Annotated in this window: 771 protein-coding genes, 11 tRNA genes, 3 rRNA genes, 1 other RNA gene, 4 pseudogenes and 1 other annotated feature (2 of these 791 running past the window's edge); of the genes and pseudogenes, 344 read left to right on the top strand and 446 right to left on the bottom strand. The window is 43.9% G+C overall.

The features are described from left to right. The 4 genes from ACXAER_RS01850 to ACXAER_RS01865 all read left to right on the top strand — a co-directional run. A protein-coding gene (locus ACXAER_RS01850; RefSeq protein ID WP_105930089.1) for an OsmC family protein crosses the window boundary here: on the top strand, position 1 shows a 1-nt sliver of it. Its footprint begins 392 nt before the window's first position; only 1 of the gene's 393 nt is visible here; its start codon lies beyond the left edge, outside the window; the stop codon is cut by the window's left edge — 1 of its three bases falls inside, at position 1. Positions 2 to 214: 213 nt separating this feature from the next. Next, the gene (locus ACXAER_RS01855; protein ID WP_474826053.1) at positions 215 to 1,348 is read left to right on the top strand and encodes an efflux RND transporter periplasmic adaptor subunit; all 1,134 of its coding nucleotides are present in this window, start codon (positions 215 to 217) and stop codon (positions 1,346 to 1,348) included. Between the two features lie 25 nt (positions 1,349 to 1,373). Then, the gene (locus ACXAER_RS01860) at positions 1,374 to 4,757 is read left to right on the top strand and encodes an efflux RND transporter permease subunit (RefSeq protein ID WP_474826055.1); all 3,384 of its coding nucleotides are present in this window, start codon (positions 1,374 to 1,376) and stop codon (positions 4,755 to 4,757) included. Further along, a complete protein-coding gene (locus ACXAER_RS01865; RefSeq protein ID WP_474826057.1) occupies positions 4,754 to 7,933 on the top strand; it encodes an efflux RND transporter permease subunit in 3,180 nt (1,059 codons plus the stop codon). The genes ACXAER_RS01860 and ACXAER_RS01865 overlap by 4 nt, the downstream gene beginning before the upstream one ends. Before the next feature lie 126 nt (positions 7,934 to 8,059). Here the strand turns inward: ACXAER_RS01865 and ACXAER_RS01870 are convergent, their stop codons facing one another. Together ACXAER_RS01870 and ACXAER_RS01875 are read right to left on the bottom strand one after the other, a co-directional pair. Continuing rightward, on the bottom strand, positions 8,060 to 8,389 hold the full coding sequence (locus ACXAER_RS01870) for a DUF3718 domain-containing protein (protein ID WP_014979515.1): 330 nt from the start codon (positions 8,387 to 8,389) through the stop codon (positions 8,060 to 8,062). 417 nt (positions 8,390 to 8,806) lie between these two features. Continuing rightward, a complete protein-coding gene (locus tag ACXAER_RS01875) occupies positions 8,807 to 9,601 on the bottom strand; it encodes a DUF2189 domain-containing protein (protein WP_474826059.1) in 795 nt (264 codons plus the stop codon). A gap of 272 nt (positions 9,602 to 9,873) precedes the next feature. On the opposite strand from ACXAER_RS01875, the gene ACXAER_RS01880 reads away from it, so the two are divergent. The 5 genes from ACXAER_RS01880 to ACXAER_RS01900 all read left to right on the top strand — a co-directional run bounded on the left by ACXAER_RS01880 (position 9,874) and on the right by ACXAER_RS01900 (position 15,032). After that, positions 9,874 to 11,094, top strand: coding sequence for a pyridoxal phosphate-dependent aminotransferase (locus ACXAER_RS01880; protein WP_474826061.1), 1,221 nt, complete (start codon positions 9,874 to 9,876; stop codon positions 11,092 to 11,094). A 1-nt stretch (position 11,095) separates the two neighbouring features. Continuing rightward, entirely contained in the window at positions 11,096 to 11,695 is a 600-nt protein-coding gene (yfbR, locus tag ACXAER_RS01885) for a 5'-deoxynucleotidase (protein WP_012519109.1), read from the top strand. A 77-nt stretch (positions 11,696 to 11,772) separates the two neighbouring features. Then, positions 11,773 to 13,116, top strand: coding sequence for an anti-phage deoxyguanosine triphosphatase (locus ACXAER_RS01890; RefSeq protein WP_474826064.1), 1,344 nt, complete (start codon positions 11,773 to 11,775; stop codon positions 13,114 to 13,116). A 153-nt stretch (positions 13,117 to 13,269) separates the two neighbouring features. Then, a complete protein-coding gene (gene msrP, locus ACXAER_RS01895; RefSeq protein ID WP_474826066.1) occupies positions 13,270 to 14,277 on the top strand; it encodes a protein-methionine-sulfoxide reductase catalytic subunit MsrP in 1,008 nt (335 codons plus the stop codon). Between the two features lie 95 nt (positions 14,278 to 14,372). Then, a complete protein-coding gene (locus ACXAER_RS01900) occupies positions 14,373 to 15,032 on the top strand; it encodes a protein-methionine-sulfoxide reductase heme-binding subunit MsrQ (RefSeq protein WP_474826068.1) in 660 nt (219 codons plus the stop codon). Positions 15,033 to 15,053: 21 nt separating this feature from the next. On the opposite strand, the gene ACXAER_RS01905 is transcribed toward ACXAER_RS01900, so the two are convergent. Beyond that, positions 15,054 to 15,485, bottom strand: a complete 432-nt coding sequence (locus tag ACXAER_RS01905) for a YqaA family protein (RefSeq protein ID WP_474826070.1) — start codon at positions 15,483 to 15,485, stop codon at positions 15,054 to 15,056. A 295-nt stretch (positions 15,486 to 15,780) separates the two neighbouring features. Here ACXAER_RS01905 and ACXAER_RS01910 point away from each other — a divergent pair, with 295 nt between their 5' ends. From ACXAER_RS01910 to ACXAER_RS01925, 4 genes are all read left to right on the top strand, one after another. Further along, on the top strand, positions 15,781 to 16,191 hold the full coding sequence (locus tag ACXAER_RS01910) for a hypothetical protein (protein WP_039225472.1): 411 nt from the start codon (positions 15,781 to 15,783) through the stop codon (positions 16,189 to 16,191). Between the two features lie 252 nt (positions 16,192 to 16,443). After that, positions 16,444 to 17,073, top strand: a complete 630-nt coding sequence (locus ACXAER_RS01915; RefSeq protein WP_474826072.1) for a YchJ family protein — start codon at positions 16,444 to 16,446, stop codon at positions 17,071 to 17,073. Between the two features lie 174 nt (positions 17,074 to 17,247). Next, positions 17,248 to 18,663 carry an alpha-amylase family protein gene (locus ACXAER_RS01920; protein ID WP_474826074.1) on the top strand — a complete coding sequence of 472 codons (1,416 nt, stop codon included), beginning with the start codon at positions 17,248 to 17,250 and terminating at the stop codon, positions 18,661 to 18,663. Between the two features lie 182 nt (positions 18,664 to 18,845). Continuing rightward, the gene (locus tag ACXAER_RS01925; RefSeq protein ID WP_474826076.1) at positions 18,846 to 19,610 is read left to right on the top strand and encodes a DUF6174 domain-containing protein; all 765 of its coding nucleotides are present in this window, start codon (positions 18,846 to 18,848) and stop codon (positions 19,608 to 19,610) included. Between the two features lie 137 nt (positions 19,611 to 19,747). Here ACXAER_RS01925 and ACXAER_RS01930 read toward each other — a convergent pair whose 3' ends face one another. From ACXAER_RS01930 to ACXAER_RS01960, 7 genes are all read right to left on the bottom strand, one after another. Then, positions 19,748 to 20,722, bottom strand: coding sequence for an NADPH:quinone oxidoreductase family protein (locus ACXAER_RS01930; RefSeq protein WP_474826078.1), 975 nt, complete (start codon positions 20,720 to 20,722; stop codon positions 19,748 to 19,750). A gap of 74 nt (positions 20,723 to 20,796) precedes the next feature. Next, entirely contained in the window at positions 20,797 to 21,849 is a 1,053-nt protein-coding gene (locus tag ACXAER_RS01935) for a phosphotransferase family protein (protein ID WP_474826080.1), read from the bottom strand. 20 nt (positions 21,850 to 21,869) lie between these two features. Further along, positions 21,870 to 23,099, bottom strand: a complete 1,230-nt coding sequence (locus ACXAER_RS01940; protein WP_474826082.1) for an acyl-CoA dehydrogenase family protein — start codon at positions 23,097 to 23,099, stop codon at positions 21,870 to 21,872. An 11-nt stretch (positions 23,100 to 23,110) separates the two neighbouring features. Then, a complete protein-coding gene (locus ACXAER_RS01945; RefSeq protein WP_474826084.1) occupies positions 23,111 to 23,797 on the bottom strand; it encodes a histidine phosphatase family protein in 687 nt (228 codons plus the stop codon). Between the two features lie 341 nt (positions 23,798 to 24,138). Next, the gene (locus tag ACXAER_RS01950) at positions 24,139 to 25,131 is read right to left on the bottom strand and encodes an XdhC family protein (RefSeq protein WP_474826086.1); all 993 of its coding nucleotides are present in this window, start codon (positions 25,129 to 25,131) and stop codon (positions 24,139 to 24,141) included. 27 nt (positions 25,132 to 25,158) lie between these two features. Then, on the bottom strand, positions 25,159 to 25,797 hold the full coding sequence (locus tag ACXAER_RS01955) for a DsbA family oxidoreductase (RefSeq protein WP_474826088.1): 639 nt from the start codon (positions 25,795 to 25,797) through the stop codon (positions 25,159 to 25,161). 124 nt (positions 25,798 to 25,921) lie between these two features. Next, positions 25,922 to 26,578: an SGNH/GDSL hydrolase family protein gene (locus tag ACXAER_RS01960; protein WP_474826090.1), complete on the bottom strand. Its 657-nt coding sequence runs from the start codon at positions 26,576 to 26,578 to the stop codon at positions 25,922 to 25,924. Positions 26,579 to 26,754: 176 nt separating this feature from the next. On the opposite strand from ACXAER_RS01960, the gene hemN reads away from it, so the two are divergent. After that, on the top strand, positions 26,755 to 28,131 hold the full coding sequence (hemN, locus tag ACXAER_RS01965; RefSeq protein ID WP_474826092.1) for an oxygen-independent coproporphyrinogen III oxidase: 1,377 nt from the start codon (positions 26,755 to 26,757) through the stop codon (positions 28,129 to 28,131). Here hemN and ACXAER_RS01970 read toward each other — a convergent pair. The 7 genes from ACXAER_RS01970 to moaB form a co-directional block, all read right to left on the bottom strand. Continuing rightward, the gene (locus ACXAER_RS01970; RefSeq protein WP_474826094.1) at positions 28,118 to 29,329 is read right to left on the bottom strand and encodes an ATP-binding cassette domain-containing protein; all 1,212 of its coding nucleotides are present in this window, start codon (positions 29,327 to 29,329) and stop codon (positions 28,118 to 28,120) included. The genes hemN and ACXAER_RS01970 overlap by 14 nt on opposite strands. 1 nt (position 29,330) lies before the next feature. Continuing rightward, complete coding sequence (gene modB / locus ACXAER_RS01975) at positions 29,331 to 30,026, bottom strand: molybdate ABC transporter permease subunit (protein ID WP_474826096.1); 696 nt, start codon at positions 30,024 to 30,026, stop codon at positions 29,331 to 29,333. Between the two features lie 2 nt (positions 30,027 to 30,028). Continuing rightward, positions 30,029 to 31,168, bottom strand: a complete 1,140-nt coding sequence (gene modA / locus ACXAER_RS01980) for a molybdate ABC transporter substrate-binding protein (RefSeq protein ID WP_474826098.1) — start codon at positions 31,166 to 31,168, stop codon at positions 30,029 to 30,031. Next, a complete protein-coding gene (locus tag ACXAER_RS01985) occupies positions 31,168 to 31,641 on the bottom strand; it encodes a molybdenum cofactor biosynthesis protein MoaE (protein ID WP_474826100.1) in 474 nt (157 codons plus the stop codon). The genes modA and ACXAER_RS01985 overlap by 1 nt, the downstream gene beginning before the upstream one ends. Before the next feature lie 2 nt (positions 31,642 to 31,643). Beyond that, positions 31,644 to 31,892: a MoaD/ThiS family protein gene (locus ACXAER_RS01990; protein ID WP_120959053.1), complete on the bottom strand. Its 249-nt coding sequence runs from the start codon at positions 31,890 to 31,892 to the stop codon at positions 31,644 to 31,646. Positions 31,893 to 32,051: 159 nt separating this feature from the next. After that, complete coding sequence (gene moaC / locus ACXAER_RS01995) at positions 32,052 to 32,531, bottom strand: cyclic pyranopterin monophosphate synthase MoaC (protein WP_474826102.1); 480 nt, start codon at positions 32,529 to 32,531, stop codon at positions 32,052 to 32,054. After that, complete coding sequence (moaB, locus tag ACXAER_RS02000; protein ID WP_474826104.1) at positions 32,528 to 33,034, bottom strand: molybdenum cofactor biosynthesis protein B; 507 nt, start codon at positions 33,032 to 33,034, stop codon at positions 32,528 to 32,530. Before moaB ends, moaC begins: the two co-directional genes overlap by 4 nt. Positions 33,035 to 33,158: 124 nt before the next feature. Between moaB and ACXAER_RS02005 the strand changes: the two genes are divergently transcribed. The 3 genes from ACXAER_RS02005 (at position 33,159) to ACXAER_RS02015 (ending at position 37,109) form a co-directional block, all read left to right on the top strand. Beyond that, the gene (locus tag ACXAER_RS02005; protein WP_474826106.1) at positions 33,159 to 33,929 is read left to right on the top strand and encodes a HesA/MoeB/ThiF family protein; all 771 of its coding nucleotides are present in this window, start codon (positions 33,159 to 33,161) and stop codon (positions 33,927 to 33,929) included. Positions 33,930 to 34,440: 511 nt separating this feature from the next. Continuing rightward, on the top strand, positions 34,441 to 35,559 hold the full coding sequence (locus ACXAER_RS02010) for a peptidase M14 (protein WP_474826107.1): 1,119 nt from the start codon (positions 34,441 to 34,443) through the stop codon (positions 35,557 to 35,559). A gap of 443 nt (positions 35,560 to 36,002) precedes the next feature. Beyond that, positions 36,003 to 37,109, top strand: coding sequence for a methyl-accepting chemotaxis protein (locus ACXAER_RS02015; RefSeq protein WP_474826109.1), 1,107 nt, complete (start codon positions 36,003 to 36,005; stop codon positions 37,107 to 37,109). 117 nt (positions 37,110 to 37,226) lie between these two features. On the opposite strand, the gene zapE is transcribed toward ACXAER_RS02015, so the two are convergent. Next, positions 37,227 to 37,628 carry an AFG1/ZapE family ATPase gene (zapE, locus tag ACXAER_RS02020; protein WP_474826111.1) on the bottom strand — a complete coding sequence of 134 codons (402 nt, stop codon included), beginning with the start codon at positions 37,626 to 37,628 and terminating at the stop codon, positions 37,227 to 37,229. Positions 37,629 to 37,954: 326 nt separating this feature from the next. On the opposite strand from zapE, the gene ACXAER_RS02025 reads away from it, so the two are divergent. Further along, a complete protein-coding gene (locus tag ACXAER_RS02025; protein WP_474826113.1) occupies positions 37,955 to 39,004 on the top strand; it encodes a hypothetical protein in 1,050 nt (349 codons plus the stop codon). Between the two features lie 211 nt (positions 39,005 to 39,215). On the opposite strand, the gene ACXAER_RS02030 is transcribed toward ACXAER_RS02025, so the two are convergent. Continuing rightward, a complete protein-coding gene (locus tag ACXAER_RS02030) occupies positions 39,216 to 41,663 on the bottom strand; it encodes a zinc-dependent metalloprotease (RefSeq protein WP_474826115.1) in 2,448 nt (815 codons plus the stop codon). 275 nt (positions 41,664 to 41,938) lie between these two features. Between ACXAER_RS02030 and trhP the strand changes: the two genes are divergently transcribed. The 4 genes from trhP to ACXAER_RS02050 all read left to right on the top strand — a co-directional run bounded on the left by trhP (position 41,939) and on the right by ACXAER_RS02050 (position 46,325). Next, positions 41,939 to 43,435 (top strand): prephenate-dependent tRNA uridine(34) hydroxylase TrhP, encoded by a 1,497-nt coding sequence (gene trhP / locus ACXAER_RS02035; RefSeq protein WP_474826117.1) that lies wholly within the window; start codon positions 41,939 to 41,941, stop codon positions 43,433 to 43,435. 3 nt (positions 43,436 to 43,438) lie between these two features. Continuing rightward, positions 43,439 to 43,684, top strand: coding sequence for a YfhL family 4Fe-4S dicluster ferredoxin (locus ACXAER_RS02040; protein WP_120959039.1), 246 nt, complete (start codon positions 43,439 to 43,441; stop codon positions 43,682 to 43,684). A gap of 117 nt (positions 43,685 to 43,801) precedes the next feature. Beyond that, complete coding sequence (locus ACXAER_RS02045) at positions 43,802 to 45,013, top strand: aminotransferase class I/II-fold pyridoxal phosphate-dependent enzyme (protein WP_474826119.1); 1,212 nt, start codon at positions 43,802 to 43,804, stop codon at positions 45,011 to 45,013. Between the two features lie 136 nt (positions 45,014 to 45,149). Beyond that, positions 45,150 to 46,325 carry a saccharopine dehydrogenase family protein gene (locus ACXAER_RS02050; RefSeq protein WP_474826121.1) on the top strand — a complete coding sequence of 392 codons (1,176 nt, stop codon included), beginning with the start codon at positions 45,150 to 45,152 and terminating at the stop codon, positions 46,323 to 46,325. Between the two features lie 158 nt (positions 46,326 to 46,483). Here the strand turns inward: ACXAER_RS02050 and ACXAER_RS02055 are convergent, their stop codons facing one another. Next, positions 46,484 to 47,665, bottom strand: a complete 1,182-nt coding sequence (locus ACXAER_RS02055; RefSeq protein WP_474826123.1) for a pyridoxal phosphate-dependent aminotransferase — start codon at positions 47,663 to 47,665, stop codon at positions 46,484 to 46,486. A 354-nt stretch (positions 47,666 to 48,019) separates the two neighbouring features. Here ACXAER_RS02055 and ACXAER_RS02060 point away from each other — a divergent pair, with 354 nt between their 5' ends. Beyond that, positions 48,020 to 48,283, top strand: coding sequence for a DUF7218 family protein (locus tag ACXAER_RS02060; protein WP_334048819.1), 264 nt, complete (start codon positions 48,020 to 48,022; stop codon positions 48,281 to 48,283). Positions 48,284 to 48,405: 122 nt separating this feature from the next. Here ACXAER_RS02060 and ACXAER_RS02065 read toward each other — a convergent pair whose 3' ends face one another. Then, positions 48,406 to 49,281: a sterol desaturase family protein gene (locus ACXAER_RS02065; protein WP_474826126.1), complete on the bottom strand. Its 876-nt coding sequence runs from the start codon at positions 49,279 to 49,281 to the stop codon at positions 48,406 to 48,408. 694 nt (positions 49,282 to 49,975) lie between these two features. Here ACXAER_RS02065 and ACXAER_RS02070 point away from each other — a divergent pair. The 5 genes and pseudogenes from ACXAER_RS02070 (at position 49,976) to ACXAER_RS02090 (ending at position 56,510) form a co-directional block, all read left to right on the top strand. After that, entirely contained in the window at positions 49,976 to 50,962 is a 987-nt protein-coding gene (locus ACXAER_RS02070) for a DUF1852 domain-containing protein (protein ID WP_474826128.1), read from the top strand. Positions 50,963 to 51,093: 131 nt separating this feature from the next. After that, complete coding sequence (locus ACXAER_RS02075; RefSeq protein ID WP_474826130.1) at positions 51,094 to 52,134, top strand: methionine synthase; 1,041 nt, start codon at positions 51,094 to 51,096, stop codon at positions 52,132 to 52,134. A 67-nt stretch (positions 52,135 to 52,201) separates the two neighbouring features. After that, positions 52,202 to 52,315 (top strand): annotated as a pseudogene (locus tag ACXAER_RS02080) (diguanylate cyclase domain-containing protein); the annotation flags it as partial. A gap of 603 nt (positions 52,316 to 52,918) precedes the next feature. Continuing rightward, complete coding sequence (locus ACXAER_RS02085) at positions 52,919 to 55,759, top strand: TonB-dependent receptor plug domain-containing protein (RefSeq protein WP_474826132.1); 2,841 nt, start codon at positions 52,919 to 52,921, stop codon at positions 55,757 to 55,759. A gap of 232 nt (positions 55,760 to 55,991) precedes the next feature. Then, positions 55,992 to 56,510: a hypothetical protein gene (locus tag ACXAER_RS02090; protein ID WP_474826134.1), complete on the top strand. Its 519-nt coding sequence runs from the start codon at positions 55,992 to 55,994 to the stop codon at positions 56,508 to 56,510. On the opposite strand, the gene ACXAER_RS02095 is transcribed toward ACXAER_RS02090, so the two are convergent. Both ACXAER_RS02095 and ACXAER_RS02100 read right to left on the bottom strand, forming a co-directional pair. Next, positions 56,507 to 58,954: a protein kinase domain-containing protein gene (locus tag ACXAER_RS02095; protein WP_474826136.1), complete on the bottom strand. Its 2,448-nt coding sequence runs from the start codon at positions 58,952 to 58,954 to the stop codon at positions 56,507 to 56,509. The genes ACXAER_RS02090 and ACXAER_RS02095 overlap by 4 nt on opposite strands. 17 nt (positions 58,955 to 58,971) lie before the next feature. Then, the gene (locus tag ACXAER_RS02100) at positions 58,972 to 60,546 is read right to left on the bottom strand and encodes a sigma 54-interacting transcriptional regulator (protein ID WP_474826138.1); all 1,575 of its coding nucleotides are present in this window, start codon (positions 60,544 to 60,546) and stop codon (positions 58,972 to 58,974) included. A 331-nt stretch (positions 60,547 to 60,877) separates the two neighbouring features. On the opposite strand from ACXAER_RS02100, the gene ACXAER_RS02105 reads away from it, so the two are divergent. The 3 genes from ACXAER_RS02105 to ACXAER_RS02115 all read left to right on the top strand — a co-directional run bounded on the left by ACXAER_RS02105 (position 60,878) and on the right by ACXAER_RS02115 (position 63,060). Beyond that, complete coding sequence (locus ACXAER_RS02105; protein ID WP_474826140.1) at positions 60,878 to 61,825, top strand: hypothetical protein; 948 nt, start codon at positions 60,878 to 60,880, stop codon at positions 61,823 to 61,825. A gap of 22 nt (positions 61,826 to 61,847) precedes the next feature. Continuing rightward, positions 61,848 to 62,759 carry a hypothetical protein gene (locus ACXAER_RS02110; protein WP_474826142.1) on the top strand — a complete coding sequence of 304 codons (912 nt, stop codon included), beginning with the start codon at positions 61,848 to 61,850 and terminating at the stop codon, positions 62,757 to 62,759. A gap of 82 nt (positions 62,760 to 62,841) precedes the next feature. Beyond that, positions 62,842 to 63,060, top strand: a complete 219-nt coding sequence (locus tag ACXAER_RS02115; RefSeq protein WP_474826144.1) for a hypothetical protein — start codon at positions 62,842 to 62,844, stop codon at positions 63,058 to 63,060. 10 nt (positions 63,061 to 63,070) lie between these two features. Here ACXAER_RS02115 and ACXAER_RS02120 read toward each other — a convergent pair whose 3' ends face one another. The 3 genes and pseudogenes from ACXAER_RS02120 to ACXAER_RS02130 all read right to left on the bottom strand — a co-directional run bounded on the left by ACXAER_RS02120 (position 63,071) and on the right by ACXAER_RS02130 (position 64,601). Beyond that, positions 63,071 to 63,634 carry an SCO family protein gene (locus tag ACXAER_RS02120; RefSeq protein ID WP_474826146.1) on the bottom strand — a complete coding sequence of 188 codons (564 nt, stop codon included), beginning with the start codon at positions 63,632 to 63,634 and terminating at the stop codon, positions 63,071 to 63,073. A gap of 82 nt (positions 63,635 to 63,716) precedes the next feature. Continuing rightward, positions 63,717 to 63,989: pseudogene (locus tag ACXAER_RS02125) on the bottom strand (YHYH protein); the annotation flags it as partial. 15 nt (positions 63,990 to 64,004) lie between these two features. Further along, on the bottom strand, positions 64,005 to 64,601 hold the full coding sequence (locus ACXAER_RS02130; protein WP_474826148.1) for a hypothetical protein: 597 nt from the start codon (positions 64,599 to 64,601) through the stop codon (positions 64,005 to 64,007). A gap of 304 nt (positions 64,602 to 64,905) precedes the next feature. Between ACXAER_RS02130 and ACXAER_RS02135 the strand changes: the two genes are divergently transcribed. Beyond that, positions 64,906 to 66,096: a DUF3500 domain-containing protein gene (locus ACXAER_RS02135; RefSeq protein WP_474826150.1), complete on the top strand. Its 1,191-nt coding sequence runs from the start codon at positions 64,906 to 64,908 to the stop codon at positions 66,094 to 66,096. Next, on the top strand, positions 66,093 to 66,692 hold the full coding sequence (locus ACXAER_RS02140; protein ID WP_474826152.1) for a hypothetical protein: 600 nt from the start codon (positions 66,093 to 66,095) through the stop codon (positions 66,690 to 66,692). The genes ACXAER_RS02135 and ACXAER_RS02140 overlap by 4 nt, the downstream gene beginning before the upstream one ends. Positions 66,693 to 66,709: 17 nt before the next feature. Here ACXAER_RS02140 and ACXAER_RS02145 read toward each other — a convergent pair whose 3' ends face one another. Continuing rightward, a complete protein-coding gene (locus tag ACXAER_RS02145) occupies positions 66,710 to 67,159 on the bottom strand; it encodes a GyrI-like domain-containing protein (protein WP_474826154.1) in 450 nt (149 codons plus the stop codon). A gap of 277 nt (positions 67,160 to 67,436) precedes the next feature. Between ACXAER_RS02145 and ACXAER_RS02150 the strand changes: the two genes are divergently transcribed. The 3 genes from ACXAER_RS02150 to ACXAER_RS02160 all read left to right on the top strand — a co-directional run bounded on the left by ACXAER_RS02150 (position 67,437) and on the right by ACXAER_RS02160 (position 69,389). Next, entirely contained in the window at positions 67,437 to 68,321 is an 885-nt protein-coding gene (locus ACXAER_RS02150) for an EamA family transporter (RefSeq protein ID WP_474826156.1), read from the top strand. A 143-nt stretch (positions 68,322 to 68,464) separates the two neighbouring features. Beyond that, the gene (locus tag ACXAER_RS02155; RefSeq protein ID WP_474826158.1) at positions 68,465 to 68,719 is read left to right on the top strand and encodes a hypervirulence associated TUDOR domain-containing protein; all 255 of its coding nucleotides are present in this window, start codon (positions 68,465 to 68,467) and stop codon (positions 68,717 to 68,719) included. A 25-nt stretch (positions 68,720 to 68,744) separates the two neighbouring features. Beyond that, positions 68,745 to 69,389 (top strand): DNA-3-methyladenine glycosylase, encoded by a 645-nt coding sequence (locus ACXAER_RS02160; protein WP_474826160.1) that lies wholly within the window; start codon positions 68,745 to 68,747, stop codon positions 69,387 to 69,389. Between the two features lie 136 nt (positions 69,390 to 69,525). Here the strand turns inward: ACXAER_RS02160 and ACXAER_RS02165 are convergent, their stop codons facing one another. Continuing rightward, entirely contained in the window at positions 69,526 to 69,765 is a 240-nt protein-coding gene (locus tag ACXAER_RS02165; RefSeq protein ID WP_474826162.1) for a hypothetical protein, read from the bottom strand. 38 nt (positions 69,766 to 69,803) lie between these two features. Continuing rightward, entirely contained in the window at positions 69,804 to 70,184 is a 381-nt protein-coding gene (locus tag ACXAER_RS02170) for a VOC family protein (protein ID WP_474826164.1), read from the bottom strand. A 294-nt stretch (positions 70,185 to 70,478) separates the two neighbouring features. On the opposite strand from ACXAER_RS02170, the gene ACXAER_RS02175 reads away from it, so the two are divergent. After that, on the top strand, positions 70,479 to 70,874 hold the full coding sequence (locus tag ACXAER_RS02175) for a hypothetical protein (protein ID WP_474826166.1): 396 nt from the start codon (positions 70,479 to 70,481) through the stop codon (positions 70,872 to 70,874). A gap of 54 nt (positions 70,875 to 70,928) precedes the next feature. Here ACXAER_RS02175 and recD read toward each other — a convergent pair whose 3' ends face one another. From recD to recC, 3 genes are read right to left on the bottom strand one after another with little or no spacing between them, the layout of a single operon-like run. Beyond that, the gene (gene recD / locus ACXAER_RS02180; RefSeq protein ID WP_474826168.1) at positions 70,929 to 73,121 is read right to left on the bottom strand and encodes an exodeoxyribonuclease V subunit alpha; all 2,193 of its coding nucleotides are present in this window, start codon (positions 73,119 to 73,121) and stop codon (positions 70,929 to 70,931) included. 31 nt (positions 73,122 to 73,152) lie between these two features. Continuing rightward, positions 73,153 to 77,010 carry an exodeoxyribonuclease V subunit beta gene (gene recB, locus ACXAER_RS02185; protein WP_474826170.1) on the bottom strand — a complete coding sequence of 1,286 codons (3,858 nt, stop codon included), beginning with the start codon at positions 77,008 to 77,010 and terminating at the stop codon, positions 73,153 to 73,155. Next, positions 77,007 to 80,633 carry an exodeoxyribonuclease V subunit gamma gene (gene recC, locus ACXAER_RS02190; protein ID WP_474826172.1) on the bottom strand — a complete coding sequence of 1,209 codons (3,627 nt, stop codon included), beginning with the start codon at positions 80,631 to 80,633 and terminating at the stop codon, positions 77,007 to 77,009. The genes recB and recC overlap by 4 nt, the downstream gene beginning before the upstream one ends. Positions 80,634 to 81,277: 644 nt before the next feature. On the opposite strand from recC, the gene ACXAER_RS02195 reads away from it, so the two are divergent. Then, positions 81,278 to 81,931, top strand: coding sequence for a dUTP diphosphatase (locus ACXAER_RS02195; RefSeq protein WP_179983719.1), 654 nt, complete (start codon positions 81,278 to 81,280; stop codon positions 81,929 to 81,931). 217 nt (positions 81,932 to 82,148) lie between these two features. Here ACXAER_RS02195 and ACXAER_RS02200 read toward each other — a convergent pair whose 3' ends face one another. The 7 genes from ACXAER_RS02200 to ACXAER_RS02230 form a co-directional block, all read right to left on the bottom strand. Beyond that, positions 82,149 to 83,828 carry an AMP-binding protein gene (locus ACXAER_RS02200; protein ID WP_474826174.1) on the bottom strand — a complete coding sequence of 560 codons (1,680 nt, stop codon included), beginning with the start codon at positions 83,826 to 83,828 and terminating at the stop codon, positions 82,149 to 82,151. Positions 83,829 to 84,045: 217 nt separating this feature from the next. Continuing rightward, positions 84,046 to 88,218: an EAL domain-containing protein gene (locus ACXAER_RS02205; RefSeq protein WP_474826176.1), complete on the bottom strand. Its 4,173-nt coding sequence runs from the start codon at positions 88,216 to 88,218 to the stop codon at positions 84,046 to 84,048. A 233-nt stretch (positions 88,219 to 88,451) separates the two neighbouring features. Further along, entirely contained in the window at positions 88,452 to 89,849 is a 1,398-nt protein-coding gene (locus tag ACXAER_RS02210; protein WP_474826178.1) for a ribonuclease J, read from the bottom strand. 65 nt (positions 89,850 to 89,914) lie between these two features. After that, complete coding sequence (locus ACXAER_RS02215) at positions 89,915 to 90,148, bottom strand: DUF2789 domain-containing protein (RefSeq protein ID WP_014949810.1); 234 nt, start codon at positions 90,146 to 90,148, stop codon at positions 89,915 to 89,917. 166 nt (positions 90,149 to 90,314) lie between these two features. After that, positions 90,315 to 90,665, bottom strand: a complete 351-nt coding sequence (locus ACXAER_RS02220) for a DUF2750 domain-containing protein (RefSeq protein ID WP_334060580.1) — start codon at positions 90,663 to 90,665, stop codon at positions 90,315 to 90,317. A 73-nt stretch (positions 90,666 to 90,738) separates the two neighbouring features. Next, positions 90,739 to 91,569: a LysR family transcriptional regulator gene (locus ACXAER_RS02225; RefSeq protein ID WP_474826181.1), complete on the bottom strand. Its 831-nt coding sequence runs from the start codon at positions 91,567 to 91,569 to the stop codon at positions 90,739 to 90,741. A 113-nt stretch (positions 91,570 to 91,682) separates the two neighbouring features. Beyond that, positions 91,683 to 91,850: a hypothetical protein gene (locus tag ACXAER_RS02230; protein WP_334060578.1), complete on the bottom strand. Its 168-nt coding sequence runs from the start codon at positions 91,848 to 91,850 to the stop codon at positions 91,683 to 91,685. 397 nt (positions 91,851 to 92,247) lie between these two features. Between ACXAER_RS02230 and ACXAER_RS02235 the strand changes: the two genes are divergently transcribed. Beyond that, the gene (locus ACXAER_RS02235; RefSeq protein WP_474826183.1) at positions 92,248 to 92,604 is read left to right on the top strand and encodes a MaoP family protein; all 357 of its coding nucleotides are present in this window, start codon (positions 92,248 to 92,250) and stop codon (positions 92,602 to 92,604) included. 191 nt (positions 92,605 to 92,795) lie between these two features. Continuing rightward, a complete protein-coding gene (locus ACXAER_RS02240; RefSeq protein ID WP_474826185.1) occupies positions 92,796 to 93,536 on the top strand; it encodes a PRC-barrel domain-containing protein in 741 nt (246 codons plus the stop codon). Positions 93,537 to 93,623: 87 nt separating this feature from the next. Here the strand turns inward: ACXAER_RS02240 and ACXAER_RS02245 are convergent, their stop codons facing one another. Next, positions 93,624 to 93,935, bottom strand: coding sequence for an ArsR/SmtB family transcription factor (locus ACXAER_RS02245; RefSeq protein ID WP_474826187.1), 312 nt, complete (start codon positions 93,933 to 93,935; stop codon positions 93,624 to 93,626). A gap of 190 nt (positions 93,936 to 94,125) precedes the next feature. Here ACXAER_RS02245 and ACXAER_RS02250 point away from each other — a divergent pair, with 190 nt between their 5' ends. After that, on the top strand, positions 94,126 to 94,476 hold the full coding sequence (locus ACXAER_RS02250; RefSeq protein ID WP_474826189.1) for a rhodanese-like domain-containing protein: 351 nt from the start codon (positions 94,126 to 94,128) through the stop codon (positions 94,474 to 94,476). 54 nt (positions 94,477 to 94,530) lie between these two features. After that, entirely contained in the window at positions 94,531 to 95,454 is a 924-nt protein-coding gene (locus ACXAER_RS02255) for a LysR family transcriptional regulator (protein WP_474826191.1), read from the top strand. A gap of 8 nt (positions 95,455 to 95,462) precedes the next feature. On the opposite strand, the gene ACXAER_RS02260 is transcribed toward ACXAER_RS02255, so the two are convergent. Beyond that, positions 95,463 to 96,068, bottom strand: coding sequence for an exopolysaccharide biosynthesis protein (locus ACXAER_RS02260; protein ID WP_474826193.1), 606 nt, complete (start codon positions 96,066 to 96,068; stop codon positions 95,463 to 95,465). A 474-nt stretch (positions 96,069 to 96,542) separates the two neighbouring features. Between ACXAER_RS02260 and ACXAER_RS02265 the strand changes: the two genes are divergently transcribed. From ACXAER_RS02265 to ACXAER_RS02320, 12 genes are all read left to right on the top strand, one after another. Further along, positions 96,543 to 97,874: a sigma-54-dependent transcriptional regulator gene (locus ACXAER_RS02265; protein WP_474826195.1), complete on the top strand. Its 1,332-nt coding sequence runs from the start codon at positions 96,543 to 96,545 to the stop codon at positions 97,872 to 97,874. Between the two features lie 15 nt (positions 97,875 to 97,889). After that, positions 97,890 to 98,129 carry a hypothetical protein gene (locus ACXAER_RS02270; protein WP_474826197.1) on the top strand — a complete coding sequence of 80 codons (240 nt, stop codon included), beginning with the start codon at positions 97,890 to 97,892 and terminating at the stop codon, positions 98,127 to 98,129. Continuing rightward, positions 98,119 to 99,636 (top strand): sensor histidine kinase, encoded by a 1,518-nt coding sequence (locus ACXAER_RS02275; RefSeq protein WP_474826199.1) that lies wholly within the window; start codon positions 98,119 to 98,121, stop codon positions 99,634 to 99,636. Before ACXAER_RS02270 ends, ACXAER_RS02275 begins: the two co-directional genes overlap by 11 nt. After that, the gene (locus ACXAER_RS02280; protein ID WP_039216546.1) at positions 99,626 to 100,078 is read left to right on the top strand and encodes a response regulator; all 453 of its coding nucleotides are present in this window, start codon (positions 99,626 to 99,628) and stop codon (positions 100,076 to 100,078) included. The genes ACXAER_RS02275 and ACXAER_RS02280 overlap by 11 nt, the downstream gene beginning before the upstream one ends. A 12-nt stretch (positions 100,079 to 100,090) precedes the next feature. Next, positions 100,091 to 102,184 (top strand): response regulator, encoded by a 2,094-nt coding sequence (locus ACXAER_RS02285; RefSeq protein WP_474826202.1) that lies wholly within the window; start codon positions 100,091 to 100,093, stop codon positions 102,182 to 102,184. Between the two features lie 178 nt (positions 102,185 to 102,362). Continuing rightward, complete coding sequence (locus tag ACXAER_RS02290; RefSeq protein WP_474826204.1) at positions 102,363 to 102,692, top strand: DUF883 domain-containing protein; 330 nt, start codon at positions 102,363 to 102,365, stop codon at positions 102,690 to 102,692. A 4-nt stretch (positions 102,693 to 102,696) separates the two neighbouring features. Further along, positions 102,697 to 103,221: a hypothetical protein gene (locus ACXAER_RS02295; RefSeq protein WP_474826206.1), complete on the top strand. Its 525-nt coding sequence runs from the start codon at positions 102,697 to 102,699 to the stop codon at positions 103,219 to 103,221. A 93-nt stretch (positions 103,222 to 103,314) separates the two neighbouring features. Further along, on the top strand, positions 103,315 to 103,572 hold the full coding sequence (locus tag ACXAER_RS02300; RefSeq protein ID WP_474826208.1) for a hypothetical protein: 258 nt from the start codon (positions 103,315 to 103,317) through the stop codon (positions 103,570 to 103,572). Between the two features lie 24 nt (positions 103,573 to 103,596). Beyond that, positions 103,597 to 104,175: a CC0125/CC1285 family lipoprotein gene (locus tag ACXAER_RS02305; RefSeq protein WP_474826210.1), complete on the top strand. Its 579-nt coding sequence runs from the start codon at positions 103,597 to 103,599 to the stop codon at positions 104,173 to 104,175. 550 nt (positions 104,176 to 104,725) lie between these two features. After that, positions 104,726 to 105,370, top strand: a complete 645-nt coding sequence (locus ACXAER_RS02310; protein ID WP_474806234.1) for a phosphoribosyl-AMP cyclohydrolase — start codon at positions 104,726 to 104,728, stop codon at positions 105,368 to 105,370. A 307-nt stretch (positions 105,371 to 105,677) separates the two neighbouring features. Next, positions 105,678 to 105,854, top strand: a complete 177-nt coding sequence (locus ACXAER_RS02315) for a DUF1328 domain-containing protein (RefSeq protein ID WP_025255564.1) — start codon at positions 105,678 to 105,680, stop codon at positions 105,852 to 105,854. 29 nt (positions 105,855 to 105,883) lie between these two features. Next, positions 105,884 to 106,078 carry a hypothetical protein gene (locus ACXAER_RS02320; RefSeq protein WP_474826213.1) on the top strand — a complete coding sequence of 65 codons (195 nt, stop codon included), beginning with the start codon at positions 105,884 to 105,886 and terminating at the stop codon, positions 106,076 to 106,078. A gap of 85 nt (positions 106,079 to 106,163) precedes the next feature. Here ACXAER_RS02320 and ACXAER_RS02325 read toward each other — a convergent pair whose 3' ends face one another. The 7 genes from ACXAER_RS02325 to ACXAER_RS02355 form a co-directional block, all read right to left on the bottom strand. Next, positions 106,164 to 106,382, bottom strand: coding sequence for a hypothetical protein (locus ACXAER_RS02325; RefSeq protein ID WP_179983741.1), 219 nt, complete (start codon positions 106,380 to 106,382; stop codon positions 106,164 to 106,166). Between the two features lie 12 nt (positions 106,383 to 106,394). Continuing rightward, positions 106,395 to 109,337, bottom strand: coding sequence for a DUF349 domain-containing protein (locus ACXAER_RS02330; RefSeq protein WP_474826216.1), 2,943 nt, complete (start codon positions 109,335 to 109,337; stop codon positions 106,395 to 106,397). Continuing rightward, on the bottom strand, positions 109,327 to 109,620 hold the full coding sequence (locus tag ACXAER_RS02335; protein ID WP_474826218.1) for a YeaC family protein: 294 nt from the start codon (positions 109,618 to 109,620) through the stop codon (positions 109,327 to 109,329). Before ACXAER_RS02335 ends, ACXAER_RS02330 begins: the two co-directional genes overlap by 11 nt. Further along, complete coding sequence (locus ACXAER_RS02340; RefSeq protein ID WP_118494035.1) at positions 109,621 to 109,947, bottom strand: zinc ribbon domain-containing protein; 327 nt, start codon at positions 109,945 to 109,947, stop codon at positions 109,621 to 109,623. A 266-nt stretch (positions 109,948 to 110,213) separates the two neighbouring features. Continuing rightward, entirely contained in the window at positions 110,214 to 111,872 is a 1,659-nt protein-coding gene (locus tag ACXAER_RS02345) for an alanine/glycine:cation symporter family protein (RefSeq protein WP_334060558.1), read from the bottom strand. Positions 111,873 to 111,984: 112 nt separating this feature from the next. Continuing rightward, positions 111,985 to 113,121, bottom strand: a complete 1,137-nt coding sequence (locus tag ACXAER_RS02350) for a M14 family metallopeptidase (protein WP_474826221.1) — start codon at positions 113,119 to 113,121, stop codon at positions 111,985 to 111,987. Between the two features lie 168 nt (positions 113,122 to 113,289). Further along, entirely contained in the window at positions 113,290 to 114,735 is a 1,446-nt protein-coding gene (locus ACXAER_RS02355; RefSeq protein ID WP_474826223.1) for a glyceraldehyde-3-phosphate dehydrogenase, read from the bottom strand. A 192-nt stretch (positions 114,736 to 114,927) separates the two neighbouring features. Between ACXAER_RS02355 and ACXAER_RS02360 the strand changes: the two genes are divergently transcribed. Continuing rightward, a complete protein-coding gene (locus ACXAER_RS02360) occupies positions 114,928 to 115,812 on the top strand; it encodes a DUF2989 domain-containing protein (RefSeq protein WP_474826225.1) in 885 nt (294 codons plus the stop codon). A gap of 231 nt (positions 115,813 to 116,043) precedes the next feature. Here the strand turns inward: ACXAER_RS02360 and msrB are convergent, their stop codons facing one another. The 5 genes from msrB to malQ all read right to left on the bottom strand — a co-directional run bounded on the left by msrB (position 116,044) and on the right by malQ (position 125,220). Next, complete coding sequence (gene msrB / locus ACXAER_RS02365; protein WP_474826227.1) at positions 116,044 to 116,472, bottom strand: peptide-methionine (R)-S-oxide reductase MsrB; 429 nt, start codon at positions 116,470 to 116,472, stop codon at positions 116,044 to 116,046. A 98-nt stretch (positions 116,473 to 116,570) separates the two neighbouring features. Continuing rightward, positions 116,571 to 118,124 carry an NADP-dependent phosphogluconate dehydrogenase gene (gene gndA, locus ACXAER_RS02370; RefSeq protein WP_474826229.1) on the bottom strand — a complete coding sequence of 518 codons (1,554 nt, stop codon included), beginning with the start codon at positions 118,122 to 118,124 and terminating at the stop codon, positions 116,571 to 116,573. Positions 118,125 to 118,546: 422 nt separating this feature from the next. After that, entirely contained in the window at positions 118,547 to 120,634 is a 2,088-nt protein-coding gene (glgX, locus tag ACXAER_RS02375) for a glycogen debranching protein GlgX (RefSeq protein WP_474826231.1), read from the bottom strand. 48 nt (positions 120,635 to 120,682) lie between these two features. After that, positions 120,683 to 122,863 carry a 1,4-alpha-glucan branching protein GlgB gene (glgB, locus tag ACXAER_RS02380; protein ID WP_474826233.1) on the bottom strand — a complete coding sequence of 727 codons (2,181 nt, stop codon included), beginning with the start codon at positions 122,861 to 122,863 and terminating at the stop codon, positions 120,683 to 120,685. A 158-nt stretch (positions 122,864 to 123,021) separates the two neighbouring features. Next, entirely contained in the window at positions 123,022 to 125,220 is a 2,199-nt protein-coding gene (gene malQ / locus ACXAER_RS02385; RefSeq protein ID WP_474826235.1) for a 4-alpha-glucanotransferase, read from the bottom strand. A 236-nt stretch (positions 125,221 to 125,456) separates the two neighbouring features. Between malQ and gap the strand changes: the two genes are divergently transcribed. Together gap and ACXAER_RS02395 are read left to right on the top strand one after the other, a co-directional pair. Next, positions 125,457 to 126,452 carry a type I glyceraldehyde-3-phosphate dehydrogenase gene (gene gap / locus ACXAER_RS02390; protein WP_474826237.1) on the top strand — a complete coding sequence of 332 codons (996 nt, stop codon included), beginning with the start codon at positions 125,457 to 125,459 and terminating at the stop codon, positions 126,450 to 126,452. 178 nt (positions 126,453 to 126,630) lie between these two features. Continuing rightward, on the top strand, positions 126,631 to 127,482 hold the full coding sequence (locus ACXAER_RS02395; protein WP_474826239.1) for a D-hexose-6-phosphate mutarotase: 852 nt from the start codon (positions 126,631 to 126,633) through the stop codon (positions 127,480 to 127,482). A gap of 125 nt (positions 127,483 to 127,607) precedes the next feature. On the opposite strand, the gene ACXAER_RS02400 is transcribed toward ACXAER_RS02395, so the two are convergent. Genes ACXAER_RS02400 through zwf form a run of 5 tightly spaced genes read right to left on the bottom strand, consistent with a single transcriptional unit; the run spans position 127,608 to position 133,232 of the window. Continuing rightward, positions 127,608 to 128,252: a bifunctional 4-hydroxy-2-oxoglutarate aldolase/2-dehydro-3-deoxy-phosphogluconate aldolase gene (locus tag ACXAER_RS02400; protein ID WP_179983754.1), complete on the bottom strand. Its 645-nt coding sequence runs from the start codon at positions 128,250 to 128,252 to the stop codon at positions 127,608 to 127,610. Between the two features lie 3 nt (positions 128,253 to 128,255). Continuing rightward, positions 128,256 to 129,209: a glucokinase gene (locus tag ACXAER_RS02405; protein ID WP_474826242.1), complete on the bottom strand. Its 954-nt coding sequence runs from the start codon at positions 129,207 to 129,209 to the stop codon at positions 128,256 to 128,258. Continuing rightward, the gene (edd, locus tag ACXAER_RS02410) at positions 129,209 to 131,035 is read right to left on the bottom strand and encodes a phosphogluconate dehydratase (RefSeq protein WP_474826244.1); all 1,827 of its coding nucleotides are present in this window, start codon (positions 131,033 to 131,035) and stop codon (positions 129,209 to 129,211) included. Before edd ends, ACXAER_RS02405 begins: the two co-directional genes overlap by 1 nt. Before the next feature lie 9 nt (positions 131,036 to 131,044). Further along, positions 131,045 to 131,737 (bottom strand): 6-phosphogluconolactonase, encoded by a 693-nt coding sequence (pgl, locus tag ACXAER_RS02415; protein ID WP_474826246.1) that lies wholly within the window; start codon positions 131,735 to 131,737, stop codon positions 131,045 to 131,047. 1 nt (position 131,738) lies between these two features. Next, positions 131,739 to 133,232, bottom strand: a complete 1,494-nt coding sequence (gene zwf / locus ACXAER_RS02420) for a glucose-6-phosphate dehydrogenase (protein WP_458730979.1) — start codon at positions 133,230 to 133,232, stop codon at positions 131,739 to 131,741. A 284-nt stretch (positions 133,233 to 133,516) separates the two neighbouring features. Here zwf and ACXAER_RS02425 point away from each other — a divergent pair, with 284 nt between their 5' ends. After that, positions 133,517 to 134,368 carry a MurR/RpiR family transcriptional regulator gene (locus tag ACXAER_RS02425; RefSeq protein WP_474806210.1) on the top strand — a complete coding sequence of 284 codons (852 nt, stop codon included), beginning with the start codon at positions 133,517 to 133,519 and terminating at the stop codon, positions 134,366 to 134,368. 238 nt (positions 134,369 to 134,606) lie between these two features. After that, positions 134,607 to 136,043 carry a pyruvate kinase gene (gene pyk, locus ACXAER_RS02430; RefSeq protein ID WP_474826249.1) on the top strand — a complete coding sequence of 479 codons (1,437 nt, stop codon included), beginning with the start codon at positions 134,607 to 134,609 and terminating at the stop codon, positions 136,041 to 136,043. 130 nt (positions 136,044 to 136,173) lie between these two features. Here the strand turns inward: pyk and ACXAER_RS02435 are convergent, their stop codons facing one another. Next, positions 136,174 to 136,551: a hypothetical protein gene (locus tag ACXAER_RS02435; protein WP_474826251.1), complete on the bottom strand. Its 378-nt coding sequence runs from the start codon at positions 136,549 to 136,551 to the stop codon at positions 136,174 to 136,176. Positions 136,552 to 137,161: 610 nt separating this feature from the next. Between ACXAER_RS02435 and ACXAER_RS02440 the strand changes: the two genes are divergently transcribed. Continuing rightward, positions 137,162 to 137,338, top strand: a complete 177-nt coding sequence (locus tag ACXAER_RS02440) for a hypothetical protein (protein ID WP_474826253.1) — start codon at positions 137,162 to 137,164, stop codon at positions 137,336 to 137,338. A gap of 301 nt (positions 137,339 to 137,639) precedes the next feature. Here ACXAER_RS02440 and ACXAER_RS02445 read toward each other — a convergent pair whose 3' ends face one another. Next, the gene (locus ACXAER_RS02445; RefSeq protein ID WP_474826255.1) at positions 137,640 to 138,248 is read right to left on the bottom strand and encodes a BON domain-containing protein; all 609 of its coding nucleotides are present in this window, start codon (positions 138,246 to 138,248) and stop codon (positions 137,640 to 137,642) included. 400 nt (positions 138,249 to 138,648) lie between these two features. Between ACXAER_RS02445 and ACXAER_RS02450 the strand changes: the two genes are divergently transcribed. Then, a complete protein-coding gene (locus ACXAER_RS02450; protein ID WP_474826257.1) occupies positions 138,649 to 139,626 on the top strand; it encodes an endonuclease/exonuclease/phosphatase family protein in 978 nt (325 codons plus the stop codon). Positions 139,627 to 139,658: 32 nt separating this feature from the next. Here ACXAER_RS02450 and ACXAER_RS02455 read toward each other — a convergent pair whose 3' ends face one another. Beyond that, positions 139,659 to 140,201, bottom strand: a complete 543-nt coding sequence (locus tag ACXAER_RS02455; RefSeq protein WP_474826259.1) for a hypothetical protein — start codon at positions 140,199 to 140,201, stop codon at positions 139,659 to 139,661. Between the two features lie 560 nt (positions 140,202 to 140,761). Between ACXAER_RS02455 and ACXAER_RS02460 the strand changes: the two genes are divergently transcribed. Continuing rightward, positions 140,762 to 141,745, top strand: coding sequence for a glycosyltransferase family 2 protein (locus ACXAER_RS02460; RefSeq protein ID WP_474826261.1), 984 nt, complete (start codon positions 140,762 to 140,764; stop codon positions 141,743 to 141,745). Positions 141,746 to 141,874: 129 nt separating this feature from the next. On the opposite strand, the gene ACXAER_RS02465 is transcribed toward ACXAER_RS02460, so the two are convergent. The 3 genes from ACXAER_RS02465 to ACXAER_RS02475 all read right to left on the bottom strand — a co-directional run bounded on the left by ACXAER_RS02465 (position 141,875) and on the right by ACXAER_RS02475 (position 147,283). Continuing rightward, positions 141,875 to 143,623, bottom strand: a complete 1,749-nt coding sequence (locus ACXAER_RS02465) for a hypothetical protein (RefSeq protein WP_474826263.1) — start codon at positions 143,621 to 143,623, stop codon at positions 141,875 to 141,877. 64 nt (positions 143,624 to 143,687) lie between these two features. Next, the gene (locus ACXAER_RS02470; protein WP_474826266.1) at positions 143,688 to 145,544 is read right to left on the bottom strand and encodes an alkaline phosphatase PhoX; all 1,857 of its coding nucleotides are present in this window, start codon (positions 145,542 to 145,544) and stop codon (positions 143,688 to 143,690) included. Positions 145,545 to 146,050: 506 nt separating this feature from the next. After that, on the bottom strand, positions 146,051 to 147,283 hold the full coding sequence (locus ACXAER_RS02475; RefSeq protein ID WP_474826268.1) for a DUF4861 family protein: 1,233 nt from the start codon (positions 147,281 to 147,283) through the stop codon (positions 146,051 to 146,053). Positions 147,284 to 147,457: 174 nt separating this feature from the next. Here ACXAER_RS02475 and ACXAER_RS02480 point away from each other — a divergent pair, with 174 nt between their 5' ends. The 11 genes from ACXAER_RS02480 to ACXAER_RS02530 all read left to right on the top strand — a co-directional run bounded on the left by ACXAER_RS02480 (position 147,458) and on the right by ACXAER_RS02530 (position 159,425). After that, positions 147,458 to 148,216 carry an SDR family oxidoreductase gene (locus ACXAER_RS02480; protein ID WP_474826270.1) on the top strand — a complete coding sequence of 253 codons (759 nt, stop codon included), beginning with the start codon at positions 147,458 to 147,460 and terminating at the stop codon, positions 148,214 to 148,216. 128 nt (positions 148,217 to 148,344) lie between these two features. Further along, entirely contained in the window at positions 148,345 to 149,190 is an 846-nt protein-coding gene (gene kduI / locus ACXAER_RS02485) for a 5-dehydro-4-deoxy-D-glucuronate isomerase (RefSeq protein ID WP_474826272.1), read from the top strand. Positions 149,191 to 149,221: 31 nt separating this feature from the next. Then, complete coding sequence (locus ACXAER_RS02490) at positions 149,222 to 150,205, top strand: TRAP transporter substrate-binding protein (protein ID WP_474826274.1); 984 nt, start codon at positions 149,222 to 149,224, stop codon at positions 150,203 to 150,205. 2 nt (positions 150,206 to 150,207) lie between these two features. Then, a complete protein-coding gene (locus ACXAER_RS02495) occupies positions 150,208 to 150,690 on the top strand; it encodes a TRAP transporter small permease (RefSeq protein ID WP_474826276.1) in 483 nt (160 codons plus the stop codon). Further along, positions 150,690 to 151,985 carry a TRAP transporter large permease gene (locus ACXAER_RS02500; protein ID WP_474826278.1) on the top strand — a complete coding sequence of 432 codons (1,296 nt, stop codon included), beginning with the start codon at positions 150,690 to 150,692 and terminating at the stop codon, positions 151,983 to 151,985. Before ACXAER_RS02495 ends, ACXAER_RS02500 begins: the two co-directional genes overlap by 1 nt. Positions 151,986 to 152,131: 146 nt before the next feature. Continuing rightward, positions 152,132 to 153,148 (top strand): LacI family DNA-binding transcriptional regulator, encoded by a 1,017-nt coding sequence (locus tag ACXAER_RS02505; RefSeq protein ID WP_474826280.1) that lies wholly within the window; start codon positions 152,132 to 152,134, stop codon positions 153,146 to 153,148. 209 nt (positions 153,149 to 153,357) lie between these two features. After that, a complete protein-coding gene (locus ACXAER_RS02510; RefSeq protein WP_474826282.1) occupies positions 153,358 to 154,848 on the top strand; it encodes a UxaA family hydrolase in 1,491 nt (496 codons plus the stop codon). 11 nt (positions 154,849 to 154,859) lie between these two features. Next, positions 154,860 to 156,275, top strand: coding sequence for a glucuronate isomerase (uxaC, locus tag ACXAER_RS02515; RefSeq protein ID WP_370243961.1), 1,416 nt, complete (start codon positions 154,860 to 154,862; stop codon positions 156,273 to 156,275). A gap of 2 nt (positions 156,276 to 156,277) precedes the next feature. Further along, positions 156,278 to 157,819, top strand: a complete 1,542-nt coding sequence (locus ACXAER_RS02520; protein ID WP_474826285.1) for a mannitol dehydrogenase family protein — start codon at positions 156,278 to 156,280, stop codon at positions 157,817 to 157,819. Next, the gene (gene eda / locus ACXAER_RS02525; protein WP_474826287.1) at positions 157,819 to 158,457 is read left to right on the top strand and encodes a bifunctional 4-hydroxy-2-oxoglutarate aldolase/2-dehydro-3-deoxy-phosphogluconate aldolase; all 639 of its coding nucleotides are present in this window, start codon (positions 157,819 to 157,821) and stop codon (positions 158,455 to 158,457) included. Before ACXAER_RS02520 ends, eda begins: the two co-directional genes overlap by 1 nt. After that, positions 158,454 to 159,425, top strand: coding sequence for a sugar kinase (locus ACXAER_RS02530; protein ID WP_474826289.1), 972 nt, complete (start codon positions 158,454 to 158,456; stop codon positions 159,423 to 159,425). Before eda ends, ACXAER_RS02530 begins: the two co-directional genes overlap by 4 nt. Positions 159,426 to 159,597: 172 nt before the next feature. On the opposite strand, the gene ACXAER_RS02535 is transcribed toward ACXAER_RS02530, so the two are convergent. Further along, the gene (locus ACXAER_RS02535) at positions 159,598 to 160,533 is read right to left on the bottom strand and encodes a rhamnogalacturonan acetylesterase (protein WP_474826291.1); all 936 of its coding nucleotides are present in this window, start codon (positions 160,531 to 160,533) and stop codon (positions 159,598 to 159,600) included. Positions 160,534 to 160,735: 202 nt separating this feature from the next. Next, positions 160,736 to 163,435 (bottom strand): TonB-dependent receptor, encoded by a 2,700-nt coding sequence (locus ACXAER_RS02540; protein WP_120958982.1) that lies wholly within the window; start codon positions 163,433 to 163,435, stop codon positions 160,736 to 160,738. Positions 163,436 to 164,113: 678 nt separating this feature from the next. On the opposite strand from ACXAER_RS02540, the gene ACXAER_RS02545 reads away from it, so the two are divergent. The 4 genes from ACXAER_RS02545 (at position 164,114) to ACXAER_RS02560 (ending at position 170,246) form a co-directional block, all read left to right on the top strand. Next, on the top strand, positions 164,114 to 165,319 hold the full coding sequence (locus ACXAER_RS02545) for a glycoside hydrolase family 88/105 protein (protein WP_474826294.1): 1,206 nt from the start codon (positions 164,114 to 164,116) through the stop codon (positions 165,317 to 165,319). A 32-nt stretch (positions 165,320 to 165,351) separates the two neighbouring features. Further along, on the top strand, positions 165,352 to 166,818 hold the full coding sequence (locus ACXAER_RS02550) for a glycoside hydrolase family 28 protein (protein ID WP_474826296.1): 1,467 nt from the start codon (positions 165,352 to 165,354) through the stop codon (positions 166,816 to 166,818). A 13-nt stretch (positions 166,819 to 166,831) separates the two neighbouring features. Continuing rightward, entirely contained in the window at positions 166,832 to 167,974 is a 1,143-nt protein-coding gene (locus ACXAER_RS02555) for a pectinesterase family protein (protein WP_474826298.1), read from the top strand. Between the two features lie 148 nt (positions 167,975 to 168,122). Then, positions 168,123 to 170,246 carry a response regulator gene (locus ACXAER_RS02560; RefSeq protein WP_474826300.1) on the top strand — a complete coding sequence of 708 codons (2,124 nt, stop codon included), beginning with the start codon at positions 168,123 to 168,125 and terminating at the stop codon, positions 170,244 to 170,246. Positions 170,247 to 170,310: 64 nt separating this feature from the next. Here ACXAER_RS02560 and ACXAER_RS02565 read toward each other — a convergent pair whose 3' ends face one another. From ACXAER_RS02565 to ACXAER_RS02585, 5 genes are all read right to left on the bottom strand, one after another. After that, on the bottom strand, positions 170,311 to 171,198 hold the full coding sequence (locus ACXAER_RS02565; protein ID WP_474826302.1) for a WYL domain-containing protein: 888 nt from the start codon (positions 171,196 to 171,198) through the stop codon (positions 170,311 to 170,313). Positions 171,199 to 171,313: 115 nt separating this feature from the next. Beyond that, positions 171,314 to 171,883 (bottom strand): hypothetical protein, encoded by a 570-nt coding sequence (locus tag ACXAER_RS02570; RefSeq protein ID WP_474826303.1) that lies wholly within the window; start codon positions 171,881 to 171,883, stop codon positions 171,314 to 171,316. A gap of 16 nt (positions 171,884 to 171,899) precedes the next feature. Then, complete coding sequence (locus ACXAER_RS02575; protein WP_474826305.1) at positions 171,900 to 175,931, bottom strand: ExeM/NucH family extracellular endonuclease; 4,032 nt, start codon at positions 175,929 to 175,931, stop codon at positions 171,900 to 171,902. 418 nt (positions 175,932 to 176,349) lie between these two features. Next, positions 176,350 to 178,269 (bottom strand): methyl-accepting chemotaxis protein, encoded by a 1,920-nt coding sequence (locus ACXAER_RS02580; RefSeq protein WP_474826307.1) that lies wholly within the window; start codon positions 178,267 to 178,269, stop codon positions 176,350 to 176,352. Between the two features lie 239 nt (positions 178,270 to 178,508). Next, a complete protein-coding gene (locus tag ACXAER_RS02585; RefSeq protein ID WP_474826309.1) occupies positions 178,509 to 178,760 on the bottom strand; it encodes a hypothetical protein in 252 nt (83 codons plus the stop codon). Between the two features lie 175 nt (positions 178,761 to 178,935). Here ACXAER_RS02585 and ACXAER_RS02590 point away from each other — a divergent pair, with 175 nt between their 5' ends. Continuing rightward, entirely contained in the window at positions 178,936 to 179,340 is a 405-nt protein-coding gene (locus tag ACXAER_RS02590) for a type 2 periplasmic-binding domain-containing protein (RefSeq protein WP_474826311.1), read from the top strand. Between the two features lie 71 nt (positions 179,341 to 179,411). Here ACXAER_RS02590 and ACXAER_RS02595 read toward each other — a convergent pair whose 3' ends face one another. Continuing rightward, the gene (locus ACXAER_RS02595; RefSeq protein ID WP_474826313.1) at positions 179,412 to 180,320 is read right to left on the bottom strand and encodes a LysR family transcriptional regulator; all 909 of its coding nucleotides are present in this window, start codon (positions 180,318 to 180,320) and stop codon (positions 179,412 to 179,414) included. Between the two features lie 109 nt (positions 180,321 to 180,429). Here ACXAER_RS02595 and ACXAER_RS02600 point away from each other — a divergent pair. The 4 genes and pseudogenes from ACXAER_RS02600 to ACXAER_RS02615 all read left to right on the top strand — a co-directional run bounded on the left by ACXAER_RS02600 (position 180,430) and on the right by ACXAER_RS02615 (position 185,717). Beyond that, positions 180,430 to 181,296, top strand: a pseudogene (locus tag ACXAER_RS02600) (type 1 glutamine amidotransferase domain-containing protein). Positions 181,297 to 181,310: 14 nt separating this feature from the next. After that, positions 181,311 to 182,465: an iron-containing alcohol dehydrogenase gene (locus ACXAER_RS02605; protein ID WP_474826315.1), complete on the top strand. Its 1,155-nt coding sequence runs from the start codon at positions 181,311 to 181,313 to the stop codon at positions 182,463 to 182,465. A 99-nt stretch (positions 182,466 to 182,564) separates the two neighbouring features. Beyond that, complete coding sequence (locus ACXAER_RS02610; RefSeq protein ID WP_474826317.1) at positions 182,565 to 183,671, top strand: NADH:flavin oxidoreductase/NADH oxidase; 1,107 nt, start codon at positions 182,565 to 182,567, stop codon at positions 183,669 to 183,671. A 159-nt stretch (positions 183,672 to 183,830) separates the two neighbouring features. Then, positions 183,831 to 185,717 (top strand): putative bifunctional diguanylate cyclase/phosphodiesterase, encoded by a 1,887-nt coding sequence (locus ACXAER_RS02615; protein ID WP_474826319.1) that lies wholly within the window; start codon positions 183,831 to 183,833, stop codon positions 185,715 to 185,717. Positions 185,718 to 185,813: 96 nt separating this feature from the next. Here the strand turns inward: ACXAER_RS02615 and ACXAER_RS02620 are convergent, their stop codons facing one another. Next, entirely contained in the window at positions 185,814 to 186,485 is a 672-nt protein-coding gene (locus ACXAER_RS02620; RefSeq protein ID WP_474826321.1) for a nitroreductase, read from the bottom strand. Between the two features lie 234 nt (positions 186,486 to 186,719). Between ACXAER_RS02620 and ACXAER_RS02625 the strand changes: the two genes are divergently transcribed. The 4 genes from ACXAER_RS02625 (at position 186,720) to ACXAER_RS02640 (ending at position 192,347) form a co-directional block, all read left to right on the top strand. Next, positions 186,720 to 188,222, top strand: coding sequence for a catalase (locus ACXAER_RS02625; RefSeq protein ID WP_474826323.1), 1,503 nt, complete (start codon positions 186,720 to 186,722; stop codon positions 188,220 to 188,222). A gap of 242 nt (positions 188,223 to 188,464) precedes the next feature. Beyond that, a complete protein-coding gene (locus tag ACXAER_RS02630; RefSeq protein WP_474826325.1) occupies positions 188,465 to 189,994 on the top strand; it encodes a DUF3369 domain-containing protein in 1,530 nt (509 codons plus the stop codon). Next, a complete protein-coding gene (locus ACXAER_RS02635; protein ID WP_474826327.1) occupies positions 189,991 to 191,343 on the top strand; it encodes a sensor histidine kinase in 1,353 nt (450 codons plus the stop codon). The genes ACXAER_RS02630 and ACXAER_RS02635 overlap by 4 nt, the downstream gene beginning before the upstream one ends. A 140-nt stretch (positions 191,344 to 191,483) precedes the next feature. Next, positions 191,484 to 192,347, top strand: a complete 864-nt coding sequence (locus ACXAER_RS02640) for an alpha/beta fold hydrolase (RefSeq protein ID WP_474826329.1) — start codon at positions 191,484 to 191,486, stop codon at positions 192,345 to 192,347. A 16-nt stretch (positions 192,348 to 192,363) separates the two neighbouring features. Here ACXAER_RS02640 and ACXAER_RS02645 read toward each other — a convergent pair whose 3' ends face one another. After that, positions 192,364 to 193,533, bottom strand: a complete 1,170-nt coding sequence (locus ACXAER_RS02645; RefSeq protein WP_474826331.1) for a hypothetical protein — start codon at positions 193,531 to 193,533, stop codon at positions 192,364 to 192,366. A 316-nt stretch (positions 193,534 to 193,849) separates the two neighbouring features. Between ACXAER_RS02645 and ACXAER_RS02650 the strand changes: the two genes are divergently transcribed. Further along, positions 193,850 to 195,043, top strand: coding sequence for an ISL3 family transposase (locus ACXAER_RS02650; protein ID WP_474825753.1), 1,194 nt, complete (start codon positions 193,850 to 193,852; stop codon positions 195,041 to 195,043). Between the two features lie 145 nt (positions 195,044 to 195,188). Here ACXAER_RS02650 and ACXAER_RS02655 read toward each other — a convergent pair. The 4 genes from ACXAER_RS02655 to apbC all read right to left on the bottom strand — a co-directional run bounded on the left by ACXAER_RS02655 (position 195,189) and on the right by apbC (position 198,914). Further along, positions 195,189 to 195,265 (bottom strand) — tRNA-Pro (locus ACXAER_RS02655). Positions 195,266 to 195,401: 136 nt separating this feature from the next. Beyond that, positions 195,402 to 196,838 carry an SLC13 family permease gene (locus tag ACXAER_RS02660; protein WP_474826333.1) on the bottom strand — a complete coding sequence of 479 codons (1,437 nt, stop codon included), beginning with the start codon at positions 196,836 to 196,838 and terminating at the stop codon, positions 195,402 to 195,404. Positions 196,839 to 196,976: 138 nt separating this feature from the next. Beyond that, positions 196,977 to 197,570 carry a dCTP deaminase gene (gene dcd / locus ACXAER_RS02665; RefSeq protein ID WP_461851985.1) on the bottom strand — a complete coding sequence of 198 codons (594 nt, stop codon included), beginning with the start codon at positions 197,568 to 197,570 and terminating at the stop codon, positions 196,977 to 196,979. Positions 197,571 to 197,807: 237 nt separating this feature from the next. Then, the gene (gene apbC / locus ACXAER_RS02670; protein WP_474826336.1) at positions 197,808 to 198,914 is read right to left on the bottom strand and encodes an iron-sulfur cluster carrier protein ApbC; all 1,107 of its coding nucleotides are present in this window, start codon (positions 198,912 to 198,914) and stop codon (positions 197,808 to 197,810) included. Between the two features lie 108 nt (positions 198,915 to 199,022). Between apbC and metG the strand changes: the two genes are divergently transcribed. Beyond that, positions 199,023 to 201,050 carry a methionine--tRNA ligase gene (gene metG, locus ACXAER_RS02675; protein WP_474826338.1) on the top strand — a complete coding sequence of 676 codons (2,028 nt, stop codon included), beginning with the start codon at positions 199,023 to 199,025 and terminating at the stop codon, positions 201,048 to 201,050. A gap of 367 nt (positions 201,051 to 201,417) precedes the next feature. Beyond that, positions 201,418 to 202,257: a mechanosensitive ion channel family protein gene (locus tag ACXAER_RS02680; RefSeq protein ID WP_474826340.1), complete on the top strand. Its 840-nt coding sequence runs from the start codon at positions 201,418 to 201,420 to the stop codon at positions 202,255 to 202,257. Between the two features lie 184 nt (positions 202,258 to 202,441). Here ACXAER_RS02680 and ACXAER_RS02685 read toward each other — a convergent pair whose 3' ends face one another. Continuing rightward, positions 202,442 to 203,299 carry a class I SAM-dependent methyltransferase gene (locus ACXAER_RS02685; RefSeq protein WP_474826342.1) on the bottom strand — a complete coding sequence of 286 codons (858 nt, stop codon included), beginning with the start codon at positions 203,297 to 203,299 and terminating at the stop codon, positions 202,442 to 202,444. Between the two features lie 84 nt (positions 203,300 to 203,383). Between ACXAER_RS02685 and gloB the strand changes: the two genes are divergently transcribed. The 4 genes from gloB (at position 203,384) to ACXAER_RS02705 (ending at position 207,561) form a co-directional block, all read left to right on the top strand. Beyond that, the gene (gene gloB / locus ACXAER_RS02690) at positions 203,384 to 204,175 is read left to right on the top strand and encodes a hydroxyacylglutathione hydrolase (protein WP_474826344.1); all 792 of its coding nucleotides are present in this window, start codon (positions 203,384 to 203,386) and stop codon (positions 204,173 to 204,175) included. A 64-nt stretch (positions 204,176 to 204,239) separates the two neighbouring features. Continuing rightward, positions 204,240 to 205,904: a lytic transglycosylase gene (locus ACXAER_RS02695; RefSeq protein WP_474826346.1), complete on the top strand. Its 1,665-nt coding sequence runs from the start codon at positions 204,240 to 204,242 to the stop codon at positions 205,902 to 205,904. A gap of 79 nt (positions 205,905 to 205,983) precedes the next feature. Next, entirely contained in the window at positions 205,984 to 207,015 is a 1,032-nt protein-coding gene (locus ACXAER_RS02700; protein WP_474826348.1) for an ion transporter, read from the top strand. 123 nt (positions 207,016 to 207,138) lie between these two features. Next, on the top strand, positions 207,139 to 207,561 hold the full coding sequence (locus ACXAER_RS02705; protein ID WP_474826351.1) for a halomucin: 423 nt from the start codon (positions 207,139 to 207,141) through the stop codon (positions 207,559 to 207,561). Between the two features lie 193 nt (positions 207,562 to 207,754). Here ACXAER_RS02705 and cysS read toward each other — a convergent pair whose 3' ends face one another. Next, on the bottom strand, positions 207,755 to 209,137 hold the full coding sequence (gene cysS / locus ACXAER_RS02710; RefSeq protein WP_474826353.1) for a cysteine--tRNA ligase: 1,383 nt from the start codon (positions 209,135 to 209,137) through the stop codon (positions 207,755 to 207,757). Positions 209,138 to 209,322: 185 nt separating this feature from the next. Between cysS and ACXAER_RS02715 the strand changes: the two genes are divergently transcribed. The 6 genes from ACXAER_RS02715 (at position 209,323) to gtfA (ending at position 215,538) form a co-directional block, all read left to right on the top strand. Next, entirely contained in the window at positions 209,323 to 209,814 is a 492-nt protein-coding gene (locus ACXAER_RS02715; RefSeq protein ID WP_020743833.1) for a peptidylprolyl isomerase, read from the top strand. Positions 209,815 to 209,964: 150 nt separating this feature from the next. Further along, entirely contained in the window at positions 209,965 to 210,693 is a 729-nt protein-coding gene (lpxH, locus tag ACXAER_RS02720) for a UDP-2,3-diacylglucosamine diphosphatase (protein WP_474826356.1), read from the top strand. Between the two features lie 175 nt (positions 210,694 to 210,868). Further along, positions 210,869 to 211,483 (top strand): OB-fold-containig protein, encoded by a 615-nt coding sequence (locus tag ACXAER_RS02725; protein ID WP_474826358.1) that lies wholly within the window; start codon positions 210,869 to 210,871, stop codon positions 211,481 to 211,483. A gap of 18 nt (positions 211,484 to 211,501) precedes the next feature. Then, positions 211,502 to 213,271, top strand: coding sequence for a flotillin family protein (locus ACXAER_RS02730; RefSeq protein ID WP_474826360.1), 1,770 nt, complete (start codon positions 211,502 to 211,504; stop codon positions 213,269 to 213,271). Positions 213,272 to 213,473: 202 nt separating this feature from the next. Further along, positions 213,474 to 213,647, top strand: a complete 174-nt coding sequence (locus tag ACXAER_RS02735) for an oxidoreductase-like domain-containing protein (RefSeq protein ID WP_474826362.1) — start codon at positions 213,474 to 213,476, stop codon at positions 213,645 to 213,647. A gap of 394 nt (positions 213,648 to 214,041) precedes the next feature. Continuing rightward, on the top strand, positions 214,042 to 215,538 hold the full coding sequence (gene gtfA, locus ACXAER_RS02740; RefSeq protein ID WP_474826364.1) for a sucrose phosphorylase: 1,497 nt from the start codon (positions 214,042 to 214,044) through the stop codon (positions 215,536 to 215,538). A 138-nt stretch (positions 215,539 to 215,676) separates the two neighbouring features. Here the strand turns inward: gtfA and ACXAER_RS02745 are convergent, their stop codons facing one another. Then, a complete protein-coding gene (locus ACXAER_RS02745; RefSeq protein ID WP_474826366.1) occupies positions 215,677 to 216,099 on the bottom strand; it encodes a winged helix-turn-helix transcriptional regulator in 423 nt (140 codons plus the stop codon). A gap of 198 nt (positions 216,100 to 216,297) precedes the next feature. Here ACXAER_RS02745 and ACXAER_RS02750 point away from each other — a divergent pair, with 198 nt between their 5' ends. The 4 genes from ACXAER_RS02750 (at position 216,298) to ACXAER_RS02765 (ending at position 220,796) form a co-directional block, all read left to right on the top strand. Further along, positions 216,298 to 217,293 (top strand): YhdH/YhfP family quinone oxidoreductase, encoded by a 996-nt coding sequence (locus tag ACXAER_RS02750; RefSeq protein ID WP_474826368.1) that lies wholly within the window; start codon positions 216,298 to 216,300, stop codon positions 217,291 to 217,293. Between the two features lie 685 nt (positions 217,294 to 217,978). Next, positions 217,979 to 218,392 carry a phosphate ABC transporter substrate-binding protein gene (locus ACXAER_RS02755; RefSeq protein WP_474826369.1) on the top strand — a complete coding sequence of 138 codons (414 nt, stop codon included), beginning with the start codon at positions 217,979 to 217,981 and terminating at the stop codon, positions 218,390 to 218,392. A 10-nt stretch (positions 218,393 to 218,402) separates the two neighbouring features. Beyond that, positions 218,403 to 219,545 (top strand): topoisomerase IV, encoded by a 1,143-nt coding sequence (locus ACXAER_RS02760; RefSeq protein ID WP_474826371.1) that lies wholly within the window; start codon positions 218,403 to 218,405, stop codon positions 219,543 to 219,545. A 156-nt stretch (positions 219,546 to 219,701) separates the two neighbouring features. After that, on the top strand, positions 219,702 to 220,796 hold the full coding sequence (locus tag ACXAER_RS02765; RefSeq protein ID WP_474826373.1) for a hypothetical protein: 1,095 nt from the start codon (positions 219,702 to 219,704) through the stop codon (positions 220,794 to 220,796). 394 nt (positions 220,797 to 221,190) lie between these two features. Here the strand turns inward: ACXAER_RS02765 and ACXAER_RS02770 are convergent, their stop codons facing one another. Together ACXAER_RS02770 and ACXAER_RS02775 are read right to left on the bottom strand one after the other, a co-directional pair. Further along, on the bottom strand, positions 221,191 to 224,448 hold the full coding sequence (locus tag ACXAER_RS02770; RefSeq protein ID WP_474826375.1) for a hypothetical protein: 3,258 nt from the start codon (positions 224,446 to 224,448) through the stop codon (positions 221,191 to 221,193). 236 nt (positions 224,449 to 224,684) lie between these two features. Continuing rightward, positions 224,685 to 225,698, bottom strand: a complete 1,014-nt coding sequence (locus tag ACXAER_RS02775; protein WP_474830481.1) for a zinc-binding alcohol dehydrogenase family protein — start codon at positions 225,696 to 225,698, stop codon at positions 224,685 to 224,687. Between the two features lie 99 nt (positions 225,699 to 225,797). Between ACXAER_RS02775 and ACXAER_RS02780 the strand changes: the two genes are divergently transcribed. Then, positions 225,798 to 226,730, top strand: a complete 933-nt coding sequence (locus ACXAER_RS02780; RefSeq protein WP_474826377.1) for a LysR family transcriptional regulator — start codon at positions 225,798 to 225,800, stop codon at positions 226,728 to 226,730. A gap of 4 nt (positions 226,731 to 226,734) precedes the next feature. On the opposite strand, the gene ACXAER_RS02785 is transcribed toward ACXAER_RS02780, so the two are convergent. Continuing rightward, the gene (locus ACXAER_RS02785) at positions 226,735 to 228,246 is read right to left on the bottom strand and encodes a S10 family peptidase (protein WP_474830483.1); all 1,512 of its coding nucleotides are present in this window, start codon (positions 228,244 to 228,246) and stop codon (positions 226,735 to 226,737) included. Between the two features lie 331 nt (positions 228,247 to 228,577). Next, positions 228,578 to 229,174: an acyl carrier protein phosphodiesterase gene (locus ACXAER_RS02790; RefSeq protein ID WP_474826379.1), complete on the bottom strand. Its 597-nt coding sequence runs from the start codon at positions 229,172 to 229,174 to the stop codon at positions 228,578 to 228,580. A 197-nt stretch (positions 229,175 to 229,371) separates the two neighbouring features. Here ACXAER_RS02790 and miaE point away from each other — a divergent pair, with 197 nt between their 5' ends. Next, entirely contained in the window at positions 229,372 to 230,154 is a 783-nt protein-coding gene (gene miaE / locus ACXAER_RS02795) for a tRNA isopentenyl-2-thiomethyl-A-37 hydroxylase MiaE (RefSeq protein ID WP_474826381.1), read from the top strand. Positions 230,155 to 230,363: 209 nt separating this feature from the next. After that, the gene (locus tag ACXAER_RS02800) at positions 230,364 to 230,963 is read left to right on the top strand and encodes a Yip1 family protein (protein ID WP_474826383.1); all 600 of its coding nucleotides are present in this window, start codon (positions 230,364 to 230,366) and stop codon (positions 230,961 to 230,963) included. A gap of 84 nt (positions 230,964 to 231,047) precedes the next feature. Here ACXAER_RS02800 and purF read toward each other — a convergent pair whose 3' ends face one another. The 11 genes from purF to ACXAER_RS02855 form a co-directional block, all read right to left on the bottom strand. Beyond that, positions 231,048 to 232,571 (bottom strand): amidophosphoribosyltransferase, encoded by a 1,524-nt coding sequence (gene purF, locus ACXAER_RS02805; RefSeq protein WP_334059452.1) that lies wholly within the window; start codon positions 232,569 to 232,571, stop codon positions 231,048 to 231,050. 14 nt (positions 232,572 to 232,585) lie between these two features. Next, entirely contained in the window at positions 232,586 to 233,074 is a 489-nt protein-coding gene (locus ACXAER_RS02810) for a CvpA family protein (RefSeq protein ID WP_179983818.1), read from the bottom strand. 158 nt (positions 233,075 to 233,232) lie between these two features. Next, a complete protein-coding gene (locus tag ACXAER_RS02815; protein ID WP_474826386.1) occupies positions 233,233 to 233,856 on the bottom strand; it encodes an SPOR domain-containing protein in 624 nt (207 codons plus the stop codon). A 45-nt stretch (positions 233,857 to 233,901) separates the two neighbouring features. After that, the gene (gene folC / locus ACXAER_RS02820) at positions 233,902 to 235,233 is read right to left on the bottom strand and encodes a bifunctional tetrahydrofolate synthase/dihydrofolate synthase (protein WP_474826388.1); all 1,332 of its coding nucleotides are present in this window, start codon (positions 235,231 to 235,233) and stop codon (positions 233,902 to 233,904) included. Next, on the bottom strand, positions 235,233 to 236,078 hold the full coding sequence (gene accD / locus ACXAER_RS02825; RefSeq protein ID WP_118493756.1) for an acetyl-CoA carboxylase, carboxyltransferase subunit beta: 846 nt from the start codon (positions 236,076 to 236,078) through the stop codon (positions 235,233 to 235,235). The genes folC and accD overlap by 1 nt, the downstream gene beginning before the upstream one ends. 281 nt (positions 236,079 to 236,359) lie before the next feature. Further along, positions 236,360 to 237,172 carry a hypothetical protein gene (locus ACXAER_RS02830; RefSeq protein ID WP_474826390.1) on the bottom strand — a complete coding sequence of 271 codons (813 nt, stop codon included), beginning with the start codon at positions 237,170 to 237,172 and terminating at the stop codon, positions 236,360 to 236,362. 27 nt (positions 237,173 to 237,199) lie between these two features. Continuing rightward, on the bottom strand, positions 237,200 to 237,994 hold the full coding sequence (gene truA, locus ACXAER_RS02835; RefSeq protein WP_474826392.1) for a tRNA pseudouridine(38-40) synthase TruA: 795 nt from the start codon (positions 237,992 to 237,994) through the stop codon (positions 237,200 to 237,202). Between the two features lie 203 nt (positions 237,995 to 238,197). After that, positions 238,198 to 242,490 (bottom strand): FimV/HubP family polar landmark protein, encoded by a 4,293-nt coding sequence (locus ACXAER_RS02840; protein ID WP_474826394.1) that lies wholly within the window; start codon positions 242,488 to 242,490, stop codon positions 238,198 to 238,200. 542 nt (positions 242,491 to 243,032) lie between these two features. Continuing rightward, the gene (locus ACXAER_RS02845; protein ID WP_014979671.1) at positions 243,033 to 244,049 is read right to left on the bottom strand and encodes an aspartate-semialdehyde dehydrogenase; all 1,017 of its coding nucleotides are present in this window, start codon (positions 244,047 to 244,049) and stop codon (positions 243,033 to 243,035) included. Positions 244,050 to 244,078: 29 nt separating this feature from the next. Continuing rightward, positions 244,079 to 245,287: a 4-phosphoerythronate dehydrogenase gene (locus tag ACXAER_RS02850; protein WP_474826396.1), complete on the bottom strand. Its 1,209-nt coding sequence runs from the start codon at positions 245,285 to 245,287 to the stop codon at positions 244,079 to 244,081. 238 nt (positions 245,288 to 245,525) lie between these two features. Then, complete coding sequence (locus ACXAER_RS02855; protein ID WP_474826398.1) at positions 245,526 to 246,281, bottom strand: class II aldolase/adducin family protein; 756 nt, start codon at positions 246,279 to 246,281, stop codon at positions 245,526 to 245,528. Between the two features lie 176 nt (positions 246,282 to 246,457). Between ACXAER_RS02855 and ACXAER_RS02860 the strand changes: the two genes are divergently transcribed. From ACXAER_RS02860 to ACXAER_RS02870, 3 genes are all read left to right on the top strand, one after another. After that, the gene (locus ACXAER_RS02860; protein ID WP_474826400.1) at positions 246,458 to 247,147 is read left to right on the top strand and encodes a Crp/Fnr family transcriptional regulator; all 690 of its coding nucleotides are present in this window, start codon (positions 246,458 to 246,460) and stop codon (positions 247,145 to 247,147) included. 403 nt (positions 247,148 to 247,550) lie between these two features. Beyond that, a complete protein-coding gene (locus ACXAER_RS02865) occupies positions 247,551 to 249,872 on the top strand; it encodes a molybdopterin cofactor-binding domain-containing protein (RefSeq protein WP_474826402.1) in 2,322 nt (773 codons plus the stop codon). Between the two features lie 3 nt (positions 249,873 to 249,875). Beyond that, positions 249,876 to 250,349 carry a (2Fe-2S)-binding protein gene (locus ACXAER_RS02870; protein WP_039218518.1) on the top strand — a complete coding sequence of 158 codons (474 nt, stop codon included), beginning with the start codon at positions 249,876 to 249,878 and terminating at the stop codon, positions 250,347 to 250,349. 9 nt (positions 250,350 to 250,358) lie between these two features. Here ACXAER_RS02870 and ACXAER_RS02875 read toward each other — a convergent pair. After that, positions 250,359 to 250,898 (bottom strand): annotated as a pseudogene (locus ACXAER_RS02875) (Pr6Pr family membrane protein); the annotation flags it as partial. Positions 250,899 to 251,364: 466 nt separating this feature from the next. Further along, positions 251,365 to 252,579, bottom strand: a complete 1,215-nt coding sequence (gene fabB, locus ACXAER_RS02880) for a beta-ketoacyl-ACP synthase I (protein WP_474826404.1) — start codon at positions 252,577 to 252,579, stop codon at positions 251,365 to 251,367. Between the two features lie 367 nt (positions 252,580 to 252,946). Here fabB and ACXAER_RS02885 point away from each other — a divergent pair, with 367 nt between their 5' ends. Then, a complete protein-coding gene (locus tag ACXAER_RS02885) occupies positions 252,947 to 254,221 on the top strand; it encodes a Kelch repeat-containing protein (protein WP_474826406.1) in 1,275 nt (424 codons plus the stop codon). A 3-nt stretch (positions 254,222 to 254,224) separates the two neighbouring features. Next, positions 254,225 to 256,423, top strand: coding sequence for an FAD-dependent 5-carboxymethylaminomethyl-2-thiouridine(34) oxidoreductase MnmC1 (gene mnmC1 / locus ACXAER_RS02890; protein WP_474826408.1), 2,199 nt, complete (start codon positions 254,225 to 254,227; stop codon positions 256,421 to 256,423). 124 nt (positions 256,424 to 256,547) lie between these two features. Here mnmC1 and ACXAER_RS02895 read toward each other — a convergent pair whose 3' ends face one another. The 6 genes from ACXAER_RS02895 to ACXAER_RS02920 all read right to left on the bottom strand — a co-directional run bounded on the left by ACXAER_RS02895 (position 256,548) and on the right by ACXAER_RS02920 (position 260,425). Continuing rightward, entirely contained in the window at positions 256,548 to 257,273 is a 726-nt protein-coding gene (locus ACXAER_RS02895; RefSeq protein ID WP_474826410.1) for a FlgO family outer membrane protein, read from the bottom strand. A gap of 10 nt (positions 257,274 to 257,283) precedes the next feature. Then, positions 257,284 to 258,048 carry a FlgO family outer membrane protein gene (locus tag ACXAER_RS02900; protein WP_474826412.1) on the bottom strand — a complete coding sequence of 255 codons (765 nt, stop codon included), beginning with the start codon at positions 258,046 to 258,048 and terminating at the stop codon, positions 257,284 to 257,286. Positions 258,049 to 258,052: 4 nt separating this feature from the next. Then, complete coding sequence (locus ACXAER_RS02905) at positions 258,053 to 258,718, bottom strand: FlgO family outer membrane protein (protein WP_474826413.1); 666 nt, start codon at positions 258,716 to 258,718, stop codon at positions 258,053 to 258,055. A 302-nt stretch (positions 258,719 to 259,020) separates the two neighbouring features. Next, positions 259,021 to 259,368 (bottom strand): VOC family protein, encoded by a 348-nt coding sequence (locus ACXAER_RS02910; protein WP_474826415.1) that lies wholly within the window; start codon positions 259,366 to 259,368, stop codon positions 259,021 to 259,023. Between the two features lie 47 nt (positions 259,369 to 259,415). Further along, entirely contained in the window at positions 259,416 to 259,853 is a 438-nt protein-coding gene (locus ACXAER_RS02915; RefSeq protein ID WP_474826417.1) for a GNAT family N-acetyltransferase, read from the bottom strand. A gap of 86 nt (positions 259,854 to 259,939) precedes the next feature. Further along, entirely contained in the window at positions 259,940 to 260,425 is a 486-nt protein-coding gene (locus ACXAER_RS02920) for a DUF2938 domain-containing protein (protein ID WP_474826419.1), read from the bottom strand. A gap of 91 nt (positions 260,426 to 260,516) precedes the next feature. Between ACXAER_RS02920 and ACXAER_RS02925 the strand changes: the two genes are divergently transcribed. Then, positions 260,517 to 260,930 carry a helix-turn-helix domain-containing protein gene (locus ACXAER_RS02925; RefSeq protein ID WP_474826421.1) on the top strand — a complete coding sequence of 138 codons (414 nt, stop codon included), beginning with the start codon at positions 260,517 to 260,519 and terminating at the stop codon, positions 260,928 to 260,930. Positions 260,931 to 260,997: 67 nt separating this feature from the next. On the opposite strand, the gene ACXAER_RS02930 is transcribed toward ACXAER_RS02925, so the two are convergent. The 3 genes from ACXAER_RS02930 to ACXAER_RS02940 all read right to left on the bottom strand — a co-directional run bounded on the left by ACXAER_RS02930 (position 260,998) and on the right by ACXAER_RS02940 (position 263,432). Further along, the gene (locus ACXAER_RS02930; protein ID WP_474826423.1) at positions 260,998 to 262,176 is read right to left on the bottom strand and encodes an alcohol dehydrogenase family protein; all 1,179 of its coding nucleotides are present in this window, start codon (positions 262,174 to 262,176) and stop codon (positions 260,998 to 261,000) included. A 358-nt stretch (positions 262,177 to 262,534) separates the two neighbouring features. Beyond that, on the bottom strand, positions 262,535 to 262,924 hold the full coding sequence (locus ACXAER_RS02935; protein WP_474826425.1) for a hypothetical protein: 390 nt from the start codon (positions 262,922 to 262,924) through the stop codon (positions 262,535 to 262,537). A 19-nt stretch (positions 262,925 to 262,943) separates the two neighbouring features. Next, complete coding sequence (locus tag ACXAER_RS02940; protein WP_474826427.1) at positions 262,944 to 263,432, bottom strand: GNAT family N-acetyltransferase; 489 nt, start codon at positions 263,430 to 263,432, stop codon at positions 262,944 to 262,946. Between the two features lie 157 nt (positions 263,433 to 263,589). Here ACXAER_RS02940 and ACXAER_RS02945 point away from each other — a divergent pair, with 157 nt between their 5' ends. Further along, complete coding sequence (locus tag ACXAER_RS02945; protein ID WP_474826429.1) at positions 263,590 to 265,059, top strand: ATP-binding cassette domain-containing protein; 1,470 nt, start codon at positions 263,590 to 263,592, stop codon at positions 265,057 to 265,059. Between the two features lie 138 nt (positions 265,060 to 265,197). Here the strand turns inward: ACXAER_RS02945 and ACXAER_RS02950 are convergent, their stop codons facing one another. The 4 genes from ACXAER_RS02950 to ACXAER_RS02965 all read right to left on the bottom strand — a co-directional run bounded on the left by ACXAER_RS02950 (position 265,198) and on the right by ACXAER_RS02965 (position 272,775). After that, positions 265,198 to 265,881, bottom strand: a complete 684-nt coding sequence (locus tag ACXAER_RS02950; protein ID WP_474826431.1) for a DUF1826 domain-containing protein — start codon at positions 265,879 to 265,881, stop codon at positions 265,198 to 265,200. Position 265,882: 1 nt separating this feature from the next. Next, positions 265,883 to 267,085, bottom strand: a complete 1,203-nt coding sequence (gene zigA / locus ACXAER_RS02955; protein ID WP_474826433.1) for a zinc metallochaperone GTPase ZigA — start codon at positions 267,083 to 267,085, stop codon at positions 265,883 to 265,885. Positions 267,086 to 267,266: 181 nt separating this feature from the next. Then, positions 267,267 to 268,574, bottom strand: a complete 1,308-nt coding sequence (locus ACXAER_RS02960; protein WP_474826435.1) for a short-chain fatty acid transporter — start codon at positions 268,572 to 268,574, stop codon at positions 267,267 to 267,269. Between the two features lie 67 nt (positions 268,575 to 268,641). Then, positions 268,642 to 272,775, bottom strand: a complete 4,134-nt coding sequence (locus tag ACXAER_RS02965; protein WP_474830485.1) for a two-component regulator propeller domain-containing protein — start codon at positions 272,773 to 272,775, stop codon at positions 268,642 to 268,644. A 378-nt stretch (positions 272,776 to 273,153) separates the two neighbouring features. Between ACXAER_RS02965 and ACXAER_RS02970 the strand changes: the two genes are divergently transcribed. Continuing rightward, a complete protein-coding gene (locus ACXAER_RS02970; RefSeq protein WP_039222723.1) occupies positions 273,154 to 273,495 on the top strand; it encodes a carboxymuconolactone decarboxylase family protein in 342 nt (113 codons plus the stop codon). 62 nt (positions 273,496 to 273,557) lie between these two features. On the opposite strand, the gene ACXAER_RS02975 is transcribed toward ACXAER_RS02970, so the two are convergent. From ACXAER_RS02975 to ACXAER_RS02990, 4 genes are all read right to left on the bottom strand, one after another. Further along, positions 273,558 to 276,311 (bottom strand): M16 family metallopeptidase, encoded by a 2,754-nt coding sequence (locus ACXAER_RS02975; protein WP_474826437.1) that lies wholly within the window; start codon positions 276,309 to 276,311, stop codon positions 273,558 to 273,560. A 189-nt stretch (positions 276,312 to 276,500) separates the two neighbouring features. Continuing rightward, positions 276,501 to 276,794 (bottom strand): YfcL family protein, encoded by a 294-nt coding sequence (locus ACXAER_RS02980; RefSeq protein ID WP_039222728.1) that lies wholly within the window; start codon positions 276,792 to 276,794, stop codon positions 276,501 to 276,503. A 120-nt stretch (positions 276,795 to 276,914) separates the two neighbouring features. Continuing rightward, positions 276,915 to 278,063, bottom strand: coding sequence for an ATP-NAD kinase family protein (locus ACXAER_RS02985; RefSeq protein ID WP_474826439.1), 1,149 nt, complete (start codon positions 278,061 to 278,063; stop codon positions 276,915 to 276,917). After that, positions 278,060 to 278,668, bottom strand: a complete 609-nt coding sequence (locus ACXAER_RS02990; protein WP_474826441.1) for an elongation factor P hydroxylase — start codon at positions 278,666 to 278,668, stop codon at positions 278,060 to 278,062. Before ACXAER_RS02990 ends, ACXAER_RS02985 begins: the two co-directional genes overlap by 4 nt. 155 nt (positions 278,669 to 278,823) lie before the next feature. On the opposite strand from ACXAER_RS02990, the gene ACXAER_RS02995 reads away from it, so the two are divergent. The 3 genes from ACXAER_RS02995 (at position 278,824) to ACXAER_RS03005 (ending at position 281,304) form a co-directional block, all read left to right on the top strand. Then, positions 278,824 to 279,534, top strand: coding sequence for a DUF8198 family protein (locus tag ACXAER_RS02995; RefSeq protein WP_474826443.1), 711 nt, complete (start codon positions 278,824 to 278,826; stop codon positions 279,532 to 279,534). 106 nt (positions 279,535 to 279,640) lie between these two features. Continuing rightward, on the top strand, positions 279,641 to 280,090 hold the full coding sequence (locus ACXAER_RS03000; protein WP_474826445.1) for an acyl-CoA thioesterase: 450 nt from the start codon (positions 279,641 to 279,643) through the stop codon (positions 280,088 to 280,090). After that, on the top strand, positions 280,087 to 281,304 hold the full coding sequence (locus ACXAER_RS03005) for a retropepsin-like aspartic protease family protein (RefSeq protein ID WP_474826447.1): 1,218 nt from the start codon (positions 280,087 to 280,089) through the stop codon (positions 281,302 to 281,304). Before ACXAER_RS03000 ends, ACXAER_RS03005 begins: the two co-directional genes overlap by 4 nt. 64 nt (positions 281,305 to 281,368) lie before the next feature. Here ACXAER_RS03005 and ACXAER_RS03010 read toward each other — a convergent pair whose 3' ends face one another. The 3 genes from ACXAER_RS03010 to ACXAER_RS03020 all read right to left on the bottom strand — a co-directional run bounded on the left by ACXAER_RS03010 (position 281,369) and on the right by ACXAER_RS03020 (position 284,939). Beyond that, on the bottom strand, positions 281,369 to 281,728 hold the full coding sequence (locus tag ACXAER_RS03010) for a HopJ type III effector protein (protein ID WP_474826449.1): 360 nt from the start codon (positions 281,726 to 281,728) through the stop codon (positions 281,369 to 281,371). Positions 281,729 to 281,938: 210 nt separating this feature from the next. After that, positions 281,939 to 283,981: an oxidoreductase gene (locus tag ACXAER_RS03015; RefSeq protein ID WP_474826451.1), complete on the bottom strand. Its 2,043-nt coding sequence runs from the start codon at positions 283,979 to 283,981 to the stop codon at positions 281,939 to 281,941. A 118-nt stretch (positions 283,982 to 284,099) separates the two neighbouring features. Next, complete coding sequence (locus tag ACXAER_RS03020) at positions 284,100 to 284,939, bottom strand: crotonase/enoyl-CoA hydratase family protein (RefSeq protein WP_474826453.1); 840 nt, start codon at positions 284,937 to 284,939, stop codon at positions 284,100 to 284,102. 138 nt (positions 284,940 to 285,077) lie between these two features. Here ACXAER_RS03020 and ACXAER_RS03025 point away from each other — a divergent pair, with 138 nt between their 5' ends. Next, a complete protein-coding gene (locus tag ACXAER_RS03025; RefSeq protein WP_474826455.1) occupies positions 285,078 to 285,689 on the top strand; it encodes a TetR/AcrR family transcriptional regulator in 612 nt (203 codons plus the stop codon). 52 nt (positions 285,690 to 285,741) lie between these two features. Here the strand turns inward: ACXAER_RS03025 and ACXAER_RS03030 are convergent, their stop codons facing one another. Then, complete coding sequence (locus ACXAER_RS03030; protein ID WP_474826457.1) at positions 285,742 to 287,394, bottom strand: GMC family oxidoreductase; 1,653 nt, start codon at positions 287,392 to 287,394, stop codon at positions 285,742 to 285,744. 214 nt (positions 287,395 to 287,608) lie between these two features. Here ACXAER_RS03030 and ACXAER_RS03035 point away from each other — a divergent pair, with 214 nt between their 5' ends. Then, positions 287,609 to 288,334, top strand: coding sequence for a DUF1439 domain-containing protein (locus ACXAER_RS03035; protein WP_474826459.1), 726 nt, complete (start codon positions 287,609 to 287,611; stop codon positions 288,332 to 288,334). A gap of 24 nt (positions 288,335 to 288,358) precedes the next feature. On the opposite strand, the gene ACXAER_RS03040 is transcribed toward ACXAER_RS03035, so the two are convergent. The 3 genes from ACXAER_RS03040 to ACXAER_RS03050 are packed head-to-tail and all read right to left on the bottom strand — an operon-like array spanning position 288,359 to position 291,748. Further along, positions 288,359 to 289,798, bottom strand: coding sequence for a wax ester/triacylglycerol synthase domain-containing protein (locus tag ACXAER_RS03040; protein WP_474826461.1), 1,440 nt, complete (start codon positions 289,796 to 289,798; stop codon positions 288,359 to 288,361). Between the two features lie 20 nt (positions 289,799 to 289,818). Further along, on the bottom strand, positions 289,819 to 290,484 hold the full coding sequence (locus ACXAER_RS03045; protein ID WP_474826463.1) for a TetR/AcrR family transcriptional regulator: 666 nt from the start codon (positions 290,482 to 290,484) through the stop codon (positions 289,819 to 289,821). 55 nt (positions 290,485 to 290,539) lie between these two features. Next, complete coding sequence (locus ACXAER_RS03050; protein WP_474826465.1) at positions 290,540 to 291,748, bottom strand: DUF445 domain-containing protein; 1,209 nt, start codon at positions 291,746 to 291,748, stop codon at positions 290,540 to 290,542. Between the two features lie 413 nt (positions 291,749 to 292,161). Here ACXAER_RS03050 and ACXAER_RS03055 point away from each other — a divergent pair, with 413 nt between their 5' ends. Next, positions 292,162 to 293,622, top strand: a complete 1,461-nt coding sequence (locus ACXAER_RS03055; RefSeq protein ID WP_474826467.1) for a DUF3336 domain-containing protein — start codon at positions 292,162 to 292,164, stop codon at positions 293,620 to 293,622. A 78-nt stretch (positions 293,623 to 293,700) separates the two neighbouring features. Beyond that, complete coding sequence (locus ACXAER_RS03060; protein WP_474826469.1) at positions 293,701 to 295,134, top strand: hypothetical protein; 1,434 nt, start codon at positions 293,701 to 293,703, stop codon at positions 295,132 to 295,134. A gap of 146 nt (positions 295,135 to 295,280) precedes the next feature. Here ACXAER_RS03060 and ACXAER_RS03065 read toward each other — a convergent pair whose 3' ends face one another. From ACXAER_RS03065 to fadR, 4 genes are all read right to left on the bottom strand, one after another. Then, positions 295,281 to 296,045: a hypothetical protein gene (locus ACXAER_RS03065; RefSeq protein WP_474826471.1), complete on the bottom strand. Its 765-nt coding sequence runs from the start codon at positions 296,043 to 296,045 to the stop codon at positions 295,281 to 295,283. 225 nt (positions 296,046 to 296,270) lie between these two features. Then, positions 296,271 to 296,630, bottom strand: a complete 360-nt coding sequence (locus ACXAER_RS03070; RefSeq protein WP_025255732.1) for a phasin-related domain-containing protein — start codon at positions 296,628 to 296,630, stop codon at positions 296,271 to 296,273. A gap of 170 nt (positions 296,631 to 296,800) precedes the next feature. Further along, entirely contained in the window at positions 296,801 to 298,978 is a 2,178-nt protein-coding gene (locus ACXAER_RS03075) for a S9 family peptidase (RefSeq protein ID WP_474826474.1), read from the bottom strand. 313 nt (positions 298,979 to 299,291) lie between these two features. Then, the gene (fadR, locus tag ACXAER_RS03080; RefSeq protein ID WP_474826476.1) at positions 299,292 to 300,002 is read right to left on the bottom strand and encodes a fatty acid metabolism transcriptional regulator FadR; all 711 of its coding nucleotides are present in this window, start codon (positions 300,000 to 300,002) and stop codon (positions 299,292 to 299,294) included. A gap of 429 nt (positions 300,003 to 300,431) precedes the next feature. Here fadR and nhaB point away from each other — a divergent pair, with 429 nt between their 5' ends. From nhaB to ACXAER_RS03095, 3 genes are read left to right on the top strand one after another with little or no spacing between them, the layout of a single operon-like run. Then, positions 300,432 to 302,006, top strand: coding sequence for a sodium/proton antiporter NhaB (gene nhaB, locus ACXAER_RS03085; RefSeq protein ID WP_474826478.1), 1,575 nt, complete (start codon positions 300,432 to 300,434; stop codon positions 302,004 to 302,006). A gap of 3 nt (positions 302,007 to 302,009) precedes the next feature. Next, positions 302,010 to 302,537: a disulfide bond formation protein DsbB gene (gene dsbB, locus ACXAER_RS03090; protein ID WP_474826480.1), complete on the top strand. Its 528-nt coding sequence runs from the start codon at positions 302,010 to 302,012 to the stop codon at positions 302,535 to 302,537. Beyond that, the gene (locus ACXAER_RS03095; protein WP_474826482.1) at positions 302,534 to 303,082 is read left to right on the top strand and encodes a GNAT family N-acetyltransferase; all 549 of its coding nucleotides are present in this window, start codon (positions 302,534 to 302,536) and stop codon (positions 303,080 to 303,082) included. Before dsbB ends, ACXAER_RS03095 begins: the two co-directional genes overlap by 4 nt. A gap of 85 nt (positions 303,083 to 303,167) precedes the next feature. Here the strand turns inward: ACXAER_RS03095 and ACXAER_RS03100 are convergent, their stop codons facing one another. From ACXAER_RS03100 to ACXAER_RS03155, 12 genes are all read right to left on the bottom strand, one after another. Beyond that, positions 303,168 to 304,451, bottom strand: a complete 1,284-nt coding sequence (locus tag ACXAER_RS03100; RefSeq protein WP_474826484.1) for an alginate export family protein — start codon at positions 304,449 to 304,451, stop codon at positions 303,168 to 303,170. A gap of 135 nt (positions 304,452 to 304,586) precedes the next feature. Continuing rightward, complete coding sequence (locus tag ACXAER_RS03105; RefSeq protein WP_474826486.1) at positions 304,587 to 305,081, bottom strand: YcgN family cysteine cluster protein; 495 nt, start codon at positions 305,079 to 305,081, stop codon at positions 304,587 to 304,589. After that, positions 305,078 to 305,746, bottom strand: a complete 669-nt coding sequence (locus tag ACXAER_RS03110; RefSeq protein WP_474826488.1) for a fumarylacetoacetate hydrolase family protein — start codon at positions 305,744 to 305,746, stop codon at positions 305,078 to 305,080. Before ACXAER_RS03110 ends, ACXAER_RS03105 begins: the two co-directional genes overlap by 4 nt. After that, positions 305,746 to 306,828: a lytic murein transglycosylase gene (locus tag ACXAER_RS03115; protein ID WP_474826490.1), complete on the bottom strand. Its 1,083-nt coding sequence runs from the start codon at positions 306,826 to 306,828 to the stop codon at positions 305,746 to 305,748. Before ACXAER_RS03115 ends, ACXAER_RS03110 begins: the two co-directional genes overlap by 1 nt. A 6-nt stretch (positions 306,829 to 306,834) precedes the next feature. Further along, entirely contained in the window at positions 306,835 to 307,131 is a 297-nt protein-coding gene (locus ACXAER_RS03120) for a YcgL domain-containing protein (RefSeq protein ID WP_474826492.1), read from the bottom strand. A gap of 77 nt (positions 307,132 to 307,208) precedes the next feature. Further along, complete coding sequence (gene rnd / locus ACXAER_RS03125; RefSeq protein WP_474826494.1) at positions 307,209 to 308,366, bottom strand: ribonuclease D; 1,158 nt, start codon at positions 308,364 to 308,366, stop codon at positions 307,209 to 307,211. Between the two features lie 62 nt (positions 308,367 to 308,428). Further along, positions 308,429 to 310,081, bottom strand: coding sequence for a long-chain-fatty-acid--CoA ligase FadD (gene fadD / locus ACXAER_RS03130; protein ID WP_474826496.1), 1,653 nt, complete (start codon positions 310,079 to 310,081; stop codon positions 308,429 to 308,431). Positions 310,082 to 310,202: 121 nt separating this feature from the next. Beyond that, complete coding sequence (locus ACXAER_RS03135; RefSeq protein ID WP_474826498.1) at positions 310,203 to 311,042, bottom strand: alpha/beta fold hydrolase; 840 nt, start codon at positions 311,040 to 311,042, stop codon at positions 310,203 to 310,205. 96 nt (positions 311,043 to 311,138) lie between these two features. Then, a complete protein-coding gene (locus ACXAER_RS03140) occupies positions 311,139 to 311,795 on the bottom strand; it encodes a Slp family lipoprotein (RefSeq protein ID WP_474826500.1) in 657 nt (218 codons plus the stop codon). Between the two features lie 349 nt (positions 311,796 to 312,144). After that, positions 312,145 to 312,468, bottom strand: coding sequence for a hypothetical protein (locus tag ACXAER_RS03145; RefSeq protein ID WP_474826502.1), 324 nt, complete (start codon positions 312,466 to 312,468; stop codon positions 312,145 to 312,147). 56 nt (positions 312,469 to 312,524) lie between these two features. After that, positions 312,525 to 313,241 (bottom strand): tRNA (adenosine(37)-N6)-threonylcarbamoyltransferase complex dimerization subunit type 1 TsaB, encoded by a 717-nt coding sequence (gene tsaB, locus ACXAER_RS03150; protein ID WP_474826504.1) that lies wholly within the window; start codon positions 313,239 to 313,241, stop codon positions 312,525 to 312,527. A gap of 78 nt (positions 313,242 to 313,319) precedes the next feature. Next, on the bottom strand, positions 313,320 to 315,239 hold the full coding sequence (locus ACXAER_RS03155) for an ATP-dependent DNA helicase (protein ID WP_474826506.1): 1,920 nt from the start codon (positions 315,237 to 315,239) through the stop codon (positions 313,320 to 313,322). A gap of 309 nt (positions 315,240 to 315,548) precedes the next feature. Between ACXAER_RS03155 and ACXAER_RS03160 the strand changes: the two genes are divergently transcribed. Continuing rightward, entirely contained in the window at positions 315,549 to 315,788 is a 240-nt protein-coding gene (locus ACXAER_RS03160; protein WP_474826508.1) for a hypothetical protein, read from the top strand. A 196-nt stretch (positions 315,789 to 315,984) separates the two neighbouring features. Here the strand turns inward: ACXAER_RS03160 and ACXAER_RS03165 are convergent, their stop codons facing one another. Both ACXAER_RS03165 and ACXAER_RS03170 read right to left on the bottom strand, forming a co-directional pair. Further along, positions 315,985 to 316,317 (bottom strand): hypothetical protein, encoded by a 333-nt coding sequence (locus ACXAER_RS03165; RefSeq protein WP_136782985.1) that lies wholly within the window; start codon positions 316,315 to 316,317, stop codon positions 315,985 to 315,987. A 103-nt stretch (positions 316,318 to 316,420) separates the two neighbouring features. Then, on the bottom strand, positions 316,421 to 317,341 hold the full coding sequence (locus ACXAER_RS03170) for a cation diffusion facilitator family transporter (protein WP_474826510.1): 921 nt from the start codon (positions 317,339 to 317,341) through the stop codon (positions 316,421 to 316,423). A gap of 162 nt (positions 317,342 to 317,503) precedes the next feature. Between ACXAER_RS03170 and ACXAER_RS03175 the strand changes: the two genes are divergently transcribed. The 7 genes from ACXAER_RS03175 to ACXAER_RS03205 all read left to right on the top strand — a co-directional run bounded on the left by ACXAER_RS03175 (position 317,504) and on the right by ACXAER_RS03205 (position 323,188). Continuing rightward, positions 317,504 to 318,559, top strand: a complete 1,056-nt coding sequence (locus tag ACXAER_RS03175; protein WP_474826512.1) for an aromatic ring-hydroxylating oxygenase subunit alpha — start codon at positions 317,504 to 317,506, stop codon at positions 318,557 to 318,559. Positions 318,560 to 318,606: 47 nt separating this feature from the next. Further along, positions 318,607 to 319,005: a GFA family protein gene (locus ACXAER_RS03180; RefSeq protein WP_474826514.1), complete on the top strand. Its 399-nt coding sequence runs from the start codon at positions 318,607 to 318,609 to the stop codon at positions 319,003 to 319,005. Between the two features lie 320 nt (positions 319,006 to 319,325). After that, positions 319,326 to 320,021: an EF-hand domain-containing protein gene (locus tag ACXAER_RS03185; RefSeq protein ID WP_474826516.1), complete on the top strand. Its 696-nt coding sequence runs from the start codon at positions 319,326 to 319,328 to the stop codon at positions 320,019 to 320,021. Positions 320,022 to 320,148: 127 nt separating this feature from the next. Further along, positions 320,149 to 320,772 carry a phosphatase PAP2 family protein gene (locus ACXAER_RS03190; protein ID WP_474826518.1) on the top strand — a complete coding sequence of 208 codons (624 nt, stop codon included), beginning with the start codon at positions 320,149 to 320,151 and terminating at the stop codon, positions 320,770 to 320,772. A gap of 246 nt (positions 320,773 to 321,018) precedes the next feature. Then, positions 321,019 to 321,780, top strand: coding sequence for a hypothetical protein (locus ACXAER_RS03195; RefSeq protein WP_474826520.1), 762 nt, complete (start codon positions 321,019 to 321,021; stop codon positions 321,778 to 321,780). Positions 321,781 to 321,996: 216 nt separating this feature from the next. Beyond that, a complete protein-coding gene (locus ACXAER_RS03200; RefSeq protein ID WP_474826522.1) occupies positions 321,997 to 322,743 on the top strand; it encodes a hypothetical protein in 747 nt (248 codons plus the stop codon). Between the two features lie 49 nt (positions 322,744 to 322,792). Further along, entirely contained in the window at positions 322,793 to 323,188 is a 396-nt protein-coding gene (locus ACXAER_RS03205) for a GIY-YIG nuclease family protein (protein ID WP_474826524.1), read from the top strand. Between the two features lie 204 nt (positions 323,189 to 323,392). Here ACXAER_RS03205 and ACXAER_RS03210 read toward each other — a convergent pair whose 3' ends face one another. The 3 genes from ACXAER_RS03210 to ACXAER_RS03220 all read right to left on the bottom strand — a co-directional run bounded on the left by ACXAER_RS03210 (position 323,393) and on the right by ACXAER_RS03220 (position 325,998). Further along, a complete protein-coding gene (locus ACXAER_RS03210; RefSeq protein WP_474826526.1) occupies positions 323,393 to 323,611 on the bottom strand; it encodes a hypothetical protein in 219 nt (72 codons plus the stop codon). An 85-nt stretch (positions 323,612 to 323,696) separates the two neighbouring features. Then, entirely contained in the window at positions 323,697 to 325,001 is a 1,305-nt protein-coding gene (locus ACXAER_RS03215) for an alpha-amylase family glycosyl hydrolase (RefSeq protein ID WP_474826528.1), read from the bottom strand. A gap of 127 nt (positions 325,002 to 325,128) precedes the next feature. Continuing rightward, positions 325,129 to 325,998 carry a sulfite exporter TauE/SafE family protein gene (locus tag ACXAER_RS03220; protein ID WP_474830487.1) on the bottom strand — a complete coding sequence of 290 codons (870 nt, stop codon included), beginning with the start codon at positions 325,996 to 325,998 and terminating at the stop codon, positions 325,129 to 325,131. 188 nt (positions 325,999 to 326,186) lie between these two features. Here ACXAER_RS03220 and ACXAER_RS03225 point away from each other — a divergent pair, with 188 nt between their 5' ends. The 3 genes from ACXAER_RS03225 to ACXAER_RS03235 all read left to right on the top strand — a co-directional run bounded on the left by ACXAER_RS03225 (position 326,187) and on the right by ACXAER_RS03235 (position 327,882). Then, positions 326,187 to 326,669, top strand: coding sequence for a DUF2244 domain-containing protein (locus ACXAER_RS03225; protein ID WP_474826530.1), 483 nt, complete (start codon positions 326,187 to 326,189; stop codon positions 326,667 to 326,669). Positions 326,670 to 326,843: 174 nt separating this feature from the next. Beyond that, positions 326,844 to 327,089, top strand: coding sequence for a DUF6482 family protein (locus ACXAER_RS03230; protein ID WP_474826532.1), 246 nt, complete (start codon positions 326,844 to 326,846; stop codon positions 327,087 to 327,089). A 220-nt stretch (positions 327,090 to 327,309) separates the two neighbouring features. After that, positions 327,310 to 327,882 carry a lipid-binding SYLF domain-containing protein gene (locus tag ACXAER_RS03235; RefSeq protein ID WP_474826534.1) on the top strand — a complete coding sequence of 191 codons (573 nt, stop codon included), beginning with the start codon at positions 327,310 to 327,312 and terminating at the stop codon, positions 327,880 to 327,882. 220 nt (positions 327,883 to 328,102) lie between these two features. On the opposite strand, the gene ACXAER_RS03240 is transcribed toward ACXAER_RS03235, so the two are convergent. Further along, positions 328,103 to 329,152 (bottom strand): MBL fold metallo-hydrolase, encoded by a 1,050-nt coding sequence (locus ACXAER_RS03240; protein WP_474826536.1) that lies wholly within the window; start codon positions 329,150 to 329,152, stop codon positions 328,103 to 328,105. Beyond that, complete coding sequence (locus ACXAER_RS03245) at positions 329,125 to 331,035, bottom strand: TonB-dependent receptor domain-containing protein (RefSeq protein WP_474826538.1); 1,911 nt, start codon at positions 331,033 to 331,035, stop codon at positions 329,125 to 329,127. Before ACXAER_RS03245 ends, ACXAER_RS03240 begins: the two co-directional genes overlap by 28 nt. A gap of 207 nt (positions 331,036 to 331,242) precedes the next feature. On the opposite strand from ACXAER_RS03245, the gene ACXAER_RS03250 reads away from it, so the two are divergent. Further along, entirely contained in the window at positions 331,243 to 332,016 is a 774-nt protein-coding gene (locus ACXAER_RS03250) for a ParA family protein (RefSeq protein WP_474826540.1), read from the top strand. A 15-nt stretch (positions 332,017 to 332,031) separates the two neighbouring features. Here the strand turns inward: ACXAER_RS03250 and ACXAER_RS03255 are convergent, their stop codons facing one another. Further along, positions 332,032 to 332,271, bottom strand: a complete 240-nt coding sequence (locus ACXAER_RS03255; protein WP_474826542.1) for a hypothetical protein — start codon at positions 332,269 to 332,271, stop codon at positions 332,032 to 332,034. Between the two features lie 229 nt (positions 332,272 to 332,500). Next, positions 332,501 to 332,618, top strand: a sequence feature (His leader region). 50 nt (positions 332,619 to 332,668) lie between these two features. Between ACXAER_RS03255 and hisG the strand changes: the two genes are divergently transcribed. From hisG to hisIE, 8 genes are read left to right on the top strand one after another with little or no spacing between them, the layout of a single operon-like run. Then, positions 332,669 to 333,571 carry an ATP phosphoribosyltransferase gene (gene hisG, locus ACXAER_RS03260; RefSeq protein WP_334059364.1) on the top strand — a complete coding sequence of 301 codons (903 nt, stop codon included), beginning with the start codon at positions 332,669 to 332,671 and terminating at the stop codon, positions 333,569 to 333,571. Between the two features lie 13 nt (positions 333,572 to 333,584). Next, positions 333,585 to 334,889 carry a histidinol dehydrogenase gene (gene hisD, locus ACXAER_RS03265; RefSeq protein WP_474826544.1) on the top strand — a complete coding sequence of 435 codons (1,305 nt, stop codon included), beginning with the start codon at positions 333,585 to 333,587 and terminating at the stop codon, positions 334,887 to 334,889. Next, complete coding sequence (gene hisC, locus ACXAER_RS03270; protein ID WP_474826546.1) at positions 334,889 to 335,968, top strand: histidinol-phosphate transaminase; 1,080 nt, start codon at positions 334,889 to 334,891, stop codon at positions 335,966 to 335,968. Before hisD ends, hisC begins: the two co-directional genes overlap by 1 nt. Beyond that, on the top strand, positions 335,965 to 337,035 hold the full coding sequence (gene hisB / locus ACXAER_RS03275) for a bifunctional histidinol-phosphatase/imidazoleglycerol-phosphate dehydratase HisB (protein WP_014950030.1): 1,071 nt from the start codon (positions 335,965 to 335,967) through the stop codon (positions 337,033 to 337,035). The genes hisC and hisB overlap by 4 nt, the downstream gene beginning before the upstream one ends. After that, positions 337,035 to 337,664, top strand: a complete 630-nt coding sequence (gene hisH / locus ACXAER_RS03280) for an imidazole glycerol phosphate synthase subunit HisH (RefSeq protein ID WP_474826548.1) — start codon at positions 337,035 to 337,037, stop codon at positions 337,662 to 337,664. The genes hisB and hisH overlap by 1 nt, the downstream gene beginning before the upstream one ends. Continuing rightward, the gene (hisA, locus tag ACXAER_RS03285) at positions 337,664 to 338,401 is read left to right on the top strand and encodes a 1-(5-phosphoribosyl)-5-[(5-phosphoribosylamino)methylideneamino]imidazole-4-carboxamide isomerase (RefSeq protein WP_474826550.1); all 738 of its coding nucleotides are present in this window, start codon (positions 337,664 to 337,666) and stop codon (positions 338,399 to 338,401) included. The genes hisH and hisA overlap by 1 nt, the downstream gene beginning before the upstream one ends. Beyond that, on the top strand, positions 338,383 to 339,195 hold the full coding sequence (hisF, locus tag ACXAER_RS03290; RefSeq protein ID WP_014950033.1) for an imidazole glycerol phosphate synthase subunit HisF: 813 nt from the start codon (positions 338,383 to 338,385) through the stop codon (positions 339,193 to 339,195). Before hisA ends, hisF begins: the two co-directional genes overlap by 19 nt. Then, on the top strand, positions 339,192 to 339,809 hold the full coding sequence (gene hisIE, locus ACXAER_RS03295) for a bifunctional phosphoribosyl-AMP cyclohydrolase/phosphoribosyl-ATP diphosphatase HisIE (protein ID WP_474826552.1): 618 nt from the start codon (positions 339,192 to 339,194) through the stop codon (positions 339,807 to 339,809). The genes hisF and hisIE overlap by 4 nt, the downstream gene beginning before the upstream one ends. Positions 339,810 to 339,905: 96 nt before the next feature. Here hisIE and ACXAER_RS03300 read toward each other — a convergent pair whose 3' ends face one another. Next, positions 339,906 to 340,211, bottom strand: a complete 306-nt coding sequence (locus tag ACXAER_RS03300; protein WP_474826554.1) for an excalibur calcium-binding domain-containing protein — start codon at positions 340,209 to 340,211, stop codon at positions 339,906 to 339,908. Positions 340,212 to 340,373: 162 nt separating this feature from the next. Further along, positions 340,374 to 341,219 (bottom strand): formate/nitrite transporter family protein, encoded by an 846-nt coding sequence (locus ACXAER_RS03305; protein ID WP_474826556.1) that lies wholly within the window; start codon positions 341,217 to 341,219, stop codon positions 340,374 to 340,376. A gap of 309 nt (positions 341,220 to 341,528) precedes the next feature. On the opposite strand from ACXAER_RS03305, the gene ACXAER_RS03310 reads away from it, so the two are divergent. Further along, positions 341,529 to 343,664: a methyl-accepting chemotaxis protein gene (locus ACXAER_RS03310; protein WP_474826558.1), complete on the top strand. Its 2,136-nt coding sequence runs from the start codon at positions 341,529 to 341,531 to the stop codon at positions 343,662 to 343,664. 198 nt (positions 343,665 to 343,862) lie between these two features. Here the strand turns inward: ACXAER_RS03310 and ACXAER_RS03315 are convergent, their stop codons facing one another. Beyond that, positions 343,863 to 346,766 carry a M16 family metallopeptidase gene (locus ACXAER_RS03315; protein ID WP_474826560.1) on the bottom strand — a complete coding sequence of 968 codons (2,904 nt, stop codon included), beginning with the start codon at positions 346,764 to 346,766 and terminating at the stop codon, positions 343,863 to 343,865. 331 nt (positions 346,767 to 347,097) lie between these two features. On the opposite strand from ACXAER_RS03315, the gene lepB (ACXAER_RS03320) reads away from it, so the two are divergent. Then, a complete protein-coding gene (gene lepB, locus ACXAER_RS03320; RefSeq protein WP_474826562.1) occupies positions 347,098 to 347,757 on the top strand; it encodes a signal peptidase I in 660 nt (219 codons plus the stop codon). A 448-nt stretch (positions 347,758 to 348,205) separates the two neighbouring features. Then, on the top strand, positions 348,206 to 350,800 hold the full coding sequence (locus ACXAER_RS03325) for a TonB-dependent receptor (RefSeq protein ID WP_474826564.1): 2,595 nt from the start codon (positions 348,206 to 348,208) through the stop codon (positions 350,798 to 350,800). A 915-nt stretch (positions 350,801 to 351,715) separates the two neighbouring features. Here ACXAER_RS03325 and ACXAER_RS03330 read toward each other — a convergent pair. From ACXAER_RS03330 to pssA, 22 genes are all read right to left on the bottom strand, one after another. Further along, positions 351,716 to 352,111, bottom strand: coding sequence for an MAPEG family protein (locus ACXAER_RS03330; protein ID WP_474826566.1), 396 nt, complete (start codon positions 352,109 to 352,111; stop codon positions 351,716 to 351,718). Positions 352,112 to 352,259: 148 nt separating this feature from the next. Continuing rightward, on the bottom strand, positions 352,260 to 352,904 hold the full coding sequence (gene adk, locus ACXAER_RS03335) for an adenylate kinase (RefSeq protein ID WP_012519076.1): 645 nt from the start codon (positions 352,902 to 352,904) through the stop codon (positions 352,260 to 352,262). A 347-nt stretch (positions 352,905 to 353,251) separates the two neighbouring features. Beyond that, on the bottom strand, positions 353,252 to 355,174 hold the full coding sequence (htpG, locus tag ACXAER_RS03340) for a molecular chaperone HtpG (protein WP_474826569.1): 1,923 nt from the start codon (positions 355,172 to 355,174) through the stop codon (positions 353,252 to 353,254). 229 nt (positions 355,175 to 355,403) lie between these two features. Then, positions 355,404 to 356,003, bottom strand: coding sequence for a recombination mediator RecR (gene recR, locus ACXAER_RS03345; protein WP_370243400.1), 600 nt, complete (start codon positions 356,001 to 356,003; stop codon positions 355,404 to 355,406). Between the two features lie 5 nt (positions 356,004 to 356,008). Further along, complete coding sequence (locus ACXAER_RS03350) at positions 356,009 to 356,956, bottom strand: hypothetical protein (RefSeq protein ID WP_474826571.1); 948 nt, start codon at positions 356,954 to 356,956, stop codon at positions 356,009 to 356,011. A gap of 286 nt (positions 356,957 to 357,242) precedes the next feature. Beyond that, on the bottom strand, positions 357,243 to 359,651 hold the full coding sequence (locus ACXAER_RS03355) for an EAL domain-containing protein (RefSeq protein ID WP_474826573.1): 2,409 nt from the start codon (positions 359,649 to 359,651) through the stop codon (positions 357,243 to 357,245). Between the two features lie 4 nt (positions 359,652 to 359,655). Then, positions 359,656 to 362,217 carry an HWE histidine kinase domain-containing protein gene (locus ACXAER_RS03360; RefSeq protein ID WP_474826575.1) on the bottom strand — a complete coding sequence of 854 codons (2,562 nt, stop codon included), beginning with the start codon at positions 362,215 to 362,217 and terminating at the stop codon, positions 359,656 to 359,658. Positions 362,218 to 362,645: 428 nt separating this feature from the next. Further along, complete coding sequence (locus ACXAER_RS03365) at positions 362,646 to 363,596, bottom strand: DUF2167 domain-containing protein (protein WP_474826577.1); 951 nt, start codon at positions 363,594 to 363,596, stop codon at positions 362,646 to 362,648. A 425-nt stretch (positions 363,597 to 364,021) separates the two neighbouring features. After that, entirely contained in the window at positions 364,022 to 364,348 is a 327-nt protein-coding gene (locus ACXAER_RS03370; protein WP_014950049.1) for a YbaB/EbfC family nucleoid-associated protein, read from the bottom strand. Positions 364,349 to 364,386: 38 nt separating this feature from the next. Continuing rightward, positions 364,387 to 367,506, bottom strand: coding sequence for a DNA polymerase III subunit gamma/tau (dnaX, locus tag ACXAER_RS03375; protein WP_474826579.1), 3,120 nt, complete (start codon positions 367,504 to 367,506; stop codon positions 364,387 to 364,389). A 41-nt stretch (positions 367,507 to 367,547) separates the two neighbouring features. Continuing rightward, on the bottom strand, positions 367,548 to 368,084 hold the full coding sequence (apt, locus tag ACXAER_RS03380) for an adenine phosphoribosyltransferase (protein WP_474826581.1): 537 nt from the start codon (positions 368,082 to 368,084) through the stop codon (positions 367,548 to 367,550). A gap of 22 nt (positions 368,085 to 368,106) precedes the next feature. Continuing rightward, the gene (locus ACXAER_RS03385; RefSeq protein ID WP_256253717.1) at positions 368,107 to 368,229 is read right to left on the bottom strand and encodes a hypothetical protein; all 123 of its coding nucleotides are present in this window, start codon (positions 368,227 to 368,229) and stop codon (positions 368,107 to 368,109) included. A 153-nt stretch (positions 368,230 to 368,382) separates the two neighbouring features. Further along, entirely contained in the window at positions 368,383 to 369,147 is a 765-nt protein-coding gene (locus tag ACXAER_RS03390) for an HvfC family RiPP maturation protein (RefSeq protein ID WP_474826583.1), read from the bottom strand. Continuing rightward, complete coding sequence (locus ACXAER_RS03395) at positions 369,144 to 369,995, bottom strand: HvfB family MNIO-type RiPP peptide maturase (RefSeq protein WP_474826585.1); 852 nt, start codon at positions 369,993 to 369,995, stop codon at positions 369,144 to 369,146. Before ACXAER_RS03395 ends, ACXAER_RS03390 begins: the two co-directional genes overlap by 4 nt. A 146-nt stretch (positions 369,996 to 370,141) precedes the next feature. Then, positions 370,142 to 370,573, bottom strand: coding sequence for an HvfA family oxazolone/thioamide-modified RiPP metallophore (locus ACXAER_RS03400; RefSeq protein WP_474826587.1), 432 nt, complete (start codon positions 370,571 to 370,573; stop codon positions 370,142 to 370,144). A gap of 198 nt (positions 370,574 to 370,771) precedes the next feature. Continuing rightward, positions 370,772 to 371,512, bottom strand: coding sequence for a substrate-binding periplasmic protein (locus ACXAER_RS03405; RefSeq protein ID WP_474826589.1), 741 nt, complete (start codon positions 371,510 to 371,512; stop codon positions 370,772 to 370,774). 278 nt (positions 371,513 to 371,790) lie between these two features. Then, positions 371,791 to 371,906 (bottom strand): 5S ribosomal RNA (gene rrf / locus ACXAER_RS03410). A gap of 215 nt (positions 371,907 to 372,121) precedes the next feature. Beyond that, a 23S ribosomal RNA gene (locus ACXAER_RS03415) occupies positions 372,122 to 374,997 on the bottom strand. 348 nt (positions 374,998 to 375,345) lie between these two features. Continuing rightward, positions 375,346 to 375,422: transfer RNA gene (locus ACXAER_RS03420), tRNA-Ile, on the bottom strand. 39 nt (positions 375,423 to 375,461) lie between these two features. Then, positions 375,462 to 375,537, bottom strand: a tRNA-Ala gene (locus ACXAER_RS03425). A gap of 77 nt (positions 375,538 to 375,614) precedes the next feature. Further along, positions 375,615 to 377,147 (bottom strand): 16S ribosomal RNA (locus ACXAER_RS03430). Together the 16S, 23S and 5S rRNA genes with 2 tRNA genes alongside form the textbook arrangement of a ribosomal RNA operon. Before the next feature lie 427 nt (positions 377,148 to 377,574). Then, entirely contained in the window at positions 377,575 to 378,378 is an 804-nt protein-coding gene (gene pssA / locus ACXAER_RS03435) for a CDP-diacylglycerol--serine O-phosphatidyltransferase (protein ID WP_474826591.1), read from the bottom strand. Positions 378,379 to 378,767: 389 nt separating this feature from the next. Between pssA and xdp1 (ACXAER_RS03440) the strand changes: the two genes are divergently transcribed. From xdp1 (ACXAER_RS03440) to prsT (ACXAER_RS03450), 3 genes are all read left to right on the top strand, one after another. Next, positions 378,768 to 379,703, top strand: a complete 936-nt coding sequence (gene xdp1 / locus ACXAER_RS03440) for an exosortase-dependent surface protein XDP1 (RefSeq protein WP_474826593.1) — start codon at positions 378,768 to 378,770, stop codon at positions 379,701 to 379,703. A 181-nt stretch (positions 379,704 to 379,884) separates the two neighbouring features. Beyond that, positions 379,885 to 380,796, top strand: coding sequence for an exosortase-dependent surface protein XDP1 (gene xdp1 / locus ACXAER_RS03445; protein WP_474826595.1), 912 nt, complete (start codon positions 379,885 to 379,887; stop codon positions 380,794 to 380,796). A gap of 105 nt (positions 380,797 to 380,901) precedes the next feature. Beyond that, positions 380,902 to 383,715, top strand: a complete 2,814-nt coding sequence (gene prsT, locus ACXAER_RS03450) for an XrtA/PEP-CTERM system TPR-repeat protein PrsT (protein WP_474826597.1) — start codon at positions 380,902 to 380,904, stop codon at positions 383,713 to 383,715. Between the two features lie 18 nt (positions 383,716 to 383,733). On the opposite strand, the gene dld is transcribed toward prsT (ACXAER_RS03450), so the two are convergent. The 4 genes from dld to rluD all read right to left on the bottom strand — a co-directional run bounded on the left by dld (position 383,734) and on the right by rluD (position 390,153). Beyond that, complete coding sequence (gene dld, locus ACXAER_RS03455; protein WP_474826599.1) at positions 383,734 to 385,437, bottom strand: D-lactate dehydrogenase; 1,704 nt, start codon at positions 385,435 to 385,437, stop codon at positions 383,734 to 383,736. Positions 385,438 to 385,570: 133 nt separating this feature from the next. Next, positions 385,571 to 388,147, bottom strand: a complete 2,577-nt coding sequence (gene clpB, locus ACXAER_RS03460; RefSeq protein WP_474826602.1) for an ATP-dependent chaperone ClpB — start codon at positions 388,145 to 388,147, stop codon at positions 385,571 to 385,573. Between the two features lie 250 nt (positions 388,148 to 388,397). After that, a complete protein-coding gene (gene pgeF / locus ACXAER_RS03465; protein ID WP_474826604.1) occupies positions 388,398 to 389,153 on the bottom strand; it encodes a peptidoglycan editing factor PgeF in 756 nt (251 codons plus the stop codon). A gap of 16 nt (positions 389,154 to 389,169) precedes the next feature. Further along, a complete protein-coding gene (gene rluD, locus ACXAER_RS03470; protein ID WP_474826606.1) occupies positions 389,170 to 390,153 on the bottom strand; it encodes a 23S rRNA pseudouridine(1911/1915/1917) synthase RluD in 984 nt (327 codons plus the stop codon). Positions 390,154 to 390,338: 185 nt separating this feature from the next. Between rluD and ACXAER_RS03475 the strand changes: the two genes are divergently transcribed. Next, the gene (locus ACXAER_RS03475) at positions 390,339 to 391,103 is read left to right on the top strand and encodes an outer membrane protein assembly factor BamD (protein ID WP_461851800.1); all 765 of its coding nucleotides are present in this window, start codon (positions 390,339 to 390,341) and stop codon (positions 391,101 to 391,103) included. 127 nt (positions 391,104 to 391,230) lie between these two features. On the opposite strand, the gene ACXAER_RS03480 is transcribed toward ACXAER_RS03475, so the two are convergent. The 3 genes from ACXAER_RS03480 to ACXAER_RS03490 form a co-directional block, all read right to left on the bottom strand. Next, positions 391,231 to 391,974, bottom strand: coding sequence for a ChrR family anti-sigma-E factor (locus ACXAER_RS03480; protein WP_474826608.1), 744 nt, complete (start codon positions 391,972 to 391,974; stop codon positions 391,231 to 391,233). Then, positions 391,967 to 392,578 (bottom strand): sigma-70 family RNA polymerase sigma factor, encoded by a 612-nt coding sequence (locus ACXAER_RS03485; RefSeq protein WP_179983974.1) that lies wholly within the window; start codon positions 392,576 to 392,578, stop codon positions 391,967 to 391,969. Before ACXAER_RS03485 ends, ACXAER_RS03480 begins: the two co-directional genes overlap by 8 nt. A gap of 118 nt (positions 392,579 to 392,696) precedes the next feature. Beyond that, positions 392,697 to 393,272, bottom strand: a complete 576-nt coding sequence (locus ACXAER_RS03490; RefSeq protein ID WP_474826611.1) for an LON peptidase substrate-binding domain-containing protein — start codon at positions 393,270 to 393,272, stop codon at positions 392,697 to 392,699. A gap of 258 nt (positions 393,273 to 393,530) precedes the next feature. Here ACXAER_RS03490 and ACXAER_RS03495 point away from each other — a divergent pair, with 258 nt between their 5' ends. The 5 genes from ACXAER_RS03495 to ACXAER_RS03515 are packed head-to-tail and all read left to right on the top strand — an operon-like array spanning position 393,531 to position 397,966. After that, positions 393,531 to 393,974, top strand: a complete 444-nt coding sequence (locus tag ACXAER_RS03495) for a nuclear transport factor 2 family protein (RefSeq protein WP_474826613.1) — start codon at positions 393,531 to 393,533, stop codon at positions 393,972 to 393,974. Then, positions 393,971 to 394,690 (top strand): SDR family NAD(P)-dependent oxidoreductase, encoded by a 720-nt coding sequence (locus ACXAER_RS03500; RefSeq protein WP_474826615.1) that lies wholly within the window; start codon positions 393,971 to 393,973, stop codon positions 394,688 to 394,690. Before ACXAER_RS03495 ends, ACXAER_RS03500 begins: the two co-directional genes overlap by 4 nt. 11 nt (positions 394,691 to 394,701) lie before the next feature. Beyond that, on the top strand, positions 394,702 to 395,967 hold the full coding sequence (locus ACXAER_RS03505; RefSeq protein WP_474826617.1) for an NAD(P)/FAD-dependent oxidoreductase: 1,266 nt from the start codon (positions 394,702 to 394,704) through the stop codon (positions 395,965 to 395,967). After that, the gene (locus ACXAER_RS03510; protein WP_474826619.1) at positions 395,964 to 396,707 is read left to right on the top strand and encodes a DUF1365 domain-containing protein; all 744 of its coding nucleotides are present in this window, start codon (positions 395,964 to 395,966) and stop codon (positions 396,705 to 396,707) included. The genes ACXAER_RS03505 and ACXAER_RS03510 overlap by 4 nt, the downstream gene beginning before the upstream one ends. A 2-nt stretch (positions 396,708 to 396,709) precedes the next feature. Continuing rightward, positions 396,710 to 397,966 (top strand): class I SAM-dependent methyltransferase, encoded by a 1,257-nt coding sequence (locus ACXAER_RS03515; protein ID WP_474826621.1) that lies wholly within the window; start codon positions 396,710 to 396,712, stop codon positions 397,964 to 397,966. Between the two features lie 127 nt (positions 397,967 to 398,093). On the opposite strand, the gene ACXAER_RS03520 is transcribed toward ACXAER_RS03515, so the two are convergent. Both ACXAER_RS03520 and pomA read right to left on the bottom strand, forming a co-directional pair. Further along, a complete protein-coding gene (locus tag ACXAER_RS03520) occupies positions 398,094 to 399,023 on the bottom strand; it encodes a flagellar motor protein MotB (protein WP_179983981.1) in 930 nt (309 codons plus the stop codon). After that, positions 399,023 to 399,784: a flagellar motor protein PomA gene (gene pomA / locus ACXAER_RS03525; RefSeq protein WP_474826624.1), complete on the bottom strand. Its 762-nt coding sequence runs from the start codon at positions 399,782 to 399,784 to the stop codon at positions 399,023 to 399,025. The genes ACXAER_RS03520 and pomA overlap by 1 nt, the downstream gene beginning before the upstream one ends. A gap of 398 nt (positions 399,785 to 400,182) precedes the next feature. On the opposite strand from pomA, the gene ACXAER_RS03530 reads away from it, so the two are divergent. The 3 genes from ACXAER_RS03530 to dxs are packed head-to-tail and all read left to right on the top strand — an operon-like array spanning position 400,183 to position 403,258. Next, positions 400,183 to 400,425 (top strand): exodeoxyribonuclease VII small subunit, encoded by a 243-nt coding sequence (locus ACXAER_RS03530; protein ID WP_474830490.1) that lies wholly within the window; start codon positions 400,183 to 400,185, stop codon positions 400,423 to 400,425. Positions 400,426 to 400,454: 29 nt separating this feature from the next. Further along, positions 400,455 to 401,345 (top strand): farnesyl diphosphate synthase, encoded by an 891-nt coding sequence (locus ACXAER_RS03535; RefSeq protein WP_474826626.1) that lies wholly within the window; start codon positions 400,455 to 400,457, stop codon positions 401,343 to 401,345. A 32-nt stretch (positions 401,346 to 401,377) separates the two neighbouring features. Continuing rightward, positions 401,378 to 403,258, top strand: a complete 1,881-nt coding sequence (gene dxs, locus ACXAER_RS03540) for a 1-deoxy-D-xylulose-5-phosphate synthase (RefSeq protein WP_474826628.1) — start codon at positions 401,378 to 401,380, stop codon at positions 403,256 to 403,258. 203 nt (positions 403,259 to 403,461) lie between these two features. Here the strand turns inward: dxs and ACXAER_RS03545 are convergent, their stop codons facing one another. The 10 genes from ACXAER_RS03545 to lpxD all read right to left on the bottom strand — a co-directional run bounded on the left by ACXAER_RS03545 (position 403,462) and on the right by lpxD (position 412,149). Next, on the bottom strand, positions 403,462 to 403,962 hold the full coding sequence (locus tag ACXAER_RS03545; protein WP_474826630.1) for a phosphatidylglycerophosphatase A family protein: 501 nt from the start codon (positions 403,960 to 403,962) through the stop codon (positions 403,462 to 403,464). A 38-nt stretch (positions 403,963 to 404,000) separates the two neighbouring features. Beyond that, positions 404,001 to 404,966, bottom strand: coding sequence for a thiamine-phosphate kinase (gene thiL, locus ACXAER_RS03550; protein WP_474826632.1), 966 nt, complete (start codon positions 404,964 to 404,966; stop codon positions 404,001 to 404,003). 48 nt (positions 404,967 to 405,014) lie between these two features. Then, positions 405,015 to 405,437 (bottom strand): transcription antitermination factor NusB, encoded by a 423-nt coding sequence (nusB, locus tag ACXAER_RS03555; protein WP_014979773.1) that lies wholly within the window; start codon positions 405,435 to 405,437, stop codon positions 405,015 to 405,017. Positions 405,438 to 405,449: 12 nt separating this feature from the next. Further along, complete coding sequence (ribH, locus tag ACXAER_RS03560; protein ID WP_025255832.1) at positions 405,450 to 405,923, bottom strand: 6,7-dimethyl-8-ribityllumazine synthase; 474 nt, start codon at positions 405,921 to 405,923, stop codon at positions 405,450 to 405,452. Positions 405,924 to 406,167: 244 nt separating this feature from the next. Beyond that, the gene (ribBA, locus tag ACXAER_RS03565; protein WP_474826635.1) at positions 406,168 to 407,268 is read right to left on the bottom strand and encodes a bifunctional 3,4-dihydroxy-2-butanone-4-phosphate synthase/GTP cyclohydrolase II; all 1,101 of its coding nucleotides are present in this window, start codon (positions 407,266 to 407,268) and stop codon (positions 406,168 to 406,170) included. A gap of 20 nt (positions 407,269 to 407,288) precedes the next feature. Then, entirely contained in the window at positions 407,289 to 407,951 is a 663-nt protein-coding gene (locus ACXAER_RS03570) for a riboflavin synthase (RefSeq protein ID WP_474826637.1), read from the bottom strand. 20 nt (positions 407,952 to 407,971) lie between these two features. After that, complete coding sequence (ribD, locus tag ACXAER_RS03575) at positions 407,972 to 409,111, bottom strand: bifunctional diaminohydroxyphosphoribosylaminopyrimidine deaminase/5-amino-6-(5-phosphoribosylamino)uracil reductase RibD (RefSeq protein WP_474826639.1); 1,140 nt, start codon at positions 409,109 to 409,111, stop codon at positions 407,972 to 407,974. A gap of 50 nt (positions 409,112 to 409,161) precedes the next feature. Then, positions 409,162 to 409,611 (bottom strand): transcriptional regulator NrdR, encoded by a 450-nt coding sequence (nrdR, locus tag ACXAER_RS03580; RefSeq protein WP_012517538.1) that lies wholly within the window; start codon positions 409,609 to 409,611, stop codon positions 409,162 to 409,164. Positions 409,612 to 409,709: 98 nt separating this feature from the next. After that, positions 409,710 to 410,966, bottom strand: a complete 1,257-nt coding sequence (gene glyA, locus ACXAER_RS03585) for a serine hydroxymethyltransferase (RefSeq protein ID WP_014950092.1) — start codon at positions 410,964 to 410,966, stop codon at positions 409,710 to 409,712. Between the two features lie 154 nt (positions 410,967 to 411,120). Continuing rightward, positions 411,121 to 412,149, bottom strand: coding sequence for a UDP-3-O-(3-hydroxymyristoyl)glucosamine N-acyltransferase (gene lpxD / locus ACXAER_RS03590; RefSeq protein ID WP_474826641.1), 1,029 nt, complete (start codon positions 412,147 to 412,149; stop codon positions 411,121 to 411,123). A 293-nt stretch (positions 412,150 to 412,442) separates the two neighbouring features. Here lpxD and ettA point away from each other — a divergent pair, with 293 nt between their 5' ends. Both ettA and ACXAER_RS03600 read left to right on the top strand, forming a co-directional pair. Next, the gene (gene ettA, locus ACXAER_RS03595) at positions 412,443 to 414,110 is read left to right on the top strand and encodes an energy-dependent translational throttle protein EttA (protein WP_014950094.1); all 1,668 of its coding nucleotides are present in this window, start codon (positions 412,443 to 412,445) and stop codon (positions 414,108 to 414,110) included. Between the two features lie 144 nt (positions 414,111 to 414,254). Then, positions 414,255 to 414,662, top strand: coding sequence for a PilZ domain-containing protein (locus ACXAER_RS03600; RefSeq protein ID WP_474826644.1), 408 nt, complete (start codon positions 414,255 to 414,257; stop codon positions 414,660 to 414,662). A 124-nt stretch (positions 414,663 to 414,786) separates the two neighbouring features. Here the strand turns inward: ACXAER_RS03600 and radA are convergent, their stop codons facing one another. After that, positions 414,787 to 416,154 (bottom strand): DNA repair protein RadA, encoded by a 1,368-nt coding sequence (gene radA, locus ACXAER_RS03605; RefSeq protein ID WP_474826646.1) that lies wholly within the window; start codon positions 416,152 to 416,154, stop codon positions 414,787 to 414,789. 189 nt (positions 416,155 to 416,343) lie between these two features. On the opposite strand from radA, the gene ACXAER_RS03610 reads away from it, so the two are divergent. After that, on the top strand, positions 416,344 to 418,869 hold the full coding sequence (locus ACXAER_RS03610) for a PilZ domain-containing protein (protein ID WP_474826648.1): 2,526 nt from the start codon (positions 416,344 to 416,346) through the stop codon (positions 418,867 to 418,869). A gap of 210 nt (positions 418,870 to 419,079) precedes the next feature. Here the strand turns inward: ACXAER_RS03610 and serB are convergent, their stop codons facing one another. Next, the gene (gene serB, locus ACXAER_RS03615) at positions 419,080 to 420,063 is read right to left on the bottom strand and encodes a phosphoserine phosphatase SerB (RefSeq protein WP_474826650.1); all 984 of its coding nucleotides are present in this window, start codon (positions 420,061 to 420,063) and stop codon (positions 419,080 to 419,082) included. A gap of 147 nt (positions 420,064 to 420,210) precedes the next feature. Between serB and ACXAER_RS03620 the strand changes: the two genes are divergently transcribed. Next, positions 420,211 to 420,897, top strand: a complete 687-nt coding sequence (locus tag ACXAER_RS03620) for a hypothetical protein (RefSeq protein WP_474830492.1) — start codon at positions 420,211 to 420,213, stop codon at positions 420,895 to 420,897. Positions 420,898 to 420,914: 17 nt separating this feature from the next. Here the strand turns inward: ACXAER_RS03620 and ACXAER_RS03625 are convergent, their stop codons facing one another. From ACXAER_RS03625 to rpoE, 10 genes are all read right to left on the bottom strand, one after another. Continuing rightward, the gene (locus ACXAER_RS03625; RefSeq protein ID WP_474826652.1) at positions 420,915 to 421,760 is read right to left on the bottom strand and encodes a TatD family hydrolase; all 846 of its coding nucleotides are present in this window, start codon (positions 421,758 to 421,760) and stop codon (positions 420,915 to 420,917) included. A gap of 101 nt (positions 421,761 to 421,861) precedes the next feature. Next, positions 421,862 to 422,500 carry a pyridoxamine 5'-phosphate oxidase gene (gene pdxH, locus ACXAER_RS03630; RefSeq protein WP_474826654.1) on the bottom strand — a complete coding sequence of 213 codons (639 nt, stop codon included), beginning with the start codon at positions 422,498 to 422,500 and terminating at the stop codon, positions 421,862 to 421,864. Positions 422,501 to 422,669: 169 nt separating this feature from the next. After that, positions 422,670 to 423,581: a GTPase Era gene (gene era / locus ACXAER_RS03635; RefSeq protein ID WP_269917495.1), complete on the bottom strand. Its 912-nt coding sequence runs from the start codon at positions 423,579 to 423,581 to the stop codon at positions 422,670 to 422,672. Between the two features lie 28 nt (positions 423,582 to 423,609). Next, entirely contained in the window at positions 423,610 to 424,296 is a 687-nt protein-coding gene (gene rnc, locus ACXAER_RS03640) for a ribonuclease III (protein ID WP_474805810.1), read from the bottom strand. Beyond that, the gene (lepB, locus tag ACXAER_RS03645; RefSeq protein WP_474826656.1) at positions 424,296 to 425,198 is read right to left on the bottom strand and encodes a signal peptidase I; all 903 of its coding nucleotides are present in this window, start codon (positions 425,196 to 425,198) and stop codon (positions 424,296 to 424,298) included. Before lepB (ACXAER_RS03645) ends, rnc begins: the two co-directional genes overlap by 1 nt. After that, positions 425,198 to 426,994, bottom strand: coding sequence for a translation elongation factor 4 (gene lepA / locus ACXAER_RS03650; RefSeq protein WP_179984001.1), 1,797 nt, complete (start codon positions 426,992 to 426,994; stop codon positions 425,198 to 425,200). The genes lepB (ACXAER_RS03645) and lepA overlap by 1 nt, the downstream gene beginning before the upstream one ends. Before the next feature lie 291 nt (positions 426,995 to 427,285). After that, positions 427,286 to 427,735 (bottom strand): SoxR reducing system RseC family protein, encoded by a 450-nt coding sequence (locus ACXAER_RS03655; RefSeq protein ID WP_474826659.1) that lies wholly within the window; start codon positions 427,733 to 427,735, stop codon positions 427,286 to 427,288. 45 nt (positions 427,736 to 427,780) lie between these two features. After that, positions 427,781 to 428,950: a MucB/RseB C-terminal domain-containing protein gene (locus ACXAER_RS03660; RefSeq protein WP_474826661.1), complete on the bottom strand. Its 1,170-nt coding sequence runs from the start codon at positions 428,948 to 428,950 to the stop codon at positions 427,781 to 427,783. 124 nt (positions 428,951 to 429,074) lie between these two features. Further along, the gene (locus tag ACXAER_RS03665) at positions 429,075 to 429,656 is read right to left on the bottom strand and encodes a sigma-E factor negative regulatory protein (protein WP_474826663.1); all 582 of its coding nucleotides are present in this window, start codon (positions 429,654 to 429,656) and stop codon (positions 429,075 to 429,077) included. Positions 429,657 to 429,755: 99 nt separating this feature from the next. Next, complete coding sequence (gene rpoE, locus ACXAER_RS03670) at positions 429,756 to 430,334, bottom strand: RNA polymerase sigma factor RpoE (RefSeq protein WP_012518957.1); 579 nt, start codon at positions 430,332 to 430,334, stop codon at positions 429,756 to 429,758. A gap of 197 nt (positions 430,335 to 430,531) precedes the next feature. Between rpoE and nadB the strand changes: the two genes are divergently transcribed. After that, positions 430,532 to 432,217: an L-aspartate oxidase gene (gene nadB / locus ACXAER_RS03675; protein WP_474826665.1), complete on the top strand. Its 1,686-nt coding sequence runs from the start codon at positions 430,532 to 430,534 to the stop codon at positions 432,215 to 432,217. A gap of 228 nt (positions 432,218 to 432,445) precedes the next feature. Here nadB and ACXAER_RS03680 read toward each other — a convergent pair whose 3' ends face one another. The 3 genes from ACXAER_RS03680 to ACXAER_RS03690 are packed head-to-tail and all read right to left on the bottom strand — an operon-like array spanning position 432,446 to position 434,106. Then, positions 432,446 to 433,324 carry a MaoC family dehydratase gene (locus ACXAER_RS03680; protein WP_474826667.1) on the bottom strand — a complete coding sequence of 293 codons (879 nt, stop codon included), beginning with the start codon at positions 433,322 to 433,324 and terminating at the stop codon, positions 432,446 to 432,448. A gap of 13 nt (positions 433,325 to 433,337) precedes the next feature. Beyond that, positions 433,338 to 433,805, bottom strand: coding sequence for a hypothetical protein (locus tag ACXAER_RS03685; RefSeq protein WP_474826669.1), 468 nt, complete (start codon positions 433,803 to 433,805; stop codon positions 433,338 to 433,340). A 49-nt stretch (positions 433,806 to 433,854) separates the two neighbouring features. After that, positions 433,855 to 434,106 carry an FAD assembly factor SdhE gene (locus ACXAER_RS03690; RefSeq protein ID WP_014950112.1) on the bottom strand — a complete coding sequence of 84 codons (252 nt, stop codon included), beginning with the start codon at positions 434,104 to 434,106 and terminating at the stop codon, positions 433,855 to 433,857. Between the two features lie 187 nt (positions 434,107 to 434,293). Here ACXAER_RS03690 and ygfZ point away from each other — a divergent pair, with 187 nt between their 5' ends. Together ygfZ and ACXAER_RS03700 are read left to right on the top strand one after the other, a co-directional pair. Further along, positions 434,294 to 435,340 (top strand): CAF17-like 4Fe-4S cluster assembly/insertion protein YgfZ, encoded by a 1,047-nt coding sequence (gene ygfZ / locus ACXAER_RS03695; RefSeq protein WP_474826671.1) that lies wholly within the window; start codon positions 434,294 to 434,296, stop codon positions 435,338 to 435,340. A gap of 64 nt (positions 435,341 to 435,404) precedes the next feature. Beyond that, positions 435,405 to 435,890, top strand: a complete 486-nt coding sequence (locus tag ACXAER_RS03700; RefSeq protein WP_474826673.1) for an FKBP-type peptidyl-prolyl cis-trans isomerase — start codon at positions 435,405 to 435,407, stop codon at positions 435,888 to 435,890. A gap of 93 nt (positions 435,891 to 435,983) precedes the next feature. On the opposite strand, the gene ACXAER_RS03705 is transcribed toward ACXAER_RS03700, so the two are convergent. Continuing rightward, positions 435,984 to 436,322 carry a P-II family nitrogen regulator gene (locus tag ACXAER_RS03705; RefSeq protein ID WP_012517511.1) on the bottom strand — a complete coding sequence of 113 codons (339 nt, stop codon included), beginning with the start codon at positions 436,320 to 436,322 and terminating at the stop codon, positions 435,984 to 435,986. Between the two features lie 2 nt (positions 436,323 to 436,324). Further along, entirely contained in the window at positions 436,325 to 437,161 is an 837-nt protein-coding gene (gene nadE, locus ACXAER_RS03710; protein WP_474826676.1) for an ammonia-dependent NAD(+) synthetase, read from the bottom strand. A gap of 337 nt (positions 437,162 to 437,498) precedes the next feature. Here nadE and ACXAER_RS03715 point away from each other — a divergent pair, with 337 nt between their 5' ends. Next, positions 437,499 to 438,080 (top strand): GspH/FimT family pseudopilin, encoded by a 582-nt coding sequence (locus ACXAER_RS03715; RefSeq protein ID WP_474826678.1) that lies wholly within the window; start codon positions 437,499 to 437,501, stop codon positions 438,078 to 438,080. A 9-nt stretch (positions 438,081 to 438,089) separates the two neighbouring features. Here the strand turns inward: ACXAER_RS03715 and ACXAER_RS03720 are convergent, their stop codons facing one another. Further along, positions 438,090 to 438,485 carry a prepilin-type N-terminal cleavage/methylation domain-containing protein gene (locus ACXAER_RS03720; protein WP_474826680.1) on the bottom strand — a complete coding sequence of 132 codons (396 nt, stop codon included), beginning with the start codon at positions 438,483 to 438,485 and terminating at the stop codon, positions 438,090 to 438,092. 114 nt (positions 438,486 to 438,599) lie between these two features. On the opposite strand from ACXAER_RS03720, the gene ACXAER_RS03725 reads away from it, so the two are divergent. From ACXAER_RS03725 to ACXAER_RS03740, 4 genes are read left to right on the top strand one after another with little or no spacing between them, the layout of a single operon-like run. Continuing rightward, positions 438,600 to 439,112 carry a pilus assembly FimT family protein gene (locus tag ACXAER_RS03725; RefSeq protein WP_474826682.1) on the top strand — a complete coding sequence of 171 codons (513 nt, stop codon included), beginning with the start codon at positions 438,600 to 438,602 and terminating at the stop codon, positions 439,110 to 439,112. Further along, a complete protein-coding gene (locus tag ACXAER_RS03730) occupies positions 439,106 to 439,738 on the top strand; it encodes a prepilin-type N-terminal cleavage/methylation domain-containing protein (protein ID WP_474826684.1) in 633 nt (210 codons plus the stop codon). Before ACXAER_RS03725 ends, ACXAER_RS03730 begins: the two co-directional genes overlap by 7 nt. Further along, positions 439,728 to 440,603 (top strand): hypothetical protein, encoded by an 876-nt coding sequence (locus ACXAER_RS03735; RefSeq protein WP_474826686.1) that lies wholly within the window; start codon positions 439,728 to 439,730, stop codon positions 440,601 to 440,603. The genes ACXAER_RS03730 and ACXAER_RS03735 overlap by 11 nt, the downstream gene beginning before the upstream one ends. A gap of 8 nt (positions 440,604 to 440,611) precedes the next feature. Continuing rightward, entirely contained in the window at positions 440,612 to 440,902 is a 291-nt protein-coding gene (locus ACXAER_RS03740; protein ID WP_474826688.1) for a hypothetical protein, read from the top strand. A gap of 7 nt (positions 440,903 to 440,909) precedes the next feature. Here the strand turns inward: ACXAER_RS03740 and ACXAER_RS03745 are convergent, their stop codons facing one another. From ACXAER_RS03745 to murJ, 11 genes are all read right to left on the bottom strand, one after another. Beyond that, positions 440,910 to 441,374: a type IV pilin protein gene (locus ACXAER_RS03745; protein WP_474826690.1), complete on the bottom strand. Its 465-nt coding sequence runs from the start codon at positions 441,372 to 441,374 to the stop codon at positions 440,910 to 440,912. Between the two features lie 2 nt (positions 441,375 to 441,376). Then, entirely contained in the window at positions 441,377 to 445,483 is a 4,107-nt protein-coding gene (locus tag ACXAER_RS03750; protein ID WP_474826692.1) for a PilC/PilY family type IV pilus protein, read from the bottom strand. A 10-nt stretch (positions 445,484 to 445,493) separates the two neighbouring features. Beyond that, positions 445,494 to 446,057 (bottom strand): pilus assembly PilX family protein, encoded by a 564-nt coding sequence (locus ACXAER_RS03755; protein WP_474826694.1) that lies wholly within the window; start codon positions 446,055 to 446,057, stop codon positions 445,494 to 445,496. Continuing rightward, the gene (locus ACXAER_RS03760) at positions 446,054 to 446,926 is read right to left on the bottom strand and encodes a PilW family protein (RefSeq protein ID WP_474826696.1); all 873 of its coding nucleotides are present in this window, start codon (positions 446,924 to 446,926) and stop codon (positions 446,054 to 446,056) included. Before ACXAER_RS03760 ends, ACXAER_RS03755 begins: the two co-directional genes overlap by 4 nt. Beyond that, complete coding sequence (pilV, locus tag ACXAER_RS03765) at positions 446,923 to 447,546, bottom strand: type IV pilus modification protein PilV (RefSeq protein ID WP_474830494.1); 624 nt, start codon at positions 447,544 to 447,546, stop codon at positions 446,923 to 446,925. The genes ACXAER_RS03760 and pilV overlap by 4 nt, the downstream gene beginning before the upstream one ends. A 340-nt stretch (positions 447,547 to 447,886) precedes the next feature. Further along, positions 447,887 to 448,831 carry a 4-hydroxy-3-methylbut-2-enyl diphosphate reductase gene (gene ispH / locus ACXAER_RS03770; RefSeq protein ID WP_474826698.1) on the bottom strand — a complete coding sequence of 315 codons (945 nt, stop codon included), beginning with the start codon at positions 448,829 to 448,831 and terminating at the stop codon, positions 447,887 to 447,889. A gap of 2 nt (positions 448,832 to 448,833) precedes the next feature. Continuing rightward, a complete protein-coding gene (gene fkpB / locus ACXAER_RS03775) occupies positions 448,834 to 449,301 on the bottom strand; it encodes an FKBP-type peptidyl-prolyl cis-trans isomerase (RefSeq protein WP_474826700.1) in 468 nt (155 codons plus the stop codon). A gap of 14 nt (positions 449,302 to 449,315) precedes the next feature. Beyond that, positions 449,316 to 449,864, bottom strand: a complete 549-nt coding sequence (gene lspA, locus ACXAER_RS03780; RefSeq protein WP_014977012.1) for a signal peptidase II — start codon at positions 449,862 to 449,864, stop codon at positions 449,316 to 449,318. Beyond that, positions 449,857 to 452,676: an isoleucine--tRNA ligase gene (ileS, locus tag ACXAER_RS03785; RefSeq protein ID WP_474826702.1), complete on the bottom strand. Its 2,820-nt coding sequence runs from the start codon at positions 452,674 to 452,676 to the stop codon at positions 449,857 to 449,859. The genes lspA and ileS overlap by 8 nt, the downstream gene beginning before the upstream one ends. Before the next feature lie 269 nt (positions 452,677 to 452,945). After that, the gene (gene ribF / locus ACXAER_RS03790; RefSeq protein ID WP_014950132.1) at positions 452,946 to 453,866 is read right to left on the bottom strand and encodes a bifunctional riboflavin kinase/FAD synthetase; all 921 of its coding nucleotides are present in this window, start codon (positions 453,864 to 453,866) and stop codon (positions 452,946 to 452,948) included. 117 nt (positions 453,867 to 453,983) lie between these two features. Then, positions 453,984 to 455,543 (bottom strand): murein biosynthesis integral membrane protein MurJ, encoded by a 1,560-nt coding sequence (murJ, locus tag ACXAER_RS03795; RefSeq protein WP_474826705.1) that lies wholly within the window; start codon positions 455,541 to 455,543, stop codon positions 453,984 to 453,986. A gap of 449 nt (positions 455,544 to 455,992) precedes the next feature. Here murJ and rpsT point away from each other — a divergent pair, with 449 nt between their 5' ends. Continuing rightward, complete coding sequence (gene rpsT / locus ACXAER_RS03800; RefSeq protein WP_014950134.1) at positions 455,993 to 456,256, top strand: 30S ribosomal protein S20; 264 nt, start codon at positions 455,993 to 455,995, stop codon at positions 456,254 to 456,256. A gap of 173 nt (positions 456,257 to 456,429) precedes the next feature. Here the strand turns inward: rpsT and ACXAER_RS03805 are convergent, their stop codons facing one another. The 4 genes from ACXAER_RS03805 to ACXAER_RS03820 form a co-directional block, all read right to left on the bottom strand. Continuing rightward, positions 456,430 to 457,182 (bottom strand): SDR family oxidoreductase, encoded by a 753-nt coding sequence (locus ACXAER_RS03805; RefSeq protein WP_474826707.1) that lies wholly within the window; start codon positions 457,180 to 457,182, stop codon positions 456,430 to 456,432. Beyond that, positions 457,182 to 458,312: a phosphotransferase family protein gene (locus ACXAER_RS03810; RefSeq protein WP_474826709.1), complete on the bottom strand. Its 1,131-nt coding sequence runs from the start codon at positions 458,310 to 458,312 to the stop codon at positions 457,182 to 457,184. Before ACXAER_RS03810 ends, ACXAER_RS03805 begins: the two co-directional genes overlap by 1 nt. A gap of 168 nt (positions 458,313 to 458,480) precedes the next feature. After that, positions 458,481 to 459,311, bottom strand: coding sequence for an SDR family oxidoreductase (locus ACXAER_RS03815; RefSeq protein ID WP_474826711.1), 831 nt, complete (start codon positions 459,309 to 459,311; stop codon positions 458,481 to 458,483). 20 nt (positions 459,312 to 459,331) lie between these two features. Continuing rightward, a complete protein-coding gene (locus ACXAER_RS03820; protein ID WP_474826712.1) occupies positions 459,332 to 460,225 on the bottom strand; it encodes a bile acid:sodium symporter family protein in 894 nt (297 codons plus the stop codon). Positions 460,226 to 460,329: 104 nt separating this feature from the next. Here ACXAER_RS03820 and ACXAER_RS03825 point away from each other — a divergent pair, with 104 nt between their 5' ends. The 3 genes from ACXAER_RS03825 (at position 460,330) to olsF (ending at position 464,049) form a co-directional block, all read left to right on the top strand. Continuing rightward, positions 460,330 to 461,235 carry a LysR family transcriptional regulator gene (locus ACXAER_RS03825; RefSeq protein WP_474826714.1) on the top strand — a complete coding sequence of 302 codons (906 nt, stop codon included), beginning with the start codon at positions 460,330 to 460,332 and terminating at the stop codon, positions 461,233 to 461,235. A gap of 104 nt (positions 461,236 to 461,339) precedes the next feature. Next, the gene (locus tag ACXAER_RS03830) at positions 461,340 to 462,137 is read left to right on the top strand and encodes a UDP-2,3-diacylglucosamine diphosphatase (protein ID WP_474826717.1); all 798 of its coding nucleotides are present in this window, start codon (positions 461,340 to 461,342) and stop codon (positions 462,135 to 462,137) included. A 193-nt stretch (positions 462,138 to 462,330) separates the two neighbouring features. Then, entirely contained in the window at positions 462,331 to 464,049 is a 1,719-nt protein-coding gene (gene olsF, locus ACXAER_RS03835; RefSeq protein ID WP_474826719.1) for a bifunctional ornithine lipid synthase OlsF, read from the top strand. Between the two features lie 104 nt (positions 464,050 to 464,153). Here olsF and dapE read toward each other — a convergent pair whose 3' ends face one another. The 15 genes from dapE to ACXAER_RS03910 form a co-directional block, all read right to left on the bottom strand. After that, positions 464,154 to 465,329: a succinyl-diaminopimelate desuccinylase gene (dapE, locus tag ACXAER_RS03840; RefSeq protein ID WP_474826721.1), complete on the bottom strand. Its 1,176-nt coding sequence runs from the start codon at positions 465,327 to 465,329 to the stop codon at positions 464,154 to 464,156. A 611-nt stretch (positions 465,330 to 465,940) separates the two neighbouring features. Continuing rightward, positions 465,941 to 467,833 carry a SurA N-terminal domain-containing protein gene (locus tag ACXAER_RS03845; RefSeq protein ID WP_474826723.1) on the bottom strand — a complete coding sequence of 631 codons (1,893 nt, stop codon included), beginning with the start codon at positions 467,831 to 467,833 and terminating at the stop codon, positions 465,941 to 465,943. Between the two features lie 311 nt (positions 467,834 to 468,144). Then, positions 468,145 to 468,417 carry a nucleoid-associated protein HU-beta gene (hupB, locus tag ACXAER_RS03850; protein WP_012518978.1) on the bottom strand — a complete coding sequence of 91 codons (273 nt, stop codon included), beginning with the start codon at positions 468,415 to 468,417 and terminating at the stop codon, positions 468,145 to 468,147. A 320-nt stretch (positions 468,418 to 468,737) separates the two neighbouring features. Further along, positions 468,738 to 471,089 (bottom strand): endopeptidase La, encoded by a 2,352-nt coding sequence (gene lon / locus ACXAER_RS03855; RefSeq protein ID WP_474826725.1) that lies wholly within the window; start codon positions 471,087 to 471,089, stop codon positions 468,738 to 468,740. Positions 471,090 to 471,431: 342 nt separating this feature from the next. Further along, a complete protein-coding gene (clpX, locus tag ACXAER_RS03860; RefSeq protein WP_118493314.1) occupies positions 471,432 to 472,706 on the bottom strand; it encodes an ATP-dependent protease ATP-binding subunit ClpX in 1,275 nt (424 codons plus the stop codon). Between the two features lie 75 nt (positions 472,707 to 472,781). Continuing rightward, a complete protein-coding gene (clpP, locus tag ACXAER_RS03865) occupies positions 472,782 to 473,411 on the bottom strand; it encodes an ATP-dependent Clp endopeptidase proteolytic subunit ClpP (RefSeq protein ID WP_118493312.1) in 630 nt (209 codons plus the stop codon). Positions 473,412 to 473,509: 98 nt separating this feature from the next. Further along, positions 473,510 to 474,814, bottom strand: a complete 1,305-nt coding sequence (tig, locus tag ACXAER_RS03870; RefSeq protein WP_474826728.1) for a trigger factor — start codon at positions 474,812 to 474,814, stop codon at positions 473,510 to 473,512. 357 nt (positions 474,815 to 475,171) lie between these two features. After that, positions 475,172 to 475,248: transfer RNA gene (locus ACXAER_RS03875), tRNA-Pro, on the bottom strand. A 43-nt stretch (positions 475,249 to 475,291) separates the two neighbouring features. After that, positions 475,292 to 475,376 (bottom strand) — tRNA-Leu (locus ACXAER_RS03880). A 7-nt stretch (positions 475,377 to 475,383) separates the two neighbouring features. After that, a tRNA-His gene (locus ACXAER_RS03885) sits at positions 475,384 to 475,459 on the bottom strand. A 165-nt stretch (positions 475,460 to 475,624) separates the two neighbouring features. Beyond that, positions 475,625 to 475,701: transfer RNA gene (locus tag ACXAER_RS03890), tRNA-Pro, on the bottom strand. A gap of 42 nt (positions 475,702 to 475,743) precedes the next feature. Next, positions 475,744 to 475,828 (bottom strand) — tRNA-Leu (locus ACXAER_RS03895). Between the two features lie 6 nt (positions 475,829 to 475,834). After that, positions 475,835 to 475,910: transfer RNA gene (locus tag ACXAER_RS03900), tRNA-His, on the bottom strand. Positions 475,911 to 475,997: 87 nt separating this feature from the next. Beyond that, positions 475,998 to 476,074, bottom strand: a tRNA-Arg gene (locus ACXAER_RS03905). Between the two features lie 24 nt (positions 476,075 to 476,098). Further along, a tRNA-Pro gene (locus ACXAER_RS03910) sits at positions 476,099 to 476,175 on the bottom strand. Between the two features lie 495 nt (positions 476,176 to 476,670). Between ACXAER_RS03910 and folD the strand changes: the two genes are divergently transcribed. From folD to ACXAER_RS03940, 6 genes are all read left to right on the top strand, one after another. Further along, on the top strand, positions 476,671 to 477,525 hold the full coding sequence (gene folD / locus ACXAER_RS03915; RefSeq protein WP_118493308.1) for a bifunctional methylenetetrahydrofolate dehydrogenase/methenyltetrahydrofolate cyclohydrolase FolD: 855 nt from the start codon (positions 476,671 to 476,673) through the stop codon (positions 477,523 to 477,525). Positions 477,526 to 477,629: 104 nt separating this feature from the next. Further along, the gene (locus tag ACXAER_RS03920; RefSeq protein ID WP_474826730.1) at positions 477,630 to 478,208 is read left to right on the top strand and encodes a DUF1415 domain-containing protein; all 579 of its coding nucleotides are present in this window, start codon (positions 477,630 to 477,632) and stop codon (positions 478,206 to 478,208) included. Between the two features lie 250 nt (positions 478,209 to 478,458). Beyond that, complete coding sequence (tsaA, locus tag ACXAER_RS03925; protein ID WP_474826732.1) at positions 478,459 to 479,178, top strand: tRNA (N6-threonylcarbamoyladenosine(37)-N6)-methyltransferase TrmO; 720 nt, start codon at positions 478,459 to 478,461, stop codon at positions 479,176 to 479,178. 193 nt (positions 479,179 to 479,371) lie between these two features. Continuing rightward, positions 479,372 to 481,090, top strand: a complete 1,719-nt coding sequence (locus ACXAER_RS03930; RefSeq protein WP_474826735.1) for a proline--tRNA ligase — start codon at positions 479,372 to 479,374, stop codon at positions 481,088 to 481,090. Positions 481,091 to 481,128: 38 nt separating this feature from the next. Further along, positions 481,129 to 481,971 carry an MBL fold metallo-hydrolase gene (locus ACXAER_RS03935; RefSeq protein ID WP_474826737.1) on the top strand — a complete coding sequence of 281 codons (843 nt, stop codon included), beginning with the start codon at positions 481,129 to 481,131 and terminating at the stop codon, positions 481,969 to 481,971. Between the two features lie 35 nt (positions 481,972 to 482,006). Further along, complete coding sequence (locus ACXAER_RS03940; protein WP_474826739.1) at positions 482,007 to 483,023, top strand: phospholipase A; 1,017 nt, start codon at positions 482,007 to 482,009, stop codon at positions 483,021 to 483,023. 81 nt (positions 483,024 to 483,104) lie between these two features. Here the strand turns inward: ACXAER_RS03940 and ACXAER_RS03945 are convergent, their stop codons facing one another. The 8 genes from ACXAER_RS03945 to guaB form a co-directional block, all read right to left on the bottom strand. Next, positions 483,105 to 484,007 carry a histone deacetylase family protein gene (locus ACXAER_RS03945; protein ID WP_474826741.1) on the bottom strand — a complete coding sequence of 301 codons (903 nt, stop codon included), beginning with the start codon at positions 484,005 to 484,007 and terminating at the stop codon, positions 483,105 to 483,107. A 174-nt stretch (positions 484,008 to 484,181) separates the two neighbouring features. Continuing rightward, positions 484,182 to 485,804, bottom strand: coding sequence for a methyl-accepting chemotaxis protein (locus ACXAER_RS03950; protein ID WP_474826744.1), 1,623 nt, complete (start codon positions 485,802 to 485,804; stop codon positions 484,182 to 484,184). A 610-nt stretch (positions 485,805 to 486,414) separates the two neighbouring features. Beyond that, entirely contained in the window at positions 486,415 to 486,819 is a 405-nt protein-coding gene (locus ACXAER_RS03955; RefSeq protein ID WP_474826746.1) for a GtrA family protein, read from the bottom strand. Then, positions 486,809 to 487,759 carry a glycosyltransferase family 2 protein gene (locus tag ACXAER_RS03960; RefSeq protein WP_474826748.1) on the bottom strand — a complete coding sequence of 317 codons (951 nt, stop codon included), beginning with the start codon at positions 487,757 to 487,759 and terminating at the stop codon, positions 486,809 to 486,811. Before ACXAER_RS03960 ends, ACXAER_RS03955 begins: the two co-directional genes overlap by 11 nt. Beyond that, a complete protein-coding gene (locus ACXAER_RS03965; protein WP_474826750.1) occupies positions 487,746 to 489,278 on the bottom strand; it encodes a hypothetical protein in 1,533 nt (510 codons plus the stop codon). The genes ACXAER_RS03960 and ACXAER_RS03965 overlap by 14 nt, the downstream gene beginning before the upstream one ends. A 450-nt stretch (positions 489,279 to 489,728) precedes the next feature. Beyond that, entirely contained in the window at positions 489,729 to 490,271 is a 543-nt protein-coding gene (locus ACXAER_RS03970; protein WP_474826752.1) for a hypothetical protein, read from the bottom strand. A 146-nt stretch (positions 490,272 to 490,417) separates the two neighbouring features. Further along, positions 490,418 to 491,995 (bottom strand): glutamine-hydrolyzing GMP synthase, encoded by a 1,578-nt coding sequence (gene guaA, locus ACXAER_RS03975; protein ID WP_474826754.1) that lies wholly within the window; start codon positions 491,993 to 491,995, stop codon positions 490,418 to 490,420. A 70-nt stretch (positions 491,996 to 492,065) separates the two neighbouring features. Further along, positions 492,066 to 493,535: an IMP dehydrogenase gene (gene guaB, locus ACXAER_RS03980; protein ID WP_014950158.1), complete on the bottom strand. Its 1,470-nt coding sequence runs from the start codon at positions 493,533 to 493,535 to the stop codon at positions 492,066 to 492,068. 100 nt (positions 493,536 to 493,635) lie between these two features. On the opposite strand from guaB, the gene xseA reads away from it, so the two are divergent. Beyond that, positions 493,636 to 494,988 carry an exodeoxyribonuclease VII large subunit gene (gene xseA / locus ACXAER_RS03985; protein ID WP_474826758.1) on the top strand — a complete coding sequence of 451 codons (1,353 nt, stop codon included), beginning with the start codon at positions 493,636 to 493,638 and terminating at the stop codon, positions 494,986 to 494,988. A gap of 15 nt (positions 494,989 to 495,003) precedes the next feature. After that, positions 495,004 to 496,167: a hypothetical protein gene (locus ACXAER_RS03990; protein ID WP_474826760.1), complete on the top strand. Its 1,164-nt coding sequence runs from the start codon at positions 495,004 to 495,006 to the stop codon at positions 496,165 to 496,167. A gap of 455 nt (positions 496,168 to 496,622) precedes the next feature. Here ACXAER_RS03990 and der read toward each other — a convergent pair whose 3' ends face one another. The 22 genes from der to trmJ form a co-directional block, all read right to left on the bottom strand. Continuing rightward, a complete protein-coding gene (der, locus tag ACXAER_RS03995; protein ID WP_474826762.1) occupies positions 496,623 to 498,068 on the bottom strand; it encodes a ribosome biogenesis GTPase Der in 1,446 nt (481 codons plus the stop codon). 355 nt (positions 498,069 to 498,423) lie between these two features. Next, the gene (gene bamB / locus ACXAER_RS04000) at positions 498,424 to 499,683 is read right to left on the bottom strand and encodes an outer membrane protein assembly factor BamB (RefSeq protein WP_474826764.1); all 1,260 of its coding nucleotides are present in this window, start codon (positions 499,681 to 499,683) and stop codon (positions 498,424 to 498,426) included. Positions 499,684 to 499,727: 44 nt separating this feature from the next. Further along, positions 499,728 to 500,348 (bottom strand): YfgM family protein, encoded by a 621-nt coding sequence (locus ACXAER_RS04005; protein ID WP_461851744.1) that lies wholly within the window; start codon positions 500,346 to 500,348, stop codon positions 499,728 to 499,730. A 12-nt stretch (positions 500,349 to 500,360) separates the two neighbouring features. Then, complete coding sequence (hisS, locus tag ACXAER_RS04010; protein ID WP_474826767.1) at positions 500,361 to 501,644, bottom strand: histidine--tRNA ligase; 1,284 nt, start codon at positions 501,642 to 501,644, stop codon at positions 500,361 to 500,363. Between the two features lie 82 nt (positions 501,645 to 501,726). Next, positions 501,727 to 502,845, bottom strand: a complete 1,119-nt coding sequence (gene ispG, locus ACXAER_RS04015; protein WP_474826769.1) for a flavodoxin-dependent (E)-4-hydroxy-3-methylbut-2-enyl-diphosphate synthase — start codon at positions 502,843 to 502,845, stop codon at positions 501,727 to 501,729. An 8-nt stretch (positions 502,846 to 502,853) separates the two neighbouring features. After that, positions 502,854 to 503,936, bottom strand: coding sequence for a RodZ domain-containing protein (locus ACXAER_RS04020; protein ID WP_474826771.1), 1,083 nt, complete (start codon positions 503,934 to 503,936; stop codon positions 502,854 to 502,856). A gap of 6 nt (positions 503,937 to 503,942) precedes the next feature. Continuing rightward, positions 503,943 to 505,133 (bottom strand): type IV pilus biogenesis/stability protein PilW, encoded by a 1,191-nt coding sequence (gene pilW, locus ACXAER_RS04025; RefSeq protein WP_474826773.1) that lies wholly within the window; start codon positions 505,131 to 505,133, stop codon positions 503,943 to 503,945. Positions 505,134 to 505,157: 24 nt separating this feature from the next. Beyond that, a complete protein-coding gene (gene rlmN, locus ACXAER_RS04030) occupies positions 505,158 to 506,276 on the bottom strand; it encodes a dual-specificity RNA methyltransferase RlmN (RefSeq protein WP_474826775.1) in 1,119 nt (372 codons plus the stop codon). Between the two features lie 307 nt (positions 506,277 to 506,583). After that, positions 506,584 to 507,015 (bottom strand): nucleoside-diphosphate kinase, encoded by a 432-nt coding sequence (gene ndk / locus ACXAER_RS04035; protein ID WP_012519000.1) that lies wholly within the window; start codon positions 507,013 to 507,015, stop codon positions 506,584 to 506,586. Positions 507,016 to 507,298: 283 nt separating this feature from the next. Then, positions 507,299 to 507,709: a SufE family protein gene (locus tag ACXAER_RS04040; protein WP_014999055.1), complete on the bottom strand. Its 411-nt coding sequence runs from the start codon at positions 507,707 to 507,709 to the stop codon at positions 507,299 to 507,301. A 54-nt stretch (positions 507,710 to 507,763) separates the two neighbouring features. Beyond that, the gene (gene sufT / locus ACXAER_RS04045) at positions 507,764 to 508,297 is read right to left on the bottom strand and encodes a putative Fe-S cluster assembly protein SufT (RefSeq protein WP_474826778.1); all 534 of its coding nucleotides are present in this window, start codon (positions 508,295 to 508,297) and stop codon (positions 507,764 to 507,766) included. Between the two features lie 51 nt (positions 508,298 to 508,348). Next, positions 508,349 to 508,705 (bottom strand): HesB/IscA family protein, encoded by a 357-nt coding sequence (locus ACXAER_RS04050; protein ID WP_025255915.1) that lies wholly within the window; start codon positions 508,703 to 508,705, stop codon positions 508,349 to 508,351. Between the two features lie 9 nt (positions 508,706 to 508,714). After that, positions 508,715 to 509,932: an aminotransferase class V-fold PLP-dependent enzyme gene (locus ACXAER_RS04055; protein ID WP_474826780.1), complete on the bottom strand. Its 1,218-nt coding sequence runs from the start codon at positions 509,930 to 509,932 to the stop codon at positions 508,715 to 508,717. Next, positions 509,929 to 511,185 (bottom strand): Fe-S cluster assembly protein SufD, encoded by a 1,257-nt coding sequence (sufD, locus tag ACXAER_RS04060; RefSeq protein ID WP_474826783.1) that lies wholly within the window; start codon positions 511,183 to 511,185, stop codon positions 509,929 to 509,931. Before sufD ends, ACXAER_RS04055 begins: the two co-directional genes overlap by 4 nt. Beyond that, positions 511,182 to 511,943 carry a Fe-S cluster assembly ATPase SufC gene (sufC, locus tag ACXAER_RS04065; RefSeq protein WP_334059640.1) on the bottom strand — a complete coding sequence of 254 codons (762 nt, stop codon included), beginning with the start codon at positions 511,941 to 511,943 and terminating at the stop codon, positions 511,182 to 511,184. Before sufC ends, sufD begins: the two co-directional genes overlap by 4 nt. Before the next feature lie 3 nt (positions 511,944 to 511,946). Then, the gene (gene sufB, locus ACXAER_RS04070; protein ID WP_014950176.1) at positions 511,947 to 513,383 is read right to left on the bottom strand and encodes a Fe-S cluster assembly protein SufB; all 1,437 of its coding nucleotides are present in this window, start codon (positions 513,381 to 513,383) and stop codon (positions 511,947 to 511,949) included. Between the two features lie 417 nt (positions 513,384 to 513,800). Further along, the gene (locus tag ACXAER_RS04075; protein ID WP_474826787.1) at positions 513,801 to 514,967 is read right to left on the bottom strand and encodes an IscS subfamily cysteine desulfurase; all 1,167 of its coding nucleotides are present in this window, start codon (positions 514,965 to 514,967) and stop codon (positions 513,801 to 513,803) included. A gap of 18 nt (positions 514,968 to 514,985) precedes the next feature. Then, positions 514,986 to 515,471 (bottom strand): Fe-S cluster assembly transcriptional regulator IscR, encoded by a 486-nt coding sequence (iscR, locus tag ACXAER_RS04080; RefSeq protein WP_179984062.1) that lies wholly within the window; start codon positions 515,469 to 515,471, stop codon positions 514,986 to 514,988. 247 nt (positions 515,472 to 515,718) lie between these two features. Beyond that, positions 515,719 to 516,630: an alpha/beta fold hydrolase gene (locus ACXAER_RS04085; RefSeq protein WP_474826790.1), complete on the bottom strand. Its 912-nt coding sequence runs from the start codon at positions 516,628 to 516,630 to the stop codon at positions 515,719 to 515,721. Between the two features lie 49 nt (positions 516,631 to 516,679). Further along, positions 516,680 to 518,134 (bottom strand): flavin-containing monooxygenase, encoded by a 1,455-nt coding sequence (locus ACXAER_RS04090; RefSeq protein WP_474830496.1) that lies wholly within the window; start codon positions 518,132 to 518,134, stop codon positions 516,680 to 516,682. A gap of 162 nt (positions 518,135 to 518,296) precedes the next feature. Beyond that, a complete protein-coding gene (gene cysE / locus ACXAER_RS04095) occupies positions 518,297 to 519,121 on the bottom strand; it encodes a serine O-acetyltransferase (RefSeq protein ID WP_474826792.1) in 825 nt (274 codons plus the stop codon). Positions 519,122 to 519,126: 5 nt separating this feature from the next. After that, positions 519,127 to 519,891: a tRNA (cytosine(32)/uridine(32)-2'-O)-methyltransferase TrmJ gene (gene trmJ / locus ACXAER_RS04100; RefSeq protein ID WP_014950182.1), complete on the bottom strand. Its 765-nt coding sequence runs from the start codon at positions 519,889 to 519,891 to the stop codon at positions 519,127 to 519,129. Positions 519,892 to 520,146: 255 nt separating this feature from the next. Here trmJ and suhB point away from each other — a divergent pair, with 255 nt between their 5' ends. Then, on the top strand, positions 520,147 to 520,923 hold the full coding sequence (suhB, locus tag ACXAER_RS04105; RefSeq protein ID WP_474805685.1) for an inositol-1-monophosphatase: 777 nt from the start codon (positions 520,147 to 520,149) through the stop codon (positions 520,921 to 520,923). Between the two features lie 158 nt (positions 520,924 to 521,081). Here the strand turns inward: suhB and secF are convergent, their stop codons facing one another. The 6 genes from secF to ACXAER_RS04135 all read right to left on the bottom strand — a co-directional run bounded on the left by secF (position 521,082) and on the right by ACXAER_RS04135 (position 527,232). Further along, complete coding sequence (gene secF / locus ACXAER_RS04110; RefSeq protein WP_474826794.1) at positions 521,082 to 522,023, bottom strand: protein translocase subunit SecF; 942 nt, start codon at positions 522,021 to 522,023, stop codon at positions 521,082 to 521,084. 10 nt (positions 522,024 to 522,033) lie between these two features. After that, entirely contained in the window at positions 522,034 to 523,878 is a 1,845-nt protein-coding gene (secD, locus tag ACXAER_RS04115) for a protein translocase subunit SecD (RefSeq protein ID WP_474826796.1), read from the bottom strand. A 55-nt stretch (positions 523,879 to 523,933) separates the two neighbouring features. Continuing rightward, entirely contained in the window at positions 523,934 to 524,269 is a 336-nt protein-coding gene (yajC, locus tag ACXAER_RS04120) for a preprotein translocase subunit YajC (protein WP_390607436.1), read from the bottom strand. A 24-nt stretch (positions 524,270 to 524,293) separates the two neighbouring features. After that, positions 524,294 to 525,406: a tRNA guanosine(34) transglycosylase Tgt gene (gene tgt / locus ACXAER_RS04125; RefSeq protein ID WP_118493223.1), complete on the bottom strand. Its 1,113-nt coding sequence runs from the start codon at positions 525,404 to 525,406 to the stop codon at positions 524,294 to 524,296. Between the two features lie 172 nt (positions 525,407 to 525,578). Further along, positions 525,579 to 526,625: a tRNA preQ1(34) S-adenosylmethionine ribosyltransferase-isomerase QueA gene (gene queA / locus ACXAER_RS04130; protein ID WP_474826799.1), complete on the bottom strand. Its 1,047-nt coding sequence runs from the start codon at positions 526,623 to 526,625 to the stop codon at positions 525,579 to 525,581. A 322-nt stretch (positions 526,626 to 526,947) separates the two neighbouring features. Then, positions 526,948 to 527,232 (bottom strand): DUF6471 domain-containing protein, encoded by a 285-nt coding sequence (locus ACXAER_RS04135; protein ID WP_474826801.1) that lies wholly within the window; start codon positions 527,230 to 527,232, stop codon positions 526,948 to 526,950. A 291-nt stretch (positions 527,233 to 527,523) separates the two neighbouring features. Between ACXAER_RS04135 and ACXAER_RS04140 the strand changes: the two genes are divergently transcribed. The 9 genes from ACXAER_RS04140 to ACXAER_RS04180 all read left to right on the top strand — a co-directional run bounded on the left by ACXAER_RS04140 (position 527,524) and on the right by ACXAER_RS04180 (position 534,066). After that, entirely contained in the window at positions 527,524 to 527,913 is a 390-nt protein-coding gene (locus ACXAER_RS04140; protein ID WP_118493217.1) for a DUF2170 family protein, read from the top strand. A 24-nt stretch (positions 527,914 to 527,937) separates the two neighbouring features. After that, complete coding sequence (locus ACXAER_RS04145; protein ID WP_334059629.1) at positions 527,938 to 528,618, top strand: PspA/IM30 family protein; 681 nt, start codon at positions 527,938 to 527,940, stop codon at positions 528,616 to 528,618. A 147-nt stretch (positions 528,619 to 528,765) separates the two neighbouring features. Continuing rightward, positions 528,766 to 529,821, top strand: coding sequence for a potassium channel family protein (locus tag ACXAER_RS04150; RefSeq protein WP_474826805.1), 1,056 nt, complete (start codon positions 528,766 to 528,768; stop codon positions 529,819 to 529,821). A gap of 11 nt (positions 529,822 to 529,832) precedes the next feature. Beyond that, entirely contained in the window at positions 529,833 to 530,477 is a 645-nt protein-coding gene (locus ACXAER_RS04155; protein WP_474826807.1) for a YjfK family protein, read from the top strand. Positions 530,478 to 530,493: 16 nt separating this feature from the next. Beyond that, on the top strand, positions 530,494 to 530,910 hold the full coding sequence (locus tag ACXAER_RS04160) for a DUF350 domain-containing protein (protein ID WP_474805668.1): 417 nt from the start codon (positions 530,494 to 530,496) through the stop codon (positions 530,908 to 530,910). 10 nt (positions 530,911 to 530,920) lie between these two features. Next, positions 530,921 to 531,589, top strand: coding sequence for a DUF1190 family protein (locus ACXAER_RS04165; protein WP_474826809.1), 669 nt, complete (start codon positions 530,921 to 530,923; stop codon positions 531,587 to 531,589). Between the two features lie 2 nt (positions 531,590 to 531,591). Next, a complete protein-coding gene (locus ACXAER_RS04170) occupies positions 531,592 to 532,758 on the top strand; it encodes a glutathionylspermidine synthase family protein (protein ID WP_474826812.1) in 1,167 nt (388 codons plus the stop codon). 20 nt (positions 532,759 to 532,778) lie between these two features. Beyond that, entirely contained in the window at positions 532,779 to 533,318 is a 540-nt protein-coding gene (locus ACXAER_RS04175; protein WP_269917431.1) for a rhomboid family intramembrane serine protease, read from the top strand. A gap of 46 nt (positions 533,319 to 533,364) precedes the next feature. Beyond that, positions 533,365 to 534,066, top strand: coding sequence for a VC0807 family protein (locus ACXAER_RS04180; RefSeq protein WP_159494482.1), 702 nt, complete (start codon positions 533,365 to 533,367; stop codon positions 534,064 to 534,066). A 79-nt stretch (positions 534,067 to 534,145) separates the two neighbouring features. On the opposite strand, the gene glsB is transcribed toward ACXAER_RS04180, so the two are convergent. The 3 genes from glsB to ACXAER_RS04195 form a co-directional block, all read right to left on the bottom strand. Further along, positions 534,146 to 535,054 carry a glutaminase B gene (gene glsB, locus ACXAER_RS04185; protein WP_474826816.1) on the bottom strand — a complete coding sequence of 303 codons (909 nt, stop codon included), beginning with the start codon at positions 535,052 to 535,054 and terminating at the stop codon, positions 534,146 to 534,148. A gap of 177 nt (positions 535,055 to 535,231) precedes the next feature. Further along, positions 535,232 to 536,710, bottom strand: a complete 1,479-nt coding sequence (locus ACXAER_RS04190; protein WP_474826818.1) for an alkaline phosphatase — start codon at positions 536,708 to 536,710, stop codon at positions 535,232 to 535,234. Positions 536,711 to 536,933: 223 nt separating this feature from the next. Next, positions 536,934 to 537,893: a chemotaxis protein CheV gene (locus tag ACXAER_RS04195; protein ID WP_474826820.1), complete on the bottom strand. Its 960-nt coding sequence runs from the start codon at positions 537,891 to 537,893 to the stop codon at positions 536,934 to 536,936. A gap of 660 nt (positions 537,894 to 538,553) precedes the next feature. Here ACXAER_RS04195 and ACXAER_RS04200 point away from each other — a divergent pair. The 4 genes from ACXAER_RS04200 to ACXAER_RS04215 all read left to right on the top strand — a co-directional run bounded on the left by ACXAER_RS04200 (position 538,554) and on the right by ACXAER_RS04215 (position 544,927). Further along, positions 538,554 to 540,149 (top strand): isocitrate lyase, encoded by a 1,596-nt coding sequence (locus ACXAER_RS04200; protein WP_474826822.1) that lies wholly within the window; start codon positions 538,554 to 538,556, stop codon positions 540,147 to 540,149. A 282-nt stretch (positions 540,150 to 540,431) separates the two neighbouring features. Continuing rightward, complete coding sequence (locus ACXAER_RS04205) at positions 540,432 to 541,376, top strand: LysR family transcriptional regulator (RefSeq protein ID WP_474826825.1); 945 nt, start codon at positions 540,432 to 540,434, stop codon at positions 541,374 to 541,376. 98 nt (positions 541,377 to 541,474) lie between these two features. Beyond that, entirely contained in the window at positions 541,475 to 543,670 is a 2,196-nt protein-coding gene (locus ACXAER_RS04210) for a malate synthase G (RefSeq protein ID WP_474826827.1), read from the top strand. 372 nt (positions 543,671 to 544,042) lie between these two features. Continuing rightward, on the top strand, positions 544,043 to 544,927 hold the full coding sequence (locus ACXAER_RS04215; protein ID WP_474826829.1) for a patatin-like phospholipase family protein: 885 nt from the start codon (positions 544,043 to 544,045) through the stop codon (positions 544,925 to 544,927). 50 nt (positions 544,928 to 544,977) lie between these two features. Here ACXAER_RS04215 and ACXAER_RS04220 read toward each other — a convergent pair whose 3' ends face one another. The 3 genes from ACXAER_RS04220 to ACXAER_RS04230 all read right to left on the bottom strand — a co-directional run bounded on the left by ACXAER_RS04220 (position 544,978) and on the right by ACXAER_RS04230 (position 548,152). Beyond that, on the bottom strand, positions 544,978 to 545,994 hold the full coding sequence (locus ACXAER_RS04220) for an NAD-dependent epimerase (RefSeq protein ID WP_474826830.1): 1,017 nt from the start codon (positions 545,992 to 545,994) through the stop codon (positions 544,978 to 544,980). A 9-nt stretch (positions 545,995 to 546,003) separates the two neighbouring features. Beyond that, positions 546,004 to 547,275, bottom strand: coding sequence for a Vi polysaccharide biosynthesis UDP-N-acetylglucosamine C-6 dehydrogenase TviB (gene tviB / locus ACXAER_RS04225; protein ID WP_474826832.1), 1,272 nt, complete (start codon positions 547,273 to 547,275; stop codon positions 546,004 to 546,006). Positions 547,276 to 547,384: 109 nt separating this feature from the next. Continuing rightward, the gene (locus ACXAER_RS04230; protein WP_474826834.1) at positions 547,385 to 548,152 is read right to left on the bottom strand and encodes a S1 family peptidase; all 768 of its coding nucleotides are present in this window, start codon (positions 548,150 to 548,152) and stop codon (positions 547,385 to 547,387) included. Between the two features lie 217 nt (positions 548,153 to 548,369). Between ACXAER_RS04230 and ACXAER_RS04235 the strand changes: the two genes are divergently transcribed. The 8 genes from ACXAER_RS04235 to ACXAER_RS04270 all read left to right on the top strand — a co-directional run bounded on the left by ACXAER_RS04235 (position 548,370) and on the right by ACXAER_RS04270 (position 556,954). Further along, positions 548,370 to 549,188, top strand: a complete 819-nt coding sequence (locus tag ACXAER_RS04235) for a PEP-CTERM/exosortase system-associated acyltransferase (protein WP_474830498.1) — start codon at positions 548,370 to 548,372, stop codon at positions 549,186 to 549,188. 1 nt (position 549,189) lies between these two features. Beyond that, positions 549,190 to 550,047, top strand: a complete 858-nt coding sequence (locus ACXAER_RS04240; protein ID WP_474826839.1) for a ThiF family adenylyltransferase — start codon at positions 549,190 to 549,192, stop codon at positions 550,045 to 550,047. A 152-nt stretch (positions 550,048 to 550,199) separates the two neighbouring features. Next, positions 550,200 to 551,159: a THxN family PEP-CTERM protein gene (locus ACXAER_RS04245; RefSeq protein ID WP_474826841.1), complete on the top strand. Its 960-nt coding sequence runs from the start codon at positions 550,200 to 550,202 to the stop codon at positions 551,157 to 551,159. 190 nt (positions 551,160 to 551,349) lie between these two features. Beyond that, positions 551,350 to 552,027, top strand: coding sequence for a hypothetical protein (locus ACXAER_RS04250; protein WP_474826843.1), 678 nt, complete (start codon positions 551,350 to 551,352; stop codon positions 552,025 to 552,027). 34 nt (positions 552,028 to 552,061) lie between these two features. Then, a complete protein-coding gene (locus ACXAER_RS04255; protein WP_474826845.1) occupies positions 552,062 to 553,201 on the top strand; it encodes a glycosyltransferase family 4 protein in 1,140 nt (379 codons plus the stop codon). An 8-nt stretch (positions 553,202 to 553,209) separates the two neighbouring features. Next, positions 553,210 to 555,042, top strand: a complete 1,833-nt coding sequence (locus ACXAER_RS04260) for an ABC transporter ATP-binding protein (protein ID WP_474826848.1) — start codon at positions 553,210 to 553,212, stop codon at positions 555,040 to 555,042. Next, positions 555,020 to 555,967, top strand: a complete 948-nt coding sequence (locus tag ACXAER_RS04265; protein WP_474826853.1) for a glycosyltransferase family 2 protein — start codon at positions 555,020 to 555,022, stop codon at positions 555,965 to 555,967. The genes ACXAER_RS04260 and ACXAER_RS04265 overlap by 23 nt, the downstream gene beginning before the upstream one ends. A 57-nt stretch (positions 555,968 to 556,024) precedes the next feature. Continuing rightward, positions 556,025 to 556,954: a capsular polysaccharide synthesis protein gene (locus tag ACXAER_RS04270; protein WP_474826857.1), complete on the top strand. Its 930-nt coding sequence runs from the start codon at positions 556,025 to 556,027 to the stop codon at positions 556,952 to 556,954. Between the two features lie 8 nt (positions 556,955 to 556,962). Here the strand turns inward: ACXAER_RS04270 and ACXAER_RS04275 are convergent, their stop codons facing one another. The 11 genes from ACXAER_RS04275 to ACXAER_RS04325 are packed head-to-tail and all read right to left on the bottom strand — an operon-like array spanning position 556,963 to position 570,241. Then, a complete protein-coding gene (locus tag ACXAER_RS04275; RefSeq protein ID WP_474826860.1) occupies positions 556,963 to 557,799 on the bottom strand; it encodes a polysaccharide pyruvyl transferase family protein in 837 nt (278 codons plus the stop codon). Between the two features lie 28 nt (positions 557,800 to 557,827). After that, the gene (locus ACXAER_RS04280; protein ID WP_474826865.1) at positions 557,828 to 559,795 is read right to left on the bottom strand and encodes an acyltransferase family protein; all 1,968 of its coding nucleotides are present in this window, start codon (positions 559,793 to 559,795) and stop codon (positions 557,828 to 557,830) included. 11 nt (positions 559,796 to 559,806) lie between these two features. Beyond that, a complete protein-coding gene (locus ACXAER_RS04285) occupies positions 559,807 to 561,012 on the bottom strand; it encodes a glycosyltransferase family 4 protein (protein ID WP_474826869.1) in 1,206 nt (401 codons plus the stop codon). Between the two features lie 4 nt (positions 561,013 to 561,016). Continuing rightward, positions 561,017 to 561,877: a sulfotransferase family protein gene (locus ACXAER_RS04290; RefSeq protein ID WP_474826871.1), complete on the bottom strand. Its 861-nt coding sequence runs from the start codon at positions 561,875 to 561,877 to the stop codon at positions 561,017 to 561,019. Positions 561,878 to 561,935: 58 nt separating this feature from the next. Further along, positions 561,936 to 563,045 (bottom strand): hypothetical protein, encoded by a 1,110-nt coding sequence (locus tag ACXAER_RS04295; RefSeq protein WP_474826875.1) that lies wholly within the window; start codon positions 563,043 to 563,045, stop codon positions 561,936 to 561,938. Continuing rightward, entirely contained in the window at positions 562,999 to 564,249 is a 1,251-nt protein-coding gene (locus tag ACXAER_RS04300) for a glycosyltransferase family 4 protein (RefSeq protein WP_474826877.1), read from the bottom strand. The genes ACXAER_RS04295 and ACXAER_RS04300 overlap by 47 nt, the downstream gene beginning before the upstream one ends. Continuing rightward, complete coding sequence (locus ACXAER_RS04305) at positions 564,246 to 565,532, bottom strand: phenylacetate--CoA ligase family protein (protein WP_474826879.1); 1,287 nt, start codon at positions 565,530 to 565,532, stop codon at positions 564,246 to 564,248. Before ACXAER_RS04305 ends, ACXAER_RS04300 begins: the two co-directional genes overlap by 4 nt. A 2-nt stretch (positions 565,533 to 565,534) precedes the next feature. Beyond that, a complete protein-coding gene (locus ACXAER_RS04310; RefSeq protein WP_474826882.1) occupies positions 565,535 to 567,295 on the bottom strand; it encodes a hypothetical protein in 1,761 nt (586 codons plus the stop codon). Further along, positions 567,279 to 568,583, bottom strand: coding sequence for an O-antigen ligase family protein (locus ACXAER_RS04315; RefSeq protein ID WP_474826885.1), 1,305 nt, complete (start codon positions 568,581 to 568,583; stop codon positions 567,279 to 567,281). The genes ACXAER_RS04310 and ACXAER_RS04315 overlap by 17 nt, the downstream gene beginning before the upstream one ends. Beyond that, the gene (locus ACXAER_RS04320) at positions 568,576 to 569,121 is read right to left on the bottom strand and encodes an arsenate-mycothiol transferase ArsC (RefSeq protein ID WP_474826886.1); all 546 of its coding nucleotides are present in this window, start codon (positions 569,119 to 569,121) and stop codon (positions 568,576 to 568,578) included. Before ACXAER_RS04320 ends, ACXAER_RS04315 begins: the two co-directional genes overlap by 8 nt. Before the next feature lies 1 nt (position 569,122). Continuing rightward, a complete protein-coding gene (locus tag ACXAER_RS04325; protein WP_474826891.1) occupies positions 569,123 to 570,241 on the bottom strand; it encodes a glycosyltransferase in 1,119 nt (372 codons plus the stop codon). Between the two features lie 93 nt (positions 570,242 to 570,334). On the opposite strand from ACXAER_RS04325, the gene ACXAER_RS04330 reads away from it, so the two are divergent. The 3 genes from ACXAER_RS04330 (at position 570,335) to ACXAER_RS04340 (ending at position 573,584) form a co-directional block, all read left to right on the top strand. Then, the gene (locus tag ACXAER_RS04330) at positions 570,335 to 571,498 is read left to right on the top strand and encodes a carboxylate--amine ligase (protein WP_474826894.1); all 1,164 of its coding nucleotides are present in this window, start codon (positions 570,335 to 570,337) and stop codon (positions 571,496 to 571,498) included. A 169-nt stretch (positions 571,499 to 571,667) separates the two neighbouring features. Further along, entirely contained in the window at positions 571,668 to 572,486 is an 819-nt protein-coding gene (locus ACXAER_RS04335; RefSeq protein ID WP_474826898.1) for a polysaccharide deacetylase family protein, read from the top strand. 15 nt (positions 572,487 to 572,501) lie between these two features. After that, positions 572,502 to 573,584: an acyltransferase family protein gene (locus ACXAER_RS04340; protein ID WP_474826901.1), complete on the top strand. Its 1,083-nt coding sequence runs from the start codon at positions 572,502 to 572,504 to the stop codon at positions 573,582 to 573,584. Positions 573,585 to 573,630: 46 nt separating this feature from the next. Here the strand turns inward: ACXAER_RS04340 and ACXAER_RS04345 are convergent, their stop codons facing one another. Both ACXAER_RS04345 and xrt read right to left on the bottom strand, forming a co-directional pair. Then, positions 573,631 to 574,710, bottom strand: a complete 1,080-nt coding sequence (locus ACXAER_RS04345; RefSeq protein WP_474826903.1) for a glycosyltransferase — start codon at positions 574,708 to 574,710, stop codon at positions 573,631 to 573,633. After that, the gene (gene xrt, locus ACXAER_RS04350) at positions 574,710 to 576,155 is read right to left on the bottom strand and encodes an exosortase (RefSeq protein ID WP_474826907.1); all 1,446 of its coding nucleotides are present in this window, start codon (positions 576,153 to 576,155) and stop codon (positions 574,710 to 574,712) included. Before xrt ends, ACXAER_RS04345 begins: the two co-directional genes overlap by 1 nt. Positions 576,156 to 576,322: 167 nt before the next feature. Here xrt and ACXAER_RS04355 point away from each other — a divergent pair, with 167 nt between their 5' ends. The 4 genes from ACXAER_RS04355 (at position 576,323) to ACXAER_RS04370 (ending at position 580,945) form a co-directional block, all read left to right on the top strand. Beyond that, the gene (locus ACXAER_RS04355) at positions 576,323 to 577,462 is read left to right on the top strand and encodes a glycosyltransferase family 2 protein (RefSeq protein WP_474826911.1); all 1,140 of its coding nucleotides are present in this window, start codon (positions 576,323 to 576,325) and stop codon (positions 577,460 to 577,462) included. After that, positions 577,441 to 578,634: a DegT/DnrJ/EryC1/StrS family aminotransferase gene (locus tag ACXAER_RS04360; RefSeq protein ID WP_474826914.1), complete on the top strand. Its 1,194-nt coding sequence runs from the start codon at positions 577,441 to 577,443 to the stop codon at positions 578,632 to 578,634. The genes ACXAER_RS04355 and ACXAER_RS04360 overlap by 22 nt, the downstream gene beginning before the upstream one ends. A gap of 137 nt (positions 578,635 to 578,771) precedes the next feature. Beyond that, positions 578,772 to 579,917 carry a GNAT family N-acetyltransferase gene (locus ACXAER_RS04365; protein WP_474826918.1) on the top strand — a complete coding sequence of 382 codons (1,146 nt, stop codon included), beginning with the start codon at positions 578,772 to 578,774 and terminating at the stop codon, positions 579,915 to 579,917. Then, positions 579,914 to 580,945, top strand: a complete 1,032-nt coding sequence (locus ACXAER_RS04370) for a GNAT family N-acetyltransferase (protein WP_474826922.1) — start codon at positions 579,914 to 579,916, stop codon at positions 580,943 to 580,945. The genes ACXAER_RS04365 and ACXAER_RS04370 overlap by 4 nt, the downstream gene beginning before the upstream one ends. Here the strand turns inward: ACXAER_RS04370 and ACXAER_RS04375 are convergent. Next, a complete protein-coding gene (locus ACXAER_RS04375) occupies positions 580,939 to 581,808 on the bottom strand; it encodes an XrtA system polysaccharide deacetylase (protein WP_474826925.1) in 870 nt (289 codons plus the stop codon). The two genes, ACXAER_RS04370 and ACXAER_RS04375, sit on opposite strands and share 7 nt — an antisense overlap. 161 nt (positions 581,809 to 581,969) lie before the next feature. On the opposite strand from ACXAER_RS04375, the gene prsT (ACXAER_RS04380) reads away from it, so the two are divergent. Then, positions 581,970 to 584,738, top strand: coding sequence for an XrtA/PEP-CTERM system TPR-repeat protein PrsT (gene prsT / locus ACXAER_RS04380; RefSeq protein ID WP_474826929.1), 2,769 nt, complete (start codon positions 581,970 to 581,972; stop codon positions 584,736 to 584,738). Positions 584,739 to 584,755: 17 nt separating this feature from the next. After that, a complete protein-coding gene (locus tag ACXAER_RS04385) occupies positions 584,756 to 585,709 on the top strand; it encodes a polysaccharide deacetylase family protein (RefSeq protein WP_474826932.1) in 954 nt (317 codons plus the stop codon). Positions 585,710 to 585,713: 4 nt separating this feature from the next. On the opposite strand, the gene ACXAER_RS04390 is transcribed toward ACXAER_RS04385, so the two are convergent. Continuing rightward, complete coding sequence (locus ACXAER_RS04390; protein ID WP_474826935.1) at positions 585,714 to 587,126, bottom strand: TIGR03013 family XrtA/PEP-CTERM system glycosyltransferase; 1,413 nt, start codon at positions 587,124 to 587,126, stop codon at positions 585,714 to 585,716. A 149-nt stretch (positions 587,127 to 587,275) separates the two neighbouring features. On the opposite strand from ACXAER_RS04390, the gene ACXAER_RS04395 reads away from it, so the two are divergent. The 4 genes from ACXAER_RS04395 to ACXAER_RS04410 are packed head-to-tail and all read left to right on the top strand — an operon-like array spanning position 587,276 to position 592,115. Further along, a complete protein-coding gene (locus ACXAER_RS04395) occupies positions 587,276 to 587,908 on the top strand; it encodes an XrtA/PEP-CTERM system exopolysaccharide export protein (protein ID WP_474826939.1) in 633 nt (210 codons plus the stop codon). Between the two features lie 31 nt (positions 587,909 to 587,939). Then, the gene (locus ACXAER_RS04400; protein ID WP_474826943.1) at positions 587,940 to 589,517 is read left to right on the top strand and encodes an XrtA system polysaccharide chain length determinant; all 1,578 of its coding nucleotides are present in this window, start codon (positions 587,940 to 587,942) and stop codon (positions 589,515 to 589,517) included. Further along, positions 589,517 to 590,458 carry an XrtA-associated tyrosine autokinase gene (locus ACXAER_RS04405; protein ID WP_474826946.1) on the top strand — a complete coding sequence of 314 codons (942 nt, stop codon included), beginning with the start codon at positions 589,517 to 589,519 and terminating at the stop codon, positions 590,456 to 590,458. The genes ACXAER_RS04400 and ACXAER_RS04405 overlap by 1 nt, the downstream gene beginning before the upstream one ends. Continuing rightward, positions 590,427 to 592,115 carry a porin family protein gene (locus ACXAER_RS04410; RefSeq protein WP_474826949.1) on the top strand — a complete coding sequence of 563 codons (1,689 nt, stop codon included), beginning with the start codon at positions 590,427 to 590,429 and terminating at the stop codon, positions 592,113 to 592,115. Before ACXAER_RS04405 ends, ACXAER_RS04410 begins: the two co-directional genes overlap by 32 nt. A 64-nt stretch (positions 592,116 to 592,179) precedes the next feature. Here ACXAER_RS04410 and ACXAER_RS04415 read toward each other — a convergent pair whose 3' ends face one another. Both ACXAER_RS04415 and hldE read right to left on the bottom strand, forming a co-directional pair. Beyond that, positions 592,180 to 593,241: an XrtA/PEP-CTERM system-associated ATPase gene (locus ACXAER_RS04415; RefSeq protein ID WP_474826953.1), complete on the bottom strand. Its 1,062-nt coding sequence runs from the start codon at positions 593,239 to 593,241 to the stop codon at positions 592,180 to 592,182. Between the two features lie 156 nt (positions 593,242 to 593,397). Further along, entirely contained in the window at positions 593,398 to 594,828 is a 1,431-nt protein-coding gene (hldE, locus tag ACXAER_RS04420) for a bifunctional D-glycero-beta-D-manno-heptose-7-phosphate kinase/D-glycero-beta-D-manno-heptose 1-phosphate adenylyltransferase HldE (protein ID WP_474826956.1), read from the bottom strand. 103 nt (positions 594,829 to 594,931) lie between these two features. Here hldE and ACXAER_RS04425 point away from each other — a divergent pair, with 103 nt between their 5' ends. Beyond that, positions 594,932 to 595,207, top strand: coding sequence for a GIY-YIG nuclease family protein (locus tag ACXAER_RS04425; RefSeq protein WP_474826958.1), 276 nt, complete (start codon positions 594,932 to 594,934; stop codon positions 595,205 to 595,207). A gap of 100 nt (positions 595,208 to 595,307) precedes the next feature. On the opposite strand, the gene ACXAER_RS04430 is transcribed toward ACXAER_RS04425, so the two are convergent. Beyond that, positions 595,308 to 596,213 carry a DUF350 domain-containing protein gene (locus ACXAER_RS04430; protein WP_474826961.1) on the bottom strand — a complete coding sequence of 302 codons (906 nt, stop codon included), beginning with the start codon at positions 596,211 to 596,213 and terminating at the stop codon, positions 595,308 to 595,310. Between the two features lie 273 nt (positions 596,214 to 596,486). Between ACXAER_RS04430 and glnE the strand changes: the two genes are divergently transcribed. Further along, the gene (glnE, locus tag ACXAER_RS04435; protein WP_474826965.1) at positions 596,487 to 599,399 is read left to right on the top strand and encodes a bifunctional [glutamate--ammonia ligase]-adenylyl-L-tyrosine phosphorylase/[glutamate--ammonia-ligase] adenylyltransferase; all 2,913 of its coding nucleotides are present in this window, start codon (positions 596,487 to 596,489) and stop codon (positions 599,397 to 599,399) included. Positions 599,400 to 599,412: 13 nt separating this feature from the next. Here the strand turns inward: glnE and ACXAER_RS04440 are convergent, their stop codons facing one another. The 7 genes from ACXAER_RS04440 to ACXAER_RS04470 all read right to left on the bottom strand — a co-directional run bounded on the left by ACXAER_RS04440 (position 599,413) and on the right by ACXAER_RS04470 (position 606,625). Continuing rightward, on the bottom strand, positions 599,413 to 600,030 hold the full coding sequence (locus tag ACXAER_RS04440; protein ID WP_474826969.1) for a TcpQ domain-containing protein: 618 nt from the start codon (positions 600,028 to 600,030) through the stop codon (positions 599,413 to 599,415). 295 nt (positions 600,031 to 600,325) lie between these two features. After that, a complete protein-coding gene (gene lpxL / locus ACXAER_RS04445; RefSeq protein ID WP_474826971.1) occupies positions 600,326 to 601,261 on the bottom strand; it encodes an LpxL/LpxP family Kdo(2)-lipid IV(A) lauroyl/palmitoleoyl acyltransferase in 936 nt (311 codons plus the stop codon). A gap of 222 nt (positions 601,262 to 601,483) precedes the next feature. Next, a complete protein-coding gene (locus ACXAER_RS04450; protein WP_474826975.1) occupies positions 601,484 to 601,741 on the bottom strand; it encodes a DUF3081 domain-containing protein in 258 nt (85 codons plus the stop codon). Between the two features lie 69 nt (positions 601,742 to 601,810). Then, positions 601,811 to 602,341, bottom strand: a complete 531-nt coding sequence (locus ACXAER_RS04455; RefSeq protein ID WP_474826979.1) for a hypothetical protein — start codon at positions 602,339 to 602,341, stop codon at positions 601,811 to 601,813. A 12-nt stretch (positions 602,342 to 602,353) separates the two neighbouring features. Next, positions 602,354 to 603,538: a hypothetical protein gene (locus ACXAER_RS04460; protein ID WP_474826983.1), complete on the bottom strand. Its 1,185-nt coding sequence runs from the start codon at positions 603,536 to 603,538 to the stop codon at positions 602,354 to 602,356. Next, on the bottom strand, positions 603,535 to 604,329 hold the full coding sequence (locus ACXAER_RS04465) for an outer membrane lipoprotein-sorting protein (RefSeq protein WP_474826987.1): 795 nt from the start codon (positions 604,327 to 604,329) through the stop codon (positions 603,535 to 603,537). The genes ACXAER_RS04460 and ACXAER_RS04465 overlap by 4 nt, the downstream gene beginning before the upstream one ends. Before the next feature lies 1 nt (position 604,330). Further along, positions 604,331 to 606,625, bottom strand: coding sequence for an efflux RND transporter permease subunit (locus tag ACXAER_RS04470; protein ID WP_474826991.1), 2,295 nt, complete (start codon positions 606,623 to 606,625; stop codon positions 604,331 to 604,333). Between the two features lie 261 nt (positions 606,626 to 606,886). On the opposite strand from ACXAER_RS04470, the gene ACXAER_RS04475 reads away from it, so the two are divergent. Together ACXAER_RS04475 and ACXAER_RS04480 are read left to right on the top strand one after the other, a co-directional pair. Further along, positions 606,887 to 609,136 carry an acyl-CoA dehydrogenase gene (locus ACXAER_RS04475; protein WP_474826996.1) on the top strand — a complete coding sequence of 750 codons (2,250 nt, stop codon included), beginning with the start codon at positions 606,887 to 606,889 and terminating at the stop codon, positions 609,134 to 609,136. A gap of 156 nt (positions 609,137 to 609,292) precedes the next feature. Continuing rightward, on the top strand, positions 609,293 to 610,000 hold the full coding sequence (locus tag ACXAER_RS04480) for a hypothetical protein (protein ID WP_474827000.1): 708 nt from the start codon (positions 609,293 to 609,295) through the stop codon (positions 609,998 to 610,000). Between the two features lie 119 nt (positions 610,001 to 610,119). Here the strand turns inward: ACXAER_RS04480 and ACXAER_RS04485 are convergent, their stop codons facing one another. After that, a complete protein-coding gene (locus tag ACXAER_RS04485) occupies positions 610,120 to 612,630 on the bottom strand; it encodes a TonB-dependent receptor (RefSeq protein WP_474827003.1) in 2,511 nt (836 codons plus the stop codon). A 457-nt stretch (positions 612,631 to 613,087) separates the two neighbouring features. On the opposite strand from ACXAER_RS04485, the gene ACXAER_RS04490 reads away from it, so the two are divergent. Beyond that, positions 613,088 to 615,106, top strand: a complete 2,019-nt coding sequence (locus ACXAER_RS04490) for a putative bifunctional diguanylate cyclase/phosphodiesterase (RefSeq protein ID WP_474827008.1) — start codon at positions 613,088 to 613,090, stop codon at positions 615,104 to 615,106. Between the two features lie 5 nt (positions 615,107 to 615,111). Continuing rightward, the gene (locus ACXAER_RS04495) at positions 615,112 to 615,699 is read left to right on the top strand and encodes a thymidine kinase (RefSeq protein ID WP_105931565.1); all 588 of its coding nucleotides are present in this window, start codon (positions 615,112 to 615,114) and stop codon (positions 615,697 to 615,699) included. A gap of 408 nt (positions 615,700 to 616,107) precedes the next feature. Here ACXAER_RS04495 and ACXAER_RS04500 read toward each other — a convergent pair whose 3' ends face one another. From ACXAER_RS04500 to ACXAER_RS04540, 9 genes are all read right to left on the bottom strand, one after another. After that, positions 616,108 to 617,133, bottom strand: coding sequence for a LacI family DNA-binding transcriptional regulator (locus tag ACXAER_RS04500; protein ID WP_474827014.1), 1,026 nt, complete (start codon positions 617,131 to 617,133; stop codon positions 616,108 to 616,110). 185 nt (positions 617,134 to 617,318) lie between these two features. After that, positions 617,319 to 617,948: a uracil phosphoribosyltransferase gene (gene upp, locus ACXAER_RS04505; RefSeq protein ID WP_269917486.1), complete on the bottom strand. Its 630-nt coding sequence runs from the start codon at positions 617,946 to 617,948 to the stop codon at positions 617,319 to 617,321. 206 nt (positions 617,949 to 618,154) lie between these two features. After that, the gene (locus ACXAER_RS04510; protein WP_014950268.1) at positions 618,155 to 618,376 is read right to left on the bottom strand and encodes a helix-turn-helix domain-containing protein; all 222 of its coding nucleotides are present in this window, start codon (positions 618,374 to 618,376) and stop codon (positions 618,155 to 618,157) included. Between the two features lie 368 nt (positions 618,377 to 618,744). After that, on the bottom strand, positions 618,745 to 619,254 hold the full coding sequence (locus tag ACXAER_RS04515; RefSeq protein WP_474827019.1) for a WbuC family cupin fold metalloprotein: 510 nt from the start codon (positions 619,252 to 619,254) through the stop codon (positions 618,745 to 618,747). Positions 619,255 to 619,333: 79 nt separating this feature from the next. Next, positions 619,334 to 620,335 carry a ribosome biogenesis GTPase YlqF gene (ylqF, locus tag ACXAER_RS04520; protein ID WP_474827021.1) on the bottom strand — a complete coding sequence of 334 codons (1,002 nt, stop codon included), beginning with the start codon at positions 620,333 to 620,335 and terminating at the stop codon, positions 619,334 to 619,336. Positions 620,336 to 620,372: 37 nt separating this feature from the next. After that, positions 620,373 to 621,155 (bottom strand): TrmH family RNA methyltransferase, encoded by a 783-nt coding sequence (locus ACXAER_RS04525; protein ID WP_474827023.1) that lies wholly within the window; start codon positions 621,153 to 621,155, stop codon positions 620,373 to 620,375. A gap of 176 nt (positions 621,156 to 621,331) precedes the next feature. Further along, positions 621,332 to 621,637, bottom strand: a complete 306-nt coding sequence (locus tag ACXAER_RS04530) for a hypothetical protein (RefSeq protein WP_474827025.1) — start codon at positions 621,635 to 621,637, stop codon at positions 621,332 to 621,334. Positions 621,638 to 621,641: 4 nt separating this feature from the next. Continuing rightward, entirely contained in the window at positions 621,642 to 621,923 is a 282-nt protein-coding gene (locus ACXAER_RS04535; RefSeq protein ID WP_474827027.1) for a hypothetical protein, read from the bottom strand. Positions 621,924 to 622,072: 149 nt separating this feature from the next. Further along, on the bottom strand, positions 622,073 to 624,100 hold the full coding sequence (locus ACXAER_RS04540; RefSeq protein WP_474827029.1) for an aminotransferase class I/II-fold pyridoxal phosphate-dependent enzyme: 2,028 nt from the start codon (positions 624,098 to 624,100) through the stop codon (positions 622,073 to 622,075). Positions 624,101 to 624,384: 284 nt separating this feature from the next. Here ACXAER_RS04540 and ACXAER_RS04545 point away from each other — a divergent pair, with 284 nt between their 5' ends. From ACXAER_RS04545 to ACXAER_RS04555, 3 genes are all read left to right on the top strand, one after another. Continuing rightward, entirely contained in the window at positions 624,385 to 624,648 is a 264-nt protein-coding gene (locus ACXAER_RS04545) for a hypothetical protein (protein ID WP_474827031.1), read from the top strand. Between the two features lies 1 nt (position 624,649). Further along, complete coding sequence (locus tag ACXAER_RS04550) at positions 624,650 to 624,856, top strand: hypothetical protein (protein ID WP_474827033.1); 207 nt, start codon at positions 624,650 to 624,652, stop codon at positions 624,854 to 624,856. Between the two features lie 118 nt (positions 624,857 to 624,974). Next, positions 624,975 to 625,631, top strand: coding sequence for a crotonase/enoyl-CoA hydratase family protein (locus tag ACXAER_RS04555; RefSeq protein WP_474827034.1), 657 nt, complete (start codon positions 624,975 to 624,977; stop codon positions 625,629 to 625,631). Positions 625,632 to 625,688: 57 nt separating this feature from the next. Here the strand turns inward: ACXAER_RS04555 and ACXAER_RS04560 are convergent, their stop codons facing one another. Further along, positions 625,689 to 626,204 (bottom strand): Mpo1 family 2-hydroxy fatty acid dioxygenase, encoded by a 516-nt coding sequence (locus tag ACXAER_RS04560; RefSeq protein WP_474827036.1) that lies wholly within the window; start codon positions 626,202 to 626,204, stop codon positions 625,689 to 625,691. 188 nt (positions 626,205 to 626,392) lie between these two features. Between ACXAER_RS04560 and ACXAER_RS04565 the strand changes: the two genes are divergently transcribed. From ACXAER_RS04565 to ACXAER_RS04585, 5 genes are all read left to right on the top strand, one after another. Further along, positions 626,393 to 627,223 (top strand): META domain-containing protein, encoded by an 831-nt coding sequence (locus ACXAER_RS04565; RefSeq protein WP_474827038.1) that lies wholly within the window; start codon positions 626,393 to 626,395, stop codon positions 627,221 to 627,223. A gap of 633 nt (positions 627,224 to 627,856) precedes the next feature. Further along, positions 627,857 to 629,323: a betaine-aldehyde dehydrogenase gene (gene betB / locus ACXAER_RS04570; RefSeq protein WP_474827040.1), complete on the top strand. Its 1,467-nt coding sequence runs from the start codon at positions 627,857 to 627,859 to the stop codon at positions 629,321 to 629,323. An 18-nt stretch (positions 629,324 to 629,341) separates the two neighbouring features. Continuing rightward, positions 629,342 to 630,994, top strand: coding sequence for a choline dehydrogenase (betA, locus tag ACXAER_RS04575; RefSeq protein ID WP_474827042.1), 1,653 nt, complete (start codon positions 629,342 to 629,344; stop codon positions 630,992 to 630,994). Between the two features lie 161 nt (positions 630,995 to 631,155). After that, positions 631,156 to 632,373, top strand: coding sequence for a BCCT family transporter (locus ACXAER_RS04580; protein ID WP_474827044.1), 1,218 nt, complete (start codon positions 631,156 to 631,158; stop codon positions 632,371 to 632,373). 142 nt (positions 632,374 to 632,515) lie between these two features. Continuing rightward, entirely contained in the window at positions 632,516 to 633,235 is a 720-nt protein-coding gene (locus ACXAER_RS04585) for a TorF family putative porin (RefSeq protein WP_474827046.1), read from the top strand. A 118-nt stretch (positions 633,236 to 633,353) separates the two neighbouring features. Here the strand turns inward: ACXAER_RS04585 and rlmF are convergent, their stop codons facing one another. Both rlmF and soxR read right to left on the bottom strand, forming a co-directional pair. Continuing rightward, on the bottom strand, positions 633,354 to 634,328 hold the full coding sequence (gene rlmF / locus ACXAER_RS04590; RefSeq protein WP_474827048.1) for a 23S rRNA (adenine(1618)-N(6))-methyltransferase RlmF: 975 nt from the start codon (positions 634,326 to 634,328) through the stop codon (positions 633,354 to 633,356). A 6-nt stretch (positions 634,329 to 634,334) separates the two neighbouring features. Next, positions 634,335 to 634,811, bottom strand: a complete 477-nt coding sequence (gene soxR / locus ACXAER_RS04595; protein WP_474827050.1) for a redox-sensitive transcriptional activator SoxR — start codon at positions 634,809 to 634,811, stop codon at positions 634,335 to 634,337. Between the two features lie 105 nt (positions 634,812 to 634,916). On the opposite strand from soxR, the gene ACXAER_RS04600 reads away from it, so the two are divergent. Beyond that, positions 634,917 to 635,297, top strand: a complete 381-nt coding sequence (locus ACXAER_RS04600) for a VOC family protein (protein ID WP_474827052.1) — start codon at positions 634,917 to 634,919, stop codon at positions 635,295 to 635,297. A 31-nt stretch (positions 635,298 to 635,328) separates the two neighbouring features. Here the strand turns inward: ACXAER_RS04600 and ACXAER_RS04605 are convergent, their stop codons facing one another. Then, positions 635,329 to 636,042 (bottom strand): substrate-binding periplasmic protein, encoded by a 714-nt coding sequence (locus ACXAER_RS04605; protein ID WP_474827054.1) that lies wholly within the window; start codon positions 636,040 to 636,042, stop codon positions 635,329 to 635,331. A 96-nt stretch (positions 636,043 to 636,138) separates the two neighbouring features. On the opposite strand from ACXAER_RS04605, the gene ACXAER_RS04610 reads away from it, so the two are divergent. After that, a complete protein-coding gene (locus ACXAER_RS04610; protein WP_474827056.1) occupies positions 636,139 to 637,470 on the top strand; it encodes a M24 family metallopeptidase in 1,332 nt (443 codons plus the stop codon). A gap of 205 nt (positions 637,471 to 637,675) precedes the next feature. Here the strand turns inward: ACXAER_RS04610 and ACXAER_RS04615 are convergent, their stop codons facing one another. The 3 genes from ACXAER_RS04615 to ACXAER_RS04625 all read right to left on the bottom strand — a co-directional run bounded on the left by ACXAER_RS04615 (position 637,676) and on the right by ACXAER_RS04625 (position 640,425). Further along, a complete protein-coding gene (locus ACXAER_RS04615) occupies positions 637,676 to 638,143 on the bottom strand; it encodes a DUF3718 domain-containing protein (RefSeq protein ID WP_474827057.1) in 468 nt (155 codons plus the stop codon). 320 nt (positions 638,144 to 638,463) lie between these two features. After that, complete coding sequence (locus ACXAER_RS04620; protein WP_474827059.1) at positions 638,464 to 639,576, bottom strand: hypothetical protein; 1,113 nt, start codon at positions 639,574 to 639,576, stop codon at positions 638,464 to 638,466. 48 nt (positions 639,577 to 639,624) lie between these two features. Beyond that, on the bottom strand, positions 639,625 to 640,425 hold the full coding sequence (locus ACXAER_RS04625) for a PaaX family transcriptional regulator (RefSeq protein WP_474827061.1): 801 nt from the start codon (positions 640,423 to 640,425) through the stop codon (positions 639,625 to 639,627). A 226-nt stretch (positions 640,426 to 640,651) separates the two neighbouring features. Here ACXAER_RS04625 and ACXAER_RS04630 point away from each other — a divergent pair, with 226 nt between their 5' ends. The 4 genes from ACXAER_RS04630 to ACXAER_RS04645 all read left to right on the top strand — a co-directional run bounded on the left by ACXAER_RS04630 (position 640,652) and on the right by ACXAER_RS04645 (position 643,984). Beyond that, positions 640,652 to 642,328, top strand: a complete 1,677-nt coding sequence (locus tag ACXAER_RS04630; protein ID WP_474827063.1) for an acyl-CoA dehydrogenase family protein — start codon at positions 640,652 to 640,654, stop codon at positions 642,326 to 642,328. Positions 642,329 to 642,649: 321 nt separating this feature from the next. Further along, positions 642,650 to 642,835: a ribbon-helix-helix domain-containing protein gene (locus tag ACXAER_RS04635; RefSeq protein ID WP_474830500.1), complete on the top strand. Its 186-nt coding sequence runs from the start codon at positions 642,650 to 642,652 to the stop codon at positions 642,833 to 642,835. Between the two features lie 125 nt (positions 642,836 to 642,960). Further along, positions 642,961 to 643,128 carry a type II toxin-antitoxin system RelE/ParE family toxin gene (locus ACXAER_RS04640; RefSeq protein WP_474830502.1) on the top strand — a complete coding sequence of 56 codons (168 nt, stop codon included), beginning with the start codon at positions 642,961 to 642,963 and terminating at the stop codon, positions 643,126 to 643,128. A 232-nt stretch (positions 643,129 to 643,360) separates the two neighbouring features. Then, positions 643,361 to 643,984, top strand: a complete 624-nt coding sequence (locus ACXAER_RS04645; protein WP_474827065.1) for a hypothetical protein — start codon at positions 643,361 to 643,363, stop codon at positions 643,982 to 643,984. Between the two features lie 897 nt (positions 643,985 to 644,881). Here ACXAER_RS04645 and ACXAER_RS04650 read toward each other — a convergent pair. Together ACXAER_RS04650 and ACXAER_RS04655 are read right to left on the bottom strand one after the other, a co-directional pair. Next, the gene (locus tag ACXAER_RS04650) at positions 644,882 to 645,433 is read right to left on the bottom strand and encodes a DsrE family protein (RefSeq protein ID WP_474827066.1); all 552 of its coding nucleotides are present in this window, start codon (positions 645,431 to 645,433) and stop codon (positions 644,882 to 644,884) included. 28 nt (positions 645,434 to 645,461) lie between these two features. Further along, positions 645,462 to 646,514: an L-dopachrome tautomerase-related protein gene (locus ACXAER_RS04655; protein ID WP_474827068.1), complete on the bottom strand. Its 1,053-nt coding sequence runs from the start codon at positions 646,512 to 646,514 to the stop codon at positions 645,462 to 645,464. Positions 646,515 to 646,845: 331 nt separating this feature from the next. On the opposite strand from ACXAER_RS04655, the gene ACXAER_RS04660 reads away from it, so the two are divergent. Beyond that, a complete protein-coding gene (locus tag ACXAER_RS04660; RefSeq protein ID WP_474827070.1) occupies positions 646,846 to 647,442 on the top strand; it encodes a DUF4136 domain-containing protein in 597 nt (198 codons plus the stop codon). 119 nt (positions 647,443 to 647,561) lie between these two features. Here ACXAER_RS04660 and ACXAER_RS04665 read toward each other — a convergent pair whose 3' ends face one another. Continuing rightward, the gene (locus ACXAER_RS04665; RefSeq protein WP_474827072.1) at positions 647,562 to 648,011 is read right to left on the bottom strand and encodes a Spy/CpxP family protein refolding chaperone; all 450 of its coding nucleotides are present in this window, start codon (positions 648,009 to 648,011) and stop codon (positions 647,562 to 647,564) included. Positions 648,012 to 648,178: 167 nt separating this feature from the next. On the opposite strand from ACXAER_RS04665, the gene ACXAER_RS04670 reads away from it, so the two are divergent. The 7 genes from ACXAER_RS04670 (at position 648,179) to ACXAER_RS04700 (ending at position 658,910) form a co-directional block, all read left to right on the top strand. Next, positions 648,179 to 648,892 (top strand): response regulator, encoded by a 714-nt coding sequence (locus ACXAER_RS04670; protein ID WP_474827074.1) that lies wholly within the window; start codon positions 648,179 to 648,181, stop codon positions 648,890 to 648,892. 12 nt (positions 648,893 to 648,904) lie between these two features. Beyond that, a complete protein-coding gene (locus ACXAER_RS04675) occupies positions 648,905 to 650,266 on the top strand; it encodes a sensor histidine kinase (RefSeq protein WP_474827076.1) in 1,362 nt (453 codons plus the stop codon). Positions 650,267 to 650,452: 186 nt separating this feature from the next. After that, a complete protein-coding gene (locus ACXAER_RS04680) occupies positions 650,453 to 652,438 on the top strand; it encodes a class I adenylate cyclase (RefSeq protein ID WP_474827078.1) in 1,986 nt (661 codons plus the stop codon). 251 nt (positions 652,439 to 652,689) lie between these two features. Next, the gene (locus ACXAER_RS04685; RefSeq protein WP_474827079.1) at positions 652,690 to 653,082 is read left to right on the top strand and encodes a BlaI/MecI/CopY family transcriptional regulator; all 393 of its coding nucleotides are present in this window, start codon (positions 652,690 to 652,692) and stop codon (positions 653,080 to 653,082) included. Next, positions 653,075 to 654,316 carry a M56 family metallopeptidase gene (locus ACXAER_RS04690; RefSeq protein ID WP_474827081.1) on the top strand — a complete coding sequence of 414 codons (1,242 nt, stop codon included), beginning with the start codon at positions 653,075 to 653,077 and terminating at the stop codon, positions 654,314 to 654,316. The genes ACXAER_RS04685 and ACXAER_RS04690 overlap by 8 nt, the downstream gene beginning before the upstream one ends. A 335-nt stretch (positions 654,317 to 654,651) precedes the next feature. Continuing rightward, on the top strand, positions 654,652 to 655,242 hold the full coding sequence (locus tag ACXAER_RS04695; RefSeq protein WP_474827083.1) for a DUF2780 domain-containing protein: 591 nt from the start codon (positions 654,652 to 654,654) through the stop codon (positions 655,240 to 655,242). A gap of 131 nt (positions 655,243 to 655,373) precedes the next feature. After that, positions 655,374 to 658,910, top strand: a complete 3,537-nt coding sequence (locus tag ACXAER_RS04700) for a DUF748 domain-containing protein (RefSeq protein WP_474827085.1) — start codon at positions 655,374 to 655,376, stop codon at positions 658,908 to 658,910. Between the two features lie 112 nt (positions 658,911 to 659,022). Here ACXAER_RS04700 and gloA read toward each other — a convergent pair whose 3' ends face one another. The 6 genes from gloA to ACXAER_RS04730 all read right to left on the bottom strand — a co-directional run bounded on the left by gloA (position 659,023) and on the right by ACXAER_RS04730 (position 665,747). Continuing rightward, entirely contained in the window at positions 659,023 to 659,571 is a 549-nt protein-coding gene (gene gloA / locus ACXAER_RS04705) for a lactoylglutathione lyase (RefSeq protein WP_474827087.1), read from the bottom strand. A gap of 29 nt (positions 659,572 to 659,600) precedes the next feature. Further along, positions 659,601 to 660,545: an alpha/beta hydrolase fold domain-containing protein gene (locus ACXAER_RS04710; protein ID WP_474827089.1), complete on the bottom strand. Its 945-nt coding sequence runs from the start codon at positions 660,543 to 660,545 to the stop codon at positions 659,601 to 659,603. Between the two features lie 93 nt (positions 660,546 to 660,638). Further along, entirely contained in the window at positions 660,639 to 661,370 is a 732-nt protein-coding gene (locus ACXAER_RS04715; protein ID WP_474827091.1) for a YehS family protein, read from the bottom strand. Between the two features lie 206 nt (positions 661,371 to 661,576). Then, positions 661,577 to 662,506, bottom strand: a complete 930-nt coding sequence (locus tag ACXAER_RS04720) for a dienelactone hydrolase family protein (RefSeq protein WP_474827093.1) — start codon at positions 662,504 to 662,506, stop codon at positions 661,577 to 661,579. Positions 662,507 to 662,710: 204 nt separating this feature from the next. Continuing rightward, positions 662,711 to 664,495, bottom strand: coding sequence for a DUF1223 domain-containing protein (locus ACXAER_RS04725; protein ID WP_474827095.1), 1,785 nt, complete (start codon positions 664,493 to 664,495; stop codon positions 662,711 to 662,713). A 10-nt stretch (positions 664,496 to 664,505) separates the two neighbouring features. After that, positions 664,506 to 665,747 (bottom strand): radical SAM protein, encoded by a 1,242-nt coding sequence (locus ACXAER_RS04730; RefSeq protein ID WP_474827097.1) that lies wholly within the window; start codon positions 665,745 to 665,747, stop codon positions 664,506 to 664,508. 214 nt (positions 665,748 to 665,961) lie between these two features. Between ACXAER_RS04730 and ACXAER_RS04735 the strand changes: the two genes are divergently transcribed. Together ACXAER_RS04735 and ACXAER_RS04740 are read left to right on the top strand one after the other, a co-directional pair. After that, positions 665,962 to 667,110 (top strand): hypothetical protein, encoded by a 1,149-nt coding sequence (locus ACXAER_RS04735; protein WP_474827099.1) that lies wholly within the window; start codon positions 665,962 to 665,964, stop codon positions 667,108 to 667,110. A 113-nt stretch (positions 667,111 to 667,223) separates the two neighbouring features. Next, positions 667,224 to 667,781: a PepSY domain-containing protein gene (locus ACXAER_RS04740; protein WP_474827101.1), complete on the top strand. Its 558-nt coding sequence runs from the start codon at positions 667,224 to 667,226 to the stop codon at positions 667,779 to 667,781. Here ACXAER_RS04740 and ACXAER_RS04745 read toward each other — a convergent pair. Both ACXAER_RS04745 and ACXAER_RS04750 read right to left on the bottom strand, forming a co-directional pair. Next, on the bottom strand, positions 667,776 to 669,812 hold the full coding sequence (locus tag ACXAER_RS04745) for a TonB-dependent receptor (RefSeq protein WP_474827102.1): 2,037 nt from the start codon (positions 669,810 to 669,812) through the stop codon (positions 667,776 to 667,778). The genes ACXAER_RS04740 and ACXAER_RS04745 overlap by 6 nt on opposite strands. A 221-nt stretch (positions 669,813 to 670,033) precedes the next feature. Beyond that, positions 670,034 to 673,288: a WD40/YVTN/BNR-like repeat-containing protein gene (locus ACXAER_RS04750; RefSeq protein WP_474827104.1), complete on the bottom strand. Its 3,255-nt coding sequence runs from the start codon at positions 673,286 to 673,288 to the stop codon at positions 670,034 to 670,036. Between the two features lie 373 nt (positions 673,289 to 673,661). Here ACXAER_RS04750 and ACXAER_RS04755 point away from each other — a divergent pair, with 373 nt between their 5' ends. Genes ACXAER_RS04755 through ACXAER_RS04770 form a run of 4 tightly spaced genes read left to right on the top strand, consistent with a single transcriptional unit; the run spans position 673,662 to position 678,530 of the window. Further along, a complete protein-coding gene (locus ACXAER_RS04755) occupies positions 673,662 to 675,269 on the top strand; it encodes an ABC transporter substrate-binding protein (protein ID WP_474827106.1) in 1,608 nt (535 codons plus the stop codon). 2 nt (positions 675,270 to 675,271) lie between these two features. After that, a complete protein-coding gene (locus ACXAER_RS04760) occupies positions 675,272 to 676,255 on the top strand; it encodes an ABC transporter permease (RefSeq protein ID WP_474827108.1) in 984 nt (327 codons plus the stop codon). After that, complete coding sequence (locus ACXAER_RS04765) at positions 676,252 to 677,118, top strand: ABC transporter permease (RefSeq protein ID WP_474827110.1); 867 nt, start codon at positions 676,252 to 676,254, stop codon at positions 677,116 to 677,118. The genes ACXAER_RS04760 and ACXAER_RS04765 overlap by 4 nt, the downstream gene beginning before the upstream one ends. Beyond that, a complete protein-coding gene (locus ACXAER_RS04770; protein WP_474827112.1) occupies positions 677,115 to 678,530 on the top strand; it encodes an ABC transporter ATP-binding protein in 1,416 nt (471 codons plus the stop codon). Before ACXAER_RS04765 ends, ACXAER_RS04770 begins: the two co-directional genes overlap by 4 nt. 67 nt (positions 678,531 to 678,597) lie before the next feature. Here ACXAER_RS04770 and ACXAER_RS04775 read toward each other — a convergent pair whose 3' ends face one another. The 3 genes from ACXAER_RS04775 to ACXAER_RS04785 form a co-directional block, all read right to left on the bottom strand. Further along, positions 678,598 to 679,485 carry an SDR family NAD(P)-dependent oxidoreductase gene (locus tag ACXAER_RS04775; RefSeq protein ID WP_474827114.1) on the bottom strand — a complete coding sequence of 296 codons (888 nt, stop codon included), beginning with the start codon at positions 679,483 to 679,485 and terminating at the stop codon, positions 678,598 to 678,600. 272 nt (positions 679,486 to 679,757) lie between these two features. Next, positions 679,758 to 680,450 carry an SDR family oxidoreductase gene (locus ACXAER_RS04780; RefSeq protein ID WP_474827116.1) on the bottom strand — a complete coding sequence of 231 codons (693 nt, stop codon included), beginning with the start codon at positions 680,448 to 680,450 and terminating at the stop codon, positions 679,758 to 679,760. Between the two features lie 92 nt (positions 680,451 to 680,542). After that, positions 680,543 to 681,094, bottom strand: coding sequence for a type 1 glutamine amidotransferase domain-containing protein (locus ACXAER_RS04785; protein ID WP_474827117.1), 552 nt, complete (start codon positions 681,092 to 681,094; stop codon positions 680,543 to 680,545). A 307-nt stretch (positions 681,095 to 681,401) separates the two neighbouring features. Here ACXAER_RS04785 and ACXAER_RS04790 point away from each other — a divergent pair, with 307 nt between their 5' ends. From ACXAER_RS04790 to ACXAER_RS04805, 4 genes are all read left to right on the top strand, one after another. Next, entirely contained in the window at positions 681,402 to 682,355 is a 954-nt protein-coding gene (locus ACXAER_RS04790; protein WP_474827119.1) for a YihY/virulence factor BrkB family protein, read from the top strand. 176 nt (positions 682,356 to 682,531) lie between these two features. Then, entirely contained in the window at positions 682,532 to 682,765 is a 234-nt protein-coding gene (locus ACXAER_RS04795; protein WP_474827121.1) for a hypothetical protein, read from the top strand. A 638-nt stretch (positions 682,766 to 683,403) separates the two neighbouring features. Then, complete coding sequence (locus tag ACXAER_RS04800) at positions 683,404 to 685,764, top strand: marine proteobacterial sortase target protein (protein ID WP_474827123.1); 2,361 nt, start codon at positions 683,404 to 683,406, stop codon at positions 685,762 to 685,764. Beyond that, positions 685,757 to 686,320, top strand: coding sequence for a class GN sortase (locus ACXAER_RS04805; protein WP_474827125.1), 564 nt, complete (start codon positions 685,757 to 685,759; stop codon positions 686,318 to 686,320). Before ACXAER_RS04800 ends, ACXAER_RS04805 begins: the two co-directional genes overlap by 8 nt. Positions 686,321 to 686,345: 25 nt before the next feature. Here ACXAER_RS04805 and add read toward each other — a convergent pair whose 3' ends face one another. After that, the gene (gene add, locus ACXAER_RS04810) at positions 686,346 to 687,347 is read right to left on the bottom strand and encodes an adenosine deaminase (protein WP_474827127.1); all 1,002 of its coding nucleotides are present in this window, start codon (positions 687,345 to 687,347) and stop codon (positions 686,346 to 686,348) included. A 289-nt stretch (positions 687,348 to 687,636) separates the two neighbouring features. Here add and ACXAER_RS04815 point away from each other — a divergent pair, with 289 nt between their 5' ends. The 4 genes from ACXAER_RS04815 to ACXAER_RS04830 all read left to right on the top strand — a co-directional run bounded on the left by ACXAER_RS04815 (position 687,637) and on the right by ACXAER_RS04830 (position 690,414). Continuing rightward, a complete protein-coding gene (locus ACXAER_RS04815) occupies positions 687,637 to 688,533 on the top strand; it encodes a hypothetical protein (RefSeq protein WP_474827129.1) in 897 nt (298 codons plus the stop codon). Between the two features lie 349 nt (positions 688,534 to 688,882). Further along, positions 688,883 to 689,431, top strand: a complete 549-nt coding sequence (locus tag ACXAER_RS04820) for a YaeQ family protein (protein WP_474827131.1) — start codon at positions 688,883 to 688,885, stop codon at positions 689,429 to 689,431. Continuing rightward, on the top strand, positions 689,431 to 689,739 hold the full coding sequence (locus ACXAER_RS04825; RefSeq protein ID WP_474827133.1) for a hypothetical protein: 309 nt from the start codon (positions 689,431 to 689,433) through the stop codon (positions 689,737 to 689,739). Before ACXAER_RS04820 ends, ACXAER_RS04825 begins: the two co-directional genes overlap by 1 nt. Positions 689,740 to 690,003: 264 nt before the next feature. Further along, positions 690,004 to 690,414: a hypothetical protein gene (locus ACXAER_RS04830; RefSeq protein ID WP_474827134.1), complete on the top strand. Its 411-nt coding sequence runs from the start codon at positions 690,004 to 690,006 to the stop codon at positions 690,412 to 690,414. Positions 690,415 to 690,500: 86 nt separating this feature from the next. Here ACXAER_RS04830 and ACXAER_RS04835 read toward each other — a convergent pair whose 3' ends face one another. Further along, a complete protein-coding gene (locus ACXAER_RS04835) occupies positions 690,501 to 690,959 on the bottom strand; it encodes a retropepsin-like aspartic protease family protein (RefSeq protein WP_474827136.1) in 459 nt (152 codons plus the stop codon). A gap of 329 nt (positions 690,960 to 691,288) precedes the next feature. On the opposite strand from ACXAER_RS04835, the gene ACXAER_RS04840 reads away from it, so the two are divergent. The 3 genes from ACXAER_RS04840 to ACXAER_RS04850 all read left to right on the top strand — a co-directional run bounded on the left by ACXAER_RS04840 (position 691,289) and on the right by ACXAER_RS04850 (position 693,886). Further along, on the top strand, positions 691,289 to 691,657 hold the full coding sequence (locus ACXAER_RS04840) for a hypothetical protein (RefSeq protein ID WP_474827138.1): 369 nt from the start codon (positions 691,289 to 691,291) through the stop codon (positions 691,655 to 691,657). 192 nt (positions 691,658 to 691,849) lie between these two features. Then, entirely contained in the window at positions 691,850 to 692,524 is a 675-nt protein-coding gene (locus ACXAER_RS04845; protein ID WP_474827140.1) for a nitroreductase family protein, read from the top strand. A 189-nt stretch (positions 692,525 to 692,713) separates the two neighbouring features. Next, the gene (locus ACXAER_RS04850; RefSeq protein WP_474827142.1) at positions 692,714 to 693,886 is read left to right on the top strand and encodes a sugar efflux transporter; all 1,173 of its coding nucleotides are present in this window, start codon (positions 692,714 to 692,716) and stop codon (positions 693,884 to 693,886) included. Positions 693,887 to 693,936: 50 nt separating this feature from the next. Here ACXAER_RS04850 and ACXAER_RS04855 read toward each other — a convergent pair whose 3' ends face one another. The 3 genes from ACXAER_RS04855 to ACXAER_RS04865 form a co-directional block, all read right to left on the bottom strand. Beyond that, entirely contained in the window at positions 693,937 to 694,869 is a 933-nt protein-coding gene (locus ACXAER_RS04855; RefSeq protein ID WP_474827144.1) for a bifunctional helix-turn-helix transcriptional regulator/GNAT family N-acetyltransferase, read from the bottom strand. 97 nt (positions 694,870 to 694,966) lie between these two features. Continuing rightward, entirely contained in the window at positions 694,967 to 695,788 is an 822-nt protein-coding gene (gene nei, locus ACXAER_RS04860; protein ID WP_474827146.1) for an endonuclease VIII, read from the bottom strand. Between the two features lie 201 nt (positions 695,789 to 695,989). Beyond that, the gene (locus ACXAER_RS04865; protein WP_474827148.1) at positions 695,990 to 697,111 is read right to left on the bottom strand and encodes a zinc-binding dehydrogenase; all 1,122 of its coding nucleotides are present in this window, start codon (positions 697,109 to 697,111) and stop codon (positions 695,990 to 695,992) included. Between the two features lie 358 nt (positions 697,112 to 697,469). On the opposite strand from ACXAER_RS04865, the gene ACXAER_RS04870 reads away from it, so the two are divergent. The 3 genes from ACXAER_RS04870 (at position 697,470) to ACXAER_RS04880 (ending at position 701,115) form a co-directional block, all read left to right on the top strand. Next, positions 697,470 to 698,063 (top strand): hypothetical protein, encoded by a 594-nt coding sequence (locus tag ACXAER_RS04870; RefSeq protein ID WP_474827150.1) that lies wholly within the window; start codon positions 697,470 to 697,472, stop codon positions 698,061 to 698,063. 161 nt (positions 698,064 to 698,224) lie between these two features. Further along, positions 698,225 to 698,950, top strand: a complete 726-nt coding sequence (locus ACXAER_RS04875) for a transposase (RefSeq protein ID WP_474827152.1) — start codon at positions 698,225 to 698,227, stop codon at positions 698,948 to 698,950. Between the two features lie 140 nt (positions 698,951 to 699,090). After that, a complete protein-coding gene (locus tag ACXAER_RS04880; RefSeq protein ID WP_474827153.1) occupies positions 699,091 to 701,115 on the top strand; it encodes a RecQ family ATP-dependent DNA helicase in 2,025 nt (674 codons plus the stop codon). A gap of 182 nt (positions 701,116 to 701,297) precedes the next feature. On the opposite strand, the gene ACXAER_RS04885 is transcribed toward ACXAER_RS04880, so the two are convergent. Next, the gene (locus ACXAER_RS04885) at positions 701,298 to 701,738 is read right to left on the bottom strand and encodes an SRPBCC family protein (protein ID WP_474827155.1); all 441 of its coding nucleotides are present in this window, start codon (positions 701,736 to 701,738) and stop codon (positions 701,298 to 701,300) included. A 175-nt stretch (positions 701,739 to 701,913) separates the two neighbouring features. Here ACXAER_RS04885 and ACXAER_RS04890 point away from each other — a divergent pair, with 175 nt between their 5' ends. The 4 genes from ACXAER_RS04890 (at position 701,914) to ACXAER_RS04905 (ending at position 706,954) form a co-directional block, all read left to right on the top strand. Further along, positions 701,914 to 702,741 (top strand): SAM-dependent methyltransferase, encoded by an 828-nt coding sequence (locus tag ACXAER_RS04890; RefSeq protein ID WP_474827157.1) that lies wholly within the window; start codon positions 701,914 to 701,916, stop codon positions 702,739 to 702,741. Between the two features lie 14 nt (positions 702,742 to 702,755). Next, positions 702,756 to 702,959, top strand: a complete 204-nt coding sequence (locus ACXAER_RS04895; RefSeq protein WP_179984203.1) for a hypothetical protein — start codon at positions 702,756 to 702,758, stop codon at positions 702,957 to 702,959. 17 nt (positions 702,960 to 702,976) lie between these two features. Further along, positions 702,977 to 706,183: a tetratricopeptide repeat-containing hybrid sensor histidine kinase/response regulator gene (locus tag ACXAER_RS04900; RefSeq protein WP_474827159.1), complete on the top strand. Its 3,207-nt coding sequence runs from the start codon at positions 702,977 to 702,979 to the stop codon at positions 706,181 to 706,183. Between the two features lie 222 nt (positions 706,184 to 706,405). Further along, complete coding sequence (locus ACXAER_RS04905) at positions 706,406 to 706,954, top strand: hypothetical protein (RefSeq protein ID WP_474827161.1); 549 nt, start codon at positions 706,406 to 706,408, stop codon at positions 706,952 to 706,954. Between the two features lie 124 nt (positions 706,955 to 707,078). On the opposite strand, the gene ACXAER_RS04910 is transcribed toward ACXAER_RS04905, so the two are convergent. From ACXAER_RS04910 to ACXAER_RS04920, 3 genes are all read right to left on the bottom strand, one after another. Then, positions 707,079 to 707,528 (bottom strand): DUF3010 family protein, encoded by a 450-nt coding sequence (locus ACXAER_RS04910; RefSeq protein ID WP_474827163.1) that lies wholly within the window; start codon positions 707,526 to 707,528, stop codon positions 707,079 to 707,081. A gap of 122 nt (positions 707,529 to 707,650) precedes the next feature. Beyond that, on the bottom strand, positions 707,651 to 710,305 hold the full coding sequence (locus ACXAER_RS04915) for an ATP-binding protein (protein WP_474827165.1): 2,655 nt from the start codon (positions 710,303 to 710,305) through the stop codon (positions 707,651 to 707,653). A 90-nt stretch (positions 710,306 to 710,395) separates the two neighbouring features. After that, entirely contained in the window at positions 710,396 to 711,580 is a 1,185-nt protein-coding gene (locus ACXAER_RS04920) for a PQQ-dependent sugar dehydrogenase (RefSeq protein ID WP_474827167.1), read from the bottom strand. A gap of 559 nt (positions 711,581 to 712,139) precedes the next feature. On the opposite strand from ACXAER_RS04920, the gene ACXAER_RS04925 reads away from it, so the two are divergent. The 9 genes from ACXAER_RS04925 to ACXAER_RS04965 all read left to right on the top strand — a co-directional run bounded on the left by ACXAER_RS04925 (position 712,140) and on the right by ACXAER_RS04965 (position 729,433). Beyond that, on the top strand, positions 712,140 to 713,018 hold the full coding sequence (locus ACXAER_RS04925; protein WP_474827169.1) for a hypothetical protein: 879 nt from the start codon (positions 712,140 to 712,142) through the stop codon (positions 713,016 to 713,018). A gap of 156 nt (positions 713,019 to 713,174) precedes the next feature. Beyond that, positions 713,175 to 714,683 (top strand): serine hydrolase domain-containing protein, encoded by a 1,509-nt coding sequence (locus ACXAER_RS04930; protein WP_474827171.1) that lies wholly within the window; start codon positions 713,175 to 713,177, stop codon positions 714,681 to 714,683. Positions 714,684 to 715,091: 408 nt separating this feature from the next. Then, on the top strand, positions 715,092 to 715,442 hold the full coding sequence (locus ACXAER_RS04935; protein ID WP_474827173.1) for a Fic family protein: 351 nt from the start codon (positions 715,092 to 715,094) through the stop codon (positions 715,440 to 715,442). 352 nt (positions 715,443 to 715,794) lie between these two features. Then, positions 715,795 to 720,636 carry an AAA domain-containing protein gene (locus ACXAER_RS04940; RefSeq protein WP_474827175.1) on the top strand — a complete coding sequence of 1,614 codons (4,842 nt, stop codon included), beginning with the start codon at positions 715,795 to 715,797 and terminating at the stop codon, positions 720,634 to 720,636. After that, a complete protein-coding gene (locus ACXAER_RS04945; protein WP_474827177.1) occupies positions 720,636 to 722,087 on the top strand; it encodes a hypothetical protein in 1,452 nt (483 codons plus the stop codon). Before ACXAER_RS04940 ends, ACXAER_RS04945 begins: the two co-directional genes overlap by 1 nt. A 237-nt stretch (positions 722,088 to 722,324) precedes the next feature. Then, complete coding sequence (locus ACXAER_RS04950; RefSeq protein WP_474827178.1) at positions 722,325 to 723,755, top strand: ATP-binding protein; 1,431 nt, start codon at positions 722,325 to 722,327, stop codon at positions 723,753 to 723,755. Beyond that, positions 723,752 to 726,448 carry a Z1 domain-containing protein gene (locus tag ACXAER_RS04955; protein ID WP_474827180.1) on the top strand — a complete coding sequence of 899 codons (2,697 nt, stop codon included), beginning with the start codon at positions 723,752 to 723,754 and terminating at the stop codon, positions 726,446 to 726,448. The genes ACXAER_RS04950 and ACXAER_RS04955 overlap by 4 nt, the downstream gene beginning before the upstream one ends. After that, the gene (locus ACXAER_RS04960) at positions 726,441 to 727,394 is read left to right on the top strand and encodes a PD-(D/E)XK motif protein (protein ID WP_474827182.1); all 954 of its coding nucleotides are present in this window, start codon (positions 726,441 to 726,443) and stop codon (positions 727,392 to 727,394) included. The genes ACXAER_RS04955 and ACXAER_RS04960 overlap by 8 nt, the downstream gene beginning before the upstream one ends. After that, on the top strand, positions 727,391 to 729,433 hold the full coding sequence (locus tag ACXAER_RS04965; protein WP_474827183.1) for an AIPR family protein: 2,043 nt from the start codon (positions 727,391 to 727,393) through the stop codon (positions 729,431 to 729,433). The genes ACXAER_RS04960 and ACXAER_RS04965 overlap by 4 nt, the downstream gene beginning before the upstream one ends. Positions 729,434 to 729,704: 271 nt before the next feature. Here the strand turns inward: ACXAER_RS04965 and ACXAER_RS04970 are convergent, their stop codons facing one another. The 7 genes from ACXAER_RS04970 to ACXAER_RS05000 all read right to left on the bottom strand — a co-directional run bounded on the left by ACXAER_RS04970 (position 729,705) and on the right by ACXAER_RS05000 (position 742,459). Then, entirely contained in the window at positions 729,705 to 731,282 is a 1,578-nt protein-coding gene (locus tag ACXAER_RS04970; RefSeq protein WP_474827185.1) for a DNA cytosine methyltransferase, read from the bottom strand. A gap of 280 nt (positions 731,283 to 731,562) precedes the next feature. Then, the gene (gcvP, locus tag ACXAER_RS04975) at positions 731,563 to 734,472 is read right to left on the bottom strand and encodes an aminomethyl-transferring glycine dehydrogenase (protein ID WP_474827186.1); all 2,910 of its coding nucleotides are present in this window, start codon (positions 734,470 to 734,472) and stop codon (positions 731,563 to 731,565) included. 121 nt (positions 734,473 to 734,593) lie between these two features. Further along, on the bottom strand, positions 734,594 to 734,983 hold the full coding sequence (gene gcvH / locus ACXAER_RS04980; protein ID WP_014979989.1) for a glycine cleavage system protein GcvH: 390 nt from the start codon (positions 734,981 to 734,983) through the stop codon (positions 734,594 to 734,596). Between the two features lie 26 nt (positions 734,984 to 735,009). After that, positions 735,010 to 736,089: a glycine cleavage system aminomethyltransferase GcvT gene (gcvT, locus tag ACXAER_RS04985; protein WP_136782051.1), complete on the bottom strand. Its 1,080-nt coding sequence runs from the start codon at positions 736,087 to 736,089 to the stop codon at positions 735,010 to 735,012. Positions 736,090 to 736,291: 202 nt separating this feature from the next. After that, positions 736,292 to 738,514, bottom strand: coding sequence for an alpha-N-acetylglucosaminidase (locus ACXAER_RS04990; RefSeq protein ID WP_474827189.1), 2,223 nt, complete (start codon positions 738,512 to 738,514; stop codon positions 736,292 to 736,294). 59 nt (positions 738,515 to 738,573) lie between these two features. Then, positions 738,574 to 741,219 (bottom strand): TonB-dependent receptor, encoded by a 2,646-nt coding sequence (locus ACXAER_RS04995; protein ID WP_474827191.1) that lies wholly within the window; start codon positions 741,217 to 741,219, stop codon positions 738,574 to 738,576. 205 nt (positions 741,220 to 741,424) lie between these two features. Beyond that, positions 741,425 to 742,459, bottom strand: coding sequence for a LacI family DNA-binding transcriptional regulator (locus ACXAER_RS05000; RefSeq protein WP_474827193.1), 1,035 nt, complete (start codon positions 742,457 to 742,459; stop codon positions 741,425 to 741,427). Between the two features lie 202 nt (positions 742,460 to 742,661). Here ACXAER_RS05000 and ACXAER_RS05005 point away from each other — a divergent pair, with 202 nt between their 5' ends. The 6 genes from ACXAER_RS05005 (at position 742,662) to ACXAER_RS05030 (ending at position 749,149) form a co-directional block, all read left to right on the top strand. Beyond that, on the top strand, positions 742,662 to 743,747 hold the full coding sequence (locus ACXAER_RS05005; RefSeq protein WP_474827195.1) for an acyltransferase family protein: 1,086 nt from the start codon (positions 742,662 to 742,664) through the stop codon (positions 743,745 to 743,747). Between the two features lie 10 nt (positions 743,748 to 743,757). Next, positions 743,758 to 744,636: a glucosamine kinase nucleotide-binding domain-containing protein gene (locus ACXAER_RS05010; protein ID WP_474827197.1), complete on the top strand. Its 879-nt coding sequence runs from the start codon at positions 743,758 to 743,760 to the stop codon at positions 744,634 to 744,636. Position 744,637: 1 nt separating this feature from the next. Continuing rightward, positions 744,638 to 745,639 carry a glucosamine-6-phosphate deaminase NagB-II gene (gene nagB-II / locus ACXAER_RS05015; protein WP_474827199.1) on the top strand — a complete coding sequence of 334 codons (1,002 nt, stop codon included), beginning with the start codon at positions 744,638 to 744,640 and terminating at the stop codon, positions 745,637 to 745,639. Between the two features lie 2 nt (positions 745,640 to 745,641). Continuing rightward, a complete protein-coding gene (gene nagA / locus ACXAER_RS05020) occupies positions 745,642 to 746,769 on the top strand; it encodes an N-acetylglucosamine-6-phosphate deacetylase (RefSeq protein WP_474827201.1) in 1,128 nt (375 codons plus the stop codon). A gap of 121 nt (positions 746,770 to 746,890) precedes the next feature. Then, positions 746,891 to 748,207, top strand: coding sequence for a sugar MFS transporter (locus ACXAER_RS05025; RefSeq protein ID WP_474805406.1), 1,317 nt, complete (start codon positions 746,891 to 746,893; stop codon positions 748,205 to 748,207). A gap of 93 nt (positions 748,208 to 748,300) precedes the next feature. Beyond that, positions 748,301 to 749,149 (top strand): LysR family transcriptional regulator, encoded by an 849-nt coding sequence (locus ACXAER_RS05030; protein WP_474827204.1) that lies wholly within the window; start codon positions 748,301 to 748,303, stop codon positions 749,147 to 749,149. A gap of 51 nt (positions 749,150 to 749,200) precedes the next feature. Here ACXAER_RS05030 and ACXAER_RS05035 read toward each other — a convergent pair whose 3' ends face one another. From ACXAER_RS05035 to ACXAER_RS05070, 8 genes are all read right to left on the bottom strand, one after another. After that, positions 749,201 to 750,133, bottom strand: a complete 933-nt coding sequence (locus ACXAER_RS05035; protein WP_474805405.1) for an exopolyphosphatase — start codon at positions 750,131 to 750,133, stop codon at positions 749,201 to 749,203. Between the two features lie 165 nt (positions 750,134 to 750,298). Beyond that, the gene (locus ACXAER_RS05040; RefSeq protein WP_474827206.1) at positions 750,299 to 751,282 is read right to left on the bottom strand and encodes an MBL fold metallo-hydrolase; all 984 of its coding nucleotides are present in this window, start codon (positions 751,280 to 751,282) and stop codon (positions 750,299 to 750,301) included. Between the two features lie 142 nt (positions 751,283 to 751,424). Then, entirely contained in the window at positions 751,425 to 752,300 is an 876-nt protein-coding gene (locus tag ACXAER_RS05045) for an EamA family transporter (RefSeq protein WP_474827208.1), read from the bottom strand. Between the two features lie 52 nt (positions 752,301 to 752,352). Then, a complete protein-coding gene (locus ACXAER_RS05050) occupies positions 752,353 to 753,903 on the bottom strand; it encodes a M28 family metallopeptidase (RefSeq protein ID WP_474830504.1) in 1,551 nt (516 codons plus the stop codon). 371 nt (positions 753,904 to 754,274) lie between these two features. Continuing rightward, on the bottom strand, positions 754,275 to 755,447 hold the full coding sequence (locus ACXAER_RS05055) for an FAD-dependent monooxygenase (RefSeq protein ID WP_474827210.1): 1,173 nt from the start codon (positions 755,445 to 755,447) through the stop codon (positions 754,275 to 754,277). Continuing rightward, the gene (locus tag ACXAER_RS05060; protein ID WP_474827212.1) at positions 755,434 to 756,822 is read right to left on the bottom strand and encodes an FAD-dependent monooxygenase; all 1,389 of its coding nucleotides are present in this window, start codon (positions 756,820 to 756,822) and stop codon (positions 755,434 to 755,436) included. Before ACXAER_RS05060 ends, ACXAER_RS05055 begins: the two co-directional genes overlap by 14 nt. 45 nt (positions 756,823 to 756,867) lie before the next feature. Continuing rightward, positions 756,868 to 758,181, bottom strand: coding sequence for a Xaa-Pro aminopeptidase (gene pepP / locus ACXAER_RS05065; protein WP_474827213.1), 1,314 nt, complete (start codon positions 758,179 to 758,181; stop codon positions 756,868 to 756,870). Positions 758,182 to 758,256: 75 nt separating this feature from the next. After that, entirely contained in the window at positions 758,257 to 758,823 is a 567-nt protein-coding gene (locus ACXAER_RS05070; protein ID WP_474827215.1) for a UPF0149 family protein, read from the bottom strand. A gap of 532 nt (positions 758,824 to 759,355) precedes the next feature. Here ACXAER_RS05070 and ssrS point away from each other — a divergent pair. The 7 genes from ssrS (at position 759,356) to serA (ending at position 766,225) form a co-directional block, all read left to right on the top strand. Further along, positions 759,356 to 759,538: non-coding RNA, 6S RNA (gene ssrS / locus ACXAER_RS05075), on the top strand. A gap of 21 nt (positions 759,539 to 759,559) precedes the next feature. Next, positions 759,560 to 760,456: a ribokinase gene (locus tag ACXAER_RS05080; protein WP_474827217.1), complete on the top strand. Its 897-nt coding sequence runs from the start codon at positions 759,560 to 759,562 to the stop codon at positions 760,454 to 760,456. A 22-nt stretch (positions 760,457 to 760,478) separates the two neighbouring features. After that, on the top strand, positions 760,479 to 761,420 hold the full coding sequence (locus ACXAER_RS05085) for a nucleoside hydrolase (protein WP_474805399.1): 942 nt from the start codon (positions 760,479 to 760,481) through the stop codon (positions 761,418 to 761,420). Positions 761,421 to 761,479: 59 nt separating this feature from the next. Continuing rightward, entirely contained in the window at positions 761,480 to 763,108 is a 1,629-nt protein-coding gene (locus ACXAER_RS05090) for an ATP-binding protein (protein ID WP_474827219.1), read from the top strand. 33 nt (positions 763,109 to 763,141) lie between these two features. Further along, on the top strand, positions 763,142 to 763,789 hold the full coding sequence (locus tag ACXAER_RS05095; protein WP_474827221.1) for a 5-formyltetrahydrofolate cyclo-ligase: 648 nt from the start codon (positions 763,142 to 763,144) through the stop codon (positions 763,787 to 763,789). Between the two features lie 90 nt (positions 763,790 to 763,879). Continuing rightward, positions 763,880 to 764,536, top strand: a complete 657-nt coding sequence (gene rpiA / locus ACXAER_RS05100; protein WP_474827223.1) for a ribose-5-phosphate isomerase RpiA — start codon at positions 763,880 to 763,882, stop codon at positions 764,534 to 764,536. A 459-nt stretch (positions 764,537 to 764,995) separates the two neighbouring features. Next, complete coding sequence (serA, locus tag ACXAER_RS05105; RefSeq protein WP_474827225.1) at positions 764,996 to 766,225, top strand: phosphoglycerate dehydrogenase; 1,230 nt, start codon at positions 764,996 to 764,998, stop codon at positions 766,223 to 766,225. Positions 766,226 to 766,446: 221 nt separating this feature from the next. Here serA and ACXAER_RS05110 read toward each other — a convergent pair whose 3' ends face one another. From ACXAER_RS05110 to ACXAER_RS05140, 7 genes are all read right to left on the bottom strand, one after another. Continuing rightward, the gene (locus ACXAER_RS05110) at positions 766,447 to 767,193 is read right to left on the bottom strand and encodes a DUF481 domain-containing protein (RefSeq protein WP_474827227.1); all 747 of its coding nucleotides are present in this window, start codon (positions 767,191 to 767,193) and stop codon (positions 766,447 to 766,449) included. Positions 767,194 to 767,406: 213 nt separating this feature from the next. Then, positions 767,407 to 768,210, bottom strand: a complete 804-nt coding sequence (locus tag ACXAER_RS05115; protein WP_474827229.1) for a DUF481 domain-containing protein — start codon at positions 768,208 to 768,210, stop codon at positions 767,407 to 767,409. 132 nt (positions 768,211 to 768,342) lie between these two features. Then, positions 768,343 to 769,167 (bottom strand): HDOD domain-containing protein, encoded by an 825-nt coding sequence (locus ACXAER_RS05120; protein ID WP_474827231.1) that lies wholly within the window; start codon positions 769,165 to 769,167, stop codon positions 768,343 to 768,345. Between the two features lie 20 nt (positions 769,168 to 769,187). Then, entirely contained in the window at positions 769,188 to 769,478 is a 291-nt protein-coding gene (locus ACXAER_RS05125) for a DUF1289 domain-containing protein (RefSeq protein ID WP_474827233.1), read from the bottom strand. A gap of 176 nt (positions 769,479 to 769,654) precedes the next feature. Next, complete coding sequence (locus ACXAER_RS05130; RefSeq protein ID WP_474827234.1) at positions 769,655 to 770,365, bottom strand: SIMPL domain-containing protein; 711 nt, start codon at positions 770,363 to 770,365, stop codon at positions 769,655 to 769,657. A gap of 163 nt (positions 770,366 to 770,528) precedes the next feature. Next, a complete protein-coding gene (locus ACXAER_RS05135; protein WP_474827236.1) occupies positions 770,529 to 773,651 on the bottom strand; it encodes an efflux RND transporter permease subunit in 3,123 nt (1,040 codons plus the stop codon). Beyond that, entirely contained in the window at positions 773,651 to 774,928 is a 1,278-nt protein-coding gene (locus tag ACXAER_RS05140; protein ID WP_474827238.1) for an efflux RND transporter periplasmic adaptor subunit, read from the bottom strand. The genes ACXAER_RS05135 and ACXAER_RS05140 overlap by 1 nt, the downstream gene beginning before the upstream one ends. 151 nt (positions 774,929 to 775,079) lie before the next feature. Here ACXAER_RS05140 and ACXAER_RS05145 point away from each other — a divergent pair, with 151 nt between their 5' ends. Then, the gene (locus tag ACXAER_RS05145) at positions 775,080 to 776,150 is read left to right on the top strand and encodes a LysR family transcriptional regulator (RefSeq protein ID WP_474827240.1); all 1,071 of its coding nucleotides are present in this window, start codon (positions 775,080 to 775,082) and stop codon (positions 776,148 to 776,150) included. A gap of 100 nt (positions 776,151 to 776,250) precedes the next feature. Here ACXAER_RS05145 and ACXAER_RS05150 read toward each other — a convergent pair whose 3' ends face one another. From ACXAER_RS05150 to ampD, 8 genes are all read right to left on the bottom strand, one after another. Beyond that, complete coding sequence (locus ACXAER_RS05150) at positions 776,251 to 777,237, bottom strand: hypothetical protein (protein WP_474827242.1); 987 nt, start codon at positions 777,235 to 777,237, stop codon at positions 776,251 to 776,253. A gap of 156 nt (positions 777,238 to 777,393) precedes the next feature. Next, positions 777,394 to 777,834 carry a hypothetical protein gene (locus ACXAER_RS05155; RefSeq protein ID WP_474827244.1) on the bottom strand — a complete coding sequence of 147 codons (441 nt, stop codon included), beginning with the start codon at positions 777,832 to 777,834 and terminating at the stop codon, positions 777,394 to 777,396. A 123-nt stretch (positions 777,835 to 777,957) separates the two neighbouring features. Continuing rightward, the gene (gene lpdA, locus ACXAER_RS05160) at positions 777,958 to 779,379 is read right to left on the bottom strand and encodes a dihydrolipoyl dehydrogenase (RefSeq protein ID WP_014950394.1); all 1,422 of its coding nucleotides are present in this window, start codon (positions 779,377 to 779,379) and stop codon (positions 777,958 to 777,960) included. A gap of 132 nt (positions 779,380 to 779,511) precedes the next feature. Then, the gene (gene aceF, locus ACXAER_RS05165) at positions 779,512 to 781,533 is read right to left on the bottom strand and encodes a pyruvate dehydrogenase complex dihydrolipoyllysine-residue acetyltransferase (protein ID WP_474827246.1); all 2,022 of its coding nucleotides are present in this window, start codon (positions 781,531 to 781,533) and stop codon (positions 779,512 to 779,514) included. 21 nt (positions 781,534 to 781,554) lie between these two features. Continuing rightward, positions 781,555 to 784,230: a pyruvate dehydrogenase (acetyl-transferring), homodimeric type gene (gene aceE, locus ACXAER_RS05170; protein ID WP_474827248.1), complete on the bottom strand. Its 2,676-nt coding sequence runs from the start codon at positions 784,228 to 784,230 to the stop codon at positions 781,555 to 781,557. 211 nt (positions 784,231 to 784,441) lie between these two features. Then, positions 784,442 to 785,188, bottom strand: a complete 747-nt coding sequence (gene pdhR / locus ACXAER_RS05175; RefSeq protein ID WP_474827250.1) for a pyruvate dehydrogenase complex transcriptional repressor PdhR — start codon at positions 785,186 to 785,188, stop codon at positions 784,442 to 784,444. A gap of 350 nt (positions 785,189 to 785,538) precedes the next feature. Next, on the bottom strand, positions 785,539 to 786,441 hold the full coding sequence (gene ampE / locus ACXAER_RS05180; RefSeq protein WP_474827252.1) for a beta-lactamase regulator AmpE: 903 nt from the start codon (positions 786,439 to 786,441) through the stop codon (positions 785,539 to 785,541). 43 nt (positions 786,442 to 786,484) lie between these two features. Next, a complete protein-coding gene (gene ampD, locus ACXAER_RS05185; RefSeq protein ID WP_474827254.1) occupies positions 786,485 to 787,024 on the bottom strand; it encodes a 1,6-anhydro-N-acetylmuramyl-L-alanine amidase AmpD in 540 nt (179 codons plus the stop codon). Positions 787,025 to 787,207: 183 nt separating this feature from the next. Here ampD and ACXAER_RS05190 point away from each other — a divergent pair, with 183 nt between their 5' ends. The 9 genes from ACXAER_RS05190 to ACXAER_RS05230 all read left to right on the top strand — a co-directional run bounded on the left by ACXAER_RS05190 (position 787,208) and on the right by ACXAER_RS05230 (position 794,621). Next, positions 787,208 to 787,726, top strand: coding sequence for a retropepsin-like aspartic protease family protein (locus ACXAER_RS05190; protein WP_474827256.1), 519 nt, complete (start codon positions 787,208 to 787,210; stop codon positions 787,724 to 787,726). A 31-nt stretch (positions 787,727 to 787,757) separates the two neighbouring features. Continuing rightward, positions 787,758 to 788,615 carry a carboxylating nicotinate-nucleotide diphosphorylase gene (gene nadC, locus ACXAER_RS05195; protein WP_474830506.1) on the top strand — a complete coding sequence of 286 codons (858 nt, stop codon included), beginning with the start codon at positions 787,758 to 787,760 and terminating at the stop codon, positions 788,613 to 788,615. 357 nt (positions 788,616 to 788,972) lie between these two features. Beyond that, on the top strand, positions 788,973 to 789,392 hold the full coding sequence (locus tag ACXAER_RS05200) for a pilin (protein WP_474830508.1): 420 nt from the start codon (positions 788,973 to 788,975) through the stop codon (positions 789,390 to 789,392). A gap of 68 nt (positions 789,393 to 789,460) precedes the next feature. After that, a complete protein-coding gene (locus ACXAER_RS05205) occupies positions 789,461 to 790,669 on the top strand; it encodes a type II secretion system F family protein (RefSeq protein WP_474827258.1) in 1,209 nt (402 codons plus the stop codon). A gap of 148 nt (positions 790,670 to 790,817) precedes the next feature. Continuing rightward, complete coding sequence (locus tag ACXAER_RS05210; RefSeq protein WP_474827260.1) at positions 790,818 to 791,726, top strand: prepilin peptidase; 909 nt, start codon at positions 790,818 to 790,820, stop codon at positions 791,724 to 791,726. An 18-nt stretch (positions 791,727 to 791,744) separates the two neighbouring features. Continuing rightward, the gene (coaE, locus tag ACXAER_RS05215; protein WP_474827262.1) at positions 791,745 to 792,356 is read left to right on the top strand and encodes a dephospho-CoA kinase; all 612 of its coding nucleotides are present in this window, start codon (positions 791,745 to 791,747) and stop codon (positions 792,354 to 792,356) included. A gap of 278 nt (positions 792,357 to 792,634) precedes the next feature. Continuing rightward, the gene (gene zapD, locus ACXAER_RS05220; RefSeq protein ID WP_474827264.1) at positions 792,635 to 793,387 is read left to right on the top strand and encodes a cell division protein ZapD; all 753 of its coding nucleotides are present in this window, start codon (positions 792,635 to 792,637) and stop codon (positions 793,385 to 793,387) included. Between the two features lie 93 nt (positions 793,388 to 793,480). After that, on the top strand, positions 793,481 to 793,708 hold the full coding sequence (gene yacG, locus ACXAER_RS05225) for a DNA gyrase inhibitor YacG (RefSeq protein WP_474827265.1): 228 nt from the start codon (positions 793,481 to 793,483) through the stop codon (positions 793,706 to 793,708). 40 nt (positions 793,709 to 793,748) lie between these two features. Next, a complete protein-coding gene (locus ACXAER_RS05230; RefSeq protein WP_474827267.1) occupies positions 793,749 to 794,621 on the top strand; it encodes an aspartoacylase in 873 nt (290 codons plus the stop codon). Between the two features lie 215 nt (positions 794,622 to 794,836). Here the strand turns inward: ACXAER_RS05230 and ACXAER_RS05235 are convergent, their stop codons facing one another. The 32 genes from ACXAER_RS05235 to ACXAER_RS05390 form a co-directional block, all read right to left on the bottom strand. Continuing rightward, positions 794,837 to 796,126: a methyl-accepting chemotaxis protein gene (locus ACXAER_RS05235; RefSeq protein WP_474827269.1), complete on the bottom strand. Its 1,290-nt coding sequence runs from the start codon at positions 796,124 to 796,126 to the stop codon at positions 794,837 to 794,839. 9 nt (positions 796,127 to 796,135) lie between these two features. Further along, a complete protein-coding gene (locus ACXAER_RS05240; RefSeq protein WP_014950410.1) occupies positions 796,136 to 796,504 on the bottom strand; it encodes a response regulator in 369 nt (122 codons plus the stop codon). Then, the gene (locus ACXAER_RS05245) at positions 796,501 to 797,256 is read right to left on the bottom strand and encodes a ParA family protein (RefSeq protein ID WP_474827271.1); all 756 of its coding nucleotides are present in this window, start codon (positions 797,254 to 797,256) and stop codon (positions 796,501 to 796,503) included. Before ACXAER_RS05245 ends, ACXAER_RS05240 begins: the two co-directional genes overlap by 4 nt. Then, positions 797,253 to 797,510: a hypothetical protein gene (locus ACXAER_RS05250; RefSeq protein ID WP_039218621.1), complete on the bottom strand. Its 258-nt coding sequence runs from the start codon at positions 797,508 to 797,510 to the stop codon at positions 797,253 to 797,255. Before ACXAER_RS05250 ends, ACXAER_RS05245 begins: the two co-directional genes overlap by 4 nt. Further along, entirely contained in the window at positions 797,501 to 800,047 is a 2,547-nt protein-coding gene (locus tag ACXAER_RS05255; protein WP_474827273.1) for a chemotaxis protein CheA, read from the bottom strand. Before ACXAER_RS05255 ends, ACXAER_RS05250 begins: the two co-directional genes overlap by 10 nt. Then, a complete protein-coding gene (locus tag ACXAER_RS05260; protein WP_474827275.1) occupies positions 800,047 to 800,415 on the bottom strand; it encodes a response regulator in 369 nt (122 codons plus the stop codon). The genes ACXAER_RS05255 and ACXAER_RS05260 overlap by 1 nt, the downstream gene beginning before the upstream one ends. Position 800,416: 1 nt before the next feature. Beyond that, positions 800,417 to 801,271, bottom strand: coding sequence for a CheR family methyltransferase (locus ACXAER_RS05265; RefSeq protein ID WP_334049715.1), 855 nt, complete (start codon positions 801,269 to 801,271; stop codon positions 800,417 to 800,419). After that, entirely contained in the window at positions 801,271 to 801,906 is a 636-nt protein-coding gene (locus ACXAER_RS05270) for a HEAT repeat domain-containing protein (protein WP_474827277.1), read from the bottom strand. Before ACXAER_RS05270 ends, ACXAER_RS05265 begins: the two co-directional genes overlap by 1 nt. Positions 801,907 to 801,920: 14 nt before the next feature. Continuing rightward, the gene (gene cheB, locus ACXAER_RS05275) at positions 801,921 to 802,958 is read right to left on the bottom strand and encodes a chemotaxis-specific protein-glutamate methyltransferase CheB (RefSeq protein ID WP_474827279.1); all 1,038 of its coding nucleotides are present in this window, start codon (positions 802,956 to 802,958) and stop codon (positions 801,921 to 801,923) included. 41 nt (positions 802,959 to 802,999) lie between these two features. Next, positions 803,000 to 804,547, bottom strand: coding sequence for a chemotaxis protein CheW (locus tag ACXAER_RS05280; protein ID WP_474827281.1), 1,548 nt, complete (start codon positions 804,545 to 804,547; stop codon positions 803,000 to 803,002). A gap of 29 nt (positions 804,548 to 804,576) precedes the next feature. Next, positions 804,577 to 806,484 carry a methyl-accepting chemotaxis protein gene (locus tag ACXAER_RS05285; RefSeq protein WP_474827282.1) on the bottom strand — a complete coding sequence of 636 codons (1,908 nt, stop codon included), beginning with the start codon at positions 806,482 to 806,484 and terminating at the stop codon, positions 804,577 to 804,579. A gap of 373 nt (positions 806,485 to 806,857) precedes the next feature. After that, complete coding sequence (gene mutT / locus ACXAER_RS05290; protein ID WP_474827284.1) at positions 806,858 to 807,238, bottom strand: 8-oxo-dGTP diphosphatase MutT; 381 nt, start codon at positions 807,236 to 807,238, stop codon at positions 806,858 to 806,860. Then, positions 807,238 to 809,946, bottom strand: coding sequence for a preprotein translocase subunit SecA (gene secA, locus ACXAER_RS05295; protein ID WP_474827286.1), 2,709 nt, complete (start codon positions 809,944 to 809,946; stop codon positions 807,238 to 807,240). The genes mutT and secA overlap by 1 nt, the downstream gene beginning before the upstream one ends. Before the next feature lie 179 nt (positions 809,947 to 810,125). After that, entirely contained in the window at positions 810,126 to 811,004 is an 879-nt protein-coding gene (locus ACXAER_RS05300; protein WP_474827288.1) for a peptidoglycan DD-metalloendopeptidase family protein, read from the bottom strand. Positions 811,005 to 811,212: 208 nt separating this feature from the next. Continuing rightward, positions 811,213 to 812,124, bottom strand: a complete 912-nt coding sequence (gene lpxC / locus ACXAER_RS05305; RefSeq protein WP_014980041.1) for a UDP-3-O-acyl-N-acetylglucosamine deacetylase — start codon at positions 812,122 to 812,124, stop codon at positions 811,213 to 811,215. A gap of 213 nt (positions 812,125 to 812,337) precedes the next feature. After that, positions 812,338 to 813,504 carry a cell division protein FtsZ gene (ftsZ, locus tag ACXAER_RS05310; protein ID WP_474827290.1) on the bottom strand — a complete coding sequence of 389 codons (1,167 nt, stop codon included), beginning with the start codon at positions 813,502 to 813,504 and terminating at the stop codon, positions 812,338 to 812,340. Between the two features lie 109 nt (positions 813,505 to 813,613). Continuing rightward, on the bottom strand, positions 813,614 to 814,843 hold the full coding sequence (gene ftsA / locus ACXAER_RS05315) for a cell division protein FtsA (RefSeq protein ID WP_071815699.1): 1,230 nt from the start codon (positions 814,841 to 814,843) through the stop codon (positions 813,614 to 813,616). Positions 814,844 to 814,850: 7 nt separating this feature from the next. Beyond that, positions 814,851 to 815,621 (bottom strand): cell division protein FtsQ/DivIB, encoded by a 771-nt coding sequence (locus ACXAER_RS05320; RefSeq protein ID WP_474827292.1) that lies wholly within the window; start codon positions 815,619 to 815,621, stop codon positions 814,851 to 814,853. A 2-nt stretch (positions 815,622 to 815,623) separates the two neighbouring features. Further along, positions 815,624 to 816,607: a D-alanine--D-alanine ligase gene (locus ACXAER_RS05325; protein WP_474827294.1), complete on the bottom strand. Its 984-nt coding sequence runs from the start codon at positions 816,605 to 816,607 to the stop codon at positions 815,624 to 815,626. Position 816,608: 1 nt separating this feature from the next. After that, positions 816,609 to 818,054 carry a UDP-N-acetylmuramate--L-alanine ligase gene (murC, locus tag ACXAER_RS05330; RefSeq protein ID WP_474827296.1) on the bottom strand — a complete coding sequence of 482 codons (1,446 nt, stop codon included), beginning with the start codon at positions 818,052 to 818,054 and terminating at the stop codon, positions 816,609 to 816,611. Further along, positions 818,054 to 819,184 carry an undecaprenyldiphospho-muramoylpentapeptide beta-N-acetylglucosaminyltransferase gene (murG, locus tag ACXAER_RS05335; protein ID WP_474827298.1) on the bottom strand — a complete coding sequence of 377 codons (1,131 nt, stop codon included), beginning with the start codon at positions 819,182 to 819,184 and terminating at the stop codon, positions 818,054 to 818,056. The genes murC and murG overlap by 1 nt, the downstream gene beginning before the upstream one ends. Beyond that, a complete protein-coding gene (gene ftsW, locus ACXAER_RS05340) occupies positions 819,177 to 820,601 on the bottom strand; it encodes a cell division protein FtsW (protein WP_474827300.1) in 1,425 nt (474 codons plus the stop codon). Before ftsW ends, murG begins: the two co-directional genes overlap by 8 nt. Further along, positions 820,598 to 822,142 (bottom strand): UDP-N-acetylmuramoyl-L-alanine--D-glutamate ligase, encoded by a 1,545-nt coding sequence (murD, locus tag ACXAER_RS05345; protein WP_474827302.1) that lies wholly within the window; start codon positions 822,140 to 822,142, stop codon positions 820,598 to 820,600. The genes ftsW and murD overlap by 4 nt, the downstream gene beginning before the upstream one ends. 21 nt (positions 822,143 to 822,163) lie before the next feature. Next, the gene (mraY, locus tag ACXAER_RS05350) at positions 822,164 to 823,246 is read right to left on the bottom strand and encodes a phospho-N-acetylmuramoyl-pentapeptide-transferase (RefSeq protein ID WP_014950432.1); all 1,083 of its coding nucleotides are present in this window, start codon (positions 823,244 to 823,246) and stop codon (positions 822,164 to 822,166) included. Next, entirely contained in the window at positions 823,240 to 824,649 is a 1,410-nt protein-coding gene (locus tag ACXAER_RS05355) for a UDP-N-acetylmuramoyl-tripeptide--D-alanyl-D-alanine ligase (RefSeq protein WP_474827304.1), read from the bottom strand. Before ACXAER_RS05355 ends, mraY begins: the two co-directional genes overlap by 7 nt. After that, on the bottom strand, positions 824,646 to 826,211 hold the full coding sequence (locus ACXAER_RS05360) for a UDP-N-acetylmuramoyl-L-alanyl-D-glutamate--2,6-diaminopimelate ligase (RefSeq protein ID WP_474827306.1): 1,566 nt from the start codon (positions 826,209 to 826,211) through the stop codon (positions 824,646 to 824,648). The genes ACXAER_RS05355 and ACXAER_RS05360 overlap by 4 nt, the downstream gene beginning before the upstream one ends. Continuing rightward, positions 826,201 to 827,976: a peptidoglycan D,D-transpeptidase FtsI family protein gene (locus ACXAER_RS05365; protein ID WP_474827308.1), complete on the bottom strand. Its 1,776-nt coding sequence runs from the start codon at positions 827,974 to 827,976 to the stop codon at positions 826,201 to 826,203. The genes ACXAER_RS05360 and ACXAER_RS05365 overlap by 11 nt, the downstream gene beginning before the upstream one ends. Further along, positions 827,973 to 828,308 carry a cell division protein FtsL gene (gene ftsL, locus ACXAER_RS05370; protein ID WP_118492788.1) on the bottom strand — a complete coding sequence of 112 codons (336 nt, stop codon included), beginning with the start codon at positions 828,306 to 828,308 and terminating at the stop codon, positions 827,973 to 827,975. Before ftsL ends, ACXAER_RS05365 begins: the two co-directional genes overlap by 4 nt. Continuing rightward, positions 828,305 to 829,246, bottom strand: coding sequence for a 16S rRNA (cytosine(1402)-N(4))-methyltransferase RsmH (rsmH, locus tag ACXAER_RS05375; protein WP_474827310.1), 942 nt, complete (start codon positions 829,244 to 829,246; stop codon positions 828,305 to 828,307). Before rsmH ends, ftsL begins: the two co-directional genes overlap by 4 nt. Further along, a complete protein-coding gene (gene mraZ, locus ACXAER_RS05380; RefSeq protein WP_012519465.1) occupies positions 829,243 to 829,701 on the bottom strand; it encodes a division/cell wall cluster transcriptional repressor MraZ in 459 nt (152 codons plus the stop codon). The genes rsmH and mraZ overlap by 4 nt, the downstream gene beginning before the upstream one ends. 424 nt (positions 829,702 to 830,125) lie before the next feature. Next, the gene (locus ACXAER_RS05385) at positions 830,126 to 830,950 is read right to left on the bottom strand and encodes a hypothetical protein (protein WP_474827312.1); all 825 of its coding nucleotides are present in this window, start codon (positions 830,948 to 830,950) and stop codon (positions 830,126 to 830,128) included. 172 nt (positions 830,951 to 831,122) lie between these two features. Continuing rightward, complete coding sequence (locus tag ACXAER_RS05390) at positions 831,123 to 831,893, bottom strand: SapC family protein (RefSeq protein ID WP_474827314.1); 771 nt, start codon at positions 831,891 to 831,893, stop codon at positions 831,123 to 831,125. A 393-nt stretch (positions 831,894 to 832,286) separates the two neighbouring features. Here ACXAER_RS05390 and ACXAER_RS05395 point away from each other — a divergent pair, with 393 nt between their 5' ends. Then, positions 832,287 to 833,513 (top strand): dipeptidase, encoded by a 1,227-nt coding sequence (locus ACXAER_RS05395; RefSeq protein WP_474827316.1) that lies wholly within the window; start codon positions 832,287 to 832,289, stop codon positions 833,511 to 833,513. Positions 833,514 to 833,612: 99 nt separating this feature from the next. On the opposite strand, the gene ACXAER_RS05400 is transcribed toward ACXAER_RS05395, so the two are convergent. The 6 genes from ACXAER_RS05400 to ACXAER_RS05425 all read right to left on the bottom strand — a co-directional run bounded on the left by ACXAER_RS05400 (position 833,613) and on the right by ACXAER_RS05425 (position 842,948). Next, a complete protein-coding gene (locus tag ACXAER_RS05400) occupies positions 833,613 to 836,906 on the bottom strand; it encodes an efflux RND transporter permease subunit (RefSeq protein WP_474827318.1) in 3,294 nt (1,097 codons plus the stop codon). Further along, the gene (locus ACXAER_RS05405; RefSeq protein ID WP_474827320.1) at positions 836,899 to 838,692 is read right to left on the bottom strand and encodes an efflux RND transporter periplasmic adaptor subunit; all 1,794 of its coding nucleotides are present in this window, start codon (positions 838,690 to 838,692) and stop codon (positions 836,899 to 836,901) included. Before ACXAER_RS05405 ends, ACXAER_RS05400 begins: the two co-directional genes overlap by 8 nt. Positions 838,693 to 838,697: 5 nt before the next feature. Next, complete coding sequence (locus ACXAER_RS05410) at positions 838,698 to 840,143, bottom strand: TolC family protein (RefSeq protein ID WP_474827322.1); 1,446 nt, start codon at positions 840,141 to 840,143, stop codon at positions 838,698 to 838,700. A gap of 189 nt (positions 840,144 to 840,332) precedes the next feature. Then, positions 840,333 to 840,887 (bottom strand): hypothetical protein, encoded by a 555-nt coding sequence (locus tag ACXAER_RS05415; protein WP_474827324.1) that lies wholly within the window; start codon positions 840,885 to 840,887, stop codon positions 840,333 to 840,335. A gap of 147 nt (positions 840,888 to 841,034) precedes the next feature. After that, positions 841,035 to 842,123, bottom strand: a complete 1,089-nt coding sequence (locus ACXAER_RS05420; protein WP_474827326.1) for an alpha/beta hydrolase — start codon at positions 842,121 to 842,123, stop codon at positions 841,035 to 841,037. 84 nt (positions 842,124 to 842,207) lie between these two features. After that, on the bottom strand, positions 842,208 to 842,948 hold the full coding sequence (locus tag ACXAER_RS05425; protein WP_039218689.1) for a glutathione peroxidase: 741 nt from the start codon (positions 842,946 to 842,948) through the stop codon (positions 842,208 to 842,210). A 236-nt stretch (positions 842,949 to 843,184) separates the two neighbouring features. Between ACXAER_RS05425 and ACXAER_RS05430 the strand changes: the two genes are divergently transcribed. The 4 genes from ACXAER_RS05430 to ACXAER_RS05445 all read left to right on the top strand — a co-directional run bounded on the left by ACXAER_RS05430 (position 843,185) and on the right by ACXAER_RS05445 (position 846,761). After that, positions 843,185 to 843,880, top strand: coding sequence for an AAA family ATPase (locus tag ACXAER_RS05430; RefSeq protein ID WP_474827329.1), 696 nt, complete (start codon positions 843,185 to 843,187; stop codon positions 843,878 to 843,880). Then, positions 843,840 to 844,169, top strand: a complete 330-nt coding sequence (locus tag ACXAER_RS05435) for a replication protein RepA (RefSeq protein ID WP_474827331.1) — start codon at positions 843,840 to 843,842, stop codon at positions 844,167 to 844,169. The genes ACXAER_RS05430 and ACXAER_RS05435 overlap by 41 nt, the downstream gene beginning before the upstream one ends. Before the next feature lie 147 nt (positions 844,170 to 844,316). Beyond that, on the top strand, positions 844,317 to 846,425 hold the full coding sequence (locus tag ACXAER_RS05440) for a tetratricopeptide repeat-containing diguanylate cyclase (RefSeq protein WP_474830510.1): 2,109 nt from the start codon (positions 844,317 to 844,319) through the stop codon (positions 846,423 to 846,425). A gap of 18 nt (positions 846,426 to 846,443) precedes the next feature. After that, the gene (locus ACXAER_RS05445) at positions 846,444 to 846,761 is read left to right on the top strand and encodes a GFA family protein (protein WP_474827333.1); all 318 of its coding nucleotides are present in this window, start codon (positions 846,444 to 846,446) and stop codon (positions 846,759 to 846,761) included. A gap of 116 nt (positions 846,762 to 846,877) precedes the next feature. On the opposite strand, the gene prsR is transcribed toward ACXAER_RS05445, so the two are convergent. The 4 genes from prsR to ACXAER_RS05465 form a co-directional block, all read right to left on the bottom strand. Beyond that, on the bottom strand, positions 846,878 to 848,239 hold the full coding sequence (prsR, locus tag ACXAER_RS05450; protein WP_474827335.1) for a PEP-CTERM-box response regulator transcription factor: 1,362 nt from the start codon (positions 848,237 to 848,239) through the stop codon (positions 846,878 to 846,880). 80 nt (positions 848,240 to 848,319) lie between these two features. Continuing rightward, on the bottom strand, positions 848,320 to 850,365 hold the full coding sequence (gene prsK / locus ACXAER_RS05455) for an XrtA/PEP-CTERM system histidine kinase PrsK (protein ID WP_474827337.1): 2,046 nt from the start codon (positions 850,363 to 850,365) through the stop codon (positions 848,320 to 848,322). Between the two features lie 244 nt (positions 850,366 to 850,609). Beyond that, positions 850,610 to 851,734 carry a beta-ketoacyl-ACP synthase III gene (locus ACXAER_RS05460; RefSeq protein WP_474827339.1) on the bottom strand — a complete coding sequence of 375 codons (1,125 nt, stop codon included), beginning with the start codon at positions 851,732 to 851,734 and terminating at the stop codon, positions 850,610 to 850,612. 407 nt (positions 851,735 to 852,141) lie between these two features. Beyond that, complete coding sequence (locus tag ACXAER_RS05465; RefSeq protein ID WP_474827340.1) at positions 852,142 to 853,953, bottom strand: choice-of-anchor I family protein; 1,812 nt, start codon at positions 853,951 to 853,953, stop codon at positions 852,142 to 852,144. 401 nt (positions 853,954 to 854,354) lie between these two features. Between ACXAER_RS05465 and ACXAER_RS05470 the strand changes: the two genes are divergently transcribed. Next, positions 854,355 to 855,152, top strand: a complete 798-nt coding sequence (locus ACXAER_RS05470) for a M48 family metallopeptidase (protein ID WP_474827342.1) — start codon at positions 854,355 to 854,357, stop codon at positions 855,150 to 855,152. Between the two features lie 109 nt (positions 855,153 to 855,261). On the opposite strand, the gene ACXAER_RS05475 is transcribed toward ACXAER_RS05470, so the two are convergent. Continuing rightward, complete coding sequence (locus tag ACXAER_RS05475) at positions 855,262 to 856,104, bottom strand: mechanosensitive ion channel family protein (RefSeq protein ID WP_474827344.1); 843 nt, start codon at positions 856,102 to 856,104, stop codon at positions 855,262 to 855,264. 788 nt (positions 856,105 to 856,892) lie between these two features. On the opposite strand from ACXAER_RS05475, the gene ACXAER_RS05480 reads away from it, so the two are divergent. The 4 genes from ACXAER_RS05480 to ruvX all read left to right on the top strand — a co-directional run bounded on the left by ACXAER_RS05480 (position 856,893) and on the right by ruvX (position 859,854). Then, on the top strand, positions 856,893 to 857,621 hold the full coding sequence (locus tag ACXAER_RS05480; RefSeq protein WP_474827346.1) for a 16S rRNA (uracil(1498)-N(3))-methyltransferase: 729 nt from the start codon (positions 856,893 to 856,895) through the stop codon (positions 857,619 to 857,621). A gap of 139 nt (positions 857,622 to 857,760) precedes the next feature. After that, positions 857,761 to 858,711 (top strand): glutathione synthase, encoded by a 951-nt coding sequence (gene gshB / locus ACXAER_RS05485; RefSeq protein WP_474827348.1) that lies wholly within the window; start codon positions 857,761 to 857,763, stop codon positions 858,709 to 858,711. Positions 858,712 to 858,863: 152 nt separating this feature from the next. Continuing rightward, complete coding sequence (locus ACXAER_RS05490) at positions 858,864 to 859,430, top strand: YqgE/AlgH family protein (RefSeq protein WP_474827350.1); 567 nt, start codon at positions 858,864 to 858,866, stop codon at positions 859,428 to 859,430. Beyond that, on the top strand, positions 859,423 to 859,854 hold the full coding sequence (ruvX, locus tag ACXAER_RS05495; protein ID WP_474827352.1) for a Holliday junction resolvase RuvX: 432 nt from the start codon (positions 859,423 to 859,425) through the stop codon (positions 859,852 to 859,854). The genes ACXAER_RS05490 and ruvX overlap by 8 nt, the downstream gene beginning before the upstream one ends. 24 nt (positions 859,855 to 859,878) lie before the next feature. On the opposite strand, the gene ACXAER_RS05500 is transcribed toward ruvX, so the two are convergent. From ACXAER_RS05500 to ACXAER_RS05510, 3 genes are all read right to left on the bottom strand, one after another. Then, positions 859,879 to 860,196 carry a putative signal transducing protein gene (locus ACXAER_RS05500; protein ID WP_474827354.1) on the bottom strand — a complete coding sequence of 106 codons (318 nt, stop codon included), beginning with the start codon at positions 860,194 to 860,196 and terminating at the stop codon, positions 859,879 to 859,881. Positions 860,197 to 860,365: 169 nt separating this feature from the next. Then, a complete protein-coding gene (locus ACXAER_RS05505) occupies positions 860,366 to 861,478 on the bottom strand; it encodes a PilT/PilU family type 4a pilus ATPase (protein WP_474827356.1) in 1,113 nt (370 codons plus the stop codon). An 8-nt stretch (positions 861,479 to 861,486) separates the two neighbouring features. Next, entirely contained in the window at positions 861,487 to 862,530 is a 1,044-nt protein-coding gene (locus ACXAER_RS05510; protein ID WP_474827358.1) for a type IV pilus twitching motility protein PilT, read from the bottom strand. A gap of 27 nt (positions 862,531 to 862,557) precedes the next feature. Here ACXAER_RS05510 and ACXAER_RS05515 point away from each other — a divergent pair, with 27 nt between their 5' ends. From ACXAER_RS05515 to ACXAER_RS05535, 5 genes are all read left to right on the top strand, one after another. Continuing rightward, positions 862,558 to 863,244: a YggS family pyridoxal phosphate-dependent enzyme gene (locus ACXAER_RS05515; RefSeq protein ID WP_474827360.1), complete on the top strand. Its 687-nt coding sequence runs from the start codon at positions 862,558 to 862,560 to the stop codon at positions 863,242 to 863,244. Between the two features lie 70 nt (positions 863,245 to 863,314). Continuing rightward, entirely contained in the window at positions 863,315 to 864,136 is an 822-nt protein-coding gene (gene proC, locus ACXAER_RS05520) for a pyrroline-5-carboxylate reductase (protein ID WP_014950466.1), read from the top strand. A 20-nt stretch (positions 864,137 to 864,156) separates the two neighbouring features. Further along, on the top strand, positions 864,157 to 864,693 hold the full coding sequence (locus ACXAER_RS05525; protein ID WP_014950467.1) for a YggT family protein: 537 nt from the start codon (positions 864,157 to 864,159) through the stop codon (positions 864,691 to 864,693). 95 nt (positions 864,694 to 864,788) lie between these two features. Then, the gene (locus ACXAER_RS05530; RefSeq protein ID WP_474830512.1) at positions 864,789 to 865,262 is read left to right on the top strand and encodes a DUF4426 domain-containing protein; all 474 of its coding nucleotides are present in this window, start codon (positions 864,789 to 864,791) and stop codon (positions 865,260 to 865,262) included. Between the two features lie 330 nt (positions 865,263 to 865,592). Continuing rightward, entirely contained in the window at positions 865,593 to 867,683 is a 2,091-nt protein-coding gene (locus ACXAER_RS05535) for an oxidoreductase (protein ID WP_474827362.1), read from the top strand. Here ACXAER_RS05535 and ACXAER_RS05540 read toward each other — a convergent pair. From ACXAER_RS05540 to ACXAER_RS05555, 4 genes are all read right to left on the bottom strand, one after another. Further along, positions 867,680 to 868,015: a VOC family protein gene (locus ACXAER_RS05540; protein WP_474827364.1), complete on the bottom strand. Its 336-nt coding sequence runs from the start codon at positions 868,013 to 868,015 to the stop codon at positions 867,680 to 867,682. The two genes, ACXAER_RS05535 and ACXAER_RS05540, sit on opposite strands and share 4 nt — an antisense overlap. Before the next feature lie 209 nt (positions 868,016 to 868,224). Then, positions 868,225 to 870,069, bottom strand: coding sequence for a DUF885 domain-containing protein (locus ACXAER_RS05545; protein WP_474827366.1), 1,845 nt, complete (start codon positions 870,067 to 870,069; stop codon positions 868,225 to 868,227). A 234-nt stretch (positions 870,070 to 870,303) separates the two neighbouring features. Continuing rightward, positions 870,304 to 870,945 carry a glutathione S-transferase family protein gene (locus ACXAER_RS05550; protein ID WP_474827367.1) on the bottom strand — a complete coding sequence of 214 codons (642 nt, stop codon included), beginning with the start codon at positions 870,943 to 870,945 and terminating at the stop codon, positions 870,304 to 870,306. 246 nt (positions 870,946 to 871,191) lie between these two features. Further along, the gene (locus tag ACXAER_RS05555; RefSeq protein WP_474827368.1) at positions 871,192 to 871,626 is read right to left on the bottom strand and encodes an OsmC family protein; all 435 of its coding nucleotides are present in this window, start codon (positions 871,624 to 871,626) and stop codon (positions 871,192 to 871,194) included. A gap of 422 nt (positions 871,627 to 872,048) precedes the next feature. Between ACXAER_RS05555 and msrA the strand changes: the two genes are divergently transcribed. After that, positions 872,049 to 872,660 (top strand): peptide-methionine (S)-S-oxide reductase MsrA, encoded by a 612-nt coding sequence (gene msrA, locus ACXAER_RS05560; RefSeq protein ID WP_474827370.1) that lies wholly within the window; start codon positions 872,049 to 872,051, stop codon positions 872,658 to 872,660. A gap of 28 nt (positions 872,661 to 872,688) precedes the next feature. Here msrA and ACXAER_RS05565 read toward each other — a convergent pair whose 3' ends face one another. The 3 genes from ACXAER_RS05565 to ACXAER_RS05575 are packed head-to-tail and all read right to left on the bottom strand — an operon-like array spanning position 872,689 to position 874,230. Next, positions 872,689 to 873,030: an AzlD domain-containing protein gene (locus ACXAER_RS05565; protein ID WP_131137618.1), complete on the bottom strand. Its 342-nt coding sequence runs from the start codon at positions 873,028 to 873,030 to the stop codon at positions 872,689 to 872,691. After that, complete coding sequence (locus ACXAER_RS05570) at positions 873,020 to 873,742, bottom strand: AzlC family ABC transporter permease (protein WP_474827372.1); 723 nt, start codon at positions 873,740 to 873,742, stop codon at positions 873,020 to 873,022. The genes ACXAER_RS05565 and ACXAER_RS05570 overlap by 11 nt, the downstream gene beginning before the upstream one ends. Further along, positions 873,739 to 874,230, bottom strand: coding sequence for a helix-turn-helix domain-containing protein (locus ACXAER_RS05575; protein ID WP_474827373.1), 492 nt, complete (start codon positions 874,228 to 874,230; stop codon positions 873,739 to 873,741). The genes ACXAER_RS05570 and ACXAER_RS05575 overlap by 4 nt, the downstream gene beginning before the upstream one ends. A gap of 666 nt (positions 874,231 to 874,896) precedes the next feature. Between ACXAER_RS05575 and ACXAER_RS05580 the strand changes: the two genes are divergently transcribed. After that, the gene (locus ACXAER_RS05580; RefSeq protein WP_474827375.1) at positions 874,897 to 876,156 is read left to right on the top strand and encodes an MFS transporter; all 1,260 of its coding nucleotides are present in this window, start codon (positions 874,897 to 874,899) and stop codon (positions 876,154 to 876,156) included. A gap of 60 nt (positions 876,157 to 876,216) precedes the next feature. Here the strand turns inward: ACXAER_RS05580 and ACXAER_RS05585 are convergent, their stop codons facing one another. Then, entirely contained in the window at positions 876,217 to 876,570 is a 354-nt protein-coding gene (locus ACXAER_RS05585; RefSeq protein ID WP_474827377.1) for an RNA recognition motif domain-containing protein, read from the bottom strand. Positions 876,571 to 876,614: 44 nt separating this feature from the next. After that, positions 876,615 to 877,391 carry a peroxide stress protein YaaA gene (gene yaaA, locus ACXAER_RS05590; RefSeq protein ID WP_474827379.1) on the bottom strand — a complete coding sequence of 259 codons (777 nt, stop codon included), beginning with the start codon at positions 877,389 to 877,391 and terminating at the stop codon, positions 876,615 to 876,617. Positions 877,392 to 877,773: 382 nt separating this feature from the next. On the opposite strand from yaaA, the gene tal reads away from it, so the two are divergent. The 3 genes from tal to ACXAER_RS05605 all read left to right on the top strand — a co-directional run bounded on the left by tal (position 877,774) and on the right by ACXAER_RS05605 (position 880,934). Further along, complete coding sequence (tal, locus tag ACXAER_RS05595) at positions 877,774 to 878,733, top strand: transaldolase (protein ID WP_039226298.1); 960 nt, start codon at positions 877,774 to 877,776, stop codon at positions 878,731 to 878,733. Positions 878,734 to 878,747: 14 nt separating this feature from the next. Further along, on the top strand, positions 878,748 to 880,397 hold the full coding sequence (gene pgi / locus ACXAER_RS05600) for a glucose-6-phosphate isomerase (protein WP_474827381.1): 1,650 nt from the start codon (positions 878,748 to 878,750) through the stop codon (positions 880,395 to 880,397). A gap of 360 nt (positions 880,398 to 880,757) precedes the next feature. Next, entirely contained in the window at positions 880,758 to 880,934 is a 177-nt protein-coding gene (locus ACXAER_RS05605; protein ID WP_012519516.1) for a DUF3545 family protein, read from the top strand. 74 nt (positions 880,935 to 881,008) lie between these two features. On the opposite strand, the gene ung is transcribed toward ACXAER_RS05605, so the two are convergent. The 6 genes from ung to ACXAER_RS05635 form a co-directional block, all read right to left on the bottom strand. Further along, positions 881,009 to 881,680, bottom strand: a complete 672-nt coding sequence (ung, locus tag ACXAER_RS05610; protein WP_474827383.1) for a uracil-DNA glycosylase — start codon at positions 881,678 to 881,680, stop codon at positions 881,009 to 881,011. Next, the gene (gene thrC, locus ACXAER_RS05615) at positions 881,680 to 882,963 is read right to left on the bottom strand and encodes a threonine synthase (RefSeq protein WP_474827385.1); all 1,284 of its coding nucleotides are present in this window, start codon (positions 882,961 to 882,963) and stop codon (positions 881,680 to 881,682) included. Before thrC ends, ung begins: the two co-directional genes overlap by 1 nt. 137 nt (positions 882,964 to 883,100) lie before the next feature. Further along, positions 883,101 to 884,045 (bottom strand): homoserine kinase, encoded by a 945-nt coding sequence (gene thrB, locus ACXAER_RS05620; RefSeq protein WP_474827387.1) that lies wholly within the window; start codon positions 884,043 to 884,045, stop codon positions 883,101 to 883,103. A 121-nt stretch (positions 884,046 to 884,166) separates the two neighbouring features. Next, a complete protein-coding gene (thrA, locus tag ACXAER_RS05625; protein WP_474827389.1) occupies positions 884,167 to 886,632 on the bottom strand; it encodes a bifunctional aspartate kinase/homoserine dehydrogenase I in 2,466 nt (821 codons plus the stop codon). 378 nt (positions 886,633 to 887,010) lie between these two features. Continuing rightward, positions 887,011 to 889,560 (bottom strand): excinuclease ABC subunit UvrA, encoded by a 2,550-nt coding sequence (locus tag ACXAER_RS05630; protein ID WP_474827391.1) that lies wholly within the window; start codon positions 889,558 to 889,560, stop codon positions 887,011 to 887,013. Between the two features lie 81 nt (positions 889,561 to 889,641). Further along, positions 889,642 to 890,520 carry a LysR substrate-binding domain-containing protein gene (locus ACXAER_RS05635; protein ID WP_474827393.1) on the bottom strand — a complete coding sequence of 293 codons (879 nt, stop codon included), beginning with the start codon at positions 890,518 to 890,520 and terminating at the stop codon, positions 889,642 to 889,644. 190 nt (positions 890,521 to 890,710) lie between these two features. Between ACXAER_RS05635 and ACXAER_RS05640 the strand changes: the two genes are divergently transcribed. Beyond that, complete coding sequence (locus tag ACXAER_RS05640; protein WP_474827394.1) at positions 890,711 to 891,868, top strand: S-(hydroxymethyl)glutathione dehydrogenase/class III alcohol dehydrogenase; 1,158 nt, start codon at positions 890,711 to 890,713, stop codon at positions 891,866 to 891,868. 88 nt (positions 891,869 to 891,956) lie between these two features. On the opposite strand, the gene ACXAER_RS05645 is transcribed toward ACXAER_RS05640, so the two are convergent. After that, positions 891,957 to 892,592, bottom strand: a complete 636-nt coding sequence (locus tag ACXAER_RS05645; protein WP_474827396.1) for a carbohydrate binding domain-containing protein — start codon at positions 892,590 to 892,592, stop codon at positions 891,957 to 891,959. Positions 892,593 to 893,005: 413 nt separating this feature from the next. Here ACXAER_RS05645 and ACXAER_RS05650 point away from each other — a divergent pair, with 413 nt between their 5' ends. The 5 genes from ACXAER_RS05650 (at position 893,006) to arsB (ending at position 896,579) form a co-directional block, all read left to right on the top strand. Beyond that, positions 893,006 to 893,686: a protein-tyrosine phosphatase family protein gene (locus ACXAER_RS05650; protein WP_474827398.1), complete on the top strand. Its 681-nt coding sequence runs from the start codon at positions 893,006 to 893,008 to the stop codon at positions 893,684 to 893,686. A gap of 128 nt (positions 893,687 to 893,814) precedes the next feature. Next, complete coding sequence (locus ACXAER_RS05655) at positions 893,815 to 894,168, top strand: metalloregulator ArsR/SmtB family transcription factor (RefSeq protein WP_474830514.1); 354 nt, start codon at positions 893,815 to 893,817, stop codon at positions 894,166 to 894,168. Between the two features lie 130 nt (positions 894,169 to 894,298). Next, entirely contained in the window at positions 894,299 to 894,766 is a 468-nt protein-coding gene (locus tag ACXAER_RS05660; protein WP_474827400.1) for an arsenate reductase ArsC, read from the top strand. A gap of 65 nt (positions 894,767 to 894,831) precedes the next feature. Beyond that, on the top strand, positions 894,832 to 895,515 hold the full coding sequence (gene arsH / locus ACXAER_RS05665) for an arsenical resistance protein ArsH (RefSeq protein WP_474830516.1): 684 nt from the start codon (positions 894,832 to 894,834) through the stop codon (positions 895,513 to 895,515). A gap of 23 nt (positions 895,516 to 895,538) precedes the next feature. Beyond that, positions 895,539 to 896,579, top strand: a complete 1,041-nt coding sequence (gene arsB / locus ACXAER_RS05670; protein ID WP_474827402.1) for an ACR3 family arsenite efflux transporter — start codon at positions 895,539 to 895,541, stop codon at positions 896,577 to 896,579. A 1,028-nt stretch (positions 896,580 to 897,607) separates the two neighbouring features. Here the strand turns inward: arsB and ACXAER_RS05675 are convergent. Both ACXAER_RS05675 and ACXAER_RS05680 read right to left on the bottom strand, forming a co-directional pair. Then, positions 897,608 to 898,255: a GNAT family N-acetyltransferase gene (locus ACXAER_RS05675; RefSeq protein WP_474827403.1), complete on the bottom strand. Its 648-nt coding sequence runs from the start codon at positions 898,253 to 898,255 to the stop codon at positions 897,608 to 897,610. A gap of 226 nt (positions 898,256 to 898,481) precedes the next feature. Next, the gene (locus ACXAER_RS05680) at positions 898,482 to 898,847 is read right to left on the bottom strand and encodes a DUF3192 domain-containing protein (protein ID WP_179982590.1); all 366 of its coding nucleotides are present in this window, start codon (positions 898,845 to 898,847) and stop codon (positions 898,482 to 898,484) included. Positions 898,848 to 899,220: 373 nt separating this feature from the next. Here ACXAER_RS05680 and ACXAER_RS05685 point away from each other — a divergent pair, with 373 nt between their 5' ends. Further along, entirely contained in the window at positions 899,221 to 899,532 is a 312-nt protein-coding gene (locus tag ACXAER_RS05685; protein WP_474827405.1) for a hypothetical protein, read from the top strand. 62 nt (positions 899,533 to 899,594) lie between these two features. Here ACXAER_RS05685 and syd read toward each other — a convergent pair whose 3' ends face one another. Continuing rightward, the gene (syd, locus tag ACXAER_RS05690; RefSeq protein WP_474827407.1) at positions 899,595 to 900,137 is read right to left on the bottom strand and encodes a SecY-interacting protein; all 543 of its coding nucleotides are present in this window, start codon (positions 900,135 to 900,137) and stop codon (positions 899,595 to 899,597) included. Positions 900,138 to 900,299: 162 nt separating this feature from the next. Between syd and queF the strand changes: the two genes are divergently transcribed. The 7 genes from queF to ACXAER_RS05725 all read left to right on the top strand — a co-directional run bounded on the left by queF (position 900,300) and on the right by ACXAER_RS05725 (position 908,407). Continuing rightward, positions 900,300 to 901,160: an NADPH-dependent 7-cyano-7-deazaguanine reductase QueF gene (queF, locus tag ACXAER_RS05695; protein WP_474827409.1), complete on the top strand. Its 861-nt coding sequence runs from the start codon at positions 900,300 to 900,302 to the stop codon at positions 901,158 to 901,160. Between the two features lie 74 nt (positions 901,161 to 901,234). Beyond that, positions 901,235 to 902,791 (top strand): GGDEF domain-containing protein, encoded by a 1,557-nt coding sequence (locus ACXAER_RS05700; RefSeq protein WP_474827411.1) that lies wholly within the window; start codon positions 901,235 to 901,237, stop codon positions 902,789 to 902,791. 10 nt (positions 902,792 to 902,801) lie between these two features. Next, on the top strand, positions 902,802 to 904,163 hold the full coding sequence (gene ppnN / locus ACXAER_RS05705) for a nucleotide 5'-monophosphate nucleosidase PpnN (RefSeq protein ID WP_474827413.1): 1,362 nt from the start codon (positions 902,802 to 902,804) through the stop codon (positions 904,161 to 904,163). Positions 904,164 to 904,360: 197 nt separating this feature from the next. Continuing rightward, positions 904,361 to 904,735 carry a DUF3192 domain-containing protein gene (locus ACXAER_RS05710; protein WP_269918820.1) on the top strand — a complete coding sequence of 125 codons (375 nt, stop codon included), beginning with the start codon at positions 904,361 to 904,363 and terminating at the stop codon, positions 904,733 to 904,735. Positions 904,736 to 904,746: 11 nt separating this feature from the next. Continuing rightward, complete coding sequence (locus ACXAER_RS05715) at positions 904,747 to 906,357, top strand: histidine kinase (RefSeq protein WP_474827415.1); 1,611 nt, start codon at positions 904,747 to 904,749, stop codon at positions 906,355 to 906,357. Positions 906,358 to 906,748: 391 nt separating this feature from the next. Then, complete coding sequence (locus ACXAER_RS05720; protein WP_012517475.1) at positions 906,749 to 907,756, top strand: isocitrate dehydrogenase; 1,008 nt, start codon at positions 906,749 to 906,751, stop codon at positions 907,754 to 907,756. A 339-nt stretch (positions 907,757 to 908,095) separates the two neighbouring features. Further along, on the top strand, positions 908,096 to 908,407 hold the full coding sequence (locus tag ACXAER_RS05725; protein WP_474827417.1) for a ComEA family DNA-binding protein: 312 nt from the start codon (positions 908,096 to 908,098) through the stop codon (positions 908,405 to 908,407). Positions 908,408 to 908,538: 131 nt separating this feature from the next. On the opposite strand, the gene galU is transcribed toward ACXAER_RS05725, so the two are convergent. The 4 genes from galU to wecA form a co-directional block, all read right to left on the bottom strand. Continuing rightward, complete coding sequence (galU, locus tag ACXAER_RS05730; RefSeq protein WP_474827419.1) at positions 908,539 to 909,432, bottom strand: UTP--glucose-1-phosphate uridylyltransferase GalU; 894 nt, start codon at positions 909,430 to 909,432, stop codon at positions 908,539 to 908,541. A 294-nt stretch (positions 909,433 to 909,726) separates the two neighbouring features. Further along, on the bottom strand, positions 909,727 to 910,599 hold the full coding sequence (locus ACXAER_RS05735; protein WP_474827421.1) for a glycosyltransferase family 2 protein: 873 nt from the start codon (positions 910,597 to 910,599) through the stop codon (positions 909,727 to 909,729). Beyond that, positions 910,596 to 911,483, bottom strand: a complete 888-nt coding sequence (locus ACXAER_RS05740; RefSeq protein WP_474827423.1) for a glycosyltransferase — start codon at positions 911,481 to 911,483, stop codon at positions 910,596 to 910,598. Before ACXAER_RS05740 ends, ACXAER_RS05735 begins: the two co-directional genes overlap by 4 nt. A 113-nt stretch (positions 911,484 to 911,596) precedes the next feature. Then, on the bottom strand, positions 911,597 to 912,658 hold the full coding sequence (gene wecA / locus ACXAER_RS05745; RefSeq protein WP_269918825.1) for a UDP-N-acetylglucosamine--undecaprenyl-phosphate N-acetylglucosaminephosphotransferase: 1,062 nt from the start codon (positions 912,656 to 912,658) through the stop codon (positions 911,597 to 911,599). Between the two features lie 519 nt (positions 912,659 to 913,177). Here wecA and ACXAER_RS05750 point away from each other — a divergent pair. The 8 genes from ACXAER_RS05750 to galE all read left to right on the top strand — a co-directional run bounded on the left by ACXAER_RS05750 (position 913,178) and on the right by galE (position 921,167). Continuing rightward, positions 913,178 to 913,576, top strand: coding sequence for a hypothetical protein (locus ACXAER_RS05750; RefSeq protein WP_474827426.1), 399 nt, complete (start codon positions 913,178 to 913,180; stop codon positions 913,574 to 913,576). Positions 913,577 to 913,580: 4 nt separating this feature from the next. Continuing rightward, positions 913,581 to 915,410: a polysaccharide biosynthesis/export family protein gene (locus ACXAER_RS05755; RefSeq protein WP_474827428.1), complete on the top strand. Its 1,830-nt coding sequence runs from the start codon at positions 913,581 to 913,583 to the stop codon at positions 915,408 to 915,410. 2 nt (positions 915,411 to 915,412) lie between these two features. Beyond that, positions 915,413 to 916,192 carry an ABC transporter permease gene (locus ACXAER_RS05760; protein WP_474827430.1) on the top strand — a complete coding sequence of 260 codons (780 nt, stop codon included), beginning with the start codon at positions 915,413 to 915,415 and terminating at the stop codon, positions 916,190 to 916,192. Further along, positions 916,189 to 916,863 carry an ABC transporter ATP-binding protein gene (locus tag ACXAER_RS05765; RefSeq protein WP_025254261.1) on the top strand — a complete coding sequence of 225 codons (675 nt, stop codon included), beginning with the start codon at positions 916,189 to 916,191 and terminating at the stop codon, positions 916,861 to 916,863. The genes ACXAER_RS05760 and ACXAER_RS05765 overlap by 4 nt, the downstream gene beginning before the upstream one ends. 12 nt (positions 916,864 to 916,875) lie before the next feature. Beyond that, a complete protein-coding gene (locus ACXAER_RS05770) occupies positions 916,876 to 917,994 on the top strand; it encodes a KpsE/RkpR family capsule polysaccharide export protein (RefSeq protein WP_474827432.1) in 1,119 nt (372 codons plus the stop codon). Positions 917,995 to 918,211: 217 nt separating this feature from the next. Then, the gene (locus ACXAER_RS05775) at positions 918,212 to 919,732 is read left to right on the top strand and encodes a peptide MFS transporter (protein WP_474827434.1); all 1,521 of its coding nucleotides are present in this window, start codon (positions 918,212 to 918,214) and stop codon (positions 919,730 to 919,732) included. Positions 919,733 to 919,845: 113 nt separating this feature from the next. After that, positions 919,846 to 920,148, top strand: a complete 303-nt coding sequence (locus ACXAER_RS05780) for a DUF6170 family protein (protein WP_474827436.1) — start codon at positions 919,846 to 919,848, stop codon at positions 920,146 to 920,148. Then, complete coding sequence (gene galE, locus ACXAER_RS05785; protein ID WP_474827438.1) at positions 920,145 to 921,167, top strand: UDP-glucose 4-epimerase GalE; 1,023 nt, start codon at positions 920,145 to 920,147, stop codon at positions 921,165 to 921,167. Before ACXAER_RS05780 ends, galE begins: the two co-directional genes overlap by 4 nt. A gap of 184 nt (positions 921,168 to 921,351) precedes the next feature. Here the strand turns inward: galE and ACXAER_RS05790 are convergent, their stop codons facing one another. Both ACXAER_RS05790 and ccmI read right to left on the bottom strand, forming a co-directional pair. Further along, positions 921,352 to 922,284: an MlaA family lipoprotein gene (locus tag ACXAER_RS05790; RefSeq protein WP_474827440.1), complete on the bottom strand. Its 933-nt coding sequence runs from the start codon at positions 922,282 to 922,284 to the stop codon at positions 921,352 to 921,354. A gap of 2 nt (positions 922,285 to 922,286) precedes the next feature. Continuing rightward, positions 922,287 to 922,746, bottom strand: partial view of a c-type cytochrome biogenesis protein CcmI gene (gene ccmI / locus ACXAER_RS05795; protein ID WP_474827442.1) — the 3' end only. Its footprint extends 830 nt past the window's final position; the window shows 460 of its 1,290 coding nt (coding positions 831-1,290); its start codon lies beyond the right edge, outside the window; it ends in the stop codon at positions 922,287 to 922,289.

Genomic DNA, 922,746 nt, shown 5'->3' on the forward strand with positions numbered 1-922,746 from the left:
ATAGACTATAGTGGAAATAACCGGTTATTAGCATTTTTCGCTAAGCATTAGTACAAAAGGCCAACTGCAAATGTTGGCCTTCTTATTGAAACTACTTGCTACACATATAAACTATTGAATTAATTGGGAATTAACATTATTTAACATCTTTGGCATATTAGCTGCTGTATCCGGTCATTACTAGATAACGACACACACGTTAGGGTTATTGACCATGGAAACATCAACGCAAAGCCACATCTCTTTTTCACCATTACATTCCTTACTTTCATTTTCACCAACATCGCTAAAGCTTCTTCTTGGAAGCGGTATTGTTGCTTTTTCGCTTTCGATGACTGCATGTTCTAATGCCGATGCTATCGACGCCAACGCCCAGTCGGAGTCAGCAGAGGAAACGGCATTTGCTATTCCTGTTGAAACTCAAACCATCATTACTGGCGACATTACATCCACCTATGACACTACCGCCATCCTGGAAGCGCGAGAAGAAGCGTTTGTCGTTGCTCGCGCCTCGGGGATCATTGAAGAGATCTTCGTTGAAGAAGGTGACTATGTGCAAAAGGGCCAAGTGCTAGCGCAACTTGATAAGCGTCGCTACGAGCTGAACTTATCTAAAGCACTGGCTGATTTAGCCGGCATAGAAAGCGAACTTGATAAGGTCAATAAAGTTTATTCCAAAAAGCTCATAAGCGACGATACCTACGACAAACTTACCTCGCAATTTGAATCAGCAAAAGCGTCTGTCCGATTGGCTGAGCTTGATTTAAAAGAGGCAACGATTACGGCGCCTATTGACGGGTATATTGCAGAGAGAAACGCCAAAGTCGGTAACTTAACCGAGTCTTTTCAACGTGAAAGAATGTTTCATATTGTTCAACAGCGTAATCTTCAGGGCATTGTTTACTTGCCAGAAAACGAACTTCCTAACGTAGTGGTTGGTCAAGGGGCAGTACTTACTGTTGCCGCGTTAGGCGATAGAACTATCACGGCAAACGTAGAACGTATAAGCCCAGTTATTGATGCAACCACCGGCACGTTCAAAGTAACGTTAAAAGTACCGAACGAAGACAACCACCTTAAAGCCGGCATGTTTACCGATGTATCACTTGAATACGCTACTCATGCTAACGCTACGTTGCTACCTCGAAGAGCGCTGGTCACCATTGATAACAGCCATAGCGTATTCGTTGTCGATAACGGCAAAGTCAAGAAAGTTGATATTTCTACTGGTTTTGAAAATAACGAAGTCGTTGAAGTTATTAATGGTTTAAACGGTAATGAAGAAGTGGTTACTGCAGGCCACCAAAACTTGAAAGACAGCGCCCCTGTTGAAGTAGTTAACAGCTAATTCGGCCTAACAAGGAACTCACACAATGCGTATTGTAGATATTGCTGTAAAGCGCCCTGTTGCCGTTAGTATGTTCACGTTTGCGGTATTGCTATTTGGTATGGTGTCGTTAGGCAGACTGTCGGTTAACCTACTGCCTGACTTATCTTACCCTACTCTCACCATTCGCACCGACTACGACGGTGCAGCGCCTGGCGAAGTCGAACAACTGGTTTCAAAACCCATTGAAGAAGCCATCGGTGTGGTAAAAGGCGTACGTAAAGTTACGTCCACATCGCGCGCAGGCCAGTCTGACGTAGTGCTTTCATTTGCATGGGGTACTGACATGGATTTCGCGAGCTTAGAAGTGCGCGAAAAACTCGATGTTTTACAACTTCCCCTTGATATAGAAAAGCCAAGACTTCTTCGTTTTAACCCAAGTTTAGATCCGGTAATCAAACTGGGGCTTACGGCACAAAGCGACACGTCAAGTTTAAGCGTAGCGCAAATGAAGCGACTACGTTTATATGCCGAACAGCAGGTAAAAAGAGCTCTAGAGTCGGTAGAAGGTGTGGCGGCTGTACGCGTTGGCGGTGGTTTAGAAAACGAAATTCACATTCTTATCGACCAGCAAAAAGCCAGTCAGTTGTCTATTCCTATTACCCGTATTATTGACCGGGTAAGTGCTGAAAATATTAACGCGGCGGGCGGTCGAATTGATAACGCAGCCCAGGCGTTTTTGGTCAGAACCCTGAATCAGTTTGAAACGCTTAGCGATATAGAAAACCTGTTTATTGGCCGTTTTGAAGGCAAAAACATCCAGCTTAAAGATATTGCCACGGTAGAAAGTGCGTATAAAGACCGTGATGTGGTAACGCGCTTTAACGGCAATGAAGGCATTGAAATTGCCATTTATAAAGAAGGCGATGCTAATGCGGTTAACGTTGCGCAAAAAGTGGCTAACCGGTTAAATGAGGTCAACAACAATCTGCCTTCTAACTACACGCTTAGCGAAATTTACGATCAAAGTGTGTTCATCAAGCAAGCCATAGACAACGTGAAGTCAGCGGCAGTGATGGGCGGTATTTTAGCCATGTTAGTGCTGTACCTTTTTCTTAAAGACTTCTGGGCTACCGTTATTATCTCGGTTTCTATTCCGGTATCAGTAATTGCCACCTTTAATCTAATGTATGCCAACGATATAAGCTTAAACATGATGAGCTTAGGTGGTATCGCGCTTGCTGTTGGATTATTGGTAGATAACAGCATTGTTGTGCTTGAAAATATCGATCGTCATAAAAAGTTAAAAATGGCTGGAAGTGATAACGCTACAGCTAATGAAAAAACGACGGCAGAAGCCACAGACACTGAGGCATCTGCCGCTAGCGAAGGAACAAAAGAAGTCTCTGGCGCAATTGTGGCTTCAACACTGACCACTATGGCCGTGTTTGTTCCGCTAATATTTGTAGAAGGTATTGCAGGTCAGCTGTTTAAAGACCAAGCGTTAACCGTGTCGTTCGCTTTAGCAGCATCGCTTGTTGTTGCGCTCACACTTATCCCTGCAATGGCACACAAGAAGAAAAAGCAACAGCTCGATCACGAAGAGGTGTTCACTACACCAGCGCCTACCCCTCCTACGTCAACGTTTGGCAAAGTTATGTATTACCTTACCCTACCAATCCGTTGGGTATTCAGACTTATCTTTGTATTTTTACCTGCAGCTTTGGTCACCTTGGTGATAGGTGCATGGCATATCGTCAGCAAATTACTGAGCGTTGCCTTTAAACCACTTATTTGGGTATTTAATAAAGCGTTTGACCTTCTCGCTTCCGCCTATGAAAAACTGCTACGTATAAGCCTTCGAGCAAAAGCACTGGTACTAGCCATTGCCTTTGTACTTGCTGCGGGCGCGGTGTTGCTGATACCGAGATTGGGCATGGAACTTATCCCAACCCTATCTCAAGGCGAGTTCTCGGTAGAAGTGACCCTCCCTGCGGGATCGCCACTAGCGCGTACCGACGCTATTATCAGCGAACTTGCAGCGGTTGCAGTAAATAACAATGATGGCGGCGAAACCAAAGTGCTTCGCACGTATGCCATGTCTGGTACAGGAAGCCTTATCAGCGCAGCGCCTAACCAAGGTGGTGATCATTGGGGTCGTTTAAACATTGTCATGCAGCCTACGGCGACAGCTGGCGACATGGACGATGTGAAGCGTGCGCTTCGTGATTACCTAGCCTTCAAACCTCAGGTTCAGGCAACGTTTTCAGAGCCAGAGCTATTTAGCTTTGCCTCGCCTATTCAAATTGAAATTGCGGGCTACGACCTTAATCAATTACAGCAGTATGGCGACGCCATTGCGACAAAACTTGCCAGTTACAGTAATTTTGCCGATGTAACTACTAGCATTCGTGACGGAAACCCAGAGCTTAAGATAGCCTTCCATCACGCTAAACTTGCTCGACTTGAGCTTGATGCATCAACCGTTTCTCAGCTTATTGCAGCAAAGGTGGGTGGCCGTGTCGCTACACAGTATAGTGTTGAAGACAGAAAGGTAGATGTGCTGGTAAGAACGCAAGAAAACCAGCGAGATGACATCGCTAGCGTGCGCGCCATTGTTGTTAACCCAGGCTCTACACAACCTATTCCATTAAGTGCCGTTGCAGACGTATACATGAGTGTAGGTCCTAGCGAGATCACCCGCGTTGGACAGCAGCGTGTAGCGCTGGTATCTGCGAATTTAGCTAAGGGTAAGCTTGATGAAGCAGTTGCCGTTGCCAATAAGGTCATTGCTGAAACTCAACTTCCTCTATCTTTGAGTGCAGAAGTAACCGGACAGAGCGAAGACATGCAAAGCAGCTTCCGTTCGCTACAGTTTGCTTTGGCACTTGCGGTGTTCATGGTGTATTTGGTTATGGCGTCTCAGTTTGAGTCGTTACTGCACCCACTGCTTATTTTATTCGCTGTGCCGCTTGCTGGCGCGGGTTCTGTGTATGGATTGTGGCTTACCAATACGCCGCTAAACGTGGTGGTATTTATCGGTTTAATTATGCTGTGCGGTATTGTAGTGAATAACGCTATTGTATTAGTTGATCGTATAAATCAGTTACGCCGTCAAGGAGTAGAGAAAGATACAGCTATTCTAGATGCTGCTAAAACCCGCCTGCGCCCTATTGTGATGACCACCCTTACTACGGTACTGGGTTTATTGCCTATGGCGTTTGGTTTTGGCGAAGGTGCTGAAATTCGCACGCCAATGGCCATTACCGTTATATACGGCCTTCTGTTTGCAAGCTTGCTCACCCTCATTTTACTGCCAGTGCTTTACAGCCTGTTCGACGTTAAGAAGAAAGCGCCTGTGAAAGATAATTCTCGTGAAAACGTAGGCTTTGGTGACAAGGAAGCAATGCCAAAAGGAGGTGTACTATGAGTACACCTCCTCACAACGCTAATAACAGTTCTGAAACCCATACTGAAAAGCGCCAAATAGGTGAACCGAATCAACGCGAGACAGATATAGCTTCACAGCCACACCTTTCGAAAATCGCAGGTATAGGCGCCTCGCTTGCACGCTTTGCGCTAAACAAGCCCGTTACCATCGGAATGCTGTTTTTGTCTATGTTGCTGTTCGGCATTGTATCTGGCCGCTTATTGCCTTTAGAGAAATTCCCAGGGATTGATATTCCAGAAATGGTAGTGCAGATCCCCTACCCTGATGCAACGCCTGTTGAGATTGAAACGATGATAACCCGTCCGGTTGAAGAAGCTGTTGCTACCATGTCGGGGATAAAGCGATTAAGGGCACGTTCTTACGACAATATGGCCGAGGTCATTGTGGAGTTCGACTGGGATGAAAACCTTAAAGCCAAAAGTATTGAAGCACGGGAGAAGATTGACGCTATTCGCCATGAACTCCCTGACGATATAGAGCGGATCATGGTGTACAAGTTTAACACCAACGATATGCCTATATTTCAGCTGCGTGTATCGAGCGACCGCGACTTATCGAATGCTTACGACTTGCTTGAGCGTAACCTTAAGCGACCGCTAGAGCGTGTTCCGGGTGTGTCGAAAGTTGAGCTATACGGCACCATGAAGCGTCAAATTACTATTCGCTTAGATCCTAAGAAAATGGCGGCCTACCAAATAGACGGTACACGCTTAGAACAGCAGCTTCAAAGCGCAAACTTCTCGCTAACCGCGGGCTACATGTACAACAACGGTGAAAAAATTCTGGTTAACCCAACTGGCGAATTCACCGATGTAAATGACTTTAAAGACATGTGGGTTACTCGCAACGTGCGCTTGTCTGACATCGCGAGCGTCACTTACGAGCTTCCTCAGCGCAACGAAGGGCGTCACTTAGATCGCACCTTTGCGGTAGGCTTCAATGTATTTCGCGAGTCTGGCAGCAACCTCGTTGAAGTTTCTGATGCGGTGATGAAAGTTATCGAAAAAGCCAAGGAAGACCCTGAGTTTACAGGAATTAGTTTATTTGTAATGGACGACACCGCGAAAAGCGTAACTTCGTCGCTGAGCGATTTGCTAAACGCTGGCCTTTTAGGTGCGTTACTTTCAGTTATTGTGCTGTACTTATTCTTGCGCCAGCTTACCACCACCTTAATCGTGGTGCTTTCTGTACCATTCTCGATTTGTATTACCTTAGGTGTGATGTACCTTTTGGGTTATACACTCAACATCTTATCGTTAATGGGCCTCATGCTAGCGGTAGGCATGCTGGTAGACAACGCTGTTGTGATCACTGAAAGCGTATTTCAAGAACGCCAACAAGAGAGAGACATTAAGCGAGCCACCCAGATTGGTGTAAACAAAGTCAGTCTTGCGGTCATTGCTGGAACTGCAACCACCGCGATAGTGTTTTTGCCTAATATTATTGGGGTAAAAATAGACGTGACTATTTTCTTAGAGCACGTAGCCGTAGCTATCTGCATATCTCTGTTTGCGTCGCTTTTTATTGCTAAAACACTTATTCCATTACTAACAACAAAAGTAAAAATTCCAGTAGTAAAAACACCTAAAACGCCTTCCTACATAAAAGGCTATGGCCGAGCACTTAATTGGATGTTGAAACACCAAGGAACAACTTGCGTCTTTGCGTTACTCATTCTGGCGTCGACTTTCGTGCCCATGCAGGCAGTGACATCAGACGATGAAGGTAATAACAACCAAGAGCGTATTTGGCTTAATTATCACGTAACCCAAAACTTTACCCTAGAAGAGGTAGAAAAAACCGTAGATAAAATGGAAGCTTATCTTTATGAAAACCAAGAACGTTTTCACATCAAACAGGTTTACACCTATTTTACTGCCGGTCATGCAGTAAGTGGTATCACGCTTAATGACGAATTACCGGTCAGTGTAGGTAAAATTAAGGAGGATATTCGCGAAAACATGCCTTTATTCGTGCGTGCTCGCCCCTCTTTCCAATGGGATAGCGGCAACGGTGGTGGCGTAAGAGTAACGCTGTTGGGCGAGTCTTCAGAAACCTTGCTCACTATTTCAGAGCAGATCATTCCTATTCTTTCCACCATAGATGGGTTGGAAGACGTAAAAGCCGACACGGGATCTACCCGCGATGAGGTTCAAATACGCATAGACAGAGAGAAAGCAAACCGCTTCGGTATTCAAGTGAATGATGTAGCAAAGCTCATCTCTACGGCTTTAAGAGGCAGTAATTTACGTACATTCCGTTATGGTGACGCCGGAGAAGTGGCGGTGCAGCTTAAGTTTGGCAGCGATATTCAAGCCTCGCTAAGCGAACTTAAGAACATTAATATTGGATTTACCCAGGGCCAATCGGTAACGCTGAACATGATTGCAGATTTCTCTGTGGTGCCACAGCTTTCGCAAATTAACCGCAACTATCGTCAAACAGCGCTTGCTATTGGTGCAAACCTAGAGGGTGAAACCACCACCGAACAAGCTCGTGAACGCATAGAGAAAGCACTGACGAATATTGAATTGCCGACCGGTTATAAGTGGACGCTAGACGGCAGCTTCTCTCGACAGGATGAAGCGAATGCCGTAATGCAAATGAACATGCTGTTAGCCCTTTGCATGATATACGTCGTGATGGCAGCACTGTTTGAGTCGCTTATCCTTCCAACCTCTGTAATTACGTCACTCCTGTTTTCCTTCACAGGTGTGTTTTGGGCCTTTATGGTTACTGGTACATCTATGTCTATCATGGGGATGATTGGCATGCTGATACTCATGGGTATAGTGGTTAACAACGGTATTGTATTGGTAGACAGAATTAATCAGCTCATCAACGAAGGCTTATCGCTGTATGACGCAGTAATTGAAGGGTCTATGACACGTATCAGGCCTATTCTGATGACAGTAGCCACTACAGTTCTAGGGCTTATTCCACTTGCGATGGGGAGTACTCGAATTGGCGGCGACGGCCCTCCCTACTCGCCAATGGCCATTGCAATCATTGGTGGGCTGCTGTTCTCAACACTAACCAGCTTGTTCTTAGTACCACTTGCTTACGTGTTGCTACTAAAGCTTAGGTTTAAAACGCAACGTTTGTTTAAAACCAGTAAAGCGCGTGTAGCCACGTATATTAAAATCGCTAATTAAGGCACATTTTAGAGCAAAAAGTAAGACAAAAAGCGGGTCTAGTTTTCACCATTTACGTCAACGTGATTGACGATGAGTGCAAGCTAGCCCGCTTTTTCTGAGTTTATCGTTACAACAACCAAAGCCTTAGCTACGCGACGTTAAGTATTCATGTACTGCATCTGCGTGACGCTCTTCAGAAAACTTAATAAGGCTACTTCCATTACATGTTAAGCCTTCTTCAGACGTTACCATGCGCAATACTTCACGCTGACTAGCACCAATACGACCCACGTTACGTGAAAGGCTTGAACGAAGAACTCTTACATCATCGTTGATTATCGCTTTACAAAACCCTGCAAACTGGGTTTCACCTACGAAGCGTATGTCTTTAGACTCTGCGGCTGCATTTGCGTTGATACTAAAAGCGACAGTAGCAGTAGCTGCAAAAACTTTAAGTAAGTTAGATAATTTCATTTTAAAATCCTCAATGTGTGGTTAAAGGTGCTATGCAAGTTTGTGGCAAACTCTTAAGTTGAGTTGAACAAAGTTGAATGAAACAACAATTCGTTCAACGCCCTTTATTTATGCATCAAGAATAAAAATTTTTCTGTTGAATGATTGTGTAACCAGGGTAAATGCTTGGTAAATCAAGTTGTTACGCTGTTGTTACGGCACTAACCCCTTGAATTACTTAGAATAATATAAATTGTATATTACTAATATATCTAGCCAGTATATTTATAGGAAGAAAGAAATATAAGACTTAAGTATAAAAAGGCCCCTTTTGGGGCCTTAAAACTGTAATTTTAACAAAATATATAATGATATAGCGCATCTAATGTACAGAAAACCTCACTATTTCCGTAATTAAATTACAGAAAGCGTGGGCGATTACTCATATTTGCGTTCGCGCTTAGTTTCAATGGCATCAATATAAGCATGCCATGACGCGTAGCCGATAATAGGCATTAACACGATAAAACCAATAAACCCGGTCACGTAGCCAATTGCTACTGTGGTGAAAATTATAGCCCCCCAAATAAGCATGGGAACCTTGTTAAGCCAAACTGCATTTACACTGGTCAAAACTGCAGTGGCAAGATCAACTTTGCGTTCCATAAGAATGGGCTGAGTAAAAGCGGTTATAAAAAGCATTGCAAGGGTAAAGCCTGCACCCACCATCGTTCCCAACATTAAGAAAGGCAATAGGCTTTCCAAATCGTTCTCTATATAAGGTGGATAAAGCGCGTGGATAAGCGACGCAACGCGTAACCAAAAGATCATCATGACCATTAGCAGTATCGCAAAGCCCCATTCGTTAAATGCGTTTCTGCGCATAGCGCGTAAAGAATGACGAAGTGTTGGTTTGTGACCTTTTTCCATTTCCCAACTAATGTCATAAAGACCTGCTGCTAAAAAAGGACCAACTAACATAAAGCAAACAATGGCAGGTAAAATAACCAAGTGCCAACCGGTCATTTCAACAAGGTACATAATGAACCAGGGAATAACCGCAAACAACACACCGTAAAATAGGGTGAGTCCTGGGGCGCGCATAGCGTCTCTTAACGCCAGTGACATCCATTTTATGGGATCACCGACGTCTAATTCTTTACAGGGAATAACGCGTGCTATACCACTTTGCGTGATTGCATTCTCTGGTGTTTCTTTGAAATGGTGGGACATATTCTTATCACCTCTGCTTGTTAGCCTGTTTGTTACTAACGCGTTTTTTATACACGCCTTACTACTACGATAGGCGCTGAATGAAAAGTTCACAAGCTATTAACATAAATTTTATACTTAAGTGACAAGCGGATCATTCATCTCGTTATATGGTCAATAAATAGCCACTTGGTGAAAAAAGTCGTACTTAAAGCAGAAATACTGCAAAAAGGCCATCGCATATGACTTTGTATTGCGATAATCTCAGGGTATGTAAATCAACCAGATAGACCATGAAAACTGTATCTCGCTCACATAAATTAGATAACGTTTGTTACGACATTAGAGGCCCAATCGCTGCGCAAGCACGAAAAATGGAAGACGAAGGACACCGTATATTAAAGCTGAATATCGGTAACCCCGCCCCATTTGGATTTGAAGCCCCTGACGATATCGTAAAAGACGTTATTCATAACCTGCCTACGTCTCAAGGATATTCAGACTCGACAGGAATTTATGCTGCCCGCGTGGCCGTGATGCAGTACTACCAGCAGCGCAACATTAAAGACATCCGTGTAGACGACGTTTATATTGGTAATGGCGTATCTGAGTTAATTATGATGGCGATGCAAGCGTTGCTTAATCATGGCGATGAAGTGCTTATTCCAAGTCCTGACTATCCGCTTTGGACAGCAGCCGTAAGTCTGTCGTCAGGCTCACCTGTTCACTATCGCTGCGACGAGCAAGCGGGCTGGTTCCCCGATATTGACGATATAAAAAGTAAAATCACCAGCAAAACTCGCGCAATTGTATTGATTAACCCTAATAACCCTACAGGTGCGGTGTACGACAAAGCCCTCCTGCAAGACGTGGTTGAAATCGCCCGCGAGCACGGCTTAGTCGTATTTAGCGACGAGATTTACGACAAAATTTTATACGATGAAGCCCAGCACACCAGTATTGCGTCACTCGCTGATGACGTATTTTTTGTTACTTTTGGTGGTTTAAGCAAAAACTATCGCGTGGCGGGCTTTCGCTCTGGTTGGTTAGTTGTCAGTGGGAATAAACGTCTTGCTACCGATTATATCGATGGACTCAATATATTGTCTTCTATGCGTATGTGCGCAAACGTACCTTGTCAAAGCGCCATACAAACTGCATTAGGCGGCTATCAGAGTATTGACGACTTGGTAAAGGAAAACGGGCGCTTGCGCATTCAGCGTGACGTAACTACAGATATGTTGAACGGCATCGACGGTATCTCTTGCGTTAAGCCTAAAGGCGCCATGTATTGTTTCGCCAAAGTAGATGAGAAGAAATTCAACATTCAAAACGATGAACAAATGGTGCTGGACTTATTAAGCTCTGAAAAAATTCTGCTGGTACACGGTCGCGCGTTTAACCTTAATGAAGGCACGTACTTTCGATTAGTATTTTTACCGCACAGCGATGTATTGGTGCCTGCGCTGCATCGTATTGGCAACTTTTTTAGAACGTATAAGCAAGGGGCGTAATGTGTCTGATAAAAGTCACTTTTTTGCGCACCTGGCGCGCTTAAAGCTTATTAATCGCTGGCCGCTCATGCACAACGTGCGCACAGAAAATGTGCAGGAGCATAGTTTGCAGGTGGCCATGGTCGCCCACGCGCTAGCCTTAATAAAAAATAAGTTTTTTGGCGGCACACTAAACCCTGATCGTATTGCTACCATGGCAATATTTCACGACGTGTCGGAGGTACTGACCGGAGACCTCCCTACCCCAGTGAAATACTTTAACCCTGCGATTAAAGAAGAATATAAAAAGATCGAAAAAATTGCAGAGAACAAGCTAATTGAAATGGCGCCTGAAGCATTTCGAGAAGACTATGCGGCGCTTATTGATCATCACTACCATAGTGAAGAAGAAGCTTTTATTGTGAAAGCAGCAGACGTACTTTGCGCTTATCTAAAAACGCTTGAAGAATTAGCTGCTGGTAACCAAGAGTTTAAGCTGGCTAAGAAACGATTAGATAAAACCCTTAAAGAGTATCATTCTGAAGAGGTGGACTACTTCTTAACGCGTTACGTACCAAGCTTTTCTTTAAGTCTTGATGAAATTACGCAAGACGATATGTGAGCAAGGCGATTAACAGCGCTTAAATTACTACACTGACGAATAGAAGTAGCATACACAGCAAGGCAGCGAGGTTTTTTTTGGCAACAAGCGATTGGGAATTAGCATTACACGAGCGTCGTTTACCCCGTAGCGAAACAAGAGACGGCGATCATCGCAATCCGTATCAACGTGATAAAGCGCGCGTTCTTCACAGCGCCGCGTTTCGCAGATTGCAGGCAAAAACCCAAGTGCTGGGTGTGGGGCTGAGCGACTTCTATCGCACTCGACTTACCCACTCTCTAGAAGCCGCCCAAATTGGCACCGGTATTACCGCCCAGCTGTGGGTGAAATTTCCAGATATCGCCACTACTTTGGCTCTTGATCCTACGTTAATCGAAACCCTCTGCTTGGCTCACGATATTGGTCATCCACCTTTTGGCCATGGTGGTGAAATTGCGCTTAATTACATGATGCACCAATACGGCGGGTTTGAAGGAAACGGACAAACCTTTAGGATCATCACTCAGCTAGAGCCCTATACTGCCGAACACGGCATGAATTTATGCAGAAGAAGCGTGTTAGGCTTGGTTAAATATCCGAACTTTATCGATGCCCTTCATAGTAAAGGACCTACGCCCGAACGCCCGGCTTCACTTCGTCAGGTTAAGGCCCACGACTGGCATCCACCAAAAGGTCTGTTTCGCTGCGACGAGCCCCTATTCGACTGGCTACTTGCGCCATTTAGCAATGAAGATAAAGATGCGTTTATGCAGTTTGCTGCAAAACCGAATACCCACAGCAAAACGCAATTTAAATCGTTCGACTGTTCAATTATGGAGCTGTCTGACGATATCGCCTATGGCATTCACGACTTAGAAGATGCCATTGTGATGGATATGGTCGACAAGCATCATTTTGTCGAGGATGTAACCACCCCGCTTAAAGCGCTGGATGTACCCTGGCTGTCAGATAATATAGAAGTGTTAACCAACAAACTATTTAGCGCTGCACATCACGAAAGGAAAAATGCCATAGGTGCGCTGGTTAATAGCTTTATCACAGCTATTGAAATAAAAGGCGTTGAGGGTTTTGCTCATCCGTTACTGGCGTTCAACGCCATGATGCCGGAAAAATTTGCAGAAGCCTTGGAGCTATTTAAACGTTTCGTGTTTAACAAAGTAATACGCCGCCCCGATGTGCAGCTATTAGAATACAAGGGACAGCTGGTAGTTATGGAACTTTTTGAAGCTTTTGCATCGGATCCCGACCGCCTTCTACCTGAAAACACCCAAGAGCGCTGGCGTAAGGCCTGTGAGAAAGACAATGGTATGCGCGTCCTCGCGGACTATATATCTGGCATGACAGACGAATTCGCCTCTCGCTTATACAGCAATATCTTTTCACCAAAACAAGGCGGCATTCAAGATAGTTTGCATATGTAGATTGTTTAATTTGCCCCAAATTAATTGAAATGAAAAGACCGTACTCTCGGTCTTTTTTATTATGTTGAACTTACTCGTTACATTAACGTAGCTAAATGTACTGGGTGAAGTGACGACCATTTCTCATAGTCTTATCATAATTTAGGTAACGTTATGCCAAAACCATTTAAACCCTCAGTGAAGTTGAACGAAAGCCATGTGACTGATGAAAGCGTGTATATGAATCGCCGTTCATTGCTCAAATCTATGGGCTTTGTGGGCGCGTCCACACTGTTAGCAAAGTCAGCGGGGGCTGCCGGTTGGTTTTGGGAAGATGAGGAAGAAAAAGCTGCGTTTAAAGGGAAAGCGCTTGAGTTTAGCCAACCACCTAAATTTCAAATAGCGGAAACCCGTACGCCTGAAGATAAAGTAACCAGCTACAATAATTTTTACGAGTTTGGTACCTCTAAAGACGCACCTGCCCAAAATGCGACTGAATTTCAAACCAAACCGTGGACGTTAAAAATTGATGGCATGGTGAAAAACCCCATTGAGCTTGATCACGATGCCTTAACAAAACGCTTTCCATTAGAGGAGCGCATTTACCGTTTGCGCTGCGTTGAAGCATGGTCGATGGTGGTACCTTGGATTGGGTTTGAGTTGGGGGCGTTGTTAAAACAAGCCGAGCCATTAATGTCAGCCAAGTATGTGGCGTTTGAAACCCTATACGACCCTGAGCAAATGCCCGGTCAACGAAGCCGCTTTACCGGTGGTGGTATTGATTACCCTTACGTAGAGGGGTTGCGTCTTGATGAAGCCATGCACCCGTTAACGCTCATGTCGGTTGGTCTTTACGGGAAGACTTTGCCACCTCAAAACGGCGCGCCTATCAGGCTTGTTGTACCGTGGAAGTATGGTTTTAAGAGCATTAAGTCTATTGTGAGAATTCGCCTTACCGATAAGAAGCCGCCTACCACATGGAATCGACTGGCCGCCAACGAGTATGGCTTTTACGCCAATGTGAATCCAAACGTGTCGCACCCAAGGTGGAGTCAGGCCAGCGAGCGTAGAATAACCACAGGTGGGCTACTCGCCAGAAATCGCATCGACACCCAAATGTTCAACGGTTACAGCGAAGTCGCGCCGCTATACAAAGATATGGACTTATCCCGTTATTACTAGTTGTAACTTTATGAGGCCACAACCAAATAGCTAGTCATTCATATCAATATCACTTAACTAGAGTTTTTAAACATTATTATTAAGTTGTTCATTTAATGCCGTTAAGAAAAAAAACATTTCGACTCTCTGTATGGCAGCGCCGCAGCCTAAAAGGTCTTATTCACCTTTTCGCATTGGGCTATATCGTCTGGTTGTTTTTTGCAGGGGTAACCGATCAGCTTGGTCCAGACCCTGTAAACACGCTCATCAACGAGACTGGAACCTGGGCAATTCACTTTCTTTTACTAACGCTTACTCTTAGCCCACTTGCTAAATGGCTACCAAGCCCAGAACCGATGCAATTTAGACGTATGATTGGCGTATACACCTTTGTGTACGCCTTTGCACACCTGTTCACTTACATTGTGTTTGAACTCCAGCTTGATATTGCACTAGTGGCTAGCGAGATAGTAAGCAGGCCTTATATCATTGTTGGCATGGCAGCGTTACTTCTTCTTTTTGCTCTCACTGCTACGTCGTTTAAGCGTATCCAGCGCAACATGGGAAAAAAGTGGCAGAAGCTTCACAACAGCATTTACCTGATCCTGCCCCTTGCACTGCTTCATTTCAGCTGGTCGCAGAAGACGTTTTGGCAAGAGCCCGTTTGGTATTGGATGATTGGGCTGATTTTAATGAGCCCAAGAATGAAGCAGTGGTATGTGACGTACCAAAAGAAAAGCCAAAAGAAGTCGAGAGACAACAACACAGTGGCGTGAGAAAACTAAGCCGAAAACCTTTTACACAAGTACGTAAAGCAGCGCAGCATAACGCGCTGTTTTACTAAGCGTTACCGCGATAATAAAAAACCAAAGCGGGCTTCTAAGTACACCTGCTACTAAAGTAATAGGGTCGCCAATAATAGGTACCCAGCATAAAAACAAACTCCACTTCCCCCACTTTGTAAAGGTGTAGCTTGCACGGTTAAACGCCGCTTCGCTCACTTTTAACTTATCGGTCGCAATTTCTTTTCCGAACTTGAAGCCCAATGCATAATTAACCACCGAGCCAAGTACATTTCCTAACGAAGCAACAACAAGCAACAACACCCAGTTCAACCCACTACTGTATAAAGCACTAAGCACAATTTCAGAACTAAAAGGCAATATAGTGGCTGCCAAAAATGCCGATAAGAGCATCCCCAAGTAGCCTAAATGTATTAATGCGCTCAATTCTCCTCCAACTTTATACAGTAGTTTTCTATGTAAAATTCGCGCGCATCTTACCTCAATCGGTGTCTGAATACTTCCTTCAGAATTCGATAGAACAAAAAAATCATTATCTTTTATATAGTTACTGAGAAAACACCGATTTGTGTGAAAAAAGTACAACTAAATACTTGCCAAAGCCCTCCTTTGAGAATACTGTATACAAATACACACTGTATATGTAACCAGCATTAATTGATAACAATATTCCCGAAGTTCAAACTATGAACTTCAGGACAAATGCATAAAGGGTTTTACTATGAACACATCTTCAGTTTCACGATTTAATGCTTTGCGCGCTTCGGTTTCAAATGTTGTTCAACTACCTTTGCCGATAGAAGGGTTTCCAGGCGAAAAACAAGGTAATGGAAAAGGAAGTAACGACAAAGGTTGGAATTATCTGCTTTCAAATACGGTGTCGTTTTCTAAATCTGTAGATCACGCTATCCGTATTCAAAAACCCGAAAAAGAAAAAATGCCCGAATGGATCAGTAAGCTGATTACAGGTGGCCAATGTAAAACACTGTATGTAGAAAACATTGATTTAGACCTTCAACCAACCGATAGTGAAATGATCAGAAAGCTGTGTGAGCTTTACTCTGTCAGCCTAGTGAATGTACGTGTTAACAGCATTAATGACGAACAAAACGTAGCATTAGGTCCTTGGTAATACAAAGCCTGTTTATGCTTACATTTTACGTTTGCCCCATCTTACATTTGCCTGAATAGCGGTGCGTAAACAAAACCTAAATATTTATTTTCATACAACTCTTTGGCGTGGAATCTCTGACATGTACCCTTTGGCATGGACCGCCAAGGAATCTTTGAATATCGGCAACATTTACGTTTAAAAAGTTGGGACTCACGCAACTTATACTTATACTGTAGCGCTTTGTTATACTCTTAAACCGCGAGTTGTCTTATGCGCTGTTACTGTTGCTCATCAAAACCCTTCAACGAATGCTGCGAGCCTTTTATTAAGGGTGATAAACACCCTAGTACTGCAGAGCAACTTATGCGCTCGCGATTTTCAGCCTACGCTACAGCGCATTATCAATACATTCTTGAAACCTACACCAAAGAAAAGCAGCAGGGTCTTTCTGTAGAGGATTTGGCGCAAAGCGCACAAGGTGCGACATGGTTCGCACTTAAAGTTCACCCCACTCTAGCGGCTAGCTCCGTAGATAGCTTGGTAGGTAACTCGGTCAGTAGTACTGAAGATAGTTCGATAGACAGTACTGTACATGCCGACGCTAAAGTCGAAGCAGTAACCAACGCCGAGCCAATCTTTAAGACTAATTTAAAGTCCATCTCCAAACCCATCACCAAACCCAATAATGCCATTGTTGAATTCACTGCTTACTATTTTGAAAATAAAAGTATGTATCAGCTTCACGAAACGTCGAATTTTAGTGTTGAAGACGGTAAGTGGCGTTATCACGACGGCGTATTACACGACGATTGCGGCAAAATTAAGTACGGGAGAAACCTACCTTGTGTATGCGGTAGCAACAAAAAATTCAAACAGTGCTGCGCAACTAAGAGCCGCTAACCCAATTGCAATAACTAACTGTACTCCCTTCCCTGCGCATCTTGATTGTTCACCTTTCCTTTAATTTAAAATTAAAGGTTAATTGAATACGTATGCATTATGTTTATTATTTGTAAACAAAATGTAAGCATTACTTTCATCTTTTATCTCGCTCCCACATAAATAGGACACACTATGAAGATGAAGAAACATGCGGCAGGCGTTCTAATAGGCGCAGCACTGAGTACATTAAGTTATCAAAGCTATGCCGACGTTATACTACACGCATTTAACTGGACCTACGACGACGTAGCCGCAAAAGCCCAGGAAATTGCGGATCTTGGTTACACCAAAGTACTTGTTTCGCCTGCTTATAAATCGACAGGTGATCAGTGGTGGGCGCGATATCAACCCCAGGACTATCGAGTTATTGATAATCCACTTGGTGACACTGCTGACTTTCAAGCGATGGTTAATGCATTAAATGCCAAAGGTGTAGAGACCTACGCGGATATTGTCTTTAATCATATGGCGAACGAAGCATGGAAACGTTCAGACTTAAACTACCCCGGAAGTGAAATACTACAGCAGTACTCTTCAAATCAGGGGTACTACAATGGCATCACTTTATTTGGTGATGTAAGTAGCGGTCTTTTTGGCGGTGGTGACTTCCACGGTACGTATGATCAAGGTGGCCCTAAGTGCATTAGTAACTACAGCGATGTAGGCGATGTTCAGTACAATAGATTATGCGGCGCCGCGCCAGATCCTGGTTTGCCCGACCTAGACCCCAATAATTGGGTAGTAGCCCAGCAAAAAGCGTATCTTCAGGCGTTAAAAGACATGGGTGTAACCGGTTTTCGCGTTGATGCTGCAAAGCACATGACCAACTATCATATCAACGCGGTGTTCGACAGCAATATCAAAAACGGCGTGCATGTTTTCGGAGAAATAATTACCACGGGCGGTGCAGGCTCTAGTGAGTATGATAACTTCCTTGCACCTTATTTATCAGCAACAGGTCACTCGGCCTACGATTTCCCGCTTTTCGCGCAAATACGCAGTGTGTTTAGCTTCGGTGGTTCGATGAATGCCTTAGTTGACCCAGGTGCGTATGGTCAGGCTTTATCAGGCGACAAGGCTATTACATTTAGTATTACCCACGACATTCCGCTCAACGACGGCTTCCGCTACCAGTTACTTGACCCAACCGACGAACATTTGGCAAATGCCTATGTACTAGGGCGTGACGGTGGTGTTCCACTACTGTACTCAGATAACAATGAAAGTGGTGATAATCGCTGGGTAGATTTGTATAAGCGTAATGACATCAAGGGTATGGTTAAATTCCATAACGGAGTTCAGGGCAGTGGCATGCAAGTGGTAAGTCATAATGACTGCGTTATTTTCTTCAAGCGTGACCACCAGGGCGTTGTGGGTATTAATAAATGCGCAGACGGCCAAGATATTTGGGTAGATACATCTACGGACAATTTATGGTGGTATAGAAATTACCGCGATACGTTAAGTAACGATGTGCAATATATTACAACTCAGTGGCACAAGTTCTATGTACCAGGAAGAAGTGCACGAATGTGGCTTATGGAGTAACTCAGCGCCAAAACGTTCCCAAGTAACACTGTTTACTTTAACAACAATTGTATTAGTATAAACTGCAGAGTGGTTTTGTATTACGTGAAGTGCAAAGCCACTTTTTTATTTCTAATTGTCACAAAATTGCTGCGTGCTCTATTATCGTGGCTAATCTTAAAAAATAAAAAACAAGGAATGTTATGACTACTATTTTACGTATCGCTGCGACGATTTCTGCTACTACGCTATTGTTGGGCTGCGGTGGTAGCGATTCAAACGATATACTCGACGACCTTAACGCCAACCGCGCAAAGTGGGAAAGTGCGAACATCGAGAATTACCAGTTTGAATATCAAATTTCATGTTTTTGCACCGAAGAAACCATACTTCCTCGCTTAGTACTGGTAGAAGGTAGTCAGGTCACCTCTCAAACTATTATAGAAGGCAATATTGCCCTACCGCTAGATGATGCGTATACGGAAAGCATTGATAGCTTGTATCAACTTATTTCATTAGAAGAAAGCCGTGCGGAGTCGCTATCGGTTAAATATGACCCAGAACTCGGCTACCCAACCGAAATCAAGGTCGATATCAACGAGCAAACGGCTGACGACGAATATACCCTAACAATTAGCAACCTTATCGCCGCTGGTGATGTGGCCTGTACAGCAACGGTAGAAGATGGCCTCTTGCTTTCAGTAACCGATCAAACAACACAAATGCCAAGCGCATGTGGAGTTACTGCTACTGCAATAGAAGAAGCGTTTTCTGAAACTGTTATAGTTGATGAAACGGATTGTGCAGAAGACGATTTGATTGCAATGCTAGAAGAACGTCCTGGCTTTTACACCCTCACAGTACAAAAACAGGGTTATCAAGACTATCAAGTAGATAACATAGGCATTGGTAAAGACTTATGTCATGTGTTGACCAGAGAATTCAACGTAGAACTAGTACCAGAATAACCATTACTCAATGACTCTCGAAATAAGCCTGAACCATAGAATGACGTGACACCCAGTAGTTGGACTATTCCATTACTGGGGACACTTCAGAAGGCTCAGGCTTTTCGTTAACTTACTTTCTTGCCAGACCTGTAGGATCAGGGCACAAGCACCATCTTACCTTTAACCTCGCGGTTCATAACTTTAGCCATGGCCTTCGTTGCTTGTTCGAGCGGCAGTGCTTCATCTACCACAACCTTAACTTTGCCTTGCACGTACCACGTTAAAAGCTCTTGCATGTTTTCAGCAAAGCCTTTCGGATCGTGCTGAGTAAATGAGCCCCAAAATACGCCCATCACCGAGTAGCCTTTTACCAGCGCTAAATTAACTGGGAATTTCGGGATCTCACCGCCTGCAAAGCCAACCACAAGTAAACGCCCTTCCCAAGCCATACTTCGACTGCATGCGTGGAAGGTATCGCCGCCAACGCATTCGTAAACAACGTCTACGCCTTTGCCTCCCGTCACTTCTTTAAGTGTTTCCTTTAAATCTTTCTCTTTATAATTAATTAGAACATCAGCACCATACTCTTTAGCGAGCGCTAACTTTTCCTCTGTTGAGCATACCGCAATAACTTTGGCGCCCATGATCTTGCCTATTTGCACTGCAGCCAGGCCTGTACCGCCAGCCGCACCAGTAACAACCAGCGTTTCACCTGCTTGCAGCTTCGCCCGTTGTTTTAATGCGTGATGGGCAGTCGCATGCGCAGTTACAAGGGCTGCGCCTTCGTTAACATGAATGGGGTCCGGCAACGGCATTACATGAGTGGCTGGGATTAATGCTTTTTCTGCATAACCACCTAAATTCGACAGCGCGATAACACGTTGACCTTCTTTTAAATGACTCACGCCTTCACCCACCTGAGCAATGGTACCAGCGACTTCGTTGCCAGGAATAAACGGAAAGTCTGGCTGCATTTGATACAGTCCTTGCACCAACAGACCATCTGGAAAATTAACCCCTGCAGCTTCAACGTTAATTACCACATGGCCTTTTTTTACTTCTGGATCCGCCACATCTTTAAATTGAAGATCGTCAAGCGGCCCAAAAGATTCGCATACAATTGCTTTCATACTGTCTCCAGTTATTTTGTTCGACCTGCATGCTTCATATAGCATGGCAGGTCATTAAATACGTTATATGGCGTTTATTCGCTTTGGTGTATAGTTTGGTTTGCAATTTGCGCCAAAGGACGCACCATCGCGCCTAATTGCATGGCCTTCTCGCTTGACGCGTTGCCATCGTGGGCGCGCTTTACAACACCTTGTAAAATAGCGGCTAAACGGAAAAAACTAAATGCGAGGTAGAACGTCCAGTTGTTTATGGCATCAATGCCTCTTCGCTCGCAATATGCCTTGATATATTCTTGTTCGCTCGGAATACCCAGCTGCTTTCTATCAAGCCCGCCTAATCCAGCTGCATGTGCAATATCAGAAGGAAGGCGTAGCTGCATGCATTGATAGGCCAGGTCGGCATATGGGTGTCCCAAGGTCGAGAGCTCCCAGTCTAATACAGCTACCACTTGCGGTTTGTCGGTATCAGACATATCAAACATCATGTTGTCTAATCGAAAATCACCATGAACCAACGACACTTGTCCGTCATCCTCTGGCAGATTTGCTTCTAGGTAGTGGATAAGACTTTCAATTTCTTCAATATGCTCAAGTTCAGATGCCCGATACTGCTTTGTCCAACGACTTAACTGACGTTCAAAGTAACTACCAGGCTTGCCATAATCACTCAACCCGGCGCTTTCAATATCAACACTGTGAAGCGCAGCCAACACGCGATTCATCTCGTCATACATGGCACCGCGGGTATCAGAAGACGCTATTTCAGGTAATGCGCTATTCCAATATATTTCGCCCTCAACAAACGCCATGATGTAAAACATGCTGCCGATAACACTGGTATCTTCACACAAATGATGAGCTTTAGGCACAGGCACCTGAGAGTCTTGTAGTGCGTTGATAACGCGAAACTCTCTGTCTACCGCATGAGCAGACTTTAGTAATTTACCTGGAGGTTGGCGGCGCAAGACATACACGCCGTTATCTGTGGTGAGCTTAAACGTGGGGTTCGACTGTCCACCCGCGAACTTTTCTGCGCTTTCAACGTGCCCAATACTGGGGCACGCTGTAGATAGATAGTTGTTTAGCGCCACTAAATCAATTGCATGTGGGGCATTATCTTTTGACACACTCACTCCTTATGCACTTTTTATGCGTTTTTTTCGGCAATCAAATTACGGCCTAGCTGCATCATGTGAACCTCATCAGGACCATCAGCTAACTTTATTGTGCGTGCATAGGCGTACATAGCAGATAGCACAAAGTCTTGACTGGTGCCAGCTGCGCCATGCATCTGAATGGCTTGGTCGATAACTTTGCATGCCATACTTGGCGCTACAATTTTGATAGCAGCAATAAGATCACGAGAAATCTTATTGCCATAGCGATCCATCTTGTCAGCAGCTTTCAGCGTAAGTAAACGAGCCTGCTCTATATCACAGTGCATCTGGGCAATGTTTTCTCTAATCGACTGCTGTTTCGACAAAGGCTTTCCGAATGCTACGCGCTGTTCAACTCGCTCACATGCCATATCTAGCGCGCGCTGCGCACAACCAATAAGGCGCATGCAATGGTGAATTCGACCCGGTCCTAAACGCCCTTGCGCAATTTCGAAACCACGACCTTCACCTAGTAATAAGTTCTCTGCTGGAACACGTACATCTTCAAACAAGACCTCCGCATGACCCACTGGCTCATCGTAATAACCCATCGCCGCCATGGGGCGAACAATAGTTACGCCTTTAGTATCCATTGGGACCAAGATTTGCGACTGCTGCTGGTGACGAGGTGCATCGAAATCCGTTTTACCCATCACCACCATAATTTTGCAGTTTTCGTTCATGGCACCGCTGGTATACCACTTACGACCATTAATAACGTACTCGTCACCATCGCGCTTAATTGAGGTTTCAATGTTAGTCGCATCACTCGAAGCTACCGCAGGCTCAGTCATAGCGAAGGCCGAGCGAATTTCACCGTTAAGTAACGGCTCTAGCCACTGCTTTTTATGCGCTTCATTGCCATACTTAGCGAGCACTTCCATATTGCCGGTATCAGGCGCACTGCAGTTAAAAATCTCAGCACTAAACAACACACGGCCCATTTCTTCGCACAGCGGCGCATACTCGGCATTTGTCAGGCCTGCACCATAGGGCTTATACTCTTCAGGCAAAAACAAGTTCCAAAGGCCCGCATCTTTGGCTCGTTGCTTAAGCGTTTGCATCATTTCAGGGGTCTTCCAACGACCGTCACCGTTGTTCGCAGAACCACCTTCTACGGCGTGAATATATTCCTTTTCAATTGGATACACTTCTTCTTTCATAAACGCTTTTAGCTTTTCTAAAAGTGCTTGGGTCTTTTCATTATATTCGAAGTTCATAATTGCCCCATTTAGCTGTAGGTAATGGCGTGCAACCTGTCAATCACATCCAGGTGAGGTACGCTGTTGAAGTTATTTAAGTGAACGCCCCGCGAATTAGCGAAGCATTGTGAAAAACTGGCGTTGCGTATTTGCAAGTTCATATTGATAACCGTGGCGGCATCATAACCAAGAATGTGTTTAAGCATCATAGCGATAGCACCTCCAGAACTAACCACCAGCACCCGTTTAGCATCAAGGTTTTGAAGGTGAGTAAGCATTGAATAAACGCGCTCTTCAAACTCGCTCCATGTTTCATCGAGAAGATCATGCGCTAATTCGTCTTGCGACCACGCAAGCATGGCCTTTTTAAGCAGTCGATAGTACTCGGCAGGTGATGCGCCCTCTGGAACTTTCGCGTCTGGGTAGCGTGATAAATACGCTTTCGCTACGGCTTGAAAATTGAATTCGTTCAAAGCGCTGTTAACTGTGACGTCAGGAAGAGAATATCCGTTTGTAGAAATACCTTCGGCAATACCATCTTTGGTTTCATGATGCCGCACCATATCACCGGAGAAAACCGCATCGAACTGAATATTGCGATGTTTAAAATAATCTCCAAGCCAGATGGCTTGCTGTCCACCCAATTCGCTCAGTTTGTCGTAGTTCGCTTTACCAAAAGACGCTTGGCCATGGCGTACTAGATAGATTTCTGTCATACCGCTGCCTGATGTTATTAATATGTTAACTTGTCAAATCACATACTAAGGAAAACAACGTTATAAGTTTAATTGATATTTTGAATGAGTATGCATCATGTGAAACTATGTAGCTTGATTTTAAATCACGGTGCATCGCTTAAACGCCCCCTTGTTAAACGTTGGGAGGAAGGTTGTTTTGTTGAACCTATAACGAGAGATTAGGTTGCGTTCAACATTATCGGAAAGAAATAAGACTGAGCTATAGAGAATCATTCAAGCGAGACTTTGCTGCATCGCTTGAGACTCATTGTTAGAGGAACAGTTGCACCAAGAACTGATGCAACATTAAAAGGATGTTCTTAACGTTTCAGGTGCGTAGGCTTCGTATGAAATACTGCGTGGCATTGCGCTATCACAGACAGAGCAATGTGCTCAGGAAGTTCTCCACCAATATCAAATCCAGCGGGGCTGGCAAAATATTGCGTAAAGTTAGTATCGCTAAGCCCTGCTAAATCCATAATTTCTTGCTTGCGATGAAGCGGCCCAAGCATTGCCGTATAAATTAGCGACTGCATACTGAGTAACTGAAGTGCTTTGGCGTCAATTTCGCGGTGATGAGACATAAGCACTGCCGCTTGAATATTGTGTTCGTTAAGGTGTAAACGCACCCCCTCAGTGGTCGGGTCGTCGATTAAATAATTAACCTCGGGGAAGTGTTCAACTCTCGCTTGGGCAGGCCGCGGGTCCCAAAGACTGACTAAATAGCCTTGCGAACTGGCAAGCTTCGTCATAAAAGTAGCATCGTAACCACCACCAACAACAAGTATGTGAATGGGCGGCATCATCAAAACAGATAAGCTGCGCTTTCCGCCTAATGTATCCAACACGGCTTTTCTGGGAGAACCCGCATTGTCTTCCAATACCTTACACGCACCTTCTGACCCATCTACCGTAACATTCCACTCACATACGTGACCCTTCGATAGAGTCTGGCTTACTTCATCCAGAGAAAGGTAGTTATTGCCTTTGTTGACCGGCACAAGCGCCAAATGCACCACGCCTCCGCAGCCTACGCCCAACTTAAAAGCGATATCTTCCTCATCTTCATCATCGTAAACAGCAGTGCGGCTAACACCGTCTGTCATTACGCGCTGGGCTTTTTTTACAATATCACTTTCTAAGCAACCTCCGCTTAGAATACCTAGTTGATGTCCAGCATCACTGAACAACATCATGGCTCCCGCTTTGCGATAGCAAGAGCCTTCGGTTTTAAAAATGAAACCCAGCACCCACTTGTGCTTGTCTTTTAGCGGAAGCCATTGCGCTAGCAAGTGGTTCACATGATTACTCATAACTACCTCAAACCCCGTTAAACCTGTTTACTGCTGTGTTGCTGCTTGGGTGATAAATGCGGCAAGAGTTGCTGGCTCTTGGGCACCGGCTATTCCTTGGTTGCCTATCACGAACGTGGGTACGCTTTGAATACCCCGCTGCATCCAAGTCGCTTCCTCTTCGCGCACTGCTTGTGCGTATATACCGTTTTGAAGTACCTCTTCAGCTTCTCCCCCATCAAGACCTATTGCGTCAGCAATCTCGACCAACACTTTTTGATCATTCACATTTTTACCATCAGTGAAATACGCTTTAAACAAGCTCAGTTTCATCTCTTCTTCAAGGCCCTTTTTTGCCGCTAAATGAGCAAGTTGATGGGCTTTGAACGTGTTTTGCATACGCGAATCGTCAGTAAAATTGAACGCAAACCCCAACGCCTCGCCCGCTTCAACAAGTCGAGCTCGGTTATCAGCGCTTTGCTGTTCGCTAATGCCATACTTTTCCATTATATGCTCGCGCAGATTTTGTCCTTGTTCTGGCATGTTAGGATTCAGCTCGAATGGGTGAAACTTGATATCCACCTCAATATTATCGAGAGTTTTTATTGCTTCTTGTAATCGCTGATACCCAACAATGCACCATGGACACACTACGTCGGATACCATGTTTACCGTTACTTTTTGCATAACAACTCCCCTTTTAGAACCCGTTTATCCGTGTTCTCTTTGTGTTCATTGACTTAAGCCACCTTAGATGAGGTTACAAAAAGAAACTTCAACCCTATATGTAATTAATATACGTATTGGAAAGCTAAGATGATCGAAATCGCGTTAGCGCTGACCGCGCCCAAATACCATAGCCTTTGGAAGATGGATGAAAACCATCCTCTGCCATCAAGCCGCTTTGTTTTACCTCTTTTGCACTTCCGCCTAGCTTTAGTGCACTAATATGAAGCACTTCAGAGTTCGGGCAGTTGGCAATACGTTCTTCCATCGCTTCATTTAGCAAAAGCGCTCTAAAGCCGAGTAAACCTCTTAAAGGTTGGGGCAAAGCCGGAAACGCATGTATAGGCGGCAATGCAGTAAACAAAATATTTTGGCAGCCAAACTTTCGGCTTAAAAGAGACTCGATTACCGAGATGTTGTACTGCCAGCGTTTTAACGAAACAAATTTGGTAACATCATTAACCCCAATGGAAATGAGCGTTGTTGAAAAGTGTTGCTTTGGTAATTGTTGTAAAAGGTTAAGTACGTCTTCACTCTTATAGCCTGTTTTAGCGTGCAACAAAACACGGGTTGGACCGTGTTGTGAAAGGCTTGAATAAATCAGCCCAGTTAACGCCCCTTCTTGCGTTGCCGCCCCTACACCTGCTGCAGCCGAGTCCCCAATGACTAGTACGTTGATTTTCGGTGCTTCTTTATCATTTATTGAACAAAGCACCCTGTCTCCGCTAGGCTCTGGCAACACGGCCGTTCTCCCTCTCACCCATAACGCTTGTAAGAAAACGATTGGAAGCAAAAGAGCAATTGCGGCGTTTAACAATAAAACTTTGAAATAGATCAATTTCTTCCCTTAGCCAATACGATATGCTCAACATGTTTCGCTTAATAGGCGCTAGGCCACCTCAATAGGGTATATAAAAAATGAACACCAATGCTGTAAAGCAAAGCCACGACACATCTACTGTAAAAAAATATGCCCAACACGCCCCGCGCTATACATCGTACCCTACGGCACTTAAGTTCGAACCGTTAGAAGAAGATATATACCCACAAGCACTAGCTGTTTCCAAAGCGCCCGCCGTAAGTTTGTACGTACATATCCCTTTTTGCAAAACGCTTTGTTATTACTGCGGGTGCAATAAATTAGTCACTCGCCACAATGAAAAAGCCGACGACTACTTAGACTACCTAGAGAAAGAAATTCTGTCTAAGCGTTATTTAGCCGAGGGCAAGCGCGTGGTTTCGCTGCACTTAGGGGGGGGCTCACCCAGTTTTCTGAGCGAAATACAGCACACATTTTTGATTTATCTTTTAAAGAAGCATTTCACGTTTGAACTAGGTGCGGAGCTGTCTATTGAACTAGACCCTAGAAACGTGGACGGTGCCTATTTAAAGTGCCTTAGAAGCTTAGGCTACACCCGCATAAGCTTTGGCCTTCAAGACACCGACTACAATGTGCAGAAAATAATTAACAGAGTACAAAGCACGTCACATATTGCTAATTTGGTGTTTGAAGCCCGCACGCTAGGCTTCGATTCAGTAAACTTAGATCTCATTTATGGACTGCCGAACCAAACCCTAGAAACGTTTAAATCGACTATAGCTGCAACGAAAGCCATGATGCCCGATCGTATCTCACTTTTTAGTTACGCTCATTTACCTGAACGATTCGCGGCGCAGCGAAAGTTTGCAGAAGAAACACTGCCTACCAGCGAAGAAAAAGCGGCGCTTTATGCCCTTGCGGTAAATAGCTTTACTGGCGTGGGATATGAGTTGATTGGCCTTGATCATTTTGCCTTAAGCAAGGACGCGTTAGCCATTGCTAAAAATAAAGGCGAGCTTCACCGAAATTTTCAAGGCTATACACTGCGAGGCGATACTGACTTAATCGGCGTCGGCGTATCGGCTATCAGTACAATTGGTAATGCCTTTGCACAAAATGCGAAAGATTTAAAAGAGTACTATCAGCGATTAGACAACCATTTGCCTTCAGCCAAGGTTGGGCTCTCACTAACGCAAGACGACCTTATTCGCCGAGACGTGATATCAAGCTTGATGTGCAACTTGTTCGTAGACAAACAGCAGATTTCAGATGAGCATCACATCATCTTTGATGAGTATTTTTCACAGTCGTTGGAAAACTTAGCAGGGCTACATGAAGATGGCCTTGTTGAAATTACGCCTAAGTACATTAGAGTTCCCGAATCAGCGCGTATTTATATACGTGCTATTTGCGCTCGATTCGATGCCTATCTCAACGTGGATGAAACACTCGTCAACTACTCTAAGGCAATTTAAATCTGGCTATTATCTGCATCCCCGTTTCAAGGTGAAGGCGCGTTAAAGAAAGGTGGCTGATACTGGCATAAAGCGTTTGGTTGGTGTTTATAACGTTAAGCTTTAGCAGCACCTTAGCACTGTGAGTTTTGCCTTGCTGGGTTTGGACGATTTGAGGTTCGCTTTTGGTAGTGGTTAGCGTTGTAGATACAGGGTTAATGCTGGATATAACGCAAGGCAGCGCATTTAAAATGCTAATTGTGCTGGCATTACCAAAATCAGTAATGTTGGTGTCGATACTGACATCACAGGCCTTAACCGCGAAACGGGCAGATAGCTGTTCACTGCCATGTTGAGGGAAATACGATACAGATTCCTCACTGACATAAATCTCGTGCCCCGCTACTAATATCAGCACTATTCCGTTGACAGCTTGACTATTGTCATCGGTCAAAATTGCAGAGCCGTATTGACCTTCTTGCCTGTCGCTGTTGGTATTGTGATTGCTACCAGCGTTTTTATTCTGGTTATTACTGTCTCTTTTGTGTGGCGTGGCTACCGTCTCTCCTTCAAGCACGCTAGAGGGTGTTGTAAAACTTTCTCGTTCGAACACTCGAGCCAGCACATCCCGCGTTGGGCCACAGAGCTCAGCGAGGCCGCGATCAATGTAAATCAACTCATCGCTGAACAGGGCAAGATCGTCTAAGTCGTGAGAAATCACAAAGCAGGTAAGCTGACCCGACACACACAAATTTTTCAAAAACTGATAAATCTTACGACGGGTAAAGACATCAATAGCGCTTAACGATTCATCGAGTAATAGCACACCTGGCCCATTGACCAGCGCTCGCGCAATCGCGACTCTCTGCGCTTCACCACCAGATAGTGCATGAATCGGCTTATCGATTAAATGTTCACAATAGCAACCGCGCAAACACGCATCGATAGGCATTGCATTAGGGCTAGCGTGACGCTGCGCTAAGGCTAAATTACCCCGAACATCGGTATGAGGAAACAACATAGGCTGCTGAAACACGATGCCGACTTTTTGAGACGGCCATGGTGTTTCGACCTTTGCGCTTTTTTCCACGCCAGCAAGCGCCCGAAACAAGCTGCTTTTGCCCGCACCTGATGGACCGGTAACGCCGATAAAACGGCTTTCTGGTTGCAGTGAGATTTGTGCATCAATGCGATTTGGTAAATGCGCTGATATTCTCATGTTAGCGCCCTTCTTCACCACGAGTCATGCCATTGAAGCGATACAGTGCTGCGAGCATTAGGAATGAAAATACCAAAAGGGCAATAGAGAGGTTATGAGCGCTGTCGTATTCCAACGCCTCTACCTGTTCATAGAGCGCTATAGACAGTACTTGGGTTTCCCCTGGAATGTTACCGCCTATCATTAGCACCACGCCAAACTCACCAATGGTATGGGCAAAGCTTAAACCTAGCGCCACGACAATAGGCGCTTTGCTTAAAGGTAGCACTATTTTCATGAAAGCCTCGATGGGGGAAAACCCCAACGTTTTTGCCACATCTAAATAACGATTATCTAATTGTGAAAAGCCGCTGTACAAAGGCTGTAAAGCAAAAGGAAGCGAGTAGACTACCGACCCCAGCACCAAACCCTCAAAGCTAAATGCTAGGTTTCTGCCAGTAAGGCTTTGCCATCCCTGCCCCAACGCACTTTGTGGCGAAAACGCAACAAGCAGATAAAACCCGAGTACTGTTGGGGGTAGCACCAACGGCAACGCGAGTATCGACATAACAAAAGGCTTGGCTTTGCTCCGCCAATTAGCTAAAAACCACGCTAGCGGCAATGCAATGAACAACAGCAAACCGCTGGTGATAAAAGCCAGTTTTAAAGTAAGTAATATGGCTTCAAGGGTCGACGCTCCAAAGAATTCATTGAGCATATCTATTGACCAACACCAAGTGTATTCACTGGCTCATAACCCCATTCAATCAAGCTGTGCTGAACTCCTTGCGACATCAAATATTGCACAAACAGGCTAGCAGATGATACGCCATTAGCGTCGCTTAAATTGAACTGCTTAGAAGCTTGATGTTTATTTTCCTCGCCAGGCTCTTCTAAAGCCTGTGGTTCACCAATCGCTATCACATCGAACAGATTCGGCGTGAGGACTGCTGCTGTTTTGCTGTTAACGACTAACGACTGAATGATGGGTTGGTACAAGATTTCTGGCACAGGACTAATGACCGTCGTGGGGGCGACATTATTTACATCAACGGTACTCGCAAAATTAGAAGGTAAATCGAGAGCGAGCGAATACGCGACAAAGGCTCCTTTAACACTACCTGTGGTATAAAACTGAAGGGTTTGTAGGACGTTTTTGCCCATTACTCTGTGTGGCAAAAATGATTGCCATAGGGATAAATTCTGCAACGTTTGCTGTGCAGCAGTACCATAGGGCGCAAGTTTTGGATTAGCGATAGCCAACTTGTTTTGTGGATTTCCGATTAATTTAATAAGCTGCTTAGACAAACAGTCAGTACGCTGAACATTTATTTGTTCTTTTGTCTCTCCAGCAACATGCTTGCAGCTTTGTGCATCAGACAAGTCGCCAGAATAAACAAACGCCAGCTTGCCTTTCGCATAATCCACCACATTGCTTTTGTGTACTAGGTTATTCTCCGCCAAGGCTTGTGGCCTAGCGCGATCTGCCGATAAAAACACATCGAACGTCGCACCATGTTGAATTTGCGCATACAAGGTACCGCTAGAAGACACGGTTACCGCTACATCTATGCCTGTGAGCAGGGTGAACTGCTTTGCGATGTTTCTAAGCGGTTTTGCAAAGTTTGCAGCTACAGCCACGTTTATCTTTTCATCCCGCTCAAACGCGTCAGGATAGCTCTGTTCACCGGAATTAATACCGCTGCTTTCACTTACAGGCGCAGGCGTTGCTTCAAGACTGCCCGCTTGCGCTGCAAAGCTCGTAAAAGCCATGGCTCCTGTAAACAAACTAAGGCTAGTCAAAAGGAACATAAAAGACTTGTAAAAGCTTGCATGTCCCGTTGCGAAAGAAAAAGCCATTACTTTTTATGCATCCACTTGAGTGCAGCTTTATCGTCAGATGCTTTTGCCGCAACCCATTCAGATCTATCGCCCTTGAACTCTTTCTTCCATAGGGGCACAGACTGTTTAAGCATATCCATTAAATAGCTTGCAGCATCAAACGCCGCTTGGCGATGGGGGGCCGCAGCACCTACCCATACAATTTGCTCATTATTATATATACGCCCTACTCTGTGCAGCGCGCCAGCACTGTTAAGTGAAAAACGATCAATAGCTTGTTCAACCAGCAGCATTAATGCTTTTTCAGTCATGCCCGGGTAATGCTCTAATTCGATGCCGTCTATGTCGCCAGCGTTATTAAAATCTCTCACCAGTCCAGTAAAAGTAACAATAGCGCCGGTGTTACCGCAGGCCTTCTCGTCTGCCGACTGTTTTAGCCTTTCGTACAGCTCACCTTGGTCGAAGTCTTCAACTTGAACTAGCGCGAACATAGCTATCCCCCAGTCACAGGAGGAAAGAGCGCAAGTTCGTCACCGTCGCTAAGTACAGTTTCAGTATCACAAAGTTCTTGGTTTCGGGCAGTCAGCACACTGCCCTCTAATGCTAACGCCCATTTGTCGCTACGAGTTTTAAGCTGCGATAACACAGTTTTAATGGTGCTGTTGTCACTTAAATTAAGCGTAATATTGTCTTCGCCCGTAATCTCTCGGGTTTGTGCAAATGTTTTCAGCGTTATATGCATGTTCTGCCTTTTTTATAAATTCTTAACGACGCCTTGTTCGCGTGTGCTGACTGGTTTATCTTAATTTTCTGAACGACGATAATTCTAAAACACCTTGTCTAATGAGCGCGCGAACACGTTATGCTCGTTATTTTTAAAGTGCACCTTTCTTCTTGCCCACTAGTTAGCAGACTGCCAATGGCCAGTCTTACCGCCTTTTTTCTCCAGCACCCGTACTCCTTCCATGTGCATGCCAGGGTCGATGGCTTTGCACATATCAAACAAGGTTAACAGCGCCACATTTACGCCCGTTAGCGCTTCCATTTCAACACCAGTTTTACCACTTAGTTTGCAATAGCAGGTGGCTTTAATTCGGTTTTGATCGGCCTGAATGTCAAAGTTTATATCAACCTTCGACAGTGCCAGTGGGTGACAAAGAGGAATAAGATCAGCACAGCGTTTCGCCCCTTGAATACCCGCTACTCGGGCAACAGCGAATACATCCCCTTTTGCAATTTTTGCTTCAGAGATTTGGCGAATAACGTCTTCGCTTACGTACAAGAAGCCTTCTGCTGTGGCTTCTCGCTTGGTAACATCTTTGTCGCTAACATCTACCATATTGGCTTCGCCGCCAGCATTTAGATGGCTAAACGTACTCATGCTCCCACCAAATGCTTTACGAAGTTACACGGTCTGAAGTCGGCATCAAGCTGGCTAGAAATAATTTTTTCCCACGCTGTTCGACACGCGCCTGTTGAGCCTGGCAGGCAGAAAATAACCGTATTATTGGCGAAGCCCGCTATTGCGCGAGACTGAATAGTTGACGTACCAATCTCTTCATAGCTAATTTGACGGAATAGCTCGCCAAAGCCGTCCACTTCTTTGTCGAACAATACGCTAATGGCCTCTGGCGTTGAGTCACGGTGGGTAAAACCTGTACCACCGGTAATTAATACCGCGTGAATGTTTCTATCAGCAATCCACTTCGACACCACGGCACGCTGCTGATAAATATCATCTTTCACCAAATCGCGATCGTAAAGGTTATGGCCAACCGAGGTAAGCGCCTCTTTCAGGTAATCTCCCGACTTGTCGTTTTCGAGGGTGCGCGTATCTGAAATAGTAAGAACGGCAATATTAAGGGGTTGGCTGACAACTGACATATGAAATCCTAATTTGATATGCGACATTTTGGCGGTTTTTGATAAAGTACCAGCCAAAATACTATTTGGTAATCACTTTATAAGGGTGCATGCCATGAATTCAACAACTAAGTTGGCATAAACTATGTCTAAAAGCCTAACTAATCAGCAGGCTATGCGTTATAACCGCCACATTGTGCTTCCCAAAGTGGACCTAGACGGTCAAGAAGCGCTGCTAAACGCCAATATTTGTATCATTGGTATTGGCGGGCTTGGCACCGCGGCCGCCACTAACCTTTGCGCCAGTGGCGTGGGCTCTCTTACACTTATCGACCACGACACAGTCGAGGCCACTAACCTTCCAAGGCAAACCTTGTTTAGCGAACAAGATGTTGGCACAAGTAAAGTAGAGGCAGCAAAAGCGCGGCTTACTGCCATAAACAGTGACTGCGACATTACCGTTATCGCACAACAGTTTTCATCGCCCGGCATTAGCCAGCTGTCACCAGCGTTAAAACAGGCCATAGAGCGTGCTGACGTTGTGCTTGATTGCACTGACAACATCGATTCGCGGGATTTAATCAACGTATTGTGTTTTAAATTAAATACTCCACTGGTGTCGGGCGCAGCCATTCGCTTTGAAGGCCAGCTTTTCGTAGCTATACCCGGTGAGAGCCGTTGCTATGCATGCTTGCGGACGCTTTTTGAATCGCCCGATTTAAGCTGCGTCGAGGCAGGGATTTTCTCTCCTGTGGTAAACATTGTTGGCACTTACCAAGCTATGTTGGCTATGCAAGTATTGATGGATTTCGATAACATCCCTAAAAACACGTTAATGACGTTTGATGCACTGTCGCACGAGTGGCGAAACTGGAAGCTACCTAAAGGCGTGGACTGCGAGCTATGTGCTTGCTGAACGCAATTAAAGAAACCATAAAATTTTAGGTGGCAGGTAACTATTAAACGTAATCGTTGCTATCCATTACGGTATAGAGACCTGCCCTTTAACATTCACAAAATCACTTTTTATCGTTTAAGACTTCTTGGCGTTCACGTTCGTAAGTTTCATAGTCTTTTTGATACCGTGCTTCGCACTCATCTCGTTGCGCTCCCTGCAATTCGCTGCAGTTTTGTAACCGGTTTTGTTGCGCTGCGTTATACAACTGTTTCGACGTACACCCAGAAGCCAAAACCAGCAGTATAGTTAAGGGAATTATTTTTGTTAGTTTCATAACAGTTTCATTCTGAAAATAGATAGTTTTTGAGACGGTGCTATTTGGAAATAGTTTCACTGAACAATCATCAAAATGTTACGATTTATGTATTTTGAGCAATCATCTGAAAACGCTTGGGTCGTTACAAATACTCCTATCAATATGATTGCCGCGTTTTCGTTAGAAAAATAGACAGAAAATAGGTTGATTTAAATGACAACCCAAGTAGTAAAAAAACACATGGTAGTGGCGCAAAACGCGTCTGGACGTAATATGAACGTGCCAATTTATCGAATGAAGGGCGCGCGCCCTGGCCCCACCGTGTATATTCAAAGCTCTATTCACGGTGCTGAAGTGCAAGGTAATGTAGTTATCTATCATCTTATTCAGCGCTTGAAAAACATGGATATTTGCGGCGAAATTATCTTAGTACCCAACTGTAATCCCATTGGTACTAACATTAAAGCCGGTGAGTACACATTAGGCCGGTTCGACCCTGTGAACGGCACAAACTGGAACCGCGGCTATTTCTTCGATAAAGAAGCAGTAGAGCATTTCGCCAAAACCGTTACACGCGAAGAGTCTATTGAAGGCATAAAACAACGTTTTCGTGCGCACCTTTCTAATGCTATCGACAACAAACTGGCCGAACCCTGGGGGTTAGGCTTGGCGCAACAGTTAAACCTGAAACTACAACAAATGGCGGTGAACGCCGACTTTGTATTGGATCTCCACAACGGTCCTGTGTCTACCCGCCACGTTTATATACCTGAATACGCCAAAGACAGCGCCAAGCTGTTTAACATTCCCCACTGTATTTTTATACCTAACGTATTTGCAGGTGCACTAGACGAAGCGACATTTTGCCCGTGGTGGACACTGCAAGAAAGTATAAAAAGCAATTTAGAGCGCGAGATTAGCTTTAATGTTGAGGCTTTCACACTTGAAATGGGTAGCCAAGAAGTTATCGACTTTAACGAAGGTAACATAGATGCCACTAGCATTCTTAGCTACTTAAACGCCAAAGGCGTGTTGCACGAATGCGATATTAAACCGAAAGCAATGCAGCGTTTGGGCGTGTATTTAAAAGACTATAAAACCCTGTTCACCAACTGGGGCGGCATGGTGGAATACATGGCAAAACCCGGCCAAACCGTGAAAAAAGGCGAACCGCTAGCGCAGATTTTAAATATCGACGATCTAGATACCGACAACGGCAGCAGGACCCTAGAAGCCCCTTGCGATTTAATTCCCATCCTGCACTTCCCTTCTGCTTCTGTATTAAGTGGAACGCAGCTTTACAAGGTGTTTACGAATTATCAGGAGTTGTAGGTTTTTATGTGCCAGTAAAAACGTTTACTCAACGCATATAACTAGAAAGTTAACAAAAACCTGATAGTTCGCGTTGAGATCACACACGCGTTTCGAAGAAATAATTTTAGAGGCGACGAACGCCAAAATACAAAAACACCAGCCTTCGATTATAAACCTGACAGACTGTCGCATCAGAACAAAACTGATCATCTTAGTTGGTGGTGTTAGTAAGTAAAAAACAGCGCCGAACTGTTGAAAGCATTCCAAAATGAATTTTTTGCAAACATATTTGCAGGCGCGGTAGGCGAAGCGATATTTAGCTCGCGTTGAATACTTTCATCCAATAAAGGATATTTCTAATTAGCGACTAACACTTTAATCATTTTTGACTGTTTTAAATTAATTAGTCTAAGCTAAACAACATTGCACAGAATCCTAAACGATGCCAAGGACGCAAACTAATGTGGTTTAATAAACAGCCTGTAGCGACGAATTCAAACACTGAGATGGAGAATCTCAAAAAGGAAAACGAAAGGCTGCAAGGGCAGCTCTTGCAAATGGAGTCTCGTTTACACCAGTCTTATGAAGAAGCTGAAGAACTCGCCAGAAAAGTTAATGTCGAACGAACCATTGTAAAAAACTTTTTTCACTCGCTTGATTCATTGGATTTAGTGAGGCATGACGTGGCTCATTCTGCGACTCAACTGCACGCAGAAAAAATTCGTTTAGACAATGTGCTTGAAGATATTAGTGGCACTAGTACAGCCCTTTCAAACTGTGTTGAAGTGCTGAATGCAATGACGGGAAATTCAGACGCTATCAATAGTTCAATTGAGTCGCTTGCACAATCCAGTAAAGATATTGAGTCATTTATTGGGCAAATACAAAGTATCTCAGAACAAACAAACCTTCTAGCGTTAAACGCAGCCATTGAGGCAGCTAGAGCTGGGGAGCAAGGGCGAGGTTTTGCTGTAGTCGCGGATGAAGTTAGAACGCTTGCTAGTCGTTCGTCTGAAGCATCGTCTAAAATTTCAGATTTGACGGTAAAGGCTTCTGAAAGGACAGACAGTACTTATCATCAAATCAAGGAAAGTACACAACAAACCTTGCAAGTAGCCAGTTCTGCATCGCAAATAAGCGCATCCCTTGACAACGTTGCCCATATTGCTGAAGACATGGCTAATGTTATTTCTCTTTCTAGCGTCAGTACTTTTATCCAGACCGTTAAATTAGATCATTTGGTTTGGAAGGTTGAAGTGTATCGAACTATCCGGGGAGAAAGTGAAAAGACAAAAGATGATTTTGCAGACCATCACCAGTGTCGATTGGGTAAGTGGTATTATGAAGGAGATGGTAAGAAACATTACAGTCATTACGCGGAGTATTCACATTTAGAGGGGCCCCATGCATTAGTCCATCAGTCAGGCATTGCGGCTCTAAATGCACATGAAAACGGGGATGGAGCAACGTTAATCACACACCTAAACAAAATGGAAGAAGCCAGCGCTCGAGTTTTTGACTTCTTAAATAAATTAGAAAACAAAGTGAAAAACGAGATGGGGCATTAAAAATACTTTCGAAAAGCTTGTAAACCAATGGACAAAAACAGCACTGCAAGCGCAACTCTTGGCTCTGTAACTGATAAGAGGTACTTTTTAGTTGGTAGGGCACCTTATCGTAAGAGGTTATTGCCGTCCCCATCCCTTTCCACCCATTTCTACCAACCGAGACGCGGCTCGTCGAAAGGAAAAAGCAAGATCATTGGCAGACGAAAATTGTGCCAGTGACACGCCAATTCGCCCCGTCGCCGACCACTCATAATATTTCCCTTCTTTGGTGCGGATCATAGTGGTCGCAAAGGAACTCGAGTTTCCTCCCTTATCATTAACAATCAATTCGCCATCGCCGTCACTGCTTTCAACTTGCGCTTCAAAGTCAACAAACAATTCGTCGAGCGGGACTTGTGCCGCCAGCACCAAGGGGGTACGGGATTCATAACACGCGTCGACAAGAGTCACAAATCGTCGTGCTTCGTTGAGATGATTGGCGTCCAGTTGAGGGACGTGTTCCATGATGATTGAATACATCAAAACCATCCTCAGAAGTTTAAAGCTCTAGGTCCCATACCCAATTTTTTAATCAATTTTAGTTCATAGTGTTTTAAAGAAAGCGGACATTTTAGGTTAGAAGTCATAGTAGGCTTTTCCCACAGAGGCTGGGTCTACGGTAAATATGTAAATGGCGTTATTCTCTAGATTGAATTTTTTGTAAAAGCAGTCTCGGTTAGCTACTAGTGTTGTAATTGAACATTTTCTGTTCTATTTTCGAATATACAAGGATGACGTCTTTTTGCCGATTTTCAGTGCCACTGAATAAAGAGTTCTTTGTGATAACAAATCAAAAGGACTCTAATATGAAAAACTATATTATCTTACTGCTCACAGTCTCCGCCCTCTCCGGCTGTATCGTTAAAACAAATAAAGTGAATGAAGTTTACGCTGGCCCCAGCGGAAACATTGAATTTGATGGAATTGTCGACGTAATTGAGGGGACGAACAAAGATATTCGAATAGTTTTTATACATGGAATGGGGGGATATTCTTCCACCGGGGGTATCAGTGACTACTCGCGCGTTATCAAAGATTTACGTTCAGCACTTAAAATAAAAAGTCCCTACATTGATGACTCTCTCGATAGCTTTAGCTACAAGGGTCAAACTCTAAGATTCAATGTATTGTGGTGGTTGGACATCACGTCTCAAGCCAAAATCAAACTAAGGAATATTGATGACGATCCTGTATTAAATCCAAATAGAACCGAGACGACGAAACTCGCGAAAGATAGGCTGCTTAATGATGGAATTGTTGACGTAGTCATGTATACGGGCAGCTCAAAAAAACAGATAATAAAAAGGGTTAGAAACCAAGTTTTAGATTTGAAAAAGCAGATTGATGAGAATGAAAAGCTCATTGTTGTCACCTTTAGTCTAGGCTCTAAGATCCTTATTGATGTTCTCAGTGAACTGAAGGCGGATGGTGGTCATGTTCTAGATAATAGAGTCGATATGATTTATATGATGGCAAATCAAATCGCTCTATTAAATACCGGAGATTTGGTAAACAAAGCTCCGAAAACGTTGTCTGAGAAAATGGCTAGCGATTATGACGTACTACACTCAATCTTAGATGACGGTACTATTGATGCTAGAAACGCTAACCCAAAAAAGAGAGTAATTGCGTTTAGCGATCCTAATGATCTTTTGTCTTACCCAATAGATGAGAGCAGTGTTGGCGAATTAAAAGGCCAGTACGCCAATGTTGCCATCTCAGTTGCCCAAAAAACCTACAAAGTTCCAGTCCCTGGTGTATACAAATACGGTGTAGTTAATTATCTGCAAGCTCATACAGGTTACGTGCATGATGAAGTAGTGTCAGATTATCTGCTCTTTGGTACGAGTAAGTAACGATTCATTACTTGGTCTAAATAGACGTAATATGAGTATCACTTTTGAAAGATTAATGTCTTGCTCAATTTTGTCCGCCATTATTTGCGTGTTGGCATAGGGGCCAGTAGCAAAGCTAGCCCAATAGATATAACAATACGCCGTGCCGCAGTATTACTCTGCGGCACTAGCTACTCATCAAGATTGCACTACACTGCCCCTTTACTTACTCTTAAATAGGCGAACCTGGCGGTAGTGGTTCTACTTCGAAGCTACCTGGCCACGTTTTACTGGACCAGTAAGTATCGAACTGCTCTTTTAGTATCTCATACTGATTGTCGTCAGCTTCATCATCTAGCCACTCGCTAAATTCAAGTAAAGCAAGTTCAGCTTCCATTCTTACTTCTGGCGCCAGCTTGTCGTTAGTGACCGCTTTCATCACGGCATTTAATGAAACTAACTGTAAGCGCTTTGCTAGTGGACTTTGCGACTTATTTTTATACCAGTGTACGCTAAGTATTTGCTTCACCAGCATTGAAACGCCCACTTTTTTGCGTCTATCTTTACTGCTTTTTACTTGCCACTCTAGGCGATTCAAGCGCTCTGGGTGCAATAACAACTCAAACGCAAAATTTGACGCCGAAGCGGCCGCAGAAACTGGGTCTAACATTAATCCCATTTTACCCTTAAAGTGCTCGCGGGTAATGTCGTCACCGTAGGCTGTAGGTGGAATAAGCGCGAGTACCGATTCAGGTATAGTAAGGTAATCCGCCGTAGTAGCAGTGATTAACTGCTGCATAGCGCGCTGCTGCACTGCGGGGGCGACAAATTGCTGCCCTTGCGTTTGGGTGTAATCGCCTTTGCGTTCATATTCGTAAACTAAGCCGCCTACTTGCTTTGCTACGGCTTCTAGCTGATAGCGATGTAACAAGTAAATGGGCACTAAAGCATTTTCGAGCGACGACAAGCTGCTGTTTGGGCTCAACGTATCTAAACCCAAATTGGCTAACGCCAGTTCGCGCACTTGTGAAATTTCATCGAAGGCATCTAGCGGGTTACTACCGTTTTCCCACATATGACCATTTGCTGACGCATGACGGCTACTGCGGGTATCTGGGTCTGATTTAAAGCTTAACCCTTCATTACGACCTTTAACGATAATTTTTGCCAAAGCTTCGGCTTCTTCTACGTCGCTGGCAAAGTCTTGATAGCCATACGCTACGGCGTGAATATCCCATGCGCCTATGCCTTTGTCATACGCGCCTTCAAGGCTAATTTTGCCGTTTTTAATGCTTATTTTAGGGTGAGGATAATCCATTACCGACGCACGGTTATTTTCACTTGCCGCAAAGTTGTGCGCTATGCCTAGTGTGTGCCCTACTTCGTGAGCAGAAAGCTGCCTAATGCGATCCAGCGCCATTTCTTGCTGCAAAGTGGTGTCGGTGTTGCCGTCTTTAAATGGGCTGGTTAGGCCAAGGGCAATTAAATAATCTTGCCTTACACGCAGCGAACCTAAAGTAACGTGACCTTTGATAATTTCCCCCGTACGCGGGTCGACAACCGACGAACCGTACGACCAGCCCCGCGTTGCGCGATGTACCCAGTTAATAACGTTGTAGCGCACGTCCATAGGGTCGGCACCTTCAGGCAATACTTTTACCTGAAACGCGTCTTTGTAGCCTGCAGCTTCATAGGCTTGGTTCCACCAGCTTGCTCCCTCTTTAAGCGCGGTCATCACCGGCTCTGGGATACCTGGGTCTAGGTAATACACAATTGGCTCCACTGCTTCGCTCATTGCTGCATGGGGCGTTTTCTTGTTTAAGCGATGGCGGGTAATAAAACGCTGCTCAGTAGGTTCACTAATAGGTGTTGAGTAATCGAAATAGCTAAATTTCCAATAGCCTGAATATGGGTGGTACTCCCTAGGCGTATAGTTGTCGTCAGGCAGTGCCACAAAGGAATGATGTAAGTGCACCGACACGCTTTCTGGGTCGGGGGTAACTTGCTGAACGTATTCACCCGGCTTTTTGCCAGCAAAAGTGACTAACGCTTCTAGCTCAGTGTTCTTTTCAAAGGCTTTGGTTTTAGGTAAGTACACCCCGCTTCGCATTTTATCTACGCTAAAGCTACCTTGATTGGTGCGCGCCATGCGGTTAACGATACCGTGAATATCACTTAATAAAAAAGGCGTGTAATCTATAAGGCTGGCGTTATCGCTTTTCGCTACCAGCATAAAACCTGCAATAACCGAATCGGCAAACGCTTCATCAATGCTTTGCTTTTCAGCGTCGCTGCCGTGGGCCGCTCGATATTTGGTGTTATGCTGCTTTAATAAAACCTTGTTACCAAACTTTTCGAAGCTTACCAAACGGGTTTCGCCAAGCTGTCCGCGATCGAGGCCAATGTCGTTCGAGCCTACACCGTAGGGCAAGCTGCTTTGAAACAAATATTCGGCGTTACCTGTTGGCACCGCTAAATACACTTTGTCACTTTCATCGTCATAGTAAACAGGAATTAGACCGTCTTTTTTGGTCATATCGCTAGTGAATTCACCAATGCTTGGCAGCGCGGCCCAAGCTGAAGACGTAGACACAACAAATAATACCGTAATCGCAATAACCGATTTGCCGGAGGCTTTTATTTGTCGCGCCGCTTTATGAAAAATGTTCAATTGCAGCATGCAGTTAGTCCTTATTATTGTGAATTTCTAGCCTACCCTACCTGGCGGCTTTTGCCCATGGTGATTCGTCGTTTTAGTGCGTCAATTAAGGTGATTGATTATTTTGCTATAAGTTCTCACTACATTTGTCTTAGTGCAATTGCCTTGCTGCTCAGTCTAATATGCAGAAATAATTTGATCTCCATCAACCCCTTGCCTGATTTGCCTTGAGGGCCTCACGGTGTACTTATAGAATCCGCCGCCTTGTTAAAGGCGTCTAGTAGCGGTTTTTATATATGACTTCAAACACTTCTTCTCGTAACAGCTCTTCAATTCAATGCGAAGATTCAGCGTTAAAACTTTCCGACCAAACGTTTAACGCACCAGAATTACTTGCTCCGGCAGGTAGCTTGCGCAATATGCGTTACGCTTTTGCCTATGGAGCAGACGCTGTTTATGCTGGTCAACCCCGCTACTCGCTACGCGTGAGAAATAACGAATTTAGCCTCGAAAACTTAGCGATAGGTATAGAAGAAGCGCATGCCCTAGGCAAGAAATTCTACGTGGTGAGCAATATTGCCCCTCACAACAGCAAGCTTGGCACTTACCTTAATGATATTGCGCCGGTAATTACTATGAAACCTGACGCGCTAATTATGTCAGATCCCGGACTAATTATGATGGTGCGCGATGCATTCCCTCACATGCCAATTCATTTAAGTGTTCAGGCCAATGCTGTGAACTACGCCACGGTGAAGTTTTGGCAGAAACAAGGCATTGAGCGCGTTATTTTATCGAGAGAACTTTCACTTGAGGAAATTGAAACAATCCGCGAGCAAGTGCCAGACATGGAATTAGAAGTGTTTGTTCATGGCGCACTTTGCATGGCGTACTCCGGGCGCTGTTTATTGTCTGGCTACATGAATAAACGAGATCCTAATCAAGGCACTTGTACCAATGCTTGTCGTTGGTCTTATGATGTTAAGGCGGGAAGCGAAAACGAAATCGGTGATATCGTTCAAGCCACCGAAATTGATAAAGCCGTTTCGGCACCTCAAACGGTCATTCCCACCCTTGGTGAAGGCGCGCCAACTACTCATGCATTTATGTTAGAGGAAAAAGAAAAGCCCGGCGAATTGATGCCTGCCTTTGAAGACGAACATGGCACTTATATTATGAATTCAAAAGACTTGCGTGCCGTTCAGCATGTCGACCGTCTAACCAAAATGGGCGTGCATAGCTTAAAAATAGAAGGCCGCACAAAATCACACTACTACTGCGCTCGAACAGCGCAAGTTTATCGCAAAGCCATTGACGACGCAGTAGCAGGTAAACCCTTCGACAACTCGTTAATGGGAAGCTTGGAAACCTTGGCTCATCGAGGTTATACGGAAGGTTTCCTGCGTCGTCACTCACACCAAACGTATCAGAACTACGAATACGGGCATTCTGTCAGCGATAAACAGCAATTTGTTGGTGAAGTGCTAGGCCGCTGCGACGAAACTGGTTTTGCGATTATAGATGTTAAGAACAAATTCTGTGTAGGGGACTCGCTAGAACTGATGACACCAAGCAGAAACATTACCTTTGCGCTTAATGAAATGCTGGATAAGAAAAATCTTTATATTAGCGATGCCAAAGGTTCAGGGCACCAAGTTAGAATACCTCTACCTTGCGATGTAGACCTAGATTTTGCTCTACTGCTACGAAATCTGGATGAAGGCGTTGATACTCGTAACCCATTTCGCAAACCGGATAGTGCCGTAAAAAAACAGAGCATGAGCGAGGTATAATTCATGGCACTGCTTATTCTAGATAGCTGCATTAATTGCGATATGTGCGAACCTGAGTGCCCTAATTCAGCAATTAGCATGGGAAATAACGTGTACGAAATAGATGCTAATCGTTGTACCGAATGCGTGGGGCATTACGATGCCCCTACCTGCGTGGCAGTGTGCCCTATAGATGTCGTTAAACCAGACCCGAACAAGAAAGAAACGTTAGATGAGTTAGCTGAGAAATTTATACGTTTAACTACTTAGCAACGATGTAAGCCAACAGGTTAAACATACTATTCAAAGAATTTTCTTGAATCCTACTCAAGAGTGATCCCTAATTGCAGTACTGTTTGAACTGGCACAACTAATAAGGGTTTTGTTTTGAAGTTTGCCTCTCGTGCTACCGCTATCTCTCCGTTTCTTGCCATGGCCTATGGTGAAAAGGCCACGGCTCTAGAAAAGCAAGGTAAAGATGTTATTCGTCTTAATCTTGGTGAGCCTGATTTTGGCGCTCCCGAGCCTGTACTTACGGCAATGAAAGAAAGCTTGAATATTCCAGATTATCCTTATACGTCTGCGCTAGGTATGCCTGAGCTCCGAGAAGCCATAGCCCGCTTTTATGAAACTAAACACGGCGTAAAGGTAAGTCCTTCACGCGTGGTCGTAACCGCCGGCGCGTCTGGTGCTTTACTTTTGGCAAGTGCTGCCTTGGTTGAACCCGGCGATAACGTGATATTGGGCGATCCGTCTTACCCCTGTAACCGACGCTTTTTAAACGCATTTGGCGCAGAGGTAACGCTGGTGCCAACACGTAGCGAGGATAACTTTCAATTAACCGCTGAAAGTGTTGCCGATAATTGGAAGCAAAACACAAAAGGCGTGCTTATAGCCACACCGGCCAATCCGACAGGTACAGCAATTGATATAGACGAGTTGATTAAAATTGGCGAATACTGCAAAGCCAACGGCGGTTTCTTGATTGTTGATGAGATTTACTTGGATCTTTCGCTTTCTATTGATAACGATGCTAACCAGTCAACCAGCAACAAGAACGCCTTACTTCGAACCGTACTTGCTAATGATAAGCTGGAAGACACTGTAGTAGTAATTAATAGCTTCTCTAAATATTTTGGCATGACCGGCTGGCGTCTCGGCTGGTGTGTTGTGCCTGAAGCGATGACCTCCATCGTTGAAAAGCTCGCACAGAACTTGTTCATTTGCCCCTCCACCCTTTCGCAAAAAGCCGCCCTTGCGTGTTTTACTTCTGAGGCATTGGCGCAATGCGAACAAAATCGTATCAACCTGACAAAGCGGGCCTCTTTCGTTTTTAATGCACTTGAAAAAATCGGCCTTAGTTTAGATGCCCAGCCAGACGGTGCTTTTTACGCTTTCATCAATATTAAACACACAGGGCTAAGTGCTATTGAGTTTTGTGACGCCCTGCTCTCACAACATCATGTGGCACTTACGCCTGGCAATGATTTTGGCGAGCACAATGCCGACCACTATGTAAGGCTGTCTTTCGCTACGGGTATGGACCGCTTAAACGAAGGATTAACGCGTCTGGCTAAGTTTGTTAAGTCATTAAACTAACGCTTTATCGCCTACCGTTTAATTTCGTGAATAGACAAATATTACCGAAAAAAATGATAGATAACCTCGCTTGTGCGTATATTGGGTATCGTATATTGATGACACGTGTCAAAACGAAATAAGACAGGACAAAACAATGAGTAACGAACGGGAATTTGATGTAGTTATCTTCGGTGCTACAGGTTTTACGGGCAAGCTAGTAGCTGAGTACTTTCAGGCGCAGTATGGTAATGACAGCAGTGTGAAATGGGCAGTTGCAGGTCGCAATGAAGCCAAACTTACCGATGTAAAACAGGAACTGGGTATTAGTGATAGTGTTGCCAGCATTGTAGCCGACGGTGATGATGCCGACGCGCTAGACGCTATGACTAAACGAACTGCGGTTGTACTCACCACAGTGGGCCCTTATCAAATTTACGGTGAAAAGTTACTCTCTGCGTGTGTTGATAATGGTACGGGATATACAGATTTATGCGGTGAGCCGGCATGGATGCACCAAATGATCAATAAGTATGAAGCGAAGGCCAAAGAAACTGGCGCAAACATTGTATTTTCTTGCGGCTTTGACTCAGTACCATTTGACTTAGGTGTTCACTACTTACAAGCGCATGCTAAAAAGCAAACTGGCGACGTGATTGAATACGTTAAAGGTCGCGTTCGCAAGATGCAGGGAACCTTCTCTGGTGGCACGGCTGCTAGCCTTAAAGCAACCATGGCTGCTGCTCACAAAGACAAATCGGTAATGGCCGCGCTTATCAACCCGCATTCGTTAACCGATGGCGCATCAAACCAGCCTCAGCCCGACGGCAACAAACCTTATTTCGACGAGCAATTAGGTACATGGGTTGCCCCCTTCATTATGGCGGCAATCAATACGAAAAACATTCACCGCACGAACTATTTAGGTGGCTATGCCTATGGTAAAAACTTCCAGTACGATGAAATGATGATGACGGGGCCTGGCGAGAAAGGTGAAGCCATGGCAAACCACGTCGCTAAAGATAAGTCGCTGGCTAGCGATGATGGCCCTAAGCCTGGTGAAGGCCCAAGTAAAGAAGAGCGTGAGAACGGTTTTTACGATGTCATGTTTGTAGGTACAGCCACCAATGGCGATATGCTAGCCGTTTCGGTTAAAGGCGATAAAGACCCTGGCTATGGTTCTACCAGCAAGATGATTTCAGAATCGGCGCTTTGCTTGTGTAAAGACGTTAACCTATCTGGCGGCTTTTTCACACCAGCAGCAGCCTTGGGCGATAAGTTAATTAGTCGCCTAGAAGAAAAAGCAGGCTTAACGTTTGCTATCGAAAAATAAGGGCTAGAATAGAGTCTTAAGGAAGGACTAAAGTAAAGTTTAAACTTAGTTTATCCTATAAAAAATAGCGTGCATTTTCGCACAACTACTATTAAAAAGGCTGAACACAATTAGTGTTCAGCCTTTTCTTTCTGCGCTAGGTGTTATTATTGTTTTTTCTAAGCAAGTACTGCTTTTAATGCTTTAACGCACGCATCTGTTTCTGAAGGCGTGCCGACACTGATCCGTGACCACGAGTCGTAACCTGGCCATGTGCGCCCTACCACCTTTACACCCTGAGCTTTCATTTTTTCCGCGAATTCATCGTGCGGCATACCCGTATCCATATAGATAAAATTACCTTGCGGATTTGGTGCATACGGCTGGTTCAACTCCTTAGCCACTTTCACTAGTTTTTCACGCTCGGTTTTAATGCGTGAACGCATTGTGTTTAAGTTCGCATGGTCGTCCATACTTGCCATTCCCGCCACGAGTGCCAAGTAGTTCACACCACCCATGCGTAGCATGCCTCCCATAGTTTTAGCCTGTTCGGTGGGCATAATGGCGTAGCCTAAACGCTGGCCTGCCATTGCGTGAATCTTAGAAAAGGTGCGGCATATCACCACGCTGTGGCCTTCTGCTACTAGCTTAGATTGCACATTAGCTGGATAAGCATCAGACATTTCAATGTAGGCCTCATCGATAAACACCTGTGCTTTCTTTGACACGCGCTTTGCAAAAGCAGTCAGTTTGGCTGCATCGACCATGCTCCCCGTGGGGTTATTTGGATTGCATACATACACGGCGGTAGTATCTTCGGTTACAGCTGCCTCAATCGCATCAAGGTCTAATGTCATGTCTGCCGCAAGGGGGACATAAGTGACATCTGCCCCCATAAACTCAGCGCCTCGCGGCACCCCTTCATAGGTTGCCATAGAGGTAACTAGTTTGTTGCCATTTTTCGTGATCCAGTCAGCGTAGCCAAAAAGAATAGGTGATGAGCCGTTTGTAATAACAATTTGGTCGGCAGATACGCCCTCTTGCTCTGCAATTTTTTGCGCTAATACTTCAACGGTAGCATCAGTGTAACGTGCTAAATTTAAAAGCTCGCTTTGCATCGCTTTTGCAGCTTTCTTTGATGGGCCAAAAGCATTTTCATTTGACGATAAGCGAATAAGACCGTCGTTCACATTAGGGGTAGCTGATGGAAAGTGTTCGGTGGGCATTCCTGCTGCATAGAGTTCACCCATGATACCGTCGACACTAGTAGTCAATGCCACTGCACCAGCGCCTAAACCTACTGACTTTAACCAGTTGCGACGTGACGAATTCACCGTGGTTTGTTGTACATTTTTATTCATATTTCGCTCTGCCTTCCATCTACAATATCTTCAGACTAAAGACTTAATTTTGAACGTGCAATAGGATAAAAAACGTAAACCATTGACTCAAATGCACTTTTTGCGTGCATGAAACGCACTAAAATTGACAATACAAGAAGTTTTAACGCCTTAAGCCGTTACATTGCGGTGCAGTGGTATTTTGAGCATTTGAGCGTTTGCGATGAATGACATTTTTTATGACGCTTCTATCTAACAATTTTTCAGAAAGCACCGATTGTCATTCATGCGAAGCTAAACCATCTTGGTGAATACAGAGTATGTAACATAGTTAAATCTATAATTTTAAATACATTGCAAAACAGGAGTTTCAAAATGGCTAAGGATCACGGTACTCAAATTAAAAACGACGATACTTACGAAGCGCTTCGCGATGAAGGCTATAGCAAAGAAAAGTCAGCACGTATTGCCAATGCACAGGCAAACAGCGAACAAACGCCTTCTAAAGATGGCGGAAAAGGCAAGAAGTACGAGGACCGCACTAAAGATGAGCTTTACCAAAAAGCAAAAGAGGTAGGTATTGAAGGCCGCTCAAACATGAACAAAGACGAGCTGATCGACGCGTTGCGCAACCACTAATGGCGGGCACACCATCACTCATAGAACTGGTCTTATAGAGAGTTAAACAGTTCATGGCTCTTCATGATTTTAGGTAGGTACAAAGCGTTTCTTGCTATCAATGTTAGTTGTAAAGCAAAACCCTATTTTTTAAACGGCATCGCAAAAAGTGCTCTGTAACTGGGCTGTTCCTCACTAATACCAGTATCTTCAGTATCAGCGTCCTGAAACGTTCCAAATAACCGATCCCAAAGAATACACACGCAGCCAAAGTTAGTGTTACTTTCACTGATAATTTGAGAGTGATGGTGAACATGATAGCGATTGGTGGTAAAGAACCAGCCTACTATCGCCGAGTTTAGGCGCAAATTACTGTGTGCAAGTAATGCCGTTACTGCCGTTAGTGAAACAAATGCAGCACCAACTGCTTCTCCACCCAGAAGAAAACCCACAATAGCCCTCGGGAGGATAAGGAAAAACGCCTCTATTGGATGATTTGCCAAAGAATTCAAGCTGCTTAGTTTTTTAAACGCATGGTGAGCACCGTGTCCTGACAACCTCCAAAGCCATCCCCAACGGTGAGACGCCCTATGATACCAATAGTTGACAAATTCGAATGCTGCGAAAATTATTAGGACTTGCACAATAACGGGCCATTGTGTTGGCCAAACATCCAGTTGCCATGCCTGGTTAAAATTTTCCATCCATCGAAAAAGCGAAGCTTCATAAAGTGTCTCTACCGCGACATAGGCGATTGCTGCTACAAACACAAACCCAAGAAGCGCTGCGTTTTCTCCTATGTTTTTTCGCCAGCTAGACCGCGCTGGAATGACGACTTCAAGTAAAGTAATAATGCAAAATGCAGCAGCAATATATAAAGTATGCGCATCAATTGAGGCGCCTGAATGCGCCAAGTACAAAGAAATTGCAATAAAAGCAGGTTGTAGTGTCCAAAATACCCCTATGCGCAAAATACTGTTAAAAAGCGATTCGCTTTTAGCATGTGTCTGCTTTCTCATAACTCATCCTTGTTTATCAGCTGTGATCTATCTTTAATTCAGAGAGCGCCCAAAGGCTTCTATACTATCCATAGTGTAGCCTTAACTTCACCAGCGATTTATGTCCGTTTGTAACAAATACTGTCAGTCGAATTGACTTGGGGCTTAGTTTGTTAGTATTTTCCGTTCAAGTATTCGACTTTGCTCTTTTAGCTAAAACCCCAATAAAGCCAAAACTTAACCCTATGAACGCGCCCACTGCACCCAACCATACGCCAGCATCGCCATAACTGACGTTACTCAAAAATACACCTGACACAATGCCGCTATAAGCGAAAAGAAGACCTAGCCCAGCCCCGAAATAACCGTATCTCGCTTGATACTTACGAGGGTTGAAAAATGAAGAGGTAAATGCAGAACTTGAGAGCTGTTCAATGCTTCACTGTTAATAGTTTCTTTCATTAAAAATCCCTTTCACTAAAAACAAACCCACTGAAGATTTTGCTGAATTGCTCACGAAATTGCTACGACATTGATACGACAAACTACCGCCAAGTACTAACTCTGCCTAAATTAAAGCTCACGAATGAATAAAATTCATTAAAAAATGAAATTAAGTCATTTTTACTCATAATTAAAACCCCGTATAACGTACCTATAGCTTTTACAGCAGTTACAACACTCGGTTTAATCTTTTGAATAGAAGCGCATTTTCATGAACAGTAACGTGGACACAAATTTCTCTTTTACTATTAACAGCGTCAAGTTTGATGAAGATTATCACCCGTCAGACAATACGCGCATTACTACTAATTTTGCTAATTTGGCGCGAGGTGAGCGCCGAAAAGAGAATTTACGCGATGCGTTAAGTATGATTAACAATCGGTTTAACGCGTTAGCTAGCTGGGACAATAAACGTGGTGACCGCTATGCCGTTGAACTAGAAATAGTATCGGTAGATATTGATATAGAAGGAAACGGCAACACCTTCCCCACTATCGAGATATTGCAAACCAATATCATCGATAAGCAAACCGGTAAACGCACCCAAGGTATCGTGGGTAACAACTTCTCGTCTTATGTGCGCGATTATGATTTTAGCGTTCGTCTATCGAATCATAACCGTGGACAGTCGTCTTTCAGTGTACCCAACGACTTTGGCGACCTCCACGGCAAACTGTTTAAATACTTTGTTAATTCAGAAGCCTATAAAACACACTTTTCAAAGCTGCCAGTAATTTGCTTGAGTGTTTCTGACAACAAAACCTACCGCAGAACAGAGAACCAGCACCCTGTATTAGGTGTGGAATATCAGCCTAATGAAACGTCGCTAACTGAGCAATATTTTAAAAAGATGGGCTTAAACGTGCGCTATTTCATGCCGCACAACAGCGCCGCGCCTTTTGCTTTTTATTTCTTCGGCGATTTGCTAAACGACTACACCAATTTAGAGCTTATTAGCACGATTGCGACCATGGAGACGTTCCAGAAAATCTATCGCCCAGAAATTTACAACGCAAACGCACAAGCAGGTCTAAGCTACAAGCCAAATTTAAAAAATAGCGACCATTCTGTAACACGCATCGTGTATGACCGTGAAGAGCGCAGCCAGCTCGCTGTTGAGCAAGGCAAGTTTGTAGAAGATAATTTTCTGAAGCCTTATCAACACAAGCTACAGCAATTTGCGGCAAGCTATGCCTAATAATACCTTTTTATAGCGCGGCTCATAACGTTCGAACAGGGCTAATTGAATTCGAAATATCGATGAAAAGGGCAGTACGCCCTGCCCTGTATTCACCTATCCGAATTATTGATTAAAAGAAACCAAACTACATGAAAAAACTACTCCCCACCTCTATTGCAGGCAGTCTTCCAAAACCATCATGGCTGGCAGAACCCGAAACGCTATGGTCGCCTTGGAAGTTAGAAAATGAAGCGCTGGAAGAAGGTAAAAAAGATGCGCTGCGCGTTACACTTCAGGAGCAGACCGCTTCTGGCATCGACATTGTTTGCGATGGAGAACAAACCCGTCAGCACTTTGTGACCACATTCATAGAACATCTTGATGGCGTAGATTTTGAAAACCGTAAAACCGTGCGTATTCGCAATCGTTACGATGCTAGCGTACCTGTTGTAACCCAAGCGGTTACGCGACCAAAATCGGTATTTGTTGAAGATGCCAAGTTTTTAAGAAGCCAGACTGATCAGCCTATTAAATGGGCACTTCCTGGACCAATGACTATGGTCGATACCTTGTATGACGACCACTATAAAAGCCGCGAAAAGCTTGCATGGGAATTTGCAAAAATTTTAAACCAAGAGGCGAAAGAACTAGAGGCTGCGGGTGTAGATATAATCCAGTTTGACGAGCCATCTTTTAACGTGTTTTTCGATGAAGTTAATGAATGGGGTATCGCCGCATTAGAGCGTGCTATTGAAGGCTTAAAATGTGAAACCGCTGTTCATATTTGCTACGGTTACGGCATTAAAGCAAATACCGACTGGAAGAAAACGCTAGGCTCAGAATGGCGTCAATATGAAGAAAGCTTCCCTAAGCTAGCGAAGTCGAACATCGATATGGTGTCGTTAGAATGCCACAACTCCCATGTTCCTATTGAGCTGATTTCGCTTCTTAAAGGCAAAAAGGTGATGGTAGGTGCCATTGATGTTGCCACCGACACTATAGAAACCCCAGAAGAAGTCGCCGCTACTTTGCGCGAAGCATTGAAGTACGTAGACGCAGATAAGCTCTACCCTTGTACTAATTGTGGTATGGCTCCCCTTTCACGAGATGTTGCAAGAGGTAAACTTGAAGCACTTAGCGCTGGTGCTGCGATAGTAAGACGAGAATTAACCCTTAAGCGCTCTGCTTAACGCTAGTTTTATCAATTTCCTTCATATCTTTAAAGCAAGTTTGCAATAAGGCAAACTTGCAGCAAGCTTCGGCGTAGCTAGCGCTCCGAAAGTCGCCTACCACTTTGAAGCTTTGTTTGAAAACGCAGACAAAGCACTTTACCAATCGAAAAACTCGGGCAAAAACCGAGTTAATATTTAGTTTGATTGTTTATCCTCGATTAATAACCCGGCAATGAGCAACACATTTCTCACACGTGTAATTAGGGTGGTAGTAAGTGATTAAAAATAAGAAAAAGCCGCCTATGATTAACCTATTCGCAACAATTTAATTAACACTCTCAGCGCGTCGATAAAAGCACAAATTATTACGCTGAAATGCAAAACTAATTTTCATATGACCAATAGTTGACCTGCCAAACCAGATCCCCCAAATTTCGGTTGCAATATCTTTATTTTTATTGGAATGAGCTCAAGGTGAAATTAGGTCAATAAGCGCTCATTCACACCACAATTTGAACAATTGGTTATGAAAGAAACTAGATCTGCTCACGTTTAAAACAACGCCCGCAATACATAGCGAAACCCTACTATTTAATCAGAAATAAATTAAATGTTAACCACCTAAAAGGAGTGCGTTGTTTCATCGAAAAAAATTGATTTCGCTTGTTCCTGCTCATTAGAATGCGCGCCCTCTTAGACATAAGTATAAATCCGAATATAAATCGACATGGTAAGGCTTGCCTACAATTTTGGGCCTTATTTAACAACAAGCATATAAATTCTAATTCATTAGGAACAATCCATGAAAAACATTGCAACTGCTGTTCGGTTAGCATTGGCTGGTAGTGTCGCTCTGACATCTGGCAACGTAATAGCGCAAGATTCAACTACAGAAAGCGCTGATGTTGAAAAAATTCAAGTTACAGGTTCACGAATTTCTCGTCAGGGCGCAATCGCACCTTCGCCTGTTACCGCTATTTCTGGCGAGTCACTACTTAACTCTGGCGCGATGAACATTGGAGAGGTGCTTAACGAACTGCCTTCATTGGCGAATACGTTCTCGCTAGGTAACTCAAGTCAATTCATCGGTACTGCGGGTTTAAACATTCTAGACCTTCGCGGTATGGGCACCGACCGCACGCTTGTTTTGGTTGACGGTAAGCGTCATGTCTCTTCATCAGCGGGTACTGCTGCTGTCGATACCAACACTATTCCAACGTCATGGATTGAGCGCGTAGAAATCGTAACAGGCGGTGCATCTGCCGTATACGGCGCCGACGCTGTAACCGGTGTAGTTAACTTCATTCTTAAAAAGAATATTGAAGGGTTTGATATCAGCGCAACACAAGGCTTTGCGCAGGAAAACGGTTATAAAAATGATAAGTACCAAGCGTCTTATGGTTTTAACTTTGACAACGATCGCGGCAATATTGCTTTTGCCGCTGAATACAGCTCTCAAGAGTCACTAGATGCTTTAGACAACCCTTGGACTGCTACACCCTATCGCAACATGAGCTTTGAAAGCATCATGGGTTACGAGCGCAGTGAAGATCAATTAGATTCAACCGCCTACCCAGATGATATTTACACTGCTAACGCGGGTTACTACGTAATCAACAATGCGGGTGTATTCGGCGATGGAACGAAAACCTTCAACGCCGACGGTTCAATTAAAGACATCTATATTGGTGACCAAGTAGATGGTGTTTTCTGCGCAAACTGTGATTCTTTCAACCTTCGCCAGTTCACACAGCTACAGCCAGAATTCGACCGCACTAATCTAAACGTTAAGGGTAACTACGAGCTTAATGACGACACTACGGTTTATGCGCAAGCTAAATACGCACGCACTCGTGCTATTTCTATGGCGCAACCAGCGTTCTTTTTCTATAGCGATGAAACAACTATAACGCGCAACAACGCATTCTTAGATGACAGTGTTGCTGAGTACATGGACGCAAACGGTCTTGATAGTATTGAGCTTAACCGCATGATGACCGATTTAGGTGTTCGTACGGAAGCTGACGAGCGTGAAACCTATCGCTACGTGTTAGGTGTAGAAGGCTATATCAATGATGAATGGAACTACGAAGCGTTTGTAAACTACGGTAAAACAGAGCTCGAGCGTGAAAATCGCAACAATCTGATTTTGCAAAACTTCTACAACGCAATAGATGCAGTGGAAGATGACAATGGTAACATTGTTTGTGCATCAGGAAGCGAAGATGGCTGTGTTCCTCTTAACATTATGGGTTACGGTCAAGCTTCACAAGAAGCTATCGACTATGTGAATACCACGTCTGTAGGTACGAGCAAAATTGAACAGTACAACGCAGGCGCAACAATCGCCAACTCGGGTATCTACGAGTTGCCAGCGGGCTATGTAGGTTTCGCAGCAGGTGTGGAATACCGCAAAGAGAAAAGTGAAATTGATGAGCCTGAAAACGCTGCAGGTACCTTCTTTAATGCGCTAGGTGAAGACAAGGGTGAATACGACGTTTCTGAAGTATTCACTGAAGTTACTATCCCACTTCTTGAAGGTCTTCCAGGTGTTGATATGCTTACGTTAGACACTGCAGCGCGTATTGCAAACTATTCATCTATCGGCAATGCAAAAAGCTGGAAGCTTGGTTTAGATTGGCAGGTTTTCGAAGACTTACGTGTTAGAGCGACTAAGTCATCTGCCCTTCGTGCACCGAACATTAGCGAACTTTACGGTGAAGCCAGCCAGACGTTCTTCAATGTTGACGATCCATGCCGTACAGATAACCTAGAAAACCTAGCGAATGCCGACCAACGTATTGCTAACTGCGCAGCACTTGGCGTTCCGGCAGACTTCAACTCTGACTATGATGCGGCAACGTTGGAAGGCGTAAACGGTGGTAACATCGACCTTCAAGCAGAACAGTCTATCTCTAAAACCCTAGGTTTAGTTTATACTCCAGCTTGGTTTGAAGGCTTTACTGCGACAGTCGATTACTGGGAAATTGAACTTACAGACGCCATCACCAACATTGATGGTCAAACTATTCTAGACCGTTGTGTAGACTCTGAAACAGGCATCGATAATCCGTACTGTGGTCTTATCGACCGTGATTCAGAATCAGGCGAAATTACACAAATTCGCAGCTACGCACTAAACATTGCGGGTCAAGAAGCCAAAGGTGTAGATTTCGAATTAGGTTACGACTTTGATGCACTTGAAGGTGCGTTCCGTACAAGCCTAATTGCAACTTACCTAAAAGATCGTAAAGAGTTTCCATTCCAAGACAACCCAGAACTATTTTATCAAAACGCTGGTACTGCTGGTGAGTCTGACTGGCAAGGCGTATTCACGGTGAACTACAGCCGTGGCGATTGGGAAGCAAGCTGGAAAACGCGTTACATTGAGCGCGCCAGCATTTATGACAATCAAGACCTAGCGCTAAATCCTAACCCAAGTAATCGTATGGAACTACCTTCATACGCAGTAACTGATGTAACTGCGGGTTACAACTTTAAAAATGGTGTAAGCCTAACCGTGGGTATTGATAACCTGTTTAACCGTGCACTACCTACGGGTACAACCGGTACTGGCTCAACCGATGCTGCCTATGACAACATAGGTCGCTTTGGCTATGTAACCGTAGCGTACAAGATGTAACTTACGTTTAAACAAGTAAACTCAAAAACCGGCGTTTTTCGCCGGTTTTTTTATAGGTAATTTTCTAAGCCTACGTTGAATGTTTTCAAAGAAAAAACAACATCATTGTTCAAATAATAAACATTTACTATACTTTCTGCGCTTTCTAATAAGACAGTATTCATTAGGGCAAACTGGATTGTGCCGTATTTCAATCAACCATTGGTTTTTTGACGTTTTTAAGGAATAAACAATGAAAACGTACGTTTCTACTCATACAAGACATCATTTAAATTTAGATGCCAGTAAGTCGGCAGATAATGCTCGTGTTGAGCTCACTGTAGTCGATAAATCAGACCCCGACACTTGGTATATGACATTCTCCGAAAATAAGGTTGATGACTTTGTCACCTACATAAATCCAATCAAGTCTGACCAACCAGCAAATATTTATTTTCACATTATTAGCGACGAGCCTTTGACATTTGCGAAAGCAGGTACCACAACATCCTGCCAGGTTTTTCAAGGAGTTCTATTTGCTGTGGGTAATGAAGAACTTCAAAAAAATAAAGCTATTACAGTAGAAAGTGAAGGGAATAAATTATGCTTGAGCGTACTACCTAATAAGTTTTGGCGTAGTCCGGGGTCGAAGAATAGGTCGGGACAAGCAGGGAGTAAAATTGGCTTCCGCTTCGTGCTTCAAGATGAAAAGGGTAACGTATTTTACTCCCACGATCCGGTGATCATCGTGCCTGACTGGGAGATTGGTTAATCATTTAATTTAAACCAGACCATATCGAACCATTCGGCTGGCACGCCGTTATCTACTGCCTTTATATGATAAGAGCGTGCCGCCGAATCTTCACCCAACAAGCTGTATACCAAGCTTAAATAATAGAACGTAGATGGGTCCTGAATCGCGTGCCGCTCAATGTCCCATAGAACATCCTCCGCAAGCTTTCGTTGGTTTGTGTGCGCATAAGCTTGGGCTAGCACAAGCGAGTCAATTTTTGCCCGTTTTTCTATCATTGAAACGTTTGAAATCACTTGTTGATAATATTGGTTCGCTCGCGTTTCATCGCCGTATAGTTTTTCTGCGTCTGCGAGATTGATCAATACCTGCGGGTTGTCTGGAGATAGTTCATATGCCCTCCTTAAATGCATCAGTGCCAGTTGACCTTCACTTCTCATCATATATGCGAAGCCTATATTAGACTGTGTTATCGGAGTGTCACCTCTATTTAAACTTATCAAAGTCTCATAAGTTGCAATTACCTTTTCCCAATTACCATTGTAGTACTCTAAAATGCCATTTAGTTCTAAACCCTTAATGTGATTTGGCACGCGTTGAAACAAGGTATCGAGTACATCATGGGAGCTATCCATTTCACCTGTTTTAAATAGCATTAGTGCGTAGTTAAATAGGTGCTTTGCACCGGGTCGCTCTTCTACCAATTCAGACAATAGTGCCTTGCCTTTTACCGTCAATCCTTGTGAAAAAAACCACCTTGCGCGAAGCGACTTTATTAGTTCATCAACACTGTGATTCATTTCTAACTGCTTCAATAGCCTGTCAGCATCATCGAACTGCTGCGCAGATAAGTAGAATTCTGCCAAATAGTAAATAAGTTGATTAGAGGGTTCTGATGTATTCGCAACTAACTCAGAAGCTTTTTCTAACCATATTGACTCCTTCTTTAAGGAGTACTTGGCGCGATAAGCTTGTAATAAAAAAGAACAAATCTCTCCCACACTACACTTGTTATTGGGGATACTCTCTAGTGTATTCACGTACTCAGATAAAGTGATTTGCTTTGTCTGATAGGCTATGCGAGTTGTTATAATTTGCCGCATAACACTTTCGCTTTGAAAACTACTTATAATCTCTGTTTCCAACTTATTACCTAACCAATTTTGCAAAAACCGTTGCACAGAATCGTTTATAAATAAAAGGCGATCAGTAGGAATTTGCATATGCTGCTGGTCGGTGAGGACGATAGGATCGCCCTGCCAGCGACTGAAAATAATAGCGCACTGGCTTTTTTGGCAATCCATTTGTGTATAAAACACCTCATCAGAGGCTGTTACGTTTTTAATCTCTCTGATGTTCTCGGGTGTTTGGGAAAACCCATCCACTTCATCGGCTGCAACCATTTTGACTGTGTCTAAGTCGTTAAATACTTGCAAAGATGCTTGATAGACCGAAGCCTGAATCAGTGGTAAATCAACAATTTCCGAGTTTGAGTAAACATCTGGTCTTAAAACGGCAACGTAATGTGGTTCATCTGGAAGCGTGTACCATTTAAGCCAGCCTACTGTGCAAAGAACAGTAATGGCTATTCCCATAAACAACCAAAAAATACGATGTTTTACTGTTCTGTTTGTACCCTTATAGCTTGTCGATTCAAACGTACTTTTATCGAAAGACAACGTTTGATTGAATTGATCTTTGGCTAAAATTTGTTTTAATTGTGAGATAACAACCATGGCAGATTGAGGTCTGCCATCAGGAGCTTTATTTAGCAATTTGAGAATAAGCTCATCCAATTCACGGCACCCTGAATTGAGCGGTTGAGGCGTTTTGCTAACGATATTTTCCACGATGTTTTTAGTTGCACTGCGGTCGTTACCGAAGGGATGTGCTTGCATCACCATGCAATACATCAAAACGCCTAAAGAAAATAGGTCACTGCTAACACCCACATGACCTTGTTGTATCTGCTCTGGGCTTAATGCTAATACACTACCAGCCGTAAGCGTCGGCGATTGTTCAGTGATCGCTTTAGCAATGCCTAAATCACCAATTTTTAGACGGTTTTCTGAATCGAAGTATATGTTCTCTGCTTTAAGATCTTGATGCACCAGCCCAGCTTTATGTATCGCATGAAGTCCTTTGGCAATTTCAAGTGCATATTCTAATATTTGATGCCGAGTAAGTGGCGCTTTAGTTATTCGCTCAGCTAAAGTTTTACCATCCAAATATTCCATCACCAAAGCGGTTTGACAGTCAAAAGACTCGACGTCTAATAATGTTACTACATGAGGATGGTGAATAGATGCGAGCAGTCTTGCTTCGCGAACAATGTCGTCATGGTCTTGATAGTGAAGTACTTTAATAGCAACCCAGCGACTAACCCTTTGGTCAAATGCCTTATAGACAGTACTGCTGCTGCCTTCTCCAATCTTTGAATGAACGTCGTAATGCCCTATTTTCACATTCAGTAACTACAGCGCTAGCCTGCAAGCCCTATCTCAACCAACCGCCTTTTAAGTGCCTGTTTAGAAACGTGAAGCTTGTTTACCATTTTATCGACATTGCCGTTACAATCTAAGTAACTACTTTGCAGTTCATCGGTAGAGATCTTTCCAGCCCTTCTAATAGAAGGATTTGAATCAATTCGCTGATACAATGCAGCCCTAGATATATTTAACGCTGACGCTGCGAGTTTTATTTGCCACTTATGCGTTTCTAACGCGCAGAGTATTTCTTCATCACTGACGTCTCTTGGCTTTCTTCGCGGTAATTTTTCAACCCGACCGTCGGATTTCAAATTTTTAGCACTATTCGACTGCATGGCTAAGGCATGTTGAGCATGTAAATCCGCGCAGAATTCTAGCCAGTCAAAGGCATCTAAAGTATTACAACTCATCAGCTGAACACTGAGTTGAGTAGCAATGTTTTTCAGTTGCCTTACGTTACCGGGCCACGGCATGTTGCTGCACTGCGCAAAAAACCAAGCCCAGAAATTAAAATGCTGAGGTTCAGGGCTCACAATTTTTTCTACTTGACCAGTTTTTACTAACGCATCCATTAGAAAATGTGCAAGTAAACAACCAATATCCGCTTTTCGCTCGTTAAGTGGAGCAACATCTATGACGAGGCCGCTAAGGCGTTGAAGAAGCGGCATCTTGAATGACTCTTGCCCTATAAGTGACTCAAGATCTGCATCTGTTGCAGCGATAATTCTTGTGTTGAGCTCGAGTTCTTGGTCGCTTCCTACTGGTTGAACGACACCGGTTTCTAGTGCACGAAGCAGCGTTACCTGAACCTCGCTAGATGCCTCTCCTATCTCATCTAAAAACAAACTGCCATCATTTGCTTCTAAGAAACACCCTTTACGATTCATCGCGCCTGTAAATGCTCCCTTTACACTTCCAAAAAGCTCAGATGCGACCAACTCCTTTGGAACAGCGGCAATATTTACACTAACTAGCTTACCTACCTTTCTAGCGCCCGTGTTGTGTATTGCCTGTGCAATCAATTCTTTCCCAGTACCTGAATCACCCCGTATTAGTACCGGCGTTTTCAGCGAAGACACTTTACAAATTAGATTGCGAACTCGCTTTAGGTTGTCACTTACACCAATCAAACCAAGGTTATCTTCAAATTCGACGTTGGTGTGAGTAGTAAAATGACAAAGAAGCACTATTCTACTAGCCAAAATTACGGTGACCCCTTGCTGCAAATCTTTGGCTGTCATAGCTAGTTCATTAACAGATGCATTGTTTGTCGTTGATAATTGTATTGGACTCTGACCGCTCGACCACAGCCAATCTTTTTGCTTTTTGATAAGTTGTAGTGGTGTTCTGCTTAAAAACGGATCGGAAAGAGGCCGAGGGTTTGGATCATCAATGCCGTTTCCAAAAAGTGGAAAAAGACGAGAAATTTCGATGCTACTCGTTTCAGGTTGACACTGTTGACCAATGCGACTTAAGTCGGGATGAAAAATAATAGTTAGTGTTAGACGCTGTTTGGCATGACGAGCAGTTAACTGAAAAGGCACTTGTTTGAGCGTAGGACTAAACATAATCGTTCCATGTTCGCTGTTAGACCTTCACTGAAGACCCTTTTCAGTTCAAACAGCATGTCTGTTCAAATAATAATCAATGATACCTCCTATCGGCTATTTTTTCTACGAAAATTTCTTATTACTTTTCTGACATGTCATAAACATGAAAATGACACCAGAACCCTTACCATAAAAACCCTATACCATTGTAATTAAACAACTTTAAATTTGGCACGCTTCTTCTAAATAGATTGTTACAGCGGGGAAAAGGAGCAGCAAATCCCACGTTGTTTCCGCTTTAATCATTGATGATTAAACACTGTAAGAACAAATTTTAGAGGAACTAAAAATGACGTCTTCACAAGATGAAAATCAAGCCTACGAAGAACAACTGAGTAAGGTGATTCTGGCTCAAGAAGAAAACGAAAGAGAATTACTTGGCTTAGCAAACGTAAATGCCGTGGGTGCAGGCTTTAAAGATACCAAAGATAAACCCACCGACGAACTGTGTATTAAAGTCTTCGTTGAAAAAAAGCTTAAAGCCACTGAGTTAGATAAAGCAGATCTCGTCCCGAAAACTGTTAATGGCGTAAAAACAGACGTTATCGAGATAGGGAAAGTAGAGGCTCTGGCGTATACAGCGCGTCTCCGCCCTGCCCAACCTGGTTTTAGTATCGGTCATTACCGCATTACCGCTGGAACATTTGGTTGCATGGTCAGAGACACAACTTACCCTGGTCGTCATTACATTTTAAGTAACAATCATGTTTTAGCTAACTCAAACGCAGCAAAAGTAGGCGATACGATCTTACAACCGGGCAGAGTTGACGGCGGTCAAAACCCTGCTGATCGTATTGCCACATTATCTCGTTTCATTCCTATACGCTTTGGCAGTTTGCAAAATCACAATTTGGTTGATGCCGCCATCGCGCAACCGACAGACATGAGAAATGTCTTCGCCTCAATTAAAAATCAAGGTATTCCGAAGGGGATAGAAGAAGCAACACTGGGAATGCCTGTCACCAAGACTGGTCGCACGACAGAAACAACTAACGGAACCGTTACAGCAGTAAATGCAACTGTGGCAGTCAATTTTGGTTCAGCCGGGACCGCCTATTTCAAAAACCAGTTTATGACTGCTGACATGTCAGACGGTGGAGACTCGGGCTCTGTCGTTCTGTCTCGAAACAGTAAGAAAATCGTGGGGCTTCTTTTTGCAGGATCAAGTCGCGTTACCATTTTCAATAACATTCACAACGTAATGATGGCGTTAAATGTTACGCCAATAACAGCGTAAACCTATACAAGGAAAAAGTATTATGTCTATGTCAAACGATCTACATGAGATGAATCAAGCACTTATTTCTGAAATTCAAGCACAAGAGCAAAACGAGATTGCGCACAGTCAACACGAAATGCATCGACAGGGTCTACAATCGCAGTTAGAGGGTAATTGCTGTGAAGATAGCTTAAAGCTTGCTGGTGTTGACGCAAAAGCGGTGGCAGAGCTTGAAGAAAAAGTAAATGAAAAAGACAAACAGGACTATGACGCCATTGAAACAATGATGTCTGAAGAATCTTATAGTGAAATTGGAAGTGTCCAAGCATCAACTATCGAGCCTGGCATTGTTCCCGAAGGTGCACAAATTATAACGCCGAGTTGGCATAGTGGGTTTTCTGATACTCTAGAAGACAATAGTATGGCAAACGCGAGCGACGTGTCAGCACAACCTGTACTTGGTGGCGGTGTCGAAAAGAACTATTGGAACTGGGCTAGCGGCGCTGGAATGGGGTGTGTTGGCGGCGTTGGCCAGAATACACAAACTGCTACGTGGGTGTTCTGGTTCCGCCCAACTCAAAGTCGATTCTATACAATCAACCCTCGTTTTGTCTTTAATGGCTATTATATCGCTAAAGCAAACGACAAATGGTACAACTGTAAAAATGCAAAGGTCAGAATTACCGCTGAAACGCAGGCATACCAATATAACTGGAAACATAGCGATGGTGTAAACCTTATAAATATCAGCTCTGGAAACATCAATATTAATAAGCGTTTAGACGATGTCCGCTATACGAATTACTCTGCTTTACTTGGTAAAGATGACTGGGCGGCTGTAGTCTGTCGAGTTCGCCTGTATGTTCGGGCTCAAGGTGGTGGCTCATACGCTAAGAACGACTTTTCAACGGGTGCGAATAAATTAGCTGTTCCTCACGTGATTGTAAGATAACGTATCAAACACACAGCTATTTCAACGAAGCGCTTGCGAAGTTTGTAAGCGCTTCATACTAAAAAATCTAAGGAATTAAGTCATGACTAGTCAAGACGCGCTGTCTAGTAAACGTCAAACTCTTGAAGCCATTGCCATGGAAACGCCAGGCGTGGTAGGTATCGCTGAAGGTATCAGTGATTCAGGCTCACCGTGTATCAGAGTGTTATTAAGTGAGAATATTAACAAAGATAAACTCCCAAGCGTTTTTCGCGATCCCAATGTGGAGCTGGAATACGTTGGTACACCAAACGCTCAGTAATGTGCAAAAACTATTTTTGCCGTAGCGTCTCGATGTCCTTTATCAAGTACTGAACTGATGCGGCGTTTAAGCCATTATAAATTCCTCGAATATGCTTGTTTTTGTCAATAAGTAACAGGCTTTCTGTATGCAGAAAATCTTTGTTCTTTTGAATATTACCTAGGTCTTCACTAGCGAAATACGCTTGTTTGGCAATAGTATAAATCTCTTCTTTATCGCCGGTTAGTAGGTACCATTGCTCGTTATTGATCTTGTTTTTAATGGCATAGGCTTGCAGTACTTCGATAGTATCTGTTGAAGGTCTTATTGAGTGCTGAACTATTTTTACTTCATCAATACCTTCGAACGTTTCTTGTACTCGTATAAGTTTCGAACGCACTGTGGGGCAATTACCTGGGCATGTGCTGAAGAAAAAACCCGCGACGTAAATTTTGTTGTCGAGATCCTTGTCGCTAATTGTGTTACCGCTTTGGTCGGTAAAGCTAAAAGCAGGAATACTGTGAAAAGAGGATAAGTCTACTTCACCCTCTGATAACCAATAAGGCGAAAATGAGGCATCTTGGTAGTATGGCAACTCCTCAACATTGGCGCTGTTGGTCTTTTCGGTTAATACTTCGGGCTTTTAAAGTGATTAAATACTTCATAAAAAGCGCAGCTTAATTCACTCCGTTTGGCGTACCCTGAAAATCACCTGGAAAAATAAGGTAATAATCGCCGTTTAGGTATTGTTCAGTTGAGACATGGTAATGGTACTCGCCTGCCTCATTTGATGGGTCGGTGAATTGAGTGATACCCACATGGCCAGTTGATGCATCGAGATCGGTGGGATAGTCGGCGCTTGAATAACAACGTCTACCGTAAATAAAGAAGCCGTCTGACATAATACCTACCAAGCTATCGTCGTCATAAGTAATCGCTTTAGGTTCAAGGTGATAATGATAGGTTTATCGGCCGGTATGTGCACCGTTTCTATCAAAACCTTGTATTACGCCCAGTGAAACATCGCCGTTACCTTCAGAGTCATTAAAAATAGGCGCACCACTGGTGGCAATACCTATTGCACCTAACGGAGTTGCAGAAGAAGAGTCAGCCAACTCAGGGGTTACCGGTACCGTAAGTTGGAACAAATTAACATAATCCTCGATATCTCCGGGTGAGCGCTGTTGATCAAATAAATCTGCGTCTTCAGACGCTACATAAAGGCCGCTTTCATTTCCTGAATCCCAATAGGAAGGAGTGTGGTTAGGCTTGCCATTCGCTTCAACGGTTACAGTACAGCCGTCTGAGGAAAGTACAGCAGTCACGTTTGGTGAGGCGTTAAATTCTAAGAAAATGGCGGGTAAGGTTGCTGCCGGATTACTGCAGGTACCGGCAGTGCTATCGGTGCCACTATTACCAGTGCTGCCTGAATCTGCGCCGCTGTCTGTAGATGAGTCGGCATCGGCTGTTAAACTATTATCGTCTGTGCCCGCGCAAGCGGCGAGCGTTGCAACCATCGCCATTGTGATTAATGGACGCGCCAAAGAAATAGACTTTTTCATAACTGACTACCTCAGTAACCGTAATTTTTATTAATTTGTAACTGAACGATACTGAAAGTTTGTGCAGAGAATGTGCAGAAAGCGCACAAATAGTAATGAAAATAGCGCCAATAAAACTGCAATGGCACTACTTATCATTATTTGTAACGCAGCGTTGATAACTATAAAGGTAAACACATTGTCAGAGTCACAAAGTGGTCGACGTTGATCCATATTGTTCTCAATGAAATAGTAAAGAGATTGAATTACTTTAATGAAGTATTAAAGTCACTAAGTAGCCCTAATAAAGCAGGAACACTTGCCCATGAACGTATCTAATCGATTCAAAGTCTCTACCAGTATTCTTGCTATCGCCCTCGCGTTATCACCTTTTGCATTTTCTCAAGATCACCCAAAAGGCACGCACCCGGATGGACCACCGCCTCCGCGCCCCGACACGCCTGAGACCTTAGCCATAAAAGCTCGAATGGGCGATACAAGTACGCTTATGGGTTATATTAGTGTTCCTGTTTCAACAGACGAATGCGAGAATGATGATCATATTACGTCGCTGATATGTCTCATCTCACTGCTAAAATCAACCTTATCTGAAGACGCGTTATCACACATACAAACAGAATATTCTGTGGAAGAGGCGAAAAACTGGAGTAATTTACCAGCCGGTGCTTTCCCCGAGCGCCCCGGTATCTTTCTGGGTGAACTTTCCATTGAGCAAAGGGGCATTGTTAAAGCGATTTTGAAAGAGGCCGCTAGTGAAACCATGGATGAAGGTTTTGACGAGATGGTGCAAACACTTAATGCCGATGACTACATTGGCACCATTAGCACCGACTATAAGGCGGCGTATTCGTCCTACAACGGTAAACTAGCTTTTTTAGGTGAGCCCACAGTAGACGGACTTTGGGAACTATATTACGGCGGTCACCATTTCGCCTTTTCAAATACTTATAACAACGGAAAGCTTATCGGCGCTACGCCATCCTTTCGGGGAATTGAGCCCTTCCCTTCTTTCGAAATGAACGGGCGTGAAAATAAACCGCTTTTGCAAGAACGCGATGCGTTTGCAAAATTGCTCACCTCACTCACCAGCAAACAGCAAGAACAAGCCACCTTAAAAGGGACTTACAGAGACATTATTGCAGGCCCGCAGTTCGATGATGCCATACCCAGTATCCAAGAAGGCTTAGCGGTGTCCTCTTTATCTAAGGAACAAGTCTCTTTACTAAAAGAAGCCATTTATACCTATGTCGGTGATATCAATGAAACCGAAGCTAGTGAGTACATGGAGAAATATGCAAATGAGTTTGATAGTACGGTTATTGGATTCTCTGGTACGACAGCGCTGAACTCTGAGGATGATTATGTGCGCGTTCACGGTCCTTCTCTTTGGATAGAATTCTCAATGCAATCTAATAAGTCTACAAATAAACCAGGTAACCACCCTCACTCTGTTTGGCGTGACAGACAAACCGATTATGGTGGGCAAGACCAGTGATAACCTCAAATACATTGCAGGGCTTTCATTTATTTTTGCGCGCTTTATTATGCTGTTTAACTGCGTTCACATGCTCCGTAAATGCCCATTCATTACCGGGCAGTGAATTGGTATTCAAGGATAGAGATCCGAAAGCGGCATTATCTTTAAGCTTTCCTTTAGAAGAGTTTATAATTGCAGCGCCAGAACTAGACTTCATAGAGCGTGCTTCCAATCTCGGCGATTTAACAAGTGTAGAGAAGTCACAGTTAAATCAGTATTTCAGCCAGCATATTCAGCTTAAACCCGTCAATGTTCAGTCAAAACACGCATTCTTATCGCCCTCATTGCACTCCCTTACAGTTACTGAAGCATTTAATGAGCATGTAGGAAACTATAAACGGGTTAAAGTGCAATTTGCATCAGATATAAGCACACTACAGCGTGATTTGTTCCCGCTAGCCCTGCGCTATGACGCGATTATGCATGAGATAAGAAGCCACAGGGTGGCGGTATTTTTTGAGAGTGCGCAAAGCGGTAAAACGAAACTTACAGACTTTGTTTACAGCGAAGTTAATGGTAATCCTACCGTGCATGTCCTCTCCCCGCCTAGTTGAACGAAAGCACTTAGTGGTTACTTTATCGCTATGTATACATCAATGTGATTGCCGTTTACATAGTGCTCGAAATCTACCGTGAACGTCCTTTCATACTTCGCGTTTTCTTGGGTAAAGTATTTCCAAACATCGGTCCATGCATCAATAGCGATTTGCGGCATTTCTCCTTGCTTCGTGAAAACAAGATACTTCCCCGGTGGAATAGTGATGTTTTCGACTTCTATATTTTCTGGCTCTTTCTCACCATCATAGCCTGCTAACACTGAAAAATTGCCAGCATGATCACTTTCATAGTTAAAGTACACCCCATACACGCGCTCACCGCCCACATAATCCACAGGTATGGTGTTGTCAAAGCGTTGCCATAGTGCGGGAATTTTTCCGTCTTGAGAAAACTCAGCTTCGTTATTCGTTACCACCGAAAAACCGCTTATGTATAATGGAGCAGAAAGGTGTCTTATTTCCATATCAATATTCCTTGATAATTTGCTTAGGTAATACAATGATGTTACTTGCATAATAAACGTATATTACGCCACTACTTTGCTTTGTCGAAAATAAACAACTCGTTTATCACGCGGAAAGTGAAATAAGTTGTTTTTCAAGAAGATATAAACGCCTTGGTAAAGCTGTAGTTTAAGCTGTTATAAAACCTAGTTTTTCGAATTTTCCCGCTTATAAACGAGCATTTCGACTTCAGAACAAATATAATCCTGTTTTAACTCTTTGAAACTGCAATACATTGTGAATCGACGTTTTTTACTTGCCATACTCGCAGTGCTTTTGGCCATGATAACTATCCAATCGGGAGCATCATTTGCCAAACAACTCTTTCCTATCGTGGGGCCTGAAGGTACAAGCGCCCTGCGCGCATTCTTCGCGGCCCTAGTGTTAACAGTAATTTTCAAACCTTGGAAAGCAAGCTTAAGTGCAAGAGGATGGCGAAACGTCATTATTTATGGCGCCTGTTTGGGGGCAATGAATATCATCTTCTACCTTGCCATTGCGCGTATTCCTTTAGGTATAGGCGTTGCGCTTGAATTCACAGGACCATTGGCGGTGGCCTTTTTTAGCGCAAGAAAAAAACGTGATTTTGCGTGGGCCATTTTAGCCGTTGCTGGCGTTTGTTTACTGCTTCCGGATATTTTCAGTGCATCAGCAGAAGGGCTAGATCCTATCGGCGTAATGCTAGCGCTAACCGCAGGAGCTTTTTGGGCCGGCTACATTGTGTTTGGTAATAAAACAGGCAATGAAGGTTCAGGCGGCGTTACGGTTACCTTAGGTATGCTAGTAGCCGCCATTTGTGTGGTACCTATTGGTATAGTGAGTCAAGGCAGTGCTTTATTATCTTCAGAGGCGGTCCTTATAGGCTGCGCCGTAGGGATTTTTTCATCCGCTATTCCCTACACCTTAGAAATGAGCGCCATGCGCAATATGCCCAAGCAAACTTTCAGCATAATGATGAGTGTAGAGCCTGCTGTTGCAGCTGTAGCAGCGTTTATCATTATTGATGAAACCCTTACACTGACTCAGTGGCTTGCAGTAGCTTTAGTGGTCATAGCTACCGCTGGAAGTTCTGCTACTCAAAAACAAGTGCCCGAACAAAAGCAGCTTGAAACGCTTTCTTAGTGTTTCAAGCTTTGTTTATTAGCTCTTTTTACCTTAATCACCAAACCTTTGTTCCCTGTACCTTACTTGGCTTTACCTTTACGTTTCTTCTTTTTTGCTGTGTTGCTTTATGAACTAAGCAGCTATTTTCACCGTTTAACACTGTGCACATAGTAAAACTAGCGCTAACGGGAATGATGATGAAGCACTACGCGGTAAATACAGAAGTTGAATGGGAATGGGGTAATGGCAGTGCCACAGGCAATATAAGAGAGAAATTTACCAGCGATGTAGAACGTACTATAAAAGGCTCATCGGTAAAGCGTGAAGCGAGCGACAGTGACCCTGCCTACCTTATTGAACAAGACGACGGCAGTAAGGTTTTAAAATCTCACAGCGAAATTAAAAAATCGTCGTAACTTGCCTTTAAATCCATTTTGAAAAATGCAGCCTTCTTTTTTCACTGACAGTGATGTAGTTAACGTAGCGAGGTCACTTGTTGGCAATTTTCTTTTTAGTCGTGTCGGTGGTTCACTTACCGGAGGAATGATCACAGAAACTGAAGCTTATTGCGGTGAACGGGATCTAGCCATGCAAAAACACCTATTGCGCCGGCCCTCGTCTGTAACAACGCTTAAGAAGAAGGGCGGCATAGCCTACATCTATAAGGTTTACGGTTACCACAGCATGTTCAATATTGTCACTAACGAGGTGGGCTATACTGATTCTGTGCTTATCCGAGCAATCAGTCCTACCGTGGGCTTAGATAAAATGCAAAAACGACGAGGGACAAACATTGCGTTGCGTAACTTATGCTCTGGCCCGGCGAAGCTTTCACAAGCTTTAGCGTTAACACCTGCGCTAAACGGCAACCCCGTGGTAAACAACAATACTATCTGGTTTGAGAGCAACGCCGAATTTAACGCCGCCAAAAGTATTACCAGCGCCCCCCGCATAGGCATAGATTACGCCAGAGAAGATAAAAACGAAGATAGAAAAGAAGAAAGAAAGTACGATAAAAGCGAAGCGCATGCCACACGGGATGATACAAGCCTACCTTGGCGCTTCACACTGAAATCGGGTGTATGAACAAGCTTAATGCCTTACTTCGCACTATCTTTACTCAAGCCTAGTTAGTTAGGGCATATGTAAGCTTACAGTCTATATACTTCAGCAGTTTGTTTACTACCCTTGGTACGGCGATATCCCCATTAGCATTTTTGGCTTATACAAAAATATCACAGTCATCGTACTGAATTTGCTGGCGGATAACATAGTCATTGAGTTCGTCAAACAGGGTTTCCTTTAACGGCACCATACCGACAAAAACATCAGCCTTTTGATCATCAACATGCCCATCGCGTTTAATAAAATAAGCGCCTTCAATTTCTCGTTTTAGCGTATACGCCTGCATGGCATCTAACTTTGTTAAGCGAAAGTGCACGCTAATTTGGGGTTCTGTCACTGTAAATCTCAGCTTTTATCTCGAAGTTTATCTAGAGGTTACCGCTTTATTTCTACTTTCCAAGGCGGGTTTAGTCTGTTCTCTCCTGCCCAATAAAGCTTTATTTTATTGCCAGATGGGTCTTTTAAAATAGCTTCTTTCCAAAGGTAGCGTTGTTCGGTTGGCGGTTGCTCAAAATGAATACCCTTTTCTACAAGCGATGCATATAGCTCGTCTATCGCTTCATGCTCAAAATAAATCACGCTGTGATTTTGTACGCTTTCGCTTTCTAAAGAGAGTGAAAACGTAGAGCTGCCTTTAGGGCAAGTAAACCTTGCGTAATGTGGTGTATCAACAATTTGGGTGAACCCAAGTGTAAGATAAAACTCAACCGCTTCAGTCATATTGGTAACAGGCAGTGTAACTTGATTCAATTCCATGATCACTTGCTCCTTATATAAGATATCTAAACCGCGCTAGCTTGCTCGTTATTACCCGAAGGCTAACCTTAGCCTTTACAAACTAAAGCCAATAAAACCAATAATACCTCAGTAAGCCTCATTGAGTCTGCTATCTATTTGAATAATGACTTATTCACACTTTAATGCGGGCATAGATTTGAACGCTTTAGACTAGCTTTGCTTCTGCTTGATCCACATCAACGCAGGACAAACGTAACTCCACCACAATAAAGTCATCAGAATTACCTCGTGAAACTTTGTATGCTAACGCTAGTGAATGATACAGATGCAAATGATGATATTGTGCCGGAGTCACATGGGCTATATCGGCTGCATATAAAGCCGAATACGCAGATGGCGATAGAAAACAAACCTGTTTTCGGTGCGAACATTACGTTACACAGCAGTTTATTAAAGCACGATCACTTTGTTGCGACACCCAATAATATATTGGGCTGGCTAGATCATTTCGGCTTGTCGCACTTCTCCATAAAAGCCGAAACTAATCGCCTAGAAAATGACGACATTTCTGTGCTTTTGCCTTCACAGTTTTTAAACGCTGAAGGCGGCATTTTGCGCGTAACCGCCCCCACCCGTATTTATCTAATCAGCAAAACCCCTATTGAAATCAACAAACACGGCCTGTGTCTGTTTACGCCTGTAAAATAACAACGCAGAAATGTACTCTGACCCCAAAATTTTGGGGTCAGAGTACATTTTATTCTACTCGAATTCTGGGGTGACGTGTGATGTGCTCTTTAAGTGCAGGCTGATTGCTTCTGACAACCCTGAATAGCGCTTATCTACTCGCTGAACCATGTGGCTAAATGTCGTATTGTCTGAAATGATCAAACAACCATCTTTGGCTCGGGTTAAGCCGGTATACACCAGCCCTCGATGAAATAGGTTGGCGGCCTTGTCGCTATCGGGCCTGGGCAGTATAAGTACAACGTGGTTAAATTCAGAGCCCTGGGACTTGTGAATGGTCATGGCATATACGGTTTCAAACTGCGGCACTCTAGATAACGATATGCTGCGTAACACTTGTTTTTGCATTTGGTTTTGTACGCCAGTAACATTCTCAAGCGTACCTGACGAGGTTTGTTGGTCTGCACCTTTGACGTCTTGGTAAAACCATGCATACAGCTTACCCGTGCTATCAGGCCAGATTACACCTACTTCACCGTTAGATAGCCGCTGTGGATGATGATTCTTTACAATCATAATGGGCTGACCTTGATAGAAGTGCCCTTCTCGCTTTTTAATTTTGTGCTTGATGGCATCGAAAACCAAGCTATTTAGGCCCTCTACTCCCATTGCACCCTTGCGAACCGGTGTGAGCCACCTAACATAGTTTAGGCGGTTAAGCGCTTCTTCAGCACTATCGGCATCAAATATGGGAAAGAAACTTTCTTTAGCCAACTCATGTAAATCACGACTGCCAACTTTATCTTCTGACCATAAATGCACGCCTTCTTTTAAACGTGTTTTTGTATAAGCCGCTAGGTTTGCGGTTTTACTACTTTCATCGCTTTCTTCGGCGATGGCAGCGATCGCTCCACCAGCATCCCCTTTCTGGATTGCCGTTGCAACTTTCGCCACCTGCCCCTTGAAGCGCTGAGGTGCTTGAAGAGTTGCTACATAACTTTTTGCCTGCTCATCAACCGGTAACAAGGGCAAATGCGGGCATAGCGTAGCAATGTGCTGACGCATCAACGATGACACGCCACCTAAAGAAAGCGCGTCATCATGAGTGTTTGAACTAAGTGAGCTATGTTCGCTGTTTGTGCCATTTGGCACATTCGCGTTTTCGTCGAAACCTGCTGCCCCGGTGCTAACTAGCTGCTCTAGCACGTTGCCAAGCTCGACTGCTGGAAGCTGGTCGGCATCACCGATAAAATACAGTCGTGCATGGTCTGGCAATGCGCGAACAATGCGCGTCATTAACGCTAGGTCGACCATACTTGCCTCATCGACGATGAGCACATCGGCGGCTAATTGGTTGTGCTGGTTGTACTTGGTCGATACACCGTATTCCCGCAAACCTAACAATCTATGCAGCGTTACAGCATCAGTAGGCACGTTATCAAGCGCAGCATCTTCCACCTTGCCGCGAAGCCCTTCAATGCTGTTAACGATAGACTCGGTCATACGTTGCTGCGCTTTACCGGTGGGGGCAGCCAATACAATATTTAGGTCTTTGTCACACGCCTGTAGCGCCAGTAATAGACGTAACACGGTATAGGTTTTACCCGTTCCAGGCCCACCGTTTATGACACAAAACCCCTGCATCAAGCTTTTAGCAACAGCAATTTGCTGCCAATCTTGTTTATCTGTAATTTCGGTAGGGAATATAGCGGGCCACAGCTGCTTTACTTTATCATTTGCGTCTTCTGTTAACGGCGTAAGCGCCGCTCGCTTCACTATGTCTCGCGCTACCTCTTGTTCAAACTCATAATAGCGACGGCTATACAGCTTGCCGTTTTCATAAACAAATAGCTGAGCAACTTGTTCGTTCTCCAAAGCGCTTTTTACAATTTTTAGTAAAGACGTAAGTTGAGGTAGTACTAAACCTGTCTTAAGGGCTTGTTCTGGCTCTTGTTGATATATGACCGCTTGGGAATTGTGAATAGATGATGCACTTTCGCGTTCTTGCACTTCGGTCATCGAACCAACGGTTTGCCCGGTGTCGTCTTCCTTAAACAGGGTTGTTCCAGCTACTTCTTTAAGATAGATACAGCTATGCCCATTACGCTGCATATATGACAAATACGCCAGCACTCCAGCCCAGATAAACCTCTCTTCTTGTGCGAGTTCATCAATAAAGCCAAATTCTTTTGCGACAAATTTGTCGATAGCTTCGATGCCAAACAAGTTATCGAAAAACGACGATACAGAATGTTGATTGTTGTTCATTATTTTCCTAACTATATTGTCCTTGATGAGCCTATTCGTCATCGAAACTAAATTGCTGCTGTTCTGCGGGCTGTTGAGTAGTGCCTGCACTTTTCAAATTGTCGCTTTGCTGACTATTGGCACCGCTTTCAAATATCGAATCTATTTGCGTGAGCAAAGACGAAGGAATATCGGTATAAAACACCCCTTCACCCCGATCATTCTCTGGGTGCATTCCACGAAGGTATAGGTAATACACACCGCCGAAATGAACATCAGGGTCGTAATCAGGCAGGGTATTTTTTAAATAGCGATGTAACGCCAAGCAGTAAATTAAGTATTGAAGATCGTAAAGGTGGTGCTGATTATTGTGAAACAGCGCAACGGGTAAGTAGCTATCTAAGGTATCTCCCAGCCAGGTTGATTTGTAATCCGCCACAAAAAACTGACCATCATGTTCAAAAATCAAGTCGATGAAACCGTGCATCATTCCCTGCAATTTCGACGTGATTAGTTGAGGCGCGGCCTCGGCCTTACCACCAATGGAGTCAGCTACCAAATGGCGGTGGCGAGCAAGAACATCACGAAGCTGAGCCCATTGCGTATCGTTCATGGGAAAGTAGAACTCTGCTTCGCGCAGGGTTTGCGCTAACGGTAAGTCACTCATGCTCAGTTGCATTTTAGGATACAAAGGCGTCTGTAACGTTTCTTCCAGCCACTCGTAAAGTAGTAGCGTACGCTTTTCATCTAGGCCAAAACGCTTAACAAGCTCTTTGCCAGTTTCTTCCCATTCGGGTGCACTAAAATCACTGTTCTCAAGAATATCGTGAAGCAAGTTACCTGCGCTTGCACCTTTTTCCAACGTAAAACGCAAGTCACTTTTACTGATTGTAGTTATAGTGCTTAAAGAAGGATCTGCATTACTTGAGCCCAACAGCTCTTCTCCCCCTACAAGTGAATCCGTCGCGTACACCTCTTCGTCACGAATGGTTTGAAGTACGGGCACACTTGGAAGTACTTGACCTGAAGCTTCTACTAGTGTTGTGTTTACGCTCGTACTCACCGTAGTTAAACGGCTCAGCGCTGAAAATGAATACAGCCGCCATTCTTCACTCGCTGTGCCGGTAAATTGCAACGCGCTAAGCTGTGGCAGCTCGTCTTCTTGCTCAAAGCCTGAATACACTTCTTCGAACTCGTCGCCGTCGATGTGGCTTGCATGAGACGCATCTTCTGCGGCGACCCTGCTTAATACACTTGGCCAATCGTTGTTGCCGCTATCCCCACTTACGCCTAAGGCTCGTGCCAGTGCGCTTTTTTCATTGTTGGCAAGAGGTACAACCCCCATATAACAGCGGTGCGCTGCACGGGTTACTGCCACATAGGCCAAGCGCATATCTTCCGCTTCGCTTTCACGTTGAACCCGAGCTATAGCTTGTGGCGTTTGTCCCAGCTGCATCTGCAAGTCTTGCTTCTCTTCGTCATAATAGGTAAAGATTTGTGATGTCGCCTTTCCATTTTTTGACGCGTCTTTATAGCCCGTGGCATAGGGTACAAAAACTATTGGATACTCAAGGCCTTTTGAGCCATGCTGAGTTATAAGACGGATAAGCTGACTATCACTCTCAAGACGTAGCGTTAGCTCTTCGTCGCTTTCTGGCTTGTGGATTTGCTTATTCAACCAATCGAGTAGTTGCTCAGGGCGCTGATGTGTAGTGCTGGCTTTTTCCAGTACTTCCGCTAAATGCTGATAGTTAGTTAACGCCCGTTCCACACTGTCGGCATGGGGCTGATAGCTGTCTTGCATTAAGTGCAGCAGTACGCTCATACAGCCTTTTTGAAGCCACATCTCGCGCAGGGACAGTACTTTATCAATAGCAGCATCCCACTGGGCATCATCTTCGTGATAAAGCAGTTCGATAAGGGTATTTGCGCTATAGCCCCAAAGCGGAGACGCTAAACTAGACGCTACTTTACTGGTGTCATTTGCATGCCAAATGCCATTAAGCAGCCTAAGCACGTCTTTCGCCTCAGCACTGGCAAATAGATTACTGCGATCGCTTAAATAAACACAGGCCAGCCCTTTTTGCTGTAATACATTTTTGATGGCGCCTGCTTCGGTTCTGTCTTTGACCAGAATGGCGATATCTTGAGGTTTTACTGGCGTAGTTTGACCGTCCGCCGCTTTAAAATGCGCTTCATTCAACAAGCGATAAATTTCTTGCGCAATCCACTGCGCCATTTTACGCCGCATAATGTTAGTGTTTTCTTTCTCCTCTAAACACATGCTCACGTAATTCATTGCACTGCGTTTCGGTACACTATGCTCTTCAGCAGGGTCTACCAAGGGCGTCTTAGCCGCAGCTGCTTTAGGGGTAAATTCAACAGGGTTGTAGTTAATGCCAAAGCCAAATACATCAGTGGGCGCGCCTGATGCCACCGGCGCACCGTAGAATAGTCGATTGTAGGCCCTCACCATACCTTCCACTGAACGCCAGTTGGTGTTCATCACCCAGCGGTAATCCGCCTGCCTACCTGCTTTTAAATAGGTAAAAATGTCGCCTCCCCGAAAGCGATAAATAGCCTGTTTCGGGTCGCCTATCATTAGCAGCGCACTTTCATCAGCTTCAGCTAAATTAGGATATACCGAATCTAGAATAGCGTATTGCTTAGCATCGGTGTCCTGAAACTCATCGATTAGCGCGACGGGAAACTTCTTGCGAAGCTCTGGCACAAGGGTATTGTTTGGTTTTATAACCTCATCAGCTAACATGCGAATAAGGTCATCAAAGTCGATAACACCCAGCTGCTTTTTCTGCTTTTCAACTCGCTCTTTAATAAAGGCAATAGCTTCGATAACCAACTTGAAAACAGGTACTTTACCGAGTGCTTTATCTTTCTCGACAAAGGCTTTTTTAAGCGCGCCAGCAAATTCCTTAATTGGCGTTAAAATTTCCTTTACGCCTGAAGAATTCCGAGCATATCGATTCCCCTTAACAAAAGCCTCTGCTTCTGGCGGTGCGGGGTAATACTGCTGCTCACTTGCGCAAGAACTTAACCACGCTTTAAGCGCAGCCAATTCTTGGGGCCTTTCTTTTTTATGCGCCGGCGTTTTAATAAGTTGCTCAACGATTAACCCTTCATTTTCTTCCACGCTTTGCAGTAAAGATTTCACATAGGCCAAAGACGTGTTTGGCGCGTCATTCAGCTGCTTCTTAAAAGCCGCTTCAATGTCATCCTCAGTCAGCATTAATGGGGTCAGAGTACTTTTAATACTTACGTTGAATTCACGCAGCAAGTTTTCAGGTGTGTGCCAGCCAGACTCTGCCAACAGCCTGAAATCGTCCTCGCTTTTACTTATTTTTCGAATGAAATCTTCGGCAGCTTGAAGATATAAGTCACTAGTATCGCTACCTAAGTTGAGCGACATAGCAAAGCCACTGTTGAACGCCAGCTGAGTAATAACGTGCTGACAAAAACCGTGGATAGTGAACACCGACGCCTCATCGAGCTCCAGCTGCGCTGCTTTTAATAGGGCTAAACTCTCGTCTGGATCGCAGCTGTTAAACAAGCTCTGATAAACCGGGTCGCAGCTAGCGTCTATCTCGTTGCCGTTGTCTTTGGCTTGCTGCCAAATAAGCAATGCCTCTCTTAGCGTGGCTGCAATCCGCCCCTTAATCTCTTCGGTAGCGGCTTTGGTGAAGGTCATCACCAATATTTCTTTAACGCTAAGCTTTTTTTCTAACAGCAAGCGTAGGTACAAACGCGTAATGTTAAAGGTTTTACCTGTCCCTGCGCTTGCTTCGATCAGGTGTCGCCCTTTTAGCGGCATAGCCACCACGTCAAGTAATTGCGCCTCGGCATGGGGTCGCTCGTTATTGTGACTTTCAGAGGATACAGAATTCTGACTCATAACTTCTCCTCCTGAGACGCATTATTGACCATGGAAAAAAGTACGAAGGCACACAAGTGCGGGACATCGTTCCAGCTTACACCTTGCGGGAATAGCCAGTTGAGGTAAGGATTGCTTGCCATATCCGCACTGTACTGCCCGTTACTTTGTTGCCAATCGGTTAGCGCACGCTGTAGTTCAATGGTGTCAAAAAGTGCGGCAGATTGACCAAGGATCTGTTTCGCTTTTTCGTTCCTGTCATTTACTATTTCGCTAGTAGTGTCGCTATCTTTCTCAGCAAACGGGCAGACTTCGTCAATTACCTGTTGAATTTGCTCAAGAATGGCTTTGTCTGTTTCACTTGTAATATCGGTACTACACAGCAGTGCATGCAGGATATCGTCAAACATATCCGGTTTTATGCTTTCAACTACGGGCTTAGTCTCTGAGTTTCTTGTGCCGGGCATAAAGGTGCCAAACAAGCTTAAATGCACTGGCGTTGGCGCCGTATAAACAGCCATGTAAAGCTGTTCTATAAACAAGAGTAACCGCACCGCAGTTTCTCGGCCATAAGAAGGGAAACGCTGCTTTTTCAATACCGTTTCGCCCTTTTCCCATGAACACGAATAGATATCCAATGGATAGTTGCTGTATTTTGTTGCTTCATCGCTGCATGAAAATATCAATTGAGAGATAAAAAAGCTCAGCGCGCGGTGGGAATCTATTTTACCGGCACAAAGCTCAACTAACGCGTCACTACCAACGAGGGCAGATGTGGTAAAGGTGATGTATTTACCCTGGAACTGCGCCTTTAAAGGTTCAGCATCGTGAGGCCCCATAGCCTGACTTAATGCTAACGCCCCCCCTTTCCACATTTCAACTTCATCTCTGGCGACGGGGTTATTAGGAATGTCGCCCCTAAGTGACGCAAAAGTGATCACCTGTTCACCGTATGACATTGAGTCGTGCTCTTGTGACAACTTTCGTTCAGGCGATGAGAAGATGGCATCAAGCACCTGATAGCGCAGTAATGCATTGGTTTCAAATGGTTCGCTGTTTTCCAGCAGCGTAAATGACTGTGATAAATTTACACCTAGCCTTTGTATAGAAAAGTGCTCAAGAGGGTCTTTAAAGGCCCTTGCAATTTGGCTATTTGATAGTCGAAGTACCTGTGTTGAAAGCGTATTGGATGACTCTTCAGGCATCGCTAAATGATTAGAGTCTTTGTTATCAACACTTGTCTTATCAGACTGTGACTTTGTATGCAGTAGTGCATCGGCCAGTCTAAGCCAACCGGTTTCGTAGCTTGGCAGTTGTCCAGTAAAACCCTCTTCACTAAAGGGGTGAAGCGGCGCATGTACTCGGTATCTAGACAAGGCCAGTGCATAGCTATTTTCCAGCATGTCCATAAACTCAGCCAGTACCAGACTAGGCTGGCGCTCACTGTTATTGGTAACATCGTTGCCTTGGTAACTTAAGTACAGACTTTCCCGCGTTGAAATAATGGCTTCAAGGAATAAATATCTGTCTTCTAAACGCCTTGAACGATCACCAACCCTACGGTTCGAACCTGCCATTAAGTCTAGGCCTAACGGGCTTGATTTTCTTGGGAACTCACTGTCGTTTAGGCCAAGAATACACACTTTTTTAAACGGTATACTTCGCATTGGCAACATTGAACATACAGTGACCTGACCGGTCATGAAGTGGTTACCTGCGTCTGGTGATGAGAATCGATTCAGTATAAGGTCGCGGACTTGGCGCAAGGATAATTCATGCTGGTAATCTGCTTCTTCGCATCGTGCTGCAAGATCGGCTGCAACGTTAGCAATAAGATCCCAGCTTTGCTGCTGTACTTTTATAGGCATAAAGCACGTATCGCGAAGGTCGATTAACGCTTTAGACCACTGCTCTGGTGTTCTTGGAGCGGTTAACTCTTGTGCGAATTCCCCAAGCATTGCCACTATATCAACAAGTTTACCCAGGGTTAGCGCACTTTGCCCTTCAACGTCGGGGATGGTAAGTAGGTCACTCACAACCACTTCGGCGTCTTGCGCCAACATGCCCATTAGCAGCCTACGAATGCCCCACCACCAGCTGTACGTTTCATCTAGTTTAACGCCCTCTGATACGGCGGTTTTGTGTGCGCTATTAAGCCCCCAATGGATATGGGCTTGTTTTAGCCACACCACCATTTGCTCTATGTCGTCTTGGGACACTGAAAAACGTTTTTGTACCGAGTCCAGCTGCAAGTAATCCATAATATCCGATACGCCAAAGCGGCTATCAGGTAGCTGCAAAAGCGCCATAAATGCCGCGATAAGCGGCTCTGCGTCCATAGGGCTTCTATCTGCAATGGTACAGGGGAGTCTAACTTGCCCAGTGCCAGCTAAGGTTTTAGTACCCACCCTGTGAAATACGGCATCAACAAAGGGCGCATAGTTTTCAATCGCCGGGCACATCACAAGAATATCTGACGGGGTACGCGTTTTATCTTGGGATAACCAATGTAGCAGATGGTCGTGCAACACTTGCACCTCGCGAAGCGCGGAATGGGTGCACATGATGGTAACGCTATCATCATTTTGTTTTAGTTCGCTAGTGAATGGCGCAGGTTGAGCGGCTTGTAAAATATCTCTGTGGATATAGTCCAGCAGACCGCGGGTAGGTTCTATCTCACCGTTTCCAACCTCTTCGTCAAATTCTGGCGAATCAAAAGCGCTTATCTCAAACGTGTCTAGTTCGGTAAGAAGATTAAATAGCTCTCGGCCCTGCTTACCTAAGTTGCCAAGTAATGGGTTGGACTGGTCTTCTTCCATCCATTTTTTAAGCCCTTCCAGGCGTAATAGCTTGGCTTGTTCGCTACTACTTTTCGCTTCCCCCCAATAATTTACGCTAGGGTTTAGGTGGAATATATGAATATCAATATGCTGTGCGAGGGCGTCAAAAAATGCTATTAGTTGCGGTGCCATGGTGTTAATGGCAAAAACAATAACGCGCTTGGGTAAATGACTGACGGGATCATTTGGTATGTCACCTGCCTCTAACGCGTCTAACGCTTCTATAGTCATTTGATGCAAACGGGCAGGATGCAACGGCTCCTCTTTGGCAAGAATACGCCAAATTTCGCTTTGCCATAATTCCATATCATCGAATACAGCCCGTTCATTAGCTTCCCATTTAAACAACCAGTCGGGGCGATATAAGAGGTACTGTTCGTACACGTCAGCTAACGCAGTAGCAAGCTGAAGACGCTGCAGGCCCTGCTCTTGCTCACTACCGGCATTTTTCCAATATCTATTTACTTGCTCAAAAGCCTCACTGTTCATCAGTGAGTCATCTTGAAGGATATTGTCAATGCGCCAAGTTAGTACTTCGCGACGATAAGGGGATTGCTTGGGTACTTTATCCTGGCCTAATACAGCGCGTGCCGTATTCCACATAAAGCGTACAGGCAGCGGGTAGTCAATATTCATCGCCACGCCATGTTCAGTGGCTAATTGCATACTAACCCAATGCTGCATACCTGGGCTTTCAACCAGAATGGTTTCTGGCGTAAATACCCCTAAGGGTTGCTGACGTAAAAGCGTGGTAAGAAGAAAACTCAAGTGTTCTAATTTATTAGAGGGATATAACGCAAGCAATCGAAAAATCCTTTGTAAAACGTGCCATTAGGTTCTGTACAAAGACTATGCACGCATCGTCGAACTTATGAATTAAGTGTATCGCATTAGGCCAAGTAGTTAAGTTATTTCTCATTAAAATAGATAGGAAAATGCCTTATGAAGATGAAGATAAAAATAAAGACTAAGACATTGATATAAACAACCGTATCCAATCAACTCGATGACAAGTAATAGGAGAAAGCTAAGCATGGGATGTACAAGAAGAGTAAGGGTATCGTTTTTTAGACAAAAAAAACCCATACAGACCTCAGGACACGAAAAATCTGTATGGGTAAGGTTTACGGGCTACTCAGTAACAACGTGAATAAGCGTTGCCTGGCACTCATTCACGTTAGCGCTACTGGGCAGCACTGTTAACGCTTTAGGTTTTGCAGGTAGAATGCCAACTTTTTAATGCTTATAATTCAGATGCTTAAAGAAATTTTAAAAATATGACTAATCAGCCATGGTTATACTCTGGTGCAAGTGCACCACAAGCAAGCACTTAGTAAAGAAGATGCTTCACTGTTATTGGCTAAAATTTAGCAGTTTCTCCTTCATCGTCATTCAAGTACAATTTCGCCTTTAAAAAATGCATTATACATTCACGGTCAGGAGCAACAATGTTAACCGCCCAACAACTCGCCACCATGCTTTCTCTTCAAGATAAAATGAACGCCAAGGTAAACCCAGACTGGCTAAATGCAGGGTATGGATACTTACGTGCAGCTATGGTTGAGTCTGTTGAAGCCATTGAACATCACGGCTGGAAATGGTGGAAAGCACAGAAAAAAGACTTGCCTCAGCTTCAAATGGAGCTCGTGGACATTTGGCATTTTGCGCTGAGCGCCTGCATTATTGAATATAAAGGTGATATCAGTGAGTCTGCCAAAAGTATTGCGGCTGAGCTGGCAAGTGGCAACACTCAAGTGACCTTCGATGGTAAAGACTACGACGCATCTAATCAGTCTCTTCTTGATAATTTAGAATTAATGACAGGCCTATGCGCCGCTAAGCGTTTTAGCGTTCCACTATTTATGTTTATCGTTAGCCAATGCGAAATGTCGGCTGACGAGTTGTATCGGCAATATGTTGGCAAAAATGTTCTTAATTTCTTCCGTCAAGATAACGGTTACAAAGAAGGAACATACGTTAAAGTATGGGAAGGCCGCGAAGACAATGAGCACTTAGTTGAAGTCATGGACGCACTTGATTTGACTAAGCCCGAGTTTAGCGATTTGGTGTACGAAGGTTTACGCGCACGCTACCCTTCTTAAACTTCCCTAAGGCCCGATAAAGCTTCATTCTAATAGCGTATTTAGCTTATATTTTGAGGTTGGGTGCGCATAGTAGACAGTGCTGTGTGAAGATTTGAGGGGCGAAACGAATAACCTGTTCAACGCCTAGCTGTTTTCATAAGGCTACTACAAAAAAGCTCTGTCCAAGGACAGAGCTTTTTTAATCTAGTCAGAAAAATATAGCTAAACAGGCGATTTATGCGTCAACCCACACCAGTTTGTCGCTGTAGCTACCTTGGATAATGTCAACGAAGCGGTCTTCCAGCACATGACGCTTAACCTTAAGTGTAGGCGTTAACAAATCGTTCTCGATACTCCATTCGTTTTTCATTACTACCACGCGGTCCATTACCTGGTGGCTTTCTAATTTAGCGTTGATAGCTTCAAAGGTTTTCTTAAGGCTAGCTTCAATGCTGGCTTTATCTTTCTTCTGCGCTTCCTCGCTCAACACCAAAAGCGCCACAGGTTGAGGTAAGTTCGTACCCGTTACACACACCTGTTCAACAACAGGGTTTTCCATAAATTTAGCTTCAATGGGTGCAGGCGTTACGTATTTACCCTTCGCCGTTTTAAAGATGTCCTTCAAACGACCAGTAATTTTTACGTAGCCATCGCTATCTATGACGCCTTTGTCACCTGTACGCAAGTAGCCATCTTCGGTGAAAACTTCAGCGGTTTTATCGGGCTCTAGATAATATTCCAGCATGTTGCATGGCGACTTAACCTGAATTTCGCCTTCCTCTGATGTGCGAATATCAACACCGTCATAAGGCTTACCGATACAACCAATTTTGTCGTGCCTGAAAGGTACACTACCAGTACCGTAGGCACTGTTTTCAGTCATCCCCCACCCTTCAGAAATATAGATACCGATTTTCGCAAACCACTCAATAACAGCTGGCGCCAATGGTGCAGAACCGCTCGCCCATAAGCGCGCATTATTAATGCCCAAGCCATTTCGGATTTTCTTGGCAACGATTTTGTTTAGGAAGGGTATTTTAAGTAGAGTATCTAGTTTTTTCTGTGGCATTTTCGCTAATACGCCCATTTGGAACTTCGTCCATAGACGAGGCACAGAAATAAACAGCGTAGGCTGGCAATGACCTACATCTCGTTGGAAGGTCGCTAAGTCTTCCACAAAATGAATTTTTCCACCGCTATAGTAGCTTGAAAGTTCAACAAGCACGCGCTCTGTAATATGAGCAAGGGGCAAGTAGCTCATAGTGCGATCGTTTTCGTTAATACCTAACTGGTCGAGTGAGCGACGCGCTGCCCAACAAGCCGTATTGTAACTGTGCACCACCCCTTTAGGCTGCCCCGTACTTCCAGACGTGTAGATAATTGTCATCATGTCGTCCATATCAGGCACAGGTAAATCAGAAATTGGCGCTATATCCATGAACTCTTTCCACTGCTGTTTGGTAGCAATGTTTGGATAAGGGAAGGCAACAGTAAGATACTCTGAAGGAATTGAAGCTACCTGTTCGGCAGTATTATCAAGCTTTCCTACAAACAGCAACTGAACATCAGCGTGTTTCAACACATACTGAACCGTATCAGGGCCGGCTGTAGAGAAAATAGGCACCGATACGTGACCTGCCATCATTATGCCTAGGTCGACAATAAACCACTCTGCGCAGTTTTTGGAAAAGATACCAATACGGCTGCCCTGTGGGAAATCTAGTTCACGCAAACGTGCCGCCACCTTTCGGGCTTGCTCCGCAACTTGTTTCCAAGTGTAGTCGTGATATTCACCGTTAATTGGCTGCGTAAGAAATACGTCGTTGCCACGGTTTTTTTCCCAGTGGTACAACATACTTAATGGCGATGTAATTACTTCCGTGGTATTTGCGTTTACTGTCATGTCTAGCGGCATAAGTCACTCATATGTTGTTATAATGTAGCTCATTTTTACAATGATTTCACAGACTTCTAATAAGCCTTATTTTTTATTGAAAAACAAGCTTTTTAAACAAGCGTTTACATTATTTGCGATGAATAACAACAATTTGAGCGCTAAATTTAGTTTTTTTATACATGCGGCTTTTCACTCTTTATGGTTGATTATCGTTAAAAGCCGTAACTAGACACGGTCACTCAGCCCAATTTTTAAACAGAATGGGAACTATTTCATTTGCCGAGCATGGCTTTGCGTAAAAATACCCTTGATGGAAATAGCAGGCCTTTTCGATAAGCTCGTCAACCTGTGCCTGTGTTTCAACGCCTTCTGCAACACAATTCATCTTTAAGTTAGTAGCGAGCGCTATGGTAGTGGTTACTAGGGCTTCGTTTGCATTGCCCGGTGCCATTTCATTAACGAAGCTTTTATCAATTTTTAGTACCGATAACGGGTAGCGTTTTAAATAGCTTAGCGATGAATATCCCGTTCCGAAGTCATCTAACGCTAAAACGAAGCCTTCTTTGACGAACCGCTCAATTTGTCTTAGCGCATTATCACTATCATCCATCAGTACACCTTCAGTGATCTCAAACCTAAAGGCCTCTTTTGGTAAACCAAACTCGCTCAACAGGCTTAATACCCCTCTTAAGTCAAACTCAGTTTTAAAGTGAAGGGCTGATAGGTTTATTGACACATAACCGTCAAAGCCTTTTTCATACCACAAAGACAAATCTTCAGCCGCGCGGCGCATGGCTTGCCTTGTCACTTCAATGATGTATTTAAGCTCTTCTAAAACTGGAATAAACTGATCTGGGAACAGCGGTTCGTCGTCTAACCTCCCCCTAAGCAGCAACTCTACTCCAACCGTTTTATTAGTTCTTGCATCTACGATCGGCTGGTAATGATTGAAGAAACAGTCATCTGAATATGCGCGCTTTACCTTGTTTTCTATCTGCAGCCGCGTTTTTGCGCGCTCATTCATATCACTTGTAAAGTAAGTGAATCCACTCAACGCATCTTTTTTAGCGCTGTACATAGCAACATCAGCTTGCTTAATAAGCTCGGCAGGTTCAGACGCATCTTCAGGGTAAAATGCAACGCCAATACTGCAAGAAACACGAAGCACCTCATCAGCCAATGAAATAGGAGTTTCTACCGATTCAATTATTTGTGCTACAAATGAGCTTAAATCATCGTCGGCCCCTACCTCTTCAATGACAATTACAAATTCATCGCCACCAAGACGTGCAACGGTTCCCGACTCTGCCACTAGGTTTCGCATTCTATTAGCGACGATACGCAGAAGTTTGTCGCCATAATCGTGACCTAGAGAATCATTGATGCCTTTGAATCTGTCTAGATCTACAAACATCACCGCCACGCGATGAGCGTGATGACGAGCGAGCCCTATGGCGTGCTCAAGTCGGTCTAGCAATAGTGTTCTGTTTACTAAGCCAGTCAAACTATCGTATGTGGCGATTTTAAGCAGCTTACGCTCTGCATTTTTTTGCTCGGTAATGTCGGATATTACAATCAGGTAGTGTTCAGGGTCATTAGTTTCCCCACTTACCGCTGTGATATCTATCAAAACGTCGTAACGCTTACCGTCAGCACCATCAATGGCAGTCTCGTCTTTCCAAAAGTCACCGCCTTGCATTTCAGGCAACTTGCCTGAAAGATGCCGGTTGAGGTTGGGATAACGCAGGTAAAGGCGAGCCAACTGTTTAGGCAGTGGCTCTCTGTTGTTAAATCCAAATACTTGCTCAAAGGCAGGATTAGCGGCAACCAACTGCTTATCTTTATCAAAAATTAATACCCAGTCTCGGGTTTGTCTAAACGCATCGCTAAATAAAGTAACCTGTTGCTGTGCCTTCTGAAGCCTAAATAGCTGACGCTGTCTAGACAGTAAATAAGCCACTAAAAGACCGGCAACAAGAGTGGCATATATAGAGTACGCGAGAGGTGAACGAAGCGGAGCATGAGGCATAGATAGCGTGATTTCCGCTGGCAGCACACTAAAGTCGAAGCTACCTGGCGTAGGTGCCACGGTGAAAACATAATCGCCTGGCTCAATATTGGTAAAGGTTATCTTCGCATCGTCGGTAACGCCTTCAGTAACCACGCGATCACCATTAAGAAGCTTATAGTAATATTTTACTCTGCCTGTTCCAGACATAGTGAGCGAAGAAAAGTGGATCGTTAATCCATAGTCTTCATAGTTTAAATTAAAGTGATGGCCGCTTAAGTTTTTGAGGGGTTGGCTAAGCACACGATTGTCTACCGCCACTTCTGTGATCGCCGTCTTTTTGCTGAGCAAACTTCTGTCTGTATCCAAGCTTTCAATCTGTGAGGCCGAAAATACAACGGCACCGCTTGTTGAACCATAAGCTAGCCGTCCATCATTAAGCTTCAGTGAAGCCCCCTGATTAAATTCAGAAACACTTAACTCTCGACCGTATATGAAATTTTTAATTTGTGCCGTGGAGGGATCGTATCTGTGAAGACCTTTATGGGAGCTAAACCAAATGTTCCCAAACTCATCTTTTTGAAGCCCATACACTATGTTTGATAACAAAATATTGGTGTCGTTTAAATTGTATAGCGGTTCGAACGTGTCGACATCGACGCCAATTAGACCGACTCCACTATAGGCAAGCCAAAGTACGCCCATGTCGTCAACAACCCATGATGATATTGAGCGCTCGTTTCCGCGCTGTGCCTCTGGAAAACGATAAACCAGTTCATGTTGCGACGTTGCGGGATCGACTAACCACAATCCCCCCTTGGTAGCCAAGAACAACCTATTATTGTGATATGTAGACTGGCCGATAAAGCCGTAAGAGAAATTGATGTCGAAGACTCGTGGGTCTAACTCTAGTGGAGTAACGGTTTTTTTATCAACGTCATACTTAAAAAAGCCCTCATATCCAATAAAGTATAAAATGCCTTCATTAGATAAGATCATGCCGGGGATATAGGTGTCGAAGACAGTGTTATCTCCCCTATTTGTTACTTCAGGACGAGATATCTCTTCTGTTTTCGGGTCGAATAGTCGTATACCTTCGTAAGTACTGACTAACAACTTTCCGTCCTGCAACGGAATTATTTTATCTACCGTCCCCTTACCATATACTTTGTCGTCGAAATAAAGAAACTTTTCAGATGTGTTTGTTGTGAAGTTGTAGTGGTTGAGTCCATTTTCAGTACCTATCCAAATTTTATTGGGTTCTGTTTCCGCGAAAGTCCACACCACATGACTGGTCAGTGCGCTCTTTACTGCCGCTCGTTCGTTCTGAATAGCAAAAATGTCAGCACTTTTGACTCCAAAGTATAGCGCGCCTGCATAGACCGAGCTCATCCACAAATTATCAGCCTCGTCTTTCGCTATTGCTGTAATTTTTTTATTAGAGATTTCTGTAAAGCCGTTATTGGGCTCTAAAATATGTTCATTCTTCCAGCCGCTCGATGTTTCAACCAGTTGATACAGGCCTTTATTAGTGCCCATCCAGAACGAATTGTCTTTGTGCTGAACCATAGTCCACACATTTCTGTCAGTGACAACTTGCTCAAACACACCTTCTTTAACCCCGTTTACTTGCGCTAAAAAATCTTCTTTTTGTGCGACGAATACCCCAAGTACCGTTGAAATCCATACTCTGTTCTGCTCATCCAACAGCAGAAATTTTGCATTAATATTGTCAATATTTTGTGGTATGTCGCCTAAGTAATTTAAGCTAACCAGCGGCTGCTCTGTGTCCTGTATATTTTTTACATAAACGCCTTTGGATGTCGCTACCAGCAAGGTATCGTCAATAGTAATAGCAGCACGAATAATATGATTATTCTCTAAAAGCTCTGAAGGTAGCTTAGCGATGCTAGTTAGTTTGTTTTTTTCAGTATCAAATAGCTGCACTTCTTCGTTGAGCGCAAGGACCAATTCATTTGGGGTGTACCAATGAAATGTCTCGGCATGTTGAACATGCTCTTCAAATTCGTGATAACTCGTAGGCTCTATTTGAACGACTTTTTGCGTGGAAAAATCAAGATAATAGTTGCCTTGACCATAAATGCTAAACCAAAGCGCTTTAGAACCTTGCAGCGCTAATCTGTATACTGACGAATCAAGCAGGGTATTAGTCGAATCCTTTATTCGTTTAGTTCTTACGCCGTCCCAGCGAACTAAACCACCGTCGGTGGCAATCCAGACGAACCCATCGTCACTTATCACAATGTCGTTTACGACATCCTGAGGAAGACCGTTTTTTGTCGAAAGCGATTGGAAAACTGGGTTGGTAAGTCGTGGAGAAGCCTCTGCATTATTACAAACAGTAAAAGCCAAAAGCATCAGGTAGGATAAAAACTTCATCGAAAGTTGTTCGCATAATTTAAATTTTTATTATGTAATTTAGTGTACCAGAATGTTCGAAACATGGGCAGTTTCAAAAGAAGGTTTTTACACTTCCTTAAGATACAGGTATCGCATTGATATTAATAAACTAATTACACTAGCGACAAGAATTTTAATAACGCAAAAAGTAAGGATTGAAAGGATTAAAGAATGCCAATACTTTTTCTTTCTACCCTACATTTTAGAAAAGTTTAGTCTTGTTGAACTGGCACCCGCCCCACTGGAACAACTTGACGGCGAATGCTGGGTTGCGGAGATAACCGATACAAATCGCCATTTTGTCCTACGTAGTGTTTCTTTACCCCGCACGCCTTAGCAATATCTGCATGTGCCTGTAAATGCTGATGCTCACCATGCACTGGTATAGCAATTTTAGGTTTTACCCAGTTATACATGAGTTTTAACTCTTCTGCGCAAGGATGACCACTGGCATGTATAGGTAAGGCACTGTCCTCACTATGAATCACCGCTACGCCTTTCGCCGATAACGCTTTACTTAGACGCCCAACACTCTCTTCGTTGCCTGGAATAACGATGGATGAAAATATAACAGTATCACCTTTGTCCAAACTTAAGTGTGGATGATTGTCCCGAGCCAGCCGGGCTAACGCTGTATTTTTCTCGCCTTGACTTCCGGTAGCCACCGCTAAAACTTCGTGTGGGGGTAAATAACCCAGGTGCTGAGGATCGGTTATCGATAAATCATCGGGCCAAATTCCTTGTTGCTTTGCAATGCCGTACATGTTTAACAAGGAACGTCCGTATAGCGCCATGTATCGCTTCGTTTTTTTAGCAACTCTAGCCAATGAAACAAGCCTTGCAATATTACTGCCGAAGCACCCCACAATCACCCTACCTTTAAGCGGGGAAATAGTACTGAGTAAACCGTCATAACAGTTTCTTTCCGAAATCGAAAATCCAGGCTTAGGAGCATTAGTAGAATCACCGACTAACGCAAGAATGTTTTCATTACCCAGCTGCTTGTAGAGGTTTACATCAAAAGGCGAACCCGTAATGGGATTGGCGTCAATTTTCCAGTCAGCAGTGTGTAAAACAGTACCTGCGAGAGTTGCAATTTTAAGGGCAAAGGGCTCAGGCAAGGAGTGAGTAATAGCCAACCAGCTCACGCTGAAAGAGCCAATGTGCCGAGTGTCGCCAGCATCGACTTCAACAATGGGGATACGATTCGCAAGCTTGCTCCGAGCTAGCTTGCGTCGTAGGACTTCGGCAGTAAATGATGTAGTATAAATGGGCGCTTGAAATCGCTCCCAAAGGTAAGGAATAGCCCCAACATGATCCTCATGAGCGTGAGTGATCACAATCCCCGCTAACGCATCTTTTTGCTTAGCGATAAAAGACGGATCGGGCGCCACTACCCGGTGCGTGGTGCCCTTTTTCAAAGCACTTCCTCCTTCTACTTCGCCATCACCACCACTTTTGTACCTCGGAACGAGGGGCTCATCGAATGACACTCCACAATCCACCATCAACCATTGACCATTGTGTCCGTATAAATTCAAATTCATACCAATTTCGCCTGTTCCGCCTAGGGGGACAAACCACAAGTCATCAATGTTTGGGGACAACAAGGTGTTTACTGCCTTCTTAAAAAGTTATATTCAATCAACGAAAACTGAAGATAAACGCTGAAAAGTTATTCGTGTAATTCTGCGTTAAGCTGGTCGATAACTTCAGCCCACGCAGCATCTTCAACAATAGCATCTTTTAAAAATGCGGACTGACTCTCATTCCAATAAGGGGCTTCATGTAAATGCTGGCTTTTATTCAGCCCTCGATGTGTTTCAAAAAATTCAGCGATTTCTTCGTCAGAACTTCCTAGGCCGAGTTGACTAAATAAGCTGTTCATTGTTGGCTGTTCAGTAAACATAACGCCTCCTTGAGTTTTAGGGTAATGAGAGGGATACATATAAACCTTCTACGTATCTAGTAGATAAGTACTTGAACTTACTATATCTACTTACTGAATAGTTACCCTGCTATATATGCTTAAGATCACCCAGCACCCTCAAAACAAAAGTCCGCCTGATAGCTGATTAAAGATACTCAGCAAAGTCTTGTGGTGAAATTACCTCACCTTCTTCAGCTGGGACAGGACAAACAATAACCATAAGCTCGTCTTGCGTCATACCGGGAACCCACTTAGCTAAAAACTCTTCAGTTGTAAGTTCCATTGCTTCACAGTGTGCCCAATCTTCTGTAGCCCACAAGAGCGCGAGCTCAGCGTCAGGCCAAACTGGTACTCCATCTTCTTCATCGGTGGTTAGCATTACGCATCCATGTTCGTCTTTGAGGATAAACAATTTCTGATCGGCTTTAATCGTCGCCAGACTTGCTTCTAAGCGTTGAAAGGCATTTTTTTCTAATAAAGGGTGTATTTGAGACATTAGGGCTCTCTTTTCAATTCTGTCAATTAGTTGCCATATATGACGGCACTCATGCAAAGACCATTGTTTGCATTTAACTTACTGTAGACACACTGTCTATTATCTGTGAAAGGCCAACGCGTCGTATTTGCTTCATACTATGTATGTATAATTTCAATGGTACGTTTTCAAGGGTTCTTATTTTAGTTACGTTAACGTTGGCCGGTATTTGCTTTTCGATATTGGTGGGCAACACGGCTACTCCCCCTTCACTGAGTAAGTTATTCAAGGCAAGACTCAGCGAGTTTGTCCTTAACTTTGCATCTCGTAGCTGGGGATAAACAGTGAGAAGCCAGTCTCTTGCCTTGGCACCCCAATCAATTGCCACGAAATCAGCTGCATTAACAACATCAGAAATCTCACCTACACGATATAGTGCGAGTTCATGTTCCATTAATACCTCGCTATTCACCTCTTCAGACTTTAGCGGCTCAGTTGAAAAAGCAAGGTCTGTCACCCTCTCGTGTAGTTGACGTGACAGCGAGTCGAGCGTCAAGACTTCTGCCTTTACAGACCAATCTGGGAATGAGTTGTGAAGGTGACTTAGCATTGTGGGCAGCTGAAGTTCGCTGGCAAGCTGTGTTGCTCCACAAACCACATACTCAGATGACTGAATCTGCAATTCTTGCTTTGCTTCGTTGAGCGTGGCGCATAATTGCTTGGCGTAGGGTAGCAGATTCTCGCCCGACTGGGTGAGCTGGATACTGTTTCGCTGTCTTATAAATAGCGTGGTATGGAAATACTCCTCAAGGAGTTTTATTCTCGCGCTAACGGCAGATTGAGTAAGATAAAGGTTTTCAGCGGCTTTGCCGAAATGGCGGGTTTTCGCCACCTCTATAAAGGTGGTAAGAAAGCGTATATCCATGCTAGATGTATAACCGAATTAATGTGGGTCTAAACTGACACAGATGATACGGCAAGTAAATACAAATGCACAGAGCACACCGTTTAAAACGGTGCGCTTAACTAAAAATCCAATTAATACTCTTCTTGATGCAAACGTCGCTGCTTTTCGCGTCGTTGCAAGTCTCGCTTCTGTTTTACCTTCACGGCACTTTGACGTTTAGAGTTTGGTTTTTTAGCGTGAAGATCTTCCTCTTCTACCGAGTCCCATTCATCACGCTGGTAACGATAGTCTTTACTCATCGACTTCTCAGGGTTATTAACAACCCCTCAATTATTATCCCAAGCGGCGAAATAGAAAACGAATTTTAATCATCGTAGCGACAAGAATTTTTGATGGCATTTTCACTGTAGTTTCACAGACGTATTTGGCAAGCATGTGTGTCATTTTTGTGACAATGCGCCTTCAGAGGAAAGTAGATAAGGATTTCAAAAATACGCATATATTTCAAAAATTTATGAATCATCAAAGATGTGTTTCACCTTGTTCAACTAAGCGCAGATTAAATAAAAATTTCCTCACGTTCCATTTTTTAACTCCGTTGAAAATTTTTTATTGATAAGAAAAAAATCTTTTGTTTTATCTTTGCTTTTATTTAACTTAAAAGTGCGCTGAACAAAACATTACGTTGGGTACAACATGAAAAGTTTAGCTATTCGACTATCTGCAAAACCGTTTATTGACCGTCAAAAGTTTCCCTATGGATTTCGTAAATCAGGCGACTTCAGTATTACTGAAGCCGACATTTTAACTAACTACGGCAAGACTTTATTAGGCCTTGAAAGTGGTGATCTCTCGCCACAAAGCGAAGACGAGCAACACTTCGTGAAGTTCATTAGTGGCAAAGTCGATGCAGAAAACAATCTTGAAAAAGCGTGGGCAAAGTATGTCAAGTTAGCGAGAGGAAAAAAGCATTTCTATACCCTCCACAGCAGTGCTAGCAACCAATCAGATTACGACGATGATTACTCTGATGAAGAATTTGATGTAGCCTAATTTTTATATGAACGTTAAAAGCTCGCTCTGGCGAGCTTTTTTGTTTTTGCAGATAAATGATCTCAATCAACATTAAGCAAGAAGAAAATGAAGAAAGGTTAAGGACTGTCTACACTTAGAGTAATAAAGAGTGACGTTAACCAATGATAACTGTTGCTCTGTACAAAGAGCCCTAGCAAAGGAGGCGCGCGATGAACATCAGTTCAAAACAGCTTACCCACTTTTCCATTCATGCCGTAGATGACAAAGTCGGAGGGGTACGCGATATTCTTTTTGACGATGAGACGTTTACAGTACGTTATTTGGTTGCAGATACAAATACGTGGCTTCCGCTTAGCAGAAAAGTGGTAATCTCTCCCATCGCCGTGACAGAACTTGTTTACGACGATGACACTGTCCATGTAAGTATGACCGTTGAAAAGTTAAAGAACAGCCCATCAATCGACGAGCATAAACCTGTCTCTCGTGAGTACGAGGAGAATCTCTTTAAATATTTCGGCTACGGCTACTACTGGATTGGCCCTGGAGCATGGGGAGAGTTTGCACACCCTAATGAGCTTGTTGAGTTGCAGCACGCGGAAGAGTCTGAAACACTTCACCCCAAAAAAACCAGTAATCATTTAAGGGCTGTTGGAGAAGTGGGAGGCTATGAAGTTGCTACTACCACCGATAACGTTGGGCACATTAGCAACTTTATAATAGACACCCAAAGTTGGAAAATTGTAATGCTGGTTGTCGATACCAATAACTGGCTTCCCGGTGGCAAACATCTAGCGTTGTTGCCAAATGATATTAAAAATATCGATTGGGCTGCGCACAGTGTTGAAGTGAAACTCAGTCGTGACGAGTTAGTTAATAGACCAGAGGTTGATAGCGATAGAATTTCAGAAGACGATTACATTGATATGTTGTGCAAACAGCTTGATAGATAAGCTTAGATGAAACGCTAAAGACGCGCTAAATCATACAATGTCCGTCATTCCGCGGACATTGTAGTTTAAACTGCCAACACGAATAGGCTATTCGCAGAAAAATTCGTACATCAGCGCTATAAGGCGTTTTACGCGTTCATCAACAATGCGATAGTAAATTGTTTGGCCTTCCCTTCTAGTCGCTACCATTTTTGATTCTCGCAGCAATGCAAGATGCTGAGAAATCACAGGCTGAGAAACATCGATTATTTCTAGTAGTTCGGTAACCGACTTTTCCTCTTTCAGTAATGAACAAAGCACCATAAGACGTGTTTTATTCGCAAATTGCTTGAGGAAGATCTCAGCTTCCGCTGCATGTTCCATAATGTCATCTGAACCTATTACCATATCTTCAGACATAAGCACTCCCTATCTATAAAGTTTTCTGACAACAATTTAGCTGTTTATTATACTAAAGTATAAACTATTCTGCCGACTTGCCATTATATGCGATGAATTTCGGCCGTATTTGTTGTTTTATTGTTTTTTGATCAATACATTAGATTTACCTTATTTCTTACACAAAAACGCCGTTACTAATGGAAGTGCCATGCTAATAGATATTAAAACTCGAATTGAAAATATTGATTTCGACATTCGTTGCGTAACTGCTGAACAAGCCCTTGATGAGTTATCTTGCAATAATGGAGCTCTCATTGATGTTAGGGAGAGCACAGAAGCAGCAAGCCAACCGGTACCTTCTGCTATCAATATTCCTAGAGGCGTGTTAGAAATGAAAGCGTTAGAGCAATTTAAAGACGCTTCTGTACCACTTTACATACATTGTGCATCTGGTGTTCGTGCGAAATTGGCAGCAGAGCAACTAATACGTATGGGATACGACGAGGTATCAGTTGTAACCTGTCCGGTACCTACCATCACCCAAGCACTCGAAAAATGACTTGTACTATAGGACTATGCTATAACTCTCCCAACATATAAGTAGAGGGCGTGTATGCTTAAATCCACATTAGAACAATGGCGAATGTTTAAAGCCGTGGTTGATGCAGGTGGCTTCAATCAAGCAGCTGCAGAAGTACATAAAAGTCAATCTAGTGTGCATCACGCGGTTCAAAAACTAGAAAGTGCTATCGGTGTAACACTGTTTGAAAATATTGGCCGTAAAGTTAAGCTTTCTCCACAAGGTGAACTTATGTACCGTCGCGCTTCGTTTTTGCTTAACGAAGCCCATAAACTTGAAGCAGTAGCTAGTAGTTTAAAAGTGGGGACCGAAACAACGCTGCGCATAGCTGTGGATATTATTTTTCCTTCTGAATTGCTCTATAACGTGCTTGCTAAAGTCTCTGCTGAGTTTCCCCTATTGCGTATAGAAATAGAAGAGACCGTACTTAGCGGTGCAAATGCATTGTTAACTAGCGGAAAGGTAGACTTGGGCATCTCTCCCTTTGTCATTCCAAACGGGTTTAGTGAAGATTTATGTGAAATTGAGTTCGCCGCTGTTGCTCATGCAGAACATCCCCTACATCAATTAAATAGAACCCTCACCTTAGAAGACCTTAAAAGTCATCGCCAGATTGTCGTGCGCGACTCTTCCGCAGAGCGCAAAGCAGATGTTGGTTGGCTAGGAGCTGAGCAACGCTGGACGGTAAGTCATGTGAGAACATCGTTAGATATCATTGCTCAGGGCTTAGGCTTTGCATGGCTACCTATTGCAATCATAAAAGACGAATTAGAAAATGGGACTTTGGTTCCACTTCCTCTAGATAACAACGCTGCGTTAAGAAAAGCACTTCTTTATCTTTCTTTTAAAGATGGAGATACATTGGGCCCAGCAGCTCGAGCATTTATGGGGGAGCTTAGGTACCAAACAATGAATCTGCCTAACTCGGAATTCATGTTTGATTCCTGTACTGATTAACTTGCGCGTTAGCTAATCGCTGCCGGCAAATGTTGAAAGCCCAGTACGAAGCCAAACAGCGATATTGACACACCTACCAAAGCCACTGCACCGTCGTCTGTGGCCATTCCAACAGACATTATAAATACTGCTAATGCTGGAATTAAACCCATAAAGGGAATAAGCTCTAACGGGACCATTACCAAGCCGCAGCCAACACAATTCAATGCAATTAAAGAGCGAAACACGGGCTGTCTCATAAAAAAGCAACGTGGAACAAGAAATCGATCGACGCGAGCTGCATAGGGTTTTACTTTTTGAACTATATTGCGCAGTTGATCCGCATCACACTGTATATCCATTACTTTTCGAGGCAACCATGGGTGCCTACTACCGAGTAAAATTTGCAATGCAATGAGTAAAATTGTTACACCCGTTAAAGATGGAATTCCAGGAATAGCGCCGACAGGTGTGCAAGCAATAAAAGAAGGGAATGCTAACATGGGACCAAAACCGCGCTTTTCCATAACTTCCCAAAAGTCTTCGAAGTAAAATATATTTTGACTTGACCGCGGCTGCATCTTTGCCAGCAGTTCTGTCAAGGTCATTGATCTTTCGGCTGTTTTTACCCACATATTCAGTTCCTTTGATACAAAACACGTTGTATTCCACTTATTTAAGGGGGCGAGATGCGGACAAGAGGCGCGTAAGTATTCGCCAAATATCATTCATACCCTTGCCTACAGTAAGTTAGTCGCATTGAGATTTGTGCGAAAAATGTGCCAGAGCCTTTCCACGGTGGTACCTATCAATTATTGGGAATACTTTTTGCAACAGCATGTAAATAGGTAACACTCATTGTTAATTTAACAAATCAAAATTTTAGTGCGAATTGCGATAGTGAAATTGTAACAATGAATTCAAATGAATGTGTCTTTACGGTCAACGCGCTTAAATTGTGTGTGGTGTTACCATGAACAGAAAACGCAATATTTGGAAATGTGTGACTACAAATGGATATCCAGTTACTTTTTTCGCTTATTGTGGTAGAACTATAATATTGATTTTATTCCATATTTTCGATGGAACGTAATAGAGAGGGACAATGCGTGCTAACCGTACTTTTAGTTGATGACGACGCCGAGTTTACAGAAGTAGCTTGTACTATTATTGAGTTTTTAGGTCATGACGTCTTGACCGCTGCTACGTTAGCAGAAGCACGAGACTGGCTTGAGAAAGAAACATTCGACCATGTACTGTTAGATTTTATGCTTCCCGATGGAAGCGGTGCTCACCTGTTTAACGAACTTGATGCGCTGCCTAAGCGGCCCCGTGTAACTCTAATTACGGGCCATCCATCGGTAAAAAGCGTTATTAAAGGCTTGTGTGGCCCCACCGTAGACTACCTCGTAAAGCCAATACAACGTGAAGAAATTGAGGCAGTACTAAGTAAGAAAACAAAAGCAAAAGAGCCAGCAGAAGAAAAAATCGAGAAACACTTCGACTTGCTTATTGGCGAGTCACCCGTGATGAAAGAGTTATACAAACTTATTTCAAGAGTCAGCAAAACCAGTGCTAACGTCATGCTATTAGGTGAAAGTGGTGTTGGTAAGGAAGTGGTTGCAGCTGCAATTCACAGAGCCTCAGAAAGTGAAGGCCCTTATATTGCTACAAACTGTGGTGCATTTTCTAAAGAATTGATTGGTAGTGAACTGTTCGGTCATGAAAAAGGTGCCTTCACCGGTGCGGTAGGTCGTAAAGAAGGCGTTTTTGAACAGGCAGAAGGTGGCACCCTTTTCTTAGATGAAATCACAGAAATGCCCATTGACATGCAACCCAACCTTTTGCGCGTACTCGAAAACAAAGTAGTGCTTCGTGTGGGTGGTACGAAATCTATACCTGTAAACTGTCGTGTTGTATCTGCAACAAACAGAACAATGGAAGAAATCGCTCAGAGCAAAGTGTTGCGTGAAGATATTTATTTCAGGCTTGCTGTTTTCCCAATTACCATTCCTCCTTTGCGTGAAAGAAAAGAAGACATTCCTCTTTTAGCAAAAACTTTCATTGCAGAATTTAACAAAGATAACGGTTCTAATTTTAAATGGGAAGATAATCAGCTAGAGACGCTTCAAGCATACGATTGGCCAGGAAACGTTCGTGAGTTAAGACACTTTGTACACCGTGCGGCTATCATGAGTGACCCAGAGAAAAGTGAGATTGAGTTACCTAAAACTATCGAGTCTCCTTTTGCACAGAAGCAGAGTACGACACCTGCCCTTCAAGCTGGAAGAACCATTGAGGATGTAGAAAAAGAGCTTATCTACGCCACTTTAGAAAAAGTAAGCGGCAACAAAACAACCGCAGCAGAAATGTTAGGTATAAGTACTAAAACCCTATACAACCGTCTTCATGCTTACGGCGACCTAAGCAAAGACGAATAGTAAGAGGTATTCAATATGACTAGCGAAGAGTTTTCACGACTGAGTGTTTTTGTACATGATGCTCGGAAACCGTTAAATAGAATATCTATGCAGGCAGAGCTAGTAAAAATGGCACTAAACGGGGACGTTGCTCCTGAAAAAGCACTGGCGGCGTTGGATAAAATAATAAGCAGTGCAAAAGACTGCAGTGAGACCCTATCTGAAATGACATCAGAATTGGGCGAAAATGACCCGGAACATGTAAATGATCTCTAAAGTTCTGTCTTCAATTTACAGCTGGATAATTTTGGTTGTTGTCATCATTGTCGTTATGACTGCAAACTCTTTTTATGTAGTAAGTACTCTTAACGACCTCTCAGCACTTGAGGCGCGACTATTTACAACTAATCGTGTAATCAATGCAGTGAATAGGCTTCATGTAGCGGTGCTCCGAGTGGAGTCCGGTCAGCGAGGCTTCATGCTCACCGATGATGAGGAATATCTCTCAGACTATACTCAGACGCTTGGCGTTATTGGAGAGTTGATGGACGAGGTAGAAGTGAGTTCTTTTTCGTCTGATATCGATGAGCAATCTGTAAGAATTGAGGAATTGCTTAATCTAACCAGGGCAAAAATTAACGAGGTTATCAAAGTCGTTGAACTCATTAAGGAAGGGAAGCAGAAAGAAGCCGTCAACTTAGTTGAAAGTGATAAAGGCATTGATCTTTACAGACGCTTCGAAGAGCTATTTCGCGAAATTGATGAGTCTGAACGCGGCATGCAAGGTACGCATTTAGCAAATTTGATGAGCTTGAGAAGAGACTCAGTAAATACGTTAATCATCTCATCAGCTACTACCCTGTTACTGGTTATTGCTGTTTTTTTACTATTGAAAATAAACTCGCGCGAGCACGAGAAATATCAGGCCGATCTTGAATCTGTCAATGAGGACTTAGAAAATCGCATAGAAGAGCGGACACAAGAGCTTAGTATTTACTCCGATGAATTAGCACGAAGTAATCGAGAGTTGGAAGATTTTGCATTTGTCGCTTCACACGATTTACAAGAACCCCTTCGCAAAATTCGGGCATTCGGAAACCGACTAGAGTCAGGATACAAGGATGTTATTGATGAGAGAGGCAAAGATTATTTAGCGCGGATGCTAAACGCAGCAGAGCGCATGTCGATGCTTATTTCTGACCTTCTTGCTTTTTCTCGTGTATCAACCCGGGGAAAAGACTTTGATGATGTAGACTTAAATAAAGTTATACAAAGCGTATTAAGCGATTTAGAAATCGCAATAGATGAAAAATCAGCGCAGATAGATGTATGCGAAAAGATGCCTATTCTTCGAGGTGATAAAACACAACTCGAGCAGTTGTTTTTAAACTTAATCTCCAATGCGCTTAAATTTCAAACTGAAGGTGTAACGCCGGTTGTCAAAGTCAATTTACAAGAAGCCAGCAAAGAAGATACTCAGGATATACTTATGTCCGAAGAGTATAACTGGATAAAAATTGCAATTACCGACAATGGTATTGGTTTTGACCAGTCATTCGCAGAGAAAATATTCGCTCCGTTCCAACGCCTTCATGGTAGAAGCGAGTATAAAGGTACAGGCATAGGCCTTGCGGTATGTAGAAGAATAGTAGAAAGACATAATGGTCAAATTACTGCTATGAGTGCACCAGGACACGGAGCTACGTTTTCAATAGTAATGCCGGTGGATAGTGAACCGTTTGGTACTAACAACAATAATGGAGAAACACACAATGACGCGTAAACAAACCCAGCCAATAAATATCTTGATGGCCGATGATGATGAGGATGATCGCCTATTAACCGTTGACGCGCTGCAAGAAAGTCGTGTCCTCAACAATCTGTTTTGCGTTGAAGACGGTGTGGAATTGTTAGAGTTTCTTCGTCACGAGGGGAAATATTCTGATCCAGCATCGGCGCCTCGCCCTAGCCTTATATTGCTTGACTTAAACATGCCAAGAAAAGATGGTCGCGAAGCACTCCAGGAACTTAAGAACGACCCAAAACTGCGAAGTATTCCGGTTGTAATCCTAACAACATCCAAAGAAGAGGAAGACATGCTTCGCGGCTACGATCTCGGTTGCGCTTCTTATATTACCAAACCAGTTAACTTTGAAGGACTGGTTGAACTAATGCGTGCTTTAGGCCGTTATTGGATCGAGTTCGTAGAGTTACCACACGAGTAAAAGAGGTACTAGATGTCAGAGGTTATTAAAATTCTATTGGTTGAAGATGATGAAGATGATTACTTCTTAACTTCTGACTATCTAGAACAGTGTGAGTCACCTAAGTTTGAGTTAACGTGGGTGACAAACAGTCTTGACGCCATAGAAGCGCTTAAGACGGAAGACTTTGATTTATGCTTGCTTGACTACTTGTTGGGCGCAGAGAATGCCATAGATGTTCTGGGTGTTCTGAAGTCGAACCAATTTAGCCTGCCTGTGGTTATTTTAACAGGTCAGTCAGACGTTACAGTCGATGAGATGGTGATGCGCGCGGGCGCCGCCGATTATCTACAGAAGTCCGAGATCGAGACACCGCGCTTCATGCGCACTATACGGTACGCCATGGTTCGTCGGGACATAGAAAACGAGCGCATTGAACGCAATAAGGTTGAGCAAAAAAACAAAGCTAAAGACAAATTCCTCGCTCATCTCGGTCATGAACTGCGCACCCCACTCACCTCTATTCTGGGCTATACAGAACTTCTCATTGATGACGCAAGAAACAGCCCATTCCAACAAGAGCTATCGATAATTCATTCAAACGGCAAACATTTATTGAGCTTGCTTAACGATTTACTCGACATGTCCAGGATAATGGCTGAGAAGTTAGAGTTGAACATTAAGAGTGTTAACTTGTCCGCTTTTCTTACAGATATTCACTCATTAATGCGCTTAAACGCCAAGGATAAGGGGCTGAGTTTAAATGTGGTTTCTAAAACCAAAATTCCTGAATTTATTCAGACAGATCCCACTCGACTTCGTCAGGTTCTGCTTAACCTTATTTCTAACGCGGTTAAGTTCACCGACAAGGGCAGTATTACACTCACTATAGCTCTTAACGAAATTTCGACAGATTGCGAAAAAAACCAGCGACTTAGATTTTCCGTAGACGATACTGGCATCGGCATGCCGCCCAACAAGTTACACAATATTTTTCAACCTTTTGAACAAATTGAAGATGTCATGCGCGCCAACCACGGAGGCGCGGGTCTAGGCTTGGCAATCTGTAAAGAACTGGTCACTAAGCTTGGTGGTGATATTAATGTGACATCTCGACTGGGGGAAGGCAGCACGTTTACATTTGATATTAATCCAGGTGACATTTCTTCCCAACCTAACGTCGATTTAACGCTTGGCCAGATTCAACCTGTCGAATCTAGCAGTATCGATTTAAATGTTACCGGCAGAGTGCTGATTGTCGATGACTTAAGAGAAATTCGGCGCCTTACCGGCCACCTTGTAAGTCAGTCTCAGGCAGATATTAGTTACGCGGAAAACGGTGTTAAGGCACTGGAAGCTGTATTACAGGCCGATGAACACAATCAACCATTTGACCTCGTTCTCATGGATATTCACATGCCTGTGATGAATGGCATTGAAGCGTTACACGCTATTCGTCGCCATGGTAAAGATATTCCCGTTATTGCGGTCACCGCAGCCAGTCGTAAAGGATTAAGAGAGTCGCTAATACGCGAAGGTTTTAATGACGTTATAGGTAAACCAATAGACCGCTTTGCACTAGCTCAACTTCTCTCACAATATCTTCCTCCTGGCGATCACGTCACTTTTACCAATGTAGAAGCACAAGTTGCTGACATGCCCTTACGAAAACCTTACGCGCCAGAAGAAAACATGCCTTCAAGCGACGGAGTTGAACCCTATACGAATACAGAGTTAGCAACAGAAAACACGTCTCAGAAAAAAGAAGACAGTACCTCTACTTGCAAGCGTATTTTAGTGATTGAAGACGATGAAGATGCTGCAGAACTATTGCAGCTATTTTTGGTGCACCTAGGCCATGAAGTTACCACAGAGCATTGCGGCTTAGATGCACTTAGCACCGCACAAGGCGGCAACTTTGATCACATATTAATGGATTTAACGCTACCCGATTACAGTGGTTATGACCTAGCTGGTGAACTCAAAGATAAATTGCCAGATGCAACGCTTACCATCGTTAGCGGGCATGAAGCGGATGAAGACATGATGGAATCGATTGGAATAGATAGTGCTTTACTTAAACCCGTTTCAAAAGATGACCTCGCATCTGTTGTGGATGGAAGCTAGGCTTTTGTTTTAACAACTTTGAAAATATTACAGGGGTTTGCAAGGATAACGCGTTTCTCTTGCAAACCTTTCACCCCCAAAATAGCAAGAAACGCTATCCAACTGTAAATAAAAGGTTTTTTAATTGGTACACACGTTGCAACTGTTATTGTGAACCCAAAATATTAAGGAGAGTATTATGGCTACACAAGCTTCAGCTAAATCACAAACCGTTAAAACTAACAGCACTAACGGTGTGGCTGAACCAAGTCACCCAGTAACGGATCAACTAAAAGACACTCTTCACGCATCAGTTGACAAATTAGCGGATAGTGCTGGCGTTGCGGAAGAAAACATTCGTCGCACAGCCTCATCGTCTGCAGAAAACATGTCAGAAAGAAAGCGTTTAGCAGAGCAGAAATGGCAGGCATCAAAAGTACGTAAGTACGCAATTGAGAATCCTATTCAAACTGCAGGTATCGCTTTTGCAGCAGGCATGCTAGTAACATCGCTTCTACGTAAGAAGTAAAATTATGAAAGTGCCAGATTTTCAAAAAGCACGTTATACATCGTGCCATGAAAATCCATTTCGCCTGACGCCGCCTTCGGCGCAGGCGAAGTTTCATGAAAACGCTACAGGAGAAAGTACACCCAAAGAAACGCCACCTGACGAGCAGTCAACCCAGCAACAATACCCCGATCCGTCTTTCTCCGATGTATTCAACGCATTTAAAGAAGCATTCTCTCAGAGAAAAGAACAAGGCTTTGCATTTCTTGAGCTTACTAATAGTGAACTCATGCTTGTCAAAAAGAGTTTTTTCGTTACTGTTTTTGCATGCCTCGCAGCATTTGCGGTTGGTACAGTTTGTTGGCTTATTTTAAATATTGCTATAGGCGCTATACTTCACAATGTTGGCGTGCACTACGTTGTGGTACCACTTGTGTTATTAGCACTTAATAGTCTTGCGGCGTTCGGTTTCTTTAAGCTTGCCCAGAATGCGTTCAACTATCTAAGTTTAAGCAGATTAATTCAAACATGGCGTAGGGTCTTTGGGTAAGGCATAGATTTAAAGGCGCATTAACCCTTTTGGTTAAGTTCATTTGATCAAATCCATGGACAGTGCCCTGTCAACAATAATGAGGTGAGTACTATGAACATCTTTTTGAAAGCGAATATAAAAGATATTGCGCAAAAGGAACATGCCTATTTTTCTCAAAAACATCACGCAGATGTTGCACTTACACAAGCAAAAAGGCAATGTTCGTTAATGATGGGTAAGCCAGAGACCTTACTTGGCATAGCTTCTGTTGGCGCATATAAAGGTGCAGTAGACGCTAAACCTAAGGCAAAACGCAATCAAGCGTTAACAGCGATAGGCAGAACAGCGTTGTTTTCATTGTTTCAGTGATCACAGTATTAAGGAATTTGTGAGATGAACATCAAAAGTAAAATTAAAAGTGGCCGCGTACTTCTTGCCACCGCAGGTGCGGCACTAAGCTTTGTGATAGCAGGGTGTTCATCGACACCAGTAGCTGCCCCTACCCCATACAAATCAGCGAACTCTAAAGCCTCATATGGTTATTCGAGCGAAAAAGTATCTGCAAATCAGTATCAGGTCCTTTTTAAAGCGACTGATAAAACTCCGGCCGACAAAGTACAGCAGTACGCTCTATATCGCGCCGCAGAAGTCGCACAAGAGCAAGGCTTTACTTATCTAGAGGTGATTAATACAAATATTGATAAAAAGCCTGTCATAGCGCGGGAAGTAACGGCTGGCAAAAATGAGCCAGCAATATTTCAAACAGATAGGCAATGCACTATGTCAGGCTGTGAGGAAGTTGCTCAACCGATGGCCGCCCCGAGCTCAAACGATGTTGTAAATACTCAGATTAACGACATCTACTTTACTATTGATGTAAAAATGGCGAATGATAAAAGTCGTTTAGGTAAAAACGCCTTTACTGTCTTAGAAGTGCTGTCACAGCCTCTAGAGCCAAAGAATACAAATTAGCTGAACGTCATTCTGTACATCTATACACTACATCATCAGTGTTCTGACAAAATGCTTTTCGGTACGCAATCAGTGTTACTGAAAAGCATAACTTAATTGCACGAGCAAGTCTGTGGAACGCCCTAAAGCCCACTACCTTAAATTCATAGCTACCACCCATTCCCTGAAATGCATCCTATAAAGCAGACTAAGGGCCTGCAAAATCGAGTAAATCCAGTCCTTCGTATATAAGTAAACGAATAAGCCTGCGTATAAATTACGTAATATCGATGAAGTAAAGCGACATTAAGACACACTAATCAACATGATAGATGAGACATTCATTCGTTCAGAACCGATACATGTCTAAACATCTTTATTCTTAATGACCCATTAATCTTCTATTAATGTTGTACAAAAGTCTCCGTCACCCAATCTAGCTATCATTAAACCTATGAACTGCAGAGCAGATTTGTAGACCGCTTTTTACAACGTTATACAACTTCTGCTCCCAGCAATTTAATTAGGTAATAACACGTATTTATTTTGCAAATGACTGAGGAGTCACGCGATGAAAAAGCTAAACTCGTTAATGACAAAAACAACGCTTCTTGCAGCTTCGATTATGCTAGTAACAGGCTGCAGTGCAGTGGCCAAACCGCAAATGAATGAGACCGCCACTTCAAACGTTGGTGTATTGAAGGCTAAGGCGCTAGACAATGCATTACTGTATTCGGATGAATGTATTACAGAGCGTGAAGTTGTAGCAGCACAAAAGATGTGGGGTGAAGGCATTGTACGTATTGGCGCAGTGTTTAGTAACGACGGTGACTACTCTGGCGAGGCGGCTGATTTTATCCAGGACATGTACGGATATGATTTAAGTAGTGTACTGTTTAAACCAACCCTTGCAGCAAATGATCAGTTCCGTTCAAGCTTTGATGCAGCGCTTTCTTACTTTGTCGGTGGAAATGACGCTTATCAGGAAGATAAGGGTTTTGCGATTAAGCCTTATACAAACGTGAAATTCGACAATGTAGGAATTATTAATAACAGTTGTCGGATGGCGGTGGCGATGGGTAACTACTTCTTTACTGACACTAAGGGCGGAGAAACAAAAGTAGAGTACACCTTTGCCTATGTGAAAGACAGTGATGGCGACCTGCGTATTGTCGCTCACCAATCTTCGTTACCTTACAACCCAAATGGTAACTAGGTAACGCTCAGCCCCCAATCTTCTCAGATTATGTGGGGCGTCACCTCCTCCCTTTTATAGGCAAAGCGTTTTTCCCTTTCGCTTTGCCTCTTTTTTCATCTTGAATTAAATGATGAGAAAAGGGCTTCTGCTCTATCATGTAAAAAATGCATTCGCTTGTGTAATCGTGACTCCTGCCACTGAAAATTACGTTTCAAAATTTCAATCTGAAACAAACTTAATCTATATAATTCATGCACTTAAAAAACAGGCATAAAGATAGCATTAGTTATTGTGAAAGTAACGGAAGCAATACGAGGATCTAGTTATGTTAGGTTGGGCAATCACATTTTTTATCATCGCCATTATTGCAGCAGTTTTTGGTTTTGGAGGCATCGCAGGTGCAGCAACAGGTATCGCACAGTTTCTTTTCTTTGTGTTTATCGCGTTGTTGGTAATTTCACTTATCGCTAATGCGTTACGTGGAAAAGCACCAAGGGCCTAAGAATATTTAATAGGAAAAGGAGTAAGGATATGTTTTCATTTAAAAATTTAACAAAAGTACTAGTAGCATCAGCATTTGCACTATCACTAGCAGCGTGCGGTGACGGTGAGGCAGAAGACGCAGGCGAAGAGCTAGACGAGATGGTTACCGATGCAGGTAACGCCGTTGAAGACGCTTGCGAAGATGTGAAAGAAGGCGTGGACGCTGAAGATAAAGACTGTTAATCACATTTTTATCAAAAAAAGGGCCAGACAATTGTCTGGCCCTTTTTGTATTTAGCAGTCGACGTGGTTTTACATCACTGGCTAGTTAAGACACTTCTTCACCACCTAACTCTCGGGCAAGGTCATCCAGTGTAGATAGCGTAGAATCAAACTCCCCTATCCCGTAACGGTACTGTACACTCACGTGATGATCGGTACGTCCGAATTTAACTCTCAAACCTTCAGCATCAATATGCTTTACGGTATTTAAAAAACGATATGCAGACATTTCGGTTTCAAATTGAAACTCAACACTGTTTTCCATTTATTTTCCCGATTAAGCCACAATTTCTGGGTGAGCATGAATTACTGCCACAACACGTTGAAGCAGATTATTGTCCGCTTTATCTATAGAGTCGTAGGATAACCAGTCGGCAAGAATGTCGGGGGCGGTCGCCGCCTCTCCTTGTTCCAACTTAGACGTCATCATTTGTAGCTGTACACTAGAGCGTATAGATGCATCTGCATCCGGGCTTGGCATACCAGTTGCAACTTCTAATGCTACCGTTAACCATTGTCTGTCGTGCTGAGTTGTTTCATTTCCAGTAGACTGACATAATACGTTCGCCCAACGCTTCCCTAACGTTTCCGCTAGAGCCTGCTCGTCACCACTTCCCTCACCTACATTTAGCTGTAGTAAAGAAATCAGAGCCTGAGCTCGCGCCAATCGGGCTTGAGATTGTGCATTTTTCGCTTGCGCCGCACGCTTACTTTCAAGTGAATCAATCTTTTTATCTACTTTCGTACGTTGCGCTTTAGGCAAGTCGGTTAACTGAGCGCGAACGTCGCTCATTGATTGACTAAACGTGACATCATCGCTGTTGATGTCAACAGCTTCCACTTGCGTGAGTAGCGAATCTACTAACGCGTTAAATGCATTATTTTGTACTTTCCGCTCGGCTTTTAAACGTTCAAATACGGTGTCATTGGCAGCTTTAAATTCTGCCCACAACTTACTCTCTTCACGTTTACCTGCATGGCCTACTTGCTTCCACTGGCTTTGCAATTGCTGAGCTTTGTCGGCAGCGCCAGCGACATCTTCTTCCGTAGCAAGTTGACAAGCTTGAGTGACTAGCGCACGCTTTTGAGCTTGATTATCGCTTTGCCACTGAGTCACTTTAGCCTGGATGGGCGATGATACCGCCTTCCATTCTTGCTTCAGCTGTTCATAAATTTCACGTTCAACCTGACCTGCAGCATGCCACTGTTTAGACGCTTTATCAAAAACCTTCACTAACTCGGCTTCTGGCGTGTTAATGTCCATTGCCTTAACGGTAGCGATAATCGACATGCGCTGTTCACGGGCAGCAGCCCGCTGCGCATCTAACTTCGCGTAATGCGCTCTACAAGGCTCGAAGGCCTTTTCAAGTGCATCATCGAATTGCTGCTGTAATAACGCGTCTTCGCTGCTTTCTTCGTTACTAGACGATGAAGGCGTTAATGATAACCATTGCTTGCGCAGATACTTAATAGCTTCGCTTCTTTGCTTAATATTTTCTGCATCAGCACTGGCTAATGCTTTTGCTTCTTCTAAAAGAGCGGGTTTGCGCGGCGCCGCAAGATAATCCTGCCACCCTTCTAAGCGTGACACTTCGCCAGCCGTTTTTTCAAAACGCTTCTCTACATATTTCTTAGCTGAATCAGGAAGCGCAGCATAACTTTCTTGAAGCTTTGCAAACTTTGAAATGGCAACGCGAAACTTGCCCTGTTCAATTAAGTTGTCGATAACGCTAATGTGCTTTCTAACGTGTTTTACTTGCTCATTTTCTTTGGATTTTTGAGCACGCTCTTTGGCATTTACACTGTTTGTGGCTGCGTTAAAACGTTTAGACAACGCCTTAGGAATGGCATCGATTTCGCGGCTAAGCGCTTTATACGCTTGACGTGCTTCGTCAAACTCCGCTTTGAGAGCCACTACACTACTGCTTTGTACTGCGTCGCCACCGTTTACTTGACTCAAATCTTCAGGTGATGCGCTAGCTTCTTCAGTGCTTACATCACGAATATCTTTATCTGACCCGTTATCAGCCGCTGAAACGATCTTAGCGGCAATATCTTCGAGCGACTGAAGTTTTATCAGTAGCTTTTGGCTGTATTGCTGCTGGATAGAGAAGCGATCAAGTTGCTCGTTTAGTTCGTCGACAGAGCGCTTAATCTGTGTAATTCGTTTCTCAGTGGCTGATTCATCATCTAAACGGGCTAGCTGCTCAAGGGTGGCTTCGACACCGCGTACACTTTCATTAACTGTTGCAACATCAGCAAGCGTAGCTTCACAAAGCCTGTTATTGTACAACCAAGCTACCTGCTCCTTGGCATAAGTAAGCTGCTGTTCGCACAATGCTTTGGTATTGGCACGTTGCGACGCTTGTTGTTTCTCTTCCCATGCTGGGCGGATACGGCTTAAATATCGCTCTACTTGTTCGGTTATACGAGCGCGCTTTTCTTCATAATCAACACGCTCTTCCTCAACAAGCAAATCTATTTGTGCGAATAATCCCGTTAGCTCGCTTTCTAACTCGCTGCGCTTCTCTTCGATAGTTTCAACGTCTGACTTATCGAGTAAAGCTTGGTATTTAGACAGCACTAAAGTCAGCTGCTTTTTGAGCTCCAATGGGCGCTTTGCAGCCTTTTTAATAGCGTAAATGCGCTTATTAATTTGTTCTGTAAGCGCATCACTTGACACTTTCTTCGCAAGCTTTTGCAAATCTGCCACGTCTGAATGTGCGTTGATCAATTGACTCTGCAGTTGCGGACTTGCACCTTCTAAAAAGACAAACTGGGTGAACGAAGGCTTCGCCACCTTTTCGATTAGCGCGTTAGCTAATGCATCATCTTGCAAAAGCTTAGGCTCTTTCTCCAACATTTGCGGTACTAACTGCACGACTAAATCAGCGTTAGCTGTCTCAGTTAAAAAAGAAAATATCTCTTGGCGGGAAAGTGTGACATCACCCTCGCCCATCAAAGCGGCATTTACCTTTCTCTCAGCTGCTTTTTTAACGCGAGACTGCTTGGCAATTTGCGACATTTTAAGCCACAACACAAAGCTATTCAGCTTTTCAAGTGCCGCGAGGCTGACATTTGCATCCTCGTCATTAAATGCCAGTTCGTGAAGAATTGTTTTTTCCTGTGCCTTTTCGGGAGAAAGATTCTCTATTGCCTGCATCCGTTTTTCAGGCTTTGGGCTTTGGTGTGAAGGCGCAAATATACGACTAAATATCATCCTGTTTAAACCGCGCTATTGTATTATTATCATCCTGCTCATCGCGTAACGAGCGTTTAAAGTCGGCTTTACTTTTATGTACGATTTCGCCGCTTTCACCCACTGTCATATGCTCAGAGGACTTTTCTATTTTTGCTTGATACAGCATAACAGCCTGCATGCTGCTTGCTTTCTGCTCGTCATTTAGAGGTGTGCCATCTGGCCACTTACCGGTTTCAACAGCCTGACGCAGACGCTCGTAAATCTCCGGTGTCATGCTGGCTACAAGTGCTTCTATATTCATTTAGGAAAAACGCTTTATATAAACAATTCGCGCGCGGTTTACTAAGTACCATACAAAGCCAACCACGGCGCCCAAAATAGCTAAATTATGTTGCAAATCACCCGGGCGTGTCCCACCCCAATACATAAAACCAAAACTCGCAACAAATATCAGCATAGCAATAAGCGACTGGTTCTGGATACTGGCTAACTTTTTAAATCTTTGTAAGCTTTGTTTGCGCTCTATATCCTCTGAGGTAGCGTCTCCGATTTTAAAATCGCAGTGAGGGCACGTCTTCGCTTTATCAGACGTTTTTTTATTACATGAAGGACAGTCAACTAATGCCATATGTTGCTCCTGTTTACTTGATGCGAATTAGAAATGCTTAAACGCATCTAAGTACGCCAGCATTTTACGCGGACGGGTATCATACTGAAGTTCATCACAACAATGAAGTCGATTCTGTGGATTAGCCTCCTCGTTACAAAACAAAAATGCGCAGGGTGTTAACTTTTGTACAAAGTTCACCACTGCGCATTTTTACCTGCTGCCTTTTCGGTTCGCTTATTCGCCTAAAGACTTAAGCAGAGGCAGTACCAAAGATAGTTTTAGTGTTATTTTTTGTGTCGAGACCAGTAGTCATTCACTGTTTCTTTCATTTCCTTACATAGCAGCATGATGCCGAATAGGTTTGGCAAGGTCATTACTACAATTGCTACGGCAGAAAGCGCCCAAACAAGTGTAGTATCAGAGAATGCCGCCCAAACAAAGCCTGCCACGTAGATAACGCGATACGGCATCACCGAGCGTGGACCAAGCAAGTAGGTCATAGCGCGATCGCCATAATAAGACCATGCGATAGCGGTCGAGAAAGCGAACAACATAAGGCCGATGGATACAATGTACTGCCCTGCGTCTCCAAAGAAACCACGAGTAAAGGCAATAGTGGTTAGCGCTGCTGAGTGAACTAGCGACTTGCCGCTTACTTCAAGATTATCTTTGACCGGTTTTCCGTCGACAATCTTTAATGTGCCGGTAAATAAATCTTCACTACCTACTGCGTACTTCACGTCTTCTGCTATAGAACGTGCATTAAGTAGGGTAAACCCGTCGCTTACGGCAGTGCCGTTAACAACTGTAATTGAACCGGTGTAAGGTTCAACACTGTTTCCTTCAATTTCGTTCAAATAACCATAAAGCTTGTTTACGTCTGCTTGATTTGTATCGTCGTATTGGCCTGCTACGAAGTACATGTCTGAACGGTCGAATACGTTTTCGTGTTTTTCTTTCCAAACCCCTGACGACAGAATAACTAAACCAGTAACGGTACAAATTAGAATGGTGTCGATGAAAGGTTCAAGTAGTGAAACCATACCCTCTGACGCAGGCTCTTTTGTTTTTGCTGCTGCGTGAGCGATAGGTGCAGAGCCTTGACCCGCTTCGTTCGAAAACAAGCCGCGGTTAACGCCACGGTTAAACGCATAAGCTAAAGAAGCCCCTAAAAAGCCACCTGCAGCTGCTGAACCGGTAAACGCATCGCCAATAACTGCGGCAAATGATGGACCGATATTTTCTAGATTAGCGAAAATAACGGCAAGGGCACCAATAAGATAAATAACAGCCATAACGGGAACAACACGCGCTGTAAACGCGGCAATGCGTTGGATACCACCAAGAATAACCAAAGCAAGAAGAATACCCAGTACGCTTCCCACTACCCAGGGTTCGAAGCCAAAGGTAGCTTCAATACTTTGTGCAATACCGTTGCTTTGTGGAAGATTACCTGTACCAAATGAACTGACTACTGTGGCAATTGCAAAGGCTACCGCAAGCCACTTCATGTTCAAGCGGCGGTCCATATAATACATGGGGCCACCCGCCATGGTGCCGTCTTCTGTCTTTACGCGATATTTATGCGATAGGGTTACTTCTACAAATTTGGTTGTCATACCCAAAAAAGCGGTTACCCACATCCAAAATAGTGCTGCGGGGCCACCAAGGAAAATAGCGAAAGCAACACCTGAAATGTTACCTGTACCTACGGTACCAGACAATGCAGTAGTTAGTGCACGAAAGTGCGTGGTGTCACCTGGATCGCTCTCTTTATCAAACTTACCAGTCACAACCTGCCAAGCGTGTTTAAAGAAACGAATTTGCGGAAACTTAAGATAAACCGTAAAGAAAAGACCTACGCCTAATAGAACATAAGGAAACCAGAACGCGCCCCCTAAGAATCCATCGAGCATAGTTAGAAAACCATATAACCCTTCCAACGTTATTCCCCTTTTTTATTATGTTTAATTGTTGTTTTATTTTGATAATTAAAAGGCCTCTTTTTGTCGAGGCCTTTTTTACAGAAGCTTTCGCTTCCTTATTCTTATTTTATTACTCTGATGCTTTTAGCTTTTTAACAACTGCATTCACACCAATAAGCAAATCTTCACCTAACTGACGGCTACGCTGCACCGACCAACCGTATATGTCGTCTGGTACATCAGCGTTGTCTTTAAATGGCATTTCTACCGTGTACGCCATACATTTGAATTTCTCGCCCACTGCATTTGACGCTACGGTTAAATTAGCCTTGCCTGGTTCGTCTTTATCGTAGCCAAACTCGTCTTGAAACTCTGGTGTCGCATTTAAAAGCGCATCTTTAAAGGTGTTTTCTAGCATCTTTATAGTGTCATTGTAGCTAGGGTTACCTTCGCTTCCTGCTACAAAGTTGTACGGCAATGCCTCATCACCGTGCAAATCAAGATACATGTCTACACCAATTTCGCTCATTGCATCCAGTACGTAAAGTACTTCTGGGCTTTTTTCTTGCGAAGGCGTCGCCCACTCGCGGTTTAGATTGGTTCCTACAGCGTTAGTACGCAAATGACCGCGTGCGCTGCCGTCTGGGTTCATATTTGGCACAATGTAGAAAACAGCACTATCAAGCAACTGTCGCGCCAAACCATCTTGCTCGTCGAGCAGACGGTAGATAATACCTTCGGCACACCACTCGGCCATGGTTTCGCCAGGGTGCTGACGTGCCGTGATCCAGACTTTTTTCTTTTCTGGTGTTTCTTCACCGATAACCAGCATAGACATATCGCGGCCATCTAGGGTAAGGCCTAAAAACTTATGCTCGCACAATAATGACATTTGCGCGTCGTGCACAAGATCAAGGTGGCGTTCGTAGCTATACGGAATGAAATACGCAAAGTAAACGCTGGGCTGTTCTAGCGTTAGTGAGAACGTAAGGTTATCGCCGTCAAATTCGCTAGGAATTCTAAACCAAGTTTGACGGTCGTAAGACGCTAGAACGTTATATCCTTTCCAACCTTCTGGATACGCTGACTTAGCCAGATTACCAATAGTCATTGTGTGAGTTACAAAAGTTTCGCCCACTAAACGAAAATGGAACCACTGAGCAAATTCAGATTGGTTGTCGTTAGGAATGGTTAGACGGATATCGTCTGGTGATTGTGCGCTAACAACTTCAATGTTACCGCTGTCGAATTGACTGGAAATATGCATAGACTGTCGTTTTCCTCATTATTTGAGCGCTAATTTAGCATAGACGTAAACACAAATTCCACGCACACAGCGGGTTTTGTACTGTCGAGAGTATACAAAATGTTTACACCATTAAAAAACCGACCACTTAGGTCGGTTTTTTGTACAGTTTCTTGTAATGCGTGTTACTTACAGCGGCAACGTAGGAAAGCTTAGTCCTGCCATGTCACGAACTACGCGCAGTACCTGACAGCTGTAACCAAATTCATTGTCGTACCATACATATAGCGTCAGGCGGTTATCGGCGGCGATAGTTGCCTGAGAGTCAACCACAGATGCAGCGCGAGAGCCGACTAAGTCTGTAGATACAATCTCTTTACTAGCTGTGTAATCAATTTGGTGTTGAAGCTTTGAAAACAGTGCGGTATCGCGCAAAAATTCGTTAACGGCAATGCGATCCACCGGCGTCTTAAGATTTAGGTTTAAAATCGCTAGCGATACGTTTGGCGTAGGTACACGTATAGCGTTACCGGTAAGCTTACCTGCCAACTTCGGGTAGGCTTTTGCGACGGCTTTTGCTGCGCCTGTTTCGGTAATAACCATGTTAAGTGGCGCGCTACGCCCGCGACGGTCGCCCTTGTGGTAGTTGTCGATAAGGTTTTGATCGTTAGTGTAAGAGTGAACCGTTTCAACGTGACCGTTTTCAATACCATACTCTTCGTCTAGTGCTTTAAGCACTGGCGTTATCGCGTTAGTCGTACAGCTTGCAGCAGATACAATTGTATCTTCCGGTGTGACTTCTTCGTCATTTACACCGTGCACGATATTTTTAATGTCTCCTTTACCCGGCGCTGTAAGGATAGCTTTCGCTGCGCCTTTCGCTTTAAGGTGAAGACCAAGGCCATCGCGGTCACGCCAAATCCCTGTGTTATCTACGATGATAGCGTTGTCTATACCATATTGGGTGTAATCCACTTCTTCTGGACTGTTGGCATAAATGACTTGAATGTATGACCCGTTCGCTTTTAGCGCATTACGTTCATGGTCAACTGTGATGCTGCCGTTAAACGGACCATGGACAGAATCGCGGCGCAGCAAGCTTGCGCGTTTTTCTAGGTCGCCATCGCGTCCGCCTCGAACCACAATGGCACGTAGGCGAAGCTTGTTGTTTTTACCCTGACGCTCAATAAGCAAGCGAGCAAGTAAACGACCTATACGGCCAAAACCATATAGTACAACGTCCTGAGGTTTCTGATCGTCCTCTTTGTCGGCAACGTCGTTTAGTTTTTCGTTAAGGTAGGCCGTAAGGTCGTTGTTGTCGACCGCAGAACCGTAGTGAAAATCAAAAGCCAATTTACCAATATCAATTTGTGCAGGAGCAAGCTTCATGGTGCTCAAAGCTTCTAAAATAGGGTAGCTTTCGCGTAGGCGTAGCTTGATACCTTCGTGCAGACGCACTTTGCGGTGCGCTTTAATAACATCAATAGCACTGGCGTTCAGTAGCGAGCGTCCATAAACTGAAATTTCAACTGCCTTATTGCGGTACAGTTTACCAATAAGGGGCAACATCATTTCTGCGTATTCCTGACGCTCTTGCCAGCTGCTTTGTAATTCCTGCTCAAACTGTTGATTCATGCTTCTGCCTTCATCGATATTAAATTAACGGTGTTGTCATTGTTGTCTGCGCAACCAATTTATTATTGGCCCAAACGCTTCTAACTAATCCTAATTACGCGTCAGCTTTTTCTTATTTTTAGGGTACACTAGGTGAGTTTTCGCCTGACGGTGACGAGCAGTATCTTAAATAAACAAGCAAGGAAGACCAAATTGTTGATAAGTTTCAAAACCTCTATGAAAACTCGTACAACAACGAATTTATTTAGTAAGTTTCCAACAAAAAAGCATCTAGCGACAGTGTGGCTGGCAGCAGCGACAACACTCACCGGTTGCGGCGATCTTTTTGAACCTACTATTAGTGAAATTTGTGAATCTCACAGCGAGATTTGCTTAGATTTGAGTTTGGATGCCCGTTGTCGCGGCGAGCGAGCTGAGATTATTCGCTTACGTTACTACAATCAAGATTCAAAAGACGACGCTTACAAGTACCCGCTCCTTCTGAACTTCGAAGAGTATCTCACCTGCGTTGAAGAAGTGCAGCATATCGAACACGTTAAACGCAAAGGCAAGGAAGCGACACGGCTAAAAGGCGTTATTACTGCCCGGCGTGAAATTAAACGCCTAAGCCGCGAGACGAAAGACTCCCTTGATCCTTATCTTTCTTACTATCACTGGACACGATACAACGACAAAGATGCTTTTCATCGCTTCGAGCGCTTTGCGGCCAGCAATCAGGTCACCGATCCAAAATTATTAGTCGAACTCGCTTCTGTGCAAATAAAAACAGACCAGAAGCGCACCATCAATACTCTCTATCGCGCACTGAGTTTGTATATGGATAGTGATAATATTGATGTCAGTATCTTTTACTCTCTCGCTTCAATGGGAATGGACAGAGAGAACTATCGCCTTGCTTATGTGTGGTATGGAGTCGCTGAAAACTATGACGAACGACTTAACGAGACACAACGCATGCAGCTCGGTAAGAAGTACGCCCTGCCTGTTGAGATATTGGACAATATTGTCGATGAAATCGTCAGTAGTCTGAATAGTGCAACCTTCAACGCAGATTCGTTAAAACTCGATAATCTTTAATTTTTTGAAATTCAATTACACAATTTCATTAGTAAATAATTAAAAAAACCGCCTTTTATGGGCGGTTTTTTTGATATTGATTTCAAGGCGCTTAATGCAAGGTTAAATTTTAACCAGATGTTTACCTTATACCAGTCCGCATTGATAATTACCCACTGAGGAGGCCATTATCAATGCAGACTAATATTGCCTAGCGCTCAATTGAAGTAATGACCCATCTGACTTGGCCATTTAACCTTTAATTTCTGTATCGTCTTCACCTTTAAAGGTCATAGATAGCGAATTTACGCAGTACCGTTGACCCGTTGGCGCAGGACCATCTGGAAATACGTGGCCCAAGTGCGAGCCACACTGCTTACAAAAAATCTCAACTCTACGCATACCGTGACTCAAGTCTTCTCTATAATCTACATTCCCGTCATCAAGCTGCTTGTAGAATGAAGGCCATCCACAACCGGCATCAAATTTAGTATCTGAGGGGAAAAGTGGCGCTTCGCAGCACTTGCAGACGTACAAACCATCCCGCTGTTCGTCTAGCAACACACCGGTAAAAGGCCGTTCAGTGCCGGCTTCCCGACAAACATAATATTCCTCATCGCTAAGCTCAGTTTTCCAGTCTTTTTCAGTCGGTGATGCGTTTGGGTTCTTACCTGTCGACATAAATTACCTCTTAAACAAAAAAGGTGTATTTGAGAACAAATACACCTTTTCATAGTTTACGCTCAAATATGAACGTTTGTACCACTATTTATTTAACACTATCTCTTGATAGCAGTTTGTGGACGCGCGGGATCACTCCACTCAATGTGATACTTCTTGCCCGCTGGCTTATCTACTCGCTGGTAGGTATGCGCGCCAAAGTAATCGCGCTGGCCTTGTAACAAGTTAGCTGGCAGTACTGCAGTGCGATATGAGTCGTAGTAGCTAAGCGCAGACATCATTGCTGGGCACGGAACCCCAGCAAGCGTTGCCTGAGCGATAGACTCCCGCCAGTCAGCTTGATACTGCGTAATTTGCTCTGCAAAGAACGGATCCATAAGCAAGTTTGCTAAGTCTTCGTTGTTCTCGTAAGCCTTAGAAATCGATTGTAAGAATACCGCGCGAATAATACAGCCTGCACGCCAAATCTTTGCGATTTCACCAAATTCAAGTGTCCAGCCGTGTTCTTTGCCTGCCATTGCCATCAACTGGAATCCTTGGGCATAAGCACAGATTTTCGAGCAGTAAAGCGCTTGCTCTAGCTTATTGATGATAGACGTTTTTTCTTCATCGCTGAACGTTGGTGCATCAGGTCCAGAGAGTACTTTACTAGCAGCAACACGCTCGTCTTTCAAACTCGAAATACTACGTGCGAATACCGCTGAAGTGATGGTCTGTGCCGGACTACCTACTTGTAACGCGCTTACTGCAGTCCAAAGGCCAGTGCCTTTTTGACCTGCTCTGTCTAAGATGACATCAACCAACGGCTGCTGCGTTTCAGGGTCCATTTGCTCAAGGACTTCTGCACTGATTTCCATCAAGTAGCTATTGAGCTTGCCTTCGTTCCACTTTCTAAATACTTCCGCAATTTCAGCAGGCGCCATATGCAGCGCTTCACGCATAACATGGTAAGTTTCGCAGATAAGCTGCATGTCTGCGTATTCAATGCCGTTATGCACCATTTTTACATAGTGCCCTGCCCCAACGGGGCCAATATAAGTCGCACATGCTTCGCCTTCTAACACAGGCTGACCTGGCGTATGGCTTTCTAATGGTTTACCTGTTTCTGGGTCAACCTTTGCAGCAATAGCTTTAAGAACAGGCTCAATGCGTGTCCATGCATAAGGGTTGCCTGAAGGCATAAGAGATGGCCCGAAACGAGCGCCTACTTCACCACCTGACACGGCGGTAGAGAAGAAAATAAATTTACCTTTGTACTGCTCTTCACGTGCCACAGAGTCTGTCCACAAGCTGTTTCCAGTATCAACCACTATGTCGTCAGCGTGAATACCCGCATCGATAAGGTGATTACAAACATGGTCAACGGGGTCGCCTGCTGGCACAGAGATAATAATAAGATGCGGGGCTTTTAACTTGCTTAAAAGCTCGGTGTAGGAACTGCAGCCTTCAACACGAGGCTCAGTATTTTCGGCTCTTTCGCTTGCGTCTTTGGCAAGAATAGACTCAACCTTATTTTGGTCTAAATCAAAACACGCTACACGATAGCCATGGTCCACTAGGTTCATGGTAAGGTTACTACCCATCACCCCTAAACCAATAAAACCAATATCACACGACTTGTCTTCGTGCGAATTACCACCTTTCTTTTGCATAGGAACACCCTCACATTTCAGATGGCTGCGCATGATACCACCAGAAAGAATAAAGAACAGCTTAAGCTCACAATTTAGCGCGCGCTGGTGTAAATATCACCAGCGGTAAACATTAACAGGTTTTTTAGGCCAGTTTGAATCAGAAATTTGTATTTATTTAGCGTCAGGTAATATACACATCAACACGCCGAGCAAAATTTATACAACTGTAAAGACACTGTAGTGTTTTCTAGCTGTGTGCGTCGCTCGCTAGATACAAGCGTCTGGGCTTATCTAGCTAAGTTTACTTCGCTAGATAGAAATTAATAAGGTTTGCGTTCGCTATTAACGCCGTGAGCTTTGTTAAAATAAGCGGCACTTGGAAGACAATTAAGATCCAACATGCAGCATTGCGGTTTTAAGTCATTTTGAGCGTTCAACTACTATTCCGAAAATTGGGAAAAACTGAACAACGTGAGAGATTTACTGGCTTGTAAAAATACCTTTTGAATACAAATCGAAGGTTGTTCATCTAGTGAGCTGTAGCGCGTGTCTAAATGCATGGTCCACCCGCCTTTCGGCATCACAGTTGGCAGGTGAAAACGCACGTCGCTATCGCTAGCGTTCACACACAAGAACCAATGCTCGGGCTTTTGGTCGCCAATAGCACAGCCCTTTATTTCAACACCAAACGCTTTGTTGTGGTGCGCATTCCAATCTTCAGACGCTTTGTCCGACCCGTCTGGCTTGTACCAATTAATCTCTTTAACGTTTCTCGATAGTGTAAAAGTATCGTCATGAAGCTTTAATTCACTTAACAGTGACGACGATTGACGCAAGCGCACTACGTACTGGCAAAAGCTTAAAAAGTCCTGTTTACGCTTGTTCAGTTCCCAATTCATCCAGCTAATGGGGTTATCCTGGCAGTAGGCATTATTATTGCCGTTTTGGGTACGACTTAACTCATCACCGCCGAGTATATGGGGCGTACCTTGGGAAAAAATAAGGGTTGCGAACAGATTGCGTTTTTGACGCTCTCGCATAGAAAGAACTCGCTCGTCATTCGTTTCCCCCTCAACACCATAATTGGCAGACAGGTTGTGTCCATGACCATCTCGATTTTCTTCTAAGTTATCAAGATTGTGGCGCTCAGCGTAGGTCACCATATCGTGCAGCGTGAAGCCATCGTGATAAGTCACATTATTTACCGATGTGCTGATATGTCGTCGACCTTTGTGAAAAATATCGCGCGAGCCCATTAAGCGGGTAGCAAAATCTGCAGTAACGCCATCGTCACCACGCCAGAACGCACGCACCGTGTCACGGTATTTGTCGTTTACCTCTAACCATGGTGACGGGAAGTTGCCGACTTGGTACCCATTCGGACCAATGTCCCAAGGCTCAGCGAGCAGCACCTTGTCTTTTAAAACCGGATCGCTACTGATGGCTCTCAGTAACCCTGATTTGTTATTATATTCCTGCGGCTCTCTTCCTAAACAAACTGCCAAATCGAAGCGAAAACCGTCAACGCCAATAACGGATACCCAATGACGCATGGCATCCAAGATAAGTCCCATCATAAATGGCTGGGCAGTATTCACTGTGTTACCACAGCCAGAGTGGTTGGAATAAACTAACTCTCCGTTTTTCGTTTGTTCTATCAAATAAGCTTGGTAAGGACAAAAGCCCTTGTAGGATAGAATTGGACCGCCAACACCTGCCTCTGCTGTATGGTTAAATACCACATCAACGATCACTTCTAGGCCTGCACTGTGATAAGCGTCAACCATAGACTTAAGTTCAGCGAGCGCATCAGAAACACCATAGCGGGGTTCAGGGGCAAAGAAGTTGACCGGGTTGTATCCCCAATAGTTTGTTAAACCCTTATCGGTGATAAAAGGCTCTGGCATAAATGAACACAAAGGCATGAATTGCACCGTTGTTGCTCCTAAAGCCTTAATGTGATTAATCACGCTGGGGTGAGCTGCACCAATAAACTTCCCTCTGTGTTCTTTTGGCACATCAGGGTGAAGTTTTGTTAACCCTTTTACGTGAGCTTCATACACCACGCGCTTGTGTTTAGGTATATTGGGCGAACTAACATGATTGGTTGCATAGTCATTATGATCTATGACTATGCACTTTGGGATCATAAACTGAGAGTCGTGCTTGTATTGCCTTGCGTCCCACTTTATTGCACGGCTGATTTTTTTCGCGTACGGGTCAATTAGCAATTTTTCGGTGGGGACAGCATGTAAACCGTTTTCTCCGCGTTCGACACGGTACCCATAGTATTGACCCGCATTTACACCGCTAAAATGACCGTGCCAAACATCGCCGGTTTTCTCGGGCAAAGGGTGCTCGCTAATGGCCTCCTCTGTGTCGCTGTTGAAAAAACACAACACGACTGCCTTCGCATCGGGTGCGTAAACAGCAAAATTACATCCATCGTGAGTCAGTGTGGCGCCAAGTGGTTGGGCTTCGCCCATTCCACTTCCTACTATTAGCGCGGTGTCTAAAGTTTCGTTCACTACGTTCTCAATTTATTTATTCGCTAAGGCTTACGCGCCCTAGAAGGGTTAATCTACGTTGGCAACATAAAATACCGTGGCAAGCGGCGGTAAGGTAATCTCAGCAGAATAAGGACGCTCATTCCAAGGCTGAGGTTGCGTATTTACATTAGAGACAACATCATAGTTGCTACCCCAGTACGCACCATCATCAGTGTTCAGCAACAGCGATAGCGTGCACGCATCATCCACGCCTATTCTAAATTTCTCACGTGGTACAGGTGTAAAATTAGACACCACATACACTTTCTGCTTTGCATCTTTTGACGTACGCACAAATGAAACTAGGCTTTGACCAGCGTTACTGTGATCTAACCAAGCAAAGCCGCTAGGGTCATGGTCTTGCTCGTATAGCGCTGGCGTCGACGTATATAGGTGATTGAGCGCTTTATAAAGCGCTTGAACACCCTTGTGTTTATCATAATCGAGCAGATGCCAGTCTAGGCTGCTGTCATGGTTCCACTCACGGGCCTGTGCAAGTTCATTACCCATAAAGTTAAGTTTCTTGCCAGGGTGACCGTACATAAAGCCCGCGTAACAACGCAAGTTTGCGGCTTGCTGCCATTCATCGCCTGGCATTTTGTGCAGCATACTGCCTTTGCCATGCACAACTTCATCGTGTGAAATAGGCAATACGAAGTTTTCGTCGAACGCGTAGACCATACTAAATGTGATGTCACCATGATGATAGTTGCGGTACGCAGGGTCTTTAGCGATGTAGTGCAAAGAGTCGTGCATCCACCCCATATTCCACTTAAAACCGAAGCCTAAGCCACCGTCAAAAACAGGTCGAGAAACCTTCGGAAATGAAGTTGACTCTTCAGCAATGGTCATGGCGTCAGGGAAGTGTTTATACACCTCTTCATTCATCCATTTGAGTAAGCTAATGGCTTCATAATTTTCGTTGCCGCCATCAACGTTTGGGATCCACTCACCGTCGTTACGTGAATAATCGAGATAAAGCATGGATGCAACAGCATCAACACGCAATCCATCCACGTGGAATTTATCTAACCAAAACAGTGCATTTGCTACTAAGAACTGACGTACTGTATCTTTGCCAAAATCGTAAATGCAAGAATTCCAATCTGGATGCCAACCCTTTCTTGGGTCTTCATATTCATAGACACATGAGCCATCGAATCTTGCTAAGCCGTGACCGTCTTCAGGGAAATGCGCTGGTACCCAATCAATAATTACGCCGATACCCGCTTGGTGGGCCTTATCAACAAAGTATTTGAATTCATCTGGGTTTCCGAATCTGCTCGTTGGAGCAAACATGCCCACTGGCTGGTAACCCCATGAACCATCAAAAGGGAACTCTGAAATAGGCAACAACTCAACATGAGTGTAACCCATATCGCTGACATAGCTTATCAAATCATCAGCCAGCGCTTTGTAGGTTAAATAGCGCGCCTCTGTTTCAATGCCCGGGCGCTTCCAAGACCCTAGATGTACTTCATAAATGCTCATCGGGCTGCTGTATTTATTGCCCTTTCGCTTTTCCATCCAAGCGCTATCATTCCACTTGTAGAAGTTGTGGTCATAAATTTTCGACGCGTGCGATGGGTATTGCTCTGCGCTGAAACCTAGGGGGTCAGCTTTGTGCGGCAGGTCATGGCCGTGCGCATCTTTAATTTGGTACTTGTAGCGCTCTCCTTCACTGAGTTCTGGCACAAATAATACCCAGTAACCCATAGAAGTCTTTTCCATAGGATGTAAACGACCATCCCACTGGTTGAAATCGCCAATAAGTGAAACCGAACTTGCATTCGGGGCAAACACGCAAAACCTTACCCCTTTTACAGCTTCACCATTTGGTGAAGCCAAGGTAATAAGTTGCGCGCCACCTTGCTCATATAGGTTCGCAGGCGTGCTATCAATGTAATGTACTGCGTGATAAGCCTGTTCGGAAAACTGATAAGGGTCGATATAACCTTTGTCGCCTTTGCCTTTAACGAGAACCCGATAAATTTCGCCCTGATAGTTTTCTGGCAGTGGTGTTTCGAACAAACCATTGCTTGAAGTAACGGCTGTGTCCTTTAGCGCAGGATTGCCCCATTTGATCGTTATTTCACTCGCATTAGGATTCCAAAGGCGAAGTATAGAACTTTGCTCATTTGCAACTACACCTAAATGGGAAAACGGCTGAGAACATAATACCTGTTCGAACTGCTGCGCTAATTGCATTCGCTACTCCTAGTAAAAACCCGCATAGCAGCGGGTTGAATTGAGAGCTTAAATGTACCGTTCAATTTTAAGCTCTGTCTAGTACCGTCGTGGTACTTTATCTTACTCGTTTAAGTTGCCTAGGCAACTGTCTGTTATCAATTCTTTGATAATGACAATTAACCTTGGCTTGCTTGTTTTCTAGCATGAGTAAGTTTAGACGCTAACTCATTTATATCATGTCTATCAAACATCGACTCAATATTCTCAGTTAGCTTTCTGCGCCAATTTGGGTATTCATCGAATGTACCAGGAATGTTCACCGGCTTATCCATTTCTAACCAGTCTTCTAACTGAAGGCTTAACAGCGCACTTGAACCACCAGCCATGTGCACCTGCATACCGTTATTTAGATCGCGATTCATACCCGTGTGATTCACATCGCGACCCACATTGTCGCCAATTGAACCATGTCCATGCAGCGTATCAAGGATCGCTTGTTTGTTTTCATGACGATCTGCATAAAGCGTTTGAAGAATCTCATCTGTTGGATATAGCCCTATTTCTTTACCCAACTCTAAATCTAAACAGTGCCAGTAGCCGATAAGCGTTGGCATATCGTGGGTGGTCAAGGTTGACATGGACTGAACTGGATAATGACTAGGCGAGAAGAAACCACCGTCTTCTGCTTGTTCGAAGAAAAATACGCGATAAGAGTACACGCCGTTGTCAGCAAGCTTACTGCGGATTTCTTCTGGCACGGTGCCTAAGTCTTCACCTATGACAAGGCTTTGGTTACGGTGGCTTTCCAGCGCTAAGATACCAAGCAAATCATCAACTGGATAGTAAACATAACCACCTTCTTTTGCGTGGTCGCCTTTCACAACCCACCACAAACGCAGCAACGCCATGACATGGTCTATACGCAGTGAACCTGACGACGCCATATTAGACGCAAACAGGTCGATAATAGGTTGATAGCCCTGTTCATATAGCTTACGAGGGTCCATTGGCGGCAAGCCCCAGTTTTGTCCTAGTGGGCCCAAAATATCCGGCGGCGCGCCAACACTTGCACCCGTGCAATACAGATCTTTATTACCCCAAATTTCTGCACTGCCTTCGCTAACACCCACCGCTAGGTCGCGATAAAGACCAATGGTCATGCCGGCATCGGTTGCTTTATTACTTGCCACTTCAAGTTGCTGGGCAGCAATCCATTGAAGGAACAGGTAAAACTTAACTTCTTGCTTGTTAGCATTTTTAAACTTAGCCACTGCTGGATTGTGATAGTCTTTATATTCTTGTGGGAATACCGGCCAACCCCAACTTTCTTTACCTTTAGCTTTTAGGTGTGATTGCAGGGCATCGTACACTGCCAACATATCTAAGCTTTCACCACCCGCTTCCACAAAAGCATTAAACGCCTTATTTTGTTTGGTGCTTTTACGAAGGTATTTAGCATCGTAAACATCAAACACCGCTTTAAGCGCTGCTAACTTCACATGGGCTACTGCTTCATAGTCTACATGCTCAACATTACGGGCATGTTCTAGCGTAGCTCTAAACTCATCACTGTTAACTACCGTTTGCACTGATGCATCGTCGTAACCGTCAATAGCAGTTACATCGATATATAAATAGTTTAACCAGCGACGTGAGCTCGGCCCATAAGGAGAGCACGCATTAGGGTTAGCTGGGTAAAGCGCGTGAATTGGGTTAAGCCCGATAAAATCTGCGCCAACGCCCGCGGCTTTTTCGATAAGTAGTGCAAGGTCTGAGAAGTCACCAATGCCCCAGTTCTTTTCGCTGCGAACGCAGTAAAGCTGAACACTTAGGCCCCAGATTTTTTTGCCTTCTTTAATCTCTTTCGGTGTATAGCATGCCTCTGGTGCCACAATTAAGCGAGAGCGTGCGAATTCATCATCATCTGCACTTAATGCTACATCGTGATATCCAAGTGGTAAATCTAAAGGTAGGGTTACTACGTATTCATGAAATTCAACATCATCAATGTGCGCCATTGTCGTCATTTCTTGATCAACAGGCGTAAATTGATGGGTCTGTACGTCACCATTTTCACACGTAACAGTAAGTGTATGGTCGTCGTTGACCAACTCGATGGGTAAGCGAACGGCTAAATTTATTTCTTGGGTGTTTCGTACAACTTGAACAGGATTTAAAGGCGACAACCATACCGATGTAATATCTTGGTTAATTTGTGACTGAATTTTCTCATCACTACTGGTGTCATAGCCTAGCGTGTTTAGCAGTTTCGCTTTGCTTGATTCTGCGATGGTTGCTGGTTTTCCCCATGCGTCGACGTATTGGGTTTCAATTCCCCGCATTTCAACCAGTTGTTGCAGAAGTTGTTGTGTCATCGTGTGTCATTCCTGTTATTCGGTGAAAGACGCATAGGCCAAAGGTGCAAAGTGCGTCTGCAAACAAATTTTTAACATTATTCTAGAAACAAGGGCTTCGCGATATGTGAATACGATTGCAATAGCACTTGTTCGTAATTTTGCAACACTTTAGCTTTTTATTTTGCTAATTATGGCATTTTGATCCATACTTTACGTAATTTATTTTCATTTTATTTGAACAATCGGGGTACGTTATGACAATTCGCATCGGTATCAATGGTTTTGGCCGTATTGGTCGCCTAGTAATGCGTGCAGCTGCAGAACGCAACGACATTGAAGTTGTGGCTATTAACGACTTGCTAGACACAGACTACATTGCTTATCTTTTGAAATACGATTCTACACATGGTCTATTCGACGGTGAAGTTACAGTAGATAACAATAGTCTAGTGGTAAACGGCAAAACCATCCGTATTACTTCAGAAAGAGATCCAGCTGCGCTTAAGTGGGATGAAGTAGATGTAGACGTTGTTGTTGAATCAACAGGTCTATTCCTAACTAAAGAAACCGCAGCGAAACACATTGAAGCTGGCGCGAAAAAAGTGGTTATGTCTGCGCCGTCTAAAGACGACACGCCAATGTTCGTAATGGGCGTTAACCAAGAAAGCTATGCTGGCGAAACTATCGTTTCAAATGCGTCTTGCACCACTAACTGTCTTGCTCCACTTGCAAAAGTGCTTAACGACAAGTTTGGTATTGTAGACGGTCTAATGACAACAGTTCACGCTACAACTGCTACACAGAAAACTGTAGATGGTCCTTCAATGAAAGACTGGCGTGGCGGCCGCGGCGCGGGTCAAAACATCATCCCATCATCAACGGGTGCTGCCAAAGCAGTAGGTAAAGTAATTCCTGAGCTTAACGGTAAACTAACAGGTATGGCTTTCCGTGTACCTACCCCTAACGTTTCAGTTGTTGACCTTACGGTTAACCTAGCGAAGGCTGCTAGCTACGACGAAATCTGTGCTGCAATGAAAGAAGCTTCAGAAGGCGAGCTAAAAGGTATTATGGGTTACACTGAAGATGCAGTTGTATCAAACGATTTCTTAGGCGACGCACGCACTTCAGTATTTGACGCTACTGCAGGTATCGCGCTTACTGACACATTCGTTAAGCTTGTATCTTGGTACGACAACGAATGGGGTTACTCAAACAAGGTTCTTGACTTAGTAGCTCATATTTCTAAGTAATAAACAAAAATATAGAACAAATAGTTAAACTATTTGTTCTAAAGTTGAGTTAATCTAAAGGTGCAAACATTATGTTTGCACCTTTTTTTGTTATCTCAAAAATAAAGACGGTTTTTCAGCGACACACATTTTCACGTCGCCTACTTTGTAAGTTAAGTATTCAGTCCAAGGGGGACGTATGCCATCTGTGAATTCAGTTACCGTTAGCGAGTCTAATGGTCTTACCTTTTTAGACGTGGATAACGCTTTCGCCACAGCGCGCATAAGCTTATTTGGCGGCCATATTTTATCTTTTGTCCCAAAGGGCGATAACAAAGAGCGGCTTTGGGTAAGTCCACATGCCTATCTAAACGGCGAGCGTCCTATTCGCGGGGGGATTCCAGTGTGTTGGCCATGGTTTAGTGATGACCATGGTCGCGAAAAAGGTGCCCTTCCCTCTCACGGCTTTTTAAGAACCCAGGTGTGGAAGCTGGTTAACTCAGAAGAAACAGCAAACTGCACCACTATAACCCTTTCACCAAGCTTTACTCGGGCTGAGGGGTTTGAAAATGACTGCACTGTAACCATGGTTGTCGCTATCGGTGAAACTATGGACGTATCTTTGGTCACTGAAAACACAGGGGTGGTAGCATTCGACTTTAACTGTGCTCTGCACTCTTATTTTCATGTTGATGATATTCAGCAAGCAGTTATAAAAGGAATTAAGGGCGAATATAAAGACAAGCTTGACGATTGGGCGATAAAGCCTACGCCAACGCCTTACACTATTACCGGAGAAACCGACCGAATCCATCTTGCGCCCATTAAAAACGTTGATATTGAAGTAGGTGGCAATTCATTTACGGAAGTTGTCTCACAGGGCAATGATTCACTTGTTGTGTGGAACCCGTGGCAAGGTGCTGCGTCCATTTCAGATATGGACCCATTTGGCTATAAGCACATGCTATGCGTGGAGACGTCGTTAACACAAGGCACAACATTAGCACCTGGTGAAAGTCACACTCTTAGACAGACTATTGCTCCCAAGTAAACGTGTGGCTATATCGATGGTCTTTCGCGATGAGTCGTGCTTGCTAGCAATATCGAGTAGCAAAAGTATCTTATAAAAAAACCTGCCAATTGGCAGGTTTTTTAAAACGTAGAGCTTAGCGACTTTTACTGCTTAGCACCTGCAACGGCTTCTTTAGCCAGCTGCGTGATGCGCGCCCAATCACCTGACTCAATCGCGTCATCTGGTGCTAACCACGAACCACCTACGCACTTAACGTTCTTAAGCGCTAAGTAGTCGTTGTAGTTATTTGGACCAATACCGCCTGTTGGACAGAAGGTTACATCAGGGAAAGGACCGCTGATAGACTTGATAGCTTTAACGCCACCTGACGCTTCTGCGGGGAAGAATTTCATGTGGGTGTAGCCCGCATCTTTACCCTTCATAAGATCTGACGTTGAAGAAATACCTGGGATAAGTGGAATATCAGCATCCATACCCGCTTTAAGCAAGTCAGCCGTCATGCCTGGGCTAATAGCGAACTTAGCGCCTGCTTCAACAACGGCTTTTAGCTGTTGCGCGTTGGTTACCGTGCCCGCCCCGATCAAAGAATCAGGTACTTCTTCTGCAATGCGCTTAATTACGTCAATTGCTGCAGGTGTACGTAAAGTTACTTCTAAAACTTTAATTCCACCTTCCATTAGCGCTTTTGCTAGAGGAACGGCTTTTTCTACATCATTGATAACCAACACAGGTACAACTGGACCGGCCGCAAAAATTTCCTCTGGAGAGGTTTTCCATTTCGATGTCATAATTTAGCTCGCTGTATTTTGATTCAGATATGCAGCCGCACCCAATAAACCGTGATCAGGTTCTGCAATAAGATAGGTGGGAATGTCTTTAACGTAATGCTTCATTTGCCCTTTCGCTTCAAAACGCGCTCTGAAGTCGCTGTTTTGAATAAACTCAGGGAAACGATTTGCAATACCTCCACCAATAAAGATACCGCCAGTAGTCGCCATATTCAGCGCTATATTACCCGCGAAGCTTCCCATGATTCGACAAAACTGAGTCAGTGTTGCTTCAGCTAACTCACAAGTTCCGTTTAACGCCGCTTCAGTAATTTGCGCTGGCTCAGTAAAGGCTACAGGGGCAGACGCATCGTTAGCTAACGCAGTGTAGATATTGTGCAAGCCACGTCCGGACATCACTTCTTCAGCAGAAGCACGCCCCAATGTCGATTGCAAATGACGCCAAACCACAACATCGGTTTCATCAACAGGAGCGAAGTCAACATGACCACCCTCACCGTCTAATGTTTGCCAACCTGTCGAAGTCATAGTGATATGCTCAACGCCAAGGCCAGTACCTGGGCCAAAAACAGCAATATTGCCGTTCTCTTTTGGTGTGCCCTCTCCAATTTGAACAACTTGGTCTTCGCTTAGCACAGGTAATGAATGTGCCACTGCAGTGAAGTCGTTAATGACAAACAGCGCGTCTAGCTTAAGCTGCGAACGCAAAGCGTTTTGAGAAAAAGCCCAGCTGTGGTTAGTCATTACAACTTGGTCACCTAGCACTGGGCAGGCAATTGCAATACAACCTTGGGTAAAGTTGTGCTCTGGCGTGTCTTCAAAATACTGTGAAATAGCTAAATCGATGCTAGCAAAGTCATTACACATGTATTTTTTAATGTCAGTGACGCCCGACTCGGTTACTCTCGCAACGCGAATATTGGTACCGCCAACATCAGCCACAAACTTTTGGCTCATTACGCTTGCTCCTGCGTGTAAAACAGTGAACACGCTCCTTCTTCTGCACCAGTAAGGATGGCACGCATACCCGCAAACATTTCGCGTCCCATACCCACATGATGCTTCGCCAAGCTCGCTGGCGCAGCTTCACGTGCAGCTAATGTTTCATCATCAACGTGTAATGTTAATGCACCTGTTTCGGTATTAAGCTCGATGATGTCGCCTTCTTGCACTTTAGCAAGTAGTCCACCTTTATACGCTTCTGGAGTCACGTGGATAGCAGCAGGTACTTTACCTGATGCACCCGACATACGACCGTCAGTAACAAGGGCTACTTTAAAGCCACGGTCTTGAATTACACCAAGCGGCGGCGTTAGGCGGTGAAGCTCTGGCATACCAATGGCCGATGGCCCTTGGAAGCGAACAACCACGATACAGTCTTTATCTAGCTTGCCAGATTTAAACGCGTCATCCAGTTCAAACTGATCTTCAAACACAACCGCTGGCGCTTTAATAGTGCAATGCGGAGTACGAAGCGCAGATGTTTTGATTACGCCGCGGCCTAAGTTTCCGTCAAGCACGCTCAAACCACCATCAGGTTTAAATGGTGCATCAACCGTTGCTAATACCTCTTTATCCAGAGATTCTGTTGGGCCGTCGCGCCACTCTAGCTCGCCGTCTTTTAGCACAGGCTCTTTGGTGTATAGCTCCAAGCCATCGCCAACGATAGTTTTCACATCGTTGTGCAGTAATCCTGCGTCAAGCAGTTGCTTGATAAGCAACGACATACCGCCAGCGGCAACAAAGTGGTTAATGTCTGCTGAACCGTTAGGGTAAATACGGGTAAGTAGTGGAACCGCATTTGAAATATCTGAGAAATCGTCCCAGTTAACAATGTAGCCAGCAGCGCGCGCAACAGCGATAAGGTGCATGGTGTGGTTAGTCGAACCACCCGTTGCAAGTAGACCTACAAGACCATTTACAATGGCTTTAGCATCTACAATGTGGCCAATTGGCGTGTAGTTGTCACCAAGGTCAGTTAGACGAGTCGCTTGAACCGCAGCTGCTTTTGTTAACGCATCACGCAGTGGCGTACCTGGGTTTACAAACGAAGAGCCCGGTAAGTGTAAACCCATCATCTCAACCACAAGCTGGTTTGAGTTTGCTGTACCGTAGAAAGTACACGTACCAGCAGAATGATAAGACTGAGACTCAGCTTCAAGTAGTGCGTCGCGACCAACCTTGCCTTCAGCAAATTCTTGTCGAACGCGTGCTTTTTCTTTATTTGGCAAGCCTGATGGCATAGGACCGGCTGGAACGAACACCGTTGGCAGGTGACCAAACGTAAGTGCGCCCATTAGCAGTCCAGGTACGATTTTATCGCAAATACCCAGCATCAAGGTGCTATCAAACATGTTATGTGAAAGCGCAATAGCTGCGCCCTGAGCAATGTTGTCGCGGCTCATAAGGCTTAAGTCCATACCAGACTGGCCTTGCGTCACACCATCACACATTGCAGGTACACCACCGGCAAACTGCGCTACACTGCCCACTTCTTTTACCGCTTCGCGAATAAGCGCAGGGTAAGTTTCATATGGCTGGTGGGCAGAAAGCATGTCATTGTACGCAGACACAATAGCCACATTGGCTTTGGTCATCGAACGAAGGTCAGCCTTTTCACTTGTACCACATGCAGCAAAGCCGTGGGCCAGGTTTCCGCACGATAGTACACCGCGGTGTGGACCTTGACGGCGTGCGTCTTCAATCTTCTCTAAATACGCTTTACGCGTTTCTTTACTACGCTCGATAATTCGTTGCGTAACTTCAGCAATTTTTGGATTCATTCTTGTCTCCTATGGCGCCCACATCAGAGTGACCGGTGCTCTATTTACAACGGCAGTGATGGGCTTTTGCGCTTCGGTAGCATTTTCAATAGCGTCTAAAAGCACTTGCTTTTTCTTTTCACCCGTTAGGTGTAAAAAGATGTTTCGGCTATTGAGTAACGCAGGTAGCGTTAATGAAATACGTTGATGAGGTGCTGTTGTAGGTTGAACAGCAATGCAGGTTCTGCCGCTGCTCATATCTAAGCCGTCAAGTACTTGCTCAGAACAAGGGAAAAGCGATGCTGTGTGCCCGTCTTCCCCCATACCAAGGATTAATGCGTCAAAAGGCTGTGACATGCTGGCCAGATTAGACTCAGCTGCACTTACCCCTTCGTTTGCATCGTCAACATCGCTTTTCAGTTCGATAAAACGAGCTGCTGCGGCTTTATTTTGAATTAGATTATTTTTAACTAGGCTAGTATTGCTGGCTTCATGGCCCTCTTCAACCCAGCGTTCGTCAGCAAGGGTAATATCAACCTTATCCCACTCAAGGTCGGTCTCGCTTAACTGCTTGAAAAGCGCTAGCGGTGTACGTCCACCACTCACCACAAGCGACGCACGACCGCGAGTTTTAATACCTGTTTTAAGAATACTTACCAAATCTTGTGCAAATGCATCGGTAAGCGCGTCAGGTGTTTCAAATGATAGAGTTGTTAACGCCATATTACTTTTTCTTCCCTGTCTTGCTTTCGTACCAGCTGCGATTTTCGCGGGCCAGAAGACCAATAGAGTCTACCGGACCCCATGTACCAGCTTGATACGGCTCAGGTGGCTCGCTTGATTGCTTCCACGCTTCAAGAATTGAATCTACCCATGTCCAGGCTTGTTCAATTTCGTCACGACGAACAAATAGCGCCTGGTTACCTAGCATCACTTCAAGCAGAAGCTTTTCGTAAGCATCTGGAATGCGCTCGTCAGCAAAGGCTTCGGAGAAACTGAGGTTAAGCTTAGATTTTTGAAGATCCATCGAGCCTGAGCTAGTTAAACCTGGAACTTTATTCATTACGGTGATTTCTACACCTTCATCAGGCTGTAGACGAATAACCAACTTGTTAGGTGGAAGATTCTTAAAGCTATCACCAAATAGGTTGTGCGGTTGGCGCTTGAAGTAAATAACAACTTCACTCACCTTAGTCGGCATACGCTTACCTGTGCGCAGATAAAATGGCACGCCGGCCCAACGCCAGTTGTCAATTTCAGCTTTTATTGCAATAAAGGTTTCAGTTTTACTCTGTGTATTGGCACCTTCTTCTTCAAGGTAACCAGGTACTTCTTCGCCTTTAACAAATCCAGACGTGTACTGACCGCGTACCGTGCTTTCGTTAATGTTAAACGAATTGATAGGGCGAAGCGCTTTAAGTACTTTAAGCTTTTCATCACGAATGCTGTCTGCATCTAACGTTGTAGGCGGCTCCATTGCAACCAAGCTTAGGATTTGTAACAAGTGATTTTGCACCATGTCACGCATTTGTCCCGCATCGTCGAAATAACCCCAGCGCCCCTCAATACCTACTGACTCAGCAACTGAAATTTGAACATGGTCAATACAGTTGTGATCCCAGTTTGTGGCAAAAATAGAGTTGGCAAAACGAAGCGACACTAAGTTAAGAACGGTTTCTTTACCTAGGTAATGGTCAATACGATATATTTGTTTTTCGTCAAAGTATTCAGCGACTTGTTCGTTGATAACTTTCGACGATTCCAAATCGTGACCGATTGGCTTTTCAAGCACTACACGAACGCTTGAATCGATGATTTTGCAGCTATGAAGGCCGCGACAAATATCGCCATAAATAGCAGGCGGTGTAGCTAAGTAACACACCATGGTGCGAGTTGGGTCAACGTGGTCGTCTAAAACGCAGTAACTTTCCACATCTTTCATGTCTACGCATGCGTAATGCAAACGCGCTTTCATGCGCTCCCAAGTTTCTTCACATAAGTTCTTTTCACCAAACTTAATAAGGTTAGCGTGAACTTCTTCAATATATGCTTCAAGCTCCATTTCCTGACGCGCCACACCAACAATCGTAGTGTCTGGGTGCATCAAGTTAGCTTTTTCTAACTGATATAAAGAAGGCAATAACTTGCGTCGTGAAAGATCTCCCAGCGTACCAAAAAGTACAAAATCACAGGGCTCGTAGGAATTATCCAATACCATATTCGTCGACCTTTTAAATGTATGTGTGCGCGGCGTATTGTACAGTTATTTACAACACTAACGACTATTTTTACCGTATAGTTAACACCAAATGTAGTAAAATTACAACTTGAACCAACTATAGGATCTGAATCTTTACTATTTCCCTCAGTTTACCCTGATTTAACCTGTTTGAAACAACAAATTTTGTCAAAAAATTACATTTTTCTTGTCACAGACGTCACATTGGGTACTATTACAGATGTACCTTACAATAATTTGTGCTAACCAATTGCTATATCTGTATGAACATTTTAGAAAAAATCACACAAAACCAAGCGGCATTCAGTAAATCTGAAAAAAAGGTAGCTGAAGTTATTTTAGCTAACCCACAAACAGCCATTCATTCGAGTATAGCAACCCTCGCTAAAATGTCGGATGTTAGTGAGCCCACTGTTAACCGATTCTGTCGAAGACTGGACACGAAAGGCTTTCCAGATTTTAAACTTCATTTGGCGCAAAGCTTAGCTAACGGCACGCCATATGTTAATCGTCACGTCGATGAAAATGACAGCCCTGACGAATATACGAACAAGATATTTGAGTCTACTATGGCATCGCTTGAAGTTGCCCGTCAGTCGGTTAACGTCAATGTGGTAAATCGCGTAGTTGATCTACTCACCCAGGCTCAGAAAATTTCATTTTTCGGTTTAGGTGCGTCGGCATCTGTGGCTCACGATGCACTTAACAAGTTCTTCCGATTCAATGTGCCTGTTGTGTACTTTGAAGATATCCTAATGCAGCGTATGAGCTGTATGAATTGTTCGGCCGGTGATGTCGTGGTTTTGATAAGCCATACTGGTCGCACTAAAAGCTTAGTTGAAATCGCTCAAATCGCTCGAATGAACGATGCAACAGTTGTTGGTATTACATCGGCAGAAAGCCCTCTCGCTCAAGAGTGTACCTATGTGTTGTCATTGGAAGTGCCAGAAGATACCGACATGTATATGCCGATGGCTTCACGTATAGCGCAATTGACCCTTATTGACGTGTTGGCAACAGGGTTTACATTGCGCCGTGGTAATAAGTTCAGAGAAAACCTCAAGCGTGTTAAAGACACACTTCGGGGTTCACGATACGAAAAACGCGGCGATTAAATCGTCATTATTTTGATCATGGTCGCATTTATTGTCGTAGCAATTAGCGGCTAATGTACCGAGAAGAACGCCTAACTGGTCGAGCCAGTTAGGCGTTTTTGTTTATTTCATTCACATTATTGTCAAATTCAACTATTATTCTGTAATAAAATTACGTAAAGCGATTACAGGTATTATCCCATTGTGGAATACCTATCACTCTTTGTCTTTTCTAACTTAGAAACAGCGACGGAATCACATGACCAGAAGAACGAAAATTCTTGCCACCCTAGGACCTGCAACAGACTCACTCGAAAAAATCCAGGCGCTAATAGCGGCAGGCGCGAATACAGTGCGTATGAACTTTTCTCACGGGCAGGCTGAAGATCATATCGAGCGTGCCAAACGCGTGCGTCAGGCTGCAAAGAACTTAGGTAAATACGTAGCTATCTTAGGCGATCTTCAAGGTCCTAAAATTCGTGTTGCCCGTTTCGCCGAGGGTGCTGTTCATCTAGATATCGGTGCTAAGTTCGTCTTAGACGCTGAGTTAGGTCGTGACGAAGGCGATATCAACCAAGTAGGCATTGATTACAAAGCGCTTCCTGACGACGTATCTGCTGGCGATATCCTTCTTCTTGACGATGGTCGCATTCAGCTTCGTGTAACGGGTGTTGAAGGACGCAAAGTTGTTACTGAAGTCACCGTTGGTGGTAAACTTTCAAACAACAAAGGCATTAATCGTCAAGGCGGTGGCCTTTCAGCAGATGCACTTACTGACAAAGACAAAGAAGACATTAAAACTGCAGCAAAAATCGGTGTCGATTACCTTGCAGTGTCATTCCCACGAAGCGGCGCAGATTTAAACTACGCGCGAGAACTTGCTGAAGCAGCAGGCTGCTACGCGAAAATTTGTGCAAAGGTTGAACGTGCTGAAACCGTCGCTTCTGACGAAGCTATGGACGATATTATCGTAGCCTCTGATGCTGTAATGGTAGCTCGTGGTGATTTGGGTGTAGAAATTGGCGACGCAGAACTTGTTGGCGTTCAGAAGAAGTTAATTGCCCGCTCTCGTCAACTGAACAAAGTTGTTATCACAGCGACTCAAATGATGGAGTCGATGATTGATAGCCCAATGCCGACACGTGCAGAAGTAATGGACGTTGCAAACGCCGTATTAGATGGCACTGACGCGGTTATGCTTTCAGCTGAAACCGCTGCGGGTAACTTCCCTATCGAGACGGTTGCAGCAATGGCCCGTGTTTGTGAAGGCGCAGAAACTCATCCAAGCGTTAAAATTTCTAAGCACCGCATGGATCAGAAGTTTTCATCAACGAGCGAATCAATTGCACTTTCAGCTGTGTATGCAGCGAACCACCTGCCAAGCGTTAAAGCCATTGTAGGTTTAACTGAAAGTGGTACTACGCCAACATTGATGTCTCGTATTACTACGTCACTACCAATAATTGCCATGTCTCGTCACGAATCCACGCTTAACACTATGGCATTGTGTCGTGGTGTGAAGCCAGTTTACTTTGACTCATCTAACAGCGAACCAGGCAAATTAAAGTACGATGTTATTGCTTCGCTAAAAGACAAAGGCTTAGTGAAAAGCGGTGACAGCATCATCCTTACCTATGGCGATGAAATGGAAAAAGTAGGCGCAACTAACACTTTGAAAATTGTAGAAGTTGAATAGCCTGAAACGAATATTGAAAGCGAAGCTTGAGCTTCGCTTTTTTTTGCCTGAAATTTGAATAGATTTGGAAACTAAAAACGCCCCTTATACCTTTATGATGTAAGGGGCGTTTTTGTTAATACTGTTTAGGCTAGATTGCCTGTGCAGTGTAGGTCTCTGTCTCTTGAGCTATATCGTTCGTATATTGCTTAAGGTGGTGACTAAGGATGTTTTCAGCGCGTTCAACAAACTCGTCTCGTTTAAACTTCCATCCTCTTAAGTCAGCTTGTTTTGCCTGCTTTACATAAAAGTCTAAGCGTGTTTTTCTAAGCAAATGCGCCTTTTTGGATAAATCAAACTCAACAAGTGATAATGTCTTTTCAACTTTAACAATATCGGCGTGAACAGAGCGTTCAGCGTCATCGGCCGTTGCTTGGCTAATGGAAAGCTTACCCTGCCCAAACATGCCGATTAGTGCTATGACAACTGAAACAACAATAGCTGAATAAACCCACTTTAAAATGTTCATGCCTCACTCCTTGACCAACTGTGAACTGCTCATAATCTAATTAAAAAACTTAGCGCTAAAAAGTTAAGGTAAGCCAAACAATGCGCTAATTTTAATTACTGTGTAGTTTGTAATTGCAGCTTCTATACCACAACTTTTTTCTTTGTATTTCAGGAAGATATGAAACAAGACCACTACTGCAAAATGTATTGAAAGAATTTTCTACACACTTTAAGAGAAATTTTCCGTGTCTTTCCTTCGGGTTCAATCAAAGCAGCCTATCCAAAAAAAATTTGTAAAAACGACTTCAAAATCGCCAGTGGATGAAGAATAAAGTGTTCAGCGCATATTTGGTATTACCAAAAAGTTCATTTTTCGCGCTAAATATTGCCGTGGAAATAGACATAAGTATTAGAAGACAATGAAATCAGTAATAAAAACAGCAATAATACAAATCCTCCTCCCTCTCGAAGGCAATCTACTCAGAGACTTCATTACTTTTGTCAATTGGTTTGTAAGATAGTTAAATTGGCATTACAAAATGCAATATTTCCCCCTTAACAGGACTTACCAGTAATATTGACTTAAGTATGAGGTGTATCGGTAAGCGTTTGTCTGCCAAAAGGTTTAAATGTCTAAAACAAAGACAATGCCTACTGCCTTGTGGTTATTTGACGTTTCAATTATCCCATGGATGAAGCCCGTTTTAATGTCTCTTACATTAATTCTCGCTTCGGGTCTTGCTAATATTGGAGTAATTTCAGATGAAATTTTTGATTTAAACGAATGGAAAATTGTTGAAATTTAACGTGATTTGAACATTGTAGTTTTGACGTCTGCGGTGCATATGCTTATTTGGGATCAGAACAAGTACGTGAACATAAAGCGCATTGTAGTAAGCAAAATGGAACTGATATTACTATCTATGAATTCTAATTTGTTTTTGATTGTTGCACTGAATGTCGCAAAGAGCTCCAATCTGAAATTGGCCAAGTAGTACTCTTAACGAAGAATAGAAGCATTGACTTCGACTATTATATGCTTGGTTAATATTTGATAAGAAAAAGGGGCGAGCGCCCCTTTTTTTATGAAAATGATGAAAAGAACCTTTAGTTCATTGCGGTTTCAGTTACTACACGCAAGTTGCTCTCTACATCTTTGACATCAGAAGCATTTTTAGCAATTTCTACTGCCAAGTCACGCTCTGCATCAGAATCAACTTCACCAGTCAGCATTACTACACCGTTTTCTACGTCAACATCAATGTCAAAACCTGAAATGTCAGTATCCATAAGAAGACGTGTTTTGATTACTGTGGCGATTTTAGCGTCAGTCAACTCGCTTGTACCTTCGTCAACCGTGTCTTCCATGTCATCTGACATATCGCCATCCATATCTTCGTCAGAGACAACAGTTAGCTTGTTATCTACAGACGTTACACCGTCAATATTCGCCACTAGCTCTTCCGCTAGCTTTTTATCAACAGAGTTCTCAACTTTACCAGTAAGAACAACATTTCCGTTTTTAACGTCAGTGTTAATGTCGAATGAATCAAGGTTACCATTGAACAACAGCGTTGCTTCTGCTTTGCCATCAATCCATGCATCTTTGGCGCCTTTTTCCCATTTATTTTCTGTGCTGTCAGTGCCCATGTCACCTGCATATGCAGCTGTGGTCAAAGTTGTAGCAACAATAATAGAAATAAGTGAACGTTTCATAACATTTCTCCTTTGTCGAAACTCGAAGATAGTCATGCCAATTCCTTGCCAACAAAATAAAACACTGTTTTTAATGATAAATATTAAAATTTAGGACTAATAAAGTAAGTTTTGTTTTGCAAACTTTGCCTTTGTTTGAGAACTTTTTACTTAATTTTGTTCATGCCCAAAACTCGTCAACTTCACGTCAGAAAAGCTCCTATCGATTGTACTAGGAGATAACTTTTCGCCGTAGGCCGCTGCCTAGTTGCAGTGATGCCTAGGTTAAACTATTTTCACAAAGCAGCCGTAGCTATAACGATTCGTATCGCTTCACTGGCTATAATCATCAATTTAATTTTGCAGGCCGAGTTAGTAGGTGAAGCGTTCTTCGTTTATTAAACTAAAGGACCAACCAGACATGGATACTGCACTTACTGCTGTTTCAGTCTTATTTATAGCCGTAAGCTGGGCCCCTTTGCTTCCTTCTTCTCATTGGTTAATAAGAGTGTGGGAATTTCCGCGACTACAAATAGCAGCGATAATTGCTCTGTTAATTGCCGGGCATATTTTTGAGTTAGGCTATTACGCAAAGATTGATAGCCTAGCAATAATTATTGTAGCTGGATTAACAGTAAGCCTTATTTATCAGATTATCTGGATCATTCCTTATACCCCTCTGTATAAAAGAGAAGTTAGGCACGTCGAGGTTGAGAACGCGAGCCAAAAGCTAAGTGTTTTATCAAGCAATGTGTATATGCCCAATGACGATTTTCGCAAGCTCATTGAACATGTACGTAATAAGCAACCTGATTTTCTCGTAACGTTGGAATCTAATGAGAAGTGGCAGAAAGGCATCAGTGAAATTGAGTCTGAATACCCATATCGTAAATTTTGCCCACTCGAAAACCTCTACGGTATGCATCTTTATAGTAAGCTTCCCTTTGAAGAGGTCTCATTGCGATTTCTAATAGAAGAAGATGTGCCGTCTATGAAAGTGAAAATCAATCACCACGGACAAGATGTCACGCTATATTTTCTTCATCCAAAACCACCAAGCCCAACAGAAAACACGTATGCGAAGCCCAGAGACGTAGAACTTACGGTTGTGGGGGAAGAAATAGCTGAAACAGAGGGTCCTATTGTCGTCGCTGGCGATCTTAACGATGTGGCTTGGTCACCTACTACCAGAAAATTCAAGAAAATAAGCGGACTTTTAGACCCACGAGAGGGGCGCGGTTTTTTTAATACATTTCACGCGAAATATCCTTTAGTGAAATGGCCATTAGACCACGTATTTCACTCGAAACACTTTGCATTGGTCAATATAGAGAAGCTTGAAAGCATAGGCTCAGATCACTACCCGCTATTTACCGAGCTAGCGCTAGTCACGGATTAACACTAATCTCAAGGCTGTAAATCTAAAGAGTGCTAACTACGGTGTTTGACACACCACATAAGGCTGTCACACGCTTCTTCACGCTTTTTAAAATGTGCTAGCCCTATTAGCTTGTTGTCTCGAGGCCAAACTGCTTGGTTTAGCACCTCTTGATCTTCTGCCGATAGTTGTTCGCTGTCTAACACAATCTCAACCGCTTTTTTATTGGGCTTTATTAATGTAGGTTTAGCGTCTTTAACTAAAGCAGAACGTACACAAATATACTCTCGCTTTACAGGGTCGCGTACCACACCAATATACTCATCGTCACAAATTATAGCTGGCCAGCCTTCCGTTATTCTGCTCTGACCAAACATTACGAGTGTAAAAGCAACAAGAACGAAAAGCGTTAAACCGATAAATTGAGCGCTCAAATCTGGTGCTACACTTACAATAACGCCAACAACAGCAGCGAAAAATATCCAGCCACCAAATACTCTACGCATAGCATTCGGTGAGATACCAGATATGACATCAACAAGCTTTAATGATTGCTTGTCATAATGTCGAATGAATACAGACGATTGTGATTCCACAGCCTTTGTCCACCAGAAAAAATACGAAGTTCAGAAATTAATACGTTATAAGTAAGGCTGAAGATTTACCTGCACTCTGAGTGCGTAATAACCAATAATATGATATTTCACCCACTCTAAAGAAAACGTGTTAAGCAAAATTTGTAGGAATATTTAAACTATTGAATTGTAATGTTTATCCTACAACTCAAGCATACCAAAATATGGAGGAGCGGCAAAGCTATTACGCGCTAGATGCTCAGTAAAAGAGAGTTATGAAACAAAGAATGATGTTAATCTGAAAATCAGAACATACCTACCACCAAAATAATTAAAATAAAAAACGCTATTTGCCTGAATACATTCGTTTGTAAATTTTTCTCTCCCTTTGCACCTCTTGCTTACCTTGATGCCCAACCATTGCTAGAAATTCTCAAAAACAAACTCCTGAAATAAAAGTTATATTTTATAAACAACAACTTAAAAAAACAGGAATACTCTTTGCTTATACGAAAGTATAACGTTAAACGTATCGTGTTCTCGTTATTACAAGTTCAACAAATTAGAAAGGGAGGAAGAGTATGCGTTCACCAATAAGTGCAGTAACTATTGTTAAAAGCAGGACTGAGAAGCTGACTAATTTGATTACTCAGTTAGAGCAATGCTCTCCAACGCCAGATGAACTAGTCATTGTTTGGATGGCACCTCCTTCTGATTTGTCACTTATACAGAGTGAGAAATTCGACATTGTTCACAAATTTGTAAATCAAGATGCGCTTCCGATAGCGAAAGCGCGCAACAAGGGTATGTCAGCGGCCAAGCACGCGAATTTAGTTTATTTAAACGTAGATGCAGTTATTGCCCCATCGCTTTTTAAGGATGGCTTGCTTGCACTTCGTGACAACACCGTAGTGTTCACATCAGTGGTATTTCTGCCCAACGAGCGCTGTAGTAAGCCCTACCGAAAAATTTCAAAAGATGAGAAAGAAATCGGTTATTTAGCAAGCAATGACGACACGTTACCCGAAAATGACAATAACGAAATACCTTCAAGAGATCAGGAAATTAATCATGGAAAGTTTAGTGACGATAGTATTTGTTCTACAGTGTTTTTTATTCGTAAGGCAGACTTTCAGAAAACCGGCGGCTTCGATGAAGGCTACGCGGGTTTCGGACTAAACGACGAAGATTTCTTCACTAACTGTAGAGTATTAGGGTTCTCGTTAGAGCAATTACCCACGCGAACCTTTGCACCACACCGCCCTAATTATCAATGTCCAGTGAATCACCTTTTAGACTTTGTTCATAATGCTCAGCGTTTTCACTCGAAATGGGGCTTTTACCCATGTATCAATGTATTGAACGCGTATGCAGACCAAGGCTTTATTAATGCTGATTTCAAGCAAAACGGCATTAAGGTCAAGCACCTCCCCCAGCAGGAAGGTGAATACAAATCAGGGGCTCCGGCCGAGAAGCGAATGGTAACGAACGCTCATAACAATATCGCGTTCACATCCTTTCATTCCCCAGAGAAAGAATCTGGCCTTCTAAGCACTTCAGCTTAAGCGATACTTCTTCTGATAACTTTCATTAGCAGCAAAGCACTCGAATTAGATGCTCGCGAACAATACAGAGCTCGCGAGCGCAGCAACTGGTCGATATCAAACTTTACGCCTGTAAGCATTTACTAATGGTTAGTGTTGACGCGCTTCTGCTATGGCGCTTGGCTTTTCTTGTTGCCAGTTAAGTCGCATATCCCACTTAAACCTATGTTCAGGTTTAAGTGGTGGCTGTTCAACATCAATAGTGCTTAACACGTTAGTCGCTTCAGTCAGTGTCGCATCGCGACCAAACAGATAACTTTGTTCTTTCACTATGGTCAAGTAAGCTTTATTTAGCGCATAAGCGCGCTCTGGTGAAGGAGTAATGATGTCATACACTGACTTGGCACGTTGCACTTCTTCCACCTTGACCATGCCTTTTTCATCAAACCATTTGGCCAGCATTTCTCCGTTTTGACGAAACTCATCGCCACCACCTACACGCTCCATGTAGGTGACGAATTCGCCTTTTTCCTCGTTGATATTTGGTACATCTTCGATGGCACGCAAATCAATATACCCCCACCCTGCATCGCCAGGCACTTTACGGGCAAATGAAAATGTTTGGTCAAACGTTGACCCTACCGTTTTATGACAGCCGTTACAAAACGCTAGCTCTTGGTCGTGCTGTGCGCGAAGCTCGCCCTGCTCATCTTCGATGAAGCCGTTAATTGTCCAGCCAAAGCCGTTGTCTATTCCTTTTTCACCCAAATAGCGGGTTTGGGGCAACTTCTCAAAATGCTTATCTTTTGCCTCGGCATAATAGGCAGAAGCTAAGCTTTCGCGGCTTCTGAACATATGCTTTTTCATGTAGCGCACTTCTTTCATCCGCGGCGCATTGTAAATATTTCCGTTTTCATCCACGCCAATGTAACGCACAGTGTGCAAGAATTCGGTACCTTCGGGGTAAAGCATATGGGCAAGCGGAACTGCACTCGCATCGCCAACATAATGCGACGAACGCGCCATTTCAGTCGCTAATTTTGTAAGTTTACCGTCGTTGTTCACATCAAGGTTCAGCGCTAATTCATCGACTGGTGCTACTGTTAATGTGTCTAGCTCTTTGACCGCCATTTCAACTAGGCTTAAGTTCAATGTATAAACGGCCTGATTGTATTCACCATTCAGTGTTTGAAAGCTTTCAGGAAGCCTGATCATGGCATCACCGGTTGACCCGTTGGTCGGCCAGAAAGTACTTGGGAAAGGTTTGTAGTTATATGACACCCATCCGCTGCCATCTTTAGCAAAACCGTCGTCATCAAAGGCTTTGTCAGCGGCGCTCAAGTTTTCAATACGCATGTACTCTGGCATGGCGTCTTTTCTAAGCGAAGCGGTGTAGTTGTCTTGTTCTACGTATTTTTTAATTGTGGCATCGTCAATACCCGCTATAAGCGATGTACGGTCAATAAACAGATTCTTCCAGCTGTTTGTTAGCCCCACATCGGAAAATTCATAGTTACCTTGCAATGTACCATCACCCATTTGGTTAGGGCGCTTTTCTATCGAATCGTAACTTTGGTGACATGCGTAACAAGGGTTATTTACGCCTTCTGTTTTGGTATAGCACTGGGGAGGGATCACCGATTCTGGGTTATATACTTCATTGTGTTCAATGTATGCCAGAGCAGGAATATCGTCCCCTTCTTGATAAGGGTAAGAGTGCACATTGTCGACGTTTGTCAGCTCTGATGAAGGCCCTTTCCCATTCACAGAGTGAGTACTTGTGCTTATGCCGGTATTTGATTGATTGTTTAAATCAGCATTTGTGCTTTCAGTGCACCCTGCACTGATAAATAGTGAAAGCAGAATGCCTACACCTGAAGTTATTTTTAGTATTTTCATAATGGTCACAACGGAAAAAGCCGGGTGTGTAAACACCCGGCGTATTTTAAATTAAAGAGAAAACTTACTTATCTGCTGGTTCATACATCCACAGCGTGTTGTTCTCTTGGAAACCGTCTTCACCGATAAGAATACGGCCGTCGTTCATAACTACAACGTTATCTGGTTGAGAAAGCTGCTCAACGTCACAACGCTCTGCGCCGGTTAAGCTTGAACGATACGTACCGCCCATCACTACAGGTTCGATGCGAGAAATGTTGTAGCCTTCTTCCAGCTTGGCGCGATAAACACCACCACAATCTTTAACGCGGGCAGAAAGCTGCATATCGCCTTCATCATCAATCATTGTGTTGTCGATATCTGCAATGCCAATGTAAAGGTATGCATTTTCGACAACTTCACCTTCAATGGTATCAACGCCTTCTACGGCTTCTTGCGCGCGTTTTTGGTTAATAGAGATACCTTCTAGCTTTCTCCACTCTGCCGTTGCGCCTTTAAGACGGGCAGCCGCACGACTTTCTAGGAATGCAACGCGGTCATCCATTGGCTCACCGGCTGTAACGCTTGAACCGCCCTCTTCAACCGTTGGGTAAGTTGCATCACCATCTGCCCACGCTTGAACGTCTGCCATTGTGATGTAAGAGCTTTGACCATCTACGTAATCGTCAGTACCAATACCGTTGTACTCGTCAATCCATGCGCGAATAGTCATATTATCGCCACTGGCTAGCTCAACCCACTCAACAGCAAACCCTGTTGTTGCTGGGTCATTTTGCCCTGCATCTTGAGTTAGTTTAGCGCCGTAAAGCGTACCTGCAGATAAGTCTTCTGCCGTGTCTGCAACAAACTTAAATAGCACGCCGCCGGTGTCATCTTGAGAAAGATAAACCGTTTTTCCATCAGGCATTACTGTTGAATTTTCATGCTCATAACGGCCCATCGTGAAGTGCTTAACAATCACTGGCTCATCAGCCAACGGCTCTGTTACTTCTGCAATATAACCATAGTTATAAGGGTTTGGCGCATCAGGTGCCGTCATTTGCCACATGCGACCCAAGCGTGAATCTGTAGATACTGCTTCTGGGTTATTCCAGTTAGGTGACGTTGTGGTGTCTACTGCAGAATCAACCACCCACTCTTCAGAGGTAAGCGGCGTACCCCAAGGTGACATTGAGCCGAAACAGTTTGCTGCCGTGCCCCACACTGGTGAGAAGTCGAGCATCATGGCTTCTGTTACTTCCCACATGCCAAATTCGTCTTTTTCTACTTTCATGCGGCTCATACCGCCAGGTAGTTCTTCCCAGTTAGAGAAAAGATACCCTTCGCCTTCGGCAGTTGAAATAAAGCCGTTAAAGTCAGGCATATCGTTTTCAAGAACTAACTCTTCGCCATCGAGTGTGTAGATGTGGCCCAAACCTTCAGGAAGATCAGTACCGAAAGTATCACCGGTTTGACCTAGTACTTGGTATTGACCGATAGCAGACACCACTAGCTCTTTTTCTTCGTCAGAGCTTGGTACTGGAGAATTTGGTAGCGTAACCGGCAGATTATTGAAGTTAGCGCCTGCTAGCACACCCACAGTACCTGTATTGATAGGCATGTCGTTAACACTTGTCGTTGCTGCATTCGTACCAGATGGATGCTGTACGTTGAAAAACAGGTCGCCTTCATCAGTGAGGAAAATACCCGTTACTTCTGCGCCAAGAGGAACAGTCGCAATACGAGTAAGCGTGCCTGCTGTAGTACCTTCTGGGCCCTGCTCACCCACAGGTCCCTGTTCGCCTGTTGGGCCTTGTTCACCCACTGGACCCTGAACGCCGTCTTCACCATCATCACCCTCTAGTGAGCAGGCAGACATGCCAAGTGTTACTGCTAGTGCAATCGCTGAATACTTAATTCCACGAAGAGTTTCGCTTTTCATTACGGTTCCTTGCTTATACTTGTTTTATAATTAGAGATGAGGAGAGCAGATGGCTTACCTCGTTAAATGGTCTTAGCGGACAAAGAGTGTGGATAAGATTTATTACACTTGGGTGACAAGTTATTGACTCCAACATGAAAGATTTTTGACACAACAACCTGAAAGTAAGAGGGAAAGGAGAGTAAACGTACACGAAGGCGGCGCAGTGCTTAGGGTTATTGAATGTTCAATTAAGAAAGAGTGGTCCACTTAGTCAGTTTATGAATTATTTGTTTCATGGGGCTATCTAAGAGGTTTAACTCGACTCAATACTTGAAAAATCAATGTCGAGATAGTTAAAGAACGTTACGGAAGATATTAAAAAGAAATGTACGAAGAAGGCAAAAACACAAAAATACACCATAACGATTAAACGGACCTAGAGCCTGTTGATCTTTGCCCTGCATCAAAGATCATCAGGCCACAGCATAAAACAATATTCTACTCGCCAAATTGAGCAATGCCGCTTAATTTAAAATGGTAAGCGGATGACTATACATTTTTAATTTATTAACCAAATAATCTTCGAATTGCTTGGCAGTTTGTATATCGGTGCTTCGCTTGGGCCAAACCGCAAGAATTTTATAGTCAAAAGCGGTTGAAGGTTTAAACAACACAAGGTGGTCATGTTCACCCTCAAGTACCTTTTCGGCCTGATCTAGCCGGTAAACAAGGGCCAATCCTAAGTCGTCATTATCTGCCAAGATACTTTGAGCTCCCCAAGTAGCTATCACGCCCCAATCGCCGTGCTCGGCTTTAATCACCTGCATTCCATCATGTGCCACTAAACCTGCGACAATATTATCCGAAGGCTCTGATACAGAAACACTGATATGGGTCGTTGGGTCGAACGCATCAATTCGATAGTGCGTGGTAACGTCGATGCTGTCCTCTTTCGCATAAGACGATGTCCACCCTTTGTAGCTAACCTCGAACTCAGCCCGCAACTGAGAATTCGATACCAATTGGTATTGCGTAGTCTCTACATGCTGAAAATGCATGACTGTCTGCGTTGAGGAGTCTTGGGTTTCTTGTTCTAATAATCGACCTAGTGCACCCACTCCCAACGATTTGCCAACTTTAAGCGCGTCTCCGCCCCACGAAGATAAAGTGTGATAGCTATCATAGCCGTCTTGCCCAACTTCGGGTAACACTACACTGTCATCAGTTTTCACGAAGACATCTATTGCGTTGCGCCAATCTAGATAAAGGCGATAGCCCATTTGATCAGACTCCCAGCCTGGTCCTTCGTAACGTAAAAAGTAAGAATGATCGGTCAATTGCGGAGGCGATGTGAATGAGGTAACTTCTTCAAAAGAAAAACCCTGAGCGCTATATACTGCGTCTTGCCACTCTCCTCCTGTTCTTACGGAAAGTTCAGCGTGCGCCCGGTCTTGGAGGTTAACATTCGTAGCTTGCTCAGGTGGCATAAGTTCCAATGACACACTACTTCCTGGCGCAATAGATGCTGCACCTAGTAACACCGCTTGCCCTTCGCTATTCTCAATCCATTCTGACGGATATTGCTTTAACTTCCACCCCGAATATTGCGGGGGCAGAGATACTTCAAAAATTTGATCGCCGCTACCACCGTCTGCCGAATTTTTCACCTTAACAGACAAAGCCGAATTTATATCCCCTTGTGAGCAACTTGCCAATAATGGCACCAAAATTAGACCTATCTTACTAAATTTAATCACTTTTATGCTCTCCATTGGTTGTTAACGCGCTGAACTAATTTACGATATTTGTAAACAATATATTGACAAATGCCACCGGTGGCAATTATTTTAAATTTTGTTAACGAGATATTTCAAATTAGTATGTCGATGAAAGTCAGGCATTTGATAACGCAGATGGTAGAGGTGAATTACATGGTCAATTTCAGCCTAGAAGGTAAGACAGCATTAGTGACAGGCGCGAGCAGAGGTATAGGTCAAGCGCTTGCCTTAGCACTCGCCACTTCTGGCGCATTCGTCATCTGCGCTAGCTCTCGAGCTGGTGGCTGTGACGAAACACTGCATAAAATTCAACGTGAAGGCGGGCAAGCAATGGCACTAGATGGTGACCTAGCCGACGCCAACACTGTGCTTAAACTTGCCGAAGATGCGTTGAGCGTTAAAGGTCATATCGACATCCTGCTCAATAACGGTGGCACTATCTTCAGAGCGCCCGCCACCGACTATCCTTTTGACGAATGGAGAAACGTACTTGCGGTCAACATCGATTCAGCATTCCTACTTAGCCAAGCTATTGGTAAGAAGATGGTAGAGCGCGAGCAAGGCAAGATCATCAACATTGCCTCAATGTTGAGTTACACGGGCGGTATTACTGTTCCTGCCTACACTGCGAGCAAACATGCCATTGCCGGATTAACAAAAGCGCTGGCGAATGAATGGGGACAGCACAATGTCCAGGTAAACGCTATTGCCCCAGGTTATATCAAAACCGATAACACCCAAGCGCTGCAAGATAATGAAAAACGCAGTGCTGAAATTTGTGCACGCATTCCAGCTAACCGCTGGGGAGAAAGCGACGATTTAGCAGGGGCAGCAGTATTTCTTGCGAGCGCAGCAAGTAATTATGTTAACGGCCATATCCTTGCGGTCGACGGCGGCTTTTTAGCACGCTAGTGACTAACAAGGGTCACAGCCCTGAGCGATAAAACAGCCTTGAGCAAACAAATAGCCCCGAGCGATAAAACAGCCCTGAGCAAACAAATAGCCTTGAGCAGCAAAACAATGATGAATGGGAAAAAGTCATGAACGAAAAAATAGACACACGATACGCCATCGGCCGTAAAGAGGCCAACGCTTACAATACGCAAGAACTGCGCGACGCTTTTTTGGTCGACACCCTAATGACAGAGGGCAAAGTCGTATGGATATACACCCATTACGAACGCTTTATGCTTGGAAGCGCCGTGCCTACAACGAGTCCATTGACGCTAGAAACCATTGAAGATCAGTTAAAAATGCCCTTCTTTACCGCTCGTCGCGAAGTAGGTGTAATAAACATCGGCGGTCCGGGCACCATTACCGTTTCAGGCACGACTTACCATTTAGATAACGAAGAAGCCCTATATATCGGCCAAGGCAATGAAGAAGTGATATTTGAGTCAGACAACGCCTCTAATCCCGCCAAATACTATTTGAATTCAGCGCCGGCTCATCACGCCTATCCATGCAAAAAAATAGGTAGTGCAGACGCAAATGTTCTCCATTTAGGTAGCCAAGAAACGTCAAATCAGCGCGATATTAAACAATTGCTTATCAATACTGTTGTTGATACCTGTCAGCTTCAGATGGGACTGACGCGACTGCATACCGGTTCTGTCTGGAACACTATGCCAGCCCATCAACATGACAGACGCAATGAAGTGTACTTTTACTTCGATATGGACAGCGAAAGCAGAGTATGTCACTTCATGGGTGAACCACAGGAGACCCGCCACATTTTCATTGCGAATGAAGAAGCTGTGGTATCGCCACCTTGGTCAATTCACTGTGGTGTGGGTACAGGAAGCTATGCGTTTATCTGGGGAATGGCAGGTGAAAACCTGGATTACGATGATATGGATAAGTTTCCGCCTTCACAGTTGCGTTAAGCAGCCCTGCTCTAAATTAGGTGTAATAATTATGTTGCGGTATATAAAACTCACACTGTCTGCTACTGCGCTATTGCTAACAGGGGCGTGTTCGCAAAATGAATTGCAAGGCGAGGTAACCGTATTGCGTTTGGGGCATACGTTGGACACGCAACACTCTGTGCATAAGGCAATGGAATACCTTGGAGAGCGACTCGATTACTATTCTGACGGTACAATGAGTGTGGTTATTTATCCGAGCAGTCAGCTGGGAACCGAGCGAGAAATGGTAGAACTGTTGCAGATTGGCTCACTCGCTATGACGAAGGTGTCGGCAAGCCCCCTAGAAGGGTTTGCTCCTGAAATGAAGATATTCAGTGTTCCTTACATTTTTCGCGATAATGATCATTTTTGGCGAGTATTAAACAGTGACTTGGGCGACCAATTGCTATCTGGTATTGAAGATTTTCGACTAAAAGGTCTCGGCTATTACGATGCGGGAAGCCGTAGCTTTTATACCAACGACAAACCTATAGAGACACCAAGCGATCTGAACGGGCTAAAAATTCGCGTGCTAAATAGTCCCACTGCGGTAGCTACGGTTCGCGCACTGGGTGGAGCAGCGACGCCCGTTTCCTGGGGAGAGCTGTACACTGCGCTTCAGCAAGGAGTTGTGGATGGTGCTGAGAATAACCCACCTAGCTACTACCTCTCTCGTCATTATGAAATTGCGCGGTATTACAGTCTTGATGAGCATACGAGCGTGCCAGATGTCATGTTGGCATCCCTACCGGTGTGGGAAGGTTTGAATGAACAGCAACAAACGTGGTTAACCAAGGCTATGGAAGACTCGGTTGAATACCAACGCGAGCTTTGGAAAACATCTACCCAAGCATCTTTAGAAAAGGTAAAAGCCGAAGGCGTCACAGTTATTACGCCTGACAAAGGGCCTTTCGTTGAAGCGGTTAAGCCTTTTCACAAAAGCTTTGAAGGCACGCCTATTGGCGATTTAATCACGCAAATAAAGGCGATGTAACAATGACAATTATACGCCTTATAGATAAAGCCTTAGCCGGCACACTTATAGTTGCCATGGTAAGTATTTTACTTACCGTGATTTGGCAAGTGGTCTCACGTTACGTACTTAAAGACCCCGCTTCAATCACCGAAGAATTGTCTAGGTTCATACTTATTTGGATTGGTATTTTAGGTGCGGCTTATGCGTATCGTCAAAACGCACATTTAGGCTTCAACCTGATTGTTGAGCGTCAGTCACGTAAAGTGAAATGCCTTTTGCTCACCTGCGTCGAAATTATCGTCATTATTTTTTGTGTTTTAGTGATGGTATACGGCGGCTCCGAGCTTGTATCTCTCACCTTAGAATTGGAACAAATCTCGGCGGCACTTGGCATTAAAATGGGCCTTATTTATAGCGTGCTTCCCCTGTCTGGTGGTCTGATAATTGCCTACGCACTGGTAAACATTACAACGCTTTGGCGAAACAATAAGGAATCAGCGTAATGGAACTGACAGGTATTATCTTAGTCGTCGCTTTTTTCGTACTCCTTCTTTTAAATGTGCCAATTTCAATCAGTATTGGAGTCGCCACGTTACTTGCTATGCTAATGAGTATGGATATTGCTCCTGCTACTATCACCATTGCGCAGCGTATGGCTGGTGGCCTGAATAGCTTTGCACTATTGGCTATCCCGTTTTTTGTTTTATCTGGACTTATCATGGGACGCGGCGGAATAGCCAAGCGGTTAATTGAGTGCGCAATGGCGCTTATTGGTGCCCTTCCCGGTGGTTTAGCTTTGGTTAACGTGGTTTCCTGCATGCTGTTTGGTGCAATCTCAGGGTCTGCTGTAGCGACCACATCAGCTATTGGCAGCTTCATGTTACCTGAAATGAAAAAAGCGGGCTACGAACCGAATTTTAGTGCCGCAGTCACTGCCGCTGCATCAACTACAGGTATGTTAATTCCGCCAAGCAATATCCTAATTGTATACGCTATCGCCAGTGGAGGCGTATCCATCGCAGCCCTTTTTATGGCTGGCTATATTCCAGGCATCATGGTGGGTCTATCGCTAATGCTGGTGTGCTTTGTCTACGCAAAAATGAAGGGATACCCGCTGTCGCCACGACTTCCTTTAAAAGTGGTTGTCGAAAAAACTGTTGCCGCACTTCCCTCTCTATTTCTTATATTTTTAGTGATTGGCGGTATTGTCGGCGGGATTTTTACCGCGACTGAAGCGGGAGCCATTGCGGTGGTTTACTCTTTGCTATTAGCCGTGGTGTTTTATAAAGAAGTAGAAGTGAAAACCTTACCCGACATATTCTTGAAAGCGGCAGAAACAACAGCAATTGTAATGCTGCTTATCGCGGCTTCAACCGCGATGTCATGGCTTTTATCGTTTGAAAATATCCCGCAAACTTTAAGTAATGCACTGTTATCGATAAGCGATAACCCATTACTCATCCTTCTTCTTATCAACTTGTTACTCATTGTGGTTGGTGCATTCTTGGATATGACACCTGCCGTACTTATTTTTACGCCCATATTTTTACCAGTGGCGCTAGAGCTTGGTATGAGCGAGTTGCAGTTTGGCATCATGCTAGTACTCAACCTATCTATTGGATTATGCTCCCCCCCCGTAGGTGCGGTACTTTTTATTACCTGTGCTATTGCTAAAACCAAACTTGAGAACATCATTCGACCGCTCATTCCTTTGTATGTGGCTATGTTCGTGGTTCTCATGTTAGTCACATATGTTGCTTGGTTCAGTGAAGCGCTACCACGTGCACTTGGATTTTAATAAGGTAGAATTATGGAGACTGAAAGGTGTGGTCAGTCGTAGTTTGACCACACAAGCTTTTACTTTTGAGTAACAACAGCATACTGCCCTAGTTTGTGTGGTAGTATCACAAACAATGACATAATAGCGCGGAAAAACAGAGAATTATGAACAAGCGCCCGACTATCAATGATGTTGCAGCCTTGGCAGGGGTATCAAAGCGTACCGTGTCGCGTGTTATTAACGGCGCGACCAATGTTGGTAAAGCAACACGTGAGCGCATTGAAGCTGTCATTCAAGAAACGGGCTTTGCCCCCGACAAGCAAGCGCGTGGTTTAAGTACTAGCCGCTCTTATTTGATAGGCTTGATTTATGACAACCCAGATGCCTTGTATATCGACCAAGTTCAAAGAGGCGTGCTAAGCATATGTTCTCAAAAGGGCTACGAATTAGTCGTCCACCCTTGCCGCTATAATGCAGAAGGCTTCGTAGAAGACTGCGTCAATTTTGTACGTCGTTCAAACATTGATGGTGTTATCATACTGCCACCGGTATCCGAGTCTAAGCTTTTAGCAGACGCACTGCAGCAAAAAAGCATTAACTATGTGCGAATGGCGTCAATAGATTTAGATGACCACCAAAATATCGTAGTGAGTGACGACAGAGCTGCGCTCAGCGACTTAGCCCGTTATATGGTATCACTGGGCCATAAAGACATCGGTATTATAAGTGGTCCACAACAGTACTATTCCTCAAAAGAGCGTTTGGAAGGTTTTGTTGAAACGCTTAACGGTTTGGGAGTCGATGTTCCTAAAAACAGAGTGATTGAAGGTAAAAACAGCTTCGAAAGCGGTATAGAATGCGCACGTCAATTACTTATTCAGTCGCCACGAGTTAAAGCTATTTTTGCGAACAACGATGAAATGGCGGCAGGTGTGTTAAAAGTGGCCCACGAAATGGGCATTACCGTGCCAGACGAGCTTTCCGTCGCAGGGTTCGACGACAACTTGCTCGCCGCTCGCGTGATCCCTGCCCTTACCACTGTTCAACGTCCTGTTGGCGATATGGCAGCTATCGCAGCACGTAAAATCATTGCTCATATCGAAGGCAATGAAGTCAGTGAATCCGAAACCTATTTAGTTAAGCCCCACCTAATTATTCGCGATTCCATCAAAAAAGTGTGATTTTTTATAAAGAAGTGTTGCTTACACTTCTATTTCATCCTAATATGCCACCGGTGGCACAACAGTAGAACAGAATGTTAAAAACAAACAATTTGTAAACAGAGCGTAAAAAGCAACGTTTTCCAATCTATCGCTCTTTTTAAAGACTCGGTACTCATTTAACAACGTTTAGCAGTTAAGTAAGCCGTAAAGATAAAGCAGGACTTGTAATGGACGTTAAAACACAACTAGTTAAAGTGCATACTAACGATAACGTTGCGGTTGCAACCTGCCCTATCGTGGCTGGCACTTTCATCGCTGAATATGACATTACAATTAGCCAAGACATTCCTGCTGGCCATAAAGTTGCCTTAGTTACCATGTCAGACGGTGGCGACATCGTAAAATATGGTTTCAGCATTGGTGCTGCAACACGTCAAATTAATGCTGGTGAACATGTTCACAGCCATAACGCAAAAACTAAGTTAAAAGGCACTGAAAAATACGTTTACGCCCCATCAAATACCGCTTCTAAACAAAGCCATCTTACTTCTGGGTTACAGTTCATGGGCTACAGGAGAGAAAATGGAAAAGTGGGTATTCGCAATGAAGTATGGATCATCAATACCGTAGGCTGCGTAAATAGAACAGCAGACCGTATTGCCAACGAATGTAATCGTCGTTTCGCTAGCGAGTGCGACGGGTTCCGCGCATTTACCCACCCTTTTGGCTGTTCTCAGCTGGGCGATGATTTAGATGACACGCGCACTATCTTAGCCTCTCTCGCATCTCACCCGAACGCTGGTGCGGTGTTAATTGTAGGCTTGGGTTGCGAAAACAATCAGCTTAAGAGTTTACTGCCTCACGTTGATAAACCGGCAAATCGGGTTCGCTTCTATAACGCACAAGAAGTGGTAGATGAATTAGAAGAAGGCGTCAATGCGGTTTATGACTTGTTAAAAGTAATGGCTAATGACAAACGTGAGCCCATCAACGCTAGCGAATTAACCTTAGGCATGAAGTGTGGGGGTAGCGACGCTTTTAGCGGTATCACTGCCAACCCAACAGTAGGGCGTGTTACTGATTTAATGTGTAATCTAGGTGGCTCGGTTATTTTAACCGAAACGCCTGAAATGTTTGGCGCCGAACAGCTGTTAATGAATCGTGCTAAAAACAGAAACGTATTTGAGGCGTTTAATTCGCTGATTGACGAGTTTAAGAACTACTTTATCGCCCACAACCAACCTATTTACGAAAACCCGTCTCCAGGCAATAAGGCAGGCGGTTTAACCACGCTAGAGGAAAAATCTCTCGGCGCGGTTCAAAAAGGTGGAACGTCTACTATTCAGTCCATCTTGCAGTATGGCGAACCCAAGCAAGATAAAGGCTTAAGTTTATTACAAGCACCTGGTAACGATGCCGTTAGTTCAACGGCGTTGGCAGCATCGGGGGCACATATCGTTTTATTCACCACAGGCCGAGGCACGCCCCTTGGTTTTCCTGTACCCACAGTCAAGATATCGTCAAATTCAGATATCGCTAATAAGAAGCCACATTGGATAGATTTTAACGCTGGACAAGTTCTAGAAGGCGTCTCTATCGATAAGTGTGCCGAAGCGCTACTCCAACATTGCTTGGCAGTGGCATCTGGTCAACAAACCTGCAACGAGAAGAATGGCAGCCATGAGATTGCTATTTGGAAACGTGGCGTCACCCTCTAAAAGAGAGCGTTATGGAATCGATATTATTACATGAAGATAGACTTTTTCCTGCCGATGAAGCAACCCGAAGTGTTGCAAAGGCGCTGTATAAGGAAATTCGAGATCTCCCTATCATAAGTCCGCATGGCCATACTGACCCACGTTGGTTTGCACAAAACAATAATTTCACCAATGCAACCGAGCTATTTATCACCCCTGATCACTATGTGTTCAGAATGCTGTATAGCCAAGGTATCAAATTAACCGATATTGGTGTGCCACGATGGGACGGCGGCGAAACGGAAAAGGATCCACGTAAAATCTGGAAACTTCTGGCAGATAACTATCATCTATTTGCTGCCACACCATCGCGTTTGTGGTTAGACACTGTATTTCATGATGTATTTGGTTTGCGAGAGATGTTGTGTAGCGACAACGCAACGCATTATTACGACCACATCACCGCGCAGCTTCAAGGGGATGACTTTAAGCCTCGCGCCTTGATGGACCGCTTCAATATTGAAGTGATTGCTACCACCGAAGGTGCGCTTGATGCCCTTCCCCATCACGCAGCGATTAAAGATACACCTTGGGCAAAGCGGGTTATTACCACCTTTAGACCTGATGATGTAGTCGATGCTTCACGCGAAGATATTGTTTCAAACATTGAGAAGCTTGGTGAGCTCACCGGTGAAGACACTGCAACCTGGCAGGGCTACCTGAACGCAATTCGTGCACGACGTGCCGTCTTTAGAGAGCACGGGGCGACAGCAACCGATCACGGACACCCAACTGCGAACACAGCTGATTTAAGTGAAGCTGAGTGCATTGCTTTATTCGATAAAGTAAGAAGTGGAAACAGTAACGCTGAAGAGCAAGAGCTATTTAGAGCGCAAATGCTTACCGAATTAGCGGGAATGAGTGTAGAAGACGGCATGGTGATGCAAATTCACCCTGGTTCGTTTAGAAACCACAACAGTCAGCTCTTTGCACAGTTTGGTCGCGATAAAGGCCACGACATTCCAATGCAAACAGATTTTGTTAAAGCGCTTCGCCCGTTACTCGGTAAATACGGTAACGAGCCTAACCTCGACATTATTCTATTTACATTAGATGAAACCACGTACAGCCGTGAATTAGCACCACTTGCAGGCCACTACCCTTGCCTGAAACTTGGCCCTTCTTGGTGGTTCCACGATAGCCCTGAAGGCATGTTGCGCTTTAGACATCAAGTGACAGAAACCGCAGGTTTCTTCAATACTGTTGGTTTTAACGACGATACGCGCGCGTTCTTGTCTATTCCTGCACGTCATGATGTTGCCAGACGCATTGACTGTCGCTTCCTTGCACAGCTAGTTGTGGAGCACCGCATCAGCGAAACAGAAGCCGCCAGCATTGCAAGAAAACTCACTTATGATTTTGCTAAACAAGCGTACAAACTGGGGTAATCATGACAAAGCCGTTATCAATTTCAACGCTACCTCTTTTAAGTGACAGCGTAAGTAAACCAAATTACGACCTGGAAGCAACCGGTTGTGGCATTGTGCACATTGGTCCAGGCGCCTTTCACCGTGCGCACCAAGCGTATTATACCGAAAAGGCGCTGGCTTATGGCGGTGACTGGCGCATTCACGGTGTGTCAATGCGCAGCGCATCACTTAAAGAAGCGTTGAGTACACAAGACAATCTCTATGCGTTGTGTATTGTTGATAACGAGCCTGAAACCCACATTATCGGCGCAATTAAAACCCTTTCAACATTAGCACATGATCGTGAAGACATTGTTGCTGCGCTGGTAGACAAGCAAACTAAAATTGTGACGCTTACCGTGACAGAGAAGGGCTATTGCCTTAATGCACAAGGTCATCTAGATACTGATCATCCAGATATTAAAGCTGATTTAGTCACGCCAGAAACACCGGTAAGTGCAGTTGGTCTAATTGTGCAAGCACTAGCACAACGTAAGCAGGCAGGCTATGCAGATATTACCATTATCAGCTGTGACAACGTGTCAGACAACGGTAAAAAGCTGCAAAAAGCGGTGACCGAGTTCGCCAATAAAACGGATGAATCACTCGGCCAGTGGATAAGCGAGAGCATCGCCTTCCCCTGCACTATGGTTGACAGTATTACGCCAGCGACTGAAGACAGCTTTAAAGCCAACGTTGCCGCTGAGCTGGGTTTAACTGATAACTGGCCTATTCAGCGAGAGGCATTTACTCAATGGGTGGTTGAAGATAATTTTTCTGGCCCACGACCTGCTTGGGATAAAGTTGGCGTTACTTTTACTCATGATGTGAGCTTCTTTGAAAAAGCTAAGCTTCGCATTCTAAACGGCACACATTCAACACTGGCCTACATAGGGTTATTGCTTGGCAAGGAAACCGTATTCGACGCGATGCGTACCCCAGCCATAAAGCAACTGATTCAAACCATGTTGAAAGAAGAAATTGTTCCGTCTCTATCCAGTGATAACGAGAATGCCGATAACGGAACACAAGACTTCGACCTGAACGCTTACGCACAAGACATTGTTAAGCGCTATGAGAATAAGCATATTCGCCACCTGTTGTCGCAAATTGCTTGGGATGGGTCACAGAAAATCCCATTTCGAATTCTCGACACAGTACGCGATAACCTAAAAACAAAACGAAATATTGATTTGCTCTGCAGTGCCGTTGCGGCCTGGTGCCTATTTGTAAACAACAAGGCACGTTTAAACGAAACTATCACCGACCCGCTAGATAGTATGTTAAGGGCTACAGCAAAATCGGTAGACTTTCAGGCAATAGATCTTGCAAAAAAATTGCTCTCTCTTGAAACCATGTTCGCCGAACTGTCGGTAAACACTACGTTCAAAGAAAAAGTGCTCGAAAAAGTTGATCAGCTGCTTAACATTTTATCGCACGAAAACAGCAACGAAAGTCAGCAAGGTTCTGCTCCCACTACGTTAACAGAAAGTTCGCTAGATTCACTAAAAGGAACCGCGTGATGAAAAGTACCTTTTCCATGCTTAAAGGCGCCCCATTGCTTCCTATTATTCAGCCTAAATCTGTTGACGAGGGGCTTCACCTAGCAGAAGCAATTGCAAATAGCGGCCTGTGCAACATAGAAGTAGTGAAACGCAGCGACGCAGCATTTGAAGCCCTGTCAGCGATTAGAAAACAGTTTCCTGAACTCGTTGTGGGTATGGGCACATTGTTAAATCGCAACCACGTATTTGAAGCGTTGGATGCAGGCGCGCAATTTTTGATAACGCCCACAAGCTCAGAGACATTGCTCGATACTCTGATTGCGTCTAATGCCCCCTTTTTGCCGGGCGTCGCTACGCCTGCCGACATTCTTTTGGCGCACCAAAAAGGCATTCGCGAGATGAAGTTCTTTCCTGCGAGTCTTAGCGGCGGCCCCCCTTTTCTTAAAGCGATTTCAAGTGTATTTAGCGATGTTTGCTTCTGCCCTACCGGCGGCATTAATGGCGACAACGCGAATGAGTATCTCTCGCTTGGCAATGTTCGAGCAGTAGGCGGTACATGGATGATGCCGAAGGCAGCCATTGAAGCAAAAAATTGGCAAGCTATAACTTTGGCATGTCAACAAAGCCTAACATTGTTTGATGAGGCTGCGGCATGAGCATAGTTGATACCAACCAAAGAATGGTTATTTTTGGCGAGTGCATGGTAGAGCTTCGAAGCACTCAGCGTGAGTCATCAGTTAGTACGCGCGATGAAAACGCAGATAATAATCTGATGGCGAAAAGCTTTGCTGGCGACACGTACAACACTGCGGTTTATTTAAAACGCTGCTTGCCTTCATCTTCCATTAGTTACTTTACGGCGATCGGCGCAGACTTTTTAAGCGATGAGCTGCTGTTTAAAATGGGTGAGCACGAAATTAACACTGATTTAGTATTTCGCTCGTCGTCGCGCAACCTTGGCCTGTATATGATCCGCAACGACAACGAAGGTGAAAGAACCTTTGCATATTGGCGTAACCAATCTGCAGCAACACAGACGCTCAACATTATGGAGGGCGCTGAATTTGCTTGTGATTGGTTTTATTTGAGCGGTATCTCTATTGCCATTTTAGATGACGAACAGCGCGCTACACTTTTCGAACTGATTTCGTCCCTCAAGGCCAAAGGAAGTAAGATTGCCTTTGATCCTAATTATCGAGCTCGCCTTTGGTCATCTCAAGAAGATGCCAAGTACTGGACAGGTAAGGCTTATGCTGAAGCAGATTTAGCGTTCCCAGGTGCTGACGACCATTTAATGCTGTTTGGCCACACTAATGCTGATGAAATATTTAGCTATTTAGCCGACAAACAGATTGAAGAAATCGTTATGAAAAACGGGGCAGTCGGCGTTCATATACTCTGCCACAAAGAACAATGTATTGTACCTGTTGAGCGTGTTGAGCAAGTGGTTGATACAACAGCTGCTGGCGATGCATTCAATGGCGGTTATATGGCAGCTCGACTTGCAGGTAGAAAGCCTGTTGAAAGCGCGAGCTATGGAGCAAAAGTGGCAGCCACCGTAATAACCTACCCAGGTGCCATAATATCAAGTGATGCCTTTAATAATCACATACCGTCGCTATAGTCGGTATGTGACCCTCCCTTTTCTCTTTTGTCTTCCCTCCTCCTCACTAATCACTCATCACATACAAAATTGATAACGATGCGTCAGCAAGTTAGCTAAGATAGGTTGCAGTGCGTTAGTTTAAATAGGCGAGGCACACCACATATTGGCGCACCGCTTTGTTTAGTTTGATTTATAGAGTGTCTCGATAAACGTATTTTGCCAGCGGATGCGCTGTTGCTTTTAACTCTCGAACGAATATCTGCGCCATTTTTGCAGCACCAACTACGTTCAAGTGAGTGTCGTCGTTCTTACCTTCAGGATAGCGCGCATATAGGTCGGCGGGCACCTTAATGAAGTAATGGTTGCTGTTAGGCTCGCCTACCTGAGCAAGAAAATCACAGGTTAAAGCGTTCATAGGGATAAATGGCACGTTATTTTGTGCTGCCACTTTCTTCGCAGCATCGGAATACGCCAACAACGTGCGTTTCAAAACACCTTCCTCAGTGAAATGACGCCTGCAAATACTACTTGCGATAATCACTGATGCCCCTTTTGCTTCAACATCCTGAACAAACTGATTCAAGTAAGCTGGGTAAGCATTTTCCGGGTCGGCATAGCGAGCGGGGTCCGACAGCTTTTGATCGTTATGACCAAACTGAATTACCACAAAGTCACCTTCAGAGAGTTCGGATAACAGAAGCTGCCAACGCCCTTCGTCAACAAATCGCTTCGTGCTCCTGCCGTTAGCCGCGTGGTTTTTGATATTTAGATTTGGCAGCATGAATTCAGGAAGTAATTGCCCCCACCCACGCTCTGGATATGACAACATAGGCTTGTCTGACATGGTTGAGTCGCCGACCAGATGTAGGGTAACTGGCTTTTTGTGGGGTGGAGCTTTTACAGCCTCTTCACTGCCTTTATTAGTAGCGCTTTGGATTGAAGCACTATGGGAACCCGAACCGGTAAGTGCATAAGCGCTCGATTGGGCCGCGGAACTAATGTGAAGCGAACTCGAACCTTGTCGGTCCGCCACTGCAAAAGTACTCGTTACGGCAATAACGCTAGCAAGACTGTAGTACAGCGCGTTGAATATTTTTCCTGTGGTGGAGTTACTTGGATTTCTCACATACTTCTCCTTTTAAAGATGCCCACTGTTGCAATGCAAGTTGCATCAAAAGCCCTGCAGAAGAGTGTCGAAACCGGCCTAAGCCGCCTTTAATGCACATAAAAAAGGCCATCATTACGATGGCCAAACACACCCGTCTTCACGGAACACAACATTTAATTATTATCTTAGGCTCACCAATATGCTTGGTCAGTCTGTTATTTTACATAGTATAACGAGCGCCCAAGAAGAACTGACGACCCGTATGGTTGTACTCACGTACCAAATCCAATGAGCCATCACCCGTGGTAAACAAACGCTCGTACTCGTCAGTTAGGTTAATGACTTCAAAGGTTAACGTGAGTTCGTCGTTTACGTTATAAAATGACGAGAAATCTACCTGCGTTGGCCCTGTCGTGCCGTGTGCAACGTTACCATTGCTGCCAGTAAAGTCTGTCAGGTAATCGTCACGTTTGTTAACTGACACACGCGCGCCGTATTGGTCTGTTTCGTAATACACCGTAAAGTTGTACGATGTTTCACTCATACCTTCGATGTCGTCTGCGTTAACGTGAGTGTAGTTCGACACAATACCCATGTTTTCGAACAGGCCTGGTAAGAAACTTAACGGCTGCTGATAAATAAGCTCATAACCGCTTACACTTCTGTCCTCAGCGTTAATTGGGCTACTATGCTCGTATGGAATAGTACGAGGGTCTAGCGCAATTACAGGGTCAAACTGTGCATCGTTATCGATAAAGTCGTAGTAGGCACTATCAACTAGACGCTCTTCAGATGCGCGAACAATCCAGTTATCAATGTCTTTGTAGAACACTGTTGCTGCTAGTAGCGCTTCGTCGTCGAAGTACCATTCAACACCAAAATCCACGTTGTCTGAAGTGAACGGGTCAAGGAACGGGTTACCCACGCTTACCGAGCCGTTAATATAATCAAAGCTAGGGTTACCAGGGTTTAATGAGTTCAAGCTTGGGCGCGTCATTGACTGGGTTAGACCAAGGCGTACAACAACGTCATCAGTGGCCTCAAGTGCTAAGTTAACTGCCGGCAAAAAGTTATTGTAGTCATTTTCAATTTGTACCGTTTCGCCTTGAATAAAGCCTTCAGAGGTGGTGGTTGTTTTCACATAGCGTACACCGTAGTTAGCGCGAAGCAGCATATCGCCAATCTCATAACTCGTGTCCATCTCAATATAAGCAGCAGAAGTTTCTTCGCCTACTTGCCAGCTTTGTGCAGAGCGCGGTGTCCAGACTACGTCTAGAAGCTGACTATTTATTGCGTCAAAGTCAGCAACAAGAAATGGGTCTAGAGGACCATCAAAGCCACTACCAAAATCGTCTACCGGCATCATTTCAGCAAAGCCGACCGCCGAATCTTGATCTGGGAAGCCATTAATTTGCTCTTCACTGTAGGTTACTACGCGATCGTTATAAGCAAAGCCGGCCTTAATAGTGACTTCGTCGCCAAGGTAAGTGGCATCAAACTTAACCGTATCGTTTTCGCGCAATACATCAGTAGCACGTAAACGACCATCTGAAAGATTATAGTTACTTGCGTCGTTGACGTCATAACCGTAAGTGAGCTGAGGAGCGTTAATGTTATTACTAAAATCAAAACCGTAGCTAGTTTCTTCTAACAGCGTCATGTTGTAACGATACTGCTCTGAACGAGCATCAGATTCTGCAGTGCCGGCCATCATATCTAATTTAATATTTTCACCAATAAACCACTCGCCAGAAATCACAAATTGACTAAAGTCAGTGGTTGATTCCTGCAAACGACTCTCTATACGTGACTTGATACCGTCGTAACTTCCGGCTAGAACCTGCTTGCCATTAGGATGTACTGTAATAGAAGTGGGTGTAATCTCTGAAAACGTACTTCTAAACATATGGAAGAAATTGTACATAGTACGGGTGTTATCTAGTTTAGATACCAAACCGTCTAAGGTTAAAGTGAAATTATCAGTGGCAGCCCACTGGATAGAACCCGTAAAACCGGTACGCTCTTGGTCATTACCAAAGTAATCAGGTCGTGGAAGGCGTGGCGTCCACAAGCAGTTGATGGGATCAACAGATTCGCCTTGAAACTCGCAATTGCCCACGTCTGGCGTGCCGTTCACCACAGTATCAGACGTATCTGCAAAAATACCGCCGCCATCACGAACCGGTGTTGTCCAACGAACGGTACCGAAGCCTTCTTGCCTTACTGTGCGCTCTGAGAAAGCGGCCGAGAAAAGCACGCCCACCTTGTCGTCAGCGAAACGGTTACTGATCATGAAAGCTGCGCGAGGATCGGTCTCTTCAGTAATGCTGTTATAGCCACCTTGAAGGGACGATACGAATTTAAAGCCGTCATAATCGAACGGTTTTGCGGAGTACAAATCAACGGTACCTGCAATACCGCCTTCTTCCATTGAAGCTGTAGGCGACTTCTGAATATCTACACGATTAAACAGTTCAGAAGCGAAAATATTAAAATCAAAGCCACGTCCACCGTTTACGCCACCGCCTGAATCTGTTCCATCTGTACTTGCTGGTACTTCCATGCCATTAAGTGTTGTACGGGTAAATGATGGGCTTAAACCGCGCAAGGTAATTTGACGGCCTTCTCCACCCTCACGAGAAATCGCTACGCCTGGAACGCGCTGAATAGACTCTGCAATATTTAAGTCCGGGAATTTACCAATGTCTTGGGCAACGATAGATTCTTTACTGTTAACGGACGTTCGCTTTTCCATCAGTGATTTATTGAGCGACCCACGAAAGCCAGATACCTCTATGACCTCCATATTTTGCGCTTCGGTTTCACTAGTTTGTTCGTCTGTGGCTTCTTGCGCATGAATATGTGCGCCTGACAACGCTAACGTGACAAGAACAGCGAGTTGCTTTTTCTTTGGTAACATTGTTGTTTCTCCGGTTTTTATATTTATAAGCGACGCACATACTGAGAAAAAGTGAAGATGCTTCTGAAAAGTTTGTGAACCTTTCAAATTAACACAAATTCAACATTTACCGTATTTAACCATTTCACTTCCCTTTATGCCACCGGATAACATTTTGGAGGTCATTGCCGCCAATAATCTATATTAACCAATGGCACGCTTTGGCTGTTAAGAAAGTGAAGACGCGCCAATTCTATTTAATTCTCTACAGTGGTTTTGTAACCACCAAAACCATGAATAAGAAGCATTGCAGGGTACAGCTCTATTTTTTATCAACGCAAAACTTCCCTTCGGCAATAATGTAAACCCCGAAAAAAACACTCAAGCTTTACATTTGATTTACATCCTAATTAGTTATGCTACCGGTGGCAACTATTTTATTGAAAAAATTTATTATATGTATAAGTTCAGAAGATAATATTGATCGTAAAAGGCAATCTAGACTTCAGCCAAATGAAGAGAGAAAATTAGATTTAATCTTTTATATACATATGCTTAGTTAAAACTTGCAGCTTTTACTTGAAGTAAAATAAAAGTTAAAAAATATAAATAATTTCGTTGACATACAAGCAAATAAAAATCATTATGCTACCGGTAGCACATAGTGTATTTACAATGTTATAAAAATAAGGATTTGTTATGCTAAAAGGTATTCTACGCGCCGCTTCCGTTATAGCTTGCACGGCGTTTGTTTCTTCGGCTGCTAATGCAAATGATTGGGTGAAAATGCCTCTTGATAACACGCAATCGTGGTCTATGAGAATGATAGAGTCTGAAATGGTGCGCTTTCCTGAAGCTTGGCAAATCGATTGGGACGAGAAGCCACAATGGGACTACGTTCATGGTCTCAACCTTCTTGCGATAACAGAAGTGTATCAAGATAATAAAGATCCTCGCCTTCTGTCTTATGTAAAAGGCTACTACGATATGCTGGTTCAAGATGACGGAAGTATTAATACATACGATATCAACAAGTTCAATATTGATATGGTTAACCCGGGTAAGGTGTTGTTTTTTCTTTATGAAGAAACTGGCAACCCTAAATACAAAAAGGCAGCCGATCTTTTAAGAACTCAACTCACTGACCACCCGCGTACAGAGCAAGGCGGTTTTTGGCACAAGAAACGCTATCCTAACCAAATGTGGCTTGACGGCCTATACATGGGTGCACCTTTTTATGCCGAGTACATTGTTAAATACGGTGATATGAAGGAGCTAGACGATGTATTTTTGCAATTTGAACTCATTGAAGAACACCTTTACGATGAAACTACCGGCCTTCCCTTGCATGGCTGGGATGCATCTAAAAAGCAAAAATGGGCAGACAAAGAAACAGGCCTTTCTCAACATCACTGGTCACGTTCGCTAGGTTGGTATGCGATGGCCATGGTGGATGTACTAGAAGTTGTTCCTGCAGAGCACCCAAAAACACCGTGGCTACAGGCGCGCTTTAAAGCGTTTATTGATGCCACGCTTACCTATCAACATAATTCAGGCACCTGGTATCAGGTTACTGACTTGGGCAGCCGTGAAGGAAACTATCTTGAAGCATCAGGTACAGCAATGCTGACCTACGCTATGGCTAAAGGTGCAAGCCTCAAATATCTTCCTGAGGAATACAAGGCCCACGCAGAAAAAGGGTTTGCTGGACTTCTTGATCAAATGATTTCTGTTAATCCAGAAACTAACGTAATAAGCCTTGAACAGGTTTGCGCTGTTGCTGGCCTTGGTGGAAATCCATATAGAGATGGTTCATTCGACTACTACATGAGCGAACCAATCAGAGCAAACGACGCGAAAGGTGTAGGCCCATTTATTCTGGCTGCACACTACCTAAACAAGTAGAAAGCACTAAAACGTAATGCAAGGAGTCGATGATGGCCCAACCTAAGTCAACGAGCACTAGACGACATTTTTTAAAGTCCGGTCTCGCCACCACTGTAGCAGCTTCTGGGATGGCTGTAAGTGTTCCTACATTTCTATCTGGATGTGCAAGTGTGACCGAAACAGGAAGGACGCAACGCCAGTGGGACGCCGAAGCAAACCTTATAAAAGGGATGATAAAGCGCCCCACCTTTGCAAAGCGCAAAGCTAACGTTGCTGATTTTCTAAAAGATTATAACAGTGACTTCAAGCAAGCGTTACACGCAGCTATCGACCAAGTCGCACGCCAAGGTGGTGGCAAAGTGGTTGTGCCAAAAGGCGACTGGCTATGCAAAGGCCCTATTCACCTACAGTCGAATATAAACTTGAATATTGAGTCAGGCGCAACAATTCGATTTTCTACCAATTCTGAAGACTACAAACCTTACGTTTTTACTCGCTGGGAAGGTATGGAGTTGATGGGTTACTCCCCTCTTATTTATGCGTTTGAGCAAAGCAATATCGCAATTACTGGCAAAGGTACGCTTGACGGTAGTGCAGCAAAAGACAACTGGTGGCCGTGGAAAGGTAAGTGGAAGGCTTCAACATGGGGTGATGATCCTGTTGAGAACCAAAAATACACCAGAGATACGCTGCAACAAATGGTAGAAAATGGGGCCCCCGTTAGTGATCGCGTTTTTGAAAATAATTACTTGCGCCCTCCGTTTATACAACCTTACCGCTGTGAAAATGTACTTATTGAGGGTGTTACCATTCTGCGCTCTCCATTTTGGCTGGTTAACCCTGTGCTTTGCAAAAACGTCACCGTAAACGATGTGTACTGTAAAAGTTTCGGCCCAAATTCGGACGGGTGCGACCCCGAAAGCTGCACAAACGTACTTATCTCTAACTGCACGTTTGATACAGGAGACGATTGTATTGCCATTAAATCTGGACGTAATGCAGACGGCAGAAGGGTCAATGTTCCCTGCAGCAATATTGTCATAGAACATTGCGAGATGAAGGCGGGGCATGGCGGTGTTGTAATAGGCAGTGAGATATCCGGCGGTGTAGAGAATCTCTATGCTCAGTATTGCACCATGAGTAGCCCAGATTTAGACCGCGGCATTAGAATTAAAACCAACAGTATTCGGGGTGGTCACCTAAAAAACCTCAACTATCGCAATATCGATATTGGGACGGTGAAAGACGCCGTTGTCGTGAATTTCTTTTACGAAGAAGGTGATGCAGGCAACTTCCCTCCTCTATTAGAAGATATCACCATAGAGAACTTGAGCGTTGCTTCTGCTAACCGAGCCTTTGTACTTCGCGGGTATGACCATACGCCCATTTCCGGCTTGACGTTAAATAACATAACGATAAAACGTGCGCTAAAAGATGCCGTTATCGAAAATGTGGCGCATCTTAAATTAAACAATGTGTTTATTAATAGCCAACTATTTAACAAGCACGGGCTGTAGAAGAATAAATACTATGGAATTTAATAAAGCACGTGTCAGTCTTAATTTAGCCTTTGTGTTGCTGGCAGGTATATTTTTCAGTGGATTAAGCGTGGCAATGCCAGCAACGACGGATGTAGTGGTAGCTAAATCACATGACAGTGACGATGACAGTGACGTAAGTAAGGACGCTTTACCTCATTTTAACTCTGTGTCCCAAGCTGTTGCCTATATCGAGTCTCATGAGCCACAAAAAGATAAAGTATGGACCGTCTTTATTAACGAAGGCATTTATCGAGAGCGTGTCGTCATTAACGCTGATAATGTCCACTTGATAGGCCAGTCGCAAGAAACCACGACTATTGTTTTCAATCGATATGCAGGTCAAGACGTCGCAGAGAACTCTGATGAAAAATGGGGAACTCGTCGCACTGCCACGGTAGAGATTTTAGGTGATAACATCACTGTCGAAAATATTACTATCACCAATGATTTTGATTATCCCGGTAACGAGGTCAAAACAAAAGATGACCCTACTCGATTATCAGGCACGCAAGCAGTAGCGCTTAAAACCGACGTGAACTCAGATCGCACTTACCTTAAAAATGTCGCACTTTGGGGTTATCAAGACACCCTCTATTTAAAAGGTGACCGCGCTTTGATTGAAGGCGGAACAATAGCGGGACATATTGACTTCATTTTTGGTGAGGGCACCGCATTTTTTGAAAGCGTTTCTATTATCTCCCGTACACGTTATTCTGGCAGCGATAGCGACGGACTAACAGGCTACATTACCGCCCCAAGCACTCATTTACAGCGTCCTTATGGGCTTACTTTCAACAACTGTAGGCTTGAAAGAGAAAACGGCGTTCCAGATGAAAGCGTGGCACTGGGTAGACCGTGGCATCCAACAACCACCTTTTCAGATGGCCGATATGCAAACCCTTACGCTGTAGGTAAAACCACGTTTATCAACACCTATATGGCAGGTCATATCATCCAAAAGCGATGGACTACTATGGGTGGAACTACGCTATCAGGTATAAAGAGACCATTTTGTCCCCACACAGAAGCACGGTTTTCCGAATACCAATCTTTTGGAGATGGTGCACCTAAAGAAGCCGCATCACCTGCAATTGACTCCCATTTTCTAAACGATAAAGAAGCAGAGTTTTAACTAAAGAAGCGGTATTGCGTGGCTGGGAGCCAAACCATTTTCCAAGCGATGATGAATAGGGTCACATAAAAAAGTAATTTGCTCAGCACATTGCGTAACCACTTGGCATCTATTATCTTTTAGTTACCACTGTGCATTTCTTTACCTTATGTCCATACGTTTTCGATATATCGTTGCTTTAGCGCTAACAGCATCGCTAATTACCTTGTCTTTTTTAATTCTTTCAGGGTTAATTAAAGAACAAAAGCAGGATGGAGAAATTATTAATATTGCAGGCCAGCAGCGTATGCTGTCGCAACGCATAGCGATGCTGGCAGCTTCATCGACATTGTGTGGAAACAGCCAAGAATTAGGCTATTTAAAGCAAGATCTTACTAAATTCAAACAAAATCATAAGTATCTTGTTTCGTTGGAACATCTGCCTACTCAAACGTTTAACACTTATTTTCAACAAGGACAGCTTGATTCAAAAGTCAAAAACTTTGTCGATAGAGCTGAGACCTTGTTAACAAATGCACGTTGCGAAACGTCTCCCCTTATGCCAGTTCGAGACCTTACCTCGCTTCTACAGCAGCTAGACAATGTTGTGAACCAATTCGAACAGAACGCAACATCACGTGTAGATACGGTTCTTAGTATTGAAATGTACCTGTGGCTGGCGGCACTTGCTCTACTGATTATAGAAGCCGCGCTTATTTTCTTTCCTATGGAGCGTCAGGTTAAACGCTCTATTAACGCGCTAGAGCACTCGAAAGAATTAGCACAAAATGCCGCAGAAAAAGCCGAGAAAGCCAGTAAAGCAAAATCAGAATTCCTTTCAAGCATGAGCCATGAGTTACGTACGCCTATGAATGGTTTATTTGGCATGATAGAGCTGGCAATAGATAACCCCGAAAAAAGTAACTTGTACTTAAAAAAGGCAAAAACAGCCGGCCGGCAGCTGTTAGTTTTGATTAATGACATTCTCGACATATCTAAGATAGAGGCTGGCAAAATCAAGATAGAACAGGCCCCTGTTGATTTATTGCAAGTACTAGACGATGTGGTGTCGTTACAACGGGTTTATTGCCAACGCAAAGGGCTCGAATTTCACTATTTAAAAGACGCTGATCTTCCCCATGTTATCGAAGGTGATATAACGCGAATAGCGCAAATCTTACACAACCTGCTAAGCAACGCGATTAAGTTTACTGCCGAAGGCTCGGTAACGCTAAAAGTGACACACGCTAAAAATGAAAATGGCAATCGCCTTATCTTTAATGTTATCGATACAGGCATTGGCATACCCTCTTCTAAGCTAGAAAGCATTTTCAGAAAATTTGAACAAGCTGACCAATCTACAACACGAGAATTTGGTGGCACAGGGCTAGGGCTAAGCATCGCAAAACAGCTAGCTAACTTAATGGGTGGCGACATAAATGTGGTCTCATTCTCAGGTCAAGGCAGTACATTTACCTTCACAATGCTGACAAGAGAAGCACAGCTCCCAGAAATCGATATTGTGCCTAGCGTTAACTTGCGTTGTGCAATCATTGACGACCTACAAACCAGTCGCGAATACTTTGAGCACATCGTTGCGTCTATGTCGATTAAGCCCTGTAGCTATGAAAGTGCGAAAGCATTTTTAGATGACAAACCGTTTAGTTTTGATGTCATAATTCTTGACCTCTCTATGCCAGGAATGAGCGGCGTAGATTTACTACACCAGCTTAAGAAGTTGTCACCGCCTAAATTTCCTAAAGTGATATTGATTTCGGCTGAACTAGAAAGACTGGAAGACGAACACGAAATACTCGAAAGTATTTGGAAGACTCATGCCAAACCAATCAACAGACGTGAACTAGAAAATGATTTAAGTAAGTTAATTGAAGCAAAACCTGTTAGTCGCCAAGAGATTCAAGAAATCAACAAAAAGAAACGGATACTATTGGCCGAAGACAACGAAATTAACGCCGAGATTGTTAAAGCTATATTGCAAACAGAGGGCTATAAATTTTTGCATGTTAGAAATGGTCGCGATGCCGTTGAAGTAAGCAAACGGCATAACTTCGATCTTATTCTTATGGACTGCAATATGCCAGTTATGGGCGGTATCGAAGCTTCAATAATTTTAAGAAAAACACTGGAAACTAACACTCCTATAATCGCACTAACTGCAAATGCATTTGCGGAAGATAAAGAAGAGTGCTTAGCTGCGGGCATGGACGATTTTCTCTCCAAGCCCTTAGACAAAGACACCCTAATCACCACGATCAAAAGATACATCAGTTAATAAAGACGCTTGTACTTGTGAGCTAGGTTTGCCAAACATCAATATTAACGCTTGTAAACGGTCTCTAAGCTGTATAAGGCTCTTGCTCGCCTACATAGCCTGGGGCAATGGCAAGGTTATCAGTGTCTGCTAGGCTCTGCTGATTTCTAAGCCAAAGCTGGTATTCACCGGTGCGTAAACTGGCATGCTTTGTACAGTCAACATTCCAACGCCTTAACAGATACCCTGCCATGGCTGCGCGCACTTCTAAGGTCAACACGCCTTCTTCCATAGCGTAGTCCAGCTCTATTGCCGTAGAATATTTAATATTCTTCGGGTGAGGCACTATTTCAAGTGAGATAAGTCTTCCCCACTCTTCATCGTGATCAATACATTCGTGAGTTTCAGGTTCTGTTTTAACTGTAACTTTACTAATTCTTGTAAGCACAAAATCGCGAAAGCTTTGAGATTTTCTGTCGAACGCTCGCACATGCCAGCGCTGGCCGTTGTCAACAATGCTATGAGGCACGAGCTCACGTGCGCCACTGCCACTCGACAGCGACGTGTAAATAACGCTCATCGCCTTTTTGTTTACGATGGCTTGTACTACTTTTGCTACCACAAAAATATCTGGTACGTTCAGCGAAGATGCACTTTCTACCGGGAAATGTACATCGCCAATAGCATCGAAGCCGTCTGATATGTCGTTGGCAAGCTTTACGAGCGTGCGTTTAGCATCGTGCTCGAAAACTGGGATAAAACTTTCCGTTTGGAAATAACGCTTTTCCCTTGGATCATAAATTAAGTTATCCGGCGCTAATTCTTTGTATAGCGTAAAGTCGCGAGAGCCTGCCGATAGCCCTACCTCAAAACGATTTATTAAATCCTGCCGATGAATAGCTCCTTTAAACAAAAGGCAGAAATCGATATAAGCCAGTCGCTGGCGTTGAGAAAAAGAAATGGTTTCTAACATGGTGCGCACTTATTGTATTTTTATTCAGTGTGGTTCATTTAAAGCCGCATGTAAATAGCAAAAGACATAAAAAAGCCCAGCACTTGGCTGGGCTCAAACTTTTGGCATTTAAGGTCTATGAATTCGCACGCTTACGAGCGAAAAATATACCACCTAAAGCCAGAAGCGATAGCGCGAATGTACCTGGTGCAGGTACTTGGGCGATTTCGAAGCTAGTGCCTCTGGGGGCCTCGAGGAGAAGGTTAAACCCAATGTTATTTGATAATTCAGCCTTAGCAAATGAAAGGTCTACCGTTCCGCTACTTAACGCCACTAAAACAAAGGAGAAAATGTCTACCTCAGTTTTGCCAGCTTGAAAAAGCTCCACAGGGCCAAAAGTAGCGCTACTTAAAGACGCTGAATTAGATGAACTATCATTTGAGGGACCAAAAAGTGGCACCCCAATAGCACCTAGATCCGTAACCGTAGTTGGGTCAAAACTAACAAACAGCGAATCAAAAAAAACAGCTATATCATACCCGAAGAAATATGTCTGAGCGCCACTTTCTGACAACTCTGAAGCTCTCACCGTTGCTGTAATCGTCTCGCCAACATTGTAAGTATCTTTATCTGTTTTAATCGAAATCAGCGCTGCATTTGCATTGAAAGCTACTGCAGCCATTAATAGTAAAAAGAATTTTTTCATTGTTATTTTCCTTAAATTAAATTGCACAGTTAGCGCGTGTACACATCGCCATTAATGCCTGAATATCGAAGAAGCTAATTTGGCCGTCGCCGTTGAAATCGTAGTTTTCCCCCGTGGCTTGCCCTTGTAAAAACAGTTGATAAAAGGCCATGATATCGTTGTAATCCACATCGTTATCACCATCAAAATCTCCAACTGTGACTTCTTCTGGGAAATTAAGCACTACCACTACTGGGTCGTGATCTGACGAGCGATAAGCATCAGCGCCGTAGTAACTAAAAAGCTGAGTTTCAGTCTTAAATTCAACGTTATAGTCGAATACGCGGGGTTCATCTGCATTAATGTGCCATACCGTTGCGTCTACCACATATTCAGTTAATGAAGGGCTTGATAAGGCATGATCTAGATAACCTATTTCGCCGCCGAAGCTATACGAATATGCACTATCTCCATCGAAGAAGTTAACCAAGTTGCTGTAGCCAGCCTCTTCAAGCGCTAGTATAGGCTCTTCTTTCGCATAGGCATTCAAATCCCCCATTACGATAACGCGGTCAGACAAGACGTCACTGTTTTGTTCAACAAGAGAAATTAGGCCTTGTGCTGCCTGGGTACGAAGTTCGTTCCAGCAGCCTTGACCGTCACCTAAATCAGCATTGTTGCCTGTAGCACTGCCACAGCTTCCTTTCGACTTAAAGTGGTTTATTGCTAGGGTAAAGTCTTCGCCATTATTGTTCACGCTAAAGCTTTGTAGTAAAGGTTGACGGTTGCCATAGTCAAATGGTGCGTCAGATGAAGTCACAGGGTTACCCTGTAGCGAAACTACCGCAGGCTTATAGATAATACCTACAGCAATTTCATCACCGCCTAACAGAGACTCTAATGCAACGTAGTTGTACTCATCACTGCCTAGTTCAGCGTTCACGCTGTCTACTAATGTCGCAATTGCAGAATCGCTGCTATAACCATCGTTTTCAATTTCAACGAGGCCAAGTACGTCTGCATTCATTGCCACAATGGCAGATACTGTTTTTGCTTTCTGACGTTCAAATTCAGCAACTGAATCTGCGCCGCGAGAAGTTGGAAAGTCTGGACCGTTGAAATAGTTAAGCACGTTGAAGCTAGCAACTCTTACATCACCAATTGCGTTTAGCTGTGGAGCAGCAATCCGCGGATTAGTACGTACAGTTTGGATATCACCAACAGGGATAAGGTTGTAAGCACCAAAGGCATAATGTAATACACCTTCAAGGGCTTCTACACTGTCACCCAAACGCAGCGGATTATTATGCGATAAGCCACCAACAGGGAAAGGGATGCCATCCAAATTCTGCGAGGTAGCTCCATCTTCAACCAATAAAGTGTTTCGCGCATTAGTTTCCGCTAACGCCAGCGCTTCTTCTGAACCCGCTACAAACTGATTAGTAGGAATGAATAACCGTTCTGACGACACGTTAAACTGCCCATAGCGCCCAAGATTGTAAATATCAGAGACTTTAAGGGTTTGCTCAAAACTAATATGCATGCCCTCTAGTGCTTCTAAATCAGTATCAAGACTAAACGGCATAGCGATTGGTGTGTAAAGCACACTGCTACCAGTACCCGTAACCTCTACATCAGCAAACATGGATAATTGGGTTACACCAAAGCGCTCGCCTACTGTACCTGCTATACGCACCGTATCGCCTGCTTCAGGAAGGCTAAATGAACCTGCGTAAACAAATACACCTTCAGATGTTGCCGTATTACCGTCTGAATCATTCACTTCTTCCTGAACAAAGAAACCGCTCATGGCAGGTACAACTTTGGTGACTACTGCTTCAACAATCACATCCGTGCCGACAAGCGCTGATTCTTCACCGTCGCCTTGAATTGCGCTGATAAGTACTACTTCAGCAATTGGATCTGTTGGGTCTGTTGGGTCAGTAGGATCCGTCGGGTCGGTTGGGTCTGTTGGCTCACTTACTGAACCGTTGTGGCCGCCAAAATTACTAAGCGTATCTTTTGGAAAGCTATCCCACTCGTCAGTAGTAAACGCAGGGTTGCGGTTTGGGTTTCCGTTTGTCACTGAACTCTTACGCACTAGCGTCACATCTTTACCCCAGTCAGTATCAACCCCATAAGTACCCAATGCATCAACAACCTGGCCGTTGTATACCAACTCAACGTAATCGTCACCATTGAAGTTCATTACGAAACTGCTGATTGTAGAGCCAGCTGTAAGCAATGCATCAGCACTCCCGTGTGCAAACGTTGCCACACCACCGGCAGGAATTTCGCCATCAAGCGCTAGTACTTTACGGTCGGCGTCGGCAGTATCACCGTTTGAAAGTAAAACTAATTCATAACCAGACAAGCTCACAGGCTGAGTCGAGCTATTAAAAAGCTCTATCGCTTTGTTAAAGCCACCACCCTCGATATACTCTGAGATGTAAACACTATTGGTTGACGGCCCATTATCACCATCGGTGTCTCCACCGGTATCGCCGCCTGTGTCACCTCCAGTATCACCGCCTGTATCTCCACCGGAATCACCGCCTGTGTCACCACCCGAGCCATCACAGCTTTCATTAAAGATAAGCGAAGCAAGTTCAGGCTTATCAATAAACGGGTTACGGTTCCCTTGGAATTCAAACACACGCTCGTTACGGCGACGTTCAAATTCATCTACTGGGTCGCTTTCATGCCACTGAAGCAGCACACAAAGCTTACCAAATGCTGCTTCATCAGTAGACGTTAGGCGATTTAGTAATACTAAATCTTCTTCGGTATCACCTACGGTGTTACCGTCGTAACGTACATCCATATAAAGCATAGAGCGTGCAACGTCGCCTTTTACTGCATCGCGCGGCTCGAAAGAATCGCTATCAACACGGTTTTCGGGCGCTTCGGCAAGTGCGCTATCGCTGAAGTCAAAGTCTAAATTACCGCGAGAGCTATTTACTGATATGTCTGTTGGGCGCAGGTGAAGGATATCTGTGTATGCCGTTAAGCTTGAGCTTGAAAAGCCATGGCTTTTTGCCCATACGTGTTCGCGGTTCCAATTTTCTTGATTAGAGCTTTGGCTACCGCTTCCATTGGTGAACTTACCTTGTGATATCCCTTTGTAAAATAAGATAACATTGTCAGTATCTGCAGGGTCTTCATCGGTGTAGGTAAGCGCAGTCCACACCTCAGAGTATGATAATGTGCGATGACCGTTTTCAATGATGTTGTGTGTTGTTTCTCTCAGTGATTGTGCACTATCACCGCTAGCAATAGCTGCATCTAAAGCGGCATAGTAGTCCGATGCTACAAAATCACTCGCTAAACTAATTGCTTCTAAATCTGGGCAGTTAAAGCAAGTACCGCTTAAGAAAAGGAGTTCATTGGAAGGCTCGCCCCCGTTATCAGGGTTATCACCGCCATTGCCTGTGCCATCAGAGGCACCGCTACCCGTCACCGAAATACTATCTAAATTTAAGTATTCTGTGCCTGCATTATTAGCCATGGCGACTTTCAATACTAACGTGCTTCCGCTACCAATTGTTTCATTTACCGTGGCATTACCGAAGTCATCTTGTACAGTATTTGATGCGCCTTCAGTAATTGTTATAAGCTCAAAAGCACCTCCATCAATTGAATAAAACACATCAATGTAGTCTGACGATTCAAATGTTCCGCTTTGAGTAAGTACTGCGTTGATAGTGACATCACCTGCACTAGCTATATCAATGGATTCACTCAACCAAACCACTTCGCCATCGACATCACGCGCTTGCATAGCGCCGTTTTCAACGCGAAACCAATCTGAGGTTGCAGTTAATGCTCCTGCGGAAACATCAATTGACCAACGTTCAACGCCTTCAAGATCTAGAACTGCTCCGCCAGGATTAGAACCTGTTGCGCCTTTGTCTTGTAGCTCGGCTGCTTCAAAGTCTTCTAGCCATAGCGTTTCTGCCGAAGCGTTTACTGATACCGCACCCAGTGACAATGCCCCTGCCAACAGTGCGTTTACAACTTTAGCTGATTTACTCAGCTTATACTTTTGTGTGTTACCCTCATTAACCATTTTTGCTTTCCGCTTTTTTGTATAAGGAAGGTATAAATTCTTATACATACGTATGCGCAGCAAGCACTTAACAAAAATAATAATAAAAACGTCACACAACATATATTTCAATAACTTACAGCCTGAAAATAAGTTTATTTATTCATTAATTCGACTGAACTTCTGTACAGGGTAAGCTGATTTGTAACATTACTAAAATGTTTCAGTTTTGAAACATTTTCATGCTTTGACTTTGTGCATGTTACAAATTAAATGCACAAAAAAAGAGCGCTTATTAAGCACCCTTTAGTTATGTAATGGACATTTGACACTCTGACTTTACTTTGATTAATAATGCCTCTTTGTTGCTTACCAGTTTAAAGGAAAACAATTTTTACAGCGTTTTCTACGATTAATGGTTTTTCCTTCGAAAGGAAATTTAGAACCGATAGCGACGCAATTGCATTTGCATGGTTTTTATTTGCTGCACTAACGCTTCACAATTATCAACGACCTCTTTAGCGTAGTTGGTATTGGCCCGGCCTACCTGCTGAATACTGCTTACCCCTCTATTTACATCGGCAGCAACTGTAGTTTGTCCTTCTGCCAGATTAGCGGCGTTTTCATTTAGCGCGGTGATTCTAGCGACAGCTTCTAGCGCTTGGTTTAACGACTCACCTGCGTGCTTAGTGGTTTCCACCGTCTTAAACGCGGTTTCCTTGTTCAGCTGCATTTTTTCAGAAGCAATACGGCTTCCTTGCTGTAGCCTTTCTATCATAATGCGAATTTCTTCCGTTGAAGCCTGCGTACGACTAGCTAGTGAACGCACCTCATCGGCAACCACAGCGAAGCCCCGACCCTGTTCGCCTGCTCTGGCCGCTTCAATTGCCGCATTTAGTGCAAGTAAATTGGTTTGTTCTGCAATGTTTCTAATAACTTCCATAACGCCACTAATTTCCTCGCTGGCCTGTGCCAATTCGGTTATTACTTGTACCGATGCGTCGACGTCATTTGCTTGCGATTGGATATCTTTGATAGTGTCAGACAAAACGCTTACGCTATTTCTTGTATCTGTATCAGCAGCACTAGCTGCGTCACTCGAGCTTCTTATAGTAGTAGAGACACTTTGCGCATTTTGCTGCATCAACGTGATCGCGTTGTCTATAGATTCGGTTTCTTGACTAAGCTTCGAAACGCTCTCCTTAGAACTCATTGCTGTAGTATTTAGCGCTTCTGATTTTGCCAACATATTATCAGTGGCTTCATCCACGCTTTGAAGTGTTTGTTGTAGTTGAGTAAGTAAACCATTAAAAGCGTTAGCCATGGTACCAAACTCGTCACTACGGTTTGCCTCAAAGCGAAAAGTAAGATCGCCCTCCCCCGTTGAAAGGTTGTTGACTACACCAATAAACTCATCAAGTGGTTTTCCAACGATATATTTCACCAATAACCAAACAGTGAGCAAAATACCCGCGCTGGCCAACACAATTTTAAGCACTAAGGATATCACTGAATTGCTCACCATCGCTGCTTTCTCGGAAGCTGACGCAGCTAATATGATGTCATAGCCCCATTTAGAAAAAGGCACCACTTCCACAATCCAATCTTCGTTTTGATTTAACGCTTCGGTGACTTGTGCATCGGTAACATGCGATGAATGCATGCGAATGTTACCCTTTGCATCTCGTAGCGCTACGAATCCATCCTCTAAAACATGACTTTGTTTTATCGCTTGCTCTAGAACGTTAAGGTCTGCTGAATATCCCACATACCATATACCTATCACTTGCCCGCTTGCGTCGAACATAGGCTCATAACCTGTCAGATAGGGACTACCTAGAATATCCACTGCACCGTAGTAAGCTTGCTGTTGATTTATTTTCTGAATCGCCTTTCCCGACGGCGCTAATTTAGTGCCAATTGCTCGCTCACCATTTTTAATGACGTTTGTGCTTACCCGAATATAATCATCACCGGTTTTGCTGAAAAGCGTTGCTGTACCTCCCATTAGTTTGGTCAGTCCGTCAACTAATTCAAAATCGTTCGCTTGCGGAACATTCCCCAGACTTAACTCTAGTGCCTGTGTTGCTTTTACAGTGATATAGTCGCCTTGATTGGGGACCCCCAAGGCTTCTCCTCGCTGCTTCAGAAGCGCCATACTGCTTTTCACTCGCTCAAGCATAATGGCGTCGGTCACGGTTAGAATGTTGACTAAGCGATCGGCAGTGTTTTTCTTCTGCTCTTTAACAAGCTCAGAAATGGACGACGACGTAGTGACCACAGTGATAATTGCTACAATCAGTGCGAACAACGCAATGACTGCAGACACCGAGAACAGAAATTTTCTTTGAATGGACATGCAGCTTCTCAGGTTAACAGTTAGGTAATAACTCACTCCTTTGACTTTTGGTCCATACCCTACACGCTAGCCTTTTCGTTCTAACGGGCTTACGCGCTACTTTATAAATTTAGGCAATTTTTGTGGCAGTGCAAATTGCCCAAACGATTAATTTTTGAAAAATTTCCGAAAAAACAAAAATAGTAACTTACTTGTACGTTACGACACCTTTTTTGAAACCTTGTCACAATCTCACAATCTCACTTCAAATGCACTTTACCGCCCACTATTTTAAGCGCGGGAGCGCCACGTATCATTGCACTCCTAGCAAACTGTGCATTACAAGAGGGGCAAATCCCTTCTTCATTTGTGTAGTCTTCAACAATGCGTTCTTTGAAGCATTTCACCAACGCGCCCTTTCCACCTTTTCGGTATTTAAGCAGTTGCTCCCGACATTTGGCACAAAATATCTGAACGGTTCTAACTGGTCCTTTTGCATTGGGTTTAGCCATAAGTGTATGTGTGCTCCTTATTGTAAAATTCATCTTTTGTTGAAGTGCGACAAATTACAAATCTTGGTTATAATTTAGGGAGGGTGATGTGCCCTATGGTAACCACGACTCTGCACTGGACTATAAATAAGCAGGTAAACTCAGTTTGCAGAGTGACGATTGAAGGTAATATTCAATGAAGATAATTGCAGCTCTGTTTTTTATTCTATCGGCACCACTTTATGCGGGTACCGCCGTAATCGTTAATGCCAGCAACAACACAGGTATAGATATCGACACAGTAAAAAAGATTTACTTAGGAAAAGCAAAATCGTTCCCCGACGGCACTCGTGCAATCCCACTGACATTTGAGCAAGGCAATACTGTTAGAGACGCTTTTAACAACAGTGTGTTAGGAAAATCAGAATCTCAATACTCTGCATTTTGGTCGAAGCTTGTGTTTACCGGCCGTGGCACCCCACCTGAAATGATTGCAACAGAAGACGAAATGTTAAAGTTAGTTGCGACTAATCCAAATACAATTGGCTTTATCGATGAGAGCAAAGTCGACGGCCAAGTTAAGGTTGTTGGTACATTTTAATTTCAACATCCCCATCAGCTTTTTTAGTTCAGTGCGACATGACTTTTTGTCTGGCGCACTGAACAAAATAGCTAGTCGGGATAGCCAGATAGATAGTTAATATTTGCGAATGCCATTATAACGTCTTTTGCAAAGTCTACTCTAGGGTGTCGCAGCGCACCTTTCTTCCATACCAAGTAAATCTCGTTTTCAGGCCCACTTTTTCCAAGTGAGACGAGCTCACCTTTAGCAATCGCTTCTTTGCAAAGGTAATCAGGTAATACCGAATAGCCTATCCCTGCTTTGATAATGCTGCTAATCGCACGAATATCTGGACATATTGAAGCTACAGGTGACTCGCATGGTGCATTGAACACTTCTGAGAAATACCGGCGAATAAGCGGTAGTTGCTCGTCATAGCTCACAACTTTGTGCTGATTCAATAATGACGCCGTTATCTCTTTATCAGCAAGTAATTTACCTTGGACTCGGTTCATCACCAATATCAAACGCTCTTTATCTAACATCTGATATTCATACATAGCGTCTGTTGGCTCAGATGCGGTGATGGCAAGTTCAGCGATATCATCTTCCAACAATTGATAGGTGTTATTTTTATTTCCAGTATGAATAACCAAATTTACCTTGTCAGCTTGTAGTAAGTTTGCGAGCGCTGGGCCCGCAACAAAACTCAAATATTCCGCAGGCCCTGCTAAGTGTAAGGTGCCGTGATCCGTTGATGCTCGGCTTCGGATAGACGCTACTTTTTGTTCCAATGTATCTATGTGGCTAGCTACCTGTAGCGCTAAATCATCAGCAATCGCCGTTGGCTCTACGCCTCTAGCTTTTCGCACAAACAATTCTTTACCGACAATATGTTCCATTGCCTGAATATGTGAGGTTACTGCTGGCTGAGACATATGAAGCCGCGCTGCTGCACGTGTTATGTTGCCGCTTCGATAAACTTCTACAAAGGTTTTTAGCTGCGTTAGGTAAGACATAATTCTCCACCCATCAGATTTATGATGACTCACCATAATTTATCTGACTTCTGCTTTTAAACCAACAACTCTAAGATGCATACACTTTCAAATGCGACAGGAAAAGCACATGAAAAAATCATCATCAATTCTATCACTTGCCATTATCGCTGGGTTATCACAGTCGGCTTATGCCGCAGACGCTCTTTCATCAAAAGCAAGTAAAGGCGAAGTGCTTGTTTTACTTTCAAGCGAAAATGTAATGCAGTTGGCAAAGGGCAAAACAGAGCCTACAGGTTACTACCTTAACGAGTTTGGCGTGCCGGCAAAGGCATTGGTAGATGCCGGCTACAAGCTAGTATTGGCCACACCAAAAGGTAATGCGCCTGCAGTAGATAAAAAGTCCGTTATTCCACAATATTTTGATGGCGGCGAATCACAAATGCGAGATATTCAAACTTTTGTTGCGTCGATAGATGGTATTAACGAAACATTGTCACTAAGCGAAGTTATTGCACAAGGGCTTGATGAGTTTGAGGGTGTATTCATTCCAGGTGGGCACGCGCCACTTATCGACTTAGCAAACAACCCTCAAGTAGGCGAGATTTTGTACCACTTTCATAATGAAGGAAAACCCACTGCTGCAATCTGCCATGGACCAATCGCCCTACTTTCTGGGCAATCTAACCCAAAGGCATTCGAACTGGCATTGAAATCAGGTGAGCAAGCCACATCTGACAGTTGGATTTATGAAGGCTACAAAATGACAATCTTCTCGACGCCGGAAGAAGAATATTTTGAAAGCACCTTAGAAAAGTCAGCTTTATTGTACTACCCAGCTGACGCAATGGCGCAAGCGGGTGGAAACATGTAATACAAAGAAATGTGGGCGCCTAATGTAGTAGTAGACCGTGAACTGATTACAGGCCAAAACCCATTTTCCGATGAACTGCTGGCTGAAAAACTTTTACAGCAGCTAAACTCACAATCTAATTAAGGACAGGCAACGAAATGCTTAATTTTACATTTAAAAATCAAACCGAAATCTTATTCGGAAAAGGTCAACTAAGTGAAGTGTCTTCACGTTTGCCAGAACAAGCAAAAGTCCTCTTTCTATACGGCGGCGGTTCAATTAAGAAAAATGGTATTTACGACAAAGTAAATACCGCGCTAGAAGGCGCAGAAGTTATTGAGTTTCAGGGCGTTGAACCCAACCCAGAATTTGAAACGCTTATGAAAGCGGTGAGTGTAGCTCGCGAAAACAATGTGAACTTTATTCTTGCTGTGGGCGGCGGAAGTGTTATCGACGGCGCTAAGTTTGTTGCTGCAGCCGCTAACTTTGAAGGCGATCCGTGGGACATACTTGTTAAAGGCGCCGCGTTTGAAAACCCGCTACCTATTGGCGCAGTGCTTACATTGCCAGCAACAGGCTCTGAGAGTAACGGCAACTCGGTAGTAAACAGAAAAGAAACGTCACAAAAACGCGCGTTTTCATCGGAAACAGTACAGCCTGTATTTGCTGTGCTCGACCCTGAGTTCACGTATTCACTACCGCCTCGTCAGGTTTCTAATGGTGTGGTCGATGCATTCGTACATGTCATTGAGCAGTACTTAACTTACCCAGTAAATGCGCCGCTTCAAGACCGTTTTGCAGAAGGTATTTTGCAAACCCTAATTCAAGAAGGACCTAAAGCCCTCGCAACACCTGAAGACTACGACGTTCGTGCAAATGTAATGTGGTCAGCAACTATGGCGCTTAACGGTTTAATCGGTAAAGGTGTACCACAAGACTGGGGTACTCACATGATTGGTCACGAACTAACAGCACTACATGGTTTAGATCACGCTGCAACTTTAGCCATTGTGTTGCCTTCGCTTATGTTTGTTCAGCGCGACAAAAAGCAGGAAAAAATCCTTCAACTAGGCGAGCGCGTTTTCGGTATTAAAGAAGATGACAAAGAAAAGGCTATCGACTTGACCATTAAAGCCGTACAGGACTTTTTTGAAACCATGCAGGTGAAAACCCGACTATCAGACTATGACATAGAAAAGTCTGCAATTGATGGGCTTATCGCCAACCTAGAGAGAAATGGCCTTACCGCACTGGGTGAGCATGGAGACATCGACCTTGCTAAGGCGCGCGAGATTCTTACGTTAGCGGCATAAGCCCGATTCCTCATGTGACCAGAAGCGCACATGCCTAAAAATAATAGCACCCAATGCTAGGTTGGGTGCTAGCTATTCTCAATATTGAAAGAGAGAAATATGACTGCTTTATTTGAACAATTTTCTTTGAAAGACGTGACCCTTCGCAATCGAATTGCCGTACCCCCTATGTGTCAGTACTCAGCCGAAAACGGTTTTACTAATCAGTGGCATGAAGCTAACTACCAATCATTTGCACGAGGCGGTGCAGGGCTTGTTATTGTTGAAGCCACTGCCGTTTCACCAGAGGGTCGAATTACGCCAAACTGCCTTGGCATTTGGAAAGACGAACACGTAGACGGCTTGAAAAACATCGCTGATCGCATAAAAAGCCAAGGCGCTGTAGCAGGTATTCAAATAGCTCATGCCGGTCGCAAAGCCAGTGCTAACCGCCCTTGGGAAGGCGATGATCATATCCAGCCTACCGAAGAAAAAGGTTGGCAACCTATTGGCACTTCTGCTGAAGCATTTGGTGCACATTTACCTGTTACCCCAACGGAAATGTCTAAAGCCGACATTGAACGTGTAAAGAATGATTTTGTAAAAGGCGCAGAGCGAGCCCTTGAAGCTGGCTATGAATGGCTTGAACTTCACTTTGCTCACGGTTATCTAGCTCAAAGCTTTTTCTCTAAACACGCCAACAAGCGCACCGACGAATACGGTGGCGACGCCCAAGGCCGCGGTCGCTTCTTGTTAGAAACACTCAGTGCAGTGCGAGCAGTGTGGCCTGATAATCTCCCGCTTACAATTCGCTTTGGCGTTATTGAATATGATGGTAACGACGAACAGACGCTTAACGAATCTATTGAGCTTATAAAGCAGTTCAAAGAAATTGGCGCTGATTTTGTAAGTGTTAGCGTAGGTTTCAACACACCCGATGCGAACATCCCATGGGGACCCGCTTTCTTAGCACCTATTGCTGAACGCGTTCGCGATGAAGCTGGTATACCCGTAGCTACCGCTTGGGGTGTAGATACACCGGAACTCGCAAACGATACCGTTAAAAATGAACAGCTCGATGTAGTAATGGTAGGCAGAATGCACCTTACCAACCCACATTGGACTTACTTTGCTGCAAAACAGCTTGGCGTTGAGAAACCGTCTTGGGTAATGCCCGCGCCATACGCACACTGGTTGGAGCGCTACGCGCCGTCTGACGAGAGGTAGCCCCCCGATTTAGACAGTAAAACAGAGCGTTTTACTGTCTTTCTTTAACTCCATACATTATTCGCTCTAATTTACGGCGTAATACATAGACTTATATACACTTGCTTTTTATAAGGTTAAGTTTAAAGTTGACATTTACTTACTTCAAAAACTTAGCGAATGAAGGCTGGCAAAATACTTTCCCCATCTTTAGACACAGATGACCTGATAACAATTAGAAGGCATCGCGTTACTCAAATAAGTACAGTGACATGCTTTGGGCTGTTTATCTCATTATTCGCTGCTAGAGACATCACCTTCGATATAATGCTCGTAGCGTTAGCAGCAATGTTCACTGCGGCAATACTCGCTTACAAACATTTTGTTGTCGCCAGCAGTTACCTACTTTTAGTCGCCCTTTCGTCTATGCTGTTTGCCCTATCAGCAACAGGTGCAGGCACTTTCGATATCGCGATGCTTGGCTATCCAGCCATTATTATTTTTGCGGCTCTACTCGGCGGCATTGGGCTATTTGGCACGGTGTTATCTCTCGTATTAGTGCAATGTATTATCCTTACATGGCTCGTTATGAAAGGCGTCATTACGCCCAATACGCCTAAATTAACGTGGTCTCATTTAACTTTTATTATGATCATTTTTGTGATCACAGGGTTCTGTGTGTTCATACTTGTGCAGGATATTCGTCGGCTTATGACATCACTGCAACTTGAATACACAAAGGTTAAGAAAAATAGAGAGCATATCCAGTACTTAGCTCACCATGACCCACTGACAAACTTACCCAATAGGCTCTTGGGAGAACGCTTATTTAACGAAAAACTAACGCAAAGCGAAGCTAATGGATTGCATTTGGCGCTAGCTTTTATCGACTTAGATAATTTCAAACCTGTAAATGATGCGCTAGGTCACTCCGCTGGAGACCGTTTCTTACAGCATATTTCTCAATTAATAAATGAGAAGCTTTCTAACGATGAATGTCTTATTCGATTCGGTGGTGACGAGTTTATTGTGCTTGCCGCAAACATTACTGACCGCAAGCACATAGAAACCTTGTGCGAGCGTTTAATTGAGTGGTGCTCTTCTGAGTTTGAAGTATTTCAAACTAACATAGTGGTTTCAGCCTCAATTGGCGTAGCAGTAGCACCAAAGGACGGAGCCAAGTTCAAACAGCTATGTAGAAAAGCAGATGTAGCCATGTATGAGGCCAAGCGAAATGGTAGAAACCGCTTTGAATTTTACGATGTGAAGTTTGACGAAGAAAGCGATGAAAAGTTTTCGCTGATTCAGCGGCTACGACCTGCTGTTCTTGCCAACCAATTTGAAGTGTATTACCAGCCCCTGATTGATTTAAAGTCTGGCCAGATTTGTTCGATTGAAGCATTAGTGCGCTGGCCACAAGAAGATGGGTCACTAGTGTTTCCCGATAAGTTTATTCCATTGGCAGAAAGTAGCGGGCTCATCAACCCATTAGGTGAATGGGTACTAATTCAAGCATGCCTTTTCTGCGCTAAACTGCATCGCAATGGACACAGTGAAATATCGGTTGCCGTTAACTTGTCATTCGCACAGTTTAAAGATGGAACCCTTCCCAGCATTGTAAAGCGCGCACTAGATTTAACACAACTTAATCCCCAATTTTTAGAACTTGAGCTTACCGAATCAATTCTCGCTGACGAAAACGGAAGTATTTCTGAGCAGCTTGAAAAAATAAAAAATCTTGGTGTTCAATTTGCTATCGACGACTTTGGCACGGGTTATTCCAATTTAAATTACCTGCGTAAATTCAATGCGCACAAGCTTAAAATAGACCGAATTTTTATTAACACATTAGGTCTTGACGAAAACGATGTTCCATTGGTTTCAGCAATCATCAATATTGCGGAAAGTTTGGGAATGGTGACTGTTGCAGAAGGAATTGAACATGAAGCAGCGCTCAGAAGATTAGAGGAAATGGGATGTGACGTTGGACAAGGTTTCTATTGGAGTAAACCTGTTCCCGAAAAACAGATTGAAGCACTTATCGCATCGCAATCTTACGCTTTGTAAGGCTTTGCCACATTTTGCTTCAATCACTGTTCTTAGCGCCTTACATTAAAAATAAAAGGCCGGTTGAAATGCCATCTAACTGGGTAAATTCATTGTTTAAAACCCGTGATACGTCACAAACTCTTCGTTATCGGCGCGGGTCGATCGAACGTCGTTTGCTGGAAAATCAGGGTCTGGATAGCCTAGTGCTATACAAATCATAATGGCTTCATCATCAGGGATGTTAGCGTACTTATGTACCACTTCTGACTGCATTATGCCCTGCCCATTTATTACGCAACCAAGCCCTAAATCCCACGCTGCGAGAACAATACCGTAGGCCAAAGAACCCAAGCCAAACTGTGTTATGCCCGCAGGCTCTAAAGACTTGTCGTAAGTAAGCACAAGAGATACCGGCGCATCAAATTGCCTAAAGCCTCGCATCATCCAACCCATACGCTTTTCTTTGTCTTCACGGGCTATGCCCATTACATTGAATAATTGTATAGCTACATCAATTTGACGCTGACGATGAATACCCTCGTAGTTTTCTTTGTAGGGAAAGTCTCGAACGTGAGGCTTACCCTCCAATGTGTTTTTGGTGTTGCCCTCGCGAATCTTGTCTAACACGTCGCCTGTTACTGCGTGTATTTTCCATGTTTGCGTGTTGTATGAAGACGGTGCCCATTTGGCCGCATTAATTATTTTATCTACCGTTTCTTGGGTAACTGGTTGTTTTGTAAACCCGCGAACGCTTTTTCTAGATGCCGCAAACTCTGCAAAATTCATGAACTTCCCTAAGGTGTTGAATAGCTATCAATATGTAAAAATAGAGTAAACAGGGGAAGTAATTGCTTCAATAGCGTTATCTACAAATTCAGATTGTTTGTTTTTATAGTTATATATAGAAGTTAGTAAACCCTTTCATACAGTAAGCCGTAGCAAAAGCAATTCATGAGTCAGGCACACATGATGTTTATGGAAGTTTGGCTTTTAAAAGAAGCATGTGAAAGGAGTTTTAAAATGGCTAAGAAACCGCAGTTAACCACCTCGGCAGGTGCCCCTGTAGTAAGTAATGAGACCACAACAACAGCGGGAGAGCGCGGCCCCGCACTCTTACAAGATTATCAACTCATTGAAAAGTTAGCCCACCAGAATCGTGAACGAATTCCAGAGCGCGTGGTACACGCCAAAGGCTGGGGAGCACAAGGCACATTTACGGTCACTCACGACATTACCGATTACACTTGCGCCGATTTATTCTCAGAAGTTGGTAAGCAAACTGAAGTACTTAGTCGCTGGTCTACGGTAGCGGGCGAGTCTGGTGCTGCTGATACCGAACGTGATGTACGCGGCTTTAGCCTGAAGTTTTACACTGAGCAAGGCAACTGGGACATGGTAGGTAACAACACCCCTATCTTCTTCATTCGCGATGGATACAAATTCCCTGACTTTATCCGCACGCAAAAACGTCACCCGAAAACAAATCTACGCTCGCCGGAAGCTATGTTCGACTTTTGGGCCGCACAGCCAGAAAGCGTTCATCAAGTCACTATTTTAATGTCTGATCGCGGCATCCCAGTGTCGCCAATGCACATGAATGGCTATGGCAGCCACACCTTTAGCATGTGGAATAAAGAAGGCAAACGTCACTGGGTGAAATTTCATTTTAAAACTCAACAAGGCATTAAAAATTACACCAATGAGACCTCTGAAAAGATCATTGGTAGTACCCGTGAGAAATATCAGGAAGAGCTGTACAACGCCATAGAAGAAGGTAACTTTCCTAAATGGAAGATGTACATTCAGGCTATGCCAGAAGAGGAAGCCGGACAGCAAAGCTATAACCCTTTTGACCTAACCAAGGTTTGGCCGCACGACGATTACCCTCTGATAGAAGTCGGCGAGTTAGAAATGAACAAAAATCCAGAAAACTATTTTCAAATGATTGAAAACGCAGCATTCAGCCCGTCGAATGTTGTGCCAGGCATTGGCTTTAGTCCCGACAAAATGCTTCAAGCGCGTATCTTTTCGTATGCCGACGCTCACCGCTACCGCTTGGGCACGCACTATGAAGCACTACCTGCGAATGCGCCAAAAAATAGCAAAGTAAACCACTACCATAAAGACGGCGCTATGCGTTTCTTTACCAATGATTTCGGTAACCCAGATGCTTATTATGAGCCAAACCAACATGAAGGCCCAGTTGCTGACTTTTCAGTGAAAGAGCCGCCGCTTCGCATCGACGGAGATGCCGACAGATATCATCAAGATGATGTTGATGTCGATTATGTGCAGCCGCGTAAGCTGTACGAGATGTTTTCTGATAAACAAAAAGAACGGCTTTATAAAAACTATGCTGCAGCTATGGGCCCATGCTCTGATAGCGTTAAAGAACGCTGGTACGCTGTGTTAGAAAAAGTTCATCCAGAATACGCTGCAGGCGTACAAAATGCAGTAAAAAGCTTGGACACTGATGTAAACACGGTACCTATTACCGAAAATACACCTATTGAAGACAACTAAACCTGCTTCTAGTGATTTAAACTATATCTCCAAGTTGGTATCTATTGCGGGTATCAACTTGGTTCGCAGCCGGGCAATGTCAACAAACCTTTATTGGTTCAATCCTATCTCGGTAATCCAACAGTAGAGTTTTGTCAACAAATCCACACCATTCAACTTTAGAACAAATCTTATCTCGCAAATTTGCGATATTGTATTTTGTGGCTTACGTTTAAACCATACAAATGTTTTTAGCGCTGTGTATGTCGTTATTCAAAAAGTCAAAAATTGAACAAAACACCCCTCGTTTAGCCCCATGGAAAATAGCCATTATCGATGATGAAGAAGGCGTCCACGAAGTTACCAAATTAACGCTTCGCAAGTTTAGTTTTGAAAAGCGTGGTGTAGAGTTTTTATCAGCTCACAGTGGAGAAGAAGGCTTAGCGCTTTTGAAAGCTAATCCTGATATCGCACTTGCGTTTGTTGATGTAGTAATGGAAACCGACGATGCCGGCTTAAAGCTAGTAGATGCTATTCGCAACGATCTCAAAAATCACGTCACTCGATTAATATTGCGAACAGGCCAGCCAGGGCAAGCCCCTGAAGAGGATGTTATTAGACGTTATGACATTAATGACTATAAAGCCAAGACAGAACTCTCCTCGCTAAAGTTAAAATCATGCGTTTATACGGCGATTCGCTCTTATCGCGATATACAAACTATCGAAAAAGGCAAACGGGGTATGGAAGATGTACTGAAATCATCATCCTCTGTCTTAGCAAGTCAGTCACTAGCGCAATTTGGTACCGCTGTTCTGAAACAAACGCTCACCCTTCTTAATTTAAACAACTCAGTGCTTTACCTTTCAACACAGCACACCGATTTGTATGGCGACACCAGCATGACAGTTTTAGGTGCAAGCGGAGACCTTGTTGGACTTTGTGAACCCGGTATTTCGACCCGTATTCCCGAATCGATTGAAGAACAAGTTAAAAGCGTTCTGGCCAAAAAAGCGCACTTCCAAAGCGATAACGTATTTATTGGTTATTACCCCACTGGTGAAGACAGCCATAATATTTTATACGTTAAACTCGACCAGCCTCTAGATGAAATGCAACGAAAGACATTAGAAATGTTTGCATCTAACGTGGCGGTAATTTTCCAAAACCTTACACAAAAAGAAGATATACAAAAAACGCAGAAAGAACTGATCATGGTGCTTAGCGATGCCATTGAAATGCGCAGTAAAGAAACCGGGGGGCACGTAAGACGCGTTATCCTAATGACAGAGTTTCTTGCTGAAAAGCTGCATATGAGCAAAGAGTTTATTGAAACCATCCGCTACTCTGCAGCCCTTCATGATGTAGGTAAAATTAGCATACCCGAAACCATATTGCATAAACCCGGGAAACTCGATCCCGATGAGTGGGAAATTATGAAAACCCACGCTCAAAAAGGTTACGAACTACTTGCAGATTCTGACCGGATTGTCGCCAAAATGGGCGCAATTATTGCCAAAACGCACCACGAACGCTGGGACGGTAAAGGCTACCCTGACGGCTTGGCTGGCGACAATATACCAGTGGAAGGCCGTATTATGGCGATTGTTGACGTTGTCGACGCCCTTCTATCCAAACGGTGCTACAAACCTGCATGGAGCGTTGATGAGGTTAAAGCTTATCTTCAAGAGAATGCAGGTAAACAATTCGACCCGTTAATTACCCATGTAATGCTAGAGCACTTCGACAGAATATTAGAAATCCGTGCAACAGAACCGGACGAAGATGAATGAAAGAGAAGTTAGAGTTAATTTTACTGCGCGTTAGCCAAAGCCCTGACATTGATAAAGGCGAACTGGATGTTGCTTCAAGACTTATTATCAACTCTATGTGCGAAGGCTTGGAAATTACTCGGGCAGGCATTTGGTTATATGACGAAAACCAAACGCTAGTGCAATGCACACTACTTATAGACAAAGGAAACGATCTCGATAACGAGAGCTTAGTGCTAACCCGAAAGGATTTTCCCCACTATTTTGAAGCGCTCGACTCAGGTAGAACAATTGCTGCCCACGATGCGATAACCGATGTTGCAACTTTTGAGTTTGCTGAAGTGTATTTAACGCCTCTGGGTATAAGCTCTATGCTGGATGTGCCTATTCGCCACCGCGGAAAGATGATTGGGATAATATGTTGTGAGCACCAGGGCAAGGCTCGACAATGGCTTGACGATGAAATGGTTTTTGCTGCATCGCTTGCCGATCTTTACGGGCGTGCGGTAAGTGCTAACGAGCGTGCTGACTATGAGCAACAGCTTATAGAAGCAAACCAGAATCTTGAACAAAAAGTCATAGATCGCACTGCCGAACTTGAGGCTGCCCAAGAAAAGCTTGTTGAATCAGAAAAAATGGCAGCCTTAGGCAACTTGGTAGCAGGTATTGCTCACGAAGTTAATACGCCATTGGGCATTGCACTGACCTCGGTAAGTAACTGCAAGGAAGAGCTCAAAAGTATTTATCAAGATTTCGAGAATGGCGAGTTAACAGAAGAGGGTTTTAAAGACTTTGAAGAGATATGTTCTGAGGGTTTATCACTAGCGGAAGCCAGCTTAATGCGGGCCGCGAACCTAGTTCAAGACTTTAAGCGAACCTCTGCGGACCAAACATCGCTGGAAATTGAAGAAATCGCGCTGGATGAATACATACCGCGGGTTTGTAACCCATTAAAACCCATGCTACGCAAAGAGCAAATCGAGCTTAGCATTGATGTGCCCTCTGATTTAGTTATCACGACATGTCCGGGCATTATCGCTCAACTATTAACGAATTTAATATCGAACGCTCAGCGTCACGCCTTTGGTCCATCAGTAAATAATGAAGTGAATAAAGTTGCCGTAACCTGCGGCAAAAATGAAAAAGGTATTGTAATAAGCGTTCAAGACAACGGTAAAGGTATTCCTGCAGAACTTCATAAAAAAGTGTTTGAACCTTTTTATACAACGGCCCGCGATAAAGGTGGCACGGGTTTAGGCCTAAATATTTTATACAATCTTGTTCGACAGAAATTTAACGGTGAGATTGATTTGGTATCGTCGCCTGGTGAAGGAACCACAATTACAGTTTGTATACCCGTTGAAAGCTAGTGCAGTTGTTCCTGTATAAACCATTTATCTTCCCAAGATAAATTTAAAAGCGCGCCATGGTTTAAATGTCGTGCTTACGACAGTTCAAAAACCTTACACAAGGCAAGCTAAGGATAAAACAATAATAAGGGCATGTCGTAATGCAACTTTCACAATGGCGTAGTTCAGGCCAATTCCTAAGCGTTAACAATCAGCAAATTTTCTACAAAGCCCAAGGCAACGGGCCTGTGCTGTTGTTAATTCATGGGTACCCTACTGCGAGTTTCGACTGGGTTAAGTTATGGCCTTCACTTACAAAGAAATTTCACTGCGTAACACTCGATATGTTGGGGTTTGGTTTTAGCACCAAAGCCCCCAAAAAATACAAAATAAAAGAACAAGCCACGGTGATAGAAGCCTTAACGGAGCATCTTCAAATCACGCATGCTCACGTAATGTCTCACGATTACGGTGATACCGTTGCGCAGGAGTTAATGGCTCGTCAGTTAGAAGGTAACCTCGTGTTTCGTATGGAGTCGATGCATTTGCTAAATGGCGGCCTTTTTCCTGAAACCCATCAAGCATTACCCATTCAAAAGCTATTACTTTCCCCTATTGGCGGGCTGCTTATTCCTTTTCTAAGCAAAAAAGCGATTCGAAAAAGCATGCACAACATTTTTGGCCCAAACACGCCTCCTTCAGACCAAGACATCAATGATTTTTGGGCGCTTATTACCGAAAACGATGGCCACAAACACATGCACTTGCTTTTGGACTATATGAAACAGCGCAAGCAATACAGAGAGCGTTGGGTAGGCGCCCTTCAAAATGCTGACGTGCCGGTTCGACTAACCGCAGGCATGGCAGACCCCATTTCTGGTGCGCATATGGTAGAAAGATATAGGGAACTTATACCCAATGCTGACGTAGTTGAACTTGTTGATATAGGGCATTACCCGCAGATTGAGAGTGCTGAATTGGTTTTAGAGTCGATTTTTGGATTTAATAGCAGCCCCACAAATTGAGAAACAAATGAACGGATTAATAAAATATATCCTTATTGGCTGATAATTCGCTATCGCGCATAAATATATTATTTTTCTTAAATTCATCAATACGCCCTTCAATAACAGATGCATCTTCAGTAAGGCGTTCTTTGACTCTGTACAAGCGACCTTTGTAAAGACCTTCTGCAAGGTGGTACTTTTTATTCGGTATTTCCCTGTAAAATGAAAAATAACCTGGTACTTTTTCTGTCAACGTATAATGAAATGCACGATAGAAATCAGTACCAGCATTCCTCCTAAATCCCTGATAATTTGAAAATGCTTCTTCTGTAAGACCAGAAGGTGAATGATACAAATTAAACTGCCACTCATTTGGTTTTGAATAGACAAAAAAAGAATTATCGATAGAAGAACGCTTTATTTGCAAAGTATCGTAGTACACTTCGGCTATAACTTTATTAGGCCAAAAATATTCCATACTTCTAACATCGTTATTGTCTGAAATTTTAAAAAGAAACTGATAAAAAACAGACTTAACAAGGTTTACATTCTCAATGGATTTTTCTTGGGGACAGCCTCCTTTGTTTGACAAACTTCTAGACTGAAAAGACTGTTTTAATACAAGGTCCAACTCTTTATCGCAGATAATAATGCCGTCCAATTCGTATCCTAGGGATTCGAAATGATGAACTAGCGCATCTACTGATTTTCGGGCAAGCGAATCTGTCAATGCAGCCATACCTTCTTCGCCAGCATTCTCATCAAATCCTTCCAAATAAAAACCTGACACTTTTTTGGGTGGTGTTCGTTGGCTTTTCATACTATCGAGAAAAAACGCGCTGCCCAAAACAAGCAAACCTGTTTCGACAAGCTTACCCTTCAGAATAGCTTCTTGCCAAACATCAGTATGCATAAGCGTAAAGTCCGAAATGTCGTAGGCTGCCCCTGAAATATCTCTTTTTGACTCTGTCGTTTTTTCATCGAGGTTATCGAGGCCATACATTGCGGAAAGTTGTTTTATCTCTGGTGGGTATAGTAATTCTCTCAGCATTAATGTTAATTGTTGACCTTCTGAAGTATCTATTTGAACGACCGGCTCTGCGCTAACGTTTGCTTGATAGTCAGTTGTAGGTAACTGAGTTACCTCTAAATTCATACAGCCGAACAACGTCATATAACATATAAAATAAAGTGTGAATTTCATACGAATGAATTCCATTTTTAGAGATTTAAAATTCCGTTTACTGTTTAAAATTTAACCTCAAAAGATTCAGTATGCAACATTTTGCTTTGAGGCTTAATTTTACTTAAATCCACTGCTGTGCTGATCAAAGTATACCCTGCTGGTACAGTGAATTAGTCGTAAGAGCCACCAGCAGAGCCTGTGCGTTGTCTTCGTGTTTGGTCAAGAGGAGAGTTGCGACTGGCTTGAAGATTGTCTTTTGGCTCTTCATCATTAACGGGGGACATCCGCATTCATTAAACTGATTTTGCGAAGAATCATTTAATGGAGAGTACAGATGTCCCACGCAGGTACTATTTTAGGCATAAGTGAGTTAGAAATAGAACGTGTTCATCGACATGATTTTATTGAAGTGTGGGCAAAGCCCACTAAAAAGCCGCTATGCAAACATTGTGAGAGTCGACATTTACGCATAAAAGCCACACATAAGCGTACTGTGAAGCACACGCGCCAAGGTAATCAGGTGCTAACACTACATTTAAAGGTACCTAAGTATCACTGTCGATGCTGTGGTCGTTATTTCAGGCACCCTTTTGTTGGGATCCGGCCACGCTATCGGGCGTCGGAGTGCTTTCGCTTAGAAGTCTTTGAAGCGCACCACGGTGGTGTTACGCAGCGTGGTATCTCACGCACACATCGCATTAGTCCCACTACGGTAGAGCGTTGGTACCAATCACACATCAGCCAAAAATATAAAGAGATTATCAGTCGCCCCTGCCCAGAGATGCTGGGGATAGATGAACACTTTTTTACCCGTAAGAAGGGTTATGCGACGACGTTTGTAGATTTACGACATCGTAGTGTGTTTGATGTAAAACTGGGACGTTCTGAATTAAGTTTACGCTCGTACTTACGCCACCTTCCCAATAAAGAGAACGTTAAGCTCATCGCGATGGACTTATCGGAAACCTATCGTGGTATTGCCAAACGCTATTTCCCTAATGCTACGATAGTCGCTGACCGTTTTCATGTGGTGCGCTTGATAAACCATCACTTCTTAAAAGCGTGGCAGCAACACCACCCTGAAGGACGTAAGAATCGGGGTTTACTTAGTTTGATGCGACGACATCAATGGCATTTAAGCGAGGAGAATAACAACAACCTACAACGCTACTTAGCTGACTATCCGGTGTTAAAAACACTGTATGAGGTCAAACAGAAGCTCATCAGGTATATGCTGTTAAAGACTATGAATGAAAAACGAATGGAGCAGACATTACCGAGGTTCTTAGACTTGCTTGAACAGTTACATCACAGTCCACTTCGTACACTGGCCAAAACCTTAACTTCGTGGTTGCAACCTATCATCGCCATGTGGCGCTTTACACGAAACAACGGGATCACTGAAGGCTTCCACAACAAAATGGAAATGATATCGAGAAGAGCGTATGGTTTTAGAAACTTTGAAAATTATCGAATAAGAGTGATGACCCATTGCGGATGGGATGGTGTTATCAATCGTGTAAGGTGAATGCTGATCCCCCGTTTATGGGGTAGAGCCCAACAATAGAAACTATAAGTGACCCAAAAGGTGACCCAGCTAGGTTATTTGATTCATGGATACTTTTAGAGAGGAAACGCTTGTAAGTCAAGCCACTCAAGGGTGAGAGGGAAGTTGGTCGGTGTGAGAGGATTTGAACCTCCGACCCCTGACACCCCATGACAGTGCGCTACCAGGCTGCGCTACACACCGACCGAAAGAGCGAGTAATACTACTCATATTTGTTCACAATGCAACGAGAATTAGCAATAAGCCTGTTTAAGCGCTCAATTGCTAACCATCTTTGCAAATTTCTGCATTAAAACACCTAGTTGCCGTTTTTTTGATATCAGGTCAAAGTAACGTAGCACACTGCAGTTACCACTAACGCCACTAGTACGTTCAGCATTATTCCTTCTCTTGCCATTGTTTTTATATCGAACTTTTCCGTTGAATAGGCGATGGCATTGGGTGCGGTTGCTACAGGCAACATAAAAGCACAACTTGCGCTAATTGCCGCAGGAATCATTAGTAACTTAGGGTCAACGCCCACTGCCAACCCCGCTGCCGCCAATATCGGCATTAGCAATGTAGAGGTTGCGGTATTAGAAGTAATTTCTGTTAGAAAAGTTACGAATAAGCAAATGCCTAGTACAAGCAGTAAAACAGGTAAGGTTGCAAGCCCTGTTAACCACGACCCCATCAGCACGCTTAAACCCGACGACATAAACGCTTTCGCAATACAAATCCCACCAGCAAACAGCAGCAGCATTCCCCAAGGAATATCGTTTGCCGTTTGCCAATCAAGCAACTTGTCGCGGTTGCCTTTTGCATCTACTTTGCCGTTATCATTGCCGCTATCGGTGAAAAACATAGCGGCAACACCAGCAACGGCTATGGTGCTATCACTAATAGTGGTCACGCCTATCCAAGCGGTCCAAAAAGGTCTGAAGATCCACGCCATTGCTACCGTACCGAAAATGGCAAGTACACGCTTTTCGGCCTTCGTCCATGCACTAGGTACAGGCAAATCTATGTGGCCCACTTCTTTAATTCCGCGTGCCAACCACAAGGCCATAATAGGCACACCTAAAATGACTATCGGTACGCCAGTTTTCATCCATTCGATAAAGCTGTATTCAATACCTTGAGTCTCTTCATACACGCTCATAAAGATAATATTAGGCGGTGTGCCAATTGGCGTCCCTACCCCGCCTAAACTTGCTGAGTAAGCAATACCAAGAATAAGGGCCACGCCAAATCGGGGGTTATCGACAGCATTAATAATGGCAATGGCCATTGGCAACATCATTAACACCGTGGCGGTGTTACTAATCCACATACTAAGGACGGCGGTGGTGAGCATAAAGCCCAGTATCAGTTTAAGCGGACTGCCGCTGCCCGTTACACGCAGCATATAAATAGCAAACCGCTTGTGTAAGTTGGCGCGTTCCAACCCCTTTGAAAGCATAAAAGCAGCCATTAATAGAATAATAACGTGGCTTCCGAGAGCAGAGGCGGCTTCGCTGTGAGACAACACACCAAATAGCGGGAATAGTGCGAAGGGTAAAAGCGAGGTAGCGGGAATGGGGAGCGCTTCGGTTACCCAGAGTATTGCTACGAAAAGTGTAATCGAGGCGGTAAATATAATTTCGCTGGGCTGATTTACAGCCCACAAGCCCATACCGCTAAGAACAGAGGCGATAAACGCGAAAAGAATAATGCTGTTCTTACGTGTTGGCTGTCGTTGTAGGGTATCTGAAGAAGGTTCAGGGTTTGTGTGCATTGCGCTTCCCGTTACTAATCGCTTTATTATAAGTGCTAAGGCCTTCGATTTAGGCCCTAATTATTGCTCTTATATTTTCTATCAGTAATTAGCGGGAAACGCACGAGGCTTTTCCAAAAAAGTTGATTTTAGGTTGTTTTACTTACTTTCGTCGTCTGACGAAATACGGCTGGCAACTGCACCGGCTTGATCTTTATATTTAGCATCAACTCTGGCGTTATAAGGTTTTTCAGCTGGCGCTGAAAGTACTTCAAAGCTTAGTGCCCCTATTTTCATTTTAGGGCGAAGCGCTAGGGGTAATTTACCGCTGTTGTAAAACTCAAGAACAATGTTGCCCGACCAACCTGGGTCGATTCTATGCGCCGTCACGTGCACCATTAAGCCTAAACGCGCAAGTGAAGAACGCCCATCTAACCAACCAACGATATTGTCTGGCAGCGTTACTGATTCGTAGGTTATAGCTAGTGCCAACTCGCCCGGGTGCAAGAAGAACGCTTTACCTTCTTCTAGTTCAATTTCGTCGCTCATTACGTGGTCCAGCGCTTCTTGTACTTGCGCTTTCGGCCCACTTAAATCGATAAACGGCGCTTGATGGTCTTCAAATACGCGAAATTTGTTACCAAGGCGAATATCTACTGTTACACCGCTAATCTGATCATAGTTAGGTGTAGGCTCAATTTTGATTTTTCCATCTTGCAGATGTTGGTAGATATCGCGGTCGCACAAGCGCATGGTGTATTCCTCATTTCGTTAGGCCGCTATTATGCGTATGTCACCGCATGCATTCAACTGCTCAAAGGCTTGTTTTATCTGCTTTTGCGCAATTTTTATTAAGTTTATGACGAATTTGAATTTAAGCGCCAGAACTTACCTCAATTTTTCTCTTTGCTAGGCCTATAAGTAGGCTTCAAAGTAAACTTTCTCAAATATTGCGCACCACGTGTTATAACTCAACCTTGCTTTATCCTTTTATTCTTTACCAACAATGCCAATTGGGTCGCCTTTAATGTGTGTAACCGCCCCTTTACGTGGTTCAACGGTAAGGGCCAATTGCATAGACAGTGCTCTAGCTGCCTCGCGGTAGCTTTCGCTTAAAGCACTGTCAGGCGAGGCCAGTAACAACGGAGTACCTGCATCGGCATGTTCGCGAATATGAATATCAAGAGGTAGCTGCCCTAACAGTGGCAATCCATGGCGCTCGGCAAGCGCCTCGCCCCCGTCTTTTGAAAACACATAGTCTTTGGTACCACAGGCTCTGCACTGGTAATAACTCATGTTTTCAATAAGCCCTAATACAGGTACGTTCACTTTTTCAAACATGCTTATGCCTTTTTGGGCGTCGGCTAGTGCTAAGTCCTGCGGCGTAGTAACTACCACAGATGCAGTTAGCGGCACTTGTTGGGCCATAGTAAGTTGAATATCGCCGGTACCTGGCGGCATATCTACAATCAAGTAATCGAGTACAGGCCACAGCGTTTCATCTAATAACTGCTTGAGCGCTCGGCTTGCCATAGGGCCGCGCCATACTGCCGCGTCTTCTTGCGGTACTAAATAGCCTATGGAGTTCGCCACCAGCCCATGTGACACAAGCGGCTGCATGTGCTTATTGTCTTCACTTTCAGGGTGTGCGTCAGGGTTGCCCAACATAATGGGAATAGAAGGCCCATAAATGTCGGCATCTAAAATTCCTACTTTCGCGCCTTCTTGCATAAGCGCAAAAGCAAGGTTGATACTGGTTGTTGACTTGCCCACACCACCTTTGCCCGAGGCTACCGCAATAATGTTTTTAATATTAGTAACAGGGGCAACTTCAGTTTCGCCACTGGCTACGTTTTGTTTAAACGTAAGCTTATCGGCATCTAGTTTCCCTTTTAGCTGGTTAAGCACTTCTTGTTTAAGCGTATCTAACTGTGTAGCAATGCAAAATGGCAAAGTAATTGTAACGCCTGCATCTTCATTTTCTCGCTGGCTAAAAGCACACCATGACAAGGTATCTTCAACATCTAAAGAAAAATACTTGGCCAAAATTACAGCAACTTTTTGAGTTGCCGGCTCTGCTTTGCGAGAAAAGAACATAAAATGCCTTACTAGTAGTAGAATTGTGTGAATTACGTAATGCAAAAAACGCGGTTTTCCGCTAGTATTTGCAGCCATTTTGAAACGCAAAGAATCAATAACGTCATTATGTCAGAAAAACGCCGAATTCTGGTAACCAGTGCGTTGCCATACGCAAATGGCTCTATTCACTTAGGTCATTTGCTAGAACACATTCAAACCGACATCTGGACTCGTTTTCAGCGCCTTCGCGGAAACGAATGTTACAGTGTTTGCGCCGACGATGCACACGGTACGCCGGTTATGCTTAAAGCCCAAGAGCTTGGCATTACACCAGAAGAAATGGTGGCAAGAACGCGTGCTGAACATCACCAAGACCTTGTTGATTTTCACGTTGATTACGACAACTACTATGTAACCCATTCGCCAGAAAACAAGGCATTGTGTGAAGAGATTTACACCCGTTTGGATAACGCCGGTTACATTAGCAAGCGCACCATTAACCAACTGTTCGACCCTGAAAAAGAAATGTTCTTACCAGACCGTTTCGTTAAGGGTACCTGCCCAAGCTGTGGCGCAGAAGATCAAAACGGCGATAGCTGTGACGTATGTGGCGCAACGTATAGCCCAACAGAAGTAAAGAACCCGCGCAGCGTGGTGTCTGGTGCTACACCAGTACTACGTGAGTCTGAGCACTTCTTCTTTGACCTGCCAAAATTTGAAGGCATGTTAAAAGAGTGGATCCGCTCAGGTGCCCTGCAGGAAGAAATGGCTAACAAGCTGCAAGAATGGTTTACTGAAGGTCTTCAACAGTGGGACATCAGCCGTGACGCGCCTTACTTCGGCTTTGAAATTCCAGGTGCGCCGAACAAGTTCTTCTACGTGTGGGTAGATGCGCCGGTTGGCTACATGGCTAGTTTCAAAAACTTCTGCGACCAAAACAACTTAGAATTTGATGATTTCTGGAAAGCAGACTCAGAGGCTGAGCTTTATCATTTTATTGGTAAAGATATTACTTATTTCCACTGCCTATTCTGGCCTGCGATGCTAGAAGGTGCGGGATACCGTAAGCCTACCGGCGTAAACATTCACGGTTTTGTAACCGTAAACGGCGCGAAAATGTCAAAGTCGCGCGGTACCTTTATTAAAGGCCGTACTTACCTTGACCATCTGAACCCAGAATATCTGCGTTACTACTTTGCGTCTAAGTTGGGCGACGGTGTTACCGACATCGACCTTAACTTTACTGACTTCGCACAAAAAGTGAATTCAGACCTGGTAGGTAAAGTGGTTAACATTGCAAGCCGCTGTGCAAGCTTTATCACCAAGCGTTTCGACGGAAAACTGTCTGACAACGTGATAGAACCAGAACTGATTGCTGAGTTCCAAAACGCATCAGAGAACATTGCTGCACTTTTCGAAAAGCGTAAGTACCACCAAGCCGTGCGCGAAATCATGGCCTTGGCTGACAAAGCAAACCAGTTCATCGACAACAATGCACCTTGGGTAACCATTAAAGACGAGACGAAGCAGCAGTTTACACACGATGTATGCTCGCTAGGTATTAACATGTTCCGTCTGTTGGTGATTTACTTGAAGCCAGTTCTTCCTGTACTTGCAGAAAAAGCAGAAGAATTCCTAAACGACAAATTCGACTGGAATTCACTGCAAACCCTATTGAAAGGCCACGCCATCAACAAATTTAAGCCGATGATGCAGCGCGTAGAAATGGAGAAAATCGACGCCATGGTTGAAGATTCAAAAGAAAGCCTAGCGCCAGCAGCACCGGCAATCGACCCAGACAGCCCGCTTACTAAAGACCCTATCAGCGACACTATCTCGTTTGATGAGTTCGCCAAGGTAGATTTACGTATTGCGCGTATTGCTAAAGCTGAACACGTAGAAAAAGCTGACAAGCTTCTACGCTTAGAGCTAGATTTAGGCGGCGAAACTAAGCAAGTTTTTGCGGGTATTAAGTCGGCCTACTCACCTGAAGCCCTTATCGGTAAGCACACTGTAATGGTAGCGAACCTCGCCCCTCGTAAAATGCGTTTTGGCATGAGTGAAGGCATGGTATTAGCCGCTGGCCCTGGTGGCGACGAGCTATACATTCTTGAGCCGCACGAAGGTGCAAAGCCGGGTATGCGCGTTAAGTAAGCTTTAAAGCGAACATATAAAAGTAAGGTGACATTCAACGCTATTAAGCGACGGGGTGTCACCTTTTTTATTGAGCGGTTATTGAAACTCTTCAATTTTTAATACCCAAAGTTATCTAGATACTCCAAGTACAAGCACACAGCCGTAGAAGCTCAGTAATCTCCCCATCATCTAGATCCACCATTACTCCCATATTCTGCAACCTAAATCCGCTATTTTCTCCTGCCCTTTTTCCCTATCGCCCTATCGCAAAATAAGCTCACAACCGCAAACCATCAAAGGGACATTTCCATTCGTTGTAATTCAAGGCGATCTATCATTCTTTCATTAACGTAGTCAGGTTTTTTAATCATTGAAGGAGGTATTTATGGAAGATTTATTCGGGACTAATATCGATTTATCGGAATTAACCGAAAAAGCCATATCACTGGTGATGACTTACACCCCCAAATTGCTATTGGCTATTCTTACTTTGGTGGTGGGTCTTTGGTTAGTGAATCGTTTTGTAACCCTGTTGGATCATCGAATAGGAAAAAAGGACCCCACGCTAAACAAATTTTTATGCGGGCTAATTAGTGCCGTTTTAAAAGTCATGTTGTTGATTTCTGTTGCCTCTATGATAGGTATTGAAACCACCTCGTTTATTGCAGTAGTTGGGGCGGCAGGTTTGGCTATAGGTTTAGCTTTACAAGGCAGCCTGGCTAATTTTGCCGGAGGTGTGCTAATACTGATTTTCAAACCCTTTAAAGTGGGTGACACCATTGAAGCAGAAGGCCATTTAGGTTCTGTTGCAGAAATACAAATTCTTTACACTGTAATTAACACCTTTGACAATAGGCGTGTTGTTATTCCCAACGGGAATCTGTCCAATGCCACACTAACTAACGTTAGCGTATACGATAAACGCCGCTGCGACATGACATTTGGTATTGGCTACGATGACGATATCGACAAAGCAAAGAACATTTTGCAGCGTCTGTTTGAAGAGGACGAACGCTCATTGACCGACCCTGCACCTAGAATTTGTGTAGGCGGGTTAGGTGATAATTCAGTCGACCTGATGTTTAGACCGTGGGTCGGTACAGACGACTTGTGGCCCTATTACTGGGATATGCAGGAAAAGGTTAAAAAAGCCTTTGACGAAGAAGGTATTAGTATTCCTTATCCGCAGCGAGATGTGCATTTGTATAAAGCAAGCGACGATTAAAATCTTAATATGGAGATAGCTGCTAAGCTATCTCCCACTCCCCTTCAAATTCGCTTGTGAACGCTAAAGCCTAGCGTTCTGGTACAGCAAGTTAGCAAATCTCTAAAAGGGTTAACGCTTGATACAGCCTTTTAGTTAAAAGCCTGGCCCGCTCTACGTGCGCATGGCATGTACATTAACACCGCTAACGCAGCGTACGATTTACCGAGGAAGTCCTTACACTAGCCCCGACCGCTGAAAAACTCGGCTTTAAATTGCGTTTAGGTTTTATGGCTGTCATAGGGATTACCCGCTTTTTCGCAAGTATTACATAGACCGCGCTGCACCACGGCAAGTACGAGGCTAAATAGTCTTGAAGCTTAACCGCCCCTTTCCACTTTTGTTGGAAAAAGAGTGTTGAAAACAAAACTTGGCGCTGTTCAACAATTTCAAAACCCAACAACTGAAGCCAATCTTTAATGCGATACGACGTAAAAAAGCGTGCATCATGCAAAATATTTCCGCGCTTCACGGGCAAGAACTTGGCGACACCAGCAAGACTCAATGGGTTAAAGCCACTGATAATGACGTAACCATTTTGCGTAATAGCACGGTCTACTTCTCTCAAAATCTCGTGAGGATCTTGAGCAAAATCTAGCTCGTTAGCCAATAGAAAGCCGTCAATACTATTTTCAGAGAAAGGTAAGGAATGCGACTGCCCTACAACGGTATTTTCTCTGCTAATAGTTGATTCGCGGCTTTCATCCTGCAATTGTGAAGATGCAACATGCTTGTCTGAGGTATAGTTAAATACTGTGTTATCGTCTAACTGGCAGCCAAATTGATTATCAAATGGCACTTGGTTGATATGGTGCCTAATAGGGCTAGTGTTTAGAGTAATCTCGGCACTTAAAGAGCCTAGCTTAGCGAAGTGGTACCCAAATATGCGCTCAGCATAATCGCTACACACTGTATTCACGGCATTGCGGATATGCTCGCCTGCGGGGAAATCATCCCAACTCGTTGGGTAGCGAGGCGGTTTGGCTTTAAAGGCCGATCTCATTAACACTGCGCGCTCTTAAGTTGCTCTGCTGTTCACAAGTCCCTATAGTAACGCATAATTCTACCTACACAAGCAGGTACTCTTATGACGGCAGAAACGCTTCCTTCAGATGTAACAATTTATCCTATCCCCGCTTTTACTGACAACTACATTTGGTGCATTCACAATGGTAACAGCGCCATAGTCGTTGACCCCGGCGATGCTGAACCAGTATTGGCTTTTCTTAAAGCCAATAAATTAATGCTTAGTGCGGTTCTTATTACCCATCATCATAGAGATCATACTGGTGGCATTGGCAAGCTAGTATCTACTGTACCGGATTTACCGGTGATAGGCCCAAGAGGCAACCACATAAGAGGTATTACCAAATCGGTGGCTCAGGGCGATTCGGTTTCCCTTCCCGTGTTTAAAATGGCGCTGCAAGTTATGGAGGTACCGGGACATACACTTGATCACATTGCATTTTTTGGTCATGGCGTACTATTTTGCGGTGATACATTGTTTTCAGCGGGCTGCGGGCGTTTATTTGAAGGTTCGCCAGAGCAAATGCAACATTCTTTAAATAAATTAAAGCGACTTCCCGACACCACCAAGGTGTACTGTACTCACGAATATACACAGGCTAATGTTGCATTTGCATTAGCTGTTGAGCCCGATAACAAAGCGCTTAACGACTATGCTGCGTGGGTAAAAGAGAAGCGTGAACAGGATCAACCTACTTTACCAAGTACCCTCAAAGAGCAAAAAAACATAAACCCATTTTTACGTGCCCATGAACTTTCAGTGAAAACTGCTGCCGAAACCTATTGCGAAAATAACCTGGCTGACGATGTAGCGGTGTTTGCTGCAGTTCGCCGCTGGAAAGATGAGTTTTGATGCATTTGTAAGCCAATTATCGTAATATTCCAGGTTTGCAGTGTTCCAAGAGGTTTCTTCATATATGCAGTTGAAGTTTTTTCCTCTATCGCCCTTGTTGTTGGCGATAGGTTTAACGGGTTGTCAGATAACCGAAAATAGTAGTAACAATGCACAACTAGAAAGTAACGAAACTGCTTCAATAGAAACGTGCAGTGAAATTTACAGCAACGAAGAAGCCATTTCAGATTGCGAACTTGCAAGAGACGGCGTTATTGATGTTGTTCACCCAAATGACGATACGCTAGAAGAGGGCGCTGAGCTTACCGATACACCGGATATGCATACGCAGGCCGTCGTTACTGACGTATGGCAACGTGCCAGTGCTAATTTCGCTTTACCAATACCCGACAATAAGCGCCTTAATGCGCAACGAAAGTGGTATTTAAAACATCCTGAATACATGGCTCGCGTGGTGAAGCGTGCTAAGCCGTTTCTTTATTACATTGCCGAAGAGATTGAAAAGCGTAACATGCCGATGGAGTTAATCCTCTTGCCCATCGTAGAAAGCGCATTCGACCCTTTCGCTTATTCTCACGGCCGTGCAGCCGGCATGTGGCAATTTATTCCTGGCACCGGAAAGCGATTTGGTATGGATCAAAATTGGTGGTACGACGGGCGTCGCGATGTTGTAGCGTCGACTCAAGGAGCACTTGACTACCTTACTTACCTAAATGAAATGTTCGACGGAAATTGGCTTCATGCACTTGCGGCTTACAACAGTGGCGAAGGTCGTGTACAACGAGCGATTAAAGCTAATAAACGTGCAGGAAAGCCAACTGATTTTTGGAACTTGAATTTACCTAAAGAAACCCGTGCGTACGTGCCTAAGTTATTAGCGCTTGCCGATATTCTTAAGAATAAAGATGAATATGCGTACTCATGGCCAGAAGTAGAAAACGTAGCCGTTATCGAAGTGGTCGATATTGGCTCTCAAGTTGATTTAGCGTTTGCCGCCGAGCTTGCCGGTATGTCTTTAAAAGAACTTCACGGTTTAAACCCTGGGTTCAACCGCTGGGCCACATCTCCCGATGGCCCGCACCGCTTAGTACTTCCCCTTGATAAAGCTGCTGCGTTTTCGCAAGCCCTTGCTAAGATTGATCAAAAAGAGCGTCTTAACTGGGTACGCCACACAGTTAAGTCCGGTGACAGCTTGGGTAAAATTGCAAAGCAGTACCACACCACAGTGAAAGTGCTGAAACGAATAAATGAGTTAGACTCATCAATGATTCGAATAGGCCAGGCAATAATGGTACCAGTAGCACTTCAAGAATTAGACAGCTATACGTTATCGCAAGAGCAACGCTTAGCCAGTTTACAAAATAGCAACTCGTCTCAGCAAAAAGTGCGTCACACCGTTAAATCCGGTGATACGCTCTGGGATATTGCGCGTAAGTACAAAGTAAGTACTAAGCAGTTAGCTAAATGGAACGGCATGGCGCCGGGTGATACGCTTCGCCCAGGAAAAGCTTTGATTATTTGGCAGAAAGGCAAAACGCAAGCCGGAGTCACCAAAAAACTAACCTACACGGTAAGAAACGGTGACTCGTTATCTCGAATCGCCAGCAAGTTCAATGTTAAGGTTAGTGACATCAGTAAGTGGAACTCGCTAAACACTAAGCGCTACCTGCAACCCGGTCAAAGACTTAAACTGTATGTAGACGTGACAAGACTGAACGCATCGAGCTAGTGACTCAACGTAAATTAGCATTAACGCGTTTCCCTAACAGCCGTTTTATCATGCGTTAAATCACGAAAAGGATATGGAAATGCTAAGAATTAACCGAGAAAATCTGCGAAACAGTCATGAAACGCCTTGGTTAATTTTAGACTTAGTCATGCTAGGTATACTGTTTGTAAATCTAGCGTGGCTTATTTTCGATGCGCTTTATGCTACAGACTTTGTATACGGTCTTTTAGGTACATACTTCCCCGCCTTTCTTAACGCTTACGACCCAATTCACGCCAACTTTTTGTTGGTCGATTTAGTTTTTATTGCCATATTCTTTACCGAGTTCTGTTTTCGTTGGGCTGTAGCCATTGTGCGTAAAGAACACTTACGTTGGTACTTCTTCCCGTTTTTACACTGGTACGACATCATAGGCCTTATTCCTACCGGACCTACTCGCCTATTTCGTTTCTTGCGAATATTCTCCATACTGCATCGTTTGCACAAGTTCGAAATTATAGATTTAAACCAAACTGCGGTCTTTCGCTTTTTTGCGTTTTACTATGACGTATTTGTTGAGGAGCTGAGCGACAGAATTGTTGTTAAAGTACTAAGCGATGCGCAAAAAGACATCTCAGCAGGTTCGCCTTTATTAGACGATATCAATGCACAGGTACTAGCGCCTCGTCGACCCGTTATAACGCAGTGGATGGCAGGTGTTATCAACCATTTAGGCCAGTCTATTCAAAGCGAAGAACATGGTGAAGTTATTCGAGAGCACGTACGAAAAAGCGTGGGGAAAGCGGTAAGAAGTAATGCACAAGTTTCTTCCCTGCATTACCTGCCTGTTATCGGCAAAACCATTGAAAATACCTTGGAAGAGTCAGTCACCGACATTGTTACTACATCGCTAGTAAACCTATTAAGCGACTTAGACGCAGAGCGCATCGACCATTTCATCTCTGTCGGTATGCACGACTATACCCCTACCGCCGATGCACTAGATAAAGAAGTGCTTAGCGTTGTAAATGAATGCTTAGAATTGGTGAAAGCCCACGTTGCACAGCAGCGTTGGAAATCACATTTAACTGAAAAAGAATCAGCTATCCCTACTGACAAACCCAAGATTTAATTAATTTGCAAAGCGTTAGAGTTAAGGTGAATACTAGCCATATTTTTGTTCAGCCGTCGTTCATACAAATAAGCTAATATAAAGTCCTTACGAGTATAATTATAACAATTTTAGGGACTTATGATGAAAATTAAACGCTGCAGAATATTCAGCCGCTCATGTAACCACGTAATTCTAGCAATTTGTATAACGGCATTTGCTTCAGGCTGCATGGTGATCTTGCCGACCTCTTCTATTTCCACCAACCAAGAACCTGAAAAAATAGTTGAGCGCATTGAATACAATGCAAACCGATGCTGGTCCACACTGCATCAGCCAATCCATAGCGATATAGTCGTAAACACGTATACAATACAAAACGGCTACAAACTCACGGCCAGTCGTAAAGAAGGGAGCACCCCGCAATATCCTTTTTTACACGTCACCGTTACCCACTCAACCTACGGTAGCGAGGTATCTGTTCGAGAAGGTGAGTTTAACTTAGGCACAGACTTAAATTTAAGTGATGATGTAAATCGATGGATAAATGGCGACAATAGCTGTTAAGACTGATAAGGAGTACACACTATTTTTCAGTAGTAGACAGAATAATACTCAACTCACTATTAAGCACGCCTTTAACTCGAATAGTTAAGCCATCGATAAACTAATCATAGAAGCTATTAACCGTTTCCCTCTTACCAAATAAGAAAGCCCGCAAGTGCGGGCTTTCATTCTGTTAAAAAGTATTGGCTGCTAATTACGCTTTACGCCACGTAGTACCGCTTGGGCCGTCTTCTAACACTACACCTTTTGCATTTAGTGCATCACGTGCGGCATCTGCCGCTGCCCAGTCTTTCGCGGCACGGGCATCGTTACGCTGTTTAATTAACGCTTCAATTTCAGCCGCTTCGTCGTCATTGCCTTCACCGCCTTTCAAGAAGGTGTCTGGATCACTTTGAAGCATACCCAAAATTGCGCCTAGGCCTTTAAGAACAGCAGCCAGTTTACCTGCTTCTTCTACATTATCTTTTTGGCGGTTAAGCTCACGTGCCACATCGAACAACACCGAAAAGGCTTCAGGTACGTTTAAATCGTCGTTCATTGCCGCTTCGAAACGCGCTAAATAACCACCATAGCTAAGGTCCGTGCTCTCGTCTACTGTTACACCACGCAGCGCAGTGTACAAACGCTCTAGGGCGGCCTTCGCTTGAGTAATATTGTCTTGAGAGTAACTTAACTGGCTACGATAATGCGCTGACATCAAGAAGAAACGCAATGTTTCTGAGTCGTGCTCTTTAAGCACATCGCGCAAGGTAAAAAAGTTACCCAATGACTTAGACATTTTTTCATCATTAACCTGTACCATACCCGCGTGCATCCACACGTTTACGTAAGGTGTGTCATACGCACAGCACGACTGAGCCACTTCATTTTCATGGTGCGGGAAGGTTAAGTCTGAACCACCGCCATGAATATCAAAGTGCGCACCAAGGTGCTTGTGGTTCATTGCAGAACACTCAATGTGCCAGCCCGGACGACCTTCGCCCCATGGCGATTGCCATGCCGGCTCACCAGGCTTGGTGGTTTTCCACAGTACGAAGTCTAGCGGGTCGTCTTTTCCTGCCGCCACTTCAACACGAGCACCCGCTTTAAGCTGATCTAAGTCTTGTTTGCTTAACTTGCCATAATCTTCGTATTTGCTTACGTCGAATAGTACATCGCCGCTTTTAGCTTGATAGGCGTAGCCTTTGTCCATTAGTCGCTGGATAATTTCAATGATCTCATCCATATGTCCACTTACTGTCGGCTCGACGTCTGGCTCTAGTAAGTTAATCGCCGCAAAGTCTTCGTGCATCATGGCAATAGTGCGCGCAGTTAGCGCTTCAAAGCTTTCGCCATTTTCATTGGCGCGAGCAATAATCTTATCGTCGATATCGGTGATATTGCGCACGTACTTCACATCTAAACCAAGGTGGCGCATGTAGCGTACTAAGACATCGAAACTCAGGTAAGTACGGGCATGACCCATATGACTTAGGTCATAAACGGTAATACCACACACATACAAACCCACTTTCCCTTCTTGAAGCGGTACAAACTTCGCTTTTTCACGGGTTCGGGTGTTGTAAAGATGTAGCATGTCTATATTTCCTATTTGTCATAATTTTTCGGCCGCAAAGTTTAGCACTGTCGCGATTTAAATGGTACAAGCCTTTTGCAACGATATTGCTGGGTTTTGCGATAACCGTCACTTTGCGCTATCGATTGGTTTTGCGCTAAAATGCCCACACTTAACATTTACGCTAACACACAGGACAAACCACAATGGTTACGTTAAAAACAAATTTCGGTGACATCACCCTAGAGCTTTTCGAAGATAAAGCACCTAAAACAGTAGCTAACTTCCTTTCTTACGTAGAAGACGGCTTTTTCGACAATACTATCTTTCACCGTGTAATTAACAACTTTATGGTCCAAGGTGGCGGTTTTACGCCTGATATGGAACAGAAAGATACTAAAGAGCCTATCGAAAACGAAGCCGACAACGGTGTTGCAAATGAAGTAGGTACCATCGCGATGGCGCGTACTCAAGACCCACACTCAGCTACTGCGCAGTTTTTCATTAACGTAAACAACAATGACTTCCTTAACCACACTAGTAAGTCTGTAAACGGTTGGGGTTACTGTGCTTTCGGTAAAGTGGTTGAAGGTATGGACGTTGTTGAGAAGATCAAAGCCGTTAAAACTGGTAACAACGGCTATCACCAAGATGTACCTGTTGAGCCTGTTATCATCGAAAAAGCAGTTGTCGCCTAAGTCACTGCTTAGAAAACTAATAAACCACCTGACTAAGTGTTAGTTTGGCTGGCATGCTGTTCAAAGCCATGCCATTCAAAACAAGCCTTTAGTTAAATCAAAGCCGCGTGGTAGTTAACGCGGCTTTTTAGACCACACTTAAGAATATTTATGTCGTTCACCTACTTCATTGCTGATTTACATCTAAGTGCAGACCGTCCAGATATAACAGAGTGTTTGATACGCTTTTTAAAAGAAGACGCGATTAACGCTGACGCACTTTATGTTCTTGGTGATTTATTTGAAGTGTGGATTGGCGATGATAACGTCACCCCGTTTAATACTGCTATAGCGACAGCCTTTAAAGAGGTAAGTCAGCACTGCCCTATTTACTTTATTCACGGTAATCGTGATTTCGCTATACGGGAAAAATGGCTAGCAAAAGCAGGCATGACCCTGTTAAACGAACAAGAGGTTATAGATCTTTACGGCACGCCTACTCTGCTGACCCATGGTGACGAGCTTTGCACTCGCGACGTTGCCTATCAAAAGTTTCGCAAGAAATCCCGTGGATGGTGGTGGCCTCGATTAATGCTTGCGCTGCCTTTATGGTATCGCCAACGTGTTGCCGACAATGGCCGCGCAGAAAGCAAAGCTAAGCAACAAAACCTCAAACCAGACATTATGGATGTTACCCCTGAAGAAGTGGTGAAAGTAATGGAAAAATGGGGCGTGCAGCGCATGATCCACGGCCATACACACAGACCAAACGTCCACAGCCTTGAAGCTAATGGCAAACCAGCGACTCGGATTGTACTGGGTGATTGGTACGATCAAGGTAGCGTTCTAAAGGTTACAGAAAACGACGTAATGCTGCAGCAACATAACTTTAGTAAATAGCAGTCTTTCGAACGAATCAACGCTTCCTCTTTTTTCAAGCCATCTAGGTAATACTAGCGTTTTGCCGAACATCATTTCTTACAAACTAGTCCAAAGTACATGTGTTACGCACTGGCTTAATTTTTGTTCTGTGGTATAAAGATTAAAAGCAAGTTAGTCATCATGGACGGTGTAAATGACAGATGTTCTTCTTTCCCCTGCAAATTTCTGGTTTAGCATTGCGCTTATAGCCGTATTTTTCGTTTTTATCTTAGAGCTTGTAAGTACAATCTTTGGCGCAAGCCTTTTAGGGCTTGGCGATGACTTTGCAGAGTTAGATGGCGATGGATTTCTTAATACCTCGTTTGCTAACTGGCTAAATATAAATAAAGTTCCCTTTTTAATTTACTTGATTGTATTGCTTACAATATTCGGGCTTGTTGGCCTAATCATAAATGGCATAACAGCAAGTGTATTCAGCTTTACGCTACCTGCGCTCATGTCTGTTCCCCTCGCCTTTTTTATTGGGCTACTGGTTACAGCAAAAACTGTAAAGATTATTGCAGGCGTATTGCCTAGTGTAGAGTCTAGTGCGGTGAACAGCGAGGATTTTATAGGCTCAGTAGCCGAAATCACTATTGGAAAAGCAAGCCGAGGCAATCCGGCAGAAGCTAAGTTTACCGACCATTATTCTCAGCCTCATTTTGTGTTAGTTGAACCATTCGAAGATGAAGAATTGTTCGCACAGGGAGAGCGTGTCATTTTAGTTCAAAAAAACCAACACAGCTGGTTAGCAACCCGCTACTTATAACATAAAAGAGATAAAAGTATGGATACATTCCAACCATCTAGCTTGCCGTCAATACTCTTTATTGCCGGTGCTATTGTTGTAGGGCTTATCGTTATTGGCCTTATATTCGCTAAACTCTACACACGCGCTACTAAAGAAACGGCGTTCGTAAGAACCGGTCTAGGTGGCGAGAAAGTCATTAAGGACGGTGGCGCTTTAGTTCTTCCTGTTGTTCACGAAATTATTCCGGTGAACATGAATACCCTTCGTATAGAAGTAGAGAAAATACAGAAAGACGCGCTTATTACAAAAGACCGCATGCGTGTGGACGTAAAAGCCGACTTCTATTTACGTGTAGCGCCGAATGCTAACGGCATCTCAATGGCTGCGCAAACGCTAGGTACTCGCACCACCCGCGCTGAAGAAGTTAAAAAGTTAATGGAGTCGAAGTTTGTAGATGTACTGCGTGCCGTAGCTGCTGAAATGAGCATGACGGAAATGCACGAACAGCGCGCTGATTTTGTACAAAAAGTTCAGCAGAGTGTGGCTAACGACCTTGAGAAGAACGGTTTAGAACTTGAATCGGTAAGCTTAACCGGGTTCGACCAAACAGATCTGCAGTTCTTTAACGAAAACAATGCATTTGACGCCGAAGGTCGAGCTCGGCTGACCAAAATCATTGAAGAAAAACGCAAAGAAACTAACGACATCCAGCAAGAAAACCGTATTTTCATTGAGCAGCGTAACCTAGCCGCTGAAAAACAATCTTTAGACGTAAAGCGCGATGAAGAAGAGGCTCGCCTTGCGCAAGAGCAGGTACTTGCTTTTAAACGCCAAGAGCAAAAAGCTGAAATTGCTAAACAGCGCGAAATGAAAGAACGAGAAGAGCGTGAAGCAGAAATTGCTAAAAACCGCGCTATTGAAGCAGCTGAAATTGAGAAATCTCGTGAAATAGAAACCCAAGAAATCGCCAAGCGTCAGGCGTTAGAACAAGCACGTATTCGCCAGCAGCAAGAAGTTGAGGTTTCAGAGCAAGTTAAACAAATTGCTGTTGCTACTAAGTCGGAAGAAGAGTCTGCAGCACGCGCTAAAGCCGCGGAAGCTGAAAAGCAAAAAGTGGAAAAAGAAGAAGCAGTGCTTACCGCTAAATCGGTAGCAGAAGCTGAACGTAAGAAGCAAATTGAAGTTATTGATGCGCGAAAAGAGGCTGAACGTGAGGCAGTGGGCATAACCGTTGAAGCACAGGCTAAGAAAGAAGCGGCTGAAAACTCTGCTGCCGCTATTCTTACGGAAGCCAAAGCTGCAGCCGATGCTAAAATGCTGCAAGCCGACGCTGATGAAAAAGTGCTTGCCGTTGAAGCGCAGGGTAAACAAGCTCTTTACGAAGCTGAGAATACGCTCAAGACCGAACAAATTGAGCTACAAAAAGCCCTTGCGATGCTTAAGATATTGCCTGAACTTGTTGAGCAAGCGGTTAAGCCTCTGGAAAACATTGAAGGCATTAAAATTCTTCAAGGATACGGTCAAGGTAGCGGCACTAATGGTGAACATACCCTTGCAACCTCGGGCAACGGCTTGGCTGAGCAAGTAACACAAGCAGCGCTTAATTACCGTGCTAACGCCCCACTGGTAGACTCTATGCTGCGGGAAGTAGGTTTAGTTGATGCCGACAAAGGCTCTTTAGCAGACTTGGTTACCGGCAACAGCGATATACTGGCTAAAACAGGCGCAGTTAAGCCTAAGCCCGTTGTAGCTGCACCAGAAAACCTAAATGGTCAAAAAGTTCAGGAAGAGCATCCTGCTGAATAATTAATAACTAAGGCCCGTTAGTAAACTAAGATATATAGATACCCCAAGCCCTGTTATTCAACAGGGCTTTTTGTTTTGCCTCGTTTTTGCGAGTGAAATCTGATTTGGCAGTTTCAATTCTAATTGCTACTAGGTATTGTTAACTAGTGCCAATATTCTTAGCGCGCTGGATATTGTTAGAAAAAAGGCAAGGATAAATTTCATGAACTCGTTACCAGAAGAGCCGGAAAAACCATTAAGAGACGACTGTTGCGGCGGGGGTTCGTGCTGCCCTTGTATTTGGGATGTATACTATGAAAAGCTTGCTAAATGGAAAGAGGCAAAACGAGAGTTAGAGGAAGTTAACAACAGCAACACATCAAATAGTAGCGCTTAACACTTGTGCCAATGCTGTTCTTCAAAACTCACAATGTTCACAACCAGCATAGACCGGACTTTAATTTTTAAAAAGCTAGCCATCGATAAGTAGCTCAAATGCAAAATCGACGTCAACTCCCCTTTAAGATAAGCTTTTCCTGTCTCATTTTTGAAACTTCTCATTTACAAATCACGTGTCTGCTGCTATCTTAACTTAATCGATTAAGTTATCAGTTTATCGTGATTCTTAATCAAACTTTATGAGTTTACGGTAAAAGATTAAGAATTAAGCTAAACCTGTTACATAGTTAACTATGAACCTAACGGACTGGTAGTGCTTAATTCGTAGTAATGTGTGCTCGCGAAACGAACAGCAGTACGAGCCAGCGCATGCTGAATTTTGGAGAATTATCATGTCTATACGCAATGGCGTTCAACTAATCACCTATGCAGACCGATTGGGCGATGGCAACATCGAGAGCCTGACAGCAATACTTGAAGGTCCATTGAATGGCCTGTTCACCGGTGTTCATATTCTTCCTTTTTACTATCCTTATGATGGTGAAGACGCTGGCTTCGACCCCATTGACCACACATCAGTTGATGAGCGCTTGGGCGATTGGAACAGCGTTAAAAAGCTTGGTGAGTCTGTAGATATTATGGCCGACCTCATTGTTAACCATATGTCTGGACAGAGCGAGGCCTTTAAAGACGTACTGAAAAATGGGCGTGAGTCTACCTATTGGCCACTGTTTTTAACCAAGGAAGATATTTTTAAAGGTAATGACCAAGCGCAAATCGACGAACAAATTGCGCAAGTGTTCCGCCCTCGCCCAACGCCATTTTTCAGCGAATATGAAGTAGGTACTGCAACTGATAAACCAGAAACTGTGCCATTCTGGACTACCTTTACCTCTAATCAGATTGATATTGATGTTGAGTCGCAATTAGGCCAAGAATACCTTTCTTCCATTCTTACGTCGTTTACGGAAAGCAACGTTGATCTTATTCGCTTAGACGCGGCAGGCTATGCCATTAAACGCGCAGGCTCAAACTGCTTCATGCTTGAAGAAACCTTTGAGTTTATTGAAGAACTTTCTAATCGCTCGCGTGGTATGGGCATGCAGTGTCTAGTAGAGATACATAGTCACTATCAAACACAGATCGATATTGCTGCGCGTTGCGACAGTGTTTATGATTTTGCTTTACCGCCGCTTGTACTACATACATTATTTACTAAAAACGCAGAAGCACTGGCATACTGGCTTTCTATCTCGCCTCGTAACTGTTTTACCGTATTAGATACCCATGATGGCATTGGTATTGTTGATGTGGGCGCAAGTGGTGACAAGCCTGGTCTTCTTAATGCAGACGCGATCAACGCGCTAGTTGAACAAATTCATGTGAACTCTAACGGTGAATCTAAGAAAGCCACAGGTGCCGCAGCGAACAACGTTGACCTTTATCAAGTAAACTGCAGCTATTACGACGCATTGGGTAAGGATGATTTCGCCTACTTGGTTGCTCGTGCTATTCAGTTCTTTAGCCCTGGTATTCCCCAAGTCTACTACGGCGGTATGCTTGCTGCACACAATGATATGGAATTGCTTGCTCGGACTAATGTTGGCCGTGATATTAACCGCCCTTATTTGTCCTCTGCTATGGTCGAAGAGGCGGTTAAAAAGCCGGTAGTTAAAGGCTTGATGCAGTTAATAACGCTAAGAAACGAAAGCGATGCCTTTAATGGAACGTTTGATGTAAATTACAGTGGTAATGTTTTAGTACTGTCTTGGAAAAATGGCAGCAATGCAGCGTCACTGAGCGTAGACTTCAGCGTAATGGATGCGACTATTAAGACAGTTGCAGATGGTGAAGAAAGCGTATTGTCTATTGGTTCGTTAATCGCTTAAATCATAAAATACACGACTACTAAGGCGAGTACTGCTATCTGCTCAGTACTCGCCATTCTTAGCTGTCCTTACCTAATTCATTGTTTAATGTTTCCATATTTTCAGCTAAAACAAGTTTATTAGGCAGCCTAAGTCGCATTATCTGTAGTCGTCATTGTATGCCCTACCCCAATCACATAGCTGTCGTAGAGTGGGTTCTAACGTGCGACCTAACTCAGTAAGTGAGTACTCCACACGAGGTGGTACTTCAGCGTACACCTTCCGATTGACCAAACCATCACGCTCTAACTCTCTTAACTGCTGAGTAAGCATTTTTTGAGTAACGCCTTGCAAACGCCTTCGCAATTGACTGAAACGTAGTGTTTTATGACAGAGGTGCCACAAAATAACGCCCTTCCATTTACCACCGATAATCTCAAGGGATACCGCAACACCACAAATGTATTGCTTAGGGTCATTTGAGCTTTCACTAGAGCACTGTTTTGAATTCGCGGCTTTCCCTTCGACTTTAGTAATCGTATCGCACGGCTCTGTTTTTACACTTTTCAAATTTGTTGCCATTTCGTCCTCTTAGCTTAATCAAGCAAAAGATACTGCCTAGAGATCAGCTCGCCTTTTGCAAAAAAACACAAAGCCAAAAGCCCAATACAACTCCAATAGTATCTTTTAGGGTACTACCCTACTAAAAAGTGCATACTTGCGCAAAGTTTATATATCATCACAATGGGTAGCGTAAATTTTCGACCAACGGAGACAGGTATGACATCGTTCAAGGCTTTGCTTGTAGAAAAACAGGAAGACAAATCATTCACTCGTGGCATCACAGAGCGCTCACTGGATGATTTGCCAAACGGCTCACTACTCATCAAGGTTGAGTATTCATCACTCAACTATAAAGATGCCCTGTCTGCGACGGGTAACCCTGGTGTTAGTAGAAATTTTCCCCATACCCCTGGCATAGATGCAGCAGGCACTGTGGTGTCATGTGCTGACGGCCGGTTTAAAGAAGGCGATGAGGTTATTATCACAGGTTATGACCTTGGCATGAATACCTCCGGGGGCTTTGGCGAGTACGTTCGTATACCCAGTGAATGGGCGGTACCTAAGCCAGATGGCCTTACACTAAGGGAGTCAATGGTTATTGGCACTGCTGGCTTCACTGCTGGGCTATCAGTACAAGGGTTAGTAGAACACGGCATAACGCCTGATAAGGGTGACATATTGGTAACAGGTGCTACAGGTGGTGTGGGCTCAGTGGCAGTTGCCCTTCTTGCCAAAGCTGGCTTTTCTGTAGTGGCATGTACCGGCAAAAAAGAACATGAGAAGTTCTTGAAAACCCTCGGCGCAAATAAAGTAATAACTCGCGACGAGCTGTTAGAAAGTAAAGAGCGCCCTATGTTGAAAGAGCAATACGCGGGCGCTGTCGATACTGTCGGCGGCGAATACTTAGCGCAGGCTATTAAAGCCACCCAATATGGTGGTTCGGTAACTTGTTGCGGACTGACTGCTTCTGCCAATCTTAATGTAAGTGTATTTCCTTTTATCTTACGCGGCGTGTCTTTGCTAGGTATCGATTCAGTACAATGTCCAATGCCGCCTAGATTGAGACTTTGGGATAAATTAGCTAGCGAATGGAAACTGGAGCGTCTTGACGACCTGACAAAAGAAGTCACCCTTACCGAGGTTAATGGAAAAATAGACGCTATATTGAAGGGGCAGGTTTCTGGCCGCACTTTGGTGAATATACAAAGCTAAGTTTTTCGTCGTTTTCTATCGCAGAACAAAAGATGATTAACACCCGCAGGTAGCCTAGTTGCGCTGCCTGCAAGCTAAAACGATGAAATCGAAACCTTCAGAGACTATATAACAAGTTATACGCCATTTTACATAAGGCAAAAAGTATCTACCTAGGTTCTCATTATGAATGTCACCTAAAGCCTTCCCGGCTTACTCATCCAAAAGAAGTTACTGCAATTGAGTTAGTTTGCTTTACGAAAACACAGCTTTATCACTGCTATGTTAGCATTATCTACGCCCATCTATTCAAATAAATGAATAATTATTCAGTAAAACAATTAAGATGCCGTATTTTACCATGTAATTAATCCTATATTTCGAACCAACTACCGCACTTATTCAGGCAAATAATTCTTGAAAATATACAAATTTTTATACAGTAGAGACAAATTTAATACGCTAACTGTCTATTTCGTCTTGACATTTACACCGTGAAACGACACTCTTTCAAAGATTTTTGGGAGGCCTTTGCGAAAGGCGGAATGTACCTGAGTGCGCTTGGCTTTTTTTGGGCAATATGCCGACTAAAAATAAGAATAAATCGAATATTTGATATTTCTAACTAGACATTCACTTCGGCTCACAATCATGTGACCCGACGTAGACCTGTATTCGATCATAACGATTCAAGGAAACGATCATAATGAAACGCACAATTGGCGCAACCTTATTTGGTGCCTTACTCAGCCTGCAAGCCGTTGCTGAAGTCGTTGTTGTAGTTCACCCTGATAATCAGGCGACAATAACTAAGCAGACGGTAAAACGCCTTTTTCTAGGCAAAGAAACCGCATTTCCTAACGGCAAAGCGGCAACGATAGTACAACAACCAGCAACCAACCAACAACGTTCGGAATTTGACAGCGATGTTTTAGGGCGAAGTTCTGCTCAAGTTTCAGCCATGTGGGCTAAATTGGTATTTACTGGACGTGGTATCGCACCTCAAGAATTTGATTCAGATGCGAAAGTAATCGAGTTTATCCAAAGCGATGAAAATGCTATTGGTTACATCGATTCAGCCTCAGTAACTGGCGACGTTAGTGTCGTAAACTTAGACTAAGGATTTTGTCATGAAAAAAGCACTATTAGCAACGGCACTAAGTGTCGCCCTTGTCAATACAGCCCAAGCTAACATAAGAATAAACGGGTTCGCTAACTTCGTTGGCGGTACTGCCAGTGAAGACAGAGTTATATCTCCAACGCAAGACCCTCTGTACGGCTATGATGATAAGATTAGCTTTCGTGAAGAGAGTTTGTTCGCACTTCAAGCAAGTGGTGATGTAAACGACCGCATGTCAGCGACTGTACAGGTACTTGCTCGCGGTGAAAACGATTTTGACGTTGACTTCGAGTGGGCATACCTAACCTATCGTGTAACAAACAACTTAGCTATCTCTGCAGGGCGCTTCCGTAACCCGCTTTTCAGAATTTCAGACTCGTTGGACGTAGGCTATTCTCACCACTGGATTTCTGCTCCTCAGGCGGTTTATGACGTACCATTTAACGACTTAGATGGTTTCCGTTTAGACTACTCTGACTTCGCTGGGGATTGGGAATACAAACTAGGTGCAGCTTTCGGTACATTTGAAAACGAAATTTCAGCAGGTACCATCGAAGGCGACACTAGCTACATCTTTAGTGCAGAGATTGCTAACGAATGGCTAAACCTTCGTGCAGTATACGGTTCAGCAAACGCTACGTTCAACCAGGTTGAGCTAAATGGACGAATTGAAGACGAACTTCGCGGCGTTGCGCCGTCGCTAGCAGACTTCCTTCTTATGGAAGACGATACAGCTGAATTCTTGGGTGTTGGTGTTCAGGTAGACACGTTTGATTGGTTTATTGGTGGTGAGTACACTATCATTGATATCGAAGAATCTTACACACCGGAAGACGTTGCTTGGTATGTAACAGCGGGCTTCCGCGCTGGTAAGTGGACTCCTTCTGTAACATTCCAGTCATTTGAAGGTGATGAAGTTAAGGGTCTTGACCAAGTAGCGGCATTGGGCGAACCTTTCGTAACTGCTATTACACCAAGCCTGTTGGAAGTGAACTCGATATTCGCTCAAAAATATACGGTTTCAGCTGCAACTATTCGTTACGATTACGACGCGAACATTGCCTTAAAAGCTGAAATCAGTCGTTACTCAGACGACTTAAACGAAGATAAAGATGCAACGCTAGGACGCATCGCTATCAATTACGTTTTCTAAATTCGAAAACAATAGAGAGCCCACTCTTTAGTGGGCTTTTTTATCTTTAAGTCTTCTAGAGTTGTTAGAAAAAATAAGATTATAAATAACAGCTTATTTATGGCCCTTTTCTTTTGTATTATCTTAGGCCTATATTAACGAGGAATTGTCAATTTTATGGAAAGAGTGGTTCAACATGCAGCAAAGTATTTAGGCGCTGTGATTGGATTCTTGGTGATATTAGCACTGTATTTCTTTTTCAAAATGAATCAGTCTCTTTCAGCAGACCAATCTTATATAGATGAAATTGTAGAAGAGAATCAAACACTCGTCTCAAAGTCAGCTGAGCTAGAATCTAAGCTTTCTGCATTTTCAAAACAGGTTGCTGAGCTTGAAGAAGATCTTAGCAATAAAGTGTCTACCATCGAGCAAATTCAACAGCAAAATGGAGGTGATGATCTCATAGCAAAATGTTCATCCCTTCCTCCTTCAGACGAATTAGTTTCGATTAAAAACAAATTAGAGAAATCGCGTGAAAGACAGCAATCTTGTAGTATTTCGCTGGGCGAACGCGATGATGAAATTCGTTCTCTTAAGAGTTCCGTTAGAGAATTGCGTGATTCCAATAACTCATCAGAAGATATAGCAGCAGCTACACGTGCATTAAGAGATGAACTTTCCCAATTACGTGAAGAAAATGAGCGTTTGATAACGCAGGTGAGTGATAATGAAGGCACATCTAAAGCATTAGAGGATGCAAAAGCACGTAATGACGAGTTGAATGCTCAACTCGAAGCACTTCAATCTGATATTGCTAATCTTAAACAAAATAACAATGAGTCAGATCTTGAGTCCCAGCTAGCAAAAGCTAACGCCGAAAACGCGCGATTACAGAACTTGCTTACCAACTTACAAGGCGAACCTGAAGAAGAAGATACAGGGCTGTCGAGCGAGTTACAGCTTGTTAAGTTCGAATCTAAGCCAAACTATTGTCGTATTACCTACCCAGACGGTTCTCGCTGCGTGGCTTCGGTCGACGTGGTTGCGACATTCAACTTTAGGCCTGGTGGATTTATCGCGATGAAGGCATCAGACCCTGATGGCAGTACTATTGACCGTCAATCTATTGCTGGACGTACTGAGACCAAATTCACCATTGAATTCGACTCAGATGAACGCACAGTGCCAGGGGTATACTCAGTTGAGCTTTCTAGCAACGATGTACTCAACCCATTAAAGGTTAGTGAAACCTTTACGATTGATTCGCTGTAATTTTTACTACCTATATCAAAAAACGTCACCAGGTTAAAACTTTTGGTGGCGTTTTTTCAATCCTACTCTTGACTATCCTTCATCACAATAAGCGCTTCAGGTACGATTAAATTTCGAATAGAGATGATGAGTTTCGTGATTTCACACATTTCATTCTCTTAGACTTAAAGTTGAGCGACTAACTGCACTCATGGCTAACAGTAAATTGCAGCTATGTTCTATTAGTGGGAGAGTGAACAAGTGCTTTATACCAATCAGCATAGATACTAGACCTAGTACTACTTTTGATGTCGACATAAAAAGCCTTACTTTATGTCGATGTTTTCCCACGGCTGGGCATTAGAAATAAAAAAGCGGAGTAATGACTCCGCTTTCTTGTATATATACATTATTGTCAAATGCGCTGTAATTGATCGTAAACCACTCGCAAACTCTTTTGCAGCCCTGTCTTAGTCGGGTACCATCTAATCAAGGCATTATCTAGCAAACCTTGACGGCAGTCATTCTCTAAGCTTTGCGCCAAATCAACCAAAGCGTCTGAATTTATTGAACGCGCAAGCTTCATCAGTGACTGAGACGTTGCAACAAGTGCAGGTAACTTCTCAGACTCTACAGCCTTATCACCTCTATCAATAAGCGACTCTAACTCAGTTAACAACTCATGCAATGAAGAAGATAATGTTGCGTCTTCCCCTTGAGCTGACCAATAGTAGTTAAGATCAAAAAATGCGGTAGCGTTTTCAGGTTTTGGCAATTCTTCGATATCAACTCTAACCGGATAGCCAACAGTTGAGGCTGCAGCGGCAGCAGGCTGGACACTCTCGGTTGAAGCTTGTTTTTCAGCAACTTCAAGCTCATCTTTAAGCCTCTGCTGTTCTTGCTTGACCAAGTCTAGCTCTTGCTCAAACTGCTGCGCTCTTTCTTTCTGCTTTTCGAAGTTTGCTTCTGCATTCTGAGCTCTTTGCTGCTGCTCTTGAAGCTCATTCTGTACAGATTTATTAGCTAACTCTGCCTGCTTAAGACTGCTAATAGTTTCCTGTGCCTCTATCAACGCTTTTTGAAGCTCAGTCTTAGATGCTTCTAACTTTTGAAGCTTATCAGAGTGTTGAGCCTCGCTTTCTGAAGAACCTTTAACCTTTTCTTCTAACGCCGTAATTTCGTCTTTTGCAGCCTTAAGTGCAACCTCAACTTCATCAACATGATGTTGTTTATCTTTTTCTAGTTGTCGAAGCTGAACAACATTAGACTTCTCATCTGCCAACGCTTGTTCAAGCTCGGCTTTAGCCAATTCAAGCTGCTTTAACTTCTCTTCGTCTTGCGACTGTTTCTCTTCCTGACCTTGTTTTAGCATAGCGACAGTGGCTTTTTCATCTGCCAACGCTTGTTCAAGCTCCGCTTTAGCCAATTCAAGCTGCTTTAACTGCTCTTCGCCTTGCGACTGCTTTTCTTCTTCGCTTTGCTTTAGCATAGCGACAGTGGCTTTTTCATCTGCCAACGCTTGTTCAAGCTCGGCTTTAGCCAATTCAAGCTGCTTTAACTGCTCTTCGCCTTGCGACTGCTTTTCTTCTTCGCTTTGTTTTAGCATAGCGACAGTGGCTTTTTCATCTGCCAACGCTTGTTCAAGCTCGGCTTTAGCCAATTCAAGTTGCTTTAACTGCTCTTCGCCTTGCGACTGCTTTTCTTCTTCGCTTTGTTTTAGCATAGAGACAGTGGCTTTTTCATCTGCCAACGCTTGTTCAAGCTCGGCTTTAACAACTTCGAGCTGCTTAACTTTTTCGTCAGCATGAGCAATTGCATCAGAATCGCCTTCAAGGCGAGACTGCAACGATGTATTCTCACTTTGAAGTTGCTGCAGTTGCTTATCCAAGTCTGCAACTTTGGCGTTCGCTGCATCAACGTCAGCTATTAACTTGGCTTCATTGTTACTTAAGTCGGTCTGCTGCTTTTCGGCATTCGCTTTTAACGATTCTATTTCGTTACTTAACGCCTCAACCTGTTCAATGAACTTGGCACGCTCGCCCTCTTTATCTTCAACACTTTGTTGAAGAGCAAACAATGCAGCTTGTGATGCTTCAAACTCTTCTTGGAGTTTGGCGTTTTTGTCGTCTATCTCTTTTGCTCTTAACCCTGCATCGTCAATCGCTACATTTTTTTGTTCAAGCTTTTCTTGTAAGGTTTTGTTTTCATCGCGTAACTCAGCTAACTCATTATTTAAATCAGTGAGTTTACCGTCCACATCCGACTGAGTAGATTTAAATTTATTCTCACTTTCTTCTATTTGCTTAGCTTGTCTTGCTTTTTCATCCTCCAGGGACGTGATCTTAGCTTCAAGCTCTGCTATGAATTGGCTACTCTTCTCGTTTTCTGTCGCTTTACTTTCAGCCCTTTCGGTCGCTTCATTCAGTTCTTTTTGAAGTGCTTCAAGCTTTCCGTTTGCTTCTTCCAGATTACTCTTAAGTAAAGCCTGTTCTTGCTGCAACTCAGATTTTTCAGAATCAGACTGAGACTCAAGCGTTTTGATCTTGGCATCCAAAGTTGAAATAGCTTCTGCATGTGCTTTTTCTGCAGCGTCTAATTTATTTCGCTGAGTTTCGTCTGCTGCTTTTTCTTGTTGCTCCAACGAATCTTTGTATTCGGCTACCAACTTTTCGGTATTTTCAAACGCAACCTTTAACTCTGCTAATTCACTTTCAGACTTTGATAAGCTCGCTTCTTTATCCGTTACATTTGCTTTCAATGATTCAAGCTCAGAAGATAGTTTTACAGCCTCATTGGCTTTATCCGCTTTTTCGCTTTCTAGGGATTTTATTAACTTCTCTTTCTCTTTGATGTCGCTATTATATTTTTCTAACTGCGCTTTTGATTCATCGAGCGATTTTGATTTTTTATCTAAAGATTTTTGTAGTTCAGATGAGTTCTTTTCAACTTTTTTATGCGCTTTGCTTAAGGACTCTAGCTCCTTCTCTTTTCCTGAAAGTTCTGTTTCTTTCTGTTCAAGTGATATTCTCAAAGCTTCGAGTTCTGATGACGAGGCCGTTAGCGCTTTCTTAGTCTGAGAGAGTTCATTCAGTAGTTTTACGTTTCTTCCAGAGTCACTGCCGCTTTCGTGTTCTGCCGAGTGTAATGTAACGATTCGAAGTGACGACTTCGCTTGAACAATCGATTCACCAAAGCTTACAGATAGCTTTTCACGTGAACTTTGAAGTTTCGCATCTACAACGGCGTGGTCGCTTTTGTTAGCTTCTTGAAGCGCGGGTCTGTCTGCACTTGCGAAAAGAGAGGTGAAGTCCTTACTTAAAAGCTGGTCTTCAGTAGTATTAAATAACGTAAGGGCTGTTTGGTTAGACGATATAACCTTCCCATTAGCATCTACATAGAGCGCTCCGGTATCGAAAGAGTCCAATATGCTATTGTGCGCTTTTCTTTCTTGCTCAAGTTTTAATGACTCTACCGCACTCAGATAAAACTGATAAAGAGGTACAATAAGAAGTACAACAACAATAAACAGTAACAGGTAAATAAATGCTGCTGCATTATTCGGATTACCTTTAACAAAGTCACTGAAAGCGAATGCGCCAGCGGAATAAAAAAACAAAAAACTAAAAATACTCGCTGCACGAAGTAATCGCGACGCTTTTAAGCGTAAATCCATTTATTAAGCCCTACACAATAAATGTACTAAAAGTATGGTGCCGATAGCGATATCAGCCCCAAGATAAGCCTCTAATATATCGAGATATTCGCACATCGTAAAGTATTCCAACGTTACAACGGGTACAGTCTTAGATACAGAGGAATAAAAACCCATTAGTAAAGCTAAAAAATAGGTAAAATAAAACGCCTAAGAATTTTAGGCGTCGATGTAAGCGTAGTTTATTGTGTTAGAAATTAGAAACCTTCTAGAACTAATTTTCCTATAGCCTGCCCTTCCTCCAATATTTTATGTGCTTGAATAAGGTTTTTTGCACAAATCTTTCCTAGATGTTTACCAACTGTTGTCTTAATTTTGCTCTCGTCAATAAGCGACGACACGTGTGTAAGTAGGCGACTTTGCTCTGCCATATCGTCAGTTTCAAACATTGAACGAGTAAACATAAACTCCCAATGAAGTGATAGGCTCTTTTGTTTAAGTTTTCCTACATCTAAACTTTCTGGATCGTCAATTAATGCAAGCTTACCTTTCGGTTTCATCACCTCTACATAAGTATCGATGTATTGGTGAGTATTATTTAAACTGGCTACGTGTGTCACTTCACCAATGTTTAGCCCTTTAATTTGCTCAGCCATGGGTTTACTGTGGTCAACCACGTAATCGGCACCTAATTCCTGCACCCACTGTTTAGAGCTTTCACGCGATGCAGTAGCAATAACCGTGGCTCCCGTTAGCGTTTTGAGAAGCTGTAACATTATGGAGCCCACACCTCCTGCTGCGCCTACAACAAGTACCACTTCGTCGCTTTTTTCACTTTGCTGTTTCAGTTCGAGGTGATCGAACAACAACTCATAAGCGGTAATCGTTGTAAGCGGAAGCGCTGCTGCGTCGCTGTCAGATAATGACTTAGGCGCTTTACCGGCAATGCGTTCGTCGACCAGTTGAAATTCTGCGTTTGAACCAGCTCGAGTTAGATCGCCAGCATAGTAAACCCTGTCGCCTACCGTAAATTCGGTAACATCAGCGCCAATATCAACTACTTCACCTACTGCGTCCCAGCCAAGTATCTTGGGTTCTCCGCCCTCTGGGTTTACTCTCTGCCTAATTTTATAATCAACGGGATTAACCGCTATCGCACTAATTTTTACAAGCAAATCTCTACCTGAAGCACTAGGTTTATCGACTTCTAAGTCCATTAATACATCAGGTTCATTTATATCGAGCGAGCGGGTATAGCCAATAGCTTTCATCATTCGTTTCTCCTTTAAGTAATATTTCCATCATACCCTTGATTAAATTTGTATAAACAGCACAATATTAGAAACATTATCAAATGGTTTTTGAAAATCATGTTGCTCGATGACTTAACTGTTGTAATAAAAGTAGCCGAATTTAGAAACATTACCGCTGCAGCCACTCATTTAAATATGCGAACCGCAACGGCAAGTGCGGCGGTTAAACGCGTAGAGCAAGCGCTTGGCGCTGAATTGTTTGTTCGCACAACCCGTTCGCTTAGGCTTTCTTCTGCAGGTGAACGTTTTCTTCCGACGTGCGAACAAGCCATGTCGATGCTAACTACTGCTAAACAGAACTTAAAGGGTGATGCCGGCGTTATTGAAGGTGAACTAAGGCTTGGGTTATCGTCTGATCTGGGGCGCAATGTGATTGCCCCTTGGCTTGACGACTTTATGGAAGAGCATGAGAAAGTAAGCGTTAAGCTTAATTTAAATGACAGTAATATCGACTTCTATCGCGACCCAATCGACTTAGCTCTACGTTACGGTTCGCCTGACGATGCGAGCGTTTACGGGTTTAAAATATGTGATGTGCCACGCTTACTTGTTGCCTCTCCGTCTTATATCAGCACTCATGGTAAACCTAAAAACTTCGAAGACCTTCAAAGTCACAACGGCCTTTTTTATCAGCTGCACGATAAAGTGTATAACGAATGGGAATTCGTACACGACGATAAACCGATAAAGGTAAAAATGCAGGGCATCAGGACAGCTAATGACGGTGAAATGGTCAGAAGGTGGGCTGTAGCAGGGAAAGGAGTCGCCGTTAAATCAAGTTTAGATATCTGCGACGACATTTTAAATAGTCGGCTTGTTACCTTGTTGCCAGACTACCAACCAAAACCCACACAACTGTGGCTCATCTGCCCAAGCCGTCAGTCTATTACACCAGCGGTTAGGCTATTAAGAGATATGCTGAAAGCGCGCTGCGCTGAGTGTTTAGCGCAGCTCAAAAAAGCAGGTGCACTGATTACACACTGCGATTAGCCGTTTACTTTCGGTGATACATAGCTGGCGCACCTTTGCTTGGCGTGCTTGCTTTAATGAATTCACGTAGGTCTTGGTTAGACTGTTTTAAGTCATCGCGACGCAGGTACATCATGTGTCCGCTGCGATACCCCTTGAAGCTTAAACGGTCTTTTAGCGTGCCACTTTGATCTAGCTGCCACATAGTATATTTAGCATCGAAGTAATTCGTGGCACCGTCGTAATAGCCCGCTTGAATCATCACATTTAAATATGGATTTTGCGCCATGGCTAATCGCAAGTTCTGCCCCGTTTGATTGTTACTTCTATCCCAAGGGTGCACATTTCCGAACATGTTGTACTTAATATCGGTTTTGTAATTTAACTCTTCACGCAAATAGTAATTAATAGCAGGCGTGAACGAATGCAGCCACGAAGTAAGCTCCGCCCAATAGTCAGGGCGATCGCCACTTTGCTTAGCGTCTATACCCAAATAGCGACTATCCAAACGGCCTAAGGTCTTCCCTTCGTCTCGCAATAAGTCTTTCCAGAAGAAAGCTGTGCTTACATCTAAGTTATTCTGTGCAATAGACGCTTCGCTTAAACCAGAATAACGCGCCATTTGTTTTAGCACATCACGCTTTTCAGTCTCTCCAATGAAGCCACCTTTAGCGAGTGCCGAAATAAGCGTGTTGATAGTGAAATCTTCGACTTCGGGTAATAATTCAGTTAAGTCTTTATTTTGAAGTTCTGGTTCAAGCTTATTGTGATACCAAGCTGCGGCGGCAAAATAAGGAAGTCTATTAGCGGCTTTTACTGGCCCGTTGCGCTCAATACCAATATCTGTTGGTGACACCAAAACGACGCCGTTTAAATACATCCACTGGCGGTTTTGAAGTTCTAATGCTAGGCCTGAAACTCGTGTTGTACCGTAACTTTCACCAATAAGATACTTCGGCGAACGCCAGCGATTATTACGTGTTACAAAGGTATTCACCCAGTCGGCCAAATAGCTAATATCGGCGTTAACGCCAAAGAACATCTTCTTTTGTTCATCCTGCGATGGCATGCTGCCATCAGCTTTTGGTAACACACGGCTGTACCCCGTGTTTACTGGGTTAACAAACACTATGTCAGCCACATCCAAAATAGAGTATGGATTAGTTTGAACACCATAGGGCTGAACCGGGTAGCCCTCATCGTCAATATTAAGAATGCGAGGGCCTGTGTAAGCTACATGCATCCACACTGACGCAGAGCCTGGGCCACCGTTAAAAGAAATTATAAGCGGGCGCTCGGTATTCTCTTTTAAGTCAGTGCGCTGATAGTAAGTGTAAAACAAAGTGGCAACCGCTTCGTCTTTACTGTTCCAAACCGGTTGAGTACCTGTGGTAGCGCTGTATTTTACACGCTTGCCAAGAATCTTGGTTTCATGCTCTGTTACTACACTACTATCAATTTTAATCGCACGAGCGTGGGAAGCCGAGCTCTCTTCTTGGGCTAAAGCACTAGCTGTCAAACTGACAAAAGTAATCATCACCGCCGTAAGCCATGCTAACGGGCGGAGGGGTGTTTTAGTAAGTGTTAGTAAATGGTGAAACTGTAATTTGTGTTTTGAGTTAACCTGACTACATAGCAGGCCTCTAGTATTTCTATTTGATGCGATTTGATTTTTCATTTTTTCGTCTTTTGTGTGTCGTTAGTTTTTGTTTTTTATTTGTTGAGCGCAAGCTAACCTGTTTTTCATACAGACCATCATTGCACTATACTTGAGACTCTTTAAGTTAAGACTATATCGCTGTTAATAAGTGAGCTTAGCAATCAACGATAGAACTACCAATTTCTTCGATACGTTTCTGTTAGGGCGACTAACCCTTATTGATATTTTCAGGCCCCCTATCCTTAATATGAGCGATGAGGTCTGGGAAAAATGTTAAAAATCTCGCTTCTATTTCTGTTTTATTCGCACTTATATCGTCTACCACGTGATGAAAAGAGTTCGCAAACCGAATTCGTTTAGCAACGACTGAAATGGCCCTAGCAATCCCCTCTTCTTTAGCATAATCTTCAAACCAATCGTGGGTAATCATGTGCCCTACGCTATGCTGCATTGCCCTTGGCATAGTGGGCAGTCTCTGCTCTAGCAAGGAAAAGCTTTGCTCTCGAAATTCGTTAAAGCTTTGCGACGTGAACGTCGACCAATGCTTTATCAGCAAGTGATCGAAGTAGATATCTAGCGCCACAGGCGCAAATCGCCGGCGGCTTTTATAAAACAGTTCTTTTGCAGCCAAAACACTGTCATGACTATCCGTAAACTTATCCACTTCGTAGTGGTTTTTAAGACCCAGCTGTACTGCTCTTCCATATGTGCTTATATCAACACCACGCCTAAAATCGCCAAGTAAATTACCAAAATGGGAGTCGGCAGTAGGACGCGCTAGAAAAAGGTGAGCAAGGTAATTCATTTTGTAATTTAATGGCCTCGATTTTAAGTTGTAACGGCTTGCGAGTATCAAGTAGAATCGGCGCTCAGTTCAGAAGCATAGAATTTGTATTACTTCAGTCTAGGGCGCGCACAACTGGCTTGTCGACATTTATGTTGGAAGTATGACAAATTCAAATGTAACTGAAAATTCGTAGCACTAAAAAACCGAGTTTCAACATGTCTGTAATATCTTCCTCTGAAGTCACGTCTCTCCTGTCACCCGTCAATGATTTTTTACATTGCGAGACGCCGCAGTCGTGGATTGACGAAGCGCAGAAAGAAGAAAACCTTCGGGTTATCCTTACCGATCACTTAATTTGCGAGCTTAAAGCAGCACAGTCCGCTATGTATTTACTTCGTCGCTATGTGGCTGATGAGGAAACGAGTAAAGTATTGCTTGGCTGGCTGAAGCCCTATGAAGACTTCACCTACCGCCATGAGGGCGATTGGCAATCGCTAAATACTAAGCACCTGTCTAAAAGCGTGTTTAATGTTGAAGGTTTAGATCCGTTCAAAAAAGACATGCTAGATAAGATGGTGATGCTGATTAAAGAAGAGCTTCATCATTTCTATCAAGTACTCGAAATTATGCACGAGTTAGGCTTTGAATATAAGTCAGTGACATCAAGCCGTTATGCAAATGGATTGCTACGTCACGTGCGCACTTACGAGCCTGAAAAGCTGGTTGATAAGCTTATTTGTGGCGCTTACATTGAAGCGCGTTCATGCGAGCGTTTTGCCAAACTCGCGCCGTATGTTTCCGAAGGTTTAGGCAAATTTTATGTGTCGCTGTTGCGCTCAGAAGCCAGACACTTTGAAGATTATCTTACCCTTGCCGAGCAAATCGCCAAAACCAATATTTCAGAGCGCGTCGCTCATTTTGGAAGCGTTGAAAAATCACTTATTGAAAGTGACGATAAGGAACTGCGTTTTCACTCCGGCGTTCCACAATCCAACTAGAACCTATAGCCGTTTATAAATTAATCAATTCTTATTGACGGCTTTGCTTTTCTGCTGCACACTCAGATTGTAAACATATTGTTAACGGCAGTATTTGACGCCTTGAGTCGTGTTCGTGTTTTCTTGGTTTTACGGTTTGTCCGTGTATTTACCCTGCCCCACAACAATATTTTTTAAAATAATAACGTTGGTGAACAAGGCAGGACATTATGATTTTGAATCATCTAATTGGTATTTACACTCACCCAAGAGAAGAATGGCAATCCATTGATACCAAACACGAAACCTATTTTTACGCGCTTACCCACATTGCTTTTATTGCACTTATTCCTTCCCTCGTAGCCTATTATTCTAGTGCTCATACTGGGTGGAGTATTGGTGCTGGAGACATAATACGACTAAGTGAGAATACCGCCATTATGATGGGTATCGGTATGTATTTTGGCTTAATTGCCGGTGTTGTAGCGCTGGCAGTGTTAATTCATGAGTTGGCTAAAGCGTTCGATGCAACACCTACGTATACCCAGTCACTAGAACTTGCGGCCTATACGGCAACACCATTGTTCATGGTTGGCTTTGCCGGTCTTTATCCTGAACTTTGGGTAGTGATGACGGCACTGCTAGTGGGTATTAGCTACTCAGTTTACCTACTCTATTCCGGCGTACCTATTTTGATGCATATGCCAGAAGACAAAGGCTTTATTTACTCAAGCTCGGTAGTCACATGCGGGCTAGTTTTACTGGTTATTCTAATGACAGGCTCGGTATTAGTGTGGGGATTAACTGGCGGGCCAGTGTTCGTGCACTAGTGCTTCCAGTTCGATACAAGATGGATAAAGGAAAGCCGCTTTAAAGCGGCTTTTCTGGTTAACTATCAGCGTATTCCAAAGATGCTAATCAGCTGCATCAATGTTATGTACATCAAGGTTACTCAATTCAGCTTGCACCACAGGTGCTTTTCTTGCTGCCTCACCCCGTGACATATCAATGCGCTCAAGATACTCTTGGTTGATATCGGCAGTGATATAATTACCGTCGAATACTGATGTTTCAAAACGCTGAATCGTATCATTCTCTTCGCGAACGGCTTCAACCAGGTCAGAAATATCTTGGAAAATAAGACCGTCTGCTTGAATAAGCTCTGCAATCTGATCGATTTCTCGTCCGTATGCAATTAACTCATTTGCCGAAGGCATATCGATACCGTATACATTCGGGAAGCGAATTTCCGGAGCCGCTGACGCAAAGTACACTTTCTTTGCACCAGACTCTCGGGCCATTTCAATGATCTGACCCGATGTAGTACCGCGTACGATAGAGTCATCAACAAGCAAAACACTCTTGCCTTTAAACTCAGATGAGATGGCGTTTAGTTTACGACGCACTGACTTTTTACGCATGGTTTGGCCAGGCATAATAAAGGTTCTGCCAATATAGCGATTTTTAACAAATCCCTGACGATAAGGCAGTTCAAGTGTGTTCGCAATTTGCAGCGCTACATCCATCGACGTTTCAGGAATAGGAATAACTACGTCGATATCAAGATCTGCCCATTCACGCTTAATTTTTTCGCCTAGCTTACGGCCCATGTTTACGCGTGAAGCATAAACTGAAATACCGTCGATAAAACTGTCTGGACGAGCAAAGTAAACAAACTCGAAGATACATGGTGACGTTACCGGATTCTCTGCACACTGTCGGGTATGCAATTGCCCTTCTTCGGTAATGAATACCGCTTCACCTGGCATTACATCACGAACAAACTGGAAGCCAACTGCATCAAGTGCAACACTTTCAGAGGCTACCATCCACTCTTCGCCTAGTTCGCTCATACGCTTACCAAGCGCAAGCGGACGAATACCGTGAGGGTCACGAAAAGCCACAATCCCCTGACCGATAATGGCTGCAACTACAGCATAAGCACCGCGTATTTTCTTATGAACTTTAGTTACCACTTCAAAAATGTGTTCAGCGCTTACGCTTAAGCCAGCTACCTGCTGTAGTTCGTGAGCAAGAATGTTAAGCAATAGCTCGGAATCTGAAGTGGTGTTAATGTGACGGCGTGCTATGCGGAACACTTCTTCTTGTAACTCATGGGCGTTGGTTAAGTTACCGTTGTGAGCAAAGGCAATACCAAATGGCGAGTTTACATAAAATGGCTGTGCTTCTGCAGAGCTTGACGTACCCGCGGTTGGATAGCGAACATGACCAATACCCATGTTGCCCGATAACCTTTTCATATGACGCGTATGGAAAACATCTCGAACCAAGCCATTTGCCTTACGCAAATTAAACATATTTTGGTCGATAGTCATAATGCCTGCGGCATCCTGTCCACGGTGTTGAATAACCGTTAGACCGTCGTACAGTGACTGAGCTACGGGCGTTTTACCAACTATTCCGACTATACCACACATGTGCGTTACCTATTTCAAGCGGGATTTAAGAAACTGGAGGAGTCTTTCACATAACTGAAAAACCACTCAATGATGACACCAAACTCTGGAATGAGCACCGATGCTTGCCACCAATTAGAGGAAGCGGCGCCGGTGAAGGTATCCATAAAAAAGAGCAATGCGCTAACGATTAGCACGCCACGCAGAGCACCAAAAACTATACCAAGGGCCCTGTCTGTGCCAGACAACCCCGTTGCTTGTACCAATTGGCTTATGACGTAATTAATCATGCCGCCCAGAATGAGCGTTGTAATAAATAGCGCGGCGATTGCAGCGCCGTTTTTTAGATAAGGGTCGTCAATGGCTGTGAAGTAAACGGCAAGGTCAGCGTAGAAATTACTTGAAATAAAGAGTGCAGCAAACCACACCACTAACGAGATGGCTTCTTTAACAAACCCTCTAATAAGGCTTATTAAGGTAGATACCGCAATGATACCCAGTATGGAAAAGTCTACCCAGTTCATCGTCTCTTTATTGCGTTGATGTTGCTTTTTGTGACGAAGCAACGAGCCTTTGGCGAGATGGCGCGCATTCTAACAGAAGATAGAAATATTACTAGTCTGTAATGCAATCCGTGACACTTCCTTTCAGTAAGCGTGGTTCAACAAAGAAAGAATACGCCCTACTCAACTTTGAACGTGGTGACTTTCCCTTTAAGTTTGGTGAGCTCTTTCAAATGCGGTAGTGCCGATTCCAGCTTCTTCTTATCTAAATCTGGGCCAACAAAGACTTTATTGAGCGGGCCAGAGCTGGTTTGAATTTTGCGGCTAAAAGCTCTATACCCAGCCTTCTCAAGTTTGGCTAGCAGAGCTTTTACGTTTTTTTCATGACGAAAGCTGCCAAGCTGAATAACCCAGCCTGCGTCATCATCGGCAGTGGCACTTTTCGTATCAACAACCGTTTGGCTCGCTAACTTGTCCTCTTCTTCAAAGGCTTTTGGCACTGGCGCTTTAGCGGCTGTAGCTTCGTCAGTATTCGTGCTGTTACCTGTACTTGAAGCAACCAGCTCTTCATCTAACGCTGTTTCATCTTCAATCTCCACAGCCGGAACCGCAGCTTTCGCTACCCGCTCTGATGGAAAAGATTCAGGCTCTACGATGGGCTTTTTAGGCGGGTTTGCAGGAACAGAGACAAAAGGCTCTCTGTTCGTTTGCTTTTTGCCATCAAGAAAGTCTGGTAAAAAGATAACCGCTAGGGCGACAACAATAATTGTCCCCACCAGTCTATTCTTTAATGCCGATGTCACTGTGCTCTCCTGCTTGAATACACGGTTTTACCTACAATGCGCGCGTTAGTTTTGCTCAGCAAGCACGTCTGCAACGGTAACAAAAGAACCAAAAACGAGAATAAGTTCACCAGTTTGATAATCTGCAAGCGCACGTTGATATGCTGAAGTCACGTCTTGAAACGTATCTATATTCTCTATGGTTGTGCCGGCATTAACAAGTGCATTTTCAAGTACTTCTGCATTGCAACCCCGCGGTCCACTTGTTGAAGCTAAGTACCACTTGGCGTTAAGACCGGAAAGTGGTGCCAAGGTTTCAGCAATAGACTTATCTTTAAGCATACCCACAACAACACGCATTTGGCTAACATCGTAACGGTTTAGCCATTCTTGCATGGCAGAAGTAGCTTGTGGATTGTGAGCAACATCTACGACAACAAGAGGCGATTCACTAATAGTTTGTTGGCGACCCGGCATAGTGGTATTTTCGATAATGTCCCTAACCACACTTTCTTCGGGCAGCAAATCTAGTAGCTCCAGCGCGGCCAACGCTGTACTCGCATTTTGAAGTGGAACTTTAGGGTAAGGTAGCGACGCGTAGCTGTTACTCTTTCCTTTCCAGCTCCACTCGCTGTAATCACCTGCTACGACTGTGACGAAGTCCTGTGTAGCCCAACGTACGTTAGCTTGTAGTTCGTTTGCCACATCGTAAAGCGATGATGGAGGAAACAGCTCACCTACCACTGCATTACCGTTTTTGCGCATAATGCCCGCTTTTTCCCGAGCGATTTTTTCTCTTGTATTGCCAAGCCAATCCTGATGGTCGAGATCGATGGTGGTTATAACGGAAAGGTCAGGGTTTATAATATTCGTAGCGTCTAAACGCCCGCCGAGCCCCACTTCAAGAATAACTACATCGATCGCCCATGACTGCATCATTTTCATTGCAGCCAGTGTACCGAACTCAAAGTAAGTCAGGGTAATGGGTTCGCCACCCGTGCTCTTTCGCGCGCTTTCAACAAACTCAAAAGCATCGACAAATTCACTGGCAGGCGGTAATTCGCCGTTATAACGCACTCGTTCACGGTAATCGGTCAAATGAGGCGAGCTGTATACCGCAACACTTTTACCTTGCGATAGTATGGCCTGCTCGAGTAAGCGGCACGTTGTGCCCTTACCGTTTGTGCCTGCAACAGTAATAACCAAAGACTGGCTAAGTGAAAGTGCCATGGCATTGGCCACTTCTTTCACTCTGTCTAGCCCCATATCGATGGCGCTAGGATGAATAGATTCTAGGTAGGACAACCATTGGCTCAGGCTTTTTTTTGAAGCAGAAGGCGCCTTTGCGCCTTCTTTATTTGGCACTGAGCCAGGTTTTAAATTGTTTTCGTTATTCACTAATTCTTATAATGCAACTTAACCAACAGGCTGTGTAATCTATCACGCATATCTCTGCGGTCAACAATCATATCAATTGCACCTTTCTCAACAAGGAATTCACTGCGCTGGAAACCTTCAGGCAGCTTTTCTCTTACTGTTTGCTCGATTACGCGAGGGCCCGCGAAACCAATAAGCGCTTTTGGCTCGGCTACGTTTACGTCACCAAGCATTGCCAAGCTTGCAGATACACCACCCATTGTAGGGTCGGTCAGCACACTAATATAAGGCAGGCCTTTTTTGCTCATCTTAGCAAGGGCAGCCGATGTTTTAGCCATTTGCATTAATGACATAAGCGCTTCTTGCATACGCGCACCACCACTTGCACTGAAGCAAATTAGTGGCATATCATTTTCTAAGCATGCATTAACAGCGGCAACGAAACGTGCACCTACTACTGACGCCATTGAGCCGCCCATAAACGCAAATTCAAAACATGCAACGACTACAGGCATACCTTTTAACTTGCCCTGCATTACCACTAGAGCATCTTTTTCATTAGTCGACTTTTGCGCTGCAACAATACGGTCTTTGTAGCGTTTAGAATCTTTAAACTTAAGTACGTCTTGAGGCTCGTGTTCTGCACCTAACTCAACGCGATCGCCATCGTCTAAGAACGCATCGATGCGACGGCGTGCAGTAATGCGCATGTGGTGGTCGCACTTAGGGCAAACTTCCTGAAGTTTTTCCAGTTCGCTCTTATACAGCACGGCTTGGCATGAACCACACTTTGTCCAGATACCTTCTGGCACATTACCTTTGTGTGAAGTTTGCGTGCGAGGAAGAATTTTTTGAATCCAGCTCATGGAAATTGAATCCTTTGTTTTTGTTTGCCGACCATGACGATTAATGTTTATTCATACTTGTGGTCAACAACGCATTAAATTTTTAAGTTTCATACTGTATTACAAAGAGAAAATACGTAACACAATAGAACAGCTACCTAATATAGCGCGCTATTAGACCACAATACAACGAAATGGAAAAAACAAAACTGGTCTTAGAAGTTGGCAGTCGATATCAGTAATGCTCACCGCTGTTAGCTTTTACTTAAATTATCACTGGCAAAATTCATAGAATGCTGGTTTCACCGAGCACCGTGACATGTAAGTTTTGGAAACCGATTAACACCTGAGTGACGTTCTAGCGAAAGTTGCCGTTGTCCACTTTCGACAAAGTGCTTCAGCGCACTATCTATTTTATTTTTGAGAGAGTTTAAATCAGAACGAATAACAAACACTAAACGAACCCGGCTAACAATGTTAGGAGACTGATAGAATTCTGAAGAACAAAACACCTTGTTAAACATAACAGCACGCGCGTTGTGTTCATTCATTATCGTGAAGTCACAACGCCCTTTCGACATCATCATAGCCATTGTAAGTTGGCTACTTGAGTCAACCCTCTGAATGCTGTCTTCTTTTGTCCCAAAGAACTGCTGTAAAACGGGATAAGTAAAGCCGTATCTAGTACAGATACTAGAGGATAAGTTTTCCTCAGGTACAAATGGCCCTTCAAAATTTGAAGTTGAGTAGATATAGCTGTCATGCTTTATCAACTCTTCGCTAAACAGAAAGTCGTTCGGTTTACTTATCCAACTTTCAGAAGATAAAAACAAATCTATCGATGACGATTTTAATAAATCTTCGCTTCTAGCACGATTCGAGTCCAAATAAACGATACGAAACTGATTCGATAGCTCATCCGAGTTAAAAAAATCGACGACTATGCCTTCATAGCGTTTTGAGTTCTCATCATAATATAAATATGGGGCAGCACCTGGTGTGTTAACCGCGAAACGTATGCTAGGTTTTTTATCTTTTATATCAGCACCGCACTCTAATGCCGTTAAACACAATAACAAACCAAAAGTTTTTGATAAAAATTGAAACGTGGTCACAATACTTCCTTGTACACATCGACAGTGTTATGTGCAATCTGGCAGAAACAGTGGTCCCAAGGGCCCTTTAGGCAGGTTATGCTCTTCAGGATAAGTTACGTCTACCAGGTACAAACCATTTGGCTTCGCCGTGGCTGCCGATTTGCTTCTATCTTTTAAACTTAGCAGATGAGCAACCCAATTTACATCTTGCTCCCCCGCCCCAATTTCGACCAGCGCGCCAGTGATATTGCGAACCATGTGATGCAAGAACGCATTGGCACGAATATCAATAATCACATAGCGACCTTGGCGATACACACTTACATCGGTCACATTGCGAAACGGGGTTTTACTTTGGCACAATGCTGCGCGAAACGACGTAAAGTCCTGTTCACCCAATAGCGCTTGGGCGGCAAGGTCCATTTTCTTCTCGTCTAATTCACGGTGAATGTGGGTAACACCCGAGTTCAAAATTGCTGGGCGCATTTTTGCATTATGGATAACGTAGCGATAGCGGCGATGGGTAGCAGAAAAACGAGCATGAAAATCATCGCTTACGTTTTTCGCCCAGGTAACAGCAACAGAGTTTGGAAGATTTGCGTTAACCCCAAGCGTCCATGCGCGCTCTGACCGTGGAGCATCACAACTGAAGTGAACCACTTGTCCAGTCGCGTGCACACCTGCGTCGGTACGTCCAGCGCATTGCACTTCAATAGGTTGGTTGGCTACTGTCGATAGTGCCTTTTCAAGATGCTCTTGAACACTCGGTACTTCGCGCTGGCGTTGCCAACCGTAAACTGCAGCACCGTCGTATTCAATCCCTAAGGCAATTCGCCCCATATCAGTTTTACCCCGTCTCTTAAAAGGCGCTAAGTGTAGTCATCTCGCTTACAACATGCAATGCTGCTTATAATCAAAGCCCAGCCACTGCATGGCAAATAAATGCAAGTTGATGAAATCAAAAGCGGCCTGTATATCCTATCAATATACAGGCCGCTAAATACGACAATCAATGCAGGTTTACGCCTACTCCTACAAGCGAATTAGGTAATCTTTTGTAGAATTGAGGCCGCTTCCTGCTTTTGTTCTTCGCTGCCTTCTTTCATTACTTCTTCAAGCAACTCTTTCGCAGCATCTGCATCTTCCATTTCAATATATGCACGAGCCAAATCTAAATTCGCGTTTTGCCCCGCATCTTTATCAATATCAATTACCGTGTCATCGTCAGATACACCAGTAAAGTCAGATAAACTCACATCCAGGTCTAGCGCTTGGCTATCTGGATCAGTGGCATCTGAATCGTCGCCATCGTCCATCAGCGCTTCTACGTCAAGGAAATCTTCGGAAGATGTTGGAGAGTCACTATCAGCATCGACGTCGCTAAGTAAAGCAGCCAAATCTAAGTCAGGATTATCAAGCTTCAGCTCTTCCTCTTGTTCCTTTTCAGGCTCTGCTTTTTCTACATCCTGCTGGTCCTCTTCAATTTCCGTAGGCGTGGCGATATCTAAGTCCACATCATCTGGAATGTCGAGGTCGTCTAACGCTAGTTCAGAGTCATCGTCTTCAAGGGCGAAAGTTTCTTCTTCATTATCATCCTGCGCTGATTCTAGGTCGTCGCCATCATCTAACTCAAGAGTTTCGTCGTTTTCATCTATCTCGAATGTATCATCGTTTTCCGTTGATTTAAGATTGTCATCGACATTCTCTTCCAACTCAAACGTAGCTTCGTCATCAGCTTCCTGTTCAGGTTCGAATGTATCTTCATCGCTCTCTGCGACTGATTCTTGTGTATCTTCATTTTCGATGTCGCTTGGATCTGCGGCATCGCCTGACTCAAGGCTCTGGAGAAGTTCATCAAACTCAGCACTGTCTAGGTCATCGAGTATCTCATTGTCGTCGACAGCATCATCGTCATCGGAGCTAGACAACCAATCGCCGAGGCCTGGCACGTCATCAAGTTCATTGAATTCTTGTTCTTTACTATTATCTGAGTCACTCTCGTTTAAGTCTGGCTCTTCGGGTTGCTGGTTACTTTCATCAACACCGTCGACTTCTTGCTCAAGCTCAAAACTATCTATTTCATCGAATGCTGCATCTAACAGACTGTCGTCGTACTCGTCGCCGTCTTCTTCTACTGATGGCTCTGATTCGTCGCTAGAGACATCGTCAATTGACGGCTTTTCGTCCGCAAATGGCTTCTCTTCCGCTGATGGCTTCTCTTCCGCTGATGGCTCCGTATCACCGAAAGAAGGAATGTCGTCCATCATTTGTTTCTCGAACGCTTCAATGGCGTCGTCTAATGGGTCGTCAGAATCGCCCTCGCCACTTTCGGGATCAAATTCCGGCTCGACCTCAGCTTCTTGTTCTTCTTCGAATTCCAGCTCTGATTCGGTCTCAGGCTGAAACTCTAACTCTGCCTCTAATTCAGGCTCTAGTTCTGACTCTATATCGGTATCTTGGTCAGGCTCTACTTCAGCACCCAACTCCGGTTGCGCATCTGGCTCTGGCTCTGGCTCTGGCTCTGGCTCTGGCTCTGGCTCTGGCTCTGGCTCTGGCTCTGGCTCTGGCTCTGGCTCTGGCTCTGGCTCTGGCTCTGGCTCTGGCTCTGGCTCTGGCTCTGCATTATCGTCATCAGCGTCAGCTTCCACCTCAACCTTATCTTCAGGTGCTAACTCTCCTTCTTCTGATTCCGTATTAAAGTCTAGTTCTGATTCAGGCTCAGGCTGAGATTCCAGCTCTGCTTCTAATACAGGCTCTAGTTCTGAACCTATGTCGGCATCTTGTTCGGGCTCTACTTCTGTGCCTAACTCTGGTTGTTCTTCTAGCGCTGGCTCTAATTCTTCAGGTTGTGCAATGATTTCGCTAGTAGCATCAAATACTGCGTCTGTATCACCTTCAGACTCTATTTCAGATTCAAGTTCAGAAAGTAATTCGTCTGTCAACTGGTCTACATCTTCGCTGGTTTTAGATTCCTCAGCTTCTAGTTCAGCGAGAAGCTCATCAGTTAGAGGGTCGCTTAAATCGTCTTCGCCTTCTTCGTTATCAGAAACCGTAAAGTCTGCATCTTCATCGTAAGCTTCAGGGTCAGCGCTTGGACTAACTTCTGGTTCCCCCTCCAGCTCGGCTTCAAGCTCAGCGAGCAACTCGTCGGTAAATGGGTCATCAAAGTCGCCATCGTCTTCTGCTTGAGAAGGTAATTCATTTGAAGTGTCTTCATCACGTTCTTCGAACTCATCTAATACTGAATCACTTACCTCTTGCGATTCTTGATCTGCTGAAAGTTCTTTCTCCGCTGAAGGCTCCTCACCATCTGAAGGCTCTTCCAAATATTCATCTTCCGCTTGGAGCTCAGCAATAAGGTCGTCGGATAGAGGGTCACTTAAATCAGCATCAGTTTCTATTTCGTCGGTGGCGATTTCATCTAAATCATCAGTAATGGGATCAAGGCTTTGAATTGACTGAGGTGACGGTGCCGCTGTAGTTATCTCACCTTCCAGGTCATCTTTGTCTTCATCATCTTCTTCGCCTAAACCACCCATCATTTCAATTTGCTCTATTTCGTTAAGCAAGTCGTCGGTGATTTTATCTATTTCTTTGTTTTGCTGATTTATCTCGTCGTCGAGCTTACTCAGCATGTCTTCATTGATAAGGTCGTCGTTGCTGTCTAACTCATCGGTTAGATCTGCATCAACACCATGCTCTTCAAGCAAATCGTCAATGCTTATTTCTGGCTTGTCGTCCTCATCTTCTACGCTTGGCAGAGATGCAGCACTTTCTTCCTCTTCTTCCGAGTCAGGCGCCGGATCTACCGAGCTTGCAAGCAAGGCGTCTATATCGTCTTCATCAACGTTTTCAGAATCGGCTGCCCCATTAACCTCAGCCAATACATCATCAGGGTCTACTTCATCGGATTCATCAGACTCAACACTTTCCGACTTATCAACGTCTTGGCTTTGCACATCGTCAAGCAAGTCATCAATATCGAAATCGTCGTCATCATCTGTCGCAACTTCCTCCGTGGCCGCTGCCTCTTGCTCGCCATCTTCAACAGCATCTTCATCAAAGATGTCGTCATCACCTGAAAGGTCAAAGCCTTCAAGATCATCTGCTTCTTTTTCATTTAATACCTTGTCTGACAAATCATCATCGTCAAACAAGCTATCTAATTCGCTCTGATCGAGTTCATCGGCTCCCGCTTCAAACAAATCATCGTTGTCATCGCCTGGCACCAACATGTCGTCTTCAAGATCGGCAAATGTTTCTAATTCATCATCTAAGCTTTCTTCCAAATCAGAGGTAAGGACGTCGTCAAGCAAGTCGTCATCATTGAACAAGTCATCATCTGATAACTCCGCTTTGTCATCTAAATCTGGAGCTAAGGCACTTGAAAGATCGTCAATGTCAGTATCTGGCACCGGAACTTCGTCGTTATCAGCTGTGATAGTGGGCCCAGTCGAGGGCGCTTCCTCAGGCTTACTGTTGCGTTTAAGCAGCCACATGATTAGGCCACCTACCAACAATAGCGACAGAATTGCAGAGCCAATGATCAAGCCTAACGGACTGGTAAGTGCGCTTAAAAACGAAGACTGTTTTTCTGCTTCGCGCTGAGCCTGCTCGGCTTTAATCATTTCGAGCAGTTCTTGCTGAAGTGCCACTTGCATATCGAGCTGGCTCTTAACATCGCCTTCAACCTGGCTACGCAAGGTTTCTAGCTCACCGTTTACGGCTTCAACGCGTTCATATAAACGTTTATTTTCATTCAATATTGCCTCAACGTTTTCTAGCGAAGCGGCAAATTGCATACGTAATTCATCGAATTGACGAGTCTGTTCCTGATCTAAGCGGTTGATCTTTTGCTCAATGTCAGTTTGTGTTTGAGTGAGGTCTTGCTGGTTGACTAACGGTGATACAGGCTTGATATTTTTTACGCTACTACCGGGCTTATTAAGCGCTTCAGCAAATGCCCTATCGTCTTGCTCTGCTCGCATTTGCGCTTTTTGTTTGTCGATTCTGGCAATATAACGCTCGGACGGCAGCTTCAAAACTGCGCCATCTACTAATAAGTTTAAGTTGCCATTTTCAAATGCATTGGGGTTGAGTTCATAAATAGCAGCCATAACCTGATAGACACTCAGGTTATTGTTTTGACGATAGCGCTCGGCAATACGCCAGAGGGTATCGTTAGCATCAATAGGTCCATACTCTAGACCAGAATATAGATCAGTTGCGTCTTTCGGACCTTTTAAGAAGGTAGCGCGTTCTTGTGCATCAACAGTGATTACAGGGCCAGACAAACATAATGTGAGTAAAAGTAAGCCCGTCAAATGCAATTTCATAGCAGTCCTATATGCCCTCAAGCGTCTTTACCACCCGGTTCGTGTGGGCGGATTTTTTAGCCAATCACCACAAAAGAATATATTGGCTTTTATTTTTATTCTTAAGCCACCTTGAAGCCATTAATCATCAAGCTAGCGTTTTACAGTCATTATGAACTTAGCAATAAGATTTGTTTGCGCTTTTTATAGTTATTACTGTTCGCCTAAGTGCCTGACTGACTATTGTTTTTAAGTTTGTTCTGTTCCTAACCTTACAAACTATAAACCAGTTATTAAGGGTGATCTAGTTAGACAGTAGTATTGGTCTAATCTAATGCTTGAAGTTTTGCTAAATGCTGCATATTTATTGACCTGAGATTTATCTTCTCATCGCGTTAAGCAAGCCAAATTCGCTATACGTTTTCTCTTTTACAATGCAACAGACGCATTCTTTTCATCGCAACAAACACCCTGCTTAGTTTGCGTATCGGCAAGCACAGAAAAATGTTTACCTTTTCCTGTGCTTATCCATTCAATCAGAGGAAGAGCCTCTGCTAAAGCCTTTACAAGTAATCGCGAATTAGCGTCTCAGCAATTTGGATGCTGTTTGTCGCTGCACCTTTGCGGATGTTGTCTGAAACCACCCATAAATTTAAGCCACAAGGGTGAGTAATGTCGTTTCTAATTCTACCCACGTGCACAATGTCGTTACCGCTTGCGCTGCTAACCTGAGTTGGGAACTGCTCATTTCCGTCGTACACGGTAACTCCTGGTGCATCGGCTAGAAGCTCTTTAACATGCTGCGCATCTATTGGCGAACGCGTTTCAAGGTGAATAGCTTCAGCATGACCATAGAAGACAGGTACACGCACAGCCGTCGCATTTACCAAAATACTTTGATCGCCCATAATTTTTTGGGTTTCCCACAGCATTTTCATTTCTTCTTTGGTGTAATCGTTGTCTTGGAATACGTCGATTTGAGGGATAACGTTAAAGGCAATTTGGCGACTAAACGATTCTGGCTTTACTTCACGTGCGTTTAGCAAACCTGCGGTTTGTTTAGCCAGCTCTTCCATAGCCTCTTTACCTGCACCAGAGACCGACTGGTACGTGCACACGTTAATACGGTCAATACCAACGGCGTCTTGAATAGGTTTAAGCGCAACCAACATTTGAATGGTTGAGCAATTTGGGTTTGCAATAATGTTTCTATTGCGAAACTCTGCCAGTGCATGAGCGTTAACTTCTGGCACCACAAGTGGGATATCTGGCTCATAACGAAACTCTGAAGTATTGTCGATAACAATACAGCCTTCCTCTGCGGCTAGCGGAGCAAATTTTGCTGAGATACTTCCACCGGCTGAGAAAAAGCCAAATTGCACTAATGACCAGTCGAAATCATCAGCATCTAATACTTCAATGTCTTCGCCTTTAAACGATACAGTACTACCAGCTGAACGTTTACTGGCAAGAGGATACAAACGATTTACCGGAAAGTCTCGCTCTTCTAATAGTTCAATCATGGTTTGGCCCACTAAACCAGTTGCGCCAAGTACCGCTACGTCAAACGCTTGCGACATAATGCTTTATGCTCCTAATAAGAAAATAACTAAACCAGACTAACGAAAAAGCCTAGCTTGGTGAAAGTGTTTTGAATTTGTTTACTGGTGTTCTTTGACAAGTGTAACGTATAGGCGCTGCACTCGCGACGTACTCTGTATTGCTTGCGCAGTGCAGAAAACGTATTTGCTAAGTCAGATTTCGCCTTTTCGTTATTTTTTGATGTTGATGGAAAAGCGTTTCGCGTTATTTCGTCATCAATAGCAACATCGTACACCTTGTGAAATACCGCAGTAAGATCTTCAACCGATAACCGAGATGCTTCTGGCGATGCTAACTCAGCGTTTATTGGGTTGGTCTTATCTAGAAAATCGCTGAGTTCTTTATCTGGAGCTGTGCCCGCTACCTCACAAATCTGCTCGTAAATCATTTGCGTACCGCGCACTTTGCCTTCTACAGAATGCCCCGCGATATGTGGTGTAACGAACCAAACATAGTCAAATAATGCTGTATTTATGGCAGGTTCATTATCGAACACATCGAGAACCACCGTTGGCGCCTGTTCTTGTTGAAGCAGGTTAAGTAGTGCCTCTTCATCTATAACTTCGCCCCGGCATGCATTTATAAGCAGCTGGTTTGACATTAATCCTTCCAGAAACGCTTCGTCTATCATCTGATATGTAGGATATTCGCCGCCTTTAATAAAAGGCACGTGAAGCGAGATAACATCGCACTTTGCTATTTGCGTTAGGTCTACAAATGACTGACCGTTATGCTCCTTCTTACCAGATTTTGCTAGCGCTTGCTGTAGCGGTGGGTCATACAGACAGTGGTTAACGCCAATTACCGTTAAAATTCTTGATAATGCAGTTCCCACATTACCAGCACCTACTATTCCCACTGTCGCATTATATAAATCGAGCTTTTGGGCTTTTTGCGCATGTAATAAAACACTTAACACGTACTCGGCAACCGCAACCGCATTACAGCCTGCTGCACTGCTATGCATAATACCCACGCTATCTAAATGCGTTTTATCTAGATGATTGGTTCCCGCTGTTGCCGTAGCAACAAACTTAAGCTTGTTAGCACTAGTCAGCAGTTCAGGGGTAACCTTGGTAGTAGAACGCAGCGCAAGAATATCTACATCGCGCAGCATTTCAGGCACAAGAGATTGCCATGCATAGGTTTCAACCTCACCTACGCTATTAAGGTAATCGGTGCCAAACGGAATGGTATCTTCAAGAAGTATTTTCATGGCGCTAAGTGTACCTCAAGTTAGGCTTTTAGTAACCCAGCGCCCCCGATTTATCTTGTCGGTGATTCGTTTAATTTACGTCATTATGATGCACGTTTAGCCGCCATATCAAAGAGGCGGCCGAAGTTTATACAATCTTTTAAACCGGGAACGCTTAAAGCGAAAGCGCTTTAGCTCGCGTTTTTTGTCCACCTCACCCTTTGCGATCGTGGTATTGGATAACGTTAACTTTAAATAGTTACTTATCGTATCCAGGGAAACGGCGTTCAACGCGTCGTTTAATACCCGGCCATGCTAACGAACCACCAGCCTGCCGGGTAACTTGATCGGCTTGTGTACGAATGCCATCTAGAATTGCAGAGTGAATTGGAATAAGCGGTTTGCCTGTGGCCTGCGCTTTTAACTGAATTTCACAGGCACGCTGCATGATAAACATAAACAAAAAGGCATCGGGAATATTGTCTGCACAGGTTAAAAGCCCGTGATTGCGCAAAATCATAAATTGGGTATCGCCTAGGTCGCGAACCAGCCGCGCTTTTTCTTCTGGATTTAACGCCACCCCTTCATAGGCATGATAAGAAAGGGACGCTAGTGGAAAAAGGGACTGCTGCGAGTAAGGCTGCAACCCTTCTTCTAAAATAGATACCGCCACGCCTTCTGCTGTATGCAAATGCAACACGCATTTGGCATCGTCACGTGCTTCATGAACAGCGCTGTGAATAGTAAAACCCGCAGGGTTAATGTCGTATTCGCTTTCCATCACCTTATTGCCGTTAAGGTCAACTTTTACTAGGCTGGATGCCGTAACTTCATCAAACATTAAACCGTATGGGTTAATTAAAAAATGATGTTCAGGCCCAGGAACACGGGCAGAAATGTGAGTGAAAATAAGGTCGTCCCAACCATACATAGCAACTGCGCGGTAACACGCGGCAAGGTCAACACGGGTTTGCCATTCTTCACTGCTAACTTTCGACTTTACTGAATCTGTCATAGCTTTACTCTTTTAACGTACAAATTAATTTCATTTGAGCCGGGTGAGCCTTAATTGAAAGGCTCGATACCACGAGCGCCTCAATGAAACTTCCATTTACTTTCTCTTACCGCCTACATTACGCGCAGTAATTGCTATACACTGTCGGATATACGACATTGTAAGACATTTGTTAAATGGAAAAATTTAAACCTGTTCTGACTAGCTCTACGTGGTTTAGCGAGATGCCGCCCTATTTACAGGAAGCCATGTTCGAAAAGATGCGTCTTAAGCATTTAAAAGCAGGGCAACAACTGCATGCCAAAGGTGAAGACGGTGTAGGTTTTTATGGTGTGTGCGAAGGCCGTTTAAGAGTTGTTACGGTAGGTGTAGATGGCCGCGAAATGCTATTCGCGTTACTTGGGCCCGGCACCTGGTTTGGTGAAATATCAATGTTTGACGACCTCCCCCGTACTCACGACAACTTCTGTGAGACAAACTCCGTCGTTGCTATAATTCAAAAAAACGCGTTTAAGGCATTACTTGAACAGTATCCAGAACTGTATCCGCATTTTACTCGTCTTTTATGCACGCGAGTACGCAGTGCATTTCAGTTTATTGACTCAAGTGCAGGGCTTAGCCTTAAGCACCAGCTGGTAAAAAGGCTATTGATGCTTACCACCAGCTATGGTCAGCATTTGCCTAAACACAACACGATTACGCTAACGCTTTCGCAAGAGTCTTTGGCGCAAATGATAAATAGTAGTAGGCAAACGGTTAATCAGCTTTTAGGTGAGCTTGAAAGTGAAGGTTTACTGAAACGACATTACGGGAAAATCACCATTCCCGAGCCAGATACTTTGTTTAGTCGTTACCAGTTTATTTGACCGAAATTTGTCGCTGAACTTCACTCGGTTCTAGAAAAAAAGATATTACCGGACCAATTATCCTTGTAGGCCATTCATTTGGCGGGTAAACATGCAACGCTACGCCCTCACCTATCCCGAATATATAGACGCTTTGGTGTTGGTAGACTCAGCCCATGAAGATCAGATTGATGAGATGCCTCAAACGAATTCTCTTCAACTATCCAACTCACAAAAAACATGCTCCATACATAAGGGAAAACCCCTATTTAGTATTACTTATTATTAATGTTTAATAAATTATACTTTATGATAACGTTTCGTTAACAGGTATTTAGCAAGCTGCAATTACCTGAATTAAATAAACGACTTTCCTTAAGGTTAAGTTTAGCTATCGAAGGTCTTGAACTGTAACGGAGAATTTATGACAAAAAGCAACCATGCAGAACAAGTAGACACGATTACCTCCTCACAGATACATGATCAATCCGATAGTGATGAAGAACACATTGTCGAGGCAGAAAACGTCGGACGAAGAAAATTTATTGGTTACATGCTCAAGGGCTCGAGTTTTGCCGTTGCGTTACATATAACCGGCGGTGCTCTTCGCCCTCAGGGTGCCAACGCCCAGTTGTTAGGAATACCTGAGCTTGCAGATGAACTGGATTTAACAGATCTGTTGCTTATCTCCGGTGACCCTTTCTACTACGATTATTTAATTAAGATAACGAGTGATAACCGCGTCCGTTTTGAGCTTCCACGAATGGAAGTGGGGCAAGGTATATTAACCGCTGCAATGATGATTCTTGCCGAAGAGCTGGACGTTGAAATGTCCTCCATTGATGCGACTTTATCTCCGGCAGAAATCAGACGAGCGACTGGTCAAATTACAGGAGGCTCTCACGCCGTAACCTCTCTTTGGGATCCGTTGCGCAAGGTCGCGGCAGCGCTGTTACATAAAATAAAATTGTCAGCCGCAGTGCATTTCGGGGTTTCTGTGAACGAAATTAGCACAAAAAATGGCTTTGCAATTGATAACGATGGCAGCCGCATTGCTTACTCTGAGCTCACCGCAGGTGTTGAGGGACGCAACGATGCAGCTCGACTGGCAAAGCCTAAAGACCCGTCTCAATACAAAATTATCGGTACGCCGCAAAAGCGGGCTGACGCGCGCGATATTGTTACCGGCAAACTAGATTTCGCGATGGATCTCGATATACCAGACGCGATGCCCACCGTGGTCGCTAGGCCACCCAGCTTAGGTGGTTGCGTGATCACGTTTGACGATTCTGAGGCAATAGGCCTGCCCGGTGTCCTTGCCATCAAAGAAGTTCCGTTGGATGTTGATGCAAATTCCTCTGGCGTGGCCGTTGTTGCGCGTTCCTTTGGCGAAGCTTTTCGGGCGCGTGATGCACTTAATATTACATGGAGTGCGGGTGCTGCCGAACATCTATCTGACGCGGAGGTCATAGAGCAGTTACGTGCGATAAACCTGCCAACCTTACCTAAAATCCCTCTGGCTACCGATTCGGTTGGCGGCGAGTTCATCTTTCCTTATTTGGCGCATGCCCCTATGGAAACCATGACAGCAGTTGCCGATGCAACCGGCTCAAAGATCAGGGTATGGACTGGCGCCAAGACGCCACTTGCAGCACAAGCCAAAATTGCGCGCGAACTTGGAGTCTTACCCACTGACGTCGAGGTGAATGTCATTCAGAGCGGCGGCTCATTTGGCCGTCGCTTATTTTTTGATGCAGCAGTTGAAGGCGCGCGTATTTCACAAATTGTAAACCGCCCCATCAAACTTATGTTTACCCGACAGGACGACACAAAGTTTGGCCGCGCACGACCGCTCAGCTTGCATAATGTAAAAGCGACTTACACTAGAGGTTTTTTATTCGGCAAAAAAGTGTTGTCGTTTGACCATCGAGCTGCGACCGCTGAATTGGATCTCGAACATGGCTTTGGCGACGGTATTACTGCATTGGGAGGGGAATTAGCGCCCGCTGCTTTCAGCCAGACAGTCTGGCACTCAACGCAACTAGTGCAATATAAGTTTGGTGTAACTTCCTTGCTGCTAAACGAAAAAAAATTCGTTGTGCCAACATCCTCTTGGCGCGGCATCTACTCCGGCACAGCTGCCGTCGCAAACGAGATAGTTGTTGACGAATTGGCACGCGCAATGAACATGGACGAATGCCAGTTCAGATTACAAATGCTTGATGATGAGCGTTCCAAAGCTGTTCTGCGGAAAGTTTCTCGAGAGGGCAAGTGGGGAAGGAGAATGAAAAAAGGACGTGCCCAGGGCCTCGGGTTACATAAAGAGTATAAGTCTCGAGCTGCCGTGCTTGTTGAATTACAAACGTTCAAAAATCCGGAGAAAGAAAGTAAAGTCACTAAGATTGTTGTTGCGCTGGATGTGAACCGAGTATTAAATCCCACCGGCCTTGAGGCGCAAGTTATCGGTGCGGCAACCGACGCCATTACCTACATGATTCGCACCAGTTTACACCTCGACAATGGCGCAATACGCGAGAGCAGTTACGGCGATTTTGAAATTGCTCGAATGCGCAACACGCCACCAAAGATCGAAGTGTATTTTATGCCGCCTAACGGAGAAACACCGGGAGGTGCAGGCGAGTTAGTAGTTCCTGCGGCGGCAGCGGCGATAGCCAACGCATTTGCCAGGGCGACGGGTATTGCACCACGTCGTTTTCCTCTTCGTGACTTCTATCCAGAGGGTTAATTCATGCCACAAATTACATTTAATGTTAACAATAACCCGGTTTCTATCGACGCTGAAAACGATGACGAGCTTCTGTATCTCTTGCGTGATCGACTTGGTATTACTGGCCCAAAATATGGTTGCGGCGTTGGCGTGTGTGGCGCTTGCACTATTTTTAAAGACGGGGAGCTAGTTCGCCCATGCATTGTTCCGATGGAAGAAGTGGAGGGTGCATCGCTAACCACTATTGAAGGGCTTGCGGTCGATGACATTCTGCATCCGGTGCAAGAAGCATGGATAAACGAAGATGTCGCTCAGTGTGGGTTTTGTCAGGCGGGACAAATTTTAACCGCCGTCAAACTATTGGAGTCTAATCCCAATCCCAACGATCGTGACATTGATGAAGCTATGAGTGACAATATCTGCCGCTGTGGTACCTATCATAGAATACGAAAAGCCATTAAACATGCTGCAGCTTTGATTCAGCAGACGACATAAGAGGCTAATAGATAATACTAATCCATTTAATAAAACTCTATTAAGGCCTAGCGCTTGAACATTTGTAAATTCGTAAGGGTAAAATTCTGTCCATTTCCCATGAGACATTGTGTACGCGGCATAAGTCAGCGGAAAAATGAGCCAATAGCCTAAGTTAGAGTATTGAAGCTGCGTTTTTTCCACAAAGAAAAACCAGTAGGAAAGTGTGATTACGGGTGTAACGGCATGGACTAATAAATCTGAAATACGTTCAAAAAATGAAAGTTTGAGCCATCCATAGATAAGGTAGTTAGCAATACCAACTGTAACTATATAAAAAGTAATTGCAGTAGTTACATTAGGGTTCTTTGCAAACTGAGCAATTGAATACTCAGGCCATAAAGTCAAAGCAGCGAACCAAATCAGGACAAGGAGGTTCGAAAGTGTTGTGTAATAGCTAAAATATTTCCAGACGACAACGCCTATGCTGTCGCTGCCTCGTTTCCTAATTTCTCTTATAAGGCTAATTATTAGAGCCAATGCTGTAATTAAAAAAAGAGTAAAATCCATTTAAAGTCCTTTCGAAGAATGAAGGTTCTAACAAATAAATAGGGCTCAAGTATTAAACTAATCGACCTCTAAAAAAAGAAAAACTGCTTTTTTAGACCAACTGATACTAAATTGCTTCGTCATAAAGTCAGTATAGTTTGCAAATGATAGGAAATAGCAACCGAGTCAAAATGAAAATTTCTCATCACCGTCTAAGCGACCATTATATTGCGACAGTCAAAGGTGACTTTTTTAGCTCACACGTTGGCGATATCCTATTCGAGCGCGATGTTCACGGTGAAGTATATGGCTTTAGGATATCTAACGGTCGTGTTCGGAATCTTTACTTTAGAAAGCTATAGACGAGAACAATAAAAAAAATAAAAAAGGGCGTAAACACAAACACCCACGGTGCTCAGTTTACGCCCTTTTTAGTTTAAAGCTTCTTAAATAAAGCTAAAGAGTTTACTGGTTCTAGCGGTTTTGTTTAACCGTTGAAACGCTGCATTACAAGCGTTGCGTTAGTGCCGCCAAAGCCAAAGCTGTTAGACATCACTGTGTTTAGCGTTGCTTCACGTGCTTCGGTAACAATATCTAAGCCTTGTGCTGCATCGTCCAGGGTGTCGATGTTAATTGATGGCGCGATAAAGTTATTTTCCATCATCAACAAGCTATAGATAGCTTCGTTTACACCCGCTGCACCTAGTGCGTGACCTGTCAGTGACTTTGTTGCACTAATAGGTACGCCCGCTTGGCCGAACACTTCTTGAATCGCCGCAAGTTCTTTAACATCACCTACAGGCGTAGACGTACCGTGAGTATTTAAGTAGTCGATTGGAGCATCGATATTTTGCATTGCCATCTTCATACAGCGAATTGCGCCTTCACCCGACGGTGCAACCATGTCGAAACCGTCTGATGTAGCGCCGTAACCTACAACTTCGCCGTAGATTTTTGCGCCGCGCGCTAGTGCGTGCTCAAGTTCTTCAACAACAACCATACCGCCGCCGCCAGAACTTACAAAGCCGTCGCGTGCTGCGTCATAAGTACGTGATGCCACCGCAGGATTGTCGTTGTATTTAGAGCTTAGTGCGCCCATAGCGTCGAATTGGCTTGATAGTGACCAATGTAGTTCTTCACCGCCACCGGCGAATACTACGTCTTGCTTACCAAGTTGAATAAGCTCTAGTGCGTTACCTATACAGTGGGCACTGGTTGCACATGCAGAGGCAATTGAATAGTTCACGCCGCGAATTTTAAACGGTGTCGCTAAGCAAGCTGATACCGTAGATGCCATACAACGAGGAACCATGTAGGGCCCAACACGCTTAACACCTTTTTCGCGAAGAATATCTGCAGAAAGCACTTGGTTTTCAGAAGATGCGCCACCTGAGCCTGCGATAATACCTGTTCGCTCGTTTGAAATGTCGCTTTCTTCTAGACCAGAGTCTGCAATGGCTTGCTGCATTGCCACGTACGCGTAGCCTGCTGCATCACCCATAAAACGCATTGCTTTACGGTCGATGTGCTCTTTTAAGTCGATATCGATGTCGCCCCAAACTTGGCTGCGAAGGCCCATTTCGGCGAACTGTTCTGAAAATGTAATTCCAGACTTACCCGCTTTTAGTGAAGCAAGTACGTCTTCTTTATTTACGCCGATACTTGATACGATACCAAGACCGGTGATAACTGCTCTTCTCATAGTTTACCCTTTGCGTTGTTGCGGCTTATGGTAACGATTTTGAATGGTAAAGTGGTCTGCTTTGCCATCTGCCCCACTCTAATTAGCTAAACTTCAGCGTTGCAGTACCTATTTCAATTCTGGGCTTATGTGTATAAACAGGTAGTTTCCACATCCCTTCTTTTTCGTTTTTGCCGTCTTCGTCTAAGCTTTTCTTTTCTGAATGTTTCCAATGTAGCACGAATGCACAGGGTCATGACCAGCGTTAATTTATACCTTCACAAAATGTTCAAAATAGCTTGAACATAAACTTTTGCGGAAAAACAAAAAGGCGACAGGTAGAATACGCGGTCAAACGTTCGAAATTTCGATAAAACTGAAGATTGCTGTGTTATTAAAAAAACCAAGAACCATTGCTCTACGCACTTTCCAACGTGCGGTACCCCGACTTTCTTTCGTGGTGGCGGCCTTTCTCATTGCTGTTGCAGCGACTGTCTCTGCAACAGCTGCGTCTATCGTCCTCCCCGCGCTACCAGAGCCAGTTTCAAACAATGCCGTAGCTTCTGTCACCATAAACGACACGCAATATGTAATTAGTTTTATGGGGCTGGACAAAGGAAAAACCCATAAAGATGTGCACAACCGTGCTTGGCAGCTTGTTATCAATAACAAAGATAAACCTTTACGGTGGCAGGCTCTTCCCCCAGTTCCATCCAGCCTTGCACTAAAAGGTCGCTTGGCTTCCGTGGCGGTAGGTGTTAACGATGCCGTTTACATTTTTGGTGGCTACACGGTGGATGAAGATCATAATGAAATTAGTACGCCAGATGTTTATAAATACTCGCCCACAACAGAGGAATATACGCTATTGGCGCCTATGCCTGTACCTGTTGATGATGCAACTGCACTGGTTTACCAAGACCGCTACGTTTACTTGGTTTCAGGCTGGCACAACGATGGCAACGTAAATCTTGTGCAAGTTTACGATACGCAAACCGAGCAATGGCAACAGGCGAGCCCTTTTCTTGGCAAACCGGTATTCGGGCAAGCTGGCGGCATCGTTAATAACACCATGGTAATTTGTGACGGCGTATCAGTAACACCGCACAGTGATAAACGCCGTAGCTTTGCTGCAGAAACCGCCTGTTTCAAAGGCGTAATTGATAAGCAAAACCCTTTAAAGATTGATTGGCGTACACTTAACCATCCAACAGGTACTGCGCGCTATCGCATGGCCGCAGCGGGCGATGAGGCCACCAGTAAAATCTATTTTGTAGGCGGCTCGACTAACCCGTACAACTACAATGGCATTGGCTATAACGGCGAGCCTTCAACTGCGGATGACGCTATATGGACCTTTGATATTGCACAAGAAACTTGGGGTATATCGAAAACAGAAGCTGAAGCGCCTACCATGGATCATCGCGGATTAATTAACGTTAACGGTTCTTGGAGCACCATTGGCGGTATGCTTGGGGCGCAGCGCGTGACCAGTAAAGTCACCACGCATTTTTCAACACCCGCAGAGGTGTCTTGTTTATCTAAAAGCCAAGCTATTTCTGATGTTTCAAAACAAGCATTGGATGGGCCAGCTATTGAAGTAGTGAAAACTGCTTCCAATTCAAAGTGCCAACAAAAAAACAACATCAACGGAGAAAAATAAACAGTGAAATCTAAGCATGCACAGGTTCATTTTAATGAGAGCGGTACACCTGTCGCCGACCATTTTGACGACGTTTATTTTTCAAACGACAGCGGAATAGATGAAACCCAACACGTTTTTGTAGCAGGCAACGACCTTGCTGAGCGCTGGCAACAGTGGCGCAATCCTACTTTTGTCATCGCCGAAACAGGTTTTGGTACTGGGCTGAACTTTTTGGTCGCCATGCGTGCCTTTAACGAATTTAGAGCAGCGAACCCTGATCATCCGTTAAAGCGCCTATATTTTATTACCACGGAAAAGTTTCCACTGCCTCAACAGGATATGAAGCGCGCACTAGAAGCTTTCCCTGCCCTTAAAGACGAAGCGCAAGCACTCGCAGCACTTTACCCTATGGGACTTGAAGGTTGTCATCGCTTACATTTCGATAAGCACTCAACCACGCTCGACCTGTGGATTGGTGATGTTCACGAGCTTTTACCTCAATGGCATTCCCCTGTAAATGGACTAATCGATGCCTGGTTTTTAGATGGTTTCGCACCAAGCAAAAACCCTGATATGTGGACCGATGCGCTATTTAGCCAAATGGCTCGCTTGTCAAAAACCGGCACTACCTTTGGAACCTTTACCGCCGCGGGCATCGTAAAACGTGGGCTTGCCGGCGTGGGTTTTACCATAAAAAAACGCAATGGTTTTGGCCGTAAGCGCGACATGCTGACCGGCGTTTTTAACCAAGACAACGAAAATGTGCAGCATAAACTTCGCCTGCCTGCTGGCCCCTATTACAGGTACGCTAACGACAGTTTAGATACAACAAGTAAAGTCGCAGTAGTAGGCTCCGGCCTTGCAGCATCTACGGCATGCCTGGCTTTAGTAAAACGCGGCATTAGCACTACTTTATATTTTGATGGTGACACTCTTGCAAGCGGCGCGTCCGGAAACCCGCAAGGCGGTTTTTATCCGCAGCTTCATAGCGAAGCAAGTATTGCCAGCCGCATTCAGGCGCACAGTTTTTTGTATGCTAGACAAGCCTACGATCACACTATTGATCATGCAAAAGCCTGTGGCCTAGCCAACGTTGCCCATGATTTCTGTGGCGTTATTCAACTAAGCTTTAACGACAAGGTAGCAGAACGCCAAAATAAATTGGCTGCTGCCGACGTATGGCCTGAAGCTTTGATTAAGCCCGTGGACAGCAAAGAAGTGAGCGATATCGCTAACCTAGCTCTTCCCTACTCTGGCTTATACATCGGCCTCGGCGGATGGATTTCTCCTCCGCAACTAGTTACTGCCATGATTGAAGAAGCACTTCAAAGTGGCAAACTCGAACTGAAATCCAATCATACCTATGTATCCCATAAAGTGATTGAGGGAGCGCCACACAATGAAGATAGGGGCGTTTCAACCGGTGCTCTTGATGCGGATGATGTGGATATAGCTAAAGGTGGCAGCGTAAACGGGTCAGCAACACAGAAAGTGCAAATTTGTTTTAACCTTGGTGAGCCTGAGAAATGTGCTAAGGGTGATCTTGATAGCAACACTTTCGATAGCGACTTACCGCAAGAAAACGTTATTGCCGATCACCTTATTCTTGCCCTTGGCGCAGGTGCGGTAAACGCTAGCGATTTTGACAGCCTTTCTCTTCGCCCTGTTCGAGGTCAGGTTGAAGCCATTCCCACCCAAATGCCAATTGAACAGCTCAAAACGGTATTGTGTCACAAAGGCTATATGACGCCTGCGCTCGACGATAGACACGCACTTGGCTCAACCTATGTGAAAAATGACTTAAGCACCGATGTGCGAAGCGATGAAACCGAAACGAACCTCGCCACACACGAACAGGCGCTGGCAAACACCAGTATAGTTCAGGCATTACAACACGACGGTAAAGCCAGAGCGGCTACGCGTTTAGGTTCACCCGACCACCAGCCTGTTGTCGGTGCACTGCATGATTTTAATGCGCTTAAAAAACACTACGATATGCTTGGCGTGGGCAAGCCGTTGACTAGCGCGCCAGTGTTGCCAAACAGCGTAGTTTCCACCCTTACTTGCTTAGGGTCACGAGGGTTAACCACAGCGCCTTTAATGGCAGAGGTCTTGGTGAGCAGTCTATGTAAGGAGCCGCTACCTTTAAGCAACGACTTGCTTAATGCCGTGAACACAAGCCGCTTTATGACTCGCGAGGCAATTAGAAGTCAGGGTTAATAAACGGAGAGGTCTTTGTGAAAATTCTCCTGTGCCTAGACACAAAAGATAAGATGTTTAGAGATTTTAAAGCGAATATGCAATGAGTTCGCTTTCGAAAACAGAGTGCAAAGGAAGTAAATGGCTAGTTTACGCTAGCCACTTTATTTAAATCCATCACGATAAACGCAGGAATGTATACGTTGGCGCTTGCCACCACTTGTTTATTTTCCAGCGACACGATACGGGCGTTTACGCGGACGCCTCTGTCATCTTCAATGATGGTGCCAGTTACAACATGGTCCATTTCAACCTGTTTAGCGAGTGCAGTACCATCTCGAGTAAGTACGAAATCGCCGACTGGCGTTACGGTAATGCCACCTGCAAGCTTAAAGTCGACAACCGCTAACCCAAAGTCTTGCAGCTCGGCTATTAAATATTCTGAAAGCTGATTACCTAACACGGTGCTGTCGCTCAAAGACTGATTAAGCCTAACAAAACTCGCCACACCCACCATATCTTGCTGCGTAAGACGAGTTGCATTGTCCATTAATTCCATCGCAAGCTGCGAGGCGTAATCATTTAAGCGCTTATGCGTTTGTGAAGGTGAATAGCCATGGTGTAGTGGGTCTTTATAGCCGGGTTCGACTTCCACGTGCTGTTGATATTGTCTATCGCGAGAATCTGGTGTGTACTCCAGTCCTGAACGGCTTGGTACAGGTACTGGCTCGGCGTGATGAGTAATTTCACCGTCTTCACCTAACCAAAACGAGCCAATAGACTCTGTGCTAGTGCACCCTGTCATACATACACTTAGCATTACGCCAACGGCTATCCAACTGCTTGGCACTAGCTTCTTTGTAAACACCATACTGAAACTCCTAGCCGCGACTTAGCTTAACGCCATCGCGCATGCCGTTTTGCTGGCTACCGTCACTTGGAATAAGTGCATCTACCACGTAGAAAGGCACTAACATTTGCGCAGTTGCCACCACTGCGCGCGACTCCATGCCTAAAATACGGGCGTTAACTAACACGCCACCTTGGTGCTTGGTCATCGTTCCGGTTAATACGTATTCAATAGGAAGGCTGCTGCTCAATTCTAAATAGTCTCGGCTTAATACAAAATCACCATCGTCAGTAATGCGAATATACTCGGTGGCTTTGAAGTCGATAACCGGCACGCGGAATTTATGCAGTTCGTGAACAAAAGACTCCGCCATCTGACGACCAAGCAAATCTGTTTTCTGCAAGTCAGTATCTAGCAGTGCGAAATGGGTGACACCAATAGGTGTTTTGTTATTCACATATTCCATATTGGCAATTAAGTCTTGCGCCATGTTCTTCACATAGTCGCCAATGTGCTTGGTTAGAGGTCGACCTTTATAAGCGCCCTGTACGCTCGAATACAAAGGAGGTTGACCGATAGCGCCGTATGCGTCCATACCCTGAGACTGGGTATCACTGGTATTTTCAACTGGCTTCGTAGGAGCGCGGTCGGCGGCAGTAATATCAATTACATTCATGGCTGGGCGCTGGGGCGCTTGTTCGGCTACCTCTTCTTCCCCCATCATCATAGAGCACCCGCTAACGCTTAGCAGTGAAGCACAAAGCGAAAGCGCCGCGTATTGATTTCGTCTTTTCATGGGGTTACCTCGTACCTTCAGTTCTGTATAACTTGCCGTTTCTGGTTGTTACTTGTTCTTCGCGCCAAAACAGTTCGGCAGGGAAAAAGCGTGTTGCTGCAGCGACAATGTTTTTATTTCTAGCGTTGATAATTCGAGCGTTAACCACCGCGCCAGACTCTTGATACACCATAGTGCCGGTTATATAAAAATCGACGCGCTCAATGTTGGAAAGCTGGTCGATATCGCGGGTTAATACTCTGTCGCTTTCGTTACTAACAATTATATCGTTCGAAAGCTTAAATTCTTGAGTAGAAAAGCCTCTTTTCGTGGCCTCAGTAATCATTCCCTGTTCAAGTTGATGGCCCAACAACATTAACGGGTGTTGATGGTCAGCACTGTATTTCATAGTATCGGCAGGTACAAAGCCGACTACCGCATAGCGAGACTGACGTGCTGGACCCACATCAGCAAAAAGTTCGTTTGCCAACATATAGGTATGGTATTCCACATTCCCCAATGCCGATACGTCGCTGGCATCGGTTTGCGCGAATTGGCTTTTAGGCTCGTCAGATGAAGAGCAACCAGAGAGTAAGCCCAAGAGAAGCGCGGTATATGCCAAGGCTTTCGCGACTAAGCGACCATTTTCTGTCGGCAAAGCGTGAGAGACAGGTTTTGTCATACTTTTCATTACACGTGTCCAGTGAAAAACGTCAAATTTCTATCGGAAAGAAGCAAAAACTCATCGAAAAACAGTGATCAGCTACTACGCAAACCGACATTTTCAGTGTCTTTAAACAGGCTTTTGCAAAATTCACACCAAAGAGAGACTACAAGTCGCATTGAGAACGCTACTTTTAAGCGTGTTACATAAGGCAGGTACTTTCAGGGGGATATAGTTTTTCAGTGCTGAAGGAATTTAATATTCAACGCCATACAATTCATAAAAAGCGGAGGTGACTTGCCGCCTCAGGACAGAAAGCTGCCGTTGTTTTAGGAATTACCTAATTCGGTAATGTGAAGTAGTTCGCCCGACGGGCCCCATAGATAGAAAACACTTCCCCAATGTTGTTGCTCAATTGATGAAATTTTCGTTTTATGTAAAGAGCGCGAACACAATTCAAAAGCGTCCTGAATGTCTGTCACACAGATTTGTAGCATAAAGTTATTCGCCAATTCAGGATTATAGAAGCGCTGAAGAAAGAATAGACAATCACCATTTTCAAACAGTGTTAGATCTTCATTTACGTATTCTGCATTAAATCCAATCTCAGAATAAAATGCTTTAGAAATGTCGTAGTTTTTGCTCGGAATAAAAGTCTTAATATCTATGACGTCCATATCTTAAGATCCCTTAAGCTTCTCTGTTTTATTATTTTTAACCGTGGCTAAATGGCAATAACAGCAAGCATGTCTTCGCCATCTTCATCTAATCCCACCTCTGCGAAACCAAAACTTGAATAGAAGGTTTTGGCGACAGGATTCTTAGGGTTATAGCATATCTCAATAAATTTAAGCTCAGAAGTTTGCTTTATAAGCGTGATAGCTTGAGATAAAGCAACTCTGCCAATTCCTTTATTTTGACGGCTCTCATCAATCATAAAGCGCCAAATGGACACCTTAGTTGGCGTTTCCTGAACCCACATCAAGAATCCTACGGGCTGGTCGTTGCAATAAATGGCCTTGCAGGTATGGTTATCATTATAAAAAGACTCAACCAGCGACCACATATTGCACGCTACAAACGCTTGCTGATCATCCGCTACATCCAAGTCACAAACCTGCCCATAGTTAGATTTGTTTATTTCTTCCAGTGAAATTTTCATCCTGTTTTCTTTTACGCTCGTTTTATTTCAATACGCATGATACGCCGAACTTTATTCAATTAATCAACAAGCGATTATAGCCACGTCTAAAGTACGGGCCTTAGAACCAATGCCGAAAGGTACAACCCTAAGCCAAATACACCATGATTCAAAACGCTGTGTAGGCGAACAGCGTTAGCATCAGGCGTTTTCGACGCAGCAATTCCTGCGCCCATTCCAGGCTGCAATACGAAAAATGGTGCAACTACAGTGGCTATGCCTAGTGCTAAAGCTGGCCCTGCCGATGGTTGAAGCAACCAAGCCTCTCCAAATAAAAGAAAAAGTAACACAGCATAGCCAATACCGATCACGTAATGCGCTGTCCACCCTATGATCTTCTCACCACTCACAGCATCGGAGTTTGCAATAGAAGTATGGGAGAACCGCCCTTTTCTCATATGCCCTATCCAACGCCCTACCATTCCCCAATTTGTTGGAGCAATACCAAATAATTGTTGCCTTAGCAGCGCCCATAAATCCATCACTAGGGTAGCCCCAATACCAATTAGCACGATTAAAACAATATTCTGCATATTCACACTCAACAGCTAGTTACAATTAATTGGAGATGATAGCCTACAACTTCAAGTTAACTTTAAGTCAAGCATTCCTTTGGAAAAGTGTATGGAAATATCTCAAGTTGCCAAAAAATCCGGAGTTTCAGCATCCACGCTGCGGTTTTATGAAGAGAAAGGTCTTATCACTTCTATTGGTAGGCAAGGTATACGTCGCGTGTTTAGCCCGAATGTACTAGAGCGTCTTGAGTTAATAGCATTAGGTCGCGCTGCAGGTTTTTCTTTAGAAGAGATTGCGGGCATATTGGGGAACGAGGCAAAGCCTGAAATTGATCGTGAGCTACTACTGCGAAAGGCCAATGAACTAGACGGAACAATAAAGAAGCTCACCGCCATGCGTGATGGTCTGCAACATGCGGCAGCCTGCACAGCACCAAGCCACTTAGAATGCCCGAGATTTCGTCGTTTGATGAACCTTGCCGGTGCGGGGGCAATAAAAGGCTTAGCATCGAGTAAAAAGTAAAATGCCCGCATTGAGCGGGCATTTTGTTGTAATCTAAAACAATGTAACCGTAGTCGAAACATAGCACTTATTGGTTCAGACTATCGATAAAATCCTGTTGCGGTGACGTCTGCTTAGGAGGCAGCAACACAATTTTACCCACGTGCTTTTTCTCAGAGAAATCTTTTTGCGCTGTTACGATATCTTCTAGCGGATAGGTTTTAGCTAACATAGGTTTTATTTCACCTCGCTCAATATACGAAACTAGGTTTGAGAAAACCGGCTCGTCCCACGCAGTACAACCAATAAAGGTAAGATCTTTTAAGTAAAAGTTGCGCATATCAAGCGTGACTATTGGCCCTGCGATGGCGCCGGAAGAAGCGTAGCGACCACCGCGTTTCATAACCACGGACATTTGAGTGAATCCGTCACCTGCAACGTTATCGATAACTACATCTACCGACTTTTCTCCTAAAACATCAATTAAGTCACTGTTACGCTCGATAACGCGGTCTGCACCTATTTCCTTAAGCACGTCCATTTTATTTTTACCAACAACGGCGGTTACCGTGGCACCACGGCGTTTAGCTAACTGCACAACAGCAGAACCTACGCCACCTGAAGCCCCAGTCACCAAAACATGCTCCCCTTTAGAAACACCGGCTCGATGGACCATATTTTCAGCAGTGCCATAAGCGCATGGTATGGCTCCGAGTTCGGCATCCGACCAATCACACTCGACAGCGAACACTTCACTAGCGGTTATTTTTACATACTGTGCAAAAGCGCCATCGAAGTCTGACGCCATCCAAATATTCTCTAATGAGTCCCAGGAATCTTTTCGGATGCAAGAACGTATTAAAATTCGCTCTCCGATACGTGTAGGGTCTACGCCTTCTCCAACGGCTACGATTCGACCACAACAGTCAGTCCCTTGAATAAACGGAAAAGGAGTTTGTTCATTCCAACCACCGTCTAACTCTTCTGCTGCGCTCGATTTCTCTTCATCGTTCTCGTCTAACGCGTCAGTGCCTTGCGTGACTTTAGAAGAATACCAACCTAATCGAGTATTAATTTCTGTATTATTGACACCTGCTGCTAAAACCTGAACTAGCACCTCACCAGCGAGTGGTTTTGGCATGGGTACATCGGTGTAATTTAGCTGCTCATAACCACCGTTCGCCATGGTTACCACAGCCTTCATAGTCGTATCGTCAGGATTTACATCGAATCTTTGCTTATCGCCAAGCAAGCTAGTAATACTCATAATCTCTCTTACGTTTAGAATTAATAACAGTTTATACGCCCAAAATAACGTATGCCTGATGCTCATGCAAAGCAGCTACGTTATTACGGTTAACATTTAAACGGTTGCATAGTGCTTAAAGTTTACCGCAGTTAGGGCTTTCGCCAACGCGCCATGCTTTAGAAGCAAGTCTTCATTTAAGGCTTCCCTGTTACCTTGCTGAACTCTAGAGGAACAGAAGCATAGGCACTTTTCATTTGCTTTGCCTATATTTGCAAGAAATTAGAAAATCGCCGTAACTTTTAAAAAGTAGATATATTTGAAAGAGGTGTTAAATAGAATTTGTACGCTTCCATATCGTGTTTGCTCTAAGCGAAAATCATTCACCACTAGCAACTAATAAAAATCTATAGCGCCATTCACACAAACCAAGTATCGCTACAAATATGCACTCTGCACTAATAAATAGTAGTGCGAACACGCTCGCTTGTTCGTAATAAGTGAGAAGAATCCCCACGCATGTAATCGCCCAAAGAAAGTTGGCGATAGCTAAAGCTGCTACTTCGTTAAGTGATCTATTGCGTATAAAGGCAAGCCTTAATGCGTATATACCATAGCATACATTAGCACCCGCTAAGAATAGAATGAGCCCTTTCGGCAGTTGGTAGAAGTCGCTCGCTATATCTTGGAAAAGCAGAAGCAATAGGCCAACACTCGTTCCTGCGATACCATCAATGTGAAGTATGTATTTACCTAAAAAAGCTTTCATCTGTGCTGCAACGCTTAACCTATTTCAATGTGGCAAAGATATGGCTATCGTAAAAATGTCCATTTTTAAAAATGGCGCGTTTTAATATTGCTTCCTGTTTAAACCCTGCATCTAAAAGCAGCTTTTGCGAAGCAAAATTAGATGAAAATACGCAGGCGAAAATGCGTTCTATATTTGTGCTTGAAAAAGTAAGCGCAATAATTTGGCGCAGCGCATCGCGCATAATCCCTTTTCGCCAATGTGATGAACAAAGCCAATATCCAACTTCTCCAGACCTTTCGTATTCAAAATGACCGTGGTTAACACCAATACACCCTACTAACTCGCCCTCATACTCTACCGCTCTTATAAAACTTTCTTTGCTTCCCTCTTGAACCCACCACGTAGCATCTTCTTTTGTATAAGGGCTGGGAATTTTTGTCGACAGAAACTGCGTGACCGACGGTTGATTCAAAATATCTACCAGTCTACCTACATCGCTCATTTTAAAATCTCTGAGTGTTGCCATGCGCACAATTTGATTCCCTTAATTGGCCATTGAACGTGGCGCTAACTTTAAAATGCTAACTTACCAGCTGACTCCGTCTTCAGAAAGTCTTATTCACCATTGACAGGTAAACAGAAAACTTCACAATAGTTCTACTTCTTATCCACTCGCAATCATAATGCTGTATCTTTCAGAATTTCAAACAAAGCTTTCTAATCAATATATTACCCCTGCGTTTTCGTTAACGCTAAACGATGAAAAACCACCCTCGCATTACCTTATTGCAGGTAGGAATAGTAGCGGGAAGTCGCTCTTAATTTCATCACTAGCGGGTAACGGTAAAGTAGAAAGCGGTGTTCGCGAGAGTAGTTCTCTTGTAGCGGAAGTATCAGTATTTAAACAACAGGCGTTAATTGAAGAAGAAAAGCAAAAAGACAGTGCGGATATTTTAGATGTAATAGCCGAACCAACAAAAGTTCACGAGTTGTTCTTGCGTACAAATGAGGACTATCAAAATCATGCTTATTACAGCGAACTTACTTCTGCGCTGAGAATTGAACATATACTTGATAGTGCGTTTCTTTCGCTGTCGACGGGAGAAACTCGCAAGGTAATTATCATGCTGGCATGGTTGAGCGATGCTTCAATTATTTTGCTTGATGAACCTTTCGAAGGCTTAGATGTTGAAGCGATTGATGCATTTAGTCGCTTTCTTGTTACTCAACAGCAAGCCGCACTGGCGTTGACCGCCAACAAGCTTGCAGACATTCCTGAGGACCTTCATGCACAACTCATTGTTATGGATGATCTAGCTATTACGTGGAAATCTGACGGCACACTTAACTATGATGACTTGCGCTCAGAGTTAAGCACTTGGTTTGCGCTAGAGTCTGATGATATCGATGTACCCGCAGCGCTTAGCGCTAACGACCAAAATCATAATAAGCAGAACAGTGAACTTGATTCACTACCCCATACTTTAATCCAGCTGAATGACGGCTTTGTGCGTTTCGATGAACGTACTGTATTTGAAAAGCTTAACTTTACGCTTAATAAAAATGAGCATTGGCAGATAACGGGCCCGAACGGGTCAGGTAAAACTTGTTTGCTGCAAATGTTTACTGGTGATAATTCCCATTGTTATACCAACGACTTAACAATGTTTGGAATAAAACGAGGGACTGGCGAGAGCATATGGGATATTAAGAAGCACATTGGAATTATGTCAAATGCGCTGCACATTCAATACAAAGTAAACGCAAGTGTTGAACATGTAATTATTTCTGGCTTTCACGACAGCATTGGTCTATACACCCGCCCAACGTTGGCTGAGCGAAACGTAGCAGAACAATGGCTTGCTGTACTGGGCTTACAACCGAAGAAGAATACACCGTTTCAGTCGCTATCGTTTGGCGATCAGCGATTAGTGCTTATAGCGAGGTCTATGGTAAAACACCCTGCACTGCTTATATTAGATGAACCCTGTAACGGTTTAGACGACTTCAACCGCCAAAAGGCACTTAAGCTTATTGATATATTGGCAAAGGCTGGCACCAGCACGCTGCTGTATGTTAATCACAACCCAGAGGAATGCATTCCCAGCATTCGCAACACCCTGAATATGAAAGACTACAATGTTGCCAACTAAAACCTGAGAAGAAAAAAGCGCTATCACAAGGGAAAACTCATGGAAAATAAGTGATAGCGCCAAAGAAACGGTAGAGAAGTTTAATGAGCGCTTAAATGCTATATCTGGCTCTTAATCATTGCATTGCATTTCTGAAATTCACATTGGGTCTAAAGTAAGCAGCACACGTTGAGTATTTGGTTGCACTTTGCAAGACCGATGTACGGCGGCAAACTCTTCATGACCTTGCCAAGACTTTCCTTTGAGTAACCCCACATCAAAAGCACTCATTTGTTTAATGCTGCTTTCTTGGTAGCGCTGCCCTAGCCTATTCTTCGTAAGCCCTTGCGTATTCGCGTCGTTAAGGCCAATCATCGGGCTAGTTACCACACTTTCTTTAGGTAGCCACTCAGTACCTTCGCCTAAATAAGTATTTACCAATCGAACAGGAATATTGTCTACGTGAAAGCTGGGGCACATTGCCGAAGATAAGGGCACTAGTCTTACCCCTACACTGTCACAATCAAATAGTGTGGTAAGCATGTCAGAAAGCAGATAAATATCATCAATGGCGGCTTGTTTTCCAATACTGGTTTCTTCGCCTGGTAGAAGCGTGGCAATTTCCTTCCTTAGAGAAGCAACAGAAAACACACCACGAATACCCATTCCTAATGATTTAAAAACCTCGTCATAATATTGGGAGATGAGCGGCGCCTCGGGTCTATTCCATACCGTAACGCTAACTCCTTCTTCAAAAATATCGCCCAGAACCATAGCGTCGGCGCTTGAACGCCAAGAGTTGCTATGTTCAAAGGAAGTAATGTGGTCTTGTAACGCCTGCATACTAGTGCTCCCACGCAGGAAATGGGTCAGGCATTTCAGCCCAAACATGATGACCTTGAATAAGCTGTTCGTCTGTTAACAAGCAACTGTCTAAGCGCCTGATTATGTCCTCTTTATTAAGCCCTTGCCCAATAAATACTAGCTCTTGACGCATATCACCGAAAGGCTCCATCCATTGCTCTTCAATCGCTTTAAGATAGTCAGGGTCTTCAGGCCACTGCTCTTTGGGTACGGCTTTCCAAAACAATCCAGCGGCTCCGTATCTCGCCATACCGCCAGCCTGGCTCCAACTGCCTGCAAGCTGTGGGCGTGTTGCCAGCCAGAAGAAGCCTTTTGAACGAATTAACTTACCTGCAATGTCTTTACTATGAATAAAATCATAAAACTTCTGCGGGTCGAACGGACGTCTTGCTTCGTACGAAAAGCTGCTGATACCAAACTCTTCGGTTTCTGGCACGTGTTCGCCACGCATTTCTTTCAACCAACCCGGCGATTGCTGAGCACGTTCAAAGCTAAACCGACCTGTGTTTAATACCTTATCTAGAGGTACTTTCCCATGCTCAATAGGAACTTGAATAGCCTCGGTATTTAAAGTTTGAAGGATACTTTTAAGGCGGGCCAAATCTTCTTCAGAAACCAAATCAGTTTTGCTTATTAGCAAAATGTCAGCAAATTCCACCTGCTCGACCAATAGATCAGCAACGCTTCGCTCGTCTTCCTCACCCAAGCTCTCACCCACTTCGTTAAGAAACTTAGCTTCGTCATAGTCTTTAAGAAAATTCAATGCATCAACCACCGTGACCATGGTATCGAGGCGTGATATTTCCGATAAGCTTTTACCGTCTTCATCGGCAAAAGTAAAAGTCTCGGCCACTGGTAGCGGCTCCGATATGCCCGTAGACTCAATGACCAAATAATCGTACTTCCCTTCGTGCGCTAAACGCTCTATTTCTTCAAGTAAATCTTCTCGCAACGTACAACAAATACAACCGTTGCTCATTTCAACCAGCTTTTCTTCAGCTCGATTAAAACTAACCTCATTTTTGACAGTAGCGGCATCAATGTTGATTTCACTCATATCGTTAACTATAACCGCCACTTTCAATCCATCACGATTATTTAGAATATGGTTTAGAACCGTGGTCTTACCGGCGCCTAGAAAGCCCGATAGTACGGTAACGGGAAGCTGAGTTTGAATAGACATAACGACTCTCTAAGTTTCATTTTACATCTCGAATGAAACAAATGTTATAACATAACACTTAAAATAGAAATATCGATATGACTAATTTATTGCAAACGCTAGTAATACTGAGCGAGAACGAGTTGACAATAATGCTATCGAAGAAAGAGCCATTTCCTTTCAGGTCTGAAGTGCACTGCACTTATACAAATCGCAAAACCAAGGAAATAATAACACCTGTTACGATAAGCTGAACTAAGCAAAACCCCATTATATCTTTGGCTTTTAGGCCAGCTATGGCAAGTACGGGTAATGCCCAAAACGGCTGAATTAAGTTCGTCCAAGCGTCGCCCCACGCCACTGCCATTGCTACCCTATTAACTTCCGCACCCAGTTCTGCAGCAGCAGGTAAGATTACCGGAGCTTGCACTGCCCACTGCCCTCCTCCCGAAGGCACAAAAATGTTAACCACGCCTGCGCTAATAAAACTCCATACGGGCAACGACTCTGCAGATGCAAAACTAATTAGCCATTCTGACATAGTCTGCGCTAATCCAGATTGCACCATAACCGCCATGATACCAGCATAAAACGGAAACTGTATTACAATTCCGCTGCCGCCCTGAACCGCTTGCTGCAAGCTATGCAATACATTGCGTGGCGTGCCGTGAAGGACAATAGCAAGGAAAAGAAATAACGTATTAACGATGTTTAGGTTTAGCCCGCCGCCAGAAATAAAATAATTTGTAAGATAAGCAAGCCCAGCGAAACCGACAAGTAAACCAAGTGCTTTGCTGTTTTCAAGTTTATCAGCGGGTCTTTCGTTTTCTGCTGAAGGTAAAGCATCGTCTTGTAGCTTTGCGCTATCCACAATTACGCTTTCAGATTTAGGAGGTAGCATTAAGCGATTCACAAGGGGAACAACTACAAACATTATTGCCAACAACAGTAAGTTGAAGCCGCTAAAAATAGTCTCGCTGGTACCAATTACGCCTATTTGTGCCTCTGAAAAGTGCCCCGGTGTTGCAATGGTTAACGGTACAGAGCCCGCCAAGCCGCCATGCCATACGACAAAACCTGAATATGCGCTCGCCACCAATAGCCGATAATCTACCGACACTTTTCTTGCAAGTGCTTTGGCGAACAACGCACCTACCACTAGCCCGAAGCCCCAGTTTATCCAACTGGCTGTAAGCGACACTAAAGTAACCAGTACAATAGCGCTTCCTGAGCTTTTAGCTAGACCGGCGAGACTTTCTAGCAATGTCTTAACTAGCGGCGTGCATGCCAGCATAAACCCGGTTACTAAAACCAAGAGCATTTGCATTGAAAAGGTTAACAGTCCCCAGAAGCCGTCGCCCCACTGTTGAATTGTGGTAAGTGGCGATTGGCCTTGAATGACCACCGCAAAGACAAGCGTTATGAGCGTTAACAACAAAACGAAAAGATAGGGGTCGGGAAGATATCTTTCGACGAGTTTTACGAAGGGTTTTGATGCACGATTTAGCATTAACGCTCTCACAACTTGTTAAAAACTTGTTGCATATTAACGCGTTTACTTCCTCGTTGGCGATAGGCTAGTGAATTTTGCTAAGCCACTTCTGTAAGGTCGACGTTACTTTTTGGTGATCGATAGGCTTTGTTAGAAAGTCATCCATACCTGCTGCCATACACATATCTTTATCGCTCTGCATGGCATTGGCCGTCATCGCTATAATAGGCGTACTTTTATAGATATCTCCTGCCGCGCCTTCACGGATGCACTTCGTTGCTTCAAACCCATCCATTTCTGGCATTTGGCAATCCATAATAATTGCGCTGTATTGTGCTTCAAGCTTGCAGTTCTTCAACATATCTAACGCTACTAGTCCATTATCAGCTACATCTACCTGATAGCCTTCACTTTCGAGCGCATTAGTAGCAACCAGTTGATTTATCGCATTGTCTTCAACTAACAAAATCCGCGTTGCTTCGATATCAAGTAAGCGTCTCTTAGGTTCCTGCTCTGCTAGGTCTTCATCTAGATGTTGCTCTACAAAATCTGCAGTATCCATACTCAACTGACGTGAATGCACATCGTTTCGTGTGCTGGGCTTACCTCTTGTGCTTTCTATTATTCTTAGCAAGTCTGAAGTCGTTATGGGCTTAGGCAGACACTCATCAATGGGCAGCTCTCTAAACTCGCTATAGCTATCGACATCGCTTAATTTGGTCATAAGAATAGTACGACAGTGTTTCAATTTAGCCATATTCTTAAGGTTCAGTAATTGATTGTTTTGCTCGTTTTCATCAACCACTATTTCCAAAAACAAAATATCAATACTTAAAGGATTTTGTTCACTAATCTCATCAGCTAAGTAAAGCGCTGCAGCCTCTTCTAGTGAAGATGCAGTTAATGCATTCACACCCCACTGCCCAAGCTGATTTTGCAAGGTGTGCCTTGTTGATGCATTGTTATCCACTATTAAGCAACGCGTGTTTTCTTTAACAAGTTCAGGTTGCAGTTTCGTGCTTTCCTTCGAGCCCGTAACTTTGCATACAACGTTGAAGCAGCTTCCTTTGCCAAGCTCTGAAGTAACACTTATGTCACCACCCAATAAATGACACAAATTCTTAGTTATACTTAAACCAAGTCCAGTGCCGCCGAAGCGCCTCGTTGTAGACGCGTCTACTTGGGTGAAGACGTCGAACAAATGAGGAAGTTTGGATTCCGGAATACCTATACCCGTGTCTTTCACGGTTAAATGAAGCATAGCTTCATTTTCAACATCACATGGAAGCAACTTTGCAGCAATGTATATCTCACCCTGTTCAGTGAATTTAACGGCATTGCTTAAGAGGTTAGTCAGAATTTGTTGAATTCGGTTTGGATCTGAATATATCTTTGTTTCGCTGATTTCAGAGACATCAACGATTAGTTCTAGGTCTTTTTCTTGTGCTGAGTGCGCTACTGATAGTGCAACACTTTCCACTAACTCCCTTAAGTCAAAATCCACCGACTCTAGCTCAAGCTTGCCTGCCTCTATCTTTGAAAAGTCTAGAATGTCATTGATAAGCACAAGCAGTGAGTTGGCACTGGTTTTAGCAATACTCACGCGCTGGCTTTGTTCTGCTGTTAGATCACTTTTTTTCAACAGGCCAAGCATACCTATAACACCATTCATCGGTGTCCTAATTTCATGGCTCATATTGGCGAGAAATTCAGACTTCAACTTCGTGGCCTCTTCAGCACGTTCGAGCGCTTGTTTTAAATCGTTCGCCTGCGCTTTTAGCGACGCAGTCTTTTCAGATACCTGCTGCTCTAATGTTTGAACAAAGCGCTTTTGTTTAGTGATTTCGGTTTGCTGTAGGCGGGTGCGCAGATAAATCACCAAAACAACCATACCTATCAAAAGTAAACCGTAGATAGTATATGCCCACCAGCTTTTCCATGGTGCTACTGCCACATGTAAATTCAATGATAGGGTATTATCACCCCACTCACCATTGGGTTTCATGGCTTTTACGAGCAACCTGTAGTCGCCACCATTTAAGTTGGTAAACGACACCGAAGCATGATTTCCAATATCAATCCACTGCTCATCGTACCCTTCTAATTTGTAAGCAAAGCGGGCACGCTTAGGATCTGAAAAATCTAAAATCGCAAAATCTAACGAAAAAAAGTAATCTTCATAAGAAAGGTTGATATCAGTAACATAGGACAGTGGCTTATTAAGCTCTACTGACTCCCCCATTTTGTTAAAACCGGTAAGAACTATATTTGCGCTAACAGCATCGGTTTGCTCTTGATTATATTTGAAGTACTCTATCCCCCGCTGACTACTCGTAAAATAGGTATTCTCACCCGCTTTAATTAAGCTATCAGAGTAAAAGTTTTTGCCTGCCAAATCTGTATTACTGTTGTAGCTAATAACATTTTGTGTGTCGGGATTATAAAGAAAAACACCTTTGTTGGTGGTAAGCCACAGTCTGCCGTCCTCACCATCAGCGATAGCTCTGATTAAGGTGGTGGGCAGCCCATTCTTCTCACTAAAATGCTTAAAGGCTTTAGACTCTGCTAAGTATTGGTACAACCCCGTTTGCGTCGCTACCCATATTTCTCCATCATTCGTTTGGTGGATATCTTCCACAATGCTGTCAACCAAACTCCCCTGCTGGTCCTTTGCGCCACTAAAGAACGTGAAACTTTCACTATCGACTGACCACAAATTCACACCTCCGCCCGTACCTACCCACATATTGCCGCTGGTGTCTTTGTATAGGCTGTGAATTTCTGGGTGTGTTAAGCCGTCTTTAGTTGTGAGGTGCTTCAAATCCCCGGAAAGCTTGTTGTAAATGTAGATACCGTGCTTGTAGGTACCAATCCAAACGTTGCCATTATTGTCTAATTCAAGCGCTCTAAACTCTCGAAACTGGCGATAATTACTGTCAGTCTTAGGGTATTCAATGCGGCTTATTGCTTTAGTACGTCGGTCAACTCTGGCCACAAAATCGTCTTGTGCTACCCACAAAAACCCTTCTTGATCAGGCACTATAATGGGTCTTTCTATTACACCACGCTCTTTATAACCTTTAAGCTCTTTAAATACTGAGTCGTATTCTTTTTGCAAAAGCTCTTCTTTAACTTTCCATTTGAACACGTCGGCGTTTGCCGTAACAATGAGCACATCACCATTTTTATCGCTGTCATCAAGTGCTATATCAAGTGCAATACCACTTGGTGCGGTTAGTAATTCACTATTAATTTGTTTAATTTTTCCGCGAGGAGAAAATTTAAAAATTCCATGAACCTCACTGGTAATCCACTTGGTTTTGGTATGGTCTTCAAAAATTATGCGAAGGCCGTTTTCATAACCAAAGTCGACCTTTTCAACATAGTTCCCCTCTCCGGTATGACGATACAATCCCTCGGTAGTGACGAACCATATTTGACCATCATGGTCCTCAATCATTGAGTTTACTTGGCTTAGTGGCTCACCTTCTCGTGTCGTTTGAGGTAGAAAAACACCGGAGCTTGGAAAGAATAAGAAGGGCCCGTTTTGCGTAGCGACAAATAGCTGATGAGAAGATGTACGAAGTAAGCTGCGTATTTCATTTGCGCCCGTAGCCGTTTTGTTTTTTGGTTCGGGCAAAAAATGCTTGACGTTTAGCGTCTTTTTATCGAGCAAATTTATCCCATAGCTAGTTGCTACCCAGAGACTATCGGCATCATTATCAATAATGTCCCAAATGCGATTATGGGAGAGACTGTTTTTATCTCCTGGTATTTTTTGTACTCGCTGAAATCGCCCATTGCCTAAATAGCGATTAAGCCCTTTGTCGTAAGAGCCTAGCCAGATATCACCTGCGTTATCTTGAAAAAGTGACTGAATTCGGTTTGATGACAAAGAATTTGCATCGTTAGGCACGTTTGAGTAGCGTGTATATCGACCAGATGTAGGCTCGTATTTGTTGACACCACCGCCCCACGTTCCAACCCAAATGTTGCCCTCTACATCCAACATTAAGTTGCCCGCATCGTTATGAGAAAGACTTTGGTCGTCTTCGCTATTCGACTCAAAGAGCTTAACTTTGCGACCGTCAAAGCGCATGACGCCATTTTCTGCTGTGCCAAACCAAAGAAAGCCTTGGCGGTCTTGAACTATGGAATAGATTTCTGATGACACAAAGCCATCTTCAGCAGTTAACAGCTCGACCGCATATTCGTTCATTAACTTGTTCGAACCAGATGCGAGCGCAGCAGTAATAAACATTATATTTAGAAGAGCGATTGCAAACACGCGGAAGGGTGAGAGTATAAATTTTGTTGTGTTCACCAGAGAGGTATTCTTCAAATAAAGGGTCGAGTTACTAAGTTAAACTTGTGTAACTTTAGTGCATATTATCGGCGCTAGCCATTCTACAAAAGGCGCATTTGTCACCAACAAATAAACGCTTCTTGACCTGAATCATGACGTACAAAAGCTATAGGTATATGATTAACGATGACATTAACCAACAAGGCCAGTAGATAGTCTCTTTTTAAAAGATTTTATGCTGAAATAAAAAGAGACATTAAAGCCCGATTTTATTTGCGTCAGGAGAACACAATGACAAAGTCATATAAAGAAATTACCGATAGCTTAAATCCGTATCTAGCCGAGGTTAAAAAAGGCGTGCCAGAAGTCATGAAAGGGTTTTCTGATATGGCTAAGGCTGCGACCGCAGACGGTGCGTTGGATAAAAAAACGAAAGAACTTATTGCTCTTGCGATTGGTATTGCAACGCGATGCGATGGCTGCATAGGCTTTCATGCTAAAGCGTTAGTGCATTTAGGTGCTACCCGTGAAGAAATCGAAGAAGTGTGCGGTATGTCTGTTTACATGGGCGGAGGCCCATCGTTTATGTACGCTGCAGATGCTTTGCGTGCATTTGATGAGTTTAGTGAATAATTCTAAATAAAAAAGGGCCGAGAAATTTCTCGGCCCTTTCGCTTGCTTTGCAGTGTCGCCGATTACAATGAGTTCATACTCTGTACACTGACAGGTCCAAGTTCCGCTGCTTCAACATCTGCTTTGATTTTTTCGGCATCACCAATGATTATCCAAGTCAATTTATCCGGATGCAGCACCTCTTTCGCCGCACTACTTAAATCGTCTAAAGATAAGCCATTGTACTTTTCGACCAAAGACTCTGGATAATTATATTCTCTATTGAACCTCTTACTTGATACGAGGCTATACATTACCGCATTGGCCGTTTCGAATTGACCAGGCAACGAGCGGACTTCATCCAATCGCACTCTTTCCAATTCATTCGCCATCGGCGGCTTATCCCCTATATATGCATTGAGCTCTTTTTTGAGTTCAAGTAGAGACGGCCCTGTTTTATCGGTTTGCACTGGTGCATACACCATAAATGGGCGTTGACCTCTTGCGTCTTGAAGAAAGGTATACGCGCCATAAGACCAGCTTTTATCTTCGCGTAAATTCATATTCACGCGAGCAGTGAAAGCGCCACCTAGTGTTTGGTTCATAGCATTGATGGCTATATTGTTGTCTGCACCTGTTGGTGGCGCTAAATGCGCGGCCAGAATTAGCGACTGTTGCGCACCTGGGCGATCAATAATAATCGCTTGGCCTTGCTCAGGCATGGACGCTTCAGCTATTTGTTTCGTTCCTTTATTGCCTTCTACTTTCCATTTACCAAACTCTTTTTCAAGCATAGGTTTTATGACGTCTAACGTAGTGTCACCAACGACAAAAATTGTCGCATTATCAGGGCGTAGCCAAGTATCTTTAAAGCTAACTAGATCGCTTCGCGTCACTGCTTTCACGTCTTGCTCAGTTCCGGTACCGGTAAACGGAATGCCATAAGCATGGTCTTCACCATAAATAAGCGGTGGAAGTAAGGTTAGCGCAATACTTACAGGGCGTGTTTTTTGCTGTGCAATATTGCTTAAAATAAGGGCACGTTGACGTTCAATCTCTTCTTCTTTAAACGTGGGTGACTTCAAGATATCCCCCAAAAGTGCCAAAGAAGGCTTCATGTTTTCTGTCAACATCGACATGCTAACCGTGGTGGTATCTAGATTTGAGCCAGCATTTAAATTTGTTCCCAATTGCTCAAGCTCTGCCGCTAGTTCCAAGGCATCGTATTTCCCCGCCCCTTCGTCAAGCATTTGCGTAGTGAAACTGGCGAGCCCAAGTTTCCCCCCCGCATCAGCAGCGTACCCTGCGTCAAACTGTACCGCCACATTCACCAATGGAACCGTAGCACGTTGTGCAAACACCACATTCATACCGTTAGATAATGTGGTTTGCGTAACCTCTGGAAAGCTTAGCTGTGTCTCTGCATCAATTGACGGCAAACCTGAACTGCGATCAACGCTTTCAGTTGATGCTGTATGTTCAATAAACGGCACAACCGTGATTTGATGCCAGCCTTCTTTTAACCATTTATTCGCAGCCGCTTTAACACCTTTGGGCGTCGCCTCACCTAGCTCCTCTAATTCAGTTTTGAAATAGTTAGGGTCACCAGCAATAAACTCACCACTAGCAAGGGTGTCGGCTTTGCCGCCAAAGCCCCCTACTTCTTCGAGCCCTCGAATAATTGAAGCGCGTTGTTTCGTCGACACAAGCTTAACTTCGTCTTTGCTAGGGCCTTTACGCAAGAATTCGCTAATGACCTTATCAATCTCTTTTTCTACTTTTGCTACGTCAACGCCGTCTTTTACGTCAACCGTAACTCCAAAGATAGACGCCATTTGTAGCTCGTAATTAAATACCGAGGCATTAGTGGCAATTTGCTGGTCGTACACCAATTCTTTGTAAAGACGTGAATTTTTGCCATCGCCCATAACACTTGCAGCGATAAACAGGTCGGTTGCGGTCGAAGATGTATTCTCAGGTGACACCCAAAGGCGATAAATACGTGATTGAGGTACTTTATCTTGAATAATTTCACGGGTATTTGCGCTACGCTTCGGCACCCATGCTTGCCATTTAGACAATGCAGGGCCCGGTTCAATATCGCCAAAGTATTTATTAACCAAAGGTTTGGCTTCTTCTGCGTTAATATCCCCGCTCAGCACCAATATCGCGTTATTGGGGCCATAATATTGATTAAACCACCCCTTAACGTCGTCTAACGACGCTGAGTTGAGATCTTCCATAGAGCCTATTACCGTATGATGATAGGGATGACCTATGGGAAATAAGCCTTCAAAAATATGCGTGAATACGCTTCCGTAAGGCTGATCTTCGCCTTGGCGCTTTTCATTTTGAACAACGCCACGCTGTTCGTCTAACTTGTCTTGTGTTACCGCACCTAACAGGTGCCCCATACGGTCAGACTCCATCCACAGAATACGGTCTAGAGCCGGTGTTGGGACGGTTTGAAAATAGTTTGTACGGTCAAAGTTGGTGGTACCGTTTAGGCCTGTGGCCCCGGCTTCTTGAAGCGGCCCGAACCATTCATCATCATAGTTCTCTGTGCCATTGAACATGAGGTGTTCAAATAAATGCGCAAACCCAGATTTACCCTCTGGCTCATCTTTTGAACCCACTTTATACCACACCGCCACAGCAACCACTGGTGCTTTGCGGTCTTCGTGAACAATTACAGTTAACCCGTTATCGGTTGTAAACTTTTCGTAATCGATATTGATATCGTTCTTGGCAAACGCTGAGCTTATCAGCGTACTGCTTACAGCCAACACACCTACGCTTACCTTCAAGCGCTCGGTGAGATCCTTAAGTACAGTCATGTCGTCATCCTTAATCTTTTTATACCTAAATATGCCAGGCACCACAAAGCGGCTTTCCGCTAACATTAAACATAAACCAATCTGGCGGTTAATAAAGGATTTCGCAAATAAAACTGTAACGGATTGTGAACAAGGATAAACGAAGAATAGGGATATAGTTGTTGTAGATAGGAGAGAAGAAAGTCGCAATTACATTGCGACTAACCGTGCCCAAAGAGCTTTTACCTGCTTAGCATCTTCATTTTCTAATTCATTGTTAGCGAAAGCACTATTAAGGCTTTCGAGCATTTTGTCATTAAGCATCGCAACGGTAGCGCCTTCTTGCATCTCTAGTTGGCGAGCCTCAACGGCAAAATGGCCTTGCAAGTAGCTGGCAATAAATAATTCATCATCACTACCGTGATTGACCACGTCATCAAGCGATGCCTCAATATTTGCGATAGCTTTAACGACACTTTCGGGTGCTGCAGCAGGTGGTAACACGTCTTACTCCTTCCTGTTTCTAATTTCTGTTCTTTATTTCTAAATTTCTATTCTCAGTTCGAGATAATTAAATTTGGTTTTAAAAGCAATCAATCAGCCTGGTTATATTGGACTGAGTATTTAAACACTTTGGCAAAGCACTTTGTCTTTGTAGCCCGTAATTACTGTGAACGCGCCTGCTAATTCAGCGTCTAGCGCGGCATCGCTTGAATCTAAGCGAAGCGGTTTGCCGTTTAACGCCTGTAGTTTTTGCTTAGTGGCAACAACAAGCATATTTTGTTTGCCAATTTGACGAATAAACGCTGGGCTTAACTGCTGATTTCCACGCCCTAAGATGTGCCCTTGACCACCAATAACCGTCAAAATCACTTTGGTGGGTTTGTCTTTTGTCAGCGCAATTAGTTCACTGGCAGTCACGTCACTTGCGATTAACTCGCCTTGTTTAACCACGTCAACACCTAGCAAAGTATTGTCTAAGCCAAGGAACTCCATAACCGCACCTACGGTCGAGCCAGAGCCCATAACAAAATAAGTGTCAGGCTCATCGTCCATGATTTCGCTGACATAAGCAGCAATATCGTCAAGCACCAAGGCCTCGTCTTCTTTGCCGCCCATTTTTACAGCTTGAACGTAAGTGAGTTCAGCGGGTACGCGCATTTCACCATAATGCTTAGCAATCACCTTCCCATCGCGAAATGCATTCTCGTCAATATCACGTACTTCGGCGTCCATTTCACTCACAAGTTCGCCTGCGATCATCTGACTTACTACCTGTCCTGCCGCTGACGGCGACACGCAGTAAACGCCAGAGTGAATTTTACAGCCGGCGGGCACACCTAACACGGGGACTTGTGTGCCGACTACGCTACAGATATTGCGGGCTGTGCCGTCGCCGCCTGCAAACAGCAGCAAGTCGACGTTTGCCTCAACCATTGCTTTCGCTGCGCGCTCTGAATCTTCGCCCTCGGTTTGTGCCGCATCAGCTGTGTAGATGACTTCATAAGGAATACCTAGAGATTCACAGACTGTTTCGCCCATATCGCCCGACGCTGTCACTACGGTAAATTTCCCAGACAATGCTTCAAGAATACTGAGCGCTTTTGCCATTTTTTCATTGGCTTTCTTCTCTGCGCCCATGGCCAATGCTTTTTCTCGAATTTCAGCACCATCACTGCCTTTAAGTGCAAGCGCACCGCCTATACCAGCAAAAGGGTTTATAAGAACTCCAAGCTTAAAAAGGGCTGGGCGGTCAAAATCATCATTTCTCATGCTGCATCTGCTCCAGTGGCATCATCATGCTTCTTTTTGCAAAAAGTGGTTGCTAAAGCGTTGATAAAACGTTCTGCTCTAGGCGGAAAGCCATGGGCTTTATAAAGTGCTAGCTGTGCAGCAACATTTTTAGTAAAACCGTCTCTGTCGGGTTCCGCACCATTTAAATTATCCGTACTCACCTGAAACTTTCTGCCTGCGGCTTCGGTGAACGCCCATTCGATGGCTTGTGGCTTAATTTCTACTTTTTCAAAGTCTGCTTGCTGCTCTGCATTGCGGCCATCAGGGCAATACCAGTAACCGTAATCTTCTAAAAGTCTGCGCTTTTCGCCTGCAATGCACCAGTGCGCAATTTCATGTAAGGCACTTGAAAAGAACCCATGAGCAAAGACGATTTGATGATAAGGTTTTTCGTTACCCGCTGGGATGTAAATAGGCTCATCATCCCCCAAAACCAAGCGCGTATTGAAATCTTTAAACGTGCTATTAAATAGTGATATTAACGTGGGTACATCGCTGTCTTTTTCTAAGCCCGGGTACTGCTCACTAGCGGTCTCGTTGTTAAGGACATTGTTCAATGATGACTGACTACTTTGACTGTTCATTAAGTTTATTAAAAATCTAAATAAGCGGGCTAAACTAATGGCAGCAGAGTATACCAGTAAAACTTCGCCTTCTCACTTGAAAGGCACGCTTGCTTAGGTCAATCTAGGTTTACAACAGCGGATAAGCTACACTAGCTCAACAGGGAGTTCGTCATTTGGCGCAACAGATAATTAAACATATTCACCGGGTAAATGCCCTTCGTGATTTGGCCACTCAGTTGGGTGTAATGCCTATCATTCATCAGCTACAGCATTGGCAATGCGAACGCTTACTGGTCACGCACAACGATTTGGCGCAGCAAAAACGTTATCAAAAAGCCATGGCGTTTTTCGTAGATGAATTGTACGGGCCAAAAGATTTTAGCCAGCGCGACGCTGACTTAGTTCGCGTTATTCCTAAGCTTGCAAAAGTATTGCCCGACAAAGCCATGAACGCTATGGACGACGCTTTATCGTTAAATGCATTATCGTTCGATTTAGATATGGCAATGGCCCAGTACTTACAAAGTCATTTTCCTGGGGAACCCATCAACCGAGATAACTACGCCTTGGCTTATCGAAATGTGGGCAGGATGGAAGACAGAGCGCATCAAATCGACATAATTTCCCATTTGGGCGATCAACTCTCTGATGTGATAAAGATTCGTGGTATTGGTATGTTGATTTCTCTATCGAGGCGACCCGCAAAACTCGCAGGCTTGCTTGCTCTACACGAATTTTTAGAGCGTGGTTTTAATGCATTTAAAGCGCTAGGGGATGTTCAAAGCTTTATTCAGCCGGTGCTGGTACGTGAAAAGTCGATAATGCAGATGTTATTAAGTGACGATTTGACGTTACCTGAAGATAATCCTTTGCCTGTGGTATAAGTTGCAAAGAAAGAAATGCAAAAAAAGGCCTTCGTTAGCAACGGCGCTACACCGACGCTAAAGCAGCAGCTAGGGTATAAACAAGATATATGAATAAGGAAAAGGTTTGAGCAACCCGGCGCTTAATTGGATGTTAGACAACCCCTACGTGCAACAATGGCATATTGATGCAACACACATCGACCACTATCAGCATGTGAATAATGTAGCGTACCTGTCGCAGCTCGAAAGCTTAGCTTGGGCCCATTCAAACGCCCTTGGCTTGCAGTTTGCCGATTATCAGGCGCTAAACAGAGGTATGGTGATAAAGCGTCACGAACTTAACTATCATCTGCCAACTCATCTTGGAGATACGTTAGAATGCGCCACTTGGATAGTACACTGCGATAAAAAGCTAACCTTGAAACGCCAGTTTCAATTTATCTGCCCAAAGCGAAACAAAACCGTATTTGATGCTATAACCACATTCGTGTGCGTTAGCCTTGATACTGGCGCCCCTAAACGAATGCCTAAGCAATTTGTGGACGTCTATGGAAAGGCGTGTTTGAAACAATGAAAACATGGCTTGCTGTTCTGCTTACCCTGTTTCTATGTGTGTCGTTGGGCACCAATGTTTACCTATGGATTAGCTTAAAGCAGCATAATAACGGTGCTTATAAGTTAGAAACAGACTATGAGCATCACTTACAACATGAAGCAGCGCTAGAAAGTGAGACTCAGGCAAAGGGCAGTATAGAGCCCTTCAACAAAGAACGTGAATCCACCTCTTTTTCGAACGCTGACAGGGCTAACATACCGTCGAATGAGCGTGAAGATCTGCGCTTATCTTCACGACAAATTGACCAAAATGATATAGCAGCCTTAACTACTCTACTCAATGACGGACAGTATGCGTTACTCTCCACAGAACTAACGAACTACCTAAAAAATGATCCGCTCAACGAATCGCTACTGTTGCTAGAGGGCGAACTGATAGAGTTAACAAAGCCGCTTCCCACGGCGCTTGTCCACTATTATGATATAGCTGAGCTGCCTCTTTCACCTGAAACGCTCTCGTTTATCGACACTAAAATTGCCACTTTGTATCAACAAGCGCAAACGCAGTTAAGTCAAGACGAACAATGGGAACTGGTGGCTAGATTAAATGAGCCACTGTATCAACGCATACCTGACGCAAAACACTACACACTAAATTTGGCTGAAGCTTATGCTTACCAGCAAAAGCTTACGCTAATGGAAGATGTACTCGCTGCTCTGCCGTTAAACGATAGAGACGCCAATATCATTCGCGATAAAGCCTATGACATGCGCGATATGGCCAGCGCGGACACCGCGCCAAGCCACAGCGACCCCAAACCCACAAGCTCGGACGCTGCTCGGTATCAAACTCGAATAGCTTTGCAGCGTATTGGTGATCAATATCGTCTTGAAGCAAAAGCGCTTAACCAAAAAGCCAATATGATTTTAGATACCGGCGCCAGTACTACCGCGATATCATCGCGATTATTTGCTCGCTTGGGTCGTATGCGAAACCTCACGTTTATAGGTAACTTCAACGTGAGAACCGCCTCAGGAACTATTGAAGCACCACTAGTACAAATACCGCGATTTTACTTTGCTGGCTACGAGTTTAACGATGTTTCTGCCATCGTTCTCCCCGAAGAGGCATTACCCGATGCTGATGGATTGTTGGGAATGAATATTTTAGGTCAATTTGACTTTGCGATAATGCCTCAGTCTAGTGAATTGATTTTGACAGAGCGTGATTAATGTTGATTGCGCAATGGCAAGAGCTTTACGCCTCTCGCCTTTCACGCCCCTATAGCGCGGTGCATTAATTTTGCAGCTCAATTAAAGGAAACGTCTCAAACGCCACGCCTTCATGCCCTGTTTTCATAAAGTTGCGGATATTGGCGTGGTCGTTACCATCGGGGTTATTGAGTACGTCTTCACGATAAAAGCGCCCAAACAAAGCCAGTGTTTGTGCTTGGTTTAGGTTTAAATACTGACCCAGTGCAAGCAGCTTGCATGAGCCATTATTCTGGTTAGCTTCGTTTGTTACATCACCATTGGTGAACGCGGTTGGCGTGAAAGTAAACGCGCTATCAGCGAGCGCGATAACATCGTTAAACTCAATAGTCTCTGGTGAATTATTAACGGCTTGAACTAAGTCTTGAGTGTTGTTGAACGTCATGTTTATCTCATTGAAAAAAGGAATCGATAATAGCAGGTCTAGGTAACTTCAACAGGTTAAAACAGGTGTGGTTTCGGTATTTTCATAAAAACTACAGCTTTCGGCGGCTGGAAAAAATAAACCCCTCTGAAAAAAGAGGGGTTTATTATCAATCTTAAGTACCTCCTATTGAGGCACTTATATTTCTAACTGTTTTTTTGCGCTAGGTGATTAAACCGCAGCGCACACGCGCGTACCCTGGTCGATGGCACGTTTTGCATCTAGCTCTAATGCTTCGTATGCACCACCAATTAAGTGATAAGGCATGTTTAAGCCTTCAACAATATCACGCATCGGCTCTTGGCCTGCACAGATGATGATGTTATCTACCGGCAATACTTGGCTATTGCCTTCTACCGTAATGTGTAGCCCTTCATCATCAATTTTATCGTAGCTTACGCCAGGGATCATGGTCACGCCTTTGGCCAGCAGGCCTACTCTGTGCGCCCACCCCGTTGTTTTGCCTAAACCCGCGCCAACTTTTGTGGTCTTGCGCTGTAATAGGAAAATCTCTCTTGGCGATGGCTCTGGCTGCGGCTTAACGCCCTCAATACCCGCGCGAGCCGAAAAGGTCATATCAATGCCCCACTCTTTCATAAATGCAGGAATGTCTTGGCTTGGCGTTTCTTTGCCATGAGACAAATACTCAGCGGTATCAAAACCAATACCGCCAGCACCGATGATGGCCACTTTATTGCCAACGGGTTTCTTTTCTTTCAATACTTCGATATAGGTCAGCACTTTCTCGTGCTCAATGCCTTCAATCGCTGGCGTGCGTGGCTTAATACCCGTCGCAATCATAACTTCATCGAAACCTTCATCGTTTAGCGCAGCCGCATCAACATAAGTATTCAATTTGAGGGTAATATTTTTATGAAGCTCAATTTGGCGCTTGAAATAACGCAGCGTTTCATAGAATTCTTCTTTGCCAGGGATTTGTTTAGCAATATTAAACTGCCCACCAATTTCGCTAGATGCGTCATAAATCACAACGTCGTGACCACGCTCGGCCGAGGTCACTGCTGCTGCTAATCCCGCTGGACCTGCGCCTACAACCGCTACACGCTTTTTAGTCTCTGCTGGCTTAACGTTAATTTCAAGCTCGTGACACGCACGAGGATTTACCAAACAGCTGGTCATTTTGCCGTTAAATACGTGATCAAGACAGGCTTGGTTACAGCCAATACAGGTATTGATTTCATCGGCCTTATTTTGCTGTGCCTTGCGCACAAAGTCAGGGTCGGCCAAGAATGGGCGAGCCATTGATACCATGTCTGCATCACCGCGAGACAGCACTTCTTCAGCGACTTCAGGGGTGTTGATACGGTTCGATGTGATTACCGGAATCGAAAGTGCTTCACGGAATTTAGCGGTAACCCACGTAAATGCCGCTCGCGGTACTTTAGTGGCAATGGTTGGAATACGCGCTTCGTGCCAACCTATACCGGTGTTTATGATAGTGGCACCCGCTTTTTCGATTTCTTTGCCAAGCTGTACGACTTCTTCATAAGTAGAGCCGCCTTCAACAAGGTCAAGCATGGACAAACGATAGATAATGATAAAGTTCTTACCTACTGCCTCGCGCACGCGGCGCACTACTTCTATCGGCAGACGGATTCGGTTTTCGTATTCACCGCCCCATTCATCGTCACGGTGGTTAGTGCGTTTAGCAATAAACTGGTTAAGGAAATAGCCTTCAGAACCCATGATTTCAACGCCATCGTAGCCAGCGCGCTGAGCTTGAGTTGCGGCAGTGATGAAATCTTTAATTTGCTTTTCAATCTCGTCAGCTTCTAGCGCTTTTGGCTTAAACGGGTTAATTGGCGCTTGTACCGCAGAAGGTGCAACAAGCTTAGGACTATACGCATAGCGGCCTGTATGCAGAATTTGCATGCAAATTTTACCGCCAGCAATGTGCACTGCGTCAGTCACTTCTTTGTGGTTTTTCACTGCTTCGTCTGTATCTAAACGAAACGTTGACGGGTGAGTAGCGCCTTCTTCATTCGGCCCAATACCACCAGTAACGATAAGCCCTACGCCACCTCTGGCACGTTCGCCATAAAATGCTGCCATGCGTTTGTGGCCGTCAGGCAATTCTTCTAAGCCCGTGTGCATAGAGCCCATAAGGACACGGTTTTTAAGAGTAGTAAAACCTAAATCTAACGGACGAAATAAATGAGGGTAAACGGGATGATCGGTAACGGTCTGATTCATGATACATTCCTGAAAATGGTTTTGGCTTGGTAAAAGCCGTTAAAAAGCCTGTTCAAATAATCTTGTCTAATACGCCCTTTCTATGAAGGCGCTTTACAATTCAATTAATTACATTAACTTACGAATTCATTTTTTTAATCGCTGGGTGTAAAGGCGGGTATTCCGGCAGCGTTTTGGATTTTTGTGCTTCCATGGCTTTAAACACATCTTCCATTTGGAACATGCCCGCTTGCCATGTGGCCATATAGGTCAAGCTTTCTGCCACCGTGTGTTCTACCGAGTAATTAATCATAGTCTTAGTGCCTGAAACCGCTAGCGGCGAATTCATTGCAATCTGCTGCGCTATTTTCATCACCGCTTCTAGCATTAATTCCTGGTCGTCAAATACCTGATTCACAAAACCAAGTTGCTGCGCTTCTGCAGCACCAAAATTGCGACCGGTATACGCCAACTCTTTCACTATGCCAATGGGAATAAGCTTTGGCAGGCGCTGAAGCGTGCCGACGTCCGCCGTCATGCCTAATTGGGTTTCTTTGATAGTGAAAAAAGCATCTTGTGTGCAATAGCGCATGTCACATGCACTAAGTAAATCTACTGCACCACCAATTGCCCCGCCTTGCACGGCACCAATAACCGGCATACGTGCCTGCTCTATGGCAGTAAAGCTATCTTGAAGCAACATCACCATACGGCGCATACGCTCAGCTCTCCGCGATGGGTCGCCCTTAAAGTCTTCTTTCATATTCAGGAACACCGATAAATCCATACCGGCAGAGAAATGCTTACCTGTAGATGAAATAACGATTACCCGTGCTTTGGCTTCATCATCTATTTCACGAATGGCTGCCGGTAGCTCGGTCCAGAACTCTGGGATCATGCTGTTCATCGCTTCAGGGCGATTAAGTACTACGTGGGCGATATGGCCCTCTTGTTTTACTTCTAATGTAGAGTACTTCATGGTTTGCGCTGTCTCCTTGGGCTGTTCCTGTTAACAAATTTGCAAACTAGACAGCGTCAAGATAAAAGGCTATGTTGACACTGTCAAGATAAAACGTTATCTATTCGTCTCAATTTTGAAAATGGAAACATTGGATTTATGGCTAATGCAGTACAAAGCTACCATCACGGCGATTTACGCAGTGCCCTTATAGAGGCAGCAACAGCGCGTTTGTCGGAGCATGGCGTTGATAGTCTTTCGCTGAGAAAGCTGGCAGAAGATGCCGGGGTTTCACGTACTGCGCCGTATCATCACTTTAAAGATAAAAGTGCTTTGTTAAGTGCTATCGCGGCGAAAGGCTTTAGCGACTGGCATAGCGCAGCAAAACGAATCTTCGAACAAGAAGACAAAACGCCAAAAGCGCGCTTTCGTGAGTTTGTGCACGAATACATTGGCTACGCGGCCGACAACCCCGAGATGTATGAATTGATGTTTGGTCGCACTATTTGGCAAAATCAAGCGGCGACTAACGATTTGAAAGATGTTGCATTTCCTTGCTTTCAGTTTCAAGTGACGATGACGCGTTATTGGCAGGATAAAGGGCTACTTCCGAACAATCAGGATGCGCTGAGACTAGCACAGGTGACATGGGGTACGTTACACGGTATTGCGCGTTTACTTATTGACGGAATATACGCTGACAGCAGTCATATCGACGAAATGTGTGATTGTGCAGCGGATTTATTTATGCAAAAGCAGATGAATACTTAGAGCGGATGAATTGCCAGAGCGAGACGAGGGCTCGCTCTTAGCACCTTTTTAATTATGCCGATTCTGCTTTAGCCAAAGATACTGGCTGACCTTCGTGCGTCGCTTTAATAAACTCAGCAGCACGTTCGGCAATCATAACGGTGGGCGCATTGGTATTGCCACCGATTAAGCTTGGCATCACCGAAGCATCTACCACTCTAAGACCTGCTATGCCTCTTACCCGCAACTGAGTATCAACCACTGCCATCTCATCGTCATCACTGCCCATTTTGCAGGTACCAATCGGGTGATAGATGGTTTCAGCGCGCTCACGTAAAAACTCTAGTATTTCTTCATCTGTTTGTGCTTCTTCCCCAGGATATAGTTCACTGCCTTGGAACTTGTCGAAGTCTGGTGCAGATAGCAGCTTACGGGCAATGCGCACGCCTTCAATCATGACTTGCTGGTCTTCCTCTGCGGATAAGTAATTCGGGTCAATAAGCGCTTGATCGGCAGGATGGTTACTTTGAAGCGAAATAGTGCCGCGGCTTTTAGGATATAGACAACATACGTGCAGGCCATAACCGTAACCAAAGGCCAGCTGTCTTCCGTGATCGTTTAAAATTGCAGGTAAAAAGTGGAATTGAATATCAGGGCCCTGTGTCGCTAAGCTTGAACTAACAAAACCACCGGCTTCAGCGATATTTGAAGAAAGAATACCTTTGCGCTTAAACGCGTAGTCTGCGGTGGCTTTAACGTAAGAAGGCAGCGCTCCGAATGCCACGGCATAACCTTCTCTGGCTTTACAGGTATATTGCACGATGGCATCTAGGTGATCTTGTAGGTTTTGGCCCACACCTGGCAAGTCTTGCTGTACAAAAATCCCCTTTTCTTCTAGTTCTGCTCTGGGTCCAATACCCGAAAGCATTAGAAGTTGAGGTGAATTAATTGCGCCGCCGCAAAGAATCACTTCGCTTTTAGCGAAATAGCGGTTTACTACCCCTTTTTCACGTACTTGAACCCCTATAGCACGCCCTTCTTTTAATAACACCTTTTCAGCAGCGACTCTCGTAAGAACAGTTAAGTTGTTGCGGTGCTTTGCCTGCGTTAAGTACCCTTTTGCTGTTGAGCAGCGCTGGCCGTTGACTTGTGTAACATGGTAGTAACCAAGCCCTTCCCTATCGTCTCGGTTAAAGTCGTCGAGCTGTTGATAGCCGGCAATCGACGCAGAGTTCACAAAAGCATCGGACAGTACGCTTGTATGCCTAAGCTTGCTAACATTTAGCGGGCCACCTGTGCCGTGGTATTCATCAGCCCCTTCTTCAAAGTTCTCAGAGCGTTTGAAATAAGGCAGTACATCTTCAAATGACCAGCCCTCGGCCCCTTCTTCATTAGCCCAGCGGTCATAGTCTTCTTTTTGCCCTCGAATATAGCACATGGCGTTGACTGAACTGCTGCCGCCCAAGGTTTTACCGCGAGGCCAGAACAGCTCTCTGTCATACATTTCTTTTTGAGGTGCTGTGTGATAACCCCAGCCGATACCCTCAAACCTGCTGAGCAAAGATAAACCAAAAGGAATATGGATAAGTGGGTTGGTATCCTTTGAGCCAGCTTCCAATAGCAAAATATCTAATGCGGGGTTTTCTGATAAACGGGTGGCAAGCACCGCGCCCGCAGAACCGCCGCCTACAATAATGTAATCGTATTTGCTAAGTACTTCGCTCATTTCGCCAACTCCTTGAGGGCAAGACTTTTAAATGTTAATAAAACGTTGTGGTACGACCAGATTAGCAAACAATGTTTCATCAATAAAAGAATTAAATTGTAAGATTTAAAAAATCTAATAATCCTGATAACTTAACTGTTGTATCTGTATATGCATTACGTTAGACAATCTAGCAACAAGCCACTGCCTAGCAAAATTAGGCTAAGAATACACCTTGACCAATAACTTATCCTTGAAAGACAAATGCAAAGTGTACCTGGCACAATGGCTTGTGAAATGGGGAAAGCTAACGCACGACGACTTTACCAAAGCTGAGCTCCAAGACCTTATCAACGATAGCTTTCCTTACACCTTCACCTTCAACATCCCTATGGGAAGTGGCACTGTGACCGTGCTTGAAGGCAACATTGCATTAGATAATGCAAACAACCGTATTGTTCTTCAGTGCCTTACGGCACTTAATATTGTGGTAGCTTCTACCACCATTTACCGTGCTCACGTGGTGTTTACTGTGTCAGCATCGCCTCACTACGACAAAAATATGAGCACGCTTTACTTAACCGGCCTTTCCACTGATAGTGTCAGTTTAGTTAACGATGATTACGCGTTGATTAAAGACACACAGTTTTTGGTTTCGCGATTCTTTCCTAAAAGTGTAAACACTCTGCTTGGCGGCTCATTGAAGTCGGCACTATCGATTTTTAGCGCCGGGACATCTGATATTGCAGCAGACTATTTACAGGTCTATTTAACGGGCTCGAAACAAGCAGTATTGGAATACCACATTCCCCATATTAACGACGCTATTAAAAAACAAATTAACCAAGAAGACCTAAGCCATACTATGCGTGGTGACCACTGGCGCGAAGTGCTCTTCTCGAAACTAGGTCAAAACGTACGTGTAGAAGACAACGTACTGCGCTTCTATCTCATCGAATAGCACTTAGTCTGCAAGTTACGCATGCTAGTGATCTGACACAATAGAGACAGGCACGGTATCCACCTGCTCTCCAATATCGTCGATGTTTAGCCTTGGATCGTCCACGCTCGCTTCTAGCATATCGAACGCTTCTTTGACGTAGCGCGCTAACGGTTGTAACGATTCAATGTTCTTATTGCAGCACACCAAGCCCACATTTGCAGTGCCCGCGTAGGTCATAAGCGTAATATTTACTCCGCCCCCAGGCGTCATGGTAGAAATGGGGTAGCAGGCCAATAACTCCGCGTCTTTTAGATACCTTGTATCTTTGGGGCCAGGTACGTTTGAAATAAGAATATTTGCAATGGGTTTAACTACGCTAGATAGCTTTAACCATTCGAAGACCAGTGCAAGAGATTGAATTGCAATGGTATAGCCACTAAATGCCGCAGGGCGCGCATGCTGCGCTGCATTTTTAACAATACGATGGTTCACCACAATCTGGCGCAACCTAAGATAGGGGTCGTTTTCGCCATGTGCTAACTCCACCGGCACAATAGCTATTTTATTACCAGTGGTTTTCTCACCGGGTTTGCGCAAATTAATCGGCATATTGGTGAATAAGGCTTTTTTAAATACCTGGCCATGGTCTTGTAGTAACTTATGCACACCGATATCAAAGGCGCATAACAACACCTCATTTGCGGTAGAACGCGTGCGCCTTGCTAGCGCTTTCACCCGCTTAAAGTCTAAGTCCATAGTGGCCACAGCCCTACCTGCTTTTACTTGACCAGTCAGCACTGTTTTCGTACCAGTGAAAGGAATAGGCATATAGTGTGGGTTTACTCGCAGCGCTTTCATGAATATGCGAATAAAGATAATAAGCAAATCGAGCGCGGTTTTAAGCGCGTAACCCACGCCCACCAAACGTTTGTAAAAACTCACGGGCTCTCTGCCCTTATGACGAAGCCGTTTCACTGCCCATACTGGCGTAAACTCTGTTTCGTGAGAGTTGGAAACGTACCCAGCCTGAAACCAGCGTACCAGTGTCGCACCATCACCATACATATGATGGACACGAGCATAAATGGCGAATGTCTCGCTGTTATCATCAAAAATAAAATGATATTGCCAAAGGGGCTTGTCGGGATCTAACCGCGAAGCATGTAGTCTTGCTACAAATGCATCTAGCGCTTCGCGGTTTGTAACGTCAGCTACGCGATGAATTTGAACGTGGTAATCCATGTTGAGCTTTTTCACCGGCGCAAACCCCACCGGGTAACCCAATACCGTTTTTACCGCACAGTTGAACGGAGAAGTAGCACGGGCATAGCTTCTTATTTCTTGGAATAACTGGGGCACGTATTCGGTACTATTCGCCCCTTTAGGTATGGCAAGTAGCTGCAAACAAGCTACATGTTTTGGATTCTCGTCTGACTCGGTTATCCAAAATGACTTATCTAAGAAACTGAGCGTTTTTGCCATTACTATTCCTTTATGTTGCTTTACGCGAAGTCGAGTGGTGACGGGGTTGAGGCATTTCTCACAAAGTCATGAGAGAAGAGCATCTGTTCTAGCTGGTGCTTTTGTTCATCGGAAAGCGCCAACCTTGGCAAAACGCTTACCATCATTAGTGACAAAGCATGATAACGCTGCATCGTACTATCCATATGACTGTTTAATTCATCAAATTGACAAGACTGTGTGATGATCAAAGACATTAAATCCACCATAAGTGCCCTGTCTGCCTTTGAGGCAATAAGAATGTCGCGCTTTGATAATGATTCAAAAAGAAACGCTAATTGTTTATTTAAGCTAGATAATATGTGCTGTCTAGGGCGCACTATACTGGGATACTTTTCTGCTAGGTCGGCTGGGCTACGGTAGAAAAAGCGAAATACATGAATACTATCTATAAGCAAATACAGATAATACATAATTTCTTCAGGATGAAGTGTATCGAGTTTTTCTCGATTGAGTATCTTCTGCATTTGTTGTTCATGCATTTTCATCAGCGCACTAACGAGGCTGTCTTTACCTTTAAAGTGGTAATAAAGGTTTCCCGGACTAATATCCATCTCGACGGCGATATCCACACTGGTTACCGTGTTTTCGCCGTGCTCATTAAATAATGTTAGCGCGGTGAGTAGTATTTTCTGCGCGGTTTTCATAATTTAATCCGACCCCTTACCAACCCTGTGCGTTAGTTTTTACTTATGGAACACCTTACATAAACACCAGATAAAGTTGGGCAACACCAGCTACCATACCCAAAATAGCGCCTGTTACGATGAGTTTCCACTCATCCTGCTGATAAGCTGGGCGCAACACCCCTTCGAATTCTTCAACACTCAGCGCCTGCATGCGTTCACTCAAATCGTGCCCTATCTGCATCGCATTGTTGGCATAATCAAAGGCATAAAGTAAGTATTTATCTGAATTATCAAAGATTTGACGTACCGCTAGTGCCTTCATTTTATGATAATTTTCTGACCCAACACCTAACGCGAAATAAGGTTGCGCGATAGCCACATAGCGTTCAATAGCATCGTTGACATGAAGCTCAATGAGCTCCAAAAGCTGGGCTGAGCCTGAACCATGCAAGATTATATGGGTGATGTTTTTAGGTGTTATAAGTTTTTCTTCAATAATGTTTGAATAGACTTCAGACACTTCTTTTTGGCGTTTTAAAAACATACCTTGAATAGTAATAGGCCCCAGTTTTCTCGGGCGTTTGGGTTCGAAAATTATCTTGATGGCAATCCAGTTGGTGGCATAGCCCACAAGCAGTCCACCTAACGGTAGAATCCACCATGCTTGGTAGAAATACCAAAGCAACATGGTCGGTAAGCCGAATAGGAAACCGAAGTAAAAGCCAGAGCGCACTATGAACGGAAACTCCTTGCTGCCTGCCGTTAAAAAAATTTCATTAACGAGCTCAGGTGCATTAACCAGCTGCTCTACCACCAGCTCTTTTATATCTAGAATTTCTGAAACATTGTGCTGGAAGTCGTCCACCATTTTGTGGACCACATTAGGGATGTCGTTTTCAATGCGTTGGTAAACTAAATTTTTACCTTGCACAGGCAAAGCTGCCCAAAGTTGAGGCGCTGATTCGGCCATTACGTCATTGACAACTTTGCGTATAACTTGCCCTAAGCGGCGCTCAATAGCCTTCGTTAATTCATCTGCATCTAAGCGCTGGGCTAATTCTTCAACACTCAGTAATTTACCTAAAACTAGTTCAACCTCAATCTCTGCCATTTGGCGGCGCTTCGCGGGAATAAGCCCCTGCCACCCAAAGAAAGGTTTAATGCCAACGAACTCTATGGGGTAAAACATCATTTTTACCGCCAAATAGTTAGTCAGCCACCCGACAATGGCACTAATTAAAGGGATTGATAGCAGGCTTAGCGTTTGAAAATTCCATTCCATACTACAAAAAAGAGATCCACATTATTATTTTCTCTCTCAGGCTACTGAGTGCTTATGAAATGGTCAATGTAAAAAACAAAATTACTGCTAATTGTTGATTGAAAACAACCTTCTGAAAGCCTAACAATTAAAAGATACCGCCTTGAGTAACACGCTAAAAGCACCAAGCGGTTGATTTAGTAGAAGGGTTTAGGTAGTGGATTCTAAATTTACACAATAAACTCAGGTTAGCGTATAGACAGCTGTTATTGCGCAGAGGCTTACCACATGCTTTCCAGCAAATGTCGAGAAATTCGCCACTTAGTAAACAGCGTCCAAAATACGTATTTATCCTTTTGCTGGTGTTACCCGCGCTTGTTCGCTTGTCATACAAGAAAGGCAGCAGCGCTCATCAACTTAAATAGGTTATCGTTATGGCAGTATTCGATTTGCGGTTAAAAAAGCTTGAACATGAGATAGAGCATGCAAGCAGTTACGATGAATATGAGGCCGCATGCCTAGCACACGATGCGCTGTCTGGCGCTGACGAGTGGAAAGCAGAAGATGCCAGCGATGACTATGACTACAAGCTTATCCGAAAGCGTGTTCAACGCCTACAGCTTGCTAGAAGCAGAGGCGATTTACACGCGCTGATGTCCATACTGCACGAGGGACTGCACGGCAATTTAGGTAATATCGCCAACCCTATACTGCTTAGCCAGTGCAAAATTGGCACTAAATACCTTATTGAACAATTTATTGATGAAGTGATATTGGCGCTAGAACAGATCTATAACGCCGATGAACAAGACGTAGACTTCTATGAAAAGCTATCGTTTTTTGATGAAACCGCCCATGCCTTCGGCCGTAGTTGCCTCATGCTTTCAGGCGGCGCTGGCTTAGGCTTTTTCCACGCGGGCGTGGTTAAGTCGTTAAACGAAAAAAACTTACTGCCTACAGTAGTGTCTGGCTCGAGTGCAGGGTCAATCATCGCAGCCATGTTGGGCACGCGAACACACGATCAATTATTAGAAGCACTCAGCGCCGACTTTATTTATGAGACTTTTAAACATTGGCGGAGCTTTGCCGGTCTTGGAAAGAAAGGACTATTTGATAGCTCAGTGCTTGAAAACGCGCTGATTGAACTATTCGATCTTACTACCTTCGAAGAGGCTTTTAAAAAAACAGGGCGCCACATAACTGTCACCGTGTCCCCCGCTGACTTGCATCAGCATTCTCGACTTTTAAATGCCAAAACATCGCCCAATGCAATTATTACCCAAGCGGTACGTGCATCATGTGCTGTACCTGTTATTTTTAGCCCAGTGCAGCTAAGAGCGAAAACCCCAGCTGGAGAGATTGTCCCCTACATACCTAACCGACGTTTTGCCGACGGTTCGATAATGGCAGATCTCCCCTTCGAGCGCTTGGCTCGGTTATATGGCGTGAACCATAGTATTGTAAGCCAAACAAACCCTTTGGCGGTGCCGTTCATTTCATCAAACCGCATCGATCCTAACTCGCTATGGGATATGTCGGCCCGTCACATTGGACAACTTGCGAAAACCAATAGTATTTTCGCTATTGATATCATTGAACGTTTGACAGGAAATAAGAGCGCCAAGCTAGCAATTCACAAAGTTCGTTCTATTATTGATCAGCAGTACGTTGGCAATATCAATATTTTACCCAAGCGCCAAATAAGGAATTTATCCCAAGTATTGTCTAATCCAACCCGCGAAAGCATTAGCCAATTAATTGTGAGCGGGGAACGGGCATCATGGCCGCAACTACATGTTATTAAAAGAAATACCAAAATCAGTGAAAATTTACGGTATCATTTAGGTCAATTGAGAAAACGTGAGGCAGTAGAGCTCGGACATGAGGTTAAGTAACCTAGTGCAGCGCTGACCTGACCTGGATTACCCGACACAATACATAGGTAATTCGCAGCATCATTTGAAAGGACGACGGTGAGCGCACAAAGCCAAAACCCCGACAGTATTTACACGCAGCAAGTAAAGCAGCTTATCAACATGATTTATCCTAAAGACTCGGGCTACGGTTCGGTTTTTGAGGATGCCAGTCATTACTTTTCCCTCACTCCTTCTCTTGAGCAGCATATTGAAGAATTAAAAGCACAGCTTAAACGAATTGAAGGTAGTAAAAAGAAAGAACTATTAGCTGAACAGCTTGCCCAACAAATACACAATAGCTCAGAAAAACTTGAAGAAGAGCGCTTAGCGAGATTAGAGCGTTTGGACGCAGTAAGCACTAAAATAATTGAACTCTGTGAAGGCGACAACTGGCAGGAAACACAACAGCTAAGCGCCAAGTTGCTTGGAACACTAATGTTGCTCACCCGAGGGCCTGAAGGCAACTTTGCCAAGGTACACATGCGCTTCAAACCTCTCTACAAGGCTGTTTTAACGTTGCGTTTAGTCGATAGATTGTTAGAGCACGATACTATTGCCCACAGATATTTATCAAAGTATCGCGAAGCCGCCTCTCGCTTTCGCGGAAACCGCTATTGGCGAGACAAATGGAAAACTGAGTTAGGTCGCCCTCTTATCACCGCCGCCCTTCTGCAAGATATTGGTTTACAAAGTCCTGCTGCGCAAACCATATTAAAAGGTGAAAACGGCGACTTAGATGAGTTTCGTTTATTAGACGAATCGCAGCGAAAAGACCTGCTGAAGCTAAACTATCACTTCACGTTACGTTACTTATCTGATGGTTTAGGGCAGCCCAACTACGTAGGTAACAACAAAGAAGAAAGAGACCGTTTCAATCAAACTCACAAAGACGCTAATGAATTTTTGCTGAGTTTGGTTAAAGACGCCTTTGTGTCAAAAACCGGTTTGGGCGAGATTGTAAAGATCCCTCAAATTTACGTTTCCATTGTGCTTTCAACCAAGTCAGACTACTCACGAATGAGCTTACCCAAGGGGTATATGCTCATTGAACAACTTGCGAAGAAAGGTGGCCTAAATAAACAATTAGCACAGGACTTTGTTGAGCTGGTTGGCTACTTCCCGCAAGGTTTTGGTGTTACTTATATTCCTGTGAATGAAAAGGGCCAAGAGAAAGACCAATATGAATGCGCCATAGTGATTGGGCTGAACCCCGCGAACCCCGCAGAGCCTTTATGCAAAGTAGTAACAAGGAGCCAAAAATACATCACCAGCGGTGCGCAAGAAATTATTCCCAAAGGCAGAAACCTGTACTTCCCTGCGAACAGGAAAAAGTTAATGCGGGTGGGTCAAGACAGATTGGGCGAGATCATGAGCCAGCTGTCGAACAACTTTACGCCCGATGCCCTTGACGATTTAGTGCCGAGCTTCTGGGAACCCTATGACTTTTTCGGCTTTAAAAAACACCAGAATTTGTGGGCGAAGAATATTTAGCGGGTAATAGTAAGCTCTAGTTTCGTTCAATAATTATCTTTGAGCTCAGACAGAAAGATAACCTGAAGTGTGCCTATACGAAGCAGCGCCAAATATACGCGTATTTATTTGGCGCAACTACCAATAACTATCTTTATTGAACGTTTTTAGTCGTCGTTCTTAGTGCTTTCAGACGAACTAGATGTACTTTTAGCCGTGTTTTTGGCCGGTGTCGCTTTAGTACTAGCTGTTGTCTTACGCGCGGCACTCTTAGCTGTCGTCGACTTTGCCCCAGTTCGCTTGTTAGCTGTTCCAGTAGCGGCCTTTTTAGTCGAACTAGACAATGAAGTAACTGTTGTAGTGGCTGTTTTTGCTGTACTCGATTTGCGAGTGCCCGTAGTAGTTGATGAAGTCGTGGTCGACTCAGCTGAGGCACTTTTAGATGCTGCTCTTTTAGTGGCAGTAGCCTTGCTTGCAGTACTTGTCGCTTCGGCTTTTTTAGCCGCTTCTTTTGCAGCTAAAAGGGCTACTTGCTCGACGAGCAAATCTACTTTTGCACTCAACATTTCAAGCTGCTGTTCTTTCTTTTGACGTTTTTGACCACCTGATAATGCTGAAAATAGTGGCGTTGATGTCACCAATTTTTGTGCAGTATCGACGAAAGCAAATGGATTAAGTGTACGCCTAAGTTCACTTTCCACTTCAAGCCCTTTAACTTGCATGGCATTAATAGTTTCGTGAGTATCGTCGATTCTCTGGCTAACCACACCCGCAGCTTGGTCCAACTTTGCAGATAATAAGTCTGAACCCGCGAAAAGCCATCCAAACAAGGGTGACGATTTAAGAGGTGAAACAGTGGTGCCGTTTAACGAGGTTGAGTCTGTTTCGACAACAGGCACAGCTTCCGGGTTAGGAATATTTTTGTTGCTCATAACGCCTCCGATATGGAGATTTAGTAAGCATGGCAATGTAAGAGCTATTCAAAGCTTAGTGTCAGAACTTATTTTCAAAGCTTTGTATAAGAGCTTAATTTAAGATTGAACGTCCGGCTTTCATTGCCACTCAATTTCAATTTCTGTATGCCCCTTCTCAAGCGAAGGAGTCATCAAAAACTGTGTATTGGGTACCGCAAGCGGCACCCGATAAAGACTATCGCTTTATTTGCTTGCCGCCAGTTTAGCAACAGCTTCAGTTAGGGCATCGATTTTAGCTGAAAGCTCTTCGATACGTTGATCTGCAGGCTCAGAATCAAGACCCAGCTTTTTGCGAACGTCAGCCACGCGATTTTCTACATCGTTAGTGGTCGACTTAAATTTGCTCTTAGCATCGTCTTCTAGCGTTTCGCCTTTAGTAACTAGTTCGTCGAACATTTTGTTCGCTTCTTCGCTTAGTTTCTCGTAACGCCCTTGCGCCTCTTCAACGCTCTTACCATAAGCGCCTAGGCCTGCTAACCAAATTTTACGTGCCATTTCTTCGGCTTCGTTAATTTTGCCTTTAATTGTGTCAGTAGTAGTCATGTTCAGCTCCTATGAATGCTCAATTTGAGTGTGTTTCAACACCATACTTAAACTGTACGCTTAACAATTAGAATCCGCATACTAAAAACACAAAAAATTTAAAAAGCCCGAAAAGTGGCAACTTTTTCGGGCTTATAATCAAAGGCTAAATTCAAAATCTTAGCATCGAATTAAAGTGGTACACCTGCAAGATGCAAAACAAAGGCATATTCTAGGGCCGTTGATTCAAAACGCTTAAAGCGTCCTGACGCGCCACCGTGCCCTGCTTCCATGTCGGTTTTAAATAAAAGCAAGTTATCATCTGTTTTATACTCTCTAAGTTTCGCTACCCACTTCATAGGCTCAAAGTATTGCACTTGCGAATCATGCAACCCTGTGGTCACTAGCATGTGCGGATAATCTTTAGCTTCTATTTGATCGTAAGGCGAGTAAGACAACATATAGTCAAACTCATCTTTATTTGCTGGGTTACCCCATTCGGTATATTCACCTGTGGTCAATGGAATAGTCTCATCACTCATAGTGGTCACCACATCAACAAACGGCACGTGAGCACTTACCCCCTCGTAAAGTTCTGGAGCCATATTTACAACTGCGCCCATAAGCAAGCCACCTGCGCTGCCACCCATCGCGAATACGCGATCTTCATCAGCGTACTGCTCAGCAACCAAGCCTTTTGATACATCGATAAAATCAGTAAATGTATTCATTTTCTGGTGCATTTTGCCGCTCTCATACCATTCACGCCCTAGCATTTGGCCCCCGCGAATGTGTGCAATAGCAACAACAAAACCTCTGTCTATGAGTGAAAGCCAACTGCTTCTAAACGTCGGGTCAATAGTTGCGCCATACGAACCATAAGCATATTGATATAGGGGATTAGTGCCGTCTTTCTTAAATTTATCTTTGCGATAAACTAAAGAAACCGGAACTTGTGCACCATCTCTCGCTTCAATCATCACTCGCTCTGATGCGTAAGCGGATGAGTCGAAGGTCTCAGATACACGGGTTTGCTTCATCACTTCAGTTTCAAGCGTATCAAGGTTGATGTCTATGATAGAGCCTGGCGTAGTCAACGAGCTGTAATAAATTCTAAGCTTGTTAGTGTCCATTTCAGGGTTAGCATTAAAGTACGCTCCATAAATAGGGTCTTGAGTTGGTATAACCTTTTCTTCATTTGAAACAAGGTTATGCACAACCATGCGCAGCATACCGTTTTCTTTCTCTTTTACTACTAGGTGATTTTTCATCACTTCAATACTTTGAAGAAATACCTCTGGACGATGTGGGACTACTTCTTTCCATTTCGACACCTCACTTGTTGCATCTAATGGTGCCTTCATTACTTTGAAGTTTTTTGCATCAATGTTGGTAAGAACGTAATAACCGTCACTTGCTTTTGCTACGCTATATTCCTGACCGTCTTTAATAGGTAAGAAAACTTCTGAATCAGACGTGGGGTTATCTGCATCAATCAAGGTCACGCCAGTTTTGTCTGTGTTAGAGTGGTGAATATAAATGACGCTGTCGTCTTTGCTTTTACTTATGTAAGTATAAAACGTTGGGTCGCTTTCTTCGTAAACTAATACATCATCTTCCTGTGACGTACCCAACTTATGGCGATACACTTGATAGCCTAAAAGGGTTTGTGGGTCTTTTTTCACATAGAATAAATGTTCATTGTCGTTTGCCCATATCGCACTGCCTGATGTACCCTCTAGTACATCATTTAGCTGTTCGCCGCTATCCAGGTTTTTTACGTATACGGTATAAATTCGACGACTAAGCGTGTCTTCTGAGTACGCCATTAGCGTATTATTACTGCTAACCGCGTAACTACCAATGCTGAAATAATCATGCCCTTCAGACATAACATTCGCATCAAGCAACACTTGCGGTTCAGCATCAAGAGAAGATTTTCTTAGATAAACAGGATACTCGTTCTCTCCTGAATAGCGGGTGTAGTACCAGTAGCCGTTATCAAACACAGGTACTGTCGAGTCGTCTTTCTCTATACGAGAAACCAGCTCTTCATAAAGTGCCTCTCGGGTCTCTTTAAGCGGAGCTAGTACTGTTTCTACGTAGCTGTTCTCCTGCTCTAAGTGCGCCAATATCTCTTTATCGGTGCGTGAATCGTCGCGCATCCAATAATAATTATCGTTTCTGGTAACCCCATGCGCCGACATTTCGTAAGGCACCTTTTTCGCTACTGGTGCATTTACATTTTTATTTAACATAACTAATGGAGCCGTCTTGTCTAATTCTCGTTGAACGCTTTCCGTTTTATTCTCAAGGCTACAGCCTGACATCAGTCCGCCTGCAGCAAGCACTATCCATAAATATTTCATCAATTCTTCCTTTTAGAGGCTTTGCTAACGCTTTGTATTTACCAGCATTCAAAAATGCGCAACGAAACACTAAGCCGTGTTCTTTTATTTGAGTATATATAAATGAGATTGGGGTTCTAGCGTGAATGATAGCGAGTTTAAAATTAAATGTTACGAAATATTCTAGCTCTACTAAAAGTTGAATCCATCTAGCTCACATACAAAAACACCGCAGGTTCTTTAGAACATGCGGTGTTTTAAATCTAGCTCTCTTAACGACTACAGGTCGACTACAAGGCGCAGATTTGATGAACAGAATGAGAGTTCAGAACCTTTAATCTACTAAGTCGTTTGGCATTTCGTCACGAATAGCAAGCCAGACTTTACCACTCTCAATACCGTAGTTTCTTACCACTACTGGTACTTTTTCGTATTCGCCCTTTTCTGCCACTTCAAGCAAGTCTGCGTAGTACTTGTTTGCAACGTCCCGTGCTTGCTTGTGCGAGAAAAAGTAACCGCCGATGCGCGAGTAAAGCCCGCGAAACCCGTTCATCATCAAAACGAAAACGTTGTTATTAGAGGCAAGCGCTAAATCGTGAGTCATTTGATAATCGAATTGAGCAAACGCTAAGCCTTCTTGCTCGACATCTTTGTATCTAGCGATGATATCTGCAGACGCTTGAGGATTGTTACGGATAGCACCTCGAATGAAAACTGCACTTAAATTTGTACGCGCAGCAAGCAGATTATCGACCAATTCCGGAATGCCTTCTTGGTCCAAGCGAGCAAGTGTCTCGAGAATGTTGAGACCGCAGGTTTCCCAGAAGTTATTCACTTTGGTCGGCTTGCCGTGCTGAATGGTCAACCAACCATCACGTGCCAAACGCTGCAATACTTCCCGTAAAGTGGTTCGCGTTACACCAATTAACTCTGAAAGCTCTCTCTCCGCAGGCAAAATGGTGCCAGGTGGAAATCTTCCACTCCAGATAGACTCAACAATATATTCTTCGGCGAATCCGGCTGGACTCTGTGCCTTATAAATCATAACTAATCGCCTGCACGTTCTTGTTATTCTGCAACTGATTGTACCAGATGCTCTTTTATTATCACAATGAATTATGCTTAGTCCACAAAAGCTTTTAACAACTTGTTAAAATCTAAGTGTTATTTCAGAGCCATTTAAGCATTGATTGTTTACTTTATGTTCGAAATAGTCAGCATTTTCTATCTTAATGATAATTATCATCAAAAAAGTGATAATTATTCAGTGACTTTCACAAGGTGGGGTCTGTGAATTGCTTTCTCAAGGCGGTAATATCATGTACGCTTAATTTCCGACTATAATGACAGCTGCGAAACGGCGGTTAGACGAATTAATTCGTACAGCACCAGCAGTTTAAGTATGCAATAACCGGAACTACATAGTATAAAGATGCGCAAAATGCGTGCTTTGTTGTAAAAGGAACAGGAACTCATGCAAACCTCAATGATCGCGGCGATCTATAAGAATTTCCTGGGACATGCGCCCGACTGGTATAAAAAAACCATTATTGCCTTTCTCATTGTTAATCCCTTCATCTTCATGGTGGACCCATATATTGCTGGCTGGACGCTTGTCATTCAGTTTATTTTCACGCTAGCAATGGCGCTTAAATGTTACCCGCTTCAGCCAGGTGGGCTGCTTCTTATTGAAGCCATGTTTATCGGCATGACGACACCCGGTCATATGATGCATGAGATTGAAGTGAACTTAGAGGTTCTGCTACTGCTTGTATTTATGGTGGCTGGCATCTACTTCATGAAAGATTTACTTATGTACCTATTCACCAAATTGGTTATCAAGGTACGTAATAAGCTAATACTGTCGCTTTCATTTATTTTTGCCTCTGCATTTCTATCGGCTTTCCTAGATGCGCTAACGGTAGTGGCGGTAATCATCAGTGTCGGCTTGGGCTTTTACTCTATTTATCACAAAGTGGCGTCGGGCAAAGAGTTTCACTCAGATCACGACCACACCAGTGATGACGAATTAGGAAGTCACGACCTAGAAGACTTCAGAGCGTTTTTACGCAACCTTATGATGCACTCAGCGGTAGGTACAGCCCTTGGTGGTGTTATGACCATGGTAGGTGAACCACAAAACCTGATTATTGCAGACAAGGCCGGCTGGGACTTCGTTGAGTTCTTTATCCGCATGGCGCCTGTCACACTGCCAGTGTTTGTATTTGGCTTGTTAACTACCGTCGTGTTAGAAAAAACCGGAATGTTTTCTTACGGTGCAAAATTACCTGCAGCGGTAAGACAAATTTTGGTCGACTACAACGACCATATGGACAAAGGCCGCAGCAAGCGTGAAACCGCCAAATTAGTAGTACAAGCACTAATTGGTGTTTGGTTAATAATCGGCTTAGCTACACACATGGCGTCAGTGGGTCTTATCGGTCTGTCTGTTATTGTTCTTGCGACTTCGATGAGTGGCGTAATCGAAGAGCACGCGTTAGGAAAAGCATTCGAAGAAGCACTGCCCTTCGCAGCTCTACTTTGTGTTTTCTTTGGTGTAGTTGCGGTTATTATTGACCAAGGCCTATTCCAGCCAGTTATCCATTGGGTACTGTCGTTTGAAGGCGAAACGCAAATGGTCATGTTCTATCTTGCCAATGGCGTGCTTTCGATGGTGAGTGACAATGTATTCGTAGGCTCGGTGTATATCACTGAGGTAACGGCTGCGCTGCAAGCAGGTCAAATTACTCGCGACCAGTACGACATGCTTGCTGTAGCAATTAATACGGGTACCAACTTGCCAAGTGTTGCAACGCCAAATGGTCAAGCGGCATTCCTATTCTTGCTAACCTCAGCCATCGCACCTCTACTTCGTTTGTCATACGGCCGCATGGTTATGATGGCGTTGCCATATACGATAGTACTTACTATTGTTGGTCTGGTAGCGACCTATATTGGGCTTGCAGATGCTACTCAATGGCTATACGACATGCACCTTATTGAGCACCACACTGCAGCTGAAGCAGGCGCACAAGCGGTAGGCCATTAATCTATGCGCGGTATCATTCACGGCATAAGCCAGTGGGCAGAGCACAAGTCTTCGTGGCTTGTGCTTTTTGCTACATCACTAGCATTGGAAGTTGCCGCCCTGTACTTCCAATATGGCATGGGCTTGAAACCCTGCATTATGTGTATTTATCAGCGAACTGCTATGTACGGCATTGTGTTGTCGGCACTTATAGTGGTTTTAAAAAACAACGGATTCACCCGAATGCTTGGCTTTGCTGGTTGGGCGGTCTCTTCAGGCTGGGGCTATTTAATTGCCAAAGAGCATGTAGGCATTCTAAACGCTGCCAACCCGTTTTTTGCCAGCTGTGAAATAGTGCCTAACTTTCCTTCATGGTTACAGCTTCATGAGTGGCTGCCCGCAGTGTTTGCTGCTGAGGGTGACTGTTTAGAAGACACGTGGCAATTTTTGTCTATGGGAATGGCAGAGTGGATGCAAATCATCTTTGCTGCTTACTTCGCTGTATTTGCCGTTGTATTTACCTGCCGCTTACTGGATAAGAAACCCTTTTGATCGACTTATCCATTTTACCCTCTCGCCTGCCTCCTATTCAGTCGGAGCAAGGCCCAATTAGCATTCAGCGTATCGCAGAGAAACACTGCAATGCGCTGTGTGATGCGGGCCAACAATCTATTCACCATGTAAAGCCTTGGTTCGGCTCTGCGGTGTGCCCTGTCACGCCAGCATTGTCAAAGCTATGTATTAATAATATGGAGAAAGCCCGTCAGACGGGTTACGGTCTTACCTATTTGTTAATGCATGACGAAAAGTGTTTGGGCATGGGTATTATCAATCATATTCATCACACCCATTTAACCGCAAACCTCGGCTACTGGTTAAGACCCGACGCTTGCGGTAGAGGCTTAGCGACGGCGCTTTGTGAAGCGCTTAAAAAGCTCGCATTCTCGCAAATGAATCTGCACCGACTAGAGTGCTTTGTTGAACCAAACAATAAAGCGAGCATGCGTGTTGCCGAGCGAATTGGCGGTGTGAAAGAAGGACTGTGTAGAAAGCGCGTATTTGGAAGAGACGCGCTTCTTTATGCACTCACTATCTAACCTGCTTAAATGTGCAATCTAGCCACCAACAGCCCCAATATTTCCTGTTTATGTGGCAATGCTTTTCTATAATCTGTAAATACTCTTAGAAAGAGTACATTACCCCCGTATAGGCGTACATGGAATCGTCGGGGTATGCGCCAGTTTCTAACGCATCACCTTTAGCAAGGTATGCACCGCCTAGTTCGAATCTTAATGGTGCAGATGCTTGATATCGTAAGCGAAACTCTATTTGGTGCCCTAAAAAGTCCTCTTCACCTTCAGCCACCTTTTGAAGCCACAGTCCTTTGTACCCCAGCATCAGCGTGTTATCGTCATTTAGCTTTGTAACGCCTCTTAGCCCCGGTGCCAATATATTGCTACGAGGAAATGTTTGGTATACGTCCGTTGGGCCGAAATCAAACCGCCGTAAACCATAAAGAGAGTCAAAGGCTTTTATGGTGTCGTCAGTACTATCATTGTCACCACTTGCTGCATCAATTTCTGCTCTAATAAAAGTAGAAGCACTGATTTGTTTGCCGATGTGACTATGTACCATCCAAGCGGTAACGTCTTTATCATCTATGTCTGATGTTGATGTAGACTGCCTTGCCTGACCAGTTTGCCCTATCGCTTCTATGTTGTATTTCCAATCTTTTGAAAAGGTTTTCGAATAATCCACCGACAAGGTAAACAGGTCACGATTTTTTGTCGCTAGCTCTTTTGAGTCAGATTCTTTCAGCCAGTAACTGTGCACTTTCCAGGTGTTATCTTCTGATTCAGCATAAACGCCATAAAATTTTTGATTACTATAACTTTTATCAAAAGCGCGTTTATTACTATCGATTGAGGCCGAATCTAATGGAAAGCGAGTAAGTGGCAGCAAATAGAAACCACGAACATGCCATCCAGACCAAGTTGCATCAACTAATGCACCTTCAAAGCTATTCGTAGCGTTCCTAAATCGTGTGCGCCCCATCAGTCGGCGACTGCCGTGATCTAGTGTTACGCGTCCAAGAGTTAAGCTATTTATAGCCTCGCTAATACCCTTGTAAGTGATGTACAACTGTACTGGCTCAAGCGTATTCACCTGCGAAGATTTGAGAGTGGGATCATTCTCATCGAGATAAGCCCTGGAGTCCTCTATCTCAGCGACAGCACCCCAATTTCCATAGTTGGCTTCGCCTTTTAACCTAATTCGGGTTGAAAGGCGTTGATTCGTTTTAGCCCGAATGTTTTCGTCTGTAGGAAAGATTGGATTATTAAGCGTTTCAAAACGTACTCTAACCGAACCGCTGTAATTAATATCTAGGCTTTCTGCTTTTAATGATGTGCCTATACAAGTTGTGGCTACCAATAATATCGAAGCACTAGCCCTCAATTTACTCATCTTTAAGCCTTTGAATATCGGGTAAGAAAAGCGTAAGTATAAGCGAGTCAATCGCATTTCACTTGCGCTCTTTAGTCTAAAATCAAAATTAACAACGGTGAGGTGTTGAACTTGTATAGTCACAACTCGCAGGGTTTAATCTAAATCTTCTAACGGCCAAATGGCGATATAATCTTCAAAATTGTTGAGATCCACATCACTTTCAAACACCGTTTTGTTCCGTACCGACATACCCTTTGCGTGCATTACATTTTTCTTACCCTTGTTCAACAAGGGGTGCCATGAGGGTAAACCCCGCCCTTCATAAAGGCGTCGATAAGTGCAGCTATTGGGCATAAAGAAAATATCTTTGAGGTTTTCTTTAGTCAGCTTCACGCAATCTGGTACGAGCTCGGTGCGTCTTGCATATTGAGTACATTCACACTTTTTCGTATTCAAATACGTGCAAACAATATTGGTATAGTGAATCTTTTCATTATCATTAATATGATCGGTAACTTCGTATTCTTCTACCGCGTCATCATCAATAAACTTTTGCAGACAACATTTACCACAACCATCACAGAGAGACTCCCATTCCTGTTGGGTCATGTCTTCTAAAGATTTAGTTTCCCAAAATGCTACTGTCATTCAGCTATTACCTTTGTGCACACCGATAAAAGGCCTTCTAACGATGCCTCTACCCTATCTGCAGGGCTGAGTTTACCTACGCCTTTAGGCGTGCCCGTAAGGATCACATCGCCACTATCCAACGTAAATATAGATGACATATGGGCAATTAGCGGAATGATTTTGTGTAACATCAGCTGTGTACGCCCCTGCTGTCTTAACTCTTCATTTATGGTTAAGGTAAAGCGCAAGTCATCGAGGTTACCTACTTCACTGTACGGCACAAACCCTGAAAGCGGTGCACTGTTATCAAAAGACTTGGCCCTTTCCCATGGCTGCCCCTGCTTCTTCAGCTCGGCCTGCACTTCGCGAAGGGTTAAATCAAGTCCCAAACCAATTCCCCAAATGGCGTTTGTGACGTCATTCTCATTGGCATTTTTAAGCGGTGACTTTAGCAGTACTGACACTTCAAGCTCGTTGTGACACTCGCCTTTGTCAGTGGGAATAGCAATGGACTCATGCATATGGCACAACGCAGCCTTAGGTTTCATAAACAGCAGCGGTGCTTCAGACACCGTAGAGTTCATTTCTTGAATGTGATCAAGGTAGTTGCGACCTATACAAACCACTTTACTTGTAGGTAACGCTATTTCATTACCTTGAAAATCGATGTGACGATAAGTCATTAGTAACCTCGCTTTATCCGCTCTGATAAATACCCCACCGACACACCAAAGTATGATGAGCGGTTCCATTTCATCAGCGTGTGGAAATTGTTATACACCAAGTAGATTCGGCCTTTTTCACCATCCGGCATAATCAGTGACGCATCAACATTAGCTTTGGGAAGCTCGCTGCCGTTATAGCGTTTAACACCATTTTCTTGCCAAAACGTCAGTGGTTTCATATTCGATTTAGCTAACCCTGAAAACGGCACCTGTTTGGTCAATGTTACTTGACGTCCCCACGTCCCCTCACTATCCCATCCTTCAGAGGATAAGTAGTTGGCAATTGATGCAAACACATCAGCCTTGGTGCCCCAAATATCTTTTCTGCCGTCGCCGTCGTAATCTACCGCGTAGTTTAAAAAGGATATAGGCATAAACTGTGTTTGTCCCATCGCGCCGGCCCAAGAACCTTTAAAGGCCTTTACATCGATATGCCCTTCATCAAGTATGCGAAGTGCGGCAAAAAAATTATCTTTAAACAGCTTTTCTCTTCGCCCTTCATAGGCTAAAGATGCTAACGCAGACAACACGCTAAAATTGCCCTGAATTTTTCCAAAATTAGACTCATTACCCCACAATGCGACAATAAACCGAGCCTGAACCCCATATTTTTGGGCAATTTCTTCAAGCAGCTCTTTGTGTTCGTTGTACTGTCCAACCGCTTGCTTTACTTTCCAATCTGGCACTCGCGTTGCCAAATAGTCATCTAAAGTGATTTTTTTCTCTGGCTGACTTTTATCAGATTTAACAACGGTAGGTCTAAAAGTGATATCAGCGAACGCCTGCTCTAGCTTAGCTTTATCTATACCTTTTGCAGCTGCTTCGTTTTTAAGCTGAGCGATATAGCGTTTAAAGCCTTCTTCACTAAGCCCATTGTCACTACTCGGCTTGTTTTCAGCGTAAGCCGAAACCGAAAGGCTTAAGGAGATACTCGATATAAGCACGGCCACGTTGAGCGGCTTGGGCAGCAACCTGTAGCTACTACGCTTAGTGTGAACCGTCAGTCGAGCGACTAAGCGGTTTATCATTTTTACTAACATGAATATTTAAAACTTTTTATCCGGAGTTTTTGAAAGTCCAAGAGATTCGCGATGCTGCTCTAACAGGTTGTCTTCCTTAGGTGGCATCTGCAGGTAAAAACCTTTTTCAGTAAGCTCATTAATGAGCTTTTGCTTATCGACCATACCTAGTTTTTCTCGTTTTTCTAAAGCGATTATGGTCACTAACTCCGGGCGACCAAAGGTTTCCATCAGCGCTTCGGGTACATCTTCAAAATGATCTTTTTTGGGCACATATAAATACATGCCTTCTTTTTTTCGCGTTTTATAAACTGCGCATAACATAAATGATTTACTCGCTTAGTAATGAGTGCGGCCGTGAAATTTTTCACTTTTGCACGCCCACATTGTTTTGTAGAAGGTTACTGGGAAGGCGCGTCGCCTAACAGTCGGGTTACGTGAGGTCGAAACAATGGCTCACGCCAAGTAGATAGCACATCAGGCGTTAACCCTTGTACACGGGTCTCATCTACCGGAAACCAATACCATTTTAACAATTGATTTAACTGTTTTTTAGAGGCGACAACGTCGCTATTAACGTTGTTATCTTTTGCAATTTGATCACTAATTACTTTAAGTTCAGCAAGGGTTTTCTTGTATTTAGCAATATCGATGAGCCGCAGCACAACAGGTAACCGTAGCTTCTCTGGCGTTTGCGCATACTTCGCTCTTGCTTCTTCAATTAGTGTAATAATAGTATCGCCATAGCGACGTACCGATTGGTGATTCACGCCGTTAATGCGCGAAAGGCCAGATTTACTATCAATCAGACGCTGCGCCGCTTCAAATAAATGGCCTTCTTTGAAAACAAAGTTTAGCGCCAAGTCTTTCTTGCGTGCCGTATTTAAACGCCATGCGGCCAGCGCTTGTAATACTGTGAGCTGCTCGCTGTTTAATCGCCAGTTGTTCTTAATGCTTAGATAAGCAAAATCTTCAGGCATTTGGGCACGCTTTTTATCTACTAGCAACGCTATTTCTTGGTAAATCCAATGCACTTTGCCCGCTTCTTGCACTTTACTGGCTAGCTGTTGGTAACATGGCAATAAGTACAATACATCGTTTGCGGCATAACTCAGTTGCGATTCGCGAAGGGGTCTCGCTATCCAGTCTGTTCGCGACTCTCCTTTATCTAGCGTTATATCACATAGCAGCTCCACTAATTTTGCGTAACCAAGTGACGGCCCCATATCCAAAATACTACCCGCCAACTGTGTATCGAAAACGGGTGTTGGTACCGTGTCGAAGGCTGTGAGAAATGCCTCTATATCTTCTGAACACGAATGCAGTACTTTTACTACTTCAGTATTTTCCATAAGCTCGATAAACGGGCCCATGTTGTCGATGGCAAGCGGGTCGATAAGAACCAGTTGATGGCCGTCGTAAAGCTGAATCAGGCCTAAGTGAGGCGTAAGGGTACGGGTCCTTACAAATTCGGTGTCTAAGGCTACCGCCTCTTGACGCTGTGCTGCAGTGCACACTTTTTCAAGTTGTTCAGATGTTGTAATTAATTGATATTGCATATTTTTGCACAGTAATAAAAAAGCCGGCTTACGCCGGCTTTTACAAAACTATTTCTATGAAATTAGTCTCGAAGCTCCCGACGCAGTATTTTACCTACATTGGTTTTTGGTAAGTCGTCTTTGAAAACAACTTGCTTAGGCACTTTGTAACCCGTTAGGTGATTACGACAGTGCGCGATAACGTCTTTTTCAGTGAGTGAGTCGTCGTTTCGTACTACGAATAATTTCACCACTTCACCGCTGACCTCGTGAGGAACCCCAACTGCCGCAGCCTCAACAATGTTGTCATGCATTGCAGCTACTTCTTCAATTTCGTTAGGGAACACATTAAAGCCTGAGACTAGGATCATATCCTTTTTACGGTCAACAATATAGAAGTAACCTTCATCATCTACCGTAGCAATGTCACCTGTGGCTAACCAACCGTCTTTCAGAATTTCTTCTGTTGCTTCTGGACGATTCAAATACCCTTTCATCACCTGAGGGCCTTTCACCCACATTTCACCAGGCTCGCCTTTCTCAACTGGATTACCATCGTCATCGAGAAGCTTGATGTCTGTTGAAGGAACCGGCATTCCGATTGCGCCCTTATAGGCTTCAATCTGTGGAGGGTTTACCGCAACAACAGGTGAACACTCTGTCAGGCCGTAACCTTCAAGAAGAACGGTACCAGTAACCTTTTCCCATTTTTCGGCAACGGGGCGCTGAACTGCCATGCCGCCGCCTAGACCAAACTTAAACTTGCTAAAATCAAGCTCGCTGAACCCCGGCGTATTTAACAGGCCATTAAATAAGGTGTTCACGCCAGGCAAAATGGTAAACGGGTATTTGCTAAGCTCGTTTACAAAAGCCGGCATGTCGCGTGGATTGGTAATAAGTAAGTTCCGGCAACCGTATTTAACGAACATCAAGCAGTTCGCCAGAAGCGCAAAGATGTGATAGAGCGGAAGCGCAGTAACAACAAAGTCTTCGCCTTCTTCAATCACGGTTTCAAGAATACCTGACACTTGCTCTAGGTTGGCCACCATGTTGCGGTGAGTTAGCATAGCCCCTTTAGAAACACCGGTCGTTCCACCTGTGTATTGAAGGAAGGCTAAATCGCCACTGTCGATGTCCGGGCGCGTGTACTTGAGAGACTGACCTTTTTTAACCGCCGACATAAATGAAGTCGTTTCAGGCAGGTTGAATGAAGGAACCATCTTTTTAACGTACTTCACAACCGCGTTCACCACCCAACGCTTAGGAGCAGGCAACATATCACCCAATGCCGTTAAAAAGACTTCTTGTAGGTTAGTATCTCCGATAACCTCTTCAAGAGTGCAAGCAAAGTTCTCGACAATGACGATAGCTTTAGCGTTGGCATCGTTTAACTGATGTTTCAATTCGCGGGCGGTGTACAGCGGGTTAACGTTAACCACAACCATACCTGCACGCAATATCCCAAACATAGCCACAGGATACTGAAGGAGGTTAGGCATCATAATTGCCACAGCATCACCGCGTTTTAAGCCGCTAGACTGTAAGTATGCAGCAAACTGCGCTGATAAGGTATCTAGCTCCTCAAACGAAATTGAGTGCCCCATGTTAATGAAGGCTTCTTTGTTTTTAAACTTCTTAACCGACTGCTCGAAAATGTCTACTACAGATGCGTAACGATCGGCATCGATTTCTGCGGAAACGCGAGGGTCGTAATGCTTAAGCCAGGTTTTTTCCACCAAAACCTCCTCTACTTTATTCTTATACTATTTAATGAGCACTTTAGAAGACGTGCCCATGTAACTGGTCTGATAACTTGCGAATAGTATAGGAAGTGTAAAAAAAAATAAACGGCGCAATTTACAATTGCTCAACAAAATTGCGAATTAATAGCCCTACATCATCAGTATTTTCCATGTGAATATGATGACCGCCTACTAATTGTTCGTATTGTGCATTTAAAAACCACCCCTTCCTCTTTGGAAAGACTAACTCTAGATTTTTAAAGCTATTAGATGCACCGATAAAAAGTACAGGACATACAATAGCACGCATAAGAGATTCTGCCTGCTTTTCTGTAAGCCTTAGTGATGATTTTGTACGAAGTTTTGGGTCGCTCGCCCAGAAACAATGCCCTCCTGCATCTTGGGTTAAGTTTCGAGACAATATTGAACGCGCGTGATCTTCTGAAATGTCTGAAATTTTGCATCTCGCTTTTACGGCATCTTCTAAATCAACGATCCGCAACTTATTACGGGATTTGGCATGACGGCTGATAATAGACTCTCGCATTTGCGATGCGGTAGTCTCTTCACTTTCTGTAAGCGGGCCGCATGCGTCAATACTAATAACGGCAGAGACTTTATCTGGGAAGAGAGCTGCGAATAAGCTAGCAAGGATTCCCCCAAGTGAGTGCCCTAGTAGAATAACCTCTTCCCAATTTTGGGACTCAATTAAGGCGTACAAGTCTTGCAGGTAATCTGCTTGGTTGTAATGCGCGCCATGAACTCGATGAGATGAACGCCCATGCCCTGCTAAGTCAATTGCAACAAAGCGGTGGGTTTGTAGGTAAGGCGATAGCAGCCTTAAGCTTTCTGCGTTATCTAAGTACCCGTGCAAACCGATAACAACTTTGCCAGCACCTTGGTTGTCTAACGCAGCTAGGCGTAATGATCCAATATTGAACTCTGTTTCAATCATAAAACTCCATACAGGCAAATAGTTGCCGCCTCCTTTACACCCATCTTCCGCCGAAAATAAAAAAGCGGCAATTAGATGCCGCTCCGTTTCTTGATACTATTTTTGTTTATCAGCGCGCAAAGGCTGCGCTGTCGACTTTGTTCTGGAGTTACTCGCTCCTGAATTGCGCGATGGTAACTTAGCTTTGCTAGGCGCGTTTTGATAACGGATAACTCGAGTTCGATTAAAGTGCGGGTACATCCAAGGGCCATTGAAGCGATAAAATGGTGAGTACCAACCTGTATGGTAATTGAAGAAATAAGTGTTTACATCGTAAACCTCTTGTTTTCTCCACATATGATAGTCTTCAGCGATGATCGTCGGATAAATATAAGGTTGCTCCCCCACCATGCCAGCAGTTGGCGTGGTAAGTGTGCCTAGAAATGTAGCGGAACGTCCTTCTTCAAAAACAATAGGGTCAACAAAACCGTCTATTTGAACTTTGAATCGACCCGACGTTTCGCCGTTCGTAGAAGGTTTACCGTAGTGGTTCAAGGGGAAGTGAGCAAGTTCGATAAGAGTCTTATTAGGTTTATTTTCAACACCAACAATCATCCCTCCCCAACGCGCCTTTTGACCTTGCTCATTAGCACCCGAAGTGACCGCTTTAGAGTAGCTGACTAACTGGGTACCCTCTGGTACATCGATACTTTCTGGAACTATGGTACAGCCAGTAAACAACATGACCGTAAGTAAAACTAAATAACGAGACATTAAAGCGCTCCTGTGAACCCTAGAAAAATTTTGCGCTTGTATGGATTACAAATAAAACGCCAAGTGTTCCAAATGAAATCCACATGCGGCACTACATCTAAAAACTCTAATATACTTTTACGTATCTCTTTCAGTTACAAAGAAAAACCGCACTCCAGCACTTAAACATTAGCATTATTACGAAACGACAACCACTGTCGTTCAACTTATCTGTTTCATAAACAAGAAAGCGTGTAAATACAACACATAGATTAGAGCAGATATAATAGGAGTTTGTTCAACACTGTTTGTGAAATTTAACAATTCGCTAGAATTAGTTTGTAAGTAAAAAGCAATGGCGTGTGGAGAGTTATGCGTAGATATCTACGCCAAACATTGATTGGATAGATTCACGTTGCTGTTGTTTTTCAAAACTGGTGTAAGAGGCTATCGCATTTTGAGAATAGGTGTTGCCATCTTCACGGATAAATTGTTGGTACGCTTTGGCGTTATCCGTTCCCTGTTCGTCGGGCGCAACAACGATCGCCCTGAAAGACGACTCACTTTGCCCTTTACTTTGCTGTTCGGGGTCTTTGTTAATTTTAGCGACACGGCCTTGCGAAGGTTCGGAAGACGGTAATGCGAAATTATTATTGATAATCATACGAGATTGCTGAGGCAAAAAACGTACCATACAAGAGAAAACCGTCGTGTTGCGTTCGCTTTAATACGGTACGTTTTTTAGTGCTTCTACTCTCTTCCCGGTAACTTTTTCCACGTTACTTTATCGCGTAAATAAACAGGCTGTACATTCACGGCTTCAGACACTTCACCTAAGTCATAAGCATCGTGTGCAAGCTTTAGCATGAATTGCGCGTTTGGAAGTGTAACATCGCACGTTGTTTCACCAATGACTTCAGACTTCCATTGAGTAAGCTCATCATAAGCAGACCAGCCTGTGCCAACAGCAATCACAGCCGCGCTATTTTCTTCCCTTAGCATGTTTAGTTGGTCAATAGCCACTTCGGGCGGACAAACTCGCTCTTCTATAGTGAGAGAAACACCTTCTTCTGTCTGCCTATAAACAGCAAAATACACTTCACCCATACGCGCATCTGACGCAACAGCTATCATCGCCTCTCGGTTTTCAGCTTTATTCGCCACTTCAAACGCCATCGCCTCAAGGGTACTTACGCCGGCGACTTTTAACCCCGTTCCTAGCGCAAGTCCTTGGATCATACCCGTAGCTATACGAACTCCAGTAAAGCTGCCTGGACCTCGGCCAAAAGCCAATAAATCTAGGTCGCCCAGCGAAACTTTTGCTTCTTTTAACACCTCATCCACCATGGGTAGAAGACGCTGACTATGCTGCTGAGGGCATATTTCGAAACGCGTAATCACTGTGTCGTTGAACTGAAGCGCAACCGAACAGGCTTCGGTTGCGGTATCTATAGCTAAAATGTTCATGTTTATCTCTTATTTCATATAAGCTGAAAATGGGGTAATGGTGTAATACACGCTAACCGCTTTTTTCAGTGCTTTAACTTAGGCTTCATCAATGCCGGCTAAAAATTTTTCTACTTCGTCCAAGCTTCTTGTACGCTTCATATCCGGTAAGCTACCAACGAAGGTTTTGGCGTAAGGTTTTGTCACTAATCGATTATCACAAATTACCAGTACGCCCTTATCTGATGGATCTCGAATGAGTCGCCCAGCCCCCTGCTTTAACGTAATAACAGCTTGGGGAATTTGGATAACGCCAAATGGATTTGCGCCTCGTTTCTTTACATCTTCCATGCGCGCTTGAAGCAGCGGGTCATCGGGTGACGCAAACGGCAGCTTATCAATCATCACGCAAACCAAGTCGTTGCCGCGTACGTCGACCCCTTCCCAAAATGCGCCTGTGCCCATTAGTACGGCTTTTTCATCTGCAAGGTAGGCATCTAACAATGCTTGCTTGGTGGTAGTCCCTTGCACCAGTAGCGGATTGTCTATCTCATCTTCTAGCTTCTGCGCAATTTCCCTAAGCATGGCATGACTGGTAAACAGTAAGAAACATCTACCTCGACTTGCTTTGATTAGCCGCTTAGCTGTTTCTAACAAGGTTTCGCGCATAGCGTAACTATTGGGCTCGGGTAAATAACGGGGTACGCATAGCATGGCCTGTTCAGGATAATTAAACGGGCTATCCAAACCCAACGTTTCAGCATCTTCTAAGCCCATGCGGCGCTGAAAGTGATCAAAACCGCCGTTTACCATTAAGGTTGCCGAGGTAAAAATCCATCCTCGCGGCGGCGATGATACAAAACGCCTAAATTTAGCCGCAATCGATAATGGCGTTAAATGCATAATGAGGTGACGCTGAGTCGTTTCATACCACAAGCTCACATTTTCTTGCTTGTTATCGCTTAACGCATCTAACTGCTCTCTTGCAGCCACAACGCGTTCGTACATGTTGTCTAAATCTTTATCGCGGCCAATATGTAACTTGCACACCTCATGCAGTACACCTAGCGCTTCGGCCAGCTTGCCCACCTGCATGCGCACGTCGTCACGATCTAGCGCCTCAGCCCAGTTACCCCGCTCCGCAGTATCTGGGAACAATAACCGTAAATCAGAGGCAATCATTCTGCATTTGTCAGCCGCTTTATCTAGCTGCCCAGCATCTTTTAGCACTGTTCTGAACAACAGCGTGATATCTTTCGCAATGTCGTGAATTTGTCTTGTCGAAAGTGACTCACCAAAGTAATCACTCGCAATATCAGGAATTTGATGGGCTTCATCAAAAATAATCGCATCAGCTTCAGGGATGAGCTCGCCAAACCCTGTGTCTTTAAGTGCCATGTCTGCAAAGAAAAGGTGGTGATTAACTACGATAATATCTGCTTCCAGCGCCTTTCTGCGCGCTTTTACCAAGTAGCAATCTTCATAATCTGGGCAATCGCGGCCCAAGCAATTATCCACAGTAGAGGTAACCAGCGGTAAAACACGGGCATCTTCGGGAAGGGTTTTAAGCTCCCCCATATCACCTGTTTTCGTCGTACTAGACCAACGTTTCACTTCTGAAAGCTGACCCAATACCTCTTTTTCAACCAGCGTAGAGTTGCCGCTGTGCTGCGCGACCCGGTGAAGACAAAGATAGTTTGAACGGCCTTTTAACAGTGCCGTTTTTCGCTTGCTGCCCAAGGCCTTTTTTACCAGTGGTAAGTCGCGGTGAAATAGCTGCTCTTGTAAGTTTTTAGTCCCTGTAGAAACAATGGCTTTTCCGTCGCTCAACAATGCTGGCGCAAGATAGGCGAAAGTTTTTCCTGTTCCCGTTCCCGCTTCAACAATCAAACTACCCGTAGTATCAATAGCACGCTTAACCGCCTTTGCCATTTCAGTTTGAGCTTCGCGAGGTACAAACCCCTTGATAGCACCCGCAAGGAGGCCATCTGAAGAGAATACGTTATTTATTGTGGGCATGGTTTCAGCGCTGTCATTACTTTTCTACTTTAGGCCGCGCATTATGCCAAAAAGCCTTTAAAATGCCCATCAAAGGTTTACACTTTAGCGTGAGCCTAGCCCATTCACTTAAATCCTGAACTACCCAGATATCAAAAAAACTTCCCACCTTAACTATTCGCTTCCTGACACTTTAAGAGTCAAAAAAATTGCTAAATTTTTGATGAAAAGAATTTGTCTTCTAGAACAAAAAAATTAGCTTTTTAATAGTAAAACTTAGGCGCAATATCCAGCTCGTAAATATTTACACAACTATTTAACGAGGTAATTATGAAAGGTTTACGCTTTATAGGTTTAGGCTTAGTAGGTTTAAGCGCAATGGCGTTCTCTGTAATTGCAGCTGCATCAGAAGAAGCACCTGCGGAACTAGTAGCTGAACTAACTCAGTTCTGTAAAGAAATCGCTGAAGAAGAAGGCACAAAAGGCAAGTCAGAAGCCGCATTTGTATTGGAGTGCGTAAATGATGAGCTAGAAGCTGAAGGTTACCAAAAGCTGAAATCTTTAAACTAGTCTAACAAGCTAGTTTGCTGCTTCACGTTAACAAAATGAATAAGCGTGCCTCGCCAGAAATGGCGGGGCTTTTTTGTACTTTTCTTTTTTGTCTTTTCCTTTTTTGAGACGTGGTTTCGGGCTCTGGTCTTAGAAAAATTTTTCGCTGTTCAGTGTTTTTGACGGCGACGTATACCATAGCTGCTCAATATAAAAGTTAGCGCTCAAAAAACGCATCAACCAAATCGGCGAGTGATTCTTCTAACTCTTCTTCAAAAGTGTCGATATCAATGCCAAAGCTATCCATATATTTAGCCGCATTGTCACGGGAAAGTACGGCATTTTTTATCTGGAATTCAAGCTCGGGCAGTGTCTTGTCGTAGCGGGGCTTAATGGTCCATCGCAAACAATGACCATGGTTGTCTTTTAGCTTTTTTTTGGCAAATACACAAAACTCCTCGACGTAGTCAGCACCTTGCGGCCCAAGACACCCCGGTTCTATGCGGTACATTACCAGCAGTTTTTTGTATAGCGGAAGTCGCGTTTCCATCACATCTTCAATTAGTTTAAAGACTTGATTATCGGAAAATTTGGAGAATTTTGCCAGCCACGAAGAGGGTGAATACGAGAAATCTCATTTCCACCCTTTATCATTACTCTGCTAGTTCAGGATCTTTTATGAACAAAATATCCATGATGATTGCAGGATCCCACTCGCGCATCTCTGCTTCACATTTCAGTCGAATTTCGTCTAATTCACTGATCGTAGCAATTGAGAATGCATCATCCACAATGATGTGGACTAAAAGATAAACATCCCTACCCCGCTTACTAATTCGTACTTCTACATGTTCGTATGGTACGTCGGCCAATGTCTTTTTGAACTTTTTTTCAATTACTGCGGATATTGCTTCAGGAGGCGCCTTATTAATGACCTCGTTAAGACTTTCACGCAAAATCTTAAAAGGCACCGGCAACATTGCCGTGCCAAGAATAATCAATAAAACGGGGTCAACGTACGGCGACAGCCTTCTATATTCCGTCAACTCCAGCGCGTAGGCCAAAATAAAAGCGAACAAAATGGATGCACTTAGCACACCGTCTATCATCCAAGTGTGAGAATCCACTTTTACTAAGTCGGACAGTAAATGCTTACCTTTTACACGCATGTAGAGAGAGATACTAAAACAGCCAACTGTTGCCACAACACCGTAGACCATACCAATACCATATTCAGCTGCGTGACCACCTGCTAATAAACTCTGAACAGAGCTCGCGACGGCATATACACAAGTGGCAATGATAATAAGCGATTTAAACATGTTTAGCGTAGGCTCAATTGCCGTGTAACCAAAGTGGAACCGGTCATCATCAGGACGTTGAACCAAGTTAGCCACTTTTAACGTTAGCATTGACATAACAAAAGCAATTAACGAGTAAGCGGCATCAAATAAAATAGCGCCAGAACTTGTTAAAATGGCAAAACCAAGCGCAATAAAGACAAATGCGCCGGCAATATAAAAAGAAAGCGTTAATAAACGCTTTTCTTCAAGGTGATGGAAGCCAATGTCCATGAGAGTCACATCGAAATTAAGGTGCGCGGATTCTACTCCGTTATTTTAAAAAAAATAGTGCTTTGAACAAAAATATTGCTATTTTTTTAATCAATTCAGTGATACATAGCGCTTATATTATTTCTACTTAACGCAATGCGTTTTTAGCACTCATTTTAAACTATGAAAACCGTTACCCACCCTTCTATAAAAAGTTACTTTGATGCTGATGAAAGCCGGCAAGAAGTCGAGCAGGCATTCTCTCGAGGGCTTGCTTATGCGGGCCATTCCCTAATGGTGCCAGAGAAGTTTAGTTATCAAGTGCTTCCTCACTTTAACGACCGTTATGCGTTGTTTAATCAGGACGAGAATTATGAACTTATATCCAATGTTTGCTTACATCGACAAGCTCAACTTCTTGAAGGGCAAGGTCGAGCACGCAGCATTGTTTGTAAACTCCACTGCTGGGGCTATGACAACACAGGCCTGCTCAAAGGTACCCCCCACTTTAAGGGTGTACCTAATGGTCAGTTGAAAAAGGAATCGCTATCAGTGTGGAACGGTCTTCTATTTCGAGGGCGATCTCCTAATATGGACTTATCTGCCCTTGGGCTTGAGGACTATCTCGACTTTACCGATTACTTTTACGCCGGTTCTGAAACCACGGGATATCAATTTAACTGGAAGACATTTATCGAGATCTATCTAGAGAACTATCACGTGTACTCCATGCACCCTGGGCTTCGTCAGTTTGTTAAGCCCGATGATTTAGAGTGGTCCTTTGGCGATGATTTTTCAGTTCAAAAAGTTGGGCTAGGCGACCAGCTTACCAAGCGCACAACACCACGTTACAGAGAGTTCCAAGACGCATTATTGGCACGATTTGGGCAAACACTTCCTCGTTTTGGCGCAATATGGTGCTTTTTGTACCCTAATATTATGATTGAGTGGTACCCAGACATTATCGTTGTAAGCACGATTTATCCCAAGGGTGCGAACGCGTGTATAAACCACGTAGAATTTTATTATCCCGAAGCGCTATATAAAGATATGCCAGACTACTTTGCAGCAGAAAAAGCGGCCTATATGGAAACAGCGGTAGAAGATGAAGAAGCCTGCCTATCGTTAGAAAAAGGCCGAAGGGCACTTTATTTATCAGGCGAAGAAGAACACGGCCCCATTGAACCGTTTTTAGAAGCGGGCGTGGCGCATTTTTACGACTGGCTTGCTAGACGGTAGCTATCTTGGTGCTTTAAATAGTGTTATTTCACAAAAAAGGAGTTTTGATGAAAAATTACAAAGGGTCTTGTTTGTGCGGGTCGGTAACTTTTAAAATTGAGGGTGATTTTGACAGTTTTTATCTGTGCCACTGCAAACACTGTCAAAAGGATACAGGTTCGGCCTTCGCAGCCAACCTGTTTTCAAATTCGGCTATATTAACTTGGGCATCGGGTGTTGACGCTATAGTCAACTTCACGCTCGAGAACACGCGTCATAGCAAAAGTTTCTGTAAAATCTGTGGTTCAGCCCTTCCGTGTACTCAACTCGGTGACATTCTAGCGGTACCCGCTGGGTGTCTGGATACAAAACTACTGATTAAACCTACTGCACATATCTTCGGCGTAAGCAAAGCTGCGTGGGAAGAAAACTTAGAAGCCATTACAAAATTTGAACGTTTACCGTAACAAACATTGAATACTCATTAGAAACCTAATGGCATTATACTAAACAAAATTCGCTGCTTGAATAACGGCAGGTCGATTGTTGCTCGCATTCACAACATTCTCCGCTTAACGTGTTCCGTTTTTGTCAAAAATAGCGAGTAACTTTTTCAGAAAATTCTATAGTTCTCACAATTCCGCCTGTTGTCTCCCAACCTTTCAAAAAGCATAAACCAATGATCTAAAAACCTTTTATTGAAATGGCATATGCTGTGAATAACTCCATGTGAATACTCTCCTCCGTTTTTAAGCAGTATGGAGGCCGAAAAACCAAGGAGTTAGATATGAAAAAATTAACAATTGCTACACTAATCAGCGCCGCACTTTCTACTGCCACGTTTGCTGGCAATGGTATCGAAAAAATAGACACCACATTTGCCGATTTGGATAACGATGACAACGGCTATATTTCACGAGAAGAAGCTGACGACGATGAGATTTATGCGCACTTTTCCAAAATTGATACCAATTCAGACATGCAGCTTTCAATTAAAGAGTTCAATGCTCATGTAACGAAGCACCCTCAACATTTCGATGACGACGTGCTTGCAACGGTACAATCGATGAAAGAAAGCATGGGGGCAAAAGGTACAATGGAAACGAAGGTTAACGTTGATACCGATGTAGATGAAGTGGTTGCCGCGACAAAAGATAAAAGGCTCACTCACGAGTTAAGAGCTGAAACTGAGCTTAAAGCTAATGGAAACCTAGAAAAGACAAAAGTCGATAAAGTAGCCAAAGATACTGTTGTTCACGATAATACGGTTATCGCAGATGAAGCGGTCATTGCGCGCAGTAAATTTGAGATGATGGACGCTAACAGCGACGGTAAGCTTACTAAAGCTGAAGCCTCGCGAAGTGGCGTAACACGCAATTTCGACAAAATCGATTTAAATGATGATGAATTGATTACACGCACCGAATTTAAGCGTTATCAGCGCTCATCTGAAGGAAATTTAGACCGTAATACGGAAGAGTAATGCCTTAGCAAGACAAGGGCCGCTCGTGCGGCTCTTTTTATTGCTCAGATACTTTTTAGTAGACGTGCTATCGAGCCTGCACGTATCGATCTCCTTCCACACCACTTCATCGAATAAAGGATTTTTTATGTTAGCTTCCACAGGAATTAAAAGTTTACTCGCGTACCGAGCACTGCGAAAAATGAATGAGCCCGGTGCAGATGGAGCGCACAGTAAGGATAGCCTTATTACTTCTAGCAAGTTAAGTAATGCAACGACGCCACCATCAGTCGTCGCAATAACAGGTTCAGCCTATGCCGTATCAAAGATGACCGACGCTCCGAACATACAACGCTTCCTTCTAAAATCGACGTTATCAGCCTCAGTGGCTGGTCTACTTAATGCGGGCCTTAAGAGATTGATTGGACGAAAGCGTCCTAGAGCTGAGGTTGGCCCTGAAATAAAAGGCCCAGCATTAAAAGATAAATTTAATTCTATGCCATCAGGACATGCGGCAGCAGTAGCGGCAGTGGCAGGCTCAATACCTCGCACTTCCGGACCTTTACTATTAGCATCAGCGGCAGGCTTAGCTGCTACAGCAGTTATTGGAAAGTCGAGGACTAAGCGCGATGCACATCATTTATCAGATGTTTTGGTGGGAAGCTGTTTAGGCTTTGGCGTTGCCTACGCAGTGTCTAAAATTGAAAAGCCCGTTGAAAATGAAGTTGAAAACCTGAAGCAAAGCTCTCACCTGCAGAATCGTTTTAAATAATACTAATCACGGAAATACGAGTTAAGGCATGCTTCCTCACTTTTTTAGTGAGGGAACACACTTGCATAAGTTTATTGTTCATCATTTTATCTGAAACGAGCAACTACAGAGCTGAATGAGTTCTGATAGTGTCCAGTGTACGTAAAGCGGACACATAGTTTTTCCAGAAACTCAAAAAACATAGATTTGTGATTAAAATGAGTGTTACGTTAAACATAAATTTATGTGCACCCACAAGGAAGTGATATGAACAATAAGTATTTATTAATCAGCCTGCTGCTTTCTACATCAACGTTTGCAAACACTTTCAAAGCTGATGACTTTATCATCGAATATGATGCCGACGTCCCTATTACAGTAGTTGAGCAACTCGCATCAAGAGTCAGCGAAAACAAAAAAGTTGTAAAAGCTTATTTAAGCCAATCTGAAGAATATAATGGAACTCCAATTCAAGAAGACTTGGTAGTATTTATTTCCAAAAAGCGTCGTACTCCTTACCAAGATTGGAACACGATTCACATTCCAGAGAAAAGAGTTCTTTCGGCCTTCTCGTCAGCAGAGTCAGAAAACAGCGGTATGGCTGTCATCCACGAATTAACGCACGTGTATGCTGTCAGTGACTTTCGTAAAAAGAAGAAAAACGGCTATGAAGATCGTTTCTTTGATGATGGTCTTGCCGTGTTCTTACAACACAGATTTGGTGAATCTCCTGAATACCCTGATTTTAGTCAAGATTTGTATAGAGCAGTAGCAGAAACGTCGGTTAGCTACGGCGGATTAATACCTTTGACTGAAACAGAAAATGTAAGACACTCAGCAAAAACGGGAACAGGTAGGCGTTTGGCGTATTTACAAGAAGGTGCCTTTACGCAGTTCCTGATCGAAAATTATGGTTTAGACCAATATTTGAAAATTTATGCTGGAGAGAATATCCAAGCAGTTACTGGTAAGTCTTTTAGTGAGCTTGAAAACGATTGGGCTGCATTGATTAGTAGTTTTGCACCGTGACAAACGCAATCGGTCTTTAGCTATCGCTTGTGCGAGTATGTCCAGTGTTTGTCTCTTGATGCCTGTCGACAAAGCTTGTAGGTCGGCCAAGTACGTATAGCGGACTTCCAATTGTCTTTCCTCTGAAAACACGGGTCGTGGTTTTTTTGTGGGAAATGAGTGTTACTATAAGTTCATAAGTAATAAGCTGTTAGCTACCAAACAGAGGTTTATACATTGGAAGTAAAATCCGATCCTGCCGGCAGATTATGTGATTTGCTGCAAGAAGCACGTAAAAAGAATGAAAATTCTAAGGTCAGAACAGTATGGTCAACTGTCTTTAAAGTGGATGAGTCTGATACCGGAGCAATCCTTCGAATGTTGTCAGATATGATTCAAGTGTCTTATAAAACACAGGATAGAATCAAAGACCTAGAAAATATTGACCATGATCTATTTCTAAAACCATTCAAAAATATTGAGAAACTATTCTCGCAAATAAACTTAGAAGGCCCATGGCAAACAGGAAGACGACTGTTGGATGAACCAACGATTTATGGCCTACAGTTTTGTTCAGATCGGTTAAGCAGAGAAGTTACCGTTTCAACTATTAATCACGAAGAGATACAGCGAATTCAGAAAGTACTTTCTGAATTAACAGAGTCCGTATTAAGTTTGGACTTTGAGCCGAAGTTAAAAGCATTGCTCATTAGGAATTTAGAAGGACTAAGACAAGCAATAATTGGCTACAGAATAAGAGGCATAGAAGGAATTGAGGCAGAGTTAGAGGCTAGTTTCGGTTCCCTTGCTTTAAAGCGTGACATGGTTAAAAGTGCAGTTGAAAGGGACCCTGCGAAGAAAGGATTTTTTTCAAGATACGTACCTTTTTTAGATGGTATTAACAAAACTGTTACTACCGCGAAAAATATAGATGATGCATCAGGCAACTCGATTTCAAGGATGTTGGGGCTAGAAAGTGGCTGACAAATGCATTAGATCGTTCGCAAGCTCACCGGGAGACAAGGAAATTTACATGGAATTGTATGATCTGATAAAGGAGCGTCTAAAGGACTTCCTACCAGAGGTTAGGTCTATAGTTGGTGGAGAGCGGGTCCCACTAGGGCAAGCATCAGCGACAAATGTGCATGGTGTTTATATGCTGTATGACGAGACAGATAATGTTGTATACGTGGGGCAAGCGGCCGGGAGAGCTGGTTTAAAAGATCGTTTCGGAAAACATATTTCTGGTGATAGTTCACATGCTGCGCAAAGAGCACTTCTTGCTAAAATTCCAGAGAAACCTGAACGTAACAAGTACATTCGGGAAAAAATAAAAGTAAGCTGGGTAGAAGTAGCCGATAAAAAAAGAATAAGCGATTTAGAGCGGCTCTTGATTTGGCTGTACCAGCCTGAGTGGAACCGGGCCTGAGTGTATAACAAGCTTATTAATTTACGCGCCCATGACGCCGTGAGCGAGAAAAACTACACGCCGATTGTTGGGACGTTGAAGGTCCGCTCCTTGTCTATAGCTGACTGGCAGATTATGTCAGAATAGCCTAGTACACGTCAGTATCTCTTAGTAATCACACCAATAGACCTAATGTGTTACACATTAGGTCTATGAGGCATAGATTCAAATTTCCGGTGTAGAATTAATCACTTGCGCTATTTCACTGTTACCACTCAAGCGGGCGAGATCGATAAGATAACCTTTTTCTAGCTTATCTAATGCGTGGCCTTTAAGACGCGCTTTTACCTCTTCAACATCACCATTGGCAATAGAAGTTTTAAGCGCTGCATGATTATTTAACGAGCGGTCTTCTGTTTTTTCAGCTGAATCATTCGCAGTCATCGTTCATCCTTAATTTTCACTTAGTAAAAAAACATTAGTGCTTTTTACCTTTTGTAGTTAAAAATGACACTAAACGATCACAGCGTTATGCCACCCATATCTCGAACTGCCAAGGTGCGAGTTTACACATGGAATCAGCGCCAAAAGTTTTATTTTCGTCACGCTTCCAGTGCGTATACTCACCTTCAAACAATGGTTCTTCAAACGTTACATCAAGCTGCTCATTTGAAAAGTTAATAAAAACAAACACTTTTTCCCGCTCGTTATGACGTACAAAGCTAAAAACCTTGTCCATTTTCGAGTTCGGGACCTGAATCATTCTTGACCCGTCTTCTCCATTTCCTAGCACGGCTTTGGATTTTTTAAGAGCAATTAGCTTGCGATACAAGTTGCCTATTTCATGTTCTTGCCAGTGTATAGGGTCGCGCTCAAAAAACGCTAAACGCTTGGTTTCCCCAGCTTCTTGCCCGTTGTGAATTAGGGGCATGCCTTCACCTATTACCGATAAAGCAATGCAGGCTTCAAGCGCATCACCAAATTGTTCGCGCTGGGTGCCATCCCAGGCATTTTTGTCGTGATTACTAACGAAGGTCATTCTGTAAGCACAGTGAGGCCAGCTTCGTTCGTTCCACGAATAATATTTACGCAACCTATCTAGTGAACACTTTCCGTGAGCGAGCTCATGAAGTGTTTCATTCCAGCTCCATGCGTAAGTCATATTGAACGCATTTTCGTGAAGGTCGCGATTCTCCCACTCAGCCAACATGAAGACAGGCCTGATTGCGCTTAGCGTTTGCACTGCTTGCTGCCAAAAATCGTTGGGGACATACCCAGCTACGTCACAGCGAAAGCCATCGATATCAAACTTTTCCACCCAGTAACACAATGCGTTAATCATGTATTTGCGTAGACCAATTTGCTCATAATCGAATTCAATAATATCGCTCCAATCCCACCACGGCGAGGGACGAAAATCGCCCTTGTAATCTTTGGCGTACCATTCGGGATGTTGTTCAACCAGTGGATTATCCCATGCGCTGTGATTTGGCACCCAGTCTATAATGACTTTCAGCGAAAGTCGGTGGGCTTCTTCCACCAGCGCCTTAAAGTCTTCTTCGCTACCAAATTCTGGATTAATGGCCAAATAGTCTTTAATGGCATAGGGGCTGCCAAGCTCGCCTTTTCTGTTTTTTTCACCAATAGGATGTACCGGCATAAGCCAAACAATATCCGCGCCTAGGGATTTAATATGCGCAAGACCCTTCCTTACTCCTTCAAAAGTTCCTTCTTCTGAAAATTGTCGGGTGTTGACCTGATAAATAACCGCATGAGATGACCATTTAGGCTGAAGCACGTTATAGCGTTTCTGGGGAACAGGATTGATATCCATATTATCTTTCCTTATCGAGATAAGCGTTTAGAAGAAGGACCTTAATAGTGAGCGTTACCATGCACTATGTTACTTTTAGGCTTTAAATTGCAGCAAGCTGGACTGCTAACTATGGCAAGTTCATGACTTAAATAGGTAAACTTGTAACTCCTAAAATTAGTACCCAGATACCGAAAAAAAGTTTTAGACGCTGAACAGAAAATGCCAAAACTACATATTTGGCAATCACTCCACCTATTATAGCGCCCGCGCCAGCAAACAAAACGACCTGCCACACCACTGATTCGCCAATAAAAGCATGGTATGGCAACGCAGACCACACGGTAAACGCAGATAAAATAACCGCTACCGCGATAGACATGGTGACATTAAACCCACGAATAATGAGGTAAACCGCCACTAACTCACCCACTCCCACCGAAAGCCAAGCTGTAATAACGCCCCCGACAAAACCAATGAAAGGTAAAAACACTAAATCCTTTGTTTGTAAATCCTTATCAAAATGAGTGCGTTTCATTAATGGAACAGACGCAAAAATGGCAATGGCTAATAAAATAGAAAACCCGCCGAAGGCAATGTGAAGGTTATTGGCACCACCCCATAATTGCGCTAACAACAATTGGCTTTGCGACGAATATTGCGCGAACCCTATGCCACAAATAGATGAAGGAACGGTTAGCATGAGAGCGCTCGGCAATGCATTCCAGTAGTCATCATGTTTGTGCTGTTTTTTATAATACGCTGCCCAAGTCAATGCCCCCGCAGTCATGCCGCAGCATTGAATAGCAAAGCTGGTTGCCACTACGCTTTGAGGAGAAAACGATAGATAGTTAAAAAATGGGACAAATACCACGCCACCACCGGCGCCTGTAGCGTTTGCAAATATAGCGCCTATCACACCTAATCCGGTGAAAAGTCCAAATTCCTTAACAAGATCAATAGGTGCGGGCTGCGCTAACAAAAGACTGCACCAGATAAGGGGAAATAAAACAATAATTGATTTGCCAGTTTGGCGCTTTAAATAAGAGATCACATACGTCCTTACGACAAAACAATGATAATTGTTAGAAAATAAATTCGCTTGATACGTTAATCATTAGCATTAGTACATTTTTCAAACTATTGTTAGCTCAAAACGTATAAGGTTTTACTTACACAATTATCATATACAGCACTTTGTAAAATATGGTTGAAGTATCTACATTTGAGCGACAGGTGCAACTGCATCTTTCGCCAAACCGCTCAGCAACATGGCGCCAGACTAAATACTTAATCATGGCGTTTGCTTTGTTTATTGGTCTGATCGCTATCGCGTGGTCAATAGCGGGGGCCTGGGTCATTCTCCCTTTTGCGGGATTAGAAGTGGGGTTGCTCGCGCTAGTTATGTACTTGGTGTCTAAAGCCACCTATCGATGGGAAACCATTTTAATTTCGGCTGACCGCATCCTTATATCCTGCTCGAACGGCACTAGCTTATGCTTTCCTCGTCCAGACACGTCCTTGCTCTATCATAAAGACACAAGCCTAAAGCGGATGTCACGACTAATTCTACAATCCTCATTGCAGCAGTTTGAGTTAGGCGCTTTTTTAAACTCGGAAGATAAAAAGCTAGTACACGATAATTTGCACAAGGCCGGGATCATGGTATGCACTAATAAATGGTGGTAAAGCTCGTTGTCTTATTTTGCTTCTGACAAACTCTCTTCTGTTCCCTTTTTCTAGGTACTGATGATTGATGGTGAGAACCTTTATGACACAAAATTAATGATCATTGTGGCCGTTTTCGACTAATTAGATATAAGACGCAGCCAAAGTTAGCTGCGACCTAACGAGGGCTATTTTATGAATTTATATATTGAATCATTAGAAGGTGGTAACTACCTTGCTGCTACGGGAATGGGTGCATCACGCAATTTAGTTAGAGACAAAAAGTCGCAACCTAAAACATTTCACTGCCTGAATGAAATTAGAGAACATTTCGATTCGCAAGCATTTGAACACGTATGGCTTCGCCAAAGCACCCCCTATGAGGAGATGGTAGGTCAAACTGATCATCCCGGTGCGCTAGAGCTTGAAATAGAATGGTGAATGCTGACTGTTAGCGAACCCAACTTGGGCTAAAATTAATAGCACGAAGCCACCGATCCACCATAGGCGCCTACTATTTTATATATGCATGCTCCACTTAGCACATTTTTTGCGTACAACTCATGTAACGTAAATAAAAACGGTATTTTGTTGAATTAAACGCGTTAGAAAATGTCTTTTATCGCAAGTAATAAAATACCTACATGCTAAGGAGAATTGCATGAAGATTAGTAAGTTAGTGATTAAGTCTGTATTTTTTTCTGCTGTTTTGGCTTTAACAGCTTGCGCCTCTATGGGCGATGGTACTGTTGCTGAAAAGCAACAGGCGATTTTAGATATGCAAGAAAATGCGCTTACGCGCCTTTATACAGAGAAGCCAGACACGCGCTCGCAAATAAGGGACGCAGCAGGCTATGCCGTATTCACTAACGCCAACATTAACGTGTTTTTCGTGGCCGCAGGCACCGGCTACGGTGTGGTAAACAATAACGTTACCGGCGCAAAAACATATATGAATATGGCTGAAGGCGGTGTTGGTTTAGGATTAGGCGCTAAAGATTATCGCATTGTTATGGTCTTCCATACTCAAAAAGCGATTAATCATTTCATTGAAAATGGTTGGACCGTCGGTGGTAACGCAGATGTGGCAGCGAAAGCAGGCAATAAAGGCGCGTCTGCAGAAGGCGAAGGTTATCTTGGTAATGTTACGGTTTACACCATGACTGAAAGCGGCCTTACATTGCAGGCCACTGTAAAAGGCACGAAATTTTGGGTAGATAAAGAACTAAACTAACTCAGCCCTAACTATTCCTAATCAAATTAGCGATTAGCGCTCCAACTCACCGAAGGTCTCTTGAATGCAAGAGGCCTTTGCATTCTCGCAGTGGGCTTTACTGAGTGCGAGAAGGTTTAACAAACACCGTACTCTTTGCAAATAGCATCAGGTAACGAACTGGCAAGAGGAATGAGGTTACCATAAAGCGCCCTCTTCTTCTTGCCTTGATTCAGCCAAGCTATTTACGTTGCTCCTGTTGTTTTTCCTCAATTCTCATCCACTGCGCGCGCGTGCAGTTTTCAAGCAGTTCAAACGCTTCAACAACGACATCTTGACCTTGGACAAAGGCATGTTTTTCATTACTTTCCCGGTTACTTAAGGCTTCAAGCTTTTCTCTTGTTCCGGCACGCCCAGGATGGTTCGATAAAAAAACATCAATATTTTGATCTTTTATTAATCGTTTCATCGTCATGGCTGAGTCGGTATAAGACTGAATACGCGAGACATCAGGTCCGTAATTGAGCCCAGTACCGCCCCATAACACAGCCCGATGTTTTTCGCTTCCGTCAATTACGGGAAAAACGACCGTTAACGTTCCTGGCGTATGGCCCGGCGTAACATAAAGCGTTAACTCAGTACCGTTCACACTCAATTTTTCACCATCGGCTACCGCCACATCTCGGCTTGGCTTTTTACCCCAACGATAACTGGCGAATTTATCGTTTTCGAGGTAATCCCACTCTACATTACTCATAACTATGCGAGGATTATATGTTGACTTGATAACTTCAAACCCACCGTAGTGATCGCCATGGCCATGAGAAATAATGAGGTGAGATATGGGCTTGTTGCCTAACCCGAGCGCAGAAAGACCATCAATTATGTACTGTTGAGCTTGCTCGTCATTATTCAACGCATCCACCAGAACAATGCTTTCGCCAGTATCTATTGCCCAACTTGCAACGTTGCCTGCCCCTACATAATAAAGGTTATCAAAGACCTGCTGGGGCGGTATTTGACGCCGCCCATTGCCTTTGCGGTCGGGCTTGCTTCCATTTTCGGCACGCTTAGGTCGTTCTCGTCGTTTTTCATCGAGTTTGAACATATTTCTAGGTGGAGCACTAATATCACATAGGTTTGCCAAACCAGGAAAATGGTCAGCGCTCTCTAGGCCCTTCCGAGCGTAATCCTGAGCAGTTAGCGATGAGCTAGCAGTGCAGCTAGCGCACAGACAAACAGCCCATGCAATAACCGCTATTTTTAGAACGTCCAATTTAAGCCTAGCCACAATCTTCTTCCGTCTTCAACATACCCAAACTCTTCGTATCGCATTGTTTTATCTAATGCATTGTAGAGCCCCGTTTGCAATTTAACATTACGCGTAAGCTTGGTGTTGTAACCTATGTCAAACAAACCAACCCCTGGGGACAGAATAGAACGTGAAGATACTGACGTTAACGCCGTTTCTTCCCCTCTTACTGTCCACCTAGACCAGATTTCGCTTTCTTGAGATAGGCGATATGTGGTGTTTAGCGTGAACAAATGTTTAGGCTGTTGAACCAAAGGTAGGCCTTCATTTGAACCGGTTTTTTGTTCTGAACGCGTGTAGCTGTATGCACCGTTAAATGACCAGTTTCCAACGTTATACTTTGCAGCGAATTCTGCACCGTAAGATTCAGCTTCATCGATATTGATATTGTAGCGGTCCGTTTCATCCAAACAGACTGATAATTCACATGATGCAATGGCAATTTTATCATCGAAATCATTATGGAAGACGGTAATACTGTACTCCAAGCCGGCATCACCGGAATAGTAAAGCGCGAGTTCTTTGTTTAATGTAGTTTCGGGCGACAAGTCCGGATTACCGTAAACATCTCCCCCTCGGCTTTCTTGAATCCAACCATCAGCCATTTCTCGAAGCTCAGGTGTACGATAGCCGGTAGAGACACCTCCTTTCACTACCCAATTATCATTGAGGTTGTACACCGCATACGCACGAGGGCTAACTTGGGAACTAAACTGTTCATTGTCATCAAGACGAATACCTAGCGTGAAGGCCAACCTATCGTTAACACGCCATTCATCTTCGCCATATAAAGACCATTGACTGTTTTCAATATTGGTCGCCTCGCCGCCGTTTGTATCAAAATCATCCAGTGACTCTTCAAGAAACTCTGTGCCAACCGTAAGCATGTGGCTATCGCTTGCAGCCCAAGACCATTGAGAATTAAAGACCAGATTATCAATAGTGATATCTCGCCCTACGTTTTCAACCGACTCTTGCTGAATGTAACTTCGAGCAGTCACATCATCATACTTCCCTTCGTGAGTCAGCGCATATGAATGTCTCTCGCTTTCAGTCTCTGATAAGGAATTTCTTTCTGGCAAAGACTTGCCGGGTGTGGATATACGTGTCTGATCTTGGAAGATGTACTCAAACGTGAGTGTATCTGTAGTATTTGGTGTTAAGTGAAACGCTGTACGAATGTTGCTTAGATCTTTTTCTGCGTAGCCACGTTCAATATCGTCCTCTTCTCGCTTTTGATAAAGGCCGCTGGCTGTAATGCTCAACAAATTCTCGATTAACGGCCCAGAAAACGCCAGCTGAACTTGACTATCTGAGCCACTGTCTGAATTTTCTTGAATTTTTGTTTCTGCGCGAAGGTTACCACTCCATTTTCTGAAGTTTTTTCGCGTAATGATATTGATCACCCCACCCATTGCGTCAGAACCATATAAGGTAGACATAGGCCCGCGCACAATTTCAATACGTTCTATGCTGTCCAAAGGCGGCAACCAATCTTGTTCATACCCGCCGCTGCCATTTGGCTGGGACTCTCTACCTGTTTGTTTTTTACCATCAACAAGTATAGATGTATATTGTGCAGGTAGGCCTCGAACGCTGATATCTTGGCGGTACCCGCCCCCCGTTACAGTAACCCCCGGCACGTCTCGAAGTGCGTCTGTGATGTCTTTGTACGCTCGCTGCGCCAATTGTTTTCTATCGATGATGCTCACTGACGCGGGTGCTTGAGACAAAAGCTGTTCAAAGCCAGAGGCTGTAACAGTAATGCTCTCCATATCATCTTGCTCGTTAGATTGAGCAAGAACATTCTGAGTGAACAGTGAATACAGTGAAATTGCCAGTAAAGTGGGAGTAAAACGCATACTTAATCGATTAATATAAAATAATACTCCAATGATAATCATTATCATTAATATGTAAAGTTGAATTTCATTTTTATCGTCACGCTTAGGTATTTTTACAAAGAGCAAACGATCAAAATAAAAACAATACTTTGCATCCACAATCGTGTTTGGGCATATTTTAGTCAATTGATGTGTTCAATAACCGTTTCAACATAGGGATTGCGTATGATTGTCGTGGTATTTAATCAAAAAGGTGGGGTGGGTAAATCAACGATTAGTACCAATTTAGCCGCCCAAAGCGCGAAATTGGGTCACAAAACGTTATTAGTGGATCTGGATGCTCAAGGTAACAGTACTTACTACGCGGGGTATAACCCCAACGAGAAAAGCCTTTCTGTTGCTGATATGTTCAAACAAGTGGTGGGAATATTCAGAACGGCTAAAAAACCTGCTGAGTTTGTTCATTCAACCCCTTTTGAAAACCTTTACGTCATGCCGTCTTCACCAGCCTTAGCTGATGTAGAGCGAGAACTCGAATCTCGGTACAAGATTTTTAAGCTTAAAGATGCACTAAAGGAGTTGAAAGGCGAATTCGACCATATTTTTATTGATACGCCACCAAATTTTAATTTCTATTCAAAAGCGGCTCTTATTGCAGCAGATGGCTTTTGTGTTCCCTTTGATTGCGATGATTTCTCAGCACAAGCTATAGAGCACTTGCTCTACAATGCAGAAGAGCTCAAAGAGGACCATAACCCAAAACTTAAGCTATTGGGTATTGTAGTCAATCAATATAATAGTCAGGCTAAACTGCCTTCAGAACTGGTACAATCGCTCAAGCAAAAAGGTTTACCCGTGCTAGAAAGCTACATAGGTGCTACGGTGAAGGTGAAAGAGTCTCATTCTAAACGGAAGCCACTGCCGTTCTATTTGCCAAAGCACAAAGTCACAAAGCAAATCGAAGGGTTATTTGAAGAGCTTTTTGCAAATAAAACCTAGTGCTAAAAAGACATCTTAAACATCAATATCAATGTGCTTAAGCCCACCGCCGCTATTGCTTCGCTCTTTGTCTTTCGTGTTCTCTACTGACGCATCAACCACTTCGGTGCGTTTTATGTCTTGATAGTTGTCGCGATCGTCTTCACTAAGATGCTCAGACTTCTTTGTCTTCTGCACTTTTTTCACCCGCTCATCAGGTTCAATCGGCACTTTGGTGTTACGAGGCAAAATGGGAAACAGTAAATCGTTGCTCATACGCCCTCCTAAAATGTGTATCTGTTTTATAATTTATCGGCAGAAAAGCGCTCAAAATTACGGTTCACAACTAATTCATAACAAATAGTTTTATTATATGTATATTAATTTAGAGTTAATGTAATAAAAGAGTTCACTTTTGCCTTGCAAATCGAAGCTCAAACCGCTAATGTTTCAGCCGTTCGAAATTAGGAATTAGATTCACCAAAATGATTAACTGCGCGGCGAAACATCACCATCACCACAAAGCATAACCTTTCAGGTTCGTGCTGGAAGGTCTATATTTCCTTCCAACGGCGCAGATAGAAAAATTCTCGACCCTCGGAAGGAAACTTCCGGGGGTTTTTCGTTTTAGGCGCAATCAAAAGTTAAAACACAACGTGTAAGGAACGTTTCAATGAGTAACAGCAACAGACTTCGAATTGCCGTACAAAAATCAGGTCGCTTAAGTGATGACAGCATCTCACTTCTTAAAGCTATCGGCATTAAATTGAACATTCGTGATCGCCTGCTGATTGCGCACTCAACAAACGAGCCAATTGATTTACTTCGCGTACGTGACGACGATATTCCAGGTCTTGTTATGGACGGCGTTTGCGACCTTGGTTTCATTGGCGAAAATGAGCTTGAAGAAAAAATGCTTGAACGCAAAGCGGCAGGCAAGCCGTTTGAGTATGAAGTATTGCGTCGTCTAGACTACGGCGGCTGTCGCTTATCAATTGCCGTACCTAATGAGATGGATTACGACGGTATTAAGTCTTTAGAAGGCAAAAAAGTAGCAACCACTTACCCTTACCTTCTTGAGCGCTACTTCAAAGACCAGGGTATTAACGCGAAAGCCGTAATGCTACAGGGCTCAGTAGAAGTTGCGCCGCGTGCTGGTGTCGCTGACGCAATTTGTGACCTGGTATCTACAGGCGCAACCCTTGAAGCAAATGGCCTTGTAGAAAAAGATGTCATCTTCCGCAGTAAAGCAGTACTTATAAAGCGTACTGACAGCGAACTTAGTGACGAAAAAGTAACACTGGTTAACCGTCTCATGCCTCGTGTCGATGGTGTATTACTGGCAAAGGAAAGCAAATACATCATGCTACACGCGCCTAAAGCGTATCTAGAACAGGTTAAGAGCCTACTTCCAGGTGCTGAAAATCCAACGGTACTTCCATTAGCTGGAAATGAAGAGCAAGTTGCTATTCACGTTGTTTCTACAGAAACCTTATTCTGGGAAACCATGGAAAAGCTAAAAGCCCTTGGTTGTAGTTCTATTCTTGTAATGCCAATCGAAAAAATGATGGGCTAAAAGGCAGACAATTATGATTACTTGGTCATCTCTCTCGGCAAATGAGAAAAAACAGGCGCTAGCCCGCCCGGCTATGGCCAATAGCCAACAGTTAAAGCAAACCGTGGGCGAGATAATCGCCCGCGTTGAAGCAGATGGTGATCCGGCAGTACTTGATTACACACGGAAATTTGACTGCCCGGATCTAAAAAGCCTTGTGCTTTCGCAAGAGAATATCGATGCCCTTGCAGCTAAGGTAACACCTGAAGTCGCAAACGCTATCGACACAGCGTTTAACAATATAAAGACCTTTCACGAAGCGCAAATGCCCAGTGATATTGCGCTGACCACAACGCCTGGCGTCAAATGTGAGCTCCGCTTCACTGCCCTTGACGCAGTAGGTCTGTATATTCCAGGGGGCAGTGCTCCACTTCCCTCAACTGTGCTAATGCTTGGTGTACCCGCGCTAGTGGCAGGTTGTGAAAATAAACTCCTGTGCACACCGCCAAATAAAGAACAACTTATTGCGCCTGAAATTGCCTATGCGGCAAGAAAATGCGGCATTGATAAAATCTTCTTGTGTGGGGGCGCTCAAGCGGTTGCAGCCATGGCATTGGGTACTGAAACGATTCCTCAGGTCGATAAAATCTTCGGCCCTGGCAATAGCTTTGTTACCGAAGCTAAACAGCAAGTTAGCCAACGTGCTGATGGTGCTGCTATTGATATGCCGGCGGGTCCATCAGAAGTATTGGTACTTGCTGATGAATTTGCAAACCCTGAATTTGTGGCTGCAGACTTACTTTCCCAAGCCGAACACGGCCCAGATTCACAGGCCATTTTGGTATCCAACAGCGCCACGCTTATTGAAGAGGCAAAAGCCGCGGTTGAACGTCAATTAGCTACGCTGTCTCGCGCTGAAATTGCACGCCCTGCTATGGAAAATGCACGTTATATCTTGGCCGATTCAATTGAACAAGCCATAGAGGCAAGCAATGCCTACGCGGCTGAACACTTAATTGTGCAGATTGAGAATGCCCGCGATTATTTACCAAAGATTAAATATGCAGGCTCCATTTTCTTAGGTCCCTGGTCACCTGAATCTGCCGGTGACTATGCGTCCGGCACTAACCATGTACTGCCCACATACGGCTATGCTAAGAATTATTCTAGTCTTGGCCTGTTAGACTTTATGCGCCGCTACACAATTCAAGAGTTAAGCGAAGATGGTATGCGTAATTTAGGCCCTGCGATTATGGCATTAGCAGCCGCCGAGGGCTTAGACGCCCACGAACAGGCTGTTGCACTTCGTATGCAGGCACTTAAGCAGGGAGACGCCTAATGTCGGCACTTATCGATAACCTAATTAACGAAAACCTAGTGCCGTTAAAGCCTTACGAGTCGGCGCGCCGTTTGTTTTCAGGCGGTCAAGATTGGCTTAACGCTAACGAGTCACCTTATGCCAACGAATATAATGTAGATAGCGGTAACTTTAACCGCTATCCATCGTGCCAGCCTGAAGCGGTAGTGAGTGGCTACGCAAACTACGCAGGGCTTGATAAGTCGCAGCTTATCGTTACTCGCGGTGCAGATGAGGGCATTGAACTGCTTATCCGTACCTTCTGCACGCCGGGTAAAGACAGCATTCTAATATGCCCACCTACTTACGGTATGTATGCCATCAGTGCTGAAACCTGTGATGTGGGCATTAAGAAAGTGCCGCTTAACGACGACTTTAGCCTTAATGTGAATGCAGTTTGCGCAGAAGAAGACGTTAACGTGATTTTCATCTGCGCGCCAAATAATCCAACCGGTACCCCGGTTGCTCGCGAAGATATCAAAGCCGTGCTTAATCACTTTGCCGATAAAGCACTGGTTGTTGTAGATGAAGCGTATATTGAGTTTGATGCCGACAATACATGGGCAAATGAAATAAACAACTACCCGAACTTAGTGGTACTTCGTACGCTGTCTAAAGCGTTTGCACTTGCCGGTCTTCGCTGTGGTTTTACCCTTGCTCAAGCACCTGTAATTCAAGCTCTGCTTAAAGTGATAGCGCCCTACCCCATTCCAGAGCCAGTAGCGCAGATTGCTGCACAAGCATTGTCGGCTGAGTCGCTAACGTTACTTGAGCTTCAGGTGGCTACCATTAACCGCGAAAAAGAAGCATTAGCTGAAGCATTAGAAGCGGTTGAAGACTTTGAATTAGTGGGTGATAGACGAGCAAACTTTATCTTATTCCGCTACGCAAAAGCGCAAGCCCTAATGCAGTACTTGGTAAGCCAAGGCATGCTTATTCGCGATCAATCAAAACAGCTTAACTTACAAAACTGTTTACGCGTAAGCATAGGCACTGAAGAACAAAATCAGCGTTTAATGCAGTTGATTAACGAATTTAAAAATAGTGAGGATGCGGCATGAGTCAGCAAGCCATTTTATTTATCGACCGCGACGGTACACTTGTTGAAGAGCCGCCAGTAGATAAGCAATTAGATAGTCTAGAGAAGCTGGTTTTCGAGCCAAACGTAATTCCTGTGCTACTTAAACTAAAGGCAGCTGGGTTTAAGCTCGTGATGGTAAGTAACCAAGACGGCTTGGGTACAGACAGTTTCCCGCAAGAAGACTTCGACAAGCCACACAATGCCATGATGGCCATTTTTGAAAGCCAGGGTGTAGTGTTTGACGACGTGCTTATTTGCCCGCACTTCGATGCTGATAACTGCACATGTCGCAAACCAAAGCTTGGTCTAGTGCAAGAATACTTGCAGCAAGGGAAAGTAGACTTTACCCGTTCATTTGTAATTGGTGACAGAATTACTGACGTACAGCTTGCTGAAAACATGGGTATTCGTAGCTTTCAGTACAATCGCGAAAGCTTAAACTGGAATGATATTCAGAAAAGCTTACTGGCATCTTCACGCATTGCAGAAGTGGTACGTACCACCTCTGAAACAGATATTCGTGTTCGCGTTGATCTTGATTCTCAGGCCAAGTCGACTATCCAGACCGGCATGGGCTTTTTTGACCACATGCTTGACCAGATTGCTACACACGGCGGTTTTGAATTAAACCTGACTACAGATGGCGATTTGCACATTGACGATCACCACAGTGTAGAAGACACCGCGCTTGCATTAGGAGAGGCACTTAAAAAAGCACTTGGCGACAAACGCGGTATTGGTCGTTTTGGTTTTGCCTTGCCAATGGATGAGTGCCGTGCTGAATGTATTATGGACATTTCTAACCGCCCACACCTTAAGTTTGACGCTGAATTTAGCCGCGACCAGGTAGGTGAAATGGCAACAGAAATGGTGCCGCACTTCTTCTATTCGCTTGCACAAAGCATGGGACTATCGCTGCACCTTTCCACCAGCGAAGGTAACGCTCACCACCAGGTAGAAAGCCTGTTTAAAGTATTTGGTCGTGCCCTTCGCCAAGCCATTACGCGCCAGGGTGATGCATTGCCAAGCAGTAAAGGAGCACTGTAATGTCAGTGGTAAACACTAGCCAGCGACAAAAAATAGTAATAGTGAATACCGGCTGCGCCAACATCTCATCGGTACGCTTTGCCCTTGAACGCTTGGGCGTTGAAGTGGAAGTATCTGACGATGTAAACGTGATTAAAAGCGCTCACAAAGTGTTTTTACCCGGCGTAGGTACAGCAGCAGCGGCTATGACAAGCGTTAAGCAAAAAGCGTTAGTGGAAACCCTAAAGTCGCTTACCCAACCTGTGCTTGGTGTATGTTTGGGCATGCAGCTTATGGTTGAAACTAGCGCTGAAGGTGGTTTTCAAGGCACAGGTAACATCGACTGTTTAAACCTTATGCCAGGTCACGTGGCGCGGATGGAATCTAAAGGCGTGCGCTTACCTCATATGGGTTGGAACACTGTCTCACACAACAGCGAAAGTCTGTTCAAAGGCATTCCACAAGATACCTACTTTTACTTTGTGCACAGTTTTGCCGTGCCTGAATACGAGCATACGCTTGCCAGCTGTACTTATGGCAATGCATTTTCAGCCGCCATTAATAATGACAATTTTTACGGGGTGCAATTTCACCCAGAACGTTCTGGCGAGGCCGGAGCACAACTACTGACTAACTTTGTGAACCTATAATGATTATTCCAGCGATTGATCTTATTGAAGGACATGTAGTCCGCTTATATCAAGGTGACTACGAGCAAAAAACCCAATACGAACTGGACCCTGTTGACGTGGTTCACGACTATGCTGACCAAGGCGCAACCTGGCTGCACATTGTTGACCTTACCGGCGCGAAAGACACCAGTAAGCGTCAGCTTTCGCTTATCAAGTCTATGGTCGACACAAAGCGCATGAAGTTTCAAGCGGGCGGCGGCATTCGTAGCGAAGAAGAAGTGGCACAGTTACTTGAAACTGGCGTAAGCCGTGTAGTAATTGGTTCTTTGGCTGTAAAACAACCCGAGCTTGTAAAGTCTTGGGTAGAAAAATACGGCCCAGAGCACATTGTACTGGCCCTTGATATTAATATTAGCGAGAGCGGTGAAAAGCTTATTGCCACACACGGCTGGCAAGAGAACTCAGGCGTAGCCCTTGAAGGCTTGCTTGAAGACTTCGCTACAGTAGGCGCAAAGCATGTGCTGTGTACCGACATTAGCCGCGACGGCACGCTACAAGGTGCGAACACTGAGCTGTATCAAGAAATGGCAGCCCGTTTCCCACACGTTAGCTGGCAAGCGTCTGGCGGTATTGGCAGCATCGCTGATATCGAAGCGCTAAAACCCACAAACGTTGGCGGCGTTATTTTAGGGCGCGCACTACTTGAAGGTAAGTTTACGGTGAAGGAGGCTATCGCATGCTGGCAAAACGCATAATACCGTGCCTAGACGTACGCGACGGCAAAGTTGTTAAGGGCGTTCAGTTTAGAAACCACGAAATTATTGGTGATATTGTACCTCTTGCTGAGCAATATGCGAAAGCAGGTGCCGACGAACTAGTATTCTATGATATTACCGCCAGCTCTGATGCCCGCGTAGTAGATAAAAGCTGGGTTAGCCGTATTGCACAGGTTATTGATATCCCTTTTTGTGTTGCTGGCGGCATTAAGAGTATTGAAGATGCTGGGCGCATTTTGGAAATGGGTGCAGATAAGATTTCGATTAACTCCCCTGCCCTTAATAATCCAGACCTTATTAACCAGCTGCACGACGTTTATGGACAACAGTGCGTCGTGATTGGTATCGACAGTTTCTATAACGAAGCAACCGACCAATACGAAGTGTATAAATTCACCGGCGATGAAGCGCGTACGCAAAAAAGCCAGTGGCAAACCATCGACTGGATTAAAGAAGTACAGTCACGTGGTGCAGGTGAAATTGTACTGAACTGTATGAACCAAGACGGCGTGCGCAAAGGCTATGATGTGAAGCAATTAAAGGCCGTGCGCGATGTCTGTGAAGTGCCGCTAATTGCATCGGGTGGTGCAGGTGAAATTGCCCACTTTACGGATGTGTTTCAACAGGCTGACGTAGATGGCGCGCTTGCAGCATCAGTATTTCACAAGGGCATCATCAATATTGATGAGTTAAAAGCAGAGTTAACCAGCAATGGCGTTGCCATGCGTAAGCGTCACGGATTAACGGCGCAAGCAGAAGGAGTAAACCCGTGATCATTACTAACGAAAACAGCAATATACTGGCTTGGGACAAAATGGATAACCTACTACCTGCCATTGTGCAAGATGCACTATCAGGCAAGGTATTAATGCAGGGTTATATGGACCAAGATGCCCTAGCGAAAACCCTTGAAACGGGTAAAGTGACCTTTTTCAGCCGTTCAAAACAACGTCTTTGGACCAAGGGTGAAACGTCTGGTAACACGCTAGATTTAGTGAGCGTTGCCTGCGATTGCGACCAAGATTCACTGTTAGTACTTGCCAACCCTAACGGCCCAACATGTCACACTGGTGTTGAAAGCTGTTGGTTTGATGGCAACACGCCAGCGTTTACCTTTCTTGCAGACTTAGAGCGAGTATTGGCGGCCCGCAAAGATGCCGACCCCAAAAGCAGCTATACCGCCAGCCTTTACAATAAAGGCATTAAACGCATAGCCCAAAAGGTAGGTGAAGAAGGAGTAGAAACCGCGCTAGCAGCTACTGTGCACGACAAAGAAGAGCTTAAAAACGAAGCCGCTGATTTGTTGTATCACCTAACGGTTCTTCTTCAGGCAAGCGATATGTCGCTAAACGATGCGCTAGATGTACTTCGCGAGCGTCATAAGTAATCAACGCACGTACTAATATATTAAAATACTCTGACCCTCAATATTTAAATGTTGAATTATCGAGGGTCGCTTTCTTCTCAGTAAAACACCTAATAATTAGTCAAACCTGTTAAATTGACGCTCACATGGAATACCATCGTCATCACCATCCATTTTCGTATTAGGGCAATTTTTTAGAAAGTATTTTGCTTCTTCATACGACGTCATTTGACTGCAATATTGTCGTCCGTCGCACTTAAAAGAATTGCGCTCAGTTTGAGCAAAATGCTCTTGAGTAAGTAGCTCTTGAGTTGAAAGTTGATTTAGGTCCTGCTGATTATCTAAGTATTGGTGGCTGTTGTTTTCGAAATAAAGTTTCGCGCCAAAAGCAACGACTAAGATAAGTAATAGTTTATTCAACATAGTGTTTTTCGTCCCTGAATGATTCGCTTGCCTACTTATTTTGTTCTAAAAAGCGTGAACACTTTCATGCACTAATGACCGCTATTATTAACTAGGCATTTACTAAAATTGTGCAAAACGCTTAAGTCTACAGCTTTGAAATCCAATAGCCAATAGTGAAACTCAATCTTCTATCTCTCGTACTACCTGCCCATAAGCTAATAGTGCGAACAGTCCTGTTCCGCCAACGATATTACCCATCAGAGTTGCGCCTATTAACGCAGCCGTTTCGGCAATACTGATTTGCCCTTGCAGAGCCAATAGAAATAGTTCAGTCGAGCCCGCTATCACGTGCGTGAAATTTCCAATCGCAATTAAATAGGTGAAAATAACGATCATCAATATTTGAGAATGCTTAACCGAAGGCTTCATCCACACAATAGCGGCAATGATAAAACCAGACGTAATGCCGTATGAGAAAGCGTCTGACGGTGATAATTTAGCGTAGTGCTCAGATATGGCAGTCATTCCTTCAACGAGGTTGGGTGGAACTGCTTGCAAGCTATAGCTGAAAAACGCAGCCAAAAAGGTGCCGAACATATTGGCGGCGAAAACAATAAGCCACAAACGCGCAATGCAGGAGCCCATGTGTAAAGACGGCTTGCTTAACAACGGAAGAATGACCGAAAGCGTATTTTCAGTAAATAACTGTAAGCGACCAACAATCACCAGCACGAAACCAACCGTATAGCCCAAATTCTCAATAACAAACTGATTGGGGGTGTTTACAAAAAGCTGATGCAGAATGCCCTCAGCTAAAATAGAAAGCGAAATACCAATACCTGCTGCAACACCAGACCACCACAATGACATCATAGGACGCTGAAGTTCTTCTAACCCTTCCCTGTGGACAATCGCATACAAAGAAACTGAGTTTAAACTCTGATTATCTCTTACGTCTTTCTCTTCGGTATGACTAAGCGCCACGTCTTTACGTCGATCACCTGCTTCACTCTTTTTATCCGGCATCAGATTTGTCCCGCCCTTTAAATTGCTTACACATATTATTTCTACCAATAACTACGAAATTCACCGGTGCTTCCGGTCACATTCACACCAAAAAGGTATAAGATAAAATACCTGTGTATTTATGAAAAAACGCGTCATTGCATTCTTTACATAAGGTTTTACGTATAATAAGTGAGCATAATTATCAAAACATCCTACACTTAAGATCATTACGCTTTATAGAATTCTATGGAAAACGAATCCGCTAAAGCGTTCACATAAACGTTCCGCCATATGCGGGCTGCACATATTTTAGCTAAGTTATTATTCATGAAAAAAAGCTACTCCTTGTCGTCTAAACTCATGTCTGTCGTAGGCATACTCTTTATCTTGCTTGCTACGGTTTTTATTGGCGTAAGCTATGCGTTACTTAAAAGTACAGAGCGTAAGATTGATCAACATGTTAATTCAGAAGTTGTCGAACAAATAGAGAGGACAGTATCAGCAAAGGCGGCACAGTTTGCGGCACAAACAGAGGCCCTGCTCAACAGTGCCCACTACTTGCCAACTGCGCTTGCAACCCAGTTAACCTCGAGTATTGAAGCAAGCGACGAATTATCGTTAAGTAGAGAGCAGGCAGAGAGACTGGTTAAAAGTGTGCTAACAACGAATGTGACATCAAGTATGTACGCTCAGTTCGAGGCTAATTTGTTTGATGGCAAGGCAGCAGAAAACAGCAGCGGAAAGACCCATTCGACTCCCGGCATGGGAAGCTTTGAAGTCTATTTCATTCGCGGCGCTAACAATAAACCCGAACAGGTTTTGATTACCGACCCAACGCTTAAACATGACACTACCTTAGATGAATTTGGCTTCAGGGCTGCAGAGTGGTACTTGTGTAATAAGGAGACGCTCACACCGTGTGTATCTAACCCTTATAAATACGAAATCCGTGAAGGCTACAGCGAACTAATGACAAGCCTTACGGTTCCCGTCGTTGCTAATAATCGTTTTCGTGGAGTGGTAGGCACTGACTTAAACCTCCCTATTATCCAAAAACGAGCTGAAAGTCTAAAGGCATCGCTGTACAACGGTAATGCTGAAGTTTACGTTGTAAGCCAAAATGGATTAGTGGTTGCAGCAACGAGCGCAAAGAGTAAGTTAGCTCGTCCATTTTCTGAAGTATTTAGCGATGAAGCGAAATCAAGTCGCCTACTCAATGCCGACCAACAATCAGGGCTCTATGAAAGTGACGGTATGCTATATGTTTCACAAGACATATCGCTTAATGTGGCAAAGGTGAAATGGAAAATGATCGTTGGCGTTAATAAAACGAGTGCGCTGGCGCCAATCACTTCACTAGAGGCGATGATATCTTCGTCAGTAACCTCATTATTAACCACCCAACTAATTGTAGCGATAATATGTACCGCAATTGCTCTTGCTCTGGTTTTCGTGTTCACAAAAAGCATTATTCAGCCAGTGCGACAGGTCGCTCAAAGAATGGAAGAGCTTGCTGGTCAAGGTGGTGATCTGACCCAAGACATTCACGTGGACTCTCATGCTGAACTTATTCAGTTAAGCGAAGCGTTCAACTTATTTAAAGAAAGAGTACGTGAGTTGCTTGAGCAAGCAAAACAGTCGTGCGCTCAAGTTATAGCGCAAAGCGAACAAACACAAAGCCACACACAGAGCACGAATTCTTTAATTCAAGTACAACAAGCTGAAATTGATAGCGTTGTCACCGCTATTACTGAAATGTCGCAAACTGCTCAAGAGGTAGCGCGAACCGCCGCCGACGCCGCAAATAATGCGGATAACGCGACAAATTCTGTAAAACAAACGGAAAGTGAAATTTCTCAATCAACACATTCAGTAATAGAACTGTCGAGTGAAATGCAAAACGCATCGGACGCTGTACAAGCAGTCTCTCAACGAAGCGCTGACATCAAAAAGATCCTTGACGTCATTGGCGCGATAGCTGACCAGACCAACCTCTTGGCACTAAACGCAGCTATTGAAGCAGCACGTGCAGGAGAAAATGGAAGAGGATTCAGTGTCGTTGCTGACGAGGTGCGCTCTCTTGCTTCTAAGACAGCAGAATCGGTAGGTGAAATTGGTAGGGTGATTACAGCATTACAAAGCGAAGTTGATCACACGGTAACAACCATACACACTGGCAGTCAGAAAGCCGAAGGTGCAGCACAGCTTTCCCAGTCAGCCCTTGAAAAAATGCAAACCACGGTACTTCAAATAGGAGAAATCAGCGAGCGCATGACGCAAATGGCGGCAGCCGCTGAAGAACAGAGCCAAGTAAGTGAGGAGCTCAACAGAAACATGGTAGTAATAGGCAACGCTACATCTGAAGTATCCAGCAACTCACAGGCATCGGCAGAGAGTTCGAAGGCCATCTTTACCGCCGTTAGCACTTTGGAGCAGCTTTTGGCTAAACTGAAAACACAGTAGTACCCAGCGTTGATAGAACAACTAGCCTTGATGAGTGTTGGTTTCTGCGTTGAGCTGTAGCAAGTACAGCTTTAAAAAATATGCATAAAGGGCTAGCACTGTTTGGTGCGGGCCCTTTCTTTTGCATTCTATTTAGTAGGTTAGTTGAGGCAAGGTGAACAGCCTCTGTTCCGCTTACCCTTTTATTCCGATCGCCCTTTATTCCTGCTCAGCATTTAGCAGTATCGGCTTCCCGAGTCCAAGAGCCTCCAGACGTTCAAACTGCGTAGCTTTATCCCCAACAATTAAATAAATCATCTTATCTGGATGCACATAATCACGATATAAGCGTTTTATCTCATCAACTGTCAGCGCCTTCACCTCTGCTTCTTGCTTTAATACATAATCACTAGCAAAGCCAAAGTCACTGATTTCACCCACCATGTCTAGTTTGGCTCCAAGTGTTTCAAACGCACGGGCAGCTGATTTGAGAGTAAACCCCTTTGTAACAGCTAGATCTTCACTAGAATAACCTTTGTCGAACGACCTCAATATATCCATAACCGCTTGTGTCGCTTCAAGAGTCACATTTGAACGTACTGAGCTTCTGATAGTAAATTCACCTGAATACTGATCACTAGAGAAGGACGAACGAATACCATAGGTATACCCTTTATTTTCGCGAAGTTCTTGCATCATTTGAGAGGCAAAGCCTCCCCCGCCCAAACGATAGTTCATGACGCTGACCTTGTAGGCATCTTGATGGTTAACGCTGGGAGCTGAATGGCCAAAATACAGCACAGACTGTTTAGCATTAGGAACGTCGTAGAAAAACAGTTGCGCTTTTTTAGGTAGATCTGGCTCAGAAACCGCGGGTAACACTACTTTTTTACGTTCCCAACTATTGTTGAGCTTTGATAGTGCAGCGATAACGTCTTGCTGTTGAATGTCTCCTGCAACCCGCAGTTTCGCAACAGACGGAGACACGTTTTTGCGATAAAACACTTTCACGTCGTCGAGCACAATATTATTAACCGACTCAATGTCGCCGAGTGTGGTTTGAGCAAATGGGTGGTCTTTTCCGTAGAGCAGTGCTTTAAACTCAACTGAAGCTATTGCGTTGGGGTTTGCTTTGATTTGTGCAATCTGGTTTATCACATCGTCTTTCGCAAGATAAAACTCTTCTTCGTCAAAACGAGGGGAAAGCAACACTTCAGAAACCAACTCCATTAGCTTACCGTAGTGTTTAGAAAGTACGGTTCCTCTAATTGTAATATCAGTTTCAGAAGCGCTGGCCTCCAAAGTCGCGCCTAATAGTTCGATTTCCTGTTCAAGCTGTTGAGCTGTTTTGTTTGCAGTACCTTTAAGTAGCGTTTCGGCTACTAAGTTTGCTGTCCCCGTTTTATTTTCCGGGTCAAGCAGCATTCCACCTTCCAGCTTCAATTCGAAAGATACGAGAGGCACTTCGCTATTAGAGATACCTGTAATCTCAATTCCCGAGGATAACTCGCTTTGCCAAACTCTTGGTGGAGTAACATCTATGCTATCACCATAGTTAGGTTCCTGCGTGCGATCAAAAGTTGAGGGTGTCCGTTCAAATTCAGCGGCAATAGAAGCATCGAAGTTCTCTTCTGCGCCCGCCACAATCTGCTCTTCAACAACGTTGGCTTTTGTCGAACCGCTCAACACTAAATCCTGCTCACCTTGAGGTACAAAGCTTGTCGCAACAAAAGGTTTATCTTTAATGTAGGCGTTATACACACGCATTACGTCTTGCTGCGTAACCCCTAATATTTTTTGAACGTCTTGGCTTATAAACTCTGCACCACCTGCAAAAATTTCGTATTGTGCTAACTGAAAGCCTTTACCTAATACGCTTGAGAGTCCCTGATAAAATCCCGTTTCCTGCCCAGCTTTTATTCGCGCTAAATCATCTAAAGAAATACCCTCTTTTTCAAATACTGCAAACGCTTCGCTTATGCTCTGTGCAACATCATCTAAATTCACGCCGTCAAACGCCATAACTTGCAGTTGCAATTGGCCCGCTATCTCCGCGTCATACCCGTAAAGATAAACATTACTGGTAAGTTTCTTTTCATCAATAAGTACTCTGTTCAGCGGCGCATTCTTGCCCTCGCTTAGGTATTGAGAAAGGACTTGTAAGGCGTAATAGTCATTATGATATTCGGGTACGGTAGGCCACACCATGGTGAGCAGTGGTGCCTGTGCAAAGTTATCAACATGAAACCGTTTTATCGTGTCTGTAAGCTTTGCGGGTTGCGGCGGTAGTTTATCGATCCGCTGACCTGCGGGTATTTCATCAAAGTACTTTTTGACCCATGTCTTTGTTTGAGTAACATCAATGTCGCCAGCGATAGTTAGGACCACATTATTAGGCACGTACCACGTGTTAAAAAACGCTTTTACATCGGCAAGCGTTGCACTCTGTAAGTCTTCAAGTGAACCGATAACTTGCCAACTATAGGGGTGCCCTTCAGGGTAAAGGTTCTTATCAATAACATATTGGTTGTGCCCGTAGGGGCGATTATCAACCCCCTGGCGTTTTTCGTTTTTTACAACCTGCTTTTCTTTAGCAAGTACGGGCTCGGTTACTGTGTTAATGAAGAAGCCCAGTTTGTCAGCCTCTGCCCAAATCATTTTCTCTAATGCATCTGCAGGTACTGTTTGGTAATAATTGGTGCTGTCGCGACTAGTAGAACCATTTGCACCTGAGCCCCCAATTCTGGCGCTCAATTTATCTAACCCGCCTTTCCCCAAGTTCTCTGATTCAAGAAAAAGCAGGTGTTCAAATAGATGGGCAAAACCTGTTCGGCCTTGTATTTCTCGAGCAGAGCCAACATGGGCAGTCAATGCGACAGCCACCACGGGGTCTGACTTATCGACGTGAAGCAATACGGTAAGTCCGTTATCTAATGTAAATCGTTCATAGTCGACGTTGAATGAAGAAGCGCTCTGAGATTCAGCATTAGTTGCTTCAACGGAAACTGGCTGATTTTTATCTAAGTTGCGAGCGGTGTAGGTACATCCTATCGACATTGCACTTAGTGCACTCACAGCAACTGCAGCATATATTCGTTTTCTATTTTTTATTCTTGAACGCATCGTTCTTATTTCTTCACTAACCAAAAGTGTAAGAAATAGCATAAGTGCGCTGGCAGTGCACGAGATTAGGATAAGCCCGAACGCGATAACAAGGTAAATCGTAACCGCGACGCTTTTATAGAACACTCATGAAAACTAATTAAGCACATGATTTAATGAAATATTTATTTAGAACATTGAATAAAAAATATAGAAATTGATCTCAGTTTAACCATTCAAAGACACAGTTAGTTACATTTTCCAAATCGTGAAGTGGAACAAACGGGCTTGAATGCCCTCTACACAAAAAGAAAAGTAACACTTAAAAAGCCTTTGAATAAATCTGCGAGTTATGAACAGCGAGAGCCCGATTTTGAAACACATTAAACAAAGCGTGAAAAACAATCTGCCTTTTATTTTATTTATCGTTTTGCTTTTTTCTTTTAGAAGCAGCGTAGCCGACTGGTATCATGTTCCCAGCGGCTCTATGGAGCCAACTATAAAGGTTGGGGACCGAGTGGTTGTCGATAAATCGGCATACACACTAGAACTTCCTTTTACCGATGTTGTAATTGCGCAAACTGGCGATATCAAACGCGGCGATATCGTTATTATCGACAGCAATGCAGCTAGTACAAGGCTCATTAAGCGAGTCATTGCTGTTGAGGGTGATAAGGTTGAACTAAAAAATAACCTCCTTTTTATAAATGATGAAAAAGCAGAATTAACCCTGACAAAGGACCAGATTTATTCCGAGTACATCCTTGGGCACAACCGCACTATTGCGCTTAATCCAATACCGAGCGCTGCAAAAAGTTTTAATGTAGTTACTGTGCCGAAAGCGCATGTTCTTGCTATGGGTGACAACAGAAACAACAGCGTAGATTCTCGCTACTACGGTTTTATTCCAATTAAAGAGATTCAAGGTAAAGCGACGTCTGTGGCGTTTTCTGTAGATAAAAACAACATGTATTTACCCAGAAAAGATAGGTTTTTTACTGCGCTGAAATAGGCCGGTTGGGTGCATCTATCCTAATTTTTATTATCTGACGACCTTTACTTGCGTTCAATTTAGCATCACCAACAAGCTGGTCAGATCTGTAAATACAACTAAGTTCGCGCATATAAAGATAAATGTAGACTTATTGGATAACCTTTAAATTATTACAAATCATAAGCCTGTGTTGGCGTATTCCTCTGCAATTAAGAAAAGCCTTATGCAAGGCCAAAAAGCTTATAATTCAAAGTTTAGGTGCTATTTCACCTTCACTTCCCTCATCTGAAATTGCACAAAATTAACGCAAAAAGTAAGTCTTCCTTTACACACTTTGTAACTAAGTGTCACATCTTTCGCAACTTCCCCTATTGCAACTTTAGTATTAGGAGTGCTATTCATAAAATTGCAACATGTTATGTTGCAAAAACACACAGCAAGTAAAATGGACAATAAGGAAATAACAATGAAACAAGGTCGTAAAGTAAGTGCAATTGCAGTGGGATTAGCACTTTCAGGAATAACCTCTCTTTCTCCTGCGTATGCACAGCAAGCTGACGAAGAAGCAGCCAACCTTGAACGAATTGCAGTTACCGGTTCTCGTATCAAGCGCACAGATATGGAAGGCCCCTCACCTATTCAATCAATTGATGCAACTATGATTGAAGGCATGGGTTATGAAAACCTACAGCAACTACTGGAGCGCATGCCCGCTACCGGCGCAGGAACCTTTTCAACGCGTAACAATAGCCAAGACTCAACCGCAAATGGTGCGGCAGCAGTTTCGCTTCGCGGCATGGGCCCTGACGCGACACTGGTGCTAATTAACGGTCGCCGGGTGGCAATCAGCGCGTTCGCAGAAAGTATCACTAATTCATTTGTTGATATTAACTCTATCCCAGTATCTGCTATCGAACGTATCGATATCCTAAAGGATGGTGCATCGGCTATTTATGGCTCTGATGCGGTAGCAGGTGTAGTTAACGTTGTGCTTAAAAAAGACTATGAAGGTCTTGAAATCAACGCGGGCTATGGCGGCACCACAGGCCCAAGCTATGATGAGACCACAGCGAGCATCCTATGGGGTTCTCAAAGCGAAAAAAGTAGTGCCACAGTAATCATCGACTACTTTAACAACAGCACGCTTGGTGCTGACGAAATGGGTCGTTTCGGTACGGCTAATCAGTCACCGTATGGCGGAATGGATTTTCGTTCATCACGAGGCTATCCAGGATACTTTTATGTAGACGGTGTTAAAACAATCGATCCAGACTGCCCAGAAGATAGCGCAACCGCATCTGGCAGCTGCTTGTTTGACTATGGACCTTTCGGTCTTACTATCCCCGCTTCTGAGCGTGTAGGCTTTATCGGCCAGTTTGATTACAAAATTGGCGATGAAACCACCGCGTTTATGGAAGTGGCTATGCAGCACAACACCTCTGAGGCAGGCGGTGCGGCAACGCCTCTTGACGAAGACGCAGGCCTAACCGTTCCAGGTACTCACCCAGATAACCCGTTTGGACAAGACATTGAAATTGGTCGCTACCGCCCTGTTGACGCTGGCGCTCGCCGTTGGGATATCGAGTCTGACACCCTTCGTTTGGTAGCAGGCCTTCGCGGTACATTCAATGACTATGATTGGGAAGCATCGGTACAAAAAGGCCGTAGCCGTTCAGAGCAAAGTGGTGACCAATCACAGGGCTGGGTTCGCGTTGATTGGTTACAAGAACAAATCGATCTTGGTAACTACAATCCGTTTGGCGGTGTAACCAATCCGCAAAGCGTTATTGATGAAATTACCACCAGCCTAGTGCGTCGTGGTGAATCTCGCATGACGAGTGTAGATGCACACATTACGGGCGAAGCCTTTGATTTTGGTGACGACGTAGTCATGATGGCGGCAGGCGTTGAATATCGCGAAGAGCAGGTATCTGACGTTCCTGATGTACAGTTCCAACGCGGCTTAATTTTTGGGACGGAGTCAGTATCAGCTTCAGCAGAACGCGACCAGTACGCGGCATATTTGGAGCTTTCTATTCCTTTGGCTGACGAGCTAGAACTTCAATTAGCTGGCCGCTATGACCACTACAGTGACTTTGGCAGCACCACCAATCCTAAAATTGCGCTGCGTTGGGCGCCAAGCGATGAAGTAACAGTACGCGGTTCATGGGCACAAGGGTTTAGAGCCCCTTCTCTTGCACAAGTTGGTCTTGGTCCATCGCAGAAAAGTGTATTCTTTGTAGACCAATATCGCTGTGAAGCAACTGGCCAAGATTGTGAATCGCTAGACTACAATATCGAGTTTGCGGGTAACCCTAACCTAGATGCCGAAGAGTCAGAATCGTGGAACGTGGGTGTTATCTACGCACCTATTCAAGAGCTCGGTTTGAGTATTGACGTTTGGAGCATCACCCAAGACAACAAAATTGACGAACAGCAGTTCGGTCTTGTTTACGATGCAGAATGTAATAACCAAGACAGCACGATATGTGTTCGTTTAGATCCACAGCAAGGTGAGTCGCTAGGTGTTATTCAGAAAATTTTTAATACTTATCAGAACGTATCGTCACAAGAGGCGTCGGGTGTAGACTTCAGTGCAAACTACAGCATGGAGCTTCAAGAGTACGGTAACGTGCGCTTTAACCTAGATTGGTCTTACATGAACGAGTTTGAAAAAGACGGCCTAGAATACACAGGCGAGTACGGTTATCCAGAGCATCGTTGGTTGTTCGGTACAACATGGTCAAAAGGCGCGTTTGATGCGAACCTAAACATCAGCTTTATTGGTGAGTTTGAAGATACGCCGGACATCAATTTCGACGGTGTACTAGATTTTGAAGAAAATACGTCTAGAACAGTAGATTCTCAAATGCTGGTTGATTTGCAATTTGGTTATAATTACAGCGACAATCTTCGCTTAGTTATTGGTTCAAATAACCTGCTAGATGAAGAGCCACCATTTGCTATTGGTGATGGTGATAGCGATCTTTACGGTTACGTAGGTAGCGTACATAACCCGCGTGGTCGCTTTGTTTACTCGAAGTTAACTTACCGCTTCTAAAAGTAGTTTAAAAGATAAGGCGCTCGCTGCATTTTTTGCCACGAGCGCTTTTTTATATGCGTCTATTGCATCTGCTTAGTAGAACAGATACCCAAAAAGAACCGTAGTAAGCCACGCAAGAATAACAGGCAAAGCGATCATCACGTATACCAGTATCTCGGAGCCTAATGTTTCGGCTTGCCAAGCATCCATCATCTTTACGTTGAATCTTCGCTTTAATAAAAAAGTGTAGAAGATTATTAGTATTAATAAAATTAAAGCTTTTAACATTATTATTTACCCCCACTCTCTAGCTCTGTCCTTGCCTAGAAAGCATCGGTCATTGCGAACCTCTGTTTTCCTATTAGGATTACTCGTCAGTAGTTTCTTCGTACTGAGAATCAACAGCGTTGCCTATCGCACCACCGCCTAACCCTAAACCTATAGAACCAGCTAGACGACCAACGCTACCCACTGGATTGAAAAAGCCAGTACCTGCACCAACTAAACCTGCTGACCATAGAGATTTAGAACTAGCGCCACCACCGCCGGCTATAGCCGCGCCATAAACGCCTCCAACGGCTCCTGCGAAAGCGCCTATAAGATTAGCAATCCATGCTCCGCTGGCCTGTTCTAGCTCGCCTTGTGAAAGCTCGTAATCATTTAAATTAATGTCTCTTTCCGTGATTTTTCCTTGCAGTTGTTATGTTAAAGCTCTACCAACACAACCATTCTCTTGAAATGCAAATGCGTTGACTAAAACACTATATCTATAAATATTAGAAAAAAGACCTGTTCTCTATACCTGATTATCAGACATTTTTTGACTATGCGTTTGTATTAAAAACTCCAACCTCAGTCTACTTAATATTTTCCATAAAAAATGCCAGCTTTTAGCTGGCATTTATATAAACGAATCTGCGGCAGATATTGAACTTACATACCAAAGTGAATAAGCACTAGGTTACCAATAGCTGCGCATAGCATAGCTAGAAACGTCAATATCATCCCCGCAAAGCGCTGCCAACTTACGCCAGAGTGGCGGCCTAGGCCGTAAGCATGTAGCACACGACCAAATAACAACGCGCTTCCTAAAGCATGAACTGCCCACACTTGGCCCGTATTGGCTTCAAAACAGGCTATCATAATGAGAGTAATGGGCACGTACTCACTGAAATTACCGTGGGCTCTCGCTAAACGACCAAGATCTTCGTGACCACCATCGCCAATACTCACTTGGTGACGACGTCTCGCACCAATAACTAAAAACGACAGATACAGGTAACAAATACCCAATAGGCTGGCATAAAACGCCGTGATTGGTAAAACCATGGTCTACTCCAAATGTTATAGTTATAGCGCGTAATTTTAATCAGTTATTACATCGTACGTTCATTAGAAGCTATTAAACGTTATCCGCTATTAAGTTACAAGCAACAAAAAAGGCCGCCTAAGCGACCTTTATTAACGTTGTCGGCGATTAACCTAAACGCTCTGCTAATTCAGCACTTACCTCTTCAACTGGGCGGGTACCATCAAGCTTGTGGTACTCACAGTTTCCAGCTTCAGCTTCGGCGCTGTAGTAATTTACAAGCGGCTTGGTTTGCTCGTGGTAAATTGCAAGGCGTTTGCGAACGGTTTCTTCTTTATCGTCATCACGTACGATTAGGTCATCACCTGTTTCATTGTCTTTACCTTCCACTTTAGGCGGATTATAAACAACATGGTAAACGCGACCCGATGCAGGGTGAACACGACGGCCGCCCATGCGCTCAACAATTACATCGTCTGGAACGTCAAACTCAATGCAGTGATCAACAGAAACACCTGCTTCTTTCATTGCATCGGCTTGTGGAATAGTACGAGGGAAACCGTCTAGCAAGAAACCGTCTTTGCAGTCATCTTGTGCTATACGCTCTTTAACCAGACCGATGATAATCTCATCAGACACTAGTTTACCTTCATCCATTACACGCTTAGCTTCTAGACCTAGCTCTGTACCTGCTTTAATCGCAGCACGAAGCATATCGCCTGTTGAAATTTGTGGAATGCCGTATTTGCCCATCAAGAACTGAGCTTGTGTGCCCTTACCCGCGCCAGGAGCGCCGAGAAGAATGATTCGCATGAGTGCGTTCTCCGCTTATGATTTTTGAACTTTTTACTTCGGGCACTTTACACATTCAACACTGTAGTGACAAGTGTAAGGAGTACCGTAAAGTTAATCTTAAGACTAATGGCGAATATATGCTCAGCTTATAGGCGTTTTTATTAATTTCAGCCCATGTCTGTTGGTCAAATACTTCTTGAGCCATCTTTTTCAGAATGTGAATTTATTGTCTTTAGTGATTAACTTGAAAACTTAAACTGCCAAAATATAGCACATTAAAGTGGACAAACTTACTATTGTTACAGGTAGAAATAGAAAAACGGGCGATACGCCCGTTTTTAAGTGTAAACCTGCTGTCTACCTGCTTATTTTGCCAACTTCATTAGCAAGGTGTTCAAGTTCTGAACAAACGTAGACGGGTCTTTCAAACTTCCCTGCTCTGACAACGCTGCTTGATCAAAGAGTACACCAACCCATTGGTTGAATAGCTCTTCATCTTGCGTGTCGGCAAGCAGTTTAACTAAGCTATGTTCTGGGTTCAGTTCAAAGTGATACTTCACATCCGGCACTGTCTGGCCAGCCGCCTGCATCAACTTCATCATCTGTGTAGTCATACCATTGTCGTCGGCAACAATAACGGCAGGAGAGTCAGTAAGACGGTGCGTAAACTTAACGTCTACAACTTTATCACCTAGTGCTGTTTTCGCTCGCTCTAGTACGCCTTCTACTTCTTTCTCTGCTTCTTCTTGGGCTTTCTTAGACTCTTCGTCTTCTAAGTCGCCTAAATCTAAGTTTCCTTTGGCGATAGAAACAAATTGCTTCTCGTTAAACTCAGTTAGATGAGACATTAGCCATTCGTCAATGCGCTCGCCCATTAGCAATACTTCGATTCCCTTCTTGCGGAAAATTTCAAGATGCGGGCTAGACTTCGCCGCTTGCAGGCTATCTGCAGTCACGTAGTAAATCTTGTCCTGACCTTCTTTCATTCGCTCAATATAATCAGCTAATGAAACTGTTTGTGCGTCAGATTCTCCGTGAGTAGATGCAAAGCGCAATAGACCAGCGATCTTCTCACGGTTACTGAAGTCTTCCGCTGGACCTTCTTTTAGTACATTACCAAACTCATTCCAGAACGACTGGTACTTATCACTGTCATTCTTCGCCATTTTCTCAAGCATTTGTAGAACGCGCTTAGTACAACCTTGACGAAGTGCCTGGGTAATCTTGTTGTCTTGGAGAATTTCACGAGACACGTTTAGCGGAAGGTCGTTGCTATCAAGCAAACCTTTAACAAAACGCAGGTAGGTCGGCATAAACTGCTCTGCGTCATCCATAATGAAAACGCGTTGAACGTAAAGTTTAAGACCGTGGTTTTGGTCGCGATTCCACATGTCGAAGGGCGCTTTAGAAGGAATGTAAAGTAAGCTGGTATATTCAGTTTTACCTTCTACTTTGTTGTGCGCCCAAGCTAGCGGATCTGCAAAGTCGTGAGAAATGTGCTTGTAAAACTCGTTGTACTCTTCATCCGTAATATCAGACTTTTCACGAGTCCACAGCGCTGTGGCTTTGTTTACCACCTCCCATTCGCCTGGCTGAGCTTCAATTTTCTCACCATCCGGACCTTCACTCTCTGGCACTTCATCTTTCCACATTTGTACAGGAATACTGATGTGGTCTGAGTATTTGCTTACAATTGAGCGTAGACGCCATGTATCGGCAAATTCTTTTTCGTCTTCGCGAAGGTGAAGCGTAATTTCTGTACCGCGAGTAGGCTTGTTGATTTCGGCGATAGTGAACTCACCTTCACCGTCTGAAACCCATTCAACACCAGTAGATGCATCGGCACCAGCCGCACGAGTGCGAACAGTAACTTTGTCTGCAACAATAAATGCTGAGTAGAAACCTACGCCGAACTGACCAATAAGCTGGGAGTCTTTCGCGCTATCGCCAGAAAGCTTGCTAAAGAAATCTTTAGTACCAGATTTTGCAATGGTACCTAAGTTGGCAATGACTTCATCACGAGTCATACCAATACCGTTATCGGTAATCGTAACTGTGTTCGCTTCTTTATCAACGCTAAGTTTGACGTTTAATTCACCATCGTTTTCATAAAGGCTGTCATTTTCTAATGCGCGAAAGCGCAATTTGTCCGCGGCATCTGCTGCGTTAGAGACAAGCTCGCGTAGAAAAATTTCTTTGTTTGAATACAAAGAGTGAATCATCAGTTGAAGAAGCTGTTTTACTTCTGTTTGAAAACCGTGGGTTTCTTTGTGGGCTGCTTCAGCCATAATCCAATATCTCCTCGTTGAATGGATCACGTTTGATGTTAAACAGGTAAGGTCACTCAACGCACTTTTCAACATTTAGAACGAAAATTTATTTTCTATTCGCAAACTTTTTCGAGAAAAGGTATACACCGCTTATTTAACGAGCGAATTGGCAGGAATTAAATTGGAAATGGAGGAGCGATTTTAAGAAAAAGAGCGTTTTGTGTGCTCAAAACGCTCGATATGTTACTCACAGCTTGCGGCGACCCGAAAAAGCGTGGGTAAGTGTATTACCGTCAATGTATTCAAGTTCTCCCCCAACCGGTACACCATGGGCAATACGAGAGGCGTCGACATTGTGACTTGTACATAGCTGAGCAATGTAGTGCGCCGTAGCTTCACCTTCTACGGTGGGGTTTGTAGCTAAAATAACTTCATTTATCCCACCAGCAGCTAAGCGTGTTTCAAGCTCGGTTAAACCAATTTCCTCGGGGCCTACGCCATCAATAGGCGACAAATGCCCCATTAATACAAAATACTGGCCTTTGTAACTGAGCGTTTGCTCTATTGCTAATACGTCTTGAGGGCTTTCTACGATACACAACAGCCCGCTAGCTTCTCTTTCTGGGTGACGGCAAATATCGCATAGTTCATCTTCGGTGAATGTTCTGCAGCGTTTACAATGGTGAATGTGCTCCATGGCATTGTGCAATACGTTGCTTAAATCGATAGCGCCTGTGCGATTTCGCTCTAATAGGTGAAATGCCATTCGCTGAGCGCTTTTGTTTCCAACACCGGGAAGGCAGGTTAATGCCTGTATTAGTTCTGAGAGTAGCGGGCTGAACTTCATAATATTTACTGCTTAGGTACTTGTTCGGTTTGTTTCGGGCTTTCGCGGTATTTAATCACGTTACGCTTCACTTGGTCGAGTTTAACTTCGTATACATTGCCGCCGAATAGGCCTTTGTATTCTTCGTCAGTGAACACGAGGGTGTTGTCATCATAGAAAGTGACCGCCTCTTTTTGTGTTACCACACCGAGATCGATACGAGATACATCGCCACTAAAAAAGTTATCGCCTTCAAAGTTTTCAAAAAGCCACAAGCTTGTTGAATCTAACAATACAAGCTTTGTTCTATCAGGACTGATTGCAGCAGAGGTGATCCAGCATAGCTTCTCTAGGGTAGTGCAGGTTTTGAACTCACCTACTAGCTGTGCATCGAAGTTGGCAGCATGATCGCCCACTTTGTAAAGCTTCGTAATGCCATCAAAAGGCTTAGTTCTATTTTTAGTGAATAAATACAAATTACGTTTGTACTCTACAAAGGCTTCGAGATCGTAGTTTTTGTCTTTGGGCTTCACTTTGCCTTTACCCATTTCTGGATAGGTGAACTTTATAATCTCTGCTTCAGTGGTATCACCTTCAATGTCAATGGGGTTTTCGATTTTATAGATAGTGAGCCAGCGGCGTTTATTGTCGTTGTTGCCAAAGTCTCCTAGAAAAAAATGACCAAAACTATTTTGCGTCATGTCTTCCCAATCAACGTTTTTCGCGTTTGAAACCGTCACCTCTCTTTCGATGCTGCCATCTTTGTTCAGCATGTATAGGATCGGACCGTCGCCACTATCGTTGATAGCCCATAGCCTTTTGTACTTGTCGAACTCTATTCCAGAAATTTCTTTGAGTTTTGGGTCTACCGTGACCGTTTTCATTTTAAACAGTTCGTGAACACTCATAAAAAACAACACGGTTGCGATAGGAAGCAAAAGAACCGTGGTGATAACTAAGCCTTTCCTTAGCACTACAAACCTCTATTTGGGGTGATTGGTTTTCCGTCATCCCTGCACATTTTTTAGGATGAAGCCTGTCTGAACGCTGCAGGGAATAAGAATCAATAATATAACGAACCAGGTCAGATTAAGGACCACTTCTAAGCGAATGAACATTTTAGTGCGATAGATACACTTCTGTCGACGTAAAATAGTGCTTGAAACACCTTTAGCGTTAACAAATATCAAAGAAACGTAGAATGTTACAGAAGAGAAACAAAAATAGCTGTACTTGCTCAACTAAACGCTTTGATCATTCCTATTCGGCGGAAGCGCTAATTTCAACATGCGGCGAAGCATGTGCTGCTTGCAGATACTCCATTAGGCCAACCAAGCTCAAAGGCTTAGTGAAGTAATACCCTTGCATCGCTTTGGCGCCAATCTTTTTGGCAAAGGATACCTGCTCAACGGTCTCTAACCCTTCTAATGTGCATGGCATACCTAGTTTCACGCACATCGACACCACATTTTCGATAATCAACGCCCTGCGTTTTTCTTGTTTACTTTGCAGTGGAAAAGCGGGTAGTAGCGAGCGGTCAATTTTTATCGCATCATACGTTTCATCCGCCAACTCTGATATGCAAGAAAAGCCTGTCCCAAAGTCATCGATGGAAACACTGACACCAAGCGCTTTAATTTTGGCAAGCACCTCTCTTGCCTTTGAACTTTGCAGCGTAGATTCAGTGATTTCTATAACTATTCGTCCAGGGTCAATGTTATGAAAGGCAAAACGTTCAGCTAACAGTTCTATGACACCATCATTCTGTAACTGCACCGCTGACATATTTAAATTGAATTTTACCTTTGAAAAACCCCATCCGCTTAGTGCTTTGAGAGCGAAACAGACTTCATCAAGCATCAGTAACCCGATATCGTGAATGTGCTTGGTACGCTCCGCTATAGGTATAAACTTGTCGGGGCTTATTGGCCCATGGCTGGGAATGTGCCAGCGCGCTAAGGCCTCCACGGCTAAAACCTCACCGTTTGAGCCCATTATAGGCTGAAAATAAGCGGTAATCTGTTTATTTTGAATAGCGCTTTTAAGCCCTTGTTGAATAAACAGCCTATATTCGATGTTTTTCGACAGGCTCTCGCTAAATCTGACAACGTTGTTTTTACCGCCTTGTTTTGCTGAAAACATTGCGATATCGGCATTTTTTAGTAGCTCTGTTGGCAACATGTTTTCTGTAGATGACGCTAGCCCAATACTTGCTGTAATTTGAAAGTCGCCTGATGTTGTCTTAAACACTGTTTTCAGTGAAGATGATAATCGGGATGTCATTTTACTTAACAGCTTATGGCAGGTAGTACTTGTCACAACAACAAACTCATCACCGCCAAACCTAATAATACTGTCATCATCTCGTAGCGCTGCCTTAAACCTGCTTGCGCATGCTCTTAATATTTCGTCCCCTACCTCATGCCCATGGGTATCGTTAATGAGTTTAAATTCATCGATATCAATAAAAATAATTGAGCAGGGCTCACATGATTCACTATAAGTCTCAACAATGTTGTTTAGTAGGTTTCGATTTCCAGCACCAGTGAGGGCGTCAGTAAATGCAAGGTACTTGAGTTGGCTTTCCGATGACTTTAGTTCTGAAACATCGGTAAGAATGGCGACGAAATTTGTTTCTCCATCATCAAGATTAAATGAAGTTACCGACATGGTTAAATGAAACCTTCGTCCTTCGCTTACAATAGTGAGCTCTGTCCTTAAACCGTCTATCAGATAGTCTGGGCGAGGATCGTGTTTTCGCGCTTTAGGAAAAACATTGTTAATGTGAGTAGATATTAAGTGCTCGGCTTGGGTGCCTAGCATCTCACATAAAGATTGGTTAGCTTTTATTATGAGACCTTCAGCATCACAGACTAAAACGCCTTCTTTAATTTCACTTACAATCTTATCTGCAACACTCAGGTTTGTCTGAGTGCTCTGTAGGATAGATATATCTTGTATGGCGCCAATTTGAACATAGTCTTCGCCCCACCCTATATCTGAAAGGACAATCTGAAACCATTTAGTCGGTTGACCTTCAATTTTTAGCTGCAATGTTGTTAGGTAATTCGACTTTAATTGTATCGCCTCTTTTAACTCAGCTTCTTTTTCTTCGGGAAACAAGGTAAGGAATTTGGCTATTGGCATTTTGCGTGGAAAATCAAAAAGGTTCTCCACGCTTTCAATAACGACTGACTGAGTAGAGGTATCGACTTCTAACACGCCTAGCTTCGCAATCTCTGATGCCATTGCGAAACGCCTATTAGATGAGGCTAGCGCTTTTTCCGTTTTTTTTCTTTCAAGCGCCACTTGAATAGTAGTAGTGAGCGAAAGCACACCGTACGGCTTTACTAAATATCCATACGGGGAAACTGCGAGCGCATTAGAAATTGTCGAGTCATCACAGTAAGAGGTACTAAACACAACTGGCACTTCAAACCTTTCTGTAATGCTTTTCGCAATTCCAATACCAGAATCTGAACCACCCAAATCGATGTCCATCAAAATGAGATCTGGAACACGCTTATCAATTAACGCATACAATTCACTTTCCGTCTTTGCTATGCCTAACACCTGCATATCTGCTTCGGTCAGCGCATTTTTAACGTTCATCGCTTCAACTAAATTGTCTTCAACAACAAGTATCACAGGGTTAGTATTGGCAATCACGGGTTTACACCTTAAAACCAAAAGCTTCGATAGAGCGCTTTAATAATGTTGTGTCGACAGGTTTGGTTAGTATATCCACATCAGAGAGTTCGTCTGGCAACTCTATTGCCGCTCCGTAACCCGTAATAAAAAGAAAAGGTATTGATAATTTCTGTATTTCGATACCTAACTGAAAAGTATTTTCATTCCCCAGATGAACGTCTAAAAACATCATCGAAGGTTTAACTTTGGCCAATGCCGCCCTTGCTGAGCTGATATCACCAAAGATATCAACCTTATCAATGCCCAATTGTTTGAGGTGTTTTTTGAGGTCTAGTGAAATAAGTAGATTATCTTCCACAATGAAGGCGCTTGTGAGGACTTTCTCAGTTTTAGCTGTAGTGGCCGCTTGAAGCTTTTCGCCATGAGTTGAATGCTGAGAGCTTGTTTGGCTAGTACAAAACTCTACATATTTACGAGGAATGAGAAACTCTGCATTGAGTCCGGTAATTTTAGTGCTCAATGACGCCTTTCCTTTGAGTTCATGAGGAATAACTGATTTTATAACCGTCATCCCAAACCCTTCCTCGCCTAAGCCATGTAAGGGGGGGCCTCCTAGCTCTTCCCATTTAATAGTGAAGCCTTTTTCATCTAAGCCCCAAGTTATCGCCACCCTGCCATCATTACTTGTAGCGCTTAAGGCTCCATATTTCGCTGCATTGGTAATCATCTCGTGAAAAACTAGTACAATTGGCGTAACGGCATAGGGCACAAGATATATGTCAGGCCCCTCTATTTTGAAAGACGACTCTTTGATCATATAAGCTTTAAGCTCGTTATGAAGAAGATCCTTGAATCTCACGCTGTTGTATGAGGCATGCGTAAGTTGGTCATGGCCCAGAGCAAGTGCAGATATTCTTGACGATAAAGAGACCACAAATTCATCGATATCTTTCTTGTTCTGTGATGTCTGCCCGATAATTGCGCTCACTAAATTTAAAATATTGCGTACACGGTGGTTTAGTTCACCAATCAGTAACTCGAGTCTTTTTTTCGCCTCACGCTGTAGTTGCTCTTTCTCGTGCAGGTGGCGAATGGTCAATTCCATTACTCCAAGTCTGATGGATTTAGCGCGTTCAATATCCAATGTAGTCCACGGAGTTGCAGTCGATTCGTTGGTTTCTATCCATTTATCAAAACTTGCCCTTGGTGTAAGTATCTCTTTACCTTCTTTCAACTCAACGCGCTTTGCAGGATTACCCGCCCAAGACACTTCCTTAACCACTGAATTTCTGAAAAGAAAAATATAGTCCATTGGCTGACTAGAAATTTTTAACGCCAAAACGCCAGCCACATTTTCATCAGCCAAGTCATCATCAATCGCAGCTAGATTGTCAAATTGATGGATTTCTTCATCAGGTAATTCAGCGAGTATCTCTTTAAACCGTTTAATTTTTCGTGAGCTAAACGCAGAGCCCACCTTTGAATATTCGCTACTAAAAATACAACCTATTCCATCTATATCAATAAGGCTTTTCAATAATGGAAGCTGTTCTACTATGGCATTATTTAATGAGCTACCCAGTGATAAATTACTAAGCACGCGCGCAAATGTTGAGTTCGCTTTTTCGCTTACCCTTATACGCTCGTTCACTAGCCGTTTTGACAATTCCAGTGAAAACATCTCCGAAAAAAGTTCTAGCTGTGAAACTAACCGACTCGGGATGGTTTTTTTGGTATTATGGTGGCATGCGATCAAACCCCATAGTTCACCATCAACAATGAGCGATATCGACATAGAAGCGCCGACTTTCATATTTTTAAGATATTGAATATGTACTTCAGACACTGCCCTTAGGCGTGAGAGTGAAAGGTCTATGAGGGATGTATCCTCACTATCTTTTCCAATAATACGGTGTGTTTCACCGTTAACGTCAGTGATGGTTCTAACAAGGTTCTTTTTATAGAGTTGCCTTGCTTGTCGGGGGATATCAGACGCTGGGTAGCGCAACCCCAAAAATGGAGCCATGTCGCTAGATGTTGACTCTGCAACCACCTCTCCTGAACCGTCTGCTAGAAACTGGTAGAGCATTACCCTGTCATGGCCCGTCGCCGTTCTTACGCTTTCAACTAAACCTTGATAAAGATCTTCAAGCTCAGGGAACATCGATATCTGAGCCATTAATGCTGTGATAACCCCTTCGTACTTTCCCGAACTCTCTAATTTTTCAAATTCAAGGATAAGGTGTTCGGCACTTTGATGAATGCACAGGTCGAATGTGTCTTTACTATGCGGTATTGATACAGAATGAAGGTAGGCTGCTTTGCCAAGGATCACTGCCTGGCTTTGCGCGCCACGTATAGCGTGCACAAGTTTGCGATCAAGTAAATCCCACAATGTATAACCGAGAAGTTTATCGCCGGATACATCAGCAAAACTATCTAGATTTTCGGAAAAATGGGTAACCCCCCCCGCTTTATCGACGATAATCATGAATCCATGGCTTTGTATCCGACCTAGAAGATTAATCGGTTCTTTATCGCATTGAGTGACTAATGATGAAAGTTCGCTAGTTTGGTCGTGCATTATTCTTGTTCCAACCACTTTCTTTGGATGACTGTTACTAAGGGCTAAAGGCCATCTAGTTTATGAAAACGCCTTAAAGAAAATCTTAAAAAGATGCTTTTGATAAAATATAGACTAGTAACTGGTTAATCCAAACCTTTTATGCGCATTTATTTATATTTACTTAGATACCATCAAACGCATGTTTTTGAGATTTTAAACCAAGGCTGTCGAGTGAAGTCGGTTTCGGCTAACTGCTGATGCGCAATAAACTTTGTAAGAGGCCACTTAAATTCATTAAGCTATCCGATTGCAGAATGTGTGTCAGCGCTCCGGTACACCATACTGACTGTGTTAGAAGTGAAATAGGTCCAACTGATTAATATCTAGGAAAATGTAAGTGACTCAAAGCCACTTACATTCTATTTGGTTTGAAAGCGACCCCCGCTCTACTCGCCCGCACTTTTTTTGCTGAATATTTTATTTTTCAACCAGTACAACGGCAGTAATATTACAAACCAGAACTTTTTAAGAAATACTAGAGCCAGTGCTAAAAAGCCTGTTTTGGCTAGTACCTTACCTGCTATAAGCCCTCCTATACCATAGGCTGCAACTTTGTCTATATCAGGGTCGAATTCGCTATATTTGTGACCATCATTGAAACTGACCATTGCCAGTACTTCGTCACGTGCTGAATTAACTTCGTCTAGTTGCCCCATGTCGGCAATGAAATTCATTACCAAATAGCCTTGTCGTCCCAGGGCTCGAACATTGTAGTTCAAGGTATGCATTTCATTTTCGCCGAAAATAAGCTCTTTAGCCCAATACAACTTATGTGTATTCGCATCATAGTATGGCTGCTCAGCCCAGCCAACTAACTCAATGCTGGGGTAGCCTTGTTCCGAACGTCTTTCAGACTCTTCAGCTGTATCTCTTTTCATTTCATTTAAGAGCTCGTCGTAATTTATATCTACCGCACCTTCATCAGAAACATAACCATCTTCTGCATACTCTATGGTTACGCCCCACGAGGCAGCGTCAAGTACGCGATACTCTTGAGGGAATAGCATTCCTAGCATGGGTTCTCCTTCGGGGTTACCCCATGCTTCTTCTAGTACTCGCTTAGTGTCTTGAGGAGAGAGATAATAGTAATCTTCGGGCACATTAAGTGTTGCTTTACCACCTGGCAGCGTAATTTTTCCGGTTTTATAAGTAAGTGAGGCCTCAAACTCTTCCGCCCACTTAAGGTATTCCTGCTGTTTAATTTCATCTTCAGATAGTGCATCGGATACCGACTCTACAACATCATTAGACGACCCAGTTTCTAAAACTTGCCCACATAAAGTAGCGGAAAAAAAGAGCATTTGGCCAAGCCCGAATGCGAGGAAAAACTTTTTCATTGAACATCCCTGTTAATTTGCATATGAATTTGAAGTATAAATAGATTTAACGCTATTTACTATCTGCATACCAGCTTAACTTCTTGGCTGGTTATAGTCATTATTTCTCAAGCTATTCTTAACAAATTGACTGCTGATAGCAACTAACAAGTCTTAGGCTCTTTTAAAAGCAGGCATGCTAGTAAGTATCCAGACAACACGCTGCAGCTAATTAGGAAAGCATAGCTGTCTTCTCTTACGGATTGTCAATGCGAAAAAGAAACAGATTAAGCAGTAGCAAGTATTTGCCTTGTTTAAAAGAAGAATCATCGAAGGTTTCAAATAAAAAAGCTCGGACAAATACCGAGCTTTAATCTTGAGTTTTTCCCTATTTCCCGCCCTAGCTTTTCACAAAGCCAGAGACCAATGAATATGGGGCTTTTTACTTAAAACGGCATTTTGAAGCCAGGAGGTAATGGCATTCCGCCAGTTACATCACCCATCTTCTCTTTGCTAGTTTCTTGAACTCGACGTACCGCGTCGTTAAATGCTGCAGCAACCAAGTCTTCAACCATATCTTTGTCGTCGTCCATCAATGACTCATCAATGTCTACACGACGTACGTTGTGGTTGCACGTCATGGTTACTTTAACCATGCCTGCACCCGCCTCACCTGTTACTTCAATTTTGGCTAGGTCGTCTTGTGCTTTTTGCATGCGCTCTTGCATTTGCTGCGCCTGCTTCATGATATTGCCCATTCCACCTTTAAACATAATTTTTGTCTCGCTTCGTTTTGGTGTTAATAATTCTGCTATCGCGCTTTAACCGAATCGGTTAGCACTGACGCATCGAAAGTCGATAGCAATGCTTGAATTGTATCGTCGGTTTTAATCACCGAGTGTGCATGCGCATGGCGCATGGCATGAATCTCTTGTTGTAACGCAAAAGGTGTAGATGCTGGTTCACCTAACGTGATATTTACTTCAACGTTTTCACCCAAACCATGATGGATTGCATCAACCAATTGCTTTCTCGCACTATCATTTAATAAATGCGTCTGACTGTGGTCAATTTCAAGGGACACTTGATTGCCATCTCGAGAAAATGATGCGTGCAGCACTAATTGTTTAAGTAAGCCAGCAACCGGCATTTGTTCAACTAGGTTGCTCCACTCGTCAATTTGGCTAGCATGAGTTAATTTGCTTCCATCATTTAAGTACGCTTTTAACTGCCCGTTATAGGTACTGCTCAGCGGCGTATCAAAATCTAGTGCATCCCGAGCAAACGATCGTTCGCCCGCACTTCCCATCTGCTCTGGGGCACTGTCGTAATTCGGGCTTCTATCAGAGGGCGCTTCAACATAGTCAGCACCTTCAATGTGTTGAGGCGGTTGATTATCATAATCAGTAGACCAAGGAGGCATATCCTCAACAGGTGTTTCCGAGTTTGACTGCGCCTCAGGTTCGTCATTTGAAAAAGGCATATCCTCTTCAAATTCATCAAGCGAGAAATCGCCCGTGTTGTTTGAGCTGGAATGATTACTTTCTGACTCGCTAGTTTGCATAGTGTCAGTAGAGTGCGAGTGAGTAATGCCGAAAGACGAGCCTGAATTTGTACTATCCAGTTGAGGATTGTCATCACGTGCAATGCTATTGTCTTTATATTCTGAGCTGCTATCTATAGGCTCAGGGCTGTTATCTTCAAGTTCAGGGTTATGACCTTTAAGCTCTGGGGTATGATCTTGCAACTCAAGGCTATCGTCATGCCCAACGGGGTTTAAATCACCACTCTTGATTTCGTTATCAGCACTAGCCTGCCCTGAACTGTTATCGTTACCCTTGTTAACTCCATGTGCAGTTTGTTCAGTACTCAAAGCCTCGGCTTTACTTCTGGTAAAGCGCGCTTGAATATCACTTGCACTTTCGGTCTTAGCATTTGCTGCGCTGGTACTTTTTGCCTCTGCGTCTTGTGCTTTTCTTTGCTTTAACTTTTGACGAAGTGCCAACATATCAGCCGTAGAAGTAAGCTGCTCTTCGGCGGTTAATGAGGACGCTTCGTTCTCGTGCACCAACGGCTCGCTGTTTTTATCAGAGCCTTTAGCGTCATAAAAGCCCTTAGCGTTATGAGAGCCCTCAGCGTCATGAAAGCCCTCAGCGTCATGAAAGCCCTCAGCGTCATGAAAACCTTCAGCGGTATGAAATCCATCAAAACCTAACGACCCATCATCTTCTGACGGAGGTGGCATATCGTCCATGTACACATCTAACGGAGGTCCATCGAAATGCTGCTCTGCTTCGCTAGGGAGCGCACTGACTTCACTTGGCGTTGGTTCAAGCTCTGCAGCAACGCTTTCTGTTTGTACCACGGTGTTTTCTACGGGTAGTTCTTCATTAGACGAAGTTGGTGCTAACTTTACGGGTTCATCGTCATGTGAAGCATCACGCTCAAGTGCTGTTGTTTGAGTTGTCGTTGCACCTGACTCTGCATGAGAAAGCGCCGACAGAGTATCACTTCCACTCAACTCGCTTTCATCAGCGGCTGCATTTTCCTGCTCTTGCTGTGATTCAAATGGAGACGTCGATTGTTCTTGCTGCTCTTTTTCGATTATTGATGGAGCGAGTGCATCAGGGGTAGATGGCGCACTTTCTAACGACGGTTCAGAGGTAGATTCAACCGATAGATGTGAAGGCGTCTCCTCCTGCACATTGGTTGCAGAAGTTTCGCTTAACGGCGCTTCCTCCTGCTTACCGACGTTTCCCGGGCCACCACTGGAAGAAGCATGATCTACAGGTAAACTATGCTCACTCCTCCCGTTTTCAATTTCACTTGCCGTGTCGTCGATGGGGGTGTTTGGAGCAAACGACATCATTCGCATCAATGTCATTTCAAACGCACTTTTTCCATCAGCCGCAAACGGTAAGTCTTTTCTTCCTTGCAGTGCAACCTGATAAAGCAGCTGCACTTGCTCCGCTGGAATAGTTTTCGCTAATTGAAATATCGCTTTAGCCGATGTGGTTTCTAGCTTACATGCTTCAGGCACCCATTGCGTTAACGCTATTTGGTGCAGCAGGCTAGCCAATTCGCTGTGTACGTTGTCATAATCGGGGGCTTGCTCTGCGATGTCATTGACCAACTGCAATACATCAACAGGACTTTTACTTACCACAGCATGAACCACTTTAAGCAACTGGTTTTTGTCCATCAGCCCCAGCATATCGGTTACCACCGATGCCAGCACTTGATTTCCACCCTGTGCAATCGCTTGGTCAGTTAAACTCAGCGCATCACGCATACTGCCTTGGGCGGCTCTTGCCAAAAGCGCTAGCGCTTGTGGCTCAAAAGGCAGCTGTTCATGCTCTAAAATATGCTGCAGCTGTCCAACAATCTGCTCCCGAGACATAGCTTTCAAGTTAAACTGCAAGCAACGGGATAAGATGGTTATCGGAAGCTTTTGAGGATCGGTGGTCGCCAGTAAGAACTTAACGTGTGGAGGTGGCTCTTCCAGCGTTTTTAACAGCGCATTAAAGCTGTGTTTTGAAAGCATGTGTACCTCATCGATAAGGTACACTTTATAGCGTCCGCGAGTTGGCTTGTATTGCACGTTATCAAGAAGTTCGCGAGTATCCTCGACCTTAGTTCTTGATGCAGCGTCAATCTCTAACAAATCAACGTAGTTGCCCTGCTCTATTTCTTTACAGGTATTACATTGACCGCAAGGGTTGGCCCCTTGCCCTTCTTCGCAGTTAAGGCTTTTCGAAAAAATACGTGCAATAGTGGTTTTACCTACACCTCGTGTGCCTGTAAACAGATAAGCGTGGTGTAGACGATCGTTATCCAAAGCATTTGAAATGGCAGAGACTACATGTTCTTGACCCACAAGCTCGCTGAACTTGCCTGGTCGCCACTTCCTTGCTAGTACCTGATAACTCATTATTACGTATTTTGCCTTGTGCTAGTTATGCTTTATAGCGATTAATCGCCTTCAAACTCACAAATAGAGTAGCTTTCGATATCAAGCGCACTCAATTTCTTCTCGCCACCTAGGTCTGGTAAATTAATCACAAAACCTGCGTGATTTATTTCACCGCCCAATGAACGAATTAGTTTTGCAGAAGCGGCTATCGTTCCACCAGTTGCAAGTAAATCATCAATAAGAAGGACTTTATCACCTGGCTCAATGGCATCTTTATGGATTTCCAATGTATCCATGCCATATTCAAGCTCGTAGCTCTCGCTAACGACTTCGCGAGGAAGTTTGTTGGGTTTTCTCACCGGAACAAAACCAATGCCCATTTCGATGGCCAATGGCGCACCAAAAAGGAACCCGCGTGCTTCAGTACCTGCTATCTTGGTAAATCCCATACCTTGATACTTTTCTACAAGTAACGAGATACAGCTACTAAATGCTTTGTGATCTTCTAAAACGCTGGTCACATCTCTAAATAAAATACCTGGCTTTGGATAGTCAGGTACGGTTTTCACTACTGATTTAATATATTCTGCAGTCACAATTATGCCTTGAATGTCTGCGTTATAACCAGAAGGTGAACCAGCCGGCGATGATATGCATCAACGGGAACGCGATTAGAGTTACTAGCGATGCTAGAAAGTACCACTTGTTATAGACTTCTTTGAAATCTGAATTGTCAGCCATTTGCACTACCTAAACAATTTTGTGAACAAAAAAATGGTGCTAAATGTTAATCGAAAGCAAGCCCGATTGACAGCGCTAATATGATCGATCGCTCACTTTCAGACCAGATCCTGGCGAAAGTTTAATATAAAGCAGGTAAATAGTAATGGTTACTTAGGATACTGGAAGCAGTATTCCTTTTTGTAACATGTCAGTGAGTGTCTGGTTCATACCATTTACAAGCACGTTTGAAGGAATTTGAGGAAGTTGTTGGCACAACGACTCAGCTAATTGTTCTATTTCCATCCCCAGTTCATTTTGTTCCAGCGTGTTGACTAAAATAGCCGTAACCGGATTAACATGAGTAAATTGAACGTCAAACTCACGGTCTCTGTAAACAACGTAGAACTGCTGTTCTTGGGCAGGTTGCTCTGGGATATAATCCTCTCCAATTAAATGGACTTCAAACTGATATGCCGCCAACGAGGCATACGGTGACACCCTGATAGCGGTAACATTGTTTCCTTGTTGATAAAATTCAATGTCGTCTTCGTTTTTTCTGATACTGACGTCAAGCTCAAGCCACTCATAGTGAGCAAGTTCCGCAGCAAAGTCGGGCAGAGTAATATCGAAGATTGGCTCTGTTGAAAGGTACTCAACGAACTCTTTACTTATTTCAGCAAAATAAGGAGAGCGGCATTCGTGCTCAATAAAAAATTGACGCACAATACTTTCCCACCCTTTTTCACCATACTGTTTTACCACAATAGATTTTAAAACTGGAAAACCGGTACTAACGAAATTATCGATGTTGTTAAAAAACAGGGATTGATAGATTTTCATCCGGCGAATGTGATCAGCGTCGGTATCACGAAATGTCTGTGGATCTTTGATCGCATCAACGAACGTTTTTTGAGTGGTTTGAAACGACTGAGTCACGCGACACTTCCTTTAATCCTTGACGCTATTGCAGCTTCGCATTTTGCTTGAATTTGCTTAATTTTCTTCACTTCCGCTAATAATTCGCTTAGCGGGGGAATATTAAAATCACGCTCTAGCAAAGTCGGAAATACGCCGTGAGTAAGGTAAGCGTGCTCCAACAGCGCCCAAACTGGCTCAATCACATCAGCCCCGTGAGTATCAACTTTCAAATCCTCTGCTTCATCATAATGACCTGCAATATGGCCATACACAATTTTGTCTGAGGGCAAGCCGTTAATGAACGCTTTCGCATCGTATTTATGGTTTATACTATTCACGTAAACATTGTTTACGTCGAGAAGCATTTTGCAACCCGATTCTTTTAATATGCTCTTGGTAAATTCAAGCTCATCCATCTCTTGGCCTGGCGCAATGTAATAAGAGACATTTTCTAAGACCAGCGGTCGTTCGATGATATCTTGAACTTGAACAATTCGAGATACTACGTGCTTAATTGCGTCTTCAGTAAAAGGAATAGGCATCAGATCGTACATATGTCCATTGCCGGAACAAAAGCTCAAGTGCTCGCTGTACAATGCAATATTATTTGCATCCAAGAATCGTTTAACGGTTTTCACAAACTCGACATCTAGTTTGTCGCTACTTCCGATAGACAAAGATAAGCCATGAGTTGTAAAAGGAGCTTGTGAAGACGCTCGCTGAAATTGCTCTTGGTACTTTCCACCAAGTGGGATCCAATTTTCAGGGGCTACTTCCCAAAAATCGACCTCAGATGGCAATGTAGGTAAAAGCTCTTTAAGCATTTCCCGACGAAAACCAAGTCCTGCGCCACAGATGTTATTCATATCTTCCCCTTTTACCGCATGGGATTGCACAATAGCAACGTATATTGTCAGACAAAAATGGCCATCATTCGACAGCCATTTATTGCTAAGCGTAACTCGTGTAGCGTTCTTATGTTTCAAGCTACACGATGTTTTTTGAATGGCGGTTACATGCTACCGCATTTGCCTTCGCCGCACTTGCCTTCTTTTGCAGCTTTCTTGTCGCCGCCGCATTTACCTTCGCCACACTTGCCTTCTTTAGAAGCTTTCTTGTCGCCGCCGCACTTACCTTCGCCACACTTGCCTTCTTTAGAAGCTTTCTTATCGCCGCCACATTTGCCTTCGCCGCATTTGCCTTCTTTGTGAGCTTTCTTATCGCCGCCACATTTGCCTTCGCCGCACTTGCCTTCTTTCTCTGCTTTGTCACCGCCACATTTACCTTCGCCGCACTTGCCTTCTGCAGCGAATTGGCTGTAACCGGATTCTAGTACTTGCATACCAAATGGATTTACATCTGCTACTGCAACCGTTGACGCCAAAGAGCCAATTACAACAGCACCCAACGCTGTCGCTACTGATGATTTTTTGATTTGTTTCATTGATGTACCCTCAATAATATTATTCATGTTTGACGTACAGTAAGCACGTGTATTTAACAAGACCTTCCTACCAGCAACGAAATTTCATAAAAAATTAACTTTTTTTCAAGTAACCTCTATATCAATGATTTTGTTTGAATTTATTACGGTTCACAAAAGCGCTCACTAGTACTCGTCACTTACAAAGTAACTTCCCTCTTACTTATTCATAGTTTGAATTTGTTCTATCACCGTACTACTTTTTGAAAGCTTAAATAGACCTGTTAGTTTTTCCAATAACTCAGCTTTCTTTTTACTCTTGTTAGATACAGCAAAGAAAGTTGGAATGTCACGACGCATTGATACAGTTAAGCCACTGATATTATCGGTTACACGTTCTATGTGATAGAGGTAAGGTGCTTCGTAAGTTACCAAGTGCGTTGTGCGACCGAATTGAAACAGTTGAATAGCGTCAGTACTATTAGGCATATCAAAGAATATAAAGTTGGCTTCTGCAAGTTCCTGTCTTAAACCTACATAATCGTAACCTCTTATTGCAGCGACAGTCTTGTTGCTCTCTAGGCGTGTATTTGTCAATAATACTAGGGATAGGTAGCTAAACGGCTTTTCCACAAAAGTTACATGGTTTTCTAACGCTTTGGTACTTTTAACGTTAAGAGTTATGTCTACTTTACCTTGTCGAATTCGCTTAAAAAGGCGAGCAGGAGGCGGGCACTCTACAACCACTTTATACCCTACTAACTCAAGTATTGTCCTAGTAATAGTTACAGCATCACCGTGACAGCCAAACCCTTCATTATCTTTGATAACCAAGGGAGGAAACTCAACCACCCCGAGTATGATGGTATTATCTTTAACTAACGGCTTGCTTACTTCTTGCCCATTTACAACACTAGCCAGAAACAATAAGACAACAGCAAAACTAATTTTTAAGTACATTGAAAGACACTATTTAAAAGTTGAAGTCTTTTCTATCGTGAAACTCTTTATATAAAAACTAGTGAATAAAAGATAGGAGAGCAAAAAACCCATGCACGCTAGCAGGTATCAAATACTTTACGGTTCAGTTTCGAACTCTAAATAGTGGGGTCAGAGTACATTTCAAAGGTTGGGGTCAGAGTACTTTTAAAAAAATAACGCTTTAATGTACTCTGACCCCATTTTTTCTTTCTTCCAAACGCAAAAAACCCGCCATTAGGCGGGTTTTTCTTAATGGGACCTGGCAGTGTCCTACTCTCACATGGGGAAACCCCACACTACCATCGGCGCTAATACGTTTCACTTCTGAGTTCGGAATGGAGTCAGGTGGTACCGTATCGCTATGGCTGCCAGGAAAAACTTTTAGTGCAGAATCATGACGTTTTTTTTGTCATGACTTCTGCGCAAGGAGGACTAACAGTACTCTCAGGAGTATGTTTAATCATCGTTGCTTAATAACTAACAAATCGGAAAGTTTGATATTAATTCAATCAGTGAGTAACTACTTTTCACTCTACTTACTTTAGCTTGTCTACAACACTCAAAAGCCTAAAGCTTTTTGGGCGTTGTATGGTTAAGCCTCTCGGGCAATTAGTACAGGTTAGCTTAACGCCTTACAACGCTTCCACACCCTGCCTATCAACGTCATCGTCTATAACAACCCTTCCAGAACTTAAAGTTCAGGGATGACTCATCTTTGGGCCGGCTTCCCGCTTAGATGCTTTCAGCGGTTATCCGTTCCGAACATAGCTACCGGGCAATGCGATTGGCATCACAACCCGAACACCAGCGGTTCGTCCACTCCGGTCCTCTCGTACTAGGAGCAGCTCCCATCAATCATCCAACGCCCACACCAGATAGGGACCGAACTGTCTCACGACGTTCTAAACCCAGCTCGCGTACCACTTTAAATGGCGAACAGCCATACCCTTGGGACCGACTTCAGCCCCAGGATGTGATGAGCCGACATCGAGGTGCCAAACACCGCCGTCGATATGAACTCTTGGGCGGTATCAGCCTGTTATCCCCGGAGTACCTTTTATCCGTTGAGCGATGGCCCTTCCATACAGAACCACCGGATCACTATGACCTACTTTCGTACCTGCTCGACGTGTCTGTCTCGCAGTTAAGCTAGCTTATGCCATTGCACTAACCTCACGATGTCCGACCGTGATTAGCTAACCTTCGTGCTCCTCCGTTACTATTTGGGAGGAGACCGCCCCAGTCAAACTACCCACCAGACACTGTCCACAATCCCGATAAGGGACCAATGTTAGAACATCAAACATACAAGGGTGGTATTTCAAGGACGGCTCCACACAATCTAGCGACTGTGCTTCAAAGCCTCCCACCTATCCTACACATGTAGGTTCAATGTTCAGTGCCAAGCTGTAGTAAAGGTTCACGGGGTCTTTCCGTCTAGGTGCGGGTACACAGCATCTTCACTGCGATTTCAATTTCACTGAGTCTCGGGTGGAGACAGCGTGGCCATGGTTACACCATTCGTGCAGGTCGGAACTTACCCGACAAGGAATTTCGCTACCTTAGGACCGTTATAGTTACGGCCGCCGTTTACCGGGGCTTCGATCAAGAGCTTCGTCCGAAAACTAACCCCATCAATTAACCTTCCGGCACCGGGCAGGTGTCACACCCTATACGTCCTCTTACGAGTTTGCAGAGTGCTGTGTTTTTAATAAACAGTCCCAGCCACCTGGTCACTGCGGCCTCCATTTGCTTACCACGCGAAGTGTTCACAAACAGAGGCGTACCTTCTCCCGAAGTTACGGTACAATTTTGCCGAGTTCCTTCACCCGAGTTCTCTCAAGCGCCTTAGTATTCTCTACCTGACCACCTGTGTCGGTTTGGGGTACGGTTCATATAATCATAAGTTTAGAAGCTTTTCCTGGAAGCAGGGCATCAACAACTTCACTCCCTTGGGAGCTCGTCTCGTGTCTCGGCCTTGAAAACCCGGATTTACCTAAGTCTTCAGCCTACGCACTTTCACTTGGACAACCAACGCCAAGCTTGCCTAGCCTTCTCCGTCCCTCCATCACTGATTATATAAGTACGGGAATATTAACCCGTTTCCCATCGACTACGCATTTCTGCCTCGCCTTAGGGGCCGACTTACCCTGCCCTGATTAGCATGGGACAGGAAACCTTGGTCTTCCGGCGTGGGAGTTTTTCACTCCCATTATCGTTACTCATGTCAGCATTCGCACTTGTGATATGTCCAGCAAGCTTTACAACTCACCTTCATCCACTTACACAACGCTCCCCTACCCAGCATGTAAACATGCTGCCGCAGCTTCGGTATATTGCTTAGCCCCGTTACATCTTCCGCGCAGGCCGACTCGACTAGTGAGCTATTACGCTTTCTTTAAAGGGTGGCTGCTTCTAAGCCAACCTCCTAGCTGTCTATGCCTTCCCACATCGTTTCCCACTTAGCAATATTTTGGGACCTTAGCTGGCGGTCTGGGTTGTTTCCCTCTCCACGACGGACGTTAGCACCCGCCGTGTGTCTCCCGGATAGTTCTCATTGGTATTCGGAGTTTGCAAAGGGTTGGTAAGTCGGGATGACCCCCTAGCCTTAACAGTGCTCTACCCCCAATGGAATTCGTCCGAGGCTCTACCTAAATAGATTTCGGGGAGAACCAGCTATCTCCCGGTTTGATTGGCCTTTCACCCCCAGCCACAAGTCATCCCCTAACTTTTCAACGTTAGTGGGTTCGGTCCTCCAGTTGATGTTACTCAACCTTCAACCTGCTCATGGCTAGATCACCGGGTTTCGGGTCTATACCTAGCAACTAAACGCGCAGTTAACACTCGCTTTCGCTACGGCTCCGCTATTCGCTTAACCTTGCTACTAAATATAAGTCGCTGACCCATTATACAAAAGGTACGCAGTCACCCCGAAGGGCTCCCACTGCTTGTACGTATACGGTTTCAGGTTCTATTTCACTCCCCTCACAGGGGTTCTTTTCGCCTTTCCCTCACGGTACTGGTTCACTATCGGTCAGTTAGGAGTATTTAGCCTTGGAGGATGGTCCCCCCATATTCAGTCAAGATAACACGTGTCCCGACCTACTCGATTTCACTGTAAAGATTGCGTCGTGTACAGGGCTATCACCTTGTATCGCTCCTCTTCCCAAAGGATTCCACTACATTCAATACAGCTTAAGGGCTGTTCCCCGTTCGCTCGCCGCTACTAGGGGAATCTCAATTGATTTCTTTTCCTAAGGGTACTTAGATGTTTCAGTTCCCCTCGTTCGCCTCGTTAACCTATGTATTCAGTTAACGATACCTATAAATAGGTGGGTTTCCCCATTCGGACATCTGTGGCTCAAATGCATTTTGTCGGCTCACCACAGCTTTTCGCAGACTTACACGTCCTTCATCGCCTCTAACTGCCAAGGCATCCACCGTATACGCTTCGTCACTTAACCATACAACCCCAAACAGCCTTTTGACTTCTGTCTAAGTTATGTCGTATGCATGACAAGCTAATCGGAAGAATTGCCTTGCTATCAATAAATTGATAACAAGCAATTCAGTCAAGTAGAGTAAAAAGTTCATCTTTCGATTTCTCAGTTACTCAATTTTGATTGATTACTATTAATATCAGCTTTCCAAATTGTTAAAGAACATTCGATATTTCCTGCAAAAGCAGTACTTTCATCTTTAGAGTAAAAAACCCTAATCAATGCTTACTGAAACAGTAAATATTCATTAGGATTTCGGGTCCAACGTGACACGTTTCTATCTTTTCACCTTCCTTTATTAAAGTAAGGAAATGGTAGGCTTGGGCAGACTTGAACTGCCGACCTCACCCTTATCAGGGGTGCGCTCTAACCAGCTGAGCTACAAGCCTTCAGTAAACTTCGCTTATGCAAGCTCAGTGTCAAGTAGATGGTGGAGCTAAGCAGGATCGAACTGCTGACCTCCTGAATGCAAATCAGGCGCTCTCCCAGCTGAGCTATAGCCCCATAAACTTGTGTCGTTCTTCATTTTAAACAAGACTATCTGTGTAGGCACTGCATCAAGGCGTCTTTCGACGTAATGGTAAGGAGGTGATCCAACCCCAGGTTCCCCTAGGGTTACCTTGTTACGACTTCACCCCAGTCATGAAACACAAAGTGGTAATCGTCCTCCCGAAGGTTAGACTAACTACTTCTTTTGCATCCCACTCCCATGGTGTGACGGGCGGTGTGTACAAGGCCCGGGAACGTATTCACCGCAGTATTCTGACCTGCGATTACTAGCGATTCCGACTTCATGGAGTCGAGTTGCAGACTCCAATCCGGACTACGACATTCTTTAAGGGGTCCGCTCCACATCACTGTCTCGCTTCCCTCTGTAAATGCCATTGTAGCACGTGTGTAGCCCTACACGTAAGGGCCATGATGACTTGACGTCGTCCCCACCTTCCTCCGGTTTGTCACCGGCAGTCTCCTTAGAGTGCCCAACTTAATGCTGGCAACTAAGGACAAGGGTTGCGCTCGTTGCGGGACTTAACCCAACATCTCACGACACGAGCTGACGACAGCCATGCAGCACCTGTGTCAGAGTTCCCGAAGGCACCAATCTATCTCTAGAAAGTTCTCTGCATGTCAAGTGTAGGTAAGGTTCTTCGCGTTGCATCGAATTAAACCACATGCTCCACCGCTTGTGCGGGCCCCCGTCAATTCATTTGAGTTTTAACCTTGCGGCCGTACTCCCCAGGCGGTCTACTTAGCGCGTTAGCTTCGCTACTCACGACTTAAAGTCACAAACAGCTAGTAGACAGCGTTTACGGTGTGGACTACCAGGGTATCTAATCCTGTTCGCTACCCACACTTTCGCACATGAGCGTCAGTCTTTGGCCAGGGAGTCGCCTTCGCCACTGATGTTCCTCCAGATATCTACGCATTTCACCGCTACACCTGGAATTCCACTCCCCTCTCCAAGACTCTAGTCTGCCAGTTCTAAATGACCATCCCAGGTTGAGCCCGGGGCTTTCACATCTAGCTTAACAAACCGCCTGCGTGCGCTTTACGCCCAGTAATTCCGATTAACGCTCGCACCCTCCGTATTACCGCGGCTGCTGGCACGGAGTTAGCCGGTGCTTCTTCTGTTGTTAACGTCACGGCTAGCAGGTATTAACTACTAACTTTTCCTCACAACTGAAAGTGCTTTACAACCCGAAGGCCTTCTTCACACACGCGGCATGGCTGCATCAGGGTTTCCCCCATTGTGCAATATTCCCCACTGCTGCCTCCCGTAGGAGTCTGGGCCGTGTCTCAGTCCCAGTGTGGCTGATCTTCCTCTCAGAACAGCTAGAGATCGTCGCCTTGGTAAGCCTTTACCTTACCAACTAGCTAATCTCACTTGGGCCTCTCTTTGCGCCGGAGCCGAAGCCCCGTTTGGTCCGTAGACATTATGCGGTATTAGCAGTCGTTTCCAACTGTTATCCCCCTCGCAAAGGCAAGTTCCCAAGCATTACTCACCCGTCCGCCACTCGTCATCTTCTAGCAAGCTAGAAATGTTACCGTTCGACTTGCATGTGTTAGGCCTGCCGCCAGCGTTCAATCTGAGCCATGATCAAACTCTTCAATTAAATATATCGAAATATGAATCGTCGTTGTGACACTCTTAACGAGTGCCCACACAGATTGTCTTGTCTAAATTTTTAAAGAACGTTGCTAGTTTTTCTAGCTGCCTCTCCCGAAGCGGATGCGTATCTTACAGCGCATCTTTTTTTTGTCAACAACTTTTGTTTATTTATTTTTAAACTTGGTTTTTGACATCCTCATCAGTTGTTAGCGTTTTGCTGTTCCCTGTTGAGGAGGCGCGCATTCTACGCATTCCTGACACATCGTCAACACCCTTTTTTAAATAAATATAAAAAAAAGCGACCGTTCGGTCGCTTTTTAACCTATTCGTGCATTTAGTATGCGTTTAAGCCTGAATATCCTTCGTCTATCAGTTCAAAAAGGCATTTCCTTTATACTATTGAACGAAGACATCTAATTACTACTACGTAATTATTCCTGCTTATTGTCTACACTTTCGTTGCTTTTCTTTTTATCAACGTTGAAGTCCGCGTCTTCTTCGTGATCGCCTACCACGTCATCTAAAGTCACTTTCTCTACCGTGCGGAATGTATTGATAGGCCCTGCCAGTGCATACAAAGCAAATACTAAAAACAGTACAAGCGCTGGCTCTGTTGCAACAACAACGAATATTAAAAGCACTAATAGAAGGCCAACGAATGGAACCTTGCCATGCCAGTTAACTTCTTTAAAAGAATTATACTTAAAGTTACTCACCATAAGTAAGCCAGCTAAACCAGTTACCGCGGCCACAATTAATCCGTAGTCAGTCCCTACTGCATCATACTCGACGCCAACCCAAACGAGACCGGATACAACGGCCGCTGCTGCTGGACTAGCAAGACCTTGGAAGAAGCGCTTATCAGCGATCCCAACCTGCGTATTGAAGCGAGCTAGTCGCAATGCAGCACCGGCAACATAGACAAATGCCGCTAACCAGCCCAACTTGCCTAGTTCGGTTAAGCCCCAATTATAAGCAACAAGTGCAGGTGCCATACCAAATGAAACCATATCGGCCATTGAATCATATTCAGCGCCGAAGTCACTCTGCGTATTTGTCATTCGTGCTACGCGCCCATCCAAACCATCAAATATCATTGCCACAAAAATTGCGACAGCGGCTGCTTCAAAGCGGCCGTTCATTGATGATACAACAGCAAAGAAACCAGAAAACAAACCTGCTGTTGTTAATAAATTGGGAAGTAAGTATATCCCTTTACGTTTTTGTTCAGACATATGTCCTCGTACTTCTACATATACAATTGTGGTAATTATTTCATAGATATGCGTGAACGCATAGCAAAGTAAAAATACAGCCAGCTTCCACACATTAATTTCTGCGATATCACATTCAAAAAGCTATGCAATACATTTAGATGAGTCCACTTTATCAAATGAGGACAACGCACAAAGGTTAACAATTTAGAACCTGCTTCCTTAAGTACCTCACCAATCAGTAATAACTAGGTATACGGCCACATACCTTAAACAGGTCACCGTTCATATATCATACAACCCCATGTTGTAATTAAGTACTTCCCCAAAAAGTGTGTGCATATAGATAGTACAACGCTTGGAAGGTTTGTACTTGAAGCGCTATGCGCTTTTTATATAGGAAAGTAATTATGCGATTACTAGACAAAACCTTTTCTTCCAAGACCTTGCTATTACTTTCGATGGCGCTGGTATCGACGCTGAGCGCCAATTCAGCATTTGCCACCAATTATAAAAAGCATGATTACTCCTACTGCGGCTTATCGGGTGGCAGCAACACCCAGAGTAAGCAGTGTAACTCTCCGCTTGGTGAGTATACCTATGATCTAGTCGACGATGGTGTTTACAATAGTGTTAACCCTGATAACTCTCCTGTGGAGATTGATGGCGTAAACATTTCTTTGTCTGCATTTTCAGATACTAATAATGTGACTGGCGAAACAGTGGTTGCCGCTAGCCTACAAAAAATCTCAAATACTTGGGCTTATGGAGTTACCAATAATGACGAAGCTTACTACAACGGTAGTTCTGACCATGCTATCGACAACCTAAACTATTATTATGAAGGTAGTAAGGCTGCTTATAAAAGCGGAGTGACCAATGTTGAGCGTGATTATGACTTCGTACTGCTTTCATTTGACTCTGCAGTAACACTAACTGGCGCGAGCTTTTCATGGCTATATAGTAGTAACGATAGTCAAGTTTCAGTAGCTGCCTTAAATGACACCTCTACTTTGACCTCTGGTGTAAATACATGGAGTGATATTGTTGCAGATGCGCTTACTTCGGCATCTTACGATATCGAGAACTGTGACTACCTAGAACACCGTGCAGATTTTGCATTCACTGAATCTGCGCAATATTGGCTCGTAGGGGCATACAACACAGTATTTGGCAATATTGGTGGATACATTGGCAACGATGCTTTCAAACTTGCTAATGTTGGTTTCTCAATTACCGAAACGACAGGAACACCGGATACTACAGAAGTGTCTGAGCCTGGTACTATCGGCTTATTAATGGCTTGCTCTCTATTCGCCATATGGCGCCGTAAAAAAGCCATTTAAGACAATTAGACTTTAGATCACTGGTAGGTGGTACAACCTGTCAGTTTTTTTTACTAAGACTAACTCATATGTATTGCATTTAAAAAAAAACGAATAAAAATCAACTACATAAAATGTGGCACAAAAATCGCTAGGTACTCGGTAATTTTATGAAGCAAATTCAGGTTCGGTAGTAATCCATATGAAGTTTTTAGGTTTAGCGACAGTTTTTCTTGTATTTTCTGGAAACGTATTAGGAAGTGACAGCAGTTTAGATGAAGGAACTTACTCGTTGGTGAATAACGGCATTTCATATTCACTGATCGGTGATTCTGCAAACGGAACCGCCGTTACTACGGTTGACGGAAAAACAGTTTATGTTGGGCTTACTGCTTGGTCTGATACAGGTTATTACGACAGTCGGTATGATTCATATACCTCTTCGCGTTACCTTGATGAAAACGATGACTTGGTTAGAAATCAGGGCAATCTCGATGGCTGGATAAACTCGAGCAACAACGCGGTAGGTTATGGACTTATAAATAAAGATTCTACGAACCAGAGTAACTATGAAACTTCTAGTGACTACGGAGATGCTCATACAATAGACAATAAAAGAACAGGCGATAGAGGAAAACAAGACTTCGACATGGTTTTGCTGTCCTTCAGTGAAAAAGTTACTTTAACGTCTGGTTCATTTTCTTCGATCTACCGTTATAGAGGACGATCTTCTAAAGAAGTAACTGTGGTAGGTCTGGACGATATTGAAAAATTTGAAAGTGGCGGAAACTTTACATGGAGTGATATTGCTTCTACTAGCGCTATAGAAGCTGCAACGCGTCACTATTCTGTTGGAAGTCAAGTGGGCAACTATTATCAATCTGAATTTACAGGCTTGAGTGCCGCCCAATACTGGTTAGTGGGTGCATACAATACCATTTTCGATAACAATGCGTCTCAAGACAGTGACTTTGGCTTCAAATTGTCAGCACTTGGATTTTCGATCGACAATGGTCCTGATACACCTCCTACCCAAGTAAGCGAGCCAGGTGCCCTTGCACTAATGAGTTTGGGTTTGGGGCTTGTACTTTACAGACGTAAACGTCGCGTTTAATAGTTTAAAAACGCTTAGAAAACACGTATCTTTATAAGGTGGCTTAGGCCACCTTTTTTTATGCTATTTTTAAGCCAGCAGCTTGGCTATGTATTGAAGGTTAATATGGATTTTTTTAATAATAAAAAGCGTGTTGTAAAACGCGCCGTTGTCTCTGCAGTTGCCTCTTCATTAATCGCTTTCAACAGTTTTGCTACTACGTCAGAGGACTATGAAAAAGCACTTACTGCGTTTAATCAAAACGAATACGACGAAGCCTATATTCACCTTAAAAATAGCTTACAGAAAGACCCACAGAACCTCGCAGCCAAAATTTTGATGGGCGAGATACTACTTATTAATGGCTACCTTACTGCGGCTGAGATGGAGTTTGTTGAAGCTCTGGAGATGGGTGCTGATATCAACCTTTTAGCTGAACCACTTGGCAACACATGGCTTTTTCTAAACAGATATCAAGAGATTGTAGACTTTGGTGATTTGAACAAGCTATCGGGTGATGCAGAGCGCGAGTGGTTGATGATCCGTGCAACAGCTTGTATCAGATTGGAAGACGAGCAATGCGCCTTAAGCGACTACAACACTATCGTTTCCCGTACGCCAGACTTCGTGCCTGCCATTAATGGTCTCGCCTCTATTGCCCTTCAAAATGAAGATTTAGCCAAAGCAACGTCTCTTATCAACAAAGCCATGTCGTTAGAACCAGAAAACGCTATCACATGGCGTTTGAAAGGACAGCTCGCATATCGACAAGGAGATACTGATGCGGCAACTGCACATTTACAAAAAGCCCTGACGTTTAACCGAGACGACCCTATTGCCCTGCGTAATCTTGTAGATTTGTATTTAGAAGCGAAAGACTACGATACAGCAAAGCTATTCGTAGATGAGATCATTGAAGACACACCTAATGATCCTTTGGCCATTTTACTTAATAGTTGGTTGCAAAGCAGAGACAACCAACAAGCTATTGATAACGAGAAGCTAAAAGAGCTTAATGATTTTATGGCACAGCTTGACCCTGAGCTCATAACTTCACAACCTATGTTGCTCTACATAAGCGGTTTAACAAACTTCTTTAATAACAACATGGAAACGGCCGCAAAAGACTTTAATGGCTATTTGCAACAGGAGCCTGATGACTTACAGGCTGTATTGATGCTAAGCCAGGTCTATATGGCGACACAGCAAGATAAACAAGCGCTTGCTCTGCTTGAACGCCATCAAGATGCGTTGATGGAAGACCCTGACTCGGCACTTCTTCTAGGTGACTTATTTATTCGCCAAAACAAAGCGTTTAAAGCTGAACGCTTATTGCAAAACCTCGAATATAAGTACCCGAATGAAAATAAGCTTCAGCTTTTTAAAATTAAACTGATGGCAGCGAGGGGGAAACAGGACGAAGCGCTATCAATTCTTGAAAAGAATCTGCCGACCTACAAAGATAACGCGGGTTTTCTATTCACTTATTCACTTATGAATTTACAAGCGCAGCAATTCGATAACGCGCTGAAGGGTGCAAATTTACTAAGTAAGCTTTTTCCTGATGAAGCTGAAGTCTACAACCTAAAAGCCGGCATTCTGATTAGGCAAGGTCAATTGGCGGAAGCTAAAGACAACATCGAGAAAGCGTTAGCGCAAAACCCTACCCTCTTTCCAGCAAAATTCAATTTAGCAGCTACAGAGAGTCGTTTAGGAAATGTAGAAAAATCTAACCAACTTGTAGAAGAGCTACTTGACTTGTCCCCTCAGCATAACGAAACATTAATGCTTAAGGCGTTTAATTTAACCAAAGCGGGCAACGTAGAAGACGCGAAGCAAATTTATCTTGATATACTAACGCTCAATCCTTCGAATATCGGTGCTAGAGAGCGCATTTCATCTTTATACCAGCAACAAGGCGACATTAAGAACGCACTGTATCATTTAGATTTGCTTATAAAAGATGATTTCGACAATGCTGACTACCTTCTTCGTAAAGCTGCGCTTCAGCTATCAAATAATCAGCGTGCAGATGCCGAAAAAACGCTAAGCATTGTAAGAAACTTTATTAACGACGATGCTGGAAAGCTTATCGCTTATGCTGACCAAGCTCGCAATCTAGGAAACAACGAAAGCGCCCTAGATGCTATGGCTCGCGCGCACGAGATAGCCAATACAAGTACGTTTGTTACTTTGCGCTATACCAGCTTATTGTTAGATTTGCAGAAAAACGATAAAGCACTGTCGCTGTTAGCGACGATTCCTGCAAACCAGCAACAAAACCCGGTCTACCACTTTCTAAAGGGAAGACTAGCTGCGAATAAAGGTAATAACGAAAGCGCGATTAACGCTTTCCAAAAAGCGCTAGAAGTCGACGCTTCCTTTGCACAGGCATTTATTGCGATCTACAACTATGCATTAAACGAGCAGTTCGTTGATGTATTTTTAAATACTGCCCGCAAATTGGTGAACGAAAATGAAAACAATTTGCTGGCGAAAAATCTATTAGCACAATATTTATTTTTTATTCAAGAATTCGACGAATCAACAGTACTCTATAAAGAGCTTATTGAGGAGCCAAACTTATTGAACCCTGCTGAGGCTTTCAACCGCTTAGCGATAATGCATATTGAAAAATCACTGATCACCGCTAAAAACTATGCGCGGCAGGCATATGAGCTGCAGCCTAACTCTTCGAAAATACTAGACACCTTTGGGCATATTAAAGCGCTACAGGGAGATTATGAGGGTAGTCTTAAAATGCTTAGAGACGCATTCGCAAGAGACGCGAATGACCCTAACATTCGCTATCACCTTGGCTACACGCTAGCAAAATTGAATAGAATTGAGGAAGCCAAGAAAGAGCTAGAGTATGCAGTAAACGTAGAACGCCCCTTCTTTCGACGTCCGCAGGCTAGAACATTATTAGAGAGCCTATAAGGCTCTCTTCGCATACAGCTAAAGACAGCAGGAACAATTGCGTTTGTGCTTTTCCATCTTACCAATGCCTGGGTTAAAAGTATTGGTAGGGTCTAGCTTTCTGTAAAACTGCTGTAGAGTACTCTCCGCTGTATACAAATGACCAACGTTATGCTCGGCAGGATATTTAGCGCCACGGCTGTCTAATAGTGCCAACATGTCTGCTTTTACTTTTTTGGCATCACTGCCCTTTTTAAGTATGTAGTCTTGATGAAAGACATGGCAAAAGAAATGGCCGTAATAAAGCGGCTTTTCTACATGTTTGGCTATGTGCTCAGGCAACTCCTCTACCCAAAACTCGTCATTGCGGCGCAACGCAATATCTAACGCTAAAATATCTCCGACTTGTTTGTCATGCATCATTTGATAGCGCACCGCAGCTCCCGCAGCGGCGAAACGTAGTAAAAAGGCTTTAGATGCTTCCTCTTCATTACAGGTAAGGTAGTCACCATCTAGCTTCTCTTCAGTAAACAGTTTAGCTAAAAGTGTTTTTGCCTCTTCAATACCGCCATCACTCATCTTAAGAATAAGATGATGTTCGTATTTGTCGCGGTAGGTTCTCAAACTTGTAGGGATTTGGTCAGAGAAAAGCTTACTCCCAAACTGCATAACTCTATCGCTTAGGTAACGAGGCATAAAAGGCAGCTTGTTAAGCACAGCATCCACTCGCCCTTTAAATGCAAACATTTTAGGTAGTGAATCTGTACCCAAACGTTCAATACTTAATATGGTATCTTTGCCGTAAACATCTGCAATATCAAACATATCTCTATGCAGGTATTCACCTACTTCGGGAATGTTTTTAAAGGTCGACAGAATGTCTCTGCGAATACGAGTAAGTACAGCAGCATCGTTCGTTCCGATATAAAACGTTTGCTCTTTTTTAGGTACTTCAAACGTATCTAAGCGCACCGCGAAAACGGCGATTTTACCGGCGCATCCACTGGCTTCGTAAAGCCGTGTTGGATCGGCATTGAAGCGGCTCGGCGTATTTACATTAACATCTCGAACTATTTGTTCATAATCACTAGCAGACGCTTTCTTACTGGTTTCTGGGAGTGATTTTGAAAAGTTGCCTGAAGCGAGGTTACCGATAATTTCTTCAGGTTTTTCACCCAAGTCTATTCCTAAATGATTAACCAGCTTTAAATCACCGTTAGCATCTATTTGTGCAAATAGCGACAACTCCGTATAAGCGGGGCCTCGTTTAACCAATGCGCCGCCAGAATTATTAGCTACACCACCAACGATAGACGCCCCCAAACAGGACGATCCAATCACCGAATGTGGCGCGCGACCAAGGGGCTTTAACATTTTTTCAAGCTTAAACAAGGTTGCCCCAGGAAAACTCAACACTTGGTTACCATCGTTTATTAAAACGATATCATCCATGGCTAAGGTGTTAATTACCACCACAGGTCTATCGTAATCATTTCCGCTCGGAGTAGAACCTTCGGTCAAACCGGTTTTTGCAGCCTGCATAATGATGATGCAGTTGTATTCAACGCAAATCTTAAGCACTTCCCAATATTGCATTAGCGTATGTGGAAACAGTACGGCCAATGCCTCACCTTCACCCGAGCGCCACCCTTTTCGATAGTGCTCAGTTTGGCGTTTTCCAACGGCAAGGTTGCTTTCCCCGAGTACGCGTTTAAATGCGTTAACAATTAGGGCTGTTTCCATGTATGACTCCTAACACTCACGCTGAAATTTCTCTAGCAGGTAAACTAAAGGAAAACACAGTGCCAAGGCAATAATAAAGCAATAAAAAAGGCACTGTTTCTAGTGCCTTTGAATTAAAGATTTGGTTTGCTGATTAACCGCTTACTACAAATAGACCGCTTTCGTCAGCATCAATGCGAATAGTGGACTCGGGTATTAGTTCACCCGCTAGCAGTTGCTGTGCGAGTGGATTTTCAACCTGCACTTGTATCGCTCGCTTAAGCGGACGGGCGCCAAACACGGGGTCGAAACCTGCATCGGCTAACTTGTCCATAGCTGCGGCAGACAAAGTAAGTTTGTAACCTTTTTCCGCCAATCGTGCTCTTAAGGAAGCAAGCTGAATTTTAGCAATAGACTTAATTTGCTCTTTACCCAACGGATGGAATACCACAATATCATCCACACGGTTGATGAACTCGGGCCTGAAGTGCTGCCCTACTACGCTCATTACCGATGCTTTCATATCGTCATACTGACTTTCGTTGTGCTTATCTTGAATGATGTCCGAACCCAAATTAGATGTCATGATCACAACCGTATTTTTGAAATCTACGGTGCGCCCTTGTCCATCAGTCAGTCTGCCGTCATCCAGCACCTGAAGTAAAATGTTGAATACATCAGGATGTGCCTTTTCAACCTCGTCCAATAAAATGACCGAGTAAGGCTTGCGACGCACCGCTTCGGTTAAGTAGCCACCTTCCTCATAGCCAACATAGCCAGGAGGTGCGCCCACTAAGCGTGCTACCGAGTGTTTTTCCATAAACTCAGACATATCGATACGCACCATGGCGTCTTCAGTGTCGAACATGAAGCCGGCCAAAGCTTTACACAACTCAGTTTTACCCACGCCAGTTGGCCCTAAAAATAGGAATGAGCCAATTGGACGGTTTGGATCGGCAAGCCCCGCACGTGAACGGCGAATAGCATTTGATACTGCTTCAACGGCTTCTTCTTGCCCTACTACACGTTTATGAAGGACATCTTCCATACGCAACAGCTTCTCGCGCTCGCCCTCTAGCATTCTCGCTACGGGTATACCCGTCCAACGAGAGAGCACATCAGCAATTTCGATATCCGTTACTTTATTTTTAAGTAACGTGGTTTCGCGGGTTTCATTTTCTGCCGCTTGCTCAAGCTTGGCTTCAAGCTCAGGAATACGGCCGTACTGAAGTTCCGACATCCTATTCAAATCAGATGCGCGGCGAGCAATTTCTAAATCAAGCTTTGCTTGTTCCAGCTCCCCTTTAATGGTTTGGGTGCCCTGCATGGCATCTTTTTCATCTAGCCATACTTTTTCTAGCTCTGCATACTTGGTTTCAGCCTGCTCGCGCTCTAGTTCAATCATTTCAAGGCGTTTATGGCTAGCATCATCGGTTTCTTTAGCAAGGGCTTGCTCTTCCAACTTAAGCTGGATAATTCTGCGCTCTAAACGGTCCATATCTTCTGGCTTTGAGTCTATTTGCAGACGTATGCTAGAGGCCGCTTCATCAATAAGGTCGATGGCTTTATCCGGCAATTGACGGTCACTAATATAACGATGTGACAAACTTGCCGCTGCGACAATAGCGGGGTCTGTGATATCGACAGAGTGATGAAGCTCATAACGCTCTTTTAAGCCTCGAAGAATAGCAATAGTGTCCTCTACGCTTGGCTCTTCAACCAATACTTTCTGAAAACGACGCTCTAGCGCAGCGTCTTTTTCAATGTACTGACGATATTCGTCTAGCGTGGTTGCCCCCACACAGTGAAGTTCACCGCGTGCCAGCGCCGGTTTTAGCATATTCCCAGCATCCATGGCGCCATCGCCCTTCCCTGCACCTACCATGGTGTGCAGTTCGTCAACGAATAGAATGACGCGGCCTTCTTCTTTAGCCAATTCGTTAAGAACGGCCTTTAAACGTTCTTCAAACTCACCGCGGTATTTAGCCCCTGCCACTAACGCGCCCATATCTAGGGCAAGAACGCGCTTGTTCTTTAAGCCTTCAGGTACTTCGCCGTTAATGATGCGCTGCGCTAATCCCTCAACGATGGCGGTTTTACCCACACCAGGCTCACCAATAAGTACGGGGTTGTTTTTGGTTCTGCGCTGCAGAACTTGAACGGTACGACGAATTTCGTCATCACGCCCAATCACTGGGTCAAGCTTGCCTTGTTCCGCTCGCTCGGTTAAGTCTGTAGTGTACTTTTCAAGGGCCTGGCGCACATCTTCAGCGTTAGGGTCTGTCACCTTCTGTCCGCCACGCATATCATCGATAGCGCCTTCAATGGTGTCTTTGGTGATATTCAAACTTTTAAGGATCTCACCCAATCGCCCTTTATCTTCAAGGGCTGCTAACACGAAGATCTCCGACGTTATATATTCGTCTTTTCGTTGCTGAGCAATCTTGTCGCAAAGGTTAAGTAAAATGCCACTGTCTTTGCTTAACTGAACATCACCACCAATACCTTCAATTCTAGGTAAACGTTCAATAGCCTGACTCAAAGCAGAACGAAGCGCATTAACATTAATGTTTGCTTGGTCAAGTAGCGGGCGTACTGAACCACCCTGCTGGTTTAGCATGGCAGTCATTAAGTGGACAGGTTCAATATATTGATGATCTCGCCCCAATGCGAGTGATTGAGCATCGGATATTGCGAGCTGAAATTTACTGGTAAATCTATCTAGTCTCATAATCTCAACCTAATAAGTGAACAACTATACCTGCGGTAACACACCGCGATTACGAACATTTTAACTCTCGCTGAGTGGGTAATGATCTATGCGGACTGGTATTGCTTATGTTCTAGTTATGTAGGCTGCTCAATTGCGATTCAAGTATGAGATTGAAAAGTTAGCCAAAAAGATAACAAATACTGTAGAAACTTTGATTTAGCGCAAATAAATGAAGGGGTTAAGAACTAATGCCCATAGGATTAGATATCTAAAGCATACCTATTACGCTGACCATGCGCCCAGTTGTGCGTTTGTTTTGATGAGTGGCTCTCCGATGCGAATAGAAGCGTCCCTCGTCAGTGTAAGTACACAGGTTACTTTGCGTAATATCTTCAACGCCAGCTTGCTGCAATTGCATCTGTGCTACTAAAGGTAAATCTAAAAGGTATTTACCCTCATTACTACTATTGGCAACGGCGCCGGCTACATGGCGAAATTTACTCGCCAGTTGAGCATCCACTTCATAGCAAGAACCGCTGATTGCAGGGCCTATCCAAGCCATGATTTTATTCTCATCGCAGTTAAATTGCCCAAGAGCATTTCTGATAATATTAGTCTCAAGCCCTTTCCACCCTGCATGCACTGCTGCCACCTCTTGCCCACTCTCATCACATAATAGGATGGGCACACAGTCAGCAGTCATTACTGCACAAAAGTGCGACTTGGAAGAAGAGTATGCTGCATCCGCAGTAGTATCCACGCTTGGCAGTGACACCACGCGATTGCTGTGTATTTGCTCTAGCCACGTTATCTTTTCGCTGTGTGGGATCAGGCTTCTATTGGCTTTAACTAATAAAAGGTCATCCCCCACGTGAGCCCCAACGTTCAAGCCTGCGAAATCACCTAAGCTCGTGCCTCCTTTTCTTGTCGTTGTATAAGCGACAATATTAGAGGGGCATGACCACGCTGGAGTAATCAAATCCAGCGTAGATGAAATAGGTGAATTTGCATCTGACAATGTCATAATACCTACTCCCTAGTTAGAGCATATCTTGCGGATTGTCCGTTGTGTCTTTTTTGACTGCTTTAAGCAAGTCCTGCATATCTTGAGGAAGCGGCGCTTTCCAAGTCATCCACTCTTCAGTTTCGGGGTGAAATAGTGAAAGCTGAGCTGCGTGCAATGCCTGACGCTGGAACCCTCGAAGCGCTGTAATAAACTCCTCAGACGCACCTTTAGGCAAACGCGGACGCCCGCCATAAACCTGATCGCCCAACAGTGGATGTTTTATATGCGCCATGTGCACGCGAATTTGGTGCGTACGACCAGTTTCAAGCTTCAAACGCAAGTGAGTATAAGCACGGAACTTTTCAATAACGCGATAATGCGTTACTGCAGGTTTACCCATTTCGCGAACTGCCATATGCGTGCGCTTTGTGGCATGCCTGCCAATAGGCTCATCTACAATCCCACCCGCAACCATAGTACCTAAAGCGATGGCTTCATATTCACGGCTCATCTCGCGGCGCTGTAGCTGATCAACAAGGTGCGTTTGCGCAGGTATTGTTTTTGCCACTACCATCAGGCCCGTAGTGTCTTTGTCGAGACGGTGGACAATGCCTGCACGTGGAACTTTGTCAATTTCGGGATAGTGATTTAGCAATGCATTAAGCACTGTACCGCTCGGGTTTCCCGCGCCAGGATGCACGACTAAATCAGCAGGTTTATTTATTACCAAGATGTGCTCATCTTCGTAAACAATATCTAGCGCAATATCTTGCGCAACACTTGTTACCTGCACATCCATTTCGGCTTGTACAGTAATGAGTTCATCCATTTGCATTTTGTGTCGAGGGACAGTGATTACTTCACCATTTACCGCAACATTTCCGTCCTGAATCCAAGTTTTTAACTTAGAACGAGAATATTCAGGGAACAAATCAGCCAAAACCTGATCTAAGCGTAAACCAAAATGCGCAGCTTCCGTTGAAGCTTCTAGTTGTATTGTGTTCGGCGACTGTGTCATAACACCATTGATTACGTCTAAAAAAGGGTATTATAACAAGTATTCACGCTGTACACTGCCTTGTTTACGTTTTTGTATGGTTTTTCTCGTCGTTAGTACGTTAGAATGCAATTAAAGTGTTGTTGTTTAACACATGAGCTTAGACAGCGAAGTATTAAACTGTTTAGCAGGAAAATAGAATTATTATGAAATCATTTCGTCTACTGGCTCCCGTTTTATTGGGTGCTATGGTATCTGTCGCAGGATGTAGTTCTTCAGATAAAGAAGAGAAAGCCGTTTTAGCTAACATGGGTGCACAGCAACTGTATGACAGAGCAAAGCAAAGCATGGAAGTTGGTAACTTTAGCGCTGCTGCTCAAACGTTAAGTGCGCTAGATTCCCGTTACCCGTTTGGTCCACTTTCTCACCAAGTACAGCTAGATCTTATTTACAGCTACTATAAGTCGGGTAAGAACGAAGAAACACTTGCCACTATCGACAGATTTATCCGTCTTAATCCTAATCACTCTGATGTTGACTACGCGTATTACATGCGTGGCTTAACTAACATGGAATCAGACAGCAACCTATTCCAAGAGTTAATGAACATCGATCGTACGGATAGAGACCCATCAAAATCCCGCGCAGCGTTTGAAGACTTTCGCAGGCTTATCCAGCAGTATCCAGACAGCAAGTATGCGGCTGACGCGAAGCAGCGTATGGTTCATATTAAAGACCGCTTGGCGCGTTATGAAATTGCTATTGCACGCTTCTACATGAGACGGGAGGCGTATGTTGCTGCTGCCAACCGTGGCCGCTATGTTATAGAGCACTTCCCGAATACTACGCAGGTACAGCAAGCCCTAGAAATTATGGTTTCAAGCTACGAACAGCTTGGTCTTACAGAGCTTCGTGATAATGCAATGAAGACACTTAGACTTAACTATCCGGACAGCGAGTTTATTAGCTAGTCGAAGAGAGTTTGAAACGCGAACGACCATAGAACATTAATAGTTAAAACGAAAAAACGCACTTAAGTGCGTTTTTTGTTATTTAGCGATTGTAAGCACAGTAGCTGATAAGCAATCGTTTTAAACTTTAGCGGAAGAAAAGATGGCTAAATGGATTTAATAGTCTCGCTAAGCCTGAAGTAAAGTGTAGTGGCTGATCTACAATGCTAAATACTAAGCAACCGTCTTTTCCTTCAGCCTTGGGCGTATGGGTCTTCTCACCATCCATGAAAATAAAGTCGCCGGTATCGTAACGGCTGAGCCCGTCACTGAACTCGCCATCGATAACTAGGGTGTATTCGGTTCCTCTATGAGTATGCTCTGGCACACTCCCGCCACTACCCATAAATATAAAATTGGCTACGCCCTGATTACCTAAATCAACCGGGGCTTGCCATAGCTTACCGACTAAACTTGACCAGTTTCCAGTCTTGTCGATATATCGGTGAAGGGTTCTAGGCAAAGCAAACGCTCTCCCATCCAACTCAATAGTACTTAATTTTTCTGATTTGGATGGTACACGGGGCTTGTTCAAAGTTTCTCGATATTCAGAAACACTAGCAGCCTTAAAACTGCCGTCAGGGGTTTGAGGGAGTTGTGTAATTTGTGAAAACATATCGCCAAACTGGAGCGAAGCATCAGAACTGGCGAAAGCATTTTCGCTTACAGATGACACCATTTGTGCGGCTAAGCTTTCAGTCTCTATCTCTACAAATCGTTGGCATTTCGGACACATATCACAATGTGCTGAAACCATTAAAGATATAGCAGGTGACAGCGTGCCCTCAACGAAATCTTTAAGTTGTTGGGCACTGGGATGAAACCTAATCATTATCGTTTAACATGACCTTTAATCGTTGAAGCGCCAAACGCGTACGGGACTTTACCGTACCTAACGGAATAGAAAGTTCGTCGGCAACTTCTTGTTGAGACTTGCCATCAATGTAGATAGCTTCAACTACCGCTTTTTGTTTTACCGGCAGTGATTCAAATAAGTGACCAATTTGCTCTAAAGTAACTTGCTCGTCAAGCGGCGCTTCATTAGCATCCGCAGTTTGCTCACAAAGCACTGGCCACAAATCATCAGAGCATACGTCTTCTTTTCGGTTCTGCAGCTTACGCAACATGTCAAAACGTATATTACGCGCAATTGTAAAAATCCATGTCGATGGAGACCCTTTCTCGGCATTAAAAAGATGTGCTTTTTGCCAAACGTTTGACATGGTGTCTTGAACAAGCTCCATCGCTAACGCCTCATTTCCCATTTGTTTCAAAGCATATGAGCGCAAGCGAGGTGCGAAATAGTTAAATACTCTAGCAAAGGATCGTTTGCATCTGGCGTCAGCAACCGCCACAAGGTAATCAGACATTTCAGTAGCACATTCTTTAGGTTTGATTGTGCTGTTACTTTGTTCCAAAGGAATTCCAACTAACATAAGATTCGTCCGCTTTTCCGTTTTGGTTGTATCATTCTACGACGTTCTGACTTAAAACGTTTGCGAAAAATGCAAATGTTGGATTACGAATTTGTAATGTCAATTTCAACTCTCAATATTAAGCGATTAGTGCAGAGAGATAATTTAGCAAACTAGTACATTCTCTTTGCGCTAAAAAATGCTGCTTTTGCGAGCCATCGACTGGCAATAACTCTAACCATCGATTTAATACCCAGTTGGGACAATTAAACTTCGGTGATTCATACAACGACGCCAGTTCTTCGTAATTTCCAAATATTTCTTTAAGCCGCTCGTCCATAGGCGCTATTTGTTGAGGGGCCAAATCGCATTTCCAAGGTTCTAACACCTTACAACTTCCAGTGCGAAGACCATCTTTTTCAACTTCAATGCTACTTACCTCAACTAAATGAGAACCAGCAACCTTTATGCCAAGCAAACCATCGTCGAGCATATCAAAGTCGACAACCTGTGCGTATGTCCCTATTTTATGGATGTGTTCGTTTGAGCCTTTGTCTCCATTCGCGTTTAGCATACACATCACAAAGCCTTTATTTTCGGCGCATGCCTGCTTAACCATACGCACATATCTAGGTTCAAAAATACGCAATGCCATTCTGCCTTCAGGCAAAAGGTGCGCAGATAAAGGAAATAAGGGAAAACGTTCTACTCTCATACTCGACACTTCCGAAAACACGAAAATATTTACGCGACTGAGTACAAATAGGATCGAATGGGAAAATTTTTCACGGATAAACGAAGAAACATGATCTTAAGCTCGGCAATTAATGTAATTTAGTTTTTGTATAAAAATACTAACGAATTTGAGATCAGAGACTTGCAGTCAATAATTATAAAAATTTTTGCAAGTTTTAGAGAAAATCATAATTGAATGATTAGCCTGTACTCAATATTTTAAAGTAAAGGAAGTTGTATGGATGTCATCGAGCGCTTTTGTAAAATTTACACAGATATATGTCAGATATCCCCAGATGACTTGGAAGACATCTATGCCAGTAATATTAAATTTATAGACCCCATCACTATGCATAGCGGGATAGACGAAGTTAAAAGTTATTTTTCTAACCTGCTTACACAAGCCGAAACGTGCAAGTTTGATATAGCAGACATTCTCTACTGTTCGCAACAAGTTGCCCATAGTCAATCCAAGGTGACTCACGTTGTAAATTGGACGATGACCCTCGTACTAAAAAACAATGCCAAAAAGATCACGCTAGACGGTACAACACAACTTGGCGTTGCCGATGACATCATCATCTACCACAAAGATTATTACGATTTGGGCGAAATGGTTTACGAACACGTACCTATCTTAGGTTTTATAATCAAAAAGATAAAAGGGAAGCTGGCAAAATGAAGAGTATCTTAATTACTGGCGCAACATCTGGAATAGGTAAAGCATTAGCAATCAAGTGTGCCGATAATGGGTATAGTGTCATTGCTTGTGGAAGAAACAAAGAAGCCCTTGATGAACTTAGCAAATATAGCAATATTAGCGGTTGCCAGTTTGATGTGTCAGATTTAGAAGATACAAAGCGAGCATTAGCAAGTGTTAAGTTCGATATTGCTGTACTCAATGCTGGTACTTGTGAATATGTAGACCTTGAGGATTTCGAGCCAGACATGTTCCGCCGCGTTTTCGAGCCTAACTTCTTTGGTGTGGTTCACTGTGTTAACGCGCTTCTTCCACGACTAAAAGATGGCGACAAGCTTGTCATAGTCGACAGTATGGCTCGTCTATTACCTTTCACACGCACTCAGGCCTACGGCTCTAGTAAAGCTGCCCTTCACTACTTCACGAAGTCCTTAGAAGTCGATCTTCACCATAAAGGCGTGAAAGTACAGGCAGTATCACCAGGGTTCGTTGAAACACCTTTGACTGACAAAAACGACTTTGAAATGCCAATGAAAATTAGTGCAGAAGAAGCTGCCGAGGCTATGCTTAAAGGAATAGAAAGTAATAAGCAAACCGTTTTCTTCCCTCGTTTCTTTGGGTTTATCCTGCGCTTTATGCACATATTGCCTACACCAATTCAGAAGCGTTTATCCTTGGCCATGAGAGAAAAACAATAAGAGAAGTAAAAATGAATAATAAGATTGCCATCATAGGCACAGGTATTTCAGGGTTAACCTGCGCACACCTTCTAAACCGACAGAACGACATCACAGTATACGAAGCGAATGACTACATTGGTGGTCATACGGCAACAAAGAAAATAGACGATAATAGCCAGACTCATAACATTGATACCGGCTTTATTGTTTTCAATGACTGGACCTACCCTAACTTCATCAAGCTTATTACTCAGCTAAACGTTGACTACCAACCAACCGAGATGAGCTTCTCTGTGATGAGTAAAAAAGCGAACCTTGAGTACAATGGCAATAACTTAAACAGTTTATTCGCCCAGAGACGCAATATTCTTCGCCCTAAATTTTGGCGCATCGTTAAAGACATTCTGACATTTAACAAAGCGTGTAAAGCCATGGTGGCTGAAAAGCGCGACACGTCTTCATTGACGCTGGAAGATATTATTAAAGAACTAGGGCTAAGCGATGACTTCGCGCGCTACTATATACTGCCTATGTGCGCCGCTATTTGGTCTAGTAGCCTAGAACAAACGAGAAAATTTCCATTAACTTTCTTCCTTCAATTCTTCAATAATCACGGCCTGCTCAATATTACTGACCGGCCACAGTGGTACACGATTAAAGGTGGATCTAGTCAATATATCCCGCCACTGATTGCGCCATTTGAGTCTAAAATTAAATTATCTACAGCTGTAGTTTCTGTGGCCAAAAGCGATGACAAGTGGAAAGTTACCGATTCAACTGGTGCAGTTGCGACGTTTGATCATGTCGTATTTGCATGTCACAGCGACCAAGCGTTAAAAATGATTCATTCCCCTACGTCGCTGCACAAAGATGTTCTTGGCAATATTCCTTATGCGGAAAATGATGTAGTCATGCACAAAGACATAAGCCAATTACCTAAAAGGAAGTTGGCGTGGGCAAGTTGGAACTATAGCTTAAAGGAGGATGCAAGCGAGGAAGCCCGCCCCGCCTCTGTCACCTACAATATGAACATTCTCCAGCGATTAGAAGCTGAGAATACTTATTGCGTAACGCTGAATAATACGCCTGAAATTGATGAAAAGAGTATTTTGCGAAGCTATAAATATGCGCACCCTCAGTACAGTTCCAGCATGGTGAAAGCGCAGTCACGTAGAAGTGAGATTTGCGGCGTAGATAATTTACATTTTTGTGGGGCCTACTGGTACAACGGTTTTCATGAAGATGGCGTTACCAGTGCACTAGACGTTTGTGCTCGTTTTGGTGAAACCCTGTGATAGAAAGTGCGATATATAAAGGCAAGGTATATCATCAACGTTTCAAGCCTACCCAACACAAGTTTGACTACGACATTTATCTGTTTTGGTTAAAACTCGAAAGTGAGGAACTGAACGTGCTATCGGATACGCTGAAGTATTTTAGCGCGCACACCAAAGCACGAGTTCGATTCAAGCGAGAAGACTATCTAGGTGACCCTTCCATTTCTTTGAAACAAGCCGTATTGCAAAGAATGACCGAATTAAATGATGGTAAAGCGCTAAGCGGCGACGTTTTTATGCTCGGTCAATTACGCATGTGGGGTCTGTATTTCAGCCCAGTTAACTTTTATTACCTTCGCAACGCTGAGGGTAAATACACTCATATGCTTGCTGAGGTTAGCAACACGCCTTGGAATGAGCGCCACCACTATCTGGTAAATCTAGACATCCAAGCCGATACAGCAAAGGCTTTTCACGTGTCGCCTTTTAATCCTATGGATATGACCTATAAATGGTCGATTTCTCAGCCTTCGTCTAGACTTTCTTTAGCCATGGATTGCGTAAGAGAAGACAAAGAATTTAGCGCTGGGATTAATTTGAGTAAATTTACTTTAGATAATGCGAATCTATCTGCCGCACTTAAACGTATACCCAGTATGACGATAAAAACCGTGGCCGGAATTTATTGGCACGCACTTAAGCTATTGCTGAAACGAACGCCACTATATACACACCCAGAAAAGAGTCAGGAACAATAACAATGTCTTTCGGTGAATCTGTACTACTGACCGCCTCAGAGGTCTCTTTTGTAGATAAAACTTGTAGAACACTATTTTTGAAGTGTTTAAATCAGCTTCCATTTGGTCGCTTAACTATTCAAGAAAACGGCGATGTCGTTGCGCGTTTCGGCACAGACGAAAGTGACTTGCGCGCTACGGTAAATATCAAAAATGTGCAAGCCTATCGACAGTTGTTACTTGGCGGCAGTGTGGGCGCTGGCGAGGCGTACATGGATGGGTTGTGGGACAGTGACGATGTAACAGCCGTAGTAAGGATTTTCGCACGGAACTTACCCACCCTTGATGAGTGGGAAAATAAGTTTAAGTGGCTAACCATGCCCATCAATAAGATTCAGCATTTTGCGCGTCGAAATACAAAAGACCAAGCTAAAAAGAACATTGAAGCGCATTATGATTTGGGCAATAAGCTTTATACCCGCTTTCTCGACCCAACAATGATGTACTCATCAGCGATTTACCCAGATGCAAATGCAACACTAAACGACGCGCAGAATTACAAACTAAAAGCTATTTGTGACAAATTACAACTGTCTGAAGCAGACCACCTTTTAGAAATAGGCACTGGCTGGGGCGGCCTTGCAGTTTATGCTGCGAAACATTATGGCTGCAGTGTCACCACCACTACTATTTCAGAAGAGCAGCACGCATGGGCGAAAGATTGGATTGAACGGGAAGGACTAGAAAGTAAAATTACCTTACTTAAAAAAGATTATCGCTTGCTTGAGGGTAAATACGACAAGCTGGTTTCCATCGAAATGATTGAGGCGGTTGGTAAAGAGTATTTAGGTAACTTTTTCGAAAAATGTGCTTCTCTTTTAAAAGACGACGGTCTTATGTTACTTCAGTCAATAACCATTGACGATAGACGTTATGACAGCTACTCAAACAGCGTAGACTTCATACAAAAATACATTTTCCCGGGTGGTTTTTTACCATCGCAATACCAGTTAAATGCACACCTTAAAAAGTACACGAATATGATGATCCGTGACTTACACGACATTGGTGTGGACTATGCAAAAACGCTAAACCATTGGTATGAAGCGTTTATTTCGGCTAAAGATGAATTATTAAATGATGGTTACGACGAGCGCTTTATGCGTATGTGGACCTACTACCTGAAATACTGCGAAGGTGGTTTTTTAGAAAGAACCATTAGCACTGTACAACTTGTTATATCAAAACCTCAGTACAGAGAGGAACTAGCTAGAGTTTGATTGTCGTTGCTGGGTGGGTAATTATATATGCGGATTGGTATGAGTACCCAGCAAGCAATTTTAAACCAAAAAGCGGTGCCATATGGCACCGCTTTTTAGTGGATATTGTAATTCGAAAGAGTACCGCTTAATCGTCTACCACTGATATAGGTTTGGATATCATTGGTTTACCTTGGTTAATATTGATTTCTACTCGGCGATTCTTAGCTCTATCACTCGCGGTCGTGGCATTCTCAACGATAGGATTAGTATCAGCTTTACCTACAACAGACATGCGACTTTCATCAAACCCAGGCGCTGTCCGCATAGCTTCGGCCACCGCTACTGCCCGTTGTGATGATAAATCCCAGTTTGAGCGATAGAGCTCATTGGCAATATGCTGTCCGTCACTATGGCCCGAAATCTCGATTTCTCCAGGCACATCCGCTAACAATGAACCAATTTTTCTTAATACGGGCTGAAATTGTGGCTGCAAGAAAGCAGAGCCGGCGGAAAACGAGCCATTTTCTCTAATTCGAATGGTAAGCTGCTGTCCCAGCGACTCCATTTCTACAGACCCATCTAAAATTTGCTTTTCTAATTGTTGGGCCACTTTTTTCATCAACTCAGCCATTTGAGATTGGTCAGTGCTTTGCTCAGCGGATGAAGATGACTCAGTAGCCGTTTGTTGAGACTGACCGCCCCGTTGTTCGCCACGCTGTTTTTGCCTGCCGCCGGCAGAGTCCTCATTTCCCGCTTGAAATTCTAGCATTTGCTGAGTCATTTCGTTGGTTTGCTGCTGAATAGATTCAATTGGCGTGGGATCAGGCTTACCAGGTCGAAACTCCATAGCAATAACACTGGTCCCTTTAGGAATATCTTTTACTTCAATTTTGTTTTGCACACCGAATGCAAACTTCATTGAGCCCGCTATTTGCTTAAATTTCAGTACGTCCATTTCGGAGAATGAAAGCAGAAGTACAAAAAAGCACATAAGCAGTGACATTAAGTCTGCGAAGGTTCCCATCCAAGCTGGAAGCCCCTCGGGGGGGCATTTTGGGCATTCTTCTTCGGCCATTACTCTTCCTCTGCGCTTCCACGCTTACTTGCAGCAAGGTAGTTTTTCAGTACGCCTTCAATAACTCGAGGGTTTTGACCGTCAGCGATACCGACAATACCGTCAAGAACAAGGCTTTGATTGAGCTTTTCTTCCCCTGCTCGTACAGAAAGTTTGAATGCTATTGGCAAACAGATAACGTTGGCGAAAAAAGCGCCATACAGCGTGGTGAGTAGTGCTACCGCCATTGCCGGGCCGATAGCTTTCGGGTCATCCATGTTTGACAGCATGGCAACCAAACCAATCAAGGTACCGATCATCCCCATGGCAGGTGCAATATCGCCCATACCTTTAAAAAACGAGGCGCCAAAATCATGTCGTTCTGACGTCATAGAAATATCTTTAGCAAGTGTCTCTCTGACCACCTCAATATCGTGGCCATCAACCAACATGTCGACGCCTTTCTGCATAAACTCGTTAGAGATTTCCGCTTCCTCTAAAGCCAAAAAGCCGCCTTTTCGCGCGGCATCCGCCATCTCTACAATTTTCTCAATAAGCTCTTCTGGCGATTCAATTTTAAACATGAAGGCTTTGCCAGCAATCTTACCCGCACCGAAGAACTGACCTAAAGTAAATTGTGACAAGACAACAAACAAAGTCCCACCAAACACGATTAAAATCGATTGGACGTCGATGAACATGCTTAAGCTGCCGCCTAGAATCATAGCCATAACTATGAAACCAATGGCGCCCAACATACCTATGACGGTTGCTAAATCCACTCACTCTTCCCCATTTATGCGCAGTCAGTGCTGTTGATGTACAAATATTCTATCGGCAACGGATAAAAATACTAAAACGACATTATTGAAAAATATCATATTTATTTGTTTTTTATTAACTGTGACTTTAAAAAACGTTGTTCAAAGGTTTTGTTTATCGACCATGCTTATAGCGTTCGCTTACCTGTCAGAACACGCATACACCACTTTATTTAGAGTAATGTAGCCACTTATTTCGAATATAGCACAATATCTTCATATTCAACGTGGTCAACTGCATGAAAAAAAAGCTATATTACTTTGATATAGGCGATATACGGACAAACCATTTGACCCTTGTGCGGCCCTCAGTTAATGTGCGCGGTACACGTATTTTGGCTAATGTATTGAGTGTTTTTATGACGACAGAAAAAGCATCAGCGTCTTTTGAAGAAACTTTAACAGAACTAGAAGCTATCGTTAACGAAATGGAAAACGGTGATCTGCCTCTTAATAAAGCACTGGAAAAATTTGAACGAGGCATAGCGTTATCTCGTCAAGGCCAGCAATCACTTGAAAACGCCGAGCAAAAAGTAAAAATATTGCTTAGTGAACAAGGCGAAGAAACGCTTCAGACTCTTCCTGAAAGTGAACAGCCGTAAAACGTTCATTTTTAACTTACAGGCGACCTATGAATTTTTCTGCTTTGCATCAGCAAGTGAAACAGCAAACTGATGCATCCCTTCTTACCTTAATTGATGATTTACCCGATTACGCACCGCGCCTTAAAGATGCAATGCGTCACGCATTGCTTGCAGGTGGCAAGCGCATGCGCCCTCTACTAGTGCAGGTTGTAGGAAACACGTTAGACGTGCCCAAAAAAGATCAGATGGCTATAAGCATGGCTATTGAGTGCGTGCACGCCTACTCGTTAGTTCATGATGATTTACCAGCCATGGACGATGATGATTTACGTCGCGGAATGCCAACGTGTCATATTGCCTTTGATGAAGCTACGGCTATTTTAGCGGGAGATGCCCTGCAGTCTCTTGCATTTACTGTACTAGCTGATGCTCCTTTAAGCGTATTTGCCGAAACCAAACGCGGGCAGCTTTTGTCTGTACTGGCTAAAAGTGCCGGCTACGTAGGCATGTGTGGTGGTCAGGCTATCGACTTAGCCAGTACGGGTGAAACCATCTCATTAGAAGAATTAAAGCAGCTCCATAGACTCAAAACCGGAGCTTTGCTTAAGGCCTGTGTTGAAATGATTGCTATTGTCAGTGAAGGCTTACTGCCAGAAACTAAAACTGACTTGATGGCCTATGCCGCGGATATTGGACTGGCTTTCCAAGTTCAAGACGATATCTTAGACGTTGAGGGTAGCAGCGAGAAGTTAGGAAAACCCGCAGGGTCTGACGAAGCATTGGGGAAAAACACCTTTCCCGCCAAGCTTGGTATAGCTGGCGCTAAGCAAGAATTAGAAATGCTTCACGATAATGCACTTCAAGCATTGGCGCGTTTACCCTACAATACAGACAGTTTAATTGCGTTTAGCGAGCTTTTGGTAAAACGCGACCATTAGCCACGCGCCATGTTGAAAAAGATAATAAGTACATGAGTTTAGATCTCCAACATTACCCAACGCTTGCGCTTGCGCAAACACCTGAAAAATTGAGGCAGCTGCCTCAAGAAAAATTACGCGAGCTTGCCGATGAATTACGTGAGTACTTACTTAATAGCGTAAGCCAAACCAGTGGCCACTTTGCCTCGGGTTTAGGCACGGTAGAGTTAACTGTGGCACTGCACTATGTGTACAACACGCCGTTCGACCGTTTGCTGTGGGACGTAGGCCATCAAGCCTATCCTCATAAAATCCTTACCGGTCGCGCAGAGCGCATGAGCACCATTCGCCAAAAGAATGGTCTGCACCCTTTCCCATGGCCGCCTGAGAGCGACTACGACACCTTTGCTGTTGGGCACTCATCCACGTCGATAAGTGCGGCGCTGGGAATGGCCGTAGCGGCAGAAAAAGAAGGTAAAGACCGTAAAGTAGTGGCCGTTATTGGCGACGGCGCAATGACCGCAGGTATGGCGTTTGAAGCCCTTAACCATGCTGGTGACATCAAAAAAGATATGGTTGTCGTACTTAACGACAACGAAATGTCTATTTCTGAAAACGTGGGTGCGTTGAACAGCCACCTAGCCCGTTTGCTCACCGGTAATTTTTTCAACTCTATACGCGACGGTGGTAAAAAGCTGTTAAGCAATGTGCCTCCAATTAAAGAGTTTGCCAGCCGTGCAGAAGAGCACATTAAAGGCATGGTTGTCCCGGGCACCATATTTGAAGAGCTTGGCTTTAACTACATTGGCCCTATCGACGGCCACGACGTTAATGGTGTTGTCGATACGCTACGCAATATGCGTAAGTTTGATGGACCACAGCTACTGCACGTAGTCACCAAGAAAGGTAAAGGCTATGCGGTTGCAGAAGAAGACCCAATCAAGTTTCACGCGGTACCTAAATTTAACCCGGCGGATAACGCCTTACCCAAGTCTAAGCCTTCAGCCCCTACCTACTCGGCAATTTTTGGAAAATGGTTGTGTGATATGGCCGCACAAGACCCTAAGCTAATGGCGGTAACGCCAGCCATGCGCGAAGGTTCAGGCATGGTTGAGTTTTCTCAACGCTTTCCTGAGCAGTATTTCGATGTTGCGATTGCCGAGCAGCATGCAGTGACGTTTGGCGCGGGGCTTGCCAAAGACGGGATGAATGCGGTTGTTGCAATTTATTCATCGTTTCTTCAGCGCGCTTACGATCAGCTTATCCACGATGTGGCAATTCAAGACTTGCCGGTATTATTTGCTATAGACAGAGCGGGTATTGTGGGCGCCGACGGCCCTACTCACCAAGGGGCGTTTGATATCGCTTTCCTTCGCTGTATTCCGAATATGGTGGTTATGGCTCCTTCAGACGAAAATGAATGTCGCCAAATGCTCTACACTGGCCATAAACTGCAAAAACCAGCGGCAGTTCGCTACCCTCGTGGTGCAGGCATGGGGATTACGCCAGATGAGGCGATGACGGAACTTGAAATAGGTAAATCACGTACCTGTCGAGAAACCTCGAAAGGTAAGACTGAAAGCGTTGCTATTTTGAACTTCGGCTGTTTATTGCCCTACGCGCTTGAAGCAGCAGAAACTATCGATGCAACGGTTATCGACATGCGTTTCATTAAGCCGTTAGACGGCGAGGCAGTCTTAAAGGCAGCCAGTAAACACAGCGCCCTTATAACGTTAGAAGACGGCTGTATTATGGGTGGTGCTGGTAGTGCGGTGCTTGAACACTTGCAGCAAAATGGTGTTCTTAAGGCAGTCAAAATGTTAGGTCTGCCTGATAGCTTTATCCTGCAAGGTACACAACAGGAAATGTATAAAGAGCATGGCTTAGATGCTGAAGGAATTATTGCTGCAGCAAATAGTTTTATAGCCAATTAGCTATAAAGCTAGCTTTGTAAAAGCGACTATTATGCTTTTCGTTTAAGTTAGAGATTAAAAAGCCCGCAAACTGCGGGCTTTTTTGTGATGCATTTCGCTATTATCTGTCTTTTTATTGCCTAGCTCTTTGTTTCCTAATTTATCATTGCCTAACTTTTCTTTGCAGCGAATCTATCAGAGCGGCCTTGAATCTTCACTTTTAGCTAGAACAACGCCAGGGCTGCTGGCCAAAACACCATTAATAAATGTAAACAGCCGCATGCCATAGCACCCGCGAGAAGATCATCCAGCATAATGCCTGTACCGCCGTGTAAGCGCTTGTCGATAATACCTATTGGCCAAGGCTTTAAGATGTCGAAAAGTCTGAATAGAACAAAACCCACGAGTAAAGATGACGCAGAGATAGGTACAAATAGAAAGGTGATAAACATGCCCGCTATTTCATCCCACACAATAGAACCGTGGTCGTGTACCTGCATATCGTCTGCAGTCTTGCCACACAGATAGATACCTACCACTGAAAATATCAGCGTAAGCGCGATGAAGGAAACCACCGAGATCTGGCTGCACGCTACAAGCAGCGGTAGTGCAGCAAGAGAGCCAAATGTACCTGGCATAAAAGGAACAAGCCCGCTACCAAAACCGAGTGCGAGAAAATGAACTGGATTTTTCATACTCACTCTAGCGCGATATTCCGCCTGCATGCTTCTTCCTTTATTTACTGTTGTCAGATGTAGTTTGCCTAAAAGGCGTGCTCATAGCCAGAAGCATTAGCTGACGTATACTTTTCGTTATCTTTTAGCAACGAAAGTGAACCGCTATGCCCGGTTAATTGGCCAATACACGTGGCTTTTACATTCGTACTTGCTAACGAAGTTTCAAGGCTTCCGCGCTGCTCTTCACTTACAGTAAAAACAAGTTCGTAGTCATCACCAGCAGATAACGCATATTCAATGGCTTGCTCAGGTGTGACTGCACTTGTTAGTGCTCGTGATAGTGGTAGTCGATCTACGTGAACATTCGCACCGCAATTAGACGCTTTTAAAATGTGCCCTAAATCTGAAATTAAGCCATCAGAGATATCAATGCAAGACGTTGCAATGCGACGAATCGCCGTACCCACAGCAACACGAGGGGTTGGAAAGTAATGGCGATTAACCAAAACGTCTTTCGCTTCACCATTTACGCTGAGGTTTTTCTGTAGAATATCTAAGCCCGCACCTGCATCACCTAGTGTTCCAGTAACGTAAAGCCAATCGCCCGGCTTCGCGCCGCTGCGCGTTAGTTCGGAACCCGGCGGAATAAAACCTTGTGCAGTAATAGTAAACGCCATAGGGCCTTTTACTGTATCGCCACCGATAAGCTGGACAGAATAGTACTGAGTAAGCTCGTACAATCCAGATACAAAGTCATCTAACCAGGCTTCATCTACTTCAGGCAGTGACAAAGACAAGCTGACCCATGCGGGCTCAGCGCCCATAGCGGCAAGGTCACTTAAGTTAACAGCAACGGTTTTGTAGGCTACAGACTTGGCCGGTGCATCTTTTAAAAAGTGCACGCCTGCGACAAGGGTATCTGTAGTAACGGCAAGTTGTTGGTTTTCAGGAACCGTTGTTACAGCACAGTCATCACCAATACCAATAACAACGTCTTTGCGTTTGTGGCCACTGTTTGAAAAATAGCGGCCGATAAGATCAAATTCTTTCACGGTAATTTTTAAACCCTTTTAGCGGCAATCCATGCCGCCACGGTAAGGTTAGTCGCGCTCGTCTTTGCGCAACGTGCGCACTGCTTTATCCAGTGCACCATTAATGAACTTATGGCTTTCTTCAGCACCAAATGCCTTAGCTAGCTCAATCGCTTCATTAATAATTACGCGGTAAGGTACGTCGATGCGCTCAGTGAGTTCCAGCGTCGCAATGCGCAAGATGGCTTTTTCGATAGCGTCTAACTCTTCTGGCAAACGGCCAAGGTAAGGTTTAATGGTTGCATCAAGGTTGCTTGCGTTGTGTGCAACGCCGCGAAGCAAGGCTTGGAAATACGCCATGTCTACCTTTTGCATGTCGTTACTGGTGGCTAGCGCCAGTTCAACCTGCTGAATATCGTTGTGACTCATTTGCCATGAATACACACCTTGAAGGGCGAGTTCACGGGCTTTACGACGAGCTGAAACTTTCACTTAATGTTTACCTTAAAGCTTTTCAACAGCATCGATAACGTTAACCATTTCTAGCGCGCCTAGTGCTGCTTCTGCACCCTTGTTGCCCGCTTTGGTTCCAGAACGCTCGATAGCTTGTTCAATTGAATCTGTTGTAATTACGCCAAATGATACAGGTACGCCGTATTCAAGAGATACTTGCGCAAGACCTTTGTTGCTCTCGCCTGCTACGAAATCAAAGTGTGGCGTGCCGCCACGAATAACTGCACCAAGAGCGATGATGGCGTCAAATGACTTCTTCTCAGCTAATTTCTTAGCAATAACAGGTAACTCGTAAGCACCAGGTACACGTACTACCGTGATATCGTCATCGCTTACTTCACCGTGACGCTCTAGTGTGTCTAACGCACCTTCTAGTAAGCTTTCAACAACAAAGCTATTAAAGCGTGATACAACGATAGCAAACTTCTTACCGGTTGCTCTGATATTACCTTCAATTACCTGCATGGATTCATTCCTCGAGAAAAAACGGCGCGAAGTATACCACAACTGCGCCCAAACTAAATCGATTGTTTCTTTAACTTCAACTATTCGTAAACAGCCATTTTATGCTTAGCCAAATGTGGGGAGGGAATGCTGGTCGCAAACCCTCCACCGCATGGATGCGGTGGCGGAGCGTACAGGGATGTATTCACCGCGTGTTTGCGACCAGCATCCCCTTTCCACTTTCACTGTGGCCTAAACCCAAGTGCTAGTCGTGCACGTACTCTACAACTTCAAGGCCGTAACCTGAAAGTGCGTGATATTTAATTGGCTTACTAAGAAGACGCATTTTGTGAACGCCCATTGATGCAAGAATTTGACTACCTACACCGATAGTGCGTGACGACCCCTGCCAGTCGGCGCCAGCTGGGCGTTCGCCTCTGTCTTCTGCGGCAAAGCGGCGAACTTGGCTCTCAATGTGCTCTTCCTTGCCTAATAGCACCAATACGCCACCATCTTCTGAAATTTTACGCATGCCATCTGCAAGTGTCATTGAGCGATGAATACCGCGGGTAGACCCAAGAAGATCACTAAACGTATTGTGAAGGTGTACACGTACGAGTGTCGGCTCATCTTCTTTAATTTCGCCTTTTTTAAGTGCGAAATGAAGTTGGTTGTCGATGCTGTCTTTAAACGTGTGCAGCTCGAAATCGCCGTACTCTGTCGGCATGTTACACTGCGCTACTTTTTGAATAGTCGTTTCGTTTAAGTTGCGATATTCAATTAAGTCAGCAATGGTGCCAATTTTAAGGTTGTGCTTTTCAGCGAACTTTTCTAACTCTGGGCGGCGTGCCATAGTGCCGTCTTCATTAAGAATTTCTACAATAACCCCAGCTGGCTCTAATCCTGCTAAACGCGGCAAGTCTACACCTGCTTCGGTGTGGCCTGCGCGATTCAGTACCCCGCCGTCTTTCGCAATTAAAGGAAAAATATGACCAGGCTGCACAATGTCTGTCGCCTTCGCATCTTTCGCTACAGCAGCTTTGATTGTTGTCGCACGGTCGGCCGCTGAGATACCAGTGGTAACGCCGGTTGCCGCTTCAATAGAAACCGTGAAGTTGGTAGAAAACTGCGCTTCGTTTTTATCAACCATTAAAGGAAGATTAAGCGTGCGGCAGCGCTCTTGAGTCATAGGTAAGCACACCAAGCCGCGAGCGTGAGTAACCATAAAGTTTATGGCTTCAGGCGTCACATGCTCCGCCGCCATGATTAAATCACCTTCGTTTTCCCTATCTTCATCATCCATCAAGATAACCATTTTACCTTGGCGAATGTCTTCAATTATTTCTTGTGTAGTGTTAAATGCCATGTTGTGTGCTTCTTGTAGGGTTATTTTCTTAAAAATCCGTTCTCGGCAAGAAATGCCATGTCGATGCCTTTGCTTGTAGGCTCGGCGGCTTTATCGCCTAGCATTAATCGCTCTAAATAGCGCGCAATAACATCAACCTCTAGGTTTACCGCTGTGCCCACTTTATAGCTTCCCATAATCGTTTCTTGCAGCGTATGAGGAATGATCCAAAGCATGAATTCTGCGCCGTTGACTTCGTTTACTGTCAAACTGATACCATCAACGGTGATACTACCTTTATGGGCAATATATTTAGCCAAGGCTTCTGGCGCTTTTACCCAAAACTCGACGTAGTCTGAGTGTTTGATAATCTGCGTAACCTCGCCTACGCCGTCCACATGACCTGACACGATATGGCCACCTAAGCGGTCGCTTGGACGCATTGCCTTCTCAAGATTAACCGTTGAGCCTGCACTATAGTGTGCAAACCCGGTCAACTTGATGGTTTCGGCCGATACATCAGCACAGTAATAATCGGGGCCCATATCAGTCACTGTTAAACAAACACCATTGGTCGCGATACTGTCGCCCAGTGCGACATCAGACATATCAAGCGCAGGTGACGCAACGGTTAGGCGAATATCGTTGCCACGGTTATCAAGCTTTTTTATAGTACCGAGCGCTTGAATAATTCCAGTAAACATAAAGTTCCTCTTTAATCGCGTTAACCACGAGTGTTGCTAACATCAGGGCGAAAGATAAGCTTAATATCGTTCCCCACCTGACGATTTTCAATAAGCGAAAGCGAAATACATTCATTTAATGACGTAAACGCTGGCAAATTAACCATACTTATTCCCTTTTCACCTAAAAGCTTAGGGGCTTGATAGCAAATTAGCTCATCCACCAGCCCCTCTTGCAGCAATGCACCGGCTAACCCTGGGCCCGCTTCCACCCATACTTCATTATATTGCTTATCGCCTAATGCCGACATTAGCGAATGTAAGTTGAGCTTACCGTCTTTTTCATCTACCGAAAGATAGTGTTGTGTTGCCGTATCTGGATGAGACTGCGAAGTAGCCGTTAAAGTAATATTGCCGTCATTAAATAACGCGTAGTCTCGAGAAAGCTTGCTTTTGCCATCAACGACAACTCGAGCAGGCTGTCGAATGTGTTCAAGAGGATAATCAGTGAGCTGTGCTTCTTGTTCTCTAACCAACAAACTAGGGTTATCGGCTCTTACCGTACCTGAGCCTGTAAGTACAACGCAACTTTGTGCACGATACTGTTGCACATCCCGTCTTGCCTCTGCACCCGTAATCCACTGACTTACGCCATTTTGAAGGGCTATCTTTCCGTCTAGGCTGATGCCTAATTTCACGCGAACGAAAGGCTTGCCAGTAAGCATGCGTTTGATGAAACCGGGGTTTAGTGCTGCAGCTTCTGCGGCCATCACGTCACTGACCACTTCAATACCTGCTTCTTGTAAGATGCTGATACCGTTACCGCATACATTTGGGTTAGGGTCGGTCATGGAAATAACCACTCGCGCCACTTTTGCTTCAACCAAAGCCACCGCACAAGGCGGTGTGCGGCCAAAATGACTGCATGGCTCAAGGGTAACGTAAGCTGTCGCGCCTTTTGCGCCTTGCGCTCGTGCGTTAGATGCTTGTCTTAATGCGTGTACTTCGGCGTGAGGAGTGCCAGCTTGGATATGATATCCCTGACCTATTAGCTGATTGTTTTCGTCAACAATTACGCAACCAACGCGAGGATTAGGAGAAGTGGTATAGCGCCCTTGTTGGGCAAGTTGAATGGCTTTTGCCATCCAATGATAATCGTTTTTAACCGTATCGTGGTTCACTTGGATTCCTGTTGTAGCCCTAAGTGCCTGAGGTTTTGGGTGTGCCCGACCTAGTCCCCTAATCGCGCTATTTCTTCTCCAAATTCACGAATGTCTTCGAAGGAACGATAAACAGAGGCGAACCTGACATAGGCAACTTTGTCGAGTTCTTTTAGGGCTTTCATTATGAGGTTGCCGAGCAATTCGCTACTCACCTCACGTTCCCCCGTTGCACGCAACTGTGACTTCAGTGAAAGGATGCACTGTTCAACTTTCTCAGTGCTAACAGGGCGCTTTTCAAGTGCGCGTTGCAAGCCTGCACGAAGTTTATCTTCATTAAATGGTTCACGTGAACCATCGCGCTTTATCACGCGGGGCATGACGAGCTCAGCACTTTCAAAGGTCGTAAAGCGCTCGTGACACACCATACATTCACGGCGTCTACGCACTTGCTGCCCTTCTGCAACCAAACGAGAATCAATAACTTTTGTTTCTTGTTCTGAACAAAACGGGCAAAACATGAATATTCCTTAAATATTGCGTACTTAGGTATTTAAATTGAACCTAGACTAGTTAGTCCAGCATTAGTACCAAAGTACGCAATAAAACACAAACCTATTTATTTATAAACAGGGAATTGTGCGCAAAGAGCAACCACTTCGTCTTGAACGCGTTTGATAACAGACTCATCGCCCATGTTATCTAGAATGTCGCAAATCCAAGTAGCAACTTGCTTAGCTTGTTCTTCTTTGAAACCTCGGCGAGTGATCGCTGGGCTACCGATACGAAGGCCGCTGGTTACAAACGGTGAACGAGGGTCATTTGGAACCGAGTTTTTGTTAACGGTGATGTTTGCTGCACCCAATGCTGCGTCTGCATCTTTACCGGTAATGTCCTTGTCGATAAGGTCAAGGAGGAACAAGTGGTTGTCAGTACCGCCAGAAACGATGTTATAACCGCGCTCTTGCATTACAGAAACCATCGCCTTCGCATTTGCAACAACCTGCTGCTGATAGACTTTAAATTCTGGCTGTAGTGCCTCTTTGAAAGCAACCGCTTTAGCTGCAATCACGTGGCAAAGAGGGCCACCTTGGTTACCTGGGAATACTGAGCTGTTAAGCTTTTTGTAAATCGCTTCGTCGCCACATGAAGATAGGATAAGGCCACTACGTGGACCCGCTAGCGTTTTATGGGTGGTCGTCGTTACCACGTGTGCGTGAGGCAGTGGGTTTGGATAAACGCCCGCTGCTACAAGACCTGCTACGTGGGCCATATCTACGAGCAAGTACGCGCCAACGCTGTCAGCGATTTCACGGAATTTCGCCCAATCAACAATGCCAGAATACGCAGAGAAGCCACCGATAATCATTTTAGGCTTGTGCTCTTTCGCAAGTGCCTCAACCTGAGCGTAATCGATTTCACCGGTTTCTTTGTTCAAACCGTACTGCACAGCGTTGTAAGTTTTACCAGAGAAGTTTACGTGCGAACCGTGAGTCAGGTGACCACCTTCAGAAAGGCTCATACCTAATACCGTATCGCCTGCGTCAAGTAATGCCATGAAAACAGCAGAGTTTGCTTGCGAACCAGCGTGTGGCTGAACGTTTGCGTAGTCTGCACCAAATAGCGCTTTTGCACGGTCGATAGCTAGTTGCTCAACAACGTCTACGTGCTCACAACCACCGTAGTAACGCTTGCCTGGATAGCCTTCAGCGTATTTGTTAGTAAGCTGCGACCCCTGTGCTTCCATTACACGTGGGCTACAGTAGTTCTCAGAGGCAATTAGCTCAATGTGATGTTCTTGACGCTCAACCTCTTTAGACATTGCATCGGCTAATTCAGGATCGAAGTCGGCTATATTCATTTCGCGAGAAAACATGGGGGCTCCTTAACTGCGGTTTTTATATGGCGTTACGCACTGATTGCTCAAATTCGAGCCATATTCTAGTCATTTTCGGTTACTTGTATACCGCTTTATGACCAAATTAATATAAATGGCGCAGGTTTAACGTAATACCTGCGCCAGCGCGAGATCAGACCTGTTTTTCAAGGGCTTTAACACGGTCAAATAAACTGCCAATCTTAGCAAGGCGAACTGTATTTTTGCGCCAATCACGGTTGGTTTGAGCTGGCTGACCAGAAGAATAAACGCCTGGTTCAGTGATATCTTGTACAATCATGGTGTAGCCGGTCACCTGAACATTATCGCAAATACTGATATGGCCGTTAACCCCAACTCCACCGCCGATAATAACGTGTTTGCCGATATGGCAGCTACCCGCAATACCTGTAGCGCCGCAAATACATGAATGATCGCCAATAATGCAGTTATGGCCAATTTGTACTTGGTTATCAATAATAACGTTGGTGCCTAAAATCGTATCTTCCATAGCGCCGCGGTCAATACTGCTGCTCGCACCAATTTGACTGTCGTCACCAATGCGAACTGAGCCAGTTTGCGGAATAGGGATCCATACACCTTTATCGTTTGCGTAACCAAAGCCTGCTGCTCCAATTACAGTTTGACTATGAATAGTCACGCGCTTGCCAATAACCACGTCGTGATAAATGGTCACATTTGGATGGATAGTACAGCCTTCACCAATATGGGTACCTCTACGGATAACGGTATTAGCGCCAACCGTGACTCTATCGCCCAGCACCACATTATCTTCAATAATAACGTTGTGTCCTAGCGACACATCACTGCCGATACGTGCAGACGGCGCAATAACCGCTGACTCAGCAATGCCTGTAGCAACCGCTGGCGTGGTATCGAATAATTGAGCGATAAGCGCAAAGGCTGCATGAGGGTTTGCCACAACTAAAGCAGGCACTGGGCTGTCACCTTTAAGGCTCTCATGCAGAATAACTGCACCAGCATTTGTATCTTTCAACTGCGGTTTATATTTAGGGTTGGTCAGAAACGAAATTTGGTGCGATGCTGCACCAGATAACGTGCCCACGGCAGAAATATTGATATTGCCATCGCCCTGCACTTCCCCACCCACATGTTTGGCGAGCTCATCCAGACTATATATGCGTTTATTCATAGCGGTCATCTTAATTGCCTGTTCAGAAATATGAATAGTATTGAGTCTATCGCTTTGGGTTATTTGTTGCTGCTTGCTAGCTCACCCTAAAGGCCATTTTTACTCATGCTTATAAAAAGCAAGTTTACCTTAAATCAACTCGCCAACCGATGCATAAATCGATCTTTTTGGTATGAGTGATTAAAATATCGTCAAGCGTAAATATACCGAGCGTAAGTAACTGGCACAAACTACCCTGTTACGAGTAGAATACAGCACAACGACTTTTTTATTTTTCACCGCTTTTTCAGCGAGGATAGAGCATGGCGCAATACGTTTACAGTATGCATCGCGTGGGCAAAATCGTCCCACCTAATAGACACATTCTAAAAAATATCTCACTTAGCTTTTTCCCAGGCGCCAAAATTGGTGTGCTAGGTCTAAACGGTGCAGGTAAATCTACCTTACTTCGCATTATGGCTGGCGTAGATACCGATATTGAAGGTGAAGCACGTCCTCAACCAGGTTTAAAGGTGGGCTATCTTCCACAGGAACCTCAGCTTGATGAAACCAAAGATGTTCGTGGCAATATCGAAGAAGCCGTAGCCGATGTTAAGCATGCGCTGACTCGCCTTGATGAAGTGTATGCCGCTTACGCTGAAGCAGACGCTGATTTCGACGCGCTTGCTAAAGAGCAAGGTGAGCTAGAAGCTATCATTCAAGCGAAAGATGGTCACAATTTAGAAAATGCCCTAGAGCGTGCTGCAGATGCCCTTCGCCTGCCAGCGTGGGATGCGGACGTAAGCAAACTATCTGGTGGTGAGCGTCGCCGTGTTGCGCTTTGCCGCTTACTTTTAGAAAAGCCTGAAATGTTGCTTCTTGACGAGCCGACTAACCACTTGGACGCGGAATCAGTCGCATGGTTAGAGCGCTTCCTTCACGATTATGAAGGTACAGTGGTAGCTATTACCCACGATAGATATTTCCTTGATAACGTTGCGGGTTGGATTTTAGAGCTTGACCGAGGTGAAGGTATTCCATGGGAAGGAAACTACTCTTCGTGGTTGGAGCAAAAAGAAAACCGACTAGAGCAAGAAGAGCGTACCGAAACGGCGCGTATGAAGAGCATGAAACAGGAGCTTGAGTGGGTACGCTCGAATCCAAAAGGTCGTCATGCTAAAAGTAAAGCCCGTATGGCACGTTTTGAAGAACTATCTACCAGCGATTATCAAAAGCGTAACGAAACAAACGAGCTTTTCATTCCTCCAGGTGAGCGCTTAGGTGACAAGGTTATCGAAGTTAGCAACCTTAAAAAGTCCTATGGTGATCGTGTACTTATCGACGACTTAACGTTTAAAGTACCAAAGGGTGCCATTGTAGGCATTGTTGGCCCTAACGGTGCGGGTAAATCAACCTTGTTCAGAATGCTTACCGGTGCTGAGCAACCTGATTCAGGCACCATCGATTTAGGTGAAACCGTTCAAATTGCTGCGGTAGAACAGTTCCGCGACCACATGAACGAAAACAACACCGTGTGGAAAGAAATTTCTGACGAACAAGATATTATTCGCATTGGTAACTTTGAAATTAACAGCCGCGCCTACTGCAGCCGTTTTAATTTTAAAGGCACCGACCAGCAGAAGTTCATCAAAGACTTGTCAGGTGGTGAGCGTAACCGTGTTCACCTTGCGAAACTGCTTAAAGCAGGCGGTAACGTATTGCTACTGGATGAGCCAACCAACGACCTAGACGTAGAAACACTTCGCGCCTTGGAAAACGCGTTGTTGGAGTTCCCAGGCTGTGCCATGGTTATCTCGCACGACCGTTGGTTCCTAGACCGCGTAGCAACACACATTATGGATTACCGCGATGAAGGTAACATCAACTTCTTCGAAGGTAACTACTCAGACTACGAAAGCTGGTTGAAGCAGGAGTTTGGTCAAGATGTGGTTGAACCACACCGCCTCAAATACAAGCGTATGTCTAAATAAAGGGAGTTTAGGATAAACATTTCCTTACGTTAGGCCCGAAAGCCGCTGTTATCGATAGCGGCTTTTTTATTTGTTTGCTTTTCATTGCGAACCCACGCAAATTAGCCAATACTGACAGCGAGAACGAACATAGGTATTTGAGTAATGACAGATAAGCGTCAATTCCAACGAGTATCACTTAATGTAAATGGCACACTGGCCCACAATGACGTTAGCATTGATGTGGTAGTCAGCGACGTATCGCTTCAAGGTATTAAATTACAGGCAACGGAAACTGCACTTTCCAATTTACCATTCGACAGCCATGAGCCTTATGTTGCTTCCTTCCAAGCCAACGAAGACAGTCCTGTCATTACACTTTTCATTTCACAACTCTATCGCCACGCGGACAGCAGACAAGAACGGGTTTCATTAGGCTGTAAAGTAGAGCAAATGGATGTGGACAGCATAAGCGCTCTTCGCCGTTTAATCTTACTAAACAGCGATGATGCTAGTATTGAAGAGAAAGATCTTAATGCGCTGGTAAATGCGGTTTATCAAGCCCCAAATTAGAGAAAAATACTACAAGTCTTTGCCTGGCTTCAGTAAAGCCCACCTCCTTTAAACTGCGCAAAAAGACGTACTTCACTCGTCTTCTTACGCCTTTCCGACAGCTTTAACAATAATGCCTTTCGCTTTATTCCAAGGCATCTAATGCTTCAGAAAGTCGAGCCACGGGCACGACTTTCATGCCATTAATAGCTTGTTTAGGGGCATTGGCTTTAGGCACAATAGCTCGTTTAAAGCCATGCTTTGCCGCTTCTATTATGCGCTCTGTTCCATTGGGAACCGGACGAATTTCACCTGCAAGACCTACTTCACCAAACACAATCAAGTCGCGCGGTAATGAACGGTTTCGGAAGCTGGAAATCATCGCCAGTAATAGAGCTAAGTCTGCACTGGTTTCAGAGACGCGTACACCGCCAACCACGTTCACAAATACGTCTTGATCGTTCATTTGTACATTGCCATGGCGATGCAAAACCGCAAGCAGCATAGACAAACGGTTCTGATCTAGCCCTACAGCGATTCGCCTTGGGTTCGACATCTGCGAATAATCCACTAGCGCTTGTATTTCCACTAGTAACGGGCGAGTGCCTTCCCATATAACCATAACGCTAGACCCTGGCGTTTCGTTGTCTCCTCGACTTAAAAAGATGGCCGAAGGGTTGCTCACCTCTTTCAGCCCCTTTTCTGTCATGGCAAATACACCAAGCTCATTTACCGCACCAAAACGATTTTTATGACTTCGAAGGGTGCGGTAGCGACCGTCACTTTCTCCTTCCAACATCATAGAGCTGTCGATACAGTGCTCGAGAACTTTCGGACCCGCTAAGTTACCGTCTTTCGTTACGTGGCCAACAATAAACATGGCAATGTGATTTTGTTTGGCAAAGCGCGTTAAATAGGCTGCACTTTCTCGTACTTGCGACACACTGCCCGGCGCAGATTGAACATCTGACACGTGCATAACCTGAATAGAGTCGATAACCATAATTTTAGGTTTTTTGGTCAGCGCCAAATCACAGATGGTTTCCACATTAGTTTCGGCTAGCATCATCAACTTGTCGTCGGGTAGGTTTAAACGCTTAGCTCGCATGGCCACCTGTTGAAGCGACTCTTCCCCAGTGACATAGAGGGCAGCTTCGCTTTTCGCCATCTGACACATTACCTGAAGCAAAAGTGTACTTTTTCCGGCGCCGGGTGAGCCACCGATTAGCATGGCTGCACCAGGGACTATCCCTCCGCCAAGCACCCTGTCTAGCTCTTTAAATGTTGAAGAAAAACGTGGAAGCGATTCTAAATCTATTGCGTTTAAGGTCTCAATTTTAGCGGCTGTTTGACCTGCATAACCTGACGTGGTTTGTCGGGCCACACTTTTAGCACTGGCAACCACAAACTCACTTATCGTGTTCCACGCTTTACACTCCGAGCACTGTCCTTGCCAACGTGGGAACTCAGCCCCGCAGTCAGAACACACATAAGCAGTTTTACGTTTTGCCATATTCCAGTTTTATCCATAGCTTAAAAAGAGTATTCTAACACTTAATAACGGTGAATTAAGCACAAACCTACAGTCAGTTTTTATTCAGAAATATGCCCCAAAAGTATAAAATTTAACGGGTTAATGAGTTTTGCTGATTTGCCGATAACAACTAAAATAATTGATACTTAACAACAAAGTTGCGCATTCATGAGTCAAGATTTAAAGCAATACGCTGACATTATTGAACAGCTAAAGCCTATGGTTAACGAGCCTGAATTTAACCAGGTATTGCTTCAAACTGCTTCTGACGTGCCAAAAGAAAAACGCTTTCTAATTAAAATGGAAGTAAAGCGTTTAGCTAAACCTTGTATGCGTACCATAGATTTGCGCGGCCATGTTGACGGAAAGTGCAAAAAGTATGTGCACGAAGGGCGAAGCCACTACATGGATGACGTGGCCGTTGATAAGTTTGAAGAACAACTGCGCGTGTTTGGTCGATACACTTACGGTGTGTACGAGGCCGTTCAAAACACTGAGAATAACTTCCGCCTAATGCGGGAAAAAGAGCTTGCTCAACAGCGCGCAGATAAAGAAAACCCCGAAGCTAAAAAACGTTCAGCAGTTTTAGAACAATTCAAAGTTCCCACTGTAAACCTTCTCGACTATAGACAGCGTAATACAGAGCGCATGAATTTTGCGGTTGCCGTAGAAATATTCAACAGTGCCAATCAATCAATGCGTGGGTTAAGTGTAGATATTTCTCTTGAAGGCCTGCAAGTAAAATTGTCTAAAGACTCGTTTTTCGAAAAGGATGAAACGCTCTTTATTTACTTTAGAGGGCTCGAAAACGAGTTTGCCATGGATAAGAAAAATGGCATTGCTTACAAACTAGTAAAGATAATTACCAAAAATGACATTAACTATTTAGCCCTACAGCGCGATAAAACTCACCCAAACCCCGCATTCGATAAGTTTTTAGAAAGCTTTATCCACGGCAATAAACGCCGCTATAAAGTGAACATGACGAACACCATCGAAGCGATAACCAGTAAAACCTGTGAACAGTATTTTTCACCCCGTAGCCCTACGCTTCCCGTGTTTATCGACGTTGTCAACGAAACTTTGGTGCCCCGCTATGCGATGGTAAATGAGGTTAACAGGGAAACCGTTCAATATTGGCAAGACGAAGAGGAAAACTGTCGTCTTAATTTCTTGCTATCGCAAGAAAGACTTACTCGGTTACTAAACAAATCTGATGAAGTTCGTGAAATATTTGTTTTCAGCTTTACCCATTTGCACACAGATAAAGTTTATTTTTATTCAGCCTCCTATGAAGAGCTTCAACAGAAAGAGGTCTTATCCCGTGTATTTTTGGGTTTTGGCTCAAGAAAAGCAAGTTGGAGAGTTTTTAAAATAACCCTGACAGACATGGACCCAGAACAAGCGCATATTCCGCTTTCTATCCCAGACTCCGTTGGCAATAAAGTTAAAAAGCTTAATACACCGCCTTCTGCTCGTTTAATGTCAAAACTTAAAAACCTGCGTTATCTCGCTCATGTTACAGACGTGACCTCAGTAACAGGGCAAGAGACGTACAACGAACTTAAGTTTAATCGCGACAACCTTGCGCATTTGAGGATCTTCGGCCACCCAAGGAATCGTGCAGCATCTAACATTCATATTGTACGTTTTAAGTACGAAGAGCAACGCATTGAAAGCCGTTACCAGCTAAGAACGCAAATTGAAGCAAGGTTTAATGGCGAATCGACGGTCCATCGAGGCATTAGCGAAGACATCTCAGTTCACGGTTTAGGTCTTCGAGTTGAGCTGGCAAAAGATTATAAAGGTAGTTTAGAGGGAAGAGTAGAAGTTGCCTTTCCTCGGCTTCAGGAAATCGCGAACAACTTCGACGTTATGCACCTTCAGTATGAAATTATTTATCATAATGTCGAGAAAAATATCCTTCATCTGAAGACGGCAACTGGCGACGAGGGCAAAAGCGCTCGTAACTTTTTTGAAGAATTAATCAAAAAGAACAAGGCCAATCTTAAAGTCGATAACGACGAAGAAGAAGTAGAGGGAATGGGGCAAGCTCTACGTTGTATAAATGCAAGAAACGCGACCTCCTTATCTTTCCTGATGAGTAAAGAAGGTGTTCGATATACTCCGCAAGCGTGTATTGTTGGAAAACAAGACGAACGCATCACTACCCTTACCACGCAATATGCAGAGCGCGGTAAAGTAAATTTAGAATTTTTGTTTAGAGATAGAAAGCAAGACTCTCCTTTTGTACAAAATGGTATCAAAGCGGTTAAGCTTGAAAACATGCCCTTACGACAAGAGCTATTCATATCTTTCGATGCGTCTCAAAAAGAGCCGCGAATGGCCATCATCCCCCGTTACTCTCATAAATTTGAAAGCAATGAACAACGCCGGGCATTTATCAGAGAAGCCATGGTGCGCGGTCAATTTGTCGCTATACACGTTATGCTAACCACAACTGGCAAGCCTGACTTGACCATGCTGCAAACAGAAATTAACTACGTCACCATGTACGCCATGCACAGAGCTCGTGAGTTAGAAAAGAAAATGTGGAGTATTGCCGCCTGTTCCCACCTTGTCGATGTCACCGACGAGGTTCTCATAAGATACGGCTTTACAATGCAAGACATTACGGCAAATAAAACGCTAAAAAGTGCAGTTCAACCTAAAGCCATGGTTAACAACGCTTAAGTAAGACGCCGTATTTTAACGTACATAACAATGCCTGCGCTTAGAAGTCTAAGCTCAGACCTCAAATTTATTTAAGCGCCGATTGTTTTAATAACGGGCGCTTATATACCAGTTTGCACAGATAATTGTCCACTCCAAAGGCGCTGGCAAATTTCCTAGCAAAGCGTGGGAAAGCAGGAATAGCTGTTTCCTTTCAAATTCCTTTAGCGTCTATTTATCTAAGAAATAAAGAAGGCTGTGCAGACTACCAACTCGTACGGCTACGTCCGCTTTCTCATTCACTAGAGGTTTGCCGTGACATGCAACGCCTAAGGCTGATTCAGCCATCATCACCAAGTCGTTCGCCCCATCGCCCATAGCAACGGTTTGGCTCGATGGTATTTGCCACTTTTCAGACAGCACTTTCACCGTGCGAGCTTTCACATCAGCATTAATAATTTCGCCTTCCACTTTACCTGTTAAGTGCCCGTCTTTAACCGAAAGCGTGTTTGATATCGCATAGTCCAGTCCCAGCCTTGCTTTTAAATGGTCAGCAAAGAACGTAAAGCCACCCGATGCAATAGCGAGTTTCCAGTTATTCGCTTTTAAATGCTTAAGCAGAGTCTGAATACCAGGCATAATAGGAATGCTGTCACGGATTTGATTAAGGTGGTCAATGGGTACCCCCTCTAAACACGCCACCCTATGCGTTAAGCTATCGTTAAAGGCAATTTCTCCGCGCATTGCTCTTGCGGTCACTTCGGCAACCTGTTCACCAACACCAGCCAGTTTTGCTATTTCATCAATACATTCTATGGCAATGACCGTGCTGTCCATATCCATAACCAGAAGACCAGGTTCAGACAAAGACGGTCGCGAGGTTTGCAGTCCAACATCAAGGTTGTAAGCATCACTGACATCACCAAGTAAAGACTTAATTTGCTCAGGCTTTGCGTTAATTACCTGCCCTCTTACTTCGATAGCATCATCTCCCATTCGCTGATGCAAATGATGAAACGCAGCACTTACTGGCGAAAATACGTTTTTGAGTTTATCTAATACGCCTCTTAATAAATACGGGGTTATAGCTTGTCCGACTACAATTAGCGTATGGGAATACGCTTGCGTATTGTGCTCAGCGCTGACAATGTTTGCCAGGTATGAAGCTAGATGAATATCGTCATTATTGATTTCGATGGTGAATATGTCTTTCATAACGCACACAGAGACTGTGGTAATTGGCAAATGATGCGCTAATGCTAACCAATTAGGCTAACTAATAAAATATCCCCTTTAAAATTATTTAGATTTCACCTACTGTTAGGCAACTCATAGCAATTATGGAATTACGCATTGTTAAACGTGCTGAGCAAAGCCCCTTCACAATCAAAAAGCAATTCGCATTCGCTTTACACTGCGCTAAAAAGACTATTTCATACGCTGATTGTAAGTACGGTGTTTGCGCTGGTTATTGTATTGATACTTTTGCTGCAGCAATACCAAAGTGACTGGCTAACGGTGCAGACTCGTTTTTCTGGAGAGAGCATCGCAAGGCAGTACGCTAAGCTACTTCGACCCGCATTTGAGGCTGAGCAAGCAGCCAATCAAGCAAGCGAAGAAGGTTCTGACTCTTCACTATCAAGTACCCTTGCCCAACGAAACTACATTGAAAGTGTTGCCACCGTTTTAGTTAACGAGCCGCATATTCTTGCTCTATCAGTGTTTGATAAAAACGGAAGGTACATTGCGCCTTTACCTCAAATTGAAAGCGTTGTGTCGATGAGCCAGTCCCAAGGCGTGACGCCGCTTACCTATGTCGGGGTGATCACCGACAACAATGATAATGTATTAGGCTATGTGAACATTCATATGGATACGCAGACAATATTAGAAAGTCCCCTTGCCCTGCGTTATCAATTGGCGTTAATTGCGTGTATTTTAGTGTTTTTGGCTTTAATGTTAGGCATTTACCTGACGCGGGCGTTTTATAAATCTCGCCCTTGGTTTATCCAAGCTATCGAATCAATAACAAAGAAAAGTAATTTGTAAGCGGGTATACGGGCTTTTTACACCACAAAGCGACTCTTTGCTGTTTTAAACAAGCGTAAATAGTTTTGTGTTGTAATAGATATTGTTTGCTTAGGCGATATAGCGAAAAGCTCGTGTATTACATCAACAACATCGGGGAGATACTGTGGTTGATTAGGGGCTCCCTGTCTGCCGTACATGGGCATATCAGGGGCATCAGTCTCTAGTAGTATCTTATCGAAATGGTTTTCTAGCAGATACTTAAAGGTATCTCGCGTTTTTTGTGCTCTTTCATAGGTTATCGTGCCACCTATTCCTAAGTAAAAGCCTCGCTCAATATAGGCTTTGGCCGCTTCCACACTACCCGAAAAAGCATGGACTACCCCAATACCTTGATACTTAGCTTGCTTAAAGGCTTCAAGTAATAAGTGATGGCTTTTTCGGTGATGTAAAATAACTGGCAGCGCTTTTGTATCAGCGAGTTTTAAATGGGCGTGTAGCACTTTCTTTTGAAGCGTCAATGGCACATCAATGTGCCCATCAATACCGGTTTCCCCCACTGCTTTTACCGAAGGATGCAGAGTGGCAGCAGCCGCTTCAAGCTGTTCGAGATTTTCATCAATTGCCTGCTCAGGTACGTCAGTGGTAGAACCTGTATTATCTTGATTGCTATCGGTCAAAAAATAAGGATGAAGACCTAGCGCGGTATCAATAGGCAAAAGTTTGCTGTGCTGCTCACTAAGCGCTTGAATTGCTTCCCAAGAACGTGGGTTAATACTTGGTGCCATTATGTGAGTAAGCCCAGCGGCCTTGGCACTTTCCAGCGCAGTATGAAGATCTACTTTTGATGCAAGTAAGTCGAGGTGGCAATGACTATCAATCATGGTGTTGCTCACTTTACGCTTTACGCTCAATCAAATACTAAGTGCTTAAAATGTCTAGCCACTATAAAAGACTAGCTACCCTATGCAATCAATATGAGTTTTTACGGCATTAAGCGCTGTGTTGCCCATGCACCATCTTCGGTTTTGTTATACTCAAAACGGTCGTGCAATCTATCTTCTCCGCCCTGCCAAAATTCAATTTGATGAGGCACAATACGAAAGCCTCCCCAAAAGTCCGGTACGGGGAGTTCTTTGTTCGCAAACTTATCTTTTAGTTGCTTGAATTGGGTAAGCAAAAGCTCTCTACTGCCAATTGGCTTGCTTTGTTTAGACGCATAGGCTGCCAACTGGCTGTCTTTAGGGCGAGAGAAGAAATAGGCTGCATTTTCAGAAACAGAAAGCTTTTCAACGCTGCCGCATACACGAACTTGGCGCTCCATAAAGAACCATGGGAAGTGACAGGATACTTTTGGGTTAACCGAGAGTTCTTGCGCTTTTCGACTGCCAAGATTTGTGAAAAAAACAAATCCATTTTCACTGACATCTTTTAACAAAACGATACGTTGAGAAGGTTGGCCATTAGCGTCAACGGTGGCAACCGTCATCGCAGTAGGATCGGGTATACCAGCATCAATAGCGTCTTTCAGCCATTTATCGAACAAAATAAACGGACTTGAAGTAATATCTGCCTCACTCAAACTGCCTTTCGAGTACTGCCTGCGCATATCTGAAATTGCCATATACCGCTCCTGAGAAGAGATTACTATGATTAATAATGCTTATTGTAGATGTTTGTGCATACCTTTACGCGAATGCTTCTGGCTTCACGTTTACCAAGAGCACTTGAGAATGTAGCGCTAGTTAGCATTAGAACAAGGCTCAACGTACTAATACTAACAACGATTTAGGCTAAAAGTTGCTGTCGTCACCGTAGCCTAGTGAACGCAAAGCACGCTCATCGTCGGCCCAGCCTTGTTTCACTTTAACCCAAAGCTCCAAAAACACTTTATTATCGAACAAGTTTTCCATATCTTTACGCGCTTGCTCGCCAATGGTTTTCAAATGCTTACCGCCTTTACCGATGATCATGCGTTTTTGCGTTTCGCGCTCAACCAAAATTAAGCCACTAATACGATAAACACCATTGTCAGCCATTTTGAACTGCTCAATTTCTACCGTAGTAGAGTAAGGCAACTCATCGCCAGTGAAGCGCATCAGTTTTTCACGGATAATTTCAGCAGCCATAAAGCGACTTGAACGATCAGTGATATAGTCTTCTGGAAAGAAAAATTCACTCTTAGGTAACGACTTTGCCACTAGGTCTCTAATATCGTCTACCATTTTGCCCTGTTTAGCGCTGATAGGGATCATGTGCTCAAACGGGTGTTTCTCGCCAAGCTTTTGAAGGTGAACCATAAAGTTTTCTTTATCTTCAACCTTATCCATCTTGTTTACGATAAGATAGCAAGGAAGGTTTGCTTGTTTAACCTTACTTAATACCATTTCATCTTCGGCGTTGAATCTATCGCCTTCCACTACAAACAGCACAAGGCCAACTTCAGCTAATGAGCTAGACGCGGCGCGGTTCATGTAGCGATTAATCGCGCGTTTTTCGTCTTGGTGAAGCCCCGGTGTATCAACGTAAATCGCTTGATAGTCGCCGTCAGTATCTATACCTAGAATACGGTGACGGGTGGTCTGAGGCTTACGTGAAGTAATACTTACTTTTTGACCCAGCAAACGGTTAAGTAGCGTTGACTTGCCCACGTTAGGGCGCCCTACTATGGCTACTAAGCCACAGCGAGTTTGTATATCTGGCATCTCTGGCATTTCGGGCAAATTTGACTCATCATGCGTTGTCATCAAGCTTCTCCAATGTTAGACGAGCAGCTTCTTGTTCTGCTTTACGACGGCTATTGCCAGACGCCACGACTGCCTTTGGTAGACTTTCTACTTTGCAGCTTACTTCGAAAGTTTGCGCATGGTCTTTACCGGAAATAGACAGCACCTCGTACGTTGGCAATGGCTGCTTGCGACCTTGCAGAAATTCCTGAAGACGTGTTTTACTATCTTTAGGGTGGGCGTTAGGGTCGAGCTTGTTTATGCGAGTCTCCCACAAACGGTCGATAACGCCACGCACTTCGTCCATACCTGAATCGAGATAGATAGCACCTAAGATAGCTTCAACTGCGTCAGCCAAAATCGAGCTTCTGCGATGACCGCCACTTTTAAGCTCACCTGGCCCCAAGTTGAGTAATTCACCCACGCTGGCTTCCTTAGCGAGCTCAGCTAACGTCTCGCCTTTTACCAATGTAGAGCGCATGCGGGTAAGCTTGCCTTCAGGTACTGTAGGAAAACGCTTAAACAGTGTTTCCCCCACAATCATGCCTAAAATAGCGTCGCCCAGAAACTCTAAGCGTTCATTGTGTTGTTTGGCTGCACTGCGGTGAGTAAGCGCTTGTTCTAATAACGCCTCATTGGTAAATGTGTAGCCTATCGCCTTGTAAAGACGACGATATTTATCAATACCCTGCATTAATGAATGCCACCTGCACGCTCAAATCGAATACCTGTTGGAACCCACGTAGGAAGAAAGTCTGAAGGGCTGCGCTCAAACTCAAAGGAAATCCAAATTGCAACGGCTTTTCCAACCAAGTTTGCATCTGGAACAAAACCCCAGAAACGGCTATCGCGGCTATTATCACGGTTATCGCCCAATACGAAATACTGACCTTCTGGCACTATCCACTCGTTACTTCGGGTTCCCGGTTGAGTGTAGAAATTAACCGGTGAAATTTCGCGAACGGGGTGGCGAAGAATATCATGCTCTACTGTGCCTAAATCTTCGGTGTAACGCATAAGTTGCGCCATGTCTTGTACAAACTCACCGCGCTCTTGGAACGTTAACGGCACTGCTTTTAACTTTGGACAATTGCTACCAGATTCACACTTAGGTTTGATGTAAACCTGCTTATTTTGATAAACCACGGTATCGCCCGGTAAACCAATTACGCGCTTGATGTAATCTATTGACGGTTCTTCAGGGTATTTGAAAACCACTACATCGCCGCGCTCTGGCACACCCGTTTCAATTAACTTACTTCTGAAAACAGGGTCTTTTACGCCGTACGCAAACTTCTCAACTAAAATGAAGTCACCCACCAATAACGTAGGCATCATTGAACCGGATGGAATTTGGAAAGGTTCATACAAAAACGAGCGCAATACCAAAACGAAAGCAATAACAGGGAATATCTGTTGTGAGGTGTCAACCAGGTACGGCAGCTGAGGGTCTTCTCCATAGCCCGCACCCTCTGCAGTCGCTGCAGCCTGTAAACGCGCTTTTCGTTTTGGCGCAAACACTAGGCTATCCAATAGCCAGACTAGTCCTGTTATTAAGGTGAGTGCCACCAAAATTAAGGAGAAATAATTTGCCATTATTTGCCCACCTTAAGTACTGCAAGGAACGCATCTTGTGGCAATTCAACATTACCCACTTGCTTCATTCGCTTTTTACCTTCTTTTTGCTTTTGAAGTAGCTTCTTCTTACGGCTTACGTCACCGCCGTAACACTTCGCGATTACGTTTTTGCGCAGCTGCTTCACCGTACTTCTTGCAACAATATGGTTACCGATAGCCGCCTGAATAGCGATATCGAACATTTGACGTGGAATAAGCTCGCGAAGCTTCTCTACCAATTCACGACCACGTCCCTGAGAGTTTTCTCTGTGCGTGATGACTGCAAGTGCATCCACACGCTCACCATTAATCAGAATATCTACGCGTACCATATCTGAGCTTTGGAAACGCTTAAAGTTGTAGTCAAGAGACGCAAAGCCACGGCTGGTAGATTTCAAACGGTCAAAGAAATCAAGCACTACTTCAGCCATTGGCAGCTCGTACGTTACCGCTACTTGCTTGCCGTGGTAAGTCATGTTGGTTTGCATACCACGCTTTTCAACGCAAAGCGTAATTACGTTGCCTAAGTATTCTTGAGGAACAAGAATGTTAGCTTCAACCATAGGCTCACGAATTTCAGCGATATCGTTCACTGGCGGCAGTTTAGCCGGGCTATCTACGGTAAGCGTTTCGCCCTTGGTTGTTTCAACTTCGTAAATTACTGTAGGTGCTGTAGTGATAAGACCAAGATCATATTCGCGCTCTAAACGCTCTTGGATAATTTCCATGTGCAGCATGCCAAGGAAACCAATTCTGAAACCAAAGCCAAGCGCTGCTGAGCTTTCTGGCTCATAGAATAGTGAAGCGTCGTTCAGACTTAGTTTAGCAAGGGCATCGCGGAAGTCTTCGTAGTCATCTGAGCTTATTGGGAAAATACCGGCATAAACCTGAGGTTTAACCTTTTTAAAGCCTGGCAGCATAGCTTCAGCTGGCTCGCGAGCCAAAGTAATGGTATCACCTACTGGTGCGCCTTGAATGTCTTTAATACCGGCAATGATAAAACCTACTTCACCGGCTCGTAACGTACCCGTGTCTAAAGGCTTAGGCGTAAACACACCAATTTTATCCACCTGGTGAGTTTGTCCGTTAGACATTATCTGGATTTTATCTTTCTTGCTAAGCTGTCCTTCCACGATTCGTACCAATGAAACAACACCTTGGTAATTGTCAAACCACGAATCGATGATCAATGCTTTAAGTGGCGCTTCACGGTCACCTTCAGGTGGTGGAATCTTGTTTACGATAACTTCAAGCACATCCTCAATACCAATACCTGTTTTCGCTGAGCAGCGCACAGCGTCAAGTGCATCAATACCGACAATGTCTTCAATTTCTTCTGCAACACGGTCTGGTTCAGCCTGCGGCAAGTCGATCTTATTCAACACAGGTACCACTTCCATATCCATCTCGATAGCGGTGTAGCAGTTTGCTAGCGTCTGTGCTTCAACGCCCTGACCGGCATCGACAACAAGTAGTGCTCCTTCACAGGCTGCCAATGAACGAGACACCTCGTAAGTGAAGTCAACGTGTCCTGGCGTATCAATGAAGTTTAGCTGATAGGTTTCACCGTCGCGCGCTTCATAGTTCAGTGTCACGCTTTGCGCTTTAATGGTAATACCGCGCTCTTTTTCCAAGTCCATTGAGTCGAGAACCTGCTCGGCCATTTCGCGATCGGTTAGCCCTCCACAGTGCTGAATTAGACGGTCTGACAGCGTAGACTTACCGTGGTCAATGTGGGCGATAATACTGAAGTTACGAATGTGCGATTGTTGCATAATGCTGGAAATTACCTGCAGAAAAATTCATTAAACAAAATATGCTGCTTACCCTGAGTTCAGGCTTATACGCAGCGCGAGCGGATTTTACCCATTTCTGGCACGAAAAGCGAATTGGCATGGCGGAAATTTTAATACCCATGCACGCAAAGCGTATAAAAGTGGCAACTTGGCGTGGCTTTACCCGCCTGCCTTGAAACTTGAAGCATGTAAAGCACTGCTAATTTGGGGCTCTACAGCGTATATGAGCAAATAAAAAGAGCTAAACCTACTTATGAGCAGGTGCTTCGCTCAGTTTAGGCCTTGCTGGCCTAATAAAACGGGTTGATATTTCGTGCGCTCAACTCGGTGTAACTTGTAAGCAATGAGTTTGTATGTAAAGAAAGTAACTAAAGCGCTTGGACCCAGTGCCCATAATTCATGGCTAAAACTTGTTGTGCTTAGCAGTGATATAAAAACTGAATACGCGCCAATAAAAACAATAAGCGGTAACAAATATAAGAAAGCCGACGCACTTAAAATACCTGCTTCGGGTATGCCCACAGTCACCTGCTGACCGACCCGTACTGGCATAGGCGTACGTAGCGTTAATTGTTGTGTTTTCGGCGCAATAGCACGAGAAATGACACCTGTGCCACAATCACTTTGAGCCTGACACGCATTACAGGTGGATTTAATTGCCGCTTCGACGGTTACCTCATCACCATCAACAGCAACCACAGTAGCGGTTTCTTTAATCATACTTGCTCTTTCTACCGTATTTAAGTGCTGCTTAACTGAAGCTCTTTATTGCCCTGCATTGGCAACAGGTCGTAGCGACGTAGCAATAGCATTGGCAGTCTGTAGTGGAATTTCCCCTACTACCGTCACTTGGGCTTTCCCGTCGGTCAGCGTCAAAAAGGTGCTGACTTCGTTTCGTAACGCAAGGGTTTCGCCGAGCGCATCTTCGGCTGGCTGAACATAAACAGATACGTCCACTAGGCCATCCGAAAAGAGTTTATATTCTACTACCTGACCTGTTAAGGCTAGGCGTCTTGTATCTTGCTTTATTTCTCGCATGCCCGAGGGCAAATATGTGACATCCCATTTGTGTGCTCGGCTTGGGGTATTACTCAAAGCCATAGGCGCTGGTAATGATGCTGAGTTAATTCGCGAGAAATATTCCGCAGGTTCAGGCGATATGGCAAAGGCGGTAACTTGAATTTGCTCTAATAACGCCCCTTGCAAATCCAACATATTAAGCTTCAGCAACATACCAGAGGACTCATCGAGCCATAGTTGATAGCCAAACCGTGTGTTATCTCGGCTAACTATACGAATTTGCTGTGCTGAGCGCCCTGCCACCCGCGCTCTTCCAACAGCGACAAACTCATAGGCTGAACTGAGTTGTTCTGGATGGTAGAGCAATGCACTAGGTATTGGACCATTTATATGCTTTGACCGTAGGCTGTAAGGTTGAACGTCGGGCTCAAATACACTGACCACATCATTAACGCGAATAAGCTCGCGACCAGGCCCATTTTGAAGATTTAACTGCTCTAGTTCAGAACCATCCTCCATTATCCCATGTCGCCACAGGTAAGGAACCGTTTCTTTTCCTGCGACAGTCTGCACAAAGGACACTTGGAAATTGGCGTTGGTAATAATGTTTTGTAGTTCAGCCAGCCACTGACTTGCCGACTGAAGTTGTGGCGTGGGTGAAGCAGACGCGTTTTCCTCGTTGAGACTTTGTTCAGTTTGCCTTTGAAGCCCTTCTCCTTGCTGAACACCCTCCCCTTGGGAAACGTTTGTGCCGGTATTGGAATTGTCTCCTGATTTAGCATCGCTAACACTATTTGCTTGAACTCTTGTAACAGAAGAATTCGCCACCTCGCTGGGTGTCGTTGAATGGGCAAACGTGGCATTGATAGCCCCGCCCGAAATGAAAAAAAGTGCAAGGATAGAACTACAGCGCATTATTCCCGCCTTAAAACAAACATACCAGCAGTATATGCTGGTATGATTAAAATATAAAATGCATCTTCATCGCACTTGGGAACGAAGGCACATTTTAACTCATTTTGACTCGCTCTACGATAATCTATGGACGCTCTGATCCGCTTGTCTCGTTTTCACTCTCTTCTTCCTGCGCTTGCTTAAGTTTTATTTGCTGCTCATGGTCAGCAATTAGCGCATTTATTTTACGCTTTTTCTCAAGCATTTCGTTCATATCGTTGCGCGGTAAGGTTCGGGTTTGCTCCAAACTCACTGGAGACAATCCGCCTTGAGGTGCAATTGTTGGCGCTGTCATAAATGGCTCGGTTGGTGCTTCTTGATTGGTGTACTGAACACCAAAAATAACTGCCACTGCCACAGATGCAGCCACTGCAAACTGACCTGACTGCTTCGCAAAAGGAACGACACTGCCAACGAGTGGTATTGACTGCCAGCGCGAGCGTTTAGGTGCGACTATGGCTGGCTCGTTTTCAAGCGCAGCTGCTACGCTTGCGGTAATGTCCAACTGAGGAGCAACGCTTGCCTCTTTTCGCATTGCACCGCGATACACATGGTAACGTTGCCATTTGGCCTGAAGCGCTTCATCTTGCTTAATCGCATCGATGATGTCATTGCCTTCTATCTCACCATCCATGAATGCGGACAATTTTTCTTGCTGTTGCGTCATATATTCATTTCCAGATCAAAGTGATCGTTAACTACCCTAACACAGCTGTTAGTCATCGTGGAAAAAAGAAAGTTCATCTTTTTTTGATTTTATTTCTTTTTAATTTTCTAACAACGGTTGAATAACTTTATCAATCGCCTCGCGAGCCCTAAAAATACGGGATCTCACCGTACCAACAGGACACGACATTACGTTCGCGATTTCTTCGTAGCTCAACCCTTCAATTTCACGCAGCGTAATTGCCATGCGTAAATCGTCCGGCAGCTTTTCAACTACCTTAAACAGGGTTTCTTCAATTTCCTCAGATAACAGGCTCCGCTCTGGTGTTGATTGCTCTTTTAAAGCATCGCTACCTTCGTAAAAGTCAGCTTCGTCGGCGTCAACATCGCTTGCAGGCGGCTTACGCCCCTGAGATACAAGATAGTTCTTGGCGCTGTTTACCGCAATCCGATAAAGCCAAGTATAAAATGCACTGTCGCCACGAAAATTAGGCAAGGCACGGTATGCTTTAATGAACGCTTCTTGCGTTACATCAGCAACGTCACCGGTATTTTTCACATAGCGAGAAACAAGATGCATCACTTTATGTTGATAACGAGTTACCAATAAGTTGAACGCATTTTTATCGCCACGCTGTACTTTTTCGACCAGTTGTTGGTCGGTTATCTGCTCGCTCATTCGAGCCATTACTCCCTACTTCAACTACACCATAGCTCTAACAAGCATGTGTGTAGACGCGTTCTTTTTACAAAAGTTCTGTATAAGCATTAAATATTTTAAAAAATGCTTAAGTCAGGGGGCAAGAATGATTGTGTTTTGCTACTCATCCTTTAGACTTGCCAAACCTTTGCTCGTTTGAATTGATATAAAAATACATGAAATCTGTATCGTCTTCACTAACTTCCACATCAAATGCAATAGAACATCGTTGTGACGTATTGATTATTGGGAGTGGCGCAGCAGGATTGAGCTTAGCGCTTAAGCTTGCCGACCATTGTCAGGTTATTGTACTTAGTAAAAGTGACCGCAATGAAGGCTCCACCCGCTATGCACAAGGTGGTATTGCAGCCGTATTCGATGAACAAGACTCTATAGACGCACACGTAAAAGATACGCTTGCCGCAGGCGCAGGGCTATGCGAAGAGCCTGCTGTGAGATTTACCGCAGAACGCGCAAAGGCTTCTCTTGAGTGGCTTATCGGCTACGGTGTGCCATTTGATACAGAGAAAAGTGAATCCGGTGAGGAACGCTTTCACCTTACCCGCGAAGGTGGGCACAGCCACCGCCGAATTCTTCATGCCGCTGACGCCACAGGTGAAGCACTTCAGATTACGTTAAATGACGCGGTATCGACTCACCCAAACATTCACGTTTTTGAGCGATATAACGCCATCGATCTCATTCCTTCAAAGGAAGAAAAGAACAGCGTGGTGGGTGCTTATGTTTGGAATAGACAACAAGAGCACGTTGAAGTAATTCGCGCCCCTTTCGTTGCGCTAGCGACCGGCGGTGGCAGTAAGGTATATCAGTATACATCGAACCCCGATGTGTCTAGCGGTGACGGCATTGCCATGGCATGGCGAGCGGGTTGTCGCGTGGCCAATATGGAATTCAATCAATTTCATCCGACTTGCTTATTCCATCCACAGGCACGCAACTTCTTGATTACAGAAGCACTGCGCGGCGAAGGCGCAAACCTCTGCCACGCCGACGGTACCCGCTTTATGCACAAGTTTGATGAGCGTGGCGATCTTGCGCCGCGCGACGTAGTCGCTCGCGCTATTGACTATGAAATGAAGCGATTAGGCGCTGACTGTATGTATTTAGATATTAGTCACAAGCCTGCTGATTTTATCGTTAAGCACTTCCCTAATATTTATCGTAAGTGCCGCTCTCTTGGTATCGATATTACCCGTGAACCTATTCCAGTAGTACCTGCTGCACATTATAGCTGTGGCGGGGTAATGACCGACTTCAATGCCAAAACCGATTTAAATAATGTGTACGCAATTGGTGAAGTTGCCTATACAGGTCTACACGGCGCTAATCGCATGGCGTCTAACTCTTTACTTGAATGTGTAGTGTTCGCCAGTGCCGCTGCAGACGATATAATTAAAAACCTTAACAAGGCAGACTGTGAAGAGGCTATTGCGCCGTGGGATGAAAGCCAAGTATCAAACTCAGACGAAGAAGTTATTATTCAGCATAACTGGCACGAACTTAGACTATTTATGTGGGATTACGTAGGTATTGTACGCACTGATAAGCGCCTTGAACGAGCAATGCGCCGTATTAAACTTTTAGAGCAAGAAATTACTGAGTACTACTCACACTTCAGAGTAAGCAATAACCTACTAGAGCTTAGAAACTTAGTAACTGTTGCTGAGTTAATCGTAAGATGTGCAATGGAGCGAAAGGAAAGCAGAGGCCTACATTTCAATCTGGACCACCCTGAACAATTAGATAATCCGGTTCCCACGATTCTTACTCCAAGAAAGCAATTGTCGGGCTCTGACGTAGGTTTATTAATTACTCAAGACAGCTTTTCTGGCGCCGACTAGCATATAGCGATACACGCTTGCTAGTGTAGGGTTATTTAGGGCTTACGTTTAAATTAAAAACGCCACCCAAAGCGAATAGATGCTGCAAGAATGCAGTACTTGCATACAAACAGTGCTATTGAAAAACGCCCCAAAAAAAGAGAGCATATTTGTATGCTCTCTCATTCACTCTTTCTGATGCCTTTTCTTAAACCTGGATTTGATATTCAGTTCAGGGCTATCACCCTTTTAGAGTTTTTCTTGATTAAACGCCACGCTCGCTGATAAATGTACAAGGCTATCGTCACTATCGGTTACGTCTAACAGCGCACTAGTATCCGTTTTACAGTGTTGTTGAATATGAATGTTATTAGGCAAGAAGACAGGCTTTTTAAAGCGACAATTTACTTCTTTCACGGTGATGGATTGACTGTCCTCTTGGTGACTTACAAACGCTGACACTGCACGAGATAAGGTCCACATCCCATGAGCTATGGGCTGTTTGAAGCCAAAGGCTTTGGCAGATATGGCAGACAAGTGAATAGGGTTGTAGTCGCCCGAAAGCTTAGCGTAGCGTCGCCCTGTATTTGCCGATGCATTAATTTCAGCAATTAATCCTCTATCTTCTAGGTTACATTCGTCGTTTAGGTCGGTTTTTGGGCCAAGTGGCGCTACATGAACGGCTTTAACTTTCACCAAATAGCTACTTATGGCCCGATAGACCAGATTCCCCGACTGAAGTGCTTCTAACATAACATCCACTTCCCACCCGCGGCTATGGGGTCTCACGTCGTGAAAACGCACACGACATTCAAATGGCTCGCTTAAATCACAATGCTCTAGCACAAACACTTTGTTCGCAGCATGAATAAGACCTAGTAAAGGAAATGGGCTTTGTTTGTCTAGCAAGCATTGCATCTGTAACGGTAACGAAAGCATCTGCAAATAAAGAGGATGAGCATGCTCATTCGCCGGCCAATCGACCTCTTGACAAAAAGAAGCATAGTGCACGTTATCGACATTGAGCGTTTTTGTGTATATGCGCTGCGGCAACGTAGGCGGCTTAAACTGCATAAGTTGCCTAGCGTCAACGCGTTTGAATAACGCTTTAGTATACTCACGAAACATCTGTTAAATTCCTTTAAGGCGTCGCTTTTCTTGCGAAAATAATGGCTCTTGCCAACCTGCGGTAGTCTGCCTCACAGCACTCACCTTTTAAGACCCACGTCAAATGGTTATGACCTTTTTCAAACCAATGCCGTTTATGACACAACACGTTAATGCACATTCCCCAAGTAAATAACTGGGAAGACTGATGAATCTTCATCGATGTGCCATCGGATAAAGCATCGGCTAACACACTGGGCATGGTCGTGCTTCTTGGTTCCAAAGGGAGCGTACTATCGTCAATAGCGCGAACAATACCATCGCTGGTCAAAGAGAGTGCATATTGAGTAGTAGAAGTATTGTTACTAAACGCATCATAAAGACGCCAGACTATCATTAACGTAGCCACGGCAACTATGCACACTAATTCTGCGGTGAAGCTCAGCCAAGACCATAGGTATTGAGGAAGACTGCATAGTGCCGCCATAAGGCAAACGGCCACGCATAATTCCCCAAATACTTTTCTAAATCTATTATGCTTTATGCTAACTCTATACTTTGACACGGTTAACAATAGTCGCCACCATGGCGGCTAATTCAGGGTCTTCGCACTTTTGATGCCCCATTATCCAAGCAAACAAATCCGGGTCATCACTAGTAAGTAAACGTTCAAATGTTTCTTGGTCTTCGTAACTTAGTGAGTCAAAGGCTTCTTCTACAAAAGGAAGCAATAGTACATCTAACTCTAGCATGCCTCTGCGGCACGCCCACTTTAATCGGGCTAGTCTTTTGGGTTCAAACATATGTCTTTTATACCGTTTTTTATTCGCCATCAATAATACCATGTCCTACGGCTGGGGATCACTGCTCTTTTGGTCGGATAGACAAACTAAATAGAACTTAATCTGTACACATTAGTGCGTATTACCCTTGAATATTGCTGGTTTTACCATACCTTGAGTACATACAGCGAACTTTACAGTGGTGAATATGACATCTATCGCAGCATTACAAAATCTTCCTCAAGAATTTATGGTCAAGCTTTCGAACACCATGATAATTTCTTTGGAAGGAGAACAGGCCGACAGTTACCTTCAGGGGCAAATTACGGTCAACATTAATAAGCTAGACGAAAACACTGCCAGGCATTTTGCGCATTGTGACAACAAAGGCAAGACGTGGTCTACGGGGTACGTGACCCGACACTTAAGCAAGTTATTGATGCTGACAAATGATGATGCGGGCAGCCATTCGTTAGCCCAGCTAAATAAGTATGGCGTGTTTTCTAAGGTCGATATCGTTGACGACTCGCAGGCTTACAGCACTTACTTCATTTCACTCGATGCTGCAAAGTCTGATGAGGTAAACGCCCTATTAGGACAACTGTTTTCAAGCGATGAAGTCGCACAACTTGTTGAGGGCGATACCGCAGATAAAGTTATGCTGCCGAAAATAGAAAGCGAGCATGGCGTGGCATTTGTCGCCAACACTACTCGCAAAGGCATTGTTGTTCTTTTAGATGAAACCGGCACAAAGCAATTAAACACGTTAATTGAGACAAAAACTGTAGCTTGTTATTCCCACGTTGTGTTTGACGCCATTCAGATTGAAAGCGTGCACGCCTTAGTACAGGGTGAAGCGGTAGCGGAATACGTGCCACAAATGATTAATGTGCAGGCGCTTAACGGTATCGACTTCGATAAAGGCTGTTACATGGGGCAAGAAGTGGTTGCGCGAACACGATTTTTGGGTAAAAACAAACGTGCTGCCTACAGCTTTAATCTTGAAGAACAAGTAGATATCAAACCTGGTGACAGTCTTGAAAAGCAATTAGGCGAAAATTGGCGTATAGCGGGTAAAGTACTGAATGTTGCGTCGCTCGATAACGAAACCTGGTTTATTGCCGTGTTAAATAACGACACTACCACCGAAGATTTACACAGACTGGCTGATAACCACGCCATTACCTGTTACCCTAATAGCTTGCCGTACAGTATTGAGCAACAAGCAAGCAATATTGTGAAAAAACGTCGATAAGCAGTTTACTGCTGCATTAAATTTATTGCCCTTTTTTTATCATAGGGCCAAGATAGGATTTGTTATGACAATTACTTCTGACAGCGTTGTAACGCTACACTACACCGTATCTACCGAAGACGGCACAACGCTAGACTCTTCAGAAGGTAAATCGCCGCTAGTTGTACTTTTAGGCCGTCGATTCTTAATTGAAGGATTAGAAGATGCACTTATTGGTAAATCAAAAGATGACAGCTTCAACGTTTCAGTAACCCCTGAAAAAGCTTACGGTGAACGTGCTGACGAACTTGTACAAACTGTACCACGCTCAATGTTTGACGGTATGGATGTTGAAGTTGGTATGTCTTTCCGCGCAACTACACCCCAAGGTGAGCAATCGGTAATTATTATTGAAACAACTGACGAAGAGGTTGTTGTTGACGGTAACCACCCGCTAGCAGGTATTCCGTTGACGTTCGATGTAACGGTTGTAGACGTGCGCGAAGCTACGCAAGAAGAGCTTGAGCACGGTCATGTGCACAGCGAAGGCGGTTGTGGTCACGACCACTAAGCCACTTCCCCTTTATTTTTCAATTAATATTGAATCTGTATAAAAAAGGAGCCAGCGGCTCCTTTTTCATTTGTGAAGTAATTAACCAAATCGTTAAATTGCGTCTTCGTTTTGCTCACCAGTACGGATACGTACTGCACTTTCGACGCTGTAAACAAAGATCTTACCGTCGCCGATTTTACCTGTTTTAGCCGATGACTGAATGGCTTCTACCGCTTGTTCAACGCGGTCATCATCTAGCACAAGCTCAATTTTGATTTTAGGTAGGAAGTCAACTTGGTATTCAGCACCACGATAAAGCTCAGTATGGCCTTTTTGGCGGCCAAATCCCTTCACTTCAGATACTGTCATCCCTGCGATACCGACTTCAGCTAGCGCTTCCCTAACATCGTCCATTTTGAACGGTTTAATGATAGCTTCAATTTTTTTCATGACTACAACTCATCGTAAATTGTTGGAATTGGTACACGTTTGTGTTGCGTACGCTCATAAATATAGAGCAATTTCTCTTCCACTTCTGCAGAAACAGGCTTGCCTTCCAAAAAGTCATCGATTTGGTCGTAAGACATGCCTAGCGCTTGCTCGTCAGCTTTTTGTGGCGACAGGCTTTCTAAATCAGCGGTTGGGGCTTTGGTGATTACATTGTGCGGTGCACCTAAATGGGCTGCCACTGCACGGACTTGGCGCTTGCTTAGACCAAATAAAGGCGCTAAATCGCACGCTCCGTCACCGTACTTAGTATAAAACCCTGTAATATTTTCAGCCGAATGGTCTGTACCTAGAACAAGTCCATCAACCATTCCCGCAATTTCATACTGAATAACCATACGGGTACGCGCTTTGACATTGCCTTTGACAAAGTCCTGCTTCGCATCACTTTCTGGAAGAAGGTTGGCGTTAGCGAGGGCTTGTGAAGTTGAGGCATGAATTGCGTCTGCGCCTGGCTTAACATTCACTGCAAGAGAATGAGAGGGCTGAATAAACTCGATAGATTTCTGTGCATCTTCTTCATCAGCTTGCGTATCATACGGCAAGCGTACGGCTATAAACTGGTAGTTTTCGTGATGTTCATCGTTTAACTCATTCACAGCCAATTGAGCTAAACGCCCCAACGTACATGAATCAATTCCCCCACTAATACCCAGCACCAGTGAATTCAAACCAGAGGTAAGCAACTGCTTTTTGATAAACGATACTCGACGTGCAACTTCATATTCCACATCGATTTCAGGCAGCACTTTCATTTCATCAATAACTGCTTGTTTTTGCATTGTAATATCCACGTATTGTTGAGGAGTTCGATTAGTTAATAGTACGATAATCTGAGCTCAGATGTTAGTACTATCCTGCCTTATTACTTTTCTATATCGCGATTCTTGATGGCACAAATCGCACTTAGGCTATAGCTGTTATGTATGTTCAGTAATGCTTATTCACGCAATGAGATACGATCATAAGCTATCTTTTAGTTTAACGTAAAAAGATAACCATTGATGCATCTTCGCCCACCATGTAAATTACAAGAATGACAGGAAGTTAAACGCGAATACTGAACGAGCCTCACCAAAGATGAGGAATTCGCACATATAAAAGAGATTTAAGCAAATAATGCGCAAAAATAGACTTAACAAGAAATCAAACTATATCAATAATCAGCGAGGCTTCACCCTTCTAGAGCTACTTGTAGCTGTGGCCATAGTCGCAATCTTAGTGACAGCCGTTGGGCCTAGCATTCAAAGTATTATCATCAAAAATAGAATCACTGCTGACATAAACAGTTTAAGTGCTGTAGCTCAACGTGCACGCTTTACTGCAGTGGATGAGCAAACTGAGGTTATCCTTTGCCCCACGGCTGACTATGAAGGCTGTGAAACTGACTGGTCAAATGCCAAAATGGCATTTATAGATAGAAATATAAATGGTTCCCGAGACAGTGACGAAACCATACTTTTTACCAGCGACCCTATAAATAGCGCCAACCTCATATATGGTATTTCGGGGAGTGTAGCTTTTGACGAGCAAGGCGCTATCGACACCGCAGCGACCATAACAATTTGTCCTAAAGACAATGATTCTACTTATGCATCAGCAGTCATACTTTCTCTATACGGCAGAATTTCTGTCGCAGTTGATGGCGATGGGGACGGAACAAAGGAAGATCTATCAGGTTCAGCGCTCTCTTGTAGTTAAGACAATGTGCTACCAGCATTGCTCTGGCCAGCGCTTGCCTTCGCTAATGCTAAGTGTTCTACACACACTTCCCTCTTTCATAAACATTAAATAAATTGTAAATTTATAGTCTTCAGAGGTTAAGTAATCCTGCTTAACCTCAGTTTTATATAGTTCCAGTGCTGGCATATCTGTGAGTGGAAGATAGCTCCCTTTTCGTAACCACTGCCTTGATTGTATAGACTGCAGTTTGAGAAGGTAGCTTTTAGCACTCACCTTTGAAGAAAGTTGAACTATCGATCGATATCCCGTCGTTGCTATATTCGATAATATTGCCACTAACGCAAGTGCAATTAATAATTCTATCAGTGTAACCCCATTTGAGGCACTAACGCGCCCAATTTTCATATTTAAAATCCCTTCCATCGTACAGCTTCCCTGTGATGACTTTGTCGGTAGATTTACAGTACCAACTAAACGATTACTTAATAACCGGACAAAAGCATGGTTTTAAAAGATTACAAATATAATTGCAGGCATATGTGTTGCCTTACCAATGGCTATACCATTCTAGAGGTCATGCTGGTTACAGCTGTACTAAGTATTGTCATTTTGTCTGCTGCACCTTCTTTTAAAGTTTGGAACGAACGAACTCAGTTTAAGCAAGCCCTACTGGAAGTAGCCGAGCTTACTAAGAACGCACGCATCAATGCACTTATTCATAAAACTCCGTTTCACGTTAGCGCAATGGGTGATAGCAACAACTGCATTTCAGTGAGTAGCCTGCCAAGCTGCCGATGCAATGACACGACTAGCTGCGTTGGCGATACCGATTTTACAGTACTGAAATTGGATTCACGCCAAGTGACACTCACAACTTCGAGTAAAAAGGAAAAGAATACAACGTTCACGCCCTTAGGCACATTAGATTTCGGTGGCGCCGCTACTCTATTCATTTCATCAGAGCATTACACCGGAAAAACCGTGATAAGCACTTTAGGTCGCGTAAGAACATGTTCTGACCATCATATCAGTGGGGTAGCACCGTGCTGAGAAGTAAAAGCCGAGGAAAACAATTTACATCAAAGACAAATACGGGGTTTACTCTCATTGAATTAATGATAGCGAGCTTACTTTCTGTGTTGTTAGTGTCTCTTGCTATATCACTTTCATCTCGCCTACATACGAGTAATGCTCAATTACAAATTTCCAGTATGGTTGAAGATGATATGAGAGCTATTCAAAGTGTGTTAACACAAACAATTTCAAAAGCAAATTACACTGCCCTCACATCAGTTGATTTAACTGGCAAACTGTCATCACCTGTCGATACGATTAATCTCTCAGCATATCCCAAAGAAATGCATAACAGCTGTATCACGTTCGGCTACGATAAAAATCATGACGGAACTATTAATGCTGAAGACAAAGAGTTCCTAGGCTACCGACTTAGAGACAATGCCATAGAATACCGCGTTGAAGCAAAAGCGTGCTCTGAGCCAGGCTGGTTTGACTTAACTGACGTGAAAACCATGAGCATAAACCATTTATCCTTCTCTAGAGTTAAATCAACAAGTTGGGGAACATTATTGCGGGTAGAAATTATCGCAACGCCAAAAACACTTGCTGGCACAGAAATTACACGTACTTTCTCTGTAGGAGTACCCAATGCAATATAAGACAATACATGAACATCACGCAGGAGCTTTTCAATACGGAGGAATAGCGCTAGCCGTGGTATGCATACTCCTCTTAACCTCAACGCTTGTCGTTGTCGGTAGTGCAAAAAGTGTTGACCAATTTTACCAAATTGAAAAATTTAACAGGAGGGAGCAAGAGCTTAGACTAGAAGTAAAAAAGAAAATGAAAGACGTTGTCGAATCTCTTCGCACGCTTGGTCCGGAAGAAACAGAAAAGAGATTTTCTACAGTTGATGAGACTTTGACAATAAATCAGACTGCATTAACAGGTGACAAGAACCAGCAAGTCACTCTATTCGATATAACGCTAAGAAAAGGTAAACTAAACTTTTCCGTGTTAACAGTACGCTACCCCGCACTACTTCAGCGGTTAAGCGATCACCAAATAAACCAAGCTTCCGCAGACACAAGCCAAACTCTTTTTAATAGAAAATGGTTTGAAATTTCGCCAAACTATTTTGCTGATATATCTGTTCGCACAGATTGTAGTGACCTTCCTATATCAACTGTGTACTGGATAAATGGTGATTGCGCTATTGAGAAACATGCTGTTTCACACGGGAGTGCAAGCTCTCCCATTTTGCTTATTGTCAAAAATGGGGATTTTAGGTTGCGCTCAGATGCTAAATTTTACGGCTTGATTCTGGTTATCAACAATGGCGAAACACATGAATTTCGCATTGATAACGCGGCCACCCTCAAAGGTGCTTATACGTCTCTCGATACTTTAACTGAACGAATAGACGGCGATTTGCTTTACAGTGAAGAGATACTTTTGAGTCTGCAACACCACCCGAACTTAGCAAAGACTATAGTAGTACCAAGCTCCTGGATACAACAATAGAGGTGTAAATGAAGACGCTTAAGGCAATAAGAAGAATGCAAAAAGTAGCTGGAATTGCAAGCATCGGCCAACGAGGAAGCTCTTTTTTTGAGGTGCTCACAATACTGTTTATTCTAAGCATTTCTAGTACATTTCTGCTAGACAGTTATATTCAAAGCACCTTACTATGGCAGGCGATTATTGAGAGTAAATCTGACCACAATAAAAGACTAACTAAAGAAGAGGCCCACTTACTCGATATGAAATATGAGCAAGTATGGGCCGATCTTCAGCATCTAGGTGAATTAACGCCGTTGTAGCGAAGTTTTAGCAAGACCAGCAGTACTCGTCTGAACCTGGAGCACCACCACTGTTGTTTTTATCCCACGCCTTACGGCCATCACTAAAATAAAACAATGTTCCATCTCCAGCTTGTGAGCTTCCGCTCACAGGTACAGCTCTTATCTCGTAAGCACCTGCGGTTGCTGCAGAAATTTCTAAATTATAGCGTTTATTTGCCGCAGGTTCAGAAGAAGGAGAGTAAGTGGCAAATATCGCTGGCTCTCCTGTGTCTGAACCGCCGCTTGCAGCCCCTTTGTAACTAAAGGTGCCGCTATTGTGACGCTCCATGGCAGACGCAAGGGCAAGCAAGTCTGCCTGCGCCGTTCCTCTATAACCATCTACGACAACGCCTTTGTATGACGGGTAACCAATAGCAATTATAATACCCACCACTGCAACGGCTATCATAAGCTCTATAAGGGTAAAACCTTGGTGGCGTCTACTTCGCATTATTACTCTCGCTCCGTACTAGAATTCCAACTTCCGCGTTTAATACGCTCGAACCGACCAAATATATTTTCAGCAAGACAAGCAAACTGCCCTACGCACGCACTTGGCGGCGTAGTGCCCGGAGGCGCGTCAGGATCAGGCTCTTCAGTGTCAGTAATAACTGCAGATGCACACTCCGTTCCCAGACAAACCACGGGGTTAGTAATATCTTGAATTAGAATACGGGCATCGGGTGCAATACCAGTTTGACTAAGTTCAGCCGATCTATCGTTGGCGTCTACAACATTATTTCTGTTGATATCAGCAACAGCATTGCCGTTGAACATGCTCACTAAATACGCCTTGCTATTACCAGTGGGCGGAGCACAGGCACTCTCACTACTGACCGCCGGCACATAACTGGTGAAAAACACTTTGTAGTCGATTATCAACGGAGAACCAAGTATTTTTTCACCGCCGGTAGACATATTAATGAACCAACCGTCTTTAGTGGCAAACTCTGCCGCAGCCAATTCTCGCTCACTGCTGTCATCACTCGTAAGCGCATGATTAGTGGCGTTGAAAAGGTCACTTTCTGTGATGGTTGCTGATGGAAATGTAAATTTGCCGTCGCTGTCACGCTTAAAGACCCCTTCATCTTTTACCATGTAGAAGTTGTCGTTCACTAAGGTGTCCAACGGCGAAGCACGCCAGCCACTTCCAATCGCCACCGCATAGTAGAGTTCGTCGGCTAACGCTATCTCAGTTACATCGGGAGCATAATAAAAACGACGGTTAGTTTCAGCCGTATCGCCATTAAAGTCAGCAATTAACTGCCCTTCAACTAGGTTTGCAACTGACTCACCGTTGTATATATCTAACCTAAATAACTGCCCGCCCGTGTCGGTCACGTACATATGGTCAGCGTAACCATTATTATCTCTATCGATAACGGAAATTCTGGCAGGAATGCTATATTTCATCTCAGTAAGATTCAAATTAGCATCAGTGTCACTGGCCTTCCACAAAAGGCTACCTGTGTCTGCATCAAACATAAATACAGCATTTCCGACAGCGTCTGAACCTCTTACCGCTCTGCCATCTTGATCTTCGTCGTACCCTCCACCAATAATCATGACGTTTTTATCAGTAGCCCCAATTCTTACTTTAGTAAATATGGGGCGAGACCAACTTTGACCAAGCTTTTCTAAGCCTGTAGTGCCACCTTCAATCGTGAATTTAAGCGAAGGGGATGTTTTGTTTGTAATATCAAAGACGTAATAATTACGACCACCTCGACGCATTCCCACATAAAGATACTTATTTGTGCCGTCTGTTCTCAACACAAGATCGCCATCTAGTCCGTAAGTATGGTCGCGCGTTGAAATGTTGTCATAAAAATCGCCAATATTAGACAATAAGGATTTAGGCATAACGCCGTAAAGCTCTTCACCCGTCTCGCTGTCAAATGCGTGCAGCATACCGTGGTTGGTTGCAATAAAGATCACCGACTCTGTACCGTAATCAACGATGATTGGTTGCGAATGTATAGGGTCGCCCATCTGTAGCCTTACGTCCGTGTTGTCACCGTCCCCGTCACTGTCTTTGACATCCACGCCTCGAGCCCATTTCAGATAAGCTTCTCTAAGTGCAACAGCATCGGTAATACTATCAATGCCTAAATCTACTGGCGTAATCAACACATTGTCTTCATGAATAGCATTTGCAGTGGTCTTAATGGCACCTGGACCATCAAAGAAATAAACGTTGCGAGTAACACTCATCTTGCTCGCCGCGCCGCCCATGGCAACATCATTACCATCTTCTAGTGTTGACCAATAACTGTGGGAACCTTCATCGAAGTAGCCTGTATCGCTATCAACAGCAACATCATCATTTTTATCTACAATAGCTTGACCGTCCAATCTATAGCGCTTCAAATTTCCTGGCCATAGGGCTCCTTCGCTTGGTTTGAATAACGCAAAATAAAGTTCATCGTTGTGAGTCAATCGGTTTAACTGATTGACTGCAACACCAGGCGCAACAAAGGTAGTATTGACCTTCTTAACTGAACTTAGGATTGAATTAAACGCCTCTAAAAGTTGGGTACTATCATCTGCTGGGTGAAAACCACCACCGCTTTGAGTAGCAAGCTTTGTTAAATAAGAATCTGCACTACTGCTTGAAGCAAAACCAATAGTGTGTGTAATAACTTTAGGTCCAATAACCGACGTATCGGTACTGCTTATGTTTCGAACTAAATCTACTCCACAGCGCTCTCCCCCTGTGAAACCACTGGTCTCACAAGATGTACCTAATAAACTCTCGATTTCATCGACACTGTGGTTGTTGTTTGCTACCCCGTCTGACAATAATACAATGTGGTTGTTTACTTGACACTGAAGGTCAGTAACAGGTGAAACATACCGCGCACCACTTGGAATGTACTCATCTTCACAGGCTTCGCTAGATAAATTATCGGCCGAACAGCCAGAAGGGAGTACAGAATCTAAGCCCACATAAGAGTCGCGATGGCTGACACGCGTAGGTTGTCTTACGTTGCTGGGTACCCAGCTACTTCCGCGCTGCAACCCATAGTAAACCGGTAGTCCACCGTAGTAACTTGCTGCTTCATATAAGGTGTCAACTATAGGCGTCCAACCATTAGCGGAAAGCTCATCTACTTTGCTCTTTATATGCTGTCTTACGGTAGAAGATGCGCCTGGTATTGCGTCACCACGAAACTTTACAATAAGCTTTGCTGAACTACTTGCATCCCCTTCATATGACTCTACCCCACGTTGTCCTGAGAAGCTGTCGAACACGAAAGCGATGTTGTTACCCGCGTCCCAGCCAGGTTTATCTACTATTGTTTTCACCAACGACGATATATCGGGTGTACGATAGGAAAGTTCATTCGTGAATGCTGGCATAGACCAAGTTATCGAGCCTGTTTTAGGAAGGTCTCTTAGGTTATCCTCATCACTACTTCTATAGTGAAGTGAACGAGCGTCATCTTCATTAACCACACGAATACGCGTACTGGCTGTCCCAGACCATCCCCCGCGAGCCGTGAACTCAATATATGCCTCTTCTATCTCAGCGCCTTGCGCTATCTTGATGTCGTTGAAACGAACGCCAATATAGTTATTTCTATCAGAAGAAAAATCTAACCTTTTACCAGTATTGCCTTCACCATCGTCATCTTCTTCATAGTTTTCGTCTTGACTAGTTACCTGATAGATGTAATCGCCGAACATACAGCCTGTTGCGGTAGATTCATCGTACTCTACCACTAGCTGCGGTGCTCCTAACCCCGCATCAAATGCCCAAGCTTCACGGCTTGCAGCTGCACTCGAACCCACACCCTCAATAAGTATGTTTAGTTTGCTTCCGCCACACCAATCAGCCTGATCAACAACCTCTTGAATGACGGATGAAATATCAGGTGAAAGTACTAGTTCACCATACTCAGGAAATGTATTATCACCGGCCCATTCGACTTGAGATGACGTTTTTGTTCTTGAACTTAAATTGCTTGAGCTATCAGTAAAGGCCGCTGACGAAGCATCCGCTTCGGCAGATATCGTTAGTGTAGTGGATGAAATATCAAATTCTTCAGATGTAAAACGCAATTTTGCACTGGTTATTACGGCGCCTTGCGGAATAGGTACATCAGAGAAACGTAAACCAGTGGTAACGGTGTCGATGCCGTCGCTGAGCAATAGCGTATTAGAATCTAGCGATACCGAGCCTCCCACTTCGTAGGCATCGTCATCTCCGCCTGTGATAGTTGCGACCAAAGCTGCATTGATAGGGCTGTCAATATCACGAATGGGAAAAAGCACAGGCCCCCCATCGTCAGAAAAACGCATTAAGCCAGCATTAATATTCGTGGCTCCGTCTAATGCTTCTTTTAATGCCTCTTGAACCCTTAACAACCTTGATTTGCCGGTTCCATCCGTACTTCCCATACTGCCTGATGTGTCCATGATGAACAAAACATTCGGTTTATAGGTAACCGTGCTACTTGAACTTCCCAAATAAATATCTAGATCATCGCCAACAGCTGAAAATCCTATGCAGCTGAATACCGTTATTGATGCAAGGTAACTTGTTAATTTTTTCACTTTTCTTTACCTACTGATTTGCTGGAGCAAACACAGACGCTGCCAAACTATTGGCGACTACCGTCGGCTTCCCTTCCACTTTTCCACAACCGCGTATTTGAAATACGTGGCAGTTGATATTACTTCCGCCTATTACATTGCTAGACCCGCGACAGGCCTGCTCGCGAATAAAAGCTGTTCTAGACCAGCTCTTTGATGATACTTCGGTTTGATATGTACCGTCGGTATCATGCATAGTGTTCCAACCAAGGCCCGCATTAGTTACGTAACGATCCGTCCATTCAGCCTCATCAAAGCAGCTCATTGTTTCTACTTCCGGGTCTAGAATCTTGCCCTGCCTTGCTTCAGACAACGGATCTGTCTTTGTAGGGTCAGTTAACAGTGATTCGTCTTCTGATTCAAAGAAAACGCCTGCAATACCGGCCTCAGCAGCATCGAACGCAAGACCGCTTTGCTGCATTGACACCGCCATTTTAGATTGAGATAAACTACTAGTCACAGCGCTAACACCGAGAATCGTAATTGAAAGCAATACTAACAGCGCAAATACCATAACCAAGCCATTCTGCTTCATATTGACCCCCGAACAAAATTTTTCATATTGCGTAACGCTAGCGTTTTTGAGAACACTTGATAATAGTGACCTGTATCCATGGTCTGAGAGCTTTCATTTAATAACGCAAATGTCTGTGGCGTTGACAGGCGCGCCTCATTTTCGTAGCTCTTAAGAAGCACAGCCCAACGCAATGAAACAACCTGTTGGTTTACATCTCTCAGCGCTTTAACTTGATCCGCAGTAACATAGATAACAGCCTGCCCGCTTGATGTATCAGTCCTTGTAGCCACGCCAAATTGCGTTTGAAAACTCTCAACATTGTCAAGGAGCGTAACTGACTTAGGTGATTCAGTTTGCCCTTTTAGACCGCGTAATACCCTGCCGTCATATCCGGTGCATTTAAGCTCGTTGTTCACCACATAATAATGGTTGACCACGTGGAATTCATCGCCAGCAGCATAACCGTGGGAGTTTCCTGTGCAATCTTCTAACGCCAAAAGACTAACCACCAAATCATCATCACCTCCCGAAGCAGCTTGAGTACTTCCCAAGGTTACCTCACCGACAAAGTCTCCAGGTACTGCGATAGGGTTGTTATTAACGAAAGCCGCTTCACTCACTGTGTCTATGGAGTCATCTATGGTAGCAGATACACTGTCATACCTTCCGACCTCGTAAAATTCAGCGGTTAACCGAGACATGATGTAGCGACCAGATTCTTGAACTTGGGCTACCGCTTGGTTGAATGTATTGGTTACGCTGCTACTGACTAAAACTTGGATAATAGCACCAGATATAATCAAGCCAAGTACGAGAGTGATCATAAGCTCGACTAGCGTAAACCCTTTACCTTTATTACATTTTTTAAATTGAGCATTCCTTCTCATAACGTAATGTCCTTAAATACACAGGCATTGCTGTCAGACGTGCTCTCATTACACCGGGCGTTCAAGGTGTACTTAGTATTACCGGAAGAAGTTACCGGCCAAGTAAGTAACACTTCAATGCGCGAGCCAGCACTGCAGCTGTAAATATCCGCGCCGTCATTGTCTTCACAGTTCACGACGACTCTGGTCTCAGGATTAGTTTGAACGGCGGAGCAAGACAACGCCCAGCCATCATAATTTGCGATTTGAGTCTCTGTACAGGTATTGCCTTCACAGTTCGGAATTGACGCTGGTCTCGTCAAACAGAAGCATTCATAAAGGTTGCCACTACAGCCAGAGAGCGTAGAAAAGTTGTAAGTATCGTCGTTAAAATAGGCATTATTCACAACCATACCATCGCTTGTGGTAGAGGGGCGCGCAGCTGCTCGCAAGCGCTCAGCAACTTGTGCAGCAACCATTTCCGCTTGCGTTCTACTAATGGCGTCTTTATTTGCGAATGAACCAGTAAACTGTAGTGCCGCAACGCCAAGTAAACCAATTGCAAGAATGAATAATGTTATGAGGACTTCAATAAGTCCAGCACCTCGCTGCTCTAGAAAGCGGTTTTCCTTAACTAGCATCATCGTAACTTTTGTATCCTCATTACTTAATGATTACCCATTTGCAGTTATTGGCAATTCCGCCAATTTTGTACTATCTATTTGATAGTACAATAAAGGCATAGAGCCTAGGGTATCCCTTGTTATTAAAACGTATAATTTAAATGAGAAGCGACATTGAATGTAAAAGCAGTCTGCGTACCTATGTTTCCTTGGTGCGCGATATTGTTGATTTCAACGGAACTTCCTTTTTACGTATTATTATGTATCCGTAAGCCTTTGAATTTAAGTAGACAAAAGCATAAAAAAACACCGCATTATTATGCGGTGCTTTTAACATATCAGCAAACTTTTTATAAAGCTAGACTACTTGTTTAACGCGTAACTCTTTAGGAACGGCAAATTCCACGTTCTCTTCGCGCCCAGCACGCTCAGAAGCTGAAACCGCGCCCCACGCTTTGAGCTTGTTTACCACCCCCTGCACTAAGACTTCAGGGGCAGATGCGCCTGCAGTAACGCCAATATGCTCTACACCTTCTAGCCACTCTCCTTGGATACAATTAGCGTCGGCAATCAAATAGGCTTTAGCGCCAATTTTTTCAGCCAATTCTCGAAGACGGTTCGAGTTTGAGCTATTCTGTGCACCAACAACCAACAGAACCTGACAGTCTTGTGATAAGTCGCGCACCGCGTCTTGGCGATTCTGCGTGGCATAGCAAATGTCGTCTTTTCTCGGGCCGTTTATGTTGGGGAACTTAGCGCGAAGTGCATCGATAACATCGGCGGTGTCATCAACAGATAACGTAGTTTGGCTGCAATAATAAAGGTTGGTCGCATCTTTAACTTCAAGCGTTGCCACGTCGGCTTCAGATTCAACTAAATAAATACCGCCCTCTTCATTGCTGTACTGACCCATGGTGCCCTCTACTTCAGGGTGACCAGCATGACCAATTAAGATGCATTCAGTGCCTGTTTTGCTGGCGCGGGTTACTTCCATATGTACTTTCGTAACTAAGGGACAGGTGGCGTCGAACACCTTTAGACCACGACTTTCAGCTTCTTTTCTTACCGCTTGCGATACGCCATGGGCAGAAAAAATCACAATGCTGTCGTCTGGCACTTCGTGAAGTTCATCCACAAACAGCGCACCGCGCTCGCGTAGCCCATCTACCACAAATTTATTGTGTACCACTTCGTGTCGCACATAAATTGGCGGTTCGAACATTTCTAGCGCACGCTCAACTATGGTAATAGCTCTGTCTACGCCCGCACAGAAGCCGCGAGGGTTAGCTAAATGAATTTGCATAACTAATTTCCACCTTGTGCTGAAGCGCCAGGTTTAACATCGATGATTTCTACATCAAAAATAACCGTCTGACCCGCTAACGGGTGATTGAAGTCGACGGTTACTGAATCGCCAGCAGCGCTTCGAATAATACCCGGAATTTCCGAACCATCTGGCTGCGAAAATGCTAGAATCATGCCTTCTTCTACTTGTAAGTCAGCACCAAAGCGACTTCTATCCATATAGTGAATATTGTTAGGATCTGACTGGCCAAACGCATCTTCAGGGCCTAATTTAAATGACTTTTTGTCACCTTTTTTAAGCCCAAGTAAACACGCTTCAAAATTCGGCGTAAGACTACCGTCACCCATCACCATTTTGGCAGGTTTGTTGTTTACACGAGTACTGTCAGCGGCAGAGCCATCTTCTAGCTTTAAATCAAAGTGAAGAATAACTTCGTTATCAGCACCAATTATCAATGAGTCTGTCATAACCTTTCCGAATACTACTTAATGGTTTCGCTATTGTCCGCGGCACTGGCTCGCGCGTCTGCACCGTTCCCTTCACTTTTTTTGTCGCCATTTTTAAACATGTCGATAATAAGTAAGGCTGCGCCTATAAATATTGCGCTGTCAGCAATGTTAAACGCTGGCCAGTGGTAATTGTTTACGTAAAAATCTAAAAAGTCGATGACATAACCATGGACTAAACGGTCGTAAACGTTACCTAGTGCACCACCTAGAATAAAGGCAAACGCAACGGGCAGCATTTTTTGCGAACGGGGTGACTGCTTCAGCCACCACAAAATCACTACACTTACTACAACAGCAATGGCAGTAAAGAACCAGCGCTGCCAGCCACCTGCATTTTCTAAAAAGCTAAATGCGGCGCCGTAATTGTGTACGTAAGTAAAGTTAAAAAACGGCAATACCTGTATCGACTGATACAGTGACATGCTGTCGATAACCGTGTACTTACTCCATTGGTCGAGGATAAACGCAATTGCGCTTATCCACAAAAAACGCAAGCCTGTTTCGCGAAAAAGCTTAAGCATAGTGGCGTTCTTCTCCATCACCATCAATGTTTGTCACACAGCGACCACAAAGCTCTTCGTGACCTTCATGTGAGCCTACATCTTCACGGTGATGCCAGCAGCGAACACACTTTTCACCGCTTGCTTTATTAACGCTTAGCCATAAACCTTCAACGTCTGTGGCTTTCGCGTCAGACGGAGCTTCGTCGACTTTGGTTAGCGAAACGCCCGACGTAATAAGCACGAAGCGAAGCTCGTCTTCTAGTTTAGCGAGTACGTTGTAAAGAGACTCGGTAGCATAAAGCGAAATGCTCGCTTCCAGTGAACCACCTAGTTCGCCATCTTTACGCGCCTGCTCCATCGCCTGGTTTGCCGCGTCTTTTACGCTTAGCACTTGATGCCATAGGGCATCATTAAACGTATCGCTTTGTGTAAAGTTATTAAACCCTTCATACCAAGTTTCAGTAAATACGAACTCGCTGCGTTCACCTGGTAGCGTTTCCCAGATTTCCTGTGCAGTAAAGCTGGTAATAGGCGCCATCCAGCGAACCAATGCTTCAATGATATGATACATGGCCGTTTGGCATGAACGACGGGCTAGCCCATCTGATTTTGCCGTGTACTGGCGGTCTTTAATCACGTCTAAATAGAATGAACCCAGTTCAATTGAACAGAAGTGCGTAAGCTTCTGTGACACTACCAGCAAGTCGTAGTTGTCATACGCTTCGATAAGCTCTTCTTGAAGTGCCTTGGCGCGAGCAACAATCCAGCGGTCGAGCGCGACCATATCGTCTTCTGCAACCGCATCTTCAACAGCGAAACCATTCAGGTTCGCAAGCAAGAAACGTGCGGTGTTACGTACGCGGCGATAGCCATCGGCAGCACGCTTTAAAATCTCATCCGATACAGCAATTTCACCGCGATAATCAGTAGATGCTACCCATAGACGAAGGATGTCTGCGCCTAATTTGTTAGTAACTTCCTGAGGCGCCACAACGTTACCTACCGACTTCGACATTTTTCTGCCGTGTGCATCTACCGTAAAGCCGTGTGTTAGCACTTCTTTATAAGGCGCGTGACCGTGCATGGCAGTTGATGACATAAGTGAAGACATAAACCAACCGCGATGCTGATCAGAACCTTCAAGATATAAATCGGCAGAGGCCGGAATATCGTCGCGACGGTCGACAACGAAGTAATGCGTTACGCCTGAGTCAAACCAAACGTCTAGGGTATCGGTCACTTTTTCATAGTTGTCTAATTCGCTACCAAGCAGGGCTGCATCATCGAGATCCCACCACGCTTGAATGCCTTTAGCTTCAACTTCTTGTGCCACTTTTTCCATCAATGCCGCAGACTCAGGATGAATTTCACCAGTAAGTTTGTGCACATACAATGGAATAGGCACGCCCCACGTACGTTGACGAGAAATACACCAGTCTGGACGACCTTCAACCATTTTCTCAATGCGGTTTTGACCCCAGTCTGGGATCCATTTGGTTTGCTTAATTTGTTCAAGTGATTCAGCGCGAAGGCCTTTTTTATCCATGCTTACAAACCACTGAGGCGTAGCGCGGAAAATGATTGGCGTTTTGTGGCGCCAGCAATGCGGGTAGCTGTGCTCGTATTTTACGTTTAGGACAAGGTTACCCTTCTCTTTAACCGTTTCGATAATTTCATCATTAGCTTTAAATACAAACTGACCAGCAAACAGCGGCGTATTTTCAAGGTACACCCCGTTGTTACCAACCGGATTGTACACTTCGATATCGTATTGCTTGCCCACGTTAAAGTCGTCAACACCATGGGCTGGCGCTGTGTGTACACAACCTGTACCAGACTCAGTCGTAACGTGGTCGCCTAGAATTAACGGAACTTCAAGGTCTAAGAATGGGTGATTAACGTTAAGCTTATCAAGCGCAGCACCAGTACAGGTTGCCACTTCGCGGAAATCCTCAACGCCGTAGCGGTTCATACAGCTTTCAAGCAGGTCCTGCGCAACCACTAGCCATTCATTTGAAGGCTGAACTTCGACAATTGCATAGGTAAGCTCAGGATGTAAGCTGATTGCACGGTTGGCCGGCAGTGTCCACGGCGTGGTTGTCCAAATTACAACACCCGCTTTGTGTGTGGTTAATTCATCTTCAGACACGCCAAACGCTTCTGCAATAGCCGCCACATCAGCCACTGGGAACTTAACGTCGATTGCCGGTGATACTTTGTCTTTGTATTCAACTTCTGCTTCAGCAAGTGCTGAACCACAATCTGTACACCAGTGAACAGGTTTGAAGCCCTTTTCTAAGTGACCAGAGTCTACAATTTTACTTAATGCACGAATGATGTCGGCTTCAGATTTGAAGTCCATCGTTTTGTATGGGTTATCCCATTCACCAAACACACCTAAGCGTTTAAAGTCAGCCATTTGGCCGTCAATTTGCTTTTGTGCGTATTCGCGACACTTCTGGCGAAATTCAGCCGCAGTAACTTTCTTACCTGGCTTACCAACTTTCTTTTCTACCATCAATTCAATCGGCAAACCGTGGCAGTCCCACCCAGGAACGTACGGAGAATCGAAGTCAGAAAGGTTTTTCGACTTTACAATAATATCTTTAAGAATTTTGTTAACCGCGTGACCAATGTGAATATCGCCATTCGCATAAGGAGGACCATCGTGAAGAATAAATGGCTTTTTGCCTTTTTTCGCTTCACGAATTTTGCTGTATACCCCTTTTTCCTGCCAGTCTTTAAGCATTTTCGGCTCGCGCTGAGCAAGGTTACCGCGCATAGGAAACGCAGTTTCTGGAAGGTTCAGTGTGGCTTTGTAATCACTCATAAAATTGTATTATCCGGTTACCTTAATTTTCACCCAATGCACTAACACATTGTGAAGGCGATATTCATTTTGCGATGTTCAAATTAAAACGCTGAATGTAAAAGGTTCAACGTAAAACTGTGTGTCGTTCTTACTAGCGCAAGGCTGACGTTATATGTTCTAGCACAGTGACTTACTAACGCGTTACGCGAACAAGGATCCACGTTAAAAAAATCGAGTTCAATAAAACTGATACGCGCAAAAACTTTTCGTGACTTTATCACGTTTAACTATGCTAATAACAGACGCGCTTGTGCTGCATCTGCTTGAATTTGATCTTTCAACGCCTCAAAAGAATCAAATTTAATTTCATCTCTTATTTTTGCCATCGGAAACACCGTAATGGGCTTGCCGTAAAGGTCAGATGACAAATCAAAAATATGGACTTCTAACTGGTTTCTTACCCCGTTAACAGTAGGACGGGTACCAATGTTCGCAACGCCGTTATAGTGTTTTCCATCTACGTCGACACGAACTGCGAACACGCCGTGAATGGGCGTTTTTTGGCGTTTTAGCATGACATTCGCGGTGGGGAAACCAATGGTGCGACCTTTTTTCTCGCCGTGAACCACCCTGCCGTGAATAGCAAACGGGCGCCCTAGCATTTCGGTAGACAGACCAAAGTCGCTGTCAGCCAACGCTTCTCGCACCGCGGTAGAGCTTATTCGATGGGCATGCATGGTAAAACTGTGGGTGCTTACTACTTCGAAACCGTATTGGCGACCTGCCGCCTCAAGCATTTCGAAATCCCCTTTACGGCCATTGCCAAAACGGAAATCGTCGCCAACAACAAGAAATTTAACACCCAATTTGTCCACCAGTAAATCGTGGACGAAGGTGTCGGCACTTTGTTTTGCAAACTCAGCGTTAAAACGCACAGCAAGCAGTCTGTCGACACCTTGTTGACGCAGCAATTCGTACTTTTCACGAAGAGGACTAATACGCGCTGGCGCCTTATCAGGCATAAAAACTTCTTCAGGCTGCGGTTCAAACACCATCACGGTGGCAGGAAGTGATAGCGATTTCGCTTTTTCAAGCACATTAGCTAGCACAGCTTGATGACCACGGTGTACACCATCGAACTTACCGATAGTGAGCACACACCCTTTGTGATGAGGTTTTACATTGTTTAGCCCGCGGATAAATTCCACTGTTAGCCACTACCTTTTAACTGCTAGAAATTCAAAGCTCGCGATTATAGCCGACCACGAGCACAATACCAAGCGCGTGCACATTCCCGCTCAGCGTCCTTTCACTACCTTTAAAATTTACTCGCCACCGCTTCTGAAATGCCTAGGGCGCATGCCCAATACTACCATGATGGTCACGAACAGTATGACCGACAGCGAAATGGTTATTCCTACTTCTAACATTTGGGCGGAAAGCGATAAATCAAAGAAAGCTAAGCCTTGATCTCGGTAATAAATAAGCCCGCCCATAGCTGCACTTGCAATTACCACCCGCGCTATAAACAGAACCGACGTGCGGCTAAGCGCAAACACTCCTTGACGATGCAGCGTTATGTAGAGCAAAGCGGCGTTGAGCGTCGCAGACATGCTAGTTGCAATAGCTAATCCTACATAACCAAAAGGTATAGCTAGGACTACGTTAAACACCATATTAGCGACCATACACCAGATGCCAAATTTCACCGGCGTTTTGGTGTCTTGGCGAGAGTAAAAACCTGGCGCAAGAATTTTAACCAGCATAAAGCTAAGCAAGCCAAACGAGTACGCGGTAAGCGAATAAGAGGCCATAATAGCCGTTTCAGCAGTAAAGGCTCCGCGTTGGAAGATAACAGTTAAAATAGGTCTTGCCATTACGCCGAGCCCTACTGCAGCAGGAATGCCCAATAAACACACCATACGAAACGCCCAATCGATATTCGCGGCAAACGCTTTGGGGTTGTTACTTACGTGATTTCTAGACAAGGTAGGTAGAATTACCGTTGCGATGGCGATACCAAACAACCCTAGGGGAAATTCAAGCAGCCTGTCAGAATAGTACAACCAGCTTATTGAACCGGTCACTAAAAAGCTGGCGATAAAGGTATCAAACAGCAAATTGATTTGCCCTACTGACACACCGAACAAGGCAGGGATCATCAGGGTGCGTACTTTTACCACGTTTTCATCATGCCAGCCCCACTTTGGCTTTACTAGAAGCCCAGCCCTGAACAAAAACGGTAGTTGAAACAAGAGCTGTACAATACCGCCGATAAACACGCCCCACGCTAGAGCATATGCGGGCTGCTCCAGCGTAGGAGCTAAGTATATTGCGCATGCAATAATGCATACATTAAGTAAAACCGGAGTGAAAGCGGCAACCGCAAACTTATTGAGCGTATTGAGTATCGCCCCGGCCAACCCAGTCAAAGAGATAAACGCTAAATAAGGAAAGGTAATTTTTAACATGGTCGAGGCGAGCACAAACTTATCTCCCGCCTCGTCTCCTTCCAGCCACGCCACGAACCACCCTGTTCCGAATAAAGCGGCCAAAACAGGAGATGCTATTACTCCTATAATAGAAACCACAAAAACAATAGCGCCTAATGTACCGCTGACTTTTGCAACGAACTCTCTAAGCTGCTTTTTATCGTCGTTCTCGTGCACTTCGGTTAATACCGGAATAAACGCTTGCGCAAATGCGCCTTCAGCGAATAGACGACGAAGAAAATTAGGAATTTTGTTAGCAAAGAAAAATACGTCAGCGGCTGCCCCATCGCCCATGAGCTTGGCAACAACAACATCACGCACCAGGCCTAATACTCGCGAGACTAGGGTCATAATACTGACGATAAGACCAGATTTTATTAACTTCCGTGACACGTCACACTTCCAATAAGAGATAAAGAATAGACTGAATAGCAAACGCTTTTTATAAGTAACTAAAGACGTCTACAAGGCGTAAAGAGGCAACAACAGGTTGCGAGCGAGCCATAATAGCGAAAGCCTATGGTCTACGAAACGATTTATTCAAAATAGTTGTGCACCTTTATGAACTTTCTTGCTATAATCCGCGCCCGATATGGGGTGCTGTTGTTTATGCATGTCTATCGCTTAAATGTCTTGAAAGAATATCATTATGAATCTCTTTCAAAAAATGTCGCAGAGAAATGTCGCAAAGAATGTGCAACGTGTTGAGCATACTTTGTGTTCAATAGCTTGCGCGTTTTAATGCGGAATGATTTAAGTTTTAAATCGTTTGACATTTGGGCGTTTGGTAGGCACAATCCGCACCCTCGTTTTTGACATGAATTTATTTTGGGAGTTACACCTTGGCTAACATTAAGTCTGCTAAGAAGCGTGCAATCCAAGCCGAAAAGCGTCGTCAGCACAACGCTAGCCGTCGTTCAATGACTCGTACAAGCATCAAGAAAGTTATCGCTGCAATTGCAAGTGGTGACAAAGAAGCGGCACAAGCTGCACTTACTGCTGCTACTCCAGTACTTGACAGAATGGCTACTAAAGGCTTGATTCACAAGAACAAAGCTGCTCGTCATAAGAGCCGTCTAGCTGCACAAATCAAAGCACTAGGTTAATCTTTACGATTAGTAGTTAAAAAAGCGCCCTTTGGCGCTTTTTTTGTATCTGTTCAACGTATATTTATTGTTTCCGAATAAGCCTAGACTTACAAGTATAAAGCCCGCCATTAGACGAGCTCTAACTAGCTGAAAAGTATTTGCGGTGTGTTCAAACTCTAGCTATACGCTTATCAACTCATCTTCCTTATTGAGCTTGCCGGTGCAATACGCATGATCCAGTGAAGGATGGCCCAAGGCCAGCTTGGCACAAAGGCGTTCGCCTTCTCTTTATTAATTGCGTTCACCATCGCCCGACAGCCTACCTCGGTATCAACAATAAAAGGTACCTTCTCTACTTTTTCGTTTATTTCGCTGCGGATGAAACCCGGGTGAATGCAGGTGACCTTAATTGGCGTATTCATTACATCCATTCGAATGCCTTCGGTCATAGACGTAAGCCCTGCTTTCGTTGCCGCATATACGGTCATAGCACGTCTAAAGCCGCGCACCGCACTTATAGATGAAATCGTTACTAGATGACCACTATTTTGCGCCCTGAAGATGGCCAGTGCCGCCTCGCATTGCGCTAGCGCCGACACAAAGTTAGTCACCGCCGTTTGCTTGTTAGCGTGAAAATACCCAGTACCAATAGACGCGCCCTTGCCCATTCCTGCGTTCACAATGACTCTATCAAGGGTCCCCATGTCGGCTTTGAATGCGTCGAACACTTCAAAAACCGCATCGTGATCATTGACATCTAGCGAGCGAATATACACATCAATGTTTGGGTTGATTGAGAGTAACTCTTCTTTTAATTTTTCTAAGTTCTCAAAGCGTCTTGCACATAGCGCTAAGTTACACCCCTGCTTGGCAAATTCAATCGCCATTCCCTTGCCTAAGCCGGAACTCGCGCCCGTGATCAGAATATTGCGTCTTGTTGTCATTATCGTTTTCCTGATGCTTTTATGGCCTTATTGCAGCGCCACATTAAGTAATGAATGAAGATCCAAAAGTTTTTAAAAGCTGGATTATTGGTTTGCTTGTGGTGATAGCGATAGTAAATTTGCTGGGCAATACCGGCTAAACGGAAAAGTCCGTAAACCTCATAGAAAGCAAAATCTTCTACATCTATCTCCATTTCTTTGCAGTAATACGCCACAACTTGTTTACGAGTGAGCATTCCCGGTAGGTGAGTTGGCTGACGACGCGTTGATTGCGCTAAAAAGTCATCATCAGCTTGCACCCAATACGCCAAGGTATTGCCTAAGTCCATAAGCGGGTCACCTAAGGTGGCTAGCTCCCAATCTAACACACCGATAATTTGCGTATAATTATCTGGCTTTAACACCACGTTGTCGAACCGGAAGTCGTTGTGCGTTATACAAATGCGTTCATTCGCAGGCATGTTGTTCTCTAGCCAGCGCATAATTTTTTTACCCGAGGGTACATTCCAGGTTTTCGCTTTACTATAACGCTCACTCCACCCGCTAATTTGCCGCTCTATGTACCCAGCACCTTTCCCCAAGTGCTCAAGCCCCGCTTTTTTATAATCCACTTTATGAAGTTCAATTAAACTATCGAGTACATTAGTGCAAAGCTGCTTGGTTTGCTGCTCTGTTGTCTCTAGACCTCTGGGTAAGTTCTTTCGGGGTATCACACCAGTAAACTTTTCCATTACGTAGAACTCAGTGCCTAATACGCTTTCATCTTCACAAAGCCCAAGCATTTCTGGCACATACCGGTACACAGGCTTTAGCGCGTGCTGTAATCGATACTCTCGCCCCATATCGTGAGCCCCTTTGGCTTTTGTACCTGCTGGTGCCCTACGCAAAATTAATGACGCTTGTTCGCTCTGGTTTTGTTTACTGCCTTGATAGTCCAAGCAGTACGTCCAATTAGAAGCGCCCCCAGAATACTGGGTGACTTTAGGCAAAGCCTCGCTGCTTTGTATAACCGCTGCCAAGGTTGGATTAGATACATTAATATGTTCTTTAAGCCAATTGTGTACAGCGCCGACGTCTAGCTCTTCCCCTGCTCGCACGCTATCCGCTTTATCTACTACCTGTTGTTGCATATATCGTTCTTCTTTATTTTTGTACTAAACGCTTATTCAAACCTAGTTATTGGTAAGCATTTATTCGAAACTAATTTTGTCATTCGCAACTCATCACCTAACTCATACTAGCGAGTGGTAATAAGGTTTCTGGCTATAAGGCGCTAACAAAAAGCCTATTTTTATTCTTTAATTGTGCTTTTCCATTGCTCGTTTCATCGTTTTAGTTTGATTGAGCATATTGCTTATATAGCGCTGCGTGGGTAACAGCTTTTTCAATAAGAACGCACGTTTGCCTAACTTGTGAGTGAGAATAAGGAACTTCCTTTGACTGACTTGTTGATATATTGACTCTGCCACTTCTTCTTTGGTCATGTCTGCCTTAGCGAAAAATTTGTTGATCATCTTATGCGAGGCAGGATTACTACTTCGCATCGACTCATCTAAATTTGTTTTGAAGAAGCTAGGGCAAACCACACTAACGTTTATATTGTCTGGTGCTAGTTCCAACTTCATAGTTTCAGAAAACGACACGACTGCGGCTTTAACTGCGTTGTAACTTCCCATATAAGGAATAGGCGTTAGCCCTGCTTGCGAAGCAACATTAATAAAGTAACCACTGCCTTGCTTTCGCATTAACGGTAATAGCGCACGACTTACTCTTACCATGCCTAACACGTTAATATCGAATACCCACTGCCACTGATCGATAGTTTCGTCTAAAAGACTCCCCCCCGTAGCGACCCCAGCGTTATTAAACACATAGTCAACGCTGCCCCATCGAGTTTCGATAGTTTGCGCTAGCGCTTTAACGTCATTGTCAGAGGTTATATCGCAGTGAACATAAAACGCATTTGCACCTTGTGCAGAAAGCATATCTACCGTTTCAACACCCCGTTCTTGATTAATATCGGCAATGCAAATATTTATATTTTTATCGTTGTTTATCCATTTTTCCGCCCACTTAAGAGCAATGGCTTGACCTAAGCCGGTAGCGCCACCGGTAATCAATATGCGCATGGTGTATTTCCTACTTATTATTATTTCACGAGTATTTTGGGGGTAGCTTTGACTGCTATTCTGGCATTCCGTTTTGCCCACAGAGCTAATAATGCGGGCCCGATGTACATTGCTATGCCGTACACGCCGGGAGCGATGGCGTAGTCAGGCGCTTGTAAAAAGGTAATGCATACCAGCATGGCAAGCGCTGCGTTTTGCACGCCTATTTCGATGGCCAGCGTGAGCGAGTCTTTAAATACTAGGTTTGAAAGCTTAGCAAGCCCGAGGCCTAACAATACCGATAATAAATTTAACGTTAAACATATCAAAAACGCGCTTTCAAAGGACGCGGCTAAATTATTTCTTTCAGAAACCAGAACGCCGACAATCATAAGCAACATGAAATACATAGAAAACTGCCGAAAAAAGCTCTCTGTTTTCTTGGCAAACACCAGATAAAATCGACGAATTGTCATGCCAATAACGACCGGTAGAATCGACACGCCGACGAGCCCTATAACGGTTTGGATAATAGAAAATTCTGGCGCGTTTTCTTTTACAAAGTGATCAATCGCAAATTGGATAATAAACGGCGTGGTAAATACACAAGCAATAGTAGAAATAGCGGTTAGGCTAACTGAAAGGGCTAGGTTGGCTTTTGCAATATGGCTGATTAAATTACTGGTAGTACCGCCAGGGCATGCAGCCAAAACCATTACGCCAACAGCAATATAGTCGGGCACCCCAAACGCAATACATAAACCTAAAGCTAGCAAAGGCAACAAGATAATTTGACCTATAAAGCCGGTTACGACCGCCTTAGGCGCTTTAATCAATCGGGCAAAGTCAGCAAGGGTTAGGGTTAGCCCCATGCCAAACATCACAAATGCCAACGCTAGAGGTAACAACACCTCGGTAAGTACAGATGCCTGCATGCACACGCCCCTTACAAAAGAAACCTTTTATTAACATTTAACACAGTGTACTCTGTTCAACAATAAATAGAAATGATGCCTTATTATGGAAACCCATAAATAATATGCATGGAAAAATAGATTTTAATTTGTTCGTGGTGCTACGTGCAGTCTATGAGCACGGCAGCATTACTAGAGCCGCCAATGCGCTGCATATTACTCAGCCTGCGGTAAGTCATGCGCTCAGTAGGCTACGAGAAAAATTTGATGATCCGCTATTTATTCGTCATGGGCGACAAGTCGTGCCTACCCCGTTCTGCCAAGGCATCATTACATCGGTCGTGACATCAATTGAAACCCTTGAAAATACTTTAAAAGGCAAGGTGGAGTTCGACATAGGTGATAAACCACGTACGGTTAACCTTGGGCTGCGCGATATTCTAGAATCTATATTTTTTCCGACGTTAATTCCTGAACTTGTTCTAAACACCCCCAATATCACGGTAAATAGTAGACAGGTAACTTGGCCCGAACTAGCGCCTGCTCTTTCTAACAAAGAAATTGATATCGTAATTGATGCTCTTGTTCCCACCAGCAGTGAGATACGTTCTCAGTTTATCTGCGAGGAAACCTTTGTGGTAGTATGCGCACCAACAAATAGCTACCTAGACAATCCCAGTATTGAGCACTACTCAGCGGCACAGCATGCGCTCGTGTCTTTGAAAGATTCCAAGCTGGACACTGTTGATCTCGCCCTTGCCCAACACAATTTACATCGAAAAATATCCCTTCAATGTGAGCACTACTTTGCCGCTGTTAATGTGGTGAGTCAGTGCGACCTTTTGCTGACAATGCCAACGCGATTTGCTCAACAATTCAGTAATAAATTCGATATTGAAATCTTGCCCCTTCCGTTTGAGGTACCGCCACTCCCCGTACACATGTACTGGCATAAAAATGCCGATGATGATTTAGTCAATATATGGATGCGAGAGAAGCTTTCAGAAGTGGCGAATAAGTTGGGGCTATAGAAAAGCGCTTGCGTTTCTGTAACACAATGGTCAAGCAAGCGTCACGGTAGTGTCAATTTGCGGGCCTATAGTGACGGTCCAAGGCATCGCTTTGGGAAACCGCTATGAAAAAGACACACTATCGTACGCTTTGGCTTTCAGATATCCATTTGGGAAATCGCGACTGCAAAGCTGAATACTTACTTTCCTTTCTGGATAGCATCACCGTAGACACCTTGTATTTGGTGGGCGACATTGTTGATATGTGGCAAATGACTAAACAATTTCGCTGGCCAAAAGCGCACAATCAAGTCATGCATAAATTCATGCAAATGAGCCAGGAAGGCACGCGTGTTGTGTACTTACCAGGAAACCATGACGAACCAATCCAGTCTTATTCTGGTATGGCCTTTGGCGATATTGAAATAGAGCGAGAGTTGGTACACACCACCGCACAAGGGAAGCGCTATTTAGTCTTACATGGCGATCAGTTCGATGGCGATGTAACCATGGGTAAATTCCATGCTTGGATTGGCGATAAAGGCTACGACCTATTGCTTTTTTTAAATCGCGAGTTTAACCGGTTGAGGGCGTGGCGAAAACGTGAATACTGGTCACTGGCTGGCTACATTAAAAAGCACATTAAAGGAGCAAATGAAGCCATTGCTCGATATCGCGAAGCATGCTGCAAGCGCGCCGATGAAATGGGACTTGATGGTGTAGTGTGTGGTCATATTCATCACCCTGAAAGTAGTTTTGAAAACGGCATTCACTATATTAATGATGGCGACTGGATAGAGAACTGTAGCGCTCTCGCTGAAGACATGTATGGTAATTTATCTCTTATTCATTACCTCGATTCACTAGAATCAGCTACGGTAACTTCAATCACAACCAAAACCTCTCGGTCAAAAGCTGCGTAGTTACTGCTACTTTTCAGGGGGGCTTACAGGCCCCCTGTTACTGCTTTTGTTTAACGCTTCTAGGCGAAATAAACTTGTCGAGCCAGCATCAATAACATCTTTTTAACACTGTCAAATAACTGCCATCAAACTGTGTAAAAAGCGTCACATTGTCCTGCTATTGTTCGCCAAAACCGAAAGAGAAACAGGTTCTATGTTTACTGTAAACGACGTACTGAACAAGCATTACCCTCAAGTAGCGAACAATCCTATTCTGTTTAAATCGCTGTCTTTCGTATTAAGACACCTTCTTCACGAACGTGAAATTACCGAGTTTGGTGAAACCTACCCGCACTATGAAGACATTGATTTTGTAGAACAAGTGTTGGAGTACTTCAATATCAGCTACTCCACCCGTGATGTGGAAAAAGAACGTATTCCAAGCGAAGGCAAAGTGGTAATTATCGCGAACCACCCTATTGGCTCTCTCGATGCCCTTGCGCTAATTAAACTAGTTAGTGAAGTGCGGCACGACTTAAAAGTAGTGGCCAATGAAATGCTCATGGCTATCGAGCCTCTTCACGATATGTTGCTACCAGTAAATAATATGCAGGGTGGTACACCGAAGCAGCATTTATCGGCTATCCAAAAACACCTCAAAAGCGACGGTGCCATATTGATTTTCCCTGCCGGTGAAGTCTCTAGATTACGCCCGCAAGGTGTTCGCGACACGCGTTGGCACACAGGCTTTTTGCGTATTGCAAAGCAAGCTAAAGCGCCGATATTACCGGTTTATATTGACGCTAAAAATAGCCCCCTTTTTTACAGCGTGTCTATGGTATACAAACCACTCGCCACTGCTCTGCTGGTTAAAGAAATGTTCAAACAGCGCAAAAAGCACTTACCTATGCGCATTGGCGAACTTATTCCTTTTGAAGCGTACCAGCAAACCAATATTCCGCTAAAAGAGCAGGTAAAGCTGTTTAAGCGCCACCTATATCGCATTGGCAGCAACAAGAAAGGCGTATTTGAAACGCAGGCGTCTATTGCTATGCCCGAAGACAGAAAAGAGCTCGCCCGCGCTATTCGAGAATGTGAGCATCTCGGAGAAACGGGTGATGGAAAGTCTATCTACCTGTATCAGCACAAAAGCTGCTCGCCAATTATGCGTGAGATAGGCCGCTTGCGAGAAGTCGCATTTCGCGCCGTGGGAGAAGGCACCAATAAACGTAGAGATATTGATCAATACGACTCTTATTATTATCACCTTGTGCTATGGGACGACAGCGACTTGGAAATTGTAGGCGCCTATCGCTTTGGTGATGCAGAACTTTTGACCACAGAAGACCACCCTACCGGGCTCTACTCTGCTACCTTGTTTAACTATGGTAAGAACAATGAAAAACTATTTAAGCAAGGCTTAGAGTTAGGACGAAGCTTTGTTCAGCCTCGCTACTGGGGCAAACGCAGTTTAGATTACTTGTGGTTTGGTATTGGCGCATTTTTAAGTCGTTATCCCAAATATCGTTATCTATTTGGTGCAGTGTCACTTAGTAATGCCTATCCAGAACCTGCTAAAGACCTATTGGTACAATTTTACTCCACGTATTTTCCTGCGAAGTTTGGCGAAGCGACTTGCAAGCGACCTTATCAAATGGCGAACGACGCGTTGCATCAATTTACAGGTAACGATTACAAAGCCGAATTTACCGAGCTAAAGGATTTATTGGCTAATATGGGCGTTAACGTGCCTACGCTTTATAAGCAATACTCTGAACTGTCCAAAGACGGTGGTGTGGCGTTCCTTGGATTCAATGTCGACCCAGATTTTAACGACTGTATTGATGGCTTGGTAGTGGTTGATATGCAAAGCCTTACCGAGAAGAAACGCAAACGCTATTTAACTGACATTCAGCTTAAAGCCACTGCCTAATGTTTTAGGAAAGAACACGTCTTTTATAAAGCCTACGCAAAAGCTAAAAAGGGAGCGCCTAATTGACGCTCCCTTTTCATTTTTACTAGAAATATCAAATGTAATTATCGACCGCCAATATTTTTAAGAATATCCGTATAGATATCTTCAAGTGTAAGTAAATCCGATAAGTGAATGTGTTCGTTTACCTGATGGATAGTGGTGTTGGGCACACCGACTTCGACAACCTGTGTGTGCTCACTTGAGAAGAAGCGCCCATCTGACGTGCCGCCGGACGTACTAACTACAGGATAACGACCTGTGGCGGCTTTAATGGCTTTCTCAACGCAAGCTATTAGGCAACACTCTGCATTACTATTAGGCTTGCTTAAGTATGCTTCACAGGGCCTTGAAAAGCTGACTTCGGCTTCTACATCAACGGTATTGATGATATTGCGTAGTAAAGCAGATAAGCGCTCTTGATCAAACTGCCACGAGTATCTTACGTTAAACTCTATACGAACAGCACTAGGCACTATGTTATCGGTGAAGCTTCCTGTATCCATATGTGTTATTTGAAGCGTGGTGCCAGGAAAGTCATCACTTCCTGTATCAAATGGATGTTGAGTTAGTGCATTAACCACTCTACTAGCTTTGTGAATAGCGTTTACCGCTGTCTTTGGGTAGGCCACATGGCCTTGCTTTCCTGCAATATGGATAGTGCCTGAAAGTGAGCCTCTGCGACCAATCTTTATCGTATCGCCAGTTTTAGAAGATGCCGAAGGTTCGCCTACTAGGCACATATCAAGCTGTACATTTTTAGATGCTAAATATTCGGCTATCCATTTAGAGCCCCACTCCGCTTCCCCCTCTTCATCACTGGTGATTAGCCACCAGAAAGACATTTTATCAGGTTCTAAAGAGGCAATAGTTCGCTCTGTCGCTGCTAGCATAGCTGCAATGCCCGTTTTCATGTCGGCAGCACCGCGTCCGTAAAGTTTATTTTTACTTATAACCGGGCTGAAAGGGGGAGATTTCCACTTATCGAGAGGGCCAGGAGGCACGACATCTGTATGGCCGCTAAATGCTAAGTGAACAGGCCCTTGACCCCATCTGGCGATGAGGTTCTTGACCCCATTAATCTTATGCTTTTCACATGAAAAACCAAGCTTTTCAAGCTTATAGATTAGGTAGCTTTGACAACCCGCATCTATTGGAGTGATAGACTCTCTAGCCATTAAAACTTCGGCAAAGTGAATACTGCGCGCCGGCGCTAAAGAAGGTAAAGGCTGAATTGACATTCATGTACCCCAATTTAGAAACATGGGTCTATTACACAAATTTAAAGTGACACACTAATAACAGATTTGCGACAAAGTCATGACAACAAAGCCAAGGCTTTTTAGGCGTGAATGGTAGCAAATGAGAATACTGCAGGCATATGGAAGTTTCGGCCGGACTCCCTAATATTTGTCTATAGCTCCACACATTGTTATAAATAGGCCACAACTTATAAGAAGGCAGTACTGTGTTAAAAATAATTGTTTTAATACCCCTTATCTTGTCATTACTTTGGTTTGGTTATTTGCAAGCCAATAAATATACTCTTGAACAAGGCAAGCAGGGGTTTCTTTACATATTCGTGCTATCCGGAGTTATTGCCGCGTTTTATACACTCATGCTGTTTTTAACGAATTAGCTCTTTTTTGCCATAAAGTCTATCTCTTCGCACTAACCCTATACAGCCTGAGAGATTAGCAAGTAGATTTACCGCAGCATTGATTACGCCGCAGCACTAATTAAATAACCATTAGCCAAAAAGTTAGGCGATAAAAAAAGCCAGCTTTTATTAGAAGCTGGCTTTTTACTATTTCTTATTGTTGCCACCCTACCATCGAGTGGGTGAAGTTGCTTACAATGACTCTGAAATAGTCACGTCAGCATTTGCGCGAAGCGCATCGATATACTGCTGGTAAACGCGTTGACCTTGTACTTGAGCAAGACGCTGTTTCAGGCTTTCACCTAGCTCGTTTTCAAGTTCAGGAGCAGCATTTACGCCTTCTAGCATTACAACTGCAACATCGCCGTTAACTGTTGTTGCTACGTCAACTTTATCTTCACCTTCAAGACCCAGTGAGAAAAGCGTGTCAACCAATGCACGAGCCAGTGTACCACCTGATCTTGGCACCGCTGCAGCCGTTTCCCAAGCTACAGATTTTTCTGCTAGTTCGCTTTCAACATTTTCTTCTGCGCGTACTTTTTGTGCGATGTCAAAGGCCCAAGCTTCTGCAGCTTCTTTCGCTTTTTCCGCTTTTACTGATGCTTCAATTCCCTCGCGAACTTCATCTAGCGACTGAGTGCGTTGTGGTTGATGTTCGATAACACGTGCAACAATTACCGTCTCGTCATCAAGTTCAACGATGTCGCTGTTAAGGCCTTCTTCAACTAACTCTGATGAGAAAGCAACATCCAGCAAGCCGGGGAAGCTTAGTTCCGCAGGCGTCGTATTTCGGCTGAAAAGCACAGACTCTTGTATAGGTAGATCTACAGCATTAGCTGCATCTTCAAGCGTATCTGGCACCTCAAACGCAATTTCAGCTAAGGTATTTTGAAGCTCAAAATACTTCTCCATTGCCGCATCGTAAAGAAGGGTATCGCGAATTTCGCTAGCCACTTCATCGAATGATTTTACTTGCGCTTCTTTTAAATCTGTTAGCTTAATGATGTGAAAGCCAAACTCGGTCTCAACAACGTCAGATACATCACCGACGTTTTCTAAAGCAAACGCAGCTTCATCGAACGCTGGGTCCATCATTTCAGGTGTAATGAAGTCTAGGTCACCGCCGTTCTCAGCTGAGAATGTATCGTCAGAGTTTTCTTCAGCGAGCACTGCAAAGTCGGCACCGTTATCAAGCTCAGTTTTCAATGACTCTGCTTTTGCTTTCGCAGCGTCTTGGTCATCACCTGCTTCGATAAGGATGTGTGAAACTCGGCGTTCCTCTTCAGTTCCATAGCTTCCCAGATTATTGTCGTAATAAGTACGTACTGCTTCTTCATCGACAGAAACGCGACCTTTTAGGTCTTCAACGCTTAGTTTTACATAAGCCAGTTTCACCTGCTCTTCAGTATCGAAAGAGGCAATATTGTTATTGTAGAAAGCTTCTACATCAGCGTCCGTAACGTCGATAGAACCGGCAAATTCGTCAGAGCTTACTAATATGTATTTCGCATCACGAGTCTGACGTTGAAGGGCATTAGCCTGCTGCACTTCGCCATCTAGAGAAAATGAAGAATTCGTTAACGCTGCAGCCAATTGATTCTGAGTCATCTGCGTTCTTAGGTAGTCGCGAAAGTCTGCAACTTGAAAACCATTTTGACGGAGAATAGCTTGGAAACGCTCGTTATCAAACTGACCACCAAACTGAAACTCAGGCATTTGCACTATCGTTTCACGAATTTGTTCATCGCTTACGCGCAAGCCCATATCGGTAGCTTGTTGCTGAATCAGTTTTTCAGCAATAAGTCTGTCCAGTACATTTTTTCTAAAATCTGCGAGATATTGTTCGCTAGAGAAAAGCTGCGCGATGCTTTCGCCGTACTGTGATTCCATTTGTGCACGCTGGTTTTGGTATGCACGTTCTAGTTCTTGTGCCGAAATTTCTTCGCCGTTAACAGTTGCTACTGCTGTAGTACCTGATGATGTTAGGTAACTACCTACACCTGCGAATACGAAACTTAAAACGATAAGCGCAATAATCGCCATCGCCCAAGGGCCTTGAGAACCTTCTCTGATTCTTTCTAGCATGATTGTTCTTCAACTCCGTTGCTTACTACAATTACCCTAAACCATCACCTGCTCGCGGTGACGAGGTAAATTACGCGCTGATTATAACCCAATGCAGCCGAATATAAACGCCAAAACACACTATTTGTGCTGTCTTTCGTTAAGTTAAGACGTTTCACTGACATGAATGAAAATTGGCATGCCTAAAGGGGAAATTCTTACTCTTGAAATATTGGGGTCAGAGTCGTTACTCTGACCCCATTATTGAATACTTTGCTTTAGAAATAAAAAAGGCGATGGACTAGCCATCGCCTTTTTCTATAATTTTTTGCTTAGTTACAAGCGTCTTTCAGTGCTTTACCAGCTTTGAAAGAAGGAACTTTCGCCGCTGAAATCTGAATAGTCTCACCAGTTTGTGGGTTGCGGCCACTGCGAGCTGAGCGTTCGCGAACTGAGAAAGTACCAAAGCCTACTAGTGCAACTTGGTCGCCGTCTTTAAGCGCCGCAGTTACTGAGTCAGTGAATGCGTCAAGAGCGCGGCCAGCAGCTGCTTTAGAAATGTCTGCACCAGCAGCGATTTGGTCGATAAGTTGAGACTTGTTCACAATTAGATCCCCTTCGATTGTTATTATACTGTTGTCCAAAACGATTTTGCTTGAACGTTATAGCAAGCTTGATCGTTAACATCAAGCTTCAGTCACAAATAATTAACTTTTAAATGAACCGCTGCAATCCCTTTTGTGGCAAGGCTTCAAGCGATAACCACTTAAAGGTAACACAACTTTTACGACATGAAAGCCCTATTTTTAAAAAAAATGTGGTTTTCTTTCGTTTTGTGCGCATAATTTAGTCAATTATTGCATTTTTATAGAAAAAACAAGGTCGCACGCCTTTAAAAATAAAGGTATGCAGCTAAACGCGTAAGTTACTTTTTAACCACTTCGAAACTTTCAACAGGTTCCTGAAGCGCAATATCAAGAACATCATCAATCCATTTAACCGGGTGAATTGATAAATCTTTCTTCACATTGTCTGGAATTTCTTCCAAATCACGCTCGTTATCCTTTGGGATAACCACGGTTTTGATGCCGCCACGGTGTGCTGCAAGTAACTTTTCTTTTAGACCACCAATAGCCAGTACTTCACCACGAAGAGTAATCTCGCCTGTCATGGCAACATCACACTTCACAGGGTTACCGGTTAGTGAAGATACTAATGCGGTACACATTGCAATACCTGCGCTTGGGCCATCTTTTGGTGTTGCACCTTCGGGAACGTGCACATGAATATCACGCTTCTCATAAAAGTCATCATTAATGCGAAGCTTTTCAGCGCGACTTCTTACCACTGTCATCGCCGCCTTGATAGACTCTTGCATAACATCGCCTAGAGAACCGGTCGAAGTCATTTTACCTTTGCCAGGGACAGACGTGGTTTCGATGGTCAGTAAGTCACCACCTACTTGTGTCCACGCTAAACCAGTAACCTGACCGATTTGGTTGTCTTTGTCGGCTTTGCCATAGTCAAAGCGCTGAACACCAAGATAGTCTTTAAGATTATCTTGAGTAACAACCACCTTATCTTTGCTTTTCGTAAGTAAGATATCTTTAACCGCTTTACGGCATACCTTAGACACTTCGCGCTCTAAGCTTCTAACACCCGCTTCACGCGTGTAGTAACGAATCATGCCAATAACAGCAGAATCTGTAATCTCAAGCTCTTTTGCTTTAAGGCCATTGCGCTCCATTTGCTTACCAATCAAATGGTTCTTCGCAATGTTAAGCTTTTCGTCTTCGGTATAACCAGACAGTCGAATTACTTCCATACGGTCAAGCAAAGGACCAGGGATATTCATACTGTTAGAGGTTGCGACGAACATAACGTCAGATAGATCGTAATCAACTTCTAAATAATGGTCGCTAAAGCTGTTGTTCTGCTCAGGGTCAAGCACCTCTAGCAAGGCTGACGCTGGGTCTCCTCGCATGTCTGATGACATCTTATCTATTTCATCAAGCAAGAATAGTGGGTTTTTAACCCCGACTTTCGCCATTTTTTGAACGAGTTTACCCGGCAGTGAGCCTATGTACGTACGACGGTGACCACGTATCTCGGCCTCGTCTCGCACGCCGCCCAAGGCCATACGGACATATTTACGTCCCGTCGCTTTAGCGACAGACTGGCCAAGCGAGGTTTTACCTACACCAGGAGGCCCCACAAGACATAGAATTGGGCCTTTAAGCTTTTTAACACGCTGCTGAACCGCTAGGTATTCAAGAATACGTTCTTTTACCTTTTCTAGGCCGTAATGGTCTTCGTTAAGCACATCTTCAGCCCGTGAAAGATCTTTCTTCACCGGCGAGCGCTTATTCCAAGGAACACTAGTAAGCCAATCAATGTAGCTTCGAAGAACAGTAGCTTCTGCTGACATCGGTGACATCATTTTTAACTTTTGAAGTTCAGCTTTCGCCTTATCTTCTGCCTCTTTCGGCATTTTCGCGTCGGCAATCTTTTTAGATAGTGCCTCGAACTCATCGGGCGCATCGTCTAACTCGCCCAATTCTTTTTGAATGGCTTTCATTTGCTCATTCAAATAATATTCGCGCTGGCTTTTTTCCATTTGCTTTTTAACGCGGGTGCGAATTTTCTTTTCCACCTGCAGCAAATCAATTTCGCCTTCCATCAGTGCCATCAAATACTCAAGGCGCTCATTAACACCCTGCATTTCTAGCACTTTTTGCTTTTCAGTAAGTTTTAGAGGCATGTGCGCAGCCATGGTATCTGCCAGACGCGCCGCATCTTCAATCCCATTAAGTGAAGTCAGTACTTCTGGCGGGATTTTCTTATTCAGTTTCACATAGCCTTCAAACTGTGAGACTGCAGAGCGAATCAAGACTTCTTGCTCACTCTCATCAATACCTTCATCTTCTAACTTATCAACGTTAGCGACAAAGAAAGGCTCTGATTGTTTATAGCTTTCGATTTCACCACGTACGCTACCCTCTACAAGTACCTTTACCGTACCGTCAGGAAGCTTTAAAAGCTGTAGAATAGTAGCAATGGTACCTACAGTGTAAATGTCATCTGCTTCAGGCTCATCAACGCCCGCGTCTTTTTGTGCTACTAGAAAAATTTGTTTGTCATTATCCATTGCCGCTTCTAGGCAACGGATTGATTTCTCACGCCCAACAAATAGGGGTATGACCATATGCGGGTAAACAACCACGTCCCGCAAGGCAAGCACAGGAATTTCAATGCGATTTTCACGCTCAACTGTCATACTTGTTCTCAATTAGTTTGAAATGTCATTTTTATATGGGGATGCAAGAGCAAAGTTCAATCGAAACTTATTAAAGTGTGTTAATTCCTTAACCTTACCTTCCCTGCTCTAGGGCCAGTCGACCTTAATATAACCATTATCGATTTTGCACCGAATGGCAACACAAAACTAAAAATTCTAGTAGAAAGGATAGCTTTACTGCTTGCATTCGCTTAAATATCAACCACCTTCGATATTACTTCATCAGTTGCTGTCAGTTATCAAGAGGTTACTTACGACCAATTATCAACCTTTAGAAACAAAAAAAGGTCCCGCAGGACCTTTTTTGAATCAAGCTAACATCTATTCAGATGCGGCCTTTTTCTCATTGCTGTCGTAAATCAAGATAGGTTTTGATTCACCGCGAATTACCGTTTCATCAATAACCACTTTGCTTACGTCTTCCATTGAAGGAAGATCGTACATGGTATCAAGCAAAACCGCTTCAACAATTGAGCGAAGGCCTCGAGCACCGGTCTTGCGATCCATTGCTTTTTTAGCAATAGCGTTAAGTGCATCGTCACGGAACTCAAGTTCAACGTCTTCCATAGAGAACAACGCACCATACTGTTTGGTGATTGCATTCTTAGGTTCACGTAAAATTTGAATTAGCGCCTCTTCATTCAACTCTTCAAGGCTGGTAACCACAGGAAGACGACCGATGAATTCTGGAATTAACCCGTATTTCACCAAGTCTTCAGGTTCAACCTGTTTGAACAGTTCACTAATTTGCTTACTGTTGTCTTTAGACTTAACCGTAGCACCAAAACCAATACCGGTGTCTTTCTGAGCACGCTGCTCGATAACTTTATCGAGGCCCGCAAATGCACCACCACAGATAAACAGTATTTTAGAAGTATCAACTTGCAAAAACTCTTGCTGAGGATGCTTACGCCCACCTTGCGGAGGAACCGACGCAACTGTGCCTTCAATCAGCTTAAGAAGCGCCTGCTGAACACCTTCACCCGAGACATCGCGAGTAATTGATGGATTGTCAGACTTACGAGAGATTTTGTCGATTTCGTCAATATAAACAATACCGCGCTGCGCTTTTTCAACGTCGTAATCACACTTCTGAAGTAGTTTTTGAATAATATTCTCAACATCTTCACCCACGTAGCCCGCTTCCGTCAGCGTGGTTGCGTCAGCCATTGTGAACGGCACGTCAAGTAAACGTGCAAGTGTTTCTGCTAATAGTGTTTTACCACTACCGGTAGGGCCAATTAACAGAATGTTACTTTTGCCTAATTCTACGCCTTCGTGAACATCGCCATTGCGCAAACGCTTGTAGTGGTTATAAACCGCTACTGATAACACCTTCTTTGCATGTTCTTGGCCGATAACGTAATCGTCAAGATGCGCATGAATTTCAGTTGGTTTAGGTAAAGCGTCCTGCTTTTGCTTAGGCGCGATTTCCTTAATTTCTTCGCGAATGATATCGTTACATAACTCAACACACTCGTCGCAAATAAATACCGACGGGCCTGCTATTAACTTTCTTACTTCGTGTTGGCTTTTGCCACAAAACGAACAGTACAGTAGCTTGTTATCACCGTCACCGCTTTGCTTATCACTCATTACTTTTGCCTCTGCCTTACCCGAGCCGAAAACCAAATTCGTGCTATGCACTGGCTCGGGTCATCTATAACTATACTACTTAGTTCCGGCTACGTCAGATCGATTTGCTAAAACTTGGTCAACTAGGCCGTAATCTTTTGCCTCGGTTGCACTTAAAAAGTTATCACGGTCTGTGTCGCGCGCGACTTTTTCATAGTCTTGACCGGTATGGTCTGCCATTAGGCGATTCAACTTCTCTTTAATAGACAGAATTTCTTTCGCATGTATTTCAAAATCAGACGCCTGACCTTGGAAGCCACCAAGAGGTTGGTGAATCATAACGCGCGAGTTAGGTAGACAATAACGCTTACCTTTTGCTCCTGCAGAGAGTAGAAATGCGCCCATGCTCGCAGCTTGGCCCATACACACTGTGCTCACGTCTGGCTTGATAAATCTCATTGTGTCATAGATTGCCATACCAGCAGTCACAGACCCGCCCGGCGAGTTGATGTATAGGAAAATATCTTTCTCTGGGTTTTCAGCTTCTAAGAACAACATTTGAGCAACGATGAGGTTGGCCATGTGATCTTCAACTTGCCCTACTAAGAAAATTACGTTTTCTTTTAAAAGACGAGAGTAAATGTCGTATGAGCGCTCACCTTTTGAGGTTTGCTCAACAACCATAGGAACAAGTGCATTCATTGGGTCAAACGGGGTATTAGTCATAGCTACCTTGATTATCTAGCGTTAAAAACAAAAATGCTCGGAAGGCTCCGAGCATTTAAGCAGTTGCTGACAAGTAATGTCAATCAGACAGTAAAAAATTACGCCTGTTTGTTCATAACCTCGTCAAAAGCTTTAGTTACTTCTGTAACTTTTGCTTGCTCAAGAACCCACTCAATAGCTTGTTCTTCTAGTGCAACGTTCTGCATTTGCTGCATAAGCTCTTGGTTGTTGTTGTAGTAATCAACAACTTCCTGCGGATCTTCATACGCAGAAGCTGCAGTTTCGATCATCTCGTTAACTTTAGCTTCGTCTGCTTTAAGTTCGTTCTGCTTGATCACTTCACCTAGAAGAAGACCAATAGATACGCGACGTTTAGCGTTGTCAGTAAACAATTCAGCAGGTAGGTCTGGAAGGTTCTGACCACCGCCTTGTTGGCTGAAACGTTGTTTGGCTTGCTCGCGAAGTGCGTTCACTTCTTGATCGATAAGCGCTTGAGGAATATCAATCTCGTTAGCTTCAACAAGTTTAGAGATAACGTCTTCTTTAACTTGTGCTTTAAGCGTTTGGTCTAGCTCACGCTGCATGTTCTTACGAACTTCAGCTTTAAGTGCGTCAACGCCGCCTTCTTCAACACCGAAAAGTTTCGCAAACTCTTCGTCAACTTTTGGAAGGTCTAGACCTTCTACTTTCTTAACGGTAGTTTGGAAAACAGCGTCTTTACCTTTTAGGTTTTCAGCGTGGTAATCTTCTGGGAAAGTCACTTCGATAGTTACTTCTTCACCTGCTTTTGCGCCAACTAGTGGCTTCTCGAAACCAGGGATCATACGGTCTTTGCCAAGCTCTAGTGCGAAATCTTCTGCTTTTCCGCCTTCGAACTCTTCACCGTCGATAGAGCCAACGAAGTCGATAATAACTTTGTCGTCTTTCTTCGCTTTACGCTTAACTTCTTTCCAAGATGCGTGCTGCTTCTGAAGGGTTTCCATCATGTTATCAAGATCTTTGTCAGTAATTTCTACTACTGGCTTTTCGATTTCGATATCGCTAACACCTTTCACTTCTACTTCTGGGTAAACTTCGAAAGATGCTACAAATTCTAGGTCCTGACCGTCTTCGTCTTTGGTCAGTTCAAACTTTGGCATACCAGCAGGCTGAATTTTTTCTTGAATGACTGCTTGGTAGAAGTTTTGCTGCATAACATCGCCAGCAACTTCTTGGCGAACTGCCTGGCCGAAACGCTTTTTGATTACGCTTACAGGAACTTTACCTGGACGGAAGCCGTTGATGCGCTGTGTTTTTGCCAACTGCTGTAGGCGTGACTTAACTGCTGAATCAACCGTGTCAGATGGAACGGTGATAGTAAGACGGCGTTCTAAACCCTGGGTCGTCTCGACTGAAACTTGCATTATGTTACCTCAACTATACGCCTCTATAGGCGTTTTGTTCTCAATCCCCTCTCCCGTCATGCATTAATTGCATATCACTCCGGGGTAGAAGGTCGTTATTCGACGTTTATAAAATCAAAGTTAGGACACAAAATCGTGCCACAAAGCCAACCTGAAACAAACGTACTGGTTAAAAAAAGACGCGGTAGTATACAGCCGCACACCATAAGAGTCGAGAGGGAAACACAAGTTTGTAACAACCAATCGAACGCATTTTAAACAAATTGCGAAACTAGTAAGAAAAATAGATTGAAAAACGACTTTGAATAACGGCTTGGGACGCTATTTGAAGAGGAGAAGAGAAAAAATAAGAAATAATGGTCGGTGAGACAGGATTTGAACCTGCGACCCCTTGTACCCAAAACAAGTGCGCTACCAAGCTGCGCCACTCACCGATATAGATATCTCTTTATAGACTCTTGAAGTGTCTCAAGGATATGGTGCGGAAGGAGAGACTTGAACTCTCACGCCGTGAAGCACTGGAACCTAAATCCAGCGTGTCTACCAATTCCACCACTTCCGCGAAAAAGTGGGGTGGACGATGGGACTTGAACCCACGACAACCGGAATCACAATCCGGGGCTCTACCAACTGAGCTACGCCCACCACAGTAATCCTGTGTTTGTCTACGTGTGAATTGATAAACACGTAAACACCTATCGAACTGTCAGGATCTTGCTTTACTGCTCGATAGTGTAGTTTGACTTTTATTCAGCACTCTTTGATTTACTCGCTGAGCTATTGATTTTTGCTAAGTCAAATAAACATAAATGGTCGGTGAGACAGGATTTGAACCTGCGACCCCTTGTACCCAAAACAAGTGCGCTACCAAGCTGCGCCACTCACCGACAGGAATGCTTAATTTAAGCTTTTAAAAAAGCTTGAAAATATGGTGCGGAAGGAGAGACTTGAACTCTCACGCCGTGAAGCACTGGAACCTAAATCCAGCGTGTCTACCAATTCCACCACTTCCGCTAAAAGTGGGGTGGACGATGGGACTTGAACCCACGACAACCGGAATCACAATCCGGGGCTCTACCAACTGAGCTACGCCCACCATAGGGTGTGTTGCAGTCTACAAAACTTATACTAGCAGTGTAGATACAAAAATTCAGCCTTACTATCAGGACCTACCTGACTCGCATGGCGCGCCCGGCAGGATTCGAACCTGCGACCCACGGCTTAGAAGGCCGTTGCTCTATCCAGCTGAGCTACGGGCGCTTGGCGAATCTTCGCTGCAAAAAGTGGTCGGTGAGACAGGATTTGAACCTGCGACCCCTTGTACCCAAAACAAGTGCGCTACCAAGCTGCGCCACTCACCGACTGTCGTATCGACTAAGAAGACTAAGCCTCTGTGCCGTTACGGGGTGCGAATATTACTGACATCCCCCCACCTCGTCAAACACTTTTTTAAATAAAATCACCAACCGCTCACAAAGCACTCATTATCATGTTTTTTTGTACAATCCCGCTTCTATTTCGCTACTTTTAACCACGCTAAGCAACCCATAAACGAGTTTGCCAGGTTGATAATACGGGAAAGTTATTCGTTCAACACGGACCGGACAACCAAGCTTAAAGGAAAGGGCTTTATTTATTTTCACGTAAACTACTTTTTGACGTTGTTAGTCTCTCGTTATTTCTTTCATGTAGGGCGGTTACTCAGTTACACACGCTGTATGGTTAACTTCAACTTATTCAAGGTTCGGTTACGACCAATAACTACTATCTAATAATTGCTAGAGTATTCCCCCTGTTTTATGAAACAATATAGGGCACTTGTTGACCACCCAACCATATAAGAATCGTACAAGACTATGACCGCCCATCTTATTGACGGCAAATTAATTGCCAAGCAAGTTCGCCAACACGTAACATCCTATGTTGAATCACTTACTCAGGCAGGTAAAAGACAGCCTGGTCTTGCCGTTGTCCTCGTAGGCAGTGATGCCGCTTCTCAAGTTTATGTTTCAAATAAGCGTAAAGCCTGTGAAGAAGTAGGATTCGTTTCTCGCTCTTTCGACCTTCCTTCCGACACTACGGAAGAAACCTTGCTTAACTTAGTGGACGAGCTAAACGAAGATAAAGAGATAGACGGTATTCTAGTGCAACTTCCACTACCGGCCGGTCTCAACGCGGAAAAAGTACTAGAGCGTATTCACCCGCATAAAGATGTCGATGGTTTCCACCCCTATAACATTGGTCGTCTTGCACAGCGTATTCCTGCGCTACGCCCTTGTACGCCAAAAGGCATCATGACCATGATTGAGTCTACTAAACGCCCTGTTAAGGGTTTAGATGCGGTTATTGTGGGTGCGTCGAATATTGTGGGCCGCCCTATGAGTCTTGAATTATTGTTGGCCGGCTGTACTGTTACTACCTGCCACAAGTTTACCCAAGACCTTAAAAGCCATGTTCAGCGTGCAGACTTACTCGTTGTAGCTGTCGGTAAACCTAACTTTATACCTGGCGACTGGGTTAAGCCTGGGGCGATTGTGATTGACGTGGGCATTAATCGTCTTAATGATGGCTCATTAATAGGCGATGTTGATTTTGAAAAAGCCAAAGAGCGTGCAGGCTGGATAACACCTGTACCTGGCGGTGTTGGCCCTATGACAGTGGCAAGTTTGATAGAAAACACGCTTGAGGCGTACGTTAAGTTTCATTCTTAAAGCACTAGGGCTTAATCAAATTTTAAAGGCAGAAATTAAATTTCTGCCTTTTTGCTTTACACTCCCCTCTCATTGAATGAAGACCTAAATTGAATAACTTCTCTATGGCAGAACCAACATCTCCGTTGTGCGAACAACACGTAATTGATGCAACGCTTAAGTGGGTTGATGATATTGTGATCAAACACAATTTTTGTCCCTTTGCACGCTATGTAAGAACGCCAAATCAAATTCGCTGTAAAGTAATAGCGGGGGATGCAGGGGACGTTATTCAATCTCTGTACGATGAACTTCACCATTTGGAAGAGAATGAGAGCACCGCTACCACGCTAATTGCACTGACACACCCGAGCCTTGCTGACTTTGAAGAGTACCTCGATGTGCTAGCTATTGGCGATAATATGTTGCATGACTGGGGATACAGTGGCACCTATCAACTCGCGAGCTTTCACCCTGACTATGTGTTTGACGGTAGCGATTTTAACGATGCTGAAAATTACACGAATCGTTCCCCCTACCCGCTCTTGCATTTAATCCGCGAAGCTGACATTACTCGTTATATGAAGAAAGAAGAGGACGCGGAAAAGATATTCAGTCATAACATTGATAAGGCGCGGGCACTAGGCTGCCCTTATTTTAAGAATGCATTGGAAACAATGAAAAAAGATAAGCCTGCGCAGTAAAACACAAGTGTTTTTATTTGCTCTGCTATGCACACAAGTTTTGTAAACTGGAGCTAGAAAAAGTCCTAGTGCAATAACTGTTCAGGCCCAAAATGCTGGATTAATCCAGGGAACCCAAATAAACATCCCATTCGTGAACCGAAAAAATGCTGTATTTGGTTCAAGTTTTCACTTGCACTGTTACATTACCAGTTAAGTATGAGAGTAATATGACAGCAAGAATCATTTTCAATTAGGTTAAAGCAGACCCGTGACTCCCCCAACTTCATTTACTGTATCGACAATCGCAACTATCGCTACGCCTTTCAAACAAAAGTTTGCCATCCCAAGGCAACCTAACTTAGCAAAAGCTCATGGGGTAATTGCGTTTGAAGAAGGGTTTAACGATATCCACATGCTAAAGGGGATAGAAAGTTATAGTCATCTGTGGCTGCTTTTTATCTTTCATCAGAATATTGAGCGCGGTTGGAAAAATACAGTAAAGGCGCCTCGGCTAGGCGGCAATGCCACTATGGGTGTATTAGCGACTCGCAGCACGCATCGGCCGAACAGCATTGGTATGTCTGTCGTGAGAAATAAGGGACTAGTGCACGATAACGGCAAAACGCATTTACTTGTAGAAGGCGTGGATTTAGTAGACGGAACGCCGCTTATCGATATCAAACCTTACATTAGTTATGCAGATAGTGTTCAAAACGCAAGCGACAAGCTTGACGACATTAGCCCTATTCCCCAGCGCCATGTCGAATTTTTAGATACGCTCAGGCCAACGCTTTCTGAAATAGACAAGAAATACAGCGACTTTACCTCTTTAGTTAAGGCGGTACTGGCGCAAGACCCACGTCCAGCGTATAAACAAAAGTTGGATGATGACGAAAAAACCTATCGCGTTACCCTTTACGATATAGATGTTGGCTTTAAAGTAACAAACAGTGTGGTATGGGTAACTGAGCTCGTTCATTTAGGATAATTACACTTTTAGTGTCAACAGTCTGTGGCGAAATGGCTCGCAGTTAATTAGAATACCGCCAAAACGTGTGATGCCCATTCTTTGGTTAAAGCATTTAGCAACAATTCCACAAATTGCATAATGTGTACAACTTATTGCAGAAGGCCAGAACACAAACAGTCTTAATACATTGAAAACAGGATACCTGCTTTACATGCGCACTAGTCAATATTTGCTTGCCACGCAGAAAGAAACACCTGCTGATGCAGAGGTTATCAGCCACCAGCTTATGCTGAGAGCTGGTATGATCAGAAAGCTTGCCTCAGGTCTTTACACATGGCTGCCGTCAGGTCTTCGTGTACTGAATAAAGTAGCCAATATTGTTCGTGAAGAAATGAACAAAGCAGGCGCTATTGAAGTGCTAATGCCTGTTGTACAGCCGGCTGACCTTTGGGAAGAGTCAGGACGCTGGGAAGAATATGGCCCAGAACTGCTTCGCGTAAAAGACCGCCACCAGCGCGACTTCGTATTGGGCCCAACTCACGAAGAAGTGATAACTGCCCTTGTACGCAATGAAATTAGTAGCTACAAACAATTACCACTGAACCTTTATCAAATTCAGACCAAATTCCGCGACGAAGTACGTCCTCGTTTCGGCATTATGCGCGGTCGTGAATTTACCATGAAAGATGCGTACAGCTTCCATTTAGAAGATAGCTGTTTAGAAGAAACGTATCAAAAAATGTACGATGCTTACTGCAATATATTCTCGCGTATGGGCCTAGACTTCAGGGCGGTAATTGCTGATTCAGGCTCAATCGGTGGGAATCATTCTCATGAGTTTCACGTGCTAGCTGACTCTGGTGAAGACGCCATTGCATTCTCATCAGACAGCGACTACGCGGCTAACGTTGAAATGGCCGCCGCTGTGGCGCCAGAAAAAGCGCAAGCAACCGGTGCAGCGGTAGAAACTAAAGATGCCAAAGGCAAAGACTTCGAAAAAATACTCAAAAGTATAGATGCCGATTTAACCAATGCTGTAAAAGTTGTTGTGGTAAAAGCGGCGAACGCTGCGGATGACAAAGGCGAAGAAGTACACGCAGACAACTGGGTTGCATTAGTGCTGCGCGCCGACCACGAATTAAATGATATTAAAGCAGAGAAAATTGAAGGTGTTGCTACCCCGCTGGTTGAAGCGTCATTCGACAAAGCGAAAGAAGTGCTTGGTGTAGTACCCTATTTTGCAGACGCAACTAACCTTCCAATCCCAACTTACGTGGATGCTAGTGCTGCAGCCCTAGCAGATTTTACAACAGGCGCTGGCGCTGGCGGTAAAATGAACATCAACGTAAATTGGTCTGATGATATTACTGGTATAGATATTCGCAATGTCGTCGCTGGCGATGCGGCTCCAGACGGTAAAGGCACACTTGATATCAAGCGCGGTATTGAAGTGGGTCATATCTTCCAACTTGGTAGCAAATATTCAGAAGCCATGAATTGCGGTGTGCTAAGCGAGACTGGTAAACACCAAACCCTTACTATGGGTTGTTACGGAATTGGAGTGTCTCGAATTGTTGCAGCAGCTATCGAACAAAACCACGATAAATTCGGCATAAAGTGGCCAGATCCTATTGCGCCGTTTAAAATTGCATTAATACCTATGAATATGCATAAGTCTCACCGCATAAAAGAAGCAGCAGAAGCGCTTTACGAAGAGCTAATTGCCCTTGGCGTAGAAGTGTTATTTGACGATAGAAAAGAACGCCCAGGTGTTATGTTCAATGATATGGAATTAATTGGCATACCTCACAGCATTGTCATTGGTGAAAGAAACCTAGATAATCAACAGGTTGAATATAAGAATAGAAACACTGGCGAGAAACAGTTATTAGATCTTAGCGCAGCAAAAGACTTTGTAGCCGCTCTCTAAAACTTGAACTTGCCCATTTGATAAGTAGATGAGGGCGTATGCGGTTAACATTTTATGGCGTAAGAGGATCAATTCCCACTCCAGGGGCAGCTTACGTTCGTTATGGTGGCAACACCGCATGCGTTCACATTGAGCTCGAGGATGGTACAGATATCATTCTCGACTCAGGCACAGGCATCCGTTTGCTTGGCGATCGCCTGATTAAGAAAACAACGCCAATTCACCTTTTGTTAAGTCACAACCACTGGGACCATATTCAAGGTTTTCCCTTTTTTGCGCCCATTTACCAAGAGTCACGTGAAATAAACATTTATCCAGGCCTTACACAGCTCAACGAGCCAGATCAAATCTTGAAGCAAATGGAAGGGTCATTGTTCCCCGTTCCGAAAAGTGCGTTAAAATCATCCATAAGCCTTATTGAGTTTCCTGTAACAGAGAATACATTTACCATCGGAAGTGCAACTATTACCCGCTTAGCTATGAATCACCCAGGTAGCGGTAGTGCATATTGTATTGAGGCCGACGGTGCCAAAATTGCTTATATCACCGATAACGAGCTCTACCCCCCTTATAAAAAAGAAACAGATTTTCTAGATTTTGCTAAGTTCGCTGATAATGCAGACTTGCTTATTCACGACGCACAGTACATGTCATCTGACATGCCGGCAAAAAATGGTTGGGGTCATTCCGTTGCAGAGGAAGCGGTAAAACTGGCTATGGCCAGTCATGTAAAACAATTAGCGTTATATAGTCATGATCCAGAACGTACTGATGACGATATAGATGATGTCGTAACCCACTGTAATGACTATGTCACAGTGGCAGAGTCTACTTTACACGTATTTGCATCTTCAGAAGGCCAAACGCTGGACTTCAGTTAAGCATAATAACAACCCCTTGCAACGGAGAATTAAAGGTGTCTGTTTTAAAGCCTTTTATAATATTGGCAGCGTTTGCTGCCTGCACGTCAGTATGCGCTCAAGAATCACAAGAAGCGGTAAGCGAACAACCGTCATCTATCGAGAACAGCGAACAGGAAAGCGTTGTTGAAAAGGCAGATGAGCAGCGGCCTCAAGAAGAAAGCGGTATTGAAGTTATTGACATCATTAAACGTGATACGACTACAGAGAGCGCATTAGACAACCGCTTAGAAGGTGATAAAGAAGCACTGGATAACGTTTTTGCTATTACCCAACATAGACAAAACTATTTACTTCCTATTACTTACGTTTCTAACCCTAATACATTCGGTAATGAAGAATTAACGGAAGAAAACATAGATAATAAAGAAGCTAAGTTTCAGGTAAGTGCCAAGCTACCACTATACCTAGAAGATACTGGTTTCGACGGCTTATACTTCGGCTTTACGGTAACTTCTTTCTGGCAGCTTTATAATAGTGAAGCGTCGAAGCCCTTTCGTGAAACCAATTACGAGCCAGAAGTTTTCTGGCAAGAAACTGCTGACTATTCGGTACTTGGTTACAAATTTAATACTTTCCAGGTCGGTTTCAATCATATGTCGAACGGCCAAAGCGGTTTGCGCTCTCGCAGTTGGAACCGCCTTTTCGCATCTATAGTATTCAGTGACAACGACGATATTTACTACTTTAAGACTTGGTATCGTATTCCTGAAGATGAAAAAGCAGACCCGCTTGACCCGACAGGAGACGATAACCCAGACATTCAGGATTACTACGGCCGAATGGAATTTGGTTACGGCAGAAAAATTGGTGCTTTCAAGGTACTGGCGTTACTGAGAAACAATCTGGATTTTGACGAAAACAGAGGCAGTATTCAGTTAGATTTCACCTACCCTATATCTGATCGTTATGAATTGCTGCTTCAGTACTTTAATGGCTACGGCGACTCGCTTATTGACTACAACCGCTCACAAGAGCGCATTGGCCTTGGTTTTCAGCTGCACTTTTTGTAAAACAGATATTCATGCTTAATAAATAAGCGCGCTGCAAACACCCCGTTTGAGCGCGTTTTTTTAAACTGCTACTCGCCTCAGCTAATCAATTATACCTGCCGCCCGATAAAGCTGAATATGCACATCCACCAGCGCGGTAATATCCCTTTGATATCCACCACCTATGACCGCTGCAATTGGAACACCTAAACGGTCAGCGAGGGCAAATACTGCCTTGTCTCTTTCATAAACACCTTGGGTAGATACATGTAAGTGGCCTAGATCGTCGTTTACATGTACATCAACGCCTGCGTCATAGATGATGGCATCGGGTTGAAACTGTCTCATCACCATGGTTAGCGCTTGTTCTAGCGTGGTTAAATACTCGTCGTCTTCGGTGCCCTTATCGAGCCCTATATCAATATCGGAACGCTGTTTTCTGTGCGGAAAGTTTTTCTCGCCGTGAATGGATAAGGTGAATATATCCCGATTGTTTTCGGCAAGTTTAGCGGTACCATCCCCCTGATGTACGTCTAAATCGACAATAAGCACATTTTCAACTGACGGGGCTTGCTGCATGGTTTTCGCTGCCAAATACAAGTCGTTGAACAAACAAAACCCTGAGCCAAAGTCAGCGAAGGCGTGATGATAGCCGCCAGTCAAATTCAAGGCTTTCCCATGCTCTAGCGCGAGTTTGGCTGTTAAACAGGTACCAGCAACAGCTGTGCGGGTACGCTCAATCAACTGTTGCGACCACGGAAATCCTATGCGGCGCATGGCTTTTTTATCTAGTGCGCCGGTAGTGAGTGCACTAACATAGTCCGAGTCGTAATAGGCCGTAAGAAAGGATAAATCTATAGGTGACGGGGTAATAAAACGCGCTTTATCGACACCGCGTTTTACAAGTTCATCTCGAATACCCACATATTTTTCGATAGGAAAGCGGTGTCGCTCGGGAAGGTCTAATTGGCTATAAATAGGGTGAAATACGAGTGGTGTAGTCATTATTATCAGTACTAGTTTATGGGCGCATGAAATCGGTAACAGAAAAAATAAAAGGAGCGCGATTTATTTATGCACTCCTTTGTTTGTTTTCACGTTATACCAACCCGAATAGATAATTGCTCGCTGAGTAGGTTGTTATCTTTGCGTTCTAGTACTAATACTGACAAAGCACAGTTAGCGGGTCAAACTGTTCACCACCTTTTCAACGTTTTCTGACATACTTTTCATTGAACGAGACATGTCATCACGCTGCGCAAGTTGATGGTATTTTTCAGATGATGTCACCACGTTGCTAATTATTGTTTCTACTTGCTGAAGTACAGCCTCTTGCTCGTCCGCCGCTTCGTTTAGCGCAACAACTACGCTCGCGGTTTCTTGAATATCTCTCACCACATTATTGAGGGTTTCGAGTGCCGTAGCTGCCTCTGCCGCGTTGGTATCAGATAGCTGCTTGCCAGAGGACATAGCAGCAACTGCACCTTTTGCTTCCGCTTCAAAGCTGCTCAAAATATCGTTTATTTCTTTGGTCGACTGCTGCGTTTTAGCTGCTAGTGCCCGAACTTCATCGGCCACTACCGCAAAACCACGGCCATGCTCTCCTGCCCTAGCCGCTTCAATTGCTGCATTTAACGCTAACAGATTGGTTTGATCGGCAATTTCATTAATGACGTTCACCACTTTTAGAATATTGGTACTGCGGCTTTGCAGTTCTGACACGATATTACTTGATTCCGTTACCGTTTTAGCTAGCTGCTTAAAGCCTGCATTAGCGCTTTCGAACGTGGCATAGCAACTCGCCACGTTCTTTTCAGAGTTATTCGTAGCAACAGCAACCTGGTCAGTAATGGCCACTAAATTTTGTACAATCTCTTTCAGTTTATCTGTGCTGCTATCAAGCGAGCGCGATGCATCGCGCTGTCCATTTGCTCCCTCCATAATAGACTGGCTGACGTTACCAAGGGTGCCAAACGCCTTTTCCATTTCTCGCTCTGCCTGTTGAAGCTGTGCAACCGAATCTTTTAACTTATATTGCAAAGCTCGTGCGGAATCAGCCAACATACCCAGTTCGTGCTCACTTGTGTAAGTTAATTCATAGTCATAGCGGCTATTAGCTAAGTTCGATATACACGCAGCAACAGCCTTCGTTGGCTTGATAACTTGAGAGCGCAAGCGAGCAATAACATACACAACTGAAAGTACTGACAATGCAATAGCTGCCAAAAGAATTATCCAAAGCATAGTGCGCGTATTGGCTTTAAGCTCAGCTATTGCGTTTGCAGAATCTGCTGCAATTTCTGATGCAATGCTTGATAAAAGCTTAGCGGGCTCCCTATCAATACCGCGCACAAAGCTATCGCCAACTTTAGGGTCAAAACCTGAGTTAACAAATGCGTTGTAGCCTTCTCGGTATTTTTCGGCCATGACAGCGTGCGCTTTTTGAAACTGCCTGATATCGGACTTCACGCTATCACTCACCACATCGCTTGATAGCATCATGTCGAACTGCCGAGTAATATCAGCTTCACGCTGTTTAAATCGCTCCCAGTACTTTTCTCTATCTTCTTTTTTATGGCCACGCAGCAATACATTTTTCCATTCTTGGACTTGGGTTTTGAATGCACCAAGCGTGGAATTAACGTCACGCTCCGACTGAACTAGTGTGTTTTCTAACTCATCGAATGAATTAAGTAACGAGAAAGACTTTAGAATTGAGGCACCGTTTAATAGTACAAGAATGAAAAAGCTGGCGAGAACAGGCGTCATCACCAAACGGCTGATGCTTGTGTAATTGAACACGGCTTAACCTTTAGTATAAATTTAAAGAGGACGTAGCCATTAGATGATATTTTTATGACGATAAGGTTACACCTTTGGTATTAATCAACATACCAATATATACAAAAACATACACTCGCGAGTGCAAGTCCGAAGTGCACCACTCACTAAATTGGGCCGCTCTGCGTATTTTATTAAGGACGACTTCAGGAGTTTTATAACCAAGGCACTTCATCGGTCTCATTAATGGGGAAGTGGACAGAAGCATTGACTCTTTTCAGGTGTTTTCCAATTTCTCGATAACTGAAACCATCGCGTAAGTAGGCCTCTATTTGTTATCTTTGTCCTTCGATGAACTACTTGTAACTTATGGCAATACTTTTATTAGTTTGGCTACCATAGAATACAATCAACAGGCAATTGATCGCCTCATCACCGTTTAACCATGAGTGGTGCACTTATTATCTTAATTTGCGTAAGAACGATTTTCGCGAAATACATCAGGTTCATAGCTATTACAGATAATTAAAGGCCGAATATATGACAGCGACACTGTCCCTGTTATCTAGATGATAAACCTTGCAATACAGGAGAAGAGCATATATGAATTCTGGTGTGATTATGAAAGCAATTAATTTATTTTACCTCGTTTTGGAAAAACCCAAAAATTTAACAAAACAAAAGTTACTACAGGTGTGAAAAACACTATTCCTACTAATGCATACATAGGGTCTATTAAAATTACCTCATCAACCATAAAGACAAATGATGCATTTAAAACTAATCCAATTAGACTTGAACTTATAAATTTCGTAAATGATCCAAAGCTTGCTTCATTTTCCCTACCTGTGAACGTCCAATTCATTTGAAAATAATACGAAAAAAGTACAGCAACCAAGTAACCCGCCAAATTCGAAAATTGTGCTTCAATATTAAAAGAATACACACCTAAAGCATATACAAATGCATGGATTACTGTAGACATTAAACCAACAGATGCGAATTTTGACAGAGTTCCAACATCTCTAATTTTCATCAGAATCAAAACCAACCTTATCCATCACCAAGTATATTGGTCTCTTTTTGGATTCAATAAAAATCCTAGCCAAATATTCACCAATCACGCCAAGACATAAAAGAATTAGACCACTCATGAAGAGGAGTACAACCATTAAAGAGGCATAGCCAGGTGTATCGATTCCTAGAATGAGTGTCTTAAATATAAGATATATACCAAAAACGAAGGCCCCAAGCGCAACAGTTGCGCCTATATAGGACCATATTTTTAGTGGTAACGAAGTAAAAGAAATTATACCTTCAAGTGCTAATTTATATAACTTCCAATAGTTCCATTTTGTTTCACCAGCGGCTCTTGGTGCACGGACATAATCTACCACAGTCTCTTTAAAACCCAGACTCGCCAGTAATCCCTTCATAAAACGGGACTTTTCTCTATATTGCGACAGTGCAAAAACTACCTTTTTATCCATCAAACGAAAATCACCAACATTCGATGGAATATGGACATCTGAAACTTTATCAATTAACTTGTAGAACAAGCTTGATGTGCAACGTTTGAGAAACGAATCTGAACTTCTATCAACTCGCCTTGCCAAGACAACATCAAAACCTTCTTTCCATTTTTCGATTAGTTGAGGAATAATTTCTATCGGATCTTGTAAGTCACAATCTATAGGGATCGCTGCATCACCCGATACATGGTCTAAGCCAGCAGTAAGAGCAATTTCCTTTCCATAATTCTTCGACAAATTTACAATTTTAACTCGCGAATTCTTTTCTGATATTACTTTTAAAGACTCGTAAGTACTGTCAATACTGCCGTCGTTAACACAGATCACCTCGTAGTCATAATCAATGCGAGAGAAACACACCTCAACTGCATTAAAAAACATATCGATTACTTCAGACTCATTGTACATTGGAGCAACAAGAGAAATTTTTTCATTTACACTCATTAAAACCATCCGTAACTTTTGATTTTTTAAGATAAAGAACGTCTTCATTAAATTTAATAAAGCTAATATAGTGTTCGTCAATAAAGTTGGCTAACTTAAGATTGAATAACTCAGGGAGTGAAATATTTTCACTATTGATAATAAAGTCAGGCATATTTTTGTGTAAATCTCTTAGCAAAACACTAGCGATATAATGTTCAGCATCTCTTGAATCTCTTAAATTAACCGTGGTCGTGAAACGTGAAGCTGAGGGTAAATCCAGTTGGTTATAATAAAGCGGCTTATATGGCACAACATACATATAACTATTGGAACTAGATAAATATTCTATACATTGAACTATCGTATTTACTTCTCTTGATGGAATTTCATGAGACATTAATGCGGGAAAAACCGACCACTTGAAGTCTTTTAACGCTTGAAGACTTATTAGATACATTGAAGAAAAGAGAAAAAAAACTGATATTAGACGTAAATTTTTATTAAAAATAACATATCCTACGAGTGCAGATATAGATGCAAATGACAGCATAAAATAATGACCGTACAACCTCCCTCCTGCCACCACTCCCAAAACGTCGCTGAGTGCCCAACCGAAAATCAGAATAAACGTCGTTGTGTTTTCTCTAGCATTGCTACTTCTCCTGAACATCAGAATCAATGAGAAAGTAAATCCATAGACCAAAAACCAAACCATTAGTTTGGTAACTTCAACTCTTTCTTCTAATGTGACAAGAAATTCTGAGATACTCGATATGGAATTTACAGAATATTGAAATGGATAATAAAAAGAAACTCTTACTAATTCATAAAAATCTTCATGGGTAAAAAAAATGGCTATCCAGAAGCTTACAAAACCGACAAGAAAAACCAAAACAGAAAGCATTATTCCTTTTTTCCGCTTAAAAAATATAATCTCTATAAAAATATAAATCGGAATCACAAGGATAAGTGAAGCTCCGTTTAACTTGAAAAATGTGGAGATTGCTACACAAAAACCGGAAAAAAATCGAGAGCTTATTACAGTGAAATTTGTAAATAAGAATATTGACAAAACCATAAAAAAAACAACATATAATTCGGTTAGGTTACCTCCTTCATTATATTGGTGTAATGCAGATAGCATTGAAAAAAAATACACAGAGCAGTATGCACAAATTGTATTTGTACCGGATAACACTATTTTAAATAATAAGATCGATGTTATTATCAGTAGGAAAAACTCTGTTACTGCGTGGGGAGCAAAAGAATGCGGCGAAATGTAGTTTAAAGCTGCGTTTACGTAGAAAATTCCGGGAGGCTTAATGTCCCAAATATCTTTATAGATTTTATCGCCATTTAGCAGTCTTTCGCCGAAGTAGTCAAATAGCTGAGCGTCCGCATGCCCAGTGTTAACATAAGTATTCATTCTACCTATAGCAATAATCAGTGTAATTCCCAAGTAAAGAATGAACTTTGTGCGCTTTAAGTTTAATAAAGAACTAATATCTTGATTGAAATGTTCCTTAGCTATATTCATCGATTTCCACAATTTTTTAGTACAAAACAGCTTACAAACTGCTATTTTATTAGGCTATTCATAAAAGCAGAAGATCATTGAAATTTTATTAGAACGCCCACTTGACTTCTTCCAATGTTGCAAGAATAAACATGCTGTTTTGAACATTTGGTTTACGTTAATATATCCGGCTTCATTGTGAAGTTTTTGACTTCGAGCTTAGACGGCATTCGTTCTTATCATCCTTATCGTTAACAATACATACGCCCTATTGTTTTTCGGTATGTAGTTTTACTTGGTTGTCATTACACTATTATTTATTCTCCGATCCTTCAGTGTTTTTGGTTCTTTTTCTTCAAACCTCCATCACCGAATTTAAGCCTTTATGTTCAATAACTGATAGGGTGATTAAGAACCATGAAATTCAATTATTGGCATAGTTACCATTTCGATTCAAGCTTAACTTCTATTTTAGAATGTGCCTCCGCCTTCGTCATGACAATAGCGGAAGCAAGCGTTGATAGTCGTTTGTTTGTTAGTAATGGTAGCGTTTTTGATACCAGCTTTTTCACTGCAACGTATGAACGTATAGTCCTGCAAACTGCGTCTGTCCACACTATTTAAGCGATTACCAGCACACAGCAACAGATTTAAATGCTTTAAGTGACGACTTATAAGGTAGTGCCTGCCTTTACTAAGTAACCCAAATTCAAGATGTCGTTGCATATGCTCTAAGCAAAGCTCAACAATGTCGACAACTATAATAGAGCACACTTTTTTACCAGAATTAACCATGGACGTTATATCAGCCCATTTGCTCTTTGCACGAGCAATGAAACTTTGTAGCTTATTAGTGCGCAAGCTTTCACGATAATAAGAGCCTTCGCCACGTATATGAATACAAAACAGCCACACGTCTTTGATTTGCTTGGTTCTGAGAACTATTGCTTCGCCATCTGGGATATCGTGGCGTTCAATTATACCAATAGGATTGGATTTACGAGATTTAGCCATGCACTGCCTTTGGTACCTTTTGATGCGCAATAGCCAGCATAATTTGTTAATATGCAGTTTTGTAAAAAGTACAAAGCCTTGTATCACAAGGCTTTCAAGGTTTGACAGCTACAATTAATAAATTAAAAGCTTATATGCTTGGTGATTTATTCCCACTCAATTGTAGCAGGTGGCTTACCAGAAATGTCGTATACTACGCGGCTAATGCCGTCAATTTCATTGATAATGCGATTCGACACTTTACCTAGGAAGTCGTATGGCAAATGTGCCCAGTGAGCCGTCATAAAGTCGATAGTCTCAACTGCACGAAGGCTTACTACCCAGTCGTATTTGCGCGCATCACCCATTACGCCTACTGAGCGCACTGGAAGGAATACGGTAAACGCTTGGCTTACTTTTTGGTATAGGTCAGCTGCATATAGCTCTTCAATAAAGATAGCGTCAGCACGACGCAGTAAGTCGCAATATTCTTTCTTAATTTCACCCAGTACACGAACACCTAAGCCCGGACCAGGGAATGGATGACGGTAAAGCATGTCGTACGGTAAACCTAGCTCTAGGCCGATTTTGCGTACTTCGTCTTTAAAGAGTTCACGCAGTGGCTCAACAAGACCTAGCTCCATATCTTCCGGAAGGCCGCCAACGTTATGGTGCGACTTAATTACGTGCGCCTTACCGGTTGCTGAACCGGCTGACTCAATCACGTCTGGGTAGATAGTCCCCTGAGCTAGCCATTTAGCGTTCTCGAGCTTGCTCGCCTCTTCATCAAATACACGAACAAATTCATTACCGATAGCTTTACGCTTAAGCTCAGGGTCTTCAATGCCTTTCAAGCGGTCAAGGAAACGGCCTTCAGCATCGACACGGATAATGTTTAGGCCAAAATGGTCACCAAACATTTCCATAACCTGATCAGCTTCATTTAAACGAAGCAGGCCATTGTCCACAAACACACAAGTAAGTTTGTCACCTATCGCGCGGTGAAGCAGCATTGCTGTTACTGAAGAATCTACGCCGCCTGAAAGGCCAAGGATGACTTCTTCATCACCCACTTTCTCTTTTATACGCTCAATGGCATCGTCAATAATGGCGCCAGCTGTCCACAGTTTTTCACACTTACAGATGTCCATCACAAAGTGAGTTAATAAACGCATTCCTTGGCGAGTGTGAGTCACTTCAGGGTGAAACTGAACGCCATAGAATTGCTTCTCTGCGTTATACATTGCAGCATGTGGGCATGAAGCAGTTTGCGCGATGGTTTCAAAACCTTCAGGAATAGCAGCCACTTTATCGCCGTGGCTCATCCATACGTCAAGCAGCGCAGCACCGTTATCACCTATAGCATCTTCAATTTTATCTAGCAGCGGGCTTGGCTTAATCACTTCTACTTGTGCATAACCAAATTCACGCTTGTCAGAACCCAGTACGCCACCACCTAGCTGTTGTGCCATGGTTTGCATGCCATAGCACACGCCTAGCACTGGCACGCCGGCTTCAAATACGTACTCTGGCGCACGTGGTGAGCCTTCTTCGGTTACTGACTCTGGGCCACCTGACAGAATAATCCCTTGTGGATTAAACTCGCGGATTTGCTCTTCAGTTACATCCCAAGCCCAAAGCTCACAGTAAACGCCAATTTCGCGAACACGACGTGCTATCAACTGCGTGTATTGCGAGCCAAAATCCAAAATAAGTATGCGTTGGTCGTGGATATTTGTGGTCATGTTTTATTTTTACCCGTTAAATAAAAGAACAAAGGCTGGTGTAGTACCAGCCTCGCAGTCGTCGGTCGCCTTAACCTAAACGGTAGTTTGGCGCTTCTTTGGTAATGCTTACATCATGCACGTGACTCTCGCCCATTCCGGCTGAAGTTACGCGCACAAATTGAGCCTTGGTATTGAGCTCTTCAATGGTGGCGCAGCCCGTTAAGCCCATGGCTGAGCGCAAGCCGCCCATTTGCTGATGGATAATATTAGCAATTGGACCTTTGTACGCTACGCGACCTTCAATACCTTCCGGTACGAGTTTTTCTGCGTTATCAGAATCTTGGAAGTAACGGTCTGATGAACCGTGGCTTTGATCCATAGCGCCTAGTGAGCCCATGCCGCGATAAGACTTGTAGTAACGACCTTGGAAAAGTTCAACTTCCCCTGGCGCTTCTTCGGTACCCGCTAGCATGCTGCCAACCATCACGCAGCTTGCGCCAGCAGCTAATGCCTTAGCAATGTCACCAGAAAAACGAATACCGCCGTCAGCAATAACTGGGATATCTGTATCTTTTAGTGCTTCTACTGCATCTGATACCGCAGTAATTTGAGGCACACCGCAACCGGTTACGATACGGGTAGTACAAATTGAACCAGGGCCAATACCCACTTTAACAGCATCTACGCCGGCATCGGCAAGTGCTTTCGCGCCATCGCCCGTGGCTACGTTACCCGCAATAATTTGTACATCAGGATAGTCTGCACGTACCTTTTTCACGCGATCAATAACGCCTTGTGAGTGACCGTGAGAGGTATCGATAAGTAGAACGTCAACGCCTGCATCTACAAGTAGTGCAATACGTTCGTCAGTGCCAGGGCCAACGCTTACCGCAGCACCAACACGAAGGCGACCAAGCGAGTCTTTACATGCGTTAGGCTTGTTTTCTGCTTTCTGGAAGTCTTTAACGGTGATAAGGCCTGTAAGCTTAAACGCGTCGTCAACGACAAGAATTTTCTCAATGCGGTGCTCGTGCATAAGGTCTAACACCACATCAGAGCTTGCACCTTCTTTAACGGTAACCAGATCATCCTTACCGGTCATTACGTTTCTAATAGGCAAATTCAAACGCTTTTCAAAGCGAAGATCGCGGCCTGTCACAATACCAATTAGGTTATTATCTTTGTCAGTCACCGGGAAGCCGGAGTAACCAAGACGCTTAGAAAGCGCGATAACTTCACCAATGGTCGCATTCTCTTCAACCGTTACCGGGTCAGATACCACACCACTTTCGTATTTCTTAACTTCACGTACGTGTTTGGCTTGCTCTTCGGGCTTCATGTTTTTATGAATGAAACCAATACCACCCTCTTGGGCTAGCGCAATAGCTAGACGGGCTTCAGAAACCGTGTCCATGGCAGCAGACACCATTGGAATATTTAACGTTACGCCACGCGTAAGACGCGTTTGTAAGTTTGCTGTGTGAGGGAGGACGGTCGAGTGGCCGGGAACCAGCAACACATCGTCGAACGTCAGGGCTTCTTGGATGATACGTAGCATGCAACAACACCTATTCAGTTGAGGGTTAATTGCGGCGCAATTGTAGTGTTTTTTAGTTTTCAGGTAAACTCTAAATGTATTAAACCCAGTGATTTTTTTTATGTTTACAAATTCGCCATCTACGTCTCGACAAATTTTAACAGTTACCAAGCTAAATCGCTTAGCCAGAACCGTATTAGAAGGCGAAATTGGCCTTATCTGGCTATCGGCTGAAATATCCAATTTTGTGGCAGCGGCTTCTGGACATTGGTATTTCACGCTGAAAGATAACAAAGCGCAAGTGCGCGCGGCCATGTTCAAGGGTTCAAACCGCAACGTTCGTATTCGCCCTAAAGAAGGCGACAAAATTTTAGTCCGCGCATCAGTAGGGCTTTACGAAGCGCGCGGTGACTATCAACTCGTCGTTGAACATATGGAAAGCGATGGTGAAGGTGCGCTTAAGCAAGCGTTCGAAGCCTTAAAGTTCAAGCTCAACAATGAAGGCTTGTTCGATACTGCTAATAAGCGCCCGTTACCAGAGCGTATTAACCGCATTGGCGTAATAACCTCATCAAGTGGCGCTGCGCTTCACGATGTATTGAGTGTATTAGAGCGACGAAGCCCGCAAACTGAAGTCATTGTATATCCATCGATGGTACAGGGTGAGACCGCTCCTCAGCAATTAATTAATGCCTTGAGAACGGCTAACAGACGCGCAGAAGTCGATGTAATATTACTCACAAGAGGCGGTGGTTCATTAGAAGACTTGTGGGGTTTTAATGACGAAAGCCTAGCAAGAGAAGTCGCTGCAAGTGCCCTTCCCATAGTTAGCGCCGTAGGCCATGAGGTAGACTTCACCATTAGTGACTTCGTCGCCGATGTTCGCGCCCCTACCCCATCTGCTGCTGCCGAAATCTTAAGTCAGGATTCTGCCGCTCTTTACCAAACGCTAAGTCAGCAAAAACAACGCTTAACACGAGCAATACATCAGTACCTTCAAACGAGTAAACAACAGCTTGTTTTAAAGAAACAACGGCTAAATGCGTTGCATCCACAAAGCCGTATTCAAGCGCAGTGGCAAACGTTAGACCGGCTTCAGCTTCGCTTGACGCATAAAATGCAAAATGATTTAGCAAAAGCAGAGAAGCAACTACACACGCTGGCGTCTAAACTAAGCCATCAATCACCATCGGCAAACGTAGCGCGTGCAAAAGATAAACTTAACTACGCGAATACCAAGCTTATCTCAGGTATGAATACACTTATAAAAGGCAAGAAAAGTGAACTTGGCAGTAAAGTAGGCCTCTTACAATCCGTAAGCCCTCTTTCGACACTTTCCCGTGGTTACAGCATTACGCTTACCGAAAAAGCAGCAGTAAATAGCGTGGAAAAAGTTGAAATAGGTGATGAAATAAAAACACGAGTGACTGACGGTGAAATAACCAGTACAGTGACGAACATTCAGCGGCAATAGGCGGCTTTTTATATTATGCCCGTTAGTGCAAAAATCTTTTCATTTTACGCTTTTCAGCTGCGGGCTCGTGTGTTGTTTTGCAAACTATTTCAGGGCGTTGATAAGCCAGTATCTACGCTGCCTCTTTGCTTATTTATAGCAGTCTATTTTTCTAATCACGCTTGGGCAGCTTCAGTAAACCAAGGCGTTGCTGTTTTCTCTACCTACCCAAGCGAAGATTTACTTGAAACCTGCAATGAACAGCGAGAAACAAATAGCCTCAGACCTAATTTCGTAAGCGACAGCACTTTATGCCAAGAAGATGCTATTTCTCCAGAGAATTTCATCAAAGAACTCATTGAATCCGGGAAGTTTGACAATCTTTTACCCTATACAGAGGGAAATGACTACGAACTGCTTATCGCTAATGTGGGTGCTGCGCTGGGTGTGCACAAACAAAATGCGAAACAATTCGCGGAATTTACGCTACAGTGGCGGGGCATTGAAATTGATTCTTCGGCGTTTGAAATCACAGTAGAAAACAGTGATACCAATTTAAATGGGAAACAAGATACTGAGAATAATGCACGTTTGCTGGTATCTCGCTGGCTTGAACACGTAAAGCATAAACAAATATTTACCAGCGAGTTCTTGTTTGATGCCCTTGAAGCAAGTAATTATAGCTCGGCGATGCAAGTTCCGGAAACCGTCGGTGACTTTACTAAACTAGACACCCAGCTTTTTTCAGACCCATTTAGCGGTGCAATTACTCGTTATATACACCCAAACTTCGAAGACGCTTTGGTCGACGTGACCGTCTACCCATTTTTGGCGCAGCTTTCTTCAGAGGAAAGCGAGCTATTGCCACAGGAATTAGAAAGCGACTTAAAGAAAGCATCGGTTACAGCAGAGTCACAGCAGTTAATTTTATCTTCAATCAGTCCAGCATCTCCTTATACAGTAAACGATAAGCTTTCTGGCTGGAGGCTGGGTTTAAGTGCAAATTCAGAAACATCACCAACAATCTTCGCAACTACCTATGTATTCAGACAACAAGACAAGATAGTTAAAGTGTCTACCACCTTCCCTCCTGATTTCTCAGACACTATCGTCAATCAGCTAATCATTAAGGTTGAAGTACCGCAAGAGTCTGAAATGATGAAAAAGGTTCGCACCCTGCTTTTGGGAGGTCAGCGCTAGGCTTTTTTCACTCTGTTACGTTTAGTAAACGATAAATTCAGCTTTGGTCTTTTTTCTATATCACTGCTGAGAATATAAATCTTTCTCTGTTCCTGAGGTTTGTATCTGTCAAACCAGTTGTACATTTGATTTTTTTGAAGTGCTGGGGAGTTATTAAATAATTTTTGTACTGACAAAATGACGTCCACTTTCAGTTGCTACAGTGCATTTTCCTTAGGTTGAGGTAAATTTGTTTGCAAAAAAGGTTCCAACACTTGCCCTCAAAGCAATGCTTTATTTTTAAAGGGGCGAGACGCTATTGCAAAAAGTGGTGAGCAATGAAAAGTTATGAATAGCGTAGAGTCTACAACTAAATTGTAATTGTGTCTTAGCTAAAGGGAGAGGAAGAGAGATTCAAGACGCTATTTCAATTGAACGAGAAATAGCGCCTAAATTTTTAGAGGTGCTTGTGAGGTTTACTTTTTGTCTTTGTAGTAAGACATCATACGGCGACGTTTGCGCTGCTGCGCCAAGGTCAGATTAGCTTTTTTACCCTCAAACGGGTTACTACCCTCTCTGAATTCAATCTTGATAGGCGTGCCCATAATCTCTAGCGCTCTTCTGAAATAGTTCATCAAGAAGCGTTTGTACGAACTCGGAAGATCGTCAACCTGATTGCCGTGAATGACAATAACGGGCGGGTTATAGCCACCTGCGTGAGCATACTTCATTTTCACCCGACGACCGCGAACAAGCGGTGGCTGATGATCGTCCTGTGCCATTTCCATAATTTGAGTAAGCAACGCTGTGTTAATACGTTTGGTCGCACTCATATAAGCTTCTTGCACTGATTCGAACAGGTTCCCCACACCCGAGCCATGAAGCGCCGAAATAAAATGAATACGGGCAAAGTCGACAAAGCCCAAGCGACGATCCATTTCACGCTTTATGTCGTCTTTCACATCAGTGCTCAGCCCATCCCACTTATTTACAGCCACAACTAGCGAGCGCCCTGAATTTAAAACAAAACCGAGTAAGCTTAAATCTTGATCAGTAATACCTTCTCTGGCATCGATAACTAAGAGTACGACGTTTGCTTCTTCAATTGCTTGAAGGGTTTTTACAATAGAGAACTTCTCTACGGCTTCACTGATCTTTCTGCGCTTTCTTACACCTGCAGTATCTATAAGAATGTATTCACGCTCGTCCCTTTCCATAGGAATATAAACGCTATCGCGAGTTGTACCCGGCATATCATAAACAACAACCCGCTCTTCACCTAAGATGCGGTTTGTTAGTGTTGATTTACCTACGTTTGGCTTTCCTACAATAGCTAGCTTAATAGGCAACTCTTGTAAACGCTGACGCTGAGCTTCGGCATCTTCTTCTTCCTCTGGCTCTTCGTCGACGATTTCCATGTCTGGAAAATCTGCTTCCAGTGGCTTCAGAGCGTCCTGTAGTAACTGGCTAACGCCACGGCCATGGGCCGCTGCAATTTGCTTTATCTCGCCTAAACCTAAAGAGTAAAATTCTGCGCTTTCACTATCGCCGTCGATACCGTCAACTTTGTTCGCTACAACAAACACTTTTTTGTTTATACGTCTTAGGTGATCAGCAATGCCGTGGTCAGCCGGTAACATACCTGCTCTTGCATCGACTAAAAACAGCACCACATCAGCCTCTTCAATAGCGAGTAAAGACTGCTGTGCCATTTCAGCATCAATACCTTCTTCATCACCTGTAATACCGCCGGTATCAACAACAATGAACTGGCGCTTTTCAAACTTCGCTTGGCCGTATTTACGGTCGCGAGTCAACCCAGGGTAGTCTGCAACAAGTGCATCACGGGTATTAGTAAGGCGATTAAACAAGGTTGATTTGCCAACATTAGGGCGGCCAACCAAAGCAACAACGGGTAACATTTATCAGATCCTAAGGGTCATGAAAGCTAAAAAAGCACAAGCCACATCCACCATGTAATCAAGCAACGTTTGGGAAGTTTATGCTCTAACGATTAAGAATTCGTGATGAGGCTTTTAAGAATGGGCGCATTATACCTTGTTCACTACCTAATACCAATCCGCATAGATAATTGCCCACTCAGCGAGAATTAAAATGTTCGAAATCACGGCGTGTTACCGCAGGTATAGTGGCTCTAAATCAAGGTAAAGATATTCATGCCAAACTACGGCAAACTATGAATAAAATAATAAATAAAAAGGGCGTTTTAGGTCACACCTTAAACGCCCTTAAAAGGATGTATTAAATTATGAAGAGCTAGTTTGGCGCGCGTACTGAAACTACTTCGCCATTTCTTGTTACAGCAATAATATTACCGTCAACATTCAGCGGCGCTGCGAAAATAGCGTCGTCTTCGTCGTCGCCGCCCACATCTAGTCGAGCCACCACTTCACCAGATTCTTGTTCTATCCAGTGTAAGAAGCCCCAATTATCACCTACTACAATATGCTCGCCCACTGGGGTCGCTGCAGTTAACGAACGCTGTTTAAGCAGCCCTTGAGACCATAGCTCTACGCCATTTCGTCTATCAAGGGCATAAACGTTAGAGTTGTTGTCTACAACAAAAATACGGTTGCCATCGATATTCAGGTTGCGGAATGATGCATATTCACGCTTCCAAATAACGCGACCTGAACGAAGCTCTACAGCGGCCAATGTGCCGTTATAAGAAACGGTGTAAATAGTCCCGCCGTAAAGAACTGGGGTAGTATCAATATCGACAATACGTTCAAGTTCTGTCGCGCCAGAAGGCGTTCCAATGACTGTTTCCCACGCGAGCACACCAGTTTCAATAAGGTTTACTTGAATTTTACCGGTCGGGGTACCCACGATAGCGCCGCCGTTTGAAGCAATGGGGCCAGAAATACCGCGAAGCGTTAACGGGGGCGTATCGCCTTCGTGTCTCCACATTTGCTCGCCGGTACGAGTATTAAAGCCAAACAAACTTCCAGCGCCTGTGTTGACCACAAGGATCCCTTCATCAGCAGCTGGGGCTGCAAGAATTTCTCCAGGTACCGTCGCTTCCCACACAAGCTCACCTGTTTCTGCGTCCATTGCCGCTACATAGCCATTTTCAGTACCGATGAATACATGTCTATCTGCAACAGAAATACCGCCAATACGGGCTGTTTCACCACTTTGCCATAGCTTGGTGATTGAACTCATCATGCCTTCAGAACGAAACTGTGCGAAGTCTTTTTCCCACAACACCTTTCCTGTATCAGGCTCCATCGCGACAACAGTGCCATGACGATCAGCAGCAAAAAGCTTGTCATAAGCATATACAGGGCGCAGACGTGAGAAGTAATGGTCTACACCATCACCAATATCACGGTCCCACACTAATTCAGGAGTAAACTTAGCTTCAATCGGCTTTAAACGACGAATTTCCAGTTCTTCTTCATCTGCAAACCAGTCTGAAATCGTAGAGCAGCCAGACATTGTGATAGACGCTGCCAGTGCCATACCTATCGTGCGAGCAAATCGACCTTTACGGCCACACGTGTTGTGAAACAAATTGCGTACCTCTTTATTATTTACACCAGCCCAATGGGCATCGCTTACTGTGCAGCAGAAACCGACAGGTTATCTAACTTCATCTGTAAAAGCGGATTGTTGGCATTTTTTTCTAACGCATTTGAATAAGCTAAACGAGCATCGTCAAACTTGCCTTGTTTTTGATACACATCGCCTTTTAGTTCAGAAACCTCTGCTGCAAATGCGTCGTTAGTAACATTGCTAAGCGTAGACAACGCCGCATCAAGCTGGTTCATTTCAATTTGCACCCGAGATAAACGAAGCGACGCAAGCACCTTCATTTCATCGTTTTCAGCAAAGGTAACAACGCTATTTAGGTGCGAAGCAGCAGCGTCTAAATCGCCTGCTTCTACCGCCTGCTTAGCCGCAAGAAGGCTGGCAATGCTCGCATATCCGCTATCTTTATTTTCTTCGATGAAGGCCTTAACTTTCGCGTCACTTCCTTCGGTGCCAAATGTTTCTACCGCATTTTGATAGGCAACCGATGCAGCTTCTTTATTTTCAATTTGCGCTTCAGAATACGCTCTCCAGCCCCATAGGCCGCCTAAACCTAGCGCAGCGCCAACGATAATAGCTGTACCGTGCTCTTTCCAAAAACGCTTAATCGCTTCTACTTGTTGTTCTTCTGTTGCGAACTGTTCCATGATGTCCTCTATTTATTTTGCGCTCAGCATCTCTGCAACCTTATCAGATAAGGCATCAAAGCTGACCGTAACTTGTTCTTGACCGTCGCGCATTGGTTTAACACCCACTTCGCGAGACTGCATTTCATCATTACCTAAAAGCAGCGCCAAACGTGCGCCCGTTTTATCTGCACGTTTCAATTGTTTCTTAAAGTTTCCGCCGCCACAATGCATCATAATGCGAGTATTGGGAAGCGTATTTCGAAGATGTTCCGACACTTCAATAGCATACGACTGCGCTTCATCACCCATTGCGGTTACATATACGTCGGCAAAGCTCGTATCCTGACCTTCTTCGGTTAGTGTTGTCAGCAACAGTACCAAACGCTCAATGCCCATAGCAAAGCCTACCGCAGGTGTCGCTTTACCGCCTAGCTGCTCTACTAAACCATCGTAACGACCGCCAGCACATACTGTACCTTGTGCACCTAGGCTATCGGTAACCCATTCAAACACAGTACGATTGTAATAATCTAACCCGCGTACTAAACGAGGATTTATTTCGAACTCGATGCCTGCTTGGGTTAAGCGTGAACACAGCGTATCAAAGTGTGCTTTAGATTCTTCATCGAGGTGATCGATTAGCGCTGGCGCATCGGCAATAGCAGCTTGAACATCAGGGTTCTTAGAATCAAGTACGCGAAGAGGATTTGTTTCAAGTCGACGCAATGAATCTTCGTCTAGTTGGTCTGCACGCTCTTTTAAAAATTCAACCAGCGTATCGCGATAGGCCGCACGCGCCTCGTTTGAACCTAAGGTATTTATTTGCAGCTTAACATGCTGTTCGATACCGAACGCTTTCCAAAAACGTGCGCTAAGAAGAATAACTTCTAAATCGATGTCAGGCCCATCCATGCCATAGGTTTCTACACCAAACTGATGGAACTGACGATAGCGACCTTTTTGCGGGCGTTCGTGTCTGAACATGGGCCCCATGTACCACAAGCGCTGCTGCTGGTTGTACAATAAACCGTGTTCATTGCCTGCACGCACACAACTGGCCGTCCCTTCAGGACGCAGCGTTAAACTGTCGCCATTTCTATCTTCGAAGGTATACATTTCTTTCTCAACGATATCGGTCACTTCTCCGATAGAACGTTTGAATAAGTCGGTGCTTTCAACGATGGGTGTGCGTATTTCTTGGTAACCGTAACTCGCCACCGTTTGACGAAGTACAGATTCTACCTTCTGCCATGTACCGGAAATCTCCGGTAGGCAGTCATTCATGCCTCGAATTGCCTGAATAGTCTTAGCCACGTGAAATTCTCATACTGCTAAATAGTGAAAAGCCCCGCATTATAGGGGCTTTGGGAGTAAACAACAATGAACAAAAAATGCCTTAGTCTTTGACTGATACCTGAATTTTATTTTGTTCACTCATACGCGATGCCTTGGCGCGAATTTTAGCTTCTAGCTTATCGACCAAATCATCGTTTGGAAGGCGCTCTTTTACGCGCTTTCCGTCTTCGTAGAGACCACTCATATTGCGCGCACCTGTAAGTCCCAGATCAGACACTTCTGCTTCGCCTGGACCATTAACAACGCAACCAATGATAGACACGTCCATTGGGGTAAGAATATCTTCTAATCGTTGCTCTAGTGCATTTACAGTGCCGATAACATCGAACTCTTGTCTAGAACAGCTCGGGCACGCTATAAAATTAATACCTCGCGAACGAATTCGCAGTGACTTCAAAATATCAAAGCCTACTTTTATCTCTTCTACTGGATCGGCCGCTAGTGAAACACGAAGCGTATCGCCTATACCTTCAGCCAGAAGCATACCAAGACCCACTGCACTTTTAACCGCTCCAGCACGTTGGCCACCAGCTTCAGTAATACCAAGGTGAAGCGGCTGGTCGATTTCTTTTGCGAGCAAGCGGTATGCACCAACAGCAAGAAAAACGTCAGATGCTTTAACACTTACTTTAAACTGGTCGAAATTAAGCTTATCGAGGATGTCTACATGACGCATTGCAGATTCAACCAGCGCCTCTGGCGTGGGCTCACCGTACTTCTCTTGTAGATCTTTTTCTAAAGAACCGCCATTGACACCAATTCGGATAGGAATGTTTTTATCTTTTGCGCAATCGACCACAGAGCGCACACGCTCCATATTACCGATATTGCCAGGATTAATACGCAGGCAATCAACGCCGTATTCAGCAACCTTCAGTGCAATGCGGTAGTCAAAGTGTATATCGGCCACAAGTGGGACATTCACCTGCTTTTTAATTTCTTTAAACGCTTCAGCTGCTTCCATGGTGGGAACAGATACACGAACAATTTCGCCACCCACTGCAACAATACGGTTTATTTGGTCAACAGTCGCCGCAACATCTGTAGTGCGGGTATTTGTCATTGACTGGACAGCAATGGGCGCACCATCACCAATGGGAACGTTACCTACATTTATGCGCGTAGACTTTCTGCGCTTAATAGGGCTTTCTGCAAACATCTAATTACCTATAAAGGAAGTACAAAGCGAGCTGTTCTGCCATTTTGATATGGAGAAATATCAACAGCGTCGCCATTAACTGATATGCGCACATTATCCGGTGCGCCGAGCGTAACTTCAACAGGAGGTGTACCTTGAATTTCCATTACACGTCCTTTTTGCTTTACCCCGTAAGCAATGGCTTCACCAGCCCCGTCTTTAATATTAACCCAGCAGTCATCTTCAAAGGTGAAAATCATTGATATCGGCGCCGCGTTAGCTGGAGTGTTTAGCCCTGTTTCGGCTAACGAATCATTATCGCTTCCTGACCCATTTAACAAAGCAGTTAGGTTGTTACTGTCATCAACTGCACTGTCAGGAGCAGAAATAGCCCCATCGTCCAGGTCACCGCCTTGGGTAAAACCATTATTCTGGTCACTGACATCACTGTTTGCAGCTGCTAATGCAGCGTCATCGAAGCCTGTATTTGAGGCATTATTTATTTTAGGTGAGCCCTGCTCTGCGCCCCCCGTAAGAGGTTTGTCGGACGATTCGCTTTGGAAAGAGTTCGCACCGTCTAAATTTCCGTTTTCTGTGTCATTTTCTGAAGAAATTGATGTGTTTGCTGCCTCTCTCTTTACAGCCTCATTTAAAGGTAGTTCAGAAACTGCATCGTCACTTGGCTGTTGATACCACCAAACGACAACGCCAGCGATGATGAGAAGTAAGATTGCATAAGTCACCATCATCCAACGGTCATCGTGTGTCTGTTTTGCGACACGTTTTGAAAAACTTTGTAGCTTTTCAGATGAAGGCACGGATGTTTGATTGTGAAAGCGTTCAAATGCCTCAATAACCTCATGGGAATTCATACCCAATTGTTTGGCATAATTTCTCACATATCCTTTTGTAAAAGTAACCGATGAGTTAGCATCTATCACATCACTTTCTAACTCATTGATTTGCTTAACCTTTAAAAATAATTTATCGGCAATATCTTGTTGAGACAAACCTAGCGTTTCACGGCGCGCTTTAAGCATTGCCCCTGGACTTGGCGTGTTTTCTTGTTGTTGCGAAGTAACTTCTTGATTCGCGTTTTCTTCTGACACCATTAAACCTTATTCCTCCTGCATACTTGGTGGTACTAACCAAAGTTTCTGACCAGCAATAATAGCGCCAGTATCGCTTAGGTTATTCCACTTCTGCAGTATCGACATTCTGATATTGTACGATGTAGAAATACGATATAAGTTTTCTCCCTCTTTTACTACATGGAATTTGTCACCGTTTAAAGATAATTCAGTACTCTGTTTTTTATCCTCAGCGGTGACAGACTCAATAAGTGGCTTCTCGCCTCCAGTAGTATCGCCTTGAGTTTGCGTATCGTTTTTATCAGCAGTGCTAGGCTCGTTTGCCATAGAATTCATTTGCTGTTGAGTTGCTGTTTGGCTGCGTTGCTCGACCGGTTTTTGGTTACTGCTCATATCGCCCATAGAAGAAGCTTTAACTGTTTTAACGACCTTACGTTGTGTATTTTCTTGCTGAGCAACATAGCGTTTCGTTAATGCACTCTCAGGAAATAGCGAAACCATCATTTCGCCATATCCCGTTGCCTTTGCAATATCCCCTTGGCCTTTAGCTATTTCATAGGCCAACCATAGAGAATCTGGCGTAACTTTAGCAACACGCTCATATTTTCGAAGAGTTGACTCAGCTTGTGCCCACTCGCCAGAAGTCGCGTACAGCTCGCTAAGTAGGAATAAGCTCTTGCCACGGGCAGGTTGATGCTTTAATGCGTCTTGAAAATATTTTATAGCTTCTTCAATTTTACCTTGGCTTTGCGCACACAATGCAAGGTTTTCGTAAGTCTGCGCCGCATTCGAGTAAAGGCGATTATTAATAGCATCGAAGAAATGCTCTTTTGCTTTTTCGTATTCACCATTTTGACACTTGAACGCACCATAGCTATTGGCAATGTCACCATTGTTTGGGGCTAGGTCGATGGCAGTTTCGTAATACTCTTCGGCTCTGCGAATGTCACCTACTAATTGATAGTAATAAGCTACCGCAAACTGAACATCGGCCGACCGCGGGTTTAACGCTAATGCTTTGTCGAGGTTCTGTTTAGCCTGCGTGTAGTTATTGTTTTGAAGATAGGTGAGGCCAAGAGACATACGTGTCTTGGCGGCATCTTCATGATCAAAGTTGCCACCATACTGCCCAGACTGACTGTTACTGACACACCCAGTAACTAACACTACCGCGGTTAATAAACTAACCCTAATTGAAATACGCAATCCCTCTATCATTGTCTTACCCTAATATCTTAATGATTATTGGGCTATTTTTACTGAAATTGCTTCTCCCTTCACCTGTTTTTTTAACAATCTTTTCGTTCTGTCTACCACATCACCCACTAATTGACCGCATGCTGCGTCGATATCATCACCTCGTGTTTTACGCACAACGGTTGTAAACCCATATTCCATAAGCACTTTTGCGAATCTATCAATACGCGAATTGCTTGAACATGTATAAGGCGAACCTGGGTAAGGGTTAAATGGTATTAAGTTTATTTTACTAGGTGTGTCTTTCAATACCTTTGCCAACTGGTGCGCTTGTTCAGTGCTGTCATTAATATTCGATAGCATTACATACTCAACGGTTACGCGTCCTTGGTTAGCTTTAGATTTAGCTAGGTAGCGGCGTACCCCAGCTAAGAATGCTTCGATATTGTATTTCTTATTAACCGGTACAATTTCATTACGCAGTTCGTCGGTGGGCGCGTGTAGCGAAATAGCAAGTGCCACATCAATCTGATCGCCCAGCATATCAAGTGCAGGTACAACACCAGATGTACTCAGCGTAACGCGGCGCTTAGATAGACCGAAACCAAAATCATCTAGCATGATATCCATGGCCGGCACTACGTTTTTAAGATTAAGCAGAGGCTCACCCATGCCCATCATTACTACATTGGTGATTGGGCGTTTGCTTGAGTCTTTAGAAAGACCAAGGAAAGTAGCTACGCGCCATACCTGACCAATAATTTCACTCACACTTAGGTTACGGTTAAACCCCTGTTGCGCGGTTGAACAGAAAGTACACTCTAAGGCACAACCTACCTGTGATGACACGCAAAGCGTTGCTCGGTCAGTTTCAGGGATCCAAACTGATTCTACTTCCTGACCGCCTTCAAGGGTAAGAGCGAACTTGATAGTACCGTCGCTCGCTTCTTGGAAGTAAGCTATTTCAGGTGCTTTAATCTCACAATTTTCAATCAGCATCGCGCGAAGGTTTTTGTTGAGGTTACTCATTTCCTCGAAATCGCTAACACCGTGCTGGTAAATCCATTTCATTACCTGGTCGGCACGAAATGGCTTCTCGCCCATTTCTTTAAAGAAATTGCGCAAGCCTTCGCGATTTAAGTTTAATAAGTTAGTTTTTGCCATGAATAAGATGACCCTTTTACCTTCGAGGGATGCCCCTCTAACTGCTGAATATGGTGTATAAACCAGCGATTCGATTATGTCTTGAGCAACATTTAAGAAAAAGAATTGCGCTGATTAAAATTTGCGCGGATTTTACCACAGATGAGATACGAGAAAAAGTCGATTTAACGCAGAGAAAAGTTAAGTTTGGCAGTGCGCGAGAAGCGTGGTTTAGCTTGCCTAAATGAGCGCCGAGCAAAGCAGCATAAAACGTGCTCAGAAACAAAAACGGGGCCATAAGGGCCCCGTTCTTTCTACATACGTAATCTTAGCGAGTACGTGGGCAGATTTCTTCTTCAGAGAAGAAGTAAGCAATTTCACGTGCTGCTGACTCAGGTGCGTCAGAACCGTGAACTGCGTTTTCGTCGATTGACGCAGCGTAGTCTGAACGTAGTGTACCTGCAGCTGCATCAGCTGGGTTAGTTGCGCCCATGATTTCACGGTTAGCTAGAACAGCGTTTTCGCCTTCTAGTACTTGAACCATAACTGGACCAGACGTCATGAAGTCTACAAGTGCGCCGAAGAAAGGACGCTCTTTGTGTTCTGCATAGAAGCCTTCTGCTTGCTCTTTGCTCATGTGGATCATCTTAGATGCCACAATGCGAAGACCTGCAGATTCGAAACGGTTGTAAATTGCACCGATTACGTTTTTAGCTACCGCATCAGGCTTGATAATCGAAAAAGTACGCTCAAGAGCCATGTTCTCTCTCCAAACAAATTGTGTATGTATCTTTAAATTTTGGCCGCGAATTATAGGCAATTAATAACGGCTTGACCAGCGCCTTTTTAAATCAGGCGTAACGTATTGTTTTTACTTGTAATGTAGTGTCAGGTTAACCCACTAGCTATGACAATATGATGACAGTGTATACATTATTGTGCGAAGGCAGATATTTTAAAGCAATAATATCTGCACTGGCGATAGCTGCTACCGGTGGTTAACGTGAAGTTGGATAACTGACCCAGCAATAAGGTTTTAGGTTTTAGGCGTTAGCTTTTGCAAGCTCTTGAATTTTACCCACGATAGCGCGTAAGCCATTGCCTCGGGTCGGAGTAATATGACGCTCAAGATCTAACGCTTCAAAATAGCCGTCGATATCAAACGCCAAAATATCCTTTGGCGTTTTGTCGTTGTAGGCGGCAAGTACTAACGCTAGTAACCCTTGAACAATAACGGCGTCACTGTCCACATCAAAGTTGATTTTATTACCGTCGTAAGACTCTACCAACCACACGCTACTTTGACATCCTTTTACTAATCGCTCAGGCGTCTTAGCATCTTCTGGTAAACCCGGAATAGATTTTCCTAAGTCAATGATGTACTGATAACGCTGTTCCCAATCGTCGAAGAACGCTAAATCATCAATAATTTCGTCACTGCTAGGTAGTTGCATTGCTATTTCCGTAATTGTGTAAAAAGAATTATAGGTAGGCGGTATATTAACCGCTTAAAAGAACAAACCCGCTTCAAGCTGTGCTTCTTCGCTCATCATATCTCGTGACCAAGCTGGGTCGAAAACCAACTCCACCTTCACGGTTTTAACATGAGGCACCATAGCTACGCGATACTCCACATCACCGACTAAAACTGGCCCCATACCACAGCCCGGTGCTGTAAGCGTCATATCGATATTTACGGCACCTGATGCTTGATCAATATTTACCTTATAGATAAGGCCTAGCGATACAAGGTTGATGGGGATTTCAGGGTCATAGATAGTTTCTAAAGCATCCCACACTTGCTGCTCACTGATGTTCCCATCTTCGGGCGCGTCAAAGCTTAGCGTCATGGCTTTACGGCCAATAGCACCAGCATCTGTACCATCAATTCGATACATATTACCACGCCAAGTCACGGTGTAGTTACCACCTAGCTCTTGCGTGATATTAACAAACTCACCTTCGGGTATAACGGTGGGATTGCCTGCAGGAACCAAACGTGCTTTACATTCACGCTCGGTGGTCACCATTTTTTGCTTCATAAACGACTTTGTACTCTTGGTAATACTCGTTGTGGGCTATGAACGCAAGCGTTAGCCTACGTTGAAGCTCTCGCCACACCCACATTCATCAACCACGTTAGGGTTGTTGTACTTGATGATGCCATTCACACCTTCAGTCACGTAATCAATTTCTGTATTACGCAAAAGGTCTGTTGCATCGGCTGCGACAGCCACATTTACAATAGGAGAAATCTCTACAATTTCATCCCCTGCTTGTGCGCCATCAGCGAAGTCAAGCACGTATGCATAACCGGTGCAGCCGCTTACTTTTGTTGATAAACGAATTAACTGACCAGGCTTGTCTTTAAGCTTACTTTCGAAATGCTTAACGGCACTGTCAGTTAGCGTAATGAGCTTTGTACTAGGTACGAAAGTTTCAACACTCATAATGCCTCCTTAGGCCAACATCATTTTTGCTTTCTTAAGCGCAGCGAACAAGCTGTCTACTTCTTCAAGCGTATTATAAATTGAGAACGACGCACGGGCAGTACCCGGAATACCAAAGCGTTTCATTAGCGGTTGTGCACAGTTATCACCTGTACGAATTGCCACGCCTTGTCTATCCAGAATAAAGCCTACGTCCGCAGGGTGAGCGCCATCAAGTAAGAAGCTCAGCACCCCTACTTTATTAGGTGCAGTACCGATGATACGCATGCCGTCAAGCGCTTCGGCTTGCTCGGTAGCGTAGGCAAGCAGCTTCTGCTCGTGCTCGTGTAATGCTTTTACATCAAGGGCACTAAACCAATCTACCGCAGCGCCCATACCAATGGCACCTGCAATGTTTGGCGTGCCTGCTTCTAAGCGGTTTGGTAATGCACCCCATGTGGCTTCATGGTAAGTCACATCTTTGATCATCTCGCCGCCTACCTGCCATACTGGCCAGGTTTCAAGCACTTCTTTTTTGCCCCACAAGCAGCCGATACCCGTTGGACCGAATAGCTTGTGTCCTGAAAATACGTAAAAGTCACAACCAATATCTTGTACGTCAACGCCCCCGTGAGCAATGCCCTGAGCACCATCGACTAGCACCCATGCGCCAACTGCTTTCGCTTTTTGGGTAAGTGTCTTAATTGGATTAACCGTTCCTAACGCATTCGATACATGAGGAAAAGCCACCAGCTTAGTGTTTTCAGACAGCAATCTGTCGAACGCTTCAACATCAAGCTCACCGCTATCGAAAATAGGCACAACGTTTAACGTTGCCCCCGAGCGGCGGCAAGCTTGCTGCCAAGTCACTAAGTTAGCGTGGTGCTCCAGCTCGGTCACCATCACTTCATCGCCTTCAGTAAGTAGCTGACTTAAACCATTAGCGACAATATTAATAGCTTCGGTGGTACCGGCAGTCCAAATGACTTCTTCGCGAACGTTAGCGTTAATAAACGTAGCAACGCTGGTACGTGCATTTTCGTAGCGGCGCGTGGCTTCATCGGATAAATGATGCGCTCCGCGGTGCACGTTTGCGTTCGTACCCGTGTAAAAATCTACCAAGGCGTCAATCACCGCCTGTGGTTTTTGTGTTGTTGCCGCGTTATCGAGGTATACTAGCGGTTTGCCGTCTACCGTTTTCGATAAAATAGGAAACTGGGCACGAAGTGCTGCAACGTCTAAACTCATTTCACCTCCATCTGGGCAAAACGCTCGCTCAAGATAGGCGCAAGCCACTCACGTACTGCTACGTTTGGCACATCGTTGATAAGCTCTTGGATAAAACCGAAGTTCAGCATAACTAGTGCTTTACTACGCGAAATACCACGAGTAAGCATGTAATACAGCGCTTCTTCTTCAATCTCTGCCACAGTCGCACCATGGGCACATTTCACGTCGTCAGCATAAATCTCTAGTTCAGGCTTGGTGTTAATGACGCCTCGGCGAGATAGCAATAGATTGCGGTTGTTAAGCTCAGCAAGTGTTTTTTGCGCGTCACGATGAATATGAATGCGACCATTGAACACGGCACGTGCTTTATCGCCTACTATCCCGCGCGCGTTTTCTTCTGTTGTACCATTAGGCATCGCGTGCTCAATGGTTGAGTGAAGGTCGAATAGCTCACCTTCTGCTAGAAGATAAATAGCGTTCATTTTCGCGTCAGCGAACTCACCTGCGTGGTGAATATCTACGTCTAAACGAGATAGCTCACTGCCATAGCCCACCATAGTGCTGTTAAGCGTAGTGCGGTTATGCAGTTTAAAGTGGCTACCGCCTAGCTGCTTTGCTTTGCCAGTAAACATGGCAAAACGATAGTGCTCTAGGTGAGCATCATCCGCCAAATCATATTCAGCAAACGCTGTGGTTAAACTTTCCGTATCGCCAAAACCTTGCTCGATAACAGTGGCGCTTGCACCTTCTGCCACCTTCACTACTACACGCGTGTGAGCATCGACATTTTGTGAAGCCATGTTCACGATACGTACCGGCGTGTCGATTTTCACGCCTGCGTCAACACTAATAAATATACCGTGCTGGCAAAGCGCGTCATTCACCAAACCAAACATATGACGGGTTGGCTTAACTTGACCGTAAACGCTGCTGATCGCTTGCTGCGTAGCCGAATCATCAGTATTGAGCGACGTGATTGTCATGCCAGCAGGCACGTCCAAGGTGTTTACTTGCGTTACCAATACACCATCAACAAAAATCAAGTCGATAGCATTCAGGTTTTCTATTGCTGGAACTGGCAGGCTGTCTGCTTGAACAGCTTGTTTCGCTTCACGCTTTTCTACAGGCGTGAGCGGCGTAAAACGCCAGCTCTCGCTTCTACGCGCTGGCCAGCCGTCAGCTTTTAACTGTGTTAAGGCCTGTTGACGCACGGGCGATAAATAATCGTCGCGCTGTGCGCTATCAATGACCTGTTCTAGCCATTGACTCATGCCTCAGCCTCCTCGTACGCCTTACCTAAAAATGCATAACCGCTCTTCTCTACTTCTAGTGCAAGTGAAGCGTCACCGCTTTTCACGATTTTGCCGTCAGCAAGAATGTGCACAAAGTCAGGCTTAATGTAGTCAAGAAGACGCTGATAGTGAGTAACAACGATGAAGCTACGCTCACCGTCGCGTTGGCTGTTAACGCCATCTGCAACAACCTGCAATGCATCAACGTCAAGACCTGAATCTGATTCATCTAGAATGCAAAGCTTTGGCTCTAGCAAAATCATTTGCATGATTTCGTTACGCTTCTTCTCACCACCAGAGAAACCTTCGTTCACACCACGCTTTAGGAAGTCTAGTGGAAGTTGAACTTGCTTACAGGCTTCTTTAGCTTTTTTAAGGAACTCAGCAGCCGACAGAGGCTCTTCGCCACGCTCTTCGCGCATAGCGTTTACCGACTCTTTCATGAATTCCATATTGCTTACACCAGGAATTTCAACTGGGTATTGGAACGCAAGGAAAAGACCTTCACGAGCACGCTCTTCCACTTCAAGTTCAAGCAAGTCTTTGCCGTTTAGCGACGCTTCGCCTTCGCTAACTTCATAACCGTCACGGCCAGATAGCACGTAACCTAGTGTACTTTTACCGGCTCCGTTGGGGCCCATGATAGCGTGTACTTCACCAGGTTTAACTTCAAGGTTAAGACCTTTAATGATGTTTTTCTCTTCCACGCTGGCATGTAAATTCTTGATACTAAGCATTGATTACCCCACTGAACCTTCAAGACTAATTTCGAGCAGCTTGCCGGCTTCTACGGCAAATTCCATTGGCAGCTCTTTGAATACTTCTTTACAGAAACCGTTAACAATCATAGAAACGGCTTTCTCTGTGTCTAAGCCACGTTGCTGACACAAAAATAATTGTTCGTCGCTCACCTTCGATGTTGTTGCTTCGTGCTCAACAATAGCGGAAGGATTACGGCTTTCGATATACGGGAACGTATGCGCGCCACACTTGTCACCGATAAGTAACGAGTCACACTCGGTGAAGTTACGTGCACCGTCTGCACGCGGGCCCATTTGGACTAAACCACGATAGGCGTTATTGCTGTTACCCGCTGAAATACCTTTAGAGATGATGGTCGACTTAGTATTTTTACCCACGTGAATCATCTTAGTACCGGTATCAGCCTGCTGACGACCGCGAGTTAGCGCTACTGAGTAGAATTCACCTACACTGTTGTCGCCTTTAAGTACACAGCTTGGGTACTTCCACGTAACCGCAGAGCCCGTTTCAACCTGTGTCCAAGATATTTTTGCATTGGTATGTGCTACACCACGTTTAGTCACGAAGTTGTAGATACCGCCTTTACCGTTCTCGTCGCCTGGATACCAGTTTTGTACCGTTGAGTACTTAATTTGGGCATCGTCCATCGCAACAAGCTCTACCACTGCCGCGTGCAGCTGGTTCTCATCGCGTTGCGGAGCAGTACAACCTTCAAGGTAGCTTACGTAGCTGCCTTCATCAGCAACAATCAAGGTACGCTCGAACTGACCCGTGTTCATTTCGTTTATTCGGAAATAAGTAGAAAGCTCCATTGGGCAACGTGTGCCTTTTGGAATATAAACAAATGAACCATCAGTAAATACGGCGCTGTTTAGCGCGGCGAAATAGTTGTCTGTGCGCGGAACTACCGATCCGATGTATTTCTTTACAAGGTCTGGGTATTTCTGAACTGCTTCAGAAATTGGGCAAAAGATCACGCCCGCTTCTTCAAGCTTATCGCGGAACGTCGTAACAACCGATACAGAATCGAATACTGCGTCTACAGCAACGCCTGCCAGCATCTCCTGCTCATGCAGTGGAATACCCAATTTTTCATAGGTACGAAGTAGCTCAGGATCCACTTCATCTAGCGACTTAGGCTTGTCTTTCATACTCTTTGGTGCCGAGTAATAAGAAATGGCCTGATAATCGATTTTTGGATAGTCGACATGCGCCCAATCTGGCTCTTCCATTTCTAGCCATGCATGATAAGACTTCAAACGCCATTCAAGCATCCATTCAGGCTCGTTTTTCATTGCTGATATGCGGCGGATAACCGACTCGTCCAGGCCGCTTTCAAACGTTTCTGATTCGATTTCTGAATAGAAACCTGCATCATACTTTCTTTCTAACGCCTGTTCGATCTGTTCACTCATGTTGGGATCTCACTTGTTTGCCTGCATTTGCTGCCACTATTCTTTCTACTCAACCGGCGAATAAATTACCCCACGGTCTTGGTAATTTATGTAAATCTTCAACTTCAACAACTTTATTTAGTTAGGTTTATCCCCCACAAAATTGTTGAAACTGCCAGTTACATGCGGACAGCCTAAAATTTTTGGTGCCGTAGTATATAATACCCGACTATTTCACTCAAATATTCAGCCACTAATTTATGGCTACTAAGGGGTTTTAAACGTTACTTAACGCTTATTTCGCGTTAACTATTCATTAATTTTCGTCCACACTCACTACACTCACAGGAAGCTTTTACGAAAAGCTTATTCAGCTTCCTAGAAAAATTAATACTTACGCTTAAACTAGACCCCATTTCCAAACGCTAAATACAGCGTTTAAGCCACAACCGCTTTTCGCAGCCGCGTGGTTACATCAACCACTTTGTTTACTACGTAATCAATGTCTTCTTGGGTCGTAAAACGCCCAACGCTGAATCTGATCCCTGCATGGGCCAACTCATTACTGCGGCCAATGGCTTTTAGCACATATGAGGGTTCTAAACTCGCTGACGTACACGCCGAGCCTGAAGATACAGCAATGTCGTTTAGCCCCATCATCAAGCTTTCGCCATCTACACCCGCGAAGCTCACATTTAGAATGCCTGGAATACGCTGAGTGGCATGCCCGTTTAAATAGATATCATCAAGTTGTTGAAGGCCCTGCCACAGCGATTCACGCAGCTTTAATATGCGCGCACTGTCCTCTTCCATTTTTGACGACGCCATTGCAATGGCTTCACCCATTCCCACAATTTGATGGGTGGCTAAGGTACCTGAACGCATGCCGCGCTCGTGTCCACCGCCATGAATCTGTGCCACCAAATTGATTTTAGGGCGACGACGCACATATAAGGCCCCCATTCCTTTCGGACCATAAATCTTATGGGCGGATATAGACAGTAAATCTACCGGAAGCTCTGCCAAATCAATCGCTATCTTGCCAACACTCTGCGCGCCATCTACGTGAAAAAACACGCCCTTGTCGCGACAAAGTTGTCCAATGGTTTGGATGTCTTGGATAACGCCTAACTCGTTGTTCACGTGCATGACCGATACTAAGATAGTGTCGTCGCGTAGCGCACTTTCGAGCGCGTTTAAATCAATTAACCCGTTTGACTGTACTTCAAGATAGGTAACATCAAAGCCCTGCTTTTCTAAGTATTCACAGGTATCCAATACCGCTTTGTGCTCGGTGTTTACTGTAATAATATGCTTGCCTTTGTCGGCATAACCTTGGGCAATACCCTTAATAGCAAGGTTGTTTGACTCAGTTGCGCCCGAGGTAAAAACAATCTCTCTGGGGTCGCAATTCAGCGCGTCGCTAATTTGGTTTCTTGCAACATCAACCGCTTCTTCTGCCATCCAGCCGAAGCGGTAGCTACGAGAAGCCGGGTTACCAAAGTTGCCATCCATCGTTAGGCATTTTGCCATTGCTTCGGCCACATTTGGGTCTACTGGTGTTGTTGCTGCGTAATCTAAGTAAATGGGTGTTGATAAAGCCATGTGTTGCTCAATACCAATTTAAAGTTGGATGCTGACTTCGATATCTTTGGTGATATGACGAAGTGATGCGTTACCGTCCTGACGACCAGCCACCTCTTGCACATCGCGCTTTGCCATTAATTCGCCTAGGGTGATTGAATTTAAAAATGCAGCAATTCGGTCACTTAAGTCTTGCCATAAGCTATGCGTGAGGCAGCGATCACCGCCTTGGCAGTCTGCTTGTCCTTGGCAGCGTGTCGCATCAATAGACTCGTCGACGGCGCGAATGACTTCCCCTATTGCAATATCACTCGCTTCGCGGCCTAACAAATAGCCGCCGCCAGGCCCGCGGACGCTGTCTACCAACTGCTCTTTACGCAATCGAGAAAACAGCTGTTCAAGGTAAGATAAAGAAATTTCTTGTCGTTCTGAAATGTCGGCAAGAGGCACTGGACCACGCTTTGAATGCAAAGCGACATCAAGCATTGCGGTAACCGCATAGCGCCCTTTAGAAGTGAGTTTCATTGGATTCTCCCGCCGTTTTGTAGTGCGGGAATTTTCACATACCCGACTAAAATGGTCAAGTATAAGACCTAGTAAACTAGTCAGGTATTATTGATGCGTGTAATCGCTTTTGTACATCAAGGGTTTTGTTTCGTTTCAGCCCCATCAAAATAAGCGCTAATAGGCGCTAAATTTGCGTGGTATCTCTTGTCATAAATGCTAAGGGATCGTTTATTCTTCAGGTGAAAAATCACATCGACCAGCAGCGCTACTTGTTTGCATGCAAGTGTATATGAGCAAGGATACTATCTGCTATCCGATGTGATTGAATGGTATCTATTTGATGGCGCAATCCGCGCAGTACTTGATGTTTAGCACCTGATATCGCTCTGGCTGTTGCAACACCGCCACTGGGGTGCACCATGTGATCAACATCGCCGTGTATCACTAACGTCGGTGCTTTGACGTTTCTAAGCATTGGGGTTCGGTCACCTGATTTAATGATTGCACCAATTTGCCGAAACAGGGCTTTTGCATCACTCTTACCACCATTGCGCTGCCATGCTAATTTCGCATACTGGTGCCATTGATTTATTGCATCTTCTGCCGCCGCATCGCCTATATGGGTCATCATAGCTTCATAATTTCTAACCGCGTAATTTTCGCTTACTGGTGCTTTTGCTCTTGCTAAACGCCATAGCGTTGAATACGACGGCTGACCAACTTTTCGGCTCCCAGTGGTAGAGAAAATAGACGTCATAGATTGCACTTTTTCGGGGTAAAGGCTCGCCAGTGTTTGAGCAATCATCCCTCCCATAGACATTCCAGCAACATGTGCGCTTTCAATATTTAGCGCCTCCAAAAGCTGGGCAGTATCTTCAGCCATGCGCTCCAGTCCGTAAGCACCGCTAGGAGCCTTGCCTATTAGTTGCTGAAGAAGTGAAGGATGCGGTGTGTCGCTGCGTACTGACCGTCCCGCATCACGATTGTCAAAGCAAATAACGCGAAATCCACTAGCAACTAAACGCTCAATAAGCGCGTTTGGCCAATAAACTAACTGAAGACCTAAACCCGCAATAAGTACAATGGTATCGGTATTTCCGACACCATGTTCGGCATAGCAAAACCTATCACCGCTTTTAAGCATTACGTATTGCTCATGATGCTGGGCTAAACTCATTTAAAGCTCTCTTGATTTAATAAAAGAAAGTGTGCGTCTATTGAAATTTTTATTCAAACTTAAGAGCTGGATCGTCTACACGACCTTTCCGAAAAATCTTCACATCTTGTGCATAATTAAACGACATCGACCAAGGAAAGTGCATGCCTTGACGTGGCAACTGTTCTAACGAGCGTTGGATATAACCAGCGCCAAAATTTAGCAACGGCTGTGTTTCCATATTTGGGTCTGCTATAGGTGTACACTGTGTAAAGCCGCGCTCTTCCATATGATTGAGCAATCGCGTGAAATGTTCACATAGAAGGCCAATTTTTAGTGTCCACGATGAAGCTGTATAGCCCACCGCAATAGCAAAATTAGGTACGCCACTGAGTAACATACCTTTATACGTGATGCATTCTGGAAGTGAAACAGTTTCACCATCAATTTTTGGTACTATCCCTCCTAAAGGCAGAAGGTTTAGTCCCGTGGCTGTTACTATAATATCTGCTTCAATATGCTGGCCCGAATCAAGTTTAATGCCCGTTTCAGTAAACGTATCTATAGTATCTGTTGAAACTGACGCCTTACCTTTGGAAATTGCCTCGAATAAATCTCCACCCGGAACTGCACACAGTCGCTGCTCCCAAGGATTGTAAGGAGGGTTAAAGTGTATATCTACTGGATATCCTTCGGGTAACATTTTTGCATTAAGGCTGCGTATTATTTTGCGCGCACAATGCGGAAAGCGCTGACAAAACGCGTACACCCAACGCTGTTTCGCTATATTAAACCAACGCGCAGCTTTAAACGCTGTATCCTCGCTAAACCACGCGCGTAAATGTTTTGCGATTGGATCATCTACGGGAACAGGCAATACGTAAGATGGCGTTCTTTGCAGCATAGTCACGTGCGATGCGCTTTTCGCTAGTGCGGGAACCAGCGTTACCGCCGTTGCACCGCTTCCGATTACCACGACGCGTTTGTTTTCGTATTCCAGATCTTCAGGCCAATGCTGTGGATGTACAATCTGACCGTTGAATTGTGATTGCCCTTTGAAATGTGGTGCATAACCTTTATCGTATCGATAATAACCCGAAGCGTTAAATATCCATCTGGCGGCAATGTGCTCATGTAGCCCACTTTCTTCTGACTTTAACGTAACCCGCCAATAGTGTTTATCGCTTTGCCAGTCTATATCTACCACACGAGTTAAAAAACGTATGCGCTCTTTAATACCGTTTTCAGCCGCAGTTTCTTCAACGTAAGCCTTTATTGAATGACCATCAGCAATGGCCTTTTTCTCTTTCCAAGGTTTGAATTCGTAGCCAAAGGTGAATAAATCAGAATCTGAGCGTATTCCCGGGTATTTGAATAAATCCCATGTGCCGCCCAATTCACCGCGGGCTTCTATAATAGAATAGGAAAGGTCAGGACATTTTTTTTGAATGTGGTAGGCGCAGCCGATACCCGAAATACCCGCTCCTACGATCAAAACGTCTAAAAGTGGTAACTCGCTCTGCATAACATCCATGAAAAGTCATAAATAACGTTATCACAATGTATGTTGGAGTCTTACGCGAGTCAACAAAGATGTTAAATTATTGTAAAAGCAGACTTTTAATCACTGTTGTAGTGTGGTGGCGGACTATCTGTAGCCCTATTAGAATCAAATAGGGCTTAAGTTTTAAATTGCTGGGTCGAAGGAAGAATGGGCTTTTTCGCGCTCTTGAGTCTCGGTTAAATCAAAGCCCGTATCCGCGAAATCTTCAGCGCTTATGTTGTGTAAATTATCGGTACACACATCGCCACCCAATGACTGAATGACCTTGCACATCTCTTCCACTTTCGTATCCATTTGATGCATGTGCTCTAGCATAACTCCCATAGCATTGGCCACCGGATCAGGGTTATCTGGCGCGACTGCATAGGCATCAAAACCATATTTCTGAGCAATTTTATCGCGCTGAGGATTTACCGTGGCATTCGACTCTTTTTGCTTAGAAATAATGATACGACCGGGAATGCCAACTGCTGTAGCGCCGTCTGGAATATCTTTAACAACTACAGAATTAGACCCTACTTTGGCGTTTTCACCAATGGTAATCGGCCCTAATACTTTAGCCCCCGCCCCCACGACTGAACCGTTTTTGAGTGTTGGGTGGCGCTTGCCGGCTTTCCAGCTAGTGCCACCAAGAGTCACCCCATGGTATAGGGTAACATCATTGCCAATTTCGGCGGTTTCACCGATGACTACGCCCATACCATGGTCGATAAATACCCGTCGTCCCAACGTTGCCCCTGGATGAATTTCAATGCCCGTAAGCCAACGACTAAACGTTGATAAACTGCGTGCCAACCATTTCCATTCAGCCTTCCATAGTTTGTGACTAATGCGATGCAGCCACACTGCATGAAGGCCAGGATAGTTGGTTAGCACTTCAAAGGTATTTCTGGCCGCTGGGTCGCGATGAAAGACACCTTGAATATCATCTTTTATACGGGCGAACATAGTGTTTACTCTTTTTCTTCTATCGCTGGTGCAGGGTCTGCGTCGCCTGAGTTTGCATTCTTCACCGATTTATCGATAGACGCCAATATACCGCGTAATATATTAAGCTCTTGAGACTCAGGGCGTGCTCGGTTAAACAAGCGGCGTAGCTTAGTCATTACCACACCTGGGTGGCTTTTACGTATAAAAGACGTGCCTTCCAGCGTGGTTTCCAAATGCGTATAAAAACGCTCTAAATCGTCATTCAGTGGATATTCTTCCTCAACACTTGGATATGTTTCGCGATTTAAATACGCCATGCGAATTTCATAACAAAGGGTTTGCACTGCTGCTGCTAAATTAAGTGAGCTGTATTCAGGGTTGGCTGGAATACACATATGGAAGTGACACTGCTGCAGCTCTTCATTCGTTAAACCACTGTTCTCACGCCCAAAAACCAAGGCTACCGGGTACTTTTCTACTTCTTGGACCAGCTTCTCTCCACAGTCGCGCGGGCCTAACATAGGCCATGAATGAGTGCGAGAGCGTGCAGACGTCCCTACTACCAAGCCACAGTCTTTAACAGCCTCTTCCAGCGTGCTTACAATTTTCGCGTTAGCAAGCACATCACCAGCCCCTGCCGCCAATGCACTGGCTTGGCCGTCTGGCTCATTTACTGGGTCGACAAGATATAAGCTGCTCAGCCCCATGGTTTTCATAGCTCTTGCTGTCGAGCCAATGTTTCCCGTGTGAGACGTGTTAACTAAAATAATGCGAATATTCTCGAGCATGCGTGTAATACCTACGTACTTATTTGGATAGCGTCTTTAATTCGATAATATGCGGCTTTGTCGCACTATCTTTAAGACCTTAATGGCGTAAAGTTTAACACAGCGGCAGTATAGATGGCTATTCACGCTATTGTGCTGGGATTTCATTTGCATCGCGCATAGATTCTGGTAGACTCCGCCCGTTTTCGAAAGCAACTAGCTATTTTTTGTACAGCTAGTTTGTTTCATTGGTCTTTTACAATTGGTGGTTTATCTATGCATCCTATGCTGAATATTGCGGTGCGCGCTGCGCGTGCGGCTGGAACAGTTATTGTTCGTGGTTTTGAAAAACATAATGAAGTAGCGACAGAGTCAAAAGGCTTAAACGACTTCGTTACTCAAGTTGATAAAGAAGCAGAACAAGCAATTATTGCCAAAATTCAGCAGTCTTACCCGAACCATTGCTTCCTAGGTGAAGAAGCGGGTGAAGTTCTAGGTACAGAAACTGACTATCAGTGGATTATCGATCCGCTAGATGGCACCACTAATTTTGTAAAAGGCATTCCTCACTTTGCCGTTTCAATTGCACTTCTTCACAAAGGTCGCTTAGATCAAGCGGTTGTTTTCGACCCAATTCGCAGCGAACTATTCACCGCGAGCCGTGGTCAAGGCGCGCAGCTTAACGGTTATCGTATTCGTGCTTCTAAGCCTCGTGACCTTTCTGAAACCATTATTGCTACTGGCTTACCGTTTAAGAACAAATCTCAATTTGGCGAGTATGCGCTAAGCCTAAACAAAATTTTCCACGAAGTGGGCGACATTCGCCGCGCAGGTAGTGCAGCGCTAGACCTTGCTTACGTTGCAGCTGGCCGCCACGACGGTTACTGGGAGCGAGGCATTAAATCTTGGGATATCGCAGCAGGTGAGCTTATTGTTCGTGAAGCTGGCGGATTGGTAACAGACTTTAAAGGCGGAAACGACCCACTTCACAAAGGCGAAATTGTTGCTGGTAGCGTAAAGGTTGTTCAAGGCTTAGTGAAGCACCTTAAATAAGAAGCATCTTAAATAAGATTTTGCTACGCAGATTGGGACTGAACCCACATTAGAACATTGAGTGAAGGCGCTATTAACGGCGCCTTTTTTGTGGCCGTTAGGCATAAAAAAAAACCGCATCATAGATGCGGCTTTTTGTGCGTATCACGAAGATAGGACTAAGGCATAGGATCTAAATCCGCGCCTTCCTTTTCCACTTGTGGTGGCATTAGGTCTTCTTTGCTGATGCCCAATGCAAGCGCTACTGAACTTGCGATATACACTGATGAGTAAGTACCTACCACTACACCAAACAGCAATGCTGTTGCAAATCCGTGAATTAGCGCACCACCCTTGTAGAATAACGCAACCAATACCAACACCGTGGTTAACGAGGTGATGATAGTACGGTTTAGGGTTTGCGTTAGTGAGATATTGATAATTTCAACAGGCTCACCTTTACGAATTTTGCGGAAGTTCTCACGAATACGGTCACATACAACAATAGTATCGTTAAGTGAATAACCAATTACCGCAAGCACAGCTGCAAGTACTGTTAGGTCGAACTCGATCTGAAGTACTGAGAACAAGCCTAGTGTAAGAATAACATCGTGAGCTAGCGCCGAAACCGACCCTAAAGCGAAGCGCCATTCAAATCGCATGGCTACGTATACTAAGATACACAGTAGTGCCACTAGCATCGCTAGGCCGCCCTGCTCGGTAAGCTCTTCACCTACGTTAGGACCCACGAATTCAATACGACGCATCTCAACCGCTGTACCGTCCGCGCGCAAAGCAGCAAGTACCTGCTCACCAATAGTCACAGCTTTAACACCATCACGTGGCGCTATACGTATCAATACGTCTTGGCTGCTTCCAAAGTTTTGCACAATAGCATCTTCGAAGTTCGACTCATTAAGCTGAACACGAATGCCTTCTAAATCGGCCGCGTCTTCATAGCCAACTTCAATAAGTGTACCGCCGGTGAAGTCTAGCCCCCAGTTAAGGCTATTGACACCTAAAGAAACAAATGAGCCGATAATAAGTATTGTCGACAGCACCATCGCAGGAATGCGCAGGCGCATAAAATTAACGGTTTCGGATAATTTTAATAACTGCATTTTTTACTCCTTAAATCGCTAATTTCTCTAGACGTTTACCACCCCATACTGCGTTAACAATAACGCGAGTAACCAAAATAGCGGTAAACATAGACGTTGCGATACCAATCATTAGCGTAATAGAGAAGCCTTTGATTGGGCCGGTACCCACTGCAAACAGAATTAGACCAGCAAGGAAAGTAGTGATATTTGCATCCAAGATAGTGGAGAACGCGCTGTCGTAACCTTGATGGATGGCTTGTTGTGGACTGCGACCGTCACGAAGCTCTTCTCGAATACGCTCGAAAATCAGCACGTTTGCGTCTACCGCCATACCAACGGTTAGTACAATACCTGCCATACCCGGTAGCGTAAGCGTTGCACCAGGGATCATCGACATAATGCCCACAATCATAACCAGGTTTGTAATCAGAGCGATGTTCGCTACTACACCAAACGCTTTGTAGTAAATCAACATGAAAACAAGTACCGCTGCCAGACCATACATAATAGCCTGAATGCCCAGCTCAATGTTTTCTTTACCCAAGCTTGGTCCAACCGTACGCTCTTCAACAATTTGAATTGGCGCAATCAATGCACCTGCGCGAAGTAGCAACGCTAAGTCACGGGCTTCCTTCGGTGAATCAAGACCTGTGATTTGGAACTTGCTACCCAGTTGCGCACGAATGGTGGCAACTGAGATGACTTGCTCGTGTTTTTCAAACACTAGCTTGCCGTCTTTGTTACGTTCGCCAGTCGACTTGTATTCGATAAACACCGTAGCCATTGGTTTACCAATATTGCCACGGGTTGAGCGAGACATCTTATTACCGCCTTCAGAATCAAGCGAGATATTTACGTTCGGAAGTCCGTACTCATCAACACCGCTATTCGCATCAATAATATGGCTACCGGTAAGCATAATACGCTTTTCAAGCAGTTGTGGAATGCCTTGCTGGTCTTCAATCACTTGAGAGCCAGGAGGAACGCGGCCGTTCAATGCATCACGGATATCGTTCTTCTGATCTACCATGCGAAATTCTAGTGTTGCTGTGGCATTAAGAATCTCTTTCGCACGGGCGGTGTCTTGAATACCTGGAAGCTGCACAACAATGCGATCAGCACCTTGCTTTTGTACAAGCGGCTCAGCCACACCAAGTTGGTTTACACGATTACGAATAATGGTAATGTTTTGCTTAACCGCGTTGTCGCGAATTTCCTGAAGCTTGCTTTCAGCAAAAATAGCGCGAAGTGTTAAGTCGTCCACCTGGTTAAAGGTAAGGTCGCGACTTTGGTTGCGCAAAAAGAACTCGGCTTTATCAAGTGTGTCTTCATCGCGAAAAGTAATATCGATATGATCGTCTACCTGTTTTACACCACGATAGCGAATACCTTCTTCACGTAAAGAGGTACGGAAGCCGCTTTCTGCATCTTCAAGAGATTTGGTAATCACTTCCGTCATGTCCACTTCCATCAAGAAGTGAACACCACCGCGAAGATCAAGACCTAGCTTCATCGGGGCGCCACCTAAACCTTCAAGCCACTCTGGCGTGTCCGGAGCAAGGTTCATAGCAACGTAATAATCATCGCCAAGGGCTTTTTCTAATGTTTCGCGAGTAACTAGCTGGGTGTCTGAATCAGAAACGCGAACTAAAATTTGTTCACCTTCAAATTCAACACGCTTTGGAGAGATGTTTTTTTCACTTAGCGCGGCTTTCACTTGTTCAACAGTGGCATCTGTCACCACGGCATCACGGCCTGCTGAGATTTGTACGGCGTGGTCTTCACCGTAAATGTTAGGAAGCGCATAAAGTGCACACACTGCAACCACAATGAGTGCACTCAGTACTTTCCAAATAGAGTTTTTGTTTAGCACTGGATAATCCTTTCGTGCCAGTACCGGGAAGCGTCCCGGCCCCGGCTATTGTTACTTACAGTGACTTCATGGTGCCTTTAGGCAGCACAGCAGTTACTGAAGACTTCTGAACAACGATGTTGTTTGATTCGTTAAGTGCAACTTCAATGAAGTCTTTTTCTTCTGACACTTTAGTGATTTTGCCTACCAAACCACCTTGTGTTAATACTTCATCGCCTTTGCCTAGTGAAGAAACTAGGTTTTTATGCTCTTTTACGCGCTTAGCCTGTGGGCGGTAAAGCAGGAAGTAAAAAATTAAACCGAATACAGCTAGCATGATGATCATTTCCATGCCGCCACCTTGCGGTGCACCAGCAGACTGTGCGTAAGCGTTCGAGATAAATAGGCTCATAAAATTCCCCAAATATTATCGTTGTTATAGTGCCGGAACCGGCAACCCTTTTTGTTCATAAAATTCTTGTACAAATTCATCAAGCGTACCTGCGTCTATCGCATCGCGAAGACCCTGCATCACACGCTGATAGTAGCGAAGGTTATGGATGGTGTTTAAGCGCGCACCCAGTATTTCGTTACACTTGTCCAAATGATGTAGATAAGAGCGAGAATAGTTTTTACAAGTGTAGCAATCGCAATTCTCATCTAATGGCGAGGTGTCGTTTCTGTGCTTCGCATTGCGAATTTTAATAACGCCTTCTGTCACAAACAGGTGACCGTTTCGGGCGTTACGCGTGGGCATAACACAGTCAAACATATCGATACCGCGACGCACAGACTCAACCAAATCTTCTGGTTTACCCACGCCCATAAGATAGCGAGGCTTATCCTCTGGAATCTTCGGCGCAGTATGGTCAATAATGCGGATCATGTCTTCTTTTGGCTCGCCTACTGAAAGGCCGCCAATGGCATAGCCGTCAAAGCCAATCGCTTCAAGACCAGCAAGTGAAACGTCACGCAGACCTTCGTACATACCGCCTTGAATGATACCAAACAGTGCCGCTGGGTTATCGCCGTGGGCTTCTTTACTACGCTTAGCCCAACGTAGCGACATTTCCATAGAGACCCGCGCTTCTTGTTCAGTAGCAGGGTACGGCGTGCACTCGTCAAAAATCATTACGATGTCAGAACCCAAATCGCGCTGAACTTCCATCGACTTTTCAGGCGTAAGCAAAATCTTTTCGCCATTAATTGGAGAGCGGAACGTTACGCCTTCTTCGGTAATTTTACGCAAGTCACCCAAACTAAATACCTGGAAACCGCCCGAGTCAGTGAGAATTGGCTTGTCCCAATTCATAAAGTCGTGCAGATCGCCGTGCTGGCGAATAATGCCAGTACCAGGGCGTAGCATTAGGTGAAAGGTATTTCCAAGACAGATGTGTGCACCGCTGTCTTTTAATTCTTCAGGTGTCATTCCCTTAACAGTACCGTATGTACCTACGGGCATGAACGCTGGAGTTTCAACAACACCGCGTTCAAACACCAAACGACCGCGTCGTGCTCGGCCTTCGGTTTTTAACAACTCAAATTGCATGTGAAAGCATTCCCACTTTTGTGCGCTTCTGCGCTGGGTATAAAAATAAATTGGCGGCGATTATACCAGTAATTTGGCTGAGATCATGCCCCGTATCTATGTTTATCTGTAACTAAGCTGGAAAGGCCTGCAAAACACCAATTTACACGCCTTGTATCGTAGTCGAATGTGCTTAGGCGCGCTCAATAAACATAGAGTCACCATAGCTAAAGAATCGATATTCTTTTTCTATCGCTTCTTGGTAGGCATTCATCACGTTGTCTTTGCCGGCAAATGCACTAATTAACATCATTAATGTGGATTCTGGAAGGTGAAAGTTAGTGAACATGGCGTCTACTACTTTGAACTCGAAGCCTGGATAAATAAAGATTTCTGTGTCTTCGTTAAATGGCGCAATTACCTCCCCGTCACCGCGTTCTGCACTTGCTTTTGCCGCTGACTCCAGAGAGCGTACAGAGGTTGTACCCACTGCAATAACACGCTTTCCATTAGCTTTTGTAGCCAACACAGCATCAACGACTTCTTGGGGGACTTCTGCAAACTCCGCGTGCATTTTGTGCTCAAGAATATTGTCAACACGCACGGGTTGGAAGGTACCCGCACCCACGTGCAAGGTTACAAAAGCCAAATTCACACCCTTCTCTTTAAGCGCTTCTAAGATAGCGTCGTCAAAGTGAAGCCCTGCAGTAGGTGCTGCAACAGCGCCTGGCTTTTGATTGTAAACGGTTTGATAGCGCTCTTTATCTGAGTTTTCGTCTGGGCGGTCAATATAGGGAGGAAGCGGCATGTGGCCATGCGCTTCCAGCAGCGTTAGTACGGTTTCATCGTGGTCAAACTGTAAAACAAATAGCGCATCGTCTCGCCCTGTCACCGTCACATTCACTTTCTCTTCAAGAATAAGCTTAGTTCCTGGCTTAGGTGCCTTGCTCGCGCGAACATGCGCCAAGGCAGTATTGTCTGAGGTAATGCGTTCAATCAGCACTTCTACCTGACCGCCAGTTTCTTTTTTACCTAAAAGTCGTGCGGGAATAACTCGGGTATTATTAAAAACCAGCAAGTCGCCTTCATCTAAAAGCTCGACCATATCAGCAAACATACTGTGGCGAACGTCACCCGATTTTCCGTCCAGCTGCAATAGGCGACTGGCTGAACGATTTTCGGTGGGATATTTTGCAATTAGGCTTTCCGGAAGGGTAAAGCTGAATTCAGATAGTTTCATAAATAATAGATTCTTAATTTATACGCAATTTATGTTGTTTTCTTTATGGTTTAACACAATTTCAAGAGGAGGTAATTATACTAAAGTTGCGAAATTTCACAGAAATCAATGTCGACCAAAGTCTTAGAAATCCTACCTCTCAAGCCATAAGTATAGATATCCATACCCACTTATAGCTCAAAATACGCACAAGTTGACTTTAGTGCTAGCGAGCAAATACTTAAACGATTAACATCTGCTCCAGATAGTGATGATGTTCTCCCATAACATTCCTTATCGTTCGTACCCGGCATGTGCCGGGTACTTTTTTATCTGCCCTATTCTACTCTTTCGAAACGCTAAGATCAGTTAAGATTTCTTCTAAAAGCGCTGCATCTAAAGGTCTAGCTTTAAGCACGTATAAAATCTGAAGCAATAAATCGGCCCCCATAATACCTTTATTCACTTTATTCCTTAGATTGTCAGCGCTTTGATGCACGCCAATTTCTTCGAGCCTTTGGCTTAGTGCTTGATATTTTACGCCGCGCACAGACATTTCAGATTTCACGACTCTTGCCACCGTTTGTCGCCATGCATTCTTTGCACTTTGCGTATTTCCTGTGTTCACACAGCCTCCAAAATCACACAAATGTGATGTATATTTTACAAAAACACACTTTTTTACACTTATAGCATACATTTATTGTTGACGATTATGGCACAATAGGTCTACACTGCAAGTCAAGATATTGGCGAAGACGTAAATAGTCGTTACAGTAACTGCGGTTGTTCTTTTGGTAATGCTAGGTTTTAGATTTTGTGTTTCAACACGGTTTTAAGCTAAGCAATGCGTTACAAAGCACCACGCATACGACATTCGTTTTCAACATTATCGCTTTAATAACTAAAGGAGAAAGGTATGAGCTGGGAACTGGAAAGCATCGAAGCCTTATTTAAAGAGCACGATGACTTTGTGGTAACACATGAGGAAAACTGCTTACTTATTGCTAATCAAGACGGCATTGATGCATGGCTTGCAATTAGCGGTGAGCAAATTTTGGTAGAAAGTCTCTTGTTCGCCGCGTCGGAAGTAAAAGATAAGCCTGCGCTTGACCATGAAATACTGTCTACTCACATGGTGTTTCCTCTTACCACGGTAGGTATTTCTAATATTGGTGGCGAAGAATATTACACCGCCTTTGGTGCACTAAGTGCCCAGTCGAAAGCCGAAAGTATTGTTATTGAAGTGGAAACCTTGTTTCAAAATGTTGCATCTTTCTTAGATGCCTACGAAACACACCTTAACTAAAATTTACTTCTTAAGGAGAAGCGAATGTCAGTGTGGAAAAAACTAATTACTGCAGTAAAAGGTGGTGCTACCGAAGCTGCGCAGTCTGTTGCAGACAGTCAGGCGATTCGAATCTTGGAACAAGAAATCAGAGAAGCCAAAGAAGAACTACGCAAGTCTGATCATGCGCGCACGCAGATTTTGGCGAAATGTAAGCTTTCTCAACAAAAAGTAGATAGCTTTAACTCGTCAATAGCCGAGTACGAAGAGCATGCGCGTAAAGCGATAGATAATGATCGTCAGCTTGCCCTTGACTGTGCACAGAAAGTGTCAGAGCTGAAAGAAGAACGTGAACAAGAACAAACCTACCTTGATCAGTTCAAACAGTCTGAAAAGCAATTGGCCCATAACATCCAGCAAGCTAAAGCGAATTTGCGCCGCTTAGAGCAGCAAGTGGATATGGTCAAAGCTACTGAAAGTGTTCAAAAAGCGCAGGTTGCAGTATCTTCACGCCACATGGGCGCGAACAGCAAAATGAAGACAGCGACTGAGTCTTTGTCTCGCATTCAGGATAAGCAAAAGATGCGCAATGCGGAACTTCAAGCAGCCGAGGAACTGGCTAGCGAAGAGTCGAGCAGCGACTTAGAAAAACGCCTAGCAGAAGCGGGCATCAAAGGGGGTAAAACCTCAGCCGATGACGAGCTAGCTCGAATTCTAGGCAAGTAAGTTAAAGGATGGGAGCTAAAGGCTCCCATTTTTAATTCTTGTTACAATAATTCCTTGCATAAATCGCCAGATGACAACGACCTAATCTAGACAAATCAAGTACTTCAAGGCAGAGTAAGGGCACGCATAACAAGGGCTGTTTGTTTTATGTCTCCATGGATTAAACTGCGAAAAATCATGCTGCAATACTTTGCAGAGTCTCGCTGGTACACCATTGTCGGTGCGACCGCGTTTTACGCAGTAACAAGCTATTGGCTTCTTTGCGCTGCAGGCGAACACGACTTAATTGCTAAAACCGACTTTGTCTACTGGTTAGCGGTCACTGCTTCAACGGTAGGTTATGGCGATTTGTCTCCCGTCACACCAGCGGGCAAATTAGTTGTTGCGCTTTATGTCATACCGCTTGGTTTGAGTATTTTCGCCATGGTGATTGGGCGAATTGCAGCTTGGGTTTCTTTAACGTGGAAGAAAGGATTGTTGGGTATGAATAGCTTGATGCTTAATGAACATATCTTGGTGATTGGGTGGAATGAGCAGCGCACCATGATGCTGCTTGACTTGATTCTTCAAGAACGAGATGCCATGCCAGAGCGCCCCGATATTGTGCTGTGTGTGAAGGCCGATATCACTAATCCCATGCCTGGCGTAATTGAGTTCGTGAAGGTAGATTCTTTTAATAAAGACGAAGATATGGACCGCGCCTGCGTATCGTCTGCGAAAACCATTCTTATTGATAACCCGCAAGATGATGTCACCATGACTACTGCGCTTTATTGTACCAAGCGCAACCCCGATGCACATCAGGTGGCCTATTTCGACGATGACAGCTTAGTTAATTTGCTTCAGGACCACTGCCCTAAAGTGGAATGCACACCCAGTGTTGCAATAGAAATGCTGGTTAAAGCTGCATTCGATCCTGGTTCAAGTATGCTTCATCATGATTTGCTAAGTATTGATGAAGGGCAAGCCCAATTTTCAGTAAAAATACCGCAAAGTTGCCAAGCGATTTCCGTTGCCAAGTTATTTATCAATTTAAAGCGTAAACACGACGCTATCTTTATTGGTTATGCACCCAATGGCCTTGTGAAAGAAATGGTGGTAAACCCGCCGTTAGACGCTACGTTAAACCCAGGTGACACCTTGTTTTACATCGCTGAGCGACGCATTAATGCAATAAACTGGTCGTCACTGGACGCTGATTAAGAGGCGTAAACATGTTTAGTAAACTATTTAAAAAATCAGAGCCTAAAAAACCTAAGTCGCCAGAAATAATGGGGCTTTATTTAGGTGGTTCTTTCGAATTAGATAACTTAAAACTTTCCCTACTAGAGTCCGAGTTAACCATTGAAGGCGCAGCACGTTCGCAGTTAATTCAAGCGGTAGGTGAAGCCCCTTTGGATACTGGCGGCACCCTGCTTCGTTTTTACACTGACGATGATGGCTTTCTACAGGTGGTAACCGACGGTGGTCTATCAGAAAACCACATCACTGACGTGAAACTTTGGCACTTTTATGAGACAAAAACCATTGGCAACACTGCTCAATGGAACGAATGCTTGAAAAACGTTATCAGCCAGCCCACCTACGAGCTTGAGGGCAATGTATATACCCGTGTTTGGGGTGCGGTGGGCGACGAATCACCGCCTGTGGCGGTTACCGAAACAACCTACGAAGAAGACGGTGATGTCAGTAAAACAGATCAATTTATGATGTTATACGAACGCCCGATCAGTAACGATAGAGTTGAGACCTTGCTTGTTGTTGGAGAAGAAAAACAAGTGGGTAACAATTTAGACAGATGCTTAGTGATTTCTACAGGCTTCGATGTTGAACCTGCGGACATCACGATAAACGGTTAATAAAAAAGGAATAACTATGGATACCATTATGCACTCTTTGGCCGGCCTGGATAACTTTGCGCTGTACTTCGGCCTATCGATTGTTTTCTTGTTTATCTTCAAATTGGTGTACGCCTTGGTTACACCTCATGATGAATGGAAACTGGTAAAAGAAGAAAAGAATGTAGCAGCAGCTATTGGATTTGGCGGGGCTATTATCGGTTTTGCTATCGCCCTTGGCAGCGCGGCCTCGAACTCTGTTGCCGTGGTTGATTTTGCTATTTGGGCGCTTGTTGCTGTAATTGCCCAATCCCTAGCGTTTGCTATTTTGCGTTTCAGCTTTATGCCGAAAATCGCTGAGCGCATAAACAATAACGAAGTCTCTGCAGGTGTTATGCTTGCCAGCATGTCTATTGCCGTAGGCTTACTCAATGCCGCTTGCATGACCTATTAAGGGGGCAGCGATGACAGATAAACAAAATACTCAGCTTGATGTTATTGATAGCGTGCAAGGTGAGAAGCCTGCATTAAAACGTACCAAACATATTGACCTTAGTCGCATGCGCAAAGGTTTTAGCGTTAAGCCTTTAGCATTGGGGGTGGCCAGCGTTATTTTGAGTGGTTGTGGCGGCGAAAAAGAAGACGCCACCATTTACACCTCGCTAGAAGACTGTAAACAGGATTTTCCTGATGCAGTAGAGCGTTGTGAAGCTGCCTATCAAACAGCGGTGGATGAGGCTATGCGCACCAGTCCGCGCTTCAACTCTGAGTACGACTGCGAACATGAATTTGGCCCTAACCAGTGCCAATATGTGAACAACAGCAGCGGCAGCTTTTTCATGCCGTTCATGGCAGGCTACATGGTGAGCTCTCTGCTATCGCCAAATCGCTATTACTCACAACCCTTATATACTTCCTTTTCATATAATTCACCGTTTCGTTCACGCTGGATAACCGCAGACGGCTATGTATTCGACGGCGATATTCGAAAAAGAAATTACCGCGTAAGTAAAGACGTTTACAAACCCAAGCCTACCGTGAACCGCACCATGAAACGAGGCGGGTTTGGTAGCAGCGTTCGTGCAAAATCGTCTTGGGGTAGCAGCAGCCGTAAAGGCGGCTGGGGCGGATAACTATGTTTAGAATGCCTTGCCAGCCTCGCAAGGGCTGGCAGCAGTTGGCTAACGAGTTTGGCTTTCATTTCCACACCATGTATGGCGAGCCGTACTGGGACGAAAGTGCCTACTACCAATTCACACTCGCGCAAATTGAAAACGACATTGAAGACCCCACTGCCGAGTTACATCAAATGTGCTTGGCAGTGACTGAAGATGTGGTTAATAGTGAGGAATTACTTACTCGCTTTTGCATCCCCGAGCAGCACTGGGATTTAGTGCGCAATAGCTGGAACGCAAGAGACCCAAGTTTGTACTCTCGCCTTGACCTTGTTTACAGCGGTAAAGGTCCGGCAAAACTTCTTGAGAATAATGCAGATACGCCCACCAGCTTGTACGAATCCGGTTTTTGGCAGTGGCTGTGGCTATCACAAAATGTTGATGCAGGAAAACTTGCTCTTCATGCCGATCAGTTTAATAGCTTACAAGAAAAGTTAGTCCATCGCTTTCGTGAAATTGCGCTGTATTACAATATAAATCAACTACATATGGCGTGCTGCGAAGATACCGTTGAAGACCGCGGTACCGTGCAATACCTTCAAGATTGCGCTAAAGAAGCTGGGCTTATGGCTGACTTTGTGTTCATCGAAGATATTGGACTAGCAGACACTGGCGTTTTTACTGACCTTCAAGATGCCCCTATTACTGATTGTTTTAAGCTTTACCCTTGGGAATTTATGCTGCGCGAGGAGTTTGGCGACGTGTTAGAAGATGCCCAGGTTAACTGGATAGAGCCCCCATGGAAATCGGTAATTTCCAATAAAGCCTTGCTTCCTCAGCTATGGAAGAAATTTGAAGGCCACCCTAACCTGCTTCCCGCTTATTTTTCAGACGAAATAAATACAAATAGTCTGTCCGGAAAGTGGATTAAAAAGCCCCTTTTTTCTAGGGAGGGAGCCAACGTATCAGTTATCGAAAGTGGTGTTGAGAACGTTTTAAGTGACGGGCCTTACGGTGAAGAAGGCTTTATTGTTCAAGCTTTTGAACCATTGCCCGTTTTTGAAGGTAATCATACGCTTATAGGTAGCTGGTTAGTGGATGACATGCCGGCGGGCATTTCTGTTAGAGAAGATGCCTCAGCGATCACCCAAGACCTTTCTCGCTACCTTCCCCATATTATTTTGTAATCTATCTAAGGGGCCTTTATATGAAGCCGCTTTCATTTCAAATTCGCGTATTGCTGACGTTAGGTGCACTATTAATCGTAATAGAAGTAGCTAACTTACTCACTGGTAATGCATTAAATCAGTTTGGTGTGGTGCCCCGCACGCTATCAAGTTTGCCTTATATTTTTACTGCACCTTTTCTTCATGGAACGCCGACGCACTTGATGGCCAACTTGGTACCTCTTTTGCTGTTCATGTGGCTTACTATGCAATGGGGAAAACGTACGTTTCTTATTGCTACTTTGAGCGCATTGCTGATAGGTGGCTTAGGTGTATGGCTGTTTGGCAGAACTGCTACGCATATAGGCGCAAGCGGCATGGTATATGGTTATTTTGGCTTTCTCGTGTTAGCAGGTTTTAGAAGTAATAAAGTACGGTATTTGCTTATTTCACTTGTAGTTGCGGCGCTATATGGAGGAATGCTGGTTGGTGTACTTCCTACATCAAAATTTATTTCCTTTGAATATCATCTGTTTGGCTTTATTGGCGGCTTATTTGCCGCATGGCACTGGGCACGCTAATTACTTTCCGTATAATTACCCTTAAGATAAGACGTTATTAAAAGATATGTCAGCAGTACAAGAACCTACTCAAAAGAATCAAGGCTTTTTCGGCAACCTCGCGTTTAACATTGTTATTCCTGTGGTGTTGATGAGCTATGCAAGTTCAGAAGACTACCTAGGGCCAGCATGGAGTATCGTTGCCGCACTTAGCTTTCCTATTGGCTATGGCCTATGGGATTTAAAAGAATCGGGAAAGGTAAACGGCTTTTCTGTTCTTGGGATTATCAGCGTGTTACTTACTGGCGGGTTTAGCTTACTTAAACTACCAGCAGAGTATATTGCGATTAAAGAAGCGGCTATCCCAGGCATTATCGGTATTGCTGTGCTAGTAACCCAATACTCTAATAAACCCTTAGTCAAAATGCTTATTTTGAACGACCAGATAATAAACTGGCCTCACCTCAATCAGGTATTAGATGCCAAGGGAAAGCAGCCAGAGTTTAAGAAGAAAGTCGCGGTTAGCTCTTACATCGTAGCGAGCTCGTTTTTCCTCTCTTCTGCACTTAACTATATCTTAGCTAAAATGATTTTGGTCAGTGAGCCGGGCACTACAGCATACACTGAAGAGCTAGGTCGAATGACTGCGCTTAGCTACCCGGTCATTGTGATCCCAAGCATGATTTTACTTATTGCAGCGCTCTGGTATTTATTTGCTCAAATCAAGAAAATTACTGGCGAAGAGCTCGACAACTTTATTAATCAGTGAAAGCTCCAGTTTGCGGCCGTTTGAGGCCGGTCGTGGATAAGGGCCCCGTTCGGGGCCCCTTGAATGTATTGTCGTGCTATTAATAAATAGACCAATTTATCCGTTCGCTTAGCGAAGTTAGCGCCGCCACGCCTAGCTGAGAGTTCCCCACACTGTTAAGTGCAGGAGAGAATACGCAAATTGTGAATCGACCAGGTACCACAGCAACAATACCGCCGCCTACCCCACTTTTACCCGGCAGACCCACTTTAAAAGCAAAGCTGCCCGCTTCGTCATACATGCCGCTAGTTGCAAGCAATGCGTTCACTTGCTTTGTTTGGTAAGGCGTTAATACCTGCTCATTTGCGCAGGTCGAAAAACCTGCGTTAGCAAGAAAGCTTGTCGAACGCGCTAAATCTTCACAGCTCATTTCTAATGCGCAGTTATGAAAGTAATTGCGAAGTACATCTTCCACGTCGTTTTCAAAGTTGCCGTAGGCTTTCATCAAATACGCCATTGCAGCGTTGCGAGAACGATGTTCGAATTCAGAATCTGCCACGACCTTGTTGACCACGATATTGCCATTGCAGCTTAAGCGCCTCACAAAGTCTCTCATGGCAATAAAAGGCGATGCAAAGCGCGATTGCACCATATCGCTTACCACCAAAGCACCTGCGTTAATAAAAGGGTTACGTGGAATACCATTTTCATACTCCAGCTGTACAAGAGAGTTAAACGGCAGGCCAGAAGGCTCACACCCTACTCGCTCCCACATGGTTTCACCGTAGTGATTGATAGCTAAAACAAGGTTAAAGACTTTTGAGATACTTTGTATTGAAAACGGCACGCTAGCGTCACCAATAGACGTAATTTGCCCATTGATATCACAAATAGATATGCCAAACTGACGAGGATTAACCGTTGCTAACGCTGGGATATAGTCTGCAACTTTACCCATGCCAAGCATAGGCTCGACTTCGTCATAAATATCCTGCAGTAACGATAGCATTTCGCTTTCCATTCTCTGGCTTGACCTCTTTTTTGCTAATATTTTTTCTGCTAATAAAAGAAAAGCGCCTGTTAGAAAAACGTCGGCGCTTCCATTTTAGTTAAGTTCTATCGGCTATGTGTTGCTTCAATAATGCAACTTGCTACAAAAGCCTTAGCCCGCCCGTATAGCTGACGCTTAGTTGCAGCGCCAGTCTTCTTTAAAGTCGCATAAGCCGTCATCATCTTCGTCTGACGTAAGCTCAATATTGGTGGTCACCTTTCTTGATACTTCATTTGCGTCATTATCGATTTTTATTGGCTGTTTTTTATCAATAAAACTAAAAATAGTCTTCGCAATATCGGTATTATCGATTTGCCCCATAAATGACTGGTGGCCCGCACCAAAAGCAAACACTTCAACATCTACACCAGTATGACCGCCTGTAGTCCAACCTGTATTTGTTTTAGCATCCAGGAAGGTTTTTACTGCCATAAAGCGCGTTTTATCATCTTGATTCGATACACTATTTAACGTAGCTAGCTCTTCTTCGCTTAACGATAGCCCGAGCTTCTGCGCCACATACTCGCCAGGGTTTTCTTCATTCGCCATATTAAGCGCGATCGTCATTACCGAGGCTGACATTGATTTTAAATGTTCAGGGCTCCAGCGATAGTCGCCATTTGCACCAATAGTCAAACCGCCGGTGCTATGGTCAGCAGTTAGTACAACCAGTGTGTCGGGGTTAGCTTTAACATAGTCGCGCAGATATTCCATGGTTAACGCCAAATCGTGCATTTCAGCCATAGCAGAAGCGATATCATTTGCGTGACCCGCCCAATCTACCTGGCTTGCTTCAACTAAAAGGAAAAACCCATTGTCGTTTTCTAAGTGCTTGATAGCATGTTGAGTTAAGTACTCAAGACGGTTTTTACGCTTATCATCCAGCACTGCAGGCAGCGCCACAGGCGCAAACAGGCCAAGCACATTACTTCCTGCAGGTACAGAAGCTAGGCGATTATATGTGTCGGCATATTCGTAGCCCGCATCAATGAACTGCGCCAGAATATCTCTGTCTTCGCGTTCAAAGTAAGAAGTTCCGCCACCTAACATCACGTCAGCAACAAACTTACCGTCGACACGAACATCAAAGAAATCTTCAGCAATTTCATTGTAGTTCTTGCGGCTTTCGTTGTGCGCAATGTATGACGCAGGTGTTGCGTGAACAATTTGCGATGTAACCGCCAAGCCAGTTCGCATACCTTTGCTTTTAGCTTGGTACATAACCGAGTTTACTGGCTGCTTATCAACATCTACACCTATTGCACCATTGTATGACTTCACGCCGGTAGCAAGTGCTGTTGCTGCAGCGGCTGAATCGGTAACATAACCCGATACACGAGCGGGGTAAGTTGACGCATTGCCTACTAAAATGTCATCAAATACAACCGTCTCTACTTCCGGTGTTGACGGATCATCTACATAATTACGGTAAGCGGTTGTGTAGGCAGGCCCCATGCCGTCGGCAACAACCATAATGATATTTTTCGGCACACCGTTGATTTGACTACTGTTTACGTTTGCTGATTCTGTCTTAGATTCAGTGATACCACAGCTTGCAAGAACAGCAATAGACGCACAACTTAGCAATGATGTGCGAGCAAATTGTTTAATCATTTAAACTTCCCTGAGTAAGTAAAGATACCTGCTGACGTTATAAGCCGCAGTTACTGCAAAATCGATATTACCGCGAATGAAACGTTGATATTAGTAAAGCGATAAAAGGCAATAGTGTAAAACAGGCAAGCAAGATGCTCAAAGCTTTTGGATAAAATATGCTTGTGGTGAGATGACCGTTTAGTCATCTCGTCTAAATGGAGTATTTCTAGAAAAGAAAAGCCTATTTGCTTTGAGCTGCGAGGTATTCACGCATACGCTGCTGCGCCACGTCTACAAGCATATCGGGCTGAAATTTAGAGATAAATCTATTACAACCCACTTTTTCAACCATGGCATCGTTAAAGCTACCGCTTAATGAGGTGTTGAGTGCAATGAACAGATTGCTCATACGCGGGTCGTTACGCACCTCTGAGGTAAGCCGATAACCGTCCATTTCTGGCATTTCTGCGTCAGTAAACATAAGCAAAATTTCGTCGGTAGGATTTTTCCCTTCGTCAGCCCATTGTTTTAGTAACGCCAACGCTTCTGCGCCGTTTTTTCGCTCAATAATACTGATACCTAGCTGCTCTAAAGTGTCTTTTATTTGTCTTCTTGCCGTGCTGGAATCATCAACAATCAACACTTTTTTACCGAGAAAGTGATTAACGATATCTTGATCTAACACTTCCTCAGAAATAGATGTATCGTAGTCGATGATTTCCGCGAGCACTTTTTCAACATCTATTATCTCAACAAGCTCTTGTTTACCCTCAACATTCACCTGAGTTATGGCGGTTAAATAATTAGATTTACCAATTCCGCTTGGGGGCGGTTGTATAGTCCCCCAAGAGGTATTCACGATATTTTTAACTTCGCCAATAATAAAGCCCTGCACGCTTCTGTTGTATTCGGTGATAATAACGTTTTTCGCTGTAGCTTCTGTGGCTGCTCCGCGCATTTTTATCGCCTGACGCAAGTCAATAATTGGAATAGAGCTGCCGCGGTAATTCATTACGCCTTTAAGATTATTATGGGAACCAGGCATAATGTTAAGCTTGGGTACATTGATAACTTCTTTGATTTTAAAGACATTCATGGCAAAAATGTGACGGGTTCCAAGCTGAAACATTAAAAGCTCAAGCCTGTTCTCGCCAACAAGTTTGGTTCGCTGATCAACCGACGATAATACACTGTTACTCATAACGCCCACTTATTCAATTTACAATCAAAGACCTAAAGCCAATTTAATACCGTCATACCAATTAGCCAAGTTACAATAACTTACCGTTAAAGTTAGCTTGACCGTCATTACAAAGCTATTACCCTTTCAGCTAATGGACAGCTGAAAAAAGCAACATAATTAATGTTTTACTAGTAAAGCAACCTCTGCAATAGCCCCAAACCTTGCGAACTTTACTCACTAGCATTAGCCATTTCTATTGATAACTCATTCAAATACGTTAAAGCGTGTTTTGCTTTAACGAAAATACACACGCTAGGCATCGTTATTACCCAAAGGTAGTTTAAATATAGGCTAACAAGGCTAAACATGCCTCTCTCTATTAATATTACTATCGAACCTGTAAATCCCCTCTATGCCGTTTAACGATAAACGGATAAGTTCGCTATCCCATATTATCTAAGCGTATAGCGAACATCTTCTAACTTAGCTAGAAATTTGTCGACACAGCGCATTAGCAACGCAGCGATAAAGCATTCACAAGATGAATGGCGGCAATGCAAAATATATATTTTTATTATTACCAAACTCGCACTAGGATGAAATGGAATCAACGGGAACGCCCTACAGCGTGAACACAAACAACGTAAAGAATTTTAATTATAGTCGGGAGAGACGCTCATGTCGCAATATCAACAAGACATTGATAACTTCGCCACATTAAAGGCAGCACAAAACGGAGCTTGGGAAGGTATCAACCCAGAGTTCGCTGCACGTATGAAGGTTCAAAACCGCTTTAAAACAGGTTTAGACATTGCTCGCTATACAGCAAGCATCATGCGCAAAGACATGGCTGAATACGACGCAGATTCGTCTCAGTACACACAGTCTCTAGGCTGCTGGCACGGCTTTGTAGGCCAACAAAAAATGCTTTCAGTTAAGAAGCATCAAGGCACAACGAATAAAAGCTACCTATACCTTTCAGGTTGGATGGTAGCAGCGCTTCGCTCTGAGTTTGGTCCTCTTCCTGACCAATCGATGCACGAAAAAACGTCAGTATCTGCACTTATTGAAGAGCTTTACACTTTCCTTCGTCAAGCAGACGCACGTGAACTGGGTGACCTTTTCCACAAACTAGACGACGCGAAGAAAAACGGTGGTGATGTTGCTGCGATTCAAGCTGAAATCGACAACTACGAAACTCACGTAGTTCCAATCATCGCTGATATCGATGCGGGCTTTGGTAACGAAGAAGCAACGTACCTACTTGCAAAGCAAATGATCGAAGCGGGTGCATGCTGTATCCAAATCGAAAACCAAGTATCAGATGCGAAGCAATGTGGTCACCAAGACGGTAAAGTAACCGTTCCACATGAAGATTTCCTGGCTAAAATCAACGCAGTACGCTATGCATTCCTTGAATTAGGTGTTGATGAAGGTGTTATCGTTGCGCGTACTGACTCACTAGGTGCTGGCCTTACTCAAAAGATCCCAGTATCTACATCAGAAGGTGACCTAGCGGCTCAGTACAACGCTTTCCTTAAAACGACTGAAGTTGCTGGCGTAGACGACCTAACTGAAGGTGACCTAGTTCTTAAGCAAGGTGGCAAACTTGTTAAGCCAGAGCGTTTACCAAACGGTTTATTCCGCTTTAAAGACAACACAGGTTTTGACCGTGTAGTACTTGACTGTGTAACGTCGCTTAAGCACGGTGCTGACCTACTGTGGATTGAGACCGAAAAGCCTCACGTTGGTCAGATCGCTGAAATGGTTAACGCTATTCGCGAACAGGTTCCAAACGCAAAGCTGGTTTACAACAACTCTCCATCGTTCAACTGGACGCTTAACTTCCGTCAGCAAGTATTTGATGCTTGGACAGAAGAAGGCAAAGACGTTTCTGGCTACGACCGCGCGAAACTTATGTCTGCTGACTATGACGACAGCGAACTTGCAGCAGCGGCTGACGAGAAGATTAAGAGCTTCCAAGCTGATGCAGCACGTGAAGCGGGCATCTTCCACCACCTTATCACGCTACCTACTTACCACACTGCAGCACTGTCTACTGACAACCTTGCTAAAGGTTACTTCGGTGAAGAAGGTATGCTTGCTTATGTACGCGGTGTTCAGCGTCAAGAAATTCGTCAAGGTCTAGCGTGCGTTAAGCACCAGGCGATGGCAGGTTCGGACCTAGGTGACACGCACAAAGAGTACTTCTCTGGTGAAGGTGCACTTAAAGCGTCTGGTGAAGATAACACCATGAACCAGTTCGACGTATAACGCGAACAGGCAACAAGTTAAACGGAAAGTATCCCAACCTTTCCTACAGGGCACCTTCGGGTGCCCTTTTTTGTGCTCGCCATTCATTTCGTTTATGTTTTCTACAAAAAATAAAAAAAGCCATACTTTTTAAAATTCCATAAAAAATCTATATACATACTATTTTTCAATTACTTATTGGTATAAAAGTGAGCAAGTTAAGACTAAACGCTTATCTGACATTGAAATAAAAAAGCTTTATAATAGCTACGTTTAATTAGGTTTAAAAAGAGCATTAGAATAATGAATATAGCTAAGGTCGACCTGAATTTATTGGTTTATTTAGATGTGCTGTTGCGCGAAGGAAGTGTAACGAAAGCTGCAAACCAGCTAAGCATTACTCAGCCCGCTATGAGTAACGGCCTGAAACGTCTTCGTGATCTATTCAAAGATCCGCTTTTAGTTCGTACCAGCGATGGGATGACCCCCACTAAGCGCGCGCTTGAACTGCAACCTATTATTCGCGATGTACTTAGTCGATTAGAAAGTTCTATTCAGCCCGAAGTTGATTTCGACCCTTTAACTAGCGACAGAACTTTCCGCATTATGACCAGTGACTATGCAGAAAGTACCTTGTTACTTGAACTCGTTGGAAGACTGGCCGATTTAGCACCCAATATAACACTTGACCTTATCACGCCAAGTGACGTGACGTTCCACGACGTAGAGCAAGGTAAAGTGGATATGGCAATTAACCGATTCGATGAACTGCCGTTGTCGTTTCACCAAAAAGTTATTTGGTATGACACCTTTAGCTGCGTAATGAGTGCGGACCATCCGCTGGTAGAAAAATGTGACCTTGAAGGCTATTTAGGTGCCCAGCACATTTGGGTGAGTAAAACCGGCTTTGGTGTTGGCGTTGGTATTGACCCGAATGAAGTTCAAAAATTAGGTTGGGTAGACGCTGAGCTAACAAAAATCGGAAAACAGCGTGCAATTCGCGTTTTTACTCGTCATTACCACGCGGCTCTGCAAATTGCGAAAAAGCAGAAACTTATCGCCACATTGCCAAGCAAAGCGGCCCGTTTATTTAAACACGACCCTGATGTAATGATTAAAGAGCCACCTTTTGACATACCACCTATTGCGTTAAAAATGGCCTGGAGTGCCCTACTTCATCACGACGCGGGTCACATTTGGTTACGCCGATTGATAAGCGACGTTGCCAGCGAAATGAACGCGGGATAAATATTCACAAAAAATATGGCAAAAATACAAACCATAAATTAAAAAACTATCTCTATACACACTACACTGAGCTAACAGAAAAATGTATAGAGGTAGTTATGCAAGGATATATCACTAGAGGCCGACTACAGGTTGCCGCACAGCTAGATAATTTTATCAATGAACAAGCGCTTCCTGGCACAGGCGTAGATCAAAGCACCTTCTGGCAAGGTGCAGAAACCCTCTTCGAAAAATTCATTCCTCAAAATCGCGCGCTATTAGAAAAGCGAGAACAGCTTCAGCGGGCTATCGACGATTATCACAAGGCTGGCAACCCGGTATATGGAAACGAGTATACCGACTTCCTAAAAAGCATCGGTTACCTTGTTAAGCAGCCTTCACAAGTTAGTGCACAAACACAAAATGTAGACGCTGAAATAGCGACTATGGCAGGCCCTCAGCTTGTAGTGCCAATCAATAACGCTCGCTATGCACTTAACGCGGTAAACGCCCGTTGGGGAAGCCTTTACGACGCACTTTATGGCACTGACGTTATCAGTAATGAAGGTGGCGCCGAGCCAGGCAAGAGCTACAACCCCGTACGTGGCGCCAAAGTTGTTGCCAAAGCGAAAAGCTACTTAGATAACATGATACCGCTAGCAAAAGGCAGCCACGCTGACGTCACTGAATACAAAATCGAATCAGGCAAACTGGCCATTACGCTTGCTGATGGCGATGAAACTACTCTTGCAAACACTGAGCAATGGCAAGGATATCAAGGTGACATTAGCGCACCTTCAAGCCTGCTTTTTGCCCACAACGGTCTGCATTTTGAAATTCAACTAGACCCGACTCATCCTATTGGCGAGAGCGATGCAGCAAACGTAAAAGACGTACTAGTTGAAGCCGCACTAACTACCATTATGGACTGCGAAGATTCTGTAGCTGCTGTTGACGCTGAAGATAAAACCTTGGTGTACAGCAACTGGTTAGGCTTGATGAAAGGCTCATTAAGCATTGAAATGACAAAAGGCGGCAAGCAGCTTGTTCGCGCTATGCATGATGACAGAAGCTATCAGCCGTCTAAACACGCGTCACAAGACGAGCTTAAAGACGGCAAACTAGTACTTACTGGTCGAAGTCTTATGTTTGTTAGAAACGTAGGCCACCTTATGACTAACAATGCTATGCTCTTTGACGGCGAAGAAGTGCCAGAAGGGATCATGGACGGGTTAGTGACTTCACTTATCGCAAAGCATGACCTTTTAGGAAACAGTAAATTTAAAAACAGCCGCGAGGGCAGTATTTATATTGTTAAACCTAAAATGCACGGGCCAGAAGAAGTAGCATTCTCTAACGCATTGTTTGGTGCGATTGAAGCAATAATCGATGTTCCAGCCAACACCCTTAAGATGGGTATAATGGATGAAGAACGCCGCACAAGTATCAACCTTCAGGCTTGTATTGCTGAAGCTACCTCCCGGGTTGTATTCATTAATACCGGCTTCTTAGACAGAACCGGTGATGAAATTCATACCTCAATGCTTGCTGGGCCTTTTGCAGAAAAAGCCGCGCTTAAGTCTATGGCTTGGATTAAAGCCTATGAAACCGCAAATGTGGCTGTAGGTCTTCGTTGCGGCCTTTCTGGCAAAGCGCAAATTGGTAAAGGTATGTGGCCAATTCCTGATGAAATGCAAAACATGATGACCGCGAAGATTGGTCACCCTAAAGCTGGTGCTAATACAGCGTGGGTGCCTTCACCTACTGCCGCGACACTTCACGCACTTCATTATCACGACGTAAACGTGTTTGACATACAGAAGTCTCTTGATGAGAACTTTGATGGGTTAAGCGATATTCTCACCATTCCATTGCTAGAAGATGCCTCTACTTTGACTCGTGACAGTATTAAGCGTGAAATCGACAATAACGTTCAAGGTATCCTAGGCTATGTTGTGCGCTGGGTTCACCAAGGCGTAGGCTGTTCGAAGGTTCCCGATATCAACAATGTGGGCTTGATGGAAGACCGCGCAACACTACGAATTTCATCGCAACATATCGCCAATTGGCTTGAGCACGGCATCGTGAGTGTTGACCAAGTCAAGGAGTCTTTGGCTCGTATGGCTGTGTTAGTAGATGAGCAAAATGCGGGTGACCCTGAGTACATTCCGATGGCACCTGATTTAGACAGTTCAATCGGCTTCTTAGCCGCAAGCGACCTTATCTTCAAAGGTAAGGAGCAACCTAGCGGTTATACTGAACCTTTATTGCACGCTCGTCGACGCGAGATGAAAGCGAAGCTTGCTGAGAGTTAATTCCCAACGTGTATTTATTGGTTAGAAACTCAGGTTTATAACCATATTCACAAAGCGCGTTAGCAACACATTCGCATACTAACTAGGCTCACTCTGTTGATTCAGAAGTGAGCTTTTTTTGGGGGTCTTTTCCACGTTGTTCAAATAATTGCAAAGTGTGAAGGGTCAGTTGACCTTGCTGTTAAGGGTATAAAACATCATTCAATGTAGCGATATAGCTACACCTTATACTAAAGATATCTTTCTTCTCACCTCTCATATTTTGCTGATACTTCACCCGTAAACTACGCTTTTATTGTGAGGTAGTGCATTTCGTTTTATGGCCTAAGTTAAAACAGTTTGCGCGAGGCCTCCTTAGTTTGGAGTATGCACATGCAGATAGCCTCATCGGCAATACCGAATAAACTTTTACGAGACGATGTATCGCAAATTGTACCCATCTTTTCAGGCGGAGGTACCCGCTTGAGCGCCCATATCGGCATTATTAAAGCACTGCAGGATATGAATGTAGGCTTCGACACCTTAGTGGGTGTATCAGGTGGCTCTATTATCGCATCACTTTATGCCAAAGGTTACACAGTAGGACAAATGCGAGAGCTCGCACTAGTTACTGATTTTAAACAATTCACTGAGTTTTCACTGGTAAGGTTACTTCGTGAAGGTGGGCTTTCATCTGGTGACGTGTTTCAACGATGGATTGACGAACAACTAGAGGGCGCAGTGTTTGCCGACCTCCCTCTTGATTTGCATATTCTGGCTACCGACGTAAACGGCGGCGGGCCAGTTTTGTTTAACAAACAAACCTCTCCAGATATGAAAGTATCAGAAGCGGTACGATATTCTATGTCGATACCACTCATCTTCTCATTTAAGCCCTTTAAAGAACACTTGCTAGTAGACGGGGCGATATTATCTGAAGATGCGCTGTTTGAGGATTGGCGGGGTGACGGAACGCCTTCCGTGTGCTTCAGACTACAAAGCATCAATCAAAAGCGCAAGGCCATTAAAAAGAACTTACTTCAACTGCCGCAATACGTCAGCATGCTTATTCGCACGTTTATGACGGCTATATCCAGGGAGTATGTTAATGCGAAATATTGGCACAATACGGTGGTGGTGAATACCGGAGAGATTTCCGCGGTAGATTTTTCGCTTACACCTGAAATTAAGAACACACTTTTTGAACTCGGTTATGCAACCACGAAAGAATTTTTGCCCAAAAAGTGTGCGGGGTTTATGAATAGCAGTGTAATTTAACCTTGTTTAAAAGCACTCATACGTTGCTAGCGCTTATACGTTGCTAGCGCTTATACTTTATAAAAATCACGGTACCAGCTAACAAACGCTTTTACGCCTGTTTTAACATCGGTAGATGGCTGGTAACCGGTATCTGCAACTAGCGATGAAACATCAGCATAAGTGTCTGGAACGTCACCTGGCTGCATAGGAAGAAGGTTTTTCTGTGCTTCTATCCCCAACTCACTCTCTAGGGTTTCTATGAACGTTAACAAGTGAACAGGCGTTTGCGCGCCTATGTTGTATACTCTGTAAGGTGCACGACTACTGCTAGGGTCTGAATTCGCTCCATCCCAGTCTTCGTTTGATTTCGCTACATTATCCAACGCACGAACCACGCCTTCAACAATATCGTCTATGTAAGTAAAATCTCGACGGTGGTTCCCGTAGTTGTAAACATCGATTGACTTGCCAGCCAAAATTGCCTTAGTAAATTTCATTGGGGCCATATCAGGTCGCCCCCAAGGCCCATAAACAGTAAAGAAACGCAAGCCAGTAGTAGGTAGATTGTACAAATGGCTATATGTATGGGCCATCAATTCGTTGGCTTTTTTACTTGCTGCGTAGAGCGAAACAGGATGATCTACATTATCTTTCTCTGAAAACGGCATTTTTTCATTTGCGCCGTAAACAGAGCTTGATGATGCATACACTAAATGTTGAACATTGTTGTGCCGACAGCCTTCTAGTACATTAACAAAACCCACGATATTGGCGTCTACATACGCATTCGGGTTTTCAATCGAATAACGCACCCCTGCTTGTGCAGCCAGATGAACAACTTTATCAAATTGTTGCTCTGAGAAAAGCGCTGCCATACCATCGCGATCTTCTACACCTAGCTTGATAAAGCTAAAGTTTACTGAGTTTTTGTGCGAACCTATAGCTTTCAACCTAGCTTCTTTCAGCGAAACATCGTAATAATCGTTAAGGTTATCAATTCCCACTACGACATCGCCACGCTCTAACAGTGATAATGCGACGTGAGAGCCGATGAATCCTGCAGCTCCAGTTACCAATACTTTCATCTTAAATCCTTAAAGACGCATATCTACTGCGTTTTTATCAAACATATACTTTAAATCGAAAATCACTGCATTTGGCTTACAAAGCGCTCGAAGCTCATCCTTGCTCCAAGACTTGAACTCACTATGGGCAACTGCTGCAATAACAGCATCGTACTTGCCTGTTACAGGCCTATCAATTAGCGAAAGACCGTATTCATGTTTTACTTCTTGTGGCTTTGCCCATGGGTCATAAATATCCAAATCAACTTGGTAGTTGCCAAGCTCTTCAGCGATATCGACTACTTTCGTGTTTCGGATGTCCGGGCAATTTTCTTTGAACGTGATACCTAACAGCAGAATACTTGAACCATTAACCATAATCTGACGACTTAGCATATTTTTAACTAGTCGAGATACAACATATTCACCCATGCGATCATTCACGCGGCGCCCAGCTAAAATCACATCTGGATGATGGCCTAATGCTTCAGCTTTGTGAGTGAGATAATACGGATCAACTCCAATACAGTGGCCGCCCACTAGACCTGGTCTAAACGGTAAAAAGTTCCACTTGCTGCCAGCCGCATCAAGAACCTCTTCAGTATCAATCCCTACCCGAGCAAAAATCATGGCAAGTTCGTTTATCAATGCGATGTTTAGATCCCGTTGGGCGTTTTCAATAACCTTAGCCGCTTCAGCTACCTTGATTGAAGAAGCTTTGTGCGTGCCCGCGGTAATAATTGAACGGTATAGTGCATCAACTTTATCAGCAATTTCAGGTGTACTTCCGGATGTTACTTTTACAATTGTTTCCAAACGGTTCTTTTTATCGCCTGGATTAATACGCTCTGGTGAGTAACCAGCAAAAAAGTCTTTGTTAAAAGTAAGGCCCGATACTTCTTCAAGAATGGGAATACAGACTTCTTCGGTTGCCCCTGGATAAACCGTTGACTCATAGATAACCGTCATGTTCGGCTGTAGAATGCTACCAATCATTCGACTCGCCTTCTGCAACGGAGTCATGTCTGGCTGCTTATTTTTGTCAATTGGTGTAGGGACCGTAACGATAACGAAATCGCAAGATTTGATATCTTGCGTATCGCTAGTAAAAGTAAGATTTGAAGCGTTCGTCAACTCTTCTTTTGTAACCTCTAGCGTATAGTCTTCACCGGCCTTCAAATCATCAACTCGTGATTGGCTTATGTCAAAACCAATCGTTTGAAAAAATCTGCCGAAAGAGACTGCTAGTGGCAACCCTACGTAGCCTAGACCAATTATTGCTATCTTCTTATTGTTATCCATGGAGCCCGTTGTATACCTTTAAATGTACCGTCCTAATGAACGAGATGTTGGCATATTTTGCCTTATTAACAAAGCGCTAATTTAAGGAAAGGAACCTGCATAAAGCTTGCTATAACGCAATGCCATGCTTAGCAGCTAATTCATATACTTCACTTACAGGTATAGCATAAGTTATGCCACTTGGTTTCTCGATTGCAGCTTCTTTGGTTTCTTTCACAAAGACTTTATTAACAATGGCAAAAACAGCCCCATTGCTTGATAAATACACTGGGCTTCCGCTGTTACCCGGATAAGCTGTTAAATCGAGTTGATAAATCATAGCCGGGGCCTCGGCGCGTGCTAAGAAGCGCTGAGATAACTGTGAGCTGTGATGAGCCGGAATGACGTCTGGTGTGAATGCAGCAACAATTCCAGCATGAGTTGCAGGATACAATCCTAGAACCGCACCTATCGGAAAGCCGGTAATTGCCACGCTTGAGCCATCATCTATAACGTCGTTAGTAGCCACAAGTTTTAATGCCGGAAGCGCTGTTTCTAGCTCTACAATAGCGATGTCGCGATGCTTGCTTTTGAAAATCTGCTTAATTGGGAGAACTTTCGATGAACCCCCATGTGGAACAAAAACAACACGCTGAGACTTTATACCCTCTTCAAGTTTAGAGTCTATAACATGCTTGTTAGTTACAACGTATTTGCCGTTTCCAACGACAAAGCCTGTGCCCTGTAGTTGATTACTTACTGTCGCTAACGGAGCGTGCACACCGACACCGACCACTGAAGGCTTTACGTCTTTTACTACGTCAACAAACCCTTTTTCCGAAGCAGCTATCGTAACAAAAGGAAATAAAAGTAAAAAATAAAGAAAGTAACGTCGCATAGGGCAAAGACTTGAGTTTTTAATTTTACTGAATTGTAACTAAATTACGCTTTAAGACCAGTTTGAACTTCAACTATATTTTTAAACTCAAGCGATTGCAAAGTGTCACAAAACCTGTGCTATATTAAAATATCTAAAGCCTGTTGCATAATTTATAAAAAAAGGTTAACCAGTGAATTCAGACGACTCAAAAAAACCTGAAGCAAAGCCGTTTTCTATGGTTAAACCTATTAATTCGGTTGTCAGTCGAGTCAAAAAGGCAATGTCTGGCTATAGCAAGTTAAAAGAAGCTAAACAAATTTCTAAACACTTTTCCGATTACTTGAGTCCAGTCGTTGCCGCTTCCGAAGAAAACAAATTAACTGTATATAATATAAGACACCAAGTTTATTGTGAGGAACTTGCTTTTGAGCCTGTAAAACAAAACGAGCAAGAAAGAGATGAATTTGATGAATTTTCTATCCACGCAATGATTCAACATCTTCAAACAGGAAATTATGCTGGAACGGTAAGAGTAGTTCACCCTACAGACGAGTCTCAGCAACTTCCCATCGAAAAATATTGTTTGCATAGCATTACAGACGAAGCACTCAGGCCTTCAAATTTTTCACGCCATGATATCTGTGAGATTAGTAGGCTTGCCGTTCCAGAGAGATTTCGTCGAAGAAAGTCGGACTCCTTCGACGGAGCCGCAACCGGTGCGATAAACACTACATCTTATTCCGAGCAAGAATTGCGATGCTTTCCGTTTATCGCAATTGGCCTTTATATGTCTGCCGCGTCTATAGTAATAATGAAAAATATTCCACACACCTATGTGATGATGGAGCCAAGGCTTGCTCGCAGCATGAGTTTTTTAGGCATAAAATTCCATAAAATAGGCCCAACAGTTGATTATCACGGAATGCGAGCACCGTATTACATAAACCCGTCGTTGCTCATGGAAAGTCTGACACCAGCATTTAAAAAAATGTTACACGATATACAAGCCTCAATCGAATCACAAAAACATTTACTTGATAACGAAAGAGAATAGCATGTTTAAATATCACGACGCTTTTTCACGCAACATAGGCTGGGTTTCAGAATCTGAACAAGAGCAGTTGCGCAAAAAGTGCGTGGCAATCGCCGGTGCTGGCGGTGTTGGAAGCCTACATATGCTAACCTTAGCCAGGCTCGGAATTGGTAACTTTAAAATCTCTGACTTTGATGACTATGAAGTTCACAATTTCAACCGTCAGTTTGGCGCTACACTTTCAACTGTTGGCCACGGTAAAATGGAAACCATGGCAAAGATGGTTGCTGATATAAACCCAGAAGCATCTATCACAACGTTTGATGGTGGTATCAACGAAGGAAACGTTGACGATTTTCTGAGGAATGTCGACGTATACGTTGATAGCTTGGACTTTTTTGCACTGAATGCGCGTAAATTAGTTTTTCAAAGATGCTACGAGCTTCGCATCCCTGTAGTCACTGCTGCACCATTAGGAATGGGCTCAGCCTTACTCTGCTTTCTTCCTGACCAAATGTCGTTTGAAGACTATTTTCGCTTTGAAGCCAAAAAGAGTGAAGAAGAGCAACTTATTCAATTTCTAATTGGACTCTCTCCAGCCATGCTACAACGAACTTATCTCGCTGACCAAACACGTGTAAGTTTTAAACAGCAAAAAGGACCTTCAACTGTTATGGCTGTTAACTTATGTGCGGGTATTGCGGGAACTTATGTTCTAAAGATTTTACTGGGGCGCGGTGAGGTGTTGGCCGCTCCTTACGGTTTGCATTTTGACGCTTACCGCAACAAGCTAGTAAAAACCTGGAGGCCGTTCGGCAACGCCGGGGTACTTCAGAGGATTATGTTCAAAGTGGCGAAAAAAATTGTTTCAGAAACGTAAAGTTTTACTGTCAGCAATTTTAACAACTTCTACCTCTCCCATTTTCAAAAGTTTATTTTTTAACCTATTTTCATGAGGTTAAAAAGATGGCACACCGAATGCACTTCTGGTTTGACTGAACAATGATGTCACGTTTTACCCAAGGAATCATTATGAAAAAATTAAAGTTAGTAGTTGCATCTATCGCATTAAGCGTTTCGGGCGCGTCGTCCGCACTGCCTCTAATTGAAGAATGGGGGTTTGTTAATGAAGCTGGTTTCGATGACCCGACACCAGATGGGGCAATCATCGAGTCTGGCACCTCCACCGACCCAAGTGTGAATGGTGGAGTTTCTATTTTATCAACAGGTGCACTACCGAATAACATTTGTTGGGGTACTCCCTCACCAAATCAAAGCTGTTTAGGCATTTTTAGCCCTGTGTCTGAGATGTCTGAGCAAAGGTGGGATGAAGATGGAAATCTTGTTGACATAGTTGACGGTATGCCTGGCCCACAGGGCATGGCGACGACTGTTGACATCGGTGTAGCCAATTATTTTGATTTCTTTTCACAAGGTACTGCAATTCGTCACGAAAACTTCGCTATAACAGGAACCTTCCTTGACACTGTGAAGATAGTAGACGGGTTGAAGCTAACTTCAACCTCGCCAGGGCTATCTTTTACAGCTCCAGAGTTGGAGTTTATGATTGACTTCACAGAAACGCCTAACGGCAGTGCGGGCGACAGTTGTACATACGGTGACGATCCAGTGGGCACGCCAGGAAGCGTTAACGTAAACGGTTGTGCAGACGCATTTGCAATCGCTGGTTTTGCAGGCGGTAACGTTATTGCTCAATCTGTTGATTTTATTGACTTCGCGGTATCATTCGTTGTGAATACTGGTGGGCTTTACCACGAACATTATGAAATCATAACTCGCTTAAGCGGCTTGGAAGTTTTTGACGACGGTACAAAACAGGGCTTCCTTACACCAGAAGCAGGTGTAAGCGTGCTTGACGCGCAGTTTGTTATCCGCGCAATTGAAGCGCCAGAGCCTACATCTATAGCAATGTTCGGTCTTGGTCTTTTGGGTTTGGCTGGCTTTTCAAGAAAGAAAAACAAACAAGCTTAAAGGCAAACAACTTAAAAAACCCTCTCGAGATGTTTCTTGTGAGGGTTTTTTTTTATATGATTTCAAACAGATAAACGTGCGTGATTGGAAAAAGGCAAATTTGAAAAGTAGATACATTAAATACCTAACAACTTTAGTAAAACAGCCCCGTTTACTGTGTAACTACCGAAACATTGTTTTGCTCAGTCACATGCGTTCCAACTCAAGTCTGACAGGACATCTTATAGGCAGCCACCCTGAAATTAACGGCTACTATGAAATTCAGCAAGACTATCTCACAAACAGTGACTTTATGTTGCAAAAAATAAAGTATGCCATGGCTAATAATGTAAAGCCTAATAGCCGCTTTTTTTTCGACAAATTGTTACATAATGGTGTGAATATAGACTGTGATTTAATGATACAAAGGAATGCTATAGTATTCATATCGTTACGAGACGTGAATGCCACTATTCCAAGTATTGTAAAATTAGCGAAACGAGAAAACTGGCGCGAACAATCTGAAGAATACGCTACACGTTATTTATCAAGAAGGTTAGATGACTTAGCAAACTATGCTCAGCAGTTAAAAGGGAAATATGCTTACTTCGACGCCGACTTGCTGCGCGACAATAGTGAAGAAACCCTAAACTTTATAACCAACGTAGTTGGGCTAGAAACGCCAATCCCTTCTGAATACAATGTTCAATCACTCACGGGTATTGGCGGTGCCGGTGACACCTCTGATGCTATAAAGTCTGGTAAGATTATACCGAATCAAAGTATTTCAAAAGGTAACGCGTTCGTTTCCGACCTAGCAATTCAGGATAAGTTTAATGACGTGCGTGCGTTATTAATTAATAATAGCCACTCTAGTTTGACTTATTGATAAACTTTCTTGTGACAACTAATAAGAAGTAATGATGTCTCAGCTTCACAATAGCTCCACTAAATCTGCTGTTTTGTTCATGTTTCATTGTTCTGATGACGCAGGTTTTGCTATATCCAAATTACAGCAAGTTTTTCACAAGGCGGCTTTGCACGCGGGAAGATCAGAAGAACACATATTATTCAGTTATAAAAATGTGTCGGTAAATCAATGCAACAAGTATCAAATTGATTACGAGCTAACGTCAGACTTAGAAAACCTACAGCAGCTAGTGAAAAAACATAACGTTAGAACGGTATTAGCGTTTGATTTGAATTTCCCCTCGCCAATAGCTGCGACACTGCGAAACAGCGGCGTTAGTAACATTGTGTCTTATTGGGGGGCATCAATAAGCGGCCTGCAACCTTGGTGGAAGTTAATCTTAAAACGGTTAGATTGGATATTACGCAAACGCTATGCAGCCGATCATTTTATCTTCGAATCAGAGGCTATGAGGCTTACCGCTACCCATGGTCGTGGCATTCCCGAAAAACACACGTCAGTTATTCATTTAGGTGTTGATACTAATACTTACCTTCCTGTAAACGGCAAGAAGTCATTATTAGCAGAATTTGGTATAGCTGACTCAGACATTATTGTTTTTTATTCTGGTCACTTCGAAGAACGCAAAGGCGTTCGTACCATTGTAAAGGCAGCGAATGAATTAGCACTGCGCGACAATATTGATGGCATCCATTTTTTATTGTGTGGAAATAAAGGTAATGAAGCCAACACCTATAAACAAGAATTAACGAATGATAAAGCAAGGCAAAGAGTGATATTCGCAGGATATAGAGATGACGTACCTCACTTGATGCGAAATAGTGATATTGGTGTTATTGCATCAACAGGGTGGGATTCGTTTACCCGATCAAGTGTTGAAATGTTAAGTTCGGGTTTGCCACTCATTGTTTCTAAACTTGGCGGCTTACCAGAATCGACCCAGCATGGTGTGACCGGATTTCACATTACGCCCGGTAACTATACCGAGCTGGCAAATAGAATATTAGAATTAAAAAATTCGAATGAACTGCGGTCTAAATTCGCTCATAACGCTCGTTCATTGGTACAAGAGCAATTCACCGAGCAAAAGCAAATAAACGCTATTGCGGAATTAATACAAATAAGTAAATAGAGACTAGCATGTTAGATAACTTTAAATCGCTGTTAAGAATGCTTGATAGCATGCAAAAAGCAAAACTCGTTACATTGCAAATTCTATTTTTTGTGTCAGCAATTCTACAAATTGGTAGTATTGGATCGATTGCACCGTTTATCGCACTTCTATCTAGTGAAGATTATTTGACCTCAAATAAAGCGTTTAAGTTTGCCTATGAGTTCCTCGGTGAACCGGGATACTACAACTTTATTATTTATTACTCTGTGCTGGTTTGTATCGTGATATTGGTCGCGAATCTGAGTGCGTCATTTGTACTATGGTTATCGACTAAATACTCTATTGATGTGGGTAGCGAATTGCAAAGTCGACTTTACACTTCATACTTACGCAATGATTACATCTTCTTTTTGCGCGAGAATTCGAGTCATTTAATCTCAAATATTACAATGCAAATTCCTCGGATGGTTTACAACGTTTTACAGCAGTTCTTATTGTTGGTATCGCAACTGCTCATTTTGATTTTAATCGTTCTGGCCTTGATAGTCGTTAACCCGATACTTGCTCTCATTGCGGCAGTGATAGTTACCGCTGTGTATGGCTTAATCTTCGCGACAGTTCGCCAGAAAACAGTAGCCTCTGGTTCAATTGTTACAAAAGTGAATCGCAAAAAACTCGAACTTTTACACGAGAGTATTCGGGGGATTAGAGAAATAAAGCTACTTGGAGTAGAGCCTTGGTATTCTAATGAAGTAAACCAAACGACTAAGCGCGGACTTTCTGCGGCAGCCTTTATCGCCTTAGCTGGAGATTTACCCCGCTTTATTGTAGAAACAGTGATCTTTTCCGCCATCATAGTACTCGGTATTTATTTAATTTCTACAGCTGATAACAAGGAGCAAGTGGTCACTACACTGAGTTTCTATGCCATGGCTGGATATAAACTACTACCAGCAGCGCAAACTATATACAAATCACTGACATTGGTTAAAGCCAACGGTGGTGTTATACCCGAAATTGAAGACGAGCTTGCGAAAGCAAGCAAAAATGCGCGAGCGTTTTCCGATGAATCAGAACTTCCCCCCATGTTTACTGATGAACCTTTGCGTGAAGTAATTCTAAAAAATGTAAACTATCGGTACCCAGAAACTGATAATGATGTTTTAAGTAATATCAACCTGCGCCTTAACGGTAATTCTTTAGTTGCTTTTGTCGGTGGCAGCGGTGCAGGTAAAACAACGGTAGCCAATATAGTTGCAGGTTTAATTACCGCAACGGAAGGTGAAGTACTTGTTAATCAGCAAGCTATAAATGTTGATAATCGCATAATGTGGCAGCGCAACATTGGTTATGTTCCGCAGTCGGTATTTGTGCTGGACGATACTGTTTTGAAAAACATTTGCTTTGGCGCTAAAAATAGAAATGTGGATCTCCAACGGGCTAAACTAGCGGCGAAGAAAGCAAATATACACGACTTCATAATGTCGCAGCCCGAGGGGTACGACTTCCGAGTAGGAGAAAATGGCGACAGGCTAAGCGGAGGGCAGCGACAGCGCCTAGCTATTGCTCGCGCATTGTACAACAACCCTAAAGTCCTTATTCTAGATGAAGCAACCAGTGCGCTAGATAACATCACCGAACGCGCTGTGTTAAAAGAAATAACCTTATTAGCCGAAGATATGTTGGTTATTATGATTGCTCACCGGCTGTCTACAATAGAGAATTGTGATGAAATATTCCTTATGGATTCAGGGCAGATAACCCAATCAGGCACGTATAGTGAGCTTTTAGAGCAGTCAGAATACTTCAGAGAGTTAGCGATTGGGGAAATGTCTAATGAGCAAACCAGCGAACAGTAACCTGCTAATTTCAATTGTTCTTTGCACATACAACAATGCTGATTCGCTGTATAAAACGCTACAGGACATTGCAGCTAATGTCGTTGATAGTGGCTTAGTTGAACTTATTGTTATAAACAACAATTCACCAGATCATACAGCTCAGGTGGTACAAGAACTAAAGCCAACTTTCAAGTTTCCGTGTCGATATTATGTTGAAAGCAATCAAGGGTTGTCACATGCAAGGAACCTAGGCCTAGCCAAAGCACAGGGGGAATATATTCTTTTCACCGACGACGATGCAATTATTAACAACAATTGGCTATCGATCTATATTGATAAGATTCATAAGTTAAGTCCTGACTGCATCTTCAGTAAGATCATTGTCGACTGGCAAGGGCGTAAACCTGAATGGTTTCTCCCAAATTATACCCCTTTCTTTGCCGCAATCGATTATGGAGAAGAAGAGTTACAAATTACCGACAGGGAACATGAGTTTTACGGTAAGAACTTTTGTATACGACAACAACTTCTCCACGATTTTGGCGGTTTCGACCCAAGGTTAGGGCGCTGTGGCGACAAATTAGTTGCAGGTGAAGAAACTATTATTTACTCAAAGTTAATCAATAGTAAGGCTAAAGTCATCTATACGCCTAACGCCGGAGTTTTACACCGACTGAAAGAACGTGAATTTCAGTTCGATAACATTAAAAAAATGTTTGTCGATTCGGCCTATACGGTTTTTAATCTGTCGAAATTGTCTTCTGGCAAAAAGTTATTTAACCGCCCTACTTATCCTTTAAAAGTAGCAGTTGAGGATTTTTTTGAAAGCGTTTCGGCTTTCATCAAAGGGTCAATAACTGACGATAGCAACCTGCTTCGCTATGCTTTATTAAAGATACTTAAAGCTAAAGAATTGATTTCGGTATGGTGCAAGAACCCATAGAATCAATCTGATAAACATTTTTGTTTATTTTATAAAAAACTTTATTGGATACTCAACATGTCAAACATACCAAAAGTTATTTGGAGTTTCTGGGAGCAAGGTTGGGACAGTGCGCCTCCTATCGCGTTAAAATCTGTCGATTCTTGGAAAATGAATCAACCAGATTGGGAAGTCCGATTATTAGACAAGTCAAACTTGCATGAATACATTCCATTAGAGCAAGAGTTACCTGATTTTTGGGAAAGAAAACCTATACAAGGCCGAAGCGATTTAATTCGGATCAATTTATTGGTTAAGTATGGTGGCGTTTGGATAGACTCCAGCCTTTTTTTAACTCAACCATTCGAACAGTGGCTATTCCCCAGAATGAGAAATGGATTCTATGCATTTTCTAGACCTGGACCAGATCGAATGTTAACGAGCGGTTTTCTAGCAGCAACTCCTAATCATTACTTGTGTAAGCAATGGCGAGACGCGAGTCATCAATATTGGCAAGATAGAAGTTTCGCAACAGACTACTTTTGGTTTCACTATTGTTTTGAGCATCTATATTCAGAAGATACAAGATTCAGAGCTATATGGGACGAGGTTGAATCCATCAGTTCGGATACGATTCACCTTCTCGTTCACCGTCTTGTAGCTAAGGAGAAATTTAATAAACTTCCCTTCTTTAATGACTCGGGGCCAGTATTTGGTAAGGCGTTTGGGCCATGGCGCTTTGAGTCTCTTGCTCGATTTCTGAAGCGACTTGGCCTATTCAAAAAGCGAAACGATCTTGCACAACAAATATCGAACAAATTAGTATATTACATGCGCCGACTTGGTGTTGCTGAGCGAGTAGTATGGTCTTCAAGGATGCCTTCTGACATCCAGCAAAGAGTTGAAAACAAAGAGGATCCGATTTATAAATTGGACTACTATGCTAAACACCAAGCAATCGAGGTTGGCGGTGTTATGCACAAGTTATATTCTCGTCTTACCTCTTAGAAAGAAATTTATAGGGTAGATCTGTGCGGAAATGGACAAACATCGAGTAACCGCTTCGCCACAGTTCGGGTGTCATACACGTTTTTAGTTGATTGGATATAAGCGCACATATCATCGACTCCCATCCTATGGGCATTGTTCAAACACACGGGGTTGAACTCACCTACCGACGCGTAGTGATCCTTAAATTTAATTCCGTCACCTCCTAATTTAGAGTCGAACGATGCCCACGCTGAAGGGATGTCGTATGCATTGGATAGAATCAAACCGTGCAGGGAACTACTCAAAATCATTTCACACTCTAGCATAGTGTCGATTATCTCTTCGATTGGGTACCTGACATCGATCACCTTCACACCATCCTCACTGAACAGCTGCGTAATTCGATGGAAGTCGGTAAAATGAGGAATAACCCCCAAACGATACTTCTTCTTGACCGTCGGCTGGTAGAGCAAGGGCAAAACAAGCCCTGGATCGCCATAGGTTTCAGGGCATGTAATACCTAACTGAGTACAACGTTCATGCGAATAAGGCCCTCGCACAGCAGTTATCTCATAGGGTTTTGGAAATTCAACAGTTCTGCTAATAATACCTGAGCCCCAAACAATGCAATTTTCTTTTGCTAACGACAATATGCTGCCTGCCCCCATAAAAACGGTACTCAATTCAAAGGATGAGGGTGATTTAAACCAAGCATCTTGATTCGCTAGTTTCTTGTAGATATAAGGGCCTAACCAGTCGCCAAAGTTAAATGGGTAATACACCGACCAAAAAAGAAATCTATCATTTTGTTTCCGAAGTGGTTTTAATGCTGCGCTAATACTTGAAGCTATTTGCTCTTTCACTTATTCACCTGAAACCATTTTTATTAAGTCACTCCAACCGTTTTGGCCAAAACACTTCACTGTACAATTTATACTTATCAATAACATTGCCATAAAACTCTGCACCAGCAATTGTATGATGCCCATAATCGTAAAAGAGCTTAGTCCCATCTGAACTTATCGCAATGCACAAATCTTCGGGACAGACATACTTTAAGCGATCTAACACCGAGACCTGGTTAAGGCTCTTCGCAAGCTGACGCAATTTATTATTTTTTGCCTCTTCAGCGCTATTATAACGCCGAGAATTAAAATCATCAGTATAGGCTTTGTTTACCGCCAAAATGAATTCTTGAGCTTTGTGATGTTCTTTACCTCGCTCAATTAACACTAAATCCGCTAAGTTATATTCGCCAGTTTCAGAATCTGTAAAGCTGTGAATTTGCTCAACTAATACAACCCGTTTACCGTCACGGATTAAGCGCTCAAGAACCACAGGAAGTAACTTTAAGTCGTTATCGCTGTACTTCGATGCGAATAAAACTAGATTCGCCCGCTGATAATTAGGCGATGCGTAGAACGCGTCTTTAATATCTTCTATCTGAATACCGTAACGACTTAATGCGAAACGAGAGGCAATAGACTTCGCATTATATAAAACATTAAACATATCTTTTGCATGAGAGTTACCAACTATGAGTAAGTGTTCATTCGCTTCGCTGCCCACAGACCAAGCTCGTTTATCGAACCTGTTATCGACAACTGCATAACCGGGATCTGAAGATATTTCTCTTAGGATTTGCCAACTTTGTTGCTGTAACTTTTTATTGTCTAGTTGGTAGCGCTCTAACTGCAATTTATCCAGGTGCTGCTGCAGCACCTCTATATGCGCAATTTTACGCTGTGGATAGCCGTCTGTGAAATGAATCGCGAACCCAATCGCGGCAATGGCAAACAAGCCCATTAGTGAAAATATGAAAATTTGAGTGCGACTTGTTTTATGTTTATCTCTGAACGGTTTTTCTACCCAACGCCAGCTGATATAGGCCAATAAAAAAGTGACAACACAGAATACTAATGCGTGCACAACGGGTAATTCGCCATAAAGCCTATGACGCACGAGTGCAAACAATGGCTGATGCCACAAATAAGCACTATATGATACCAACCCAATAGATACTAAAGCGCGATTACTCAAAACACTATAAATAAAAGTACCGGGCGTTGTGTACAAGATTATTAAACATGTACCAAGGGTTGGTGCTAATGCAAAACGCCCAGGAAACGGTGTTTCCTTGTTGAATAAAACAATACTCGCAACAATTAATAGAAGACCAGTGAGACTTAGGAACTGATTAACATAGAGGTTTGCACTGTGACTGTGGTGGTACAGATAAAATGCAGTAAACGAGCCTAACAAAAGTTCCCATGCGCGAGATGGTAACAGATAAAAATTTGTCGATGGCGCCGAATGGGAAAGATGTTCAGAAAGAATGAAACTAGTTATCGCAATAACAACTAAACCTAAAATTGCTTTGCGTTTCGCCGTTAACCACAATGCCATCATGATCAGTGGAAAGGCAATGTAATACTGTTCTTCTACCGCCAATGACCACGTATGTAGAAGAGGTTTAAGTTCAGATACTGTTGCAAAGTAGTTACTATTAATCCAAAAAAAAATATTAGATGCAAACGTTGCAACAGCAACTAAACTTTGACCAAACTCAAGCAAATCGTTTTGTCGAAGCCATAGCCACGCAAATGGTAAACAAGCTGATAATACAAAAAATAAAGCGGGCAAAATTCTTCTAGCCCTACGCTCATAAAACTCAACTAAACTGAACGAGCCTCTATCTAGTTCTTTAATAATTATCGAAGTAATTAAATAGCCGCTGATGACAAAAAAAATATCAACGCCAACAAATCCACCCGAGAAGCCTTGGAACCCAGCATGAAAAAGAATCACAGGGACAACTGCTAGTGCACGGAGGCCATCGATTTCTGGGCGATACTTCATTTTAGACGCGTTCACTTATTGGTTGTGCTGGTAACTTTTTGGTATATTTCAAACAATTTTTCAGCGTAGGATTCTGCACTTAATGTACCCGTTAGCGCCATGCCATTGGTAACAAATAGCTGTTGAAGTTCCGGTGACCGCGCTATCGTAAGTATTTTGCTCGCTAAATCACTTGGGTTCAGAGGGTCGGCTATCAATCCATTTTCGCCATCTCTAACCAGTTCAGGGCCGGCGCCGTAACAAGACGCTACTATGGGAACCCGATTAAGCATTGCTTCAGTGATCACCAAACCAAAGGGCTCAGGTTCGATAGAACAATGCACGACAAGATCGCACAACTGGTAATATAAATCAGTCTCTTTCGTGTAACCTATGAACTGTACAATGTCAGCTAAGTTTTTTTTCACTACTTTATCAACCAAGCATTCCTTATAACCACCAAACTCAGAATCGTCGCCAATCATCAGTAGTTTAACATTAGGAAGAGCGTTAGCGACTATTTCAATTGCGTCAATACATTCAGCTTGGCCTTTCCAGTTAATTAAGCGTCCAAAAACACATATTACATAGCAACTTTGCAGCCCGAGTTCACTGCGTTTTTCAGCTAGTGCATGATCGTCGTATTGCTGAACGGCTTGTTGTACCGGATTTAACAACGTTGAAATTTTATCCTCAGCTATCCACCCGTGCGCCATTACGGTTTTATAGACGAAATTAGAAATAGAGATGTAATGAGCGCATTTTTGCAATGAATACCGAGTCATGCGGCTGTTGTCGTAAAAACAACCATGGAAATGCCAAACTATAGGTACGTTCAACCGCCTGGCAACACCATTACTGTCTAAACAATTATTATTGTGTATGACCTCAATATTCTTAGACTTTATGATTCTTGCAACATTACGCCGATAAGTGGAATTTTTGATCCATTCATAAATGGAAAAGCACCGTGACCATAGCGTGCGTGCTATTTTACTTTTGAAAGACTTAATTTTTGCATTGAAATCCAACCTATGTTTATAGGTAACCCCTTTTTGTAATTGGATAACTTCTGTGGTAGGTGAAAAATGATGCAAAATCAGCTCTGGATTAACGGGGGTGACAATAGTACACGTATGCCCCATAGCTTCTAGAGCGCGTGACGCACGGGCAGCAACCACCAGCGAACCACCGAACGAAAGGCCAATATCTATAAACAGAATCTGCAAAGGCTGCATGAGTTTACAACTTCCAAATATCAGACATATCTCTCTCAAGCATTAAAGAGGTTCGTTTGATGATATCTTCGTAGGCCTCTCGTTGCTGTTGCAGGGTTGCAGTAATAAACTGCTCTTGTGATGCAGGATCCACTTCTTTTATAGCTAACCCACGTAACTTCGATTTCACTGATTTGGGTATAACTTTAGCAAGAACCGACCACAGACCGGAATATGACAACTTGTGCATTAACCCATTACCTGCCGCTGACATCACTTTTTCTGGTCTTGTGTTGAGTTTGTTCTCAACCACTGAGTAATCGAACTCTGCAGTTAAATTCAAAAACGCGAAGATTTTATTTAGCTCAGCTTTGGGGTCTGCAATTAAGTCTTCAAAAATAGTGAAATGGATATTGTTACGCCCAAACAAACCAATAAATGGTTCGATTTGCATTGGATAATCAGAAAATGACTTATAACCTTCAAATTCCGCAAATGCTATGTCAAAGTTTTTTGTTTGACCATCGGTGACTTGAGGACGTCTTGTATGCCAATAGTGACTAATAGTTCGTTTCCAGGGGTTACGAAGTACATAGATGATTTTGGCTTCTGGAGAAAAATCCTTAATTCGCTCAGTCACTCTTTCATACTGAGGAATTTTAGCGTAATCCGTCGAGCCCTCTCCTACATACAAATGCGCTTCATTAGCCCCGGCAAACAATTCTAAATAAGCCAGCCATTCGTCCTCAGAGCGATTCGACAGCTTAAAAAAACCCGGTTCTTTAGGCTCACTCATAAACATTTGCGGATGAGTACTTAAGTAATGGTGAAGCGATGTAGTTCCCGACTTCATAGCACCAATAATAAAAAGATTAGGCTTTTTCACTATACTGTTTGCCTTTCTGACATTTATATTTTCCTTTTCGATTACACCAGTCTGCCCTCTAGGGTAAGAAGGTAGGTTTACTATCCCACAATTGCCAGCCCAACAAATAGAAATCGGTCTGCTCGTTATAGCCGCTGTTTGACCAGCCCATTACATAGCCCTTATCAAAGGAATTGTTTACTTCATCAAATACAAGTAGCGTCATATTACTAAAAATTAACGCCCACTCTTCGCCCTCAACACGTTTCCAAATTCGGTAGCCACCTGTTTTATCTTGAATATGAGCCGAGCGTTTTCGCTCAACAACAAATTCCACAACCTTGCCATTGTCTGCGGGGTCAAAACATATGGCTTTTTGATTGTCATTAATCTTATTTTTAATATAACCGATACCCTCATGCGAGCCAGAACGGTTGATTGTTGGGCGACAGTATGACACGCCTAATTCACCGCCAAAACCTGGTGGAATGGCTTTAGTTTCTAATGTCATACCCGCATTGGAGTACTGCCCTTGCCACTGAGTCGATAGCTTATTGTTTGATGGCTGCCCCTTGCTATCAATAGGCTCAAACGACACGCCGCTGCGCTGATTTGTTATTATCCGCCCAGCGCCCCAGTTTTGATCATAACGATGTTCATTGTCCGCAATGAATAAACGCTCCCCATCAAGTTTAGCGACTATCCCTCGAACCCCTTTATCTGTTATAACTTTATCACCAGGCAGCCACTCATTTCTGCTCAGTGCGTATGGCGCAATGAGGAGGACAGATTCTCTGTGGTAGAAGTTTACAGGTTGGCGAAAGACTAAATACTCCCAGCTATGCTCAAGAGGCTGGTAAATGGTATATCTAAATTCGCTGGTTGAGTCCCGATCAATATCTGTAGCTTTATACCTAAACCTTACGCCTTGCAATTCAGAGTTGGGAACTTGAACTATACCGCCGTGGCTACCTGACCAATCAACCACTCCTTCATTGACTTCAAATAAGTTGTTTACTTGAAAGTCAATGGCAGTCAAAGGAGTGGAAGATGCAGTTTTAGGCGTTGATGTTTCACATTCATGCCCGTGAACATATGCGGCAGTAACAAGCAGTGCAGTCGCAGCAAGTAGATAGTTTAGCCTAGTTGGCTTGCGTAATTTTTTTGGCATAATTTTTTGAAATAACATTAGAGTCGTACCTATTTTTTATAAGTGTACGTGCCTTACTACCAACACGCTCAGAGAAATTTACGTTGTCGATAATTGATGCTACAACAGAGCAAATTTGTTCAGCTGTTTCAGTTATGAACCCGCTTACACCATCTTCAACAGCTATCCCTTCAAATGCGATCTCGGTCCCAATAACAGGTAAACCGTGATTCATCGCATCAAGAACTTTTAACTTTGTTCCTCCCCCATCTCGCAAGGGGCATAAAAACGCTTGTGCGTTGGCATACATAAGTTCGATATCGTCTACGTAGCCATGTAGCTCTACAAAGTTGAAAGCGTTTGCTTTCTCTACAATTTCAGCCGAAGGATTTTTGCCTACAATATCAATGTGCACCTTTGCGCTCAGGGAGTTTAAACGTGGGCAGACCTCATCAAGCAGAAATAATATAGCATCTGTATTTGGGTACCAGTCTAAACCACCTACAAACAATAAGCGACCTACGGCTGGCTGTCGTTTCGGCGCTGGTAAGTAACTAACGCCGTTCGGCACAACCTCTATTGCTAGGCTGGGTTCAAGTTCCTTCAAGCTATGCTCATCTTTTTGGCTACAAACAATATGCGATTTGACTACTTGCATGTAGTAGCTGTCAAATTGCGCTATTTTTTTACTCTCAAGCTGATAATACAAACGCTTTAACCAGTTAGACTCTTTACTTGCTCTACGCGCCATCATAACGTGTTCGGCGTTATGGTGATTAACCGTGACTTTTGTACCGTGTTTCACCTCAGGGACCATTGCCATTAACCCCATCGTATCTACATGCACGTAGTCAAATGATTCAGAGCCTAGTGCTTTCAAGCGCGCTGCAAGTTTTGGCGAATGCAGCCAGCGTACCGAGTAAGGCTTGCGCGAAAATAGAGAAGTGAATGCTACTTGGAGCCTTGAGAAGCGGCTTTTCTCAGACGGCATTTCAAAAAATTCTATATTCACGCCTTGGCTCTGATAAAAGCTTTTTGCCTCTTTTAGCCCCGACTCTAAATCTTTAAAGTACGGTTTTATTAACCGTGGTTGTACCACACATAGAAGCGTTACGTCATGTTCTTGAACCACAGTGCTGAGTAACCCATGGGTTCTTATTAACAGTCCGCCTTTCGCTGGGTAAGGAACAAAATGATTTATCCAAAGCACGCGTTTTCTGGTGTTCGAATTTTTTCCTGTCATAAGAAGCTCTCAAAATACTGACGCTTTTTTAATTGTTCTGAAAATTTGCTGGTGTAGGTTAAGGAGTAGCTCAAATCATCAGCAAAGTATTTCTGCATTTCTTCGCCAATTAAGTTTTCAAGTTCAGGCGATGGCACACTCTCAAGCACAATATTGACGTGACCAAGCTTATGCTGTTCTACTTTGTAATTAACTAAAATATGATGTTCTAACGCTAAATTTTTAAACACATAGTAAAAGGTTAGCGCAGGATATTCTTTTGCATTCCCTTTGATAGAGGTACCCTTTCGGCCCAGTATTTCATCTAAAACTAGATGCTGTCGACCACAAGAACACATGTCTTCGCTTAGCTTTACGCAATCTCCCAGTCGATAGCGGATAATCGGAAAAGACAACGAAGCCAGATTCGTCACTAAAATTTCACTATTATCATCAACTTCAACGATAACCGTTTCCATACAGATGTGTTGGCTGCCATGCGGGCATTCAAAAGCGATAAGGCCTGACTCAGCTGCGCCATACTCACTGATCATTTTTTTACCGAACGCTTTCTCGATATTCGGTTGATAAGCATCTAAAATCATCTCAGACGTACCCTTTACCATCTTTATGCCTTCAATTTTTAGGCCCAAGTCATTTACTTTCTTGGCTATCTGATAAATCATTGATGAATAGCCAGACAAAAATTTTGCCCCGTTCAATTGTTTAGCGAAATGACTTATTGAGGCATCGTCGTACCGAAATATACGCATGCGATTTTGCAACCAATCCAATACTTTAATTTTAAAGGCTTTGGTTTGGTCGATGTTATAGCCCCAAAAATAACCGTTCTTATCCCAAACATTTACGTTGTACCAAGCATAGCTGCGCATAACGTTGGCTCGGTTGGTCGAGTCCCACTCTTCATTTCGATAAAACGCCAAAGATTCCCCACTGGTTCCAGAGGTTTCCGCAAGCATTCGCTTCTTAAACGGAAAAGCGGTATGTATCTCGGCGTTGTGCGTAATAAGAGTAGACTTATCAATGGTTGGAAAACGTTTAAGATCATCCAAGGTTTGTATATCGCTAGGCAGTAAACCATGCGTTATCATTTGCTGCCGGTAGTAAGGGCTATATTGATACGCCAATTCAATGAGTTTTTTTAGTTTTTTCAACTGCAGCGCATGTAATTCGTCTCTAGATAGTGACTCAGTGCCCTTAAGTTCTTTGAGTATGCTACGCAGAGACGGGTTGCGCTTGCTAGCACCTAACCAAAATATTACTTTTGCAAATGGAGACCACATAACTAATTAAACTCGTAAGCGCTGGGGTTTAGGCGAAAATCTAATGTAAGATATTTAGTTAACACTTCTAGCACCGAATAAGCATCAACATTATTTACTGCGGCACGTTGTACAAAAGCATGCATGGCCGTTTTATCCCACATATCATCCACCAGCAAATCTATGTATTCATGGAATGTGTCGTAACTAAAGAGAAAATCAAAATTGTTCCACCCCAACCCTTTCAATACTTTTCCTGATATTGTATTACTCGCCTTCTCATAAGAAATTCTTGCGAAACGCGAAAGCTCTTGCATTAAAATTGGCCGCTCAGCATTAACCAAAGTTGCCGCCATAGGAACTTTCAATAGCTTCGGAGCTCGTCGTTTCACAAGGTTTTGACTCACTTTGTAATTAACTCGGTGCCTGAATTTTAGTTGTAAGACCAGCTCTGCCAATCGTGAATCTGCATAGGGGTGGTGATAACCCATAAAGTTTTCGGCGGTCTTAGTTTGCAATGCAAAAAATTGCCGACTTGAGTGTTCCAACCGATAGCGTTCACTTAACTCATGCAGCCCCGACGTTTTGTGCTGCGTGTAATTCTGTAAAACTTGCTCAACATCGCGATTAAAATCTGCCCGTAAAGTGGCGGAATCAATTTCTTTTATCCAACACCAGGGATGCTTAACAAACCCTTTGCTTAACAATGGGGTTAGCAGTGTAATCGCTTCGTCGTTACCAATTTTGTCATACACATTCGGTCGCAAAATTGTATTAAAAAACGCTACCAAGCGAGAGTGATTATTACCTAGACTATTGTAACCGTAGTGGCCCGATATATGCTCGACTACTAAACCTGCACTAAGAGGAGCTTCTGAGCTTGAGTCCTGCATACTACTGGCGTAGTACCAGTGTGGAAACAACGCGCAGCCCAACTGCGCTAGCATTTCCAGCACTTGATTTCGACCAAATGGGGTGTTTTCAAGAGGTACAAAAGACATCGACTTTTGTAACGGCGCACCCAATTGAAATGCGATAGCAATTTCGCGGCTAGCGAGATGCCCATGTGTGTAGGTGTGAACTATTCGCTCTGGGTTCGAAGACAGCAACAAACGTGAATCCCAACCCGCGGAAAGCATTAAGGAAGTATGCGGGCTATTACACAATACGTGGTTTAAACGTTCGTCTACTGCATCTAGAGCCGATTCCACATTCGCTTCATTATCGCTCTGCCAATAGTCAAGGTTCGTTCTTTCTAACCTTTCCGCGGCGGCGGAATAAGTTACTCGTTGCAAAGGGCGCAGCAAGAAAACGTGTTTTAGCAGAGAACGTTCCCCAACAGTGTACGCATCGTTTATAAAGGTGAAGACACCGGCCCAGTCGCGCTCAAAGTCGCCGTAACGCACGAAGTTCTCAATACGATTTGACACCCACAGTGCCCCACCTTTTAAACCGTAAAACAAAGGCTCACTGCCTAAAAAGTCCGACTGTATGTTCAGCAAACCACGCGGAGCGTCAAAACTAATCAAGGTTCCCGTATGCTGTGTTGGCGACCACTGTTCTTGTATACACGTGTAAGCAGAATCGTCACTACCTAAATGACGGTCACCTAGATAGAGATTGAAAGCAGTCTCAGTGAATTCTAAATGCCTATTTTTAGAGCCTTGGTCAAAGTACAACCCGGCTTCGTTGTAGCGCTTACTCGTTTGAAAACTAGACGAAAGCTCGGGCGACCTTGCTTTCCCCCCGATGATGATCAAAAATCCTTTATCGACGCACGGCATTCCTTTTACCCTTATCGGCTATACGATTATTAATGATTAAAAATAAAGACGTTTGAAATGCAATGGAAATCCACAAAAACGGATAGTAACCAATAGTGACGAACTGACCGGCAATTGCAAAACCAAATATCCCAAGACGCAATCCTTTCCAAATTGAGAATAGCAATAACTCATCTGGTTTGGTTTCATCTAATTTAACTTTTAACCTTCGCGTAAGCGCAAGGGCAATAATAGCCATGTAAAACAACAACCCCGTAAAGCCGGCATCTGTCCCTACCTGAACGAAGATATTATGCGGTAGTTGCGCAGTCCCATAGAGCCTATCGTTAGGATAATGTACGTTGTAATATGGAATAAAATTATAAAAGCCAACCCCCAAAATGGGGTGTTCCGTCATCATTTCCCAACCATTTTTCCAGTACAAGGTTCTTTGAAGTGATGATTTATCTTCACCGATAGACGTAAACCGTTCTTTTTGCTCATCTGGCAACAATGTGAGCACACCATAGGTCAAAACAGCTACGGAAATAAGTACTTTTAAATTAAAGATTTTGCGCCAAAATAGGAATATGAGTTGTAACGCCAATGCCACTTGGGAGCCACGGCTACTGCTGCCCAAAATCGTTAGAATAGGACAGACAAATCCAGCAATTAAAATCCACTTTTCCCAAGTTTTACACGAGTCTTTGTGGTCAAGATAAAGGTAAATTGCTAAAGGGAAAAGCACAACCATCAATACCGCTAATTCGCCAGAGTTTTGAAAATAACCTTGTGGCCCCATGAGCCCCCACTGCGTGAAAGAAAAACCACGCATAACCCAAATGCGCGCCGTTCCAGCTGCAATTTTAAGAGCACAGAAAAACAGGATAAGAAAAAAGATAAAAAAACGTTCTCGGGTGGTTACTATCCAACAAATAAGGAAGTAAATAACAATCCATTGTATGAAGAAAATATAGTAACGCTGCGACCACTCGATGCTATACGCCACCAAGAAAGACGCATGCACGGCAAAACTGAAAAGCAAAACATAAATATGCATTGGATCCATGCGGAATTTTGCTTTTGGATCTGAAAATGCGGCAAGGAACGCTCCGGTAAGGAACACTTGAGCCCAAGGTATAAAATCTAAAAATGGGAATATTGCTTGCGGACGAAAGTATTCGACAAACAAGTACAAACAAACACATTTGAATGCAAAAGACTCAGCTTTAAAAAATTGCCAACTGTTTTTGATTTTTACAAAAAAAAATTGTTCCACTAACGAGGCAGGCGCTTTCACATCACTCACGGTTTATCCTATTTAAATTCTCAACGGCGTCGTGAATTATTCCTAAGCAGTGCTCAAAGAATATATCGTTCGTATTATACGGGTCATGAAGATAAACCGTAGAAGGTTTGGCGAAACTTCCAATAAACTGGGTTTCAACACCTAAATTTAGTGCTTGTAATTGAAGTAAATGAGAAGGTTCCATTACCAGCATGAGGTCACCGGTTTGAGGCTCATATAGGCTGATGTGCTGTGAAAGATGGCCCGATAAATCAAGCCCGCGTTTTGCAGCATAAGCGACCGCACGTTCATTTGCAGGGTCACCGCCTCGGCAATGCAAACCAAAAGAAATAGATTCAACACCTAGAGACCGAGCGACAACTTCTCCGTAAGGTGAACGACAGATATTACCACTGCACAAGAAAATAAGTCTTTTAAATGGTTGGCGAGAACGACTGTTCGTTTTATAAGCGCCAAACAAGGCTTTTGCGTTGAATTGACAGTATCTCAACAACCCCGTTTTAGAGCCGTAGTTATCGGCAATCCACTCTGTAAACATGTTATGCTTCTTTTTTTAAGTTCAAGAGCTGCATATAAGTATCCAAATATTGCGTCAACATGGCGTGTTCAGAAAAGTTCTCTTCTACCCGTATTCTACCTGCAGTATTTACTGTATGCCCAGCTCTAATGTTTGTCACTAGCCTATTTAACCCTGTAACGAACGCATCGGTATTGCAGTCAACCAGCTCGCCCTGTTGTGAGTCGCTAATTATTTCCTCAGGACCGCCGCAGCGCGTAGCTAATAGTGGTAAACCACTTGCCATTGCTTCAATGGTGCTAATGGAAAACCCTTCAGAGTCGGACGATAGCAAGAATCCGTCTAGACTCGACAAGTAACTCGACGTATTCTCAATGAACCCCAAAAAATGGCAGTCTCTAATTTCATTTTCTGCTATCAACGAATCTAGCTTAGATTTTATAGACGGTCGCGGATCTCCACCAATAACGAGGGCAGCATCAACTCCCGCTGCTTGAAGCTTACCAAAGGCTTCAACCATAATGTCGTAGCGTTTAGCTGGTCTCAGATTTCCAAGTGCGCCAAGTACTATTGTACTTTTTGACAATCCTAATCGACTGCGCAAATCACTATCTCGCTTTAGGGTGTAATCCTCAAGGCGAATACCGTTGTAAATTGTACGTGTTTTTTCTTTTACAAGCAGACCAGATGTAAACACCTTATCAAATAAGGAATTGCTAACCACCACAAATTGACTAATACCTTTGCGCATAAACCAAAGCTTAAGTCGCTTAAACTTTTCATTTGGCGCAATATCAACCATACCATGATATGTGGCAACCACGGGCACGCCCGTTAACAACCCTACTATTGCCGCGTAAACGTTAGAACCAAGTAAATGCGACTGGATGATAGTAATGTTGTGCTTTCGAACTAAACGCATTAGCTGCCATACTAATTTGACGTTAAAACTTCCGCCAGCAGGAATAATCTCGGTTTTAACATTGCGCTTCTGCAGTTGATCGTTTACGTATCCTTTTCCTTTTAAAACGGCCAAATTAAATTCAGCAGTGTTCTGTAACTTACTAGCGAGCGAGATAAAAACATCCTCTGCTCCGCCAGGACCAGTAGTATCAATTAAATGGAGAATTCTTAAGGTCATTAGGGTTTAACAAGAAAGCGAATGACTAAAACATTGTTCTATAGAATAACAAGCATTAAGCTTGGAGCAAGAAATCATTTTAGTCGCAGAAATATGGAACCAAAAGTAGTACTTGTATTGGATGCAAATCAACGCAGCGCTTTGGCAGCTACGCGTGCTATAGGTTGTCACACTCAATACACTGTAATTACCGCCGACGCCTCAAATAAGGCACTTGCAGGCCACTCAAAGTACAGTTCTGACTACATCACTTACCCTGACCCAGCTGTTAGCATTGAACCTTTCATTGCTTGGCTGATTCAGGCAATTAAAAAATTCAATATTGATTTTTTAATGCCCGTGACTGAAATCACAAGCCGTACTATATTAGAAAATAAACACGCACTACCGACCTGTCATTTGCCTTTTGCTCAATATAAAACGGTTCTTAACATTAGCAACAAGTCAGCTCTGACAAAGCGCGCTGCTGCGTTAGGAGTACCGATACCATACTCTGAGCATTTCACTTCGACAGCTGATGTTGATGTGTCGACGATAGCTTACCCTGTAGTTGTAAAACCTTCTTTGTCGCGCATTAAGGTTGACGACCAATGGCTTAATACTACGGTAACCGTTGCACGTAATGAGGCCGAATTAAGGCAAATTTTTTTAGAACACGATTATTTAGAACGACAAAGTTTTATGCTCCAAGAATTCATTGATGGTTTTGGAGCTGGGTTGTTTTGTTACTATCATAAAGGCCATCCAATCGCATTTTTTGCTCACCGACGAATTAGAGAAAAACCGCCTTCAGGTGGCGTAAGTGTGCTCAGCGAAAGCATCTCTGTTAGAGAAGATATGAAACGCTACGCAACTATGATCTTAGACGATGCAAAGTGGCACGGTGTGGCAATGGTAGAATTTCGAGTTGACGCAAAAAACACACCGCACTTAATGGAAATAAATACCCGCTTGTGGGGCTCATTACAGCTATCCGTTGATAGTGGGGTTAATTTTCCTATGCTGCTATTAGAGGGTGAGCTTAACGAACACCTGTCTGCTGTAAATAGCTTTAAAACCGGGCAACAACTGCGCTGGTTTTTAGGTGATGTCGATAATTTGTATTTACAATTGAAAGATAGGAACAAAAACACCTCGGAAAAACTACAAGCCGTGTTACGATTCCTGACACCTCGAATGAGCAATAGGAAACATGAAGTTAACCGCTTGGGTGACCTTGGACCAGCCTGGTACGAATTAAAACAATATTTTAAGTGATAGCGTTTACGTGAACTTTCTAAAACAATTAATAAAAACGTGTTTGGTCTGGGTAGCGGGCTCGGTAGGCTGGCATTTTGCAACAAATAAACCCGGGCGTTTAATTATTCTGATGTATCATAGAGTTCTGCCTGCTGACGACCATCGAACTCGATTCGAAGAGCCAGGAATGATCGTGACTCCTGATACATTTGCATTGCATTTAGCTACATTGCAGCAAAGTAACCTTGAAGTTGTAGATTTAACTGATTGGGTAAAGAACCGCGACAACTATGCACAGCAAACTTGTGTTGCTATTACATTCGATGACGGTTGGCGCGATAACTTTGAATTTGCGTTTCCGTTATTGCAGGAAAAACGAATTCCAGCAACTATTTTTGCAGTTGAAGAACATATCGGTAAAGGCGTTCAGTTTTGGCCGAATAGAGTAGCTAAGCTTCTGCTATCAGACCACAGAAATGAGGCTTTTCTCGATATCTTACAACAACAGCTTGGACGGCTTCCCAACGAATTTAATCGCGAATCAGTCAGCGCTTTGATTCAAGAACTCAAAAAGTTTAACGATGATCAGATTTATTCTTGGCTTGCCAGTATAGATGATACAGGCGATTCACCGCGTGAAATGATGAACGAAGAAGAGTTCGAACAGTCACTCAACAAAGCGAACATCGCAATAGGTAGTCATACTTTAAGTCATTGCCGTCTTAATGACTTTACCGAAGATAGTGTCCTACACAATGAAGTCGTGATGAGCAAAAAACGGCTTGAAGCTAGGTTTGGTAATGAAATAGAGCTGTTTTGCTTCCCCAATGGTGACTATTCAGCCAGTGCTCTGAATTTGGTCGCGCAACACTATAAAGCAGCGGTGACAACCAAGCGCGGTCACGTAGATGAATTTACCCCACACGAATTAAAGCGTATTGGTGTACACAATGACATTAGCGATACCAAGATTAAGTTTAAAGCTCGCATGTCTGGATGGATTTAAACTAAAGGCACTATTTTGAGTATCACAACGCAAACTAAAGCTGCCAACCGGTTTGAATCTATAGACTCTTTTCGTGGAATTGCGGCGCTACTGGTAGTTCTTTATCACTTAAGTGGAAGTTTAGAAAAACAACTCGACCCGTTATTGTTTGACTGGTTAAACACGTTTATGGACTTTGGTTTTGTTGGCGTCCCTATCTTCTTCGTTATAAGTGGGTTTGCAATTGCCTACAGCCTTAAAAACATCCGCATGACATCTCGTAATGTAGGTGTCTTTTTCTTGCGGCGCAGTATTCGATTAGATTTTACTTATTGGGTATGCATAGCGCTGAGTATCTTACTCTTGGTCGCAAAGAACCTGGTCACTAGTGAAAATGAAGCGCTTCCGTCGGTTTCTGATGTACTTTTTCACATGTTTTACATTCAAGATCTGGCTCAAATAGACTACTCCATCTCAGTGGTATATTGGACGTTGTGCTTGGAAATCCAATTCTACTTATTCTTCGTTGTTTGCTTGGCTGCCTGTAGAGCCATCTCGAGAACCCACAATACGGAACTTATGGTATTACTGCTGCTTATCACCGGGTTTTGGTCATTGCTGGTCGACTACAAATTCATTGACAATTTATTACCCGGACTGTTTGTGCCATTCTGGCACTACTTTGTTTTTGGCGTTTTATTTGCAAACATCGTCCTAAATCGTCCACTTGCGAAGTTAATGTTTATTTTGTGGTCGACAATAGAATGCGTGTTCCTACTCTTCATCCATGTAAAATACTTTGCCCTTGCGGGTACGGGCTTTGCGCTAGCTTTATATGTTTTATGGTACTGCAATGCTCTGCAGACTATTCATTCAAAGTCACTCGCATATCTAGCTGCAATTAGTTATCCACTATATTTATTGCACCCTGATTTCGGATGGAAAACTATTGCGGTGTTAGAGAGATTGTTGCCTATTAAGAATAGTCCGCTTTTGACCCTAATGATCTTTGCTATGGGCATTGTAGCTAGCATCATTTCAGCGCACGTCGTACATAAATTTATCGAGGCGCCCAGTCAGCGTTTGAGCAAAAAATTCAGTATGCAAAAAGCATTCTGAACATTATAGCTCTCGCTGAGCAGGTAATTACCTATACGGAATGGTATTATTTGTTGAGCAGTTGTTTGTACAATTTCAGCATTGATACGGCGTTATTCTTTGCTGAGTACTGCATACTAAAAAGAGGTCTAGTTTTTTGTTGCAGCACGTCTAGCAACCTTTCAGCGTAAGCATCAGCATTGTGTTCTGCAACAAGCCCACTTGGGAAATTTGCGGTTAATAGATGGACCAAGCCCCCCGTACGATGCGCAACTATCGGCACACCCAATGCACAGCATTCGAGCGCGGTCATTGGAAGCCCCTCGTGATCAGAAGGCATTAACACAGCATCCATTTTAGCCATACAAGCGACAATGTCACTCCTGTGACCATAAAACTCAACACTCGCTAAGATACCTAGCTCAGCAGCCATTTTTTTCGCTGTGGAAAGTTCACTACCATCGCCAAACACGTGAAACCTGTATGCAGAGTCACCTTTATTCTCACCAACTAACTGTTTTGCCACCGCTAAAAACAAGTCTATGCGTTTTACTGGCTCAACTCGTCCAACAAAACCTATATTAAGTTTGCTTGGTGATGCTAACTTAAACTCACTTACACTCAATGCCTGATGAACTTCAGAAGGGTCTATTCCATTTTCAATCACGTGAATGTGTGAAAGCTTAAAATCGTGGTTTAACTTGTTAGCCAGATCGCTCGATACTGCGATAACGGCAGATTGAAGCCTACTACCACAAAAGTTATCTAATTTATGTTGAATAGTTTGTTTCCAATTGCGCTTAAACTCCGGTGCACCGTGCACTGTACGCACACAGACTGCATCCCGCACAAAAAAGCTCGCTAGGCTACCAAGGATATTTTCTTTTTGCCGATGTGTGTGCACTATATTAGGTTTAAGCAGCGTTAAATGACGCCTTATTTTGCGAAATAAATCAGCAAAACTAAATTTAGTTTCGTCAAAAACAGCTACATCGATACCTTTCTGTTTCAATCGCTGCTCAAGGTCGCCAGTGTTGAGCACAATCACGTGAACATCTTCTGTAAGCGCTTGATTCGAGGCTAAAGTTAACAACTGAACTTCTGCACCGGCCCATTTATCCCCTGAAGCAATATGCACAATTCGCATTATTTGCCCACTTGTACAGAAATCGAGTACAACATGTCAGCGTAGAATTCGAGTTCGGCCTGAGATACTGTTTTATCGCATTGTCTATTACAGTCAATATGAAGAACGAGTGCAGATGATGGCACACCCTTAAGCGAATGTTTTAACTGCAACAGCTTAGTTTGTAAGTCACCTGTAGCTGTGTCTTCAGCTACTTTAAATACCCACAATACATAACCGCCAGTTTTGCGTTTTTGGGCAATGTTAACAGGGCCCAACTCACCACTTATAACTGTTACATTCTCTAATTCATTACCGACAGTGTTAGCAAAGTAAATCAACTCTTTGCCTTGAGCTTGGTTCATATAGCTAGACACAAATAGCGTTGCCGCTGATTGACTCAACGGTTTTAAATAAACGGCATTGAAGTCGCTGCCAATGAAACTAACGCCTTTGTCAGAAAACCAGTCGTTTGACTGCACAGCAAAACCGTCGGGAACATTAACTTGAAATTCTTCTACAACTAAAGATTTATTGGCTTGGACGCTTTTGTACAGGGGAAAAAGAACTAAGGTAAAAACGGCCAGAGCCAGAGCAACATAATTGCGTGCGGTAAACTGCTTTAATTTAGGAGTCTCAGCCTCAGGTGAGTTATTGGCATATTTACGCGTGAACCACTCCATCAGAAAGAAGTATATGGCTAGGAGTATAGCGAACGTAACCCAGCCAAAGAAGCCGTGTTCATGTACTAGGCTACTTTGCATTTCTGAATAGTAGCCAATCATTATCAGCAGATATACACGTATCCAATTTCCAATTAATGCAAATACTGCGATTAACAACAAGGCGAATACCTTGTGGCGCCACGTTTGCAAGTTTAAATATCCGTAAAAAACGCCCATACAAACGCCTGCCAGCATGTAATTTAAGCCTGCACAACCATCTGCAATGCGCATTACACCGTAAGGTAAATGAATATCATAACCATCGATAAACGCGGTGATACCAGATAAACGGACGAAAATAGATACAATGAAAGTAGTTAAGTCTTGCAAAGGATCGAGAAAAAAATCAGCTACAGGAATTGCAAGAAACAAAGAAAACACGGGAACTGCTGCTTTCAACGCATTTCTAAACCCTACAATCGAAATCAGTAAATAGAAAAGAATGAAGGGAACAAGCATCTGTTGTGCTAGGCGCACTTGAACACTCACCGCGGCAAACCAAACCGCGCCAATAGCAAGCCCAAATAGGCAAACCAAAAAAGATGGGGAAGGAACTAACCAGCGTCGGTCTATATACAACGCATAGAGCGAGAAAGCCAATAGTACGTAGCCATGTGAATACGTATGGTTATTCTCAGTCCAAATATTGTGTAGTGACAGAAACGTTTCCTGATAGGCCCAACTAACTACACCTAAACAAAGAAATACGACCAATCCAAAGGCCCAACGATTAAAGGGCATAAACCTGTTTTCCTTTCCATATCATTTGTGAACAAATTCCAGTTTTGGCTACATTAAATCAAACTTATAGCCCTTGATCTACGTACTTTTTCAGATAATTCATTGCATGGCTGATTCATGGTATTGTAAAGTGCTAGCGAAAACATAAAACTCAGGTGCAGAACTGCATGGAACTCGTATTTTGGCTACTAGCGCTTCTCTCGGTGTTTAGTTACTTTGTTTATCCATTAATAATTAAAACTTTAGTACTCGCTTACCCGTCTGCCAAATCTGCAGATAAAAACAGTGAATTGCCGCCGTTAACGTTAATTATTACTGCTCACAACGAAGCACATAGAATTGGCGAAAAACTTGATAACACAATGCTGCTCGAGTATCCCCAAGAAAAGCTCACTATTATCGTAGCGTCTGACAACAGTACTGATGAAACAGACAGTATTGTAAGTTCGTTTGCTGAGCGAGGTGTTCAGCTAGTCAGAGCCACTGAGCGTCTAGGTAAAGAAAACGCACAGCTACAAGCAATAAAAACCGTTGGTGAGGGTATTATTGTATTTTCTGATGTAGCCACAAAAATAGAGCCTGACGGTTTGACCAAACTTGCTCATTACTTTGATGATAGCGAAATAGGTGCTATTTCCAGTGAAGATCGCTTCATTAGCAAAGAGGGAAAGGTCGCTGGCGAAGGTGCTTATGTTAAATACGAGATGTGGCTGCGCAAACAAGAATCCCAACTGGCTGGGTTAGTTGGTTTAAGTGGATCCTTCTTTGCTGCTCGCCATGAAGTATGTCAGAAATGGGATATTCACTCACCTAGCGATTTTAATACAGCGTTGAACAGCGCTTCTCTGGGGCTAAAGGCAGTCACTGCACCAGACGTGTTGGGTTATTACACAGATTTGGCAGATCCCACCAAGGAATACAACCGAAAAATCCGAACGGTAATAAGAGGTATGACAGCTTTAAAAAGGCATCCTGAAGTATTAAATCCGTTTAAATACGGCTGGTTTGCATTTCAGGTAGTGAGCCACAAACTATTACGCTGGACTGTGCCTTGGTCACTAATAGCTCTCTTTATTATCACGCCTTTCTGTATGCAAACAGGCCATACCGTTTATACGTTAGCCTTTGTCGCACAAATTGCATTTTATGGAACAGCATTACTGGCTCATTGGCTGCCAAAATTGCAGGACATTGGCGTTATCAAAATTATTTATTTTTTCACACAAGTCAACATTGCGTTGTTTGAAGCCGGTATTAAATTTTTATCCGGAAAGCGCATGACTGTATGGCAGCCTTCGGCACGATGAATTGGCGTCAGTTACCTCCGGTTGGAACACCTGTCAGGTACGCATTAGAACAACCTATATCTGATAAAACAGTATTTCATGTTCCTGGTTTTCATTGTGACTATTATCAATCTGGCACTGCTGCATTAGCTAAAGCCATCGCAATGTCGATTGCAGTACAAACAGAGCCAACAAGGCGTGACGTAATACTTCCGGGTTATGGGTGCCCAGATTTAGTTGCAGCAGTTGTTTACGCTGGTGCAAACCCTGTGATTATTGATCTCACTCAAGAGAAATACAGCTTCAATCTAGCTCATGTGAAAGCGTGCGCAGAAAAAGCAGTAGCAATAATCTGCCCTGCCCTGCTTGGTATTTCTATGCCAATTGGCGAAATTAAAGCCGTTCTACCTAAGCATGTTAAAATTATAGAAGATGATGCGCAGTGGTTTCCCGAAGCGACAACCGCTCACAGCCGGCAGTCCAATCTCACCAATATAGGAAATTACCAACTTCCAGTTGAATGTTCTTACAGCGATTTTATAGTGACCTCTTTTGGGCGCGGTAAGCCCGTCAACTTGATGGGTGGAGGTATGTTGTTATCACGAACATCGCAAGGATTTAGCGACACCAATGTACCAGTATCAACACCGCTTGGTTTTCGGGCAAAAAGTGCCCTTTTTAATGCACTAATGCAGCCTTTTCTATACGGGGCGCTAACTCGAGTGCCTGGTTTAGATATAGGCTCTACTGTGTATCACCAATTAGATAGTATTGAACGAATTGAGAGTTTTAAACGCTCGCTGGTAACCCCTGCCATCATAAACTATTTAAAATCACCGTTAGCAACCGCAACTAGTTACAGTGAAATAGGCCCGTGTGCTTGGTCTGATCAGGCACAACGCTTATTGCGTTTGCCGCTCTTGGTCGACAATATCAAGAGCCGTGATTTGCTTGTTGCCAAGTGTATCAATCAGGGAATAACTGCAACCGCTATGTATAAGCGCGCACTTTATGATATACCAGGTATTGCTGCAATATCTGAACGACCTATGCCAACACCAGTTAGTGACCGCTTGGCGGAAACCTTAGTAACCTTACCTACCCACTCAGGCGTTAAAGAAAAACATAAAGTTATAATGCACCGTGTTCTAGCGCAATTTAAAGATAAGCTGACAGAACGAGTTTCGCTATGACACCGAGTGAGATCAAACGCAAATTAAAACAGGTCAAGGTACAAAAAAGCACTATTTCTAAACAGTTCAAGTGTGTCATAAAAGGAAGTCCTGAACACAATAATCTTCTTGAAAAAATGCAAGAAATCAGTTGTCAGGTGAGGTCATTAGAAGAAAAGTTAAAAGCATTAAGCAAGACACCAGAACAAAATAGCGAAGAAAAAAAGATGGCGCCTCAATTTACGGCGCCAACAAAAACATATACTGGCGCAATTAGCGTATGTATCGCTAATGCTGAGCAGTTAGCTTTATTCTGGGATTGGCAAAAGACTCAAGAGCGTTCGAGCATCTATCATACTCAACCTATTTTTAATTGGCTCGGACAACCTTCTACTAATGAAACAAAACTACTGCTTGCACTTAACGAATCTGGGCAAATTCTTGGAGGTTTACCAATAACCGTAATGCGTACGCGGCTATTCGGTCATTTTGCGATTTCACAACCTTATTTTAACTACGGCGGGCCGTTGACTGATTACTCAAATGTGTTTGAACGCCTGCTTACCTTTGGTGAGCAAGTCGTTAAAGACATGTCTCTCAAATATGCGGAAATACGGACTCTAACTCAAGTTAAAAAGCGACCAAGCAACTGTAAAAAAGTATCAATGGTGTTGCCACTACCGCACTCAGAAGCATTGTTACGTCAGTCTTTCGGCGCAAAAGTACGCGCACAGGTCAATAAAGCCAACGAGTTTGCCCCTTCAGTTGTTTTTGGTGGTAGCGAGCTATTGGATGATTTTTATCATGTGCTATCGACCAATATGCGAGACCTCGGTACGCCTTTGTATGAAAAAGCTTGGTTTGAGTCTCTGATTGAAGCTATCCCCGCCCACGCATATTTGTGTGTTGTTTACCTCGCTGAACGGCCCGTTGCAACTGGCTTTTTAATTCAAAATAACAGCGTAATGGAGATCCCTTGGGCTTCAACGTTAAAAAAGGTCAACCATATGAATATAAATATGTGGATGTATGACCAGATATTGGCATTTGCTGTAACAAAGGGCTGCTCGTGGTTTGATTTTGGGCGCTCTACCTATAACGAAGGCACCTACCGATTTAAAAAGCAATGGGGTTCGAAACCAATTCAACACTATTGGTATACGATAGGAAAAGACGATACTAATGCAGATGGTGGTTTGAATCCCGACAATCCCAAATTCAAGCTCGCTATTGCGACTTGGCAGCGTCTACCAGTTTGGGTAACACGCTTAATAGGGCCGTTTGTCGCTAAACAATTACCATGAACAACCAATTTTCAACAAAAATAAGCGTTGGTATACAGTCACTTACCGAACTAAAAAATGATTGGATAGCGTTAGAGAAATTGGCCAACAGCCACCCTTTCGATAGTTTTTTCTGGTGCTTAAATCAGGCTCATTTGCATACGGAAAAAGGCAGGACTGTAATTGTTGTGTGCGTTTACGATCTTGATCGCTGCGTCGCCATATTACCTCTTGTGCAACAAAACATGAGCCGTAAGCTGAAGATTCCATGTCTACAGCATTTATGCAGTGCATTTACCGATTATCAAAATTTCACTTTCGCACCATCAGAAGATTCATACACTCTCTTCCAACGCTGCATATCCAAATTAGCCGAGTCAGAATACGCAAATTTGCCATTGATATTTAACTATCCTAGCTCAGTGTTGCGGCAATGCTGCCTATCCGCTAAACGCTATTTTCGCGAGCATATAGCCTTCAACCACTGGCACCATTCGCAGTACAAGAGTGATGCAGCTCCGCTAAACAGTAAAGTATTGCGCGAAGCAAAACGACGCCGAAAAAAATTGGCGCAACACGCCAATTACGAGATTCTAATTAATACTGCATATGATGAAAAATTGATTGATTGGATACTCGACCAAAACGCAAAACGTTTTGGCCCAAACCAACTGACTGCAGCAAAAAACCGCACTTCGGTAAAGCGCCTACTACGTACTTATCAGTCATCACTCCACCTTTCTGTAGTGACAATTGACGGTTTGCCCGCTGCGGCGCATTTAGGCTTTTTACGCGATTCGACGTTACAATATTATTTACTCGCAAACGATGACAATTTCCGACAGTTTTCGGTAGGTATAATTCTTTTAAATGAAATTATTGCGGTACATAGTAACCCTAGCAATATTGACTTCCTGCGGGGTGACGAAGAATACAAAAAGGATTGGTCAAACACTGTAAATATCGAGAATGGGTTAATATGCTTACCTCGTAAAATCAACATTATTACGGCTTGGTTAATCAAAATTTACGCAAAACGCAATCAATAGTCGCCGTTAGCCACGCATTCCCATTTACCATAGTGAGGATGTTCTGCACCCAAATACGCATCCTGCATAGTTGTCCATTCATACCGATCACAAAGTTTCTTCAGCTTTTGCAAAGCACTAGATTGATTTACGCGATGACGAAAATTGGATTTAAGACTACTGGCTATTCGCGGTTGTTCGGGGTCAAACTCCCACGGGTGAGTATAAAAGTTGGCTACAGCCTGATGGTCTGAGTTTTTGAATAACATGTCGAATAGTACAAATGGTAATAAACGGAAGTAGCCACCGCCCCCCGCAGGAAATACTTTGTTTCGCCAAGTACAAGTTGTCACCGGTATTTCAAGTAGGCCATTCACAAGCCAATAAGGTGACTTAGGAGCTTTCGGTACGCCATACAAATCGTGTTTAATGGGGTAACTACTGGAACTGTATATGTAGCCAGCTTCGGCAATAACATCATGCGCCCAATTATTCTCTGCCGAAATAGAAAAACACGGAGCTCTGTAACCTTTAATAGCAACGCCTGAAATATCCTCTAACGTTTTTTTAGCGCGTACAATATCATTCGAAAAACTCACCTTGTCTTGTTTAGAAATATGCTGATGCATAAACCCATGACTCGCTAACTCGTGGCCTCCTTCTACAATTTTGGCAATAATTTGGGGGTGTTTTTTCGCAATCCAACCGAGTGTAAAGAAGGTCGCCTTCACATTTTTTTCGGCAAATACCGTCAATAACGACTCCATTTGGAAGTGCAATCTAGACTCATAAGAAGCCCAAGTGTCTATAGACACGTCATTTGCAAACGCTTCGACCTGAAAGTACTCTTCCACATCTACTGTCATCGCGTTAAGTTTTGCCATATCATCTACTTTTTAATTACCAATTGAGTTACGATTACTAAAACAAGGTAGCATGGGCGCTTAACTCTTTGAATATCATTTCGCTGAAAGAGAAAAGGAAAAACTAGTTCGCAAGCTCAAAGGCTAGGTTAAATTAGGTAACGGTATTACAAGGACATATTATGCACGTTCGAACCATTGGTGTATTGTTTTTTTTGTTTTCTTTAGCAGGATGCAAACCTCCGCTCGATATCGAAGCGTCATTAGCCGAAGTCAACGCTGCAATAGATGCAGGTAAAACTGAAGAAGCAAGAATAGAGCTAAGAAATCTATTGGTTGAATATCCTGACAACCTTACTGCACGAACACTTCTAGGACAGCAATTTACCAAGACAGGTAACTTCCCTGCTGCCAAAAAAGAGCTTGAGTATGCACTTCGATTGGGGGCTACAACCCCAGACCTTACCCTTGACTTAATGGCTGTTTATTTGCGCCTAGCAGAATATGAATCAGTTCTTGAAATGTCCGTTAATGAGTCTAAGTTAAGTGATGCTCAACTGTCTCGATTCTTAGTTTATAAAGGGATAGCGTTCAGTGCACTAAATCGAATGGAAGAGAGCAAAAGCACTTTTGCAAAGGCAACAGAAATAGGCAATGAGTTGGCATTTTCCCGATTGAGTGATGCCTATCTGGAAACTCTGCAAGAAAACAACAGTGAAGCTATTGCGCTACTAGAAGAGTTGTTAACGCTTCAACCTGACTTTGCCGAAGCGCTGTTATTGCAAGGACAGTTAGCATTAACGGCGGGAGATTTTACGACAGCTGAAACGGTATTTAAGCAGTATGTTGAGTCTCTTCCAGATTCAAATGAAGCTCAACTTCTTTTGGCTAGTACACTGATCAGAGCAGGAAAATATTCAGAGGCGCGCCCAATAGTATTAAAGCTACTACAAATAACTCGCCAACACGGTTACCTCAATCAGCTTCTAAGCGTAATAGAATTTCAAGAGCGTAATTATGAAAGTGCAAAGCGATACGGCGACGTAGCGGTTAGGAGCGGCCTTAAAACTGAAGTTTTACAGGTAGTTCTCGGTATTAGCAATTACCAATTAGGACTTTATGAGCAGTCGTACCGAAATTTGAAGAGCGTCGCTAAATCGCTCCCCTCAGATCACCCTGCTTTAAGGTTACTCATCCTGACACAATTGCACCTTGGCTACACTGTTGAAGCGCACTCTACCCTCGCAAATATTACGCAACTTAAAAATACTGATGCCGAACTGTTAACCTCTTTAGGGATTTTATTAAGTCAAGACAACCAAGAGGAGAAAGCACAAGATGTTCTCCAAAAGCTTGCTAGTTTACCCCAGTCAAATCCAGAAATTCTTGCCGATATTGGCATGCTAAAAATAGAGCTGGGTGATCTCACTGGAGTGAAGGATCTTGAGCAAGCAATAGAAAACAGAGATTTGTCTTCCAATGAAGTTATGACAATCATCGAAAGCTATTTAGTATCTCAAGACTACGACGGATTACGCTCACTAGGAAGCAAGCTCATTGACCGTAACAAAGAACTCGCTGTTTTAGGCTACAATGCGATTGGATTGGCAGAGTCACGTTTAGGGAACGTTAAAGCCGCGCTTGAAAGCTATGAATCTTCACTAACTATCGACCCTTTGAACGCGGCAGCGTTAATGTACAAAGCTCAATTTGAGCTACAACAAGGAAATAGTGAGGAAGCAAAAAGATTACTAATTCCACTCGCCAATCAAAAGCCTGAATACCAAGAAGGCGTAACCTTACTATTTTCTGTATATGCAACTAATGATGGCTTGGCAGATGGTATACAATTTTTGGATACCCTTGTCTCTAGTAATCCAGAAATTGATGATTTGAAAATCACCTTAGCAATGGCATTGTTAAAGTATATGCCTGACCAACTGAGACGAGTTCCAGAATTGCTAAATAAAATAACGGATGAAAGCGTCAAACGTTCTGACTACTACTTAACGTTATCCGAGTCTCAACTGCGCTTAGGTATGCTCACCGAAGCAGAGAAAACCTTGTTAGAATGGCATCGGAGAGAATCCAAAAACGAAACTGCCACACTTGCTCTTTTGGGGTTTTATGACACGTTAGGCAACACTGAAAGGTATTCGCAAACACTCAAAGACGCCTTGTTGAAATACCCAGAACAGATAAGCATTCGAGCATTGGAAGTGAAGCGTTTAGTGGAACTGGAAAGTGTATCTCGTGCTCAATTTGAACTAAACCAACTGCCCAAGAGTTTTCGAAACTCTATATCAGGGTTGGGGTTGCAGGCCCACATTGATATTATGAATAATCGATGTGAACAGGCGATTCAACCTTTGCTAAATTATTATGAAATAATTCCGAATAAGTTTAATTCAAACGGTGTAATTAGGTGCCTGCGCGACCTAAATCGACAAAAAGAATTACAGTCCTTTATGGTGCAGCGTGTCACTGATTATCCTAGAGATGTTTATACGCGCAACCTATTGGCTAACATTGTATTCTACTCAGACCCCAAATTAGCTATGGCGCAGTATGAGGGAGTTTTACAATATGACCCTACAAATTTAATTGCTGCTAACAATTATGCTTGGCTGCTTTTCGAAGCAGGAGATTTGAGCAAAGCGGAAAACGTGGCTAGGTCAGCGCTTACTCTTGATGCTAATATCCCGGCAATTATTGATACGCTTGCGCATATTGTTGAGCGCAAAGGGAACAGTAAAGAAGCCCTAGAGCTCATGACCCGTGCCTATTCACTAGATGATTCACCAGAAATCGCTATACATTATGCTAATCTACTGATTGAGAGTCGTAATCTTGAAGAAGCAAAACGAATCATAGATGATATTAAGCCAGCAAACGAGCGGCAACAAGCTGAACTCCAACACCTTTTGGTCGAGGTGTCTAGTGGCTCATAGCGACATCGAGTGACGATATGTTTTCAAATAGGATTTTAAACCGTTTCGTTAGCTCAATTTGTGGTGCGAAGCTTACTATTTTTACTTTACACAGGTTGGAAGGCGATCATGGCTTAACCGGCTTTAATCTTGAGCTAATCCTACGCACTATCGAGCGGCTTAAAAGCGCTGGTGTCGAGTTTGTTTATTTAGACGAGGTATTAGAGTTACGAAAAAAACTCTCTACATCAAAGAACTATGTTTGCATCACAATAGATGATGGCTATAGAGATCAAGCCGACTTTTTGATACCTAAATTGCTTGAGTTAGGCGCAAAACCTACTTTGTTTGTAGTAACGAGCCTTATTGATTCCAAGCTACTTCCTTGGGATGCTAGACTAGCCTCGGGCCTAAACCAACTTAGAGGTCATTATACCGATTTAAACGCGCTTAAATTAAAGGGTGTTGGTATAGTTGACGACAACAATAGGCGCTCTGTTCGACACGCCTTGTCTGCTCATGCGAAACGATTATCGAAGACGGAACGCCTCTCTTTCCTTTCAAAATTTGAACAGTTGGTTAAAGAATTCGGTGCCATTGAAAAAACTAATGGCTTTGAAGCAAGCGATTGGGACAGCCTACGAGCGTTAGAAAAGAGAGGTCTTAGAATTGGTTCCCACTCAGTGAGTCATCAACCACTCTCAACGCTTTCAGAAGCTGATATACTATTCGAAGCTGAGTCCAGCATTAGAACGCTTAAGAAGCACCTTGCAAATCCATCAGATATATTCTGTTACCCTGTTGGCCTGCCTGAAGACATTCAACCAGCAGCTAAAAATATTCTTCAGGAGTGTAATTATGCTGGCGCGGTAACCGCATCCCCAGGTTATGTTGGACCAAACACCGATCCATTTTATTTACCAAGAATCGGAATGCCACACTCTGAATCTTTGTGCGTTAGATATACATCTTGGTTTGAAAAAATTCGGTAAGGGCCTAGCGCCCTTTTCCGAATAGAACAACTTCCACCGTACGCACTAAGATTAACATATCAAGTAGCAAACTTTGATGTTTAACGTAGTAAAGATCAAATTTTAGTTTTTCCATTGAATCATCTACGCTAGCGCCGTAAGGGTAGTTAAGCTGAGCCCAACCTGCTAAGCCAGGTTTAACATTGTGTCGTTGGTTATAATAAGGCACTTCACGCACAAGTTGCTCTACGAACTGCGGTCTTTCTGGTCTTGGACCAATAAATGCCATTTCACCTTTAAATACATTCAAAAGCTGAGGTAATTCATCAATTCGATATTTTCTAATGAAGTAACCAATCCGAGTAACACGATCATCGTTTTTGCTCGCCCATTTTGCCCCATCTTTTTCTGCATCAGGGCGCATACTTCTGAACTTGATTATCTTGAAGAGCTTACCATTAAGACCTACCCGCTCTTGCTTATAGAAAACAGAAACGCCAGTTCGACGACCGTCATCAAGATAAATGGTCAATGCTGTCACGAGCATTATTGGCCAGACGAAGAGGAAGATGAAGAATGCTAGTATCGCATTAAGCGTATAATCCAAAGCATCTCTTAAGTAGTTCTGACTTTGGAAACCGTTGGAATAGATAACCCAACTAGGGTACATCAGGTTAACCACAATTTGACCCGTTTCACGTTCCATGAAATCTAATAGCTCAGTGACTTCAATGCCTCTCAGTCTACAATCGAAAAGCACTTCTACAGGTAGCGTTCCTCGCCTTTGGTCACAAGCAATAACGATTTCTTCTATTTCATTATCAACAATAAACTGTTGGAAATTATCATCGATTCTAAGGTGAATTACTTTTTCTTTCTTAATTCCGTCTTCACGATTGTCGCCGGGAATTGGGATAAACCCAACGAGATCAAACCCGATTCGATCGACGTCTCTACGCATGCGCTTTTCGATAATTGAAGCACGCTCACCTGCACCAAGTACCAATATACGCACCTTCCCCAAGCCTAATAACCCTAATCGATTGGTAAAGTACCGAAACACCACTAAAGTTATAATTATTGAACATACCGAAGCAGGTAAGAAGTACGAGTCCATGACTAAGTCATCGAAAAAAGCGCGACTTAAAACTTCTACTAAAAAGTAGCTAAGACCCACACTCACAAAAATGCGACGAATAATACCGCGAAAAGTTTCTCGTAACTTGGCTTCGTATAGGCCGACAGACAATGAGCAAAGCAATATTGAAACTGTAAGCATTCCAACATTTATAATGAGCTTTTCAACCGAAGCGTTTGGCGACATTCCGATTTGCACGAGTATAAAGTGAGAAATATAGCCCATGTAAGCAATGAGCAGCGCTTCTGTTATCACCAGTATGTTTGAGCGTTTATTTTGATTGCGCTTGTTTACTGCCACCTTTGGCTCCCTAAAACTGTGGCGTTTTTCCCATAATAAAGGGATTTATTCCAATAGACTACAATTGATATTGGCATTATAGTTACATTTCCCGTAGGGTAAACGACAAAAGCCATATATTAACCATAATGAGTGTAGGATGATCTCTTATGTTTCGCTTCAAAACGCTAATCACATGCTGTGCCCCTATTTTAATTGTTGGTCTTAACGGTTGTAGTAATACATCGGCGTTGCCCGAAGCAACCACTCGCCCATCTTTAACAACAGACGTAAATAACTACCAGTACCTTATTGGTCCCGGCGATTCTTTAACAATTTTCGTTTGGCGTAACCCAGAGGTTTCAGGCAACTATATTGTGCGCCCTGACGGAAAAGTAACCACTTCATTGGTCGAAGATATTGATGTCGCGGGCCGCACACCGACAATGCTCGCCCGAGAAATTGAAGAGCAACTGTCTACTTATATAAACAGTCCAAGAGTTACAGTTAGCGTAAACAATTTTACTGGTCCATTAAGTGAACAGGTTCGCGTAATAGGAGAGGCTACAAATCCTAGCGCGGTGAGTTATTCCGAACATATGACTCTGCTTGACTTGATGATAGCCGTGGGTGGGCTTACTGAGTTTGCCGACGGAAACAGTGCTAAACTTGTGAGAGTTGTTGATGGTGCGCAAAAGACTTTTGAAGTCGACATAGACGACCTTATAAGAGACGGTGACATCTCTAAAAATGTCGATATGCTGCCGGGCGATATAGTGATTATTCCAGAAGCCTGGTTCTAGTTGTAGAGTAGTAAACGGACTAAATAATAACATGCAGGACTTACAACAAACGCTAATTCAACTTCTTGATCATATTAAAGGAGTTTGGATTAAGAAGCGCTATGTGATTATTTTATCATGGCTCATTTGCCCCATTGGCTTTTTATATGTCGCGAGCCTACCGGACGTCTATTCATCAAAAGCACAGGTATTTGTTGACACTCGTTCAGTATTGCAGCCTTTACTTCGCGGACTTGCAATAGAAAGTAATCCGAATCAAGAAATAGAAATGATGGCTAAGACATTACTCAGTAGGAGTAATGTGGAGAAGATTGCAAGGGAAAGTGATCTTGATATCACAACAAAAACCGAAGATGAATTTGAATCTTTAGTTACTTCTCTGACAAAAGACATCAAACTATCTTGGACGGGAAAAGACAACATATACAACATTTCGTTCTCTCACGAAATGCCTTCTGTTGCGCAAAAAGTAGTGCAAGAAACACTAGACTTATTTGTGGAAGGCTCGCTTGGAAGTAACAGAAAAGATACGGATACTGCAGGGCGTTTCTTGGATGAGCAAATTGCTGAATATGAGTCTCGCCTTTCGGAAGCCGAACGGCGCCTTGCGAACTTCAAACGCCAGTACAATGACATTCTGCCTCTCGCAGGTTCATATTACGTAAATTTGCAAAAGCTGAATGACGAGCTTGGCGCCACTCGCCTTGAAATAAAGCAAACTCAGCAGCAGGTCGAAACGCTTAAAAAGCAAATTAGTGGAGTTAAGCGCAGTGATAGTTTTGGCGTGACTAACCAAGATGAACCAGTGCTTCGCACTCGCTATGACGACCGTATTCGAGCGCTAGAAGAAGAGCTCGACAGGCTTTCCTTACGCTTTACGAAATTACACCCTGACGTTGTTGAAACTAAAGCACTTTTAAAAAGTTTGGAAGAGTCTAGAGATGAAGAAATAGCGGCATTTCTTAGTTCAGAAAAGGATGAAAAAAATCAACCTCTATCTGAATTGAACCGCGAAATTAAACTTGAGGTTAGCCGTTTTGAAAGTCAAATAGCGTCTCTTCAGGTAAAAGAAACAGATCTACTACGGAAAATTTCTGAGCTAGAAAGCAAAGTCGATTTAATTCCTCAAATTGAAGCTGAATCAGCTTCGCTTAATCGAGAGTACGGGGTTACAAAGCAAAAGTACGAAGAACTGCTTTCTCGCCGTGAATCTGCAGACTTATCACGAAGAGCCGATGTGTCAGCCGAAGACTTGCAGTTCAGAATTATAGAGCCGCCGCTTTTACCGAAGCGCCCTTCTGGTCCAAACAGGCTTATTTTTTACACCGCTGTATTATTATTAGGTTTTGGTGCAGGAATTGCTGTCGCATATTTCGTTAGTCAACTTAACCCGATTTTAATAAGGCCAAATCAGTTGCTTAACGTTTCAGATTACCCTATTTGGGGTACGGTAACACATTTAAACATTGAACAGATTCGCAAGACTAATAGAAACCGCCTTTTAGTGTTTCTTCTTTCAAGCGGTACTATTTTAGTAATGTATGGCGTCTTAATCGCAGCTGAAATCATAAATGTAGATTTACTGGATTTGATTGGAGGTCTCTTTTAATGAAGAACACTATTGAAAAGGCACTTCAAAAACAAAAAGAAGCAACGCAAAACAGTACTGTTGAAGATAAGGTCAAAGATGCAAAGCCTTCGAGCGTTGCTAGTGAGTCCAACGTTTCAACTGAAATACCAGAATCTGAGGGGCTTTCAGTTGATAGGGTTGTTGCTGAAGAAAATAAAATTGCTAGTAAAAAATCTCCCCACGACGAGTTCGTCATAGACTTTACACGTTTGGAAAAGAATGGACATATCTCGCTAAACGGAGAGAGAAATCAAATAAATGAAGAATACCGCGAGATTAAACGTAAGCTTTTAGCAAACGCTTTTGGTGCGCTTTCAAAAACGCTGCATAACCCTAATATTATAATGGTAAGCAGTAGTCGCCCTTCGGAGGGAAAAACGTTTACTGCAACCAACCTTGCGATGAGTATAGCGTCAGAGCAAGATAAAACTGTTCTTCTTGTTGACGCAGATGTTCTAAGACCAAATGTTCTCAATACTCTAGGATTAGAACGTCGCAAAGGGTTGATGGAATATTTAACAGGTGATGTTGAGAATATTTCAGATGTACTTTATCCAACCAACATCGACAAGCTCAAAATAATTCCCGCTGGAAAGTCGCACCATTTATCTACAGAGTTGCTTGCAAGTCAAAAGATGCATGACACTGTAAATGAATTTGCTAATAGATACCCTGATCGCATAATAATTTTCGATACTCCCCCTCTTATTGGTATTAATGAGAGTGCGATTTTAGCTAATTTCGCGGGCCAAGCTGTTGTTGTCGTAGAAGAAGGTAAAGCGAAAATGGGCGATATTAGAATGTCTGTGGAGCGATTGAATCCAGAAATGGCCATAGGATTTGTAGTGAACAAATCTGTACACAATGACACCGATGGAAGCGGATATTATGGGTACTATTACTCAGAACGGAAAGATTAAGTATCGCTGTGCCATAAAGCCGCTATGCGGTGTTATTGGCACGTTACTACTTGGAAGCGGCACTTCAGTACATGCGAAGTTGGACATTACAGCAAATGCCTCCGCAGAGAGCATTTTTCAAGACGTAGAATCTGAAGAAAACGGAACCATTTCGTTTACCACACTTTCGGTTACCCCTAGTGTCAACGCAGCTTACCAATCGCGCACGTTTAATGGGTTATGGCAGGGAAAGTTGACCCATCTTGAGCGTGACAACAATGACCTTAGTCGCGAAGACACTTATGGAGAATACAGTTACTCTTCTAACTGGGCTCCATTTGACGAAGCATTAGCTTTTCAAGCGTCTGGGGCGCTTAGTTACCAGAACGTGCAGGCGAGTAACTTTTTAGTCTCAGACTTTTTTACCAACGCTGACGCGCTTGTCAAAACCCGTTCAAATAGATTTGGCGTATCTACTTCAATAACTCAAGGAGACTGGATACGTGGAACTGGCCAGGCGTCTTACTCTGATGTTGCATCAGAGAGAAACGCCTTGAATGACGGTTTTGCCCTGGATAATGATACTTACCAACTGTCTGGTAGTTTGTTTAACGGCGATCAAGCCAAGTACTTAATTTGGAATGTATCGGGCAGTTTTCAAGACACCGATAGAGCATCGGCGTCTCAAGGCGACTTTATATCGCGAAATGCCTCTGGCTTTTTAGACATCCACTTTATTGAAAACTGGGCGCTGAGAGTTACTGGCAATCACGAGGGTAACCAAGTATCAGACAGAAATGACACTGCCAGTTTAGTGCGCAAATTCAATTCTTATGGCGCTGGTTTAACGTATAGGCAAAGCGCTAACAGATACATATCTATTACTGCTAACACTACCGATTCAGATATAGAAAGCGATGACGGCGAAACCTTTATGGGTTTGGAATTACAGTGGGCTTTGAGCCCACGCACAAGCGTTGAAGCGAATTATGGTCGACGCTTTTTTGGTGAAACTGCTGGTGCCAATGTAACTTACAACTCTAAGTACCTTAGAACATCGTTTGGTTATTCAGAAGACGTAACGAATACAAGCAGGCTATTGGCAAACCCAGAGAATTTAGGCGTATTTGTTTGCCCTGTAAACTCTTCTGGCATATCTAGCTGCTACCAGCCGAACAGTTTAAGTTACGTGCCGAACGCTGATGAACAGTTTGTACAGTTTACCACGCAAAACCTTGAATTTAATGACGACATCATTGTTCGTAAAAGCAGTAACTTTCAAATTGGATACGATTTTTCAAGGGTTACTTTGGCAATGTCGTGGCGCTACTCTGAAGATGACGCGCTTGACCAAGACCGTCTTACCCGAACCTATTCTTTGGGATCATCTTTAGCGTACAAAATTGGTAGCTATACCAGCTTAAACGCAAGTGTTAACTATGCCAATATCGCACAGCGTTCCGAAACCTTTAACAATGGTGAGAGCGACAATTGGAATGCAACAATAGGTGTCGATCGTACTTTTGGACGCTCATTAGAAGTAAGTGCCAGCCTTAATTACGTAGACAGAAGCGGCGATCTCATAAGTGGTAGTGGGGTTGGTAATGTGAATGGCTTTTTCGGAGCCAACTATACCAACAGACAAATAACCTTAGGAATTACATATACCTACCAATAAAAAAGCGCCTCGGATTTGCAGGCGCTCTCTTATTATCTATAGAGTTACTTCGACCACACCATTGTTAGGTATTATCATCACTTTTAAGCCGCACGTAAGTTTTAAACTTTTTCTTCATTAGTTTATCTACATACTGAGTCATTTTCACCTTCTGAGAGATCGCGTCATCTAGAGCGTCTACTAGCTCAGTTAACATATCCAAGTAGTACTTGGTATCGCGAATAACATTGCCCTTAGGCGTCATAATGGCTTCGTTTTCCGAGCGAGCGCCAAAATCCAGGGGTTTAGCTACTTCTTCGCCCCTCGTTTCGGGCTCGAACATCTCGGCTTTCACTTCTTCAATTACTTCGTTCACCGCATTGGAGTCAAAACTTTCTAGTTCCTCTAAGAAGCCATAAAGCATTACCCTATCCATTAGAGTATTAATTTTTCGGGGAATACCGCGAGAGAACATGTGAATAGATTCTAGTGCGTCATCGCTAAATAACGCGGAGCCTTTCCACCCCGCATTGTGTAAACGATATTCAATATACTCTTTGCACTCTTCTAACGAGAGTGGAGCAAGATGGCATGACGCTACAATACGCTGCCTAAACTGCTCCATATTGGGCGCTTTCAGGATAGGTTGTAGCTCTTCTTGCCCTAGCAAAAAGCTTTGAATTAGTGGCTTACCGTTTAGCTGAAAATTGCTCAGCATTCTTAGTTCTTCTATAGTCTCTAGCGGCAGGTTTTGCGCTTCATCAACAAGTAATAGGGCACGGCGCCCCGCTTTATTTAAGTCATATAGGAAAATTTCAAGGGCTTTAAGAATGTCCGCTTTCGAACGCCCTTCGGTCGGTACATCGAATTTAGCTGCGACCATTTTTACAAGTTCATCTGGAGACAGCTTGGGCGTAACAATTTGCGCAGCCGCAATATCATCTTCAATTTCTTCAAGCAAGCTGTTTGCAACAGTGGTTTTACCCGTACCTATTCCACCGGTAATCACAATAAACCCTTCAGCTTGAGACAGGCCATACTGCAAATAAGACATAGCCCTTTTGTGCCATTTGCTTGCGAAGAAAAATTTAGGATCTGGGGTTAACTGAAACGGTTTCGAGTTAAGTCCATAGTAACTTTCGTACATGCTATTTGCCGTTATTCCATTAAAAGTATGTGTTCTAAACCTGCGCTCAACGTCTTTTTAAAATTGCGCGCTAGTTTTTCCTAATCTGTTAGCCTATATGGTAACCAACAACGCGCTTTTATCGAAGTATTATATTTTCTAGAAACTACCGCCGACTTAACGTAACTTATTTTGTGTTATGCGCTCTATAATACCGGTAGTAGATACGCCATCTTCAAAGGTGAGCACTTTAACCTCACCGCCATTTTCCAAAACGTCCGTGCCACCTGCAATCTCTTCAATTTTGTAATCGCCGCCTTTTACTAATACATCTGGCAGCAATCGGGCAATAACTCGCTGAGGCGTATCTTCTTCAAAGGGAACCACCCAATCGACTGCGCTTAAGCCTGCTAGTACCGCCATGCGCCTACTAACGTTATTAACTGGGCGACCAGGTCCTTTTAGTTTGGTCACAGACGCATCAGTGTTCACCGCAACTATTAGACGGTCGCCTAATTGTGCAGCTTCTTCAAGATAAGCAACATGACCAGAGTGCAGAATATCAAAACAACCGTTGGTCATTACTATCCGCTCCCCTCGAGCTTTAGCAGCTTGAAGCGCTATTTCTAGCTGGTCTTCATTCATCACCCCGCCATCTAAGTGCACCGACTGTTCGCCTAACGCTAGTGCTAGCTCTGTGTTCGTTACAGTGGAGGTTCCCAGCTTTCCAACTACAACACTAGCGGCTAAATTGGCAAGCACGCAAGCTGCTTGCAGCGGTAGCTTGCAGGCTATAGCAACCGCTAACGTTGATACTACGGTATCCCCTGCCCCGGTTACGTCATAGACCTCTTTCGCTTTTGCTGGCAAATGAAACTCACTGTCGTCACCGTCAAACAATGTCATGCCGTCTTCTGAACGCGTAACAAGAAGTGCACTTAAATTCAGCGATTCTTTTAATGACAGCGCTTTTTCCACCAGCACTTGTTCACTATCTATCTTGCCGACAATACCCCGAAGCTCGTCCATATTCGGAGTAACTAACGTAGCGCCAGCGTATTTACCAAAATCACTGCCCTTGGGATCGACTACCACACGCTTATTTTTGCTGCGTGCTTTTTCTATAAGTGCTTGGGGGTTGCTTAAGCAACCTTTTGCGTAGTCGCTTAGAATAACAACGTCAGCATTGTCTAGCGCTTTATCGAAAGCTAATTCCAATGCTGATTTGTCAGCCTCCTCAAAACTCTTCTCAAAATCTAAGCGCAGAAGTTGCTGATTTCTGCTCATTACTCGAAGCTTTGTAATAGTATCGAATCCATCAACTTCGAAGAACTCACAGCAAATGTCGTGAGTTTCTAATCGCTCTTTTAATATGTTGGCGTTTTCGTCTTTACCGCACATGCCCAACAAGGTTACCTCTGCACCCAACGTAGCCACATTTACCGCAACATTGGCCGCGCCGCCGGCTCTATCTTCAGAACTGTTAACGTTTACAACAGGGACTGGCGCTTCTGGGGATATTCGCCTTGTTCCACCGCTCCAGTAGCGGTCTAACATTAAGTCGCCAACAATAAGCACTTTCGCTTTGCTAAAATCTGGTAATATCATGCTAAGAGTAACTTTTTAGACATTGAGTACATTGGCACAGAGTATAACAGCCAACACAGGCAATACCCACCAATCAAACGCAAATCCCCCTTGGTACCTCTACATGGTCGAGAACAAACTTGGGCAAATTTATACGGGTATTACTACCGACCCTAAACGTCGAATAGCTCAGCACAGGGGCGAAATTAAAGGTGGCGCAAAGGCCCTTAAAGGTAAGTCTCCGTTAACCTTAAGGGCTGTTTTTGAAGTTGCCGACAAAGCGCAGGCGGCAAAACTCGAACATGCGGTTAAACAAATGAGCCGCCCTCAAAAAAACGGCATCATTCAAAAAAAGCAGCTCAATGATTTGTTGTGTATAAAATCAGCGTTTGAAGAATGAGTGTTCGGCTACAGAATTGTCGCCGAACACCATTTAATTAAAGCGCTAGAGGTTTAACATTTTGAAAGCTAGGTTTATGAAAAGCCCCCAAGTTGTTTAGTTAGCCACCTAAAACACCATTGATGATCATAGCGTTACCAATGCTTAACGTGAAACCTAAAGCAGCTACACCCACGTTGTGTTGATGGTCCACTTCTTGTCGAAAATTCATACTAAAAAGAATGATTTTTTTATTCACTAGAACCAACAAGTGAAGTGCGATAGCCAAACCTACACTCACAATCAACCACCCCGTTACATTACTCACATAGCCTGATGGGTTGTAGATAAGTAAGTTCTTCGCTGCTGAAACAATCATAGCTGTGCCAAGCAGATTACCGCTATGCTCGATAGCGAGCGCTAACTGCCCTTTTTCCAATGCCCCCTGGAATGAGTCATTTTGATTATCACGCGCATACCTAAACTCTAAAATTCGCGTCATCACTAGCAGCATAGTCAGAACTACGGTAAACCCCGTTACTATGGCAATCAGCGCATTCATGTCGCTGCCATCAACCCATATCATAATATTGCGTAGCACTATTGCACTGGCTACCAGGCTTGCAGCATCAACGAGCGCCACACTCACGCTTCGTTCGGCTATCATTGTGTGGGTGTCTAATTTATTAAGTACTAGTTTATCGTGGGCAAAGCGCCCAAATTTCACTAGCATGATCCCCACAATACCAAAAGTCACCATGCCAATGGCTGCTTCTTGGTAACCTACGCCTATATGCCGTCCTACTACTGAACTCAGTACAATACATAAAGACAACATGCCACCGGCAATGCTAATGCCAAAAGCAAAGTTATCTTTAACACCCAACTCTTCGGTTACTGAGTACTTTCTGAATGCGCCAGTCAGCCATTTCATAATCATCAGTAGCACTAACGCTATTGCCACATCCATGGCAAGGTAAATCAATAGTTCCTGCGTTAGAGGTACTAGTTTTAATAAGGCTTCCACGTTATCTTTGCTCCTTGAACATACGAAGTTCTTTGCTGAACGCTCTTTTTCAATCGGTATCGTTGTAGTGATAACGATAAGGGCATCAGTATCTATCCTTGCTAAATTGGTACAAGGATGACAGCGAACTTGTTCAGATTTATTTTAATAAGGACCTGAAAAAGTCACCGTCATAAACCGAGGCGGTAAAACTTAGCAGGCTATGAATACTTTCAATAAAAATATGAGTATTCATTATTTTACACAGATGTTATCTCTTAAGACGCGAGCATTATGCCAATAGACAACGAAAATAGCATGACAAACGTAGAGCAAGCCGGAAAATTATGGCAGCAGTTGCTAGATTCACCCGCCTTAACCGAAACCGACCAAGTCATTGCAGAAAACTATCGCGAAGCCCTTTTAAGCGCTTTTGCTCGCTCCGCTTTCCTAGCTGAAACACTGGTACAAAAGCCTGCGTTTATCTGCAGAGTCGTAGAGCCTTTGTCTAATTTAACTGATTCTGACTCAAACGCTGCTTGCTTCAGCACTGAATTAAAAACAAAGCTTGATACACTCAAAAGCGAAGAAGAATTACTTAAAGAACTTCGTGAATACCGCAATCAAGAAATGGCGCGTATAACCTTCTTGGATGTACTCAACAAACAGGATATAGAAGCTTCGCTTGCACAAGTTTCGGCATTGGCGGATGCGCTGATAACTAGTGCTTATCATTGGATTTACCAGCACTTAGCTCACCGATATGGAACGCCGAAGAATAACAAACAAGATATGCACATGTACATTCTTGGTATGGGCAAGCTGGGTGGGCGAGAACTCAACTTTTCGTCAGACATTGACTTGATATTCGCTTACCCAGAAAAAGGCGAAACTAGCGGCGGCAAGAAAGCGCTAGAGCATCAGCAGTTTTTTACCAAGCTAGCCCAAAAGCTTATTCAAGCGCTGAACAAAGTGACTAATGATGGACAAGTCTACCGTGTTGATATGCGCTTACGTCCGTTTGGAGATTCCGGCCCCCTTGTAATGCATTTCGCTGCTCTTGAGGACTACTATCAGGACCAGGGCAGGCACTGGGAACGCTTTGCCATGGTCAAAGCACGAGTCATTAATGATGATCATTCGGATAATGCTTCGTGGCTAAAAGGCATTCTTCACCCGTTTACGTTTAGGCGTTATTTAGATTTCACCACACTGGATGCGCTGCGCAACATGAAAAAGCTTATAGCTACCGAAATTCGCAGGCGACGCTTAAGCAACAATATCAAACTAGGTGCTGGTGGTATTCGAGAAGTCGAGTTTTTTGCCCAGAGTTTTCAACTAATCCACGGCGGTCGAGAGCCCGCATTACAAAGTAAGTCCTTACTTCGAACTTTAGATGTTTTGAGCGAATTGGATATTGTAGAAAGCGACGTAACAAAGCAGCTTAAGCAAGACTATTTGTTCTTGCGAAAAGTAGAGCACACGTTACAACAAAGCCAAGACCGCCAAACTCAAACACTGCCCGACGAGCCGTGGCAGCAAAGTGCCCTGATTGATGTTATGGGCTTTGCCGCTTATAGCGAATTTTTAACCCATTTAGACGAAGTCATGGCTCGTATTCACGGTCACTTCAACGAATTAGTTGAGGAGTGCCATGATACCCACTCAGATGAAGACCAGCTTTTTATTGCATGCCAAGATGCATGGCGCCTTTCATTGCAAGAAGATGAGTTTACTGAAACGTTTAGCGACCACCTTTCCAGTAAGGAGAGTAATCAAATCTTCACCATTCTCGTCGCCTTTAAAGATAAACAAAGAAACTACCGCATAGGTCAAAGAGGCGAAGATACGCTTAACAAACTTCTTCCAGAAATTTTATATGTATTAATTAAGCAGCACCCTAATCACACAGCGCAGGTGTTGAGCCGATTATTAGGCGTGATTGAAGCCATTACCGGCCGCACAACCTATCTTGATCTTCTACTAGAAAACCCAGATGTGCTTAAGCAGTTAGTTAGGCTTTGCGAGAGAAGCGACTGGATAGCCCAAGAAATTAGGCGATTCCCACTCTTATTAGATGAGCTACTTACCCCACTCTATTTAGGGCAGCAAAACACAGACATCAAAACCAGTAAGCAGGAATACCAGCTCGAGCTGCGCGAGACTATGCTGCGTATAGAGCAAGATGACGTTGAAATGTTGATGGATGGGCTTAGACAGTTCAAACTTTGCCAGCAGCTTCGTATCGCGGCCAGCGACATTAGTGAATCCCTGCCCATTAATAATGTAAGCGATAAACTAACTGTTTTAGCAGAAGTTATTTTAGAGCATGTCGTTAACGCAGCATGGGTGCAAATGAGACAGCGCTTTGGTGTACCTTCCCACCTTGAGGGTAATGACAAGGGCTTTGCCGTTATTGGTTACGGTAAATTGGGCGGCTATGAGCTGGGGTATGGATCGGATTTAGATTTGGTTTTTATACACAATGCACCCCGTTCAAGTAGTACAGACGGCAAAAAATCGATTGAGGCTCAACAGTTTTACATAAAATTGGCTCAACGTATTATGCACTTGCTTAATACGAAAACACTGTTCGGACAGCTATACGAAACCGACTTACGTTTGCGCCCTTCTGGCAATGCTGGGCTATTGTGCTGTCACATAAACGGGTTCGAGAAATACCAAATAGAGGAAGCCTGGACATGGGAACACCAAGCGCTGGTGAGAGCAAGAGCTATCTGCGGCGACGCATCGCTTTTGGAAGACTTTGCACAGGTAAGACATTCAATTCTCAGTCAATCTAGAGATCCCCAGACACTGTCGAAAGATGTCTGCAAAATGCGCATAAAAATGCGTGAACACCTACTGGCTAAAGATAATGAAAAAGTAGATTTAAAGCAGTGTGAAGGCGGTATTACTGACATTGAGTTTATGGCGCAATATCTTGTATTAGCACACGCTTGCACTGTGAAAGCAATGACCGAGTACCCAGATAATCTTAGAATTTTCGATGTTGCAGCCAGCGCGAACATCGTTGACACGCCAACAGCACAAAAACTACAAAAAGCGTACCTGCGGCTTCGTGAGCAATATCATCACCTCACTCTGGCAGATACCAAGTACGCTGACCAAAGTGAAGAGTTGGATATTATACGCGAGCAAGTGAGGCAACACTGGGATACATTATTTGGCAGGCTCAGTGAGTAATTCTGGAAAAGTGCTACCCGCGTACACGGCGACATTGGCTTTTAAGGAAGTCGGTTTCTTGAGCCGTGACAACTAAAGAACGCTGCTCTGCACATAGATAAGCTTGAACTTCGCCTTCAAAGCTACTGTCAATGGCGCTTGCAATCTTAGCTAAAGAACCGGCAACTGTATTGTCTAATTGAAATTGATGCTTAATAACGAAGTCTTGTTCAAGGTTCCAAATTAACTGCATACCTTCGGCTTGGGCATACTGTGCAATTGCCTCACGAAGCGTATTACCTTCTGCGAACGTCCTATATTTGTGTTCACCGGTCCAATTTTTTTCAACAGGACGTGTTTGACTGGACATCTTTGCTAGCTTGCTATCTAGATTAGGATCGACACCGGCAATATCGAGCACGAAATCACTCTGCTCACCTTCTAGTGGGTCCGTTGAAGACATACGAAAGTCGCGATAAAACTCGCTAAGGCCCTTGGAAACAGATTTTTCTTCTTTTTGTGACGCGGGTGTGGGTGATTCTTCGTGTGCCTGTAACATATAAATCAAAACGCCCGCAGCGATAACAAGTACCACAGCGATAGCAATTTGCTTTGCCCAAAATGAAGAGCTTGAATAACTCGTCTGTCCCATAACCTACCAATCTGTAATCACGCTAGCATTCGAGCGGAGTTACTATCTCTAATCGAATTCGTCCTAATATTTGTATTTTAGCCGAAGCGGCTACAATACGCCTTTATCCTATTTATCTATTTTGACAAGAGCAAACTGGTTGTAACCAGTTACGGTATACACAACGGTTATGCCCTTTATCCACTTTTTGCCGTTTAGAAAGTTTTATCTTCTGCGAATTGCTGGCAGCTCGGTCACTCTAATCGTGGTTAACCGCTGTATACCCTTTCCGTTAGAGTGGCGTTTAATTTACCGTTTACAGTGATTTATAAAGCGATTCTGGATTACTCTCAGGGCGCGTCTTGAAACGCTTATGCATCCATAAGTAGCTCTCTGGTTGCTCTTTCACTGCCCTATCAACGTGCTGGTTTAAAAGTGTTAGAGCCTCTGCATCTTCCATTGCACCAAGTTCAGAAAGTGGTGGGTATATCTTTATTTTATAGCCACGCTTAGTGTATTGCGAAGTTATGAGCATAGGTTCCGAATTTGTGCGCCTAATAAACATTAGCGTCGCCGTTGTTGTAGCTGTCTCTTTCACGCCACCAAATGGCACAAAAATACTTTGTCTGGGGCCGTAATCTTGGTCAGGCAAGTACAAACATAGCTCTTTATCATCAAGTGCTGCGATAAGTGCCTTGGCATTGCGCTTATCAATCATGTATTTGTTAGAGCGGTTGCGCCCGTGATACTGAAGGTAATCGATTAGCGGGTTGTTGTGTTTTCTGTAAAAGGCAATACTTGGATGGTAAAAGCCAATGCCACGACATGCAAACTCTAAGTTCATATTATGAAGCGCCATACCAAAAACGCCTTTACCGTGAGCAAGGGCAGCTTCTACGTGCTCAGTACCTTCGATTTTAATAGCGCGCTTAACTCGCCAATCAGGCCACCACCACCCCATGGCGGTTTCGAACAGTGCCATACCCGTTCGACGTATATTTTCTTTGTACAGCGCTTCAACTTCACTTTCTGACAAAGACGGGTTCCAAAGCTGTAAATTTCGCTTCGCAACTTTCGCTCGCTTAGGAACCGCTAACGCAATCAGCTTTCCTGCGCCGCCTCCTATGGTGCGGATAACAGGTAAAGGTAGCCAAGTAATTGTGTATAGGACAAAAACGCCCAACCAAACTGGCCAGAATTTAGGGCCAATAAATGCCAATTTAAACTTAGGAGCTTTAATTGCCGCAGCCAATGTATCTTTCCTTTAAAGTTAATTGGGCGGCATTGTAGCAGAACGCTTTTAGCGGGGCTAATTGAGCCAGTCAATCGGCAAGAGTATTACGAAAAAAGGAAAAAACAAGAAAGAAAGGCCGACGGCCGTATGCCGTGCCCACAATGAACAACCGACTGTTATGCTAGTCTACAAAACTATTTATTACCCGCCGGTTTTAAAGAAACCGCCGAGTAATAAGTATCAATAGTCTTTATCGATTTGCTTAAGTTTTTTCTCAAAAGACTCGTACTGTTCTTTTGAATCATAATCAAAATGGTACTGGTTATGAAAGCCAAACTGAAGCTTTACGTTGACATCTTCAATGAACAGCGTGTAACCGTCGTGGTCTGTAAACGCTGTTATCCCATTGAGCTTATACTGCTCGTTTTCTTGCGCGCCATGTTGGCGAATTTTATCGAAAACCTGTAGTAAAAACTTGCTGTCTAATTCGTTTTTCATTGTAAATCCGTCGTAATGAATTTACTTATGTTTACAAGTTTACCCATGTTTTGGATTAAAAAACGAATCTCAATCGAAGTTATATCTAAAACCGACATTCAGCATGTTGGTAGAAAAGCTGTCTTCACCTGTCATATGAACATACTCCATACGAATCATAGATCTTAACCCAACATAATAATCGAACCCTATACCTACGAGCCCTGCTGCCAGACTTTCCGAAACGCCACAACGAATGGATACATCATTTTCTATGCATTCTGAAGTTACATCAGCATCAACTCTAGCAACGCCGAGTTTATAAAATAATTCACCTTTGCTGCTACTTGCTTTTCCTAACACGGCAAGATATAGCGCGTCACCATTGGCTTTAGTTTCATTATCTGAATAATCAAAAAGGCTAATGTACCCTGCTTCAGCATACCACTGACGGTGAACCTGTCTACCAACGGCCAGACTGTAAGCAAACTCTTTATCGCTTACGCTTGAGGCGTCGAAGTTATTATAACCAACTGTTGCTAATCCATAATTTTTAGGCGCTGCATGGGCTTGAGAAAATCCAAAAACCATTACACCTAATGTCCATAAAAACCGATTCATCTACTCTTCACCTTAAAAATAGTACTCTAATGAAAACTTAATGTGATCATCCCTTCTCAAAAAAAAGAAAGGGTCATCCTGATCATCAGATGAGAAAAAGTACCCATCTAATGTCCATCGCCAATTTGCCGATAGTCTACTACTTGCCTCTATATAAGCAGAGTACGTAGATGTTGTATCTAGATCTTGTACAAACCCAACAAGTATCTCGCTACCTGCTATGTCGTTTGCTATCACTCGTAATCCAAGCATCATATCATTTTGAGCTATTGCAAAAAAATTATTTTCTCGCTCATCATATTGATATTCCGCCAAATACCCCAAACCGTATCGGCTGCCGAATACACCTTCTCGAGTGTACTCGAAGCCCGCCACTAAAGCTGCAAAATTTTTTGACTGTCCTTTTCTATAAATGCTTTCCATTTTAAACAGCCAAGCTCCACTTACTTTTAACAAATCTAAACCTACCTGGTCTATCTGCGCGTAAAAAGGGTTTATGGACAGTGCCCCAGACTCTGAAATTTCAGTAACTAGCTCAGGTTCTCTCGTAGTTCCTGAAAAGTACGATAGCCCAACTTCCCAATCCCCGATAGACGACTGCCACCTTACTGCATAATCAACATTACTCTTTCCCTCAGAGGATTCATAAATAGCATTAGAAATAGCCAAAGGCGGGCGAAGACGCCCCTTATCACTTTGAAAGGTTCGCTCGCGGAAGTACGGCAAAACGAAAAGCGAAAAACTTCCGTAGTCTGTAAAATATGAAAAATTCACCATAGGTTGGCCTAATTTGGCTTCACCATCAACAGACTCTACAGCATCGGTTTGATTTATGATGTCCACGAGGTGCACAGATTCAGTTTGCCCCCAGAACACTCTACCTACGCCTACTTTAGCTTCCCAATTGTCTTGATAATGCGCCCACTGTAACTCTCTAATATCGCCATGAGTGCGCTCATTATCATGCTCATCTAGTCGATAGAAAGGGCTAAAAATTAACGTATTTTGTCCCTCATTGAATTCTGCATAAATTTCAGGCGCAATGTAAGTAGAGAGGTATGCTCGCTCTTGCTGCGGATACAAAGAATCTTGCAAATAATACTGTAAATCAATTCCCGCTGAGCCTGTGAACTCTACGGCGTTGCTAAAAGCAGTAAAACTGACAAGAACTAAAAGAGCAGCAGCCTGGTTAATCATCGGGCTCTCTTTAAGCTGTTTTTGTTGAAATCGCTTTCATCCAAATCTGTGTCGAACGTCAATTCTTCAGTAATCAGAGACGTCGATTTGTTGGTCTGCATGTTTTGCATCAAACTTTTCATAGGCCGCCAAAATTTGTTTTTGTATTGCTTATATTCTGATAGATAGAGTGTTTTTAACAACGACTCTTTGCGGTCATAATACTCAACTTTCTGAACGCGGTAATGTGATTTGTCTATCCAGACTTTTTGAAAAGAATACCCTGAGAAATCGTATTCTGGGACCTGCTTTAAAACGAAACAGGCCTCACCATTTACTTCTTCTTCTCCCAAAAAAGTATACGAAAACTTTTCCACCTCGTACGAGGTCATATCTTCAAAGGCAAACTCACTACCGACGAAAGGGCCACTTTTGCTTTGCGATGATATGCGTTTTACACGCTTCAACGCTGGCAAAAATATCCATTGTTCATCAGCCTCAAGTGCATGAGAAAAGCTTAGAAATGCTGTACCCTTTACATCCCTAGGAGACTCAAAAACAGTAAGTGCCTTATCTCCGTCATCTGCTACTTCCAATGACTTCACTTCAAGTTTTCTCGTCGCCTCTTTTCCCTGAGAGTTTTTCAAGAGCATCAGAACTCTTGCTTCGTTTGCTCCCCACCCCGTATCTCTGGCCTTTCGCTCTTTAGCTATGGCGATGGCCTGTTCATCACCTTTTATTTCGGAAGCCAAACCGCACTTAACAGTGCAACTTAATGCTGTAATCAACACTATTCGCAAGAAAAAATTCATATTAAGACTCCTTCTGAGCTGTTTTAGTATTTTCTAGCCATGCGAGCAGCGCTGGCAGGAAGATGAAATCAACAATTAATGCGGCCACAATAATTATGATTGTCAGCATACCCATATGTGCGTTCAAGACAAAGCTTGACGATGCTAATACGGCGAAACCTATCGTAAGGACAATTGTCGTTGTCGTTAAGGCCATTCCTACCGTTTCGAAAGCATAAACAACACTTTCTTTTGCGCTCGAACCCTGCGATTTAGCGGCTTGATACTTTGTCAAAAAGTGAACAGTATCATCTACTATTATTCCCATCGTCATGCTGATGACGACAGAAAGCGCCATATTTATTTCGCCTGAGATAATTCCCCACACCCCGAATCCTATTGCTGCAGGCAGTAGGTTTGTAATTAAGCTTATGCCACCAAGTTTTATCGACCTCAAAGCAAATAGAATAAGTATGGAAATTAAAACAAGTGCGAACACACTTCCCCACACCATATTTTTCATATTTCTCTCACCAATGTGGGCAAACATTAGTGGTGGGCTTGCAGCTTCAATTCGATAATCGTCTGATAAGCTCGCAAAGTAGGCTTTTGCCTCCCTTTCTAATGTCGTTATATCGCGACTTCCCAAGTTTTCCGTGAGTGCGATTATACGAAGTGCTGACTTGTCTATATCAATTTGATTTCCAAGGTCTAACCCGAATGGTAAAGACATTTCATACAGCAATAAATATTGAGATGCGAGCTCGCCGTCTGTAGGTATAACATTAAAACTTGGATCATCGCCGTTCATGTTTCGATTCAAGCGTTTAAGCGTATCGGTAAAAGTTAAAACGTGGTTGACTTCACTTCGTGCCCGTAGCCAATTAGAAAACTTCTCTATCTGCTGTAGAAAGTTGGGGTTAGTGACGCCGTATGATTGGTCCGTATAAATGACAAAGTCAATATTCGACATCCCACCAAGCTTATCTTCGTTTACTTCTACCGCTTGTCGGAATGAACTACGTTCATCGAAATATTTAACCGCAACATCGTTTAAAACATTATTGGTTGCAAACAGGCTGATCCCCACAATGATGATAAGCGATGTAGGCAGTAGTACCCTGTGGCGACGATTTACCCAAGCGGCCCATTTAGAAAACAATGAATTGTTAACTACAACGGTGGCTTTAAGAGGGAGAAGTGTCAGAAATGACGGTAATACTGTGAGGGAAAAAACACAGGCCAGCATAACGCCTAACGCCGTCATGTTACCTAAGTGAGAAAGTATAGGTACCGCTGAGAAGTTCAACATAACAAAGCCTATAGCGGTTGTTATGCTAGTAATGAGTATCGGTTTTTTATTTACCTCAATACTCTTTTTAATCGCATCTTTGTTGGCTAGCCCATGGTTAAGGTAGTACTTCACTCCAACGATAATATGAATGCAGTCAGCAACTGCAAGCGTTGTAATCATAGTTGGCGCATTCACTGTAGCCGTACTTAAATACACACCAAGCCAGCCCGTAAAACCCAAAGTGATTGCTACAGAAAAAATCACTATAAATAATGTAAAAACTGCCGCCCAAAGTGATTTTACAATTAAGGCAATCGCAACAAAGATGAGTAAAAACATTAAGGGTATTAGTATTTCGGCATCTTGCTGTGCTGCTACAGCAAATGCGTCATTCATTATTACCATTCCATTTAAGTAAATTTTATGGTCTGGATATTTACTCTCAAAATGAGCTTTAATTTGTTTCGCTGCTTCAGCTATTTCAATTACTTGCTGGGTTTGGTCGCCATCAGGTAACTGAATCGTCGTATCAATAATGGTAACGTCTTTGGTTCTTGAAATGAGTCGCCCGTAAAGTTCTGGGCTGCGAGAAAGTACTTGAGCGATGTTCGCAATACCTTCTTTAGAGAGCTTCTCTGCAGTAATTAAATCTTCAACAATTAAATCGCCATCGTCATCGAAGGTATTTTGATAATTCGATATTGATTCGACCCTTGTAGACAAAGGTAATTGCCATGCAGCTTCTGTTAATTCTTTCACTAGCGTAAGCGTAGAAGATTTTAATACTTGACCGTCGCTAGGCACCACCATAAAGGCAACATTTTCGCTTTTATTGAAAATGTTCTGCATTTCTTCAAATGCTAATCGTTGTGGATCGTCAGGTTCAAAAAATACCTTATAGTCCCCGCGGAAATATAAGTTTTGAGCTCCGATAAGAGAAATGGCTGTGACCACTAGGACTAATATTAGCGTTATGACAGGGAATCTTATTGCTATTGGCGCGTTGCTAGATGTGTGACTCATCACAATACCCTTGGATCTGTATAACGAAATTTTACATTGAAAACAGCAATTAACATAACTTACACAAAAATTTAATCATCAAAAAAGATCACGCGTACGTATATTTTCTTGATACATAGTCTATAACCTTAATTACTAAGCCTATGAAATAATGAAACATTAACACTAATTAACGTTTAGATTAGTGATTTTTTTTGATCTTTTGTAAATAAGGTGTAGTATTAACTAAAACAACTGGTCAGATGAGCGGATGAGTTAATTATGAGTATCAGAACTAGCTTAAAGAAAGTATTACCTCCAATTTCAGTCACAGAACAAGAAGCCCTAGACGCGGGCGACGTATGGATTGAATCTTCTATTTATCAGGGTAAGCCTGACATGCAGGCACTGCGCGATATACCTCAGGCAAAACTGAGCGCGGATGAGCAAGCATTCATGGATGGTCCAGTAGCTGAATTATTGAATATGATCGATGATTTCGAGCTTGGTAACGGTAAGCACATCCCTCAAGAAGTTTTAGACTTCCTTGGTAAGAACCGTTTCTTCTCTATGATCATTCCAAAGAAATTTGGTGGTCTTGAATTCAGTCCTTATGCAAACTCTACTATTGTTGCAACAATCGCTGCGAAAAGCGGTGCAATTGCCGTAACTGTAATGGTACCTAACTCGTTAGGCCCGGGTGAGCTTCTAATGCACTACGGAACAAACGAGCAGCAAGACTACTGGCTACCTCGCCTTGCGGATGGTCGCGACATTCCATGTTTCGCGCTAACAAGCCCAGAGGCAGGTTCAGATGCAGGTGCGATTCCTGATGCGGCTATCGTTACTAAAGGCGAATACAATGGCGAAGAAGTACTTGGTCTTCGAGTAAGCTGGGACAAGCGCTATATAACGCTTGCGCCAATTGCGACTGTACTTGGTCTTGCATTTAAAGTATTTGACCCAGACCAACTACTTGGCGACAAGCTGGAGCTAGGCATTACTTGTGCCCTTCTTCCTAAGTCGCACCCAGGAGTTGAGCTAGGTAACCGTCATGATCCTATGGGCGTACGTTTCTACAACGGTACTACTCGTGGTCAAGACGTTTTTATTCCTATGGACTTCATTATTGGTGGTCAAAAGAACATTGGCCGTGGCTGGCAGATGCTAGTTAGCTGCCTAGGCGCAGGTCGTGGTATTTCACTTCCGGCAATGGGCGTGGCAACTGCACAGTCTGCATTTAAAGGTACTGTAGAATATTCGTTCGTTCGTGAGCAGTTTGGCCTTCCAATCGGTCGCTTCGAAGGTATTCAAGAGAAAATGGCTGACATCGCGGGTAAGACATTCTTACTTGAAGCCATGCGTGTTCTAACGACTGAAGGTCTTGGTCTAGGCGTTAAGCCATCGGTAGTGACTGCAATTGCTAAGTACCACATGACTGAGCTAGGTCGCGACGTTATGAACTCTGCGATGGATATCCAAGCAGGCAAAGCGATTCAGCGCGGTCCTCAGAATACATTGGCTGGTGGTTATGCTGCACTTCCTATCGCAATTACGGTAGAAGGCGCGAACATTCTTACTCGTAACCTAATGATCTTTGGCCAAGGTGCAATGCGTTGTCACCCTTACCTTAAGGACATGGTTGACCTAATCCACAGCAACGAAAGTTCGGCGGATGCAGAGTTTAACAAAGTACTTCGTAAAACTGTTGGCTTTAGTGTTAAAAATGCGTTCCGCAGCCTAGGTAAAGGCTACCTTCCGTTCCTACGTGAAAGCGAGTCTGCGCTACCTGAGGTTCGCAAGTACGAGAAGCGTGTAAACAGCATATCTGCAAAACTAGCGCCACTAGCAGACCTTTCGCTTGCAGTACTAGGTGGTGACCTTAAGAAAGCTGAGCTTCTATCGGCGCGTCTTGGTGACGTTATGAGCTACCTATACGGTGCGATGGCAGCAATTCGTTTCTACGAGCAGCGTATTGAAGACAGAAAACTTGCATTACCGTATTTCGAGTACGCAATGCAGTGGTCTTTACAGCAAGCTGATCAGGCAATTGTTAACTTCATTAACAATTTCCCGAACACAGCTACACGCGGTCTGATGCGCCTACTTACTAACACCTACACAAACAGTGTTGCAGGTATTAGTGACGAACTAGTACGCGAGCTTTCAATTGCGTCAATGCAAGATAACAGTGTGAAAGAGCAGCTTACGCATCTTGTGCGTGTTAGCCCAGGTGATGGTAACGACATTAACGAGCAGGCGTTTAAAGCGAAACACGCAGTTGCGCACCTTCTTGGTAAAGTGCAAAAAGCACTTCGCAAAGAGCCTGTAGTGCCGTTCATCTCATTTGAACACGCGCTTAACAAGCTTCAAGAAAAAGGCGTTGTGACTGCTGATGAAGCCGCTAAGCTTCACGACTACAACGAGAAGCGTAAGCTAGCAGTACGTGTAGACGAGTACACGTTCGATATGGAACTTGTTCCAGCGTCACAAACGCTTAAAGCAATTGATGGCGGTCAAAACGCTGCGTAAAAATTAACCATACGGTTATATTGACACAAAGCCCTGCCACTCTTCTGGTGACAGGGCTTTTTTATGCGCTCAAATCTGAGGCTCGTTTCCTTTCTATTGTTTAATTCGTGCTCTATCCTTTAGTTAATCTCATCTCTTAACGAAAGGCTCTGTGCTGTGATAAAGGCGCTAGTTTTAATAAATAAAAGCGTTTCCTCTCTCTTTTTAGTTTTATCGTTATCTTTGTCGTTTTGTACCTTGGCGCATGATAACGGACAAAATTTCATCGTCGGCGAACTCAACCACCCTCGCGTGGCTGCTTTCTATAAACCGTTAATACAACGCGCTTATCGTGATATGGGTATAGAAGTTAAATTTGAAAAAGTTGGTGGTGAACGAGGGCTTCAACTTTTAAATGAAGGAATGACGGATGCAGATGTTATTCGCTACGACGTGGCGTCACAACCTGATAATAATATTATTATTGTCCCACCTGCCCTCTCCCATGGTGCATCTTTTTTGCTGTGTATTAGAGGGGCACAGTGCGATAAAAGCGTGATTCAAGCCCCAGATAAAGCAATAGCCGTGACCACGCGTTTTTTCTTCAATATGCATGTGAACCCAGATGAGCTTAGCGCTAATATCTTCGAGTTCGATGACTTCAATCATGTTATCAGTTTATTATTAAACGGCAGGTTTGATTACGCAATTTTACCCAGTGACTATTCAGAAAAAGCTATTTTTGAGCAATCAGGAATAGAATATATCCCGCTTGTAGAGCACGAGTTAGTTCATGTTATCCATAAAAAACACGCCCATTTATTAGACCGTCTTTCCGGCGCTATAGCCAAACAACTCGAACTAAAAAAGAATAACAACAAATGATACAAATAAAAACGCCCACGTCAGTATGAAGTGGGCGTTTTAAGACTTTGAAATTTAACGTAATATATATATCCTACCTAGGCAAAATCTTTTTATATTACGCGTTAATTTACCTAGCTTTAGTCAAACATGTACTTTAGAGAAAGTACTGTTGTACGACCGTTCAGAGGACGAGCACGTACATAGCTTCCTACTGCAGCAGAACCTTCTTCTGATTCAGTAATGATAAACTCATCAGTCGCATTGTTCATGTTAAGTGACACTGAGAACTGGTCGTTTACCCAATAGGTAGCAAATAAGTTTACAAGCGTGTAGCCATCTTGTTTCAGGTCATTATTGTCTTGTACGAAGTACTCAGTAGAGCCTTGTAGTGAAGCACCAACAGACCATGTGTCGGTAACGTACTCTGGAGTAATAGTCCAGATCCAATCCGCTTGACGGCGAGGCGTATTGCCTTCTAATGCAGGGTTATTAACGTCATCGCTAATTTCTGCATCAGTCCACGTTAAGTTACCTGACATAACAAAGTTGTCAGTTGCATTCCAACGACCTTCTAGCTCAAGACCTGTTGCTTCGTACTCACGCATGAAAGTTAGACCGCTTGTTACTTCTGCTTGCGTATCTTCAGTAACAGTATCAAACAAAGTAGCGTTAACCATTAGGTCTTTAGTACCGTACTTGTAACCAATTTCGAACTGCTTGGTTGTGTCGTAACCTGAAGTTGTGCTTGTTAGGCTACCATCCGCGTTCAACGTACCGCCAATTTGAAGTAGGCGGTCAGCAATGGCACGGCCACCTTTAGAGTAACGAGCGAAGAACGTTTGGCTATCGCTCAATAGGTATGAGCCACCAATTGAGTAAGACGTGTTATTTGCACTGTAATCTACGATTTGAGAAGCCGCACCAGCACGGTTTAGGTTGATTACACCACCGCGAATAAAGCCGCTATTAGTTGCAGAAGCATCTTCAATTTGCTCAATTACACCGTTACCGTTTAGGTCGAAATCAGCATTACCACCACAGCAAGAGCTAATAAGCTCGCCAGAAGCTTCAGTGGTATCGTGACGTACCGACGCATCAATGAGAATGTTGTCCGATAACTCAAAGCCAACGTTCATGTAAGGTGCTTTAGTCACATAGTTAAGATCCCACTCCCAAGAAAGGAAGCTTGCCGATAGTAAACCATCAGACACTAGCTCAACACCGTCTGCATCTGTGATAGTAAGCAACTGAGAATTGTCACCATCAAGTGTTTGGATAAACGTCTGCCAGCTTGACCAGCTTGTAGCGATGTCTTGATTTGAGTAGTAGTAACCTACTGTTAGGTCGATACCGTTATCAAACTCTTTACGCAAGCTAAAATCGTTTATCATGTTGCCAAGGTCGTTAATTCGCGTATCAAACTGAAGATTTGTAAATGCTTGACCTGTATATACTTCACCTGCGCCAGGACCGTTGGCCAATACTACGCTAGTGCTATCACAGTTAAGGGCATTGCCGTCACCGTCTGTCGCGCCAGAACATAGCGCTGATGCAAAGTTAGATACATCACCTGGGCCTGCTGGGAAACCGTCAGTGAACGGCGCGATGAAGCCACCAGAAATATCTGAAATACGGAATTTGTTTAATAAGAACAAATTCTCAGCTACTTCCAAGTCAACTTCTACACCAAATGAGTTTACTTTTGACTCGATACCGTCGCGAACGTCACGGTTTTCCGGATTACCGAAGCTGTCGAAAGTAGAAATGTTTGTGTTATACGCAGAATTCAGCGCTTGTGAACTGGCATCATAGCCTGGAACTGGGCCGTATTCGCCGTCACCTTTAACGAGTACTGGTGAAGGAAGGTACGTAGACACTTTGTCATCTAAGTTCTTGTAGAAGAAGCGAATGTGACCATTATCAAGCATCTTCGTGATATTAAATTTAACCTGACCGCCTTGGTCGCCATTGTAACCAGTTTCACGAGGACCTTCGCCGCCACGAGCAAAACCTGCAATGTGATAATATAGGTCATCAGTGATTTCGCCACCGTAGCGGAAATCTAAACGGAACTCTTCATAGTCAACACCGAATGATGTACCAATGGCACCACCACCTACTTCACCCGTGTTGCTGATCATGTTGATAACACCGCCTGGCGAGTTACTTGCAAACGTTGATGCTGAACCACCACGTACTGCTTCAACATTCGCCACCGACCAATCGTAACGAAGGAAGTTATCTGCGTTACCAAAGTTAATGTCACCATATTCTAGTACTGGTAAACCGTCTTCATGAAGCTGAAGAAACTTAGAGCCGCCTGTCGCTAGCGGAATACCACGAATTGTAATGTTTGCGTTACCGCCACCACCTGATGATTCAGCACGAATACCCGGCAAAGCTCGGAATACTTCAGCTGTTGAGCGAGGCGCTAACTTAAGAATATCTTCCTCATCGAAAGCGCTAACTGAAACACTCGCTTCCTGCATTGTTGCGCCACCTGGCGCTGCAGTAACAACGATTTGCTCGAACTTCTCTTTAGATTTTGCTTCAGTCTCTGGTGTCGCAGATTCTTGAGCGAAAGCCGTGCCAGAAAGTGCTGTACAAACGGCTAATGTTAGTGCGTTGAGTGTGTGATGTTTCTTCATATTTTCTCCGGTAATGTGTTGGAGTTGTTAAATCCTAAGTAGCCGCTACCCTTACTACTAGGGTTGGTGGCAACACAAACATACTTAATCGATTAAGAATGTATAACAAAAAATCAACATTGTAAACAACCTGTGAAAAAAATTACTTCGAAAGTATTACCTGACCTCTCAAAAGTGTTAATACTTAGGTTCCTTGTGGTTAAACACAGAGAACAAATACGACGGTAAAAAACTAAATATCGATTAAGAAAGGGAATGCAATTTGAACAGCAAGGAAAGCAAATTGGTTAATAATTTCATTCAAAATCTACCAAACCGATAGCATGATAATTGCTCTGTGATAAATTAAAATATAGTGTAAAAATTAAAAAAGTGCCCAGAAAGAAACACTATAGTTTGATAGTTTGGGTTTCATTGGACGCGCTTAAGGCATCAAATTGTTAAAAGGTTTTTCTCGTTGAATATAGATCAAGAGTCAATATCGCAAATTGAGATAGAGCGAGATACAACTGATATGCTTATTGGCAACAGTTTCATTGGTTTTCTGATGACCATGTTTGCTTTTTCTGGTTTATTGTTTTTCTTCGAAAGTGACTCTCCTTCAATATTCGTTCAGAAATTTCAGGTTTGGATGGTAATGATGGGCGTGTCGATAGTGCGTCTTTTAGATGCTATTTACTGGCGTTTTAAACTTGTAGGCACTCACTATAACCCTAGACCAGTTTTGTTAAGATTCTCAATTGGCTTGTTTACCACAGGGAGTATTTGGGGGCTCTACTCTATTTTGTTCTATCCCACCATGGCAACGGTTGAGCTTGCAGCGACCATGGTGGTACTTTCAGCTATGTCGGGCGGAGCAGGAACCGTTCTATCACCCAATAAATACCTTGTTGGCTTTTACACGACCGCGCTTCTTATTCCTATGTCTTTGTGCGCTATCTTAGATGAAAGTGGCGAGTTTTTTGTTTTAGGTGTGCTCGGGCTTGTATTTTGGTTTGGTATTTTTACTAGTGCATTTCGCTACCACAAGTTTTTTATCAACACCTTATACATCAAGGCTAAAAATAATAAGCTAATGGAGCAAATGAAAATAGAGAGGAATGAAACAGAGAAAGTAAACCAATTGCTTATCGCTTCAAACCAAAAGCTAGATGCTTCTAATTTAAATCTGGAAGCAGAGGTCGAGCGAAGAACCGCTGAATTATATCGTCTTTCGAACAGAGATCCTCTTACAGACCTGCCCAACAGAAATGGCTTCTTAAAGCATTTAAACAATCTTCTAGATACAACGCGCGCCCTTGATAACTCCCTTGCGGTTCTGTTTATCGACTTGGACGGCTTCAAACAAGTGAATGACAGCCTTGGACATAAGATTGGCGATATTGTACTAGCCGAAATTGCTAAAAGACTTCGTAACTACACAGAAGATAATCACTTGGGCCGCTGGGGGGGAGATGAGTTCGTCGCTGTCATACCCTACGCGAATATTGATACGGCCAAAGCAGTCGCACACGCCATGCGAAGTGGGGTCACTATTCCTATCCTTGCGGATGACAATCAAATTACCCTAGATGCCACAATAGGAATCGCAATGTTTCCTTCGCACGGTGATGCTGCTCTTGACCTAATTCAACACGCCGATCTAACCATGTACGACCAGAAGCGCAAACAGCGTGGGTCGGTAAGCGTGTTTAACGAAGCCCTCCATGCTGAAATAAAGATTGAGCAAAAATTATGTGAAAGGCTTCGCACAGCCATCGAAAACGGTGAATTGAGCGTTTTCTATCAGCCAATTATTGATGTTAATACGAATACCGTGTTCACTGTTGAAGCGCTGTTAAGGTGGAAGTGTGAAGATGACTATATTTCCCCCGCCGTGTTTATTCCACTTGCAGAAAGAAGTGGCTTAATGCCTGAAATCGGAGCTTGGGTATTAAACAGAGCCCTAATCGACCTGTCTCACTGGTCGTTTGGTAACGAAATATCCATGTCAGTAAACGTGTCAGTAGCGCAAATGTTAGACGACGGTTTCTCCAAAATTTTAGACAGTGCGCTTAAATCGACACAAATAGCCCCAACGCAACTGCACCTAGAAATTACTGAAAGTGTATTTGCGATAGATAAAAAACTTATAGGTCAGAGAGTAAGTGAACTGGTTGATAGAAACGTGAAAATATCTATTGATGACTTTGGAACCGGCTACTCCTCACTAAGCAGACTCCAGTCGATTCCATTCGACTTTATCAAGATTGACCGCTCTTTTATACAGAATAGAACTGAGGAGAGTGATACCATAATAAGGGCAACCATATTGATGGCAAAAGAGTTTGGCTGTAAAACTATTGCAGAAGGCATTGAAACTGCAGAACAAAAAGCACATGTTTCAGCGCTCGGTGCAGACTACTTGCAAGGTTTTTATTATGCAAAACCTATGGATGCTAATAACCTTATTTCTTGGTACAACGAAAATTATTAATCACCATGGCTCAACTTTATTTTTACTATTCTGCAATGAATGCAGGAAAATCAACCTCTCTTCTTCAATCAGCCTATAATTATCGCGAGCGAGGCATGCACTCTATTATTTACACTGCGGCCCTTGATGACCGCTATGGTGTGGGTAAAGTTACCTCAAGAATTGGATTGCAAGCAGACGCTAAGCTCTACAACAAAGAAGATGATTTATTCTTATCAATACGCCAAGACTGCGAAGAACGGAAGCCTGACTGTGTATTCATCGACGAAGCCCAATTTCTTACTAAAACGCAGGCTCGGCAGCTGGTTGAAGTGGTAGACGAATTGGACGTTCCGGTGCTTGCCTATGGTTTACGAACGGACTTTTTGGGAGAAACCTTTGAAGGCAGTCATTATCTGCTCGCATGGGCAGACAAGCTTTTCGAGCTTAAAACAGTATGCCACTGTGGCAGAAAAGCTAACTTCGTTGTAAGGCTAGATGAAAATGGAAACGCGGTTAAAAATGGAGACCAGGTACAAATCGGCGGGAATGACCGTTATGAATCAATGTGCCGAAAACATTTCAAAGCCCTTGTTTGGGATGAACAGGCTTAATTTGGGCTAATTTGTTCTTAAAGTAAATTCACTGCAATTCAGGTTCCGGCTATTAGCTTACTTAATAGCCTCTTCACTCTTAATCTAAACCGTTTTGGTAATAGCAGTTTACCACTAGGTTTCTTGCAATACTGTTAACATTTCTTTTGAAACTCTATATTTGGATGTTTATAGCCATAGCCAATTTTAAAAAGCATCTTAAATAATTAAGATGCTCTAACTTCTAAATTCACTAGTGTTAAAGTTGCAAAGTTGTGAACGGAAAAAACATTAGCTATAAAAGGGGGGAACCTAGCCGACACAAATACTTAATTAAATTTGCACCCGCTGTTTGTTCCCTCGCTTACTAAATACATTTGAAAATAGACGCCCTTTCAAAGCAGAATTTTTTAAAGACAAAGCGTCTTACTAAACCGTTTCGCCTAAACGTACTTCAAACGGCAGCGTATTTTTAGTTTTAACGTGGTCTAAAAGCGATTTTGCAGCTTCTACGCCTTTTTGAGAGCTAGATTGACATACCGTTGTTAAACTTGGTCGCGCTCTCTCGGCTTCTTCGATGCCGTCGAAGCCAGTGATCTTTAATTCTTGTGGAACCTTTATGCCCATCTCAAGTGCCATATGCAACAGCTCCAACGCTATGATGTCACTCATGCAAATTACAACGTTAGGTCTAGGGGAGCTTGTAAGCACTTCTTTTGCAGCTTGTCGCGCGAAGTGCCTATCACTTTCTGGTAGATGCCAAATGGCTTCTTTCGTCACAACCACATTTTTATCTTCAGCAGCCCTTAAGTAGCCATCTAAGCGTCGGTGAGCAATAGAGGTTTCAACATCAATAAGAGGGCTATCATAAATACGGCACGTTGCAGGAGAGTCAATAAGTCGTAACCCTAGAATTGCGACTGAATCGCCTTCATTTAAAGCATGACTAGCCACCTGATAAGCCGCTTCTTCATTATCAATATTGATTGAGGGCTTATTATCAATATCAAAATCGACAGTAACTACAGGTTTAAGTGAGGCAGCCAGTTCTCTTATAAGATTTACATTACGAGGTTGACCATAACAAATAAATCCATCAACGAAGTCTACAACGTCAGCAATACTATTCGAGTCGCCTGCATAGAGAAGCAAGTGTTTACCACTTTCCTGTAACGCAGAAGAGGCGCCCTTTATGAAGGTACTTGCTACAGGATCACTAACCATATAGGAAATGCTGTCTGCCAGTACTAAAGCTACAATATTTGAAGTTCCCTTCCTCAGAATTTGCGCGGCTTTGTTTGGCCCGCTGTATCCAATCTTTTTGCACTGCAATAAAATTTCTTCACGCTTCGCTTTGGATAATTGATCTGGACGATTAAACGCATTTGAAATGGTTGCCGTTGATACGCCTAACTGCTCAGCAACATCTTTAAGGGTTAGTTTTGTTTTGTTCATTAATTTTTAACTCATTTAACGAAGCTGAGTGCCCTACGCTAAAACAAAGAAGGGCAGTCAACACGCACTGTGACCACCCCTCGATTGTAACACCTTCTTAAACGTTTAACTCAATAATTTTAACGTTTTAAAAGTACCTGATTTAACAAACCTTTGAACAACTTAACCTTAAGATATTAATATCGCTATCGAGTTCCGAAGATTTTATCACCTGCGTCGCCTAATCCAGGCAATATATAGCCCTTTTCATTCAACCTTTCATCAATAGCAGCTGTGAATATATCGACATCGGGGTGAGCATCAACTACGGCTTTGATGCCTTCAGGTGCGGCAACAAGAAACAACCCCATAATTCTGCGGCAGCCTTTCTTTTTGAGTAGATCAATAGTTGCGATTAGAGTTCCGCCTGTGGCAAGCATGGGGTCCACAATAAGTGCAGTACGCTCATCGATATTTTTAACTACCTTATCAAAGTAAGCTACCGGCTGAAGGGTTTCTTCGTCGCGATAAAGCCCAACCACACTAATTTTCGCATTTGGAATTAGCTCTAATACACCTTCTAACATCCCCAATCCGGCGCGAAGGATTGGCACTACCGTTATTTTTTTCCCTTTAATTTGTCTTACTTCTACTTCGTCACCCGACCAGCTTTTTATAGTAGCGCGTTCTGTAGGCAGAGTTCGCGTTGCTTCATAGGTCAGCAAATTTCCCACTTCTGAGGCAAGCTCTCGAAAATCTTTGCTACTAATTTTGGCATTTCGCATAAGCCCTAGTTTATGCGCAATAAGCGGATGGGTAATTTCGTGAACGGCCATGTAAGACTCCTTGTAATCGAATTCACTATATTTTAACCCAGCCGTGCCTTAGTTAAAGGGATTGGTCGTAAAAATATATTTATTCAATGCTTACTTAGGACAAGCTAAGCTGATTTCACAAAAACTAGCTTGTTAACCGAGTTCTGTCTTTGCTAATTATTCGACTGCTTTTGAATTTATTCACGGTGTGTATGAGATGAACCAGCCTACCCTACTTGCAAAGTAGCGCCATCAGGCATAGTTACTTCAATTTTCATGTTCCCGCCAACAGCAGCTAAATAAGCAGCTGCACGTTGAAGAGACACGTCCTGGATACGCTTTGATTCCAACTTGCTTACGCCTGACGCCGTCACTGATAACGCCATTGCTACGACTTCTTGTTTAACTCTGTGCTGTTTTCTAATGTCGCCTAGTGTGATTTCTTTCATTGTCTTTTACCGAGAATTTCGGGCATTAAAAAAGCCCAGATGGTGATACCTTCTGGGCTTTTGCAAAACGTTTTTACCTGCAGTGCCCAGAAGCCAATACTTGCCCCTGAACACCGACGGTCAGGTGCAATCAGTAATTAAAATTATAAAAATAACCAGTTGAAACGTTTCGCATAATAATTCTCTTTTTACAATGTGCTTGTACAGTCGGCATTCTGCCGAGACTAAGTGAAATAGTTGGGCTAATGGTTATTCTGTGAAAACAGTAGCCGCCTCGTGTCACTTATCCTTAACCATACCATGTAGATAAGCAATAGCAATGACTTTCCAAAAAGGAAAGTCTGCAAAACAAGTTGAAAGCAGCCGTTTTAGGAAACAGACGAGCTTAAGCAAGTAACGTCAGAACCAACCTTCGATTGTTTAAGAGAAGCAAGAAAGCGTGGTACAAGGTCGCTCCCCTCTTCAGGAGACCAGCTTGCAAAACCTTTGTCATCCGTCACTTCATACGGCCCTTGCTTGACTTCCATAAATACCACTGGGCTAGAGCACACAGTTGCATGCCAGGTATTAGGTGGAATTTCAATGCCGGAGGTTTCTCCACCTGCCGTCAACGTTACTTTTTCTTTTACCACGCCGTCGTCGTTGAAAAAAAGAATCTCCAACTCACCTTCCACAACAATGAAAAACTCCCATTTGTGAGGCTGCACGTGTCGATGGGGCCGAACGTAGGAGTCTGGCATCATGGCAATAAAAAGACGCTGAACCATATCAGTATAAGATTTGTGAACGTTAAAGTTAGCTCGTCGGCGAGGACTCTCTGCCGCTTTCTGTTTTAACTCACTAAACAGTGCGTTATCAAAGTACTTAATATTGTCCAACCTCATTTCCTAACTAAAGCTTGAGTAGTGAATCAAAGCGTATCGCTTCTCCCTCTGATTGCGCAACTATCAAAAGCCATCATTTGTTTTTCTTCATTCTGCGGCTTTGCTCTTGACGCTTCTCTTCTCGCTTTTCTTTCCGATCTTTCTTATCTGGCGTTAACGAGCCTGTTTTGAATTTTGCTTTACGCTTGGCTTTCGCTTCAGCTTTTTTCGCCGCTTCAAGTGCCATTTCTTCTTTTTCGACTTCCAGCATTTCTGGAGTCTCTAGCGTAATTCGTCCCAACTTACCCGACTGCAGTTCTTTAAGCAGGATCTCGCATATTTTATGAAGATTTACGCGACCACCCGCTTGAATTGCTCCGCGCGTTTTAGCGGCGGCTTCCAGAAACTCAATTTCAGTATCTGGTAATTCGGTTAGCTTATAGCGTTCCTTCATGACCTCTGGATAAGCTTTTATCAGGTAATCCGCCGCAAAAAAACCAACATCGTCGTATTCCATAGCGGTGTTTTTAACAGCACCTGATGAAGCTAACCGGTAAATAGAATGTGGGTTTTCAAGCTTAGGCCACAGTACTCCCGGTGTATCAAACAAGATAATACCGCTGCCTAAATTTATGCGCTGCTGGCTTTTCGTTACAGCTGGCTCGTTGCCTGTTTTAGCAATGATTCGGTCGGCTAAAATATTAATTAGCGTCGATTTACCCACGTTAGGTATACCAGTGATCATAGCCTTAATTGCTTTAGGCTGACCTTCTTTATACGAACAAATGCTTTTAACCAGCTGCATAATTTGCTTGCTGTTGCCTGGGTTATCGCTAGAGGTCGTAATCGTCTTCACGCCGCGCTCTTTCTCTAAGCTTTCCTGCCAGCACGCAGTAATTTCTGGGTCTGCCAAATCATACTTATTAAGAATTTTAATACAGGGCTTGTCGCCGCGTATTTTTGCAATTTCAGGGTTTTCACTTGAATATGGAATACGTGCGTCAAGCACCTCAATAAGAATGTCTACTTGATTAAGCGACTCTTTAATTTCTTTCAGGGCCTTGTGCATATGCCCTGGGAACCATTGTAATGCCATGGTTGTTTCCTATCGTAATCGAGTTGAGGGGAGGTGCTTAACGGGTTAATTCATAAGCGCAAATATTCACAGCGCTGGCTAAGTTTAATGAGTCAATCTTACCGCTTCCCGCTATGGTATACGCAGTCGCGTTTAGCTGCGATAGTGCGTCAACAGGCACCCCACGGGCTTCGTTGCCAAAAAGATAACACTGGTAATCACCAAAGGTGTTTGATGTGATATTGCTTCCATTCATATCCAAGAAGGCGAAACGTTCGAACCGCTCGCCTAGGCTCTCAAGCGCTACGTTTAATTCCATGTTCACATGGAAAATAGCCCCCATACTTGAGCGTACAACTTTCGAGTTATAAGGGTCCACACTGTTCGGGCTTAGTAATAGCGTAAAATCACCAAACCACGCTAGCGTTCTTAGTATGGTGCCTAAGTTGCCGGGGTCTTGAACTTCATATAAATAAACGTACTTTTCGGTACTGGAGTTGCTTTCAGAAATATTGGTTTGTGACCGCTCTGAACGCAACGAAGCATTCGGAAGTGGAACGCGAGCAATAATACCTTGAGGTGACTTCGTATCGCTTAGCTGCTGCATTTGTTGCGACGATACCGTTTCTACTTTCATTTTAGAGGCTGAAGAATCAAGTCTTTCTTTCACCCACGCCTCATAATCAGCTGTTACATAAAGGGTGATATCACCTAATGTACTACTGTCATGCTGAGCAACATTAATTAGCTCTAAAACTAAGTGCTCTCCTTCAACCAAATAGAATCCGAACTGTGTTCTAAATTTCTTTTGATGAAGCTTTTTCACGTCACTTAGTTTCATTTGCACTGCCCTTTTTATAACTTTCGGCGCAAGTTTAAGGTATGAAACCCAAAACGCAAAGCGGCAAGTCTCAATAGTGAAACAAATAGTAAGAGAAAAAGATTGTAGTGGGGAAATACGAGATAAAGGATAGTATTAAAAAGGGCGTTCCAAATAACTTGTAAACGCCTTTTTAATTATCGAGATACCAAGACACCTAGAGCGTTCCAACGTTTGCGTGACTCACCAATTGGAATACACAAGCAGGCTTCTTCTTTTTCACTTGGTAAAATCTGACATACAACATTTGCACTTTCAAACTCGTGGGCAAGTTCTGTTGCAAATGTTTCCGTCACACCTTCCACCAGCACAAACTCGTTTTGCTTCTTCAACGCTGTAGCTAACTCTTCTACCGCTTTAAGTGAAAACGGCCATAAAGTACGCAATACTCTTAACGATGCAACTGAGGTGGTATCGCTACCTTGAATTTGTACTTTAAACATTAAATTACTCGTCTAATGTTGTGGCTTCTTTCGTATCATCACTCGTTGACGTCAGCGATGAACCAGCAGCAAACCCACCTGCGCCAGCCAAACCAACACCAACTGCACCAATTCCAATTTCACCGAGCGTTGCAGCGCCTGCGAGAGCAATGGGCACTGTTGCTAGCCCTGCTGTGCCCACAATAGCAATGCCCAAACCAATCATGGCAATTCCAACGCCTAGTTGCTCCCAACCATCAAAACCGCCGGACACCATTTCAAGTTCACTTGTATTTAACTCTTTCATTTACATTTCCTTGTTTCAGTAAGCTTCCATTCGAAGCCAAAATCAGGGTAAAAAATGAAGTCAAAAATAGAAACTGTGCAATGGGCGGGTTTTAAAACACAGAAGAGCTAAAGCACCGACCAAACTGGTTTGGTTCTTGTTTCCTAATGCTATTCAGCAACAACATAAATTTCACCGTCGTAAATACCTTGTACGGTAAGCTTCTGGCTTGCCAGTGCCTGAAGGTAATCAATATGCGCTTGTTCCACTTTCTGTCCAGGAACAATAAGCGGAATACCAGGCGGATACGGTGTAATTAAGCCAGCTGCAGTGCGTCCAACGCTGTTTTGCCATGGAATGGCTTCCCTAGGGCTGAAAAACGCTTTTGACGGAAGGTCATCTAAATGAATTGGCGGAATGTCTGCCGGTAACGGGCTTTTGCTCTTGCGCTTGCTTAGATTAACGGCGCCGTCATCAAGACGTTTCAATGCGTTGTACAGCCTTACAATTTTAGAGCGCATTCCGCCTAGCGTAAGCAGTACTAGAATAGTGCTATGAGTAAACTTCTCGATTTCTAAACCAACCTCGTCCATCAAGAAACGATGTATTTCTTGGTTTGAATAATCAAGCGCCGATACGTCTATTAAGATTTTAAGCGGATCATGCCCAATGTTATCGCTTTCGAAATGAGAAAACATATTCGCAAAGTCACTAGGCGAAAGTATTTTAAGTCGCTTGAACTTGGCCATTTGCGATTTGAGTTCGGCAACATTGCTTAGCAGCTCATTAAGGATTTTGTAGCCTTCCATCTCCAGCTGTTGTCGACATACATCAAGCGAAGCAATTAACTGATACTTAGGCGAGGTACTGGTGTGAATTGCAAACACTTCTTTAAAGAAGTCTTTATCGAAATCGGGATCGTTTACATGAATAAAAGATGCTTGCGAGAACGCCGACACCACTTTGTGCGCAGAGTGAGTTATATAGTCTGCCCCAGCTGCGATAGCCGAGTAGTCGCGTAATACAGGATGGAACAAGGAATACGCAAACCACGCTTCATCAATAAACACTTTAATGCCATGTTCATGGGCTAAATTCACCACCTGCTTGAGGTCGGTAAGTAACCCATCATAAGTACAGCCCGTCAGTACGATAAGTTTAGCATCAGTATTTTCTTCAATAAGCTGCTTAATTTGCGCCATCCTAGGCGGTGAAAAAATACCGTATTCAGGGTTAAATACACTGTCTAAATACACTGGCATGGCTCGCGCCTGAATAATGCCGTAGTGCACTGACTTGTGGCAGTTTCTGTCGGCAATTACTTTATCGCCCTCACGCAACAGCGTCTGCAAAATAATTTTGTTTGATGTAGAAGAGCCGTTCGTGACGAAATAGGAATGGCGAACCTCAAAAGTATTCGCAACAGCGGCTTGCGCTTTACCAATAGCGTGAGTGCCATCTGATAGTGAGCCCAGTGAGTCAACGCTAACAGACAAATCGCTGACGAACACGTTACGACCGAAGAAACGATAAAAATCACTAATATAGGGTGAGTTTCTAAAGCTTGCGCCACCGCTGTGACCTGGCGTATGCCACGAGTCATTAGACTCTACCACATAGTCTTTGTATTCAGTCCAAAACGGCGTTTCGTTTCTATCATCAAAGTCATTGATGATATAACCCAAAATGGATTCTGGGTCTGAAATAATGTCGTTACGATAGAAGAATGATTCAATGCCATTGGCTTGGTTTACAATATCCAATCCTTTTACTGCATCGCCTAAAACATACACGGGAAGTTCAGGGCGAATGCGTTTAATAGCGTCGATAACTCTGGCGTTATTATCAATCACTGCGTTGCGTGCAGACGACTTTTCGCTTGTGGTTTTCTCGTTCGCGTTTTGTGAACTAGCGCTTTCGGCCGCGGGGCTCGTATTTTCATTAAGTACGCCATTTAAAGGCACTACGTCTGTTAGCTCTTTAACCTTCGCTACCACATCCCAGCTAAATACCACAGCCTGAATGTCACCGTCTTCACGAACAAATTGTAGTGCCTTTGCAACGGAGTTTGCCTCTAGCAGGCTTATTTCCAAATCACTTCGGTCAAAGTAAGCAATGGTGTTGCCTATGCTCGACGTAATTTGTTCCAACAGATCAACAGCATCTTCTATAACAAGAATTTTTAAATGAGGGCGCATTAACCAACCATGTAATTAATAGTGAGCATTTAGCACTAGGCTAAAACTCATAAAAGTAAGAATTAAACAACCAAACTTGAAAACTAAAAATAGTGTAACTCTGAATTTCACTGGTGTCGTGTAAACTCTTGCTATGTCGTAATAATAGTGCCTAAACGAATTGGACCGGGGCTAAACCACTCATGCACACACCTTCCCTTCAAAACCAATTCCCACACGCTTATCTTTCAAAATCAACAAAGCACAAAAGTAACCTACGGGAATTTCTACACTACGCGAAAAACGTGCTCCCTTCTATTGCTTCAACAAAGAAAAACGTCTGGCCAATACACCATGACCACTGTTTTATTCGGGTGATTTTAGACAATATTGTCGGCTGTGCTCGGTATGAGGTCATTCCCTCACCAGCCTATAAAAACCTGACCGACAAACAAGCCAGCGCAGCATTATGCCTTGCCAAGAAAATAGCCACTGAAAGTGTCTCGCTTTATGAACTCAACCAACGCTCGAAACAATGGCGCAATAAGCAGCTAAAGTTGGAGTTTTAGTATGACAAAACGCACATCCCTCAATGATGCAGTATTGATTCAAGACGGCCAAGACCTAGAGCGTATTGTGAAAGATAAACGCGCGCAATGGAGGGCGAATAACGCAAAGGCGCGACGCAGACAACGTCGATACAAAAAGAAGCTTATTGCAGAGCTTCCGCGAGTTATCACCGATATTCATAGCACATATCCCGAAGATGATGCGTAAAGCACTATCATAATAGATATCAATTACCTACAATCACTACTAGAAAGTTGCCCTTATCAGAGTGCGACGTACATTATTTTTACACAGCATCCCTACACATAAAGTTACAGGACATACCATGGCGTTTAATCTAGCTATTAATAACGATATTGCAGTAATCACCTTTGACGACGGTAAAGTTAACGCCGTAGGCTTTGAGCTTATTCAGCAGTTCAATGACGCCTTAGATGAAGCTGAGCAAAACGCTAAAGCGGTTGTATTACACGGCGGAGAGGGCAAGTTTTGCGGCGGGTTCGATTTATCAGTAATGAAAGCCGACGATAAAGCAAAACAACACGAGTTAGTGTCAAAAGGCGCTGAGTTAATCGTACGTCTTTATAGCTTCCCACTACCTGTTGTCGTTGCTGCAGAAGGTCACAGTATTGCCATGGGCGCTATTATGCTTATGGCTGCCGACTTACGTATTGGTAAAGATGCCGACACTAAATATGGTCTTAATGAAACCGCCATTGGCATGGTGCTGCCGCCATTCGGTATGGAGCTAGCCAAAGCCAGACTTGCCAATACAAGCCAAACTGAAGCCTTGCTCTTCTCGCGCATCTATCAAGGCAGTGAAGCCGTTAAAGCAGGCTTTTTAGATGCAGCAGTACCTCAGGAGCAAGTACTAGCAACGGCCATGGGTTATGCTGAAAAGCTGAAGATGTTGCCTAGACAGTCTTTTGCTGAGTCTAAACTTCAGCTGCGTAAAGAAACGATAGAGAAGATGAAAGCTTAACTCTCAAGTTATAACAACGCGTTGAAACTGGTTGTTTCAACGCGCTGCCTAAAGTAATTACTTTACGGGTCCAGAGCGGCGTTCAATCTCTTCTTTAAGTGCACTTCTAAGGCCCAATTCAAAACTCAATTCAGCAAGCACAAAGAGTGGTCCTATCGCCAGCCCCATTATGTCGTCGACAAAAGCAGGCTTTTTACCCTCATAGTGATGACCAATAAACTGTAGCACCCAACCACCAATAAAAATGCCAAGTGAGATAGCAAGCCATGTTCCCATTTCATTCTGTGCGATAGGTTGAGCGAAATAGACCATAGCCCCCGTGATAAGCGTCATCACTATGCCAAGCTTTATATCTAACTTAATGTAGAACGCATTACCAATTGCCCAAACAAATAGCGCTGGGCTTATGTTCATATCCCCAAAGGTTGGCGCGTTCACTAGAAACGCAGGCTTACTTAGTAGACAGAAAACCGAGAAAACAATTAGCGGAATACCGACATAATGGGTGTATATGTTTCTTTGATCTCTGTGGTACTTGGCGTACTCACTTAAGTGCTGTTCTAAATTTTTCATACTGCGCCAACGTATTATTTGTATTGTGGTAGTTAGTTTACTCTTTGCGAACACATACAAACTGTCGGCTTGACGACAAACATATTAAAACCGACTATGCATTTCCGATTTTTAAGTGAGTAATATTGCTGAACTTAGTTGTGAAAAGCGACTCCTACCGCTATTGATGAATAATAAGTGGAGTTTTCATGAATAAAAGGAAGTACCTTTTAACTTTAGCTGTGCCTGCATTTCTCTCCTTAACGGCTTGTAGTTCAGTTTCTTCAATGTATTCAACTGATGAGCAAGAACAAAATAGTGAAGAGAACAAGCTTGCGCTTTCAGGTAGCCATTGGCAGGTCGAAAGCATAAATCAAGCAGGTATTATCGACTTTAGCCACGTTACGCTTAATGTAAATGTAAGCGGGGATATTAGCAGAATAAGCGGAAGCACAGGCTGTAATCAGTATACAGGGGCGCTCGACGTTGCTAATGCCAATAAAGCTTTCAGTAAAGACAGCAATACTCAACCCTTTTCTGCCGATAAAATTGTACTTACCAGAAAGGTGTGTGCGCCAGCGCTTATGAAACAAGAGCAAGGTTTTGTTGATGCTTTAGCTTCATCGAAAACTTATGCAATATTGGATAACACGTGGCTAGTCCTGTATGACAGTAATGACAATGAAACAGTTAAAGCAATAATCTCATCCCCTTCACAAGGTTCCAATACCGGTAATGCAGGTAAACCCGGGGCAGGAGTTAACAAAAAGCAGGATATTGCCAACAGTTCTACGCAAGCCAATAGCAGAACCTACAAGTGTGAGACGCCAAACGCCAGTATCACAGAGTTGCACGTTAATACGCTTGGCCCAGATACAAAAGCACTCTCACTCAACAATGCACATCATATCGTGCAGCTATCACGCTCTGCATCAGGTGCAAAATATACCAATAACAAAGGTGTGGTGTATTGGAATAAAGGTGATGTTGCCACCGTTTCTATAAACTCTGGCTACTACCATTGTACGATCAACCATTAAATTTCAGGCGGCAGTATTAACCTGTAACACTGCCGCCGCAATTTATTTAAAAAGTTTCAGTAATATTCATGTCATGCTTTGGCGTTTTAGATAGAGTGCCGAGGCCACCACTACTCTCTGTCGAATAGTTTCAATTAAACACTTTTTAATGCTCCATCCTGTTCGAACTAAAAGCTTTAACACAGAGTTCGCGCTTTATTTATATATTTAATGTTAGGCCTTTAATCACTATAAATCAGGCATTTAAGCTGTAAACACACGCACTTAACATCCTTATCACTTGCCGTTAAATATGCTTCGACGTTGAAACAATAGTTAGAACACTATACAATTTATTTTTATTGAACAGCCAATTAAAATAAAAACACTACTAAAGCGCATTTAAATTAACTCCTATAAAGCCTGCAGAAACGCGGCTTAGATAGAGGTGAGGTAAAGAAAGCTAAAGTGGTGTTTATTAAGCGAAGAGCGATTAGTTCGTACGTTTCAAATGCTTAGTGAGAAAAATAGTTTCAACACTATTCATCGTATTGAAACCAAATATGTGTATTAGCTTGTACGTATTTATTTTTCACGCAAAGAGCGCGCTAATTGGCGAGCGTTGTCAGCACTATTAAAAGTAGGAGTTTATGCATGTCATTACCGACTTATCAGAATTTCATTCACGGCAAGCCGATGGCAAACAAAAGCAAAGAGACCTTTGCAGTCACCAACCCCGCAACCGGTGAGGTAATTTACCACGTAGAAGTGGCTGATGAGTTTATTCAACAAGAAGCGATCAAGAGTTCTAAAGAAGGATTTGCGGTATGGTCAGCAATGATGCCTATAGAAAGAACTCGCATTCTTAACAAGGCGGTTGCACTGCTTCGCGAACGTAATGATGAACTCGCTAAATTTGAAGTACTTGATACCGGTAAGCCTATTCAAGAAGCCGATTGTGTAGACATTGAAACTGGCGCTGATGTTATTGAGTATTATGCAGGCCTGGCTCCTACTCAACTAGGTACCCAGCAACCTGTTGGTGGCGACTTCTTTTACACGCGTAAAGAAGCGTTAGGTATCTGCGCTGGTATTGGCGCATGGAACTACCCTATTCAAATTGCTTGTTGGAAATCAGGCCCAGCGCTTGCCGCAGGTAATGCGTTTATATTTAAGCCGTCAGAAGAAACGCCTATGGGTGCGCTTAAGTTGGCTGAAATTTTCACTGAAGCTGGCGTACCTGCTGGCGTATTTAATGTGGTTCAAGGCGCAGCGCAAGTTGGTCAATGGCTTACAAATAGCTCAGACATTGAAAAAGTATCGTTTACCGGTGAAGTGGGCACGGGTAAGAAAGTGATGCAAAGCGCCGCTGCGTCGAACTTAAAAGACGTGACGATGGAGCTTGGCGGCAAGTCTCCGCTAGTAGTATTTGAAGATGCTGACATTAGCCAGGCTATCAGCGCCGCTATGCTAGGCAATTTTTACACTCAAGGTGAAATCTGCACTAACTGTACCCGTGTTTACGTTCAGCGCTCTGTATATCAAGCCTTTATTGATGAACTTAAAGCCCGTACCGAAAAAAATATCATTATGGGTGACCCGCTAGACCCTAATGTAAACCTAGGCGCACTTATTTCTAAAAAGCACCAAGAGCTAGTGCTTAGCTATATTGCGAAAGGAAAAGAAGAAGGCGCAACGCTATTAACCGGTGGTAACGCAGCCTCTCCAGCGTCTGCGCCTAACGGCTATTTTGTTGAACCAACAATTTTCACAGATTGCACCGACGATATGACTATCGTTAAGGAAGAGATCTTTGGGCCAGTAATGAGCGTGTTGGTATTCGATGATGAAGACGAAGTGATCGCACGCGCGAATGATACCGAGCTAGGTTTGGCAGCGGGCGTATTTAGTAAAGATATCCAGCGCGCGCACCGCGTTATCCACCAGTTACAAGCTGGTATTTGCTGGATAAACGCATATGGAAATTCTCCAGCAGAAATGCCTGTAGGCGGCTACAAGCAATCTGGCATTGGGCGGGAAAACGGTGTTGAAACGCTTAATAGCTACACGCAAACCAAGTCGGTTTATGTAGGTATGAACCAAATTGAAAGCCCGTTTTAAATCGCAGTAGGAGTACATATGCAGACATTTGATTACATTATTGTTGGAGCAGGTTCTGCTGGCTGTGTGCTAGCGAACCGCTTATCAGAAAACCCAAAGCACAAGGTGTTGCTACTGGAAACCGGTGGCTCAGATAAAAGCATTTTCATCAAGATGCCAACGGCACTGTCTATTCCTATGAATACCGACAAGTATGCGTGGCAATTCAACACTGAAAAAGAGCCCTATTTAAACAACCGTGAAATGCATTGTCCCCGCGGTAAAGTGTTGGGCGGCTCGTCGTCTATTAACGGAATGGTATACGTACGCGGCCACGCTAAGGACTTTGATGAATGGGAAGCTCACGGCGCAGAGGGCTGGAATTATCAGGCGTGCCTACCCTATTTCCAAAAAGCAGAAACCTGGTACAAGGGTAACGATGCTTATCGTGGTGGCAATGGTGAACTTGGCGTTAACAACGGCAATGAAATGAAAAACCCGCTTTATACCGCCTTTATTAAAGCCGGTGAACAGGCGGGCTACGACATTACAAGCGATTATAACGGTAAGCAACAAGAAGGCTTCGGGTCTATGCATATGACCGTAAAAGACGGTGTGCGCAGCTCAGCAAGTCGTGAATATCTTGACCCGGTAAAGTCGCGTAAGAATTTAACCATAGTGACTGGCGCGCTGGTGACTAAAGTTGTTCTTGATAACAAAGTCGCAAAAGGCGTTGAGTATGTGGTTAATGGCAAAACCGAAACCGCCAATACGTCTAACGAAGTTATCTTAAGTGCAGGCTCTATTGGCTCGCCTCATATTCTGCAACTTTCAGGCATTGGCGATAAAGAGATTCTTGAAAAAGCAGGTATCGATGTTAAACACCACCTGCCGGGTGTGGGCCAAAACCTGCAAGATCACTTGGAGTTCTATTTCCAGTACAAGTGTAAACAACCGATCACGCTAAACCGCAGACTGGGCTTAATTTCAAAAGGCTTGATAGGCGCCCGCTGGTTACTTAACCGTTCTGGTTTAGGCGCAACGAATCACTTTGAATCTTGTGCGTTTATTCGCTCGAAAGCTGATGTAGAGTGGCCGGATATTCAGTACCACTTCTTGCCCGCCGCCATCCGCTATGACGGTAAGTCAGCCTTCGATGGTGACGGTTTTCAAGTACACGTAGGTCACAACAAACCTAAAAGTAGAGGTAGCGTAACCATTCAATCGGCCGACCCGACAGTGCCTCCTAAAATCTTGTTTAACTACTTGCAGCATCAAGATGACATTGAAGGGTTTAGAGCTTGCGTCAGGCTAACGAGAGAAATCATCGCACAGTCAGCTTTCGACGACTTCAGAGACGGCGAAATTCAGCCTGGCGAGCACATTCAGACGGATGAAGAAATAGATGCTTTTGTGCGCGAAGCCGTTGAAAGTGCTTACCACCCGTCGTGTTCATGCAAAATGGGCGAAGACGACATGGCAGTAGTAGATTCTCAAACCAAGGTACATGGCATTAAAGGTCTACGTGTGGTGGATTCATCTATATTCCCCACTATTCCAAATGGAAACCTAAATGCACCTACCATAATGGTAGCAGAAAAAGCGGCAGACAAAATTTTGGGTAAACCCGCTCTACCACCACAAAATGTAGCGGTAGACATACACCCTAATTGGCAAACCGAGCAACGTTAAAGCGATTTCGCACCAGTGTGCTTGTTTTTGCAACAAGCGCACCTTCCACAGTGCCTATATGCCGCCGATTAAGGTGACGATGCATGTAGCTGGGTGGTCTGTTTAATAACGAAAAGAAGGAAAAAACATGTTTCAATTTTATCAATACTGGGAGGGTGATAATGACAGTATGGCTTAGTGCAGGCATTATTTTCACTCTACTTTCTGTAGCTTATATTTTGTTTAAATGGGGCAACATGAAAGTGGTCGGTGTAACGCCAGTAAGAACCTTCACCTTTATTGCTATTCTTTTTACCTCAGGTTTGGACGTGGGTCTTATTATGTTCCCGCTTACTGAATTTGCTGGTTATGCTGACATAAGCGCAAGTCCTGAATATGCCTTCACCAATCCGCTCGCCATTGAGTTTGGGTTTTGGGGGTTCTTAATTTGGGGATTCTACTTCCTTACTTGTTTTTATTTCTGCGTAATCGAACCGAAAGTAAAGTTCTTCGAGCTTCCTATTGTTAAGTTCGTAAACAACATTATTATCATCGGAACCTGTGCTTTTACAGCTTTCTTACTGCTTTCAAACCTTCCATGGTACCTGCCGTCAGTAGGCGACGGTGAATCAGTCGTGCCAGCGTTCTATCTTATTGTGTTCGCAGCTATTGCCTTTGCTGTGTACTCAAGCACAAGTATTAAGTACGTGCGCATTTTAAGCCTGACCACTACATGGGTATTTATCGCCCTCATTGTTGGCATGTGGGCTGCGGCATTTGTGTTTGGCGAAAGTGAAATAACGGCATACTTTAGAAACCTAGGACTTATTGGTGGATATTTTGCGAATATTGATAACTTCGTATTACCCATCAATGATTACCATGAGTTTTATCTATTCTGGTGGTTCAGCTGGAGCATTATGATAGGTCAGTTTACGTCTCGTTTCGTGGGCGGCCTTAAAACCTACCAAGTTATGCTGGCTATGATGGTTATCCCATCTATCCCTATCGCTGCATGGTTTTCGGTATTGTATCACTACCACAGCGCCGGTATTCCAACGGAAGGGATCACGAATATGGCAATGGTATTTGTAGGTATTGTTTTTGTAATCAACTCACTTGATTCACTAATCAGACTTTATACCGACAACCTTAACATGACCGTTGAGCGCATTGGCAAAGGTAATTATATTGCCCTTAACATCGTGGCACTATCGCTGCTTACGCTCTTATTCAAACTAGACTTCTTGCAAATTCAGTGGGTAGGTGCGCTGGTTATAGCCGTCTTCTTTAGCTGCTTTGCGTTCATTTTGAGTCAGAAGTTCAAATCGGTGACGGCTATCAAAACGTCCCCGAAAGAGAACAAAATTGACTTCACAAAAATAGAAAACCTTAACTAAAACATTTCATATTTGTTTATTACCCCTCTTCTTCACTGGCTCAATTTGAGCCGGTGAAGTTAAAGAGTGTCCACTATTTAAAGGGCGTCGATTAAATAAACAACTATGATATACACAACAATGATAAAAACGGGTGTTTAACATGAAAAAATCAAACGTATTTTTACCGTCTGCACGCATACTTGCTGCCATTATTGCGACATTCTATGCTTCGGCATCTCTTGCTGACTGGAGCGCCAACATTTCCGCAGTATCAGACTATACATTCAATGGCGTTAGTCAGACACAAAATGACCCAGCTCTTCAGGGAGGTGTTGACAAAGCCTTCGAAAATGGCACGTACGCTGGAACGTGGGCTTCCAACGTAGATTTCGGCGGTGATACTAATCTTGAATGGGACTTCTACGTAGGTCGTTATCAAATGCTAACCGATGCGGTAAGTATCGACTACGGTATCGCCTATTACTCTTATCACGGCGGCGACGATTCAAGTAACGGGAATTACCCGGAAGTGTACACCAAATTCGGTTATGCTAGTGACTACGGTAGCTCAGAACTGAACTTCTGGTACACGTGGGATTACTTTGGAACAGGCGCTAAACACGCCATCGCGATGGTTACTCATACCTTTGAACTCGCACCCAACCACAATTTACGTGCAAGCTTTGATGTATCAAACTCGTTAGATAGCGATAAGTGGCTATGGAATGGTGATGACACCTCTTTTTACCACTACCGTTTGGCTTACCAAACAAGCTACGAAGGGTTCGATTTCGAAATTGCAGCTGAAAACACCAATCTCGATTTTGATACCGCCGATGAACGCATCGTGTTTGGTGTATCGAAAACCTTTAGCTTCTAAACGTTGACTTGGAAAGTGGTTCTTCAGAACAAGAACCACTTTCCTTAGCTAGTACTATGCGTGCTCGCATTACGCTGCATCAACTGTATTCGGTCAATTTAACTTAGCTATAAGTCGGTTAAAAAGTCCACGCAACAAAGCGGCTCAATTTACTCCCCTGCCCCATATCAACCACTTTACACTGCGCAGCACCGTAATAATCAATACTGGTTTTAATTGGTTTCAAATGGGCACTCTTCGACACCAAGCAGGTGAACCATTCTACATTGTCTTTCACAGAAACACTTTCTTGAACCATGCGCTGAATGAAGGCAAGTTCCCCCCCTTCGCACCAAAGTTCATTCGCTTGGCCCGCAAAATTCAAGTTTGCGTCCTTACCTTGGTAAGCGGCATTTTTACCTTGCAGCTTGGGTGTACGATCTCCTAAACCTTGATCTCGATTACCGGTGAACTTTGCACCACTTCGTTTCTGCTTATTGCGAGTTAAATTAGATGTTTTCCTTCGCGTGCCAGACAGGGCATCTTGGGCAGACTTATGAAACGGCGGGTTGCACATAGTAAAAGTGAACCGTTCGTTCTCTTCAATGACACCTTTAAAAATGTGCGCACTATTGGTTTGTTTACGCACTTGGAATTTATCGGCTAACAGACTATTTTTACTCGCAATGACATTAGCGTTCTTTACAGCAGCTTCATCAACATCGCTACCCATAAACGACCAGTCGTAGGACGCAATACCAATAATAGGATAGATAGCATTAGCGCCCACGCCGATATCTAACCCACGTATATCTCGCCCACGCTCATTTTTTAAATTAGACCTTGCTGATTTTAATAAGTCAGCAATACCGTGGATATAATCTGCTCTTCCAGGTACAGGGGGGCATAAGTAGCCTTCAGGAATATCCCAATACTCAAGTCGATAATAGTGGCGAAGCAAGGCAGCATTAAGTATCTTCACCGCTTGTGGATTAGTGAAATCTATACTGATATTGCCACTTTTAGCTTTAACGAGAAAAGGCTTAAGCGCAGGGTATGACTGGCACAGCGCATCCATTGGATAGCCGTTTATATGGAGATTTTTAGGGTGCATGAAGCGCTACTTTTTGTGTGAAACTAAAAACTGAGACTGAACATTTTCATCAAGCAATTGGGCGCCACTTCCTTGGGCAGCTACTTTATCGTCGGTATTGTAAAGCCTACAGCGGTCTAATGACAAACACCCACAGCCAATACAGCCTTCTAACGACGTCTTCAAACTGGTCAGCGCCGCAATTTTTGCTTCGATATGCTGATTAAACACCGTACTTAATTTTGCCCAATCAGCTTGTGTTGGCGTTCTGTTGTCAGGAAGTGTAAACAAAAGATTCTTTATATCAGCAAGGGAATACCCCATATTTTGCGCAATCAAAATAAAGGAAACTCTGCGAATGACAGAACGAGGGAATGCTCTATTTCCGCCATTTGTGCGCACAGAAGGAATAAGCCCTTCGTTGGCATAATAGCGAATTAATGAAACAGCATTGCCAGTACGTTTAGCAATAAAGCCAATGCTTACCATAGGTTCTGGTGCCATAACGCCCCTTTTCCAATTTCGAAATAGCGGTAAAAAACGCTTGATCTAAAGTTAGCTTTAGATATTAAGCTGTTTTTCGTTGATTATCTACACAAGGAAAAACACATGACAACTGCATACTTAGAGCACACAAATATCACCGTTGAAAACCCAGATGAACTAGCCACCTTACTTTGTACACTATTTGGTTGGAAAGTACGTTGGAGCGGAGGCGCTAAAAACGATGGCTATACGGTGCACGTGGGAAACGATAAAGACTACCTAGCGCTGTACAGACCTAAAACTATTAATGAGATAGAGAGTGATTATAAAACCTTGGCCAACGTTAACCATGTCGGCATTGTAGTTCAAAATTTAGACGAAACAGAACAGCAGGTTTTAGCGCAAAATTTTAAAACCTACAGCCACGGTGATTACGAGCCAGGTAGACGCTTTTACTTTATGGCGCAGCAAAATATAGAAATTGAGGTAGTTTCTTACTGCTAATTTATAAAGCTTATCCCCCCCTCTGGGCCATTCAGAAAGGCATAATAAGATCATATTTTTGATACAGCTGCGCGAGCACATCTTGCTTGCGCAAAGCTTCTAATCGTTCATCAAATGCGGTTTTAAGTGCCAAACCATGTTCAGTGAGAGCGAAAGACCAATACAATTTAAAACTACCTAACTCAGAGATTTCATATTCAGCGCGGTCGTCACGCTCATTTAAAGCAAGTTGCACCAAACTATCTGCTCCAACATAGAAGTCGATTTTCTTCATTGCTAGCAGAGTTAATCCCTTATACGAATCTTCAACTTCCAGTCCCATCGTCGCCTTTTCTAAATAGGGATAGAACACCATATCTTCATAACCAGAACGATAAGCGCCGAGTTTATTATCAAGAGAGTCTCGCCTTAGGGCATCTTCTGCACGGCTTACCATAACTACGGTGTCAATAAGCACTGGGCGCTCAGAATGGTAAAGCCTTTCGGTCTTGTGCATAGCCCCTGTCATATCAATATTACCTTGCAACACGTTATTTACTGTACGCTTCCAAGGGTAATAGTGAATATCTATTGTGTACTCTGGTTCTGGAAAAATTTTATGCACTAGCTCGTTATAAAAGCCGCTTCCGTCGTAGTTTGTGTAGTCTTGCCAATAGTCAGTGCCCCATTTAATAGACGTTTGCGCAACCGAGTGAAAGCTCATAAACATAAAAAGTAGCAAACAAGAATAAAGAGAAGATTTCATCAAGATATCCATTCAGTTGATTTATATATACATAGCGTAGTTAAAGTGATAACGGTATAAAGAATAGCCAATAATTACCAAAACAACGGAATGCATATGAAAAAAATTATATTTCTTCTACTCACCCTTTTTGGTTTCAGTGTACAAGCCAGTTCTGTGCTTTCAATGAAAGAAAGAAGTGCCCTAATCGATAGCATTCTTGAACAACGCTTCAGTGATGTACTTCCCCACATTATGGAGCGGGAAGGCATCGACATGTGGGTGTTGATGTCACGGGAATACAACGAAGACCCGGTTTTAAAAACGATGCTGCCTTCTACTTGGGTTTCTGCAAGACGTCACACCATGTTAGTCATTTATAACCCAGGCAATGGTCAACCACTCGAACGTTTGGCCGTAGCAAGATACGCGGTAGGCTCGCTATTTAAAAAAGCGTGGGATAAGGAAGCACAACCTGATCAGTGGAAAGCCTTGAAACACATCATAGGAGCCCGTAACCCCGCGAAAATAGCCATAAATACGTCAAATGCATTTGCTCTTGCAGATGGCATGACTGCTACGGAACACGAAAAATTTATAGGCGTACTTTCTAATGAACTAAAAAGCCGAGTAGTGAGTGGTGAAAGGCTTGCTATAGGCTGGTTAGAAACGCGCAGTGACCTGGAAATGCAGTATTATCCCGTACTCACTCAAATAGGTCACTCGCTGATAGCGACAGCATTTTCAAATGAAGTCATCACACCTAACGTAACCACTACAGACGATGTTGTTTGGTGGCTTCGGGATCAAACTCGAGCCTTAGGGCTCACCAATTGGTTTCATCCTACGGTTTCCATCCAAAGACAAGACAATGAAGTGTTTGATCAAATCAGTGCTTTCAGCAAACGTCCCGGAGAGAACATCATACGACCGGGCGACCTGATACACGTTGATTTTGGCATTACCTACTTGCGACTTAACACGGATCAACAGCAGCATGCCTACGTATTAAAACCTGGAGAAAAAGACGCGCCAGCGTCACTTAAAAAAGCACTTGAAGCGGGTAATAAGCTGCAAGACATTTTGACCAGTAATTTTAAAGTAGGCAGAACGGGCAATACTATTTTGAGTATGTCGCGACAGCAGGCTATCGAACAAGGGATCACGCCCGCTATTTATACTCACCCGCTTGGTTTTCACGGGCACGCGGCAGGCCCAACAATAGGAATGTGGGATGCTCAAGAAGGCGTACCAATTAAAGGGGATTACCCGATGTTTGCACAAACGGCCTATTCTATAGAGCTCAATGCGGCCAGCTTTATTGAAGAGTGGAACAAAGAAATTAGAATTATGCTGGAAGAAGATGCATTTTTTGACGGTAAGTCAGTAACCTATTTAGATGGTAGGCAAGCTGAGTTTCATTTGATTCAGTCTGATGAAAATCAATAACTACAGGTGGATACATTACCCCTATTTTGAGGCCTTTACATAATGAAAAAACTGAACTGTGTGGCTAAAGGTTAGCCGATGAGGAAAGACTTACGTGAAATTAAATCGAGCGAAGCGTAAAGTGTCAGGCCTTTCACCCTTTCAAGCGAAAGGCCATGAAACTGTACTAAATATTAGCAGTAGGTTGCTATCCTAAAACGCAGTCTTATTCAGCAGCAGTGCGAACAACTACATTCTCTGCACTGTATTCACGAACAAAATCAGACATTGTTTTGTGGTTACAGATAATGTTTTCACCTTCCAAACCAAACTTGGCTAGCGCGGCTTCTTTACCTACTGAAAGCGCTTCTAAACACGCTTGTGATGCTACATCTTGGTTCTTAGCAACAAGTGCTACCGTTTTCGCGTTTTCAGTCGCCTTGTTGTTTTTGTACATGTAAGCAAAGGTGCGAAGTGATTCGCCGTTACAACGTACAGATGCACTGAACTCTTCTGCATTAAAACCTTTTGAACGGATAAGACGCAATGCAGGGCCAAAACCATCTTTAGCCGCAGTTAAACACGCTTGTGTTTCGATGTTGTCGTTAATTGGCTTTAGTACTACATCTTTTGCGAAAGATTGAGTAGCAGCAACAGATAGTGTTAGAGCAGTAGCGAAAGTAGACAGTTTCATTTTTGAATTCCTATTTTGTAACTAAATTAGATATCACTTAAGTGATGTGTACATTATGAACAACACTTTCGAAAAATAAAGCACTTTTCGTAATTAAATTACAGAAAAATGGAATTAAACATACAGATCACGTCAAAAATGAAAGTTATTTACAAAAAATAACATCATTTATATAAAAATTTACATATAAGTCTTTCTAGTTACAGGTGTAGGGTCGCAGACGCACAAAAAAGCGCGCATGAAATTGCTTTTCAGCGCGCTTGGTTTTGTAAATGACAATAAATAAAATCGAGTAGCAAAGTAATCTTTAAAGTTTAAATCTATAGGATGAGATCGTGCATCCAGTTAAGTGAAGGTAACTGCTGTTCTGGTTGGTAGAAAAGTCGGTTGAGTCTGCCCAGTAAATTAACAGAACGACTGGGGTCGTGCGCTTTCACCCTGTGCTCGCTTTCAGTAAGCATGAACTCCCATGGCTGAAGATTGAGGTTATCTACTTCTTGTTGCGTGACGCCCAGTGACTGCAGCGTTGACAAAATTCGCTCCGTTTTGCTTTCTGCAATTGGAATAATTTTTTTACCATAGAGAGCATCGAGTGGCTCATTGATGGCTTCTAACGTGTGATTTATTGCTGCCCAAACTTCATCGTGATCAAACGCCCAGCCTCGTGGAGCATAGTAACCCTCTATTTCCCATTCAAATTCAGCGTTGCTAACCGCAATAGAACTTTCGGCCTCTGGAGAATAGGCCAAATCTGGCTTAGCGCCGATATTATAAGCATCTACGCTCATGGCGATACAAATAATCAACTCGCCGCAGTGTTGCTTATTTGTATAAAGCGCTTCAAATGCCGCACGCTTAACGCCCATCCAACCATGCACTTTTGAAGGTTGTTCAACAAAGTGCCTGACATCATCGGGTAAGTCTTCGCCATACGCGTTTATGAGCAAAGGCAGCGGATTTTGATCTGGCGCTTCTTCTGGCATCCAGACTTCGTATTCTTGACGGTTATCAGCTTTTCCGCGACTTTTTATTCCATAGGACAAATTCACAGGACGACAAATGCTTCTGTCTTCGTCCACTTTATGAAAATACTCAGAGCGCATACGTTTGATAAACGGAGCATCTAGACCTGCTAACGCTGCTGTTGGATAGCGATAGCCTATTTCGCTATGTTCAACCATGTGCAACGTTGAAATGGCTTGTGTTAGCTTATTTTTAAGCCCTGCCAGTGCGTTCACTTTTGGAAGAACAATGCTTCTTTCAGGCTCTATAGTAAGCCTGCTTCCATCTTCGGTTACGAACTTTGGGGTTTTATGAAATTCAAAGTCTGAAAACCCTAATCTATCTACCGCAGCGTTTCTATATTGAGAAAGCTCACTGAAAAGCGCGGTATGATTACGAATATGTTTAAACAACGGTCTTGATGCGGTCATATTTACTTCCATTTCAGCTGCTTCCGTTTTAATTCAGCGTTTACTCACCTAACTTTGGTTTAAAAAGCGAAGCCATATCTGTGCGCCCATATCATCGTATTTTTTTACAAGGTTACGGTAACGCTCACGCATTGCTACATCTACAAATGGTGTTGGTAGCAAAGGGTCAAACACCAAGTGGTATAACGCTCTATCTCCTATCACATAAGATTCTTTGGTTGCTTCTTCAAGGGGTAAAGACGGTAATCGAGCAAGAGATTTCTCTATTGCACTACATCCGTTTTTGTATAGCGACGCTAAGTTTAAGTGGCGCCACAGCCCCATCGCCTTGCCTTGTGTCTTACTGTCAAAGTCTTTAGCGTTAAACACTAGCGTCTTACTCGATAGGCCAAGTGAATAGAGTTTGTCTCTTACTTCGCCTGCTCCGCCTGAAAAATTGTTGGGTCTAAGATAAATATCGTTTGCCAGCTTTCTCATGCCCATAAGCCTGAGTGCGCGTTCGTTAGTTCTTTGCTGCTTTTTATCACTTTTAGGAATAGTACTGGTTTGAGCGACAACCCAATCGTTTTGCCAAGGCACAAGCTCATTCTCATCTTCTCGCCACTGGTGTATTTCTTTAGCAAAACGAATGCCTTCGTCGCCTAGTTTGTAATAACCGCGTTCAACCAAGGTGATTAGCTGAGCAGACTGCAAGCGGGTTAGCGTTACTCGAATATTGTTTTCAGAAATACCAAACAATGCCCCCACGCGAACGGCTGCACTAGCATTCATTTGAATATTGTCACGGGAACCCAGCAGCTTTAGCAGTAGCTTTCGTGCGACGGGCTTTTTCTCTTTTTCTAGCAGCAAGTTCTATTTACTTCTTTGTTTAAGATAGGACCTAAATACTTAATCAAGCCTCAATTCAGTTGATTACATAAACCATTTGAGGCCAACCACGTAACTTCCATCATTATATAAACACACGCAAGGCACAAACATTACATTATTTGTTAATTAATGACTATTTATGTAATATTTGATGTAGAGACACAGTACAAAGATAGACTTTGTGTATTCACTAAGTGGAAATGTCATGACTTTATCAAATCGATTTGTAACGCACACTGTAGAAAACCAGCCCACCATTGCCGCCCCCTACAACGTATGGCGTGATGATGCGTTGCTGCGTGTATTTGTAAACCAGCATTTGCCACCATCCCACCAGCATGACGAAGGGTTACTAGATAAATATGGTCAACTTGCAGGTGATACACTTATGAACCATGGAGAACTCGCTAACAAAAATAAGCCCGTTCTTCATACATTTGATCGCTACGGCCGCCGTACAGACAATGTAGAGTTTCATCCTAGTTATCACGTACTTATGGATAGTGCGATGCAGCATAATGTACATAACTATTCGTGGAAGTATGAAGGTGTAGAAGGAGCCCACACTATACGCGCAGCACTAATGTATATGCACTATCAAGCTGAGTCTGGTACATCTTGCCCACTGACCATGACACACGCAGCGATCCCCGCCATGCGGTATGGAAACAACTTACCACCTTACTACCTAGATAAAGTTATCAACGGCGAGTACGACCCTCGTTCCCTACCAGCTAGCCAAAAACACGGGCTGACTATTGGTATGGGGATGACTGAAAAACAAGGAGGTTCAGATGTTAGGCGTAATACAACTAAAGCGACTAAGCAGGCTGATGGCAGTTACCACATTGTAGGGCATAAGTTCTTTTTCTCTGCCCCCATGTGCGATGCACATCTTATTCTTGCGCAAGCCGAAGGCGGACTAAGCTGCTTTTTACTACCAAGAATGCTTGAAAACGGTGAACTTAATAACGTGCGCATTCAGCGTTTGAAAGACAAGCTAGGCGACTGGAGCAATGCATCATCTGAAGTTGAATTCCAAGAAGCCACGGCATACTTGATTGGCGAAGAAGGCCGGGGCGTGCCAGTGATCATCGATATGGTGTCGCTTACCCGACTGGATTGCATGATTGGATCATCAGCACTTATGCGCCAATCACTGGTTCACGCATTACACCACGTAAGCCACCGCGATGCCTTCGGGAAAACCTTAGTCAATCAGCCACTAATGCAAAATGTGTTGGCAGATCTCACCATTGAGTGTGCTGCTGCTACCGCGCTTACTATGCGCGTTGCAAAGGCAGTAGATAGTGCAAAGAGTGATAGCCATGAAGCAGCACTGGCAAGGCTGGCCACCGCAATTGGAAAGTACTGGATTTGTAAGCGCACACCTATGTTTGTAAACGAAGCGCAAGAGTGTTTAGGTGGCATTGGTTACGTGGAAGAAAATCCTATGCCCCGTTATTACCGTCAAGCTCCGCTCAATTCTATTTGGGAAGGCAGTGGAAACGTTCAATGTTTGGATGTACTGCGCGCACTCGCCAAAGAGCCCAACGTGAAAGAGGCCTTGTTTGCCGAACTCAAAACTCAAGCAGGCCAAAACAAATACTACGATATTTACCTTAGTAAGTTATTTGACGAGCTATCAAATACGCAGAATATGGAATCGCGAAGCCGCTATTTAACCGAACAGATGGCGCTCGCGCTTCAAGCATGTGCGTTACTTGCTACGGCACTCGACAACAATGATGCCATTATCGATATTGCCCACACGTTCTGTGAATCGAGGCTTGGCAACGCGAGTGGCTTTGCTTTTGGTACATTACCCGACACCACACCATTTGAGAAAATTATTGCGCTTGGGCAGATTTCAACTAACTAGTCTATTTTAAGGGGTTACGCTAAAGGCTCTGTGAAATTGGGGGTATGAACCTAAAGCGGCAGCTATTTACTTTAAGATGCCTATGGGCTCGTAGGTCTTCTGTTTACGTAAAGCAAAAGGTCGAATTTTGATTAAGCGCAGTGTTTCGAGTGACGCTAAACTGCTCGTTTAACTAAGTGCTCCGGGCTATCAGAAAAACAAACACTCACTACTCAATTGGCAAACTTAGTCAATATTTGCCATGATTTGCGAATGGTGAACATTCGGAAATAGACAATGGCAACTTTAAATGTGTCACTTCCTGACGAAATGCGTAAGTGAATTGATGAACAAGTAAAAACTGGCAAATTTGCTAATGCTAGTGATTATATTCGCGATTTAGTACGTCGCAATCAGAGTGAGCGAGAGGCAATTAGCTTAGCTCTCATAGAAGGTGAATTGAGTGGGAAAAGTGAAAAGAATGTTTTGGATATTATTCAAGCTAAGAAATCTCAAGCCTTAAAATGAATAATTACACCCTCTCTAAAAAAGCAGAGGAAGATATCTCCGGGATTTACGATTATTCAGCCAATATACATGGCGTAACTCAAGCTGAAGCCTAACTTGTTGCCCTACACGAAGCTCTAGTTGTTCTGGCGGAAACCCCTAATGTAGGTACTTCAGCGGAGGACATTAGAAAGAATTACCTACAACTCCCAGCTCATAGGCATATGGTCTTCTATAAAAAAGTCTATGACGGCATTTTCGTCATTAGGGTGCTTCATCAACAAATGAAATACGCTATGCATCTTTCTGATTGAAACACACAGGAAGGTCCAAGTATTGTTACGAAAGTGCCAAGTCAAATAGAGAAACAAACTAATCATTAAATGTCTGCTTTTTGTCTATTGGTGCCCGCCAACGCTCGCCGCTAGGCAGATACACAAACCGGACGTCTAATCGCATTTCCCCTAAAAACACTGGCCGTGTTTTTTTGGGAGATGAGTATTACTATGAAGTCTCAGTAATAAGCTTTTAGATTGACATTCAGCCATGGCTATTTTTAAAGGAATAAAATTTTTGGGTAAGCTTTATAAAGTTATACATAGCAAAGAGAGTAAAACTGGTGTTGCCATTCAAATTTTTGGCGTAATTTGTTTTTTTGCTGCAATGGCGCTTCTTTTCACATCAACTAAATCAAACTCGCCTGCTCTATACTTATTTTTTGCGGGCTTTTTTTCGTTCTCAATTCTTCTATGGGTGATTGGCGCTTATCAGAAGCGGAAATTTTCTAAACTGGGTAAAACTCCGTTAACACTGACCCCGTCAGTCTGCACAATTGGCGAGGAATTTAAAGGCTCTATTGAAATTGTAAAGCCAAATTTTAATAGAGTTAAAGAGGTATCAATTACTCTCTGGCACCGCACAATGAGAGGGGACGACAGCCGAAAAGATATAGTTTGGGAATCAACCACAACAACAAAAATTAATTATGTAGGCGGTAAAACAATCTTAGAATTCAGTTTTGTTATCCCGCATGGTAAGCAGCCGACAAACAAAGCGTTTATTTCAGAAAACAAATATTTTTGGGAGGCTAGTTTCGAGTTCGTCGAATCAATGCAAAATATTAAAAGAACTTGGGAAATCCCAGTAAAACTAACACAGGCAAGTCAATAGGCTTAGAACATTGGGAGCTGAGCGCATGCCTAGATGGTGCATCTATCTTGAAGCTTGTTATTTAGGTAGTGAATCTCAATCGACTACCGTGAGGAATAAGCACATATTGACATGACATTCTTAGGTAAAGAAACCCGTATTGGCAGCGCACGTTCAGTAGCGCTAATTTTGATTTGGTCGATTTTACTTTGCAGATCCAAGGCTTTTCACACATTTTGAGTAGGTAATGGTTAAGTATAAAAAACTCTATACAGCGTGCTTGTTCCTTAATTTGTTTCTTTTACCATTATCTACATATGGGATGTTGGTAAGTATTACTTCTTACTTTTGGAACGAAACTAAAGGGGTAATTGTTTCGACTAATAGAGTTAAAGTAAGGGTTGGAAATGGTTACATTGAAGAAGCAATGATTGAGTTCACGTACAGCGTTGATAACGTTGAGTACGTTTCAGATATAGTTTCACTCGGACCGAGGATAAGGTTAAAAAACAGAACGTTTGCTTTGGATTACCTCAAACAATATTGGACTGGGAAAGAGGTACGCATTTTTTACCCAGTTTTTTTTCCGAGTTTTGGAACGTTAGAAAGAGGTATAAAGTTAAGCACATTTTTTTGCTTCTTTATTGCAATAGTATTGCTATTTTCTGGAAGAGCTTTTAAACGCAAAGTTACTACAGCAAATAAATTTACGTAGATTGAAAGTGATGTTGATTAATCTCACTTCTAGAGCGTTTTTTGGTCTGAGTTAACTATGCCTTGAACATAACGAAACTTGCCACTAGGGAAAGAGCTAGCAAACCTGATAGTCGCATGTGTGCCTTAAACAGCCGACCACCTTATGTTTCCGCATAAGCCAATATGCTCTTAACAACATAATCCTTACGCATACCAAACAACCTAAAAAGGATTAACAGAATACCCTTTTTGCGCCAAGCGCGCGTGGGCGGTCATGGCTGACAGGTCCATTTTAACACCTTCAATCAAGGCAATTTTTTCAACGCCATGGGCTGCAGCCGACTGGCCACACACTATCACTTCAACGCCTTGCTCCATCAGTGCAGAAAGTAACATTTCGTTACCATTAGGTTGGCCTTTGCGCTGTTTGAAGTTTGCCGTCTTAAGCATTTCTTCGGTAGCAGAGCCGTGCACCACAAGCGCGAGCGAGAGGTTTTCCTGTTTTACGCCGTTAGCTACGTGCATATTAATAAACCGCGCCAGCGACTCAAACTTGCGGTTAACCTCACCGGGGTTTGCCGCTTTGGCAACATCAAATGCAATCTTGAATGTCTGATTTTCAGGAAAGCTTACACTATCGACTGACGCATGCTTCCCAAAGTTGCTAAACACTGGGCCATATTCAAAATCTGATTTTGCTGTGGCATGCCCTGCGAAGAAGAGTAAAGCCGCCAAACCGAATGATGCCTTACCTGTTTCTTTAATCATGCTCATGTCCTGTTCCTTAACTATTACCCTAACTTTAACGCGCAGGTAGCGCTGTTTTATAAACTTCAAACGTTATATTGCTTACATCACTACCCGCATCTTGTATTTTGCTGTTCGTATAGTAAAGCGAACCGTTATAAATACTAAAGGTATCAGCCCAGTTCACAACATCACCTTTTACTAGGGTGCGAAGGTCGAGACTTGGCGTAAGGTACTGCACTTCTTGCTTTTCTAAGTCAGCTAAATAGACGTTGCCCTCGTGATAAATCATGCCATCTGGCGCACCGGTTGTTGCGACTTTGCGCACTTTTTTAGCCAATACCTCATTTGAGGCTTTCTTTATATCTGAGGTATTAATGGCATACAGTGAATAACCTGACAAAGCATGGAAATATAATGTGTCGTTCAACGTATCTAACGCGATGCCGTCTGATTGAACAGTCATATTGAAAGGCTTACCTTGAATACTTAAAGACTCTACCTCAGCTTTTGTCGTTTCATGATTATCTAAAATGCGATAGCTGGTATTGTCATCGAGGTTATACACCACTAAGCCCGCATGAGCCGAATCCGTCATGTATATGCGATTTGTGTCTTCGTCTACGCGTAAATCGTTAATGTAAGAATCAGAGTGATAAGCATCTTCACTGAGGATCAAGGTTCCTTCGATTTCATTTGAAGCTAAATCCACGACAAACAAACGAGGCGCATCCACTACCCCGTTGAATTTTGGGTTGCGGGTGTCCAACACATACAGTTTATCTTTGTGGGCAACCACTGACTGCACGGCCAAAAAGCAATCCTTTCTTACCTCGCTTTGCGCTACGCACTCGTTTGCTTCATTATTAGGATATGCAACAAACTCTCCGTTATCGGTAACCTGAGCCACAGAAAACCCTACGCCGTCTCGCCAATTGGGCGCGTTTACAAATACTCGCCCATCGTTACTTACCGTCACGCCAGTAATTTGTGTGCCTTTAATGTCGCCGACCAATTCAACTTGAGAATCATATGCTTCGTGTGCTGCTGCATTAATAGAAAAAACGGCCGCTATCGCAGTAGCTGTTAACGTGCGTTTAATATGCATACCCTTTACCTTCAAACCTTTTCTTAAGACATAGCCGCTCGCCTACCGTAAACTTCTACGCGTACGCTTTAGCATGCGTATTAGAAAGTAGGTAAGCAACTTTAGATAACTAAGCATACGGTTTAAACACCGTGGCAGAGCACAATTCGACGAAGAGTGACGACAATTCAGCGAATTATGCTCAGTGAGCAAAAGGCTGTGGCCTTTTGTTACCACATTTACTGTTAATTCAGATCTAAAACAGGGTATTGTGTCGTTAAAGTTAGCAATCGTTAAACATTTCTGCTGACAGAGCATCCTTTTAACAGCAGCAATTTAGAGGGAAATTATTATGGGAAGTAGCACTTCAACAGAATGTCATAAAAGTTTTTGGCAACAGAAGTATGGTATTAAGTCAGCCTTGTTGTCGTTTTTAAGTTTAGCGTTAGTTGTTGGGTGCGCTAGCAAACCTCAAGTAAGCGTAGATGACACGCAAAACTTTGCTGACATTAAAACCTTTTACATTCAATCGCCGTTGAATCCTATTAATGAAACTCTTGCTAACCATTTGTCTTCAACCATAACCGAGCGCCTGGTTACAAAAGGTTTAACGCCAACAACAGAGAACGAGGCCGATGTGTCAGTAGGTTACCTTCCTTCCACCACAACTAAAGAAGATGGAACCACGTTAAATTTAGGGTTGGGTACAGGCACCTTTGGGCGCTCTGGTGGCATTTCTCTCGGAAGTATATTCAGCATACCTGTGGGCGAGCAAACCTCTTTCCAACAAGGTCTTCAAATAGATATCGTGAAAGATGGGAAGTTTATCTATAGCGCTTCAGGTAGTGTTGAACTTGAATCGAAAGACAGCATTAGTATTCAAAACAAGCTTGATGAACTAGTAACAAGCTTACTTGAACAATATCCAGCAAGAATTAATAAGGACTAGCGAAACACATTTATCAAGCTTGAGAACCATGCTGTTCTTTTAAAAAATGCTGACAACACAATAACGTTGTAGCAAAAAGCGCCATAAAGGCGCTTTTTACTGATTAAACGTGGTATGAATTAGCTGTGCTGACGCTGCTTTTTGCCGCGTTTCTTTTTCATATTATCGAACTTTTCAAGTTGCTCATCGGTTAAAATATCCGCTACTTTCATGCGAAGCTCGGCACGTTTAAGAAAACGCGCTTTTACTTTTTCCGCTTTTTGCTCTGCAATCGCATTTACCTTTTCTTGATAGTTCGCGTCGTCTGGGTTTAGGCCCGCTAGTGCATTCATTTTTCTGCGCTTACCTTCTTCACCCATTTCAGCTCTTTTAGCCTGACGCTCAGCTTTAAGCTTCTCTTTCAATGCCTCAAACTGCACTATTTGCTCGTCAGTTAGATCAAGTACTCTTTCCATTTTATGCAAAGGTAAGAAATCTCCACCTCTACGTTCATCTGAATTCTTACCGCCTGCGTAAGCAGTGGTTGCGATACATGCACTTAATAAAACACCGGTAATTAATTTTTTCATCTTAATCTTCCTACTTGTTTTGCCATGTTTATGCATGACGTTAAAAAATAATGTTGTTTCATCAACGGAATTAAGTATGCGTGAATCAATCGATAAGTAGGGTTAAGCTAGTGTAAAGTTCGGTAAAGTTGAAAAACACTGTAGTTAATAGGGGTAATATTCGGGGCATGGAAAATGAAAAAATAAACGTTTTACTCGTCGACGATGACAAAGACTTGTGCGCCTTACTTAAAGAATTTCTAGAAGGGGATGGCTTTCGTGTAGATGCTATTCACAGCGGCGATGAAGCAATAAAAACACTACTCAACACCGATCAGTACGACACCGTAGTGCTGGATATTATGATGCCCGGTATGTCGGGCCTTGATGTGTTGAAATCAGTAAGGGCCGAAAAGCAAACCCCTATTCTTATGCTGACAGGTCGTGGCGATGACATAGACCGAATTGTAGGCCTTGAGCTGGGTGCTGATGATTACTTACCTAAGCCTTGTAACCCAAGAGAACTTGGCGCCCGTATCCGCGCTATCATTCGAAGAACACAATACCTGAAGGCCACGCCCTCAGCTTCGTCAAGTGAATTGCATGGAATACACCTAGATCTAGGTGCACGGCAAGCAACCGTTAATGGCAAAGCTCTTACGCTAACTGGCGCTGAATTCAATGCACTCAGCTATCTCATGGAGCGTGTAGGACAAACTATATCGAAGCAAGAAATGACGCAGGAAGTATTAAAACGTCCATTAGAAGCTTATGACAGAGCGATGGATGTCCACGTAAGCCGAATTCGTCAAAAGCTGTCAGCAGTCGGTGTTTCGAACGTCATTCAATCTGTTCGCGGCGTGGGCTATCAAATGCTTACTGCTCCTCAGGAATCGGAATAGAAGACAAAGGCAATGGCCAGTAACGTTAAATGGGCAGATATAAAAACTAACTTGGGATTCAAGCGCTTATTCTGGCGAATTTTTGTCGCTTTTTGGGTAGCTAGCCTTGTGGTAATGGCGGCTACCAGTTACGTGTTAGTTAACGACTATACTGCAAGTAGCTACAACAAGCGTTTTCTTGATGATGCGACGAATCAGGCTGAAAGGATTGTATGGCGATACGAACACGAAGCGTTCACAAACGGTAGAGCTAAAAGTGAGATTAGAGAATGGGCTAAAAGACGAAATGGGCGAGAAAACGAGCTAATCCCCATGCTTATTTCAACGCCTGATAATGAAGTCGTTTATCACTATCGACTGAACAAAGTGCCTGAAGAGCACAGGATCACGCGTGAAATATACGGGCCATCAAACAACCGCTATGTCGCTCAATTTAGGCAACCGCAAACGCCACGAATTTACAAACAGGTGCTTAATCGCTTTCAGACTATACAATTTGTCTTTATATTTTTAGCCTCAGCTCTGGTGAGTGCTCTGCTTAGTTGGAGCATCGTTAAACCCATAAAATATCTAGGGGCTTTTAGCCGAAAATACGCCAACGACCAAACTGCGACACCAGTGCCCTCTCAACTTCTTACTCGTGGCGACGAGTTAAGCGACCTCGCAGCCGATATTAACTTTATGGTTAGCAAAACTGCTGATGCGATAGGTGCCCAACAAAGGTTATTACATGATGTCTCTCATGAGTTGCGCGCCCCTCTAGCTCGGCTTCAAGCATCTGCCGCAATCATCGGACAGCATCAACCTGAAAACAAACACGTACTACAAATACACAATGACTGCCAACGAATGGACCAGCTCATTCAACAAATTTTAAACTTTTCGACACTGGAACAGACGCCCCAGAAAGCTGAGCCATGTGACATTATTGCGTTATGTAACCGTGTATTAGATGACATGGCAGTAAACTACCCGGGTATTCCTACCACATTAACCTTCGACCAATCACGTAAAGACAACACGATTATTAACGCCTTTCCCGAAGCTCTACATCAAGCGTTAGACAATATAGTGGGTAACGCTTGCAAATACTCAAATAAAGGCCAGCCTGTTGCTATAGACGTTGCATCTAGTACTAATAGCGTTGTTATTGTTGTTAAGGATAACGGTATTGGCGTAGACAACGCTGAGATTGAAAAGTTAATGCAGCCTTTTTACCGAGCAGGAAATCAGATGCACACCGAAGGCTTTGGTCTAGGCTTAACCATTGCGCTAAAAGCAGTGGAAAAGCACGCTGGAACACTTGCAATGCAAAGCCCTGAAGAAGGTGGTCTTCGTGTTGAAATTACGTTGCCTAAAAACGCATCTACTTAATTGCGACACGCTTTTTTAGAGGGATGCAGCATATATAACGAGAGGCTAGTATTCCTGATTGGGTAAAGTATTTTCTTACTACAAACAATCACTAACGCGACAAACTTTTTGTCGTTATCGAAAATAGAGGAAGTTAATGCCAATTAGCGTTATGCTTTGCGCCATGAAGAAGTACAGATTAATGTAATGGCTGCGCATCCGTCGCTTTCCGTTCAGCAAAACCTCACCATCAGGTTATTGCGTGTATTAAGATATAACAAAGCCCGTATTGAGCGCGCGCTTACTCTTATGCCTGAACACCAAGGGCCTCTTTTTCACGTTCTTCCATTTCTTGTTCACGTTAATCACGAAACACTTCCAGGTTATGTGGCACCATTACCTTCAGGCGAAGTCGTGCCTTTTGGTATTAATAACTATTCTTTTAGGGCTGATATTCAAAAAGCCCTGCTAAAGTGCTTTCCGTCTGAAAGTCACTTGTTTTCTGATGTTAAGCAAATTTGGCCCAGGCAAAGGGTTATAGAGTCACTACTTTTAATGGGTAGTGTAGGCACTATCGCGCAAACTGATGACTCAGATTTTGATTTTTGGGTATGTATAGAAGGCAATCGCTTTTCAGATACAGAAATTTCCTTACTTCAACAAAAGTTAAGAGCTATTGAAAAATGGGCGGACAATACTTTTAAGATTGAAGTACATTTCTTTTTGTCTGAATTAGATAAAGTTAGGCAGAATGACTTCGGTATTGCTGACGGTGAAAGCGCCGGCTCAGCGCAAGCATTGTTTTTAAAAGCCGAGTTTTATAACACCAATATCGTAGTGGCAGGCAAAGCCCCCTTTTGGTGGCTTACCCCAGAAAGGACCAACGAAAAGCAATACCAAGCCATTTATAACAATCTCAAAAAAGGCGGCTCGCCAGATTTAGATTGGTTTATGGACTTAGGTAACTTAGAAAAGCTGGACGCCAGCGAACTGTTTGGCGCAGCTATTTGGCAGCTCGGAAAAGCCATGGATTCTCCGTTCAAATCCGTTTTAAAAATGGCAAAGCTGGAAGTTTACTTAGCCAACATTTCACATGGACAGCCGCTTTGTAACATACTTAAAAAACATGTTCATCGCGGCGCTGAAGCGCCGGGTCATGTGGCTGATATAGACCCTTACGCGTTAATGTTCGACGAACTCATTTCTCACTACAAAATAAATGGGCAGCCCGAAGACATAGAGGTCCTTCAGCAATGCTTGTATTTCAAATGTGCATGCCCATTAAGTCAGCCTCTTTTTGAGGGAGAAAAACCAAATTTTAAGCGTAGAGTCTTAGCTTCTTACGCTAGGCAATGGGGATGGAGCCGGAAACACATCCATCATCTCGATAATCAACAAGATTGGACGTTTAGCGAACGCGTACAACTTAGCCGCCGAGTGCACAGTTTCCTATTGAAGTGTTATAGACGTATCTCTAAAGAACTGAGCCACTACCCGCAAGTAATGGATGAAAAAGACATGACGGTGTTAGGTAGGCGCCTCAGTACTTATTACGCTAAAAAAGAGGATAAAATTGAGTTTCTGAGGCGTGCATTCGACGAGAGTCTGTATTGCGAGAAAATCACTATTGCCATGCGCCAGCTGAAAAACGGTACAGAGGTATGGTCGGCCTATGCAGGTGACTTATTAAGTAAATCAGGCATTATCGATGAAGCCCAGAAAATATCTCAAGCACCTAGTGCGATTGCGTTAATGGTATGGTTAGTTTCAAGTAAGATAATTGATACCCGTAGTAAAATCCATCTAGATTACAACTATGGCGAAGTAAGTGAATTAGACCTTCACGACCTTCTTAAGCATTTGTGCAAATATTTTCCGCCGGTTAAAGTCTCATCGCTCCCCCGTAACGATTTACTTGCGCCGGAGCGTATAACCGCATGTTTTGCGGTCGTGAATTTTCCTACCTTACGCCAAAAAGCCACGGTTGAAGATGTCGCTATCATCTACAAAACATCTTGGGGTGAGACATTTTTGAAATTCGGTGATGAAGTACTGGATACCTTGTGGTACGAGTTACAAGAGATCCCCCCTCGGCCAGCGTGCTATGTCATGGTACCAAGAGGAAATCAACAATCTCGTATTTTGGGCGAGTTCTTGGAATCGACCGACCTTAACTTCAATGTGCTTTATTAAAAGGACCGGCGCCGCTCTTACTGTTTCTTTCAAATGAGAAAACGTGAGCCAAACTTTCATTTTCACAATTTTAAATTGCGCTTTGGGTCGACGTTAATCGTTGAATACATTAACCCATTCCCTTCCTCATTTAAGATATAAAGAATCTTTTTGTATTAAAAACACACAGAAAATGCTTGCACTATAGAATTACAAGTGTAATCTAAATACATCGACTACAACTGTAATCAATAAAAGTAGGTTTCGTCCTTATGAGCAAAATGTCTGACAAACCCGAAATTTCGAACGCCGAATTTGAAGTACTAGACGTACTGTGGGACGACCACCCCGCTACATCAAGTGAAGTGGTTTCACGGTTAAATGATAAGAAAGACTGGCACGAAAAAACCGTAAAAACACTGTTGGGTCGCTTGGTAAAAAAGGAGGTATTAGGCTTTGAAAAGCAGCAGCGCCAGTACCTTTATTACCCACTGATTGCGCGCGAAGACTATACGAAAAAAGAAGCAGCGAGCTTCGTTAGTCGCCTGTTTAAAGGGAAAGTCGCGCCTATGGTCGCCGGGTTTGCAAATCAAAACACGCTATCTAAGCAAGATGTCAACGAGCTTAAAGCGCTTATAAAAGAGTGGGAAGAAAATAATGATTGATTGGATTATCGCTCAACAAGGCATTTTGTCGCTCGGTCTCATTTTACTCATTGTTTCCGAGCACTTTTTCACGTCTAGGTTAGGTGCCTCATTAATGTATAAGCTATGGGCGTTGATACCAGGCAGTCTGATAGTTAATAACCTTCCGCTGTCGATGGTTAGTATCCCGTCAAATAACTTTGCTCGCTATGTAGTGGGTGTTAAACCTACAGTGAATACCGTTGCATTCGAAACTTGGTTTACTCTTTGGGCCATAGGCGCAAGCATTATCACTGCCTATGTTTTAGTACATCATATTACAACATGGACATCGATAGGGAAGCGACGTGCTATCCACACCAATGCCTATTATTCAAGCAAAGCAGCCACCCCTATGTTATTTGGTTTCATCGCGCCCAAAGTGCTTATTCCCTTTTCGTTTAAAAGCACGTTTTCAAAACAGCAACAAGCGCTGGTATTGGAACATGAAAACGTTCATCGCAAACATTATGACCACCTGTGGAATACGCTAGCACTCACTATCGCCATTCTATTTTGGTTTAACCCACTAGTTTGGCTTGCGCTTAAGTCTTTCAGAATAAACCAAGAGCTGGCTTGTGATCATACTGTACTAAAAAACAAGACAGAGAAGGAAAAACTCACCTATGCAAAAGCACTCGTGCAGTGTGCCGAGCATTGTTCAAGCACTATAACTTTGTACCCAACCTTTGGAGAAAAGACGACTATGATCAAACGTTTAAATGCTATAAAACAACCTATGCGCAGCAATAAAGTACTGGCAGCGAGCGTACTTTCTGTTGCAGCTTTACTGACTATTAATACCGCATTGGCTAATGTGCCTCCGCCACCGCCAAAAGCTGAAGCTAACATGGATAAATCAAAAGTTAATGAAGCATCACCAGTTAAACGCATTCCACCCATCTACCCAGAAAAAGCAGAGCAAAATGAACTTGAAGGTTTTGTCGTTCTGTCTTTCGATATCACTGAAACAGGCGCAACGGATAATGTAAAAGTGGTTAAATCTCAGCCGGCGGGCGTGTTTGATAAAAGTGCTAAAGTGGCATTAAAACAGTGGGAATATAAACCACGCATTCAAGCTGGCAAAGGCGTCAGACAAACTGGGCTTCTCGTCCAATTAGACTATCAACTTGGCTCGCAACTCGATACAACGAATGCTGAAAAGAACGCTTCCCCAGATGTAGAGCGTATAATCATTCCGCCAGAGACAAAGTAAGCAAGGCCAAAAATCAGTCAGAATATTAAAAGGAGCACACCGCTCCTTTTAGTGTTTTGTCTAATTGACTTAATTTTTCGTTGATCCAAACTAGCCTAGATCTCACTATTGCGTACTACCTAGCTCCACTTCAATTGAGTAAAAGTGTAAAGCACCTTTACATTTCACATGAAGAAAACACCGCTTTTCTAAGGTAGAATGTAAGTAATCACATACCTTAATACTTCTAACTTATGGAAGGTTTAGATAATCGATAGCTAATAACTACGATTATTTGCAATCGCTCAACGCCATTAGGGCTTTTACTTTTTTGGCGTACAACAAGGAAACTTACTATGAACCGTTTCGCTTTAGCACCTGCTGTGCTTGCTCTTACAGTCTTTACAACAAACGCAAACGCCAATATCGACCAGCTTAAAGGCCTTTTAGGCGATAAGAAAGCTGACTCGACTGTTACTACTAGTAGCCTAACTGAAATGGCAACAAGTGCTGCGTCTGGTATCGACCTATCTAGCTTGATAGGTACAGTTTCTGACAATCTCAATGTATCTGAAACGCAGTCAGAAGGCGGCATTGCCTCTATTATGAACTATGTTCAAGGTAACCTATCTAGCGGTGACTACGCGCAGCTGGCAAACAGTATTCCTGGCATTGATGGCCTACTTGAAAATGTGCCTTCACTTAGCAGCAATACGGCAGCAAGTTCTAGCTCATCACTATCAGGCCTGCTCAATAAAGCCTCTGAATATAGCTCTACACTTAAATCTGTAAATGACTTGAAACAACAGTTTGAAGCGCTTGGCTTATCAACTGATATGATTGCCAGCTTTGCCACGCAAATTAGCTCATACTTAAATGTAAATGCCGACGAAGAAACACAAGCACTCTTCAAATCTGGCCTAGATAATTTGCTAGCGGCTCTGTAATCTATCGAAAGCGTATTGAGATGTGCTGCTTGGCAAAAACTAATACGCTTTAAACCTTTTTTGCAAGGTTGTATTTTTCTAATAGCAACCTTGCTCATCTTTTCATACTCAATTACGCAGCCTAATCGCCTATGCAAAATGCAACATCTTGGTTTTCAGCGAAACCAAAGTGGTTTCGAGTTTCTACCTACCTTGTCCTTTTCTATCTTACTTATGCTCTTCTTTTAGGCGTAGTGACCCCTGCGGTGCTAGAGGCAAAATTACCTAACCTAATAAAAGAAAATACAGGTCGAAATGCCACGGTAAAAGATATTGCGATAAACCCTTTTCTATTGAAGGCAGGCATTACTGATTTTGTCATCTATTCAGAATTTAAGCCATCAACCACCAGTGACAGTAACGAGCAGAGTAAAAATAGCAGTGAAAGCGATACCAAGAATAAGGCGTCAAACGAGCGTTTTTTTAGTGTCGGTAATTTTTCTTTAGACATTGGCTTTTGGCAATCGCTGTTTACTCTTACTCCTGCAATTGAGTCATTAACTATCGATTCGCCATATGCAAAAGTGGCACGTTTAAATACCGATAACGACACACAAACATTTAACTTTTCCGATATTCTCGCTCACCTTGAGAATCGCAGTACAAATGAGAAAGAGGTATCTGACGGGCAGATCCCTAGAATAACATTAGGTCAATTTAAACTAAGTAACGGCCATATAGTTTTAGAAGACGAAGTTACCGATACCCTGCTTGATTACCCGGAATTGGACGTTGTACTGCAAGACCTAGATACGCATGCTGTAATTAGTGTTAGTGACAATAGCCAAGCTGCGTTTAATCAATACCAGTTTGATTTGCTTACCGCCGAAAAAGGCAAAATCTCGATTAAAGGTGAGTTCCAACTGTCTCCCTTTAAAGTTGCTACAGACGTTGCGATAAGTGACGTTGCTTTGGTACCGCTTTGGTCGCTATCGAAAGATTTGGTAGAAGCGAAACTAGTAGACGGTACGGTTAACTTAAGCCTTCAGGCGCAGGCTTTTGAAGAGGAAGATGCGTTTCAGTTTTTACTGGAAGGCGGTGAATTTGCCGTCAACAACTTGGTGTTTAATTCCACTGCATCATCACCCACATCAGCAGCCGCGCCATCAAGCTCGCCAGATAGTGTCAGTACCTCGAAAGAGATCCTCGCCATCCCTTCATTTGCCGTTCACAACATAAATGTAAACGGCGCAAAGCAACAGGTAAATATTGCTAAAGTTGCGCTAGACGATGTCAGAGTGTCGGGCTTGTTTGACGAGACGGGGCTCGATTTACAACGCCTGTTTACACCTAAAAGCCTGACCGCCGCTGCTACTCAAGCAAGCGCCAAAGCGAACACAGATTCGCCTTCTGGGTCCGAAGAAAAGGACAAGAGCCTTCAGCTTAAAGAACAAATAACACCTCAGCTAGAAGGTGAAATATCACCTGAAACCGACAACAGCGTTGATGCAGAGACCGTTTCGCCAGAATCAACAGGCGAAGAGATGCAAACAGCAGCCCAAACTAAAAATGGCTCACCGGAACTAGAGCAAGAGACGACATGGAAAGTAGCGCTACAAAAGTTTGCATTCAATAACGGCACCGTTGATATGCTAGAGCGCAGCATAAGTAATGGCACCTACTATAGAATTAGTCGATTGGATATTGAAAGCGGTGAAATCACCACTGATTTCTCTAAACCCATTTCTTACACCACAAGCCTACAAGTCTCTGCCGACACCCAGGCCTTTAGCAATACATCAAAAGGTACCCTGACAAGTAGCGGAAGCCTATTTATTGCAGAACAAGAGGTGCAAGGCAAAGCAGCCATTGAGCAACTAGCACTTAATCAGTTTCAGCAATATGTTTCACCCTACGCTAACGTCACCCTTGAAAAAGGCCTTTTCAATCTGAATGTTGAGTTTGACGCTGCAATGGGTGATAAGGGAACTGAAACATTAAACGTTAAGGCAAATACGAAGGTGTCTGACTTAAGTGTTCTAGATGACGCCAAAGAGCCGTTGTTGCAATGGCAATCTTTAATAGTGGACGATATTGATTTTAACCACGCTTTAAACCAGCTAAGCGTAGACAATATTCAGTTACAATCTCCCTTCGCTCGACTCATTATTGACGAAGCCAAGCAAACCAATGTGAGCAAGCTAGTTGTTTCCTCAAAAGAAAACAACAATGAAGAGCAGCCCGCTAAGAATGATATCGCTAGCAAACCTAGCAGCATGAGCTCAACAAATTCGATAACATCTGAAACTCGTGAAAAGACGTCTTCAAACGCTGAAGAGCTTGCTATTGTTGTGAATGCCATATCAATTGAGAACGGTAAAGCCTACTTTGCTGATCACTCATTAACACCGAAGTTCGCGTCGGCCATAGAAAGCCTAAATGGCAAAGTAACAGGCATAAACTCGCGTTCAGATACGCCGGCCAATGTGGATATCACTGGAAAAATAGATAACTATGCACCGGTAATACTAGCGGGCTTCATTCACCCTTTAAAAAGTGACCTTGACCTAGATTTAAATTTCTCTGTAAAAGGCGCTGAACTTACTTCAGTTAACCCCTACTCTGGCACCTACATGGGCTATTACATTGACAAAGGCTTGTTGTCATTAGCCGTGCAATACAAGCTTAATGGGAAAGCGCTGGAAGGTAAGAATCATGTAGTTATCGACCAGCTAACCTTAGGTAAAAAATCTAATTCTGACCAAGCGCTAAGTTTGCCACTTGGGCTCGCTATCGCGCTGCTAGAGGATAGCAACGGCGTTATAGATTTAGGTTTAGATGTATCTGGAGACGTAGACAGCCCAGATTTTAGCTTTGGCTCTATAATCCTTAATGCTATTGGCAATATCATTACCAAGGCTGTGACCGCGCCGTTTTCGCTACTAGCAAATCTGGTTGGCAGCGATGACGAGCTAGACAGCGTTGAGTTTGAATTTGGAGAACATTCACTCGGCGCGGATGCACAGGAAAAGCTGAACACCTTAGCAGAGGCGTTAGAAAAACGCCCAGGGCTTAGAGTGAACATTGAAGGATCGGTAAATGCGGTATCAGATTCAAGTACGCTGGCACAACGCCAGTTAAATGCCACGCTATTCGCAAAAAGTGGGCTTGTTGATTCCACTACTACCTCCGGCAGTTCAAGTACGAACGGGAATACTTCTGCAGGTGATGACATTGAAAATCTCAGCGACAGTGGAAGTTCGCAAGATGAGCCATTAACCGGCAGCCGTATTCCATTGGAAGGTCCATTGGCCGACGCCCTTATTTCTCACTATGTAGAGATGTTTGCGCCCGACCTTGATCAAGAATATAAGAAGATGGTGGCTAAGTTATACCCTGAGTTAACAAGTGAAGATGAAGGTCAAAATAGTAGTGATAACACTATTGATACGATTAACGAAGAGGACGTAAAAAGAGCGCTGACGATTGCCCGTTACAACAAGCTTCGCAATAGTATCGACATTTCAGAAAGCGCGTTAATTGAACTTGCCGACTTGCGCAGTAAAGCGGTAAAAAGCTATTTAGCCAACGAAGGTAAAATTGAAGCAAACCGTTTATTTTTGCTTAATACTCAGCACGACTTACATACTGAAGTTAGCGGCGTTGAGCTAACTTTGGAAGCGAACTAGAAAAAAAGGGTAGCCGATTTAACTGGGCTACCCTTTCCATTAACACTATTTTTGAAATTTTCGGCTAGCTAAACGCTGCGAGCAACACGTAAGAGCCTTCAAAATCTCTAAGCTACTTCTTCAAATGCGGCGCACAAGTTTCAGCAACTTTTGATGCATCAAAAATCTCAATCCAATAGCCGTCTGGGTCTTTAATAAATGCGATGCCTTTCATAGAGCCATCATTGAGGCCTTTTTGAAAAGGAACGTCTAGAGATTCGAATCTGGCGCAGGCAGCTTCTGCATCAGGTACATGAAAACCAATGTGACCAAAGCCCTTAGGCTCGGCATTGCCGTTGTGGTAGCTGACGGTTTCTGGCGTATCGCCCCAATTATGAGTTAATTCAAGCATAGCTGGGCGACCAAAAGTCTGCTGGGTACGCTTTTCAACATCGTCGGAAATATCAGAAAAATCATCTCCGGCCGCCAAAAAGTACAGGCTAAACTCCATTTCTTCGAAATCTAAACGCTTAATCAGCGTCATGCCCATCACTCGTGTGTAAAAATCTAATGAGCGCTTAGGGTCTGCAATGCGTAGCATGGTTTGGTTAAACACAAAGCCTTTCGTCGCGTCGTCTTTGTTTTCATAAAGGCCTTCGGCCTTATCGAAATGTCTGCTCATAATTTTTCCTTTACTCTATTAAAATGAAATTAGTTATTTCCCTTTTTAACTTCTCTTACAAAGTTAACTACTTTTGAGACAAATTCGTTAGTATCAAATACCGGATCGCCATGGCGCTTACCTTCAGCAAGAAACAACTCATTTGGCACGCCAAATTGGTCTAGGCGGCGACTTAATAATTCGCTTTGCGAAGCGGGTACTACACCATCATCAAGTCCATGAAAAATAATAAAAGGCGGCGTTTCACTATCTATATAAGTGGTTGGCGAGGCTTCTCTCGCTAGGGCTTCGTTGGCCAGTGGAGATTCACCCAAAAATTGAGCTTCTGCGGCATCAGGCGCGTCGTGATCCACTTTGCCGCTGTTGCCCCGCAAAGCCATAAGATCAGAAGGCCCAAAAAAGTCGACCATACCAATAACGCGATAGCGCGGCTTTGCATCAAGAAATGGAGCGTCGTCGTTGTTTGATGTGGTCAAAAGCGAGGCCAGATGCCCTCCCGCTGAGCGCCCCATCATGATCACGTGATCAGCGCTTAGTTTAAGATTATCGCTATTATCAACTAAAAAATTAATCGCATCGTTTATGTCATTGGGGGCTGCAGGAAAAATAGCCTCACCGCTAAGTCGATAATTTACTGCGGCAACCGCCACACCTTCATTGAGCAAAGAAGCGACTAAATTACCATTTTTGGACAGGGTCTCGTTTTTACTCCCCCTCATCCAGGCACCACCATGAACCCATACGACGAGTGTGGGGGCAGTTCCGAAGGAAGTTGGCATGTATAGATCCAACGCTAAACCTTTGCCATTCACTGTCTTGTAAACTATCGACTGGGGTATAATGTCGTCTACATTAACGTATGGCGTTTCGGCCTTTTCACTCTCTGTTTCCCTTTTATCGCTTTTCGTCGTACCGCACCCTACTAGCATGATTGCTATACCTAGAAGCGTAGCAAGCCCAAAAGTAAACCGCATAAATGAAAACTCCATCCTATGTTGATTGAAGTTAGTAAGCCTAACAAGCTCTCAAGCACTGGCAAATGGAAGTCATCTAGCGGTGAACTTTATTCACCGCTTTTTAGCAGGTAGCTCGCCCCACACAGATGCATTATGTTGCTTTTTGGCCTTTTGCATTTCATTGTTAGCACTTTGGCTAACTGAGCGCTTAGACTTGTTAGTTACCGACGATGTAACTCCTGGCTTGTTAGTATGAGTATTATTCCCGTTCAGTTTACCTTTAACGCGTTTACTATCGTTTGGCCGATTCTCGTTTGGCACTTTAGGGGCTGGCTTTTGAAGACCTGTTTGCGCACTGCGGCCGGTACCTGATGAATCAGGTCGATATTTTTTCACCATGCCTTGCAACAAGTTACGAACCACTTGGTCGCCAGCGTGTTTATAATTGCGGTGGTCTGGCTTTCTAAAAAGTGCAGAAAGCTCACTTTTGCTAATTCGAAAGCCAGCCAGTTGAAGTACTTCAATCATATCTTCATCTTTGTAACTCATTGCTATACGAATTTTGCGAAGTACTTCGTTATTACTTAATCGCTCTTTTGGCCCAAGCTCTTTGGGTGCTTGCCCTTCTTGTCGACCTCGGTTTTTTATGATCAATCCATCAAGAAACAGCGCAATAATCTTATCACGACACGGCAAATAGCCAGCTTCATCTTCTCGCTTCATTACGGCATGTAAATAGTCAATTTCCATATCGTAGTTAACCAATTTGAAAATGCTAATAGCAGCGGTATCGTTTATAGCTAACGCATAACGAAGGCGACGTAGAACATCGTTGTGAATCATGTAAGTGGGCCTGAAAGGTGGAGTAGCCAATAATTGGTATGGATTAAAGTGTAGCGCAATTCGCGCATTTTTTAATTTTACACTACTTGGCCATTCGCATCTATCACGGGCTTTTATGTGCAAGTCTTCCCCATCACTATGGATAAGATAATCGCCGGTAAAAACTGAGCAACAAAAGCGGCCTAACGAGGCCGCTTCACTTCTAACTACTTCAAATGGCTGTCAAAAAAGTCTAACGTTCTGTTCCACGCTAGCTCAGCGTCCTTTGGGCTGTAACGACTTGTCGAATCGTTGTGAAAGCCGTGCTGTGCTTTGGCATAAGTAAAAGCCTCATACTCAGCGTCTTTTGTCTCCAAAACTACTTTGTAGTCTTCCCATGTGGCATTCACTCGCTTATCGTTCTCGGCAAAGTGAATCAATAAAGGGCCTTTTACGTGGTCAACTAGAGGCTGCTTTGCTGGTGTACCGTAGAAAGGAACGGCAGCGTCCAACTCGTCAGGTATGCTGGCCGCTAGGAAATTAGCAATATATCCACCAAAGCAAAAACCTACAACGCCAAGCTTACCTGTTGTCTTTTCATGATCTTTTAACCATAGCGCTGCCGCTACCATATCTTGCTCTATCTTGTCTCTATCAAGACTCTTTTGCATAGCGCGGCCGTCATCATCATTTCCTGGATAACCGCCTAGCGGAAACAGGGCATCTGGCGCAAATGCTACGTAGCCTTGCATAGCAAGTCTTCTAGCTACGTCTTTTATATAAGGGTTTAACCCGCGATTTTCGTGAACCACTAGAACGCAAGGCGCTACGCCGGATTCTGGTAAGCTAGTGGGCTGCACTAAGTACCCACCGCCCTCTCCATGCCCTTTGGGCGATGAAAAAACTTCGTAGGTAGCTTTAATTGCGGGGTCGTTAAACGAAACCTGTTCCGCTTTTGCATAGTCAGGGATCAGTGCGCCACCAATAGCGCTCACGGTCAAACCTGCAACAGAAAGCGAAGCAAGACGAGTTAAAAACGTGCGACGGTCTATATCTCCATGGGCGTATTCATCGTACCAATCGAACGCCTCTTGAGGGATGTTAAGTTCTTTTTGTTGCGATAGTTTTTGCGGTTTTGGGGTGTTATTTTGCTTCATTTATTGAAACCTTAAGTTTACACCGCTCAGCATTGATAATTGCCCCTCACTGGGTAAGGATCTTTGCTGAGTGGTATTAAGTGGTAGCACAAACACCGTGCCCCGAAAAATGTCGATAATATCTACTGTACGTGGGATAGCCAAAGAAGCAAGGCACGATTCCCTTTTAAGGCAATAACCCTCATGTCACATAAACTTAGCAACTTATTGCCACCAAGACGCGGCGACTTGAATTGGAGAAGGGTCGTTAGCATAGGAAACCCAAATAGCCAGGGCGCGTTTTGTGGTTTCTACATGCGTATTGCTAGGCAAAGATAAGCTTGTCTCATATTGAAATGCGCGAGCATTGTCAGTTTCGCTATTTAACACCGCTTTTTTGTAATCTAGCACTACAAAATCATGAGTTAGCTTACGCCCTGCGTTCTCACCTCGCTTTACCGATGTTTCTATGCCAAAACCAAGTAATGCCACGTGAACCGTTAGCGAAGGATTATCCTTGCTGGCGTTTATTTTATTGAACGTCACGTCTATGTTGTCGTTGCCTATCGAAGCATTGAGTACGCCAGACAAAGGGGCGGTGTTGTTCGGTAACGGCTGCCCGCGAAACCAACCGTTCCAAGCGCGGCCATTTAAGGCAAAACCGGGCGTGGCGATAGTGTTGGCTTTACCTACACGCTTGTAGTCTCGTTGCCTTTTACTAAAAGCACTGTCAGCGAAAGGATCTTTCCAACCCAAATAATCCCAGTAGTCCACGTGAAAGTTAATGGGAACCAACTCAGTCCATAATTTTTTGCTATCTACAAACCCTGAAATCCATTTTTCAGCCGGTGGGCAGCTGCTGCAACCTTGGGATGTATAAAGCTCCAAGACGGTTGTTTTATTAGGCGTACTGGTAAGTATGAAAGGCGCGTCTGTTTTTTCGTTGGATGATAAGTTTGTTGTTAGCAACGGCGCAGATAACGGCGCTAATTCAGACGCTGGAGCATTTGCTAAACCTGCAGTTTTGCTCTCATTAGAATGCAGAGTGCGGAAAGCTTTAACTATGGGGTTCTTTGCGGTTTGGCTCGAAGCATTATCTACGTCGCTATTTATAGATGTTGAAACCTTCGATTTTTCCGGCTGTACATTAATATGCCAGTCGTAATCAATAAAGCGAAGCTTGTAGTTGGCAGGGATTGGTTGCTCAATATATAGGTTAATGTACTGGGGCAAATCTTTGGCTTTGCCCGACGCAACAAAGTCCTCTGTGTAGAAGTCTAATATTTCTGATACATACACTCGTTTGCGTTTATCATCCAAATAGAAGTGCTTTGGCTTGTTGAAAAATTCATAGGTAAGCTGTTCTAGTGTTTCATTTAATGACTCTGGGTAAAATGGCGTTTTAGGGAGTCGTGGACAATCTTTCACCATGCAGTTAAGGGCGAAGTGTATTCTTGGTTCGTTAAGCGGCCTTATCACATCATTTTCATAGTCGTATAGATTAGTGACCTTCCCGCCAATCACCACATCCCGAAACTTAAAAAAAGCGGCGCGAGAGAAGAAACTTGTAAAGCTATCCGGAATACCTTTTTCAATCACGCCAAACATTGCCAATGCATTGTAACTATTGATGTGATAGTTCATTACTTCTTCTGGCGAAGTGAATAATTCAGGTGTTGCGGTTGGGCTAGCAAAGCCAATAAAGGTTACAACATTTTCGAGCGGCGCAATATCCTCAGACAAGCCTTTAAAATTAGTTCGCCCTTCTTCATCAACATAATTTGCTAATACATACTCCCAGTCTTGAGTCGCTTGTTTGTAAGCTTGCTTCAGCATAAAAAGCGCTTGGGTTTCAACGTTAGCAGTCATTGAACTTATTTCATTTGGCTTTTCGCTTGCACTTACACTTTGTACGAAAAACAACAAGAAAAACGCTAAAGCCCATGAAACAAACGCCCGTAAAGCGTCACCGAAAGCGCTGTTAAACTTTAGCGAATTAGAATACTGCATGGCTTTTTCCTTATCCTATTTCTGAAGTTTGTTGATTTAAGGGAATGCTATTTGGTCTAGCGCCAAGATCGTTTTTCACCCCGTGAGCTGACTTGTGAGTTAGCTCCTGGTTTAGATCGCTAACTGGCTTACTGATTGATTCATTCGATGACCTTTCGTTGGGTTCGTGAATCGGCTTATCATCGGCAAGCAGTCGTATAGGGATTACGTTATCCTCTCGATAACGCTCTCCCAATGGCTGGTATTGCTTTACCTGCCCGCGATGGTTGGTGTACGAAAGTGGTTTCAATATATGTTCGTCGCGCTCGGCGTTGTGTTTACACATTGATACAGGGCCGTCTGCTGTCATTACCATGAATGAACACGCATCAATTCTGTCCTGCTGCAGCGCACTGGCATCCATAAAGTTTTGAACGAAAAACGACAGCTTGTGCATTCGCCCGCGACTTTTAATTAAACTACTGCGCATTTCTAACAGCTTTAACGATGTTGCTTTGGCGAGCTTCCAAACCCACTGTGGGCGAGCAAGCAGCGCTTTACTGTAATCCCATATAATCTTTGCGGTGCCGTGCTGCCGGGTTGTTTGTATATGCTTAAAGTCTTCAAGAAATTGCGCAAACAATTGCGCGTCATCAACGACAGAATAGACTTGATTATCGGCAACTAAAGTGGGCATGTAGCTGTGGCAATCACTATGGCCGATACGTACCTTTTCCCACGGCAACGCTTTGGAAATTGTTTTCTCAATGGCCGCTTTAACGGTAAGCGGGTCGACCACATCCGTTCGGGCGCCCCACTCTCCTCGGCCGGTTTCAGCTTGTAGCTGAAAAGAGGCAAAACTTACCGCATCTGCGTGCTGTACAAAAAAATCCACCAGCATGGGCAGTTCTTTGAAATTGTCGGTATGTACCGTGGTGTTAAAGATAACCATAAGGCCCAGGCCTTTGGCTCGCTCTAGGTACTCTTCACGAATAGCATTTAACGAATGCTCATCATCATAACCTTTGCGCTCTTGGGTGGTGTCTACGTGAAATGCAACGTCGTTAAGCCCAGCTTCGGCAAGCTCAGTGAGCAGGCCCCTAGTGGCAGCAATACCGTTTGTAAATAGCGCCGTATGTAGGCCAAGTTGATTTGCATAGGCAACAATATCGATAAGCTCGCTGCGTTTTCTTAACGTAGGGTCGCCCCCAGTAATTTGCACGCTGGTTCCAGGCCCGTAGTGTTTAAGCACATTGTCTAATCGCTTGAACACTTCTTAAATGGGAATATCACGAACTGCTTGCGAATGCTCTGACAAATAGCATAAGGTGCAATCAAGATTACATTTTTGCGTGATTTCAACAGCAACACAGCCAATGGTATGCGTTCGCCCCAAAAGTTGATTGGGAGTAAAATGTTCGCCCATTCGCTTTCGTGTAAAGGCAAGTTGTTGATTTCTTGTGGTACCAGGGGAGCACGTCATTTCAATGTGTCTTTTTCAAACTACTCAGTATCAACAAAGACCTTTTACACTTAAAAATACTTTCAAGGCATGGCGCTTTTTTGCACTAGCCACATTGTTTTATTGTGTAATAAGTCATGCAGAAGTTAGTGAAGCAAAGCTCGGTTTAGCTGCGCCATTGAGTGCGTTCGAAGAAGTTAAAAGCCTTGTTTTTTCTGACCCTTACTCAAACCTTCCGCAATATGAGGTGTCGCGTAAACACTTTGATGTTAACGGCGAAAATGTACTGTTGAAACACGCTCAAAGAACCCTTTCATCAAACGCAAATTTTATCGAATTAGACACCAAACATAAGCTACTTCAAGCCAACGGAATTTGCTTTGGCGGTATTTGGAAGGTGAATCAAAACAGCCCTTACTCTGGCCTTTTTCAAGCGGGTACAGAGGTTCCTATTATTGTTAGGGCTTCAGTCAGTTTAAGCGGAACAAAACAGCAAGATAAGCGTGCTTTTGGTATGGCAATTAAGCTCTTCCCCAATGCCCATAGTGCACTTACTGAGAACATATTTCTTATGCACTCCCTTGGCGGTACAAAAACAAAGCATGTTGCAAACCTGCCTATGACTAACGAACCAGCGCTTGGTGAGCTGCCGCCCTTTAGCCAATTGCTTACCGCCTATCGACTGGAAAGCGATCTTGAGAAAGCCGATAAAGCGTTTAGCGGTAAAAAAGCCAATGCGCGGTTTAGACCCGTTTCTCATTTAGCCGCGGTAAAGGTTGGTGATGCACATCTAAGGCCGGCGCAGCATACAAAAGAAAGTACGTCAGAACTGAGCATTTCAGCGCCAATTACTTCTAAAGAAATCAACATAAAGCGCGAGCTTGAAGTAAAAAGCAAAGCTGATACACAAACCGAAATACAAGGACCTCACTGGCTAAGAGCTGCATTAAGGTCAGATACACCGCTGGTAGACGAAGATGATTTCAGAGATGAGTTATCGTTACAACATTACCCCAATAAGACACTGACTTGGAATATTTTTGCCGCCGAGTTTAATAATGCAGGAATAGACAAAGCGCATTGGCAAGAAATTGGCGAAATTATATTAACCGAGTCGGTTGTTTCGCTTACCTGCGATACAAAGCTTCACTTTAATCACCCCGCAATCAAATGACGTTGGATAATTCCGTTTAAACAGATAAACCTCACGCTAGACGGTTTTTACTGCCTGTCGAGATTACCGTATAGTATGCGGTGTATTTAACGTTTTGTTTTAAGTGTTGTTTCATGTCCGCTTCCTTTCGCAAAAACAGTCGCAAGTACAGTCGCAGTATTCACTTGTGGCTGTCGCTGGTTATTTTTATCCCTGTGATCATTGTTATCGCTAGCGGCTTGTTATTGCAGGTTAAAAAAGAATTCGACTGGATCCAACCGCCTACGCAAAAAGTGCAAAAAGGCCAAAATAGTGCGCCAACGCTGCCCTTTGAGGGAGTGCTTGATGCTGTAAAACAGGTGCCTCAGGTTAACTTTAATACGTGGGACGATATCGACCGTTTAGATGTTCGTCCCGGAAAAGGCATCATAAAAGTACGCGGCAAGAACCATTGGGAAGTGCAGCTTGATGCCCAAAGCGGTGATGTGCTTCAGGTTGCCTACCGACGCACAGACACTATCGAAGCCATTCATGACGGCAGCTGGTTTTTTGAAGGCGCCAAACTATGGCTATTTCTACCCGCTGCCCTTCTACTTTTTGTGCTGTGGGTAACCGGCCTTGTCATGTTGTACACCACCCTGAAAAGCAAATATCGAAAAAAGAAATACCGCCAGCCACTTAATAACTCATAGTTGGTAAGTGATGGCTAGCTGTACACTTTCCCCTTGAGCGAACGCGGCTTTGTCATCAGCGCTGGTGTAATAGTGTTGGTTAGTGAGGTTACTCCAGCTTGCTTGAAGTTGCATATCCTCACCTAACTGCCAGTTCGCGCCAATATCTAGGGTAAAAACGTCGCTAAGGGCTCGTTCGCCGTCTGCAATGTCTGACTTACTAGCCCGATAGCTTAGTACCGTAAAAAAGCGCGTGGCTTGCCAATTAACACCTACATCCAGGCGCTGATTGTTTGCCGGTATATCTGCAATGGTGTTGCCCAAGTTATCTTCACCGCTAATCCACATGCCACTAAGTCGAGCATCTAAGATGCTGTCTTGTGATTGCCAGCTAACCTGATAGCTTGCGCCTTCTATGGTTGCACTATCTAAATTAGCGTATTGAAGTACATCTTCAGCAACTGTAGTACGTTCAATATAGTTATCAATTTGCTGATGAAACACTTCAATTGAGCCCTGAATATGCCTTGCGCTATAGGCCAGGGTTAGCTGTTTATTAAGGGCTTGTTCGGTTTCAAGCTGAGTACTACCCAGCACCGTACCTCGAGGCGTTTCCCCAGCAAAGAAACGCTCAGTTAATGATGGGTTTCTAAATGCACTAGAAACATACACGCTAGCCGACCAATAGGGAGAGAGCTGATAATTTGCGCCCAAATAGCCACTCAAATTTGTGGTTGATTGCGACCTACTAGGCTGGGCATTATTAGGCTGGGTTGGGCTGGCACCTGAATCATCAGACTGTCGCTGCCAATCAATCCTTGCCCCCATGGCAACGGACCAGCGTTGCCATTGATGTGAAGCATCAACAACGGCTGCAGTATTAATCTCGCTAGCGTCCAGAGTACGCACTTCATAGGCAAGTTCTGATTCAAATGCGTTTGTTATCAAGCTGGGCAATGAAGAGTTAAGCGATGCGCTTTCGACTGGGGTTAAAGTGAATTCTCTCTCATCTGCCACCACACCTTCACGACCGGATAACTGAAACTGCCAGTTTAAATCCCAACCTTTGAATTGCGTAACTGTATTGATATTGAAACCATAATCAAACGCTCTGTTTTCGCTGTCATTTATCCTGCTTTCTGGTCGCAACACCGAGGTATCTAAGCTTGATTTATGCCACCAAATATTCCCAGCAAATAGTTTATCTTCAAACGCTATTTTGCCAAGCCAATGGGTATTATTTGGGTAGGTTGTTATTCTGCTTTCAGGATAATCACTGCTGGATTTACCAATGTCGTTGTTGTTTGAATATAGTGTCCAGGCTTCTTTTATAATGCTATTTTCAGGTCTGTGCCTAAGAAACAACCCTGTTTGTTCAAATTGATCAAACAGCGGGTTTCCGTTCGCATCCTCACCGTTATTCGCGCTTCTGTATGAGATATTCCAATCTGTAATGCCTGAATTGTCTGTGCCGTTTGCGCCATTTTTGCTGCTATCGGCAGCACTGGTTCCGACATAACTCACGGCTTTCATCTGCTGATTACTGCTGTAACCTACTCTCAAATAGGACTCTTTGAGTGATTCGAGCTGTAAGTTCACCGCGCCGCCAATAGCGCCCGAGCCTAGATAAGTGGAAGCTGCGCCCGGTAATACGGTGGCTGACGAAATAAAGTCAGGCGGAATAAAGCCTACACTTGAACCTGCGCGCCTATCGCTAACAATAGGCACGCCATCAAGCAAGGTTTGAATTCGCCATCGCGAATACCCTCGCACACTAATACTTTGTATCTGTCCGCCCTGCCCGTTTAACGATACTGACGGCGATTGAAGCAGCACATCATTGGCATGCAAAGGCGAAACAAGACTACTTTTATCAAAATCATATTGTGGAAATATGCGTGAGAGCGCTTCGTCATAATAGGGGCGTGTGGCCGTTACTGTATAGCGTTCAACGCTATTGGAGGGTTCGCTTTGAGCAAAACTCGGTGTCGATAAAAGCGATAGCAAAAACGCTGCAAAAAAACGCGGCGAGCATATAAAAGGCGAAGTCATAGATGCAGGTAAACCTGATGAAATTTCAAAAAACATTGAAGAACGTGGAGCTGGAAAAAAAGAAAACAATAAAGGTCTCACTAACCGATACGTACGAATGATAGGAGTACGGACCGAAAAATTTGGTTAAAAATGAAAAGAAAGGCGCGGCAGTAATGCTACTGCCGCGTGCTAAGCCCAACTAGACTAACAATTAGACTGAAAATCAGGCTAGTCGGCCGCTATTTAGCGATTACAGGAAGACCTGTTGTCCACGGTCCCCCAGCATCAACCACAGCTTGTTGCAGCTTAGGTACAGCGGTATTTTGTAAAGTACTGATGCGTGTAACTACGCTATCTAGGCTATCTTGAGCATAACCGAGCTGGTCTTTGTGTTGCTGTGTAGGACCATAAGATGAACCTAACGCAGAACGAGCATAGCGCAGGCGACTCATGATATTCGCTGGCTTAATGCCCATTTTATCGCGTGATTTAAGACCGTAAAACGCTCTGTTCACTTCGTTTAACTCGTCTTGAATCGCAGCAAATTGGGCTTCAAGTTTTGCCACATCATTTGGCGTGCGGTCAATAGCTGTGCGCAATAGAGCCATTGTATCTTTAAGCTGCGTCAGCACTGTCGTTGAAGAAAGTGCACGTTTTTGCGCTGTGCTTACCTTATCTGAATAAGCAGCAATTTCTTCATAAGTAGCACCTTCAAGCGCCCCCTGAACAATAGGCTTAAGTTCAAACGATACAGGCTCAGAAAGTGTCGTTACCGTAGCACCAACACGCTTTAACAAGGTAGCGGTATAGGTACCTGGCAGCGCCATCAAACCTCTATCTTTACTTTCTTTATCCGTTAGCGGACTCGTCGATGTATGCTTCATATCCCAGGTGATGCGATGCAAGCCTTTCTTTGCTTTACCCTCGACGCGCTTAATAACGTCTCCGTCGCTGTCGCGTACCTCAACATAGACTGCTGGCGCTGCTTCTTGGTTCTCTGCTTCCACAGCTTCCCAGCTAGGGTATTTAGGGTACTTCTTATCCTCTATTAACTTCTTCTCAGCTTCTTGGCGTTTTTCTTTTGCCGTAAGCAAGCTGTCTTTCAGATAATAGGTGAAGGTTGCACCATGCTCAGGGTTTTCGGCAACAAAGCGGTCGTCGCCGTCAGAGTCTGTGTGATTTTCATCTAGCTGGAACCATTTAACTGGGCGGCTAGGGCCAAACAAAATGGCGTCTTGTTGCATAGACTTTTCAGTTAATGAACGCAGCGGCGCGTAGTCATCAAGAATATAAATACCCCGACCAAAAGTACCAACCACAAGGTCATTCTCTCTGCGCTGTATTTTTACGTCGCGGGTTGAAATGGTCGGCATACCACCGTCTAACTCAACCCAGTCTTTACCGCCATCTACCGAGAAAAACACACCAAACTCTGTACCTATAAAGAGCAAGTCTTTGTTCACATGGTCTTGCACAATACGCCAAACTAGGTGCTTCTCAGGCAAGTCTTCAGCAAGTGATGTCCAGCTTTTACCCAAGTTAGTTGATTTAATAAGATAAGGCTTGTAGTCACCATATTTGTGGTTATCCAGCGCCACATATACGGTATTTGGGTCGAACAAGTCAGCGCGAATATCATTCACATAGGAATTGGCAGGAATGCCTCTGATATCGTCTAACTCAATCTTTTTCCACGATTTGCCGCCGTTGGTTGTAACTTGAATAATCCCGTCATCTGTACCCGCCCACAAAATATTCTCATCTACCGGGCTTTCAGCAAAGTTGGCGATGGTGTGGAATTCGGTCATGGCATATAAGTCCCAACCGGCCTCTACTGACCACGTGCGCCCCATTAATGGCGAGTGCATACGATTGCCGTTTTTCGTTAAATCGCCTGATACTGGTGTCCAGCTGTCACCGCGATCATCACTTCTCCAAACTCGCTGCGAAGCAAAGTAAATACGAGCAGGGTCGTGAGCTGAAACATTTATCGGCGCGTCCCAGTTGTATCGTTCTGCCGGGTCGCCTGGAAGTGGCTGAGGCTTAATGTATACGCCTTCACGGGTTTTCATATCAACGCGGGTCAAGTTACCCTGCTGCCACTGAGAGTACATAATATCAGGGTTGCCTGGTTCTACCGCTGGGCCGTGTCCGTCACCACCTAAGGTCAAGAACCAATCTTTATTCTTAATCCCTTCTTCTCGCATAGTGCGTGAAGGTCCACCTTGGGTAGAGTTATCCTGTGCACCTGCGTAAATTTTGTAAAAAGGCTTTGAATCATCTGGCGCAACTTTATAGAACTGGGTCAACGGCAAATTAGCCATAAAGCGCCAGTTCGCCATTCTGTCGTGAGACATATAAATACCGCCATCAGACCCCATTAAAACAAAATCCGGATCGGTAGGGTGGAACGCCATGGCGTGGTCGTCCACGTGCTTGCGCTTAGTATTAATAGGCGTCCAAGTTTTACCGCCGTCGTCTGACACTTTACTGTAGTTGCTGGCGATATAAACACGGTCAAACTGATGCTGGTCCGCGAAAATTTCTTGATAATAGTGAGGGCCAGTACCGCCACCTACTTCATCAGACATTTTAGTCCAGCTAGCGCCCTGATCAGCTGAGCGATAAAAGCCCCCGCCGCGATTATCAGTTTCAATGGTGGCATAAATAACATCTGGGTTCATGGGCGAAATAGCCATGCCAATTTTACCCATGTTACCTTCGGGTAAACCTGTTTTAAGTTCGGTCCAGGTTTCGCCACCATCGTTAGAAGTATGAATACCTGCACCTTCGTTTGTGCCCACGTAAGCGCCAATTGAACGCTGACGTGCCCACGTTGCTGCATAAAGTTTATCTGGATTGCGCGGGTCGATAAGTAAAGATGTTACGCCCGTCCATTTATCAGCAGGCTTAAGCACTTGCTTCCAGGTTTCTCCCCCGTCGGTCGTTTTATACAAGCCGCGCTCGCCGCCGCCACTCCACAATGGCCCTTGGGCAGATACCCATACAATATCTGGATTTGTAGGGTGAATAATAATGTCAGAAACGTGCTCTGACTTCTTCAGACCCATATTCTTCCAGGTTTGACCGCCATCTAGCGATTTATATACACCGTCGCCAAAGCTAATATGACGTCCACCATTATTTTCGCCCGTTCCCACCCAAATGATATTTGAGTTACTTGGCGCAATGGTCACGTCACCAATGGAATAAACAGGCTGGTCATCAAAAATAGGCTCCCAGGTTGTGCCAGCGTTGGTAGTTTTCCACACGCCGCCAGAACCTACAGCGGTGTACCAAGTAGATGGGTCGTTCTGGTCAATTGCAATATCGGCTATTCGGCCCGACATATAAGCAGGTCCAATGTTTCTAAGCTCCATTGCCTTAAACGTTGAACTGCTGAAGACTTCATTCTTGTCGTTTTTATCTGCGTAGGTGGGTGAGCATGAAAGTGCAATTGACACCGCAACAGCCGCTTTAAGAAGCTTTTTCATTATTGTTATCCAGTGTGTTTGATAGGGCTCAAAACCCTTTTTTAATTTGTAGTACTATCACTCTATAGCATTACTAACAAATGCTTAAAGTTACAATGTAACATACGACCAACTGCCCATTACAAAAGTTGAAAATATTGTGCACAGACTTAACATTACTTAATATTTTGTTGGTCATTAGCCAGTGCATTTTTCAAAAGTAGTTTAGTCCTACCGACTCAACCTGTACATTTATTCAACAAATCGTATATTATCCAATCTGGAAGTTTGTTTTACTATTCAGGGCGTCAGCCTAAGAATACTAATACTGATTCACAGGATTCAAATAGACACGAAAAAGCTTAAAGGCTCGAAGGGAATACATAAAAATAATATGCGGATTAGACATCTAACAATTTTACTCGTCGTTGCCAGCGTTCTACTTAGTGCCTGCACACCTTCACAATCTACAAACAAAATTCTGATCAGTGGTCCTTTTGAACCAGTCAATAACGATCCGGCAAGTACTGGCTACATGTTTACACGAATGCAAATTCTGGAAACTCTCATAGACGTGGATAACCAAGGTCAGCTTATCCCAGGACTTGCTAGCTCATGGTCAAATGATGAGGACTTTACTGTTTGGACATTTAATTTACGTCCTGATGTGTATTTTCATGACGGCACATTAATGACCGCCGACGCCGTCTACAAAAGCCTTTCGGTCGCGTTTGGTAAACCAACGCCATTTTCAAAAGATATGATCGCCAACATGGAGGTGCTATCAGAATATTCTATCAAGTTCACCTTGAACCAAAGTTACCGTCCTTTCCCTTCCCTGTTAAGTAATTATGCAACTGCGATCGTGGCACCTGCAACCTTCGGCAAGTTCAATCGAATTAAAACCTTAATAGGTACAGGCCCCTATCAGATTACGCACTTTGAACCACCCCACAATATTACAACCACACGCTTCGACAATTATTGGGGCGAGCCCGCTGTTATTGAAAACGTTGAGTACGTAACGGGACACCGCTCTGAAACGCGGGCGCTTATGGTACGAACGGGGCAAGCAGATATTGTGTACAACCTCGACCCTGCCGCGGTTAGCATGTTGCGCACTGACTCTAACGTAAACGTGTTTAGCGACAGGATCCCTCGCACCACTTTAGTTAAGTTAAATAGCGGCCATCCTATCCTCTTAGATGTAAAAGTAAGGCAAGCATTGAGTTTAGCGATTGACAGAAAAGGCATTGCATCTGGCGTAATGCGTATATCGAATATCTCTGCTGATCAGCTATTTGGCCCAAATATTCGAGACTGGCATATTCGTTCTACTACAGATATTGCTACCAATACTATTTCAATGAGTGACGCTGACAATAACCCAACAATTAATAATAGTGTTGAAAATGGCGACTTATTATTTAACAGGAAAAAAGCGGAACAACTGCTAACCGACGCAGGATGGTTAGTAGGTGAGAATGGAGTGCGCTACAAAGATGGCTCACCTTTAACGCTGGATATGATTACCTATGCCAATCGCCCAGAACTCATTACCATTGCCACGGCAATTCAAGAGCAGTGGGCTAGCATTGGAGTGAAGCTCTCTGTCCATATGGAAAATGTAAGTGCCATTCCTTCAGGGCATGCTGATGGTACATTGCAGACTGCACTTATGGCGCGTAACTTTGCTAACATCCCAGACCCTCTCGGTATAATGCTGGCTGACTTTTCTTCAAAAGAAGGCGGAGATTGGGGGCCAATGAACTGGCAAAATGAAAAAGTGTTTAGTGATTTAAAAACCTTAAGTCATACCACGGATGAACACGCTTACAAATCGTTGATATCATCAATTATGCAAGAAGTCCAAAAAGACGTTCCTCTCATCCCCGTTATGTACTATGTACAGCAAACGGCTACATCTAGGCGACTTAGAAACTTCAGCTTCGACCCTTACGAGCGCTCTTTTCGTGTATCTCAAATGAGAATAACCCCATAATAATGAGAAAGATCCTACTTCAACGGCTGCTTCAAGCTGTACTGATGGCGTGGAGTGTAGGCACACTCACATTTATTATAACCCGTTCACTACCTGGAGATATGGCTTACAAAATAGCGGCTGGCCGCTACGGTGACGATGCGGTAAGCACAAGCGCCGCTAACGCCGTAGCAGAAGAACTTGATCTGCACAGAAGCGCTTTCGAACAGTACGTAAGCTGGATGACTGATTTAGCCTCTCTGGATTTAGGCAAAAGCTTGGTCACGGGTGCCCCCATTGTTGTTGAGCTACAAAATCAGCTTTCTTACACCCTTGTTCTCGCTGGACTCGCTATTCTGGTATCCGCATTAATTGCGTTTCCTCTGGGAATTTATAGCGGCATCAGAAGCGCTCGAAAAAGTGAAAATACTCCTAAAAGCCGTGCTTCTCTTTTTGATAAAACAACATTAGTGTTCTCCACGTTCGTGCGCTCTCAACCGGTCTTTTGCTTGGGGCTAATTCTCATCTTTATTTTTGCTCTAGAGCTCAACTGGCTACCGGTTGCGGGCTCTTCTGGCTTTGTCTATACCATATTACCTGTAATGACCTTAGGGTTAAGCCTGGCCGCTATATCAAACCGCGTAATTCGCAACAGTACTGTTAATGCGGTTCAGTCGGGTTATTTCCATTTCGCCAAGATCAAAGGGTTAAGCGCTCTAGAGGCGTTTAGGTGCCATGCGCTTCCAAACATTGTTATACCTGCTCTAGCCTTCATGGGCATTCAGCTTATTGGGTTGATTGAAGGCGTAATTATGATTGAAAGCCTTTTTGCTTGGCCCGGCATAGGACACGGACTTTCCCATGCTGTCTTTGCCCGCGACATCACTATGTTACAAGGCACTGCTTTGATAATGGGCATGTTATTCGTATTGGTCAACACACTTGTCGATTTAAGTCAGTATGCACTCGACCCAAGGGTGAGGGAAAATCGAGGACATGGCCAATGAAGACACCCGCCTTACCTGTTGAAAAAGTGATTGGCTTTTCACTTTTGATGCTGCTCTTATTACTTGCGTTGGGCGAGCCTGTTCTATTGGGAACAAACGGTAATCAACAAAATTTAAAGCAAGTGCTCGAAGCCCCAAGTGCGCAACATTGGTTAGGTACAGATCAGTTCGGACGCGACATGTTAGCCAGAATCTCAGAGGGTCTGCGCATATCACTTTCTCTCGCTGCACTGTGTGTACTAAGTTCATCAATCATTGGCGTGCTAACGGGCGTAATTGCAGCGTGGTGTAGAGGTTGGGTAGATACGACGTTGAATTTCATTGCCAATACAATATTGGCGCTCCCCGGACTGGTACTTATTCTTCTTTTCGCGGCGCTATTACCCGGCTCTTTCATTATGCTGTATTTAGCCATTTCCTTAGTACTGGCCGTCGAGTACTTCAGGCTGGTACGTGCTATCACTCTACCAGTAGTGACAGGCCCTGCACTCGAAAACTCTGCGCTAATGGGTTTTCCAAAACGTTATTTATTTAGTAAGCATATATGGCCCGCCATTCGACTAGACGTGTTATCACTTGCTGCTTTTGGTGCCTCATCCTCAATTATCGCCATGGCATCGGTGGGCTTCGTTTATGTTGGTTTAAAACCACCCAGCCCTGAGCTCGGGCTGATGATAGTTGAGCTTTTTCCATACTATCACGAAGCACCTTGGCTGCTCGCACAACCTATTTTCACCCTATTCGTTCTCGTACTGAGCTTTCACTTACTTTCTGCGAAGAGTGACAAAACACCTCGTTTAAATAAGTTCATTTTTGACAGCAGTAGACTATCAAAGAGTGATGCATTGGAGCGCAAACTGTGAGCCAATACATTGCTATTGAACATTTATCAATTTACGCGCAAGACACCATTATTGTAGAGGATCTATCACTTAACCTTGAACAAGGCGAGACACTGACTATATTGGGTGAAACCGGGGCAGGTAAAAGTCTGCTAGCGCAAGCAATTATGGGCGACTTACCGTCTGCACTGAAGGTTACGGGAAATGTTCTGGTAAACGGTGTTGATATGCTTCGTGCGAACCGACGTGAATGTGAACAATTGTGGGGGCGAGACATTGTTATGCTGCCGCAAGAGCCATGGCATTCTCTAAGCCCAATGATGAAAATTCGCCAGCAAGTCGCCGAAGTTTTTCGGTTTACATTAGGTAACGGTGCTCGCGAAGCACAAAAGAGTGCGAAGACACAGCTAGACAACCTGGCTCTTAAAGACGACAGTGATAAGGTCCCTTCTCAACTTTCCGGTGGAATGGCACAGCGTGTTGCTTTTGCCTGTGCATCAGCGACTAATGCACCTTTATTTCTAGCCGATGAACCCACAAAAGGGCTAGATCCTGGACGCAAACATCATATTATTGAGCAACTAAAGCAAAAAGCTAACGACGGTACGCTACTTACCATTACGCACGATGTTTCAGTGGCAGAGGCACTGGGTGGTAAATGTATGGTGCTCAAAAACGGGAAACTGGTTGAAACAGGTGATACCCGCAAGATACTGTCCTCCCCGTCTTCAAACTATACCAAAACCCTTATTGCGTCGGCTCCGCAACACTGGACGGCTACAACAAAAAAAACGCATAGGTTTGCACCGCTGGTATCGGTGAATGACCTCACAATTGTGAGAGGTAACCATACACTATTTACTGGCCTTAGTTTTTCTTTAGGGGAAGGCGAAATTGTCGGGCTTTGTGGTGATAGCGGCAGTGGAAAAACGTCTCTAGGTGATGCTCTACTTGGGCTTCTACCCTATCAAGGCAATATTGCGTTTCATACGCTTTTACACCGTTATCAAACCCTAAAGCTATATCAAGATCCCCCCAGTTCATTTGCCGATCACACTACGCTTAAATCATTGATTGATGACGTAATAAAGCTTCACAATGTGTCTAAAAAGCGTGCTGATTTGCTTTCAGCTCAACTAGGCCTTAACCAGCAATTGTTTGAGCGCAGCGCCTCTGAAGTAAGTGGAGGTGAGCTTCAACGCATTGCATTGCTGCGCGCGCTGCTACTAAGGCCCAAGCTACTTATAGCTGACGAGCCAACATCTAGGCTAGACCCCATTACAAGTAAGGCAATTACTCACTTACTTGTCGATCAATGCAGAGAAGAAAATTGCACGGTGCTCTTTATCAGCCACGACAGAACACAGCTAGAAAAAGCCTGTGACCGCGTCATAGACCTTCAGACTCTCACAACATCAAAAGCCGTTATATAACGGCTTTTGGAAGACAAGATTCAGGGCACTTTCGTGTATTTATACGCAAACCGTAGCCGCGAATGAACTAAAAAGTCACGATTTCATCATCAATAAGATGACCTACAGACTGACTCTGCTCAGCATCGACAAATGCGCTATCAATCGCGCTAAAGCGCGCCGTAGTAACTTTTCGATAATTCGGGTGTGTATAAATATAAGTTTGCTCTGACTGAAGCGCCTCTATCACGCGCTCAGCTAGCACAGAGGCATCGATTCCCGACTCTACAGCTTTAGTGGCTGCTTGAGCGCCTGCTTTGAGTTTCTCTTTATCAATGCGTTTTTCAGCGGCTACTGCGTATTTTTGTTGCCTATTTCTATACGACTCGTGAATGCGGGTTTTCACAAATGCTGGACACAATACAGAAGTATGGATTTCAAAAGGTTTCAGTTCTGGTACCCAGCTTTCTGTCATAGAGACAACCGCAGCCTTTGATGCGCAATAAGCCCCCGCATACGGCATTCCCATCATTCCTGCCATCGACGCCACGTTTAGCACCCAGCCTCCTTCTCCGTGCTCTTTAATAGCTGGCACGCATGCTTGTGCGCCATAGAGTACGCCCATAACGTTAACGTCCATAACCCAGCGCCAGGTCTCATGCTCCGAATCTTCAACTTTCCCCGGCGTACCGCCAACACCAGCATTATTGATGACCATATGAACCCTGCCAAACTTCTCTTTGGCATTAGCTACGATATCTTCCCACTGTGCGTAATCGGTAACATCAAGGGCACAGGTTAGTACGTCAAAACCTTTCTCTCGTAAATCATTACCCGACTCTGTCAAAGCTACGTTATCAATATCGCCCATGACGATATTCATACCCTGCCTTGCCAATGCCTCTGCCAGCGCTAACCCTATGCCGCCAGCGGCGCCAGAAATAATAGCAGTCTTACCCTTAAATTCGTTAGACATCTTACTCTCCTGTTATTGTTATTGCGCCGCGGGCCCTTAGGAAAAGCCATTTCAATGAGGAATTAGAAATCGCCTATCTCACTCAATTAGCGCTTATCTACACACCTAGATTAGGGGTAACAGGAGGGGGAAAATACTTTATTTGGCTAATTTGGATAGCTTCATGAAATTAATAAGGCAGGTTAAAAATAGTAGAGGGGCAAACACAAAAGGACAGTGACTAACCCTGCCCTTTGCTTGAATAGACTATCTCTTGCCCGTGGTCAGTTCGTTTACTTCGCCGGCATAACATAAACCTCGCGAACACAGGCTGACTCTTCTGCGCTTAGGGCAAATAATACCGATTTTGCGATATCCGCTGGCTGAAGTTTATCTTCCTTGGGCTCGTCAAAAAATGGCGTGTTTACCATGCCGGGGCAGATTGTAGTGCATCGACCGCCCCACTCACGCATTTCCTCAGCAAGATTTTGACCAAAGCCGTAGGCGAACCACTTGCTAGCACCGTAAACAGAACCCTTAAGGGCTATTCTGCCGGCAACAGAGCTAGTGATAATAAAATGCCCCTTCGTTTTTCGAAGAAAAGGTAAACTTGCTTTAGCGGTATAAAGTAGACCGTTGACGTTAGCGCCTAACATCCCGTCCCAGTCTTCTACATCACCTTTTTCAATACCAGCCGCTTTGGCGCCACGCCCAGCGTTGGCAAATACGCCATCTAGACGACCAAAGTGCTTATGTGCTTGCTCAAATGCGCGGTTCACTTGGTCGAAGTTGCTCACATCAGCCTTAATAGCGCGTGCATTGTCTTCGCCCAATTCGTTAACTAACTCGGTTAACTTATCTTCACTTCGCGCGATAAGCGCAACTTTGTAACCTTTATCAACTAGCTGCTTTGCTGTTTCTTTGCCTATACCGCTAGAAGCACCGGTAATCGCAATAACCTTGTCGCTCGGTGTAGAATCTGACATATCATCTCCCATTTTTAACTCATAGAAATTATCGTAAGTCTGCTTCTCTCACAGCTTCGCAATGTGAAGAGAAGCTAAAGTTTGGAAAGACACTATGCAATCATCTTACTAATTTGATCGACAAAGGCTGGGATATCGTCAGGATTTCGGCTTGTAACCAACTTATCATCGGTTACCACTTCTTTATCTACCCAATTCGCACCTGCGTTTTTCAAATCCGTTTGAATACTAGGGAATGAAGTAAGTGTTGCACCTTTCGCTAAACCCGATTCCACTAATAGCCACGGGCCGTGACAAATGGCGCCTACGGCTTTGATGCTGTCAGTACAGTTTGCTTCCTTTATAAAGTTTACCGCATCTTCGTTAGTACGAAGTACGTCTGGGTTTATCTGACCGCCGGGAAGTACAAGCGCGTCGTAATCGCTAAGTTTTGCCGACTTAACTTGCAAATCAACCTTAATGTTTTTACCCCAATCGTCTTCATCCCATGCTTTAATAGAGGTTTGATCTTCAATGGATAAAATATCTACCTGTGCACCACGCTCAGTAAGCATCTCTTTAGGCTGAACCAGCTCACTTTGCTCAAAACCATTGGTTGCCAAAATGGCAATTTTTTTACCCTGAAGATTTTGCATGTTGCTCATACTAGTTACTCCTTTTGAACGTTCTATCGAATTTCCGAAGCCCTACAGACGCTAGAACGATTATCTAGGGCTACGCTTATCAATTTGGTAAAAAGTTGACTGCAAATTACAAACCACCATCTCCAACAACACGTAACCCATTATTTAAATTCATTTTTTTCATTAATGTTCAAATTGAGCTTTATTGAAGGCTTTATCAATTATTCGCACGCTCCATGAATGATTTACAGATCTTATTAAGCCGTCTTCTTCATTTTGATGTATACAAGAATACGAACGCGTACTTATCGAAAAGATTCGAGGAACCATGAGAAAGGGACGATTCACGCACGCAAAATCTGCATTCGAGCTTTCACTAAAAAGCTGGTGGAGCATAGTAAAGCGTATATTCACCAGCCTTCAAAAAGACAATATTCCCCTTATTGCTGCGGGTGTTGCTTTCTACTGTTTACTTGCGATATTCCCTTTACTCGGTGCAACTATCGCCCTATACGGTCTTATGGTTTCACCAGAAGAATTACAAACCCATATGTCGTTACTTGTTAACGTAGTGCCAGCCGATAGCCGGTATATTATTGAAGAGCAGCTTACCAATTTGACCGAAAAATCAAGCTCGGCCCTCGGCTGGGGCTTTTTATTTACCCTTTTGCTCTCACTTTGGAGCAGTAGCAAAGGCGCTAATGCACTTATAAAAGCCTGTAATATCACGTACAGTGAATCGGAAGGGCGAGGATTTTTAAGAGGGATACTGGCTCGTGTGACCTGCACGATATTCATGATCTTAACTGTAATAGTCGCCTTAGCCTGCATTACCATTTTACCAGAAGCGATAGTCTGGATAACGGCAAAGTCTATTAGCGTAGAGCAAGCTACATGGATAACCTGGCCCATCATGCTTGGCTTGTTCAATCTAGCTTTGTCAGCGTTGTACCGCTATGCGCCACACCGCCGTGAAGCCCAATGGCGTTGGGTGACACCAGGTTCACTGTTCGCCACCATACTATGGCTAGTAGCATCCTATGCGTTTTCTTTCTACCTGAATGAGTTTGCAAGTTATAACAAAACCTATGGCTCTGTGGGCGGCATTATCATCTTACTCATGTGGCTGTATATAAGTGCCTACATCATCCTTATCGGTGCAGAGGTCAATTCGGCAATAGAGCTTCAAACAACAGCCGATAGTACCAAAGGCGAAGACAAGCCTATGGGCGAAAGGAATGCTTTTGTAGCTGACCATACTCCAGATGACGTGAAACATTAGCGGTTACAAATCAAGCATGGCGCGGTAAGATTAAAGGCTAATTTTACGGAAAAATAAGTGAGTCGCGTTATCAGCGCAACTTAAAAACTATACTTCTATTCAGTTAAATTCAGTCAGCGTTTTGTATACCTTTTCTCTTACCCAATGTTGGGTAAATTCATAAAAGGAATTATACAATGCAAGAATTAAGTTTTACTGATATCGAGAATGTTTCCGGCGGCTGTGAAGAGCACTGCTGGGGTGATTTTAGTTGGGGAGGCTTTTGGGCCTCAGTAGGAGCTGGCGCCATAGGTGGAGCTGCTGCTGGCTTGGGCGGCGCTGCATTGGGCGGCTTATCTAGCGGTTTAGGTTACGCTGGTGGCAAAATAGGCGACAAAATGTCAGAACGCACTACTGAAACTGACGAATAAAAAACGGAGGCTTTTTGCCTCCTCTTCAAGGAACTTCTTAATGAATATCTCAGTCCTGCAAATAGTTAAATACATTGCTTATATGCTCTCAATTATTGTTTTAACCGTTTTTTCGCTTAACACTGCCACACATTATTTCAGTTTCAATGGACGTACAGAAATAGTCGTGACATCAATAGTTGTTTTCATTATTTCACTGCTTTGTACTATCGTAGCGAAAAAGCTAAATGTCTTCCCTTCCCCTACAATTAAGCGCTAGCCTGAAAACAACTGCATCTGTATGTAACGTGTTTTTTGGCTAACGCTTTCTAAACGTGGGTAGTTTTTCGCTGCTATTTTTCGCAGCTTTTTCGCTAGAGCAGTTCATTTGAAGTTAACGTGTTTAAATGTTGTGCTTCGCGAATGCACTGAACGGTAAGTGGGAAACACACTTTCGCCATTTTTCTTCACCACCTCGCCATAATAACTGTTCATAATTCGCCCTATTCTGGGCGTTTAATAATAAGCATCGTCACTTAAAGCGAGCTTATTCAATGCTATTTACCAAAACACCCAAGCGTGACTACATTACCCCTAGTCGCACACATAGGCCCTTGTTTCGCGAGCGGCAACACGCGCCAAAGTCTCGCAGCCATACCATGTTAATACTTATTTCATTTCTGTGTTTCTTGCTTGGTGTGGCGGTAAGCCCATTAAGTCGCGCAGAGTCAGGTGAGCTCATGATGCAGAGCAAGGGTGGAGAACCGTCACCCGCCTTATTACACTCTACTCACGTTGAGCTGCAAGTTAACGGCATGATTGCTCACGTCACCTATTCTCAAACGTTTACCAATGATAGCGATGAATGGAAACATGGTGTGTATACCTTTCCGCTTAATGAAAACGCGGCGATAAATAGTATGGAAATGCTTATTGGCGATAGAGTTATCGTCGGGAAAATAAAGCCGAAAGCTCAAGCTAAAGAAGCGTTTGATGCAGCAAAAAAAGCGGGAAAGAAAGCCAGCTTAACGCAACAACAGCGCCCGAACTTATTCACTCAACATTTAGCAAATATAGCTCCACATGAACAGATCACAGTTAAGTTACAGTACATACAGCAGGTTGCGTATGATAATGGAGAGTTTAGCTTCCACCTTCCTACCACCCTTACTCCTCGCTATATCCCTGGCATTCCTACAAGAAACTTAAGCGATGCCGATTTAAATGAACATGCTTACCCTGGCAACACTGGCGCAAACAATCACAAAGAAGAAAATTTCAATGACGCGTCCAGCGACGACGCTGAAAGTAGAAGAAAGCGAGCCCCGCAAAGCACAGATCATGGCAGCAGTCGTTTAACGAGCAATAACACATTTGTTTCAGGCTGGGCGCTACCCACAAATGAAGTCAGTGACGCCGATAAAATAACACCGTTTATGGCGCCAGCTCAGCCCGATAGTAATACGAATCAGCTTTCTTTTAATGCAACAATAAACGCGGGAGTGCCGCTTGATTCTATCAATAGCACAGGCCATCAACTTAACTGGCATGCTATTGAAAACGCTAAATATCAATACCGCGCTTGGATTGATGATAAACACGTAACCATGAATAAAGATGTGTGGTTGCGGTGGCGCCCATCGAAGGACGCTACTCCACAAGCAGCCTATTTCGCTGAAGATATAGATTCAGATCACTATGCGCTAGTTATGCTAACACCACCTCAAGTTAACCCTGACGATCTTCAAGACTTTCCGCGCGACATTACTTTTATCATAGATACATCGGGTTCGATGGGCGGACGTCCGATTAAAGATGCCAAAGCCGCGTTGAAGCTAGCGATTGAAAGACTTGGCGCAAAGGACAGGTTCAATATTGTGGCATTCAATTCAAGCTACACAAAACTATTCAGTCAACCTGCCAATACTAAGCCACATAATATAAAAACGGCCCTATCTTTTATCTCTGAGCTACACGCAAACGGTGGGACCGAAATGGCGGGCGCCCTTTTAGAAGCGCTAAGCGCACAGCCAAAAGAAAACTACATTAAACAGGTTGTATTTATCACTGATGGCGCCGTCGGAAATGAAGCTGCACTCTTTTCAATGATTCAACAACAGCTAGGTAGCGCAAGGCTTTTTACGGTAGGAATTGGCAGCGCACCTAACAGCTATTTTATGACCCGCGCAGCACAATTCGGTCGGGGTAGTTACGTGTTTATCAACAACCCAAATAACATTCAAAAAGAAATGCAGCGCTTGTTTAGCAAGCTAGAGAGCCCAGTGTTAAGCAATCTTTCTTTAACTCTACCTAAGAATATGCGGCATAGAGATGACATTGAAGTTTATCCAAAACGACTGCCTGATTTGTACGCTGGCGAGCCACTGCTCATTAATTTAAAAGTGCCCGATTATACCCACGAAAAGCGTAATAATGGTAATGAAAAGGATGAACACAACGAAGACAACAGCCTATTACTAAGCGGTACGTTAACCGACAAAGAGGGCAATACCCATCAGTGGCAACGCAGTATACAAGCTCGTTATTTAGCAGCTGAGCGTAATAACAACGTAAGCGATAATTCGGCTAATGCTAAACCATCACACTCAACTCAACGCAATGGTATCGCTACCGCATGGGCACGTAAAAAAATTGCGGCGCTAATGGATGAAAAGGCTCTTGGTAGAGAAGAAAACGAGGTTAAAAACGACATTATTAACGTAGCCTTAGCCCATAATCTAATTACGGCATATACCAGCTTTGTTGCTATTGAAGAGGTAGTATCAAGACCTGAATCGACAAACGTTCAATCGCAAAACATAAAAAACCTAATGCCGCAGGGTACACAAATGCGTACCGTTAGCTATCCGCAAACTTCTGCAGGAATTAACTTTTACCTCGCTATTGGTGCGTTTTCACTCCTCTTTTTGGTACTGCTTTACACGAGGGAAACTCAAGATTTTCTTTTAAGGCAATGCCGTATTTTCATAAAAGACGAAAGAGTAACGCACAATGGTTAAGCCCAAAATACTCATAAGTGTGTTGCTTATTGCAGCTGTAACCTTTGGGTTTGGCAATGTTGCGTGGATATCGATAAAAGCAGAGTTAGCCCAAGTACTGATCGAAAAAGCTTGGGCAGAAACCTTGCAAACAGGCGATGAAGTTAAGCCGTGGCAATGGGCAGACACGTGGCCCGTCGGGCGGTTAGTGCACCCCAAAAGTGATACCGACTTATATATTCTAGAAGGTGCCCAGGGTAATGCGTTGGCCTTTGGCCCAGGAAGACATATCAATGCTGGAGAGCTGGCCAGTGAAACCAGCGTTATTGGAGGCCACAAAGACACCCATTTCGCCTTCCTTGAAAAGGTAAATATTGGTGATGCGCTACAACTTCAAATGTCTGATGGGATATGGCACCCCTATCGAATTTCAGCCAAGCGCATTGTTGATATAAAAAACCAAACGCTGAATGTTCAACTTAATCAAAAAAGGCTGTATTTGGTGACATGCTATCCATTTCATACCATCGCTCAAGACAACCATTTAAGGTTAGTTGTCGAGCTCAAGCCTTCATAGAATCGAAGCTATGGGGTCAGTGTCGTTACTCTGACCCCACTTTCTTGATAAGCGCGGCTTTCTCACTTTCGCTTAAAAACGCTATTGCTAAGGCGTTTTTCTGCGCTTGTTTAATATGAGAAGCAGTCAGGCCCGCTTGCTTGGCCGCGATATCAAATTCATGCTCTAGCTCTATACCTTGAACGGCTGGATCGTCGGTATTTAGGCAAGCTAGTATGCCGTGATCTAAAAAGGTTTTTAACGGGTGTTCTGGTAATGAAGTTACCGTATTTGTGAGTATGTTGCTGGTTAAACAACTTTCTATACCAATGCCCTTATCGCGCAAATAGTCCATTAGTTTACTATCATAAATAGCATTAACACCGTGCCCTATTCGCGTAGCACCTAAATCATCGATAGCTTGCCAAATACTCTGAGGGCCCACCGCCTCACCCGCGTGCACTGTGATAGCTAACTCTTCACGCTGCACTTGTTTAAAGTGCTCTACGAACAAGTCACCAGGAAAGCCTTTTTCATCGCCCGCTAAATCGATAGCAGTAATATGGGTTTTGCATGCCAGTATTGCATCTAACTCCTGCTGACACGCTTTTGCGCCATAAGAGCGCGACAATATACCTATCAAGTTAACCTTAACATCGTACTCTTCGACTGCGCTTTTTACACCATCTATAACCGCTTCAACCACACCTTGTGTAGGCAAACCGTGGCTTTCTGCCATAAAGTAAGGGCTAAAGCGCAGCTCTGCGTAATCGATGCCCTGCTTTGCCGCATCCTCAACGTTTTCAATAGCCACACGTCTACAAGCATCAAGATTACCTAAAACCTTAACGCCCCATGTTAGCTTATTTAAAAATGACAACAAATCCGGCGCGATTTTCATTACTTGAACATGTGGTCGCAGCTCCTCTATCGAGTTAGCGGGCAGATTAATATTAAACTGCTGCCCAAGCTCAAGAATAGTTTGCGGGCGCACATTACCATCTAGGTGGCGGTGTAAATCTAGAAGCGGAAGTGTGTTATTAATCATGGGAATACGATTTGAATAAAAGCACTCTCAAGTATAACACCTACCGCATTAAACCTCGCTTTCTGCCCGAAAATAACTTTTTTATAGCGGGACAAAACTGTACTTTTTTTGAAACGAAATTTGTTTTAAGTTTCACCTATCGTGTCGACGCCATACTTGTCGATGCTTCTTTGCAGTTTTTCAAAGCTACATTCTCCCATTTTTTGATGTGGGCTTTTTACATAAACTGTTTTCAACTTAAGACTAACCAGTCATCTCCCCTTATAACTTAAATAACAGGAGCACAGTTATGTGCGGAAAGTGTATAGAAGGCTGCTATTTAGCAGGCTGGCGTAATGGTGCGTATTCATTCGAACACATGCAAGAAGACCCCGAGTTTATGGGACTAGATGTGATGTCCGCCCATGGGTTTGTCGAAATAGTTTGTTCGCCAGGTACGTCAATTGAAGATATAAAAGCGCTCGGCCTAAATTCATCGCCAATGATGGCATGGGCAGGATATGTTTATTCGACAAGTTCGCCCCACGCTTCTGTCAATTTGGCCTGCTATGACTGTTACCTAGAAAGCCAAAAAGCGAAACGTTGTTCAACAGACAGCGAATGGGTAGAGCTTAATGCTCGCTACCCAATAGTTGCGCTATTTTTAGATAACTTAACGTTGCAGCACATCGGAAACTATTCGGATTCAGCTCTTCTAAATGAGATAGAATCGTTACTGCTTGCCATTCATGGCGATGGCTATTACACCTTTGAATTTGTGACGTCGATGTTTGCTGCTGAAGGCGTGTTCCCGATAGTTGAATTAAGTAAACACGCTAAGCCTTGTTTATTTGTCGAGCACGCACTAGAGATCTTTTTACTTACCGAACACCTATTGCACTACCGACCGTTAAGTTGGGCGCTTCAAGCGGCACTCAGCGTTGACCTAACGTGCGATTTTGACAGCTACCACATGTCATGGCGCCGCTATACGGCAAATCGCGTTTTACAAAATTTGAATATTGACGATATGAAAACGTTGGGAGGTACACTAGCGCTCAATACTATTCACGCGGTCTGTCAGCGCAATGTAAAAAATAAACCGCTGCTTAAAGCACTATTGAACGTAGTAAAAGACTGTAAGGGCGATACCTACATTGCCCCTAAAAAACTAGCATCGCAAATCGCAACTCTACTTGCCGTTTAAGTGCTGGCGACTTTTTAAGTGGTGGTGGCGATAGCTTATCAAGGCTCAAGGACTGCGCCTTGATAAGGCTTGCACAAGTCATTACATCTCTTTTTTAAGGGTTTTCGCTACCGCTAATACCAATTCTGCCGAAGGGCGAACTTTGTAGTCTGGGTTCACATAACTAAATAAAACCTTCCCTTTTTTATCTAGCAAAAAAATAAACGCGTACTTACATGTGATATAGGCCTCTTAGCTACAGCAGGCAACGCATTTTACTGGTAATATAGCGTCAAAATTTGCTGTAGCGTTTGTTCGCATGGCACACGAGTTTTTTCGAAAGCCTTAATAAACACAAAGCAGGGACACCATGGCTCTTAAAGCGACCATTTTTAAAGCTGACATATCAATTACAGATATGGATCGTAACTACTACAACGATCACAACCTTACTATTGCCCGGCATCCATCTGAAAATGACGAGCGCATGATGCTCCGCATTATCGCCTTTATTGTTAATGCTCACGAGCGTTTGGAGTTTACCAAAGGGCTCTCTGATGACGACGTGCCTGATTTGTGGCAGAAGAGCTTTAGCGATGAAGTCGAGTTGTGGATTGAGTTAGGTCAACCGTCAGAACAGCGCATCAAAAAGGGCTGTAATCAAAGTCAACAGATGATGATTTATTCATACGCTGACAATAGCTTTGATGCCTGGTGGAAGAAAGAGCAAAACAAGTTACAGACAAGAAAAAACCTATCAGTTTTTACTTTGCCAGAGCCGCTAGCTGCTACGTTGGCGAAAGCAGTTCATCGCTCTATGCAAATACAGGTTACCATTCAAGACGGGCAAGTTTGGTTAACCATTGAAGGTGCCGACGTGACCGAAAGCGTTGAAGTAGCTATCGAGAAACACCTGTAATGAAAAAGCTCTCTGCCGTTCAGCTTAAACAACAAGCACTGGTTTTCAGTGTAGCCGATAGCTTGGAAGCACAAGGAATTGAAGAACTTGAAGGTATGCAACAATGCTGGTTCGACGTTCAATATCATCAATTCCCCGGCTCTTTACTGCTAAGATTTCAATTCGAAAGTGAAGAGACGCTATCACGGGCCGAGCCTGAATTAAAAAAATGGCAGCGAAGGTTAAGCGCAGCGCTACTTAAAAAAGGTGTAGTGTTGAAAGACATGCGTCGACATCTTGTATTCACTACGCAAGGTCCAGAAGATTAACGCGCGTAGTGCATCACAAAACCACGTCTTGCGATGCACACATATTCTATAAATCGCATAAATTTTGTTATAAACCTTTCATTTTTCCGCATAAAGTCTACTTACACTTTACTAGATAAGTAGGCTAGACTGGATTAGTTGAATATTCAGCTTGCCAAATATTGATATTAAATGGCTAGTACCACTTAGCCTTATGCTGCATGTTCGAACACCATGTTGATCGGTTATAAAAATAGCCACTATCCCAGTAAAAGGAGCTTCATAATGAAAACTAAAGCAATGGCGTTAGCACTACTACTGTCTTTAATGGGCTGTACAGAATCTAGCGAAGAAACAAAAAGCGAAGTAAGCAAAGAGATGGAAAAGGCAGGCGAGACAACTTCTGAAGCCTATGAAGAGGCGAAAAAAGGCGCGGCAGATTCTTGGGATGAAACCAAAGACGCAACATCTGATGCCTTTGATGACGGTAAGAAAATGGCTTCTGATGCCTATGAAGATGGCAAAGAGATGGCTTCAGACGCATATGAAGACGGCAAAGATATGGCCTCTGACGCGTATGACGCAACTGCAGAAAAAGCAGGTGAGTTTAAAGATGCAGCAGCGAAGAAAGCACATGAAGCTTGCGTGAAAATGAAAGAGCAAATGGGCGGCGACGTTAGCGAGTGCGACGATTAAGTTAACCGCGCTATAAAAAATAGAGAGCGAGCCTTCGGGTTCGCTTTTTTGTTTGCGTTTGATAAAACAGGTGTTTTTAATTAAGGCTATTCACACCCCGCTAAAATCACAGAATCGGACGTTATCGTTAAGGGGGCAACCCTTAATAAGGTATTAATGCCTAAAATATTATTGCCTTTCGGAAGCACAGCGACCTCCACCGGCCCAACTTCACAAGTGTTACCAATGCGAACAGAATTTAACTGATACTGAGATATCTTGACGATCTTTCCGTTCGCCATTCTTGCGGCCGAGGTTCGCGTGGCAAGCAGCTTTTGGTTGCGTGTTAAAGCATCAAAGGTGGCTTGATTTAAGGTCAGCAGGCTTGAACCCGTATCCAATAAAAATGAGGCATTCACATTCGATTCCAAGGTTGCCTCTAAATAAAGCGTGCCGCCTTTGCTTTGGGAAAGTGGAATACTTTGTTCTATCGCCGACACTGTCGATGCAAAAGCGAATAATAAAGCTGATAGCGCCAAAGACGGCGCCTTAAATTTTAACTTCACCGCAAGTGTACCTTGTGCCGTTTCTTAATAGGTATTAGGTAACAGCAAGATAAAGACCAAAGGGTAAGTGATTGATTTAGCCAGCAGTCTTTAAAACCACGTAGCGCTATGGCACCACAACGGTGCATTCACTCATTTTTCCTGCACTATGATTAATCACCCAATGTCCATCGTGAACCGTTATCGCTTTATTCCTCGCGATCTTCTTGATTGTTAAAATTTTCTATAAGCAGTTAAGTGATAGTAAATGGCTATCACCAATCGCCATTGTTTAGAACTTTTTTGGTCATACAATAGACTAAAGTAGCAATTCAATGAGAGGACACAACATGAAATTACGCTATGTATTGGGTTCGTTAATTACCGCTGTTTCACTTGGCTTTTCTGCAAATGCAGCACAGGCAATGTCCGCATCAAGCGATGAAACAGTTGATGTGCAAGTTGTTGATTATTCAGGTAAGCCACCGTTTAAACGCAAAATCGTAAGCTTGTCGATTAACGATGTTGCACAACTAGAGTCGGTAGGACAAGACGCCATCGAGTATGTAGAAGTGAAAGACGTCATTATGCGCGGCAAGCCCCCATTTCGTAGAGTGACAAAAATGATGCCGGTTTACGACGTAGCTCAACTTGAGGTACTCGAAGAGCAAGCTGACACACAAAAACGAGGCACGCGCCCGCCGTTCAAGCGTAACTAATCGTTGCTTGCAACTTCCAACCGATTGCACCAAAGCGATTCACTTTTGCCTGAGTGAATCGCTTTTTTATTGTGCATACATAATCACGTAACCTGGTATTTTGCTCTGCACTACAACATTTGTTTTGCCCGTTTTATTTTTAATAACGCGTCAGAAGCGATAAAGTAATAGAAAACAAATAAGAGAAAGTAAATGCAGCCTCACGACCATTCACCACTCAACGATTTTATTGAATATCCTAAAGAGCAAATGCTTGCTCGCAGCGAAGAATTCTTGAAAACCATGCAGCGTCGCCACAGCATTCGACACTTTAGCGACCGCTCCGTTGATAAAGCAGTAATTGAAAACTGTATTTTGACCGCTGGCACTGCACCTAGTGGAGCGAATCATCAGCCTTGGCATTTTGCCGCAATACAGTCGCGTGAAGTAAAACAACAAATACGCGAACAGGCTGAAGCGCATGAGCGCGGTTTTTATAATGGGCGTGCTGGGCAACAATGGCTAGATGACCTTAAGCCGTTAGGCACTGACGCATGTAAACCGTATCTGGAAACCGCGCCTTGGCTTATTGCCGTATTCAGTCAAAAATTTGGTGAAACAGAAACGGGTGAAAAAAGCCAAAACTACTATGTGCACGAATCGGTGGGTATCGCGGTGGGTATGCTTATTACTTCGCTTCACAACGCAAGTTTAGCAACCTTGACCCACACACCAAAACCAATGAACTTTTTAACCGAAGTCTGTCAGCGGCCTGATAACGAGCGCGCTTACATGCTTATTATTGCAGGTTATCCGGCGGATAACGCCACAATTCCTGCACACGCCATGAAGAAAAAGTCGCTTAGCGAAATTGCGAGCTTTCTTTAAATCTACAACGCGCTATGGGCCTAGCGCATGAAGTAAACTAAGTATTTAAAACGGTATAACTAATAAAAGCTTTGTCATAGACATGAGATACGCAGCACTTATAATGCGCCCTCGTTATTAAGGGCTGCGACCTTTTCTTTACGAATTTCGGTCAACCACGTTTAACAGTCCCTCGGAGCTCGTATCCTCATGTCATCGCGTCACGCATTCTCTCCACAACTTCCTTTTTTACTGTTAAGTCTATTAACTGGCCTAACATCGTCGTTTGTTACGCCACTCATGAGCTACTTTCTCATTGATGAGATCAATGTTGAGCCTATTTATATCAGTATATATATGGTGTCTGTGACGTTATCAGGTTTAGTGATCAGTCAATACTTAGGTCACTTGGCAGACAAAGGTTTTAACGCAAATCGTCTTTACGGGCTCACCATGATTTGCGTGGGTATAGCCATGGTCGCGTTTATATTCAGCAAACAGTTTTGGCACGTTTTTCTAGCAGGCGTATTGTTTATGTCCGTCGGTGCCGGGGCCGTGTCTCAGATGTTGACCGTTTCGGGATTATGGGCAAAAAACCAAGACATCGACTTAGCCGCCTTTAACTCAAAAGTTCGCGCTGCTATCTCTCTCGCTTGGGTAGTAGGTCCGCCGCTAGCATTTACGCTGGTTGCCAATTTTGGCTTCGCAGCGTCCTTCTCGGTGGCCATCGCGTGCGTGGCTGTTGCAACGCTTTTCGTAGTGAATGTTGTGCCGCCTCAAAAAGCCAACCAACAGTCACTCAATACAAGCCTCAAAGGCTCGCTATCGCTGCCTTTTTGGCTAGTTGGGTTGGCCATACTTGCCGGAATGGCAGGCAATGTCATGTATTTATCATCCATGCCTTTGTACGTAATGAATGAACTGGGGTTGCCGGAAAATTTGCCAGGGCTAATGATGGGCGTAGTGGCTGCGCTTGAAATACCTACTATGTTACTCGCGGCCAAGCTGGCTCGACGCTTCCCTCCTGCGAGTATCATGGCAGTAGCATTTATTTTCGGCTGTTGCTTTTACGTTGGCGTGTACTTTTCTCAGTCAAGTTGGGAGCTGTTAACACTTCAAATATTAAACGCACTGTTCTACGGTTTATATGCCGGTATTGGGCTGACACTACTGCAACAACAAGCACCCGATTTAACAGGGTTCACATCAGCGTTTTATTCAAATGCCACCCGTGTGGGTATGATGTTAGGCACCATTGGCGCGGGCACTGTGGCCCAATTCTTTAGTTTTAGAGATGCCACCATAGGGTCGCTGTGCATTGCCATATTCGGCTTAAACGTGATGTTAGTGTTCATGTTTGTAAAGCACCGGGTAGGTCGCTAGAAGCCTGCCTTTTTTTGCGCGTACTTTCTTTATGCTTTAGTACACCCAGACTATTTTAATCGTAGCTCCATCTGCACATCACATCTCGCGTAAGGCGATGACGCCCCCTTAATATGCTTAAACCCTATCTTTTCGTATAAACGTATTGCGGGCTTAAGTACCGAATTGCTCTCTAAATAAAGCTGCTTTAACCCCATCAGTTTCGCTCTTTCGACAATACTTTTACCTAACAGCAGCCCTACCCCTTTACCTTGAGCTTTGGGAGACACCGCCATTTTGGCAAGTTCAAACCTATCGTCAGTTTGTTTGATAAGTGCACAGCAGCCTATGGGTTCGCCCTTATCTAACGCGATCAATATCACACCCGACTGATTCAAAATGTAGCCTTCAGGGTCGTCGAGCGCTTTAAAGTCGGGCTCTTCGAGCTCCCAATATTTGCTTATCCATTCTACATTGAGCGATTTAAATGCCTCGCGATACTTTGGCGCATAATCGACTACCTTAATATCAGGCGAGTCACCGTCCACTCTTGCACTTATGGGGCGATATCGAAGATGCCTTTCAACTACGCTCACCGCTTCCCATAAATCGATACCCGTTTCATCTTTTAGCTCGCGCATGGCAGCGTCTATGGCATCGCACTGCTTTTCCATTTGTGGCACCATCGCTTTCGCTTTATCGTTTAAAGCCACCAGCGTAACCCGCGAATCGTCGCTCGATTTATAACTTTCAATAAGGTCGAGTGCTTTCATTTCTTTTACGATTTTACTCACCGACACGTGAGAATGATTTATCTCTTTAGCGATATTCACGACAGAATCAGCACCTTTTGACGCGAGCACGTAAAATACTGGAAACCACTTTGGCTCTATCGCAAATCCAAATTTCGCATAGGTATTTTCCGCATCCTTTGACACCTGCGCGGCTAACTGACGTAAGGCAGTACCTAATGCAATATGCCCCAATTCATTAAATGACTTCACTTTATAAAACTCCGTAACCAGTTACAGATATAGTTAATCGTAATTGGAGACAAGTCAAACAGATTATTATTTGATCATTAAAAAACGGGGATGTGGTTCACTTCGCCTGGCACCGGCTACACCAATAGAGACGTCGCCCATCATACGTTTGGCGTTTTATTGGTGTGGCGCAGACTCTACAAGGCTGCTCTTCCCTGTCGAACACCATAAACCGCGTGCCTTCAAAGTTAACGCCTTTTGCTTCAAGCACTTCGCGTAATTCTGTGTACACGGTATAGCCACCTGTTTCATAGCTGCGTTTGCATATGGCTAAGGTGTGATGTGCCAAGCTGCGCAGCTGCTCATCATCTAATTGAGAAGGTTTGAGTGATGGGTGAACGCCTGCTGCAAATAGTATTTCGCTGCGAAGGTAGTTGCCCAGCCCCGCCATAAAGCGCTGATCCAAATATAAACCGCTTAGCGCGCGGTTATAGAACGCTTTTGAACGTAAGCGTTCTAGTACCAACTTTTCTGTCACTGAATCGTTTAGTACATCAGGCCCTACCCGCTGCAAAAACGGATGCTCATGAATAGTTTGTGTTGGCCAAATACTAATGTCGGACGCGCTAAACAAAATAGCACTGTGTGTTGCGGTATGAAGCCCTACCCTTAGCTGGCGGGTAGTATCCGGTATTTCGTTGCGTTTACAGGTATGCCACACGCCATAAAGTTGATTGTGTGAATACATAGAAAGCGCGTTACTGAAATGGGTGATTAACGCCTTGCCACGGGTTTCCATGTGCAGCACTTTTTCGCCTTCTAACTGCTGAGCGTAGGGTTTAAGCTGAGCTAACCCAAACTCTACTTTTTCTAGGGGGATATCTTTTATCACCGCTTCGACTTTATCTGCAGCGCGACGGATCTCTGGGCCTTCAGGCATGCTATCTTAACGACCTTTTATCTGGGTTAATGGTTAGTTCGCATCATTTTCAGCTTCTTTGCAGCTATATGATAACGAATACAAAAAAGGCCTGTAGCCCTTTAATGTACTTTAAACCGAAGTTAGTACATCAAAGATCAACAGACCTTTTTTTATGTATCAAAGTTAAGCTAAATTTGCCGTATTTAAACGTTCCGCTGATTAACCCTTGTTTGGCACTATCAGATATTTAGTGCCGGTCTTCTTCGCATTATACAGAGCTACATTCTCTGGCTGTAGTGCTTCTTCAAGACTTAACTCTTTGCTGTAGGACGACGCAAACGTAGTGTTAATTTCCGTAGCCACTTTTTGGTAAAGTTCGCCTACACGCTTCTTATCAAGCTTGCCTAAGAAGCGCATTAGCAACCAACCACCAATGCTCCACGTCATACCATAAGCACGGTTCAAAATAGTCGGTGAGAAGTCTAAGCCACCGTAGATATACACTTGCTTATTGCTGTCAGAGCCATAGGTATTAAAGCCTTTTGCATCTTTACTGCCCGACGCTTCCATCATGGTAAGAATATCGCTAACTAACTCACCGCCACCAATGGCGTCGAACGCAAGCGTAGCGCCAGTGCTGTCTATGGCTTTATAAAGTTCTGCTTTGAAATTCTCGCTGCTGGAATCAAGCACAATTTTCGCGCCAATACCTTTAAGCAAATCTACCTGCTCTTGGCTACGAACAATATTAACTAGCTCTACGCCTTCCTCTAAACAAATTTTGTTTAGCATTTGACCAAGGTTAGACGCCGCAGCAGTATGTACCAGCGCTTTGTGACCTTCCATGCGCATGGTTTCAACCATACCTAGCGCGGTCAGAGGGTTAACGAATGACGACGCAGCTTGTTGCGACGTAGTGCTATCCATATGAGGTAAACATGCCTGTACGGGTACACACGCATACTCTGTATAAGCTGCGCCGGTAAGAATAGACACGGTTTTGCCCATTAATGCTTGCGCCTCCGGGCTTTCACCTGCCTTAACAACCGTACCTGCACCTTCATTTCCGATAGGCAAAGTTTGGTCTAGACGAGACTTAATACGGCTAAGTAAAGGCTTGTGTACCGGCGCGACCAATGCATTTTTTTCAGCATCGAAAGTGGCTTTATCAAGGCTTGCCGGGCCAAACATAGGCCACATATCTGACGGGTTTATTGGAGAAGCCTCCATGCGCACAATCACTTCATGCGGCTTCGGCTCTGGAATATCAACCTCTTTTAGCGATACCTGGAGCTCACCTTCTGATGTAATTAGCGTAAATAGTTGTTTAGATTTGTTCATATCGACTCTTGTGCCCTAAAAATTAAACGCTCTATGCATTGGTAAGCTAACACGCCAAAACCATCAGCAATATTTATATTGCGAATACATATGCGTTTCGACCACTTATACACTCAAAAAAAATGGGGTCAGAGTACATTTCCCCGCTACCTCAGATAGACACCCCTCAAAATTAATGGGGTCAGAGTACATTTTTGCGAGTTTTTCCGCGAAGCAACCCAACGGCTTCACCAAGTGATACCGCCAAAATCCTAATCACACATCACGTCATGACCTTTATCAATAAAGTACTCTGACCCCATTACTCAGATGGGTTACACTGCTAAGCCTGTATCAACTTGCTATGATGAATTAAGAAATGAAAAAGTATTGTGCGTACGTCTTACTTGGGCTTGCTGTAATAAGCAATGCTGCGCTTGCTAAAAAGGCACCTTTGGTTTCAATTCCTACCCACGACGCGTTTTTTAATTCTATAAAAGCGCACTGCGGTAAAGCGTTTCAAGGGAAAGTGAGTAAAGATAATGTAGGCAATACCTTCGGTGATGCAGAGCTTGTAATGCACATACGAAAGTGCACAGACTTAGAAATTCAGATACCTTTTCATGTGGGTGATGATGCATCCCGCACTTGGATTCTAACGAAAACCGGCGCGGGTCTTATGCTGAAGCACGATCATAGAAATAAAGATGGCAGCTTTCATTCTTCAACCATGTATGGCGGCCACACAGTAGATGAAGGGTTCCCCCAAATGCAGTCATTTCCTGCAGATGTATATTCAAAAGCGTTATTTATAGAATCGGGAATTGCAGCATCAACAGATAACGTCTGGCAAATGATGATCTACCCCAGCCGCTTTAGCTATCGACTAATTCGCCCTGCCCGCGAAGTACAGGTAGATTTTGATCTCGAAAACCCCATAGCAACGCCAAGCGCCCCCTGGGGATATGAATAATGGGGTCAGAGTACATTTTCTAATTTAGGAGAGCCAAACAAGCCATTCATTTCATTCTTTCAGCTTGCCCGTTAGACCAGTTTTGATAGGTACAGGGTTGTAGCCTTTTCTCAATTCACTCATTTTAGTAGAGAGAATATAGAAAGGAATTTGGTGAAATTATGGCAAGGAAACCTCGTTTGGCTCCCGCAGGCTATCCTCAACACGTCATCCAAAGAGGTAACAATCGCTCAATATGCTTTAAGTGTGAAAGCGACTACATCGCCTATGTTAGCTGGCTTAAAAAGTTCTCTGCAAAATTTGATGTAGGCATACATGCTTGGGTATTGATGACCAATCATGTTCATTTACTTTGCACTCCTAAGCTTGATAACCTTGGCGTAAGCAAGATGATGCAAGCGCTTGGCCGCATGTATGTGAGGTACTTTAACCACAAATATGAACGCTCTGGGACGTTGTGGGAAGGAAGATTTCATTCCAGTCTGGTCTCTAACGACGAATATCTTCTCACGGTTTATAGATATATCGAGCTGAACCCTGTAAGAGCGAACATGGTCGAAAAGCCGGTTGAATATAAATGGTCAAGCTACAGAATAAATGCGTTAGGTACACCTTCGTCACTGTACAGTCCTCATCCTGTATACCTAAATTTAGGAGCTTCAGAAAACCAGCGTCTTGCCGCTTACCGCGCTCTGTTCGATGATGAACTTTCTGAAACTGTCATAGATAAAATTCAAAGCTGTACTCGAAGAGGACTAGTAATGGGAAGCGATACATTTAAACAGCAAATTGAAAGCCTGACTGGGCACCGCTTAAAACACGAAGCGTTGGGTAGGCCACCGCAAATCAGTGAGCAGTTCACCGCTGATTGCTCGGGAATAGCTTAATGTACTCTGACCCCTTTATTCTTAAAAACGTCGCGTTGGTTCAACTAGCTCAAACCTGCGAACACTTAACCACAAACTATTTGGAAATAAGTTAATGTACTCTGACCCCATTTCTTATATCGCGACTTGGAAGCTTATTAATGTACTCTGACCCCAATATTTTGCAGCAGCTGTTTGGTTTTTCGGCGTTTCGCGAGGGACAGAAAGAGGTGGTGGATTCTCTACTTAGTGGGCATTCCACGTTAGCGATCTTTCCGACGGGTTCGGGCAAATCGTTGTGTTACCAGTTCGTCGCTACGCAGCTTCCACATTTGACCTTGGTAGTGTCGCCACTACTAGCGCTGATGAAAGATCAGCTAGAATTTTTGCATAGCAAAGGTATTGCGGCAGCTAGCATCGATTCCACGTTAACACCTGAGCAAAACAAACAAGTGATGAACGACGTGCGTTCAGGGCAGTGTAAAATTTTAATGGTGTCAGTGGAGCGTTTTAAGAATGAGCGCTTTAGGCAGTTTATTGAATCCGTTCAGGTCAGTATGTTGGTGGTCGATGAAGCGCACTGTATTTCTGAGTGGGGCCATAACTTTCGCCCTGATTACCTTAAGCTTCCCGCCTACCAAAAAGAGCTTAACATCCCACTGGTATTGCTACTTACAGCAACGGCCACTAAAAAAGTAAAAGAAGATATGTCGGCCCGCTTTGATATTGCGCCGAACAATATCATTCAAACGGGGTTTTATCGACCTAACTTAAATTTATATGTGCGGCCTGTTCTCGAGCCCCATAAAAACCAAGCATTGATTGAAGAAATTCAAAAACAACAAGGTGCTGGGATTGTTTACGTTACATTACAAAATAGCGCAGAGGAAGTAGCGCGCTTTTTGCAGCAGCAAGGGTTTGCTGCGAAGGCCTACCACGCTGGCCTCGACAGTGAAATAAGGCAAAGTATTCAGCAAGACTTCATGCACAATAAGCTTCAAGTGGTTGTAGCTACTATTGCCTTTGGTATGGGCATAGATAAGTCGGATATTCGTTTTGTAATTCATTACGACCTGCCCAAATCTATCGAAAACTACAGCCAAGAAATCGGCAGGGGTGGACGGGATGGAGAAGCAGCAAACTGTACCGTACTCGCGAACTTAGATGGGCTTGTCACCATAGAAAACTTTGTTTACGGCGACACGCCAGATAAAAACGCTATTGAACGCGTAATTAACGACATTAAGTCGCAAGCCCCTGCGATGGAAAAAAGAGTAACGCATAATAGCGAAATGCAAGATGCAGTTAACCAAACTAACCCATCAATTGAAAACGAAGCTAGCGTATACCAATGGGAAACACAGATAAACAGTTTATCAAGTGCGAGTAATATTCGTCAGCTACCTCTTAAAACGCTGTTGGTACAGCTTGAGCTTGCCAACGTTATTCGCCCGTTATTTGCCTATTTCGCAGAATACAAATTCCGCTTCATTACCGATGAAGCCGCTATATTAAGTCTGTTTTCAGAAGAGCGCGCGCGCTTTCTAGATGCCGTATTTACCCATTCAAATATGAAGAAAGTCTGGGGCGTGGTCGATTTTGACAGTATTTATCAGCACTACGGCGCAGAGCGTTCTAGAGTAGTGGCTGCCTTAGAATACTTGCACGAGCACAATCATATAGAACTCGCATCGCGCTTAATTACAGATGTATACCGTGTTAACAACGAACTACTGCAAGACGACGATTTAGCAAACCAACTAGCCCACTATTTTGCGGAAAACGAGCGTAAAGAGGTCGAGCGCATCGCCGCACTTGTAAGCTTTTTCGAACAAGACACCTGCTTAAGCCACAACTTGTCTGCATATTTTGATGATACTCAAGCGCCGAAGGCGTGTGGACATTGCAGTGTATGTAAAGGCGATGTGGCAAAGCTTAGCTATTCATCACCAATATCAACACCAGATAGTGAACAAATATCTGAAGCTATGACAGCGCTTAAAACGCATTTAAGCGGTAAATTTGAAGGCACCATTACCCCTTCAATTTATTGTCGCTTTCTAACTGGCATGACTATGCCTTTATTTAGCCGCTTAAAAATAAGACAAGTGAAAGGGTTTGGCAGTTTTGAACACTGCCGATATGCAGACGTACTAGAAAAAGTGAACACAGCTCTATGCCAATGACTTGTAGAACCAGCTGTTAAGGGCCAATAACGGGCCAGCCTTAAAAAAAACTCGTGCCTGTTACTAAAAACGGGCATAGACTTCTTACTATATGCCCGTTACATGAGCCCTGTTTACCGCCGGGTTAGCGAAACTTTAACGCTAACGCCTGATTACGCTTAATTACGCTTTATTCCGCCTGATTACGCCATATTATCAATTTGCTTTAAGATACTACCAAAAGCACGGCTTCCAACACTTTGAATCTGTTTATCAAAGTAAAGGCTACCTAAAAGAAAAATGGTAATGTGCCCTCTCGAGCGCCAAGTAACATGCGTTTTTCCATCTTCTTCTTTCAGTGTTATTTCACCTAACTGATGATCGTATGGTAAAGGCTTCGACTTCACCACTTTGTAGCCTAGTTTATAAGGCGGCTCGTAAGCCACTATCTCTTCGTGAAGGTTCGAGCCCCCAGAAATAATTTCACGTACAGCACCCAGCCCATTTGTTTCATGTTTACCTTTAACCAACAAATTAGACTGCTCAATAGCTTTGAACTGCGCATAATTGGCATGATCACTTAATATTGCAAATACCTTTTCAATAGGTTGATTAATGGTTCGCTCTACATGAATTGAAAACACCCTTTATTCCTTTCTATATATTTTTATCAGCAATATTTTTCGATAATAGCCCAAACACTATAAAACCTTTACTTAATAAAACTTATCGTTAATCCGCAAACCTGTGAATATAGCAAAAGCCTTAATTCTCATTTATAGTGGCTAAATAACAGTGTCGTAGACGGTTTAGGATGCAATGGACACCACTAAAAAAGGATCGCTAGTTGTGGTCGGCACAGGTATTAGCGTTGCAGGGCAAATGACCATTGCCGCTAGAAGCCATATTGAAAATGCCGACATCGTCTTCATGGGCATCATGAACAAAATTGGCGAACACGTAGTAACCAAACTTAATCCAAATAGTGTATCGCTAGACGACCTTTATGAAGAAGGTAAATCCCGCGCCCTCACCTACTCTCAAATGGCCGATAGAATTGTAGACTCTGTAGTAGAAGGCAATAAAGTTTGCGTTGCTTTTTATGGTCACCCTGGTGTTTTTGTTACCCCCTCTCATGAAGCTGTCCGCCGTGTTCAACAGATGAACTTAGAGGCAAAAATGTTGCCTGGTGTATCGGCAGAAGACTGTTTAATTGCCGATTTAGGCATAGACCCCTCACGCTTTGGCTGTCAGTCTTACGAAGCCACCCAGTTTCTGTTTCGCGATTACCGCATCGACCCACATATGACTCAAATAATCTGGCAAATTGGTTTAGCCGGAGAAGCCACATTGAGCGTATTAGACGCAAATCATAGCCAATCAGGTCTGGCCATGTTGGCAGATATATTGGCGGAGCATTATCCTGCTGATCACGAACTTATTATTTATGAAGCGGCGACACTGCCACTTTGCGAACCAAAAATAGAAAAAGTTCTGCTCCGTGAACTTGAATACGTAAAACCCACTTTAATCTCTACTCTCGTTGTTCCTTCCATAGGAATGCCAGCGTATAGGCAAGACCGATTAGCAAAGCTAGGGCTAACAGAAAAACAAGTGACTAACTATAGAAACCCGACTGTAAATTAAAAAGGATAATAAAAATGGCAAAATCTATACAAGATTTCATGGTTGAACTAGATACCAACAGTAAGCTTATGGACGCCTACAAAAGCGACCCTGTTGCAACAGCAAAGAAATACGGCTTATCTGCCGATGAAGTAAAAATTATTGCCGATCAAAACTGGGACGAGTTATCTAAGCGCTTTGACGACACCAGTAAAACCATTCGTGTTGTTAGCTACTAACTCATAGTAAGCGAATTATGAAGCGCTTTGTCTTGTGCATTATTAGTGTCATTGCCCTAATGACGCTGCCTGCGCGCGCTCTCGCTGCGCCGCAAGACAAGGCATCCTCTGCCGTACATCAGCTTTCTGAGCTTAGAGCTCGAATTCAAGAGAACGACCCGAACGTTCAAAGTACGTTTACAGAATTGCATGCTTTTTTTGCAGCTCAGCCAGATGCTTTCGAACATGCACAATTCTTAAACATTAAATCGTATTTTTATGTTTTAAAACAGGATTATGCGTCGGCCTACGAAGCATTACTTGAAGCCCGAAAGTATGCGAATTCATCAGAAAATCTGCGGGCGCTTGCAGAATCGTATCGTTTAGAGGGCTTAATTCTAGACTTTTCAGGCGAGCATGCCAGCGCACTAGAAGCCATGCACCAAGCGCTAGATTTTTACAATGAAGTAGGAAGCGGCCGCGTTCTTTTGGTGTATAGCGCCATGGGCAACGTTTACATGTCGCTAAAAAATTATGAACTGATGCTGACATTTGCGCATCAATATTTGGCTGCAGCGCAACGTTTTAATAATAAAGAGGGAGAAGGAACCGCATACTTTTTCCAAGGGTATGCACAGCGTGCGTTAGGCGAATATCAAAATGCGAAAGTAAGCCTTTTGTTAGCTGAAAATTTACTTCGCGAAGCTAACTACCCTTTCATAGGTATTGTACACAGCGCCATGGTAGAGCTTCACATTGCACAAGGGAATTTAAGCGAAGCATTAAAGAAACTGAATCAAGCAGCAGAAGCCGACCGTCAGGTTGGGTTTCGCTATAACGAAGGCTCACATCTTCTTCACCTTGTAGACATCTATAAGCAGCAGGGTGAAATTGAGCTTGCTATCAGCGAACTTGAAGCAGGACTCGAAAAAAACGTCATTAAAAATGACAAAGTATTGGTTACTGACCTTTTAAACCAACTTATCGAGCTTCACGAGGAAAACGGCAACCTGGAAGCCGCACTTAGCTATTCCAAGCAACATCAACAAGCATTCAAGAAAAGTTTTAATGAGCAACAGTCCAGATTAATGGCACTTCACCGCGTGCGATTAGCTGTGTCTGAAAAAGAAGAGACAATAAAGCTGCTGGAAAAAGACAATCAGTTAAAAGAACAGCGAAACCTTATCCAACAGAAAAAGAACACTCAGCAACTTTATTTTATTGGCTTTGTAATCCTTTCATTAGGTTTAGTAGTCGGGCTATGGCTTAGAACCCGACTACAGCGAAAAGCCCTTAATACGTTGACGCAGGACTTACGCAAAGCGACCAAAGCAAAGTCAGATTTCTTGGCCCGTATGAGCCATGAAATTCGAACACCGCTAAACGCAATTATAGGCCTTACTAAGCTTTCTCAACGCGCTGCAGAAGACAAAGATCAGCAAACCAATTTGATTCAGATTGAAGGCGCATCGCAATCGCTACTCAGTATAATCAACGACATTCTCGATTTTTCTAAAATTGAAGCTGGCAAGCTGGATATCGAGTCTACGCAATTCAATTTGGATTCCCTAGTAAATCAAACTATAAGACTTCACCTAACACGCGCACAAGAAAAGCACATAGAACTTATACAACATATTTCTCGAAACGTGCCGCTAAACTTAATTGGCGACCCGTTGCGCATACAGCAGGTGCTTAACAACCTACTAAGTAACGCGCTTAAATTCACTGAAGATGGTCTTATCTCAGTAAGCGTTAGGTGCACACAAACCGCAGACGATATTCAACTTGAGTTTGAAGTGAAAGATTCAGGCGTTGGCTTAAGTAGCGCCCATCAAGCCCAACTTTTCCAACCTTTTAATCAAGGTGACGAATCCATTTCAAGGCGCTACGGTGGCACAGGTTTAGGCCTAGCAATTTGTAAACAGCTGACTGCTTTAATGGGCGGCAAAATTTGGGTAGAAAGCCAGCTAGGAAAAGGCTCTATTTTTCACTTTACCGTAAGAGTGAAACAGGACGCCTCTCAACAAATTATTTCGCCATCTAAGCAGCTTTCTGCACTAAAAGTACTTATCGCAGACGATATTGAAGCATCGCGAGACGCAATTTCTGAAGCTCTTTCAATGGCCAACATTCAAGCTGACATCGCCTCTGGCGGAAAAGACGCGGTTATAAAAATGCGCGCTGCATTAGCCGCATCATCACCCTACGACGTCCTCATTTTAGATTGGAATATGCCAGATATAGATGGCCTCGAAGTAGCGGCGATAATAAGCCAAGAGTTTTCGATTAAGCAGCCAAAAGTGGTCATGCTTTATGCGTTTGAATCGCCACGAATGAGAGAACAGGCGAACCAACTTGGCATACGTAACTTTATTAAGAAACCATTTAGTACTAGTGAGCTGGTAGATGAGTTGCAAGAGCTTTGTCTTAACGTAAAAACTAAAGCCTTGCCTAAAGACAAACCAACAGTCCCTAACTTAAAAGGTACACGTATTCTTTTTGCTGAAGACAATGCACTAAACCAAAAAGTAACGATTGGCCTTTTAGCTGAAACCAAAGCCTCAATTGAAGTTGCCAATAATGGTTTAGAAGCAATAAGCATACTGCGTAAAGACAGCGCATTCGACGTAGTATTGATGGATATTCAGATGCCGGTAATGGATGGTTTAACGGCTGCCAAACACATTAGAGAAGAGTTGAAGTTAACTTTACCTATCATCGCCACAACCGCTCATGCCATGCAACAAGACATTGATAAAAGCCTAGCGGCTGGCATGGATGGTCATATAAATAAACCTGTCGACCCTAATCGCTTTTTTGATGTATTGGTTGAGGTTTTAGATAAAAGAAGGTCTTCGGCTACTTTAGAAGTAACCAATGAAACAGCGGTAACAAGTTCATCACTTACATTTATCGACAAACCCAAAGCACTACACGCATTGCTCGGCGATGAGGCGCTTTATACAAACCTACTTAATGACTTTATCGCTTTAGAAGATGAATTCAACGCGCTACACAAGGCTATTGATACCCAAGACTATCCATCCATTGCGCGCATAGCGCATATTTTCACAACGGCACTTCGATATATTGGTGCGTTTACACTAGCAGAATTAGCTAGCTCGATTGAGTTAAGCGTAAAGCGTGGTGAGCACGAAAATGCGAAAGATTTCAGTGCGAAATTAGACCTTTTTTATAAGTCGCTCAAAAAGATGAGAGTACAGCTAAACGAAACAGCATAGCGCAATCCATCTTCATACTCTTTAAAGTCTCTCAATTAACAGGTGCTTCATAACACGCGCCACATGCCTGATTATCGGTGACTTTTTGGCTAACTTTAGCCTTCAACATTTTAGGATTTGATGTATTATTGTTTAGCTTTTTTTAACAATTAAGCGCTTTTAACCGCTCTCTTTACAATAACGCCCAATAAAGAGAGTTTTTCAAATGGGCAAGGAAAAAAAATGAATAAATTAAAAACTATACTACTGCTTGGTGTTTCACTTTTAGCCACTGGCTGCGCAAACAAAGTACATACCTATGCCACTTCTACTGAAAACACAATTGCTTTAAGAGCCTTGTCGAAGCAAGACGTTCAAGCCAATATTGGTGAGTTTACCGACTCAGGTAAAAACGAGTCGAAGGTAATGTGCCGCCTGTCTTCTCCAGTGGGAACACCAGAAGGTAGAACTTTTGCAACGTACATCAGAGATGCAATTTTAGCTGAAATGGTTGTTGCAGACCTATATGAAGACCAATCTTCAACAGTTTTAACCGCAAACCTTAACGATATTTATGGCAGCACCGTAATCGGTAATGCGTTTTGGGAATTCGATTTATCTTTAGCCTCAAGCAACGGTAAAAACCTAAACATTAAATCACGTTATGATTACGAGTCGAGCTATCTAGCGACGTCAGCCTGCTCTGAAATGCAGCGTTCTTTTGTACCTGCGGTACAGAAGCTAAATACTGAGATTTTCTCTCACCCAGACTTTCCGGCTTTACTTAAATAAAGCTTGAGCTAGAAGATGCTTTTTCACTCAAAAGCATCTTCTATTTTCTTTATACCAATCACTACTCGCACGTAAAAATCAATCTCTAACCTACTTTTACGTTTCATGAAGCGAGCAATACTTGCTATTCACTAGACTCTTGCGACGCATACTCGTTTTTCATAAGCCACGCATAAGCGGTAGTGAATGCTGTTTCTTGAAATTGCTTTAACCCCGTTTCAGAGAACGGAACCGCTAGTGGGTTTCTGCGAAGCGACTCTTTAATATCTGTTGGGCTAAATATAATAACTTCTAACCCATCAATTAACTCAATAGCGGCCTCTAGCTTAAAGCCAATTGCGCTTCCTGCAAATTTGCCTTTGCTTTGGCGTTGACGAATGATTACCGCATCAATTTTATAGTCTTCGACAAGCTTCGCGAAGGTGCTTTGAAAGCTTTTTAAGCCCTTAGCACTGGTATCAGCAAGGGTTAAACGGCGCGTACGGCAGTCGGGCAAGTGAAACAAACCATCAGCTAGCGACACTAAACTAATAATTGCTTCGTTACCTTTTAAATCTATACCACAGACTTTCATATTTATTCCTAATTACGTTTGCCTGCCATTATAACCCGTTTCGCGGCTGTTATTCACTTGCGAGCACTTTTCTTTACTTACTATCAAAATTTTTAGCTACCGTACTCACCCGCCCGACAAGTTCAACTTAGCACAGACTTAATAGTCTCTTTGGACAAAGGTTTTACAAAGTGCTCGTCGAACCCAGCTGATTTAGAGTCTTCTACGTATTTTTCTGACCCCCACCCGCTTTGAGAATAAAATTTCGTATTCTCCGATTCAGGTAACGCCTTAAGCATTTTAACTAACTCGTAACCGTCTATATCTGGCATGCCGATATCTAGAAATGCATAGTCAGGTTTGAAGGTTTTAAATGCTTCAACAGCTTCCTTAGGCGAGGTAATGCCCAGAGCGGTAACCCCCATCGATTCAGTCAGCAAACAATAAGCGTCGATAAGGTCTGCGTTATCATCAACAAACATCACCTTACTCTTGCTTTGAACAGTAGACTCCAGTTCTGTACTTACCGTCTGTTCGTAAGCAGTTTTGGAAATAGGTAGCCTTACCTCAAAGGTACTGCCTTGGTCAACGCCATCACTCATTACAGAGACTTCACCGTGATGTAAAGCCACTAGCTTACTCACCAGGGTTAGGCCAATACCAAGACCGCCTTTGGTATGGGTAGAATGGGCTTCAATTTGAGTGAACATGTTAAACACATCTTTTAGCCTATCTTCAGGAATACCCATTCCGTTGTCTTTCACAGAAACGACGATCATCACGCCTTCTTTTTTGATCTCGACTGCTATCTTTCCTGAATCTTTCGTATATTTAGCCGCATTATGGATAATGTTAGAGAAGACCTGGCTCAAGCGCGCTTTGTCGCCGTAAACGGTCACATCTTCTTCAAGACAATTAACCGTTATGTCGTGTTTCTTCGCTTTAACCTGCTGTTCCACAATTTCAAGAGAATCAGAAAGCACGTCTTGAATGCTTAATCGCTCAAATTCAAGCTTAACTTTGCCTCGCGTAATACGAGATACGTCCATTAAATCGTTAATGAGTTTGGACATGTATTCGGCTTGACGATTAATAATTGCCGTTACTCTTTTGCGGGTTTTATCATCATCAACCGATTCTAAAATGCTTGCGCCCGACATGATTGGGCCCAATGGGTTTCGCAACTCATGCGCCAAGGTAGCAAGAAATTCATTTCTGTAGTTATCCTGCTTTTCAAGTTCCTGGATACTGATATGCATACGTTCTTGCACATCAAGCGCATAAACCAAAAACATCCTGTTTAATCGGTTGGCAGTTTCAACGTCAGTTTTATCAAACGTTGTTGAACGCCCTTCAATTGTGCGGGTATGGATAGTAAACGCTGAACGAGGCTTAAGACGTTCTGCTTTCGGCGCATCTTCAGATTTTTCATCTTCAGCGCCAATCCACTTTTGAACGCGATGGGTTTCTTTTCTAAACCAAGCAGTAAAGTACTGCTTTTTCTCAAACAGCGGGATAATCATAATACCCGCTATTCCATACTCTCGCGCTTCAGGATAATCATCATAAAGTGAATCGTTAGTGTAAGGGAAACCGCCTTCGCCGCTCGCTTTAGAAAAGATATCTTTGATAAGTTCTATTGGTAAGGTTTCACCAAGCGTAATGGTTTCATACTGCGAATAGTAAACAAACCCAGAGCTATTAAGCGCATCTAAAAACGCCCGTTCACCGCTTTTCACCACGCGACTGATAGGATTTGCTGGCCCTATTTTGTCTAGCATGGCATCCACGGCTTCGTCGGTGACATATTTTTTGTGCTTGGCAATTTCTTCTTCTTTTGCCAACAAATGCCAGCTAAACAACTGGCTTAAGTTTTCGCACTGCAACCTTACATTTTGAGGGATATAACAAGGCTCGCGATGATGACATGAAATAAGCCCGTATAGCTCTCCGTCTGTTACTAGAGATATGGAGAACGAAGCGCGTAACCCTTGGTTTCTGATATATTGAAGGTGAATAGGCGAGAAGGTGCGCAACAGCGAACGAGTGAGATCTAACCGCTCTCTTCCAGCCTCCTCGACAGAAGGCACCAATCTAGCTGGGGGCAATTCTGTATCAGGCGTTAACCTTACCCAATTTGTTTTGTAGAGCTCCCTGGCTTGTTTTGGTATGTCTGAAGCAGGAAAGTACAAATCTTGATAAGACTCCATATCTTCAGCCTTAGCTTCCGCGATAACCTTACCTGAGTAGTCATCGTTGAATTTGTAAAGCACCACTCTATCCATGTTGGTAAGATATTTAATGGTCGACACCATCTCTTGTGCCATCTCACCGAGCGATGTCATTTCTTTGAAGCGTGGCGCGATAGACAATGAATAAAGCTTAATGAATTGCTCTGCGCTGTAGGCATCTCTAAATTCTGTAGCAGGCTCAAGCTCGACCACATAATGATGACCTGAATCGTAAACAACCGCTAAATAATCTCCTGCTTCCCCTTCTACTAAAAGCGACGAATTTAAAATCAGCTTAATGGGCAGCCGTATTTTGCTCTTCGACACTCTATCGAAGGTTTCTTCAAGAAACGCGCGCTCATTAGTATCAGAGGAAAGAATATCTAAAAAGTTTTTACCTATGATCGTCTCAGCAAATATCGTTTCGCAGTTTTCACTAACAATTGAGATATTTAGATCGTCGTAGCTAAACGCGATAAGAAACCCATAACTTTGTACACTTTCGGGAATGTGTATTGGCTCGTCTTCACAACGTTCAAAGTTAAAGTTTTGAGGAGATTGATTCATAGAGGTCCTAAAGTTTGTATCCGTCCGTTATAAGCGAGAATGAATCGAAAACTATCACATCGACAAGCCAAATTATAATACGCTTACGTTTTACTGGCTTAATTTAATTAAACGCCCACCTTCCTTATCTTCAAGCACATAAATATTGCCCATGCTGTCTTGCTCGACTTCGCGTACGCGCTTACCCCATTCGTAACGCTCTGCTTCTTCCACTTTCCACTTGCCTTCTTCATCTTTACCAAAAGCAACACGTACCAGCGCTTTTGAAGACAAACCACCGATAAAGCCGTTACCTTTCCAGTCGCTAAATTTATCGCCTTTATAAATAATAAAACCGGCAGGGCTGATAGCAGGCACCCACGCTAATTCAGGTGACTTAAAAATAGGGATATCTTCGTGATTAGGTATTTTTACGCCTGAATAATGGTCGCCTTGCGACACAGTAGGATAACCGTAGTTGCGAGCTTTTTCGATAAGGTTAAGTTCATCTCCATGGCGCGGTCCCATTTCATGAGCCCATAAATTACCTTTCTCATCAAAATCAATGCCTAGCGGATTGCGGTGCCCTAACGTCCAGATTTGTTCTGTTACATTGCCTTGACCATAAAACGGATTATCTTCAGGCACGCTACCGTCGTCGTTTAAGCGCAGCACCTTACCTAAGTTCATCGCCATGTTTTGCGCTGGCGTGAATTTCTGGCGCTCGCCCGAGGTGATAAATAAATGGCCATCAGGTGAAAACGCCATGCGGTGAGAGTAATGCCCATTCCCCGTCACCTTCGGCGACTGACGCCAAATTAGCTCTCTATCAGATAGCTTCGCACCGCTATCAGAAATGGTAAGCGTGGCGCGCTCAATTACTGCGCCGCTAAACGCATCGTCTTTCTCATCTCGTTCAATGTAGGAAATATAAATAGTGTTGTTTGACGCAAACCCCGGGTGAATAATGACATCGCCTAGCCCGCCCTGCCCGCGTGCGGTAACGCTTGGCGCATTGCTAACCTCAAAACGCTTTTGCTGGTTTTCATCAAGCAGCCACAAAGTGCCCGCCTTTTCCGTTACCAAGCTTTGCCCATCCGGCAAAAAGGCCATGGCCCAAGGGTTATCGAACGTCGACTGAACATTCCCCACTACAGTAGTAGCCTTACTCCCTTTCATTTCAACTTTTCCAGAGGAGCCTGACTGAGCAAAGGTAAAAAAAGAGGTGGCAAAAAGCGTAACCAATAGTGCGGCTTTCCGATTCATGCTAGCTTTGTGCTTACTTGTTGTGTTCATCGACGTTCTAACCTTTTTCGAGAGTTTGCGTATTGCTAGTTACACGGTGAAGCGTTTATTACACATCAACGCGTGGCGCATAGGGTTTTAGTTAACATTGGTTACGGAGATTTAATTAAAGAGGTTTATATTATCGACTTGGTTTAATTATTCGTATTTTTGAGTTAAGCGCGCTCTTCCTAAACTTTCTTTAATGCTGTAATACTTTACTTGAATACCGCCTATGTTAATTTCAAAAAAGTTTTAGCAACGAATGTAAGGAGGTGATCATATGTCGAGAGTTAAGGTATTCGAACAGGCAGCTATGAGTGAGGATCGTTCTAGCTAACCCCTTTAACGTAATTGCTCTAGAAGGCTGTCTTTCAGCCCAACTCGGAAAGCCGCATCACGTTGCTGATTGCGGCTTTTTTTTGTTTCTAAAAAGATATACAACAAAAAAACTATATTTTCAGTTCGTTTCATTCCAAAATATGTACATTTGTTGAAAAATGTAGGATCTAAAATAGGTTTAGCTCGCTACAGAGTGAGTTTTAGTAAGGTTTTGCCAAGGAGTAAGACGTTGGTCAGGGTTGGACTATTCATATCATTAATAATGTTTGCTAATGCAAACGCAGCCGACATTGGCGATCAGAAAAGCGCATTCGCTCTCCACGCTGACAATGCTTTTCTAACTGAACGGGTAAATCTGGACGACAAGCCTTTTTCAACCTCGGTCGATACAGTACAAATGCTAGTTGATGAACTAGGGTATGAAGACCCCGTTCTTCACGTTCCCCTTGTCCGTTCTTTTGCGTATATGCAACATGGCGAAAACATTTGCGTACTCAATAAAATAAAAGCCCCTGAACGCGAGAAAAAACACCTTTATTCGCTACCACTAAGCTTCTTTCAAACACAACGTTTTTATCAACTAGCGTCAATGCCACCAATAGATGAAAACCTTTTAAATAAGGACGGTCAGCTACTAAGTGTATCTAAGGTAATTGAAGCCTACTCCGACGGTTTCATTGTACTGCCTGAATATTACTCATTCGGTGAAAAGATTGACCAAGATTTGAAGCAAGTTAGTCGAGAGAAAATTCTTCGTGTAGCAAATGATGTTTATTACACTCGCTTTATGGAGATGTTTGCAAAGGGAAAGTCTAATTTTGCACTTATCTATCCTGCCAGTATTTACCTAAGCTATGGAGATAAAATACCTGTCGAAGTACGCAGTTATTCCATTGCGGGTAACCCAAGCCACGTATCAGGACATGTTATATGCCCCAAAACGCCACAAGGGGCAAAGCACATAGCGCGCATAAACGCCGCAATAAAACGCATGTATTCAAAAGCTGAATTTATTGCTGCACATACTCGGTATTTGCCTACGCAGGACAGGCAAAATTTGAAGGCTTTTATTAAGCAAACGGTTCGAGAGCTAATGCTGGGCGAGTGATGACGTGTTAATTGCATTCCCTTGTTTAGTTACGTTAATACCCCACAAACCATTCGGTCTACGCTTTATGAACACCTGTAAAATAAAGCATTGTAAATTGAAGCAATAATAGTAGGAACGTACTCTGGTACGTTCACTCGTAATGGAATACACATAATGAAAACAAATAAGCTCTTCGCCTCTTTAGCACTTTCGCTTTGTTTTACTTCGTTGTTAGGCTGCACAGAGCCTGAAACCCTGCCCGCCTCTCCCTCTGCTGGCGCAGAATTTAAAGAAGCTGACCTTTTAAAAACTGGACTGGCTGAACGCATTCGAATTGAAGGGCAAAAGGTTGATTACCAATCTTTAGAGCAAAGACAAGCGCATTATGATGTGCCTGGTGTGTCTGTAGCGTTTATGAGAAATGGGCAACTAGCTTGGACCATGCAAAGCGGCGTAAAAGATTTAACCACTGAATTGGCTGTTGACGAAAACACAGTATTCCAAGCAGGCAGTATTTCTAAACCCGCATTTGCAGCAGTATTGATGAAATATCGCGAAGATAACCCGCTAGATCTAGATGCAGATGTTAATGCCTTACTCACCAGCTGGCAGTTACCTGAACATGAATGGACTGGGCAAGACATTGTTTCATTACGCAGGTTGTTAAGCCACACGGCGGGTACCACAGTACATGGCTTTCCTGGTTACGCAGCGGGCGAACCCGTACCTACTTTGCAGCAGGTGCTAGAAAGTGCATTTCCCGCCAATACCGATGCCGTTGTTGTTGATATTCAACCTGGCACGCAAATGCGTTATTCCGGTGGCGGCACTACGCTTGCTCAACTCACTTTGCAGGACGTAGCTAATGAGCCCTTGCCAACCATGTCACAACGGCTTTTGTTTAAACCTTTAGGCATGACTCGTTCTGGCTTCGAACAACCCATATCGACCAACTTATCAAATAATATGGCTACGCCGTATGACGGTGACGGCTCGCCAATTAAAGGTGGCGCGCATACTTACGCTACGCTTGCAGCGGCAGGCATGTGGAGTACGCCAACAGATATGTTGAAAATGGCTAACGGCGTTCGTAGCGCGTATTTAGGGCAAAAAACTGATTGGATATCGCAAGCCACCGCACAAGAAATGTTAACCAACAATACACCAACCAATGAAGCACCTAATGTTGGTATCGGCTTTTTTATCAATATGGATGATAACGGTAAAATTTTAGGCTTTGGTCACGGTGGCGCAGATGCTGGGTTTATGTCGCAGTTATACATTGAACTAGATACCGGCAACGGCTACGCCATTATGACGAACGGCAACAACGGTAGGCAATTAATAACTGAACTAGAAATACGCTTAAAAGAAGTGTTAAACGTGGGTTATTCGGAAGCTGAGGTTAGGAAGTTAGTACCCATAAGCCAAGACGAACTAAGCCAATACATTGGCACCTATGCCGTGACAAAACCAGTTATTGTTGATGTGGTGTTAGAAAAAACAGCCAATGGCTTTGTGCTTAACGCCTTACCTTACGTTGAGAATGAAGAATATTTTCATGAGGGTGGCGGACGATTTTTTGCTAAGAATGGGAGTAGTATTCGTTTTGAAATGGATGATGAAGATGGGTTGGTTGAGGCGCTTGTTATGGATGGGAATATTCGGGGTGCTAGGGAATAGTAAGCGGTAAGACTGAGTGTTCTCGGAATGTTAGGCTTTTTTACCGCACTGGTATAAATAAAGTAATTCGACTTGGTCGGATTGCGACGAATATTCACGACCAATTTTGAAACTCTTCTTTTAATCGTCAAGCCCATTCAATGAAGCAGAGTTTAAACCCGACCTTCAGTGTAAAATTACTTAAACCGGCCCCTTATCTAACATCATCGAATTCGATGACATAAGAAAAGCGCTAAATCCTTAAAACAACAAGTCATTAAAACCTATAAATCAAAAAACATTAAAACCTATAGGTGATATAACACTAAAACCTATAAATAAGGATTGATAGCTGGTCAGTATCACAGTGATTGGTATCTCGCCTTATTTGGCCCAATTGCGGCTGCCGGTATTATTAAACAATCGGACTTGGCTGGTTACCGGACAGGGCCTGTCTATATCCGCCAATCTATGCATACTCCACCAAGCAAAGAAGCGGTTCGCGATATGATGCCAACACTCTTCGACCTGCTCGCAGAAGAGAAAAATTCAGCCGTCAGAGTGGTACTGGGGCACTTCATTTTTGGCTACATTCACCCTTACTTTGACGGCAATGGCAGAATGGGAAGATTTGTTATGAATCTAATGATGGCATCGGGTAGCTATCCCTGGACAATTGTACCCGTCGAACGACGAGACGAATATATGCAAGCGTTGGAATCTGCCAGCGTCAAACAAGATATCGTGCCTTTTACAAAGTTTTCGGCATCTTTGGTTTAACAAATCTCAGTTTGGAGAAGTGAACAATCCTTCATATGAATTTTTGTGTTTTTTTAGTTTATTTCCAGCAACTCTTTCAAGCTAAATTCATTATCAACGCAATTAAAAGTTGAGCTTTACGTTTAACAGATTAAGAGTTATCGTTATCAACAAAAATAAACTTTAGTCTAATAAAGAAGAACGTCGACAAAACGTTTTAATAAGCAGAAATGGAATGCGCTTATCAAAGTTGAACGTTATCCCACTCGTTCTCATCACAAGCTTTTCCGTGAGTCAGCACAAAGCCATTCAATTACTGCGATAGCCTAATTATATTTGTCAAGATTTAGTTATCACTCTTCAAGGAAGCAGTATGGACATAAAATGTCTCGATCCTCAAGGAATCAATAGTTTCGAACTTAAAGCTAACGAAGTGTTATCAAAGCACCTACCTGATAGCTGGATAGGCTACTCTTCTTTAGAAATGCTTGGCCGTCAGGGAAAAGATTTTGAGGCTGATCTAATTCTCATTACTCACGACCGAATAATCGTTGTTGAGCTTAAAAACTATAAAGGAAAAATTTTCACAAAAGGCAATCGGTGGATTCAGGAATACGAGGACGGGCGCCAAGAGAGCCGTATTAACGCGGTTTCACAAGCAAGCAGAGCAGCAAAAATTCTAAAGTCGAGACTCCAAAAGAAACTGGGCAACAAGTATGTCCCTTACGTTGATAAACGTGTAGTGTTGTGCGGCTCAGCTGACGCGTCTCACCTTTCAGAAGAAGAAAGAGAGTGTGTTTTTACACTGGATGAATTTAAACACATCGGCGATGAGAAAATATATTCAAAAATAATTGGACGACCATTTCACTTCGATAGAAAAGAAGACATCCCAAATAAAAATATTACAGTCTGGAACCGGATTTTTCTCAATAATAGCGCAGACTTCAAAGCAAAAGCCTTTTCATCAAACGGCTATGTACTAAACAGTAAATCGCTTTTCCGGCATAAAGGTAACTTGTATGCAGAATATCGGAGCCAAAAAGCAGAAAACGCTAATTACCAAGCCTTAATGAGAAGATGGGACTTTACTGCTCCTTGCATAGTTGAGCACTCTAGAACGCCTGAACAGCGTGCAACAATTGCTCAAAGAGAGTCTAGTGTTCTAGGTTATATTGATACTCAAGATGAAGATTTAAAGGATAGTCACCTCCGGTTACTTCATATACCGGCAGATTTGACGGAAGACTTCGTGGAGCTCTACGAGTGGCCGAATAAGAAAGAAAGGCTCGACTCCTTTATTCGCAATAATAACAAAAGGTTAACAACACAGAACAGATTAGACTTAATACAAGTTCTGGTTAGTCAGCTATCGAGACTTCATGATATTGAAGTGGCACACCGCGATCTCGGTTCGCATAGCATTTGGTTATCACTACCCAGTAAAGTGGTCCTTTCAAACTTTTTAACAGCGTATTACCCAGATCCCGACAAAAAGACAGTTTCTCCAGTCAGAAAAATTATTCAGCATGGACGAGTCGAGACACCTGAAGAGCTTTTTGAAGAAACCTCTCATGCAACTGCATTTAGCCGAGATGTGTATTTAGCGACTGCGGCTTGTCACTTCATAGCTTTTGATACTTGGCCTAAAAAAGAAGAAGGCATCTATGTCTGGAGCCCAATTGAGGGCAATGAAATTAGTGAAAAGCTAGGGGACTGGTTTTCTCGTGGTCTTGAACTCGACTCCAGAGATAGATTTCAGGATCTTTGTGTTGCGCAAACAGAACTAAATAAGTTAGTAAGAACAGGGGCAGAAGACCCTACGCAAACCTTATCACTCCTAGCAAAATACCATACCAATAAAAACGTCTATACAGAACTTGGCGCAGTGCCCTTTAAAACAGACGGAACGTGTCATTTATTAAAAGCCCCTGATGACTCTTTTGGGGTAAAAGCATGGTTTGGGCTCAGTGACACAAACGGAGCCGGTGGAATAAACCATGAGCTTCTGATGTTCTTCAGCAGGCTTGAAAGCATCAATAAAGCCGCTTTATCTTGCCTTCCTAAAATTTTAGATTTCGGGTTTAACCCAACGATGACCTGCGCATACTTTAAATACGAATGGGTTGTGGGAGTCACGTGGGATAAAGCAGTTGAAAATATAGAGAAGCCAGATAGTTATAAACTGGCTAAAGCGTTGATAACCGCTTTACTCAAACTTCATGGTGCAAAGCTTCATCATGGCGACTTACACCCTCAAAACATAATTGTCGATAATGAAAATATTCGTTTCATCGACTTAGTGGAGTATGACTTAAACAACGCTGATAAACATACACCTGCCTATGTTCCGTCTTCGTATGAAAGTCTAGCTAAGACTGCCATTGATCGTTTTGCCGCTATCAAAATAATACATGAATTAGCACAGGTAATTAGTTCACTTCATCTCACCAAATACGCGGAAGAATTACTCGCTCTCCCTGAGGTGTCGACAAGCGAACTAGAAAAATTACTCGATAAATTCGATGAAATTGTCAATCCGCCTCCTCCAGTTACGGTTAAAAAATATGAGATTCATCATAAGAATTGTCGAACGGTAACCGAGCTATTGACCTCAGACGATGGGGCTTATTATATGACCCTTAAGCGGAACGCGGGTAAAGAAAGAGATTTATTAAGTGTTCAGCTTAGTGGCATCAAGAAAAATATAAGCTTGTTAATTAATGAAGATAGAAAGTTTATTGTCAGCTTCAGAGAAAATGACATTCGACATGACCAGTTCATCAGAAATAAGCGCGATTCTCAGTTAAAGTTAACTGGTGAAATTCACCTGTCGAACAATATTCATGGATCAACCGAAGATTTCATCAACTTCATTCTCGAAAGTGATGCCTACAAAGAGTTAGCCAGAACTTCCGGTGAGACGAATTCTGAAGCCAAAGGGCCGACAAGACCAACTCTGACACTACCAAAGATGGCTAAGTCAACGGTATTGGATGCTCGCGAAATTTGGAAAGTGCTTGTCGATACAGAGGAAGAAAGCTATCCCAAAATTCAGGTTGTGACAGACCCTGTTTACAATGCCAATCAATTACTCAGTTTCCGGTATTCATTAGATGACAGCAAATTCGACTTCGACCTACGAACCGAACGAGTTAATGTAAAAATGGAAGTGCGGGGCGAGTTAAGAGTAATCGGTATTGTTGAAGATTTAAGCTCAGACAACCTCATATTAAAAACTCGCGGTAATAATACACCTCAAGCAGGCGACACCCTTATTCTGGAGGGAAGTATGACTGCTGCGTCGCTTTCGAAACGAGAAAGAGCGGTCACAAAATTGATAACAGGTAGAGCAATAATACCTGATCTCCCTGACTATTTTTCTCCCGGACTTGATGCTCAAATTATAGAAGGTATAACACCAACTGAAGATGAGTTAAATTCCTATACTGAATACAAAGAAGATGGCAGCATTTCATTCGCCTTAAACGAACAACAACGAGATGCTTTTAAGGCACTGTACAAATATGGTCCTATTGCTTTGCTTCAAGGCCCCCCCGGAACGGGTAAAACAGCCTTTATCGGTTCCTATATTCATTATTCGATAATGAAAGGAGCTCGACGTGTTCTGCTTGTGAGTCAATCTCACGAAGCCGTCAATAATGCCAGTGAGAGAGTTCGTTCACTTTTTAGAAGAACGGAGCAAGCAATCGATATAGTTCGTCTCGGTGATGAATCAAACTTATCTGCACCATTGACTGATGTTGGTGAAAAAGCACTTCAAGAACACTATCGTGACAAGTTTAGGGCTGAATATAAAGAGCGACTAAGTACGCTACTTGAACACATTGGCATACCAGCCGAGATGTCCGCTATCATTTCAGAATTTGAGGATTCGTACGGTCAACGATTTAACCAGTTACTATCCCAAGCTCAGGATGAAGATCAGGCTGGCACAGCTAAACTTACGCAAAGAGAATCAAAGCTAAAATCGAACCTTAACGATTTCTTGGCCAGACAATTACCTGACTCTCCCTCCTTTACCGGAGTTCCACTCTCTAAGATACGAAGCACGTTATTAGAACATCTCGCTGAACATTTCGATATTTACTCAGGGGAGCTGATATCCAAAGTTAGCAACCTTATTGAGACATCTAACGAATGGTTAAGTGTAATGGCATCAGGAAAAGCCCAGTTCCAAAACTTCCTTGCCAAAACCAGAACCCTTGTGTGTGGCACCTGTGTCGGTATTGGTCGGAACCATTACGGTGTACAGGAAAATATATATGATCTTGTCGTTATCGACGAAGCCGCTCGCTCTCCAGCCAGTGAATTAGCGATTGCCATGCAGGTAGGAAAAAAGGTATTGCTTGTTGGAGACCATAAACAACTTCCGCCATTGTTTGATGAGGCGCACATTAAAGCCGCAAAACGAGAATTGCCGAAGTTAGATGAAGAAGAATTGAAGCGAAGTGATTTTGAAAGGGCTTTCGTTTCTGACTATGGCAAAACTGTTGGTCGTTCTCTTCTCACTCAATATCGGATGGCCCCACCAATCGGTAAACTCGTGTCAGAGAACTTCTATGATGGTGCTCTGCAAACAGGCCGATCTCTAACTGTTGAAAACTATCAGAATTTAATAAATTCATTCGCCACTCCAGTGACATGGTTTGACACATCGGGTGAAGGGAATCAAAACAGGGAGGCTACGCCTAAAGGCAAGGGCGTTAACGAAAAAAGCTTCATTAACCCGCTCGAAGCTGACTGCATCATCTCAATAATCAGGCGAATGTATGATAGCGATGGTGAGATATTTAAAGAAGGGGAAGAGCCTAAGATCGGGGTCATCTGCATGTATGGAGAACAAGTCAGACACCTGATTAGAAAAATTAACAGTATGCCATGGGCGAGAAGCTTACTTGAAAGACGCATTGTAAAAGTGGATACGGTTGATAGTTATCAGGGTAAAGAAAACGACATCATAATTCTTTCTCTGGTAAGAAGTAATGCAAGGGGTACACAGGGCTATGTATCATCTGAAAATCGAGCCAACGTGTCATTGTCACGCGCGAAAGAATGCCTATTTATAGTCGGCAATAGTCAAATGTGGAGCCAGCATAATCAATCCTCCGCATTTGGACGTGTGTTTAAATTTATCGAGGACAATAATTCCCCTGATTATTCTATCCGCCCGGTAAAAGGAATTTCGCAGTAATGAAAATACAATTAAACAGAATTAGCTTCGGACTGCCAACAAAGGCGTTCTTTATCGATTACACGGTCAGCCAGAAGCGTCAACTCCCCGTAGTAAAAGAGTTTATTATTCGTGTACTGCATTCTGTCGGTAAGTCTCCTGTATCGCTCATTCAGAACTATTTTGGATTCACTGCGGCAGAAACGCTCGCCGTTCTAGACGACTTGATAGAGGAGAGCTTGATCAAGTGGAGTGACAATGAAATAGAACTCACGGCTCATGCATTGGAAAACTTTGAAGAAATAGAAGGAAATATGCTACCCCGCTTTTTCGAGGTGGTAGATAAAACCGACAACGTATTCTTCGAACTTAGCGAATTCAGGATGTTGCCGAAGACAGTACAACGCAGCGGCATAAACAGCACCTCCATATCGCTACCGTTACCCGATGATTGCTATTCAAAGCTAAATGACAAAGCCATGTCTGCATTTGACAGCAATTTTGAGCATTTTCGAGAAGTTGTTAAAGGTGAAGATATATACTCAGAAAGAGAAGAGTTATACAAAATCAACCATGTAAATGGTAAGTATGATATCTCAATCCCTATTCCTGTTGAGTACTACATTGAAACTGATGCTCCAGATGTGTTGCAAACTGCATATGAAGACTCGAATCTTGACGAGTGGGACATTAGCAAATCACTGTTTAACTATATGGATTCAGCAATCAGTACTAAGTCCTACAGTGATGTAACGAGAGATTTTAGCGATTACATAAGCGCTACCGACGATCCGATTTTAACGCGGTACTGGGACGACAAAACCGAAAGTGTCAATATTGAGTTACTCCTTAAGCATTATGCTGATGGAATGGCCCATCACTCAAAAGATACACAACTCATTGTCGGCAACCTGTATTCAGACTTCAACTCTCAGGCTCTTGCTGAGAAGTTAAAAGAAATATTCTCGAAAAAGCCCAAATCGAGCGGACTAATCTGGCTTTCAAAAGGGGACAATTCAACGTGGGGGCGAACCTCAGAGTTTGGCGTTCTGCTAGAATCGATCACTTCACTATTTGATAACAGAAAGAAAACCTCCAAAGCGGTTTTAGCTCTTCCATGCTCAAGTGTCAACGAAGCCATTGAGCAACGGAAAGTTTACCGGAATCGTGATATCGACCCAGCGCTTATCGGCTGCGAAAGGCAATTCGGTGGAGAAAACTGTGAAGTATTACTTTTACCCAATATCATGGTTGCTTGCCTGCTCCACCTACCAATAACGGATGATAGAAATATTTCACTTCCGGTGGGCTACGTTAGCTTTGCACCAGAACTGATAGAATCGGTAACGAGCAACATTATCAGATGGGCATCTTCTGAGAATACTCTCAACGATTTCTTCGAGAGAAGAGATACGAGACAAGAAGATACTGTTTTATATAAATATTTCAGCCAGATATTGGCTCAGGGGTAAAATTTTAAACTAGAGACGCTCAACTATTCACAAAATTAAGAAGCTTCTATGCCAACCCTATTAAAATTTAGCTTTGACGGCTGATAAGTATCACAGAAATCATTGTTCGTAGTAACAATTGATACACAAAAGATACTGGTCAATACATGTAAGTAAATGGATTAAATAATGCGATATGAAAACTTGAGTCCGTCACCATCTTCACTGATAGAGTCTCTTCGAGATATTGGTTATTCAATGGAAACAGCCTTAGCAGATGTAATCGACAATTCAATCACTGCCAAAGCAAAGAAAATAAATATCGATTTTTCATGGAACGATGGTTTACCTTGGCTCGCCATACAAGATGATGGTTGTGGCATGTCCTACGAAACCTTGCTTTTAGCCATGAAGTTAGGAAGTTTCAATCCTCTTGATGAACGTAAAGCAAATGATTTGGGCCGATTTGGTCTAGGATTGAAAACGGCGACATTCTCACAGTGCAGAAAGCTTACGGTTATATCTAAAAAACAAGACACTGTTCACGCTATGGAATGGGATTTGGATTCAATAAAGGATAATTCAGAACAAGGTTGGCGGGTAAGCATACTCGAAGAGACAGATCTTGAACTAATTAAAGAGATTCCAAATTTAATTACAGCTCTTAACGAACAGGAAAGCGGAACTATTGTGCTGTGGAGGAAGTTAGACCGTTTAGACGACTTTGACTCCCTAAAAGTAAGAGAAAAGAAACTAAATGAATTAATTGACCATTCAAGGAATCATTTAGAGTTGATTTTTCACAGGTTCTTGGCTGCGGGGCCGGGTAAACAATCTTTAAAAATTTCAATCAATAGCGATCCTTTGATAGCGAGAGATCCATTCAATATGTCCAGCAATGCAACTATTGAACTTCCTTCTCAAATTATTCAGGTTGATTCTAAAAAGATTCAAGTTCAACCGTATGTGTTACCTCACTACACAAAAGTATCTGCTGAAGAATATGAAAAATATGCAGGAGACGGTGGCTACCTGCATAATCAGGGCTTTTACGTATACAGGAATAAACGTCTAATAATAAAAAGCACTTGGTTTAGGCTTATGCCGAAAGAAGAGCTTACTAAACTTATAAGAGTTCGCGTAGATATTCCAAACTCTTTAGATAATATTTGGAAAATAGATGTTAAAAAATCAAATGCAAGCCCTCCAGAAGCAGTAAAACGAGGGTTAAAGCAAATAATTTCTGAAGTAGAATATTCTGGGAAACGAGTATTCAAGCAAAAAGGGTATAAATTAGAGTCCCAGATTCTCGAACCCTTCTGGCATCGCACAATTAGCTCAGGCAAAGTCAGTTATCTCATCAACAGGCAACATCCGATGATAATGTCGATAACAAACCAACTAGATACTCAGTCCAACACTAGCCTCTCAGCTATTCTAAAATCGATAGAAGCATCATTTCCCTCTGATTTGTATTTTAACGATTTTGCGAACTCACCTGAAAGCATCGACAAGCCAGTGGTTGACGAAGATGAACTAAAAGGAATCATTGATATGTTCTATCCACTATTTAAGGCTGAAAATTTAGACAAAGATAAAATTATTTCAAAGCTTTTACAAATAGAACCAATGGCATCAAATCAAAAGGCCACCGCTAAAATAATAGAACAAATGGAAGTTGAACTATGACTGATATATCGAAGTTAAATCAAATAGAAGACTTAACTGAAAAGTTTTTAATCGTTCAGTTAGGTGAAAGAAACCTTGAAAACATCACTCGTGAGCAAATTTTTTCTGCTGTTAAAATGATGGCACAGAATCTAAATGTTACTAATACAGAAGAATTAAATTTCATTACATCAAAACTGGAGGAGCGGTTTGATATAAGTATGGAGCTAGGTGTTGCGTTTGAAGCTGAAGACTACACACCTTGGTTGGAAGAGCATAGGGGTGATATATCTTGGTTTTTTTGGGAGAGGTACAAACGACATCTCACAAACTCAGGGTTTCCCCCTAAGGTTGTTACACAACTAGACCTCGTTACAGATAAAATATTGGACCATCTTGAATACCCTAAGAAAACTGGGGACTGGTCCCGTAAGGGTCTTGTAGTCGGACATGTGCAATCTGGAAAAACAGCTAATTATACTGGAGTTATCAACAAAGCTGCCGATGCTGGTTACAAAGTAATAATCGTTTTAGCTGGCATATTAAGTGCGCTAAGGAGTCAAACTCAAGAAAGAATTGATGAAGGCTTTATTGGAGTAGATAGCTCAACACAATTAGATAATATACCTCTCAAAAAGAGGTTGGTTGGAGTAGGCGAATATTCTTACGAAAACGTCCCAGTTTCATTTACTACAACTGTTCATGACTTTAAGAACACTATAGCTCAACAAATACGCTCTGGAATTGGTAACTTTAATCAACCAGTCGTTCTTGTAATTAAGAAAAATAAGTCAATACTCCAAAATCTCATTAATTGGTTGAATAACAATAATCTAGATTTAGACCAATTCCCATTTTTACTGGTCGATGATGAAGCAGACCATGCCTCAATAAATACCAACAAAGAAGATAAAGATGCTACCGCAATAAATAGTAAAATAAGAGAGTTGTTAAAACTATTCCGCCAGAATATGTACCTTGGGTACACAGCAACACCCTTTGCAAACATATTTATAGATCCTGATAGCAATGATGAGATGATTGGAGATGAGCTATTTCCACGAGACTTCATTATAAGCTTAGATGCCCCAACTAATTACGTTGGCTCAAAAAGAATATTCAGTTCAGACTCAGATCTGGATATGGTTAGGGAGATTAACGACTTTGAAGATTTGATACCCGCATCTCATAAAAAAGACGAATATCCTGTAGCCCTTCCTCGTTCTCTAGAGGAAGCAATACGCATATTTATATTAGTACGAGCAATTAGAATATTGAGGAATCAGGAAACTAAAAATAACTCTATGCTAATCAATGTAAGTCGTTTCACAGATATTCAAAGCCATGTCAAATTACAGGTTCATGAATACGTTGATGAAATGCGTACGAATATTATAAACAACTATGCATTAGATATTAATCAAGCAATTAAGAACAATTTTATAAAAGATTTAAAAACATCTTTTGATAATGAGTTCTCAAAAAATGAATTCTCTTGGGAGCTTGTTCAGAAAACTCTAAAAAAAGCTGTTTCTCCAGTTAAAACAATTGAGGTGAATGCATCAAAAAGCTCTGAACCACTCGATTACAGCAAAGAAAAGTATCCTAATGGAAGAAGCATTATCGCCGTAGGGGGGTTAAGTCTATCTAGGGGCCTCACACTTGAGGGACTAACCGTCAGTTACTTCATTAGAAACACGCAAATGTATGACACCTTAATGCAGATGGGACGATGGTTTGGGTATCGTGATGGGTATGATGATTTATGCAGACTTTATATGTCAAGTGACGCGATATCATGGTATCAGCACATATCGGATGTAACCGAAGAGTTAAGAGATGAATTTAAAAGAATGGAGAATGCAAGATTGACGCCGGAAGAATTCGGTCTATGTGTTAGGAGCCATCCTGAATCACTTATAGTCACTGCAAGGAACAAAATGCGGTCAGGCACCAATGTTTTGCGTCAAATAAGCCTTCATGGAAGGCATATTGAAACGACTGTTCTCGCATCATCAGAGGCGGTATTGAAAAACAACTTAGCGTCTCTTCAAACTCTAGCTAAAAGCTTGCTCGATAATTATCAACTAGAAACAGCGAACAACAGTAACTATTTGTTCAAAGCTGTGTCGGATAACCCTATAAAACGTTTTGTACAAAGCTTCTCAAATCATCCCGGCTCAATTATGACCGAACCAAAGCCAATTTTAGACTTCATTAGTAAGCTCAATAAGTCTTGGGATGTACAATTAATTAGTAATTCGAAACCTCACGACCCGAGCAAATCTCTTACCATCACAGAACTCTGTAAAATGGACCCTGTGCTTAGGACAGTCATCGCATATAAAAATACAAATAACTCAATAACGTCAAGTAAACGACGATTTAGTTCTCCGTCTTGGGAAAAAGCAGGAATTGATCAAGCCGTTATTAAAGGGCTTCAGAGCTCGCTATCAAAATCGAAATCATTGACGGGTAAACTTCTTAGAGAGGTAAGAGAGCGTCCATTACTTTCAATTTACTTAATAGATTGTGTCACCAACGATAATGAGAGAGTACTTAAGGACAATTTAGCCATAGCATGGAGTATTAGTTTCCCCGGAGTGGCCGGCACTGGTAAGCCAGAGGATTTGGTTGAGTATGTTGTTAACACTACGTGGTGGAATCAAGAGTTTGGAACTCTGTTAGATGAAGAGGAAACAATCGATGAATAACCCGTGGGAAAATATTAAAACACCTAAATCAGATTTATCAGCTCGTCGCATTGACCATAAACACCCTTTAGATATTTACTGGGCGAAAGACAGAGCAGGTAAATATCTTTTTGTTTGCAAATTAACTGACAAATGCAAACTCCCTCCCAAGTTCCCAGCGCTACTTGGAATTGAGGTTACTTCGATTCCTGATAATCAGCAGTTAGTTCTGACATTAAAAAAATCGACTGATTGGGAATTATTTTTTTCACTATGTAATGATATCATTTCAGCCACAAGAGCGCTTGCTCCTTCAGCCATTGTCTCGGTGATATTTCGTAGAATCGAACGATGGCGTGAATTCTTAAAGCAGGATAAGGAGAAAATCCTAAGCGAAAGAAAAATCAAAGGATTAATTGGAGAGTTAATATATATACAAGATTTCGTTTCACCGAAGTTCGGCATCGCCAAAGCTATTGAATTTTGGACTGGCCCAGAAGGTAGTACACAAGATTTTAGTATTAATAACACAGCCATTGAAGTGAAGTGCCAAGACGGAACATCCTCACCAAAGGTGAAAATTTCTTCTCCTGAGCAACTCTGTGGCCAACTTGGCAGGCTATTCTTATTTGTTGTTACTTTAGGAAGGACTGAACCTGAAGCATCAAGCGCGATCACATTGCCCTCTTTAATCTCAGAAATTCAACAAAAGTTGATAAACGCCGGTAACACACAACAATTAGAAAAGCTTCAAGATATCTTACTCGAGTTGGGATATACCTATAGTGATGAGTATTTATCATACTGCTACATTGTTTCATCTAAAAAGTTCTATGAAGTCAAGGACGGTTTTCCTCGACTAGACCTTTCTGATATTCCTAATGGTTTAACCAATATAACGTTTGATCTCGAATTGATAGCTTGCGAGCCCTTTCTAGCCGATGATTCATGGATGGAAGAAATATGAGCCTAGATAACTTTTACACGAAATTTATGCAAGATATCTACACCGAAGCGGAAGTAGGCAGTAAATTCAATGAGCCTGTCTTCGTAGAAAAAATTTGTGACTATTTAGTTGAACAGGCTGTTATAGAAAACTATGCGGTGTGCAGCTATAAAAAAGAAACATTAGGTTTAAAAGTAGATGCTTGGCATCATAACAATGACAATGGAACACTCACCCTTATAGTTTCACACTATGGTGATCAATTAGAGAGATTAACTACCTCTTTAGCTTTACAAATCTCCAAGAGGCCCGTTCGCTTTTTCGAGCGTTGCTTAGATATCTCATTTATGGAGTCGATGGAAGAAAGTGACCTAGCCTATCCTCTCGTGAGAACTATTTCTCTGAAGTCTGCGACAATATCTGGTGTCAGAGTAATAATCATTACTAACTCTGAAATTAGCAAATCGATTAAAAGCATACCTGCGACTCAAGTAGGCGAACTAGATGTAGCGTTCGATATTTGGGACATCGAAAGAATCTACCGGCTCGATTCCTCTAACTTAGGAAAGGAAGCAATAGAGATTGATTTTGCTAGTGAATTCGGAAAATGTCTACCTTGCTTAAAAGCATTCTCTGAATCTGACAAATTTCAATCGTATTTGTTGGCTCTACCGGGTGACCTGTTATCGAAATTGTACGACAAGTACACTGAGAGGCTTTTGGAGCAAAACGTTAGAACCTTTTTGCAGTTTAAAGGCAAAGTTAATAAGGGAATGAGAAATACTATAGTTAATGAGCCAAACATGTTTTTTGCGTTCAATAATGGGCTAACTGCAACAGCAGAAGAAATAGAAACTATAGAAAAGAGTGGTATCTCATTAATTTCAAAACTAAAAAACCTACAAATAGTTAACGGTGGGCAGACCACAGCGGCAGTCTATAACACTTTGAAAAAAGAAAAGGCCGATTTATCCCAAGTTTTCATCCAAGTAAAACTTACCATAGTCCCGCCAGAAAACGTCGAAGATATTGTTCCAAAGATATCTGAGTATGCAAATACTCAAAACAAGGTCAACGCCGCAGACTTCTTTTCAAATAGTCCGTTTCATTGGCGCTTTGAAGAGTTATCAAGGAGAGTTTGGGCACCATCTATTGACGGCGGGCTTCAAGAAACACATTGGTTCTACGAACGCGCTCGAGGCCAGTATATGACCGCAAAAACGAAACTCACGCCAGCTGAGCAGAAAAAATTTGAGAAAATTAACCCTAAGAATCAGATGATAACGAAGACAGACCTCGCAAAGTTCTATAACTCGTGGGATAAAGTACCATACATAGTAAGTTTGGGAGCCCAGAAAAACTTTGGTAAGTTTGCTGATTCGATGACTAGTCAATGGGAAAAAAGTGAAGCTCAATTTAACGAGATGTTTTTTAAAGAGTCTATTGCAAAAGCCATAATATTTAAAAATTTAGACCGTAATATCATGAAGCAAGACTGGTATGGCGGTTATAAGGCCAACATAGTTACTTATACTATTGCGAAGTTCCGTGATTTAACAGATAGCGCTAATAAACAGCTTGATCTAATCTCAGTATGGAGGCAGCAAAAGCTTCCTGAAGAGCTATTACGGAACTTATTGGAGATTGCTGAGGTCGTGAACGATGTAATAAAAACCACACCAACTCATGTGACCAATATAGGTGAATGGTGTAAAAAGGAAGATTGTTGGAATAATGTTGTAAAATCGCCAGCTATATTGAACGGAGATGTTGAACAATTCCTCATAGACCCTAATGAAGCAAAGGAACAAAGAAAAGATGCTGTAGCGATTCAGTCCATCGACAATGGTATTGAAGCTCAAAAATACGTTTTCGACAAAAGCAGCATGTACTGGAAACAAATCATAGAGTGGAACAAGTCGTCATTTGCTCTAAGCCATAAAGAAAAGAGCATATTAGACATAGCTGCTTCCATACCGTCTAAAATTCCTACTGAAAAGCAATGCCTGTTCTTATTAGATATAGAAAAAAAGGCATTTGAAGAAGGGTTTTATATTTAATTTCTACCCGCTCTAATATTCTTATAAGATTTTCTAAGTTCTTGTGACTTGAAATCTAAATATTGCTAACTTGAGTTGTGATACTTAAAGCTTGGATTAGCAACTATACTCAATCCAAGCTACTAAGAGTGAGCACCCGAAATTACAAATATTTATTTAGTTCTTAAAGAGTCAAAATTTTCTTCTAGTGTCCATTTAAAAAGTGGACACTATCAATTTGATGAAGAGTAGTTAAGTTTCGATTATCAATATCTTAACTTAGAAAATAGAATTAAAATATTGTGTCGGATAAAAACTCATAGATAAGTGTAGCTATCTTCTTTGACAACAATGGAGGGACAGCATTTCCCACTTGAACATATTGTTGAGTCCTGTTACCCACAAAAAAATAATTATCCGGAAATGTCTGGATTCTAGCAGCCTCCCTGACTGTCAGACTTCTACATTGCAAGTAATCGGGGTGAATATAGTAATGACCATCCTTAGATATATGGCAAGTAATTGTTGTTGCTGGCTTATTCCAAGGCTGAACTCTAAACCTGTCTGCGAATTTACCAGACTTAAAGTTCTTGTGATTCGGAACTAACGCCTCTGGAAACTCATTTGTTTTCGGGCTAAGCCTAGGCCATTTTTTTTCAAATGCTACAGAAGCCCATAGGCTACAAAACATATAACGCTGAAGATCAAGGTGAATATGTCCCCTTGTCTCATGATTGCACACATGCTTGCCAAGATTATCGTCATAAAACCAATTTCTTAAGTCAGTTTCGTTAATCGAATTACTACGCAATAAACCGAAGTTTGCACCTTGCCCATCGGAAGGGACTGTAACAGAATCAACTGCTTCAATAAACTTATCAGCAATCTCATCTTGACCATGTTGTTTAAGGGACTCCACTGTTTTTTTAGCATCTGTCTCGATCGACATTAACCAGTTGCCATCAGTATTAACATCTTTGGACAGCCCACTTCTCAATTTAGGTAGATCGTGGATAACGCTGCTAATCGGGATTTCATCAGAGCATGTATTTAAGGTAAGTCCATTCCACATCTCAGCTAAATCCTCTCTAACACCTAAAAGTATTACTCGATGCCTTTTTTGCGGAATACCAAAATTTTCACAGTTTATTACATAGTCATGAGGTCTCAGTACCGAATCCCCAGATGAAGCAGTCACTAATGAAAATATCTTATATTTAAGGTTTTTCTTAGACTTGATGTCCTCTCCTGAAGAGGACGATGGATTTTCTAAATCTTGAAAGATGGACTTATATATTAGTTCTCCGTTTACCTTAGCAGACAACATACCCTTGACATTTTCCATCACGAATAGCATAGGTTGGAATCGCGCAATTACTTTTAAATACTCCTTGTATAGAAAGTTTCGATTATCAAGCAAGGGATCATACGCTGTATTAGATTTGTTTCTTGCAACACCCGCTACCGAATATGCTTGGCAGGGGGGGCCACCAATCAAAATGCATTCATCATTACCAACCGCTTTTGAAATGGCAGTGAATATTACGTCGTTATCTTTCCCAAGCTCAAGGTTCAGTGCCTCTCTATCTGCCGCTTCAACTTGCTTTTTGAACTTAGGTATTTTGTACAATCGTTCCTCTGGAGCAGTGCCAAGATTCCCTTTTAAAAATTCATAATATTCTATGGGGGCAACTTTGAATTGTCGAAAGAACGCTCTTAACTTCAGAGTTCTATGTGCACTGACGTCGCGTTCAATTGACGCTGCAATTTTAAACACTCGTGATTTTTTTGAATCAAGTACTGATGAAAACCCTTCACCGAGACCGCCCGGTCCAGAAAATAAATCAATAACTTTAATCGGATTATTCATCCCCGCGTCCTTTCCATCATACTATTTTTACTACCAAAAACACTAAATCCAACCCAACTTTGTTTGTGCACGGAATATATAATATTTACTGCTTGATTAAACACTGAACATCAGAAGAGTATTGAGTGGTATGTATCAAAATTTGGTTTCGAATAATATCAGAAATCGGAGTGTCGGTTTAGCAAAAAAAAAGGCCTTTCGGCCCTTTTCACAAACTTCATTTGAATCACAAACTTTATTTAAGCAACACAAACTTCATTCGAAACTGACACCCCCCCCCCTACTCCTCAACATAGCTCTCAATGCTAGGGCAAGAACAGATCAGGTTGCGGTCGCCGTACACATCATCAATACGGTTAACCGTTGGCCAGAACTTGTTTCTGTGTACTTCTGGTGCTGGGTACGCCGCTAACATGCGGTCGTAACTGCGGTTCCAGTCGCTGTCACAGATGTCAGCTAGTGTGTGCGGTGCATTGTGTAGCGGGTTGTCAGTGGCATCCCACTCACCGCTTTCTACTTTTGCAATTTCTTGGCGAATGCTAACCATCGCATTAATGAAACGGTCTAGTTCGTACTTCGCTTCCGACTCGGTTGGCTCAATCATAAGCGTACCCGCTACTGGGAAGCTCATGGTTGGCGCGTGGAAACCATAGTCGTTTAAGCGCTTCGCGATATCTAGCTCGGTTACACCGCTTGCTTCTTTAAGCGGGCGAAGGTCAATAATACACTCGTGCGCTACGCGGCCATTGTTGCCTTTGTAAAGCACTGGGAAGTGCCCTTCTAGCTTCTTAGCCACATAGTTAGCGTTAAGAATAGCGACTTCGGTTGCACGGCGAAGGCCAGCGCTACCCATCATTTTGATGTACATGTAGCTAATAGGCAGAATTGACGCACTGCCCCATGGCGCTGCCGATACCGCACCACAGTCTTTGCCTGCCGTTTCTACGTTAACAACCGTGTGGTTTGGAAGGAAAGGCGCAAGGTGCGATTTAACACCAATAGGCCCCATACCAGGGCCGCCACCACCGTGTGGGATACAGAAGGTTTTGTGTAGGTTAAGGTGCGACACGTCTGAACCAATGAAGCCAGGTGACGTAATTCCCACCTGCGCGTTCATGTTCGCGCCGTCCATGTAAACCTGACCGCCGTATTGGTGAACAATGTCACAAATCTCGCGCACGGTTTCTTCATATACACCGTGAGTTGACGGGTACGTGATCATGGCGCACGATAGGTTGTCACCCACTTCTTCCGCTTTTTTGCGAAGGTCGTTAAGGTCTACGTTACCTTTGCTATCACACGCTACTACTACCACTTTAAGGCTAACCATTTGCGCAGACGCAGGGTTAGTACCGTGGGCAGAGCTTGGAATTAGGCACACGTTTCTGTGACCTTCGCCACGGCTTTCGTGGTAACGCTGAATAGCCAATAGGCCTGCGTATTCACCTTGTGCACCTGAGTTAGGCTGCATTGAAAGCGCGTCGTAACCTGTTACGTTAATTAACCACTCGCTTAGCTCGGCAATCATTTCTTGATAGCCCGCTGCTTGGTCTAGTGGTGCAAACGGGTGAAGCTGGCCGAATTCAGCCCATGTTACTGGGATCATTTCAGCCGTTGCGTTTAGCTTCATGGTGCACGAACCCAATGAAATCATTGAGTGGTTAAGCGCCAAGTCTTTATTTTCAAGGCTCTTGATGTAACGAAGCATCTCTGTTTCAGAGTGATACTTGTTAAACACTTCGTGGGTTAGGAAGTCGCTAGTACGTACTAAACCTTCAGGAATAGATTTTACGTCTTGCGTGGTTACTTCTGCATCCAGACCTTCAACCGTTAAGCCGTGCTCTTCACCAAGAAGTACGTCGAAAAGCGCAACAATGTCTTCACGTGTTGTAGTTTCGTCAAGCGACACACCTACCGCACCTTCAAGGTCAGCACGTAGGTTCATGCCTTTTGCGTAGGCTTTTGCTAGTACGTCTTCTTTGTTGTCTACCATAACGGTTAGCGTGTCGAAGTACGTGCTATGCTTAAGAGCTACACCTTTTTCTGCACCTTTCTGGTTTAAACCAGTAGCAAGAATGTCGGCGAAGCGGTGAATACGCTCAGCGATAGTTTTAAGACCTTGAGGGCCGTGGTACACCGCGTAGAAGCTTGCCATGTTGGCTAGCAGCACCTGCGCTGTACAAATGTTCGAGTTCGCTTTTTCGCGGCGAATGTGTTGTTCACGAGTTTGTAGCGCCATACGAAGTGCTGGGCGACCACGGGTGTCTTTACTTACGCCGATAATACGGCCAGGTAGTGAACGCTTGTAGCTGTCGCGTGTTGCGAAGAATGCCGCGTGCGGGCCACCGTAGCCCATAGGTACACCAAAGCGCTGTGCACTACCAAGTGCAACGTCTGCACCTAGCTCGCCAGGCGACTTAAGCATTACTAAGCTCATTAGGTCAGCGGCTACTGCCACAATACCTTTTTTCGCTTGTACTGCAGCAATGATGTCGCTGATGTCTTTTACTTCACCGGTAGAGGTTGGGTATTGAAGTAGCGCACCGAATACGTCGTGTTCTGCTGCTTCTTCTGCCGCACCTTTGATGATTTCAAAACCGAACATTTCAGCGCGAGTTTCAACCACGTCAACCGTTTGCGGGTGAACGTTGTTCGCAATAAAGAACGCATTCGCTTTTTTGTTCTTAGACACACGCTTAGCAAGGCCCATGGCTTCTGCTGCCGCTGTACCTTCATCAAGCAGTGACGCTGATGCTAGCTCTAGGCCAGTTAGGTCAATGGTTACTTGTTGGAAGTTAAGAATAGCTTCCAAACGACCCTGGGCAATTTCTGGCTGGTAAGGCGTGTACGCTGTGTACCAACCTGGGTTTTCTAGTACGTTGCGAAGAATAACGTTTGGTACGTGCGTATCGTAGTAACCCATACCAATGAAAGAACGGTTAATTTTGTTCTTTTGTGCAACGGCTTTAAGTTCACTTAATGCTTCAACTTCTGTCGCCCCTTCACCACATTTTAGTGGCTCTGGTAGCGCAATACCTGCCGGTACAGTTTGCTCAATTAAATCGTCTAGTGAGCTTGCACCAATGGCAGACAGCATTTCTTCAATTTCGCCTTTACCCGGGCCAATGTGGCGGCGGATAAATGTATCTTTTTGCTCTAGTTGAGCCAATGTAGGGGAAGTATTCGACATAACGTTGTTAAGCACTCGTAATGGTTGCCGCAAGGGCGCGTTAAATCTTTAAGTTAAAAAGGGGCTGAATTATCTTCATGCCCCTTTTCAAATTATGGTTCTTTTAAAACTGCGTAACGAATTACTCTTCGTCAATGCTGTTTTCGTAGCCTTCAGCGTCTAGTAGACCTTCTACTTCTGCCGCGTCGTCAGCTTTAATTTTGAATAGCCAACCGTCGCCGTATGGGTCAGAGTTAACTAGTTCTGGTGAATCTTCTAGGTCTTCGTTAATTGCTACAATTTCACCTGAAATTGGCGCGTAAACGTCAGACGCTGCTTTTACCGATTCAGCAACACATACGTCGTCGCCAGTGCTTACTGCGTCGCCAACATCTGGCAAATCAACGAAAACCATGTCGCCAAGTAAGCCTTGTGCGTGCTCAGAAATACCTACAGTGAAAACACCGTCTCCATCAGGGCGAACCCATTCGTGCGTAGCGGCATAGCGTAAATCAGTTGGGATGTTGCTCATAATCGTTCCTGTTATTCTCTGTTAACTTATAAAACACTTTTTCCATTGCGAACAAAGGAGGGCTTAACCACTTTTACTGTAACCCACTTTTTGCGCATTTCCACTTCTACTGTTTCACCAACATCACTTGGTACTCGTGCCATCGCAATTGAGTGACCTAGAGTTGGAGAGAACGTACCTGAAGTGATAACGCCTTCGCCGCTTTCTGTTTTCACTTTAAGACCGTGACGCAGCACGCCTTTTTCAGTCATTACCAAGCCTACTAGCTTGTCGGTACCCGCCTCGCGCTGCGCTTCTAATGCTTTACGCCCTACGAAATCACGTTCTGCCGGTTCCCATGTAATTGTCCAGCCCATGTTGGCGGCTAGTGGTGATACGGTTTCATCCATATCTTGGCCGTACAGGTTCATGCCTGCTTCTAGGCGAAGTGTGTCGCGAGCACCCAGGCCGCATGGCTTAACACCCGCGTCTAGCAGTGCTTGCCAGAAGCTTTCCGCTTGTTCAGCTGGCACCATAATTTCATAGCCTGCTTCACCGGTATAACCTGTGGTAGCAATAAATAAGTCTTCTGCTTGTACACCAAAGAATGGCTTCATGCCCGCTACCGCTTCTTTTTGCGCTGCGCTGAACAAGGTGGCGGCTTTTTCTTTTGCGTTAGGGCCTTGTACGGCAATCATGGCAAATTCAGGGCGCTCGGTGATGGTTACGTCAAAGCCTTCTGCTTTGCTCATTAACCAGTTCATGTCTTTTTCGCGCGTTGCTGAGTTAACCACTAAGCGATAGTTAGTTTCGTCGAAGTGGTAAACGATAAGGTCGTCTACAACACCGCCTTCTTCATTAAGCATGCCACTGTATAGCGCTTTGCCTTTGTCTTTTAATTTTGCCACGTCGTTGGCTAAAAGGTACTGAAGATACGCTTTGGCTTGCGCGCCTTTTACGTCAACAATGGTCATGTGAGACACATCAAACATACCGGCGTCTTGACGCACAGCGTGATGCTCTTCAATTTGTGAACCATAGTTAATTGGCATATCCCAGCCGAAGAAATCGACCATTTTCGCACCGGCTTCTAGGTGCTTTGCGTGTAGGGCGGTGGTACTAGACATTCCACTTACTCTTTTTAATTTGAAAGGTAGAAAACGAGATTGAGTATAGTGAGCTAGCGTTTATGCAACAAATTGGAAATTTTTATCAATACATTTAAAAAGCAAATGCATTCGAACAACTGGATTAGATATACAAATGTAAAAAGCCCCGTACTCAAGTCGGTAACGGGGCTTTTGATCAGAGCGGACACACCAATTTTTATTATCGCTTTATCGTTTCCATAAGCGCTTGCGAATCTTCGATTGGTGTTTCAGGGGTATATTGCGTTGGAATTTCCGTTTGCTTTATCCAATCACGCTCCCAGTTTATCAGCGCTTCCTGCAGCGCAGCATCGTCAAACGGAGTTTGAGCTTCCTGTGCGATGCGGTACGCAGATAAGTACATTTTCCAGCGAGGCAAATAATAGTCTTTGTACATACCCTGCCACGCTTTAGATGCATAATCTTTTAGCTTTGGCCCACCCCATTGCGTTACTTGCAGGCGCGCATTATTTACGTAATAAGCAGACTCTTGCGCAGTCTCACCATAAGCTGAGGCGTCACTTAACCACGTGTGCAAACTTTCTTGATGAAACCCTAGCAAGTTGTCTAGCTTAGTGATGGCAACGTCAATTGAGGCCATAAGTTCGTCGCCACGTTCGAAGTCTTTTGATGAATACGCGTTAACCACCTCTTGCAGCATAAGGTCAACATGCAAAGACACTGCATGCTTCACAAAATCGACAATATCGTACTGATATAGGTACGCATTATCCATCAACGGTGCCAGCTCAATTAGCTGTGAGATACCATCGTCTAAGGCCATTAAATTACCCGGGTGCCCATCAAAGTTTACAATGTCGATTGTTGGGCGCTTAAACAGCAAGTACGCGCCAGCTGAGCCTTCCCACCAGCGGCTTTTCCAATAGCTAACAGAGAACACTCCTTTTATCACCTTTTCCCATGCTGCGATAAGTTCGGGTGAAGTCTTTCCATAGCGCGCTTTAGTATAATTTGCTAGCCACTCTTTCATATCGGGCTTGGCGTTCCAAGGCAAATCGAACAGAAATTCATAGGCCACAGAATTGTTATGGATCCCTTCGGGAAATACACCAAACCCGGTTAGCACGCCTTTTTTATCAGAGTTTGTCACCACGTCTAGCTGCTCGACATAGTTTGCGAAGCCAGCATAAACAGGATCTGAACCTCCATAGTTGTGAATGAAGCCAAACACCCATGGCTTGCCTTTGAAACCTTCCGTTCGCTGCCACACGTGATATCTGTCATTTCCGATATCGTGGATCATAGCTTTTTGATCAGGAACATCTTTTAAGAAGGCTTCGATAGACGCGAGGTCCCAGAATTCTTCGTCTGCGCCAAACATCCATCCTTGCATTACCCACACAGCATCAGGTGCAACCTGCGCAATAGATTCGTAGATGCGTTTTCCATAGGATGCGAGCTCGGCGTGTCGGTTCTCTTCAGAAACCGGCGGTAGCATTTCGTTAAATGCGTCTGATAGGTAATAGTCCTGTACACCATAAATTTCGGTATAAAGCTCAATAAATCGCTTAGCCACTGTTTTAAAGAGGGGGTCAGCGGGGTCTAACCAATAGGTAGCATTTTCAAATCCAGTCCAGCGTGGCATTTCATAAACCTTGGCGTCGGGAAAACGCTCAACAAACGCTTTAGGTACGTAGCCACTAAACGCAGGTACAACGGGCTGCATACCCAACGCTTTCATGCGCTTGAGGATTTGTTTTTGCAATTGATGTTTTTTGTTTATCCAACTTTGCGGGAGAGGCCCCTCGTGCCCTTCGATATTCCCCATGCGTTGCCATGGCGTGAATGCTGGGCCAGAAAAGTAATCGGCTAGTTCTTTATCGGTAACGTCGAAATCCTTCCATAATGCTTGCCATACAAATTCTTGCCCTTCCATTGCTACAGGATTGTTTACTCCGTGAAGCGCCATCCAGTCTATTTCTTTCTCCCAACGCTCCCAGTCCCACCACGGTGTTGTATAACCGTAAGCACAAACATTCAGATAAGTACGTTGTTCGAATGGGGTTGTTGTTTTTGCACCATCAAAGTCTTTAAAGACATCAGGGAACGCAACGCGCTTTCCTTCCCAACTTACTGACAAAGCGCCCTGTTCTCGTAAGTATTGATAAGCGCCATACGCTAGTGCGGTACGACTATTTGCCAGCACTTCCGCTTGCCCATCAATTACATTTACTTCAAACCACTCAGGCTCTTTATCAGTTACTTTAATCGTTGATATATTTTTTACTTGCCCCTGTGTAACTCGCTCTAGAACAGCGCTCACCTGAGGGTCTAACGGTTTAGATGCAACTTCTGAGACTTCTTGCTGCTGTTCGCAGCCAGCTAATACAACAGATAAGCTTAGGCACAATGCGCTTATCGAGAGTGACCACGTTTTCTTCATTGCTTAATATCCTGATAAAATCGTAAAAAAATGCTGCGGTTGCCCGCAGCATAATTGTCTTAAAATGAGTAAACCGCACTCAGATAATAGCTAGTGCCTATAATACTTGTCGTTTGCCACACCGGCTTCTCTTCTGTGAAATAGGCTTCTTCGTTGTTACCATTGATATTCAGTGCTCCAAAACGAAGGTTAAGTGCTTCAGTAACGTTATAGCTCAATAGAATATCAACCTGATTTCTACCGTCGACTACCCTTCCCTCGCGTGCAAAGAATGCATCAGTGTTATCTTGAACGTAAGGGCTACGGTTGTTCACTGCGACCCTTGCACTAAAGGTGTCGTTCTCCCAATATCCGATGAAATTCCATGTTTCTTCTGACGAATTGGTTAGCACAAAGTCTTCGCTATCTTCCGCATCGATGAAGGTATAGTTTGCTGAGAAACCGAAACCATCGATAGGTAACAATGCATCAAGGCTCTGGTTCCAACCTAGTTCATACCCTTTGATAGTCGTACCACTATCATCGTTATAGGTGCTGGTGATTTCATAGATGTTACCTTCTATGTCCACACAATCTTCCGGCGTTCCACTTAGCGCAACGTCATTGTAGCTATCAGGGCAAACAAACTCAGAAACCGACCCGTTCTTAATTTCTTTCCAAAAAAGAGTGAGTGCTAAGCTATTACCTTCGCCGTAGTACCACTCTAGCCCTAAGTCGGCTTGATCGGCAGTCAGCGCTTTCATGTTAGGCTGGCCAAGATCTACAGTGTAAGTACGCGTACCGAAAGAATTATTTACCGACGTTTCAGAGGCAGCAATTTGTGTGCGCGATGTCAGTAATGGACGGACTAGCACCTTGGCAGCAGCAAATCGCGCTTGTACTTCGTCTGTCAATTCAAGCACAAGGTTTACGCTAGGTAAAAAATTGTTGTAATCGTAGTCAAATGCCGTTTCGCCAATCACTAAACTGATTTCAGAGTTAATCGGGTTATCTTCACCGGTCAGATAGGTATTGATCGTCCTGTCGGTAGTTTCATAACGACCACCAATATTTCCTCTCAACGTCATTTCACCGATGTAACTTTCGAAATCAACTTTTCCGTAAACCGATAGGATATCTCGCTCTATTGAATATGAAGATTGAGCAGCGAATAAAGTGGGAACTGTTACCCCTTCGGCCAAAAGCGCATCTCGGTAAGCTTGAATATCTGGCGCGACCCAGCCATGCTCTATGGACATTTGGTTGTCCAAGAAGTCAGTTACCATATAGTTAAAGTCACTCATTAACGGAAGGTCGCTTGGATCAGCTTCACCAATGGCGAATCTATCCGTACGAAAAACGTCTCTATTGAATTCTTCTTTACGGAATTTTCCTCCAAAAGCAAAACCAGTGAAGAAGTCGCCTTCAAGCACACGAATTGCGTCAAATTGAAGTGCACTTTCAGAAGAGTCCATGTATCGAGTTGCTCCATTTGGGTACTCGTTCCTTGGCATGTCAGCAGGGTATAAAGAAGGGTCGGTTAGATCTTCATCCACGTTGAAGATAACGTTATTGCGATCTGAAATATCCATGTTTGCAGATACCGTAGTCGCTAAGATTACCGCCTCTTCTGCATGCACAGCCTCGCCTTTCGTGTAATGAGCGATACCGGTTAAAGTCCAGTTTTCTGTCTCGTACTTTGACTCAAGCGTAAACGCTTTACTGGTAGCCTGTTTGTCCTCAGCTTGGCGATTATTTTCAAGAGTAAAGTCGTCAATACGCACTTGGTTATAAACGCCATTTACCGGCTCACCAAGTAGCGTGATATCGTCGCGATCGAACAAGAAAACCTGCTGGTTCAAATCTTGTACCGTGTCGTCATCAGCATAAATTGCGGTAAACGTTGTTTCGAAATTATCGCTAGGACGCCACTGTACTGCGCCGTTCATCAAATAGCGTTTGGTTTCGCGGTCAATACGGCGGTAACGCGGACGTCGAGGAATATCATTGCCTTCATCGTCGCTGAACCACCTACCCATCCAGAAGTTATCTACCCTGTCGTCAAGTTCCTGATAACCTGCGTTTAAAAATAATCCTACTGTGTCATCAGCAAATTGGTCGATATAGGTGATATTACCTTTGGGGGTCACATCATCTGTGGGTGAGAATTCCGAATATTGCCCCTTAACCGAAGCTACAACTTTACGCTCACTGTAGGAAAGTGGCTTCGTAGTATCGATATTAATAGTACCTGACAAACCACCAGTATCCATGTCTGCACTGGGAGATTTAATTACTGAAATACTTGAAGCTAGCTCAGACTGTATAATGTCGTAACGAAAGCCACCAGTAAAATCCGCACTCGCCATAGTTTGGCCATTCACGGTAGTTCTGGCATATTGGGAGCCTAAACCGCGAACACTGATTGTAGAACCTCTACCGTTAATATTTGATATCTGTACGCCAGGGATTCGCTGGATTGCTTCAGCAATGTTCTCGGTAGGAAACTTTCCGATATCTTCTGATGTAATAATGTCTGCAACTTTCGTTTCATCGCGTTTTAGTGCCGCAGCTTGGACCAAACTAGAACGATAAGTAACGTCAATACGTTCAACTTCACTATCACTTACGTCTGAGGCAGCTTGAGCAAAAACCAGTGCAGGCGAGCTAAGAATGCCTACGATAGCACTGGCGAGTAACGTTTTCTTTGGACGAGCGTTATTCATGATGTGGTTCCCATCTTCTTTGTAGTGGTTGTTGTTCAGCTTTAGGCAACCAGCTGATTAATTTTATTTCTTATTATTAACGATGATTTTTTCATCACCTGCCATTGACGCTACCAACCAATGTCAACGTTGTCAACAAAAAATAAGGAATTATTACTACGATATTGGGTAGACCAAAATATGAACTTTCAGTAAGACGAAAACGCTAAACTACGCTTTCAAGCGAATAATTAGAAGCCGAGTCTCTTACAACTACATCAAGAGAAAACCCTTTTGAATCAACAGCATGAATATCATTGGATTTCATCATTTCAATAACCATTGCTGCAGCTGTTGCTGCAATATCAAAGTTAGGCTGGTCGATCGTAGTAAGATGAGGCCACGTTTGCATGGCGAAGGGACTGTTTTCGAAACCAACAATCGAGATGTCTTCTGGAACTTTAAGGTTGTTAAGACGCGCCATAAATACAGCTCCCGCTGCAATTTCGTCGTTACATGCAAAAATGGCGGAAGGTCGTTTGGGCATGGCAAGTACTTGTTTAGTCATATCCATGCCGGATTCGAAAGTAAACTCCCCATCAATGATTAAATTTTTATCAAAAGGCAATTTTGCTGCTTCATGTGCCTTTTTAAAACCTCTTACTCTCCCTAAACTAGACTCATGCGATGCATGAAAACCAAGAAAAGCAATATCTCTGTGGCCTAAATCCAGCAAATACTGCGTTATTTTAAATCCCGCATCCACGTCGTCTACATGCAACACCGGGGCTAGATTATCAGGGGGTTGCTCGCCAGATAAGATCCTAACTACTTTAGCATCTCTACTGAGTAAAAATGTGACAAGCTCTTTATTTTCCGACAATGGCGGGGTGAGAATAATTCCGCCAATCTGATTTGAACCAATCATAGCCGCAAGTTCATTCCCTACCTCATCAGAATGAGAATCGGTGGGGTGAATAACTAACTCAAACCCTTTTTTTCTGCATTCAGAAATAATTCCATTTTGCATTTCAATCACATAATGGCTGTTGGGATTGTCATAAACAAACGCAAGAGAGAACGGCGCTTTACGCATTACCCTTGCTGTGTGGTTAGGCTGATAGTTCAACTGCTTTATTGACTCAAGCACTTTTTCCTTTACCGACTCACTAACATTTGGTTCTTGGTTAACCACTCGCGAAACCGTTTTAAACGATACTCCCGCTAATTTCGCGACATCCTTAATAGTTGGCTTTTTCATGAAACTCTTTTTCGGTGAAAGGTATTGAGTGTTAGAGAGAATAAAGTGAACCCCCTGTTTAAGCAAATTTCTTGGTCTTCGTAAACCAATGAATAACTAATACAATTTCATCAAGGTTCAAAAAAAACAACAATGACAACGTTGACATAGGTTAAAGAAAAGGGTTAGGGTTAAACAACTGAATATAAAAAAAGCAAGAAACATGACAACAAACACGACATCTTCACGACTTCTGTCTCTCGATGTATTTCGAGGGCTCACCATAATCGCAATGATTGTAGTAAACAGTCCGAATACTTATGGAGAACTCGCGCACGCACATTGGATAGGCATCAACTTTGCCGATTTAGTGTTTCCTTTTTTCATTCTCATTGTGGGTGTAGCAATTAGTTTGGGGTTCAAGAATATTGATTCATCTTCACCACAATTGACCAGTATTTTGAAAAAAGTGTGGAGAAGAGGCTTTACGCTCATTGGGCTCGGGCTCATTGTTAATTTGTTCTATACCCACTTCGAACAAATAAGGTTACTAGGCGTATTACAGCGAATTGGCATTGTTTATATTGCCTGCTGTTATTTAGCAATTTACTGCAAACCGAAGAGCGTGGTTAAAGTGGGCATTGGTATCTTGCTTCTGTACTGGGTATTTATTCTATTGGTTCCTGCCCCGGGCCTCCCTAGCGGGCATCTTGCTCGTGGAGAGAACATTATAAACTGGTTCGATCAATTTGTACCGGGTATGCTGTGGCGTGGTACTTGGGATCCCGAAGGTCTGCTCAGTACTTTTCCTGCCATTGTTACCGGTATTATGGGTATGCTCATTGGCCAGATTATAGTTAAAGACAAGGACGACTTACCTACCACGGTGATGAATTTATTTGTATTCGGCTTTGTTACTTTTTCTCTAGGATGTATTTGGAGCCTAGGTTTTCCTTTCATCAAACAGGCGTGGACCAGCTCATTTGTATTAGCCACCGGCGGCGTAGGCGCCATGATATTGGCCTGTATGATGTGGTACACCGATATTAAAGGCTTCAGAAACGGTACTCAAATTGCCACCATCTTTGGGGCTAACGCGATCACCGCATATATCCTGCACGTAATCATAGAGAAGCTACTTGATTGGGAAATCGCCGGTGTATCGGTTCACAACAGCTACACCACATTTATGTCTGATATGGGAGCAAGTGATTTTATAAGTGCAACGTTGTGGGTCATTCTATTTCTCAGCGTTTGTTTTATTCCTGTATATGTCCTCTATCGCAAACAAATTTTCGTAAAGATTTAAGGTGGAATCTGTGACTCAGAATTACTTTGTAGGCGTTGATGGCGGTGGCACTAAATGCAAAGCGCGACTTGAAAACGAACAAGGCGAATTGCTTGGCGAAGGATTGTCAGGTCCATGCAACCCTGCTCAATCAGCCGACACCGCGTTCGCATCAATTATCGAAGCTACGACACTGGCATTAGAGGCAGCCTCAATGTCAGCGACGAAAATAAGCAATCTTAATGTTTGTCTAGGTCTTGCAGGTGTAAACGTTACGCGTTATCGAGAAATTGCACAGAGTTGGATATTTCCATTTAAACGTACACACATAACCACCGATCTACACATTGCTTGTTTAGGCGCTCATGCAGGTCAAGACGGCGCAATTATAATAACTGGAACCGGTAGTTCAGCACTTGCAAGCTTGAGTGGCAACTTAACAAGTATCGGTGGCCACGGTTTCCCTTTAGGCGACAAAGCGGGAGGCGCATGGCTTGGCCTGCAGGCCTTGCAATACACCCTTGAAGCACTCGATTCCTTAGTACCTTCCTCTCGGCTTGTTACTGATATGTGCGAAGCTCTTGGTACAGACGATCCTCAAGCGATAGTCGGTAAGTCGCTGCACTTCAAGTCGAGTGATTTCGGTAAGTTTGCGCCAATTGTTGTGAGATGTGCTAACGGCAGTGACCCCGTTGCTCTTAGTATTGTGAACGAAGGAAAGCAGTACCTTTCAGGTGTCGTTTCTCAACTCGAGGAACTCGGCGCTAAACGCATATCAATGATTGGTGGCTTGTCTTCGCAATGGGCTGAGTGGCTACCTGACAATATTCAACAACGTTTACAACCCGCAAAGTGTTCACCTGAATTTGGTGCAATTTCATTGATAAAAGATCTGGTAAAGGAGTGTTAATATGGCTTATGTGACCAAAATGGCGTCTGAAGCAGCAGAAACGCCGCAAGTGCTGAAACGACAACTAAACAACAATAGCCATATATATAACAAATTATCTGAAGCGATAGAAAAACACGATCCAGAGTTTGTGTATATTATTGGTCGCGGCACCTCAGACCATGCCGGCGTGTTTGGAAAATATTTGATTGAAACTGAAATGGGGCTGCCCGTTGCTTCTGCCGCGCCATCGGTAAACAGCGTTTTTGGCAAATCGCTTCGATTAAATAGAGCCCTGGTTTTTATCATTTCTCAATCAGGTAGAAGCCCAGATATACTTGCACAAGCCAAAATGGCAAAGGAAAAAGGTGCGCTTTGTGTTGCGCTGGTAAATGACGAGTCATCACCAGTTAAAGATATTGTAGACATATTTATACCACTTTGTGCCGGGCCAGAAATTGCCGTTGCCGCCACCAAAAGCTATCTGGCGACCTTGTATGCGTTATTAAGCATTGTTGCAAATTTCACTAAACGCAACGATCTTCACGAAGCTTTACTTGCCCTACCTACACAATTAGAGTCGGTAATAAGTTCCCCCTTTGTACTTACCGCAGAGCACTTAGCTCCGCTTGAACGATGCGTTGTACTAGGCCGCGCTTTCGGTTACGCCATATCCAGAGAAATAGCGCTTAAAATGAAAGAAGTCTGTGGAATACAGGCTGAGGCTTTCAGTAGCGCGGAATTTCTTCACGGGCCCATATCCTTGCTAAACCGCAAAACAGCTATTATCGATGCCCATATTCCTGACGCTTCAAGTGCTGTACATAAGTCACAAATTGAAGAAGTGATCCGTAGAGGAGCACAAGTTTTCCCTTTATTTGAGGTACCATTGGATGTGCATCCTCTCACATCGGCGCTCATTGTTATGCAACGTTTTTACTTAGATATTGAAAAAGCTGCGCGCGAGATGGATATGGACCCTGACAGTCCTATCGGACTTAAAAAAGTAACGGAAACCCTCTAGCAATGAAATCTTATTTTGCCAAACTCCTTTTTGACGGCTTTTCATTTCATTCGAACGTGCGCTTTGAAGTGATTAACAGCCGAGTGACCGCTTTCTGCTCGAATAGTGTGGATGATAGCAATGCTGAGGTCATCCATGAGCTAGTCATACCCGCCATGGTAGATGTTCAAGTAAACGGTGGAGGCGGCGTTCAGTTTAACGAAACGCCCACACTGTCTACGCTGCAGCAAATGGCAGAGGCCTTTTTAAAAGTGGGTACGGGCAGCTTAATGCCAACCATTATTACTGACGACATCGACGTTATGAATAAAGGCGCTGACGCTATAGCGTTAGGTCACAAATGGGAGCCAGGCGCTATCCCAGGTGTCCACTTTGAAGGGCCTCACCTCAGCACAACCAAAAAGGGCATGCATAGTTCAAAGCACATCCGATCACTGAGCGACAAAGAGTTGGCCTTATTTACTCGAAATGATCTTGGTAAAGTAATTGTCACGCTAGCACCAGAAGCGGTCTCGCCCTCAGATATTGAGACCCTAACCAATGCAGGCGTAATTGTGTCTATAGGCCACACTAACGCCACCTCCGACGATTGCTTTGCCGCTTTTGATGCGGGGGCTACCGGTGCTACACATCTTTTCAATGCCATGTCACCGTTTACCAGCAGAGAGCCTGGTGTGGTTGGGGCCTCACTTTACAGAGATGACGTCTATTGCGGACTAATCGTTGACCATCATCATGTTCATCCTGTGTCAGCAAAGCTAGCGATAAAGCTTAAAGGTGATGAACGCTTAATGCTGGTAACCGATGCTATGGCACCGGCAGCAAGTAACGTCGACCACTTCGTTTATCAAGGCGTTAAAGTCATACGTAAAAATAATGCACTTCGTCTCAACGACGGTACCTTGGCGGGTTCGCTATTAACGATGGAAGAGGCCATCCAGCATACGCATTTCGACCTGAGTATTGACCTGCAAGCAACATTGAAAATGGCAACATCGACCCCTGCTTCATTTATAAAAAGCGACGCGAACATTGGAACGTTACGCACAGGTTCTTTCGCTAACTTCATAACGCTAAATAAAGACTTAAGGGTGACACGCTGTTGGCGCAATGGCGAAGTCGTCCGGTAGGTATGCAGCTAATATGCATAGCCCGGTATTCTTTTGAAAAACAGATAATACGTACTCACAAAAAATTAAAATATTAAGTAAGCAATACAGTGAAATAAAAACATTATAAGAAGGAAACGTGATGCAAACTGCAGTTAAATCTCCCCCGTCGACGATACTCCCTATGGCAATAATCGGCACATTGTTTTTCGTTTTTGGTTTTATCACATGGTTAAATGGAGCACTCATCCCCTTCTTGCAAATTGTTTGCAATTTGAACGGAACAGAAGCACTGCTAATCGCGTTTAGTTTTTATATCGCATATGTTGTTATGGCACTTCCTATGTCATTCGTGCTCAATAAATTGGGCTATAAAAACGCCATGACTTTCGGGCTTTTATTAATTGCTGCAGGGTGCTGTTTATTTGTTCCTGCCGCTAAAACGCAAACATTCATATTATTTATTACAGCTCAGTTCATCGTCGGTTCCGGTTTAACTATTTTACAAACCGCATCAAACCCATATTTAGTAAAAATTGGGCCGTCAGAAAGTGCGGCAGCAAGAATATCCATTATGGGTTTGTTAAATAAAGGAGCTGGCTGGCTCGCACCAATGGTGTTTATTGCTCTTGTACTCGGTGACTTATCAGGTATCACCGAACAAAGTATCGCTGCATTGCCAGAAGCTGAGCGTAATGCACAAATACAGCAATTAGCACAAAGCCTTGTATTGCCCTACTTAGGTATGGCCGCAGCGTTAGTATTGCTTGCAGTTGCGCTAAGTTTTTCTGGCTTGCCCGAACTGGACCTTGATGTTGAGGATAAGAAACTCGCTGAATACGGAAAAGGTAAAGGCTCAGTATTACAATTCCCTCAGCTAGTATTAGGTGTAATTGCACTTTTTTGTTATGTAGGCGTAGAAGTTGTTGCCGGAGATACCATTGGCCTAGCGGGCTCGCAACTTGGCGTTCCGGGAGCACTAGGGCTCACCTCATACACCATGTTTTTTATGGTCATTGGGTACAGCCTTGGTTTAGCGCTTGTGCCCCGAATTTGCACTCAGCACCAATTACTTACTCTCTCTTCAGTTTTAGGTATTGTTTTGTCAATCGGTATACCGTTCACTAACGCTGAAAGCCACGTCTTTGCAGGTTTTCTGTGGGGTTGGACAGGTATTGCAACGCTTCCTGATCCTATTACTCTTATTGCACTTTTGGGACTTGCTAATGCCATTGTTTGGCCTGCAGTCTGGCCTTTAGCATTAGAAGGGCTAGGCAAATTTACCGCTCGCGGTTCTGCACTCTTGATAATGGGTATAGCTGGGGGGGCAATTATCCCCTTACTTTTCGGATTTGCGGCTGATCACTTCGGAGTGTTGAACGCTTACTGGACAACGATACCTTGCTATGCCTTTATTCTTTTCTATGCGCTGAAAGGGTGGCGTTTAAGAGAATGGTAATTTAGGCGACGACTTGATGGGTTTAACATACGCATAAGTGGTATTCTTGAGTGATGTGTTTAACAACGGTGATATCGGAACCCATCTTTAACAATGAAGCAGCTTTCTCTAGATACTTTACGCACCTTTGTTAGCGTTATTGAGCTTGGTGGCTATGCAAAGGCGGGCGACTTTTTAGGTCGTTCTCAGCCTGCTATTAGTTTGCAAATCAAAAAGCTTGAATCGCAGCTAGACCGAAAGCTATTTACTAAAGTAGGGCAACGGCATGTACCTAGCGCCGATGGGAACTGGCTGTACCCAAAAGCGAAAGAGCTGCTAGAGCTTAACGACAATATCTTTCGAAGCTTAACCCCTGCGCCTTTAAGCGGTAGATTGCGTTTAGGTATTCCCAACGAGTTCGCGTCTACCCTGCTGCCTGGCTTAATTGGTGAGTTTTCTAAGCGCTACCCAGATGTGTCTTTAGAAGTTACGTCCGCGCTAAGCCGCGACCTACTTCACACTAGTCAGCGAGACCACTTTGACTTAATTCTGGCACTTGTTAATCCAGATGAAGAAACTGAGGGGGAAGTTGTTTTAGAAGATGATGTGGTGTGGGTAGGCGATACGTCTCACCCGTTAGTGGGGAATAACATTCCGCTAGTGCTAGCGCCAGATGGCTGCATGTACAGAAGCCGGGTAATTGAACAGCTAAAACAGCAAACGTTTGCTTGGAAAATCAGCTACACCAACGCCGACTTAGGCGGTTTGGTTGCCGCCATTCAGCAAGGGCTTGGTGTTACAGCACTAGCAAAGTCTAGCTTACCGGCAAATTTAGCAGTGCTAAACCACCCGCATCTGCCTAAGTTGGGAAAGGTCAATATTTGCTTATTTAACCAAGACACCCAGCATCCGGTAATAAGTAAAACCCTCGCCGAATTCTTTAAAGTGCGGCTAACCCAGTAAAAAAGGGGTCAGAGTACTTTTTCTGCCCCTCCACCCGTATGCTAATTTGCGTTAGCCGTCGCTTGTGATGGTGTCGATAATCTCAGCAAGCACAGTCTCTGCTTTGCTGGTTTCAACTTGGCACGTGCCTGCGTTCATATGACCGCCGCCACCGTACTTCAAACATAACTCACCAACATTTGTTTTTGAACTGCGGTTAGTAATAGACTTACCAATCGCGAAAACCACGTTCTGCTTTTTAAGCCCCCACATTTTGTGAATAGAGATATTGCAGTCGGGGTACATTGCGTAAATAACAAAACGGTTTGTAGCGTAAATGGTTTCTTGATCTGTTAAGTCGAGCACAACGAGGTTGTCGTGTACGGTGGAGCACTTAGCAATTTGTGCCTTCGCCATTTCGTTGTGCTCGTGATACAAACTTACGCGCTCAGCAACATCTTCCATTTGCAGTATTTCTTCAATACTGTGGTCTTTACAAGCATCTATTAGCTTCATCATTAGCTGGTAGTTAGAGATCTTAAAATCTCTGAAACGGCCAAGCCCAGTACGCGCGTCCATAATGAAATTCATAAGCACCCAGTCGGTAGGCTCTAAAATTTCTTCTTTTGAAAACTGCGCAGAATCACCTTTATCTACCGCGTCCATCATATCTACTGAGATATTAGGAAATTTATCTGCACCTCCGTAATAGTCGTAAACAACACGGGCAGCAGACGGCGCTTCTGGATCGATAATATGATTTTCGATATCGCTGTCGTTTCGTACGGTTTCGCTAAGGTGATGGTCAAAGGCTAGATAGCAGCCTGCAACGTAAGGTAAGTTGGTGGTAATGTCGTTCTCGGTGATGTCTATTTTGCCGTCTTGCATGTCTTTAGGGTGCACAAACAAAATATCATCAATTATGTCTAAGTCTTTCAGTAATACTGCACATACTAGCCCGTCAAAATCACTTCGGGTAACTAATCTAAACTTTCGTTCTGACATCACGTGTTTCCTTTATTAACGATTATCAAGTAAGTGTAACAGCTAGTAAAAATTTTGAGAGATTACCTATATAGATTTTGATTACAAAGTCGTAAAACGCGACGAAAGTATAACTAAAGGCCTGACTCCTCAAATGTTTACTTACTTCACTATTCCAAAAGGCTATTAGAAGATAAGCGATTGGCCTTGTGTTGCTAGTATAAAATTAAAGCCTAGTTTGTTAGCCTGCTCTAGCTCTTTTGATATGACAGAACGCGGGTTTTCTCCTGCTTTTAAACTGTACTTGATATGGCTTATCACAATATTTATGTCTGGAACCTGGCTTTTATCTTCAACTAGTTCGTAGAAGCGAGTAAGTTCTTGCATCAACCACTTAGGCGTAAGGTGTCCGAACAGTAGATTGTCAGGGCGACTGTTATCAAAAGACACTTCAATAACCATGCCTCTTAGCGTTTTGTTTCGCATTTGCTGTGCAAGATAGCGCCATATTTCGGCTAACTTGCCTTCTTTCTCGACATCGTCCGGGCCAGTATCACCAAAGTAAACAAACATATCGTTGTCACTTTCAATAACGAAAGCCGTCGACTCTAAAGGGTGGCTTAAACTAAAAGGCGTGACAGTTAAATTCGTGCCTTTAATTGAAGTGGTTTGTTGCGGAGCCAGATCGATAACATCGTACTTGTTCAGCTTTGGCTCTACACCTCGATTGGTAAAGTTTGCCCATGCCTGCCAATTAAAGTAGGTTGCCTCCATGGTGTCGTTTACTGACTTTAGGGCATAGATGGGTTTATTGTTGTCATCTGGTGAAGCTATGAGTAACCCGGCTACATGATCTAGGTGACCATGGCTAATCAGATATGCAGCAACGTGATTATGCAGTACGTTGCCGTTAGCTCGCAGGTTTTCGTCGGGCTTACTTTTTAAGCCGCTAAAAGCCCCTTCTTTCAACGCAACATCAATACCGTTAACTATGCTTCCTGCGTCTAGCGCAACATAGCGCTCCTCTTCTAAACTTCGCAGTAAAAATGCGCTCAAATTACCGTCTTTAATACCGCCAGTATCGCCCAATGTAACAAGTTGAAATGCCGGTTCTACATCGCTTTTTTTTGTTTCAACAGTAACGTTATATTCCGTTTCCCTATCACTCACTGAAGCAGTGCTGCAAGCGCTTAACGCTGAGAAAATTAAAAGACCCAATAGATGTTTCAAAATTTTTTTATTCCCATTAAAAATATCTGTTTCTTACCTTTTTAAAGCTAAGCAAAAAACAAGAAAGACAAGCTACATAACATCAAGCCCACATCACCATAATAGCCGCAACGCCAATTAACAGCAGCCCAATAATTTCGCGTTTTGTAACCGTGTTTTTTAGCCAATAATGTGAGAGTACTAAAGTGAGCAACACCTCTAGTTGCCCCAGTGTTTTCACCAACGCCACATGCTGTAGCGCCATAGCTGTAAACCAGCATATTGAGCCTAAACAGCTTACTGTACTTATCGCTAGCACCTGTTTCTTAGCGCTCACTAGTTGCTTAAACACGAAGGGTTTGGTTAATGCTATGTATGAACTTAAAGCAACCGTCTGAACGCAGAGCACCCATAATAAGACCCATGCTGCGGCTACTGTATGCTGAATATTAAGCATGTGGCTAGCTTCACGCACTAGAAGTGATGTCAGCGCAAAGCAAGTACCGCAAGCTAGACCGATAGCCATGGTTTTCACACTAATACCATGAAGTCGGTTACCGCTGCTTAGCACAAATACAGCTATTCCACCTATGACTATGCCTGCCCACCCAAGGGGTGTTAGGTAACTACCAAAAAACAGCATGCCTACCACACCCGCCACTAAAGCTTCACTTTTAGCCAAGCCTGCTCCAATAGCAAAGTTCTTTTGCTTAAACAAAATCACCATTAAAGAAGTGGCCGCTATTTGAAGCAGTGAAGCACACAAGATCACTGTGATAAATGGGCCCGTAAATTGCGGTATTTGGCTGGCACTAGTGCTGTAGAGCGTAAGCAAATAAATAAGGGCTATGGGCGGAGCCAAGATAAAACGAGATAGCGTAACGCCCGAGGTGTTAACTGAACCACTTAGTCTGCTTTGCAGCGCATTACGCACGGTTTGCATGATAACCGCGCCCAATGTAAATAAAACCCAACTCATTAGCGTTGCTTTACCTTTAAAGTCATTTTACTAGCTGCCGTTCAAGCGTGTTTTATTTAGCGTTAGTTTCGCTACCAGATAACGCCTGTAGACGCTTTGCTTTGAAGTCACTTTCGCGCTTCCAATAAGGCCATACATCACCTTGAGCATAATGAGTAAGCATGGTTCCAATAAGAGATAGGTCTTGTTTTACGCCACCTAATGTCCAGCTTGGAAGATAATCGTCATCTGCTTTGTGATAGCGTTTAGCGATAAAGCTTGGGTCGGTATCACCTAAGCTCATGAACAAAATAGAGGGCACGCCCTGTTTTGCGAGTGCGAAATGATCAGAGCGGAAGAACAGACCATTTTGAGGGCGCGGGTCCATTTTAACCGTTCGACCTTGTAGTGAAGCAGCCTTTGCCAAATCCTCTTCAATAGATAAATAACCTTCACCGTACTGCAAGATGTAATCAACATCATCGTTTACATTCATGCCGTCGATATTTAAAAAGGCTACCATGTTCTTGGTAGGTACAGGTGGGTTATTTGCAAAATAATCAGCACCCAACAGCCCTGTTTCCTCTGCGGTAAATGCGCTAAACATTAGCGTACGCGCAAAGCCTTCTTTGTGCTTTGAGAGCGCATCTGCCAGCGTTAGCACTCCAGCTGTGCCAGACGCATTATCCACCGCACCATTGTAAATAGTGGTTTTGCCATTCTTCTCTACCTTACCAAGGTGGTCCCAATGCGCGTGCAGCATTACCCACTCTTCTGGCTTTGAGGTGCCTTCTAAAATACCGGCAACATTCTGCGATTCAGCATGCTCGATAGAGTTAGCGAAACTTAACGATGCTGTTGTGTTTAACGGGATAGGCGTAAAGCCGGGCGTAGATGCTTTTCTTTTAATCTCGCCGTAATCTAAACCTGCTTTTTCGAAAAGCTGCCTAGCGGCATTTAGATGAAGCCACCCCATTACGCCTACTTGCGACGCATTGTTGTTGTCATCGACTAGGCTAAACTTAGTATTAGAATTCGAGTTTTCGACAACGCCCCAGCCGTAGCCAGCGGGCATAGTTTCGTGAACAATGAAAACAGCTTCTGCGCCTTGCCTAGCGGCTTCTTCGTATTTATAAGTCCAACGGCCATAGTAGGTCATGGCATTGCCTTGAAACAGCGCTGGATCTTTAGAAGCAAAACCCGGGTCGTTTACCAGCATTACCACCGTCTTTCCTTTTACATCAAGGCCGGCGTAATCATTCCAATTGTACTCGGGCGCATTTATACCGTACCCCACGAAAATCACGTCACTTTCAGTTAGTGAGTATTCATTTACTATACGTTGTGTTCGTGCAGTAAACTCACTGCCCGCTTCAAAAGAAAGGTCGCCAATGTTTAATGTGCTCATGTTGCTGGGCGTAATTTTTGCGAGCGGCACAGCTTGCGTATAGCTGTCACCAAAAGCCGGCTTCAGCCCTAACTTCTTATACTCTGCTACCAAATAGTCTACGGTTTTCTTCTCGCCTTTTGATAACGGCCCTCGCCCTTCGAACTCGTCACTAGCCAATGTTTTAACGTGCTGACGATACACTTCTAAATCGATAGAAGCGTTACTCAGCGACATCTGTGCATTTTTTGCTTTAGTCGACGAAGGCTCAACCGAGGTCAAACTGGAAGTAGTGACGTCAGCATTCGCTGAACCAGTAAGTAAAGTAGAAGTAAGTAGAGACGCTGCGCATGCAAAGGAAAAGGCGCGATAAGGTTTGCACAAGAAAGTAAACATAAGCCATTGCAAGAAATAAAAAAAGGATACCGAAGAGTATCCTTTACCTCTGACTATCTCAATGCCGAAACGACTAAACCACAAGAATGGGGTCAGAGTACATTTATTCGGTTTTGTAATAGGGAAAGCCAATAATGTACTCTGACCCCACTATTCGAAAAAGTACTCTGACCCCATTATTTAAATGTACTCTGACCCCATTATTTTTGGGTTTATAGGCCCATGGCGTGGCTGACGAAGGCGTTTTTAATGCTGCTGAGTTTGTCTGTAGCTGAAAGTCCTATACCGCGTACTAGTTTTTTTATAGGGTCGTTGCCGTCGAATAGGAATTTGAAGCCGTCCATTGCTGCTATCATTTTCGTAGCTTCTGTTTTCCGGCTTCGCTCGTAGCTGCGCAGGTGCTTGTACAAACCTATGTCTTTGCCCGACACCTTTAAGTCATTTAGAGTTTCCGCCAGCGCTAGCGCATCTTGCATTCCCAAATTAGCGCCCTGCCCTGCTAGCGGATGAATGGTATGCGCTGCATCGCCCACCAGCACCACCCCATCTTTGGCCCATTGCCTTGCATAGCGCATGGTTAGTGGAAATGCGGCGCGGTCGGTTTCTAGCGAAATAGTGCCAAGCACGCTATTACTTGCGGCAGTTAAAGCGTGGCAAAAAGCGTGGTCATCCAGTGCCATTAATGAGCTTGCTTGATCTGGCGTCTGAGACCACACAATTGAACAGACGTTTGGTTCTGCCATTGGAAGTAGCGCAAGTGGGCCTGTGGGCGCAAACGCTTGGCGCGCCACATTGCTGTGTGGCTCTTCGGTTTTGATATTAGCGACTATGGCCGTATGCTCATAATCTTTGAAGGTAATTGGCAGGCCGGCCTGCTTTCTTACAAAAGAGTTAGCGCCGTCTGCGCCAACAAGCAACCTGCAGCTTAGCACGTCGTCGTTGTCTAGCATTAGCATGGTTTGATTAGGGCCAGCAAGTACCCTTTCAATACCCGCAGTGACTAGATGCGCGTTAGGCTGTGCCTCTACTGACTTAGCAAGCGCATTCACTAAGGCTTGATTCTCTACGATTACCCCTAGGGTATCGCTTCCCATTTCATCACATGAAAAATGTATATCACCAAAACTGTCTTTGTCCCACACATGCATTTCAGTATAAGGGTTGGCGCGGTCCTGCTGTAAATGAGGCCACACATCAAACTGTTGCAGCGCTTTAATATTAGCCTGATTGATTGCGCTAACACGCGCCGTTGGCTTATCTGCAAGCACCTGATAACAGGGTAACTTGTCAATAACCGCTATATTCAGTTCACTGTCTTTTAGCGCTGCGGCTAGGGTTAACCCTACAATTCCACTGCCCACTATTGCTATATCAACATGCTGCATTGTTATCTCTATTTTCGTGTGGTGTTACACCATAACCTGTTGTGTGCTTTACGAAGGTTTTCTTCGCTTGCGGCATCATACTTAATGCAAGTAAGGAAACGTTTCGGCCTATGACGGTAGGAAAATACTGGTTGGAGAAAGTTCGCACTAAGGTATCGGTAAGCGCAATCGTGTTATCTCGGTCTTTCTTACGTTCGTTCGCATATCGCTGAACGATATTGAATGCCCCAGCATCAAAGTGGTCAGCACCAGCTTTCGTTTGCGTTTCTTGACTGCTCTCTTGCTTCGAAATTGGCGACATAGAATGCTTAGGTACAGCACTTTTAAATACAGATTCTTTTTTCAGTACAGAAACGAGTGCACTCAAATCTCGCAAACCCAAATTGAACCCCTGCCCCGCTATAGGGTGTAGCGCCTGCGCAGCGTTCCCCACCACTACCGTTCGGTGACTGGTAACTTGCTGGGCTTTAGTCAGCGCTAAGGGATAGCTAGCGGTATCACTCACCCTTAATACTTTGCCCTGACGATAGCCGAAGGCTTGTTGAAGCGCGTTAATAAACGACGCTTTATCCATTTCCATAAGTGCTTGAGCGGCTTGCGTTTCTAGCGTCCATACCACTGAAAAACCATTGCCATTTGCCTTTACGCCGTCAATTTCACTATCAAAGGGGAGAAAAGCAAGAGGGCCAGAATCGGTAAAGCGTTCGTACGCTTTATTTTCATGAGGCATTTGCGTATGCACGTTAAATACAATGGCAGTTTGGTGATAGTCACTAACTGTTTTAGCAATACCCACCTGCTCGGCCAAACCCGAACGCCCGCCATCTGCAAGTATTAGCAGCTTAGTGGTTATCACATCCCCGCTATCTAGCAACACGTCTACATTGTCACGGTGCTGCTCAACACCGGTCACTTTTGCTGGTGCTATGTGCTGATACGCAGTACTCGCATTTGCTGCTAAGCGCGTTAGCGCGCTTAAACTTACCACCTGGCCAAACGCGTCGATGTGATAATCTTTACTGTGCAGATTTAAAAGGCCAAGATGGCCCTTATCGCTCACTTCTATCTGCTTTATTTTAGGAGGTAGTTCGCCGTTGTGCTGCTTGGCTAAGTCGTCAAGGCTTAAACCAACATCGGCTAGTTCGTTAACGGTACGTCTTGCTAACGCAATAACTCGTGTATCGGTAAATGGGTTGAAATCATTGTGAGAGGGTGTCGTTTCTTTTGGGTCTGCAGCGTCAATAAGTGCAACACTTAATCCGCGCTTTTCACCCTCGGAATTTTCGAGAGATATGTTTTCAGAAAGTGCTTTAGCAAGCACGGTTCCTACAATCCCACCACCGATAATAACTACATCAACCGTTGCCGATTCCACTATATTTGTCTTCCCGTCGCTCTAGCTTTAGCGCTTTTTATTGTTTTAGTTTTTCGCCATTAGTGATTCGATTTCGTCAATTTCTTTAGGCACGTCAGATGTCAAAATTTCCACACCCGATGCAGTAATGACCACGTCATCTTCTATGCGAACACCTATACCCTTGTACTTATCAGGAGCTTCACTGTCTTGACTGATATAAATACCCGGCTCTACCGTTATAACCATTCCAGGTTTTAATGGGCGGTCTTGGCCGTCTATTTTGTAGTTACCTACGTCGTGCACATCTAGCCCTAAGAAGTGACCTAACCCGTGCATATAAAACTGGCGCCAGCTTTCGCTCTCGAGGTTTTCTGCCACACTACCTTCTAAAACACCAAGGTCAACTAAACCTTCAGTAATAATTTCTGCGCTGTGTAGCATTGCTTCAGAAAGCGTTACGCCGGGCACTAGCATATCCAATACGCTTTTTTGCGCCTTCAATACAACACTGTAAATTTCACGCTGAGCGTGACTAAACTTACCGTTTGCAGGAAATGTTCGGGTAATGTCTGCAGCATAACCTTGATATTCTGCGCCTGCGTCGATCAAGATCAAATCTCCATCATTTACCTGAGCGTTATTTTGCGTGTAATGCAAAATACAGGCGTTATCACCGCTTCCTACAATAGTGCTGTACGCAGGCGAACGCGCGCCAGCCATAGCAAACTCATGGTGAATTTCAGCTTCCAGTTGATATTCAAAACAGCCAGGAGAGGAAAACTGCATAGCCCGTTTGTGAGCTCGGGCACTGATTTCCCCTGCCGCTTTCATCATTGCTACTTCGCAGGCTGATTTAAACAATCGCATTTCATGCAGCTGTGGGCGCAAATCGTGTATCGCGCCAGGCGCTAATGATTCTTTTGGCGCTTCACGCAAAGTATTTAGGGCTTCGGTAAATAATCGGTCATGAGGCTTGCTGTGTCCTAAGGCGAAGTACACATTATCTTGCCCTTGAATGGACGCCAACAAGGCTTCTTCTAACTCATGTGTTTCAAACGCTTCATCTAGGCTGAACCGTGATAGCGCAGCTTCAGCACCAAGGCGCTTACCGTGCCAAATTTCAGCGCTTTTGTCTTTTTCCTGAACTACCATTGCGCGATAGCTCTCGCCGTAGCGAGGGTGATTAGACAATATCAACCATGCATCAGGCTCTTCAAAACCCGTTAAATACCAAAAGTCGCTATCTTGCCTAAAGGTATACTCGGTATCTCGGCTTCGCGTTACCAGCCCAGCGGCAGGTACTATACATACACTGTTTGGTTGGCACTGTGCAAGAAGCCTGTCTTGCCTAGCAATAAACTCTTGAGCGCTAATCATAAACTAGAAAACCTTAACTAATTCACTGAAAAGTAGGCCGTTTAAACAGCTACTACTTTCAATTTTCCCTATGTACTAGTGTACGGACGGCGTGTCTTGTTGATCATCAAGAAGTGATTGACCAAGTTCGCTGAAGCATAAAATAGCTGAGATTTTCACGTACTCCTCCACCTCGAAAAGTGCTTTTTCAGATTCTTCATCGGCATCCATTGGCTCTTCCATACGAGAGATATCTGAGAAGTCTTCAAGGGCTTCTTTAACATCGTCAGAACACTGCACAAGGTCCTGCTGGTGTAAACCGAAACCAAGCATAAAACCCTGCACCCAGTTGATAAGCGCAGCGCCGCGGTCGTTAATAGGCGCTTGGTCTTCTGGAAGCAACAAGCTAAGCGCAAATTCAGGCTCTAATAACTGCTGACAGGTTTGATTGAAAAGCGTATTGAGAAGGTGTTGAGTTTGGTCGCTGAACGCATCACCTTGGTTGATGGTTTCGCTAAGGGCTTCAAGCCACTTTTGGTCGGTAAGCGACATGCCACCACAAAGCATTCCGGTTAGAATGCCGTGTACTTCTGCCGCATCAACAATGATACCTTGCTGTGACAATTTATTAGTTACGCTATCGTATTCGAGCTGTTTTTCCACGATTCGTTCTCTTTATTTAAGATGAGTTGAGTTTTCACAGCCCTTTTTGATTTCGGCCGTTACTCCGTGATGGCGTTAATACTAGCAAAAATCAATATACAAAGCCCACTTTTGGCAATTTAGCGTGCAGTGTTTAAACAGCGCATTCATAGTAAAGATTATACTTTGTACAACAAACTCATACATTGTTTACTGACTGTTCAAACAACCGCGAATTGACGTTAATTTAACGAAATGAGCGCTGCTATCCCTAGCAACGAACGCATAATTAATCTAAGATCCTCGTTGTTGGATACGGAATTCCTCTCGCAGCAGTATTTAAAAGACTTTTAAGTTTGTAACTAAATTACGTGTTTGGTTATTATTGAGCTTATCTTATATGCGTGTATAATTGCTGACCAATTGGTCAAGAAAATATTATTTTTTTACCGCTTTTATATTCACCACGCAAAAATAGTTATAAAGCGCGTTAGGTGATCCTCTTCACTGGATCTCGCGTTTGTTATACCCTGTTGCGTTAATACAACAACAATGTTTCCTGGGATGTTTGCTAGTTCATTCATGTCCCTGGCCGATGCTTTAAACCAAGGAAGTTGAAACAGCTGCTATTGTGCAAGCTCGGCGCGTATCGAGAAGCCTACGGCAATTGTGATACTTCCGCCCTGAACTTTTCGGTTCACGGGCGAAACATGGACAGCGGCATTCTGGGAAGCGCCCTCTTTCGACGGAAGAAGAAATGGCAATAATAAATTTTGGCTCTATAAATATTGACCACGTTTATCAGGTAGACCACTTTGTGCAGCCTGGGGAAACGTTGGCCTCAACCCATTACCAAACCTTGTTAGGTGGTAAGGGTGCAAACCAATCTATTGCTCTAGCGCAAGCAGGTGCAGACGTAAGGCACGTTGGCAGCATTCACGAAAACGACGCCTCATTTAAACAAGCTCTTATTAAAAAGGGTGTTGATTGTCGTGGTGTAAAGTGTTCAGAAGTTCCTTCAGGTCACGCCATCATCCAAGTTACCCCAAGCGGTGAAAACGCCATCGTATTATTTGGTGGTGCTAACCAAACTATTACCGCAAAAACCGTAATGCAAGCGCTAGACGATACGCGCCCTTCGGACTGGGTATTAACGCAGAACGAAACCAGCTGCATTGAAGAAGTACTTCGCCAAGCGAAAGAAAAACAGCTAAAAGTAGCCTTCAACCCAGCGCCTATGAGCGAGTCGGTTAAACAGCTTCCGCTAGACTGTGTAGATTTACTTATTGTAAACGAAACCGAAGCTGCTGCGATTACCGGTAAAGAAGAACTTGAAGATATTGTGACAGTTTTCAAAGAGCAGTGGTCACACTGCGAAGTTATTATTACACTGGGTAAAGCCGGTGTAATGATGCTGCGCCAAAATGAAGTTGTAGAAGTAAAAGCATTCTCTGTTGACGCGGTAGATACCACCGCAGCCGGTGACACCTTTATCGGTTATTTCTTGTCTGCATACAGCAACCACACCGATGCTAAGCAAGCATTGCGTCGAGGGTGTGCAGCTTCGGCCATTGCGGTAACCCGCGAAGGCGCAGCACAGAGTATTCCAACACAAAAAGAAGTGGATCGTTTCTTAGCGAAACACGCCAACTAGCAAGACGTACTGAGAAAATTTGATGGCACATAAGATCATATTAGATACAGATCCGGGGATTGATGATGCAATGGCGATCTTTTTCGCTTTCCAATCTCCAGACATTGAAGTACTTGGTTTAACCACAGTTTACGGGAACGTCCCGGTAACAATGGCTGCGCAAAATGCGCTAACCCTTTGTGAAATTGCCGGTAAAGACATTCCTGTAACCAAAGGCGTAGGCATGCCGTGGGTAGGGCCTGAGTCTACCTATGCACACTTTGTGCACGGCGAACACGGTTTTGGTCATATAAAACCTGAAGCGCCTAAGACGGAACTAGACCCTCGCAGCTCTGCGCAGTTTATCGTAGACATGGCGCGTAAGTACCCAGGCGAAATTACATTAGTGGCAATTGGTCCATTGGGGAACTTAGCCCTAGCCCTTCGTCTAGAGCCAGAACTACCTAAGTTGGTTAAAGGTGTTAGCATTATGGGTGGCGCTGCGTTTGTACCTGGCAACGTTACGCCTGTAGCAGAAGCAAACATTTGGAATGACGCCCACGCAGCAGAAATCGTATTTGCGGCAGATTGGGAATTGACTATGTTTGGTTTGGACGTGACGAACTTCACGCCATTCTCGCCAGCTTTTGTTGAAAAGCTAGAAGAGAAAAACAATACGCTTGGCGGCTTTGTGAAAGAAAGCGCCCAGTTCTACATGGACTTTTACTCACAAAACCGTGAAGACCGCGTGTGCTTCTTCCACGATGCATTCCCTATTGCTCACCTTCGTCACCCAGAGCTATTTGAACTGACTGAAGGTCACGTTCGCGTTGGTACAGGTACACTTGATAGAGGCCAAACGGTGGTTGCGCCAACTGGTACAACACCTAGCCCGCTATGGAATGAAGCAAATACCATAAAGGTAGCGACTAAAGTTGACCATCAAAAACTGGAACAACTATTCATAGACACCTACGCTTTGTGATATGTTTAAGGGATTGTTAATGAACAATCCCTTTTTTATTTCAGCGTTAGGTTCAATCAATGCAATCAGCCCCAATCCCCGTTGATGAGGAAGAGCGTCTTGCCGAGTTGCTCAGTTACGACGTACTTGATACCGAAGCTGAACAGCTGTTTGATGACCTAACAGCGCTGGCCTCGCAAATTTGCGAAACCCCTATTGCACTTATTAGCTTAATTGACCCTGACCGCCAGTGGTTTAAGTCACGAGTGGGTTTGGATGCTGAAGAGACGTCCCGTGAAATTGCTTTTTGCTCTCATGCAATTTTGCAAGAAGAAGTGTTTGAAATATCTAACGCTACGATAGACCCTCGATTTCATGACAACCCTTTGGTAACAGGTGCCCCTGATATTCGCTTCTATGCCGGTGCACCACTCATAACACCTTCAGGTCACGCAATCGGCACACTTTGCGCCATTGACCGTAAACCCAAAACACTGACAGAAGCGCAGAAAGCATCACTTCAAACCCTAAGCAAATCGGTAGTAGCGCATTTAGAGCTAAAACGTAAAAACCGAGAACTAGAGCGCACCAGTCAATTTAAATCAGACTTTCTGTCTTACATAAGTCACGAAATCAGAACGCCACTTAACGCGATAAACACCTTTAGCCAGCTGCTTGAAGGCGAAGCTCAAAAGTTAAATTTACCCTCGTCATTTACTACACCACTTTCCCATGTGAGCCAAAGCGGTGAAAGGCTTTTAGAAATAGTAAACTCTGTTTTAGACATTAAGCAGATAGAAGCGGGAAAAATGCGCGTAATGCCGCGCGCTGTAAACACCAAAGATTTTTTCACCCACTTGTTTTCATTAACGAAGATCCGTGCTGAAGACAGCGGTATCATATTTTCTACAAATATTGATGACGCCGTGCCCGATACGCTGCTTTTTGACGACACCAAATTTGGACAAGTCGCGCTTAATTTGCTGTCCAATGCAATTAAGTTTACTGGTCGCGGTAAATCTGTGAAGGCGCAGGTAAAATATAAAAACGGTCAGGTAATATTTAATGTCATTGACCAAGGCATTGGTATTAGCGATGAAGACCAAAAGCGTCTTTTCACGCCTTTCGAGCGTATGGGAAATGCGCACCAAATTGATGGAACGGGTTTAGGCTTAAACATATCTCGACGCTTGCTCGAGCTTATGGATGGCACTATCAAAGTAAGCAGTAAATTAAACCAAGGTACGCGAATTAGCGTGACTTTACCTGCTGATGCTTTAAATGCTAACCAATTTGTTGAGGCTGAACCACGCAGTTTTGTGGCCCAAGTCAACGTTAGCAAATCCACCAATGTTTTAGTGGTCGAAGACCATTATATAAACCAAGTGGTTATTCAAACCTTATTCGAAAAACTTGGCGTGTCCCTTTCTGTAGTGAGCACTGGCGAAGAAGGTGTTGAATACGCCAAGTCTAATCCTGTGGATTTAGTTCTTATGGATCTTAACCTTCCTGGCATTCAAGGCGATGAAGCCACAGCTAAAATAAAAGGTTTCAAGCCAAATTTGCCTATTGTTGCATTAACGGCCGATGTGATAACCCAGCCAGAATATTTGCGTGAGCAAGGTCTTGATGATGTCTTGACCAAACCCATTGAGAGTAGTGAATTGGTTCGTGTACTTAATCAATATTTAGGTGAATCTGATCGTTAACTTTCTGGTTTAAAGCGAGTAAGGCCGTCAATCATGCAAATATACGTTTCACAGGAAAGCATGCAAGCTCGTGCTCAGTTGCGGAAAAAACTTCGCAATGCACGTCGTAAACTATCCTATGAACAACATGAGGATGCTGCTAAACGCATAGCATCACAACTTAATGTCCTGCCTTTACTCAACACCAGCACAACAATTGCGGGTTATTTAGTTAATGATGGCGAAGTCAATTTAAAGTACTACATCGATTGTGTTTGGCAAGCTTCAAGCAAAAAAAGATTCGCACTTCCTGTACTACACCCTGTATGCAGAGGGCACTTACTTTTCTTATGTTACAACCCAAACACCCAGCTTATTTGTAACAAATACAACATTGAAGAACCCGTGCTGGCTTGTGAAAACGTTATTCCTGTTACGCAGTGTGACGTTATTCTTATGCCCCTTGTAGGCTTTGATAGCAAGGGTAATCGTTTGGGTATGGGTGGTGGTTATTACGATCGCACATTGAGCTTCACTCAACACAAAACTGGTTTCCATTCGCCTTCAGAAAAACGTGCGCCAAAGTTGGTAGGCATTGCCCACGACATTCAAGAAGTAGATGCCCTACCTATTGCACCGTGGGATGTGCCGCTCGATGCTATCGTAACACCCACGCGCACTCTGCAATTTACTAAATCGTGATAGTCGCTATAACAAATTGAGCATACGAATTTGTGGGTTCATGTGCGCTTATACGTTACACTTGCGAACACGATAATTCGGAGAGTCACCATGGATCAGAACGCAAAAAAGCAAGCCGTAGCCAAAGCAGCCATCGAATATGTTGAAGCAGATAGCATTGTCGGTGTGGGTACTGGTTCTACCGTAAATTTCTTTATTGAAGAACTCGGTAACATTAAACACAAAATTGAAGGCGCAGTATCAAGCTCAGAAGCATCTACCGAGCGTTTAAAAGCCCTAGGCATTGAAGTGTTCGAGTTAAACGAAGTCAGCAACCTTTCGGTTTATATCGATGGGGCTGATGAGGTTACTGAACACAAGCATATGATTAAAGGCGGCGGCGCAGCTCTGACCCGCGAGAAGATTGTAGCCGGTGCCGCTACCACGTTCGTTTGTATTGTAGATGAAAGTAAGCGCGTGCCTGTTTTAGGTGACTTCCCACTTCCTGTAGAAGTTATTCCTATGGCTCGCTCTTTTGTAGCCCGTGAACTGGTAAAACTTGGTGGCGATCCTGAATACCGACAGGGAGTAGTGACAGATAACGGTAACGTTATTTTAGATGTACACAACCTTGAGATTCTTAATCCGCGCGAACTGGAACAAAAAATAAATAATATTCCGGGCGTAGTGACTAACGGTATCTTTGCGCTAAGAGGAGCGGATATTGTACTAAGTGCCACAGAAAGTGGTGTCGAAACCTTTAAGTGATACCTCTTAAAAAATGCTAAGTACAGCCAATGGCATAACAGAACAACCAGTATGCACGCGCCTTGGTGTTGCATTACAAAAAGTGTTACTTCTAAATAACGTATTCAATGAGTATAAACGGAACAGGCATTTTAGCCGTGGGTATCAAAGCGTTTTGGTGAAAAGCTACGCAAAATACTGCTTTTAACTTAGCGTGTTTTCTGTTAATTTCCGTTTAGACGTCTAGATGTCTTAAGTGATAGGTGTTTTTGCGGCTAGATGTATATATTGCTTAAGGTTGAAAACCTTTTTTATTAAAGCAAATAGCGTAATTAAAAACGCTAGACAGCAGACGCCAGACCAGGCTCTATTGCAAAGAAAGTAGTGCATATTTAGATTATTCACTACTGAGAAAATCACAAGAGTCTATGGTTCGCACTGCCAGCAACCCAAATTAAATCAGCGAGAGATAGCGAGTTCATGAGCAAAGTTTCATTAGAGAAGGATAAAATCCGAATTTTGTTGTTGGAAGGTGTTCACCAAAGTGCTTTGGAAACACTACAAAGCAATGGGTATAGCAACATTGAATTTCTCAAAACCTCTCTTCCTGAAGATGAGTTGATAGAGAAAATCAAAGACGCCCACTTTGTTGGCATTCGTTCACGCACTCAAATTACTGAAAAAGTAGTTGATGCAGCACAAAAACTTGTTGCCATCGGCTGTTTCTGCATTGGTACCAACCAGGTTAACCTTGAAGCCACACAACGTCGTGGCATCCCGGTATTTAACGCCCCGTTTTCTAACACACGCTCTGTTGCAGAACTTGTTCTTGGGCAAATTATTCTTTTGCTTCGCCAAGTGCCTAGCAAAAACGCTAAGGCGCACCGCGGTGAGTGGGAGAAAACCGCAGTAGGCTCTTATGAAGCTCGCGGAAAAACCTTAGGTATAATTGGCTATGGTCACATTGGTACTCAGCTAAGTATTCTTGCTGAACATTTAGGCATGCGCGTTCAATTTTTCGATATCGAAGACAAGTTAGTGTTAGGTAATTCTGCTCAGGTGAAGTCGCTTGAAAAGCTACTTAATACCTCTGATGTGGTATCACTACACGTTCCCGAAACGCCGCAAACCCAAGATATGATTGGCGAGAAAGAACTGTCTCAAATGAAAAAAGGCAGCATTCTTATTAACGCATCACGCGGTACCGTAGTTGATATTGACGCACTGGCTAAGGCACTGGAAAGTGGCCACCTTAACGGCGCTGCCATCGATGTGTTCCCAGTAGAGCCTAAGTCTAACACTGAAGAGTTTGAGTCACCGCTTCGCGCGTTCGACAATGTTATTCTTACGCCACACGTAGGCGGAAGCACACAAGAAGCGCAGGAAAACATCGGAATTGAGGTGGCTGGAAAGCTAGCGAAATACAGCGACAACGGCTCTACGTTGTCAGCGGTTAACTTCCCTGAAGTATCGCTGCCCGAGCACACCGGTCGTTCACGACTTCTTCACGTACATAAAAACCAACCGGGTATTCTTACCCAAATTAACCAAGCGTTTGCAGAAAAAGGCATTAACATTGAAGCCCAGTATCTACAGACTAACGCGGAAATTGGTTACGTGGTTGTGGATGTTAAAGAAGACCGTGGCTATGAGGCATTGGCAGAGCTTCAACAAATTGATGGTACGATCAAGACTCGCATTCTTCACTAAAAAGCGCTTTTCTTCATTAGGCTTTTTTGAAGAACATGGAATAAAAAAACGCTGCAACATTGCAGCGTTTTTTGTATCTGTACTTTTGTTTTACTCAGCAATGCACTGGTTCTAGCGCCTATTCCAACAACACTATGGCATCAGTGTATAAAGGAATTACCTAGGTAAAACATTAAACCGCCTCACCGCACAACCGAGCAGTCAAGGCGCTTCAGTAAAGTTTAGAAGAAGTTGTAAACTAGGCTTACAGCAGTTTCAGTATCAAGCTTCTCTACATCGTCATCAACGTTGGTGTTGTGATCTAACTTAAATGAAAGACGCATAGAAAGGTTACCGCTAATGGTAGCAGTTAGGGCTGACTCAGCACGTGACTTAGTGTTGTCAGAACCCACTTCTGTACTCACTGTTTGAGTAAATTTAGCAGTATCAGAAATCTTCCAAGAATATGCTGATGATGCACGAACAATCATGCTATCAAGGTTTTCACCGTCTTGAGTTTCAATGAAAGAATAACCCGGACCGATTGAATATTCTAAGGTATGGCGCTTGTTTTGAAGAACCTTTTGGTTCCAACCCGCAGCTACAGTAGCCTGGTAGTTAAAGTTACTGAATCTGTCGTCTTCATAAGATGCGAAACCGAATAAACGGTTATCTGGGTTGGCAAGTTTGTAGTTACCCTGCGCTGAACCGAAGAACTTTTGTGCAGAAGTAAATTCAACATCTTCCCCGTCATCGCCTTCTACCGTCTCTTTCTTGTAAAGACCTTTAAGAATGTAGTCGTTACTCCACTTCTCGAGCTCTTGATGCGCTTGAATACCTGCGCTGATAGATGTTGTTTCAGTGTTACCTGACGTAGAGATGAAACCTAGTTCACCTTCCATTGTAAAAGGCTTAACTTCATCGTCTTGAGCGAATACAGCAGGAGAAAGGGAAATTGCAACTAGAGATGCAAGCGCTTGCTTTTTCATTGAACAATCCTATTGATTAACGGTCCATTCGTTGTACACGACACCTTTTGAACTACAAGGCGGTACAACACGAGTTTTAAAAGAAGTCTTTTCAGTAATGCCGCAAGGAAGACGACACTACAAACAATGGTGCGCAGTGTACATTTTCAAGCCTCTCAGTCAATGCGAACACGTTAAAAAGCCCTATTTAGACCGTTAATTTACACTAATTGACTAAAAGAATTGATAGACTAAGGCTACTGACGTTTCAGTACTTAACGCCGCAACGTCTTCAGGCGTGTCGGTTTCATGGTTCAATATAAAAGATAGCTTCATCGCTAAAGAGCCAAATACATTAGCTGAAAGCGAGGTTTCAGAACGGGACTTGGTATTTTCTTCACCAGCTTCTGTGCTCAGAAATTGACGCAGTTTGGCACCCGAGCTCCAGTGATATTTGTACTCGGCTGATGCGCGTACTATTACCCCGTCGTTAACAAGATTATCGCTGTCTTCTTCTGCTTCGATAAAGGTGTAACCTGGCCCTACACTATAACGAAACTCACTGTCTTCGTTTCGCCAAACGCGTTGTGACCAACCCGCGGCTAATGAAGCCCTGTGCTCATACCCTGTAAATTTATCGTCTTCGTAATCGCCATACATGAAAAGGCGGCGGCCAGGCGTAAGCAGTTTATAGTCGAATTGTGCGCTGGTAAAAAAGCGCTGTGCGCTTATGTCGCGCTGCGTGGTAGGCGTACCGCTTTCTTTGTACAGCAGCTCAGCAAAATAAATGCTGCTCCAGTTTTCAGTTTCATGGTCGGCATTCACTGCCGCTTTCACGCTGGCTGCAGATGTGTTGCCGGTATTAATTAAAACACCGAGCTCTCCGTCTAATGTAAAACGCGGTATTTCATCATCGGCATCGGGAGTGAAGTCTGCATGATAAAGCGTTTCAATGAGATCCCTCGCGTTTGCAGATAAACACACGCCAATACAAATGGCACCTACAACAACACGTGGCCGGAAGAGTTTTCTGAACATAATCTGGTTTTACGTCGAGCTTTATAGTTATTAGATTACGTCTAATTGAGACGCTTAAAATACCAATCCTATGGCGGAGCTTTGCTATGTTCTGCGATGTAGAGTACCTTACCGCATTAGTGCACTGAAAGCTCAGTGAATAAGCGACACAATTTTTGCTGTTTCTTGTTCAGCATATTCAATTGAGTTACTTATCACTTCCATGTCGAGACTTACTGTATTGGCTATTTCTGGTGTAAAAAGTTCAATGTCAGCATAATTTTCTTTATCAAGTTGACTAAGCGTTATACGACTAGCAATTGCAAGAACACATATATCAACATCAGAAGTATATTTTGCTTCATCGTTCATAAATGATACGGGATAAAAAAGACCAATAGGTAAGTGCCATTTTTCAAGTATGATACCGCTGCAATGCGCAAACGTAAAACCGAAATGAGCCAGTTGTTCAATATGTGGCAAGTCGCTCTTTTTCGCATTGCGGTAATCGTCATAAAGCTTAGGCTCTTTCTTCGCAACTATGAGTTCGCTCAGGTTTTGCAAAATACCCATCACGAAAAAGCGTTCGGCGCCACGTACATTCAGCCGCATGGCTAGACTCTTCGCCACCATCCCGCAATAAACAGAAGCATGCCAATGCTTGTCTAAATCAATTAGCAGTGTATCGAAGTGCTTAAAGGCAGTGGTTGCAGTTTCAGCAATAACCAAATTATAAAGGGCCTCGCCACCAATCACATTTATGGCTTTTGTTACAGATTCAATTTGAGAGGGGAAACGAAAAAGCGAACTATTGGCCAGGCGTAACACCTTAGCAGTTAGAGAGGGGTCGGCACTAACTAATACAGCAATCTCTTCGATACTAGAACGAGGATCATCTAGCGTTGAACGCAAGCGAACGCATATATCGGGTAACGTAAACGATTTCGCAGCATATGAAACATACTTATCTAACGGCATCAAAAAATTCTCTAACTTTTTTAACTTCTTTCAGGCGGCTCATTGAAAAGAGAAAACTGTTCGGTTGACTCTTCACTTTTAAGCTCTTGCGCTTTGCGTAACTTCGCCATTACTGCTTTTTCACGTCTTACACACGCACTGATTATTTTTCGTTTTGTCGCATCATCAACTTTAAGCCAATAGAGGCGTTCATCTCGACTTCTGTAACAGCCTTTACAAAACCCTCTTGGACCCGACTCGCAGACACCAATACATGGGCTTGGAATCTCGAAAAACTCAAGCTGTTGGGACTGCGCTTTAGGGTCCTTCATTCCAGGCTTGCCACCTTAATCATTAAGCGTTAAGCGCTGAAGTACTCAGCACTTCTTTAAATTAAAACGTATACCCGCAAATCTAGCCACTAGACATTAGCAGTAATATAATACATAAAGTGCACAAATGCGTGAATTTGCCGTGTCTACATGGCGGTCTTAGCATAGCATGAATATCAATCTACAAGAGTATATTCGATGGTAGAAACCACGCGCACTTTCTTTATGTGTGGATGATGACCGTCGCGACTAGAAATACTGAACTGCCCTTGGTTAGCGCGCTTAATTTTGCCCAACGTACTTTTTGAATCTTTGGCAAATTTTTCCGCAACCTCTCTCGCATTGAGCGTCGCTTCTTCTATCATTTCCGGCTTTACTTCGTTTAAGCGGGTAAATACATAGTCGGGCTGAGCGCGATAGCTTTGATCTGATAATACAATACCAGTTTTAATTAACTCCCCAATTTGCTGCATAAGCGCTCGCACCTTTTCAACATCATTTGAAAAGACAGTAACGGTTTGAATGGCACTGTAGCGAAATGGCGCTTTTTCACTACTTCCATATTGTTGCGCCAATTTGTCATTTATTTCAGGCTTTCCAATAGTAATGCTTTCTGCTGAAATACCCTTCTCTTCTAAAAAGTTAGCCACCTGAAGGCTATTCTTTTCGATATGTTCATACAGTTGAGGTAAGTCATTGCCCGCGTCGACAAATTGAATAGGCCAAATAACCTGATCAGCAATGTATTCTCGCTCTGACAATCCTTTTACGGTTACTACTCTATCCCACGTTTGCATATCGTTCATGGCAGAAGACACCTGAACACCAAGCAAAGACACAGCAACCACCATGCCCATTGCCATTACTATCGCCGCACCTAATTTCATTCGAATCTCCATTCTGTCTGTTTTCAACAGGATACAAGCGAATATAAGCTTTTCGGTTTCACAAAACGACACAAATGCTGACCAAAGGTGGCAAAAAAAAGGCCACTCAAATGAGTGGCCTAAAGAGCCCCTTAAGAGGGCAACGCTTGGGTAGACGGGAGAGTTAACCTTTACGTTTTAGCAAATAGTAAAATACGGGAGTAAGAATTAAGCCGAAGAAAGTGACGCCTATCATTCCAGAGAATACGGCCACGCCCATGGCTTGACGCATTTCTGCACCCGCGCCAGTAGAGATAACCATAGGTAATACCCCCATGATAAAGGCAATTGATGTCATCAAAATCGGACGTAAACGTAAGCGGCTTGCCTCTTTAATTGCCGCAAGCGCATCCATGCCGCTGTCCTGCAGCTCTTTAGCAAACTCGACAATAAGGATGGCGTTCTTTGTAGCAAGGCCGACCAATACAATTAGACCAATTTGGGTGAAGATATTGTTGTCACCACCGTAAATCTGAACACCAATAAGGGCGCTCAATAAGGTCATAGGAACTATCAGTATAATTGCCAGTGGTAAACGAAGGCTTTCATACTGTGCAGCTAGTACTAAGAACACAAGAAGCACAACCAGTGGAAATACAAACGCTGATGCATTACCGGCTAATATTTGCTGGTAGGTCAACTCTGTCCACTCGTAGGTCATGCCAAGTGGCAAGGTTTCAGCCAATATCTCTTCGATAGCCGCTTTCGCTTGGTCTGACGAATAGCCAGGCGCAGGAGCACCGTTAATTTCGGCGGTAACGTAGCCATTGTAGTGCATCACTCGGTCTGGACCGGCGCTATGTTGAACGTCTAGGAATGAACCTAACGGTATCATTTCACCTTGGCTATTTCTGATTTTGAACTGGGTTATGTCCCCTATCTCTTGACGATATTGAGCATCAGCCTGCACGTTCACTTGGTATGTTCTGCCAAACAAGTTGAAGTCATTTACATAAAGGGAACCCAAGTAAGCTTGCATCGTGGTAAATAACGTATCGATGTTTACCCCTTGGCTTACTGCTTTTTCACGATCTACGTCTACATCAAGTTGTGGCACGGCTACGGTGAAGCTTGTAAATGAACCTGTTAGCGCTGGGTGCGCCCAGGCTTTACCAATCACTTCTTGGGTTACACGCTCTAGCTCTTCAAAACCTAAATTCCCTCTATCTTCCACTTGCAAGCGGAAGCCACCAATAGTGCCTAGCCCCATCACCGGAGGCGGCGGGAAAATAGCGACATAAGCCCCTTTGATCGAACCAAACTGCTGATTGAGTTTTGCAGCAATAGCGCCAGCAGATAACTCTGGTGACTGTCTTTCACTAAAAGGCTTAAGCGGCGTAAATAAAATTCCAGAACTTGGACTATTAGTAAAACCGTTAATATTTAAGCCAGGAAACGCTACGGCATCTGACACGCCTGGGTGTTCCATCGCAATGCGAGACATTTCACGGATCACCTCTTCCGTTCTGTCTAAACTCGCTGCATTAGGAAGTTGCGCAAAAGCCACCAAATACTGCTTATCTTGACCTGGAACATAACCCGTAGGTGTAGTGGCAAACTGGTTATAAGTAAGCGCAATAAGGCCTGCATATAACACCAGTACAATGCCGCTTTTGCGAATTAAGCCGCCAACCGCACCTGTGTATTGTTTCGAACCACGATCAAATACCCGGTTAAATGGCGCAAATACAAAGCGACCAAACACCTTATCCATACCGCGAGTAAGCCAATCATTTGCTTTACCGTGAGGCTTCAATAGTAGAGCAGATAAAGCAGGGCTTAATGTTAACGAGTTAATTGCAGATATTACCGTTGAAATAGTGATAGTAAGTGCAAACTGTTTATAGAATTGCCCGGTTAAGCCGCTCATGAAAGCCGTTGGTATAAATACGGCAGCCAAAACCAGCGTGGTAGCAATAATCGGCCCCGTCACTTCTTTCATTGCTTGGACAGTAGCGTCAAATGGCGATTTACCTTCAGCAATATTTCGCTCTACGTTTTCCACTACAACGATGGCATCGTCTACAACAATACCAATAGCTAACACTAAGCCAAATAAAGACAGCGCATTAAGAGAAAAACCCATTAACTGCATAAAGGCGAATGTTCCTACCAGTGAAATAGGTACTGCCACTAGTGGAATAATGGATGCTCGCCAAGTTTGAAGAAATAGCACAACCACTAGAACAACAAGTAATACCGCTTCTAAAAGCGTGTTTACCACGGCTTCAATCGAGCCTCTTACAAACACGGTAGGATCGTAAACAATGTCGTACTCTAAGCCATCGGGAAACATCTTTGAAAGCTCTGCCATGCGCGCTCTTACATCATCCGATATTTGAATAGCGTTTGAGCCTGGGGCTTGGAATATTGGAATTGCCGCAGCTGGGTTATTATTTAATAGCGAACGTAACGCATAATTGTTCGCCCCTAGCTCAACGCGAGCCACGTCTTTAAGTCGGGTAATCTCGCCATTTTCGCCAGACTTAACGATGATATTTTCAAATTCGGCTTCGTCTTTTAGACGACCACGAACATTAATAAGTAGCTGAAATTCACTGCTGCCTGTTGGCTGCGCACCAAGGCTACCTGCCGCAGCCTGCTGGTTCTGATCGGCAATAGCCGCTGCTACATCACCAGGGTTTAATTGAAGCGATGCAAGCTTGTTAGGGTCTAGCCATACTCGCATGCTGAACTCGCCTGCACCGAACAGGCGTACCTGCCCCACTCCATTTATGCGAGCTAATTCGTCTTTAACAAACTGATCGGCATAGTTTGAAAGATACAGCATGTCATAACGTTTATCAGGCGACGTTAAATGCACCACCATGGTTAAATCTGGCGAGGACTTTTCGGTAACCACACCTAGGCGCTGCACTTCTTGAGGTAAACGTGGCGTAGCGCGATTAACACGGTTTTGTACCAGCGTTGTAGCTTCGTCTGGGTCTGTACCAATCGCGAAGGTAACAGTTAGCGTCATACGCCCATCACTGGTAGCTTGAGAAGACATATACAGCATATCTTCAACACCGTTAATTTCTTGTTCTAACGGCGTGGCGACTGTTTCAGCAATAACTTCAGGGTTTGCACCAGGATAATTCGCAGTTACCACCACGGTAGGCGGCACTACTTCAGGGTATTCAGTGATAGGCAGTTGCCAAACAGCGATGGCACCACCGATAAAAATAAGTAGGGAAAGCACGCCCGCAAAAATCGGGCGGCTAATGAAAAACTGCGAGATATTCATTACTTAAGACCTGCTGTTGCTGTACCTGAGGTAAATGAACCACCAGATAAAACATCTTCAACCTGCGCCATGCTTTGGGTTATTTGAGTAGCGTTATCGACCTTTGATTGCCAATCAGATAGGTTTGCAAGTGCATCTTCATCACCCATGGGGACTTTATTTGCGGCAACTTGTGCACCAGGGCGCACACGCTGTAGGCCATCAACCACAATAGTGTCGTTAGCGTTTAGGCCACTTGTAATAATGCGCATGCTGCCCACTTTGTCACCCAGCTTCACTGCGCGATATTCCACTTTACTTTCGTCGTTTACAACCAGTACAAACTTATTATTCAGATCTGTGCCAATAGCTTTTTCTTTAATAAGAATGCCCTGTTCTTCGGTGTCACCTGCTAATTTTAAATGTGCAAATAAGCCAGGAATTAAACGCCCTTCTTCGTTATTAAACACAGCTCGAACGCGAAGCGTGCCAGTGCTACCGTTAACTTGGTTGTCGATAAAATCGATTTGCCCCCAGTGGTTGTAGTCAGACTCGTTAGCAAGGCGCATCGCTACTGGCTGGTCGCTTACCGCCCTCGAGGCGCTTTTATCGCTATTAACGTAATTCAGGTAAGTCTGCTCATCTATATCGAAATAAGCATATAAACGGTCAGTGGAGACAATACGGGTTAGTTCTGTTTGCCCTGCAGTCACAAAGTTACCCTCTGTAATATTGGCACGGGATACACGTCCAGAGATTGGCGCTTCAACACGGGCGAAACCGCGATTTAAGCGAGCTACTTCAAGTGCGGCTTGTGTTTGGTTTAAGCTTGCTAGTGCTTGATTTTTTTCTGCTAGGCGAGCGTCAAGCACTTCTTCAGATACCGCTTGTGTTTTGCGCAGTTTGAATGCGCGGCTGTAGTTTTGCTCCGCCAACTGAACGCGACTTTTGGCTTCTTCAAGTTGAGCAGTTAAGCGGTTCACTTCAGCTTTAAATGCACGGTTATCGATTAAGAATAAGGTTTGCCCTTGTTCAACGTATTCACCTTCATCAAACGCGACAAAATCGATATAGCCCGACACGCGAGGTCGAAGTGCAACGATGTGCGGCGATTCTAAACGCCCTGTGAAATTATCCCACTCGGTTAAACGCTGAGTCACCACGGTAGCCACATCAACTGGAACACCGGCATTTGAACCAGCGCTCATTGATTGACTTGGATCCTGCTCGTCACCTCCGCATGCAGCGACTAGCGCAGTTAGGCTGACTATTGCCAATAAACGGGTAAAAGTTTTCATCGCAAGATTCTCTAAAAAGTTAGACTAAAGTTTGATGCCGCGCATTATGCACACCCTCAAACAATAAAAATAATTATCTTTTTATATGAAACACATCACATTATGTTATATATTTAAATTTGAGCTTATTAAGAAAAAAGCGGAGAGAACGATGCGTCCACATGATTTAAATTTATTAATGATTTTTGATGCCATCATGACTGAGGGTGCCATTACCCGAGCAGCTGACAGGTTATCAATGACGCAACCTGCGGTCTCTAATGCATTGTCTCGCATGCGCACTGCCTGGAACGACGAGCTATTCGTGAAAGACGGCCGTGGTATTCAGCCTACCTCTTTTGCTAAAAACTTGTGGAGTCAGATTCAAGGCCCGTTAGGCGAACTTGAAGTTGCCGTAAACCCGACTGACTTTAACCCCGCAACGGCAAAGCGGACTTTTCGTATTGCAGCCACAGACAGCATTGTATCTATGGTATGGGGGCCGCTTCGCAAAGTCATTGAGAATGAGGCTCCTGGTATTAATATCCATGCTATTCCTAATTACGATATGGAAACGGATAAAATACTTAAAGATGCTGAAGCTGAACTGACCTTCTCTAAACACCAAGAGCCTGGCTCTGTAATTCGCTCTGAACATGTGCTTGACCCTAGCTGGGTGGTGGTAATGCGTCCCGATCATCCATTGGCAAAATCACAATTATCGTTGGAAGACTTCGTAGCAGCAGATCACTTGCTAGTGTCAGTGACAGGCGATGTGACAGGCCCAACAGATCAGGCGCTCGCTAATTTGGGCCTCAAGCGCCGCGTTGCCATGTCAGTAAACCAATTTTACAACGCTACCCCGCTATTAAAAGAGAGTAACCTTATTTGTGTTGCGCCTTCATTGGTCATGGAAAAGGAAATTTTCTCGGGTGAGTTAGCGGTATTTGAAACGCCTGTGGAAATTATTAGCTCACCTTTGTCTATAATGTGGCATAAACGCCAAGACCAAGACGCTGGCTTGCAGTGGCTTAGGAGCTTAGTTGTTAAATTTGTTCGTGAGCGTGTTCAGCGCCACGAGATGCTGCTGTCTCAGTGCTGCCGCAAAGCATATTGTGCCGATACGGTTAAACGCTTTATGGACCAGCGTAATATGGATTGTGAAGAGTTCACGCCTGCGCACTTAAAAACACCGAGCAACGATGAAGAAGCAAAAATCATAGCAGGAAAAGAAACAGCATAATTGAAAGAGCTGTATTACCAGAAGTTCTATCTCTACATTGATTGGTAAGAAATAATACAAACGCTATCGATAGATAGCGTTTGTATTGTAATGTCTAACTTTATTTTTTCAGTTTGAAACGACGTGTTAGTGCTAACAAACAAAGTCCAAATAAACCTATTGAAGACGGTGTAGGAACAGTTGTCGAATCATCATCATCCGGTAAGTCTATAGTAGCCAAAGAACCCGCCATTACATAAGCATAGTCAACAGACACACTTTCACCAGCCAACAAATCACCCAAATTGAAAGCGATTCCGATTCCATCATCACCGGTTGAACTATCGCCCAAGTTTCCACCAGCAAGGTAGGTAAGGGGATCAAAAACACTACAACATGCGCCTACGATACCTGTATTTTGTGTAAACGAGGTGTTTGCAAACAAGCCCAGAGGGGTGCCACTAACAGAACCTAAAGAACCAACAAAGTTCTCTACGGCCACATCACCAGAATCAAGCGCATCACCATCGTTGTTATTGTCGATGCCACGTTGATTGTTAGTCGCTGACGTTCCATGCGCCCTTGAATCAGGATCCGGGTCGATTGCACGAGCGAACAACAGGTCGGTAATATCAACAAGCGCTTCAATCGTAGTTTTGATATTCACTCGTTCTTCATCATCGTTAAAGAAAAAGTCGTGTACGATATTGATTACGCTATTAGTACCACTCCAACGAACGTGATTATCAAAAGAAGAGCCGGGAGTCATGTCCGTAAGCGAGACGAGAGAAAAATCATCACCACTTGTAACATCACCAGAAGCTGAGTTGCTATTACCTAGTAACCCAGAAGAGCCGGCTACAGTATTGTAGCGAATACCAAAAGCTTCGTGGGGAGTGCCTGGCGCTAAGTAGTCAAAATTCGAATCAAAATTACCTAGCCCTGTACTATCATAAACAAGCCCAGGGTTGAAGCCGCGATTACCTAGGGTACCATCATTACTTACTTGAGTAAGAACATAATCTCCCGTCATGATTATGTTCGCCGATGCGGTGCCGGTAACGGCTAAAGCTACCCCTAAACTGCTTGCTAACAAAATATTTTTCATAATTTACGTCCTCACTGTCTTAAATTTACTGCCTTGTTAAATACTTTAAGATTTTTTGTTAGCAAAAAAAGCGCCACTCCCCCAATCCATTGATACTAAAACAAAAAACCAGAGAGGAAATAAAAAAACACTGGCAAGTGTAAGAAATTTGGACACCTACTCATCTGTATCTAGCGAGCAACCAAGCGCATCTAACCATGCGAGAGCATCATCTTCAGAATCACTGAAATAGCATGCTAAGTTCGCGGCTGCATATATGCGTTCAAACTGACTTTTAACCAAAGCGGGTATGTCAGCATTGCTAGTAACAAAAGCACAAGCTTGCAAGCCATATTGTTTTCTAAGGCGCACAGATTCAATTAAAGCTTTTTCAGCATCTGGCGTTAAAATACCGACACCTTGTACGAAAATCAAAAATCCCCAAGGCTGTCCACCTAGAGGTAAAGCGAGTTTTTTGACATCTTCGTGATAGTGTTGAAAAAGCGCTTTTGTTACTACTCCCTTTCCGTCTAGGCGAATTATGTTTCCCTTAAGTTCAACGCTGTATTCACCAAACTTCGATTGTACTTTGATTGGATCTTTAATCTTTACTGACATCTACCACCACTTCGAAATTCCTGCGCCTAACTTATATTTTCGAATTGAGCTTTGAAGTAAAAGTGTAGTACAAAAAACCCGCTTAAAAAGCGGGTTTTTAAAGTGACTTAAAAAGAAGCTAGCTTACTTCTTTTTCTTCGCTTTCGGGTTTGGCAGGTCAGTTATACTTCCTTCGAAGATTTCAGACGCAAGACCAATAGACTCGTTAAGCGTTGGGTGAGCATGGATAGTCAATGCTACGTCTTCAGCATCAGCACCCATCTCAATAGCTAGGCCGATTTCGCCAAGCATTTCGCCCGCGTTGGTACCTACCATAGCACCACCGATTACGCGGCCCGTTTCTTTTTCGAAAATCATCTTAGTCATACCGTTAGTGGCATCAGATGCAATTGCACGGCCTGAAGCAGCCCATGGGAAGGTGGCTGTTTCATAGCTTACGCCCTGCTCTTTCGCTTCTTTTTCAGTTAGACCAACCCAAGCAACTTCTGGCTCAGTGTACGCTACTGAAGGAATAGCACGTGGGTCGAAGTAATGCTTCTGTCCAGCAATAACTTCTGCTGCAACGTGACCTTCGTGAACCGCTTTGTGCGCAAGCATTGGCTGACCTACAAGGTCACCGATTGCGAAGATGTGGTCAACGTTAGTACGCATTTGCTTATCAACGTTGATGAAGCCACGCTCGTCAACGTTTACGCCAGCCGCATCTGCGCCAACTAGCTTACCGTTTGGCTTACGACCAACAGCGACAAGTACTTTGTCGTAGCGTACTGGCTCAGCAGGTGCGTTCTTGCCTTCAAACGTTACGTACAAGCCATCGTCTTTAGCTTCAACCGCAGTCACTTTGGTTTCAAGCATAATGTTAAACTTGTCTTTGTAGTCTTTCATGAATACTTTCATGATGTCTTTGTCAGCTGCTGGAATTAGCTGATCTAAGAATTCAACTACATCGATGTTCGAACCAAGTGCTTCGTACACAGTACCCATTTCTAGACCAATGATACCACCGCCTAGTACTAGCATTTTCTCTGGAATGTCTTTCATTTCCAGTGCGCCAGTTGAGTCAATTACGCGGTCATCTTCTGGGATGAACGGTAGGCTTACTGGCTCAGAACCCGCAGCAATAATCGCTTTTTCAAAAGTAATAGTAGTAACGTCGTCACCATTTTTTACTTCTAGGGTGTTTGCGCCTGTAAATTTACCAAAGCCTTGTACATGCTTGGTTTTACGCATTTTAGACATGCCGCTAAGGCCATTTGTTAATTGCTTAACAACGCCGTCTTTGTATTCGCGGATTTTATCTAAATCGATGGTAGGCTCGCCAAACGATACACCGTGGCTAGCAAGGTGCTTCGCTTCTTTCATCACTTTAGCAACGTGAAGAAGGGCTTTTGAAGGGATACAACCAACGTTAAGACAAACACCACCAAGCGTGTCGCGTGAGTCTACGATAACTGTTTCAATACCTAAGTCAGCCGCACGGAATGCTGCTGAATAACCGCCAGGGCCGCCGCCCAGTACCACCAATTGCGTTTTAATTTCGCTCATTGTGAACCTCAATCCTGTTCTTGTAGGGTCATGCTATTACTTTTGTGTAATAGCATAACCTAAATGCCACCAAATGGGCTTATAAAATCGTCGAAAATGTTACTGATATTGTAAACTTTTTCGACCTTTTATTTAAAGTATGATTCTGCGTAAGTCAGTTAGGTTTGCAGCAACCTCAGTAGAGAATCTTGCACCTACCGCACCATCGATTACTCGGTGGTCGTATGACAGGCTCAGCGGCACCATTAAGCGCGGCTCAAACTCTTTACCATTCCACTTAGGCTTCATCTCAGACTTAGATACACCTAATATGGCGACTTCTGGTGCATTTACAATAGGCGTAAACGCCGTACCGCCGATACCACCTAGGCTAGAGATTGTAAACGTACCGCCCTGCATGTCAGCCGCTTTAAGCTTGCCTTCACGGGCTTTCTTAGATGTTTCGATAAGCTCGCGAGAAAGCTCTTCAATACCTTTCTTATTCACGTCACGAATAACAGGTACAACAAGACCTCCCGGAGTTTCAACCGCAATACCAATGTTGATGAACTTCTTGATGATTAAGCTTTCGCCGTCGTCAGACAGTGATGAATTAAATACTTCGTATTTCTCAAGGGCTTTCGCTACCGCTTTCATTACGAATACTAATGGCGTGATCTTAAGACCAGACTTAATTTTCGCGTGGTAAGCGTTTTGCTCTTTACGGAAGTCTTCAACTTCAGTGATATCTGCTTCGTCGAACTGCGTAACGTGCGGGATAGTCGCCCAGTTACGGTGTAAGAACGGTCCAGAGATCTTTTGAATTCTAGAAAGCTTTTGCTCTTCAATCTCACCAAACTTGCTGTGGTCAACAAGTTTAACTGGCACGATTTGAAGTACGTTGTCGCCTACTGGCGCACTGCCTGAAGCTGCAGCCGTGCGAGGTTTCGCAAGCTCAGCTTTCACGTAGGCCTGAACGTCTTCTTTCAAGATACGGTTTTTAGGACCAGAGCCGCTAACTTGAGTCAGGTCTACACCGAACTCGCGAGCAATCCGGCGAACCGAAGGAGAAGCATGTGCTTTACCTGTGTTCTTGGCTTCTGGCGCTGGCGGCACAGGAGAACGGCCTTGAGAGGCTTCTTGCTGTGACGCTTGTTTGGTTTCTTGTTGCTTAGGTGCTTCTTGCTTAGGTGCTTCAGCAGGCTTTTCAGCTGCACTTGAAGACGAACCGCCGCTGGTCTCAAGCTTAACAACCAATGTACCTTGCTTAACCTTATCACCCGTCTTGATAAAGACTTCCTTGATAGTACCTGCGTGGGTTGAAGGTACATCCATGGTGGCTTTATCAGTTTCTAGCGTAATTAAGCCGTCTTCTTTCTCAACGCTATCGCCAGCTGATACAAGTACGTCGATAACGTCAACTTCACCGTCTTCACCGATATCAGGCACAGCTACTTCAATGGTTTCGCTACTTGCAGACGTCGCAGGAGCAGACTCTTGCTTTTCGCTTTCCTGCGCAGCCGGTGCAGATGCTTCTGAAGACTCGCTTGACGCCGAGCCTGAGCCCGCTACTTCAAGTTTAATAACAACTGTTCCTTCTTTCACTTTATCGCCAGTGCTGATGAATACTTCTTTCACCGTACCTGCATGTGTTGAAGGAACGTCCATGGTCGCTTTATCGGTTTCAAGCGTAATTAGTCCATCTTCTTTTTCGATGGAGTCACCCACTGAAACCAATACGTCGATTACGTCAACTTCGTCGTCAGAACCGATATCCGGTACTGCGACTTCAATGACTTCGCTACCGCCAGACGCAGCTGGTGCTGCCTCTGACTTGCTTTCTGCTTTCGGTGCTTCATCTTGCTTAGGCGCTTCTTCTTGTGAAGCGTCCTCTGAAGATGATTCTTCAGCGGTGCTCTCATCAGAACTTTTACCACCTGCAACTTTCATTTCACCAATCACATCGCCTTCTTTGATTTTATCGCCTACTGATACAGACAGGCTTACAATCTCACCTTCAAATGGTGCTGGGATGTCCATTGACGCCTTGTCACTTTCAACAGTAACAACGCCTTCATCGGCTTCAATGTTGTCGCCTACGGCAACACATAGCTCGATAACTTCAACTTCGTCACCGCCTACGTCGGGTACGATAATCTTTTGAATATCTGACATATGTAAAATACCTTATCTGGCTTACGCGTAAAGTGGGTTAAGTTTTTCAGCGTTAATATCAAAACGCTTAATGGCTTCTGCTACCACTTTCTTCTCAACGTCACCGCGCTGAGCCAATTCGTAAAGTGATGCAACCACAATGTATGACGCATTAACTTCAAAGTGAGTACGCAAGTTTTCACGGCTATCGCTTCGACCGAAACCGTCTGTACCTAGGCATCGGTATTCAGTTTCAATGAACGCGCGTACTTGGTCTGAGTAGTTCTTCACATAGTCAGTGGCAGAAATCGCAGGACCTGCATCTTTCGTAATGACCTGACCAATGTAAGGTACTTTTTGCTCAGCTTCAGGGTTTAGCATGTTCCAACGAGTTACGTCTTGACCTTCACGGGCTAGCTCGTTGAATGAAGTCACAGAGTAAACGTCAGAAGATACGTTGTAGTCTTCACACAGAATCTGTGCCGCTTTACGCACTTCGTTCAAGATAGTACCAGAGCCCATTAGCTGTACGTTAAGCTTAGACTTGTCGTTTTCAACGCGCTCAAGCTTGTAAATACCTTTAATGATTTGCTCAGCAACATCATCACCTTCTGGCATTGCAGGGTGCTGATAGTTCTCGTTCATCAACGTTAGGTAATAGAAGATATTTTCATTGTTACCATACATGCGACGCAGACCGTCTTGAACAATAACCGCTACTTCGTAACCGTACGTTGGATCGTAAGTAATACAGTTAGGAATTAGGTTCGCCTGAACGTGTGAATGACCGTCTTGGTGCTGTAGACCTTCACCATTAAGCGTAGTTCTACCCGCTGTTGCACCTAGTAAGAAACCACGTGCTTGACTATCACCCGCTGCCCATGCAAGGTCACCAACACGTTGGAAACCAAACATTGAGTAGTAAATGTAGAACGGAATAGTGGTAGCGTTACATGTTGAGTACGACGTACCTGACGCTACCCACGATGCCATTGCACCTAGTTCGTTAATACCTTCTTGCAGTACCTGACCTTTCTTATCTTCGCGATAGTAAGCGACTTGGTCGGCATCTTGAGGTACGTATTTCTGGCCTTCATTGGCGTAAATACCTACCTGACGGAACAAGCCTTCCATACCGAATGTACGGGCTTCATCAGGAATAATTGGCACAATACGCTTACCAATTTTCTTATCTTTCAATAGCGCGTTAAGTACACGCACAAAGGTCATTGTTGATGAAACTTGACGGTCACCAGAACCTTTTAAGATAGCGTCGAATGCACTTAGCTCAGGAATTTCAAGCTGTTCTTCAGCCTGTTCACGGCGAGAAGGTAAATAACCACCTAACGCTTCACGACGTGCGCGAAGGTACTTCATTTCTTCGCTGTCTTCGTCGAACTTGAAGTAAGGCAGGTCAGCAATCTTGTCGTCTGCTACTGGAATATTGAAACGGTCGCGGAACGCTTTGATGGAATCAACGTCCATTTTCTTAACGTTGTGCGCTACGTTTTGTGCTTCGCCTGATGCACCAAGACCGAAACCTTTAACCGTTTTAGCAAGAATTACTGTTGGACGACCTTTCGTATCGATTGCTTTTTGGTAAGCCGCGAATACTTTAACTGGATCGTGACCACCACGGTTTAAGCGCCAGATGTCATCATCAGACATATTTGCTACAAGCGCCGCTGTTTCAGGGTACTTGTTGAAGAAGTTCTCACGAGTGTACTTACCGCCTTTGGCTTTACAGTTCTGGTATTCACCGTCTACCGTTTCACCCATAAGCTGAATTAGCTTGCCAGATTTATCACGAGCTAATAGCTCATCCCAGTAGCTACCCCAGATTACTTTCACTACTTCCCAGCCTGCGCCACGGAACGTACCTTCAAGTTCTTGGATAATTTTGCCATTACCACGTACCGGCCCGTCTAGGCGCTGCAGGTTACAGTTGATAACGAACGTTAGGTTATCTAGGCCTTCACGAGATGCTAGACCGATTGCACCCAAGCTCTCTGGCTCATCACACTCACCGTCACCCATGTAGCAGTATACGCGCTGACCTGAACAGTCTTTAATACCACGGTTAGTTAGGTACTTAAGGAAGCGCGCTGTGTAGATAGCTTGAAGTGGACCAAGACCCATAGATACGGTTGGGAACTGCCAATAATCTTTCATCAAGTGAGGGTGTGGGTAAGACGACAGACCATCGCCAGCACACTCTTGACGGAAGTTGTTTAACTGCTCTTCAGTTAGGTTGCCTTCCATGAAAGAACGCGCATAGATACCCGGAGAAATATGGCCCTGTGCAAAAATAAAATCGCCGCCTTGATTCTCGTTAGGCGCTTTAAAGAAGTGGTTAAAGCCTACATCGTAAAGCATAGCCGATGATGCGAAACTACCAATGTGGCCACCAAGCTCTAGGTCTTTTTTCGATGCACGCAATACAATCATCAATGCGTTCCAACGAATCGCTGCACGGATGCGCGCTTCGATGGTCAAGTCACCAGGCATTTTTGGTTCTTGTGCTGCAGGGATAGTATTGATGTAGGCAGTAGTAGCGTCATACGGTAAATGCGCTCCGCTGCGACGTGCTTTATCAATAAGCTTTTCGAGTAAATAGTGGGCGCGTTCTACGCCTTCCTCTTCTAAAACCGACTCAAGCGCATCAATCCACTCTTTAGTTTCTTGAGGATCTACATCTTGGTGCATCATATCAGACATGGTGCCATCCTATTTTTTGCTTATATAGAAAATCCTCCCTTAGCATTGCCTTTGTCTTAAAGGCGCTAAAAGAAGGAAAACTAAATTACGTTGTACTCACAGTGACCCAATCTGGCTCACCTGCTTTTGCAGTGGCACAGGAAAAACCTGACCAGCCTCTGCGAATGAATAGCTATCTCGCCCTTTTACTAAATAATCCAAGGCGAAAAAACTAAATCTCTAATCGTCGCAATGCGCGTTGTACACGGGTATCACGTTGATTAATGGTTAATAGCGTTTTTTCAATAAACGCCAAATGCGTATTACATGCCTGACGCGCAGCTTCAGGATCGCGAGAAGCTATAGCTTCTACAATTTCACGACGCTGCTTCGCAATGTCTTCCACCGCTTCAGGGTGCGCTGCCAGCATGTCAAAGTTTCGTTCAATATTGTCCACCAGCATGCTTTGCATGGTGCTCATTACGTGCAACAACACCATATTGTGTGATGCTCTTGCCATAATGATATAAAACTGCCCTAGCGCTTCTGCTTGGGCACGTTTGCTTTCGTGCGCTTTGGGCGTAGGCACATTGTTTAATGCTTGCTTTAATGCATCGTAGTCTTCAGGTTGACCACGAAGTGCCGCGTAGTACGCCGCCATCCCTTCAAGGGCATGACGAAATTCAAGCAAATCAAATTGAGTTTCAGGACGCTGGCTAACTAAGTCCATTAGGGGGTCTGTCATGGCAGAATTAAGGTTGCGATTTACAAATGTGCCGCCGCCTTGTTTACGCTCTACCAACCCACGCGCCTGCAAATTACCAATGGCTTCCCTAAGTGAAGGACGTGATACATCAAACTCAAGCGCAAGCTCTCTTTCTGGCGGTAATTTTTGGCCAGCCAATAGCGTACCGTCGAGTATCATCGACTCGAGTTGCTCGGTAATTACATCAGAGAGTTTTTTTCGCTGCTGACGCATGCGTTGCACTTATCCTTTAATTTAAACCAGCGCTGTTATAACAGCAGTGAATGTAAAAAATAATCAGAGATAATTATTTTACATTCGCAATTGGTAATACCATTTTACCTATCTAGTTTAAGGCAGATCGATTTCGAGGTAAATACTCTCAAGCATAGCAAAGACAGTGGGAATTGCCGCGTGTTAAGCTTTATTATTGAATTTGTTAAGAAAAGTGTTTATGTCCGAACTGGTCTGATGAGAAGCAAGGTGGGATATTAGTTATGCGAAGCGTCTGATCTACATACAATTAATAAATAGACCAAACGCCTTTCTAAACCATGTAGCTTAGTAAATGTTAAAAATATTGATTATGCCAAGCTGCCTACAAGGGTTAGCGCTGCCGTTATAACAAGTAGAAAAATAACATTACGTTTTGCTAACTTTACTAGCACTTGGGGTTCAACTGCTGCATTTTCAGCCTGCAACTGCTGTTCATCAGGGGTTAACACCTCGGCTTTAGCAGAAATTTGTGTCAGCACGTCGTAGGCAGGTACATCGAACTGGAGCGCGTGTTTTAACCATTCAGGTAACGCTCTTGAGAAGTGACCCATCATCAGCATGCCGAAAGCGGTCACGCGAACAGGAACATAGTCGAGAGCGAACATCAACCTACCAGCAGCCGCTTTTAAAGGGTGATTAGCGTTACACAAAGCCTCAGTGGTGCTTCTACTTAGGCAGTAAAACAGTGCGCCTGGGGCGCCGAATGCAATAAACCACAGCATAACTGCAGCGTAGTGCTGGTAGTTAAGCCAAGTAAGGTGCTGGCCAAAACTTTTACCTTCAGTACCTGCACTGCCGTCGCTTTCAGTTTGACTTGCACAATGCCCCAGCTGATCGGTATACATACTACAGGCTTGCAGGTCTCCTCGGTCGGCGGCATTCAGGAAGTTTTTATAAATACTTCTTAATATCGGACAGCCAATGCATATGAACAGCACTAAACTTTGCTCTAAAAAGGTAAGGAATGCGCCAAGCAACCAGTACTCAATTATTCCTAATAGCACCGCGGGAAGTAAAAGATAGAAATAAAGTGTTGTAGATGAGACTTTTTTACTCTCCTCCTCTCCTTCATTTCCTTCTTGAAACTTAATCAACCCTTTGTCTTGAAGAAAAGCTCGATACTGAGCGGCATACTTTTCGATATGCCAATTAGATGTTTTTGTTATCAACCGTTCAAGACTTAGAACTAATAGCAAGCTCATTAACATCATAGATATTGTGTTTCCCTTTTTTATTCAGTGCGAGATAAAACAATTATTTAACTCTGGCGACGCACTTTCTGTATCTTGCCCAATCGAAAGCAACACCAGGGTCAGTTTTACGCCCCGGCGCTATATCATTATGACCTACGATACGCCCTAAAGTGATCCGAGGATAGTGTCGCGTTATGAAATCAGTGAGTTCGCCTAGTGCTTTATACTGTGCGTTCGTATAAGGCAGCGTATCAGTGCCTTCCAGTTCAATACCAATTGCATAGTCGTTACAGCGACTGCGGCCTTGACAGGTTGAAACGCCTGCATGCCATGCTCTCTGTTCAAAAGGCACAAACTGCTCTACTTCACCGGTTCGATAAATCACGCAATGGGCAGAGACCCGTAATCCCGCAATCTCTTTATAAAAAGGATGCTCATCAGGATTGAGGGTGCCGGTAAACAATTGGCGAATACCCGGCGTACCAAACTGTGAAGGCGGCAGTGAAATATTATGTATTACTAAAAGACTGACATCGGTATCGTCAGGGCGAGCATCATAATGCGGACTTGGGGTGTACTTCGCTTTGTTATAAAGCACCATAGTATTTGCTTCAGTAATTGATTTTCTGATTCATAGCCTACATTGTATATGGATATAAGTGTATAGGGCTATACATGGCATTCTAGTAAGCCAATCAGCACGTTAGCACTTTTCTTAAGAGATTACGCCAAGTAGTAAGCGACATGAAAAACGGTGCAGCACTATTATAAGAAAGGTAGAAACATGAATGAACAACAAGACCCGACAGCATCAACGGGTAAATGGATGGTAGCGCTTGCTTGGATTTGCGGCTTCGGATTACTCGTATTCGTATTCTCTGACCTATTAGAAAAACAAATAAACCCTAATAGTGAACCCACATCAGAGCGTATTGGCTCACAAACAGAAGTACGCCTTAAACAAAATCGCCAAGGGCATTATGTGACAACAGGCTATATCAACGGCGAGGAAGTGGTGTTTCTTGTGGATACGGGCGCGACAGACGTAGCTGTGCCTGCCCATTTGGCAAATAAGCTACAACTGAAGGCTGGACGTGAGGGGCTAGCCAGCACCGCCAATGGCGTAGTAAAGGTGGCCGAATCAACAATTGATACCTTGCGTATTGGCGAAATAGTGGTGCGTAATGTAGACGCAAACTTAAACCCCGGTATGCAAGATGACCATATATTGCTTGGAATGAGTGTTCTTCGCCAATTAGAGTTTACTCAGCGCGGAGATTGGTTAATATTGCGTACCCTTTAAGTAGACCATAACACAGATCATAGCGATGAAGATGACATCACCAGACATGCAAGCAATTCGAGAGCAAGTATCCAACGCGCTTGTTGAAGATCTTGGCGGCGAATTAAATGCCGCAAACGACATTACCGCGAACCTGATAGATGAAAGCGTTAATGCAAAAGCTACTATTATTACCCGCGAGCCTTGCGTGGTTTGTGGAATAGCGTGGGCAAACCAAGCGTTTGCGCTTATTGACGAGTCTGTGTCATTAACTTGGCATGTAAAAGATGGCGACAAGGTTGAGGCTGACACGGTATTAGTTAGTTTAGAAGGTTCTGCGCGCGCAATATTGACTGCCGAGCGTACCGCACTTAACTTCCTACAAACCTTGTCAGCGACCGCTACCGTTACTGCATTTTACGCCAAGTGTTTAGCGAGCTCTAACACCAAAATTTTAGACACCCGCAAAACTTTACCCGGTCTGCGCTATGCACAGAAATACGCGGTGCGTTGCGGTGGTGGCCAAAACCATCGTGTAGGTTTGTTCGATGCATTCTTAATTAAAGAAAACCACATTTTTTCGTGCGGAAGTATTGAGAAAGCCGTTAGCCGCGCAAAAGCCATGATGCCGGGCAAGCCAGTTGAAGTAGAAGTTGAAAATATTGCAGAATTTGAACAAGCGCTTTCAGCAGGCGCCGACATCGTCATGCTAGACAACTTTTCTAACGAACAGATCCAACAGGCAGTAGCGCTTAATAAAGGCCAATGTAAACTGGAAGTATCAGGAAACATTACTGATGAACGACTAACCAGTTTAAGTACGTTAGGCGTAGATTATATTTCATCAGGCGCTCTGACCAAGCATGTTCAAGCAATAGATTTATCTTTACGCATTGAATTAAAACCCTAGAACTACTGTGAAAATGGGGAAGTTTGGTCCAAGCATGAGTTGAAATTCTGATAAGTTGCAAACGAATTCTGTCTTCCCACAGATTAATAACCTGTGTATAGTAGTTGATACGTTGATAAGTGACTAACTTTTATACCAAAGTTCAACTAACAAGAACTGCCAACCCCTACAGGAACGTGGCATAATAAAGAAGTCAGACCTAGGTATACTTTTAGATACTTGTTAGCGACAGAGAAAATTCTATAATAATTCTCGAGTACCAGGGGCGTTTTAAGGACGACTCGGGTATAAACGTAAACTTAAATTATTTTTAAACTTAACGTGATATACACGTCCCGGAGTTAAACCATGATGAACATGAAAAATAACAACCAAAAGGGTTTCACCCTTATCGAACTAATGATTGTTGTAGCAATCATCGGTATTCTTGCTGCAATTGCATTGCCTGCATATCAGACTTACACGAAGAAGTCTAAGTTTGCCGAAGTAGTGATGGCGACGACAACATTCAAATCTGCATTTGAAGTAGGCGCTCAAACTGGTGAAATTACTGCTCTTACCGATGCAAACGTTAAAGTGAACGGATTTCCAGACAAAGTTGACAATTCTGCTAACGCAGATAGCATCGCCAAAGAAGTCACAATCGTAAATGGTGTTATAACTGCGACTGGGAGCGCTGAGGTTGACGGTTTAACATACACGCTTACACCCAACGGTGTTACACCACCTATCACTTGGGCTAAAGGCGGTACTTGTGTAGCCGCAGGAGTGTGTTAACGAGAGATCGTATCATCTTTAAGGGAAGTGCGAATGCACTTCCCTTTTTCAGTCAAGGAGTATAAAAAGTGAAAGCTGCAACAGTTTTTGAATGGCAGGGAAAAGACAGTAAAGGGTCTAGCCGGAAAGGGGAAATTTCAGCACAGAATCTGTCTGAAGCAAGGTCAATGCTTCGCAAACAAGGGTTTTCTGTAAAAAAAGTAAAAAAGCAACAAAAATCCCTTTTTGGTGGCAGACAAAAAATTAACGCCGCCGATATTTCGGTTTTTTCAAGGCAAATTGCTACCATGCTCGCGGCGGGCGTTACCCTAATTCAATCTCTTGAAATGATTGGTCAAGGGCATGCTAAAGCACCTATGCGCAAGCTTCTAGCTGAAATTGCTAACGAAGTGAAATCGGGTAACCCGTTATCGTCTTCTCTTCGCAAGCACCCTCAATATTTTGACAGTCTTTACTGCGATTTGGTCTACACAGGCGAACAATCTGGCGCACTAGAAACTATTTATGATCGAATTGCTACTTATAAAGAAAAGGCGGAAGCATTAAAGTCGAAAATTAAAAAGGCAATGTTTTATCCCATTGCCGTAGTCGTTGTGGCGTTTATAGTTACAACCATTTTGCTAGTGTTTGTTGTGCCTCAATTCGAAGATATTTTTAACGGGTTTGGCGCTGAATTACCTGCATTCACACTATTCGTTCTAGGTATTTCGAACTTCATTCGTGACTACGGCCCCTATATTGCAATTTCTCTTGGTATAGCAGGTTTCTTATTTGTACGAGCTTACAAAAAGAGTCAACTATTAAGAGATAAATGTGACGCGCTTACCTTAAAAATACCAGTTATTGGTGAAATTCTTAAGAAAGCAAGTATCGCTCGTTTTACACGAACTCTCTCTACTACGTTTGCAGCAGGTGTGCCATTAATTGGGTCATTAGACTCAGCTGCAGGGGCTTCTGGTAATGCGGTTTATCGTGATGCGATATTGTTCATTAAAAAAGAAGTGGCAGGGGGTATTCCCATGCACGTTGCAATGCGCGCCACTAACGTGTTTCCAGATATGGTGACGCAGATGGTTTCAATAGGCGAAGAATCAGGCTCTGTGGATGAGATGCTTAGTAAGATAGCCACCATTTACGAAGCAGAAGTTGACGATATGGTAGACGGACTAACCAGTCTGTTAGAGCCGATGATAATGGCCGTGTTAGGTGTTGTTATCGGTGGTTTGATCATTGCCATGTACTTGCCAATCTTTCAAATGGGCAGCGTTGTTGGTTAAATTTAAGTGTAATTTGAGTAATTACGTTCAATAATTTTTTGCAAGCTGCTCTCGACGACTAGTCTTTCTTATAAAGAAACCGTAAGGAATACCACCCCGACAAGCACTTGCAACTGCCTACCATTTTCTACAACGAGTCAACGCCTATATGGACGCCCTAATTACCCTTTGCCAAAGCCACCCTGCTATATTCTATACCCTTGTTTTTATTGTAAGCTTGATGATAGGCAGTTTTTTAAACGTGGTCATTTATCGCCTGCCTATAATGATGGAACGTAGTTGGCAACAAGAATACGAAAGTTATTTTAGCGCCGACGGCAATGATTCAAGCGCATCACATGCCACCGAAGAGCAGACCTTAGCGAATAGCGAAACATTTAATTTAGTTAAACCCGACAGTACTTGCCCTTCTTGCGGCCATAAAATAAGAGCATGGGAAAACATTCCCGTTATTAGCTACCTTTTGCTGAAAGGCAAATGCGCCGGCTGTAAAACACCTATCTCTGCCCGCTACCCGTTCGTAGAGTTATTTACGGCGTTAAGCTGTACTTTTGCCGCTTATCAGTTTGGCCCAACGTCACAGGGACTATGGGTAGTATTGCTTACCTATGTACTCATTGCACTTTTGTTTATTGATTTAGACAAAATGTTACTGCCAGACCAGCTTACCTTACCTCTGTTGTGGTTAGGGTTGTTATTAAGCACCCAATCGGTATTTGTTACCACCACAGACGCCATTTTAGGTGCGGCCTTTGGTTACTTAAGTCTATGGTCGGTTTACTGGCTATTTAAGCTTGTTACCGGAAAGGAAGGCATGGGTTACGGCGACTTTAAATTACTTGCAGCACTTGGGGCATTTACCGGTTGGCAAGGCCTACCAGTTATCATACTGCTTTCGTCTTTAGTGGGCGCAGTGGCGGGCATTACCATTATGGTGGTTCAAAACAAAGGTAAGTCTCTAGCTATTCCCTTTGGCCCGTATTTAGCAATTGCAGGCTGGCTTACACTGCTTTTTAAAGATGAAATTATTACTACCTATCTTGATTACGTGCTTTAGCAGCAAGGTACAAAGGACATGAGTAAACAACAGGTGTTTGTGGTGGGTCTTACCGGCGGAATAGGCAGCGGTAAATCTGCCGCTTCGGCTATTTTTGCAAGCCTTGGTATTGATATCGTCGACGCTGATGAAGTCGCGCGGGACGTAGTCGAAATAGGCTCGGAAGGCTTACGTAAAATCACAGAGCATTTTGGCGAAACTATTTTGCTTGAAGATGGAAGCCTAAATCGCGCCGCCCTTCGCGAAAAGGTGTTTGCGGCCAAAGAAGAAAAGCTTTGGTTAAACGCCTTGCTTCACCCCCTTATTCGCTCTCGTATGCAGCAGCTTATTAGTGAATCTACTTCTGCTTACTGCATTTTATCTGTGCCCTTGCTCGTTGAAAACAAGTTAACGGAAATGTGCAACCATGTGGTAGTGGTAGACTGCCCTGAAGCACTGCAGCTGGAACGCGCATTAAAACGGGACGGTAGCTCAGAGCAAACCATAAAAAGTATTATGGCTTCGCAAGCTTCACGTGATGAACGCGTTAATGCGGCAAACGATGTGCTGGATAACAGCACAACGTTGGAAGCGCTTTCCAGTCAAGTGTCAGCTTTACACCAGAAATTATTAACGCTTGCTTCAGCATAAGTGTATATGCATTGCGCAATAGCAAACTGGTTTTCATCTAATGTTCTTATGTACCGTTCCTGCCTGCTCTTTCTGGCTTGCCATCATTTTTTCATAACAAGTTATTTCGGCCGTCAAAGCTAGATTTTGAAACTTTTTTGACCAATTAGCGTCTAATTATACGTTTGTCTAACAAGTAGACTTGGCTTAAATGCCTTGATGCTTTAGGCTTGCTGTAATTCGCCGTACTACAAGGTTGTAGTGCCGTTTCTCTAAGTCTATGTGTTTTAAGGGGTTCCATGGGTAGCGCTGTATTCGAGTTTCCACTAAAGGAAAAAGTACGTAACTATTTACGTGTTGAGCAGCTGCTTGGGCAACTTAAAATCATCGCGAAATCAGAACATACTCATCTTCAGCTGGTGTTCTTTGAACAACTTTTTGAACTACTTGATCTCATTGAAAGACTAGATCTTCGTTCAGATTTAACCAAAGACCTTGAAGCGCATGAAAAGAATCTCGTGTACTGGTCAAAACACCCTAAAATAGACAGCACCGCCTTAGAGCAAGCGCTAAAAACCGTGCTTACCTTAAAGCAAAAGCTGAAAACAGACCGCCGTTTTGGTAGCGCGCTTAAAGATGACAAACTACTTAGCGCTATAAGACAAAGATTTGCCATACCCGGCGGCGCATGTAGTTTCGACCTTCCTAATTTGCACTTTTGGTTACAACAGCCGCTTGAACAGCGTCAAAACGAAATTGCACAATGGTTAGAGACTTTAGGGCTTCTTGACGATGCAATTGCGGTTAGCCTGTCGTTTATCCGCGAGCGAGGTCAGTTTGTAAATGCAGTGGCCGAGAACGGCTTTTACCAAGGCGCTGCGGAAGATAAAAACGAACTGATACGCGTAAAATGCAGTGTAGATGACGGCTACTACCCAACCTTAAGTGGCAACAAATACCGCTACGCCCTGCGCTTTATGTTGTTTTCCCCGCAAGAAGGCCAAAATAGTGCAGTAGAAAACAATATTCAGTTTCGACTAGCGGCCTGCTAAACTTCGCCTCTATTCAATAATTTTCGTCTTAGGTGCTGTCTTTTTCATATTTCATAGATTGTGCCGCAAAGACGTATTTCACTGGAGTCTATTATGGAAGTGAAATGCCCTATTTGTGCCAAACAGGTTGTTTGGGCACCAACTAGCGAATATCGCCCTTTTTGCAGCAAGAAATGTCAACTTATTGATTTAGGCGAATGGGCTGCAGAAGACCGAAAAATTGCGGGAAAACCAGCGGAAGACGTAACACCAAAACACATCGATGTGGAAGAAATAGAGGCAATGTTAGCACAGCAATCTGACGACTTTTTCAAACATTAATTTTGTAGCCGCATTTTCACACTAGTAAAAAGGAATAATAATGTTTAACTCTATCGCACTTGTTGGTGGTACTCATGGCAATGAGACCAGTGGTATTCAGCTTATTCGAAACTGGCAGCAACTTGGGCTACCTTCGCGATTTAATGAGCTAAATATATCGTTGAACATTGCCAATGAAGCGGCCCTTGATGCGAACGTGCGTTTTGTAGAAGAAGATTTAAACCGTCAGTTTACCTTTGAGCGATTATCAGATAACAGCACCGCTAAAGAAGCCGTACTTGCAAAATCACTAAATGAGAAATTCGGCCCAAAGGGCAAGTCAAACACCGATTTTGTCATTGATATTCATAATACCACCAGCGAAATGGGCGCCACGCTAATCATTTTAGAAGCGGATGAGTTTCACATTCAGCTAGCACGGTTCGTTAAGCAACAAATGCCCGAAGCAAATATTTTAGTGGAAGACGAAAAGCCTTATCTGGAGCACGGTTATTTATGTACCACTGGTAAGAAAGGCGTAATGATTGAAGTGGGTGGTCAGCCACAGGGGGTGCTGAGAGAGGATGTTTACCTTCTAACGCAAACCATGGCCGAGGCTATTTTAGATTTTTGTGTAGCCTATAATAAACAGGAAATAAAAACAGATGCATTGCCAACGTGCGAAGCATTTCGTTTAGGGGAAAACGTAAGTTTTCCTTTAGATGAAAATGGCAAGCGCACCGCTATGGTTCACCACTCATTGCAAGACAATGATTTTAAACCCTTGCTACCAGGTTCTCCCATGTTTAGAACCTTTGATGGAAAAGATATCCCGTGGGATGGAGAAAAAGAGACCTACCCGCATTTTATAAATGAAGCCGCGTACTTTAAGCTGGACGTTGCGTTTGCTACATCTGAGCGTATCACCCTTTAGGCAATACAGGTTGGTTACTCTGCAACTTTCAAAAGTTAACGCCGAAACCAACTGGCGATATCAAAAAAAACGCTGAAAGCATTAAATAGAAAAATGCCGGTCAGAGACCGACTGGCACTTTTGTTGTAAGGTAGGCTTTCTCGCCCGTCAGCCTAAGTTTCACGGCTCGCTCAACTTAAAGAAATGAACGTAGGCGGCACCTGAGTCAGAGTATATTAAAAAAGCTCTATCTTAGGCTCTCGCGCCTCTTCAAACTCATTTTTTTCTTCCGGCGATGATTCATTAATATCGAAATGAATTTTACGCTGGTCTTCCATTACATACTTTTCAAACATTTCTTTGGTGCTTAAATTAAACGAATCATCAAAATGCTCTCTGTTATTAATGTATGACGAAAACTGCCCAAATAAACTTACAATAGCGTCTTGCTCTAGTTTCACATGCTCGGTGCGCTGGCGAATAATGTCTTGGAACTGAATTTTCGCGATGGCACCGCTTACTTTTACCGCAACGTCGGTGGCGCTTTGCGAGAAGCACGCCAGCATTTTAGGGTTTAGTTCTTCAAGCACACGATAGTGTTGCGTTATATTTTCAAGCGAATCAGAAAACCCAGTTAATAATTCACACGTATCGTTCGCACGTGTTGAATTAAGCATTTTTTCACCTTGAATATGTGCAGCGTCCAGCGCTGATTTTATGCCCGACTCTATTTTTTCAGCCGCTTCTGAAGACTGTGACGATAATATACGTACCTGTTCGGCTACCACGGCAAACCCGCGCCCATATTCGCCAGCACGCGCCGCTTCAATTGCCGCATTGAGCGCTAACAAGTTGGTTTGGGACGCAATATTTTTGACAAGTTCGGTAAGCTCTTTAAGATTTTCAACCTCACGCATTACCCCTTGAATAGCTTCAGTATCTGCAATTTGTTGCGCTCGCTGCGTGCTGATCATTTCTTTTATATTGGTGAGGCGCTGAGCTGCAATTTCAAATTCGTCCGCACTTTTTTCTTTACAGCTAATGGCATTTTTCTGACCTAATTCAACATTATCTATACTGTCTTGAATACTGCTTTCAATTTCATACAGCGCTTTCATCAACTCCATTGAGGCGTCTTCGGTAATAGCGCTTATGCCGTCCATTTGCCCTTTGAGGATGGCTACATATTCGCTGACTTGAGTATGTGTTTCGTTGAGCTGCTCAGACGTTTCCTGTAAATAACTCTCCTGTTTATTCAGGCTAACGTTAAATACGTTTGTTTGCCTGTGCGAATACCACGTAATAAAACTCAAGAAACCCAGAATTGTGGCAACAGTACCAGCTTGCCCATTTAGTAGTTGTGGCGATATGTTCAAGGAGATTGCCATTCCCAATGTAGACACACCAATCAAACCGCTCCAAAGTAAAAGTGAGTCCTGAACCTTTTTCATCTTATCCTTAAGCACTTTAAACTTCTCAGCGAGTACCAACTCATAATACTGCTTTGTTTTTTCAAGTACTTTCATGTTTTAACCTTATGCAGTTGGGACCAACTGCTTTACTACACCTAACAATTGCTCTGGCTCGACGGGTTTGACAAGCCAACCTGTAGCACCTGCCGCTTTCGCTTCTTCTCGACGACTTTGCTGCGATTCCGTAGTTAACATCAACATGGGGGTAAATCTAAATTTCGATTGCTGCTTTAATGTTTTTATTAGCTCGATACCATTCATACCTGGCATGTTTAGGTCAGTAATAATCAACTTGGGCGATATTGATTCAAGCGCTGTCATAGCCGCCTCCGCACTTTCTGACTTTGTTACCGTATAGCCTGCCCGCTTTAGCAGCATTTCCATACTCATCAGCATTGTTGCTGAATCATCTACTAAGTGTATTGCGCTCATTGCATTACCTCTTGTTTATAGCCGATTAACTGTTTACACAATTCAGTATAGTCTCGAGCTCCACGACTGTGAGGCGCATAAGCAAATACCGGCTTATTTTTTGCGAATGCTTCGGCTAATGTTATGTTTTTATGTATTGGACTAAGCACTTTTTTTCGACCATAGCGGCCGTACCAGCTGCTCAACTCTTGGCGATGTAGCTTTAAATTTTGCTCTACCATTACCGGTAAAATGGTTAAGCTTGTCGCTCTAAACTTGCGCTCTGCCATGGCCTTGCGACACGCATTTAACAGCTTTTGTACACCGTCGCTTGCAAGTGGCATTGGCGTAGCAGGTATAATGATATCCGTAGCGGCGGACAGTGCTGCCATTAGCTGAGGGCTTAACGTTGGCGGCGTGTCGATAATAACGATATCGAAATACGGCGATACTTGGTCGCTATCGCACCACAAACGGATAGCGTCTAACGCAATATCATCGTTAGTGTTTGCGCGCGTGGTGTCGACATTGGTGGCGTATATTTTTTCACTACATTTAACAATCGAAGTAAAAAAGCCTTTAAGAGGCATGGTGGTTATGATGTTTTGCGACTCAGTGCCAAGCGCCGTCAAGCCTTGCATCACGTGCCCTTGATTATCTAAATCCAGAACTAAAACACGGTTGCCATGTTGCGCCAAACCAAAAGCAAGATTGACCACTGTAGTAGTCTTTGCTGTCCCACCTTTGCGATTTGCAACCGTGATCACTCTCATTCACACCACACTTTATTGTTGTCTGATTGAAGCATTTCTACTATCCAATATAGTTCTGACGATTCGGGCTGTACACTAACCTTTGGTCGTAAGCAAAGTAGCACTTGGAAAACCGCAGTATGTGCCGTTGTTAACGTCTTCAAGTTCAACTGTCGCGAGGCGTCCTCTGTCAGCCAACTAAATAGGGTTTCGGCCTCTTCAATTTCACAATGCCCAGTAAGCACTGCTACTTTTTTCTTGTACGTTACAGGCATGTGGATAAAACCTCCTGCACATTAATTATGAGTAATACCCTTCCATCTCCAAGCAATGCTGTACCTGAGAAATGGGAGTAGCCAGCAAGGACGCCTTCAAGGGGTTTTTGAATAACGTCAATACCTTCATGAAACTTATCAATAATAAGTCCAAACTCGCCCTGCGGCGTTGACACAACTAATACCGAGTGTTCCTCTTTACCGTCGTCAGGTTCGAACCCGAGCGCATTTCGCAAATTACAAAGCGGTATTAATTTATCGCGTATCACCAACACGTTTTCATTGCGAATTCGCTGAATGTCCTGCGTAGGAACTTTCACCGTCTCTACTACCGCATCCATACTTACGCCAAACATTTGATCGTTTACTTCAAACATCATGACGCGATTCACTGACATAGTCTGAGGAAGAAGCAACTTGAACGTAGAGCCTACGCCAACCTCACTATGCATTTCTATAGTACCGCCTGCCTGACTTACCATGGTTTTTACTGCATCCATGCCCACCCCACGACCGGACAGGTCCGACACTTGTTCACTGGTAGAAAACCCTGCGGCGAAAATCAGCTGAAGTGCCTCATTATCGTCTATGCTCTCAAGCTGAGATTCCGTTATTACGCCTTTCTGAAAAGCGAGAAGCTTAATTTTATGGGGATCAATGCCCTTTCCATCGTCACGTATTTCAATAATGACACTGTCATCAAGGGGAGTAGCAATTAAATCAATACGCCCAGTTTCAGGCTTTCCCGCCTCTATTCTGTCTTCGGGTGATTCAATACCATGGTCAATGCTATTGCGCAGTAGATGAATGAGAGGCTCAGATAAAGACTCAATTAAATTTTTATCGAACTCGGTGTCTTCACCCTGCATACAAAGTTCGATTTTTTTGTCGAGTTTTCTCGATAAATCTCTGACCAACCTTGGATAGCGCTGGAAAACATGAGAAACCGGCACCATTCGTATCTGCAATACTGCACTTTGCAATGACTCGGTTAAACGATTAACAATTGAAAAATGCGCTTTTATCTGTTTGCTAAGCTTTTTACTTCCACCTTCTTCTTCAGCTTGCTTCGCCAAATAAGGAAGTGAATTTTTTGCAACCGTTAGTTCGCCGACTATGTCCATTAAATAGTCAATTTTGCTTTGGTCGACTTTGAGCATCTTGACGGCTTGTCGTTCAGCTTTAGCCGGTTGAGAATTCTCTTCTTCTGCTGTCTGCGTCTCTATTTCGTTTGTCGTGTCGGTAGTTTCAACAACAATGTCCTGCTCTTCAGCGGTGTCGTTTGACGCGTCTTCTAACGCAACATTAATTGCGCTTATTAGCTCCGCTTCATCGCTGAATGTTTGCTTTAGCACATTGCCGACAAGCATCGAAATTGAAGGAAACATAAATTCTGCGCTATAGCCTTCAGAGTTGATCAATGCTAATTGTTGCGTTAATAACTCTTTTTCATGTGGTAATAAGCCCTCTTTACCAGGCTCAATAGCACAGCTGGCCGGGTCGTCCACAGAGTCCTCTGGACCGCCGGCTTGTTTGTCGTCATCAAGAAACGTAAGATCGTTATCAGATGATAGAAATGACAACACCGCTTTTGTTGGCATAGCGTGTGTTTGCGACGCTAGTAAAAGCCCAGCGGTCGACTGCAGCATATTGGTATCACCAGTCTCACGAGCCGTTTTTAAAGCCTCATTGAGCGCTTCATCATTAAGCTGCACCACGCTATCGAGAATCTTGTCTTTACAGCGATATTTAAGCGCCTGCTGAGTAAGCTTATGTAATGTGTACTGACCTTCATAATAGGCCATATGCGTCACAACAGCGTCTTCGCTTGCCTCGCCAAGGGCCGTTATTTTTAAAACACATTGATAAACATCGGCATCAGCGGCCATCGCGGGCGCGTTGATTTCGAACGCGCGCAACCCCGGCAGCGCCAGTGCGACATTCACAGGGTCCTCACCGCGAAAAAAGCAACCTTCATCAGGCGTATATTCCATGACATACAGTTCCGATGATGCGCTTTTCGATAATAACGCTATATCCGCATTGTCATCGAATGCTTCAAGCGCAGTGGCTACTGAATCAACGATTTCGTTGGCACTGCTATCAGCGTGAGTGACAGTGTCTTGCTTAGCTGTATTTGCACCAGCTTGAGATGGGTCGATGAAGGCTCTCAGTTGTGCACTTAAATCGCCAGAGATTGGCTGCCATTCAGCGAGCTTTTGAGTTCCATTTTCTAGCTCATCAAACCACATAGATATCTGGTCTAGCGCCTCGAGAAGTAGGTCACCAATTTCGTCGTTGTAATCAACCTCTTTAGCTCGCACGCTGTCTAGCAAATCTTCCGCGGCATGAGCCAAACGCGTTAGTGGTTTTATATCGAATAAGTCTGACGAACCTTTGATAGTGTGTAAATCTCTGAAGATTTTGTCCACTTTGTCCGATGATGGTCCAGAAGCCTGAATCTCAATAAGTTCTTGGCTTGCAGACTCTAGGTTCTCGCGAGACTCACCGATAAATACGTCGAGTAGTTCACTCATTAGCTACCTCCTAATACCGCGCTAACCACAGACTTAAGTGAGTCAGCGTCCACAGGCTTAGTCATGTAGAAATTTGCACCGCATTGATAGGCTCGTTGCGCGTCTTGAGTCGCAGACTCTGTACTTATCATGATGATGGGAACAGCGCGTAAAAGCTCGTTTTGCCGTATTTCTTTACAGAGTCGGTAACCGTCCATTTTCGGCATATTTACATCGACCAAAAACAAATCGATGGGTGTGCCAATGGCTTTTTCCAGCGCTTCCACACCATTTTCAGCTTCTTCTACGACGCGTTCGTCCGAAGATACCAGCATTTTATGAAACATTCTGACTGTAGACGCATCGTCAACTATCATTACTGTTTTCATGTTACGCCCCTCCTGCAAGTGGCTTTTGGTAGGCAATAACATCACCGAACTTACGCACTTTAAACATAGACGATATACGGCTCATCGACTCACTATGACCTAAAAAGATGTAGCCGCCCGGCTTCATCGCATCAAACAAAACATGTGCTGCTTTTTTACGCGACTCATCGTCAAAATAAATGAGCAGATTTCGGCAAAATACCAAGTCAAAATGTCGAAACCCCTTCATGTTTGTACCTGATAGAATATTGGCTAGCGAAAATGAAACCGATTCTCTTATGTCGTCACATAGCTGAAATTGGCCGTTGGTCTCTATGAAGTACTTTTTTACCAACGCGGTTGGAATGTTCTGCACCGAGCGCTTTGAATAAAGCCCTTTTTTAGCAGACGCTAGAACATTGCTGTCAATATCTGAAGACGCAATCTCTACATCTCGATGAGCTAGCCCTTTCCAGTTTTCTATAAGATGAATTGCTATAGAGTACGGCTCTTCGCCCGTACTTGAAGGCACCGACCAAATCCGTAAGTCTTCTCCAGGTGGGCGATAACTATCGAGCTCATCCATGATATAGCGTGTCATTGCATCAAATTGGTACTCTTCGCGGAAAAAGTAGGTTTCATTCACTGTCATTGCGTTGACTAGGTTTTGAAACTCTTCACCCGACGCTTGGAAACGCATAAAGGTAAAATAACTTTTGAAGTTAGTGTGCCCCGTAGCTTTCATTCGCTCGTGTAGACGTTTATCAACAAAATAACGTTTCGAATTTTCAAAATGGATCCCGGTTTTTCGGTAAAACATCGACCGAAAGCGCTCGAAATCAGCAACAGCAATTTTTTCCAACGTTTCTGGAGTCATTACGCACTCCCTAATTGATTTCGAATTAGGCTAATGACAAAAGAAATGTAGGCATGATTAGGAAAACGGCTTTCTACAGTTTGCAATATTTCATGGGTAGAGCTATCAGATACTTCTGCAAGCTTGTCTAAAGCTGTACCCACAACATTTTCATTGTCGTCATTAAGTGCAATATGATGCAGCCAATTTAACGCATCGGGGTGTGCTACTGCGCCAATAATGTCAACACAAAAAATACGCGTATCTGGGTCATCATCTTGCATAAGTTTATGCACATTGTGTGCGAACAAATCAGGGTTTTGCTGCATAATTTCAATAGCACCGTTACGCAATTGTACTTGTTCGCTCTTCAACATGCCTATTAGTTGAGATGCATCGGCATCCGTCATATTGTGCTCAAGCGCACTAAATAATGCTTCGATAACGGTAGGGTCATTTTCTGCCGGTAGTCGCGCTAAAAAGGCCTTGTGCGCATTTTCTTCACCGCTTAAATCCCGCACTGCCCAGCGCCTTACGCTGCTGTCTGGTGAGGCTAAATCGGCTACCAGCTGCTGTGGCGTTCGTTGAGCACTGCGCTTTTCTTCTTGTTGAATTACTATGTCGTCACTGGCATTTGATTTCTTTTTTAAACCCATAACACTTGCTCCTGTTATCGACAAAGTGCATTCAACTTTGACACTATTTTAGGACTGTCTAATACATGACTAGCGCAGCCGGCCTCTATCAGTTCTTTTGGCATACCGAATACAATGGAAGTCGCTTCACTCTCGGCAATTGTTGTAGCACCACCTTTGTATGCTTTACTCATTGCAGCTACACCATCGCTGCCCATTCCAGTTAGCTGAACACATAACATAGCGAGTGGTTCGTAACAATTCAGTGCGCTATCGACCATACGATCGACACTGGGGTGCCATAAAAAGCTGGGACTTGCAGGTACGGGGCGAACGTGAATATCTGCACCCGCTTTGGAAAAAGCTAAATCAGCATCGCCCTTCGCCAAGTAAATTTTGCCCGCCTCGAGAGTCATTCTTGAGTCAACTTCGACAACTGTTAGCGGACTTAAGCCATCGAGTCGCTTGGCCAATGCTTGGGTAAACGAAGCTGGCATATGCTGCGAAATCACAATGGGTGCTGGAAATGTGGGCGATATATTCGTTACTAGGTGTTCCAGCTTTCGCGGCCCGCCAGTTGAGACGCCTATCATTACAATTTCAAAGGGCGTGCTTTTATTGTTCCTCACCACACGCTGCTTCACTACAGGAGGCGCTTTGATAGTGGGGCGCTGTGCCTTTCCCGTCTTTGCTAACGCATTTATTTTGTTGACTAACGGCGTTTCGATGTCGGAAATGTCTCGGCTGACAGTGCCCCCTGTTTTCAGTACAAAGTCACTGGCGCCAAGTGCTAATGCCTCAAGGGTAATAGCCGCACCTTTTTGCGTTAGCGAAGAAACCATAATAATAGGACATGGATACAAGTTTCTTAATAAAGCCAAACATGTCATACCGTCCATCACAGGCATATTTATATCAAGCGTAATACAATCAGGTTTGAACTCGACCGCTTTAGAAAGCGCTTCTTCACCGTTTCTTGCAACCTGGACAATGAACCCCTCTTTTTCAAACAATTGAGTAAAGAGTTTGCGCATTAACGCAGAGTCATCCACCGCAAGTACCTTTACCGACATAGCTTCTCCTATTAATCAACCAAGTAAGATAGCCTACTTAACTAGCATTGCGTCTGCGCTTGAGCCACGGCGTTATCATTTAACAAAACATTGGGCTCTATAATTTGAATAATGCGCTTTTCGTCGTTTAATTTTATTAATCGACTTAAAAATTCAGACTGCATTTCTGACAACGAAGGCGCTGTTTCAATGGTTTGTTTGACCACAGTTTTTACTTCTGCAACGCCATCAACAATAAAGCCTGTACGCTGCTTATCCTTCGTTAGCACAACAATTCGCTGTCGTTCAGATGATTCACTGCTTGGAATGCCTAGACGACTTCTTAAGTCGATGACAGGTAGCACCGTGCCACGCAGATTTACAATCCCTTTTAAGTAATCAGGGGTACTTGGAATGCTCTCTAGCTTTTCAGGTACACGGGTTATTTCTTGGGTGTCATCAATGCTTACGCCATATTCCTGACCATTAATCCAAAATATGACGTATTGCTCGCAATCATCTTCATTGATGGCGCCCTCGTTATTCTCGCTCATCTGTGACTCCTGCTTTATGTCTTCATCCAGCGAACTCAACGCTGTCATGAGCGCTCGGCTGTAGACATTATTTAGGTTTATTATCGACACAAGACGCTTTCCACCGTCACTTCTGTACACTGCTTCAAGAACCCCTGACTCAGCGCCGTCATTACAGACAGAAGGCACGGCCTCTAGCTCGCTTTCAGAAATGGAAACCACATTGCTTACTTTGGCAACAACAAACCCTACGCTGCCGAAGTCGCTGTTCTGAGCAATGACAATACGTGAGGCCTCATTAATTTCCGTATGAACCATGCCAATGCAGTTTGCTAAATCGACGATGGGAATTATTCGACCTCGCAAATTCACTAGCCCTAGCACTGATGGTGCACTTTCTGGTAGTTGAGAAATTTCAGTGGGTACACGAACAATTTCTTCTACATCTTGTAAATGAAATGCGAACTCTTGATCTTCAAGAGAAAAGCAAACCAGTTGCTGCTGGCTATGGTCATCTGATTCAACAATCTCGTCGTCACTGTCTATGTGATGCATTCCCGACAGTTGCATCGTATTACCATCCTGCTTTGTTACCGCTTGTGCTCTGGCTAAAGACGAAACATCGAGTATTTGTTCTACTGGCTGGTCATCTTGCTTGATAATGCCCTGCATGTATTCATAGGCGATAGATTCGGTCATCGATTTTTTATCAATTACCGTATCATTGGGCACCCCAAATACTTTCAGTACTCGGTCAACCATAAACCCAACGCTACCCAACTCAGATTCCACAACAACTACGCGAGTCACATCGGTAATTTGTGAGCTTAAACCCAGCAAAATCATGCTTAGATCATATACAGGTAAAACATTGCCTCTTAGGTTGGCTAACCCAATCATTTGAGCAGGTCCAAGTGGCACCGACACCACGGTAGGAACCCGTATTATTTCGCCTACAGAGTGCATCGGAAAAGTAAAACGCTCTTCATTCACAAGAAAGGAAACGAATTGCTGTTCACCGTCACTCGTGTCGTCCTGAAGATTTTCAGTACTTTCTACATTTGAAACATCAGTCATAAGAAAGACTCCTCTGACAAGGTGAACCGTTAGCCGTTTTGCATTTCATCTGCTACCGAGGCAATTTCTTCGATAGATTTTGCAAGGATCTCCATGCCTTTACTCTGTTGCTCAGCTGCATTCAGTGCTTGCTGACAGTTGCTGCTTGCCTGCTCGTTGGCAGCGGCTATCTGTTCGAGGCCTTTTTGCGCTTGTGTAACACCTGCGGCAATTTCCTCACCGCGATCCTTCATCGCTTGGTTATACTCCACTACCTCTGAAATATCGGCGGCTATCCTTTCAACGTCTTTGGTTGTTTGTACCGCCTTCATCACTTCTCGTGATGCGCTTTCAGCTACGTTGGTAAGGTCCGTTTTAACACTAACCGTTTGGTCTTGAATGGCTTTTATGAGGTCTTTGATTTGTTCTACATTTTCGGCTGCTTCGTCGGCTAAGCTTTGAATGTCAGCTGAAACAACCGCAAAACCTTTACCATACTCACCCGCTCTCGCTGCCTCGACAGCGCCATTTACCGCGAGCATGCTGGTTTTAACCGAAACCGTTGTAATGGTATCGATGACCTTGTCAATTTGGCGAGTCATGGATTCCATCTCGTTAATTGCACTTACATTCTCTTTACTGGTTTCAAGTGCTAAGTTGATACCACCTACCATGCCTTCGATAAGGGCACGGTTCTCTTTTAATAGCTCGGTTATTGCAATACCTTTCTCTAACGCAACATCGCACTGAGATGACGCCTTATCAACGCCCTCTCGCAATAAGTCAATATTACCGACGGCTTGATCTACCGAACTCGCTGCTTGTTGCGACCCATTGTTCACCTGAGTTAGCGCTGTCATAATCTCGCCAGAAGAGCGATTAATCTCTTCTAGCGTCGCCGATAATTCCTCTGCAGAAGATGCCACTTCTTCAGCGCTTTTATTTATATCGGTGCTATTTTTTAACTCTTCGGTTATAAGTTCTAACGACTGAGCTGCTTGTTCTGCCTGCGATAATGCAACGCTCTGTTCAGATACGTTGGAAGATACCTCTTGAGCTGCCGTAGATTGTTCATCCGCTGCGCAAGAGATAGTTTCAGAGCCTTGTTGAATTTCTTTGGCTGCGCCATCCATCGATTTAACTTGTGCTTGAAGCTCTTCAGCTCCATCAGCAATCGATTTCATATCATCTTTGATAGTGACTAATTGCTCGGTAACAGCTTCACCTTTAGTAACCTCTTCAAGTGCGGCTTCTGATGAAGACTTAACAGCATCAGATACTAGATTTGATTGTTCCTGAATTTTTTCAATTTGCTTAGCGATGTCGGCAGCGCTTTTGTCAGACACCTCAGCGAGGGCACGCACCGTGTCAGCCACTACAGCAAAGCCCTTACCATGCTTACCGGCACGACCGGCTTCGATAGCAGCATTAAGCGCAAGAAGATTGGTTTGATCAGCAATGCGCGTTACTTGTTTAACGGCCTCGCCAATGTTAGAAGCCTGTTGTTCTAACTCGCTCATCATCACGACCGAACGAGATTGATGTTCTGAAGCCGTCTTAACACTGGTCATCATAGTGCCCAGATCTCCGACTACACGTTCTAAAAACGTTTGTAGTTCATTGGTTTTATCCATGGTTGCGCCTGCAAGCTCAAGCTGCGCGACTAAGCCGCCTGATATCTGCGTGACAGCCGCTAAGCTTTCTTGACTGGCACTGCTTGATTCTTCGGCACCCGCTGCAATTTCATTTACAGCCGTGGATAGCTGGTCTGTTGCGCTAGAGGCTTGATTCACACCGCTAACTAATTCGGTAGTAGCCGACGCCACGCGCTCGGCGGCTTGTTGTTGCCTTGCTAGCGTTCGAGCTTTTCGGCGCTGATCTTCAGCTTCTTTTCTCATTTTCGCATCCACGTGAACTGTGGGTGCGGCTACTGGGTCAGATGATTTTTTGAGCGCCATAATTAACCTCGATATATAAATGGCTGTTAATGCACCTTTTAAATATCGTTTAAATCTTATCCCCTTAAAGTATGAATCCGGATACGTTTATATAAAAACAAGCACCCAACGCACAAATTCTCGTGCCCCAACCCCAAAATGTCATTAAAGTCACAAATGGCGCTTTTTAATATTGCTATATAAAAACAAAAACTTATATATTAGGCGTTATGCAAGGTGAGAATGGCGATTTTGTCAAAGTACAAAAGTCTAATAACGTGGTTAGAGGTGTGTTTTTTTTGAAAAGAAAATGTTCGAAAATGAGTAGTTTATACTTAGGTATAATAAAAAAGCGGCCATTGGCCGCTTTGATTTGTAGCTATTTAGATCGCATTCACCGCAGTGCGCTAATAATAGGAACGTTAGCTTCTGGAAAGTCAGAGGCGTTAAGTGCTTTCACATTTACCCATCGAGATTGTTGACCTTCTTTGCCATGGGGCTCGCCGGTAAAATCACACACTCGATGAACATCTAGTTTAACTTGCTTGTCGCCATAATCATGGGTGATCACAATCACAGGCTCGCTGCGGTTCACAATAATCCCAACTTCTTCAGCAAGCTCTCGCTTCAGCGCCTGTAGAACGGTCTCACCTTCTTCTACTTTGCCGCCAGGGAACTCCCATTTTCCGCCTTGGTGAACGTTGTCTGGGCGAAGGGTAATAAATATGTCATCGCCGCGGGCGATAACGCCCACAGCAACATGTACCACTTTCATTACTTAAGCTTACCGTGACACTGCTTATACTTTTTACCAGAGCCACAAGGACATGGGTCGTTACGGCCTACTTTCGCGCCTTCGCGAACTTGCGTACGTACCTTGTCACTTGCCTCTTCTGGCGTTGCGCTCGCTTCTTCGTGCTCAAAATTCTTAGGCACATCGTCAGCTTGACGACGCTGCTCTTCTACTTTTTGCACGTCTTCTTCGGCTTGTACTTTTACACGCGCAAGAATAGTGATCACTTCAACTTTAAGCGCTTCTAGCATTTGCGAGAACAGTGCAAACGACTCACGCTTGTATTCTTGCTTAGGGTTCTTCTGCGCATAGCCGCGTAGGTGAATGCCTTGGCGTAGATGATCCATCGCCGCCAAATGCTCTTTCCAGTGGCTATCTAGGTTTTGAAGCATTACCGCTTTTTCAAACTGGCGCAGTACCTGCTCGCCCACTACCGCTTCTTTCTGCTTATAAGCGTCAACGACTTCGCCAAGAATGCGCTCGCGAAGCTTCTCTTCGTAAAGCTTGTCGTCATTTTCAAGCCAAGTCTTGATTGGCAAGTCTACGGCGAAGTCGGCTCGCATGCGCTCTTCAAGGCCGCTTACATCCCACATTTCTTCAAGAGATTGTGGCGGAATGTACTCATCGACAACGCTTGAGATAACATCTTCACGAATAGCTGCGATAGTCTCGCTAATATCACCTTCATCAAGAAGCTCATTACGCTGTTCGTAAATAACTTTACGCTGATCGTTTGCAACATCATCGTATTCAAGCAACTGCTTACGAATGTCAAAGTTACGGCCTTCTACTTTGCGCTGTGCATTTTCAATGGCGCGAGTTACCCATGGGTGCTCAATGGCTTCACCGCGCTCCATACCCAAACGCTTCATCATATTGCCCATTTTTTCAGAGGCAAAGATACGCATTAGCGCATCGTCTAATGACAGGTAGAAACGGCTTGAACCCGGGTCACCCTGACGGCCCGAACGACCGCGAAGCTGGTTATCGATACGGCGAGACTCGTGACGCTCTGTACCAATAATGTGTAGACCACCAGATTCAAGTACTGCGTCGTGGCTCTTCTTCCACTCAGCCTTGATCTTTTCGATTTGCGCTTCAGTTGGATTTTCAATTTTCTCAACTTCCGCTTGCCAGTTACCACCTAACACGATATCGGTACCACGACCTGCCATGTTAGTCGCAATCGTAACCGCGCCTGGCTTACCAGCTTGTGCAACGATATCCGCTTCGTGTTCGTGGAACTTTGCGTTTAGTACCTTATGAGGGATTTTTGATTTCTTAAGAATGCGAGAAATCAGCTCTGAGTTCTCGATAGACACCGTACCCACTAGCGTAGGCTGACCGCGTTTAACGCACTCTTTAATGTCTTCAACAATGGCTTCGTATTTTTCTTCTGCCGTTAGGTAGATAAGGTCAGCCATGTCTTTACGCTGCATAGGGCGGTTGGTTGGGATAACTACCGTTTCTAAGCCGTAAATATGGTTAAATTCGAAGGCTTCTGTATCGGCAGTACCTGTCATACCCGCAAGCTTGTTATACAAGCGGAAGTAATTCTGGAAGGTAATTGACGCAAGGGTTTGGTTTTCGTTTTGAATACGAACCCCTTCTTTCGCTTCTACGGCCTGGTGCAAACCTTCAGACCAGCGACGGCCTTCCATCGTACGACCCGTATGCTCGTCAACAATAACGATTTGGTCTTCTTTAACGATGTAGTCTACGTCTTTAGCAAACAACTTGTGTGCACGAAGCGCAGCGTTAATATGATGAAGCAGTGAAATATTACCTGCAGCAAACAGCGACTCACCTTCAGGCAACAAGCCTTCTTCATGAAGTATCTCTTCAACGTGTAATTGACCGCGCTCGGTAAGGTGTATTTGTTTTGCTTTAAGGTCAATAGTGTAATCACCATCGCCTTCTTGACCCTCTTCATCTTCTTTTTCTTGCTGAACAAGCTTGGGAATGATGACGTTGATACGGCGATATAACTCGGAGCTATCTTCAGCCTGGCCAGAGATAATAAGTGGCGTACGGGCTTCGTCGATTAAGATGGAGTCAACTTCATCCACTACCGCATAGTTAAGCGGGCGCTGAACGCGATCTTGCGGGCTAAACGCCATATTGTCGCGCAGGTAATCAAAACCAAACTCGTTGTTGGTTCCATAGGTAACATCTGCTTGGTAAGCGTCGCGCTTTTGCTCAGGTGACATACCCGGTACGTTGCAACCTACGCGCATACCTAAAAACATGAATAACTGATTACTCCACTCAGCATCACGACGTGCTAGATAGTCATTCACGGTAACAACATGAACACCTTTGCCCGATAGGGCATTAAGGTAAGTTGGCAACGTAGCCGTTAGGGTTTTACCTTCACCAGTACGCATTTCAGATATTTTGCCTTCGTGAAGTACTTGGCCGCCTAGCATTTGCACGTCAAAGTGACGCATACCGTAAACACGTTTACTGGCTTCACGCACCGTAGCAAAGGCTTCAATAAGGATACTATCCAGGCTTTCACCTTTTTCGATACGGGCTTTAAATTCGTCCGTCTTAGCCTTTAGCGCCTCATCGGAAAGCTTTTCAAATTCTGCTTCCAGTGCATTAATGGCATCTACGTTTTTGCGTAATTTTTTTAATAATCGGTCGTTTCTACTACCGAATACTTTTCGAAGGATGCTTGAAAACATTAGCTTTTATATTCCACTACTTGTCGAGGCGCCGCACATCGTGCACAGCTAAATTAAACGTATAAAACACAATATTAATTACATTGTGTTTTGCGATGTTCTTAAATTATGCTTCTTCGCTTCAAATGACCTCAACTAATAAGGCATCATCAACGAGAATTACCTGGCTGCTACCTTGTCTACTTTTTGTAAACGAAAGGCAGAGGATCGATTGGTTTTCCGTTTCTTATTACTTCGTAGTGGACATGAACACCCGTAGAGCGCCCTGTATTGCCCATTTTTGCAATTGGCTCCCCTTTGGTCACCACATCACCTATTGAAACAGTAAGGATGTCGTTGTGCCCATAGCGGGTAACATAGCCATCACCGTGATCAATTTCTACTAGTTGGCCATAGCCATAGCGCTCACCCGCCCAGGTTACAATACCTGCGGCAGTTGCTACTACGTTTTCCCCTGCTTTACCCGCGAAGTCTAGCCCTTTGTGCATAGTAGGTTCGCCAGTAAACGGGTCGGCCCGCATACCATAATAAGAAGACAACCACCCTGACTCTATCGGACGACCAGATAATTGGCTCTGTTCGTTGATATGGTGACCCCTTACCAAACTTTCAAGCATAGACAATTGTTGAGACTTTAAATCAAGTGATTGCTCTAATTTAGCTATTTCGTGAAGGATGGGGTCGTCTTGGAGGTTTTCCGGTATCGATACCGGTACGAAAGCGTCCAGGTCAGCCGCTGACATACCTAATTCTGTTGCGATTTGCTTGCCCTTTTCGTCAAGTAGCGAGGCCTGTGCAGACAATTCTGCTACATGAGAAAGCAAAGCTTTTAGTTTTATTGTGGTTTGTTGCTTTAGCGCCTCAACGTCTTTTTGTTTTTCGCTGACTTCAGTTTGCGCTAAGCGAACCCGTGCGACATCTTCCGACACAGATTCAGTAGAACGGCTCGACACTAGCATAAAAATAGACGAGAGCACGGTTGCGCTCACGAGCGTACGGACACTAATGCTGTGTCTGTAGCGTTTATTTTTACCTGCTAATGTGATTGTTAATTTCATACCACGAAGAAAATTGCTGTTTCACGCCACTCTTTTTCATACCACTTCATAACACTATGAATGTGTTTTAGCCAAAGGCGACAACCTTCAACTTATAGTTTTTTTGTCGAATGGGTGAAATTTATATTAATTATTCGGCTACTGTATCATTTATTACAGTAATTGCCATATGAAAAAAAGCCGCCCGTTAGGCGGCTTTTCTAAATTTTTACGCTAACGCCGGTTGAGCGTAACGAATTGGTGCCGTTTCCTGAGAGTCGTAGGTCACAAACTCCCAACACTCTTTCTGTGCCAAAACGGCATTTAAAAGTTTGTTGTTAAGGCCGTGCCCAGTTTTATAAGCACGCAGCTCACCAATTAAACTATGACCGCCAAGGTATAAATCACCAATGGCGTCCAAAATTTTGTGCTTTAAGAATTCATCATCGTAGCGTAACCCTTCAGGGTTAAGTACGCGGAACTCATCTAGCGCCACAGCATTTTCCATGCTGCCACCCAACGCTAGGTTGTTAGCATTCATGTACTCTAAGTCGCGCATAAAACCAAAGGTACGTGCGCGGCTAACTTCGCTTACATATGAACATGAATCGAAATCCATCACCATATGCTGACGAGTTTGACTGATCACAGGGTGATCAAAGTCAATTTGGAAATCAACACGGAATCCATCGTAAGGCACTAATTCGGCCCACTTGTCGCCATCTTCTACACGAACTGGCTTTTTAATACGAATAAACTGCTTGGGCGCGTTTAGTTCTTCGATACCGGCAGATTGAAGTAAAAATACGAACGGGCTAGCACTTCCGTCCATAATTGGCAGCTCGTTACTGTCTACTTCAACAATAATATTGTCGATACCTAAGCCTGCAAGCGCAGACGCTAAGTGCTCTACCGTTTGGATAGTTACACCGTCTTCGTTATTCAGGCACGTACACAGCATGGTATTACCTACCGCGTTCGCACGCGAAGGTATATCAACATGTGGTTCAAGGTCAACACGCCTAAACACGATACCCGTGTTTGCTGGCGCAGGTCGGAGAGTCATTGTGACCTTTTCCCCTTTATGAAGCCCAATTCCGGTCTCTTGTACCGATTGCTTGATTGTACGTTGTCTAATCATCTGCTTAAGCTTTTACCTATTAAAAAAGCGGGCGCGAATTATAGTGAGTTATTACTCACATGTCAAAAAACACCCGTTCTGGCAAGTTTCACCTTGTCAGATTACGTATTTTTTCGACCTATTCACGCGAAATTCTTCACGCTGTGTAAATACATCTTAATGAGTAAGACAACACAAACGTAAAATAATTCCCTTCCTTTTCAGGCAGCTAAATTAGTCTGCCTGCTTACGAAGAAACGCAGGAATATCTAAATACTCCAAATCGTTGTCTGGCTGAGCACTATCGTCAGCTTTCAGCGCTTGGTTACCTTCTGTACCACCTACTGCAGAACGCGGCTCACTTGCCTGTGAATTACCGTATTCCTTAGCCGGCTGTGTAAGGCGAGAACCTTCTGCGCTTACTAATGAAATGTCAGGCTTACGCTCCGCGCCAATACCGGTCGCAACAACCGTTACGCGAAGCTCATCTGTCATTTCCATATCGATAACGGTACCGACAACCACGGTCGCATTTTCTGATGCGAACGCTTTAACTGCGTTACCCACAGTTTCGAACTCATCGATAGCGAAATCAGGACCCGCTGTGATGTTTACAAGAATACCGCGTGCACCTGACAAATCGATATCTTCAAGCAACGGGCTGGCAATTGCTGCTTCCGCAGCTTCTTCAGCGCGGTCTGGACCACTTGCTGCACCGCTACCCATCATGGCTTTACCCATCTCAGACATAACAGTACGTACGTCTGCGAAGTCAACATTGATCAGACCAGGGCGAGTAATAAGCTCCGCAATACCTTGAACGGCGCCGCGCAATACATCGTTTGCTGCGCTAAATGCTTGAAGAAGCGGCGTGCCTGGGCCCATTACTTTTAATAGCTTTTCGTTAGGAATGGTAATTAACGAGTCAACATTGTTGGCAAGCTCTACAGTGCCTTGCTCAGCAAAAGAGGTACGCTTTTTACCTTCAAATGGGAACGGCTTAGTCACTACCGCTACTGTAAGAATGCCCATTTCTCTAGCAATCTTCGCTACTTCAGGTGCTGCACCTGTACCTGTACCACCGCCCATGCCGGCTGTAATGAAAACCATATCGGCACCGTCTAGTGCCTGACGAATGGTTTCTCTGTCTTCTTGCGCAGCTTCGCGACCAATATTTGGATCGGCACCTGCACCTAAGCCTTTGGTTACGCTTGAGCCAATTTGAAGTGTTACGTCTGCACTTGAGCTACGAAGCACCTGTGCGTCGGTGTTAACTGCGATAAATTCTACGCCTTCAATGCTTTGAGACACCATGTGCTCAACGGCATTACCACCGCCGCCACCGACACCGATGACTTTGATTACGGCTTCTTCGCCGTGACTATCCATTAATTCGAACATACTTACTCTCCGGTTGTACGTCTTTTTCAACACTACGCCAGGTCATTCCCTTAGGCTAATTGCTTCCTGCTAGCCTTAATGCCGTAGCTATAGCGCCCCCAAAATAAAATTAAAATTCACCTTTAAACCAGCTTTGCACTCGATGAAATAAGCTTTCACCGGTCTTCTGCGTACTGGACTTCTTATTATCAGATTGTACTTTGCCATATTGCAGCAGCCCTACGACTGTTGCAAAGCCAGCATCATCAACGTATTCAGACAAGCCTTTTACGTTGATGGGTTTGCCCACGCGCACGGGCATCTGGAAAAGTTCTTCTGCAAATTCCACAGCACCTTCCATCTTAGCGGTACCGCCAGTAAGTACAAGACCTGCTGCGATTTGCTCTTCCAGACCGCTGGCACGAATTTCATCATGTACCAGCTCAAAAAGCTCTTGATAGCGAGGTTCAATCACCTCAGCTAGCGTATGACGAGACATCACTCTAGCTGGGCGCCCACCCACGCTAGGCACTTCAATGCTGTCTTCCATACTCACCATATCTTTCAATGCACAGGCATAATTCACCTTTATTTCTTCTGCATTGCTAATTGGTGTTCTAAATATTTTAGCGATGTCGCTGGTAATTTGATTACCCGCAACCGGTATAACTGCCGTGTGGCGAATAGCACCGTCTGTGAATATAACCATATCCATAGTGCCGCCACCAATATCAACCACACACACACCAAGCTCTCGCTCGTCGTCAGTGAGTACCGCATAACTTGATGCCAATGCTGAAAAGATCAGCTGATCGGCATTAAGCTCACAACGCTCAACACACTTCACCATGTTTTTCGCCATATCGTCGGCGCAAGTAATAATGTGAGCATCGGCTTCCATTCTTACTCCTGACATGCCAATTGGATTTTTAATACCCTCTTGCACATCAATGGTAAATTCTTGAGGTAACACATGAAGTAAACGCCGTTCCGCTGCAATTGGCACACTGCGTGCCGCGTGAATAACGTTATCTACATCTTCTTGTGTTACTTCTTGGTTGTTAATCGGTACCATGCCATTTTCATTTTGGCATTTTACATGACGTCCCGAGATAGACATGAAAACTGAAGACACTCGGCAATCTGCCATTAACTCCATCTCGTTTACTGCACGCTGTACCGACTTAACGACCAGGTTTAAATCGTTAACGCCGCCCTTATCCATGCCTTTCGATGCATGGGTGCCCACGCCTACGATACTGATTTGATCGTCTTCTAGTAATTCACCCACCACGGCCTTTACTTGGCTGGTGCCGATATCTAGCCCTACAATCAAATTGCGTTCAGCAGGTTTTGACATGGTTTCCTTAACTCTCTTCATCTGTGGCGCTGTCGTCTTTCCATCCGACTGCTACGCCCGTGTCATAGCGAAGGTCGACGTATTTCACCGCCTTCTCTTGTTGCGCCAAAAGTGGATAAACATCAATAAACCGTTGAAGCCTATCGATAAACTCCTGACGCCCTAAATTTAATTTAATGCCGTTTTTCAACTGCACTTGCCACGCAAATCGCTCACTCAATGACAATTCATCGATTGCCATGTCTGTTGTTGCTATTAACGCATGCATCGAGTTATAGCCCTCAAGGGCGGTTTTTTCACTGCCGCCCGGACCGTACAAGCGCGGCAAATCAAGCTTCACGCCTTCGTCGTTAAACGTATCCCCATAAGGGTTTAACAACAAATCTTCATTCCATTGCGCAACCGGCTGCTGCTCAACCAAATAAATTTTTAACGTATTTGGCCACTTCTTTCTTACTGACGCGCGATAAACCCAAGGCTGCGCTTCAACAAGCTCAAATACTTCGTTGACGTCAAGCGCGAAAAAGCTTCCAGGCTGCGCCTTGCGTATTAACCGCTCTAGCTTGGTAATATCGATGTGCTGATAATCACCAGAAAAATCGATAACCTGTACCGGCATTTGCTGTTCATCCTGCAAATACTGGTTTGCTTTAAGCCCGCCAAATACTAACCCAGCAATTACAAACAGTAAGAAAGCGACCCCGCCCCACACTGCCGTTTTGCTTTTTCCGCCTTTTTCAGAAGCAGACTTAACTTGGTTAGTATTGGTATCCGCCACGTTTACGCCTTGTTTGCAACGTCATCAAAACTGGTAGAAAGAATACTTAGTACCAGTTCGTCAAATGTTAATCCTGCAACTTTGGCTGCCTTCGGCACCAAACTCTTTTCTGTCATGCCAGGTACTGTGTTCGCCTCTAGCAAGTAAAATTGCCTTTGGTTGTCCTGCATAACATCAATTCTTCCCCAGCCGCTGCCAGAAATAGCGTCAAAAGCACGAGATGCTAATTTTGCTAACTGTGCTTCTTGCTCTTCAGACAAGCCGCTTGGGCAATAGTATTCTGTTGTATTATCCTGATATTTCGCAGCATAATCATAGAACGTATGTGGAGTAGACATGCGAATAGACGGCAACGCCTGCCCCTGTAATACAGAAACAGTAAATTCAGGGCCGTCTATATACTGCTCTAACAGGACTTGATTATCGTATTTAAAGGCGTCCTGAATGGCAGTTTCGAGCTGTTTAGCGCTTGTCACTCTCGCCATGCCAATACTCGACCCTTCTCTGGCCGGTTTTACCATGACTTCATTCCCCAATTTATCCATTATAGCGCTGCACTTACCAGCTTCAAAGTGCCTTTTATCAGCAATTTCATATTTTGCAGTGGGCAAGCCTAAACTTTGCCACACTTGCTTAGTATGAATTTTGTCCATTGCCAGCGCAGAACCTAAAACTCGGCTCCCTGTGTAGGGGATTTTTAGGAACTGAAGGGCGCCTTGCATAGAGCCGTCTTCACCACCGCGACCGTGCAACATAATGAGCGCTCTATCGACGTTGAGGTCGATAAGGTCGGTCAATGGTCGCTCTGCTGGGTCAAACGCGAACGCATCAACACCTTGTCTCAACAAGGCATTTAATACCGCATTGCCCGAGTTAAGCGATACTTCGCGCTCAGCAGAATCACCACCAAGTAGCACTGCGACTTTGCCATACTCATTTGTCGAGTGCGTTTTCTGTGACTTAACACTTACTGAAGGTGTAAACATCTTATTCCCCTTCCTTAGCAAGTGTTGCAGGCTCTAACTCATGGCGTGCTAGAAGCTTGGCAATTTGTCCGATGTTACCGGCCCCCTGGGTCATGACGATGTCGCCATCTTGCATAATATTCGCCAAAATTCCTGGCAGCGCGTCTTTGTCACCCACGTATACAGGCTCTATTTGTCCTCGCTGACGAATAGATCGGCACAATGCTTTACTGTCAGCACCTTCAATGGGCTGTTCACTGGCGGCGTAAACATCTAGAAGCAACAGCGCATCAACGCTCGACAGTACTTCAACAAAGTCTTCGTAAAGGTCGCGGGTTCGCGTAAAGCGATGGGGCTGATAAACCATAACTAAGCGTTTATCAGGCCAGTTTGCCCGAGCCGCAGCGATAGTCGCTTTAACTTCCGTTGGGTGGTGACCATAGTCATCCACCAAACACACTTCACCTTTACTGGTAGTAAACGTACCTAGCTGCTCGAAACGACGGCCTATGCCGCCAAAGCTGGCTAGCGCGCGAATGATTGCATCGTCATCTACACCTTCATCCGTTGCTACAGCAATAGCAGCAAGGGCATTAAGCACGTTGTGGTTACCGGTGAGGTTCAACGTAATATCTAACGGTTCACGCTCTGGGCGTATAACGGTAAAACTCGCTTTACCAAATGACAGTGAGATATTCTCTGCACGATAGTCGTTATGAGATTCAAAGCCGTAGGTGAGAATGCTTCGGCCTATGCGAGGACGAATCTCTTGAATATTCGCATCGTCACCGCATACGATGGCCTGACCGTAAAACGGTAGGTTTGACAAAAACTCAACAAAGGTATCTTTTACTTTCGAGAAGTCGCCACCATAGGTATCCATATGGTCCGCTTCAATATTGGTCACAACCGATACCATTGGCTGCAAGTGAAGGAAGGACGCGTCACTCTCATCAGCCTCTGCTATAAGGTAGCGGCTTTTGCCTAAGCGAGCATTCGTACCGGCACTGTTTAGCAAGCCACCAATAACAAAGGTAGGGTCATACTCAGCTTCTGCGAAAATCGTCGAAATCAAACTGGTTGTAGTCGTTTTTCCATGGGTACCCGCTACTGCAATACCGTGGCGGAAGCGCATCAGTTCAGCAAGCATTTCTGCACGACGAATGATCGGAATGCGCTTTTCACGAGCTACGATAATTTCTGGGTTTTGCTCATTGATGGCGCTAGAAACCACAATAACGTCCATGCCTTCGACATTTTCCGCGCGATGACCTATTTTAACATCAGCACCTAATTCGCTTAAGCGCTGGGTCATTGGCCCTTCTTGAATGTCAGAGCCAGCAATAGCATAACCTTCGTTTAGTAATACTTCGGCAATACCACCCATACCGGCACCGCCGATACCAATAAAGAATATATTTTTAACCCGGCGCATTTGCGGGCTTTCAAATGGGGTTTTAAAAACCATTAGTCCCCTACTCCTACCACGCTTTTTACGTGGCTTACTACATTTTCCGTGGCATGAGTGCTTGCACATGTTTTTGCAACGCCCCCCATATTCAAGCAGTCTTCAGGGTGTTGTAACCACTGACGCACCGCCTGCCCTAAATTTTCTTTCAATACTGATTGAGCAATCATCAGTGCCGCATTTTGCTTCACTAACGACTGCGCATTTTTCGTTTGGTGATCGTCCACCGCAAAAGGTAGCGGTACGAAAATCGCTGCACGCCCCGCTGCTGCAACCTCGCTCACCGTAAGCGCACCGGCTCTACAGACAATAAAGTCGGCCCATTCATAGGCTGCGGCCATATCATCAATAAAATCACTGACATCAACTTTCGCCATATCAGCGCCTACGGATTTATAAGCTTGAACAACACTTTTACTGTTGCCTTTACCGCACTGGTGCTTTATTGACAATCCTTCTAATACACCGCATGTCTCAGGCACAGTTTTATTCAAAATCTGTGCACCTAAACTGCCGCCAACTACAAGCATATTTAAACCTTGCTTGTGCTCACTGGTGTTTTCAAAGGTGTTTGCACGAGCGTCTGCGTTAATGTCTACAGGTTTAGGTATCACCTGCCAAATTTCATCGCGAACAGGATTGCCAACAGTATGCACCTTATCTGCAACCCCTGAAAATTGTTCTTTAGCATCGTTGAAGCCAAGCAACACACGGCTTGCAAATTTACTGAGAAGCTTATTAGTCATGCCTGCCGCTGCATTTTGCTCATGCACTATCACAGGAATACCTAAGCTCTTCGCTGCAACGCCGCCAGGACCGCTCGCATAGCCGCCAAAACCAATAACAATATCCGGCTGTAGACGTTTTATAATTCGTCTTGCAGAAAATAAGCTTTTTACTAAAGCGACAGCACCTTGAATACGTGCAGACATACCTTTGCCACGAAGCCCTTTTACGGGAATAAAGTGAATAGGTATGTCGTGCTTAGGCACGACTTGCGCTTCCATTCGCTCGGCAGTGCCCAGCCAATGAATATCCCAGCCTTCATTTCGAAGCGCGTTAGCTACTGCAAGACCAGGAAAAACGTGTCCGCCTGTACCACCAGCCATAATTAAACAACGCTTAGCCATTATCAGCCTCCTGCGCTACGCGCGCGAGTATGGCTTTAATGCCGGCCTTGCCTTCATCTTCCGCACTTGATGTTTTGGCGCTAGGTTTAGCTTCAACCGTCGCTGTAGAAAAGCCTGATTCATCTGTATTGCTCTCTACACTCGCTTCATCATCATCATGTGCCGCTTTAGATTGAGACGCGCTTGTAGGAATAGGCTTTTTACGTCGGGCTTTGCTTTTGCCGGATTTGCTGTCTCCTCGGCCAATCGCCTGTACGCCATCAACGCGTAGTTCAAAATCGATACGAAGTAATATGGCTACCGCTACTGACATAATGATAAGTGACGAGCCACCGTAGCTAACCAACGGCAGTGTTAACCCTTTGGTTGGTAGGATGCCGGCACTTGCACCAATATTTACCGCGGTCTGGAAACTGAACCAAATGCCTATGCTGTAAGCCATGTATCCATCAAACGCTCGGCCTTTTTCAAGTGCCTTATTTCCAATACTCAGCGCACGCAACACCATCCACAAAATGAGGCCGAGTACCGCGAGTACGCCAACAAAGCCAAGCTCTTCTGCCAAAATAGCCATAACAAAGTCAGTATGTGCTTCAGGCAAAAACTCCAATTTTTGTAAGCTGTTACCCAGGCCTTGCCCAAACCAGTTGCCACGGCCATAGGCCATTAAAGACTGGGTAAGCTGATAACCTGCCCCAAATGGATCGGCCCAAGGGTCTAAGAAAGAGGTAACCCGTTTCATTCGGTATTCTTCGAACACGATAAGCGCTACAACCGCCAATATGCCTGCAAACACCAGTGCGAAGAACTGCCAAAGTCGTGCACCTGCTAAAAACAACAAGCCAATTGTAGTAGCAAACATCACAACGACGGTACCTAAGTCTGGCTGTAGCAGTAATAGCATCGCTAACGCAAAGAACACGACAAGGGGTTTAATAAATCCTTTTAGATTCTCGGTAACTTCTTCGTAACGGCGTACTAGATACCCTGCCAAATAGGCAAAGAAAAAGAGCTTAGCAGGTTCGGCAGCTTGAATGGTAATAGGCCCAATTGCCAACCAACGGGTACTCCCGTTTACTGTTCTTCCCACTACCAGTACTGCTAGCAATAGCGCGATGGCCGCAAGCAGAAGATAGGGATTGGTCATACGCCAAAACTGCATGGGCAAATTCAGCACTACCATAGCGGCAACGATCGCCCCAACAATGTAAATACCGTGGCGAATAGCAAAATAGAAGGGGTTGTCGTGCAGCCTATCGGCCACCGGCATCGACGCCGAGGTTACTATAACAACGCCGATGCTCATTAGCGCCAGCGCGATTAATATCAGCGTCACGTCATAGGGATGTTTAGCTGAAGGTTGGCCGTCGTGCTTCGCGGCAAATAACGCGCTAAGTTTAGTAGAGGCAGTCATCATGATGCGGCCCCCACAGCGCCGTTGTCTTCAACGTGTAAATTATGTAGGTCGTATACATCTTGTTTAAACACGTCACCGCGATGCATATAGTTCTTAAACATATCTAAACTTGCACACGCAGGCGAAAGCAGCACTACATCACCAGGGGCAGCAAGCCTTGTTGCTGCTTTTACGGCATCTTTCATGGTTGCCACACGAGTGGTATGCGCAAAACTTTTTTCAAAAAGGTGTGCATCTTTACCTAAGGCGAACACATGGGAAACGTGCTGCTCTAGATATGGTGTTAGGTTTGCCATATCCGCGCCTTTAGCATCACCACCGGCAATAAGGATCAGCTTCCCTTGTATAGTCGGGGCTAGCCCTTCAAGGGCCGCAACCGTTGCGCCAATGTTGGTTGCTTTGGAATCGTCGATATAGCGGACGTCGTCTACACGAGCTATTTCCACACACCGGTGTGGTGCAGATTTAAAGCTATGTAGGTGTTTAACCGCGAGTTCAGGCGAAACACCTAGCTGGAGGCAGATGCCTAATGCAGCCATAATATTTAGCACGTTATGCATGCCCGCTAAGTGAATATCGCTAAGGGCAATAAGCTTTTCGCCGTCAAACGTGATGCATAGACTTTGTGCGTCGTCACGAGCACTATCGTCACCGTCAAAAGCCGCAATCGCAAACCCTGTAGTCGACTCTCCCAGTCCATATTCAACAATATCTTTTGACGCTAGCGACTCTTCAATAGACGCGGCATTAGATTCGCCATCAGATACTGCATTAGATACGGCGTTTAATGCAACATTAGCCTTAGCATCAGCAATAATCTGCTCGTCTGGCGCTACAAACTCACCGTCTCGCCACACAATCGCAGATTTTGCGTTATCAAAAATGCGATGCTTGGCATCAATATAGGCTTCAAGGGTACCATGACGGTCTAGGTGGTCATCGGAAATATTAAGCACTGTGGCAGCTTCAAGTTCCAGGCTAGAGGTTGTTTCAAGCTGAAAACTTGATAGCTCCATCACCACTACATCTGCACCGCTTTCCAATGCTTCAAGCACAGGGCGGCCTACGTTACCCGCTTCAATGCTTTTTACGCCACAGCTTTTAAGCAGATGGTTCACTAATAAAGTAACCGTGGTTTTACCGTTAGAACCGGTTATACCTACTACGCGCTTAGCTGGCGCAGTGCTATTTTCAGGTGTATTTAGGCGGGCAAACAGCTCGACATCCCCAATAACCTCTACTCCGCAAGAATTTGCCAAGGCAACTTGTTCAATATTAGGGGCAAGACCCGGGCTTAACACCAAGGTGTCTACACCATCGAAGTAATCTTCGCTTAAGGCATGGCAAGTGACCTTCTCTGCCATAAAAGCTTGCATGCCAGAGTCGAGATCACCATCAAGATCAGCAGGTGAAGCAAAATTAGCACGTGTATCAAACGCTTTAACCGTTGCTTTCTTTTGCAACAAAAAGCGCACGCAAGCCTGACCTGTAACACCTAGGCCACCGACTACATAACTATGCTCACGTACGTTATACGACATTACGATTTATCTCTTTACCGCTTATCTAAGTTTGAGGGTAGCAAGACCCACCAATACCAAAATGATTGAAATGATCCAAAAACGCACGATAACCCGCGGCTCTGGCCAGCCCTTCAATTCATAGTGATGGTGAATAGGCGCCATGCGGAAAATTCGCTGACCACGCAATTTGTAAGAACCTACCTGAAGGATGACCGACAAGGTTTCCATAACAAAAACACCACCCATTATGATTAACACGAGTTCCTGACGCACTAGTACTGCAAGCACGCCTAATGTGCCGCCTAGTGCTAGTGAACCAACATCTCCCATAAACACTTGTGCTGGGTACGTGTTAAACCATAAGAAGCCTAAGCCAGCCCCGACCATGGCGGTACACACAATCACCAGTTCACTGGTGAGCGGAATATGAGGAATATTCAGGTATTCGGCAAAGTTCGCGTTGCCTGTCACATAGGCAAAAATGGCAAATGCGCCCGCGACTAGTATGGTTGGAACGATGGCGAGTCCATCCAACCCATCGGTAAGGTTTACCGCGTTACTTGTGCCTACAATGGCAAAGTAAGTAATGATGATGAAGAACGCCCCTAACTGCGGGAACACTTCTTTGAAGAAAGGCACCAGTAGCGAGGTTTCAGCGCTTATCGTTGCGCTGCTATATAGATAGAACGCAACCCCTAATGCAACTACCGATTGCCAGAAATATTTCCAACGGGCGATGAGCCCCTTAGAGTCTTTGCGGATCACTTTTCTGTAGTCGTCGACAAACCCAATAATACCGTAGGCCACAACCACGGTAAGGGTTACCAACACATAACGGTTAGTCAGGTCAGCCCAAAGCAGGCCGCTTACCACGATAGCCGCGAGTATGAGTAACCCGCCCATGGTAGGTGTGCCTGATTTTGATAAATGGCTTTGCGGGCCATCATCACGTACGGTTTGACCAATTTGCATACGTTGCAAATAGCGAATCATCTTAGGGCCAATAAGAATGGCAATAAGTAACGCGGTCAGCGTGCTTAAAATTGCACGAAGGGTAAGGTATGAAAATACGTTAAACCCTGAATCGAATTGTGTCAGCCAGTCGGCTAGCCAAATTAACATGCTATTCGCTCCCGACGGCTATCGTGCTTTCCCAGCGCAGAGGCCTCTACCGCCTCTACCACACGCTCCATTTTGGAGCTGCGTGAACCTTTAACTAAAATTGAAATATCGCGCTGCTGCACTAACAAATCACTCTCCATTGCGGCCAACAAACTTTCAACATCGCTGAAATGGCCACCGTTCTCATTAAACACAGCACTTGCTGATTGACTCAAAACGCCCATGGTATACAGGTAATTAATTCCTTTTTGTTTAGCGTATTCCCCCACCTGCTCGTGGTAAAAACGCGCCTTTTCACCCAACTCTTTCATGTCGCCTAGAACAAGAACGCGAATGCCTGAAAAGCTACTTAGCGTATCAATTGCTGCATTAACAGACGCCACGTTGGCGTTGTAGGTATCATCTAAAAGGCGAACCTGTTCGGTAAGTTGTTTCACATTGAGACGCCCACTAACCTGCTTCATGGCAAGTAAACCATCTCGCACATTTTCTAACGTGGCTCCAACTTGTAACGTTAGCGCAGCAGCAACAAGGGCATTACCCACGTTGTGAACGCCTGGAATTGTTAGCTGAATAGACATCTCACCGTGTGGGCAAACCAAATGGAATGCAGCGCAGCCATCTAATCCAATGGTGATATCTTCTGCTCTAAAGTCAGCGTCGTTTTTCTGCTGGGGCGAAAACGTAAGCGTTTTGGTCTGTTTAAGTTTGCCTTGCCAAAATTCGGCAAACTGGCTATCAACATTGACTACCGCCACGCCCTCACTGCCTAAGCCTTTAAAGATTTCGCTTTTAGCGCGCGCCACACCTAGCAAGCTGCCAAAGCCTTCTAGATGAGAAGCGGCGGCGTTTACGATAGTCGCGACGTCCGGCTTAACAAGGTTCGTGGTATAGGCGATTTCACCAATGTGATTTGCGCCTAACTCCATAACCGCGTATTCATGCTGAGGTTCAAGGCGTAGAAGGGTTAGCGGCACACCGATATCATTATTGAAGTTACCGTTTGTGGCTAATACATTGCCTCTTCGCTCCAAAATAGCCGCGCACATTTCCTTTACGGTGGTTTTGCCACTGCTTCCGGTAATTGCAATCGTTTTGGGCGCCACATAAGCTTTTACTGCCGCACCTAATAGACCAAGTGCTTCTTTGGTATCTTCAACCATGATGACAGGTAACGAGGTTGCTACGTCTTCACTGGCAATAACCGCGCTAGCTCCCGCTTTCTCAGCCGTTGAAATAAAATCATGGCCATTAAAATTAGGGCCTTTCAATGCCAAATAAACTGCGCCATCTTCTAGGGTGCGGGTATCGGTACTTACTGCTGATACTTCAGTGTCAGCAGCACCTTTTAATAATTTTCCGTTAACCTTTTCGGCTATCCATGACAGCGTTGTTGTTATCATTTGCTGTACTCCTGTTGCAGTCGCGCCACAACTGCACGTTCGTTATAGTTAGTCTTTTTGTCACCGATAATTTGGTAATCTTCATGGCCTTTTCCGGCCACAATGATGATGTCGCTTTCATGCCCATGCTCAAGGCAATGACGAATAGCTTGCTCGCGGTCGGGTATAGACACTGCCAGCTCAGAATTTTTTAAGCCCGCGATGATGTCCTTGGCAATAGACTCAGGGCTTTCGCTTCTGCTGTTGTCGGTGGTGATCACAATAGCGTCAGCGCCTGACTCAGCAGCCTGGCCCATTAGTGGTCGCTTACCTTTGTCTCTGTCCCCGCCACAGCCAAACACACACCACACTTTGCCTGTGGTATGGAATTTGGCGCTTAACAGCACTTTCTCCAGAGCATCTGGCGTATGCGCGTAGTCCACCACTAGGTTCGCCGCACCCGTTACAGGGAAAACTTCCATTCGCCCGGGTACAGGCGTAATTGCATTTACCGCGTTCACCACGTCATCAAAACGTTCACCTTCAGCGAGTAGCGTACCCATAGCACTAAGTACATTGCTTATATTGAACTTTCCAAATAGTGGCAGCGAAATAGCAGCACTTCCCCACGAACTCATCAGTTCGAAGCTACATCCACCTGCATGATAAGAAGCATTTGTGGCGAAACAATGGCGACTTTGTGGATTGTTATGTTTGCGCAAGAACTCACTTTCACCGCTTCCATCCAGACCACTTTCATCTATACCTGTCCAGACGCGTGTAATCGTCTTATCTGCTGCACCATCCCACTTCTTACTTTCATCGTCGTTAGCGTTTAACACTACAGCTTTCAAACCCGGCTGTTGAAGTAGCAAGCGCTTGGCTCTGCCATACTCTTCCATTGTGCCGTGATAATCTAAGTGGTCACGAGTAAGGTTGGTGAAAACAGCGATATCGGTTTTTACAGTACCAAGCCGACCTTGAACCAATGCGTGAGAACTTGCTTCAAAGGCCGTATGGCGCACTTCGCTTTGCACAAAGTCTGCCAACAAATATTGCATACGTATGGCATCGGGGGTGGTATTTGCCGCTGGCGTGTTCGACCACTGAGTTTCATCGCCCTCAAACACACTACTTCCTAAGGTTCCTATGCTTGCACTACGTGTACCTAACGCATCCTTAAGCTGGGTAAGCAATTGAACTGTAGAGGTTTTCCCGTTTGTCCCTGTCACTGCTACCGTCGTCATTTTCTGAGCAGGGTAGTCATAAAATGCAGCAGCTAATGCAGAGAGCATTTGTGGTAGTTCATAAAGCGAAATGATGACGCTGTGGTCGCGCATTTCCATTTGACCATGGGCACTACTGTCTTCAGTTTGCGCCAGAATTACACGAGCCCCTAAACTTATTGCCTGAGGTATAAAATCGCGACCATCACGTTCATGCCCTTTAACTGCAACAAACGCTAAGCGCGTATTCACTTCACGGCTATCTAACGTTAAACCCTCAATGCGGATATCGGGGGCATCTACACCAAATTTTGCTAACAAGGCTTTAATACTTTGAATAAAGGCACTAACTACCACTTTGACCTCCTTTCAATAAGCGACTTGACGTAACCTGCTTGTCATCGGGCGTAACGTTTAACATGTGCAGTGCACCACCCATAATCGATGAAAAGACAGGTGCAGCGGTATCCCCCGCGTGATACAAATCGCCGCCGGGTTCGTTGATCAACACAATAGTCACTAGTCTTGGGTCAGACACAGGTGCAATACCGGCGAAAATATTGACGTACTCTTCACCGTAACCGCCGGCTACTGCTTTGCGGCTGGTACCTGTTTTGCCCGCTACCCGATAACCTGGAACTGCAGCTTTGGTTGCCGTGCCGCCGCGCTGGGTTACGCTTTCCATCATTTGAACAATGGCTTTTGCGTTTTCTTCGCTGATCACACGCTCTGATTGAGCTTGCCACGACGGTTGCTCTGGCGATTTAATGATATTAAGAGGTGTTTTAACGCCGCCGTTTGCCAATGTAGCGTAAAGACGTCCTAGCTGTGCCGTGGTTACAGAAATGCCGTACCCAAATGACAGTGTGGCTAACTCAAATTCAGACCAGCGGCTACGCTCATGGAAAATACCACTGCTTTCGCCTGCCATGTTCAGCCCAGTATCACTCATAAGGCCCATGTTGTAGTAGGTATCCAGCAGGAACTGCTTAGGCACAGACAACGCCAGCTTTGATGTACCCATATTCGAGGAATGCTGAATGATTTCTTCTAGCGTTAGCTCGCCATAATTGCGCGAATCTTTTACTAGGCTACCGCCTAAACGCATCCAACCTGGGTGGGTGTTTACTGAATCTTCAGGCTCAACTTCACCGAATTCTAATGCAGTAAGCACGGCCAGCGGCTTCAATGCTGAACCCGGCTCAAATGCGTCGGTAATAACACGGTTACGCATTCTGTGCGCAGACAATTTGCTTCTGTCGTTCGGGTTGAAGGAAGGCGCGTTAACCATAGCTAATACATCACCGCTTTTTACATCGATAACGATGGCTGAAGCCGAACTTGATTGATAGTAAATCATGGCTTCTTTAATTTCTTTGTAAGCAAGTGCTTGAATGCGCTGATCGATAGTCAACTGCAGGTCACCGGCTTTTTCACCAGATTTAGTTTCTAAGATTTCTACCTGACGGCCTTTCGCATCACGGCGTATTTTGCGAGAACCCGGCGTGCCCGTGAGCCACTCATTATACATGCGCTCTAAGCCTTCAACGCCCGTGTCGTCAACATCGGTTACGCCGATTAACTGCGCTGAAACTTCACCGGTAGGATAGTAGCGGCGGCTTTCACGACGAAGATAAATGCCTGGAATGTCCAGTTTATCAACGTATTCTGCCATAGCGGGCGACACCTGACGCTGCAAATAAACAAAGCGGCGTTTAGGGTTTGCCACTTTTTCTTTCAGTTCATTGACGTCTTGGCGCAGTACATCTGCCAGCGCTTCCCAGCGGCGTTCTTCCTCGAAGCCGTTGTTCTCATGGATAATCTTAGGGTCTGCGTAAATGGCGCGAACAGGAACACTTACCGCTAGCTCAACACCGTTTCTATCGGTGATAAGCCCGCGATAGGTAGGCATATCTCGGGTTCTAAGCGTGCGATTGTCACCCTGTTGAATCAATTCATCAGGTTCAATAACTTGAATGTAAGCTGCGCGAGCGGCTAATACGCCAAACACTAGCATGATTACAATAAGCACAACCACAAAACGCCAGTGCACCAAGCTTGGCGTTACATTTTGTTTTGCGCCTGTCTTTTTGCGCTTACGAGAAAGTGCTGATGTACTCATTTTAGCCTCACCACTACTTCATCGTCTGCAGTAGCGCGGTACATTTCCAACTGCTTCTCAACCAGGTTTTCTATGCGGTTATGCTCGGTCAGCGCACGTTGCTCAAGCACCAGGTTACGCCACTCAACATCAAGCTCATCTTTCTCTTGCATAAGGTCTTCAAGGGCAATGACTTGCTGTCTATTGTGATGACTACTAAGGGTCACAGCCATAGCACTTGTGATAACCATTAAATACAACAAAACCCGCAACTTGTTGCGGGTCAAATCTGAAACAATAATGAGCAGTAATTTGAAATTAGTGCTGGCCTTGTCTGGTATGGCTTTGGTCATAACTTTTCTGCCACACGTAATACCGAACTGCGAGAGCGAACGTTGTTCGCAATCTCCTGTTCTGAAGGTTTTATTGCTTTACCCAGAGCTTTAAGCACTTTATCGGCATCTATTTCAGCTTGGGTTATCGGTAAATTGTGCGGTACAACTTTCCCCTTACTTTGATCCTTAATAAAGCGCTTTACCAAGCGGTCTTCTAACGAGTGAAATGAAATAACGGCTAATCGACCTTCTTTTGCTAACACTTGTGTGGCAGCTTTAAGACCCACGCGAAGTTGCTCTAGCTCAGCATTGATATAAATGCGAATACCTTGGAATGCACGGGTTGCAGGGTGCTTGAATTTGTCTTTTACAGGTACGGCTTCATCGATGATTTTGGCAAGCTGTGCAGTACGCGTAATAGGTGCATCTTTACGTGTGTTTACAATAGCGTGAGCAATGCGCTTACCGAACTTTTCTTCGCCGAATTCTTTAATGACCTGTGTAATGTCTTGCTCTTCTGCGCTAGCCAACCAGTCTGCAGCACTTTGTCCACGAGACGTATCCATACGCATGTCGAGTGGGCCGTCACGTAAAAAGCTAAAGCCACGCTCCGCATCGTCTAGCTGAGGTGAAGACACACCCAAATCCATAAGCACACCGTCAACTTTGCCAGTTAGCCCTAGCGCCTCGATTTCTTCTGCCATATCACCAAACGGTGAGTGGATAATGCTAAAACGTTTATCATCAGCGAAGCGTTCTGCCGCTTTGATTGCTTGCGGATCACGGTCAAAGGCGATGAGTCGCCCGTGTTCACCTAGAGCCCTCAAAATATGCGCTGAATGCCCACCACGGCCGAAAGTAGCGTCAATGTAAATACCATCTGGTTTAATCGCCAGCGCTTCAATGCATTCGTCAAGCAATACTGAAATATGTTTAAATTCGCTAGGCTGCGTCATAGAGAAAAGTCCTGTAATCGTTCGGTAAGTTCAAATTCGCCTTTGCGTTCGGTGTCTATATCAGCTTCAACTTGTTGCGCCCAAATATCGGCATCCCAAATTTCGAATTTGTTTAACTGACCAACTAACATGACTTCTTTTGAGAGTTTTGCGAAACTTCGCAGTGGAGTAGGAACAAGAATACGCCCGCTTTTATCCATCTCACCTTCTGAAGCATAACCTAGTAGCAATCGCTGCAAGCGACGCTCGGCTGGGATCATGCTTGAAAGTTTAGAGAGTTTTAGCTCAATCTCTTCCCATTCGGGAAGTGGGTAAAGCAGCAAACAACTTTGTTGTGTATCGACTGTGCAGACCAGTTGTCCCTGACAATCATCCAGCAGCGACTGACGATACTTCGTCGGTATAGCCAGTCTGCCTTTTGTATCCAGATTGATTGCGTTAGCGCCGCGGAACATTCCCCTAGCCTTTTATTATTTGCTCTTGGTTTTCTTGTTTTTTGAGTACTAATCTGCAAAGTGATGATGATTTGATCCACAATTCGCCACATTTACCCACTGAGATACAGTTTAGGTACCAATGATCCCCACTGTCAAGTAGAAAAAAGGCGTGAAAGCCGCATAAACACTGGGATTAAACTGGTTGGATATACAGTATCTTTAGGAAGTGTATGATTAGGCGCGTAAAAAAGATTAAAAAATATTCAGGTGGGTAAAATTAAACTTAAAATTTATCGATGAATGGCTGTTTTTATCTAAATTAAACACGTTGGTTAAGTTAAAAGCAGTGTCTAGGAATAAACGCAAAAAATGAACTACCAACCGAAACTGATAGTTCATTATTAACAATTGCTAGCTATCGATAGTTGATGGCTGAGTTACCTTAAAAACGGTAAGAAGCTGTAAGCGACGCAACGTCGCTTTCGATATCGCTATCAATATCTGTTTCATAGCTTGCCGATACAGAGAATTGTTCATTCACCCAGTAATCTAAAGCAACCCCTGCTGTTTTTAAGTTGTCAAAGCCATCTGGCGCATTGGTATAGCTATAGCTGCCTTGAACACTTAAACCTGGGCTAAAGAAGTAACGCGCACTTCCAGATAATACATCAACATCATCGGCAATGTATTGAGCAGTGAAGTCCCAACCGGTCCCCCCATTGCCTACTGTGGTATAGCGAGTGAAAACTAGAGGTGAAGTTTCATTCTCGCTTTCGCTGTAACTTTCTCCACCGGCATTAAAGTCGTACGTGGCACGCTGATAGATGACACCTGCGCCTATTTGCCATTGGCGTGATAAGTTAAACCCTACTTTTAAATCGATATTGGTGTAATCCTCATCGCCAAAGTCGTCGTCAAATTTACTATGGGCACCTTCAATGGCTAGCATCCACGTATCGTCGAAATAAAAGGTGCTACCTAAGTTAAACACATCGATACCGTCTAAATTAGCGTACCCACCAGACAAACTTGATACACGCTGAAGATATGGGTTAATTAAGTAGGCGCCGCTGTTACCACTCACCTCGTCAAGGTAGCGCACATATCTAGCACCGTAGAGGTTGTCATCCAGCCCCTCAAAATCAACGGTGGTTACTTGTACTTCGTTTTGTGTCGCTGCATGCGCTGCTGATACTGCAAATACTGAAGCCGTAATAAGTGATAGTGCAGTTAGCGTTGTTGAAAGTTTATTAGATTTGATGTTCATGTCTTTTGTCCTTAAAAATGTGTTGGGAACGACGTGTGAAACCATTACGCATAAGATAAGGCATTAAAACTTAACGGTTTCTGAACGAAACATGACGAAGTCTGAACGTGAATTTTAGGTACAAAAAAACCCGCAACTTTGCGGGCTTTTAAACTTCAAAATGAGGGAGCGATTACGCGTTTGGCGCCGCTTCAGATGCTGCTTCTTCTGCTTTAACCGCAGAAAGCTGCATGCTGCGAATTGGGTTTTCTGTGTCGTTAGAAAGCTCAACAAGGCGGTTTAGCTGACCCACTGACATCATTACCGCATAAATTGCACCTAGGAAGCCTTGCTTGTGTAGCTCAAGCACCTGCTCTTCTGGCAGCTCAAGAAGCTTCTTCTCGTTGATGCTCATCATGCCGGTAACATTGCGCTGTTTACCATCTTGGTAAGTAAGGCGAATTTGAATTGGATCAAGAAGGTCCAGTTCAACGACTTTCGCAACAAAACGCTGAGTTAGCATTTCGCTATTCGCAAGGTCTGCTAGGAATTTCTGACGGTTATCTAGGAACTCGCTTGCTTCACCCGCTTCAGTGAATAGCGCTTGGCCTTCGTCAGAAATAAGTTCAGAGTTTTCATCAATGTAAACGCCAAGCTTGTCGCCGTCTGGACGCACGTCGAATGGATAGCGAAGGATGTTCATTGGAACGTGAGGGCCTTTCCAGCTGTCGCCAGTTAGAAAAAGGTTTTGACCTTGTTCCATACCAAGCATAGTCACAACGTGGTGACGCTTTGATGTAGTGTCTTCAATGAACACTAGCGGCATTGTCGCAGCTAGTTGTGCAAATTCACGGATCGTTGCTGCTGCAAGGTGTGTATTTTTCGCAAAGCTGAAAGATGTATTTACCGCAACCTTTAGGTCTTTATGCTTTTCTTTATCTAGCGGTACAAAATTAATAGCCATATTTATTTCTCATACTTGTTAGCTGTGGCCCCGGCTTGATTATGTGAGAAGAGCGGGTGCCACTAAAAAATTACGTCGGCCGCGCTGATGCATAGTAGTCATCGATAATTGGCGGAGCGCTTGGGAGTATCCCGTATTCGCGCAATGAAGTCACGCAGTCTTCACCATAACAAGTTTTAAATTTTTATTGCAATGTAAACTTGAAGTAAACAAGCACAAGCGCTCTAAAAATGAGCAATATCGACTAATTTAGGGGTTCACGAGATCAATCTGAGGTTAATGCGTAGCAAGTAAAAGCCTATTGTCGCGGTGTGCATTATCCTTTAGTCTCGTATTGCTATTAAGTTAGCGATTGTTGACCTAAGCGACAAAAAAACAAAATAAGGATTTTCTATGAAGGGGCGCTTCCCACTCTCATCTTGCGCAATACTTATCTCTGCGCTTTTTGCTTCACACTCTTCTCTTGCTAAGAGCTCAACTTATTCAGCATCTGAAAAAGCTATCACGATCGCACAAGAAACCATTATTGTAGATGGTCACATCGACGTTCCCTATCGCGTAAAGGAAAAGTGGGTGGATGTTACTAAAGCCACTGAAGGTGGAGACTTTGACTACCCTCGCGCAGTTTCTGGTGGCCTGAACGCCCCCTTTATGAGTATTTATGTACCTGCCAGCTTGGACAATTCGCCTGAATCTACCCAACTTGCCCATGAGCTCATCGATTCAGTAGAAGCCATTGTTGCCCGCGCCCCGGATAAATTTGCCATTGCTAAAAGCCCTTCTGATGTAAAAGCCCAATTTGAAAAGGGGCTAATTTCACTGCCAATGGGTATGGAAAATGGTTCTCCTATTCAAGGTGACTTAGCAAATTTAACGGCTTTTTACGAGCGCGGCATTCGCTATATTACCCTTGCTCATAGTCAAGCCAACCACATCTCTGACTCTTCGTATGATCTGCGTAGAAAATGGAAAGGCTTAAGCCCGTTTGGTAAAACCCTAGTGGGCGAAATGAATAATATAGGTATCATGTTAGATATTTCTCATGTTTCTGATGACGCTTTTTATCAGGTTATCGAGCTAACAAAGGTACCAGTTATAGCATCGCACTCTTCACTGCGCCGATTTACACCTGGCTTTGAGCGCAACATGGACGACGAGATGATCAAAAAACTCGGCGAAAATGGCGGTGTAATTATGATTAACTTTGGTTCAAGTTTTGTGTCTAAAGAAGCGGGCAAATGGCGTAGTGGCCTTACTGCAGCGCGCAAAGCCTTGGTTGAAAAAGAAGGCGAAGACAGCCCTAAGTTAGAGAACTTTGAAGAGAATTATCGCAAAGAAATGCCTTACCCTTATTCAACCCTTGATGAAGTGCTTGACCATATCGATCACGTGGTAAAACTGATTGGTGTTGATCACGTGGGTATTGGTTCAGACTATGACGGTGTAGGTGACTCTTTACCCATTGGACTTAAAGACGTAGCGAGTTTTCCAAACTTAGTACAAGGATTGCTGGATAGAGGTTATAGCCGTACCGACATTGAAAAGATATTGAGCGGAAACCTTTTGCGCGTTTGGCAACAAGTGGAAGATTATGCGGAAAAGCACGCGGAAGAGCATTAATCGGGCAACACTTTAAAAATGAAGCGTAGGGAAGCGTGTTATCGCTTCCCCATGCTTTATCTAGTCTATTGCACTTTCAATCTTGCACTTTCAACTCCATTATTTCTTGCATGACACAATTAAGTAAAACGCGCTTGGTAATACCAACAGCGTTAATACCAGTGCACTCGCCATACCGCCTACCATAGGCGCCGCAATTCGCTGCATCACCTCACTTCCGGTTCCAGTGGCATAAAGCACAGGCAACAAGCCAACAATAATAGAAAGCGATGTCATCATAACAGGGCGAAGCCTTGCCGAGGCGGCATGGACAATAGCCTTTTTCACAAGCTCATCTTTTTTGGTGTTGCCACTTTCTGTTGCGTGCTTAGTAAGTGCTTCTGATACATATTGGTTTAGATAGACCAGCATGATAACGCCTATTTCTACCGCTACACCTGCTAAGGCAATAAACCCTACGCCTACCGCCACCGATAGATTAAAATTAAGAAGATAGAGCAACCACACACTGCCCACCAGCGCCAAAGGTAGGGTAGCAAGTATGAGCGCCACATCGCGAAGGCGTTTAAATGCCAGATAAAGCAAAAGGCAGATAATGGCTAATGTTAGCGGTATAACCACCGACAGTTTTGCTTTCGCGCGCTCAAGGTAAGCAAACTGCCCCGCCCACGTAATGGAGTATCCAGTCGGTAAATCTAAATGGTCTGACAAATAGCTTTTCGCGCTATCTACATAGCCCCCTAAGTCAACGCCCGTGGCTGAGTTTGACGATATATCAACATACACCCACCCATTTAGTCGGGCATTTTCGCTTTTAATTCCGGCTGGTCCGTCGTCAATACGCACAGTTGCCACATCGCCAAGAGTAATGTGAACACCGCTTGGCGTAACGAAAGGCATGGATGCTAAAGATTCAGGCGTATCGCGGTAGTGCTGTAAAAAACGCATGGCGATAGGAAAACGCTCACGCCCTTCCACTGACTGTGTAACTACTTTGCCGCCCACTGCCGAAGCTAGAATGCTGTGAACATCGTCTATCGTCATGCCGTAACGCGCCGCCAACTGCCTGTCGATATCGATATAAACATAACGACCACCAACCACCCGCTCAGCATATACAGATGCTGTGTTGGGCAGGTCTTTAAGCAGTGTCTCTATATCCTTTCCAATGGCTTCAATACCTGCTAAGTCAGGCCCCGCAATCTTGATCCCAACAGGTGTTTTTATCCCGGTTGCCAACATGTCGATACGGGTTTTAATTGGCATGACCCACGCATTGGTCAGCCCAGGAAATTGCACCAGAGCGTTAAGCTCTTCTTTGAGCTTTTCAGTGGTCATGCCCGCCCTCCACTGCGCTTTCGGTTTAAGCTGAATGAAGGTTTCAATCATCGTCAATGGTGCAGGGTCTGTGGCCGTATCTGCGCGTCCAATTTTTCCGAATACCGTTTCAACCTCGGGCAAGGTTGCAATAAGCTTGTCCGTCTGCTGTAAAAGCTCTCTGGCTTTACCCACTGAAATACCCGGATAGGTAGTAGGCATATACATCAAATCGCCTTCGTCCAGTTCGGGCATAAATTCACTACCTAGTTGGCTTAACGGCCAGTACATGGAAAGCAACAAGCAAAATGCTCCCAACAAGGTGCTCCGTGGGTAGTTAAGCAACCGCGTCAGCAATGGTTGATATACGCGCTTTAAAGCTCTATTTACCGGGTTCTGGGCTTCAGATCGTATTTTTCCGCGTACAAAATAACCCGCCAGCACAGGAACTAAAGTAATTGCCAGCGCCGCAGCTGCTGCCATGGCATAGGTTTTGGTAAAGGCAAGAGGCGCAAAAAGACGCCCTTCTTGCGCTTCCAATGCAAAAACAGGAATAAAGGATACGGTTATAATTAGGAGCGCAAAGAATAAAGCTGGGCCAACTTCGGTGGTCGACTTAATCACCAGTTCCCAACGTTTGGCTGCCGAAAGCTTTGCAGATGTTGGCGCAGAGGCTGGTATAGATGTTCGCGCTTGGGCACTCCCTGCCCCCACCTGACTTGCTACCCCCCTTTGACTTGCTACCCCCCTTTGACTTGCTGAATCCCTTTGACTCGCTGAGGCTCCCTGACTTGATGAAACAGCATGCTGATGAATGTGCTTGTGTAAATTTTCAACCACAACAATAGCGCCATCCACCATTGCACCAATAGCGATAGCAATGCCACCTAAAGACATGATGTTGGCATTAAGTCCCTGCAGCTTCATTACGATAAAGGCGGCGAGAATACCAATAGGCAAACTGATTAGCGCAACCATTGATGAACGTATGTGAAACAAGAAAATAGCGCATACCAAACCAACAACCAGCAATTCCTCAACTAGCTTATTGGTGAGGGTATCGACGGACTTATCAATAAGGGTAGAGCGATCGTAAACGGGGACTATCTTCACCCCTTCCGGCAAGCTCGCTTTTAATGAATCCAGCTTAGCTTTAACCGCATCGATAGTGGCTTTAGCGTTTTCGCCATAGCGCATAACTATAATGCCACCTACGGTTTCGCCATTCCCGTTTAGTTCAGCAATACCGCGGCGCATCAACGGGCTTTCTACCACTTGTGCTACATCATTAATCGTTATGCTAACGCCGTCTTTGATAACGCCTGTGGGCAACGCCAGTATGTCATCAATGTCCTGAATATAGCTTTGCGCGCTAACCATGTACTCTGCCTCGGCCATTTCAATAACCGAAGCGCCTGACGCGCGGTTACCCCGTTTAAGGGCAATTTCTATCATGGATGGCTGGATGTTATAGGCACGTAATTTTTGAGGGTCGACAATAACTTGGTATTGTTTAACCATCCCTCCAACAGACGCAACTTCAGATACGCCTTCAACTGACTGTAGCTCAAACTTCAAGAACCAGTCTTGCAACGCCCTTAACTCACCAGCATCCAGCGCATTTGGCTGACTAGCATCGTTTTCCAACGCATAAATGTAAACCCAACCTACCCCTGTCGCATCTGGACCTAGCTGGGGTGTCACGCCTTCTGGAAGTTGCGAAGACGCCTGGCTTAGGTATTCCAGAACGCGGCTTCGAGCCCAGTACATGTCTGTATCGTCATCAAAGATTATATATACGTAGGCATCGCCGAAGAATGAATACCCTCGCACCGTCTGTGCGCCAGGCACTGACATTAGCGCAGAGGTGAGAGGAAACGTCACCTGATCTTCCACCACTTGCGGTGACTGACCGGGATAGTTTACTTTCACTATAACTTGGACATCAGATAAATCAGGGATAGCATCAACGGGGGTGTTTTTCACCGCCCAAACACCCGCAATACTGAGCATAATAGCGCTCAGCAATACCAGTATTCTATTGTTTACCGACCAGCGAATTACAGATTTAATCATGGTGCATATGCTCCTTATGATTTATCGATTTTTGTTCTGCCGACTTATGCTCTATTGATTTATGCTCCATAGATTTATGAGCCATTGACTTACGAACCGTGGACTCATGAGCATCGCTTTGCTCTCCGTCGCCCTTCCGCTCGCCCGCATTATGATTATGATTGCTGTGACCTGAGTCATGCACCATGTCATTGTCCATTGCATGTTCACTGTGCTTTCGCATATCAATAACCGTGAATTCTTCGCCAGTTACAAAGGTGAACATGATGTCGTCACCTTCACTAAACTGAGATAAGTCAATATGCTTTGATACCGCAAATGACATTGTCGCAGGTCCCCGTCCCCATTTTTCAATCGGCCCGCGAGCGATCACTAACCTTGCGTTATTCGAAGCGCCATTCGTTTCGGCGTCAGCTGGCAATTCAATTGCCTCAATAGTACCTGTTGTCGTGGCCTGGTGATCGGGCGCTTTCATTCGCTCAAAGTCACTGCTTTTCGACGACTCTGAATCAATCAAAAATTGCGCTGATACCACAACATCATCCTCTGGCAGCAAGCCTTCGACGACTTCAAAATGTGTACTATCGCTTTGCCCCAGTGCTACGCGTACTGACTTAAAGTTGCCATCGCCATCACTGAGTACCACTTTTGCGCCCTCAGCCGTGCGAATAACGGCACTACGAGGAACCAGTAACGCCGCTTTACGTTGAGTAGGCTTTATTCCAACGTGGGCAAACATATTAGGCTTTAACGTGTGGTTGCTATTGTTTAGCGGTATGCGCACTTTCAGGGTTCGGGTTGTTTCTGACAAAGACGGATAAATATACTCTATGTGACTTTCCCATTTAGCACCTGACCCATGGGTCATTTCATCAAGGGTAACCACAGCGCTATTATGAGGCGCTATGATTTGCGCGTATTTTTCAGGTACCTCAGCAATCACCCACACCGTATCTAGCTGTGCGATGCTCATCAAGGTTGTCCCGGGCTGAACGTAAAATCCTTCCCTGATATTCAGCGCTTCTACCACACCGCTTTGCGGCGCGTTAAATGTGACGGTTTGTGTTACTCGTCTAGTTTTTTGCAATGCTTCAATAACGCTCTTTGATAGCCCCAGAGTTCTTAGGCGCTCGGCTGCGCCATCAATTAAACGTGCGTCTCCTCGCTTAATAGCTAAAACGTATTCTTCTTGTGCGCTAACTAATTCTGGCGAATACAGGGTATAAAGTGCCTGTCCTTTTTCTACTTGCTCACCTTGAGATTTAATGAAAAGCCTGTCGACCCAACCTGATACTCTAGGGTGGATGTGCACAATGCAATCTTCATCGTAAGCAACGTTGCCCACCGCCGTTACGGTCTGTTGAAGTGTTCCAATGGTAACGGGCGCGACTTTAACACCTATATTGTGCTGTATATTTGGCGCAATCATTACGGTACCAGGCGTACGCTCATTACTTTTCGCAGATGTTGCTTCGTCAGTGGCGTATACTGGCACCAAGTCCATTCCCATCGGTGACTTTCCCGGTTTGTCACGGCGATAGCTTTCATCCATAGGCGCTACCCAATATAAAGGGGCTTTATTGCCTGCTTCGTCGCTTTGGGCACTTTTCTCGCTGTGGGCACTGACTCCGCTGTGGGCACTTTCACCATTTCCGTGTTTTGATGAATCAGACAACAATAGTGAGGCCAAGCCGAACGCTAACAGGCCGCCAAATAGCAGACCTACTAGCAAACCTTTTATTAGCGTGCTTTTTGTATCTGGAGCAGGGTTAGTTGAAGATGTCATATTAACTACTCATTATTCGAAAAATGGGCGTGAGTGGGCAGGTACAAATAAGCAAGTGACGCCAATGTTCTGGCGCGCTCGATGTCGATTTTAAGTAAATCATCCTGTACCTGTACTTGCTTGAGGTTGGCATTGACAACATCACCGATATCACCGGTGTCTGTGGTATAAGCTGCCAGTTCAGCTTCAGAAAGTTGCTGTGTTTCACCAATTAACGCCGTTTCATAAAGCGCTTTGCGCTCACTTAGCGCTGACAAGCGTGATTTAAGCACCTCTGCATTCGCGGCAAGCTCGTTCACTTTCAAGCGGAAATCCGTTTCAGACGCACTCATTTTGGAAGCCGCCGCGGCTATTGAAGCGTCTTGACGAGATTTGTTAAAAAACGGAAGGTCTACTTGAACACCCAATGACACAAAATCAGCTCGGCTTGCGCCATTTTGCGCGTCTTGTCTGTATCCATAACTTGCTTCAAATGCCCACTGAGACTTGGTTTGCTCTCGCGCTATGTTCACATTTTGCGCTTCTATCTGGGTCTGAATTTGAAGCAGCATAGCCTCAGGATGATGCTGTAGAATTGAAAAAGGCTCACTGCTCTCAATAACCGTTAAGAACGAAGAAAGGCTGAGGTTGCTGTCGTTTAAGATAGCATCGAGCTCGATACGCTTTGGATAAGAAAGCGTTGATTCTTGCGTTGATTGAGCCAGCGGTGCGCTTACAGAGTCATCTAGCGGTATGATTACAGAAGCATCTAGCGGCGCACCGAACCATTTTGAAAGTGCAGATCTCGCTTCATTTTTTTGCTGGTAGGCCTGCACATATTTGTCGTCTAAAGACAACAATGCCAAGCGCACTTGCAGTATGTCTTGCTGCGCCGCTGCACCAACGCCTTGACTGTATCTGGAGTCAGTAAAATCGAGAAGCTGTGTTAGCAATGATTTCTCTTTGTCTAGTAAGTCAAGGCGATGCGTTGCATAAACCCAGTCTAACCAAGTAAGCGTGACTTCACGTTTAAGCCACGCCTTTCTAGCTTGATTCTGCACCGACATTTGGTCAGCCATAACCTGATACTTTTGCTGGCTGTAAAGGTTTTCATTGCCTCGCGGTAACTGCTGCTTCAGCCCAACTTTAAATTGCGTCATAGGCTCTTGGTCAAATGCGAAGCCATCGGTAGGCAAGTTTTGTACAGACGCCGAAATCTGAGGGCTTGTCCAGTATGATGACGCCTCAGCTTCTGCATTAAAGCTATTCTTGCGATGCACATTCCCTTTAAGCAAAGGGTCGTGTTGAATTGCTAACTGCAGCGCTTGTTCTAAGCTCAGCGGTTGTGCCTTAGAAGGCTTGATAAATAGGAAAAAAGAAGTAAGCACGAAAAATACGATAAACACTGTGCTCGCGCTACAGGGCCTATCAGCGCTAACGCCCTCTTTATTAGATACCAAATAAATGCTCATGGATAACATCACTTTTCAAGGGTAATGCGTGTTGAATTCGCTTGCTTTTCGTTGCCTTTGAAAAAGGAAGTTAACAAAAAAACGTTCCACGCGTTACAGAGATAAAAAGGTAAGAGGCACTTTAAATCGAAGTAAGGACTTCGTTAGATAAAATACAGCTCCTATGCGAAACAAATCCGCAAGATAGATCTATGCTGTGAAAAGCGATTTAGGTGGGCGAAACTGCCCAAAATGAAGGGTTTTGCACTGCCCTAAAACAGGTGCAGTGGCCGCCATTCTCGCCACCGATATTTCGGTCTCGAAAGTAGGCTGAATAAGCGCACCAGCGCTAAGATTAAAACAGTGGTCGGATGGACAACTACATTCATCCTTGCAGCAAGACATATCGCTCATCTGCGTTGCTTTCACGGTATTCACGCCTGCACCGCTGACGTGGACGCCATTGACTTGGGCAGGCTCGCTCATGTTGTGTTTAGCACTTAAATCCGCATGTTGTGATGACAACTCATGTTGCTGACAATGTGTATTAGCAGACTCAGGTGATTGAACTTGATGATTAGCATGAGGTGAATCCGACTGCGGTGTCATCACCGACATTGAATGGGCATGTTCGTATGAATGTTCAATAGATACAGCGCTGCCTGACGACACAAGGGACATCATTAAAAACAGTGTAAGAACCCACGAACTTGCGTTCGTCGATTTATACCCTTTAAGCGCTAAACCAAACCGAAACTTTCTCAAAGACTGTACTCAGAAAAGTGCTATTTATTCACACAATGCAACGAAATAATAGCGTGATGTCACCGACCAGTAAAGCCAGCTGTTAATGTCGCTAAGCCAGGGCCGGTTGATCTAGTTGTACACCAAAGGTCAACAGGTCCCAGTAATTTATTTAAACTGCGACAAATAATCTTTCAACATCAAGTCCATGGTCGAGAACAATGGGTTTGCTTTAGGTACCGCGCACTCTTCTTGCTGATTAACCATGCTTGCGTTGAAATTCATTTTATTGAGCAAGCTTGTATTCACAACTAAATCTGCATGGCACAATCCGTACGATTCATCGATAACGAAAAAGGTATTTGGACCTTTACTTGCTTCCATTAACTGCTCTATTCCTAGAATTGGCGTAGTTACATCAGCTTTAGAATGAGCGGCAAACAGGGGCACTTCCACCTGCTGCCCTTCTTCAACTTTGTCGCGAATAGTGTTAATTAAGTCCATCAATTCCAACCCAGCTAAACCCGCCACGTTAGGGTATTTGTAAGGATTAGGGCCATGGGTTTGATAACTTCCATCAATCACTCGTGCTAAAAGTTTAATGCCCCAAATTCGAGACATACTTTCAGCGTTGTCAGATAACGCCAGCGCACCAGAAAATAACATTAAACCGTCGATGTTGTTTACATCATTACTAGCTTCATCAAGATAGTGCTCTACCGCTAATGCCCCCCCCGTAGAAAAACCGCCAACAAGTAGAGTGTCACCCATGCTATCGGCTAAGTCGATAACTTCATCGACGTGTGCCTGCCAGCGTTCAGCTAAATCCCAGTCAGACATGTCATCATCGGCATCTCGTTTACCATGCCCAGGCAAAAGCGGCACGACTACAGTAAAACCCTGTTCAAATAAGATGTTGGCGATTTCACGCATGAAGAAAGGTGAGTCGCTTAAACCATGGATAAGTACTGCCACTTTGCTGCTTGATTTGTTGGTCAGCATGAAAGGTGAGTTTCCTTCATTACGCAATACGTTACTGCAAACAGAAAAGCGATTGAGTGCTGTTTCTCTACACGGCTGGGTTTGCCCCCATTCTTTTTCATAAAATGCTTTGAACTGATTTTGCAGATCTGAAAAACTTCTGCTTTTCATTTCGCTTGTATCGGGTATCGACACATTTGCAGCTATCGCCATATTTGCACCTAAAAGCGCAACAATACCTATGAGCATTTTTACAAAAAACTTCGATGACACCATTATTCTCCGCTACGGATAATTAATAAAAAACGGGAGCAGTTTACCATGCTCCCGTTTCTTGTGACGATTAATACGTATATTACGTTAGCTAAAGTAAACCTCTAGGTCGTCAGAACCACCAATGTGCTTACCGCCAATGAACACTTGCGGCACGGTTTCACGACCGCTAATCGCCGTTAAGCTGGTTAGAGAGGCATCTTTGCCCAACACGATTTCTTCGTACTCGTAACCTTTTTCATCAAGCAGTTTTTTCGCTTTAGCACAGAAAGGACAACCCGGTTTTGTGATAATAGAAACAGGTGCGTTAGTTTGCTCTTCTGGCGCAATGTAAGCCAGCATGGTATCTGCATCTGACACTTCAAACGGGTCGCCGGCAACATCAGGCTCAATAAACATTTTGTCTACCACGCCGTCTTTCACTAGCATTGAATAACGCCAGCTTCTTTTGCCAAAGCCTAGGTCCGCTTTATCTACCAGCATACCCATGCCGTCGGTGAATTCACCGTTGCCGTCTGGAATGACTGTAATGTTCGCGGCTTCCTGATCTGCGGCCCATGCGTTCATCACGAAAGTATCGTTTACCGATACACAAACAATGTCATCAATGCCATGTTTCGCAAACTTTTTTGCTAACGCATTATAACGCGGCAAATGCGTGGACGAGCAAGTTGGTGTAAATGCACCTGGCAAAGAGAATACCACTACATTTTTGCCAGAAAATAATTCATCTGTCGTTTTCGTTACCCATGCATCTCCTTCTCGACATGGAAATGACACGCTTGGTACTTTTTGGCCTTCTTTGGAAGTGAAGCGACTTTCTGACATAACAACCTCTTACCGATGATTCTGATGTTAATCTATGTATAGAACTAGAAGACTAGATTGAGTTTTCACACAAATCAATAGGTATTATCTTACATTCGTAAATATCGATTTTGATGCTGAACCCAACTAATACTCTGCCTATGCTTTTGCTAAAGGTTAAGTACGATCCAGATATGAGGTGCGGTCCACTTAACGCTTGGCATTTTAACGTAAGGCGATATTCGAGGATTATCATTATGATTATTTTGGTTGGTGGGGAAAAGGGCGGTAGCGGAAAAAGCTGCTTGGCACAAAACATTGCGGTTTACCTTCGCACAGAGAAAGGTGCCAAGGTGTTAATGGTCGATTGTGACCCGCAGCGAACAACGTCAGACTGGATCCAAGAACGAAAAGCGAATCCTCGTCTTGCTGAAATAAACTGTGTTCAGTTATATGGAAAAATACGTAATGAGTTACTTAGCCTTCGACAACACTACGATTACGTAGTCATTGACTGTGGTGGTCAAGACAACTTAGCGTTACGCTCATCAATGGCTGTCGCAGATCACATACTGATTCCGCTAAGACCTAAACGTCGCGATTTAAAAACGGTGCCTCATATGGAAGATATTTTATCTACATGTAAGATGGTTAACCCAAAAATGAATGCAGCATTTGTCATTACACAATGCCCTTCTCTTCCTACTCTGGCTAACCGCATTTTAGAGGCAAAAGAAGTGTGCCGCTCATTCGGAATACCGGTCTTAAACTCTGTTACTTTTAGCAGAAACATGTACGATGACTCAGAAGAGTCGGGGCAGTCAGTAATCGAAAGTGAGCCTGAAGGTAAAGCCGCGACGGAAATAAGAACCCTGTTCGAAGAGTTACTAGCTGGCAAAATGGAGGATGCTTATGAGTTTAATCAACCTCAAAAAGTCGAAGTCTTTAGCTAAGCCCAAGCTTCGCACTGTAGAAGATTTCATAGATGACGCCTTGCTTTATGCCCAGGGTAAAGTGAATAAACAGCAAACATCTGCTGCAAAAAACGAGTTAAAAAATGCGCTTACAGATTGCGTTGTACCAATAAAAAAACGTGCTAAACCAGAAGGCATGCGACACGCCACCTTTACGTTGACGCCGCAATGCATTGAAAAGCTCGCAAAAACAGCCCAGAAGACAGGCAAGGCTAAGTCTGCGTTGATTCGAGAATGGATTGAAAAGAACAGCGAAAAACTAGACTAAAACATAAATTAACATGCATACTAAAACCTTTTTACCCTTCACAATTATCATGGTGCTAGGGCGAAAGCCTGTTGAGATACTCAACAATAAAATATTCTGACAGCGTATGGGAGATACAACAGAATGGGCGGTGGAGGATTGAGCACAGTGCGCGTGCTAATGTGTGCCCTGCTATTTGCTATGTATCTTATGCCGGTTAAATCGGTAGTGGCTACCAATCTAATTAATAGCGAAATCAAACACGTTGAAAACCTTCTAAAAACAAAACAATACAACGATGCTGACAGTACGGCGCTTTTGTTGCTAGAGCAGGCCTTGCAACAACAGCAGGTATCCGCCGATGCTTTTTCAACGCTTGGCCAACTACTTCAAAACTCGTCTCGCTTTGAAGTATCAAAGTCTATTTTTAACGCTGCGCTTGAGCGTTATACCTTTGAGGGAAAGCTCAATAAAATTGCATCGACGCTTCTTCAGCTTGCTACTTCCGAGAGGAATTTATCTAATTACTCTACCGCAATGACTTATGTCAGACGCGCCATGTCTATTGCGCAAATTGAACAAGATGATTTCTTAAAAGCACGATTAAACCTTGAACTTGGCATAATTCGACAAGAGCAGGGGGAAATCGAAACTGCTCTTGAACCGTTAAAGCAAGCCCTACGTCACTTCCGTGAAAATAATATGGCTATTGAAATGAGCCTTTCGCTTCTTCGTATTGGTGAAATTTATAGTTTGCTCAATCAAGCGGCCCTAGCCCGTACTTATTACCAAGATGCATTTGATAGCATTGATAACACAGGTACGCCCATATTACTTGGTATTATAAAGGCACGTATGGGTGAATTGACGCTGAAAACAGGTGACATTAAGCAAGCCATAGAGACTATTAACGAGGCTCTGACTCTTCTACTTTCTACCAATGACGTTGGTGCAATTGCCCAAGCAAAAATGTTAATGGGCAAAGCGCTTGTAGAAAATGGCGATATTCCGAAAGGTAGAGACCTCCTAAAAGAAGCCATGCAATTCGCGAGCTCATCGGGCCAAGCCAAATTAATGAAAGAGGGACGGCTGGCCCTTTCACAAGCCTACATGAAAGAACAGAGCTTTGAACTGGCTTTAGCAGAAGCTCGAACGGGTACCATTGATGCGCGAAAAAATAGGGACATTCGCGGGCAGGTAAATTTTCTCTCAATACAGCTAAGTGCCTTTGTTTCACTCGGAGAGTTTAAAAAAGCGTTGGACATTCAATCAGTCATTCAACAGCTACGCGAAAGATTACTGGACTCAGAAAACAAGTCCGCCATAGAAGGGCTTCAAGCTGAAATCGAACTTGTGCGCCAGTCTCGTACACTAGAAAAGTTAGAAGAATCAAAGCAACTTGTGCTTGCTCAAGCTGAGCGTGAAAGCTTACAAACCACCTTATTTTGGAGTGTATCCTTAGCTGCTCTGTTGCTGACATTTTTAGTCTGGAGTCGATACAAACAACGCCAACAAACCATTATTCTGCGCCGTGAAGTTAGACGGCAAACGTTGATCCTCCAAGAAAAAAATCAGGAGCTCGAAAGAGCCTACAAGACGCTTGAAGAAGTAAGCTTACGCGACCCCTTAACTGGGTTATACAACAGGCACTATCTTGAGTCACAACTTCCGGGTGAAATTAGGCGCAGTCAATTTTCAGCAAAACAAAATACAGATGCAAATAAAGCTAAACAAGACTTGCTTTGCTTGCTTATTGATATCGACCACTTTAAACGCATCAACGACGACTATGGCCATATGGCGGGTGACAAAGTGTTATCAGCATTTGCTAACGTATTAAAAGAGGTATTCCGACAAACCGATCTTATTATTCGGTGGGGCGGTGAAGAGTTCTTAGTCGTATGTCGTCAATCAAATAGAGAAGAACTGCCAGAATTGGCGGAGCGCTGCCGGGAAATGGTGGCTCACACTTCTTTTGATATTGGCATAGAAGAACCTATCAATATTACCTGTAGTATAGGCTTTTCATTGCTTCCTCCTGACAAGCAAGATGATTTTGATGCTGCATGGGAGCGTACATTTGCTGTAGTAGATTACGCGCTTTACGCCGCTAAACTTTCCGGAAGAAATGGCTGGGTAGGCATAATAGAAACACTAACAAGCCCAAGAACTCACCCTACGTTGTTAGATACTAGGTTCAATTTCCCTGGTTCAAGAATTGCCACATCATTCAACAATGTGGCAAGTATCAAGTGGCCAGATACCCTCGATAAATAGCAGTAGAGGAAGTGAGATATGTATAAAGGAAGCTGTAGCTGTCAAGCCATTCAATATGAAATTGAACACCTCGATGAATTAGAAGCCGACAATGAAACTCTGACTCAAACAGATACCAGTAAACTGAGTATGACGGTTGAAAAAGAAAGGCTTGTGATCGACTGTGCTCCTTCCTCGTTAGCCAAATTGCATGAAGCTAATGGTGAAACGCATCACGTATGTAATGTGTGTGCAAGCGTCATTTTTGTAGAACTTAGCCCAAATAAAGTACAACTTGAAGTCACGTTTACAGGTCATGACGCGCTAGCGGAGCCACATCGTCAGTTTGTGGTTTAAAAACGTTTGCACATATTGTTTAGTTTGTCACGGCTTAATAATTGGGATGAAAAATTACTCTTCCCAGTTATTAAGCGCAAATTCAGATAATAAGTGGAAGATGCAATTACCTGCATTTAATCGCTACTTTTAATATCTTCCATGTGGTATTTGTCAATAAGCGAATACAAAGTTGGTCGCGTAACGCCTAGCAGTTCTGCCGTTTTAGACATATTCTTGTCTGCTTTTTGATAGGCCCTGCGAATAGCTCTACTCTCTGCAATCTCTCGCACTTCGCGTAGGTTCAACGTTTCAGGTTCATCATGGGCACCTACTGGCATTAACCCTAGGTCATCAGGCTGTATTACCGTACCTTCAGCCATAATTACCGCTGACTTGAGTTTATTTTGCATCTCACGAATGTTGCCCGGCCATTTGTGAGCTAACATGGCATTGACCGCCGTTTCGGAAAAGCTCTTGGCTTTGGCTTTGAATTCTTCGCGATAAATATTTAAAAAGGTACGAGCCAGCAAAATAATGTCTTGATCCCTTTCCCGCAGCGGCGGGATCATAATAGGCATTTCACCCACTCGGTAATATAAATCTTCCCTAAAGGTTTCTTGCGCTACCATAGCCTGCAAATCTCGGTGAGTCGCACAGATAACCCGTATGTCTACAGGAATTTCATTGCGTCCACCTACGCGCTCTATCACTCGCTCCTGCAAGAAGCGGAGCATCTTAGCTTGTAGCCCTATTGGCATGTCCCCTATTTCATCGAGAAACAAGGTACCGCCTTGCGCCGTTTCAATCTTGCCTATAGTGGTTTTATTCGCGCCGGTGAATGCCCCTTTTTCATAACCAAACAACTCACTTTCTAATAGATTCTCGGGTATTGATGCACAGTTAATCGCCACAAATGGTTTATCTTTTCTTGGGCTGTGTTCATGAATACTGCGCGCAAATACTTCTTTACCCGTACCACTTTCACCAAGCAGTAACGTGCTGATATCGGTATTGGCAATTTTCTCAGCCCGGCGCACCACTTTTTGTATAGCCTCGCTATTGCCGACGATCCTCGACATACCTGAGCGGGTGCGCGATAGAATACTGTTCTCATGCTCTAACTTCGACAAGTTCAAAGCACGATTGACCAACAGTTTAATGGTGTCAGAATCGATAGGCTTTTGATAAAAGTCGTAGGCACCAAAATCAATGGCTTTAAGCGCATTTTGTTTATCACTGTTGCCTGTCACCACGATCACCTTGGTTCTCGGCGCTAACGCGATGATGTCATGAAGAATTCGCAAGCCCTCTGAAGCATTAGCGGGGTCTGGAGGAAGCCCTAAATCTAGAGTAACCACCTTGGGCTCAAAGCGACGTAGCTGCGCAATGGCAGAAGTATGATCGTCAGCAAAAACAACATTGTAATCAGTAAGACTCCATTTAAGCTGTTTTTGAATACCTAAATCATCATCTACTACCAAAATGGTATCGGTCATCTCATCATCCTATTAATCTACTTCATCCGTCCAAGGAATGTGGATGTAAAACTCGGCCATCCACTTTCTAATTAGTTATATTATCCTATAGGAAAATACAGCGTAAAACAGCTACCACGCCCCGGTTCACTTTGCACAGTCAACTTGCCGCCAATAGACTCAATATAGGTTTTTGCGTCATAAGCTCCTATTCCCATGCCCGCATTTCCCTTTGTAGTATCGAAAGGCTTGAACAAACGGGTTTCGATAAACGTCTTATCCATTCCTACACCAGTATCTTCTATCATAACAAGCTGGGTATTAGTGTCTGAATTAGCAGTAATCACCACATCTACTTCACCATCATCGCCCGTTGCTTGCTGTGCGTTGCTAATTAAATGATAAAAAACATTGGCCACTTTTTCTCTATCTATCACCACAGGTGTCTCTCTAAGCACATGTACCTTAGGTAATGGATGCAAACCCGAACAGCGGTTACTCACCACATCTTTTGCAATATCTGATAATAAAAGCTCGGTGTTAACCCCTTCCTCTACCGCTTTTTTGTCGGTCAGTTGCTTGAGCATTTTTTCCATTCTTGACTTAGAGTGCTCTAAGGTTTCGAATGTGTCGTCAATAAATTCAGGATTATGCTTATGCTGTTGAGCGTTAGCTAAAATAAGATCGACCTGAGCAAGTACATTTTTTAAGTCATGTAATACAAAAGCTGACATGCGATTGAACGCAGCAAACTGTGCATTCTCAGCGACAACTTGGGCAGCTTCATGGTGCTGCATATACGTGCCTACTTGCTCAGAAACAGCAGTAAGGTAATCTTTCACTTCCCAATTAAGGCTAATCTTTTCTTTATCGCCTGACGTCAGCACGGCAAATCCCCACAACCCCCCATCTTTTAAGAAAGGAACAAAAAGTTGATAGCCCCACTCTTCAAGAGCTTTACGGTCTAATTTTAACCCTTCGTAGTCAAATGGCTTCACCAAATAAGCATCGGTATCAATGATCCATCCATTCTTGTCGCTATATTGCGCTAGGCTCTCTAAAATGGTGCAAGTCGCATTATTGTTGCTCTTACTTGATGAGCCAGAAATAGAAGAAGCTTCTGCAACACATTCATAGCCATTTGAGGTTACTTTGAAAAGTTTGCCAGATTCATACTGAATAGCATTCAGCATACCCGTTAGCCCAGCGTGAAACACATCGGAGGAAGTATCGCCAGCGCGCGTAAGCCATTGCGTTAATCTCACCCACTCAACACGATAGTCAAATTGGTTGGCAAAAAAGTGCTTAGTAATAAAGACTTTGATTTTGTTACGAAAAGCATTTGATAAAAACACGGTAGCCAATAGAGCAAACGACATCACCACGAGGATAATTTGCACGGTAGCGCCCCAATTACCGCCCATGTAGTTTATGGCATACCCTGCTACGGCCATGACAAAAAGGTAGCCACCTGCCACTAACAACAGTGAACTGTGTAAAACCACATCACGGGAAATAAATATATCAATTCCCCAATGGTGAATACGCCTAATCGAAATCACCAACAAAGGCATCAACAAAAAGTAGATATACCCGCGCGCAGCGATGTAACCAATTTCAACTTGGTTGACCATAGTGGCATTCGCGTAGGTCACAAACTCAAACAAATTTGTAGCGCCCAAATAGATAATGAGTGGTTTAAATGCCCACTGTTCCTTTCCGGCCTGTCGGTAGACGACTTCTAAAAGTACAAGGACTTCCAAAGAAAGTACAATCAGAATAAGAAAGCTCCACGCAGGGTTTACGGCCAATAAATAAGGGGAAAGCAGTGCGACAAGTGCAGGAGCAATAATAATAAGAGTTATCGGGCGTTTTAATACAGCGGCAATGTTACTGAAGTTAGTCTGAATACATGCTGACAAAAACAACAGCCAAGCTAGCTGTTTTATTACATCAACGCTAAGTAGCCAGTGAAGGGAAATGGGGCCAAAGATCGAGGTGATCAAGCTTGTCGACCATATCACTGTCGCGGCCGCAGCTAACACAAGTAAGTGTTTCGCTACCCCAGGCTTTCGAACGGTTAGCAACAACAATAATAGAGCTAAGTGCGCCAGGCTATTTAACCCATAGCCTACATCTGAAATCATCCTTTTATCTTACCTTAGTTATCATTACCTAAACGTTTGCAACGCGTTACACGAATACTACTTTTTTCATACTGTTCTTCTAATTGCTGCTTACTTCTAGGCAGCGCACTCATTCATACTATGATGTCGTTAAAGTTATTGTGCTATCAAATTGGTTTGGAGCCTGGCGTACCAAATAAGCGTGTTAAAAGGCAATACAAGCCAGTGCTCTATACATAATTCAAGAAAATCTGCGTTCAGCAGTTTACCTTTTACGTATGACTAACGAGCCAATTGAATACCCCGCGCCGAACGAACAAAGAACACCCACATCTCCTGCGACAAGATCTTCATGATTTAAACCGAACGCAATCACAGACCCCGCTGAGGCCGTATTAGCATATTCGTCTAATACAATTGGCGCTTCTGTGCGGTCTGCATCGCGCCCTAACAACCGCTTGCAAATCAAAGTGTTCATGTTGATATTGGCCTGATGCAGCCACCAACGCTTAACATCTGATGGTGCAATACCATGGCTTGCTAGATGTGCTTCAATATGAGCTGCCGCTAACGGGCATACCTCTTTAAATACTTTGCGTCCGGCTTGGTGAAATAGCTTATCAGGGCCGTAGGGGTCAACATCTTCAGCACGCGTCATGTAGCCAAAATTTGAACGAATATTGTTCGAAAATTTCGTCAATGCCTTAGTACTTAGCACGTCATATATGTGCTCGCTCTTCGCTGTTTCAGCAAACTCTAAGACGGTTGCCGTTGCTACATCGCCGAAAATAAAATGACTATCGCGGTCGGCATAGTTAATTTGTGGCGACACTAATTCTGGGTTAATCACCAATACACGGGTCGCATTGTTAGCGCAAAGCATTTCATAAGCGCGATGCATGCCGAAGGTGGCAGCTGAACACGCTACTAACATATCAAAACCAAAACCTTCAATATTCAATGCGTCTTGTACTTCAATAGCAATAGCGGGGTAAGCACGCTGGGTATAGGCACAAGATACAATGACAGCATCAATATCCTCAGCACCTACATTAGCTGACGCTAGCGCTAACTTGGCAGCCTCTACGGCAATTTCAGCCTGGTGAGAAAGTTCATCATCAGCTCGTGGCACAATTTTGGGCTTCATTCGAGAGATGTCTAGCGCACCTTCTTTTTGATAAATATAACGACTTTTTATTCCCGACGCTTTCTCGATGAATTCTGCACTTGAGTGAGGCATTGCAGCCACTTCACCTGATTCTATTTGCGCTTTATTTTCTTCATTAAACGCATCGGCATAAGCATTATAACTTTCTACCAATTCTTCGTTGGTAATACTTTGTTCTGGGTGCCACACACCCACACCACTAATCACAACTTGCTGAGACATAGGCATTCTCTATTATTTGATAGCACTACGGTGGTATTGAGCATTGCGTTACTCTGTGTCCTAAACGCATCTATACCAGTGCAATTGAGCCTAATCGTATTTACTTTTAAAAATACGACTGCGTTTTATGGCTTATAGCTTACCTTAATCCTTAAACGGTGTAACCATAGCGAACGAAAGGAAAGCTCTATTCCTCTGTTTAACATCAGTCCGCATAGACAATTGTCCACTCAGCGAGCCTTAAAATGTTCGCAATCGCTGCGTGTTGCCGCAGGTATAGTGGTTCTAAATCAAGGTGACACAACAAAGCTTAAGGACATTGTAAACTCGCTCTTCAGAAAAGTCTGGCAAGCTAACAATAAAAAACCCCGCTTCAAAGCGGGGTCTCATGTAATCAAAGCGGTAGCTTATAGCTGGTTGATTTGCCACACCGTTACTGTACCGCTAACTTCGTTGCCTACAACAAGAAGAGGCACTCCACTTGGGCTGTCTTCAGCGCTAACAAATACCAAACTTTCTGGCGCAAGGTCACCAATAACATCATCGCTGGTTAAACCTTCGGTAAGATCGCGGTTGATCACGTACTCAGCAAATTGAACGTCGTAAGGGTTTGTAACATCGTATACGAAAATACCACCCATGCGCTCAGTACCGATGAAAGCGTAAGTACGATCGCCAACTTGCCCCACGGTCAATGCTTCTGGCTCAGGCCCTTTGTTTTCAGAACGTGAATCGCTAGCATTTTCGTCGTCACCGTTGTTGAACTGCGCCCCGTGAACTGAAGCGGTAATGCGCTCAAAATCGTCGCCAGAATCATAAACCACTAAACCATTTTGATCCCAGATGGTAAATGAACGCGCACCGTAAGCATATGCAGCATCGTATTCACCGTCTCCATCAGCATCACCCATAGCCGAAGTTACACGTAAATCGTCAGCCTCACCTGTAGCCTGTAGCATCGACAGTTCAGAGTTAGCAGCAGCAGTAAGATCTTCTACTTTCACTTCATCGGTATAGGCTAAACAACCATCGTCTTCGTCAAAATCAACACCACCAGCAGCCGTACATGCTGCGGCATCGGCAGCTTCAAAGAAATACTCTCGGGCATCACCTTCGTTCGCGGTTACGATAAAAGTTGCATCTTTCCACGTAAAGTTAGCGATAGTGTCAGGCTGATATACCCCGTAAAGGCCGGTATATTGTCCAAAACTAACCGCATCGTTCTCTTGAATATCAATGTTAAGCCCAGCCCAAGATTTTGTACCTAGACCAACAACATCAACGGTTAATTCTTCTAAATCTAAGATTGCTAGGCCATTGTTCTCCTGAAGGCTCACATAAGCGACGTCGTTGGTAGTCGTGATATATTCAGGTTCAAGGTCTTTAGCAACTGTCGAAGTAATTGCAGTACCGTTAATAGTCTGGCCAGCCGGGTTTGGGAACATCATTCCCTGTTCCATCAAATCGGCTTCAGCACCGTTGAACGCTGTGAAACCGACTGTAGTCCCAGTTTCTTCAGGCTCTCCGCTGGCTAAAATGTTAATGACTGTAATCGAGCCTTCCGGGTCGATGGTGTAGTCATCAGAGGGTTCACCTTCATTTGCCACCAACACCTTACCACCGTCTGGGGTGAAAGTGACCATATCTGGTAGTGCGCCAACCTCTACCGAGTCTAAAAACGCGGGAGCAGAACTATCAAGCCCGTTGTAGAACAACACGTAACCGTTGTCAGTTTTAACATCCGCAGGTACAGCAACAGCCATGAGATCACCGCTTACTGCAATACTTGTAAGGCTACCTAGCACTACACCATTAATATCAGCAGGCAATGCGATAGTCGTTGGCGTAAGTGTGGTTGTATTGATTGGATCTGACATTGTGGCCGTGTTAACGCTAGATGCATCAATAACCGCAATCGTATTGGTTTCGCCATTAGTTGCGTAAATCGTACTCGTATCTGCGTGATACTGAACGATTTCAGCGGCTGTTTGATTACCCAAGAAAGCGCGACCTACGACATCCATCGCAACACCAATAGAAGCGTCGATGCCATCGCTACCGTCGCTGCCATCAGCACCGGGTTCACCTTGTTCGCCCTGCGGCCCCTGTGCTCCAGTCTCGCCCTGTGCGCCATCATCACCGTCAAGGCCGCATCCTGTGAGCGCTGCTGAAACTAAAAATGCGAGTAATCCATATTTAAACTTATTACGCACTGCCATTTGCTTTCCTTTTTATTTGTTTTTGTCGTACGTCGGAGGTCCGAGAAATCTGAAGTTCCTTAACCTAGTACACCAGAAAATTTATGTAACTTCTATGTATAAATTAGAATCAGTTTATGACACAAATATTAAGAAGGCAAAAGCGTGTAACTTTTCTATAAAAAAGCAACTATTTACGTCTTCAAGCATCAATTGTAAGTATATATTTCAACCTATTTTTAGTTTAACCGACTCAATAGTTCAGATTGAAGGTGGCATACAGGCGCTTTAGCGCGAACGTCTAGTTTTCTTTATTCGTGCTATCTGATACTAATACTGCTAAATAGACGTACAAACTGAAAGACATTTTTTTCGTAACTCGAATACAAAAATGGTGTCTTCAGTAAATAAAAGGATTAACCATGAAATTGAAATTCACTGCATCAGCGGTTATTGCTGCTGCACTTACACTAACCGCCTGTGCTACCTCACCTACAGGCAGGAACCAAGTACTACTGTATTCAGAAACCCAGTTAGCGCAAATGGGCGACCAAGCTTTTTCAGGCATGAAAGAAGAACTTAAAATTTCTAACAAAGCGGTGCAGAACTCCTATGTAGAATGTGTTGCAAACGCCATTACTGCCCAAGTGCCCGAGAGTGTTTTTGGCGGTCAATGGGAAGTGGTAGTGTTTGACGATGAACAGGTTAATGCGTTCGCACTGCCCGGCGGAAAAATAGGTGTTTATACAGGCTTGCTGAACGTAGCGGAAAACCAGCACCAGTTAGCTGCGGTAATTGGTCATGAGGTTGGTCACGTTATAGCAGAGCATGGTAACGAGCGTATGTCTCAGTCAACGTTGATCAATGTAGGTAGTCAAGCAGTAGGTCAAATATTGGCAGCGAACGAAGTTCCTCAATCAGGCCCTATCATGGCTGCGATCGGTTTAGGCGTGCAAGTAGGTGTTCAGTTACCTTTTAGTAGAACGCACGAGTCAGAAGCTGACGTCATCGGTCTTCAGCTGATGGCGAAGTCTGGGTTTGACCCAAGACAATCTGTGAACTTATGGCAAAATATGGATGCGGCTAGCGGCGGTGAACGCCCAATGGAATTACTATCTACCCACCCTGCGCCACAAACAAGAATAGATAATCTACAGGCAAATATGCCCGCAGCCTATGCGGACTATCAGGCCACCGCTTATCGACCTAACTGTAAATAAAGGTACAGTCTAAGAACGTTATATTTTGTCTAGCGCCTAAATAGCTGACTCGTTATTTAGGCAAAAAAAACGCTGCATCTAGCAGCGTTTTTTGTTTTCAAGCTAACGATTATTCGCCGTCTGTTTTGTGAAGGTGCACGTCCATTTGTGGAAATGGAATTGAAATTCCTTCTTTATCAAAGCGAAGTTTAACTTGCTCAGTAAAATCGAACTTAACAGCCCAGAAATCTGCAGCGTTTACCCAAGGGCGTACTACGAAATTGACACTGCTATCTGCAAGTTCAGAAACCGCTACAGTAGGAGCAGGTTCAGCTAGAATACGCTCATCCGCTTCAACCATTTCTTGCAACACTTGCTTAGCTTTTAGTAAGTCAGCGTCGTAGCCAATACCCACAACCATGTCTACACGACGAGTTTCTTTGGCAGAATAGTTAGTGATGTTGCCACCGTAAATATTGCCGTTTGGAACAATAATTTCTTTATTGTCAGGCGTATTCATTGTGGTTGTGAAAATGCCAATCTTTTTAATTGAGCCAGCAGTACCCGCAGCTTCAACAAAATCACCCGCTTTGAATGGCTTAAATACTAGTAGCATTACGCCTGCCGCAAAGTTTTTCAGTGAATCTTGTAGTGACAGACCAATGGCTAAACCAGCCGCACCCAAGATGGCAACAAGTGACGTAGTATCTACACCAAGTTGATTCAGTGACGCTACTATAACGAATAGCATCAAAATAGCGCTAATTATCGCCTCGAGGAAATCTACCAACATATCATCATATTTAGACTTGGCCATTAGGCGTCTAAATAAAGACAAAATAAATCCAACGACGATCTTACCAACTACATAAATCGCAATCGCCATTAAAATATTGATACCCCATGGAATGGCGTAGTCGTTTATATATCTTTCAACATCACTTGCTGAAAAAAGCGAAAGTTTCTCATCCATATTATGGTCCTTGTTATGGTTAGTTGTAATCAACGCAAATACGTTAGCAGCTATTCGTATTATCACCAATACATAATAGGTCTAAACTGTATAAATTTGCCCTAAAGTCTAAGTTTTATAGGCTATTGATAGTGATAGCATTATCCGAAAGTAGCGATACAGGAAGCCATGTTTGACCACACTATGAACTAAAGTTTTAGTATTTTTTTTAATAATTGTCACACATATGTCACTCAATAATTGCACCATCTCATGCCGAAGCTTGAATGCGCTTTGTTACTTTTTCCATCTTATTGGAAGTTACCGAGTTTTAAGAAATTTTTTTTGGTGATTTTTTAGCCACAAAGTTTTAGACTAAAGTCTCATAAGAACTAAAACATTTTATCGGCTTCGATACATTGTTTTTTTTCATATGAACGGGCTTTAGCAAACTATGTTACTTAAAGGATTAACGCATGTTGCTTCTAATAACCCTATTTTCAGTCGTTTTGTGTTTATTTTTATATTCACTACGCACTGATAAAGGAAAACATACCAAGTATGCGAGAGCGGGCTACCGCCCCGAAGTAAAATCGAAGTCTTCTTCCACTGTGTTGAAGTCAACTTCGAACAACTCTTCGCCTTCTGCGGCGTAGGGTTTGTTTACAAGTCAGGTGATTTTGAAATAGACCGCGTGCTGTCGTTTATGTAAGTTTTTACCCAATAGTTTACATAGTGCCGTCGACAGCATTGCAACCTGTACGTGCACACACGTATTATACGCATTAAAATCAAAAACACGATTTACCATGCGTATACCAAGAGTTTATTACCCCAATCCTATTCCGTTAGAACAAGAATTTGAGTTGACCGAAGATGCCGGCCATCACATTGCTACTGTACTGCGAATAAAACCCAACCGGCCTATTGTGCTATTCAATGGCGACGGGAACGAGTACAGTGCTCAGATTATCAGTGTTCAAAGAAAGAGGGTCACAGTCGAGGCCGACGCTTGCCTATCACTTTCAAAAGAGTCCCCCCTACATTTACATCTAGGTCAGGGCGTCTCGAAGGGTGATAGGATGGACACGGTGCTGCAGAAAAGCGTAGAGCTTGGCGTAACAGAAATCACGCCCGTAATCACTGAGCGCTGCACAGTAAAGCTCGACGAATCTCGTTGGGAAAAGAAAATCCAACAATGGCAAAAGATTATTATTGGCGCCTGCGAGCAGAGTGGTCGAAATATAATTCCTGTACTTAATACCCCTGTAAATTTGAACCAGTGGCTATCTTCCTCAACAAGCACCACTCGACTAGTTCTCGCACCAGGTGCCGAGCAAAGCTTGGCAAGACAACCCTATAACACTCAAGGCTTTCGTTTGCTTATTGGCCCAGAAGGCGGTTTGTCTGAACCAGAAATTCATCAGGCAAACGAAAACGGGTATCAGTCGGTAAGTCTTGGCCCACGTATTTTGCGTACCGAAACCGCTGCAATTACCAGCTTAAGCATTCTTCAAGCTCAGCACGGCGACTTTTAAGTTTAGATTTTAAAGAAGCCGTTTAGCTTGCATGGGGGTAGCTAAGTAGCTTGAAGATTTTAGGTGTGCCCCCATATATTAACTCAATCAGATAAGCCGTTCGTTGCGGTATTTCATTAACATCCAAGGTGAAAACATTATGCACTATACTGTTGGCGTAATTATGGACCCCATCGCAAGCATTAAGCCACATAAAGACACTAGCTTTGCGATGATGCTTGAAGCTCAGCGCCGCGGTGCAAAGATTGTTTATTTTGAATTAAAAGACCTGTATTTAGACAATGGTAAGCCTATGGGTTTGGGTAAAACCGTATCGGTAAAAGACCAAGCCACAGATTTCTACACCATTGAAGATGAAGCTACCCTCCACTTAGGCGATATTGATGTGCTGCTAATGCGCAAAGATCCACCGTTTGATAGTGAATTTCTGTACGCTACTCAGGTGTTGTCGCTCGCACAAGACGCGGGAGCGCTCGTTGTAAATAACCCTCAAGCGCTACGCGACTACAATGAAAAGTTGTTTACATCGTACTTTCCAGAACACATTCCACATACCTTAGTCACTAACAACCAAGCGCTTATCCGTGAGTTTCACGCCAAGCATCAAGACATTATTTGCAAACCCTTAGACGGTATGGGCGGCGCGTCTATTTTTAGAGTCAAGCCCGATGGCAACAACTTGGGCGTTATAATTGAAACCCTAACCAAGTTAGGCACACGCTACATGATGGTACAAGAATATCTGCCAGAGATTAAAGACGGCGATAAGCGCGTACTCATCGTTGATGGTGAAGTCATGCCGTACTGCTTAGCGAGACTGCCCACTAAAGGGGAGACTAGAGGCAATTTAGCCGCTGGCGGTACCGGACGCCCACAGCCAATTTCTGACTCTGATCGCGGCCTGGCAGAAGCCATTGCGCCGACACTAAAAGAAAATAATATTTTATTCGTTGGACTTGATGTTATCGGCAGTAAAATTACTGAAATAAACATTACTAGCCCAACTTGCGTAAGAGAAATTGAAGCAGCGTTTGACGTCAATATTATGGGCGCACTGTTTGACGCCATTGAAAAGCGTTTAGCCAACTGATAGACCTGCTTTGCTCTAGTCACCGGAGCGGGTAGATTAGATAAAGCTCAACACGGGTAAATGCAGGGCCTTTTGTACTCAATGTTTACGCTAGATGTTTAAAGGCCTCTAAAGTAAAAGACGTTAATATTAGATAGTAGTAAAAGCAAACTATGACGGAATTAAAAAGCCTACAAAATCACTTTCTGATCGCGATGCCTAGCTTAGACGATCCGTATTTTTCTCGGTCTCTCATTTATGTTTGCGAACACAATGCTGAGGGCGCCATGGGCATCGTGGTAAATCAACCCTCTACTATGAACGTCAAACAACTTCTTGAACAAACCGATAAAGAGTTGACTATTTCTGGAGACAAGGCAGAACAAATCGTTTTAGCGGGCGGGCCGGTCAACCAGGAACGCGGATTCGTTTTGCATTCGTCACAAAAATCCTGGGCATCTAGCCTTAAGCTAGCGCCAGGAATAATGGTCACAACATCCAAGGATATTCTCACTGCCATTGCTAAAGACGAGGGTCCAGAAAACGTGCTTATTGCTTTAGGTTACGCCGGATGGACACCTGGACAGCTTGAAAAGGAAATGCAGGAAAACGCGTGGCTGACTGTAGAAGCAGATGAAGAAATCCTATTTAACACCCCCATGCATAAAAAGTGGCAGGCTACAGTAAATAAACTCGGTGTGGATGTATGGCAACTAGCACCGGGAGCTGGTCATGCCTGATATAGGAAACCGAACGGTACTAGCGTTCGATTTTGGGACCAAAAGTATTGGTGTGGCAGTAGGCCAGGAAGTTACAGGTACAGCCTCTCCCCTAGCCGCGCTTAAGGCAAGAGACGGCATTCCTGATTGGGCACTGATAGAAAAGCTTTACGAAGAATGGCAGCCTCATGTCGTGGTCGTAGGTTTACCGCTTAACATGGACGGTACAGAGCAGGAAATGACTCAACGAGCCCGCAAGTTTGCCAATCGGCTTCATGGTCGTTTTAAAGTGGCCGTAGAAACCTGTGACGAACGACTTACTACTACAGACGCTAAAGCTATGCTGTTTGAGTTAGGTGGCTATAAAAAACTGACTAAAGATAAGGTAGATAGCGTATCGGCTTGCGTAATTTTTGCTAGCTGGAGCGAGAGCCAGTACGATTAACTATTAGTAAAACGCTTGTTGTTACTATCTGTCTTTACCGCATTGCCAGCACACATCAAAAGCGCTGCCATTTTCTTCGTTGCAACTACCACAAATCCAATCCTTACTGCTCACTGCATTGTTGTTTGATTTTTGAATAAAAGGCGCTATAACTCTTGACGCTCTTGCATACCAGCTATCGTCGACTAGCCACACTTCCTGCTGAGAATCCTGCCAAGGCAGCTCTCCTATTGCACCACTGACAAACTCATTTTTTACCAAATAGGGAATTGACAGAGCGTCAAGCTCGCTGCGAACCGCTTGCATTTCAAACGCATCTTGTGAAGTGAAAAGTTTTTTCAATGACTGCCCTAGTATTCTTAAACTAACGCCTACCCTGTAAGGATATAAACAAAAGTAGGCTTTAGGCTGCTCATCGTGCTCGAAAAATGCATTACTCTAATACTGGTTCATGCAACTATAGCTTTTCAAGCACAAATTAAGGTGACACATCAAACTCAAGCGAATGCAGCTAATCATCCATATCAATAGATACGTTCGATAACGTCCCTAAGCTAGAACCGTCGCTGGTGTCAAGCTTGATCATTAAGCGTAGATCATTAGGCGAATCAGCATGATGTAGCGCTTGGTCCATGTCAATCTTACCCGCTTTGTAAAGGTCGTAAAGGGCCATATCAAAACTCTGCATGCCCTGCTCTTTACCTTTTTTCATCGCTTCTTTTAACGCGCCAATTTCGTTGCGCTGAATAAGGTCGCGTACTAACGGCGAGTTTAGCAATATCTCTATTGCAGCTACCCTACCTCTGCCATCTGGTGTAGGTACAAGTTGCTGCGCTACGATAGCGCGAATGTTTAAGCTTAAGTCAAAGCGCAGTTTGTCGTGCTGATCTTTCGGCGCTAAATGCATAATACGCTCAATCGCTTGGTTTGCGTTGTTAGCGTGAAGCGTGGCCACACACAAATGCCCTGTATCAGCAAACGACATCGCATATTCCATGGTTTCCATAGAGCGAATTTCACCAATGAGAATGACATCAGGCGCCTGTCGTAGCGAGCTTTTAAGCGCGTCATCGAAAGATTGGGTGTCAATGCCCACTTCGCGCTGGGTAATAACACAGTTCTTATGCTCATGCACAAATTCAATAGGGTCTTCAATAGTCAATATGTGGCCATGAGAGTTCTCGTTTCTGTGACCAACAAGCGCAGCCAATGACGTAGATTTACCTGTACCTGTTCCACCCACAAATAAAACAAGGCCGCGCTTTGACATAATAATTTCTTTTAATACACGCGGCAGACCCAAGTCATCAGCTTTAGGAATTTGAGTGACGATACGACGAATAACCATTCCCGCTTGATCGCGCTGCCAAAATGCAGAACAACGGAAGCGGCCGATACCTTCTCGTACAATAGCGAAGTTACATTCTTTCGATGTATGAAACTCATTCTGCTGCTTTTCGTTCATCGCTTCGTGAACGAGTGCGAGTGACTCCTCTTCGGAAGTTGCACCTTCGGTCACCGGTGTAAGTTTGCCGTTAATTTTGGCACTGACTGGAAATTCTGCGGTGATAAACAAATCAGATGCGTTGGTATCGACCATTTTTTGTAGCAAAGAATCTAGCATGATAGCCTCTAGAAGTTATTCATCGACTGTTTATCAACTGATTTTGCCGCTGCGTCTTGTTTGGTAATAACACCCATGGCAACTAAACGCTGCAGGCACTGATCCATCGTTTGCATACCATGCGCCTGACCCGTTTGAATAACTGAGTACATTTGCGGCACTTTATCTTCACGAATTAGGTTACGAATTGCGGGGATCCCAACCATAATTTCGTGGGCTGCAACACGGCCACCGCCTACTTTCTTAAGCAGGGTTTGTGAAATTACCGCGCGTAGTGATTCCGACAACATAGAGCGCACCATAGCTTTTTCTTCTGCAGGAAATACATCAATGATACGGTCGATGGTTTTTGGCGCAGAGTTGGTGTGCAGCGTACCAAATACTAAGTGACCTGTTTCCGCCGCGGATATTGCAAGACGTATGGTTTCTAAATCACGAAGCTCACCAACCAGAATTACGTCAGGGTCTTCACGAAGTGCTGAGCGCAAGGCGTTGTTGAACGAGTGTGTATCTCGGTGAACCTCCCGCTGGTTTACCAAGCTAAGCTTGTTGTCGTGAACAAATTCGATTGGGTCTTCAATGGTAAGGATATGTTCGCGCTTGTGCGTGTTGATATGGTCGACCATGGCCGCAAGTGTGGTACTTTTACCTGAACCTGTTGCGCCCGTGACCAATACAATCCCAGTAGGTTGATTGATTATATCTTTAAATATTTCAGGTGCCCCTAAGTCGTCTAGCGTTAAGACTTTACTTGGGATGGTACGTAACACAGCGGCTGCCCCGCGATTTTGCACAAATGCGTTAACACGAAAGCGTGACAATCCATTTACTTCGAAAGAAAAATCGGTTTCTAGATTTTCTTCGTACTCTTTGCGCTGCATGTCATTCATAATTTCGAAAACAAGGCTATGAACCTGCTTATGATCGAGTGCAGGCACATTCAGTTTGCGCATCTCACCATCTACACGAATAATTGGTGGGAGGCCCGCTGATAAGTGTAAATCTGAGGCGTTATTCTTAACACTGAAAGCCAAAAGTTCGGTAATATCCACAACTACATCTCCATAACAAGGTGAATAATGCAAACAATAGCAGAAAGACTAAATTCCGCACGAAAAGGAATAGACCAAGCCGCTAATAGTGCCCATCGTCCACCAAATTCGATTAAATTGCTAGCGGTTAGTAAAACAAAACCCGTATCAGATATCATTGAAGCGTATGAAGCGGGGCAACGAAAGTTCGGTGAAAACTATGTTCAGGAAGGCGTTGAAAAGGTTCAGAAGCTTTCCAACCTTGAAAATATTGAATGGCATATGATTGGGCCGATTCAGTCAAATAAAACTAAAGTAGTAGCTGAACATTTCGATTGGGTTCAGTCAGTAGACAGAGAGAAGATTGCCCGCCGCTTAAACGAGCAACGTCCTGGCTCAATGCCGCCTTTAAACGTGTGTATTCAAGTGAATATTGATGATGAAGGCAGTAAGTCTGGCGTAGCGCCTAACGAACTAGCTTCTTTAGTTGAGTTCGTGGTGTCACAAGAGCGGCTTTGCTTACGGGGATTGATGGCCATTCCCAAAGCTAATCCTAGTGAAGAACAACAGCGCGCTACACTAACTAAACTAAAAGAATTATTTGACCACTACCATACATCATTGAGCAATTTTGATACCCTATCCGTAGGAATGAGTAGTGATATGACAGAAGCGATTCAACACGGGTCGACTATGGTGCGCATCGGTACCGCTATTTTCGGTAAGCGAAACTAGCGCGCTAATCCAACGGATAGCACTTCGCCTCGCTACACAGACTTAAACGCAACCAACAAATAGGATTTACATGCAACAGAAAAAATTAGCATTTATTGGCGCGGGTAACATGAGCCGCAGCATCATCAGTGGTCTTATCAAATCTGGGTACGCGAAAGAAAACATCCTTGCGGCAAACCCTTCCACACCAAAGTTAGACGGCCTGAAGGCCGAGTTTGGTATTCACACCACACAATCTAATGATGAAGCCTGCCAATTCGCTGATGCCATAGTACTTGCGGTAAAACCACAAATAATGGGCGATATGTGCGGCGAGCTTCAGAAAAACAATGACCTTTCGGGCAAGTTGTTTATGAGCATTGCAGCTGGGCTGCCGGTAGCCAGATTGCAAGAAATGCTAGGTGGTGAATACCCTGTTGTTCGTATTATGCCAAACACCCCGAGCTTGTTAGGCAAGGGCATGTCGGGAATGTATGCCGACGACACGGTTTCTGAGTCAGACAGGCAATACGTTGACGATGTAATGAACAGCGTTGGCGAAACCGTTTGGGTAGATAAAGAAGAGGGTATTAACGGTGTTATCGCCGCAGCGGGCAGCAGCCCAGCTTATTTCTTCTTGTTCTTACAAAATATGCAGGAAGAAGCCATGAACATGGGCTTTGACAAAGCGCAATCTCGCTTAATGGTCCAACAAGCGATGTTAGGCGCAGCCGAAATGGTTTGTAACAACCCAGACCTTGAATTAAGCGAGCTTCGTGCCCAAGTTACGTCTAAGGGCGGCACTACCGCAGAAGCCGTTAATACTTTCATTAATGAAGGTTTAAAAGATATTGTTAGCAAGTCGATGCGCGCCGCCGTAGCACGTGCTGAAGAAATGGCAAAACAGCTATAACGTTTTAGGAAAAACACAACATGAACGCAACGGTATTTTTGGTTGATACCTTATTTAGCCTTTATTTGATGGTGGTTATTCTGCGCCTTTGGTTACAAATGGTTCAGGCAGATTTTTATAATCCACTCAGTCAATTTGTAGTAAAAGCAACCCACCCTATCGTGGGGCCGTTGCGCCGTATTATTCCGTCAATCGGCAGGTTCGACACCGCTACTTTTGTGTTAGCGGTAGCGGTATGCGCGCTTAAGCTAATAACCCTAGGGTTAATGTTTGGCGGTAGTCTAAACCCAGTCGGCATTGCAATTTTGTCAGTAATTGGCGTGATAAAAGAAACTCTGTCGCTAATGTTCTGGGTGTTGCTACTACGCGCTATTTTAAGCTGGGTCTCGCAAGGTCAGTCTCCGGTTGACTATGTGCTATATCAGCTAACAGAGCCGTTTTTAGCGCCAATACGCAAGGTTATTCCACCATTAGGCGGTTTAGACTTATCAGTGCTTATTGCCATCATCGCATTACAGTTTTTACAGCTTCTGATCCAAGACACTTTCCCTATGTAGCTAATGTCAGTTGAAGACACTGTTAGGGAAAGTGTTGGTTTTGCAGTTTGGTTCATAGAGTAAGACAAGCTGTAATGGGTAAAATTGAAAATAAGATGAAGGCAGAGGTAGTTTCTATCATGGGTAGAATAAAACAAATCAAAAAAGCTTACGTAGCACTTCTTGCGATGGCTATGTCATGCTTAAGCTTTTCCGCATTTGCCGAGCAGAAAAAAACGCTTGGCGAATGGGATGTACATTATATGGTAGTCAGTACGCCATTTTTGACACCTGAAGTGGCCGCTAACTACGGCATTGTAAGAAGTAAGTTTAATGCATTGGTTAACATTTCGGTGTTAGACAAAGTTTCCGGTGACGCGCAACGGGCAGACGTAACGGGTACGGCTAAGAATCTGTTAGGTAACTCGCGTAAGCTGACTTTTAAAAAGGTCGAAGAAGGTGATGCTATCTATTACCTTGCCGTGCTGCCATTTCGGGATCAAGAAACCTTCAGATTTGAGATTGACGTTCAAAAAGGGAGCAGCAAACAAACGCTGAAGTTCCAGCAAAAAATGTACGTAGACGAGTAATTTATAGGGCGAGCACTGCTTTAAAAATGCCAATATCATAAGTAAACGCTAACCTATAACGCATACATACTTGTGATGGAAAGCAATGATTAACGAAGCGAGATATCCATTAGCCCGGTATCTCGCTTTTTTATTATGTTAAAAATAGGGTACTGCACTTTACCAATTGAATGTGGTGGTAAATAATCAGAGCAACTGGTCGGGCAAGTTAGTGTGGTCGGATTATGTGTAACCATCAGCACTTAAATCACGAAAGACAGATGAGCACTGCGCCGCAGCAAAGAGCGACATGCACTAACTGCCTTCATAGCAAATAAAAAGAGAATAATTATGAATACGCCCTCGTCTCAGACTCAACCTCAAACCCTTGCTCCCCATTCTGCGAATACTTCAGAGCAGCAGTCACCTTTTTACCCTAACCTATTAGCCCCATTAAATTTGGGTTTTACTACACTTCGTAACCGCACACTTATGGGTTCGATGCACTTAGGCCTAGAAGAAGAAAAAGGCGGCTTTGATAAACTGGCAGCATTCTATGCCGAGCGGGCAAAAGGCGGTGCCGGGCTTATTGTGACTGGCGGCATTAGTCCTAACATTTCAGGTTGGGTTGCGCCCTTCGCTGGCAGAATGACGCGCTCTCGTCATGCCAAGAAGCACCGTGTTATTACCGATGCTGTGCATAAAGAAGATGGCAAAATTTGCATGCAAATTTTGCATTCAGGCCGTTATGGTTATCATCCACTTGCCGTTTCGGCTTCACCGATGAAGTCGCCCATTACCCCTTTTAAGCCTCGCGAATTGTCCTCACATGGCGTAAGAAGCACAATTAAAGACTACGTAAAATGTGCAGCCCTTGCCCAGCAAGCAGGCTATGACGGCGTGGAAATTATGGGTTCTGAAGGCTACCTCATAAACCAGTTTTTCTGTGAGCGCACCAACCATAGAAATGATGAATGGGGTGGCAGCTTAGAAAACCGCGCTCGCCTAGCGATTGAGATAGTAAGAGGTGTACGCGAGAAAGTGGGCACTAACTTCATCATTATTTATCGCCTGTCTATGCTGGACTTAGTCGAAGGCGGCGCTAAGTGGGACGAAGTTGTATATTTAGCCAAAGAAATCGAAAAAGCAGGCGCTACGCTAATTAATACCGGTATTGGATGGCACGAAGCGCGGGTACCTACTATTTCAACATCAGTGCCTCGCGCGGCGTTTACCTGGATAACCGAACGCATGAAAAAAGAGGTGTCTATCCCTCTTATTACCACTAACCGTATCAATACGCCTGAAGTTGCAGAATCGGTACTCGCACAAGGCCATGCTGATATGGTATCGATGGCGCGACCTTTCTTGGCTGACGCTCACTTTGTAGCGAAGGCTATGCGCAATGAGTCTAAGCTAATCAACACGTGTATTGCCTGTAACCAGGCTTGCCTAGACCATGCATTCGAACAAAAGCGTGCAAGTTGCTTGGTAAACCCACAAGCGTGCTACGAGACCGAACTTACCTTTACCCCTACTCACAACAAGAAAAAACTAGCGGTAGTAGGTGCAGGGCCTGCGGGTTTGGCGTTTTCCATGTATGCCGCAGAGCGCGGTCACGAGGTACATCTATTTGATAAAGCCAGTGAAATTGGCGGTCAATTTAATTACGCCAAGCAAGTGCCGGGTAAAGAAGAGTTTTACGAAACCCTACGCTACTTTGACAATCAACTTGCGAGAGTTGGCGTTAAGGTTCACCTTAACACCCAAGTAAACGTAGAGAACCTCTCAAACAAGGGGTTTGATGAAGTGGTGCTAGCCACCGGTATTAATCCTCGTACGCTTACAATTGAAGGGCACGACCACCCTAAAGTGATGAGTTATTTAGACATATTGCGCGATCACAAGCCAGTGGGCAAGAAAGTGGCTATTGTTGGCGCCGGCGGCATTGGTTTTGATGTGGCAGAGTTCTTGGTTGAACACGAGCATTTAGCCAAAGATAAAGAAAAATGGCTGGCGCATTGGGGTATAGATAAAGACTATGCTACACCGGGTGCACTAAAGGAAAAGGCCATAGAGCCTTCTGAGCGGGAAGTGTATCTGCTACAACGTAAAACGTCTAAAGTAGGTAAAGGGCTGGGCAAAACTACGGGCTGGATCCATAGGCAATCATTGAAACACCACAATGTTCAAATGATAAACGGCGTGAGCTACGAGAAAGTGGACGATGAAGGTCTGCACGTGCTGATTAACGACGCGCCTAAAGTACTGCCGGTCGATAACGTCATTGTATGTGCTGGCCAAGAGCCATTTAAGCCTCTGCAACAACCTCTAGAAGAGGCAGGATTTACCGTGCACATTATCGGCGGTGCTGACGTAGCGGCTGAACTTGATGCTAAACGCGCTATCCGTCAAGGCGCTGAACTGGCAGCGCGAATTTAAAACTGATCGAACATGATAGCGTTGCCGTCCGGGTCTTTAACAATTAGATGCCCGGGGCCGCTATCGCCTTTCACAGGAACGTCTAAAGCGATGCCTTGTTCAACTAGATTTGCCTGAAGTGCTCTAACATCGCTGGGGTTAAAAGTCATAATGTTGTCTTCAAACATACCTTCGAATAAGCCAATCATGGTGGTGCCGTTTTTCATCATTAACCATTTGTCTTCCACCGAGCCACATGAAGGCATAGCATCAAAGCCCAATGCTTCATAAAACGCTTTCGACTTGCTGATGTCCTTTACCGTTAAACTTAGCGAAAATAACCCTAATTCCACCTTATTCTCCCTTATATTTCGTAACCATTATTCACTTATACCAATTAATACTCTAGTGAAGCTTTTGAACAATATCACTGCCATTAGTCGCAAAAAGAAAAAAGCCAGTAATACTGAATATTACTGGCTTTACGTCAAATATCGGCTTTTTACTGTTCTTAACCTAACGCTGATTGCGCTGTAAAAAGTTTAAATAAAAATATTATTCCTTAACTTTTTTGACTAGCGATCCAGCGATCAATTTTCTGTTCAAGAATAGCAAGTGGAATGCCGCCCGTGTTTAACACTTGCGCGTGGAACTCACGGATATCGAAATCATCACCCAATGCCTTCTCTGCGCGCGCGCGCAATTCTTGAATTTTAAGCGCACCCACTTTGTAAGATAGCGCTTGCGACGGGATCGCAATATAACGCTCTACCTCGGCCACAACTTCTGTGCGGGTCATGCCTGAGTTATCAAGCATAAAGTCGATGGCTTGTTCGCGGGTCCAACCTTTCGCGTGAATACCTGTGTCTACCACTAAACGCATGGCGCGCAACTGCTCATCTTGAAGCGTGCCATAACGATTCCATGGATCGTCAAAGAACCCCATTTCATACCCTAGCGTTTCAGAATACAGCGCCCAACCTTCACCGAAGGCTGGTAGGAAGCTAAAGCGCATGAATGAAGGTAACGCTTCATTTTCTTGCGCTAGGCTCACTTGGAAATGGTGACCTGGAGCGCCTTCGTGTAGGTACAAGGTAACGTTGCCGGTAGTTAAGCGGCTAGGCAAATCGTAGGCATTAAAGTAGAAAGTACCTGGACGAGAGCCATCTGGCGTGCCCGGCTGATATGAGCCACCCGCACTGAATTGCTCGATAGCAGGGTCGTAGGGTTTTATTTCTAACTCAGACTTCGGCAACAGTGAAAAGTACTGATCAATTTTCTCATCAACTTCACGGCCAATATCGTAATAGCTCTGTGTTAGCGCTTCACGGCTTTCAGGCTTGAACTTAGGATCGGTACGTACATAGTCGAAGAATTCGTTTAATGTCCCTTCAAACTTTACTTCGTCCTTAATTTCAAGCATGTCATTTTTGATACGCTTAACTTCTTTTAAACCAAGGTTATGCAGTTCATCAGGCGTCATTGGTAGTGTCGTTGAATCTTCCACCATCAATTGATAAAGCTTTGCACCACCTTTCATATCGCTAAGGCCAATGCTTTCACGGGCAACAGGCAAATACTCATCGCGAAGGAAGTCGCGCATACGCGTGGTTGCATCGTAAATTTCTTGCGTCGCTTTCTCGTAGTCAGCGGTTAAACGGGCTTTTTCTTCGTCAGAGAAACTTTCTGGAAACATAGTAATTGGCCCCCAAAACTGTGACTCTTTAATTGGGATAGCCAGCTGAGTATCGAACTGCTTGATCACGCGATCGATTGTCAGCTTAGTTTCAAGAACACCGCTTTCCATGCCCTCGCGGAACTTTCCGATAGCGCGGTCAGAAATAGCAATGTAATCCTTATGGCGAGATAAGTTATTTTCGTAATCTTCTACTGTTTTAAATGGCGCTGCGCCCTTTCCGCTCGCGAAGGTCGGGTAGAAGGTGTGGAACCCACTGAAATGATTGATAGGACGCACTTCCGTTAGCGCTTCAATCTCGTCGGTAGACATTTTTAGCGAGCGCTCTTCGTTGTATTTAAATACGTCGTAGGCGAGTTTATCGGTGTCGCTTAACTTACTGCGGTCAATTTGTTTAAGCTCTGACAAATTCAGCAATGTCGCTGTCTTTCCCGCTAAAGCGTGAGAGTCTGTAAAGAAGTCGCCCATTCGGTCTGCGTAACGCATGTCGCCGCGAAAAATGGCCATAATTGGGTTTAGCTCAATATCACGCTGGTCAGCGGCTGCAAACAACGCAAAGAGTTTTTCGTGCTCAGACGCTTCTTTTGACACTGAAGTACTTTTCGATGAACTCTGCACATTTGCGTTGCCGTGTTCATGAGCCGCAGCTGAGCTAAAGCCCAGTGCCATGGTTACTGCACTACTTACAAGTAGTGTTTTGAATGCTTTCATTTTTTGTTCCCTTGTTATTTCTTCGCTGTTTTTGCTTATATTTCGCAAAAAAAAGCGCTGTCGTTATGTGTTTTCTTGATTCTATATACCGCGTGATAAGCACATTAAATCCTAATAATGCGTACCTGATGCCGATATCAGGCATACCGACGATACAATACAATTCAGCGTTTACTTAATAAGTCACAGGTTCACACGGTATCTATTCATGTAAGATTTTTCGGGCTGCACCATTTATTCAGGCAAATGAGCCATCTCTTTTCGCCACGCCCTCTCATACGCATCACGGCCTAATACACGTTGTGCGTACGCGGCTACATTGTCTGTTTTACCGTCTAGCGTGATATCTAGCTTGCTGCCTTTTGCCCACGCCAAAATATGACCTGCTATTATGTCGGCCATGGTAAACATGGTGCCGCATACAAATTCTTTATCGCCCAACATAGAAGAAAATACTGGCAACACGCGCTTAAACTCCCACACCGCTATATCGCGCATTTGTTCAAGTCTTTGCTCTTTAGGTAATGCAAAGGTGTGCTTTGCCAAATTCCAAATCGGTTGCTCTAACTCATTGGTGAGAAACAACATCATTTCTTCATATTTGGCTCGCTCGAAGCTACCAGGCTCTGGAATGAATTCATGCATGCCGTGACGTTCAGCTAAAAAAGTGACGATAGCCGCCGATTCCGTCAAGGTACCTTCTGGCGTCGAAAGCGCTGGGATTTTAGAGGCAGGACTGATGGCTTTATATTCTTCTGACAGGTGTTTCCCCTGCTTTAAGTCAACCAAGTTGTAGTCAAAAGGTAAACCTAGCTCTTCCAGTGCCCATGCCACGCGAACCGAGCGGGTTTTCGGATAACCATAAAGTGAATACATGCTTATGTCCTTTGATAGCCTAATTGGTGCTAACTGTAAGTCGAATAGGAAAAAAGTGCTACTGACATATTGTTACTGAGTTTTAACACTGTAACTTCTGTATGACAGTGTCCATAACATGTTAAAAGAGGGTAAAAAAAGGATGTGGCAAAAAAGGCTGTAAAATGGTAGGTAACGCGATAGAAATAGTTCGCGTGTTCTTCTCCCGAAAAGCTCACTATTTCTATCAAAAAGTCGCTATGCGAATTAGCCCATATTCAATTGGTATTCCAATGTGATGTTGGCATTAAGAAGTTGAGATACTGGGCAATTTTCTTTTGCTTCCTGTGCAATTTTCTCAAACTCATCTTCGGTAATCCCTTCAACCTCAGCATCTAAGCTTAGTGCCGATTGAGTTATTTCAAAGCCGTCATCGTTTTTCTCTAAACTGATTTTTGCAGTGGTATTTAACTCGCCGTCATCGTATCCCGCGTCTGAAAGCGCAAAAGAAAGTGCCATGGTGAAGCAACTCGCATGTGCCGCACCAATCAATTCTTCGGGGTTGGTTCCCTTTCCATCTTCAAATCGCGTGTTAAAACCATATGGCTGGTTTAATAAAGCACCAGTTTCCGTTGAAATACTGCCCTTCCCTTTTTTACCTAAAGGTTTATATGCTGCACTACCTGATTTGACTATCGACATATCATCTTTCCTTTCGTTTTAACTAAACTGATTTTCATGTAGTTGGATAAGATGCAAGTGCTCTGCCGATTGTAATAAATCGCTCTATCCCTTGTCACAGAGGCTTTACAGCCCCGTCTTGTAAATGGACGATTTAAAGACAGTTCCCTTTTTGAAAGAAGACTACAGAATGAGATGAAAATTTTACTTACACCCTCCTAGTCTTTTTCTGAACCTATGATTTCGCGCCAAGCTTCGCAATGTGCGCTTAGAAAAAATGTACGCTTGTAAAACAAAATCGAATTAACTCGCTGCACCGCGATGAAATTAATTTCAGCTTAAACCGTTCTTTATTTGTTAACCGTATATGTTCGCAAACAAGGGCCTGATGACTTAAACGCGAAGGTCGCTACAAGGTTAAACCAACACATAAAAGGTGAGTGATGAAATTAACACTTTCTGCAGTTTTAATTAGCGCAGCGTTGAGCGCTTCGATTTTTACGCCATCAACAAGTGCCGACGAGGCCATATTAGCTGGGGGCTGCTTTTGGTGCATGGAGTCTGATTTTGAAAAGTTAGAAGGAGTTACCGATGTGCTGTCGGGGTTCACTGGCGGAAGCGCGCCAAATCCGACTTATAATGGCAACCACAAGGGACATTTTGAGGCGGTAAAGATCACCTACGACGGCGATATGCTTTCTTATAAAGATATTCTTGATCATTTTTGGGTAAACATTGACCCTTTTGATGACCGAGGTCAGTTTTGTGATAAGGGACCCAGTTACTTAAGCGCTATTTTTGTTTCGAACGATAAAGAACGTGCTATAGCAGAAAAAACAAAAGCTGACGTGGTAGCTCAGTTTCCCAACAAGAAGGTGGTAACGCCCATACTCGATGCTTCTACCTTTTATCCGATAAAAGGCGACGAAATTGGCCATCAAGATTTTTATAAAAAAAGTCCCGTTCGCTATAAGTTCTACCGATGGAACTGTGGGCGTGACCAGCGCTTGGAAGAAATTTGGGGCGAGAAAGCCTTGGGTAAGAATAAGTCTTAGCACAGCAACTTAACATCTACGCCCAACGCTAAACCAAAGCGATACCAAAAGCCACACCAAAAGAAAGCACGCCGCAAAACACTGGCAGCCCTAAGCTTTTGAATTTGCGCCAAACAAGCACAGTGACAACAGTGCCTATTGCGGTTGCAATCCAACTCGCCGCTGACGGTGCTTTTGGAATAAGTGACGCGCCTAGCATAGCGGCAATCATCAACGGCCCTAACACGCTTAGCCACGTAGGTAAACGCGCCTCAGTGTTGTTGGCCTTGTGTTTATTAAAGTGACGCTGAGTCCACAGCAACGGGCCTACGCGTAATGCATATGTCCCGATGGCTGCAACAACAATGGCTATCCAGATATCAACGTGCATGAGAATGCTTCCTTTCAACGTGCGAGGTAAGAAGATAAAAGGTTATCGCACCGCATAGTGCTGCCAATGGAATTGCAGCGTTTTTAAAGGCGCTGAGAGCTAAAAAGAGAGCCGCCGTCATTGTAACGAGCAAGGTAGCGCTCCACAATTTACTTGAGAATTTAGGCGCGAGTAGCACAAGGAAAAGTGCAGGTAAGGCAAAGGGCATCACGCTGTCTAATATTGGCCATTGTTGGGTAAGGGAGTCCCCTGCGATACCGCCAAGCGCCGTCCCTACTATCCAGCTAAGCCACGCCACCATAGATACACCTTTAAACCAATCTACCTTTTTAGCATCGTCCATTAGCGGCAAGCGAGTATGGGCTAGCGCAAAAATCTGGTCAGTAAGGCCGTGCATTAAATACGGCCAAGCTTTACTTTGCGGTAAATAAGGCACCAAGTTGGGCGCATAAACCACATGGCGCACATTAACTAATAACGTCATACAAACCGCTAACCAAAGTGGCGCACCTGATGCCACCATGGCTACCAAAAGAAACTGCGACGCGCCTGCGTAAATAAATATAGAAATTAGCGTGGCTTCCAGCGTAGAAAACCCGGCTTGAACTGCGATCACGCCAAATGAAATAGCTACAGGAATATAACCACCTAACAAAGGTAACCCGTCAATAACCCCTTGCTTGAGTCCGCTTTTTGATGAAAGTTGGCTCATTCCTTTGCCTCTTTGTGATAAACGATTGTGATAAGACATGTCGCCCACTCGTCTCCCGTTTTGTATACGTGAGGCAAATCAGCGTTAAATGCTAGACTTTGACCCGGATGCAGCCATTGAGTATTTCCACTATTCCCAGCTTCAAGAGAGCCGCTAACAACGGTAATCGTTTCTTCTGTTCCTGTGGCGTGAGCTTCTGCCTCTCGAAAAGTATTCGGTGCAACTGACATCCAATAAGCATCAACGTTCGGGGTACCTTGTCCTTGCTCAATTAAACGAACTTCTACCCCCTTTTCTCCAACGCTTGCACTAAGAGGCTGAACTAGCTGACCGAACGGAACGTCTAGTTGTTTAGCTAATCGCCAAATGGTGTCTAGCGTCGGGTTGCCATTGCCCTGCTCTAATCTTGAAAGGTTAGATTTAGCGATACCTGCCCCTGCTGCCAATTGCGACAGCGAGACACCTTTGTCTTGCCTGAGTTTCTGCAAATGCCTTCCGAGAATGTTGAGCGTTGATTGATTCACACCTTACCAACTTCATTTTGTTCCATTTAAAGAACGTTCTATATATAGAACACCTCAAAGTCAAGAAGTTTGTTTTCAATGGGGCATAGATACGGCGTTGTGCTCACGCCACGATTGGAAAACGTGACAAATGTTAAAAGATGACAAAGTGATGAACTAAAAGGTAACCAATATTTGTGCACAGAAAACAGTCACCTTCGCTTTTTTTAAACGCCCATTCTACTTTTTACGCAATATGATCCGGCGTAATTTATTAACAAAAGCACTACATTTAAATCGCTGAATTGATTAAGAAACCTTATCAGTTACCGTTACTTGCTATCTGAGCGATGCTACGATCTCTTGCATTAAACGAATACGAAAAGCACGAACCTGTGGGCTGTTGATCATTGCTAAATATTATCGATGGTTACTAAATATTATCGATGATAACGGCGACTATTCGAAGAGAACCGGCAAACATTCCGTTGAGCCGGTTTTTGCATTTCATCAAAGCGCTAGTCTGCTGAGAGTCTTTTACCTTTGATGAAACACAGACATTGTAAAAATGCACAGCAAAGCTAAACAGACCCTCGCTAAAACAGCCACTAAGTACGTGATTGATTGAACTCAATCAACAAAAGGACGTTTATGACGAATCAAACTGACAAGATTCTTTCTGACCAAGCCTCTTCAAAGCAGGCCTCTTCAGAGCAGCCCTCAGCATTGGGTGAATACTCACTGGCCACCATAACTTTTTGGCTGGCTTTCGGAACCTTTGTGATCGGTTGCAGCGAATTTGCGGCAATGGGTTTATTGCCTTACTTTGCAGAAGATTTTGGCATTACTGAAAATGTCGCCGGTCACGCAATTAGTGCTTATGCCATTGGTGTTGTAGTGGGCGCGCCGCTCATCACTATTTTCTTTTCTCGCCTTGCCCGACGTACCATGCTTATTTCAATGATGGTATTTTATGCTGGCGGAAACTTGCTAACAGCACTAGCGTGGTCAGAATGGACAATGAACATAGCGCGCTTTATTGCTGGCCTTCCTCATGGCGCTTACTTCGGCATTGCCATGCTCTTTGCTGCAGACATTGCCGGTAAAAATAAACGGGCGCAAGCGGTCAGTAACGTCATTTTAGGCTTGGCTATTGCCAATATTATTGGTGTGCCGTCAATTAGCGGTATTGGGCAAATGTTCGGATGGCGAACTGGCTTCTTTATTATTTCAGCCTTTGCCTTAGTTACTGCATTAATGGTTTGGAAAACCGCACCGTACCGCGGCCCTAATCCAGATGCCAAACCGCTAACCGAGCTTAAAGCGCTAAAAAACAAAAACGTGCTGCTGGTATTACTTATGGGCGCGATTGGCTTTGGTGGCATGTTCTCCGTGTATTCTTACTTCAGTGCCTCTTACCTCAATACAACCTCTTCACCTGAGTGGGGAATCTCGGCTACATTGCTTATCTATGGCATAGGCGTAACCTTGGGCAATATTATTGCAGGCCGCTATTCTGAAGGCAGGCTACTGACGTCAGCGATTACGTTTCAGGTTTTACTGGGCCTATCAGCTGCAGCTTACGCTGCGTCGATGGGGAATCCATACTTAATGGCAGCATCACTGTTTTTCATTGGTATTGGTGGTGGCATGGTGGTGCCGCTGCAAACAAGGCTTATGGACGTCGCTGGCGAGGCTCAGACTTTGGCCGGCGCCATGAACCATGCGGCTTTTAACACCGCTAATGCGCTTGGCCCTTGGTTAGCAGGAATGACACTGTCAGCGGGTTACGGCTATGCATCAACGGGTTGGGTAGGCCTAGCGCTTGCCGGTGGTGGTGTTCTGGTGTGGCTGGCCATTGTTATGACTGCTCGCAATACTCAAGTACAAACAGCAACCGTATCTGGTTAAATGAAGGTTGAGCGCTGACAACACTCGTTGTCAGCGCTTGTCAATTATATTCCCTCAGTATTACTCGGGGTCGTTTTCACGAGCAGAGTTATTGCGAGAAGCACTTCCCCATACATCTTCGGGAATGTCTCTTTTTGGCGCTGGCGCACTAGCTATAGCTTCAGCCTGCTTCTTCTCTTGATTTGACCACTTAACACGAATTTTCTTACCGTCGATAACTTTGGCGTTAAGTTTTTCAATGGCTTTATCGGTTTCTTCTTGCGTGCTCATTTCTACGAAACCAAAGCCTTTAGATAAGCCAGAAGCCTCATCCATCACCAAGTCGCACGACGCTATGGTGCCAAACTCGAAAAACAAGTCTTCAAGATTTTCCTGAGTAAATGTCTTAGGTAAATTACGAACTAAAATGCTCAAATTTATGTCCTACTTTTTAGGTGATTATGGATGAACGGGTGTTTTTAACTTTCTTGGTTACGCAGAAACACAAGTTCCGTTGATGAACTTTGTTCTTCGCTAAACACATAGCCATCTACGTCGAAGTTTTTCAGACCTTCTACGTCTTCTACACGGTTTTCAAGAATATAACGCGCCATTAAACCACGAGCTTTCTTCGCAAAGAAACTGATAATTTTATACTGACCATTCTTGCAGTCTTTAAACGTTGGCGTAATGATCATGCCATCTAAAGACTTTTTCTTCACTGCTTTAAAGTACTCATTTGAAGCAAGGTTGATCAACACATTGTCACCCTGTGCTTCTAATGCCTTATTTAGCACATAAGTAATGCGATCATCCCAAAACGCATACAGGTCTTTACCTTCAGGGTTTGCTAATTTAGTGCCCATTTCTAAACGATAAGCCTGCATCAAATCTAGTGGGCGAAGCAATCCATATAGCCCAGACAAAATTCGAAGATGCTTTTGCGCATATTCGACTGTTTCGCTATCGAGCGAGTAAGCATCTAATCCAGTGTATACGTCGCCGTTAAAGGCATACATCGCTTGGCGTGCATTGTCAGGAGTAAACGGCGTAGAAAACTCAGCAAAACGGTTGGCGTTCAATGTTGCTAACTTATCGCTTATCTTCATCAGCGATGATAAGTCAGCAGGCGATAAGGTGCGGCAAACTTCCATTAAACGTTCAGTGTCTTCAAGCATGGCAGGCTGAGTGAACTGACTCACAGGAACTTCGCTTTCAAAATCTAGGTTTTTTGCTGGGGATACTACAACTAACATTTCGACTCCTTAATTTTCACGCCCGTATTGTACCACCTGATACGCTTGAAAAAGCAAAATGGCATATAAAAGACGCAAATTGGCTTAACAGAGAAAACCGATTAGCGAATTTGTCATTATTCAATGTATGAATTGTCACACGGGTTTGATATAAATAGCAGTACAAAAGAATATTCAAACAATAAGTCAGATGCATCTCCTAGATGTTTGTCTTGATGACCAAAGCGCTAAATTTTTTTTGCCTCGTTCCTTAGTGGAATACGTATTTTGCAAAAAGAAAACAAAAGCGCGAAGCCCTACACACGCGCAAGCGAATCGTTTTATTCAACTGGCTTTTCCAGCGAGTTGTACAAATTTATTTTGATAAAGAACAGAGAGAATTATGAGCAATCAGTTAGCTTCATTACGTGATATCACTACCGTTGTTGCCGACACGGGCGACATCGATGCCATTAAAAAGTATCAACCAGTCGATGCCACAACTAACCCGTCGCTACTTTTAAAAGCGGCTGGTCTTCCTCAATATGCAAGCCTAATTGATGATGCTGTAGCATGGGCAAAACTTCAGTCAAACGACGCTGACCAACAGTTAACTGATGCTGCAGACAAACTAGCAGTGGCCATTGGTAAAGAAATCTCTGCAACTATTCCAGGCCGAATCTCAACTGAAGTAGACGCACGCCTATCGTTCGACACTGCCGCCACTATCGAAAAAGCAGAGCGTTTGGTTCAGCTATACGAAGACGCGGGTATCGATAAGTCACGCATTCTTATTAAAATTGCGTCTACTTGGGAAGGTATCCAGGCAGCAGAGGAACTAGAGAAGAAAGGCATTCAGTGTAACTTAACGCTTTTATTTAGCTTCGCCCAGGCACAAGCTTGTGCAGAGGCCGGTGTTTATCTTATCTCTCCATTTGTAGGGCGCATTTTAGACTGGTACAAAAAAGCGACCGGTACTGAGTCATACGCACCAGATGAAGATCCAGGCGTAGTATCTGTAACTAAAATTTACAACTACTACAAAGACCACGGCTACAATACCGTAGTGATGGGCGCAAGCTTCCGTAACATTGGTGAAATTCAAGCGTTGGCAGGTTGTGATCGTCTAACCATTAGCCCAGCACTGCTAGAAGAACTGGCAAACGAACCTGGCGATCTAGAGGTTAAACTTAAAGACAATGGCGCTACAAAAACACCAGGTGACCGCTTAACAGAAAGCGAATTCCGCTGGGCAATGAACGAAGATGCAATGGCAACCGAAAAGCTGTCCGAAGGCATCCGCAACTTTGCCGCAGATCAGGAAAAACTTGAAACCATGCTTCGCGAAAAACTAAGCGCGTAAGGGCTATTGAAACAATGAGTGTTTTAACTTCTCTTCCTGAATGGAAAAAGCTATCTGAACTTGCTGCAACGGTAAAAGATGCCCACATGCGCGACTGGTTTGCACAAGATGCAAATCGCGCGGACAAGATGCAGCTTGAAGCCTGCGGTATTTTTCTTGATTACTCGAAAAACCGTGTAAATGATGACGCGCTTAAAGGACTTTTCGACCTCGCTCGAGCGTGCAAACTAGAAACCCTTCGCGACGCGATGTTTTCTGGTGAGCAAATTAACTCAACCGAAGGCCGCGCGGTGCTGCATACTGCGCTTCGCAACTTCTCTGACCGTAAAGTAATGGTAGACGGCGAAGACGTAATGCCTGAAGTGCATGCTACGCTTGCCAAAATTGAAGCGTTTACAGCGTCAGTTCACAGCGGTGAACACAAAGGTTATACCGGCAAGCCTATCAAGCACATTGTGGCAATTGGTATTGGTGGTTCGTTCCTTGGTCCTAAGATTATGACCGAGGCACTTAAGCCGCATACGGTTGATGCCGTGAAAGTTCACTTTGTTGCTAACGTTGACGGTTGCCACATTCACGATGTGCTATCTAGCGTAGATTTTGAAGAAACTTTGGTGGTCATGTCATCAAAGTCGTTCTCTACACAAGAGACGCTTCAAAATACGCTTACGGCTAAAGACTGGTTCTTAAAGTCTGGCGGTACACAAGAAGATATCGCTAAACACTTTGTAGCTGTGTCTTCAAACGTTAAAGCAGCCACCGAGTTTGGTATTAGCGCCGACAATATTTTCCCTATGTGGGATTGGGTAGGCGGTCGTTACTCACTGTGGTCTGCCATTGGCCTGCCTATCTCGCTAGCCCTTGGGTTTGAAAACTTCAAAGGCTTGCTTGACGGTGCGTTTGAGATGGATACCCATTTCACCACTGCACCACTTGAAGAAAACATGCCTGTATTGCTTGCGTTGTTAGGCGTTTGGTACAGAAACTTTTTCGATGCACAGTCGCATGTTCTATTGCCTTATTACCACTATCTTCGTGGCTTACCAGCTTACGTACAGCAGTTAGATATGGAAAGTAATGGTAAAGAAGTGACGCAAGAAGGTGAGCACGTAGACTACCCTACTGGCCCAATTATTTGGGGTAGTGAAGGTACAAACGGCCAGCATAGCTTCCATCAGCTTATTCACCAAGGTTCTGGCGTTATCCCAGCAGACTTCATGTTGCCACTTAACGTACCTAACCAAGATGACACGCATCACGCTATGCTTGCGTCCAACTGTTTTGGTCAGACCCAAGCGCTAATGCAGGGTAAAACCTTTGAAGAGTGTTATGCAGACCTTGACGGTAAAGGCCTAGACGACGTAGAGCGCAAACGCTTGGCCGCTCACAAAACCATGCCGGGTAATAAGCCTAGCAATACTTTCTTATTCGACAGCCTTACGCCTAAAACACTTGGCGCGCTGGTTGCAATGTATGAGCATAAGGTATTCGTTCAGGGTGTTATCTGGAACCTTAACTCATTCGACCAATGGGGCGTAGAGTTAGGTAAAGTACTAGGAAACCAAGTACTTGCAGGCATTCAAGGCGAAGCAGACAAAGATAATTTCGACGCTTCAACACAACAATTGATTGCCAAATTCAGAGCAGCGAATGCACCAAAATAAGGAATGCGAGGTGATTTAAAATCACCCACTTGGTGCAAATAACAAACTGAACGGCTAGCTTTTTCGGAAGCTAGCCGTTTTTTGTTGCGGTTTTCATCGACTATACGACAGACATTTTTGATTTCCGTATCACTGTACAATTGATTACTAATAAAACAAATAGGATCAAATACATACAGTTATTGTTTACGCTTTAAACACACTGTTCTTCCTTACCCTTGTCATCATATCGTCACAATTTGTTAATAAAAGGTAAACTAAACTATTTTATTTTAGTTGCGGCTGTGATACAAAATTGTACAGAGGGAATTAAAAACAAAAACTCTGTATTAGTTGTAGTGGTATAAAAAGGAGATCCCAGTGGATAAATCAGATCTATTTGCCATGCTAGACATCGAAGCAAGCCCAGCAAAAACCAAAAGCAAAAAACGTAAGTGGAGAGAAATCGAAGCGCTACAAGATCGCTACAAATTAGAAAAAGAACTGGCCGAACTCGACTGTGGGTTCGAGTACGAGCTAGAAACACTGGAAAGATAAAACAAAGGCCGCCTGTTACACAGGCGGCCTTTTTACTTTCTAGTGTGCTTTAGATACTTAGCCTAAAGCTAATACTATACCTGCCAATTGATGGGGTCTTTGCCCTTTTCAATAAGATATTGGTTAGCTTGGCTGAAGTGTTTGCAACCTAAAAAGCCTCTGTGTGCTGAGAGTGGCGATGGATGAGGTGCATGTAAGATTAGGTGTTTTTCACGGTCTATGTGCTTGCCTTTCTTTTGCGCATGGCTTCCCCAAAGAAGAAACACAACGTTTTGGCAGTGCTCGTTGACCACATCGATAACCTTATCGGTGAAGGTTTCCCATCCCCATTTCGCGTGGCTATGCGCTTTGCCCTGCTCAACGGTCAATACGGTATTAAGTAGCAATACCCCTTGCTCCGCCCATGACGTCAGCGTGCCGTGATTAGGCTCGGTGAAACCAACAATATCGGTCAATAGCTCTTTGTACATGTTTTTAAGCGATGGAGGCGTTTTAACACCCGCTTTTACCGAAAAGCAGAGACCATGGGCTTGATTAGGCCCATGGTAAGGATCTTGACCTAAGATCACGACTTTAACTTCATCTAGCGGTGTGTATTTAAGTGCATTGAATACATCAGGCTGAGGCGGGTAAATAACGCTTCCCGACTCTCGCGCATGCTTCACGCGCTCAAGCAATTCAACAAAATAGTCTTTTTGCTTTTCATCACTAAGCGCGCTTTGCCATGTTGGAACCGATGGTGTCATTACTTAAGCAAATCCATCATGTGCTGTTTAAGCGCATCGTAAGAAGCAGGTAAGTCTACCGCTAGGCTGTCTTCGCCCGCTACGTCAGCCAACGCTTTAGGTAGGCTAATAGGATTACCTAACACGTTTTCTACTGTCTCTCTGAACTTAGCTGGGTGGGCCGTTCCTAAGAACAAGCCTATTTCACCCTCTTCTAAGTCGTGACTTACTGCGCGATAGGCAATAGCGGCATGTGGCTCGCTGGTATAGCCCTGCTGCGCTAGTTGACGCATTGCAAGCTGCGTATATTCTTCGTCAACCATCTCTCCTTTAAGACACGATTTGTCGATATAACCACGCTCTATAAGCGCCTCAATACGAGGCCAGTTGTTTGGCTGACTAACATCCATCGCGTTAGACATAGTTGCAACAGTTGCTTTAGGATCCCACTCGCCAGTTTTAAGGTAGCGAGGCACAGTATCGTTTAGGTTAGTTGCAGCGATAAAACGCTTAATAGGTAGACCCAAAGATTTAGCAATCATGCCTGCGGTCAGGTTACCAAAGTTACCGCTAGGAACTGATATAACAAGCTGATCGCGCTTCTCTTTAGGCAGCTGACTTACCGCTTCAAAGTAGTAGCAAACCTGCGCTAGTAAACGGCTGATATTAATTGAGTTTGCTGAGTTTAGATGAAGACCTTCGCGTACATCAGGATCATCGAATGCAGTTTTAACCAACGACTGGCATGCATCAAAGTCAGACTCTACTGCAACAGTGTGAATGTTACCGCCAAGCGTGGTGAATAGCTTTTCTTGTAGCGCGCTGATCTTGCCTTTAGGGAACAAGATAACCACATTGATGTTTTCAATACCGTGGAATGCATGAGCTACAGCCGCGCCAGTATCACCTGAGGTCGCGGTTAAAATAGTTACTGGCTTGCCCTCGCTAATACGCGACAGGGTTTGCGCCATGAAACGGCCGCCGAAATCTTTAAACGCCAGCGTTGGGCCGTGGAAAAGCTCTAGGCAGTACACGTTATCGTTGACCTGCTCGACTGGCGCACCAAAAGCGAATGCCGTTTTAACAATTTCTTCTAGTTCGCCATTGTTCAGTTCATCGCCGATAAGCGCGCGAAGTACTTCAATACTGCGCTCTACAAATGGCTTTTCTAACAATTCGTCAATGTTATCTAGGGTCGGAATATGCTCTGGAAAATAAAGCCCTTGGTTTTTGCCTAAGCCACGCTTAACGGCTTCAGCAAAATTTGCTGTGTCCGATGAATCTTTTAAATTTACCAATTCCACTTGCTGTTACCTTTTTATGTGGGCAAATACTCTGCCCTTTAAATCTTTTAAAAATCACTGTGCTTTTACAAGTTACTACGACTTTAAGAAATCATGTACCTTAAAGAAACCATGTACCTTTGAGAAATCATGTGCTTTTAACAAATAATAGTACCTTGGCTTGGTATTTGGCACACATGGCTAAAGCCGTCTTCATTTTGAATGTAGTTCGCGGTTAGATATGTTGCGACTTCTTCCGCTTGCGCCTTACTTGGACATACAGCAAACACCGTTGGCCCCGAGCCCGAAATGCCGAATGCAAGCGCCCCCGTTTGCTCACTGAATGCACGCGCTTCATCAAAGCCAGGCAGTAGCGATTTTCTGTAAGGTTCGGCTATAACATCGTTCATTACCGACGCTGCCAAATCAAAGTTCCCCGCATGTAAAGCGTGAACAAACACGCCTAACTGTCGACCAAAGGTTAGCGCCGTCGCCATATCCACCTGCTTTGGCAAGATATCGCGAGCAGCCGCTGTCGATACGCTAATACCCGAATAACAAACGGCATAGTACCAATCGTCGTTCAAAGGCAATGATAGCGTGACCGGCACGTTGCTACCCGTCATTAGCGTCATGCCTCCCAAGTAGCACGGTGCTACGTTATCGTAATGCACGCTGCCACTTATTTGGCCTTCTAGCTCGCCCATCATTATAAGCAATGTATCTTCATCAAACGGGTTGTCAAAGAAAGCATTAAGCGCTGCGAAAGCTGCAACGATTGAACTAGCACTCGAGCCTAAGCCACTTCCAATAGGCAAGTTTTTGTGAAGGGTCAGAGCTACAGGAGAAGTCGGTTTTCCAGACTTTTCCATTTGCTCACAAAAGTAGTGGTAGCACTTAGTGACGATATTGCTATCTGCATCGCCAGGAAGTTTGTGAGCAAAGCGTCCGACGGTTTCTAACGAAAATGATTCTGCCGCTTTTATTTCAACTTCATCACCAAGCTTAGTGCCGTCAACTGGGGCAAGCGCTGCGCCCAATACATCAAAGCCTAGGCTTACATTTCCAATTGAAGCTGGCGCAAAGGCCGTTAATGCTTTCATATTATTTCTCTTACTTCGCATGCAACTTAACGCGATAAATCACTGGCCTAAGTCGCAGCTTCGAATTTCTTACTTTAGCCGCTTATTAACTATGTTAAGCAAGCTAAGCGTTATTTAGCCCTTAGTGCGCCATTTGTTTCCACGGCATAGTGCGCAGAATGTCAGCAAACACCCCTGCTGCCGTTACCGTACCACCCGCACCGTACCCTCTGATTACATAAGGGATTGGGCTGTAGTAATCGCTGTTAATAGCCAGTGCGTTTTCGCCATCTTTTACCTGTGAAAGCGGGTTGCTTGCTGGTACAGCCTGGACGCTTACTTTGCATTTTCCGTCTTCAATGCTGCCGATATAGCGAAGGACTTCACCTTCTGCCTTTGCCGCCTCAACTTTTTCATTCATCGCAGCATCTAACTCAGGAAGCTGGCGCATAAATTCGTCGATAGAACAGTCTTCTGCAAATCCCGCTGGCAGTACCGACTCAATTTCAATGTCAGATAGCTCTAACGCTAAATCGGCTTCACGGGCCATAATAAGTAGCTTACGCGCTACGTCCATGCCGCTTAAATCGTCGCGAGGGTCTGGCTCTGTAAAACCGTTTTCTTTGGCGGTTTGCGTCGCTTGCGACAAGCTCATGCCCTCTTCAAGCTTGCCGAATACGTAAGATAGGCTGCCTGAAAGAATACCTTCAAAACGGTGAAGCACATCACCTGCGCTGAATAGTTTTTGTAGGTTATCGATAACAGGAAGGCCCGCACCTACTGTTGTCTCATATAGATATTGGCGGTTTGTAGTGAGTGCCGTTTTACGCAGCTTACGGTAGTAAGACATAGCGGAAGTATTAGCCTTTTTATTAGGCGTTACTACGTGAAAACCGCTTTCCATCATATCTACGTATTGCTGTGCAATCGCTTCGTGACTGGTACAGTCAACAATCACCGGGTTCACCAGACTATTGTCGTTAGCGAACTGATGTAGACGTTCAACACTCAATCCTTCGCTTGCCGATTCAAGTGCAGATTTCCAGTCACCACTTAAATCAATACCTTGGCTGTTCAACAGCAATTTACGGCTATTTGCTATACCGTAAACGCGCAGCTGAATATTACGTTTTAAAAGTGCTGGCTGTTGTTTTTCAATCTGACCTAGCAGTTCAGTGCCTACATTGCCACACCCTACTAGGAACACGTCGATGGTATGGCGGTCAGAGAAAAAATTCTGGTGAATGACTTTTACTGCTTTCTTAGCACGCTTACTTTCAATTACCGTTGAAATAGAGCGCTCTGAAGAGCCCTGAGCAATAGCAACGTTGTTTACTCGCGCTTGGGCTAGCGAGTTAAAGAAACGCGCTGCCAACCCTTTGGTTTGACGCATACCATCACCAACCAAAGTAACAATGGCCAGGTCATGACGTACTTCGATAGGGTCTAGCAATTGGTTTTGAAGCTCAAGCGCAAAGGCATCTTCAAGTAGCGTTAACGCCCGGCTGGCGTCTTTGCTTTGAATACAGAAACTGATTGAGTATTCTGACGATGACTGAGTAATAAGGCTTATTGAAATATTGGCGTTAGACATCACCTCAAATACACGACTTGCCATGCCAACCATGCCTTTAAGACCAGGCCCTGCAACGTTGAACATGGTGACGTTATCAAGCTGCGAAATACCTTTCACCGACGTCCACACTTCGCTTTTCTCATTACTGATTAGCGTACCAGGCGCTGCCGGGTTTAAGGTATTTCTTATCAAACAAGGGATGTGGTGCTGTGCAATTGGGCCGATAGTTTTAGGGTGAAGTACTTTTGCGCCAAAGTAAGACAGTTCCATCGCTTCTTGATAAGTAAGTTTATCTAGCAGTACTGCACCTTCCACTTGGTTCGGGTCAGCGTTGTAAACACCGTCTACGTCTGTCCAAATTTCACAACAGTTTGCATCAATACACGCGGCTAGAATGGCCGCCGAATAGTCTGAACCGTTGCGCCCAAGCGTGACTTTTTCGCCCGCTTCGTTAGCCGCCACAAACCCCGGCATGACAAGAAACTCACTGCCGTCAGTGGGCACATCTGAAAAACGTGCCTTACTTAGCGATACGTCGGCAATACTGTCTAGATAATCGCCCTCAGCAAGTACATATTTAACTGGGTCGATAACGCGGTTTGCAATACCTTTAGCCGATAGCATAGCGCTAAAAAGCGTCACCGAGATGTACTCACCAATACTTAGAATACCGGCAGCAACGTTGTCTGGCGCAACTCCGAGAAGTTTTATGCCTTCAAGGTGCTGTTTTAATACTGATAAGTGACCAGCAATAAATTCCACCACGCTTGCGTGCTCAAACCCGTCGAACTCATTGTTAAGGTCGTTGGCAATGCCGGTAACCGTATCGTTCAACTTATCGAATAATGGCTGGAAATCTTCACCCGCGGCTGCTTGTTCACAAAGTAGTGAAAGCGCGTTCGTCACCCCTTTTGGGGCAGAAAGTACAACCGCAGCACCGTCGGTTTGGTGGGTTGCCGTGCTAATTTCCATAACGCGCATGTATCGCGGTGCATCGGCTAGAGAAGAACCCCCAAACTTTAAGACTTTCATATGCTGCTCCTTAAGGTTACGCATGCTAAAACGTGTGTAAAAAAAAGCCCGCTCTGTGTTAGGCGGGCTTTCGTTGTCTTTTGCTTACTTGCACTAGTCAGCGACCGCCCTTTTTAAGGTGGTAATTAACATAATGGTGGTGCGAGTAAGTAGAATCTTTTTCATACAAGCAATTTGCCGTATAGACGTCTATAAGTCAACCGCAGTTTTCACCACACTGTATTGCAAAATATGAAACACTCTTTAACTAATATTTCTTTTTAAGGTACAAACAGGAAATTAAGCAATTTCTTAACTGGCTTGCTAGTACTCTAATAGCTTTAAAACCTGCTTATTTCTGTAGTCATTCAAACAGAACTCATCCATTGAAAACCTACTTTATTCCAAACTCGCCTTCAAAAATGGGGCTGTTGCACTTTGTTGAACCTTAGCAACCTCCTCTGGGCTACCTTCAGCAACGATTTCTCCTCCCTCATCAGCAGCGCCTGGCCCCATATCTATAATGTGATCGCAAGCCCCAGCCACCTGCATATTATGCTCAACCATCACTACCGTATTCCCTGCTTCAACTAAGCTGGTTAAATGCTGCATAAGTAGCGAAGTGTCTGAAAGGTGTAAACCGGTTGTAGGTTCATCAAGGACGTATAGGGTATTAGCATTTTGAGCGCGCTTAAGTTCTGATGCTAATTTAATACGCTGCGCCTCGCCGCCTGATAATTCGGTGGCACTTTGCCCCAAGGTTAGATAGCCAAGCCCTACGTTCATTAGCGTTTGAAGGCCCCGCGTAATGACTTGATTACTATTGAACACAGATAGTGCTTCTTCAACCGTAAGCGATAATACATCAGCGATAGAATGTTCGCTGTAACCAACTTCCAGTACGTTATCGTTAAAGCGCTGACCGTTACAAACGGTACAGGGGGAATAAACACTCGGCATAAACAGTAGTTCTACCGATACCACACCCAAGCCTTCACAATGTGGGCATCGTCCTTTTGCAACGTTAAACGAAAAATGACCCGCATCGTACCCACGGGCTTCCGCTTCTTCGGTTGAAGCAAATAAACTTCTGATTTGATCAAATATGCCGGTATAGGTTGCCAATGTTGAACGAGGTGTCCTGCCGATGGGAGACTGATCGACCACAACTATACGACTTAACTCATCAAGCCCGCTTTCAATAAAGCCTTGCTGCGGCTCACTTTCGTCTAAAAACGTGTCTTGAGCGAGAAGATAGTTGGCGTCGGTAAGCAGTTCTTTCGTTTTTCTCGTCTCTTTCGTTTCTTTCGCTCGCTTCTCTTCTTTCTCGACTGGACTTAAACCGTCTTTGACTAACTCAACTAATGCTTGGCTAATTAAACTCGACTTTCCAGAGCCTGAAACGCCTGTAACACAGGTCATCACACCAAGTGGAATATCAATATCAACATGGCTGACATTATTCCTAGACACGTCTTTTAAACGCAATACCCCTGATGATTTCAGCTTTATACGCTGGCTTAGGGCTTTATTGTTAAAAACATAGTCTGCCGTTGGGGAGTTTTTTATGCTTGCTAAATTCTTAACCGGCCCACTATAGACAAGCTTACCTCCGTTCACTCCCGCTTTCGGTCCTACATCTACAACCCAATTGGCCCCTTTAATGACGTAAGGATTGTGCTCAACAACAAGCAACGAATTTCCCGTTTCGGTAATATTGTGAAGCGCATGAATAAGCCCTTCTACATCGCGAGGGTGAAGACCTGATGAGGGTTCATCCATCACAAAGACAACGCCAAATAAGTTTGATTTAAGTTGTGTCGCCAGACGCAACCGCTGTAGCTCACCTACTGAGATACTTGTTGTACTTCTATCTAACGAAAGGTAATGAAGGCCAAGCGCTATTATGGGCTTCACTCTTTCAATAATGTCGCCCGTAATATTGCGTATTACCTGACCACGCTCTGAAGTATCGCCTTTGACTGAATTTTTTAACGCCTGAAGCTTTTCGTAAACTTGCTGTAGTGGCAGCCTTGAAAAATCAATAATATCTAAGCTATCAATTTTTACTGCCAGCGCATTTTGCTTAAGCTTTTTTCCACGGCAAACAGGACATGCTTCAACAGATATAAAGGGAGCAATTCGCTGCTTCATCTTCTCTTTTTGAGACGTTTTGAAGGTATCGAGCACATGACGTCGCGCGCTGATAAACTTGCCATTGTAGCTGGCAGGTTCGCCCTCTCGCTGTGCTTTTCGGGTTTGCGCTAGGTTATAGTTTCGGTATACAGGTAACTGAGGCATATCGTCGGTGTATAAGATCCAGTCACGCGTTTTTTGAGGCAGTTCACGCCATGGAATATCAACATCGATATCTAGCGATAACAGTACCCTTACTAGGTTTTTGCCCTGCCACGCACCAGGCCAAGCTGCCACAGCGCCCTCACGTATGGTGAGACTGTCGTCGGGTACAAGGCGATGAGCTTCTGTGTCAAAAACTTTTCCAATACCGTCACAGTGTTCACATGCTCCTTCAGGCGTATTAGGAGAAAACCCGTCTGCGTAGACAATGTTCTGCCCTTTGGGATAATCCCCTGCCCGGGAATAAAGCATTCGCAGGCTATTAGAAAGCGTGGTGATACTGCCAACGGAAGAACGAACGGAAGGTGCGCCACGGCGCTGATGCAGGCCCACAGCAGGCGGTAATCCCTCAATCGCGTCTACGTCAGGTTTCTCCACCTGCTCAATTAGCCGTCTGGCATAAGGTGATATTGAATCTAAATAACGATGCTGAGCTTCTGCGTAAAGCGTACCGAAAGCCAAAGAGGATTTTCCTGAGCCAGAAACACCGGTAAACATCACCACTTCATTTCGCGGTATATCGATACTGATATTTTTTAAGTTGTGTACTCGAGCGCCGCGTACGTGAATTTTTCCCTCATCATTGTGCACTTCATCACCTGCATATCACCTTTATTAAAGAATATTTAGATACAGGCGCTGTATTTCGATCACTATTTTTGCGAGGGCGCTTCAACTGTCTGAAACAAGGTGTTGAGCTAAAAAATCCACCAGCAGCCTAATTTTAGGTGCAACATTTCTGTTTGAAGGAAATACCGCCCAAATAGCCTCTTGCTTGTCTTTGTACTCGGGAAACAGCTCTATTAGCTGACCTGAGGCTAGTGCTTTACGCACGTAAAACCCGGGCAGTTGTGCAATACCTAAACCAGCAATTGCGGCGCTACACAGGGCATTCCCGCTGTTATACCGAACCCTTCCCTGCACTGGAATTGATTGAATTTTATTATCAATAAGTAAACGCCAATAGGGCTGTGACCCCACCAGCAGCGAGTGCGCTTTTAACTCTTCAATACTTTTAGGCTGTCCTTGCTCGTTAAAATAATCCCTACTTCCGCAAACAAATAAATGTCGGGTAGCCAGCTTTTTAGCAACCAAGGTAGAGTCTTCTAATTTGCCAATGCGTATAGCCAGATCGAGGCCTTGCTCGACAATATCAAGCTTTTCATTTGAAAAGGTGCATTGCACACTAATGCCGGAATACTTTTGCATAAAGGTATTGAGCAAAGGCGCGATGAAGGCTTCGCCGAAAGCGACGGGCGCGGTAAGCTTAATTAATCCTTGCGGCGATGCTTGCAGTGCGCTCACCGCTAGCTGGGCATCTTCGAGCGCTTTTAGAGCAGGCATTGCCTGCTGGAAGTATTGCATGCCCGCTTCTGTGAGGGATACGCTTCGCGTTGTGCGCTGTAATAGCTTAACGCCTAGCTGCTTTTCAAGTGATGCGACTTTACGGCTTATCTGCGCAACTGACGTATCAAGCTTATTTGCAGCCCCTGTAAAATTGCCAACATCAGCTACGGCACAAAACTCTGCGATTCCCTCTAGATATTTCATTATCGCCACTCGTTAGTTTAGCGTTGTTCAACACAGCGCTGGTTTATTTAAGTACATTCTATTTTGCCAAATCAATTATTACAATTATGAAAAAGTGTTTTACTTAAAATGTATTTATCATTAGTAATCCGTCTCCTATACTTTGGCCTATAAAACATCATCAAAATATTTATGATTGAGGAGTCATTACATGGCGTCATTCAAAGATTCGTTGCAAGAAGGTCAAACCCACATTAAATCAAAAGCTGCGGTGGCGTGGGGCCCAGGTGAGCCGTTAAAGATGGAAGAAGTTGACGTAGAGCTTCCTAAGAAAGGCGAGGTACTTGTACGCATTGTTGCGACGGGCGTGTGCCACACTGACGCATTTACGCTGTCCGGTGATGATCCTGAAGGCGTATTCCCTTCAATTCTTGGCCACGAAGGTGGTGGTATTGTTGAAATGGTGGGCGAGGGCGTTACCAGTGTAGAAGTTGGCGACCACGTTATCCCTCTTTATACCGCCGAGTGTGGCGAATGTAAGTTCTGTAAATCAGGTAAGACTAACCTTTGCCAAGCAGTGCGCGAGACGCAAGGTAAAGGCCTAATGCCAGATGGCACAAGTCGTTTTTCTAAAGATGGCGAGCCAATTTATCACTATATGGGCTGCTCAACGTTTTCTGAGTACACAGTTCTACCTGAAATATCGCTAGCGAAAGTAAACAAAAATGCGCCGCTAGACGAGGTTTGCTTGCTTGGTTGTGGTGTAACTACGGGTATGGGTGCTGTACTTAAAACTGCAAAAGTACAGGAAGGCGACACGGTTGCTATTTTTGGCCTAGGTGGAATTGGTCTATCAGCCATCATTGGTGCACGTATGGCAGGCGCAGGTCGCATCATTGGTATCGATATTAATGAAAGCAAGTTTGACCTAGCAAAACAGCTTGGCGCAACTGACCTAGTCAATCCTAAGAATTTCGACAAGCCTATTCAGGAAGTGATTGTTGAAATGACTGACGGCGGCGTTGATTACTCATTTGAATGCATTGGCAACGTGAACGTTATGCGCTCTGCGCTTGAATGCTGCCACAAAGGTTGGGGTGAATCAGTAATCATCGGTGTTGCAGGCGCAGGACAAGAAATTTCAACGCGTCCATTCCAGTTAGTAACAGGTCGTGTATGGCGCGGCTCTGCGTTTGGTGGAGTTAAAGGTCGCTCAGAGCTACCAGGAATTGTTGAACAATACCTAAATGGTGATTTTGGCCTTCAAGAGTTTATCACTCATACCATGGGCCTTGATGAAATAAACGAAGCCTTTGATTTGATGCATAAAGGCGAAAGCATCCGCTCTGTTGTGCATATGGATAAATAAGCGTTAGAACCAAAGCGCAGATATTTTTTGAATGTAAAACAAAGGCCCGCATAAATGCGGGCCTTTCGTATATATCATATATGTAAAGCTACTTGGTTCCTTTGCGTCTCATCAATGCAAAAGCCGATAGAGGTAATAATATTGCTAAGCTTGCTGGTTCAGAAACAGAAACGCTGGAAACGCTCGCGGTAAAGCTAGGCGCTGCAGTTACCACGATATCGTCAACAAAATTGCCATAGGTTCCGGTATTAATGGTAGAGAAGCGAATGGTAGTTAGAGCAGTTTGTGCAACAAAATCACCGTAGAACTCAGACCAGCTTTTAATGGCATGGTCATCAAACACCTGACTGTATAAAACGCTATTGGTATCACTAAGTATGTCTAACTGGAAACTTTCTCCACTGCGTCGTGCTGCATAGGCAAATGACACATCGTAAGTATTTCCGGCCTCAGTAGAAAAAGTCTGAAAAATAGAATATCGACCGCCGTTTCCATTAGCATTTAGTTCAGCGTATTGGCTACCATCAAAAGCGTTTAAACGTTGAAAGTTATCCCATAACTCCATATTCGTGCCGCTCCAACCCTCTACGGTTCCAGCGGTAAAGGCTTTCCAGCTGTTACTTCTGATATCGTTATTTTCAAAACTACCATTTAATATCAAGTTAGCATGAGCGGACGTACTCACACCTAAAACTAAAAATAGAACTGTTAACCACTTGCTCATGTACTTCTCCAAAACCACGCGCGATTCTATGAGTATAGTTTATCATAGTGGTCCAACCTGTGTATCTTATTCTTTAGCATGTCGTATAAAAGTGTAACTAAATAATCCCCTGCTCTAGTGCCTTGAGCACTGCCCTCCTTCTAACCCTCACGTCAGTATTTGATCTTCAACTGAAATAAAGCACCTTCTTTGAAGCCTAAGGCGGTAAAAAGTTGAGGCCTTACCCCAAAATCTAACGGCTGTTATCTCTATCCCACTGTTTGGTCTTGTTTACCTTTACTTAAAATCAAAGGTCAACTAGCCCTAATTACAAAAGGGTGGCTTTACCGTTTGGACAACACGCAATCAAGTGTGTAACGTAAGACGTGGCAACATTGCCACCTTTAAACAGTGTCAACATTGAGCGCTAAATTATGAAAAAGCCCCAGCCAGCAGTAGATACAAGAATGAAAAAGTCACTATCGTTTAAAAAGCCTACATTTAGTTTTACTGTTACCGCTGCTTGTATCGGTCTAGGGCTAGGTTTAAGTGCACCTGTGAACGCTCACGCTACAGCATCGAAAACAAGTGCCGACACGCAGGTTGAGACCACACCTACCCTTTCAACGCTCACTAACTACCAAAAAAACGCGCCCTTTATGTATTCTTCAGGCTTGCCTGATGCCTCTCATCTTTCTTTGTTAAAAGAGGAAGGGGTAACACACGTTATAGATTTGATCCCAGGAAATCGAGCGAGTGAGATTTTAACTACCTCAGAATTAGGACTCGACTACTTTAATGTGCCCGTTGATTGGGAAGGCCCAACGCTCGCTAACTTTTTAAATTACGCGGCATTTATGCAAAGCGTAGATGTTAAGGAAGACAAGGTACTCACCCACTGTAAACTGAATTGGCGGGGTGCTGCTTTTACCTATCTTTATAGAATTAACGTACTGGGCGAAAGTGAACAAAATGCTAAAAAAGACCTTATGGCTATTTGGCACCCGAACCCGACATGGTACGCCTTTATGAACGAAGTTATCATTCACTACAATGGGGTAAACGGCAAACAAGTAGCGATGTCGTTTGAGGCCGCCGTTCCTGAAAGCCAATAGATTTAAGCACTTCCTTAATTAGCTTTTAAACCACTTCATTCCTATTACACATATATGAAATTTCAGATGCGTTATTGACATATACGGAATTTCATATACGATACATCACATACGAAATTTCATATGTGATGATTTTTATGTCGATTTGTTGTGAACCTGCGCAGATAGCGCCCTTAACATTTTTCAAATGCCTGTCGGAAGACACTCGCTTAAAGACGCTACTAATGCTTAGCGTAAAAGGCGAGTTATGCGTGTGCGATCTCACCGATGCGCTCCAACTAAGCCAGCCAAAAATTTCACGTCATCTTGCAGATTTACGAAAATGCGGTTTAGTGCTCGATACCCGTAAGGGCAAGTGGGTGTATTACCAACTTCATCCTGACTTGCCTGCTTGGGCGCTAGACGTTATCAAAAACACTGCGTCGAATAATAGTGCATACATTGGTGAGCCATTAGCGAATTTGTCCTGCGAAAATTGCTAACGCTCACATACTTTGATGTACATCACGAAGGTGATTGCCCTTAGCACATTGCAAGCGGCTTACTTTTTAACTTTTTCAACTTTTTGATAGCTAACTAAAGTAGCTTCAGCCATTTAAATAAGGTTTTTATATGAAGATTTTATACATTTGTACGCACAACCGTTGCCGCAGTATTCTTTGCGAGGCCATCACTAATGCCTCTAACGGTAATGTAGAAGCGCGCAGCGCGGGCAGTCAGCCTGTCGGTGAAGTTCACCCTCTCTCTCTTAAATACCTTGCAGAGCGCGGATTTGAGACCAACGGGCTTCAAAGCCAATCGTGGGATGAATTTGAAGATTATAACGCTGACCTCGTTGTAACCGTTTGTGATTCAGCGGCGGGTGAATCATGCCCCGTTTATTTCGGCAAATCGCTTAAGGTGCACTGGGGCTTAGAAGACCCGTCTAAGTTAGAAGGTAGCGAACAGGAAAAAGCTGAAGCATTCAACAACACCATCAATATTATTGAAAAGCGTGTAGCGGCATTAGCAGAGCTTGCTGAGAAAAACTTAGATAAAGCAGCGCTTAAAGAGGCGCTATCAAAATTAGGCGCCCAGTAATGAGCAAAGGTCAATCAATGGAACAGGAAATAACAACAGCTGAAAGCCCCTCTGATAACGCGGTAATGGAGCAAATGCACAAACCCATTATGGCTAACTTTGCAGCAAGGTTTTCAGACCACAAGCCGCGCATTTTATTGCTTTACGGCTCACTTAGAGAACGCTCTTATAGCCGCCTAGTTATAGAAGAATCAGCCCGATTGCTTGAATACTTTGGTGCAGAGGCCAAAATTTTTGACCCGCGCGGTTTGCCGCAGCCTGATACTGAAGATGAGTCACACCCAAAAGTTAAAGAACTGCGCGAGCTTATGTTGTGGTCTGAAGGCCAAATTTGGTGTTCGCCAGAGCGTCACGGTAGCATGACCGGCATCATGAAAAGCATGATCGACTGGGTACCGCTTAGCCTTGGTGGCGTGCGCCCTACTCAAGGGAAAACGCTGGCCATTATGCAGGTATCAGGCGGTTCACAATCGTTTAATGCGGTAAACCAGATGCGCATTTTAGGCCGCTGGATGCGCATGTTAACCATCCCTAACCAGTCTTCTGTTGCAAAAGCGTTTCTAGAATTTGAAGACGATGGTCGCATGAAACCATCACCTTACTACAACCGAATTGTAGACGTAGTTGAAGAACTGGTGAAATTCACATTGCTTACCCGCGACAACAAAGACTTTTTAGTTGATCGCTATTCTGAGCGCGTTGAAAGCGCAGACGAAGTGAGCAAGCGCGTTAATCAAAAATCGTTGTAAAATTAAGACAAAGGTGAGTAGAGATGGGTTTCTTTGAACGTTATTTATCAGTGTGGGTAGGTCTTTGCATTATTGCAGGGGTCGGCCTAGGCTATGCCATGCCGGGTGTATTTGCGTCTATTGCGGCGCTTGAATATGCCCACGTAAACCTTGTAGTGGCAGTACTTATTTGGCTAATGATATACCCAATGATGGTACAAATAGACTTTGGCTCTATTAAAGATGTGGGTAAAAAGCCGAAGGGCCTAGTGCTAACGCTTGTGGTTAACTGGCTTATCAAACCTTTCAGTATGGCGCTTTTAGGCTGGCTATTCTTTAAAGGCATTTTTGCCGACTGGGTAGACCCGCAAACCGCCACTGAATACATTGCGGGCATGATCTTACTGGGTGTAGCACCGTGCACTGCCATGGTTTTTGTGTGGAGTCACCTTACCAAAGGGGATGCTAATTACACCTTAGTTCAGGTATCAATTAACGACCTTATTATGGTCGTTGCCTTTGCACCGCTTACCGCCATGCTGCTTGGTGTGACAGACATCACGGTTCCTTGGGACACTCTGCTACTTTCTGTAGCACTCTATGTGGTATTGCCGCTGGTAGCGGGTTATGTAACGCGCCGCCAATTGGAAAACAAAAACAACAGCGTGCAGAAAACAGGTTTAGGAAACAACGCGGTTGACGCACTAGTAAGCAAATTTAAGCCTTTCTCAGTAATTGGGTTGCTTCTCACTATTGTTATTTTGTTTGGTCTGCAGGCCGAAACTATTTTATCGCAGCCGCAAGACATCGTGCTTATTGCAATACCGCTACTAATACAAACTTACGGTATTTTTGCCATTGCTTACTTTGCGGCAAAACGTATGAAACTGCCGCATAATATTGCAGCACCTGCATGTATGATTGGTACATCGAACTTTTTCGAGCTGGCGGTCGCCGTAGCCATTTCACTATTTGGTTTGCACAGCGGCGCAGCACTTGCCACTGTGGTCGGCGTATTAGTTGAAGTGCCCGTTATGCTTTCGCTAGTGTGGTTTGCAAACAAAACGCGCCACTGGTTTGACTGAGCGCTATATAATACCGGTCCGTATAGATCCTTACCCACTCAACGCGATTTAATATGTTCGTAATCACAGCGTTTTAGGGTAGGTATAGTGCTTGTACATCAAGGTGACACACCAAGGAGTACGAACATTGCAAAAAAAAGGGGAACCTGACGGCTCCCCTTTTTCCTGGAATTTTGAGTATCCTTCTCCGCGATCCTTTGCGACTAAAATCTTCCCGATTAAAATCCGTATACGCCCCTTTCCATCTACTCTCGCGACTTCCTGTGCGAGCTACACTTCCATGCGTAGGTCCCTTTCCTTTTTTCCTTTGTTACTGCACATCCTGCATGCAGTGTTCCTCATCCTGAGGCTGTCCATGTCAGACTCCGCTGACCTTCCCTTCCTTCGTCCTTTATTTGCTGCACATCCTGCTACAGCTTTCCTAATCCTTTAGCATGTCCCTCTTTCATCCTTGGTTTGCTCGTCCATGCAAACTAGAAATTCCTTACAAGCCGCCTTGCCCTTGGCTCCTTGCCACTAGCTCCCTGCTAGCTTTGTCCTTATCCATGCTACGTCCTGTCTGTGACATTCCTATCACACTTACCGTCCATGAAATCCGTTCGTTCCCTTCAGTCCTTTGTCACTTCCTTGTTTCGCAATTCCCTACTGCGTCCCTTCCTTTTACTCACAACCTTGTGAGAATCTCTTCCTTAAGTTGTCCTAATTTATTCCATTAATGAATTTCTGACTCAATCCCTGACTCGTCGTGTTTCCTTGTGACATGTTCATAGTATCCCTTCCAAATATTACCGCCATATTGAATTACAGAGATTTAAGAAAAGTTTTTGTACGACTTTTGGCTAACAAGAAAAAAGCCTTATAAAACAAGGGTTATATACTTTAGTATGAATAACTCTTTCATAATTTAGGTAAGATCACTCACAGCATTTGTAGGACATGTCTTACAAACGCTGTAGTAAATTTGGCGTAAAGATTGGAACTGTTTATGGCGATATTCTGTTAGGGGCATTACTTTGAATAAAAAAGTATCACTTCTGTCTGAACATGACTTCCCCCTGAACGTGGGAAAGGCTTAGTTGTCCAACAACCTGGTAGTTATCGTCGTTAAAAAACGTACGATGTTTATCTACAGTCACAAATACCGAAACGCCTTCGCTTTTGTCGTCCTCTTCGACAACACTATCGATGGCGCCTAGCAATATATGCCCGAGACCGTGGTGTTGATAATCAGGATGCACCGCAATAAAACTCAGCATATGGAAATTATCTGCAGGTACTAGCGCTCTTACTTTCTCTTCTTTTTCCAGCATTTGTTTGGTGCCGAACAAACCTGCGGTTAGCAGCATTCTCAATCGCCAGTGCCAGTAACGCCCTGCACCAAAAGCCGCATCCGGTGCGGTAAGGCATGCCACCGCAATCAATCTATCGTCGTCAAATAAACCAATCATGGGCTGTTCTGCCACCCAAAATGCGTTAAGTTCCTCGCGAATGGCTGACCGAAAGCGACTTTCATAACCTTCTTTTTCCGCCTGAAAGATATCGATGAATAGTGGGTCATCAACATACGCATTGTAAAGTATAGATGCGGCAACTTTGAGATCGTCGACTGAAAGGTAAATCGCTTTGACAGTGTCTTGCAAGGGGGCTAACGCGTTGTTGTGGGCATCGGTGTTCATAGGGGCTCCATGTACGCAAAGCTGTTTAGTTGTTTTTACTAAACTCGGTAAAAGTTCGGTAAAATAAGAACAAGTGGTCAACACGGCACTCACTTTATCTTCGCGCCATCACCCACTCACACTGTCTAAACATTAGCCTACTTGAAAACCCCTTTCATGTTAACTTTTAATTAACATTTAACTTTTCGGCAATTTTTACATCGCTATACATTCGCTAAATCACAAATTAGTGCATTAGGCTGTATGCGCTATCGCCCCACCCTACTAAGCTGCTATTTCTAAAAACAAGGGGCGTACACTCATCTTTCGTCGTTATACCATCGCCCATTGTTTTTTGGGTGCGGTAATATAGTACGCGATATGTTCCGTCTTGCTTTTCAAACAGTTCGTTAAAGTCTGCAACGCCCATTTTTCTTAAAACACTTTCATAGCTCGTGCCCGTCTCAAGATTTGCGATATGTTTGCGGTTATTAAACTCTCTATCTTCCCAATCTGCGCCATAGTGGCTATCTGACCCGCCCCCTACAGATACGACACAGCCAGAAAGCAAAACAGAAGATGCTAAAGCTACAGAAAGAAGAACCGTTTTCATGTGAATTCCTTAAATATGTGTGTTGTTTTTTATTTTTAAATTAAGAGCCTAATGGCCTTTCAGTTGCAAACCTTACAAATGCAAACATTGTCGATACTTATAACCATGCAGAGTATTACTCTTACTATGTGAATCGACACTGAATGCAATGCACCGTTTATTTTTCATCCACTTAATGGTGTGAACAAACGTGATTCAAAACTAAGTAAACAAGAATAGTACCAAAAGCATATCCTCTTGATTTATATTGACTTTATCTTACGGCCAACTTTTTCACATCTAAAAAATAGCGAAATCAGTAACTTATTAGTGAATTTGACTATGTGAACAAGCTACACTGGCTATATTCGCGATCTACAAAAATTTTACTCTTATGTCTAATTCGAACTTACAGCAACTGCACGTTTTATGTCTTCAAATGTATCAGGAAGGCAAAACGCCAACGGTAGGCATTTTAAGGTCTAAAGCCCCATTTAAGGTGTCAGTAACAGAAGCTATTGAAGCAATTAAACGATTCAATGCACATAGGCCTCAGCTCGACGCCACCGGCAAAGAAGCCCAATCTGCACAAAGTACTTCGTTAAATACACACCGACCAGACAGCCTTCAAACCCGTGTGGAAACATTAGAAAAGGAAGTTGCTGAATTAAAACAGGCATTACTTAAATTGATGAATGCTCAGTAAACACTAATGCGAACAAAGAAAGTAGTGAGTGTTTGTAGGTAGGTTATATAAAGGCGCTATTTTCAAGCACGAGGAGTGAGTTGCTCAAGAAATACGGCTAGAGACGGGGCAAGTATTTTAGCAGGCTCTCTTCCTACTTGTTCTAATGCAACTTCACCGCTTTCGTTGACGACCGTTAATATAAAATCCTCTTCGTCTGTTAACCCGAAAAACAACGTAGGTGCTTGTTTGAGCCTTTGCTTCATTAACAAGTGACCGACCAAATTCTGTTGTAGCCTTTCAAAGTCTTCGCTATTAAACACTTGAAGCAATTCGCAGTTACCTTGAGGTGCCACTGCCTTTAAATTGTCACTGTAATAACGAGTGAAAAACTGACAATAATCTGGATTGAGCGTTAAGGTCAGTGCTTCTTCAACATTATCGAAAGAGTGTGGAGGAGATTGCAGCACGGGAGCCCAACTGACGAGCTCACCGTCATTCGCACTATTTTTGTAGCAAGGCGATGGCCATTCGCTGTCAAATGCGATTTTTAATCCCCTACCTTCAGCTTGTTCGACATAAGATGATACAAATTTATCTAATTGTGCAGGAATTGTTAGAGCCATTTTGACGTTACCCTCGTATTTTTGGGGTACACTATACAACTAAACAGTTAAGTCAATACTGGGGTTGCTTAGGCTGTGCTGCTAGTTCATAACGTACCCTCATAAAATTAAGCTGTAGCAGCACACCGATTAGCACTTTAAGTAGATAGATGAAAGGTTCTTATGTCGACTGACAATTCGCCTCAAAAAATTATTATCTCCGCACCTGATGACCTGTCTCTGGGAAAACAGGTTGACTATGAATTTGAATACAACCCAAGCTTATTGCAAGGGGTACCTCGCAGTTTAAGTCGAGATACGCTATCCCTTAACGATTCTGAATTACCGTTTGACGGGATAGACACTTGGACGGGATATGAACTTTCTTGGCTTAATGAAAAAGGAAAGCCTAATGTGGCCATTTTGGAATGTAATGTTCCTATTACTTCCCCAAACCTCATAGAATCAAAATCGTTCAAGCTTTACCTGAATAGCTTCAATCAATCAAAGTTTGCGTCACCAGAAGACGTAAAAAAAGTACTTCAAGCTGATTTATCTAAATGTGCAGGGGAGCAGGTTCAGGTAAAACTCATTCTTCCTCAACAGTTTACCGCATTGCAGTTTAAGGAATTCGAGGGAATTTTATTAGATAACCTTGATGTGGAAATCGAGCAATACTCACCTAACACACAATTTTTAGCGGTTACCGAGAATAATGTCGATACCAAAGAGACCTTGGTTTCTCATTTACTTAAATCTAATTGTTTAATCACAAGTCAGCCAGATTGGGCTAGTATTCAAATTAGGTATGAAGGAAAAGCCATTGATCACGAAGGGCTTTTAAAATATCTGATTAGCTTTAGGCAGCACAATGAATTTCATGAGCAATGCGTTGAGCGTATTTACAACGATATTATGCAGCATTGTAAGCCAGCTAAGTTAACAGTTTGTGCTCGCTATACCCGGCGCGGAGGCTTAGACATCAACCCTTTCCGCTCGAATTTCGAAGCACCTTATGCTAACCATCGTCAGGCGCGTCAGTAATACAGCGATGAAGCACACAAACAAAAGCTAACTAAATCGCGACGATAATTGCGACTTAGAACAAAGACGAGATTATGGAAGCAAAACAACTACAAGCCCTAAAACAAAACAACGCGCTTCTTTGTCAATTTATCGTGAGGCTCTCAGCATTTTATGAGGGCTTTTCCGATAAAATAGATTCCGAACTCAAAGTGCTGCGCGGTCATCTTTCAGGTACGCCTAACTTTAGCCTTGCCGCTGTAAGTATTGAGAAGCTCAACAAATCTCTTCAGCGTCAAGAAATTACGTTAAGAAAGTATAGTATTGACACCGTTTCGACGCTAGAAGATGCAATGAAACAGCTGCAGAAAATTGTCTTTGAAGACAACGAATTGAAAGGCCTTACTACACAAGAGCTAATTAAACTTAACCAGCCTGTAGGCGATATCTTCAGTATCTATAAGCTTTACGCTAAAGCCATTGCGCTTCACCGCATTGCGCTGAATAAAGAAATGATAGGGCTTGAACCTTCTAATGAGGTTGGAAGCTCAGCAGAGGTACAGCAAAGTGTCCCTGCTCGCTCGGTAAAAGACGACAACCCACATTACCGCTCAATTCTAGTTGAACTCAATCATCTCATCGCTTCTTATGCACAAAAGAAACAGAACGACCAGCAGCTTAACGATATCAAGCAACGTCTTGACGAGGGCATGAGTGAAGACCAGTTGCTTAAAAGCTGCGTAGTTATTTTGCGAATGATTGTGCAAGATGCAATGTCTGAAGCAAGCCTGACTGGCAAAGTTATACAGAGCCTTCATCGTTCACTTGGTGAAGTCAGTAACGACGTAAATATAGCCATAGAAGATAGCCAAGCGCAGTTCGAACAACGCAAAGCCGGTACAGAGCAGATTAAACGGCATATTAGTTATATTGAAGAAACTGTTTCAGAGAGTGAATCATTAGAATCCCTGAAAGAGCAGACCCAGCTTCGCGTAGAAAAACTTGTAGCAACGTTAAGCGAACAGCAAGACAACGATGAACAAGGGCAAGAAGCACTTTTGGCACTGCTATCGTCCATGCAGTCACGCATCGATACATTGCAACAGCAAACCAGCGTTTATAAAAAGAAGCTGGCTGAACAAGCGATGCAAAGTCGTACCGACCCGCTCACTCGTTTACCAAATAGACAAGCTTATAACGAGAAACTGGATGCCGCTTTCGCTAACTATAAGGAAGTTGGGACAACACTTGCTGTCGCCGTAGTCGATATCGATCATTTTAAATCGATTAACGATCGATTTGGTCATGCCGCCGGTGACAAAACGCTTCAGGTGGTAAGTAAGTTTTTGAAACAGAACCTTTCTGAAAAAGACTTTGTGGCACGGTGGGGAGGCGAAGAGTTCGTGATGCTACTGCCTGAATCGCAGATGACAGAGATTGACGAAAAGCTTAATGAAATTAGAACTAAACTGGCTGCTATGCCGTTTAAATTTAAGCAAGAGAAAGTCAAAATTACTGCATCATTTGGCGCGACCTGCTTTGGTAAAGAAGACACAACTGAAACGGTTTTCGAACGCGCGGATGAATACCTCTACAAAGCGAAGCGAAACGGCCGCAATCTTGTAGTAACTGATTTAAGCACTGACTTATAAGGTGTGAAGTATGAAGAAAGTTCAGCTTAATCCCGTAGGCTCAATGAGTCAGCTTTCGCAAGTGGAAGTATCCCGCCTCCAAGATGCAACAAATAGCGAGCTCTTCTCCATGTTTAGAAACTGCAGCCTTGCAGTATTGAACAGCGGAGTGGATGAAGACGATTTTGAAGCGCTTTTCGCCCCTTTTGAGAATTTTGAAATTAAACTCATCCGCCGAGAGCGAGGCGTAAAGATCGAACTTGTTAATCCGCCAGAAGTCGCATTCGTAGACGAAAAACTTGTTCGCGGTGTTCATGAACACTTGTTTGCTGTACTGCGTGATTTACTTTACATGGGCAACAAGTATGCATTTCTTCATCAGACAGCGCCCGCTGACGGAAGTGAGATCACCGATATGGTGTTTGACATGCTACGTCACGCTAAAGCCCTTGAAGGTAACGATAGCGTGAATACTATAGTGTGCTGGGGCGGTCACTCTATCAATCAAGTCGAATATAAATACACGAAAGAAGTAGGCTATCAGTTAGGCCTGCGCGATATGAATATTTGTACTGGCTGCGGACCGGGCGCAATGAAAGGCCCAATGAAAGGAGCGACGATAGGTCACGCAAAGCAACGTCACAAATCAGGTCGATATATAGGCATTTCTGAACCCAGTATTATTGCCGCCGAGCCACCTAATGCGATTGTGAACGAGCTCATTATCATGCCAGATATTGAAAAGCGTTTAGAAGCCTTCGTGAGATTAGGGCACGGAATCATTGTATTTCCGGGCGGTGTAGGAACAGCTGAGGAACTGCTTTATTTACTTGGGATATTGATGAATGAGCGCAATGCGCAACAACCATTCCCTTTTATATTAACCGGACCTGCAGGCAGCGAAGAGTATTTTGAAGCCATCGACACCTTTGTTGGAGCCACGTTGGGCGCAGAGGCCCAGTCAAAGTATCAAATTATCGTGAATGATCCTGAAGAAGTCGCCCGTACTATGAGTAAACACCTCGAAAAAGTCAGAAAATTCAGAGGGGCTATGGGTGATGCTTTCAGCTTTAACTGGTCACTTAAAATTGAACAGGACTTCCAACAACCCTTCATTCCCACTCACGAAAGCATGGCAGCACTACAGCTTCATCTAGATCAAAGTAAAAGTGATCTTGCTGCAAATTTACGAAAAGCATTTTCTGGTATCGTTGCTGGGAACGTAAAAGCAGAAGGGATCGCACAAATTAAAAAACACGGTCAGTTCGAGCTTACCGGCGATAGTACTCTTATGGAAAAAGTCGATACACTATTAGAATCATTTGTAAAACAACACAGGATGAAGCTACCTGGCAGTGCCTACGAACCTTGTTATGTTGTGAAAAGTGGCTAAGCAAGCAAAATTGTAAGGAGACGCATTTGCTTACGTTTACTACTTATGCTTAATAGGCGTTTTAAGGTACACTTGATCAGAGCGGTGTTAAACAGAAAAATGTTGCGAGCGATCAGTATACCTTGTCAAAGGCTCATGCTTTGAGACGCTAATAACCCTAACTAACATTTGAGTATAGAAAACGAGAAGTAACGGTCATGAATACCAAGGTTATTCGTCTAATTTTAGCGGGCGTCGCGTTATACGCGGTGTTTGTTTTTATGGTTATCGCCTTTTACCCAGATAAACCTGAAAATATGGATTGGAAAGACCGTGAAGAATACAACCGAGTTCAAATTACTAAATTGAAACTAGGTAGTACACGAGAAGAGGTACTTGCTTTACTAGGTTCGCCTGACATCACAGAAGCTAAACGACAAGGTGCTACAGCGATTCAGGTTATGTTTTTTAGAACCCAGCACGTACGTGCAGACGGATTGACTACGCAAGATGAGTGCACACCTTTGCTGTTCGAAAACGATAAGCTTATAGCTTGGGGTGAAGGGGCTTACTCTAGCTATCAAAAAAGTTAAAAGGATGGGGAGTGACCGGCATCATTTCCACACTTAAACGCCTTGTTCATCTAGGCGAAGCTGAGTTATCAGTCGAGCAGCGTATTAATCATTGGTTAAAAAACGCAAAACGGATATTGACGTTAGTTAATGCAAACCCAGCCTTAGCTGCGGCCACGCTTCATATCGATAACGACTTACCTAAAGACACGCAACAACTTTTGCTATTGGCACTGTTTGGCAAGCTGTGTCGATTCAACGATCATTATTTACAGCACGTTCTTGCGTCTTTACTTGCGACCTTTTGGCTATCAAGCGCTAAAACACCACGAGATAGCATTCCTGAAGTTATTCGCTTTTTGCGTAAACACAATCTGGCCATTTGGCAAGATACGGTAAAATTGCAAAAAGCCTTTCAGACGGGAAAATACATTAACTTTATTGCAGATAACCGACTAAACTTGGCGCAGAGGCTTAGTCTTCTCTCTGGTGTTTTTGCAACAAACGCGAAAAAAAACGATTACCAAGCGGTATTTACCCACATAGCTTGTCGTCTACCTGCCTATCATCGCCATCATATCGCACCGCTTATTCAGCTATTCGAAGGTTTGCTTCCCGGAGCAAAAGTTTTTGCTAAGGGTGTGCCTGGCGTTTTGGTAGATGTGCAGCAAAATCATGGTTATGTATTTACGCTTAGCAAAGATGACGAAGATGGTAAATGGCTTCCTTTATCGGCTATTCAAGCTCCGGTGCCTTTATCAATACCCTTTGAGCATTTCATAGCGCTGTACACAGACACCGCCAATGCCAGAGTGAACCAGGGCGGCACTCCGTACCTGCCTTCTACATTCGCTATTCAACATCCCCCCAAAGCGCTTATTACCATTATCGACGAATTGCAAAAGCAAGATGTAGTGATTGAACAGCTGTGTGAAAAAATTGAAAAAGTCCCCACTTTTAATCATTTTTTGATGCTCACTGCGAGTCAAGACAACAGGTTACAACTGCCAGTGAAAAGCATAAAACAGGCTGTATTAACCTACGGTATAGAACGAGTGGGAGACATGCTTATTCAGTTCGCTCTTTTAGAGCGGTTAACGCAAAATCAATTTCCACTTATGGGAATGTGTAAGCAAATAACCTTACTAGCGTGCTCATTTTCTAGCTACTTTGCACAAATTGTAGATTCGAAGTTTACGCCGCAGTCGGCAGCCTTAACGATGACTTTTATTTGCACTCCCCTATTCACACTCCCAGGTTTCAAAGTATCTAAATCCTTGCCTGTTCGCCTCGACAATATCGTATCTATTAATAACGCGTTTAAAGTGAAGTCGGATACGCCTTGGCTAGCAATAGCGTCGGAACTCGCTGGTAGTTGGCATCAGAGTTCTACCTGGCGCGCGGTAATACATCAATGTGGAAAAGCGAGCACTGAAGTTCCAAAGTCGATTCAAAAAGAACAGGCGATTTTAGTATTAAGCTTTGCTCTCGCGAAAGCATGTCTATTTCACCAAGATGTCTATTCGTTACTTCATGATATTAACGTGAAAACGCTCATCAGCATTCTAAATATGCAACCTAATGATGTTTTCAATGCACTTGAGTCCAATGGACAGCTACTCTTTTGCCCTCTTTCTCTGTAGCTACGCATACGAACTTTTAACCGCACTCAAATCAATTAAGATTGCTTTATTAGAGCCCACCCTATTTATCCCGACCTTCTAGCAAACGCGTGATAATTTACGTGAGCGACTTATTAAATAATGCCCTATACATGCTGCAACACTATTTAATAACTAGATCAGTGCCTAACGACAAATTTATCGCCCTATCACCTTAATTTATCTTTACGAATGGCTATAACTTGCGCCGGCTATCGTATAAAATACGGCAACTTTTGCAGTGCTTTATCCTTTTTCCCTACAATTTCAATTATAATAAGTAAGCAAGCAGAACTTGGCACCTCGCGCGCCAAATCAAAAATTGAATAAACCTAACGATTTTGACAACAGAATTACCAGAGGATCCCTCCACATGACTCAGCAACGTATTACAGTCATTCGCGGTGACGGCATTGGCCCGGACATTATCGATGCGACCACAAAAATTCTAGATAAGGTTGGCTGTGACTTTGCCTATGACTATGCCGATGCGGGCTTAGTTGCACTGGAAGAACATGGCGAGCTTCTACCTCAAGAAACACTAGACCTTATCGCAAAAAATAAAGTTGCGCTTAAAGGCCCTCTAACTACGCCAGTTGGTGAAGGCTTTACGTCTATCAACGTTAGTCTTCGCAAGCAGTTTAAACTGTACGCTAACCTACGCCCGGTAATGTCTTTTAAGGGCACAAAAGCACGTTACGAAGATATTGATATCATCACTGTACGTGAAAACACGCAGGGTATGTACTCTGGTCTTGGGCAAGTTGTTTCAGAAGACGGCAACGAAGCTGAAGCAATGAGTAAAATTACTCGTGACGGCGCTGAGAAAATCGTAACTTTCGCTTATGAGCTAGCACGTCGCGAAGGCCGTAAGAAAGTAACAGCGGTTCACAAAGCAAACATTCTTAAGTCGACGTCAGGTCTATTCCTAAAAGTTGCCCGTGAAGTTGGCGAGCGTTACCCAGACATCGAATCTGCTGAGATGATTGTAGATAACTGCTGTATGCAGCTTGTGATGAACCCTCACCAGTTTGACGTTATCGTAACCACTAACCTTTTCGGTGACATCCTTTCAGACCTGTGTGCGGGTCTTGTTGGTGGTCTTGGTATGGCACCAGGCGCAAACATTGGTGAAGACTGTGCGATCTTTGAAGCGGTTCATGGCTCTGCACCAGATATCGCGGGTAAAAACCTTGCGAACCCAACGTCTGTAGTACTTGCTGCAGCGCAAATGCTTGAATACCTAAACATGGGTGATAAAGCAGAGAAAATTCGCGCAGCATTGAAAGACGTTATTGAATCTGGCGACCGCACCACTCGCGACCTAGGTGGTGAAGCCGGTACTACAGAATTTACCCAAGCGCTTCTTGACCGTCTATAAACGCTTTGTGCTTTAGCACTGATATTATTTGAAAACGGGCTTTCTAGCCCGTTTTTTTATACATTACTTTCCACTTTCCGACTAAAACCTGTACTAAAACTGGACTACCGCTTTTTCAACCCGCCTCTATTATCTTGTTTGTACACACTAAAGTGCTTTGCGCTTTGTTACTAATCGCTACATCGAATAGAGTCTAATAGTTATGGACGAGTTACTTTCGATAGTACTAAGACTAGAAAAAGTCAGTGCACTCTGGGTACATAAATTTAATACCATTTAGCTAAGACGTAATGCCTCAAAATTGGGTAGCGTACTTAGCAACACTTACAAGGAAAGATGATGAAAAAATTAATCTCTGGCTTACTCGCTCTATCAGCGCTAGCTATTCAAGCTCCTATGGTTCATGCTGAAGTAGAAAGTAGTAAGCAAACACAGCATAAAGAAACAAACCTACAGCAGCGCATCGACTTAAACTCAGCGTCTGTGGAGCAGTTAATTTCGCTGCCAGGCGTCGGTCGGTCTAAAGCCAAGGCAATAATTAAGTATCGAGAGGAAGTAGGGCCCTTTCTTGAAGTCGCACAACTAACCCAAGTAAAAGGCATTGGCGAAAAAATGCTAAGCAAAATAGAAAATCATGTGCGTGTTAAGTAAATGATATTAGCTTAACGCCCCTAAACGATAATCTAATGGTTAGTCTAGCTGCGTTCAAAGAGTGATTAAAAACAAAAAATGCGCCAATATTGGCGCATTTTTATATTACTTGTAGCTTCCGAAATACTTTATTATTTCACTACAGACGCTAAGTACTCTTTAAACTCATCACCTAAAGAAGGATGGCGTAATGCATATTCTACATTAGCTTTCATGTAGCCTAGCTTGCTTCCGCAATCGTGGCTCTTACCTTTCATGTAGTAAGCATCTACTTGTTCAAGCTTCATCAGTGCATCAATAGCATCGGTAAGTTGAACTTCGCCGCCCGCACCTGGTGGTGTAAACTCTAGCAAATCCCAAATTTTTTCTGAAAGCACATATCTACCTACTACGGCTAGGTCTGAAGGCGCTTCGTCAAGAGGAGGCTTCTCAACCATCTTGTGAATTTTAGCTGAATCTCCTGGTGCGATAGCTGCGCCGTCTAGGTCAGCAATACCAAATTTAGAAATATCTTCTTCTGGTACCTGCTCAACCATAACTTGGCTTACACGGCTGGTATTGAATTTAGCTACCATATCAGCAAGGTTATCCTTTTTAGGATCACTTGCCACATCGTCAATTATCACGTCAGGAAGAACTACAGCAAAAGGAGCATCACCGATTAACGGGCGAGCGCACAATACAGCGTGACCTAAACCGTTAGCTACGCCTTGACGAATATGCATGATAGTTACGTCTTTCGGACAAATTGACTGAACTTCTTCTAAAAGTTGACGCTTAACACGTTTTTCAAGCGTTGCTTCAAGTTCAAATGAAGTATCAAAGTGGTTTTCAATGCTGTTCTTACTAGCGTGAGTTACTAGAATAATTTCCTTTACACCTGCCGCAACACATTCACTAACAACGTATTGAATTAGTGGCTTATCAACCACAGGTAACATCTCTTTAGGGATAGCTTTCGTTGCTGGAAGCATTCTCGTCCCAAGACCTGCTACAGGAATTACCGCTTTTTTCACCTGACTCATAAGTTAATATCCTTTTTTAAAATCCTAGTTACTCGCTCAAGTCGGCGCCTTGCCGTCATTTACTTCTTAAGCTTATCTATATTCGCTATTATACAAAAGAGTAATGCAATCGATGTTCCAATTACCCTTTTAGAGCACTTGCGTCTTGAAAATGGGCATTACGGTTATTTTTCACTCATTAATGCACAAAATTTGGGATAAATAATATCTAATGCACCAATACAGTGAAAGTGCAGTGAGTAAATTTTTACCTTACAGCATACCTTTTAGTTAAAAGTAGCTGATTAGCGACGCTTATTTAAAACACTTGTTAGATTGAAAAGGGCCGCCGTGGCGCTTAAGACCATCTTTTAACCCATGGCGCATGTACTGCCCTCTCGCATTTCCTTGCCCAAAGCAAAATCGGTTAACAAGATACCTTACGGGTATTGCACAAACATGACGAAGCTTCCAATAAAGCGGAACGTAGCTACGACGGGCAAGAATAAGCACGTTGCGAAACTGATAGTAGAGTCTGATAGGAGCACCTTGCTTAAACATTACACCACACACTTTCACTCTATCGTCGCCTTGCCGATGAGGCATACAAGCGCTCAACGACTGATAAATGACCATACCTTTTGCTCGAGCTCGCCAGCACCATTCATGATCAACACCATCAATGAAAAGCGCCTCTTCTTTTCCACCCACTCTCTCAAAAGCACGACGAGAGATAAGCATGCCTGAGGCAATAATTTGTTTCACTTCCTTCAAGCTATCGGAGATCTTTTTACCTTTTTGAAGCACACCCTGATCAACACAATCAGAAAATTGACAGTAAATAGAAGGACCTATAGCTGCGATAGGCGCTTCTTGCTCCAAACTAGTAAATTGGCGTAATAATTCATTGGCAATGGTAGGTGTAAACTGGCTATCTTGGTCGAGTAGGAAAGCGTATTCAACACCTTTATCAAAAAGCTTTTCCAAACCTATATTTTGAGCTTTAGCAATACCCAGATTAATTCCACAATGAATGTAAGTGCAGAGAGATGTATTCAAACGCTCATCAGCATTGGCAGAATTATCAACTAGCACTAAATCCCATTCTGGCGCCGAAAAAGCCTGAATCACATTAGTAAGGTGCCCAATATCGGGGTTATAAAGTATTACGACAATCCCTGTTTTCAATGCTTACCAAACCTCTCTAACAAATGTCTGTCGAGCTTGTATGCCAGTTTAACCACTTTTCCTGGCATTAAGCGCAATGATAGGACACCGCAAGCATAAAAAAAGTTATAGGGTGAAAACTGTTTTAATTTGGTGATCGCAAAGATGCGCGCTTTAAATTCGTTGAGAGATTTGCTTAGTCCGCGACGCTTATAGAAGTTATTTACTCTTCTAAACTTTAATAATCGATCCTTTAGGTTTCTGAAGATATAACCTTGTGAAGCTAGCAAAATCCAGAAAAAATAATCTTGCGTGTTGAGTAGGTCGCCATTGTATCTGTGGCCATCATGAAACACGCTATATCGGATCACCACCGTAGGATGATTAAGCGAGCAACGCCTAGGTAGTATTCGGGTTATTTGTTTGTGCGACGCTGGCATTACCCGCGCTCCGACTTTTTTCCCGCTTTCGTTAATTTCAGTAAGCGCTGAACCGAGTACGGATATGTTGCTATGCCGATTTAGGTAAGTAATTTGACGCAACAAGCGGTGAGCTTCGGAGATATCGTCTGCATCCATTCTTACAAAATAGGAGGGGTTAAACTGCAAACCAAAATCGATGGCAGAATTCATACTGCTTGCAAGACCAATATTGTGGCTATTTTGTGCTAGAACGATTCTATCGTCGTTTTCGGCTGCGCTTTGAAGCACTTGAGTTATAGGCTTAGGTACCGGCCCATCAATAACAATTATGAAAAGAAAATCCGAATAGGTTTGCTTTGTTATGCTTTCAATCGATTCTTGAAGCCATCTCGCATTGTCCGCCTGGTAAACGGCCATGGCGACAATCGATTCAACATGCTTTTTTTTATTTTCGTTGTGAATGACAGAGAATTGATTTATCAAGAATTTTTTACCAGCTAAAAGAATAACAAAGAAAATAAAAGCGCTTTTACGCGCTTCTTTTTCGACGGTATGTTACAGAGATTTCATGCAACCTGCTATGAGTTTTACCGAATCTACGTCCTGACTCGCTTAATAAAGCGAAGTACGCTCCATATATGCTGAATCACTAAACTATAAACAACTAGAAGCCCAATAAAACCATAAAACATTACCGCTTCAGGTACTTGATAAACTTCGCCTAGAATACCGATAAGGCAATAGCACGCGCCTAGGCACAATATAGCTACCAGTGACTGCCTACTGCTTAACCCTGCTCGCATGAAAATGTTGTGGAGATGCTGCCTGTCTGGTTTCAACATAGACTGCCCCTTACGCGCACGGCGATACATGATTGCAGCCATATCCATCAAAGGAAGCCCAACAAGCCACACTGCCGTTATAGGTCTAAACGCAGCCGTTTCACCTTGGGTATGATCAACAAGCAGCCATACAATCGTGAGACCGACAAACATACTGCCAGCATCGCCCATAAATATCTTGTTCCCTTTGAACCCTTTCCAACTCAGGTTAAACGCCAAGAAAGGAACAATAGCAGCCACAATAATAAGTGGCTCCATAATAGAGGCGCCATTACCAGTGAAAATTAAAAAACCTGCCACGGTAAGCAATATAACCAAACTCATACCGCCTGCAAGACCATCAATGCCGTCTATCATGTTAAATGCATTGATAACGCCAACAACACAAATAATGGTGAAGAAATAGCCGCCTAGGTCGAGAAGCACCTCGCCAGTGCCAAAGATATTGCCTAACGACGTAATATAATTTTGCGCGCTCCATGCCATAATGGCGGCCACGCCAAATTGACACATAAGGCGACCTTTCGCACTTAAGTCAAAGCGGTCATCCAGCATACCAAGCAATACTACAAAAGCAGATGCGGTAAAGAACAGCGGGTTGTTTTTCATCCACACATCGGTGGCGACGCTTGCAACAAGTACTGCCATAAATATAGCCACGCCCCCCGTTAAAGGGACGATACCTGCGTGGCGTTTACGTGCTGTAGGTTGATCAACTAAACCAAACTGATGCGCTAGAGGCGTCATCACCACTAAAAGAATTAGGGCTACGAAAAATGCAGTAAAAAGCGGGACGAACTGCAAGTACGCTAGCATAAAACACACAACCTCTCGTCACTGGTTACAGAAACACTCGCGTTTTTCAGCCTGACCAATGCACTTGTAAATTTGTTTAAAAAGCTCAATATCGAATCCATATTTGTACAACTTCCATTTCTTCCAGCGCGGTGAGGGTTTATCGTTATAACTATGCGGGTCGAAAACTGCCATATGATATAAAACATTTGTTTAAGTAACCACCCCAATTGCAAAATTATCGTTTCAAAACATTTCGTAATAGTTACAGTTTAAACTACGATTACCACGCACAATTATCACGCTAATTGCCACATGAAGCCGTTTCGTGACATCGCAGTTACTCTCAAATACAAAATCTAGACGTACCACAAGCTAAATTATTTCACTAACTATTAAATTTCCTACTTATTGTGAACTTTCCAATAATAATTTAGTCATTTTGAAGTCTTAAACCGTAGCGCTATTGCGATAGCAAACATGCTTTTTTTAAAACTTATGTTATCCTAGCGCGAAATTGCTGTATGGATATGAAGGCTAATGTTCAAACAATTCCAACGTTTAATTTTGCCGTTCACACTAATTGTGAGCGCAGCAGGGTGTACAAACTCACCTACAGTTACCGAAGCTGACATACCCTTGGTGCACTCTTCCCTTGCATATTCCCTAGCGCCGGAAAAAGAGTCTGCAATAAATATTCCAAAAGCCAATATTTATTTTGATAAAAAAGAATCTTTTTCAATACGCTTTGGTGGCTATGATTACGAAGCCACCAAGCACTACATTTCAGCCACTGGCAATAAGTGTATCCGCTTTTCTTTACAAGACAGTGACTCTGTTCAGACTGATGCACAGCGCAAAGTAACCACTTGCCAGCGGGATGGGCGATGGAAAGTAGTTTCTCCTCTCGTAGTTTCAGCTACCGCGCAAGGTGAATAAGTTAATGAAGTTTATGGATATAAAAAACACAATCAAAACGCTTTCAGTAACAGCGTGTTCAGCAGTAATTGGCTGCTTTCTTTTACAACCTGTTTTCGCACAAAGTGTCGAACAACTACAGCAGCTAAGAGAAAGGGCTCAACAATCGCAAAGCGGAGGCGCTGCGCAGTCAGTCTCTCCTCTTAGTATCTCAACACAGCGAACTCTACCGGGCGCAACAGGTACTGCGAACTCAATGGGGCAATTTTCCACTCAGCCGCGAAACGGTGTAAATTTACCTGGAGAACCTACTGTTGAGACGGTTTTCCCTGCCCAAGCTCCTATGGAAAACCCGCCATTTGCTGCAAACTTATTTATTGGTGGATTTGAATCAGAGCGCAGTTCAGGCTTAAACGACAATTACTTAGTAGCACCTGGCGATAAAATAAATATTTGGTTATGGGGCGCGGTTAACTTCTCTAGCGTAGTTACCGTAGATAACCAAGGCAATATTTTTATTCCTAATATTGGCCCTATTCGAGTAGCAAATACACCAGCAGGAAGCGTTAACCAAACGGTTACAGCGAAAATCAGGCAGGTGTATACCAATGATGTGAATGTTTACGTGAACCTTCTCACCTCTACACCGGTGTCTATATTTGTATCAGGGCCAGTGTTGCGCCCCGGTCAATACGCTGGTCTGGCTTCAGATAGCGTGCTTTACTATTTAAAACGTGCAGGCGGCATCGACTTCCAGCGTGGCAGTTTTAGGCAAATAGATGTCGTTCGCAATGGTAAAGTCGTAGCAACCGCAGACTTGTATGCCTTTTTTAGAAGTGGAAAGCTTCCAGAAGTATCCTTCAAAGACGGCGACACCATTTTAGTGCACCCAATTGGCAACACTATCGTTGTTGAAACCGGAGCTCGCAATAGCTTTACCTTTGAATTTTTAAATGAAGAGCTTAACGGTGGCGTGGTTAATTACTTTGCACGTCCTGGTGAATTCGCTTCTCATGCCTCAGTATCAGGTGTTCGAAACAATAAACAGTTCGCACGTTATTTAGATTTAAAAGAGTTCGCTTCTTTAGAGCTAAGCGCAGGCGACACGGTAGAATACATTGCGGATCACGAGCCGCAAATATATCGAATCAATGTTGCTGGCGCATTCGCAGGCGCATCACAAATCATGGTTGATAAAGGTGCACGCCTACTTGACGTGTTAGACCACATTGAAGCTGATACCACGCTCTCTGACACGCAAAATATTTACCTACTTAGAGAAAGTGTTGCCGTCAAGCAAAAGGAAATCATTGAAGAAGGCTTACAGCGTCTTGAGAGAAGCATGTATACCGCTCCGATAAGCTCGACTGGTGAAGGTGCTATACGCGCTCAAGAAGCACAGCTTGTTGCAGACTTTATAGCTCGAGCAAGGCAAGTAGAGCCCCAAGGCCGTGTTGTTGTATCTGAAAACGGCGACATAGCTAATATTCTGCTTGAACCTAATGACACCATCGTTATTCCTGAAGTGACTGACTTGATACATGTAGGCGGTGAAGTACTACTACCGCAATCTGTAGTATTTAACCCAGATGCAACTACTGAAGATTACGTAGCTTGGGCTGGCGGCTTTACTGAACGCGCTGAAGACGAGCGTATACTTATTGTTCGCAAAAATGGGAACGTTACTTTTTCAAGCGTGAACGACTCATTCCTTTCAAGCGATGAAAGCAAGCTTGAGCCAGGAGATCAGATTATCGTTCTGCCTGCAATTGATACCAAAGTACTGCAAGCTGTTAAAGATATCACCCAAATCGTTTATCAAATTGCTATTGCAGCTAACGTTGCTACTAACTAAGCATGGTAACGTTTAAAGATCAGCTCTATGCATGGAGAGGCGTGATATTCGCGCTTTTCCTGCGTGAGCTTCAAAGTAAATTTAACGATAAGTTTGGCTTGGGCTGGGCATTTTTAGAGCCTTTTATTTTCATATTTGCTCTTTCATTTTTCCGAAGCCTTCTACACGATGGAGACGTTCACTCAATCCCACTCTTTATATTTATGATGATTGGATTGATGGGGCTTCAAACGTTCACTTCCTGCATGAATGGTGTTTCTACTTCAATACGAAGGAATAAACCGCTCTACGCGTTTAGACAAGTCCAGCCATTTGCTGCAATTTTAACTGCTGGGTTTCTAGAGTTAATAATAAAAACTACCGTGGTTTTTCTTCTCTATATTGCTCTGTACCTTCTAGATGAAACATTTGTACTAAATGATCCTTTGCTTCTCATATTTCTCTTCACTTTATTGTGGGTTTTCGGTGTCGCGGTCGGAATAGTATTCGCTATCACTAGCGCATTTGTTCCCGAAGTAGACAAAATTAAGTCTATGCTCTCTAGGCCTCTACTATTCATCTCTTGTGTATTTTTCAGCTTACAGGACGTGCCCGAAGAAGTTTGGCCTTATCTAACTTGGAACCCCTTAGTTCACTTTAACGAGTTAGCCAGATTCGCATGCTTTGAGTCATACGGGAAACATGGCGTTGAATTAAGCTACATTTTAGAAGTAACAACAGTCGCCCTATTTCTAAGCCTTTCGATGTACCACATCACGTGGAAGAGGGTGTTATCTCGATGATCAGAATAGAAAATTTAACAAAGAGCTATCCCAGTAAAATGGGTCCTCAATATATTTTTAAAAATCTCAATTTTGATTTTCCAACCGAGAATAACGTCGCGATTCTAGGTAAAAATGGTGCGGGTAAGTCAACCCTGTTCCGCATGCTAGCGAAAAGTGAATACCCCGACAAAGGCCGTGTTTTAACGAACAAATCGATGTCGTGGCCGGTGGCTCTGCAAACCGGTGTGCACCCGCAAATGACCGGGCGTGAAAACACCCGCTTTGTGGGACGGATCAATAACGTTAAATCCCTCCCTGAATACGAAGAAAAGGTGCAACAGTTCGCTGAGTTAGGTAAACGCTTTGATCTTCCCGTTCGCACCTATTCGTCGGGCATGCGTGCCAAATTGGTGTTTGCGTGCTGCATGAATATTAATTTCGATATTTACCTTATCGATGAAGCGACATCAGTAGGCGATCCGCTTTTTAGAAAAAAAGCACGTTTATCGCTTAAGGAAAAGAGTGAGCAAGCCGGGGTCATTATGGTTAGCCATGAACTTGACCAAATTCGCGAATTCTGTACTTCTGCCGTCATCATTGACGATGGAAAACTCACTTATTATCACGATCTCGAAGAAGGCATCGACGTTTATACGCAGGATGCAGACAATAAGAAATCACTTAAATAGGTTCAAATCACAGTGGAAAAATCTCTTACACAGCTCAATGCGCTTCTAAGTAAACACAAAATGCTGTTGCTTGTACTTCCATGGGTACTGTATGCCGCCTACCTTGTTCTATGGGCGGCACCACAATACGAAAGTAAAAGTCAGCTTATCGTTAAATCAAGCGATGGCGGCAGCAGCTTTGACCCATCTTCCCTATTGATGGCTGCTGGTGTTTCTGGTGCATCAGGCGGCACAGAAAGTCAGCTTGTAGAAGCTTATATTCAATCTGCCGATATGATTAAGTATCTAGATGAGACTATTGGCCTTCGAGAGCATTACATGTCAGACAAAGCTGATATGTTTAGCGGCCTGTCGTCTTCTCATAAGCAAGAAGACTTTTACCAGTTTTACTTAAATCATATTGAGGTAAGCGTCGATTCAGCATCTTCAGTAATTAGCCTGCGTACCCGAGCTTTTGACGCAGAATATGCGCAAATAATCAACCAGGCAATTGTTGATAAGGCGGAAGAGTTTATCAACAACATCAATAACAACTTGGCGAAATCAAAGCTCACTTTTGCCAAAGGTGAACACGAGATTGTTGAACAAAAGCTTCAGCAAGCAAAGACGGAAATTTTAGGTTTTCAATCTAAATACAACGTACTTGACCCTACAGCTGAAGGCGCGGCGTTTCAGCAGATTGCTTTTTCATTAGAAGCAACCCTTGCCCAGAAAAAAGCTGAGCTAAGTACCATGTCCACTATGATGTCTAACGTCGCACCTGAAGTGATAAACATCAAGCGTGAAATAGCTGCACTTCAAAAAGAAGTCGAAAAGCAGAAAGAGCGCATTAGTACAGCTGAAGGAGAAAGTGAAGCTCTGTCAGTCAGTGAACTTATGGCCCAATACAGCAACCTTCAGGTTCAGCTTCAGTTGGCTATTCAAGCGTATTCTTCATCGCTTATCACCCTTGAAAACGCGCGCGTAGAGGCATATCAAAAATTGCAACACTTGGTAACCGTAGAATCACCTACCCTTCCCGATGATAATGCTTACCCCACAGTTATCTATAACCTGGTTCTTTTCGGTGTCTCATTGCTGCTTATTTACGGCATCGTAAGAATTGTAGTGGCTACTATCCGCGAGCTTTAGTACCTCCATAAGTTCAACGAGCAAACAATTCAATCGACTAAGTCGTTCAAGACTTAGTCGATTGACAACGCTTTAATGAAGTTTGTCGCCCAAATCTTGTGTCTTTGAGCAAGCTCTAGTATAAGAAGCTATCCGCCTTACGGACTACTATCAAAGAGCCTATCCTATAAGTGCTCTACAATAACAACCATAAGCAATATGGAATTAAAATATAATTATGAAATCATCTAACGATACGAGCTTTTTTGGCCATCCAGGGGGCCTAAGAACGCTATTCTTTACAGAAATGTGGGAGCGCATGAGTTACTACGGCATGCGCGCGCTACTTGTTCTTTTCATGACAGCAAGCTTACAAACCCAAGGGTTAGGTTTTACCGTTGCAACGGCTGGCGCTATCTACGGCCTATACACTGGCGCGGTATACTTTTTAGGGTTGCCAGGTGGTTGGCTAGCTGACCGCTTGATTGGTGGTAAGAACGCCGTATGGTACGGCGGCATTATCATCTTCGCAGGTCACGTAGTGCTTGCTATAGACTTACAAAACCTATTTTTCGTGGGTCTTATTCTTGTCGCTTCGGGCACAGGCTTACTTAAACCCAATATTTCAGCCATGGTTGGTCAGCAATATGGTGAGGATGATGGCCGTCGTGACAGTGGCTATGCGCTGTATTACATGGGTATTAACATTGGCTCTCTTATCGCCTACCTAGTGACTGGTTATTTACAGGAAAACTGGGGCTGGCACTATGCATTCGGTGCCGCAGCCATCGGTATGGCTATTGGCCTAATTCAATATTACTTCAGCAACCGTTCGCTTTCGGCTGACTCTGTTGCGCCAGCAAACCCATATCAAGGCGCGGCTAAACAGCGTGCATGGATGGGCGTATGGGCAGTAGTTGCACTCGCAGTTGTGGTAATTGTACTTGCGCACATGGGTACCATCGTTATTGAGCCTGTTGCCCTTGCTCAACAGGTTGCCGTTGCCTTTACGGTCATCTTCTTCCTTTATTTCGGCTTTATTTATTTTAAAGGCCAACTAAGCGACAACGAGAAGAAGCGTATGTGGGCGCTGTTCTTGGTGTGCGTTGCGTCAGCCTGTTTCTGGTCTGGTTTTGAGCAAGCAGGCTCTTCGTTAAACCTATTTGCGCAGAACTATACCGACCGTGTACTTGAAAGCGGTTCGCTTATTACTTCTCTGTTCGGAATGGATGCAATTCCAACCGTATGGTTCCAGCTTTCAAACTCGCTATTCATTATCATTTTGTCGCCATTCTTCGCCGCCCTTTGGATTAACCTTGCTAAGCGAATGATCGACCCGTCGTACACCATAAAGTGTGCTATTGGTATCGTTATTATGGCATCGGGCTTTTTGGTAATGTTTATGGCGTCACAATACGCTGCTCAAGGCCTCAAAGTTGCGCCTATGTGGCTTGTTACAACCTACTTCTTACACACTGTTGGTGAGCTTTGCTTAAGCCCAGTTGCACTAAGCGCCGTAAGTAAGCTATCGCCTAAACGTTTTGCGGGGCAAATGATGGGTGTGTTTGTACTAACCTACTCTATCGGTAACATTATTGCGGGCTTGCTTTCTGGTAACTTTGATCCAGAGAAGGTTGAGCAAATGCCTGACCTGTACCTTCAAATTGCTTTATTTAGCATTGCCATCGCTATCGTGATTGGTTTAATGAGCTTTAAATCTCGTTTCTGGGAAAAAGCAGGTATTGAAGAAAAGGCGTAATTTATTATTAGCATGTTTTAAGTGCTGACCAATTACCCTACAATAACCGCCGCAACGTAACGTTCCGGCGGTTTTTTATTTAAGGTTTCGAAATAAAGGCTTAGAGCAAACCAATGAAGTTTTATTTTTCTACAAGAGACATTCCTGCCTTACAAGGTCTTTCTTTAACAGAGCGCGTTAAGTTGCTCGACAAGGCAGCAAAACGGCTTACTGTTCCAGAAAAGACCTTGCTGAATGTTCTAAAGCTACTTGTTATCGTGCCTGTGTTTGCACTTATTCTTCAAACCGCATCAAATTGGACCTCGTTACTCTGGGCTTTTGTGGTATTTTTATTTTATCCATTGGTTATAAAACCTTTTCAATATTCCATCTGCGCTAAATACATTGCGCAACCGTCTAGCAAGGAGAATGCATGAAGACCATCCTAGTCACTGGTGGTGCAGGCTATATAGGTAGCCACACAGTTCTACAGTTACTTGAACAAAACTACGGCGTTGTCGTACTCGACAACCTAGCAAATTCAAGTGCTGAATCGTTGCGTCGTGTGGAAGCACTAACGGGCAAGTCGGTGACATTTGTGCAAGGCGATATTCGCGACACTGCTGTTTTAGATGACATCTTCAGCGAGCATAATATTTATGCTGTTATTCACTTTGCCGGTTTAAAAGCCGTTGGCGAATCTGTACAAAAGCCACTGTCATACTATGAAAACAACGTGTATGGCACGCTAACGCTATGTAAAGCTATGCAGAAGCACAATGTGAAGAACATCGTATTTAGCTCATCTGCTACGGTTTACGGCGACCCAGCATCGCTACCGCTACGCGAAGACATGGCCACAGGGCAACCGACCAATCCTTACGGTATGTCAAAGCTGATGGTTGAACATATGCTTAGCGATCTTTACGTGTCGGACAATGAATGGAACATAGTATTGCTTCGCTACTTCAATCCAGTTGGCGCGCATAAGTCTGGTCAAATTGGCGAAGATCCTAACGGTATTCCGAACAACTTAATGCCTTATATCTCTCAGGTTGCTACCGGAAAACTAGAGCAGCTAAGCGTGTTTGGTGATGATTACGATACCGTTGATGGCACTGGCGTTCGTGACTACATCCATGTTGTAGACCTTGCCAACGGTCACTTAAAAGCACTTGATCGCCTGAATCTCAACATGGGCTTAGACAAATACAATCTGGGTACAGGTCAGGGCTATTCAGTCATCGAAATGATCAAAGCTTTCGAAAAAGGCTCGGGTAAAACCGTATCCTATAAGATTGCACCGCGTAGAAGCGGCGATGTGGCAGCCTGTTATGCCGACCCAACAAAAGCTGCTACAGAGCTCAACTGGCATGCTGAAAAAGGTTTAGAAGACATGTGTGCAGACACATGGAACTGGCAGTCGCAAAACCCGATGGGCTACCCAAAGGACTAGCTTGTTATTTGAACGCTCCCAATAGGCTTGTTCACAGACCAATAATAACAAAGCCATGCTGTAGAGCATGGCTTTTTTGTTTGAGCATATATAGCTAGGGTAACGTTGAAGTTGAGATTAGATAACAATAAATAAACTCGGCTCCGAACTTTATCCAACTTCGTTCTATTTATTACTCTACTCTCTATTTGCCGTCTTTCGACTTGAAGTCTTTTTCGTTTAGCTTAGCTTTCTCACTGACATCAGCTGACGTATCTTGTGAATCTGTAGGCTCATCAACCGCTTCTTCTGACGCTTCTTCATAGCTATCAAAGTCATTGCCTTCCAGCATAGCTTCAAAATCAGCAAAGTCATCTAGCTGCTCTTCATCTATCGCTTTGTCACCACTTTTGCCATCAGTAACGCGGAATTCTAGATTCTCAAAATAAGCATTTTTTACGAAAGCATAATCGTCAACCGATTGCTCAAGCTGCGCTTCCTGGTCAAGTAATTGCGCTCTTGTTTCCAATACTGAAATACCAATACGAGCAAAGTTTACAGAACCTTCAAGCAACGACATGGGGAAAGCAAACCCGTCAACATAGTCGCCGGTAAAGCTTCGCGGATCGCTTGGGCCTAAAAAGGGCAGCATTAAGAAAGGCCCAGTATCTAATCCCCATACAGCCAGTGTCTCGCCAAACTGCTCACGTTTACGCTCAATGCCAATTTTTGACGCGACATCAAACGTGCCAACTAACCCTACTGTGGTGTTAATTAAAAAGCGAGCCAAGCTATCTAAGCCATCATCAACCTTGCCTTGAAACATATTATTTAAAAAGTTCGCAGGCTCTTGTAGGTTGTCCGTGATGTTCACCAAACCAGTTCGCGCAGGCTGAGGCATCACAGTCACGTAGGTAACTGTAATAGGGCGCAAGATGTAGGCATCCAATACATCCCAGTTGAAGTCCCAAATCTCACGGTTAACCGGTTCAAGTGGATCCCGTGGGTCCGATGTGTCCACTACAGCAGCATTTGACTTAGCCTCCTGCGATTGAGGCTGCGCATTGTTGGTCGCACAGCCACCTAGAAAACCTGCGGCAATAATCAACCCGGTCGCGAGTGATTTAGACAAGTCCATACTTATAATTCCTTATCAATAATAATGCTTAGTGAAGATAGCTGATTGGCAGCAACGCTTGCATTCACACTTCCCTGCCATTCTCCCTGAGCTACCGCCACATTACCATCTTCCGATAGCCTTGCGGTAACCACTACATTAGAAAGGGTAGCAAGTGTAAATTGTGGCATCATAGCGTTTTCGGTAGTTAATGTTACAGAAACCGGAAAGTCACCTATTGGCAACTTAACCACTGCAGCAGGCATTCTATTATCTGAGTTGGCATCTTGAGCAAACACAATTAAAAAGCCTTCTTTAGGCGCGTTTGCTTTAGCGTTATCGGACAAATTAACGGTGATAGTAAAACCAGTAACGGCCTCCTTGTTATCGCCTTGTACATCCGTCTCACCCGTAGGTTCTGCATTAAAGCTTTGCAACGCTACCATTTCGCTGGTATTTCCTTCTAGCTCTTTTATACGCGCA

The sequence above is a fragment of the Alteromonas sp. AWJ4_199 genome (assembly GCF_056159165.1).

Coding starts and splice junctions, on each gene's coding strand:
- ACXAER_RS05300 (WP_474827288.1), bottom strand. CDS start 811,004: ATGAAATTAACAATCACATTAGCAGGTAAAAATAAACGCTACAGACAC.
- ACXAER_RS02570 (WP_474826303.1), bottom strand. CDS start 171,883: ATGAAAAAATTCTTTTTACTATTAATGGCTGCAGTAGCTTTCAATGCA.
- ACXAER_RS02785 (WP_474830483.1), bottom strand. CDS start 228,246: ATGATTACTTTTGTCAGTTTGACAGCTAGTGCTTTAGCCCAAGAAGAG.
- ACXAER_RS04990 (WP_474827189.1), bottom strand. CDS start 738,514: ATGAAGAAAACGTGGTCACTCTCGATAAGCGCATTGTGCCTAAGCTTA.
- ACXAER_RS04400 (WP_474826943.1), top strand. CDS start 587,940: ATGCAGGACTTACAACAAACGCTAATTCAACTTCTTGATCATATTAAA.
- pyk (WP_474826249.1), top strand. CDS start 134,607: ATGACCAGAAGAACGAAAATTCTTGCCACCCTAGGACCTGCAACAGAC.
- ygfZ (WP_474826671.1), top strand. CDS start 434,294: ATGACATCTATCGCAGCATTACAAAATCTTCCTCAAGAATTTATGGTC.
- ACXAER_RS05545 (WP_474827366.1), bottom strand. CDS start 870,069: ATGAAAGCATTCAAAACACTACTTGTAAGTAGTGCAGTAACCATGGCA.
- ACXAER_RS05140 (WP_474827238.1), bottom strand. CDS start 774,928: ATGAAAACTTTTACCCGTTTATTGGCAATAGTCAGCCTAACTGCGCTA.
- ACXAER_RS02545 (WP_474826294.1), top strand. CDS start 164,114: ATGCTAAAAGGTATTCTACGCGCCGCTTCCGTTATAGCTTGCACGGCG.
- ACXAER_RS04425 (WP_474826958.1), top strand. CDS start 594,932: ATGGTCGAGAACAAACTTGGGCAAATTTATACGGGTATTACTACCGAC.
- ACXAER_RS03825 (WP_474826714.1), top strand. CDS start 460,330: ATGCATGGAAAAATAGATTTTAATTTGTTCGTGGTGCTACGTGCAGTC.
- ACXAER_RS01865 (WP_474826057.1), top strand. CDS start 4,754: ATGAGTACACCTCCTCACAACGCTAATAACAGTTCTGAAACCCATACT.
- dld (WP_474826599.1), bottom strand. CDS start 385,437: ATGGAAACAGCCCTAATTGTTAACGCATTTAAACGCGTACTCGGGGAA.
- ACXAER_RS02725 (WP_474826358.1), top strand. CDS start 210,869: ATGACAGATGTTCTTCTTTCCCCTGCAAATTTCTGGTTTAGCATTGCG.
- ACXAER_RS02495 (WP_474826276.1), top strand. CDS start 150,208: ATGACAATTATACGCCTTATAGATAAAGCCTTAGCCGGCACACTTATA.
- ACXAER_RS04660 (WP_474827070.1), top strand. CDS start 646,846: ATGGGAAGTAGCACTTCAACAGAATGTCATAAAAGTTTTTGGCAACAG.
- ftsZ (WP_474827290.1), bottom strand. CDS start 813,504: ATGTTCGAATTAATGGATAGTCACGGCGAAGAAGCCGTAATCAAAGTC.
- nei (WP_474827146.1), bottom strand. CDS start 695,788: ATGCCTGAAGGCCCAGAGATCCGTCGCGCTGCAGATAAAGTCGAAGCG.
- ACXAER_RS02870 (WP_039218518.1), top strand. CDS start 249,876: ATGCCACAAATTACATTTAATGTTAACAATAACCCGGTTTCTATCGAC.
- lpxD (WP_474826641.1), bottom strand. CDS start 412,149: ATGACCGCTATGAATAAACGCATATATAGTCTGGATGAGCTCGCCAAA.
- miaE (WP_474826381.1), top strand. CDS start 229,372: ATGTCTGTAATATCTTCCTCTGAAGTCACGTCTCTCCTGTCACCCGTC.
- ACXAER_RS03100 (WP_474826484.1), bottom strand. CDS start 304,451: ATGAGTAAATTGAGGGCTAGTGCTTCGATATTATTGGTAGCCACAACT.
- cysE (WP_474826792.1), bottom strand. CDS start 519,121: ATGTTCGCCCGTATAAAAGATGATATTCAAGGTGTCTTTCATCGCGAC.
- ACXAER_RS04280 (WP_474826865.1), bottom strand. CDS start 559,795: ATGAAGTATCGCCCAGAAATCGATGGCCTCCGTGCACTAGCAGTTGTC.
- ACXAER_RS04325 (WP_474826891.1), bottom strand. CDS start 570,241: ATGACCTTAAGAATTCTCCATTTAATTGATACTACTGGTCCTGGCGGA.
- ACXAER_RS05445 (WP_474827333.1), top strand. CDS start 846,444: ATGTATAAAGGAAGCTGTAGCTGTCAAGCCATTCAATATGAAATTGAA.
- queF (WP_474827409.1), top strand. CDS start 900,300: ATGTCGACTGACAATTCGCCTCAAAAAATTATTATCTCCGCACCTGAT.
- ACXAER_RS02660 (WP_474826333.1), bottom strand. CDS start 196,838: ATGCACACAAACCCTGAACCTTCTTCAGATACCCTACAACGACAGCCA.
- ACXAER_RS03045 (WP_474826463.1), bottom strand. CDS start 290,484: ATGAAAACCGCGCAGAAAATACTACTCACCGCGCTAACATTATTTAAT.
- ACXAER_RS02960 (WP_474826435.1), bottom strand. CDS start 268,574: ATGCTAAATCGTGCATCAAAACCCTTCGTAAAACTCGTCGAAAGATAT.
- ACXAER_RS02060 (WP_334048819.1), top strand. CDS start 48,020: ATGGCTAAGGATCACGGTACTCAAATTAAAAACGACGATACTTACGAA.
- ACXAER_RS02775 (WP_474830481.1), bottom strand. CDS start 225,698: ATGAAAGCTATTGGCTATACCCGCTCGCTCGATATAAATGAACCTGAT.
- ACXAER_RS04210 (WP_474826827.1), top strand. CDS start 541,475: ATGCAAGGATATATCACTAGAGGCCGACTACAGGTTGCCGCACAGCTA.
- ACXAER_RS04195 (WP_474826820.1), bottom strand. CDS start 537,893: ATGAGTAACAGTGTATTATCGTCGGTTGATCAGCGAACCAAACTTGTT.
- mraY (WP_014950432.1), bottom strand. CDS start 823,246: ATGTTAATTTGGCTAGCCGACTGGCTGACACAATTCGATTCAGGGTTT.
- ACXAER_RS03515 (WP_474826621.1), top strand. CDS start 396,710: ATGTCTTTCGGTGAATCTGTACTACTGACCGCCTCAGAGGTCTCTTTT.
- thrB (WP_474827387.1), bottom strand. CDS start 884,045: ATGAAAGCATTAACGGCCTTTGCGCCAGCTTCAATTGGAAATGTAAGC.
- dapE (WP_474826721.1), bottom strand. CDS start 465,329: ATGTCAATTCAGCCTTTACCTTCTTTAGCGCCGGCGCGCAGTATTCAC.
- yacG (WP_474827265.1), top strand. CDS start 793,481: ATGGAAGTGAAATGCCCTATTTGTGCCAAACAGGTTGTTTGGGCACCA.
- zigA (WP_474826433.1), bottom strand. CDS start 267,085: ATGTCTATTCAAACTCAGCTTCCCGTTACCGTACTATCGGGCTTTCTA.
- pepP (WP_474827213.1), bottom strand. CDS start 758,181: ATGATTAGCGCTCAAGAGTTTATTGCTAGGCAAGACAGGCTTCTTGCA.
- ACXAER_RS01985 (WP_474826100.1), bottom strand. CDS start 31,641: ATGTTCGCGCTAGTTCAAGTTGAAGACTTCGACCAAGGTGAGCTGTAC.
- ACXAER_RS04800 (WP_474827123.1), top strand. CDS start 683,404: ATGTTAATACTTATTTCATTTCTGTGTTTCTTGCTTGGTGTGGCGGTA.
- ACXAER_RS03305 (WP_474826556.1), bottom strand. CDS start 341,219: ATGCCGGATAAAAAGAGTGAAGCAGGTGATCGACGTAAAGACGTGGCG.
- pgeF (WP_474826604.1), bottom strand. CDS start 389,153: ATGACATTGTCAGATGCAAATTCACCTATTTCATCTACGCTGGATTTG.
- zapD (WP_474827264.1), top strand. CDS start 792,635: ATGGGTAGCGCTGTATTCGAGTTTCCACTAAAGGAAAAAGTACGTAAC.
- betB (WP_474827040.1), top strand. CDS start 627,857: ATGTCATTACCGACTTATCAGAATTTCATTCACGGCAAGCCGATGGCA.
- ACXAER_RS04905 (WP_474827161.1), top strand. CDS start 706,406: ATGAATAAATTAAAAACTATACTACTGCTTGGTGTTTCACTTTTAGCC.
- ACXAER_RS03970 (WP_474826752.1), bottom strand. CDS start 490,271: ATGGCTAAATCTCGTAAATCCAATCCTATTGGTATAATTGAACGCCAC.
- ACXAER_RS03500 (WP_474826615.1), top strand. CDS start 393,971: ATGAAGAGTATCTTAATTACTGGCGCAACATCTGGAATAGGTAAAGCA.
- ACXAER_RS04190 (WP_474826818.1), bottom strand. CDS start 536,710: ATGATTAAACAATTTGCTCGCACATCATTGCTAAGTTGTGCGTCTATT.
- ACXAER_RS02115 (WP_474826144.1), top strand. CDS start 62,842: ATGACTAGTCAAGACGCGCTGTCTAGTAAACGTCAAACTCTTGAAGCC.
- ACXAER_RS03370 (WP_014950049.1), bottom strand. CDS start 364,348: ATGTTTAAAGGTGGAATGGGCAATATCATGAAGCAGGCGCAGCAAATG.
- ACXAER_RS03490 (WP_474826611.1), bottom strand. CDS start 393,272: ATGAGAGTAGAACGTTTTCCCTTATTTCCTTTATCTGCGCACCTTTTG.
- hisH (WP_474826548.1), top strand. CDS start 337,035: ATGTCAGTGGTAAACACTAGCCAGCGACAAAAAATAGTAATAGTGAAT.
- ACXAER_RS04500 (WP_474827014.1), bottom strand. CDS start 617,133: ATGAACAAAACAAAACTAACCCTTAAAGATGTTGCTGAGCAGTTAGGC.
- ACXAER_RS04410 (WP_474826949.1), top strand. CDS start 590,427: ATGGGTACTATTACTCAGAACGGAAAGATTAAGTATCGCTGTGCCATA.
- ACXAER_RS04720 (WP_474827093.1), bottom strand. CDS start 662,506: ATGAAGCAAAATAACACCCCAAAACCGCAAAAACTATCGCAACAAAAA.
- hisB (WP_014950030.1), top strand. CDS start 335,965: ATGAGTCAGCAAGCCATTTTATTTATCGACCGCGACGGTACACTTGTT.
- ACXAER_RS02330 (WP_474826216.1), bottom strand. CDS start 109,337: ATGATATTTAGTCGTATATTTGCGCCTTCACACCAAAGCCCAAAGCCT.
- ACXAER_RS02305 (WP_474826210.1), top strand. CDS start 103,597: ATGAACATCAAAAGTAAAATTAAAAGTGGCCGCGTACTTCTTGCCACC.
- gap (WP_474826237.1), top strand. CDS start 125,457: ATGACAATTCGCATCGGTATCAATGGTTTTGGCCGTATTGGTCGCCTA.
- aceF (WP_474827246.1), bottom strand. CDS start 781,533: ATGTCAGATATTCAAAAGATTATCGTACCCGACGTAGGCGGTGACGAA.
- purF (WP_334059452.1), bottom strand. CDS start 232,571: ATGTGTGGTATAGTCGGAATAGTTGGTAAAACGCCCGTAGCTCAGTCA.
- ACXAER_RS02695 (WP_474826346.1), top strand. CDS start 204,240: ATGCAGTTGAAGTTTTTTCCTCTATCGCCCTTGTTGTTGGCGATAGGT.
- ACXAER_RS04455 (WP_474826979.1), bottom strand. CDS start 602,341: ATGAATCGGTTTTTATGGACATTAGGTGTAATGGTTTTTGGATTTTCT.
- ACXAER_RS05655 (WP_474830514.1), top strand. CDS start 893,815: ATGATTTTTATGTCGATTTGTTGTGAACCTGCGCAGATAGCGCCCTTA.
- der (WP_474826762.1), bottom strand. CDS start 498,068: ATGTTACCCGTTGTTGCTTTGGTTGGCCGCCCTAATGTTGGCAAATCA.
- ACXAER_RS04695 (WP_474827083.1), top strand. CDS start 654,652: ATGAACCGTTTCGCTTTAGCACCTGCTGTGCTTGCTCTTACAGTCTTT.
- ACXAER_RS02480 (WP_474826270.1), top strand. CDS start 147,458: ATGGTCAATTTCAGCCTAGAAGGTAAGACAGCATTAGTGACAGGCGCG.
- ACXAER_RS03195 (WP_474826520.1), top strand. CDS start 321,019: ATGAACAATAAGTATTTATTAATCAGCCTGCTGCTTTCTACATCAACG.
- ACXAER_RS03165 (WP_136782985.1), bottom strand. CDS start 316,317: ATGGAAACGCGACTTCCGCTATACAAAAAACTGCTGGTAATGTACCGC.
- ACXAER_RS04830 (WP_474827134.1), top strand. CDS start 690,004: ATGAAAACTAAAGCAATGGCGTTAGCACTACTACTGTCTTTAATGGGC.
- msrA (WP_474827370.1), top strand. CDS start 872,049: ATGAAATTAACACTTTCTGCAGTTTTAATTAGCGCAGCGTTGAGCGCT.
- ACXAER_RS02320 (WP_474826213.1), top strand. CDS start 105,884: ATGTTTTCATTTAAAAATTTAACAAAAGTACTAGTAGCATCAGCATTT.
- secA (WP_474827286.1), bottom strand. CDS start 809,946: ATGTTTTCAAGCATCCTTCGAAAAGTATTCGGTAGTAGAAACGACCGA.
- rsmH (WP_474827310.1), bottom strand. CDS start 829,246: ATGACGCAGCCTAGCGAATTTAAACATATTTCAGTATTGCTTGACGAA.
- nagB-II (WP_474827199.1), top strand. CDS start 744,638: ATGGCTTATGTGACCAAAATGGCGTCTGAAGCAGCAGAAACGCCGCAA.
- rpiA (WP_474827223.1), top strand. CDS start 763,880: ATGGATCAGAACGCAAAAAAGCAAGCCGTAGCCAAAGCAGCCATCGAA.
- ACXAER_RS03210 (WP_474826526.1), bottom strand. CDS start 323,611: ATGACTGCGAATGATTCAGCTGAAAAAACAGAAGACCGCTCGTTAAAT.
- msrP (WP_474826066.1), top strand. CDS start 13,270: ATGCCAAAACCATTTAAACCCTCAGTGAAGTTGAACGAAAGCCATGTG.
- ACXAER_RS04200 (WP_474826822.1), top strand. CDS start 538,554: ATGTCGCAATATCAACAAGACATTGATAACTTCGCCACATTAAAGGCA.
- ACXAER_RS04605 (WP_474827054.1), bottom strand. CDS start 636,042: ATGAAATCTTCTCTTTATTCTTGTTTGCTACTTTTTATGTTTATGAGC.
- ACXAER_RS04255 (WP_474826845.1), top strand. CDS start 552,062: ATGTCTCAGCTTCACAATAGCTCCACTAAATCTGCTGTTTTGTTCATG.
- ACXAER_RS03385 (WP_256253717.1), bottom strand. CDS start 368,229: ATGGCTGACAATTCAGATTTCAAAGAAGTCTATAACAAGTGGTACTTT.
- ACXAER_RS03660 (WP_474826661.1), bottom strand. CDS start 428,950: ATGCGCTGTAGTTCTATCCTTGCACTTTTTTTCATTTCGGGCGGGGCT.
- hisG (WP_334059364.1), top strand. CDS start 332,669: ATGAGTAACAGCAACAGACTTCGAATTGCCGTACAAAAATCAGGTCGC.
- ACXAER_RS04460 (WP_474826983.1), bottom strand. CDS start 603,538: ATGATTAACCAGGCTGCTGCTCTTTTAGTTCTTGTCAGTTTTACTGCT.
- rlmN (WP_474826775.1), bottom strand. CDS start 506,276: ATGGCAAAAACTAACTTATTAAACTTAAATCGCGAAGGCTTGCGCAAT.
- ACXAER_RS02970 (WP_039222723.1), top strand. CDS start 273,154: ATGACAAAGTCATATAAAGAAATTACCGATAGCTTAAATCCGTATCTA.
- ACXAER_RS02715 (WP_020743833.1), top strand. CDS start 209,323: ATGGTTACGTTAAAAACAAATTTCGGTGACATCACCCTAGAGCTTTTC.
- ACXAER_RS03225 (WP_474826530.1), top strand. CDS start 326,187: ATGGTTGAAGTATCTACATTTGAGCGACAGGTGCAACTGCATCTTTCG.
- ACXAER_RS05775 (WP_474827434.1), top strand. CDS start 918,212: ATGAAATCATCTAACGATACGAGCTTTTTTGGCCATCCAGGGGGCCTA.
- nadC (WP_474830506.1), top strand. CDS start 787,758: ATGACATCACCAGACATGCAAGCAATTCGAGAGCAAGTATCCAACGCG.
- ACXAER_RS03480 (WP_474826608.1), bottom strand. CDS start 391,974: ATGATTAGGTTTCATCCCAGTGCCCAACAACTTAAAGATTTCGTTGAG.
- ftsL (WP_118492788.1), bottom strand. CDS start 828,308: ATGACCAAAGCCATACCAGACAAGGCCAGCACTAATTTCAAATTACTG.
- ACXAER_RS04020 (WP_474826771.1), bottom strand. CDS start 503,936: ATGGTGTCAGAAGAAAACGCGAATCAAGAAGTTACTTCGCAACAACAA.
- ACXAER_RS02900 (WP_474826412.1), bottom strand. CDS start 258,048: ATGAAAAGACGAAATCAATACGCGGCGCTTTCGCTTTGTGCTTCACTG.
- xdp1 (WP_474826595.1), top strand. CDS start 379,885: ATGAAGTTTTTAGGTTTAGCGACAGTTTTTCTTGTATTTTCTGGAAAC.
- sufD (WP_474826783.1), bottom strand. CDS start 511,185: ATGAGTCAATGGCTAGAACAGGTCATTGATAGCGCACAGCGCGACGAT.
- ACXAER_RS03395 (WP_474826585.1), bottom strand. CDS start 369,995: ATGAATAACATCTGTGGCGCAGGACTTGGTTTTCGTCGGGAAATGCTT.
- ACXAER_RS05405 (WP_474827320.1), bottom strand. CDS start 838,692: ATGACATCTTCAACTAACCCTGCTCCAGATACAAAAAGCACGCTAATA.
- ACXAER_RS02070 (WP_474826128.1), top strand. CDS start 49,976: ATGAACAGTAACGTGGACACAAATTTCTCTTTTACTATTAACAGCGTC.
- glyA (WP_014950092.1), bottom strand. CDS start 410,966: ATGTTTTCTCGCGAAATGAATATAGCCGACTTCGATCCTGAATTAGCC.
- ACXAER_RS04725 (WP_474827095.1), bottom strand. CDS start 664,495: ATGCAGTATTCTAATTCGCTAAAGTTTAACAGCGCTTTCGGTGACGCT.
- ACXAER_RS02840 (WP_474826394.1), bottom strand. CDS start 242,490: ATGAAATTGCATTTGACGGGCTTACTTTTACTCACATTATGTTTGTCT.
- add (WP_474827127.1), bottom strand. CDS start 687,347: ATGATTAATAACACACTTCCGCTTCTAGATTTACACCGCCACCTAGAT.
- ACXAER_RS02005 (WP_474826106.1), top strand. CDS start 33,159: ATGTCTAAAAGCCTAACTAATCAGCAGGCTATGCGTTATAACCGCCAC.
- ACXAER_RS02215 (WP_014949810.1), bottom strand. CDS start 90,148: ATGTTTACTGAACAGCCAACAATGAACAGCTTATTTAGTCAACTCGGC.
- ACXAER_RS01945 (WP_474826084.1), bottom strand. CDS start 23,797: ATGACAGAAATCTATCTAGTACGCCATGGCCAAGCGTCTTTTGGTAAA.
- ACXAER_RS04620 (WP_474827059.1), bottom strand. CDS start 639,576: ATGACCGCATCAAGACCGTTGTTTAAACATATTCGTAATCATACCGCG.
- ACXAER_RS02090 (WP_474826134.1), top strand. CDS start 55,992: ATGAAAACGTACGTTTCTACTCATACAAGACATCATTTAAATTTAGAT.
- ACXAER_RS05420 (WP_474827326.1), bottom strand. CDS start 842,123: ATGGTGTCATCGAAGTTTTTTGTAAAAATGCTCATAGGTATTGTTGCG.
- ACXAER_RS02050 (WP_474826121.1), top strand. CDS start 45,150: ATGAGTAACGAACGGGAATTTGATGTAGTTATCTTCGGTGCTACAGGT.
- ACXAER_RS05110 (WP_474827227.1), bottom strand. CDS start 767,193: ATGAAAAAGCAAGCGCTTGCATCTCTAGTTGCAATTTCCCTTTCTCCT.
- ACXAER_RS04230 (WP_474826834.1), bottom strand. CDS start 548,152: ATGCGACGTTACTTTCTTTATTTTTTACTTTTATTTCCTTTTGTTACG.
- ACXAER_RS05465 (WP_474827340.1), bottom strand. CDS start 853,953: ATGGCAGTGCGTAATAAGTTTAAATATGGATTACTCGCATTTTTAGTT.
- dcd (WP_461851985.1), bottom strand. CDS start 197,570: ATGCGCTTGTGCGACCGCGATATCTACCAACATCTGCAAGATGGAAAA.
- ACXAER_RS04465 (WP_474826987.1), bottom strand. CDS start 604,329: ATGAATTTTTTCTTGCGAATAGTGTTGATTACAGCATTAAGTTGCACT.
- ACXAER_RS02440 (WP_474826253.1), top strand. CDS start 137,162: ATGTCTAAAACAAAGACAATGCCTACTGCCTTGTGGTTATTTGACGTT.
- ACXAER_RS05760 (WP_474827430.1), top strand. CDS start 915,413: ATGGTAACGTTTAAAGATCAGCTCTATGCATGGAGAGGCGTGATATTC.
- lepA (WP_179984001.1), bottom strand. CDS start 426,994: ATGCAACAATCGCACATTCGTAACTTCAGTATTATCGCCCACATTGAC.
- ACXAER_RS01870 (WP_014979515.1), bottom strand. CDS start 8,389: ATGAAATTATCTAACTTACTTAAAGTTTTTGCAGCTACTGCTACTGTC.
- ACXAER_RS03815 (WP_474826711.1), bottom strand. CDS start 459,311: ATGCGCATATTGATTACCGGTGGCGCTACCGGCTTAGGTCAAGCCATT.
- ACXAER_RS03505 (WP_474826617.1), top strand. CDS start 394,702: ATGAATAATAAGATTGCCATCATAGGCACAGGTATTTCAGGGTTAACC.
- ACXAER_RS03725 (WP_474826682.1), top strand. CDS start 438,600: ATGTGTTGCCTTACCAATGGCTATACCATTCTAGAGGTCATGCTGGTT.
- ACXAER_RS05135 (WP_474827236.1), bottom strand. CDS start 773,651: ATGAATATCTCGCAGTTTTTCATTAGCCGCCCGATTTTTGCGGGCGTG.
- ACXAER_RS03960 (WP_474826748.1), bottom strand. CDS start 487,759: ATGAGTGTAAATGAAAAAATTTCTCTTGTTGCTCCAATGTACAATGAG.
- ACXAER_RS02465 (WP_474826263.1), bottom strand. CDS start 143,623: ATGAAAATACTAAAAATAACTTCAGGTGTAGGCATTCTGCTTTCACTA.
- ACXAER_RS03105 (WP_474826486.1), bottom strand. CDS start 305,081: ATGACAGTAGCATTTTGGGAAACTAAATCTTTAGAAGACATGACCCAA.
- ACXAER_RS02905 (WP_474826413.1), bottom strand. CDS start 258,718: ATGAAAAGTATGACAAAACCTGTCTCTCACGCTTTGCCGACAGAAAAT.
- ACXAER_RS04880 (WP_474827153.1), top strand. CDS start 699,091: ATGTACTCTGACCCCAATATTTTGCAGCAGCTGTTTGGTTTTTCGGCG.
- ACXAER_RS04510 (WP_014950268.1), bottom strand. CDS start 618,376: ATGAAAGAAATCACACTAGGCGACATTAGAAAACAGCACAGAGTTAAA.
- murD (WP_474827302.1), bottom strand. CDS start 822,142: ATGTCGTATAACGTACGTGAGCATAGTTATGTAGTCGGTGGCCTAGGT.
- ACXAER_RS03485 (WP_179983974.1), bottom strand. CDS start 392,578: ATGTTAGTTGGAATTCCTTTGGAACAAAGTAACAGCACAATCAAACCT.
- pilW (WP_474826773.1), bottom strand. CDS start 505,133: ATGATAGAGGGATTGCGTATTTCAATTAGGGTTAGTTTATTAACCGCG.
- nrdR (WP_012517538.1), bottom strand. CDS start 409,611: ATGTTTTGCCCGTTTTGTTCAGAACAAGAAACAAAAGTTATTGATTCT.
- ACXAER_RS02630 (WP_474826325.1), top strand. CDS start 188,465: ATGTCGTTATTCAAAAAGTCAAAAATTGAACAAAACACCCCTCGTTTA.
- dxs (WP_474826628.1), top strand. CDS start 401,378: ATGAGTTTAGATCTCCAACATTACCCAACGCTTGCGCTTGCGCAAACA.
- ampD (WP_474827254.1), bottom strand. CDS start 787,024: ATGGTGCTTTATAACAAAGCGAAGTACACCCCAAGTCCGCATTATGAT.
- ACXAER_RS04295 (WP_474826875.1), bottom strand. CDS start 563,045: ATGTTATTTCAAAAAATTATGCCAAAAAAATTACGCAAGCCAACTAGG.
- secF (WP_474826794.1), bottom strand. CDS start 522,023: ATGCAGTTATTAAAATTATCCGAAACCGTTAATTTTATGCGCCTGCGC.
- msrB (WP_474826227.1), bottom strand. CDS start 116,472: ATGTCGACAGGTAAGAACCCAAACGCATCACCGACTGAAAAAGACTGG.
- sufC (WP_334059640.1), bottom strand. CDS start 511,943: ATGCTTAGTATCAAGAATTTACATGCCAGCGTGGAAGAGAAAAACATC.
- ACXAER_RS02015 (WP_474826109.1), top strand. CDS start 36,003: ATGTGGTTTAATAAACAGCCTGTAGCGACGAATTCAAACACTGAGATG.
- yaaA (WP_474827379.1), bottom strand. CDS start 877,391: ATGTTAGTTGTAGTATCCCCAGCAAAAAACCTAGATTTTGAAAGCGAA.
- ACXAER_RS04950 (WP_474827178.1), top strand. CDS start 722,325: ATGGAAACAGCCTTAGCAGATGTAATCGACAATTCAATCACTGCCAAA.
- ACXAER_RS02295 (WP_474826206.1), top strand. CDS start 102,697: ATGAAAGTGCCAGATTTTCAAAAAGCACGTTATACATCGTGCCATGAA.
- olsF (WP_474826719.1), top strand. CDS start 462,331: ATGTTTACTGTAAACGACGTACTGAACAAGCATTACCCTCAAGTAGCG.
- ACXAER_RS05410 (WP_474827322.1), bottom strand. CDS start 840,143: ATGAGCATTTATTTGGTATCTAATAAAGAGGGCGTTAGCGCTGATAGG.
- moaC (WP_474826102.1), bottom strand. CDS start 32,531: ATGAGTACGTTTAGCCATCTAAATGCTGGCGGCGAAGCCAATATGGTA.
- ACXAER_RS04265 (WP_474826853.1), top strand. CDS start 555,020: ATGAGCAAACCAGCGAACAGTAACCTGCTAATTTCAATTGTTCTTTGC.
- ACXAER_RS03475 (WP_461851800.1), top strand. CDS start 390,339: ATGAAATCATTTCGTCTACTGGCTCCCGTTTTATTGGGTGCTATGGTA.
- ACXAER_RS04540 (WP_474827029.1), bottom strand. CDS start 624,100: ATGCGCCCTCATTTAAAAATTCTTGTTATAGAAGATGCTGTTGATCTG.
- ACXAER_RS02640 (WP_474826329.1), top strand. CDS start 191,484: ATGCAACTTTCACAATGGCGTAGTTCAGGCCAATTCCTAAGCGTTAAC.
- ACXAER_RS04160 (WP_474805668.1), top strand. CDS start 530,494: ATGGATACCATTATGCACTCTTTGGCCGGCCTGGATAACTTTGCGCTG.
- ppnN (WP_474827413.1), top strand. CDS start 902,802: ATGAAGAAAGTTCAGCTTAATCCCGTAGGCTCAATGAGTCAGCTTTCG.
- ACXAER_RS02250 (WP_474826189.1), top strand. CDS start 94,126: ATGCTAATAGATATTAAAACTCGAATTGAAAATATTGATTTCGACATT.
- ACXAER_RS03235 (WP_474826534.1), top strand. CDS start 327,310: ATGAAGATTAGTAAGTTAGTGATTAAGTCTGTATTTTTTTCTGCTGTT.
- ACXAER_RS02855 (WP_474826398.1), bottom strand. CDS start 246,281: ATGACAGATTCAGTAAAGTCGAAAGTTAGCAGTGAAGAATGGCAAACC.
- ACXAER_RS02205 (WP_474826176.1), bottom strand. CDS start 88,218: ATGAAGTTTTTATCCTACCTGATGCTTTTGGCTTTTACTGTTTGTAAT.
- ACXAER_RS01910 (WP_039225472.1), top strand. CDS start 15,781: ATGAACACATCTTCAGTTTCACGATTTAATGCTTTGCGCGCTTCGGTT.
- ACXAER_RS04655 (WP_474827068.1), bottom strand. CDS start 646,514: ATGCATATTAAACGCACGTTAACAGCTACTGCGATAGCGGCCGTTTTT.
- ACXAER_RS03665 (WP_474826663.1), bottom strand. CDS start 429,656: ATGACGCAACAGCAAGAAAAATTGTCCGCATTCATGGATGGTGAGATA.
- ACXAER_RS04995 (WP_474827191.1), bottom strand. CDS start 741,219: ATGAATAACGCTCGTCCAAAGAAAACGTTACTCGCCAGTGCTATCGTA.
- ettA (WP_014950094.1), top strand. CDS start 412,443: ATGGCGCAATACGTTTACAGTATGCATCGCGTGGGCAAAATCGTCCCA.
- ACXAER_RS02040 (WP_120959039.1), top strand. CDS start 43,439: ATGGCACTGCTTATTCTAGATAGCTGCATTAATTGCGATATGTGCGAA.
- ACXAER_RS02055 (WP_474826123.1), bottom strand. CDS start 47,665: ATGAATAAAAATGTACAACAAACCACGGTGAATTCGTCACGTCGCAAC.
- ACXAER_RS04785 (WP_474827117.1), bottom strand. CDS start 681,094: ATGAGCAACATGCAAAATCTTCAGGGTAAAAAAATTGCCATTTTGGCA.
- ACXAER_RS01955 (WP_474826088.1), bottom strand. CDS start 25,797: ATGCAAAAAGTAACGGTAAACATGGTATCCGACGTAGTGTGTCCATGG.
- ACXAER_RS04970 (WP_474827185.1), bottom strand. CDS start 731,282: ATGAATAATCCGATTAAAGTTATTGATTTATTTTCTGGACCGGGCGGT.
- truA (WP_474826392.1), bottom strand. CDS start 237,994: ATGGGGCGAATTGCCTTAGGGATTGAATACGACGGTGCTGCAGTTTAC.
- ACXAER_RS02925 (WP_474826421.1), top strand. CDS start 260,517: ATGGAAATATCTCAAGTTGCCAAAAAATCCGGAGTTTCAGCATCCACG.
- ACXAER_RS03735 (WP_474826686.1), top strand. CDS start 439,728: ATGCAATATAAGACAATACATGAACATCACGCAGGAGCTTTTCAATAC.
- serA (WP_474827225.1), top strand. CDS start 764,996: ATGAGCAAAGTTTCATTAGAGAAGGATAAAATCCGAATTTTGTTGTTG.
- ACXAER_RS04235 (WP_474830498.1), top strand. CDS start 548,370: ATGGTTAAACCTATTAATTCGGTTGTCAGTCGAGTCAAAAAGGCAATG.
- ACXAER_RS05490 (WP_474827350.1), top strand. CDS start 858,864: ATGACGGAATTAAAAAGCCTACAAAATCACTTTCTGATCGCGATGCCT.
- ACXAER_RS02425 (WP_474806210.1), top strand. CDS start 133,517: ATGAACATTTTAGAAAAAATCACACAAAACCAAGCGGCATTCAGTAAA.
- ACXAER_RS04260 (WP_474826848.1), top strand. CDS start 553,210: ATGTTAGATAACTTTAAATCGCTGTTAAGAATGCTTGATAGCATGCAA.
- ACXAER_RS02325 (WP_179983741.1), bottom strand. CDS start 106,382: ATGGAAAACAGTGTTGAGTTTCAATTTGAAACCGAAATGTCTGCATAT.
- cheB (WP_474827279.1), bottom strand. CDS start 802,958: ATGTCGGTAAAGGTACTTGCGGTGGATGACTCTGCGTTAATGCGCAAA.
- ACXAER_RS03230 (WP_474826532.1), top strand. CDS start 326,844: ATGAATTTATATATTGAATCATTAGAAGGTGGTAACTACCTTGCTGCT.
- ACXAER_RS02550 (WP_474826296.1), top strand. CDS start 165,352: ATGGCCCAACCTAAGTCAACGAGCACTAGACGACATTTTTTAAAGTCC.
- ACXAER_RS04285 (WP_474826869.1), bottom strand. CDS start 561,012: ATGCAGCCTTTGCAGATTCTGTTTATAGATATTGGCCTTTCGTTCGGT.
- ACXAER_RS04180 (WP_159494482.1), top strand. CDS start 533,365: ATGTCAGCAGTACAAGAACCTACTCAAAAGAATCAAGGCTTTTTCGGC.
- ACXAER_RS05675 (WP_474827403.1), bottom strand. CDS start 898,255: ATGAACACCGATGCCCACAACAACGCGTTAGCCCCCTTGCAAGACACT.
- ftsA (WP_071815699.1), bottom strand. CDS start 814,843: ATGTCAAAACCTGCTGAACGCAATTTGATTGTAGGGCTAGATATCGGC.
- ACXAER_RS03520 (WP_179983981.1), bottom strand. CDS start 399,023: ATGGCCGAAGAAGAATGCCCAAAATGCCCCCCCGAGGGGCTTCCAGCT.
- radA (WP_474826646.1), bottom strand. CDS start 416,154: ATGGCAAAACGTAAAACTGCTTATGTGTGTTCTGACTGCGGGGCTGAG.
- ACXAER_RS05120 (WP_474827231.1), bottom strand. CDS start 769,167: ATGCCGTTAGATAAGTATGTTTCATATGCTGCGAAATCGTTTACGTTA.
- ACXAER_RS02915 (WP_474826417.1), bottom strand. CDS start 259,853: ATGAAAATTTCACTGGAAGAAATAAACAAATCTAACTATGGGCAGGTT.
- ACXAER_RS02405 (WP_474826242.1), bottom strand. CDS start 129,209: ATGAGCCAAAAGTTTGTGGCTGATGTTGGCGGTACCAATATTCGCGTT.
- ACXAER_RS02355 (WP_474826223.1), bottom strand. CDS start 114,735: ATGAATCAACAGTTTGAGCAGGAATTACAAAGCAGCTGGCAAGAGCGT.
- ACXAER_RS05265 (WP_334049715.1), bottom strand. CDS start 801,271: ATGACTCCAGAAACGTTGGAAAAAATTGCTGTTGCTGATTTCGAGCGC.
- ylqF (WP_474827021.1), bottom strand. CDS start 620,335: ATGGCATTACAATGGTTCCCAGGGCATATGCACAAGGCCCTGAAAGAA.
- ACXAER_RS05250 (WP_039218621.1), bottom strand. CDS start 797,510: ATGCCTGTAACGTACAAGAAAAAAGTAGCAGTGCTTACTGGGCATTGT.
- ACXAER_RS03330 (WP_474826566.1), bottom strand. CDS start 352,111: ATGGTTTTACCAATCACGGCGTTTTATGCCAGCCTATTGGGTATTTGT.
- ACXAER_RS05325 (WP_474827294.1), bottom strand. CDS start 816,607: ATGTTTACACCTTCAGTAAGTGTTAAGTCACAGAAAACGCACTCGACA.
- ftsW (WP_474827300.1), bottom strand. CDS start 820,601: ATGATGACTGCCTCTACTAAACTTAGCGCGTTATTTGCCGCGAAGCAC.
- ACXAER_RS02275 (WP_474826199.1), top strand. CDS start 98,119: ATGATCTCTAAAGTTCTGTCTTCAATTTACAGCTGGATAATTTTGGTT.
- ACXAER_RS02400 (WP_179983754.1), bottom strand. CDS start 128,252: ATGACATCGAAATGGAAAACCTCTCCAGAGGAAATTTTTGCGGCCGGT.
- lon (WP_474826725.1), bottom strand. CDS start 471,089: ATGACAGTTGAGCGTGAAAATCGCATTGAAATTCCTGTGCTTGCCTTG.
- ACXAER_RS04175 (WP_269917431.1), top strand. CDS start 532,779: ATGAAGCCGCTTTCATTTCAAATTCGCGTATTGCTGACGTTAGGTGCA.
- ACXAER_RS02145 (WP_474826154.1), bottom strand. CDS start 67,159: ATGGAAATAAGACACCTTTCTGCTCCATTATACATAAGCGGTTTTTCG.
- tgt (WP_118493223.1), bottom strand. CDS start 525,406: ATGCAATTTGAGTTGTTAAAAACCGAAGGCCGAGCACGACGCGGTCGT.
- moaB (WP_474826104.1), bottom strand. CDS start 33,034: ATGTCAGTTGTCAGCCAACCCCTTAATATTGCCGTTCTTACTATTTCA.
- galE (WP_474827438.1), top strand. CDS start 920,145: ATGAAGACCATCCTAGTCACTGGTGGTGCAGGCTATATAGGTAGCCAC.
- ACXAER_RS03495 (WP_474826613.1), top strand. CDS start 393,531: ATGGATGTCATCGAGCGCTTTTGTAAAATTTACACAGATATATGTCAG.
- ACXAER_RS03405 (WP_474826589.1), bottom strand. CDS start 371,512: ATGTACTTAAAAATTAGTTTTGCTGTTGTCTTATTGTTTCTGGCTAGT.
- ACXAER_RS05530 (WP_474830512.1), top strand. CDS start 864,789: ATGAAGGCAGAGGTAGTTTCTATCATGGGTAGAATAAAACAAATCAAA.
- ACXAER_RS05725 (WP_474827417.1), top strand. CDS start 908,096: ATGAAAAAATTAATCTCTGGCTTACTCGCTCTATCAGCGCTAGCTATT.
- ACXAER_RS05525 (WP_014950467.1), top strand. CDS start 864,157: ATGAACGCAACGGTATTTTTGGTTGATACCTTATTTAGCCTTTATTTG.
- ACXAER_RS03820 (WP_474826712.1), bottom strand. CDS start 460,225: ATGCAGGCATCTGTACTTACCGAGGTGTTGTTACCTCTAGCGTTGGCA.
- ACXAER_RS05390 (WP_474827314.1), bottom strand. CDS start 831,893: ATGGCTATTAATTTTGTACCGCTAGATAAAGAAAAGCATAAAGACCTA.
- ACXAER_RS03160 (WP_474826508.1), top strand. CDS start 315,549: ATGAAAGGTTTACGCTTTATAGGTTTAGGCTTAGTAGGTTTAAGCGCA.
- ndk (WP_012519000.1), bottom strand. CDS start 507,015: ATGGCTCTTGAGCGTACTTTTTCGATTATCAAGCCTGATGCGGTAGCT.
- ACXAER_RS02810 (WP_179983818.1), bottom strand. CDS start 233,074: ATGAACTGGGTAGACTTTTCCATACTGGGTATCATTGCGGTATCTACC.
- zapE (WP_474826111.1), bottom strand. CDS start 37,628: ATGTATTCAATCATCATGGAACACGTCCCTCAACTGGACGCCAATCAT.
- ACXAER_RS04085 (WP_474826790.1), bottom strand. CDS start 516,630: ATGAGTTTAGCCCAGCATCATGAGCAATACGTAATGCTTAAAAGCGGT.
- ung (WP_474827383.1), bottom strand. CDS start 881,680: ATGACACCATCGGTTCCAACATGGCAAAGCGCGCTTAGTGATGAAAAG.
- ACXAER_RS03760 (WP_474826696.1), bottom strand. CDS start 446,926: ATGAGAAGGAATGCTCAATTTAAAAAATGTAATAAAGGTAAAGGGTTT.
- ACXAER_RS02450 (WP_474826257.1), top strand. CDS start 138,649: ATGGATACTGCACTTACTGCTGTTTCAGTCTTATTTATAGCCGTAAGC.
- fkpB (WP_474826700.1), bottom strand. CDS start 449,301: ATGACAGACTCATTGATAATTGGTGCTGATAACGAAGTTATTCTTCAC.
- ACXAER_RS02645 (WP_474826331.1), bottom strand. CDS start 193,533: ATGAAATTCACACTTTATTTTATATGTTATATGACGTTGTTCGGCTGT.
- ACXAER_RS04535 (WP_474827027.1), bottom strand. CDS start 621,923: ATGAAAGAGTTAAATACAAGTGAACTTGAAATGGTGTCCGGCGGTTTT.
- ACXAER_RS04875 (WP_474827152.1), top strand. CDS start 698,225: ATGGCAAGGAAACCTCGTTTGGCTCCCGCAGGCTATCCTCAACACGTC.
- ACXAER_RS05750 (WP_474827426.1), top strand. CDS start 913,178: ATGTTCAAACAATTCCAACGTTTAATTTTGCCGTTCACACTAATTGTG.
- ACXAER_RS04555 (WP_474827034.1), top strand. CDS start 624,975: ATGGCGTTTAATCTAGCTATTAATAACGATATTGCAGTAATCACCTTT.
- ACXAER_RS05385 (WP_474827312.1), bottom strand. CDS start 830,950: ATGAACATCAAATCTAATAAACTTTCAACAACGCTAACTGCACTATCA.
- ACXAER_RS03030 (WP_474826457.1), bottom strand. CDS start 287,394: ATGAGCGAAGTACTTAGCAAATACGATTACATTATTGTAGGCGGCGGT.
- ACXAER_RS04240 (WP_474826839.1), top strand. CDS start 549,190: ATGTTTAAATATCACGACGCTTTTTCACGCAACATAGGCTGGGTTTCA.
- ACXAER_RS03190 (WP_474826518.1), top strand. CDS start 320,149: ATGTTAGCTTCCACAGGAATTAAAAGTTTACTCGCGTACCGAGCACTG.
- ACXAER_RS04675 (WP_474827076.1), top strand. CDS start 648,905: ATGGCCAGTAACGTTAAATGGGCAGATATAAAAACTAACTTGGGATTC.
- coaE (WP_474827262.1), top strand. CDS start 791,745: ATGAGTAAACAACAGGTGTTTGTGGTGGGTCTTACCGGCGGAATAGGC.
- ACXAER_RS02270 (WP_474826197.1), top strand. CDS start 97,890: ATGACTAGCGAAGAGTTTTCACGACTGAGTGTTTTTGTACATGATGCT.
- xrt (WP_474826907.1), bottom strand. CDS start 576,155: ATGCCCTTTAATCGTTGGGCCTTTGGATTGGTCGTATTTCTTTGTTTA.
- ACXAER_RS04310 (WP_474826882.1), bottom strand. CDS start 567,295: ATGCCGTGCGTCGATAAAGGATTTTTGATCATCATCGGGGGGAAAGCA.
- ACXAER_RS05085 (WP_474805399.1), top strand. CDS start 760,479: ATGGCACATAAGATCATATTAGATACAGATCCGGGGATTGATGATGCA.
- ACXAER_RS04335 (WP_474826898.1), top strand. CDS start 571,668: ATGATCGTGACTCCTGATACATTTGCATTGCATTTAGCTACATTGCAG.
- ACXAER_RS02520 (WP_474826285.1), top strand. CDS start 156,278: ATGACAAAGCCGTTATCAATTTCAACGCTACCTCTTTTAAGTGACAGC.
- tal (WP_039226298.1), top strand. CDS start 877,774: ATGAGCAATCAGTTAGCTTCATTACGTGATATCACTACCGTTGTTGCC.
- ACXAER_RS02800 (WP_474826383.1), top strand. CDS start 230,364: ATGATTTTGAATCATCTAATTGGTATTTACACTCACCCAAGAGAAGAA.
- ACXAER_RS04740 (WP_474827101.1), top strand. CDS start 667,224: ATGTCCGCTTCCTTTCGCAAAAACAGTCGCAAGTACAGTCGCAGTATT.
- lepB (WP_474826562.1), top strand. CDS start 347,098: ATGAACAGCGAGAGCCCGATTTTGAAACACATTAAACAAAGCGTGAAA.
- ACXAER_RS05210 (WP_474827260.1), top strand. CDS start 790,818: ATGGACGCCCTAATTACCCTTTGCCAAAGCCACCCTGCTATATTCTAT.
- ACXAER_RS04470 (WP_474826991.1), bottom strand. CDS start 606,625: ATGAGTCACACATCTAGCAACGCGCCAATAGCAATAAGATTCCCTGTC.
- ACXAER_RS02965 (WP_474830485.1), bottom strand. CDS start 272,775: ATGAACGAATATGCGGTCGAGCTGTTAACTGCTGAAGATGGCTTTGTG.
- ACXAER_RS03610 (WP_474826648.1), top strand. CDS start 416,344: ATGAGTCAAGATTTAAAGCAATACGCTGACATTATTGAACAGCTAAAG.
- ACXAER_RS02845 (WP_014979671.1), bottom strand. CDS start 244,049: ATGTCGCAAGCGTTTGACGTAGCGGTACTTGGCGCAACTGGTTTAGTG.
- ACXAER_RS04205 (WP_474826825.1), top strand. CDS start 540,432: ATGAATATAGCTAAGGTCGACCTGAATTTATTGGTTTATTTAGATGTG.
- ACXAER_RS04165 (WP_474826809.1), top strand. CDS start 530,921: ATGACAGATAAACAAAATACTCAGCTTGATGTTATTGATAGCGTGCAA.
- ACXAER_RS05635 (WP_474827393.1), bottom strand. CDS start 890,520: ATGAAATATCTAGAGGGAATCGCAGAGTTTTGTGCCGTAGCTGATGTT.
- tig (WP_474826728.1), bottom strand. CDS start 474,814: ATGCAAGTTTCAGTCGAGACGACCCAGGGTTTAGAACGCCGTCTTACT.
- ACXAER_RS05200 (WP_474830508.1), top strand. CDS start 788,973: ATGAAAAATAACAACCAAAAGGGTTTCACCCTTATCGAACTAATGATT.
- ACXAER_RS02730 (WP_474826360.1), top strand. CDS start 211,502: ATGGATACATTCCAACCATCTAGCTTGCCGTCAATACTCTTTATTGCC.
- fabB (WP_474826404.1), bottom strand. CDS start 252,579: ATGAGAAGAGCAGTTATCACCGGTCTTGGTATCGTATCAAGTATCGGC.
- wecA (WP_269918825.1), bottom strand. CDS start 912,658: ATGCTAGCGTACTTGCAGTTCGTCCCGCTTTTTACTGCATTTTTCGTA.
- recD (WP_474826168.1), bottom strand. CDS start 73,121: ATGAACAACAATCAACATTCTGTATCGTCGTTTTTCGATAACTTGTTT.
- ACXAER_RS03545 (WP_474826630.1), bottom strand. CDS start 403,962: ATGCAGGCGGAATATCGCGCTAGAGTGAGTATGAAAAATCCAGTTCAT.
- ACXAER_RS05055 (WP_474827210.1), bottom strand. CDS start 755,447: ATGCAGCATGTTGATATAGCAATAGTGGGCAGTGGAATTGTAGGGTTA.
- ACXAER_RS04385 (WP_474826932.1), top strand. CDS start 584,756: ATGTTTTCAAATAGGATTTTAAACCGTTTCGTTAGCTCAATTTGTGGT.
- ACXAER_RS03700 (WP_474826673.1), top strand. CDS start 435,405: ATGACAATTACTTCTGACAGCGTTGTAACGCTACACTACACCGTATCT.
- ACXAER_RS04475 (WP_474826996.1), top strand. CDS start 606,887: ATGAGTATCAGAACTAGCTTAAAGAAAGTATTACCTCCAATTTCAGTC.
- ACXAER_RS04685 (WP_474827079.1), top strand. CDS start 652,690: ATGAGCAAAATGTCTGACAAACCCGAAATTTCGAACGCCGAATTTGAA.
- ACXAER_RS02650 (WP_474825753.1), top strand. CDS start 193,850: ATGTCCCACGCAGGTACTATTTTAGGCATAAGTGAGTTAGAAATAGAA.
- ACXAER_RS01990 (WP_120959053.1), bottom strand. CDS start 31,892: ATGCATATAACGCTGAAAACATTTGCACAAACCCGAGAGATTACGGGC.
- ACXAER_RS03255 (WP_474826542.1), bottom strand. CDS start 332,271: ATGAGCAACGATTTACTGTTTCCCATTTTGCCTCGTAACACCAAAGTG.
- ACXAER_RS01925 (WP_474826076.1), top strand. CDS start 18,846: ATGACTACTATTTTACGTATCGCTGCGACGATTTCTGCTACTACGCTA.
- ACXAER_RS01875 (WP_474826059.1), bottom strand. CDS start 9,601: ATGTCCCACCATTTCAAAGAAACACCAGAGAATGCAATCACGCAAAGT.
- ACXAER_RS05155 (WP_474827244.1), bottom strand. CDS start 777,834: ATGTCAGTAAAGATTAAAGATCCAATCAAAGTACAATCGAAGTTTGGT.
- ACXAER_RS04805 (WP_474827125.1), top strand. CDS start 685,757: ATGGTTAAGCCCAAAATACTCATAAGTGTGTTGCTTATTGCAGCTGTA.
- tviB (WP_474826832.1), bottom strand. CDS start 547,275: ATGGATAACAATAAGAAGATAGCAATAATTGGTCTAGGCTACGTAGGG.
- modB (WP_474826096.1), bottom strand. CDS start 30,026: ATGCTCAATGAATTCTTTGGAGCGTCGACCCTTGAAGCCATATTACTT.
- ACXAER_RS02340 (WP_118494035.1), bottom strand. CDS start 109,947: ATGGCATTAGTTGACTGTCCTTCATGTAATAAAAAAACGTCTGATAAA.
- pgl (WP_474826246.1), bottom strand. CDS start 131,737: ATGGCGTTAACAACTCTATCATTTGAAACACCTGACGCGCTTACCGAT.
- ACXAER_RS05030 (WP_474827204.1), top strand. CDS start 748,301: ATGAAGCAGCTTTCTCTAGATACTTTACGCACCTTTGTTAGCGTTATT.
- ACXAER_RS03010 (WP_474826449.1), bottom strand. CDS start 281,728: ATGACGTTCAACAACACTCAAGACTTAGTTCAAGCCGTTAATAATTCA.
- ACXAER_RS05145 (WP_474827240.1), top strand. CDS start 775,080: ATGCGTCCACATGATTTAAATTTATTAATGATTTTTGATGCCATCATG.
- pdhR (WP_474827250.1), bottom strand. CDS start 785,188: ATGCGTCAGCAGCGAAAAAAACTCTCTGATGTAATTACCGAGCAACTC.
- ACXAER_RS05130 (WP_474827234.1), bottom strand. CDS start 770,365: ATGAAATTAGGTGCGGCGATAGTAATGGCAATGGGCATGGTGGTTGCT.
- ACXAER_RS04170 (WP_474826812.1), top strand. CDS start 531,592: ATGTTTAGAATGCCTTGCCAGCCTCGCAAGGGCTGGCAGCAGTTGGCT.
- ACXAER_RS03720 (WP_474826680.1), bottom strand. CDS start 438,485: ATGGAAGGGATTTTAAATATGAAAATTGGGCGCGTTAGTGCCTCAAAT.
- ruvX (WP_474827352.1), top strand. CDS start 859,423: ATGCCTGATATAGGAAACCGAACGGTACTAGCGTTCGATTTTGGGACC.
- hisA (WP_474826550.1), top strand. CDS start 337,664: ATGATTATTCCAGCGATTGATCTTATTGAAGGACATGTAGTCCGCTTA.
- ACXAER_RS04630 (WP_474827063.1), top strand. CDS start 640,652: ATGACTTTATCAAATCGATTTGTAACGCACACTGTAGAAAACCAGCCC.
- ACXAER_RS03120 (WP_474826492.1), bottom strand. CDS start 307,131: ATGTTATGCGCAGTTTATAAAACGCGAAAAAAAGAAGGCATGTATTTA.
- ACXAER_RS03830 (WP_474826717.1), top strand. CDS start 461,340: ATGAAAAAGACACACTATCGTACGCTTTGGCTTTCAGATATCCATTTG.
- ACXAER_RS04870 (WP_474827150.1), top strand. CDS start 697,470: ATGAAAAAGTATTGTGCGTACGTCTTACTTGGGCTTGCTGTAATAAGC.
- ACXAER_RS02315 (WP_025255564.1), top strand. CDS start 105,678: ATGTTAGGTTGGGCAATCACATTTTTTATCATCGCCATTATTGCAGCA.
- ACXAER_RS04375 (WP_474826925.1), bottom strand. CDS start 581,808: ATGGCAAAACTTAACGCGATGACAGTAGATGTGGAAGAGTACTTTCAG.
- ACXAER_RS03215 (WP_474826528.1), bottom strand. CDS start 325,001: ATGGATATCAATCCTGTTCCCCAGAAACGCTATAACGTGCTTCAGCCT.
- ACXAER_RS02860 (WP_474826400.1), top strand. CDS start 246,458: ATGGAAAAATTTAAACCTGTTCTGACTAGCTCTACGTGGTTTAGCGAG.
- gcvT (WP_136782051.1), bottom strand. CDS start 736,089: ATGTCTAGTACCACCGCCCTACACGCAAAGCACCTAGAAGCCGGTGCG.
- recR (WP_370243400.1), bottom strand. CDS start 356,003: ATGAAGTTCAGCCCGCTACTCTCAGAACTAATACAGGCATTAACCTGC.
- ACXAER_RS03740 (WP_474826688.1), top strand. CDS start 440,612: ATGAAGACGCTTAAGGCAATAAGAAGAATGCAAAAAGTAGCTGGAATT.
- ACXAER_RS02310 (WP_474806234.1), top strand. CDS start 104,726: ATGAAAAAGCTAAACTCGTTAATGACAAAAACAACGCTTCTTGCAGCT.
- gloB (WP_474826344.1), top strand. CDS start 203,384: ATGACGGCAGAAACGCTTCCTTCAGATGTAACAATTTATCCTATCCCC.
- zwf (WP_458730979.1), bottom strand. CDS start 133,232: ATGGTATTGGATAATTCCTACGAGCCCTGTGATTTTGTACTTTTTGGT.
- ACXAER_RS03920 (WP_474826730.1), top strand. CDS start 477,630: ATGGCAGAACCAACATCTCCGTTGTGCGAACAACACGTAATTGATGCA.
- ACXAER_RS04220 (WP_474826830.1), bottom strand. CDS start 545,994: ATGAAAGTATTGGTAACTGGAGCTGCAGGATTCATCGGCTCTCACGTC.
- ACXAER_RS05430 (WP_474827329.1), top strand. CDS start 843,185: ATGATTATTTTGGTTGGTGGGGAAAAGGGCGGTAGCGGAAAAAGCTGC.
- ACXAER_RS03135 (WP_474826498.1), bottom strand. CDS start 311,042: ATGATTGAAACAGAGTTCAATATTGGATCATTACGCCTAGCTGCGTTA.
- hisF (WP_014950033.1), top strand. CDS start 338,383: ATGCTGGCAAAACGCATAATACCGTGCCTAGACGTACGCGACGGCAAA.
- ACXAER_RS05790 (WP_474827440.1), bottom strand. CDS start 922,284: ATGGACTTGTCTAAATCACTCGCGACCGGGTTGATTATTGCCGCAGGT.
- ACXAER_RS03955 (WP_474826746.1), bottom strand. CDS start 486,819: ATGAAAATTAGAGATGTTGGAACTCTGTCAAAATTCGCATCTGTTGGT.
- ribBA (WP_474826635.1), bottom strand. CDS start 407,268: ATGGCATTTAACACTACACAAGAAATAATTGAAGACATTCGCCAAGGT.
- ACXAER_RS04395 (WP_474826939.1), top strand. CDS start 587,276: ATGTTTCGCTTCAAAACGCTAATCACATGCTGTGCCCCTATTTTAATT.
- ACXAER_RS02110 (WP_474826142.1), top strand. CDS start 61,848: ATGTCTATGTCAAACGATCTACATGAGATGAATCAAGCACTTATTTCT.
- ileS (WP_474826702.1), bottom strand. CDS start 452,676: ATGAGTGATTACAAAGCCACACTGAACCTTCCAGAAACTGCGTTTCCT.
- rnc (WP_474805810.1), bottom strand. CDS start 424,296: ATGCAGGGTATTGATAAATATCGTCGTCTTTACAAGGCGATAGGCTAC.
- lpxH (WP_474826356.1), top strand. CDS start 209,965: ATGTCGTTCACCTACTTCATTGCTGATTTACATCTAAGTGCAGACCGT.
- queA (WP_474826799.1), bottom strand. CDS start 526,625: ATGAAACTATCTGAATTCAGCTTTACCCTTCCGGAAAGCCTAATTGCA.
- ACXAER_RS03625 (WP_474826652.1), bottom strand. CDS start 421,760: ATGATTGATAGTCATTGCCACCTCGACTTACTTGCATCAAAAGTAGAT.
- ACXAER_RS03140 (WP_474826500.1), bottom strand. CDS start 311,795: ATGTCTCGTTATTTAGTTTTACTTACGGTCATGTTGTTTACTGGCTGT.
- gcvH (WP_014979989.1), bottom strand. CDS start 734,983: ATGAGCAACATCCCAACTGATTTACGCTATGCCGCTACGCACGAATGG.
- ACXAER_RS05685 (WP_474827405.1), top strand. CDS start 899,221: ATGTCTAATTCGAACTTACAGCAACTGCACGTTTTATGTCTTCAAATG.
- ACXAER_RS04865 (WP_474827148.1), bottom strand. CDS start 697,111: ATGAACAAATCTAAACAACTATTTACGCTAATTACATCAGAAGGTGAG.
- ACXAER_RS02975 (WP_474826437.1), bottom strand. CDS start 276,311: ATGACTGTACTTAAGGATCTCACCGAGCGCTTGAAGGTAAGCGTAGGT.
- gcvP (WP_474827186.1), bottom strand. CDS start 734,472: ATGTCGAATACTTCCCCTACATTGGCTCAACTAGAGCAAAAAGATACA.
- ACXAER_RS01920 (WP_474826074.1), top strand. CDS start 17,248: ATGAAGATGAAGAAACATGCGGCAGGCGTTCTAATAGGCGCAGCACTG.
- ACXAER_RS02930 (WP_474826423.1), bottom strand. CDS start 262,176: ATGAGTATTACTAGCTTGCTTGGCGATAAGCAAAGATTCGATGTAAAT.
- htpG (WP_474826569.1), bottom strand. CDS start 355,174: ATGGCTGAAGCAGCCCACAAAGAAACCCACGGTTTTCAAACAGAAGTA.
- glsB (WP_474826816.1), bottom strand. CDS start 535,054: ATGCTATCGTTACTGCAGGATATTTATGACGAAGTCGAGCCTATGCTT.
- ACXAER_RS05255 (WP_474827273.1), bottom strand. CDS start 800,047: ATGAGTGAACTACTCGACGTATTTATCGGTGAGTCTCGCGAGAACCTA.
- ACXAER_RS02225 (WP_474826181.1), bottom strand. CDS start 91,569: ATGGATATACGCTTTCTTACCACCTTTATAGAGGTGGCGAAAACCCGC.
- ACXAER_RS03810 (WP_474826709.1), bottom strand. CDS start 458,312: ATGCAACAACAGGTAGTAGATAAAGCGGATAGCGTGCGAGCAGGGGAA.
- yajC (WP_390607436.1), bottom strand. CDS start 524,269: ATGAGCCTATTTATCTCGAACGCTTACGCACAGTCTGCTGGTGCACCG.
- ACXAER_RS05700 (WP_474827411.1), top strand. CDS start 901,235: ATGGAAGCAAAACAACTACAAGCCCTAAAACAAAACAACGCGCTTCTT.
- ACXAER_RS04305 (WP_474826879.1), bottom strand. CDS start 565,532: ATGTGGTCTCCATTTGCAAAAGTAATATTTTGGTTAGGTGCTAGCAAG.
- ACXAER_RS02280 (WP_039216546.1), top strand. CDS start 99,626: ATGACGCGTAAACAAACCCAGCCAATAAATATCTTGATGGCCGATGAT.
- ACXAER_RS04930 (WP_474827171.1), top strand. CDS start 713,175: ATGAAAACAAATAAGCTCTTCGCCTCTTTAGCACTTTCGCTTTGTTTT.
- prsK (WP_474827337.1), bottom strand. CDS start 850,365: ATGATTTCAGATGTAGGCTATGGGTTAAATAGCCTGGCGCACTTAGCT.
- ACXAER_RS02945 (WP_474826429.1), top strand. CDS start 263,590: ATGCTGTATCTTTCAGAATTTCAAACAAAGCTTTCTAATCAATATATT.
- ACXAER_RS04485 (WP_474827003.1), bottom strand. CDS start 612,630: ATGAAGAAACATCACACACTCAACGCACTAACATTAGCCGTTTGTACA.
- ACXAER_RS04735 (WP_474827099.1), top strand. CDS start 665,962: ATGTGTCTTTTTCAAACTACTCAGTATCAACAAAGACCTTTTACACTT.
- ACXAER_RS03175 (WP_474826512.1), top strand. CDS start 317,504: ATGAAAACCGTTACCCACCCTTCTATAAAAAGTTACTTTGATGCTGAT.
- ACXAER_RS04300 (WP_474826877.1), bottom strand. CDS start 564,249: ATGACAGGAAAAAATTCGAACACCAGAAAACGCGTGCTTTGGATAAAT.
- ACXAER_RS02770 (WP_474826375.1), bottom strand. CDS start 224,448: ATGGATTTACGCTTAAAAGCGTCGCGATTACTTCGTGCAGCGAGTATT.
- ACXAER_RS04415 (WP_474826953.1), bottom strand. CDS start 593,241: ATGTACGAAAGTTACTATGGACTTAACTCGAAACCGTTTCAGTTAACC.
- ACXAER_RS02760 (WP_474826371.1), top strand. CDS start 218,403: ATGAAAAAAGCACTATTAGCAACGGCACTAAGTGTCGCCCTTGTCAAT.
- ACXAER_RS04760 (WP_474827108.1), top strand. CDS start 675,272: ATGAGAAAGATCCTACTTCAACGGCTGCTTCAAGCTGTACTGATGGCG.
- murC (WP_474827296.1), bottom strand. CDS start 818,054: ATGGTTTTTAAAACCCCATTTGAAAGCCCGCAAATGCGCCGGGTTAAA.
- ACXAER_RS04820 (WP_474827131.1), top strand. CDS start 688,883: ATGGCTCTTAAAGCGACCATTTTTAAAGCTGACATATCAATTACAGAT.
- accD (WP_118493756.1), bottom strand. CDS start 236,078: ATGAGCTGGATTCAAAAAATTCTTCCTCGCACGCAAACTTCACACAAA.
- ACXAER_RS03250 (WP_474826540.1), top strand. CDS start 331,243: ATGATTGTCGTGGTATTTAATCAAAAAGGTGGGGTGGGTAAATCAACG.
- ACXAER_RS04245 (WP_474826841.1), top strand. CDS start 550,200: ATGAAAAAATTAAAGTTAGTAGTTGCATCTATCGCATTAAGCGTTTCG.
- ACXAER_RS03935 (WP_474826737.1), top strand. CDS start 481,129: ATGCGGTTAACATTTTATGGCGTAAGAGGATCAATTCCCACTCCAGGG.
- ACXAER_RS05035 (WP_474805405.1), bottom strand. CDS start 750,133: ATGTCAGAACGAAAGTTTAGATTAGTTACCCGAAGTGATTTTGACGGG.
- pgi (WP_474827381.1), top strand. CDS start 878,748: ATGAGTGTTTTAACTTCTCTTCCTGAATGGAAAAAGCTATCTGAACTT.
- ACXAER_RS04755 (WP_474827106.1), top strand. CDS start 673,662: ATGCGGATTAGACATCTAACAATTTTACTCGTCGTTGCCAGCGTTCTA.
- ACXAER_RS02615 (WP_474826319.1), top strand. CDS start 183,831: ATGAAGGCTGGCAAAATACTTTCCCCATCTTTAGACACAGATGACCTG.
- ACXAER_RS05280 (WP_474827281.1), bottom strand. CDS start 804,547: ATGACTGATGTTTCAAATGTAGAAAGTACTGAAAATCTTCAGGACGAC.
- ACXAER_RS03715 (WP_474826678.1), top strand. CDS start 437,499: ATGCGCAAAAATAGACTTAACAAGAAATCAAACTATATCAATAATCAG.
- clpP (WP_118493312.1), bottom strand. CDS start 473,411: ATGACTAATACCCCGTTTGACCCAATGAATGCACTTGTTCCTATGGTT.
- ACXAER_RS05235 (WP_474827269.1), bottom strand. CDS start 796,126: ATGAAAGTACTTGAAAAAACAAAGCAGTATTATGAGTTGGTACTCGCT.
- ACXAER_RS03965 (WP_474826750.1), bottom strand. CDS start 489,278: ATGAATATAGCTAAGGAACATTTCAATCAAGATATTAGTTCTTTATTA.
- ACXAER_RS03025 (WP_474826455.1), top strand. CDS start 285,078: ATGGCTAATGCAGTACAAAGCTACCATCACGGCGATTTACGCAGTGCC.
- ACXAER_RS02745 (WP_474826366.1), bottom strand. CDS start 216,099: ATGGCAACAAATTTGAAAAGTGTAAAAACAGAGCCGTGCGATACGATT.
- rluD (WP_474826606.1), bottom strand. CDS start 390,153: ATGACACAGTCGCCGAACACAATACAACTAGAAGCTTCAACGGAAGCT.
- ACXAER_RS02625 (WP_474826323.1), top strand. CDS start 186,720: ATGGCTAAGAAACCGCAGTTAACCACCTCGGCAGGTGCCCCTGTAGTA.
- ACXAER_RS02755 (WP_474826369.1), top strand. CDS start 217,979: ATGAAACGCACAATTGGCGCAACCTTATTTGGTGCCTTACTCAGCCTG.
- trmJ (WP_014950182.1), bottom strand. CDS start 519,891: ATGCTCGAGAATATTCGCATTATTTTAGTTAACACGTCTCACACGGGA.
- ACXAER_RS03360 (WP_474826575.1), bottom strand. CDS start 362,217: ATGCACGACCAAACTAGCGAACTTTCATCATTAGTCACTCAATGCGAT.
- fadR (WP_474826476.1), bottom strand. CDS start 300,002: ATGATTTATAAGGCACAGAGTCCAGCCGGATTCGCCGAAGAATATATT.
- ACXAER_RS02555 (WP_474826298.1), top strand. CDS start 166,832: ATGGAATTTAATAAAGCACGTGTCAGTCTTAATTTAGCCTTTGTGTTG.
- ACXAER_RS04840 (WP_474827138.1), top strand. CDS start 691,289: ATGAAATTACGCTATGTATTGGGTTCGTTAATTACCGCTGTTTCACTT.
- ACXAER_RS02025 (WP_474826113.1), top strand. CDS start 37,955: ATGAAAAACTATATTATCTTACTGCTCACAGTCTCCGCCCTCTCCGGC.
- mraZ (WP_012519465.1), bottom strand. CDS start 829,701: ATGTTCCGCGGCGCTAACGCAATCAATCTGGATACAAAAGGCAGACTG.
- ACXAER_RS05270 (WP_474827277.1), bottom strand. CDS start 801,906: ATGGGTTTAAAAAAGAAATCAAATGCCAGTGACGACATAGTAATTCAA.
- guaA (WP_474826754.1), bottom strand. CDS start 491,995: ATGACCACAAATATCCACGACCAACGCATACTTATTTTGGATTTTGGC.
- ACXAER_RS04360 (WP_474826914.1), top strand. CDS start 577,441: ATGGCAGCCTTCGGCACGATGAATTGGCGTCAGTTACCTCCGGTTGGA.
- ACXAER_RS03325 (WP_474826564.1), top strand. CDS start 348,206: ATGAAACAAGGTCGTAAAGTAAGTGCAATTGCAGTGGGATTAGCACTT.
- ACXAER_RS02605 (WP_474826315.1), top strand. CDS start 181,311: ATGCTTAATTTTACATTTAAAAATCAAACCGAAATCTTATTCGGAAAA.
- malQ (WP_474826235.1), bottom strand. CDS start 125,220: ATGACACAACAACTTCTGCAACAACTGGTTGAAATGCGGGGAATTGAA.
- ACXAER_RS02230 (WP_334060578.1), bottom strand. CDS start 91,850: ATGAGTAAAGACTATCGTTACCAGCGTGATGAATGGGACTCGGTAGAA.
- ACXAER_RS02135 (WP_474826150.1), top strand. CDS start 64,906: ATGAACGTATCTAATCGATTCAAAGTCTCTACCAGTATTCTTGCTATC.
- ACXAER_RS02335 (WP_474826218.1), bottom strand. CDS start 109,620: ATGAATATAGAAGCACTTGTAGCCAGCATGACACCGGAGATTTACGAG.
- ACXAER_RS01940 (WP_474826082.1), bottom strand. CDS start 23,099: ATGAACTTCGAATATAATGAAAAGACCCAAGCACTTTTAGAAAAGCTA.
- cysS (WP_474826353.1), bottom strand. CDS start 209,137: ATGCTACATCTTTACAACACCCGAACCCGTGAAAAAGCGAAGTTTGTA.
- ACXAER_RS03205 (WP_474826524.1), top strand. CDS start 322,793: ATGGAATTGTATGATCTGATAAAGGAGCGTCTAAAGGACTTCCTACCA.
- ACXAER_RS05045 (WP_474827208.1), bottom strand. CDS start 752,300: ATGAGTTGGGTTTTATTTACATTGGGCGCGGTTATCATGCAAACCGTG.
- ACXAER_RS05475 (WP_474827344.1), bottom strand. CDS start 856,104: ATGGATGAGAAACTTTCGCTTTTTTCAGCAAGTGATGTTGAAAGATAT.
- ACXAER_RS02580 (WP_474826307.1), bottom strand. CDS start 178,269: ATGTCCATTCAAAGAAAATTTCTGTTCTCGGTGTCTGCAGTCATTGCG.
- ACXAER_RS03245 (WP_474826538.1), bottom strand. CDS start 331,035: ATGCGTTTTACTCCCACTTTACTGGCAATTTCACTGTATTCACTGTTC.
- ACXAER_RS02920 (WP_474826419.1), bottom strand. CDS start 260,425: ATGCAGAATATTGTTTTAATCGTGCTAATTGGTATTGGGGCTACCCTA.
- ACXAER_RS02940 (WP_474826427.1), bottom strand. CDS start 263,432: ATGGCAACACTCAGAGATTTTAAAATGAGCGATGTAGGTAGACTGGTA.
- ACXAER_RS02765 (WP_474826373.1), top strand. CDS start 219,702: ATGGAAAGAGTGGTTCAACATGCAGCAAAGTATTTAGGCGCTGTGATT.
- ACXAER_RS05470 (WP_474827342.1), top strand. CDS start 854,355: ATGAAATTGAAATTCACTGCATCAGCGGTTATTGCTGCTGCACTTACA.
- ACXAER_RS02505 (WP_474826280.1), top strand. CDS start 152,132: ATGAACAAGCGCCCGACTATCAATGATGTTGCAGCCTTGGCAGGGGTA.
- folD (WP_118493308.1), top strand. CDS start 476,671: ATGACCGCCCATCTTATTGACGGCAAATTAATTGCCAAGCAAGTTCGC.
- ACXAER_RS04440 (WP_474826969.1), bottom strand. CDS start 600,030: ATGGGACAGACGAGTTATTCAAGCTCTTCATTTTGGGCAAAGCAAATT.
- gloA (WP_474827087.1), bottom strand. CDS start 659,571: ATGAGCAGACATTTCGATAAGGCCGAAGGCCTTTATGAAAACAAAGAC.
- ACXAER_RS03005 (WP_474826447.1), top strand. CDS start 280,087: ATGAAAACATGGCTTGCTGTTCTGCTTACCCTGTTTCTATGTGTGTCG.
- ACXAER_RS03845 (WP_474826723.1), bottom strand. CDS start 467,833: ATGCTAGAAAGAATCAGAGAAGGTTCTCAAGGCCCTTGGGCGATGGCG.
- ACXAER_RS03110 (WP_474826488.1), bottom strand. CDS start 305,746: ATGACTTATCGTCACATCGATTTTCAAGGTAATGAAATAGCGTTACCT.
- ACXAER_RS05565 (WP_131137618.1), bottom strand. CDS start 873,030: ATGCACGTTGATATCTGGATAGCCATTGTTGTTGCAGCCATCGGGACA.
- ACXAER_RS04775 (WP_474827114.1), bottom strand. CDS start 679,485: ATGTCTAACGAATTTAAGGGTAAGACTGCTATTATTTCTGGCGCCGCT.
- ACXAER_RS03185 (WP_474826516.1), top strand. CDS start 319,326: ATGAAAAAATTAACAATTGCTACACTAATCAGCGCCGCACTTTCTACT.
- ACXAER_RS05025 (WP_474805406.1), top strand. CDS start 746,891: ATGCAAACTGCAGTTAAATCTCCCCCGTCGACGATACTCCCTATGGCA.
- ACXAER_RS04320 (WP_474826886.1), bottom strand. CDS start 569,121: ATGTTTACAGAGTGGATTGCCGATAACTACGGCTCTAAAACGGGGTTG.
- ACXAER_RS04745 (WP_474827102.1), bottom strand. CDS start 669,812: ATGACTTCGCCTTTTATATGCTCGCCGCGTTTTTTTGCAGCGTTTTTG.
- ACXAER_RS02100 (WP_474826138.1), bottom strand. CDS start 60,546: ATGTTTAGTCCTACGCTCAAACAAGTGCCTTTTCAGTTAACTGCTCGT.
- recB (WP_474826170.1), bottom strand. CDS start 77,010: ATGAGTCAGAATTCTGTATCCTCTGAAAGTCACAATAACGAGCGACCC.
- ACXAER_RS04550 (WP_474827033.1), top strand. CDS start 624,650: ATGACAAAACGCACATCCCTCAATGATGCAGTATTGATTCAAGACGGC.
- prsR (WP_474827335.1), bottom strand. CDS start 848,239: ATGACCGATACCATTTTGGTAGTAGATGATGATTTAGGTATTCAAAAA.
- xseA (WP_474826758.1), top strand. CDS start 493,636: ATGTTTACAAATTCGCCATCTACGTCTCGACAAATTTTAACAGTTACC.
- ACXAER_RS01950 (WP_474826086.1), bottom strand. CDS start 25,131: ATGAGTAATCATGTGAACCACTTGCTAGCGCAATGGCTTCCGCTAAAA.
- ACXAER_RS05005 (WP_474827195.1), top strand. CDS start 742,662: ATGACAACAAACACGACATCTTCACGACTTCTGTCTCTCGATGTATTT.
- ACXAER_RS05050 (WP_474830504.1), bottom strand. CDS start 753,903: ATGTCGCTGAGTAACGCTTCTATCGATTTAGAAGTGTATCGTCAGCAC.
- era (WP_269917495.1), bottom strand. CDS start 423,581: ATGCCAGATATACAAACTCGCTGTGGCTTAGTAGCCATAGTAGGGCGC.
- hldE (WP_474826956.1), bottom strand. CDS start 594,828: ATGATATTACCAGATTTTAGCAAAGCGAAAGTGCTTATTGTTGGCGAC.
- ACXAER_RS02075 (WP_474826130.1), top strand. CDS start 51,094: ATGAAAAAACTACTCCCCACCTCTATTGCAGGCAGTCTTCCAAAACCA.
- ACXAER_RS05395 (WP_474827316.1), top strand. CDS start 832,287: ATGAAGGGGCGCTTCCCACTCTCATCTTGCGCAATACTTATCTCTGCG.
- galU (WP_474827419.1), bottom strand. CDS start 909,432: ATGAGTCAGGTGAAAAAAGCGGTAATTCCTGTAGCAGGTCTTGGGACG.
- ACXAER_RS05780 (WP_474827436.1), top strand. CDS start 919,846: ATGAAGTTTTATTTTTCTACAAGAGACATTCCTGCCTTACAAGGTCTT.
- ampE (WP_474827252.1), bottom strand. CDS start 786,441: ATGATGTTAATGAGCTTGCTATTAGTTCTAAGTCTTGAACGGTTGATA.
- thrA (WP_474827389.1), bottom strand. CDS start 886,632: ATGAAAGTCTTAAAGTTTGGGGGTTCTTCTCTAGCCGATGCACCGCGA.
- prsT (WP_474826597.1), top strand. CDS start 380,902: ATGGATTTTTTTAATAATAAAAAGCGTGTTGTAAAACGCGCCGTTGTC.
- ACXAER_RS04920 (WP_474827167.1), bottom strand. CDS start 711,580: ATGAACACAACAAGTAAGCACAAAGCTAGCATGAATCGGAAAGCCGCA.
- ACXAER_RS05230 (WP_474827267.1), top strand. CDS start 793,749: ATGTTTAACTCTATCGCACTTGTTGGTGGTACTCATGGCAATGAGACC.
- ACXAER_RS02300 (WP_474826208.1), top strand. CDS start 103,315: ATGAACATCTTTTTGAAAGCGAATATAAAAGATATTGCGCAAAAGGAA.
- ACXAER_RS02130 (WP_474826148.1), bottom strand. CDS start 64,601: ATGAAAAAGTCTATTTCTTTGGCGCGTCCATTAATCACAATGGCGATG.
- ACXAER_RS03310 (WP_474826558.1), top strand. CDS start 341,529: ATGAAAAAAAGCTACTCCTTGTCGTCTAAACTCATGTCTGTCGTAGGC.
- clpB (WP_474826602.1), bottom strand. CDS start 388,147: ATGAGACTAGATAGATTTACCAGTAAATTTCAGCTCGCAATATCCGAT.
- ACXAER_RS05535 (WP_474827362.1), top strand. CDS start 865,593: ATGAATACGCCCTCGTCTCAGACTCAACCTCAAACCCTTGCTCCCCAT.
- ACXAER_RS02700 (WP_474826348.1), top strand. CDS start 205,984: ATGCTAAGAATTAACCGAGAAAATCTGCGAAACAGTCATGAAACGCCT.
- ACXAER_RS05115 (WP_474827229.1), bottom strand. CDS start 768,210: ATGTTCAGAAAACTCTTCCGGCCACGTGTTGTTGTAGGTGCCATTTGT.
- pilV (WP_474830494.1), bottom strand. CDS start 447,546: ATGCTAGTTAAGGAAAACCGCTTTCTAGAGCAGCGAGGTGCTGGACTT.
- ACXAER_RS05435 (WP_474827331.1), top strand. CDS start 843,840: ATGAGTTTAATCAACCTCAAAAAGTCGAAGTCTTTAGCTAAGCCCAAG.
- nadB (WP_474826665.1), top strand. CDS start 430,532: ATGAAATCTGTATCGTCTTCACTAACTTCCACATCAAATGCAATAGAA.
- ACXAER_RS03050 (WP_474826465.1), bottom strand. CDS start 291,748: ATGGAATGGAATTTTCAAACGCTAAGCCTGCTATCAATCCCTTTAATT.
- ACXAER_RS04650 (WP_474827066.1), bottom strand. CDS start 645,433: ATGAGCATGATTAAAGAAACAGGTAAGGCATCATTCGGTTTGGCGGCT.
- ACXAER_RS02255 (WP_474826191.1), top strand. CDS start 94,531: ATGCTTAAATCCACATTAGAACAATGGCGAATGTTTAAAGCCGTGGTT.
- ACXAER_RS01855 (WP_474826053.1), top strand. CDS start 215: ATGGAAACATCAACGCAAAGCCACATCTCTTTTTCACCATTACATTCC.
- ACXAER_RS03530 (WP_474830490.1), top strand. CDS start 400,183: ATGACGACAGAAAAAGCATCAGCGTCTTTTGAAGAAACTTTAACAGAA.
- ACXAER_RS04215 (WP_474826829.1), top strand. CDS start 544,043: ATGCAGATAGCCTCATCGGCAATACCGAATAAACTTTTACGAGACGAT.
- ACXAER_RS05150 (WP_474827242.1), bottom strand. CDS start 777,237: ATGAAAAATATTTTGTTAGCAAGCAGTTTAGGGGTAGCTTTAGCCGTT.
- ACXAER_RS04960 (WP_474827182.1), top strand. CDS start 726,441: ATGAATAACCCGTGGGAAAATATTAAAACACCTAAATCAGATTTATCA.
- murG (WP_474827298.1), bottom strand. CDS start 819,184: ATGGCTAAGCGTTGTTTAATTATGGCTGGTGGTACAGGCGGACACGTT.
- ACXAER_RS05480 (WP_474827346.1), top strand. CDS start 856,893: ATGCGTATACCAAGAGTTTATTACCCCAATCCTATTCCGTTAGAACAA.
- ACXAER_RS03145 (WP_474826502.1), bottom strand. CDS start 312,468: ATGGTACGTTTTTTGCCTCAGCAATCTCGTATGATTATCAATAATAAT.
- betA (WP_474827042.1), top strand. CDS start 629,342: ATGCAGACATTTGATTACATTATTGTTGGAGCAGGTTCTGCTGGCTGT.
- ACXAER_RS05080 (WP_474827217.1), top strand. CDS start 759,560: ATGGCAATAATAAATTTTGGCTCTATAAATATTGACCACGTTTATCAG.
- ACXAER_RS04150 (WP_474826805.1), top strand. CDS start 528,766: ATGTCTCCATGGATTAAACTGCGAAAAATCATGCTGCAATACTTTGCA.
- ACXAER_RS05570 (WP_474827372.1), bottom strand. CDS start 873,742: ATGAGCCAACTTTCATCAAAAAGCGGACTCAAGCAAGGGGTTATTGAC.
- ACXAER_RS02565 (WP_474826302.1), bottom strand. CDS start 171,198: ATGTTAGAAACCATTTCTTTTTCTCAACGCCAGCGACTGGCTTATATC.
- ACXAER_RS04780 (WP_474827116.1), bottom strand. CDS start 680,450: ATGTCAGATTCTACACCGAGCGACAAGGTTATTGCGATTACCGGTGCT.
- eda (WP_474826287.1), top strand. CDS start 157,819: ATGAAAAGTACCTTTTCCATGCTTAAAGGCGCCCCATTGCTTCCTATT.
- ACXAER_RS03300 (WP_474826554.1), bottom strand. CDS start 340,211: ATGTTGAATAAACTATTACTTATCTTAGTCGTTGCTTTTGGCGCGAAA.
- ACXAER_RS02705 (WP_474826351.1), top strand. CDS start 207,139: ATGAAAATTAAACGCTGCAGAATATTCAGCCGCTCATGTAACCACGTA.
- ACXAER_RS04525 (WP_474827023.1), bottom strand. CDS start 621,155: ATGAAACTAAGTGACGTGAAAAAGCTTCATCAAAAGAAATTTAGAACA.
- nadE (WP_474826676.1), bottom strand. CDS start 437,161: ATGCAAAAACAAGCAGTTATTGATGAAATGAAAGTGCTGCCTGAAATC.
- sufB (WP_014950176.1), bottom strand. CDS start 513,383: ATGAGTGAACAGATCGAACAGGCGTTAGAAAGAAAGTATGATGCAGGT.
- ACXAER_RS03655 (WP_474826659.1), bottom strand. CDS start 427,735: ATGATTAAAGAAACCGCTACTGTGGTTGCTGTTGATGGTGATGAGGTA.
- ACXAER_RS02590 (WP_474826311.1), top strand. CDS start 178,936: ATGAAGATAATTGCAGCTCTGTTTTTTATTCTATCGGCACCACTTTAT.
- ACXAER_RS04710 (WP_474827089.1), bottom strand. CDS start 660,545: ATGCGGTTTACTTTTGGGCTTGCTACGCTTCTAGGTATAGCAATCATG.
- lepB (WP_474826656.1), bottom strand. CDS start 425,198: ATGGCAAATTATTTCTCCTTAATTTTGGTGGCACTCACCTTAATAACA.
- ACXAER_RS03170 (WP_474826510.1), bottom strand. CDS start 317,341: ATGGACATTGGCTTCCATCACCTTGAAGAAAAGCGTTTATTAACGCTT.
- ACXAER_RS02170 (WP_474826164.1), bottom strand. CDS start 70,184: ATGGAATTGAATCAAGTTACACTGCCTGTTACCAATATGACTGAAGCG.
- ACXAER_RS03065 (WP_474826471.1), bottom strand. CDS start 296,045: ATGAGCAACAAAAATATTCCTAACCCGGAAGCTGTGCCTGTTGTCGAA.
- ACXAER_RS03180 (WP_474826514.1), top strand. CDS start 318,607: ATGAAAAATTACAAAGGGTCTTGTTTGTGCGGGTCGGTAACTTTTAAA.
- ACXAER_RS04450 (WP_474826975.1), bottom strand. CDS start 601,741: ATGAAAAACGAATTAGACAGCAAGTTTTTACTACAGGTTTTCGATAAA.
- clpX (WP_118493314.1), bottom strand. CDS start 472,706: ATGAGTGATAAGCAAAGCGGTGACGGTGATAACAAGCTACTGTACTGT.
- ACXAER_RS03015 (WP_474826451.1), bottom strand. CDS start 283,981: ATGAATCAGACCGTTACCGATCATCCCGTTTACCCTCATTTATTTCGT.
- ACXAER_RS04765 (WP_474827110.1), top strand. CDS start 676,252: ATGAAGACACCCGCCTTACCTGTTGAAAAAGTGATTGGCTTTTCACTT.
- ACXAER_RS04665 (WP_474827072.1), bottom strand. CDS start 648,011: ATGAAAAAATTAATTACCGGTGTTTTATTAAGTGCATGTATCGCAACC.
- ACXAER_RS02010 (WP_474826107.1), top strand. CDS start 34,441: ATGACAACCCAAGTAGTAAAAAAACACATGGTAGTGGCGCAAAACGCG.
- ACXAER_RS04890 (WP_474827157.1), top strand. CDS start 701,914: ATGGACACCACTAAAAAAGGATCGCTAGTTGTGGTCGGCACAGGTATT.
- ACXAER_RS02460 (WP_474826261.1), top strand. CDS start 140,762: ATGCGTTCACCAATAAGTGCAGTAACTATTGTTAAAAGCAGGACTGAG.
- ACXAER_RS02285 (WP_474826202.1), top strand. CDS start 100,091: ATGTCAGAGGTTATTAAAATTCTATTGGTTGAAGATGATGAAGATGAT.
- ACXAER_RS02560 (WP_474826300.1), top strand. CDS start 168,123: ATGTCCATACGTTTTCGATATATCGTTGCTTTAGCGCTAACAGCATCG.
- ACXAER_RS05285 (WP_474827282.1), bottom strand. CDS start 806,484: ATGGCGCTCAAAAAATCATCTGACCCAGTAGCCGCACCCACAGTTCAC.
- syd (WP_474827407.1), bottom strand. CDS start 900,137: ATGGCTCTAACAATTCCTGCACAATTAGATAAATTTGTATCATCTTAT.
- lspA (WP_014977012.1), bottom strand. CDS start 449,864: ATGCTTAAGCTTTTTCGCGAAACAGGCTTGCGTTTTTTGTGGATAAGC.
- ACXAER_RS04955 (WP_474827180.1), top strand. CDS start 723,752: ATGACTGATATATCGAAGTTAAATCAAATAGAAGACTTAACTGAAAAG.
- metG (WP_474826338.1), top strand. CDS start 199,023: ATGTCAGAAAAACGCCGAATTCTGGTAACCAGTGCGTTGCCATACGCA.
- ACXAER_RS02500 (WP_474826278.1), top strand. CDS start 150,690: ATGGAACTGACAGGTATTATCTTAGTCGTCGCTTTTTTCGTACTCCTT.
- ACXAER_RS04965 (WP_474827183.1), top strand. CDS start 727,391: ATGAGCCTAGATAACTTTTACACGAAATTTATGCAAGATATCTACACC.
- ACXAER_RS02540 (WP_120958982.1), bottom strand. CDS start 163,435: ATGTTACCAAAGAAAAAGCAACTCGCTGTTCTTGTCACGTTAGCGTTG.
- ACXAER_RS05190 (WP_474827256.1), top strand. CDS start 787,208: ATGAATGAACAACAAGACCCGACAGCATCAACGGGTAAATGGATGGTA.
- kduI (WP_474826272.1), top strand. CDS start 148,345: ATGAACGAAAAAATAGACACACGATACGCCATCGGCCGTAAAGAGGCC.
- ACXAER_RS02240 (WP_474826185.1), top strand. CDS start 92,796: ATGAACATCAGTTCAAAACAGCTTACCCACTTTTCCATTCATGCCGTA.
- ACXAER_RS04645 (WP_474827065.1), top strand. CDS start 643,361: ATGGCTATTTTTAAAGGAATAAAATTTTTGGGTAAGCTTTATAAAGTT.
- ACXAER_RS03075 (WP_474826474.1), bottom strand. CDS start 298,978: ATGAAATATTTATGGATAGTGCTTGCTGCAGGCGGACTGATGTCAGGC.
- ACXAER_RS02950 (WP_474826431.1), bottom strand. CDS start 265,881: ATGCAGGCGTTACAAGACCACATTACTTCCTTTGAACATAGCAACTCT.
- ACXAER_RS04155 (WP_474826807.1), top strand. CDS start 529,833: ATGTTTAGTAAACTATTTAAAAAATCAGAGCCTAAAAAACCTAAGTCG.
- soxR (WP_474827050.1), bottom strand. CDS start 634,811: ATGGCACCAGAACCTATGGTAAGCATTGGCTTTATTGCTAAACGTACT.
- ACXAER_RS04055 (WP_474826780.1), bottom strand. CDS start 509,932: ATGAGTTTAGACGTTGCAGCACTTCGTGCCCAGTTTCCTATTTTATCG.
- ACXAER_RS03535 (WP_474826626.1), top strand. CDS start 400,455: ATGAATTTTTCTGCTTTGCATCAGCAAGTGAAACAGCAAACTGATGCA.
- ACXAER_RS02685 (WP_474826342.1), bottom strand. CDS start 203,299: ATGAGATCGGCCTTTAAAGCCAAACCGCCTCGCTACCCAACGAGTTGG.
- hisC (WP_474826546.1), top strand. CDS start 334,889: ATGTCGGCACTTATCGATAACCTAATTAACGAAAACCTAGTGCCGTTA.
- ACXAER_RS04345 (WP_474826903.1), bottom strand. CDS start 574,710: ATGCGAATTGTGCATATTGCTTCAGGGGATAAATGGGCCGGTGCAGAA.
- rlmF (WP_474827048.1), bottom strand. CDS start 634,328: ATGCACCCTAAAAATCTCCATATAAACGGCTATCCAATGGATGCGCTG.
- ACXAER_RS05650 (WP_474827398.1), top strand. CDS start 893,006: ATGAAAAAGCCCCAGCCAGCAGTAGATACAAGAATGAAAAAGTCACTA.
- ACXAER_RS04270 (WP_474826857.1), top strand. CDS start 556,025: ATGTCAAACATACCAAAAGTTATTTGGAGTTTCTGGGAGCAAGGTTGG.
- gshB (WP_474827348.1), top strand. CDS start 857,761: ATGCACTATACTGTTGGCGTAATTATGGACCCCATCGCAAGCATTAAG.
- modA (WP_474826098.1), bottom strand. CDS start 31,168: ATGGCTTTTTCTTTCGCAACGGGACATGCAAGCTTTTACAAGTCTTTT.
- ACXAER_RS04900 (WP_474827159.1), top strand. CDS start 702,977: ATGAAGCGCTTTGTCTTGTGCATTATTAGTGTCATTGCCCTAATGACG.
- ACXAER_RS04580 (WP_474827044.1), top strand. CDS start 631,156: ATGACAGTATGGCTTAGTGCAGGCATTATTTTCACTCTACTTTCTGTA.
- sufT (WP_474826778.1), bottom strand. CDS start 508,297: ATGAAGCAAAAAATGGTGACCACCGAGCGTGAATGTAAAGCACGTTTG.
- dnaX (WP_474826579.1), bottom strand. CDS start 367,506: ATGAGTTATCAGGTACTAGCAAGGAAGTGGCGACCAGGCAAGTTCAGC.
- ACXAER_RS05365 (WP_474827308.1), bottom strand. CDS start 827,976: ATGAGTACATCAGCACTTTCTCGTAAGCGCAAAAAGACAGGCGCAAAA.
- ACXAER_RS05125 (WP_474827233.1), bottom strand. CDS start 769,478: ATGAAGGACCCTAAAGCGCAGTCCCAACAGCTTGAGTTTTTCGAGATT.
- proC (WP_014950466.1), top strand. CDS start 863,315: ATGCAACAGAAAAAATTAGCATTTATTGGCGCGGGTAACATGAGCCGC.
- rpoE (WP_012518957.1), bottom strand. CDS start 430,334: ATGAGCGAGCAGATAACCGACCAACAACTGGTCGAAAAAGTACAGCGT.
- ACXAER_RS05645 (WP_474827396.1), bottom strand. CDS start 892,592: ATGAGCAAGTGGTTAACAGTTCTATTTTTAGTTTTAGGTGTGAGTACG.
- upp (WP_269917486.1), bottom strand. CDS start 617,948: ATGGCCGTTCACGAAATTACCCATCCGCTTATTGCGCATAAACTAGGG.
- ACXAER_RS05755 (WP_474827428.1), top strand. CDS start 913,581: ATGAAGTTTATGGATATAAAAAACACAATCAAAACGCTTTCAGTAACA.
- arsB (WP_474827402.1), top strand. CDS start 895,539: ATGGGTTTCTTTGAACGTTATTTATCAGTGTGGGTAGGTCTTTGCATT.
- ACXAER_RS01930 (WP_474826078.1), bottom strand. CDS start 20,722: ATGAAAGCAATTGTATGCGAATCTTTTGGGCCGCTTGACGATCTTCAA.
- ACXAER_RS03315 (WP_474826560.1), bottom strand. CDS start 346,766: ATGCGTTCAAGAATAAAAAATAGAAAACGAATATATGCTGCAGTTGCT.
- pssA (WP_474826591.1), bottom strand. CDS start 378,378: ATGTCTGAACAAAAACGTAAAGGGATATACTTACTTCCCAATTTATTA.
- ACXAER_RS02735 (WP_474826362.1), top strand. CDS start 213,474: ATGAACTCGTTACCAGAAGAGCCGGAAAAACCATTAAGAGACGACTGT.
- trhP (WP_474826117.1), top strand. CDS start 41,939: ATGACTTCAAACACTTCTTCTCGTAACAGCTCTTCAATTCAATGCGAA.
- hisD (WP_474826544.1), top strand. CDS start 333,585: ATGATTACTTGGTCATCTCTCTCGGCAAATGAGAAAAAACAGGCGCTA.
- ispG (WP_474826769.1), bottom strand. CDS start 502,845: ATGTTTGCAGAAAGCCCTATTAAGCGCAGAAAGTCTACGCGCATAAAT.
- ACXAER_RS03040 (WP_474826461.1), bottom strand. CDS start 289,798: ATGGCAAAAACGCTCAGTTTCTTAGATAAGTCATTTTGGATAACCGAG.
- ACXAER_RS05240 (WP_014950410.1), bottom strand. CDS start 796,504: ATGAGCGCAATACACTTAGTAGATGATTCAGCAACAATGCTGATGAGT.
- ribH (WP_025255832.1), bottom strand. CDS start 405,923: ATGCAGGTAATTGAAGGTAATATCAGAGCAACCGGTAAGAAGTTTGCT.
- ACXAER_RS05000 (WP_474827193.1), bottom strand. CDS start 742,459: ATGAAAAAGCCAACTATTAAGGATGTCGCGAAATTAGCGGGAGTATCG.
- prsT (WP_474826929.1), top strand. CDS start 581,970: ATGCACGTTCGAACCATTGGTGTATTGTTTTTTTTGTTTTCTTTAGCA.
- ACXAER_RS02245 (WP_474826187.1), bottom strand. CDS start 93,935: ATGTCTGAAGATATGGTAATAGGTTCAGATGACATTATGGAACATGCA.
- ACXAER_RS04140 (WP_118493217.1), top strand. CDS start 527,524: ATGAGCTGGGAACTGGAAAGCATCGAAGCCTTATTTAAAGAGCACGAT.
- ACXAER_RS05660 (WP_474827400.1), top strand. CDS start 894,299: ATGAAGATTTTATACATTTGTACGCACAACCGTTGCCGCAGTATTCTT.
- ACXAER_RS04495 (WP_105931565.1), top strand. CDS start 615,112: ATGGCTCAACTTTATTTTTACTATTCTGCAATGAATGCAGGAAAATCA.
- ACXAER_RS02510 (WP_474826282.1), top strand. CDS start 153,358: ATGGACGTTAAAACACAACTAGTTAAAGTGCATACTAACGATAACGTT.
- ACXAER_RS05580 (WP_474827375.1), top strand. CDS start 874,897: ATGACGAATCAAACTGACAAGATTCTTTCTGACCAAGCCTCTTCAAAG.
- ACXAER_RS04945 (WP_474827177.1), top strand. CDS start 720,636: ATGAAAATACAATTAAACAGAATTAGCTTCGGACTGCCAACAAAGGCG.
- ACXAER_RS02935 (WP_474826425.1), bottom strand. CDS start 262,924: ATGAAAGCTTTTTTAGGTAAATACATACTTCACATTGATGGTATCGCA.
- ACXAER_RS03930 (WP_474826735.1), top strand. CDS start 479,372: ATGCGCACTAGTCAATATTTGCTTGCCACGCAGAAAGAAACACCTGCT.
- ACXAER_RS02595 (WP_474826313.1), bottom strand. CDS start 180,320: ATGTCTTACCTAACGCAGCTAAAAACCTTTGTAGAAGTTTATCGAAGC.
- ACXAER_RS04145 (WP_334059629.1), top strand. CDS start 527,938: ATGTCAGTGTGGAAAAAACTAATTACTGCAGTAAAAGGTGGTGCTACC.
- ACXAER_RS01880 (WP_474826061.1), top strand. CDS start 9,874: ATGAAAACTGTATCTCGCTCACATAAATTAGATAACGTTTGTTACGAC.
- ACXAER_RS04250 (WP_474826843.1), top strand. CDS start 551,350: ATGCGTTCCAACTCAAGTCTGACAGGACATCTTATAGGCAGCCACCCT.
- pdxH (WP_474826654.1), bottom strand. CDS start 422,500: ATGGCAATTTCAGATATGCGCAGGCAGTACTCGAAAGGCAGTTTGAGT.
- ACXAER_RS04355 (WP_474826911.1), top strand. CDS start 576,323: ATGGAACTCGTATTTTGGCTACTAGCGCTTCTCTCGGTGTTTAGTTAC.
- ACXAER_RS02620 (WP_474826321.1), bottom strand. CDS start 186,485: ATGAATTTTGCAGAGTTTGCGGCATCTAGAAAAAGCGTTCGCGGGTTT.
- ACXAER_RS04560 (WP_474827036.1), bottom strand. CDS start 626,204: ATGAAAAATTTAGAACAGCACTTAAGTGAGTACGCCAAGTACCACAGA.
- ACXAER_RS02680 (WP_474826340.1), top strand. CDS start 201,418: ATGGAAGATTTATTCGGGACTAATATCGATTTATCGGAATTAACCGAA.
- ACXAER_RS02585 (WP_474826309.1), bottom strand. CDS start 178,760: ATGGCTAAACCCAATGCAAAAGGACCAGTTAGAACCGTTCAGATATTT.
- gtfA (WP_474826364.1), top strand. CDS start 214,042: ATGTCTATACGCAATGGCGTTCAACTAATCACCTATGCAGACCGATTG.
- glnE (WP_474826965.1), top strand. CDS start 596,487: ATGCCAATAGACAACGAAAATAGCATGACAAACGTAGAGCAAGCCGGA.
- ACXAER_RS05515 (WP_474827360.1), top strand. CDS start 862,558: ATGCAAACAATAGCAGAAAGACTAAATTCCGCACGAAAAGGAATAGAC.
- ACXAER_RS04075 (WP_474826787.1), bottom strand. CDS start 514,967: ATGGCTTTATCAACACCCATTTACTTAGATTACGCAGCAACAACACCA.
- ACXAER_RS02445 (WP_474826255.1), bottom strand. CDS start 138,248: ATGAAACGTTCACTTATTTCTATTATTGTTGCTACAACTTTGACCACA.
- suhB (WP_474805685.1), top strand. CDS start 520,147: ATGCATCCTATGCTGAATATTGCGGTGCGCGCTGCGCGTGCGGCTGGA.
- ACXAER_RS01915 (WP_474826072.1), top strand. CDS start 16,444: ATGCGCTGTTACTGTTGCTCATCAAAACCCTTCAACGAATGCTGCGAG.
- ACXAER_RS03365 (WP_474826577.1), bottom strand. CDS start 363,596: ATGAAAAAGTTTTTCCTCGCATTCGGGCTTGGCCAAATGCTCTTTTTT.
- ACXAER_RS03805 (WP_474826707.1), bottom strand. CDS start 457,182: ATGACAACAAGACGCAATATTCTGATCACGGGCGCGAGTTCCGGCTTA.
- ACXAER_RS04565 (WP_474827038.1), top strand. CDS start 626,393: ATGAATAAAAGGAAGTACCTTTTAACTTTAGCTGTGCCTGCATTTCTC.
- ACXAER_RS04845 (WP_474827140.1), top strand. CDS start 691,850: ATGCAGCCTCACGACCATTCACCACTCAACGATTTTATTGAATATCCT.
- nagA (WP_474827201.1), top strand. CDS start 745,642: ATGAAATCTTATTTTGCCAAACTCCTTTTTGACGGCTTTTCATTTCAT.
- ACXAER_RS05555 (WP_474827368.1), bottom strand. CDS start 871,626: ATGTCGATAGTCAAATCAGGTAGTGCAGCATATAAACCTTTAGGTAAA.
- ACXAER_RS02105 (WP_474826140.1), top strand. CDS start 60,878: ATGACGTCTTCACAAGATGAAAATCAAGCCTACGAAGAACAACTGAGT.
- ACXAER_RS04915 (WP_474827165.1), bottom strand. CDS start 710,305: ATGAATCAATCTCCTCAAAACTTTAACTTTGAACGTTGTGAAGACGAG.
- ACXAER_RS04850 (WP_474827142.1), top strand. CDS start 692,714: ATGTCATCGCGTCACGCATTCTCTCCACAACTTCCTTTTTTACTGTTA.
- ACXAER_RS05640 (WP_474827394.1), top strand. CDS start 890,711: ATGGCGTCATTCAAAGATTCGTTGCAAGAAGGTCAAACCCACATTAAA.
- mutT (WP_474827284.1), bottom strand. CDS start 807,238: ATGAAAGTGGTACATGTTGCTGTGGGCGTTATCGCCCGCGGCGATGAC.
- ACXAER_RS04370 (WP_474826922.1), top strand. CDS start 579,914: ATGAACAACCAATTTTCAACAAAAATAAGCGTTGGTATACAGTCACTT.
- serB (WP_474826650.1), bottom strand. CDS start 420,063: ATGAAAGACATATTCACCATCGAAATCAATAATGACGATATTCATCTA.
- ACXAER_RS04895 (WP_179984203.1), top strand. CDS start 702,756: ATGGCAAAATCTATACAAGATTTCATGGTTGAACTAGATACCAACAGT.
- ACXAER_RS05425 (WP_039218689.1), bottom strand. CDS start 842,948: ATGTCAGAAAGTCGCTTCACTTCCAAAGAAGGCCAAAAAGTACCAAGC.
- ACXAER_RS03745 (WP_474826690.1), bottom strand. CDS start 441,374: ATGCGAAGTAGACGCCACCAAGGTTTTACCCTTATAGAGCTTATGATA.
- ACXAER_RS04680 (WP_474827078.1), top strand. CDS start 650,453: ATGGCTGCGCATCCGTCGCTTTCCGTTCAGCAAAACCTCACCATCAGG.
- ACXAER_RS02220 (WP_334060580.1), bottom strand. CDS start 90,665: ATGTCTCAAATACACCCTTTATTAGAAAAAAATGCCTTTCAACGCTTA.
- ACXAER_RS03115 (WP_474826490.1), bottom strand. CDS start 306,828: ATGTTAGTAAAAATGATAAACCGCTTAGTCGCTCGACTGACGGTTCAC.
- rnd (WP_474826494.1), bottom strand. CDS start 308,366: ATGCAATATCAATTAATTACAACATCTGAACAACTTGAAAAAGTGTGC.
- ACXAER_RS05680 (WP_179982590.1), bottom strand. CDS start 898,847: ATGAAAACGGTTCTTCTTTCTGTAGCTTTAGCATCTTCTGTTTTGCTT.
- ACXAER_RS04825 (WP_474827133.1), top strand. CDS start 689,431: ATGAAAAAGCTCTCTGCCGTTCAGCTTAAACAACAAGCACTGGTTTTC.
- ACXAER_RS05720 (WP_012517475.1), top strand. CDS start 906,749: ATGACTCAGCAACGTATTACAGTCATTCGCGGTGACGGCATTGGCCCG.
- ACXAER_RS04090 (WP_474830496.1), bottom strand. CDS start 518,134: ATGCAGAGCGAGTTACCACTTTTAGACGTTTTGATCGTAGGAGCGGGT.
- ACXAER_RS02910 (WP_474826415.1), bottom strand. CDS start 259,368: ATGGACGTCATAGATATTAAGACTTTTATTCCGAGCAAAAACTACGAC.
- ACXAER_RS03400 (WP_474826587.1), bottom strand. CDS start 370,573: ATGAAACAAATCAAAAAATCATCAGTAGCGACAGCGTTGGGTGCTGTT.
- ACXAER_RS03690 (WP_014950112.1), bottom strand. CDS start 434,106: ATGTTTGAACCCAAAAGACTAGCCCGATTAAAGTGGGCGTGCCGCAGA.
- ACXAER_RS03705 (WP_012517511.1), bottom strand. CDS start 436,322: ATGAAAAAAATTGAAGCTATCATTAAACCGTTCAAAATGGACGATGTT.
- tsaB (WP_474826504.1), bottom strand. CDS start 313,241: ATGAACATTTTAGCTATAGATACCGCAACCGAAGCCTGTTCGGTTGCG.
- ACXAER_RS05765 (WP_025254261.1), top strand. CDS start 916,189: ATGATCAGAATAGAAAATTTAACAAAGAGCTATCCCAGTAAAATGGGT.
- ACXAER_RS03155 (WP_474826506.1), bottom strand. CDS start 315,239: ATGCCCACAATAAATAACGTATTCTCTTCAGATGGCCTCCTTGCGGGT.
- ACXAER_RS05355 (WP_474827304.1), bottom strand. CDS start 824,649: ATGATAACAACAACGCTGTCATGGATAGCCGAAAAGGTTAACGGAAAA.
- arsH (WP_474830516.1), top strand. CDS start 894,832: ATGGAGCAAATGCACAAACCCATTATGGCTAACTTTGCAGCAAGGTTT.
- ACXAER_RS04790 (WP_474827119.1), top strand. CDS start 681,402: ATGAGAAAGGGACGATTCACGCACGCAAAATCTGCATTCGAGCTTTCA.
- ACXAER_RS04610 (WP_474827056.1), top strand. CDS start 636,139: ATGAAAAAAATTATATTTCTTCTACTCACCCTTTTTGGTTTCAGTGTA.
- ACXAER_RS04330 (WP_474826894.1), top strand. CDS start 570,335: ATGGAACCAAAAGTAGTACTTGTATTGGATGCAAATCAACGCAGCGCT.
- ACXAER_RS04795 (WP_474827121.1), top strand. CDS start 682,532: ATGCAAGAATTAAGTTTTACTGATATCGAGAATGTTTCCGGCGGCTGT.
- hemN (WP_474826092.1), top strand. CDS start 26,755: ATGAACACCAATGCTGTAAAGCAAAGCCACGACACATCTACTGTAAAA.
- ACXAER_RS02790 (WP_474826379.1), bottom strand. CDS start 229,174: ATGAATTACCTTGCTCACCTTTTTCTAGCGCGTCCTACTGCCGACTCC.
- ACXAER_RS04050 (WP_025255915.1), bottom strand. CDS start 508,705: ATGAGTGTTGAAACTTTCGTACCTAGTACAAAGCTCATTACGCTAACT.
- ACXAER_RS02395 (WP_474826239.1), top strand. CDS start 126,631: ATGCCATCTGTGAATTCAGTTACCGTTAGCGAGTCTAATGGTCTTACC.
- ACXAER_RS03020 (WP_474826453.1), bottom strand. CDS start 284,939: ATGAAGTACTCTACATTAGAAGTAAAACAAGAGGGCCATATCGCCCAC.
- ACXAER_RS02030 (WP_474826115.1), bottom strand. CDS start 41,663: ATGCTGCAATTGAACATTTTTCATAAAGCGGCGCGACAAATAAAAGCC.
- ACXAER_RS04040 (WP_014999055.1), bottom strand. CDS start 507,709: ATGCAACTACCTAGCAGTGACGAAATTATTGATGATTTAGCGTTCTTC.
- lpdA (WP_014950394.1), bottom strand. CDS start 779,379: ATGAGCGAAATTAAAACGCAATTGGTGGTACTGGGCGGCGGCCCTGGC.
- ACXAER_RS05505 (WP_474827356.1), bottom strand. CDS start 861,478: ATGCTAGATTCTTTGCTACAAAAAATGGTCGATACCAACGCATCTGAT.
- ACXAER_RS02085 (WP_474826132.1), top strand. CDS start 52,919: ATGAAAAACATTGCAACTGCTGTTCGGTTAGCATTGGCTGGTAGTGTC.
- ACXAER_RS04585 (WP_474827046.1), top strand. CDS start 632,516: ATGAAAAAATCAAACGTATTTTTACCGTCTGCACGCATACTTGCTGCC.
- ACXAER_RS02350 (WP_474826221.1), bottom strand. CDS start 113,121: ATGCATATTTCCAGTCAATTCGACAGCGGTAACATTGAAGTTGTTAGC.
- ACXAER_RS01970 (WP_474826094.1), bottom strand. CDS start 29,329: ATGAGAATATCAGCGCATTTACCAAATCGCATTGATGCACAAATCTCA.
- ACXAER_RS02635 (WP_474826327.1), top strand. CDS start 189,991: ATGAAAGAGAAGTTAGAGTTAATTTTACTGCGCGTTAGCCAAAGCCCT.
- ACXAER_RS03070 (WP_025255732.1), bottom strand. CDS start 296,630: ATGACTACTACTGACACAATTAAAGGCAAAATTAACGAAGCCGAAGAA.
- lpxC (WP_014980041.1), bottom strand. CDS start 812,124: ATGATTAGACAACGTACAATCAAGCAATCGGTACAAGAGACCGGAATT.
- ACXAER_RS04910 (WP_474827163.1), bottom strand. CDS start 707,528: ATGAAAGTCTGTGGTATAGATTTAAAAGGTAACGAAGCAATTATTAGT.
- ACXAER_RS05710 (WP_269918820.1), top strand. CDS start 904,361: ATGAATACCAAGGTTATTCGTCTAATTTTAGCGGGCGTCGCGTTATAC.
- ACXAER_RS02200 (WP_474826174.1), bottom strand. CDS start 83,828: ATGCCGCTAGACATGACAGTAAACGCAAATACCACGGAAGTAATTACA.
- ACXAER_RS02260 (WP_474826193.1), bottom strand. CDS start 96,068: ATGTGGGTAAAAACAGCCGAAAGATCAATGACCTTGACAGAACTGCTG.
- adk (WP_012519076.1), bottom strand. CDS start 352,904: ATGCGAATCATTCTTCTCGGCGCTCCTGGCGCGGGTAAGGGCACACAA.
- ACXAER_RS01860 (WP_474826055.1), top strand. CDS start 1,374: ATGCGTATTGTAGATATTGCTGTAAAGCGCCCTGTTGCCGTTAGTATG.
- ispH (WP_474826698.1), bottom strand. CDS start 448,831: ATGCAAATTCATTTAGCTAACCCTCGCGGCTTCTGTGCGGGCGTAGAC.
- glgB (WP_474826233.1), bottom strand. CDS start 122,863: ATGCAATTAGCGCAGCAGTTCGAACAGGTATTATGTTCTCAGCCGTTT.
- ACXAER_RS02435 (WP_474826251.1), bottom strand. CDS start 136,551: ATGAACATTTTAAAGTGGGTTTATTCAGCTATTGTTGTTTCAGTTGTC.
- nhaB (WP_474826478.1), top strand. CDS start 300,432: ATGCAAACCTCAATGATCGCGGCGATCTATAAGAATTTCCTGGGACAT.
- ACXAER_RS02195 (WP_179983719.1), top strand. CDS start 81,278: ATGTTAACCGCCCAACAACTCGCCACCATGCTTTCTCTTCAAGATAAA.
- ACXAER_RS02470 (WP_474826266.1), bottom strand. CDS start 145,544: ATGAAAAGCGAAACTCTTCGTGGAATTAAGTATTCAGCGATTGCACTA.
- ACXAER_RS02610 (WP_474826317.1), top strand. CDS start 182,565: ATGACTGCTTTATTTGAACAATTTTCTTTGAAAGACGTGACCCTTCGC.
- ACXAER_RS05460 (WP_474827339.1), bottom strand. CDS start 851,734: ATGTCTCAGCAAGTTGTGATTAGTGGTGTGGGTGTGTGGCACCCAGAA.
- ACXAER_RS02990 (WP_474826441.1), bottom strand. CDS start 278,668: ATGAACAGTCAAAGTAGTCAGTCATCATTGAACAATGTCCTTAACAAC.
- ACXAER_RS02065 (WP_474826126.1), bottom strand. CDS start 49,281: ATGAGAAAGCAGACACATGCTAAAAGCGAATCGCTTTTTAACAGTATT.
- ACXAER_RS05400 (WP_474827318.1), bottom strand. CDS start 836,906: ATGATTAAATCTGTAATTCGCTGGTCGGTAAACAATAGAATACTGGTA.
- ACXAER_RS04690 (WP_474827081.1), top strand. CDS start 653,075: ATGATTGATTGGATTATCGCTCAACAAGGCATTTTGTCGCTCGGTCTC.
- ACXAER_RS03945 (WP_474826741.1), bottom strand. CDS start 484,007: ATGACTACACCACTCGTATTTCACCCTATTTATAGCCAATTAGACCTT.
- ACXAER_RS02895 (WP_474826410.1), bottom strand. CDS start 257,273: ATGGTGTTTACAAAGAAGCTAGTGCCAAGCAGTTGGATAGCCGTTGGC.
- ACXAER_RS03055 (WP_474826467.1), top strand. CDS start 292,162: ATGGCAGTATTCGATTTGCGGTTAAAAAAGCTTGAACATGAGATAGAG.
- ACXAER_RS04815 (WP_474827129.1), top strand. CDS start 687,637: ATGTGCGGAAAGTGTATAGAAGGCTGCTATTTAGCAGGCTGGCGTAAT.
- iscR (WP_179984062.1), bottom strand. CDS start 515,471: ATGAAACTCACTTCTAAAGGGCGCTATGCGGTTACCGCAATGCTTGAT.
- ACXAER_RS02290 (WP_474826204.1), top strand. CDS start 102,363: ATGGCTACACAAGCTTCAGCTAAATCACAAACCGTTAAAACTAACAGC.
- ACXAER_RS02160 (WP_474826160.1), top strand. CDS start 68,745: ATGCAGCCTTCTTTTTTCACTGACAGTGATGTAGTTAACGTAGCGAGG.
- edd (WP_474826244.1), bottom strand. CDS start 131,035: ATGAATCCAAAAATTGCTGAAGTTACGCAACGAATTATCGAGCGTAGT.
- ACXAER_RS05260 (WP_474827275.1), bottom strand. CDS start 800,415: ATGAAAACAGTAATGATAGTTGACGATGCGTCTACAGTCAGAATGTTT.
- xdp1 (WP_474826593.1), top strand. CDS start 378,768: ATGCGATTACTAGACAAAACCTTTTCTTCCAAGACCTTGCTATTACTT.
- ACXAER_RS02985 (WP_474826439.1), bottom strand. CDS start 278,063: ATGAGAAATGATGATTTTGACCGCCCAGCCCTTTTTAAGCTTGGAGTT.
- ACXAER_RS03990 (WP_474826760.1), top strand. CDS start 495,004: ATGCCCGTTAGTGCAAAAATCTTTTCATTTTACGCTTTTCAGCTGCGG.
- ACXAER_RS04600 (WP_474827052.1), top strand. CDS start 634,917: ATGACAACTGCATACTTAGAGCACACAAATATCACCGTTGAAAACCCA.
- ACXAER_RS02750 (WP_474826368.1), top strand. CDS start 216,298: ATGACATCGTTCAAGGCTTTGCTTGTAGAAAAACAGGAAGACAAATCA.
- ACXAER_RS03600 (WP_474826644.1), top strand. CDS start 414,255: ATGACAGATAAGCGTCAATTCCAACGAGTATCACTTAATGTAAATGGC.
- ACXAER_RS03680 (WP_474826667.1), bottom strand. CDS start 433,324: ATGTTTCGTGAGTATACTAAAGCGTTATTCAAACGCGTTGACGCTAGG.
- ACXAER_RS03570 (WP_474826637.1), bottom strand. CDS start 407,951: ATGTTTACTGGAATTATTCAAGCGCTCGGTACTATAAAAAAGCTTGAT.
- ACXAER_RS04005 (WP_461851744.1), bottom strand. CDS start 500,348: ATGGAACAGTTCGCAACAGAAGAACAACAAGTAGAAGCGATTAAGCGT.
- ACXAER_RS02490 (WP_474826274.1), top strand. CDS start 149,222: ATGTTGCGGTATATAAAACTCACACTGTCTGCTACTGCGCTATTGCTA.
- ACXAER_RS01900 (WP_474826068.1), top strand. CDS start 14,373: ATGCCGTTAAGAAAAAAAACATTTCGACTCTCTGTATGGCAGCGCCGC.
- ACXAER_RS02575 (WP_474826305.1), bottom strand. CDS start 175,931: ATGGTTAATGAGGGTAACACACAAAAGTATAAGCTGAGTAAATCAGCT.
- ACXAER_RS02865 (WP_474826402.1), top strand. CDS start 247,551: ATGACAAAAAGCAACCATGCAGAACAAGTAGACACGATTACCTCCTCA.
- ACXAER_RS04750 (WP_474827104.1), bottom strand. CDS start 673,288: ATGAAAAAGCTTCTTAAAGCGGCTGTTGCGGTGTCAATTGCACTTTCA.
- ACXAER_RS03755 (WP_474826694.1), bottom strand. CDS start 446,057: ATGAAGCAGAATGGCTTGGTTATGGTATTTGCGCTGTTAGTATTGCTT.
- ACXAER_RS05095 (WP_474827221.1), top strand. CDS start 763,142: ATGCAAATATACGTTTCACAGGAAAGCATGCAAGCTCGTGCTCAGTTG.
- ACXAER_RS05245 (WP_474827271.1), bottom strand. CDS start 797,256: ATGAGAGTGATCACGGTTGCAAATCGCAAAGGTGGGACAGCAAAGACT.
- ACXAER_RS02780 (WP_474826377.1), top strand. CDS start 225,798: ATGTTGCTCGATGACTTAACTGTTGTAATAAAAGTAGCCGAATTTAGA.
- apbC (WP_474826336.1), bottom strand. CDS start 198,914: ATGTTCTTTTCTCGCAAAGCAGAGCCGGCAACTCAAAAAGTTGCTGTA.
- ACXAER_RS04940 (WP_474827175.1), top strand. CDS start 715,795: ATGGACATAAAATGTCTCGATCCTCAAGGAATCAATAGTTTCGAACTT.
- ACXAER_RS02235 (WP_474826183.1), top strand. CDS start 92,248: ATGAAAAGTTTAGCTATTCGACTATCTGCAAAACCGTTTATTGACCGT.
- gndA (WP_474826229.1), bottom strand. CDS start 118,124: ATGCAAAAGAAAGGTGGTAATTCGCACGAAGACAAGTCGTGTGATATT.
- ACXAER_RS04700 (WP_474827085.1), top strand. CDS start 655,374: ATGCAAAATGCAACATCTTGGTTTTCAGCGAAACCAAAGTGGTTTCGA.
- ACXAER_RS04670 (WP_474827074.1), top strand. CDS start 648,179: ATGGAAAATGAAAAAATAAACGTTTTACTCGTCGACGATGACAAAGAC.
- guaB (WP_014950158.1), bottom strand. CDS start 493,535: ATGCTACGTATCATCCAAGAAGCCCTGACGTTCGACGATGTGTTGCTG.
- ACXAER_RS05550 (WP_474827367.1), bottom strand. CDS start 870,945: ATGTATTCACTTTATGGTTATCCGAAAACCCGCTCGGTTCGCGTGGCA.
- dsbB (WP_474826480.1), top strand. CDS start 302,010: ATGCGCGGTATCATTCACGGCATAAGCCAGTGGGCAGAGCACAAGTCT.
- ACXAER_RS04405 (WP_474826946.1), top strand. CDS start 589,517: ATGAAGAACACTATTGAAAAGGCACTTCAAAAACAAAAAGAAGCAACG.
- ACXAER_RS05090 (WP_474827219.1), top strand. CDS start 761,480: ATGCAATCAGCCCCAATCCCCGTTGATGAGGAAGAGCGTCTTGCCGAG.
- uxaC (WP_370243961.1), top strand. CDS start 154,860: ATGGAATCGATATTATTACATGAAGATAGACTTTTTCCTGCCGATGAA.
- ACXAER_RS02530 (WP_474826289.1), top strand. CDS start 158,454: ATGAGCATAGTTGATACCAACCAAAGAATGGTTATTTTTGGCGAGTGC.
- ACXAER_RS04615 (WP_474827057.1), bottom strand. CDS start 638,143: ATGAAACTGTCTACTTTCGCTACTGCTCTAACACTATCTGTTGCTGCT.
- ACXAER_RS02850 (WP_474826396.1), bottom strand. CDS start 245,287: ATGAAAATACTTCTTGAAGATACCATTCCGTTTGGCACCGATTACCTT.
- aceE (WP_474827248.1), bottom strand. CDS start 784,230: ATGTCTGATATGATGCACCAAGATGTAGATCCTCAAGAAACTAAAGAG.
- ACXAER_RS04530 (WP_474827025.1), bottom strand. CDS start 621,637: ATGTTTAAAGTACAAATTCAAGGTAGCGATACCACCTCAGTTGCATCG.
- ACXAER_RS04715 (WP_474827091.1), bottom strand. CDS start 661,370: ATGATTCACAACGATGTTCTACGTCGCCTTCGTTATGCGTTAGCTATA.